The organism is Paraburkholderia sp. JPY465, assembly GCF_050436725.1.
Taxonomy (GTDB): Bacteria; Pseudomonadota; Gammaproteobacteria; order Burkholderiales; family Burkholderiaceae; genus Paraburkholderia; species Paraburkholderia youngii.
The window spans coordinates 1838451-2761196 of sequence record NZ_JBNDMT010000003.1 but is presented as its reverse complement, the minus strand read 5'-3'; the positions used below and the strand labels follow the sequence as shown (position 1 = coordinate 2761196).

The window sequence follows — 922746 nt, the reverse complement described above, 5'->3', positions numbered from 1 at the left end:
GGCGGCTTGGGCGGCGCGCCAGCACGCGTCGCGCCGATGGTACCTGAGATTGGCACGGCCGCGAATCGCGTAGCCGCCCGTCACGCCGACAAACGCGTAACAAATGGTGAGCGTCGCGGGTGCGCGCCAGCATGACGTCCATGCAAATTTTGCGCGACCACGTAGCGTGTCCGTCTTTATCCGGCAAGCATGACGCACCCGCTGTCGGTGCGCCACGCCGCGCGCCCTTTGCGCTTCTGTGCCGGCTAGATTAAATTGTGCATCGTTACCGCGATCCAACGTTTGCGGCGATATCCCGGCAAGACGGACAAGAACCGGGCACGTCGGCGGACTTCGCGGTTTGCCGATTACCGGTAATCAGCCTCTCTCGTCTCTTGCACATCGTGTCAACCGTTGACGGCCGTCGCGCACGCGCGCATTCGCGCGATGACGGCCGCCCGTAGTCGTAACGAAGCCGCTTGTTGATGCGGTCCAATGTGAAACCAAGGAGAAGAGAGCTATGAAAACGGTCGGTTTTCTGAAAACACTGGGTGCGGTCGTGGCAATGGTGGCGGCGTGCAGCGTCTACGCCCAAAACGCTCCGGATACGGCGTCGGCGGCAGCCACCGTCAAGGCCGGCAAGGCAGCGAATCATGAACTTGGCCGTAAGGTGCGCCACGCGCTGACCAAGACCCAGGGTCTCGACGTGTCGCACATCGCCGTGCGCGCGCGTGGCGGCGCAGTGACGCTGACCGGCACGGTGCCGGACCAGAGGCAGGCCGAGAAGGCCGGCGAAGCCGCCAAGGGCGTCGAGGGCGTGACGTCGGTGACGAACAAGCTGACGGCGAAGCAACAGTAAGCGGTGCGCGCGAGCGCGGCGCCGCAAGGCCCGCGTCGCGAGGTCTATCAATCAGTTCGGAGGCTCCGGCATTTTCGCCGGAGCTTTTTTTTCGTGCGCCGGTTTTGGGCACAGCACTTGCGACGTTTGCGGGACCGCAGCAATGCGGCTTGCCGCACTCACTGGTGCTGATCGAGGCGCGGCTGTCCCGGCTTCGTGCGCTGCGGCACAGTACCGACGCATCGCGGGGCGTACTGTGACGAGGAGGGAACGGGGAGCCAAGCTTATGCAAACCACGCAGTTTCGCTACATCGATCTGCCGATCGGCGATCGCGCGGCATTTGAACTGGTGTGCGCAAGACACGGTTTCGCGCCCGCGCATTTCGACATCAGCGCGAGCGCGGCGCCCGGTGAGCCGGCGCACGAACGCGTCGTCACCGTGCGGCGTGTCGACTGGTCACGGTCGTATCGCGATGGCCACGGTCAGTGGGTCCGGCAGTTCGAGGCGGATCTGACCAGCCGGTTTTTCAAATAGACACCGGTCGCCGCGTGCGCGCTTGACGCGTCTTCAGCGGGCGGCTCACGACAACACCAGCCGCACGCCGACCAGCGTCAGCGTCGCCGCGAGCAGATTGCGCAGCAGCACTTCCGGCGCGCGCGAGGCCAGAAAGCTGCCGATCGCGATGCCGGGCAGCGATCCCACCAGCAGCGACAGCAGCATCGACCAGTCGATCGAGCCGAGCAGCCAATGTCCGGCACCCGCGAGCAAGGTCAGCGGCACCGCGTGCGCGATGTCGGAGCCGACGATGCGTGTGGTCGGCAGCATCGGATACAGCAGCAGCAACACCGTCACGCCGATCGCGCCCGCACCCACCGACGTCAACGACACCAGCGCACCGAGGATCGCGCCGGTCAGCATCGTCAGCGCTAGCGTGCGCCCTTGGCTCGGCGCGCGTAGCTTGCGCGCGCCGAGCGCCGCAAGCTGCGGACGGAACACCAGCGCGATCGCGGTAACCAGTAGCGCCGCGCCGAGCACGACCTGGATCAGCCGGCCCGCGCGCGGCGTGTCCATTCCGTAGCGATGCAGCAGGATCAGCGTGATGGTGGCCGCGGGCACGCTGCCGGCGGCGAGACGCAGCGTGACCAGCCAGTCGACCGAGCCCTTCAGGCCGTGCACCAGCGTGCCGGTCGCCTTGGTGGCGGCCGCGTACAACAGGTCGGTGCCGACCGCGGTGGCAGGGTGCACGTTGAATAGCAGGACGAGGATCGGCGTCATCAGCGAGCCGCCGCCGACGCCCGTCAGCCCGACCAGAAAGCCGACGAACAGGCCGGAGACGGAGTACAGCAGATCGATGTGGGGAAGTGCCATTAAGCGGACAGCTGACGCAGCGCGGGTGAAGGGTTGGGCGGCAAGGCCGGCGGACGCGCCGGGCGGCTGGCGGCTGGCGGCGGCGGTGTGCGGTGCGCTGCACGGCCGCGTCGGCCGACGCCTGAGCGGCGAAAGGCGCTATTGTCGCAAAACTGCCGCGCCCGCGTGCGGCACTTACTCAGGGGAGCGCGTCGCGGCCGGCAACGGGCCGCGTTCGGTGGCTACGGCGCGGGTGCGCCGCATCGGGTGCGAGGCGCCGCTCAGAGCGCGCGGCGGATTTCGACGACGCCGAACGCCGCGAGCATGAGGCCGACCACGCGATCGATCGCGTGGCGCAGCCTGCTGCCGATCGCATGACGCGCGAGCGACACGATCGTCACCAGACAGCACCACCACGCGATCGAACCGGCGAACACGCCGCCGACCGTCGTCAGCGCGATGGCTGGCGAGAACGCGCCGCGCGGTGCGAGCGTCGTGAACAGCGCCGCGAACATGATGATGGTCTGCGGATTGGTCAGCGTCAGCAGCAGCGCGCTCGCGTACGCACGCAGCGCGCCGGCGCGGCCGATCTGCGCGAGCTTGCCATTGCTGTTGCCGTTGCCGTCGGCGCTTTCGGCGGGCGGTTTCTGCAGCAGTGCGCGCACGCCGAGATACAGCAGGAACAGGCCGGCGAGCAGATGCAGCGGACGGTCGTACGCGAGCATGAACTGCGAAATGCCGACGAGGCCGAGCGCGGCGATCAGCCCGTAGGCCGCGTCGCCGCTCGCGATGCCGAAGCCGATCGCGAGTCCCGCGCGTGGGCCGCCGGTCAGCGTGCGACGAATGCACAGCATGCCCATCGGGCCGACCGGCGCGGCGATCGCCAGCCCGACGCCTGCAGCGGTGAAAAACAAACTGGTCGTGGACATGAGCAGGTTCTCGAGCGGTTGTTCTGGTTGGGGCAGTCGCCTGCAGGCTGCGGGCGCACTCGCCAGCATAGCCAGACCGGAAATCGCGGGCAAGGGTGGAGGGTAAGACTCACCGCGCGATGATTCGCTTCAGCGGATCGGCCAGCATGGCGATGAAAGCTAATATCGCCGCGTCGGTTACAACGGTTTTAGCCAGAGAAAAACAACAATGCCGCTGAGTTGTTCAACTGAACGGTATTGCGGCTCAATGCCGCCTTTTTTGTCGTTATATCGTAAAAATTCGTCAAAAAATGAGATGGCCAGAGCAATCGTTAATGTCTGTCAAGAAAATTTTGTCTCAAATTATAGGGGGTGACCGCGCCTCTGTTTGCATGGTTAATTCGCCAGGTATTTTTCGGGAAATCAAAAGAGGTTATATGGTCATAGAGAGGTGGTGTAATGCCTGATGCGCTTTGAGCAGCAGTAACGACGAGATCGACCGCCTCTGCAGGACTGGTGAGCACGCATCAACTGCCGATATCGCTGTTTGCAGCCAAAGGAATTTCGAGCAAATTTACGCAAAATTGAATTCCACAATCAAAACGTCGGAAGCTGAGTTGAGCAAAGGCGATGTTGATTTGAAGGCCGATAACAATCCTGTCGCATTGCCTTACTTTGAGAATGGACAAAGGGCATGGGTCGAATATCGCGACAATCAGTGTTACGCTGAGACCTATTCATTAGGCGAAGCATCGATGCGTTATGTGACGTTTTGGGATTGCATGGCGCGCATAACGAAAGAGCGGATAAGTGATCTTCAGAGCACTGAAGACTAAGGAAAGGCAACCGCGCCTCACACGAGTCGCCTCGCCTTGCGAGGCTTTCCATTCGAGCGTCAATTGCTTGTTCAACTGCTTGTTTCTGCCCGGCAAGCCGTGGTTATAGCCGCACCGCAAGCGACAGAAGCCCTCCACGGCCTTCCGCGATGAACCATAATTCCCCCACTCCCAACTCCCGAATCCGCTCCGCCGATGTGGCAAATCGATCAGGTCACGCTGCGCTTGTTCATCGCCGTGTGCGAGGAAGGCACGATCGCGCGCGCGGCGGAGCGCGAGTTCATCGCGCCGTCGGCGGTCAGCAAGCGGCTCGCCGATCTCGAAGCGCTCGTCGACGTTGCACTGCTGTCGCGCAGCCAGCGCGGCGTGCGCCCGACCGCCGCCGGCGAAGCGCTGTTGCGCCACGCGCGGCTCATCATGCGCGGCCACGAACGCCTGCAGGCCGAACTCAGCGAATACGCGGCCGGCGCGCGTGGCCATGTGCGGGTGCTGGCGAACGTATCGTCGATGGTGGAGTTTCTGCCCGAGGCATTGTCCGCGTTTTTGCAGGCGAATCCGGCGATCCGGGTCGATGTCGAGGAGCGCGTCAGCGCGGACATCGTGCGCGGGCTCGAAGAGGGCGTCGCCGATCTGGGCATCTGTCGCGACACGGTGCCGCTCGGCAGTCTCGACACGCTGCCGTATCGCGCCGACCATCTGGCGCTGATCGTGCCGCGCGCGCATCCGCTCGCGGGTGAGACGCAGGTCGGCTTTGAGCAGACGCTCGGATTCGATCATCTGGGGCTCGCCTCGAATGCGTCGGTCAATGCGCTGATGCAGCGCATCGCGCTGGAGAAGGGCGGCGAGTTGAATTACCGCACCTATGTATCGACGTTCGATGCCGCCTACCGCTTCATCCAGGCGGGACTCGCGGTCGCGATCCTGCCGCGCGAGGCTCTGCCGCGCCATGCGGCCGACGAGTACGGCATCGTCGCCGTGCCCTTGCGCGAGGCGTGGGCCGAGCGGCGTTTTGTTATTTGCATGCGCGATCGCGCGGCGTTGACGCTGGCGGCCGCGCGTTTGCTCGAGCATTTACTGGGCGCCAGGTAAGACGGACAGCGCACCCGGTCACTCGCACCGACAGTCCCTGATACCTCCCGGGCGACGCCCTTCCTCACCTCTCCAGACAAACCCCTAAGCATTTCACCCAGGCGGGCGCGAAAGCCCGCCGCCTCGGCCTGGGCGGCCATCGCGAGCGGCGATGTCGGGCGTCGTCAATGCAGACTTTGCCGCGCGCCGGCACGCGGGCACGCTGTGATCCGGTTAGCGCATCACTTGTACTCAGCGGATCTCCGAAACCCGCGTCCACATCCAGGATTCAAACCGATGAATGACGCCCGCGAGCGTGTCGTCGTGACCGAAGTCGGTCTGCGCGACGGTCTGCAAAGCATTGCCCGCATCATGTCCACCGACGACAAGCGTCGCTGGATCGACGCCGCGTATGCGGCCGGCGTGCGCCATATGGAAGTCGCGTCGTTCGTGCCGGCAAAGCTGCTGCCGCAAATGGCCGACGCCGCCGCCGTCGTCGCGCACGCCCGTAGCTATGACGATCTGAGCGTCACGGCGCTCGTGCCGAACCTGAAGGGCGCGCAGCACGCGCTCGATGCCGGTGTACAGCGCATCGTCGTGCCGATTTCGGTGAGCGTCGCGCATAGCGTCGCGAACGTGCACAAGACGCCCGCCGAGATGATCGATGCGTTCTCCGCGATGCGTGAGCTGATCGATCGCGCGTCTTCGGCTGGTGCTCGCCGCGTCGAGTTGATCGCCGGTTTGTCGACGGTGTTCGGCTGCACGCTGCAAGGCGCCGTGCCGTACGCGGATATCGCCGCGATCGCGCGCGCCGCGATGCAGTCCGGCGCCGACGTGATCGCGCTCGGTGACACGACCGGCGAGGCGACGCCGCGCCAGGTCGGCGAGGTGATCGAGCTGGTGCGCGACGTCGCGGGCAACAAACTGCGTTCGCTGCATTTCCACGACACGCGCGGCCTCGGTCTCGCCAACACGCTGGTCGCGCTGCAGCACGGGATTCGGGAATTCGATGCGTCGCTGGCCGGTCTCGGCGGCTGTCCGCATGCACCAGGCGCGACCGGCAACGTCAATACCGAAGACCTCGTGTTCATGCTCGACAGCATGGGCTACGACACTGGTATCGACATCGCGCGGCTGCTCGCCTCGCGCGCGGTGCTCGCCCAGGCGCTGCCGGGCGAACCGCTGTATGGCTATCTCGCGCGAGCGGGATTGCCGAAGCAGTTCGCGCACGCGCAACCGGCCGCGCGCGAATCCGCCGGGTCCTCCGGATCTTTACGTGATTCCCATTGTTCCATTCCGCAGGTGCCGCAATGACTCCGCTTTCCTCCGCTACCTCCGCTTCGTCTTCGACGTCTTCGCCGCAGCCGGGCACGTTGCCGCTCGCGGGCATCCGCGTGATCGAGTTGTCGCATATGGTGATGGGCCCGACCTGCGGCATGATTCTCGGCGACCTCGGCGCCGAAGTAATCAAGGTCGAGCCGCCGCGCGGCGACAGCACACGCCGGCTGCTCGGCACCGGCGCGGGCTTTTTCCGCACCTTCAACCGCAACAAGAAAAGCGTCGCGCTCGATCTCGACAGCGAAGCCGGTCTCGCCGCGCTGAAGCAACTCGTCGATAGCGCCGACGTCTTCGTCGAAAACTTCAAACCCGGCCGCATGGCGAGTCTCGGCCTCGATTACGCGACGCTGCGCGAGCGCAATCCGAAGCTGATCTACGTGTCGCATAAGGGCTTTCTCAATGGTCCGTACGAACATCGTCTGGCGCTCGACGAAGTCGTGCAGATGATGGCGGGTCTCGCGTACATGACCGGGCCGGTGGGCCGTCCGCTGCGCGCGGGCAGCTCGGTCAACGACATCATGGGCGGCATGTTCGGCGCGATCGGCGTGCTGGCCGCGCTGCACGAGCGGCACGCGAGCGGCCGCGGCAAGGAGGTGCAGAGCGCGCTGTTCGAGAATTGCGTGCTGCTGAGTGCGCAGCACATGCAGCAGTTCGCGGCGACCGGCGTGGCCGCCGCGCCGATGCCCGAGCGCATCAGCGCCTGGGCCGTCTACGACGTGTTCACGCTCGCGCATGGCGAGCAGATGTTCGTCGCCGCGACCGGCGACGCGCAGTGGCGCGCGCTGTGCGCGATTCTCGAGCGCGACGATCTGCTCGCCGATGCGCGCCTTGCGACCAACAACGACCGCGTGCTCGCGCGCGGCTGGCTGCTGCAGACGCTCGGCGAAAGCCTGAGCCGCTTCGACGGCGCGACGCTCGTGCCGCTGTTCGAGCGCAATCACATTCCGTTCGCGTCGATCACGAAGCCCGAAGAACTGTTCGACGATCCGCACCTGAATGCGAGCGGCGGCCTCGTGCCGCTGACGCTCGACGACGGCAGCGAAACCGCGATGCCATTACTGCCGATTTCGCTCGACGGTGCGCGTCTCGGGCCGCGCCAGCCGATCGCGAAGATCGGCGAGCACACCGTCGACGTGCTGCGCGAACTCGGCTTCGACGACGCGCGGATCGCGGAGCTGAGCGGTGGCGTGCAATCGCGGGCGCCGGGCGCGGCTGCATGAGCGGCTGCGTGAGCGTCATGCCGCGCTTGGCCCATTGCAACGGGCAATAAACCAAAAACTCTGGAGACGGACGATGAAATCGTCGAATCAGGCGATGTACGCCACTGCGCTCGGCGAGGCGGCCGGCGCGCTCGATGGCTCACCCACGGACGCGGGCGCCGATGCGTCAGCGCCGGACCGCGCCGCCGCGATCGCGCTCGATGGCGCGCGGATTTCCGCGCGGCTCGACCGGCTGCCCGCGACCCGCACGATCTGGCAGCTCGTGATGCTGCTGAGCTTCGGCATGTTCTTCGAACTCTACGACCTGATGTACTCCGGCTACATCGCGCCGGGCCTCGTGCACAGCGGCCTGCTCACCGCCACGACGCGTGGTCTGTTCGGCACGAGCGGCGTCGCGAGTTTCATCGCCGCGCTGTTCGCGGGCCTGTTCATCGGCACGGCGGCGTGCGGCTTTCTCGCCGACCGCTTCGGCCGCCGTGCGATCTTCACGTGGTCGCTGCTGTGGTACACGGCGGCCAACGTCGTGATGGCGTTCCAGCACACGGCGCTCGGCTTGAACTGCTGGCGCTTCATCGCGGGGATCGGCATCGGTGTCGAGATCGTCACGATCGGCGCGTATATCTCCGAACTCGTGCCGAAGCACATTCGCGGGCGCGCTTCGGCGTGTTCGCAGGCGGTCGGCTTCTGCGCGGTGCCGATCGTCGCGTTCCTGTCATATCTGCTGGTGCCGCAACGCGTGTTCGGTCTCGATGGCTGGCGTGTGGTCGTGCTGATCGGCGCGATTGGCGCGATCGTCGTGTGGTGGATTCGCAGGGGTTTGCCGGAGAGCCCGCGCTGGCTCGCGCAAAAGGGCCGCCTCGCAGAAGCCGACGCGGTGATGACGCGTCTCGAAGCACGCGTCGCGCGCGAGTATCAGCGCCAATGCGGCCTGCCGTTGCCCGAGCCCGCGCTGCCCGAACCGGTGCGCGCGCGGGCGGCGTTTCGCGATCTGCTGGTGCCGCCGTATCGCAAGCGCACGCTGATGCTGATCCTCTTTCACGTGTTCCAGACGATGGGCTACTACGGCTTCGCGAACTGGATTCCGACGCTGCTGATCAAGCAAGGCATTACGGTGACGACGAGTCTGATGTACGCGAGCATCATCGCGATTGCGGCGCCGCTCGGGCCGTTGCTGGGATTGCTGATCGCCGATCGCTTCGAGCGCAAGAGCGTCATCATCTGGATGGCGGCGGTCAACGTCGTGTGCGGACTCGCGTTCAGCCAGGCGCGCGAGACGGTGCTGCTCGTGAGTCTCGGCGTGTGCCTCGTGCTCGCGGGCAACATCATTTCGTACAGCTATCACGCGTACCAGGCCGAGCTGTTTCCGACCGGCATCCGGGCGCGCGCGGTGGGCTTCGTTTATTCGTGGAGCCGGATTTCGGCGATGTTCTCGGCGTTCGTGATCGCCGCCTGCCTCGGCCGCTTCGGCGTGAACGGTGTGTTCGTGTTCATCTCGGCGGCGATGGCGGTCGTCATGGTCGCGATCGGTACGCTGGGGCCGAAGACGCGCGATGTCGCGCTCGAGGATATTTCGAAGTAGCCCGGGTCTGACAGGCCTTAGGAGTCCTGGCGAGTCTCGTCGTTGCTCGACAGCCGGTCGGACACGTTGCCGAGCAGCAGCGCAAGCAGCACGACGCCGATCATCGCGAACAGGAACCCGCCGATCATCGTGGCAAGTATCAGCGTGATCCATGAAATGCCGTTCATGTGCGCGGTTCCAGCGCGTTGGTCGGGGGCATCGTAACCCGTTCAACATCACATCTATGTGCGCTTGCCCGCCGTAAGCCTGTCAGGCGACGCCGAACTATCGTCGCAACGTGCCATGACGCGGCGCGTTCTCGATGGTGTCACCGTCGTTGCGTAACGGGAAAGCGGACTTCGTTCGCTGTCCGCGACCATCCTTGCGAAGAACCTCATAGTGCATTTCCGCAATCGGTTGGCGGAAATGCACCCGGCCGCACCCGATGTATTCCGCCATTGGCGCGCCTATTGCGGTGGCGCTAAAGTTGTCCGATATCCATGTTTCAGGTCTGAAACGTTAATCGCCGTCTTTATATTCCGGCCGTCAATAAAAATGATTTAAATAATTTTTTCTGGCGCGTTGAGTGCTTGTATTGAACGGTGGAATGGGCGGTGGCGCCGTGCTTGCGTCGATGGGTTACGGGAGCTTGCCGAGAAGCCGGCCTCACATGAGAGGGTGGAGTTTGTTCCACTCATCGCCGGCGACTTCCGGCAAAAAATCGCTTTTAAAATACGCTCTGCCAGGTGGATTAAGCGGAGACACGCCGTTTTTCGAGTAGCCCCGCAGTGTGCGCTGGCGTACGCATTCATTTTTTAAATTGCATTAAGATTCACGAGTGCATATTCAACCATATGCGGATAGACGATTAATCCATTGAAAAGACGGTCGTTTCGGTATTGAGCCGAATTGCACTGGCCGATCACGTAGTCATAGTGCCAATATGTCTGCACTTTCGGACATGGCGGCAGAGCGCCGGAGGTGGTCGCTATGATGCACTGCGCGGAGTTCGCATTGTGCGTGATCGTAAAAGGTGTAGTTGATCGTTTTCTGTCGAGAGGATGACTATGACCTGCGCGAGTCTGGAGTCTGCAATGCTGCGCTGGGTGCATGCGCCGAACAAGGGCGTGCGTCGTGTCGCGATTCTGTTGTTCAACGACTGCTCGCTGCAAGGAGCGGGAGTTATCGCCGAGGTTTTCCAGGCTGCCAACGAGCTCTCCACTTCCGGTTCGGGCGCGTGGCTGTACGACGTTTCGTTTTTATCCGCCGACGGCGGCATGGTGAGTTCGTCGTCGGGGTTGCGCGTATGGACCGACGGACTCGACGCGCGCCATTACGTCGGCTTCGATGCGCTCTATGTGGCGGGCGGCAAGGGCGCGGCGTCGGCGGCGCGCGATGAGCGGCTGCTCGGATGGCTGCGGCGGGTGCGCCACAACACCTCGATGATCCGCTCGATCGCCGAAGGGCGCGCGGTGCTCGACGCGGCGGCGCTGCCCGAGGACAAGGATGGCAGCGACCTGCGCCAGCCAACTGTGGCGAGGAATGGTGCGGGTCCCGCAGAGCAGGGCGCCGTCGAACTGAGCGACCGGCTGGAATCGATGCGCAGTGCGCTCGCGATGATTAAGCGCGATCTGGGCAACGCGACCGCGCGCTCGGCTGCCGAACGGCTGCTGTCGGACTCGTGCACGAACCTCGCGCCGCTGCTCGGCGAGGACGGCGGCATGAGTCCCGGCGACAAGGTTCGCGCTGCGGCGCGCTGGCTGCAGGAAAACTGCCAGCAGGCGATTTCGATTGCGGATGCCGCGCAGTTCGCGGCGATGAGCGAGCGCAACTTCCTGCGTCGCTTCAAGATGGAAATGGGTATCACGCCGTCGAGTTTCCTGTTGCACGAGCGCCTCGCGGTGACGTGCAGCCTGTTGACCGAATCGGAACTGCCGGTCGACAAGATCGCCCGTCGCACCGGGATGGGCAACGGCGACCGGCTCGCGAAAGTGTTTCGCAAGCGGATGAGGATTTCGCCGACCGAGTTCAGGATTCAAAGCCGCCGCATGGCGGGCGAGTAGCGCCGACGGAGCCAGCCCGGTCACCGCGCAGTGCAGGCGGGGACCGGTCCGTTGTTCGTTGTACCTTGCAGACCGATGAGGATTCCAGACATGTTGACGCAGGCAGGTGTGAGCGCCCGATCCGTCGAGCCGAACGGCGCAAGCGCCGGGGTTGCTGGCGCGCGCTGCGCGCACATCGTCCCGGTCATTCTCGCGGGCGGCTCGGGCACGCGGCTTTGGCCGGTGTCGCGCGAAAACTTTCCGAAGCAGCTGATCGACGTGGTCGGCTCCGACTCGCTGCTGCAGGCGACCGCGCGGCGGCTCGAGGGCTTCCCGGCGGGCTGGAGCATCGACGCATCGCCGATCGTCGTGTGCGGCGAGGAGCATCGCTTCGTGATCGCCGAACAGTTGCATGAAAACGGCGTCGACGCGCGTCTGATCGTCGAGCCTGCGCGCCGTGACACGGCGCCAGCGCTGACACTCGCGGCCTCGCTCGCGTGCGCCGCCGGCGACGACGCGATCCTGATCGTGATGCCCGCCGATCACGCGATTGCCGACGTGCCCGCGCTGCAGCGCGCACTGGCGTGCGCGGCGCACCACGCGAGCGAGGGCGCGATCGCGACGCTCGGCGTGCCGCCGACGCGTCCCGACACCGGCTTCGGCTATATCCGCATCGGCGCGGCATTGGCCGCTGGCGGCCACGCGATCGACGGCTTCGTCGAGAAGCCCGCCGAGGAAATCGCGCGGCAATACCTGACGGCAGGCACCTACTGGTGGAATAGCGGCATCTTCATCGTGCGCGCGCGCGTGTGGCTCGACACGCTCGCGTCGCTGCGGCCCGACATGCATGCGCCGTGCACGAGCGCGTTCGCGAGCGGCAAGCAGGACGGCGACGTGTTCCGGCCGTCGCACGACGCGTTCCTCGACGTGCCCGCCGATTCGATCGACTACGCGGTGATGGAGCGCCTGACCGAACCGCCGCCGGCAGAAGGCGACAGCGCGAGCAACGCTGAAACGCAAGGCGCGGCGCAGAGCGAGACGCAAGCGCGAAGCCCGGCTGCAGACATGCCGCCCGGCGTCGTGATCCCGCTCGAAGCCGGCTGGTCCGACCTCGGTTCGTGGGACGCGGTATGGGCCGCGATGGAGAAGGACCCGAACGGCAATGCCGGGCGCGGCCGCGTGACGTTCGAAGGCGCGGTGTCCTGCTATGCCCATTCGGAAGGGCGGCTCGTCGCGTGCGTCGGCACGGCCAACGTCGTCGTGGTCGAGACCGCCGACGCGGTGCTCGTGGTGGATCGTTCGCATGTGCAGGACGTCAAGGGGCTCGTGTCGCGCATCAAGGCGCAGCACGCGCCGGAGGCCGACGCGCACCGCAAGGTGCGGCGCCCGTGGGGCTTCTACGACTCGATCGATCGCGGCGAGCGCTTCCAGGTCAAGCGCATCGTCGTGACGCCCGGCGCGAAGCTGTCATTGCAACTGCATCATCACCGCGCCGAGCATTGGGTGGTCGTGCGAGGCACTGCGCTCGTCACGCGCGGCGAAGAGCAGTTCCTGCTCAGCGAAAACGAATCGACCTACATTCCGCTCGGCACGCGTCACCGGCTCGAAAACCCGGGCAGGGTGCCGCTCGAAATCATCGAAATTCAGTCGGGTACCTATCTCGGCGAAGACGACATCGTGAGGTTTGACGACAACTACGGCCGCTGCCCGTAGGCAGCCCATGTACACCCTTTTTGCGTACAGGAAGGCAGAACGAGGTAAGGAAAATGCGCAAGTTTCAGGATCTGCTCGCGCGGATTTTCGATGTCGCTTTGGTATTGGCGGGTGCGACCGTGGCGTCGCGGATCCGTTTCGACTATCTCGGCCAGTCGGGTTTCTACTGGGCGCTGGTGATGTTTTCGGCTGCGTTCGCGCTCGCGATCTTCCCCGCGTTCGGGGTGTATGAATCATGGCGCGGTCGCTCGAAGCTCGGGCTCGCCGGGCAGGTGTCGCTCGCGTGGCTGATCGTGCAGGCCTGCGCGCTGGTGCTGATGTACTCGCTGCATCGCATCGATATCGTGTCGCGGCTGTGGTTCTCGTACTGGACCGCGACGACGGGCGGCCTGCTGATCGCGAATCGGGTGATCGCGCACGCGGTGCTCGCGCGGGCGCGCGGCGCGGGCATGAACCTGCATCAGGTCGCGATCGTCGGCAGCGGCTCGCAGTGCGATGCGATCCTGCGCCGCATCGAGTCGGCGCCGAGCGCGGGCTTTCGCGCGACCGCCGTCTACAACACGCGCCCGGACGACTCCGGCGTGACGAACCCGCGCGTGCCGGTGTTCGATCGCGTCGATCTGCTGGCCGACTACATCCGCACCAACGACGTGCACGAGCTATGGCTGATGCTGTCGCTGTCCGAGGAGCCGCTGATCTGCGCGCTGATCGACGAGTTCCGCGACGACCTCGTGAATATCCGCTTCATGCCGGACGTGCGCAGCCATTCGCTGTTCGAAGGCAGCGGCGTGGTCGATCTGCTCGGCGTGCCGGCGATCAATCTGGTCGCCTCGCCGCTGTCGGCCAACGCGATGCTGAAGAAGGAAATTTTCGACCGGCTGTTCGCGGCGACCGCGATCGTGGCCCTCGCGCCGCTGCTCGTTTGCATCGCGATCGCGGTGAAGCTCTCGTCGCGCGGACCGGTGCTGTTCAAACAGAAGCGCAAGGGCGCGGACGGCCGCGTGTTTACGATCTACAAGTTCCGCTCGATGCGCGTGCATACCGAAGCGAAGGGCACCTTGAGCCAGGCGACGCGCAACGACAAGCGCGTGACGAAAGTGGGCGCGTTTTTGCGCCGCACGAGCCTCGACGAGCTGCCGCAATTTTTCAACGTGTTGCGTGGCGACATGTCGGTCGTAGGACCGCGTCCCCATGCACTCGAGCACGACGACCTCTATCAGAAGGTGGTCGCGGGCTATATCAATCGCTACCGGATCAAACCGGGAATCACGGGCTGGGCGCAGATCAACGGCTTCCGTGGCGAAACCGACCGCATCGAGAAGATGGAGCGTCGCGTCGAACATGACCTGTACTACCTGGGTCACTGGTCGTTCGCACTCGATATGCGGATCATCGGCGCGACGATTGTCGCCGGACTGGTGCATCGAAACGCTTATTAGAAAGTCATAACAACGCCTCGGGGCGAAGGAGTAAAGATCATGAGCTCACTTGGTTTTCGCACAGGAAGTCTTGTGGTTTTCGCTAGTGCAGCAGTATTGCTTTCCGGATGCCAAATCGTGCCGGGACAACGGATGATCACGCCGGCCGGGATTCAGGACACGGGTGGCGAATTCAGTACCGAAGCTTCGCAGCAGAAGCAGATTCCGATCACCGATATCAATCTGGAACTGCTGAGGAAGATTGGTGCCGATCAGAAGGCTTCCCAACTTCCGCCGGAGACGGCGGGGCTGTTCGGCAAGCCGGCGCCGTACAAGCTGGGCCCCGGCGACGTGCTGCAGATCGTCGTGTGGGATCACCCGGAACTCGCGGCCGCTCTGGGCCAGCCGCCGAGCAATTCACGCCCTAGCGATGCGATGCCGGGCTTCCTGATCGATGAAACCGGCGACATCCAGTTTCCGTATGCGGGCACACTGCACGTCGTGGGCAAGACCGTCTCGCAGATCCAGCGCGAATTGAATCAGCGTTTGAGCAAGGTGTACCAGAAGCCTGAGATAACGGTGCGCGTCGCGTCGTTCCGTAACGCGACGGTCTATGTCGATGGCGAAGTGCGCACGCCGGGCACGCAATCGATCAACGACGTCCCGATGTCGCTGACGAACGCGATCGGCCTGGGCGGCGGCTTCACCACGACCGCGGATCGCAGCCGCGTCGATCTGATCCGCAACGGCACGACCTATAGGCTGAACATCGACGACCTCGTCAAACGCGGCCGCAATCCGTCGGAAATCTATCTGCAGCCGGGCGATACCGTGCGCGTGAACGCGCGCGAAGACAGCGGCGTCTACGTGATGGGCGAAGTCAACAAGCCGGCCACGGTGCTGCCGCTGCGCAACGGTTCGCTGACGCTGTCGCAGGCGATCTCCGACGGTGGCAGTTTCGACTCGAACACGGCCTCGGGGCAGCAACTGTTCGTGATCCGCAATTCGACCAGCGAGTCGCCGCAGATCTATCATCTCGATGCGACCTCGCCGGTGGCGATGCTGCTCGCGAACCAGTTCGAGCTGCAGCCGAAGGACATCGTGTACGTCGGCCAGGGCGGTCTCGTTCGCTTCAACCGCGTGCTGAACCTGCTGTTGCCGGCGATCAACGCGGCAGTGACGGGAGTCGTCGTGTCGAAGTGACGCAGGTGTGACGCGATATCTGAACCGGCAGGCCTTGTTGGGTGAAAAACATGGCAATCAATTACGAAAATCGCTACGCCGGCGTGTATGAACCGGGGCAGTTGCATCTGTCGGACTACGTGCGCACGGTCGTGCGCGGTTGGCGCACGATCCTCATCGTGACGCTGATCGCGCTCGCGCTCGGTAGCGCGTACGCGTTCCTCACGCCGCCGGTCTATCGTTCGGACGTGCTGTTTCACGTTCAGGACAGGACGGCGAACGCGGCGAACGTCAATGCGAACGGCCGGGATGCGGCATCGCCGCTTCCCGGCGCGTACGACTCGAAGCCGTCGACCGCGGCGCAGATCGAGCTTTTGAAGTCGCGTCTCGTCACCGAGGAAGCGGTCCGCGCGCTGCACCTCGACATCACGGCGAAGCCGCGTTATCTGCCGGTGATCGGCAGCAAGATCGCGGGACTCGTGAACGGGCACTGGTGGTTCCGGCTGCCGTCGTTCATCAACCTGCGCGGCTTCGCGTGGGGCAACGAGAGCATCGCGGTGTCGCGCTTCGACGTGTCGAAGGACCTGTATGGCGAGACCTTCACGCTGATTGCGGGCGCCGGCAACACCTTCATGCTGCGCGATCCTCACGGCAGCGCGATTCTGTCGGGGCGCGTCGGCGAGACCGTGCGGACCGACACCGCGGTCGGGCCGATCACGCTGCACGTCGACACACTGGTCGGCGCACCGGGCTCGCGTTTCGAACTGACGCGCGCTTCGACGCTCGGCACGGTGGAGCGTCTGGCGAAGACGATGGTCGTGCAGGAGACGGCCGAGGACTCCGGCGTGATCCGCGTGAGCCTCGAAGGCGCCGACCCGGCGCTGACCGCGGCGACCGTCAACAACGTGGCGCGCCAGTTCGTGCGCCAGGATCTGGCGAGCCGTTCGAGCGAGTCCGATCACACGCTCGCGTATCTCGAGCAGCAACTGCCCGCCGCGCGCAAGGCGCTCGACGATGCGGAAGAGCGCTACGGCAAGTTCCGCAATACCCATGGCACCGTCGATCTCGGCGAGGAAAGCAGGCTGCTGCTGCAGCAGATCGTCGACAACAAGACGAAGCTGCTCGATTTGCAGCAGCAGCGCGCGGAGCTATTGCAGAAGTTCACGCCGAACCATCCGACGGTCGCCGCGCTCGATGCGCAGATCGCCGCATTGCAGGGCGCGCAGAGCACGATGAACCGCAGCGTCTCGACGATGCCCGACACCGAGCAGACCGCGTTGCGTCTGCAGCGCGACGTGCACGTGAACACCGATCTGTACACGAACCTGCTCAACAGCGTGCAGCGGCTGCGGGTGGCGCAGGCCGGGCAGGTGGGCGGCGTGCGCGTGGTGGACTTCGCCGAAACGCCCGACGATCCGGTGCGGCCGAAGCGGATGCTGGTGATTTTGATGTCGCTCGGCGGCGGCCTCGTGCTCGGCTTGCTGCTGGTGTTCCTGAAGCGCGCGATGCGCGGCGGCGTGGAACGCCCGGACGAACTCGAGGGGATGCTCGGCGTGCCGGTATTCGCGGTGGTGCCGCGCAGCCAGACGCAATTGCGCCTGCAGGAAAAGGTGTCGCTGCGCCTGCGCGGGCAGCATGTGCTCGCGCAGCAGGCGCCCGAGGACCTCGCGGTGGAAGGCGTGCGCAATCTGCGCACGTCGCTGCAGTTGTCGCTCGATCATGCGGCCAATAACGTCGTGATGATCACCGGCTCGCGGCCCGATGCGGGCAAGTCGTTCCTGTCGGTGAATCTGGCGACGCTGGTCGCGTCGGCGAACAAGCGCGTGCTGATCATCGACGGCGACATGCGGCGCGGCGACGTGCATTCGCATTTCGGCGTCAGCCATCGGCCGGGACTGTCCGACGTGCTGTGCGGCGGCGATCTCAATGCGATGATCCAGCGCGACGTGCTGCCCGGCCTCGACGTGCTCGCGAAAGGCACGCTGCCATCGCACCCGGCCGAGCTGTTGATGAGCCGACGCTTCGAGGCGATGCTCGAGCTGCTGAAGCCGCAATACGACGTCGTGATCATCGATACGCCGCCGGTGCTCGCCGTGACCGATTCGACACTGATCGGCAAATACGCGGCGACGTCGCTGCTCGTCGTGCGGCATGGGCGTCAGCCGCTGCACGAGATCATCGAAACCGCCAAACGCCTGCGTAACGGTGGCGTCGGCTTGCGCGGCGTGCTGCTCACCGACGTGCCGCAGGAAGCCGCGTTCCTCGGCTCGGGGTATCAGGGCGGCTATTACGGCTACGACAGCATCGCCGGCTGACACGGCCGACCGCGCGGCGCATCTCTCGGGGCGCCGTGCGGGCGGGCGTGATTGGCGGCATCTTTGTGCCGCCATCTCGCGGGATCCCTTGCAATCCTTAGCTTAGTGGTGGCGCAGCAGATCGCGCAATGCGCGCGATTCTTCCGCCGTCGGCTGCATGGTCTGCCACGCCGACTCGTTCGCCGCGAGCGCGGCGAGCCGCTGCGCGGCCTTGCTGCTCGAATCGATCCGCAACGCTTCGTTGGCGTTGCGCGACGCGCACTCCCAATGTCCGACGTTGCCGCAACCGCGCGCGAGACTCAGCAACGCGTCGCGCTGCTGCTCTAGCGTGCTCACCTGGGCGCGCATGCGGCGCGCGTCGCGATTATCGGGCTGCGCGGTGATGGCCGCCGCGATGCGCACTTTGGTCGCCGACAGATTGCCTCGTTGCAGGTAGCCGCGCGCGGCGATCAGATTGCGCTCTGCATCGGCGCGCTGTTTGTCGGCTAGCGTGAGCGGGGCGGCCATCGTGTCGGTGTTGCTGCTGGGGTTGGTGTTGATCGACGCGACCGCCGTACCGCGCGGCGTGGGCGCGGCGACGGCCGCGCTCGATTTCGGCGTTGGTGCTGCGGTGGGTGCGGTCGTGACGACGAGTGGAGACGATGGCACGACGGGCGGCGTGGTCGCAACGACTGGCGTTGACGGTCGCGCTGGGACGGGTGCGGTCGCGACTACGGGTGGTGATGAGCGCGCTACGGTGGGCGTGGTCGCCTCGACGGGCGGTGACGAGCGCGTCACGGTGGGTGGTGAGGATGGCGCGACGGTCGGCGCGGTCGCCACGACGGGCGGTGACGAACGCGTCACGGTAGGCGCGGACGCGACGACGGGCGGTGCCGATCGCGCTACGGTGTGCGCGGACGCCGCGACGGGCGGCGCCGATCGCGTCACGGTAAGCGGGGACGCGACGACGGTCGGTGCCGTGCGCGCCACTGTTGGCGGGGTCGCCATGACGGGCGGTGGGGATGGCGCGACGGTCGGCGTGGTCGCCACGACGGTCGGCGTCGATCGCGTCACGGTAGGCGCGGTCGTCACGGCGGGCGGTGAGAATGGCGCGGCGGTCGGCGTGGTCGCCACAACGGTCGGCGACGACCGCGTCATGGTTGGCGCGGTCGCTATGACGGGCGGTGAGGTTGCTGCGACGGTCGGCGCCGTCGCAACGATGGGCGACGAGGATGGCGCCACGTTCGGCGCCGCCGCCACGACTGGCGTTGACGAGCGCGTTACGGTAGGCCCGTTCGAAACGACGGACGATGCCGAAGGCGCCACGGCAGGCGCGGTCGCCACGACCTGTGGCGCCGATGGCGCGACAGGCGCCCGCACGTTCGCCGGTTGCTGCCGCGCGACGACAACAGGACGCGGCGCTTGCGCGACCATCGACGCGGGCTGCGGCGCCACGGGCGTAGGCGCCGCGGCAACCGGCGGCGCCGCATTCTGCGCAACGTCCTGCGCAGGGACTTGCCTAGGGTTGTCCGGGTGCACCGTGCCGAAGACCGTCACCGGCGTGTCGACGTTCGCATCGTCGTCGAGAAGAGCGAAGCCGATATACACCGCGCCGAGCGTCGCGAGCGCGGCCGCGGTTAGCGCGAGCGGGTGCCGCCGTCGACGCCCGCCCGGCTCGAACGTGGCCTCGTCGAGCAGTTCGTAGGGGCTCATCTTCGTTTGCGCAGAGCGTCGCGACGCACGGTCCGCGGGCAAGCTCGCGGCCGCTGGCAGCGGGTCGAGTTGCGCGCGCGATGTGCTCAGCGCCCGGGATCGCGCGGCGCGCTCGCCGGGCTTGTCGTCGGTATCGAACGAATCGATCGGTAGCGCATGGCATGCGGGACACGGCGAAAAACGGCCCGGCAGCGGCACGCCGCAGTATGCGCAGTGATGGAAAAACGGCTGGTCGGAAGTCGAGTCGCGCGGCATGGCCGTGTCGCTCCACTGGCGCCGAAGGCCGGCGCCATCAAAAAGAATGAATGCGACGACGCTCGCAGGCGGCGTCGGCCGAACTACTGGACGACGTAACCGCGCGCCTGCATGCACGCGCCGTAGGCGGCCCAATAGCGGGTCATCGGAGGCTCGGGCGCGGGCAGCGGCGGCAGCTTCACGTTCGACGCCGCGTTGGCCTGCGTCGAAGCGGCCGCTCCGTCCGATGCGCCGGCTACCGACGTTGCGCCCGGTGCCGCCGCCGATGCGTTCGGCGGTGCATTCGCCGCCGCGGTGGCCGGCGCGCCAGGCGCGCTGGCGCCGGCCGCGGCTTCGTTCACGGGTTTCGTCGACGATGCGCCGCCAGGCGCTTGCGCGCCGGCGAGCGGCGCGCTCGCGGCTTCGGGCGCGCTCGCGTTCCACGGCAGCGGCGTGGCCGAGAAGGAACTGGGGGGAAGCGGGGGTTTCGACGGTACGCCGGTCGACGCACCTTTGGCCGCCGGCGGATGACGCGGCGGAATCTGCGACTCGTGGGCCATGTTGACCCCGGTCACGCGGTTCGCCTCGGCGTAGCACATCGCGTTATCGATGCTGCGCTCGTAAGGGCTCTGACTTCGGATCGGATAGGTGACTGGCCGCCACGCGAACGCGGCTGTGCTCGTCACCAATAGCGTCAGTACGGTATATGTTTTAAATGCCATCGCAGTCACTCCCGCAGCGATGTCTCGCCTTTTTGTGTTTGATTTCGTGTCGTTTCGAGCTTGTTGTTGATGCCTGGCGCTCGTGTTTCTGTCGCGGCCTGCCGATAGGCCGTGGCGTTGCGGTGCTCGTGCCACGGCTCCCCGGAAGGGCACGTCGCGAATGCCGCTTTAACGAGCGTAGCACCGCGGCTTGGCCGCGCGATGCATCGAATAGCGCGCGAAAACGCCATCGTGCAGTGCAATCAGGACACAATCGGCGAAGCGGCGTTGCAGATCGGGACAATCCCTGGTCGCCACGAAGGATCGTCAGGAGTCGAAGATGAAGAACCTATCGTATCGCTATCGACCGCTTTGCGCTGCGCTTTGTTGGTCGATGCTGTCGCTCGCGGCGCCGCTCGCGAGCGGCGCGAGCGACGCCAACATGAGCGCGGAGACGGCGGGCGAGCGGGCGAATTTCGCGCAGGCGTTTTGCGGCGCGTCGCCCGAGCGGATCGGCGCCTATAAGGAGCGGCTCCGAAAGGTGCTGACCGGAGCGACCGATTTCGATCAGCGCTGGGACGCGGGCTGGCATCGCGGCGACGACACCAATAGCCAGATGAACGCACTGCGCGAGCGAGATCCGAAGGAATTCGCAGCGCGCATCAAGCTCAATTGCGAACGGCTCAAGTGGATGGCAGGTAATGCGTTGCGCCCGCCTGCGCAGAAGTGAGTCGAACCGGATGAGCCGGTCGGTGTCGCGGGCCGTACGGGCCTTGCGACCTTATGCTCGACCGGACGGGGGTTTTCCCTGGAAATAGGAGATCCGACGGGATGGAGTACGGTGCGCGGTTGTTGTTTGTCTGCGATACCGCCCCTTCTCGCTGCGGCGATAGGCCACGAACCTCGCTGCAAGTATTTGTTTTTGCTCGGGTTCGCAGGTCACGCGCATGACTGCGCCGATGCGCCCGCACCCCGCCGGTCGGGCAAAACCCCGCCCGCGGTGTCGCTCCTCCGCACTTCTTGAATTTGTCACTACCCGTCCATATAATTAGCACTCGCTGCACGAGAGTGCTAACAACATCTCCGGTTGGCTCGTCCAGCCGGGTTTTCTCAGCGTTCTTCAGTCTCAATCAGAGAGGAGTATGTATGAACCTTCGTCCTTTGCATGATCGCGTGATCGTCAAGCGTCTGGATCAGGAAACCAAGACCGCGTCGGGCATCGTGATCCCCGAAGCCGCAGCGGAAAAGCCGGATCAAGGTGAAATCCTCGCAGTCGGCCCGGGCAAGCGCGACGACAAGGGCGCAGCGATCGCCCTCGACGTGAAGGTCGGCGACCGCGTCCTGTTCGGCAAGTACGCAGGCCAGACCGTCAAGGTCGACGGCAACGAACTGCTTGTGATGCGCGAAGAAGACATCATGGCCGTGGTGCAGAAGTAAGCGCAACGTCGCTACTTCCCCGGTTATATCCAAAGTATTCAAGGAGTTAGAAGATGGCAGCTAAAGACGTCGTATTCGGTGATTCCGCCCGTGCCAAGATGGTCGAAGGCGTGAACATTCTCGCCAACGCCGTGAAGGTCACGCTGGGTCCGAAGGGCCGCAACGTGGTCCTCGAGCGCAGCTTCGGCGGCCCGACGGTCACCAAGGACGGTGTGTCGGTCGCAAAAGAGATCGAACTGAAAGACAAGCTCCAGAACATGGGCGCGCAAATGGTCAAGGAAGTCGCTTCCAAGACCAGCGACAACGCAGGCGACGGCACGACGACCGCTACGGTTCTCGCGCAATCGATCGTCCGCGAAGGCATGAAGTACGTCGCATCGGGCATGAACCCGATGGACCTGAAGCGCGGCATCGACAAGGCTGTTGCAGCCGCAATCGAAGAACTGCGCAAGATCAGCAAGCCGTGCACGACCAACAAGGAAATCGCCCAGGTTGGCGCGATCTCGGCGAACAGCGATTCGTCGATCGGCGAGCGCATCGCTGAGGCAATGGACAAGGTCGGCAAGGAAGGCGTGATCACCGTCGAAGACGGCAAGTCGCTGCAAGACGAACTTGACGTCGTCGAAGGTATGCAATTCGACCGCGGCTACCTGTCGCCGTACTTCATCAACAACCCGGACAAGCAAGTTGCCGTGCTCGACAACCCGTTCGTGCTGCTGCACGACAAGAAGGTGTCGAACATCCGTGATCTGCTGCCGGTTCTGGAACAAGTCGCGAAGGCTGGCCGTCCGCTGCTGATCATCGCTGAAGACGTCGAAGGCGAAGCGCTCGCAACGCTGGTGGTCAACAACATCCGCGGCATCCTGAAGACCGTTGCTGTCAAGGCGCCGGGCTTCGGCGATCGTCGTAAGGCGATGCTGGAAGACATCGCGATCCTGACCGGCGGTCAGGTCATCGCTGAAGAAACCGGCCTCACGCTCGAGAAGGCAACGCTGGCTGAACTGGGCCAGGCGAAGCGTATCGAAGTGGGCAAGGAAAACACCACGATCATCGACGGCGCTGGCGAAGCAGCGAACATCGAAGCTCGCGTCAAGCAAGTGCGCAAGCAGATCGAAGAAGCGACCTCGGACTACGACCGTGAAAAGCTGCAAGAACGCGTTGCCAAGCTGGCAGGCGGCGTTGCAGTGATCAAGGTCGGTGCTGCGACTGAAGTCGAAATGAAGGAAAAGAAGGCACGTGTCGAAGACGCACTGCACGCAACGCGCGCAGCTGTGGAAGAAGGCATCGTCGCTGGTGGCGGCGTCGCGCTGATCCGTGCACGTACGGCGATCGCTGGCCTGAAGGGCGCTAACGCCGATCAGGACGCAGGTATCAAGATCGTTCTGCGCGCAATGGAAGAGCCGCTGCGCCAGATCGTCACCAACGGTGGCGAAGAAGCGAGCGTCGTCGTGGCAGCGGTTGCTGCTGGCAAGGGCAACTACGGCTACAACGCAGCGACCGGCGAGTACGTCGACCTGGTTGACGCAGGTGTCGTGGACCCGACGAAGGTGACGCGCACGGCGCTGCAAAACGCAGCTTCGGTTGCTGGCCTGCTGCTGACGACCGACGCAGCTGTCTGCGAACTGCCGAAGGAAGATGCTCCGATGCCTGGCGGCATGCCCGGCGGCATGGGCGGCATGGGCATGGACATGTAATTCCGCTCGGGCCTCGTGGTCCGGTCGCGTGGTTGAATTGCCGCGCGTCTGGATCACGGACGAGGCCCGGTTGGAAGTCCATGAGGGGGAGTGCGCCGCGAGGCGTTTCCCCAAACGAAAAAACCCGCTCAGGCGGGTTTTTTCGTTTGGGCGTCGGGTTGATGTGGCGGCCGGTGAGCGCTTCGGGACGCCCCGAATCCGGATCAGGCGCCCGCGGCGTGAGCCGTACGCTGAGCCGATCCTCCGAGACACTTTTCGCGCAGGTAGTGGAAGATCTGCGCGACGCTTTGCGCGGGGCTCAGCGTTCCGGTGTCGACGTGCAGGTCGGGATCGATCGGTGCTTCATAGGGTGCCGATACGCCGGTGAACGAGCTGATCTCGCCTGACCTCGCCTTCGCGTAAAGACCTTTGGGATCGCGGCTCGCGCAGGTGGCGAGCGAGGCGGAGACGTAGGTTTCGACGAACTTGTCTGCTCCGATGATCTCGCGCGCCATTGCGCGGTCTTCGCGTAGCGGTGAAATCAGCGCGGTGATCACGATCAAACCCGCGTCGTTCATCAACTGGGCGACGTGCGCGACGCGGCGGATGTTTTCGCGCCGGTCGTCGCGCTCGAAGCCCAGATCGCTCGCCAGACCTTGGCGGATGTTGTCGCCGTCGAGCACATAGCAGGCATGACCGAGCGCGATCAGCCGCTCCTCGAGCGCGAACGCCAGTGTCGATTTACCGGCGCCGGACAGGCCGGTCAGCCAGATCGTGGCGGGCGTCTGATCGAATATGCGCAGGCGGTCCTGCGCCGCGATTTTGCCGGGGAAGCGTTGCACGAAGCTGGGCGGCTCTTTCATGTAAAAGTTCTCCTGACTCCTCTGGCTCACTCGCAGTGCCAGCCTTGTCGCCACGTGCCAGCGTTGTGCGGGCGTTCCGTGGAATCCGCGATCGATTACCGATGAATGACCAGGTCAGTGCCGCGCTTCCCCGGGCGCTGCGCCCTTGCCTTGCGCGGGCGGGGTTTCGTCGTCGTCGCTGCTGCGTGCCCAGAAGAACCGATCGGGCATGTACGCCCCCATGCCGGGTCGGAACGCATTGCGCACCGCCTGATACAGATACTCCTGGCTTTCGCGCACCGCTTCCGCGGGCTCCTGGCCGTTGGCGAGCAGCGCGGCGATCGCTGCGCCGAGCGTATCGGTCAGGCCTGTCAGCCGATGGGGCGCGCGGTCCCACATATCCTGACGCAACTGGCCGTCCTCGCTGAAGAGCGTGTTGACGAGCCGGTGCGTGCCGGTTTCCGTCGACAGAATGTATTCGCAGCCCTGCGACAGCAGGTGCGAGATCGCGGCGTCGAGGCTCGGCGCCTCGGCGTCGCCGTCGGGCTGCGCAAGCGCGAGCAGCGTCGACGCGTCGGCGACCAGCAGTGTGGTTTGCGGTGCGAGCAGATCGGCGATGGCTTCGCGCAGTTCGTCGGCGGCGAGCACGTGTTCGTCGTCGAGCGTGAAGTCCGGGGCGAGGATCAGCGGGACATCGTCGTAGTCGGCCACCACTTCCGCGATCGCGCTGACCACTTCGGCGCGCGTGCACGCGCCGACCTTGAAGGCGGCGATCGGCATGTCCTCGAGCAGCATGCGCGCCTGCGTCGCGACGATGTCCGGGTCAAGGCCCGTCACTTCATCGCAGCTCGCCGAGTCGCGCACGGTGTAGCCCGTGAGCACGGAGACGCCGTGGCAGCCCATGCTGGCAAGTGTCATCAGGTCCGCCTGCAGGCCGGAGCCGCCAGTGGGATCGGAGAGGCCGAAGGTGAGGACGATCGGAGGCGTGTCGCTGGGCATGAAAATGGATGAGAAAAGCAGGATTTCGGCGCACAGTGCGCAAGTGGCTCAATTATGCGGCCTAAACCGTTGACAGGGCGTTTTTTCGCGCAGCTTGCCCGAGGGCCCACTCTACGGTGCCGCTGGCACCCGCCCAACGCGTGGCAAGACGCCGCAAGCGGCGCCGGCACGGCGCGTGGGCGCCCCGCCGAAGGCCGGTCCACGCTACGATTGCGCGTTTTCGATTGCTAGGCATGGGGGCGGCAACACGGTACCATCATGGCTCCCGTTTCCACGGACTCAACGACGCGACAAAAGAATGGAATATCAAAGCTGGATGTGCCTGATTTGCGGCTGGATTTACGACGAAGAGGCCGGCTTGCCCGACGAAGGCATTGCGCCGGGCACGCGCTGGGAAGACGTGCCCATCAACTGGACGTGTCCTGAGTGCGGAGCGCGCAAGGAAGACTTCGAAATGGTCCAGATCTGAAGCACGGCAACCCGCCGCAAGCTTCGGCCTCCAAACGGGGTCCCGAGGTTCGGTCCCCAACCTGAACCCTGAGCTTCAATCCCGAAGGTGAGCGGTGTCTCCACCGCACAATTGCTGCAATCGCTTGATGCGTCCGGCGCGCCCGGCGCCTGTCAGAGCGCGCTGGCGCGGAACATCGCCGGACGCGTCGTGTCGCAACGGTAGTCTGTCATTGTCCTGTCGCCGGTTCGCGCGGTGGCCGCTCACTCGGCACGCGGCGCGAAGCGACGGCGCCGTCAGCTTCGTGTCGCCTGCCCATGACTCTTCGATCCGCTGCACCCGTTTCCATCGATGCACTGCCGAATCCGCGCGGCGGCGCTGTCCGCTCCGCGGAACTTGCGCTCGCCGAGGCGTCGCTCGCGTTTGAGCAGCGCCACGAGAGCGGCGCCGCGCTGCTGCGCGCGTCGCATGCATTGCGCACGGCGGGCTGGCTCAGCGCGCAGCGTTTCGCCGACGCGCTGGTGCGCCTCTCGCCGCTCGCGAGCGACGAGTCGGCCGAAGCGCAAAGCGCCCGGCCGGTGTTCGGCGCGGCGCTGCGGGACTTCCGCGCGGCGCTCGAACGTCACAATCTGCGTGAGCTCAGCTGCTCGCCGACGCTGTTCAACCACTACCGCGAGTTGTGCGCGCAACTCGTCGAACCCACGCCGGGCGCCGCCGTCGCGTTCGAAGACCTCGCGCTGTGCGCGCGGCCGGTGCCGCCCGCGTCGCTGCACGCGCAATCCGCCGACCAGCTGGCGCATCTGCGGGCACGCTACGAGCGCGCTCTGCTGCCGGTGCTGCGCTCGCAGGCCGACACGGGTAGCGCGGTGGCGCTTGCGGTCACGAACGCCGCGCTCGACGAGCTCGACGCCGTCTTCGCCGAACTCGCCGGCCCCGATCCCTACGACTTCTGGCGGCTCGCGCGCGCCTGCGCCAAGGCGCTGCGCGCGCGCGGCCATGCAATTCGCGATATCGACGCACGGCGCTTCTACGCGCGCTGCAACCTGGCGCTCGCCGATCACGCGCGCGGCATCGAGCGGGCGCCGCGTTCGCTGGTGCGCGCCACGCTCGCGCTGCTGTGGCGCGACTACGCGCTGTTCGGCGCGGCCGCGCAAGACGCCGACCAGGTCGAGGTGCTGCACGATTACGGCTTGACCGTCGACTGGCACGTCGCCGGCACGCAGTCGTCGGAAGCGCTGTGGGAGGCGCGCGCGCTCGAAGCGCAGTCGCTGCCGCACACGCGTGATCTCGGCGCGCTGAGCGTCAACGCGAACGCATACGAAGATTTCCTGCAGACCGCCGAAGCGTCGATCGAGGCGCTCGCCGCCCATGCCCGCGCGGCCGATCAGCCGGAGAAAGCCGACCCGAGTGAAGCGCTGCAGGCGGGCGACGCCGCCTACCGGCTCGGCTCGGCCGCCTGCGCGCTCGGCCTTGGTCACGTGGCCCTGCTCGCCGATGCGCTCGGGCTCGCATGGCGACGTCGTGCGCATGCGGCGGTCGCGACGCCGGCGGTGCGCGTACACGTGATCGTCGGCGCGCCGGCGGCCGACACGCTCGAACAGGCCGCCGAGGCGTTGCGCGCGTCGCTGCACAAGGTCGCCGCGGGTGTTGGGCCGGCCGGGGGCAGCTCCACGCAGGCGGCGCTCGCCGCGCTCACGCGCGCAATCGAGCAGGGCGGCGCGTGAAGCGCAAGCAAACTTGAACCAAACGCGCGACGTGGCGCGCGAATTGCGTCGGCTACGTCTCGACCGACGCGTGCCGAATCCGCTGAAACCCATTGTGACAAGTCACAATTGCGCTACTACGCGACGCGCGTCAAACCTGCCGTTCTACGCGGTGTTTCGGCGCCTGATCGCGGCATGGCGCAAGTCGCGCGCGTGATAGAGTGGAACTTGATCCGGCGTCGATGACGCCGCACGTAGCGTGCAACCCAACGCGTTGCCATGCTCAAAGCAGCCCGCCATCGCGCATCGTCTTTGCTAAAATCCGAACTATGTCCAAGAGTACCGATCGCATCAATCTGACCAACCAGTTCCTGATCGCCATGCCGAACATGGCCGATCCGACGTTTTCAGGAACGGTGGTCTACCTTTGCGATCACAGTGAGCGCGGCGCGCTCGGCCTCGTGATCAACCGGCCGACCGATATCGACCTGGAAGCGCTCTTCAATCGCATCGATCTGAAGCTCGAGATCGAACCTCTTCTCCATGTTCCCGTGTATTTCGGCGGCCCGGTGCAAACCGAGCGCGGCTTCGTGCTGCACGATCCGAAAGGCGGCAGCGCGTACACGTCGTCGATGTCGGTGCCGGGCGGGCTCGAAATGACCACGTCGAAAGACGTGCTCGAGGCCGTTGCGAGCGGCAACGGTCCCGAGCGTTTTCTGCTGACGCTCGGCCACGCCGGCTGGGGCGCCGGTCAGCTCGAAGACGAAATCTCGAAGAACGGCTGGCTGACGGTCGAGGCCGATCCGAAGATCGTCTTCGACGTGCCGGCCGAAGATCGTCTCGAAGCGGCGCTCGCGCTGCTCGGCGTGTCGCTGTCGATGCTGTCGGGCGAGGCCGGGCACGCATGAGGGGCCGCGCATGAATCTGCCGGCCGGACGTGAGGCGACGCTGCTTGCGTTCGACTACGGCGTGAAACGCATCGGCGTGGCGGTCGGCAATTCGCTGACGCGCCGCGCGCGGCCGCTCGTCGTCGTGCAGAACCGCAGCAAGGATTACCGTTTCGAGGCGCTCGGCAAGCTGATTGCCGAATGGAAGCCCGATGCGCTGGTGGTCGGCCTGCCGATGCACCCCGACGGCACGCCGCACGAACGCACCCAACTCGCGAAGCGCTTTGGCAACCAGCTGAACGGCCGCTTCAATCTGCCGGTCACGTGGGTCGACGAGCGCTATTCGTCGGTCGAGGCCGAGGCGGAAATCCGCGCCGGCAACGCCCGCGCCGACATGCTCGATGCCGAAGCCGCGAGCATCATCCTCCAGCAATATCTTGACGGACTTTCCGACGATCATGAGTTCCATTGACGCCGAAGCGCTGTATCGCGCGTTGCTCGACCAGATTCGCGCGGCCTATGGCGACCAGCTCGCCGCAGCGCACGACGGCGCCCAGGCGGCGGTGCTAGCGGGTATCCATAGCGGCGGCGCATGGCTCGCCGAGCGGCTCGCGCGCGACCTGCACCTGGCGAGCTTCGGCGTGGTGAATGTCGCGCTGCATCGCGACGACTACGCGAAGAAAGGGCTGCACTCGCAGGCGAGCCCGACCTCGCTGCCGTTCGCGGTGGATGGCAGCCGCATCGTGCTGGTCGACGACGTGCTGTACACGGGCCGCACGATTCGCGCGGCGGTAAACGAGCTGTATGACTATGGCCGGCCGGCATCAGTCGAACTCGCGGTGCTCGCCGATCGCGGCGGACGCGAGTTGCCGGTGGCGGCGCGCTTCGTCGGCGGCGTGGTCGACGTGCCGGCCGACGCGACGCTCGTGCTGGCCCACGAAGACGACGGCGCGGGCGGCCAGCGGTTCTCTTTTCACACTGAAGCACGCGTCGATTGAAACTCGCGCGAGCGACGCGCCGACCTCGATCACGTTGACGCCCGTATTTGAAGCAGGTACATCATGAACACCGCCACCCAGGCTCCGCAAGATTCCTCCGCTAGCGCATCCGAGCGCTTCCGCTACGGCTTCCTGAAGGGCAACCCGCAGCTCACGAAGAACGGCGAGCTCAAGCATCTGCTGTCGATCGAGGGCTTGCCGAAGGCCATCGTCAATCACATTCTCGAGACCGCCGACCAGTTCGTCAGCGTGACCGATCGCGAAGTGAAGAAGGTACCGCTGCTGCGCGGCAAGTCGGTGTTCAACCTGTTCTTCGAGAACTCCACGCGCACCCGTACCACGTTCGAGATCGCGGCCACGCGGCTGTCGGCCGACGTGCTGAATCTGAACATCAACGCGTCGTCGACGAGCAAGGGCGAATCGCTGCTCGACACGATCAACAACCTGTCGGCGATGCACGCCGATCTGTTCGTCGTGCGTCATGCGTCGAGCGGCGCGCCGTTCCTGATCGCGCAGCACTGCGCGCCGCACGTGCACGTGATCAACGCCGGCGACGGCCGTCACGCGCACCCGACGCAGGGTCTGCTCGATATGTACACGATCCGCCACTACAAGAAAGACTTCACGAAGCTGCGCGTGGCGATCGTCGGCGACATCCTGCATTCGCGCGTCGCGCGCTCGGACATTCATGCGCTGACCACGCTCGGCGTGCCCGAAGTGCGCGCGATCGGTCCGCGCACGCTGCTGCCGGGCGGCCTCGAACAGATGGGCGTGCGCGTGTTCCACAACCTCGACGAAGGGCTGAAGGATGTCGACGTGATCATCATGCTGCGCCTGCAGAACGAACGCATGAGCGGCGCGTTGCTGCCGTCGTCGCAGGAGTACTTCAAGAGCTGGGGGCTGACGCCCGAGCGACTCGCGCTCGCCGCCCCCGATGCGATCGTGATGCATCCCGGTCCGATGAACCGCGGCGTCGAGATCGACTCGCAGGTCGCGGACGGCCCGCAATCGGTGATCCTGAATCAGGTGACGTTCGGTATCGCGGTGCGCATGGCGGTGATGGGGATCGTCGCGGGCAATAACGACTGAGCGACGACTGACCGGGAAGCCGAACGATAGGCTGAACCACAGGGCTGAACCACAGGTTTAACAAAGGCAGCGCATGAAGATTCATATTCAAGGCGGCACGCTGATCGATCCGGCAGCGGGCACCGAACAGCAGCAGGACATTTTTATCGAGGCGGGCAAGATCGCCGCTCTCGGCCAGGCGCCGGCCGGCTTCCAGGCGGAGCGCACGATCGACGCCCACGGTCTGTCGATCGCGCCGGGTCTCGTCGACCTGTGCGCGCGTTTGCGCGAGCCGGGCTACGAGCACAAGGCGACGCTCGGCTCGGAAATGGCCGCGGCGCTCGCGGGCGGCGTGACGAGCCTCGTATGTCCGCCGGACACCGATCCGACGCTCGACGAGCCGGGCCTCGTCGAAATGCTGAAGTTCCGCGCGCGCAATCTGAACAAGGCGCACGTGTATCCGCTCGGTGCGCTGACGGTCGGTCTGAAGGGGCAAGTCATCACCGAGATGGTCCAGCTGACCGAGGCGGGCTGCGTCGGCTTCTCGCAGGCCGACACGCCGATCGTCGATACCCAGGTGCTGATGCGCGCGCTGCAATACGCGAAGACCTATGGCTTCACCGTGTGGCTGCGTCCCGTCGATGCGTACCTCGGCAAGGGCGGCGTCGCCGCGAGCGGCGCGCTGGCGTCGCGGCTCGGTCTGTCGGGCGTGCCGGTGTCGGCCGAAACGATCGCGCTGCATACGATCTTCGAACTCGTGCGCGTGACCGGCGCGCGTGTGCATGTGTCGCATGTGTCGTCGGCGGCGGGCGTCGCGCTCGTGCGCGCGGCGAAGGCCGAAGGCCTGCCGGTGTCGTGCGACGTCACGGTCAACCACGTGCATCTGATCGACCTCGACATCGGCTATTTCGACGCGCAGTTCAGGCTCGATCCGCCACTGCGTCAACAGCGCGATCGCGAAGCGATCCGCGCAGGCCTCGTCGACGGCACGATCGACGCGATCTGCTCGGCGCACACGCCGGTCGACGACGACGAAAAGCTGCTGCCGTTCGCCGAAGCGACGCCCGGCGCAACCGGCCTCGAACTGTTCCTGTCGCTGACGGTCAAGTGGGCCGACGAAGCGGGCGTGCCGCTCGCGAGCGCGCTCAATCGCATCACCGCGGCGCCGGCGCAGGTGCTCAGCCTCGAAGCGGCTGGCCGCATCGCGGTCGGCGCGGTGGCCGACCTCTGCGTGTTCGACCGTCATGCTCACTGGCGCGTCGAGCCGCGCGCGCTGAAGAGCCAGGGGCACAACACGCCGTTCCTCGGCTACGAGCTGCCGGCGCAGGTGCGCGCGACCGTCGTGTCCGGTCAGCTCGCGTACGAACAGCGCTGAGCGGGTATCGTCTCGGTCCAGTCAAGGAAAGCTCCGGCCATGAAGCTCGCGTTACGCAAGATCCGTCTCATCACGCATCTGCTGCACGGCATGTGGACCGTCGCGACGCGCTTTCCGAACGCGAGCGCCGAGCGGCGACACGCGCTCAATCGCGCGTGGTCGTTGAAGATGCTGCGGCTGTGCGGCATGCGCCTCGTCGTGCATAACGATGCGGTGCGGCTCGATCGTGGCGCGCTCGTCGTCGCCAATCACGTCTCGTGGATCGACATCTACGTGATCAACGCGTGGCGGCCGACGCCGTTCGTGTCGAAGGCGGAGATCCGGCAATGGCCAGTGGTCGGCTGGCTCGCGCAGCAGCTCGATACGGTGTTCATCCAGCGCGAGAAGCGCAGCGACGCGAAGCGGATCATGCACGAACTCGCCGATCGGCTCAGTGCGGGTGAACTGATGTGCGTGTTCCCCGAAGGCACGACGTCGAACGGGCTCGAGTTGCTGCCCTTTCACGCGAACATGTTCCAGGCGGCGGTGTCGGCCGGTGTGCCGGTGCAGCCGCTGTGCATCATGTACGAGGATGCGCAGGGCCGGCAGTCGACCGCACCCGCGTATATCGACGATGTGTCATTGTCCGACTCGCTCGACATGCTGTTGCGTGGCGGTCCGCTAACCGCTCACGTCTATGTCGGCGCACCGCTCGCCCCGAACGCCGACCGGCGGGTGCTCGCGGCGCAGGCTCAGAACGTGGTGGCGAACGCGTTGCGGGACATGCAGGCCGGCAACGCAGTGGCGGGGACAGTCGCGCAAGAGGGCGACGTGGCAACTGCCGCGCCGTCGTGCGACGCCGCCGAGACGCCGGAAACGCTGATCGAGCCCGTCGATCAGCCGCGCCGCTCGGCCTGAGCGGCGGTGCTGCCGGGCAGCGTCGCCGCCTTCTGTTCAATTGCCCCCGCGCGGCACGCCGCACGAATCGCAATCGACCTGCGTCAACGTACGCTCTGACGGATTTTGTGCGAGCCGTACCGCCGACAACTTCTGCCCCCACACGCAACCCGAATCGAGGCCGATCAGGTTATCGCGCAGCATCAGGCCCAGCGCGGCCCAATGACCGAACACGACGGTCACGTCGGCGGTCTGGCGCGACGGCACGTCGAACCATGGCATGCAACCGCTCGGCGTGGATGCGAGCGTGCCGCTGCTGCTGAAATCCATCACCCCATCGGCGCTGCAAAAGCGCATGCGTGTCAACGCGCTGCACGTCACGCGCAGACGCTCGATTCCCTTCAGGCCCGGCTTCCAGCGGTTCGGCTCGTTGCCGTACAGGCCGGCAAGCGTTTCTTTCCAGTTCGGCGCACGCAGCGCGCGCTGCAATTCGTCGGCGAGTTCCAGCGTCAGCGTCGTATCCCATTGCGGCAGCACGCCCGCATGCACCATCAGCATGCCGTTGTCGAAATGCGCGAGCGGCCGGTGGCGAATCCACTCCAGCAGATCGGCAGCATCGGGCGCGGCGAGGATGTCTTCGATCGTGTCGCCTTTCTTCGACTTGCGAATCCCCGCCGACACCGACAGCAGATGCAGATCGTGATTGCCGAGCACCGGCACCGCGCGCTCGCCGAACGCGATGACGTCCCGCAAAGTGTCGAGCGAGTCGGGACCGCGGTTGATCAGATCGCCGGCGAACCACAGCGGTGTGCCGTCCGGCGGCGCGGCTTTGGCGAGCAGTTGCTGAAACGGCGCGCGGCAGCCTTGCAGATCGCCGAAAGCAAGGGGAACGAGGGGAGCGGACGTACTGGAAGCGTTGTGGGGTGTCATCGAGGAAATCAGGTCGATTCGATACGCGCGGTGTTGCACGACGCGTGCCACGGCAGAGCAGCAAGCTAGCGTGACATAATAGCCGGTTTGGGGTTCGGATATTGCGCGATCACGTTGTGGGACGCGGACAACCTCGCATGGACCGCGTGCGCTATTCCAATACAACAACAGGATGACTCTCTCGTGAACGAAGCCAGCATGTCGTCTCCCGTCGCGAAGCAATTGTTTCGCACGCTCGTCACCGGTGCGAACGGTTTTACCGGCCGCTATCTGGTCGAGAAGTTGAGCGGGCGTGGGCACACCGTGATCGAAGCGGTGTGGGGCGGGTGAGCCTGACACGCAGGGCACAGCACACGCCGCGGCGGCGTCCGGTCGACTGGATACGATCCATTAACGGTGTCGAGCGCGACATGTCATGGCGTTTCTGTGCTCGGTTCGTGTTAGCGACCGCATAAACAGTCACTAGGACAGCAAACGGCAGCCAGAATGGTGAGGCTGTTTCAAATGGTTGAATTCGAATTTTTGGCGTGGACAACCGTATAATCGGGTCATCATAAGAATAGCGTCCGAGCGTATGCTTGCGCACAAGCGAATGCAACGGATTGCTGCAGAATCGGAAACCATTACGCATCGTGAGAAGGTCGGCGAGTCGATTTCGGGCGCCGCTCACACCCACAAGGGAATTACATGATCCTCGTAACGGGCGGTGCCGGATTTATCGGCGCCAATTTCGTGCTCGACTGGCTGAATGCGTCGGACGAAGCGGTGCTCAACGTAGACAAACTGACCTACGCCGGCAACCTGGGCACGCTGAAGTCGCTACAGGGCAATTCCAAACACATTTTCGCGCGCGTCGACATCTGCGATCGCGCTGCGCTCGACGCGCTATTGGCCGAACACAAGCCGCGCGCCGTGCTGCATTTCGCGGCCGAGAGCCATGTGGATCGCTCGATTCACGGTCCGGCCGATTTCGTGCAGACCAACGTGGTCGGCACCTTCACGTTGCTCGATGCGACGCGCAGCTACTGGAACACGCTGGGTGAAGCGGAGCGCGCCGCATTCCGCTTCCTGCACGTGTCGACCGACGAAGTGTTCGGCTCGCTGTCCGCAACCGATCCGCAGTTCTCCGAAACGACGCCTTATGCGCCGAATAGCCCCTATTCGGCGACCAAGGCCGGCTCGGATCACCTCGTGCGTGCCTACCATCACACGTATGGCCTGCCGGTGCTGACCACCAACTGCTCGAACAACTACGGTCCGTACCAGTTCCCCGAAAAACTGATTCCGCTGATGATCGCCAACGCGCTCGGCGGCAAGCCGCTGCCGGTGTATGGCGACGGGCAGAACGTGCGCGACTGGCTGTACGTCGGCGACCATTGCAGCGCGATCCGCGAAGTGCTCGCGCGCGGCACGCCGGGCGAGACGTACAACGTCGGCGGCTGGAACGAGAAGAAGAATCTCGAGGTCGTGCACACGCTGTGCGACCTGCTCGACCAGCAGCGTCCGAAGGCGGCGGGCTCCTATCGCGACCAGATCACCTATGTGACGGATCGTCCGGGCCACGACCGCCGTTACGCGATCGACGCCCGCAAGCTCGAGCGGGAACTCGGCTGGAAGCCGGCGGAAACGTTCGAGACGGGGCTCGCCAAAACGGTCCAGTGGTATCTCGACAACCAGCAATGGGTCGACGAAGTCGCTTCGGGCGAATACCGGAAGTGGGTAGAGACCAACTACGCGCAGCGCGCGTAAAGGCACGGCAATGGCGCGCAAAGGCATTATTCTCGCGGGCGGTTCGGGCACTCGCCTGTATCCGATCACGCACGTCGTCTCCAAGCAGCTGCTGCCGGTGTACGACAAGCCGATGATCTACTACCCGCTGTCCACGCTGATGGTGGCGGGTATTCGCGACGTGCTGATCATCTCCACGCCGCAGGACACGCCGCGCTTCGAGGCGATGCTCGGCGACGGCAGCCAGTGGGGCATGAACATCCAGTACGCGGTGCAGCCGTCGCCGGATGGGCTCGCGCAGGCGTTCATCATCGGCCGCGAGTTCGTGAACAACGATCCGTCGGCGCTGATTCTCGGCGACAACATCTTCTACGGCCACGATCTCGCGAAGCAGCTCGAACGCGCGGACGATCAGACCGAAGGCGCCACCGTGTTCGCATATCACGTGCAGGACCCGGAGCGCTACGGCGTGGTCGAATTCGACAAGCAGTTCCGCGCGTTGTCGATCGAGGAAAAGCCCGCCAAGCCGCGTTCGAACTACGCGGTCACCGGCCTGTACTTCTACGACAAGCAGGTCTGCGACATCGCCGCGGACATCAAGCCGTCCGCGCGCGGCGAGCTCGAAATCACCGACGTGAACTCGCGCTACCTCGCGAACGCGGCGCTCAACGTCGAGATCATGGGCCGCGGTTACGCGTGGCTCGACACCGGCACGCACGACTCGTTGATCGAAGCCGCGACCTTCATCGCGACGCTGCAGAAGCGCCAGGGTCTGGTGGTCGCGTGTCCGGAAGAGATCGCGTACCGGCGCCAGTGGATCGACGGCGAGCAACTGCTCGCGCTCGCCAGGCCGCTCGCGAAAAATGGCTACGGCCAGTACCTGCAAAACATTCTGACGGATCGAGTCGCATGGCCATCCAGGTAACCCCAACCTCGCTGCCCGAAGTCAAGATCATCGAGCCGAAGGTGTTCGGCGATGCGCGCGGCTTTTTCTTCGAAAGCTTCAATGCGCTCGAATTCGCCGAGAAAGTCGAGCCGGGCGTCGAGTTCGTGCAGGACAATCACTCGCGCTCGGCTCGCGGCGTGCTGCGCGGTCTGCACTATCAGATCCAGCATGCACAGGGCAAGCTCGTGCGCGTGGTCGAGGGCGAGGTGTTGGACGTCGCCGTCGACATCCGCAAGAGTTCGCCGAACTTCGGCAAGTGGGTCGGCGTGACGTTGTCGGTGGAGAACCACCGGCAGCTGTGGGTGCCGCCCGGTTTCGCGCACGGCTTCGTCGTGCTGTCGGAGTCCGCGCAGTTCCTGTACAAGACCACCGACTACTGGTTCCCGGAACACGAGCGCAGCATCGCCTGGAACGATCCGGCGATCGGCATCGAATGGCCGATCGACTTCGAGCCGCTGCTCGCGGCCAAGGATGCGGCGGGCAAGCGTCTCGCCGACGCCGAAGTCTACGCATAAGGGGATCGCATGAGCGCACACCACGCGACACGGACGATTCTCGTCACCGGCGTAAACGGCCAGGTCGGCTATGAGCTCGCTCGCACGCTGCAAGGGCTCGGCAACGTGGTGGCGGTCGATCGCACACGGCTTGATCTGTCGAACCTCGATCAGATTCGCGCAGTGGTGCGCGAGCTGCGTCCCGCGCTGATCGTCAATCCGGCCGCGTACACGGCGGTGGACAAGGCCGACGAGGAGCGCGAGCTGGCAATGCGCATCAACGGCGAAGCGCCGGGCGTGCTCGCCGACGAAGCGAGAAAGGTCGGCGCCGCGCTGATCCACTATTCGACGGACTACGTGTTCAACGGCGCCAAGGAAGGCGCGTACGTCGAGGACGATCCGACCGATCCGCAGAACGTCTACGGTGCCAGCAAGCTCGCGGGCGAGCAGGCAATCGCGGCGAGCGGCGTCAATCATCTCGTGTTGCGCACCAGCTGGGTGTACGGCACGCGCGGCAAGAACTTTCTGCTGACGATGCTGCGGCTAGGCGCCGATCGTGCCGAGTTGAAGGTGGTGGCCGACCAGTTCGGCGCGCCCACGTGGTGCAACACGATCGCGACGCTGACCGCGCATCTGTGCGCGCAGGGCTTCGCCGCCGAAGACGGCGTGAAGTGGTGGAACGAGCGTTCCGGCATCTATCACCTGTGCGCGGGCGGCTCGACGTCGTGGCACGGCTTCGCGTCGGCCATCTTCGAACTCGCGGATTTGCCGAACAGGCCGAACACGCTGCCGATTCCGGCCGCGGACTACCCGACGCCCGCAAAGCGCCCCGCCAATTCGAGGATGTCGAACGACAAACTGGCGCGTGTGTTCGGGCTCGCCGCGCCGCATTGGAAGGAGGCGTTGAAGTTGTGCCTGTCGCGCGACGAGCGCCTCGCATAATGCGGGCGCCCATGTTGCCAACCCTATGCCGGGAAGGGCGGTGTAAATATCACTCGGCGAACGAGATCCTTGTTGGCCGCCAGCGATTGCCATCATTCGGGGAGTGGGGGAGCGGAAGAGCGTTTCGCGTGATCACACTTTTCTCTGTTTAGGCCCGCTCAAATGAGTCAAAAGCCCCTCGTAGTCGATCTCGACGGAACGCTGATGCGCTCCGATGTGCTGATCGAAAGCGCATTCGCATTTTTCAAAGCCGCGCCTCACCGTTTTTATGAGCCGCTACTCTGGCTGTTGCGCTTTGGCAAGCCTGGGCTCAAGTCGCGTCTCGCGCAGACGACCAATATCGACGTGACGGTGCTGCCCTATGACGAGACGGTCCTGGACTGGCTCAAGCAGGAGCGCGCCGCCGGTCGCCGCCTCGTGCTTGCCACCGCGAGCCATGAGCGCTTCGCGCATGCGATTGCCGATCACCTGAGTCTGTTCGACCAAACCTTCGCGACCAATGGCAACGTGAACCTGAGCTCGCGCAACAAGCGGGATCGGCTGGTCGCGGAATTCAGCGAAAAGGGCTTCGACTACGCCGGCAATTCGCATGCGGACGTTCCCGTGTGGGAGGTTGCCGACCGCGCCTACGTGGTCAACCCATCGGTCGGCGTCGAGCGGGTCGCGCGCAGGCGGGGCAACGTCGAGACCGTCATCGAGACGCGTCCGCCTCGCACCCGGGTGTGGGCGAAGTCACTGCGGTTACATCAGTGGCTCAAGAACCTGCTGATTTTCTTGCCGCTGTTGGCCGCGCACGAGGCAACGTCGATGCATCTGCTCGCCATGGCCGCCCTCGGTTTCATATCGTTCGGGCTGTGCGCATCGAGCGTCTACCTGCTGAATGATCTGCTCGATCTCGAGGACGATCGGCACCACCCGACCAAGCGTCGGCGCCCGCTCGCGGCAGGAACCTTGCCGCTATGGCAGGGCGCGATGTTGTTTCCGGTTCTATTGGTGATCGGGTTCGGAATCGCCCACGCGTTACTGCCGTACCGATTCACCTTGGCGCTGATCGCCTACTACGCGCTGACGCTCGCCTACTCTTTCTATCTGAAGCGGCACGTCATGGTGGACGTCGTGGCGCTCGCTTGCCTCTACACATCGCGAATCGTGGCGGGGAGCGCGGCCATCGATGCACGGCTGAGCTTCTGGCTGCTCGCTTTCTCGATGTTCATTTTCCTCAGTCTCGCCCTGGTCAAGCGCTTTGCCGAACTGCACCTGCTGCAGGCGCGCGGGCTCGTCACGTCGCGGGGCCGGGGATATGTGGCGGGTGATCTTTCGCTGGTCTCATCGCTCGGAGCGGCGGCTGGCTATCTATCCGTGCTGGTGCTGGCGCTGTATATCCAGGACGCCAACACGCTTTTGCTGTATCGCCATCCCCAGTTCATCTGGCTGGCCTGTCCGCTTCTGCTCTATTGGGTCAGCCGTATCTGGATCATCGCCCATCGTGGCCAGATGCACGACGATCCTGTCGTTTTCGCCGCCAAGGATCGAGGTAGCTGGGCCGTCATCGGGTTGTGCGCTGTCGTGTTCTGGCTGGCCATCTGAAACATGGCGCACGTTCAGTCCTGGGGGCTTTATCCCTATGCGCCGCAGAATCCGCACACACCGGCGTGGCGCGACGGCGTAGCGCCAGCCTGGCGCTCGGCGGCGTCGGCTAGCGGCACGACGCTCGGATTCGGCCAGGGCCGCAGCTACGGCGACAGCTGTCTCGCGTCCTCGGGCCAGGTCGTGTGCATGCGGGGTCTCGATAGGCTCATCGACTTCGACGCGTCGAGTGGCGTGCTGCGCGCCGAGGCGGGCGTCACGCTGGAGACGATTCTCGAGCTCGCGATTCCGCGCGGCTGGATGCTGCCGGTCACGCCGGGAACCAAATATGTGACGCTTGGTGGCGCTGTGGCCAACGATGTTCACGGCAAGAACCATCACGTCCGAGGCACCTTCGGCCGTCATGTGCGCCGCTTCGGCCTGTTGCGCAGCGATGGCAGCGAGCGCGAATGCGCGCCCAGAAACGCGACGGACGCCGAGCCCGATTTTTTCGGTGCGACTATCGGCGGACTGGGGCTCACGGGACTGATCACGTGGGTCGAGATTCAACTGATGCGAATCCGCACGAGCCTGATGGATGTATCGAGCATCCGCTTCGACAATGTCGACGAATTCTTCGTCCTGTCCGAGCGCCTCGATCCGCATCATGAATACAGCGTCGCGTGGATCGATTGCCAGAGCCGTGGCGCGGCGCTGGGACGGGGGATTTTCATGGTCGGCGATCATGCGCCGGAAGGGCCGCTCGCAGTCGAGCGCCGCAAAAAGCACACGGTCCCCATCGTCTCGCCCGTTCCTGTGTTCAACAAACTGACGCTGCGTCTTTTCAACGAGGCGTATTATCGCCGCCAGGCCGCTGGCGAGACCAAGGCGAAGGTCGGATACGATAGCTATTTCTATCCGCTCGACGCGCTACTGCAGTGGAACCGCATCTATGGACGCTCCGGCTTCCAGCAATATCAATGCGTAATCCCGCCAGATTGCGCGCGCGCGGCGATACGCGACGTGCTCGATGCGATTTCGCGCAGCGGCACCGGCTCGTTTCTTGCCGTGCTCAAGCGGTGCGGTGATCTTCGGTCGCCGGGGTGGCTTTCCTTTCCGCGGGAGGGCACTTCGCTGGCGCTCGACTTCCCGCAGCGCGAGGCGTCCAACCGGCGCCTGTTCGATACGCTCGACGCGATCGTCCGCGCGAGCGGTGGACGTCTGTATCCGGCAAAGGATGCGCACATGTCGGGGGAGGATTTCCGCGCGGCCTACCCGCGGTGGACCGACCTGGAGACACTGAGGGATCCTGCTTTGCTTTCTCGATTCTGGGAACGAACGACTCGCTCATGAAGAACATCGTCATCATTGGAGCCACTTCGGCCATCGCTTCGGCCTGCGCGCGTGCATGGAATGGACCGGGTGTACGCTTCGCGCTGGTCGCCCGCAACGCGCGGCGCCTTCAGGAAACCGCCGACGATCTGAAGGCGCGCGGCGCCGGGTTCGTTAGCTGCCACCAGTTGGATATCGACGATCTCGGCGCGCAGGAGGCGGTCGTGCAGGCATGCCGGGCCGCTCTCGGCAGCATCGACATCGTGCTGGTTGCGCCGGGCACCTTGCCCGATCAGCGCGAATGCGAGCGCGACGCAGCCGTCGCGGTGCGCGAGTTCACGACGAACGTCGTTTCGGTGATCGCGCTACTGACGCGTTTCGCTAATATCGTCGAGGAACAGCGCAGCGGCACATTGGCGGTGATCGCCTCGGTCGCCGGCGATCGTGGACGTCCGTCGAACTACCTTTACGGCAGTGCGAAAGCCGCACTTGCCACGTTCTGCGAAGGACTCAATGCACGCCTGAAAAAGGTCGGTGGACATGTGGTGACGATCAAGCCTGGCTTCGTCGCTACACCGATGACGCAGGGCCTGCCGTTGCCCAAGCCGCTCGTGGCGACACCGCAGGCTGTGGCCGCCGACATCGTGAAGGCCGTGGCGCGTCACCGCGACGTGCTGTATACCCCGTGGTTCTGGGCGGGCATTATGCTGATCATTCGCTCGATTCCGCGCCGCATCTTCAACCGGCTGTCGCTGTAATGGAAGCCGGCCGGCGGGCCAGTCGCGCTCGCGCAGGCCGACCGCTTTCAGACAGTCGATAGATCAACGCAACGATACCGTGAATTCATCGGCCAAACCTCTCGCCACCCCCCACCTCGTCATTCTTTATGCAGTCTTCGCGGCCCTGTCGATCGTCGTGAACATCGGCCTGCAAAAGCTGTCGCTGATTGTGTACGAGGGTCCTTTCGACGTCATGCTCTCGGTGGTGGTCGGCACCGGAGGCGGTCTCGTACTGAAGTTCGTCCTCGACAAGATCTGGATTTTTCGCTACCGCCACAATAATCTTTCGCATGGGGTGGCGAGCTTCTTTCTGTATTCGTTGATGGGCGTGGCGACCACGTTCATCTTCTGGGGATTCGAGTTTGGCGCCGACGCCATCTTTCATTCCGAGCCGGCACGCTTCCTCGGCGGCGCCATCGGCCTGACGATCGGCTATGTCGTGAAGTACCGACTCGACAGGCGGTTCGTCTTTGCCTGATGCAAGCGTGCGGCGGCGCCCCGCATCCGAATCATCGTCACTGGACGTCTTCGATCCATGTCCGTCGATTCAAGACCGAATGGCCTCGTCGATGCGCCCGCACCCAAGCGTGCGCCGCGCGTATCGCTCGATCTCGTCGCGTACGCGCTGCTGTTGGCGGTATCGGTATTCATCTTTGACGGTTGGATGGGTCTGTCGGCATTGCATCCTTCGCATCTCGAATGGTTGTACCTCGGCGACTACCGGAGGAATCTGGCCGCGCTCAACCTGTTCCGTAGCTCGTCGTGGCAGTTTCCGCTAGGACATATCGAGACGAGCGATTTTCCGGTGGGCGCAAACATCGTGTTCATGGACGGTAACCTGCTATTGGCGATCGTCACGAAGTTGCTCGCGCCGTTCCTCGGCCCGGCGGCGCAGACCTACGGCGCCTGGGTTTATCTGTGCGCGTTGCTGCAATTCTGGTCCATTTATTGGGCGCTGAGGCAGCTCGCAGTCTCATCGGTGTGCGCGTTCCTGGGCGCGCTGTTGATCGGGCTTCTGCCGACGTTTTACTACCGGGTAGGCCATCTCAACCTGTTGCCGCATTTTCTGATCATCATCGGTTGGGGCACGCTTCTGTCCGCGTCGATGACGTCTAGCGACCGGTTGCGCATTTTTCTCGCGCTAATCGTCTTTTCGGTATTCACGCACTTCTATTTCACGCCGCCTCTCGTGCTGATGGCGGTGCTGACACAGTGGCGTCCATGCAGCTACCGCGCTGATACGGCAACGCTGCGCTTCGTTGCGCGTCAGGCTTGCATCATTCTCGCGCTCATGCTGTCGGCAATGTTCGCGGCCGGCTATTTCCAGCATTTCCGTGATGACAGCAGCGGCTTCGGCTTCTACTCGATGAACCTGAATGCGTTCATCAATCCGCTAGGCGCAGACGGAGAAGATACGTCGAGGTATGTATCGACGCTGCCGATCGGCACTGCCGGACAGTACGAGGGTTATCAATATCTCGGTCTCGGCCTCTTGCTGTTCGTCCTGATGGCGGGGTTCATGCTCGGGCGCCGGATCGTTGCAGGCGTCGACGCACCCGTCTGGTCGCTATGGCTGGCGCTGACGATACTGAGTCTTTCGAATCAGGTCTATCTGGGCTCCTCGCTGGTGTTCGGAATCGAGCTTCCACGCGCGTTACTGGGGCTGGTGTCGCCCTTCCGCGCCTCGGGGCGCTATGGATGGTTCGTGGTCTATCCGGTTTTGCTCGTCGTATTCTCGAACCTCTACCGGCATGTGCGCGCCCGATCGAGCGGATCGTGGCGGTCCGGCATCACCGTGTTCGCGCTCGTCGTCGCTCTGCTCACTGTCGTGCAATTCGAAGATATCAGGTCGGTATTGGTCCTCAGGCGTGGCGCGCCCCCGCCGACGCTGCCGGCCGGGGTTGCAGTGGCCAGGACGGTGGCAGCGTACGTGTTGGCTAGCGGCTTCAGAGGGCCGATCTTTATCGACGTCCCGGACATCGAAACGAACAAGGATGTATTTGCGCCGCTCACTGCCGAGCTGGCAGGGCGGCGCGTAAGCATTTCTCCAGCGCCGAATGTGCGCGAGAACCTGCGCTATTCCGGCCGGGATCACATCCAGGACACGCTGGACGCGCACGGGCTCGTCATCACCCAGTCTTGCGAGCGCGCGCTTACCGCCAGGAAGATCGAGCTTCTGCCAGCGTGGTGCGCGTTCGCGGGCTGAGTGACGGACTCGGTGCCGGGGCGAATCGCATGCTCGTCGCGTGTCAGCGTGCCGGCGGATTCGGTCCCGGAGCCCGTCCATCGATACCCAGCGGAATCGGTCGGCAGCTGGCACGTGCGCCGTCCGCGACTATCTCGGCGCCCCGGCAGGGTTGCCCCGTCGGCTATAATCGGCGTTCATTATTACCCATGCTCAACGCGGGGACTTGCGTGAGCGGCTTACTGAAGGAGAAGGACTTGACGAGCGCTGTGGTGACTGGCATTACCGGGCAAGATGGTGCGTATCTGACGCAATTGCTCCTCGAACGTGGCTACGACGTCTATGGCACGTATCGGCGTACCAGCTCGGTCAACTTTTGGCGTCTCGATGAAGTGGGTGTATTGCAGCATCCGAAGCTTCATCTGGTCGAGCACGACCTGACCGATCTCGGCGCAACGATTCGCCTGCTCGAAATGGCCAAGCCGCGCGAGGTGTATAACTTGGCGGCGCAGAGCTTCGTCGGCGTGTCGTTCCAGCAGCCGGCCACTACGGCTGAGATCACCGGTGTCGGGGCGCTGAACGTGCTCGAGGCGATCCGCATCGTCGATCGCTCGATTCGCTTCTATCAGGCGTCCACCTCCGAAATGTTCGGCAAGGTGCAGGCGATCCCCCAAAAGGAAGACACCCCGTTCCATCCGCGCAGTCCGTACGGCGTAGCGAAACTTTACGCACACTGGATCACGGTCAATTATCGCGAGTCTTACGATATTTTTGGCTCGAGCGGCATTCTGTTCAATCACGAATCGCCGCTGCGCGGCCGTGAATTCGTCACACGGAAGATTACGGACTCGGTCGCCAAGATTTCGCTCGGCAAGCTCGACGTGCTGGAACTCGGCAATATCGACGCGAAGCGCGACTGGGGTTTCGCGAAGGAATACGTCGAAGGCATGTACCGCATGCTGCAAGCCGACGAGCCGGACACCTTCGTTCTTGCGACCAACCGCACTGAGACCGTGCGCGATTTCGTATCGATGGCCTTCCGTGCTATCGGCACGGACATCGAGTGGCGTGGCAAGGCGGAGAAAGAAGAAGGGCTCGACGTATCCAACGGCAAGGTACTGGTGCGTGTGAATCCGGAGTTCTATCGTCCGGCGGAAGTCGATCTGTTGATCGGCGACGCCACCAAGGCGAAGGAAAAACTTGGCTGGACGCCACGCACTACGCTCGAAGAGTTGTGCACACTGATGGTCGAGTCGGATCGGCGCCGCAACCAGATTGGTTTCTCGTTCTGATATGCCTATGCGCCGCGTCTTGATCACAGGTGCCCATGGCTTTACGGGCGCTTATCTTCGCGAGGAACTGCTGAGCGCCGGGTATGAGGTGACGGGTACCTGTGTCGGCGATCTTCGGCAAGGAAGCGAGCTGCAGCTCGACATCACGTCGCTCGACGATTGCCGTCGCGTGATCGAGGCGGTCCGCCCTGATTGCATCGCGCATCTGGCTGCAATCAGCTTCGTCGCGCACGAAGTGACACTCGACATGTACCGGGTCAACGTGCTTGGTACGCTCAATCTGCTTCAGGCCTGCGCCGACGTCGGCCACCGGCCGGACAAGATTCTGATTGTCAGCAGCGCGAACGTCTATGGCAATTCCGGCGGCGTGATCGACGAAGGTGTGATCCCGGCGCCCATTAATCATTACGCGGCCAGCAAGCTTGCGATGGAGCATCTGGTCAAGACGTGGTTTGACCGGTTGCCGATCGTGATCGTGCGTCCGTTCAACTACACCGGGCGTGGCCAGGCTGAGCGTTTCCTGATCCCAAAGATCGTTTCGCACTTCGTCAAGCGACTGCCTGTCATCGAATTAGGCAATCTGGATGTGGCGCGCGACTTTTCCGACGTGCGCACGGTCGCGAAGGTCTATCGCGGACTGCTGGAGTCGAATGTCGAATCCGAGGTAGTGAATGTGTGCAGCGGCAAGCCTTATACGCTTCAGCAAGTGCTCGAGGCAGTGAGCGAGGTCTCCGGACACCAGCTCGAGGTGCGTGTCAATCCGGCGTTCGTTCGGGCCAACGAGGTCAGAGTCCTGGTGGGTTCGACCGAGAAATTGCGTCGTCTCGTGCCCGGCGTGCAGCCATTCGACTTTTCCGAAACCATCAAATGGATGGTTGGCGGCGAAGACCCGCGATTGTAAGCGCCAGCGCTGCCTGGCGAGCGGCCGCGCTGGGGAAAGCCAGCAGCGTCTGCCCCGTTGGCGGGTGGCTGGCGCTAAACAGTGCGGACTCATACCATTGCGGCCGTCACGCCGGATGGTAGGCAATCTGGATTCCAGCGCACCGGGGGCATCGCTGCAGATGCCGAACCGTCATTCGCAACAAATTCGAAACACCGTTCAATTGCGGGATGTGGATGCCACCATGTCACGCCTCCAGTTCATGGGCCTAGGTATGCGGGCCGACAACGGAACGCATCATTCACTGTTGAGCGTGGCGACGTTCGTCGAAACCGGGCGCGGCGGCACGACTCGGTCCGTTATTTACCGCTTCTCGGGTTTCTGCCGCTTGCAATTTGTAGCATTGCCACGCTCCGCCAGTGTCAATGCGGCCCTACAATCCCTTCGCTGTGTTCAGCGCCCTACGCCGTACGATAGAATGATCAATTCGTTCGAGGTTAAAGCGGCCGAATGTATGAACTTGGTTTGCGCAACGCGCACCCGTCAAACCCTTGGCCGCACCAATATCAAGACTGCGAAGCGCCGCTTCCAAAGTTGACAGAGAGGAATTTGTGAGTTTGACACCTATCATCCTATGCGGAGGTGCGGGATCCCGACTGTGGCCGGTCTCCCGTGAGCTGCACCCCAAGCCTTTCATTCGTCTTTCGGATGGACAAAGTCTGCTGCAGAAGGCTTTCTTGAGGGCTGTCGCTCTGCCGCATGTGAATGAGGTTCTGACGGTCGCGAACCGCGAACTCTTTTTCAAAGCCGAGGACGAGTTCCGCGAGGTGAATACCGACAATGTGGCCGCGTCGTTCATCTGCGAGCCTTTCGGCCGCAACACCGCCGCTGCGATTGCGGCAGCCGCTCTCCATATCGCCGGAAAGAAAGGCCCGGACGCGGTCATGCTCGTGCTGGCCGCCGACCACCTCATCTCCGACCAGGCCGCTTTTGCGGCTGCCGTCGAGCGCGCAACGGCGCTCGCGCAGGAAGGTAAAATTGTAACGTTTGGTATCCAGCCTGACCGGCCCGAGACGGGTTACGGATACATCGAGGCGGACGGCAACGCGGTCGTGCGTTTTATTGAAAAGCCGCCGCTTGAAACGGCGCGCGAATATGTGGCCTGCGAGCGTTTCTTGTGGAACTCGGGAATGTTCTGTTTCACCGCTGCCGCCATGCTGAGCGAGATGCGTCGACACTGTCCGCAAATCGTCGAGGCGGTCGACGCTTGCATGAAGGTCTCCCGCATTTCCGAGGGCAACGGCTGGACGCAGGTTCAACTCGAACCGAAAACCTTCAGCGCCGTACCGGATGATTCCATCGACTACGCAGTCATGGAGAGTTGTGATAAGGCGGCGGTCGTACCGTGTTCTATCGGCTGGAGCGACATCGGTTCATGGACCGCGCTCAGCGATCTGTGCAAGCCCGATGGCAACGGCAATCGGGTAGAAGGCGATGCGATGCTGCACGACGTCGAGAACTGTTATTTGATGAGCCGCGAAAGGGTCATCGGTGCGGTGGGTGTACAAAACTTGATCGTGATCGATACGCCGGATGCGCTGCTCGTGGCGGACCGGGACCGTGCGCAGGACGTTCGTCACATCTATTCGAAACTCAAGGCCCGCGGCCATGAGGCGCACAAGTTGCATCGCACGGTACATCGGCCATGGGGTACTTATACGGTCCTCGAAGACGCGTCGCGGTTCAAGATCAAGCGCATCGAGGTCAAGCCGGGCGCCAGTCTCAGCCTGCAGATGCATCATCATCGTAGCGAGCACTGGATCGTCGTCAGCGGCATGGCGAAGGTGACCAACGGCGAGAACACGCTATTCGTTTCGACCAACGAGTCGACGTATATTCCTGCCGGCCACAAGCATCGGCTCGAGAACCCTGGCGTGATCGGTCTCGTGATGATCGAGGTGCAGAGTGGCGAATACCTCGGCGAGGACGACATTGTCCGCTTCGAGGACGTGTACGGAAGGGCCTGAGATGGACATAGCAGCAATCGATCGCGGCAAGTCCGACCTTGCAGCTCATAGCGGAAGCGATGACCTGGCGGTCGGAATCAGGTCCGTGCGCGTGTGGGGAACGCTCGGCTGGCACGACATTCGTCAGCGCTACCGCCGCTCGGTCATCGGCCCGTTCTGGTTCACGCTCAGCACGGCCATCATGGTTCTGGTGTTGGGCGCGTTGTACTCGACGCTGCTGCACCAGAACGTCGAGGACTATCTGCCTTATCTGGCCGTGGGGCTGGTCATCTGGGGCTATCTGTCTTCAGTCGCGAACGAGGGCTGCAATGCGTTCATTGGCGCATCCTATCTGATCAAGCAGATACGCATACCGCTGACCATTCATGTGTGCAGAATCGTGTGGCGCAATTTCGTGATTCTGCTGCACAGCCTGCCCGTCGTGGTGGTTCTGCTGATTGTCTTCGGTCGTTGGCCAACTTTCGAGTTCCTGCTGGTGCCTATCGGGTTGTTCATGCTGCTGCTGCATGGCATCTGGGTTGGTGTCACATTGGGTGTGCTGTGTGCGCGTTTCCGCGATATTCCGCCGATCGTGACCAATCTCATTCAGGTGGTTTTCTTTTTTACCCCTGTCATGTGGTCGCCGGAAATCCTGAAAGACCGTGCATGGGTTGCCGAATACAATCCGCTGTATCACCTGATCGAAACGGTGCGTGCGCCGATCACCGGCCGCCCGATCCATTGGGAGTCGTGGGTCTGGTCGATCGGCTTGCTGATCGTCGGCTTTGCTTTTTCGCAGTTCCTGATGCGTCGCGCTCGCAATCGCGTTCCCTATTGGCTTTGATATCGTGAGTTCATCTATTGTTGCCGAGGGAATTTACGTCGAGTTCCCGATTTACGAGAATTCTCATCGTTCTCTGAAAAAGGCTGTGCTGAATCTGACGACGGGCGGTCGCATCGGGCAGGATGCCGGCCATCACGCGATCGTACGGGCTCTCGACGACCTCAATTTCACCTTCCAGGACGGTGAGCGCGTCGGACTCGTCGGGCACAACGGCTCCGGCAAGACGACGTTGTTGCGAACGCTCTCCGGCGTCTATGAGCCGGTGCGTGGCAAGCTGACGGTGCGTGGCAAGATTGCTTCGCTGCTCGATGTGTCGATGGGCCTCGATCCAGATGCCACCGGCTTCGAAAACATCTATCTGCGAGGCGTGATCGACGGTTTGAAGCCGGCCAGGATCCGAGCCAAAATCGATGAAATTGCCGAATTCAGCGATCTCGGCGAATACCTGAATCTGCCGGTTCGAACGTATTCCAGCGGGATGATGCTGCGGCTTGCGTTTGCTATTTCGACCAGCATCGAAGCAGACATTCTGATTATGGACGAATGGCTGAGCGTCGGTGACGCCGATTTCAGCGTCAAGGCTGCGCAACGTCTCGAGACGCTTGTCGGTAATGCATCCATCGTGGTCGTCGCAACGCACGATCCGGGTTTGATCGAGCGGGTCTGCACCCGCAAGATCAGCCTCGAGCATGGGAAAGTGACAGCGGACGAACCGGTGGTTCGTCCGGTGGAAGCGGAAGCTCTGAGCCTTCCGGCTTCGTCCGTTTGACCTGTGTCAAGCGAAAGGCCGCGGCCCGTCCGGGCCGCGTGGCTCGAAGCTTATTCTATTTCGGCTCCTGCTAAACCGGGGCAAAGCTAAGGCATGCATCCATGCGCGCAGATCACCCTCTGGTTCGCTATGGCGAATCGTTGTTTTTGCATCAACCGTTCCGCCTGTTGAAGGGCGTTGCAGGCGCATACGTCGCCTATCCGATTGCCGAAAGCCGGGAAAAGCGCAGCGTGCGGCCGAAGATCGCCGAACTCCGTCGGCACTACCAGCTGCCATTCGAAGCGCGGCGCCGCATCGCGCTTGAGCGCCTCACATCGATCCTGCAATTCGCTGGCGAGCACGTTCCTTACTATCGCGATCTGTTTCGCGAAAAGCAGTTCGATCCCATCAAGGCAGGGAAGGACCCGCGCTATCTGGAAGAACTCCCGTATCTGACCAAGGACGTCATTCGCGAGCAGGGCGCACGCCTGTTCTCTCGCCCGCTTGAAGGTACGCGCCATCACGCCTGCAAGACCGGCGGTTCGACGGGATTGTCCTGCACGATCTTTTACGACCAGGAAGCCGCCGACTATTCGTCGGCCGTCACGTTCTACGCGCGACGCCGCGCAGGCAAGCGCGGTTACCGATCCGAATTGCATTTCGCCTGCCGGTTTCCCGACGAGGTCGTGCCCCAATGGCCATCGCGCGAGGATTTCAAATGCTTCGCGATGAACCGCAGCAACATCTTTTTCGATCGGATCGATGACGAAGGACTCGAGGAGATGTGGCGCACGCTCAAGCGACGCAGGCCTTATCTCGCGCATGGCCACCCGTCGACGATGTACGCGCTCGCATGCTATATCGAGCGCAAATACCAAACCGGCAAAGCCTTCGAAATATTCGAATCCAGCGGGGAGCTGCTCGAGGCGCATCAGCGCGAAGTGATCGAAAGAGCGCTGCGCTGCCGCGTGATCAATCGCTACGGTCTGGCAGAGCTGGGCGTGATGGCCTACGAGCTCGATGGACACCAGAACGGTTTCCAGATCCTCGAATCCGAGGGGTGGCCGGAAAACCGTCCGGTCCCCAGCGATGCGGGCGACGGCGCGGACGGCAGGAATGAACTGGTTTTCACCGGTTTCCGAAACCGCCTGATGCCGCTGATCCGCTATGCCACGGGCGACCTCGCGACCGTCGAAGAACGCAGCACCGGTCTGTTCCTGACCGACGTCGTCGGGCGAATTCACGATGTGGTTCCGATCAACGGCGTCGCACATCCGACGCACCATATTCAGGACATGCTCGACCATCGCGTCGGCGGCATCCAGGAGTTCCAGATCGACCTGCGCACTTCTCCGCCGACACTGCGCATCGTGCTCGAACCGTGGGCGAACGAGGAGGATACGACGCGCAAGCTGAAGGGTTACTGGAAGGACGCCTTCGCGATTTCGTATGTCGGTCACGGCGAACTCCTTCGCGTCGGACGCCGGGCCAAATTCCGCCATGTGGTGACCGCATGATCGGCGTACTCCACTCCTGCGCCTCGAAGGAAGCCGGCGAGTATGTGCTGGCCGCACTGCGCCGCTCGGTCAGCTCGACCGGTGCTCGCGCCATTTCGCCGGGCATGTTGCGCGATCTTGGAGCGACGATCGTTACGGCCGTCGACGTTCCCGATGCATGGGGCGATGCGCTGGTGCAATGGTTGGGCAAACCGCGCAACAAGCTCATCGTATTCGGGCGGCTGCCTCTTTCGCTGGCAAGCGAGCTCGGCTGCCAGGAACGCCCCTGGCCGGACGGCTTCCAGCAGGCAGCGCGCAGTCCTTCGGCTCCCAGTCGCGAGACCGCGCAAAGCCGCGCCGTCGTGCGTTATACGAAACGCGCGTCGCAACTTGGCGGGCGCGCGTGGCTCCGGCCGTTCGAGCGCTTTGACTTTACCGACGAGTGGAACAACCTCGGCTTCGGGGCCATTCGCGCAGACGGCTCGATTTGGGCGACCAGCGCACCGATCGACGCGCCGCAAGATTGCCGTCTCGCTTCGGTGGATATCGACGACGAGCGCGGTTTTACCTATGCCGCGCTGTGGGAACGCCATGCCGCCAGCGTGTTGTGGTTCAACCGGCCAGTTGGACCCATCGATTCGTTCGAATGGCGCCTGGTCGAAAACTTCGTGTCATCGCATCGGAGCGATCGAACCGCATGCCAGCCTGTGCTCACAGAGATTCCTTGGGGCCACGATGCGGCAATCACTTCACGACTCGATTGCGACGAGGACGTCGAATCGGCACGGCCGCTGTGGAATGCGTACCGCCGTCTCGGCGTTCCGTTCTCGCTGGCCGTGCATACGAGCAATCTCGGCAACGAGGCTAATCACAGAATCCTGCGCGAACTGGCCGCCGATCCGCTCGCCGCAATCCTGTCGCATACAGCGACGCACGCGCCCAACTGGGGCGGCTCTTTGGAGGCCGCACTGGTCGAAGGCAGCGAATCCATGCGGCTCATTGAAGAGGTGATTCGCAAGCCGGTGCGGTATGCCGTATCGCCCTTTCACCAAAGTCCGCCCTATGCGCTCGCGGCCCTATCGGATGCGGGCTACGCCGGCTGTATCGGCGGCATCATCCGCAACGACCCCGAGTTCCTGATAGCCCGTGGTGGTGGCCTTGCAGGCCTTCCCGCCGGGTTCATCGGCCATAGCCAGCAAACGATGCTGCATGGCGACTGCATGCTGGCTTCGGGCGACCCGCTCGCGGTATTCAAACAGGCTTTCGATCTGGCCTTCGACAGTCACACGCTATTCGGCTATCTCGATCATCCATTCTCCGAGCGGTATCAATATGGCTGGCCAGACGAGGATGCGCGAATCGAGGCGCACCAGCAGTTCATCGCTTATATGCAGGCGCGGGCTCGCAAGCCGCTCTTCATGCACGAAGACGACGCAATGGATTTCCTGCGCGCGAAATCGCTGGCCAATGTGATTGCCGATGACGGAGCGTGGCGCGTGCAGCTTTCGGCGGCGGCGCCGACGCCGTATGGCATGACGCTCGAATGGCAGGGCGAATCGGTGCAAGCCTTGAACGGGACACGCCTGACATGAAAATCATGGTCGTCATGGGGACGCGCCCCGAAGTCATCAAGCTGGCGCCCGTCGTCGCGGCACTGCGCAAGCAGGTCGATACGATCGTGTGCGCGACCGGCCAGCATCGCGAAATGCTCGCGCAGGCACTGGATTTCTTCGGCATCGTGCCCGATGTCAGTGTGGAAACGATGAGCCCTGGCAGTTCGCTGAACATCCTCTCGGCGCGTCTGCTCACGGAAATGGACGAGGTATTCTCCCGCGTGCGGCCTGACTGGGTCGTCGTGCAAGGTGATACGACCACGGCGTTTTGCGCGGGCCTCGCGGCGTTTCACCGGGGCATTCGGGTCGCCCACGTGGAAGCCGGCCTGCGTACCGGTGACCTGCAGAACCCGTTCCCCGAAGAAGCCAATCGGAGTCTGCTTGGCCGCATCGTCAGCCGTCATTTCGCACCTACGCAACTCGCGCGGCAAAATCTGCTGCGCGAAGGCATCGACGACTCGAAGATCATGGTGACCGGAAATACCGTCGTCGATGCGATCATGATGGCGCGCGATTCGTGGCAGCGCGCATCGCAGAGTCTGGTGCTGCCTGCGGGCGGCGAGGCAGGCCGCGAGACGATCCTGGTGACGTGTCACCGGCGAGAGAATTTCGGCGACACGCTGCTGGGGATTTGCCATGTGCTACGCACGTTGTGCAGCCGATACGGGCAATACCAATGGGTTTTCCCCGTCCATCTGAATCCCGCCGTGCGTGAGCCGGTCATGCAAGAACTCGGCAACATTCGCAATCTCGCACTGATCGAGCCCGTCGATTACCCGTCCAGCTTGTACCTGATGAGCCGCAGTGCGCTGGTGATCAGCGATTCGGGCGGCATCCAGGAAGAGGCGCCGACCTTCGGCGTACCCGTCGTCGTGATGCGCAGTCATACCGAGCGAAGGGAAGGCGTCGATGCCGGCTTCTCGACGCTTGCCGGTCAGCGTCCGGAAAGCATCGAAGCCGCGGTGATCGACTGGCTCGACGATCCGGAGCGGCGCCGGGCGCTGCGCAACCGGCCGAATCCGTATGGAGATGGTCGCGCCTCCGAACGTATGGTGGCGAGCCTGTTGGATCATGCAGTCGAGGCCTTCAATGGGTGAGGGCGTGCACGCCAGGCGGCGAACGACCGATTGCATTCTGTTTTCGACCGCCGATTGGGACGAACCCTACTGGACGAACAAGCAGCACACCGCGCATATCCTCGCGCAGAATGGCTGGCGCGTGCTGTATGTGGAAAGTCCGGGGCTGCGCTCGCCGAAGGTGTCGAGCGGGAAGGATTGGGCAAGAATCTGGCGGCGGCTGTGGAGCGGCTTGCGTTCGAATTTCGTTGCGCCACCGCAGCGCGAGAAAAACGTCTGGGTCCTATCGCCACTGATGATTCCGGCCAGGCATCACATGCCGATGTTCCGGATGTTCAATCAGGCCTTGCTGAAATGGAGCATTGCCCGGTTCACGCGGAAGCATCGGTTTGCCGATCCGCTCGTCTGGACGTATCACCCTTTCATGCTGGGCGCGATCGAAGACTTGCCGCATGGCGCCTTCGTCTATCACTGTGTGGACGATCTGGCGGCCATCCCGGGCGTCGACGTCGAGGCTTTCGATGTCGCGCAGCAGCAATTGTTGGCGCAGAGCAAGGCCGTTTTCACCACGGCAGTCGCGCTTCGCGATCACTGTCTGCGCTACAACGCCAACACTCATTACTTCGCGAATGTGGTGGATGCGCGCCATTTCGGGCGAGCATTCGAAGGAAGCGAACTGCCGCCCGATGTCGCATCGATCCCCGCCCCCCGGCTGATTTATCACGGTGTGCTGTCGGACTTTAAGGTCGACTTTCCGCTGATCCACGAAGCGGCGAAACGGCGACCGGACTGGCAGTGGATTTTTATCGGTGAAGAGCGGGAAGGTCAGCGAAGCGAAATGGTTGCGCGGCTCAGGGCGCTGCCGAACGTTCATTTCCTGGGGTATCGGAGCTATCAGCAACTGCCCTCGTATTTGCGAGGCATGAACGTCGGCCTGCTGCCGACGCTGCTGAACAATTACACCCGGTCGATGTTTCCGATGAAGTTCTTCGAGTACCTCGCGGCCGGGCTGCCGGTCGTCGCGACGCCGCTCGACTTTACGAAGGAACGCCTCGCGGGGCTGGAGGTGGGCGGCTCGCCCGAAGCGTTCATCGCCGCTATCGAGCGGCAGTTGCAACGCGGCAGGCTCGATCCCGTGGAGGCGCGCCAATACGTGGGCGATAATACCTGGGATGCCCGAACCGCTAAAATGCTGGATCTGGTATGGGCCGAGCCGGTCGAGTCGAGCACCGACCCGTTGGCTGGCGACATTAAATGGAGCGTTGAATGACCGATTCGCGTGTACTTATTACCACTTATCCGGCTGCGTTCTTGCATCGCGGCGGCGGTGAGCTCGAACTCGTCGACCTGATGGTGAACCTGCGGCAGCTTGGTGTGCGAGCGGACCTGTATGGCCCGACGGCCCAACCGCTGAACAAATACGACGTCGTGCTGCACTATTCCGTTATCCCAACCGGCATGGAATTCGTTCGCGAAGTCAAGGCGGAGGGCAAGAAGCTCGTGCTGATGCCGAGCCTGTGGTGGTCGAAGGAGCCGTCGCAAGGGGAGAAGAATTCCGCCGCGGCGTTCTTCGCTCTGGCCGACATGATCGTTTTCAAGTCGAAATCAGAGTTTGAGAATGTCAACGCGCACGTTCCCGTCGACCAGTCGAAAGTCGCGTTTTGTCGTTGGGGCGCTGATTCCTGCTTCGAAGAGCTGATCAGCGGCGATCTCTTCAAACAGGCTTATAAGGTCGACGATTATCTGCTGTCGGTCGGTATCATCGAAGAGCGTAAGAACCAGCTTGCGGCTATCCATGCTCTGCGCGACTCCAGAATTCCGCTCGTATTCGTAGGCGACTACCGCGACCGCGAATATTACGAAGCTTGTGTGAAAGCCGCGCCGGCGCACTTCAAGTTCCTCCCGTACCTGGCGCCGAAGTCGGAAATTCTTCGCTCGGCTGTGCGCGGCTGCAAGGCGTTCATCGAAGTGTCGCTCGAGCCCGCCGGCTTCTCCGCGTTCGAGGCGGCGCTGGCACGCGTACCGATGGTGCTGTCGAGCGGGCCGTGGACGCAAGAGCATTTCGGCAACGAACTGGTTCATCAGGTCGATCCGATGTCGACCGAATCGATCCAGAAGGGCGTCGAAGCGGCGCTTAATACGCCGGTGTCGCCCCAGTTGCAGCGCAATGTACACAACCAGTACCTGATGCCGCAATGTCTGGAGCCGTTGGTCCGGGTCTTGCGCGTGCGGTCTTAACCGCGTCTTCAATTCATTCGGCACGGGCTGCCGTGCATCAGATTCATATGAGCGACCAGACAGACGTACGCCACTTCAATTTCCACGCTGACAAGAGGCTGGTTAGCGAGGTCATTGTTCAGAAGGATTCCCTGCGTCATCTCGACGAAATGGGCGTGTTCAACCACATCCGGAAAGAGTCCAAGCACCTGCTGGTGACGGACAAGAATGTGGAAAAGCTGTACCTGCGCCGCGTGCTCGAAGGAATCGAGCGCTCGGGGCGGTCGGTGCGTACGTTGGTCGTGCCGGCAAGCGAAGCCTCAAAGAGCTTCAAGATCTACTCTCAGCTGGTCGAGAAGGCGCTCGACTACGGATTCGACAAGCATTCCGTGATCTTCAGTCTGGGCGGCGGCGTGGTGAACAATCTCGCGGGCTTTCTCGCCTCGACGCTGTATCGCGGTATCGGCCTCGTGCATTTTCCGACGAGCCTGCTGTCGCAGGTGGACGCGGCGATCGACTTCAAGCAGGCGATCAACTTCGATCACGGCAAGAACCTGATCGGCAGTTATTACCCGGCGTCGAAGATCGTGGTCGATCCGCTCGTGCTGCGAACACTCGACGTTCGTCTGATTCGCGACGGCCTTGCCGAAACGATCAAGCATGCGATCTGTCAGGACACCAAATTCCTGTCGTACCTGATGTCCAACAGCGAGCATCTGGTGGATCCGGACTTCCTGACCGAAGTTGTAAAGAAGTCGATTGAACTGAAGCTCGAGGTGATGAGCGGCGATCTCGATTCGGATTACGATGAAACGCTCAAGCAATACGGGCACGCGATCGGCCATGCCGTCGAACACCTGTCCGAGGGCGACGTGTACCACGGAGAGGCGATATCGATCGGCATGTGCGTATCGGCGGAAGTGGCATTGCTGCTCGGCTTGTCCGACGAGGAAACGGTCGAGCTACATTACGACGTGTTCCGCCGTATGGGCTTGCCCACCACGGTACCGGAAGCTTTCTCGCTGTCGGATCTATGGGAAAAAATCCGCTATGACAAGCACTTTTTGAGCGGCAAGGCTTATATGGGTCTCGTCCGGACGGCCGGCGTCATGGCGCCGACCAACAATGGCAACTTCGGTCACTACATTGAGCAATCCGTGATCTTCGAAGCCATCGAAAAGAATCGCCAGCAGGGCCAGCGCGACGCACGGCGCGTCAGCTAACTGCGGTCGACGGGTTGTGCGCGAGTCCGGCATCGAGTCACACGCGATGCCGGACTTTGCGTAGATGGGGGCGACAACCCAGATAGACGATGGATTCCTTTGGGGACAACGTCAAGCACACTATTGATACGAACGGTTCATGCGCCATCGACTATATTTTGACGTGACCGAACTTGCCGGCTTCGACAAGGGCACGGGCATCCAGCGGGTCACGCGGGCATTGCTTCAAGCGTTGAGGCAGCGACCTCCGAAAGACTGGAAAGTAGTGGCCGTACGTGGCGACGGCTCGAGCGGCCGGTTCGTGACGGCGACTTCTCTGGCTGAGCACCAATTGACAGGGCAACCGGAATCGCCCGACGAAATTGCGATCGAGCCCGCTGCGGGCGACATCTTTCTGAGCGTCGACCTCGCGTACAACATCACGCGGTCGTTGCGCGAGGAACTGGTTCGTTTTCGCTCGCACGGAGTCGGCATTTACTTCGTCGTCTACGACCTGATACCTCTGATGTACCCAGAATGGTTCGAAGGGACGAATGCCTGGTTCGAAGGCAATGACTACCTGCAGCTTTTCAACTACTGGTTCGATTGCGTCAGCGAGGAAGGCGATGGACTGATCTGTATCTCGGAGTCGGTGCGAACCGACGTGCAGGCATGGATCAGGCAACATCCGTTGAGGCGCCCCGAGCCGCCTCAGCTAGGTTACTTCCATCTCGGTTCAGACATCGCGGAAAGCATTCCCTCGACTGGACTGCCAGCAGAAGCTGGCGAAGTACTGGCGCGCCTCAAGTCCGCTACGACTTTCCTGATGGTGGGCACGCTCGAACCGCGCAAAGGGCATGAACTGGCGCTCGATGCGATCGAGGCACTGTGGGCCGAAGGCAAAGACGTCAATCTGGTCTTCGTCGGGCGGGCGGGCTGGAAGATCGAGCGGCTGATCGAGCGGCTCAAGACCCATCCGCGCCTGGGCAGGCAGTTGTTCTGGCTCGACGGCATTAGCGACGAGTATCTGAGAGAAGTGTACATGGCGTCGTCGGCGCTGCTTGCGCTGTCGTGCGCCGAAGGCTTCGGCTTGCCGCTCGTCGAGGCCGCGCACTACCGGCTTCCGTTGATCGCCCGCAGCATTCCGGTGTTCCGCGAAATTTGCGCAGATGCGGCGACCTATTTCACCGGTTCGTCGCACACTGAGTTGCACGCGCTGCTTCAGCAGTGGATCAGCCAGCGCGCGAACGGCGAGATACTCTTTCCGGACAACATGGAAGTGCTGTCGTGGCCCGAGTCGGCGATGCAGTTGATGCGCGCAGTCGGAAAGATGCGCGGCGACGAATTTTTCTGGAGTATCGGAACATGACGAAACGCATTCTCGTGACAGGTGCGAGTCGCGGCATCGGGCTGTCGATCGCGCAAACGCTGGCAGGGAAGGGGTATGCTCTGGACCTGTTGACGAGCAGCGAAGCATCGGCAGACGCACTTCGCGGCGAGCCGTTCGTGACCGATATGCAGGCGCGCGTTCATGCGCTGGATCTTGCCGACGCCCAGGCGGTCAGTCGATTCGCGAGCAGCTGGCGGGATGAACTGTGGGCCATTGTCAATAACGCCGGGATTTGCAAGACCTTCGGCCTGCTGGACAGTGGCGACGATCCGTTGGACGAAGTATTGGGCACCAACCTCATCGGCCCATATCTGCTGACGAAGGGCCTGATCGCTCGGCTGGCGCGTCCGGGACGTATCGTCAACATTGCATCGCAACTTGGGCAGGAAGGCCGGGCCGGCTATTCGGCCTATTGCGCGTCGAAGTTCGGCCTGATCGGCATGACGAAATGCTGGGCGAAAGAGCTGGGCGCCGAAGGCATTACCGTGAATGCTGTGTGTCCGGGTTGGGTGGGCACGGAGATGTCATTCAAGGATATCGAACGGATGGCTTCCGAACGAGGTATCAGCGCGCAGCAGTTTTATGAAGAAACCTGTGCGCCGCTCGAGTTGAAGCGGTTCAATACGCCAGCCGAAGTGGCCAACCTGGTGGCGTTTCTTGTTTCGGATGAGGCATCGGGTGTGACGGGGCGTGACTGGTTGATGCATACGGTGTGGAACCAGTCGTGATTCTGCAAATAACAATTGTTGCGTCTCGTGACGCGTTGACTCGGGACAATGAATGAAAGCGCTTTTCTACAACTACCCTTGGGCGATGGACGTCCCCGGCGGCGGTGAGCGGCAGATGGCGGCGTATGCGCATCACCTGCCGCGGTTCGGCGTGCAGGCCGATCTGTACGACATGTGGAACCCCTCGTTGGATGACTATCAGATCTTCCACGCGTTCTCGGTCATGCCCGGCGTTGTCGAAATGTGTGATTTCGCGAAGAAGCGCGGGCTCAAGCTCGTCGTGAATCCGAACCTGTGGATCACGCGCGAGACGAAAGACGACTATCCCTATGCGGCGATATGGAATATCCTGGAATTGGCTGATCGGGTGATCGTCAATTCGCACATGGAAGGCGACGCGTTGAGCGATGTTTTCGGCATCGCGCGCGAAAAATTTCATTGCGTGTACAACGCCGCCGAGGCGGATTTTCTCGTGCCCGCCGACACCAACGTGTTTCGCGAAGCTCACGATATCGATGGCCCGTTTGTACTGAATGTTGCGAATCTCGAGCCGCGCAAAAACCAGCTCGAGTTTATTCGGGTGTTGCGCGAAGAGCGGCCTGACCTGCAGTTCGTCATCGCCGGGGCCGCGCGCGACAAGCAATACGCACGTGCCTGTATCGAGGCGGGTGGCGATCAGTTGAAAATCGTTGGAACGCTTCCGTACGCGTCGGAGATGTTGCGCTCGGCGATGGCCGGTTGCGAGTTCTTCGCCATGCCGAGCCTGCTCGAGACGCCGAGCATCGCTGCGATTGAGGCCGCTGCGCTGGGCGCCAAAGTGCTGCTGACGCAAGTCGGCTCCACGACAGAATATTTCGGTGACTCCGTCACCTGGGTCGATCCGAAGTCAAGAGACTCGTTGCGTGCGGGGATTGCTGCGGCCATCGCATCGTCGCCGGATCGCTCGATATGGGCTGCGCGCCATCGTTTGCTTTGGCCGCTCGTCATGCCTGAAATCGTGCGTTGCTACCGGTCACTGCTCGGATAATCCATCCTGCTCGCGAAGAAATAACTGTGAAAATCGTACTAGACCTTCAAGGTTGTCAATCGGCCAGCCGTTTTCGTGGTATCGGTCGCTATTCGCTCGCGCTCGTCAAGGGTGTGCTACGCAACCGCGGAGACCATTCGATCAAGTTGCTGCTTAATGGTCTATACACCGAAGGACTCGACGAGCTGCGCCAGCAGCTGCAGGCCGATGTGCCTGCCGAAGACATCATCGTTTTCGATGCTGAAGGTCCTGTTGCCGCATTCGATACGGCTAACGAGGCCCGCGCGCGTCTGGCGGAGTTGGCCCGCGAGCGTCTGATCCAGTCGATCAATCCGGACGCGGTGTTCCTCACCAGTCTGTTCGAAGGTTTCGTCGACGACGCGGTAACTTCCGTGGGCTTGCTCGGGGATGGTCCATTCACGGCCGTGACCTTGTACGATCTGATTCCCTATTTGAATCCGGATCCTCACTGGCCCGCTCACTACAAGAATTACTACGATCTCAAGATCGAATCGCTAAGACGCGCAGATCTGCTTCTGTCGATCTCGGATTACGCGCGGTTGGAGTGCCTTGGCGCACTGCCGGAGATGGAAGGCCGAATTGTGAACATGTCGACAGCTTGCGACAGTATGTTCACACCGGGAGGGTTTGCGCCAGGCGAACTTGCTGCGCTACGCGACAAGTTCGGTCTTGCCGAACGGTTCGTCATGAGCGCCGGTAATCTCGAACCGCGCAAGAATTTTGCGCAACTCGTCCGGGCCTTCGCATCGATGCCGGCCGAGCTGCGCAACGGGCGTCAGGTCGTCCTCGTCGGGGGCGCCGACGAAGAGCGGATCAGACAGATCGAGACTCTCGCCGCGGAAGTCGGGCTCGAACCGGATCAGCTGCGCGTACTGGGGCATGTAACGGACCAGGACCTGCTTTCGCTGTATCGGGCATGCGAACTGTTCGTCTTTCCGTCGTTTCATGAAGGCTTCGGGCTGCCGCCGCTCGAGGCGATGGCGTGCGGTGCGGTGGTACTCGGCTCGAATGCGACGAGCGTACCCGAGGTCATCGGGCGCGAAGACGCGATGTTCGATCCGGCGTCGCTTTCGCAGCTTCGCGAGTTGATGACCAAAGCGCTTACTGACGACTCGTTCCGCCAGTCTCTGCGCGCAAGCGCGCTTCAGCAGGCACAGGAATTTTCGTGGGACAAGACGGCGCAGCGCGCCTTGCGCGCGATCGAGTCGGGCGTGGCCGCGCAACTCGAACGTCGTGCACACGATGCGCGGCGCGGTGCCGGGCAGCCCGGTGCCGCGACGCCGGTGGGTCGGCCACGCCTTGCGATGGTGTCGCCGCTGCCGCCCGAACGCACGGGCATTGCCGATTACGTGTCGGAATTATTGCCGACGCTCGGCGAGACGTATGAAATCACTGTGATTTCGGATCAGCAGGGAGATGAAGTTTTGCCCGGCCCAGCGGGCGAGATCTTCGACGTCAAGCCTATCGCGTGGTTCGAACAAAACGCGGACCTGTTCGATCGTGTCGTGTATCAGATGGGCAATTCGCCATTCCACGAACACATGTTCGATCTGATGCGTCGCTATCCCGGCGTTGTCGTGGCGCACGACTTCTATCTGAGTTCGCTGGTGCTCTGGATGGATATGACCGGTCGCGAGCCGGACGCGATGAAGCACGCGCTGGTCCGTTCGCATGGCTACGGCGCGCTCGAGCAGTATGCGCGCGAAGGCGGCCAGGCCGCGAAGCGTCAGTGGCCCTGCAGCGTGGACGTGATGTCGAACGCGCTCGGGGTGATCGTTCACTCGAACTATAGTCGTGAACTCGCCGGCAGTTTCTATGGCAAAGCGTTCATGGGCAAGATGCGCGTCGTCCGTCAGCATCGAGCGGCTGTCGACACCACGCGGCGAAACGAGGCACGACGCAAGCTCGGCCTTGCCAGTGACGATTTCGTCGTCTGCGCGTTCGGCTTCATGGACTTCACGAAGCTGAATCACACGTTGCTCGAAGCGTGGGATCGTTCGGCGCTCGTCAAGGACAAGCATTGCAAACTGATTTTCGTCGGTGGCCGCGAAGAGTCGGACTACGGCCTCAGCATCGACGAGACGATCAGCCGCAGTGAAGGTGCATCGCGCATCACCATCACGGGGTTCGTCGACCACGAGTCGTTCGTCGACTATCTGTCGGTTGTCGACGTGGCGGTACAGTTGCGCACGTGTTCGCGTGGAGAAACGTCCCGCACCGTGCTCGACTGTCTCGTGCATGGTGTTTCGCTGATCGTGAACGCGAACGGTCCAATGGCCGAGTATCCCCATGACACGCTGATCAAGCTCGACGACGAGTTCAAGACCGGCGATCTCGTCGCCGCGCTAGAACGCCTGTGGCGCGACGCGTCGCTGCGCGAGCGGCTCGGCGCACGAGCGAAAGAGTACATCTACGACAATCATGAGCCGCACAAGACCACTGCTGGCTATGCGGCGGTGATCGAGCATGTGTACGAGACGCGGGCGCTTCAGCAGACGAAGCAGACCGCGACCCGGTTCTGGCGTCAGTTCCCGCCTTCCGCGGCGCTGGACCGCCATAGCGTGCAGGTCGCCACCAATCTGCTTGCGTCGCCCGTCAAGCCGAGCATCTACCTGGATATTTCGGCGACCGCTCGCAACGATCTGAAGACCGGCATCGAGCGCGTGGCCCGCTCGCTGCTGCGCGAGTTGCTCGTGACCCCGCCGAACGGCTACAACATCGTTCCCGTGTATCTGAATCAGGAAAACGGCCGCTGGCGCGTGCGGAAGGCGCAGACGTACCTGTCGAAGCAGCCCGGTTACGAGCTTGTCGATCCGATCGACGAGCTCGTCATCCCCGCACGAGGCGATGCGTTGATCGCGCTCGACCTGTACTCGGACGGTGTCGCTGCCGCGGCTGGGAACGGTCTGTATAACTATTGGCGCTCAGCGGGAGCCCAGATCGGGTTCGTTGTACACGACCTGTTGCCAGTTACCCGTCCCGAGTTTTTCCCGCCGTGGGCGCATGACACGCATAAGACGTGGGCTGCGACGATCTGCGCTAACTCCGACATGCTTTTCTGCATCTCCGAACATGTGCGCAAAGACGTCGCTCAATGGCTGGCCGATCACCATGCGTCGCAGGCGCGCAAGCCGGTCCTGCTGGTGTCGCATCACGGTGCTGATGTCAACGCATCGTTCCCGAGCTCGGGTCTGCCCGACGACGCGGAGGCGACCCTGGAGCAGATGAAGCTGCGTCCAACGTTTCTGATGGTCGGCACGATCGAACCGCGCAAAGGGCACTTGCAGGCGGTTCAGGCTTTCGAGCAGCTGTGGAAGGCGGGGGTGGACGTCAATCTCGTGATCGTCGGTTACGAGGGGTGGAAGTCGTTGCCTGCCAGCGACCGGCGCACCATTCCCGCGACGGTCGAGGCGATCCGCAACGCCCCGGAACTCGGCAAGCGCCTTTTCTGGCTGGAAGGCATCAGCGACGAATATCTCGAACGGGTCTATGCCGTTTCATCCTGCCTGCTATCGCCGTCGGAAGGTGAGGGGTACGGTTTGCCGCTGATCGAAGCTGCCAAGCACGGTCTTCCCATGATCGCGCGTGACATCGAGGTTTTTCGCGAAGTCGCGGGCGACGCGGCTTTCTATTTCACCGGCACGCAGGCGGCGGATCTCGAGCAGGCCATTCACCGCTGGCTCGAATTGCACGCGCAAGGCAAGGTGCCGGACCCGCGTCGTCTCACATTCGACACGTGGGCGCTGAGCGCACAACGCTTTGCTCGTCTGGCCGCGGCGCAATTGCAGCAACGCGCGTAGCCGCATGTCGGCAGTCTTGCGCGACAGGATGTCCGGTCGTGACCGTGCGGTGGAGAACGCTGCCCGGGCTCGGCCACGTTCTCGCGAATCCACGAGCCCGCTCTTTTACCGGCTGGGCGACGAAATCCACCAGACCACGCGACGACGGAATCGGACGCCCAGCGCGGAGCGCTCCGTAACCATGCGTGTCTGCCGCGCGAAGGAAGCCGTATGAAGGCGCTGCATATATACCGCACTTATTTTCCCGATCCCCCTGGCGGCCTTCAGGAGGCGATCCGGCAAATCAGCCTGGCGACGAAGGCGTGCGGCGTCGAATCGAAGATATTTACGCTTTCACCTCAGCCTGTGCCGCGCGAACTGACGGTTGCAGAAGGGCAGGTGATTCGATCCAAATCATGGGCGGCGCCCGCGTCTTGCGATCTTGGCGGTCTCGATGCGTTCCGGCAGTATCGTAGGCTCGCGGACTGGGCCGACGTTCTGCATTTCCATTTCCCCTGGCCGTTCGGCGATGTGTTGCGCATGATGGGCGGCAGCGGCAAACCCGCCGTCATGACGTATCACTCCGATGTCGTCCGTCAGCGCTTCCTCGGCTCCATATACGGGCCGTTGATGGCGCGCATGTTGTCTTCGATGTCGGCCGTCGTCGCGACCTCGCCGGCTTACGCGAAATCGAGCACCGTACTGGCTTCGCTGGTCGCGCCGCAGCGGCTGCAAGTCATACCGCTAGGGATCGGCGACTACGCGAACAGCGATTTCGCCCAGCGATGCGGACCGCAAACGCTCGCCCGCATGGCACTCGGCGATAAACCGTATTTTCTTTCGCTTGGTGTACTGCGCTACTACAAGGGTTTGCACACGCTGATCGAAGCCGCGCCCTTGATTCCGGCAACCCTGGTAATCGCGGGATCGGGGCCAGAGATGCAAAACCTGAAGAAACTCGCGGCGGATGTCGGTGCTTCCAATGTCATCTTTGCCGGCCAGGTCAGCGAAGAAGAGAAAATCGCATTGCTGAAGGGGTGCCGTGCGATGCTCCTGCCTTCGCACCTCCGCTCGGAAGCGTTCGGGATGGTGCTGGTCGAAGCATCGATGTTCGGCAAACCCATGGTTTGCTGTGAGGTCGGTTCGGGCACGTCGTTTGTGAACGAGCACAATGTGACTGGTTTCGTCGTTCCGCCCGAATCTCCGCGTGAGTTCGCCGCGGCTGCTTGCCAGTTGCTCGCCGACGAAACATTGGCTGGACAGATGGGACTGGCGGCGCGGGCCCGTTATGAGCGGTTGTGTTCAGCGCCCGCCCTAGGCCGCGCGTACCGACGGCTGTACGACCAGGTAGCGACCGCTGAGCGAGTGTGAACCGGATCGGGAGAGACCGCGTATGGGTTGCTGTTCGATCGGGTGCATCCGCACCGAACCCGGAACTGTTCTGCCGGCCGAAACGACGCCGATGCGCGGATCATAGCCCGCGCATACCTTACGGCGTGCAGAGGTTCGTGCCGGACCACCTTATTTTGCGCATTCCACCATGACTCACACCGTACTCATCACTGGCGCGAACGGTTTCGTCGGTCATGCCGTTTCGCGTGCTCTCCTGCAGCGCGGAGACGCCGTCACAGGCGTCGTGCGCCAGCCGGGCACTACTTGCGACGGAGTGCGCGAGTGGGTTCTCGAAACCAGTGACTTCCTGGAGGTCGGCAGTCGCTGGCCTGCGGCGCTCGTTCCCGATACGGTGGTGCATCTGGCAGCGCGAGTGCACATGATGCGCGACACCAGTACCGATCCACTGGCCGCCTACCGCGAGACCAATGTTGCAGGGACGTTGCGTGTTGCCAAGGCAGCGCTCCACGCCGGTGCGCGCCGGTTCGTATTCGTTAGCAGTATCAAGGCGATTGGCGAACGCGATGAGGGCCGTCCGCTGCGCGAGAGCGACGAGCCGGCCCCATGCGATCCTTATGGTGTATCCAAGCTCGAAGCTGAACGGGCGCTTTTCGCCTTGTCGCGTGAAAGCGGACTGGAAGTGGTCGTGGTGCGCCCGCCGCTGGTTTATGGGCCGGGCGTGCGGGCGAATTTCCTGCAGCTGATGGATGCAATATCCCGAGGTCTTCCACTGCCGCTTGGCGCGATTACCGCGCGGCGCAGCCTCGTGTTCGTCGATAATCTCGCCGATGCGATCGTCCAATCCGTGACCGATCCGCGCGCGGCGGGGGAGACGTTTCACGTGACGGACCGGCACGATTTGAGCGTCGCCGAACTGGCTCGCATGCTCGCGACGCAACTTCACGCGCCGTGCCGTCTCGTGCCTGTGCCGCCAAGCGTCCTGCGCATGCTGGGCAAGATTAGCGGGCGTTCCGCGCAAGTCGACCGGCTGATCGGCGAGTTACGGCTCGATAGCTCGCACATCGGTAAGACGCTCGGCTGGTATCCGCCGCACACTGTCGAACAAGGACTGTTGCAAACTGCAGCATGGTATCGGGCGACGCGCTGAAAATCGCTGCTGGCGAATCTCGATTCCACCACCTTCCCAGCGCTCCCGTTAACGGCCGACATTTTTTTCCGCCATCCGTCGTCCGGCATCACTTGGCCACAAGCTGAGAAAGGCGCGAGTCCGGGTCGGCATAGATGAGTATGTCGTAACCGTTCACGCGCTTTAGCACAGAGGGCTGGCCGAACTGCGCGATAACATCGGCTGTGGTGTAGTTGTCCGGATTAACCGTGTCGACGAGGATGAATCGCTTCCCGGTGGGAGATCCGTACCACTCGTGCCGCGATAGCCACAAGTATGGCCGGATCAAGCCATCCGCACCTTTTATTACGGCGCGCGTACGCACGGAGTTGCCTGACGCGAGCGTGGTCGACGAGGCAGACCAATATGGCCCATACCCGTCAGTCAAGCGATTCTCTTGAAGCCACGCTGCAAGACCCTGGATTGCAGGGCCAAAGTAAGTCGGGTTTTCACGCGCTACATGGAGCGTTCCCCAAAACGATCCGGCCGACAATATGCCGGCAGCAACGATTAGCAATCGTCCCAAAGTGCTGCCGCCAAGCAGCTTTGCACCTACGATCGATCCATACACCAACGTCGGCAAAAGATAGCGATACGACGTCAGGTTCTGCATCTGGTCGCTGAGAAGCGCGGCGAGCATGGCGATGACGCTAGACCACGCGAAGCACATCAATAGAAAGTCTGTGTTTCTGAGCTGCTCGAGCCTGCCGGAGAACATGCGTCTGACCATCAGCAGGCTACCAGCGATCGCGGCGACCAGAAATACGACGCGAGCGAACATCGTAGCCGGCGTCGCGGCCAGAGCCTCTCTGAAGCTCATGCCGCCGCTGGGAGCTAGCGGTCTGCCTGTGAAGTCCGCGCCAAAGATCATCAGCAAGCCGCGAGTCACTAGTGCGAAGTTACCCGAAAGCCGTTCGAAATCCGCGAAGGCCGCAGGTTGAGGCGAAATCGCGAAGCCGTGGACCTTTGCCACCACCGCAATGGCCAACCTTCCAATGACGAGGCCGAGCGCCAGTGAAGCGGCGACCCAGACACATTTGTCGCGCTTGACTGCAGCGAGCCAGTGCAATCCGCAAACCACGATTGCGGGTCCGATCGCGGCGGATACGATAAAGGGGTCGCTGAAGCTCCCCATGAACGCGAGCAACGCCAGCCAAAAAAAAATTGCCTTCGAAAGCTGTGGCGCGCACCATTGACGATACGCGAACCAGAACAGACCTGCCCCGAGAAGGATCGTCGTGATGTGCGTGGGTGCGGTGCCGAGAACACGCATCGAGTGGTCGTCGATGACGATTGGAAGTCCCAGGCACACGAACACCGCTGCCTGTTGCCATCGGCTATCCGGGGTGATCTGACCGGTCATCCAGATGCAGGAGCAGACAACAGCTGCCCAGACCATCGCTGGAAAAATAAACAGGATTCGAGGGGTTAACCCCAGGAAGAGAGTCAACACACCCTCTGGAAGCAAATCCGTGAAATAGAATGGGTCGGGGGGGAATTCCCAACCGCGAAGCAGAGGATTGCCGAGCACTATGTCTCGGGCTGCCAACAACGAGTTCACGTCATCGCTGGTTCGTGCCAAAAAATGAAACAGCGAAAAGTACGTTACCGTGAGGACAATGAATGCGGATAGATATATTGGCGAGCGTAAATATCCCCAACGGTTTCGACTGCGAACCATGAACACACCTTTTGAGGTAAGGTTGCGAGACGAACTTTTCGATAGCACATATGCAGCTTGATTGACCGCGAAAACTACCTTTCGTGCTCCGCCATTGAGTATTCCGCTGGCTTATTTCAGGCCGCGCCGGGATGCCGACCAGGCAACGGTCCATTAACTTTCCGAGGATTCTATGGCAATTTTCGACCAGGGAGAACTGAAAGAAATCGACGAGATTCTGGCCTCCATCGAGAACGGAGCCACTCGTGACGTCAACCTGCAGGACCGCTTGGCGAGGATTTCGATCAGAGCTGCCGGCGAACTTCGTACGCTGAACGAGATGGATCCCTTCTCCGACGAGTACCTGACGAAAATTCGCCAAGTTCACGAAGAGATCGTGGGTCAAATGCATACTTTGGAGCCGCGAGCCACGCGTCAGTCGAACCATGAAGGTGAAAGTTCGGGGCCGTATCCATGGGATGCCCGACATCCGAAGTCGGTTGCTGCGATGCTTATCGCATGCGGGTTCCTGATCCAGGTTGCAGACATCCCGCGTCACGGACGCATCCTCGAAGTCGGTTGCGGTACGGGTTCGCTGACCTGGAATCTGGCGCGTAAGGGATATCGAGTCGACGCGCTGGACCCGAGCTTCGCGCAATGCGATTCGGTCGTCGCCACGACCAGGGATCTGCCATTCGTGCCGAATGTCATCGCGTCGACGCTTAACGACTGGATCGATAAACGCCAAAAAAGCTATAAATACGACGCAGTGATTTTTTTTGAATCGTTCCGCCGTATCATGGATCACAAGTCTTGTCTCGAGAAGCTTACGCGAGACGGGCACATTGAAGATAACGCCAAAATCATCATTGCCGCAGAGTCAATTTTTCCGAGCACTTCCGAGCTGCTCCCGTATCCTTGGGGGCCTCGTCTGGATGGCGCATCACTGCGCTCGATGCGCAAATGGGGGCGGCTTGAACTCGGGTTTACACGAAGGTATCTGCAAGACTTATTGGCTCGGGTTGGCATGCAATATAAGCGTCTCGAAACGGACCTGGCCCTTCCGTTATCGCAAATCGTCGTCGGATCGCGCCGCATTCAACGTCCATATTGTGAAGTTCTACTGAAAGACGACTCTCGTCGTTACAAGGCTACGATCGAAGAGGGGTTCAATCTCGCCGCAGAAGGGTTCCCAAGCTTCCTCAAATGGGCCTCTGGCCTCTCGTTCAGGGAGGACTGGGGGCGATGGACGGTCGGCTCTCGCGTTGAGTTGGTGTTTAACGAGCAGTTACCGTCAAACGTGGAAATACTGCTCGAACTTCATCAAGTCTTTGGGCCAAATGTCGGCAAGTACCTCACTGTAGTGATCGACCAGAAGTCTCAGGTCGAGACTCTAAGGATGGTAGAAGACAAAAAGTCATATTCGTTCAGGTTTCGTGACGTAAAGACAAAGATGCTGACGCTGCTGATCCCGTGTCCAGGCAGACCCGGCGGATTCAACCGGTCGATGCAACACAATGAACGCTGCATGAGCGGCGGGAGTGTTGCAAATGAAACAGCGACACCGGATTTACTACAGCGAGAAGCAGAAAGCGCTGATGTGGGAGCGCTGGCGAAAGGGTGAGTCTCTCGAGCATATCGCCCAGCTCTTCGATCGCCACCACTCGTCCGTGCAGCGGATCATCGGCGAAGCCGGTGGAATCCCGCCGGCAAAGCGACATCGTTCGCGGCTGGCGCTAACATTAGCCGAGCGGGAAGAGATATCGAGCGCGCTTGTTGCTGGCGATTCGATCCAGTCAATCGCCAGTCGGCTTGCGCGGGCTCCCTCTACCATCTGCCGCGAGATCAAACGCAACAGTGGGCAGGATGGCTATCGGGCAAGTCACGCCGATCAGCTTGCCTGGGATCGGGCGCAGCGGCCCAAAGTCTGTAAGCTGGTCGAACACCGGATGTTGGCACGCATCGTGGCAGACAAACTTCAACTGGAGTGGTCGCCCGAGCAGATCGCGGGATGGCTCAGGCGCGCGTACCCGGACAACGAGGATTACCACGTGTCACACGAGACCATCTACCGCAGTCTCTTCATCCAGGCCCGTGGTGTCTTGAAGAAGGAATTGCTCGAACATTTGCGGCGTACCCGGGTCATGCGGCGTTCCCGCCATTACACGCAGAAGACGGGCGACCACGGCAGGATCCGCGACACGGTGTCGATCAGCGAACGTCCAGCCACGATCGAGGACCGCGCAGTGCCGGGACATTGGGAGGGTGATCTGCTTTGCGGCAGCGGGAGCAGCCAGATTGCGACGCTCGTCGAGCGCCAGACACGCTATGTGATGCTGGTGAAGATTGCCAGCAAGGACAGCGAGGTGGTTGCCGATGCGCTCATCAAACATGCCTGCAAATTGCCCCAGGAACTCTACAAATCGCTAACCTGGGATCGCGGCACTGAGATGGCCAGCCACAAACGCTTTACTGTTGCCACGGACATTGCCGTCTACTTCTGCGACCCACAACATCCCTGGCAGCGTGGGTCGAACGAGAACACGAATGGACTGTTGAGGCAATACTTCCCGAAAGGTACCGACCTGTCGGTGTATTCACAGACTAGGCTCAATGCTGTGGCGAGACGGCTCAATGAACGTCCGAGGAAGACACTGAATTACGAAACGCCAGCCGAGCGGTTTAACCAAACTATTGCATCGACCGGTTGAATCCGCCCCCAAAGAAGTGCCAGAGTGGGGCAATGAGGACGCCCGCCAGATCGGAGTCGGAATTCGCTCAATTGCGTTCCGCGAACTGTAGCGAATCGTCCGGTGCGGAGAAAAGCTTTTGACTGCAGGCGAGGGGACGTGCACATCATCGCAAAGATGGTATCGGCGATCGACGCCCAAACCTCCGGCAACAGATGGTGGCAGTCTCGTTCGCCGATTTCATCGTTGAGTACCGCTCGAGTCACGGGATCGCGTCTATGTCAAAGCCGGGCGGGTGCGTGGGGATGAACCGCCCCGGGTTTTCCGGAGACTCCACTTCTTGAGAAAATGGAGCTATGGAAAACACGAAGAAGAAATCCCCAAGATACTCGCCGGAAGTGCGTGAGCGGGCTGTGCGAATGGTGCTGGAACATCAAGGCGACCGGGAATCGCAATGGAAAGTGATCGCGTCGATTGCGGCGAAGTTTGGCTGCTCGGGCGAGACGCTGCGTAGCTGGGTGCGCAAGGAGGAGCGGGATCGGGGTTTGCGCCCGGGCACGAGTACGCAGGAGCAGGATCGGCTCAAGGAACTGGAGCGGGAAGTACGTGAGCTTCGGCAGGTCAATGAAATCCTGCGCAAGGCGTCAGCGTATTTCGCACAGGCGGAGCTCGACCGCCGACCGAAGTGATGATCACGTTCATCGATGATCACCGGCACGTCTACGGGGTCGAGCCGATCTGCAGGGTGCTGCCAATCGCACCGTCGACGTACTACACCCATGTGGCTCGCCGCGCCAATCCTGACCTGGTGCCGCCGCGGGCCCAGCGTGACAGGATGCTCAAGGATGAGATCCGGCGCGCGTGGGAAGAAAACTTCCAGGTCTATGGCGCAGACAAGGTCTGGACGCAATTGAAGCGCGAAGGCATTGTCGTGGCGCGCTGCACGGTCGAGCGGCTGATGAAGCAGATGGGCCTGCGCGGCGTGGTGCGGGGCAAGACGGTACGTACGACAGTGAGCGATGGTTCGACGCCGTGCCCGAAGGATCTGGTGAAGCGGCAATTCACGGCCGAACGGCCCAATGCGCTGTGGGTTTCAGATTTTACCTATGTATCGAGCTGGCAGGGCTTCGTCTATGTCGCGTTCATCATCGACGTGTTCGCCCGACGCATTGTCGGCTGGCGCGTGTCGAGCTCGGCGCGCACGGACTTCGTTCTGGACGCACTGGAGCAGGCCTTGTACGAACGACAGCCGGCGCAGCAGGACGGGCTGATCCATCACAGCGACCGCGGCGTGCAATACGTATCGATCCGCTATACGGATCGGCTGGTCGAGGCGGGCATCGAGCCGTCGGTGGGCAGCGTGGGCGACTCCTACGATAACGCACTGGCTGAAACGATCAACGGCTTGTACAAGGCAGAGGTCATCCATCGCCTCGGACCGTGGCGCAATCTGCAGGCCGTTGAAATGGCGACGCTCGAATGGGTGGACTGGTTCAACAATCGTCGGCTCTTCGGCCCCATCGGCAACATTCCACCCGCGCAGGCCGAAGCCGCTTATTATGCAAATCTCGCTGGGTCTGCCGCCGTGGCATGACTCAAGCAAAATAGTCTCCGGGAAACCCGGGGCGGTTCAGGACTTCGGGTGACGCCATATTTGCGCTTCTGCTTATAGAGAATCGTTGTCTAGCTCTGATCGTATACAAATACTTACACCTCAGGATTGCAAATGAGTCTACAAAGCAGGAAGGTACGCATTGTTGATGCCATTTTCGACATTACTGGCGACAGCGGCTATCTCACCAGCATGGGCGACACATTCGAGCCGGCGACGCTCGACGTGCTGCACTCCCTGGTTACCAACGAGTCGCATGTTATCGACGTAGGCGCGAACATCGGATTTACGTCCATCGCTTTTTCTACATTCTGCCCAAACGGCAAGATTGCCGCCGTTGAACCTGTGCCTCGAACTTTCGAGCTATTGGAGAAAAACCTGTCCGCAGCTGGAGTGACTAACGTGTCGCGTCTTAATTTCGCGTTGGGCGCGCAGGCTGGCGAATTGAAAATGCAGGGAAATCCTGACTTCCTGGCTGGATCGTTCGTTGCCGACAAGTTCTCGATCAACGACGGCATCCATTTCGTAGACACTGTGCCGGTCTATCGTCTGGACGAAGCATTCGAATCCATGGGCCTCGCGCGTGTTGACGCGATGAAAGTCGATGTCGAGGGTTTCGAGCTCGATGTCTTCGAAGGCGCCCGCGCAACCCTCGAAACTTTCAAGCCTCTGGTGTTCATGGAGATGAATCACTGGTGTCTTTCCATGTTTCGACGAATGACTATTCCAGATTTTCGCGAACGGCTCCTCTCCATCTTTCCTTACATCTACGCCATCCACGGTTTGGAAGCGTGCGATATGCGCGTCGAGAATGTCGCCTATTACGTCGCTCATGAGCACCTGACGCAGAACAAATTTACCAACCTCATTGCCGGGTTCGACAAGGATCGCGTCGCTACGGCCATCGAACGATACAAGGAGCGGCGCGCTGCCCATTTGCCAGCGTGGGCGGGGCTTTTGCCGCATGAGATCGATGCATTGATCGCTCGAGCGAAAGCCGCGGAAGAACGCGCGAGGATTTATGAGTACCGTTCCGAAGTGCTGGAGAAGGTCGTCAATGACAAGGAGCGATTGATCTGGGCACTTGAAGAAAAGCTCGCTCGGAAATAGACCAGACTGCGCCGGCAACTCCAGCGCGAGTGCCGAATGAGCGGGGCGCCGCGAAGACCGTGCGGCGTTCTGAATGGCTGAATAGAACCCGCCGTCCGTGCGACTTAACTCATGAGCAGAAAGGAGCACCCATGACTCTCTTTAATCAAGCCGAATTCGCAGAGTTGGATCGCATGCTTGCAGATGTCGAGCATGCTGCTCAGGATAATGCTGATCTCATTCGGCGCTTGGCGGCGTTTTCTATCTCACCCAGTGGCGATCTTTCTGAAATGAAACGCCTCGACCCGGTTTCCGATACTTATATTGCCCGTGTGAAATCGGTACACGAGGAAATCATTGGTCGGACGCATGACGCCCATCTCGAAGGGTTGCCGGACGCGAACCTCAATCCGGAGCATGAACGGGACTGGCCGTATCCTTGGGGTACCAAATCCGCAGGGACCGTGGGTATATCGCTGATTGCATATGGGTTTCTTATCAAGGTCGCCAACCTTCCGCCGAGCGCGCGCATTCTTGAAGTGGGTTGCGGTGTGGGTTCGCTGACCACGAATCTGTCGCGCATGGGATATCGCGTCGACGCTCTCGATCCGAACGAGTTGCAGTGCAAGATCATTCGCGATGCAACGAAGCACTATCCCGAGCCGCCAAACGTCATCGCGCAAACATTGGACCAATGGTTAGCGTCCAGGACTGCAAACTACAAGTACGACGCGGTTATCTTTTTCGAGTCGTTCCATCACGTCATCGATCATCGAGACTGTCTGCGCGAAATGCTCATTAATCACCTGGAGCTCGATGCAAAGATAATACTGGCGGCGGAACCTATCCTTGAACAGGAGAACTCGCTGCTTCCCTATCCTTGGGGGCCGCGCCTCGACGGGGAGTCCTTGCGGGCGATGCGCCGCTGGGGCTGGCTCGAATTGGGATTTACGCGTGCGTATATCAAGCGGCTATTCGACGATTTCGGGCTTTCCATCGAAACGTTCAGCTGTGTCGACGCGCTCCCGCTTTCTCAAGTCGTCATTGGCCAAAAGCCTCTCAATACCGTCAATCGGACGATTGATAACGGGAGCCGCTATGCCGCTGCGCTGGAGGATGGAATAGCTCTATCCATCGACGGAATGCCAGCCTATGTCTCCTCGTTTTCGGGACTCTCGGTAGCGGAAAGTTGGGGACGATGGACTATCGGCGATATCGTGAAGCTTGAATTTACGCACAAGCTGCCACGCGACTTTGCGCTCAGGTTGGAACTCAAGAGCGTCTTCGGTCCCAACGTGAGAAAAGACCTGCAGGTACGCGTCGGCGCAAAGACGTCCGCTAAGAAGCTCGCGCCGATCGAAGAGGCGACGACCTATGAATTTTGCTTCAACGATGTGGACGCAAATGCGCTGGAGTTCGTCATTCCCCATCCTTGCCGGCCGAAAGATCTGCCTGGGCTCGGCATCGAAGATCCCCGCCGCATCGGAATCGGCATCGAATCGCTAACTATCATGCCGCGATAATCCACTCTGCGAGCGCTGCGAGAGGCCGTTTGGCTGTCCTGGTTGCGCAAGGGAGAAGCATGACCGCAAGTCCTCTTTCACCGAGTAGGCGCAGCCGATCCCGCGGAACGCGCGCCGCCCGATGCGCCAGCGCGGGCGAACGCGTTGCCGAACGGATTTACGTCGGTCCTCCATGAGGCGACGCCGAGTTGCACTTGCTTTAGACGACTATGCTTCGATTAGGCCAAAGAGTTCGTCAAAGCTTTTTTCCCACGTTTGTCGCTCGAACCACTGTGGAATCTGCGCTTCATAGGCCTTCAGTCGTTCGGGGTCGTCGATCAGACCGCGAATCACCCTATAGGCCTGGCCCGTGTCGTACGAGTCGAACATCAGCGCAGGGAACGGATTGATCTCCGGAAGGCTCGTGTTGTTCGAGGTGACGCATACTTTGCCGTAAAACAGGCTTTCGCTCGCAGGCAAACCCCATCCTTCGGCATGCGACGGGAATGCCGTAAACATGCAGCCTTTCAGCAAGCCGACCAGCTGTTCGTCCGTGATGCCGTGACGGATCTCGATCAGATCCTTGACGAGCGGGTCATGCGAAAGCAGATAGACGAGATCGCTCGCCAGCCATCCCGCGCGACCTACCAGAACCAGCTTTGGGCAGCGTTCAGCGAGGTCTGCCGCAAGTTTTCGCCAGACGTAGTACAGCAGCAGATGATTTTTTCGTATCTCTATCGTTCCAACGCTGAGCACATATGGCCGGTCGATGTCCGGCGCGACGCCCGTCTGGCCCATATCGTTGCCGCTCTTCATCACGACCGTCTCGGCCCGCGGTGCCAGGATGCTGCGCACATCGCGGGCTGTGCTATCCGATACACAGACGTACCGGTCGACGACAGTCGGAAGCAACCTGAGGAATTGAGCCGCACGGTTGCCGAATTCCTGCTCGAAAAACATCGGCGATTTGATCGGGATCAGGTCGTGGACAAGATACTCGAAGATCGTACGCGGGTGCTCACGCCTCAATTCGGCCATACAACCATAGTACGGCGCGTGGTCCCAGCCGACTTCGCAAAAGAAGATCCGATCGCCTTCCGCAAGCTGCGATGTGAGCGGGTGACCTGCGGGGCAGCGGTCCGCGTTGAACGGTTCGTCTCCAGCGGCAAGCCGCTTGAAGTACGCGACGTCCCGGATGGCAATGAACGATTCTTCCGTGCGGTGGTAGTAAAAATACCGCACATCGTCGCGACGCAAGCTTTGCAGGAAGATGTTTTGCGTGACGCGCGGGATGCCGTGCGGTTTTGGTCCCCAGTGCTCCAGAAGTGAGACTTCAATCCACACCTGATTTATGCTCACATTCATCCTCTGAGGCAGGGTTCAATTGGGGCTCCGATCATACCGGGTTCCAGGACATCCTTGGTTGGTTGCCGGGAGGGCCAAGCGACTGCGTCGCACGTACAGTCTGGTAACACCGCAGGCGCGAAGTGCGTCGGAGCGACCCACAGTTGGAAGACTCGCGTATGGCGCTGCCCCATGCAGACTGCCGGCACACACGCGGTGGTTTAGAATTCTAAGCTTTTGGCTTCCACAAAAGGCGATGCCAGTCGCTGCACTCACCACTTGCCCGTTGTTCCATCTGCTCGTGTGGGCCGTCGCCGCACTTGCCGCCTGCGCCGCGATCCTGTGGACGCTCTTGCGCACCGGCCTCGCGTGGCGGCTCGCCACCGACATCCCCAACGACCGCTCGCTGCACACGCGCCCGACGCCGCGCGTCGGCGGCTGGGGCATCGTGCCGGTCGCGGTGCTGCTGATCGTGCTCGCGGCGCCGTCGCTGTGGCTGGCGGCGCTTGCCGCGGCGCTGCTCGCGGCGCTCTCGCAGATCGACGATCGACGCGGCCTGCCAGCGCGCGTGCGCTTCGGCGGCCATGCGGCGGCGGTGGCGGCGCTGATCGCCGTCTATCCGGCCGACGTGCCCTGGTGGGCGCTCGCATGCATGGCGGTGCTACTGGTGTGGCTCGTCAATCTCTACAACTTTATGGATGGCTCGGACGGCCTGGCGGGCGGCATGGCGCTGTTCGGTTTCGGCGGCTACGCAGTGGCGGCCTCGCTGTCGAGGCACGCGGACCCTGCGCTCGCCACGGCGAGCCTGATCGTCGCAGGCACGGCCGCGGGTTTTCTGCTGTTCAACTTTCACCCAGCGCGCATCTTTCTCGGTGACGCCGGCTCGATCCCGCTCGGCTTTCTGGCCGGCGCGCTCGGCTATTGGGGCTGGCGCGAGGGCGTCTGGCCGGTGTGGTTTCCAGCGCTGTGCTTCGCGCCATTCATCGGCGATGCGTCGGTCACGCTGCTCAAGCGCCTGCTGCGCGGTGAAAAATTTTGGCAGGCGCATCGTGAACACTACTATCAAAGACTGGTGCAGTCGGGTTTGGGGCACGCATCGACCGCGTGGATTTGGTATTTGTTCATGGCGGCGGGCATAATGCTTGCTGTCTGGGCGCTACAATTCGCTCTTCTGTATCAATGGCTGGTTGTCGTCGCATGGGCTGCCGTGCTGGTCATAGCGGGGCTGTGTATTGATCGCCGCTGGCGGCGCCATGTGTCCCGTTCCGGGCCAATCTGAGGTTCTGCGCAATGAAAAGCTTCAAAGCCAGATGGCTTTCGTTCAGTGCGTTTGCGTTCGACCTGTGCGCGGTGGCCATGGCCTGGCTGCTGGCCTATGTGATCCGGTTCAACGGACCGGTGCCCGCGCCGTTCTGGTCGAGCGGGCTGCATGCACTCGTGTGGGTGCTGCTGATCTATGCGGTGATGTTTCGCAGCTACGGCCTCTATCGCGGCATGTGGGTGTTCGCGAGCCTGCCCGATCTGGTGCGGATCGCGAAGGCGATCGGCGTCGGCGCGCTCGTCGTCGTGATCGGCTCGGCGCTGTTGCAGCCGGCGCCGGTGGTGCCGCGCTCGGTGCTGATCGTGTCGCCGATGCTGCTGTTCCTGACCATGGGCGGCTCACGCGCGCTGTATCGCGCGGCCAAGGAGTTCTATCGCTACGGCGGGCTGGTCGGCCAGGGCAAGCCGGTGCTCGTGCTGGGCGCGGGCAATGCCGGCGCGAACCTCGTGCGCGAGCTGAAGCGCTCGGGCCAATGGCGCCTCGTCGGTCTGCTCGACGACGATCCGATCAAGCAGGGCCGTGAAATCTACGGCTATCGCGTGGTTGGCGCGATCAGCGATCTGCAGAAAATCTGCACGGAGCTGAAGGTCGAGCACGTGATCATCGCGGTGCCGTCGGCGTCGGTGGAGGCGCATCGGCGCATCGCCACCCTGTGCGTGCGCGCCGGCGTACGCGCGATGACACTGCCCGCGCTCACGCCGCTCACGCAAGGCCAGGCGTTCCTGTCGCGGGTGCGGCAGATCGATCTCGAAGACCTGCTCGGCCGCGACCCCGTGACGATCGACACCGAGCACGTCGCCGCGCTGCTGAAAAACCGCGTCGTAATGGTGACGGGCGCGGGTGGCTCGATCGGCTCGGAGCTGTGCCGGCAGATCCTGCGTTTCGGTCCGGTGCAACTGGTCGCGTTCGACATCTCCGAGTTCTCGATCTACCGCCTGAACGAAGAGCTCCGCGACAAGTATCCGGAAGTGTCGGTGGTGCCGCTCGTCGGTGACGTGAAGGATTCGCTGCTGCTCGATCAGGTGATGGCGCGCTACTGTCCGCACATCGTGTTTCATGCGGCGGCCTACAAGCACGTGCCGTTGATGGAAGAGGTCAACACCTGGCAGGCGGTGCGCAACAACGTGCTTGGCACGTACCGCGTCGCGCGCGCGGCGATCCGCCACGACGTCGCGCATTTCGTGCTGATCTCGACCGACAAGGCCGTCAACCCGACCAACGTGATGGGCGCGAGCAAGCGGCTCGCGGAGATGGCGTGCTCGGCGCTGCAGCAGCAGGGCGCGCGGCGCACGCAGTTCGAGACCGTGCGCTTCGGCAACGTGCTCGGCAGCGCGGGCAGCGTGATTCCCAAGTTCCAGGAACAGATCGCGCGCGGCGGACCGGTGACGGTCACGCATCCGGAAATCACACGCTTCTTCATGACGATTCCGGAGGCGTCGCAACTCGTGTTGCAGGCGTCGAGCATGGGGCGCGGCGGCGAGATTTTCATTCTCGACATGGGCAAGCCGGTGCGTATCGCCGATCTCGCGCACGATCTGATTCGCCTGTACGGTTTCACCGAAGAGCAGATTCGGGTCGTGTTCACGGGTTTGCGCCCGGGCGAGAAGCTTTACGAAGAACTGCTCGCCGACGACGAAACCACCACGCGCACGCCGCACCCGAAGCTGCGCATCGCGCAGGCGCGCGAAGTGCCGGACAGCCTGATCGATAACCTGCTGCCGTGGCTCATGCAGCATCGCGTGCCGGCTGACGATGAAGTGCGGCGCGATCTGCGGCGCTGGGTGCCGGAGTATCTGCCGGCGACGGCGACGACGCTGCGTAGTGTGGCGCCGGCGACGCGGGTGTCGTAGGCGTTCCGCTGCCGCGAGTCGTCGGAGTAGTCGAAGCCTTGAATCAGTAACCGCGAATGCGGGTCGTTCGACCCGTTGAAATTGGCCGTTGGATGTTTATCGATAAGAGCCCCAGCAGAGTTGCTGGGGCTTTTTTATTTTGTGCGCCCAGCATGGGCGCATTCCTGCGGGTGTAAGTCCCGCCATAAGCTGGTCACAGCGAATGAAGTGAAGCGCAACTGCACGAGGGCGACCGGATGTGGGGAGGAAGCGTGGAGCGTAAATCGCGAGCCGATGAACAAGAACCGTATAGAAGGCGCTGCCGAGCAGGGCGAGCGGGCGAAAAACCGCGAAGCTCTCGTGACCAAGGTGAAGTGGCGTAGATGCGGCGGTTGTGCGATGAAGGAGTGCGTTCTTACCTGGGGAGGCCTCGCCTCATGCCTGAAAGGGTGACGGCGTCGAGCCGGAGCGAGGAGTCAGCAGAGGCCGTAGTAGTCACAGGACAGGTCGATGAGTCCGAAGCTGGTGACGAAGGGCCAAACGGGAAGGAGTGTCCAGCGTCATGTCGATGCGACAGGTACTGCGTCAGAAGCCCGTGCAAGCGGGGCGAGCGGGAGGCACACGCGGTGAAGCTGCGTCTATGCCCGTGAGCGACGAAGCCTGTTGCCCGCGCCATGAATCCGGGGACACAGGGTCAGCGCTGCTGATGGCGGCGCTGACGAGAGAGAACCTGAAGCAGGCATTCAAACGGGTACGGGCCAACAAGGGAGCCGCTGGCGTGGACGGTCTGGACATTGACCAGACGTCGCGCCATCTGGTGACGGCGTGGCCGGCGATCCGTGAACAGTTGCTGAAGGGGACGTACCGGCCCAGCCCGGTACGGCGGGTGACGATCCCGAAACCGGACGGAAGCGAGCGCGAGCTTGGCATCCCGACGGTGACGGACCGGCTGATCCAGCAGGCGCTGCTGCAGGTGCTGCAACCGGTTCTGGACCCCACCTTCAGCGCGCACAGCTATGGTTTCCGGCCCGGACGGCGTGCGCACGATGCGGTGCTTGCCGCGCAGTCGTACGTGCAGTCGGGCCGGCGAATCGTGGTGGACGTTGATCTGGAGAAGTTCTTCGACCGGGTCAACCACGACATCCTGATCGACCGTCTACAGAAACGTATTGGGGACGCCGGGGTGATCCGGCTGATCCGGGCGTATCTGACGAGCGGCATCATGGATGGCGGTGTGGTTCAGCAGCGCGAACAGGGCACGCCGCAGGGCGGGCCGGTTACGCCGCCTACAATGTTGCATACTTTTCTCTCCTGCGTCTGAGTCGGTCGAATTTTCGCTGCCGCGAACCGGCGGTTGCGGATCGACACGGAACACGACGACGATCTCGTCCTTGTGGATTTCTACGCGCTTGACCAGGCCCAGAACGATCTTGCGTTTCGTTTCAAGATCAATCGCATCCAGCTTTTCAGTGACGGCGGCTGCAAACTCCTCAAGCCGGTTAATGACGAGAAACAGCTCGCTTTGCATCGCGCCGTGGCGCCGTGATTCCTGGATCTGCTGTTCAATCTGTGCGAGCCGACTCTTCAACTGCTGCATCCTTGGCTCGAAGTCAGCCTTGTCGATGATACCGTCGGAGTAGCCGTCGATCAGTCGCGATTTGCTCTTTTGGAGCTGAAGCCGCTGCTTTTCCAGACTGCCGGTATCGAAGCCGCGCTTTTCGCTACGCTCCATCACGTCGAGTCGACGTTCATACTCTTCTTTCAGTCGATCGGGATGCCTGAGCAATTCCACAACCTGATGCCATACCAGCTCATCGAGCTTGTCTGTCCGTACCTGCAGGTTGTCGCAGATACGTTCGCCGCCGAACCGGTAGGCGTCGGTTCCAACGCAGCGGTAATAGGCATAGTCTCGATGATGTCCCTTGGCCGCCGACTTGCTCACTTTCTTCGCGTAGTAGGCGTAACGGCACTGCCCACAAACAGTGAGCCCCTGCAGCAGGCGAAGCGGCGCATTATCCCGGCGCTGGCGTGCCAGCTTGCGGTTCTCGGCAAGCTGCTCCTGAACGATTTCGAACAGTGCTTCGCTGACGATTGCTGGCACCGGAATTTCGATCCACTGCTGCCGGTCCGCGCGTTTCGCTGAATACGGTTTCCTGGGCACGCAGGCGCTGTGACGCTGGGCACGCACGCGCACCTGATGATCGCACGCCTGCGTTTTGCCAAACGCAGCCCGCCCCATGTACGCCGGATTACGCAAGATGCCCCATACCACGCTGCGGTCCCAGTACGGCTTGCCCGATGCCGTCACGGTACCGGCCTCGCCAAGCCGACGTATCACTTCTCCGAGGCTCAGGCGCTCCAGCCCGACCCACTCGAAGATCGCTTTCACCGTGGCGGCTTGCGGCAGTTCGATGACGTACCGGGCTGGCGTCCCGTCGAGCTGTCTTCGGATATAGCGGTAGCCGTAAGGCGCCCCTGATAGCACGTTGACGGTACCGCGTTTCGCGCCGTGAAGCTTGCCGCGGCGGTGACGCTCTGCGATTTTTGCCCGCTCGTACTCCGCTATCATGCCCTGCATCTGCAGCAGCAGTGATTCTTCCGGCGTCGTGCCAATTGCATGATTGAGAAACACGACCTGTACGCCGCACGAGGAGAATTCCTCCATCAACAGGGCCTGGTGCGCATATTTGCGCGCCAGGCGGTCTGGCGCGAGGATGTACAGCCGATCGACCGTCCCGAGCGCGGCGGCGTCGCGCAGGCGCTCCAATTGCGGCCTGACCAGCGTTGCACCGCTCACCCCGGCATCGACGAAGCACATGTCCTCCACAATCTGCGCCCCGTCGGCCTGAATTCGTTCTTTCAATGCAGCGATCTGGCTGTCTATCGTGCCGCGTTTGCTTTGCTGCTCGGATGACACGCGCGCGTAAAGCGCGACCATGGCAACGTTGCTCATCGTTTCCCTCGCTTCATCGCTTTCGCCGTTGCTGGCCTTGCATCCGATGCGCGCCTCGTGCTTCGGGCATCAATCGGACTGAGCTGATCATAGGCCTTCTCCAGTTGTTCGCTGGAATAGCGGTTCGGCTCGAAAGCGAGACGCACTCGCCAGTGTTTGCGTCGTCCCCGTGTCATCGACTGGGCTCCCGGTTAGCGGGAGCAACGGCCTCAAGCACGAGAACCGCATTACTGGCAGGACATTCTCTGGACCATGGCGCCAGACACTCCCTCGATATGCGAAGGCCCCATCTTACCCGCGAGTTTGCTATGTTGTTGCCGGGGCTCTATCGCCGTTGCTGGCCAACGTGTTGCTCGACGAGGTGGACAAGGAACTGGAGCGGCGCGGTCACTGCTTCGCGCGCTATGCCGACGACGCGAACGTGTACGTTCGCAGTCGGCGCGCGGGCGAACGGGTGATGGCGTTGCTGCGGCGGCTGTACGGGCGACTGCGTTTGAAGGTCAACGAGACCAAAAGCGCAGTGGCCAGCGTGTTTGGACGCAAGTTCCTGGGCTACAGCTTCTGGGTGGCACCCGGACGCGAGGTCAAGCGCCGCGTGGCGGACAAACCGCTGGCGACGTTTCGGCAACGCATCCGGGAACTGACCGCTCGTTCATGCGGGCGCAGCCTGCGGGAAGTGGTGCGACAGGTACGCGCGTACCTGCTGGGCTGGAAGGCGTACTTCCGTCTGGCGCAGACACCGAAGGTCTGGCGTGAGCTGGACAAGTGGTTGCGTCACCGACTGCGCGCAATCCAGCTCAAGCAGTGGAAGCGCGGTACGACGATGTACCGCGAACTGCGCGCGATGGGCGCCGCCGTTGATGTGGCGCGACGGGTGGCGGCCAACGGCCGTCGCTGGTGGCGCAACAGCGGCAGGCTGCTAAGCAGACTGTTCACGGTGGCGTGGTTCGACCGGCTGGGTTTGCCCCGTCTCTCATGACCTCAACTTCCCGAACCGCCCGGTGCGGACCCGCATGCCGGGTGGTGTGGCAGGGGCGCAGCCCGATGGCTGCCCCCTATGCCGATTGCCGATCAGAGTTGACAACCTTCGCACAAGCCCCGGCTTTTCGGAGTCGTCTGAAGCCTGCGCCCGGCACATACACCTAGCATTGAACCGTCGCTGCCCGGTGTGTCGGCCCGCTGAGGTGGCGGCTCTGTTGGCTCTTTTATCCGTGATGCAAATGTTTTGCGCGCACTTGAGGCGCGCTTTTTTTGTGCAGGCGAAAGAGACGGCAAATCCGGAATCGACCAGTAGCGCGCCAGTGGCACGCGCGCTTGCGGTCTAGGCGCACCAACGGGGAGAACCTATGCAGGACGCAATGACCTACAGTCAGCGCAATGAGGGGGCGTGACACATGGCCTACGCCGGCAAATTTCTCGTAAATAACGAGCCACTATCACCGCTCACCATTTCTGGCATCGGCACCTTCGACGCTTATTCAGGCAACAATCAATATCGTAATCGGGGCGGCTGCACGATGGTGCCTAATGATGGGCCACTCCCTGCCGGTAGATACTGGATCGTCGACCGCCCTACGGGCGGCATCCGGTCTCAGGTGTTTGCATGGGCAAAAGATGAGTGGAATACAGCAATGCGTCACCCATCGAATCACGGTGAATGGTTCGCGCTGTATCGTGATGATGGGACGATTGATGATGTGACGTGGATTAATGGCGTCAAACGCGGGCAGTTCCGTTTGCATCCGGCAGGCGGACGCGGGATTTCTCTAGGCTGCATCACGCTGCCGAGCCAGAGCGATTTCATGAGAATCCGCAACGCGCTGCTGCACACCGCGAAAATTCCCGCACGCACTTCGGGGCTTCGCGCCTACGGAACAATTGAGGTCATCACATATGGCAACACTTGCCCGTAGGGTGTTCAAGGTCGCACTGTTCATCTGCCTGTTCTATCTCTCCCTGCTCTATGTCCGTCCATACCCCTATGAGTGGACAGAAAGCGAGTCGCGGGCATGGTTTGTTGCTTCGCGCTGGCTTGGCGTGCGCGATCCTGAAGATTTGTATTTCGTGGTGTGGGTATCGATTGAACTGATTGCGGCGGCGCTGGCGTATGTGGCGATCATGAAGCTATGGCGGTGGTATCGCACCAAGTAGACGAAAGCCCGGGCGACGGGGATTTTTTTGCTCAGGAGAGTTTACGACACCGGCAAATCTCTCGTGAAGCACGAGCCCCTATCACCGCTCATCATTTCCGGCATCGGCACCTTCGACGCTTATTCGGGCGACCGGCAATACGGCAATCGGGGCGGCTGCACGGCTGTACCTGACAAGGGGCCGATCCCCGCCGGTAAATACTGGATCGTCGCGCGTCCCGCTGGCGGTGTAGGCTCCAGGGCATTAGCGTGGATGAAAGATGCGTTTAGTGCCTATGATGGGAGTCCAACCGATCACAGTGAATGGTTCGCGTTATATCGTGACGATGGTGTGATTGATGACTGGACATGGGTCAACGGCGTCAAGCGTGGCCAGTTCCGGTTGCATCCGGCAGGTGGTCGGGGTATTTCGCTTGGCTGCATTACCTTGCCGAGCCGTACGGACTTCCTGAGAATCCGCAACTCACTGCTGCACACTATGACGATTCCTGCCGGCAATTCCGGGCTTCGCGCCTACGGAACAATTGAGGTCATCACATATGGCAACACTTGTCCGTAGGCTCTTCAAGATCGCGCTGTTTATTGGGTTGTTTCTTCTTTCATTCCGTTATGTCCGAATATCCGATCCGTGGACAGAAGGTGAAGCGCGAGTATGGTGGGGGGCTTCGGAGAGGCTCGGTGTCCGCGACCCCGAAAACCTGTATATCGGGGTATGGATGACTATCGAACTGATCGCGGCGGTGTTGGCGTATGTGGCGATCATGAAGCTATGGCGGTGGTATCGCACGAATTAGACGAAAGCCCCGGCGACAGGGCTCTTCTTTATCCCGTGCATTGATGAATCTCGAGGAATCTCTGTGACGAGCGGGTTTTATTGCCATTTCTCGAGCCGAATGAACGGATTTCGAATTTTCGGCCGATATCCATGACACACATGAGCCGCTTTGGATGCGGCTCCGTCTATTTCGTCCAACAAAAAGGCGCCCACCGGGCGCCTTTGTCGTTCCTGCCTACCGCTTCCCCTTCCTCACCACCATCCACCTCGGCGACTTGAACCGCACGATGCTCACGTAAAGCCACACATAAGTCGCCGCAAATACGACAACGAAGCAGAACAGATGCAGCGTGTGCCGCCAGAACAGCGTCGCCGGCACGACCGCGATCAGGCACAGCAGCCACAGGTACGGCGACGTCAGCGAGTTGCGGCGCGTCAGCTCGCGCGCGGTGCGCGCGCCGACCGCCCAGCGCATCAGCCGCTTGTAGACCAGCATATGCAGATGCACGCCGTCCGGAATGCCCGGCGACATGCCGCGAATGAACTTCTTGCGGTAGATCGAGAAGCAGGTCTCGAAGATCGGGTACATGAAAAGCAGCACCGGATACCACGCGGATACGTCACGATTGCGCATCACGAGCAGAATCGACAGCTCGGCGAGCATGAAGCCGATGAAGTAAGCGCCGCCGTCGCCGAGAAAAATCAGCCCGGCCGGGAAGTTCCAGATGAAGAAGCCGAGCACCGCGCCCATCATCATGAACGACGCGGACAGCACGACCGGGTCGTGCACCTGGAACGCCACATACGCGAGCGACGCGAACATCATGAACGCGACCATCGACGCGAGGCCGTTGAAGCCATCGATGATATTGATCGCGTTGGCGAGCGCCGCGACCGCGAGCACCGTGACCACGAACGAGATCGCCGCATATGACAGCAGAAAGTCGAGCGGCGGCACGCTGATGCGCGTGACCGCGATGTCGAGAAAGAACCAGGCGAGCGCGGCGGCCGCCATCGTGCAGACGAGGCGCGCGAGCGGCGACACGCGTTTGGTCAGATCCTCGAGGAGCCCCGAGCCGAACGCCGGCATGCCGCACGCGATCAACCCGAGAATGCTGCCCGACACGGCCGGATACGCGCGATGCAATTGCACCGCGGAGGCGAGCAGCCCGAGCAGAATCCCGGTCCCGCCGATGCGCGGCACCGGACGCACATGGAATTTCTGCACGCCGGCCAGATCGGTATCGGTCGAGAATTTTTCATGCAGATGCGCATAGCGCACGATCAACAGCGTGATCAGCAGAGAGACGAGAAAGCCGAGCGCAAAACTAAGCATGAAAATGGGCCTGAGCGAAGACGCGGAATTATACAAACGAAACGTACGGCGGCCGGCGCGCGGCTGGGACGCAAAGCTTTCATGCGGGCCAGCAGAAATATCCCAGATAGCGAGATCGAAGCGGCCCGCAGAGGCCCGTCAGCGCTGGCTTCTCATGGATTCCCCCTATGCGCCGCACGCGCGCCGCAACCGTAAACCTGGATGCGACGAAGTGTCAGTCGCGCGCAACAAAGGCGTTCCGGAGACCCAATGCTAAACAACATCACAATTCGCGGCGGACTGACGCTCGTGATCAGCGTATTCGTCGCCTTCCTGCTGACAGTAATCGCTGTCGGTTACGGCGCGCTGAAGCTCGCCAACGACAGCCTCGACGACACGCAGCGCAGCGAGGCCGCGCTGTCGCATCTGAAGGCGAGTTCCGAGAAGCTCCTGCAGGTGCAGCTCGCGCTGGGCACCTATCAGACGTTGTTCAGTATCGGCAAGCAGACCGACGATCTGCTGCCGGCAGCGCACAAGGTGCTGGTCGAATCGAACAACGACTTCCACAACTACATGGCCGGCCCGTTCGCGAGCGACGCCGAGCGCAAGCTCGCGCACAGCGTCGGCGAGGCGCGCGCGGCGCTCGTCGACAAGGCGATCGAACCGGAATTCAAGGCATTGACCGACTTCGACTTCAACACCTTCCGCACCATCCAGGGGGATACCGCGAACGGCCTGTACGCGTCTTACTCGAAAGCGATCGACGCGCTAGAACAGGCGCAGATGGACAATCAGCATCAGCAGGCCGCGACCGGCGCGCGACGCTTCCAGCTCGCGACAGTGCTGTTCGGCGCGATCGCGGTGATCGCGCTCGTGATTGCCGTGGGCGCGCGCGTCGCGCTGTCGTCGGCGCTGATCAAGCCGGTCAACGCGACGGTCAAGCACTTCGAGCGCATCGCGGCCGGTGACCTGAGCGTCGCGATCAAGGTCAAATCGCGCAACGAGATGGGTCAGCTGCTCGGCGCGCTGACCCGGATGCGCGACGGCCTCGTCGAAACGGTCGGCAAGGTGCGCGGCAGCACGAGCGCGATCACGCAGGGCGCGAACGAGATCGCGTCGGGCAATGCCGATCTGTCGGCGCGTACCGAGCAGCAGGCGGCCGCGCTGCAGGAGACCGCGGCGAGCATGGAGCAGCTGTCGGCGACCGTGAAGCAGAATGCCGATAACGCGAAGCAGGCGAACCGCCTCGCGCACGGCGCGCTCGATACGGTCACGCGCGGCGGCAAGGTGGTGTCGCGCGTGACGGAGACGATGGACGGCATCAGCGATTCGTCGCGCAAGGTCACCGAGATCATCGGCATGATCGAGGGGATCGCGTTCCAGACCAACATACTCGCGCTGAACGCGGCCGTCGAAGCGGCTCGCGCGGGCGAGCAGGGCCGCGGCTTCGCGGTGGTGGCCTCGGAAGTGCGCAGCCTCGCGCAGCGCTCGGGCGCGGCGGCCAGGGAGATCAAGGAGTTGATCGGCGAGTCGGCGGCGAAGGTCGAGGAGGGCGCGTCGCTGGTGTCGGATGCGCAGAAGACGATTCAGGAAGCGATGAAGGCCGTCGAGCGCGTGACCGGCGTGATGAGCGAGATCGAGGCGTCGGCGCTCGAACAGAGCGACGGCATCGAGCAGGTCAACAAGGCGGTGTCGCAGATCGACGAGGTCACCCAGCACAACGCGGCGCTCGTCGAGCAGGCGGCGGCCGCGGCGAAGTCGCTGGAGGAGCAGGCCGTCATTCTGAAGGACGCCATTGCGGTGTTCCGGCTCGAAGAGTCGGGGGCGGCAGCCTAGCGTCCAGCCGAAGAAATGCGTGGCTGTCGATGACATAGCGGGGGTTCAATCATCCTGGTCCCGCGCTTCTTTACGCGCTGGCCGCGGGCGAGATCGTATTTTTCGATCTGACGCACGCGGTTGCGTCGCCGTTTTCCGGCCAGATCATGGGACGCGCAGACGGACTTCTCCTCCGTGCGGTGAGCCTTGGATTTCTGCTGAACGGTCATGCATCTTTTCTGGGTATGACGGCCGTGATGCTGGCGTGCGCGCTGATAGCCAATGCCTGAATTTCCGTTCGATCGGGTTCCGGTAAAAGCTGGGTGTTGAGCCGGCATTTCCTCGCCGGCAATGTTCGAACGATTGCCGTTGCACTGGCGATCGTGGTGCTTTTCCTCATTCCTCTCGCGATCCAGACGATCCTTCACTTTCCCGGACCGCTCGCTGAATATGCCGCTTTTAGCCATGTCCACCGAGCCAATCGTTTAGTGGACGCCGCGCGCTTCGCCGGCGTTTTCTGGAGTAACGGACTCTTCGGCATTCTTCTGGGCGCGGCGGCTTGTGCTGTGCTGGTGACGAACGACCCTGCGCGCGACCATGAAAGCCGCGTTGCGCCTGAGCGTGCATTGTCGCTGGCGCTAGCGAGTGCGACAGTCGCCTTCGTCTTTTATGCCGTTTTCGGCGTCGACGATCTTTCGCTGATCTATGTTGGGATCTTCTACTACGTCGTTCCTGCTCTGGCGCTGACGTTGCTGGTCAAGCGTTTCCTCGACAATGTGACGGCGGCGACCGTGCCCGTTGCCGTGATCGTTTGTGTGATCGTCGCGGCTTTGACGGCGATCCGGATTCATCAGCCGCCTGAAAACGTTTCCCAGTACGACGATCCGCGAATTCCCGCTGCTTACTCGACTATCCGCAATCTCGATGCGGGGGGCGGCGTCGCAGTCGTCGACCTCGATGGTTCCGCGGATTGGGAACGGCTGTGGCCGATTCTCGTGGGCATCGAAGCGTATACGAAGCGTCAGGGCAGCGTACCGTTTTGCATCGCGCAAAACTGGCAGCTCGTGTTCACCCGGGCGACGCGCTGCACGCCTGTCGAAATGCGAATCGCCCACGGGCGTTTTCTGGTGTCGGCGGTGCCGAAGGAAGGAATGACCGGTGCGTTGAACGTTGCCGGTTTGTATTTTTATCCGCGCGAATCCGCGCGAATCCGCGCAGTAGGCGAGCAAACGGCGGCATCCGCGCGATGCGAATGCCGCCGCCGTTTTTTACCCCCGACGCGATGACGCCGAAGCGCTTTAAGCAAACCCCTGCGGATTCGTCGACTGCCAGCGCCAGTGGTCCGCGCACATGCGCTCGATGCCGAACTGCGCGCGCCAGCCGATGATCTTCTCGGCCGCGCTCGGGTCCGCGAAACACTGCGCGACGTCGCCCGGGCGGCGCGCGACGATCTCGTACGGCACCGGCCGGCCCGACGCCTTCTCGAACGAGCGCACCACGTCGAGCACGCTATAGCCCTGGCCCGTGCCGAGATTGACGACGAAGCTCGCATCGCGCTTGACGAGCGCATCGAGCGCGGCGAGATGCCCGCGCGCGAGATCGACCACATGAATGTAATCGCGCACGCCGGTGCCGTCGGGCGTCTCGTAGTCGCCGCCGAACACGCGCAGCTTTTCGAGCTTACCGACCGCGACCTGTGCGACGTACGGCATCAGGTTGTTCGGAATGCCGGCCGGATCTTCGCCGATCAGGCCGCTCTCATGCGCGCCGACCGGATTGAAGTAGCGCAGCGTCGCAATGCGCCACGACGGGTCCGACACTTCCAGATCGCGCAGGATCTGCTCGGCGATCAGCTTCGATTGACCATACGGATTGGTCGCCGACAGCGGGAACGATTCGTCGATCGGCGAGCTTTCAGGCACGCCATACACCGTTGCCGACGAACTGAACACGAACTGCTTGACGTTGCGATCGCGCATCACGCCGAGCAGCGTCAGCAGGCTGCCCACGTTGTTCGCGTAGTACTCGATCGGCTTCGCGACCGATTCGCCGACCGCTTTTAGCGCCGCGAAATGGATCGCGCCGGTGATCGGATGCGCGTCGAAAATGCGCTGCAGCGCGGCTGCGTCGCGTGCGTCGTTGTCATAGAAGCTCACCGCACGGCCGGTGATCTGCTCGACGCGCCGCAACGATTCGCGCTTGCTATTCACGAGGTTGTCGATCACCACAACGTCGTAGCCGCCGTTCAGCAGTTCGACGCAGGTGTGCGAGCCGATGAAACCCGCGCCGCCGGTTACCAGAATCGTGCCCTTCGTGGTCATGCTGTTGCTCCCATTAAAGTAAAACACCCGTGATTTTCTGCACCAGGTCTTTATACGTATCGACGACCATGCGTTCGTCGAATTCGGTCGCGACTTTCTGCCGGCCGCTTTCCGCCATCGCGCGCCGCTGCGCGCCGCTCATATCGAGCATGCGCGCGAGACTCGCGGCGAGGCTCTGCGCATTGCGCGCTTCACACAACAAACCGTTGACACCGTCGGCCACCACTTCGCGGCAGCCGGGCACGTCGGTCGCGACGATCGGCCGGCCCATCGCCGACGCCTCCATCAGGGTGCGCGGCACGCCTTCGCGATATGACGGCAGCACCACGCAATCGGCATCGGCGATGAACGGCCGCACGTCGTGCGCTTCGCCCAGATATTCGATCACGCCTTCCTGTTCCCACGCGGCGACTTCGTCGCCCGTGATCGCGCTCGGATTGTCGACGCCGACCGGCCCGAGCAACTGGAAGCGCGCATGGGGATAGCGCTCGCGCAATTGCCGCGCGGCCTCGACGTATTCGCCGACGCCTTTGTCCCACAGCAGCCGTCCGATCAGCACGAAGCGAAACTCCGCGCGAGCGCGCAGCGGCGTGAACGCGAACTGCTCGAGATCGACGCCCTCGCCGTGCAACAGCCGCGCGCGCTCCGGATGCACGAGCAGCTTGCCGTCGATGAACGCGGCCTGATCGTCGCGATTCAGGAACCATACTTCACGCGGAAAGCGGAACGCGAAACGATACAGCCTTTTGGCGATCTGCGCGGCGCGGCTATGCTGGATGAACACATAGCCGAGCCCGGTGGTGACCGCCACCGACTGCACGCCAGCCAGCTTCGCCGCGATCGAGCCGTAGATGTTCGGCTTGATCGTGTAGTGAAACACGACGTGCGGACGGATCCTCCTGTACTGCCGATAGAGCGCAAAGAGCGTGCGCAGATCTTCGCCCGGACTCGTGCCCTTCGACGCCATCGGCAACTCGATGCAACGGCAGCCCATCGCGGCAAGCAACTCGAACGTGCGGTCGCGCGGCGCAAGCACCGTTACATCGACTCCGCGCCCGATCAGTGTGCGGATCAGCCCTTGCCGATACGTATAGATTGCCCAGGCCGTGTTGCAGACGAGTGTAATGCGCAGCGCGGGCGTCGACTTGAAAGAGGGCTTCATGCGGAAAAAGGCACGGCGTTGAATGAAGTGTGGACCAGTGATACGAATACGGCGCCGCACGCAGCGGCGCGAAGTTCAGCGAACGAAGCGACAGCGACAGCGCTCACACGCGGCGCGCCTCAACGGCTCGCGCGCGGCGTGAGCAGCGCGCGCTTGACCCGCTGCAACGTGCGATAAGGCAGCAGCAGATGCGACAGGTTCTTCGCGAGGCCCAGCCAGTCATATGGATTGGCCACGTTGAAGTAGCGCAACTGCAAACGCAGCGTCGAACCGATCTGCCGGCGCCGCTTCGTCGCGCTGATGCCGCCTTCGTTCAGCTCATAGAAAAGGCCGAGTTCCGGCAGGTTCGCGCAATCGTAGCGTTCCATCAGACGTAAGAACAGATCGAGGTCCTCGGCCGAAGGATACGCGGCGCGGTAGTTGCCGACTGTGCGGACGGCATCGATACGCAGCATCATCGACGGATGCGCGAGGCAGGAACGGAAAAAGCGCTGGCGCCGGATCACGTTCGGCTCGGCCGGCGGCGTCAGCATGAAAAGCGGCTCGCCCGCGCGCGTGACGACCTGGGTCCACATGCCGAGACCCGCCACGTTCGGATGCGCTCCCATGAACGCGCGCTGCTTCGCGAGCCGCTGCGGCACCGCGCGATCCCCCGCGTCGATGCGCGCGGCAAAGCGAAAGCCGCGCTGTGCGAGCGCATCGATCCCGGTTTGCAGCGCGCGCTCGATGCCGCTGTTGCGCGCCATGCGCAGCACTTCGATCTTCAGGTTCGGCAGCGCGGGCGCGACGATCGGCGGCGTGCTGCCGTCATCGACGATCAAAACGTGCACCAGCGCACTTTCTTCAAACGACGCGAGCGTAGAATCGACGTCCGCCTGGCCGTTGTAGGCGGGCATCAGCACCGCGACGTCGTCGAGCGTGGTTTGCGCGGTGGCGGATGAATTCGTCATGGGCGCAATTTGAAACGGATGTAATAAAGATTAACCGAGGCGGCCGCCAGATAGCCGGCCGCGAGGCCGACCAGCGCGCCATACGCACCGAGTCGCGGGATCGCCAACAGATTGACGGCGAACGCGACGGCGAGCGCGAGCAGCCACTTCGCCAGCAACACGAACTTGGCCTGATACTTGAGCACGACCAGATTGCCGATCGCCTCGATACCGGCGGGCACCGACAGCCACACGGCCCAGCGGAAGATCTCGATCGCGCCTTCGAAGTCCGGCCCGAACACACGGCGGATGATGAAGCCCGCGAGCAGATCGAGCACGAATGCGCCGCACACCATCAGCACGGCGGTCAGTGCGGTGAGCCGCCAAAGGTTGCGGCGCAGTTGCGCGATGCCTCGGACTCGATAGACGAATGCGGGCGCAATGGTTTGCGCGAGCATCAGTGCGAGCGTGATCCAGTTTTCATTCAACTGCTGGGCGGCCGAGTAGCGCCCGAGGTCGGCGAAAGTAATCGCGCGCTCCAGCATCAGCCGGTCCAGTTTCAGGAACAGATACATACAGATGAGCCCGAGCCAGAATACCGTGCCCGCGCTCGCGAAGTGCTTGAAGAGCGAACGTTCGACATGCCAGCCCAGCTTGCCGCCATGCCGGTGCATGAAATAGAGCAACAGCACCGCGCCGATCGCCGCCGATTCGAGCGCCCACAGCCAGCCGAAGCGCGCGGGCGCGGCCGTCGCGCGCACCAGCAGATAGACGAGACCGGCCTTGATCACAGCGGTGCTCATGCTGGTCAGCAACTGCGGCTTGCTGTAGGTCATGCTTTGCAGCCACGCGTTGATTACGCCGACGAACGGCTCGCGAAACAGCATCGTGAGCGCGAGGCCGGCGAGCATCGCACCGACGAGCGGCTCGAAGAAATGCAGCGCAATGCCGAGCCACGTGAGCAGCAGTGCAACGGTGGAGACGGAGAAACGCAACGCGAACGCGCTGCCGAGTACGGTGCCGAGTTGTGCGGGCGGCCGGTTGACGATGGTCGGCACGAGGATTTCCGCGCCGCACACCCATGTGATCGGCGACAGCACCAGCAGCAGCGTGTTCGCGTACTGCCATTTGCCGAAGGTATCGGGCCCGAAGTAACGCGCGAGCATGCCGCTGATCACGATCGCCACGCCGATCTGCGTGAGCCGCTCGAGACCCAGCCAGACGATGTTCGTAAACGCGCGCGTGACGTCGGGATTGGCGAAGCGTTTGAGCATCAGCATCCGTTGGCCGCTCGCCGCTGCGCGCCGCTCAAGCCACCTCTTGCGGCCATGCATGCGGCGCTGTGCGCGTTCGCCCGCCCGGCCGGCAGCCGCGGCAACTTTACAAAAGGAGGGCGTCTAAGCATTAGAATGGCGTTATTCAGGCTGGTCAGAAGAACGCAATTATAAGTTGGAACCGGACCGCTTCCGGCAAGGGCGCAACGAGGCGTGATAACGCGGTTTTTTAACGCGCGTATTACCGTGGTTTTTAATGCGATTTTTTCCGCGTTTTTACCGGTTATCGTCTATGCGCAGGTCAAAATTTTCCATTGCACGCAAGTGAGCCAACATGATCTCCAAATCGATTTTCAAGGCGTATGACATTCGTGGCGTCATTGGCAAGACGCTCGACGCCGACGCCGCGCGTTCCATCGGCCGCGCGTTCGGCAGCGAAGTGCGCGCGCAGGGCGGCGACGCGGTCGTGGTCGCGCGCGACGGGCGCCTGTCGGGCCCCGAACTGATCGGCGCGCTGTCCGACGGCCTGCGTGCGGCCGGCGTCGACGTCGTGAACGTGGGTATGGTGCCCACGCCGGTCGGCTACTTCGCGGCGAGCGTACCGTTGAAGCTCGCGGGCGGCGAGCGCCGCGTCGACTCGTGCATCGTCGTGACGGGCAGCCACAATCCGCCGGACTACAACGGCTTCAAGATGGTGCTGCGCGGCGCCGCCATTTACGGCGAGCAGATCCTCGCGCTGCATCAGCGCATCGTCGACGAGAACTTCGCCGACGGTAACGGCAGCTACACCGAATACGACATCGCCGACGCGTATCTCGAACGCATTGCGAGCGACGTGAAGCTCGCGCGTCCGATCAAGATCGTCGTCGATACCGGCAACGGCGTGGCCGGCGGGCTCGCGCCCAAGCTGTTCAAAAAGCTCGGCTGCGAACTGGTCGAACTGTTCACCGAAGTCGACGGCAACTTCCCGAATCACCACCCGGACCCGGCGCACCCGGAGAACCTCGAAGACGTGATTCGCGCGCTGAAGGAAACGGATGCGGAAATCGGCTTCGCGTTCGACGGCGACGGCGACCGCCTGGGCGTCGTCACCAAAGATGGCCAGATCATCTACCCGGACCGTCAGCTGATGCTGTTCGCCGAAGAAGTGCTGTCGCGCAACAAGGGCGCGCAGATCATCTACGACGTGAAGTGCACGCGCAATCTCGCGAAGTGGGTCAAGGACAAGGGCGGCGAGCCGCTGATGTGGAAGACCGGCCACTCGCTCGTGAAGGCGAAGCTGCGGGAAACCGGCGCGCCGCTGGCGGGTGAAATGAGCGGCCACGTGTTCTTCAAGGACCGCTGGTACGGTTTCGACGACGGCCTGTACACCGGTGCGCGTCTGCTCGAGATCCTCACGCGCGTCGCCGACCCGAGCAAGCTGCTGAACTCGCTGCCGAACTCGCACTCCACGCCCGAGCTGCAACTGAAGCTCGAGGAAGGCGAGAACTTCGAGCTGATCGCGCGCTTGCAGCAGAACGCGAAGTTCACCGGCGCGGACAACGTCGTGAAGATCGACGGTCTGCGCGTCGAGTATCCGGACGGCTTCGGCCTCGCGCGTTCGTCGAACACGACGCCGGTCGTCGTGATGCGTTTCGAAGCCGACAACGACACGGCGCTCAAGCGCATCCAGGACGACTTCCGCCGCGTGATTCTCGCGGAGAAGGCCGATGCGAAACTGCCGTTCTGACGGCTGATGCGGCGGCGCGCTTCGAACTTCGTCAACACGGGTCGAAGCGTCGCCGCTACCCAACGCGGCGCGGGTTGCCTTACCGCGCCGCGTTTTTCATGTCTTTGATATCCGACGCGCTAGAATTGCGGTCCTTTCAACGCATCTTCGAGCCGGATAGCCGGTTTTCCCACTCTTGAGCGCGCAAAAGATTCTGATCGTGAGGGTGTCGTCGCTGGGCGACGTCGTTCACAACATGCCCGTGATCGCCGATATCCGGCGCCGCCATCCCGACGCGCAGATCGACTGGCTCGTCGAGGAAAGCTTCCTCGGGCTCGTGGAGCTCGTGAGCGGCGTGCGGCGCGCGATTCCGGTGTCGCTGCGGCGCTGGCGCAAGCGCATCCTGTCCGTCGACAATTGGCGCGAGATCGGTGCGTTTCGGCGCGCGCTCGCCGCCGAGCACTACGATCTGGTGATCGACTGTCAGGGGCTGATCAAGACCGCGTGGGTCGCGAGCATGGCGCGCGGACCGCTCGTCGGGCTCGGCAACCGCACCGACGGCGCCGGCTACGAATGGCCGGTGCGCTTCTTCTACGGACGGCGCGTGCCGATCGCGCCACGCACGCACGTGGTCGAACGCACGCGGCAACTGGTGGCCGCGGCGCTGAACGATCCGCCGCCGCAACCCACCGACGACATCGACTTCGGTCTCGATACGGGCCGCGCCGCGCTCGCGCTGTCGCAAGCCAATCTGAATCTGCCGGTGCCGTACGTGGTGTTCGTGCACGCGACTTCGCGCGCCGACAAGCAGTGGCCCGACGCCGCGTGGATCGAACTCGGGCAAACGCTGGTGCGGCGCGGCGCGTCGATCGTGCTGCCGTGGGGCAGCGACGCCGAGCGCGCGACCAGCGAGCGGCTCGCGAAGGAGTTCGGCGCGGCCGCGATCGTGCCGCCGAAGCTGTCGCTGCCGGCGGTGGTGGGGCTGATCGATGGCGCGGCCGCGACGGTCGGGGTCGACACAGGTCTGGTCCACATCGCGGCGGCGCTGAAGCGGCCTACGGTCGAGTTGTACAATTTCTCGACCGCGTGGCGCACCGGCGGCTACTGGTCGCCGAACGTCGTCAATCTCGGCGCGGCCGGGCAGCCGCCCACGCTGCAGCAGGTCAAGTCGGCGCTGGCCGCATTTGGTTTGCTGTAACCCGGGCCGGCAGTCATCAGCACCTGCTGCAACCTGTCGGTGCGCTTCGCCTTGCGCACCTCCGTTCCAAAGGGCGACCATGAACGAAACCCAGATCATCGAAGTAGCGAACGCCGACTGGCACGGCTGCAACCTGTCCGTGCCGCGCGAAACGCTGCTCGCCGGCGTCGAGCGCGGTAAGGTGCTGTACTTCCCGAACCTGCGCTTCGCGATCGACGGCGGCGAGCAGGCGTTGCTCGATCCCGCGATCGCCGATCCGAGCCGCAAGAACATCAGCCTCGAACCGAACGGCGGCGCGTTGCATGGCGTGGCCGGCGATGCGGTCACGCAATCGGCGGTGCGCGCGTTGATCGCGCGTTATCAGGCGAATGCGCGCACGCTCGTCGACGGGCTCTTTCCCGAGTACAACGGCAAGCTGCGCGTCGCGCCGACGAGCCTGCGGCTGCATCAGGTCGAGACACGCGAAACCTCGTGGCGCAAAGACGATAGCCGTCTGCACGTCGACGCGTTTCCGTCGCGGCCGAATTACGGCGAACGCATCCTGCGCGTGTTCACCAATGTGAATCCGCACGGCGTGCCGCGGGTGTGGCGCGTCGGCGAGCCGTTCGAGGACATGGCGCAGCGCTTCCTGCCGCGCATCAAGCCGCAGATGCCGGGCTCCGCGTGGCTGCTGAACCTGCTGCATGTGACGAAGTCACCGCGCAGCGAGTACGACCATCTGATGCTCAATCTGCACGACGGCATGAAGGCCGACCTCGACTATCAGAAGACGAGCCCGCAGCAGACCATGCCGTTCCCGCCGGGCAGCGTGTGGGTGTGCTTCTCCGATCAGACCTCGCATGCGGTGATGTCCGGCCAGTTCATGCTGGAGCAGACTTTCTTCCTGCCGGTGAAGGCGATGGCGCAGCCGGAATGCGCGCCGCTAGGCATTCTCGAGCGCCTGAAGGGCAGGGCGCTGGTTTGAGCGCGGCGGTCGTTTCGAGGGCCGGGCAGGTGCCGGTCCGCATCGCGCGTATCAGCGTCGTGGACTTTGCGACGAAGACGAACCACGCGGAGCGCCGATGCTAAGAGCGATCTATCGCGCGCTCTGGTGGCTGATCGCGCCGCTTGCCGTGCTGCGTCTGTTGATCCGTTCGCGCAAGGAGCGCGGATATCGCGAGCATATCGGCGAGCGCTTCGGTTATTCGCGTGGACGCTTGCCTGAAGACAACGCGCCGTTGATCTGGGTGCATGCGGTGTCGGTCGGCGAGACGCGCGCCGCGCAGCCGCTGATCGATGCGCTGATGAAGGCGCGCCCCGACGCTCGCATTCTGCTCACGCACATGACGCCGAGCGGCCGCGCGACCGGCACCGAGATTTTCGGCGACCGCGTGTTGCGCAGTTATCTACCTTATGACATGCCGCATGCGGTACGGCGCTTTTTGCGCGCGTGGCGGCCGTCGCTCGGTCTCGTGATGGAAACCGAGGTATGGCCGACCTTGATCGACGAATGCCGGCGCGCCGACGTGCCGCTCGTGCTGACCAATGCGCGGATGTCGGCGCGTTCGTTCAAGCGCGCGGCAAAGTTCGGCGGCGCGACCAAGGACGTGTTCGGCGGCTTCGCGCGCGTGCTCGCGCAGAGCCCGTCCGATGCCGAGCGGCTGACCTCGCTCGGCGCGCGCAACGTCGCGGTGCTCGGCAATCTGAAGTTCGACATGAACACGCCGCCCGAACTCGCGGCGCGCGGCCACGCGTGGCGCGCGGCGATCGGCACGCGGCCCGTGTGGGTCGCGGCGAGCACGCGCGAGGGCGAAGAAGCGATGGTGCTCGACGCGTTCGCGGCGCTCGGCGTCGACGATGCGCTGCTGATTCTGGTGCCGCGTCACCCGCAACGCTTCAATGAAGTCGCGGCGCTCGTCGAGAAGGCGGGGTTGCGGCTCGAACGCCGATCGAACTGGGCACCCGATGCGAAGGTCGCGTCGGCGGCGCGTACTGTCGACGATGGCGTGCCGCCGCTGCCTCGCGACGTGAACGTGCTGCTCGGCGATTCGATGGGCGAATTGGGCGCTTACTACGCGGCGTCGGATCTTGCGTTTATCGGCGGCAGTCTGTTGCCGCTCGGCGGACAGAACCTGATCGAAGCGTGCGCGGTCGGCGTACCGGTGCTGATCGGACCGCACGTTTTCAACTTCACGCAGGCCACCGCCGATGCGGTCGCGGCCGGTGCCGCCGTGCAGGTGCAGGACCCCGCCGATCTGGCGCGCGCGCTGCGCGAGCTATTCGGCGACAAGTCGCGGCGGCTCGCGATGGGCGGTGCGGCTGCCGCGTTCGCGGCGAGGCATCGCGGGGCGACGGCGAGGACGGTGGATGTGTTGGCGGCGTTGTTGCCGGAGTAGGGATTAGCAGCGTGGCGTGTAAAGACGACACCACGCGCATTCCCAAATCCTCCCCTCACACCTTCAACAACCCCTTCTTTTCAATAAACTTCACCACCTCGTCGAGCCCTTCGAGCGCCTTCAGATTGCACATCACGAAGGGCCGCTCGCCGCGCATCTTCTTCGCATCCGACGCCATCACGTCGAGGTTCGCGCCCACCAGCGGCGCGAGATCGGTCTTGTTGATCACGAGCAGATCCGATTTCGTGATGCCGGGTCCGCCCTTGCGCGGGATCTTCTCGCCGCCCGCGACATCGATCACGTAGATCGTCAGGTCCGACAGCTCCGGGCTGAAGGTTGCCGCGAGGTTGTCGCCACCCGATTCGATGAACACGATGTCCGCGTCCGGAAAACGCGTGAGCATGCGGTCGACGGCCTCGAGGTTGATCGACGCGTCCTCGCGGATCGCCGTGTGCGGGCAGCCGCCCGTCTCGACGCCCATGATGCGTTCGGCCGGCAACGCGCCCGCGACCGTCAGCAGACGCTCTTTCATATTAGTGTTTGTATGAAATCAGAACTTGGCTAATTGACGATGCTTGTTTGTCCGTCATATTCGTGCGGTCCTTCTCATCCAGGAGAGCACCGAATCCATGACGAGCAAACCGGCACCTCACCGCCCGCAGACGCCGCAACCTCCCGTCCTCAAACAACTGGCCTTTGCCTTTCCGTTTCTGCGCAAGGCGCAAGGCAATGCCAGTGCATCCACCCGTTTCACCGACGAGCACGACATTTACCGCCTTCTTGCCACGAACGAGCCGTCCGGCTCGTATCTCGTCAGCCGCAAGGGCATGTGGCACGGTGGCATCCACATCACGGAGGCGGGCGCGGGGCAGGCGCTCGACCTCGACGCGGGACTACGCTGCATCGCGGATGGTGTGCTGATCGCGTATCGCGCCAACCAGGACTATCCGGTCAGCGAGGCAAGCGTGGACGGCAGTAACGTGCCGCTTCGGGCTCCGTACAGCACGGGCTTTGCGCTGGTGCGGCACGAGATGGAGTTTCCGCGCGGCACGCAGCTGACGTTCTACAGCCTGTACATGCACCTGATGTCCAACGCTGACTATGACAACTTCCCGAAGCGGCAGAAACCGGCGTACTGGTCGCGGCAGTGGCAGGTGACGCAGTTTGCGCAGGACAGGCCACGGCCGGGTCGCAGTGGGCAGGTTGCGGATCCGTCGCAGGTGGGTCTGCCTGTGCGCAGGACGCCGAATGGCTCCATCGTTGGCATCGTGCCGCAGGGGGCAAGTGTCAGCATCGGCAAGACTGACACGGTGCATGGTGCAACGTGGGGCCAGCTAACGGACCTGAACGGAGCAACGCTGTATGCGCCCGAGGCGGGCGGCTACGTCGCAGCTTCCGCGGCGGTGGGCGGATGGATTTGCCTGGGCGCGCAGAATGGCGGGCCGGTCGCGAAAGAGCGGATTCCGGATTCGATGTTCGACCGGGTGATTGTCACGACCAACCGGACGTGCAGCGCGGGCGATCCACAAGGAACGGCCGGTGGCGTCCCGGTCAAGGCCGGTGACCTGATCGGCCACCCTGGCCGCTATGACTCGCTCAACGCATGTACGAGCGGAACGCGGATGGCGCACATCGAGGTGTTCTGCGACGGGGGCATCAGGCAGTTCATCAAGTCCGGACGCGACTGGGTTCGGGCCAACTGTGCGCACGAGGACCGGTGGAGCGAGCTGGGCCTGTCACCGGAGCCCACCATTCTGCGCGTGGCGCGTGGAACGACCCTCTACCATGACCATGCCAATGGGCGATCCGGCAAGGACCCGAAACAGACCGATGTGGTCCAGGCTTATCGATTTGCCGCGCTGCCGCAGGATGACGGTCACAGGTTCATGGAACAAGACCCCGGCAGCGACGGGACGAAACGGCGCTGGTGGAAGGTAGACAGCGCGGATGTGCGAGGCAACCCTATTCGCGGATGGGTACGTGAGCAGAGCTTCGAGGGCGGTCGCGTGACGCGGGAGTTTTCGCAAAGCTGGATCGACTTCGAGTGTTACGACGAGGACCACGATCCGACGCACACCATTTTTGCAACCACGGGCGACTATGTGGACTATGCGCTTCGCACTGAGGCATCCGGTGCGGGTTCACTTGGCAAGCTGAGCCCATTGATAGCCGCAATCTATCGCGTCCTGTATCCGGGCGGTGACGGTCTTTACGCGGCGGACGAGCTTTGCAGCGCGGGACAAAGCCCTCAGCGTTCCGGATTTCCGTGGGCCGCGTTTCGCGCATCGCGCCTCATCGCGAAACACGAAAGTGAATGGGCCAATCCGGCGAAGTGGCAGGCGCTGGTCAGTGCCATCGAAGAGCGCACCGGACACAGGCCCGAGCATGAGGAGGAGAAGAAGCGCATCGCGAAGCTGGTGTGGTGGGACGAGGTGGCGGCGGGCGTCCCTGGCTTCCCCGGATCGGATGTGTATCACATCAATCCGATCGGGCTGGTGGGGAATTTTGCGCGGAGAGAGGCGCATCCATTCATTACCATTCAGGGTCAACGAATCGAACTGCAGTTTTTGTGGAAATACAGTGGTCAGTCGCTTAATGAAAGAGACTACGCAGAGGCGGCTACAGAACTGGGCTGTCACTCGCACGCAATAAAGGCTGTTGCAAAAACGGAATCCGGTTCGTCAGGCGCCTACTTCAAGCCAGGCCAAGATTTGGCTTCAGGGGATGATCTGGTGCCAGCCATTCTCTTTGAGCGACATCTATTTCATCGTGCTACCCATGGCAAATTCGATCAAAGCCATCCTCACATTTCCAATCCCACACAAGGGGGCTACGGAATCAAGGCAATTCAATATGAGAAATGATGGAAGCTTACGCACTTGACCAAACCGCGGCATTGCTCTCCGCATCCTGGGGACGATTTCAGATATTGGGGAGCAACTTCAAGGCCGCGGGCTTTCAAAGAGTGCAAGACTATGTTGCATCGGTAAGTCAGTCGGAATCTAATCAACTTAGGGCGTTTGTCTCATTTATAAAGGCGGATCCGATTTTAACGAAGGCCATTTGCAATGAGGATTGGCACGCGTTTGCAGTTCGATATAACGGGCCCGCCCAGCAGGGCTATGATGCGACGATCACGAGAAATTATCGGGAGTTAGGTGAAAAATGAGATTGATAAGATACTGGATTTGTATTGGGATTTTTTTTGCAAATGCAACTTGCGGGGATGCTTTTGCTGCCCGTTCGCTATGCGCTCCGGAAGAATCAGTGATTTTCTCCTGTGCAACTAGAGAATCAAAGAAGATCGCTTTGTGTGTGGATAATCGAACAAAGATAATGACATATCTGTTTGGAGGGGTTGGAAATATAGAGATGGCGTACTCCGCAAACGAGGCGAGCGAGAATGGCTTTACTTATAATCATTATTTTCGGGCGGATGTTGATTATGCGCGAATTTCTTTCGTGAAGGGGGGGTGCGAGTATTCGGTGTTTAGGAGCTATGATGCAACTGAATCTCGGGTTCCACGTTATGGAGTTGCCGTTGCTCGTCGTGGAGGCGATGAAGTGCAGATTAAATGCCAATCTAAAGTGGTAGATCATCTCTCAAACGTTATTGATCATTTGAAGTGCGATGCGAGTAGCGCACTAGGGTGCTCTTGATTTTCAACTCAGCTGTCTAGCTCGCTGGGACCGTCGGTCGGCACTGGGAGGGATATTTTTGGATGACAGACGCGTATCACCATGACGGCCCAGTCTGGCTTACGGCGGAAAGGAAAATTCGGAGCTCAAGGTATGCCAGTATTCGATCTTGTCTTGAATAGGGTATGTTCTAAAGTGGCGGACTGAGGGTAGCCAATGAAAGCGATGCTGCTAATTCTTGGGCGGCCTGTGCAACCTGTTTTTGCATACGCTTCCCGGCCTCTTGCATTCGCGGAAATTCAAGACCTTGGGCCGGTCCCGCAAGTAATTCGCTCAACCATGAATCAGACATCTCCTTCAAACCTTATGGATCGCTGAATTGCAAAATGTAGAGAAAAAATTGCGCTGTCATAGGTTAGTCTCATATTTACATGGTTTGTCGCGACTAGTGAGGCCTGTAGATTGGGGGCGACACTTGGTCCCACATGGCTAGCGCCAAAACCGTCAAAAGGCGATCCTCACTCATGGCTTTCGACTGGTGACTCAGGGTGGCGATTGCGACGAAGTCACGCGGAGGTTTTATTGGCATTGCCTCGATTCCGGAATGGCCGAGGAGGCTATACGTAAGCGATATTCTTTTGACGAGAATAAAAATCCTCCCCTCACACCTTCAACAACCCCTTCTTTTCAATAAACTTCACCACCTCGTCGAGCCCTTCGAGCGCCTTCAGATTGCACATCACGAAGGGCCGCTCGCCGCGCATCTTCTTCGCATCCGACGCCATCACGTCGAGGTTCGCGCCCACCAGCGGCGCGAGATCGGTCTTGTTGACCACGAGCAGATCCGACTTCGTGATTCCGGGTCCGCCCTTGCGCGGGATCTTCTCGCCGCCCGCGACATCGATCACGTAGATCGTCAGGTCCGACAGCTCCGGACTGAAGGTTGCCGCGAGGTTGTCACCACCCGATTCGATGAACACGATGTCCGCGTCCGGAAAACGCGTGAGCATGCGGTCGACGGCCTCGAGGTTGATCGACGCGTCCTCGCGGATCGCCGTGTGCGGGCAGCCGCCCGTCTCGACGCCCATGATGCGTTCGGCCGGCAGCGCACCCGCGACCGTCAGCAGACGCTGATCCTCTTTCGTATAGATGTCGTTCGTGATCGCGACGAGGTCGTACTGGTCGCGCATCGCCTTGCACAGCATTTCGAGCAGCGTGGTCTTGCCCGAGCCGACCGGGCCGCCGACGCCCACGCGCAGCGGCGGCAGCTTCTTGGTGCGGGTCTGGGTCGAGGTATGGGGAGCCGGATGATGAGGTGCGTTCATGATGGATCGTGGGAATCGTGTTACGAGCGGAAGAGCCGCGAATACTGCGACTCGTGGCGCGCCGACAGAATGCCGAGCTGCGGCGCGAATGTGTTGAGATCGTCACGCGAAATGGCGAGCGCGCGCGGGACGGCCGCATCGAGCGGTTCGCGCAGCGCGACGATGATGCGCTGCCCCGCGAGCTGGCCGAGCGGCACCGCCTTCAACGCGGCGGCGGCCTGGTTCTCGACCCAGCTGAACGCATAGGCGGCGAGCGCGGCATCGGTGGACGCATCATGCGCGTAGGCGGCGAATGCGAACGCGCTCGGCTGCGCGAGCGGCGTCAGCGACGCGAGCGTTTCGCGCCTCGCTGCATCGCCCCATTCGAGCGACACGCACAACTGCCGCAGCGACCAGCCCATCTGCTCGGTTTCGCGGCGCAGTTCGGCGGACTCGCGGCTCGCTAGAAATTCGGCGTTGGCGTCGGCGAGTTCGATCGCGTCGTGCGTGCGCCAGCGTTCGATCTGCTGCGCGAGGAATGGCAACTCGCCGCGCGCGAGCACGTCGGTCAGCCCGCGTTCGATCCACGTGCGCGCGGAGTCGGCGTCGGTGATGAGTTGCGCTTCGATCGCCGCTTCGAGACCCTGCGAATAGCTGAACGCGCCGATCGGCAGCGCCGGCGACGCGAGATGCAGCAGCGCGGTCAGTTCAGCGATGCGCATGGTGATGCGAGTGATGCCCATGTCCGCACGATTCGTCGTGCACGTGGTCATGATCGTGGTCCTGCGAGTGCGAGTGCGAAGAGCCTTCACGCGCATGCTCATGCCCATGATGCTCACCAAACACCTGCTGTGCGATCGCATAGTCCTCGGCGAAAGTCTCATCGTGCCCGTGCTTGTGCCCACCGCCATATGCGCCGGCCTCAGGCTGAAACGGCAGCGACACCCGCTCGAGCGTCGCGCCGATGCGCTCGAGCATGTCGGCGAGCACCGGATCGTATTCGAGCTTCAGATAATCGGCGCCCACTTCGACCGGCGTATGACGATTGCCGAGGTGATACGCGGCGCGCGTCAACGTTAACGCGTCCGAAGCGCGTACCACAAGCACGGCTTCGTCAGCCGCAACGACACGCACGAGCCCGCCATCATCGGCGACGAGCATGTCGCCATCGCGCAGCACGGTGCCGCGCGGCAACAGCAATGCAATTTCCTCGCCGTTATCGAGCGTCGCGGCAAGACGGCTCTTGCGACGTTCATCGAACGCGAGCGTCAACGTCGGCGCTCGCTTGACGAGTACGGGCGCGATCTTCAGATGCGGCGCGAGAAGTTTGTTCAGTGTACGCATGATCAGAACAGGAAATAGCGTTGCGCCATCGGCAGCACGGTGGCCGGATCGCAGCTCAGCAACTGGCCGTCGGCGATCACCTGGTAGGTTTCCGGATCGACGCTGATGTTCGGGCGCCACGCGTTGTGAATCATGTCGGCCTTCGTCACGTTGCGGCAGTTCTTGACCGCGACGATGCGCTTTTCCAAACCATAGCGTTCGGCGACGTTCGCATCGGCGGCGAGTTGCGACACGAAAGTCAGCGACGTGCGACCGAGCGCGCCACCGCGCGTCGCGAACATCTCGCGATAATGCACGGGCTGCGGCGTCGGAATCGATGCATTCGGGTCGCCCATCTGCGCCATCGCGATCATGCCGCCCTTCAGGATCAGCGACGGCTTGATGCCGAAAAACGCCGGCTCCCAGAACACCAGATCGGCCCACTTGCCCGGCTCGATCGAGCCGACCTCGTGCGCGATGCCGTGCGTGATCGCCGGATTGATCGTGTACTTCGCGACGTAGCGTTTCGCGCGGAAATTGTCGTGACGCGCGTTGTCCTCGGGCAGCGCGCCGCGTTGCACCTTCATCTTGTGCGCGGTCTGCCACGTGCGGATGATCACTTCGCCGACCCGGCCCATCGCCTGCGAATCGGAAGACAGCATCGACAGCGCGCCGAGATCGTGCAGGATGTCCTCGGCCGCGATCGTCTCGCGGCGAATCCGCGATTCGGCGAATGCGATGTCTTCGGCAATCGACGGATCGAGGTGATGGCACACCATCAGCATGTCGAGATGCTCGTCGAGCGTGTTGACCGTATAGGGCCGCGTCGGATTCGTCGACGACGGCAGCACGTTCGTTTCGCCGCACACCTTGATGATGTCCGGTGCATGTCCACCGCCCGCGCCTTCGGTGTGATACGTGTGGATCGTGCGGCCCTTGAACGCGGCCACCGTCGTTTCGACGAAGCCCGCTTCGTTCAGCGTATCGGTGTGGATCGCGACCTGCGTGTCGGTATCGTCGGCGACGGAAAGACAGTTGTCGATCGCCGCGGGCGTCGTGCCCCAGTCCTCGTGCAGCTTCAGGCCGATCGCGCCCGCGGCGATCTGCTCGGTCAGCGGTGCCGGCTGGCTCACGTTGCCCTTGCCGAGAAAGCCGAGGTTCATCGGATAGCCGTCGGCCGCTTGCAGCATGCGCTCGAGATGCCACGGCCCTGGCGTGCAGGTCGTCGCATTGGTGCCGGTCGCGGGGCCGGTGCCGCCGCCGAGCATCGTCGTCACGCCGCTCGCGAGCGCTTCCTCGATCTGCTGCGGGCTGATGAAGTGGATGTGCGTATCGATGCCGCCCGCGGTCACGATCAGCCCTTCGCCGGCGATCACTTCGGTGGCCGCGCCAATCGCGATCGTCACGTTCGGCTGGATGTCCGGATTGCCGGCCTTGCCGATCGCCGCGATGCGGCCGTCCTTGATGCCGATGTCGGCCTTCACGATGCCCCAGTGATCGAGGATCACCGCGTTCGTCACGACGGTATCGACGACATCGGCATGCACGCGCTGCGACTGGCCCATGCCGTCGCGGATCACCTTGCCGCCGCCGAACTTGACCTCTTCGCCGTAGGTCGTAAAGTCGCGCTCGATCTCGATCAGCAGTTCGGTGTCGGCGAGGCGCACGCGGTCGCCGGTGGTGGGGCCGAACATCTCCGCGTACGCGCGGCGGCCAATGCGTAGTGTCATGGTGTGGGTCCGGAGTGAGCTACAAGCGAGCTACAAGCAACGCAAGGCGGAGCAGGGCGGTCGAAACGCGAGGGCGCGGGCAGCGCATCACAGCTTGCCCATCACCTTGCCGTTGAAGCCGTACACGACGCGCTCGCCCGCCAGCGCGACGAGTTCTACCGTGCGCTCCTGGCCGGGCTCGAAGCGCACCGCGGTGCCCGCCGCGATATTCAGGCGAAAGCCGCGCGCCGCTTCGCGATCGAACGACAGCGCGTCATTCACTTCGTAGAAGTGGTAATGCGAGCCGATCTGCACGGGACGGTCGCCGGTATTCGACACGACCATCGTGACCGTCGCGCGGCCCGCGTTCAGTTCGTGCTCGCCGTCGTCGATGAGGAGTTCGCCGGGAATCATGGGGCCTGCCTTGACGAAGAGGAGTTCAGGGAATCGGATGATGGACGGTGACGAGCTTGGTGCCGTCGGGAAACGTCGCTTCGACCTGGATGTCGGGGATCATTTCGGGCACCCCCTCCATCACGTCGGCGCGCGTGAGCAGCGTGGTGCCGTAGTGCATCACCTCGGCGACGCTCTTGCCGTCGCGCGCGGCTTCCATCAGCGCGGCGGTGATGAAGGCGACCGCCTCCGGATAGTTCAGCTTTAGGCCGCGCGCGCGGCGCCGTTCGGCGAGCAGCGCGGCGGTGAAGATCAGCAGCTTGTCCTTCTCGCGAGGTGTCAGCTTCATCGGGGTGTGGGTCTCGGCGTTGAGGTGTCGTGGCGGCGTGCTCGTCGCGCCATCAGCCGGTCAAGGTATCAAGCCCGGCTAACGGCGCGCTTACAAACGCGCTTGCACGATTACAGGTCGGCGGGCAGTGGAGCGCCGAACCACTTCTTCGACATCGCACCGAGCGTACCGTCGTGTTTGGCCTGCGCGATTGCGGCATCGACCTTCTGTTGCAGGCGCGGCTCGTTCTTGTTCATGCCGACGAAGCAGGGCGAGTTCTTGATCACGAACTTCGGTTCCGGACGGCGCGACGGGTTCTTCGCGAGGATCGCGGCCGCGACGATGTTGCCGGCCGCGATCAGCTGCACCTGGCCGGACAGGAACGCGGCGATCGTCGCGTTGTTGTCCTCGAAGCGTTTGATCGTCGCGTTCGGCGCCATCTGTGTGAGACCGATTTCCTCGAGCGCGCCGCGCGTTGCGCCGACCGTCTTGCCTGTCAGATCGGCGGGAGCGCTCACCTTGATATCGGCGGGACCGAACACGCCCTGGTAATACGGCGCGTACGCGCTCGAGAAGTCGATCACCTTCTCGCGCTCAGGCGTTTTGCCGAGCGACGAGATCACCAGATCGACCTTGCCCGTTTGCAGATACGGAATGCGATTCGCGCTGTTGACCGGCACCAGTTCGAGCTTCACGTTCATCGCTTTGGCGAGCAGCGCGGCGGTGTCGATGTCGTAGCCCTGCGGCTTCATGTCGGGACCGACCGAGCCGAACGGCGGATAGTCCTCGGGCACGGCGACCTTCAGCACGCCGGCCTTGGCGATGTTGTCGAGCGTGTCGGCGTGCGCGGCGCCCGCGTGAAACGCGAGGTCGGCGAAGATGGGTAGGGCGAGTAGCGCGGCCAGCAAGGCGCGGCGCGCGGAGCGGGACAGAGTGCGGGTCATTGGCGTGAGCGTGGTGGTGTCGTTGGAGTCGGGTCGTGGCTGGCTTCTTCGTGTCCGGCCGCGAAGTGGCGAATCCAATGCAAGCTGTGTGCCATCGTGCATCGCCCCGATTGGGCGGCATGCTGCGCCGGTTCGCGCACATGCTTGGGGCGTGCGCGTGCGCCGCCTTGGTGCGTGAGGAGGGCATTGAAGACGAAAGCGGGAAGCCGCGCGCTCAGGTCGACCAGATCCGCAACGGCACCGCCGCGACACCATGCACAACCGGCCGCAATTGCAGCCAGCAGCGCGTGAGCGCGTGCTGCAGCGTTTCCATCGAGCGTGACACCGCGCGCACGAGCAGTACGCCGTTGGTCACGCACGAGGCTGCCGCTCGCAACGTGTCGTCGAACGGCAGTTGCGCGGTGAGCGACTCGGCGAGCGCGTCGTCGCAAGCAGCGCCTACGGCCCACAGCGTGCCGTAGGCCGGAAAGCCCGCGAGGCCCTGCGGCGCGTCGCGCAGCGGATCGTCGGCGCTAAGCGTCGCGCGTTCGAACCACAGCGGCTCGCCATTCGCGCCGACGATACGCGACACCGCGCGCAAGCTACCCGCCGACCAGCGTTCGCCGGCCGCCTGGCGTCCGAGCTGCGTTGCATCCCAGCCGATCGCGCTCGCGCCGGCGCCGAGCGTCAGCGAAAAATCGAGTTGCGCGTTCGCGTGATCGAACACGATGTTGTTCTGCGGCAGCCAGTCGAGCTTCGCCTGTTCGCCGACCTGCAGCGCAATGCGCTGCCGCGCCGCGCGGCCGTTCGACTTGTACCACTTGGTTGCGCCCGGCGTCGTCAGCACCGCATGCGTGTGCGCGCCGAGGGTGATGTCGATGTCGAGCTGATCGCCACCCGCGACGCCGCCGGGCGGATGCACGATCACCGCGTGACAGATCGCCGGGCCTTCCGGATAGAGTGGCCGTTGCACGCGCAGCGGCCCATCGTGCAGCCGGTGCGCAAGCGTCGTGCGAGCGTCGCCGCCGACGAAGCCGAGTTCGAGTCGCGCGCGCCACGGTGAGTGAGCGGTGGCGAGCGTGGCGTGGTTTTCGTGGAGCGACATGCGGATGAAAGGGGGAACCGGCGTGCGGCGAGGATAGCACGCGGGTCGCGGCGCGAGAGCCGCGCGCTAGCGACTACGACGCAGTGTCTTCAGGCGAGGCCTCGGTCACCGACAGCACCTTGATGCCCTCCCACTGCGGATGCAGCAGCCGGAGCAACGCGACGATAGCGCGCGGGGTGTTTTCCTGGACGGTCAACGAGTCGCTGCCTGTCTCGATTGCTTTCTTGCCATGTCGGCAGTACTGATACTCGACGTTAACCGTCACGGACATGCTTTTCTCCCTTCTCTTCTCTAACGATGTTGTGTTGCTAACCCGGGTTTTACAGCGGCAGCGTCTAGCGCACGCGGCTCGGCGCGGCGTGATCGTCCACGCCGCGTTCCGCGCGATTGATGAATCCGCAGTCGAGCAGGAGCTGACAGAAAGCTTCCGGCGAACACGACGGACCGGTCGTCTCAGCCATTCTCGCGAGGACGTCCTGGAACGACGCGAGCACGTGCCAGCTGTCGTAGTACGCGTGCAGCTGGGGCGCGAGTTCGTTGCCGAGCTTCTCCCAGCGCACCGACAGCATGCCGACCGTACCGCCGCTGTCCACCTCGAATAAACCAAAGGTGACCGCCGACACCACGTTCATCACCCGGCAATAGGAGGCTGGGTTTCTGTAAAACTCGCGTCTGACCTGCTTGTTGTCGTCCATGGTGTCCACCTGTCGAACCGTTGCGGCGCTGCCTAGCCTGTGTAACGGTTGCGCGGCGGATAACTTGAGCGGTGAGCTTCAGTCGCGTTAGACGGGGCCGACGGCGCGGGCCGCAAGCTTTCTAACTGCTGTCGCAGATTGAAAAAACGCTTACACGGCAATCAACCCCCGCACTCCATCGGCATCCATGTTCGCCCCTTCGCCGCCCGCGATGATTTCGCCGCGACTCATCACCCAGTAACGATCGGCGATCGCTTTGGCGAAGTCGTAGTACTGCTCGACGAGCAGCACCGTCATGCCCATGTCCTCGACGAGCTGCCGCAGCGTGCGGCCGATGTCCTGAATGATCGACGGCTGGATGCCCTCGGTCGGCTCGTCGAGGATCAGCAGTTGCGGCTCGCTCATCAGCGCGCGGCCGATCGCGAGCTGTTGCTGCTGACCGCCGGACAGATCGCCGCCGCGGCGGTTGCGCATGTCCTTCAGCACCGGGAACAGCTCGTAGATGCGCTCGGGGATTTTCTTCGGCGCCTTTCTGCTGGCGGCGCCCACCAGCAGGTTTTCCTCGACGGTCAAGCGCGGAAAAATATCGCGGCCCTGCGGCACGTAGGCGAGCCCCTGGGCGACGCGCGCATGCGTGGGCAGTTTCATCAGCGGTTCGCCGCGCCACGCGATCGCGCCGCTTTTCGCGGGCACGACGCCCATCAGGCAACGCAGCAGCGTGGTCTTGCCGACGCCATTGCGCCCGAGCAGCACCGTGAGCTTGCCGTCGGGCACCGTGAGTTTCACGTCGCGCAGAATATGGCTGCCGCCGTAGTACTGGTTCAGTCGGTCTACTTCGAGCATGTTTCAGTCATCCTGTCGGGTTGACGATGCGGTACCGCCTTGAGCTTCGATCAGCGGCCGAGATAAGACTCGATCACGGTCTCATCGCGCTTCACTTCGTCGAGCGTGCCGTGCGCGAGCACGCGTCCTTCGGCCATGACCGTCACCTTGCCCGTATCGCCCGCGAGCGCCGCGACGAACTCCATGTCGTGCTCGACGACCATCATCGAGCAGGTGCCGCGCAGGTGGTTTAGCAATTCGGCGAGTTGCATCGTCTCGTCGTCGGTCATGCCGGCCGCGGGTTCGTCGAGCAGCAGCAGCGCAGGGCGTTGCATGAGCAGCATGCCGATTTCGAGGCGCTGCTTCTGGCCGTGCGATAGCTCTCCGGCGAGCCTGCGCGCTTCGCTTTCCAGTCCGATCAGCGCGAGCGTTTGCTCGATGCGCGCCTGCGCGTCTCGATCGAGCCGTGCGCGCAGCGACGCCCACCAGCCTTTGTCGGTTTTCATCGCGAGTTCGAGGTTTTCCCACACCGGATGCTGCTCGAACACGGTCGGCTTCTGGAACTTGCGGCCGATGCCGGCGCGCGCGATCGCCGGTTCGTTCATCCGCGTCAGATCGATCGACTGGCCGAGAAACACCTTGCCTTGATCGGGCGCGGTCTTGCCCGTGATCACGTCCATCATCGTCGTCTTGCCCGCGCCATTCGGGCCGATGATGCAGCGCAGTTCGCCCGCGTCGATCGCGAGCGACAACGCGTTGAGTGCGCGAAAGCCGTCGAAGCTGACCGTCACGTCTTCGAGGTACAGGATCGTGCCATGCGATACGTCGATCTCGCCGGGCACGACCGTGTGCCCCATGCTCGCGACGCCGCTCAGCGAGCGTTCCGCCGGTGCTTCGGGCAAATCCAGATCGGGAACCATCGGGTTTTCGTTCATCAGCGGTTCCTCAGCGGTTTCTTTTGCGCGTCAGCAGATCGGCGAGACCCATGATGCCGTTCGGCAGCAGCAGCGGCACCAGCACGAAGATCAGGCCGAGAAAGAACAGCCAGTATTCGGGGAAGTTCGCCGTGAAGAAGCTCTTTGCGCCGTTGACCGCGAACGCGCCGATGATCGGCCCGATCAGCGTGCCGCGTCCGCCGACCGCGACCCAGATCGCCATTTCGATCGAGTTGCCCGGCGACATCTCGCCCGGATTGATGATGCCGACCTGCGGCACGTACAACGCGCCCGCGATGCCGCAAAGCACCGCCGACACGGTCCACACGAACAGCTTGTACGCGAGCGGGCTGTAGCCGAGAAACATCAGCCGCGTTTCGCCGTCGCGCACCGCGGTCACCACGCGGCCGAGCTTCGACGTGACGATCGCGCGCGCGCCGAGGAACGCGGCGATCAGCACCGCGAAGGTGATCAGCAGCAACGCGGCGCGTGTGCCCTGATGCGTGATCGGAAAACCGCCGATGCGCTTGAAGTCGGTAAAGCCGTTATTGCCGCCAAAGCCCGTTTCGTTGCGATAGAACAGCAGCATCGCGGCGAAGGTCATCGCCTGCGTGATGATCGACAGATACACGCCCTTCACGCGCGAACGGAACGTGAAGAAGCCGAATACCCACGCGACCACGGCCGGCACCAGCACGACCAGCAGCAGCGCATAGCCGAGATGCTGCGTGCCTTGCCAGTACCACGGCAACTGGTGCCAGTCGAGAAACACCATGAAGTCGGGCAGATCGCTGCCGTACTTGCCGTCGTGACCGATCGCGCGCATCAGGTACATACCGATCGCATAGCCGCCGAGCGCGAAGAACAACGCGTGGCCCAGACTCAGGATGCCGCAGTAGCCCCACACCAGATCGAGCGCGAGCGCGGCGATCGCATAGCACATGAACTTGCCGGTCAGCGTCATCGCATACGCGGACAGATGCAAGGCGCTCGTCTGCGGAATCACCAGCGCGGCGAACGGCACGCCGAGGCCGAACGCGATGATCAACGCGATCAGCGCGAGCCACGCGCGACGCGACAGCAACGCGGGCCGCGGTGGCAGACCGAGCGCAAAGCCGGTGTTGAACTCGCGCGCGGCGCCTGCACCCGCGCGCGACGACGCGGCGGAAGAAGGGTTCGACGACGAAGTAGCCGATGTCATCTCATGCCTCCGCGCTACGGCCCTTCAAGGCGAACATGCCCTGCGGACGCTTCTGGATGAACAGCACGATCAGCACGAGCACCGCGATCTTCGCGAGCACCGCGCCCCAGAACGGTTCGATCGCCTTGCTGACGAGCCCGAGGCCGAAGCCGCCGAGCACGGTGCCCGCAAGCTGGCCGACACCGCCGAGCACGACCGCCATGAACGAATCGATGATGTAGCTCTGGCCTAGATCGGGCCCGACATTGCCGATCTGCGACAGCGCGCAGCCGCCGAGCCCCGCGATGCCCGCGCCGAATGCGAACGCATACGAATCGACACGCGCGGTTTTCACGCCGACGCACGCGGCCATGCGGCGGTTCTGCGTGACCGCGCGCACGAACAGACCCAGGCGCGTGCGCGTGAGCACGGCCCACGCGATCGCGACGACGATCAGCGAGAACGCGAGAATCGCGAGCCGGTTGTACGGCAGGATCAGGTTCGGCAGCACGGTCACGCCGCCGCTCATCCACGACGGATTGACGACCTGGACGTTCTGCGCGCCGAACAGCATGCGGGTCGCCTGAATCAGGATCAGGCTCACGCCGAAGGTGGTCAGCAGCGTTTCGAGCGGGCGGCCATACAGGTGCTTCAGCACGAGCCGCTCGAGCACGATGCCGGCCAGCGCGGCCGCGACGAAGGAGGCCGGTATCGCGACGAGCGGATACCAGTCGAACGCGTTGGGTGCAAAGCGCTGAACGAGGTTTTGCACGACGTAGGTCGCGTACGCGCCGATCATCAGGAATTCGCCGTGCGCCATGTTGATCACGCCGATCAGGCCATACGTGATTGCGAGGCCGAGCGCGGCGAGCAGCAGCACGCTGCCGAGCGACAGCCCCGCGAACAGCGTGCCCGCGATCTGGCTGCGGCGCTGGATCGCATCGAGCTCATCGATGCCGCTTTGCGCGGCCGCGCGCACGCGTTCGTCGGTTTCGGCAAATGTGCCGTCGGCTTTCTTCGCGACTAGCGGGCGCAGCAACTCGTTCATATCGAGATCGTGACGCGCGGCGACCAGTTGCACTGCTTCGAGACGCTTCGAAGGGTCCGGGTCGTGCAATGCGCTCATCGCCCACAGCGTGTCGAGACGCTTCTTCAGCGCGGGATCGGTTTCTTTCGCGCGCGCCGCGTCGACGAGCGGTTTGATCGATGGATCGGGGTTTTTTAGCAGCGCATCGATGGCGGCTGCGCGTGTCGCCTGGTCGGGCGACGCGAGTTGCAGACCCGACAGCGCGCCCGCCACTTTCGAGCGCAGCAGGTTGTTCAGCGTGACGGGTTGCGCGTCGCTCGCTGCGACCGGCTGGCCGGTGACGGCATCGCGGGTGGCGTCGCCGTCCTGCAGCAGTACCGCGCCTGAGTCGGTGGCGAGCGCGCTGTCGTCGGCGAGGGCCTTCAGCACCGCGCGCGATGCGGTGTCATGCGTGGCGATCAGTTTGTCGATCGCGGCGGACTTTGCCTCGAAGTCGTCGCCGGCGAGCGGCGCGACGTCGGCCTGGGTCAGCGCGAATGCGGCGCCCGGCGCGGCGGCGAGAAGAACCGCGAGCGGCAGCAGGAGCGCCGCGCCGCGTCGTCGTACGGAAGTCGGAAATGAAAACGCCATGATGGCCTTTTGCACTGGGTTGAATCGGTGAGCCGCTCAGCGCGCGAGGGTGCCGCTGCCGCTTCAGCGGGACGCCGCCGCGCGAGCGCCGCGCGTGCCGGTACGCAGGCCGCACGTCGCGGCAGGCGGCTGTTGCGGCGCGGCACGGGCGGTTCGCCGCGTGCCGCGACGCGGCTCACGCCGGCACGTCACGCAACGCGCGAGCGCCGCAGGAACGCCGGAATCGAGCTGACCACATCCGGCTTGCCCGCATTGCCGGCGATGAACGGGCTCCACGGTTGCGCGCGGATTGGCCCCTTGGTGCGCCACACGACGTTGAACTGGCCATCTGCGCGTACCTCGCCGATCATCACCGGCTTGTGCAGATGGTGGTTGCCGTCCATCTCCAGCGTGAAGCCCGACGGTGCCGCGAAGGTCTGCCCGACCATCGCGACGCGCACCTTGTCGACCTCAGTGCTCTTTGCTTTCTCGACCGCCTGCTTCCACATATGGATGCCGACGAAGGTCGCCTCCATCGGGTCGTTGGTCACGCGCTTCGTGCCGCCCGGCAGGTTGTTGTCCTTGACCCACGTGGCCCATTGTTTCTTGAACTTCTCGTTGGACGGATTGCGCACCGACATGAAGTAGTTCCATGCCGCGAGATTGCCGACGAGCGGCTTCGTATCGATGCCACGCAGTTCCTCTTCGCCGACCGAGAACGCGACGACCGGCACATCCGACGCCTTCAGCCCCTGGTTGCCGAGTTCCTTGTAGAACGGCACGTTCGAATCGCCGTTCACGGTCGAGATCACCGCGGTCTTGCCGCCTTGCGAGAAGCTCTTGATGTTGGCGACGATGGTCTGATAGTCGCTGTGACCGAACGGCGTATAGACCTCCTGGATGTCGGTTTCCTGCACGCCCTTCGATTTGAGGAACGCGCGCAGGATCTTGTTGGTCGTGCGCGGATACACATAGTCGGTGCCGAGCAGGAAGAAGCGCTTCGCGCCGCCGCCTTCGGCGCTCATCAGGTATTCGGTCGCGGGAATCGCCTGCTGGTTAGGAGCTGCGCCCGTATAGAACACGTTGCGCGACATTTCTTCGCCTTCGTACTGCACCGGATAGAACAGCAGGCCGTTCAGTTCCTCGAACACCGGCAGCACCGACTTGCGCGACACCGAGGTCCAGCAGCCGAACACGACCGCGCATTTGTCCTGCGTCAGAAGCTGGCGCGCCTTCTCGGCGAACAGCGGCCAGTTCGACGCCGGGTCGACGACCACCGGCTGGATTTGACGGCCCATCACACCGCCGTTCTTGTTGATGTCGGCGATCGTCATCAACGCGGTGTCTTTCAGCGACGTCTCGGAGATCGCCATCGTGCCGGACAGCGAATGCAGGATGCCCACCTTGATCGGACCGCTATCGGACTGCGCGTGCGCGAACGGCACGCGGCCCGCGAGCGCGAGCGCGCCGGACATGGAGCCGAACTTCAACAGACTGCGACGTTTCATGTGCTTTCCCCTTGTCATTGATGGTCACTGTTTATGAGCGTCGATTTCAGCCAGCAGGCTGAGCTCGCACGGCTTGCCGCTCGTCTACTGCAAGGCACATGCCATGTGATGCATTCGACGCGATGCGTGTGCGATGCCTGTGGTGGCGCGGTTATCGGAGCGGAGGTGGCGAGTCGGTCCATCGATGGCGCGGCGCGAAACTGGTGCAGTCGCGCGCGCCGCGCCTCGTTCGGGTGCGCGTCGCGCCGCGACGAAGCGTGCTTCGACGCCAGTGAAGCGTCGCTGGCGCAGGTGGGGCATCGGCGGTGCATGGGCGCCTTGGGGACGCCGCGCTTTTGTGCATGGCGTGGGCGCTGCCCACACCGGAACACCAGTGATACTGACTGCCGATCAGGGAGACCGGACATGATCGAACGCGCCGTCGCCAGCCCGCCCGATAAGTCCGCTTTCTGAATGCCCTTCACCGCGAACCGTCAGTTAGAGAGCACGCCGCGGCTGCTCGCGAGCGCGAAAGCGATGTACTACACCACGCAATGAGCTTAGTCTGGTCCTACCATTAAACACGACAAAACTTGCCGTTCGGGTAGCGGGGAATTATTCCAGTCTGGCAAATCCCTTTTTTGAAATCCTTCCGGGGACTGGTAACCACTCACATTCCAGTTGTGCCCACTTGCGTGCTCAACTTCCACAATCCTGAATCGACACTGGCGACTTGGATTTTTCAAGTGAAAGACAATGCGTCTTTGCTCATCGCTGAAATTCTTTTCCGTGATTTCGTAGCGTGTCGGCTTACAGACGCTATATGTTGAATTCCATTCAATTGTGTTGGCTCGCACATAGAGCGCACCGGAACACGCACGACCTGTTCCCTCGAAATTCCCTTTAAAACCGACTTCGGCGCCAATCGCTATGCTTGATATGCTGTAGAGAATGATGCACATCGCCGTAATCTTCACTGAGCACAAAATGCAGACTCCCCCTTGTGGATCAGGCTCAGCGCATAATCCAGCTTCTTGGCATAGAGTGAATCGCCAGAGTTATAGTGTTTCGCGATGCTTGATGTCGTAATGATTTTCCAGCTAACAATGACTTTCCTTAGCGAAGCTTTCTGATATTTCAGTACTTGACCCGCTCTCAATAAATGAGAGGAGGGATTCAGTTTCTGTATCACTTCAATAGTGCTTCCATTTGTCTTGGTAATCTTGGCGATGCTATCCCCTGCCAGTGCCCTGACTTCGTAGATTGTGGCGTCTGCGTCTGGGACGTTTTTGATCGCATAGTTCGCCGTTCGCATCAGCAAGTAGCCAATACCAGCGGCGATATTGTGAGGGGGATTCGTTATCGCATTACCAAGGGTGAGTCGATTTTTCCACGTTGGGGGAATAATCAAATCACCTCCTTCATTGCCAGCTGATAGCGCTCGCAGTCCTGGATCGCCGGGATTGCCTATTTGAATCGGATTCGATTCCCATTTTTTGCTTTCCGCACCGGTCTCCACCCAAATCATCGCCTTGATGAGCCGCCAATCCAATGGCCTGTACCCGGCAGTCCCCGACAGATGACGGTTGTACTGGTTCACGGTCATCTGGATTGCGCAATCGTAGAGGTCCCATTTGGCATTGCCCACAGCGCTGCTGATGCCCTCTTGCCATTTTTCATAGCCAGTCTTCGGTGGTGCTTGAACAGCCATACGACTCCTGCCTAGGGTTGAACTCAACATAGCGCCGGAATCCGAAGCAATAGTGTCCAATAAACGACTCAAATACGGACAGGGACTTCGGTATGTCGAAGATCTATGCAAAGTCGCTTCTCGGATCGGCAGCGATCAGATAATCACCTCGCGACAGGTTGTATGTACATGGGCGATGGCCCAAATTTCCTCGACTTTCCTAAGTGCACACCAGTCGTGGCACGGCCAGGAGTTCCTCGACGGACCGTTAGTCCTTGCTCATCCGATGGGCTGAATAACGCGTCAGCAAAAACAAAGACCCCGCAAGCCAAAACCATGGCTTGCGGGGTCTTTGCACCCATCCTGGCGCAGCACAAAAGAAAAACGGCGCAAGGACCATCAGCCCTTGCGCCGCATCATCGCACTACCTTCGCGCAAACCTCAATAAGTCGGAACCGACGGATCGACCTGACGCGACCACGCGTCGATCCCACCCTGCAGATTGAACACATTGGTGTGTCCGCGCGATTCGAGGAACATCGCGACTTGCGCACTGCGCGCGCCGTGATGGCAAATGCAGACGATCTGCGCATCGTCATCGAGTTCTTCGCTGCGCGCGGGAATCTCGCGCATCGGAATCGACACGACGCCGGCCATTGACGCGGTTTGCAGTTCCCACGGCTCGCGCACGTCGAGCAGCACGGGTGCGGGACGCGAGGTATCGGCGAGCCATTCGGCGAGTGCGGGAGCGGTCAGGTTTTGCATCAGCGGGACATCCAGTTCGTGGGACGGTGGGCTTGCTCGCCGCCCGTCCGGATCAACAATACAACTCGAAACGCAGCGAAAACCGCCGCTTAGAACCTGAACCGCGCCGGCTGCACTGCATTGGCGAGCGGCTCGACATAGGTTTCGAACACGTCGGAGATGCGGTATTGCTTCTCGTCGATGCGCGTAATGATCTGCGCCTTCATCACCGGCGCGCTGCCGACGAATGCCGCGAGACGGCCGCCGACTTTCAGCTGTTCGAGGATTTCCTGCGGCAGCACCGGCAGACCGCCCGACACGCAGATCACGTCGTACGGCGCCGCGCCGCTCCAGCCGCGCGAAGCGTCGCCGGTCGCGACTTCGACGTTCAGCACGCCGTTGGCGATCAGGTTGCTCTTCGCGAGCTCGGCCAGTTCCGGCTCGATGTCGACGGTCAACACGTGTTGCGCGCGATGCGCGAGCAGCGCCGCCATGTAGCCCGAACCCGCGCCGATTTCGAGCACGCTTTCGTGCTTCTTCACCGCCAGCTCCTGCAGCACGCGCGCCTCGACGCGCGGCGCCAGCATGTGCTGGCCGGCCGGCAGCGGCACTTCGAAGTCGGCGAAAGCGAGATCACGGTAAGCGGCGGGGACGAATTTCTCACGTTTGACGATCGACAGCAGATTCAGCACGTCCTGGTCGAGCACTTCCCAGGGGCGGATCTGCTGTTCGATCATGTTGAAACGCGCTTGCTCGATGTTCATGGTGGATTCGGCGGTTTTGGTTTGGCGAGCGGGCGACGATTGCCGCTGACTTTTTTCCTGACCCGGCCCCGGCGGATTGCCGGCGGCGGAGGCCTCCGAAAGGCGTTCGCTTTGCAAGCCGCGTCAGGGGAACTGCGGGATTGTACCAAATGGCGGACTCGCGCCGGACGCTCGCGGGCAAGTGCCGGCCGGGCCGCCCCCGTGTTAATCCCTAGCGATCCGAGCTTGCGATTCGCATCGCGATCGCTACAAAATGTAATCGATTACATTTCGCTGCGAGGTCGTGTGTCCCGAACGCCGTCCCGATCGTCGCCGGCCACGCTGTCCGGCGCGAGCAGTCAACCGCTACGTCCGCCGCAGAGGCGCTCGCCGCGTACGGAGGACGGGTCGTCGATCGCCGGCGTGGCCGAGCAGGCGGGCGTGTCGGTGGCGACGGTGTCGCGCGTGCTGAACGGCCACGGCAATGTGCGGCCCGCCACGCGCGACAAGGTGCTCGCCGCGATCGACGCGAGCGGCTACCGCGTCAACGAACTCGCACGCAATCTGCGCACGGCCGTAAGCCGCCTGCTGCTGACGATGGTGCCGGACTTCGGCAATCCGTTTTACGCGGAGATCGTGCGCGGCATCGACAGCGTCGCGCGTCAGCACGGCTACTTCATGCTGCTATGCGACACCGGCGCGGACCCGGGCCGCGAGCGCAGCTACTTCGACATGCTGCGGCGTCGCCGCGCGGACGGCGCGATCTGCCTCGATCCGGCGACGATCCAGCAGGCGCTCGGCGAGGCGTCGCAGGCGCTGCCGTGGGTCGCGTGCTGCGAGTTCGATCCGGAGATGGGTGTGCCATACGTCGGCATCGACAACTACCGCGCGGCCGGCGACGCGGTGCGCCATCTGCTCGCGCGCGGCCACCGGCGTATCGGCCTGATCAACTCCGACGTCGACTATCTGTATGCGCGCCAGCGTCAGCAGGGCTACCTCGACGCGTTGAGCGACGCCGGCATCGCGCCCGATCCGCGCTGGCGCATGAATCTGAACAGCCTCGATTACGAGGCGGGCGCGTCGGCCGCAGCCGGGTTGATGCAGCAGTCCGATGCGCCGAGCGCGATCTTCGCGGTGTCGGACACGCTCGCGATCGGCGTGATCCACGGCTTGCGCAGCGTCGGCAAGCGCGTGCCCGACGACGTCGCGGTGGCCGGCTTCGACGACATCTCACTCGCCGCGCAGATCGATCCGCCGCTCACGACGATCGCGCAGCCGATGCGCGAGCTCGGCGAGACCGCCGCGCGTCTGCTGCTGCAACGCCTCGCGAATCCGCAGGCCAACGTGCCGGGCGTGCTGCTGCCGCATCGTCTGGTGATTCGTGGGAGCGCGTGAACCATGAGCCTCGCGATCCGCTTCGACGACATCCGCAAGGACTTCGGTCCCGTGCGCGTACTGCACGGTGTGAGCTTCGAGCTCGCACCCGGCCGCATCTACGGTCTGCTCGGCGAGAACGGCGCGGGCAAATCGACGCTGATGAAAATTCTCGCCGGCTATGAAGCGGCAACCTCGGGCAGCGTGCTGGTCGATGGTCACGCGCAGCGCTTCGCCGGTTCGCGCGACGCCGAGGCACAGGGCATCGTGCTGATCCACCAGGAATTCAACCTCGCCGAGCATCTGACGATCGCGCAGAACATGTACCTCGGCCACGAGAAGCGCCGCGGCTGGTTCGTCGACGATGCCGCGATGCGCAGCGACGCCGCGCGCTATCTCGCGCAGGTCGGGCTCGAGCGCGCGCCGGACACCAAAGTGCGCGAGCTGATCGTCGCGGAAAAGCAGATGGTCGAGATCGCGAAGGCGCTGTCGCGCCGCGCGCGTCTGTTGATCATGGACGAGCCGACCGCGACGCTGACGCCGGCCGAAACCGAGCGGCTCTTTGCGCTGATGCTGAAGCTGAAGGCCGATGGCGTGACGATCGTCTACATCTCGCACAAGCTCGATGAAGTGGAGCGCATCACCGACGAAGTGATCGTGATGCGCGACGGCCGCTTCGTCGCGCGCGGTGAAACCGCGGGGCTCGCGCGTCAGCAGATGGCGAACCTGATGGTCGGGCGCGATGTGTCCGACATGTTCCCCGACAAGCAGACGGTGCCTGCCGACACGCCGGTCGCGTTGCGCGTGAGCGGCCTGACGGTGCCCGACTGGGTCGAGGATCTGAGCTTCGACGTGCGCGCGGGCGAAGTGCTCGGCTTCGCGGGCCTCGTCGGTGCGGGCCGCACCGAGGCGTTCGAGGCGATCATCGGCTTGCGCAAACGCACCGGCGGCACGATCGAAATCGCCGGCCGGGCAGTCGATCTGAAGAACCCGCGCGACGCGATGCGCCACGGTCTCACGTATCTGAGCGAGGACCGCAAAGGCAAAGGCCTGCACGTCAACATGAGCCTGCAGGACAACGTCACGCTGATGACGCTCGAACGCTACGCGCATCCGCTGCTCGACCTGAAAGCGGGGCGCGCGGCGTTGCAGAAGGCCGTCGGTGAATTCGGCATTCGTACCGGCGACCTGTCGAGCCGCGCGCGCATGCTGTCGGGCGGCAACCAGCAGAAGCTCGCGCTCGCGAAGTTCCTGCAGCCCGACCCGAACGTGATCGTGCTCGACGAGCCGACACGCGGCGTCGACGTCGGCGCGAAACGCGACATTTACTTCCTGATTCATCGTCTCGCCGCGCAGGGCCGCGCGGTGATCGTCATTTCATCCGAACTGATCGAGCTGATCGGCTTGTGCCATCGTGTCGCGGTAATGCGCGCGGGACACCTGCAAGCGACGCTGACGCTCGAGCATCTGACCGAAGAGGAGTTGATCGCTCATGCGACCGGCACCCACTGAAGCCGTGCAATCACGGCGCGCGCTGCGCGTCGCGCAGCGGCTCTACACGCTCGGGCCGCTCGCCGGGCTGATCGTGCTGTGCATCGTCGGCACGCTGCTCAATCGCGACTTCGCGACGCTCGACAACCTGATGAACGTGCTCACGCGCACGTCGTTCATCGGCATCATCGCGGTCGGCATGACCTTCGTGATCATCTCGGGCGGCATCGATCTGTCGGTCGGGTCGATGGCCGCGTTGATCGCCGGCATCATGATCTGGCTGATGAACGGGCTCGCGGCCGGTGCTACCGGTCATGCGTTGCCGCCGTTGCTGATCGTGACGATCGGCATCGTCGCGGCACTCGTGCTCGGCGCGCTGTTCGGCTGCGCGCATGGGCTGCTGATCACCAAAGGGCGCATCGAGCCGTTCATCGTCACGCTCGGCACGCTGGGGATTTTTCGCGCGGTGCTGACATGGCTCGCCGATGGCGGCGCGCTGACGCTCAATGATTCACTCTCCAATCTGTATGGTCCCGTCTATTACGCGAGCCTGTTCGGTGTGCCGGTGCCGATCTGGGTATTTCTCGTGGTCGCGGCGGGCGGCGCGCTGATCCTGAATCGCACCGCGTTCGGCCGGCACGTGCAGGCGATCGGTTCGAACGAACAGGTCGCGCGTTATGCGGCAATTCGCGTCGATACGGTCAAGATCGTCACGTACGTGCTGCTCGGGATCTGCGTGGGCGTGGCCACCGTGCTCTACGTGCCGCGCCTCGGCTCCGCCACGCCGACCACGGGCCTGTTGTGGGAGCTCGAAGCGATTGCATCGGTGGTGGTCGGCGGCACGGCGCTCAAGGGCGGCGAGGGACGCGTGATCGGCACCGTGATCGGCGCGATCCTGCTGTCGGTGATCGCGAACATCCTGAACCTGACCAGCATCATCAGTGTGTATCTGAACGCGGCGGTGCAGGGCGTCGTGATTATTTTCGTCGCGTTCGTGCAGCGTGGGCGGCGGTAGGCGGGCGTTTCAAGCAGGTGTAGCAAGGCAGGCGCGGTAAAACCAACGGCAGGTCCGATAAATCGGGGCGAACGAACGCCTCTTGATTGGAGACACACACCATGAAGCAAGTCATTCGAGCGATCGGCGCCGGCGTGCTGGCGTTGGGGATGCTGGGCACGAGCGGCGCGGCGCGCGCCGACGACAAGGTCACGCTGGGCGTCGCGATTCCGACGGCCGATCACGGCTTCACCGGCGGCATCGTCTGGTGGGCGAACAAGGCGAAGGAGGATCTCGAGAAAGCGCATCCCGATCTGAAAGTGATCGTGAAAACGGCGGCCAACGCGCCCGAGCAGGCGAACCAGTTGCAGGATCTGGTGACCGTCAACAAGATCAATGCGCTCGTGATCTTCCCGTACGAATCGGCGACGCTGACGCAGCCGGTCGAACAGGTGAAGCGCAAAGGCGTGTACGTGACGGTGGTCGATCGCGGTCTGACGAACACGAGTGCGCAGGATGCGTACGTCGCCGGCGACAACACCGCGTTCGGCAAGATTCCGGCCGAGTACCTGGCGAAGGCGCTCGACGGCAAAGGCAACGTCGTCGCGCTGCGCGGCATTCCGACCACGCTCGACAACGAGCGCTGGACCGCCTTCACCGGCGTGATGAAAAACTATCCGGACATCAAGATTCTCGACGCGAAGTACGCGAACTGGAATCGCGACGACGCGTTCAAGGTGATGCAGGACTACCTGACGCGCTTCAAGCACATCGACGCCGTGTGGGCCGCCGACGACGACATGGCGGTCGGCGTGCTGAAGGCGATCGATCAGGCCAAGCGCAACGACATCAAGATCGTGTTCGGCGGCGCGGGCTCGAAGGGCATGGTGAAGAACGTGATGGACGGCGCGCCGATGATCAAGGCCGACGTGTCGTACTCGCCGAAATTCATCTATGACGCGATCAAGCTGACCGCCGAAGCGCGGCTGAAGGGCGACAAGCTGCCCGCCACGACGATCATCCCGTCGGTGTTGATCACGAAGGAAAACGCGCAGCAGTTCTATTTCCCCGACTCGCCGTTCTGAGCGGCGCTCCACGCATCGTCTAACGCGCGCGGGTGCGGCCCGCGCGCAACGTTCGAGGAACCGTAAAGATGAAAACCATCAAAGGGCCGGCGATTTTTCTCGCGCAGTTCATGGGCGACGACGCGCCGTTCGACAATCTCGCGCATCTCGCCGAATGGGCCGCGGGCCTCGGCTTCAAGGGCATCCAGGTGCCGTGCGACCCGCGTCTGATCGATCTCGAGAAAGCCGCCGTGAGCGACGCATATTGCGACGAATTGCGCGAGACCGTCGACAACGCGGGCGTCGCGATCACCGAACTATCGACGCATCTGCAAGGGCAACTGGTTGCCGTGCATCCGGCGTACGACACGCTGTTCGACGGCTTCGCCGCACCGCACGTGCGCGGCAAGCCGGCGGCGCGCACCGAGTGGGCGATCGCACAGATGAAGTTCGCGGCGCAGGCGTCGCGCCGTTTGGGGCTGAGCACGCACGTGTCGTTTTCGGGCGCACTAGCGTGGCCGTATATCTACCCGTGGCCGCAGCGGCCGGCCGGCCTCGTCGAAACCGCGTTCGACGAACTGGCGCGCCGCTGGACGCCGATTCTCGATGCGTTCGACGCGGCAGGCGTCGACGTCTGCTACGAACTGCATCCGGGCGAAGACCTGCACGACGGCGTTACGTTCGAGCGCTTTCTCGCGGCAGTCAAACAGCATCCGCGCGCGAACATCTTGTACGACCCCAGCCATTTCGTGCTGCAGCAGCTCGACTATCTCGCGTTCATCGATATCTATCACGAGCGCATCAAGGCGTTTCATGTGAAGGACGCGGAGTTCCGTCCGACCGGCAAGCAGGGCGTGTACGGCGGGTATAGCGGCTGGGTCGAACGCGCGGGGCGCTTTCGTTCGCTCGGCGACGGGCAGATCGACTTCGGCGCGATCTTCTCGAAGATGGCGCAGTTCGATTTTCCGGGCTGGGCCGTGCTCGAATGGGAATGTGCGTTGAAGCATCCGCACGACGGCGCGCGCGAAGGCGCGGAGTTCATTCGCCGGCACATCATCCGCGTGGCCGAGCATGCATTCGATGACTTCGCGGGCAGCGGTGTCGATACCGCGCAGTTGAAGAGCGTGCTGGGCATCTGACATGGGAGCGCAAACGATGCAGAGAAGAAGGCTCAGGCTGGGCATGGTCGGCGGCGGGCAGGGCGCGTTCATCGGCGCCGTGCATCGGATCGCCGCGCGGCTAGACGATCGTTTCGAACTGGTGGCGGGCGCGTTATCGTCCGATCCCGAGCGTGCGCGGGCGAGCGCCGCCGAAGCGGGCATCGCGCGCAGCTACGCGGACTGGCGCGAGATGGCGCGCGCCGAGGCCGCGCGCGACGACGGCATCGACGCGGTCGCGATCGTCACGCCGAATCATCTGCACGCGCCGGTCGCGACGGCGTTTCTCGAAGCGGGCATCCACGTGATCTGCGACAAGCCGCTCGCGGTTTCGCTCGCCGAAGGCGAAGCGCTCACGAAGCTCGCGCAGTCCACCAAGCGGCTCTTTGCGCTGACCCATACCTATTCGGGCTACCCGCTGGTGCGGCATGCGCGCGAGCTGGTCGAAGGTGGCGAGCTGGGCGAGATACGCGTCGTGCAGGTCGAATATGCGCAGGACTGGCTCGCCGAGCCGCTCGAAACGGGCGGCGCGAACAAGCAGGCGGGCTGGCGTACCGATCCGGCGTTGGCGGGGCCGGCCGGGTGCCTTGGCGATATTGGCACGCACGCGTATCAGCTGGCCGCCTTCGTGACGGGGATGATGCCGCGCGCGCTGTCGGCCGAGCTGCACACGTTCGTGCCGGGGCGTCGTATCGACGATCACGTGCAGGCGATGCTGCGTTATGCGAACGGCGCGCGCGGCATGTTGTGGGCGAGCCAGGTGGCGAGCGGCGCGGAGAACGCGCTGCGCTTGCGGGTGTATGGCACCAAGGCGGGCCTTGCGTTCGATCAGGAGGAGCCGAACGCGTTGTGGTTCACGCCGCTGGGCGGCGCTGCCGAACGATTGACCCGCGCCCGTGTGAAAAGTCCGATTGCCGCGCATGCGACGCGCGTGCCGGCCGGGCATCCGGAAGGCTATCTGGAAGCGTTCGCGCAGTTGTACAAAGATGCGGCGTTGCAGATCGATGCACTGAACGAAGGTCGTGCACCGCCGGCGGAAAGCCTGCTGTTGACGACGGTCGATGATGGCGTCGACGGATTGCGGTTTATCGACGCGGTGCTGAGAAGCAGTGCGGCGGATGGACGGTGGGTGGAGATCGAAGGGGCGTAAAGCGTTGCAGCGAAGCGCCAGGTCGGCGAAGCCGGAGCGTCAACCCCCCTTGCTTTTCTTGATCTGCGCTTCGAATGCGATGTCGAGCTTGCTGGCCTTGCGCGGTTTCTGCGGGCCGTACGCGTCGACGAACTTGACGAAGTCGTCGAGCGCCAGCGGGTCGGACACCTTCTTGTCGACCCCGCTCGATTTGTCGACCAGGTAGAACAGGCCGCCGGACAGGCTGATCGCGGCGAAGCGCGGGTTACCGGTGCGCGTTTTCAGGCGCTCGACGGCGTGGATGGCTCGGGTGGTGCGCATGATGGGGACTGCGGCTGCTGATTGACGAGAGCGTTACTTTAACAATTTTGCTGACGGTGTGCGGTTGGCGCCAACGAATCAAAACACGCGATGAACCTCGACCCGCTCAGCGACGACAAGATCATCGAAAGCTGGCAGCGCAACGCGTCGCCGTGGACGAATGCGGTGCGCGCGGGTGAGATCGACAGCCGCCGACTGGTCACCGATCAGGCCGTGCTCGACGCGGTCCTTGCTTGCGACCCGGCCACGGTCCTCGACCTGGGTTGCGGAGAAGGCTGGCTCGCGCTTGCGCTTCAGCGCCACGGCATCCGGGTGACGGCGGTGGACGCGATTGCCGAGCTAGTGCGTGCCGCGACCGATGCCGGCGTGACTGACGCGAGAACGCTGTCGTATGAACAGATCGCGGCAGGCGGGCTAGAGCTGCGCGCCGACGTCGTCGTTTGCAATTTTTCGCTGCTCGGCAAGGAGTCGGTCGACGGACTGCTGCGTGCGATGCCGACGCTGCTCACACACCGTGGATCGCTGGTCATACAGACGCTGCATCCGCTCGTCGCATGCGGTGAACTGCCGTACGTGAATGGCTGGCGAGCGGGTGCGTGGGCGGGCTTCGGTGACGCATTCAGCGATGCCCCGCCGTGGTTCTTTCGGACCTTGCAAACGTGGGTCGAACTGCTGGCAACAAGCGGGCTGACCCTGCAGCAGATGCAAGAGCCGTTGCATCCGCGAACCGGCAAACCGGCGTCGGTGATTTTTCGCGCGCGAGCGACCGGCTAGCCGGCCGCCGCAGGTTACCGCGTCTCACGCAGATGTCCGCAACGGAGGCATGGCATGCAAGCATTCGTCGATCGTCCTGGCACGCTGTTCGTGGTACTGCTGGTCGCGTTCATCGGCGCGATCACGTTCGGCGCATTGGCGCTGCGACGCGTTTTCGCACTGAAGAGCGAGGAGCGCGAAGATTTCACGATCGTGGAGACGTCGACGTTGACGTTGCTCGCGCTGCTGATCGGCTTCAATCTGTCGATGGCGGTCAATCGCTACGACCAGCGCAAGAACCTGGAAGAAAACGAAGCGAACGCGATCGGAACCGAGTACGCCCGGGCCGATGTGGTCGCGCCGCCCATCGGCGCGCAGATGAAGGCTGAATTGACGCATTACGCGCAATTGAGACTCGCGCATTTTCAAACCCGAGATGCGCAGGACATCGCTCGCATCGAGGCAGACACAGCGAAGTCTCAGGCCGTACTTTGGCGCCTCGCGGCGCAGGTCGCGAAGGACCAGCCGACGCCGATCGGCGCGGTCGTGATGACCGGCATGAACGACGTCCTCAATTCGCAGGACTATTCCGAGGCGGCGCTGTTGAACCGGATTCCGCTGGGCGCGTGGACGCTGATGATCCTGATCGGACTATTTGCGTGCGTCGTGCAAGGTTATGGAGCGAGGGGCAGCGTTCGACGAGGCATCCTGATCATCGTGCTTCCCGTCACGGTTGCGCTGTCGCTGACGCTGATCGCGGACATCGACAGTCCGCGAGGCGGGATCATTCATATCGAGCCGCAAAACCTCGCGCGGCTGCTGAGATCGCTGGGGCAATGACGTCGCTCGGGCTTACTCGCTCAATTCGCGATGCAACGCCCGATACTCCTGCGCGAGCTTATGCCCCGGATCGAGATGAATGACGGGCGTCGCCAACTGATGCGACTCGCGGATCTTCACCGACGATGACAAGCGCGACCCCAGCACCGGCAAGCCTTCGCCGATCAGTTCGTCGACGAGCTTCTGCGGCAGGCTCGCGCGCGGCTGGAACTGGTTGATGACGATGCCTTCCACCTGCAGCGCGTCGTTGTGATCCTGCTGGATCTCCTTGACGTTTTCGAGCAGCGTGTAGAGCGCGCGACGCGAGAAGTCGTCGCAGTCGAACGGAATCAGACAACGCTCGACGGCAATCAGCGCCGAGCGCGTGTAGAAGTTCAGCGCGGGCGGCGTGTCGATGTAAATCGCGTCGTACATGTCGAGTTCGTTCAGCGCGTCGCGCAGCTTGTAGATCTTGTAGCGCGATTCGAGCTTGCCGTGCAGCGAGTCGAGGTCGGGATGGGCGGGCATCACGTCCAGATTCTCGAAGCGCGTCGGATGGATGTACGAGGTCGCTTCGACGGGCTTGAAGCTGAAGCCGAGCGCGGTTTCGAAGAAGCCTGCGACAGTGGGGTGGACTTCGCTCGCCTGCGGGCCGAGCAGATACTGGGTCGAATTCGCCTGGGCATCGAGGTCGATCACCAGCGTGCGCAGTCCTTCGCTCGCGCTGATGGCCGCCAGGTTGCAGACAATGGTCGATTTGCCTACGCCACCTTTCTGATTGAATACAACGCGCCGCATGGTCTCCCCTTGAACGGAAGCAGTTACAAAGGGCCCAGCATACCTGAGTCGCGTGACGGCGCTGATTTCGCTGCGTTGTTCGTGACCGTTCGACGCTTTACCGCGCGACCGCATCCACGAGGGCGGCCACACCGCTCACCGGCTTCATCACGTCGTCCGGCAGACCATGACGCTCGCGAAGATAGGCCGTCGAGTTGAACGACAGCCACGCGCGGCCGTCCGCGTCCTCCCAGACGAGCACCTTCAGGGGGAGATCGAGCGCCGCGGTCGGCGCGAGTTGCATCAAAGGTGTGCCGGCTTTGGGATTGCCGAAGATCAGGAGCCGGCTGAACGGCATCGCCAGTCCCGCGCGCGCAGCGTCGCCGCTGAAATCGATGCACGCGAAAACCGTCAGTCCGCGCTCCAGAATCAGGGTTTGCAGACGCTCGGCCGTTGCGCTGCCCGCGTGGGCGCTTGGAACGGTGACGATGCCAGTACTGGCGTTCTCTGCGATCGAAGCGGTAGCCATCTTGCCTCCCGTGCGCCAACGGTGACGCGAACCCATGCAGTGTAGGCGTTCGCCGGCGCGGTGTGGCCGATCGTGCGGAGGCGCCGGGCGGGCAGTTCTACCGAAAGGCGGAGCGTCATCGACGCCCCGCTGCCGGATTACTGGCTCAGATAAACGAACTTGCCATTCTTGATGGTGCCCATCACGCTAGCCCGCTGATCGAGACCGACGTGATCCTTCGGGCTCGTATTGACGACCCCGTTCGGCACCACCAGCTCATGCGCGTGCTCGAGTTCATCGCGCAACGCGACGCGAAACGCCGGCGTGCCCGGCTGCGCGGTCTTCAACGCGCGCGCGACGGCGTCCTGCAGGCGCGGGTACACGCCGGCCGCGTCGCCCGCGAACTGCGTGACGCTGCCGGGACCGTACTTCGCCTCGTACGCGTCGACGAACGCGAGCGCCGCCTTCTTCGACGGATGATCGGCCGGCAGCGTGCGCGCGACGACGACCGGCTGCGTCGGGAACAGCGTGCCTTCCACGTCCTTGCCGCCGAGCTTGATGAACTCCGGCGTCGCGATGCCATGCGTCTGATAGATCGGCCCCTTGTAGCCGCGCTCGATCAGCGTGCGCTGCGGCAGCACCGTCGGCGTGCCCGCGCCGGCGATTAGAATCGCGTCGGGCTTCGCGGCCATCAGCTTCAGGATCTGGCCGGTGACGCTCGCGTCGGTGCGGTTGTAGCGCTCGGTCGCGACCAGCTGGATATGACGCAGCGCCGCGAACTTGCTGAATTCGTTGAGCCAGCTTTCGCCGTAGCCGTCCGCGAAACCGATGAAGCCGACCGTTTTCACGTTGTGATTCGACATGTAGCGCGTCATCACGTCGGCCATGGCGCTATCGGTCTGCGCCATCTTGTAGGCCCAGACCTTCTTGCCTTCCTGCGGCTCGACGACGCTCGCCGAGCCGATCAGCGTGATCATCGGCGTCTGGCTGTCGGCGACCGGATCGAGCGCGGCCATTGCGGCCGGCGTGATGTTCGGCCCGACGACCACATCGACGTGGTCCTCGTTGATCAGCTTGCGGATGTTGCGCACCGCGTTGCCGGGGTCGGATGCGTCGTCGAGGAAGATGTAGTCGGCTTTCTGGCCGGCGATCGTCTGCGGCCACATCAGCATTGCGTTCTTGCTGGTGATGCCGATCACGGCGGCCGGCCCCGTGTTCGACAGATCGATGCCGACTTTCAGGTCGGCGTGCGCCGCGCCGGCGACGAGTAGCGCCGCGGCCCCGAGGCCGCGCAGGGTGTTGCGTACTTTATTGTTGTGCAACTTCATCAGAAGTGTCTCCGTAGCGAGAGAGCGGTATGGAAGCGGTATGAAAGCGGTTCAAAGCTCATAGGTCTCGTGTACGCCCTTCAGCGCCTGCTCGATCAGCTTGCGGTTCAGGCTCGGCGACAGCAGCTCGACGAGCGTGTACACGTAGCTGCGCAGATACGCGCCCTGTTTCAGCGCGACGCGCGTCACGTTGCTGCCGAACAGATGGCCGACCGGCATCGCGCGCAAATGGCGGTCGCGCTCGCCGTTGAACGCGATGTCGGCCATGATGCCGATGCCGAGGCCCAGCTCAACGTAGGTCTTGATCACGTCGGCGTCGATCGCCTCGAGCACGATGTCCGGATGCAGCCCGCGCAGGCGGAACGCCTCGTTGATCTTGGTGCGGCCGGCGAACGCGTTGTCGTACGTAATCAGCGGGTACTGGGTCAGGTCGTCGAGCGACAGCAGCTTGCGGTCGAGCAGCGGATGGTCCGGCTGCATCACGGCGACGTGGTGCCACTGGAAGCAAGGTAGCGACACCAGATCCTTGTAGTTCGAGATCGCCTCGGTCGCGATTGCGAGGTCGGCCTGGTCGTGCAGCACCATTTCGGCGACCTGGGTCGGGCTGCCTTGCAGAATCGAAAGGTGGACCTTCGGGAAGCGCTTCTTGAACTCGGCGATCGCCGCCGGCAGCGAGTAGCGCGCCTGCGTGTGGGTCGCGGCGATCGTCAGGTTGCCCTGATCCTGCGCCGCGTAGTCCTTGCCGACCCGCTTCAGGCTTTCGACTTCCTGCAGAATTTTTTCGATCGATTGCAATATGATGCGGCCCGGCTCGGTCAGCGAGCGCACGCGCTTGCCGTGGCGGGTGAAGATTTCGACGCCGAGTTCGTCCTCCAGCTCGATGATCGCCTTCGAGACCCCCGGCTGACTCGTAAACAGGGCCTTGGCCGCTTCGGTGAGGTTGAAGTTCTGCCGCACAGCCTCGCGGACGAAGCGGAATTGGTGCAGGTTCATATATAACCTCGCCGCATATAAAAAGAATTTTTTAGTCGTTTGAAATATAAGGCGAGTTTATTACGATCTGTCCATCTTTTTCAATATGGATATCTGTATTTGTTATAAGCAAATGAGCGATGGGTCTAAACGCTTGCTTGCGGCAGCTGACAAACACGGATGTTCGAGCCGCAGCAGAACCGGAGCGCCGGCCGCCGGACTGCCGTGTGTCACGCAAGTTTCGAAAAAAATTGGGGTCCCCGAATGTACCAATACGATCAATACGACCAGACCATCGTCGATGAACGGGTCGCGCAGTACGCCGATCAGGTTCGCCGCCGCTTGTCGGGCGAATTGAGCGAAGAGGAGTTCCGTCCGCTGCGTCTGCAGAACGGCCTGTACTACCAGCGCCACGCGTACATGCACCGCATCGCGATTCCGTACGGCAACCTGCGCAGCGACCAGCTGCGCGTGCTCGCCCAGATCGCGCGTGAACACGACCGCGGCTACGGCCATTTCTCGACCCGCTCGAACATCCAGTACAACTGGATCAAGCTCGAAGAAACGCCGGAAATCCTGCGCAAGCTCGCTGCCGTGCAGATGCACGGCATTCAGACCTCGGGCAACTGCATCCGCAATATCACCGCCGATCAATTCGCCGGCGTCGCGCCCGACGAAGTGGTCGATCCACGTCCGTGGGCCGAAATTCTGCGTCAGTGGTCGACGTTCCACCCGGAATTCGCGTGGCTGCCGCGTAAGTTCAAGATCGCCGTGTCCGGTTCGAAGGAAGACCGCGCGGCCGTGCAGATCCACGACATGGGCGTGTATCTGAAGAAGAACGCGCAAGGCGAACTGGTGGTCGACATTCTGGCGGGCGGCGGTTTGGGCCGTACGCCGATCGTCGGCGCGATCATCCGCCGCGATCTGCCGTGGCAGCATCTGCTGACCTACAGCGAAGCCGTGCTGCGTGTGTACAACCGCTACGGCCGCCGCGACAACATGTACAAGGCGCGGATCAAGATCCTGGTGAAGGCGCTGTCGCCGGAGAAGTTCTCCGCGCAGGTCGAGGAAGAGTGGCAGCACCTGAAGGACGGCCCGTCGACGCTGACGCAAGCCGAAGTCGATCGCGTGTCGCAGTACTTTGCGCCGCCCGCTTACGACAAGCTGCCGGATACCGATGCGTCGTTCGAAAAGCATCTGCTGGAAAACCGCGCGTTCGCGCGCTGGGTCGAGCGCAACGTGCGTCCGCACAAGGTCGCGGGCTATGCGTCGGTCACGCTGTCGCTGAAGCCGACCACGGTCGCGCCGGGCGACGCGACGGACGCGCAGATGGAAGCGGTCGCCGACTGGGCCGACGAATACTCGTTCGGCCAGATCCGCGTGTCGCACGAACAGAACCTGATCCTCGCCGACGTGAAGAAGCGCGACCTGTTCGCGCTGTGGGAAAAGGCCAAGGCGCAGGGTTTCGCGACGCCGAACATCGGCTTGTTGACCGACATCATCTCGTGCCCGGGCGGTGACTTCTGCTCGCTCGCGAATGCGAAGTCGATCCCGATCGCGCTCGCGATCCAGGAACGTTTCAACGATCTGGACTACGTGTACGACCTCGGCGACGTGTCGCTGAACATCTCGGGCTGCATCAACGCGTGTGGTCACCACCACGTCGGCAACATCGGCATTCTGGGCGTCGACAAGGACGGCTCCGAGTGGTACCAGGTGACGCTCGGCGGCGAGCAGGGTACGGGCGCGACCGGCGCTCACCTTGGCCGCGTGATCGGCCCGTCGTTCTCGGCCGAGGAAATGCCCGACGTGATAACGAAGGTGATCGATACGTTCGTGGACAACCGCCAGGAAGGCGAGCGTTTCATCGATACGTACACCCGCATCGGCATCGCGCCGTTCAAGGAGCGCGTGTACGCCGCGCGTCAACCGGCTCACGCGTAACCGCGCAAAGGATACTGAACAGATGGCTTCTATCATCAAGAACCGCGACATCGTCAACGACGACTGGAGCGTCGTGCGTGCCGCGGAAGACGGCGCTTTGCCGGCGGTGAGCGAACTGCCGGCCGGCAAGGTCATCGTGCCGCTGGTGCTGTGGCAGGCCGAGCGTGAAGCGCTGATCGCCGCGCGCGGCGCCACCGAAATCGGCGTGTGGCTCGCGCCGGATAGCGAACCGGCGGACATCGCCGGCGACTTCGACAAACTCGCGCTGATCGCCGTGGACTTCCCGGTGTTCCGCGACGGCCGCGGCTACAGCATCGGCCGTCTGCTGCGCGAGCGCTATGGCTACAAGGGCGAGCTGCGCGCGATTGGCGACGTGCTGCGCGACCAGGTCAGGCTGATGTTCCGCTGCGGCTTCGACGCGTTCGCGGTGCGCGCGGACAAGGACATCAACGACGCGCTGAAGGCGTTCGACGACTTCACCGTGCAGTACCAGGGCGCCGTCGATGACCCGTCGCCGCTGTTCCGCCGCCGTGCCGCCCAGGCTGGCGCCGGCAAGGTGCCGGCATGAACACCGCCCAATCGTTGAGCCCGGAGCTGGCAGCGAAGGTCGAGCGACTCGACGCGCTGCTCGACTCGATCGCCGCGCGCCACGCGAACGTGAAGCTCGCGAGCAGCCTTGCCGCCGAAGACATGCTGCTCACGCACGCAATCCTGTCGCGCGGCGTGCAGATCGGCATCTTCTCGCTGAACACCGGCCGTCTGCATGCGGAAACGCTCGGCATGCTCGATCGCGTGAAAGAGCGCTACGGTTACGACATCGAGCAGTTTCATCCGCAGGCGGCCGCGGTCGAGCAGTACGTGGGCGAACACGGCCTGAACGCGTTTTACGAAAGCGTCGAGCTGCGCAAGCGCTGCTGCGAGATCCGCAAGGTCGAGCCGCTCAATCGCGCGCTCGCCGACGTCAGCGCGTGGGTGACCGGGCAGCGCCGCGAGCAGTCGGTCACGCGTGCTGAACTGCACGAGGAAGAGCACGACGGCGCGCGCAACATCGCCAAGTTCAACCCGCTCGCGGACTGGACCGAAGCCGAAGTCTGGGATTATCTGAAGGCGTTCGATGTGCCGGTCAATCCGCTGCATGCGCGCGGTTATCCGAGCATCGGCTGCGAGCCGTGTACGCGTGCGATCCGCCCCGGCGAAGACAGCCGGGCGGGGCGCTGGTGGTGGGAGTCGCGCGATACGAAGGAATGCGGCTTGCATATCACGGCGATTACCCCGATTGCGGTCGAACGCAACGAAAACGCGCCGGCCTGAGCGCCGCGCACGAGCTTGCGGTCGACCGCCGCCGAAACCGATCTGAATACTTCCGTCCGCACGCATGCGCTTGCCGGGCGAACCAACGAAGGACCCGCTATGAGCACCACGCTCGATTCCGCTGTCAACGCTCCGCTTGCCAACACGGTCAACCGGATGGATCACCTCGATTGGCTCGAAGCCGAGTCGATTCACATCCTGCGCGAACTGGTCGCCGAGTGCAGCAAGCCGGCGCTGCTGTTTTCGGGCGGCAAGGATTCCGTCGTGGTGCTCGCGCTCGCACTGAAGGCGTTCGGCCTCGGCGCGAACCGCAAGACCCAGCTGCCGTTCCCGCTCGTGCATATCGACACCGGTCATAACTATGACGAAGTGATCGACTTCCGCGATCGTCGCGCGCAGGAGATCGGCGCGGAACTGGTGGTCGGCCATGTCGAAGATTCGATCAAGCGCGGCACCGTGCGTCTGCGTCGCGAAACGGATTCGCGCAATGCCGCGCAGGCGGTCACGCTGCTCGAAACGATCGAGCAATACGGCTATACCGCGATGATCGGCGGCGCGCGCCGCGACGAAGAAAAGGCCCGCGCGAAAGAGCGCATCTTCTCGTTCCGCGACGAATTCGGCCAGTGGGACCCGAAGGCGCAGCGCCCGGAACTGTGGAGCCTGTACAACGCGCGTCTGCACAACGGCGAACACATGCGCGTGTTCCCGATCTCGAACTGGACCGAGCTCGACGTTTGGCAGTACATCGCGCGCGAACAGCTCGAACTGCCGTCGATCTACTACGCGCACCAGCGCGAGATCGTGCGCCGCAATGGCCTGCTCGTGCCGGTCACGCCGCTCACGCCGATGCGCGAAGGCGAGACGAGCGAACAGGCGCTCGTGCGTTTCCGTACGGTCGGCGACATCAGCTGCACGTGCCCGGTCGAAAGCGACGCGGACGACATCGAGAAGATCATCGCCGAGACCGCCGTTACGGAAATCACGGAACGCGGCGCGACGCGGATGGACGATCAGGTCTCTGAAGCGGCGATGGAACAGCGCAAGAAGCAGGGTTATTTCTAAGCACACGACGAGGGTAACGTAACCATGAGCAGTATTCATCAACCAGAAGACCTCGGCGTGCTGCGTTTCATCACCGCGGGCAGCGTCGACGATGGCAAGAGCACGCTGATCGGCCGCCTGCTGTACGACAGCAAGGCCGTATTGAGCGACCAGCTCTCGGCGCTGTCGCGCGCGAAGAACAAGCGCACCGTCGGCGACGAGATCGATCTGTCGCTCCTGACCGACGGCCTCGAAGCCGAGCGCGAGCAGGGCATCACGATCGACGTCGCGTATCGCTACTTCGCGACCGCCAGGCGCAAGTTCATCATCGCCGATACGCCGGGGCACGAGCAGTACACGCGCAACATGGTGACGGGTGCCTCGACCGCGCATGCGGCGATCATCCTCGTCGACGCGACGCGCGTGACGTTCGAGAACGGCGTCGCGCAACTGCTGCCGCAAACCAAGCGTCATAGCGCGATCGTCAAGCTGCTCGGTCTGCAGCACGTGATCGTCGCGATCAACAAGATGGACCTCGTCGACTACAGCGAAGCGCGCTTCAACGAGATCCGCGACGCGTATGTCGAGCTCGCGCGTCACCTCGGTCTCGAGGACGTGCGCTTCGTGCCGGTGTCGGCGCTGAAGGGCGACAACATCGTCACGGCCAGCGAGCGGATGCCGTGGTACGCGGGCCAGCCGCTGCTCGACGTGCTCGAAGCGCTGCCCGTCGAAACCGCGAGCGGCGAGGCGCTGCGCTTTCCGGTGCAGTGGGTCGCGCGCCAGGACGGCAGCCAGGCCGACGATTTCCGCGGCTACATGGGCCGCGTCGAATCGGGCGAAGTGAAGCTCGGTGACACGATCGTCGTGCTGCCGGCCAATCGCGAAGCGACCGTGGCCGAGATCATCGCGCCGGTGGTCGGCGGCACCGCGCAGGTGGACCGCGCGTTCGCCGGTCAGACGGTGACGATCCGCCTCGCGGAAGACGTCGACGTGTCGCGCGGCGACACCTTCGTGCTGCGCGCAGCGGCGCCGGAGCCGGCAAAGAAGCTCGAAGCGGACCTGTGCTGGTTCGACGACACGCCGCTGTCGACGCAACGCAAGTATCTGCTGAAGCAGACCACCAACACGGTGTTCGCGAAGATCGGCGCGATCAAGGAAGTGCTCGACGTGCATACGCTGTCGCAGGCGACCGATCGCAAGGAACTGGCGATGAACGACATCGGTCGTGTCGCGCTGACCTTGCAGAAGCCGCTCGTGTGCGACGCATACGACGCGCATCAGGGCACGGGCGCGTTCGTGCTGATCGACGAGGCGACGAACCACACCGTCGCGGCCGGCATGATCCGGGCGTTTTCCGCCTGAGTTCGGGATAGGCCGGTAGGTAACGGAAGGGCCAGGCGGGCGGCGCAACGCGCCGCCTGCGTTCGCTCCAACGAACAGGTTGAGGTCAATGGGTAAGGTTTATCTGATCGGCGCGGGACCCGGTGCCGCGGACCTGATTACGGTACGCGGCGCGCGGCTGCTCGGCGCCGCCGATGTGGTGCTGCACGACGCGCTGGTCGAGCCGGCGATGCTCGACTACGCGCCCGCGCACGCAAAGCGCATCGCGGTCGGCAAGCGCTGCGGCCAGCTATCGACGGCCCAGCAGTTCATCAACAAGCAGATCGTCGATGCGGCATTGGAGCACGGCGTGGTCGTGCGTCTGAAGGGCGGCGATCCGATGCTGTTCGGCCGCGCCGACGAAGAGATGCGCGCGCTGGAAGCCGCGGGCATCGAGTATGAAGTGGTGCCGGGCATTACCGCCGCACTGGCGAGCGCGGCCACGCTGAAGCGTTCGCTGACGTTGCGCGGCGTGTCGCGCAGCGTCGCGCTCGCGACGTTCAGCCGCGCACCCGGTTCTGACGAGATTCGCGAGCAGGTCAACGCCGATTCACTGGTGTTCTACATGGGCCGCGACAGCGGTGTTGAGATCGCGCAGCAACTGATCGACGCCGGCAAGCCCGCGGCTACGCCCGTGGCGATCGTCGAGGCGTGCAGCACGCCGCGCGAACGCATGCTGACGCTGACACTGGAAGATCTGGCTGCGGGAGAAGCGCAGCGCTGGGTCGATGCGTCGCAGCCGAGTCTGTTGATGATCGGCGAGGCATTCGCGGCGCGGCAGACCGAGGCAAAGCGCTCGTCGAACGGGATGCTGGTCGCGGCCTGAAGGTCCCCGGCAGGGCCGGCCTGACAGCGGCGAATCTGAGCAAGCAGAACGAAAAAATCAGAGTTGCCGCAAGCAATACTGCGCGAGCGCATCCAGCACCGAATCATCCTCACCGGCCGCCACCGCGCAGCGAATCTCGACACCGGGATGCGCGGCGCGGCATTGCTCGACGAGCGCGGGCAAATCCTGGCGCACATGTCCGCCTTGCCCGAAGAACACCGGCACCACGGTGATCGCGGCGCAGCCTTGCGCAACGAGTTGTGTGACGGCCGTCGGCAGGCTGGGTTCCATCAGTTCCAGAAAGGCAAGCGTAACCGCCTGCGCTTCGCCCGTCGCCGCGCGCGCGGTGCGCAGCTTGTCGGCGAGCCGCTCGAACGGCTCGCGCCAGCGCGCATCGCGTGCGCCGTGGCCAAACAGAATCAGTCCGTGCGTAGCCATCGCGTCAGCTCCTGACGATGCCCTTCAACGCCCTCTGGCGTTGCGAGTTAGTGCCGGTCGACCCACTTCAACCCGACGAGCCCGAGCACCAGGTAAATGAGCCCCGGCGTCGCCGCAGTCAATGGCGCAGGCCACGTATTGAGCGTGCCGATGTGCGAGAACAGCGTGTTGAACAGCTGGAAGCTCATGCCGAGCATGATGCCGCCGAACACCTTCATGCCGACCACGCCCGCGCGCGTATGCAGATACGCGAACGGCAGCGACAGCACCAGCATCACGAACACCGCGAACGGATACAGTACCTTTTTCCACAGCGCGATTTCATAGCGCTGCGTGTCCTGATGGTTTTCGGTCAGATGCTGGATATAGCGGAACAGATTGAACATCGACATGCGGTCCGGCGACACCAGCAGCACCGACAGAATCTGCGGCGTCAGCTCAGAGCGCAGCGAATACTCGGGCAGCGTGACCTGGTTGGCGCGATACACCGGATTGAGCGCATCGGCCGGCGTGCCGGGAACTCGGGCCACGTCGAGCAGTTGCGTGTCGGTCACGCCGGTCAGCAGCCAGTGACCCGGCGGTTGATACCGGCCGCTCTGCGCGATGCGGATGTTCGACAGACGGAACTTCGAATCGAACTCGTAGATGCGCACGTTGCTGATCGTCGCGTCGGGTCTGAGTTCGCCGACGTTGACGAAGCGCGTGACCTGCTCGCCGTCGGCGCGCTCGGTCAGCGTGTCCTTGACCCACACGCCCGACTGGAAGTTGCTCGACACCGACGAGCCGAGCGCCTCGAGCCGCACGCGCTCGGACAGCTGGTCCGTGTACGGCCCGACCACTTCGCCGATCAGATAGGTGACGATCACGAGCGGAATGCCGATCTTCAGCAGCGAGCGCAGCGCCCGGTTGGTGGCGAGACCGGACACGCGGAAGATCGTGTACTCGGAGTTGGCCGCCATCTGCGCGAACACGTAGATCGCGCTGATCAGCGCCGCGACCGGAATGATTTCATAGAAACGCGACGGCGTTTGCAGCGCGACGCGCAGCACCGCGTACTGAAACTTGTAGTTGCCGTGGCCGACCGAGTTCAGTTCGTTGATCAGATCGAAAAAGAAGAACAGACCTGAAAATGCAAACAGGATGAAGACGAACGTGAGATAGATCTGACGCGCGAAATACCTTTCATAAATGCGCATCGGTCAGGCTCCCTGCGAACGGCTGAACATGGCGCGCGTGAACAGCGGCCGGTTGCGCACCCGCATCCAGAAGATGAACGCGACGATGCCGAGCACGATCACGTGCAGGATCACGAGCCCGATGCCGAACGACATCTTGCCCTGCTCGATCCACGCCTGCACGACGTTCAGCAAATTCGAATAGGTGAGGTAGATCAACACGGCCATCACGAGGTTGATCGTACGGCTGCGCCGCGGGTTCTGGTGCGCGAGCGGAATCGCGAGCAGCATCAGGTTGATCGCGATCAACGGCAGACCCGCGCGCCACGCAAATTCGGCGAGGTTCTCGTTGGTCGGATTGCGCAGCAGCGTCATTGTCGGCAAGCCGGTGGTGGTCGGTGTATTGACGACCGGCTGGCTCTGGATCTTCACGCCGTAGCGCTCGAACTCCATGATGCGGAAATCGGGGTGGCCCGGCTCGCCGTCGTAGCGGCGGCCGTTTTCCAGCACGACGAAGCGGTCGCCGTTCTTGTGCGTCTCGATGTGGCCGTTCTTCGACACCACGACGTTGACCTTGCCGCCCTCGGTGCTCGTCACGAACACGTTTTCCACGTGCCCCTGGTCGGGCGACATCTTCTCGATGAAGAACACGCGGTGTGTGGTCGGGGATTCGCGGAACTGCCCGGGAGCCAGCAGCGAGACCTCGTCGCGCTGCTGGAAGCGCGCGCGGATCAGCTTGCTCTGCTGGTTCGACCACGGCCAGCCGACGAACACGAAGAACATGATCAGGATGATGATCGGCGTGGCGAAGATGCCGATCGGCTTGATGAATTGCGTGAGACTGACGCCCGAAGATAGCCACACGACCATCTCGGAGTCCTTGTACCAGCGTGTGAGCACGAACAGGATCGACACGAACAGCGTCGCGACGAGCATGATGGCCAGATAGCCGATCACGGTGAGGCCGATCAGGACCAGCACGTCGCGCGGATCGATCTCACCCGAGGCCGCGAAGCCGACGATGCGGATCATCATCGTCGTCAGCACGAGCGTGAGGAGAACCATGAACACGGCGCCAGCCGTGTACGCGAGCTCGCGCTGGAGGGAGCGTTCAAAGATCATTATTGGTGACGAGAGGGGGCGCTCACGGCGACGCGGGGGTTCGTTCCCGTCACGCCTCCGGTGCAGCCGCCGCGGGAAAAATAGCGGATAATTGCGGCTTTCATCCTAAGCCCAGATTTTATCCGAGGACAAGCGCGATGGACTTTAGCATAAAAGCCTGTGATTGGACCAAAGGCTCGACGAACGGTTTCCTCACCGGGAAATCCGATTGCATCGTGATCGGTGTGTTCGAGTCGCAAACGCTGTCGGGCGCCGCGCTGGAGATCGACGCGGCCACCAAGGGCCTGCTCACGCGCATCATCAAGGCGGGCGACATGGACGGCAAGGCGGGTACCACGCTGTTCCTGCACGAAGTGTCGGGCATCGGCGCGTCGCGCGTGCTGCTCGTCGGCCTCGGCAAACAGGATGCTTTCAGTCAGAAAGCCTACGGCGAGGCGGTCCGCGCTGCCTGGCGCGCGCTGCTCGGCACGAAGATCGTGCAGGTCACTTTCACGCTGGCGCAACTGCCGGTGCTCGAACGCACGGCCGACTGGTGCGTGCGCGCCGCGATCCTCGCGCTGCGCGAGCTGACCTACCGCTTCACGCAGATGAAGAGCAAGGCGGAGAACACGCCGCGCGCGTTGAAGCGCGTCGTGATCAGCGTCAACACCGGCGACGAGAAGGCCGCCAAGCTGGCCGCCAAGCAGGGCGCCGCGCTTGCGAACGGCATGGACCTGACGCGCGACCTCGGCAATCTGCCGAGCAACGTCTGCACGCCGACCTACATTGCGAACACCGCGAAGAAGCTCGCGAAAGACTGGAAGCTGAAGGTCGAGGTGCTCGGCGAGAAGCAGTGCGAAGCGCTGAAGATGGGATCGTTCCTGTCGGTTACCGCGGGCGCGGTCGAACCGGCGCAGTTCATCGTGCTGCAGTACCAGGGCGGCGCCGCGAAGGCCGCGCCGGTCGTGCTGGTCGGCAAGGGCGTCACGTTCGACACGGGCGGCATCTCGCTGAAGCCGGGCGAGGGCATGGACGAGATGAAGTACGACATGTGCGGCGCGGGCTCGGTGCTCGGCACGCTGCGCGCGGTCGCCGAAATGGGGCTGAAGATCAACGTGGTCGGCATCATCCCGGCCGTCGAGAACATGCCGTCGGGCACGGCCACCAAGCCGGGCGACATCGTCACCAGCATGAAGGGCATCACGATCGAAGTGCTGAACACCGACGCCGAGGGCCGCCTGATTCTGTGTGACGCGCTCACCTACGCGGAGCGCTTCAAGCCGGCCGCGGTGATCGACATCGCGACGCTGACGGGCGCCTGCATCATCGCGCTCGGCCATCACAACAGCGGCCTGTTCTCGAAGGACGACGCGCTCGCGGGCGAACTGCTCGACGCATCGCGCGAAGCGGCCGACCCAGCCTGGCGCCTGCCGCTCGACGACGAGTACCAGGATCAGCTGAAGTCGAATTTCGCCGACGTCGCGAACATCGGCGGGCGTCCGGCGGGCAGCGTGACGGCTGCGTGCTTCCTGTCGCGCTTCACCGATTCGTACCCGTGGGCGCATCTCGACATCGCCGGCACCGCGTGGAAGAGCGGCGCGGCGAAGGGTGCGACGGGTCGTCCGGTGCCGCTGCTCGCGCAGTTCCTGATCGACCGCGCCGGCCAATGACGCAGTGCGGTAAGTGCGCACACGGCGCGCGGCAAGCGGGGCGGAGCGGCCGATGACGAGAATCGACTTTCACTCGAACGTCGGCGATTCGCTGCTGTACGCGTGCCGCCTCGCGCGCAAGGCATATCTGGCGGGCCAGCCGCTCGTCGTGCTGGCCGAGCCTGCGCGCCTGCGCGCGTTCGACGAAATGCTGTGGACCTTCTCGCCGCTCGACTTCGTGCCGCACTGCATGGCGGGCACGCCGCTTGCCGCCGATACACCCGTCGTGCTGGCCACGAATCTCGACGACGTGCCGCATCATCAGGTGCTGCTCAATCTGGGCGCAACGGTGCCAGCGCAGTTTGCGCGCTTTGAAAGATTGCTCGAAGTGGTCGGTAACGCACACGAGGAACTCGCTGCGGGCCGCGAGCGCTATCGCTTCTATCGCGATCGCGGCTATGCTTTGAACAACTACAAGCAGGGCGGCTAATTCGTTCCGCTCTCGCGTCATGGCCGCGAGGAGCGCGGCATGCGGACCGCCAGCCCTGGCTTCGACTCAAACACGGAGAGCGCACGTGTCCGATCCCAACGACAATTCGATCCCGATCCTGAACGAGGTCATCGTGCCGGGCCGCGCGCGCGAAACGCGCGACGCGTCGGCCGATGCGGCCGCACCCGCGCCCCAGGGCACCAAGCCCGCAGCCCCAGCCGCCGCGCAGCCGGCGGCGCGCGAGCCGGGATTGCGCACCGAGCCCGCGTTCGCGCCGCCGGCCGCACATCCGGCCGAACCGACGCTGGCGCCCGAGCCCGTGCTCGCGCCGCAGCCCGTGCCCACACCCGAGCAACTGAGTTCGCCGGAGCCGGTTCTCGCGCCGCAGCCGGCGCAGACGGAACTTCATCAGCCGCACGTGGCCGATCACACGCACGCGAGAAAGCAGGCCCGGCCGCATCACGGCATTCATGCGCGACATGGGCATGAGGAGTTGCATGAAGGCCTGCATGAGGACGTGGCCGAGGTGTCGGCCGGCGTGTTCGATCGCACCGAGCCCTTCATACCGCTCGAAGCCGGCGCGACCGTGCCGCCGGATCTCGAGGAGGGCGCGCACGAAGCCGCCCCCGCTCAGCTCCCATTCGACGCCGACGCGCTCGCCGAACGTTTGCATGGACGCTTCCAGCGTTTTCTGACGGGCGAGGGGCGCGGCATCATCGAGGCGCGCTGCCGCGACGCAGTGCAGCAGCACACGAGCCTGCTCGTGAGTCAGATCACGCGCGAGGTCGCGCAGACGCTCGAAGCCGAGATGACCGATTGGGTACGTGAAGCGGTGGAAGAAGAAATCGCGCGGCGCTCGCGTTGAGGCCGCGGCGACACGAGAGGTCCGTTATTTGAGCGTCAGCACCCAGGCCGCCAGCGTGGCCGCCTGATCGGGCGTCAGCTGCGTGTTCGCGGGCATCGGCACGGTTCCCCATGCACCGGTGCTGCCATCGAGGATCTTGTGCTTCAGATAGGTCGCGGCGTCGTCGCGCCCCGCATACCGGATAGCGACGTCGTGCAGCGCCGGCCCCATGAACGGGCGGTTGACCGAGTGGCAGCTCATGCAGTTCTTCTGCTGGGCGAGCGCAAGGCCGGCTGCTTCGGCGTTGGCTGCGGGACTGGCGGCGCTCAATGCGGCGGCGAGCGCAACAGAAGCTGCTACGGCTGCGTACGACATCGATTTCATTATGGTCTCCGCCAGTGCAGATGCCCGGCTCGTGGTGCACGCATTATAAGAGCAAAGGGGCGCACGGATTTTCGTGCGCCCCTTGCGCTTTTGCGTGGCGTGGCGGCGGGTTCGTCCAGCGAAGCGGGCGCGCCGGCCCGTAGTATTAACCCGTCACCGCCCCCCGATTCGCCGGTAGCGCGAGCGCGAAATACTTCGCCAACACGCCGCGGGTGTAGCGCGGCTTCGGCGCCTGCCATGCGGCGCGGCGGCGCTGCAACTCGGCGTCGTCGATGTTCAATTGCAGCAGCAGCCGGTGTGCGTCGATCGTGATCGAATCGCCTTCCTGCACGAGCGCGATCGTGCCGCCGACGAACGCCTCCGGCGCGACGTGCCCGACCACCATGCCCCACGTGCCCCCCGAGAAGCGGCCGTCGGTGATCAGTCCGACCGACTCGCCGAGCCCCTTGCCGATGATCGCCGAGGTCGGCGCAAGCATTTCCGGCATACCGGGGCCGCCCTTCGGGCCCAGATAGCGCAGCACCACGACATCGCCGGCGACGATCCTGTCGGCGAGGATCGCTTCGAGCGCGCTCTGCTCGTCGTCGAATACGCGCGCCGGACCTGTGATGACCGGGTTCTTCAGCCCGGTGATCTTGGCGACCGCGCCGTCTTCGGCGAGATTGCCCTTCAGGATCGCGAGGTGGCCTTCCGCGTACAGCGCCTGGTCGACGGGGAAGATCACCTGCTGATCGCTGCGCGGTTTGCCGGGTACGTCCTTCAGTTCCTCGGCGAGCGTTTTGCCGGTGATCGTCATGCAATCGCCATGCAGAAGCCCGGCATCGAGCAGAATCTTCAGCACCTGCGGAATGCCGCCCGCCTTGTGCAGATCGGTGGCGACATACTGGCCCGACGGTTTCAGGTTGCAGATCACCGGCACTTTCTTGCGCATGCGCTCGAAGTCCTCGATCGTCCATTCGACCTCGGCCGCGTGTGCGATCGCCAGATAGTGCAGCACCGCGTTGGTCGAGCCGCCGGTCGCCATGATCAGCGCGACCGCGTTCTCGATCGACTTCTTCGTGATGATGTCGCGCGGCTTCAGATCCTTTTTCACCGCCTCGACGAGTACGCGCGCCGATTCGGCGGCCGAATCGACCTTCTCCTGATCCGGGTTCGCCATCGTCGACGAATACAGTAGCGACATGCCGAGCGCCTCGAACGACGAGCTCATCGTATTGGCCGTGTACATGCCGCCGCACGAACCGGTCGACGGACACGCGTTCTTCTCGATGCCCTCGAAGTCCTCCTGCGACATGCGGCCCGCCGTGAATTCGCCGACCGCCTCGAACGACGACACGATCGTCAGATCGGTGCCTTTCCAGTTGCCCGGCCGGATCGTGCCGCCATACACGTAGATGCCCGGCACGTTCATGCGCGCGAGGCCGATCATGCCGCCCGGCATGTTCTTGTCGCAGCCGCCGATCACGACCACGCCGTCCATCCATTGCCCCTGCACGCAAGTCTCGATGCAGTCGGCAATCACCTCGCGCGACACCAGCGAGTACTTCATGCCTTCGGTGCCCATCGACATGCCGTCGGAGATCGTCGGCGTGCCGAAAGTCTGCGGATTCGCGTCGGCGCGCTTGATCGCGGTGACGGCCGCGTCGGCGAGGCGCTGCAGGCCGGCGTTGCATGGCGTGATCGTCGAGTGGCCGTTGGCGACGCCGATCATCGGTTTGTCGAAATCCTCCTTCTGGTAGCCGAGCGCGTAGTACATCGAGCGATTCGGGGAACGCGCGATGCCTTGCGTGATGTTCTTTTGAACGACGGTTGTAGGCCATGGGGAACTCCAAGTCTGGCTGTTCTGATGAATGCGCGCGACGGCGTCCGCGCGCGCATCCGTTCAGTGTAGTTCCGCCAGACCGTGCAAACAGGCGGTTTTGCGTGACCGGCGTCGCGTGTATTATTCGCGGCTGTTTAGGTCGTAAAATATATTAATCATGCTGCCGACGATTCCCGATCTGCGCCAGTTGCGCTATTTCGTCACCGTCGCCGAGGAAAAGCACTTCGGGCGCGCGGCCGCGCGTCTGTCGATGACGCAGCCGCCGCTGTCGCAGGCGATCCGCGCGCTGGAGGAGACGCTCGGCGTTGAGCTGTTCGCGCGCACCAAGCGTTCGGTCGAGCTGACCGCAGTCGGCGCCGATCTGCTGCCCGAGGTGCAGCGGCTGCTCGCGGCCGCGGAAGGGTTGAGGCCGCTCGCGCAGAGCCTCGCGCGCGGCGAGGCGGGCGTGCTGTCGCTCGCATTCGTGTCGACCGCGGATTACGGCCTGCTGCCTCTGCTGTTGCGCGATTTCGGCGCGCGGCATCCACGCGTGCGGCTCGAGCTGACCGAGGCGACCAGCGACGTGCAGGTGGACGAACTGGTAGCCGGGCGTATCGACGCGGGTCTGGTGATCGCGCCGTTGCCGTCGCGGCATGCGGCGCAGCTGTCGTGGCTGCCGATCGCGCGTGAGCCGCTGGTGATCGCGATGTCGACGGAGATGGCGCAACGCTTGCAAGGCAGCGTGAACAAAAACGGCAAGGGCAAGCCAAAAGAAGACCCCGCCGCCGAATGGCTCGACACGCCCGTCAGCCTGCGCGATCTCGGCGACGCGCCGCTCGTGATCTTCCCAAGACGTCTCGCGCCAGGCTTTTATGACATCATTATGGATTGCTACGGCGTCGCGGGCCTCGCGCCGCGGATCGGCCAGGAGGCGATCCAGATGCAGACCATCGTGAGTCTCGTGTCGGCCGGCATGGGCGTCGCACTGGTGCCGCAATCGTTGCGTAACCTGCGGCGCACGGGCGTCGTCTACCGGCCGTTGTCCGAGTCGGTGCCCGCGATCGAAACGGGACTCGTCTGGCGCACCGACGAGGTCAGCCCGGTGCTGGCGGGCTTCATCGAGATCGTGCGCGCCCATGCGGCGAGCGTGGCGTCGCGTGTCTAGATCCCGCTTCTGGTCCCTGTAAAACTGCTTTCGAACCTGAACTGCCCATAACTACACGATGCTCATTCACCCGAATTTCGACCCTGTCGCCATCCATCTGGGGCCGCTCGCCGTGCGCTGGTATGGCTTGATGTACCTCGTCGCGTTCGTCGCGGCGATCGTGGTCGCCCGGCTGCGGCTGCGGCTGCCGTACGTCGCCGCGCAAGGCTGGACCGCGAAGGACATCGACGACATGCTGTTCTTCGGCGTGTTGGGCACGATCCTCGGCGGCCGGCTCGGCTATGTGCTGTTCTACAAGGCGAGCTTCTATTTCGCGCATCCGCTCGACATCTTCAAGGTGTGGGAAGGCGGCATGTCGTTTCACGGCGGCTTTCTCGGCGTCACCATCGCGATGATGCTGTTCGCGTATCAGCGCAAGCGCTCGTGGTTGCAGGTCACCGATTTCGTCGCGCCGATGGTGCCCACGGGCCTCGCGGCGGGACGCCTCGGCAACTTCATCAACGGCGAGCTGTGGGGCCGCGTGACCGATCCGGCCGCGCCGTGGGCGATGCTGTTCCCGGGCGCCGCGTCCGACGACGCCAACTGGCTCGCCGCGCATCCGCAACTGGCCGCGCAATGGCATCTGAACGAAGTGTTTGCGCAATATCACATGCTGCCGCGGCATCCGTCGGAGCTGTACGAGATCGCGCTCGAAGGCGTGGCGCTGTTTTTCGTGTTGATCTTTTTCTCGCGCAAGCCCAAGCCGCTCGGCGCGATTTCCGCGATGTTCCTGATCGGCTATGGCCTCGCGCGCTTCACGGTCGAATTCGCGCGCGAGCCGGACGATTTCCTCGGCCTGCTCGCGATGGGTCTGTCAATGGGTCAATGGCTGTCGCTGCCGATGATCCTCGCGGGCATCGGCCTGATGGTGTGGGCGTATCGCCGGGGACGCCGCGAGCCGGCGCAGGCGGTTGGCGCGAACTGAGCTGCGCCCGGCTAGCGCAGCGAACGCTGCATGAAAAAACGCCACGGCATCGATGGATGCCGTGGCGTTTCTCTTTGGGGCGCAGACTGAGGCGCTGAAGTTCGCGCGTGCGCGTCACTTCATCTGCACCGACCCCGACACGTTGACCGTCACCGTCGACGTACCGCCTTCGAGCGGCATCGGCGCGCTCTTCGCGTCGGCGCCCATCGCGCGTGCGCTCATCATCATCATCGGACGCGGCATCGCGCCGCTGTGATTCACGTTGACCTCGCGGATCGAATAGCCGCTAAAGCCGAAGGCCTGCGAGGACGCCGCGGCCTGCTCGCGAAACGATTTGATTGCCTCGCCGCTGAGCCGCTGTTCGGCCGCGCGTTGCGCTTCCGGCGACAGCGAGAAACGCACGTTGCCCACCTGCATGATCGATGCCATCTGTCCGGCGAGCTTCGAGGCCGCGGCGAAGTCGCGCGATTCGAGCACGACTTCGGTGCGGCCGCGCCACGCCGAGATACGTCCGTCGCGGTCCGTCGACGGGAAGATCGAGAACGCACCCGAGCGTGCAGTCACGCCGGCCACGCCGCGCGCCTTCTGCAATGCGGCGTCGGCGCGCTGGTTCAGCGTCGACGTCAACGCGGACGGCTCGCTCGCTTCCTGCTCGTAAAACAGCGTGATTTCGACTTCGTCCTGCGGGACTTCCGCGCTCGCCTGCGCATTCAGCGACAGCACGCCCGAAGGCTGCGGCATCATGGTCTGCGCGCGAGCGGGCGCAGGGTTCAGCGCGAGCGCCACAGGCGCGCCAAAGGCGAGCGCGAGTGCGAGGGCCCGTGCGGTTTTTGTCGTCATGGCTGGAATCCTTGTTTGAACAGGTTGTGCACGTTCGACGCGTGCGCCGAGTGATGACGCGATGGCGGCGCGCGGTTTGACGGAAGCGCTAGCGAATGGATCGGGGTGCCGTCGAACGGTTGATTCGAGCTCGCGCTTTCGTCGACCGATTAGGCGCGTTTTATTGACGCTTGGTTCCCCAATTAGTGTTTCGCCGCCGCATCGGGAATGATGGCCTGGACGCGATCACGACACGTGCCGCGTCGCGCATTTGCCCTTAAACCAGCTGTTTAGTGATGAAGCGCCATTCGGCGTCGGTCACCGGTGTGATCGACAGACGGTTGCCTTTGGCGAGCACGCGCATGTCCTGCAATTCGGCATGTTCGCGCAGCGCGGCCAGCGGAATCAATGGGATTTTCTTCTTGAAGACGACGTCGACGAGCATCCAGCGCGGCGTTTCCGGCGACGATTTCGCGTCGTAGTATGGACTCTTTTTATCGAACTGCGTCGGATCCGGATACGCGGTCGACGAGACTTCCGCGATGCCCGCGATGCCGGGCTCCGGACAGCTCGAATGGTAGAAGAGCACGCCGTCGCCGACCTGCATCACGTCTCGCATGAAGTTGCGCGCCTGATAGTTGCGCACGCCGGTCCACGGCAAGGTGCGATGCGGTGCGTTGGCGAGGTCGTCGATGCTTGCTTCGTCCGGTTCGGACTTCATCAGCCAGTAGCGCATGAATCGGAGTGAGCGTGTGAGATTGAACGAGGCGCCAACAACAGGCGCGTGCGGAAAAGCCCCTGAAACAGGCACTCAAACGAAAAAACGACGACCAAAGAAAAACGGCATCGAACCGAAGTCCGATGCCGTTCCAGATAAGGTCCCCGCCTTAGCCGCTAGGCCGGCATCCTGAACCGAGGGTTCAGAATTGGTCGCAGTTAGCAACACTTCGGGTACATCAGACAGAGTGACGCGCACACCCGTGCTACAAATTTCCGCAACCGTGCACATGGCATTGGTTCAAGGAATATATGACCTTGGCGAACCAGGCAGGGAAGCTAAACAGATGAAGCTACAACACAAACCGTTGAACAAGTGACCGGTTCGAAACCGGCCTGCTATTGAGTCAACTACTGCTTACTGCATGCTGTACTGCTCAATCACAGTACCTAATTGTTCGTTCATTTGCTGCATTGTACGCCGGATTTCTTCAGCAGGAAATGCTTCTCCGTGTCGCACGCTGCTTTGCAGCTTAAGCAGTTCCGATGCCAGCGACAGCGCCGCCATCACCGCGATGCGATCGGTGCCGCGCACATTGCTGCCGCTGCGGATTTTCTTCATCTCGGCGTCGACGCGCGCGACCGCCTCGAGCAGCGCGCCTTCCGTTTCAGGCGAACAGGCGAGACGGTAGGGTACTTCGAGAATCGATACTTCGATCTGCTTGGTGGTCATGCGCTTTCTCCGTGTCGGCTCACGTCGCTTGCCGCTTCCTCGTGTTCGGGCTGGGCGGACTCGAGCAGATCGAGCTGGTTATCCGGTTCGCTGCTCGCGCGTGCGCGCGGCAATTTTTCGAGAATCGCATTCAGGCGCACCTGAGCGTCGTCGATCTTGGCGGACAGCGCGTCGCGTTCAGCTTGCAGTGCGTCGCGCTCGGCACGCAATTGCGCGAGTTCTGCGTGCGTGGCTTGTACTTCCGCACGCGTTTGCGCGAGCTGCTCTTCGAGCGCGATCCGCGCTTCATTGTGGCGCTGGCTGATCGCAATCAGCTTGCCGATGTTCTGGGAGAGTGATTCGAGTTCGGTGAGCATGTGCTGCGTCCTCTAAAGACATCGCATTTTAGCGCGGAATATTACAGGTTCCGACAATTGTCTCGTTTCGAGACGTAACAGCATCGCTTCGTGCAGGTTCGTTGCGAGTCGTGTCGTCGACCATAAGATAAAAGACCGGCAATCCATCGGACAATAACCTGCATTCGACAGAACGGATTGCGCTCCGGTTGGCGTTTCTTGACGCCCCGCGAAGCCGCTCCTACACTTCCCGCACTCTGGTGCCCGCGCGCGCTTTTCGGCGCGCGCAGTTAAACGGGAAGCAGGGCGCGCGCGGTGCCAAACCGGATGCGCGAACCTGCGCTGCCCCCGCAACGGTAAACGACCGCATGTGATGTGCTCATGCAGGTCGGTCCTGGTCGCAAGGTTGGAAGTTCAATCTGCGAGTGTGCCACTGCGCGTCACGCGTGGGAAGGCGGGATCGATGTGTCGTAGCCCGGATACCGGCCAGAAAAGAGGGACGTCCCCCGCGAAAACGTTAAACAAGGGGACGCCTCGTGACGCGTCGGCCCGCGGGGAAGCAGGCCGCGCACGCTATCCACAGGAATGTCATCCCATGTTGTCCCCCATCGCCCGCGCGACGCTGCTCGCGTTCGCGAGCCTGCCGCTCGTCGTGCATGCGCAAAGCGCCGAGCCTGTGTCTTCATCGTCCACTGCGGATGCAAGCACCGCGAACGCCGCAAACGTTGCCGATTCGTCAAATCCCGCTTCCGCCGATGCGTCGGGCAACGTGCTGTCGCCGATCGTCGTGACCGCGCAGCGCGGCGCGCAAGCGTTGCGCGATGCGATCCCGCAGACCACGCAGTTCGATCAGCAGGACATCGCCGACACGACCGCGACCGATCTGCCCGGCTTGCTGCGACTCGCGCCCGGCGCGCAAATCTCGCGCACGGGTGGCCCCGGTTCGACCACGAGCCTCTTTCTGCGCGGCGCGTCGTCGACACAATCGCTGCTGCTGATCGACGGCGTGCGCGTCGATTCTGTGAGTCTCGGCTCCGCTCAGCTCGCACAGATCCCGCTCGACCAGGTCGATCACGTCGAAGTCGTGAACGGCAACGTGTCGGCGTTGTACGGTTCGGGCGCGATCGGCGGTGTCGTGCAGGTGTTCACGAAAGACGGCGGCGATCATCCGCCGCGCTTCAATTTTTCTGTCGGCTACGGCAGCTATCACACGCAGACGCAAACGGCCGGCGTGAACGGCGCGCTCGATCAGGACGGCCGCACGACCTTCAACATTTCGCTCGCGCGCACGAAGGGCGACGGCTTTTCGTCGCTCAATCCGCTCGAGGCGCCGGCCGCAAATCCGAACCCGAACGGCAATCTGAACGAGAGCATCAGCGCGTCGCTGCGCCACAAGTTCAACGACAAGTGGGACGCGGGCGTCAGCTACTTCCAGTCGAACAACAACAACAGCTACGACAATGCGTACGGCGTGCCGACCGATCTGAACAACCTCTATAGCAAGGTTCGCCAGGCGTCCGTGTTCGCGAACGGCAAGCTGACCGACTGGTGGACCACCCACTTCACGCTCGCCGAGGGCGACGACCGCAGCGTCTCGAACACCAATGGCATCTACGACGACCGCTTCGATACCGACAATCGCCAGTACACGTGGCAGAACGATTTCGCGCTCGCCGCGAACCAGAAGCTGCAGCTCGGCTACGAGCATCTCGACCAGACTCTCGACTCCGACACGTTCGCCGCGCCCGACCGTCACGTCGATTCGGTCTTCGCCGGCTACAGCGCGCGCTTCGGCCGCAACCAGATTCAGGCCAACGTACGCCGCGATCAGTACTCCGATTTCGGCGGAGCGAACAGTTACTATCTCGGCTACGGTTTCGACATCACGTCGCACTGGAAGGTAACCGCAAGCTATTCGGATGCTTTCCGCGCGCCGAGCTTCGACGATCTGTACTATCCGATCAGCGGCAACCCGTCGATCCAGCCCGAGCGCAGTCACTCGGTCGAAGCCGGTTTGCAGTACGCGACCGATGCGCTCGGCGTGATGCGTCTGAACGCATTCCAGACGCGCTATACGAATCTGATCAACTACGTACAGACGATCCCCGGCATCTATCTCGCGGAGAACGTCGGCCATGCGAAGGTGCAGGGACTCGAAGGATCGTGGAGCGGTCATGTCGGCAAGACCGACGTACGCGCGACGTTGACGCTGCAGAACCCGGTCGATCTCGACAGCGGTACCGACCTCGTGCGGCGCGCGCGACGCTTTGGGTCGTTCGCGGTGAATCGCAGCATCGGTGGATGGCGGGTCGGCGGCGAGTGGATCGTCAGTGGTCCGCGTCCAGACAGCACCGGCAACCTCGGCGGTTATGGCATCGTGAATCTATCGGCGCGCTACAACATCACGAAGGCGTGGTACGTCAGCGCGCAAATCGACAATCTGTTCAACAAGGACTATGAAACGGCCTACTCGTATAACTCGCCGCGACGCGGTGCGTATGTCACGCTCGGCTGGCAGCAGCAGTGACGCGCGCGCCGGGTTGCCCGCATGCGTGAGCGCACGCGGATGAGTCGCGCGTCCGGTTCGCTGTCCGCCGCGATGGCAACGCCACGCCCGATGAATGCGAAACGCGCGGCCGCGATCTGGCTCGGACTCGCGCTCGCCGCCGTCGCGCTGCTCGGCGCGTCGCTCGTGCTCGGCAGCGTGCCGCTCGCGCCGTCGCGCGTGCTTGCGGCGCTCGTGCCAACGCACACGTTCGGCGCCACGGGCAGCGACGATCTCGCCGGCGAAATCGTGCGCACGTTGCGATTGCCGCGCGCGCTCGCGGGCTTCGCGTGCGGCGCGTTGCTGGCGCTCGCCGGCGCGCTGCTGCAGGTGCTGCTGCGCAATCCGCTGGCCGAGCCGTACGTGCTCGGCGTGTCGGGCGGCGCTGCCAGCTTCGCGCTGGTCGCGATGATCGCGGGCGGCGCCTGGTGGATCGTCGATGCGAGCGCGTTCGCCGGTGCGTTCGTGTCGATCCTGCTGGTGCTCGGACTCGCGCGTCGCGAACTGTGGCGCGGCGAGCCGCAGGACACGTCGCCGCGTTTGCTGCTGACCGGGGCGGTGATCGCGGCCGGGTGGGGCGCGATGATCACGCTGCTGCTCAATCTCGCGCCCGATAGCCGTCTGCGCGGCATGCTGTTCTGGCTGACCGGCGACCTCAACGGCGGCGCGCTGCCGTGGACCGCGCTGATCGCGCTCGCGCTCGTGTTGCTCGCGATCGTGCCGGCCGCGCCGCGTTTGAACCTGCTGCTGCGCGGCGACGCGGCCGCGCAAGCGTTGGGCGTTGCGGTGATGCCGCTGCGTTTGCGCGTGTACCTGGTCGCTTCGCTGGCGGCGGCCGCGGCGGTGACGACCGCCGGCACGATCGGCTTCGTCGGTCTCGTCGTGCCGCACATGCTGCGGCTCGCGTTCGGCAACGACCAGCGCATGCTGCTGCCGGCGGCCGCGCTCGGCGGCGGTGTCGCGGTGATGGGCGCGGATCTGATCGCGCGTACCGTGATCGCACCCGCGCAATTGCCGGTCGGCGTGATTACTTCGCTGGTCGGCGTGCCGGTGTTTTTGTGGATGCTGCTCAAACGCCGCCGATGATGCAAGCCGAACCTAGACCCACCTCTTCGATGCTGAGCACGCAACGCCTGACGCTGCGCGCCGGCGCGCGCACCTTGCTCGATGCGTTCACGCACACCTTCCATGCGGGAGAAATCTGGTGTATCGCCGGGCCGAACGGCGCGGGCAAGACCACCTTGCTGTCGACACTGGCAGGCCTGTTGCATCCGGCGGCGGGCCATGTCGAACTCGATGGCGTGCGCGTGGCCGACTGGCAGCCGCTGCCGCTCGCGCGGCGCCGCGCGCTGATGCCGCAAAGCGCGGCCGATGCGTTCAATGCCAGCGTGCTCGACATCGTGCTGCTGAACCGCTTCCCGCATCTGGGCAGCTGGGGCTGGGAGCGCGATGAAGATCGTGCGGCCGCGCAGGCGGCGCTCGAATCGCTCGGCCTTGCGGACTTTGCGGCGCGCGATGTGCTGTCGCTATCGGGCGGCGAGCGTCAGCGCGTCGCGCTCGCGGCAGTGCTGTGCCAGGACGCGCCGCTATTGCTGCTCGACGAACCGTTGTCGCATCTCGATCTGCATCATCAGATCGATTGCCTCGAAGCGCTCGTCGCATGGACGAGCGAACCGGGACGCAAGATACCGCGCAGCGTGCTGTTCTCATGCCACGACCTTAACCTCGCGCGCCGCTTCGCGACGCACGCGTTGCTGCTCGACGGCGCGGGCGGCGCGTATGCGGGCCCGGTGCGCGACGTGCTGACGCCCGCGTTGACGAGCCGCGCGTTCGGCTATCCGCTGATTCTGATTCGCGATGGCGAGCACGAGGCGCTGATTCCCGCGCCGCGCGCGCGTCATGAATCGCCTGCCGGTCATGACGGACAGTCAGGCTGACTATTCATCCCCCATACCTTGTCTCGATCACACCTATGACTCGCATCCCACTCCCGGCCGGTTTGCCCGAAGTCGCGCCGCTCGATCAGACGCTGCGCGCCGAGCTGCAACGGATCATCGATACGCGCACCAAACCGCCCGGCAGCCTCGGCCGGCTCGAAACGCTCGCGCGTCAGATGGGTCTGATCCAGCGCAGTACGCGTCCCAGTGTGCAGCGTCCCGCGATGATCGTGTTCGCGGGCGATCACGGCATCGCCGCCGAAGGCGTGAGCCCGTACCCGCAAGCGGTGACCGCGCAGATGGTCGCGAACTTCATCGCGGGCGGCGCGGCGATCAATGCGCTCAGCCGCGTCGCCGGTCTCGAACTCGAAGTGGTCAACGCGGGCATCGCCACGCCGCTGCCGTCCACCGACGGACTCGTCGATATTCCGATCGGGCGCGGCACGCGCAACTTCGCGCACGAAGCCGCGATGACGCACGCCGAAGCGCTCGCCGCGATGCAGGCAGGCGCCGCGCGCGTGCGTCATCACGCGGCGCTCGGCACCAACGTGATCGGCTTCGGCGAGATGGGCATCGCGAACACGTCGGCGTCCGCCTGTCTGATGAGCCGCCTGTGCGGCGTGCCGATCGACGACTGCGTCGGCCGCGGCACCGGTCTCGACAATGCCGGACTCGCGAAGAAGCGCAACGTGCTCGCGGCGGCGCTCGCGCGTCATCCGGACGCCTGCGCGCCGCTCGACGTGCTCGCGACCTTCGGCGGCTTCGAAATCGCGATGATGACAGGCGCGTTTCTGGCGGCCGCCGAGGCGCGCATGACGATCCTCGTCGATGGTTTCATCGCGACCTCCGCGCTGCTGGTCGCCGATGCGCTCTCGCCCGACGTGCGCGAGTACTGCGTGTTTGCGCATGCGTCGAACGAGGCCGGGCATCGGCGCATGCTCGACCATTTCGGCGCGCAGCCGCTGCTGTCGCTCGACATGCGGCTCGGCGAGGGCACCGGCGCCGCGCTCGCGGTGCCGGTGCTGCGCGCGGCGGCGGCCTTCATCAATGAGATGGCCAGCTTCGATTCCGCGGGCGTCGCGGATCGCGAACCGTGATGCACTCGAACCCACGCTTCGCGGCAACGCGAAGCCCGGCTCGCATCGCTGCGAACATGCACTCGACACGTCCATGAACCCGCTCGCGGAATTGCGCTATTTCTTCACGGCGCTCGGTTACTTCACGCGCGTGCCCGTGCCGCGCTGGGTCGGCTACGAGCCGCATTATCTGAACGCGGCGGCGCGCTATTTTCCACTCGTCGGCGTGCTGGTCGGCGGCTTCAGCGCGCTCGTCTACCTGGCCGCGCTGCGCGTGTTTCCGGCGGGCGTCGCGGTGCTGCTGTCGATGGCCGCATCGCTGCTCGTGACGGGCGCGTTCCACGAGGACGGTCTGGCCGATTGCGTCGATGCGTTCGGTGGCGCCTATACGCGCGACGATGCGTTGCGCATCATGCACGACTCGCGCATCGGTGCTTTCGGTGCCATCGCGCTCGTGATCGCGTTGGCGATCAAGTGGCAAACGCTCGCCGCGTTGCCGCCGCTTTCCGCCGCAAGTCTGATGGGTGCGGCGCATGGCGCGAGCCGCGCGTGCGCGATCAGTTATCTGGCCACGCTCGACTATGTGCGCACCGCGGGCAAAGCCAAGCCGGTCGCGCAGCGTCTGAGCGGGCCAGCCCTGCTGTGCGCCGCGCTGTTCGGGCTGCCGTGGCTGCTGTGGCCGAACGGCCCCGGCGCGCCCGACTGGCGTTTCGCCGCGCTCACGTGTGTCGTGCTGTTGGCGCTGCGCTTCGCGATGGCCCGTTATTTCGTCAGACGCATCGGCGGCTATACCGGCGACTGTCTCGGCTTCGCGCAGCAGATCTTCGAATTGAGCATCTATCTGGTGGGGCTTGCATGGATATCGTCCTGATTCGACATCCCGCTGTCGCGCTCGAGGCGGGGGTTTGTTATGGCCATAGTGATGTCGCGTTGGCGGAAAGCGCCGAGGTCACGTCCAACGCGTTGGCGGTGAAGCTCGCGAGCTTGCAGGTGCCGGCGCCGCGCGTGCTGATCACGAGTCCGCTCACGCGCTGCGCCGCGCTCGCGAACGAGATCGCCAACGACTTCGGCTGCGTGGTCAGCCACGACGAGCGTCTGAAGGAGATGGATTTCGGCGAATGGGAAGCGCAGCGCTGGGATACGATCGATCGCGCCCAGCTCGACGACTGGGCCGCCAATTTCGAACATGCGCGCGCGCATGGCGGCGAGAGCGTCGCGCAATTCGTCGCTCGTGTGCGAGCGTGGTTCGATGCGTTCGCGCTGACGCGCGAGCTGTCGCCCGCGTACGTGGTCACGCACGCGGGCGTGATGCGCGCGATCGCGTCGTGGGTGCTGGAGGTGCCGCTCGCACGTTGCCTGCAGTGGTCGCTCGATATGGCGGGGATCGTCTGGTTGCGGCGTAACGACGAGACGCTGCAGTGGTCGCTGGTGCGATGGAATGCGTGACCCGCGTGCTCATCCGGAGAACTGAGCGTATTTTTTGCGCGTCCCGCGGCGCGTCATGGCGCGGTTTTGTTTGTGCGCGAGCGCGCCAGTTCAAGGTCCTCGCACAGTTGCCGTGCGCCTTGCGCGATGCGCGGCGCGGGGCGATTGATCAGATCGCCGTCGATCGCAAACAGGTTGTTGTTCGCGACGGCCGCGAGACGCGGCCACGCGCGCCATGTGTCGAGTTGCGGCAGCGTCGTGTCGGGCTGCGTCGCGCCGGGCGCGGCCGTGACGATCGCCTGCGGATTCGCCGCGAGCACCGCTTCGGTCGATACGGTCGGCACGAGCGGCTGCAGGTCCGCGAACACGTTGCGGCCGCCGCATAGCGTGATCACGTCGCTGATCATGTGCTCGCCGTTTAGCGTCATCAGCGGCCGGTCCCATACCTGATAGAACACGCTGACTACCGGGCGATTCGCATACCGCGCGCGCAGACGGGCGATGTCGTCGCGATAGGCGGCCGCCGCCGCGTCCGCGCTCGCCGAGGTGCCGAGCAGCCGGCCGAGCTTCGTCAGCGTCACGGCGATATCGTCGAGACGGCGCGGCTCGCTGAAAAAGAGCGGCACGTGCAGCTCGCGCAAGCGCTCGAGCTGGCGCTGCGCATTGCCATGCCGCCAAACGACGATCAAATCCGGTTTCAGCGCGACGATGCGTTCGAGGTCGAGCGCCTTGTTGTCGCCGACGCGCGGCAGTTGCTTCGCTTCGGGCGGATAGTCGCTGTATGACACCGCGCCGACCATCTTTGGGCCGCCGCCCGCGGCGTACAGCAATTCGGTCACGTGCGGGGCGAGGCTGATCACGCGTTGCGCGGGCGCGGCGAGCGTGACGGTCGCGCCGCTGTCGTCGGTGACGGTGATCGCGGCGTGCGCGCTCAGCGCAGATAGAGCGAGCGCCGCGGCGCTGAACCACTGGATCGATCGGCGCGCGGGCGCGGCAAGGCGGGTGGAGCGAGTGAAGCGGGTCATCGGGCGAGGGCGGATCACGAAGCGTTGAACGGCTGCGGTGCGAAGGACGGTGCGCTAACCGGAGCGCGCGGTATCGATCGAATCAACCGCCTGTTGCAGCTGTTGTTCGAAGCGGGTCCATTCGGCTTCATCGCCCGGCAGCCCGAAGCGTACGCTGGCCGATGGCATCCGCGGAGATGGCGGAAAAAGACGCGTCCACACGCCGCGCCGCGCGAGCGCTTCGTGCAATGCGGCGGCGCGCGCATCGTCGGTCCATGCGAAAAGCGGGGTCCCGCGTGTCGCGAAACCGTGCGCATGCAACAGCCCGGCAAGCCGCGCGCTTTCGGTGGTCAGCCGCTCACGCATCCGCGTTTGCCATGCGGCATCGGCGAACGCGGCGCTCACCGCATGACGTGCGGGACCGCTGACCGTCCACGCGCCCAAACTGTCGCGCAACGCGGCGAGCAAGGCCGGCGCACCCAGCACGAAGCCGGCGCGCACCCCCGCGAGCCCGAAGAACTTGCCGGGCGAGCGTAATACGACGAGCCCGTCTCGCCCCGTATGCGCCGCCAGCGACGCGACGCGCGCGGCCGGCAGCGTATCGGCGAAAGCTTCGTCGACCAGCAGCGTGCCGCCGCGTTCGCGCAGCTGCGCGTGCCAGTGCAGCAGCCTCGCGGCATCGATATGGGTAGCCGTCGGATTGTCGGGATTGACGATCACGACATGCGTGAGCGCGGCGGGCAGCGTGTCGAGCTGCACGTCGAGCGGCGCGACCTCGTGTCCGGCGCGCGCGAACGCCGGCGCGTACTCGCCGTAGGTCAGCGGCGCGATGCCGACCGTGGCGCGCGGCAGCAGCGCGGGCAGCGCGCGAATCCCCGCCTGGCTGCCGGCCACCGGCAGCACGTGCGCGGCATCGGGTGCGCCGTAGTAGCGCGCGGCCCGCTCGGCGAAGCCGTCGCCTTCGTCGGGCAAACGGCGCCATGCGTCGGCGGGCAGCGGCGGCACCGGGTAGCCGTGCGGATTGATGCCGGTCGACAGATCGAGCCAATGTGCGTACGGAATGCCGTAGCGCGTCGCCGCTTCGTGCAGGTTGCCGCCGTGTGCGATCGTGTCGCTTGCGGTTTGCTCGCGCGCGTGTATCCGGTCGGTCATGCGCTCGTCCCATCGCTACGCGTGTCGTTTCGCTCAGCCATGAAACGGCACGCTCAACAAGGCCAGCACGATCAGCACGGCCAGCCACAGAATCACCGTGCGTTCGACCAGCATCAACGCGGCGCCCACATGACGCGCCTCGGCGCGATGCCCGAAGCCCAGCGTCGGCCGATGCTCGAGCGTGCCGTGATACACGGCCGGCCCGCCGATCAGCACGTTCAGGCTGCCGGCGCCGGACGCCATCACCGGTCCTGCGTTCGGGCTGTCCCAGCGCGGCGCCTGCTCGCGCCAGCAGCGCCATGCGGTCAGTGTGTCGCCGAGCAGCGCGTAGCTGGTGGCGGTCAGCCGTGCGGGAATCCAGTTCAGCACGTCGTCGATGCGCGCGGCGGCCCAGCCGAAGCGCAGATAGCGCGGCGTGCGATAACCCCACATCGCGTCGAGCGTATTGGCGAGGCGAAAGCCGAGCGCGCCAGGCCCGCCCGCGAGCGCGAACCAGAACAGCGCGCCGAAGATCGCGTCGTTGCCGTTTTCGAGCGCCGATTCGACCGCGGCGCGCGCGAGCGCGGCTTCGTCGGACTGACTGGTGTCGCGCGACACGATCCGCGCGGTCAGCTCACGTGCGGCGGCGAGATCGTGTTGGCCCAGCGCCCTCGAGATCGGCGCGATGTGGTCGCGCAGGCTGCGCGCGCCGAGCGCGAACCACAGCAGCGCGACATGCAGCGCGCAGGCCGCGAACAACGGCAGCACGGCGACCAGCCACCACGCGGTCAACACCGGCGGCAGCACCGCGAGCGCCCATGCGAGCAGCCCCTTGAGCCGCAGACGCCGGTCGTGATCGAAGCGCGCCTCGATGCGCGTGGCCCAGTTGCCGAAGCCGACCAGCGGATGGCGGCGGCTCGGCTCGCCGAACCACCGATCGACGGCGATGCCCGCGACCGCGAGTGTCGCGACCAGCGGCATCGTCAGCGGCGGCATCACGCGTGGCTCGCGCTTTTCAGCGCGAGCGGCAGTCCCGCCACCATCAACGTGGCCACGCTGCTCAATGCGGCGATGCGCTGATTGAGGCGGCCGAGTTCGTCGACGTAAAGGCGGGTGGCTTCGCCGAGCGGCACGACGCCGAGCCCGATCTCGTTGCTGACGATGATGATCTTGCCGCGCGCGCCGGCGAGCGCGGCTTCGAACGCGGTGGCCTGCTCGTAGTAGTGCGACAGCGGCGGTGCGGCGCCGTCGGCGGGACACAGCAGGTTGGCGAGCCACAGCGTCAGGCAGTCGATCAGTAGACACTGGCCCGGCGCGTCGTGTTGCGCTAGCGCGCCCGCGAGATCGTCGTCCGCTTCGACGAGCCCCCAATGCGCGGGCCGCCGCTCGCGATGATGCGCGATGCGCGCCTTGAATTCGGCGTCGTCGGTGACGCGGGCGGTGGCGATGTAGGTGACGGGGAGGGCGCTGTCGCTGGCGAGCCGCTCGGCATGCGCGCTCTTGCCCGAGCGGGCGCCACCGAGGACGAAGGTGAGGTCGCGGGGAGTCATCCTATGATTGTACCGGCGCGATGGGATAATGCCGCTCGATTCCATTACAACGCCACTGTCCACCCTCCACCTGCACCGCCGTGACCCGAATGCCCATTTCCCCCGACACCCTGCCTGTGCCGCGCGGCACGCTGATGATCCAGGGCACCACGTCCGATGCGGGCAAGAGCACGCTGGTCGCGGGACTGTGCCGCCTCGCGCGGCGCGCGGGCGCGCGGGTCGCGCCGTTCAAGCCGCAGAACATGGCGCTGAACAGCGCGGTCACCGTCGACGGCGGCGAGATCGGCCGCGCGCAGGCACTGCAGGCGCTTGCCGCGGGCATCGACGCGCATACCGATCTGAACCCGGTGCTGTTGAAGCCGACCAGCGATCGCGGTGCGCAGGTGATCACCCACGGCAAGGCGCGCATCAATCTCGACGCGCGCGCGTATCACGACTACAAGCCGGTCGCGTTCGAGGCGGTGCTGGAGTCGTATGCGCGGCTGCGCGCGTCGTACGACACGATTTTTGTCGAAGGCGCGGGCAGTCCGGCCGAGATCAATCTGCGCGAGCGCGACATCGCGAACATGGGTTTCGCGGAGGCGGTCGATTGTCCGGTCGTGCTGGTCGCCGACATCGATCGCGGCGGCGTGTTCGCGCACCTGACCGGCACGCTCGCGTGTCTGTCCGACAGCGAGCAGGCGCGCGTGCGCGGCTTCATCATCAACCGCTTTCGCGGCGACATCGGTCTGCTCAAGCCCGGGCTCGACTGGCTGGAAGCGAAGACCGGCAAGCCGGTGCTCGGGGTCGTGCCGTATCTGCACGGCCTGACGCTCGACGCCGAGGACATGCTGCCGCCCGAGCTGCGCGCGGCGGCGAGCGGGGAAGCGCGCCGTCTGCTGCGCGTGGTCGTGCCGGTGCTGCCGCACATCAGCAACCACACCGACTTCGACGCGCTGCGCGCGCATCCGCAGGTCGATTTTCACTATGTGCGCGCGGGCACGCCGCCGCCGGCCGCCGATCTGATCATCCTGCCGGGCTCGAAGAACGTGCCGGACGACCTCGCGTTTCTGCGCGCGCAGGGCTGGGGCGACGTGCTCGCGCGGCATCTGCGGTATGGCGGCCGCGTGATCGGCATTTGCGGCGGCATGCAGATGCTGGGCCGCGAGATCGCCGATCCGCATGGTGTCGAGGGCGCACCCGGCACCTTCGCAGGCTTCGGCTGGCTCGACTACGCGACGGTGCTCACGCGCGACAAGACGCTGAAGAACGTGACTGGGCGCCTCGCGCTGCCCGGCGCACCGGATGTCGCCGGCTACGAGATTCACATGGGCGAAACGCGCGGGCCGGCATTGGACACGCCGGCGCTGCGGCTCGACCGTGCTGGTCCGCGCGAGGGCGGCGCGGATCTTGGCCGTCCCGATGGCGCGTTGTCCGCCGACGGCCAGATTCTCACGACCTACGTGCATGGCCTGTTCGACACGCCGGCCGCGTGCGCGGCGCTGCTCGCGTGGGCGGGGTTGAGCGATGCCGAAACGGTGGACTATCCGGCGTTGCGCGAGGCGTCGCTGGAGCGGCTGGCCGATACGCTCGCCGAGCACGTCGATATGCGCGGGCTGTTCGCGGCGCTGGGGTGACGCTTTGCGCCGGCCTTTCGATCGGATCGAAAGCCATTGCTGCGCGGGCGGGGCGCTTAGTACAACACCATCTGCGTGCAACGAAACAGTGCGATGGTCTTACCATCGGGACCAATGACCGTCGCGTCCCAGACCTGCGTGCTGCGCCCAAGGTGCACACTCTTCGCGACCGCGCGGATCGTGCCCTGCGTGGCGGTGCCGAGGAAGTTGCTCTTCAGCTCGACCGTCGTGAAATTGCGCGAATTTTCGGGCAGATGCGCGATGCACGCGTAGCCGCAGGCGGTGTCGGCGAGGCCGATCACGGTGGCCGCGTGCAGGAAGCCGTTCGGCGCGAGCAGCTCGTCGCGCACGGTCAGTTCGGCGATCAGCGTGCCCTGGTCCACGGTCAGCACGCGTAGGCCCAGCAAGTCCGGCAGCGTGCCCTTCTGGCGCTCCTGCAGGCGTTCGACGGTGTATTCCGGGCGCAGTTTGCTCATGAGATTTCAGGTCCTTGTCGATAAAAACGGCGGTTTGCGGCGGCTGATTCGCGATGCGGGGGTTTCGGCCGCGCGGGATTTGTCGATATTATCAACGGCTGAACCGGTGGGCGTACCTGGAGACCGATCTTCGAACGGCAGCGATCATGGAGCCCGCCGGCGCCGGTCACAGCGGATCGGCGGGTACGGAGCAATAGCGCGGCAAACCGGCTGGCAGCGGTCCAGCCTTCTTTCCGGGAGATTTCATGTCGGTGATCGTGGTGGCGAATCCGAAGGGCGGCGTGGGCAAGAGCACGCTATCGACCAATCTGGCCGGCTATTTCGCCGCGGAGGGCGAATGGGTCGCGCTGGCCGACCTCGACAAGCAGCACTCCGCGCATGCGTGGCTCGAATTGCGGCCCTCCACGCTGCCGGCCATCGAAACCTGGGAGGTCAATCCCGACACGCCGGCCAAGCCGCCGAAAGGCCTCGAGCACGCGGTCGTCGACACGCCGGCCGGCTTGCATGGCAATCGCATGAACATCGCGCTCGATCTCGCCGACAAGGTGATCGTGCCGCTCCAGCCGTCGATGTTCGATATTCTCGCGACCCAGGAATTTCTCGAGCGGCTCGCGAAGGAAAAGGCGGTCAGGAAGGGCGCGATCGAGATCGGCGTGGTCGGCATGCGCGTCGATGCACGCACGCGCTCGGCCGAGCAGCTGCATCGTTTCGTCGAGGGATTGAAGCTGCCGGTGCTCGGCTTTCTGCGCGACACGCAGAACTACGTGCAGCTCGCGGCGCACGGCCTGACGCTGTGGGACGTCGCGAAAAGCCGCGTGGAGAAGGATCTGGAGCAGTGGCAGCCGATCGTCGAGTGGACGAACGGCACGGGGAAGAAGGGCTGAGGGCGGGGGGCTGCCCGCCATCAGTCGCGCATCACGAGCTGCGCTCAGCTCCAGGCCTGGGTGGGCACATGGTCGCGGCTGCCCTTGATTTTGTTGTTTTCATCGACGAACACCAGGTCCGGCTTCCAGCCCGCCTTCAGCTCCGCCTCGTCGACCACCGCGAACGCCGCGATGATGACCAGATCGCCGAGCTGCGCGCGACGCGCGGCCGAGCCGTTCAGCGAAATCATCCCGCTGCCGCGCTCACCCTTGATCGCGTAGGTCGAGAAGCGCTCGCCGTTGTTGATGTTCCAGATGTCGATCCGTTCGTTTTCGACGATGTTCGCTGCTTCGAGCAGGTCTTCGTCGATCGCGCACGAGCCCTCGTAGTGGAGCTCGCAGTGCGTGACCGCGACGCGGTGAATCTTCGACTTCAGCATATTGCGTTGCATGATCAATCCAATCCTGTGTGACTGCGCAGTGTAATCAGGTTCGCGCGGGCGGGTGCGGCGTCAGATTTCGAGGTTGTCGATGAGCCGGGTCGCGCCGAGCTTGGCGGCGGCCAGCACGACGAGCGGTGCGTTGGCGTCCTGCGCGCCGGGCGCGATCAGGTTCGAGCGCTTGCGGATCGCGATGTAATCGGGATTCCAGCCGCGCGCCGCGAGCGTCGCTTTGGCCGACTCCTCGAGCTTCGCGAAGTCGCGCTCGCCCGCGAGCACTGCGTCGCGCACGCGATTGAGTTCGGCGGCCAGCATCGGCGCCTCGGCGCGCTCGGCGGCCGAAAGGTAGCGGTTGCGCGAGCTGAGCGCGAGGCCGTCGGTGTCGCGCACGGTTTCGGCGGCGACGATGTCGGTCGGCAGCGCGAATTGGTGGCACATCTGGCGCACGATCATCAGCTGCTGATAATCCTTCTTGCCGAACACCGCGACGCGCGGCTGCACGCACGACATCAGCTTCATCACCACGGTACAGACGCCGTGGAAGAAGCCGGGACGGAATTCGCCCTCGAGGATGTCGCCGAGATCGTGCGGCGGATGGACGCGATACTCCTGCGGCTCCGGATACATGTCCTTTTCGGTCGGCGCGAACAACACGTAGACGCCTTCCTTCTGCAGCTTCTCGATGTCGGCTTCGAGCGTGCGCGGATATTTGTCGAAATCCTCGTTCGGGCCGAACTGCAGGCGATTGACGAAAATGCTCGCCACGACCGGGTCGCCATGCTGGCGCGCGAGGCGCATCAGCGACAGATGGCCCTCGTGCAGGTTGCCCATCGTCGGCACAAAGGCCGTGCGGTTCTGGCCGCGCAACTGGTCGCGCAATTCATGGATCGAGCTGATGACTTTCATGATCGGACAGGGAAAGGCTCGCGCGGCGCGCGATCCGGTTGGCGCGACACCTGGCGGAATCGCGCGGGTCATCGCCTCGCCGGCAAATGACGGGTTCGGAGCGCGGATTGTAGTGGATTTGGGCAGCGGGCGCACCGAATCGCGGCGGCTCCTCGGAGCGGCGCGCCGCGAGCTTGCCGCGCGGTTCCCGCTGAGGCCCGCCAGTCTTCGCTGCGACGGTTCCTAACGATTTTCCCGCGATCCGGCCGCTATTTCGCAATCAGGCCGGCAGATACGCCAGTCGCACGTAAATCGGCGCGAACGGCTCCGCCTGGGTGATTTCGACGAGCGATTCGCGGCACAGTTCGAGCACGGCGATGAAGTTCACCACGACCACCGGCACGCCGCGGCTCGTGTCGAACAGATCGGAAAACTCGATGAAGCGCGCGTTCTGCAACTGCCGCAGTATCAGGCTCATGTGCTCGCGCACCGACAGTTCCTCGCGCGAAATCTTGTGATGCTGGACCAGCTTCGCGCGCTTGATCACGTCGGCCCACGCGGCGCGCAGGTCGTCGCTGTTCACGTCCGGGAACCGCGGCGTGACGCTCTGCTCGATGTAGACCTCGGCGCGCAGAAAGTCGCGCCCGAGCTGCGGCAATTGGTCGATGCGTTGCGCGGCGAGCTTGATCTGCTCGTATTCGAGCAGGCGGCGCACCAGTTCGGCGCGTGGGTCTTCGGCTTCTTCGCCGGTGTCGGCCTTCTTGACCGGCAGCAGCATGCGCGACTTGATCTCGATCAGCATCGCGGCCATCAGCAGATACTCGGACGCGAGTTCGAGATTGGTCTTGCGCAGTTGCTCGACGTAGCCGAGATATTGCTCGGTGACATCCGCCATCGGGATGTCGAGCACGTTGAAGTTCTGCTTGCGGATCAGGTACAGCAGCAGGTCGAGCGGCCCCTCGAAGGTTTCGAGGAACACTTCGAGCGCGTCCGGCGGGATGTACAGGTCGTTCGGCAGCTTGAACAGCGGCTCGCCGTACAGACGCGCGAAAGCGACGCCGTCGACCGTATCGGGCGTCGAATCGGTCGCGGGCGTGGAAAGCGCGGTGTCGGACGGTGCCGGCGCTGGGCCATGAACCGGGCCGTGGACCGGTTCGTGAACTGGGCCGTGAAGCGGACCATGCACCTCGTCAGCGTGACTCATCGTCGGCGTGACTGGGGCGCTTAGAAGTTCTGGTAGTACGAGTAAGGCGTCTGCTGCACGCGCGAAGCTTTCTGCTCGGCGCGCTCTTCCAGATCGATCGGCTGTTTGTCCCACAGCAGTGCGCGGCCTTTGCGTTGCTCGGCCTCGAGATTGGGCTTCTGTTGCTTGAGCTGGTTCAGGAACTGGGTGATGTCCGATTGATACATGGCTCGACGTCCGTGGTGGGTAAGGTGGCGGCTCTCCGCTGGCCGCTGCGCGGTGCCGCTAGGAGGGCGCCGTCATCCGCGATTTTACCGCATGCGCCGCGCGCGGTCGAAAATCGCCACAAGCCGTCTATTTTTGAGATGAAGCGCGGGGCGCCGCCTGGAGCACGATACGGGTCGATTGGGGTCGCATTGTGGTCAAATAGCATGCCTCGATCGCGCAGCGCGGCCGGGGCGCAAGAATTCACTCATTGAGGCCGGAGGTCCTGTTTGGCGGGAGGTACGATCGACAAGCCGCGTGTGTGGCGCGGCGAGACCGGCCAGACGCGAGGGCCCGCGCGCGAGCGCGAGGCGCTCGCGCGGTGCTGGCTGCGCGTGTCGTTCGCCTTCGGCCTCCTGATGTTGCTGCTCGCCGGAGGCGAGGCCTACGCGGCGAGCAAGGCGCCCAGCTATAAAGTCGAGGTGGTCGCCGAGCCGCGCGCGCTGCGCCGGCTGCTCCAACAGCACCTCGATATCTCGCGTTTCGCGAAGCGCCCCGACGTCAGCGACGACCAGTTCTCGTTCCTGATTACCGCGACGCCGCAGCAGGCGCGCGATCTCGCCGCGACGCAGGGCTATTTCTCACCGCTCGTCAGCACCGACGTGCGCACCGTCGACAACATGCGCCAGGTCACCGTGCGCGTCGAGCCGGGCCCACAGACCAAAGTCACGTCGGTCGATCTGTCGTTTCGCGGCGCGGTGCTGACCGAAGACCCGTCGCGCGAAAACGCGACGCGCTTCGCGTTCTCGCTGCACGAGGGCCAGCCGTTCTCGCAGGGCGACTGGGACGACGCGAAGAACGCGTCGCTGCGCGAGCTGCAATCGCGCCGCTACCTCGCCGCGAAGATCTACCACTCGGAGGCGCTGATCGATCCGCGCACGCACACCGCGAAGCTGTCGGTGATCTACGACAGCGGGCCGACCTTCACGATGGGCCAACTCGACGTGCAGGGCACGAAGCGCTATCCGGAACGCATCGTCCATAACGTCAATCCGATCTCGCCGGGCGACATCTACGACACGCGCACCGTCGCCGAACTGCAGCGGCAACTGCAGAACACGCCGTACTTTGCGAGCGTGGCGATCGACCTCGACAACGACCCCAGCAAGCCGCTCGACACGCCGGTGCACGTGAAGGTGTCGGAGTTTCCGTATCACAGCTTCCGCGGCGGGGTCGGCTATTCGACCGACAACGGTCCGCTCGTGCAAGGCGGCTACACGTATCTGAACACGTTCGGCGCGGCGTGGCCGTTCACCGTCGAAGGCCGCGCCGACCAGACGCAGCAATACGGCCAGGTCCAGCTATCGATGCCGCCGGGCCAACGCGGCTGGACCAACAGCGTGCTCGCGTCGTACACGACCACCGACGTCTCCGACACGCGCATCTACAGCATCCGCGGCGGCGTGCAGCGCTCGCGCACGTCGCAGTTCCTCGATTACAGCTATTCGCTGCTGTTCTACAACGATCAGCTGAACCAGAACGCCGCGCCGCCGACCCGCGCGCACGCGCTGGTGCCGGGGTGGTCTTGGACCCGGCGCGACACCGATGACCCGCTGTTCCCGCGCCGTGGCAACCTGATCCACGTCGAGGCGGGCTTCGCGGTCAAGGGAGTGCTCGCCGACCAGTCGTTCATCCGCGGCTACGCGCGCGGCCAGCAGTACTTCCCGATCGGCGACAACGACATCGTGCTGATCCGCGCCGAGCTCGGCGGCGTATTCACCAGCGGCAGCTCGAGCGGCGTTCCGGCGTCGCTGCTGTTCCGCGCGGGCGGTTCGAACTCGGTGCGCGGCTACGGCTTCCAGAGCATCGGCAACAACGTCGCCGGCTCGGTCCTGCCGACCAAATACCTGGTGACGAGCGCGGCCGAATATCAGCACTGGTTCTCGCACAACTGGGGCGCGGCCGTGTTCTTCGACATCGGCACCGCGACCGACACCTGGGGCGAGAAAATCTTCTATCCTGGCGCCGGCGTCGGCGCGCGCTGGCGCAGCCCGGTCGGCCCGGTCAATCTCGATGTCGCCTACGGGATTCGCGACAACAGGGTGCGGCCGTACATCACGCTCGGCATCGCGTTCTGACGTTTGACGACAACCCGCCACCTTATTTGCCACCGTATTCACGCATGACCACCGACGTCACCGACCCGCCCCCCGCGCAGCCGCCCGGCGCCACGCCGCCAGGACCGCCGGACGGGCAGCAGCCGCCCGACACGCCGCCGCCGAAACGGCGCTGGGGCCGGCTGCTGCTGAAGGCGATCGCGGGCACGGTGATCATGCTGGCGCTGCTGGCCGTACTCGCGGTCGGCCTGCTGTACGGCGCGCTGACGACCGAGCGCGGCACCGCGTACGCGTGGCACGCGGCCGTGAAGCTGCTGGGCGGCCGGCTCACCGGCACGCTCGACGGCGGCACGCTCGCGCACGGCGTGCAACTGCGCGACGTGCGCTGGCGCAGCCTCGACGGCAACGGCACCGACATCCAGATCGACCGCGTCGCGGGTAGCTGGGCGCTCGCGCGCGAGCCGTGGCGGTTCACGATCGATTACCTGCACGTCGGCACGATCGAGGCGCGCATGGGCCCATCGTCGCCGAGCAGCAACGAGCCGATGAAACTGCCGCAGGATCTGCAATTGCCGATGCGGCTGGAGATCCGCGACGTGCGGGTCGAGCGGCTGCTGCTGCACCAGGGCGCGTCGACGACGGAGCTCTCTAGCTTCGCGTTTCACGGACGCAGCGACGGGCGTCATCACGAGGCCGCGATCGATCGGCTCGAGACGCCGTTCGGCGCACTGACGGCAGCGGCGAAACTCGATGGCGTGCCGCCGTTTCCGCTCACCGGCGAAGTCGGTTATGCGGGCAAGGTCAACGATGAAGCGGTGCAGGTGGCCGGTCACCTGAGCGGCAGGCTCGAGCAACTGGTCGCCGAGCTCGATGCGAGTGGCATGAAGCTCGCCGGCCACGCGCGGGTCGAGGCGGCGCCGTTTGCCGCGGTGCCGTTGCAGCGCGCGACGCTGAGCTTCGATCATGTGAATCCGCAGGCTTTCGCGCCCGGTGCGCCGTTGGCCGATCTGGCGGTGCGCGCGGAGTTGCAGCCGGTGGAGTCCGGCGCGGCGGGCGCTGCCAGCGCGGCTAGCATGGCCAGCGCGGCCGAACCGTCGGCCGCCAGCCATCCGCACCACCTCTTCGGCGGCCACCACGCGCCGGCCGAACCGGCGGCGGGTTTCGCCGTCGCGGGCCACATCTCGATCGTCAACGCGAAACCCGGCGCAATCGACCAGAAACTGCTGCCGCTGATCGACGCGAACGCCGACGTGCGGCTCGACGCCCGCACGCAGAGCATCTCGAACCTGAACGTGCGGCTCGTGCGCAACGCGACGCTCACCGGGGGCGGCACGCTGAGCGGCCGGCACGGCCAGCTCGATTTGAACGTCGCGCGGCTCGACCTGAACGCGCTGCAGGCGACCGTGCGGCCGACGCAACTGTCCGGCCCGATCGGCATCCGCCTGAACGACGACATCCAGAGCCTCACGCTCGACCTCGCCGACCCCGCCGCCGCGCTGCGCGCACAGGGCAAGATCACGTTCGATCCGGCGCGCATCAGCTTCAACGACGTGCGCGTCACGTCGGGCCGCGGCCGCATCGATCTATCGGGCGCGCTCAAACACGATGCGAATTCGACCTACAACCTGAAGGCGCAACTGACCGATTTCGATCCGCTGTCGCTGACCTCGCAGATGCCGGCGCGCACGCCGGTCACGAGTTCCGCCGCGCCCGCCGCGCGCGGCGCGCGGAGCGAGCGGCAAGCGCAGGCCGCGGCGCTCGCGGGCAGCACCGCTGGCGCGAAGAGCGCGGCGCCCGGCGATCAGGCCGCGGCCATCGCGAAGAACACCGCGCAGGCCGCGGTGCAGACCGAAGTGCTCGAGCGCAGGACGCCGGCGCCCGCGCATCGCGCAGCCGCGCGCGCGGCCCCACGCCCGGCCACGCCCGCGCGCAGGATCGAGGCGCGCGTGACCGCCACGCTCAGCGCGGCCGGCGTGCTCGCGCCGGTCTTCACGACGCGCGCCGAATTCACGCTCGGCCCGAGCGTTTACAACGACCTGCCGCTGACGGGCGGCGGCATGATCCAGTTGGCCGGCTCGCGAATCCTGCCGAGCCGCGCGAATCTTTCCATAGCGGGCAATCAGGTCAATCTGCAAGGCAGCTTCGGCGCGGCCGGCGACCGGCTGCACTTCGCCATCGACGCCCCACAGCTCGATCGGCTCGGCTTCGGCCTCGCGGGCGCGGTCGCCGCCGACGGCGACGTGACCGGCTCGTTCGCGCATCCGAACGTGACGCTGAACTACAAGGCCGACAGCGTCGTGTTCGCGAGCAACCGTGTCGGTCACGCACAAGGCCACGCCGAGTTGCGCGACGGCGCGAACGGCGCACTCGCGTTCACGACCGACGCGCGCAATGTCAGCGCGGGCGGCGTCGACCTCGCCACGCTGACTGCCCGGCTGTCCGGCACACGCGCGAATCACACGCTCGAAGCCGCCGCGACCGGCAAGCTGCAGGACCGTCCGCTCGATCTGACGCTCGCCGCCAACGGCAAGCTGACCGACACGCGCGACGGCTCGCGCTGGGACGGCACCGTCACGCGTCTGCAGAATCGCGGCACGCCGGCGCTCAATCTCGAATCGCCGCTCGCGGTCAGTGCCGGGCCGGGCCACCTGACGCTCGGCGCGACGCGTCTGACGATCGAAGGCTCGGCGCTGGCGCTGAAGTCGTTCGCATTCGATCATGGCCGCATCCAGTCGGCCGGCAGCCTGACCGACGTGTCGCTCGCGCACTTGCAGGAGTTGCGTCGCCAGATCACCGGCGAGCCGCCCGCCGTGCGCACCGACCTCGTGTTCGACGGCGACTGGGACTTCTCGCTCGGCGCGACGGCGAGCGGCCACCTCGAGCTGCGCCGGCGCAGCGGCGACGTGACGGTCGAAATCGGCCGCGGTCTAGCGTCGATGGGCATTGGCGCGATCCGCGCGCGCGCCGAATTCACCGGCGGCAACCGGCTCAACGCGACCGTGCATGCGCAGGCGAGCCGCATCGGCGTGATCGATGCCGACGCGCACACGCCGCTCGTGCTGCGCGACGGCATGTTGACCGTCGATCCGCAGAGCGCGCTGTCGGGCAACGTCAACGCGAACGTGCCGTCGCTGCGCACGACGGGCGGCCTGCTCGGCCCGAGCTACCTGCTCGACGGCCGTCTCGCGCTGCAACTCGCGCTCGGCGGCACGGTCGCGAAGCCGAACGTGACCGGCTCGCTGACCGGCGACGGTCTGTCCGCGACGGTCGTGAGCCAGGGCGTGCAACTGAAGGACGGCGTCGTGCGCATCGCGCTGTCGCAGAACACGGTGGACTTCCAGCAGGTCGAGTTCCACGGCGCGAGCGGCACGCTGCGCGCGACCGGGCGCGTGCGCCTCGACAGCGCGGAGCCCGACATGACCGCGAGCATCGTCGCGGACAAGCTCGATGTGTTCGCGTCGCCGGACCGCCATCTGTCGCTGTCGGGCAGCGCGAACATTTCGAACGGCGGCGTGGAGCGCGGTCCTGTGATCGACGGCAAGTTCGTGGTCGATAGCGCGCTGTTCGATCTGCCCGAGCAGGCCGCGCCGAGCCTCGGCGACGACGTCGTGATCATCCGCCCGGACGGCACGCGCTCGGGCGGCCGGCCGCGTCCGACCGAAGGCGGTCAGCCGCCGGCCAGCCCGTTCGCGCCGCGCGCGAACATCGAGATCGGCCTCGGTAACGACTTCCGCTTCCGCGGCAAGGGCGCCGATCTCGGCCTCGCCGGCACGATCACCGCGACGAGCGCGCCGAATACGCCGCTGCGCGCGGTCGGCAATGTGCGCGTCACGCCGGGTTCGACCTACACCGCATTCGGCCGCAAGCTCGCGATCGAGAACGGCTTCTTCACGTTCAACGGGCCGGTCACGAATCCGGGCATCAACATTCTCGCGATGCGCCGCAACCAGCAGGTCGAGGCCGGCGTGCAGGTGACCGGCACGCTCCAGGCGCCGGTCGCGCGGCTCGTGTCGGAGCCGAGCGTGCCGGACAACGAAAAGCTGTCGTGGCTGCTGTTCGGCCACGGCACCGACCAGGGCAACAACCTCGGCCAGCAGAGCACGATGACGACGGCGCTCGCGCTGCTCGGCAGTGCGACGGGCGCGCGGATCGCGCAGACCGTCGGGCTCGACGAGTTTTCGATCGGCCGCAGCGACGTCGGTCTGACCGATCCGCAAGTCGTGATGGTGTCGAAGGCGATCAACGAGTGGCTCGTGATCGGCTATGAGCAGGGGCTGCAGTCGGCCAGCAATGCGATCAAGGCGACGATCAATCTGACGCGGTACTGGTCGCTGGTCGTCTACGGCGGCACGTTCTATGGCGCCGACGTGTTGTACACACGGCGCTTCGATCGGATCGCCTGGTGATGAGGGCAGCATAAAAAAACGGCACGCCTGGAAGCGTGCCGTTTTCGTCATACCTGCTTGCTGCGAGGTGGGGTGGGGCGCCCGAGCGCGCCGCGCGTTACTTCACGCGCATGCCGGGCTTCGCGCCGCTATGCGGCTCGAGCACGTAGAGGCCCGGTTCGGCCTTCTCGTCCGCGGCCGAGGCCGCCAGCACCATACCTTCGGACATGCCGAACTTCATCTTGCGCGGTGCGAGGTTCGCGACCATCACGGTCAGTTTGCCGATCAGCTGCTCCGGCTGATACGCGGACTTGATGCCCGAGAACACGTTGCGGGTCTTCTCTTCGCCGACGTCGAGCGTCAGTTGCAGCAGCTTGTCCGAGCCTTCCACCGCCTTGCAGTCGACGATTTTCGCGATGCGCAGATCGACTTTCGCGAAGTCGTCGATAGAGATGATGCCGGACTCTTCTTCCTTCGCGGCGGCGGCGGCCTTGGCGTGTGCCTTCGCCTTAGCCTTCGCGTCGGCCGCCGCCGCTTCCGGCGTGGCCTGCAGCGACTCGCGATTGGCCGCGAGCAGCGCCTCGATCTGCTTCGGATCGACGCGCGTCATCAGATGCTTGTACGCGTTGATCGGGCGCGCCGAGCTGAGCGGCACGGCGGCGTCGGCCCACACCAGTGGCTCGATGCCGAGGAACGCCTCGACCGCTTCGGCGAGCTTCGGCAGCACCGGCTTCAGCGCGAGCGACAGCAGACGGAACGCCTCGATGCTGACGCTGCAGGTCTCGTGCAGCGCGACCGCGTTGGCCAGATCTTTCGCCTGATCCCAGGGCTTCGCGGTATCGACGTAGGCGTTGACCGCGTCGGCGAGCTCCATGGTCTGACGCAGCGCGCGGCTGTACTCGCGAGCCTCGTAGTGCGCGGCGATCTGGGGCAGCGCCGCGCGCAGCGTGCCCAGCAGCGGATGGTGCATCGCGCTGTCCTGCACGCGGCCGTCGAAGCGCTTGATCAGGAAGCCGGCCGCGCGGCTCGCGATGTTCACGTACTTGCCGACCAGATCGCTGTTCACGCGCGCCTGGAAGTCGTCCAGGTTCAGGTCGAGGTCTTCCATCGTGCTGTTCAGCTTGGCCGCGAAGTAGTAGCGCAGCCATTCCGGGTTCAGGCCGGTGTCGATCACGCTTTGCGCGGTGATGAAGGTGCCGCGCGACTTCGACATCTTCGCGCCGTCGACGGTCAGAAAGCCGTGCGCGAACACGTTGGTCGGCGTGCGATGGCCCGAGAATTCGAGCATCGCGGGCCAGAACAGCGTATGGAAATACAGGATGTCCTTGCCGATGAAGTGGTACTGCTCGGCGGTCGAGCCCTTGCGGACCCACGCGTCGAAATCGAGGCCGCGCTTTTCGGCGAGGTTCTTGAAGCTCGCGTAGTAACCGACCGGCGCGTCCAGCCACACGTAGAAATATTTGCCGGGTGCGCCCGGAATCTCGAAGCCGAAGTACGGCGCGTCGCGCGAGATGTCCCAGTCGGCGAGCTTGGCTTCGCCGGCGTCGCCGAGCCACTCGCGCATCTTGTTGGTCGCTTCCGGCTGCGCAAGGCCGCCGACCCACGCGCGCAGGAAGTTCTCGCAACGCGGATCGGACAGGCGGAAGAAGTAGTGCGTCGAGGTCTTGCGAATCGGCGTCGCGCCGGAGACGACCGAGTACGGATTGACGAGCTCGGTGGGTTGATAGGTCGAGCCGCAGACTTCGCAGCTGTCGCCATATTGGTCCTTGGCGCCGCATTTCGGGCACTCGCCCTTGATGAAACGGTCCGGCAGGAACATTTCCTTGACCGGGTCGTATGCCTGTTCGATCTCGCGCGCGTCGATCAGCCCCGCTTCTTTCAGCGCGAGGTAGACGCTTTCGCTGAGCACGCGGTTTTCGTCGGAATCGGTCGAGTAGTAGTTGTCGAACGAAATGCCGAAGCTGTCGAAGTCGCGCTTGTGCTCCAGCCACACGCGATCGATCAGCTGTTTCGGCGTCAGTCCTTCTTTTTCCGCGCGCAGCATGACCGGCGTGCCGTGCGTGTCGTCGGCGCCGACGTAGTAGACCTCATGACCGTGCATTCGCAGCGCCCGGACCCAGATGTCCGTCTGGATATATTCGACCAGATGGCCGATATGAATCTGCCCGTTCGCATACGGAAGGGCCGACGTGACGAGAATCTGACGGCGGCCGGACGGCGCGCCTGCGGGGAGGTCGGTGGCGGGTGCTGACATAAGGATCGGGGTGCCTGCGGTGGGACGAAACGATGATTTTAGCAGGGCGCACGCCGCACGCGGGCCAAGCGCGGCGGGCTGGACGAGCGGAGCAGAGGGGGATGGGCGCTGCGGTGAGGGACAACCGGGGGCGACGCCTCGCGAGCGAGATGTAAAACCGCGCGGGCAAAAAAAAACCGGGGTCGATAAACCCCGGAGCAACAACGACAAGAGGAGAATGGTGACGTGACGGCTTCGCCAGTCACGTACCGTAAAGACAGACCGCGGATTTTCCGTAGAGTTCGAAATTTTTTTCGATTTACCGACAAACCGGTCCGGCGGCTCATTCCGGACGCCAGCCGGGCTCGTTTGGCCGCAACGCCCGGCCGGCCCGGCGGCGCCTTCTCCTGTTGACTTGCGCTTATTGCGTCGCGTGCTGGGCGGTGGCGCGCAGGTAGATCTCGACGCGACGGTTCGCCGCACGGCCGGCTTCGGTGTTGTTGTCGGCGATCGGCTGGTTCGGGCCCATGCCGGTCGCCGACAGGCGCTGCGGCGCGATACCGCGTTGCGTCAGATAGCCGGTCACGCTCTGCGCGCGGTTGACCGACAGCGTCTGGTTGTATTGCAGCGAGCCGGTGTTGTCCGTATGGCCGACGACCGATGCGACGACTTCCGGATTCTGCTGCAGCGTCTGCGCGAGCTGGTCGAGCACCGGCGCGAACGTCGGCTTGATCGCGTAGCTGCTAGTGTCGAACGTGACCGAACTCGGGATGTTCAGCTTGAGCGAGCCGTCCGGCTGCTCGGTGATCTGCGTGCCGGTGCCCTTGGTCGCGCCCGACATGCGGTTGCGGATGTTGTCCCAGTTGTAACCGGTGATGCCGCCCACCGCGGCGCCGGTCGCCGCGCCGATCGCCGCGCCCTTGCCACCGCCGAAGATCGCGCCGAGCGCGGCGCCGGCACCGGCGCCCACGCCGGTGCCGACTGCGGTGTTGGTGCCCTGTTGGGTCGCGCAGCCTGCCACCAATGAGCCTGCCACGGCGAGTACGGCCACGCGAGTCATGATTCTTGCATTCATCTTGGTTTCCTTTCGTGTGCGAATAAACCAGCGGGTAGCGGTCAGTCTATGCACCGAACATTACGGCAACGCAGCGACCACCCAGAAAGTTCAGGAACGATTCCTGCGCCTTGCTTCGCGCGGTCCGACAGCGAAGCAGGGTCTTCGGGCACCGTCTGCCGTCAGACACTACAATAATGCCTGAACACGCAGCGATGCGACCCTACGGCGTCCCGCGTGCCCCGAAGGGTGCCCGGCACGTTAGATTTTCGCAATGCCGCATAACAATTTCTTGCAATTCCGCCGCGTGGGCGATTCGTCCATCCTCACGCCGCACCTCTTCCCCACGGAGTATCAATGAGTATCGATCGGGCTTTGGTCGACGCCGCTGTCGCGGCCGTCACTGACCCCAACACGGGCGCACCGTATGCGGCCGCGAAGAGCATCCGCAACGTGGTTGTGGAGGGCGACGCGGTCAGCCTTCAGGTGACGCTCGGCTATCCGGCGAAAAGCCAGTTCGACGCGATCCGCCAGCAGTTCGCCGACGCGCTGCGCGCGCTGCCCGGCGTCGCGAACGTGCACGTCGAGGTTTCGCAGCAGATCGCCGCGCACACGGTGCAGCGCGGCGTGAAGCTGCTGCCCGGCGTGAAGAACATCGTCGCGGTTGCGTCGGGCAAGGGCGGCGTCGGCAAGAGCACGACCGCCGTGAATCTCGCGCTCGCGCTGGCGAGCGAGGGCGCGTCGGTCGGCATTCTCGACGCCGACATCTACGGTCCGTCGCTGCCTACCATGCTCGGTATCGAGGGCCGCCCTGAATCGCCGGACGACAAATCGATGAACCCGATGACCGGCCACGGCGTGCAGGCCAACTCGATCGGCTTCCTGATCGAGGCGGACAACCCGATGGTATGGCGCGGCCCGATGGCGACCTCGGCGCTCGAACAGCTGCTGCGCCAGACCAACTGGCACGAACTCGACTACCTGATCGTCGACATGCCGCCCGGCACCGGCGACATCCAGCTGACGCTCGCGCAGCGCGTGCCGGTCACGGGCGCCGTGATCGTCACGACGCCGCAGGACATCGCGCTGCTCGACGCGAAGAAGGGCCTCAAGATGTTCGAGAAGGTCGGCATCCCGATCCTCGGCATCGTCGAGAACATGGGTCTGCACATCTGCTCGAACTGCGGCCACGAGGAGCACATCTTCGGCGCCGGCGGCGCCGAGCGCATGAGCAAGGAGTATGGCGTCGACGTGCTCGGCAGCCTGCCGCTCGACATCACGATCCGCGAGCAGGCCGACTCGGGCCATCCGACGGTCGCCGCGGACCCGAACGGGCGCATCGCGGAGATCTATCGCTCGATCGCGCGCAAGGTCGCGGTGCATATCGCCGAACGTGCGCGCGACATGAGCTCGAAGTTTCCGAACATCGTCGTGCAGAACACCTGAGCGGCCGTCCGGGCAAGGGATTAGGGGCGATCTCGATCCCTATTTTCATGAGCTCTCGCGGTATCATGTCGACTTCACGGGTTCGGCTCGGCGGCCGCAGGGGCGGCCGCCAGGCCGACAAGAGGATCGCATGGGAAAACGAATCGACGGGCACGCGGTACATGCGTTCATCGTCCTGACTGCCGGCTGTGTGCTGTTGAGCGGCTGTGGCGTCTTCCTGAGACCACAGGAAAAGCGCGCCGACGCGCAGTTACTGCCCACCGTGGGCAATCAGGCACACGGCCTCGTGACCTTTATCGAGCGCTCGGACGGCGTGCAGGTCACCTACAATCTCCCCGGCTTGCCGCCCAATAGCGACCACGCGCTGCAGGTGCACGAGCGCGGCGACTGCAACGCCGCCGACGGCTCAAGCGCCGGTCCGGTGTTTTCGCCGGCGGCCGAACGGCTCAAGGCCGGCGCGCGCGTCGAGGGCGATCTCGGCAACATCCATGCGGACGCGAACGGCGTGGCCACCGGCTTCATCGTCGCGCCGGACGTCGCGCTCGACGGCATCCGCTCGGTACTGCAGCGCGCGGTTTTGCTGCACCGCGACGCGACCGATCCCTACGCGTACCCTCAGCACGGCGCTGGCACGGCCATCGCCTGCGGCGTGATTCGCCAGCAGTGAACGGCGAGCGCGCTTTCGCCGCCAGGCCACCGCTCGGTGGCATACATGACGCCATCGGCGGCAGCGATTCCGTGATCGCGTAAAATAAGCGGCCTTCGCCGGCTGAGCGCCGCAGCGCCGCCGGCAGTTTTCATCTATCTTTTCGTCACACCTGACATTCACGTCGAGCAGCGTTCACCTATGACCATCAAATCTGACAAGTGGATCCGGCGCATGGCCGAGTCGCACAAGATGATCGAGCCGTTTGCGCCCGATCAGGTTCGCGTCTCACAAGACGGCCGGAAGATTGTCAGCTACGGCACCTCGAGCTACGGCTACGACATCCGCTGCGCCGACGAATTCAAGATCTTCACCAACATCAACTCGACGATCGTCGATCCGAAGAACTTCGACGAGAAGTCGTTCGTCGATTTCAAGGGCGACGTCTGCATCATCCCGCCGAATTCGTTCGCGCTCGCGCGCACGGTCGAGTACTTCCGCATTCCGCGTAGCGTGCTGACCGTCTGCCTCGGCAAATCGACGTATGCGCGCTGCGGGATCATCGTCAACGTGACGCCGTTCGAGCCGGAATGGGAAGGGCACGTCACGCTCGAATTCTCGAATACGACACCTTTGCCTGCGAAAATCTACGCGAACGAAGGCGTCGCCCAGGTGCTTTTCTTCGAAAGCGATGAGATTTGTGAAACGTCGTACGCGGATCGCGGCGGCAAGTATCAAGGTCAGCACGGCGTCACGTTGCCGAAGACCTGACGTCGGCAGCGTCCCGACCCACCAGTTATTCGGGTGACCGCTGCGCTTTCTACATAACGCAGCGGTCGTTTTCTTTTTGGAGAATCGCCCATGAAGTTCCGTTTCCCCGTCGTCATCATCGACGAAGATTTCCGCTCCGAGAACATCTCGGGTTCCGGCATCCGGGCTTTGGCCGAAGCCATCGAGAAAGAAGGCGCGGAAGTGCTCGGGTTGACGAGCTACGGCGATCTGACCTCGTTCGCGCAGCAGTCGAGCCGCGCGTCGTGCTTCATCCTGTCGATCGACGACGACGAACTGCTGCCGTACGTCGACAACGTGGTCGTCGAAGGCGAGACACCCGAGCTAGCGGCCGCGATCGTCGCGCTGCGCGCGTTCGTGACCGAAGTGCGCCGCCGCAACGCCGACATCCCGATCTTCCTGTACGGCGAGACGCGCACCTCGCGCCATCTGCCGAACGACATCCTGCGCGAACTGCACGGCTTCATCCACATGTTCGAGGACACGCCGGAGTTCGTCGCACGCCATATCATCCGCGAGGCGAAGGTGTACCTGGATTCGCTCGCGCCGCCGTTCTTCAAGGAACTGGTGCAGTACGCGGAAGAGGGTTCGTACTCGTGGCACTGCCCGGGCCACTCGGGCGGCGTCGCGTTCCTGAAGAGCCCGCTCGGCCAGATGTTCCACCAGTTCTTCGGCGAGAACATGCTGCGCGCCGACGTCTGCAACGCGGTCGACGAACTCGGCCAGCTGCTCGACCACACCGGTCCGGTCGCGGCCTCGGAGCGCAACGCCGCGCGCATCTTCAGCGCCGACCATGTGTTCTTCGTGACCAACGGCACGTCGACGTCGAACAAGATCGTCTGGCACGGCACGGTTGCGCCGGGCGACATCGTGCTGGTCGACCGCAACTGCCACAAGTCGATCCTGCACGCGATCACGATGACCGGCGCGATTCCGGTGTTCCTGACGCCGACGCGCAACAACTTCGGCATCATCGGCCCGATCCCGCGCAGCGAGTTCGAACCGGAGAACATCCGCAAGAAGATCGAGGCGAATCCGTTCGCGCGCGAAGCGCTCGCGAAGAACCCGAACCTGAAGCCGCGCATCCTGACGATCACGCAAAGCACGTACGACGGCGTGGTCTACAACGTCGAGATGATCAAGGAGATGTTGGGCGAATGGCTCGACACGCTGCACTTCGACGAAGCGTGGCTGCCGCACGCGGAATTCCACGAGTTCTATCAGGACATGCACGCGATCGGCGCGGGCCGTCCGCGCATCGGCGCGATGATCTACGCGACGCACTCCACGCACAAGCTGCTCGCCGGCATCTCGCAGGCGTCGCAGATCGTCGTGCAGGATTCAAAGAACAGCCGCTTCGACAAGCATCGCTTCAACGAGGCCTATCTGATGCATACGTCGACAAGCCCGCAGTACGCGATCATCGCTTCGTGCGACGTCGCCGCGGCGATGATGGAAGCGCCGGGCGGCACCGCGCTCGTGGAGGAATCGATCGCCGAAGCGCTCGACTTCCGCCGCGCGATGACCAAGGTCGACACCGAATACGGCGACGACTGGTTCTTCAAGGTGTGGGGCCCGGACCAGTTCGCCGAGGAAGGCATCGGCTCGCGCGAAGACTGGATGCTGCGTCCGGACGACGCGTGGCACGGCTTCGGCCCGCTCGCCGAAGGCTTCAACATGCTCGACCCGATCAAGGCGACGATCGTCACGCCGGGTCTCAACATGGACGGCGGCTTCGACGACACCGGCATTCCCGCGGCGATCGTCACGAAGTACCTGGCCGAGCACGGCATCATCGTCGAGAAGACGGGCCTGTACTCGTTCTTCATCATGTTCACGATCGGCATCACGAAGGGCCGCTGGAACTCGATGGTGACCGAGTTGCAGCAGTTCAAGGACGACTACGACACCAACCAGCCGCTGTGGCGCGTGCTGCCCGAGTTCGTCGCGCATCATCCGATGTACGAGCGTGTCGGCCTGCGCGATCTGTGCCAGCAGATCCACGGCGTATATCGCGCGAACGACATCGCGCGTCTGACGACCGAGATGTACCTGTCGAGCATGGAGCCGGCGATGAAGCCGTCCGACGCATTCGCGAAGCTCGCGCACCGCGAGATCGACCGGGTACCGATCGACGAACTCGAAGGCCGCGTCACATCGATCCTGTTGACGCCGTATCCGCCGGGCATTCCGCTGCTGATTCCGGGCGAGCGCTTCAACAAGACCATCGTCAACTACCTGCGTTTCGCGCGCGAGTTCAACGAGCGCTTCCCGGGCTTCCATACGGATATCCACGGGCTCGTCGGCGAAATGGTCAACGGGCGCATCGAATATTTCGTCGATTGCGTGCGCATCTGACGATGGCGTGGGTGAAGTTGCTGACGGGCCTGCCCGCCATCGGGCGCTGGCGGCGCGGGGCCGGCGTGCTGGCGTTCGCGCTCGCGGCCGGCACGCTGGTGCTCGGCGCCATCGCGAGTCCGGCGGCGCATGCCGAAGTGGCCGCCGCCGATCCGATCGATGCGGCGATGCGCACCTGTCTCGCGCGCGCCGACATGTCGACGACGATCGGGCAGGTGCAGTGCATGGACAATGCGCGCATCGGCTGGATGGCCGCGGTCGATAGCGCGTACCAGCAGTTGCTCGCGAAGGTGCCGCCCGCGCGGCGCAGGCTGTGGGAAAAGAGCCAGTCGAGCTGGCTCGCGTCGCGCGATGCCGAGAAGCAGTTGCTCGCCGCGGTCTTCGCGACGACCCAGGGCTCGATGTACGTGCTTTCCGAAGCCGACATGCAGCTGCAGCCGGTACGCGACCGCGCGCTCGTGCTGCGCAGCGCGCTCGCCGATGCGAGCGGTCCGGCGCCGCGCCGGCCGCGCGCGTGCAACGCCGATGCGCGCTGCGAACACGCGATGTTTGATCTGAACCGCTACTACCGTGTGCTCGAATCGAAGATGCCGGCGAAGTCGCGGCCCACGCTGGTGCACGCGCAACGCGCGTGGAATGCGTATCTGACGGCATCGACGCCGCTCGTGGACGAACGCGGACGAATCGACATCATCGGCGCGCGCGTCGCGACGATCAAACGGCTCTCCGAAACGGCCGGCAACCACTGACGGCCGCCGAGCGGCGCGACCCGCCGCAGCTTCAATCCCATTGAACACCGTCTGCGCGCGGCTGCGGCGGCGCGAGCGCCGGCTCGCCGCGCAGATCGCGCATCGCATCCTCGATGATCGCGGACATCGTGTTGAGCGCGAGGTCGTTGTCGTCGGTGCCGAACGGCTCTTCGAGCTGCGACGCGATCGCTTCGTGCGCCATGAACGTGTACGCGACGAACACCGCGAACACCGGCGTGAAAATGCCGATGCTGTTGACGAGCCCGAACGGCAGCGACGCGCAGAAGAAGTACACGGTGCGGTGGATCATCACCGAATACGCGAACGGCAACGGCGTCGAAGCGATGCGCTCGCAGCCGCCGATCACGTCCGATAGTCCGTTCAGATTGCGGTCGAACGCGAGCACCGTGATCGGATCGAGTGCGCCCGCGCGCGCCGCGCGCTGCACCCATTCGCCGAGGCACAGCATCAGCGTGGCCGGCTTGTAGCGCGATCCCATTACACGTTCGAACAGTGCGCCCGGCAGCCGCGCGGCAAGGTCGTCGCGGGCTTCGGTCTTGCGCAACTGGTGACGCAGCGCATGCGGAAGCGCGCTCAGTATCGCCAGAAACGCGGCGGCTTCCTCTTTGGGCAATTCGCGCGACGGCAGCGTCAGCGCCTGGCGCGTCAGCGAGCGCGACTCATTGAGCAATTGTCCCCACAGCTTGCGCGCTTCCCACCAGCGGTCGTAGCTCGCGTTGTTGCGAAAGCCGAGAAACACCGCGAGCGCAATGCCGACCAGCGAGAACGGCGCGATCGAGTTCAGGTTCAGGCTGACGGGCAGCAGATGATCGTGCGCGGCGAGCGCAATGATCGAGATGACAAAGATCAGGAAAAGCCGCGGCAGCAACTGCGGCAGCACCGAGCCGCGCCACGCGAGCAGCATGCGGAACCAGTGGAGATGCGGGCGAATGATCATGGACGCGCGGTTCGTCTGAAGCGATAGAGCGCTTATTATCGATCGCTTTTCGCGTCCCCCGAACAGAAAAACCCGCGGCGTGCGCATCACAGACGATGCACACGCCGCGGGTTCGTTCACCGCAAGCGCAGCGGGACAGCAGCTAACCGCGCGTCAGTCGCGCGCCGACGAAGCCGCGCCGTGGCTCAGCCAGTCGAGTACGGCCGTTGCGTCGTCGTCGGCGCCTTCGCGCGCTTTCTCGACCGTCTCGGCCACCTCATCGCTCGGCACCGCGCGGCGAATCGCCACGCCGACCGCCAGAATGTCGATCATCACGAGGTGCAGGATGCGCGAGATCATCGACAGTTGCGACTCGCGAATCTCGATGTGATCGGTTTCCAGCGCGACGGTCGCGCGCTTCGCGAGCGGCGTGTTGCTCGAGGTGATCGCGATCACCTGCGCGCCGGCCTGCATCGCGACGTCGAGCACGCGCAGCAGCTCGGGCGCGCGCCCCGACTTCGACACCGCGACGATCACGTCGCCCTTGCCGAGCAGCGCGGCCGAGGCCGCCTGCATGTACAGGTCACCATACGCGATGGTCGGAATGCCGAAGCGGAAGAATTTGTAGTGCGCGTCCTGCGCGACGATGTTCGAATTGCCGAGCCCGTAGAACTCGATGCGCCGCGCGCCGTTCAGCAGGTCGATCGCGCGCTCCACGTGCTCGAAGTTCAGATGCTCGCGCAACTGCAGGATCGCCGACACCGTGTTGTCGAGCACCTTCGCGCCGAAATCGGTCGCGGTGTCGCCGAGATGCACCTGGCTGTGGCTGACCGGAATCGTGCCGGTCAAGCCGGTCGCGAGCTTCAGCTTGAAATCCGACAACCCCTGGCAGCCGAGCGAGCGGCAGAAGCGGATCACGGTCGGCTGACTGACGTCGGCCTTGCGCGCGATGTCGACGATCGGATCGTTGATGATCGAACGCGGATGGTTCAGCGCGAGATCGGCGACGCGGCGCTCGGCCGGCGTCAGCGCGTCGCGCATCTGGCGAATCCGCTCGAACACCGCCGACGAGCTGCCGCCCGCGCGGTTCGACAGCTGCTCCGCGAGAATCGCCGATACGCCGAGAAACGCTGGGTATTCGGCGGTGATCACATAGGTCGGCACGTTCTGCAGATACGCCTCGAAGCGGCCCTTCGCCTCGAAGCGCTTGCGGAACGACGAACGCGCGAACAACTCGCCGAGGCGCGGCACCACACCGCCGCCGATATAGATGCCGCCGAGCGCGCCGAGCGTCACCGCGATATTCCCGGCGAAGGTGCCGAGAATGCCGCAGAACACGTCGACCGATTCGGCCGCGAGCGGCTCGCCTTCGTGCGCGCGCTTGACCACCTCGGCCGGATTGACGCTGGCCGGCACGCGTTTCTTGTCGCGGCCCGCGAGCGCGCGATAGATCACCTCGAGGCCCGGACCCGCGGCCACCCGTTCGAACGACACGTGCGACCACTTCTTGCGCGCGTAGTGCAGCACGATCTCTTCGCGTTCGTCGGCGGGCGCGAAGGTGGCGTGGCCGCCTTCGCTGCCGAGCGCGATCCAGCGGTCGTCGGCGGGGATCAGGCCCGACACGCCCATGCCGGTGCCGGGGCCGAGCAGGCCGATCACGCTGTTGGGCCGGCGCTGGCCGCCGCCCACCTGCACGCGCTGCGTGTCGGTGAGACCGGGCAGCGCCATCGCGAGCGCGGTGAAGTCGTTGACGACGAGCAGCGTGTCGAAGCCGAGCGTGCGGCGCGTCGCTTCGATCGAAAAGGTCCAGTCGTGATTGGTCATGCTGACCTGGTCGCCGTCGACCGGGTTCGCAATTGCGATCGCCGCGTGATTGACGCGGCCGATCTTCGTGTCCTTCAGATACTTCTTGATGACGTCGGCGACGCTCGGATACTCGGCGCAAGGATAGACCTGCACCGAACCGATTTCGCCAGGGCCCGTCTCGAGCGCGAAACGCGCATTGGTACCGCCGATGTCGGCCAGCAGCCTCGGTCCATCGGCGTGCTGGGCCGCCCCCGGCACAGCTTTAGTTTGCACACCAGTAGACATCGAGTCTCACTCCCTTGTCGTTTGCCAGTTGCGAGATGGCATTTTTTTGTAGCGCAGCGGATGCGGCGTTGAGCACGTCCATCTTGCGCGGTCCTGCGATCAGCAGAAACAGATGCTTCACGTCCTTCAGCGCGGACAGCGACCAGCTCACCCGCGCGTGCGGCGCGGCGCCCGGATGCACGGCGACGAAACGCTCGGTCGTGGTGATCGCGTGATCCCATTCGGGCGCGTCGGCGAAGATCGACGCGGTGTGGCCGTCTTCGCCCATGCCCAGCACCGCGACGTCGGGCGCCGTGGCAAAGCGCGCGTCCGCGTTCAGCGCGGCGACGTGCGAGTGCAGATCCTGGCTGGTGTCGACGAGCGGCCAGAAGGTCGCTTGTTGCGCGGCGTTCTGCAGCAACATGGCGCGCGCGAGCTGCGCGTTGCTCGCGCTATCGGTCTCCGGCACCCAGCGGTCGTCGACCAGCGTGATCGCGATGCGGGGCCAGTCGAACGTCTGCGTCGACAACGTTTGCAGAAACGGACGCGGGCTGCTGCCGCCGGACACGGCCAGCATGGCCGGGCGCGCGAGCGGGGTTGACGTGCCGGTGCCGGCTGCCTGTGCGGCAAGCGACGCATGTAACGCATCGCCCACCGCTTTCGCCAGCGCGTCGGATTGGGCGCGCTGGTCGTCGAAAGCGTGAAGCTCGATCACTTCTCCTCCGTGCTGCATTCTTGTTGGATCTGCGGAATCAGCCTGACTGCTCTCGCGCGATGCCTGCATGGCGGGGTGGCCCGCAGACGCCTGACGCGATACCGGCGCGACTCCGTTCAGTTCGTCGGTGGTGTTGCCGTCGCCGCGCGCCGAGATGTTCATCGCGCGCGGCGCCGTCCGTCAATTCATCAAACTCAATTCTCTTCTTCGAGCCAGCAGGTGCCGTGCTGGGCGAGCATCGCGCTCGCCGCGGCCGGTCCCCACGTGCCCGCCGCGTACGGCTTGGGCGGCTTGGTGGAGGCCTTCCATTCGTTCAGGATCGGCTCGACCCAACGCCACGCGGCTTCCTGTTCGTCGCGCCGCACGAACAGCGCGAGGCGCCCGTGAATCACGTCGAGCAGCAGCCGTTGATACGCCTCCATCTGGCCTTCGCGGAAGAACCGGTCGAACGCGAGATCGAGGTATACGCTCGCGAGGTTCATACCCTCGCCGGGCTGCTTCGCGAGACAGTACAGACGGATCGTCTCGTTCGGCTGCAGCCGGATCACGAGGCGGTTCGCACCCGCGCGCAGCGCCGACGCGCCAAGCGCCGAATGCGGCACCGCACGGAAATTCACGACGATCTCGGCGACGCGATCGGCGAGCCGCTTGCCGGTGCGCAGAAAAAACGGCACGCCGGCCCAGCGCCAGTTCTCGATCTCGACCTTCAGCGCGACGAAGGTCTCGGTCGAGCTATCCGGCTTCACGCCTTGCTCGGTCGCGTAGGCCGGCACCGTGTTGCCGCGGATCACGCCCGAATGATACTGGCCGCGCACCGCGACCTTGCCGATTTCCTGCGAATCGACCGGTTTTAGCGCGCGCAGCACGCGCAGCTTTTCGTCGCGAACCGAGTCGGAGTCCATCGAGTGGGGCGGCTCCATCGCGACGATCGACAGCAGTTGCAGCAGGTGGTTCTGCACCATGTCGCGCAGCGCGCCAGTATTGTCGTAGAAATCGCCGCGCGCTTCGACACCGAGTTCCTCGGCGATCGTGATCTGGATGCTCTCCACCCACTCGCGGCGCCACAGCGGTTCGAACAGCGCATTGCCGAAACGCAGCGCGAGCAGGTTCTGCACCGGCTCCTTGCCGAGGTAATGGTCGATCCGGTAGATCTGCTCTTCCGCGAAGATTTCGCCGACCGCGTCATTGATCGCATTCGACGACTTCAGATCGTAGCCGAGCGGCTTCTCGAGCACGATGCGCGCGTTGTTATTCAGACCCACCGCGGCGAGCGCATGGCAGATCGGCACGAACAGCGACGGACCGGTCGCCAGATAGAACACTCGGATGCCGGGCATATCCTGGATCGCGTCGCGCAGTTGCGCGAAGTCATCCGGATTGCCGAGATCGATCTTCACGAACTCGATGCGCGCGAGGAAGCTCGTCCACGCGGCTTCGTCGAGGCCGTTTTTCGACACGTGCGGCTTGACGTGCCCCTCGACCCACTGCAGGTACTCGCCGCGATCCGCGATGTGCCGCGCGACCGCGACGATCTTGCCGTTGTCGGCGAGCATGCCGCCCGCGCGGTGCGCCTCGAACAGCGCGGGCAGGATCTTGCGCATCGACAGATCGCCGGTGCCGCCGAAGAGAACGAAGGTGAAGCTTGAGTCGGTATGCATGAGTCTCCGTCGATGTCCTGAAAGGCCGCCGCGCTGATCGGACACTGCACGTGCAGCGACCCGGAAAAGCGACCGTAGTCCAATAAAATATTTTTTGACACTGAATTGTAGTTTAACTACAATCCAAATCAAGAGGTAGCGTTAATTCGAAGAAAAAGAGCGTGCGCTGTGCAGACGAAATGCACGCTTTTTGCGAATCGGCGGGCGTCCCCGGCATGCGAACGGACAATGGGGCAACGCTTTCCGGTACGCGCCAGCAGGGTGCCGGCGGACCTTACGGAAAGTCGGGGAGTCGACGGGCCTGCGGATCGTTTCCGTGGCCGACGTCAGGCTGGCGTCGGATTGGTGTATGAGGTACCTCGAGTCTGCCGCGCGATGCGGGCAGGCAAAAATCAAAAGAGGAGACAGTCAGTTGCATCCCGAACCACTCACCTCTTGAGCGTCCAGCGGCCGGACATCGGTCCGCCGGCACATGCCCTCGCGCATGCGCCCGACCGTGCTCGATCGCCCGGTGTTTTGCCTGTTAGAACCAACCACAGCACCCTGGCGACATCAGGGGCCATTCGTTTTTTTGTTCAGGTGTCTGGAGGAGATAAGCAATGAAATTTCGCGCGATCATGGGCGCTCTGTGCGCTGCGGGTCTGATGTGTGGCGTGTCGGCCGTGCAGGCCGCCGAGTCGATCGAAGTGCTGCACTGGTGGACTTCGGGCGGCGAATCCAAGGCCGTCGGCGTCCTCAAGGACGACATGACGAAGCAGGGCTACACGTGGAAGGACTTCGCGGTCGCAGGCGGCGCTGGCGCGGCTGCGATGACGGCACTGAAGACGCAGGTGATCTCGGGCAACGCGCCGAGCGCCGCGCAGATCAAGGGTCCGCTGATCCAGGACTGGGCTTCGCAGGGCGTGCTGGTGCCGATCGACTCGGTCGCGGGCGACTGGAAGAAGAACCTGCCGCCGCAAATCGACAAGATCATGCAAGCGGACGGCCACTATGTCGGCGCGCCGTTCTCGGTGCATCGCGTGAACTGGCTGTACATCAACAAGGCAGCGCTGGACAAGGCAGGCGGCAAGGTGCCGACCACGTGGCCTGAGTTCTTCGCGGTGGCCGACAAGATGAAGGCCGCGGGCATCCAGCCGATCGCGATGGGCGGCCAGCCGTGGCAAGACCTGACGCTGTGGGAAGACGTCGTGCTGTCGGAAGGCGCGGACTTCTACAAGAAGGCGCTCGTCGACCTCGACGAGAAGACGCTGACCTCGGAGAAGATGGTTCAGGTGTTCGACACGGTCCGCAAGATCCAGGGCTACTTCGACGCGGGCCGCACGGGCCGTGACTGGAACCTCGCCACGGCGATGGTCATCAACGGCAAGGCCGGCATGCAGTTCATGGGCGACTGGGCGAAGGGCGAGTTTACCAACGCCGGCAAGAAGTCGGGCACGGACTACATCTGCGCGGTGGTGCCGCAAACGGACAAGGCGTACACGTTCAACGTCGACTCGTTCGTGTTCTTCCAGCAGAAGGGCCAGAAGGCGGCGACGCCGGGCCAGCTCTCGCTCGCCAAGACGATCATGTCGCCGGAGTTCCAGGAGCAGTTCAGCCTGTACAAGGGTTCGATCCCGGTGCGTCTCGGCGTGCCGATGGACAAGTTCGACGACTGCGCGAAGAAGTCGTACGCGGATGAGCAAATCGCGATCAAGGCCGGCGGTTATGTGCCGTCGCTCGCTCACGGTATGGCTCAGCCGGATGCCGCTGCAGGCGCGATCTCCGACGTCGTGACGAAGTTCATGAACTCGCAGCAAGATTCGAAGACCGCGGTTCAGGCTCTCGCGAAGGCAGCGAAGACCAAGTAAGCGTAGGTACGAAGCGTTGCGCCCGGCCGCTTGCATCTGAAGCGCCGGGCGCGCCCTTCGGGCCGTGTCGGGTCGGACCTCGAGCTGCTTCGGTTCGCAGCGCAGTCCGGCAGGACGCGGCTTACCCGGGTTTCATGGAGTCACACCCAGGCCGTCGCGGTCCCGCGCCATGTGCGCACGGGCAGCCCGGCGGTACAGTTTCAGCAGGAGTCGAGTAGTGACTGCTTCCATCAGCGGGAACGGGAAAACGGCCACCGTCGCCCGCCGCACGTCGCCCATGGCGGCCCTTGCCGATCGCTATATTCCGAAGCTGGTGCTCGCACCCAGCGTCGTGATCAGCCTGATCTTCGTATATGGCTTTATCGCAATCACCGGCTATCTGTCGCTGTCTACTTCGCGACTGATGCCTCGTTGGGAATTCGCGGGTCTCGACCGCTATCGCGAGCTGTTCCAGAACGACGTGTTCTGGACTTCGGCCGAGAACCTCGGCTGGTTCGGCATTCCGTTCATCGGTATCTGCATCGGTCTGGGTCTGTTGCTCGCGATCCTGCTCGATCAGCAGATCCGCAACGAAGGCGCGCTGCGCGCCGTGTTCCTGTATCCGATGGCGCTGTCGTTCATCGTGACCGGCACCGCGTGGCAATGGATTCTGTCGCCGGGCATTGGCATCGAGAAGGTGTTTCACGACTGGGGCTGGACGAGCTTCGAGTTCAACTGGCTCGGCGACCCGGACCGGGCGATCTTCTGTATCGTGATCGCCGCGGTCTGGCAGTCCACCGGCTTCGTGATGGCGCTGTTCCTCGCCGGTTTGCGCGGCGTCGACAGTGAAATCTTCAAGGCCGCGCAGATGGACGGCGCGGGCCTGCCGACCATCTACCGCAAGATCGTGATTCCGAGCATGCGGCCGGTGTTCTTCTCCGTGCTGCTGATTCTTTGCCACATCACCATCAAGACGTTCGACCTGGTCGTCGCGCTGACCGCCGGCGGTCCGGGCACGTCGTCGTCGCTGCCGGCCATCTTCATGTACACGTTTTCGTTCAATCGCGGGCAGCTCGGCGTCGGCGCGGCCTCGTCGATCATGATGCTCGCCACCGTGGTGGCCGTGCTCGTGCCGCTGATGTATCTGGAATCGAGGAGCACCCGCAATGCAACCTAAGATGACGATGAGCCGTGCCGTCATTTACGCGGCCCTGCTTCTGTTCGCGCTGTACTTCCTGTTTCCGTTGTACGTGATGCTGTCGACATCGTTCAAGGACATCGATCAGCTGCGCACCGGCAACCTGCTGACGCCGCCGACGAGCTGGACCTTCGCGCCGTGGGTCAAGGCGTGGAGCGGCGCGTGTACGGGGGTGCGTTGCGAAGGCATGCAGCCGTTCTTCATGAACTCGGTGCGCATGGTGATTCCGGCCGTGCTGATCTCGTCGATCATCGGCGCGTTCAACGGCTACGTGCTCACGCACTGGCGTTTTCGCGGCGCCGATCCGATTTTCACGATGCTGCTGGTCGGCTGCTTCATCCCGTTCCAGGCGATCCTGCTGCCGATGGCGCGCCTCGAAGGCATCCTCGGCCTGTCGAACACGGTGAGCGGTCTGGTGCTCGTGCACGTGATCTACGGTATCGCGTTCACGACGATGTTCTTCCGCAACTTCTACGTGAGCGTGCCGGCTGAACTCGTGAAGGCCGCGCGTATCGACGGTGCGGGCTTCTTCACGATCTTCACGAAGATTCTGCTGCCGGTGTCGCTGCCGATCTTCATGGTGTGCCTGATCTGGCAATTCACGCAGATCTGGAACGACTTCCTGTTCGGTATCGTGTTCTCCGGCGTCGATTCGATGCCGATCACCGTGGCGCTGAACAATCTCGTGAACACCTCGACCGGCGTGAAGGAATACAACGTGGACATGGCCGGCGCGATCATCGCGGCGCTGCCCACGCTGCTCGTCTACATCATCGCCGGACGTTACTTCGTGCGCGGCCTGACCGCGGGCGCGGTGAAGGGTTAAATCATCGTAGAGCGACGGCGTTTCACCGAATGCGTGCCGCCGTCACCTGACAAGACGTTTTCAAGCAGTACCAGAGACTAGAGGATTCACAGCATGGCAAGCCTTTCCATCCGTGACGTGTACAAGACCTACCCGAACGGGGTGCCGGTTCTGAAGGGTGTCAATATCGACATCGAAGACGGCCAGTTCCTGATTCTGGTCGGCGGCTCGGGCTGCGGTAAGTCGACGCTGCTCAACATGATTGCCGGTCTCGAAACCGTGACCAAGGGCGAGATCCAGATCGACGGCAAGACCGTCAACAACCTGTCGCCGAAAGATCGCGACATCGCGATGGTGTTCCAGTCGTACGCGCTGTATCCGTCGATGACGGTGCGCGACAACATCTCGTTCGGGCTGAACATCCGCAAGGTGCCGAAGCAGGAGCAGACGCAGATCGTCGAGCGCGTGTCGAACACGCTGCAGATCAAGCATCTGCTCGACCGCAAGCCGGGTCAGCTGTCGGGCGGCCAGCGTCAGCGCGTCGCGATGGGCCGCGCACTGGCGCGCGATCCGGTGATGTTCCTGTTCGACGAGCCGCTGTCGAACCTCGACGCGAAGCTGCGTATCGAGATGCGCTCGGAAATCAAGCTGCTGCATCAGCGCCTCGGCACGACGATCGTCTACGTGACGCACGACCAGATCGAAGCGATGACGCTCGGCGACCGCATCGCGGTGATGAAGGACGGCATCGTCCAGCAGTTCGGCGCGCCGCAGGAAATCTACGACTCGCCGTCGAACCTGTTCGTCGCGGGCTTCATCGGCGCGCCTCCGATGAACTTCATCGAAGGCAAGCTGGTCGAGCAGGGCTCGGGTGTCGGCATCGAACTCGATACGGGCATCGCGCGCAAGGTGCTGGTGCTGCCGTTCGATTCGGCGAAGGTGCGCTCGCACATCGGCAACAACGTGATTCTCGGTCTGCGTCCGGAGCGCATCACCGATGCGCGCAGCGCGCACGGCGACGACTCGAAGCTGCAGCCGGTCGAAGTGAAGGTCGACGTGATCGAGCCGACCGGTCCGGACACGCTGGTGTTCGCACAGGTCAACGGCAAGCGCATCGTGAGCCGCGTGCACCCGGCGTCGAACCCGCAACCGGAGAAGAATGCGACGCTGCTGTTCGATACGTCGAAGGCGGTGTTGTTCGATCCGTCGAATGAAGAGCGGATTGCGTAAGCGGTCGCATACGCGCTAGAGACGTCGCATCAGAAAAGCCCCATGCGTTCAGTTGCGCATGGGGCTTTTGCTTTTGGAGCCGTCATGCCGACTCGGGCAAACGCAAATCCGGATTGCTGCGCGCGAGCTCGCCGACCCAATCGATGAACGCGCGCAGCCGCGAACTCAGATTGCGGCGATGCGCATACAGGATCGACAGCGGCGTGCCGGGGCTCGTGTAGTTGCCGAGAATCTCCGTGAGCGCGCCTTGCTCGATCAGCTCGGCGACCATGAAGCGCGACGGCTGGATGATGCCGTGGCCCAGCACGCCCGCGGTGATGTAGACCGAGCCGTCGTTGACGGCGAGCGTGCTATCCATCGCGACGCGCTCGATTTCGCCGTCCACTTCGAATTCGAACGGGAAGGTGCGGCCGCTGCGCGCGGACACGTAGTTGACCGCGCGATGCTCGCCGAGGTCGGCCAGCGTGGTCGGCGTGCCGAACTTCTGCAGATACGCGGGAGACGCGCATGTGACGATGCGCGCAAGCCCGATGCGCTTCGCGACGAGGCTCGACTCTTCGAGCGTGCCCATGCGGATCACGCAATCGACGCCGTCCTGAATCAGATCGATGTTGCGATCCGCGAGACCGAGACGTACGTCGATCGCGGGATATTGTTCGTAGAAGTCGTCGAGCGCGGGCAGCAGCAGCGAGCGCGCGAGCGTGCCGGACGTGTCGACGCGGATCGTGCCGGCCGGATTCTCACGCTTGTTCGATAGCGACGACTCGGCATCGGCGACGTCGGCGAGAATGCGCACGCAACGCTCGTAGAACGACGCGCCGTCTTCGGTCACGCTGACCTGGCGCGTCGAGCGGTTCAGGAGCCGCACGCCGACGTGTTCCTCGAGCGCCTGGATCGTGCGGCTGACCTTCGCGCGCGGCAGATCGAGCGATTCCGAAACCTTGGTGAAGCTGTTCGCTTCGACCACGCGCGCGAAGATCTCCATCGCTTCGAAACGGTCCATAGGGTGCCTTGTGGTGGTGAGCCAAGAGAAGAGCGGGGCAGGTTTGCGACACGACAGGAAGTCTACAGCCACGAAATCAGGTTGTCTGCCGCGCCTCTTTCGCGCGAATCAGCCACCGCCGCTCGCGGCTCAATCCCGGTCCGGCGCGCCGAGCGGAAATAGCGGCCGATACGGCCGCGCCTCGTCGACCGCGCGGGCGAACGACGGCCGCGCGAGCAGCCGCTGCCGGTACGCGCGCACGTGCGCGAACGCGGGGTCGATCGGATGCGTCCAGTCGGCGTAGAACAGGAACGGGGCGGCGCCGCAGTCGGCGAGGCTGAAGCTGTCGCCAGCGGCCCATTCGCGCTCGGCCATGTGGCGATTGAGCCAGGCGTAAGCGGTGTCGAGCATCGCGCGCGCATCGGCGACGCCACGCGCGTCGCGCTCGGCTTCGGGGCGCAGGCTATCGAACACGACCTTTTGCTGCGGCGTCGAAATGTAGTTGTCGAAGAAGCGGTCCAGCATGCGCACCTCGAGCGCGGCGCGCGGGTCGGCCGGCAACAACGCGACAGGCCCCGGATAATGCAGGCCCAGATATTCGATGATGATGGTCGCCTCGACCACCGTGCGCCCGCCGTCGACGAGCACCGGGAAGCGCTTGATCGGCCACAGCGCGGCGAATTCGGCCATGATCTGCGGGTCGTCGTATGCGAGCACGCGCATCTCGAACGGCGTGTGGTTTTCGTACAACGCGGTCAGGGCCTTCTGGCAGTACGACGAGAACGGATGGGCATAAAGCTTCAGGGGCATCGCGATCACCTTTGAAGGTTGCACAGCACGAATCCACGGTGGCGGCGAGAGCCACCGCGCGACGGCCAGGCTGGCCGTTTACCCCACGACGAACGACGGCCGAAAAAATCGACCTCAGACCTTCACGTTTGCCCCATGCGGCGGCAACGACCCCGGCTGCAGCAGCACGACCACCGCGCCGGCGCCGCCGTCATGCGGGCGCGCCTGACAGAACGCGATCACTTCGGCTTTCTGCACGAGCCACGCGCGCACCTTGCCTTTCAGCACCGGCTCCTTGCCGATCGACCCCAAACCCTTGCCGTGAATCACGCGCAGGCAGCGCAGGCCGCGCTTGACCGATTCGCGAATGAATTCCGCGAGCGCCTCGCGTGCTTCTTCGCGCCGCATGCCATGCAGGTCGATCTGCGCCTGCACGATCCAGTCGCCACGCCGCAGCTTGCGCACGACGTCGCGGCTCACGCCGGGGCGGCAATACGACAGCGTTTCGTCGGTTTCCAGCAGCACTTCGGGGTCGAATTCGTCGGAGATCGCTTCGTGCAGCACCGCTTCCTCATCGAGCAGCGTCTGCACCGGCAGGGGCGGCGGGGGATTGCGCGTGAGCGTCGCACGTGGCGGAATCGCGAGCGGCGCGACTTTGCCGATCTCGCGGCGGAACAGATCGGCGTCGGCGGCCGCTTCGCGCTGCGCCGCTCGCGCCGCAGCCTGTTCACGCTCGCGTCGCTCGGCGTCACCCTTCAACGCGTTACGCAACGCGCCGAGCCCGGCGAGCCCGGACGCGCGATCGAGCTTCGGCGCGACGGCGGGTGCAGCCGTCGCGGGCGCGGGGCGCGCGGGGGGCTGCGGACGTTTCGGTTCGTTCGGATGGGGCTGATTCTTCGGCATGTCGGCAATACAGGCGGAAAGGTCGGTGGGTGGTGCGAAGCCGAGGCGGCAAAAACGACAAAGGCCGCCGGCATTGCAGCCGCGGCCTTCGTGAGCCAATGACGGCTGCGCTGCGCGCTACCGTCATTTTACTGTCGCGACCGTGGTCGCGAGTTCGCGCCGCCCGATGGCGGCGCGCCGTGGATCAGCGGATCACCGGTCCGCTTCCGCGCTCATCGCGTGCTCGCCGGCCATCTCGTTGATGGTCTCGAGATAGCGCTGCGCATCCAGTGCGGCCATACAGCCGGTGCCCGCGCTCGTGATCGCCTGGCGATAGATATGGTCCTGCACGTCGCCGGCGGCGAACACACCCGGCACGCTGGTCGCGGTCGCGAAACCGTTCAGGCCGCCCTTGGTGATGATGTAGCCGTTCTTCATCTCGAGCTGGCCTTCGAAGATGTCCGTGTTCGGCTTGTGACCGATCGCGACGAACAGGCCCTGCAGCGCGATGTCGGTGGTCTCGCCAGTCTGCGTGTGCTTGATGCGCAGGCCGGTCACGCCGGAATTGTCACCGGTCACTTCTTCGAGCACATGGTTCCACTTGATCTCGACGACGCCTTCCTTCTCCTTCGCGAGCAGACGGTCGATCAGGATCGGCTCGGCGCGGAATTTGTCGCGGCGATGGATCACGGTGACCTTCTTCGCGATGCCGGCGAGGTACAGCGCCTCTTCGACGGCCGTATTGCCGCCGCCGATCACGGCGACGTGCTGCTGCTTGTAGAAGAAGCCGTCGCAGGTCGCGCAGGCCGACACGCCCTTGCCCATGAACGCCTCTTCCGACGGCAGGCCGAGATATTGCGCCGATGCACCCGTCGAGATGATCAGCGAGTCGCAGGTGTATTCGCCCGAATCGCCGATCAGGCGAATCGGCTTCTCATCGAGCTTCGCCGTGTGGATGTGGTCGAAGATGATTTCTGTGTTGAAGCGCTCGGCGTGCTCGAGGAAGCGCGCCATCAGTTCCGGGCCTTGCACGCCGTTGGCGTCGGCGGGCCAGTTTTCGACGTCGGTCGTGGTCATCAGCTGGCCGCCTTGCGCGAGGCCGGTGACGAGTACCGGCGCGAGGTTGGCGCGCGCCGCGTAAACCGCCGCCGTATAGCCGGCGGGGCCGGAACCGAGAATCAGAACCTTGGCGTGTTTCGTTGCAGTTGCGGGCATGATCGAATCCTTGTACGGCGCGCGGCTCGCCATTGCGTAGCCGTGCGTTTTTGAACTGAAACTGTAGATGGATATCAGACCGGCATTATAAAGGGCGGGGCGTAGGGCTGCGCCATCAAGCTTTCTCATCGCCGCGATAGCGTGGCGGCGTGGGCGCGCGGGGTGAGCACGCGGCGCGATACGACGAATTTAGCGCGCGTCGCGCATCCATTGTGGTCAAACCGCCAAGTTACCGTCATTTACAGCCTCGCGCGGGACACAGCGTTTACAATAGCCCGGATCGAAGTTTCCGGTAGCCGGGATCGGGCCCGAAGCCGCGCGCGGCGAGGCTCGGGCCGCGTTCCCGGCGGCAGTTTCAGCCTGAACCGGCTACCCCAGGCAACAGGATCAATGGCAAAAGCTCCCTATACCGCGAGCGCGCAGGCATTGCCTCACCGCATGTCGCGCCTCCTCACCGAAATCCGCTGGATTCTGCAGGTGGCCCTCGGCGTGTTCCTGCTGATGTCCCTCGTCAGCTACAGCAGGCACGACCCGAGCTGGACCCATGCAGCGCAGGTCGACCATATCTCGAACTGGGCGGGCCGCGTCGGCGCATGGACTTCAGACATCCTGCTGCTGCTGTTCGGCCTGTCCGCCTACTGGTGGATCGTGCTGCTCGGCCGCCACATCTCCGCGAACTACAAGCGCATCACCCGCAACGAAGAGCCGCAGGACGACGACGCGCCGCGCGGCGTCAGCTGGCTCGCGGACGCGTTCGCGTTCATGCTCGTGCTGCTGTCGTGCAACGGCCTGGAGGCGCTGCGCATGTGGTCGCTGAGAGTGCAGTTGCCGCGTGCGCCTGGCGGCGTGATCGGCGAGGCTGTCGCGCGCGGCATCTCGCATGCGCTCGGCTTCACCGGCGGCACGCTCGCGCTTCTGCTCGGTCTCGGCATCGGGCTGTCGCTGTACTTCCGTTTTTCGTGGCTGTCGGTCGCGGAGAAGGTCGGCGAATCGATCATTTCTGCGGTGACCTTCGCGAAGCTGCGCCGCGAGGCCGGGCTCGATCGCAAGCTCGGTGAAGCGGCCGCCGTGAAGCGCGAAGGCAAGGTCGAGAAGGGCCGCGTGCGCATCGAGGAGCACGAGCCCGTGGTGATCGTGCCGCCGCTCGCCGCGCCGGCGAAGTCGGAGCGTGTCGAGAAGGAACGCCAGGTGCCGCTCTTCACCGATCTGCCAGGCGACTCCACGCTGCCGCCCATCTCGTTGCTCGACCCCGCGCCCGCCGCGCAGGAAACCATTTCCGCGGACACGCTCGAATTCACTTCGCGCCTGATCGAGAAGAAGCTGAAGGACTTCGGCGTCGAAGTGAGCGTGGTCGCCGCGTATCCGGGCCCGGTCGTCACGCGCTATGAAATCGAGCCGGCCACCGGTGTGAAGGGCAGTCAGATCGTCAACCTCGCGAAGGACCTCGCGCGTTCGCTGTCGCTCGTGTCGATCCGCGTCGTCGAAACGATTCCGGGCAAGAACTACATGGCGTTGGAGCTGCCGAACCAGCGCCGTCAGACCGTGAGCCTGTCCGAAATTCTCGGCTCGACCGTGTATGCGGATGCCGCGTCGCCGCTCACGATGGGCCTCGGCAAGGACATCGGCGGCAAGCCGGTGTGCGCTGACCTCGCGAAGATGCCGCATTTGCTCGTCGCCGGCACGACCGGTTCGGGCAAGTCGGTCGGTATCAACGCGATGATCCTGTCGCTGTTGTACAAGGCGAGCGCCGAGCAGGTGCGCATGATCCTGATCGATCCGAAGATGCTCGAAATGAGCGTCTACGAAGGCATTCCGCATTTGCTGTGTCCGGTCGTCACCGACATGCGTCAGGCGGGCCATGCGCTGAACTGGGCGGTCGCCGAAATGGAGCGCCGCTACAAGCTGATGAGCAAGGTCGGCGTGCGCAACCTCGCCGGCTACAACAACAAGATCGACGAAGCGGCCAAGCGCGAAGAGAAGCTGCCGAATCCGTTCAGTCTGACGCCTGACGATCCCGAACCGCTCATGCGTTTGCCGAACATCGTGATCGTCATCGACGAACTGGCCGACCTGATGATGGTCGTCGGCAAGAAGGTCGAAGAGCTGATCGCGCGAATCGCGCAGAAGGCACGCGCGGCCGGCATCCATCTGATCCTCGCGACGCAGCGTCCGTCGGTCGACGTGATCACCGGCCTGATCAAGGCCAACGTGCCGACCCGCATGGCGTTCCAGGTGTCGTCGAAAATCGACTCGCGCACGATCCTCGATCAGCAGGGCGCCGAGTCGCTGCTCGGCATGGGCGACATGCTGTATCTGCCGCCGGGCACTGGTTTGCCGGTGCGGGTGCACGGCGCGTTCGTGTCGGATGACGAAGTGCATCGCGTCGTCGACAAGCTCAAGGAGCAGGGCGAGCCGAACTATATCGAGGGCATTCTCGAGGGCGGCGTGAGCGGCGAGGGCGACGAAGGCTCGGCGGGAACCGCGTCCACCGAAGGCGAGTCGGACCCGTTATACGATCAGGCGGTCGACGTCGTGCTGAAGAATCGTCGGGCGTCGATTTCGCTGGTGCAGCGGCACCTGCGCATCGGCTACAACCGGGCGGCGCGTCTGCTCGAACAGATGGAGAATTCGGGCGTGGTGTCGGCGATGTCGTCGAACGGCAATCGCGAGATTCTGGCGCCGGCGCGCGAAGCGGAATAGCCGCAACAAGCCATTGCAGCTATTGCGAGCGCCGCTGGGTCTAGCGCCATGTGCGCCATGTGCGCCATGTGCGCCATCGCGGCTCGACGCCGGCCCAGGTCACTTTGTGTTCAGCGAGTGCGGCGAACCGGCGCAGCCCATCACCGAATTCATTCAACGGAGAAATACCTATGCAAGCAATCGCGCAGCAGGATGCCCGACAGCGTCGAGCGGGCCGCCTCGGCGAGCGCGTGTGCCGCGGCATGCGCAAGATCGCGCGCGCCGCCGGCAGTGTCGCGATCGGTGCGTCGCTGCTCGTCGCGTCGCACGCGTTCGCGAGCGGCACCGAGCAACTGAAGGCCTTCGTCTCGCAGGTCCATTCCGCGCGCGGCACCTTCGTGCAGCAGGAAGTGCGCGCGCCGAGCAAGGCGCAGGGTGCGAGCGCCGCGCTGTCTACCGCGAATCCGGGCAAGCCGACCACGTCGAGCGGCACGTTCATGTTCGCGCGGCCCGGCAAGTTCATCTGGCAATACGAGAAGCCCTACTCGCAATTGCTGCAGGCGGATGGCGACAAGCTGTTCGTCTATGACAAGGATCTGAACCAGGTGACGGTGCGCGCGCTCGGCAACGCGCTCGGCGCGAGCCCGGCGGCGATCCTGTTCGGCAGCAACGATCTGGACAAGAATTTCACGCTGCGCGACGCGGGCGTGAAGGCCGGCATCGACTGGCTTGAACTGACGCCGAAGGCGAAGGACACGCAGTTCGAACGGGTCGGCATCGGTTTCAAGGACGGTAATCTCGAAGCGATGGAATTGCACGACGTGTTCGGTAACGTCACCCTGCTGACTTTCTCGAACATCCAGAAAAATCCGCAACTGCCGTCCGATGCATTCAAGTTCACGGTGCCGAAGGGCGCGGACGTGATCAACGGATGAATCGCGCGGTGCGCGCCGGCGAAGCCGCGCTTGTCGAGCGCGGCTTTTTTGTTTCGCCTGGCACGAGGCGCGCGGATTGCTTAAGATGCGCGCTCTGTGCCGCGATGAAAATCAAATCGTCGTACCGGCAGACGTAATGATTTAGTGCGAGACTGTAAAGACCGGCATCGCTGATGGGCTGAGTTAGCGCGTCCGATCATTTCCAGAATTGGGCTCGCAGTCTCTAACAATTTTTTGCTGCAACGCAACAAAATAACGCCTAAACTGGTCGAAGCTGGTTGTCGCTTCGAATGTCTGGAAAGGTGAGGCATGTCATGAGATTGTCTACGTCACACGATTTACGCTTGTCCCCGTCCCTCCATGTATTCGAACAGGAGGGCGGGTGGCATTGGGGTATCACGGTTCCACGGTCGGCGGGAAGTGGTTTCAAGGTCATTGCATATAGCGAAAAAACTTTTATCGATGAGGCCGAAGCCCATCGGGAAGGCAATCGCGCGCTTGAACGTTTTGCCGATGCGCCGTCGGTTTCCCTTGAACGGCAATAGCTCTGAGATTTTTCATGCACATAGCGTGCACATTATTTGGGTTTGTCGGGCAAAAACCGCAATGATTACCTGTCGGTAATATTTCAATATGCAACGAATTGCATATCCTTTTTGACTTCCGAAAAATCGTAGAGATACTCGTTTTTGAGATATCGCTCTTCCTTTGACTTTCGCGGAATACGAAACCACCCACGCGCTCAGTGTCGAATTGGATGGCGTGAACTATGCCGGAACCTATCGCATCATGACGGGCACCGTCGTCGTCCATTTCTCGAACGAGAGCAAATTCGCGTCGTACGCGCCGAACCGCCCCGAGACTGTCGCCCGTTGGCTGCTCACGGACCTGTGTCGAAAGGTCGAATCGCGTCGGCGCAAAGCCGCGAAGAAATAGCCGGCGGCGCGAACGGCGGCAGGCGGTTTTACCGCCATAAAAAAGACCTGCAACTGCATCGCAGGTCTTTTTATTTTCTGGCGGCCGCGTCTAATGCAACGCGCTCAGACTGGCGCGCTCATGCATACGCAGTCTTGCGCGCCGATACGAACACGTAGTAGCACACCGCGCCGATCGCGAGCGACGGCAGCGTGGCGCCGAGATTCGGCAGCCATTGATTGATCACCTGATACGACGCGATGCCGATCGCCCACGCGACGAACGCGCTCAGGTGCCAACCGCCCGAGAAGCCGTAGCGGCCGCGCACATCGGCGAGGATCGCGGCATCGATGCGGCGCTTGCGCACGATGAAGTGATCCATCAGCACGACGCCGAACAGCGGCGCGAATACCGAGCCGATCAACAGCAGGAAGTTCTGGTACTTCGCCATCGGCACGAGCAGCGCGATCAGCGTGCACAGCGCGCCGAACGCAGCCGACAGCAGCGGCACGCTCGCGCGACTCCAGAACGTGCCGGTCGACACCGCGGCCGAATGGATATCGGCGAACGCATTGTCGATTTCGTCGATCAGGATCAGCAGCAGCGCAAACCCGCCGCCTGCTTGCGCGAGCGCACCGGTGAGCAATGCATCGCCGCCGCCGGCCGCGAGGCCATAGACCGCGCCGAGCGCATAGAACCAGATGTTCGCGATGCCATAGCCGTACAGCGTGCCGCGGAACGTCTCGCCAGCGCGACGGCCGAAGCGCGTGTAGTCGGCGATCAGCGGCAGCCACGACAGCGGCATCGCGACCACGAGGTCGACCGCGCCGCCGAACGACATCTCGCCGGTGCCGGGGCGCTGCATCAGGTCCGCGAGATTGTGGCGCGCGAGCAGGTTCCACGTGAGCCACGCGGCGCCCGCGAGTAGCAGCCAGATCCCCCACTTGCGCAGAAAGCGCCGCACGAACGACAGCGGGCCGCTGATCGCGAGCAAGGTTGCGAGCAGGCCGAAGATCACGGTCCACACGAGCGGCATCGACAGGCCGAATGCCTGTTTCGCGAGCGCATCGGCGGAATCGCGCATCACGATCACTTCGAACGAGCCCCAGCCGACCAGTTGCACCATGTTCAGCACGGCCGGCACCGACGCGCCGCGCACGCCGAGCGTCGGACGCAGCGACGACATCGCCGCGAGGCCGGTGTCGGTGCCGATCACGCCCGCGAGCGCGAGCAGCACGACGCCGATCACGCTGCCCAGTACGATTGCGACGAGCGCGTGCGGCAGCGACAGCCCCGGCACCAGCAGCGCGCCCGCCTGGGCGACGAGCAGGCCGATGCCGAGTGAGAACCACAGCGCGAACGCGTCGCCGGTACGGAACGCGCGGCGCGCGTCGGGCACCGGCGTGAGCGGCGCGTAGGTGGAGCCGGCCTCGCCGGCGACAGAATCTTGAGCCATCTGATGTGTGTTCCTCGTGGTGGTGCGGTGAAGCTCTGTGCTGTGAATTTATGCGCTGTCGGCGCGCCGGGTCGGCCGTCGCGCCGCCGCCGTCACTGTCATAATGCAGGACGTTGCCCGCGTTGTTGCGTCTGCTTGCGGCCGTGCGCGGGCTTTGCGCTTGTCCCGCGCGGCGCCGCTTCAACGCGGCGCGTACCCGGAAAGCCGAGATTATCCCCAAAACGTCATGTTTGAAGAAACCCGTGCCAATGTTCCGCTTGCCGAACGCCTGCGGCCACGCAATATCGACGAAGTGATCGGCCAGTCGCATCTGCTCGGGCCGAACAAGCCGCTCAGGGTCGCGTTCGAATCGGGCGAGGCCCATTCGATGATCCTGTGGGGCCCGCCCGGCGTCGGCAAGACCACGCTCGCGCGGCTGATGGCCGATGCGTTCGACGCACAGTTCATCGCGTTGTCCGCGGTGCTGTCGGGCGTGAAGGATATCCGCGAGGCGGTCGAGACCGCGCAGATCCATCGCGCGAACGGCCATCAGACGCTGGTGTTCGTCGACGAAGTGCATCGCTTCAACAAGAGCCAGCAAGACGCGTTCTTGCCGCACGTCGAGTCGGGCCTGTTCGTGTTCGTTGGCGCGACGACCGAGAATCCGTCGTTCGAGGTCAATAGCGCGTTGCTGTCGCGCGCCGCGGTCTACGTGCTGAAGAGCCTGACCGACGACGAACAGCGCGAGCTGCTCGAACGCGCGCAGAAGGAGCTCGGCGGCCTCACGTTCACCGACGAAGCACGCGCCGCGCTGATCGGCTCCGCCGACGGCGACGGCCGCAAGCTGCTGAACAACCTCGAGATCGTCGCGCGCGCGGCCGCCCAGCAGAAGACCACTGAAATCGACGGCGCGCTGTTGGGCAGTGCGCTTGCGGAAAATCTGCGCCGCTTCGACAAGGGCGGCGACGCGTTCTACGACCAGATCAGCGCGCTGCATAAATCGGTGCGCGGCAGCAACCCGGACGGCGCGCTGTACTGGTTCTGCCGCATGCTCGACGGCGGCGCGGACCCGCGTTATCTGGCGCGGCGCATCGTGCGCATGGCGTGGGAAGACATCGGCCTCGCGGACCCGCGCGCCGCGCGCATCACGCTCGACGCCGCCGAGACCTACGAGCGTCTCGGCTCGCCCGAAGGCGAACTCGCGCTCGCGCAGGCGATCATCTATCTGGCGGTCGCGCCGAAATCGAATGCCGGGTACAACGCGTACAACGAGGCGCGGCGCTTCGTCGGCAAGGACCAGTCGCGCGCGGTGCCGGTGCATCTGCGCAACGCGCCGACCAAGCTGATGAAGGAACTCGGCTACGGCCACGATTATCGCTATGCGCACGATGAACCCGATGCGTACGCGGCCGGCGAGACCTATCTGCCAGACGGCATGCGCGAGCCGCATTGGTACGAGCCGACGCCGCGGGGCCTGGAAGGCAAGATCGGCGAAAAGCTCGCGCGCCTTGGCGAGCTCGATGCGCGGTGGCGCGCCGAGAACAAGCCGAAGAAGGCTTGAGGCGTTTCGCCTGTGCCGGTGCGCTAAAATCGCGTTTTCATACAACGAACATCCGTCCCATCCCATGCTCGACATCCAGTTGCTGCGCAAAGACCTCGACGGCGTCGCCAAGCGCCTCGCCGACCGCGGCTATACCCTCGACGTCGCGGCCTTCGCCGCGCTCGAAGCGGAACGCCGCGATACCCAGACCCGTACCGAAGAACTGCAGGCGCGCCGCAACAGCCTGTCGAAGCAGATCGGCGCGATGAAAGGGCGTGGCGAAGATACGTCGGCGGTAATGGCCGAAGTGAGCGGCATCGGCGACGAGATGAAGGCGTCGGCGGTCAAGCTCGAAGACATCCAGAAGCGTCTGTCGGACCTGCTGCTCGGCGTGCCGAACCTTGCGCACGAAAGCGTGCCGGTCGGCAACGACGAAGCCCATAACGTCGAAGTGCGCCGGTGGGGTACGCCGCGCCAGTTCGACTTCGAGGTCAAGGATCACGTCGACGTCGGCACGCCGCTCGGCCTCGACTTCGAGACAGGCGCGAAGCTGTCCGGCGCGCGCTTCACGATGCTGCGCGGCCAGATTGCGCGGCTGCATCGCGCGCTCGCGCAGTTCATGATCGACACGCACACGCAGCAGCACGGCTATACCGAGATCTACACGCCGTACATCGTGAATCCGGACATCCTGTACGGCACGGGCCAGCTGCCGAAGTTCGCGGACGATATGTTCCGCGTCGAGAAGGGCGGCGGTGAAAGCACGGTCACGCAGTACCTCATCTCGACCTCGGAAATTTCGCTGACCAACACGGTGCGTGAGAGCATCGTCGAAGCGGACGCACTGCCGATCAAGCTGACCGCGCACTCGCCGTGCTTCCGCTCGGAGGCGGGCTCGTACGGCCGCGACACGCGCGGCATGATCCGCCAGCATCAGTTCGACAAGGTCGAGATGGTGCAGATCGTCGCTCCTGATGCATCGTACGACGCGCTCGAGCAGATGGTCGGCCATGCCGAGGCGATTCTGCAGAAGCTCGAACTGCCGTATCGCGTGATCACGCTGTGCACCGGCGACATGGGTTTCTCCGCAGCGAAAACCTATGACCTCGAAGTATGGCTGCCCGCGCAGAACACCTATCGTGAGATTTCGAGCTGTTCGAATACCGAGTCGTTCCAGGCGCGACGCATGCAGGCGCGTTTCCGCAACGCGCAGGGCAAGCCGGAACTCGTGCATACGCTGAACGGCTCGGGTCTCGCGGTGGGCCGCACGCTCGTCGCGGTGCTCGAGAACTTCCAGAACGCCGATGGCTCGGTGACGGTGCCCACGGCATTGCGGCCATACCTCGGCGGAGTGGAGCGGCTGGAAGTGCCGGCGGCCTGAGCGTCACCGGCGTGTGCGTAGACGCGGTATCGTCAGCTTGGCTGACAGTGCCGCTGCCGGCACCCACGCCTCTCGGAAAAAATTTAGAAGTTTTTTCGTCGAGGGGCTTGGAAAACTGATTCGAGCTGTTTTATAATCTTTTTCTCCCAAGCAACGGCCCGCTTGGATCCGACGAAGCAGCAACAAGTTGGAATACCCGGAAAGGTGGCAGAGTGGTCGAATGTACCTGACTCGAAATCAGGCGTACGGTTTCCCCGTACCGTGGGTTCGAATCCCACCCTTTCCGCCAAATTCTGAAACCCCTTGATCATCGTGATCAAGGGTTTTTTTGTTTTTTGGTTTTCGAATTGTTTTGTCAAGTCAATCCGATATTGTTGAAGCATCATTTCTATTGGCGAAATCGATTGTTTCAATTTCTTGTACATGAGCTATTCGTTGCTCGTGGTCTTTTTCATTCCCATTTCCGTACAAATCCCTTAAGCGATACGTGCTGTGCTCTCCCCTGAATCATATGCGGGGACGCATTCAGGACATGGCCGCCGCGCGCTATAAGGGGTCGAAGTCGGAAAATTTGCGGGCGACCCGCCCCCCGATCGACTTCTTAAAGCGCGAATCTTCGCCGACCCCACAGATCTCGGCAAGATCTGCCCTTTTTTACAAATAAATACGATTTTTGGTTGGGCTCGGTCATTCATTCAGGGTACGATTTACGCCGTCAGCAGCTTTTACGGGAAGAATTTTCCTGGAAAACAACAGCTGCGGCAGTAATCGGTAAAAGGTTCGCAAGGCAAACGTTTGCGGACTGACGCGCACCAGCATTGTCAATCTGGACCACCGCGAGGAGCCTCTTCGCGAGCATCGGTTCAATCGGACATCACAGACGTGCGTTCCACGGCACCTCGGGACAAATGTTTTTAAGGAATGCAAATTCGTTTGCATCGAATCCTTACGCATTGTCCGTCCGAATCACAGCGAATTCACCTTTGGTCTTTTTATCGGGAATTTTCCCGACATTTGGAATTACTCCGCGATGATAAAACGACGTCAATTCATTGGGGGCCTGACGGCCCTGAGCGCAAGTTATCTTTTGGCCGCATGCGGTGGCGGCGGATCCGGAACCGCGGACGACAAGACTGCCGCTGCTGCCGCTGCAAGCGGCGCTTCAGGTACCGCGGCTTCCAAAACGGCCGTCGCGAAGACGAGCGATCCGAACAGTGTCTCCATTCCGCCCGCCTCGTCCATCACGGACAACTCCGGCAACGTCTGGACGCTGTCCGGAGGTGTCGGTGGCTCGGTCTACCGCAACGGTTCGCCGGCAAGCAACACCTACAACGTGCAGATGGTCCTGTTTTACGCCGGCGTGATCTATCACGAGGGCACGGGTGGTCAGTTCTATCAATGGACGGGCTCGGGCTGGAAGGGTTGCCTCGACCCGCGCCTCGGCGGCACCTCGGCTGATGGCACCACGATCCCCGGTTCGTCGTACATCATCGACAAGTCCAACAACATCTGGACGGTGACCAACGGTGTCATTTACTGCAATGGGGCGACCGTAGGCAACACGTACAACGTCTCGCTTCTGTTGTGGTACGGCGGCAAGATCTGGCATTGCGGCACGGGTGGCCAGTTCTACGTGAACAACGAAACCGCCGGTCATTGGCTGCCATGTAACGATCCGCGCACCGCGATCGCACCGGCCGCGGGCATGTTCTACGGCATGAACGGCCACTTCGACTACACCTACACGCCTCAACAGGTCGTATCGATCCTGAAGGGCATGGGCTGCACCAGCTATCGCGTGGGCTGCACCAACACTTCGACCCAGCTGAACGCACTGATCGGGCTTGCGCAGGCTTTCCAGTCGGCGGGCATGACGTTGATCGTGCTGGTCAATCAGGGCGTCTACGACTCCAATGGCAACCTGTTCGCCAACGAGAGTGCCGCTTACAACCAGGGTTACTCGGTCGCCCAAGGCATCGCGAACGCACTGAAGCCATATGGCGTGACCATTTACGAATGCGGCAACGAGTTGACGCGCACTAACGCCACAGTGTTGGACTTCACCTGTGCGGGCACGAAGGCGTCGGACTTCAACAACACGAACTGGCCGGTGATGCGCGGCGTGATGCGCGGCATGATCGACGGTGTGAAGTCGGTTCAGTCCAACGCGAAATGCGGCATCAATTTCTGTGTGAACGATGTCGGCGCGGCGGACGCGCTGTGGGACGGTATGCAGCCCGATGGTAGCAGCGGCCACCCGACCGTGCGCTGGGACATCACCACGTGGCACAACTACGAGGTGTATGGCGACGTGTTCTCCCTCGGTGCGGACGGCGCCCAACCGGGCTTCGATCTGCCGATCTATTGCAAGGCCCGTTACGGCGTGCCGTTCCTCATCACCGAGTGGAACACCGGACCGGAACGAGACGAGACCTATCGTGGGAACTACATCACGACGAGGCTCGGCGAGTTCTATCAGAATCGCAAGACGCACAATATCCAGGGCGTCATGTACTACGTGCTCGACAGCGGCGACCAGACGTTCGGCATCATGAAAAACGGCACACCGTTGAATCCGGCGTACAGTGCGTTCCAAAGCTTTACGGCGGCGAATCCCGACAACTAAGCCCAGATATCGACGCAAGCAACCCTGAGCGTCGGTAAGAATCGCGCCCGACCCCTTGCCTCAGCGTATCGAGGCGAGGGGGTGGGCGCCTCATGCCACCCGCAACCCCTTCATCACCATCCGCGAGCGACGCGGCCGCCGCCGCGCTTTCCCCGAAGCAGCCACACGCAATTCGCGTGATCCGTACGATATGCGAAGAGCGGGATGCAGCGGTCGGCCTGACTGGACGTCCGCGATTTAGTTCGGGAAACTGAGCGATGGCGTTGCATGGCTCGATGAACGTTCGAGCTTTTTTCCCAAAGTCCATGTGAGCGCGCAGGCCGGGCAAGCCCACCACGCACGAACGGGGTCACTCTGATTCGGGCGCGAGCCCGAAATCGCCCCGCCAGCGCCGCCGCCTGCCGAGCATCTCTTCAGCCGGTTTGCTCGGGGTCCCTCCGCGATCCTCTGTACAATTGCCCGAAATCGCCCATCGAGCGGCGGTTGCGGGCCGCCGGGCTTTCGGGCGCGGCGGGTCATTTCGCGTTTGACCCGCGACTCACATCGACTGAATTCATGGCCATTACCTACAAGACTCCCGACGATATCGCGAAACTGCGCATTGCGGGCCGCCTCGCCGCCGATGTGCTGGCAATGATCGGCGAGCACGTCAAGGCAGGCGTCTCCACCGACGACCTCGACGCGCTGTGCAACGACTACATCGTCCACACGCAGAAGGCGATTCCGGCCAACGTCGGCTACCTGGGCTTTCCGAAGACCGTCTGCACGTCGGTCAACCATGTCGTGTGTCACGGCATTCCGAATCGCGGCGAGATCCTGAAGGACGGCGACATCATCAACATCGACGTCGCGATCATCAAGGACGGTTATTTCGGCGACACCAGCCGCATGTACTGCGTCGGCCAGCCGAGCACGGTCGCGCGCGCGCTGATCGACACGACCTACGAGGCAATGGTGGCCGGCATCCGCGAGGTGAAGCCGGGCGCGACGCTCGGCGACGTCGGCCACGCGATCCAGAAGGTCGCGCAGCGCGAGGGCTTCTCGATCGTGCGCGACTACTGCGGGCACGGCATTGGCAAGATCTATCACGAGGACCCGCAGGTGCTGCACTATGGCCAGCCGGGGCAGGGAGTGCGGCTGAAGCCGGGCATGGTCTTCACGATCGAGCCGATGATCAACGCGGGCCGCGCCGGCACGTCGGTGCAGCGCGACGGCTGGACGGTGATCACGAAGGACCGCTCGCTGTCGGCGCAATGGGAACACATGGTCGCCGTGACCGACGACGGCTATGAGCTGCTGACGCCGTGGCCGGACGGCACCGGCAACTACGACGCGCCGTGAGCGGGATCGCATATTCTGGTCAATAATAAATTTGACTCGCCGGCCGGTTCGGTTAAAGCTACGCGTTAGGGTTTCCAGGGGTTTTCGTCTGCATGAGTCCGTCATTGACCGTTCGCCGCATCACTGCTGATCAGGGCGCCGTATTTCGCGAACTCCGCACCGCCTCGCTGCGGGAGGCGCCATATGCCTTTGGCGCGACGCTCGAGGATGCGTTGTCGGCCGATGCCGCCAGTTTCGACGCGACCGCGGCGAATCACGCGGTTTCGCAGTCCGTCGGCACGTTCCTGCTTTACACCGAGGGCCATCCGGCCGGCCTCGTCGAGGCGCATTTCGACGACACCGCGGCGCGCCGCGCGTTCGTCTGCGAATTGTGGGTGGCGCCGGCCGTGCGTCATCTGCGCGGCGGCGAACTGCTCGTCGACACGGCGAGCAGCTGGCTCGCGAATGCGGGCGCCACGGAAATCTACGCGTGGGTCGCCGACACGAACCGCAACGCAATGCGCTTCTACGAGGCGCTCGGCTTTGGCCCGACCGGCGAGCACCGGCGCGTCGAGCGCGCGCCCGAGCAGGTCGAAAGTCTGCTGGTGCGGCACGTGCCGACTACCTCGCAGGTGCTTCAACAGTGATCACCCAAGCGGCGCGTCACGCGTGCCGCTCGTCTTCGCCGTCCGTTCATCACGGTTTTTCTCCCGCCAGTATTTCTTTGCGCCGTCGCGCGTCGATCGCATCGACGACACGCGTCGCGCCCACGCGCGAGCACCGATTCTCCCGGGAAAAAAAGTGGCCGCGCGCACGTACGCCTGTAAAATACGCAAAATTTTTTGCCGAACGCTATGTCGCCCAAGAAATCGCCCTTTTTCGAACTGCGCAGCGGCTCTGTCGACACGCTGATGTTCGTGGTCAAAACGACCGACCTCGATGCGATGCGTGCCGAACTGACGCGACGCTTCGAGGCGACGCCCGAATTCTTCGCTAACGACGTCGTCGCGATCGACGTACGGCGTCTCGCCGACAACGAACGCGTGCCGCTCGCCGACATCGCGCAACTGCTCGACAGCGTGCGCATGCGTCCGGTCGGCGTGGTCGCGAATGCGGAGCAACAGTGGGCGACGGAGTCGGGATTGCCGCTGCTCGAAGCGCGCGACCGACGCGGCGCGCCGGCCAGACAGACCGATGAGGACGGCACGGCGAGCGCGGCAAGCGCGGCGGCGGGCCCCGATGCAGCCGCCGGCACGAGCGCATCCACCAGCACCGCTTCCGGCGCCGTCGAACCCACCTCCGCCGTCGAGCCGGTGCGCCTCGCCACGTCGCCGCAAACGATGGTGGTCGACAAGCCGCTGCGCTCCGGCCAGCGCATCTACGCGAAAGGCGATCTGGTCGTGCTCGGTCTCGTCAGCTATGGCGCCGAGGTGATCGCGGAAGGCAACATCCATATTTACGCGCCGCTGCGCGGCCGGGCATTGGCCGGCGTGCAGGGCAATCACGACGCGCGCATCTTCTGTACGTGTCTCGAACCGGAACTGATCTCGATCGCGGGCATCTATCGAACGACCGAGAACCCGCTGCCGGCCGACGTGCTCGGCAAGCCGGTGCAGATCTGGCTCGAAGACGAAAAACTGATGATCGAACCGCTGCGGCTCACGTAATGCGCCGGGAAACGCGCGCTGCCCGAGCGATTTCGGCATGCGGCGTTTCAGGGCGACGCGCGCCGCGCATCAATTGACGCATTTGACGAACACAAGGTAAGGGTAATGGCAAAAATCATTGTGGTGACTTCGGGCAAGGGTGGCGTGGGCAAGACGACCACGAGCGCGAGCTTTGCGTCGGCCCTCGCGTTGCGCGGCAGCAAGACCGCCGTGATCGACTTCGACGTCGGCCTGCGCAACCTCGACCTCATCATGGGCTGCGAGCGCCGCGTCGTGTACGACCTGATCAACGTGATCCAGGGCGAAGCGAATCTGAACCAGGCGCTGATCAAGGACAAGAAGTGCGAGAACCTGTTCATCCTGCCGGCCTCGCAGACGCGCGATAAGGACGCGCTGACGATGGAAGGCGTCGAGAAGGTCATCAATGATCTGATCGCGATGGACTTCGAATACATCGTCTGCGATTCGCCGGCCGGAATCGAGTCGGGCGCGCTGCTTGCGATGCACTTCGCCGACGAAGCGCTGATCGTGACGAACCCGGAAGTGTCGTCGGTGCGCGACTCCGATCGCATTCTCGGCATCCTGTCGTCGAAGACCAAGCGTGCGATCGAAGGCAAGGAGCCGATCAAGGAGCATCTGCTGATTACCCGCTACAACCCGAAGCGCGTCAGCGAAGGCGAAATGCTGTCGCTGACCGACATCCAGGAGATTCTGCGCATCGATCTGATCGGCGTGATTCCGGAGTCGGAAGCGGTGCTGCACGCGTCGAACCAGGGTCTGCCGGCCGTGCATCTGGACGGCACAGATGTGGCCGAAGCCTATAAGGACGTCGTGTCGCGTTTCCTCGGCGAGCAGAAATCGCTTCGCTTTGTCGATTACCAGAAGCCCGGGCTGCTGCAGCGCCTCTTCGGCACCAAGTAAGGGGAGCGCACGTAATGTCGATTCTTTCGTTTTTGCTGGGCGAGAAAAAGAAGTCCGCGTCGGTAGCGAAGGAACGCCTGCAGTTGATCATCGCGCACGAGCGCGCCGGCGGCCATGCGCCAGCCGATTATCTGCCTGCGTTGCAACGCGAACTGGTGGCCGTGATCTCGAAGTATGTGAAGATTTCCGATGACGACATACGCGTGAGTCTCGAGCGTCAGGACGATCTCGAAGTGCTCGAAGTCAAGATCGAAATACCGCAGGCCTGAGCTTCCGATGGACCGCGGTCCATCTCGCCTCATGTGCAGGACGCCGCATTGCATCGCGTTGGATCGACGCGATGGCGTGCGGCGTTCGGCTGTTCCTCTGGCTTCTGTCTGAAGCCCTCTCTTCGCGCCCCCACGGCGCTCGTCATTTCCCGGTCGAAATAAACCGTTGCACTTCAGCGGGTGCCGTTACACGCACATCGTCAGCCTCGTGTCGCCCTCGCGCATTAAACCGGTAACGCCGCATCCGGTGTTCAACTTGAGAGGGAAATCATGAACCGAACCTTTCGCCTGCTGCTTGCCAACACCGTTCTGATTGCCGCGGGTGCCGCCGCGATGGCCTCGGCTTCGGCCGCGGAAGTCGTCATCGTCGCGCCGTCCGCGCCGCCCGTCGAACGCTTCGAAGCGGTGCCCACGGCGCGCGCCGGCTATGTGTGGGATCACGGTCACTGGCGCTGGGATCGCGGCCGCTACGTGTGGATCGCCGGACACTGGCAGGCCGAGCGCGTCGGCTATCGCTGGATGCCCGGCCACTGGATCGAGCATGGCCCGAACTATCGCTGGGTACCGGGACACTGGGCGTGATGCGGCCGACGATCGTGCTTGCGACGCGCCTTTGACCGTGGAGAAATGCGCATGAAAAAGAACCTGCTCGTGCTCGCCGCGCTGGCGGTGATGCTGGCCGGCTGCGTCGTCGTGCCGGCGCGGCCGCTATATGTGCATGCGCCGCGCGTGGTCGTCTACTGACGCGGCGAGCCGGAAGTATCCGTCGTGATGTCGTCGGCGGCATCACCGGCGGGCGGCTCGCCGTCGACGCTTTGCGCTTCCGGCACCTCGGCCTCGGGCACTTCCGGCACCGGCGCGGGCGCCGGTTGCGGCAGCGGTGCCATGTAGCGCTGGGCGAGCGACTCGTAGAGCGGCGGCGCGAACAGGCGCGACACGCGGCTCGCGATCAACGCGGTGGCCATCAGCGAAATCACGAGCGCGTGACCGTCGATCATCTCCATCACGATCACGAACGACGTGATCGGCGACTGCGTGACCGCGGCCAGATAACCGACCATCGCGAGTGCGATCAGCATCGGCAACTGCATCGAATCGAACACCATGTGCAGCAGATTGCCGAAGCCCGCGCCGATCGACAGCGACGGCGCGAAGATGCCGCCCGGAATGCCTGGCAGGTACGAGCCCACCATCGCGATCATCTTCAGGAACGGATAGAACACCGACAACTGCCCGTGTCCCTCCAGCAGGCCACGCGCTTCGGTATAGCCGCTGCCGAACGTCGTGCCGCCCGCGATCACGCCGACCACGGCGATCGCGAAGCCGCACAGCGCGGCGAACACGACCGGCCGCTCGCCGTGCAACTGGCGCAGCGGCGCCGGAATCCAGCGCGCGGTATTGAGCAGCAGCCAGCCGAAAATGCCGCCCGCGATTCCCGTGACGATTGCGGTGATCACCACCGCGACGGCGAGCAGATCGGGGAAATGCGCGCCGATCCTGATCGTGCCGAAATATGTGTAGTTGCCGTTCAGGCCGAGCGCGACGACACCCGCAACGACGATCGCGGTGATCAGCACACCGCTCGTGCGCGCCTCGAAGCTGCGCGTCAATTCCTCGATTGCGAACACGACGCCCGCGAGCGGCGTATTGAACGCCGCGGATAAACCCGCTGCCGCGCCCGCCAGTGCGAGCTGCCGTTCGATCTGCGCATTCGAGCGCGGATAGAAGCGGCGCAGATTGAACATCAGCGCGGCGCCGACCTGCACGGTCGGTCCTTCACGGCCGATCGTCAAGCCGCCGAGAATCGCGATAAAAGACACGCCGATCTTGCCGAGCAGAATCCGCAGCGATAGCAGCCTCGCGCCATACCCGCGCTGCTTCGTGTGCAGCGTTGCGATGACCTGCGGGATGCCGCTGCCCTCGGAGCCGCGAAAGAACTTGCGCGTGAGCCAGACCGCGAGTGCCGCGACCGCGGGTGTGATCACGAGCGGTGCCCACGGATACCGCTGCCGGACATCGAGAAACGCGTCATAGCCCCAGTCGATCAGACGCGCATAGAGCACCGCGACCAGGCCGACGGCGATGGCACCGAGCCAGAAGATGCCGTATTGCCGCCACAGGCGTTTCGTGCGACGCATGACAGCGTGTGAACGGGAGGGGAAGGGCCGGGACATGAATTGGGTTCGTGCAAAGGGCCAAGTATAAAACGTACGGGACCGACCAGAATGCGTGAAAGACATTTGAAAAAATGAACTACGCTGGATCGTCAGGGGTATCTTTTGTTGTAATTCGCCGTATTGAAAACAGGACCGGGCACGATGCCCATTTGGCAGGGAGGCGGTAAAAACGTCGGCTAGAATAGTTTCCACTTCGGAAAACGAAGAGACCCTCAATGAAGCGAATCCTAATCGTCAAGGTCACTTCACTAGGCGATATCGTGCAGGCGTTGCCAGTCGTCGCCGATATCAAACGCGCATTTCCTGGTGTTCAGGTGGATTGGGCGGCGGACGAAGCATTTGCGCAAGTCGTGCAGTGGAGCCAGGGCGTCGACCGCGTGCTATGCGCGCCGCTGCGCCGCTTCAAGAAGGCGCGTCGCTGGAGCGATCTGAAGGCGATCTTGGCATCGATCGGCGAGCTGCGCGCATACCACTACGACTACATCATCGACATTCACGGCGTCTACAAGAGCGCGATCATCGCCTTCCTCGCGCGCTCGTCGCGGCGCTTCGGCTATCAATCTCAGGATCTTGGCGAGCGGGGCGCCGCGTTCGCCTATACCGGGCGTTTCGGTCCACGTCCGCAAGGCAGCGCGTGGCACGGCATGCGCATCAGCGCTAGCGAGGCGCTCGGCTACGAAGTGGAAGGCCCGCCCATCTACGACCTGCGGCTACCCGCAGCCGTCCCGCAGCCGTTCGCGACACAGGACGCGCCTGTCGCCGCGCTCTTTCATGCCACCTCGAAAGCCGACAAGAAATGGCCGCTCACGCATTGGGTGGCTGTCGGGCGCGAGTTGAGCGAGCGCGGTTTTCGTGTGGTTCTGCCGTGGGGCTCGGACGGCGAGCTTGCCGAAGCCTCGCAGATCTGCGCACAGGTACCGGGCGCGACCGTGCTGCCGCAAATGAGCGTGACCGAAGTCGCGCAGATGATCGACGCGTGCGCGCTCGTGGTCGGTACCGATACGGGCTTCGTGCACCTCGCGCATGCGCTGCAGAAGCGCACCGTGATGATCTTCGTCGCGACGTCGCCATCGCATTGCGGCGTCGAGACGCCGTATCGCTCGACATCGATCGGTGACGGTCGCTCGGTACCGCCCGTTAGCGCGGCGCTCGACGCGATCGACTACGTTCACGGGGCGGAGCCGGTGCTCGCGATGCAGCAAGGATCGGCCGCCGCCTGAGATCGCGCAATCGTTTGCGCAAAAGAAAAAGAGGCGCGACGCGTAGTCCACCCTTGCGGGCGGGGACTGCATCGTCGCGCCTCAAAGAACGCCCGTGTCGGGGAACAGCGGGCGGAGAGGAATCGATTACACGTCTGTTAAAACTGTCGCTTTTCGTTGGACGCCGCAGTGTCCGATGCGCACACGCCAAGGCGGCCAGCTGGCAGCTCGCGGTGCATCGAGGCTCGCGCGGCGCGCGTCGAACCGCTCAATTACGGCGACGCTGGCGCGGCCAGCAAGGCTTCTATCGCGACAGTGCGCTCAATCGAGTATAGGCGCTGTTTTTCGCCATGGTGGCGCGATCAGGTGAGAGCGGGGCAGGTCGTTCGAACACGCCCGTCCAACGCGCCGATCCTGTAACAGCCCAGTGATCTTCCCTTACAAATGGCAACGTTCGCCGGGGCGCGCATCGTGTCCAATCGGGTCATTCGGGGTTTGCGCTCGAATCAATCTGACTCGATGGAGAACAACATGAAACGCCTGATCCTGACTCTCGTGGCCGGCGCACTGCTGGCGTCGGCGCTCGGCGGCTGCGTCATCGCGCCGGCGCCGGGCTACTACTACGGCGGCGGTGGCTACTACCATCACGGCTACTACCGCTAAGCCGCGCTCGAGTTCATCGAGCCGCTGGCCTCAGGCGACCAGCATTTCGAATGCGACCACCGCGGCAATAGCCGCGGCGTTCGCGGCCAGCGCTTCGACGACGATGGATTTCCACGACGCCGGACGAAAGCGCAGCGCGAGCAGCAGCGAGCCGAGCAAGGCCAGCGCGATGATCATCACGATATCGGCATTGTGAAGATGGACGTTCATGCGAGTCTCCCTGGTTTTTATAGGGTTATGTCAGGGAGTATAGGCAAGTCAAAAAGACGCGCAAGGCGGGGGATTTACCAAACGCGAATCGACGCAAGCGGGGTTGCGTCGATTCGCAATGCATCACTTCATCAGACTCGCGTCACGCGTCTCGCGCATGCACAGCACGCCGACGAGGCTCACGGCCGCCGCGACCGAGACGTACGCGCCAACCCACGGCAAGCCGCCATGCGCGGCCAGCACCTGGGCGATATACGGCGCGACCGACGCGCCGAGAATCCCGCCGAGGTTGTATGCAACGCCGGCGCCCGTATAGCGTACGTTGGTCGGAAACAGCTCCGGCAGCAGCGCGCCCATCGGCGCGAACGTCACGCCCATCAGGAACAGCTGGATCACGAGGAACAGCAGCACCAGCAGCGGCTCACCGCTGCCGAGCAGCGGCGCCATCGTGAAGCCCGACAGGATCGCCGCGATGATGCCGACGATCAGCACCGGCTTGCGCCCGAAGCGGTCGCTCGCGCGGGCCGACAGCGGCGTCGCGATTGCCATGAACACGACCGCGATACACAGCAGGCCGAGGAACGTCTGCCGCGGAATATGCAGCGAGCCGACGCCGTACGACAGCGAGAAGGTCGTCGCGTTGTAGAACAGCGTGTAGCAGACCACCATCGCGAGCGCGCCGAGCACGGTTGGCACCCAGTGCTGCGAGAACAGCGTCGCGATCGGCACGCGCACGCGTTCCTTGCGCTCGATCGCTGCCTGGAACGCGGGCGTCTCGGCGATCTTCAGCCGCACGTACAGGCCGAGCGCGACCAGCACCGAGCTGACGAGGAACGGCACGCGCCAGCCCCAGCTGCGGAACTGCTCGTCGGACAGCGACATGGCGAGCGCGAAGAACAGGCCGTTGGATGCGAGAAAGCCGATCGACGGTCCAAGCTGCGGGAACATGCCGAACCAGCCGCGTTTGCCGGCCGGCGCGTTTTCGGTGGCGAGCAGCGCGGCACCGCCCCATTCGCCGCCGAGGCCGATACCCTGGCCGAAACGCAGCACGCACAGCAGGATCGGCGCGAGGCTGCCGATCGCGTCGTAGCCGGGCACGAAGCCGATCAGCGTGGTCGACACGCCCATCACGAGCAGCGACGCAACCAAAGTCGACTTACGGCCGATGCGGTCGCCGAAGTGGCCGAACAGGAACGAGCCGATCGGTCGCGCGACGAACGCGATGCCGAACGTGACGAAGGCCGACAGCGCTTGCGCGGTGGCCGAGCCGTGCGGGAAGAACACCGGTCCGATCACGAGCGCCGCTGCGGTCGCGTAGACATAGAAATCGTAGAACTCGATCGCGGTGCCGATGAAGCTCGCGAAGATGATCCGCGCGCTACTGTTTTGCCCGCTTGCGGGCTGAGCCGCGGAAATCGGCGAAGTGGACATGCAGGGGTCTCCAATTGTCGTGAGGCCGCGGCGCGCTGAGCCTTGCTTCGCAGACTGGCGGCGCGCGACGGCGGCATCCTCGTTGAGGTATAGGTTTGGGCGCCGCACGCGGGTGGCGCCGCGGCACTGCAGTCGGCTCATGCGCCGCGCCGGCGGGTGTGCGGGCGGCGTGAGCCATGCCGGAAGGCTCCGGCGCGGGGAATCCGAAAATTATAGCGAGCGCGCTCGTCGCGCAGCAATGGCGGCGTAAGCTTGCGCGGCAACGAGGGGTGCGTTAAGAGCGATGCGCAATGACTCGAGCAGGTCATGTGTGGCCTGCTCGAACGCGGCGATGCGCGTGATGGCGCGGGCTGGCGCACGCGCCAACCGCGCTCAGTCGTACGTTTCCGCTTGCGGCGAGGCGAGCTCGCGCAGCTGGAACTTGCCGTTGTCGTTGAACAGCCAGTCTTCGAACAGCTCGAGCTGGCCGCGCCCGTTCAGCAGCTTGCCGGGCGGTAGCGGCAGCGGCGCCGAGCGGCGCAGCGACGCGAGCGCGGTGCTTTCGGCTTCGTCGTCGCCGTTGGTGCGATACACCGACGACTGGACGATGCGTCCATCACGATCGACCGTGAACGACACCACCACCAGCGAGCGCAGCATCGGCTGAGGCCTGCCTTGGAGCACATACGACGGATTACGCTCGACGATTCGTCGGGCGACCGCGTCGCGATATTGATCGAGCGTCGCGCTGTTGATCGCGGCGACCGGTGTGCTGACGGTTTCGTGCTTCGTCAGCGGAGTGATCGTGCAACCGGCCACGGCAACGACACCAAGCGCGGCGAGCAACAGCCGATGCCTGGGTGCTGCGGTGAAGAAGTGCGGGGCCACACGGGGAACAGGACGGGGAGAAGTGCGCGAGAGCATCGTCGACGAACCGCGAGAAGAACCTGATTGAATGGTAGTCAAAAACCGGCGGGATTCAATTGGCGTTCGCCCGCTGAATGTCATTGCGCGTGCCGCGACGACGCGCTTTGCTTTCCGATGTACTGGCCGGAAATATGCACGCGTTGGTCGGCGGGCGGAACCCGCCTACACTCTGGCGGCCTCATGCTGAGGCATCGGTGGAAGTCTTTTCAGCCCGCTTCTCGCGGGCTTTCTTTTACCTGCGATTCGCCAATTACACGCGGCAACAAAAAAGGCGAACCCGCCAAACGGGTCCGCCTTTTCGCTCTCGGTTCAACCGGCCGCGCCGCAAGCCAGGCTCACGGCGCTGCACGATCATCGATTACTTCAAAGCCGCACGCGCCGCCTTCACCGCGGCCAGCACCTGCTCGGGCGCGGTGCCGCCCGGATGATTGCGGCTCGCCACCGAGCCCTCGAGCGTCAGATACGAGAACACGTCGTCGCCGATCAGATGCGCGACGTTCGGCAGTTCGCTGCGCATTTCGTCGAGCGTCAGGTCGGCGAGATCGCAGCCGCGATCGGCACAGACGCGAACCGCGAGCGCGACGGCTTCGTGCGCGTCGCGGAACGGCAGGCCTCGCTTGACCAGATAGTCGGCGAGGTCCGTCGCGGTCGAGAAGCCTTGCAGCGCGGCCTCGCGCATCGCCTGCGGCTTGACCGTGATGCCGGCGACCATTTCAGCGAAGATGCGCAGCGTGTCGGCGACCGTATCGACGGTGTCGAACAGCGGCTCCTTGTCTTCCTGGTTGTCCTTGTTGTACGCGAGCGGCTGGCCTTTCATCAGCGTGAGCAGCGCCATCAGATGGCCGTTCACGCGGCCGGTCTTGCCGCGTGCGAGTTCGGGCACATCCGGGTTCTTCTTCTGCGGCATGATCGACGAGCCGGTGCAGAAACGGTCGGCCAGATCGATGAAGCCGACGCGCGGGCTCATCCACAGCACCAGTTCTTCGGAGAAGCGCGACACGTGCGTCATCACCAGCGCGGACGCGGCCGTGAATTCGATCGCGAAGTCACGGTCGGAAACCGCATCCAGCGAATTCGCGCAGATGCCGTCGAAGCCGAGCGTCTTCGCGACGGCGTGACGGTCGATCGGATAGCTGGTGCCGGCGAGCGCGGCCGCGCCGAGCGGCAGACGGTTCACGCGCTTGCGGCAGTCGACCATGCGCTCGGCGTCGCGCGAGAACATCTCGACGTAGGCGAGCAGATGGTGGCCGAACGTGACCGGCTGCGCGACCTGCAGGTGCGTGAAGCCCGGCATGATGGTCGCGGCGTTCTTCTCGGCGATTTCGAGCAGCGCTACGCGAAGTTCGGTCAGCAGTTCGCCGATGCGGTCGATCTCGCCGCGCAGCCACAGGCGGATGTCGGTCGCGACCTGGTCGTTGCGCGAGCGGCCGGTATGGAGGCGCTTGCCGGCATCGCCGATCAGCGCGGTCAGGCGCGCTTCGATGTTCAGGTGCACGTCTTCGAGATCGAGCTGCCATTCGAACTCGCCGCGCTCGATTTCACCCTTGATCTGCGCCATGCCGCGCTGGATCGCGGCGAGGTCGTCGGCGGAAATGATCTTCTGCGCGGCGAGCATCGACGCGTGCGCGAGCGACCCTTCGATGTCGACGAACGCCAGACGCTTGTCGAAGAAGACCGACGACGTATAGCGTTTGACGAGCTCCGACATCGGCTCCGAGAAGCGAGCCGACCAGGCTTCGCCTTTTTTGTGCAATTGGGACGTCATGGTGTTGGGCGGTAAGAACGAGCGGTGAGGAGGCTGGCAACGCGAGTGCGCGAGTCGTGCAGAAGCGCCGCCGCAGCGAAGAAAGACGGAGATTTTAACACCGGGCGAGGGCGGCCAAGGCGCTGCCGCCGCTCGCGGACCCATTAGCGGACCCATTCGCGAGCCTATTCGCGCACCAGCACCACCAGCTTCAGATCTTCGCGATGCGCGGGCTTGAACGTGATCTGGTCATAAACGATGCGCCCGTCGCGCGGATGGTTGAACTCGCGCCTGCCGCCCTCGCGCCCGCCGACGTCCTGCGAGGCCCAGTAGCGCGCGAACTCGTCGCTCGCGGCCGACAGCGAATCGATCAGCCCGCGCGTGGGCGCATCGTTCAGATGGCGGATCGAGTCGGCGCGGAATTCGGCGGCGAGCCGCCGCGCGCGCGTTTCCCAATCGACGATCAACGCGCGCGCGGCCGGCTCGGTGAACGTGTAGCGCAGCAGGTTGCGGTCGTGCGCGCCGTCGAGCCAGCCGACGAACAGATCGGCCGCGCGCCCGTTCCACGCGAGCGCATTCCACTGCCGGTCGAGCACATAGGCCGGCGTGTCGATGAGCTGCACGGTTTGCAGCAGCGTGGCGGGCGCATCGGCGGCGGCGGGGTCGGGCTCGGCCGGATCGCGCTGCGCGGCCAGCTCGAACAGATACGCGCGCTCGGCGCGCGACAGCTGCAACGCGACCGCGATGCGCGCGAGCGCATCGGCGGAAGCGGACACCGGCCGGCCCTGCTCGATCCACGTGTACCAGGTCGGGCTCACGCCGCATAACTGCGCGACTTCCTCGCGCCGCAGACCGGGCGTGCGGCGGCGCGGCCCCGGCGGCAGACCGACCGCCTGCGGCGACAGCCGCTCGCGATGGGCGCGGATGAAGTCGCCGAGCGCGCGCGCCGGCGTGGCGTCGAGCGGCGGCGGGTGATCGGCGGAGGACGGCGTCGTCATGCTATCGGCTGCGCGTGGAGGGGAGTAATAGAGATACCAGAATAATTGCCGAACTTGTACTGGTACACGGCGGGCTCTATTGTAGCGGCTGGATTCGCGCAACGCGTTGTTCGCCATCTCGACGCGCAATGAAAAAAGCCGGGTGTGGCCTGTGTGGACCACACCCGGCTTCTGCCTGCTTCAGCGTCGATCTCAACCGGTATTGCGCAACCCCGCCGCGATCCCGTTGATGCACAAATGAATGCCGCGCCGCACGCGCGCATTGGTGTCGCCCGCGCGATAGCGTTTGAGCAGTTCGACCTGCAGGTGGTTGAGCGGGTCGAGGTACGGGAAGCGGTTCTTGATCGAACGCGCGAGCAGCGGGTTCTCGGCGAGCCGCTCGCTCTTGCCGGTGATCTCCGACAGCACCTTCGACGTGCGTTCCCACTCGGCAACGATGCGCTCGAACACGTGCTTGCGCAGCTTCTTGTCGGTCACGAGCGCGGCATAGCGCGACGCGACCGCGAGGTCGGTCTTCGCGATGACCATGTCCATGTTCGACATCAGGTTGGAAAAGAACGGCCAGCTCTTGTGCATCTTCTTCAGCAGCGCGAGACGGCGCGCGCGCTCGGCGTCCGACGGCGCGCTGTCCAGATGCTCGGTGACCGCGCTGCCGAAGCCGTACCAGCCGGTCAGCAGCAGCCGGCATTGGCCCCACGAGAAGCCCCACGGAATCGCACGCAGATCCTCGATCTTGCGCTGCTTCGGGTCCTGCAGCTTGCGCGACGCGGGGCGGCTGCCGATGTTCAGCTCGGCGATCTCCGCGATCGGCGTCGACTCGAAGAAATATTCCTTGAAGCCCGGCGTTTCGTAGACGAGCGCGCGATACGCGGCCATCGCCGTATCGGACAACTGCTGCATCGTTTCCTCGTACACCGGCAGCTCGGCCAACGTGTGGTCGTGCGGCAGCAGCGACGCTTCGAGTGTCGCTGCCACGACGGTCTCCAGGTTGCGCCGGCCGATTTCCGGATTCGCGAACTTGCTCGCGATCACCTCGCCCTGCTCGGTCAAACGGATCTGACCGTCGACGGTGCCAGGCGGCTGCGACAGGATCGCCTGATAGGTCGGGCCGCCGCCGCGGCCGACGGTGCCGCCGCGTCCATGGAATAGACGCAGCGTCACGCCGCGTTCGTTGAACAGCGACAGGAGCGCCAGCTCCGCGCGATACAGCTCCCAGTTCGACGTCAGGAAGCCGCCGTCCTTGTTGCTGTCCGAGTAGCCGAGCATCACTTCCTGCTCGTTGCCCTGATGTTCGATCAGCGTGCTGATGCCCGGCAGCGCGAAGAGATCGCGCATGATGTGCGGCGCGTTGCGCAGATCGGGGATCGTCTCGAACAGCGGGATCACCATCAGGCCCGCGCGCGCGGGGTCGTGCTCGTCGCCCAGACGCCCGCGCAACAGACCCGTTTCCTTCTGCAGCAGCATCACCTCGACCAGATCGCTGACGGTTTCCGTGTGCGAAATGATGTAGTTGCGCACCGCGCGCGCGCCGAATTTCTCGCGCGTGAGGCGTGCTTCTTCGAGCACCGCGAGCTCGCTCTTCACGAGCTCGGAGTACTCGGCGTAGGGCACGCGCAGCGCGCGCGGCTGCGCGAGTTCGGCGAGCAGCACGTTCAGCTTGTCCGCTTCGGAGAGCGCCGCGTAATCGTCTTCGACGCCTGCGCACTTGAGCAGCTCGGCGATCACCGCTTCGTGGATGTCCGAGCTTTGCCGCAGATCGATGCTCGCGAGATGGAAGCCGAACACTTCGGCCGCGCGAGCGAGCGGTGCGAGACGCGGCGCGGCGAGCGGCGCGCCGTGATGCTCGGCGAGCGAGTCGATCAGCACGTGCAGGTCGCGCACGAAGTCGGCGGCGTCGTCGTAGGGGGTCGCGCGAATCGGCGCGACGCCGCGGCCGGCGCTGCGCAGCGGCACGCTGCCTTCGCCGAGACGCACGCGCGCGCTCGCCGCGAGCCGCGTGTAGATGCCGATCAGCGCGCGACGATACGGCTCGTCGGTGCGATGCGGCGAGTGGTCGGGCGAGATGTCCGCGAGCTCATTGAGCGCATCGCTCACGCCGACGAGCACATTCGACATCGACAGCTCCTCGCCGAGCTTGTGCACCTGCACCAGGTAGTGCTCGAAAATCACCGCGGCCTGACGGGTGATCGCGTTTTCGAGCGTGTCGGCGGTGACGTTCGGATTGCCGTCGCGATCGCCGCCGATCCAGCTGCCCATCTGGAAGAACGGCGGCAGGCGCGCTTCGAGGCCATGCTCCTTCAGCGCCTCCTCGATGTCGGCGTACAGCGCCGGCAGTTCTTCGAGGAAGGTGCTGCGGTAGTACGACAGCGCGTTCTCGATTTCATCGGCGACCGTCAGACGCGCGTCGCGCAGCATCCGCGTTTGCCACAGCGACGTGACGCGCGCGCGCAGCATCGCTTCGTTGTGTGCGCGCTCGCGGTTCGTGAGCGGCTGGTCGCGCTCGGCGAGCAGCCGCGCGATGTCGTGCTGCGCGTCGAGAATGCTCTTGCGCTGCACCTCGGTCGGGTGCGCGGTCAGCACCGGCATGATCAGCGCGTCGTCGAAAAACCGCTGCAGCACCGGCGTCGCGGCGGCGCCGGCCGCGACGAGCCGCTCGAGCGCATGCGCGATCGTGCCCGGCTGCGAGGCCGAGCCCGCGAGCGCGTGAATGCGGTGACGACGGTTGCGGTGGCGGTCCTCGGCGATGTTCGCGAGATGCGAAAAATAGCTGAACGCGCGCACGACGCTGACGGTCTGCTCGGGCGTCAGCGAGCGCAGCTTCTTGTCGAGCGTCTGCGCGGCGGCGCTGTCGTCCTCGCGACGGAAGCGCACCGCGTTCTGCCGGATCGTTTCGACGACGTCGAATATGGCGTCGCCTTCCTGCTCGCGCAGCACGTCGCCGAGCAGCCGGCCGAGATAGCGGATGTCCTGGAACAGCGGGTGGTCCTTGTCCTCGCGCGTGCGGCCGCCGTTCTTCACGGCGGGCGCGGCGGCTGGCTCAGCTTGCGGCACGCCCTGGAGCTCTGCCGTCTTCGCGGCGCGCGGGAGTGTCGCGTCGCCTTCGATCTTGATCTTGACCTTGGCCGGCTTGCTGGCGGTGGCCGAAGTCGCGGCCTTTTCGGCCTTGCCGGATTTGTTTGCTTTTGGCGCCTTGTCCTGCTTGACGGGCACAGAGGTTTGCGAGGCCTTCGAGGCCTTGGCGGCTTGCGCGGCAGCGTTGGACAGGACGTCGGGCGCCGCGGCGTCGGCCGGGCGAGCGGTGGGCGAGGCAGTGTTGCGGCGGGCGGGGCGCGCCGATCCGGAAGACGTCACGATGAGTTTCCTCGGGGAAGCCAGGGTCTGTTGATTGATGAACTGCGACTGCGGAACTGCAACCAGCAAGTACAACGTGAACTGCGTGCAACAGGGACTGCGCAACGGACTACAAGACAGACTGCTAATGCGACTGCAACAAAGAGTCGAGACGGCGACCGCAAACGGCGCTTGCCGACCCACTTCGAAGCGAGCCGCGCGTGCCGCACCGCGTGCGAGGAACGACGCAAGCGCTGCCGATCGCGCGACGCCGACGAGGGAGAAGGGAGCCACGGGCAGCCAGCCCGCGAAGAGACTGAACGCGCGGCACACATTGCCGCAGCATGTTCGCCGCATTGCATCATCCCGCATGCCGCCGCGCGGCGCGCGAACGACCGTGCGTGACAACGCTGAATGGGGGCCTTCGCGCGCGGCGCGAAGCCCGTCTCCTCCGTCGATACCGCTTGCGCACGGCGCCCCGCGGTGCTCTGGAACCCAAGGGCACAAATAAGGGCGCGTGCTAACATTGATTGTTATTCCATCCCGACATCAAGCAGCAAGCTAATGAACACCGAGACGTTTTCCACGCCACCCCACACGCTTGTGATTGCGTCGCGAGAGAGCCGTCTTGCCATGTGGCAAGCCGAGCACGTGCGATGTGCGCTGCACAAATTATATCCATCTTGTGACGTAAAAATCCTCGGAATGACGACACGTGGTGATCAGATTCTCGATCGCACGCTGTCCAAGGTTGGTGGTAAAGGGCTCTTCGTGAAAGAGCTCGAAGCCGCGCTCGCCGATGGCCGCGCCGACCTCGCGGCGCATTCGCTGAAAGACGTGCCGATGGAGTTGCCCGCCGGTTTCGCGTTGTCCACCATCATGGAGCGCGAGGACCCGCGCGATGCGCTCGTATCCAATCAGTACGACTCGCTCGCCGCGTTGCCGGCCGGTGCGGTGGTCGGCACCTCGAGCCTGCGGCGTGAAGCGATGCTGCGCATGCGCTATCCGCATCTCGACGTGCGGCCGTTGCGCGGCAATCTCGATACCCGACTCGCCAAGCTCGATCGCGGCGACTACGCGGCGATCATTCTGGCCGCGGCCGGGCTGAAGCGTCTCGGTCTCGCCGAGCGCATCCGCGCGCTGCTCGATCCGGAAGATAGTCTGCCCGCGGCTGGCCAGGGCGCGCTCGGCATCGAGATTCGCGCCGATCGCGCGGAGCTCGCCGCATGGCTTGCGCCGCTGCATCATCAGCACACGGCGGCGGCCGTCGAAGCGGAGCGGATGGTGTCGCGCGCGCTCGGCGGCAGCTGCGAGGTGCCGCTCGCCGCCTACGCAACGTGGGGCGACGGCGCGCTGCATCTGCGCGGCATCGTCGCGACGCCGGACGGCCAGCGCGTGTTGAGCGCGCAGGCGTCGGCGCCGGCGCCCACCATCGAACGCGCGCTCGCGCTCGGCGAGGAAGTGGCGCATTCGCTCGCGCAGCAAGGGGCACTCGAGATCGTCCGCGCGCTCAGCACCGCGAGCGGTCCAGCGGCCGCGCCCGGCGCGGCGGCCAGCGAGTGATGGCCGCCGGTACGCCCGAGAAGGCGCCGTTCACGGTCGTGATCACACGGCCGGCCGGCCAGTCGAGCGAGCTCGTCGAACGGCTCGAAGCAGCCGGCCTCGCGTCGCTCGACTTCCCGCTGATCGACATCGCACCCGTCATCGACGACGCGCCGTTGTGCGCCGCGCTCGCGTCGCTCGAACGCTACGCGCTGGTCGTGTTCGTGTCGCCGAACGCGGTCGATCACGCGTTCGCGCGCCATCACGAAATCTGGCCGCACGCGCTGCCGGTCGGCGTGGTCGGCCCGGGCAGCGTGCATGCGCTCGCGCGCCACGGTGTCAGCGCGCCGGAGCATCGCGTGATCAGCCCCGCGGCGGGCGCCGACGACGAATCCACGAGCTTCGACTCCGAGGGCCTGTTTGCCGCGATCGAGGCGCAATTCGGCGCCGCGGGCTTCGAAGGCAAGCGCGTGCTGATCGTGCGCGGCGACGGCGGCCGCGAATGGCTGAGCGAGCGCCTGCGCGAAGCCGGCGCCGAAGTCGACACGGTCGCCGCGTACCGGCGCATCGTGCCGGAGCCGTCGATCGGCGCTTGGGCGCGCGTGCACGAACTGCTCGCGGGCGCGCCGCACGCATGGCTTCTGACCAGCTCCGAGGGCGTACGCAATCTGCAGGAACTTGCCCACGAGCATCTGACCGCTGGCGAGATCGAGCAGCTCAAACACGCGCCGCTCGTCACGCCGCATCCCCGCATCGCGCAGACCGCGCGGGCATTGGGTTTTGATAGGATTACGGTGTCCGGCGCGGGCGACGAGCGCATAGTCCGCGCCCTCGTGGCCGCGGCCGCCGTGCCTCCCGTCGTCCAACCGGTATCGTCCAACCCGGCTCAACCACGCATGACTGAAACGAACGCATCCACGAACGCCTCACCTCAGCCGCCGGCAAGCGCCGCCTTGCCGCCGAACCAACCTTTCACGCCGTACGAAGCGCAAAAGCGCAGCAGCACGAGCGGACCGCTGCTGTGGTTTGTCATCGTGGTGATCGCGTGCGCGGTGGGCGTGGGCGGCTTCGCGATGAACCACAAGCTGGTGCGCACCGAGCAGGAACTCGCGCAGCGTCAGCAGGCCAACGACACGCAGACCAACGAACTGCGCATCAAGATCGACCAGGCGCTCGCCACCGTGCATCAATCGGACTCGCAGGTCGCGCAGCTCGAAGGCAAGCTCGCCGATGCGCAGGCCGCGCAGCAGGCGCTGCAACAGCAGTACGCGGACCTCGCGCGCAATCGCGACGACTGGACGCTCGCCGAAGTCGGGCAGATGCTGTCGGCGGCCAGCCAGCAGTTGCAGTTGACCGGCAATACGCAGCTCGCGCTGTTCGCATTGCAAAGCGCCGATACGCGCCTCGCGGCGTCCGATAGCCCGCAGGCGCTTGCGGTGCGCAAGGCGATCGCGCAAGACATCGACAAGCTGAAGGCCGCGCCGTCCACCGATCTGACCGGCCTCGCGATCAAACTCGACAACGCGATCGATCACGTGAGCGGCCTGCCGCTGTCGGGTGAAGCACCGATTCCGCGTGCCACGCCGCACGCGGCCACGTGGGCCGACACCGCGAAGGTGGCCGCCGCCACCGGCAAGCCGCGCTGGGAAGTGTGGATCGACGAGGTCACGCACGGCATCGGCGAACAGCTGTCGAGCCTCGTGCAGGTGCGCCGTATAGATAACGCCGACGCGATGCTGGTCTCGCCGGATCAAGGCTACTTCGTGCGCCAGAACCTGAAGCTGCGTCTGCTGTCGGCGCGCCTCGCGCTGCTGTCGCGCAACCAGACCACGCTGAAGTCCGATCTGCAGGCGGCGCAGTCCGCGTTGACGCGCTACTTTGACACTTCGTCGAAAGACACGCAGATGGTTATCGATCTCGTCAAGCAGGTGGACGCCGGTTCGGCCGCGGTCGAGCTGCCGAACCTCGATACGAGCCTGCAGGCCGTCAATCAATACCGGAACCGGGGTTAATCATGGCGATCCGGGGACTTCTATGGCTCGCGGCACTGTTCGCCGTCGCGGTCATGCTCGCGGTGGGTGGGCGCTTCGACGCGGGGCAGGTGCTGCTGATCTATCCGCCGTACCGTGTCGACATGTCGCTGAATCTGTTCATCGTCGGGCTGGTGGTGCTGTTCATCCTGCTCTACGCGCTGTTGCGCATCATCCGCAATATCTGGCGCATGCCGCAGCGCGTCGCCGCGTACCGCGCCCGCGCGCGTGTCGCGAAGGCGCACGCGGCGTTGCGCGACGCGATCGGCAACCTGTACGCGGGCCGTTTCTCGCGCGCGGAAAAGGCCGCCAAGGACGCGCTCACGAATGGCGACAACAAGGGCGCGGCCGGTTTGATCGCGGCGACAGCCGCGCATCGCATGCATGAATACGGGCGGCGCGACGAATGGCTCGCGCAGATCGACGAAGCCGAGTGGCAGGACGCGCGCCTGATGGCCACCGCCGACATGCGCGCCGACGGCCGCGACGCCGACGGCGCGCTCCATGCGCTGACCGAGATGCAATCGCAAGGCGCGCGGCGCATCCACGCGCAGCAGATCATGCTGCGAGCGCAGCAGCAATTGAAGAACTGGGGCGAAGTGCTGAAGCTCGTGAAGACGCTCGAGAAGCGCGAGGCGATTCATCCGGCGGTCGCGGTGCGGCTGCGTCAGCTGGCGGCGGAAAATCTGCTGCGCGACCGTCGCCACAATGCCGAGGCGCTGCTCGAATTGTGGAATTCGCTGTCGGCGACCGAGCGTCATTCGCCGCGCCTCGCCGATACCGCCGCCGAACTGCTGGTCGCGCTGAACCGCCCGCAGGAGGCGCGCAAGATCGTCGAGGAAGCGCTTGCACAGAACTGGGATGCGCGGCTGTTGCGCCGCTATCCGGACACGGCCGGCGGCGATGCGTTGCCGCTGATTCAGAAGGCCGAGGCGTGGCAGAAGGATCGGCCGGAAGACGCGGACCTGATGTTCGCGCTGGGGCGTCTGTGCCTGCATCAGCAGTTGTGGGGCAAGGCGCAGTCGTTCCTCGAACGCGCGCTGAAGCTCGCCGACAACGAGACGCTGAAAATCCGCTCGCATCGCGCGCTCGCGCGTCTGCACGAGCAGCTTGGAGACACCGACAAGGCGAGCGAGCACTATCGCGAGAGTGCGTTGGCGATGAACGTGACGTGAGTTAAGTCTCTTTAGCCGCTACCAGATGGCCGCAGCCTCGTGCTGCGGCCATTTGTTTTTCGTGCGCCCAGCATGGGCGCATTCCTGCGGGTGTAAGTCCCGCCATAAGCTGGTCACAGCGAATGAAGTGAAGCGCAACTGCACGAGGGCGACCGGATGTGGGGAGGAAGCGTGGAGCGTAAATCGCGAGCCGATGAACAAGAACCGTATAGAAGGCGCTGCCGAGCAGGGCGAGCGGGCGAAAAACCGCGAAGCTCTCGTGACCAAGGTGAAGTGGCGTAGATGCGGCGGTTGTGCGATGAAGGAGTGCGTTCTTACCTGGGGAGGCCTCGCCTCATGCCTGAAAGGGTGACGGCGTCGAGCCGGAGCGAGGAGTCAGCAGAGGCCGTAGTAGTCACAGGACAGGTCGATGAGTCCGAAGCTGGTGACGAAGGGCCAAACGGGAAGGAGTGTCCAGCGTCATGTCGATGCGACAGGTACTGCGTCAGAAGCCCGTGCAAGCGGGGCGAGCGGGAGGCACACGCGGTGAAGCTGCGTCTATGCCCGTGAGCGACGAAGCCTGTTGCCCGCGCCATGAATCCGGGGACACAGGGTCAGCGCTGCTGATGGCGGCGCTGACGAGAGAGAACCTGAAGCAGGCATTCAAACGGGTACGGGCCAACAAGGGAGCCGCTGGCGTGGACGGTCTGGACATTGACCAGACGTCGCGCCATCTGGTGACGGCGTGGCCGGCGATCCGTGAACAGTTGCTGAAGGGGACGTACCGGCCCAGCCCGGTACGGCGGGTGACGATCCCGAAACCGGACGGAAGCGAGCGCGAGCTTGGCATCCCGACGGTGACGGACCGGCTGATCCAGCAGGCGCTGCTGCAGGTGCTGCAACCGGTTCTGGACCCCACCTTCAGCGCGCACAGCTATGGTTTCCGGCCCGGACGGCGTGCGCACGATGCGGTGCTTGCCGCGCAGTCGTACGTGCAGTCGGGCCGGCGAATCGTGGTGGACGTTGATCTGGAGAAGTTCTTCGACCGGGTCAACCACGACATCCTGATCGACCGTCTACAGAAACGTATTGGGGACGCCGGGGTGATCCGGCTGATCCGGGCGTATCTGACGAGCGGCATCATGGATGGCGGTGTGGTTCAGCAGCGCGAACAGGGCACGCCGCAGGGCGGGCCGCTATCGCCGTTGCTGGCCAACGTGTTGCTCGACGAGGTGGACAAGGAACTGGAGCGGCGCGGTCACTGCTTCGCGCGCTATGCCGACGACGCGAACGTGTACGTTCGCAGTCGGCGCGCGGGCGAACGGGTGATGGCGTTGCTGCGGCGGCTGTACGGGCGACTGCGTTTGAAGGTCAACGAGACCAAAAGCGCAGTGGCCAGCGTGTTTGGACGCAAGTTCCTGGGCTACAGCTTCTGGGTGGCACCCGGACGCGAGGTCAAGCGCCGCGTGGCGGACAAACCGCTGGCGACGTTTCGGCAACGCATCCGGGAACTGACCGCTCGTTCATGCGGGCGCAGCCTGCGGGAAGTGGTGCGACAGGTACGCGCGTACCTGCTGGGCTGGAAGGCGTACTTCCGTCTGGCGCAGACACCGAAGGTCTGGCGTGAGCTGGACAAGTGGTTGCGTCACCGACTGCGCGCAATCCAGCTCAAGCAGTGGAAGCGCGGTACGACGATGTACCGCGAACTGCGCGCGATGGGCGCCGCCGTTGATGTGGCGCGACGGGTGGCGGCCAACGGCCGTCGCTGGTGGCGCAACAGCGGCAGGCTGCTAAGCAGACTGTTCACGGTGGCGTGGTTCGACCGGCTGGGTTTGCCCCGTCTCTCATGACCTCAACTTCCCGAACCGCCCGGTGCGGACCCGCATGCCGGGTGGTGTGGCAGGGGCGCAGCCCGATGGCTGCCCCCTATGCCGATCGGCGCCGCTGTCCGGCTCGAATCGGCGGGACTGCGCTTTGCTTCACACCTCACTGGATGCGCAACCTGGGAGGTGTTCAAAGTGGCCAGCGACACTATGACCGTGCAAACCGACACCCGCGGCGGCGACGTCGAGCGCAAGGGCGTCGTCGTCATTACTGGGGCAAGTGCCGGCGTGGGGCGCGCCACCGCGTCCGAGTTCGCGCGGCAGGGCTATGACGTTGGGCTGATCGCGCGCGAACCGCGACGGCTCGCGCGTGCCGCCGAGGAGATCGCCGCGACCTATGGCGTGCGGGCACTCGCGCTGCCCGCCGACGTCGCCGATGCGGATGCGATCGAGCGCGCCGCGCAGCGCGTGGATCGCGAGTTGGGCGGCATCGACGTGTGGGTCAACGTCGCGATGGCGACCGCGTTTGCGCCGGTGTCCGCGCTCAGTGCGCGCGATGTCGAACGCGGCACGCAGGTGACCTATCTGGGGCAGGTCAACGGCATGCTGGCGGCGCTCCCCGTGATGCGCGCGCGGGGACACGGGACGATCGTCAATGTCGGCTCGGCGCTCGGGTACCGGTCGGTGCCATTGCAGTCGATCTATTGCGGCGCGAAGTTCGCCGTGCGCGGCTTTACCGATTCATTGCGTTCCGAGTTGCTGCACGACGGAGTCGATATCCATCTGACGATGGTCGATCTGCCCGCGGTCAATACCCCGCAATTCGACTGGGCGCTCAATCGCATGGGGCGCAGGGCGCGGCCGGTGGCGCCGGTATTTCAGCCCGAGGTGGCGGCGCGGGCGATTTACTTTGCGGCCACCCATCGGCGGCGGCAGGTGTGGGTCGGGTGGTCGACGGTCAAGGCGATCCTCGCGAACCGGATCGCGCCGACGCTGCTCGACCACTATCTCGCGCGGGCGGGTTACGACGGGCAACTGACCGATGAACCATTGCCCGCCGATGCGCCCGCGAATCTCTACGAGCCGGTGCCCGGCCACTACACCGCGCATGGCCGCTTCGATGATGAAGCGCGCGCGTACTGCTGGGAGTTGTTTACCGACCGCCATCGCAATGCGGTGTATGGCGCGGCGGTGCTGGCGCTGGCTGGGGGCGTCGGGTGGCTGCTGAGGCGCAGGCGGCCTTGATGCGCAATCGGTGTGCGTCCTCCCTGTCGCCGATGAAAGCTCTGGACTATCCTACGAAGGACAGTGCCGCCCGCAATCCGTGGCGCGGCGTCCTCGACTGCGAACATTCCAAAAATGGAAGCGGACAGGCCCGTTCCTCACAAAGAGCAGACCATTGCAAGCAGCGCGCACCGCTGGATGCGCTGGCTGCCGGGACTGACGGTGCTCAAGGCGTACCGCTTGAGCTGGCTGCCGAGCGATCTGACGGCCGGACTGGTACTGACCACGATGCTGGTGCCGGTCGGGATCGCTTACGCGGAGGCATCGGGGGTCCCCGGCGTGTTCGGCCTGTACGCGACGATCGTCCCTTTGTTGGCGTATGCGCTGTTCGGCCCGAGCCGGATTCTCGTGCTCGGCCCCGACTCCGCGCTCGCGGCTCCGATTCTGGCGGTGGTCGTGCAAGTCGCGGCGGGCGACCCGTCGCGCGCGATTGCGGCGGCCAGCATGATGGCGATCGTGTCCGGCGTGTTCTGTATCGTGATGGGCTTGCTGCGGCTGGGATTCATCACTGAATTGCTGTCTAAGCCCATTCGATACGGCTATATGAATGGCATCGCGCTCGCGGTGCTGATCAGTCAGCTACCCAAACTGTTTGCCATTTCGATCGAAGAGCGCGGGCCATTGCGGGACATCGTGAGCCTCGTGCAGGCCATCGCCGATGGCAAATCCAACTGGTACAGCTTCGCGGTGGGCGCGGGAAGCCTCGTGCTGATCCTGTTTCTCAAGCGCTTCGAGAAGTTGCCGGGCATTCTGATCGCCGTGATCGTCGCGACGTTGTGCGTGACCGCATTGCACCTCGATAGCGTCGGCGTGAAAGTGCTCGGCAAGATCCCTCAAGGCCTGCCGACCTTTGCGCTACCGTGGGTCACCGACGCCGATCTGGTGAAGATACTGCTCGGCGGCTGCGCGGTCGCGCTGATTTCGTTCGCCGATACCAGCGTGCTGTCGCGGACTTTCGCGGCACGTTTTCGCAGCCGCGTCGACCCTAATCAGGAGATGGTCGGGCTCGGCGCGGCCAATCTCGCGGCCGGCCTGTTTCACGGTTTCCCGATCAGCAGCAGTTCGTCGCGCACGCCGGTCGCCGAGGCGGCGGGCGCGAAGACGCAACTGACGGGCGTCGTCGGCGCGCTGGCGGTCGCGGCGCTGCTGCTGGTCGCGCCGAACCTGATGCACTACCTGCCCAACAGCGCGCTTGCCGCGGTTGTCATCGCGGCGGCGATCGGTCTGTTCGAGATCACGGACCTGAAGCGGATATTTCGCATCCAGCAATGGGAGTTCTGGCTGTCGATGGCCTGCTTTGCCGGCGTCGCGGTGTTCGGCGCGATTCCGGGCATCGGCTTCGCGGTGGTGATCGCGGTTATCGAGTTTCTGTGGGACGGCTGGCGACCACACTACGCGGTGCTCGGCCGCGTCGAGGGTTTGCGCGGCTATCACGACGTGGAGCGTTATCCGGACGCGAAGCGAATCCCCGGACTGGTGCTGTTTCGCTGGGATGCGCCGCTGTTCTTTGCGAATGCCGAGCAGTTTCAGGAGCGCCTGCTCGAAGCCGTCGCGGAATCGCCGGCACCGGTCAAGCGCGTGGTGGTGGCGGCCGAACCGGTGACGAGCGTGGACGTCACCTCGGCCGATATGCTGCGGGAGCTGACGCGCACGCTCGACGAGCGCGGGATTGCATTGCACTTCGCGGAGATGAAAGATCCGGTTCGCGACAAGCTAAAACGCTTCGAGTTGACCGATCTGATTGGCGATGCGCGCTTTCATCCGACGGTCAGTAGTGCGGTCGATAACTATGTCGAGACGGTTGGGGAGGAATAGACGCCCTTTGCCACCAGTTGTTCACGACGGATTCTGTTCACGGTGTCGCGGTCGCAGCGCGGAATAGTCGCGATTCAGAAGAACGTCCATCAGGACGGGCGTTTTGGGTGCGTCCGGCGCTGGATCCTTTGGATCGCGGGCGCCGAAAGCAAATTCGACGTCCACCGGAAATCGGCTCGTCGGCAGATTCGAAGCACGATAGCGATAGCTATGCAGCCGGATCTGCGACAGAGCCGTGCCCATATCATTGCCGGGCCGCCGCTCGCCATTGCCGTCGATCCAGTAACCGATATCGACCTGGAGGAGATCTTCCAGTGTCGAGCGGTTAATGCCGGTCGATAGTGGACTGAAGCGGATCGTGAAGTGCGTCGCGACTTGCTTCACTTTTGCGCGGTCGGCGGAGGGGGCAGCGGATCGGGTATCGCAACTACAATGATTTGCGTATCCGGCAAGACCGGATTCACGAAGGAATACTCCGTAACACCCACCACACCGCGCTCAGGCCGCGCCGCAAGAATGCGGCCGAATATCGTACGAGCGGGATCGAAGGGCTGGTCGTCCCGCAGGATTGCAGTGGTCGATATGCTGAAGGCAATGTCGCGCTGCGCGTCGGTCACAGTCTCTCTCGTCTCAGTTTCTGGCGCTGACGGTCCTGTGAGCGTCGACGTACTGGGCTGTGCAGGTACTGAGGTTGCGAACGAGAGGATCATCAGAACCCTGACAGTAGGTCTTAACCACCTCCGCGCAAGCGTCGGCATGTTCTTCATGAAGTTGGCTCTATAGCCGGTTTCGAATTTCGCCATTTTTTGTGTGGGAGCAGGCACGTTTAGCAGGTCACATCAAGACGGCCTCTAATCATGGTGTCGCGGGCGCAGCGCGGAATAGTCACGATCAAGGTGAACGTCCATCAGGACCGGCGTGTTGGGTTCGTCAGGCGCCGGATCGTTTGGGTCTGGGTCGCCGAAAGCAAACTCGACGTCCACTGGGAACCGGCTCGTTGGCAGAGTGGAAGCGCGATAGCGATAGTGATGCAGACGAACCTGCGGCGGCACCGTTCCCATATCATTGCCCGGGCGCCGCTCGCCGTTGCCGTCGATCCAGTAGCCGATATCGACCTGGAGGAGATCTTCCAGCGTCGAGCGGTTAATGTCTGTCAAAAGCGGACTGAAGCGGACTGTGAAGTGGGTCACGACTTGCGTGACTTTCGTGCGGTCGGCAGAGGGGGAGGCAGGATCCGGCGCCACAAATAGAATAATTTGCGTCCGCGGGAAAGCCGGATTCACGAAGGAATACTCCGTACCACCTACTTGACCACGCAGAGGATCAGCCGCAAGAATCTGCCCGAATATCGTGTGCGCGGGATCGAAGGGCTGGTCGTCCCGCAGGATCGCCATTGCGGTGGTCAATATTCTGAATGCCATGTCGCGCTGGGTGTCAGTCACAGCCTGTCTCATCTCAGCTCCTTGACGGTCCTGAGAGCGTCGGCATACTGAGCCGTGCATGTACCGGGATTGCGAACAAGAGGATCAGCAGAATTGCGCCAGTAGGCCTGAACCACTTCCGCGCAGGCGTAGGCATCTTCTTCGTGAAGTTGGCTCCTGTACCCAGTTTCGAATTGCGCCATTCTTTGAGCTGTTTCAGCAGAGACATTCAGCAGCTCACACACCTGCCTTTCAGCACGCTGGATATCTCGCTTGACGTATTCCCAGCCCGGCTTGTTCTGTAGGTAGGAAATTAGCCAGTAGTAGTGAAATACAAGCATCCTGTGCAGACCAATGTGAACGCGGTGATCGTCGGGTAGCGGCGTGTTTTCAGCCGCTGTGTAGGCTTTTTTCAGCATCGTTGTCCAATACAACGACCGAATGTTCGGCAGGTCCCTGTAGTCGTCTAGAAAGTGCTGAAGCAAAGAGAACATCCAGAAGTACTGCTGGCAGTGGCGAGACTCGTGATACAACGTGTCGGCAAATGCTCTGAGCCGGTTATCGAGAGCGGCCGGTTTGTCCCTAAGTTCAACAATGCGCGCAATCTCGCTCTCGTTGACGACGATCGCCCAATCCCCACCGATGAATGCGGCGCTAACATCCTGTCGCAGCTTGTACTGCGTTGCACGCTCTGGATCGACAATCACAACCCGTGGCATGGCGCCGCTGGTTTCCGGGCTAGCAGCAAAGCCTCGCGGCAATCCAAAGGGCCCGGCACCGAGCGCGTCTTCCAATTTCGGCATGACCGCGTTTTGAATCATTCTTATCGAATTGGGAGTCAACGGCCAAGCCACCCCGCCCCAATCGATCCCCTGCAACGCGGCCTTAATCGCAGCCGCATAAGCCTTGGTCACCGGGTACTCGACACCCTTGCGCATCGACATACCTACTGGCGTGTCGCTCTCGGCCGCACCGTTGACGAAGTGATAAAACCGCAGCCCGAAGTTCATCGGATCGCACGAGACGAATTCGGGTGGTCTATGTTCCGTCGTCGCGCTCTGGTTGGGAGAGGTCACGTCCTTTCCTGCGACCGTCGCACCGCGCTTCTCGGCATTGGGTACCGCGCCAGCGAATGGCTCGTTCGCCGCCCTGATCACCGCGCCTCTGCTAACCGCAATCACTTTATCCGGCTCGCTGGCGGCAAGCAGTTCGACCGTCGCGAACGCAAGCATGTTGCTGGTGACGAGACTCGCCTCGCCAAGCGCGTTGGTCACACCTTGAATCAGTTGACCATCGTCGAGCGTGATCCGATACGGCTGGTTCGGTAGCGCGAAGCCGGAATCGTGTTCGATCAGCACGTGATGCGCCGCCAGCCTGCCGGGATCGTCTGGCGTGACGGGCAGACTGACAGGCCGTGCCGCTGGCCCCTCGGTCCGATGACCGCTCGCATGGACCCGATGTTCCCCACCCGTATAGACCTTGTACCCATCCGAATTGATGACCACCTTCGTGTTACCCGCATGAAAGACGATTTCCCTGCTGGCCATCAGATTGATCGAATCGGTTCTACTGATGATGCTGACGACGCGTTGCGCGATGACCTCGACGTCATCGCTTTGTGCGTCGATCTGCACCTTGCCCGATGCGGCCTTGAGCCGGATGCCGAGATGTTGCGCAAACACCCGCACGCCGTTGACCGCGGACGCCAGCAGCGATTTCACCGCCGCGACGCTGACGTGTCCGCCCGCGCTGAGCGCGATGTGTTCGGCACTCGCCACGTGCGTGCTTTGCGCTGCGGTGAGACCGACACCCGCCGCGCTGGCCAGCACCAACTCGGGCTGGGTCAGTTGCGGAAAGGGAAGCTCCGCGCTTGCCTTGCCGCCGCGAATCGCGTCGTTCTGCGCCTTGATGGCCTGCGCGACCTCGCTTTGACTGGTCTGCTGTTCCTGTGCCTCGTGCCGCCGCGCGAGACTCGCGAGGTTCTCGTGGGTGTCGCGCGCCTGAGCGAGGCGCGCCACGGTCTCACCGGCATCCTTTGCCGGCGCGCTCGCGCCGTGACGCGCCTCGGTGGTGATCAGCATGCCTCGGTTGGCCCGCGCAACACCCCATGCGTTCGTCGCGAGTTCCCAGCCTTCACCGCGTGCCTGCTGCCGGCCTGCGTCGCGCACGACATGCGTGTTGTAGCCCAGCACGAGGCGCGACTGTGCGTGGTCGCTGGCGATCTGTGCCTGCAGTTGGCCCGGCGTGTCATCCAGTACGACGTGATTGGTCTGGCTCGCACAGCCCGCTTTAAGTTCGCTGCTAAGGACGCCCGAGAGCGCCTGGTTGTCGGGCAGCTTCCATGGCGGCTGATTCTGGCCGTTGACCATCCGGTCCGACACGTAAGGCTTGTCCGGGTCGCCTTCGTGATAACTGACCGTGACCTCTTGACCGACGCGCGGCGGATAGATCGCGCCGAAGCCGTTGCCTTGCCACGGCGACGACACCCGCAGCCAGCAACTGGCGCTGTCGTTCTTCGGGGCACGCCGCTCCCACCCAAAGCGCACCTTCACGCGTGCATATCCATCGACCCATATCGGCTGATCCTCGGGGCCGACCACGATTGCCGTTTCCGCCGCGCAACGCGGCTTTTTCTTCGGACGGTTCTTGAAGAACGTATTGACGGGTTGGAGCACGAAATCGGTCACGCACTGGCGCAGCGCATCGTTCCTGTCTGCGCCGGGTGACCGCGTGTTCTGCAGTGCGTTGCGGATATCGAGGGTCGTCGATACGACCAGATACTCGGCGTTGACTTCCCGCTGCGGATGCTTGTCGAGCCAGAATGTTTTCCCCGTTGTCAGACCGCGCAGATTCCCTTGACCCTTCAGCCGCAGACGATGACCGCGCATTGCATCGACACGCACGCTCGCGAGGTGCCCGGCTTCATCGCGGAAGTCGCTTCGCTCACCTGACAGTCCCGTCGCACCGGCAAGCGGCTGCGAGTAGTCGCCCCAGCCGTATTGCTCGCTGTTGTCGTAGGCCCGCTCGCTGTGGCTTTCGTACTCGCCCTCGAAGCGCGCGCCGGGGCGCGTGTAGTCGTAATCGATGAGGCTGACCTTGCCTGTCGTGATCTGATGCGATGCCTCGAGCTTGTGAACGTGCTCCTCGTCGACGTGCCTGCTGTCCGGCGCGTGGTAGCGCAGTGTGTCGTATGCGTTGTCGTGTCGTTTGTGCGAGCCGGGCGAATCGCACAGTACCAGGGTCATTCCGTCGAACAGGTAGTAGATTCCCCATTCTCTCCAGATCCGCGTGAGGAAATTGAAGTCGGATTCCCACATCTGCCGGACATAGTCCCGCTTCGGGTAGCCGTTGCGCAGGCCCGGTGCGCCGAATTCCATCACGACCGGAAAGTGATATCGCTCCTTGAGCACCCGGTCAGTGATGTCCACCACGCTGGCGTCCTGGAAGATCCTGCTGTCGCAATTCTTCGTGGCCAGCCACAGCCAGGGACGGACGACGAGCCGGTAATAGGCGCGCCGTTCGTCGGCGCCCATCTGTTTGATGCCTGTGATGAGGCCCGACATCGTGCGGCGGTCGGCGCTCGCGTATGCCGCGTCGCCGCGTACCAACCCGTCACGACCGACCAATCCGTTGCCGTCCAAAGCGATCGAAATGTCGATGACCTTGCCGATCAGGCGATCAGGCACGACGAGTTCCTGTGCTTGCCACACTCCGAGCGTCGGACTTTCGATCGTCGCGACATCGAGCGTGTATCGATAAAGCTTGCCTAAGGTTTCGGTGCCGCGCAGACGGAGCGGAAACAACAAAGGCGCATTGCCCCATGTGGGTAGTGCGTCACAGGAAAGACCCAGGATGTGTTCACGGAGGTGAGCAAGTTCTCGCAATTGGCACGCTCACGATGCAATCAGAATCGCGCCGCAGCCCGTGCTATTGCCTGCGAGCCGGATCATTGGCCGGCCGTTGCCGTTCGTCATCGTCGTTCCTTGTTATGTGCGAACGACAAGTATCGGGAGGGAGATGGCCCGCCGCGATCGGAATTGGATGAATTTTTAGCGTGATTGGGCGATAAATTCGATTCGTCGGGCGAACGGATGCCTCACGGCCATCATGGGTTCCTGCCAATTGCCGGCGATCGTTATGCCACGAGTCGGTTCATTTGGCACTACATCCCGGGACAAGCTCGATTCCTACCAGCTGCTTCGAAAGCAACGGCGTTCTGTACGCCCCTGGCAAGGCCAGCAACGCGGGTGGTGTCGCCACGTCGGGTCTGGAAATGAGTCAGAACGCTATGCGCATCTCCTGGCCGCGCGAAGAAGTCGATGCGCGTCTGCACGACATCATGCGCAGCATTCATGAGGTCTGCCTGCGACATGGCCGTCGCGACGACGGTTCGGTCAGCTATGTGAACGGAGCGAATATCGCCGGCTTTGTGCGGGTCGCCGACGCGTGCTGGCGCAGGGCGTGATCTGAGCGACGGGTGGGATGCCAGCGCAATTGCTGGCTCCCGCGCATACCACAACCTCTGTGGCACGCGCGGGGTAGAGCGCGCGTCGTCAGTGAACGACGCGCGCCCTCCGCTCAGAAGAAGCCAAGCGCCTCAGCCTGATAGCTGACCAGCAGACACTTCGTCTGCTGGTAATTCGACAACGCCATCTTGTGCGTTTCCCGCCCGATCCCCGACTGCTTATAGCCACCGAATGCCGCATGCGCCGGATACAGGTGATAGCAGTTGGTCCACACGCGTCCCGCCTCGATCTCGCGTCCCATCTTGTAAGCGCGGGTACCGTCGCGCGTCCACACGCCCGCACCTAACCCATAGTATGTGTCGTTCGCGAGTTCGATCGCTTGCTGTTCGTCCTTGAACGTCATCACCGAGGCGACCGGCCCGAAGATTTCCTCCTGGAACACGCGCATATCGTTGTTGCCGAACAGCATCGTCGGCTTCACGTAGAAGCCTTCGCCGAGCCCCGCGCCGGGCGTCGCGCGCTCGCCACCGACGAGGCACCGCGCGCCTTCGTCCCGGCCGATGTCGATATACGACAGGATCTTGTCGAGCTGCTGCTGCGAGGCCTGCGCGCCGATCATCGTTTCGAGGTTCAGCGGATGGCCAGCCTTGATGCGTTCCACACGGGCAATCGCCTTCTCGATGAAGCGCTCGTAAATCGACTCCTGGACCAGCACGCGCGACGGGCACGTGCACACTTCGCCCTGATTCAGCGCGAACATCGCGAGACCTTCGAGCGCCTTGTCGAGGAACGCGTCGTCGCGATCGAGCACGTCGGCGAAGAAGATGTTCGGGCTCTTGCCGCCGAGTTCGACCGTCGACGGAATCAGGTTGTCCGCGGCTGCGTGCAGGATGCGCCTGCCGACCGGCGTCGAGCCGGTGAACGCGATCTTCGCGATGCGCTTGCTGGTGGCGAGCGCTTCGCCCGCTTCCCTGCCGAAGCCGTTGACGATATTGATGACCCCGGCAGGGAACAGGTCGCCGATCAGTTCGATCAGCACGAGTACCGAAGCCGGCGTCTGCTCGGCGGGTTTCATCACGATGCAGCAGCCGGCCGCGAGCGCGGGCGCGAGCTTCCATGCGGCCATCAGCAGCGGGAAATTCCACGGGATGATCTGACCCACCACGCCAGCCGGCTCGTGAAAGTGATAAGCGACCGTGTTGTCGTCGATCTCGGAGATGCCGCCTTCCTGCGCGCGGATGCAGCCCGCGAAATAGCGGAAATGATCGACGGCGAGCGGCAGGTCCGCGGCCATGGTTTCGCGCAGCGGCTTGCCGTTATCGATCGTCTCCGCGACCGCGAGCAGCTTCAGGTTCTTTTCCATGCGCTCGGCCACCGCGAGCAGCAGATTCGCGCGCTCTGTCACCGACGTCTTCGCCCATTTGCGGCGCGCCGCGTGCGCGGCGTCGATCGCGAGGTCGATGTCCGCGGCGCTCGAGCGAGGCACGCGGCAAAACGGCTGCCCGTTGATCGGCGACACGTTGTCGAAATAGTCGCCGCCGACCGGCGGCACCCACTTGCCGCCGATGTAGTTTTCATAACGCTGGCGATAGGGATACTCGATGTCGATGCCAAGAGCTTTCAGGTCAAATGGATTCATCACTTGTCTCCGTTTTGTGATGGTGATCGGGTGACTGCGCGGGACCACATCAGGCAGGAACCATACCAATGCATCGGCATGCGAAATTTCAGGGATTGGGCCGGGCTATAAAACGGAAGTGTTCCGTTTCGGAGCAGTTGCGCGGGCAGCGGTTGTTCAGAAACGCCGCAGATTCGGCCGACGCTGATACAGATCAACGATGCGAGCCCGCGCGGGGTCACGGCGGGCGTCGGGCGGACTGTCAAACGGAGTATTCTGTCGACATGCACCAAAGCGTCCGGCACGACCCGGGCGCATTCAGGAGGAGACAATGCGCGACGACGTTCATCCGCTCAGCGTGGCGGCGGCTAACCGCCCCAAAGGTTGGCCTGCACCGGCGATCCAGAAAGCCCACGAACGTTCCGAGACGTTCGGCCTGCGCGCATCGTTCCGGCCGGATTACGACATCCTGTCCGACACGGGACTCGCGTTGAAGCGCGAACAGAACCGGGTGCTGTGCGCGCATGCGATGCCGGTCATGGAGACGCTGCGCGAGCAGATCGTCAATACGCAAAGCATGATCGTGTTGACCAACGCCGAAGGCTTGATCCTGCATTCGATCGGCGATGACGACTTTTTGCATCGCGCGGAAAAAGTGGCGCTGCGGCCTGGCGCGAACTGGGCCGAGGATCGTCAGGGCACCAATGCAATCGGTACCTCGCTCGCCGAGGGGTGTGCGATGGTCGTTCATGGCGATCAGCACTATCTGGCGGCGAACCGCTTCCTGACCTGTTCGAGTGTGCCGATTCTCGATCCGTATGGTGATCTGATCGGCGTGCTCGACGTGACGGGCGACCACCGCAGCTATCACCAGCACACGATGGCGCTTGCGAAGATGTCGGTGCAGATGATCGAAAACCATCTGTTCTCGACTGCGTTTCGCAACGTGCTGCAAGTGTCTTTTCACGGACGGCCGGAGTTTCTCGGCACGCTGATGGAAGGGATCATTGCGTTTACCGACGATGGCCGCTTTCTGTCCGCGAACCGGAGTGCGCAATTTCAGTTGGGCTTGTCGCTCGCTGCGCTGCGCGCGCATACGCTGTCGTCGCTGTTTCAGATCTCGTATGCGCAACTGATCGATCGTTTGATGCATGGCGTTGCGCCGCATCTGATGCTGAATCTGCACAACGGTGCGGTGGTATGCGCGCGTGGGCAGTTCAGGCGGGCGTCGTTTGGGCTCGAGCGCGGGGCCGTCGATGTGCAGGGTGCAGCCGCGCCGCGACCGGTGTGTGTGAATGCGCGTCAACCGGCTGCGGGACTGTCGCGGCTCAGCGATCTCGATACCGGTGATGCTCGTGTGTCCGCACTGATTGCGAAGGTTCGCAAGATGCTCGGCAAGGATATTCCGATCCTTATCACCGGCGAGACCGGTACCGGCAAGGAGCTGCTCGCGCAGGCGATTCACAACGATTCGCCGCGACGTGACGGGCCGTTTGTGGCGGTCAACTGTGCTTCGATTCCGGAGTCGCTGATCGAATCCGAGCTATTCGGATATGAAGATGGCGCGTTTACCGGCGCGCGGCGTAAAGGGGCGATCGGCAGGCTGATGCAAGCGAATGGAGGCACGCTGTTTCTCGATGAGATCGGGGATATGCCGTATTCGTTGCAGGTGCGGTTGCTGCGTGTTTTGCAGGAGCGGGTGGTGACGCCGCTTGGGGCGACGCGGGCGGTTCCTGTCGATGTCTCCGTTATTTGCGCGACTCACCGCAACTTGCGCGAGATGATTGCGCAGAATCAGTTTCGTGAGGATCTCTATTATCGGATCAACGGGCTTGCGGTTCGGTTGCCGGCGTTGCGTGAGCGGAGCGATCTGGCGGTCGTCGTTCAAAAGATGTTGCAGTGGGAATCGGTGGAAAGCGGGGGGCGGCAGGCGCTTAGCGTTGCGGCTGATGTGATGGCGGCGTTCGGGCGGCATGCGTGGCCGGGTAACTGCCGGCAACTGGCTAATCTGCTGCGGACTGCTGCGGCGATGGTGGAAGAGGATGGGGTGATCCGGTGGGAGCATTTGCCGGACGATTTTTTGGATGATGTTCGTGGTACGGCTTGTGGCGGCGGCCACGCAAGTGAAGGCGATTCTGCCGTCTCGGCCGTCTCGGACGTTGCGAATGCGGACGCGCTGGCCACAGGCGAAGCGTCGGTGCGCGACGGCTCGCGGCTGCAGGATGTCGCCGCATCGGTAGTCGCGATGACGCTGGCGCGATACGGCGGCAACGTTTCGGCGGCGGCGCGTGCGCTTGGGGTGTCGCGGAACACCATTTATCGCCGGATGCCAGCGGCCCAAGCGGGGCGGGTTGCGGAAAAGGATTGACGCGGGAGTTTTCGCGGCACCAATCGACGATGGCCGGGAGACCGGCCATTGTTTTTTCAATAAGTCGATTGGATGTCAGCGTGTCCCGGCGATCTACAACTGCTTACACATCTCACAATAGCCCGGTCCACCGGCTCGATGGCATCCGCGTTCTTGCAGGCACATACCACGGAGCCAGCAATGAACACCAACTTGCCTTCCGATTCATCCCCGCGCAGCCGCATTCATCCTCTGGTCGCCGCAGCTGCCGTTGCCGTGATTCTCGCCAGCGGCACCGGCATTGCCGCGATGACCGGCCTGCTTCCGACATCCCGAGCGGTAACGCCGCCGTCGTCGCAAACTGCCGCGGTCGCGGTGCAGCCAGCCAGCACGCCGCTCGAATCACATGTTCATCCCCGCCATAGCAATGCGTCGTCGCCAGCGCCCAGGTACGCGCACGACGATAGTTACCGTGATACCACCCAGCCGTCACCGCGACCCGTTGCCGTCGACCGTGATGCAGGTGAAGTCGTGGCGGTCAACGCAGTCCAAACGCAAGAGCCGACCACCGGACTCGGTGCAGTAGGCGGTGCGGTGGCAGGCGGCCTGCTGGGCAATCAGGTCGGTCAAGGTCGCGGCCGTGTTCTGGCGACGATTGCGGGTGCGGTTGGCGGCGGCCTTGCCGGTAACGGCATCGAACATGCGGTACGCAAAGTTGCCACCTACCAGGTGCAAGTCAGGATGCAGGACGGCAGTTATCGAAACTTCAACTACGACACGCAGCCTACCGTTCAGGTCGGTGAGCGGGTGCATGTCTATGGCGATTCGCTGAGTGCTTCGTAAGCACACGGACAACCGTGGGGCACAAGGACTTACAAAGGGTTACCAGACTGACACTTCGCGTTTATTTGCCAACTAGAGCTACACATACAATCGATATCGCTAAATCGCATCAACACCCGATGCCAGCGAACAGGGAGAGAAACATGAAGCGCAGCTTCATTTTGTGGACTGCAGGCCTTTGCGCTGCGTGCGCTTCCAGCGCTGCGCTGGCTCATGTCGACCTTGGTGTCTACCTCGGCGCGCCGGGGCCGGTTTATGTCGCGCCGCCCCCAGTAGTCTACGAGGCGCCGCCGGTGACCTACGTGCCTGCTCCGGCCTATGGCTACGGCTATGGCTATGGGTACGAATACAACGACGACCGTGACAGGCACTGGCGCCATGATCATGGCTGGCACAGGGGCTGGGAGCACCGTCATCACCGGGACGATGACGACTAGTCCGGCACTGCATCCAGTTCGCGATATCGCAGCGCTCGATGAAGAACGCGTCGATGCCTGAGTTATCTTGCCCCGTAGAAATGACGGTACTGCCACGCGGACTGCCTGATCAACTCGTCATCCGGCCATGGCCCGGTTCCAAATCTGGCAATCGATAGAGGCGATAAATCGATGAGGGGAGCACCGTCGACGATCCACGCGGCGAGCATCTCCCCCAGTGCCGGGGCGATTGAGAGTCCTGCGACATTGCAACCGCTCGCGAAGTAAAACCCCCGAATGGCCGGCGCGGGGCCGACGACGTGCTGGCCATCGGCCGTCATCGTTGGCAGCCCGCCACGATGCTCGCGGATCCCGGTGTTCAGAAGCACCGGAAGCTGAGCCTCGACGTCCCGCGCGTAGTGCCAGAGAACGTCGGCATCGAGCGACAGATCCTTGACGTCGAAGTTGGCGTCGAAGCCATTCATGTCGAAGAACCTCGGATTTTCCTCGTAGACGCCCCACAGAAATCCTCCGTCGCAAGGTCTCATATACACCGCGGCATCCATAATTCGGACCATCGGCAATTCGGCTCGGGCATCCGGCACGGGCTCGGTGACGAACAATTGCTGCGCTGTTGTAACAAGAGGAACTCGAATTCCGCTGGCCTCGGCCACTTGTCGCGTCCAGGCGCCGGCCGCATCGACCACGGCAGGTGCGTGGATACGGCCGCACGTGGTGTCGACCCCGGTCACCTCGCCGTCGTCGATCAGGACGCGCGTCACCGCAGTGTTCGGCAGTAACACAGCTCCGTTTGCCTGCGCTGCACGAGCGAAGCCGATGGCCACCTGTGCGGGATTGAAATACATGTCGTCGGCGATGTGCATCACCGCGGCAACTCCCGTTGTTTGAAGAAACGGGTTGAGCCGGTGGGCCGCGTCGACGGAAACTTCCTCCACCTCCAGGCCGTGACGCCGGCCACGCAGGATGTCTTCCTGAATGACTTCCGCATCCGCCGGTCTGCGCGCCACTTTGAGGCTGCCCGAGTGCACCCAATCCAGCGGCTGACCGGTGTCCTCAGAGAATTGCCTGAGCCTGTCAGCCGCCAGCTTGATCAGGTCGATCATCAAGTCACTCTTGCGCAGGCAGCTGACCATACCAGCCGCTCGCGGTGACGTCTGTGAGCCGATTTCGAGCCGCTCGATCATCGCGACCCGGTGAGCGCCTCTCTTCGACAAGTGGAAGGCTGTCGCTGCGCCTAACCCGCCGGAGCCAATGACGATCACATCTGCAGATTCGATCATCGATACTTCTCCTGCCTATCACGTCGTCTGAACTGCAAAACGAACGGTGCTTCACACATGATAGGCAACCATTCGCGACTCTGCCCCTTGCTGCCTCGCTCATTCGATACAACGTCGGAAAAGCGGCCCTTCGATGATTAGATGCTCGCACCTATGCCAACAAAAAAGCCCTGGCGTAGAAACATCGCCAGGGCTTTTCTCATCTGCGAGTCTGTCTTATCTATTAACGATCCTCGCCGGCACACTGATAGCAAGCAAACCGCCGAGCACCATGAACGCCGCGAGCATATACATCCCCGAGTCATTAGCGGCGGTAACCTCTTTCAACCACCCCACCGCATAGGGACTAAGGAACCCCGCCAGGTTCCCAATCGAATTGATCATCGCAATCCCCGCAGCAGCCCCAGTCCCCGCAAGAATCGCCGTCGGCAAACTCCAGAACAACGGCAGGGTGGTGAGGATGCCCATCGTGGCCAGCGTCAAGCCGGTCATAGCGAGCACGGTGTTATGCGTCCAAACGACGGAAAGCACGAGCCCCACGGCACCAAGAAACGCCGGAACCGCAATATGCCACCGCCGTTCCCTCGACCGGTCCGCACTCCGCGCAACGAACACCATTGCCACCACAGCCGCCGCAAATGGAACCGCCGACAGCAAGCCGATCAAAAACGCATCGGTAACGCCGGTCGATTTGATGATCGTCGGCAACCAGAAACTCACCCCATAAAGCCCCATCACAAACGAGAAGTAGGTGAGGCTCAGCATCAACACCCGTCCGCTCGTGAACACCTGCCGAATCGGCATATCGTGCTTGGTCGCTTCCTCGGCCGACACCTGACTCTCGAGCAACTGCTGCTCTTCCCGAGTAAGCCACTTGGCGTTCGAAATCCGATCATCGAGCACCACGAACACGATGATCCCGACGAGCACCGAAGGTATCCCTTCGAGCAGAAACAGCCACTGCCACCCGTGCCACCCATTCACGCCATTAAAGTTCTTCAGGATGTACCCAGACACCGGCCCGCCGATCACTCCAGACAGCGCAATCGCCGTCATAAACCAGGTCGTCATCCGCCCACGCCGATGCGCCGGATACCAGTAGGTTAGGTACAAAATAATCCCAGGAAAGAACCCTGCCTCGGCAAGCCCGAGCAAAAAGCGCATCACATAAAACATCGTCGGCGTCGTGACGAACATCGTCAGCATCGATATCACGCCCCACGAAACCATGATCCGCGCGATCCAGACCCGCGCGCCGACCTTGTGCAGAATCACGTTGCTCGGCACTTCGAAGATGAAATAGCCGATAAAGAAAATCCCCGCGCCGAAGCCGTACACCGCATCGCTCAAGCCAAGATCCGTGCTCATCCCCAGCTTCGCGAAGCCAACGTTCACGCGGTCCAGATACGCGACGATGTAGCACAGCATCAACAGCGGCGCGAGCCGCCAGGTAACCTTGCGATAAGTCGCCTCTTCGAACGTGGAAGGCGGCGCGCCAGCGCCGGGATGGTGGAGCGGATCCGCAGGACTCGCCATGACTGTGTCTCCTCTTGTTATGGAATTGAAATGCCACCGCCGATCGATTCTATCCGCGCCAGGCCATTTGCACGACGAATCGGTATTGGGGGAAAACACCGACTGCGCACGCAGCGCATGCGCAGCGGCTAACCCATCACTACACGCAGCGCCCGCCGTCCACTTCGAGGCAAACGCCGGTAATGAACTCCGCCTCATCCGAAGCCAGATACAGCGCGGCATTCGCAATATCCTGCGGCGTCGAAAACCGTCCGAGCGGTATCCCCGCGAGGAACTTCTGCCGATTCTGCGGGGTATCCTCGACCCCCATGAACTCGGACAGCAGCGCGGTCTCACCGATCACCGGATTCACGCAGTTCACGCGAATCCGCTCCGGCCCGAGTTCGACGGCGAGCGACTTGCTGGCGACGATCACCGCACCCTTGCTGCCGTTGTACCAGACGAGCCCCGGCCGCGGCCGCACGCCCGCCGTCGACGCGATATTGATAAAGCTGCCACCGCCTTGCTCGCGGAAATACGGCACGAACTCCTGCACGCTCCAGTAGATGCTTTTCACGTTCACCGCATAGACGCGATCGAACTCGGCCTCGGTCACTTCGAGCACCGGCTTGTTGCGATGCGTAGTGCCCGCGTTATTGACGACGATCTGCACGCTGCCGAAGTCTTCGAGCGCGGCTTCGCGCAGCGTGCGCCAGTCGTCGCGTTGCGCGACGTTGCCGGGCACCGCGATCGCCTTGCCGCCCGCAATCGCGATCTCACTCGCGACGCGTTCGGCGGCCGGCCCGTTGAGGTCGTTGACCACGACGTTCGCGCCTTCGCGCGCAAAGGCCTTCGCGATGCCTTCGCCGAAACCCGAACCGCCGCCCGTGACGATGGCCGTTTTACCTGTCAACCGCATGATGTCTCCGTTGTTTGTGATGGATAGAGCGATGCGTTGCTGCATGTAACGCGCTGATCGCGTTGATCGCGAGCGATCCCTGCCGGACCCGCTAGCCGTGCCGGATCGCGATCGTCTTCAGCACCGTAAAGCCGTACAGCGCCTCGAAGCCCTTCTCGCGGCCATGCCCCGAATGCTTGACGCCGCCGAACGGCAACTCGACGCCGCCGCCCGCGCCATAGTTGTTGATGAACACCTGGCCCGAGCGCACGCGTCGCGCGAGCCGCATCTGGCGCGCGCCATCGCGGGTCCAGATCCCGGCAACGAGCCCGAACTGCGTGCCGTTCGCGAGCGCGAGCGCTTCGGCTTCGTCGCGGAACGACATCGCGGCGAGCACCGGGCCGAACACTTCGTCGCGCGCAAGGCGGTGGCTCGCGGGGACGTCGCGCAGCAAGGTCGGGGCCTGATAGAAGCCGCTTTCGGGCGCTTCGGGAATCACCTCGCCGTGCGCGGCCATCGCGATGCCGTCGTGTTGCGCATCCGACAGGAAGTCCCACACGCGTTGCTGCTGTTTCGCGCTGATCAGCGGTCCGCAATCGAGATCGGCCTTCGACGGCCCGACGCGCAGCGCCTGAAAAGCGCTGCTGAGCCGCTCGAGCAGCGGCTCGTAAATGGCCTGCTCGATCAGCACGCGACTGCCCGCCGAGCAGGTTTGCCCGGCGTTCTGCACGATCGCGGAGATCAGCACCGGCAGCGCGGCGTCGAGATCGGCGTCGGCGAAGACGATTTGCGGCGACTTGCCGCCGAGTTCGAGTGTGACGGGGACGTGGTTTTCGGCGGCCATCTGCGTGACGAGCTTGCCGGTTTCGGGCGAGCCCGTGAACGAGATGTGATCGATGCCCGGATGACGCGCGAGCGCGGCGCCCGCTTCGTGTCCGTAGCCGGTCACGATGTTCAGCGCACCGGCCGGCAGGCCGGCTTCGGCGGCGAGTTCGGCGACACGCAGGACGGAAAGGCAAGCGTCCTCGGCCGGTTTGACGACGCACGCATTGCCGGTCGCCAGAGCCGCGCCGACGCTGCGCCCGAAGATCTGCATCGGGTAATTCCACGGCACGATGTGGCCGGTCACGCCGTGCGGCTCGCGGATCGTCAGCACCGTGTAGCCGGATTGGTACGGCAGGGTCTCGCCGTGCAGCTTGTCGGCCGCGCCGGCGTAGAACTCGAAGTAGCGGGTGAGGGCGGCGGCGTCGGCGCGCGCCTGCTTGAGCGGCTTGCCGGTGTCGCGCGCTTCGAGCTGGGCCAGGTCTTCCTGGCGCGCGGCCACCAGCAGCGACAGCCGATACAGCACACGGCCGCGCTCGGCGGCGGCGAGCGCGCCCCAGGCGCCGTCGAACGCGCGGCGCGCCGCGTGCACGCCGGTGTCGATATCGGCCTCGGTGCCGCGCGCGATGCGCGTGAACGGCTGGCCGTCCGATGGATCGAGTACGGCGATCGACTCGCCGCCGGAAGCGGCGCACCACTCGCCGCCAATGAAATGCCGTGCTTCTTCCATGCATGCTCCTTGATGACGTGCGGCCGGCGTGCGGCGGCGCGGGTTCGAAGGGGAGACACAAAACGGTAGAGACGCGAAGCCAGACTCGCCAGACGATTATCGCGCCGATCCGACCGCGGATGCCACCTGCCGATTGGCTATAATGGCGCATTCCGTACGGTCCGGTGCGCGGCCCCGTCGTTCGGGGCGAGAGGGTTTCAGGGCCCGGCGTTCGCGGTTCGCACGCAGTTCGCACCGCATCCGCAGCCCGCGCGCCGTTCGCCGCCTTCCGATTTCCATCCCCTTCAGAGAGCGCTCATGAGCTTCAATCACGTTCCCGCAGGCAAAGACCTTCCGCACGATTTCAACGTCATCATCGAAATCCCGGCGCAAAGCGACCCGGTGAAGTACGAAGCCGACAAGGAGCTGGGCCTGCTCGTCGTCGACCGTTTCATCGGTACCGGCATGCGCTATCCGGCCAACTACGGCTTCATTCCGCAGACGCTGTCGGGCGACGGCGACCCGGTCGACGTGCTGGTGATCACGCCGTTCCCGCTGCTGGCAGGCTCGGTCGTGCGTGCCCGCGCGCTCGGCATGCTGCAGATGACCGATGAATCGGGCGTGGACGCGAAGCTGATCGCCGTGCCGCACGACAAGATCTGCCCGATGACGGCGAACCTGAAGTCGGTCGACGACGTGCCGGCTTACCTGAAGGACCAGATCAAGCACTTCTTCGAGCAATACAAAGCGCTTGAGAAGGGCAAGTGGGTCAAGGTCGAAGGCTGGGCCGACGTCGACGCCGCCCACAAGGAAATCAGCGAAGGCGTGGCGAACTACAAGAAGTAAGCGCGCCGCGGTTCATCCGCTCGCTGCATGCAGTACGAAAACCGCGCGAGTCCGCAAGGACAGCGCGGTTTTTTTGTGCGCTTTGCGCGGCGCTCGACTACCGTGCAACCAGCGCCGCGAGCGTCGTCCCGCACGCTTCATATTGCGCGCATAACCTGAACGCATCGCTCCGATGAACGGAACGCATTTTTATATTTAGGTGTAAACCCTTATCATTCGCCGCACGAGCTTGCGCGCGAACTCACCGCATCTACGCGCCTTTCCATCACTTCAACAACCACCGTCCGGATGATGAACCGCAGCAAGTCCCACTCGACATCGCCGCGCTGGTCGACCCGCTTCCATTCGGTCGTCACCGCGATCTATCGCAAGCGGCCGGTCTGGATGGTGTCGTTCGCGGCTAGCGAGGCGAATCTGTCGGAGGGTTTGCGGGCGGCGTGCGCGTCGACGGCGATGCTCGCGCTCGGCAACGTGCTGCACGATCCGGTGTTCGCGTGGGCCGCGATCGGCGCGTTCTGGACCTGCCTCGCCGATGCGGCCGGCTCGAACCGCGCGCGCTTCATGTCGATGATGGGCTTCGCGCTGCTGTCGACGCTGTGCGGCGGCATCGCCGCGTTCGCATCGGCGTCGGGCACCGCGTGGGCCGCGCTCGCGGTGCTGGCGTTCACGACGCTCGGCGCGTTCGGCCGCATCTGGGGCGCGGCCACTTCGCAGGTGACCATCCTCGCGGCGACCGCCTGCGTCGTGATGGTCGATCGGCCGATGCACGACGCGCGTTCCGGTGTCGAGTTTCTCGGCGTGTATCTGGCCGGCTGTCTGTTCGCGATCGTGCTGAGCCTGACCGTGTGGCGCATCCATCCGTTCGGCGCGAGCCGCGCTTCGCTGCGCGCGGTGTATCTGCGCCTCGCCGATATCGCGTTCGATAGCGCGCGGCTCGTCGGCGGACGGGCCGCGCCGCGTGAGTGGGCCACGCATGCCGCGCGCTTTCGCGCCGATGCGCGCGCGTCGCTCGAACGCGCGCGCGATGCGCTCGCGAACGTGCCCGCATCGAAAGCAGGCGGCGCGGCCGTCTACGACACGCTGCTCGGCTTGCTGACCGATGGCGAAGCGTTGTTCGCGTATCTGATCGCGGTGTCGGGCGCGGGCGAGAAATTGCCCGACGATCCGCGCCGCACGCAACGCGCGGTGCGCCTGCTCAATGCGATCGGCGAAGTGCTCAGCGACATCGGCAGCGCGACCGGCGACGCGCGTTGGGAACGTCTCGGGGAGCCGCAGGCGCGTCTGCGGCGTCTCGCGCATCGGCTCGAAAGCGCGTTGCTCGAACCGGTGAAGCTGCAATCCGGTTTCGAGCTCGTCGATTTCGCGCCGCGTGAGGTGCACGTTGAGCCGTGGAGCGCATGCGTCGCGCGTTATACGGCGCGCGCATGGTCGACGCTGAAGGCGAACCTGTCGTGGCAGTCGGTCGGCTTGCGCCATGCGGCGCGTGTCGGCGTGACGACGACCGCGGGCTTCGTCGTGATTCGCGCCCTCGGTCTGCCGTTCGGCTATTGGGCGACGATGGCCACTCTTCTGATCCTGCAGCCGTCGATTGCAGCGACCTGGCCGCGCAGCATCGAACGCGCGGCGGGCAGTATCGTCGGCGGCGTGCTCGCGGCGGCGATCGGCTATGCGATTCATTCGCCGCTCGGCATCTCGCTCGCGGTGTTCCCGCTCGTGATGGCGACGATGGCGCTGCGCCCCGTCAGCTACAGCCTGTTTGTGCTATTCCTCACGCCGACCTTCGTGCTCGTCGCCGACTTCGCGACACCGGGCGCCAACGAACTGTCGTTCGCGCTGACCCGGCTCGGCAACAACGTGCTCGGCTGCGTGCTCGCGCTGCTCGCGACCTTCCTTCTGTGGCCGACGCGCGAGAAGCTCGACCTGCGCGTCTATCTCGGCGACGCGGTGCGCGCGAATCTCGCGTATCTGCGCGCGTCGCTCGAAGCGCCGCGGCACAGCGGCAAGGAGATCGAGCAATTGCGCCGCGCGGCGGGTCTCACCAGCAACAACGCGGAAGAAGCGATCGGCCGCGTGCGGCTCGAAAAGCTCGAAGATTCGATGGCCGATACGGTCACGCTGACGGTGCTGAGCCTGCTGCGACGGATGGCCGGCACCGCGACGCAGTTGCGCCTCACCGCGAACCGTCGCGACATGCATAGCGAACTCGACGAATGGGTCGTGGCGATGAGCGCGGCGATCGAGGCCGCGCTAAACCGCACGTTGCGGCCGGTGCGGCTCGGGTTACCCGCGCGCGAGCAGTTGACGTCGCTGGAGGCGGATGTGGTGGGCGAACTGGCGCGCGTGCATCGGTTGTTGACTGAGAGGATGCGGGAGGCGAGGGGGTAGCGCGACTCAGCCCTCGGTACTCTCGCCGTCTTCGGCCGCGTCGTTCACCGCCACCACCGGCAACACCGACTGCAGCGTGAACACCCCGGCCGCCAGCGCCCGCTTGTCGGCGGCCGTGAGCCGTTTGACCCAATACTCGGCGCTCGATGCGCTCGAGCGGTCCGCCAGCTCGAACGACGCGAGTACCCGCACCGGCTTGCGCGAGCGCGTATAGCGCGCGCCCGTGCCGCTCACGTGTTTGTCGAAGCGGGCAGCGACGTCGGTCGCGATGCCGGTATAGACGCTGCCGTCCGAGCATTCGAGCAGATAGAGAAACCACGCCATAACCGCGCTTCTAGCCTTTGAACGGATTGTGTTCGCGCAGCTCGTCCACGTATGCGTGGATGCTGTTCTTTTCGTTGTCGAGGAAATGGCCGACCGCATCGGCGAACGCAGGATGCGCGAGCCAATGCGTCGAACGCGTGACCGTCGGCAGAAAGCCGCGCGCCATCTTGTGTTCACCCTGCGCGCCGCCTTCGAATGCGCCGAGCTGCTCTTCGATGCAGAATTCGAGCGGCTGATAGTAGGCGGTTTCGAAGTGCAGGCACGGCACATGTTCGAGCGCGCCCCAGTAGCGGCCGTACAACGTGCCGCCGGTTTTGTCGTCGCGCTGATAGACGACGAGCGAACTCGCGATCGGCTTGCCTTCGTATTCGGCGATCACCAGCAGCAGATTCTCCGGCATCGATTCGCCGATCATCCGGAAGAAATCGAGGTTCAGATATGGACTCGAAAAATGCTCGCGATAGGTTTGCCGATAGCACTTGCTGAAGAAGCGCCAGTCGGCATCCTTGATGTCTTCACCGCGGATGCGCCGCATCGTGATGCCGGCCTCGCGCACCTTGCGACGTTCGGCGCGAATGTTCTTGCGCTTCTTCTGTTCGAGCGTCGACAGAAAGTCTTCGAAGTCGCGATAGCCGTCGTTGAGCCAGTGAAACTGCACGCCTTCGCGTTGCATCATGCCGATATCGGTGAGCGCGTCGGCTTCGCTCTGCGTCGGAAACAGCACATGCAGCGACGATACCTCGGCTTGCTCGGCGAACGCCATCAAGGTGGCCGCGAGATGGCGCAACGCGTGCCCGTTCGCCGATAGCAGCCGGTTGCCCTGCACCGGCGTGAACGGGACCGCGCACAGCAGCTTCGGGTAGTAGGGCAGGCCGTTGCGCTTGTACGCGTCGGCCCAGGCCCAGTCGAACACGTACTCGCCGTACGAGTGACCCTTCAGATAGACCGGGGCCGCCGCCGCGAGCTTGCCCGTGCGCGCGTCGGTCAGCGTGACGAATTGCGGCGCCCAACCGGTGTCGGGAACCGCGCATTGCGTCGCATTGAGCGCGCTCAGAAACTCATGCCGCAAAAACGGCGTGGGGTGCGGCTGCGCGGCGAGGAGGGCGTTCCATTCGGCGGCGTCTACCTCGGAGGGCGATGCCAGAATGCCCGTGCGATAATCGATACGTTGCTGGTTCAATCTGAGTGACTGTTTGCAATGACCGGCGCGGCGCGATGAAGCTGAAGCTGCCACGTCGTTCGTTGAGTTCGTTTATCCGGTTTGTTCAATTCCGTCGAGCCATCGAGCCGCGGTACCGCGAGCCGTGAAGGCTTGCCTGTCGATCCTGCCATGAAGACCCGAATCGCTCTTGCTCAAATCAATGTCACCGTCGGCGACTTCGCCGGCAACGTCGCGAAGATCGTCGCCGCCGCGCGCGCCGCGCACGGCGATGGTGCGAAGCTGCTGGTCGCGCCTGAACTCGCGCTGTCGGGTTATCCGCCCGAAGACCTGCTGCTGCGCCCCGCGTTTTATACCGCAAGCGCGGCCGCGTTGGCCGATCTCGCCGCGCAACTGAAGCCGTTCACCGGTCTGCATGTGATCGTCGGCCATCCGCTGCGCGACGGGTCGGACAACCTCGCGCACAAGCTCGTGCACAACGCGGCGAACGGCCATGGTAATGCAAACGCGCCGATCGAGCGCGGCGTGCCGCCGGTCGACACGTTCAACGCGGCGTCGCTGATCGTCGACGGCGAAGTGAAGGGCACCTATCGCAAGCAGGATCTGCCGAACACCGAGGTGTTCGACGAGAAGCGCTACTTCGCAGCCGATCCGCAGCCGTTCGTGTTCGAACTCGATGGGCTCAAGTACGGCGTCGTGATCTGCGAAGACGCATGGCATGCGTCGGCCGCGCAGATGGCGAAGGCCGCGGGCGCCCAGGTGCTGCTGATTCCGAACGGCTCGCCGTATCACCTGAACAAGGAGGCGGTGCGCTTCGACATCCTGCGCGCGCGCATTCGCGAGACCGGTATTCCAATGGTCTACGTGAACATGGTCGGCGGGCAGGACGAACTCGTGTTCGATGGCGGCTCGTTCGTGCTCGACGCGCAGGGCGCACTCGTCGCGAAGCTCGCGCAGTTCGAGGAAGCCACGGCGATCGTCGAGTTCGAGGACGGCAAACCGCTGCCGGCCGCAATCGCGCCGGAGCAGTCGATTGAAGCGCAGGTGTACGCGGCGCTCGTGATGGGCGTGCGCGACTACATCGGCAAGAACGGTTTTCCGGGCGCGCTGATCGGTTTGTCGGGCGGCGTCGATTCGGCGCTCGTGCTGGCCGTTGCGTGCGATGCGCTCGGCGCCGACAAGGTGCGTGCGGTGATGATGCCGTCGCGCTACACGGCCGACATTTCCACGACCGACGCCGCCGAGATGGCGCGCCGCGTCGGCGTGCGTTACGACGAGATCGCGATCGCCCCGATGTTCGATGCGTTTCGCGGCTCGCTCGCCGCAGAGTTCGCGGGCCGCGCCGAAGACGCGACCGAAGAGAACATTCAGGCGCGCATTCGCGGCACGCTGTTGATGGCGCTGTCGAACAAGTTCGGCTCGATCGTGCTGACCACCGGCAACAAGAGCGAGATGGCGGTCGGCTACTGCACGCTGTACGGCGACATGGCCGGCGGCTTCGCGGTGATCAAGGACATCGCGAAGACGCTCGTGTACCGGCTGTGCCGCTATCGCAACGCGGCCACCACGTTTGCGACGCGCGACGTGATTCCGGAGCGGATTCTGACGCGCGCGCCGTCCGCCGAGTTGCGCGAGAACCAGACCGACCAGGACAGCCTGCCCGAATACGAAGTACTCGACGCGATCATGCGCATGTACATGGAGGAGGACCGTTCGCTCGCGGAAATCATCGCGGCGGGCTATCGGGTCGACGACGTGAAGCGCGTCACGCGCCTGATCAAGATCAACGAGTACAAGCGCCGTCAGGCGCCGATCGGCATTCGCGTCACGCATCGTGCGTTCGGCCGCGACTGGCGTTATCCGATCACGTCGCGCTACACCGAACCGGTGGAGTGAAAGACGGCACCCGCGCGCGGATGCCGCAATGCATCCGGCGCGGCGTAGAATAAAAATCATCCTTTCCTTTCCACTCTTCCCATCAAGAGACGAGGTCGCCATGAAGCGCATCACCGCAGTCATCAAACCGTTCAAACTCGACGAAGTGCGCGAGGCGCTCGCGGAAGTCGGCCTCACCGGCCTGACCGTTACCGAGGTCAAGGGATTCGGTCGCCAGAAAGGGCATACCGAGCTGTATCGTGGTGCGGAGTACGTGGTCGACTTTCTGCCGAAAGTGAAGATCGAAGTCGTGGTCGCGGACAACCAGTGCGATCAGGTCATCGACGCGATCATCGGCGCGGCGCGCACCGGCAAGATCGGCGACGGCAAGATCTTCGTCGCGGACGTCGAGCGCGTCATCCGCATCCGTACCGGCGAAGAGAACGAAGCGGCCGTCTGAAGCCGCGCAAGCACGCACCGGCCCGGTGCGCGCAAGAACTCAAATTCGGCCGCCGAAGAAAAAACGGTGCAATACCCTTGCGGATATTGCACCGATACGCGCCTCTCGCAGCAGCGTGAAAAAGATTCTCTCGAAGAAACCTGTGTTACTCCCCGAGGTGTGACCCTCGGGGCGCACCGTTCGATTAGAACGAGTGCTGGATGCCTGCGTACACGCCGCTTTGCTGGCGGCCTTGCAGCGGGTTGTCCGTTGCAGCGGCGAAGCCCGCATTGTTCGCGTTCAGACCGAAGTTAGCATTGCGGCTGTTGCGTACCGTTGCTGCCTGCAGGTCGAGCAGCGTGCGCTTCGACAGGTTGTACGAACCGCCGATCGTGTAGATCGTCGCATTGCCCGCGCCGTTGTTGCCGTTCACGTGGTAGACCGCCGCGATCAGCGCTGCAGCCGGCGTTGCCTGCCACGTCACACCGCCCCATTCGTGATCCAGGGTAGTCGGCTGACCAGGTGCAACGCCCGTCGCACCTGCCGAACGGATTGCCTGGTAAGCGGCCTGAATCTTGAACTGGCCGAGGAACACGTTCACGAGAGCCGAGTACTCGCGCGATGCTGCGAAGACGCCGTTGGCCGTGTTATCCGTATTGATGCCGTTGTTGGCGACCGGGCCACCCCACAGCTGGCCGTTATTCTTGTTGCGGATTTCGTCGTACAGACCGCGGATCTGGAACAGCGAGGTCGTGTAGGTGATCTGCGCGCCAGCTTCGCGACCTTGCGCCGTCGTGCCGTTACCGTTCCAGCTCGTCGCATTCGACAGCGCGTATTGACCGTAGAAGTCAAAGCCCGCGATCTTCGGCGACTGGTACGCGAAGTTGTTGCTCGACTGCGGCCAGTTGCGGCCACGCACCAGCGATGCCGACGACCAGGACGACTGACCGAACGGGTCGAAGTCCCACACGCCGTTCGAGATGAAGAGCATGCGGCCCATCGTGAACGTACCGTACTGGTCGTTCGAGATGCCGACCGTTGCCCAGCGATTGAAGAGACCGCCACCGCTAGGACCTGCGCCCGTCATCGTGTTGAACGAGCCTTCCAACTGGAACAGAATCTTGTTGCCGGCGCCGATGTCTTCGACACCCTTCATGCCCCACAGGCTGGTGCCCCAGTCGCCGCTTTCCGCCTTGAAGCGGTTCGAGCTGGTGTTGGCCGCGCCGTTGGCGTTAGCGCCGGTCGGGACGCCCGACATGTACTCGAGACCTGCATCCAAACGACCATACAGCGTAACGCTGCTCTGAGCGTGTGCAACAACGCCGGCCGACATCAGCGCAGCGACGAGCAAAGCTTTCTTCATCTTCTCCTCCATACCCTGTCAAAAAAAGAAACCCAGTACTGCGAGTGGTGTTCGGACGCGATCAGCACCGAACAGGAAGCGGTACCAGGGGAGAGTGGCGGGTGGATAGGGGTGCTCCTGTCATGACATGTAGCGTCGAGCTATCTTTGCGTCATGCCGATCCCACGCCGACCGGTTCTCCTCTGTGTTTGAAGTGAAACTACTTTTAATCAACTTTGTTTTGCTACTTTGGTTACCAATTTATCAAAAATAACTTTAACTGGGAGAAGAAATTAGTACCGCCCACAGGCGGTGTCGCCAAATTGCAATACGAATGTGCGCCCGGACCCGGAGGAACCCCTCGGAAAATGGCGCAGCGCCTTGTCCGGCAAGGGAAGCGCGGCTCGGAAAGGGTCGCATTAAGGATTGTCACTATTGACGAGCCAAAAGTGGCAGGTTAGGGCGAAAACCAGGCCTGTACAGCCCGTTCTGTGGGATTTTCGGCGCTTTTCCGTCGTTCGGATGGCCAGGGGAAAGGACGCGGCAAAAACGAAAAAGGCGCTCGTAAGCGCCTTGTAAAACTACATTGACTACATTTTCGATGTTTATTCGCATCGTAAGTCGCGGGTAATTTTTATTACTTGAGACTGCCCGACAGGAATTGCTTCAGACGCTCGCTTTTCGTGTTTTTGAACACTTCGTCCGGATGGCCTTCTTCCTCGACGCGGCCCTGATGCAGGAACATCACGTGATTCGACACGTTGCGCGCGAAGCCCATTTCGTGTGTGACGACGATCATCGTGCGGCCTTCCTCGGCGAGCTTCTGCATCACCTTCAGCACTTCGCCGACGAGCTCCGGGTCGAGCGCCGAGGTGGGTTCGTCGAACAGCATCACGTCCGGGTGCATCGCCAGCGCCCGCGCAATCGCCACGCGCTGCTGCTGGCCGCCCGACAGATGCGACGGATATTGCTTCTCGAGACGCGGCGCGAGACCGACCTTCTCCAGATATTCGCGCGCGCGGTCCTCGGCTTCTTTGCGCTTCAGACCGAGTACATGCACCGGCGCCTCGATGATGTTCTCGAGCACGTTCATGTGCGACCACAGGTTGAAGTGCTGGAACACCATCGAAAGCTTGGTGCGCACGCGCTGCAACTGCTTCGGGTCCGACACGCGCAACGCGCCGTCCTTGGCGGTCTGCGTGCGCACTTCCTCGCCGTCGACGAAAATGCGCCCCGCGTTCGGCTGTTCCAGAAAGTTGATGCAGCGGAGCATCGTGCTCTTGCCCGAACCGGACGAACCGATCACGCTGATCACGTCGCCGGCATTGGCTTTCAGCGACACGCCCTTGAGGACTTCGTTGTCGCCATACTTTTTGTGAAGCTCGTCGACGAAGAGCTTCTGCTTCTTGGAGTTCATCAGGATCCTTAACGCTTCTTGCTTGTCCAGGGACGCGCAGTTACTTGCCTTGCGGCCGCAGGTAAGCGAGCCAGCGACGCTCGGCGCGGCGGAACAGCCACACGAGCGCGAAAGAAATACACAGATACAGCAGCGCGGCGATGCCGAACGCGTTGAACGACTGATACGTCGCGGAGTTCACGTCGCGCGCGATCTTCAGGATGTCCGGCACCGTGGCCGTGAACGCGACCGTGGTCGCGTGCAGCATCAGGATCACTTCGTTGCTGTAGTAGGGCAGTGCGCGGCGCAGCGCCGACGGCAGAATCACGCGCCGGTACAGCGTGAACGACGACATGCCGTACGCGCGCGCCGCTTCGATTTCGCCATAGGGCGTTGCCTTGATCGCGCCCGCGAAGATTTCGGTGGTGTACGCGCAGGTGTTCAGCGTGAACGCGAGCAGCGTGCAGTGCATGCCGTCACGGAAAAACGCGTTGGTCAGCTCGTTGTTGCGGATGATCTCGAGGCTGTAGAGGCCCGTGTAGCACAGCAGCAGCTGCACATAGAGCGGCGTGCCGCGGAAGATATAGGTATAGAGCCACACGAGGCCCGCGAGCCATTTCTTCTTCGACACGCGCGCGACCGCGAGCGGCACCGACAGACAGAAGCCCAGGCCGATCGACACGACCAGCAGCCACAACGTGATGGCGACACCGGTAAAGCGATAGCCGTCGGTGAACAGATAGTTGCGCCAGTATTGCTGAATGATCTCGATCATAGATCCGCCTTTCGCACGCCGGTCGAGTAACGCTTTTCGAGGTACATCAGCACGAAGTTCGACACTGTGGTGATGACGAGATAGATCGCCCCCGCGAGCAGGGTGAAGAAGAAGAACCGCAGGGTGCCCTTGCCGGCGTCCTGCGAGGCCTTGACGACGTCGGCGAGACCGATGATCGACACGAGCGCGGTCGCCTTGACCATCACCTGCCAGTTGTTGCCGATGCCGGGCAGCGCGAAGCGCATCATCTGCGGGAACATCACGCGCGAGAACACCTGCCAGCTCGTCATGCCATACGCCGCACCCGCTTCGAGCTGGCCGCGCGGCACCGCGAGAAACGCGCCGCGGAACGTCTCGGTGAAGTACGCGCCGTAGATGAAGCCAAGTACCGCGACGCCGGCCACGAACGGGTCGATGTCGATCTGGTCCCAGCCCATCGCGTCGGTCAGGTTGTTCAGCCAGATCTGGATGCTATAGAACAGCAGCAGCATCAGCACGAGATCGGGCACGCCGCGCACGAGCGTCGTGTAGACGGTGCCGACGCCGTTCGACAGGCGATTCTTCGACAGTTTCGCCGCTGCGCCGAGCAGGCCGAGCACGAACGCGAGCGCGAGCGAGAACACCGCCAGCTTGACGGTTTGCCAGGTGCCGCTGAGGAGTAGCGGGCCGTAGCCTTGAAGGAACATAGGAAGTCCTCGACGATGCGTTTCTCGCGCACCGCGAAAGACGCGGCCCGCGCTGCGCCGCGTCGGGGACGAGCGCCTGGCTCGCCGTGATCCGCGGCGCACAGCGTGCCGCTGTGCAAATCATGCCGCAGAAACGTTGGTGGCTCCTGCAGCGCGCTTTTGGGACTTTCGTCTCGGATTGTTTTGAATCTACTGCCTTGTGTTGCTACCTGCGATTGCCGCCTTCGGTGCCACTTGCACTGCCATCGCCACCGGCCCGAGCTGGCCTACCACTCAGTATCCTGCCTGTTTTGCTCAACGGCCAGGATAAATGTCGAAGTCGAAGTACTGCTTCTCGAGCTTTTTGAACGTGCCGTCCCGATGAACCTCGGCGAGCGTCTGATTGAACTTCGCCTTCAGTTCGGCATCGCTCTTGCGCAGACCGATCGCGGTGCCTTCGCCGATCGTCTTCGGGTCCTTCACTTCCGGACCGGCCCAGCCGAAGCCCTTGCCGCGCGGTGTCTTCAGAAAGCCGGCGTCGGCCTGCACTTCGTCCTGCAGCGCGGCGTCGAGACGGCCTGATGCGAGATCCGCGTACACCTGGTCCTGATTCTGGTACGGCACGACGACCACACCCTTCGGTTCCCACCAGACCTTCGCGTACTGTTCCTGCGTCGAGCCCTGCTCGACGCCGACGCGCTTGCCTTTCAGCGATTCAGGGGTGGGCAGAAGCGGAGAACCGGTCTTCGCGATCATGCGGGCGGGCGCGTCGAACATCTTGTCGGAGAAGTCGATCTGCTCGCGGCGCTTGTCGGTGACGCTGAGCGAGGAGATGATCGCGTCGAACTTGCGAGCTTTCAGCGCCGGAATGAGGCCGTCCAGATCCTGCGCGACCCACACGCACTTCACGTTCATCTTCGCGCACAGCGCGCGGGCCAGGTCGGCATCGAAACCGAGGATGTCGCCATTAGGCGCCTTCGATTCGAATGGCGGATAACTGGCGTCGACCCCGATGCGCACCGTCTTCCATTCTTTCGCCATCGCGCTGGTGGCCATGACTGCCAGAGCCACGCACAGTGCGAACTTCTTCATGTTTCTCCTGAACCAAACTGATCGTCGTGATGACTCGACCCGACGAGCGCCGGCCGAGGGCCGACGGTCGCTATTCTAGGCGGTCAAAATTGCCGTGCCGCAGGGATTGTCGCCGCGCGCTCGTCTTCCTTGCGCGGGCGGTTCGTGCGACGCGGCGCGCTGCTCCGGCGCGTTCCGTGTTTGCCGGACATGCCTCGCGCGGGCGTGGCGCCGGGTCGGAGCCCGTCGCGCGCCGGTTGCGGCCGGCCCGGAGAGGCTTGCCGGCGCGGCCTGCACGCCCCGCTGGACGTCCACGCGGCTTGAAAAGCGCGGTATTTTACCCGAAGAGCGGCAAGCTGCCAGCGCGGGGCGGCAGCGAGCGGCAAGACGCCGCGCAGCGCGTTGTGCGTGCGCGACGCCGGCGCGGTTTTGGGGGCGCCGGGCTGGTGCCGGGCTGCCGGGCGCCGGGCATCCGTGCCGTCCGCGCGATTGCATGCAGCGGTGGAACGCTGCAGTGCGGTCGCGCACGATTGTTTAGTGGCCACGCAGCCCCTACATTCCACGCATCGCTCTGATTGAGTACTTACCGGGAGACTTTCCATGATCGAGATTCGCCGCTCCGCCGAACGCGGCCACGCCAACCACGGCTGGCTCGACTCGTATCACAGCTTCTCGTTTGCCGATTACCGCGACCCCGAGCATGTGCACTTCGGGCCGCTGCGCGTGATCAACGAAGACCGCATCGCCGGCGGCCAGGGTTTCGGCGCGCATGGGCATCGGGACATGGAGATCGTCACGTATGTGCTCGAGGGCGCGCTCGCGCATCGCGACAGCATGGGCAACGGCTCGACGATCCGTCCCGGCGACGTGCAGCGCATGAGCGCGGGCACCGGGGTGCAGCATAGCGAGTTCAACGCGTCGCGCGACGAACCCGCGCATCTGCTGCAGATCTGGATCATTCCGCGCCGCGCGGGCGATCAGCCCGGCTACGAGGAAAAGCGCTTCGACGCCGACAGCAAGCGCGGCCGTCTGCGCGTGATCGCGTCGCCCGACGGCCGCGACGGCTCGGTGACGATCCATGCGGACGCGTCGATCTACGCGGGACTGTTCGACGGCGCCGAACACGCGACGTTCGCCATACCGGCGGGGCGCCTCGCCTATCTGCACGTCGCGCGCGGCACGCTGAGCGTGAACGGCACGGTGCTCGAAGCGGGCGATGCCGCGAAGCTCAGCGACGTCGACACGGTCACGCTCGAAAAGGGCGACGGCGCGGAAGTGCTGCTGTTCGATCTCGGTCAGTTGAACGGCTGATCCGAGCGGTTGATTCGCGCGGCCCGCGGCCCGCGGATCGAGCCGCGAGCAGCACCAAAACGACGACGCCACGGAAAACCTCTTCCGTGGCGTTTTTTCTATTAGCGAGGCGCCCTCCCTGGCACGCCTCGCGGATGCAACGAGCCGCTTACTGATTAGCGGCCGGCGCCGACGCCGCGCCCTTGTGATGCTCCCAACCCTCGCGCATCTTCTCGTGACGCTGTTCCATCCGCGCGAAGCGCTGCTTGATCGCCGTGCTGACAGTGGTCTTCTGCTGGTCGTTCAGGCCGTTATAGAACTTGAGCCATGCGTCGGTGGTTTGCTGATGCAGTTGCGCGTCCTTCTGCTCGATCTGCTGATGCGTCGCGGCCATCGCGTTCAGATCGAGGATCGGCTGTTGCTGCGCGGCCTTGAACTGGTCGTGAGCCTGCTTGTGATTCGCGCGCATCGCTTCGTGATTCTGCTTCATCGTATCGAGCGCGCTTTGCCACAGCTTTTCCTGATCCGCGTTCAGCTTCAGCTGATCGTGGAGTTGGGTCAGTTCCTTCATGAAGTGGCCGTGCCAGCCGCCGGGGCCGCCGTGCGCCTGCTCGGCGGGTTGAGCGGCGTAAGCGGCGCCCGCGCCGATGGCGAGAGCGGTGGCGGCAACGGCGAGAACGCGCGACATCTTTTTGGTGGACATATGAGGCTCCTTGTAATGGAATAGCCGACGATGCAACCGGTCTTTGGACTGCCTGCACTCGGTAAGGCACAGCGTAGAGAACCGCGTGCGCCGCTGTGTTACGCGCCAGGACGCCGCCATTACCAGCAATTACGCGCGGCTTTCACCGTAACACCCGGTAACCCTTCAGACCGTTTGGAAAACGAAATCCCTTTCTGCCGCGCGTTAAACTTCATTTCATGGCTACTCAAATCCTGGTCGTCGACGACGACGTCGAACTGCGCGATCTGCTGCGCGACTATCTGGCCCGTCAGGGCATCGAAGTTTCGGTGCTGCACGACGCGGGCTCACTCGAACGGCGCCTCGAGCGCGAGCGCCCCGACCTCATCGTGCTGGACCTGATGATGCCCGGCGTGGACGGCCTCACCGCGCTGCGCAAGCTGCGCGCATCGGGCGACGATATTCCCGTCATCATGCTGACCGCGCGCGCCGACGACGTCGACCGTATCGTCGGACTCGAACTCGGCGCGGACGACTACCTCGGCAAGCCGTTCAATCCGCGCGAACTGCTCGCGCGCGTGCAGGCGGTGCTGCGCCGCCGCCGCACGCTGCCGTCGGCCGCTGCGCCCGAGCAGCGCGAGCCGTTCAGCTTCGGCCGCTTCACGCTCGATTTCCAATCGCGCACGCTGCATCTCGAAGACAAGCCGCTCACGCTGTCGGGCAGCGAGTTCGCGCTGCTGAAGATCTTCGTCAATCACCCCATGCGCACGCTCACGCGCGAGCGCCTGCTGGAACTGCTGCACGGTCCCGAGTACGACGGCACCGACCGCGGCATCGACGTGCAGGTGTGGCGCCTGCGTCGCATTCTCGAAACCGATCCATCCACACCGCGCTTCATCCAGACCGTGCGCGGCCGCGGTTACGTGTTCGTGCCGGACGGCGAGCAGCATGCGTCGGCCCATTGATTCGCTGTTCGGGCGGCTCGCACTGCTCGTCGTCGCGGTGCTGATGCTGTCTCATTTCGCGTGGTACGCGCTGATGCGGCTAGAACGTTCGCAACTGCAAACGCGCTACGCGGTCGAGGAAGCGACCTTCCTCGTCGACGCGGTGCGTCAGCACGTCGCCCGCACACCGGATCAACCGCTGCCATCGCGAGTGAAGCTGGTCGACCCGGCCAGCCCGGACGTGCCGGCAGCCCGCGCGAGCATGCCGCCGCCGCTCGAGCGTTTCGTCGAGGACGTGCGCGACCGCATGCCGGCCGACACCCAGGTGCGCGTCGGTCCGCCCGGCGGACCGCCCACGCTATGGGTGCGCGCCGCGACTGATCGGAACTGGATCGTCGTGCCGGTTCAGCCGCTGCGCATGCCGCGCTCGCTCGACCGCACGGTGTTGTGGCTCGTCATTATTTTCTCGTTCGCGGTGATGGCGGCGCTGTTCGCCGCCTGGGCGCTGCAGCGGCCACTGCGCTTGCTCGCGCAGGCGGTCGCGCGCTTCGGCCGCGGGCTGCCGGTGCCGCCGGTGCCGGAGCGCGGGCCGCGCGAATTGCGGCAACTCACGCACGGCTTCAATCAGATGGTGCAGGAAGTCGCGCGCACCGAGAACGATCGCGCGGTGATGCTGGCCGGTGTCGCGCATGACCTGAAGACGCCGCTCGCGCGTCTGCGGCTGCGCGCCGAAATGATGGACGACGCGAAGATGCGCGACGGCGTCGTGCGCGACGTCGATTCGATGACGCATATCGTCGAGCAGTTCCTGCTGTTCGCGCACGACGGCGCGGACCGCAGCGAACCCGTGGAAGTCGATGCGCAGTGCGAGCGTGTCGTGCGCAGCTATCGGGCGGTGTCCAGCGATGCTCCGACCGTTCACACGGAGCTGAACGCCGGGCCGTCGTTTCTGTTGCCGGCCGCCACGCTCGACCGGATCCTGTCGAATCTGATCGACAACGCGCATGCATATGGGGCGCCGCCGGTGGTCGTGGCGACTGCGCGCACACCGCAGGGCTTTACGCTATCCGTTAGCGACAACGGCAAGGGCATCGCCGCCCAGGATCTGATCAGCGCGAGCCGGCCGTTCGTGCGGCTCGATCCGGCGCGCGGCGGCAACGGCCACAGCGGGCTGGGTCTTGCGATCGTCGAGCGGCTGGTGCGGCGCGCGGGCGGTGAGTGGGAAATCGGCAATCACGACGGCCGCGGTTTGCGGGTGTTGATGAGCTTTCCGTTCGAAGTGCTGCCGCGGGTTGCGACGGCCTCGGAAAACGCGTGGTAGGAGCAGGGTGTTGCAGTCGCGATGCGCGCGCGGGGGCGTCGGCATCGCGCGCGGCGAGCGGTCAGTCCGAAAACAGCGTATTCAACGCATTCGCCGTTTCGCTATCGACGGTATTCCACGTCACCGATTCCGCCTCGAAAATATAGTGCGTCGTATATTTGCCGAGACGCGCGAGTATTTCCTCCTGAATCAGTTCCGGCGCGACCTCCAGTTTCAGATACCACGCGGTCGACGACAGACGCGTCTGGAACGCGCCGTATTCGGCGAGCAGATGGTCGAATGCCTCAGCGTCCTGATCGCGACAGACGATCACCAGATTTCCCTTCATGCGAATCTCCCGTTAGAGCGGTAGTGACACTCCGATATCAGGATTGATGATACCTGCTTCGTTGCGGGAAGCTCGGCGTCGTTTTCGCGCGGGCAGGGCTTGGCGTGGGTTGGCTATGCGGAGAGGGCGATACCGTCGCGCTGAGTATTTCGGCGAGCGTCAGGCATTCACCATGCATTCACCGCCGTGCGCGCAGGCGGCGCGGTATCGTCGGGCGGCAGCGCTTCGGTGCGGTCGCGCCCGCCGGTCTTCGCCGCGTACAGCGCGGTATCGGCACGGCTCATCAGGCGCTCGGGCAGATCGTCGGGCGACAGCTCGGTGATGCCGATGCTCACACTCAGCCCCGCCGCGGCCGGCAGCTTCGGCGAGGGTATCGCTTTCAGCCGCAGCCGCAGCCGCTCGACGACTTCGCGCCCGCCTGCCAGATCGGTGGCCGGCAGCAGCAGGCCGAACTCTTCGCCGCCGAGCCGGCCGATCGCGTCGGAGCTGCGCAGCTCGGCGCGACACGTATCGACGAAATGTTCGAGCGCGCGGTCGCCGGCGGCGTGCCCGAAGCGGTCGTTGATCTGCTTGAAGTGGTCGAGATCGGCGATCGCCATGCACAGCGGCTCGCGGCCCGCGTGCGCGCGATCGATCTCGTGGCGCAGCAGGTCGAGGAAATAGCGCCGCGACAGCGCGCCGGTCAACGCATCGTGCCGCGCCTCCGCGGAGAGCAGCGTATTGGCCGACTGCAACTGCTCGGCGAGATCGCGGGTCGCGCGGTGGTGGCGCCGCTCGCGCACGTAGGACACGGTGATCACCCACGCGAGCGCGACGGTGCCGGACAGTGTCAGGAACACCAGCAGATGGTCGCGTTTGTGGTTGCGCAGCAGCTCCGGCCACGCGGCGAGCGGATCGACCAGATGCGCGGAAAGTCCGGAGTTCAGGCCGCCGCGGTTCTGATAGAGCGCCGGGGCCGGCTGCTCGATCATGCCGAATAGCTGCGCGGCGACCGAGGCCGGTACCCACGGCGCCTGCTCACGCACTTGCGTGTCTTCGCGGATCAGCATATCGGGGAATGTCTCACGGCGGTAGATGATGCGCCGCTCGGCGGGGCTCATCTGCGTGACGCGGGAGTTCGGCAATGCGTGGCCTTCGAGCGCGCTGTTGTGCGCCATGATGATGACGCCGTTGTCGTCGGAGACGAAGGTGCCCGCGTGCGCGACCCAGTGGCGCAACCGCGCGATGCCGACCTTCGCGACCACCGCGCCGACCAGCAGCCCGTCCGAGTACACCGGCGCGGCGATGAAGATGCCCGGCTCGCCGCTCGCGCGACCGACGCCGTAGGCTTCGGCGAACGCGCCGAGCAGTGCGCTCGTCAGATAGCCGCGCGCGCGCATATCCACGCCGACGAACGATTGCTGCGCGCCCTCGGGGTTCGACATCGTATTGCTGGAGGCGACGCAAATGCCGTTCGCGTTGACGATCCAGACCTGATCGAGCCCGGAGAAGCCTTGCGCTTCATGCAGGAATCGGCTGACCGCGGCCATCTGCGGATCCTTCAGCAATGCGGCGCGCACGGCGGGTTCCGCCGCCTCGCCGTTCACGGCATAATTCTGCGATTGCACGAGGGCACGCTGGACCACGTCCATTTCGGCCATGGTTGCGGGGATGGCGCGGGACATCGCGAGGTCGCTGGCAATCACTTCAGCCATGTTGTCGACGATCGACGTGGACATTTGCCGCTGCGTGTGCAACGCCGCGTCCAGCTCTTGCTGTACCATCCGGTCCGCGACCATGCCAGCCACGAACCAGCAGACGAGGACGATCAGCACGAAACTGACCGGCCCGGCTACCTGGCGCAAGGTTGTCCTGTTCATCGACCCTCTGATCCGTCTGGCTGTGACATGCAACTTGCTTGTTGGTGGGCAGCGCGCTCTCAACGCTGTGTCGTTATCTGCGTCAGCTGCGGTTTCGTTCCGTCACGAGCGACGTGCGTTGCGCCGCCGCCATGCCCGGATTGAACCGCTGATAAACAGGTACGTCGTTTCCCGATTTTAACCGTCGCGAAGCACGTTGCCACCGTTATTGCTGGGATGCTGTCTGCATATGCCGCGCCGATCAGATTCTTAACGGCATCCGCGCGGCATTCTTGATAGGTGTGTGGACGGATGGAGCGAATGAGCGGCGACGGCCGCGGTGTCGCGCCGATGTAGCTTGCGCACCACGCGACGAGACAGTCCCGCGACCTGTCACGCTGACGTACGCGCGAGCAGGGTACAGTGCGGCGCGGCGGCGCGTGCCGGGGCTTGCTGAAGCCTTACGCCACGGCCTTGCGACGTCGTCTCGCGATTTGCGGCGAAAGGTTGTGCCTGAAACATAGGATGGTGTAGTGTCGTGCCGTCCAAAACGAGGAAAGCCCGCCAGCCCTCGGGCGGCGCACGCGGCGACAGGAGTTCGGCGTGATGGTTGTGGTCGTGGGCGACGCGTCCACGTAGCTGTCCATTGCCGGCCCATGTGCCTCCAACGCTAACGATTTACCACGCACGCGCGTTTTGCCATGCCTGATTTCCGCTTTCCGGACCGACCCATAGACCGCCGCGGAGCAGCCGCGGCCTCCTTCGAGCGTTCGAATGCCTGTTTCAAGAGGGAGGGCATCTGATGGATTTCAGCTTCAACCTGAAGCGCACCGCCAATGCGTCGGCATGGCGGGTGTTGCCCAACCGCTGGGACTTCGTCGCATTCCCGCTGATCATCTGCCTGATCGCGATGGCGTCGATCGGCTTTCACGAGACGCTCGCGCCGATGTCGACGCTAAAGACCCAGGCGATCTCGCTCGATCCGGCCAACCTGCCCGAGTACGCGATGCGCACCACGCTGCGCATGCTCGCGGCGATGGTCGCCTCGCTGATCTTCACGCTGGTCTACGGCACGCTGGCCGCCAAGAGCCGCCGCGCCGGCCTCGTGCTGGTGCCGATTCTCGACATCCTGCAGTCGGTGCCGGTGCTCGGCTACATCTCGTTTACGGTCACCTTCTTCCTCGCGATGTTCCCGGGCCGCGTGCTCGGCGCCGAGCTCGCCGCGATCTTCGCGATCTTCACGAGCCAGGCGTGGAACATGACGTTCAGCTTCTACCAGTCGCTGCGCACGGTGCCGCGCGACCTCGATGAAGTGTCGCGCGGCTTTCACCTGACCTCGTGGCAGCGCTTCTGGAAGCTCGAAGTGCCGTTCTCGATGCCGGGCCTGATCTGGAACATGATGATGTCGATGTCGGGCGGCTGGTTCTTCGTGGTCGCTTCCGAAGCGATCACGGTCGGCAACAACACGATTACGCTGCCGGGCATCGGCGCCTACCTGGCGCAGGCGATCGGCGACAAGAACCTGCACGCGATCGGCTGGGTCATCCTCGCGATGACGGTCGTGATCCTCGCGTATGACCAGCTGCTGTTCCGTCCGCTCGTCGCGTGGGCCGACAAGTTCCGCATGGAGTTCACGAGTTCGGGCGATGCGCCGGAATCGTGGCTGCTCGATCTGATCCGCCGCACGCGGCTGATTCACCGCCTGCTGGTGCCGCTCGGCTGGATGTTCGCGCGCGCGGCTCGCGTGCGCTTCCAGTTGCCCGCGTTCAGCGCGCCGCGCTTTCACATGCCGCAGCGGGAGAAGAACTCGAAGCTCGGTGACATCATCTGGGCGACGATCGTGCTGCTCGCCACGGTGTACGTGGTGTACCGCGTGTTCCTGTATGTGCGTACCGGCGTGACGCTCGACGAAATCGGCCACGTGCTCGTGCTGGGCCTGATCACGCTTCTGCGCGTGGTCGTGCTGATCGCGATCGCGTCCGTGATCTGGGTGCCGGTCGGCGTGCTGATCGGCCTGCGCCCGGCGCTCGCGGAGAAGGTGCAGCCGCTCGCGCAGTTCCTCGCGGCGTTCCCGGCGAACCTGCTGTTCCCGGTGTTCGTGATCGTCATCGTGCGCTTTCACCTGAATCCGGACATCTGGCTGTCACCGCTGATCGTGCTCGGCACGCAGTGGTATATCCTGTTCAACGTGATTGCCGGTGCAAGCTCGTATCCGAACGACTACCGCGAGGCGGCCAAGAATTTTCACATCCGCGGCTGGCAGTGGTGGCGTCAGGCGATGCTGCCGGGCATTTTTCCGTACTACGTGACGGGCGCGATCACCGCGTCGGGAGGCGCTTGGAACGCGAGCATCGTCGCGGAGTTCGTGCAATGGGGCGATACCAGGGTTGCCGCGCATGGCCTCGGCGCCTATATCGCGCAGACCACCGCGGCCGGCGACTATCCGAAGATCATCGTGGGCATCGCCGTGATGTCCCTGTTCGTGACCCTGTTCAACCGTCTGCTGTGGCGCCCGATGTACGCCTACGCCGAAGGCAAGCTCCGTCTAGATTGAGAAATGAAGGCTTAACGCGATGCAAAATCCTAAAGCTGCTATGACCGCCGCGCCGATCCAGACGCCGCCGAAGCCCCCGCGCCTCGGCGAGGAAATCCTGCGCGTCAAGGACGTGTGCCGCGGCTTCAACAAGACTCAGGGTGAACTGCTCGTCCTCGACGACGCGAATCTGTCGCTGCGCGAAGGCGAGATCGTCGGTTTGCTCGGCCGTTCGGGCTCGGGCAAGTCGACGCTGTTGCGTATCATCGCCGGCCTGATCGAGCCGACCGACGGCGAAGTCACGTACATGGGCAAGCCGCTCGAAGGCCCGGCGAAGGGTGTCGCGATGGTGTTCCAGACCTTCGCGCTGTTTCCGTGGCTGACCGTGCTGCAGAACGTGGAAGCGGGTCTCGAGGCGCAAGGTGTCGGCGCGTCGGAGCGGCGCACGCGCGCGCTCGCGGCGATCGACCTGATCGGTCTCGACGGCTTCGAAAACGCGTATCCGCGCGAGCTGTCGGGCGGCATGCGCCAGCGCGTCGGCTTCGCGCGGGCGCTCGTCGTCGATCCGACGCTGTTGCTGATGGACGAGCCGTTCTCCGCACTCGACGTGTTGACCGCGGAAACGCTGCGTACCGACCTGCTCGATCTGTGGACGCAAGGGCGCATGCCGATCAAGGCGGTGCTGATCGTCACGCACAACATCGAGGAAGCGGTGTTCATGTGCGACCGCATTCTGGTGCTGTCGTCGAACCCGGGCCGCGTGATCGCCGAGATCAAGGTGCCGTTCAAGCATCCGCGCAATCGTCTCGACCCGGCGTTCCGCCGCCTCGTCGACGAGATCTACGCGAAGATGACCGCGCGCCAGACCGACGAAAAGACCAAGAAGGGGCTCGAGCTCGGCAGCTGGCTGCCGCACGTGTCGACCAACCTGATGGCCGGTCTGATCGAGACGCTCGCCGCCGCGCCGTATCACGGCCGCGCGGACATGCCGGAAATCGCGCGGTCTCTGCATCTCGAGGTCGACGATCTGTTCCCGATCGCCGAAGTGCTGCAGCACCTCGGTTTCGCCGACGTGCGCGAGGGCGACATTTTCCTGACGCCGCCGGCGCGCGTGTTCTCCGAGTTCGGTACGCAGGAACGGAAGATGATGTTCGCCGAGCATCTGCTGCGGCACGTGCCGCTCGCGGCGCGGATCAAGAAGGTGTTGAACGAGCGGCCGGGGCATCGTGCGCCGCGCGTGCGCTTCGAGCAGGAGCTGGAAGACTTCCTGTCGGACAGCGCGGCGGAAGAGACGCTCGACGCGGTGATCAACTGGGGCCGTTACGGCGAGATCTTTTCGTATAACGACCAGACGGAAATCTTCAGTCTGGAAGACGTGGAATCTTGAGTCTGGGTTGCCGCGGAAACGATCGCGGTTCAGACAAAAAAGCGGCGAGGAAAACCTCGCCGCTTTTTTATTGCAGGTTGCCCCAGCGTGGGACCGCCGGCTCGGCCGTCGCCCACTTCCAGCCCTTGTCCTGCTGGCACGCGCTGGCCGTGAACCACCTCTCGGGCGCGTTCGGGCCGTCGCCGTCCTGCACCGAGAACACGAAGTCTTTGCACAGCGCGAGCGCCGAGTTAACCGCGCGCGTCACGCGCACCTGGCCGTGACCGTTCTCGATCGGCAACGTGTGCTTGACCGACCATGGTTTCGTTTCGCCGACCGGCATCGTGCCGACCAGCGCCGCCATCAGATCCTGCTGGTCTTTGTGCATGCTGCGCATGTAGCGCGCGACCGCTTCGTCGGTGGCGGCCTGCACCGCCACGCCGACGCCGAGCGCGACGGCCGGATTGCTGGTCACGATGCCCGAAGCGACACCCGCCGCCGCGCCGCTCGCGGCGCCGATCGACGCGCAGCCGCTCGCCAGCAGGCTCGCGCCGACGCATAGCGCGCCGGCCGCGACGAGCCGAAGCCGATCACCCCACGGAACGCCAGGCGAACGCAATTTCATTGCAGCGCACCCCAGCGCTCGGTGGCGGGTTCGGCCGATGCCCAACGCCAGTCCTTACCGTCACGGCAAACCGATGCGATGTAAAACGCGCTGCTCGCGGGCTTGTCGCGCGTTGCGGTCTGATCGACGGAAAAAACGATTTCCTTGCAGTCGAGCGCGCCGGTGCTGATCAGGCGGCTGACGGTCACGCGGCCGTGCTCGTCGTCTTCGATCGGGAAAGAGTGGGTGATGCTCCAGGGAGCGACCGCCCCGATCTCGAGCGGACCGGCCGCCTGCGCGATGCTGTTCTGCGTATTCGTGTGGACCACGCGCTCCGAATACTGCACGCCGGCGCGCGCGGCGGCGACCGCGCCGAGACCGATACCGGTCGCGACCGCCGCATTGCTGGTGACCTTGCCCGCGACCGCGGCACCCGCGATACCGGCGCCCGCGACCGCGCCTTCCGAGTACAACGAGCTGCAGCCGCTCAATGCCGACGATATTGCCAGCGCCAGCGCGATCAGCGCTGCTACGTGGGGGCGTTTGCCTGCGACAACGGAGTTCGCGTTGTCGGCCCACACCATGTTCTTTTGCATTTCTCCTGTCCCTGCCCGTACAGGTGCCTGCGTTCACGCGTCGCGCGTGTAAACGAAGGACACGTCGTTTATTACGCTGCCGCATTGTGCAGGATGCGTTTTGTAATTGGCAGCGAAAAAATGCAAGAAATTGCAAAACATCGTGCGCCGCGATGTTTTCTGCTGCATGGGCGGGAAGGCTTGCCTGGCTCTGCCAGGTATTTGGGAACGGCCGCCGCCATGGGCGAACGGCCTACGTTGCAGCGCGCCTATGAGTCGGCTTCGTCTTCGCCGCTTTCGTCGCCGTATGCGCTCAGCCGGTTGTACAGCGTTTTGAGGCTCACGCCGAGCGCCTTGGCCGCGCGCCGCTTGTCGCCGCCGCAGTACTTGAGGGTGCCGAGAATGATCTGCTTCTGCGCGTCGGCGAGCGGCGTGCCGATCCACACGCTCATCGCGTCGCCTTGCGTGACCGCTTTCTTGACTCGCGACGCAAGATGCGGATGCGGCAATTCGACGGTCTTCTCCGCGAGAATGAACGCGCGATACACGGCGTTCTTCAACTCTCGCACGTTGCCCGGCCACGACCATGAACGCAGCGTTTCGATCGAGCGTTTGCTGAAGCTCTTGTTGGTGGTTTCCTGCTGATTCAATTGCGCGAGGAAGTATTGCGCAAGCAACTCGCGATCGTTTTCGCGCTCGCGCAGCGGCGGCGCGCGCAGCGGAAACACCGCGAGCCGGTACATCAGATCCTCGCGCAAGCCGTTTTCCTTGACCGCCACCGCCGGGTCGCGATTGGTCGCGGCGATCACGCGCACGTTGCCGCTGATCAGCTCGTTGCCGCCGACCCGATAGAACGTGCCGGTTTCGAGCGCGCGCAGCAGCTTGACCTGGCGCACCGGCGCCATTTCGGTGATTTCGTCGAGAAACAGCGTGCCGCCGTTCGCATGTTCGAAGTAGCCGATGCGGCCTTGGACCGCGCCGGTGAAGCTGCCTTTTTCGTGGCCGAACAGCTCGGCTTCGATCAGCTCATCGGGAATCGCGCCGCAGTTCACGGCGACGAACGCGCCGTCCTTGCGGCCGCTGCGCTCGTGGATGGTGCGGGCGATCAGCTCCTTGCCGGTGCCGGATTCGCCGATGATCAGCGCGGTCGCGTCGGTATCGGCGACGCGTTCGATCTGCTCGTACAGATCGAGCATCACCGGCGACGAGCCGTACAGCAGCCCGTACGATTTCAGTCCCGCGACGGCATCCCCGACGCGCTGCTTCGCTTGTGGCGAAGCATTGCCGCCGGCGGACACGGTGGGCGAGTCCAGATCGATTGACGCCATAAAAAGGGGAGTCCTGTGCAAATGAAGTTCGTGATGCGGCGCGCAGGCCTTGAATGCGATAGACCGTACAGCCACTATCTCATAAAAGACGATTTAACCACTTCGACACGGCTTCCCGCAATCGAACTGGCAGCCGCGGCGGCAGCGGTGCGCGCAATCGGTCGAAAGTGCTCGAAATTGGCCTTTTTCAGCGCGCTGAAGCGGTAAATATACCGGGCACATGCATTGCATCATTGACCGTTTGACCGAGTCGTGCGAGCTTTTGACGGCTACGTCGCAGCGCTGCCGACCAGCGCAAAGCGGCAACCCGTCAACCCGCATCGCGCGGCTAAGCCCAAACGATCGCACCGCTTGAAGCGGCAATTCCGCGGCAACGCCACGAACGCCGAAGCAGACGAGGAGTAAACGATGACTGACACCACGCAACAACTTGCACTCGGCGGACAGAAGATCGTCGAGGATCTTCGGGTGCTGCTGAGGGACTCGGAGGAAATGCTGCGGCTCGCCGCCAACGTGCCGGGCGAAGGCGTCAATGCGTTGCGCGACCGGCTCGGCACGCATGTGGAAACGCTGCAATCGACGCTCGGCGACGCGCAACGCAACGTGCATCGACGCTATCGCGAGGCGGCGGTCAGCACCGAGCACTATGTGCGCCACAACCCGTGGCGTTCGCTCGCGCTCGCGGCGGGCACCGGATTTCTGCTCGGCGTGCTGGTTGCTCGTTAGAGGCGGCGCGGCGAGCGACGCTCGCATCGGCTCGCTGGATGGCGGGGGACGTCTGGCACGAGCCGCACTCATCCGCATCACGATCCAAGGAGTTCATGATGACACGACCCACGATTGGTTTTTTTGGCGCATTGATGGCACTCGGCGGCTTTCTGGCGGTTCGCTACGTGCAGCACAAACGCACGGGCCAGATTTCCCCGGCCCGAGAGCTCAGCCGCTGGGAAAACGAGGGCGGTGCGGTAGCGGCGCCGGCAACCTTGTCGACGGAGCTCGCGCCCGCCTCCCAGAGTACGAACGGTTCAGGGCAGGCTGACGGCGAACACCGCGCATGGCCGTTTCCGCGTGGCTAACGCGCTGCGCTCGAATCCCAGGGTGGGCGGCGGTGCAGCCAGATCGGCGGTCGGCGCCTGGAAGGATTGTTAAATGAAGTTCGATAAACCCGTATAATAGGCAAATAGACAACAATCACGCAGCAATCGGCCGGAATTTGGCCTTTATTGTTGCGCTTTTTCATCAAATGGTCGGCGGGGCGGGACGCACGTCGAATCCGCGTCATTCAGCCGACCCGATCCAGCGGCATGCCCATGGGGATGTTCCGCATATTTTCTGACCCACGCTTGCAGGCTTTCGAAACGCGATGCCACATGTACTGATTGTCGATGACGACGCAAGTACCCGCGAGGCGCTTTCCGCCATCATTGGGGAAGACGGGCTGACCACCGCCACCGCGGGCGATCTGCGCGAAGCGCGTATTCAACTGATCCGGCAGATGCCGGACGTCGTATTTACCGACCTGAAGCTGCCCGACGGCAGCGGGGTCGATCTGTTCGAAGATCTCGATCCGCGCTCCGGCGTCGAAGTGATCGTGATCACCGGTCACGCAACGGTCGAGTCGGCGGTCAGCGCGCTGAAAATGGGCGCGGCCGACTACCTCGTGAAACCGATCAACATGCAGCGGGTGAAGGCGATCCTGTCGCGTCTGCCGCGCGCCGGCGACCTGAAGGCCGAGATCGGCACGCTGCGCGGCGAGTTGCGCCGCATGGGCCGCTTTGGTCTGATGCTCGGCAATTCGCCGGCGATGCAGGAGGTCTACGACCAGATCAGCCGCGTCGCGCCGACGGCGGCCTCGGTGATGCTGGTCGGCGAATCGGGCACCGGCAAGGAAGTCGCCGCGCAGACCCTGCACGAGCTGAGCCTGCGCCGCAAGCACGCGTTCCTCGCGGTCAACTGCGGCGCGATTTCCCCGAACTTGATCGAGTCGGAAATGTTCGGCCACGAGCGCGGTTCGTTCACCGGCGCTGACCGGCAGCACAAGGGCTATTTCGAGCGCGCGAACGGCGGCACGCTGTTCCTCGACGAAATCACCGAGATGCCGATCGAGTTGCAGGTGAAGCTGCTGCGCGTGCTCGAGACCGGCATGTTCATGCGTGTCGGCACGACCAAGGAAATCGAAACCGATGTGCGCCTGATTGCGGCCACCAATCGCGATCCGGAGCAGGCGGTGCTCGAAGGCAAGCTGCGGCTGGACCTTTACCACCGGCTGAACGTGTTTCCGATCAGCCTGCCGCCGCTGCGCGATCGCGGCAAGGACGTCGAACTGCTCGCGCAATCGTTCCTCGATGAGCTCAACGAGCGTCACGGCACGAAGAAGCATTTCCCGGTCGCGGTGAAGGAGATGCTGCTGTCGTATCCGTGGCCGGGCAATGTGCGCGAGCTGAAAAACTACGTGCAGCGTGCGCACATCATGTCGAGCGCGGATTCGGATACCACGGCGACCGTGCCGTTGCAGATCACGCTATCGAAGCCCGCGACCGGCACCGCGATCACGATCCCGTTCGGCACCTCGCTCGCGGAGGCCGACCGTCAGCTGATCCTGGCGACGCTCGAGCAATGCGGCGGCGTGAAGACGCGCGCCGCGGAAATTCTCGGCATCAGCCTGAAGACGCTGTACAACCGGCTCGTCGAGTACGGCAACGATGCGCGCGACGACGGCGATCCCACCGACGAATCACGCGCGCTCGGCGACGCGGACGCCTGATTCGCGCTCGTTCGCGCGTCATCTGCATCATCAGCGATCGCCCGCCCGGGCTTCTGGGCGGGCATTCGAACGGCACAGGCCTTGCTGCGCTCCAGTGGAACGCAAAACGAGGTCACCGACATGCCGCACCTGCCGCATTCCGCTGCCGTTTCCCCGCCGTCCGGGCCGTTGCGCGCTCACCGGCCCGAACCGGTCGAGCCTCCCGCCACGCCGCCGAACCCGGCCGAACCCGACACGATTCCCGGCCCGACACCCGAGCCGATCGAGCCCGTGGAACCGGTCACGCCGCCGATCGGCGATCCGCCGCCGCAGCCGACACAAACGCCTCAGGCCGCCGTCCAATGGTCGCGACCACCGGAACGCTGATACGGCCCTCGATGACGTACTATCGCGCGCTCGATCCAACCGCCCCCGCACTGCAGCGGACCTTGGTCCGCTGCAGTGCATTGCTGTACTTGTTACAAAGCCGGCGCATGTTTTACCGGCAATTTACGGTTTCGCCCCCTAGACTGTAGGGATGCCGCAACAAGCGGCAGGCTTCCCCCGGAGGCACGATCATGAGACACCCCGCATTGCGACGTTCCGCCCGGCACTCCAAGCGCGGACCACGGCCGGCCGATGTCAAGACTGAACCGGCGGAGTCGCCGGACCCGGCCGCGCAGAACCGGATCGCCCCGCATACGCCGCCGGACGGCGAGCACAACCAGGGCGGGGTGCGTCAGGAAGGCCTCGAATACCAGCGCGATCTCGGCTCGGAACAGGACGCCTGACGCAGCGCAGTACCCGGGCGGAGTGTTCCGGCGACTATGACGCCGGTAAGAAGACCTCCGCTTTGGTCAGATTTAACAGAAAAATTTTCTTCGCAATAAGTGATGATTGCGGGGATTAGCTCGTTTGTCACATTTCCATACAACTTTATTTCCGATATCTCAAATATCGGCACGTTGCTTGCATGCACCGTTTTGGCGCAATCCCGCATACAACGAAACAATGGAGCACTAATGAGCAGATTGATCGTGGTATCGAATCGTGTCGCACCGATTCAGGAAGCGCGTCCGGCAGCGGGCGGGCTCGCGATCGGCGTGCTGGACGCACTGAAGGAAACCGGCGGCGTCTGGTTCGGCTGGAGCGGCGAAACGGTCAGCGAGCCATCCGCGCCCGTGATCGAGAAGCAGGGCAACGTCACCTACGCGACGGTGGGCCTCACCAAGCGCGATTACGACGAGTACTACCGCGGTTTTTCGAACACCACGTTGTGGCCGACCTTCCACTATCGCAACGACCTGTCCCGCTACAACCGCGAGGACTACGCGGGCTACCAGCGCGTCAACGCGACGCTCGCGAAGCAGTTGAAGGAACTGCTCAAGCCCAGCGACATCATCTGGGTGCACGACTACCATCTGCTGCCGTTCGCGCGTTGCCTGCGCGATCTCGGCGTGAAGAACCCGATCGGCTTCTTCCTGCACATTCCGTTTCCGGTGCCCGAGGTACTGCGCACGATTCCGCCGCACGAAGAGCTCGTCAAGGCGATGTGCAGCTACGACGTGATCGGTTTTCAAACCGAGGCGGATCGCCAGTCGTTCGTCGACTATATCGAGCGCGGTCACCACGGCACGTCGAGCGAAGACGGCATGGTGCACGCGTACAACCGCTTCCTGAAGGTCGGCGCGTACCCGATCGGCATCTATCCGGATGCGATCGCGAAGGCCGCCGAGCAGTTCACCGACCGCAAGGCGGTGCGCAGCCTGCGTGACGGCATGCGCGGGCGCAAGCTGATCATGAGCGTCGACCGGCTCGATTATTCGAAGGGGCTGGTCGAGCGCTTCCAGGCATTCGAGCGGCTGTTGCAGAACGCGCCGGGCTGGCACGGCCGCGTGTCGCTCGTGCAGATTGCGCCGCCGACCCGCGCGGACGTGCAGACTTATCAGCGCATCCGGCAGACGCTCGAAGGCGAAGCGGGCCGCATCAACGGCCGGTTCGCGCAACTCGACTGGACGCCGATCCAGTACCTGAACCGCAAGTACGAGCGCAATCTGCTGATGGCGCTATTCCGCCAGTCGCAGGTCGGCTATGTAACGCCGCTGCGCGACGGCATGAACCTGGTGGCCAAGGAGTACGTCGCGTCGCAGGACCCGGCCGATCCGGGCGTGCTCGTGCTATCGCAATTCGCGGGCGCGGCCGAGCAGCTGCCGGGCGCGCTCGTCGTGAATCCGTTCGATCTGTCGCAGATGGCCGAAGCGCTCGAACGCGCGCTGTCGATGCCGCTCGCCGAGCGTCAGGCGCGTCATGCGGACATGATGGAGCCGATGCGCGAGAACAATCTGTCGGTTTGGCGCGATACCTTCCTGGACGATCTGCGCCACGTCGCGACCGCTTCTTCGGTGACGGCCAAAGCGGTAAAGCTCGCTGACGTGACGGCATCCTCCTGAGCGGACAGTCGCGGCCCGCGCGTGGGCGGGCGACGCGGGGGCCGGTCACGTCGTGAATGAAGTGACAACGAAGATCGAAGCAAAAAGGGCGTGCATCGCGTCGTGCGATGCGCGCCCTTTTTCGTGGGTGCGTTGCGCGTCGAGCGGCCACAAACCCAGCCGCAACGCGGCCACAACCCTCAAGCCGGCTGCGTCGCCTTCTGCATGACCCGCATCGTGCTGACGACCGCCGCGACCGCCGAGAACCCCGCGGCCACATACAGCGCGATGACCGTCCCGCTTTGCGGCGCGACGCCGAAGATCAGCGCGACCAGCGCCGCGCCGAGCGTTTGCCCGGTCAGGCGCGCGGTGCCGAGCATGCCGCTCGCGCCGCCGCTGCGTTCGCGCGGCGCGGACGACAGCATCGTCCGATTGTTCGGCGACTGGAAGATGCCGAAGCCCGCGCCGCACAGCGCCATGCGCCACGAAATCTGCAGTGCGTCGGGATGAGGGCCGAGCGTCGCGAGCAGCAGCAGGCCGACCGTCATCGCGGCGAGCCCGACGCCGCCGAGCCAGCCGGACGATATCCTGTCCGACAGGACCCCTGCAATCGGCGCCGCGATGATGATGATCGCGGGCCACGGCGTCATCAAAAGACCGGTTTCGACCTGCGACATACCGAGCGTTTCCTGCAGCAGGAACGGTAGCGACACGAACGCGAGCATCTGCGCGCAGAACGAGCAGACCGACGTCCCGATCGACAGCGCGAACACCGGAATACGCAGCAGGTCGATCGGCAGCAGCGGCGCGGGCCGCGTCAGTTGCCGGCGCACGAAGAAGTAGCCGACCACCAGAGCACCGAGTGCTTCGAGCGTCACGTAGCCGAAGCGCTGGCCGTGGCCGAGGCCATCGACCGCGAAAATCAGCAGGCCGAACACGATCGCGTTCATCACCGCGCTCAGATAGTCATACGGTGATTCGTGGCCGGGGTTCATCGGCAGCGCCTTGAAGCCGCCGACGATCGCCGCGATCCCGATCGGCACGTTGATCGCAAACAGCCACGGCCACGTCGCGATCGCGAGCACGCCAGATGCGACCGTCGGTCCGACCGCCGACGACACCGCCACCACGATCGCATTGATGGAGACGCCGCGCCCGAGCTGCGCCGGCGGATAGATCATGCGGACGATCGCGGTGTTCACGCTCATGATGCCGGCCGCGCCGAAGCCTTGGACCACGCGCGCGAGCGCGAGCGTCGCGAGCGAGTTCGACAGCGAGCAGCCGAGCGACGCGACCGTGAACAGGATCAGACCGGATAGATAAATGCGCCGATAGCCGATGCGGTCGCCGAGCGACGCCATTGGCAGCAGCGAGATCGTGATCGCGAGCTGATACGCGTTGACGACCCAGATCGACGCAGCGGCGCTCGCGTTGAGATTGCGCGCGATCGTCGGCAGCGCGACGTTGGCGATTGCGCTATCGAGCACCGCGAGCGTCAGCGACAGCGCGATGACGAGCATCGCCCAGTAGCGTTGTGGAACCGGCAGGCCCAGTTCCTTGCCTTCGAAGCGGGGAGTGGAGGACGTCGGGCCATCCGTGCGCGGGGAGGGTGCGTGCATCGATTGTTCGATTTGTCGGAGATGTTGCCGCGCCTGTGCGCGGCTCACGCGCTGGCCGCTCTGGGCATACCGGTCGTCGCGGCGGTGGCGTTACCAGCACGCCGGCGCCGCGCTCGCGTCATTTGAGTTCGTAAAGGCCGGTGTGGGTCGTCGAGTCGATTTCGTTCAGATGCGTCATGAAGCGCGCGACCGCGTTGGTGGTCTCCGCGCTGACCGGCAGATGCGGCACCTTCAGCGCATGCAGCCGGAAAATAAACCGATGCGTGCGATCGCCGCGCGGCGGCGCGGCGCCGCCGAAGCCGACTGTCCCATAGTCGTTGCGCAACTGTATCGCGCCCTGCGGCAGCAGCGAGCCGTCGGCCTTGCCGGCGTTGCGCGGCAGCGAGCGCGCGTCGGCCGGGATGTTGACGACGACCCAATGCCAGAAGCCGCTGCCGGTCGGCGCGTCGGGATCGTGAACGGTGAGCGCGAAGCTTTGCGTGTCCGCGGGTGGCGCTTCCCATTGCAGTGACGGCGAGATGTTTTCGCCGTCGCCGCCGAACGCCTTGTCGTTGTACTCGTGGTCTCTCGGCATGAAGCCGTTGTTGGGAAAGTCGTCGGACCAGAGACGGAAGTCAGCCATGATGTGCCTCCCTTGTTGATTGCTTCTGGGATCGTCGGAGTGCGCGATGTCCCGGCGGCGAGGCGCATCTCGCGGGCATGCCGGAGCGCGTGAGGACGTGCCGTGAAAGCGCCAAGAAAGCACCCGGAAAACGCCGCCGAAGCGTGCCTCGAAGGTATCTCGAAAGCATGCCGGGTGAGCTTTTCGAGTGTAGCACCAGCGGCCGGAGACTCGCGCACAAGGCAGCCCGCGTGTGGTTTCAGCCGCGTTCCTCGAACTCCGGCGCGTCGCTTCTAATCCACGCGACGAGCCGCTCGATCACACCCGCGATATCGCGATTCGCACCCCGCAAAGCGCATTCCCACACAACCGCGACGCGCCAGCCGCTCGCCAGCAACGCGGCGCGCACCTTGTCGTCGTTGCTGCGATTGCGGCCGATCTTGTCGCGCCAGAAGTCGGGCCGCGTCTGCGGCCATTTGAACAGATGACAGTCGTGGCCATGCCAGAAGCAGCCATGCACGAGCACCACGGCGCGATAACGCGGCAGCACGACGTCGGGGCGGCCGGGCAGATCGCGCGCGTCGAGCCTGAAGCGCAGACCCCGCCGATGCAGCAGGCTGCGGATCAGCACCTCCGGCTTGGTGTTGCGGCCGCGAATGCCGGACATCATCCGGCTGCGCGTCGCGCTATCGACGATATCGACCATCGTCAGAGGGCCAACGGGTCGCGCGGCCGCTCAGGCGTAGAGCGGCAGGGAGTGTTTCGACGCATCGCGGGTCGGGTGGGCGAGCAGGGTCTGCACATGCGGCAGCATGATACGCGCCACTTCGCGCATCACCGGCATCACGACGCTGTTGCCGAACTGCCGGTAGGCCTGCGTATCGCTGACCGGAATCCTGAAGGTGTCGGGAAAGCCCATCAGCCGCGCGCATTCGCGCGGCGTCAGACGACGCGGGCGCAGCGCCTCGCCCTGATAGACGAGTATTTCGGAGCCGTCCTTGTGATAACGCGCGGACAGCGTGCGCGTCACGCTCTCCGGATACGCCATGCCGAAACCGAAGCCGTTGCCCGCCGCGCGATGCTTGGCCGCGTAGTTCTGCAGATACGCCCACAGCTTCGGGGTGAGCGTGTACTTCGGCTGCACGCGGCGCGCGGCGTGATCGAAGAAGCGGTCGTGGTCCCACGGCAGCACGGGTTCCGTGCCGTCCGTGCGATGCAGGATCGCGCCGAGCCGCGGACCCTCGTCGGGCAGCCGCAGATCGTCCCACGTGAACGCGGTCTTGCCGCGAAAGCCGACGATGATGATGCGCTCGCGATGCTGCGGCGTGAAATGCTGGCCATCGATCACGCGGTAGTGCACTTCGTAGCCGAGCTCGTCGCGCAGCGTTTGCAGGATCACGTCGAAGGTGCGGCCCTTGTCGTGCGACAGCAGATTTTTCACGTTTTCGAGCAGGAATGCGGCGGGGCGCTTCGCGGCGATGATCCGCGCGACGTCGAAAAACAGCGTGCCTTGGGTCGTGCATTCGAAACCGTGCGGCCGGCCAAGCGCGTTTTTCTTGCTGACGCCGGCGATCGAAAACGGCTGGCACGGAAAGCCGCCGAGCAGCACGTCGTGGCTCGGCACGTCCTCGGCGGGAAACGTGACGATGTCGCCGATCAGCGCGTGCGCGCTGCCGCTCGCGGCGCTGTCGCCGTAGTTCTGACCGTAGTTCTCGCGATAAGTCCGCGTCGAGAATTCGTTCCACTCGCTGGTGAACACGCATTCGCCGCCGTGCGCCTCGAAGCCCATCCGAATGCCGCCGATACCCGCGAACAGATCGATGAAGCGGAAGCGCGCCGTGTCGCCCGCCTGTTGCGCCTCACGCGCGCCTTGCCGCAGCAGATCGCGCAACGCGGGTTCGAGCATCGCGGGACAACGCGTTTCACCTTTTTCCCAGCGACGCACCGTCTTGATGTCCTTGCCGACATGGGCTGCGATTTCGCGTTGGGTGAAACGGGCGCGCGCCTGCTTGAGCAGGTCGAATGGGGCGACGAGGGTCACGTGGCGTCCTGGCTGGGAATTTTTGCGGACATTATGACCTAAGGTCGTCCCCTTTCCCTATTTTTAGCGCGGATTGATCAGGATTTTTTCGCGATATGTCGCGTTGCTGTGATTGTCGGCGGCGTAGGAGCGGTGAGGCAGTGTGTGGGCTGGCGAGATCAGGCCGACTTCGCCTTCTTCGCCGGCTGAGCCGGTTCGAATCGCGAGGTCGGAGCGGGCGCGAAGCGTTCCCATTCGGGCAGCGGCGTCGAGGCGAGCCGATCGAGCTGCAGCAGCAGGCTGTCGACTTTATCCAATTGGGCGGGAGATAGCTGGCCGCTGTCGACCAGCGCGGTCAGCCGTTTGCGCCAATAGGTGGCGGGCAGGATCGGACCGCCGAAATCGCCACGCAGCGATACGTGCATCACGCGTGCGATGTGCGCGATATCGTGGTCGATCAACGCAGCTTGCGATGATCCCGAAATCGTAGTGTCCGTATGGTCCATGACTCCTCCCTGAACGCATTTACGGCGGTGCGCGGCGAGACTTTAGGCCTAATTTGATAAAAAACTTGCCCGATCGCCCATCGGCATTCGACGATGGCGCCGTGCCGCGCGCGGCACGGCCCCCGGGAACAGCCGTTGCTAAATCCCACATACCGGCGGAATACCGCGCCGGCATCTCTGTCGACTACGCATATGGGAGCCGAACATGAACAAGGATCAAGTGAAGGGCGTTGGCGAGCAGGTCAAGGGCAAGGTCAACGAGGCCGTCGGCAAGGCCACGAACGACCCCGCGAAGGAACTCAAGGGCGATGTGCAGCAGGGCGCCGGCAAGGTGCAGAAGGCCTATGGCGATGCGAAGGAGGACGCCAAGGACAATGCAAAGCGCGGTCATCACTGACCCCGTTCGGCGTAGGTTGCCGTAACGGCGAGGCGTCGCGACTGTCGCGGCGCCTTTGTTTTTCGGACGGTGCAGATCGGAGCGCGCCAGTCCGATTTCACTGTTTGGGTCGCGGCTGACGCTCGCGCGGCGGCCGGCCTGGGAGTAACCCGTGATCACGATGATGGGCATTCCGCACGCGCCGCCAGCCCTTTAGACTTGGCGGAAATCCCAGCAGGAGGTCGCGCCAATGACACCCGAAAAGATACTTTCGATGTTCGAACGGCAGTACCTGGAAGGCAAGGCGCCGCCCGATCTCGAAGCGACCTGTGCGAGCTTCGCGACGTGGCTTGCGGCCGCGTGGGAACTGCTCGACGGCACCGAGAAGACGCTGCTGGTGACGGTCGGCGCGACGTTGTGGCGAGAGGGCTTCAACCTGCGCGCGGGCACGGCGACGAAGGACTTGTGGTGATCCGCCGATCGCGAACGGCGCTGTTGCCGCGGCGTCTGTAAGGTCTTCGCGCGGCCTCGCACGCGTTGTGGCGAGTCGGTTTATATTGGGCGGTCTTGCAATTTCTGACCCTAGGGCGACCCGAACCCATGACCGATTTATCCGCTTTCGCGATCACGAAGAAATGGCCGGCCGAGCATCCGGACCGGATTCAGCTCTATTCGCTGCCGACGCCCAATGGCGTAAAAATCTCGATCATGCTCGAGGAAACCGGCTTGCCGTACGAGCCGCATCTGGTGCGCTTCGACACCAACGATCAGATGACGCCGGCGTTTCTGTCGCTGAACCCGAACAACAAGATTCCGGCGATCCTCGATCCGCACGGTCCCGACGGCAAACCGCTGCCGCTGTTCGAATCGGGCGCGATCCTGATCTATCTGGCCGACAAAAGCGGCCAGCTGATCCCACAGGACGCCGCTGGGCGCTACGAGACGATCCAGTGGGTGATGTTCCAGATGGGCGGCATCGGTCCGATGTTCGGCCAGGTCGGTTTCTTCCACAAATTCGCCGGCAAGGAATACGAGGATAAGCGTCCGCGCGATCGCTACATCGCCGAATCGAAGCGGCTGCTCGGCGTGCTGGAACAACGCCTCGACGGACGCGCCTGGGTGATGGGCGACCAGTATTCGATCGCCGATATCGCGATCTTCCCGTGGGTGCGCAATCTGGTCGGCTTTTATGAGGCCGGAGAGCTGGTCGGCATTCAGGACTTCCCGAACGTGCGGCGCGTGCTGGCTGCGTTCGTCGAGCGTCCGGCGGTAGCGCGCGGCCTGAATATTCCGCAGCGGCCGGCCTGATGGCCTGCGTCGCCTCGGCGGTTCTTCGTGTCCTTGAAATTAGTACCGCTGAGCGCGTATAACTTTTTAGCTGAGTAAAGTTCTTACCGGCTTTTCGGGCGGCTTTTCGGGCGGCCTTCGCGCGGCAGCGCCGTGATGCGACCGGACAAAAAGGTGGAGCAATGAGCGCCGTTACATTGTTCGCATGGTCCGTTCCGGCGTATTTCCAGGATTCCGTGGTCGATCACACCTGGGTCACGACTTACGACAGCCGCGTGAAGATATATCCGGCGCTGGCGGATGTCCTGCTCGCGGGCGAGCATTATTGGTACAGCTGGGGCAGCTTCCACGCCCGAGGTGGGACGCCGGTCAGTGCGGATGGTTTTCTGGCTTCCGGCGCGGCAAATCTGCTTTATGCTAGTTGCTTATGTAAGCCCGATGTGGACTCGAACATCGATCCGGCCGCTCGTGGAACGATCTTCAGCTATGGTCGCGATGGTGTATGCCATCAGCTGTCGAACCAGATTCTTTGGGCGACCGGTGGCGCTGGAGCAGCTCCAGCTACGGTGCGCGCGTCCAGGGGCTACTGGTTGAGCAACGCGATCTTCGGAACGTACGGCAAGCAGCATGCTGCATGGGCGAGCAAAAAGATTCAGTGCTCGACACCAAGCGGGAGTAACGCCATGAAGTCAGCACATCAGGAATCCGATGTCGACGATTTTCAGGAGCATCTTCAGGCGACCTTGAAGGGTCCCGACGCGCAAGCGAAGATCAAGTCGTTGATGAATCATCGCCGCGCATTTATGGTGCAGGTCGAGCGTTTGCAATACGCCCCGCAGGGTAGCGATGCTCCGTCGGCCTCGGAGCTCAATCAGGCCTAATCGTCTTTTCTCCACGACGCCGCCGACATTCTGGGTGCCGAGGACTTCGAGCGAGTATTCGGTGAACGCCCAAAGGATCACATGAACGTCGTCGATCCTTCGATATACGAGCAAAGTCTGCGTCGGCCGATGCAAAAATAACGGGGCCGTTGGACTGGCGTCGCCTCAGACGCGTTTCGCGATCACCGTCGTCGAACTCGCAAGGTCGAGATTCTTTTTTGCGCTTAGCTGTTTCACGAACGATCGATCCAGCAGATGACAGAGGAAATGCTGAAGGCTTGGGGCTATTTCCACGATTGGTTTCTGGACAGCGTGCTCATCGGGCAGAATCGAGCTTTCCGAACCGCTGTCCGGCGACGGCAACGAGGACCAACTACCAGAAGAACTGAGCGGGACGATGGAGATTCACATTCGCGGCGATTAGTCAGCGCTGTGGGAGCCCATGTTGTAATACTTTTGCGGGCAACGCCGGGAAGCTATCTGGTCCCCCTGACAGGAATCGAACCTGTATCTAGCGCTTAGGAGGCACTTGTTCTATCCATTGAACTACAGGGAGAGGACCGGGCCGGACAGATCGGCGAGGACTCGGTGAGTCCACACTGACCGGCGAGCGCAGAGTATATCAAACCGGCGCGGGCAAAAGGAGAGCCAAGCCAGCAACCGGCCCGCGCGCCCCAACAACCTCAAAAAGAAACGGCCCCGCAGACATCGCCTGCCGGGCCGTGCAAACCACCTGACCATCCGGCGAAGGGCACCCAACCGCGCCCATCGCCCGACGTCATGACAACATTAAAACTCGACTACCGCGAACTCCGCCTTGCCCACGTCGCACAGCGGGCAGCGCCAGTCTTCCGGGATGTCGGCGAAGCGCGTGCCCGGCGCGATGCCTTCTTCGGGCAGGCCGTCTTCCTCGTTGTAGATCCAGCCGCAAATCAGGCAGACCCAGCTCTTGTATTCCGTCACTTCGATTACTTCACTCACGACACACTCTCTCGTTCAATGCAATGGCCGGCTGCTCTGCCCCTTTATGGGGCGGCGCGGCGACCCGCAATATTACCGGAATTAGTCAATTCAGCCGCAGACGACCTGTGCGCCGCGGTCGCAACGCATCCGCGAGGCCCGGGCTCGCGGCGACCGGTCTCGTCACACAAAGCGTGTACGCTTTGCTCTGCAAGCTATCTGATTCGACAGATGTGGCGCCCGCCTGGCATGGATTGCGACGATCGGTCTCAGGACCAGGCTGCTGGCGGTATCGCGTGGACGAGTTTCGCTTCCAAAGGAGAAAACGATGTTTAAAAACAGACGGTTGGTCGGCATCGTGGCGGCAGGACTGCTCGCCGTGTCGGGCGTGGCGCAGGCGGAGGGCGTGACCTTCGTGCAACCGGCGGACGGGGCGACCGTCACCAACCCGGTGCACGTCGTGTTCGGCCTCGACGGCATGAAGATCGCGCCTGCCGGCACGATGACGGAGGGCACCGGACATCATCATCTGCTGGTCGACGGCAAGCCGCTGCCGAAAGGCGAGGTTATCGCCGCGACCGACAAGTCGCTGCACTTCGGCAAAGGCCAGACCGAAACCGATCTGACGCTGCCGCCGGGCGACCATACGCTGACGCTGCAATTCGGCGACGGCGCGCATCGCTCGTATGGGCCGCAGATGAGCAAGACGATCACGGTGCATGTGAAGTAAGCCGTTGTTCGAAAAGCCGGGCCGGCGCGCGGGTGTCGCCGGCCGCACCGATTGCGTTGCACGCCGCCTTGCACGCATCTCCCCCCAGGCATCCCTGCGACCGGCCCCGCGCCCGGTACAATGAGCAGTTCCGACTCATCGCTGTCTTCTCCCATTCCCATGTCGCTTTACACCATTACCGGAGCCCAGCTCGCGTTCGGTCACGTCGCGCTGCTCGACCACGCGGATTTCTCGCTCGAAGCGGGCGAGCGCGTCGGGCTGATCGGGCGCAACGGCGCGGGCAAGTCGTCGCTGTTGAAGATCGTCGCCGATCTGGCCAAACCCGACGACGGCCTCGTCTCGCGTCAACAGCATCTGAGCACGGTGTACGTGCCGCAGGAGCCCGAGTTCAACGCCGACGACACCGTGTTCGACGCGGTCGCCGCCGGTCTCACCGAGGCGCGCGCGCTGCTCGAAGAATACGACGCGGTCGCGCATCAGCTCGCCGACACGCCGGAAGGCGCGGAACACGACGCGCTGCTTGCGCGCATGAACACGCTGCAATCGTCGCTGGACGCCGCGGACGCATGGAACTGGAGCACCCGCGTCGCGACCACGCTGCAGCAGATCGGCCTGAACGGCGAAGCGCGCGTCGGCTCGCTGTCGGGCGGCATGCAAAAGCGCGCCGCGCTCGCGCGCGCGCTCGTCGTGCAGCCCGACGTGCTGCTGCTTGACGAGCCGACCAACCATCTCGACTTCGACGGCATCCGCTGGCTCGAAGACCTGCTGGTGTCGCTGCGCGCGGGGCTGCTGTTCATCACGCACGATCGCGCGTTTCTTGACCGCGTCGCGACGCGCATCGTCGAACTCGATCGCGGGCGGCTGCTGTCGTATCCGGGCAATTTCTCCGCGTACCAGACGCGCAAGGCGCAGCAGCTCGAAGTCGAGCGTATCGAGAACGAGAAGTTCGACAAGCTGCTCGCGCAGGAAGAAGTGTGGATTCGCAAGGGTGTCGAGGCACGCCGCACGCGCAGCGTGGGGCGCATCGCGCGGCTCGTGCAGATGCGCAACGAGCGCGCCGAGCGCCGCAACGTGCAAGGCAACGTGAAGCTCGACGTCGGTCAGGGCGAGAAGTCCGGCAAGATCGTCGCGGAACTGACGGACGTGACGAAGCGCTATGGCGAGCGCACGGTGGTGGACCGCTTCACGGCTACGGTGATGCGCGGCGACAAGATCGGCTTCGTCGGTCCGAACGGCGCGGGCAAGACCACGCTGCTGAAGCTGATCCTCGGCGAACTCGCGCCAGATGAAGGCAATGTGCGCGTCGGCACCAATCTGCAGGTCGCCTATTTCGATCAGATGCGCGCTGCGCTCGATCTGGAAAAGAGTCTCGCCGACACGATCAGCCCGGGCAGCGAGTGGGTCGAAATCAACGGCCAGAAGAAGCACGTGATGAGCTACCTCGGCGACTTCCTGTTCGCGCCGGAGCGCGCGCGTTCGCCGGTCAAGTCGCTGTCGGGCGGCGAGCGCAACCGGCTGTTGCTCGCGCGTCTGTTCGCGCGTCCGGCCAACGTGCTGGTGCTCGATGAACCGACCAACGACCTCGACATTCCGACGCTCGAACTGCTCGAAGAACTGCTGATCGATTACGACGGCACGGTGCTGCTCGTCAGCCACGACCGCGCGTTTCTCGATAACGTGGTGACGTCGGTGATCGCATCGGAAGGCGGCGGCAAGTGGCGCGAATACGTCGGCGGCTTTACGGACTGGCAGACGCAGCGCGATCGATCGGAGCAACTCGCGCTCGAAGCACAGAAGGAATCGAGCAAGGAAGCACCGAAAGAAGCGGCGCCGAAGGAAAGCGCCACGGGCCGCAATGCGCAGCGCAGCGCGAAGCTGTCGTTCAAGGAGCAGCGCGAACTGGAGGCGCTGCCGAAAATGATTGCCGACCTCGAAGCCGAACAGAAGGCGATCGGCGCGCAGCTCGAAGACGGCTCGGTGTTCGCGAAGGATGCACGCGAAGGCGCGCGTCTGACCGAGCGCTATGCCGAGATCGACGAAGAACTGATGCTCGCGCTCGAGCGGTGGGACGAGTTGGAAAACCGCGTCAAGTGACGCAACGCGGTGCGCGCGCCGCATGGCGCGCTTCCTCACGCATGAGCTGATGCAGCATGCGCGGGCGGCACGAAAACAACAGAGAACGCCGCTGCGCATGCATTGAATGTTCAGCGGGCGCACGTCCGTGCAGTTCCGCCGCTACCTGCCGATAGCCATTGCGCCGCCGTCCCGCGAGACGTCCATCCTCCGGCGCATGTCCCCCAGCGCCCGCCGCGCCTTATCCAGTCGGCCAATTCAGCGCGACGTCAATTGCCGCCGTGATCGAAATCAGTACAATACCCCGCGAACAGGCTTCCCCGGCGGGCTGAGCGTCGATGCTCGGCCTCTGAGCGCGCCAGCGGAAGCCGCGCAACAAAACAGCTTGCCCGCACTGCGGGCACTCCGCCTAACCCTGTTGTTTCGTTTCGCTTTTTTTGAAAACTCAACGCATTGTCCACGGCCCTGTCCACAGGACCTGTGGACAACGATGAACCGACGCACCGAGTCAATCATGTCTACGAAAAAGCCAAACGCCGCGTATAGCGAAGCGTCGATCAAGGTGTTGAAGGGTCTTGAGCCGGTCAAGCAACGACCCGGCATGTACACCCGCACCGAGAATCCGCTGCACATCATCCAGGAAGTCATCGACAACGCATCGGACGAAGCCCTCGGCGGCTACGGCCGGCAAATCACGGTCACACTGCACGCGGACCATTCGGTCTCGGTCGACGACGACGGCCGCGGCATTCCGTTCGGCCTGCACCCCGACGAAGGCGTACCGGTCGTCGAAATCGTTTTCACGCGCCTGCATGCGGGCGGCAAATTCGACAAGGCCGCCGGCGGCGCCTATACGTTCTCGGGCGGTTTGCACGGCGTCGGCGTGTCGGTCACGAACGCGCTGTCCACGCGGCTCGACGTCACCGTGTGGCGCGACGGCAAGGTGGCCGAACTGAGCTTCGCGCACGGCGACGTCGCGAAGCCGCTCCAGGTGCGTGCCGCCACCAAGGCCGACAAGAAATCCGGCACGCGGGTGACCGCGTGGGCCGATCCGAAGTACTTCGATTCGCCGAACCTGCCGCTCGGCGAGTTGCAGCGTCTATTGCGCTCGAAAGCGGTGCTGCTGCCGGGCGTCGAAGTCACGCTCGTCAACGAAAAGACCGGCGAGCAGCAAAGCTGGAAATACGAAGACGGCCTGCGCGGCTATCTGCTCGAAGGCATGAACGGCAGCGATCTGCTGATTCCGCTGTTCGAGGGCGAGCGCTATGCGGAAAGCTCGCGTTCGAGCGAAGAGACGTTCGCCGAAGGCGAGGGCGCAGCGTGGGTCGTCGCGTGGAGCGAGGAAGGGCCGCTCACGCGCGAGTCGTACGTGAACCTGATTCCGACGCCCGCGGGCGGCACGCATGAGTCGGGTTTGCGCGACGGTCTTTATCAGGCGGTCAAGAGCTTCGTCGAGTTGCACAACCTGCAGCCGAAAGGCGTGAAGCTGCTTGCCGAAGACGTGTTCGCGCGCGTGTCGTTCGTGCTGTCGGCGAAGGTGCTCGATCCGCAGTTTCAAGGGCAGATCAAGGAGCGCCTGAATAGCCGCGACGCGGTCAAGCTGGTGTCGTCATTCGCGCGGCCGGCGCTCGAACTGTGGTTGAACCAGCACGTCGAGCACGGCAAGAAGCTCGCAGACCTCGTGATCAAACAGGCCCAGGCGCGCACGCGCGCGGGCCAGAAAATCGAGAAGCGCAAGAGCTCGGGTGTCGCGGTGCTGCCCGGCAAGCTGACCGATTGCGAATCGACGGAAATCGGACGCAACGAGCTGTTCCTCGTCGAGGGTGACTCGGCGGGCGGCTCCGCGAAGATGGGCCGCGACAAGGAATACCAGGCCATTCTGCCGCTGCGCGGCAAGGTGCTGAACACGTGGGAAACCGAGCGTGATCGTCTGTTCGCGAACAACGAGGTGCACGACATTTCGGTAGCGATCGGCGTCGATCCGCATAATCCGGACGACAAGGTCGATCTGTCGAATCTGCGCTACGGCAAGATCTGCATTCTGTCGGATGCGGACGTCGACGGCTCCCACATTCAGGTGCTGCTGCTCACGCTGTTCTTCAAGCACTTCCCGCAGCTGATCGAGCGTGGCCATGTGTGCGTCGCGCGGCCGCCGCTGTTTCGCGTCGATGCACCCGCGCGCGGCAAGAAGCCCGCGCAGAAGCTCTATGCGCTCGACGAAGGCGAACTCGAGGCGATTCTCGACAAGCTGCGCAAGGACGGCGTGCGCGACAACCAGTGGTCGATCAGCCGCTTCAAGGGTCTCGGTGAAATGAGCGCCGAGCAGCTGTGGGACACCACGATGAATCCCGACACGCGCCGCCTGCAACCGGTTGCGCTCGGTGAACTCGACTACGACGCGACCGTCGCGCGCATGACGATGCTGATGGGCAAGGGCGAAGCGGCGTCGCGCCGCAGCTGGCTCGAAGAGAAGGGCAACGAAGTGGAAGCGGACATCTGAGCGCATTTGCGCCTCGATGCGGCATACGACACTTCAAGCCAAACACGGACACGGAATCTAGATGGACGACGATAACACTCTCGACCTTTTCAACGAGCCGCCGTCGGACGGCGACGTGCTGACGCTCGGCAACTACGCGGAGCGCGCGTATCTCGAGTATGCGGTCAGCGTGGTCAAGGGCCGCGCGCTGCCGGACGTTTGCGACGGCCAGAAGCCGGTGCAGCGCCGCATCCTGTTCGCGATGAACGAGATGGGCCTCGGCGACAACGCGAAGCCGGTCAAATCGGCACGCGTGGTCGGCGACGTGCTCGGTAAGTATCACCCGCACGGCGACCAGTCCGCGTACGACGCACTCGTGCGTCTCGCGCAGGACTTCTCGATGCGCTATCCGCTGATCGACGGCCAGGGCAACTTCGGCTCGCGCGATGGCGACGGCGCGGCGGCGATGCGATACACCGAAGCGCGTCTGACGCCGATCGCGAAGCTGCTGCTCAGCGAAATCGACCAGGGCACGGTCGACTTCATGCCGAACTACGACGGCTCGTTCGACGAGCCGAAGGTGCTGCCGGCGCGTCTGCCGTTCGTGCTGCTCAATGGCGCATCGGGCATCGCGGTCGGTCTCGCGACGGAAATTCCGTCGCACAACCTGCGCGAAGTCGCAAGCGCCGCGGTCGCGCTGATCCGCCATCCGAAGCTCTCCCACGCGGAACTGATGCAGCATGTGCCGGGTCCGGACTTCCCGGGCGGCGGCCAGATCATTTCGAGCGAGGCGGAAATCGCCGCCGCGTACGAAACCGGCCGCGGCAGCCTGAAGGTGCGCGCGCGCTGGAAGATCGAAGACCTCGCACGCGGCCAGTGGCAGCTCGTGATCACCGAACTGCCGCCGAACACGGCCGCGCAGAAGGTGCTCGAGGAAATCGAAGAACAGACCAACCCGAAGATCAAGCTCGGCAAGAAGGCGCTGACGCCCGAGCAGTTGCAGACCAAGCAGACGCTGCTCGCGCTCGTCGACGCGGTGCGTGACGAATCGGGCAAGGACGCGCCGGTGCGTCTCGTGTTCGAGCCGAAGTCGAGCCGCATCGATCAGACCGAGTTCGTCAATACGCTGCTCGCGCATACGAGCCTCGAATCGAACGCGCCGCTGAACATGGTGATGGTCGGTGGCGACGGCCGGCCGCGTCAGAAGGGCTTGAGCGAAATCCTGCACGAGTGGATCGCGTTCCGTTTCGCGACGGTCACGCGCCGCACGCGGCATCGCCTGTCGAAGGTCGACGACCGCATCCATATTCTCGAAGGCCGGATGATCGTCTTCCTGAATATCGACGAAGTCATCCGCATCATTCGCGAATCGGACGAGCCGAAGGTCGCGCTGATGGCCGCGTTCGGCCTCACGGACCGTCAGGCCGAGGACATCCTCGAAATCCGGCTGCGTCAGTTGGCCCGTCTCGAGAAGATCAAGATCGAGAAGGAACTGGCCGAACTGCGCGAAGAGAAGGCCAAGCTCGAAGAACTGCTCGGCAGCGAACCGGCGATGAAGCGCCAGCTGATCAAGGAAATCGAAGCCGACGCGAAGCAGTACGGCGACGAGCGCCGCACGCTGATCCAGCAGGAAAAGCGCGCGACGTTCGAAGCGCGCGTGGTCGACGAACCGGTCACGGTGGTGGTGTCGCAGAAGGGCTGGGTGCGCGCGTTGAAGGGCCACGGGCTCGATGTCGCGGGCTTCAGCTTCAAGGCTGGCGACGGTCTCTACGCGGCGTTCCAGTGCCGCACGCCCGATACGCTGATCGCGTGGGGCAGCAACGGGCGCGTCTATTCAGTCGCGGTGGCGCAACTGCCGGGCGGGCGTGGTGACGGGGTGCCGGTCACTTCGCTGATCGAGCTCGAATCGGGCAGCCATCTGATGCACTACTACGCGGCGTCGGCGGACCAGGCGCTGCTGCTCGCGTCGAGCAACGGCTTCGGCTTTATCGCCAAGGTCGGCGACATGGTGAGCCGCGTGAAGGCCGGCAAGTCGTTCATGACGATCGACGCCGGCGCCGCACCGCTCGCGCCGATGCCGATGCTGCCGGATGCGGTGCAGGTCGCGTGTCTGTCGTCGGGCGGGCGTCTGCTGGTGTTCGGCCTCGACGAGATGAAGACGCTGTCGGGCGGCGGTCGTGGCGTCACGCTGATGGCGCTCGACGACAACGAGACGCTGGTGCAGGCGCTCGCGATCGACAAGGCCGGCCTGGTGCTGATCGGCACACGCCGCGGCGGCCGAGTCGACGAGGAGAAGCTGGCCGGCGCCGAGCTTGCGGCGCATGTCGGCAAGCGTGCGCGCAAGGGTCGCGCGCCTGACAGCAAGCTGAAGCTCGACGGCATGCGTCCGGTGCTGCCGGCTTAGTGGAATCGATTTAACCAAGTTTGACGCTGGAAAGCCACGGGTGCCTGCTAGCATGCGGGGCGCTCGCGGCCTGTCACAAAAAGTCCGTCGCGCGAAGGGTTGGAAGCAAACGGGGTGCGGCGGCGTCGCGGCCAGATGAAGGTGGCGCGATCACAACGACAAAATACGATGCAATAGACGTCGATACCCGGAACTGCCTGTATCACGTATGGTCGAACGCGCTCAGTTGCTGCTGAGCGGGATCAAGTGTCCAAAACGGTGTGGCGTCGTCGGGAGAGGAAAACTACATGAACAAGGCTATCGAAGTCGCGCTTTTTCTGCATCTGCTCGGGGTGGCGGTGTGGGTCGGCGGTATGGTGTTCGCGCATTTCTGCCTGCGTCCGGCGCTCGGCGATCTGTCGCCTCAACTGCGCCTGCCGCTGTGGGAGTCGGTGTTTGGCCGCTTCTTCAACTGGGTCGGGGTGTCGGTGCTCGTCATTCTGATTAGCGGCGGCTTCCTGCTGATGCAGTTCGGCGGCGGTCATGCAACGTGGCCGCTGCATGCGATGGCCGGCCTCGGCATCGTGATGATGCTGATCTTCGGGCATATCCGCTTCGCCGTGTATCCGCGCATTCGCCGCGCGGTGCAGGCGCAGAAGTGGCCCGACGGCGCGCGGGCGGTCGGTTCGGTCCGCCGTCTCGTGCTGATCAATCTCGTGCTGGGCGTCGTGACGATCGGCGTCGCGGTGCTGTCGCGCGGTTTCTGATCCGCCGATCGCCAACGGCACCACGGGCTTCGTGCGGCCCGCGACGCGTCACGTCGTGACGCCGTACGCGAGCCATAAGCCGCACGCCACCGCCACCGTTGCATACACGGCGTACACCGGCACCTTCAGCTTCGCGAAGCACATCGCGGAGAACGTCGCGGTCAACAGGTAGATCGGTTCCAGCGGTACATGCGAGGCAATGCGCAGTACCGCGACCGCGAGAAAGGCGGTCGTAACCGCGCGCAGTATTCTCATGCCGTGCTCGAAGCGCGGGTTCACCTTCAATTGATGCAGATGCCGCTGCGCGAGCACGACGAGGCAGCCAGACGGCACGAATAGCGCGAGCGTCGCGATCAGCGCGCCGAGCCAGCCATCGACGAGATAGCCGAAGAACGGCACCACGTTCAGCAGCGGACCAGGGGACAACGGCGACAGCGTAAACGCGAGCGTGAAGTCGTTATCGGACACGCCGACCCCCGGCGTGACGAACAGCGTCTTCAGCACTGGCAACGCGGAGAAGCCGCCGCCGAACAGCGTCATGCCGGCACCCGCGAGGCGCGGCCACAGCAGCGCGAGGTCATAGCGATGCGGCAGCGGCAGTGCAAACAGCACGAGCAGCACGCCGAGCGCGGCCAGCAGCCGATAATCGCCGCGCCGGAGCGACACTGCCAGCCGCGAGTCGCGCTCCGGGCTCGCGAACCAGCCGGTGCCGAAGGCTGCTCCCAGCATCACCACATACGCCGCGGCGCTGTGCGCATAGAGCAGCGCGATGCTGCCGAGCAGCGCCGCCGCCCATTCGAGCTTGCCGTGCACCAGCGCGCGCGTCTGCTTGTACCAGGTGAGCGCAATCAGTGTCGCGAGCACGACGCTGAAGTGATGCAACAGTGTCTGCGACGCGATCGTATGCACGACGGGCGTGCGGTAGAAGATCGCGAACAGCGTCATCAGTGTGAAGAAGGGCAGCACGCTCGCCACACCGGCGACCCACGCGCCCGCGCGCCCGCGCAGCGCGTGCCCGAGCTGCACGGCGACGTTGCAGCCGACGGGTCCCGGCACCATCCACGCGAGCGCGATCAGATCCGAGAACGCCACGCGCGAGAGCCGCCCCTCGCGTTCGACGTAGTGATGCTCGAGCTGCGCCATCAACGCGAGGCCGCCCCACGACAGCGCCGACAAGCCGCACACGACCCGGAACAGCGTCCATAGCGGTTCCCGTCGCCCGCGGCGGGCAGCCTCCTCGCTGGTGATGGTCGGCATCGGCGCTGTGGATGCCCGGCGTGCGGGCGCCCGTCCTTTAATTGTTGGTGCTGGATACGCTGCTTGCGCTGTCGGCTACGTGCGCGACGCGGCGGCCGCTGGTGCTGTTCATGCCGCATACCCCGAAACGCTCGAGCAGCGCCGGAATCGCCTCTGCCGGCACCGGACGCGAGAACAGGAAGCCCTGCGCCTCGATATGGCCGAGCGCGGCCAGCCAGGCAATCTGCTCTTCGGTCTCCGTGCCTTCGACCACTACCGTGAGTCCGAGCGAGCGCGCGAGGTTGACGATCGCGGTGACCATCACGCAGACGCTGCGGTCGCCCGGAATCGCCTGGACGAACGAGCGGTCCACCTTCAGCGTATCGACGGCGAAGCGGTTCAGATAGGACAGCGATGAATAGCCGGTGCCGAAATCGTCGAGCGCGATGCGTACGCCGAGACGCTTCAACGCGAAGATTTTTTCGGAGACGACTTCCGGAAATTCCATCATCGTCGTTTCGGTGATTTCGAGTTCGAGGCGGCGCGCGGAGATGCCGGTTTCCTCGATCGCGCGCGAGATCGTTTCGAACAGGTCGCCGCGCCAGAACTGCACCGCCGAAATGTTCACCGCGAGCGACAGCGTGTCGTAGCCCTGCTGCTGCCACTGCGCGAGCTGACGGCATGCGGTCTCGATCACGAAGTCGCCGATCGGCACGATGAGCCCGGTCGACTCGGCCACGGGGATGAACTCGTTGGCCGGAATCAACCCGTGCTGCGGATGGTTCCAGCGCACGAGCGCTTCGAAGCCGGTGATGCAGCGACGCGCGAGATCGATCTTCGGCTGATACGCGAGGAACAGTTGCCCTTCGGCCAGCGCGACGCGCAGCTGCTGTTCCCACTTCATCAAATGGTCCGCGCGATGCGACAGATGCGGCGAATAGAACTGGTAGCAGTTCTTGCCGGCGTCCTTCGCGCTGTACATCGCGAGGTCGGCTTTCTTCAGCAGGTCGATCTCGCTTTCGTTGGCGACCGAGTACAGCGCGATGCCGATGCTCGCATGCAGCACGAACGAACTGCCGCGCACGTCGAACGGCTTCGAGAACACTTCCCCGGCGGCTTCGGCGAGCGCGACCGCGCGCTTCTCGACATCGTCGCCCTTGATCACGACGACGAACTCGTCGCCGCCGATGCGGCTCAGCGTGCCTTCGTCGCCGATCGCGGTCGCGAGGCGCGAGGCCGTCATCTGCAGCACGATGTCGCCGGCGTTGTGGCCGAGCGTGTCGTTGACGGTCTTGAAGTTGTCGAGGTCGATGAAAAGAATCGCGAGGCGGCCGAGATTGAACGGCTGCGCGACGTCGTGGCGCAGCGCCTGCAGCGTCGCGTAGCGATTGCGCAGCCCGGTCAACAGGTCGTATTCGACGAGGTGGGTCATCTCGCGCTCGCGGCCGAGCAGCTTGCCGATCAGGCCGGTCGCGACGCCGAAGAAGCTCAGCATCGCAAGCGAGATGAAGCCCGCCATCAACAGATAGACGTTGCGCGTGTGGTTGTAGTCGGCGAATTCTTCGCCCTGCGAAAGACCGACGAGCACGCCGAGCGGATAGCCGTCGATGTGCCGGTATGACACGATGCGCGTGACGTTGTCGATCGAATCGACGTAGGTACCCGACACGTGCTCCGAAGTCGGATACGTGCCGCTCGCGGTGAACGTGCTGCTGGCTTTGTTGGCGTTGCCCGTACGGCGCGCGAGCACGGTGCCGTTGTCGGAGATCACCGCGATCACGCCTTCTCGGCCGATCGCCGCGTTGTTGTAGAAGTCCGACGTGAAATAGCTCGGGTCTTCGGACACCACGACGACGCCAGCGAACGAGCCGTCAGGATGATTCAGGCGCCGCGTCATCTGCAGCGTCCAGTGACCTGAGATGCGACCGAGCACCGGTTTGCTGATGTATAGCTGGTCGTCGTTCTCGTGCTCGTGGACCTTGAAGTGTTCGCGGTCGGACAGGTCGATGTGAGCGGGATTCAGTTCAGCCGTGTTGGCGATCAGTCTGCCGTGCTCGTCGATCAGCGACACTTGCACGAGCGTTTCGCTTTGCACGACGCCTTTTTCGACGGTGCTCGCGAGATCGAAATGATTCGGCGTCTTTTCGAACTCGTACTTGACGAAGCGCGTGATCTGATCGACCTGGTGAATCGCCTTGATGGTGTGCTGTTCGAGCGCCGAGGAAAGAATGGCGGAAGACGCCATCGCTTCGCGATACGTCGCGTCTTTCTCGACCGATAGCCGCGCGAAGATCACGGTCCACAGCAGGATCAATACGAGTACGCCGAGCGCTGGAATGATGAGCAACGCGCGCCGGCGCGTGATCATCGGATCGCGTCGCGGCATGGCTTCGCGCGGGTCGGAGAAGCGGGACTGAGTCATCGCGTGGCCCTTGGCCGGGGGTGCGTCGCTTGCAAACGCACGGGCATCGACTGCGCGAAATAGATGGATGGCTGCATGGTGACCAAGGTGCCAAAGCTGCTGCGCAGGAGGAGAGGGCGTGGCGCCGCGCCTGACCGTCCACAGGTCATCGGATACGACCGCTATATACCGTTCGATATTACTGAATGCGACTCGATTAAGGAAGCGTCCGGGCATGGGGTATACGCGGGCGCTGCGGGCGCCTCGGGCCCGCCGTTCATGAGTGCTGCATGGCCGGTATCTGGCAAGGGTTTTGCCATCCAGTCGCCATGAATTCGGACAACCAGGTATGGCGGCGCCATAGTGCTGCGGCTTTTTGTGGTGTGACGCGGCGACATGCGGCGTGTCGCGGTGCCTTGCGCGCGAGGCCGCGGTCCGCTTATGCGAGCCGACACGTGCCGTCGATGATCGTCACCGCAGGCCCGCCGATCCAGATCTTGCCGCGTGCATCGTCATAGTGGACCGACACGTCGCCCGCGCGCCCGAGCACGGTGCCCTGACGCGCCGTATAGCGTGTGCCGGGCCGACGTTGCTGCAGGCTCAGCAGGCCCGCGAGCGCGGCGTTGGCGCTGCCGGTCACCGGATCTTCGCCGGTGCCGAAGCCGCCGCCCGCCATCAGGCAACGGACTTCGAACGTTGCCGGACCATCGGCATCGTGCGGCCCGTATACGGCGACGCCGTGCGTGTCGACCGAATGCACGAGCTCGGCTAGCGCCGCCGCATCGGGTTCGAGCGCGAGGCAGTCGCGCGCCGAATCGACCCGCACGACGAGCCATGGCGCGCCGTTATCCGCCGCGCATGGCGGCGCGGTAAAGTCGATCGCCTCACTACGTAAAGCCGTAGACAGCGCCTCGTAACGATGCTCGGCGAGCGGCGTCACGCGTGCGGGCGGCGCGGCGAACGCCCATGCGCCGTGCGTCGTGTCGGCGCCATCGAGCGCTTCGAGTTCGACGAGACCCACGCCGCATTGCTGAATCAGCTTGCCGGCCTGCTTCGGCTGGTAGCCGCTTTCGCGCAAAGCATGCGCGGTGCCAAGCGTCGGATGACCGGCGAACGGCAACTCGCCGCCCGTCGTGAAGATGCGCACGCGATAGTCGGCGGCGGCATCGGTCGGCTTCAGCAGAAAGGTGGTTTCGGACAGATTGGTCCAGCGCGCGATGGCCTGCATCTGCGCGGTATCGAGCGCGTCGGCATCGAACACGACGGCGAGCGGATTGCCCTTGAACGGTGTCGACGAAAACACGTCGACCTGTTTGAAACGAACGGTGTGAGCAGACATCGACAGGCCCCGGCGCAATGGACGTTGAGGGATCTCGCGGATTCTATCCGGCTGCGCGGCAGCGATCCACCGTCGCCATAAAACAATAACGCGCCGCCGGTGCGTGACACCGGACGGCGCGTTCGCATCGCGATGCGGCGTGAATTAGTTGCGAATCTCACGCGGCATCGCCTGCATCGTCATATCGTTTCGATGCTTATTCGACCTCGGCGATCAGTTCGATCTCGACGCACGCGCCGAGCGGAATCTGCGCAACGCCGAACGCCGAGCGCGCGTGCTTGCCGCGCTCGCCGAACACGTCGGCGATCAGCTCGGACGCGCCGTTCGTGACCACATGCTGCTCGGTGAACTCGAGCGTCGAGTTCACGAGGCTCATCAGCTTGACGATGCGCGTGACGCGATTCAGGTCGCCGACGTGCGCATGCAAGGTGGCGAGCAGATCGATCGCGATCGAGCGCGCGGCGGCCTTGCCTTCGTCGGTGGAGAGAGTCGCGCCGAGCTTGCCGACCCAGACCTTGCCGTCCTTCTTCGCGATGTGGCCCGACAGGTACACCGTGTTGCCGCTTTGCGCGCTCATCACATAGGCCGCTGCCGGCGCACCCGCTGCCGGCAGATCGATGCCGAGTTCCTTGAGCTTGTCGTACACATTCGATTGAGCCATGTCGTGTCCTCGTTTCGGTGAGATTGCATGAATGCAGGCGGGGCGAAGTCCGCACGCAACGCGCGTGCAAACTTCGCCCCGGTGGCAGTGCGGCTAACGCCGTTTAAATTTTCGCGCGCACGAGTGCGCCGAGACGCGCCACGCCTTCGTCGATTTTAGCGGGCGGCACGGTGACGAACGACAGACGCAGCGTATTGTGCTGCGCCTCGCTCGCGAAAAACGGAGCGCCCGGCACGAATGCGACGTTCTGCGCGACCGCTTCTTCGAGCAGCTTCATCGTGTCGATGCCCGCCGGCAGATTGACCCAGATAAACATGCCGCCTTCCGGACGGTTCCAGCTGACGCCTTCGGGCATATAGCGTTCCAGCGCGGTGAGCATCGCGTCGCACTGGTTGCGATACAGCTCGCGGATCGTCGGCACGTGCGTGTCGAGGAAGCCGTCCTTGACCACTTCGTGCACGATGCGCTGCGTGAAGCTCGGCGTGTGCAGGTCGGTGGCCTGCTTGGCCTGCACGAGTTTGAAGATCAGTTCCTCGGGCGCGATGATGAAGCCGACGCGAAGACCCGGGGCGAGCACCTTCGAGAACGAGCCCAGATAGACGATGTGATCGGGCGCCATCGATAGCATGGTCGGCAGCGGTTCGCCCGCATAATCGAGCGCGCCGTAGGGGTCGTCCTCGATCACCGGGAACGGCGCGCTCTTCGCGAACTCGGCGAGCGCGCGGCGGCGCTCGACCGGCAGGCGGCGGCCCGTCGGATTCTGGAAATTCGGCTGCGTGTACAAGAGACGCGCGCCTTTGATCAGTTCCGGCGTCAGACCTTCCGGGATCAGGCCCTGGTCGTCGCTCGGCACCTGCACGTAGTGCGGCTCGTACATCGAGAACGATTGCAGCGCGCCGAGGTAGGTCGGCGTTTCGACCAGCACCGGGCTATCGACACAGACCAGCACCTTGCCGAGCAGGTCGAGCGCCTGTTGCGAGCCGGTCGTGATCAGCACCTGCGACGGGCGGATCTGCGCGCCGTTGATCGAATAGCGTTGCGCGACCCACTCCCGCAGCGGCAGATAGCCTTCGGTCGCGCTGTACTGCAGCGCAGCGGCGGGCGTGTCGCGCAGGATGCGGTCGGATGCCTCGCGCATGCGCTCGGCCGGGAAGGTGGCCGGCGAGGGCAGGCCGCCGGCGAAGGAGATGACTTCGGGCCGTTCCGTGACCTTCAGGATTTCGCGAATCGCGGAGCTGGTGAGCTTGCGCGCGCGTTCGGACAATTGCCACATCGGGGCTTTCAGGTCGCTTTGGTCCATGATCTCCTCTGCTGGTATTTCTGGAACCGGTCAAAACTTCAATTATCGCGCGACTCGGCAAGCATTGCCGCTGGGGCTGCCCCCGGGGTTGCCCCGGGTTTGCTCAATCACGCGCTGCTTATCCGAGGGTTCGCGGACCCTCGGGTGTTTCAAATTCGGCGACGAGCGCCGCGGCGCCGTCGGTAGGCTGGACGTCGAGGAGGTGCGCCGCGCCGAACCAGCGCAGTTGTTCGCCAATCAGCTCCGGCCGCGGATGCACGGCTTTTAACGCTGTCAGCGCGAGGTTGGTCGGCGCCAGCGACTGCGACGGATGCCGCGTCGAGTCCCACTGGATCAGCGAGGGCAGCACGCCGTCGCCAGCGCCTTGCCAGGCGGGGAACGAGCCGTCCTCGGGCACCGTCAGGCCCCACGTGAAATCGCCGCGCGTCATCGGCACGACCGGCGCGATGCGCTGCGGATACTGCGCCTGCCACGTCGGCAGATGCTTCGGCCGCTCGACGCGCGCGACCCAATGCGACAGATACGGCCCGTTTTCAAGTCGCGCCTGCGTCGCGGGGTCGTCGAGCGCGAAGAGACGCGGGCGCGGCGCGGTGCCATCGGTCGCGTCGGCTGCGGCGCGCGGATCGATCGCGATCACTTCCAGATAGACGCCGCCCCACAGGCCGAGCAGGCGATTGTGGGTCCGCATCAGCGGATGCGCGCCGCCGCCGGCCGGCGCGACGCCGAGCGCATCGGCGACGTACTGGACGCCTTCGTCCAGCGTGCGCGCGGAGACGACGAGGTGATCGAGACTGATGAGCGATGGGGCTGTCAGGGCTGTCATGGCGGATCGACGGAAAACGCTGTTCTGCACAAGGGCCAGTTGCGCGCCACGCTTTAAGGCTGCGCTGCCGGGGCCGTAAGCATAACCGTTTGCCGGATCGGCGGGCCATGCGGATGGTTTCGTATGCCGTGACCATCCTTCGCAGGATTCAAATGTAACGGCCGTGACCTGCACAGTAACGGTACAATCGACTCGATACTGTTCGGTACAGTTGGAGCCCGTCATGTCCGTCCCGCTTGCGCAGATTCCCGCCCCGCACGATACCGCGTCGTTGACGCTGGTCGAACAGCTCGTCCAGTGGGCGCGGCGCCGCATCGAGGAGCGCGTGTTCCGCCCCGGCATGCGCATGCCGTCGATCCGCAAGCTCGCGCTCGACAAGGGCGTATCGCGCTTCACGGTGGTCGAAGCGTACGAGCGGCTGGTCGCGCAGGGTTTTCTGGAGTCGCGACGCGGCTCTGGCTTCTATGTGCGCGAGCGCCAGGGCGGCGCGGCCACGGTCTCCGAACTGCGCCCGCGCGCCGAGACGCTGCCCGCGCCGGCCAATATCGACGTCGTCTGGCTGCTGCGCAACATGCTGCATACGGGCGCGCGGCCCGAACGGAGTCCGGGGCTCGGCTATCTGCCGGCCCGCTGGCTCGACGGCGACCTGATCACCAACGCGCTGCGCACGCTCGGCCGGCAAAGCGGCATGCAGATGCTCGGCATTGGCACCGCGCAAGGCTTCCTGCCGCTGCGCCAGCAGTTGCAGACGCGGCTCGAGGAGCTGGAAATCGGCGCGTCGCCCGAGCAGATCGTGATGGTGTCCGGCATCACGCAGGCGATCGACCTGATTTCGCGCATCTATGTGAAGCCCGGCGACGCGGTGATCGTCGGCGATCCGGCGTGGTTCCAGATGTTCGGCTGCTTCGCGTCGCAGGGCGCCCGATTGGTCGGCATGCCGTACACCCCGGACGGTCCCGATCTCGACGCGCTCGAAGCGCTGGTCCAGGAATGGCGCCCCAAAATGCTGGTGATCAACTCGGTGCTGCAAAACCCGACCGGCACCTCGCTGACCGCCGCGCAGGCGTTCCGCATCTTGCGGCTTGCCGAGGCGTACGACTTCATCGTCGTCGAGGACGATATCTACGGCGACCTGTGCCCGCCCGGCTACCCGGGCACGCGGCTCGCGAGCCTCGATCAGTTGAAGCGCGTGATCTACCTCGGCAGCTTTTCGAAGACGCTCGCGCCGAATCTGCGCGTGGGGTTCATCGCGTGCGCGCCGGAAGTCGCAATGGTGGTCAGCAATCAGAAGATGCTGGTTGGCATGACGAGCCCCGAACTCAACGAGCGCGTGATCTACAAGATCCTGACCGAGGGCCACTACCGGCGGCACGTCGAGCGCATTCGCGCGCGGCTCGACGGCGTGCGCGAGAAGGCCGTGCGGATGATCGAGAAGGCCGGCATGAAGCTCTTCCTGACGCCGACGGCCGGCATGTTCCTGTGGGCCGACACCGGCGTCGACGCGGGCGCGCTCGCCGCGGCCGGGCACGAAGCTGGCTTTCTGCTGACGCCGGGCGGCCTGTTTTCGCCGCAGCAGTCGCCGAGCACGTGGATGCGCTTCAACATCGCCAATTGCGGCGACCCTGAATTGCCGGCGTTCCTGAGCCGTTATCTCGACGGCGTCGCGCGCCGCGCCTCTTGAAACCGCGCCGGAGCGTCCCCATTTGCGCGGACGATCTGGCGGTCCGGCGCACCGGCGGTCCGGCGGTCCGGCGCACCGGCACTGCAGGGCCGAACCGCGGTTTGAATCCCGGCCGCCGCCCATCTCCCATTCGCAACAGAGAGGAAGTCCGACCATGGCACAAGAAACCATGAGCTTTCAGGCAGAAGTGAAACAACTTCTGCAACTGATGATCCATTCGCTGTACAGCAACAAGGAAATCTTTCTGCGCGAGCTGATCTCGAACGCGTCCGACGCGGCCGACAAGCTGCGCTTCGAGGCGATCGAAAACAGCGCACTGTACGAGAACGATCCGAACCTGCGGATTCGCGTGTCGTACGACAAGGCCGCGCGCACCGTCACGATCGACGACAACGGCATCGGCATGAGCCGCGACGAAACGATCGCGCACCTCGGCACGATCGCGCGTTCGGGCACCAAGGAATTTTTCGGCAAGCTGTCGGGCGACCAGCAGAAGGACGCAGCGCTGATCGGCCAGTTTGGCGTGGGCTTCTACTCGGGCTTCATCGTCGCCGACAAGATCACCGTCGAGACGCGCCGCGCCGGTTTGCCGGCCTCGGAAGGCGTGCGCTGGGTCAGCGCGGGCGAGGGCGATTTCGCGGTCGAGACGATCGAGCGCGCCGCGCGCGGCACGACCATCACGCTGCATCTGCGTGCCGACGAGGACGAGCTGCTGTCGTCGTATCGGCTGAAGTCGATCATTCAGAAATACTCGGACCACGTCGCGCTGCCGATCCTGATGCAGAAGGAAGAGTGGGACGCGGAAAAGAGCGAGATGGTCACGAAGGACGAGGACGAGACCGTCAACCAGGCGAGCGCGCTGTGGACGCGTTCGAAGAACGACATCACCGAAGATCAATACAAGCAGTTCTACCAGCATATCTCGCACGACCATCAGGACCCGCTGACGTGGACGCATAACCGCGTCGAAGGCCGCAGCGAATACACGCAACTGCTGTACGTGCCGTCGCACGCACCGTTCGATCTGTGGAACCGCGAGCAGCGCGGCGGGCTGAAGCTGTACGTGAAGCGCGTGTTCATCATGGACGACGCCGAGCAACTGCTGCCCGCGTACCTGCGTTTCGTGAAGGGTGTGGTCGATTCGGCCGATTTGCCGCTCAACGTGTCGCGCGAAATCCTGCAGGAAAGCCGCGACGTGAAGGCGATCCGCGAAGGCGTGACCAAGCGCGCGCTGTCGATGCTCGAAGAACTGGCGAATTCGGATGAAGCCGCCGACAAGGAAAAGTACGCCAGCTTCTGGAAGGAATTCGGCCAGGTGCTGAAGGAAGGCATCGGCGAGGACTTCGCCAATCGCGAGCGCGTCGCGAAGCTCCTGCGCTTTGCGACGACGCATGCGGGCACGGCCGAGCAGACCGTGTCGCTGGCCGACTACGTCGCTCGCATGAAGCCCGAGCAGACCAAGATCTACTACGTGACCGCCGACACGTGGCAAGCCGCGTCGAACAGCCCGCATCTCGAAGTGTTCTGCAAGAAGGGCGTCGAAGTGCTGCTGCTCACCGATCGCGTCGATGAATGGATGCTGTCGTTCCTCCACGAATTCGACGGCAAGCCGTTGCAAAGCGTCGCGCGCGGCGACCTTGATCTCGGCGCGCTGAACGACGAGGAAAAGCAGGCGCAGGAGAAGATCGGCGAAGAGTTCAAGCCGCTCGTCGAGAAGATGAAGGAAGCGCTGAAGGACAAGGCGAAGGACGTGCGTCTGACGTTCCGCCTGACCGACTCGCCGTCGTGCCTCGTTGCCGACGACGGCGAAATGAGCGGCTACCTGCAGCGCATGCTGAAGGCCGCGGGCCAGCAGGCGCCGGAGTTCCATCCGATTCTCGAAGTGAATCCGGAGCATGCGCTCGTCAAGGGTCTGCATGCCGATAGCGCGAATTTCGACGACTGGTGCCATCTGCTGTTCGATCAGGCACTGCTCGCCGAAGGCGGCGCGCTGGAAGATCCGGCGAGCTTCGTGAAGCGGACCAATGCGTTGCTGCTGTCGCGCGCGGGTTGAGTTTCAGTGAAGGCGAACCCGGAGCGTTGATGGTGTTCTTATTGGATTGACGCTCTGTGGTTCGGAAATGCGCTGCTTCGGCAGCGCATTTTTTTTGCCGTCGGTTTGCGCCGGCTTCTGTCTGGAGCGGCGCGCGCGATCAGCGCAAGCGTTGCCACGAAAAATGCCGTCGGAGCGCGCCGCTATAATCCGACACCATGCCTATCCGTTTCGATCCCGCAGACACCCACTGGCGCGTCGCGCCTTTGCCCACTTTCAGCGCTGCCCAGAAAGACTGGCTGACCCGCGGCGGTTCACTGACCGCGCATCTGCGCGTGCTCGGCGCGGTCGCGGTGCGCGTGACGCGCGAAGCGGTCGCGCTGCCGTGGCCCGACGAAGCCGCCGCGCTCGGACTCACGCCGCGCGCGCCCGTGTGGGTGCGCGAAGTGGTGCTGTCGGTCGATGGTGTGGCGTTCGTCGCCGCGCATAGCGTGACGCCGCGCGCCGCGAGCGTCGGCATCTGGCAGGCCACGCGGCGGCTGCGCACGCGGCCGCTCGCCGAGTTGCTGTATAGCGATAGCAGCGTCGCGCGTTCGTCGCTGGTGAGCCGCAGGGTGGGACAACGGCATCCGTTGTATCGGCTGGCCGCGCGTGAGATCGGCGGCGGCGCCGTCGATGCGCCGGATGCGCTGGTCGCACGGCGCTCGGTGTTCGAGCGCCATGGCGCGCCTTTGATGGTGACCGAATGCATGTTGCCGGCACTGTGGGAGCATCTGGCCCGGCTGGAGCAGGCGGGGCCCTCGGGCGGCGCTGCAACCGAGCCCGTTTTAGGCGCGCATGTCGCGCACGAGCGGATACGCGACCACGGCCGTCCGCTCGATCACACCGCGTCGCGCGCGCATGCCGCGCCGCGCGCGTCGGACGATCGGAGCCGCTGATGTTGCGCGGTTTTCCACCGGTCGTCGCGGCCGACACGCGCACGCTGATACTCGGCAGCTTTCCCGGTGAAGCGTCACTGGCCGCGGCGCAGTATTACGCGCATCCGCGCAACCAGTTCTGGCGCCTGCTCGGCGCGGTGCTCGACGAACCCGCGCTGCACGAGTTGCCGTATGACGAGCGTCTCGCGCGCGTGCTCGCACATCGGATCGGCATCTGGGATGTGCTCGATGCATGCCACCGTCAAGGCAGTCTCGACTCGGCGATCCGCCATGCGCAGCCGAACGACTTCGAGTCGTTGCGCGAGCATGCGCCGTTGCTGGATAAGGTTTGCTTCAATGGGAAAACGGCGGGGCGGTTCGCGCCGGTCATCGGTGCGGCAGGCTATCGAACACTCGTATTGCCGTCGTCGAGCCCCGCGAATGCGACGCTTTCATTCGAACAGAAGCTCTCGTGTTGGCGGGAGATTCTTTCCTGACGGCATTCATTCCGGACGCAGGCCAAGCATCGCCGGTGCGCCGGGCCGCTTCACGCGACCGGCTCAGTTCGGCAGCAGCGAGCCGCTCCGAATAGGCTCGGCTCCAGCGACACACGCAACCTCCAGCCCCGCGGTGGCGAAGCGCGTGCGTTGCCGCGCATAGAGCACGCCGGCAACCGAGTTCGTGATCGTGACGACGCGGCCGGTCAGCGGATCGACGATGTCGGCGATCGCCTCGCCGGGCTCGACCCAGACACCGAGCGGCGCGCGGAACACGAGCACACCGGAGATCGGTGCGACGTGCGGCTCGCTGCCGGAGAAAGGCGTGGCCTCGAACGCGAGCTCCGGCAACGGCGCGGGTGTGCCGTCGATGACGCCGCGCAACGTCAGGTATTCGACGATCGCGTTCGCGTCGCGCTCGGCGAACGCGTAGCTCACGTCCGCCTGGCCGCGCAGCTCGATCGTCACCGAGATCGAGCCGTTCGGAATCGGATAGCGCTCGCCGTAGCGCGCACGCAGCTCCGACCAGCTGAAGCTGTGAATCTCGTCGAACGGATTGCCGATCGAATTGAGCGCGAGCAGCGAAGTTTTCGCGTCGAGATAGCGCGCGAGTGGCTCGACGTCGGGCCACGTGTCGGGATTCGTGAACAGATGCATCGCCGCTTCGAAGTCGCAGTGCAGGTCGAGCACGACATCGGCATCGTATGACAGGCGCTGCAGCGCGAGGCGCTGCGACTCGAGCTCGGTGCTCGGCGTTTGCTCGGCGAGCGCCTCGCGCATGGCGGCGCGCACGGCGCGCAGATTTTGCTGCGCGTCGCCGGTCAGGTGAGGCTCGATGCGCGGCATCACGAGCTCGGCCAGATTATGAAAGTTGCGATTGAAGTTTGCCGCGGTGCCGCTTTCGAAGCGGCCAACCATGTGCCCGAGCACCCGCTGGTTGAGGCCGATCGGATTGGGTACCGGCACGATGACGATTTCGCCGCGCAATCTGCCCGCCGTCTCGAGGGCGGCGACGCGTTTACGCAGTTCCCACGCGACCAGCATCCCCGGCAACTCGTCGGCATGCAGCGACGACTGGATGTAGATCTTCTGTCCGCCCGTGGGGCCGTAGTGGAAGCTCGTCAGGTACCGCTCGGTGCCGAGCGACGGGGAAATCAACGGATGGGTTTGTGTTTGCATGATGGTGTGAATGTGCCGGACGGCGTAGGGGCGGAGAATCCTCCACGCCATTGCCTGTCAGCTGCCGTACGCCGAGCGCGCCCTTCGAATCGCTCAGGTCGCCGCCCGTGAACGCGGAACCTGCGCCGCACGCGGACTTCAGGAGCCCGTGTCGCGCAGCACATTCAACTAGGCTGTTTCATTGGCTTGGTTGTATAGACAAGATAGCGAATTGAAGAGGGTGGCGGAACTAGGGATTTTGCTGAGGACGAGCGACACGCATTCAAGAAGAGCGGGCGTTTCCGCGTTAAGCGAAATTCGAAAGCGGAATCGGAGCGGCCGCTGGAGCAGTAGATGTATATTCAACTTAGGCGCGCTGTGAGAAGGTTCAAGATGAGCGACGCCGCGCCGCGCGCGCCGCGCCGTCAAAGCTCGAGTGCAAGAAACCTCGTGCCCTCGACCGGATTTGCGTAGAAGGGCGCGATTTCTACGAACCCCAATCGCTCGTAGATGCGCTGCGCGAAAGCGGTTTTCGGCACCGAGTCGAGGACCAGCTTCGAGAAGCCCAACGATTTTGCCTTCCCGATCACCGAGTTCACCAGCGTTTCCCCGAGACGCATCCCTCTGAATGCGTCGCGAACGAAGAGGCGCTTGATTTCGGCGGTCCCGGCACTATGGCGCAGCAGCCCCGCGCAACCGGCGAGTTCGCCGCCGGCATCGGCGACGAAGAACATGCCGGATGGCAACGTGTAAACCGCTTCGAACGCGTCCATTTCGGCATCGAATCCACGGTACGACAAATCCAGATCCAGCCACTGGACATACTCGCGGATCACGGCGACGAGCTTGCACGTATCGGCGGGGAAAACGGCTTCGCGAACGATCGGCGGCGGCGTTTGCATGGCGGCTCTCAAATCCATACGTCGTTTTCGGCCGTTCTTTCGTTGGTCGTATCGCCGGTGTTCACGACGCCACGCGGTTCGATCAGCAGCAGCTTCACTTCGGAGCCGGCATACGGCTTGTGCTCGACTCCTTTTGGAACCACCGCCATTTCACCGGCAAGCAGTTCGATCGAGCGGTCGCGAAAGTCGATGCGCAAGCGGCCTTCGAGAACGATGAAGGTCTCGTCGGTGTCGGCATGCCGGTGCCAGACGAAATCACCCTCTATCTTTACGACCTTGAACTGATAGTCGTTCATTTCGGCAACGACGCGCGGCTGCCAGTGATCGTCGATCTGACGGATCTTGTCGAGCAGATTGATCGTCTTGTACTGGCCGCGTTGCTCGGGTTTCGGCTGGGAATCGCTGTGCATGGTGGCTCCATTCGGGGGATATCTGGAACAGAGCTTAGGCTGGCCGCCGGCGAGTGTCTTGAACGATCGTGCAAGCTTGTGCTAGCCGGCGCGACGATCGCTCGTCATCACGAGCCAACGCGCGGGCGGGATCCCGTATGCGTGACGAAAATGCCGGGTCATGTGGCTCTGGTCGGCGAAGCCGGCCGCTGCCGCCGTGTCCACGAGGGAAACGCCGCGCAGCATCATCGCGCGCGCCGCTTCGAGCCGGCGCATGACCAGGTAGTGATAGGGGCTGGTGCCGTAAAAGGTTCGAAAATCGCGCGACAGGCTCCAGCGGTCCTGTCCGCTGACGGCGGCAAGTTCATCCAGCGTGACGACGCGGCTGCTCGATGCATGAAGATATTCCCGTGCCCGCTGCGCTGCCGCGAAATCCGCGGACCTGCGCGCAGCTCGGGCGTCCGACACGCTATCCAGCGCGAGCGCGAGACCGGCGAGCGCGTCGTCGCGCTCGAGCGGCTCCGCGTCGCCGCGCATCTGGCGCAGTGCTGTCTTCGTCGCTTCGAACAGCCGTGGATCGTTCGTGACTCCGCCTTCGACGAATGGCAGCGGCCGGCCGCCGAGGACCTCCTGGATGGCGGCTGGCTGCACGTAAATCATCTGATAACGGAATCCCTCCTGCGTGCCGGCCTGACCGTCGTGCGCTTCGTCGGGATGCAGCACCATCGTCTGTCCGGGCAGGCTGGTGCGCAAGCCGCGCCGGTAGTGAAAGCACTGAACGCCGGCGAGCGTCAGGCCGATCGCGTAGGTGTCGTGCCGATGCAGCGAGTACGCATTGCCGTGGAAAAAGGCTTCGATGCGTTCGACTCCGCCGCTGGTTTCCGAACGGGAAATCCAGTCGGATTGGGCTTTGCTGGTATCGCCGTCCATGACGCTCTCCGGCTTCGATTGACAGATCTGCGGGAATCCCCGTACATCAGCTCATTGTATCGATGTGGACGTGCGACGCACGGGAGGTCCGGTCCGCGCGCTTTTCCGTCAGCCCAAAAATGAGGCAGAATCAAGACGTGCGACCCGCTGCGCGACGCAGTCCGCCGTGTTCGCTTAATCGTTCCGCTTTGGGGTTCCAGGGCCCCGCGTCGCCATCCGCCGCGCACAGCGTTTGTGTCCTCGTGTTGTCGTTTTCCTGATCGACGCTTGCGCATCCTGCCGGTATCACGCGCGAGATGCCTCTCAACCGCCCGCCCAGAGCCTAGCAATGACGACCCAGCAACCGACCATCATCTACACCCTCACCGACGAGGCCCCGCTGCTCGCGACCGCCGCGTTCCTGCCGATCATCCGGACCTTCACCAGGCCGGCCGGCATCGAGGTCGAGACCAGCGACATCTCGGTCGCGGGCCGCATCCTCGGTGAGTTCCCCGAGTTTCTGACCGAAGCGCAGCGGGTGCCCGACAACCTCGCTGAACTGGGTCGCCTGACCTCGTTGCCCGACACTAACATCATCAAGCTGCCCAACATCAGCGCATCGGTGCCGCAACTGACGAGCGCGATCAAGGAACTGCAGGCGAAGGGCTACAAGGTGCCCGACTATCCGGAAGATCCGAAGACCGACGCCGAGAAGGCGATTCGTCAACGCTACTCGAAGTGTCTCGGCAGCGCGGTCAACCCGGTGCTGCGCGAGGGCAACTCGGACCGTCGCGCGCCGGCCGCGGTGAAGAACTACGCGCGCAAGCATCCGCACAGCATGACCGAATGGAGCATGGCGTCGCGCACGCACGTCGCCACCATGCGGCACGGCGACTTCTATCACGGCGAAAAGTCGATGACGCTCGATCGCGCGCGCGACGTGAAGATGGAACTCGTCACCAAGGACGGCAAGACGATCGTGCTGAAGCCGAAGGTCGCGCTAGAGGACGGCGAGATCATCGACAGCATGTTCATGAGCAAAAAGGCGCTGCTCGCGTTCTATGAAGACCAGATGGAAGACGCTCGCAAGACCGGCATGATGCTGTCGCTGCACGTGAAGGCGACGATGATGAAGATCTCGCATCCGATCGTCTTCGGCCACGCGGTGAAGGTGTTCTACAAGGACGCGTTCGCGAAGCACGGCAAGCTGTTCGACGAACTCGGCGTGAACGTCAACAACGGCCTCGTCAATCTGTACGAGAAGATCGAGACGCTGCCGGAATCGCAGCGCGAGGAAGTGATCCGCGACCTGCACGCGTGCCACGAGCATCGTCCGGAACTGGCGATGGTCGATTCGGCGAAGGGTATCTCGAACCTGCACGCGCCGAACGACGTGATCGTCGATGCGTCGATGCCGGCGATGATTCGCGCCGGCGGCAAGATGTGGGGCGCCGACGGCCGTCCGAAAGACACCAAGGCGGTGATCCCGGAGAGCACCTTCGCGCGCATCTACCAGGAGATCATCAACTTCTGCAAGACCAACGGCGCGTTCGATCCGGTCACGATGGGCACGGTGCCGAACGTCGGCCTGATGGCGCAGAAGGCGGAAGAATACGGCTCGCACGACAAGACCTTCGAAGTGCCGGAAGACGGCGAGGCGCGCATCGTCGATCTCGCGAGCGGCGAGGTGCTGCTCACGCAGAACGTCGAGCAGGGCGACATCTGGCGCATGTGCGAAGTGAAAGACGCGGCGATCCGCGACTGGGTCAAGCTCGCGGTCACGCGCGTGCGCAATTCGCGCACGCCTGCCGTGTTCTGGCTCGATCCGTATCGTCCGCACGAAGCCGAGCTGATCAAGAAGGTCGAGGCTTACCTAAAGGATTACGACACCACCGGCCTCGACATCCAGATCATGTCGCAGGTGCGCGCGATGCGTTACACGCTCGAGCGCGTCGTGCGCGGGCTCGATACGATCTCGGTCACCGGCAACATCCTGCGCGATTATCTGACCGACCTGTTCCCGATCATGGAGCTGGGCACGAGCGCAAAGATGCTGTCGATCGTGCCGTTGATGGCGGGCGGCGGCATGTACGAGACCGGCGCGGGCGGTTCGGCGCCGAAGCACGTAAAGCAGCTCGTCGAAGAGAACCATCTGCGCTGGGACTCGCTCGGCGAATTCCTCGCGCTCGCGGTGTCGCTCGAAGAGCTGGGCATCAAGACCGGCAACAACCGGGCGAAGATCCTCGCGAAGACGCTCGACACCGCAACCGGCAAGCTGCTCGACAACAACCGCAGCCCGAGCCCGAAGACGGGCGAGCTCGACAATCGCGGCAGCCAGTTCTATCTGGCGATGTACTGGGCGCAGGAGCTGGCCGCGCAAACGGACGATGCCGCGCTCGCCGCGCAGTTCGCGCCGCTCGCGACACAGCTGACCGCCAACGAGCAGGTGATCGTGGCGGAGCTCGCGTCGGTGCAGGGCGCGCCGGCGGACATCGGCGGCTATTACAAGCCGGACTTCAACAAGCTCGAAGAGGTGATGCGGCCGAGCCGCACGCTGAACGAGGCGCTCAAGGCGGTGCGCGTCGAGTGACGTGATGGGTGTGAAGTGAGCTGATGTGCTGATGTGCTGATGTGCGCACGGGCCGCCGGCGGGCGGCTCGGAGCGATCGTGCGCGCCGCGAATGCTATGCTCTCGGTCGACCAAAAATCATGCGCCCGCGGCGCGACATCCACACATGACGAAACTGATCAAGCGCGCTTCGGCCGAGGCGCGCGCTTTCCGTAACCGGGACGCCGAAGCCATCGGCGGTAAGCAGAAAATGGCGCCCAGACAGGCGCCAAAAACCGCGCGCAACGCGAACCGCGCCGTCGATCATGAGCTTCACGACGCGCCGCAAATCGAAGCGCCGCGCAAGCCGCGCTTCGCACCGGTGACGTTCTCCGAAGAGGGCGGCGTGCGCTACCTGCATTTCGGCACGGAATGGGTGCAAGGCGCGATGCGCCTGCGCAAGCCGGATCACATCGAACTCGAATACGCGCAGCAGATGATGGCCTGGCTGCTGTTCCTCGAAACGCCGAAGCGCATCGTGCAGCTCGGGCTCGGCGCGGCGGCGCTGACCAAGTTCGCGCATCGCTTCCTGAAGAGCGCGAAGGTCGAGGCCGTCGAGCTGAATCCGGCGGTCGTGGTGGCCGCGCGCACGATGTTCGAACTGCCGCCCGACGATGCGCGCCTGACCGTGCACGAAACCGACGCGTGGGACTTCGTCAACGAGAGCGCGAACCACGGCACCATCGGCGCGCTGCAGATCGACGTCTACGACGCGACCGCGCGCGGCCCGGTGCTCGACAGCGTCGGCTTTTACCGCGCGGCGCGCGCGTGTCTGACCGACGCGGGCATCGTCACGGTGAATCTGTTCGGCGATCACCCGAGCTTCGTGCGCAACATGAAGCGCCTGAACGAAGCCTTCGACGGCCGCGTCGTCGCGCTGCCCGAAGTGCACGACGGCAACCGCATCGCGATCGCGTTCTCGGGCCCCGCGCTCGACGTGCCGTTCGCCGCGCTCGACGCGCGCGCGAAGCTGATCGAAGCCGAGCTCGGCTTGCCGGCGCGCAAGTGGATCAAGGGCCTGCGCGAATCGACGGGGCAAACGGGCGCATCGTTTGCGATCTGAGCGCTGAATTCCCGTCCGTGAACGGAGAATCAGACGGCCGTGCCGGCGTATCAGTCGGCACGGCCGTTTTGCTTCCGGTATTTTTTTCACGTCGATGCTGCGGCGTCATCCAGTCTGCATCGTTGGACGCCAATGTGCCTCGGGGTCGCCCCGGCTTGACCGGGCGTTCGCCACTCCTATACTCTTTCGAGGCTTTCGGGGAGCCCGTGGCGGACCGCGGGACGACCACCCGCTGAGTTCCTCCTCCCGTCGACCACGGGCAGATAAATTCAAAATAGGAAAAAACAGGAGACGTCATGGCTCACGACGCCGACGTGAAGAAAGCCAGCAAGCACTGGCTCTGGCTATTGCTGCTACCGTGGATCGCGATGATCTGGGTGCCGTCCTACAACCGGATCGAGCCGCAGCTGTTCGATTTCCCGTTCTTCTACTGGTACCAGCTGCTGTGGGTGCTGATCAGCGCGGTCATCACCGCGTTCGTCTATGTGAAGACCAAGTCCCGCTATACGGGTCGCCCGAACGGGGGCGCACAACGATGAACCCCATTGCAACTTTCGTCTTCGTTCTGTTTTTCATCGGCGTCACGATTCTCGGTTTCGTCGCGGCCCACTGGCGGCGCGGCGATCTCGCGCATCTCGAAGAGTGGGGTCTCGGCGGCCGGCGCTTCGGCACGATCGTCACGTGGTTCCTGCTCGGCGGCGACCTGTACACCGCGTACACCTTCATCGCGGTGCCGGCGCTCGTGTTCGGCGCGGGCGCAACCGGCTTCTTCGCGCTGCCGTACACGATCCTGATCTATCCGTTCGCGTTCGTCGTGTTCCCGAAGCTGTGGAGCATCGCGAAGCGCCACGGCTACGTGACGTCGGCGGACTTCGTGTCGGCCCGCTACGGTAGCCGCATGCTGGCGCTCGCGGTCGCCGTGACCGGCATCGTCGCGACGATGCCGTACATCGCGCTGCAGCTGGTCGGTATCGAAGTGGTGATCGGCGCGCTCGGTTTCGACACCACCGGCTTCGTCGGCGATCTGCCGCTGATCATCGCGTTCGCGATCCTCGCGGCGTACACGTACACGTCGGGCCTGCGCGCGCCGGCAATGATCGCGGTCGTCAAGGACATTCTGATCTACGTGACGATCTTCGCCGCGATCATCGTGATTCCGCCGCAGTTGGGCGGCTTCGGCCATATCTTCGGCGCGGTGCCACCGGCCAAGCTGCTGCTGAAGTCGCCGGACGTGTCGAGCCTGAACGGCTATAGCGCGTACGCGACGCTCGCGGTGGGTTCGGCGCTCGCGCTGTTCCTGTACCCGCACTCGATTACCGCGGTGCTGTCGTCGAAGTCGGGCAACACGATCCGCCGCAATATGGCGTTGCTGCCGGCGTATTCGCTGGTGCTGGGCCTGCTCGCGCTGCTCGGCTTCATGGCGCTCGCGGCCGGCGTGAAGGACATGCCCGAGTTTGCGCCGTACTTCAAGGCCTTCGGCCCGAACTTCGCAGTGCCGGCGCTGTTCCTGCACTTCTTCCCATCGTGGTTCGTCGGCGTCGCGTTCGCGGCGATCGGTATCGGCGCGCTGGTGCCGGCGGCGATCATGTCGATCGCGGCGGCGAACCTGTACACGCGCAACGTGCACAAGGAGTTCATCAACCGCAACATGACGCACGAGCAGGAGACCAATGTCGCGAAGCTGGTGTCGCTGATCGTCAAGGTCGGCGCGGTTGCGTTCATTCTGGGTCTGCCGCTGACCTACGCGATCCAGCTGCAGCTGCTCGGCGGGATCTGGATCATCCAGACGCTGCCGGCCATCGTGCTCGGTCTCTACACGCGGGTGCTCGACTATCGGGGTCTGCTGCTCGGCTGGGCGGCAGGCATCGCGACCGGTACGTGGATGGCGATTTCGTTGAACCTCGCGGGCTCGATCTTCACGATCCATCTGTTCGGCATGGCGATTCCGGGCTATGCGGCGGTGTGGTCGCTGATCGTGAACCTCGTGGTGTCGGTGGTCGTGAGCCTGATCGTGCGCGCGGTGGGCATGCAGCGCGCCGAGGACCGCACCCGTCCGGAGGACTACCTGGACGTCGTCGAAGGCTGATTCCGGCTGCAACGTTACGGTCTGAAACACGCAACGCCCGCCGACGCGAGTCGGCGGGCGTTTGTGTTTGCGGGGTACTCCAGGGCAGGATAGCGGAACCGTCCTTTCACGCGTTTGCCGCGCCCCACCATGGCTGCTGCCGATACTCCCACTGTGATCCCCCGCCGCGCGGCGCTGAGCCGGATGGTGCGCGCGGTCACGTCGCCGTATTACCGGTACCGCCACGCGAAGGTGCTGCATAGCCTGCGCGTCGGCCTCGCGATGCTGGTGTCGATTCTGGCGACGACCGGAATCGATATCCCGCACGGCATCTGGTCGTCGGTGACGCTGCTGGTGGTGATCGGCGGCTTGCAGCATCACGGCAATATCCGCAAGAAGGCGGCCGAACGCGCGGCCGGTACGCTGCTCGGTGCGTCGATCGGCCTGTTGCTGATCGTGCAGCAGAACTTCATTGGCTCGCTGCCGCTCACCTATGTGCTGGAGGCGATCATCGCGTCGATCTGCGCGTGGTTCGCGATCGGCTCGTCCGGCTATATCGGGCTTCTGACCGCGATCACGATGTGCATCGTCGCGGGCCACGGCGACAACCTGATCGATGTCGGCCTGTGGCGCACGCTGAACGTGCTGATCGGCATCGTGATCGCGCTGGCGTTTTCGTTCGCGTTTCCGCTGCACGCAACGTATTCGTGGCGCTACGGGCTGGCCGCCAATCTGCGCGAATGCGCTGGCATCTACGCGCGCCTGCTCGACGGCGAGACGATCACCGAAGAAGAGCAGGTCAAGCGCTTTCTGCGGATCAACAAGCGGCTCGTGCAACTGCGCTCGTTGATGCCGTCGGTCGCAAAGGAAATCGACGTGCCGCAGTCGAGGCTCGAGGAGATCCAGCGACTGCATCGCTCAGTGCTCAGCTCGCTCGAGCTGCTGGCCACCGGGCCGCTGATGAACGCCGCCGCCGCCGCGCGCAGCGCCTATGCAGCGCAGTGCGGCGCCGAGGTGCGGGCCGTGCGCGCGATCCTGTTGTCCACCGCGCGCGGGCTGCGCTTCGGCCGTCCGTCGCGCTTCGGCATTCCGGCCGCGGCGCCGCTCGCGAAGGGGCATGGCGACGTGACCACCGCGTTGCCGCCCGACTGGCAAGGGCCGTACTGGCTCGGTCAGCGGCTCGCGGAGCGGGTGGACCGGCTGCGTGCGCTATTGCTGGAGACCGAGCCGAACTGGAACATCGAGCGGCACGAGCGGGCGACGCGTGGCGGGTAGGTGGTCGAGCGGTCGAACCCAAAGGCTCGGCCGCGAAGCCTCAAGCCTGCTGCGGCAGCGTGACCATCCACATCATGCCGAAGCGATCCACCACCATACCGAAGCCCTTGCTCCAGAACGTTGGCTGGAACGGCATCACGACCTGGCCGCCATCGGCGAGCGCGTTGAAGCATTTTTCCGCCGACGCGCTGTCTTCGACGGTCAGCGACAGGCTGAAGCCATTGAACGGGCCGGCCGCCGGATCGCAGTTGCCGTCGGAAGCCATCCACGTGCTCGAGCCCAGCTGCACGTTCGCGTGCATGATCTTGTCGGCGAGCTCGGGGCGGGGCGGGTTTTGCGCATCGGGTGGCGCGTCCTTGAACAGCATCTTGAAGGTCACCTGGGCGCCGAGTTTGTCGGTGTAGTAGTCGAGCGCTTCCTGGCAACGGCCGTTGAAGAACACGTAGGGCTGAACGTACATGATCGTCTCCTTGGGTCAGGCGTTGGGCGGGCGCCGTCGGTCCTCGCCAGCTCGGGCGGGGAGGGGCGTGCAGTCGATTGTAGTCGCGGCGTAAACGGGGAGCGGCGCTGAGCCGTGAGGTTCAGCGCCGCCTGTCATGGATGGCTTTCGAGCGGAGCGGGCGCAGCGCGGCGAGCGCGAACGTGAAAGTCACTCAGCCAGCCACGTCCGTCGCCCGCGGCACCTCAGCGCAGCGTGTCGATCAGCTTTTCCAGCTTGATTGCGTCCGCGGCGAACGTGCGGATGCCTTCGGCGAGCTTCTCGGTCGCCATCGCGTCGTCGTTGACGAGGAAGCGGAACGACTTTTCGTCGACCGGCACGCGCTCGATGTCCGCTTGGTGCGATGCCTCCGGCGACAGCTTGCGCTCGATCTTGTCGGTGCTGTCGTGCAGTTTTTGCAGCAGGTCCGGGCTGATCGTCAGCAGATCGCAGCCAGCCAGTTCCAGGATCTGCGAGGTCGTGCGGAAGCTCGCGCCCATCACCTCGGTCTTGTAGCCGAACTTCTTGTAGTACGCATAGATGCGGCGCACCGACTTGACGCCCGGATCGTTGGGGCCGCCGTCTTTCGCTTCGTCCCACGCGCTGCCGGCGCTCTTCTTGTACCAGTCGTAGATGCGGCCGACGAACGGCGAGATCAGCTGCGCGCCGGCTTCCGCGCAGGCGGCAGCCTGCGGGAGCGAGAACAGCAGCGTCATGTTGCAGCTGATGCCTTCCTTCTGCAGCACCTCGGCCGCGCGCACGCCTTCCCACGTCGATGCGAGCTTGATCAGCACGCGGTCGCGTTCGATGCCGTGCTCCTTGTACAGCGCGATCAGTTCATGGGCTTTCTTGATCGAACCTTCGATGTCGAACGACAGGCGCGCGTCGACTTCGGTCGACACCCGCCCGGGGATGATCTTCAGGATTTCGGTGCCGAACGCGATCAGCAACTGGTCGATGATCGCACCGACCGGCTTCGACGCATGCGCCTTCACGGTCTTTTCGAGCAGCGGCCGGTAGTCGTCTTTCTGCACGGCCTTCAGAATCAGCGACGGATTAGTGGTCGCATCGCGCGGCTTGTACTGCGCGAGCTGCTGGAAGTCGCCAGTGTCGGCCACCACGGTGGTGTATTGCTTGAGTTGGTCGAGTGCGGTTGTCATGTTCGGGCCTTCAGGGCGCATGTGCGCCGTGGTTCAGGAGAAATGAGGATGCCACCGCGCCGGCTGGACAAAACACAGCAATCAGCCGGCGCCGGCGGCCGCGGGTCAAGCCGCAGCGCGTCCCGCGATGGCGCCGGGAAACGCTGCCGGATACATCTATTCTATGGCGGATCGCCGAGGACGGCATGAACACCGGGTACGGACAGCCGGGCGCGGTGTTCCGTTCACACGCGGCGCGCGTTCAGCACGACTTGCGTGATCACGCCGGCGACGAGCCCCCAGAACGCCGAGCCGATCGACAGCAGCGTGAGCCCCGAGGCGGTCACCATGAACGTGACGAGCGCCGCCTCGCGCTGCCGCGTATCGTGCATCGCATTGGCGAGGCCGCTCATGATCGAGCCGAACAGCGCGAGCGCCGCGACAGAGACGACCAGCTCCTTCGGAAACGCCGCGAACAGCGCGGCGATCGTCGCGCCGAACACGCCCGCGAGCAGATAAAAAATGCCGCCCCATACCGCCGCCGTGTAGCGGCGCGCGGGGTTTTCGTGCGCTTCCGGGCCGGTGCAGATCGCCGCTGTGATCGCCGCAAGATTGATGCCGTGCGAGCCGAACGGCGCGAGCAGCAGCGACGCGACGCCGGTCGTCGCGATCAGCGGCGCGGACGGGGTCGTATAGCCGTCGGCGCGCAGCACCGCGATGCCCGGCACGTTCTGCGAGGCCATCGCGACCACGAACAGCGGAATGCCGATGCTCACGCACGCCGCCACCGAAAACGACGGCATCGTCAGCACCGGATGCGCGAGCGCGACGTGAAAGTGGCTGAAGTCGAGCAGCCCGAGGCCGCCGGCGGCTGCCGTGCCGACCACGAGCGTGCTCGGAATCGCGTAACGCGGCGCAAACCGTTTGACGATCAGGTAGGTGAAGAACATCGTCAGCACGAGCGCGGTCTGGTACTGCGCGGCGCGGAAAATCTCGATGCCGATTTCGAACAGGATGCCCGCGAGCAGCGCCGCCGCGAGGCCGGACGGAATCCGCTTCATCAGCGCGTCGAACCAGCCGGTGACGCCGACCAGCGTCAGCAGCGCCGCGCAGAAGATGAACGCGCCGATGGCCTGCGCATACTCGACATGCGGCAGCGACGACACCAGGAGCGCCGCGCCCGGCGTCGACCACGCGATCACGATCGGCGCGCGAAAGCGCAGCGACAGGCCGATCGTACAGAGGCCCATGCCGATCGACAGCGCCCAGATCCACGACGAAATCTGCGCGTCGCTCAGATGCGCGGCCTGGCCCGCCTGGAACATCAGCACGAGCGAGCTCGTGTAGCCGGTCATCGCCGCGACGAAGCCCGCGACGATCGTCGACAGCGACGTATCGGCGAGCGGATTGAAGCGCCTCTGCGGCGCGGCGGCGGGGGACAGCTGGGGCGACGGGGACGAACTCATGCGAAGGCTTTGTTGTTGTGGAAGTTGAAGCGTCGGGACGCGGGTTCCGGAACGACGGGCGTTACTTGCTCAGCACCCGCATGGCCGTCTCCAGGCCCGCGAGCGTCAGCGGATACATGCGGTGGCCCAGCACTTCGCGTATCGCGCTGACCGACTGCCGATACGGCCACAGTGCTTCCGGTTCGGGGTTCAGCCACGCGAAGTGCGGGAAGTGATCGGCGAGCCGGCGCAGCCATACGGCGCCGGCCTCGGCGTTGTTGTACTCGACCGAGCCGCCCCGCTGCAACACTTCGTACGGGCTCATCGTCGCGTCGCCGACGAAGATCAGCTTGTAGTCCGGCGTGAACCTGTGCAGCACGTCCCACGTGGGCGTGCGCTCGGCGTGGCGGCGGCGGTTGTTCTTCCACAGGAAGTCGTACACGCAGTTGTGGAAGTAGTAGAACTCGAGGTGCTTGAACTCGGCCTTCGCGGCGGAGAACAGCTCCTCGGTGCGCTTCACGTGATCGTCCATCGAGCCGCCGACGTCGAGCAGCATCAGCACTTTCACGTTGTTGTGCCGCTCGGGCACCATCTTCAGATCGAGCCAGCCGGCGTTCGCGGCGGTGCTGCGGATCGTGTCGGGCAGATCGAGTTCTTCCGCGGCGCCTTCGCGCGCGAAGCGGCGCAAGCGCCGCAGCGCGACCTTGATGTTGCGTGTGCCGATTTCGACCTGGTCGTCGTAGTCGCGATACGCGCGCGCTTCCCAGACCTTGACGGCGGTGCGATTGCCGGCCGCGTCGCCGCCGATGCGCACCCCCTCGGGGTTATAGCCGCCGTTGCCGAACGGCGACGTGCCGCCCGTGCCGATCCATTTGTTGCCGCCCTCGTGGCGCTCCTTCTGCTCGTCGAACAGTTCCTTCAGACGCTCCATCAGCTTGTCGATGCCGCCCATCGCTTCGATCTGCGCTTTTTCCTCGGGCGACAGATCGCGTTGCAGCTGCTTCTTCAGCCAGTCGAGCGGAATCTCGAACGCGAGCTCCGAGCTCGCCGCGACACCGTTGAAAAAGGCGCCGAACGCCTGGTCGAACTTGTCGAAGTACTGCTCGTCTTTCACGAGCGTGATGCGCGACAAGTAGTAGAACTCGTCGAGCGACGGCGCGATCACGTTGGCCTTTAGCGCTTCGAGCAGTGTCAGGTATTCCTTCACCGAGACCGGCAGCTTGGCGGCGCGCAGCGAGTAGAAGAAGTCGATCAGCATGCTAGGGCCTGCGGCGCGGGGGCGCTCAACGGTTGTTGCGGTTCATGAACAGCAGCCGCTCGAACAGGCCCACGTCCTGTTCGTTCTTCAGCAGCGCGCCGTGCAGCGGCGGCACGATCTGCTTGTGGTCGGCCGAGCGCAGCGCTTCGGGCGGAATGTCTTCGGCGAGCAGCAGCTTGAGCCAGTCGAGCAGTTCGGAGGTGGACGGCTTCTTCTTCAGCCCGGCGACGTTGCGCAGTTCGAAGAAGCTCTGCAGCGCGGCGGCGAGCAGATCCTTCTTGATGCCGGGGTAGTGCACGTCGACGATCTGCTGCATCGTCGTCGCGTCCGGAAACTTGATGTAGTGAAAGAAGCAGCGGCGCAGGAACGCGTCGGGCAGTTCCTTCTCGTTGTTCGACGTGATGATCACGAGCGGGCGATGCTTCGCGCGCACCAACTCGCGCGTCTCGTACACGTAGAACTCCATGCGGTCGAGTTCGCGCAGCAGGTCGTTCGGGAATTCGATGTCGGCCTTGTCGATCTCGTCGATCAGCAGCACGCTCTGCTCGTCCGATTCGAACGCCTGCCACAGCACGCCCTTGACAATGTAGTTGCGGATGTCCTTCACGCGTTCGTCGCCGAGCTGCGAATCGCGCAGACGCGACACCGCGTCGTATTCGTACAGGCCCTGCTGGGCCTTGGTGGTCGACTTGATGTGCCATTGCAAAAGCGGCATGCCGAGCGCGGCGGCGACTTCCTCGGCGAGCATGGTCTTGCCGGTGCCGGGCTCGCCCTTGATCAGGAGCGGACGCTTGAGCGTCATCGCGGCGTTGACCGCGAGCTTGAGGTCGTCGGTGGCGACGTACTGCGATGAGCCTTCGAAACGCATGGCGAGATGCTCTTGTGCGGGAAAAAACCCAGTATAAGTCAGAAGGCCTGTTGGCCTGAAACCGGCTCACGTATGGTGTGAGCCGCGCCGGGTAGACGCGCTGGTGCCGCTGTGGCGTCATCGTGAAGCCGCCGCGAGCAGGGCGCGCGGCCCGTCCAGACGGGCGTTGCGCGGCTCCCGCGCGTTGTGGACGTTCGGCGCGGCGTCGCGGTACAATGGGCCCGATTTTTTTGGCCTGCGTGGCCACCTTATAAGAAGAACGGCCGGACCGCTGCCTTTGTGGGCACCCGTTTCCCCTCAAGCCAGGTTACATCTATGAATAAATTCGTCGGCAAACACGTCGTGATCGCAGCGCTGTCGGTGCTCGCGGGGTACGCGGTCAGTGCGCAGGCAGCGGATGTCGTAGGCAACGCCAAGGCGGGCCAGGACAAGGTCGCGATGTGTATCGGCTGCCACGGCATCCCTGAATACCGCACGGCTTATCCAGAGGTTTTCCGCGTGCCGAAGCTCGGCGGGCAAAATCAGGCCTACCTCGAGATCGCGCTGCGCGCCTACAAGAAGGGCGACCGCCATTTCGACACGATGCACGCGATCGCGACCTCGCTGTCGGATCAGGACATTGCCGACATTGCCGCCTACTACGCAGCGCAAACTGCCGCTTCGAAAAACAATCCCGACAAGTGATCGGCGTCGGTCACAGTACATCCAATTCGCGGGATAGGAGATTTCATGATCAAGCCCCAACAGGCACTCCACACGGTATTCAAGGCCGTCGGCGCGGCGGCGGTAATCGGTCTGGCCATGGCGAACGTCGCGCACGCGGCTGACGCGGGCAACGGCAAGGTGCTCGCCGACAGTCATAACTGCGCGGCCTGCCACGGTCCCGGCCTGAACAAGCCGGTGAGCCCGGAGTATCCGAAGCTGGCCGGTCAGCACTCCGACTATGTGTACTGGGCGCTGCGTCAGTACCAGATGGGCACCGGCAATCCGCACCTCGGCCGCAACAACCCGATCATGCAGGCACAGGTGCAGAGCCTGTCGCTAGGCGACATGAAGGACATCGCCGCTTACGTCGAATCGCTGGAAGGCGACCTCGTGCAGAAGAAGTAAGCGTAGGGCGCGGGTTTCGCGCCGCGGCTTCAAAAGCAAAACACCCCGCCTTGGCGGGGTGTTTTGCTTTGAGGGCATCGAGCCGGGGTATCCAGCCGCTTCAGTCGCGCGTCGCGCGCCGTTCGATACGCTGCAAATACGCGTCCGTGTCCGGCGGCGTGCCGGTGCGCTGCGCTTCCCAGATGGTTTCGCCGAGGCAGTCCATGATCGCGTGCTGCGCCTCGTGCGTCGAGCCGAGGCGTGCGGCGAGCCGCTCATGGGCGGCGCGAATGCCGGGCGGCTGGTCGATCGACAGTTGTTCAGAGATCGCCAGATGCATCGACAGGTGCAGGAACGGATTGGTCTGGCCGCGCTCCGGCGAATAGTCCTGCGCCTGGGCAGCGGGGGCGTCGGCGAGGTCGGCGTGATACTCGGGATGCTCGACGATCCAATCGGCGGCGATCGCCTCGAGCGGCGTCAGAATCTCGCCTTGGCGCTGTTTGCGCCAGGTGTCGGTGAAAAAGAGGCGAACTTCGTCGCGGCTGGGATTGAACATCGTGGAACCGGTGCGTGGGAGTGGGGCGTGCGCGGAGCGCGACGGCGTGTGTACGCAGTGCGCACCGCGTGTAAAGCATCATTTTACGCGGCGGCCGTTCGGGCTGCAGGCGCGCTGCGCGGTCTGCGGTTTCGACTGGGCCGCCGTTAAAGATCGGGCGGCGGAGTCTTCGGCCGGAACTCGCACAGCGGCTCGATCACGCAATGCCAGCATTCCGGCCGGCGCGCCTTGCACACGTACCGTCCATGCAGGATCAGCCAGTGGTGCGCATCCTTCCTGAATTCGGCGGGCGTGAATTTTTCGAGGGCCGCCTCGACCGCGCGCACGTCCTTGCCGGGCGCGAGGCCGGTGCGGTTCGCGACGCGGAAAATGTGCGTGTCGACCGCGATGGTCGGATGGCCGAACGCGGTGTTCAGGATCACGTTGGCCGTTTTGCGGCCGACACCCGGCAGCCCTTCGAGGGCCTCGCGATCCTCGGGCACCTCGCCGCCGTACTGGTCGAGCAGGATGCGGCAGGTCGCGATCACGTTCTTCGCCTTCGTGCGATACAGGCCGATCGTCTTGATATAGCTCGCGACACCTTCCTCACCGAGTTCCAACACCTTCTGCGGCGTGTTCGCGACCGGGAACATCCTGCGCATCGCCTTGTTGACCGACACGTCGGTTGCTTGTGCCGACAGCAGCACCGCGATCAGCAGCTCGAACGGCGTCGTGTACTCGAGCTCGGTGGTCGGGTGCGGATTCAGGCTCTGAAGCGTTTCGTAGATCGCGCGGCGTTTGTTCGCGTTCATGCGGAGCGGGTCCGTGTGGGTGGGAAGGTTGCGCCGGGGGCGGTCAGCGCGCGCTCGGCGGCGAGCCGGACGGCGGCTTTGAATCATCGGACTCGTTCGACGACGGCTCCGAGCCGTGTGTGTCGTCGCCGCTGGCAAGACCGAGACGGCGGCGGCGCGCTTCGGCGGCGTCGATCTGCGCCTGCACGTCGGCGCTGACGTTCTCGGTGTTCAGCGGTCCCTGGCCTTTCGCGGCCATTTCTTCTTTCTTCTTGCGCGCGCGTTCGAGCGCGGCCTGGATGATCGCGCGTTTCTTCGCTTCGGCGTCGTCCGCGATCGGGGCGGCGGGGGCCTCGGACGGCGTTGTCGCGCCGCTCGCTGGAGCCGCGCCCGACGCGGCCGCCCCCGGCGCGCTCGCACTCGCGGCTCGCCGCGCCGCAGCACGCGCTTCGGCGGCGTCGCGCTCGCGCGCGAGACGGCTCTCGTGGCGGTTATGACGCGCCCGCGCCGCGTCTGCCTCGCTCTGGCTCCATGCATCCCAGCCGGTGGCCTGGCCGGTCACGGGCAGCATCGCGATGCAGTCGACCGGGCAGGGCGGCACGCACAGGTCGCAGCCGGTGCAGAGCTCGGCGATCACGGTGTGCATCTGTTTCGGTGCGCCAACTATCGCGTCGACCGGACACGCCTGCATGCATAGCGTGCAGCCGATGCACACCTGTTCGTCGATAACCGCCAAGGGGCGCGGGCGTTCGACGCCATTGGCGGAATTGAGCGGAATCACCGGCTTGCCGAGCAGCGCGGCGAGGCGCGCGATCCCCTCGGCACCGCCGGGCGGGCACTGGTTATAGTTCGCCTCGCCACTGGCGACGGCTTCGGCATACGGACGGCATGCGGGATAACCGCACTTCGTGCATTGCGTTTGGGGGAGCAGATCTTCGATGCGATCCGCGAGTGTTTTGACGTCTGTCACGGTTACGGCGCGGGGGTTTGCCGTGCGATCGCACGACCTGAACTAAATAGCACATTATCGCCGATTTCCCGGATTGCCATTCGCAATCCATGTGCCATAATCGAAGCGCTTCATTCGAAAGACCGCAGAAAAGGGTGTGTTTCCCAACCACGACGCGCCCGCTAAACGCCGCCAAAAAAGAGGCTCGAGGAGAGGCCGGCGGCGCGATCCGGATAACGCGGCTCACGAAGACGATGCCACCATGAATCAGCCGAAAATCAAAAGAGATCCTGAAGGCACGAGGCGCCGCATTTTGCTTGCGGCGGCGGAAGAGTTTGCAAATGGAGGACTGTTCGGCGCACGAGTCGATCAGATCGCTCGCCGCGCCGAAACCAATGAACGAATGCTCTATTACTACTTCGGTAGCAAGGAGCAGCTATTCACCGCGGTACTCGAGCACGCGTTCAGCGCACTCAATGAAGCGGAACGCACGCTCGAACTCAACGGGGTCGCGCCCGTCGAGGCGGTTACGCGTCTCGCGCATTTCGTGTGGGACTACTACCGCGATCATCCCGAGTTATTGAGGCTCATCAACAACGAGAATCTGCATGAAGCACGCTACATGCAGAAATCGACGCGCATACGCGAAATGATTTCGCCGATCGTCGCCACGCTCGGCGGCATCCTCGAACGCGGGCAACGCGCGGGGTTGTTTCGCACGAACGTCGACCCGTTGCGTTTTTACGTGACGCTTTCGGGCATGGGTTACTACATCGTGTCGAACCGCTTCACGCTCGAAGCGACGCTCGGGCGCGATTTCAGCAGCGCCGCCGAACGCAGCGAGGTGATTCAGATGAATACCGAACTGCTGCTCGCGTACCTGTTGAGAAAGTAACGGCCCGTGCGGCGGTGATCATTGCCGCGGCCAAACATCAGTATCACGAATAAAGCGCGATAAAAAAGCCAACGGCCTCGAAGGAGACCGTTGGCTTTTTATATGCTGTTGCAAGTTTAATGCTCAGGCTTCGACTTTTTCTTTAGCCGTTTTTGCGGTCTTGTTGTGCTCGAGAATGAAGTCGCGCAATTGCGGGTAAATGATCGTGCGCCAGCGGCGGCCCGAGAAAATGCCGTAGTGGCCGCATTTCTCCGCGGTGAAGTGACGCTTGTTCTTCGCCGCAATGCCGCTGCACAGGTCGTGCGCCGCGTAGGTCTGGCCGTCGCCGGAAATGTCGTCGAGTTCGCCTTCGATCGTAAACAGCGCGGTCGTCGTGATGTCTTGCGGCCGTACCGGTTCGCCGTTGACGACCCACGTGCCCTCGGCAAGACGGAATTCCTGGAACACGACGCGGATCGTGTCGAGGTAATAGTCGGCATCCATGTCGAGCACCGCGTTGTACTCGTCGTAGAAGCGGCGGTGCGCTTCGGCGTCGTCCTCGTCGCCGCGCAGCAGGCTCTGGTAGAAATCCCAGTGCGATGCCGCGTGACGCTCCGGATTCATCGCGACGAAGCCGGTGTGCTGCAGGAAGCCCGGATATACCTTGCGGCCCGTACCCGGATAGTTCGGCGGCACCGTGAAGATCACGTTGTTCTCGAACCATTCGTACGAATGCTGCGTGGCGAGCGAATTGACCGAGGTCGGGCTTTTGCGCGCGTCGATCGGGCCGCCCATCATCGTCATCGTGCGCGGCGTGTCCTCGCCGCGGCTCGCCATCAGCGAAATGGCGGCGAGCACCGGCACGGTCGGCTGGCACACCGAGATCACGTGCAGATTCTTCGCGCCGATATGGCGAATGAACTCCTGGATATACGCGATGTAGTCGTTCAGACCGAACCAGCCGGCCTCAAGCGGCACCATGCGCGCGTCGATCCAGTCGGTGATGTAGACCTTGTGGTCTTGCAGCAACGTGCGCACGGTGTCGCGCAGCAGCGTGGCGTGGTGTCCTGACAACGGTGCGCAGACCAGCACGACCGGTTCGTCTTTCAACTGGCTGACGGCTTCGCTGTCGTCCGCGAAGCGCTTGAAGCGCATCAGACGGCAGAACGGCTTTTCGATGATCGTCTGCTCGACGATCGGAATGTTATGTCCGTCTTTAACGATCTGATGAATGTTGAACTCGGGCTTTTCATAATCCTTGCCGAGCCGGTAAAGCAGTTCGTAGCCGGCGGACAGGCGCGTGGCGCCCGGCACGTAGGCTAACGGACTGGCCGGATTCGCAAATGATTTCGATGCGGCCTGGGCCCAGGCGGTGAGGGGGCTCAAAATCGCCCGGCTGAATTCGTGCAGTTGATAGAGCATGTTTGCTCCGTTTTAAGCGGTTCGCATTGGGCTTCGCAAACACGCGTGAAGCGTTGCGGCGGGCCATTGTGGTTGTGGGCACATTGTTGTTGGCCGACAGTCGGATCGATAATATCGAACAAAGCAATCTTGTGCAATGCAACAATTCTCGCATTCAGTGTACGCAAGCTGTCACGGCGTCATGCTAGTGGCGATGCTGCTCCGCCGCTATCAGGGCTTGCCTGAGCCTCAAGCTCCATCGAGCGCATGCCGTTATGTGCCGGATGGCCGGTCGCCTGCGCCATCTCCTGCTCGTGCTTCATCAGGTTCAGGCCGGTGTGCACGAGCGCCACGTGCGAGAACGCCTGCGGAAAATTGCCGACCAGACGTTTTTCGGCCGGATCGTACTCCTCGGACAGCAGGCCGACGTCGTTGCACAGCGCGAGCAGCCGCTCGTACATCTCGATCGCTTCCTGCACGCGCCCCTGCAGCGCGAGGTTATCCACCATCCAGAACGAACACGCAAGAAAGGTGCCTTCTCCGGGCGGCAGGCCGTCATCGTATTCGTTGGTGCGGTAGCGCATCACGAAGCCGCCATGCATCAGGTCCCGCTCGATTGCCTCGACGGTGCCCTTGATGCGCGGGTCCTGCGGCGGCAGGAAGGCGACCAGCGGCATCAGCAGCACGCTCGCGTCGAGCTGGTCGCTGCCGTAGTACTGCGAGAACGCGTTCAGCTTCGGATTCCACGCCTTCTCGCAGACCTCGGCGTGGATCGTGTCGCGCGTCGCGCGCCATTCGTCGAGCGGGCCGTCGAGCTTGAACATTTCGGCCGAGCGGATCGCGCGGTCGAACGCGACCCACGCCATCACCTTCGAAAAGGTGAAATGCTCGCGGCCGCCGCGAGTCTCCCAGATGCCTTCGTCGGGTTCGCGCCAGATCGTGGTCAGATGCTCGAGCATCGCGCGCTGCACGCTCCACGCGGTGACGTCCGCCTGCAGGCCGCCCACGCGCGCGAGATGCAGCGCGTTCATCACTTCGCCGTAAACGTCGAGCTGACGCTGCCCGACCGCGTTGTTGCCGATGCGCACCGGTTTCGCGCCCTCGTAGCCGGGCAGCCAGTCGATTTCGGATTCGGGCAGGCGTCGCTCGCCGGCGATGCCGTACATGATCTGCAACTGGTCCGGCGCGCCCGCCATCACGCGGCCGAGCCAGCTGCGCCAGGCGCGCGCTTCGTCGTAGTAGCCGCCGCGCATCATCGCGAGCAGCGTGATGGTCGCGTCGCGCAGCCAGCAGTATCGATAGTCCCAGTTGCGCGTGCCGCCGAGCTTCTCCGGCAGCGACGTGGTAGGCGCCGCGACGATGCCGCCGGTCGGCTCGTAGGCGAGCGCGCGCAGTGTGATCAGCGAACGGCGGATCGGCTCGGCCCAGCGTCCTTCGACGGTGCCGCGCGCCGCCCATTCGAGCCAGTGGTTCTCGGTGCGCGCGAGCGACGTGTGCGGGTCGCGCGCGGGAGGAATGCGCAGATGCGACGCCGCATACGCGAGCGAGAACGGCACGCGCTCGCCCTCGGTCACCGTGAATTCCGCGACGGTCTTCATATCTTCGCCGTGCAGTTCGACCGGCGTGCGCAGCACCGCGTTGTCGGGGCCGACGATCGCCTTGATGCCGCTGTCGTGCTTGAGCTTGTCGACCCACGGAATCGAGAAGCCGTAGTCGAAGCGCAGCACGAGTTCCATCTTCATGCGCACGGTGCCGCGCTTGCCGACGACGATGCGGATCAGCTCCGACCAGCCGTTGCCGGGCGGCATGAAATCGATCAGCGTGACCGCGCCGTCGGGTGTTTCGAAGTCGGTTTCGAGGATCAGCGTTTCACCGCGATAGCGCCGCGTGATGGTCGGCGCGCCGTGCTCGCCCTGGGTGGCGGGGGCGATCTGCCAGCGGCCGTTGTCGGGCGTGCCGAGCAGCGCGGCGAAGCAGGCGCCCGAGTCGAAGCGCGGCCAGCAGAGCCAGTCGACGGAACCGTCGCGGGAGATGAGCGCGGCGGTATGGCCGTCACCGATGAGTGCGTAGTCTTCGAGGTGTGCAGGCATGGAAAGCGTGTCGAAAAACGAGTCGTTATTACGGACGGCGACGGCAGCCGCGCTTCGAGTGGGAGTTAATTACCGGACCACGATCGGCAGTGTTTGGTTCACCGCATAGTGCGGCAAAACGCGGGTTGGAAAATTGTCAAATCCATGCATAAAATCAGAATTCATGCCGATGTCCGGTGACCTGCCGGACTGCGAATCGGCCTTGCTCATGGCGCATGCAGACGCCGTTTCCGAGGACGAAAGCCATGCTGAACCCTTCGAAATCCGATTGCATCACGATTCTCTCGGCCGCCAGCCAGCTTGCCGGCGACTCCATGCTGCCACTCGATCATGGGCGGCTCGGCCTGAGCCGCAATGGCATGCTGGCTGCCGCGTCCTTCCTGGTCGAACGGGCCTGCTTCCGGCGCTATCAGCAGAATGCCGATCATTATGCGGTCGGCGCGCTGTCGTTGCAGGGGCGCTTGCGCCTCGAACAGCTGGCGAACGGTTGAGCCGCGGCGCCGGGCGTTCGTAGCGCGGGTTGTTCGCGTATCCGCACCTTCGCGCCACGTCACGTCGATTGTTCGCGTGGCGCGATGCCCGCTTTCCGCCTGTGTCAACCGCATGACGTAGGCCGCGCTTTCATGCGTGCGAGTGCCGCTGGCACCGCGCGAACCCTCTTTTTTCGCAAATTGATCCCGACACCGGGCGCAAATACCGCGCCCGGTATCGCGTCGCCTGTCGCTTACAGATGCGACGAGCCCACGCCGAAGATCCCGATGACGCCGATGATGATCAGGTAAAGCGCGACGATGTAGTTCAACAGGCGCGGCATGATCAGAATCAGAATGCCGGCGATCAGCGAAACGAGCGGGCCCAGGCTGAGAGTGACGTTCATGGAGACTCCGTAGTTGACACGCGTGATGCGCGATTGAGAAAACGCTTGAAAAACGCCCCGGCTTGCGGGACCAAAGCCGCTGGCGCAGCCCGCACGTCAGCGGTGGATTCACTGCATGATCCGACCCAACGCTCTTATACTGACTTCGACAATAAAACGCGGAACGACGCTCGATTGGCGGCGCGGCAGACCAGACACCGTTATAACCGCTCGTACCCCGGCTCGTACGCGAGCCCGTACAGACAACCGATGTCGAGGAGGTCTCATGCTTCACCGTCGCCGTGCCGCCGGGTGTGTTGCCGCGCGCCCAGTTCCGACTTCCGCTTTTACTTCTGTTCTTGCCAGTGTTGCCGTACGCGGTTCGGGTCCGCGTGGCGCGGACCGCGTCGCCCGTTCGATGATAAAAGGTTTCCTGCTCATGGTTTCGATGCTTGCTTCGCACGCGTATGCGCAAGATTCTGGCCCGGTCCCCGCGGACGGCGTCTATACGATGCTGGTCGGCACTTACACCAGCGGCAGGAGCGAGGGCATCTACGTCTTTCGCTTCGACACGAAGACCGGCGCGGCGACCCAGGTGTCGGTCGCGCAGACGGTCAATCCGTCGTTCCTGGTCGTGAGCCGCGACCGCCGCTTCGTCTATTCGGTCAACGAACTGCCCGGCGACAATGGCCCGGCCACGCAGCGCGGCAACATCAGCGCGTTCGGCTTCGATGCCGCGCGCGGCCAGCTGACGTTTCTGAACAAGGTGTCGTCCGATGGCAATGACCCGTGCTATCTGAGCATCTCGCCGGACGGCAAATATCTGCTGACCGCGAACTATTCCGTCGCGCCCGACCCGGGCGGCAGCTTCGCGGTGTTTCCGCTGCAGGCGAACGGCCAGGTGGGCACCTCGGTGCAGACCGTGCATCGCGAGGGTGGCGGGCCGGTGAAAGGGCGGCAGGACAACTCGCACGTGCATTCGACTGTGTTCTCGCCTGACGGCCACTATCTGTTCGCGCAGGATCTCGGCGCCGACAAGCTGTACTCGTACCGTTACGCGCCGCAGAGCAGCGCCGGCGCGGGCCCGTTCGTCGTGACGGACTGGGGCTATGCGCAGCAGAAAGCCGGCACGGGTCCACGCCATCTGATCTTCAGCGCGAACGGCAGGCACGCATATCTGACGAGCGAACTCGCGGCGACCGTCAGCACGTTCGACTACGACGACGGCAGACTGAAGCTCGTGCAGACGTTGCCATTGAGCGAGCCCGGCTTCAAGGGGCAGGTGGCCGCGGCGGCGATCCACATGTCGCCGGACGGACGCTTCGTGTATGCGTCCAATCGCGGCGACGCGAACGAGATCGTGATCTTCTCGGTCGATCCCGCCAATGGGCGTCTGAAGCAGATCGGGCGGCAGTCGAGCCTCGGCAAATCGCCGCGCGAGTTCACCATCGATCCGACCGGCAACTGGCTGATCGTCGGCAATCAGTTGAGCGACACGGTCTACGTGTTCAAGCGCGATCAGCAGACGGGGCTGCTCGATCCAAATCCGAAGCAGCATTTCGAGCTCGGCGCGCCGGTGGATTTCAAACTGGTGTCGCCGTCGTAACGCACGGCACGCGCGGGTAAAGAAAAAAACGGACAGCTCACGTCGTGAGGCTGTCCGTTTTTCATTGCGGTTCAGCGCGCGTTCATTCCGCCGGCCCCGGCGCCAGCACCTCGCGGCTGCCGTTGATGCTCATCGCCGACACGAGCCCGGCCGTCTCCATCTGCTCGACGAGCCGCGCCGCGCGGTTATAGCCGATGCGCAATTGCCGCTGCACCGATGAGATCGACGCGCGCCGCGTGCGCACGACGAACGCGACCGCTTCGTCGTACAGCGGATCGGCTTCCGCATCCGGCGCTTCGCCGAACAGGTCCTGGGCCGCGCCGCCATCGGTGGCCGGGCCGTCGAGAATGCCTTCCTCGTATTGCGGCTCGCCGAACTGCTTCAGATACTCGACGATCGCATGCACCTCCTCGTCGGCGACGAACGCGCCGTGCACGCGCTGCGGGTAGCCCGTGCCCGGCGGCAGGAACAGCATGTCGCCCTGGCCGAGCAGCGACTCGGCGCCCATCTGATCGAGAATCGTGCGCGAGTCGATCTTCGACGACACCTGGAACGCGACGCGCGTCGGAATGTTCGCCTTGATCAGACCGGTGATCACGTCGACAGACGGCCGCTGCGTCGCGAGAATCAGGTGGATGCCGGCCGCGCGCGCCTTCTGCGCGAGCCGCGCGATCAGTTCCTCGATCTTCTTGCCGGCGACCATCATCAGGTCGGCGAGCTCGTCGATGACGACGACGATCAGCGGCAGCGGCGCGAGCGGCTCGGGTGCATCGGGCGTCAGCGAGAACGGGTTGCCGAGCTTCTTGCCCTTCGCCTCGGTGTCGCGGATCTTCTGGTTGAAGCCGGCGAGATTGCGCACGCCGACCGCCGACATCAGCCGGTAGCGCTTCTCCATTTCGCCGACGCACCAGTTCAGCGCATTGGCAGCGAGCTTCATGTCGGTGACGACCGGCGCGAGCAGATGCGGAATCCCTTCGTAGACCGAAAGCTCGAGCATCTTCGGGTCGATCATGATCAGGCGCACTTCCTCGGGCGTCGCCTTGAACAGCAGCGAGCAGATCATCGCGTTGATCGCGACCGACTTGCCCGAACCGGTCGTGCCGGCCACCAGCATGTGCGGCGCCTTCGCGAGATCGGCGACGACCGGATGGCCGGTGATGTCCTTGCCCATCGCGAGCGTCAGTTGCGAGTGCGAGTTCTGGTAGACGCTCGCTTCGAGGATCTCGGAGAGCCGGATCGTCTGCCGCTTCGCGTTCGGCAGTTCGAGGCCCATGCAGGTCTTGCCGGGAATCGTTTCGACCACGCGGATCGACGTGAGGCCGAGACCGCGCGACAGGTCCTTCATCAGACCGACGATCTGGCTGCCGCGCACGCCGAGCGCCGGTTCGACTTCGAAGCGCGTGATGACCGGACCGGCCGATGCGCCGACCACCGTCACCGGCACCTTGAATTCCTGCAGACGCTGCTCGATTAGCTGGCCGGTTTCGCGGAGCTTTTCGTCCGAGATCGGTTCGACGTCGGCGTCGGCGGGGGCGAGCAGATCGAGCGTCGGCAGTTCGACCATCGAGGCGGCCGGCGCATGGAACTCGAAGCCGTTGACCGGCATATGGCCGCGCAGCGGCGCGCGGGCGGCGGGCTCGCTGGCGGGTTGGGCCTGCGGTTGCGGTGCGGGCGCGGGAGCGGGCGACGGTTCGGCTGCCGGTGTGTTCGTGGCAGGCGTTGCGTTTGCGCCGATCGAAGGCTCGATGCTGGTCGCCGGCGCCGCAAAGCCCGGGAAACGGACGACGTTCGAGACGACGGCTGGTGCGATTGCCGGCGTTGCGAGGTTCGGCGCACTCGTCGAGGTCGACGACGGCGAGTCGTTCGTCGGCTCGTTCGCGGGCTCGGTCGCAGCGGGCAGGGCAGGGGCGTGCGACGTCGGGTGCGTCGGCGGCGTTGCGGGCTCATCGGGCTGCGCGCCTTCGCTCGCGATCTCCGGTGACGGCGCACTGGACCACGGCGGCACGCTTGCGCTCGACGGTGCGGCGGTCTTGGCCCGCGGTGATTCCGCTGGCGCGGCCGCGCGTTGAGCCGCGGTGGGGCCGAGCTTGCTCTCCCACGGTACGAGCGTTTTGTCGATGACGATTTCGGCGACAGGCGCCAGGGCTTGCTGCGGTGTCGCGGAGTCGGCGGCCGCAGGTTCGACTGTTCGCTCGGATTCTTCACCCTGCGATGACGGGACCCTGTTGTCTGTCGCCGTCTGTGTCGGATCGTCTTCGATCGCCGGTACGTCTTCGTGCGTAGCGTCGTCCTGCAAGCTGGCTGCAAAGCGCTGGAACGGCGTCGCCGTCGCCGGCTCATGTTGCGGCGCGCTAGCAGCAGGTTCCGCGGCGGCAGGCTCAGCCGAAGCGGATGCCGACGGCTCGACAACCGCGGGCATGCCGGTAACAGTGTCCGCGGACACGGGATCGGCCGGCGTCTCTGCGACAGACACGGGCTCTGCAATCGTGGATTCGACAGCCGCAGCCGTAAGCGGCGGATGAATGACCGGTGGTTCGGTCGGCCATTGCGCAACCGCTTCGTTGGCGCTCTCGACCGACGTATCCGACTCGACCACCTCTTGTTCAGCCGGCAACTCCGCAGGTGCCGCTTGTTGCTGCGACTGCGCCGGCGAGACCGTCTCGCTGTTTTCGACGGGCAGCACGTCATGTGGCGCCGGCGGCACATCGAACGTCGTCGACACCCGCTCCACATCGCCAACCTTTGCGCCATCGGCGCCACGGCTGCGCGCGAGGCTCACGCCGGCCATGTCGGTCCAGCGCGCGGTGTTTTCCGCGATGCTGCGCAGCGTCTCCTCGACGCTCGCCGGCGGCGCGACTGTCGACGCGTTCGCCATCGTTCGCGTGAAGTTCGGTGTAGGGCGGCGCACGGTCGATGGCAATGTGACGCCGTTGGCGCGCTGAGCCGCCGGGAACGGCTGACGCGGAGTCGCGCCGCGATTGAGCGGCGCGCTACCGTCTGCCGGCCGTGGCAGCGACGACGGACGGCTGCCGCGGCCCGAAGCATTCATGGATCCCGCCGTCATGCCGATCCCAGCGCCCGATGCGGCGGACCGGCCCGCCATCGCCTGTGCCGCTCGCGCCGACACGCCGGACGCATTGGCGGCCGTCGCCGCCAGCGCGGCGCTGGAGCCGAACGGCGCGGCCACGCGCTGTTCGCCGACCGAGCGCCGGCCGGCCTGCGCAGCGCCGTCACGAACCGACATGCCCGCTGCGGTGGATGCACCCAGCGATCCCGCCGCCGCCGTCGCCGCGCGCGGCTCTGTCGTGCGCAGCCAGCCGGCCGGCGCGACCGGCTCGGTCGGCACGAATGGTGCCGCGGACCGGTCCGGAGCTTTGTCCACCGGCGCCGCCTGCGTTGCGATCGACGCGGCCGGACGCGGCGGCGCGCTCGACCCGGTGCGCAACGCCGGCTCAATCTGCCTGGCCGGCCCACGCGCCGAGCCAGCGGACGCATCGGCGCGCCAGCTTGCGCCGGCGCCACGGGCGGCAGCCTCCTTGCTACCCGCGATGCCAGCCGCGGCACCGCCCGCAGCGGCGGCGCCCGCGCCGCGCCCGCTCGCGGGCGGACGCCACACCGTCGGCCGCGCGTAGCGACCCTTGCTGTTGCGCGGCGCCATCGTGTTGGTTGCGGGCGAAACATGCGACGACGCGCTGTCTTCGACGGTGCGGTGGCGGCGCGCATCCTCGTCGCGTTTCGCGAGTCCGCGCGACAGACCAAGGCCGAACGCGCCGTCGGCCCACGCGGCGACGTCGCTCCAGTGGAAGTCGATGAGCCATGGCAGGCTGATCAGAAGCAGCGCGAGCGCGGCGAGCGGCGTAGCGATATGGCCGACCAGATGCCCAAGCCCCGCGGCCAGCGCATGACCGAAACCGTTGACGCCGGCGATGCCGATCAGCGAGCCCTCGAGCGTGCAACTCGCGATCAGCACGCAGACGAAGCCGAGCCAAAGCCGGATCGTGCCGCGGCCGCGCAGACCCGCGCCGCCCGGCAGCATCGACTTCACGAGGCGCCACAAAAGAGGAATGAACCAGACGGCCGACCCGCCGAACCAGCCGAAAACTACCGTGTGCATACCAGACATCTACGAATGACGGAGCGCGCGAGAAGCGCAACCCGTCGAGTTTAAACGGCGCAGCGCGCGGCTTCGAAGGCCGGCGCGAGTCTCGAACGCGGCGCAAACTCGCATCATTTGTCGCTGCGATCGAACATCAGCGTGTCGCCGTTGTCGAGGATCAGCTGCATCTGCTGTGGCGCGCGCATCTGCACGCCGGTGCGCGCGATGCGCTCGAGCGCTTCGAGGAACGGCTTTTCGATGTCGCCGCCCGGCGACACGCAGGCCTTGCGCGTGCCGGCGAGGGTGCCGAAGCTCAGCTTGCCGTCCTTCAGCATGTACGAACCCATGAAACGGTTGCAGCCCGAAAAGCCGCTCGCATGGCGTCGGCCGCCTTCGGTCGACAACGTGAGCGTGAGCGGCTCCTGATCCTTCGACGGCACCGCGCGCACCGTGCCGTCGGCGTTCTTCCACGAGCTCAGCACCCAGCTGCTGTCGTCGAGCAGTTGCACGGCGGCGGGGTTGAACGGATCGGGCGGCGGCGCCGACGAATCCGGATGCTTCGGGATCGCGCAGGCACCGAGCAGCGCGGCGATGCTCAACGCGGCGACGGCCGTGCGCAGGCACGGAGTGATGCGCGCAAGACGTCGCGGGCGGGAGCAAATGAGCATGGCGTCGTTCCTGTTCAAACTGGCGAAGGCGTAAGGGTAACGTACTAAGCTTGTCGAGCGCGAGCGATGCGCGCGGTGACGCGACCGCGGCTGAGAGCGTCGACGCGGCGGCACGCTTGCGCCCGACCGCCACGGCCTCGCGAACGGCGCCCCCGAGCGCACCCTGAACGCACCCTGAGCGCCGCGCGGCAAGGGGGCCGCATGTTAACATCGCGGTCTATCCAATCCCACCCTCATCCCGACTTTTATCTGGAGTTCCCATGCAGATCGGCCAACGGATCGGCACCCCCCTTTCTGAATCCGCGACGCGCGTGATGCTGCTCGGCGCCGGCGAGCTCGGCAAGGAAGTGATCATCGCGCTGCAACGGCTGGGCGTCGAAGTGATCGCCGTCGACCGTTACCCGAACGCGCCGGGCCATCAGGTCGCGCATCGCGCGCACGTGATCGACATGACCGACCGCGCCGCGCTGCGCGCACTGGTCGAGCAGGAGCGCCCGCATCTGATCGTCCCTGAAATCGAGGCGATCGCCACCGACGAGCTCGCCGCGATCGAAACCGAGGCGCTCGCCGAGGTGATCCCGACCGCCCGCGCCACCCAGCTGACGATGAACCGCGAAGGCATCCGCCGCCTCGCCGCCGAGGAGCTCGGCCTCGCGACCTCGCCGTACGCATTCGCCGATTCGCTCGACGAGCTGCGCGCGGGCATCGCGAAGGTCGGCTATCCGTGCGTCGTGAAGCCGGTGATGTCGTCGTCGGGCAAGGGGCAGTCGGTATTGCGCAGCGACGCCGACGTCGAACCTGCGTGGCAGTACGCGATGGCGGGCGGCCGCGTGAATTTCGGGCGCGTGATCGTCGAGGGTTTCATCGACTTCGAATATGAAATCACGCAGCTCACCGTGCGCGCGATCGACCCGGCGAGCGGCGCGGTCAGCACGTATTTCTGCGACCCGATCGGCCACGTGCAGGTCGCGGGCGACTATGTCGAATCGTGGCAGCCGCAGCCGATGAGCCCGCTCGCGCTCGAGCGTTCGCGCGAGATCGCGCACAAGGTGACGGCGGCGCTCGGCGGCCGCGGCCTCTTTGGCGTGGAACTTTTCGTGCGCGGCGACGACGTATGGTTTTCGGAAGTCAGCCCGCGTCCGCACGACACGGGGCTCGTCACGCTGTGCTCGCAGCGCTTCTCGGAGTTCGAACTGCATGCGCGCGCGATTCTCGGCTTGCCGGTCGATACGTCGTTGCGTGCGCCGGGTGCGTCGGCGGTGATCTACGGTGGACGTGACGAAGCCGGCATCGCGTTCGAAGGCGTCGCGGCGGCACTCGCGGTACCCAACTCGGACCTGCGCCTGTTCGGCAAACCGGAGAGCTTCGTCAAACGCCGCATGGGTGTCGCGCTCGCGACCGGCGAGAATATCGACGAAGCGCGCTCGCGTGCGAAGCAGGCCGCGGCGGCGGTTCGGCCGGTATCGGCGAAGTAACCGGCAGGCGGTGACGCGCGGCGTGGGCCGCATTCGTTTCTGGCTTAGCGCAGCAAAGAGATCGGAGCAGAGGATCGTATGGCGCTTGAATCGCGCAGCAATCCGTGGCGTGGCGCGCTTCGCCGGGTCGGCGCACTCGGCGTGGCGTTCGCGCTGTGTGCCGGTATCAGCGGCTGCGGGCTCGCGGCGGCGCCGTGCCGGGTCGCTTCGGCGGGACTGAAGATCGTGCCGGTAGTCGGGCACGTCGCCGCCGCGCCGACCGATGCGTGTGCCAACGTAATCGATCCTTGAAACGTCGTTGAGCTGCCCTGTAACCCGCCAGTAACCCGTCTGTGACCGGCGTGGCGGCCGGTATGCCTTCCTTGCCTGATCCCCCGCAACAATCGAGGTGTTCGATGAAGACATGGCGTGTTGCATTCCTCACGGCGGCAGCATCGATGGTGGCCTGGCTGGCGGCATCTTCCGGCGGCGCCTCGGCCGCGCCGTTGCAGTTCAAGCATATCGAAGGCAAGAACCACCAGACGCGCAAATACACGTGCGCGACCGGCAAGATCCTGCAGGTCACCTACTGGAACGCGCAGAACGGCCAGAGCTTCGCCGTGCTGCCGGTGAAAGGCACCTCGATGCTGTTCGTCAGCACGGTCTCGGCGTCCGGCGTGAAGTATCAGGCCGGCAGCTATACGTGGTGGACCAAGGGTCCGCGCGCCAATCTATACGACCTGACGAGCGGCGAGAACGCGCCGCCGATTCTCTCCGACTGCGTCACGGTGATTCGCTGATTCATTGATCGGCGCATACCTGCACGTCGTGTGGCGGCTTCGATCTCTGCCTCCGCCTGCTTCTTCCCGCGTCCGGCCTCCTGTCCGTCGCGCGCATCGTTTCCGTTCGAGTAGTAAGCTGTCCAGCATGGCGTTCGCCATGCCGTTTGCCATGCCGCGCGCGCGATGCGGTGTTTCGCGCGCAGCCGTCGTCGTCTTCGATTGTCCGTCCCACGAGTCATCAAGCGAGACCCTCAATGAAAGCATCGGACCTGTTCGTCAAATCGCTGGAAGCCGAAGGTGTCGAGTATGTGTTCGGCATCCCCGGTGAAGAAAATCTCGATCTGCTCGAGTCGCTGCGCCGCTCGAAAATCCGTCTGATCCTCACGCGCCACGAGCAGGCGGCCGGCTTCATGGCCGCCACCTACGGGCGGCTCACCGGCCGCACCGGAGTTTGTCTGGCGACGCTCGGCCCCGGCGCGACCAACTTCGTGACCGCGGCCGCGTACGCGCAACTGGGCGGCATGCCGATGCTGATGGTCACCGGCCAGAAGCCGATCAAGTCGAGCAAGCAGGGGCACTTCCAGATCGTCGACGTGGTGCGGATGATGGAGCCGCTCACCAAGTACACGCGGCAGATCGTGTCGATCGGCAATATTCCGGCGGCGGTGCGCGAGGCGGTGCGCCGCGCCGAGGAGGAGCGTCCGGGCGCCGCGCACCTCGAATTGCCCGAGGACGTCGCGCACGAGGAGGGCGACGGCAAGCCGATTCCGAAGAGCTACAGCCGCCGTCCGGTCGCCGAGGAGAAGGCGGTCGCGCGCGCGGTCGAGGCGATCACCGCCGCGAAACATCCGCTCCTGATGATCGGCGCGGGCGGCAACCGTAAGACCACGACGAAGATGCTGCGCGAGTTCGTCGACCAGATCGGCATTCCGTTTTTCACGACGCAGATGGGCAAGGGTGTGATCGACGAATCGCATCCGATGTGGCTCGGCAACGCGACGCTCTCCGACGGTGACTTCGTGCATCGCGCGATCGAGCACGCGGATTGCATCATCAACGTCGGTCACGACGTGATCGAAAAGCCGCCGTTTTTCATGCGCAGCGGCGAGGCGGGCGAGAAAACCGTGATCCACGTGAACTTCCTCGGCGCCGAAGTCGATCCGGTGTATTTCCCGCAGATCGAAGTGGTCGGCGATATCGCGAATGCGGTGTGGCAGCTCAAGGAGAGCCTGAAGACGCGTCAGGAACATTGGGACTTCACGCGCTTCAAGGAGATCAAAGAGCACTTCGAAGCGCATCTGGTGAAGGGCCAGCACGACGACCGCTTCCCGATGTACCCGGTGCGGATCGTCAACGACGTGTACGAGACCACGCCGGTCGACGGCATCGTGTGTCTGGATAACGGTATGTACAAGATCTGGTTCGCGCGCTACTACCGCGCGCACGAACCGAATTCGCTGCTGCTCGACAACGCGCTGGCGTCGATGGGCGCGGGCCTGCCGTCGGCGATCGCGAGCAAGATCGTACATCCGGAGCGCAAGGTGATCGCCGTGTGCGGCGACGGCGGCTTCATGATGAACTCGCAGGAGCTCGAAACGGCGGTACGCATGAAGCTCGACCTGGTGATCCTGATCCTGCGCGACGACGCGTTCGGCATGATCCGCTGGAAGCAGGAGAACATGAACTTCCCGGACTACGGCATGACGCTTGCGAACCCGGATTTCGTCGCCTACGCGCAGAGCTATGGTGCTCAGGGGCATCGGGTCGAGGCCGCCGAACAGTTCGCGCCGCTGTTGCGCGAGTGCTTCGTGACGCCCGGCGTGCACGTGATCGACGTGCCGATCGACTATTCGGACAACGAGCGCGTGCTCAATCGCGAGATCAAGCGGCTGTCCGCGCGGCTTTGAGTCTCTGTGCATCGACGCTTTGATTCGATTCAAGGAGAACGCGACATGTTGCAAAAGACCTATCCGTACTACCTCGCGAATGAGCCGGTGGCCGCGAACACCGACCTCGAAGTCACCGACAAATTCAGCGGCGAAGTCGCCACCCGCGTCGCGATGGCCGACGCGGCCGCGATCGACAAGGCGATCGGCCTCGCGGTCGATGCGATGCCCGCAATGCGCACGTACCCGCCGTTCAAGCGCCAGGCAGTGCTCGAACACTGCGTGAAGCGCTTTCGGGAGCGCTACGACGAACTGGCGCTCGCGCTGTGCATCGAGGCAGGCAAACCGATCAACGATTCGAAGGGCGAAGTCACGCGCCTGATCGATACGTTCAAGGTCGCCGCCGAGGAGAGCGTGCGCATCGACGGCGAGATCATCAATCTGCAGATTTCGCCGCGCGCGAACGGTTACCACGCGTACGTGAAGCGCGTGCCGATCGGGCCGTGCTCGTTCATCTCGCCGTTCAATTTTCCGTTGAACCTGACTGCGCATAAGGTCGCGCCGGCGATCGCGGCGGGCGTGCCATTCGTGCTGAAGCCGGCGAGCCGCACGCCGGTCGGCGCGCTGATCATGGGCGAAATTCTCGCGGAAACCGATCTGCCGAAGGGTGCCTTTTCGATTTTGCCCGCGCACCGCGACGGCGCCGACCTGTTTACGACCGACGAGCGCTTCAAGCTGCTGTCGTTCACCGGGTCGCCGGCGGTCGGCTGGGAGCTGAAGCGCAAAGCCGGCAAGAAGAAGGTGATTCTGGAGCTGGGCGGCAACGCGGCGGCGATCGTCGACGGCGATCAGGGCGGCAAGCTCGACTACGTGGTCGAGCGGCTCGCGTTCGGCGCGTTCTATCAGTCGGGGCAGAGCTGCATCGGCGTGCAGCGCATTCTCGCGCATGCGAGCGTCTACGACGCGCTGCGCGAGAAGCTGATCGCGAAGACGAAGTCGCTGGTGATGGGCGATCCGAAGAACGAGAAGACCTTCGTCGGCCCGATGATCTCCGAATCGGAGGCGAAGCGGCTCGCCGGCTGGATGGAGGGGGCGGTGCAGGCGGGCGCGCAGATCATCGCGGGCGGCAAGGTCGACGGCGCGATGTTTGAAGCGACGCTGCTCGAAGGCGTGAAGCGCGACACCGATCTGTATCGCAAGGAGGCGTTCGGGCCGGTCGCTATCCTCGAGCGCTTCAACGATTTCGAAGCGGCGCTCGCGCAGGTGAACGATAGCGACTTCGGCCTGCAGGCCGGCGTGTTCACCGATTCGCTCGCGCATGCGCATCGCGCCTGGGATGCGCTCGAAGTGGGCGGGGTCGTGATCAACGACGTGCCGTCGTTTCGCGTCGACAACATGCCGTATGGCGGCGTCAAGGATTCGGGTCTTGGGCGCGAAGGCGTGCGCTACGCGATCGAGGATATGACCGAGCTGCGGCTGATGGTGATGCGCGAGACGTGGTGAGCGGTCGATCTGACGCGGGCAGGGCGGGGGGGGGGGCGGCTGACGAACGCCGCGCGCCGCCCGCCCAGGCGCGCGGCTGTCATGCCACTGTCGTCTGTGCGCACTACGCTGCGACCGGAGCAACGGCCGCGAGCGGCCGGCCGGCCTTCGCGAGCGTTTTTGCTGAAGTGCTACAATACTGGGCTTTCGGCGGGTGTTTCCGCCAACCGGAGCCGGCCGCATTGACCGAACTCAGACGGGTCTCGCGCGGAACGACGTGGCTCCGCCTTCATCCTGATGCCCTCCGCGGCTCCGACCGCTGCCGCGCGCATCCGCGCCACGCGCCTTTTTAGCGAAAGCCACCATGTCCGACACAGCCGTCACGCCCAGCACCGAGACTTTTGATCAATTCGGCCTCGCGCCCGACATCCTGAAGGCCATCAAGGAATCGGGCTACACGTCGCCAACGCCGATCCAGGCGAAGGCGATCCCGGTCGTGCTGGCGGGTCGTGACGTGATGGGCGCCGCGCAGACCGGCACCGGCAAGACCGCGAGCTTCTCGCTGCCGATCATCCAGCGTCTGCTGCCGCAAGCCAATACGAGCGCGTCGCCGGCACGCCATCCGGTGCGTGCGCTGATCCTCACGCCGACCCGCGAACTCGCCGACCAGGTGGCCGCGAACGTGCAGGCCTATGCGAAGCACACGGCACTGCGTAGCGCGGTCGTGTTCGGCGGCGTCGATATGAATCCGCAGTCGGAGCAGCTGCGCCGCGGCGTCGAAATCCTGATCGCGACGCCGGGCCGTCTGCTCGATCACGTGCAACAGAAAACCGCGAATCTGGGCCAGGTGCAGATGCTCGTGCTCGACGAAGCCGACCGCATGCTCGACATGGGCTTCCTGCCCGACCTGCAGCGCATCCTGAACCTGCTGCCGAAAGAGCGCCAGACGCTGCTCTTCTCCGCGACGTTCTCGGGCGAAATCAAGAAGCTCGCCGCAACCTATCTGCGCAACCCGCAGACCATCGAAGTCGCGCGCAGCAACTCGACCGCGACCAATGTCACGCAGATCGTCTACGAAGTCGCCGAGGGCGACAAGACCGGCGCGGTCGTGCAACTGATCCGCGAGCGCGGCCTGAAGCAGGTGATCGTGTTCTGCAACAGCAAGATCGGCGCGAGCCGGCTAGCGCGCAGCCTCGAACGGGATGGAGTGGTCGCGACGGCGATTCACGGCGACCGCTCGCAAAGCGAGCGCATGCAGGCGCTCGACGCATTCAAGCGCGGCGAAGTCGAGGCGCTGGTCGCGACCGATGTCGCCGCGCGCGGTCTCGACATCGCCGAACTGCCGGCGGTGATCAACTTCGACCTGCCGTTCAACGCCGAAGACTACGTGCACCGGATCGGCCGGACGGGCCGCGCGGGCGCATCGGGCGACGCGCTGTCGCTGTGCAGCCCGAACGAGCGCAAGCAACTGGCCGACATCGAGAAGCTGATCAAGCGCCCGCTCGACCTGCAGCGCCTGACCGTCGAGGCGCCGGTGCGCCATCATCACGATGATCGTTCGCTGCGCCGCGAGCGCAGCGAATCGCGCGACGAGCGCAGCCGCCGCCGCACGGGCGGGGCGTCGGGTTCGTATGACCGTCCGCATCATCATCGCGCGCAACCGATCGACGATTTCTTCCTGAAGCCGTACGAGCCGTCGCCGGCATCGGCGCACAAGGTCGAGGAGACGGCCGCGCCGCAAAAGGCAGCGCCGAAGCGGCAACTGGCCGCGTTGCTCGGTGGCTTCGGAATGCCGAGGAAGACGCCCTCGTCGTCGTAAGGCGGGCTGTCGGATTCAGAGCTCGGGGTGCAACGCCCCGAGCGCAAAATCGGTGGGGCCGCGCGTTTTGATGTTTCGGAGAACGCAGCAGGCTCCACGCATAAGCATCATCTCGATGCGCTAATGTTCATCCGTTTTGCCCAGGCCGCGGTCGCGGCGCTGTAGAACTGCTCCAGCGTCGCACGCGGCTCGCTTCCCAGCTCCAGTCCCAGATGCCGTGCCGCCGCGCCTAATGCTTCGAGCGGCTTGTCGCTATCGAGCGCGGTCGCGCCGTTCTGTTTGCTCAGCTTCTCGCCGTGCTCGTTCGTGACGACCGGCACATGCAGATATTCGGGCGTCGCCACGCCCAGACAACGCTGCAGATAAATCTGCCGCGCCGTCGAATCCATCAGATCCGCGCCGCGCACGATGTGCGTGATGCCCGCGTCCGCATCGTCCACCACCACCGCCAGCTGATACGCCCATTGATCGTCCGCGCGGCGCAGCACGAAATCGCCGACCTCAGTCGCGAGGTTTTGCGTCTGCGGACCCTGCCAGCGGTCGTCGAACGTGATCACGGCCGAGTCGCGGTCGGGCACGCGCAGGCGCCACGCGCGCGCCGGCTTGCCGTGCAGACCGGTGCGGCAGGTGCCGGGGTAGGCGAGCGTGGTGTTGCGCGCGTGCGCGTGCAATAGCGAATCGGCGATTTCCTTGCGCGTGCAGCCGCACGGATAGACGAGACCGGTCGATTTCAACCGCTCAAGCGCCTGCTGATAGCGCGCGATACGCTGGCTTTGCCAGACCGGCGTTTCGTCGGCGCGCATGCCGAAGCGTTCGAGGGTCGCGAGGATGTCCTCGGCGGCCCCGGGCACCGTGCGCGGTCCGTCGATATCTTCGACACGCACCAGCCACGCGCCGCGCTGCGCGCGCGCGTCGAGCCAGCTCGCGAGCGCGCTCACCAGCGAGCCGAAATGCAGCGGGCCGGTCGGCGAGGGTGCGAAGCGTCCGCGATAGGTCATGGCGTGGGGACGTCAGGCGGGGCGCCCGCGCCGCGAGGCACCCCGGCTGTCATTACGCGGCGCACGCGGCCTTGCTGTCCGGATGGCACGCCGGGCAGGTCTTGCCCGCGACGTACATCGGCGATTGCTGTTGCTCGGGCGTGACTACCGCGCGGCAGCCGAAGCATTGCGCGGTCGCGGTCGGTTCGAGTTGCGGATTCAGCGCGGTGCGATAGTCGAACACGAAGCAGTCGCCGTGATAATGCGCGCCGCCCACTTCCTCGAAGTATTTGAGGATGCCGCCTTCGAGCTGGTACACGTTCTCGATGCCGACGTCCTTCATATGGATCGCGGCCTTCTCGCAGCGGATGCCGCCCGTGCAGAACGACACGACCGTCTTGCCTTCGAGGTCGGCGCGGTTATTCTCGATCACCTCGGGGAATTCGCTGAACTTCGTGATCCGATAGTCGAGCGCGTTGTCGAACGTGCCGACGTCGACTTCGAACGCGTTGCGCGTGTCGAGCATCACGACCGGACGGCCTTCGTCGTCGTGACCGCGGTCGAGCCAGGTCTTCAGCGTGGGCGCGTCGACGAACGGCGCGCGGCCGAGTTCGGGGCGGATCGCCGGCTTTTTCATTGTGATGATTTCGCGCTTGAGCTTGACCAGCATGCGCGTAAACGGCTGCTTGTCCGACAGGCTTTCCTTGAACTGCAGATTCGCGAACTTGCCTTCGAACAGCGCGTCGTGGCGGATGTAGTCGATGAACGCGTCGGTGTTCTCGCGCGTGCCGGCGATGAACAGGTTGATGCCTTCCGGCGCGAGCAGGATAGTGCCGCGCAGGCCGAGCGCATTGCAGCGTTCGGTGACGAATGGGCGCCAGGCGGCGGTGTCTTCGATGGTCGCGAATTGATACGCGGCGAGGTTGACGATACTCATGTGTGTTCTGCGGTAAAGATGGCCAGCGTGGCAAAGGGCGGCGGGCCGTGCCGCCGCTGTCGCGCCCCCCGTATAAGACCCGGGGTTTGGCGCGCGGTTTCGCGCGCGTTTGCCGCGTATTTGCCAGTTGAATGGCAAGGCCGAAACAGGCGAAACTTCTATTATCCCTCAACCGGGGATTTTCCCCGGCCTGGCCGAATGGCTAATGGGTTGCGCTAGCGCAAACAACGCTCTCGCCGACCTCGTCCTGGCCGGATGGCCAACGCGCCGTTTTGACCTGAAATCTGCGGAAGGGTGGGGTTACAATGTCGCCCATGTCAGATCCCCGCTTCGTCCATCTCCGCGTTCACTCCGAATTCTCGATTGCCGACGGCATCGTGCGTCTCGACGACATCGTCGCGGCGGCGGCCAAAGACGGTCAGGGCGCGCTCGCGCTCACCGACCTCGGCAACGCGTTCGGCCTCGTCCGTTTCTACAAGGAAGCGCGTGGCAAAGGGGTCAAACCCATTGCCGGCTGCGACGTCTGGATCACCAATCCGGACGACCGCGACAAGCCTTCCCGTCTGCTGCTGCTGGTCAAAGACCGCCGCGGTTACCTGAACCTTTGCGAATTGCTCAGCAAGGCCTCGCTGACGAACCAGTATCGCGGCCGCGCGGAAATCGAAGCCGGCTGGCTCGAAACCGGGTTGGGCGAAGGGTTGCTCGCGCTGTCGGGCGCACAGCAGGGCGACATCGGTCTTGCGCTCGCGGCGGGCAACGAAGAGGCGGCGAAGCGCAATGCACGGCATTGGGCGAAGGTGTTCCCGGGCGGCTTTTATATCGAGCTGCAGCGCTACGGTCAGCCTGGCGGCGAGCAGTACGTGCAACAGGCGGTCGCGCTCGCGGCATCGCTGAAACTGCCGGTCGTCGCGACGCACCCGATGCAGTTCATGACGCCGGACGACTTCACCGCGCACGAAGCGCGCGTGTGTATTTCCGAAGGCGATATTCTTGCGAATCCGCGTCGCCAGAAGCGCTTCACGGCCGAGCAGTACTTCCGCACGCAACAGGAAATGGCCACGCTGTTCGCGGACATTCCTTCGGCGCTCGCGAACACAGTGCAGATCGCGAGGCGCTGCAATCTGACGCTCGAACTCGGCAAGCCGAAGCTGCCGCTCTTTCCGACGCCCGACGGCATGTCGCTCGACGACTACCTGGTGCAGCTGTCGAAAGAAGGCCTCGAAAAGCGGCTCGAACAGTTGTACCCGGACGAGGCCGAGCGCGACGCGCAGCGCGCGACGTACTACCAGCGCCTCGAATTCGAGTGCGGCACGATCATCAAGATGGGCTTTCCGGGCTACTTCCTGATCGTTGCAGACTTCATCAACTGGGCGAAGAACAACGGCGTGCCGGTCGGTCCTGGCCGCGGTTCGGGCGCGGGTTCGCTGGTCGCCTATGCGCTCGGCGTGACCGATCTCGATCCGCTGCGCTACAACCTGCTGTTCGAACGTTTCCTGAATCCGGAGCGGGTGTCGATGCCCGACTTCGATATCGACTTCTGCCAGCACGGCCGCGATCGCGTGATCCAGTACGTGAAGGAAAAGTACGGTGCGAACGCGGTGTCGCAGATCGCGACGTTCGGCACGATGGCGGCGAAGGCGGCGGTGCGCGACATCGGCCGCGTGCTCGATCTCGGCTACATGTTCACGGACGGCGTCGCGAAACTGATCCCGTTCAAGCCGGGCAAGCACGTGACCATCGCCGACGCGATGAAGGAAGAGCCGCTATTGCAGGAGCGCTTCGACAACGAAGACGAAGTGCACCAGCTGCTCGAACTCGCGCAGCGCGTAGAGGGCTTGACGCGTAACGTCGGTATGCACGCGGGCGGCGTGCTGATCGCGCCCGGCAAGCTGACCGATTTCTGCCCGCTTTATACCCAAGGCGACGACAGCGGCGTCGTCAGCCAGTACGACAAGGACGACGTCGAGGCGGTCGGCCTCGTGAAGTTCGACTTTCTGGGCCTGACCACGCTGACCATTCTGGATTGGGCCGAGCGCTATATCCGCCGCCTCGATCCGTCGAAGCAGGACTGGTCGCTAGGCCAGGTGCCGCTCGACGACCCCGCGTCGTTCTCGATCCTGAAGAAAGCGAACACGGTCGCCGTGTTCCAGCTGGAAAGCCGCGGCATGCAGGGCATGCTGAAGGACGCGCAGCCCGACCGCTTCGAAGACATCATCGCGCTCGTCGCGTTGTACCGCCCGGGTCCGATGGACCTGATCCCGAGCTTCTGCGCGCGTAAGCACGGCCGCGAGGTGGTGGAATATCCGGACCCGCGCGTCGAACCTGTTCTGAAGGAGACCTACGGCATCATGGTCTACCAGGAGCAGGTGATGCAGATGGCGCAGATCATTGGCGGCTACTCGCTGGGCGGCGCCGACCTGCTGCGTCGCGCGATGGGTAAGAAAAAGCCCGAGGAGATGGCCCAGCACCGCGAGATTTTCGCGGAAGGCGCGGCCAGGAACGGCCTCACGCGGGAGAAGTCCGACGAAATCTTCGACCTGATGGAGAAGTTCGCGGGCTACGGCTTCAACAAGTCGCACGCGGCCGCCTACGCGCTGCTCGCGTACTACACCGCGTGGCTGAAGGCGCACCATCCGGCCGAATTCATGGCGGCCAACATGTCGCTCGCGATGGACGACACGGACAAGGTCAAGATCCTGTTCGAAGACTGTCTCGCGAACAAGATGGCCGTGCTGCCGCCGGACGTGAACCTGTCCGCGTATCGCTTCGAGCCGGTCGCCGAAGCCGACGGCAAGCGCTCGCGCACGATCCGCTATGGTCTGGGCGCGATCAAGGGGAGCGGCCAGAACGCGATCGAAGAAATCCTGCGCGCGCGCGAGGACGGCCGCTTCATCGACATCTTCGATTTCTGCAATCGCGTCGACCGGCGCATCGTCAATCGACGCACTATCGAAGCGCTGATTCGCGCCGGCGCGTTCGACACATTGCATCCGAACCGCGCGCAGCTGATCGCCTCGGTGTCGCTGGCGATGGAAGCGGCCGAGCAGGCAGCGGCCAATGCGCTGCAGGCGGGTCTGTTCGACATGGGCGACGCGCCGTCGCAAGGCCACGAACTCGTCGACGAACCCGAGTGGCCGGAAAAGCGCAAGCTGCAGGAAGAAAAGGCCGCGCTCGGTTTCTACCTGTCGGGCCATCTGTTCGATGCCTACAAGGACGAAGTGCGCCGTTTCGTGCGCCAGAAGATCGGCGAGCTGAAGGAAGGGCGCGACAAGCTGGTTGCGGGCGTGATCGTGTCGCTGCGCACGCAGATGACCCAGCGCGGCAAGATGCTGATCGCGCTGCTCGACGACGGCACCGGTCAGTGCGAAGTGACGGTCTTCAACGAGGTCTTCGAAGAACACAAGCAGCTGTTCAAGGAAGACGAACTGCTGATCGTGCAGGGCCAGGCGCGTAACGACGCGTTTACGGGCGGCATCCGCTTCACCGTCGAAACGGTGATGGATCTCGGCCGCGCACGCTGCCGCTACGCGGACTCGCTGAAGGTGCAGATGAACGGCAACGCTAACGCGCAGGCATTGCGCCGGGTGCTCGAAGCTCACACCGCCGGCAAGGACGAGCAAGCCGCACCGGCGGCCGCCACACGTGGCAACGGCGGCGGCAATGGCGGTGGGCGTGGCGGCTTCGGCGGCGATGGCGGCCGTCAGCGTCAGGCGGTGCAGATTCCGAATGGGCTCGCGGTGCAGGTGGTTTATCGCAGCGAGCATGCGCAAGGCGAAATGCGTCTGGGCGACGCGTGGCGCGTGAAGCCGACCGACGAACTGCTCGCCGCGCTGCGCGGCGAGTTTGCGGGAAGCTCGATCGAGATCGTGTATTGAGCGAGGTCGGCGGTGTGGATCGGCCGGTGCCGCGGGTACCGGCTAATCTGAGCTCGGCTTATCGCCCGCCGGTTTTTTCGAGCCGCGCCAGCTTCAGAAACCGGTAGTACACCGTCTCCGCATTGAACAGCGCGATCATCAGCCCGGCGCGGCCATCCAGAAAACCGCGCCGCAGCAGATAAGTCCGTACGAACGCCCACAGGCCGCGCCCGATAGCAAGACGAATGCTGCCTTTTTGGCCGGCCTCGTAACGCTGCCGCGCGCCGGCCGTCGAATACGCGTCGAGCTTGCGCAGCACGCCCTCGAAGTCCTCGTACGAGTAGTGCATCAGCTTGCCGGTCAGGCGTTGCGCGGGCGTATCGAACACGAGGCGCTCGTGCACGAGATCGTCGGAGAAGCGCGCGGCGCCGCGTTTGAAAAGGCGCGGAATCCAGTCCGGATACCAGCCGCTGTGATGGACCCATTGGCCGCAGAAGCTCGACAGACGGTCCACCGCGTAGACGTCGGCGGTGGGTGCGGCGAGCGCCGCGCGAATCGATGCGGCAAGTTCCGGCGTGACGATTTCGTCGGCGTCGAGCGACAGGATCCAGTTGGTGGTCAGTGCATCGACCGCACGGTTCTTTTGCGGGCCGAAGCCCGGCCAGTCCGTTTGTTCGATGACGCGTGCGCCGTGCGCGCGAGCGATGTCGGCGGTGCCGTCGGTGCTGCCGCCGTCGATCACGACGATCTGGTCGGCGAAGGCCACGGCCTGCAGGCATTCGGCGAGCCGCGCCGCAGCGTTCCGGGTGATGATGGCAACGCCAAGAGTGGTTTCTTGCATACCTGAGTTGCGTGGAGGACGAAGTGACGGAGCGGGCCCCGCGATGCGGCAATCGAGCAGCGAGTATACACATCCCATCCGGCCCTACACCACAGCGCGTTTCCGCCAAGGTGTTGCGCGCATGCCGTCGCGCGCCGGGCGCCGGCCGTCATCTGCAACCGATTACAATGCTCTTTTTTGATATTCCACGCGGCCGCCCAACCCTGCGCCGCGTGCTCGCCGTTCCGCATTTCCAGAGGATTCCTTGAGCGCGAAGCCAACGTTAAGCAAACCCATGGGTTCAGGCGATGCGTCGTCGCCGGCCGTCGTCCTGCGGCGCCTGTGGCCATTCATCAAGCCGCTGCTGTGGGTCGTGGTCGGCGCGATTGTCGCGATGGCGGTGAGCGCCGGCACCGACGCCGCCATTCCCGCACTGCTCAAGCCACTGCTAGACAAGGGCTTCGGCTCGCACGCGGTCGACAAGACCAAGTGGCTCGTACCGATCGCGGTGATCGGCCTCGCGCTGATTCGCGGCGTGTCGCAGTACGCATCCGGCTATCTGCTCGCGTACGTGTCGAACAAGATCCTGCTCGAACTGCGTCTGAAGATGTTCGACCGCATGATCCACACGAGCGTCGCGTTCTTCCAGCGTGAAACCGCGAGCACGGTGATCAACGCGATCGTCTTCGAGGTCAACCAGATCCTGAACGTGCTGCTGAGCGTGATGGTCACGCTCGTGCGCGACTCGCTGACGGTGATCTTCCTGCTCGGCTATCTGTTCTATCTGAACTGGCGGCTGACGTTGATAGTCGCGGTGCTGCTGCCGGGCATCGGTTGGTTGGTCGGCAAGATCAATCGCCGGCTGCGGCGCCTGAACCGCGAGCATCAGCTGCTCACCAACGAGCTGTCGTACATCGTCGAGGAGACGGTGGGCGGCTACAAGGTCGTCAAGGTGCATAACGGCGAGCAGTACGAGATGGACCGCTTCAACTCGATGAGCCGGCGCCTGCGCGGCTACGCGATGCGCATGACGGTGTCCGGCGGCCTCGCGCAGCCGTTGACGCAGTTCCTCGCGTCGATCGCGCTCGCGGTCGTGATCACGATCGCGGTGGTGCAGTCGTCGTCGGATCAGACGACGGTCGGCGGCTTCGTCGCGTTCGTCACGTCGATGCTGCTGATCATTTCGCCGCTCAAGCATCTGATGGACGTGAACCAGCCGTTGCAGCGCGGTATGACCGCGGCCGAACTGATCTTCGGTCTGATTGACGAACCCGCCGAGCCGAAGGGCGGCGGCAAGCCGCTCGCTCGCGCGCGCGGTGAGGTCGAGTTCCGCGACGTGTCGTTCACCTATGGCACCAGCTCCACGCACAACCGTCACACGCTCGACCAGGTGTCGTTCAAGGTCGCCCCGGGCGAGATGGTTGCGCTTGCGGGTCCGTCGGGCAGCGGCAAAACCACGCTCGTGAACCTGCTGCCGCGCTTCTTCGATCCTACCGGCGGTGCGATTCTGGTCGACGGCGTCGCGCTGCCCGAGTACGACCTGCATGCGCTGCGCAGCCAGATCGCGATGGTGAGCCAGGACGTCGTGCTGTTCAACGACACCATCGCGCACAACGTCGCGTACGGCCAGGAGGTCGATGCTGAGAAGGTCAAGGCGGCGCTGCGCGCTGCGAACCTGTGGGACACCGTGCAGGCGATGCCGCAGGGTATAGAGACGCTCGTCGGCGACAACGGCATGATGCTGTCGGGTGGCCAGCGCCAGCGTCTCGCGATCGCGCGCGCGATCTACAAGGACGCGCCGATCCTGATTCTCGACGAAGCGACGTCGGCGCTCGATTCCGAGTCCGAGCGCCACGTGCAGGCGGCGCTCGAAACGCTGATGAAGGGCCGCACGACGCTCGTGATCGCGCACCGTCTGTCGACCATCGAGCGCGCCGACCGCATCCTCGTGATGGAAGCGGGGCGGATCGTCGAGCGTGGCAGCCATCGCGAGCTGCTCGAACACGACGGCTTGTACGCGCATCTGCATCGCATCCAGTTCCAGCAAAGCCCGGTTTGATCCGGCACATTGCGGACGCATCGCGCAGCGCTTCGTGACCCAGGTCGCGTCGCAAAGCACCGCCCAGACCCGGGCGTCGTCCTCAGGCCTTTCCGCCCCGCACGACCCGCTTGATCCAGATGCCCGGCGCATAAACCACCGGGCAACTCGCGTACAGAAACATCCGAATCCGCAGCCCGAGCTTCACGCCGGTGCTGCGCGTCACGAGGCCAATGCGTTCGCCGAGGCTGCCCGCTTCGAACATCGCGTGGATGAACTGCTCACGCGCGAGCTTCGGCGCCATCGCCGCGCGCATGCGTTCGCCGACACCGGCGATCTCAGCGTCGCGCTGCAGCTGCGCGAGCTCCGCGAGTCCGTAGCGATTGCTCTGCCGCATCCGCGCGATCAGCTCATCGACCGACTGATAACGGCGCTTGCGCGAGACTCCGCCGCGCCGGTAGCGCACCAGCGGCTCGCGCAGGCTGATCGCGCCGCCCGACAGGATCGCGCGCAGCACCATGATCTGATCCTCGGCGGCGGCGCCCGGCAGCATCGGCCCGAAGCGCTCGATCAGGCGTCGCGACCAGGTATGCGCGGCGCCGATCAGCCATGGACGCGCGACGAGCCAGTCGTCGAAGCTGCGATAGCGGTCGAGCTCGGTCGGGCTCACGCGCTCGTGCACGTGACCTGTATCGTCCATGTCGGCGAGGTCGGTGGCGATCAGGTCGGGGCGGCGTCCGTGCGCGAGCCAGCAGTCGACGACGCGCCTGCAGCGCTCGGGCGCGGACATGTCGTCGCCGGCCGCGACGAACAGCAACTCGCCTTGCGCCAACTGCGCGAGTTGCGACAGGTGCGCGCTGATGCCCTGGTTTACCGTATTGCGCCGCGCGATCACGCGATGCGGCCCGCTGTAGCCGGCGATTGCCGCTTCGATAGCGGCGTAGGTCGCGTCGCTGGACGCGTCGTCGGAGACGATGATTTCGAGCGGCTCGTAGGTTTGCGCGAGCGCGCTGCGCACGGCGTCACCGATCTGCTCTGCCTGGTTGTAGGCGATCACGAGCATCGAGACGAGGGGGCGGTTGGTGTCGGCCGTTGCAGGAGTTGCGAGGTGCGGCAGGCTATCTGTCATGGAGTCGGGGAGAAGGCGATTGGCCTAGATTTTAGCCGCTGACCGCCGCGCCGCGCGACGCACACGGCAATCCCGAACGACACGTGCTGAACCGGGCGAAAACCATCCTTTACAATTGCCGCTGCCCCGCAACTGCGCACCCACGGCCTCGTCCGCGCGTGCGCCTCACCGAGACCGATCCTTGTCAGAGCCGACCCTCGACCCGAACCACCGGCCCCTCACCGATATCGCGCTGACCGCGCAGGCGCTGAAGAACAGCGGCGGCGCGGAGCGCTACACGCGCGACGTGATCGCCGGCCTGCATCGGCTCGGTCTGCGCCCGACGCTGTTCGCGCGCGAGATCGACCGCGCGCTTCCCGAGGCCGCGTGGATCGATGCGCAGCCGCTCAACGTGCGCTGGGCGCCGCGCAAGCTGCGCAACCTCGCGTTCGACTGGCGTCTTAAGCAGCGTTTGAAGCGGCACCGTCCGGCGTGCGTGTTCTCGATCAATCACTCGACGCATGCCGACGTCGCGTTGTGCGGCGGCACGCATCCGGGCTCGCTCGAAGCCGCGGGCCGCACCCCGCGCCGCAGCGACGAATGGCAGATCGAGCTCGAGCGGCGCGTCTATACGCGGGCGCGTGCGATCGTCGCGCATTCGCAACTGATGAGCCGCGAGTTGCAGCGTTTCTATCACGTGCCGGCTCAGCGCATCGACGTGCTCTATCCGCCCGTCGACACCGCGCGCTTCAAGCCGCTCGACGCCGCCGCGCGCGCGGCCATGCGCCGCCAGCTCGGCGTGCCCGACGATCGCGTGATGTTCGTGTTCTCGTCGACGAGCCATGAGCGCAAGGGCTATCCGTTGCTCGAAGCGTTTTTCTCGCGCACGACGCTGCCGGTCTGCCTCGTCGTCGCGGGCCGCCCGGTGCCGAAAACCGGCGACACAATCCGTTACGCGGGTTACAGCAAAGAGATCGAGAAGCTGTTCGCGGCCGCCCGATTTCACCGTCGTCGCGTCGGCGTACGAGCCGTTCGGGCTCGTCGGTGTCGAGTCGGTGATGTGCGGCACGCCGCTCGTGATCGCCGAGAACGTCGGCTCGGCGGAGACCGTGACCGGCGCCGCGAAGATCGAGTTTTCGCGGCAGTCCGACGGCAGTTTCGAGCGCGCGATCGGGCAGGCGGTCGAACGTGTGAAGAGCGGCGCCGCGCGCATCGCGGTGCCGCGCGACAGCCTCGTGTACGACCCGAGCGTCGACGCGCATGTCGCGGCGCTTTACGAAGTGTTCACGCGAGGATGACGGCGGGGCTTAGTTCTCGAGGCGCCGCTGCTCTATGCTAATGCGCGTGTTCGTGCGCGCACTCGCCGCAGCGCAAGCCGCCAGCCCAGACGCATACGCTTTTGCAGCCGAATTCGCGGGGATCCTACGGCGGGGGGCCGCGTCGCTTCGCGGGCTGCGTCTACCTTAATCTGGTCAACAAACCGCTCAAGAGCGGCCAGCTCATTCTCTCGGGAAAAAAGCGTGCGCAATCTGGCCATCCCAGGCTCAAGCTCACTGAGATCGTCCGTGCTATTGGACAGTAAACGCGCTCGTGCCTCGATCCTACGGACGAAATCTCCAAGATCGCCAACGGAGACTTCTTCGAAGTTCGGTGATGCCCAGTATTCCCGACCGCCACCGCCGTGGTACCCAATCACATAGTTTCCACAGAGCGCGGCCTCGACTGGCGGCAGACCCAATCCTTCCAACCCTGAAAACGACATGAATATCCGCGATTCCTTAAGCAGGGTTGCGACTTCTCTTTCATTCATACCGTCGATGCCGCGAATTTCCCAACTCGGAGGGAGTCGCTTCTTCAATGCGAAGACGACCGCAGCCGCATGTGCACCGTTCTTGCGCGGCATAAACGTGATGAGGTTGCGTTTCTTGCCGCCGGCACTAAATTCGCTGTCATTCACGGAGCAAAACACTCGCCTTATCCGGCCTGTCAGATGCGGATAGTGAAGCGAAATCAGGGAGGAGGTGTCTTCGGAGATTGACAGGATGGCAGTCGCATTCTGGTATGCGTAATCTACGTCGGCATCGGTACAACCGCTATCGCGGTCACGCAGATAGTAGCCGTTCTGAACAAAAATCGAGTACTTCAGTCTGCGCGGAACCAGAATGCGCGCGAGCTGCGCCGCTTTGATCTCTGGCAACACCAGATGATCTGTCGGACGCAGCTTTCTGTCGGAAGTCAGTTGGGCACCGTGTTCGGCCCAAGGATACTCATAACCACGCCTATCGTGCATGATCGCTGAGGTAATCAAGCCACTACTATTCAGGCGGCTGGAATGGTCGTAGATGACTTTAACCCCGCCAGCATGCTCGTTTGCCCTCGGCGATGTGCAAAAATACACTAAACGCACTCTCACTTCTCCCTCGGTTATTTATTTCCGCTTGTGTGCTTCAAACACTTTGCGTCTCCATGATCATGGAGACGACGAACGGGCGGTGAAACGGCTCCTGCAATGCGTTTATCAAGCGGGAATCGTGCGAGCAATTCCAGACAGATCACTGTAACCTTGGTCGACGGGCCAATTCGCCGCCGCTGCATTGGACCGTAGCCGAATCCGAAGATGGGAACTTGGCAGCGCTCTCTGCGGTGATGCCGTCGCTGCTAGGGGAGCGTATGGTGGCCGACTGTGATGCCGCCCATTCGCGTTTGCGCGTGTCTATTACCGCCAGCAGCGTCGCCACCAGCAGTGCGATTAGTGCCGTCACCATGATCGGCACCAGCACGTCGATCGTGAGTCCGAAGATTGCCGTACTCGTTGCGACCGCGAGACCCGAATACGATGCGGCGCGAATCACCGGGTCGCTCGCATGCCGGTGTCGCCAAAAATACACCGTGATGCCGTAGTAAAACAGCAGCAGGCACACCACGCCGACCGCGCCCATCTCGGCGAGCGTCGAGAAAAAATCGCTATGCGCGCGCTCGTTGACGATCTCGGCCTTCACTTCGCCGCGGCTGGCCATCGCGCCGAGCTCGTCGACCAGATGGCCCTTGCCGATGCCCCACATCGGATGCCGCGCGAAGATCATCCGCGATGCGTTCCACAGTTGCAGGCGCAGACCGGTGGCGGTGGCGTCCTCGCCCTTGTGCATCATCGATACATCGTTCGGCACTTCGGCGAAGCGCTTCTGAACCCGTTCGGTCGACAACAGGCCGCCCGCGCCGATCGCGATCACGAGCGTCGCGACCAGCAGGCGCTTTTTCCGCGTGAACCAGTGGTACTGCATGCCGAGCAGCATGACGAACACCGGCACCGCAAGCCAGCCGCCGCGCGAGCCCGACAGAAACGACGCATAGCCGCCCGACACGAGCGCGAGCACGCGTGGCACGAGCACGCGCCAGTCGCGCGGATTATCCCAGCCGAGCGTGAATACCGACAGGAACGCGAGCAGCAGCGCGGTATCGCCGAACGGAATCGCGTTCGTGTACGAGTTGTTCAGGCGGTTCGCATCGGTCCAGCCGCCGGGCGGCTGATTGATGATCGCCCATGCGCCGACCGCGAGCGCGCCGGCCGCACAGCCCCAGCCGATCATGCGCAGATTGCGCGACGGCAACTGGCGCAGCAGCAGGAACACCAGCAGCGCGAACACGAAGCGCGCGACCGAGTCGAGTTCGCGTGGCATCCAGTAGCCGAGCACCAGCTGCTGCGCGCCGATCCCGACGACGAACGCGAGCATGCCGATCGTGAACCAGCGATAGGTGCGCAACGCGGAGAAATAGCCCGGCATGCGCCGGTTGACGATGGCCGCGCCGAGCGCGAGCGCGACGAGTGCGAAAAAGCAGTAGCCGGTGCCGCCGCGCCACATGAGATTGACCGCGGGCGCGAGAAACAGCAGCACCGACGTGAGCCAGACGAGACTGGAAGCAAAAATCATAGGTCTACGTTATCGATGAGCACACTACCGTTCCGGTGGTGAAATTGCAGGGGACGCCGGACCATTTGAGGTTTTTCAAGACGGCAGAGCGATCCGGATTATAACCATGCGCTTCCTTGCGGAATGCTTGCCGCCGCACGCGCTAAGGTTCCGTCGGCCCGCGGTATGCGGCGCGGCGGCGGGCGGCGCCTGTCGTGCGTGCGGGCGGGGGGCGGTACAATCGCGCGACATTCATGGCCGGCGTGCGGCGCGTGCCGCGCCCCGCGCCCAGCTCAACGGACCGACTCGATGTTCTCAATCATCATCCCGACCTGGAACAACCTGCCTTATCTGCGCCTCGTGATCAAAAGCCTGCGCCGTCATTCGACGTATCCGCACCAGATCATCGTGCACGTGAACGACGGCTCGGACGGTACGCTCGCGTGGGTGCGCGACGAGGGCATCGAGCACACGGCGTCCCCAGGCAATATCGGCATCTGCCACGCGGTCAATATCGCGGCGGCGCGCGCGACGCAGGACTACATCGTCTACATGAACGACGACATGTACTGCTGTCCCGGCTGGGATGAAGCGCTCGTCAAGCGTCTCGCGCAGATGCCGGCCGACAGGCTATTCATGCTGTCGGGCACGATGATCGAGCCGGTCGATTCGGGCAATCCATGCGTGGTCGTGCGCGACTTCGGCCGCGATGCGCAGGTGTTTCGCGCTGACGAGCTGGTCGCTGCCGCGCCCAGCCTCGTGCGTGCCGACTGGCGTGGCGCGACGTGGCCGCCGACGCTCGTGCATCGCGACTGGTGGTTCAAGCTGGGCGGCTACAGCAGCGAGCTGAGCCCCGGCATGAGCAGCGACAACGATTTCTCGATGAAGCTGTGGGACGCGGGCTGCCGCGTGTTCGTCGGCGTCGGCGACAGTCTCGTCTATCACTTCCAGCAGAAGAGCACCGGCAAGATCGTGAAGAACGACGGGCGCCGCCAGTTTCTCAACAAGTGGGGAATGACGCAGGCGACGTTCGACCGCTATTACCTGCGCCGCGGCACCGCCATCGACGGCGCGCTCGCGGTCAGCGAGCCGGAGCGCACCGGCCGGCTGCGTCGTGCGCTGCTGAAGTCGCGCATCAAGCGCGCGTTGGGCTGACGGGCGTCGAACCGCAAAGCAGCGGATGCTCGACGTACGACGCCTGTCAAACGCCGCCTGTCACGAGCGGCAGCACCGTCAGGTCCGGATGCGTGCCGTCGATAATGCTGCGCCCCACGTGCACCGCTTCGTATAGCGCGTCGTCGAGGCTCGCGAAGCTCTCTTCACCGTCCGCGTGAAACGGCACCGCATGGCCGGGAAGCTGAGGATTGGCGCCCGGATGGCAGACGTAGCCGAGATACGTGTAGCGGCTCTTATGCGCGGCCGAATCGGCGGCGTGCGCCGGGTCGGGCGGGTCCTTCTCGACGGGCGACACGTGTATCTCGAAGCCCTCGTATTGCACCGTCTGCCAACTTGCGGTTTGGTCGGCCATGACCGCCTCCGTCTGGGTCTGTCCTGTCCAAAAGTCTAGGTGATTTGCCGCCAAAACGCGCGGGGCGCGCGGCTACGGCCAAACCGTGACGGCTTGGACTACGGTTTGATCGCGCCGAGCTGCTTCAGCACCGTCAGATTGTCCTCGAGGTGCCAGTTTTCGACGATCCGGCCATCCTGCACGCGATACAGATCGAACGCCTGGAAGTCGACGGCCTGGCCGTTGCCCTTCCGGTTCTGAAACTCGCCCGTGAAGTGGCCACGAAAGTGCAGATGCACCGACGCGCGGTCGCCGGCGACGACGAGATCGTCGATGTCCGCGTGCAGGTCGGGCACCGCCGCGCGGAATCCCTTCGACGCTTCCAGCGGACCGTTCGGGCCCTGCGGGCGGCCGTCCGGCAGCGTCCGGTCGATGAACTCGGGCGACAGCGCGAGCCGCGCATACGCTTCGTCGCCCGTGTTCCAGAACCCGGCGTAGCGGCGCGCAGCGAGCACGACTGCGGCGCCTTGCGGGGAAGTGCTGTCGACGGCCAGATGGTGCGGCGTGGGCAGCGTGGCGTCGTTGGCGCTTGGCGCGGAATCCGCAGCCTGTGCGCCGAGCGCACCGGCAACGCTGACGGCGACGAGAGCCTGACGGGCAAGACGGGAAATCGTAGCGTTGCTCATGATGCGCTCCTTGGAAGTGAGTTGATGAAACGCAGTTTGCTGGCATCGGTCGCGTTTGATAATTGGCCTGTCGATGGAAGGATTCTCATTTTTTAATTGAAAATACCTCACCTCCATGTTCGCGTCTGCCAGAACGCCCCGGCTGGTTCCCGTCGGATAAAATGCTGCGCTTTGCCTAAATCCGACTTCGCTCATGTGGTTCAAAAACCTTCAGCTACACCGTCTGCCCGCTCCGTGGTCCGTCACCCCTGAACAGATGCAGAAGTGGCTCGCGCCGTACGCGTTCGCGCCCGGCCAGAGCGTCGAGATGCAGGCCCAGGGCTGGGCGCCGCCGCGCGACGGCGACTCGCTCGTCTACGCAATGAACGGTCAGATGCTGCTGACGTTCCGGGCCGAGAAGAAGCTGCTGCCCGCGTCGGTGGTCACCCAGATCACGCGCGAGCGCGCGGCCGAGCTCGAGGAGCAGCAGGGCTTCAAGCCGGGCCGCAAGCAGATGCGCGACCTGAAGGAGCAGGTCACCGACGAGTTGCGCCCGCGCGCGTTCAGCATCCGCCGCGATACGCGCGTGTGGATCGATTGCACGAATGGCTGGCTCGTGATCGACGCGGCGTCGCAGGCGCTCGCCGACGATGTGCGCGGTCTGCTCGTCAAGTCGATCGACCAGTTGCCGCTGATGACGGTGCGCGTCGCGCAGTCGCCGGTCGCGGCGATGACCGGCTGGCTGCTCGACGGCGACGCGCCGGCGGGTTTCACGCTCGATCAGGACACCGAGCTGCGTTCGCCCGCCGAAGGCAACGCGACGGTCCGCTATGTCGGACACGCGCTCGACGCCGAAGACATGCGCCGCCACATCGAGGCGGGCAAGCAATGCATGCGGCTGGCGATGACGTGGAACGATCGCGTGTCGTTCGTGCTGACGCCGTCGCTGACGATCAAGCGCATCGCGCCGCTCGACGTGCTCAAGGAAGCGAGCGACCCGACCGCGCAGAACGACGACGAACGCTTCGATTCCGACGTCGCGCTGATGACGGCCGAACTCGACCGCATGCTGCGCGATCTGATCGATGCGCTCGGCGGCGAGCAGGGCGAGCAAGGGTTCGCGTTGCCGCAGGCCGTGGCGGCTTGAGCGTCAGACTCTCGCGCTGTCGAGCGCTTCGACGAGAGTCCAGTAAGGCGTGATCGAGCGCAGATGGATCGGGTAGATCCGCTGCAGCAGCGCGAGCGTCGCGTCGCTATCGGTGAGCTGATAAATGCCCGACACGCGCAGATCGGCGACGTCGTCGGTACAGCGCAATACGCCGGCGCGATAGCGCGCGAGTTCATCGACGAGGTCCGCGATACGCGTGTCGTTCGCGTAGAGCAGGCCACGTGTCCACATCGCCTCGCGTGGGTCGAGCGTGAGCGGTGCCGCGATGCCGTCGCGCGTGAACCTGCAACATTGGCCCTGCGTCAGCATCAGCGCCGCGGTTGCTGCCGGCGTCACCAGCGCGTCGCCGCGAAACGCGGCCACGCGCGTGAAACCATCCCGTTGCTGCACACTGAACTGCGCGCCACGCGCTTCGACGACGCCTTCGGCCGTCTGCACGAGTAGAGGCGGATGAGTCGTCCGCGTGCCTGCGGCGCCGCGGACATCGCTCACGGGCCGCACCATGATTTCCCCTTCAAGCAGATGAATGCGCCGAACGTTCGCTTTGAACGCAACGTCGATCGCGCTCGCGCTGGCCAGCGTGATCTGGGAGCCGTCCGCGAGCAGTAGGTCGTGCAGTTCGCCGGTCGCGGTGCGGAAGTCGGCGGTCCAAGTGCGCCACGGCGGGCGGCTCGCGACCCAGCCAGCGGACGTGGCGATTGCGAGCCACGACAGCGCCTTCAGCGCGCGTCGCCGTCCCGTCGAAATGCCGGCAACCCCCGCGTCTTCGCGTAGCGCGGTGCCGGCTTCGCGCCGCAATTCATGATTGGCTCGTCTTTCCGTATTCGACTCGCGAAGCATTTTGATTAAATGTGCTTCATTCTGAACGCAATTGACAGATGTGATTTATCAATTCAATTTTGAAAATCACATTTGACAATTTATGTCTATTGAATTGACCATTTTCGATTGAATGTGAACCTGAGTTCACATTGGAATTGCGCGCGCACTCGGTAATTTCAGGTCTGGTAGACACATTGTCACCGATACAAAAAAACTACGCTATGCATGTGGCTTTACTTTCTCATGAATGTTTCGCGTGAAGTACCGCTAATTGCGCCGCAAGCGAACGTAGCCTTTTCGTCATGAATTACAGTGTGCCGGGTTTAGCTGACTGGTGTGTGAAGCCGGCTGAAACTATTCGCTGGGTCACGCGGATCGTCGCCGTCCAGCGCGCGGGCGCGCTCCCGGTTGCGTTTCGACCTGTCACGCATCATGGCTTCCGTTCGACCATGAACCCCGGTAAAACTCCGTGCGCTGCCGCACCTTCGATGCAGACGAAAAAACGACAGCCGTATCAAAGGCTTGCGGCTTTTTCCGGGAAGTTATGCACAGATTTGCCAACAAAATCTGTGGGTAACTTGGCGCGTGTGTCGTCGTGGGTCGAAGCGCTGTCAGTCTTCGAGCGCCCACGCGCGCTTGCGCCGCAGCAGCGCCGAGCCGATCGATACCGCGGCGCCGATGCCGCCCATCGTCAGCGACAGCGCGACGATCAGTGGGCCCGTTTGCGTACGAGCGGAGAACACGCCGACCAGCAGGCCAGCGAGCGGCTGCGTCAGATTGTTCAGCAAAATCGCGACGCCGATCGTCTTGCCGTAGTCCTCGGGCGGAATGATCTGCAAACGCGCGCTGCGAATGTAGACGTTGAACATCTTGTCGAAGCCGACGATCAGCAGAAAGCCCAACGCATAGCCCCACGGCGATGCGCTCGCGCCCGCGATCACGCCGCCCGCGCAGATCGTCACGAACGCGACGAGACCGAGCACGCGCGCGGGCCAGCCGGCGCGCGCCACCGTCAGCAGCACCAGCACCGTGGCGACCGCGCCGGCCGTTTGCAAAGCTGCGTAGTAGCGATTGGATTGCGCATGCAAGCCCGTCACCATCGCCGCCGATGTCGCGAGCGTGACGCCGATCACGAGGTTCTCCGCGGCCGCGAGCATGATGACCTTTTTCAAACCCGGAAGCGTCCACACGTGATTGAGCGCGATGCGCAGCGGCGTGCTCCAGTGAGCGGCAGGCGCGAGCGATTGAGCGGACCCGGGCGAGGGCGCGCGAAAACCGCTCAGTCGCTGCCAGACGAACAGCGCCGCGTCGGCAAACAGAAACAGCACGCCGGTCGCGGCGACCACCCATTCCCAACGCCACACACCGAGCAGCAGCGCGGCGAGCATCGGCCCGAGCACGAAGCCGAGCTGATCGGCCAGTTGCGAATACGCGAGCACCTTCTGGATCTGTTGCGTGCTGAAGATCTGCGGCAGCATCACCTCGCGCGCGACGAGCCCCTGGCTCGTCAGCACACCGCACGCGGCCGACAGCGCGATCAGCCAGCCGATGCCGCCGAACAGCGCATACGCGGCGATACCGCCGAAGCACGCGAGCGCGCGCACTGCCTGGCTCAGTCGCATCAGACGTAGCGGTGGGAAGCGGTCGCACAGCGCGCCAAAGAATGGGAACACGAGGTAGCGCGGCAGCGTTTCGATAAAGAACGCGAGGCCGGACCACGAGACCTGGCGCGTCGTTTGATAGACGACGAGCGGCACCAGAAAGAGCAGGATCTGATCGGCGAGACGCGCGATGAACAGCGAGCAGAAGAACGCCTGATGGTTGACGCGCACCGTGGATGTCTCGCCGTGTTGGGGTCGAGACCGATCCTATCAAAAGATCGCGCAAGCGGGGGAAGGCGGCGCGCTCGCTGCTGACGCCGTCCTACTCGCCGCGATACGCCTGTTCCAGCGGCGCGATATCGAGCTTGACCATCTTCATCATCTGCGCCATCACGCGGCTTGCCTTTGCGCGATCCGGATCGCGCAGCATCCGCAGCAGAACGTTGGGTGTGATCTGCCACGACACGCCGAAGCGGTCCCGCAGCCAGCCGCACGCCACCGGCTCGCCGCCGTCGAGCAGCTTCGACCAGTAGTGGTCGATTTCTTCCTGCGAGTCGCAGTGAACCATCAGCGAGATGGCCGGCGTGAATTTATATTGCGGGCCACCGTTCAGCACCATGAACTCCTGGCCTTCGATTTCGAATGTGATGGCGACGACCTCGCCTGCCGGTCCAGGGCCGGCGTCCGTGGAGTGCAGCGTAGTGGCGATGCGCGAGGCCGGAAACACCGACGTGTAGAACTCCGCGGCTTCTTCCGCATTGCCGTCGAACCACAGGCACGGCGCGATTTTCTGCATGACGTTGCTCCTTCGGGACGGGTGTCGGTGGGGCCGGGCGTGCGTTCGCCCGACGCCCACCTTCAGCTCACTTCTTCTCTTGCGACGAACAATCCATCTCGGCCATCGCCTTCTGGATTTCCTCGGTGCTCAGGTCGCGCTTGTGCGTCGCGAGCGACCAGCTGTGGCCGAACGGGTCTTTGACCTGGCCGTAGCGGTCGCCCCAGAACATATCGGTGACGGGCATCGTGACGGTCGCGCCGGCGTCGACCGCCTGTTTGAAACTCGCGTCGACGTCCGGTACGTAGTGATGAATCGTGACCGGCGTGCCCTTCAGCGTGTTCGGGCCGAAGGTTTGGTGCTCGGGCCATTCGTCGGTCAGCATCAGCATCGAGTCGCCGATTTTCAGGGTCGCGTGCATCACCTTGCCGTCGGGGCCCGGCAGACGGACCTGTTCGACGGCGTTGAAGGCTTTCGTGTAGAACGCGATCGCTTCGGCGGCGTTCTTGCAGATCAGGTACGGCGTGAGCGAGTGCATCCCTTCCGGGATCGGTTTGACTGCGGCGCTGGACATGACGGTGACTCCTTGAAGTAACGGTTCCTCAGTGGAAAGACCGGCTGCGTGAGCTGGGTCTTCAACGTTACGACGAGTTTGTGACCGTTGGATCGACACTCCGGGAAAAATATTTTTGGGCCCGGGCGAGGGCGACCCGCCCTCGCGATTTACCCCGCCGGATTCTCCTCGTCCGCTGGTGGCGCGGACGTGGGCGCCGCGCTGCCGGCCGGTGCGCCGAGGATGCTGATCTGGAAGGTCCGCGTCGCGGCGAGCGACTGCAGCGTCGCGTCCTCGGCGATGCGCTCGTCGAGCGGCAGGATTACCGAGCCGCCGATCACCGCGCGCCGGCTGTTGTCGGCCGGACGCAGGCCCCATACGTCCTGATAGACGACGGGGACCGTGGCGTCGTTGCGCGTCGTGTTGCCGAGGTACAGCATCACGTGGCCGCCGATGTAGATCAGCGTGCGCAGCGGCACGCCATGCCGCGCCAGATAGTCGAGCCGCTCGGCGGGCGTCGAGTCCGACAGATCGACCATGCGGCCGGCGCTCATCTGCGTCGACGAATGGCGCGGCAGCCACACGCCGAACGCGGCGAAGATGCTTTGCAGTTCCGACGAACAGTCGTTGTACAAGCCGCTATTGCCCCAGCCGTACGGCCGGCCGATCAGCGCCTTTAACAGCATCGCGAGATGGCGCGGCGTCGCGGCGAGCGGCATCGGCGTGATCTGCGTGGCGTCGAGCGACGCGGTGCGGATCAGCGCGCGGCCGTCGACGTCGCGCGCGGGAACGAGGAACTGAAGCGTGCCCGCGTTGGTGCTGCTCGCCGCCGGCGATGCCGAGGCGCCCGTCAGCAGAGGCAGCATCGTCCCGGCCGGCGCGTTGAAGCGGAACACGCCGCGGCTGTCGTTGACCGCCGCCGATGCGACGATCACCGCTCCCAGCGACTTGCCCGCCGCCGCGCGCCATTGATCGATGAAACGATCGTCGGCGAACGCGACGCCGTCGCTGCGCACCCAGCCCTGCACGTCGGGTGTCTGCACGTAATGCCATGCACCGTCGACGCTGCTGCCGAGCACATAGAGCGGCGTACCGGGCCGGACCGCCGAGATCTGCAGGTTGTCGAACGGATAGCCTTCGCCGGCCAGGTGACGGTCATAGAACGACGGATCGGTGGTCGGCAGCTCGCGCACCATCAGGTTGCCGGTCGCGATCGCGCGCCGCTCGGGCTGATACGCCGGCGCTTGCGTGAACTGCGCGACGTTGATGTTGCGCGCGATCGCCTCGATCCACGCCTTGTCGTGCGGCCGGAAGTTTTCGCCGTAACCGATGACGCTGCCATGCTTGCCGGTGTTGTCGAACTTGTCGATGCGGCGCTGTTGCAGTGCGGCAATGTCCTCGCCCTGCTCGCGAAACACGCGTGCGGTCACCCAGGCGGGATTCCATGGCGACGGCGCGTTCTCGCCTGTGCCGAAGTAGCGCGCGAACAGCGCGTCGAAATGTGCGCGCTGCTCGGCAGCGCTGAGAAACGGCCGGTCGTAGTCGGGGCTGTTCGGATCGAGCCAGTGATCGACGTTCTGGTCGTAATTGGCGAGTGGAAACAGCGTGACGTTGTCGACGAACGCTTGCGTGCGATGCGGCGGTGCTAGCGTGCCGCACGCGACGAGCATCGTGACGGCGGCGCATACCATGGCGGTGCGGCAGGCACGACGGGAGAGAACGGCGACTGACATAAAGATTCGGCGTATGAGGTGCAAGGCCACGATGATACGGTGTCGGCGATATCCGCGGCGCATCGGATGTTCGGGGCGGCGCGCGCGGCATCCGCTACACTCGCTTTGTCCGTCCACTGGCGCGTTGCCACGCGCTTCAATCAACAGGGAGCACGCTATGAAAACCAGCGCACGCAATCAGTTCAGCGGCGAAATCACCGACGTCACGCACGGCGCCGTCAACGACGAAGTCACGCTGCGCACGTCGGACGGTCTCGAGATCGTCGCGATCATCACGCACGGCAGCGCGAAGTCGCTCGGGCTCGCGGCGGGCAAGCAGGCGTTTTCGCTCGTGAAGGCATCGTCGGTGATAGTGATGGTCGATGTCGCGAAGCACCAGGTGTCGGCGCGCAACTGTATCGAAGGGACCGTCGCGGCCGTGACGAAGGGCGCGGTCAATTCGGAAGTGACGATCGGTGCAGGCGGCGCACAGATCGCGGCGATCATCACGAACGACAGTGTCGAGCGTCTTGGTCTCGCGAGCGGCAAGACGGCGACGGCGATTTTCAAGGCGTCGAGCGTGATTATCGGGGTCGATCAGTAGCAGGCCCGGGCCTCTGGGACGGGTACTCAGCGAGTTCTCACTGATCCCGGCAGCGCGCGAACGATGATGCCGTCCCATCCAAAAACGATCCTGTGAGCGTCCATTCGGAAAACCGCAAAACAATTGTCGCTATCTACGACAACGGTTGTAGCGGGCAATCCGGTTTCATTCGCGCGAAGCCCGAACTGATTCTTCAACGCCGAAAGCGTGTCGATTCGTTTGACGGTAAAACCTTTGTTCGGCTTGCAGGTTTCACTGTCGAAGCTCATGGAGTGCGGCGTAATTGCGATCGTCATGCCGAGAATCCGTTTTGCTTCGGGGATGCCACCAGAAATATCGGCGTAGTCAACTACATCGGTCACGACCCAATTGCCGACGAAATCATTCATCGTCGCGTGCGGTGTTTGCGTCGCGCACACGCTTACCGAGGCGGTCAGTGTGAGAGCCACATATGCAAAAAACTTGTGGCCTGGCATTGTGCGGACTGCCGGAAGGGCGCGGATTCTCGTTGGCGGCGGCTCGTTAGTCCCCGGCTTCTCTTCGCAGGACCGATCTTTGGGCCATTGCCATCGCGCGGGGTAATCATCACATTGAGCATCATTTTTTCTGCAACGGCTGTTATGTCTCCGGTATTTGCGGGACCTAGCGCGTCGCGTCTGTTCTGGCGTGACGAGTTAAAAGCAAAAGACACGGCAGCATCGAACTGTGCCTGAGTCAATTCGTACTGCGTTACCACGGCTTTAACTGCTGCCTAGAGTGGGTAATATAACAAAATATAACTCGCAAAAATCAGTTTGAATTAAAATAATGCGAAATAAGTTATTTATAATATTAAGATAGAACGTAAAAAGGGCAAATTGAGAACTGAAGGGGCGCGACCGTAGACGAGAGGCGCGCGTCACCGCGGTCGGCATCCGCGCGCGGGGATTGCGCTTGCTTTAAACTTTGCCGTTTACCATCCCGCTCTGATCACGGACACCGTCATGTTCGAAGTTTCCTCCACCTCGCATCTGCCGAAAGCCGCGCAATATGAAGAACTGGTTGCGCAGGCGCGCGCGCTCCTGGCCGGCGAAACGGACTGGATCGCCAACGCCGCGAACTTTGCGTCGTTCGTCTTTCATTCGTTGAGCGATCTGAACTGGGCCGGCTTTTACTTTCACGACGGCCGCGAACTGGTGGTCGGCCCGTTCCAGGGCAAGCCCGCGTGCGTACGCATTGCACTCGGCAAGGGCGTCTGCGGTACGGCCGCGCAAACCCGTCAGACCCAGGTCGTGCGCGACGTGCACGAGTTTCCCGGTCATATCGCGTGCGATTCGGCGTCTCAATCGGAAATCGTCGTGCCGCTGGTCGCGCCCGACGGCACGCTGATCGGCGTGTGGGATGTCGATAGCCCAGTCGTCGCGTGCTTCGACGAGGAGGACGCGAAGGGCATGGAAGCGTTGTGCGCGGTGTTCATCGAGGCAGCGCTGCCTCGCGGCGTGTAGTTTGCGAATCGCGCCGAGCGCGACGCGCAGCACTGAAGCGAGATCGACCTGCGGTTAGCAAGCCGCGTACCGCATCTTGCGACGGATGGACAGGAACGCGTCGTGCTTGCCCTGCATCGGTATCGATCAAGCGAATCACGCCGACGATGAACGACTCCCTCTACCGTTTCTTTCATCTTCAGCCGTCACTGCTCGTCACGCTGACACACGACGTCGTTCATATCGCGATTGCCGTGCTGGTCCTCGTGGTCGGCTGGTGGTTGTCGAACCGCGTCGGTGCGATGTTCGCGAAGGCGCTCGCACGCACGCACGCGGACCCGACCCTCGCGCCGATGCTCGCCGCGATGGGCACGTGGGCCGTGCGCGTGCTCGCCTTCATTGCGGCGCTCGGCGAAGTCGGCATCGCGACCGCGAGCGTATTGGCCGTGCTAGGCGCGGCTGGCCTCGCGATCGGCCTCGCGCTGCAAGGTACGTTGCAGAACATCGCGGCCGGCATGATGCTGCTGTTGCTGCGACCGTTTCGCGTCGGCGACGTGATCGAAGGCAGCGGCGCCGCGGCTGGCATCGTGCGCGAGGTGGGGCTCTTCACGACGCGGATCGAGCGCGGCGACGGCAACATCGTGTTCGTGCCGAATAGCCAGATCTGGAGCAATCCGGTGATCAACTACAGTTGTGGCGGCACGCAGCGCATCGAGGTCGATGTGGAACTCGCGCAGCGCAAGGACGTGGATGCGGCGATCGGGCAACTGCAGAAACTCGTGGCCGACGAGCCGCGTGTGCTGAGCGGTTCGACGCTTGCGCCGGTGGTTTCGGTTGCGGATTATCCGGCCGATGGCGGCGCGACGTTAAGGATCGCTGCGTGGGTCAGGTCGCCGGATGCGTCGTTGGCTGGCGGTGATCTGCATGACCGGGCGCAGGCCGTGTTGGAGCAGGCGGGATGTGAGGTGGCGGCTTAGGCCTGGAGATGTTCGGGATTAGGGTTTCGCGGCATGGCATACGGCCTCAACGCGATTGCCGGCCGGGTCGATCAGAAATGCCGCGTAGTAGCCGGAGTGATAGTGGGGCCTCGCGCCAGGTTGGCCGTCGGATTTGCCGCCACTCGAGAGTCCCGCTTTGAAGAATGCATCGACGTGCGCGCGGGACGGGGCTTTGAAGCACCAGTGACGTTTGTTTTCTGTTATTTCATTTGGATCGAGATACACGGCCAAATAGGTCGATGAGGTTTCGTCGATCGTGCAACGCTCGCCGTAGCCTAACGCGGTGGGACGGTCGAACACTTTGCGCGCGCCGAGAGCTGTCATGATGGCGTCGTAGAAAGGGCGGGCTGCGTCGATGTCGGGAACGCCGATCGATACGTGATCGAGAAGCTGCATCAGATGTCTCCCTCTGGAAGTTGCGCTGAGTTTATACGTTCGACTCGTTGCAACAGGCATTTCCGCACTCAACCGCCAAGGTGTTCTTCCAAAAGCGGCGGGCCGGCTCATGCCGAATCTGTCTGGACTCCAGGGCGCTTCGACGCGCGCATGGCGACGCTTTATTGGTTCCGCGTGATCGACCAGCGAACAAGAACGTCATCGATTGTTTTCGGTTCTATCGCGCTGTCTCCAGCCTTCTGCTACGTATACCCGCGACGCACGCCAGCTAGCGCAGCTCACCGGCTTCATGCGAAATGTACGCGGCCGCGGGTCTGCGAGTGGTCCTGCGCCGGAGCAGTTGATCCGTGCGCTACAGTCCGCCGTCGAAAGCGGCGATGTGATCGCAGTCGTGTCAAAGCGGCAAGCTTCGGGTGCAGGCGGCGCTCCTGGCGAACAGGAAATCCGGCCGTACTGCCCACCTCGATCCGAATGACCATCGATATGACAACAAAATCAAGAAGGCGATCCAGGCACTGCGCCCAGACCACCTTTCGATTCTATCCGGCGGTGGTGACAATGACGAGCCGCCCGACGCGATGGGCGGCACAGTCGAGATTGATTCTTTGCGCGGTATTAATGATCCGGCCTGATCCGGGGCCAATACCTACATCAGCACAATATCGTACTGCTCCTGACTCAAATTCGACTCCACCTGCAACGACACCGGCTTGCCGATGAAATCGATCAGCATCGCCAGATGCTGCGATTCTTCCTCGAGAAACAGATCGATCACCTGCTGCGAAGCGACCACGCGAAACTCGCGCGGATTGAACTGCCGTGACTCGCGCAAAATCTCGCGCAACACGTCATAACACACCGTGCGCGCGGTCTTCACTTGCCCCTTGCCCTGGCAAACCGGGCACGGTTCGCACAGCACATGCGCGAGCGAGTCACGCGTACGCTTGCGTGTCATCTCGACGAGCCCGAGCTGCGAGAAGCCGTTGACGGTCACCCGCGTGCGATCGCGCGACAACGCCTTCTTCAATTCTCCTAGCACCTGATCGCGATGCTCGACGTTTTCCATATCGATGAAATCGATGATGATCACGCCGCCCAGGTTGCGCAGCCGCAGTTGCCGCGCGATCGTATGCGCGGCCTCGAGGTTGGTCTTGAAGATCGTGTCGTCGAAGTTGCGCGCGCCGACGTAACCGCCGGTGTTCACATCGATCGTCGTCATCGCCTCGGTCTGGTCGATCACGAGGTAGCCGCCCGACTTCAGGTCCACGCGACGCGACAGCGCGCGCTGAATCTCGGCCTCGATGTTGTACAGATCGAATAGCGGCCGCTCGCCGGTGTAGTGGTGCAGCTTCGACGATACCGCCGGCGTGAACTCGGTCGCGAAATCGGCGAGCATCTGATGCGTTTCGCGTGAATCGACCTGAATGCGCGACGTTTCATCGTTGACGAAATCGCGCAGCACGCGCTGCGCGAGATTCAGATCCTGGTAGAGCAGGCTGGTGGGCGGCATGCGCTGCGCCTGCGACAGAATCGTCGCCCACGTCTTGCGCAGATACGCGACGTCGGCGGCGAGTTCTTCGCTCGTCGCATCCTCGGCGATCGTGCGCACGATGTAGCCGCCTTTCTCGTCGGCGGGCAGCACGGCGGTCAGGCGCGCGCGCACGGCCTCGCGCTCGGCTTCGCTTTCGATCTTCTGCGAAATGCCGATGTGCGGTTCCTGCGGCAGATAAACGAGCGTGCGCCCGGCGATGCTCACTTGCGTGGACAGCCGCGCGCCCTTCGTGCCGATCGGGTCCTTGACGACCTGCACCATCAGCGTCTGACCTTCGAAGACGATCTTTTCGATCGGCTGATGCGGTGCCTGGTGTTGTGCTTCGCCGGCGATGCGCGGATGCCAGATGTCGGCGACGTGAAGGAACGCGGCGCGTTCGAGGCCGATGTCGATGAACGCCGATTGCATGCCCGGCAGCACGCGCACGACCTTGCCGAGATAGACATTGCCGACGCGCCCGCGCGACAGCGTTCGTTCGACATGAAGTTCCTGGACGGCGCCCTGTTGAACGAGCGCGACGCGCGTTTCCTGCGGCGTGACATTGATCAGGATTTCTTCATTCATGGTGTTGTTCTAGAAGTCGATGCGCGCTGCACGCAGGAGGGCAGCGGTTTCAAAGAGCGGCAAACCCATGATACCCGAATAGGACCCGTCTATATGCTCGATAAACTCCGCCGCGCGTCCCTGCACGCCATACGCTCCTGCCTTGCCGAGCGGCTCACCGCTCGCCGCATAACGACGCAACGCGTCCGCGTGCACTGCAGCAAAACGCACCTTCGACACCGACAACGCCGCGGGCAGCAGCACGCCGTCGGCATCGATGACGGCGAGCGCGGTCAGCACTTCGTGCGTGCGGCCCGCGAGGCGCGTGAGCATCGCGACCGCATCGTCGGCGTCGATGGGCTTGCCGAGAATCGCGTCGTCGATCGTCACGGTGGTGTCGGCGACGAGGATCGGCCGCACCGCGTGGCCAGCGGCCACGAGACGCGCGCGCGCCGCATGCGCTTTCGCGACGCATACGCGCTGCACGTAGTCGCGCGCGTGTTCGCCGGGCCGTTCGGCTTCGAGCGCTTCGGCGTCTTCGTCGGGGCGCGGCAGCAGCAATTCGAAACGCACGCCGAGCTGTTGCAGCAGCTCCTGGCGGCGCGGACTTTGCGAGGCGAGGTAGACGAACGGATGCAGCGAAGCGGAGGGCGTGGGCATGAACGGGTCTCGATGGAGCGGAAACGGATGGCGTGCGGGAGGTGAAAGCGGATGGCTTGGAAGAGTGGGCGGGGCGAGCTAGATTCGGCGACGCAATCGATGCGCTGAATCCATTCATGGCATAGATGCACAGCGCGTCGGGCGCATCATCGCATGAAGTGGTGGCAATACGCTTAAACGTAGGAGCAGAGCACTGGCGACGTGCCATCAACAACGAACGGTTGCCAGGCGTCGCCGCGCTGGCTCCAGCCCTCACGCGCGATGATACGGGTGATTTTGCGTGATGCTCCACGCACGGTAAAGCTGCTCGGCCAGCAGCACGCGCACCATCGCGTGCGGCAGCGTGAGGCTCGACACGCGCAGCATCATATCGGCGCGCGCCTTCAGCTCGGGATCGAGACCGTCCGCGCCGCCGATCAGAAAGGCCACGTCGCGGCCGTCCTGTTGCCAGCCCGGCAACGCGCCCGCAAGCTGCATCGTGGTCCAGTCCTTGCCGCGTTCGTCGAGCGCGACGATGCGCGCGTTCTTCGGCAACGCGGCTTCGATCTTCTGCCGCTCGGCGGCCATCACGCTTTCGGCGGAACGGCCCGACGAGCGCTGCTCCGGTTTGATCTCGCGCAGCTCGATGCGCAGCTCGGGCGGCATGCGCTTCGCGTATTCGTCGAAGCCGGTCGCGATCCAGTCCGGCATCTTGTGGCCGACGGCGAGGATATGCAGTTTCATTGCAAGGAAAGTGGCGGTGCGCCTGACACGGTTCGCTTACTTGCGGCGCGCGGTGGTCTTGCGCGCTGGCTTCGCGGCGGGCGCTTCCTCTTCTTCCTCGTCGTCGGGCTCGCTTGCGCGCGCGCCGCCGAACGGACTCGGCGTAGACAGCTTGATGCGCACCGGCTTGTCACCCCAGATTTCCTCGAGGTTGTAGTACTGGCGCAGCGCCGGCTGCAGGATGTGGACGATCGCGTCGCCGCAATCGACCAGCACCCATTCGCCGATGTCCTCGCCCTCGGTGCTGACGATCTCGCCGCCGGCTTCCTTCACGCCTTCGCGCACGCTCGACGCGAGCGCCTTGGTTTGCCGGTTCGACGTGCCACTCGCGACGATCACGCGATCGAACAGCGAGGTCAGGTGGCTGGTGTTGAACACTTTGATGTCTTGCGCCTTGACGTCTTCGAGAGCGTCGACGATTACGCGCTGCAGTTTGCGAATATCCATGGAGTTACCGGTGGTACAGATGATGTTGAAGAATATAGTCCCACACCGCGGCGGGGACGTGACTCGTGGCCTGATCCTGGGCGGCGTCGCTCGCACCCGCGTGGACGAGCCGCTGGTTGACCTGCTCGCGCAGATGCGCGCGAATGTCGGTGGCCGAAACGTTGAACGCGAGCGTCGTGTCGATCAGCAGATGGCCGCAGGGCGTGGCCTGCAGCACCTCGGCTTTCGCACGGCGCGCGGCGATTTCCGTGGCCACCGCGGGGGCCACCGACGCGAGGTCGAAGCCGGGCCGCGTGGCCGCGCCGATATGCGCAAGCTCGAACAGGCGCCGCCAGTCGCGCCACGTGTCGAGATGAACCAGTTGATCCGCGCCGATCAGCAGCGTGATCGATGCGTCGTCGCCTTCGCGCTCGCGCCAGCGTTCCAGCGTGTCGACCGTGTAGGTCGCGCCTTCATGCTCGATCTCGTCGGTCGCGACGCGCACCGTCACGCCGGGGATCGCGAGCGACGCGGCCGCCGCGCGCGTCATTGCGAGTCGATGTTCGGCGGGCGATACGTCGGCTTTCTGCCACGGCTGGCCGGCCGGCAGCAGCACCAGTTCGGTCAGCCGCAGCACGTCGGCGAACCGCCGCGCGAGCGCGAGATGGCCGTCGTGGATCGGATCGAAAGTGCCGCCCAGAAGACCAATCCGGCGGGGCAGCGCGACAGGGTGAGCGTTCGGCTTCAGGTGAGGATCCTTTGTCGTGACCGTAAGCGACACGGGTGGCGCGTCACACCCACTCGCGCGGCACGAGGAAATCGCTGTACAAGCGAGCTTCCGGCGTGCCCGGCTCGGGGTGCCAGTTGTAGCGCCAGTTCACCACGGGCGGCATCGACATCAGGATCGATTCGGTGCGTCCGCCGCTCTGCAGCCCAAATAGTGTGCCACGGTCGAAGACCAGATTGAACTCGACGTAGCGCCCGCGCCGGTAGGCCTGGAACGCGCGTTCGGCTTCGCCGTAGGGCGTATTGCGGCGCCGCTCGATGATCGGCAGGTACGCCTTGAGAAAGCCTTCGCCGACGCTTTTGAGCATCGCGAACGATTGCTCGAAGCCCGGCGCCGAGAAATCGTCGAAGAAAATCCCGCCGATGCCGCGCGCCTCGTTGCGGTGCTTCAGGAAGAAATACTCGTCGCACCAGCGCTTGAAGCTCGGGTACAGGTCTGCGCCATACGGCGCGAGCGCGTCGCGGCACACCTGATGGAAATGCCGCGCGTCCTCTTCGTAGCCGTAGTAGGGCGTCAGATCCATGCCGCCGCCGAACCAGAACACCGGCTCTTCGCCTTCCCTGGTCGCAATGAGCAGGCGCACGTTCATGTGAACGGTCGGGCAGTGCGGATTAAGCGGGTGCAGCACGAGCGACACGCCCATCGCCTCGAAACCGCGCCCGGCCAATTGCGGCCGCGCGGCGCTCGCCGAGCCCGGCAGCGCGTCGCCGGCGACGTCCGAGAAGCCGATGCCGGCGCGCTCGAAGAACTGGCCGCCTTCGAGAATCCGCGTGACGCCGCCGCCGCGCAGCTTTTCGCCGGGGCCGCGCTGCCATGCGTCGGTCGCGAAAGCGGTGCCGTCGAAGGCGCCCAGCGTGTCGGCGATGTGCGATTGCAGGCCTTGCAGCCAGCTGCGCACGGCTTGTGCGTCGTAGCTCGAATTGCTCATGAATGCAGGTTCTGAGGGCGGCACGCTCGTCGTGCCGCGGGTTCTTCGAAAGAGGGCGACGGCTGCGTTCGCGCCGGGTTGGCTGCCGGGACGCCCGGATCGCGCATTCGGCTTGCACGGAAGCCGGGAGGCGGATGGGCGAGGCGGCTTGCCGCTCCGGTCGATCCGCGGGCTCCGTGTCCGTCTGTTGCGACGAGCGCGAAAAATGCAGTGTAGCGCGCGTCGCGTCGCGCGCCCGCGGCGCGCTGTCGCGCGCGGGCGCCGCTCGCACGGCGCCCGGCGGTAGCGCTTATTTGCCGTCGTGCTTGCGATTGAGCGCGCGATAGCCGATGTCACGGCGGTATTGCATGCCGTCGAACGCGATCTGGTTGATCGTGTGATACGCGGCCGCCTGCGCGGTGCGCACCGAATCCGCCAGACCGACGACGCACAGCACGCGCCCGCCCGAGGTGGTCAGCTTGCCGTCCGTCAGCGTGGTGCCGGCGTGGAACGTGACCGAATCCGCGGTTTCGGCGGGAATGCCGTTGATGCGGTCGCCCTTCCTCGGCGTGTCCGGATAGTTGTGCGCGGCGAGCACGACGCCGAGCGCGGTGCGGCGGTCCCATTCGAGTTCGACGGTGTCGAGGGTGCCGGCGATCGCGTGTTCGACCACTTTCGAAAAGTCGCCCTTCAGACGCGCCATGATCGGCTGCGTTTCGGGGTCGCCCATCCGGCAGTTGAATTCGAGCGTCTTCGGGTTGCCTTGTGCGTCGATCATCAGGCCCGCGTACAGGAAGCCGGTGTAGCGGATGCCTTCCTTTTCCATGCCGCGCACCGTCGGCAGGATGATTTCGCGCATCACACGCGCATGCAGCTGCGGCGTGACGATCGGCGCGGGCGAGTAGGCGCCCATGCCGCCCGTGTTCGGGCCCTGGTCGCCGTCGAGCAGACGCTTGTGATCCTGGCTCGACGCGAGCGCGAGCACGTGCTTGCCGTCGACCATCACGATGAAGCTCGCTTCCTCGCCGGCGAGGAACTCCTCGATCACGACGCGCGCGCCGGCGTCGCCGAGCTTGTTGTCCGACAGCATCATGTCGACCGCGGCGTGCGCTTCTTCCAGCGTTTGCGCGACCACCACGCCCTTGCCCGCGGCGAGGCCGTCGGCCTTGATCACGATGGGCGCGCCCTTGGCGTCCAGATACGCGTGCGCGGCGGCGACGTCGGCGAAGGTTTCGTACTCGGCCGTCGGGATGCCGTGGCGCTTCATGAACGCCTTGGCGAAATCTTTCGAGCTTTCGAGCTGAGCGGCTTCTTTGGTCGGCCCGAAGATCTTCAGACCGCGCGAGCGGAACAGGTTGACGATGCCTGCCGCGAGCGGCGCTTCCGGCCCGACCAGCGTGAACGCGATCTGTTCTTTTTCGACGAAATCGGCGAGTGCGGCCGGATCGGTGATGTCGACGTTGAGCAGACGCTCATCCTGAGCGGTGCCGCCGTTGCCGGGCGCGACGTAGACGAGCTGGACCCGCGGCGATTGCGCGAGCTTCCATGCCAGCGCATGTTCGCGACCGCCGGAACCGACGACGAGTAACTTCATGTGAATCCCCGAGACTTAAAAACCATAAACGGCCGAGCGCTGTGCTCGGCCGTGCAATAAACCATCAACAGCAAGGGCAAACGATGCGAAGGCCCGGCGCGCCATCACTCGCCGGCGATCGACGCGTTTGTATAGACTTCCTGCACGTCGTCCAGATTTTCCAGCGCGTCGAGCAGCTTCTGCATTTTCACGGCGTCGTCGCCGGTGAATTCGACTTCGGTCTGCGGCTTCATCGTGACTTCGGCCAGTTCGGCCTTGAAGCCCGCGGCTTCGAGAGCAGCCTTCACCTTCGAAAAATCGTGCGGCGGGCACAGCACTTCGATACTGCCGTCCTCGTTGGTCTGGACGTCGTCGGCGCCCGCTTCGAGCGCGGCTTCCATCAGCGCGTCTTCGGCGGTGCCGGGCGCGAACAGGAACTGGCCGACGTGATCGAACATGAACGACACCGAGCCGTCCGTGCCCATGTTGCCGCCGTTCTTCGAGAACGCGTGACGCACTTCCGCGACCGTGCGGGTGCGGTTGTCGGTCATCGTGTCGACGATCACCGCCGCGCCGCCGATGCCGTAGCCTTCGTAGCGGATTTCCTCGTAGTTCGCGCCGTCCGCCCCGCCGACACCGCGCTGGATCGCGCGGTTGATGTTGTCCTTCGGCATGTTGGCGTCGTACGCCTTGTCGACCGCGAGCCGCAGACGCGGGTTCGAGTCGATTTCGCCGCCGCCCAGACGGGCCGCAACCTGGATTTCCTTGATGAGCCGCGTCCAGACCTTGCCGCGCTTGGCATCGGCCGCTGCTTTCTTATGCTTGATGTTGGCCCATTTCGAATGACCCGCCATACTTTTCTCCGTTGCGCGCGCCAGCGGGGCGCACGCATAGTGCAATTGTCGTTGCGATGTCGGGCGCCTCGCGGGTTGCGCCTCGCGTGTCGTGTCCCGATCCCAAACCGTCAGGTGAAAGGCTGCCGGCCGCTCGTGCTCGTTGCTCATGTTCGCCCGTCGGCGGCCACTCCTGCCGCCGATCTCAGCCCGGCCGTTCCCGCGCGTCGTTCCCAGCTTGCCCGCCGGTAGGCGTTCGAGCCGGTTCATACATGAGCCGCGGCCCAAGCGGGGCCGCAGTGCGGCGGCGCGATGGAAGCGGGGCAGCTTGCGCGGCCAGGCGCCGCATGACCTGATGAAGGCGCGGGGCGCCGGTCGAAATTGCAGACGGTGGTGCGAGTGATCGTGCGGGTCGAGCCGCTCATCGAGCGGATTCGAATTTTATCACGCCGCGAGGGTGCGGCAGAGGGGGCCGCGGCGCGAAACCGGCCGCAAATGCAATGAAATCGAAGCGAAAATGAATTAAGGCGGCGCGGATGTGCCATCGGACGGCCGGATGGGGTCGAAAGCGGTCCGCCCTCAGGGCAGCGGCACTGCCGGGCCACCCTGCCGGCCCCTGCGCGTCAGTTCTTCGTGCCGAACAACCGGTCGCCCGCGTCGCCCAGACCCGGCACGATGTACGCATGCTCGTTCAGATGCGAATCGAGCGACGCGACGAACAGCTTGACGTCCGGGTGCGCGTCCTGGAATACCTGGACGCCTTCCGGCGCGGCGACGAGTGCGAGGAACAGGATGTTCTCGGCGGCCACGTTGCGGCGCTTGAGCACATCGACTGCGTGCACGGCCGAGTAGCCGGTCGCGACCATCGGATCGCAGAGAATGAACACGCGATCTTCGAGATCCGGCAGCCGCACCAGGTATTCGACCGGCCGATGATCCTCCGCGCGATACACGCCGATGTGGCCGACGCGCGCCGACGGCACCAGCTCGAGCAGGCCGTCCGACATGCCGACGCCCGCGCGCAGCACCGGCACGATCGCGAGCTTTTTGCCGGCGATCACCGGCGCGTCGATCTCGACCAGCGGCGTGGTGATGCGGCGCGTCGTCATCGGCAGGTTGCGGGTGATTTCGTAGCCCATCAGCAGCGTGATTTCGCGCAGCAACTCGCGGAACGTGCGCGTCGACGTGTCCCGGTCGCGCATGTGCGACAGCTTGTGCTGGATCAGCGGGTGATCGAGGATGAAAAGATTGGGGAAACGGCTGTCCTGGGTCATGGCGGGCTCGCGCGCGGCGGCAAGGTGGATCGGTTCGGCGCGGCCATCCGTTGCGTCCGTCCGCGCGCGAAGCCCGGACGGACGGTGGAAATGTGCGCCACCGCGCAAGTTTACCGAAAGAGTAGCGCCCGGCGATACCTGAGATTGCAGCGACGCGGCACAGTCCGGCACCGATTCTTCTAGAATCTGGGGAAACTTCGCAATGAGGGCATCCACATGGACTTGGGAATCGCAGGACGTACCGCGCTGGTTTGCGCGGCGAGCAAAGGTCTGGGACGCGGCTGCGCGGAAGCGCTCGCCGCCGAGGGCGTCAACCTGACGATCGTCGCGCGCACCGCCGAAACGCTCGAAGCGACCGCCGAGGCGATCCGCAAGCAGAGCGGCGTCGAGGTGAAGACAGTCGCATGCGACATCACCACGCCCGAAGGGCGCGCCGCCGCGCTCGCGGCCTGCCCGCAGCCGGACATTCTCGTCAACAACGCGGGCGGACCGCCGCCGGGCGATTTTAGGAGCTTCACGCACGACGACTGGATTCGCGCGCTCGAAGCCAACATGCTGACGCCGATCGAGCTGATCCGTCAGACCATCGACACGATGAGCGCGCGCGGCTTCGGGCGCATCGTCAACATCACGAGCTCGGCGGTGAAGGCGCCGATCGACGTGCTGGGCCTGTCGAACGGCGCGCGCTCGGGGCTGACCGGTTTCGTCGCGGGTCTCGCGCGCAAGGTCGCGCCGACCGGCGTGACGATCAACAACCTGCTGCCGGGTCTGTTCGATACCGACCGCATCGCGGTCACGTTCGAGGCGCAGGCGAAGACGCACAACATTTCCATCGACGAAGCGCGCAAGCAGCGCATGAAGACGATCCCCGCCGGACGCTTCGGCAATCGCGAAGAATTCGGCCGGGCCTGCGCGTTCCTGTGCAGCACGCATGCTGGCTACATCACCGGGCAGAACTGGCTGATCGACGGCGGCGCTTATCCAGGGACGTACTGAGCCGGTACGTACTGAGCACGCACGTACCGAGCCGCCGCGCGCGAACGGCACGCATGACATCACAACAACGATATTCACAACGGTTTGAGGAGTCTTAAGTCATGAGCACCCGCATTGCGCTGATCGCGCACGATCACAAGAAAGACGACATCGTCAAACTGGCCGGCGAATACGTCGACACGCTCGCGCGCTGCGAGATCGTGGCGACCGGCACGACCGGCGGACGCATTAGCGACGCTCACGGCCTCACGGTCGAGCGCATGTTGTCGGGCCCGCACGGCGGCGATCTGCAGATCGCCGCGCAGCTCGCCGAAGGGCGCGTCGACATGGTGATTTTCCTGCGCGACCCGATGACGCCGCAGCCGCACGAGCCGGACATCAACGCGCTGGTGCGCGCGTGCGACGTGCACAACATTCCGTGCGCGACGAATATTTCGACCGCGCGCATGGTGCTCGACGTGCTGACGCTGCGCATGTCGGGCGAGGCGTGAGCGCGCGCGTCGCCGCACCCACATTTCTACAGATCAAGGAGACATGATGGCCAAGGCAATCCGATTCGACAAAACCGGCGGCCCCGAAGTAATGAAATGGGTCGACGTCGAGGTGGGCGAGCCCGGTGCGGGCGAGATCCGCATTCGCCAGACGGCGGTCGGCCTCAATTACATCGACGTGTATTTCCGCACCGGCCTGTATCCGCTGCCGCTGCCGGGCGGGCTCGGCATGGAGGCGGCCGGCGAGGTCAGCGCGCTCGGCTCGGGCGTGAGCGGTCTGAAGGTGGGCGACCGCGTCGCGTATGTCGCGCGGCCGCCCGGCGCGTATGCGCAGGAGCGCGTGCTGCCGGCCGCGCAGGTCGTCAAGCTGCCCGACGCGATCAGCAACGAGCAGGCCGCATCCGTGATGCTGCAAGGCTTGACCGCGCAGTATCTGCTGCGCCGCACGTATCGGGTGAAGGCCGGCGACACGATCCTGATTCAGGCCGCGGCGGGCGGCGTCGGCCTGCTCGTGTGCCAGTGGGCGAAGGCGCTCGGCGCGACGGTGATCGGCACGGTCGGTTCCGACGAGAAAGCCGAGATCGCCAAAGCGCACGGCTGCGATCACGCGATCGTATATACGCGCGAGAATTTCACGAAGCGCGTACGCGAGATCACCAACGGCGCGGGCGTGCCGGTCGTCTACGATTCGATCGGCAAGGACACCTTTGAAAAGTCGCTCGACTGCCTCGCGCCGCTCGGCCTCTTCGTGAGCTTCGGCAACGCGTCGGGTCCGCTGCCGCCGATCGATTCGTCGGAATTCGCGGGACGCGGTTCGCTGTTCTTTACACGACCGACGCTCTTCACCTATATCGCGAAACGCGCCGATTACGAGGCGATGTCGGCCGAGTTGTTCGACGTGCTGAGCTCGGGCAAGGTCAAGACGAGTATCAATCAGCGCTATGCGCTGCCGGACGTCGGGCAGGCGCATGCCGACCTCGAAGGGCGCCGCACGACGGGCTCGACGATCCTGCTGCCGTAAAGAAACTTCGCGGCCTCCGGCCGCGCTACCCGATCTCCACCAGGGCCGTTTCATCGCGAGATGAAACGGCCTTGTCCGTTTACGCGATTTTTATGGGCACCGCGCAATCTTTGACCAGCCCTTTAGGCGGATCGGCATACCGTTCTACCTATCCAAAATCCGTAAATGGGGAACACAAATGGATGTGTTGTATGTCGGTGGCCTTGCGCTGTTTGCCGTGCTGACCTTTGCGCTGATTGGCGGCTGCGAGAAGCTGATGCAGTTCCGTCGCGGACAGGGAGCACGCTGATGACCTGGATGCTGTGGCTGGCCGGCGCGTCCACCGCGCTGCTGTTCATTTATCTCGTGTATGCGCTGCTGCGCGCGGAGGACATTGAATGAACACGAATGATGTCCTGCAGGCGAGTCTTTTTATCGTCGTGCTACTGGCCGCCGCGGTGCCGGTGGCGAGCTATCTGGGCGCCGTGATGGACGGCAGCTCTCGCGTGGTGCGCTTCTGCGCGCCGCTCGAACGGCTGCTTTACCGTATCGCGGGCGTCGATCCAGCGGCGGAAATGGGCTGGAAGCACTACGCGATCGCCGCGGTCGCGTTCAACGTGCTCGGCGTGGCGTTCCTGTACGTGCTGCTGCGCGTGCAAGGGTGGCTGCCCGGCAATCCGCAGCAGTTCGGCGCGATGTCGGTCGACAGCGCGTTCAACACCGCGGTCAGCTTCGTGTCGAATACCAACTGGCAGGACTACACGCCTGAGCAAACGGTCAGCTATCTGACGCAGATGCTCGGCCTGACCGTGCAGAACTTCCTGTCGGCGGCGACCGGCATCGTCGTCGTGATGGCGCTGATTCGCGGCTTCGCGCGGCATACCGCGCAGACCATCGGCAACTTCTGGGTCGATATCACCCGCGTGACGATGTACGTGCTGCTGCCGATGGCGGCGATCGTCGCGGCACTGCTGATGAGCCAGGGTGTGATCCAGAACTTCAAGGCGTATCAGGACGTGCCGACGCTGCAGACCACCATCTACGCCGCGCCGAAGCTCGACGCGCAAGGCAATCCGGTGAAGGACGCGAAGGGCAATCCGGTAACGGTCGACACGCCCGTGAAGACGCAGACCATCGCGATGGGACCGGTCGCGTCGCAGGAAGCGATCAAGATGCTCGGCACCAACGGCGGCGGCTTCTTCAACGGCAACTCCGCGCATCCGTACGAAAACCCGACGCCGTTCTCGAACTTCGTGCAGATCTTCTCGATCCTGATCATCCCGGCGGCGCTCGCGCTCGTGTTCGGCCGCGTGATCGGCGACCGCCGGCAGGGCGTGGCCGTGCTCGCGGCGATGACGATCGCGTTCGGCGTCTGCGTGTTCGGCGAAATCAGCGCCGAGCAAAGCGGCAATCCCACGTTCACCGCGCTCAACGTCGACCAGTCGGCGAACGTGCTGCAGGCGGGCGGCAATGCGGAGGGCAAGGAAACGCGCTTCGGTATCGCGCAGTCGGGCATCTTCACGGTCGCGACCACGGCGGCTTCGTGCGGAGCGGTCGCCAATACGCACGATTCGTTGACGCCGATCGGCGGCCTATACCCGATGCTGCTGATGCAGCTCGGCGAAGTGATCTTCGGCGGCGTCGGTTCCGGCATGTACGGGATGCTCGTGTTCGCGCTGCTCGCGGTGTTCGTCGCGGGACTGATGATCGGGCGCACTCCTGAATACGTCGGCAAGAAGATCGAGGCGTACGAGATGAAGATGGTGTCGATCGTCGTGCTGCTCACGCCGCTGCTGGTGCTCGTCGGCACCTCGATCGCGGTGCTGACCGACGCCGGCAAGGCGGGCATCGCGAACCCCGGCGCGCACGGCTTCTCCGAAATCCTCTACGCGTTCAGCTCGGCCGCGAACAACAACGGCAGCGCGTTCGCGGGTCTCTCGGTGAATACGCCGTTCTACAACTGGCTCACCGCGATCGCGATGTGGTTCGGCCGTTTCGGCACGATCGTGCCGGTGCTCGCGATCGCCGGCTCGCTCGCCGCGAAGAAGCGCATCGGCGTGACCGGCGGCACGCTGCCGACGCACGGACCGCTGTTCGTCGTGCTGCTGCTCGGCACGGTGCTGCTGGTCGGCGCGCTGACCTACGTCCCGGCGCTCGCGCTCGGTCCCGGCGTCGAGCATCTGATGATGATCGGCGTGCAGTGACGGTTGACGCGGGGGCCGCGATCAACGACTCCCGACGACCGAACCGGCGCTTGCACGCGGCAAGCCTGCAAGCGCACAAGGATATTCGAGGATTCAATGACTGAACATAACGCTACGCGGTCCATGTTCGACCCGGCGCTGCTGCGTCCGGCGATCGTGGACTCCTTCAAAAAGCTCACGCCGCGCACGCAGTTTCGCAACCCGGTGATGTTCTGCGTGTACGTCGGCAGCATTCTGACGACCATTCTGTGGATCGCCGCGCTCGGCGGTCAGGCCGAAGCGCCCGCGGGCTTCATTCTCGCGGTCACGCTATGGCTGTGGTTCACGGTGCTGTTCGCGAACTTCGCGGAGGCGCTCGCCGAAGGCCGCTCGAAAGCGCAGGCCGCGTCGCTGCGCAGCGCGAAGAAAGACGTGATGGCCAAGAAGCTCAACGAGCCGCATCCGAAGTCGCCGATCCGCATCACGACCGCGACCGATCTGCGTAAAGGCGACGTCGTGCTGGTCGAGACCGGCGACGTAATTCCGGCCGACGGCGAAGTGATCGACGGTGTCGCATCGGTCGACGAATCGGCGATCACCGGCGAATCGGCACCGGTGATCCGCGAGTCGGGCGGCGACTTTTCGTCGGTGACGGGCGGCACGCGCGTGCTGTCGGACTGGATCGTCGTGCGCGTCACGGCGAACCCGGGCGAGGCGTTCCTCGATCGCATGATCGCGATGGTCGAAGGCGCGAAGCGTCAGAAGACGCCGAACGAAATCGCGCTGACCATCCTGCTCGTCGCGTTGACGATCGTGATGCTGCTCGCCACCGCGACGCTGCTGCCGTTCTCGATCTTCTCGGTCGAAGCCGCTCACCTGGCCAATTCGGCGGGCCACGTGGTGACGATCACCGCGCTCGTCGCGCTGCTCGTGTGTCTGATCCCGACGACGATCGGCGGCTTGTTGTCGGCGATCGGCGTAGCCGGCATGAGCCGCATGATGCAGGCGAACGTGATCGCGACCTCGGGCCGCGCGGTCGAAGCGGCCGGCGACGTCGACGTGCTGCTGCTCGACAAGACCGGCACGATCACGCTCGGCAACCGCCAGGCGTCGCAGTTCCTGCCCGCGCCGGGTCTCAGCGAAGAAGCGCTTGCCGATGCCGCGCAGTTGTCGTCGCTCGCCGACGAAACGCCGGAAGGCCGCAGCATCGTCGTGCTCGCAAAGCAGCGTTTCAATATCCGCCAGCGCGACATGGCCTCGCTGCACGCGGTGTTTCTCGCGTTCACCGCGCAGACCCGCATGAGCGGGGTCGATCTGTCGCCGCAAGGAACGCCCGCCGGAACGCATGGCCGAGAAATCCGCAAGGGCGCGGCCGATGCGGTCAAGCACTACGTCGAAGCGAACGGCGGCCGTTTCCCGAACGAAGTCAGCAACGCGGTCGCCGAGGTCGCGCGACGCGGCAGCACGCCGCTCGTGGTCGCCGAGAAGGGCGAGCAGGGCGCGCGCGTGCTCGGCGTGATCGAGCTGAAGGACGTCGTGAAGGGCGGCATCAAGGAGCGCTTCGCCGAGCTGCGCAAGATGGGCATCAAGACCGTGATGGTGACGGGCGACAACCGTCTGACCGCCGCCGCGATCGCGGCCGAAGCAGGCGTCGACGACTTCCTCGCCGAAGCGACACCGGAGACGAAGCTCGCGACGATCCGCGCGCACCAGGCCGAAGGGCGTCTGGTCGCGATGACCGGCGACGGCACCAACGACGCGCCCGCGCTCGCGCAGGCCGACGTCGCGGTCGCGATGAACACCGGCACGCAGGCGGCGAAAGAGGCCGGCAACATGGTCGACCTCGATTCGAATCCGACCAAGCTGATCGAGATCGTCGAGATCGGCAAACAGATGCTGATGACGCGCGGTTCGCTAACCACGTTCTCGATCGCCAACGACGTCGCCAAGTACTTCGCGATCATCCCGGCCGCGTTCGCGTCGACGTATCCGGCGCTGAATGCGCTGAACGTGATGCATCTGGCGACACCGACCTCGGCGATCATGTCGGCGGTGATCTTCAACGCGCTGATCATCGTGCTGCTGATTCCTCTTGCGCTTAAGGGCGTGCGCTATCGCGCGCTAGGAGCTGCGATCCTGCTGCGCCGCAATCTGCTGATCTACGGCCTCGGCGGGATCATCGTGCCGTTCATCGGCATCAAGCTGATCGATATGGTGCTCGCCGTGTTCGGCTGGGTTTGAGCGCGCAGCGCGTCGCTACGCGGTAACCAGCATTGATGAAAAGGGAAAGAGACCCATCATGAAAAATCTGTTCCGTCCGCTGATCGTGATCTTCGCGGTGCTGACCGCGGTCACCGGACTCGCTTATCCCGCGGTGATGACCGCGTTCGGCCAGGCGGCGTTCCACGACAAGGCCAACGGCAGCCTGATCGAGCAGAACGGCAAGGTGGTCGGCTCGCAGCTGATCGGCCAGCAGTTCGACGCGCCCCAGTATTTCTGGGGCCGGCTATCGGCGACGAGCCCGATGCCGTACAACCCGCAGGGCTCGGGCGGCTCGAACCTCGGGCCGAACAACCCGGCGCTGCTCGACGAGATCAAGGGTCGGCTCGCGGCGCTTAAGGCTGCGGGCACCGACATGTCGAAGCCGGTGCCGGTCGATCTGGTCACGTCGTCGGGCAGCGGGCTCGATCCGGAGATCAGTCCGGCCGCGGCCGCGTACCAGGTGGAGCGGGTCGCGCAGGCGCGCCGCCTCGCGCCGAGCGACGTGCAGGTGCTCGTCGAGCGTTATACGACGGCGCGCCAGTTCGGTGTGCTCGGCGAGCCGCGCGTGAACGTGCTCAAGCTCAATCTCGCGCTCGATGAAATGAAGCGCGGTTGACCCGAAACGCAAACGACGAATCATCAACCGCGATTGCGGTTCATCGGCAAAACAGCGGCGTCCGCGTGGCGCCGCTGCGCCATTTGCGGGCCGGCGCGGGCCGTGCCAACATGCAGGCACCGCCGCTCGCACGACTATGACAATCACTGAGCATGAACCGCCCCGATCCTGACGAACTGCTCGACAAGCTGCAGCGCGACGAAGAAAAGCGTCTGCGCGGCAGGCTGAAAATTTTCTTTGGCGCGTCGGCAGGTGTCGGCAAGACGTATGCGATGTTGCAGGCCGCGCGCCGCCGCAAGGAAGAGGGTGTCGACGTGCTGGTCGGCATCGCCGAAACGCACGGGCGCGGCGAAACCGCCGCGTTGCTCGCGGGACTCGACGTGCTGCCGCTCGCGCATATCGACTATCGCGGCCGCAAGCTCGGCGAGTTCGATCTCGACGCCGCGCTCGCGCGCAAGCCGCAATTGATCCTCGTCGACGAACTCGCGCATTCGAACGTGCAGGGCGCGCGCCATCTGAAGCGCTGGCAGGACGTCTACGAACTGCTCGACGCCGGCATCGACGTCTATACGACCGTCAACGTGCAGCACCTGGAGAGCCTGAACGACGTGGTCGGCCAGATCACGGGCATCCGCGTGTGGGAGACCGTGCCCGATCGCGTGTTCGATCATGCCGACGAAGTCACGCTCGTCGATCTGCCGGCCGAGGAACTGCTCGACCGCATGCGCGACGGCAAGGTGTACATGGCGCAGCAGGCCGAGCGCGCGGTGCGCAACTTCTTTCGCAAGGGCAACCTGATCGCGCTGCGCGAACTCGCGCTGCGCCGCACCGCCGATCGCGTCGACGCGCAGATGCGCGAGTATCGCGCCGACCGGTCGATCCAGCGCATTTGGCAGGCGCGCGAGCGGCTGCTGGTGTGCGTGGGTCCTGGTCCCGAGGCGCCGGCGCTGGTGCGTTCTGCTGCGCGCCTCGCCGCGAGCCTGAAGGCCGACTGGCTCGCGGTCTATGTCGAAACGCCCGCGTTGCAGCGTCTGCCCGACGCGCGCCGCGCACGCACGCTGAACGCGCTGAAGCTCGCCGCCGAACTCGGCGCCGAAACCGCGACGCTCGCCGCCGCCGATGCGCTCGACGCGTTGATCGGTTACGCGCAGGCGCGCAACGTATCGAAGCTGGTGGCGGGCGCATCGTCGCGCACCGGCATTAGCCGCTGGCTGCGCCGGCCGCTTGGTGAGCGCATCGCCGAGAAGAGCGGCGATCTCGATCTCACGCTGATTCGCGTGTCGTCGGAGCGCGACGCCGGCGAACAGCGGCGGCTGTTGAACACGACCGCGAACGCATGGCGCGAAGCGTTGAGCGCGGCGCGCGAGCGTCGCTCGCCGCCGCGCGCGTATGCGTGCGCGCTTGCGATCGGCGCGGCGATCACGCTGCTGTCGAGCCAGTTGATCGACCGCATCGATCTGACCAACCTCGTGATGCTGTACCTGCTCGGCGTGATCTTCACCGCGGTGAAGCTCGGACGCGGGCCGGGTGTCGTGCTGTCGTTCGCGAGCGTCGCCGCGTTCGATTTCTTTTTCGTGCCGCCGCGCATGTCGCTGTCGGTGTCCGATACGCAGTACCTGCTGACGTTCTTCGGCATGCTGCTGACATCGCTCGTGATTAGCCATCTGACTTCGAGCCTGCGCCGCGAGGCGAGCGTCGCGCGACGCCGCGAGCAGCGCACCGGCGCGATGTATGAGATGGCGCGCGAGCTCGCCGCGGCGCTTGCGGCCGAGCAGATCGTCGGCATCGGCACCCGGCACTTGAGCGAAGTGTTCGGCGCGCGAGTCGCGATCCTGCTGCCGGACAGCGCCGATCAGGTCAAACAGAAGATCGAGGACCCGGACCCGGCGATCACGCTGGAAGGCGACGCGCTCGACCTCGACGTCGGCCAGTGGGTCTACGATCAGCAGAAGCCGGCCGGCCACGGCACCGACACGCTGCCGGCCGCCGCGGCGCTGTACCTGCCGCTGAAGGCGCCGATGCGCACACGCGGCGTGCTCGCGGTCGTCGTGCGTGACGAGCGCGAGCTGACCGTGCCGGAACAGCGGCGCATGCTCGATGCGTTCGCCGCGCAGATCGCCCTCGCGCTCGAACGCGTGCATTACGTCGATATCGCGCGCGATGCGCTCGTCAACATGGAGTCGGAACGACTTCGCAATTCGCTGCTGTCGGCGATATCGCACGATCTGCGCACGCCGCTGACGACGATCGTCGGGTTTTCATCGATGCTCGCCCAGGGGCAGCGAGGGCAGGGGCCGACCGACCCGCAATCCGCCGCGCGTCGCAACGACGAACTCGTCGATGCAATCCACGAAGAAGCGCTGCGCATGACCGACATCGTCACGAATCTGCTCGACATGGCGCGCCTGCAGGCCGGCAGCCTGCAACTGAACCAGCAATGGACGCTGCTCGAGGAGACGGTCGGCGCCGCGCTGCGCGCGTGCAAGCGCGTGCTCGCCGATCATCCGGTGCAGGTCACGCTGCCCGCCGATCTGCCGCTGCTGCATCTCGACGCGGTGCTGATGGAGCGGCTGTTCTCGAACCTGTTCGAGAACGCGGCCAAATACACGGCGTCGGGCACGCCGCTCATGATCGGCGCGCAGCAGATCGACGCGGACGGCGAGCCGTTCGTGCGCGTGACGATCGACGACAACGGCCCCGGTCTGCCCGCCGGCATGGAAGCGCGGGTGTTCGAGAAGTTCACGCGCGGCGAGAAGGAATCGGCGAAACCGGGCATCGGCCTTGGGCTCGCGATCTGCCGCGCGATCGTCGAGGCGCACGGCGGTACAATCGGCGCGCTCAACCGGACGGCAGCGGATGGCCACGTCGAGGGCGCGCGCTTCTGGTTCACGCTACCGGTCAAGACGCCGCCCGATGCTCCTGAAACGTTCGATACGCTCGAAGACGAAGGCGCCGCCGACGACACCGCCGCCGACCTCAACCCGCTCACCCGACCCGCCCATGAGTGACCTGAGCATTACCGTCGTTCTGATCGAAGACGAAAAGCAGATTCGCCGCTTCGTGCGCACGGCGCTAGAAGGCGAGGGCATCGCCGTGTACGACGCCGAGACCGGCAAGCAAGGGCTCGTCGAAGCGGCGACGCGCAAGCCCGATCTGGTGATCGTCGATCTGGGCCTGCCCGACACCGACGGCCTCGACGTGATCCGCGAGTTGCGCGGCTGGAGCGAACTGCCGGTGATCGTGCTGTCGGCGCGCACCCAGGAAAGCGAAAAGGTCGCCGCGCTCGACGCCGGCGCCGACGACTACCTGACCAAGCCGTTCGGCGTGTCCGAGTTGCTCGCGCGCATCCGCGCGCATCTGCGGCGGCGCAATCACGGCGGCGCGAACGAATCGCCGCAGGTGCGCTTCGGCGCGGTCACCGTCGACCTCGCGCTGCGCCAGGTCACGCGCGACGGCGCCGCGGTCCATTTGACGCCGATCGAATACCGGCTGCTCGCGACGCTCGTGCGCCACGCCGGCCGCGTGCTCACGCACCGGCAGCTGCTGCGCGACGTGTGGGGGCCGTCGCATGTGGAGAGTCACCACTATTTGCGCATCTACATGGCGCATCTGCGCGGCAAGCTCGAGCGCGATCCGGCGCAGCCCGAGCATATCGTCACTGAGACGGGCGTCGGGTATCGGCTGGTGGGCGCGGTGTGAGTTCGTCCGCGAAGCCGCTCCGTTATAATCTCCCGACGTAAGGACGACCTTACGCTTCTGTCGATCATCGGGGACGGCCCCATTTTTCATGGAGCTGTTTCAATGTCCTGGTTTCTTCTGTTGATCGCCGGTTTGCTCGAAGTCGCCTGGGCGGCCGGTCTCAAAACTTCCGAAAGTTTCACCCGCTTCTGGCCGTCCGTCTTCACGGTCGTGACCGCGCTCGGCAGCTTCGCGCTGCTCGCGCTGGCGATGCGGCAACTGCCGCTCGGCACGGCCTATGCGGTGTGGACAGGAATTGGCGCGGTCGGCGCGTTCATCTTCGGCGTCGTGATGATGGGCGAGGCGTTGACGCTCGCGCGCGTCGCCAGTGCGTCGCTGATCGTGATCGGCCTCGTCGGGCTGAAGCTGTCGTCGGGGCACTGACCCCTCGGCCACGTCCGCCCGGCGCGCGGCCGCCATTGCCTGCAAGCCACAGCGCGGCCTCGCCGCTCTACGTTCCGCGAATCATCGTAGCTATAATGAGACAGCAACGACGTTGAGATTGCCCGCGGCCTGGCTGGCGCGGCCGGCTTGGCAAGCCTGACGGCTTGGGCGCGGAACCCCCGCTGGTTCCCGCCGAAGCCGTCAGGCAAGCACAAAGCGCGTGGAGGCGGCCATGCTTGAATCACTTTCGCTTGCAGCGGGCCTTTCATGGGGCAGCGGTCTGCGCCTCTATCTAACGGTCCTTTTGGCCGGCGTATTGGAACGTCTTGGCCTGATTCACTTGCCGGACACGTTGTCCGCGCTGTCGTCGCCATGGGTGATCGGCGCGGCGGCCGTGCTGACGCTCACCGAATTCCTCGCCGACAAGATCCCCGCGTTCGATTCGCTGTGGGACGCGATCCACACCTTCATCCGCATTCCCGCCGGCGCCGTGCTGGCCGCCGGCGCGCTCGGCCACGCCGATCCGACGATGCTGACCGTCGCCGCGCTCGCGGGCGGCACGCTCGCCGGCACTGCGCATCTCGCGAAGGCGGGCACCCGCGCGCTGATCAATCTGTCGCCGGAACCGGTGTCGAACGTCGTCACGTCGACCGCCGAGGACGGCCTCGCGGTCGGCGGGGTACTCCTTGCGCTGTTCGTGCCGCTCGCGTTTCTGGTCTTGATGGTAGGCTTTCTGCTACTCGCGGCGTGGGCGTTGCCGCGATTGTGGCGTGGCGTGCAGGGCGGTTTTCGCGGCATGGCCACGCACATGGTGTCGCGATTGGCGAGGAGCAGGCACGATTGAGCGAAGCACTGCCAGGATCTAAGGCGGGTTCAAGAACGCGCGCCGACATCAGACCGGCGCGCCGGCTCGGCGGCATCGATCTGTTGCGCCAGGCCATGCGGATGACGGCGCGTGACTGGCGCGCGGGCGAATTGACGATGTTGCTGCTCGCGCTCGTACTGGCGGTCGCGGCGTTGTCGAGCGTCGGGTTTCTGGGCGACCGGCTGCATCAGGGGCTCGAGCGCGATGCGCGGCGCATGATCGCCGCCGACTTCATCGTGCGCGCCGATCATCCAGTCGATCCGCAATTCGCGGCCGAGGCGCACGCCCTGGGCCTGCGCACCGCCACCACGGCGATCTTTCCCAGCATGATCAACTCGACCGGCGCGCAGCCGGCGTCGCGGCTCGCCGCCGTCAAGGCGGTGTCGCCGGGCTATCCGTTGCGCGGCGCGCTGCGCATCGCGGCGGCGCCGGGTGCGGCCGATCATCCGGCAACGTCGATTCCGGCGCCGGGCACCGTCTGGGTCGACCAGGAACTGCTCGACGCGCTGAAGCTGAAGGTCGGCGATGCGGTGAAGGTCGGCAATCGCAGCTTCACGGTCGGCGCGCTGATCACGCGCGAGCTCGATCGCGGCTTCTCGTTCGTCAACTTTTCGCCGCGCCTGATGCTGCGCGCCGACGAAGTGCAGTCGACCGGCCTGATCACGTACGGCAGCCGGGTCACGTACCGGTTGCTGGTCGCCGGCTCCGACGACGCGGTCGCGCGCTTCGCGCAGTTTGCGCACGAGCACGTCGACGCCGGCAAGATGCGCGGCGTCGCGCTCGAGTCTCTGCAGGACGGCCAGCCGCAGGTGCGTCAGACGCTCGATCGCGCGGGCCATTTCCTGACGCTCGTGTCGCTGTTGACCGCGCTGCTCGCAGCGGTCGCGATCGCGATGGCCGCGCACCGCTTCATGCGCCGGCATCTCGACGGCTGCGCGGCGATGCGCTGTCTCGGCGCGAGCCAGGCCGCGCTACGGGCGCTGTTCACGCTCGAATTCGTCGGGCTCGGCCTGCTCGGCGGGGTGCTCGGCGTGGCGCTCGGTTATCTGGGGCATCTCGCGCTGCTGACGTGGCTCGGCGGCCTGATCGACGTGGTGCTGCCGCAGCCGACGCTGTGGCCCGCGTTCGAAGGCATTGCCGCCGGCCTCGTGCTGCTGCTCGGCTTCGCGCTGCCGCCGCTGTTGCCGCTCACGCGCGTACCACCGGTGCGCGTGCTACGGCGTGAATGGGGCGAGGAGGGGCGCACCGCGTGGGCCGCCTATGCGTTCGGCATCGTGCTGTTCGCGGGGTTGCTGATTCTCGCCGCCGGCGAATTGAAGCTCGGCGGCATCGTCGCGGGTGGATTCGCGGGCGGCTTGCTGGTGTTCGCAGGCATCGCGCGGCTCGCGCTGTGGGGCGCGGCGCGCGTGGTGCGCAGCGAGCGCGTCAATGCGGGCATCGGCTGGCGCTATGCGCTCGCGTCGCTGGAGCGGCGCAGCAGCACCAGTGCGCTGCAAATCACCGCGCTCGGCATCGGCCTGATGTGCCTGTTGCTGATCGCGATGACGCGCAACGACCTCGTGCAGGGCTGGCGCAAATCGACGCCGCCCGATGCGCCCAACGAGTTCATCATCGACATCCAGCCTGATCAGCGCGACGCGGTCACGCAGTATCTGGACGCGCACGGCATCGCTGGCGTGGAGTTGTCGCCCATGGTGCGCGGGCGGCTCGTCGCGATCAACGGCAAGGCAGTCAACCCGGACTCGTTCAAGGGCGCGGACGCCAGGCGTCTGGTGGACCGCGAGTTCAACCTGTCGTACACGACGCAACTGCCCGACGACAACCGGATCGCCGCGGGCAGCTGGTTCGGCGATACGACGAAGCCGCAGATTTCGATCGAGCAGGGTCTCGCGAAGCTGATCAACGTGAAGCCCGGCGACGTACTGCGCTTCGACGTGACGGGACTGACCATCGAGGCGCCGGTGACGAGCGTGCGCAAGCTCGACTGGGGGTCGTTCAAGGTCAATTTCTTCGTGCTGATGCCGCCCGTCTCGTTGCAGGACTTCCCGGCGACATTCATCACGAGCTTCCATCTGCCCGCGGATAAGCAGTCGACGATCGACGGCCTGATCGCCGCGTATCCCAATCTGACCGCGATCGACACCGGCCCGATCCTCGCGCAGGTGCAGCGCGTGTTGCAGCAGGTGATCGGCGCGGTGCAGTTCCTGTTCGCGTTCACGCTCGCGGCCGGCGTGCTGGTGCTGTACGCGGCGCTCGCCGGTACGCGCGACGAGCGTATGCGAGAATCCGCGCTGCTGCGTGCGCTGGGCGCATCACATCGTCAGGTGCGGGCGGTGCAGGTGGCCGAGTTCGTCGCGGTCGGTGCGCTAGCAGGCCTGATGGCGGCGGTCGGCGCGCAGGTCATCGGCTCGCTGCTGGCCACGCACGTGTTCGAGTTCTATCTGGACTTCGATCCGTGGCTGCTGCCGGCGGGCATTTGCGCGGGTATCGCTTGTGCTGGTGTCGGCGGGTGGCTGAGTCTGCGGCATGTGTTGGCGCGGCCCGCGCTGCAATCGCTGCGCGACGCGTGAGCTTTCTTTGTGATGTTTATTTGCTGTTGAGCAGGGTATGAGCGATTTGAACGACGAAGTGTCCTCGGACAAGCCGACGGCCTTCGAACTGGTGGGCGGCGAGGCGCGCGTGCGCGAACTGGTCGACCGGTTTTACGACCTGATGGATCTCGAGGCGGATTTCGCCGGGATTCGCGCGCTGCATCCGGCATCGCTCGAGGGTTCGCGCGACAAGCTGTTCTGGTTTTTGTGCGGCTGGCTCGGCGGTCCCGATCATTACATCAGCCGCTTTGGCCATCCACGTTTGCGCGCGCGGCATCTGCCGTTTGCGATCGCGTCGAGCGAGCGCGACCAGTGGTTGAGGTGCATGGCGTGGGCGATGGAGGACATCGGCTTGCCGGAGCCGCTGCGCGAGCGGCTGCTCGGCTCGTTCTTCGAAACCGCCGACTGGATGCGCAACCGCAATGGCTGATACGCCGCCGCACGCCGCCTCGGCACCGTACTCGGTCGAAGCCGACTATGCGGCGCTCGAGCCGCGCGCACGGGAGATACTCGACTGCTGGTTCGGCGCGCCGGGCACGCCGGAGCACGGCACCGAGCGCAAGCTCTGGTTCAAGCGCAATGACGCCGTGGATGCGATGCTGCGCGAGCGTTTCGGCAACCTGATCGATGCGGCCAACGCGGGCGAGCTCGACGCATGGCAGGCCACGCCGTTGGGCGCGTTGGCGCTCGTGATCGTGCTGGACCAGTTTTCCCGCAACTGCCATCGTGGGACGCCGCGCGCGTTCGCGACCGACAGCAAGGCGCTGCAAACCGCGCAACGAATGATCGCGAGCGGCGCAGATCGGCTGCTGCCAGGCGTGCAGCATCGGGCGTTCGCGTATCTGCCGTTCGAGCACGCTGAATCGCTCGCGAGCCAGCAGGAGTCGCTGCGCCTCTTCAAACAGCTGGCGCAGGAGCCGGGCGGTGACGGCTACTATCAACACGCGCTGCGCCACGCGAAAGTGATCGAGCGGTTTGGCCGCTTTCCGCATCGCAACGTGTTGCTCGGACGTGAATCGAGCGATGAGGAGATCGCGTTTCTCCGCGAGCCCGGTTCGAGGTTCTGAATCAGCGCGGACGCGCACGCGAAGCACTCGGCCGGCGCGACGTGTTGCGCGGCTTTACTCGTCGCCGCGTAGCTTGCCCGCCACCGGCGTGCGCACGAACACGCGCAAGAGCTCATCCGAATCACCCGGCCGCGCGCCGGACCAGAACAGCCGCCATTCGCCGGCCGGCGGCCGCGCGTTTTCGCGGCGGCTTTCCTCGATCAGCCACGTGCAGGCGGTCGTGCGCGGATCTTCGCTCGGCTGATGCACGATGCCCGTGTAGTAGAAGAGCATCGGCGCTTCGGATTCGCCGAGGCCGGAGCTCGCCATGCAGTCGCCGTCGTTCCATTCGATATCCATCTTCGCGCCGAGGTCGCGGAACACCGAGCGGTAGCTTTTCGCGTAGTCGAGCCAAGGCAGCAGCAGCGTGCTGACGAGCCCCCAGACGAGCATCGCGCCCGCGCACCAGCTCAGCGCGCCGCGCCATTTGCCCGCGTACTTGAACGACGGCAGCAGCCACAGCCAGCCGATCGTCAGCACGAGTGCACCGATGATCAGCGCGGGCGAAATCGGCAGCACCCAGTCGAGCGGCAGCCAGCGGCCGAGCAGATGCAGCGACGCATGGTTGCTCGCCGGGTTCGTCATGGTGGACCAGACGATCCACACGAGTGCGGCCGCGCTGCCGAACAGCACGCGGCTCGTCATATCCCAGCCGGTATGCAGGCGCGCCGGCAAGCGTTCGACGCCCTGCATCGCGACCAGCGCGAGCGGTGCGATGAACGGCAGGATGTAGAGTTCGCGGACCGTCGCCGAAGTTTGCAGCACCGCGAAACCTATGCCCGCGAACAGCATCGGCAACACCACGCGCGGATCGCGCCAGCGCCGCCATGCGCCACCCGCGAGCGCGGTCAGCGCGAGCGGCACGACCGGAAAGCCGACGCTCAGCACGGTGCGCAGCACGAACAGGTGACTCTCGTTTTCGGAGCCGAGCTCGGCGACTGAAAAACCGAAGAAGCGCCCGACGTTGTTATCCCACAGCCACACCTTGAAGAGTGCCTCGGAGCGCAGGTAGAAGCAGATTGGCCAGATCAGCGGGAAGGGCGCGCAGACAAGCGCGGCCAGGCTCAGCGCGCCCGCGAAGCCGCGGCTGCGGCAAGCCGGATAGAGCAACAGCGCAGCACAGGTGGTGGCGCCGAACACGAGCGGCACGAACAGCCCCTTGGCGAGCAGCGACACGCCGACGCCCGCGCCGAACATCGTCGCGCCGCTGAGGATCGCGTGACGCCGCGCGCGGGCATCGAGCGGTTTGATCTGCCGGGCGGCCTGAGCATGCAGCGGGAAATAAGAGGCCGCGCGCGGGTCGTCACGCAGATGCACCAGCACGAGTTCGAATAGTCCGCAAAAGCCGAGCGCGGCGCCGGCCATCAGCGCGACGTCGGTCATCATGTCGTGCACGTGCTTGACGACGACGAGCGTGCCGCCGAACAGCGCGAGCGTGCCGATCACGCGCAGGTCGAACCAGCTCGACGCAGCGACCGCGCGACGCGCGACGCGCGCGGTGTAGTACACCGTCAGGCCCGCGAACAGCGCGCTCGCGAGCCGTGCCGCATCGTGCAGCGGCAAATAGCGGCCGAACATCCACGCGAGGCCGGTGGCGACCCAGTCGTAGATCGGCGGCTTTTCGACGAAGGGCTGGCCGGCATTGGTCGGCACGACGAGGTCGCCGGTATCGAGCATGTGCTGCACGATGCCGAATGTGTAGGTTTCGTCCTGCTTCCATGGCTCGTGGCCGAGAATGCCGGGGACGAGCCACGCGCACAGGATCGCCAGCGCGACGAACCACAGTAGCGGACGAATCGCCGCGAGCGCGCGCCAACGCTGCAGGCCGCGCGCGGCGCGGTCGGCGGAAACGGCTGAGCCCGATGTCTGCGCTGTGTCGACGCTATGGATCGCGAGCGCCGAAGCCGCGGTGTCTCCAATTGCGGGCTGGGCCTGCGCGCCGGCGAACGGGTGCGCGGTGCTGGCGCTAAGCGCGGCCTCTTGCGCACGGCCTGCTGGAGCGGCCGAGGTCACGGCCGTCGCGCTGGCATTGTGCGCGCGCCAGCGCGTGGACTGCTTGTCTTGCATGGAAGTCTCTGGTCAGCGTACGCGTCGGCGTTGGCCTCGTACTTATGTTTTGCTTACGTCGCCTGCGAATGCATTCGATCCGACCGATTGTAGCGCCGCATTATTACGGAAGATTACAGGTGCAGAAAGGCGCGCATTCGATGCGCGGCTATGTCGGTTTCACGACAAATCGACGGGGATTCGTGGAACGAGAGAGGGAGCGCGGAAAAAGGCGCGGCCGTAGCGGACCGCGCTATGCGTTCGAGGCTTGTGTGTCCCGTTGAACGCGACGTTCGCTCAGCGGCCGCCGGCGACGTCGAACAGCGCGCCCGTCACGTACGACGACGCGTCGCTGAGCAGCCATACGATGGCCTCGGCGACTTCGTCGGCCCGGCCGGGGCGGCCGAGCGGTGTCGTCGCGCCCAGTTGTGCGGCGCGTTCGGGCTTGCCGCCGCTCGCATGGATCTCGGTGTCGATCAGACCCGGACGCACCGCGTTCACGCGCACGCCCTGCGGGCCGAGTTCTTTTGCGAGGCCGATCGTCATCGTGTCGATTGCGCCTTTCGACCCGGCGTAGTCGACGTATTCGTTCGGCGAACCGAGCCGCGCCGCCGCCGACGAAACGTTGACGATCGCGCCGCCCGCGCCGCCGCGCTGAGTCGACATGCGCCGCGCCGCTTCGCGCGCGCACAGATAAGCGCCGAGGACATTGACGTCGAACACGCGTTTCAGACGCGCGAAGTCCATATCGGCGAGCTGGCTCGACGGCGCGACGATGCCGGCGTTGTTGACGAGCGCGTCGATGCGGCCGAAGGATTGCTGCAGCATATCGAACATGCGAGTCACGTCGGCTTCGTTCGCGACATCGCCGGCGATCGGGAGCGCGCGGCCGCCCGCGTGTTCGACCTCGGCGACCGTCTGCTGGGCGGCGGCGAGGTCACGCACGTAGTTCACGCCGACATACCAGCCGCGCGCGCCTAGCAGCCGCGCGGTGGCTCGGCCAATGCCGCGGCTGCCGCCGGTGATCAGAACAGCTTTCGTCATCGCAACCTCGTCGTTGGGGTGATGCGTGTGCGGCGTGCCGCGGATTCAGATCGCGTCGCTTTGGACCGCGGTCCATTTGTCGCGAGCGGGCGGCGCGTAACGTTGCAGCTTGCCGATCAACGCGAGCGGATCGGCGTCGATCTGCAGCATGTCGAGATAGGTCTTACGCAGGAAGCCTTCGTCGACCGTGTGCTCGAGCAGGCGGATCAGCGGTTCGTAGAAGCCGCCCGTGTTCAGCAGCGCGACCGGCTTGCCGTGATAGCCGAGCTGCGCCCACGTGAAGACCTCGAACAGCTCCTCGAGTGTGCCCGCGCCGCCCGGCATCGCGACGAACGCATCGGACAGCTCGGCCATCATCTTCTTGCGATGATGCATGTCGGGCACCACGTGCAGCTCGGTCAGGCCGTTATGACCCACTTCCTTGCTGACGAGCAGCTCGGGAATCACGCCGATCGCGCGGCCGCCTTCGGCCATCACTGTGTCGGCGATCACGCCCATCAGTCCCACTTTGCCGCCGCCAAAGACGAGCGCGAGATCGGCCTCGACGAGGGCGCGGCCGAACGCGCGCGCCGCCTGCGCATACAGCGGTTTGGCTCCCATAGAAGAGCCGCAATAGACACACACCGACTTCATACTCAACTTTCCTTCGATTCGTTGCGAGGCGCGGCGCCTTCACGCGGCGGCAGGTAGTCGTAGAACTCGCGCTTGGGCACGATGCCCGATACGAGGTCGTCGAACAGCTGCCGCGAGCGGCCGCGCAGGTAGGGCGCCATCAGCGAGACGATCTGCACGCTGACCTGATGCAGTTCCTCGCGGATCGCTTCCTGCTCGTTGTATTTGCGCGGATTCATCACGAACTGATACGACAGCCAGTACGTGCCGATCACGCCGACGTTGGTCGCAATCACCTGCATTTCCTGCGGCGTCGCGACCATTTCGCCATCGGCGACGAGCTGCTCGCAGAACTGGCTCGCGAAGCGCACCTTGTGGCTGATGATCTGCTTGAAGTGCGTCTCGAGCGTGCGATTGCGTGCGAGCAGGTCGTTCAGGTCGCGGTACAGGAAGCGGTAGCGCCACGTGAAATCGACCATGTACTGCAGATACGACCACATTTCGTCGATGGTCGCGCGATGGTCGTCGGGGAAACGCAGACGCTTCTCGATCTCCTGCTCGAACTGGCTGAAGATGCTGTTGATGATGTCGTCTTTGTTGCGGAAGTGGTAGTACAGGTTGCCTGGGCTGATTTCCATTTCCTCGGCGATCGTCGTCGTCGTGACGTTCGGCTCGCCGATTTCGTTGAACAGCTTCAACGACAGTTCGAGAATCCGTTCGCGCGTGCGGCGGGGAGGTTTGGCTTCCATGTCGTCCGGCCCTCGTTATGCCGGGCTGGGCGCATGGCGGCGTGCCGCCGCTGCGTGTTCCACCCGGATGCGGTTGGTATATTGAGCTCTCCCGAACCCGCCGGCACGCGGCGGGCCCCCCGAAAGGGCAGGATGAGGCGATGCGCGGATACGTTTGCGCGAGCGCCTTTCCTGTGAGACCGTTAAACGATTATAAACCGAGCGTTCTAATACCCAACCGCCTGCGGGGATATTCAACCATGTCGGACAGGGGCAAGCGTGCGCTGCAACCCGCGTCGAGATTCAAAGCCACGCGCGAACCCAGCCGACGACCAGCGGCCCGACGATCACCCCCCACGTCATCACACACATGCCGAGCGCGACCATCACGGCCGCGCTGCCGAGATCCTTCGCGCGCCGCGACAGCTCGTGACGTTCGAGCGAGATCCGGTCGATGGCTGCTTCGACGCTCGAATTGAGCAACTCGACGATCAGCACGAGCAGCACCGAGCCGAGCAGCAGCACACGCGACACGGGATCGACGGGCACCACGAGGCCGCACGGAATCAGGATCGCGGCCAGCGTGAGTTCCTGACGAAACGCGCTTTCCTCGCGAATCGCGACCCGAAAACCGGCCAGCGAGTTTTTCATCGCGTGCCATGCGCGCGTGAGGCCGCGGTTGCCCTTGTAGGGGTTGAAGGGCAGCGGGGCGAGCGGGTCGTCGGGACTGAGCGGTTCGTTGGGGACGTCGTGGCTCGAGTCGCGAGTTGTGTCGTGGCTGGCGTCATGCTGCACGCCGCCCGAGACGCTGGGGCCGCCGTTCATGGACCTCGCGCCGTTCACCCGAGGCACGGTGTCCGCATGCCCGCTCACACCCGGCTCGCGGACATCATCGAACGGTTCGATGCTCGCGGTGTCGCGGCTGGACTCGACGGCGCGCAGTGCGCCGTTCGACGCGCCTTCGGCGCTGGATCGACTGCTTCGCATGGATAGCTCCGCGCGCCGCATCACGCAGCGGCGCTTTCCTCACGATACGCCGTGCCGCGCAGTGGCTTCAAATGCGCGGCGAATTGTGCGGACGCCGCTGCCCACGAAAAGCGCTCGGCCCACGCGCGCGCATGCGATCGCTCGATCTTCAGTGCCTCGAGACAGGCCTCGCGCAGATCCTCGTGCATTGCACCGGCGCCGCCGTCGCCTAGCACGTCGATCGGGCCGGTGACCGGATACGCGGCCACCGGCGTGCCGCATGCGAGCGCTTCGAGCAGCACGAGCCCGAACGTGTCGGTGCGGCTCGGAAACACGAAGACGTCGGCGGCCGCGTAGACCTTCGCGAGTTCGGCCTGCGACAGCACGCCCAGATAGTTCACCTGCGGGTAGCGCGACTTCAGCTCGGCGAGCGCCGGACCTTCGCCCGCGACCCACTTCGAGCCGGGCAAATCGAGCTGCAAGAATGCCTCGACGTTCTTCTCGACCGCCACGCGTCCCACGTACAGGAAGATCGGCCGCGCGGTGTTGAGCACCTTCGAGTCCATCGGACGGAAGATCTCGAGATCGACGCCGCGCGTCCACAGCACGACGTTGGTGAAGCCGAACTTTTCGAGGTCCTGCTTGACGACGGGCGTCGGCGCCATCACCGCGAGCGACGGCTTGTGGAACCAGTGCAGAAACTTGTAGGTCGCCGCGAGCGGGATGCGAAAGCGCGCCTGCACGTACTCGGGAAAGCGCGTGTGATACGCGGTCGTAAACGGCAGCTTGTGCTCCAGCGCATACGCGCGCGCGGCCATGCCGAGCGGACCTTCGGTGGCGATGTGCAACGCATCGGGCGCGAAACGGTCGATGCGCTCGCGCAGCCGGCGGCGCGGCAGCAGCGACAGGCGTATCTCCGGATAAGTCGGGCACGGGATGGTGCGGAATTCGAGCGGTGTCAGCAGATCGACCTGGTGGCCGAGCGCGGCCAGTTCGCGCCGGGTGTTCTTCAGCGTGCGCACGACGCCGTTGACCTGCGGCTCCCATGCGTCGGTGACGATCATGATCTTCATCGCGTTGTTCATCGCTGCGGGCCCTGTGGAAGTGGACAGTGGAAGTGCTCAGGCGGTGGCGCGGGCTTTTTGCGCACGCGCCTGGGGCGCGCGCAGCGCGGTCCAGAAGATCACCTTGAGTTCGCCTTCATAGGTCTCGACGAGCGCCGACAGACTCTCGACCCAATCGCCATCGTTGCAATAGAGCACGCCGTCGATCTCGCGCATCTCGGCCTTGTGGATGTGCCCGCAGACCACACCGTCACAGCCGCGGCGACGCGCTTCGTCGGTCATCACGGTTTCGAACGACGAGATGAAGTTGACCGCGTTCTTGACCTGATGCTTCAGGTATTGCGACAGTGACCAGTACGGGAAGCCGAGCTTGCTGCGAATGCGGTTGAACCAGCGGTTCAGCACGAGGATCATCGTGTACAGCGTGTCGCCGAGATAGGCGAGCCACTTCGCATGCTGGATCACGCCGTCGAACAGATCGCCGTGCACGATCCACAGCCGCTTGCCGGCGAGCGTCGTGTGGAACGCTTCGCCGCGCACGTGGATGTCGCCGAACGCGAGGTCGCAAAACTGGCGCGCGGCTTCGTCGTGATTGCCGGGCACGTAGATGACCTGGGTGCCTTTGCGCGCCTTGCGCAGCACTTTCTGCACGACGTCGTTGTGGGCCTGCGGCCAGTACCAGCCTTTCTTCAACTGCCAGCCGTCGATGATGTCGCCGACGAGGTACAGGTACTCCGATTCGTTGTGGCGCAGGAAGTCGAGCAGATAACCCGCCTGGCAGCCGCTCGAGCCGAGATGGATATCCGAGAGCCAGATCGTGCGATAGCGATGCGGATCGTCGTGGCCGTCATCGGAATGATCGGCGTGGGCGTCGAGCGATGGCGTCGCCGGCAGCGGCAAGCCGTGATGAGTAGAACCCGGGGCGGGCCGGAACGCGACGGGGTCGACGCTCGGTCCGGTTTGACGAAACAGGGAAGTCGCGGACGTATTGGGGTCCATGGCTCACGCGTCGAGTGGCGGTGCCCGTATTGGGCCAGGCGCGAGTGACTCTGCCATGACAGTCACGAGAAGTTCTTATTACGGAGCAGCCTTGGCGGGGCCTGTTTTTTCGTTGTTCTGGCTTCTTTGGCCTTTCCTTGTTTGTTATTGGTCTATTGGCGTTGCCCCGCACAGGGGCAACGCCAATAGACCGACAAGTCAGCAAGGAAAGGCCAAAAAAGCCAGAACAACGACAAAAAGCCTAACCCCGCCAAAGGCGGCAACGCATTCAGCACGCGCGCTAGCGCACAACCTGGACCACCCGCGTCCCCGCGAGCCGATCATGAAAAAACTGCCGCTGCGAATCAAACCGCCCACTCGTGGCCCACACCACGAACCAGACCCCCGCAACGACAAGCGTCTGCGGCACCCGCAACCCAAGAAGCGGATGCACCGCCAACGGCGGCAAAAACCACAACCAGGCGAGCAAGTACCGCCCAATCGCCCGTCCAATGGAAATCGGCTCGCCATCAGCGCCGACAACCCGTAACCGCCAGGTTTTCATCGGCAGCGTCTGGCCGCCATGCGTCCAGAACCAGACGAAATACACGCCAACCACGAGGCCAATCCAGCCGGCGAGCAGGTTGTGATGCGCGAGCCCGTTCCGCTGCTGCGTCAGCGTGCTGAACAGATAGCCGGCGAGAAACACCACGCCGAACAGAATGACCGCTTCGTAGAGCAGCGCCGCCAGCCGTCGCCGGACGGTGGGCGCCGTGCCGCCGGGCGCGGCGGCGGGCAGGGTGGGAGTGACGAGCGGCTGGGACACGTAATGGGCTCGAGTCGGGAATCAGGAGCCGTGGAAAATCGCCGGCGCTTCGGCCGGCGACACCGGCACGGGCGTCGCCGGCACGAAGCTGCCCGCCGCCGGAATCGCGGGGGTAGCCGGCAGCGAGGCCGCGGCCGGTGCGGAGGCGGCCGGCGCGGCGCTCGCCGCCGCGGCAGCGCTGGCGGCCGCGCCGTGCTCGCGCGCGTTCACGAACCGGTCGATGCCCTTGATCTCATTGCGAGCCGACGGCGGCGCGCTCACGACGCTGGGGCGGCGCTTGCGCTCACTGGCGGCGAGCCGCTCCTTCGTTTCCTCGGGCAGTTGTTGGTACGCCTTCCATGCATTCTGGCGCGCTTCGCGCGGCAATTCCTTCGAAACCTGGTAGTTCTCGCGCGCGACGCGGCGCTGATCGGGCGTCATGCGCACCCATTCGCTCATGCGCTCATGCAGACGCTTTTGCGCATCCGGCGACATCTTTGCGTATCGCGACGCGATCTTGATCCACTTTCGCTTGCGTTCGTCGCTGAACGAATCCCACTGCGATGCGAAGGGCGCGAGCGCGATATGCTCAGCGGCGCTTAGACGCGACCACGCGAGCGGGCTGTTGCTGCCGGGCAGGCCAGGCAAGTCGACGGAAAGTGCGGGGGCGGGCGCGGACGCGGCGACGTTGACGTCAGGCGACGGATGGCCCGCTGGGGACGGGCTCGGATGAAAACGCGGATAGGTCGCGACGAAGGACACCAGAGCCGCGATTGCGCATCCGAAAACAACGGCCAGGCCGCGCTTGTAACTCACCCGAGGAATCTCCCGCTCAGTGTGCGCGTGAAAGATACGCGTTGAAGCCGTGGTCGAGATAGGCATTGAGCGGCAGATCGTCGCTAAGCATGGCGGCATCGATATCGGCGAGTTCGGCGGTGCGCTGCTGGTCTTCCCAGTACGCGATGCCGATCAGGCTCACCACCAGCGCGGCGAGCGGCCACGCGAGCGCGAAGCGGCGCAGCGACCAGCGGCGGCGCGGCTCGAAGCCTCCCTGCGGCAGCCCCGCCGGCATGCCGGCGAACGCAGGCACGAACACCGGCGCGCTGACGGCTTCAGGCTTTTTGCGCGCCAACGCGGCGCGACGTGCGGCGGCGAGCCGGTCGACGGTGGCGGGCGGGAGGCTGGCGGTGTTTTCGTCGAGCGCGCGGCGCAGTTGACGCGCGAACTCGAGTTCTGTGTTTTCGAGGGAGCTCATAGCGTGATTCCTTTCGCCTTGAGCGCTTGCGCAAGCGTGTGGGTGGCCCGGGAGCAGTGCGTTTTCACACTGCCTTCGGAGCAGCCCATTGCGGCGGCAGTCTCGGCGACATCCATATCTTCCCAATAACGCATGAGAAACGCCTCCCGTTGACGTGCCGGTAATTTCTGGATCTCGTCGTCGATCAACTGCAGGACCTGCTCGCGCTCGAGCTTCTGTTCGTTGCTCTCGGCGCCAGTCGAACCCGCCTCCGCCTCGAAGGTTTCCAGCGGATCGAATTCGTCGTCATCGGCGTTGCCGAGCGACGAGAACAGACTAACCCAGGTGTTGCGTACTTTGGCACGACGGAAGTAGTCGTGTGTCGCATTCTGCAGAATACGCTGAAACAGCAGTGGCAGCTCTGCCGCCGGGCGGTCGCCGTATTTCTCGGCGAGCTTGATCATCGCGTCCTGCACGATGTCGAGGGACGCATCGTCGTCCCGCACGGCGTAGACCGTCTGCTTGAACGCGCGCCTTTCGACGCCCGCCAGAAAATCGGCGAGTTCCTTGTCTGATGCCATCCGTGTGGGGTCGGCGCAGCAAGCGTGCGCGTAATCGGTCGAAAAATGTCGTAAAACCCGCGGATGCTAACAAACTTTTGCTCAGATTGGGGTGAAACCTGCTGAACCTTGCATTTGCATGACAGTCGATATTCCGCCCGATCGCGCGCTCCCGCGCGTGTACTAATGGCAATATTTTCTTGACCGCGAGCGCGCCAACAGCTATCGTCGCTGGTTCGCAACATAAGTGAGTTGTCTCAATTGAGGTGTGGCCCAAGAAGCCCGCCTGTCAACTGGACGCGCCGCTTGAACCCGAGCCACAAGCCCGGCAGAGAGCACCCGATCAATTTTTTGCCGAAAATTCGAAAGGTGAATCAATGAATATGCCCAGCGCGGAATTCTCCACGTCGGATACGACCCCCCCTCACGAAGCAGACTCTATCGGCGCCACCGTGCTCATGAAGGCACTGGCCGACGAAGACGTCGAATTCATCTGGGGCTATCCCGGCGGCTCGGTACTCTACATTTACGACGAGCTGTACAAGCAGGACAAGTTCCAGCACGTGCTGGTGCGCCACGAGCAGGCTGCCGTGCACGCTGCCGACGCCTACGCCCGCTCCACCGGCAAGGTCGGCGTGTGTCTCGTGACCTCCGGCCCCGGCGTCACCAATGCGGTGACCGGCATCGCCACCGCCTATATGGATTCGATCCCAATGGTCGTGATCAGCGGCCAGGTGCCGACTGCCGCGATCGGTCAGGATGCATTCCAGGAATGTGACACGGTCGGCATCACGCGTCCCTGCGTGAAGCACAACTTCCTCGTGAAGGACGTGCGCGACCTCGCGGCCACCGTCAAGAAAGCCTTCTACATCGCCCGTACCGGCCGTCCCGGCCCGGTGCTGATCGACATTCCGAAGGACGTGTCGAAGGCGCCGTGCCAGTACGAGCCGATCAAGAGCGTGTCGCTGCGCTCATACAACCCCGTCACGAAGGGCCACTCCGGTCAGATCCGCAAGGCGGTGTCGCTGCTGCTGTCGGCGAAGCGCCCCTATATCTACACCGGCGGCGGCATCGTGCTCGCGGACGCGTCGCGTGAGCTGAACCAGTTTGCCGATCTGCTCGGCTATCCGGTCACCAATACGCTGATGGGCCTGGGCGGCTACCGCTCGAGCGACAAGAAATTCCTCGGCATGCTCGGCATGCACGGTACGTACGAAGCCAACATGGCAATGCAGCACTGCGACGTGCTGATCGCCATCGGCGCGCGCTTCGACGACCGCGTGATCGGTGACCCGAACCACTTCGCGTCGCGGCCGCGCAAGATCATTCATATCGACATCGATCCTTCTTCCATTTCGAAGCGCGTCAAGGTCGACATTCCGATCGTCGGCGACGTGAAGGAAGTGCTGAAGGAACTGATCGAGCAGTTGCAGACGGCCGAGCATGGCCCAGACACCGCGGCGCTCGCCGAGTGGTGGAAGGACATCGAAGGCTGGCGCGCGAAAGACTGCCTGAAGTTCGACCGCAAGAGCGACATCATCAAGCCGCAGTACGTGGTCGAAAAGGCGTGGGAACTGACCGACGGCAACGCGTTCGTGTGCTCCGACGTCGGCCAGCATCAGATGTGGGCCGCGCAGTTCTACAAGTTCAACAAGCCGCGTCGCTGGATCAACTCCGGTGGCCTCGGCACGATGGGCTTCGGCTTGCCGGCCGCGATGGGCGTGAAGATGGCCCATCCGGACGACGACGTGCTGTGCATCACGGGCGAAGGCTCGATCCAGATGTGCATCCAGGAGCTGTCGACCTGCAAGCAGTACGACCTGCCGATCAAGATTATTTCGCTGAATAACCGCTATCTGGGCATGGTGCGCCAGTGGCAGCAGATCGAATACAGCAAGCGCTATTCGCATTCGTACATGGATGCGCTGCCGGACTTCGTGAAGCTCGCCGAAGCGTACGGTCACGTGGGCATGCGCATCGAGCGGACGGCCGATGTGGAACCGGCGCTGAAGGAAGCGCTGCGCCTGAAGGATCGCACGGTGTTTCTCGACTTCCAGACCGACCCGACCGAAAACGTCTGGCCGATGGTTCAGGCCGGCAAGGGCATCACCGAGATGCTCATGGGTTCGGAAGATCTTTAACGACGGGGCGTTTGGTTGAATCCAGCGCCGGCTTCGTGATGCGCGCCTTCACAAAAGGCGAGAGCAGACGAGGCGGCGCCGCTCCGCTCGCAGACATCGACACATCATCTGGAAGAAGCGAAACATGAGACACATCATTTCAGTCCTGCTGGAAAACGAACCGGGCGCGCTGTCGCGCGTGGTGGGTCTGTTCTCGGCACGCGGCTACAACATTGAAACCTTGACGGTGGCTCCGACCGAAGATCGTTCGCTGTCGCGCATGACCATCGTCTCCGTTGGCTCCGACGACGTGATCGAACAGATCACGAAGCATCTGAACCGCCTGATCGAGGTGGTGAAAGTGGTCGACCTTACCGAGGGCGCCCACATCGAACGCGAGCTGATGCTGATCAAGGTGAGGGCGGTCGGCAAGGAACGTGAGGAGATGAAGCGGATGTCGGACATTTTCCGCGGCCGCATCATCGACGTCACAGAAAAGACCTACACGATCGAACTGACGGGGGCGAGCGACAAGCTCGACGCCTTCATCGAGGGGCTCGACTCCACGGCGATTCTCGAGACGGTCCGCACGGGCAGCTCGGGCATCGGTCGCGGCGAGCGCATTCTGAAGGTCTGACGTCCCGATCGAAAGGCCGGGCAACGCGGCATCGCCCGGCTGTAATAACAACATTCGCAGTACCTGAATTTCTCTGAATCATCGAATCTAGCCAAGGAACCGACATGAAAGTTTTCTACGACAAGGACGCCGATCTCTCCCTCATCAAGGGCAAGCAGGTCACCATCATCGGCTATGGCTCGCAAGGCCATGCGCACGCGCTGAACCTGAAGGAAAGCGGCGTGAACATCACGGTCGGTCTGCGTAAGGGCGGCGCATCGTGGAGCAAGGCTGAAAACGCCGGCCTGCAAGTCAAGGAAGTCGCAGAAGCGGTGAAGGGCGCGGACGTCGTGATGATGCTGCTGCCGGACGAGCAGATCGCCGACGTGTACGCGAAGGAAGTCCACGCGAACATCAAGCAGGGCGCAGCGCTCGCGTTCGCGCACGGCTTCAACGTTCACTACGGCCAGGTGATCCCGCGTGCTGACCTCGACGTGATCATGATCGCGCCGAAGGCCCCGGGCCACACGGTTCGCGGCACCTACTCGCAAGGTGGCGGCGTGCCGCACCTGATCGCGGTTGCGCAAGACAAGTCGGGCGCCGCGCGCGACATCGCTTTGTCGTACGCAGCGGCTAACGGCGGCGGCCGTGCCGGCATCATCGAAACGAACTTCCGCGAAGAAACCGAAACCGACCTGTTCGGCGAGCAGGCCGTGCTTTGCGGCGGTACCGTCGACCTGATCAAGGCTGGCTTCGAAACGCTGGTCGAAGCGGGTTACGCGCCGGAAATGGCGTACTTCGAGTGCCTGCACGAACTGAAGCTGATCGTCGACCTGATCTACGAAGGCGGCATCGCGAACATGAACTACTCGATCTCGAACAACGCCGAGTACGGCGAGTACGTGACGGGTCCGCGCATCGTGACCGCCGAAACGAAGAAGGCGATGAAGGCCGTGCTGACCGACATCCAGACCGGCGAATACGCGAAGAGCTTCATCATCGAGAACAAGGCTGGCGCACCGACGCTGCAATCGCGTCGCCGTCTGACGGCCGAGCACCAGATCGAGCAGGTTGGCTCGAAGCTGCGCGCGATGATGCCGTGGATCGCGAAGAACAAGCTCGTCGACCAGTCGAAGAACTAAGCGTCTCGACGTAACGGGGTCCGGCGCGGCGCCTCGGCGCGGCGGCCGGACCATGCAAAAAGCCGTCCAAGGGTGCTGAACCCTGGGCGGCTTTTGCTATCCTACGGTTTTACAAAAACACAGAAGCCATCCATGAATTACCCTCATCCGATCATCGCGCGAGAAGGCTGGCCGTTCATCGCCATCGCGGCCGTCGTTGCACTACTGGTTCACGCCTTCGCGGGGTTCGGCTTTGCGTGGCTCTTCTGGCTGATCCTGATCTTCGTCGTGCAGTTCTTCCGCGACCCGGCGCGTCCGATTCCGACGCAGGCCAACGCGGTGCTGTGTCCCGCCGACGGTCGCATCGTCGCGGTAGAAACCGCACATGACCCTTATGCGAATCGTGAAGCGCTGAAGATCAGCGTCTTCATGAACGTATTCAACGTGCACTCGCAGCGCTCGCCGGTCGACGGCGCGATCTCGAAGGTCGAATACTTTCCTGGCGCGTATCTGAACGCCGCGGTCGACAAAGCCTCGCTCGAAAACGAGCGCAACGCGGTCGTGATCGAAATGGCCGGCGGCCAGACGGTCACCTCGGTGCAGATCGCCGGGTTGATCGCACGGCGCATTCTTTGCTACGTCCGTGCCGGCGAGCCGCTGACCCGCGGCCAGCGTTACGGATTCATCCGCTTCGGTTCGCGCGTCGACGTGTATCTGCCGGTGGGCAGCCGTCCGCGCGTATCGATCGGCGAGAAGGTGTCGGCGTCGTCCACGATCCTCGCCGAGCTGTAAAGCGGCATACAGGAGGTTGTTCGAATGGCCGCATTCAAACCGCGTCGACCTCGCAGCAGCGGACCGCTGCCGCGTCCGTTTCGCCGCAACAAGCCGGTGGTCACGGAGTCGCCGGCCGCCGACAGCCGGCGCGCGCAGCGTCAGCAGTTCCTCAGAAAACGCGGCATCTACCTGCTGCCGAACGCGTTCACCACGGCCGCGCTGTTCTGCGGTTTCTTCGCCGTCGTGCAGGCGATGAACGTGCGCTTCGAGATCGCGGCGATCGCGATCTTCGTCGCGATGGTGCTCGATGGCATGGACGGCCGCGTCGCGCGCATGACGCATACGCAAAGCGCGTTCGGCGAGCAGTTCGACAGCCTGTCGGACATGGTGTCGTTCGGTGTTGCGCCCGCGCTCGTGATGTACGAGTGGATACTGAAAGACCTCGGCCGGTGGGGCTGGCTCGCGGCGTTCGTCTATTGCTCGGGCGCGGCGCTGCGGCTCGCGCGCTTCAATACGAACATCGGCGTGGTCGACAAGCGTTTTTTCCAGGGCATGCCGAGCCCGGCCGCGGCGGCGCTGATCGCCGGTTTCGTGTGGCTCGCCACCGACAACCGCGTGCCGCTGAAGCTCGTCTGGCTGCCGTGGGTCGCCTTCGTGCTGACCATCTATGCGGGCGTGACGATGGTGTCGAACGCACCGTTCTACAGCGGCAAGGCGCTCGACGTGCGGCATCGCGTGCCGTTCGGCGTGATCCTGCTGGTCGTGGTCGCGTTCGTGCTCGTGTCGTCCGATCCGCCGCTGATGCTGTTCGGTCTGTTCGTGCTGTACGGTCTGTCCGGCTACGTGTTCTGGGCCTATCAGGCGATACGCGGCCGGGCCAATCCGGCGCGTTCGATGTCGCACGACCGGTGACGAATTGAGCTTCGCTGCATCGCAGCGACATACGAAAAACGGCAGCCCACGCGCTGCCGTTTTTCATTGGCTGATGCTGTTACGAGCCCGCTTCGGAGCGCGGGGCAGGCCGCGCCGGAGCGCATTGCGTGGTGGCTGGAATGCCGCTATAGTCGTCGGATCAGTGCGTTGACGTGGCCGATTTTGCCGAGTCGGCGAGATCGTTCGCTGCGCCGCGCCATCATGCTTGGTTCTCGCCCTTATGCGTCTTTGCGTTCCGTCCGCGCCGGCCGCGATCATCGCGATCGCCTTACCTTGCCAGCGGCCGCACCCATCGTCCTATTCCAAAACCAGGTCACACATCTGAACGACTCCCGAGGAGGCCCGACATGTCCGACAAACTGATCATTTTCGACACCACGCTGCGTGACGGCGAGCAATCGCCCGGCGCGTCGATGACGAAGGAAGAGAAGATCCGCATCGCCAAGCAACTCGAACGGATGAAAGTCGACGTGATCGAAGCGGGCTTCGCGGCCAGCTCGAACGGCGACTTCGACGCGATCCATACGATCGCCGGCCTGGTGAAGGACAGCACGATCTGCTCGCTTGCGCGCGCGAACGACAAGGACATTCAGAAGGCCGCCGACGCACTGAAGCCGGCCGATCATTTCCGCATCCACACGTTCATCGCGACGTCGCCGCTGCACATGGAAAAGAAGCTGCGCATGACGCCCGAGCAGGTGTTCGAGCAGGCCAAGCTCGCGGTGCGTTTCGCGCGCAAGTTTACCGACGACGTCGAATTCTCGCCGGAAGACGGCAGCCGCTCGGATATGGACTTTCTGTGCCGCGTGCTCGAAGCGGTGATCGCCGAAGGCGCGACCACGATCAACATCGCGGACACGGTCGGCTACGGTGTGCCGGAGCTCTATGGCCAACTCGTGAAGACGCTGCGCGAGCGCATTCCGAACTCGCACAAGGCGGTGTTCTCCGTGCATTGCCACAACGACCTCGGCATGGCGGTCGCGAATTCGCTCGCCGGCGTGCAGATCGGCGGTGCACGCCAGGTCGAATGCACGATCAACGGTCTCGGCGAGCGCGCGGGCAACACGTCGCTCGAAGAAATCGTGATGGCGGTGAAGACCCGCAAGGATTACTTCGGACTCGACGTCGGTCTCGATACGACTCAAATCGTGCCGGCCTCGAAGCTCGTGTCGCAGATCACCGGCTTCGTCGTGCAGCCGAACAAGGCCGTGGTCGGCGCGAACGCATTCGCGCATGCGTCGGGCATCCATCAGGACGGCGTGCTGAAGGCGCGCGACACCTACGAAATCATGCGTGCGGAAGACGTGGGTTGGACCGCGAACAAGATCGTGCTCGGCAAGCTGTCGGGCCGCAATGCGTTCAAACAGCGTCTGCAGGAGCTCGGCATCGCGCTCGACAGCGAAGCCGAACTGAACACCGCGTTCGCGCGCTTCAAGGAACTTGCGGATCGCAAGGCGGAGATTTTCGACGAAGACATCATCGCGATCGTCAACGAGGAATCGGCCGAAGCGCACGAGAAGGAGCACTACAAATTCCTGTCGATGTCGCAGCATTCGGAAACCGGTGAGCAGCCGCACGCGAAGGTCGTATTCTCGGTAGAGGGTAAAGAGATCACCGGCGAAGCGCGCGGCAATGGCCCGGTCGACGCCACGCTCAACGCGATCGAAACGGAAGTGGGCAGCGGCTCCGAGCTGCTGCTGTACTCGGTCAACGCGATCACGACCGGCACCCAGGCGCAGGGCGAAGTGACCGTTCGGTTGTCGAAGAGCGGACGCATCGTCAACGGCACCGGCACCGATCCGGATATCGTCGCGGCGTCCGCGAAGGCATATTTCTCGGCGCTCAACAAACTCTATTCGAATGCGGACAAATTGAATCCGCAGCGCTCGGAGTAACGCGAACATTGCGCGCCGGTGGCGCGCAATGTCGACTGTGAATCGATGAGAAGCCCCGCGATGCCTGGGACGCGGGGCTTTTTTTCGCGGTCATCGCGCAAGCGCGGCGACCCGATACGCCGGGACTACTCCGCCGTCGTGCGCCGCAGCGACCAGCCGTTCGTTGCGCGCGCCTGCTCGCGGACCTGATATCTGAGGTCGACGGTGATCCCGCGGCGGGGCGCATCCGCGACGAACGCGTCCAGCAGTTCGCGCACGTCGTGATCGACGAAATCGGCGCGTGTCGCGTCGACGATGACGGTGGCGCCATCCGGAATCTGCTCCAGATAGTGCTTGAGCGGCACCTTGCCGAGAAACGACACGTCCTTGCGAAACGACAGCAGGTAGTGATCGCCATGCTGCGCGAGCACGATCGGGCCGCGCAGGTTTGCGTACAGCGCGAACAGCATGCTGCACAGGATGCCGAGCACGATACCGATCAGCAGATCGGTGACGAGCACACCGGCGACCGTGACGATAAACGGTGCGAACGGCGCGAATCCCTGTCGCGCGAGCCCGGCGAACAACGACGGCTTGGCGAGTTTGAAGCCGGTGAAGATCAGGATCGCGGCAAGGCAGGCAAGCGGGATCAGGTTGATCACGCTCGTGAGTGCGAACACGCTGACGAGAAGCAACACCCCATGAACGATCGCCGAGAGCCGGCTTTTTGCGCCGGCATGCACGTTCGCGGAGCTACGCACGATCACTGCGGTGATCGGCAGTCCGCCGATCGCGCCCGCGATCAGATTGCCTACGCCCTGCGCCTTCAGTTCGCGATCGGGCGGTGCGCGGCGGCGTTCCGGATCGATCTGTTCGACCGCTTCGAGGCTCAGTAGCGTTTCGAGACTTGCGAGGATGGCGATCGTGATCGCGACGCGCCATATGTCTGGATTGATGAGCTGGGCGAACCGCGGTCCGAAGTCGGCCGACGCGAGCACGGCCTGCAGTGCCGCGAACGATTCGAGCGACGGCAACGCGACCCGCCGTTCGGCGGGCGGTGCCAACGATGGCGCGACGAGATCGAGCGTGAGGGTCGCGCCGATGCCGAGCAGCACCACCGCGAGCGGCGCCGGCATGATGCGCACGACGGCGAAGCGGCGCAGCGCGCGCGTTTCCCAGCCGGCGAGGATTGCGAGCGACAGCAGTGTGATCAGCACGGCGGTCAGCGAGATTGGGCCGAGCGGCGTTGCGACCTCCGCCGCCGAGAGGACGGAGTGAGCGGTGCCGGACAACCCCAGCGCTACGGGAAACTGCTTCAGGATCAACAGCACGCCGATGGCCGCGAGCATCCCCTTGATCACTGGCGACGGCACGTAGGCCGCCAACCGACCAGCCCTGAGCATGCCGAAGCCGAACTGGATGACGCCCGACAGCAGTACGGCCAGCAGGAAAGCGGAAAAGCCGCCAAGCCGCGCGATGCCGTCGACGACGATCACGACGAGGCCGGCGGCCGGGCCGCTCACGCTCAGACGCGAGCCGCTCAGCGCGGCAACCACGAGCCCGCCAATGATGCCCGACACCAGTCCGGCAAACGGGTCGACGCCCGATGCATGAGCAATGCCGAGGCAAAGCGGCAGCGCGACCAGAAAAACGGCCGTTCCGGCGAGCACGTCGCGCTGGAGCGCGGAGAAGGAGGTTTGAGTATCCATGGAGTCCAGAAGCGGGAGTAGGGTGGCGGGCGACGAACAGCGGTGGCTCGATGACGATTCCGCTGTCGGCTCCGTCCGCGGTTTGAATGGGGCGCGCGACGCGCTTCGCTAGGCCGCGCTGTGCGCGGCGGTCGGGCAGGTCATCGCGTCGTCGGCGCTATAGCCGGAGGTGAGAACCTTGATGCGCCCGTCGTCGAGCGCAAAGATCCAGCCGTGCACGAGCGGCGGCGCATCAGCCTCGTGCACGATCGGGCTCGCCCGTAGCTGCCGCACCTGTTCGAACACATTCAGCTCGGCGAGGCGGTTCACGCGATCCGATTCGCTCGCCGCGCCGTCCAGTTCCGGGCGATGCGTTCGCGCGAGCGCGCAGAGCGGCGCGATACGCCGGTTTACATGGGGCAGCGCGGGGTCGGGCGGCAGCAGCGCGGCGCGCACGCCGCCGCAGCCATAGTGCCCGCAGACGATCACATGGCCGACCTTGAGCACTCGCACCGCGTATTCGAGGACGCTCGCGACGTTGTCGTCGCCGGGATCAAACAGGTTGGCGATGTTGCGATGAACGAACAGATCGCCGGGCTCGCAATGTGTGATCGTTTCGGCGGGCACTCGGCTGTCCGCGCAGCCTATCCACAGAATGTGCGGATTCTGTCCGCGCATGAGGTCGCGAAAGAATGCCGGATTGCGCGTCGCGGTTTCATGGGCCCACGCGACGTTGGCGACCAGCAGGTGTTTGGGGCGGTTCATCGTAGCAACTCCGTAACACAGGCAATTGACCTGGCACCGGATCGAAACCGCGGCTGTGCGGTCGATCGCGAGCCGGTGCCTAACGGTGTTTACGATAACCTTTCTTTTGCGAAATGGTTGACGCGAGCAGGATAAAATTCTTCTTTATGCTCGAGGAATAAAAAAGCCGCCTATGGCTAGCGGCTTTTTTGAGATGGGCTTCTTCTTTCGAAAACGGCGCTCTGGACTCAGAACAGGCTGCGGCGGTCGGGCTCGTGCAGCGGGTCGGGAGTCTTCTGCGTGAGGCGCAAGATGCCCTGGTCGTCGAAGTAGAAGCTGTACAGCATGTACCAGACGTTGTCCTCGAGATACCGATAGGTCCACACTTCGCGCCTCATCATCGGGAAGTACGACGTTTCGACCGGACGGCCGAAGTTCACCAGCACGTCGCTGCGCGTCCATTTGCCGATCTCGGCGCGGTAGAACTCGTTGGGTTGCAACACCTGGCGCATGTTGACGATCTTGCCGGCCGCGTCGATGTCGGCGGCGGTGGTGGTTTCGCCCATCGGTTGGGTCGGCCACATCAGGCGCTTGCCGCCGTCGGGCAGGTCGTAGGTTTCGCGCGGCGGTCCGAGCCGCGCGATCACCGTCGATGCATCCGCTCCCTGTTGATACTGCTGCCACGGCTGGGCGCAGCCGGCGAGCGCGAGCACGCTCAGGCAAACGAACGCGGCGCGCCGCAGACTCGCGCCGGCCGGGGTTGTGATAGAGGCCGCCGTGCGGTGATGGCGGTTCGACATGTATTCCTCCGATGGCGTTTGAATAGCGGTTCTTATCATCGAGACGCACTATTTTGACACGCGCCACGGCGAAAGAATGGCGCTGCTCGAACGTGCGTCGCCTCCAAAGGGAACGGATGCGCCGGCTTGCCTATTCCGTGCGCGTGGTTCTATGATCCGCGCTTCGAAGATTCAGGCAGGACGACCATGACGGCGATGTGGCAACGGGCGGCGGCGGTTGCGCTGACGGCGATCTCAATGGCGGCGGTTGGCGTGGGCGTGGCGCGGGCGACGAGTTCGGAGGTGAATCCGATCGGCAAACCCACGGGCGCCCCGATCCGGCTCGCGCTGATCGAAGGCATGTCTGGCCCGTTCGCGAACGCGGGCACGGCAGTCGAGCGCAATCTGCGCTTCGGTGTCGAACAGGTCAACGCGCACGGCGGCGTGAAGCTCGCAGACGGCGCGCATCCGTTCGAACTCGTCGTGCTCGACAGCAAAGGCAGCACAGAGGAAGCGCTGACGCAATTGCGCGCAGCCGCGGATCGCCATATCGGCTACATCCTGCAGGGCAATAGCTCGGCGGTCGCCGCGGCGCTCATCGGCGCGATCGACAAGCACAACAGCCGCGAGCCGGACAACCGCGAACTGTTCCTGAACTACTCGGCCGACGACCCCGCGCTCACCAACACGAACTGCAGCTTCTGGCACTTCCGCTTCGACGCGCACGCGGGCATGCGGATGGCCGCGCTCGCCGCGGTGATCGAGCGCGACAGGACGGTGAAAAAGGTCTACCTGCTGAATCAGGACTATAGCTTCGGCCACGACGTAAGCAGCCTCGCGCGCTCGACGCTCGCGGTGAAGCGGCCTGACATCGCGGTGGTCGGCGACGAATTCCACCCGATCGGCCGAGTGAAGGACTTCGCGCCGTACATCGCGAAGATCCGCGCGAGCGGCGCGGACGCCGTGATCACCGGCAACTGGGGCAACGACCTGACGTTGCTCGTGAAGGCGGCGCGCGAGCAGGGCCTCGACACGAAGTTCTACACGTTCTACGGCAACAGCCTCGGCGCGCCGGCCGCCCTCGGCGACGCGGGTGTGGGTCACGTGATCGCCGTGGCCGAGTGGCATCCGAACGTCGGCGGCGCGGCTTCCGATGCATGGTACGCGGCGTTCCGCGCGCGCTATCCGGCCGCGCAGGACGACTATCCGGTGCTGCGTATGCCACTGCTGATCGACACACTCGCCGCCGCGATGAACCGCGCCGGCAGCGCCGATCCGACGGCGGTCGCGAAAGCGCTCGAGGGCATCCGCTTCGACAACGGTTTTCACGCATCGTGGATGCGCGCCGACGACCATCAGCTGATCCAGCCCCTTTACGTGATGCAGATGGACAAAGCCGGCACCCCCGGCGTGCATTTCGATAACGAAGGTTCCGGCTATGGCTTTCGCACGGTGCTGGCGCTGCCAGCCGAGCGCACGATATTGCCGACAGTCTGTCGGATGCGACGCCCCTGAGAGACGCGCGATCCGCCTTGCTAGCGCGGGCTTCGCGGCCGAAGTCGGCTGTGCTACAATACGCGTCCCGTTGTTGGGCTGGGTTCTCATTCAGCTAATTCAGCCACGAACGGGGCTCAGTAAATTGTGAAACGGGTATCCCACGGCACGGCCTTTCTTCCGTGACCGCCTGTCCAGTTATCAAGGAAATTGACATGTCCGCAGTTGAAGCAAGCAAGAAGTCCGAAGTCGTCGCGCAATTTGCACGCGCAGCCAACGACACCGGCTCCCCCGAAGTTCAGGTCGCGCTGCTCACGACCCGTATCAACGAACTGACCTCCCACTTCAAGGAGCACACGAAGGATCACCACAGCCGCCGCGGTCTGCTGCGCATGGTGAGCCGCCGTCGCAAACTGCTCGACTACCTGAAGGGCAAGGACGCGGATCGTTACCGCAGCCTGATCGAGAAGCTGGGTCTGCGTAAGTAATCGGCCAGTCGTTCAGCAAGATGCCTGTGTCAGTTTCGCTGATACAGGCATTTTGTTTTTGCACGGCGCGCTTCGTGTAACGCGCACCGCCTGTGATCCGCGGCGTATGCCGGGTCGCGCGGCGTCCACGGGCAAGCGTAGTAGCAGTAGCAGAGCAGCAGTAGAAAAGCAGTAACAGGAAACAAGGCCGGGCTTCAGGGCAGAGTTTTGTGTCATTCCAGCGGTTCGCGCGCGCTCGCAGCACGTGACTCTCTGGAATGGCATAGCACGACTCTTCCCATGCGGCGCCGGCCCCGGCGTTGCCGCGCCGCTTCCGGTCTGCGCGGCATTACGATGAGGAAAAGCAATGACTATGTTCAATAAGATCGTCAAAGAGTTTAAGTGGGGGCAGCACAACGTTCGCCTCGAAACCGGTGAAATCGCTCGCCAGGCGAGCGGCGCGGTAATCGTCGACGTCGAAGACACCGTGGTGCTCGCCACCGTGGTCGGCGCGAAGACCGCGAAGCCGGGTCAGGACTTCTTCCCCCTCACCGTCGATTACATCGAAAAGACCTACGCCGCCGGCAAGATCCCGGGTGGCTTCTTCCGTCGCGAAGGCCGTCCGTCGGAAGGCGAGACGCTGATCTCGCGCCTGATCGACCGTCCGCTGCGCCCGCTCTTCCCGGAAGGCTTCTACAACGAAGTGCAGGTCGTGATTCACGTGCTGTCGCTGAATCCGGAAATCCCCGCCGACATCCCGGCGCTGATCGGCGCATCGGCGGCGCTCGCGGTGTCCGGTCTGCCGTTCAACGGCCCGGTCGGCGCGGCACGCGTGGCCTACATCAACAATGAATACGTGCTGAACCCGACGCGTCCGCAGATGAAGGAATCGGCGCTCGACCTGGTCGTCGCCGGTACGGAACGCGCGGTGCTGATGGTCGAATCGGAAGCGCAGCAGCTGAGCGAAGAGGTAATGCTCGGCGCCGTCGTGTTCGGTCATGAGCAGATGCAGACCGCGATCGACGCGATCCATGAACTGGTCCGCGAAGGCGGCAAGCCCGAGTGGGACTGGCAGCCGGCCGCGAAGAACGAAGCGCTGATCGCGCGCGTCACGGAACTCGCGCAAGCCGATCTGCTCGCGGCTTACCAGATCCGCGACAAGCAGGCTCGCTCGACCAAGCTGAAGGAAGTCTACGCGGCGACCTCGGCGAAGCTCGAGGAAGAAGCGGCGGCAGACGGTACCGTGGCGGCCGACAAGGCGTCGGTCGGCAACGTGCTGTTCGACATCGAAGCGAAGATCGTCCGTACCCAGATCCTGAACGGCGAGCCGCGCATCGACGGCCGCGACACGCGCACCGTGCGCCCGATCGAAATCCGCACCGGCGTGCTGCCGCGTACCCACGGCTCGGCGCTGTTCACGCGCGGCGAGACGCAGGCGCTGGTGGTTGCGACGCTCGGCACGAAGGGTGACGAGCAGAGCATCGACGCGCTCGAAGGCGAATACCGTGAGCGCTTCATGCTCCACTACAACATGCCTCCGTTCGCGACCGGCGAAACGGGCCGCGTCGGTTCGCCGAAGCGCCGCGAAATCGGTCACGGCCGTCTCGCCAAGCGCGCGCTCGTCGCGTGCCTGCCGAGCGCCGACGAATTCGGCTACTCCATCCGCGTCGTGTCGGAAATCACGGAGTCGAACGGCTCGTCGTCGATGGCCTCGGTGTGCGGCGGCTGCCTCGCGCTGATGGACGCCGGCGTGCCGATGAAGGCGCACGTCGCCGGCATCGCGATGGGCCTGATTCTCGAAGGCAACCGCTTCGCGGTGCTGACCGACATCCTCGGCGACGAAGATCACCTCGGCGACATGGACTTCAAGGTCGCGGGTACGGAACAAGGCGTGACCGCGCTGCAGATGGACATCAAGATCCAGGGTATTACCAAGGAAATCATGCAGGTCGCGCTCGCGCAGGCGAAGGAAGGCCGCATGCACATCCTCGGCAAGATGACCTCGGCGGTGTCGGGCGCGAACACCCAGCTGTCGGAGTTCGCCCCGCGCATGATCACCATCAAGATCAACCCGGAAAAGATCCGCGACGTGATCGGCAAGGGTGGCTCGGTAATCCGCGCGCTGACCGAAGAAACCGGCACCACGATCGACATTTCGGACGATGGCGTCGTCACGATCGCGAGCACGAACAGCGAAGGCATGGCCGAAGCGAAGCGTCGTATCGAAGCGATCACGATGGAAGTCGAAGTGGGCCAGGTGTACGAAGGCACCGTGCTCAAGCTGCTCGACTTCGGCGCGATCGTGAACATCCTGCCGGGTAAGGACGGTCTGCTGCATATCTCCGAGATCGCGAACGAGCGCATCAAGGACATCAACGACTATCTGAAGGATGGCCAGCAGGTGAAGGTCAAGGTCATCCAGACGGACGAGAAGGGTCGTGTGCGTCTGTCGGCGAAGGCACTGCTGAACGACGCGCCGCAAGGCGAACCGACGCCGCAGTAAGGCGGTAACGGACAAACGGCCGGCCGTGTCATGCACGCCGGCCGTTTTTCATGCAGGATGGATTGCGTTGCGCATTCGAATCGCAGCTGGGTGCCAGGGCGAACGGCAGCAACGGATAGGCAACGCAATCCAATCTTGGAGTTGACGCAGATGAAAGCGATCGAAATCACTGAATTCGGTGCCCCGGAAGTCCTCAAGCTGGCGGAGCGTCCGACGCCGCAGCCCAAGGCTGGCGAGGTGCTGATCAAGGTGGCGGCATCCGGCATCAATCGTCCGGACGTGTTTCAGCGCAAGGGCGGTTATGCGCCGCCACCCGGAGCGTCGGATCTGCCGGGGCTGGAGGTGGCGGGCGAGATCGTCGGCGGCACGATCGACGCGAAGAACAACCCGTTCGGTCTGAAGATTGGCGACCGCGTGTGCGCGCTGCTCGCGGGCGGCGGCTATGCGGAGTATGCGGCGGCGCCGCTTCTGCAATGCCTGCCCGTGCCGGCGGGATTGTCGGATGTCGAAGCGGCTTCGCTGCCCGAGACTTTCTTCACGGTGTGGAGCAACGTATTCAATCGCGCGCAGCTCGGCCAGGGTGAGGGTGGCGCGAACGAAACGCTGCTCGTACAGGGCGGATCGAGCGGCATCGGCGTGACTGCGATCCAGATTGCGCACGCGCTCGGGTTCCGTGTGTTCGCCACCGCTGGCTCGGACGAAAAGTGCCGCGCGTGCGAAGCGCTCGGCGCCGAACGGGCCATCAACTACAAGACGGAAGATTTTGTCGAAGTCATCAAGTCGCTGACCAACGATCGTGGGGTCGACGTGATCCTCGATATGGTCGCGGGCAGCTACGTGCCGCGCGAACTGTCGGCGCTCGCCGACGGTGGCCGCATCGTGCTGATTGCGCTGCTCGGCGGCGCGAAGGCGGAGCTGAACCTGAACGAAGTGCTGCGTCGCCGCCTGACCGTTACCGGTTCGACACTGCGGCCACGGCCGATCGAGTTCAAGGCACAGATCGCCGCGCAACTGAAAGAGCGCGTATGGCCGCATCTCGAAGCCGGGCGCATCAAGCCGGTCGTGCATCGCGTGTTTCCGGCCACCCAGGCTGCCGACGCCCACACGCTGATGGAAAGCAGCGCCCACGTTGGCAAGCTCGTGTTGACGTGGGGTCAGGAGGCTTGACACCACCGGTTTGACCCGATCCACCCCACGCAGTAAAATTGCGCGTTTTGCGCGCGCCGGAGCAGGTCGGACTGGCAAGACAGGACAATACGAGACGATGTCGAATCAACAACGAGCCAAACTGGTAGTCGGTAATTGGAAGATGCATGGGCGGCTCGCCGCGAACGCCGCGTTGTTGCAGGCAGTGGTGCAGGGGGCCAATGAATTGCCGGCCGACGTGCGCGTCGGTGTCTGCGTGCCGAGCCTCTATATCGCGCAGGCGCAGTCGCTGCTCGAAGGCAGTCCGGTCGTGTGGGGCGTGCAGGACGTGTCCGCGTTCACGCATGGCGCCTATACCGGCGAAGTGGCTGCGCCGATGGTGACAGACTTTGGTGCCACGTTTGCGATCGTCGGGCACTCGGAGCGCCGCGCGTATCATCGCGAAAGCGCCGAGCTGGTCGCGGTGAAAACGCAGCGTGTGCTTGAGGCAGGGTTGACGCCGATCGTGTGCGTCGGCGAAACGCTCGAAGAACGCGAGGCTGGCTCGACCGAGCAGGTCGTCGGCGGTCAGCTCGACGAGGTGCTCGCGAAGCTGTCGGCCCAGGAAGCGGCTCGCCTCGTCGTCGCGTATGAGCCGGTGTGGGCAATTGGCACCGGCAAGAGCGCATCGGCGGCACAGGCGCAGGCCGTGCATGCGTTCCTGCGCGCACGTCTCGCGGCAAAAGGTGCGGCGGACGTGCCGTTGCTGTACGGCGGCAGCGTGAAGCCGGACAACGCGGAAGAACTGTTCCGTCAGAACGATATCGACGGCGGCCTGATCGGCGGCGCGTCGTTGAAAGATCAGGATTTCCTGGCAATCTGCAAGGCGGCCGCTGCGACCAGCGTGGCTGGTTAAGTAGAGCGTCTCGACAAGGATGGCTCCTTTTCGCGCAACACACAGTGTGCGGCGCGGTTAAATAAAGACTCAGGTGAGTGTGATGCTGTATTTGAAAACATTGATTATCGTCGTTCAGTTGTTGTCGGCGCTCGGGGTCATCGGCCTCGTGTTGCTGCAGCACGGCAAAGGGGCCGACATGGGCGCGGCTTTCGGCAGCGGCGCATCGGGTAGCCTGTTCGGTGCGACGGGTTCGGCGAACTTCCTGTCGCGTACCACGGCGGTGCTCGCAGCGCTGTTTTTTGCCACGACCTTGGCGCTCACTTACCTTGGTGCGTATCACGTGAAGCCGTCGTCAGGCGTGCTGGGCGCGGCAGCTACTGCACCGATCGCGGCTTCACCTGCTTCCGCACCGGCTGCAGGTTCAGCTCCGGTGGCGGCATCGCCCGCAGCGCCGGCTTCGCCTGCGTCGGTTCCAGCAACGGGTGTGCCGAAATAAATTTTCGGTAGGCGTGCTCTTGTGCGTTGAACAATCTGTTTAAACAAGTTACAATTCAAGTCTTGAAGCGATTCGCGGGTTTTACAAGTTGTTTTCCCGGATTGCATATAGTGCCGACGTGGTGAAATTGGTAGACACGCTATCTTGAGGGGGTAGTGGCGAAAGCTGTGCGAGTTCGAGTCTCGCCGTCGGCACCAAATGTTATCTAAATGCCAGCCGCTTGCTTCGCTTCGGCTGGCATTTTCACTTCTGGCGTATGGCTATGAGCTTACGTCATGCGTGTTCAGGAAGTGATTTCGCGTCAGGGGTGCTATGCTCCTGACGGCACTCAGAACCAACCGATTGAGGATTGTCTTGAACCTCGCAGCCTATTTCCCCGTTTTGTTGTTCCTTATTGTGGGCACCGGTTTAGGCGTAGCGCTGGTCAGTATCGGCAAGCTCCTTGGTCCCAACAAACCCGACACCGAAAAAAACGCACCGTACGAGTGCGGCTTCGAAGCATTCGAAGATGCGCGCATGAAGTTCGATGTGCGCTACTACCTCGTCGCCATTCTCTTCATCATTTTCGATCTTGAAACCGCGTTCCTGTTCCCGTGGGGCGTGGCATTGCGTGACATCGGCTGGGCCGGGTTCACGGCAATGATGATTTTCCTGCTCGAGTTCCTGCTTGGTTTTGCCTACATCTGGAAGAAGGGCGGCCTCGACTGGGAATGATGGATTAATCGCCGGTTTGCGTGGGTGGCCAGGCTTGCCGCCCCGTCTGGAGTGGAAAGCAAATGAGTATCGAAGGGGTCTTGAAAGAAGGGTTTGTCACCACTACGGCAGACAAACTGATCAACTGGACGCGCACCGGCTCGCTGTGGCCGATGACGTTCGGTCTCGCATGCTGCGCGGTCGAGATGATGCATGCGGGCGCCGCCCGTTATGACCTTGACCGCTTCGGCGTGGTGTTCCGTCCGAGTCCGCGTCAGTCGGACGTGATGATCGTCGCCGGTACGCTGTGCAACAAGATGGCGCCCGCTCTGCGGAAGGTCTACGACCAGATGGCGGAACCGCGCTGGGTGATCTCGATGGGCTCGTGCGCGAACGGCGGCGGCTATTACCATTACTCGTACTCGGTGGTGCGCGGCTGCGACCGGATCGTCCCGGTCGACGTGTACGTGCCGGGTTGTCCGCCCACAGCGGAAGCGCTGGTGTACGGCGTGATCCAGCTGCAAGCCAAGATTCGCCGCACCAACACCATCGCCCGTCAATAAGGCCAAAGCCTCCCCACAATATGGCAAGCAAACTCGAGACCCTGAAAGCGAACCTCGAGGTGGCCTTTGGCGGCCTCCTGACGAGCGTGACCGAGTCGGTCGGTGAATTGACGATCGTCGTCAAGGCTGGCGACTACCTCAACGTGGCAAAGCGCCTGCGCGACGACCGCTCGCTCGGTTTCGAGCAGTGTGTCGACCTTTGCGGCGTCGATTACCAGACCTATGCTGAGGGCGCTTACGACGGCCCGCGTTTTGCAGCAGTGCTGCATCTGCTGTCGGTGCAGAACAACTGGCGTCTGCGTCTGCGCGTATTCGCGCCGGACGACGACATGCCGATCCTGCCGTCCGTCGTCGATATCTGGAATTCGGTCAACTGGTACGAGCGCGAAGCGTTCGACCTGTACGGCATCGTCTTCGAAGGTCATCCGGACTTGCGCCGCATTTTGACCGACTACGGTTTTATCGGTCATCCGTTCCGCAAGGATTTCCCTGTCTCCGGCTACGTCGAGATGCGTTACGACCCGGAAGAGAAGCGCGTCGTCTATCAACCGGTGACGATCGAGCCGCGGGAAATCACGCCGCGCGTGATCCGCGAGGATCGCTATGGCGGTCTGAAACACTAAGAGAACGTCATGGCAGAGATCAAGAACTACACGCTCAACTTCGGTCCGCAACACCCGGCAGCGCACGGTGTGTTGCGTCTCGTGCTCGAACTCGACGGCGAAGTGATTCAGCGCGCCGATCCGCACATCGGTCTACTGCATCGCGCGACTGAAAAGCTCGCCGAAAGCAAGACGTTTATCCAGTCGGTGCCGTACATGGACCGTCTCGACTACGTGTCGATGATGGCCAACGAGCACGGCTACGTGCTCGCAATCGAGAAGTTACTCGGCATCGACGTGCCGCTGCGCGCGCAATACATTCGCGTACTCTTCGACGAAGTCACGCGCGTGTTGAATCACCTGATGTGGATCGGCGCGCATGCGCTCGACGTCGGTGCGATGGCGGTGTTCCTGTATGCGTTCCGCGAGCGCGAAGACCTGATGGACGTGTACGAAGCGGTGTCCGGCGCACGGATGCACGCGGCCTACTACCGTCCGGGTGGCGTCTACCGCGATTTGCCTGACGCAATGCCGCAATACAAGGCGTCGAAGATTCGCAATGCGAAGGCGTTGTCGAAGATGAATGAGAACCGTCAGGGTTCGCTGCTCGACTTCATCGACGACTTCTTCACCCGTTTCCCGAAGTGCGTGGACGAATACGAAACGCTGCTCACCGACAACCGGATATGGAAGCAGCGTCTGGTCGGCATCGGTGTGGTCAGTCCGGAGCGCGCGCTGCAACTCGGCATGACCGGCGCGATGCTGCGTGGCTCGGGCGTCGAGTGGGACCTGCGCAAGAAGCAACCGTATGAAGTTTATGACAAGCTCGACTTCGACATTCCGGTCGGCGTGAATGGCGATTGCTACGACCGCTATCTGGTACGCGTCGAAGAAATGCGTCAATCGTGCCGGATCGCGAAACAGTGCATTGAGTGGCTGCGTAAAAATCCGGGCCCTGTGATGACGGACAATCACAAGGTGGCGCCGCCGTCTCGCGTCGGCATGAAGTCGAACATGGAAGATCTGATCCATCACTTCAAGCTGTTCACCGAGGGCTTCCACGTGCCGGAAGGCGAGGCGTACGCCGCAGTCGAACATCCGAAGGGGGAGTTCGGCATCTATCTGATCTCGGACGGCGCCAACAAGCCATATCGTCTGAAGATCCGCGCGCCGGGCTATGCACACCTGTCCTCGCTCGACGAAATGGCGCGCGGCCACATGATCGCCGATGCCGTGACGATCATCGGCACCCAGGACATCGTGTTCGGCGAAGTGGATCGCTAGGACATATTCATCGACGCGCGTCCGCGGTCGTTGCACCGCCACGCGCGTCAAGCAAAGGAACGCCGGGTCTGTCGCAGTATCACGTGAGCGACAGGTTTTCGTTCGGTAGGAATTGAAAGAGTCGTGTCTGAAAATGATCTCAGCTGAAGGCCTGAAAGAAATCGATCGTGCGGTCGCAAAGTACCCCGCCGATCAGAAACAGTCCGCCGTGATGTCGGCGTTGGCCACTGCTCAAACCGAGCATGGCTGGCTGTCGCCCGAACTCATGCAGTTCGTCGCGGATTATCTCGGCATGCCGGCAATCGCCGTGCAGGAGGTAGCGACCTTCTACACGATGTATGAGACCTCGCCGGTCGGTAAGTTCAAGATCACGCTCTGCACGAACCTGCCGTGCCAGCTCGGCCCGGACGGCGGTTCCGAAAGCGCCGCTGAATACCTGAAGCAGAAGCTCGGCATCGACTTCGGCGAAACCACGCCCGATGGCAAATTCACGCTGAAAGAGGGTGAGTGCATGGGTTCGTGCGGCGACGCGCCGGTGATGCTGGTGAACAACCAACGCATGTGCAGCTTCATGAGCCGCGAGAAGATCGACCAGCTGCTCGAGGAACTTTCGAAATGACGGCTTTACACGATCGTCACATCAAACCGCTGATTCTCGCCGGACTGAACGGCGACAACTGGCATCTCGAAGACTACGTGGCGCGCGGCGGTTACGCCCAGCTGCGCCGCATCCTGGAAGAGAAGATCGCGCCCGAGCAGGTGATCGCCGACGTCAAGGCGTCGGGTCTGCGCGGCCGCGGCGGCGCGGGCTTCCCGACCGGTCTCAAGTGGAGCTTCATGCCGCGCCAGTTCCCGGGCCAGAAGTACCTCGTCTGTAATTCGGACGAGGGCGAGCCGGGTACGTTCAAGGACCGCGACATTCTGCGCTTCAATCCGCATTCGTTGATCGAAGGTATGGTGATCGGCGCGTACGCGATGGGCATCACGGTCGGCTACAACTATATCCACGGCGAAATCTGGGAAGTCTATAAGCGCTTCGAAGAAGCGTTGGAAGAAGCTCGCCGCGCCGGGTTCCTCGGCGACAACATCATGGGCTCGGGCTTCTCGTTCCAGCTGCATGCGCACCATGGTTACGGCGCGTATATCTGCGGCGAGGAAACCGCGCTGCTCGAATCGATCGAGGGCAAGAAGGGCCAACCGCGCTTCAAACCGCCGTTCCCGGCGAGCTTTGGCGTGTACGGCAAGCCCACCACGATCAACAACACCGAGACCTTCGCGGCGGTGCCGTTCCTGCTCGCGATCGGACCGCAGAATTACCTTGAAATCGGCAAGCCGAACAACGGCGGCACGAAGATCTTCTCGGTGTCGGGCGACGTCGAGCGTCCGGGCAACTACGAGATTCCGCTCGGCACGCCGTTCGCGACGCTGATGGAACTCGCCGGCGGCATGCGCGGCGGCAAGAAGATCAAGGCCGTGATTCCTGGAGGTTCATCCGCGCCGGTGATTCCGGGCGAGATGATGATGCAGACCGACATGGATTACGACTCGATCGCGAAGGCCGGCTCGATGCTCGGCTCGGGCGCGGTGATCGTGATGGACGAGACGCGCTGCATGGTGCGCTCGTTGCTGCGCCTGTCGTACTTCTACTACGAAGAGTCGTGCGGTCAATGCACGCCTTGCCGTGAAGGCACGGGCTGGCTGTATCGCGTCGTACATCGTATCGAGCATGGTCTCGGCCGCCAGGAAGATCTGGATCTGCTGAACTCCGTCGCCGAAAACATCATGGGCCGCACGATCTGCGCGCTCGGCGACGCGGCAGCGATGCCGGTTCGGGGCATGCTCAAGCACTACTGGGACGAATTCGAATATCACGTCGCCCACAAGCATTGCCTCGTCGGCGGCCATGCCGGCACGGCGGCGGCGCCCGAAACAGTGGCAGCCTGAGTCGCGCCGACAGATTTGGCTGACGAATAACTACCAGACGAACACCTCAACCGCAGGATTCATCGCCCGAAGCGGGCGATGAACAGGCGAACGATTGAGCGGTAACAGGTTAAGGAAGATTGACCATCATGGTTGAACTGGAAATAGACGGCAAGAAAGTCCAGGTGCCTGAAGGCAGCATGGTGATCCAGGCTGCGCATAAGGTCGACACCTACATTCCTCACTTCTGCTATCACAAGAAGCTGTCGATTGCGGCCAACTGCCGGATGTGTCTGGTCGATGTCGAGAAGATGCCGAAGGCCGTGCCCGCGTGCGCGACGCCGGTGTCGGCCGGCATGATCGTGCGCACCAAGTCGGACAAGGCGGTGAAGGGCCAGCAAGCTGTGATGGAATTCCTGCTGATCAACCATCCGCTCGACTGCCCGATCTGCGACCAGGGCGGCGAATGCCAGTTGCAGGATCTGGCCGTCGGTTACGGCAAGTCGTCGTCGCGCTATAGCGAAGAAAAGCGCGTGGTGTTTCCACAAGAACGTGGGCCCGCTGATCTCGATGGAAGAGATGTCGCGCTGCATTCACTGCACGCGTTGCGTCCGCTTCGGCCAGGAAATCGCCGGCGTGATGGAACTCGGCATGCTGGGCCGCGGCGAGCATTCGGAAATCACGTCGTTCGTCGGCAAGACGGTCGACTCGGAACTGTCGGGCAACATGATCGACCTGTGCCCGGTCGGCGCGCTGACCAGCAAGCCGTTCCGCTACAGCGCCCGTACGTGGGAGCTGTCGCGCCGCAAGTCGGTGAGCCCGCACGATTCCGTCGGCGCGAACCTCATCGTGCAGGTGAAGAACAATCGCGTGATGCGCGTTCTGCCGTTCGAAAACGAAGCGATCAACGAGTGCTGGATTTCGGACAAGGACCGCTTCTCGTACGAAGGTCTGAACAGCCCCGAGCGTCTGACCAAACCGATGCTCAAGCAGGGCGGCCAGTGGGTCGAAACCGACTGGCAAACCGCGCTCGATTATGTGGTCAAGGGTCTGAAGGGCATCGCGGGCGACCACGGCGCGAACGCGCTTGCGGCGCTGGCGAGCGCGCACAGCACAGTCGAAGAACTGTTCCTGCTCAAGCAGATTGCGCAAGCGGTCGGCACACCGAACGTCGACTTCCGTCTGCGCCAGTCGGACTTCTCGGCTCCCGTTACGGGCGCGCCGTGGCTCGGTACGACAATCGCCGATCTGTCGAACGTCGATGCGGCGCTCGTGATCGGCTCGGATCTGCGTCGTGATCATCCGCTGTTCGCCGCGCGTCTGCGCCAGGTCGCACGCGGCGGTTCGGCGCTCACGCTGATCCAGGCCACCAACGACGACGCGATGATCCCGCAGGCGCACCGTGTGGTCGCCGCACCGTCGGCATGGCTTGAGGCGTTGGCAGGGATCGCCGGCGCGGTGGGCGAAGCGAAGGGCGTCGCACTGCCGGAAGCATTTGCGGGCACGCAGCCGACGGACGCGCACAAGCAGATCGCTAAATCGCTGACCAACGGCGCCCTGCGCGTCGTGCTGCTCGGCAACGAAGCGGTCCGCCATCCGGACTTCGCGGCGATCCACGCCGCGGCGCAATGGATTGCCGAGGCAACCGGCGCTACGCTCGGTTTCCTGACCGAAGCGGCCAACACGGTCGGCGCGCACCTCGTGAACGCGCTGCCGGGCGAAGGCGGTCTGAATGCCCGCGAAGTGTTCGAACAGCCGCGCAAGGGTTATCTGCTGTTGAATCTCGAGCCGGAATTCGACACGGCCAATCCGGCGCAAGCGCTTGCCGCTCTGAAGCAGGCCGAGATGGTCGTCGTGATGTCGCCGTTCCAGACCGGCGCGGACTATGCCGACGTCCTGCTGCCGATTGCACCGTTCACCGAAACGGGCGGTTCGTTCGTCAACGCGGAAGGCACGGTGCAGGCTTTCAACGGCGTCGTGCGTCCGCTCGGCGACACGCGTCCGGCGTGGAAGGTGTTGCGCGTGCTGGGCAGCCTGCTCGGTGCGCCGGGCTTCGAATACGACACGGTCGAGGAAGTGCGCACAGCCGCGCTCGGCGACGGTGACCTGAGTTCGAGGCTGTCGAACCGTACCGGCGTCGCGGTGACGCGCGGCCACGCCGTGAAGGCGGCGGAAGGCAAGTTCGAGCGTCTCGCGAACGTGCCGATCTATCATGCCGACGCGCTGGTGCGTCGGGCGGAGTCGCTGCATCTGACCGCGGCGGCCCGTACGGCGAATTCGGTCGGCCTGCCGGCTGCGCTGTTCGACAAACTGGGTTTGAAAGAGGGCGACGCGGTGCGCGTTCGTCAGGGCGAGCAAGCGGTGCAGTTGCCGGCCGTGCGCGACGCGAATCTTGCGGAGACGGTGGTCCGCGTATCGGCGGCTACGCCTGCCGGTGCAGCGCTGGGCAGCCTGTTCGGTGAACTGGTGGTGGAGAAGGCGTAAATGAGCTTGTTCGATACGATCAACTCGGGCGGCGCCCAGCTTCTCGGTGTGGCATGGCCCACGGTGTGGGCGCTCGTGCGCATCCTGGTGGTGGCCGTCGTGATCCTGCTGTGCGTCGCTTACCTGATCCTGTGGGAGCGTAAGCTGATCGGCTGGATGCACGTGCGTCTCGGTCCGAACCGCGTCGGCCCCGGCGGCCTGTTGCAGCCGATCGCCGACGTGCTGAAGCTTCTACTCAAGGAAGTGATCCAGCCCGCCCAGGCGAGCCGCTGGATCTACATCATCGCGCCGATCATGGTGGTGGTGCCGGCGTTCGCTGTGTGGGCGGTGATTCCGTTCCAGGCGGGCGCGGTGCTCGGTGACATCAACGCGGGTCTGCTGTACGCGATGGCGATTTCGTCGATCGGCGTGTATGGCGTGATTCTGGCCGGCTGGGCGTCGAACTCGAAATACGCGTTCCTCGGCGCGATGCGCGCGGCCGCGCAGATGGTCTCGTACGAAATCTCGATGGGCTTCGCGCTGGTGGTCGTGCTGATGACAGCCGGTACGCTGAACCTGTCGGGCATCGTCGGCTCGCAGGAGCAGGGCTTCTTCGCCTCGCACGGCCTGAATTTCCTGTCTTGGAACTGGCTGCCGTTGCTGCCGATGTTTGTCGTGTACTTCATCTCGGGCATCGCCGAAACGAACCGTCACCCGTTCGACGTGGTGGAAGGCGAATCGGAAATCGTCGCGGGCCACATGATCGATTACTCGGGTATGGCGTTCGCGCTGTTCTTCCTTGCCGAGTACATCAACATGATCGTGATCTCGGCATTGGCTGCAACACTGTTCCTCGGCGGCTGGAGCGCACCGTTCGGGTTCCTGTCGTTCATCCCGGGCATCGTCTGGCTCGTCGCCAAGGTTTTCTTCCTGTTGTCGGTGTTCATCTGGGCGCGTGCCACGTTCCCGCGCTACCGCTATGACCAGATCATGCGTCTCGGCTGGAAGGTCTTCATTCCGGTCTGCGTGGTGTGGCTGGTGGTGGTCGGCTTCTGGATCATGTCGCCGTTGAACATCTGGAAATAAAGGGCGGACGAACCTATGACCGCAATCCAAAACTTCTTCAAGACTTTCTTCCTCACGGAACTGCTGAAAGGCCTCGCGCTGACCGGACGCTACACGTTCCAGCGCAAGGTCACCGTGCAGTTCCCGGAAGAAAAGACCCCGATCTCGCCGCGTTTCCGCGGTCTGCATGCGCTGCGCCGGTATGAAAACGGCGAAGAGCGCTGCATCGCATGCAAGCTGTGCGAAGCAGTGTGCCCTGCGCTCGCGATCACGATCGAATCGGAAACGCGCGCGGACAACACGCGCCGCACGACGCGCTACGACATCGACCTGACCAAGTGCATCTTCTGCGGTTTCTGCGAAGAGAGCTGCCCGGTCGACTCGATCGTCGAGACGCACATTCTCGAGTATCACGGCGAGAAGCGCGGCGACCTGTACTTCACGAAGGAAATGCTGCTGGCCGTTGGCGATCGCTACGAAGCACAAATCGCCGCCAACAAGGCAGCCGACGCACCGTATCGTTGAAGCGCTTTCCCGCTGGTGCAGTAAATGCGGCAGCAAAAGCAGTAACACGGCCTGCTGTCGGGCCGACCGCTGCGGCCTGAACGCCGCGGCACGGCGCACCTGTGTGGCGGTACTGGCGGATTGCTCCGCTTTTGCCAACCACGCGTGCCAAAGAACAATGCCTAACGATGAACCGGTAATCATGGAATTCACGACCGTACTGTTCTACATCTTCGCGCTGCTCCTCGTGGTTTCAGGGCTGAAGGTGATCACCTCGCGCAACCCGGTGGCGTGCGCACTGTTTCTGGTGCTGGCGTTCTTCAACGCAGCCGCGATCTGGATGCTGCTCGAGGCCGAGTTCCTCGCGATCCTGCTGGTGCTGGTCTACGTCGGCGCGGTGATGGTGCTGTTCCTGTTCGTCGTGATGATGCTGGACATCAATCTCGACGTGCTGCGCAAGGACTTCAAACGCTTCGTGCCGATGGCCTCGGCGGTGGGCGCAATCATCGTGATCGAAACCGCGCTGATTCTGTGGCACGGCTACGGCGCGACCGCCACCGCGCTGCACGACACGGCCTCGGCCGCTGCCGGTATGGGCGACTGGTCGAACACGCGCCTGATCGGCAAGGTCATCTACACCAACTACATCTTCGCGTTCGAAATCGCCGGCCTGATTCTGCTGGTCGCCATCATCGCGGCGATCGCGCTGACCACGAGCCACAAGAAGGACAGCAAGCGTCAGAACGTCAGCGCACAGGTCAAGGTGCGTGCCCAGGACCGCGTGCGCGTCGTGAAGATGCCGTCGGAGAAAACCGCGGCGACCATCGCGGCGGAACAAGCGGCTGCCGCGGCGGCCGCAGCAGCAGCCGACTCGGCAGCAGCCAAGAACAGCTGAGCGGACAGGAGATAGAAATCATGTTGACCCTTGCCCATTACCTTGTCCTCGGCGCGATCCTGTTTGCGATCAGCATCGTCGGCATTTTCCTGAACCGCCGCAACGTCATCATCATCCTGATGGCAATCGAACTGATGCTGCTCGCGGTGAACACCAATTTTGTCGCGTTCTCGCACTACCTGGGCGACGTGCACGGCCAGATTTTCGTCTTCTTCGTGCTGACGGTCGCGGCAGCCGAAGCGGCGATCGGTCTCGCAATTCTGGTGACCCTGTTCCGTAGTCTCGACACGATCAATGTCGAGGATCTCGATCAGCTCAAAGGTTAATTTCAGGAAAAGCGGTTATGTCCACGATACTCAATGAAAACCTGCTGTTGGCAATTCCGCTTGCACCGCTCGCCGGTTCCCTGGTTGCAGGGCTGTTCGGCAAGGCGATAGGGCGGGCGGGTGCGCATTCGGTCACGATCCTCGGCGTCGCGATTTCGTTCATCCTGTCGGTGATGGTCTTCTTCCAGGTGATGGACGGCGCGAGCTTCAACGCGACCGTTTATCAATGGATGTCGATCGGCAAGACGCAGCTCGAAGTCGGCTTCCTGGTCGACTCGCTGACCGCGATGATGATCGTCGTGGTCAACTTCGTGTCGCTGATGGTGCACATCTACACGATCGGCTACATGGCCGACGACGACGGCTACCAGCGCTTCTTCTCGTACATCTCGCTGTTCACGTTCTCGATGTTGATGCTCGTGATGAGCAACAACTTCCTGCAGCTGTTCTTCGGCTGGGAAGCGGTGGGTCTCGTTTCGTACCTGCTGATCGGCTTCTACTTCAAGCGTGAGAGCGCGATTTACGCGAACATGAAGGCGTTCATCGTGAACCGCGTCGGCGACTTCGGTTTCCTGCTCGGCATCGGTCTGCTGTTCGCGTTCGCTGGTTCGATGAACTACGGCGAAGTCTTCGCCAAGCGTACCGAACTCGCCGCGCTGAACTTCCCGGGTACCGACTGGGGCCTGCTGACGGTGGCTTGCATTTGCCTGTTCATCGGCGCGATGGGTAAGTCGGCTCAGTTCCCGCTGCACGTGTGGCTGCCGGACTCGATGGAAGGTCCGACGCCGATCTCCGCGCTGATTCACGCGGCGACCATGGTGACGGCCGGTATCTTCATGGTTACGCGCATGTCGCCGCTGTTCGAACTGTCGGATACGGCGTTGTCGTTCGTCATGGTCATTGGTGCGATTACCGCGCTGTTCATGGGCTTTCTCGGCATCGTCCAGAACGACATCAAGCGTGTGGTCGCTTATTCCACGCTGTCGCAGCTCGGTTACATGACCGTCGCGCTCGGCGCGTCGGCGTACTCGGTCGCCGTGTTCCACCTGATGACGCACGCGTTCTTCAAGGCGCTGCTGTTCCTCGGCGCGGGTTCGGTGATCATCGGCATGCATCACGATCAGGACATGCGCAACATGGGCGGCCTGCGCAAGTACATGCCGATTACGTGGATCACGTCGCTGATCGGTTCGCTCGCGCTGATCGGTACGCCGTTCTTCTCGGGCTTCTACTCGAAAGACTCGATCATCGACGCGGTGAAGCTGTCGCATCTGCCGGGCTCGGGTTTCGCGTACTTCGCGGTGGTCGCAAGCGTGTTCGTGACCGCGTTGTATTCGTTCCGTATGTATTTCATGGTGTTCCACGGCGAGGAGCGCTTCCGCAATCCGAAGCACCCTGAATCGCCGATGGGCGCAGAAGCCGCGTCGCATGCACATGGCGCGCACGGCCGCGATGACCATGGCCATGGTCACGGCGACCACGCTCACGAACCGCACGAAACGCCGTGGGTCGTGTGGGTGCCGCTCGTGCTGCTGGCGATTCCGTCGATCGTGATCGGCGCGATCGGCGTCGGTCCGATGCTGTTCGGCGACTTCTTCCAGCACGGCGTCGCGTTCGACAAGGTGATCTACATCAGCGAGAACCATCCGGCGCTGCATGAGATGGCCGAAGAGTTCCAGGGCTGGGCGTCGATGGGTCTGCACTCGGTGTCGGGCCTGCCGGTGTGGCTCGCGCTGGCTGGCGTGGTAGTCGCATGGTTCCTGTATCTGGTCCGTCCGGATCTGCCCGCTGTCATCAAGCGCGCATTCGGCCCGATCTACACGTTGCTCGATAACAAGTACTACATGGACAAGATCAACGAAGTCGTGTTTGCGCGAGGCGCGGTGGCCATTGGCCGTGGTTTGTGGAAGGAAGGCGACGTGGTCGTGATCGACGGCATCGTCAACGGCAGCGCACGCTTTATCGGCTGGTTCGCTAGCGTGATCCGCTTCCTCCAATCCGGCTACATCTACCACTACGCGTTCGCCATGATCATCGGCATGCTGGGGCTCCTGACCCTGTTTGTAACGCTCGGCGGCAAATAAGGCGAGGGACACTCATGCACGCTTATCCGATTCTCAGCATCGCGATCTGGTTGCCGATCTTCTTCGGTCTGCTGGTCCTCGCGATCGGCAACGACGAGAACCCCGCTCCCGCGCGCTGGATCTCGCTGATCGGCTCGGTCCTGAGCTTCCTCGTCACGCTGCCGCTGATCACCAGCTTCGATTCGAGCACCGCCGACCTGCAGTTCGTCGAGCAGGCGAACTGGATCCAGCGCTTCCACATCATGTATCACCTCGGTGTGGACGGTATTTCGATGTGGTTCGTCTCGTTGACCGCGTTGATCACGGTGATCGTCGTGATCGCAGGGTGGGAAGTGATCACGAAGAACGTCGGCCAGTACCTCGCGGCCTTTCTGATCCTGTCGGGCATCATGGTCGGCGTGTTCAGCGCGGCCGACGGCATGCTGTTCTACGTGTTCTTCGAAGCGACGCTGATCCCGATGTACATCATCATCGGCGTGTGGGGTGGGGCGAACCGCGTGTACGCGGCGTTCAAGTTCTTCCTGTACACGCTGGCGGGCTCGCTGCTGATGCTGGTTGCGCTGATTTATCTGTACAACGAGACCGGCTCGTTCGATATCGCCACGTGGCAGCACGCGCAGATCGCGATGACGCCGCAGGTGCTACTGTTTATCGCGTTCTTCCTGGCCTTCGCGGTGAAGGTGCCGATGTGGCCGGTGCACACGTGGTTGCCGGACGCGCACGTGGAAGCGCCTACCGGCGGTTCGGTCGTGCTGGCCGCGATCATGCTGAAGCTCGGCGCGTATGGTTTCCTGCGCTTCTCGCTGCCGATCACGCCTGATGCGAGCCATTTCCTTGCACCGGTCATCATCACGCTGTCGTTGATCGCTGTGATCTACATCGGTCTCGTCGCGATGGTGCAGGCCGACATGAAGAAGCTGGTCGCGTATTCATCGATCGCACACATGGGCTTTGTCACGCTCGGCTTCTTTATCTTCAATCAGCTCGGCGCGGAAGGCGCGATCGTGCAGATGATCTCGCACGGCTTCGTGTCGGGCGCAATGTTCCTGTGCATCGGCGTGCTGTACGACCGCATGCACTCGCGTCAGATCGCCGATTACGGCGGCGTCGTCAACGTGATGCCGAAGTTCGCGGCGTTCGTGATGCTGTTCGCGATGGCGAATTGCGGCTTGCCGGGCACGTCCGGTTTCGTCGGCGAATTCATGGTGATTCTGGCTTCCGTCCAGTACAACTTCTGGATCGCGAGTGGCGCGGCTGTCACGCTGATTCTCGGCGCGGCCTACACACTGTGGATGTACAAGCGTGTCTACTTCGGCGCGGTCGCGAACGACCACGTGAAGAGCCTGGTCGACATCGACCGTCGCGAATTTTTCATGCTGGCAGTGCTCGCCGCACTGACGCTGTTCATGGGCCTGTATCCGAAGCCCTTTACCGATGTGATGCACGTATCCGTGGAAAACCTCCTCTCCCACGTTGCGCAATCGAAGCTGCCGTTGCCTCAGTAACGACGAGCGGAGGAATTTAAGACCATGCAAAACGCCCCTATGACTGCTCTGTTGCCTGACGCATTGGTGATGTTCGCCATTGTCATCGCGTGGCTCAACGACACGTTCGTCGGCCCGGAGGGTCGCCGTACTACGTATTTCATCGCGTTCTTCTCGACGCTCGTCGCCGGGATCTGGTTCGCGGTGAATGCGTTCGACCCGCAAGTGCATTACTTCTTCGATCACATGTACGTGGTCGATCCGTTCGCCAACGTGATGAAGGCGGTGGTGTCGCTCGGCTACGCGGTGACGATCGTTTATTCGCGTCGCTACCTCGAAGACCGTAGCCTGTTCCGCGGTGACTTCTTCCTGCTCGGCATGTTCTCGCTGCTCGGCCAGATCGTGATGATCTCGGGCAACAACTTCCTGACGCTGTATCTCGGTCTGGAACTGATGTCGCTGTCGCTGTACGCGGTGATCGCGCTGCGTCGCGAAGTGGCGTCGTCGAACGAAGCGGCGATGAAGTACTACGTGCTCGGCGCGCTGGCTTCCGGTTTTCTGCTGTATGGTGTTTCGATGCTGTATGGCGCGACCGGCTCGCTGGACCTGAATGAAGTGTTCAAGGCGATTAACACGAGCCACTACGATCCGACCGTGCTGCTGTTCGGCGTGATCTTCATCGTGGCGGGCGTGGCGTTCAAGATGGGCGCGGTGCCGTTCCATATGTGGGTGCCCGACGTGTATCAGGGCGCACCGACGGCGATGACGCTCATCGTCGGTGGCGGCCCGAAGGTCGCGGCGTTCGCGTGGGGTTTGCGTTTCCTCGTGATGGGCCTGCTGCCGCTGGCGGTCGAATGGCAACAGATGCTGGTGATTCTGGCGGCGCTGTCGCTGATCGTCGGCAACATCACCGGTATCGTGCAGCGCAACGTCAAGCGGATGCTCGCGTATTCGGCGATCTCGAACATGGGCTTCGTGCTGCTCGGCCTGCTCGCCGGCGTGGTCGACCAGAAGACCACGGGCGCCGCGAGCGCGTACGGCTCGGCGATGTTCTACAGCATCATCTACCTGATCACCACGCTCGGTACCTTCGGCGTCATCATGCTGCTCGCGCGCCGCGACTTCGAAGCGGACACGCTGGAGGACTTCAAAGGCCTCAATCAGCGCAGCGCGGTATTCGCGTTCGTGATGATGATCATGATGTTCTCGCTCGCGGGTATTCCGCCGGCAGTCGGCTTCTACGCGAAGCTCGCCGTGCTGCAAGCGACGATGAACGCTGGCCTGACCTGGCTCACCGTGCTTGCCGTGATCACGTCGCTGTTCGGCGCGTTCTACTACCTGCGTATCGTCAAGCTGATGTACTTCGACGAGCCGCAAGACAAGTCGACGATCGCGGCAGACACGAGCACGCGCGCGTTGCTCGCGTTGAACGGCGTCGCCGTGCTGGCGCTCGGTATCGTGCCGGATCCGCTGTTGCGCGCCTGCCTGCAGGCGATCCAGCACACGCTGCTGCTCTGATGTCCGCTGCGGGCTGGTTTATCGTGCTGTTGGCGCTGGTCGGCGCCAACCTGCCGTTCCTGAATCAGCGCCTCTTCGCCGCGGTGCCGTTGAAAGCGGCGAAGAAAAGCGCCTGGCTCCGGATTGCCGAATTGATCGTGCTGTATTTCGTGGTCGGCGCGCTGGGCTTTCTGCTCGAAGCGCGCGCGGGAAATCGCTTCGAGCAGGGCTGGCAGTTCTATGCGATCACGTTCGCTCTGTTCGTCGTGTTCGCTTTTCCCGGCTTTACCTTCCAATATCTCGTCAAACGCCGCTGACGGCGTGCCGCCGTCGCGCGCGCCTGGCTGTTCTGAGGTCCGCACATGGCTGAACTTCCCAATCACGACGCCGCGCTAACCGAGACTTGTATCGACAGCAAGACGGTCCATCAGGGGCCGTTCATGACGGTCAAGTACGATACGGTCCGACTCCCGGACGGCAAACACGCGACGCGCGAATATGTTCAGCACCCGGGCGCCGTCATGGTGATCCCCTTGTTCGATGACGGTCGCGTGCTGCTCGAAAGTCAGTATCGCTATCCGATGGGCAAGGTGATGGTCGAATATCCGGCCGGCAAGCTCGACCCGAACGAGGGCGCGCTGGCATGCGCGGTGCGGGAACTGCGCGAGGAAACCGGCTATACCGCGCGCGAATACGTATACCTGACACGGATCCACCCGATCATTTCTTACTCGACCGAATTCATTGATATCTATCTGGCGCGGGGCTTGACCGCGGGCGAGCGCAAGCTCGACGAAGGTGAGTTTCTCGAACTGTTCACCGCGACCGTGGAACAAGTGTCCGAGTGGGTGCGCACGGGCAAGATCACCGATGTGAAGACGATCATCGGTACTTTCTGGCTCGAGAAAGTGCTGTCGGGCACGTGGCCGACGCAGGCGCCCGAGACGGTATAAGTTCGCGTCAGCCCGATAGCTGATTTAACCAAGCCCCTGTCGGTCGATGACCGGCAGGGGCTTTGTCATTGGCTCCGCCGTTTCTTTCTGGCTCAACAAAATGCCGTTCCCTATGCTATCTGGCTGGCTCGTCGCGGCCCCGCCGGCCGGCTAGTATGAACCCTCCGATCACCGAGTGCGTCGTCGATTTTGTTTGGGATAACCGACGCTACTCATCGGAACGATCTGATTCCAGCTCAACCTCTGGGTTGTCAATTGACAACTCGAAATTGAGCGGCTACATTGGAGGTGTCGATGGTTCGAGGAAGGCACAAGAAGAAAGAGATCGAGGCTGCATTGGCGTACGCGGAGCAGCACGGCTGGCGCATTCAGGAAGGCGGAAAAGGTCATGCGTGGGGAAAAATCTATTGCCCGTACAAAGACGCCGAATGTCGGTGCGGTGAGTTCTGTATATCGAGCGTCTGGAGTACGCCGAAGAATCCCGGCAATCACGCCAGACATCTGCGGCGCATCGTCGGCAACTGCGCGGCACGGCGCTAGTGCGTTCGTAGGCAGCAAACAGGAATCGCAATAACCTGGGCTCAACAAAGACAGGAGTATCGTATGGAATATGTATTCACCTTGAAGTACCGCCTCACCGCGGAAGATTGCGATGCAGACGCAATCGTCGAGAGGCTGGGCGAAGCGGGGTGCGACGACGCCACGATTGGCGTCGGGCAAGCAGGCCGCCTCGCGCTGCTTTTCACCCGTGAAGGCGCGAGCGCATTCGAGGCTGTCATCAGCGCGCTCAAGGACGTGAAACGCGCTGTGCCGTCCGCGCAACTGGTCGAGGCGGGACCTGACTTCGTGGGGCTGACAGACGTGGCCGAAATGGCGGGCGTGTCGCGGCAAAACATGCGCAAGCTGATGCTGAATAACGCCATCGACTTCCCTCCGCCGGTCCACGAAGGCAGTGCGTCGGTGTGGCATCTGACGGACGTGCTCGAATGGCTGACCGCGCGCGGCGGGTACGAGATTGAGATCGGTGTCGCGGATGTCGCAAAACTGGCGAAGCAGATCAATCTGGCGAAGGAGGCCCGTCAGATTGAACCGCGCGTAAGTCGCCAACTCGGCAATCTCGTGGTGTAGCGGTGCGCTTCAAGCGGGCTGGAGAACGGAGCAATTGTGGCACCGGTGACCGCTCGGGCCGCCTTCGGCAGCACATGCCGTAAAGCGTTAAAATCGCGCACCCACGTGATATTCCCTTTCGGCAGCTGGCGGCTGTGCGTCGGCCCTAAGGTTTTACGAACGATCGTTCACAAATTTCCATTTTGCGCTAAACTGGCACGCAAGCCCTGATTCCACATGAAGGTCCTCGATTTACAGTGTCCGCATGGCCATCGGTTCGAAGGTTGGTTTGCTTCGGCTGATGACTTCGAGTCGCAGCAGTCCCGCAAACTCGTCGAATGTCCGATCTGCGGTGCGCACGAGGTGAGCCGTTTGCCGTCGGCACCGCGTCTGAATCTGTCGGGCGCGACCGACTCAAAAGCGCCGGCGGGTGTGCAGCAAATGCAGGCGCACATGATCCGCGCGCTGCGCGAGGTACTGGAGAAGACCGAGAACGTGGGCGACCGCTTCGCCGAGGAAGCGCGGCGCATTCACTATAACGAAGCGCCCGCGCGCAGTATTCGCGGTGTCACGACACCCGAGGATGCGCGTGCCTTGGTCGAGGAAGGCATCGAAGTGATGCCGCTGCCGGTCCCGGCTGCGCTGAAGGAACCACTGCAGTAGCGCGGTGGCTCCAGGCGGCTGGGCGGTGGCGGCCAGGAGACACTACGCATGAATCTGGACTATTCTCCCGCTGAAGACGCGTTCCGCGCCGACATCCGCGCCTGGCTCGAAGCGAATCTGCCTCGCGAGCTGAGCGACAAGGTTCTCAATCACAAACGTCTTTCCCGCGAAGACTTCGCAAGCTGGCACAGGCTGCTCGGCACGCGAGGCTGGTCGGCGGTCGCGTGGCCGCGCGAATATGGCGGCCCCGGCTGGGACGCGACGCAACGACATATCTGGGAAGAAGAGTGCGCGCGTGTTGGCGCACCTACCGTGCTGCCTTTCGGCGTGTCGATGGTTGCGCCAGTGCTGATGAAATACGGTACCGAGGCGCAGAAACGCCATTATCTGCCGCGCATTCTCGACGGCACTGACTGGTGGTGTCAGGGCTATTCGGAGCCGGGATCGGGTTCCGACCTTGCGTCGCTGCGCACCCGCGCCGAGCGCGTCCGTGATCATTACGTGGTCAACGGTCAGAAGACCTGGACCACGCTCGGCCAGCACGCCGACATGATGTTCTGCCTCGTGCGCACCGACAGCGCCGCCAAAAAGCAGGAGGGCATCTCGTTCCTGCTGATCGACATGAAAACGCCGGGCATCACGGTGCGGCCCATCATCACGCTCGACGAAGATCACGAAGTCAATGAAGTGTTCTTCGAGGACGTCAAAGTGCCGCTCGACAATCTGGTCGGCGAAGAAAATCGCGGCTGGACCTATGCGAAATATCTGCTCGGGCACGAGCGTACCGGTATCGCGCGAGTCGGTGCGTCGAAGCGCGAAATGGTGTTTCTCAAGCGTGTCGCGCTGAATCAGAAAAAGAATGGCAAGCCGCTGCTGCACGATCCGGTGTTTGCGGCAAAGGTCGCGAGTCTGGAAATCGAGTTGATGGCGCTCGAAGTCACCGTGCAACGCGTGGTGGCGAACGAGGCGGGCGGACGCGGCCCGGGCCCGGAAGCGTCGATGCTGAAGATCAAGGGCACGGAAGTGCAACAGGGACTCACCGAACTGATGTTCGAAGCGATCGGTCCGCTGGCCGCGCCGTTCGACGTGCCGTTCCTCGAAGGCGAACGCGGGCACAGTCTTGCCGGCGACGACGATGCCGCGCCGCTTGCCGCGTACTACTTCAACTTCCGCAAGACGTCGATTTACGGCGGCTCGAACGAAATTCAAAAGAACATCATCGCGCAGATGATTCTCGGACTTTGAGGAGCGGCGCATGGACTTCACTTTCAACGACGAACAGCAGCAATTTGCCGATGCGCTGCGCCGCTATCTCGAGAAGAACTACGGCTTCGAAGCACGCCAGGCGATCGTGCGCTCGGAGGCGGGCGTATCGGCCGATCATTGGGCCGCGTTCACCGAGTTGGGGCTGACCGCGTTGCCGGTGCCGGAAGATCAAGGCGGTTTCAGCGGCGGCCCGATCGACATGCTCATGGTCATGCAGGAGCTCGGCCGCGCGCTCGTCGTCGAGCCGTATTGGGCGACCGCGGTCGGCATCGAAGCGCTGCGGCTCGCCGGCACCGGCGACGGCGAAGATGCCGCGCTGCTCGAACGGGCGGCCCGGGGCGAAGGCAAACTGGCCGTGGCGTTTCATGAGCCGCATGCCCGCTACGATCTGTTCGACGTCGCGACGAACGCGAGCCGGCAGGGCGCGCAGCACATGCTGAGCGGCAGCAAATCTGTCGTGCTGCACGGCGCGCAGGCGGACCACTGGATCGTGCCGGCGCGCCTCGATGGCGAGATCGCACTCTTCGTCGTCGCCCGCGACGCGGCCGGCGTTACGCTCACCGAGTACCGCACGATCGACGGTCAACGCGCCGCAACGCTCGAATTCAACGGCACGCCCGCGCGCCGGCTCGCCGGCGAACATGCGGGGGCGGCAACGCTCGAGCAGATCGCCGACTACGGCACCCTGCTGCTGTGCGCGGAAGCGATCGGCGCGCTCGACGCGCTCAATCACGCCACCGTCGAATACACGAAAACGCGCCAGCAGTTCGGTCAGCCGATCGCGCGTTTCCAGGCGCTGCAGCACCGCATGGTCGAGATGCTGATCCACGCGGAGCAGGCGCGCTCGATCACGTATCTCGCAGCGATGCGCTACGCGAGCGAAGACGCGAACGAGCGCCGTCGCGCGATCTCCGCGGCCAAGGTTCGGGTCGGCCAGGCCGCGCGTTTCGTCGGTCAACAGGCGGTGCAGTTGCACGGCGGCATGGGCGTCACGAATGAAGTGGCGGCCGCGCATCTGTTCAAGCGCCTCGCGATCATCGAGACCACGCTCGGCGACGTAGATCATCATCTCGCGCGATTTGCCGCGCTGCCCGGATTTGCAGTCGCCGAAGTCTGATCGGGGCGTTCCATCGAACAAAGGAGATGCACTGATGAAAATCAGTTTCGAAGACATGGAAGTGGGCGCGAGCCACGAAATCGGCAAGCACACGTTCACGCGCGAGGAGATTGTCGAGTTCGCGCAGAAGTTCGATCCGCAGCCGTTTCATCTCGACGAAGCCGCCGCGGCCGAATCGCCGTTCCGCGGCCTCGTCGCGAGCGGCTGGCACACGTGCTCGGTGATGATGGGCATGCTCGTGCGCAAGGTGCTGGCGGATTCGACGTCGATGGGTTCGCCCGGGATCGACGAGATTCGCTGGTTGAAGCCGGTGCGAGTCGGCGACACGATCACGATAATGAACGTCATCGTCGACAAGCGCGTGTCGCAGAGCAAGCCCGATCGCGGCATCGTGTCGACGCGCTGGGAGGGCATCAATCAGCACGGCGACACGGTGATCACGGTGCGCTCGAACGGCATGTTCGGTCTGCGCAATCCGGGAGCGGCGGCATGACGGTGAGCGCGGCGACGATCTCCGCCTTCGACAGTGCGGACGCTCTGCGCGCACTCGTCGGCACGCAGTCGCTCGTCAGTGAATGGCTGAGCGTCGATCAGGACAGAGTCAACCGTTTCGCCGAGGCGACCGGCGATCATCAGTGGATTCACATCGATCCGGAGCGGGCCATACGCGAGTCGCCGTTTGGCGGGCCGATTGCGCATGGGTTTCTGACGTTGTCGCTAATTCCGGCGTTGCTCGGTAAGACCCTGAGAATCGAGCAGCGCATGGGCGTCAACTACGGCTTGAACCGCGTACGTTTCATGTCGCCGGTACTCGTGGGGTCATCGCTGCGCGCGAAGTTCGCCGTCGAGTCGGTGACCGACGTAGACAACAACGGCGTGCAGGTCGCGTGGAACGTGACGCTGGAGCGTCAGGGCGGCGATCGACCGGTGTGCGTCGCGGAGTTCATCACACGGCATTACTTCTAGCGTTTGCCCTTCGCAGATGCAATGAAAAAGCGCGAGTCGGCAGACATGCCGCTCGCGCTTTGTGTTGCGTCCAGCCGCGTCAGCCAGACGGCCTGCAACTAGTGTTTCGCGTACTGTGTCGCGCCAAACAGAATCTCTTTCGCCTTGTCGTCCATCAGCGGCACGCGCGCGGATGCGAGCACGTCGACGCCGCGCACTACTGCCGGCCGCGCGGCGATCTCTTCATGCCAGCGCTTCACGTTCGGCAACGAATCGAGGTCGACGCCCTGATTTTTCCACGAGCGGGTCCACGGAAACGCGGCGATGTCCGCGATCGTATAGTCGTTGCCCGCGAGGTAACGCGTCTTGCCGAGTTGCGTGTCCATCACGCCGTACAGGCGTCGCGCTTCGTTGGTGTAGCGATTGACCGCGTATTCGATCTGCTCGGGTGCATACACGCGGAAGTGATGCGTTTGGCCGAGCATCGGACCCAGGCCGCCCATCTGGAACATCAGCCATTGCAGTGCCGCGTAGCGCGCGGCCGGGTCGGTCGGTAGAAACTTACCGGTTTTCTCGGCCAGATAAATCAGGATCGCACCCGATTCGAATAGCGCGAACGGCCGTCCGTCGGCGCCTTTCGGACCTTCGGAATCGACCAGCGCGGGAATCTTGTTGTTGGGACTGATGGCAAGAAATTCGGGCTTGAACTGGTCACCTGCACCGATATTCACGGCATGCACGTTGTAGGGTAGGCCCGTCTCCTCGAGCATGATATGAACCTTGTGGCCGTTCGGGGTCGCCCAGCTATAGACATCGATCATCCTGGCTCCTTGTTCGTCAAAGCGGCGCCGCAAAGAGGGCGCCGCCGTTGTCGAAAATTAGAGCATAGATCGCGCGATGCTGCTTGCAGTGACCTCAACGGCGCACTCGCTTTGGGCCGAAGCACTCAAACGCGCGTGACCGGCATCTCCACGCGAGCCGCCGCGCCCGCATCCATATGACGCGCGAGTTCGAGCTTTGCGATCGCGTTGCGGTGCACTTCGTCGGGGCCGTCGGCGAAACGCAGCGTGCGCGCGGACGCGTACGCATACGCGAGCGGGAAATCGTCGCTGACGCCGCCGCCGCCGTGCGCCTGAATCGCCCAGTCGATCACCTGACACGCCATGTTCGGCGCGACCACCTTGATCATCGCGATCTCGCCGCGCGCGCCCTTGTTGCCGACGGTGTCCATCATGTACGCGGTCTTCAACGTAAGCAGACGCGCCTGCTCGATCATGCAGCGCGCTTCGGCGAGACGCTCCTGTGTGACGCCTTGCGACGCAACCGGCTTGCCGAACGCGACACGTTGCAGCGAGCGCTTCGCCATCAGTTCGAGCGCGCGTTCGGCGAGACCGATCAGGCGCATGCAGTGATGGATGCGCCCCGGGCCGAGACGGCCTTGCGCGATTTCGAAGCCGCGGCCTTCGCCGAGCAGCAGGTTGGTGGCGGGCACGCGCACATTGTCGAGTGTGATCTCCATGTGGCCGTGCGGCGCATCGTCGTAACCGAACACGGTGAGCGGACGATGCACGGTGATGCCGGTGGCGTCGGCGGGCACGAGGATCATCGACTGCTGCTGATGGCGCGGCGCGTCGGGATCGGTCTTGCCCATCACGATATAGATCGCGCAGCGTGGGTCGCCCGCACCCGACGACCACCACTTGTGGCCATTGATCACGTAATGGTCGCCATCGCGCACGATGCTGGTCTGGATGTTCGTCGCATCCGACGACGCGACCTCCGGCTCCGTCATCAGAAACGCCGAACGGATCTGACCTTGCAGCAGCGGTTCGAGCCATTCGCGCTTGTTGTCTTCGCTGCCGTAGCGCTCGATCGTCTCCATGTTGCCGGTGTCTGGCGCGTTGCAGTTGAACACTTCAGGCGCCCAAGGCACGCGGCCCATGATCTCGCACAGCGGCGCGTATTCGAGATTCGTCAGGCCGGCGCCGCGCTGCGATTGCGGCAGGAACAGATTCCACAGACCGGCATCGCGCGCCTTCTGCTTCAGTTGCTCGATCAGTTCGGTGGGCACCCATGCGTTGCCGTTCTGGCGATTGCGCGCGATCTCCGCATAGAAGGCCTGCTCGTTCGGGTAAATGTGCTCGTCGAAAAAGGCGAGCAGTTTTTCGCGCAACGCCTGGACCTTCGGGGTGTAATCGAAATTCATCTGGGACCTCGCGGGTAACGGACTGCGAATGATGGGGGAGCGGGGCGAGCCCTCGAGTCTAGCGAACCTTCTGCGCGTAATGCCAGGCCAGTTCGGCCATCGGCTTCGCGCGCCGGCCGGCGTCGAGCGCCTGCGCGCTCGACGCGGTACCGTCGACGGCGCGCTTCATGATTCCTTGCAGGATCGCGGCGATGCGGAACATGTTGTAGGCCAGATAGAAATTCCAGTCGCCACGAATCTCGAAGCCGGTGCGTTGGCAATAACGCTCCACGTAGCGTGCTTCATCGGGGATGCCGAGCGCGGCCCAATCGAGTCCCGCGATGCCGCGGAACTGCGTCGGGTCGACATGCCACGCCATGCAGTGATACGCGAAATCGGCGAGCGGATCGCCGAGCGTCGACAGTTCCCAGTCGAGCACCGCGAGCACGCGCGGCTCGTTGCGATCGAAGATCAGGTTGTCGAGCCGGTAGTCGCCGTGCACGACCGACACGCGCTCGTTCGTTTCGGCCGGCATATGCTGCGGCAGCCATTCGATCAGGCGATGCATCGCGTCGATCGGTTCGGTCTCGGACGCCAGATACTGCTTGCTCCAGCGGCCGATCTGGCGCGCGAAGTAATTGCCTGGCTTGCCGTAGTCGGCGAGGCCGGCGGCGGTGACGTCGACACTGTGCAACGCCGCGATCACGCGATTCATTTCGTCGTAGATCGCCGCGCGCTCGCTGGGCGTCATGCCGGGCAGCGATTGATCCCACAGCACGCGGCCGTCGACGAACTCCATCACGTAGAACGCGCGGCCGATCACGGTTTCGTCTTCGCACAGCGCGAGCATCCGTGCGACCGGCACGTCGGTGGCGGCGAGCGCGTGCATCACGCGATATTCGCGTTCTATCGCGTGCGCGGATGGCAGCAGTTTCGCGGTGGGTCCGGGCTTCGCGCGCATCACGTACGAGCGCGACGGCGTGATCAGCTTGAACGTGGGATTGGATTGTCCGCCCGCGAATTGCTCGAGCGTCAGCGGTCCCGCGAAGCCGTCGACATGGCCGGCCAGCCACGCGGCGAGCGCGTCGGTGTCGAAGCGTTGCCGCTCGTTGACCGGGCGGGTGCCCTCGAAAGCCGAGTAGTCCTGTTTGCCTGCGGGTTCGCCGGTCTGCGTGGCTTGCGCCATGTGTCTCCTCCAGTTCGGTGTCAGCTACGCTGGAATCGGATGAATTGTGCGTAGAGGATTTCCATCGTGGTGTTGCGAACGTCGCGATGCAGCGGCGACGGCGGTGAATAGTTGAGCATGCGCAGCACCCAGTCGCGCGGCGCGGCGCCGACGTCGAGCGCATTGATGCAGCCGGTCGCCTGCGACAGATGGCCGAAGAAGGTGCGGCCACCCGCCGTCAGCGCGTGCGACAGGATCGCGCGATTGACGCCGCCGTGCAGCACCAGCAGCACGGTGTCCCACGAGGTGTCTTCGCGCAGCGCCGCGATGGCCGGCAGCACGCGATCGAACAGCTCGCCGATCGTTTCGCCGTCGAGAAAGCGCATGCTCTCCGGCACGATGCCGTCGAACACGCCGAGAAACGCCGCCTCGATATCGCTCGGCGGAATGCTGCCGAGCCGCCCGCCGCGAATCTCCTGCAATGCGGGGTCGATCTCGGGTTCGATCTGCTGACCCGTTTCGGCGAGCACGCGCCGCGCGGTTTCGATCGTGCGCGGCAAGCCGCTGACGATCACGCGGTCGAAGCGCACCTGCTGCTCGGCGAACACACGGCCGGCCGCGCTCGCCTGCTCGCGGCCGTTCGCGTTCAGCGGCACGGTTTCGGGATCGATCGCGCGGCCGGAGTCGTCGAAGTAGGTGACGTCGCCGTGACGCATCAGGAAAACGCGGCGCCGTTTCGGCAATTGATAGTCGGGCATGTCGGGCGGCTCTCTCGTCGCTTATTTGTAAATCGGCGCGCGCTTTTCGAGGAACGCGCTGATGCCTTCGAGACCGTCGCGATGATGCAGCGACGCGACGAAGTTATCGCGCTCGGCGACCAGGTGATCCGCGAGCGGCTGCGTGCCGGCCGCGGCGATCAGCCCTTTGATGCGCGCGACCGAATTGGGCGAGATCGCGCCGAGCTCATCGGCCCATGCGAGCGCGTTATCGAGCGCGGCGCCGGCTTTGGTGAGCCGGTTGACGACGCCGAGTTCGTGCAGACGCGTGGCGCCGATCGGCTTGGCTTCGATCAGTACCTCGGTGGCCAGCTGACGCGGCAGCGACTGCGCGAGGAACCACGAGCCGCCGCCGTCGGGCGTCAAGCCGACGCGCGCGTAGGACATCGCGAACTTCGCGTTGTCCGCGGCGACGATCAGATCACAGGCGAGCGCGAGCGAAAACCCCGCGCCGGCCGCCGCGCCTTCCACCGCGGCAATCACCGGCTTCGACGACAGCCGCAGCGCCGAAATCCATTGCGCGAGCATGTCGATGCTATCGGCCTGCACGGACGGATCTTTCGCGCGATTTTCGAGCAGCCGGTTCAGGTTGCCGCCCGCGCAGAAGAAGTCGTCGGCGCCGGTGATCACGACGGCGCGAATCGACGGATCGCGCTCGACGGTATCGAATGCCTCGATGCCGGCTGCGTACATATCCGGATGCAGCGCGTTGCGCGCACCGGGGTTCGAGAGCGTGAGGACCAGCGTGGATTCGCTGCTGGCGGGGCGTGAAGCGAGCAGGGCGGCGCTCATGATGGGGTCTCCGTTCGAATGTCGGCGGCGTCTCGCTGGGTGAGCGAGAGGCCGAGTTGCGCGCGTCTTGCGAGCCACGGCGACGGCCGATAGCGCGGTTCGCCGAGCACGCTGTGCATGTTGCGCAGGATCGTGAGAATGGTGGTGGCGCCGAGTGCATCGCCGAGCGCGAGCGGTCCGCGCGGATAGCCGAGACCGAGCATCACGGCGAGGTCGATGTCCTCTGGCGTTGCAATCTGTTTTTGCGCGATGTCGCAGCCGATGTTGACGATCGTCGCGACCACCCGCTGCGCGACGAAGCCGGTCGAATCGCGGATCACTGTGACGGGGATGCCGTCGGCGGCGAACAGCGCATGCGCGCTATCGCGCGCGGCGCGTGTCGTGGCGGGCGTGGTCATCAGCGTGCGGCGTTGCGCGCCGACGAGCGGGAACAGCGCGTCGACGGCGACCACGCGGCTCGCGTCGAGCGCTTCGTCGACCGCGGCCGTGGTCGCGTCGTGGCCGAACGGCGTGACGACGATCAGTGAACCGGCCGCAGGCGTCGCGCCTTCGTCGAGCTTCACGCCCGCTTTGCCGACCAGTTGCACGACGGCCTGATACGCGCCGCGATAGCGCTGGCTGACCCACACGCTTTGCGGCAGCGTGGCCGGCGCGGGTGCTTCGGCGGGAACCTGTTGTTGGCCGTCCACGTAGCGATAAAAACCTTCGCCGCTCTTGCGGCCGAGCAGTCCGGCCGACAGCCGCGTGCCCGTAATCGGCGACGGCGTATAGCGCGGTTCTTCGTAGAACTGGTGATAGATCGACTCCATCACCGGATGCGACACGTCGAGCGCGGTCAGGTCCAGCAGCTCGAACGGTCCGAGGCGAAAGCCGGCCTGCTCGCGCATGATGCGGTCGATATCCGCAAAGCTCGCGACACCTTCGCTCGCCACGCGCAAACCCTCGGTATTCATGCCACGGCCCGCGTGATTGACGATGAAGCCGGGCATGTCCTTCGCGCGCACCGGCGTATGGCCCATGCGGCGCGCGAGATCCATCAGCGCGTCACCGGCCTCGGGGTCGCTGCGCAGGCCGTCGATGACTTCGACGACCTTCATCAGCGGCACCGGATTGAAGAAGTGATAGCCGACCACGCGCGACGGATCGGTGCAGCCCGCGGCAATCGCGGTGATCGACAGCGACGACGTATTCGACGCGAGGATGCAGCGGCCGCTGACCACGGTTTCGAGCTCGCGAAACAGGTCCTGCTTCATCTCGAGCTTTTCGACGATTGCCTCGACGATCAGATCGCAGCCGACCAGTTCGCTCACCGCCTGCACGCCGCTGACGTTGGCGAGCGCGGCGAGCGAGCGCGACTGCTCGAGCTTGCCTTTGGCCGTCAATGTGGCGAAAGTCTCCGCGAGATAGTCGCGCGCGGCGCCGACGGCGGCCGCGTTGGTGTCGTAGAGCCGCACACGCAGGCCAGCGAGCGCCGCGATCTGCGCGATCCCGCGGCCCATCGCGCCAGTGCCGACGATGCCGATGGTCTCGATGCTGAAATTGCGAGAGTTCATTGAGATGCCCGACTCCACGGTAATTTTAGAATAGCACGATCGTGCAGTTTCTTGGATGATTCGATGGAAAGCCGCTGCTTCAACCTCGACGCGCGGTCTCACACACCATGACATAAGGAGACACCCGATGATCAAACTGTGCGGTTTCGCACTTTCCAACTACTACAACAAGGTCAAGTTCGTGTTGCTCGAGCATGGCATCGAGTTCGAGGAGCATCTCGTGAAGCCGAGCCAGGACGAAGCGCTGTTGGAGCATTCGCCGCTCGGCAAGGTGCCATATCTGCAGACCGAGCACGGCGATCTGTGCGAGTCGCAGTGCATCGTCGAATACCTGGCCGCGCGTTTTCCCGACAAGCGAATCTTCTCCGCCGATCCGTGGCAGGCCGCCAAGGAGCGCGAAATGATCTTCTTCGTCGATGTGCATCTCGAACTGACGGTGCGCAATCTGTACAAGGAAGCATTTTTCGGCGGCACGGTCAGCGACGCGACGAAAGGGCGCGTCGAGAAGCTGCTCACGCATCACATCGCGGGCTTCAGGCGGATCGCGAAGTTCGCGCCGTATCTGTGCGGCGAGCAATTCAGCGTCGCGGATACCGCCGGTTACGTGAGCCTGCCGCTCGTCGGCATGGCGACGCGGACGATTTACGGCCGCGATTTTCTGCTCGAAGCGGGGATCGACTGGAAGAGCTACGTGAAGACGATCAACGCGCGGCCGGCTGCGCAGCGCGTGAGCGAGGATCGCAAGGCCTGTGTCGCGGCGTCGCGTGCGTCCTGAGGGTATGACCGCGATGTCGTGAAGCGCGCATGGGTGCCAAGGACACACCCATGCCGCAGAGCGCGATGGCAAGGAACGCAGGTTCGTTCGTGGCATCGCGCAAGACATCCTAGAGCCGCGTGAGCCGTTCGAGCGCGGTAGCGAGCGTGCCTTCCTGCTTGGCGAAGCAGAAGCGCACGACGCCCGATTCGTGAGCCTCGTGATAGAACGCCGAGACCGGAATCGCCGCGACGCCGATCTCGCCGGTCAGCCATTGCGCGAATTCGGCTTCAGGCAGGTCACTGATCGCCGAATAGTCGACGCACTGAAAATACGTGCCCGTGCACGGCAGCAACCGGAAGCGCGAATTCGTGAGGCCAGCGCGGAAGAAGTCGCGCTTGCGCTGATAGAACGCCGGTAGCTCGACATACGGCGCCGGGTCCTTCATGTAATCCGCAAGGCCGATCTGCATCGGCGTGTTGACGGTGAATACGTTGAACTGGTGCACCTTGCGGAACTCGGCGGTCAGCGCGGCGGGCGCGGCCACATAGCCGACTTTCCAGCCGGTCACGTGGTAGGTCTTGCCGAAGCTCGACACGACGAAGCTGCGCTGCGCGAGTTCCGGATAACGGGCGACGCTTTCATGCGGCGCGCCGTCGTAGACCATGTGCTCGTACACCTCGTCGGACAAAATCAGCACGTTGGTGCCGCGCACGATCTCCTCGAGCTTGCGCATATCCTGTTCGCGCCACACCGTGCCGGTCGGATTGTGCGGCGTGTTGATCATGATGAGCCGCGTCTTCGGCGTGATCGCGGCGGCGAGCTTGTCGAACGGGATCGCGTAGTCGGGTGCGTCGAGCGTGACGAAGACCGGCTTGCCGCCAGCCAGTTCGATCGACGGCAGATAGCTGTCGTAGGTCGGTTCGATCACGATCACTTCGTCGCCCGCATGGACCGTGCAAAGAATCGCGGTCAGCAACGCCTGCGTGGCGCCCGCGGTCACGGTAATTTCGCTGTTCGCGTCGTAGCGGCGGCCGTACAGATTCGCGATCTTGTCCGAAATCGCCTGACGCAGCGGCAGTACGCCGGCCATCGGTGGATATTGGTTGTGGCCGTCGCGCATCGCGTTCGCGACCGCGTCGACGATGCGCGGATCGCAGGCGAAGTCGGGAAAGCCCTGACCCAGATTGACCGCGCCCTTTTCTGCGGCGAGCGCGCTCATCACGGTGAAAATCGTCGTGCCGACGTTCGGCAGGCGAGACGGAAACGTGGGGCTCGTGGGCGTGTCGTGCGGTGCGTTCATGGCGTCGTAGGTAGCGGGGCGATAAGGTGGGCCTGATCTGTCCGGGATTCTCGAACTGTCGTTGCGAAGGGCGAAGCCTGATTGTAGGGAATGGCGACACGCTGTGCGCGCTGCGGGTGTCACCTACGGGCGGCCGGATTCACGCGCTGACGGCCTCGCCCCCAGCATTCTGCACGATGCGGGCTTCCGCGGCGAACGGTGCCGGCTGTGCGATCCTGAAGCTGAAATCGCGCGCGATGCGTTTCGCGAGCTTCAACACCGCGCGGTCTTTCGACACGAGCCAGTCGGCCCCTGCCGCATGCGCGAGCTCGAGAAACTTCTGGTCGTCGCGATCCTTGCATTGGGGCAGCGGCCGGGCGTTATCGCTGGACCCGGTCGGCTCAGGCGGTTCGACCAGTTGCGCCAGCCGCGCGACGACCGCGAGCGCAGCCGCTTTGTCGACGTTGCGATGCGCGAACTGCGGATAGTCGAGCACGTAGGCGAGCTCGGCGAGGCAACGCGCGTCGATTAGCGCAATAAGCGCGCCGCTTTCGAGCGCGGCGGCGATCGGCCGCGTGTGCGGGTCGTCGAATACGAGAATATCGATCCACACATTGGAATCGAGTACGACGCGCAACGCGCCGCTTGAGGCGAGGGAACCGGGCATTCGTTACAATCGGGCTTTCGTCTTTGACCGCCAGGCACGGCGTGCCTGCAAGCCTCTATGATAATCGTTCTGTCGCCGGCGAAATCGCTCGACTACGACACCCCGCCGCACGTCAAAAAGCACACGATCCCCGATTTCGTCGATGACGCCGCCGAACTGATCAGCGGCCTGCGCCGTTTGTCGCCGCAACAGATCGCTTCGCTGATGAGCATTTCCGATCAGCTCGCGCACCTCAATTTCCAGCGTTACGCGGACTGGTCGCCGCAATTCGGCACGCACAACGCCAAGCAGGCGGTGCTCGCTTTCAATGGCGACGTGTATGAAGGTTTCGATGCGAAGTCGTTGTCGTCGACCGATCTCGACTATGCGCAGAATCATGTGCGCGTGCTGTCGGGCCTCTATGGCCTGCTGCGTCCGCTTGATCTGCTGCAGCCTTACCGGCTCGAAATGGGCACGCGCTTCGTCAATCCGCGCGGCAAGGATCTCTACGCGTTCTGGGGCGAGCGGATCACGCACGCGTTGAACGCGCAGTTGAAGAAGAATGCGGCCACCTCGCGCGTGCTGGTCAATTGCGCGTCGAGCGAATACTTCAAATCGGTCAAGCCGAAGCTGCTCGACGCGCCGGTGGTCACGCCGGTGTTCGAAGACTGGAAGGGCGGCCGCTACAAGATCATCAGCTTCCATGCAAAACGTGCGCGTGGCTTGATGGCGCGCTTCGCGGTGGAAAACCGCGTCGATCGTCCCGAGCAGCTGAAGGACTTCGACACCGAAGGCTACGCGTTCAGCGCTGAAGCTTCGAACGACTCCACTTTCGTATTTCGCCGCCGCGTTGCGGAATGAGCATGCCGCTGCGCTAACAAGACAGCGTGCAATCAGGCAGGGAAGACTCTGATGACCTTATCGATTACGAGCAATTTCGACGCAGGCGCAATCGATGTGCTGTCCTGCGAGGACGCCGGCCATATTCGCCTGCGCGTGCGGCCCGACAGCCACGCCGAGTTCGCGCAGTGGTTCTATTTCCGCCTGTCGGGCGCGGCGGGCGAGCGCTGCGTGATGAGCTTCGAGAACGCCGCCGCGTGCGCGTTCGCGGAGGGCTGGCGCGACTATCGGGCAGTCGCGAGCTATGACCGCGTGAACTGGTTTCGCGTGCCGACCTCGTACGACGGCCGCGTGCTGACGATCGACCATACGCCCGAATTCGACAGCATCTACTACGCGTACTTCGAACCGTACAGCGAGGAGCGTCATGCCGAGTTTCTCGGCGCCGTGCAGCAGATGCCGCACGCGTCGCTGACCGAGCTCGGCAAGACGGTCGAAGGGCGGCCGATTTCGCTGCTCACGCTCGGCACGCCGCCCGCGGACGATGCCGCCAACGCCGTGCCCAAAAAGAACATCTGGCTGATCGCGCGCCAGCATCCGGGCGAGACGATGGCCGAGTGGTTCATCGAGGGGTTGGTGAAGCGGCTCGTGGGCTGGGGAGACTGGGCGGGCGACCCGGTCGCGCGCAAGCTGTACGATCACGCGGTGTTCCACATCGTGCCGAACATGAATCCGGACGGCAGCGTGCGCGGCAATCTGCGCACCAACGCGGCCGGCGCGAACCTGAATCGCGAATGGATGGAGCCGGACGCCGCGCGCAGTCCCGAGGTGCTGGTGGTGCGCGACGCGATCCACGCGGCAGGCTGCGACCTGTTCTTCGATATTCACGGCGACGAAGCTTTGCCGTATGTGTTCGTCGCGGGCTCCGAAATGCTGCCGGGCTTTACCGAGCGGCAGGGGCGCGAGCAGAAGGCGTTCATCGAGGCGTTCAAGCACGCGAGTCCGGATTTTCAGGACAAGTATGGCTATGCGGCGAGCAAGTATCGAGAGGATGCGTTGAAGCTTGCGTCGAAGTACATTGGCAATCAATTCGGCTGTCTGTCGTTGACGTTGGAAATGCCGTTCAAGGACAACGCGAATCTGCCCGACGAGCGCGTGGGCTGGAACGGAGAGCGCAGCGCGTCGCTTGGCGCCGCAATGTTGCAGGCGATTCTGCGTCATGTGGAGACGTTCGCCTGAAGCAGCGGACGGCTGGACAAAAAAACGAGACACGCACGGGAAAAGTGCGTGCCTCGTTTTTTATTGGGGCGACTGATCGGACGGTGGCGCGACTCGATCAGCGCCAGATGCAGTTAGCTCTTCTTCTTCGAGTTCTTGTTTGCCGATTTGCTCGACGTCGTGCGCGACGATTGGCCCGAGCCTGACTTCGACGACTTCTTCGGCGTCTTGCCGCCGACCGCGTGCTTGCCTTTGCCGCTTTTGTGCTTGCCCGATCCCTCGCTGCGCGCGCGGTTCGGCGGTACCGGGTCGTTCCAGCTGAACGCGAGCATTTGCGATCCCACGTAGCCGCAGCGGAATTTCAGATCGGCGGGCTCGCCCGAGTTGTTCTGGCGCACACCGACGCCTTCGACGGTGACGATGCTGTCCACCTTGACGCGCTGCTTGCCTTCGTCGAACGAGTCGTTCCACGGCGTGACGGAGGAGTGCGCGCTGTCGAACGAACTGGACGGAAATTCGACGTGGTCGAACGCGGTCGATGTGCTGGCGACGAAGTCGCCGTGGGCGGCGCAGTCCGCGACGAGCGGATCCGCGTGCATTTCGGTGATAAATCTTTTGACGAGGTCGTTGTGCTGTTCGAGCTGATCAGCGAATGCGGGAGCCGCCCAGATGAGCGAGAGACTCGCTGCGCAGGCTGCCACCCGGCCGATCACCCGCAGCAACCGGCTCGGTACATTGGTGCGATCCATCTAGTTCTTTAGACGCAAATGGGAGATGAGGCAAATAAGATGCCCCGCGCAAGGGTTGAGTTCAATGTTGCAGCAAATATTCTGTCTTGTCCTGATGGGCGCGCCCGGAAAGTCTCCAGCGAAGAGGCGCTGATTATCACAGATCCGCCGCACGCGACGCCAAAGCGCGCATTCTCAGGTGCGCGGGCCGCCCAGACGATAGCGCCGGACGTCGTAGGTGGTAACCCACGCCGGACGGTAGACCGCGATCAGCGCGGTCGCCATGCCGGTGAACCATGCTTCGCCGGTGGCGAGCAGCAGCACGCTGAGCGCGTAGCCGACTGGCACCACGGTCATCGAGCCGCCGGACACTGCGATATGGATGCCGAGCGCAGCCGCGGCGGTGAAGGACACGGCGATGGCGGGCGAAACGAAGCCCTGGCCGAAGATGAACATGAAAAGGTTGCGCGGGAGCCACGCGGTGCAGAGGCGCTGGAGCAAGGTGGAGACGGCGACGGGCAGGGCGCCGTACACGAGGAACGTCAGCGCAATGCCTTGCCACGGTGCATCGAAGACGACGGCGGCGAGGCCCGTGACCAGTGCCATCGCGATCAGGGCGAGCCCCCAGTCGAATAGCGTGACGACGAGTGTGGCGCCGAGCAGGTGCATCACGGTGCCGTCGTCCAGCCAGGCGTTGCTCGCCCACAGCACAGACACCGCGACGATTATCGCGAGCCAGACATGCTGGAGCGTGCCGTCCTGAAGTCTTTTGAAAGGATTTTTCCACAGCGCGAGCGCGATCACCATCGCGGTGGCAGTCCAGCCACCGACAGCGACCCAGAACGGAAGCGGTGTGTAGAGGAAACCCATGTGTCTCATATTACTCGTTGGACGACAAAAGGTGTGAGCGGATTCCATGCCAGCTCACCCGCGACGCTGCGCGCATGCCGCTGCGGGCATGCGGATGTTCTAACCCATTTGCGCGGCGCGACCCGCGTCATGCGGAGTCCGGCCTGACCGACTTGCGCGCGGGCCAGCCGTGTGGCGTTTCACTGTACGACGTGGCGGGCTCCGCGGCCATCGGCAGCGCGGCGCTGGCGTCGCTGCCGGGCAACGGATACTGGAAGCGCGCGCGTTGGCGTCGCCGGAGCGGAACCGGGCCGGGCTGCCCGCGTATGACCGGCCGCGCGCTGTGCTCGCCGTTGTTGCGCAGCACTTGCAAATGATTCGTGAGCCAGCCGTTGTAAAGCGCGACCGCGGCGGCGCGATTGGGCGCCCCGAGTTGCTGGAATATGCTCGTCAGGTGGATCTTGACCGTGCCTTCGCTAATGCCGAGCGTGCGTGCGATCATCTTGTTGGTGCTGCCCATGTGCACGCAGCGCATGATCTGCTCTTGCCGCGGCGACAGCCCGCTCGAGAGTTTGTTGCGGCGGGGCGGCGGACTTTCTTCATCGAACGTACGGATCGTGGTGTCGGTCGGCAGCGGCGGATCGATCGCCAGCGCGCCGGGCGGCACGTAGTGACCGCCGAGCAGCACCATTTCCAATGCGCGCACGATCAGGCAGGGATCGGTGTCGCGTGGAACGACGCCGAGCACACCCTCGTCCATTAGCGCACGCACGAGCGCTGGCAAGGTCCCGTCGGTGAGCACGCTGATGCGCAAGTCGGGAAAGTGGCTGAGCAGCGCGCGAACTTGTGCAACCGACATCCAGTCCTCCCAGTCGATCACGACGAGATCGGGCCGATAACGCTTGAACGGACGTTCGAGCAGACGCCATTCGTCGGCCTCGGTGAAGCGTGCCAGCCGGTCGATCTGCCGCAGCAAGGCTTTGAGTCCATCACGTCGTTCTGCATTTGAATTGAGAATCGCGAAGCGCATGCATGTCTCCAGATGTGTCGGGCGAAATGGCGCGACGCATCTGAGGGACTCGTTAAGCTGTCTCGATCACGGCGATGCGTCACCGTGCCTATGATGACAAATTCCCTCCGTTTTGACGGCTGTCCAAAAGGCATAAGAAAAGCGGACATTCAACGAAAAAAGCCCCGTCTATACGGGGCTTTTTGCGATAAGGCGTGGATGTCGACGTCGGGGTTAGTGGAAATGCGGTTGCGCGGGCTCGGCATCCTCGGGCATTTCCGCGTGGACGATTTCGCCGAGCGGGTCCGCATACAGCGGCACGCCGCAGTCGTCGCAGTATTCCGGCTCGAAGCGGCCTGCGTGGCGGCGCACATCCGTGATGCCGGTTTCCTTCAGCAGCGCGACGATTTCTTCGAGCGGCTCGTCCGAGCCGGTGACTTCTTCCGGCTCCTCGTCGATGCCGGCCTCGCCGTTTTCGCGGCCGTAGAGCGGCCACACGACACCATAAATCACCTCGTTGCTGCCCTTGCGGGTGAAGCCGACGCGGTACTCGTCGATGCGCCGTTCACCGAAGCCGGCGACCACCGCGCGCAGATCCTGCGGCGCCGCGCCAATCGTGTCGAAAAGATAACGCACGGCGGTACGCACGGTGTGAGGACGCACACTCTCGTCGGCGTCGCGGCAGGCCGAGTAGTAAGCATCGGGCAGCAGACATTCGAATTCGCAGCCCGGCAGCACGACCGACAGGTTCGCGCCGCCTTGCGTGGCCCATTGCTCGAGACATTGGCCGCGTTCGATCCGCGTGCCGTGCTCTTCTTCCTGCCAGCGGAACGTCGCTTCGCCGACGGGCGCGGCGACTACGGCAAGCAGAAAGCGCGGGTCCGCCAGAATCGGCGAGGTCTCCGGCAGTTCTCCGAAATTGAGCTTCGCGTTGCCGCCGCTGACCGCGGCTTGCGCAAGTTGCTGAGCGATGCGCCACGTTTCGACGTGATGGCGCGGCAACTGGTCGATGCTGTACAGGAACGGAGCCATTGCCACGCGCGTGTTGGCGGCGAGCACGTGCGCTTGCAGATGTGCGCGCAGGGCGTCGGCGGCGTCCGACTTGAGCGGGCCGGACGGGATCACGTAGCGGGTCCAGGCGAGTACGGGAGCCGCGATCAGCAGCGCTTCGTACGACACGCCTTCGTGTTCGATGACGAACGATTCGCTATGCGTTTCCGCCATGTCGGCGAGCGCGCCGTAGGCATCCGGATGGTTTTGCTGCAGATGGTCGAGCGCGGCGTCCAGCGTAGTCTGGTTGGCGTTGCGCACAATTTTGGCCAGCAGCGCGTCGAGCTTCGCTTCCCAGAAGCGATCTTCGGTACGGCTGCCCGACGCGAAAAGCGCGAGCGAGAGACCGACGAGCTTGTCGGCGTCGGGAGGGAGACGTTTGGCGATTCGCGAGCGCATAAATCCAGAAAAATTGGGGGCACGGAACCTTATATTCTAGTCTTTTCCAGGCAGCTATATGGCTTGGTCGGCAATCTTGAGGCAGATTCGAGTTCTTTCGTCTCAAAAAATGCGTTCGCCACTGGCACGACGCACGCGACTGATAACGCTCTGGCCGGATGGGATTCAACACCCCGGATACCCGACTCGCTTCTATACTTACGGCGTTTAGCGGGCGCCTGACGGGCGTGTGCCATTTCATCGCCACGTCTGGTGCAATAGGAGATCCATCGTGAAATCGGACCAACTAATCGAGCGACTAGCCGCGGTATTCGCGTTAATTGTGCTCGTAGGTGGGTCGTTGCTGGTGCTGGCGCCATTTACGACCGCGCTGCTGTGGGGCGCCATCCTCAGCTACAGCTCCTGGGGACTCTACCGGCGACTCACTGGCGTGGTTGGGGGCCGGCGCAAGCTGGCCGCGACCTTGATCGTGCTGATCATCCTGGTCGTGGTGCTCGGGCCGTTCGTCTATGCGGGTTTCGCGTTCGGTACCCATGTTCACGAGATCGTCGCGCTGGTGCAAAGACTGTTCGAGTCGGGGTTGCCCGATCTGCCGCCGTGGGTGCAGCGGATTCCGCTGGTTGGTTCGAGCATCGAAGCTTTTTGGGAGCGCTTGACCAGTAGCAATTCTGAGCTGATTGCGCAGTTGCGCACGCTCGCCGCGCCGGCTGGCAAGTGGATTCTCGCGGCGGCGCTGGCGGTGACGCATGGGCTGGGGCTCCTCGCGTTGAGCATCGTGCTTGCGTTCTTCTTTTATACCGGGGGCGAGGGTGCGGCCGCGTGGCTGAACGCTGGCATGCGTCGAGTCGCCGGCGAGCGTGCCGAGTATCTGCTGGCGCTGGCGGGCAGCACCGTGAAGGGTGTGGTCTACGGAATTCTTGGTACGGCCCTGGTGCAGGGGGTTCTCGCGGGATTCGGTTTCTGGATGGCGGCCGTGCCGGCGCCGGCGTTGCTCGGGCTCGTGACGTTCTTTCTGTCGGTGATACCGGGCGGTCCAGTCGTTGTCTGGTTGCCGGCAGCGATCTGGCTCTATCAGGGGGGGGCGACTGGATGGGCGATTTTTCTGGTTATATGGGGTCTGCTGGTAGTCGGCATGGCCGACAACGTCATCAAGCCGATCCTGATTGGCAAGAACAGCGATATGCCCCTGATTCTGGTCATGCTTGGCATCCTCGGCGGCGCGTTTGCGTTTGGTTTCCTTGGCGTTTTCATCGGCCCAACGTTGTTGGCGGTCGCTCATACCGTGCTGCATGATTGGACGATCGGGGCATCCGCCGCGCAGACGGCGGCGCCAGAAGTAAAAACGCCGGCGATAGACGATCCGGGCCGTGTGGGAAAGACCCCTTAAGGGAAAACCCTAGATTTCACTTGCAAGTTCTGGCCGTGGCGACTAGAATTCCGCTCTTTCGTGCTCCGGATACCGGAGCGCGGGGAAGCGGGAAGCCTTTATGGCGAGGGCTTCAGCGGCGTGGCAGGTTAAGCAAGTGATAAAAACCTGTTGACGATCCGGTGGAAGTTCTCCATAATCTCGTTTCTCTGCTGCAGACGCAGCGACGCAAACGAAGCGGTGCCGGGTAGTGGTGGTTCAGGCGCGGCGGGTTGGGCGGATCGATCTTTAAAAACTAACAGCCGATAAGTGTGGGCGCTTGATGCGGAATGCGGCGGCGGATTCTTGTGGATCTGCTGCAAGGCAAAAAGTATCAGAAAGCCTCACACAGTATTAGAGGAAGGTTTATCTGTCGAAAGACGGATTGATCATCGTCAGTACGTTGAGTGAGCGACCGGTTTCTGACGAAACCGAAAACAGTAACAGGTTTGAACTGAAGAGTTTGATCCTGGCTCAGATTGAACGCTGGCGGCATGCCTTACACATGCAAGTCGAACGGCAGCACGGACTTCGGTCTGGTGGCGAGTGGCGAACGGGTGAGTAATACATCGGAACGTGTCCTGGAGTGGGGGATAGCCCGGCGAAAGCCGGATTAATACCGCATACGCTCTGTGGAGGAAAGCGGGGGATCTTTCGGGACCTCGCGCTCAAGGGGCGGCCGATGGCAGATTAGGTAGTTGGTGGGGTAAAGGCCTACCAAGCCGACGATCTGTAGCTGGTCTGAGAGGACGACCAGCCACACTGGGACTGAGACACGGCCCAGACTCCTACGGGAGGCAGCAGTGGGGAATTTTGGACAATGGGCGCAAGCCTGATCCAGCAATGCCGCGTGTGTGAAGAAGGCCTTCGGGTTGTAAAGCACTTTTGTCCGGAAAGAAAACCTCGTGGCTAATATCCATGAGGGATGACGGTACCGGAAGAATAAGCACCGGCTAACTACGTGCCAGCAGCCGCGGTAATACGTAGGGTGCGAGCGTTAATCGGAATTACTGGGCGTAAAGCGTGCGCAGGCGGTGCTGTAAGACCGATGTGAAATCCCCGGGCTTAACCTGGGAACTGCATTGGTGACTGCAGCGCTGGAGTATGGCAGAGGGGGGTGGAATTCCACGTGTAGCAGTGAAATGCGTAGAGATGTGGAGGAACACCGATGGCGAAGGCAGCCCCCTGGGCCAATACTGACGCTCATGCACGAAAGCGTGGGGAGCAAACAGGATTAGATACCCTGGTAGTCCACGCCCTAAACGATGTCAACTGGTTGTCGGGCCTTCATTGGCTTGGTAACGTAGCTAACGCGTGAAGTTGACCGCCTGGGGAGTACGGTCGCAAGATTAAAACTCAAAGGAATTGACGGGGACCCGCACAAGCGGTGGATGATGTGGATTAATTCGATGCAACGCGAAAAACCTTACCTACCCTTGACATGGATGGAATCCTGCTGAGAGGCGGGAGTGCCCGAAAGGGAGCCATCACACAGGTGCTGCATGGCTGTCGTCAGCTCGTGTCGTGAGATGTTGGGTTAAGTCCCGCAACGAGCGCAACCCTTGTCCCTAGTTGCTACGCAAGAGCACTCCAGGGAGACTGCCGGTGACAAACCGGAGGAAGGTGGGGATGACGTCAAGTCCTCATGGCCCTTATGGGTAGGGCTTCACACGTCATACAATGGTCGGAACAGAGGGTTGCCAAGCCGCGAGGTGGAGCCAATCCCAGAAAACCGATCGTAGTCCGGATCGCACTCTGCAACTCGAGTGCGTGAAGCTGGAATCGCTAGTAATCGCGGATCAGCATGCCGCGGTGAATACGTTCCCGGGTCTTGTACACACCGCCCGTCACACCATGGGAGTGGGTTTTACCAGAAGTGGCTAGTCTAACCGCAAGGAGGACGGTCACCACGGTAGGATTCATGACTGGGGTGAAGTCGTAACAAGGTAGCCGTATCGGAAGGTGCGGCTGGATCACCTCCTTTCCAGAGCTATGCATTCAGTGCATTCAAGTGCTCACGCTTATCGGCTGTGGTTTAGAGAAGCAACGCAGACAGACTCAGGGGTCTGTAGCTCAGTCGGTTAGAGCACCGTCTTGATAAGGCGGGGGTCGATGGTTCGAATCCATCCAGACCCACCACTGTCTTGTCTGGTGAGCTGGTCGGGTGAGCCCCTCTGGAGTGTGTGCTGTATGACTGGGGGATTAGCTCAGCTGGGAGAGCACCTGCTTTGCAAGCAGGGGGTCGTCGGTTCGATCCCGTCATCCTCCACCAATCCTCAATGCGCAGGGTTCTGCACACATGCAGAGCGTTGCGCATTGGCGATTGAGCCAGTCAGCGCGATGTGAGGCAACTCATGATCGGCTGTCGTTCTTTAACAATCAGGAAGAAGTAGTAAAGAGATTCACGAAAGCGGACCTGGAGATGGGTGCGTGAGTAGGTGAATCAGGGTTGTGATTGTATCGATGTATTTTATAAGTGATCGAGAGATCGCTTTGGAATACGGCGCAACACGAATACTCAACCTGTAGCGCGTGCGTCTGAACTGAGACACACCCGTTATAGGGTCAAGCGAACAAGTGCATGTGGTGAATGCCTTGGCGATCACAGGCGATGAAGGACGCGGTAGCCTGCGAAAAGCTCCGGGGAGCTGGCAAACAAGCTTTGATCCGGAGATGTCCGAATGGGGAAACCCACTCCTAATGGAGTATCCGTAGCTGAATCCATAGGCTGCGTGAAGCGAACGCGGTGAACTGAAACATCTAAGTAACCGCAGGAAAAGAAATCAACCGAGATTCCCAAAGTAGTGGCGAGCGAAATGGGATCAGCCTGTACTCTTTATTTGCAGTGTTAGCCGAACGCTCTGGAAAGTGCGGCCATAGCGGGTGATAGCCCCGTAGGCGAAAACATTGTGAAAGAACTGGGTGTACGACAAGTAGGGCGGGACACGTGAAATCCTGTCTGAAGATGGGGGGACCATCCTCCAAGGCTAAATACTCGTGATCGACCGATAGTGAACCAGTACCGTGAGGGAAAGGCGAAAAGAACCCCGGGAGGGGAGTGAAACAGATCCTGAAACCGCATGCATACAAACAGTCGGAGCCTCGCAAGGGGTGACGGCGTACCTTTTGTATAATGGGTCAGCGACTTACATTCAGTGGCGAGCTTAACCGATTAGGGCAGGCGTAGCGAAAGCGAGTCCGAACAGGGCGTCCAGTCGCTGGGTGTAGACCCGAAACCAGGTGATCTATCCATGGCCAGGTTGAAGGCACGGTAACACGTGCTGGAGGACCGAACCCACTAACGTTGAAAAGTTAGGGGATGAGCTGTGGATAGGGGTGAAAGGCTAAACAAACCTGGAAATAGCTGGTTCTCTCCGAAAACTATTTAGGTAGTGCCTCGTGTATCACCTTCGGGGGTAGAGCACTGTCATGGTTGTGGGGTCCATTGCGGATTACTTCGCCATAGCAAACTCCGAATACCGAAGAGTGCAATCACGGGAGACAGACATCGGGTGCTAACGTCCGGTGTCAAGAGGGAAACAACCCAGACCGCCAGCTAAGGTCCCCAAATATGGCTAAGTGGGAAACGAAGTGGGAAGGCTAAAACAGTCAGGAGGTTGGCTTAGAAGCAGCCACCCTTTAAAGAAAGCGTAATAGCTCACTGATCGAGTCGTCCTGCGCGGAAGATGTAACGGGGCTAAGCCATATACCGAAGCTGCGGATGCACATTTATGTGCATGGTAGGAGAGCGTTCCGTAAGCCTGCGAAGGTGCACTGGAAAGTGTGCTGGAGGTATCGGAAGTGCGAATGCTGACATGAGTAGCGATAAAGGGGGTGAAAGGCCCCCTCGCCGTAAGCCCAAGGTTTCCTACGCAACGTTCATCGGCGTAGGGTGAGTCGGCCCCTAAGGCGAGGCAGAAATGCGTAGCTGATGGGAAGCAGATTAATATTTCTGCACCATTGTGAAATGCGATGGGGGGACGGATCGCGGAAGGTTGTCCGGGTGTTGGAAGTCCCGGTCGCTGCATTGGAGAGGGTGCCCTGGCAAATCCGGGCACAGGACTCAAGGGTGTGGCGCGAGCTTCTTCGGAAGCGAAGCAACTGGAAGGGGTTCCAGGAAAAGCCTCTAAGCTTCAGTTTCACAGTGACCGTACCGCAAACCGACACAGGTGGGCGAGATGAGTATTCTAAGGCGCTTGAGAGAACTCGGGAGAAGGAACTCGGCAAATTGGTACCGTAACTTCGGGATAAGGTACGCCCCGGTAGCTTGACTGGCCTGCGCCAGAAGGGTGAAGGGGTTGCAATAAACTGGTGGCTGCGACTGTTTAATAAAAACACAGCACTCTGCAAACACGAAAGTGGACGTATAGGGTGTGACGCCTGCCCGGTGCCGGAAGATTAAATGATGGGGTGCAAGCTCCTGATTGAAGTCCCGGTAAACGGCGGCCGTAACTATAACGGTCCTAAGGTAGCGAAATTCCTTGTCGGGTAAGTTCCGACCTGCACGAATGGCGTAACGATGGCCACACTGTCTCCTCCCGAGACTCAGCGAAGTTGAAGTGTTTGTGATGATGCAATCTCCCCGCGGCTAGACGGAAAGACCCCATGAACCTTTACTGTAGCTTTGCATTGGACTTTGAACCGGTCTGTGTAGGATAGGTGGGAGGCTATGAAGCGTGGACGCCAGTCTGCGTGGAGCCGTCCTTGAAATACCACCCTGATCTGTTTGAGGTTCTAACCTTGGTCCGTGATCCGGATCGGGGACAGTGCATGGTAGGCAGTTTGACTGGGGCGGTCTCCTCCCAAAGTGTAACGGAGGAGTACGAAGGTACGCTAGGTACGGTCGGAAATCGTGCTGATAGTGCAATGGCATAAGCGTGCTTGACTGTGAGACTGACAAGTCGAACAGGTGCGAAAGCAGGTCATAGTGATCCGGTGGTTCTGTATGGAAGGGCCATCGCTCAACGGATAAAAGGTACTCTGGGGATAACAGGCTGATACCGCCCAAGAGTTCATATCGACGGCGGTGTTTGGCACCTCGATGTCGGCTCATCTCATCCTGGGGCTGTAGCCGGTCCCAAGGGTATGGCTGTTCGCCATTTAAAGAGGTACGTGAGCTGGGTTTAAAACGTCGTGAGACAGTTTGGTCCCTATCTGCCGTGGGCGCTGGATATTTGAAGGGGGCTGCTCCTAGTACGAGAGGACCGGAGTGGACGAACCTCTGGTGTACCGGTTGTCACGCCAGTGGCATCGCCGGGTAGCTATGTTCGGAAGAGATAACCGCTGAAAGCATCTAAGCGGGAAACTCGCCTTAAGATGAGATATCCCCGGGGCTTTGAGCCCCTTGAAGGGTCGTTCAAGACCAGGACGTTGATAGGTCAGGTGTGCACGTACAGTAATGTACTGAGCTAACTGATACTAATTGCCCGTAAGGCTTGATCCTATAACAGGTGTGTTTCGACATGAGTTAGCGCTTTAGCGCTTGCGACTGTCCGATCCCCGAAAGGGATGCGCTGGAACTCCCGCAGGAGTCACCAGCCCACACGGTTGAGAGATCAGTGTTGCGCCAGAAACAACACAACCCACACACGAATCCTTTACGCTTCTTCCCGATTGGCTGTGGCGCCAGGTTGACCCCAACCTGACAGCGACGCAGCAACCCGTCATGCCTGATGACCATAGCGAGTCGGTCCCACCCCTTCCCATCCCGAACAGGACCGTGAAACGACTCCACGCCGATGATAGTGCGGATTGCCCGTGTGAAAGTAGGTAATCGTCAGGCTCCCCCACAAGCCAGAAACCCCACCCCCAGCGGTGGGGTTTTTGCGTTTACGCGGCCGAAATCGTCAGAGATGAGGTCTCCGTGAAATTCGACCTGCTATTAGGCTCCTGCTTCGCTGTCCGTGCGCAAGCACGCGAGCTCAAACGGGAGTCGCCGTTCCCCGCCGTGGAAACGCGGCTAGCACCTGCCGGATCGCGGTATCGAAAGGTGTGCGTTGGCCGACTCCAAGTGCCTCCAGACGGCTCGATGCCAAATGGCAGTTGTGAGGGCGCGGCGTCGCATCGGTGGGCGTGTGCTGCGGCGTCAATTGCGCGCGGAGTTGCAATGCTTCTGCCAGGCGCATGGCGATCTCATATTTGTTCATGGGCTCGTCGCCCGACCATTGCACGATGCCGGAAATCGTTTCGCCGCGCGCGTGTCGCTCGAGCATCTGTCGGATCACGACCGCGACATCAGGCGTGAACGTAGGATAGCGGATCGCCCAAGCGTCCATCTTTGCAGCTTGGCTGTCCGGCGCTGCCGACGCCACGATCGCCGGCACAAGGCTGGTCACGGCCGACTCCGACCACTTCACAATCGGCCCATACAGAAGCGGCAGACGCAGCACGCATCCGTGCTCGGCCGTTTCGATTAGCGCTCGTTCACCTTCAAGCTTGCTATGTCCATACGCGTTCAGTGGCGCAGGTGTGCTGTCGTGACAATAGGGTGGTTGCTTGCCGTCGAAGACGTAGTCGGTTGAGATCGACAGCGTCCACGCGCCGCGTCGATTCGCCGCTCGGGCGATCGTGCGCACGGCATCAACGTTCAATGCATGAGCATGTACCGGATCGCGCTCGCATACGTCCGGTCGGCGCTCCGCAGCTGCGATCACGACGGCATCCGGCGCCACGTGGTCGATGAAACGCCCGACCGCAAGGCTATCGCGAACGTCCAACTCGACCATTTGCGGAGACGGCCGGCTAAATGCAGTGGAGACGATGTGCCAATCAGCCTGGCCAGCGAGTTCGTCGTTGAGCGCGCGCCCGAGCAGCCCGGAACCACCGATTACGGCAACCTTGAACATGCCCGGCACCCTCAGCGCGGAGACGTGACCGTGTATCCGGCTTCGTCAATCGCGGCCTTCAGCTCCTCGATCGGTTGTGCCGACTCCACGACCACGCGGCCGCTTGCGAGATCCACCTGAACCTGCGCAGCGGCGTCGTGCTCGCGAATCGCGTTCGTGACGGCGGCGACACAGTGCTGGCAGCTCATGCCTTCTACATGGAGTTCGATTGTCATTGCAAAGACCTCGGCGGAATCGGATCGCGAATAGCAGGATTATGCCTGCCGTTTCGTGTTTGGCTAGCTGACCTTCCCACGACGGGAAGGTGTAGGATCGATTCGAGTTCAGTCGCAACTTGGGAACAGTCATGAACATCGGCGAAGCGGCCCGCGCCTCGGGCGTTACGGCAAAGATGATCCGCTACTACGAAAGCGTCGGCCTATTGACCGCGAAGGCGCGCACCAGCGCCGGCTATCGCGTCTATGGCCCGCAGGAAGTACATTCTCTCCGTTTTATCCGCCAAGCGCGCCGGCTCGGATTTCTGGTCGAAGATATCCGGCGACTGCTTGCTCTATGGCACGACCGCTCGCGTGCAAGCGCCGAAGTAAAACGGATCGCGCTCGAACATGTCGCAGAACTCGATCGCCGAATCGCCGAGCTGACGGACATGCGCGACACCCTCGCGCATCTGGCCGATCATTGCAACGGCGATGAGCGGCCAGATTGTCCGATTATTGAGCGACTAGCGGACACCGACCTTGTTTCGGGACAAGGTTGCCACCCGCTTTAGCCGGTGGATCGAGGAGAGAGAGTTGCAACCCAGTCTGCGGATTTGACTTAGCCGCGAATTGCGCACCGAAAGTGTGCGTTGTAAATCGGGGCAATGATGTTCGCGCCGAGCGTACCGATCAATCTCAATAAAATCAGCGCTCTCAGAGCACCCGATCGGTGCGTCATTCCAAATCGGAATGCACGTCATGCGAGCATTTCACTGGTCAGGTTGCACCTCAGGACTATAATGCGGGTTAACCCTTTTAGGGGTAATCCCTGATGTCAAATCACCGGGGATTCGATCTGATCCTTGGAGAACGTCATGTTTGCATTCATTCTTGAGAAGCTGAGCACCTGGTTCGAAACCGCGGAACGTAGCCGTCGTGAGGCATATCTCGCATCGTCGTCGGATATCGTCCAGCTCGAACAGCGCATCCGTTCGCTCGAAACCAAGGGCTATTCGCGCTGAGTTTCCGCTTCGAGTTTGACCCGGCGGCGCCTGCTTTTGCGCAGCCATTGCTGTACCAATGTCGAGCCCCGTCGAAGCGGGGCTTTGTCGCATCTGGACATCGAAAACGCGTGCCTTCGGCGTTTTTCGAGCGATCGTCGCGAGAAGGCTGCTCATGGCGAATATCGACTAGCTTCGTATCGCGGGCCGCGGTAATGTAGGACGTTTTTCGCGCAAGACGGTATTCATAACCAATCGGGCCGCCCATGTCCTCCGTCCGTTCGCTGCAAACTTTCCGATCCGTGATGGCCGCGGCCGCCACGGCGACGCTCGCCACCCTCTGCGCCGCGTCGGACGCATATGCGGTGTCCGATTACGAGCGTCCTCCCGTGATTCTCGATACGCTTGGCGGCATCAATAATGGCCAGAGCGGTACCGTACTGTTGAACTCCCCGCCTGCGCCCGAGCCGATCGTCTCCGCGCCGCCGATCGCGGCACCGGTCGAGCTGCCTGTAGAATCGCCGCCGCCGTTCGTCGTCGCGCCGTATATCCAGTTGCCGGCGGGTGGTGGCGTGCCGCCGCGGCCGATGCCTCGCCCGGTGCCGTTTCCGCAATAGGCAGCGAGGGCGCGACAGATCGTCGGCGACGCTGCTAACGCGTCTCGCTTCTCCCCAATACGCCAGCTTCCTTCGCCCCCGAAAATCCCATTCGGGTTTGGGCGCATGGCGTCCATGAAACCGTCCGACGACAATCGTTGCGCGCCTCGTCGCCGTGAGCTTGGATCCCGGCTGCGCCCCGCGTCACCGCTTCGAACGGAAAACTCAAGGAGACGTCACCATGCCTAATCACTGGATGCAGCGTGCGACGCGCGCCTGCCTGATGCTGCTCGCGCTGGCTACGCTGCCGGGTGCCGGATTCGCGAAGGACGCGCCGGAAATGCCGGCACTGACGATGGCCGTCGGCGGCTTACCCGGCCTCTACTATCTACCGGTCCTCGCCGCGCAGCAGCTCGGCTACTTCAAGGACGAAGGCCTGAACGTCACGCTCGAAGATTTCGCGGGCGGCTCCAAGGCGCTCGAAGCGGTGGTGGGCGGCAGCGCCGAAGTCGGCGCGGGCGCGTTCGAGCACACGCTGTTCATGCAGGCGAAGGGGCAGCACTATCGCGCGTTCGTGTTGATGGGTCGAGCCCCGCAGATCGTGATCGGCGTGGTGAAGTCGAAGGCCGATCAGATCAAGTCGCTCGCGGACTTCAAAGGCGCGAAGGTCGGCGTGAGCGCACCGGGTTCGTCGACGGATCTCGTGCTCACCGTTGCGTTGCGCAAGGCCGGCGTGCAGCGCAGCGACATTTCGGCGATCGGCGTCGGCAGCGGCGCGACGGTGCTGGCCGCGGTGGGCAGTGGGCAGATCGACGCACTATCCAATGTCGATCCAATGATGACCAAGCTCACGCGTAGCGGCGCAATTAAGGTGCTGGTGGATACGCGTACGGTCAAAGGCACGCAGGAGGTATTCGGCGGTACGATGCCTGCGGCAACGCTTTACGCGCCCGAAAGCTTCATCCAGAAAAATCCGAAGACGACGCAGGCGCTGACCAATGCGATCGTGCGCGCCAATCATTGGCTGCAGACCGCGAGCGATGCCGATCTGTTGAAGATGGTGCCGCAAGCCTATCTGTTGGGCGACCCGACGCTTTATCTCGACGCCTTTCACAATGTGCGCGATGCGTATTCGCCGGACGGACTGATGCCCGCGGATGGGCCGGCGACGGCGCTGCGCGCGTTGTCGTCGTTCGACACCCGGCTCGATCCGAAGAAGATCGAACTGAGTGCGACCTATACGAACCAGTTCGCGAGCAAGGCAGCCGCGCAGTTGAAGTGAACCTGAGCGCAGATCGGGTTGCGCGGGCAGGCAACTGCAGACCGCACGCGCAATCCGCTCAAGCGCCGCTCGTCGCGTTCAATTGCCGCGATATTCGATCTTGAACGTCGCAGCCTTGTCCTCGCCGAGCGTCTTGACGAGCCATGGCATCTGATCCTTCAGCATCTTCGCAAGCGTATACGGCGGGTTCAGGATGAACATGCCGCTACCGAACAGCCCATAGCCGTCTTCCGGCGGATTGCTGACGGTCAGGCTGACGTGCAGCCAGTTGTCCTTCTGCAACTGCTTGAGCTGATCGGGGAAGCGCTGCGACTCGGGGCGCTTGACCTGTGGATACCAGACCGCATACGTGCCGGTCGGAAACCGCTTCAGACTTTCCTCGACGCAGCGCAGCGTGCGTCCATAATCGCGCTTGTCTTCATACGACGGGTCGAGCAGGATCAGCGCGCGACGCGGCGCCGGCGGCAACAGCGCGAGAATGCCGTCGAAGCCGTCGCCCGCGTACAGCATCGCGCGGCGACCCGCGTCGCGAAAGTTGTGGCGCAGCACATCGATTTCGGTGCTGTGCAATTCGAATAGCCGCATACGATCCTGCGCGCGCAACTGTCGCCACGCCAGATACGGCGAGCCCGGATAGAAATGCAACTGGCCATCCGCATTGAGCGCGCTGACTTCGTCGACATAGTCGGCGAACAGCGGCGGCAGATCGTTGCGGCCCCACAGTTTTGCGATACCCGTCTCGAACTCGCCGGTTTTCGTCGCGTAGCCTTCCTTCAGCGAGTAGACGCCGGCGCCCGCGTGCGTGTCGATATACCAGTAGGCCTTGTCCTTCTGGCCAAGGTAGCGCAGGAGCTGCAACACGACGGCGTGTTTCAGAACGTCGGCGTGATTGCCGGCATGAAAGGCGTGGCGGTAGCTGAGCATGATGAGAGGACGCTAAGAGAGCGCAGGCTGGCCCGAAGGAGCCGGCGACGCGCGGTCGCGTATTGTACGCGACCGCGCGTGCCCGGTTGGCCACTCAGTGCGTGGCGCTGCGCGCGCGATTACTCGTGCGCCTCGCCGATGATCTCCTCGATCCGCTGTTTGATCTCAGGCGTAATACGCTCGGCCACCTCGGCGGACTGCATGTTTTCGCCGATCTGTTCGACCCGCGAGGCGCCCGTGATCACCGTGCTGACATTCGGATTCGTCAGAATCCACGCGATCGCGAGCTGACCGACCGTGCAGCCGAGCTCGTCGGCGACCGCGCCGAGCTGGCCGACCACGTTGTTGCGCGTCGGGTCGGTGAGCTGCTGACGCAGCCAGTCATAGCCCTGCAACTGCGCGCGACTGTCGGCAGGTACGCCGTCACGGTATTTGCCGGTGAGCAGGCCCGATGCCAGGGGACTCCACGTGGTCAGGCCGAGGCCGATGTCCTCGTAAAGCCGCTTGTATTCGTGCTCGACACGTTTGCGGTGGAACAGGTTGTATTGCGGCTGCTCCATGACAGGCTTGTGCAGATGGTGCCGCTCGGCGATTTCATATGCGGCGCGAATCTCGTCGGCGCTCCATTCCGAGGTGCCCCAGTACAGCGCCTTGCCGCGCGCGATCATGTCGCTCATTGCCCAGACCGTTTCCTCGACCGGCGTGTTCGGGTCGGGACGATGACAGAACACGAGATCGACGTAATCGAGTTGCAGGCGCTTCAACGACCCGTCGATCGCGTTCATCAGGTACTTGCGGTTCAGCGTGTGGTACTGATTAGGCGCTTCGTTGAGTCCCCAGAAAAATTTCGTCGACACCACGTAGCTCACGCGCGGCCACGCGAGCTCTTTCAACGCATGGCCCATGATTTCCTCGGATTTGCCGCCCGCATAGACTTCGGCGTTGTCGAAGAAATTGACGCCCGCGTCGCGCGCCGCGGCAAGCGATTCGCGCGCGGCGCGGTGATCCACCTGGTTGCCGTACGTGACCCATGAGCCGATCGACAACTCGCTCACTTTCAGGCCAGAGCGGCCCAGACGTCGATAATTCATGCATGTCTCCTGGTTTGGTGATGCCACGGGAATGGAGCCCGGATTCAGCCGGAAAGCGTTCAGTTTAAATAGATCCGGTTCGGCGTGCGTTTTAGTGCGTTTTACCTATGTCGTTCACAGGGTTCATGCACAATAGCAAAGTCGGCCGCCGCGCTGCATCCGCCGAACGGTCTATACCGTTTGGCCGACTTCTCGCCGCGCGCGGCTTCGTGGTCTCATTGCTCAACAACTGCATGGAGGTTCTGGATGTCGTCTCTGAACTCGAATCTGAACGGCAAGGTCGCCGTCGTCACTGGCGCCGCGAGTGGTATCGGCAAGCAGATCGCGTTGACTCTGTCGGCCGCGGGTGCGGCGGTCGCGATCGCCGACCTGAACCAGGACGGCGCGAACGCCGTGGCTGAAGAAATCAGAAAGGGCGGCGGTAAGGCAATCGGCGTGGCAATGGACGTGACGAGCGAAGACGCCGTCAACCAGGGTATCGACAAGGTCGCCGAGGAATTCGGCTCGATCGACATTCTCGTTTCCAACGCCGGCATCCAGATCGTCAATCCGATCGAAAACTATTCGTTCTCGGACTGGAAGAAGATGCAGGCCATTCACGTGGACGGCGCGTTCCTGACCACCAAGGCCGCGCTCAAGCATATGTACAAGGACAATCGCGGCGGCGTCGTGATCTACATGGGTTCGGTCCACTCGCATCTCGCCTCGCCGCTGAAGTCGGCGTACGTGACCGCGAAGCACGCTCTGCTGGGTCTGTCGCGCGTGCTCGCCAAGGAGGGCGCTGCGCATAACGTGCGTTCGCACGTCGTGTGTCCGGGCTTCGTGCGCACGCCGCTGGTGGACAAGCAGATTCCCGAGCAGGCGAAGGAATTCGGCATCAGCGAAGAAGAAGTGATCAAGCGCGTGATGCTGGGCGGTACCGTCGACGGTATCTTCACGACGGTCGAAGACGTCGCTCAGACCGTGCTGTTCCTGTCGACCTTCCCGACTGCGGCGCTGACGGGCCAGTCGTTCGTCGTGAGCCACGGCTGGTATATGCACTAAGGGGCGGCCTGTGGCGCAACGCAATCTGAAGCGGGCGCGCGTGGGCGTGTCCGGCGACGGGGAGGGTGCGGGTCCGACGATTGCCGCCCGCTCGCGCCGGCACTCCCGATTGCCCAACTACGAAACCGTCGCGCTGATGCTGCAAGGCGGTGGCGCGCTCGGCGCCTACCAGGCAGGCGGCTTTCAGGGACTTTACGAAGCCGGCGTCGAACCGAACTGGATCGCGGGGATTTCGATCGGCGCGTTGAATACGGCGATCATTGCAGGTAATCCGCCGGAACGACGCGTCGAGCGTCTGCTGCAATTCTGGGAGACGATCTGCCAGCCGGCGTTCGGGCCGCCGTTGCCGGCTCCGGTCGAACACGTGCTGTTCAATTCGAGCGAAGCGGTGCGCAAGGCATTTACTGCAGCGCAGGCAATGAGCGCGATCGTCGAAGGTCAAAAGGGCTTTTTCGTGCCGCGTTTCCCGCCGCCGTTGCCCACGGTGTCCGGTCCGCCGCAATTGGCGAGCTACTACGACACCACGCCGCTGAAGGCCACGCTCGAGTCACTGTGCGATTTCGACCGGATCAATTCCGGGGAAATACGCGTGTCGGTGGGCGCGGTGAATTGCGGCACGGGCAACTTCGCGTACTTCGACAATACACACACCACGCTCAGGCCCGAGCATTTCATAGCGTCGGGCGCGTTGCCGCCGGGCTTCGCAGCCGTCGAGATAGCCGGTCAGTTCTACTGGGACGGCGGCCTGATGTCGAATACGCCGCTCTACGAGGTGCTCCAGACCACGCCGCGTCGCGATACGCTCGCGTTTCAGGTCGATTTATGGAGCGCGATCGGGCCGGTGCCGGACAACATCACCGACGTGCAGGGGCGCATGAAAGACATCCAGTATTCGAGCCGTACGCGTCTCGTGACCGACATGCTGCAGCGTTCGCAGCGTTTCCGTCACGTACTGCGCGAGGTGCTGGACCGTGTGCCTGAAGAGCAACGCGACGATCCGTGGTGCAAGCTGGCCGAAGATCTGTCGTGCTCGAAGCGCTACAACGTGATTCACCTGATCTACCGGCACAAGGAATACGAAGGACACTACAAGGACTTTCAATTCGGTCTGTCGACGATGCGCGAGCATTGGCGAAGCGGTCTCGAAGACATTGTCCGTTCGCTCGAACAGCCCAACTGGCTCGAGATGCCGGAGAACGATGCCGGTTTCGTCACGCACGACATTCATCGGGACTCGCGCTGATTCCTCGCAAAGCAACCCGACGCTGCGCCGGCAAGGCCGAACGAACAGTCAGGCAGGCATAAAAAACGGCGCCCTTTTCTGAAAAAGGGCGCCGTTTCTACAGACAGTTGCAGCGGCAAACCTGCTGCAATAGCGCGGCAAACCTCCGCGCCGTGAATTGCCCTACTTCAGCACGTGAGCAATCGCGTTGGCGACGACGTCGAGGTTGCGCGTATTGAGCGCAGCCACGCAGATACGGCCGGTGCTGACCGCATAGATGCCGAACTCTTCGCGCAGACGATCCACCTGCGGAGCCGTCAGACCCGAGTACGAGAACATCCCGCGCTGTGCGTTCACGAAGCTGAAGTCGCGATCGACGCCGCTTGCCTTCAGGCGCTCGACGAGACCATTACGCATTGCGCGGATACGGTCGCGCATTTCGCCCAGTTCGCTTTCCCACGTCGCGCGCAGTTCCGGCGACGCGAGCACGGCTGCGACCACCGAGCCGCCGTGCGTCGGCGGGTTCGAGTAGTTGGTGCGGATCACGCGCTTCAGTTGCGACAGCACGCGCGCCGCTTCTTCCTTGCTCGAGGTGATGATCGACAGCGCGCCGACACGCTCGCCGTACAGCGAGAACGACTTCGAGAACGACGACGACACGAACACGTTCAGTTCCTGCGCCGCGAACAGACGCACGGCTGCCGCGTCCGCTTCGATGTTGTCACCGAAGCCCTGGTAGGCGATATCGAGGAACGGCACCAGATTGCGCGCCTTCACGACCTCGACGACCTGCTTCCACTGTTCGACGCTCAGGTCGACGCCGGTCGGGTTGTGGCAGCACGCGTGCAGCACGACGATCGTGCCCGCTGCATAGCTGTTCAGCGCGCTCAGCATGCCGTCGAAGTTCACGCCATGCGTCTGCGCGTCATAGTACGGATACGATTCGACGACGAAACCGGCGCCTTCGAACAGCGCGCGATGGTTTTCCCAACTCGGGTCGCTGATCGCGACCTTGCTGTTGGGGTTCACGCGCTTCAGGAAGTCCGCGCCGATCTTCAGCGCGCCCGTGCCGCCCAGCGCCTGCGCCGTGACGACGCGGCCGGCCGCGATCAGCGGCGAGTCGTTGCCGAGCAGCAGCTTTTGGACGGCGGCATCGTAAGCGGCGATACCTTCGATCGGCAGATAGCCGCGCGGCAGCGCGGCATCGACGCGGGCCTTTTCCGCCTCGCGCACGGCGCGCAGCAGCGGAATCTTGCCTTCTTCATTGAAGTACACACCAACGCCGAGGTTGACCTTGGTGGCGCGCGTGTCGGCGTTGAAAGCTTCGTTCAGGCCCAGAATCGGGTCGCGGGGAGCTAGTTCGACGGCGGAGAACAGAGACATGATGGGTGGGCAGCAGTAGTGAAAAGAGGGCGGCTTCGCGCGCGGGCGGCCTCGTCTGGCGCGTCGGCGGCGTTTCGGGTGTGCGGCGTGAGATCGACGAAACGCGGAAATCGGGGACGGCCTATGGACAGCGGCGAGCGAGCGCAACTTCGCATTGTAACGAATCCGGGCGCTTTTTTCGGACGACCGGATGGCCAAACGTCAATTATTTGCTTGAAAAACAGGCATTGGGGGCCATGTGGCAATAAGCAGTTCGAGCGAACGGGGCGATTCCGACCGCGCGACCCGGCCAAGGTGCGCTGTCCTTCGCCGCGCAGAAGTCCGCAAAGGGCCATAACACGCCGCCGCCCGCACGCCCACCGCCTCCCCTACGTAACCCCGCTCGATCTTCGCTTTCCGCAACCCGTTAGAATGATTCTTTGCCCAAGGCCCGGTGCCGCCCCTCATGTCCGAACACCATCTGACTGAAGCCGACGATACGCTCGACGAATCCAAATTCATCACGTTCGACGGTTCGCCGTTCAAGCTCTACCAGCCGTATCCGCCCGCCGGCGACCAGCCCACGGCCATCGAGACGCTCGTCGAAGGCGTCGGCGATGGTCTCGCGTTCCAGACGCTGCTCGGCGTGACCGGCTCCGGCAAGACCTTCACGATGGCCAACACGATCGCGCGGCTCGGCCGGCCGGCAATCGTGTTCGCGCCGAACAAGACGCTCGCCGCGCAGCTGTACTCGGAATTCCGCGAGTTCTTTCCGCGCAACGCGGTCGAGTACTTCGTCTCGTACTACGACTACTACCAGCCGGAAGCGTATGTGCCGCAGCGCGATCTGTTCATCGAGAAAGACTCGTCGATCAACGAGCATATCGAGCAGATGCGTCTGTCGGCGACCAAGAGCCTGATGGAGCGGCGCGACGTGGTGATCGTCGCGACGGTCTCGGCGATTTACGGTATCGGCAATCCGTCCGAATACCACCAGATGATCCTCACGCTGCGCACCGGCGACCGGCTCGGCCAGCGCGATGTCATCGCGCGGCTGATCGCGATGCAGTACAGCCGCAACGAAGCCGACTTCCAGCGCGGCTCGTTCCGCGTGCGCGGCGACACGATCGATATCTTCCCGGCCGAGCACGCCGAGATGGCGGTGCGCGTCGAGCTGTTCGACGACGAAGTTGAAACGCTACAGCTGTTCGATCCGCTCACCGGTCGCGTGCGGCAGAAGATTCCGCGCTTTACCGTGTATCCGTCGTCGCACTACGTGACACCGCGCGACACCGTGCTGCGCGCGGTCGAAACGATCAAGGCCGAACTGCGTGAGCGGCTCGAGTTCTTCTATAGCGAAGGCAAGCTCGTCGAGGCGCAGCGGCTCGAGCAGCGCACCCGCTTCGACCTCGAAATGCTGCAGGAGCTCGGATTCTGCAAGGGCATCGAGAACTATTCGCGGCACTTCTCGGGTGCGGCGCCGGGCGAGCCGCCGCCGACGCTCGTCGATTACCTGCCGCCCGACGCGATCATGATGCTCGACGAATCGCACGTGCTGATCGGCCAGCTGAACGGCATGTACAACGGCGACCGCGCGCGCAAGGAAAACCTCGTCGACTACGGCTTCCGGCTGCCGTCGGCGCTCGACAACCGGCCGCTGAAGTTCAACGAGTTCGAGCGCAAGATGCGCCAGGTCGTGTTCGTGTCGGCGACGCCCGCCGATTACGAGAAGAAGACGTCGGGGCAGGTCGCCGAACAGCTGGTGCGCCCGACCGGCCTCGTCGACCCCGAAATCGAGGTGCGGCCGGCACGCAGTCAGGTCGACGATGTGCTCGGCGAGATCAACGAGCGCATCAAGGCCGGCGACCGCGTGCTGGTCACGACGCTGACCAAGCGGATGGCCGAGCAACTCACCGAGTTTCTGGCCGACCATGGCATCAAGGTGCGCTACCTGCACAGCGACATCGACACGGTCGAGCGCGTCGAGATCATCCGCGATCTGCGTCTCGGCGCGTTCGACGTGCTGGTCGGCATCAACCTGCTGCGCGAGGGGCTCGATATTCCCGAGGTGTCGCTGGTCGCGATTCTCGACGCGGACAAGGAAGGCTTCCTGCGCGCGGAGCGTTCGCTGATCCAGACCATCGGCCGGGCGGCGCGTAACGTGAACGGCAAGGCGATCCTGTACGCGGACAACATTACCGACTCGATGCGCCGCGCGATCGATGAAACCGAGCGGCGGCGGGCCAAGCAGATCGCGTTCAATGCCGCGCACGGCATTACGCCGCGTGGGGTCGTGAAACGGATTCGCGACATCATCGACGGCGTGTACAACGTCGACGAAGCACGCGCCGAGTTGAAGGAGCAGCAGACCCGCGCGAAGTTCGAGGATATGTCCGAGAAGCAACTCGCGAAGGAAATCAAGCGCCTCGAAAAGCAGATGATGGAGCACGCGAAGAATCTCGAATTCGAGAAAGCTGCCCAGACCCGCGACCAATTGGCGCTGCTGCGTCAGCGCGTGTTCGGCGCGAACGTCGGCGATCACGTGTCCGGCGTCGACTAATTCACGTTTGCCTCCGCCGCTTTTGTCCACCGTGAAAGGGCGCGGCCGCTCGCCACGCCCTTTCTCATTGGCCAGTACTTAAGCTCCCGTTGGAGCCGTCCCAAGCGGTCACTTTGGCCGTGCCGAATTCCGTCCCACCTTCAGTGACACACAAAGATTTCCTTAAGCGAACCTTAAAACCATGCTGGCATGAGGCCGAGCGCACTAAGAGGTTTGTTCTCGTCAGCGATCGATGATAAACTCAACCAATATTGAGAATGGTTCGCATTTAAATTTACATCTGACTTGCGGCCGCTGTGTTTCAACGAAATCGATTCCAGTCTGATAAAAACGGAGCATCAATGCGGATTTCTTCCTTTGTGCGGGGTGGCGCGGCAGCGGTAGCCGCAGTCGCGGCGCTGTCGGCCTCGGCCGCCGAATATCCGATCGGCAAGCAGCAGATTCAGGGTGGCATGGAAATCGGCGTGGTCTATCTGCAGCCGATCACGATGGAGCCCGAAGGCATGATGCGCAAAGCGTCGGATTCGGACATCCATCTCGAGTCCGACATCCACGCGGTCAAAAACAATCCGACCGGATTCGCCGAAGGCGACTGGATGCCTTATCTGCAGGTGCGCTACGAACTGACGAAGGCCGGCTCGAACCAGCCGTTGAAGGGCGACCTGATGGCGATGGTCGCGAACGACGGTCCGCACTACGGCGACAACGTCAAGCTGCAAGGCCCGGGCAAGTATCACCTGAAGCTGATCGTCGAAGCGCCGATGCAGACGGGCCACATGGCGTTCGGCCGCCACGTCGACAAGGAAACCGGCGTGGGTCCGTGGTTCAAGCCCATCACGCTCGAATACGACTTCACGTTCGCTGGCATCGGCAAGAAGGGCGGTTATTGATCGGCGCGCGGCGCCAACGCGGTCGCTCAACGTATCAGTCAATGCAGCAGACGGCGCGCGGACAGTCGGTGTGATACCCGGCGTCGGGGCGTCGCGTTTTCCGGAAAGGGCAATGGGAATCAACCGAAAGATCACGATGCTTGCCGCCACGTTTTGCCTGGCGGCCACGGCTCACGCAGCCGACCTGCCGACCTTCAAGCTCGAAATGAACGACGGCAAGCTGAACCCGGCCCGTATCGAAGTGCCCGCGGGGCAGCGTATCAAGATCGAAGTGCGTAACACCGGCAAGGGCGCAGCCGAATTCGAAAGCGTGCAGTTGCGCAAAGAGAAGGTGCTGGCGCCGGGCGCCGATTCGTTCGTCGTGATCGCTCCGCTGGCGCCGGGCGAATACAAGTTTTTCGACGACTTTCACCAGCAGGCGCAGGGCGTGATCGTCGCGAAGTAAGCAGTGGTCTCGACCGGCGGCGAGCGCCGCGGCAAGCGGCCGCTGTCGTTCGCGCGAGACAACGGAAGCGGGCAGTAGAAGTATCGAAGGGAGAGCTTGAATGGGTCAGATTCTGTTCATCGTGTGGCGGGAAAGTGTCGAGGCGCTGCTGGTCGTCGGCATCCTGTACGCGTGGTTGAAAAATGGCGACGACGACGCGCGCCGCGGCCTGCCGTACCTGTGGGGCGGCCTGGCGGCCGGCGTAATCGCGGCGGTCGCGCTCGGCGCGGCGCTGGTCGGCTTCACCGAGGTGCTCTCCGGTGACGCGCAGGATTACTTCCAGACCGCGATGGTGCTCATCGCCTGCGTGCTGATCGTGCAGATGGTGCTGTGGATGAAGCAGCACGGCCGCACGCTGAAGCGCGACATGGAACAGTCGCTGCAAAAGAGCAAGCGCGATTCGAACTGGTGGGGTGTCGCGGTGCTGGTCGCACTGGCGATCGCGCGTGAGGGCAGCGAAACCGTGATCTTCCTGTACGGCCTCGGCTTCGGCCAGTCTGGTCATGTCGACGGCAGCCAGATGCTCGCCGTTGCGATCGGGCTTGCGCTCGCGTTCCTGACCTTCTACGTGTTGCAGCTCGGCGGCAAGATCATCTCGTGGCGGCTCTTTTTCCGCGTCACCGAAATCATGCTGCTGTTCCTCGGCGCGGGGCTGTTCCAGACCGGCATCGACAAACTGATCGACAAGGAAATCCTGCCCACGCTCGTCGACCAGCTGTGGAATTCTTCGGCGATCCTCGATGATTCGAGCACCTTCGGTTCGCTCGTCGCGACGCTGACCGGTTACCGTGCGCATCCGGCACTGATGAATCTGCTTGCCTATGCCGTGTACTGGGCGGTCGTTTATCTGCTGGTGCGCCGCGCCACTCGCAAGCCCGCGCAGCAAACAGCAGGGCGCGCGGCATGAGCGCCGTGATGGCTTCGCGGTCGGGCCGCCTCGCGGCGGTCGGCCAGTGGATGCAGCGCCATGGGGCGGTGATTCGTGGCATCCAATGGATCGTGGTCGCGGTATACGCGTTCCTGATCATCGTGCCCGCGCTGATGCCGCTGCCGGACGATACCGCGCACCTTTGGAGCAACCTGACGCTCGCCGCGCAGTTCGTGTTCTGGGGCATCTGGTGGCCGTTCGTGCTGCTGTCGATGGTGATGCTCGGCCGCGTCTGGTGCGGCGTGCTGTGCCCAGAGGGCGCACTTGCCGAATTCGCGAGCAAGTTCGGCCGCGGCCGCGCGATTCCGCACTGGATGCGCTGGGGCGGATGGCCCTTCGTTGCGTTCGGCATCACGACGATCTACGGTCAGATGGTGAGCGTCTACCAGTATCCGAAAGCGGTATTGCTGGTGCTCGGCGGCTCGACTTTCGCAGCCATCGTGATCGGTCTGCTGTACGGACGCGAGAAGCGCGTCTGGTGCAAATACCTGTGCCCCGTCAACGGGGTTTTTTCGCTTCTGGCGCGCCTCGCGCCATTTCACTACAAGGTCGACGAAGACGCGTGGCGCCGTTCATACACGAACGGCGAGCATGGGCACCGGGTGATTCCGATCAACTGCGCGCCGCTCGTGCCGTTGCGCAACATGAAGGGCGCGGCCGACTGCCATATGTGCGGCCGCTGCAGCGGACACCGTGATGCGATCGCGCTGACTTGGCGCAAGCCGTCGACGGAAGTCGTGCAGTTGGGCGACAAAAAGGCGAATCCATGGGACACCGCGTTGATCCTCTACGGCCTGCTCGGCATCGCGATCGGTGCGTTCCACTGGACCGCGTCGCGCTGGTTCATCGACCTGAAGATGTTCGCGGCGACCTGGCTCGTCGACCACGACATCACGTGGCCGCTTGAAACCAACGCCCCGTGGTTCCTGTTCACGCATTACCCCGATCAGAACGACGTGTTCTCGTGGCTCGATGGCTCGCTGCTGATCGGCTACATCCTCGCGACGGCGCTCGTCTATGGCACCGCGCTGCTGCTGTTGCTGGCGGGCGCCACGCGCATGCTCGGGCGCTTCAACACAACGCGGCTGCATCACTTGACGCAGGGGCTGATTCCGATCGCGGGCGCGGGCGTGTTCCTCGGTTTGTCGGCGACGACGCTGTCATTGCTGCGCGCCGAGCACGTGTCGCTGTGGTGGGCATCGGATCTGCGCATCGCGATTCTGGTGATTGCCAGCGCGTGGAGCGCATGGCTCGCGTGGCTCGTCACGCGTCGCTATAGCGAGCGCTTCGTGCAGCGGGCGCTGGCGATGCTGTGGTTCGTCGCGGCGCTGGCGGTCGTCAATAGCGCGTGGTGGCTGATGTTCTGGGGCTGGGCGTCGAAGTAAGTATCTGGCCTGCGTTCGGTGCGAACGCAGGCGCACGCGCAAAGAAAAAGCCGTGGGATGGCAACATCCCACGGCTTTTTCATTTTCATCTCCAGCGATGTGCGCCAGTGCGCGCATCCGCTTTCGAGTGAGAGCCAAAAAAAGGCCTGGCTGGCTGCGACGGCTGGCTTGGTGTCTGCACGAAGGGGTCTAGTTCTCGCGTGCAAGCCGTCGTGGCTGGCTAATGCCTAACACCTCTCGCGGAGGTGGTCCCCACAATACCCAGTACTTACTTCGTTCGCGTTGCGTTGCTACTTCGTCAGGATCAGCTTACCGAGGCGCGTCGCACGTAACCGGTACGTCTCGCCGTTGTGCACGATGCTGATGTGACTATGGCCTTGCAGCAGCGCGTCGCTGCGCACGACCCGTTCCGCCGTCTCGCCCTGGCCGGTGGTGCGTTCCGCGGTGGGCTTCGCCGCGGGCGCGGTCGTCGTCGACGGCTTCGGGCGACTGGTCAGCGCGGCCGCTGAGCGGCGCAGGCTGAGCGTGGTGGAGCGAGTCATATCGGTCATTCGTTTCAGCTTGTTCGTTGATTCGATGGGAGGATTTTAAATGATAACTATTCCTATTTACAAGCTCGTGAAATTGATCGGATTGAACTTTTGATAGCTGAATGAAATGTGCGCCTAAACGACGACCGTGGGGGGCCATCGTGGACATGGCCCCGCGACGGCGCGGGCAGGACGCCCGCGCGGTTTCTCAGTGCAACGGTCCCGGTTCCTGTTTGGTCGCGACGAACTGGCGGATCAGCCGCACCGTATCGATATCGTTCTCGCGATACGCGGACTTGACGATCTCCTGTGTCCGCACGGCGTCCTGATCGGTGGTCGAGACGGGCAGCGTGGTCGCGTACTCGAAGCGCAGGAACAGCTGTAGTTCGTCGGGTTGCTCGATCGTCATCGTCAGTGAGCCGCCGACGTGCTCGGCGGTCGGCAGGATGTCGTAGCGCACGCTGTCGCTTTCCCGCAGCGTGACGCGATCGCGCACGGTGGCCTGGCCGTAGTGCAACTCACGCTCGAGCACATTGCCGTCGCGCGACAGGATCGTGCAGCTGTCGAGACCCATCACGAACAGTTGCGGCTGCTCGGCGCGCAACACGAGACCTTCCCACAACTGCTCGCGGGTCATCGATTCGACGAGGGGATTCAACGGATCGTTGATCTGAATGAGGTGTTCGAAATTCAAGTCGACTGCGTCCTATGAAAATATTGCAATGCCCGTGGCCCGAACGGGCGACGTCCGACCGTCCTATGCATCGTCTGGTGCGCCTGTTAAGCGACGGCGAGCGCGGAGCGGATCGAGATCGTGTGCGTGAGGATCTTGTGCACCGGGCATGCATTGGCAATTTGCAAAAGCCGTTCCCGCTGCTCGTCGGACAGGTCGCCATCGAGCATGATCTGACGGTCGATCGTCGAACCCGCGTCGCCGGTTTCCATCGACAGTTTGACCCGTACGCCCGCGAGCGGCCAGCCTTTGCGCTGCGCATACATCTTCAGCGTGATCGACGTGCACGCGCCGAGGCTCGACAGCAGCAGCGAGACCGGCGTCGGGCCGCGGTCGCCGCCGCCTACCGATTCGGGCTCGTCGGCAATCCATGTGTGCTTGCCGTCGTCGAACACGACCTGAAAATTCGTCGAACCGATGTGGGCGGTGACGGTGGGCTCTGCCATGCGCGCTCCTGTGATAGGAATCATATTGGGTCGCGCGCCGCGGACTGTTGCAATCAACGCGGCCCGCGCGACATGAGCCGATATTGTGACCGAATTTACCGGTGTTCGCGCCCCGAGAGGGACGATCTGGCGGCGCGCGTTAGCCTGTCAATGCGTGATCGCGCCCATCCGCCCGGCCTGATAGTCGACCACCGCCTGACGGATCTCGTCCTCGGTATTCATCACGAACGGGCCATAGCGCACGACCGGCTCCTTCAGCGGCACGCCGCCGAGCAGCAGCACTTCGAGCGGTTCGTCGCCGGCCGTGATCGTCACCGCGTCGCCGTCGTTGGCGAACACGACCATCGTGCGCGCGTCGATGCCGGCGCGCGCCTCGCCTTCGCCATACACGCCCTTGCCGGACAGCCCATACGCGAACACGCGATAGTCGGCCGGCACCGGCTGACGGATCGTCGCGCCGGGCTGCAGCGAGAAATGCTGATACAGGATCGGCGTACGCGTTTCGATCGCGGCCTTGACGCCGAGCGCTTCGCCCGCGATGACCTTGACGCGCACCTGGCCGTCTTCCGACGTCGCGACAGGGATACGTGCCGACGGGATCTCCTGGTAGCGCGGCGCGATCATCTTGTCGCGACGCGGTAGGTTCACCCACAACTGCAAGCCGTGCACGCGGCCGCCGGTGCGCGTGAATTCCGGGTCGGGCATTTCGCTATGCACGACGCCCGCGCCCGCTGTCATCCACTGGACGTCGCCGGCGTGCAGCGTGCCCGAATGGCCCGCCGAGTCCTTGTGGCCGAACTGGCCCTCGAGCACATAGGTGACCGTCTCGAAGCCGCGATGCGGATGATCGGGCGCGCCGATGGCCTCGCCCGGCGCATAGTCGACCGGCCCCATTTCGTCGAGCAGCAGGAACGGATCGAAGTCCATCAGGAGACGCGTCGGAAACGGCCGATGAACGACGAATCCGCCGCCTTCCACCGTGCGAACCGACGGAAACGTGCGTTCGATCGTGCGTGACGTAGTCATCAATATCACCTCGAAAAATGGGGAATAGCATTATTTCTGAAACATGGAGCTATTATAGGGACCGTTTTTCGCGGTGCCAGCCACCCCTCAGCAATGGATTGTTCTGTTCATGGAACGATGAGATGAAGATCGATTCACACAACCTGAACGACCTGATGTACTTTTCGCAGGTCGTCGAACATGGCGGATTTTCGGCCGCCGAGCGGGTGTTGGGCATCTCGAAGTCGCGCCTGTCGCGCCGGCTCACGGAGCTGGAAGCGTCGCTCGGCGTTCGGCTGTTGCAGCGTTCCACTCGCAAGCTCGCGCTGACCGAAGCGGGGCAGCTGTTCTACCAGCACTGTCAGGCGATGCTCAGCGAAGCGCAGGCGGCGGTCAATGTCGTGCAGCAGCTGCGCTCGTCGCCGCGCGGCACGGTGCGCGTCAGCGTGCCGGTCACGATCTCGCAGACGATTCTGTCGACGATCCTGCCGGAATTCATGCACCGCTATCCGGAGGTGCGCGTCGTGATGCGCGTGACCAATCGCGTGGTCGATCTGTTCGAGGATTCGATCGACGTCGCGTTGCGCGTGCGTTCAGATCCGCCGGAGAACGCGAACATCGTCGTGCGGCCGCTGTGGCGCACCGAGCAGATGCTGGTCGGCGCGCCTAGCCTGCTGCAGCAGAATGCGCCGCCGCTGACGCCGGCCGACCTGAACCGCTTCGAAACACTGGACGTACCGACGAGCGACGGCCGCCACGTGTACAACCTGATCTCGCCCGACGGTACGCGCCATGCTCACGAACACGAGCCGCGCCTCGTGACCGCCGACCTGATGACGATTCGAGAGGCGGTGCTCGCCGGTGTCGGCATCGCCGCATTGCCCGAGATGATGTATGGCGCCGCGCTGAGGGCAGGGCTGTTGTCACCGGTGATGCCGGGCTGGAGTTTTCCGACGCCGCAACTTTACGCGGTGTTCGTATCGCGTCAGGGCATGGTGCCGGCGGTGCGCGCGTTCGTCGATTATCTGGTCGAGATGCTCGATCCGGATGAAGGTAAGCACATCATGGGCGAGTGTCCGGCGCACGGCAACAAAACGGTGGCGCAGGCATCGGTTGCGGCGGCGGCTCCGGTTGCGTCGACGGTGGCTTGATAAGAAGCTCGAGGAAACTCAAGAGTCGCACGGTACGCTGCGGGCGCTATCGCGCTTCGCAAATCGCTTTTAGCATTTAAGCGTGGCCTGTTATGGTTACTTTCAATGGCCGTTTGCTTGAATGCGCGCGCGCACAGGAATATAGTGAAATCCCTTTCGCTAAGGAGTCTCCTATGCGAAAACTCATGGCCGCTATCATAGCGGGCCTGATAGGGCTGACCGCGTTGTCCGTGTCGACCACGGCCCTCGCATGCGGTGATAAAAGCTATCAGTCTTCGGCCGATGGCAAATGATCCCGCCGCCCGAAGGCGCCGAGCGCGCACAAAAAAGGCCTTCATCCAACGATGAAGGCCTTTTACTTTTGGGCCGTGTTTCAACATGGTTTTCGCGTGGACGAGCGTTCTGCTTCGAGTGTCACGCTACCCGTTACTTCGCTTTGGGCTGCGTGACGAAACCGATCTTCGTCAGTCCTCCAGCCTGCGCGGCGGACATCACCTGAGCGACCTTCTCGTACGGCACCTTGCGGTCCGCATCGAGATGCAGCTCCGGCTGCGGGCTCGCCTGCGAGGCCGCGGCGATCTTCGCGGCGAGCGCCGCGTCGTCGACCTTAGTGTTGTCCCACAGCACGTTGCCGTCCGCGTCGATCGACACCGTCACCTGCGCGGGCTTCGTGTCTTCCTTCTGACTGCTCGCATGCGGCAGATCGATCTTGACCGCGTGGCGGATCACCGGAATCGTCACCATGAAGACGATCAGCAGAACCAGCATCACGTCGACGAGCGGCGTCATGTTGATTTCGTTCATCAGGCCGTCGTCATCGTCTCCGGCGAAAGGGCTCATTGCCATCGGAATGCCTCGTCGATCAGTTGGCGCGGGTCGCGAGACGCAGGCCGTCGCCGCGCTTGGTCGACGACAGACGGGCACCCGTTACGAAGAACGCATGCAGGCCGTGCGCGAAACGGCTCAGCTTCGCGACGACCGCCTTATTGGCGCGCGTCAGCGCGTTGTAGCCGAGCACCGCCGGAATCGCGACGAACAGACCGAACGCGGTCATGATCAGGGCTTCGCCGACCGGGCCGGCGACCTGGTCGATCGATGACTGGCCGCTCGCGCCGATCGCGAGCAGCGCGTGATAGATGCCCCACACGGTGCCGAACAGGCCGACGAACGGCGCGGTGCTGCCGATCGACGCGAGAATCGCGAGACCGCTCTGCATGCGCGCGACGCTTTCGTCCATCGTGTCTTTCAGGCAGCGCGTGATCCAGTCCGACACGTCCATGCGGTCATGCAGATGCGGCTGCGTCTGGTGATGATGGTCGGCCGCTTCCTGGCCCGACAGCGCGAGTGCGAGGAACGGGTTGTGATGCGGCGTCGAGGCACCGCCGCCGAGCTTCTTCACGCCGTCGGCGAGATCGTCCGAATGCCAGAATGCCTGCTCGGCGTTCTTCGTCAGGCGCTTCAGACGCACCACATTCCAGCCTTTGACGACGATCACGCTCCACGACATCACCGACATGATCAACAGTGCGAGCGCGATACCGCGCGTCACGAAATCCCCTTGCGCCCACACGTGCGCCAATCCGTAGTTTTGCATCGCAATTCCTTGTTTTTGAAAGCTTGCTTCAGTCGGTGAGATTGAAGTTGAAAGGCTGGGTGTACGCGGCCCTGACGGGCTCGCCATTCTCGAGATACGGTTTGCAGGCGCTCGCGCGCACGGCGGCGACGGCCGCGTCGTCGAGACGGCTAAAGCCGCTGCTCTTCTTCAACTCGATGCCTTCGAGCTTGCCGGTCAGGCCGACCACGAAATGGACGTACGCCGTGCCGGCCTCGCCGCGGCGCCGCGACAGCGCGGGGTAGTCCGGATGGGCGATGTTGCAATCGAGATGCGACACGTTCTTTGGCGCGCTGATGTCCATCGTCTGTTTGCCGATCGCGGGCGCTGCCCCGGCGGGCGGCGTCGCTGGTGCGGCAGGCGCGGGCGGTGTCGGATCGGGCGCCGCGACGGGCGTCGGCGACGGCGCAGCGGCCTCGGGCAACGGGGTCGGCGTCGGCTTCGGCGTGGGCGCTGGCTTCGGCTGGACTTTGGGCTTCGTATGGACGGGCGGTGTCGGCTGAGGCGGCGGCGGTGCGATCGATTGCAGCGCGACCGGCGCGGCGACTGGTGCGGGCGGCAGCAGTTCGGCGGTCATCACGCGCGATTCGAGCGCGACCTGCACAGGCTCGTGACGCAGCGTCATGATCACGGCGAGCAGCGCGACGTGAACCACGGCGACCAAGGCGGTGGCCGCCAGTGCGCGGGAATTCGGACGGGTAGACGACGCCAGCGGGGCGCCTGCGGTAACGGGGTGCGGAGCCTGCATGGTCAGTGTGGCAGCGCACCGTTCGGGCGGCGCGGCGGACAGGACATCGTCATGTTCGGAAAATCAGCAGCGAAATGAACAAAGTAGTCACGAAACCAATCAGCAATTCCATCTCGGACTCCTCTCGAAAGGGAGAGCGGGGTAGCTGGCTGGTACGAATCCTGGCTTGCTGACGGCAGTGGGATAACGCGGTACGGCGGACTGTACTGCGGTTGTGTTGCAGATATGCGGCACTCTCAATGTCGCATTAGGCGTTACATTAAACGTGCATGAAGTATAGGGGGCTTTAGGACACACCGACACGGCTTGCACCGCGCCCCGCTAGCTAACTCAAGCTGCCTTGCGCTCGTAGAACGTGACCTGCACAACCTCGGCGACGCTCTGCACCTGCTGATGACGCTCGACCACGCCGCAACGACTCGCGCACACGCCGCTTTGCAGCATCACGTCGCGCACGGATTCCTCGCACTTGCCGCAGCACGAGGCGACGCCAAGTTCAAACTGCAACTCGTCGAACGAGTCGATGCCGTCCGCAATCGAGGAGCGGATTGTGCGGTCGGAAACGGATTTGCAGACACAGACGATCATGGCAGGCGTCATAGCTAACGTTAATGCGAATTATTATCATTTTGTTTGATTCGTTTGGCAAGCGTCCCGTGCGATTTTTTGTAACAAAACCAGCCTCTTAGAATGGATTCCGTCGGAGGAACGGCAGCGGGCGCCCTGATCTAGCTCTACGCGGCGCGGGAATCCGATGCGGCCGTGCGGCGGGACGGTATCGATACCTGCTCGACCACGGCCTCGATCCGAAGCAGTGTGGCGGCCAGTTGCTGCTGATGGATGCCGTCGTCGGTGGAGTAGAAGCTTGGTGGCGGCGTGCTTGCGGCCGGCGGGGCGGCGCGCAGGCCGTGCTGCTCGAGCACGCGTTCGAGCTGGCGCGCGATCGCCACGCTCGTGTCGATCAGCGCGAGCCGCTCGCCGACGATGTCGCGGATCGCCGCGTCGAGAAACGGGTAATGGGTGCAGCCGAGCACCAGCGTATCGGCGCCGGCGTCGAGCATCGGTTGCAGGTAGCTGCGCAGCAGTGCGCGCAGCTCGGCCGAGCCGACGTCGCAGCGCTCGACCGCCTGGACGAGCCCGTGCCCGGGTTGGCACAGAAAGCGGCAATCGGCGGCGTAGCGTTCGAGCAGCCCCTGGAAGCGGGCGCTGCGCAACGTCGCCTGGGTCGCCAGCACGCCGGCGACGCGGCTTTTCGATTGCAGTGCCGCGGGCTTGACGCCCGGTTCGACGCCGATGAGAGGAATCGGCAGCTTTTCGCGCACCAGCGCGATCGACTGCGCGGTCGCCGTATTGCACGCGACCACGAGCGCCTTCGCGCCTCGTGCGGCGAGCCATTCGCCGATGGCTAGCGTGCGGTCGGTGATGAAGTCGTCGTCGCGCTCGCCATAGGGCGCGTACAGAGAATCGGCGACGTACAGCAGCGCCTCGTCAGGCAGTTGCGCGCGCACCGCACGCAGCACCGACAGTCCGCCGAGCCCCGAATCGAAAATACCGATCGGCGCCTGCGACGCGGCGCCAGCGGCAACACTGCGGACAGTCGGGGACGGCGCGGGGACGGGCATAGTGAAGAAAACGAGCGTGACGTGGCGGTCGAAGAAACGGGCGGAGCCAGCGGCGAAGCGCGAGCAGGCGCGCAAGTATATCGCCCACGCGGTACGGTCCGGCGCGAATGCCTGCTGGGCAGGCATTGGGCCGCTACCGCGCGGGATGCTTCAACGTGCCTCGCTCACGACTCGACCGAGCCCATCGCGCTTTGCTGGTAGTTCTGGATACCGACCTTGTCGATCAGATCGAGCTGGGTCTCGAGCCAGTCGATGTGCTCTTCGGTGTCGTCGAGAATCTTCGTGAAGATTTCACGCGAGATGAAATCGCGCACCGATTCGCAGTAGGCAATCGCCTCCTTGCAGGTGCTTTGCGAAACCTGTTCGAGCTTCAGATCGCATTCGAGGATCTCTTTGGTTTCCTCACCGATCAGCAGCTTGTGCAGGTCCTGTAGATTCGGCAGACCGTCGAGCATGAAGATCCGTTCGATCAGCATGTCGGCATGCTTCATTTCGCCGATCGACTCGTCGTACTCGTGCTTGCCGAGCTTGTCGAGGCCCCAGTGGCCGTACATCCGCGCATGCAGGAAGTACTGGTTGATCGCGGTCAGCTCGTTCTTCAGCTGCGCGTTCAGATATTCGATGACCTTCTTGTCGCCTTGCATGTTACTGACCGGTGCACCAAATACTGCCCTGTGCGTTAGAGAGGTATGAATACGCAAACTGATGCAAGGAAGCTGGGCGAGGCAACGCAGGCGCACCTGAGGAAGATGGTGGTGCAAGCGGTGCGTAGCGGCATGACGCGAGTGGAAGCGGCTCGAACGTATGGCGTTAGCCTGCGTGCGGTGGGCAACTGGATGAAGTTGGCACGAGAGGGTGGCTTGAGGGCACTGAGGTCCGGCAAGCGTGGCCGTCGGCACGGAAGCGGCCACCTGACTCATCCACAAGCCGTGAAAATGCGCAAGCTTATCATCGAGCGCATGCCCGACCAGCTTGCGCTGCCGTTCTACCTGTGGACCCGCGAATCGGTGGCAAAGCTGATTGAGCGCGAGTGCGGCGTGAAAGTGTCGAAGTGGACGGCGGGCCGATACCTCAAGGCATGGGGCATGACCGCCCAGAAACCTGTTCGACGCGCGTACGAGAGAAAGGACGAGGAAATCGAGCGCTGGCTGAACGAGGACTATCCGGGCATTGCGAAAGAGGCGAAGCAGGAAGGGGCAACCATCTATTGGGGCGACGAAATGGGCTTGCGCAGCGACCACGTGAGCGGTACCAGCTTTGCCCTGAAGGGCGAAACGCCGGTCGTCAGGGCGACCGGAAAGCGCTTCGGCTGCAACATGATTTCTGCGATCACGAATCGTGGAGAACTGAGCTTTATGGTCTTCGAAGGGACGTTCAAAAACGCGACCTTCATCGATTTCCTGAAACGCCTGCTCAAGCAGGCCACGCGCATGATCTACCTGATCGTCGATGGGCATCCTGTGCACCGGTCCAAAGCAGTCAAGCGGTACGTCGCCGATAACGCTGCACATCTGCGCCTGATCCGGTTGCCGGGGTATTGCCCCGAGCTCAATCCTGACGAGCTGCTCAACCAGGACGTCAAAACCAACGCGCTCGGCAAAAGCCGACCGGCGACCAAGGCGGAACTGATCGGCGCGATCCGGCGACACCTGCATCGCCGACAGAAGGAGCCTCACATGATTCGCAACCTCTTTAAAGAAAAACATGTCCGGTACGCAGCCTGAGAAGAGGCACTATTTGATGCACCAGTCAGTATTTCCTTTTTCGGGGACCTTGAATTTCCAACAACAATAAACGCCATGCCCAAAAAAGCCAAGAATCCGTCACAACTTTTGGCGCCGTTCGCGGCCTCGTACGTGCGGCGCCTTGCGCATGCATGATGCGGCAAAAAAAAGCCGGGACCGCAGCCCCGGCTTTTCGACTGATCCGAGTGGCGTTAATCGCGACTCATTAAGCCGTGGCGACCGGAATCTTGCCGATCTTGGCCTGCCATTCCTTCGGGCCGGTCTGGTGCACGGAGGTGCCGTTCGAATCGACGGCGACCGTGACCGGCATGTCTTGCACGTCGAACTCGTAGATCGCTTCCATGCCGAGGTCTTCGAACGCGAGCACCTTCGCGCTGCGGATCGCCTTCGACACGAGATACGCGGCGCCGCCGACAGCCATCAGATACGCGGCCTTGTGCTTCTTGATCGCCTCGATCGCGACCGGGCCGCGCTCGGCCTTGCCGATCATCGAAATCAGGCCCGTTTGCGCGAGCATCGTCTCGGTGAACTTGTCCATCCGCGTCGCGGTGGTGGGGCCTGCCGGGCCGACCGCTTCGTCGCGCACCGGATCGACCGGGCCGACGTAGTAGATCACGCGGTTGGTGAAATCGACCGGCAGCTTCTCGCCCTTCGCGAGCATGTCGGCAATGCGCTTGTGCGCGGCGTCGCGGCCCGTCAACATCTTGCCCGACAGCAGCAGCGTCTGGCCCGGCTTCCAGCCGGCCACTTCTTCCGGCGTCAGCGTGTTCAGATCGACGCGCTTGCTGGTTTCCGTGTTCGGTTCCCAGTGCACCTTCGGCCATGCGTCGAGCGACGGCGCTTCGAGCCTGGCGACGCCCGAACCGTCGAGCGTGAAGTGCGCGTGGCGGGTCGCCGCGCAGTTCGGGATGATCGCGATCGGCTTGGACGCGGCGTGCGTCGGCGCAGCCATGATCTTGACGTCGAGCACAGTGGAGAGGCCACCGAGACCCTGCGCGCCGATACCGAGCGCGTTGACCTTCTCGTGCAGTTCGACGCGCAGCTCTTCGATCCAGTCCTTCGGGCCGCGTGCGATCACGTCCTGGATGTCGATCGGGTCCATCAGCGATTCCTTCGCCATCACCATCGCTTTCTCAGCGGTGCCGCCGATGCCGATGCCCAGCATGCCCGGCGGGCACCAGCCGGCGCCCATCGTCGGCACGGTCTTCAGAATCCAGTCGACGATCGAGTCCGACGGGTTCAGCATCGCGAACTTCGACTTGTTCTCCGAGCCGCCGCCCTTGGCCGCCACCTGCACGTCGACGGTGTTGCCCGGCACGATCTCGTAGTGGATCACGGCCGGCGTGTTGTCCTTGGTGTTCTTGCGCGCGCCTTCGGGCGGGCTCACGATCGAGGCGCGCAGCACGTTGTCCGGGTTCAGGTAACCGCGGCGCACGCCTTCGTTGATCATGTCGGTGACGCTCATCGTGGCGCCGTCCCAGCGCACGTCCATGCCGACCTTCACGAACACCGTGACGATGCCGGTGTCCTGGCAGATCGGGCGCTTGCCTTCGGCGCACATGCGGCTGTTGGTCAGGATCTGCGCGATCGCGTCTTTCGCTGCCGGGCTCTGTTCGAGCTCGTATGCGCGGCCGAGCGCTTCGATGTAGTCGAGCGGATGGTAGTAGCTGATGTACTGCAGCGAATCAGCGATGCTCTGGATCAGATCTTCCTGTTTGATGACGGTCATGGCTAGCTCAGTGGGGAGGCGCTTGTTGTCGGATCGCAGCGCGTGCGGTCAGTCTTGCGCCTTCAGGGGAGTGGAAACCTTGATGCCGCCCACGGCGTGCAATGCCGCGGGCTCTTCGAAATGCTTGGGATGCGTGTGCGTGGTGAGGCGGTCGACGAGCGCCATCACGAGCGCGGAAACGAGGAACGTGACGTGGATTATCACCTGCCACATGATCGTGTGCGTCGTGTTCTGGTCGGGGCTGATGAAGGTCTTCAGCAGATGGATCGACGAGATGCTGATCAGCGCCATCGACAGCTTTACTTTCAGCACGCCGGCGTTCACGTGATCGAGCCATTCCGGTTCGTCCGGATGGCCGTCGAGGCCCAGGCGCGACACGAACGTTTCATACCCGCCGATGATCACCATGATCAGCAGGTTCGAGATCATCACCACGTCGATCAGGCCCAGCACGACGAGCATGATGCTGGTTTCGTCGAGCTTCATCGCGTCCGACACCAGATGCCAGACTTCCTTCAGGAACAGCACGACGTAGACTGCCTGCGCGACGATCAGCCCGAGATACAGCGGCACCTGCAGCCAACGGCTCATGAAAACGAGGTGGGGCAGCGCGCGCATAGGGCGGCGCGGACGGGCAGAGGCGGGTCGCGAAGCGGACATAGGCAACGGTCAGATGAAGCGGGGGTGATGTAACACGGGCTAGGCGCCGACGGCGGCGCGGGGCGCGGCCATCGAAGGATCGCGAGACTCGCGTCGGGCGCCGTATTGTACAGCGTCGGTCGAATCTGCTGCTCCGCGGCGGGCAGCGCGCCGGCCATACTGGAATTACGATGCGACCGGCGGCACGCTGCGCGCCTTCAGGCTCGCGAGAGCGATACCCGCGACCACGCAGGCAAGCGCGATGCCGTGCGCGAGCGTGGGCCGCTCGCCGAGGAACACGATGCCGTAGAGCGCCGCGGCGACCGGCAGCACCGCGCTGAACACGCCGGCGAGACTGCCTGGCACGTGGCGGATGCCTTTCATCCACAGCCAGAACGAGAAGATGCTCGCCGACAGCCCGTACCACAGCACTAGCATCCAGACGCTCGACGGCACCGCGCGATAGTCGAAATGCGCGAGCGCGCCGGCGCCGAGCGGCAGCATCAGCAACAGGCCGAACAGATGCGTGTACGCGCAGATGTCGATCGGCGCGAGCGTCTGCGTGAGGCGGCGCGACAGGATGACGTACAGCGATTCGCAGCACACGGCGCCGAGCACCATGAAGTTGCCCGCGAGCGAGCCGGTGCCGGCCGTCGCATACGCGCCCGCCTCGCCGTGCGCGACATTGATGACGACGACGCCGACGATCGCCAGCACGATCGATGCGATCGCGCGGCCATCCGGCCGCTCCTTCAGGATCAGCCACGACAGCAGTGCGACGACCGCCGGAATCGTGCTCGTGATCACGCCGGCCGCGACCGCGCTGGTGCGCGCGACGCCGTTGAGCATCAGCAGCGTGAAGCCGAAGGTGCCGAATAGCGCTTGCAAAAACAGGTTGATCCATTCGTCGCGTTTGACGCGGCGCAGTTTTGTCACGCGCAGGAGCGGCCATAGCACGGCCATCGCGATCACGAAACGCAGCAGCGCGAACAGCGGGACGGGAACGAAGGCGACGATCGATTTACCGATTCCGACATTGCTGCCGACCAGCAGCATCGAGGTAATGAGAAGCAGGGCGTAGCGATTCAAGCTGGAATCCGGACGGCTAGTTCAGTTAGCATTGTAAGAGGCCGTGCGACCGGGCGTAAGGGTGCGAAAGCGGGCGACCGGAGGGTGCATTTGGTTCGCATCAGCGGCATGCGATGTGCTGCGGATGAACGTAGAACGGGCGATCTTTTCCGCGCGCATCTCGTCTGATCAACGTGCAAGCACGTCGGTGGCTCGCCCGATCTAAGGGTTTTCGCTTGCAGATCAACACGATGCACGTAAGTGGCCGGTAAGTTGCGGCGCTTATGGTTGAGCCTGACGCGGGTGATGGATCGAGCAGGGCGCCCGCAAGCACGGATGTTGCGATGCCGCACGCACGCGCGTTTGACGGCATTGCGAGGTGGGAGGCAGCGCCGCTCGTGGCGGCTCGAACAGGATAAGGCGCGCGCGCGATGCGCGCCGGTACAGGTTTTTCCGTTTTTCATCTTCACCAAGGGGTTGTCGATGTCTGCGATTGAATCGGTTCTTCAGGAACGCCGCGTTTTTCCGCCCTCCGCTGACACGGCGAAGGGTGCCACGATCTCTGGCATGGACGCGTACCGGGCGCTCGCCGCCGAAGCGGAGCGCGACTACGAAGGCTTTTGGGGGCGTCTTGCGAAGGAGACGCTCAGTTGGCACAAGCCATTTACGAAGGTGCTCGACGAATCGAAGGCGCCGTTCTACACGTGGTTCGAGGACGGCCAGCTGAACGCGTCGTATAACAGCATCGACCGTCACGTCGAGGCGGGCAACGGCGGGCGCGTCGCGATCGTGTTCGAAGCCGACGACGGCACCGTCACCAACGTCACCTATCAGGATCTGCTGCAACGCGTATCGCGCTTCGCGAATGCGCTGAAAAAACGCGGCGTGAAGAAGGGCGATCCGGTCGTCATCTATATGCCGATGTCGATCGAGGCCGTCGTCGCGATGCAGGCATGCGCGCGTATCGGTGCGACGCACTCGGTCGTGTTCGGCGGCTTCTCGTCGAAGTCGCTCAACGAGCGGCTCGTCGACGTCGGCGCGGTCGCGCTGATCACGTCCGACGAACAGATGCGCGGCGGCAAGGCCTTGCCGCTGAAGAGCATCGCCGACGAAGCGCTCGCGCTCGGTGGCTGCGAGAAGGTCAAGAGCGTGATCGTGTACCAGCGCACCGGCGGCAAGGTCGCGTGGGACGCGGCGCGCGACCTGTGGATGCACGAACTCACGCAGGGCGAGTCGGACCAGTGCGCGCCCGAATGGGTCGACGCCGAGCATCCGCTCTTCATCCTCTATACGTCGGGCTCGACCGGCAAGCCGAAGGGCGTGCAGCACAGCACTGGCGGCTATCTGCTGTGGGCCGCGCAAACGCTGAAGTGGACCTTCGACTGGCGTCCCTCCGACGTGTTCTGGTGTACCGCCGACATCGGCTGGATCACCGGCCATAGCTACATCACGTACGGACCGCTGACGCTCGGCGGCACGCAGGTCATGTTCGAAGGCGTACCGACCTATCCGAACGCCGGACGCTTCTGGCAGATGATCGCGAAGCACAAGGTCACGCTGTTCTATACGGCGCCGACGGCGATCCGCTCGCTGATCAAGGCCTCCGAGGCCGACGCGAAAGTGCATCCGAAGAGCTACGACCTGTCGACGTTGCGCATCATCGGCACGGTCGGCGAGCCGATCAATCCGGAAGCGTGGGTGTGGTACTACGAGAACGTCGGCGGCGGCCGTTGTCCGGTCGTCGATACGTGGTGGCAGACCGAAACCGGCGGCCACATGATCGCGCCGATGCCCGGCGCGACGCCGCTCGTGCCGGGTTCGTGCACGCTGCCCCTGCCGGGCATCATGGCCGCGGTCGTCGACGAAACGGGCCAGGACGTGCCGAACGGGCAGGGCGGCATTCTGGTGGTCAAGCGTCCGTGGCCGGCGATGCTGCGCAACGTGTGGGGCGATCCGGACCGCTACAAGAAGAGCTACTTCCCCGAGGAACTCGGCGGCAAGCTCTACCTCGCCGGCGACGGCGCGGTGCGCGACAAGGAAACCGGCTACTTCACGATCATGGGCCGCATCGACGACGTGCTGAATGTGTCGGGCCATCGTCTCGGCACGATGGAGATCGAGTCGGCGCTGGTCGCCAATCCGCTCGTCGCGGAAGCTGCCGTGGTGGGCCGCCCCGATGCGACGACCGGTGAGGCGGTATGCGCGTTCGTCGTGCTCAAGCGTGCGCGTCCGCAAGGCGAAGAGGCCGTCAAGCTCGCGAACGAACTACGCAACTGGGTCGGCAAGGAGATCGGTCCGATCGCGAAACCGAAGGACATCCGCTTCGGCGAGAACCTGCCGAAGACGCGGTCGGGCAAGATCATGCGTCGTCTGTTGCGCTCGCTCGCGAAGGGCGAGGAGATTACGCAGGACGTGTCGACGCTGGAAAACCCGGCGATTCTCGACCAGCTCGGCGAGTCGATTTAAAGCGTTGTAAGCGGGTCCGCTGGACGGCGGCGGTGTGTCGATCGACACACCTGCCGGTGTATCGAGCAGACCCGTCGTTCGAGCGGACGGCCTGCACCATGTCATTGGGCGGACAATCCCAATTGCCTCGCCGTTGCCTTTTTGATACATAGGCGCATGGCCGCGCCGCACCTATCCTCCCATGCCACGTTGAACCCCCCGCCCGAACCGCCTCCGGTCTCGGCGGCGATGGCGCTCGCGCATCGCAAGTACTGGCGCTTCAACCTCGCGCTGATCGCGGTGCTGATGACGCTCGGTTTCTTCGTCTCCTTCGTCGTGCCGTTGCTGGCGCCCGCGCTCGCGCAGGTGCGCGTTGGCGGCTTCAGCCTGCCGTTCTACTTTGGCGCGCAGGGCGCGATCCTGATCTACCTCGCGTTGATCGTCGTCTATATCGTGCTGATGCAGCGCGCCGATCGTCAGTTGCAGCGCGCGTTCGAAGCGGATTCGCAGCGCGATGCCGCAAGCGCTCCCGCCGCGGATTCCACCCGCGGCGCGAACGATGAAGTCAACGTCGGCACGGATGCGCCGGCCGCGCGCGGACGCTGAACCGATGAAGCTCACGCATCGGCTGATCCGCTCGTACACGCTCTATACGCTCGGCTTTCTGCTGTTCGTCTATGTGATGTGGCGCATCGAGCGCAGCACCGGTCCCGGCGTGTGGATCGGCTATGTGTTCCTGTTCGTGCCGATCGCGGTGTATGCGGTGATCGGCGTGCTGTCGCGCACGTCCGATCTGGTCGAATACTACGTGGCCGGGCGGCGCGTGCCGTCGGCGTTCAATGGCATGGCGACCGCGGCCGACTGGCTGTCGGCCGCGTCGTTCATCGGTCTCGCGGGCTCGATCTACGCGACCGGCTACGATGGCCTCGCGTACCTGATGGGCTGGACCGGCGGCTATTGTCTCGTTGCGTTCCTGCTCGCGCCGTATGTGCGCAAGCTGGCGCGCTACACGATTCCCGACTTTCTCGGCACGCGCTATTCGAGCAACGCGGTGCGCGGCCTCGCGGCGCTCGCCGCGATCCTGTGCTCGTTCGTTTATCTGGTCGCCCAGATTCAGGGTGTCGGGCTGATCGCGACGCGCTTTATCGGCGTCGATTTCGCGGTCGGCATTTTCTGCGGGCTCGCGGGCATTCTGGTGTGCTCGTTTCTGGGCGGCATGCGCGCGGTGACGTGGACCCAGGTCGCGCAGTACATCATCCTGATCCTCGCGATGCTGATCCCGGTGTCGATGATCGCCCACAAGGACGGCCTCGGCTGGGTGCCGCAATTCAGCTATGGGCGCCTGATGGAGCGCATGGAAGGGCTCGAGAAACAGGTGCGCGACGCGCCGCTCGAGGAGCGCGTGCGCGACGACTATCGACGCCGTGCCGCGCTGATGCAGATGCGGCTCGATACGCTGCCGCAATCGTTCATCGACGAGAAGCAGCGGCTCACGCAGGAGGTCGGCGATCTGCGCCGCCATAACGGTCCGTTGCGCGAGATCAAGGAACGTGAGCGTGCGCTCGAACAGTTTCCGCGCGATGCCGCCGCTGCCCAGATCGTCTGGAGCCAGAAGCGCGACGACATGCTGATGCGGGCGACCGCCCCGGTGCCAATGCACGAACCGTTTCCTGCTGTCGCCGATGAAGACCGGGGCACGCATGCGCGTAACTTTTTGTCGCTGCTGCTGTGTCTGTCGCTTGGCACGGCGAGCCTGCCGCATATCCTGACGCGCTATAACACGACGACGTCGGTCGCGTCGGCGCGCCGCTCGGTGGGGTGGACGCTCTTTTTCGTCGCGCTGTTCTATCTGACCGTGCCGGTGCTGGCGGTGCTGATCAAGTACGAGATCCTGTCGAATCTGGTCGGCCATCATTTTGCCGATCTGCCGCAGTGGCTGATGCAATGGCGCAAGGTCGAACCGAGCCTGATCAGCCTTGCCGACACGAACGGCGACGGCATCGTGCGCTGGAGCGAGATCCAGATGCAGCCCGATATGGTCGTGCTCGCGGCGCCCGAGATCGCGGGGCTGCCGTATGTGATGTCGGGCTTGATCGCGGCGGGGGCGCTGGCGGCGGCGCTATCGACCGCGGATGGTCTGCTGCTGACGATCGCGAATGCGTTGTCGCACGACGTCTATTACCACATGGTCGATCCGAATGCGTCGAGCCAGCGGCGCGTGACGATCTCGAAGATTCTGCTGCTGGGTGTCGCGCTGTTCGCGTCGTATGTGGCGTCGCTGAATACGGGGAATATTCTGTTTCTGGTCGGCGCGGCGTTTTCGCTGGCGGCGTCGAGTCTGTTTCCGGCGCTGGTGCTCGGCGTGTTCTGGAAACGCACCACGCGCTTCGGCGCGGTGGCGGGGATGGTCGCGGGGCTCGTCGTGTGCATCTACTACATCGTGTCGACGTATCCGTTCTTCACGCAGATGACGGGCTTCACGGGCGCGCGCTGGTTCGGCATCGAGCCGATCAGCTCGGGCGTGTTCGGCGTGCCGGCGGGGTTTCTCGTGGCGATCGGGGTGAGTTTGATCGATCGCAAAGCGGACGCTTATACGATCGCGCTGGTCGACTATATCCGGCATCCGTAGGCGGTTTTCTCGCGGCGTTGGCGGGGGTGTGGCGCACGGCGCGAAGTTTGCTATAATTCGGCTCCCCGCCGGAGAGATGGATGAGCGGTTTAAGTCGCACGCCTGGAAAGCGTGTATAGGTTAATAGCCTATCGGGGGTTCGAATCCCCCTCTCTCCGCCACTTCTGGGATAATCCGCTGATGGAACGGATATCCCTGTCAGTCAAAGAGTTACAGCAGGCTGGTGTGCCAAAATGGTGTGCCAAGATGGTCGCTGACTCGATGCTCTCCCTCTACAGACGCAAGGACGGAAAGTCACCATATTGGTGGCTGAAATTCGTCGTGCCGGAACCATTGCATGCGCAACTTGGCGCGCTGAAGCGCGTGTCCACGGGACATACGGACAAGGTTCTCGCACGCAAGGAAGCGCTGCGTCGGGTTGCCGAGTGGTGTGCGCCCCTCCTTGACCCCGCTCCTCCGACGAACGTATCGCCAGAAAGCGAGTCCGAAGATAGGTTGCTCGAGCCGTTCGTGCGGTCAGTCCTCCTCACCCACGAACTGATTGATGAGCTGTGTCGCGCGCGACGTGAGGCCACGATGTGGAGCAGGGAAGATGACGCGAACGGCGTGTCGTTCGACGGGCTTGAGCAGGTGATAGAGGACAAAACGGGTGTCGAACCAGTGTCAGACAGAGCTGCCTCGCAGAAGCATGACGACCCTGCGCACCGCCCATTGCCGCCCGGCCTAGTCAAGAACACCAAGTTTGATGAACACGTCAGCGAATGGCAGCCCCGTTTGCTGAGCGTCATCGAGCGCGGGCGAAACAGTGATGATTTTGATGACGTGGCCGATGAAGCCGTCGAGTTTGCGGCTGTGCTGGGCTATCGCGTCGGTAGCGACGACCCGTCGTTCGTCGCGTTTGTCCGAAACTTCGCCAGGGCCGACCTACGTGCCTACAAGGCCGTCCAGGGCGACGGCAGTGAAGCGGACGGGTTTGCTGCCGTCGCGCCCGCAGCGGGTTCGCACAAGCTGGACTATCTGTTGACGCAGTGGCGGGCCAATCGAACCCGCAATCTGAAGCCCGGCACGGTCGAGCTGTATGCGTCGCGGTTTCGCGTCTTCGTTGAACATGTGCAAGACATCCCGAGCCGCATCGTGACCCGGACGCATGTAACGCGCTTCCTCGAGGACAGCGTGTACGGCGGCCTGCTCACCGAGAAGACAGCGAACGGCGGCTATCTGCCCGCGCTACGGTCCATTTTCGGCTATGCGCTATCGGTTGAACTTATCGACCAAGACCCCACGCAGGGAATCAGCAAGCCGAAGCTGTCCAAAGCCGAGCGCGCCCAGCAGCAGAAACCGCGTATCCCCTTTTCCGCCGAGCAACTGAACGCCCTATTTTCCTCTGCGTGGTATGCGGGCGCGGCGCGCGATGTCGGGACCAGCACCGCCGTCAAGGGTAATGCCCGGTACTGGGTACCGCTGCTTGAACTGTTGCAGGTCCTGCGGCCAGAGGAAGCATGTCAGCTTGAGGTGACTGATGTCGGGGTTGTGAATGGTACGCACGCATTGCGCGTGGACGAGGTGTTGGAGGAAGTCGACGTCGACGATGGTCGTAGCGCGCTTGAGCGACGAAAGAGTGTCAAGTCTTACGCGTCCAAGAGGTGGCTGCCCGTGCATCAGACTCTTCTGGACTTGGGCTGGGTGGAGTTTGTATCGGCGCGCAAGGCAGAGTCGGCAACGGGCTGGCTGTTTCCCGAGTTGTCTCGTGGCAAGAACAACAGCGATGCGTTCGGCAAACGGTTCAATGATTTTCTTCACAAGCGACTGCGACTTGATGTGGTGCAGTACGGCTTGCGTCATTCGTGGGAAGACGAGCGGAGGCGTGCCATGGCGCATGCTGCCAGCACACACGGCACTTGGCCGCCGGGGATATACTTTGCGATTGCAGGCCGCGCTGCGACCGAGAAAGAAGAGGGTTCCGGAGCAAACTACGGTGAAGGCTACGACCTCGAGGACATGAAGTTTTTTCTGGACCAGTTGCAGTTCAAGGGCGTCATCTGGCCTGCCCGTTGGCCTGAATGGGCAAAATTCTTCGGGCCTGAGGCTGATGCCAGCGCACATCGCTGACGGCTTAGTAGTCGCCCGCTCTTTGGTGGTGCTGGAGGCGGTGAGATTCGACGCCACCGGTTAGGTTGCCTTTATTATCAAAGACTTACGCGTCGCAGTGCAAGGCGGTTTGTACCAGTCATCTGTACCATATTTTGCACCGTGCGTTCAGGATAGGTCCGGCTCGCGCGGCCAAAGCGGCGGCGGACACCAGCAGGCCGACCGTGGGGCACAACAACGAGGGAGCGGCCTCCGACGTATTTCTCAGCAGACCGCCCCAGCCACCTACCGGGTCGACAACACTACACCGCGGTGAGCAAGTCTTTCAAGAACGGGAATTCCATGCCGCATACGTCTTCAATCTGTTGTCTGACGTTGGCATGCATGGCCTTGTCGTGCGTACAGACGGTGAGGTAGTAATTTTGGCCTTCATGCTTCGCATAAATCAGCCACTCACCGGCAAGCCTGTTTTCATCGTGCAGGCGCAGGTAGTTGCCGTGCACGACGTCAGACGCCAGCGCCGCTAAGTCTTCCGCCTGCACGTAGCGAACCACTCCGACGGCTTCGGCCTCTTTCACGCGCTGTTCGAACAGTGGCATCCCATGAATGTCCATTTCGCGCTTGATGTTCTTTGCCAGCGAAGGTAGGGACATGACCTGGTAATGCTTGTGCCAGAGGCCTTTGAGCGGCAGGTGGTTCAGTTGGCTACCCGGCTTGAAACCGCTATTCATGCCGCTTTCCAGCGCCTTGATTTCGCGGATGACGCATGACGGTTCCATCACGCCGGCGATTGATGCCGCAAATAGGTTCAGGACCAGCAGCGCGCTATAGCGCCCCGGAGCGATGGTATCCAGCCCGGTACGCGGGATGAAGGCCTCTACGTCGTTGGCGTGCCTGGTGCCGTCCTGGTCGTGGGCTTCTATCTTCCAGCGGCGGGTCAGGGCGGTGGAAGGCGTTTCGGGGGTACCGATGGCTTCAGGAATCGTATTAGTCATATGGTCCCTGTCGGGAGTAGCGACGAGCCAATGTAGCATCAAAACCAAGTGATAAATGCGCCGCTCTTCCCTCGGCCGCAGTACCGCCCGATGCGATGGCCGTCGGCGCGAAGCGCTGCAAACTGCGTCTCTGCCGAGCCCCCGGACCGAATGGCCGAGGCTGCGGGCCACCGTCGAACTGCTGGCCTATGCATTTCGCATCAGCGCCTCTGTACAAAATCCTCCAGTGCTTGAAACTCAAGTTCGCGCGTCAGCTTCTCGTCTGAGGACGCTATCTGGCGAAGACTTTCGTTAAGGTCGGGCGGAGCGAAACGATTTTTGTCGATGACCGCGACCAGAAGTGATAACGCTGGTCCTGGAAACCGCTCGCCAATTTTCTGCGCGTTCATCTCCTTGAGCATCTGGTAGGGATACGAAATCGGCTTGAGCCATCGCTTGACGGTGTCGAGGGCATCTGGAAACTCCCTGTCGGCGGCCACTGCTATCCTCGCAAAAATCTCCGGCAGTCGCTCGCCTGATGACGCCGGGGATTTCGGCCAGACATTTGCGAGATACGGGTGCACTGCCAGCGCCCAGTATTCACTGTGCCTCGCGCTAGCACCTTTCAATGCGCTATGCACTGCTTGTGCACTGGCATAAAGTCCATCGTCCGGCAGTGTCCGCACCGCCTTCTGCAGCTCTGACCGGCTGAAAATGTCTGTCGTGTCGAGTGCGGCAAGGGTCAGCATTGAGGCGTAGTTCACGCGGGCATCGCCAAATCGCTCGTATTGATGTGCCGACTCTAAGAACGGTGCCTTCAATTCGATGAGCAGGTCCCTGTGAAGTCGGGGCGCCCAAAGATAACCCGTCCACGCGGCATATGCCTCTCGGTCTGACTTCTGCCAGTTGAAAAGCGGGAGCAGATTCGCTTGCGCCCACATACGGTCAACCCTATAGAGTGCGACCACATTGGAAGCGAGGAGAGTTCGCCCGTGGCGGAAGCGATTGACCGCTGGGTCGCACAGCCGCGTGAAAATCGAGGCTATGGTCAGCGGCAGTCCTTGATTGTCTTTAAGCGGTTCGCTGAACCACCAGTTGAGGAGGGCCTGAGTGACCTGTCCGACGGGATTGCTCATTGACCGCATCACCGCGTCGTCGGCGTCAGGGAAATCGTCGGCCGGCAATCGCAGTACGCGCTCGCAGATGGAAACGAACGTTGCTTGATGTGCAGCCAGCTGCTTACCCACTTCGTGCAACCACCAGGCTGTCGCGTCGACCACTTCCGCAAAGACATCGTCAGGCATCGAGAGCACGCAGTTCGCGAGTCGATTCCACGTGCGTCGGACAAGACCGTCATTGCTCCATGTGCTCAATGCTTCTCTCCAGCGCTCTTTTGGCCACACGTGACGCGCAGCGAGGTCAAGCAGGGCGACAATCGCAACGGGGGAGTCGGTACGGCACAGTTCTCTCCAGTCATCCTCCCTGAAGAGCGCTCTTTCGGGCTCCTTCTGGAGCCAGGTTGTCAATGCGCTACGCTGTCTGGGTGCGATGTCAATTTGGGGCTGGAAGTGATAGTCAGGGTCACCGGTACCGCTCATCCAGTGAGCAAACTCTTCCCGCTCGAAATCGCCGCCAACCTGCCATTGCGGATACTTGGCCTCCAGTTCAGCAAGCCGCTCCGTCGCACCTGCGATGACAGCACCACCTCCAGCTTTGAACTTTGCGAGCCGCAACCACTGCGTCCGCTCAACGATTTCGTCCCAGCGTACATCGTCGATGTCTTCTTTGAACATTCGCCGGGGGGGACCAGCGAGGATTGCCTGTTGCAGGCGTGCCGCTGGGTGCAGCGTCAACCACTTTGAGCTGGTTGCCAAAAGCCGCATCGTCTCCCGCTGTGTTTCGGTCGACCATAGCCACCATGCGTCATCTTCCAGCAGCCACTTGACCCAAGCGCCAGTCGACTTGTCACCTTCCTCGCGTGCCGCGTTGAGCGCGAGTCTCATAAACGTCGGATACGGAATCTGTCGCAACGCATTCATGAGGTCGTGTGCTTGTTCCGGATTGGACTGGAAGATGGCACTCCAGGAATCTCGGACAAGTTCAATCAGAAGGGTCCAGTCTTTGTAGTGTCGGTTCTGCCAGTGCTCAATGATGGAAGGCATGTGCCACATGCTTGAGTCACTATGTTCATTCGCTTGCCCAATTTCTCTCATCAGGTCTAGCACGTCACGGAGCGCTTCGCATGCAATTCCAAATAGGTGCGGAAGGGCGTTTTGCCATTGCAGCGAACCCCTGACTTCCTCCATCGCGGTCCGCAGATGGTCCTCCGCCAGTACAACTTCGGCACTCACAAGATGTCGGAGTTGTTGTTCGTGCTCCGCATCGACGGGCGTTTCACTCTGGAGCCGGAGTGGCTTGCGGAGAATCACTCGAGCACTCAGGAATTGCTTGAACTGCAAGCGCAGCGCAGTGGTCATGCCATCGCGCAGGAAGTGCCTCACCCACTCGAAAATATGAAAGTCCATATTGGCTGACCCGACGCGGCCCAGCAGAACCAGGTTCCACAACGTGCGCATCGCGGGTCGAGGAATGCCATTCGGCGAGTCATCCTTGAACCGCTTAATTTCCTCAGTGCTCTCTCGGTCCTCCATCTGCGCCGTTTCTTCAAGCCTGGTGCGGACTTGGGTGGCAAATTGCTCGCTGAGGTGGCCGCCGCGACTGGCAAGCCAGAGGAGCAGTTCTGGGGCGTCGAGATATCGCACCAGCCACAGGGCGAGATAGGACATCACGCGGTCCATGGGGCGCGGGTTGGCTCCGTGGCTGACGATGCTCATCTGGGGCGCTAGACTGTACGGCATCGGCCGATGTGCCAAGCTGAATCTTAGTTTCGAGTCGACCTCTTTGTCCGGCGCAACGCCGAATCGGGAAAGGTCTGTGTGCTCGAACCGCGTGTCGCAAAAGTGCGGAAGCCAGTCCAGCGTCGGCGCGGGGGAGTGTTCCGCAAAAAGTCTCGCAGGCGTTCCATCGGGCTCACTAAAGGCCCATAGCATGCGGCCGACTAGGTCATCTTCGACCGTGCTCGCGAGTGGGCCTGCAAGGATGCAATCCTGGACGATTTTCCCTTTGCCACGAGCTCCTGCGCTGTATGTGTTTTCCCAGGCACGGATGGTCTTGTGAAGGTTGGAATGGTCCTTCGTTTCTTTATACAGCAGTGGCACGACATTCTTTGCCCGCCATTCCCGTGAGGCCTTGTCATGAGACGCCTTTGTTCCTGCATAGGAACCGAAGGCAAACATCTCCGGAGATGCTTCTCCGCGTAGTCGGTCGGCGGCTAGAGCATCCGTCATATAGCGGAGCACAGGGTCGGCCAGACTATAACCGACGAAGCAGACGACATAGTTGCGAAAGAGTTCGCTCACGAAGCGTGCGGCCCATCTTTCGGTCAAGTAGGCAAGGCCGAAGTCGCCGCTTGAAATGACTAGGCGGTCGAGTTCATCACTGGTAGGGCTCTCGCTCAGGAGCCCATGCAGATACACAAGTCCATTCCATCGGTTCTTCGGGACCGGTAGCAGCGGAGCACAGAAGGGCTCGAGCTTCAGACCGTCGCGCGCGATGACCTCTTCAAACAGGCGGTCGAAGTTCGTTGTGATGAGCCGCGTCGACCCCTTCCTTGTTTTTGCCAGCGATAAAAGCGCGCGATGCGTGGTGAGAGCGTCGCGAGCCGCTAAATCGGGCGTCAGGACTCTGGCCATTTCGCGGCGAACTACCTCTCTGCTCTCGAGTTCGTCTTCTAGTAGTCCGACGGCAATGTCGTACTGTTGGTTAGTGATGGCGGCTTCTTGCACATCGTTCGGAACTGGCTGCAGTGAATCGTACAGCTTATTCACGAGACTCTTGAAACCTGGTAAGCCAGCGGGAAACGAGATGCCCGCGCCACAAAAGAACACGACCCGGCCTTCCTCATGCGCTAGCAGAAGAGTCTCGGGGATGGTCGGCCCATTCTTGATGAACTGCACTGGTTTGTCTCTCAGAGGTTATATCAACGCTTCCTGCATCAATCTTATTTGCGCTCCAGGCGATTGGCGGCCGCGGAAATCTATCTGCACAGGCTACCCGCGCAGGCGACACCCATGTGGTGACTTCCCAAAAGCGCTTGGCACCGCGCGCGAGAGCAGATGATACTGCTCGGTCACCATTTGCTGTTAACTGCTGGCACATCCAACGTCCGACAGAACAGCTGCCCTCGGTCCTTGCCGAGTCGCATGTCGTTACCGTGGGCCTGCCAGTCCGAGCAGCCAACCCGCGGTTTGTGCGCAGTCGCCTAAGTCAAGTTCGAGACTTGTCTTGAAAATCGAGGCGATTAGGCTTCGCACACCTGCCCATAGCCGTGGGCGGGCCCGTACGACACATTGCGATTGGGAGCATCACTGTGACGCATTTGAGACTCGTGGCCGGGACCGACGTGAAAGGATGCTGAGCATCGCAGACAAGCCGCGCCTGGTGTGGCTCGGATACGAGCTAGTGCGGCGACCGGAACGTGGCCGAACGGCGTGGACCTGGCGTCGTCCGTCAAGCGAAATGGCAGAGCACCATGCGCTCATCGCTGAATACACCAACAAGCGCAGCGTCAACTTTCTGGGCGGGCTGCTGCAGACTGCACCGACTGCAACCGGGGCTATGCCAGATGCATGAGTGCGCTTAAAAGGCACACTTCGGGGCGACTCGCACGCGCATGTAGGACTTCGACGTCGGACTGAACCGCCCCGGGTTTCCCGGAGACTATTTTGCTTGAGTCATGCCACGGCGGCAGACCCAGCGAGATTTGCATAATAAGCGGCTTCGGCCTGCGCGGGTGGAATGTTGCCGATGGGGCCGAAGAGCCGACGATTGTTGAACCAGTCCACCCATTCGAGCGTCGCCATTTCAACGGCCTGCAGATTGCGCCACGGTCCGAGGCGATGGATGACCTCTGCCTTGTACAAGCCGTTGATCGTTTCAGCCAGTGCGTTATCGTAGGAGTCGCCCACGCTGCCCACCGACGGCTCGATGCCCGCCTCGACCAGCCGATCCGTATAGCGGATCGATACGTATTGCACGCCGCGGTCGCTGTGATGGATCAGCCCGTCCTGCTGCGCCGGCTGTCGTTCGTACAAGGCCTGCTCCAGTGCGTCCAGAACGAAGTCCGTGCGCGCCGAGCTCGACACGCGCCAGCCGACAATGCGTCGGGCGAACACGTCGATGATGAACGCGACATAGACGAAGCCCTGCCAGCTCGATACATAGGTAAAATCTGAAACCCACAGCGCATTGGGCCGTTCGGCCGTGAATTGCCGCTTCACCAGATCCTTCGGGCACGGCGTCGAACCATCGCTCACTGTCGTACGTACCGTCTTGCCCCGCACCACGCCGCGCAGGCCCATCTGCTTCATCAGCCGCTCGACCGTGCAGCGCGCCACGACAATGCCTTCGCGCTTCAATTGCGTCCAGACCTTGTCTGCGCCATAGACCTGGAAGTTTTCTTCCCACGCGCGCCGGATCTCATCCTTGAGCATCCTGTCACGCTGGGCCCGCGGCGGCACCAGGTCAGGATTGGCGCGGCGAGCCACATGGGTGTAGTACGTCGACGGTGCGATTGGCAGCACCCTGCAGATCGGCTCGACCCCGTAGACGTGCCGGTGATCATCGATGAACGTGATCATCACTTCGGTCGGCGGTCGAGCTCCGCCTGTGCGAAATACGCTGACGCCTTGCGCAGGATTTCATTGACCTGCCGAAGCTCACGTACTTCCCGCTCCAGTTCCTTGAGCCGATCCTGCTCCTGCGTACTCGTGCCCGGGCGCAAACCCCGATCCCGCTCCTCCTTGCGCACCCAGCTACGCAGCGTCTCGCCCGAGCAGCCAAACTTCGCCGCAATCGACGCGATCACTTTCCATTGCGATTCCCGGTCGCCTTGATGTTCCAGCACCATTCGCACAGCCCGCTCACGCACTTCCGGCGAGTATCTTGGGGATTTCTTCTTCGTGTTTTCCATAGCTCCATTTTCTCAAGAAGTGGAGTCTCCGGAAAACCCGGGGCGGTTCAGACCGAACGACGTTCAAACGCAGGCGCAGCGTTGGATTTCGCCAGTGATTCCCCGGTTGGCTTCCCGCTTGCTTGCTGACTGAATGCTGTACAGAGTCGAGCGCGACACGCCGAACTGGCGGCTGATTTCGCCGACCGACATGTCACTGTTCTTCGTCATCGCCAGCGCGGCTTTCCGTTGCTTCGCGTCCAGCGCGGGCGGCCGACCACCACGGCGACCGCGTGCCCGGGCGCCTTCAAGGCCCGCGAGGGTGCGCTCGCGGATGAGTTCGCGTTCGAACTCAGCGAGCGCACCGAATAGGTGGAAGACGAGCCTCCCGACGAAGCCGCCCGTGTCAATTGACTCCTTCACAGACCTGAGCTTCACGCTGCGCTCGTCGAGTTCACCGACGATGCGGATGAGGTCCTGGAGATTTCGCCCCAGCCGGTCCAGTCGCCAGACGACGAGGGTGTTGCCCTCCCGCAGCGCCTTCAGGCAGTGCTCGAGTTCCGGCCGTCGGCATTCTTGCCGCTCGCCGTGTCTTCATAGATGGTTGTCGCGCCCGTTTCTTTCAGCGCATCGCGCTGAAGGTCGGGGTGTTGATACGCGGATAAAACTGAGCCACTTCCGCTAGAAATTTGCATCGAAAATTGACCTACATGTTCAACTTCCTGCTTGGACGCCAGGCAGGAGAACGGAGTGATATCTTTCCAGACGAGACGTCATTGAGCAGGGGCTTTACCTGATGTCCAAACATGCCCGACTGAGGGCATGCTGACCGTTCGTCAAGCGTATGAAGGTCTGACGCCGTAGCCTGAAGTCTGATGCTTTTTACCTGTAGCTACCACGCATGTATGCCTCGTACCTGTCGAAGGACTCATCTTGTCGCAGGTGAGCGTAAGCCTTGAGGACTGTCTCTAGACGGTCATTGAGAAGTACCGTTACGGTCAGGAAATCATTGGGATGCTTTCGCAGATAGTCGGTGGCGACCAGATGACGAAAAGCATGCGGTCCGAAGCCGGGCGTCTCAGGGACTAGGCGTTTCATCAAGTTGGCGACGTGCGTGTTTTGGGTCTGCCACTTTTCGCCCTTGTTGTTGGGAAACAGCCAGATGGCACGCGGGTTTGACTGAACTAGACGGGGACGGTACTCTTCGAGATACTCCTCGATGCGAGGACTAAGGTCGCGCGGTAGCGGCGCGTCGTAGGCCTTCTCGTTAGAATGCCCGTCGTTTTTGAAGTCTCCCGGCGCATTAAATCGAATGCGCCATTGACCGTCTTGTCGTCGATACAATGCCCCGGCATTGTCGTTTCTCCAGGTCATGGTGACGTAGTTACGATTGCGCAGCGGATTCGCAATAAGCATCGACAGCAGCAACGCATCTCGCTTGGCTTCTGCTTCGCGACGGCCGCCCGTCGGCGCACTGGCCGCCTGCCGGTCCAACTCGCCAATTGCGCGAAGAATCGGTTTCAAAGGCTCTGAGAGGTCAAGCAACGCCTGTATAGGTTCGGCAGGGTTGCGCGAGAAGCCCTTTGCGTCATGCTTCCAAGCCGTGCACAAGGTGTGTGTCTCCTTGCACATGGTCTGCCAGGCTTCTGCGAAGTCAACGGGCAAGCACTCGAGAAAGGCCGGCTGCTGGGACAGATAGCCGGTGACAGGGTGAGTGACGCTGCCGGCCAGGTTTGCGAATGCGGCGTGCCCACCGTGCTCTAGCCCGTCAGAGCGTTCCGTGAGGAACTCCAGAAACGCGTCCACTGCGCGGGGTACAGCAAGCCATGCGAGTGTTTGTGCTTTTTCAGGTGCGCAACCGAAACCGCCGTCGGCTGCAGGTCGGGCAAGGAAGCCAAGAAAGCCGCGCAATACATTGAAATTCAAATCGGCGGTTTCGCACTTCCGGCCCCGCTTTTGCGTATATTTCGAAGCTGGTACTGCGACCTTGTCATCAGGCAACAGTCGCCATTTGCCGCGTTGTGACCGCTCAATTTGCGTATGCTTTGCTGTCTTGTAGTCGAAGAATGCCTGCCATTCCGCAGCAAGGCTGTCACCGATGTCGGCAGGTTTGAGCCGAAAGGCATCAGCGCAGCGCTTCCGGAGCCTGGTCCGATACGGTATCTCAGCGCGTTCGTTGAATTCTGTTGAGGCACTAGCTGGATGGCTATGCGATGGAATCAAACTTCGTAGGGAGTTGTCCTCCAACCCAAGGCACAGTTCAAGCCGGTGCACTGCAGGGAGGTCGCGACGTTCCGGTTCGGCTCCCTTAATCCAACGCTTTAGGGTCGCAGTCGAAGCGCCGGCGCGTTTGGCCAAGTCCACGGGGTCCTCACCAATGGCCGCGATGGCATGCCGCAACGCGACGTTGAAACTGCTGCGCTCGCCGACCTCAGTGCTGCCTGATAGCGACTGACGATGGCCGGCCATCATCGATTGCGCGGCATTTCGCCACGCTCCCAAGTGACTTCGTCTGTCAGCCTTCGTATGCTCGGACGTTGCAAGCGAATCACAATACGATTTGAGCTTCGCGTCGAAGTCGCCAAGCATTTCGCGGCCGACAACCGAGTCCAACGTCTTGCCATTGAAGGTGAGGTAGGAATTCAGCGTCGATAGTCGGTTTCGCATGACTTGCGAAACCGTTGCATCGGTAGCTGTCTGCACGTCGTGTTGTTGGTGAATCGCTTTTTCTCGCGAGATGAGTTCGTGATAAGTGAGGGTCATAGGCTGTTCGTTGTGCCCCCAGCCTTTCGCCAACGTGCGAGCATACTCGTTATCGGTATAGGTCGTGTGATAACGAACATTCTCTAAGTCATTGATTACACGTGAAACGCTCATATTTCCTCCATGCACAGGATTTGCAGTCCGGTGCTCAGAGTTTCGTTACGTGCCAGGCGGGGGCAGGGTTAGTTACCGCATGTATAGCCTCGAGGTTTAAACGCGAGCGCGGACATGCCCGGAGGGGCCGACTGTCAATTGCGAAGTGGGGAATCCGTTACGCGCATCCGAAGCATCGCGGCTGCGTTAGGCAGCGTGGCCGACACGTGCGGCTGCGGATTCGGTCCTGTATTTCGCGCCTTATGCGTGCGCCGCTCGTTTGTAATGTTCGAGCCCGATGGCTGGGGTGCCGACGGCCACTAATGCATCAGAGTTCGCCGTGATGGCAGCTAGTCGGATAAAGACGGTTCGCGACAGGCTCGGCGACCTTTTCCTTACCCATTGAATGTAAAGGAGGTTTCCGTATGTTGCCGCCGTCATATGCTTGGAAGGCAAATGGGCAGCGAATCGTTACACCGTTAGACTGGCAATCGCGAAGCGTTTGCGGTCCGATGTATAGCCAATAAGCTGAAAAGTTTTAGCTTGCGACTCAGATATCAAAGGAATGGCGCTCAAGTGCGCCAGTAGGCGGAAATCGATACCAATAAAGCTAACGTCAGGATGTTGTGGTGCGAGCGAATGCAGAAGGCTGCAAGCAGGGATAAAGTCGGTTCGCTACCTTTCAAGAAAAGCTCTTTTCGATATTGAAGAGAGTCTGACTGAAAAGACTTTTAATTCATGGTTTGACGTTTTGGCGCGAGAACCGTTTCTGCCACCGCGTCGGCGGCGCGCCGCCCAAAGTGCGCGAGGATTTAAGACGGCATGATTGCCAGAAGAGAAACGTGAGGGTCCTCACTGCCGGAGGAGCTTGGTCGATAGTCCGCTTAAGTTCGTGCTTTTTAGAGGAAGGCTGACTCTGGGTGCCGCCTCGCATTGTTTGCTGATTAAGCGGTGTACTGACCGCGAAGCCACATCCTGCTGCCACGTTGCCGCCCCCGCGCTCGCGGTAACTGTCGGAACCTTGCCAAAGTCGCTTGTATTGCAAGCGCGCCGGGCCATGGCAACGAGCCACCGCAACTAGAGCGTCGAGATTGGGATTTGCTTTCGCAAGTGAACGGACGCTATTTCCGAGCGGTTGCCGTTCGAGTCGGGGAATCGCCATCCGGTATCTCCTCGCCGGCAATTTCCAGCAACTCGGAAGGGTCCACGTTAAATGCCTCCGCGAGCAGGTAGATATTGTCGAGCGAAACATTCGTCTTCAACCGCTCAATCTGGCTGATGTAGGTGCGATGCAGCCCCGCGCGGTCGGCGAGTTCCTCCTGCGAAATTTTTTGGGCCGCGCGGAGTCGTTTGAGATTTTTGGAAAGGCGGCTCCGGAGTGCCACTTGCCCAGCCTTTAGTTGTTGGTTCATGGAACCAGAGCATGGCGGAACGCACCGTTTGTATCTACAGTCGTTGTGTCGACAGATTTTACATCTACATAGTTTACATCTACAGACTTTGCATCTAGACTGTCCTTGTTGAGGTTCGCTGAGTGACCTCACCCGAAGCACTTTTCTAGGCCGTGCGGCCGCTTACAGTGATTGCGACTTATTCATGAGCTACGGTTCGCGTTCCCGCGACCGCTCCCACGCCCTTGAAACGTTCACATTAACCCTCGATGGTTCTTGAAAAATTTCTTGCGAACTTCCGAATGCCACCAGCGTTATCAATGTGCGTCATCGAGTGGCGCGAGCGGGTTCTGAGGGGGCGGCCGACACTGCGCGCCGTTAAGTTTTTTTCAACTCAACAGCCTAAGGCGGGAGGATGGAATTCCGAGGCGGTGGATATGGCAGAAGTTCGAGATTGGAACCCAGCGCGGAGCGCGCACAAACGACTCAAACAGCTACAACAGGAGCATCGCTCGTCCGACTTTCGGCCAATGCCAGCTTTTACGTGCGGTATTCCCACGAATGTGGAGGCGACATGCCGGAAGCCGCATTTTTCACAAGGTCATTCGAGCGGTGCGCCGTGAATTTCGAGCGATTGCAGCGAACAGTACGTTGCGCTGGTCGCTGGGCAACTGGACTTTGAGGGACGGACGTGCATGAAAGTCAGTGAACTTATTGAGCAACTCGTCAAGGCCGACCCGGACGGCGTTGTAATTTACCTAGACTCGTATGCAGACGTCGACGAGTCCGATGAGATTCGTGAAGTCTTCGTAGATTCAGACTTGTGGACGCACGAGACGGGGTTGCGACATGGTGAGCGCTATGAAGTCCGCTATCCGAGCGACCCGGAGTCGGCCGAAAGCGAGACTCACAAAATAACATCTCAGTTGCTCGAGCACGTTGTCGTTCTATCCGACGGACCAACCAACCTCAGATACGTGACACGGTACCAACCGAGCGAGCGTGAGCAAGTACTCGTTGAACGTGCGCTTGCCAGTCATAGGTGGGCGCAAGCATTCGGAGGATATGCTCCATCGAGGCTGGTCCGAAAGTGGACTAGCGAAAATCCGATTCCGACGAACACAGATTCGTTTGCTGAGCGAAGAAAGCACAGATTCTTGGGAATTTCGAGATTGAGCAACCGTGGCCTGATGACGGTGCCCCGCGCAGTCAGAAGTGCGCTCAGGTTGAGCGTGGGCACTCGCTTGTGGTGGTATTTCTCAGGCGACGGCTTCGTTTCTTTGAAAGCCGAGCCTAGCCGTCGTCTGCATAAAGGAAACAACCCGTGACCATGCCGGATGAAAGAACGAGAGCACTTCGGGAGGTGCGAGGCCTGCTTCTGCAGCTATCTCTGCTGCCTTCAGAACCCGATGACTGCGGTTTTCGCGAGTTAGAAGTGCGCGTCCGAGGGCACTACCCAGTCGGCGAAACCATACCGTTGATTGCGGAGCAGACGATATGGCTAAAGTGGCCCCAACCAGTTTGGAGAGATATCAAATGATGCGGCGCTGTCGTTCACCTGAGTCTCCGCGGGTTGAAGAATTGCCTGAGAAAGGGCGCGACGCAGTGACATCAATGAGCAATTCCAGCCTAAAATCGCTATTGAAATTGGGTGGTCCTTGGTTTTACGTGTGCTTCGGCTCGCGCGAAGGCAGGGGTATGGGGGACGGATTTGTAGTGCAGACATATTCAGACCTGTACAAGTTGCTGACTGAAGAAAGCGCCGATAAGACTGAGGCAGATGTGTATATCTGTTCGAAGGAAAGAGGGGGGCGAATGGCGTTGAGGCGCGTCGTCGCACTGAGGCCGGTGGGAAGCCCGAACATGCACGCGTTTGAGCTCGAAGATGGGCAAGTGGTGCTGTGGGTAGATGGGAAAACGAGTGCCACGGTCTACATTGAAATCGGTGGCCGCGTATCGTTGGTCGATTGAAAAAAGCATGAATATTGAGGCGCTTGAACGCGCAGCATCGAAGCAACTTTGAATGCGTTTGACGAACAGACAACCCTGCCGGTATCAAGGGTTGACATGCTGCGAGAAAACCTGACGGCACAGGCTCTATTGCGTGCCAATAGCCTTCTATCACGCGATGTATGTGCAGAGCAGTGACTATGAATGACATTGGCCATAGCGTCGGGAAGATGGAGAGGGACCGACACGTCTTGTTTTTGGACTTCGACGGAGTGATTCACCGGCTTGGAGCACTACGGACGCGGCGTGGAATTACAAGCGCCTCTCCGTCTATCAAACTGTTTGAATTCGCCCCCGTTCTGGCCGAATTTCTAGAGCCGTACGTTCACGTAGAGATTGTTCTGTCGACTTCCTGGGTACAGGCTCTGGGTTATCAGCGCGCGAGAAGGGCGCTTCCCGCGCCGCTTCGCGAGAAGGTGGTCGGCGCAACCTACCACTCCAAATATTTCGACGCCGGGACGTGGCCATCGACGCGGCGCGGGCTTCAGGTCCTGCGCTATGTCCGAACACACCGGCTGGTAAGGTGGCTCGCAATTGACGATGACATCAGCGGTTTTGGCGAGTATTTCTCTCACGTCGTCCAGTGCGACGAGAACCTGGGGCTAGGTGACTTCGAGACACAAAAAGCATTGCGGGTGCGACTGGCAGAGCAGTTTGAACGTCCCGATAGCAGGAAAAAATAATGCGAAACGTGGTTTTTCTTGATATTGACGGCGTGCTTCATCGCGGTATCGCTCGTCGCTCTGGAAACCGTGTGATGAGTAGTGCGCCCAACATCAAGCTGTTTGAATATGCTGCCGTGCTCGACGATTTGCTACGTCCATATCCGGATGTTGAGATTGTTTTATCGAGTGACTGGTCCATCGTTTTCGGGACCGAGTTGACGCGCAACACAATCCCGTCTCCAGGTCTGCGGGACCGCATCATCGGCGCGACGTTTGATGGATTCACGTTGGACCCAATTGTCTGGTCGGTCCTTCCACGTGGTGGGCAAGTTCTCGACTACGTTAGAAGGAATGAGCCGCTGCGATGGTTGGCTGTTGATGACCGTACGGACGGATTCGAAGCGCACCGGCACAGGCTCGTGCATTGTCAGACCGAAGTCGGTCTGGGCGACTCTGCTGTCGTTGAGCAATTCCGCGAGCGATTACAGCGATTCTTCGCAGACTCACCTCATTGCGACTCAAAATGACTGACGCGCGTAGGAGGAGGATGGATGCGGAACGACACATATAGACAGAGACCTGCAAGCAAATTGAGTCGAAGCTTAGAGAAGCAGCTCGCATCTGCAATCGACCACGGTCTTGCACCTGTTATCGAAGCGGTAACCCCGCGTTGCTACGTGGAGTTGATGACGACATCTAGCGTCGCAATTGGTCGCGCGTTTAAGCGAGCCGTTCGAGACGCAGAATTCGAGCGGCAACGAGAGGCGAAAGCACAGACGAAGACGTAGTCGAATTCGGGGTTAGCGAAGAGGAAACCCGGAATAGACAGAGGGTGACTTCGCAACCGTAGACCTCTTAGAAATATTTCGGCGGCTAACCGAAGCCAAAATGAGCGGCGTCTCGCGCAGTGTACTTTGTCTCACCTATGCTTCGTCCATCCTCGCCTCGTTTAGTAGGAGGCAGATAATTCTTTACCGCGACGATTGCTTTCAATTCATTTTCTAGTTGTGCCGTAAAGTCAGTCCTAGTGAGAACGCATCCGTCTTCGCAATCGAAGACAATAAGAAGGGGCTCACCAACCTCAATATGTGCGTCGAGGATGGTTTCAGCGTCTATTCCAATCAAGCCATCGTTCAGCATCAAGCATGGATGGAGCCCATACCACAACGTGGCGACGCCCACACAAACGTCGTTGGAACCGTCCATCAAATCACTCATGCTCATATTGGGCAGGCTAACGACAATGCAATCCTGACCGTCACAATGTGGAATAGATTTTAGAATGGTCCACGCGGGTGTGACGAACATATCGACTTCGTCTTCCATGGACTCCGTACAGTCGTCTATCAAACCTAGTACTTTTTGAATGATTTCATCGTTTTTTAGCGGTGTCACGTCATAAGTTAGTGGTAGTTCTTGGTTTTTCATGTCTTGGAAAATTCGATTTGGATAGACTCTGGTAGTGAGGACGTGAATGCGCAAGCATGGCAACGTGGCGGAAACGGTGTTCAAATTGGATATGGAATCGCTTCGCCACGTTGTTGACTAGTTAGCGTCCGGGTGTCCACACGTAATCGGAGTACGCGGTGGCTATGCGGCACTTCTGCGCAAAAAATTTGTTGTCTTTGGCGCTGTATTCGGCTTGGTAGCCTTGACGCTCCAACGCCGCAGCGACACCCGCGGTATGAGTCAAGCAATAGTTCACCTTAGTGCCAGCCGGTACACTAATAGCACCACTTATGGCGCCAGAGGTGAAAGTCTCGATTGCTTGGGTAGTAAAGATATCCGACGCCTGAACAGCTCTAACGGGACGAAGTAATTCGTCTTTGTCGATTTTCCGCATCAAGGGAATAACAAAAAGATGCGTCTCTTTGCCGCTCAATGCTATAGAGACCGACCCATTGGTATTCCAACTATCAATCGCATTCGAGACTGCGGATTCTGCTGGGTCAGCCAACCACGACACAAGCACATCGTCAAGTCGAATTGCGAATAGAAGCATCGGCGTGCGAGGGCCATCGATGACAAGCGTAGCAAACCTTGAGCGACGCGCGTTAGCGCAGCTGCGTGGGTCGAAATCCACGGCTTGTTCGAGAACGATTCCACGGAATCGTTGGTCGGCAGAGCCGTATTCGGTTGCCGGCAGAATAAGACCGAGTGGAATGTCAGAAGGCGAATTTCGTTTTGTGGAGGTCGTCATTTTAAATAATCTCTGTCAATACGGCGGAAGATGTGAGATGAGATTATCTGTATGAGGCGTATAAATCAAGGTTTAAAATGAGAATTTTCAAAATCATTAGTGGAAGTTTAATTATTTATATTTAACCGTGAGGGATTTTAAATATTTGAATGCGCGCAATTTATTGAGGTGTTGTACATAGCGGTCTGAGCTCCGTCCGAGCCGCCCGAGCCCGGCGAAAGAATGAGGCATACACTTTAAGGACACGAGATGACCAAAGCGCCGTTGAAAATCGCGTTTTACGATGGGGAATTCTCCGGCGATGTTGGAGAGCTGGCACATTTGTGCGACGTCGAGGGCTGCGTGACGCCGTATGACAGACCTCCTTACCACACCCTTGAAGAGGTACTACGCATGCTGGACCTGTGCGAGGAACGTTACAGCACTCCTTGCCCGAATTCGGGCGCCATGACCGTCTTTATTGGCCGCAAGAAGGGCAATGAAGTGTCGCCGGTCGCGCGACTGGATGTGTATGCCAAAGATGGGTACGTAAGCGCGAGCGTTGTCGGCCTGGGGCCTCGGACAGATACCACACCGACGCATTTCGGGCCGGAGGATGGTGCTGTCACGATTGCGAGGAAAGTCCTCGCCGCATATCTCCAGCTATGAAGCAATGATGGCATCGAGGCATCGAGTATGGTCGCAAAACTCCGAGTGGCGGATACGCTTGCGTCGACGCCGGGGAGTCTATCGTGGGGAGCTGCTATCGCCTGCGAGGTTTTGCCAACGAAGGGGGGTATATCTCACGCGCGTCTACTAGAACTAGGGCGACGCGGAGAAGTGTTTTCGGTCGTCATTGACCACCAGCGGTACTTTTCTGCAGTGCTGGCCGAGGGCTCGCTCGACCAACGTCGGGTCGAAAAGATACTCAGACGCCTGTCGGCTCGTACGACGGCGATGGCGAAATACCTTTTCGTGGTCGGACGCAGAGCTTCGTTGGGCGACAAGAGCCCCGGTGCAGTCGCTTCGGCGTGGGAAACGCTTCCGAATGGCGTTACGACTTGCCGACAACGAATCGGACATAAAGCGGTTGCAGACGGTGCTGCGGTGCCGGAGAAGGGTCCGGGCCGGGTCCGCATTTTGACGGCGGAGCAATCTTGCGGCGCAAGCGGGCTACCAATGCGGCTCCTCGTTGGTCTACATAAGAGTGTCACGAAGCCGTCTGCAAACACGAGCTGCGCTTGTCGAAGGTATCCTGTTCCGCCTCCGGAAGAGAATGACCTTCGCGAGGAGTTAGCTGCGATATTTGATGTCGATGAATTCTTTGAACCCTAGGTCGCCGTTGACCAGTTCGCGCATCATCCGTTGTGCGTCTTCAGTCGACAGCAAACCCTCTACGGCGATAGCACACTCTATCTGCAAGCGCGCGAGCAGGGCGTTAATCTGGGAGATGATGTGGCTTCTGAAGATGCTCTTGGACCGCTCGGCAGCGGCACTCCGATACATGTTGTAAAACTCCGTCGTGCGGTTGGTCGACAAGTCGCGGCAGTTCCATCCCCAGGAGTGAGCAAGTTTGAAGCGAAATATATTGTTTAAGCGGGTGTAGGCTGTGATGTCGAAGTTACTGGGGTTCCCGGCGTTCTGCATATCGAGCGAGAAAAATTGTGGGCCAAGGTTACTAAACCTTCTTAGGCGAGCAAGCAGGCGTCTATAGCCGCGTCGACCGCCTAGTTCTTTGGGTACGTCGATATGCCACATTGCCGAACGCGGAGCCCAGCGGAGCACGCGACCCTGCCAAAACTCTCGGTCCTCCTGGCTGAGATACTGGACTGCAAACCCAGCGAAGCGATACAGCCTTCTCGTCGTTACTTGGTGAAAGGACGTTGTTCCGTCCTCACGCGGGATGAGCTCGAACTGAATCCTGCCTTCCCATGCGATTCCCTTTGCGAGGGTGTCGACCGCACGTGTCAGTTTGTCTTCGGGTGAATGGCCTTCATGGTCGGATAGGTCATCCAACACATGGAGGGCCTTTTGCTGCGCCTCTTCGGTTCCAGTCAGGCGAACCGAAAATCCCTGATTTCTCGCGCGGTAGAGCGGCATCGGATGAGAAATATCCTCTACGAACATAAAAATGTTCTGCATGATGTCGTCTTCGGTTTGGCGCAAACTCGGGAGGAACTTCGCAAGGCGAGGGGGCGATTTGGGCCGTGCCTTCTCAAACCTCATTTCGACTTCTCCTCGTCATCCGGTGTGTCGATGTCGTAATGTTCGTCGGCAAGCTCATCCGCGAGGCTACTTCGCTTCCAGTATTTGCTCAGGCTTTCGGCGCCAGGCTTACGGGCTAGGTAAAGTCCGACGAAAAGGTCAATGCCTTCAAAGCTCAGCGAATGTGCGCGTGATGCCATTGCTCGGACCAATGGGCTTGCGTGTACTGCTTTAGTCTTGCTCGCAATGTACCAAGACTCATCTTTGACGGGCTCGCGAGGGAGTTGTTCAAGCTTGCCCTCAACACGTCGTTGCCATCTCATTCGGAGGATATCACGGGGTTTGGCGCCGAAGCCGGACTCAATGAAATTGACTAGGGCGACGATGCCGGCGAGCCTTCTGCTGTCGGTAAGGTGTCGCTCCCAAGTGGCCCGAACGATGCTCCAGAGGGCTCTGTTTCCATGATATTCGGACAACAGCAATGCATAGCCACTAACTTCCATTAGGTCTAGTACAGGTGCGACTGCGAGCCTTAAATTTTGCGTTACTTGCCAATCTGGACCATCGTTTGATTGCAGTTTTCCGAACTGGGCGAGACATCCCGGGAAATATCTGGCAAAGACATCCCCAAGAAGCTCGGTGTCTTGGTCAAGCAATGCTTCAAGCACTGCCTCCCCGGAAAAGTGGAGGAATTGACCGGTATAGTCCTGAACCGCCCCGGGTTTTCCGGAGACTCCACTTCTTGAGAAAATGGAGCTATGGAAAACACGAAGAAGAAATCCCCAAGATACTCGCCGGAAGTGCGTGAGCGGGCTGTGCGAATGGTGCTGGAACATCAAGGCGACCGGGAATCGCAATGGAAAGTGATCGCGTCGATTGCGGCGAAGTTTGGCTGCTCGGGCGAGACGCTGCGTAGCTGGGTGCGCAAGGAGGAGCGGGATCGGGGTTTGCGCCCGGGCACGAGTACGCAGGAGCAGGATCGGCTCAAGGAACTGGAGCGGGAAGTACGTGAGCTTCGGCAGGTCAATGAAATCCTGCGCAAGGCGTCAGCGTATTTCGCACAGGCGGAGCTCGACCGCCGACCGAAGTGATGATCACGTTCATCGATGATCACCGGCACGTCTACGGGGTCGAGCCGATCTGCAGGGTGCTGCCAATCGCACCGTCGACGTACTACACCCATGTGGCTCGCCGCGCCAATCCTGACCTGGTGCCGCCGCGGGCCCAGCGTGACAGGATGCTCAAGGATGAGATCCGGCGCGCGTGGGAAGAAAACTTCCAGGTCTATGGCGCAGACAAGGTCTGGACGCAATTGAAGCGCGAAGGCATTGTCGTGGCGCGCTGCACGGTCGAGCGGCTGATGAAGCAGATGGGCCTGCGCGGCGTGGTGCGGGGCAAGACGGTACGTACGACAGTGAGCGATGGTTCGACGCCGTGCCCGAAGGATCTGGTGAAGCGGCAATTCACGGCCGAACGGCCCAATGCGCTGTGGGTTTCAGATTTTACCTATGTATCGAGCTGGCAGGGCTTCGTCTATGTCGCGTTCATCATCGACGTGTTCGCCCGACGCATTGTCGGCTGGCGCGTGTCGAGCTCGGCGCGCACGGACTTCGTTCTGGACGCACTGGAGCAGGCCTTGTACGAACGACAGCCGGCGCAGCAGGACGGGCTGATCCATCACAGCGACCGCGGCGTGCAATACGTATCGATCCGCTATACGGATCGGCTGGTCGAGGCGGGCATCGAGCCGTCGGTGGGCAGCGTGGGCGACTCCTACGATAACGCACTGGCTGAAACGATCAACGGCTTGTACAAGGCAGAGGTCATCCATCGCCTCGGACCGTGGCGCAATCTGCAGGCCGTTGAAATGGCGACGCTCGAATGGGTGGACTGGTTCAACAATCGTCGGCTCTTCGGCCCCATCGGCAACATTCCACCCGCGCAGGCCGAAGCCGCTTATTATGCAAATCTCGCTGGGTCTGCCGCCGTGGCATGACTCAAGCAAAATAGTCTCCGGGAAACCCGGGGCGGTTCACGAAGAGACGATGATGCCGCGTTTCGCACCGTACGATTTGCGGAACACGAAGATTGCGTTCGAGCAGGAAATCATCGAAAACGGCAACTGGAAACTCGTGATAGAGAACAATCGCGAGTGCTACCACTGCCAGGCCACTCATCCGGAACTGACGGCGTCATTCCTGCCAGAAGACTTCGGCTTCTGCCCGGAGAACCTGAGCGAAGAATCTTTGCGTGCACTCGAAGACTACAAGACGCGTAATGCGACGTGCCAGACAAGCTGGCAACGCGATGGATTCGTTGGCGAAACCGTCGAGTGGCTTGACGAAGATGCGGTTACCCAGTTCCGGACGCAGCAACTTGTCATCGCTGGCGAAGGCGAGTCGCAGACCATCAGCACCAAGGTCGCCAGCACGAAGCTGTTCGGCAATATCACGCGACGCGACCTCGGTGACCAGCACCTGTGGACACACAACTCATGGACTCACGTCATGAGCGACCACGCAGTCGTCTCCTACATCATTCCGCTTGCCCCAGACAGGACGCTGGTGCGCACCAAGTGGCTCGTTCATGCTGACGCGGTTGAAGGTGTAGATTACAACGTCAAGGATTTGACTGAAGTCTGGATTGCGACCAACACGCAGGACAAGCACCTGGTGGAAATCACTCAAGCAGGTACGCAAGACCCGGCCTATGTGCCGGGTGTGTTCTCACCGTTCACCGAAGCCTATGTCGACCAGTTTTCACGCTGGTATGCAGCTCGCCTGAGCGCGCACGGCATCTGAAGCAGAGTCTCCATCATGAATTCTGTAGAAAAAATGATTGACCGGCCGACAGAGGCTGCCGACCGGCTCACTAACGTCGCGACCTGGGAAAGCGGCGCCCGCCATTGGCCGAGCAGTGAACAGCAAACGCTGACGTGCTGCCGCGTCGTTGACGAAACGCACGACGTCAAGAGCTTCGAGTTCCGCACGGAGGATGGTTTGCCAGTGCGCTTTGAGCCGGGGCAGTTCATGACGGTGTCCGCGAACGTACAGGGACAATCGGTCGAACGCTGCTACACCATTTCTTCTCCGCCAACGCGTCCCTATCTGGTATCCATTACCGTCAAGCGCATGCCTGGCGGCGTCATGTCGAACTGGCTTCACGACAACATGAAGCCCGGAAACCAGTTGCGCGCATACGGCCCGTCCGGAACCTTCACGTCTACGGCTTCTGCCGCGCCAAAGTCAATATACTGACCGGTGCACCAAATACTGCCCTGTGCGTTAGAGAGGTATGAATACGCAAACTGATGCAAGGAAGCTGGGCGAGGCAACGCAGGCGCACCTGAGGAAGATGGTGGTGCAAGCGGTGCGTAGCGGCATGACGCGAGTGGAAGCGGCTCGAACGTATGGCGTTAGCCTGCGTGCGGTGGGCAACTGGATGAAGTTGGCACGAGAGGGTGGCTTGAGGGCACTGAGGTCCGGCAAGCGTGGCCGTCGGCACGGAAGCGGCCACCTGACTCATCCACAAGCCGTGAAAATGCGCAAGCTTATCATCGAGCGCATGCCCGACCAGCTTGCGCTGCCGTTCTACCTGTGGACCCGCGAATCGGTGGCAAAGCTGATTGAGCGCGAGTGCGGCGTGAAAGTGTCGAAGTGGACGGCGGGCCGATACCTCAAGGCATGGGGCATGACCGCCCAGAAACCTGTTCGACGCGCGTACGAGAGAAAGGACGAGGAAATCGAGCGCTGGCTGAACGAGGACTATCCGGGCATTGCGAAAGAGGCGAAGCAGGAAGGGGCAACCATCTATTGGGGCGACGAAATGGGCTTGCGCAGCGACCACGTGAGCGGTACCAGCTTTGCCCTGAAGGGCGAAACGCCGGTCGTCAGGGCGACCGGAAAGCGCTTCGGCTGCAACATGATTTCTGCGATCACGAATCGTGGAGAACTGAGCTTTATGGTCTTCGAAGGGACGTTCAAAAACGCGACCTTCATCGATTTCCTGAAACGCCTGCTCAAGCAGGCCACGCGCATGATCTACCTGATCGTCGATGGGCATCCTGTGCACCGGTCCAAAGCAGTCAAGCGGTACGTCGCCGATAACGCTGCACATCTGCGCCTGATCCGGTTGCCGGGGTATTGCCCCGAGCTCAATCCTGACGAGCTGCTCAACCAGGACGTCAAAACCAACGCGCTCGGCAAAAGCCGACCGGCGACCAAGGCGGAACTGATCGGCGCGATCCGGCGACACCTGCATCGCCGACAGAAGGAGCCTCACATGATTCGCAACCTCTTTAAAGAAAAACATGTCCGGTACGCAGCCTGAGAAGAGGCACTATTTGATGCACCAGTCAGTATCTGTCAGCCGGTTCGGGAGTGACACCACTGATGTCGATGACCCGGGCGAGCATCGACCTTGGGCTTGACCGGGATATCGCATTTGTGCACAGCGCGAGGACGCCCGCTGATATCGTCTTTCGCGCGGAACTGCAGAGACTGGCGAAGCTGTCGCCAAAACTGAAGCTGTTCTTCGTATGCGAAGGCGTCGGTGACGAAAGCGATTGGGCAGGCGCCACAGGCAGGCTTAGTCTGCAACAGCTTTCTGAATGGTTGCCCGACTTCAAGGAGCGAGAAGTCTTCACCTGCGGCCCTGCCGGCTACATGTCTGCAGTAAGAGATTTGCTGCAGGAAGGCGGTCACGACCCGGACCGATACCACCAGGAAAGCTTCACTTTTGCACCGGCTGTAGCACCGGAGCCTGTTCAGGAAAAGAGCGGTGCGGCTCAGGAAGTGTTCACGGTCAGGCTTTCCCGCTCGTCCAGGACGTTCACAATGAACCCGTCTGACACAGTGCTGGCTGCTGCGAAGAAGAACGGTGTCCCGATACCGTCGTCCTGCAGTCAGGGTATGTGCGGGACGTGCAAAACCAAGGTGCTTGAGGGCACTGTGGATATGAAGCACAACGGTGGGATTCGTGAAAGAGAGGTCCAAAAGGGTTTCCGTCTGCTTTGTTGCAGCCGCCCCACATCGGACCTCGTCCTTGAGCTTTGAAATCGCAATCCACGCATTCCAAATACCTCACGCGATAGTACAAGCCTGCGGCTTGTGCTCCGTGTTCAGGTTTTCCTGAGCGTCAATAGAACTCGAACCGATTGTCCCCGAGGAAGGGTTACATGCTTAGTGGCGACGTGATTGACACGACTGATGTCGTCTATGCTGCGCGGACGGAGCGAACGCTCCCTGATGTTCGCGCCTGGCGACTGTCACGCGTGCAGGAGCAACTGAAGAGAAATAACTGTCCGGCGATTCTGCTATACGACCCCGTCAATATTCGCTATGCAACGGACACTTCGAACATGCAGATATGGACGGGGCGAAACCCGTCACGCTATGTGATGGTTTTCGCTGACGGCCGCGTAATCGGATGGGAGTTTCACAGCTGCAAGCACGTGTGGGACGGTTTAAGTCTGGACGTTGAATTGCGCAGCGCAGTGGGTTGGTCGTTCTTTAGTGCTGGCGCCAACGCCGAAAGCCGTGCGGAGCTTTGGGGTGAAGAAATCTTCGATGTCTTGCATGCGCGCGCACCAAACGAAACGAGGTTGGCAGTGGACCGGCTTGACCCGATGGGTGCTGCGTTCCTGGCAAAAAGAGGGGTGACTCTCCTGGACGGACAAGCCATGATGGAATTGGCGCGCTCAATCAAGTCGCCAGGCGAGTTGGTCCTTATGAGCGAATCAATCCGTGCGTGCGAAAGCGGAATTGAACGCATGCATCGCGAACTTCGTCCGGGAATGACAGAACAGGACCTGTGGGCCCATCTTCACTACGAGAATATCCGACATGGTGGAGAGTGGATTGAGACTCGACTGCTGGCATCGGGCGACCGGACCAACCCGTGGATGCACGAGTGCTCATCGCGGGTTCTGCAACGTGGAGAGTTGCTGGCTTTCGATACTGACTTAGTGGGCCCGAATGGCTACTGTTCCGATATCTCGAGGACATGGACCGTCGGCCACACACGTCCGTCTGACGAGCAGCGTCGCCTCTACGAGACCGCCTATGCGCAGATTCATTTCAATATGGATTTGCTTCGTCCAGGCATGACCTTCCGTGAGTTTTCCGAGAAGGCCTGGAAGATTCCGGAAATCTACGTCAAAAACCGCTACAGCTGTGTGGCGCATGGCATTGGCATGGTCGATGAGTACCCGAATATCGCGCACCAGGTGGATTGGGAAAGTGGTGGATACGATGGCCAATTTGAATCAGGCATGACACTTTGCGTTGAAAGCTACATTGGTGCAGAAGGAGGAACCCAAGGGGTGAAACTCGAGCAGCAGGTGGTCTTGACCGACCATGGCTGCTTACCGCTGACGTCGTACGGGTTCGAGACCGAGTGGCTGTGAGCGGCTCACGTTAAAACCGCGAACGAGTTGGCAAACACAACCAGGAGACACTATGTCAGGAAATCGTGGAGTCGTTTATATCGGACCGGGGAAGGTTGAGGTACAGAACATCGCGTTCCCCGAACTGGTGGACCCGGCCGGTCGGAAAGCTAACCATGGCGTCATTCTTCGAGTAGTCGCAACAAACATCTGTGGGTCGGACCAGCATATGGTACGCGGAAGAACCACTGCTCCTGCGGGCCTTGTACTTGGTCACGAGATTACGGGTGAGGTAATCGAGGTAGGCTCAGATGTCATGACCCTCCAGAAGGGTGACCTTGTATCTGTGCCGTTCAACGTTGCGTGCGGGCGCTGTCCGATGTGCAAGGCACAGAACACCGGTGTCTGCCTGAATGTGAATCCTGCGCGCGCTGGGGGTGCCTATGGCTATGTCGACATGGGCGGCTGGATTGGTGGTCAGGCTGAGTTCGTGATGGTCCCGTACGCGGACTTTAACCTGCTCAAATTCCCAGACCGCGACCGTGCGATGGCGAAGATTCGAGACGTTACCTGCTTGTCCGATATTCTTCCAACGGGATATCACGGTGCGGTGACAGCCGGTGTACAGCCTGGGGCGACCGTCTACGTTGCCGGCGCAGGGCCCGTGGGGATGGCGGCTGCTGCATCCGCGAGACTTCTCGGCGCCGCTGTGACTATCGTTGGTGACGTGAACCCGAAGCGGCTGGAGCATGCCCGACGTGTCGGATTCGGAACCGTCGACCTATCGGAAGACGCATCTCTCGCGGAGCAGATTGCGAGTTTGCTCGGCGAGCCCGAGGTGGACTGTGCCATCGATTGTGTTGGCTTCGAAGCGCGCGGGCATGGGCACTCGGGGTCACAAGTCGAGGCGCCCGCGACGGTTCTTAACTCCCTCATGGAAGTCACTCGAGCTGCGGGCAGCATTGGTATTCCGGGCCTTTACGTGACCGATGACCCGGGTGCCACCGACGCAGCGGCACAAAAAGGCAGTCTCTCGGTGAGGTTGGGGCTAGGCTGGGCGAAATCTCACTCGTTCTTCACTGGGCAGACGCCTGTCATGAAATACAATCGGAACCTCATGCGGGCAATCTTATGGGACCGACTGAACATTGCAGAGGTTGTCAACGTCAACGTCATCAAACTCGACGACGCGCCGGCCGGCTACGCCGAGTTTGACTCGGGAGTTCCGAAAAAATTTGTCATAGACCCGCACGATAGTTTCAGGACAGCGGCGTGATTCGATGGCGGTTTCTGCCCCAGTAGCGGTGAACTGTCTTAATTGAAGGGATTCTTCCCCAAGGAAGGGTTGGTGCCGGCTTTTGCCGGCATTTTTTTCTTCAGAGAAATCCTCGCCTACATGATGGGCTCTTCTGCTCGAAGCCATTCAATCAGGGTCGCCGCCATCGGCGTGATTGAGCGGCCGTGAGGGACCACGACGTAGTACGCGTCTTTGGGCTTGTATGTCCCAATCGGAAGACGCACAAGCTCGCCACTGGCCAGCAGGTCGTGAACAATCCTAGCCCAACCGAGCGCGATGCCTTGACCGTGCCGCGCGGCTTGCACTGAATCAGCGTACAGGCTTGAACGCAGAGCATAGGTGAGCTTTGTCGGTCGATAACCAACGGCCTGAAACCATTCCTCCCAGCCCATCCAGCCCTCGTACGTAGGGTCAGAATCCACGAGAGGCAAATCGGCTAGTTCCGCAAGTGTCGTCGGTGCCTTCTTCCATTCGAGAAAACTGGGCGAACACACAGGGAACACTTCTTCGTCGAAAAGAAAGGTTGATGTTCCGTCTATCCAGTTTCCGTCGCCGTACCGCACGGCAACGTCCACCTCGACATGCCTCAGGTCCGAGTTGAAGTTCTGAGTGTTCAACCGAATGCTCAGAGGTTGTTGCAAGTTGCGAACTCCGGCAAGTCTAGGCCACATACGAAACTGCGAGAACGCGGCTGTCGAGGCGAGAACAAGTTCCTTTTGCTGCATGCTGTTGGACAAACGGTCAAATACGCCAGCAATCTTCTGCATGCTTTCGGCTACGACGAGATACAACGCCTCTCCGTCACTCGTCAACGCAATCGAACGATGTAGCCTATGGAAGAGGCGCGTTTTTAGTGTCTCCTCCAAGAACCGAACTTGTCGGCTCACTGCTGCCTGCGTGACTCCCAGTTCCTTCGCGGCGCTTGTGAAGCTACTTAAGCGCGCGACCGCCTCAAACTCAACCAACGCGGTCAGCGACGGAACTATCCGCCGATATCCTTTTGTCCCTTTTGCCATGGTCGATGTGAGTAACGGTCAATTAATCAAGTAGCTACTATCGGGAAGATATTACTTAAAACGCACGACTCACAAGGAGCCTTCGACGCCTGGCGGCCCCGTCGACGAACTGCCCGTACGACGATGCGGTCACGGACGGCCAAGGGTTGTTGCTCATCGCAGCCTGACCATCCGCGGTGATGGACAGGGGCCGGCCAAGCATCCGCGACGCCGCCAACCGTGCCGCTCAACTACGCGGGAGCAGCCCTTCGAGCCGTCGTGAATAAGCATAATTTAAAGTAATGCGACGTGGCGAAAAAAGCGCATTGACGCTTATCTTTGGTCCCCCAATACTCAAGCACATAGGCCGCACGCCTGCTCGTGCAGCGCGATTAATCAAGGGGACTCCACAATGTCTGAGATTCAAATCAAAACGCACCGCGAACTGCTGGATAGCCGCAAACCAGGACATGGCATGCCTGGTGAGTTGTTCGGACGGCAAGACGTCTTTGAGACCGACTTCGACGTGTTCTTCAACAAGCTCTGGCTTCTCGTTGCCGTGACGGCCGACGTGCCGGAACCCGGCGATGTCTTCACAATCGACATCGGAAAGGCGTCGGTCATGATTGTGCGGGACGAGGATGAGGGCATCCGCGCCTACCGGAACGTCTGTCGGCATCGCGGTTCGCGCATCATGAAGAACGAGGGTAAGGCGAGCGTCGGCATGCTTGTCTGCCCATACCACCAGTGGACCTACGACCTCGACGGCAGCCTTCGGCATTCCACGCATATGGGGAAGGATTTTGACGCCAGCTGTCATAGTCTCATCCCCGTGCACCTGAAAGTGGTGGGTGCACATATCTTCATTTGTCTTGCGGACAAGGCGCCCGAGGATTTCGCGAAGCTCGAATCCGAAATGACACCTCGATTCGCGCCCTATGACCTGCTGCGCACGAAAATCGCACACGAGATGACCATTGTCGAGAACGGCAATTGGAAGCTCGTCATGGAGAATAACCGCGAGTGCTATCACTGCGCCGGCACGCATCCTGAACTCGTCAACTCCTTCCTCGCGGAGGATTTTGGCTTCTGTCCTGACGGACAAAGCGAAGAGTCCTTGCTGGCGTTTGAGCAATATCAGCAACGAAATGCCGCCAGTCAAGCGAATTGGGAAAGCGAGGGGTACGTCTGCGCCACTTTCGAATCTCTCGATGAAAGCGTGGAGACGAACTTCCGGACTCAGCGACTTGTGATTGCAGGAGCCGGTGAGTCACAGACGATGAGCACAAAAGTGGCCTGCAAGAAGCTTCTGGGCGGGCTGACGCGACGAGACCTTGGCGACGTCCACATGTGGGGACATCATTCGTGGACCCATGTCATGAGCGACCACGTCCTGGTTTCTTATGCAATTCCCCTCGCACCGGATAAGACGCAAGTGCGCACGGTGTGGTTGGTTCACGAAGATGCCGTCGAAGGTGTTGACTACGACCTCAAGGAGTTGACCGAGGTCTGGGTAGCCACGACGGCTCAGGACGCCGAGCTTGTGGGCAACGCGCATAGCGGTACGCAAGACCCGGCATACGTTCCCGGCCCGTTCTCGCAGTTCACCGAGGCATACATCGACCAGTTTTCGCGTTGGTATGACGCGCGCTTGAAAGCACACGGTACCTGACCTGCTCGCACTCACGGCCGGTGGCAACGATTCGAAAAGTTTGAGTCTGGACCGCCTGGTTTGGAACGGAGGTTCGAGGAGACCACCTCGGCTATGGGTACAGTCTGTGGGTAAACAGAGACGATTGCTAATTGATATGGATATCTAATCAAAACAGACGATGGGCCTTGCGGCTTCTGGCGGAGCCGCTTGGGCTCACGGAGCGATTCTCAATAGCTCACGTCAGCGTCACATTCGTTCCAGCCACTATCGGTCTGCCAACCCCACTGTTGGCCTCGTTTTCAGATCGCATGGCAAAGCTACATTCGACACTAGAGGTAAGATTTTATGACGTTCAAGAGAATGTTCCACGCGGTTGAAACGCACTCCGGCGAGCCAATGCGAGTCATCACGGGGGGCGTGCCGCAAATTCCCGGGAATTCAGTCTACGAGCAAATGAGGTGGCTCGAAGAGAATGACGACCAGATACGCAAGCTGATGCTTCGCGAACCGCGAGGCTATCCGCCAGTTTGTTGCAACCTGATTGTTCCTGCCAAACATCCGGAGGCCAAGGCCGGATACATCATCATGGAGCAAACGGAATACCCGGTCATGAGCGGCGGGAACACCATCTCGGTGGCGACTGTCCTCCTGGAAACCGGCTTGATTCCCATGGAAGAACCTGTGACGGAGTTCATTCTCGAGGCCCCAGCCGGTCTTATCGGAATCAAGGCCGAGTGTTCCAACGGAAAGGTCACGCAGGTAACGTTCAAGAACGTTCCAGCATTCGCCGTCCATCTGGATGCTGTCATTGATGTGCCAACGTTGGGCAAAGTGACGGTCGATGTTGCCTGGGGCGGCATGTTTTATGTCATCGCGGATGTTCGGCAGTTTGAAGGTCTGAAACTTGTTCCTGAGCAAGGTCGGGAAATTAATCGAATCTCGGCGCTCATTCTCCGGGCAGCGCAGGACCAGCTGCCTGTCGACCACCCCGATTACCCTGGAATCGGCATCACCGTAGCCCAGTTGTCTGGCCCCACCGAGAGCCCAAATGCGGATTGGCGCAATACCGTGACCGTCTCGAACGGGCCCATAGATTTCGACAATCCCGCGACGTGGACGGGAGCGCTCGACCGGTGCCCATGCGGCACAGGCACCTGCGCAAAGATGGCAACTCTCCATGCAAAAGGTCAACTAAAGCTGAACGAGGCGTTCCGACACGAGAACTTCCTGGGCATCGTGTACACAGGCCGCCTGGTTGAAGAGGTACAGATTGGTGACTACAAGGCCGTTGTGCCGACCGTTTCCGGGCAATCGTGGATTTACGGATTCAATACGTACGTTCTTGACCCGACTGACCCGTTCCCCGAAGGATTTACGGTCGGGGACATCTGGTAAGTCTCAATTCGGTCCACGTGTCGAAGGAAGCACGTGGCGCGCTGTCGGTGGCGCAGTTCGTTGGCTAGCAACGGCGCCATCACCCTCCTCGGCGAAGTTCGAAGCGGTGGACCTGAATAAATAGAAGCCAGCAACGGGAGTTCACCGAGGGCGAGTTGATGTTGTTGCTTTAGACGCCAAAAGGACGGGAGACGTCCCTGCACTTTAAATATCTGGAGGAAGACAACGTGAGCATTAATTTTCTTAAGGCGATTGCGGCGAGTTCGCTAACAGCTTTGACTCTTGGTCTCGCCTCGGTTTCAGCGATTGCTGCCGAGCCAATCAAGATGGCAGTAACAAACTTGGCGGACGTGCTCGCTGTCGCCAACGTGGCGAAGTATGTTCTTGAGCGAGACCTCCACCAGCCGGTCAGTTTTGTTCAAGCGGATATCGGCATTCAGTATCAAAGCATCGCGCGTGGCGACCTCGACATTATGGTCGGCGGTTGGTTGCCGGTTGCGCACGCAGCTTACTACGCAAAATATAAGAACGACATGGAAGATACCGGCATCATCTACTCGGGCGCGAAAAACGGATGGGCCGTCCCAGACTACATCCCCGAAAATGAGGTCGCTACTATCGACGACCTGAACAAGCCGGAGGTCAAGAGCAAGCTGAACGCCACCATTACCGGAATCGAACCAGGGGGTGGCGGTCTTATGCTGGCTTCGAACAAGGCGTTGAAAGACTACGACCTCAATGGCTACAACCTTCTTGCTTCCAGTGAGGCCGGGATGCTCGCATCCGTGTCCCGCGCATACCAATCAAAGAGTTGGATTGTCGCCACTGTCTGGAATCCGCATTGGCTGTGGCAGAAGTGGAAAATGCGCTACTTGAAGGACCCGAAGGGAACTTTGGGCGTCGATGAGCAAGTCCACGGATTTGCATCCAAGCAGTTTGCCACCAAGTTTCCACGTTCCGATGTGTTTTTCCATCACTTCAAGATGACTCTTGCTGACGTTGAGTCTGTGGAACTCGAAGGCAACACTACCAATGACTGGGCGGAGGCAGCAAAGAAGTTTGTGGATGCTCACCCGGAGAAAGTCAAAGCGTGGCTGGCGCAGTAGAAAGCTCATCCTAGGTGCCGTGCTGTTGTGGCAATAGAGACCGATGTGGTTGGGTCGATGACCTCAGCGCGCTTTCGTCGCTGCTTCCGTCATACGCCATATCGGTCGTCTTTTGCTTGCTTCAGCAAGCGAAGCAGGCATCGAGCAGAGCAATCTCCTGGTTTGCGGGTCAAATCACCGTGGCCGCAGGATGCCTTTTACACAGACATTTGTCGGGGCAAACAGATGCAGTTAGCTATGGACATAGCGCATGAGCTTGCGCGCACGGCGGCGCTTAGGGCCGGAGCCAGTAGTGACGTTGCAGGTTCGCTTGCCGACGCGACGGTCTCCGCAGAGGTGGCGGGAAGCCATACGGTCGGCTTTGCGCATCTCCCAGACTATCTGAATGGTTTGCGGGACGGGCGCATCTCAGGAAATAGCGAGCCCAAAGTCTCATACCCAGCGGCCGCAATGATTGAAGTTGATGCGGACCGCGGAATTGCACAGCTGGGATTCGATAGAGCGTTCGAGGAGTTGGTAACGCGGGTGAATACCTACGGAGTCACCGTCTTCGTCCAGTCAAACAGTTTTACCGTCGGCGAACTCGGTTACTACACCCGACGGCTCGCTGAAGCGGGACTGGTTGCACTGGCGACGACGAACGGGCCGGCGCAAATGACGACGCATGAAAGCGGCAGAGCTGTGTTTGGAACGAACCCTCTGTCGTTCGCGGCTCCGGTCGCCGGTAGTAAACCGTTCGTCATCGACCAGGCAACAAGCGCGACCGCGTTCGTCAATCTGCGACGCGCGGCCGAGCGGAATGAGCCAATCCCAGAAGGGTGGGCAATCGACGCTGCCGGGCGCCCTACGTCGGATGCCGGCGAGGCGGTAAAGGGACTCCTGCTTGCTTTTGGCGGCACTCGAGGCGCCCACATCGCTTTCATCAATGAAATATTGACTGCCGGAATGACTGGGGGGAATTGGTCAATCGATGCACCGTCGTTTTGCGCCGGCGACGAGTGCCCTTCAGTCGGACTGTTCATCGTTGCTATCAAGCCAGACCTGGTAGTTAAAAACTTCGAAGAGCGACTGGCGGCTCAAATCGAGCGCCTCGCCTCGAAGGGCGTTCGGATTCCTGGAAGCCATATCAAGTCTGCCCCAATTGAGCTTCCCGATGACTTGCTCGCCGTCTTGGAAGATTGAACTGGGCATGACGCGCGGGACTTATCGGCAGCAACGCCAGATGGCACTGTATCGAAGAGAGTAGCAATGGACCCTGTACTCAAGCGAAAGTGGCCACGCTCCGACTTGGAGACTTCGGTGATGGGCTTTGGGGCCGCACCGATTGGCAATTTCTTTAGGCCTATCAGCGACGACGAGTCTGCCTCGCTTGTCAAGGCCGCGTGGGAAGCTGGTGTCCGGTATTTTGACACGGCACCCAGCTACGGTCACGGGCTGAGCGAGGCACGGTGTGGTCAGAGTCTGCGCTGGTACCCTCGCGAAGATTTCGTCTTATCGACGAAAGTGGGGCGACTCCTGAAGCCGCGCAGACGCTCGGAGATTAACTTTAAGCCTTGGGTCGACGGTCTGCCGTTCGAGTGGCATTTCGACTATAGCTATGACGGGGCCATGCGCTCGATTGAGGATAGTTTGCAGCGCATGGGTTTGGAGCACGTCGACATCGCCCTTATTCACGAGGTCGATGAGTACACCCATGGAAGCCGTCAACCTGAAGTTTTCGAAGTTGCTATGTCTGGCGCTGCTAAGGCGCTTCTTCGCCTGCGCGAAGAGGGTGTTATCAAGGCAATCGGGGTCGGCGTGAACGAATGCAGTGTGGCGCAGGCCGCAATCGAGCGAATCGACTTTGATTGCGTGCTGCTGGCCGGTCGGTACACATTGCTTGAGCAGGACGCATTGGACAGCTTTCTGCCAATGTGTATTCAGAAGCAGGTGTCTGTCATTGTCGGTGGCGGTTACAACAGCGGGATTCTCGCGACGGGTGCAACTCCCACTGCAAAGTATAACTATGCGCCTGCGACAGAACCCATCCTGGAACGGGTGCGGCGAATCGAGCGAGTTTGCGCCAAGTACAACGTCCCGCTGAAATCAGCCGCGATGCACTTCATCTTGGCCCATCCGGCCATTCCAACGGTCATCCCCGGCGTGCGTAGTGTCGCCCAACTCAACGAGAATCTCTCGACGTTCCGAGCCGAGATTCCGAAAGACTTCTGGTCTGAACTCCGGAGCATGGAGTTAATTCGGCCAGACGCGCCGACACCTTAATCAAACCGCACGCAAGTCGGATACCGGCTGCACCCTCGCGTCGCACTGGACGATTGCGGTCAACTGACTTATGAGGCTCTAAAGATAACCCCTGCATGACACCATGAAAAAGACATATTTCGCCTTCTTTCTCCTTGGTATCTTTTGGGGGTCAAATTTTATATACATGAAGTGGGCGGGCGAAATCATCGATGCGGGCAAGATTTCTCTTCTTAGAGTTTTCTTTGCATTTGTGCCGGTTCTCGCCCTTTCTTGGCATAAAAGGATTCTCAGTTTTGACCAGATTCGTTACGCGCATCACTTCACGATTTTGGCAGCCCTTGCGACCGCGTTTACCTATTTCTCGATGGCAAAGGGGACGGCCTTGCTCCCGTCAGGTATCGCGGGTGTATTGGGGGCTACACCGCCTTTGTTCACAGCCTTGGCATCTCACGTCCTCATACGGGACGAGAGAATGAATGGGCTAATGGGGCTCGGTGTTGGTTTGGGCTTGGGTGGAATTACACTCATTTCCCGACCGTGGGCGCTCGCGAGCACACACGGTTCGATTGATATGCAGGGCGTCGCCTGGCTTTTGAGCGGCGCAATGGCCTTCGGTCTATCGTATGTCTACGTACGGCTTTTCATGTCTCGCATCAACGTTGGGTCTCTTGCGATTGTGACCTGGCAGATGGGTATCGCATTGATTCTGCTTTTCTGCGTGACAGACTTAAGTGGGATTGGAAAATTGTTTTCGGATTGGCGGGCTGCTACCGGCGTGGCGTTGGGACTAGGAGTGCTGGGTACCGGAGCCTCCTTGTTCCTATACTATTTGCTTCTGGAAGAGCTTAGCGCTGTTGCTGCAGCAAGCGCCATCTATATCACTCCAGTTGTCTCTCTGGCAATTGGCTGGACAGTCGGTGAGCACATCGGTTTGATGGAAGTACTCGGCGTAAGTCTGATTTTCTGCTGTATCGCAATTCTTGAAGTGGGAAGGCAGCAAGTTGCTTGCGGAGGGTCCGCGGCATCCATCAATCGTCCGACGCTACCTCCTAGCGAACATTGATAGATATGCGAGAGCACTGTCGTACCGACGGTTGGACACTCATGCCCCACAGAATTCAGAATTCGCAGATACGAGCAATCATGACTGCGCGCGCATTTGAAACAGATACGGAATCGACATGATAAAGCACATCGTTATGTGGGACGTTCGCGGCGAGACGCCCCAGGAGAAGAAGGATACGGCTCATCTGGTGAAAACGGCCTTCGAGAGCTTGGTCGGAAAGGTCCCCGGTCTGACTAAGCTTGAGGTCGGCATGGACGTAAGCGGAGTTGATTACGCCTGCGACGTCGTGCTGTACACAGAGTTTGAAAATCAAGAGTCCCTCGAGGCGTACGCGTCACATCCCGAACATCTACGTGTTAAGAAGGCGCTTGCGGATTGTCGAGTTGCACGTCACCAAGTGGATTATGTATGAGCAGCGTAATCCATTGACCGGCAAAGGAGGCACATCTCATGTACGAGTTCACATATACAACGCAGGCGTCGAGAGTCGTGTTTGGCGCTGGAAGCATGAATCTGATTCAGCAGGAGGTCGTGACGTTGGGCGCACAGCGGGCGTTGATTCTTTGTACGCCAGAGCAGACGGCTCAAGCCGAGGTGGTCTCGTCCCTTTTAGGCCCTTCCAGCGCAGGAGTCTTCGATGGTGCCCAGATGCATGTCCCCATCGAGAACGCACGTCGCGCGCGCGAGCATGCAAAGAGTGTCGGCGCAGACTGCGCGGTGGCCATAGGCGGCGGTTCCACCATCGGGCTTGGAAAAGCGATTGCGCTCGAGTCGTCGCTACCAACCATTGCCATACCGACGACGTATGCCGGCTCCGAAATGACCCCCATCTTCGGCATAACCGAAGGCGGCCTGAAAAAACGGGCCGCGACGCCAAAGTTATCCCCAAGACAGTCCTATACGACCCGGAACTCACAGTCGGGCTGCCCGTCAAGCTATCGATTGTCACCGGCCTGAATGCCATCGCCCATGCTGCCGAAGGACTGTATGCGAAGGATGGTAATCCTGTAATGTCACTGATGGCAGAGGAGGGCATCCGCTCACTCGCCAATGGCCTCCGTGGCGTGAAGGAGAATGGTAAGGACAAGGAGGCACGCAGTGAGTGTCTCTATGGAGCATGGTTGTGCGGAATGGTGCTCGGCAACGTTGGCATGGCCCTGCATCACAAGCTCTGCCACACGCTGGGCGGGACGTTTAACCTGCCTCATGCTGCAACGCATGCAATCGTTTTGCCACTTGCCCTCGCATACAACAGCACAGTTGCAGACGATGCGATGGAGCGAATTGCCAGGGCACTCAATGTGAAATCAGCGCCAGACGGACTCTTTGAGTTGAATGGAGAGTTGGGCGTGCCACGAGGCCTTCGGGAGATTGGCATGAGCGAAAGCGACCTGGACTACGCCTGCGAGGTCGCTTTATCGAATCCCTACTGGAACCCGCGACCAATAGAGGAAAAGCCGCTCCGGGCACTTCTGCAACGCGCTTGGGAAGGCGCCCGTCCTTTGGCATAACTGTCGAGAGATTGAAATCTCAGAGGCGGTACTCGTGGGAATGCCTGTTCTTAGCGTTGACCACTACTTTTCGCAGGCGAATCTGTACGCGATTTTTAGGCGTTCGCCTTCCTCGGGATTGTGGCGCTGGGTCTCTCTGTGACGATGGTTGCGGGCGAGTTGTAAGCGGCTCGTGCCGGCCGTTATAGACGGTGGCTGAGGGCGACATCAAAGTGATGCCCATCATTTCCAATCTGATGGGCACCACTTTGACACAGTCTGCGGAGAAGAAGCCTGGTTCCCGGACGGGACGCCCGAACTACCCACGGGAGCTGCGTGAGCGACTGGCAGCAGCAGCTTGCGAGCCTGGCGTATCAGTCGCGAAGCTGGCCCGGGAGAATGGCATCAACGCGAACATGCTGTTCACCTGGCGGCGGCGATATCTGGCCGATCAGCAAGCTCGATCTGCCGGGCTCATTCCGGTCGTATTGCTCAGCGACACGCCGACGGAGGTCATTGCGTCAGCTCCGGTAGAGCCGCAAGCGCAAGGCGCGAAGTCCGCGTCACCTGTCGGCACGATCGAGATCCGGATCGGTCGTGCGGTGGTTAAAGTGGATGGCCTGGTTGACGCGGATATGCTGCGGATCGTGCTGGGTAGTCTGCGCTCATGATCTCCCTACCGGCAGGCACGCGCATATGGATCGCTGCGGGCGTTACTGATATGCGCTGCGGGTTTCAGGGGTTGGCCGCAAAGGTACAAACAGCTCTTGAGGAGAACCCGCTGGGCGGCAACGTCTACATCTTCCGGGGCCGTCGCGGCGATCTGGTAAAGATTCTCTGGGCAACGGAGGACGGAATCTGGCTGCTCGCGAAGCGGCTTGAACGAGGCCGTTTTATATGGCCCAAGGCCGACGGTGGCAAGGTCCATCTGAGTTCTGCACAACTGTCGATGCTGCTTGAGGGCATCGACTGGCGACAGCCCCGCCGCACCGCCGCATTATCGATGTTGTAAACGGCGAGGCAGACTCGTAAACTACGGCGCATGTCGAACGGCGCCGATCTCCCTGACGATATCGAACTGCTGAAGGCCTTGCTGGTCGAGGCCCGTAGTCTGCTTGCCGAACGCGATGTCGAGATTGAGCAGCTCAAGGCGCAGATCGACAAGCTCAGACGCATGCAGTTCGGTCGCAAGTCCGAGCAGCTGCAGCGGCAAATCGAGACGCTCGAGACTCAACTTGAGGATCTGGCCGCCGGGCGCGGCGTTGTGGATGTGCAGCGTGCGCAGGCCCTCGGTGCAAATGCGTCCACCTCGAACACAACGGCGGACGAAGCGGCTTCCAGGCAAGCGCTTCCCGCGCATCTGCCGCGCGAGGATCATGTGCTCGAGCCTGAATCAAGCTGCCCTGATTGCGGTCAACCAATGCAGGCGCTCGGCGAGGACTCATCCGAACAACTCGCCCGGGTTGCAGCGGCGTTCAAGGTCATTCGCACGATCCGGCGCAAACTGGTTTGCCCGTGCTGCAGCACTATCACGCAGCTGCCGATGCCTGGGCTGCCGATCGAGCGGAGCATCGCCCATCCGAGCTTGCTGGCAGACATCCTCGTCTCGAAGTATGCAGACCACCAGCCGTTGTACCGGCAATCGACGATCGCGGCGCGCGATGGCGTGACGCTTGACCGGGCCAGTATGGGGCGCTGGGTTGGCCAGTGTGAGGCGCTGTGCGCTCCGCTAACAGAGGCGCTGCGCCGCTATACCGTGGCCGCTACCAAGCTGCACGCGGATGACACGCCGATCCCGGTGCTCTCACCGGGCAACAGGAAGACCCGTACCGGCCGGCTATGGGTCTACGTGCGCGACGATCGTCGCTCGGGTTCGGCGCAACCGGCTTCGGTCTGGTTCGCGTACTCGCCGAACCGGCAAGGCATCCATCCTCAAACCCATCTCGCCAGCTTCAAAGGGATTCTGCAAGCGGACGCGTACGCAGGCTTCGACGAATTGTTCCGCGATGGCTCGATACGCGAGGCGGCATGCCATGCCCACGCGAGGAGAAAGTTCTACGACATCCACGTGCGCACGCCGTCGGACACAACACAAAAGGCACTCGAATATATTGGCGGGCTCTACGAAATCGAGGCCTCCATTCGCGGCAGGCCAGCCGCCGAGCGGTTGCGAATACGGCAGGAGAAAGCCAGACCACTGCTTCAAATCTACGAAGCGTGGCTTAGGGCAAAGCTTGAAACGCTGTCGTCGAAGTCCGATACGGCCAAGGCGATCAACTACACGCTGAACCGGTGGAGTGCACTGACGTTGTATTGCGAAGACGGTACGCTCGAGATCGACAACAACATCGCGGAGAACGCGCTGCGTTGTGTAAGCCTGGGTCGGAAAAATTTTTTATTCGCCGGTTCAGACAGCGGCGGCGAACGGGCAGCCGCGATGTACGCATTGATTGGCACTTGCAGACTGAATAACATCGATCCGCGTGCCTACCTCGACTACGTGCTAACCCATATCGCCGGTCACAAAATCAATCGCATCGACGAACTCCTGCCTTGGCGTGTGGCCGACAAGCTGCACACACCAAGCAGTCCGCCAGATCCCTCTACCTGACTGGCAGTTCCAGTCACCATCTTGCCTTACGCGCACGCGAATGGACGAACGGCCCAGCTGAGCCGCTTACGGCGAGTTCGACTTGAGCGTCGCTGCAATCTCGACGGTCGCCGGCTTGATTACCGTTAAGTTCGGTGGCGATAGCGCGTGGCTCGGTGTACTTTACGCGGTTGTCTTCGGTGTGGTAGTCGGCATCGCCAACGCCGCGCTGCTGCCCTGGCTTGGCGTCTCCTCGTTGGTGACAACCGTGGGCTCGATGATGTTCCTGACCGGAATTGGCTACTGGCTCGCGGGTGGACGCGTGCTGAGTTACGGCAATCTCGACGTCAGCGACTTCCTCGACCAGAACGTCCTCGGTATCTTTTCGCCGCGTAGCTTTATCACGATTGCCTGCTTTATTGTTGTAGCGCTCTTCCTGCGCTACACGACCTTGGGACGGGATATCTACGCCTCGGGGGGACATCGGAAGGCGGCGATTCAGAGCGGTGCGCGTGTGGGTAAGGCGTTGACGGTCGGCTTCGTCATCTCGGGCGGACTTTCGGCACTCGGCGGCGGTCTGCTCTCCCTAAGCCTCGCGACGGCGTCGGCAACTATGGGAAGCAATATCCTGTTGCAGGCCGCCTCGGCGGCGATTGTAGGTGGCGTTGCGCTTGGCGGCGGAATCGGCTCGCCGCTTGGCGTGGCGATGGGCGTTTTGATTCTCACGGTGTTGAACAACGGACTTGGACTGTTGAATGCAACTTCGACCCAGATTCTTCTCGTCAATGGGTTGTTGCTTCTGATTGTTGTCTTGCTTGACGGGCGTCTGGGGGCGGTCCTGGCTGCACCGCTTGAGCGGTTCGGTCGACGGAAGGCTACTACGGCGGCCTAACGCCACCGATGCTCTCCAGTACGGCCGACGCGCTCGTGGCGCGTCGGCCACTTTGATTCCTGGTCGTCCAGCAGCCGGACATCTATCAAAACGGCCATCGGGTGGCGTCATTCGACGCCGCCCTCCCAGCCCTGTCCGACGGTAGGAATCGGTGACTCAACGGCTACTTCGCTGCCGAAACGGCCGCACGCAGAGCGAGCAGGTAGCTGTCGACGCCGAACCCGCAGATTTGCCCCTTTACTACTTCCGCGAATACGGAGTGATGCCGAAATTCTTCACGAGCGTGGATATTCGACATATGGACCTCGACGACAGGTACCGTGAGAATCGCCAGCGCGTCACGAATGCCATAGCTGTAATGAGTCCACGCGCCGGCGTTGATGAGCACCGCATCAACACCGTCGGTGAAGGCCTTGTGGATACGCTCGCACATTTCGCCTTCGTGGTTCGTCTGAAAGCTGTCGACTTCGACGTTTAGTTCCTCGCCGAGCGCTTTGAGCTTATCGTCGATTTCGGCCAGAGTAATCGTCCCGTACTGAACCGGGTCGCGTTTGCCGAACATGTTGTGGTTGATGCCGTGAAGCATGAGTACTTTCATTTCAATCTCTCTTCCATGTTGATTTTCAGTCACGCGGCAGTTCGACGATGGCGCCTTGCGTTGCCGCGGTCAAGATAGCTTCGGTGATTCGCAGGTTCTTGAGGCCATCGCGGGCCGATACCAGGGGCGCCACCTCACCGCGAGCGACCGCGCCGAAGTGCTCCATCTGATGCTTGATGGGGTCGTCACGCACCATGCCGACAATGCCTACCTCGAACGGCTTCCACCAGGAGCGGTCTTCGTGTCGCGGGTACGTTTTCAGACGCATCGTCGGAATCGCGAGGCTACCATTCGTGCCTGCGACGAGGTAACAGTCTTCGTCATCGTAGGCAGGATAGGCCTTGTTTTCCTGCGAGGTCTGCTCCCAACTGCGAGCGCTGGCCGCCGTGTCCGACAGCATGAACGTACCGAGCGCTCCACTTTCGAAACGAAGGTTGATTGCAACCGTGTCTTCGACCGGGAAATCTCTGGTTGCGTGCGACTTGAATGCCTGCACCGCGACGATGTCACCGCAAAGCATGCGGAGGTTGTGCACTTCGTGAATCATGTTCAGCAGAATCGGGCCGGCGCCGATTTCGCGACGCCACGGAGCGTCGACGTAGTAGTGGTCGGGTTTCACGAACATCGCCGTACCCGTGACCGCAACCAGACGCCCGAGCACTCCGGAGTGGACCACCTGGCGGGCCTTCGCCATGATGGGGCTGTGGGCGCGATGGTGACCAATCAGAATGGGCACACGTGCATCCTCGCCGACGCGGACCAACGCTTCCGCTTCCGCGACGGTCGGCGCAATCGGCTTCTCGAGCAGCGTTGGTACACCCGCTTGGAGAGACAGCTTGGCGTGTGCAACATGCAACTGGTTCGGCGTGGCGATAACGACGCCATCCGGTTTGTCTTTCTCGAACAGTTCGTCGAGCGTGGCATACAGCGGCACGTTTTCCTTCTCTGCCAGCGCCTTCGCCGCTGGCGACGGGTCGACGATGGCAGAGAGAATACAGGTGCTGCTTCCGACGGCGGCGCCGATATGTGCCTGTCCGATATAACCGGCTCCGGCAACGGCGATTCGAGTCTTGCTCATGCTTGCTGCTCCTCAATGGATTGCGCTCAGGCGCGCGATTGCTCAAGAGCCTGCTGGCGCATCTCTTGGTACTCAGGTTTGCCGATAGGGCTCGCGTCAGGCTTACCCAAATCCTTCAACGGAATTCGATACGTCTCACGAGCGCTCCAGGCCGCCACCGCCGACACAATCGTGATGCCGAACGTCACGACTCCAATCGTCACCGGGATGCCGGATGCGCCCGGAGGGGCCATTGCCGCGAACAGGGCGGGCAGGAGTGCCGTCAGTGCGGTACCGACGTTTTGAGCGATTGCTACCGCTGTGACACGGGTGCGCGTCGGGAAGAGTTCCGGGTACAGGCTGGGGAAAATCGCGTTGTAGCCCTGGTAGACGACACCCCACATCAGGAGCGACATGCCTATTGCGAGCGGAACACTCTTGATGCTGATTGCGTACAGGTAGACGAACGACAGCAACCCGGTCACGAGTGCACCGCCGATGACGAGCGGTCTGCGTCCGACCCTGTCCGACAGGTTGCCGATAAACGGAATCACGAGGACGGCCACGATGTTTCCCAGCACGGGAATCCAGAGATAGATGTCCTTTGCGAAGCCGACGCCGTAGCCCGGCTGAACCGCATATGCCGCGCCGAACACTGTGGTCACAACGGGGATGACGTTCATCAACGCGATGCCAACAACGCGAAGCATGTCGCGCCAGCTGTACTTGAACGCATCGACGATGGGAGAACGCGGTACCGCATGCTTCTCGCCTTCTTCCTGGAAAGCTGGCGTTTCTTCCACATTGCGGCGGATGAGATATCCGGCGATGACGACCACAACGCTAAGCAGGAACGGGATACGCCAACCCCAGGAGTTGAATGCGTCTTCCGGCATGTAATGAGCCAGGGGAAGGAAAACGGCTGCGGCGAGAATCTGACCTGCCTGCACGCCCTGAAGGGCGAAGCTGGCGTAGTAGCCCCGGCGCCCGAATGGAGCATGTTCCAGAATCATCGAACTCGCGCCGGAGATTTCGCCTGCGACAGCGAAGCCCTGGATGAGTCGCATGATGACGAGCAGCGTCGGGGCAAAAACACCGACTTGTTGATAGGTCGGCAGCAACCCTACGGCCATGGTCGAGAAGCCCATCAGGAACATACAAACGACGAGCACTTTCTTGCGACCGTGCGTATCGCCCAGGTGACCGAGGAAGAAAGCGCCAATCGGACGTGCTACATAACCGACGCCATAGGTGGCCAACGAGGCAACGATGGCGACGGTGGGGTCGCCTTTCGGGAAGAAGGTTTGCGGAAAGATAAGCGACGCGGCGGTCGCATAGATGAAGAAGTCGTAGTACTCGAGCGCTGAACCTATCCAGCCGCTCGCAGCGGCTCGTCGCGTCTGACGAGTCGGATGCGCGCCGTCGGCGATAGCCTTGGTGGCTTGCTGCTTCATTACCTGTCTCCGTTTATATGAACCGCGAACCATGACGCGCGGCTTCGTCTTGGAGCAGAGAATAAAGTCAACCGATGCGTCTACAATGCGTGCATCATTCACTTCAATCATTCCAAATCGTGAACAATGACTGGGACCTCATCGACCTCAAGGTCTTCTGCGAAGTGGCTCGGCGCTCGAGTTTCGTCGCGGCAGCTACCGAACTGGGGATTTCCCCGGCCTATGTGAGCAAGCGGGTCGCGGACCTCGAACGGGCGCTAGGTGTAACCCTGTTCCACCGGACGACCCGACGCGTTCGAATCAGCGATTCCGGTGAGGCGGCCTACGCGTGGGCGCGCCGGGTGCTGGAAGCGGCGGATGGGTTGAATGACAGCGTGTCGCGAACGGACAGACGGTTATCGGGCCAGTTGCGAATCAGTTCCAGCCTCCGTCTGGGGCGCAACCATCTGTCTCCGATACTGGCGGCCCTGCACCGCGAACATCCCGAGCTGGAAATCTGGCTCGAACTGATGGACCGGCGCGTTGACCTTCTTGCCGAAGGCTTTGACATCGACATCAGGATGGGCGAAGTGTCAGAGCCACACCTTGTGACGCACCTCGTGGTCGAAAACGCGCGGGTGCTTTGCGCCGCGCCCGAATATCTCGCCAGACGCGGCACGCCGAAGACGGCAGCTGAACTCGCGGGCCACGACTGCCTTCTCTATCGCGAGCGGCACCAGACTTTCGGCGTCTGGCGACTTCAAGGTCTGCACGGGATGGAAGCGGTGAAGGTAACGGGGCCCATCGGTTCCAATCACAGCGACATCGTTAGCAACTGGGCGCTGGCTGGGCACGGCATCATTCTGCTGGCCGGTTGGGACGTCGCGCCTGCGCTCAAATCTGGAAAGCTGCAACGCATCCTGCCCGAGTACCGCCAGGAGGCCAACGTGTGGGCGGTCACCGCCGCCAAACTTCAGAGTTCGCCCAAGCTACGCACCTGCACAAACTTCATCATGAAGCGCCTGCGCCAGGGGCCGCACGCTCTGGATACTTCGATTCGATGAGTCTCGCCCCATTGCTGTCGGGCTCATGAAGCGCCGAACGGCAAAGCAATGACGTCGCGCAACCAGGAGTTGTGGGCTTGGGCGCGCCGGTCGCAACCGGCTTGCCGAAGGTCGACGCCCTTGAAAAGGTCGGCTTCGTCGGACGGCTACTGGGCCAGATAGCCGCCGTCGATGACGAGTTCGCTGCCTGTCATGAAGGACGACTCGTCGCTGGCGAGAAACACGCATCCGGCTGCGACTTCTTCGGGGGTGCCCATCCGAGCCATCGGTGTGCTCTTGATGATTCCGGCGTTCATGTCGTCCGACTGAGCCTCGACGAGTGGCGTGCAGATAAGCCCCGGATGGACGGAGTTCACCCTTATGTTCTCAGGAGCGTACGTGACGGCCGCGTTCTTGGTCATGTTCCGAACGCCGCCCTTGGCCGCGTTGTACGCCGCAGCTCCGGGGACGCCCACGTTTCCCCAAATGGAAGAGAAGTTGATAATCGAGCCATGCTTGGCGGCTCGCATTGACGGCAAGACGGCCTGCAAACCAAGGAAGCTTCCCGTGAGATTCACGGCGAGGACGTGGTCCCATTGCTGAAAAAAAGCGAGACCGGTCACCGACTCGATTCGGTCAACCGGTCACTCATGCCTATGGTTGCAACTTGAGCTTCGCTTTCCCGGTTACTTCGACGCAGCGGTGGTCGGAGTACCCGTGTAGTGCAAGTCTTGGATATCCTTCGTCGCTTCGTCGGAGGACTCCAGTGTTGGGATGATGCGACCTACAAGTAGCCCTAAGCCGACGCTTGTTTTTACATATTTTGTCTCACCTGCGTCGAGTTTGAATGACAGCGTTTTCTTAGTTTCGGTTGTTGTCGACACGACATACTGACCGGCAGGCTCATCGACGAAGAAGAATCCCCCCGGCTGCGATTTACCGACATCTTGACCATTGAGATTGATAGCCGGCTGCATGGCCGCGCCGAACATCGAGCTTGAGCGATAGAAATAAATCCGTCCCTGCGCTTCCTTCAACGTCGGGATAGAAGAAGCGACGTCCTTGTATTGCGGGCCACTAGCACATCCAGACGCAACAACCGCTACAAACGCGCTGGCTGCCAAAGCTCGGAACAGTTTATTCATTTATTTTCTCAAGTAGTATGGGTTGAGATGGCTTCAAAGGGGAGAAGTGCGATTCGCCGGCCAGATAGAATCCCACCAGGTTGTTCTCCTTAACGACAAGATAGGCTTCATGGACCTGGCGCCCTTCGATGGTAAATATCCCATCGATAGGACGGAGAACGAGCCCTTGCGGAACTTCACCAACGGGTCGCCAAACCGAACCTTCTTTCAGTTGCCGGGAGTACCCGGTCGTCAATTGGAGCGCAACTGGCATCGCAATGCGGAAGCGCTGCTGTTGACGCGCTGTCGTGAATGACGTGAACTCGGTGCGTTGTACCGGAATAGCGGGTGCACAAGCTGAAAGGACTAGGACGGCAAGCGCCGAAGCCACGAAAGCACGATTTTTGAACAAGTTGAGCGAGCCTCGGTGTCATCTCCAACTAAACTTATCGGCACGCTCCGAACGAACTTGAGAAAATAAAGCCCTGTCGTGTCGGTGTCGCATTGCACGGCTGCACTCAACCCGAAGAGTCGTGTCGACACCTTGTCATGGGAGCGGACGTACAAGTATCTGCGCAATCGTTTGCGGTCATCGCGTATTCTTTAACGAAGAGTCGCAAACGTTAGCCAATTAGCTAGCGTTTTACGAGTCTGCTCTTCTGACGGACCAGCGCCTAGCGGGAGCAGCGGTAGGCCGCCTTTTCTTCGTGCCTCTCATGTACCATCTGACGCATAGCGAACAGAAGATGGCCAAACGAGGGGTAAAACAATAATGGGCTGGAGCTTCAGAAAGAGCATCAAGGTTGCGCCGGGGATTCGCATCAACCTTAGTAAGAGCGGCGTGAGCACGTCTATCGGTGGCAGGGGGTTCACCTACAACACTCGGGGCCGCGTGACCGCCAGTATTCCGGGCACGGGAATCCGCTTCACGCACAATCTGAAAGGTGCGCGGACGTCACGCCCGGTCAGTTCCGTCGTGTCAGGAAGCAGCAGCCTCGATGCCGACGTCACGGAACGCCTTTCCAAACGAGAGCGGGAAACACAGGACTTCGTGCAGAAGGTCCGCTCGCGTACGTCGACGGCACTCGTCGATTACTTTTTCTCTCACGGCGTCTATGTGCACGAGGACGACCTGAGCGAAGCGGTGACCCTCGAGGAGCACCAGGGATTCCTGGAATCGCTAGCCCCGGAATTCGAAGCCACGACCAACGCAGTCCGCCTCGCCGCCGATATCGGCTCGATATCGCTCGCCGAAAAAGAAAAGGCAATGCGTGCGGTCTATGAAATTGAAGAGCGGTGTGCGGACCGCCACGGTGAGCGCGCAGAACTGAGCGAAGCAGCCTCCGCTTTGCTGAGCGCAGTGCGAAGCTGGCCATCGACGCCTAGCCTCGGCAGTCCGCTCGTCGTCGCTTTGCTCGGCTCGTTCATCACTTACGCAGCCAATCTCTGGGCAGGTCTGGGGCTGACCGCGCTCGCTTTCCTCTATGGCGCGTCGAACGTCTCCAGATACAAGCGGATGCGGACTGCAGCGCTTGCTGCAATTGACCCAACGACCCAGCGATTCAACTCCTTGCTGACAGCAGAAGTCACGCCCCGCCCGTCGCTTCTCACGGGCGAGGACTGCGTCATTCCAAAAGCCGTTGGAGCCGGAGGCGTCGTCCTTGTCGCAACACTTTTCGCGGTCGTCATGCACTTCACGCATCCGACAGGCCTCGGCGCCCACCCCACCGACGGTGACGCGCCCGAAACTTCTGTCAGCGCGAGTCCGTCGACGGAGATGCAACGGTCCCAGCGAACACAGGCGGAAAGCGAATTTTCGTGGCTTGCAGGCAAATCGCCGTCAGACGTCGTCAACGACAGCCGCTTCAAGGCTGCATTTCGGAACGTGTCGCGCGTGGAATGGAAGAAAATCAGCGAGCGACTGGCTGTCTCTCACGTAGCCATTGTCCAGTCGAAGGATGGCTTCCTGGTTGGCGAGGGCTGCATGAAGCAGGGGTGCGACTCGAACAAGGCGGCTTTTGCCATCAACGAAAGCACCGGCAAGGGTGACCTTATCGTCATGGAGACACCATCATCGAGCAATAGCCCCACTTTCGCGACGTACCAGTGGCGGAACATGCCCGTCGCGCAGACGCCGCTCGCGGACTGGAAGCAGCAGCATCAGGCCGCTTCGGGGGCCGCGGCGCAGCCTTCGCAGGCAAACGTGCCTTCGCTCGAAACAAGCTTCGACTGCTCAAAGGCCCATTCCGATGCGGAGCACTTAATTTGCGGCGATGCGGAACTGGCTGCCGACGACGTGGAATTGGCGGCCCTATATGCGAAGGCGAAAGCAGCAGCTACCGACGAAGCGGCGTTCAGGGAGCGCACTCGCACCCAATGGAATTACCGTGAGCAGACATGCCACGAGCGGGAGTGTCTCGTGCGTTGGTACGCGGACCAGAAGGTCGCGCTGTCAGAGATTGCGAACACGGATTCCTCTGGCCAGTGAGCGAATTCCGCGTCTGGCGCGCTCAGACGTCCGCGCCGTCCAGTGTGTCCTCGGGGTCAGTCGTCCTATTGGACGGCGAACCGGCGAAGGGCGAACGAAAGCCGTTTGGACACACATGACTGGCTTCGGAGCGCTGTCGGGGAAAACCAACGAAAGGCGGCATCAAAATGGTGACGCGACAAAGTCAGTTCCTTTCAGTTCTGCGAAAATCTCGTCTCATCTAACAAGAGAAAGAGACCGCGTCCCGGATGGCTGGCAAGCGCTGGCCGCTTGTGGGACGAGTCTCAACCTAGGATATATGCGAAACGCATATATCCCAAACACTGTGAGACCAATCAAACAATGAAGTTGAGAGTTGCGTTTTGCCTTTCGGGCCTTCTGCTGGCCCCGTACGTCTACGCCGCTGAAGCGACCACGTCAATTTTGACTGATGGCCCGACGTTGTTCTTCATCGCGGTGAACGTCGTCTTGACCTGGTATTTCGGTTTCCACAAGTTTAATCGTTTCTCCGTTTCTCACGGTCCGGAAGTTTTGACGACAGTCGGCATCCTCGGATGTTTCTTCAGCATCGCATTGGCGTTGCTGCATTTTGACGCGACCAACGTCTCGGACAGCGTGCCGCATCTTCTGGAGGGGGTCAAGACGGCGTTTTGGGCGTCGGTCAGCGGCGTGGCTGGCTCGCTTATCCTTCGGTATCGGCACTATACTCACAAGGACCCGATTCCCCAAACTGACGGCGTGCCGAAGTCGGCCACGCTCGATGATGTCGTCGCCGCGACGCAAGCTCTCCACCGCAGCTTGTCTGGCACGGAGGAAGGGAGCCTGCTCACCCAGCTGAAGCTGATACGCCAGGAGCAAGGTGACGAACTGCGCTCGCTCCGTTCGTCTTTCGACACCTTTGCTCAGCGGATGTCCGAAGACGGCTCGAAAGCACTCATCGAGGCGTTGAAAGAGGTCATCCGTGACTTCAATACCAAGATTAGCGAGCAGTTCGGCGAGAACTTTCGCCACCTCAACGCTGCGGTCGAGAAGCTGGTCGTCTGGCAGCAGCAGTACAAGGATGAGCTCGACAAACTTCAAATGCTCCAAAAGGCGTCGGCTGAGGACTTGCGGAACGCGTCGGCAGGCCTTGGGGTCTTCATTGAAAGAGCCGGCGGGTTCGCCGCCACTGCGGCTGCTCTCGAAACCACGCTTCGCGGCCTTGCACAGCAACATCAGCAGATTGACCAGTCGCAACGGTCGATGGCTGAGGTGCTGCTACAGATGAAGGACGTCACGCCCCAGTTCTCGCGCAAGGTGGACGAGATGACAGAGGCGATGAAGCAAGGGGTCGCTAAGGTGCAGTCTGATGTGTCCGACGTTGTGAAGAACCTAGGGAGCCAAATGCAGGCGTCGTCGTCGGAAATGAAACAGCTTCTCACCGATACGCTGCGCAAGTCACAGACGGAAGTAAACGACAGCCTGACGCGTTCCATGGAGGCCGTGCGTCAGAGCGTCGTCGCTCTCGACAAGGGCTTGCAGGAGGAGCTCAATAAGAGTCTCGAGTCCCTTGGGCGCCAACTCGCATCGCTTTCCGAAAAGTTCGTCGCGGACTATACGCCGCTTACCGACCGGCTGCGCGAGGTCATTCGTATTGCTGGTGCGGCGTGAGGTGAATTGTGGAGCAAAGCAACCAGTCTCACTGGATACCCATGGCCGACTTGATGACCGGCCTGATGTTGGTTTTCATGCTTTTGACCGCAGCGTTTATGCTTCGTGTTGAGAAGACCACGACGTTGGTCGTCAAGGAGTATGAGACGACGAAGAAGGATATGCAGCTAGCGCTGCAGAAGGAGTTTGAGAAGGACCTCAAGCAGTGGAACGCCGAAATCCTTGGTGACATGACCATCAGGTTCAATGACCCGACAGTATTGTTTGCAACAGGCTCTGCGGAGTTGCGCCCCCGGTTTAAGGAAGTACTGGGTCAGTTCTTCCCTCGTTACGTGGCGTTGCTGACATCCCCGCAGTTTAAGGATGCCGTCAAAGAAATCCGGATTGAAGGGCACACAAGTGCTACTTGGACCGGTACCACGGATGCGCGCACCGCGTATTTCAAGAATATGGAATTATCGCAGGCGCGCACCCGTAGCACGCTCGAATACCTGCTGTCGATGCAAAAAGTGCAGTCTCAGGAGACCTGGCTAATTCAGCACGTGACGGCCAATGGACTGTCGTCGTCGCATCCGATATCACCGGATATGCATTCGCCGACCGCGCAGCTCGCCAACCAGCGGGTGGAGTTCCGCATTGTTACCAACGCAAGCGACAAGATGGACCTCATTGCTCAGAAGCTGCAGAAATGACTTTCAAGCTACCCGACTTCCTGACGTGGTCCGCCTTTAATGGGTTGCGGCAGAAAATGAGCGCCCCGCTGGTTGAGCGATTCGGCGCTAAGCACGTTGTCACCGAGATAGACCTACCGGTAATTGACAGGCTGCAAGGCGCAGGCATTGATGTCACCGCCGACCAGATTCAAGTGTTGGATGATGGCACGCTCGCTTATAAGGGCTACCGCGTCCTGGTCTACATCCGTGACGTCCACGCCATGGGTAATCGCGACAGCATGCCTAAGTATCACTTCGCGCACTGCCGGACGCTTGAGACGATGTACAGGAATCAACGGTCGGAGAGGTATGTTGTTGCGAACTCCGACAGTGGACTGTTCCAGGTGAATGTCATGGACGGCGGTGTCCGACCACAGCAGGTACGGCTGCAGGTTTGTCAGAATTGCTTGGCTCACATCCGCTGGAAGGGCTTCGACATGCAGGCGGCCCGACCAAGTCGGCTCTCTATCGTCGAGCAGTTCAAGCTGACAGAATTTTTCGTTAAGTATCCGCGCGATTTGATGTCGTTGCGACCGGGGCATTCCTCGGATACCGCACCGATTAACACCTACACCGACGACTGGCCCGAAGTGTCGGCCAGAACGCGCAGCCTACGCGGTTATAGATGCGAGAAGTGCAGCATCTTTTTAGCCGGAGTTGAATCCAAGTATCTGCATGTGCATCATCAAAATGGTCAGAAACATGACAACAGAGATGGAAATCTTGAGGTCCTTTGCGTCGGTTGCCATGCGGATGAGCCTCTGCATGCGCATATGAAAGCACTTCCGGAGTATCGGGCGTTTATCGACAGGTACAGGCAATAGGTGGCCGCAATCGAACGTGCCAGCGTTCGTTCGGAGAATGCCCTTAGATTGATTTCCGTTGCTGTCTCGCACGCAGTAGCCGCTTAAAGTCGGCATGTGGCATAGTGCGGCAACAGTGAACAGAAAAGGGGAGAAGAATGGCCACACTGGAAAGCCTGCAGGCAAAAATTGCGAAACTGCAAGCGCAGGCGGAATCGATTGTCAAAAAAGACTCGTCCGCTGTCATCGCAAAAATCCGCGCCATCATGGACAAACACGGGCTGACGACTGCCGACATTGAAGCGCACGTCGGCGGTGCGAGGAAGCGTGGTCGTAAACCGGGCATCAAGCTGGCAGCAAAACCGTCGGCTGCGACGGCAAAGTACCGTGACCCGAAGACGGGTGCTACGTGGACGGGCCATGGCCGCGCGCCGGCCTGGATTGCCAGCGCCAAGGACCGCTCAAAGTTTCTGGTTGAAGGCAAGTCTGTCGCTTCGACGCCTGCCACGAAGAAGCCCGCCACGAAGAAGCCCGCGAAGGCCGGAGACTACGTGCGCGGCCCGCAGCCGGCTGTTTTCGCTGACCCCAAGACGGGCACGACATGGAGCGGTCGTGGTCGTGCGCCGGCATGGATGGCTGACGCGAAAGACCGCAGCAAGTTTCTGATTGCAGAGGCGGGTGCAGGCAAGGCGGAGCCGAAGGCCGTTGCAGCCGATAAGGCGTCGGCGAAGAAGGTCATCGTGAAGAGGGCTACCGCCAAGACAACGATGAGCGCAAAGACATCTGCGTCCAAGAAGGCACCGGTAAAGAAAGGGACTGCGAAGAAGGCGGTGCCGGCTGCAAGCAAGAAGGCATCGACGAAGAAAGTATCGATGACAGAGGCGGCCGTGACTGCTCAGATGGGCACAGTCGAGTCTGGCGCGGGGTCGGCGACCTAAGCGTAGTTCTTAGTCGCCCGTGGGACCAGCGAATGCCTGGTCCCACGAGGCACACCAAGCCGACGACGTTTTATTGCGCCCGTGCTGCCTGACGTTGCGCGGCTTGCTGTTGGGCTTCGTGTTGCGCGTGCTGCTTCGCAAGGTGCCTGCCTACCATGCAGCCACCGACCGCACCAACGACAGCGTGATGCCCCGCGTAGTGACCAGCGACCCCGCCCACCACCGCCCCCTTGAGGCAGCCAGCGGCGTTTGCCGTGCCGGCCGTTGCGAAGGCCAGCGTGGCCGCAATCAGGGCGATTCTTATCGGGTTAGCTTTCATTCGAGAGTACGCTGAGGTTGGATTTTTCGGATGTGGCGCTGTCCGGCGTCGTTTCAATACCCGCGCCAATCACGATGCTCGCGCCACTCGTGCTCACGCCATTCCTGGCGGCGCCATTCACGTTCACGCCACTCGCGACGTTCGCGCCATTCACGGGCTCGCCAGTCGTCGTCACCGCCGTACGCGACGGCGACAGGCGCCGGAGCATACACGACGGGAGGCGGCGGTGCGTACACTGGCTCTGCCGGCGCATACACGGCGCCGGGGATGCCCAATCCGATGGCGACGTCGACGTGCGCCGATGCTGCGGTCGAGGCGGCCAGAACCGCAACACCAAGAATCGCGCCAAGAATTTTCTTGTTCATCTTTGCTACTCCTCGCACGTTGAGTGCAATGTCAGTGACCACGGCTCGAAGTGTAGGAGGGGATGTTAGACACAGGTGAAACGGTCTTGCGAGAATGGTAACGCGCCATTACTGGCGACTGCGCACCGCTGGGCTGCAGCCGTCTGGCACGAAATCCAGCCTAACAGCTCAATGAGCGAGGCTTCGTGCCGAATAGCCGGTTCGCCAATGCTTTAAGGGCTCAACTAGGAATTGAGTTCAGTCTTCGGCGCTATGGCCGGGAATGTAGATTTTTCTCATCGCAGCTCTTTTGAAACATCGCGATAACCAGATGGCGCATCAGGGAACCTGTACGTGAACGGCGTGCTCAAGGGTAAGCTGCTCGAAAACGAACTGCTGGTCCAGCAGGCCATGAGCAACAGCAAGGAGCAGTTCGCCAGCTCCCCGACCTTAAGGACGCGCTGATGCACGCCATCATCGACGCATTCGATGCGCATGCCACGATGAGAAGCAAGCGCTCGACCCGGAACGCGTGCGCGACGGGCTGAAAGACATGCTCCTGGGGCCGGCACAAATCTATGAGGCACTGCGAACTCGTTTCGGAAGTGCGGCCGGGACGGAGAAGTTGAATGACGCTTTAACCGCGCAGGCAAGCGTGAGGGCGCAGGCAAGCGTGAGGGTTTGCCACGGTTTGGGTCTACAGGCGGGTTGCTCGGCCGCGCAGGTGAACGGCGCGAGCTTGGCCCGCCGTGCTAGACCGCGTGCGGTGTGTTTACACTGTGTGCCGAGTGTGCCAGACTGACGTTAGCCAGTTTGCTGGAACCCTTTGAAATCAGCGGGTTAGAGATGGGGCGTTGGAGCCATGTGGCGAATCCCCCTCTCTCCGCCAAACTGCCTTTTCTGGCAGCCCACCAGTCCAAGCCAGACACTCCGAAAGCCTTAGGGTTGGTCACAGCTTAGCCAGCCAGTGATTTCTTCCTGCAGCACGACCTCCAGCGCGTAACGATCAAGCAAAACGCCCATCGCGCTTGCGTGTTGATGCCTGCGTATCGATCATCGATTCCGGTCGGACAATCGCCCGACAAACTTCCATCCCTGATCCGCTACCCAAACATAAGTGAAGCCCGACGGACCGTCGATGAAAACGGTCATGGGCCGATCGGATCTTGCCGCCTCCTGTTGTCGCTCAGTCGACGCGGGAGTGATTCGCGCTTCGTCCTGTTTCAATGGCACGGCGCGCTCTTCAAGCCGCCAACCGTCTTCATTGACGTAAGTGAGCCGCGACGTTCCCCCTGACGGTGTTTGCAGCGTCAGTGTAAGCCGGCCTCCGTTGACGTCCGCTGGCTGGGCGCCATGGGAGTCCATGCTCGCCGTCACCGATGCATCCGCACCCGCGATGACGACACCCTCTACGGGCGTAGCAGCCAAAGCCATGCTGCACGCAGCTTCGAGGGTCATGAGTGCTGCGAAGGCGAACACCGCGCGTTTGATAAGTGGGTTTTTCATGTTAAGTACCTCCTTGCTGGCCGCGCTGTAGGGGTCGTCCATTCGTGCTGTTGAGGGTGTGTCAAACGGTACGTTCGGTCGAGGAGCGGCCGTCTCTCGATGAGCTTCACTATCGACCTAACCGTCTTCGAGCAAAACCCACACTCCGGGGGGACCGTCTCCCCCCAAGCGGAGCCGTTTCAATTGCAGGTAGGTCACGCAGAGATCGCTTGCACGCCCAATGAGTGCTCGGCCTTGGCCGTGCCCGACAGCCGCTTCCATATGAGGAAAACCAGGATCGCGGGCGATGGATGCGTCGGCATTTCCGCGCATTCCCGGCTATGTCCTCGTGTCGGCGATTTACATGATCAGTGAATAAGCCGCGGAATCGAGCGTCGAAAACGTACGCCGCCCAGCGGTCGCCGATGCGCCGATTGTTCGGGGGGAAGGCGCGACCTAGAATGATTGAGCTACCTTCATCAACGCGCCCGGCCAGCGCCGATCGCGACCAACGACGATGAACCTGTTCAGCTTGCCGCAGGCGTCTGCCTTGAAACGCCTGCAACAGCAGCCCGCGCTCGCGACATTCATCGCGCGGCTCGTCGAAACATTGTGCTGGCCCGCGCGTTTTACCGACCCCGAGGTCGAGCGCCAGTTCACCATCGAATATGGACGCGGTTTCGCCGATTTCCGCCGCGCGGCGATCATTCTCGGTACGTTGGTGTGGATGTGCTTCGGCTGGTGGGAGATCAGTCTTGCGCGTCATAGCGAGGCATTCCGGCCGTACTTCGCCGAGATCTTCTTTTTCCGCGTCGCGGGAACGCTCGCCGCAACGGCCGCAATCGTGCTGTCGTTCCGGCCGACGTTCGTGCGCGATGAGACTGCGCATCGGGTCATGCTGTCCGGGATGGCGGTCATGTTCGTCTGCCTGACCGTGCAGACTTTCCTCGCACCACGGCCCTTCAACTACACCCATTTCTTCGTCGGCTTCTACCTGATCCTGTTCTATCAATTCGGTTTTCTGCGTTTGCGTGCGAAGGCGACGTTACTGCTGACGCTCGGCGCAACCGGCGCGATCCTGCTGGCCCAGCTTGTGTCGCAAGGAATCGATCCGGACCTCTTCTGGGCGGGCATGTTCTACATCGCCAACGTCGTGGTGATCGGACATAGCGTGAACGTGAATGCGGAGCGGCATGTGCGCGATCGCTATCTCGCCGTGCAGGCGCTCGCGCACAGCAATGGCGCGTTGCAGGATGCCAATGTGGAACTCGCGCGCAAGCATCAGGATCTGGAGCAGGCGCGGCGCGAGCAGCAAACGCGCTCGGATGCGCTGATGGCGTTGCGCGAGCAGCAGAAAGAAGCCGCCGAGCAGGCGAGCTGCGCCAAATCGCGCTTTCTCGCCGCGGCGGCGCATGATCTGCGGCAGCCGATGCACGCGCTGAACATGTTCCTCGCGGCTGCCGACGAGGCGCTCGCGAAGCACGACATCGAGACTTCGACCGCACTGATCGGCGATGCACGCAAGGCGTCGGCGCTGAGCGCGCGGCTCTTCAATGCCGTGCTCGATCTGTCGAAGCTCGAGTCGGGCCACGTCAAACCGAGCTATTCGGGTGTCGATCTGGACCGCGTCGCGCAGGATGTCGTCGAGCAGCTGGCGCCGTTCGCGGCGAGTCTCGGCGTGAAGCTGCGCTACTCGCGCGGCGGCCGCAACTGCGCGATGGTCAGGACCGACGCCGACTGGATTCCGCGCGTGCTGAGCAACCTCGTTTCAAACGGCATCAAGTACGCCGATCGCGCGAAGGCCGGACGTTGCGCCGTCATCGTCGCGATCGTGCGCATGCGCAATTACGTGCGCGTCGATGTCGTCGACAACGGCATCGGTATCGCGTCGAAGCATTGGGACGCGATTTTCCAACCCTTCGTGCAGATCAGCAATCCCGAACGCGATCGGGAAAAAGGCTTGGGTCTCGGGCTATCGATCGTCAATGCCGCGGTGTCGCTGATGGAAGGTCACCGGATGGAGTTCAAGTCGATCGAGGGCAAAGGCTCGCGCTTTTCGATTCGTTTGCCGGTTGCGCAAGCCGGCACCGAAGTGGCTGTGCCGATGACGGACGTCGCGCCTTCGCGGGCTTCGTTGCGCGGCCTGTATATCCTGCTGGTCGAAGACGACAGGCTGGTGCGCGCGTCGACGGAGGCGTTGTTCGGGCAGTGGGGCGTGTTGTTCGATTCCGCGAATTCACTCGCCGAGCTGGAGACTTTGGTGCATACGATCGAACGCTTGCCCGATCTCGTGATTACCGACTATCGGCTGCCGGAGCGCCACACGGCGCACGACGTGGTCCATATGATTGCAGTGCAATTGCCGCGGCCGGTGCCATGTCTCGTCATCACCGGCGAGGCCGGCATCAATGCGCAGGGCGTTTTGCCGGAGCGTTGCATACTCAGCAAGCCGCTTTCCGCCGAAACGCTGGCGGCGCGCATGGTCGAACTGGCGAGCCGTCAACGCAGTGTCGTCTAGTACTTGCGCATGGCGTTTGCGTATAACCAGCGCCTCAGGTTGCCGATGCTTGCGCGGCGGTGGGAATCTCGATGCCACGGCGCGCCATCTCGACGATCAGGAACGTGCGCCGCGATACATTGAAACGGCTCAACAAATCGCTGATGTACTCTTTCGCCGTGTTCTCCGTAATGCACATTTTTCGCGCGATCGCCTTGTTCGATAGTCCATGCAGCACGTAGCGCAAGGTCTGCGCGAGTCGCGGCGGCAGATTCAGCGAGTCGATCGGAATGCCTTTGCTGGGCGCCGGCGCTTGTGGGGTGTGTCCGCCTTTGCCGAGCACGCTATTGGGCAGGTACACGCGTCCGTTCAGAATTGTTTGTAAGGCTTCGCGAAATACCGCGCCGCCTTCTTCGCTGGCTTTGGAAATGAAGCCACCCGCGCCATTCTTGATGCAGTCGAGCACTGTTTCGCGATCATCGCGCGCGGAGAGCATCACGACGTGTAACGACAGTTCCTGCTGCTGCACCCAATGCAACAACTCGAGCCCGGTGTGCTCGCGCCCTAGCTGATAGTCGAGAAAGATCAGGTCATAAGCGTCGCGCTGCAACCGTTCGACGGCCTCGTCATAGCTGCCGGCTTCATCGATATCGAGCGTCGGCTCCGAGCTGAGGATCAGGCTTTTCATCGCCGAGCGCGTTAGCCCCTCGTCTTCGACCAGCAAAACGCGGCGAAAAAACAGATTGTCCATGACACCTCCCCGGTCTTGACCATCGTAGCTCCATTGGGGGGATCTGGAATCCCTCCCTTTCGGGGGACGATCTGCTCATCGCACCTTTCTTCTCGCGTTTCGTTCCATCGATTTGATAGGCAAGTTACGCAGCATTCCGATAGACCTAGGACAGTCCCCTATACGACGTCCCACGCTTTGTAAGCGTCGGAGGTTTCCTCCTGCCAGCAATGGTCAGCCACAAACCCGAGCCCTTTGGCTTCAAACGAATTCCATTTGCAGTCGCGCTTTTCTGCAAGAACTACACAAAAGTCCTCTATTACCAAATGTATGGAAAAGCACCCAGAAAATGTACCTGGGTAGTGCAATTTGACGCGCTACTCTGCAACCCATGCATTAGGCACCGTTGAACGCGATCTACGCATGGTTATTCTGCGTCCTCCGCAAAATATAGCGTTTCGTTCAATTGCACGGCGCCGCAATGTTTGCTTTCGGCTCTTGCATTCGCACTTCTGCGATGAAACTGGCTCGGAGGCGGCTAAAAGGAGCGAGACACGCAAGTGACACCCTGAAAAGGTCAATACGTCACGCGCTTCGATTTTTTGAGCCTGCCAGTTGAGATGACAGAATGGCCCCAAACCTGACGTTCGCACCAGCAGACGTAGTCCCATCCCGGTCCAATCAACGCGGAAGACCTTTCCGCCGCAGCGAAATCAATCGCAGTCTCCGGGACCGATATTCTTTCGGTCCAGAATCTGTCGAAGATCTTCGGGCCGAAGCCAGAGCGCGCCGCTGAACTCGTGAAGCAAGGTCTCGGTCGGAACGAGATTTTCGAAAAGACCGGCAACATGGTTGCAGTCAATGACGTCAGTCTCACCGTCAAGGCGGGCGAGATTTTCGCGGTGGTGGGCCTGTCGGGTTCCGGTAAGTCGACGCCGGTTCGACTCCTCAATCGCCTGATTGAACCCACGTCCGGCCAGGTCGTTCTCCTGTCGTTCGCGCTTCTGCCGAATCGCACGGTACTCGACAACATCGCGTACGGACTCGAGGTCGCTGGTCTGAAGAAGGCCGCGCGGTACGATACCGCGCGTGCCGCGCTGACGCGAGTCGGTCTGGGCTCGTACGAAAAGCTGCTTCCCAGCGAATTGTCCGGCGGCATGCGGCAGCGCGTCGGCCTTGCACGCGCACTGGCCGTGAACCCTTCGGTGCTTCTGATGGACGAGGCGTTCCCGGCACTCGACCCGCTGATTCGGTTCGAAATGCAGAACGAGCTTTTGCCGCTACAGAAGGAAGAGCAGCGGACCATCGTGTTCATTTCGCACGACATCGAAGAAGCCATCAAGATCCGCGGGCGGATTGGCATCATGAAGGACGGGCGTGGAGTGCGGCTATGTATGCGACGGCGCAGGTCGATACCAGGGCTGCGTCACGCCAGCATCACTTCATAAGGCAGATACGCGTCCGGTACGTGACGCGCTGCTCCGCGATGTGAATGCGGTTTCACTCGATGCGGACTTGCACGAGCTTGCGTCCATCGCATTGAGCCAGGAACACGATGTACCCGTCACTGCGGAATTCAGGTTCCGCCGCGGACGACGTTCGGCGAGGCAAGGTCCTTCGATTACGTCGTGGTCGTCGGTGGAGTTCAGAAAGGAGTTTGCGTGACACGGAGCTTGCGCATCAACGTCAAGCGAAGCCCGACGCCCGGCACGCCTCACCCGTCATCGCTCTCGCGCGACTCCCCCGTATCCCCCCGTTTCGCACTCGCCCCCGTGGCAGGCGGCCGCCCCCGCGTCGCCTGCCACAGCGGCACCCCCTGCTGGGTCCCCGCCTTGGCCAGCATATGTGCACTGATCGGCGCGGTAAGAAACAGGAACGCAGGAATCAGTAACTCATGCAGGCTCGCGAAGTTGTTATGCGCGCTGAAATACACCACCGACGCGAGCACGATGCCGCCGACACCGAGCGTGGTCGACTTGGTCGGACCGTGCAGCCGCATGAAGAAGTCAGGCAGTCGCGCGAGCCCGACCGCCCCGATCAGCGTAAACAGACTGCCGGCGAGCAACAGCAAACAGACGATCGCTTCGACAAAGGTTTCCATCGGCATACTTCACGCTAGTTGAGTTCGATGATGTCGCCGCGCTGCAGGTACTTGGTGAGCGCGACCGTGCCCACGAAACCCATTACGGCAATCAGCAGCGCCACCTCGAAGAGAACCGTCGAGCGCAGGCTGATGCCGTACACGACGATCATCGCGATCGCATTGATGTTCAGCGTGTCGAGTGCGACGATGCGATCGGGCAGCGACGGACCGCGCACGAGGCGCCACAGCGTGAGCAGGAACGCGATGCCGAGGATCGCGAGCGAGATCGGAATCACGATGGCTAGCATGCGAAGATCTCCATCAACGGGGCTTCATAACGGGACTTGATCAGCGCGATGAGCGCCGCTTCGTCGTCGAGGTCGAGCACGTGCACGGTGAGGCGCGTGCGGTCGTCGCTGAGTTCGGCGCACAGCGTGCCGGGGCTCAGCGAGACCACGCTGATGAGCACCGTGAGCGCGATCTCGTGAGTGCTGTCGAGCGGCACTTCGATGAACGCCGGGCGCAGCCGCCTGGTCGGGCCGAGCACGAGCAGCGCGACCTCGACGTTGGCCACGATGATGTCGACCAACACATGCCAGGCAAGACGCACGAGCAGCCACGGCCGGCCGAAATGCATCGGCCGCAGCCACAAGCCTTCGGCGACGCGAAAAGAGATCACGCAGCCGAGCACGGCGCCGAGCAGTAGATTGCCCGGCGAGATGTCGTTCATCAGCAGCACCCAGCAGATGATCAGCAACGCGGTGAGCCATGGGTGGGGAAAGAGCCTTTTCAGCATCATCGGTTCCCCTGAATGTCGGCCGAGGGTGCGGCGGCCGCTGGTGGCGAAGATCGCGGCCCGGGCAGGATCGCGTGCACATACGCGGCGCGATCGAATAGCTGCGCGGCAGTATCGGCGAGATAGTGCCGTACCGCGCCCGCGCCGAGCGTGATCGCCACGACGCAGCCGAGCAGGACCGCGCAGGCGGCGAGCTTCGCGTTGCTGCCGCGCGGCGTGTGCTCCTCTTTGCCTTCGGCGGCGCGCGCGGCCGGCGCGGCCCATAACAGGCGCGTGCCCGTGCGGCTCAGCGCGACGATCGACAGCAGGCCTGATAACAGCACGGCCGGCCAAAGCACGACGGCCGCGCCGCTCGGCGTGGCGGCCAGCACCATCGCCTTGCCGAGGAAACCCGAGAGCGGCGGCAAGCCCGCGGCACCCACCGCGGCGATCAGATAGAGCAGCGCGGCAAGGTTCGACGGCCACGGTGCACGCGTGCGCGAGGTGGCGTCGACCGGAGCTTCGGCGTCGGCGCGAGCCGGTTCCGCGGCGAGCACGGCGAGCGCGCCGGCCGTCTCGACCTGCAGCGGCTGCATGCGCGCCCGCGTCGCCACCGCCTCGCCGTCGGGGTCGGGCGAGAAGACCGCCGCGGCCGCGTCGTCGAGCGCTTCGAGCGAGCCGGGCTCGACCGCATCGGCATCGGCATCGGCGGAAACGGCTGGATGGATCGCGTGTGCTGTCGATGCTTGTTCGGGTTCGAGCGTGTCGGCGAGCAGGAACAGCGCGCCTGTGCAGAGCGTCGTGCTGATCAGGTAGTAGAGCAGCGCGCTCCATGCAAGCGGCGTCTGTTGCGCGATCGCCGCGATCAGCAGCCCCACCGAAACCAGCACGAGATAGCCCGTCGTGGTCTTCAGACTCGACACCGCCAGCGCACCCAGCGCGCCGAACACGATCGTCGCGATCGCGAGCCACCATGCCCACTGATGCATGAACGCATGGAGCAAGCCGCCCGCCGCGCCGAACACGAGTGCATCGCAGCGCAGCATCGCGTAGATGCCGACCTTGGTCATGATCGCGAACAGCGCGGCCACCGGGCCGATGGCGCTGCGGTAGGCCTGCGGCAACCAGAACGACATCGGAAACACGGCGGCCTTGAGGCCGAACACCAGCATCAGCGTCGCACCCGCGAATTGCGCGAGCGGCAGCGTCTCGGGGCCGAGCCGAGCCAGACGTTCGCCCATGTCGACCATGTTCAGCGTGCCCGTGACGCCGTAGAGCACGCCGATCCCAACAAGGAAGAACGACGAACCGACGAGGTTCAGCAACAGATAGTGCAGTCCGTTGCGCACCCGTCGCGCGCCGCCACCATGCAGCAGCAGCGCGTACGACGCGATCAGCAGCAGCTCGAAAAACACGAACAGATTGAAGAGATCGCCCGCGAGGAAGGCGCCGTTCAGGCCCATCAGCTCGAACTGGAACAGCGCGCGGAAATAGCGGCCGCGCCTCGCGTCCTCGCTCGACGTGCCGAGCAGGCAGCAGACCGCGAGCACGGCGGTGAGCACCAGCATCAGCGCGCCGAGCCGGTCGAGTTCGAGCACGATGCCGAACGGCGCGGGCCATGCGCCGAGCGCGTAGCTGACGATCTCGCCTTGCGCGGCGCGAGCCATCAGCAGGCACGCGACAGGCAGCAGCGCGATGATGGCGAGCGCGTTCAGCGCACGCTGCAGGCGCTTCGCGCGCAGCGGCAGCGCGACGATCACGCCCGCGCAAAAGAGCGGAATCAGGATCGGGAGCAGGAGGACGTGGTTCATTCGCCGCGCGTCTCCTCGTCATTGACGTGATCGTTGCCCGTGCTCGCGAACGAGCGCAGCGCGAGTACCACGGTGAAGGCCGTCATCGCGAAGCCGATCACGATGGCCGTCAGCACGAGCGCCTGCGGCACCGGATCGACGTATTGCGCCCCCGCCGTGATCACCGCGGGTTTGCCGATCGCGAGCCGGCCCATGCCGAGCAGGAACAGGTTGATCGCATAGGAGAACAGCGTGATGCCGAGAATCACCGGCAACACGCGCGCGCACAGCAGCAGGTAGATGCCGCACGCGCAAAGCACGCCGATCGCGACGGCAAAGGCGGCTTCCATCAGCTTTTCTCCACGGACTGCATGTCCTTGTCGCGCACGCCGAGGTGCGAGACGATCGTGAGCGTCGTGCCGACTACCGCGCCCATCACGCCGAGATCGAACAGCATCGCCGTGGACAGTTCGATTTCGCCGATCAGCGGCACGTGCAGATGCCCGAACGCGCTGGTCAAGAACGGCTGGCCGAACGCGAGGCTGCCGAGCCCCGTGGCCGCGGCGATCAGAATGCCGAGGCCCGCGAGCGCGCGGTAGTTGAGGTGGATGCGCGACTCGGTCCACAGCACCCCGCTTGCGACGTACTGCAGCAACAGCGCGATCGAGACGATCAGCGATGCGATGAAGCCGCCGCCGGGCAGGTTGTGGCCGCGCAGGAATACGAACACCGCGACGAGCACGGTGAGCGGCAGCATCAGCCGCGCGAGGATCGCCAGCATCAGCGGATGCGATTGCGACGACCACGGCCGGCCGTCCGGCCCCGCCTCGGGCGACTTCAGACGCAGCCCGCGCAGCAGCGCCTTGACGGCGAGCCCTGCGACCACCAGCACGCTGATTTCGACCATCGTGTCGAAGCCGCGGAAATCCACGAGGATCACGTTGACGACGTTATGGCCGCCGCTGCCGGGCAGCGCGTTGGCGAGGAAGTACGGTGCGATGCCAGGCAGCGGCGCGCTCGTCATGATCCGGTATGACACGGCGCCGAGCAGAGCGCCGCCCGCGAGCGCGAGCGCACCGTTGCGCAGCCGGACGGGGAGCGGCTCGACCGCGCGTTGCAGCGCGGGCAGGAAATAGACGGCCAGCACGAGCAGCAGGATCGTGACCACTTCGACGGAGATCTGCGTGAGCGCGAGATCCGGCGCGGAGAAGCGCACGAAAGCGAGCGACACGAGCAGACCGCAGGTGCTCAGCATCACGAGCGCGTAAAGCGTGCGCGCACGCACCAGCACCACGCCGATGGCGAGCAACGCCATCAGCACGAGCCCGCCAAGCGTGAACGGATCGGGCGGCAGGCGCGGGTGGCTGCCGCTCCATGTGTCGAGCGCGACGAGCGGCACGCCCGGCACGATCAGCACCGCCGCGATCAGCCATGCGAGGTAGGCCGGCAGCGAGCGCGTCTCGAACACGCGCACGATTACGCCGGCGCTCTGTTCCAGACGCTGCACGAAGCGGTCGAAGATCTCGCTCGCGTTCAACTCGGTGAGCGCCGTACGACGGTGACGGAACGTATTGCGGCGCAGGAAAAAGAGCGTCGCGCCCGCCGCGAACGACACCACGCTCATCACCAGCGGCGTGTTGACGCCGTGCCACAGGCTCAGGCTGTAGTCGGGCAGCTTGCCGCCGAGCGTGATCCACGCGGCCGACTCGAGCAGCCTGCCGATGCTTTGCTGCGGGAACAGGCCGATCAGCAGGCACAGCGCCACCAGAATCTCGACCGGCAGCCTCATGAAGCGCGGCGCCTCGTGCGGCGGATAGTGCGGCAGGTCGCGCGGCGTCTCGCCGTCGAAGAACACGCCCCAGACGAAACGCAGCGAGTACGCCACGGAGAGCGCCGCCGCGGCGATCGCGATGACCGGCACGGCGAGGTTCAGCGGCCCGAACATGTTTTGCGCGAGCGTTTCGCCGAAGAACATTTCCTTCGACAGAAAGCCATTGAGCAGCGGCACGCCGGCCATCGACAGCGACGCCACGCTCGCGAGTAAGGCCGTATGCGGCATGTACCTGCGCAGGCCGCGCAGACGGCCCAGATCGCGCGTGCCGGTTTCGTGATCGACGATGCCCGCCGCCATGAAGAGCGACGCCTTGAACACCGCGTGGTTGACCGTGTGGAACAGCGCGGCGACGGTGGACAGTTGCGTGTCGAGGCCGAACAGCAGCACGATCAGGCCGAGATGGCTGATGGTCGAATAAGCGAGCAGGCCCTTCAGATCGCGCTGGATCAACGCCATCCCCGCGCCGCCGACGAGCGTGACGAGCCCGGCCACCGTCGCCGTGTACGCCCACAGGTGGGTGCCTTCGAAGACCGGATAGAGACGCGCGAGCAGGAACACGCCGGCCTTCACCATCGTCGCCGAATGCAGATAGGCCGACACGGGCGTGGGCGCGGACATCGCGTGCGGTAGCCAGAAGTGGAAAGGAAACTGCGCGGATTTCGTGAACGCCGCGAATAGCGTGAGCAGCAGAATCGCCGGATAGAGCGGATCGTGCTGGACCTTGGCAAGCTGGGCGAGCACGTCGTTCAGCTCATAACTGCCGCATACATGGCCGAGCAGCAGCACCGCCGCAAGCAGCGCGAGTCCGCCCGCGCCGGTGATGGTGAGCGCCATGCGCGCGCCGCGCCTCGCGTCGGGCCGCGATGGCCAGAAGCCGATCAGCAGGAACGACACGAGGCTCGTCAGTTCCCAGAAGACGACGAGCAGCAGCAGGTTGTTCGACAGCACGATGCCGAGCATCGCGCCCATGAAGAGCAGAAGCTGCAGGTACAGACGCGGCAACGCATCGCTGCCGGCGAGGTAGTAGCGAGCGTAGATGAAGATCAGCAGGCCGATCGCGAGTACGAGCAACGCGAACATGAACGACAGGCCATCGAGGCGCAGCGACAGCGCGAGGCCGATGTCGGGCACCCACTGATGGCGCCATTGCAGCACGTCGTGGTCGGCCATGCCCACGCGTTCGCTCAGCAGCAGCGCGCAGCCGAACAGCGCCGTCGCGAACGCGATCCAGGTGCTGAGCGCGGCGGCTCGCTGCCTCGTGAGCGCGATGAGCGCCGCGGCCATGAATGGAAGTAGGACGAGCCACGCCAATACCATTCGATGCCCTCCGGGAGTTCGAGTGTTAGGCGGTGTCGCTGGCCGGTGGCGTAGGCGTGAATCGCACCTGACGGGCGGCTGCCCAACGCACACAATCATAGCCGCAACCGGGTCGGCTTCTCGCATCGATGCATGAGGCATCGATATATGCAGTCGAACGGGCCGAGAACCAACCGATCTCCGATCATGCCGCCAGATCATTGCGCTAAGTCTTACGACGTGAGTATAGAAACGGCCTCCCATCACGCCGCCCACGCCAGCCGCCTTCCTGCACGCCCCCAGATCTTGCTCTAAACTAGCGCCCGCCCAATCCACGCCGCGATGCACCCCGTCACGAGCAACGACCGATGCCCCCAGCCTCCACCGATCCCGCCGATTCGCCGCATTTCAGTCTGCCAAAACACCCGCCGTTCCAGCGTTTCTGGTGCACCCGCATCCTGTCGTCGCTGTCGTTCCAGATGCTCGCCGTCGCGATGGGCTGGCATGTCTACGCGCTCACGCATAGCGCGTTCGCACTTGGCCTCGTCGGTCTCGCGCAGTTTCTGCCGATGTTTCTGCTGACGCTCGTCGTCGGCCATGTCGCCGATCGTTACGATCGCCGCCGCATCGCCGCCGTCTGTCAGAGCCTCGAAAGCGTCGCTGCATTGCTGTTCGCGATCGGTGCCTTCAGCGGCTGGATCAGCGCGCCGGTGATCTACGTGCTGGCTGCCTGCGTGGGCGCATCGCGCGCGTTCGAATCGCCGGCCGTGTCGTCGCTGCTGCCGGCCGTCGTGCCGCGCGGCTATCTGCCGAAAGCGACCGCATGGTCCACGTCCGCCAATCAGACCGCGCAGATCGCCGGGCCCGCGCTCGGTGGCCTGCTGTACGGCATCGGTCCCGGTGCCGCGTATCTCGCGTGCACGCTGTCGTTCGCGGCCGCCGCCGCGTCGGTGTGGAGCATTCCGCTGCAAGTGAAGCCGGCGAGCCGCGCGCCCGTCACGCTCGAATCGATCTTTTCGGGGATCGCGTTCATTCGCCGCGAGCCGGTGATTCTCGGCGCGCTGTCGCTCGATCTGTTCGCGGTGCTGTTCGGCGGCGCGACCGCGCTGCTGCCGATCTTCGCGCGCGACGTGCTGCACGCGGGCCCGATCGGTCTCGGCCTGTTGCGCTCGGGCACGGCGATCGGCGCGCTCGCGGGCACGATCTGGCTCGCGCATTTTCCATTGCGCAACCGGCCCGGCGCTGCGATGTTCGGCGGCGTGATCGCGTTCGGCATCGCGACGATCGTGTTCGGGCTGTCGCATCAGTTCCTCCTGTCGCTGCTCGCACTGATAGTGCTCGGCGCGTCCGACACCATCAGCGTGGTGGTGCGGCTGTCGCTCGTGCAACTGCGCACGCCCGATGAAATGCTCGGCCGCGTCAGCGCGGTCAATTCGCTGTTCATCGGGACGTCGAATCAATTGGGCGAGTTCGAATCGGGCCTGACTGCCGGATGGTGGGGCGCGCAGCCGGCGGTGCTGGTCGGCGGCTGCGCGACGATCGCGATCGCGCTGTTGTGGATGCGATTCTTTCCCGAACTGCGGCACACGCGCACGCTGGAGCGAGAAGAAGAAGCGCTCGCGGCGAGCGCCTGATCGAATGCCGGGCCTTGGGCCCGATCCAATAAACGACGCGGAGACGATACCGATGAGCCAATCCGAACTGCATGCTGCCGCGCCGGTCGCGGCGACGATCTATCGCGGCGAGTCCGTCGAGAACACGCATCTGGCGCATGTCGCGGTCGTCGATGCGGACGGCCGTCTACTGTATTCGTTCGGCGACGCCGCGCGCGTGACGCTCGCGCGTTCCGCGGCGAAGCCGGCCCAGGCGCTCGCGGTGCTCGAAACCGGCGCGCTCGAACGTTGTGGTTTCGACGAAGCCGATCTCGCGCTGATGTGCGCATCGCACAGCAGCGAGCCGCGTCATATCGAACGCACGCGCGCGATGCTCGCGAAAGCGCAGGCGAGCGAGGCCGACCTGCGCTGCGGCGGTCATCCGCCGTTGTCGGATGCGGTGTACATCGACTGGATCCGGCGCGGCTTCACGCCCACCGGCGTGTGCAGCAACTGTTCGGGCAAGCATGCGGGCATGCTGGCCGGCGCGCGTTCGATCGGCGCGGCGCTGGCCGGCTATGAACTGCCCGGGCACCCGTTGCAGGTGCGCGTGAAGCAGACGGTCGCGAGCGTGTGCGATCTGCCGGACGACGGCGTGCAATGGGCGATCGACGGCTGCAATCTGCCGACCCCGGCGTTTCCGCTCGACCGGCTCGCGCGTCTGTTCGCGAAGCTCGCGGCGGCACAGGATCAGCAGGAAGCCGAAGCTGCCGCGACGCCGCCGCGCACGGCCGCGCTCGCGCGCATCTATCGCGCAATGACGTCGCACCCGGAACTGGTCGGCGGGGAAGGGCGCTTCTGCACGCTGCTGATGCAGGCTTTCGATGGCGCGCTGGTCGGCAAAGTCGGTGCGGACGGCAGCTATGCGATCGGCGTGCGCGGGTCGCGGCAAACCGCTCGCCTGGGTGCCAAGGGCGCGCTAGGCATCGCGCTGAAGATCGAGGACGGCAATGCCGCCGCGCTCTACGCGGTCACTGCGGAGTTGCTCGCGGTGCTCGACATCGGCACGCCTGAACAACGCGCGACGCTCGACGGCTTTCATGCACCGAAGCGGCTCAACACGATGGGCGTCGAGACCGGCCGGATGGATTTCTCGATCGAGCTTGCCGCGCATCGTTGAGCGCGGCGATTCGCTTCACCGCCCGGCTCGCGAGACTCAAGCCGCCGTCGCTTTCGCCGGCGCGCAGCCCAGCGCTTGACGGATCGCATCGGCGAGCTCGCTCGCCGCGAACTTCGCGACATAGCCGTTCGCGCCCGCGTTCTTCACATGCGCCTCGTTAGCCGCGCCCGTCAGCGACGAGTGGATGAGCACCGGAATATCGCGCGTGCTTGCATCGGCCTTGATCTGGCGCGTCAGCATGAAGCCGTCCATCTCCGGCATCTCCAGATCCGTCAATACCAGCGCGATGGTGTCTCTCGCGCGCATGCCTTTTTGCTGCGCTTCGCGTGCGATCTCCTGCAGCGTTTGCCACGCTTCTTCGCCGGTCTTCGTCATGATGTAGTCGGCGCCGATCGCGGTGAGCGCCTGCTCGATCAGCTTGCGCGCGAAGCCGGAGTCGTCGGCGGCGAGGATCTTCGCGCCGGGGCGGATGCCGAGCGCTTGACCGACCGAGGCCGGATCGACGCTCGGATGCTGCGACGGGAACACGTCGCGCAACACCTGCTCGACGTCGATCACCTGGGCGAGCCGCGAGTCGCCGGTATTGCCGTCGATGCGCGCGATGCTCGTGACGAGCTTGCCGCCCGCCGAGCCATCGGCCGACAGCACCTGGTTCCATTCGAGCCGCACGATCTCGTCGACTTCTTCGACCGCAAACGCCTGCGTCGAACGCGCGAATTCGGTGACCAGCAGAATGTTCAGGCCGCGTGTCGGCTCGCAGCCCATCAGCCGCGGCAGGTCGATCACGGGAATGATCTGCCCGCGAATGTCGACCGCGCCCATCACGTACGGCGACGATCCGGCGATCGGCGTGATGGTCGGCATCGTCGAGATTTCGCGCACCTTGAACACGTTGATCCCATACAGTTCGTGCGCGTCGCTGCCCGGCACGTGGCCAAGGCGGTATAGCAGCAGTTCGAACTTGTTGGAACTCGTCAGGTTGCTGCGTTCGGTGTGGCGCTCGTGATTGGCACGGTGGTCGTCTGCCATCGGAATCGTTCTCCAGAATTGCGGTGCTGAGCGGTGCTAAGCGGTGCCTGTCTCTGGTTATCGGCGCCGATGGCGAAAAATTCAGCACTGCGTCGCAGTGTCGAGCGGCGCGCGTGATTGGCGCGGATACGCAAACGTGTGCGCATTCATATGAGGGTTACCTAAGGTTACAGAAGCGACAGCAGCGTTTCACCTGCCCGATGGCATGGCTTCTAGAATCGGCAGCGATAAAAGCGTGGCGCCGCGCTGGGCTCGCAAGCAGTCCGCAGCGTTTTGCATCGCACGCTTCGTTCGCGGCGCACACGTGTCCTTCGTTTTGCTTTCAGATGCTTTCACCTCAAGGAGAACGTATGATCCGCCTGCCTTCCGTCCCTTCTGTCGCTATTGCCCGCATCGCCGCTGCTGCCTGCTTCGGCGGTCTTCTGACGGCCGCCTCGGTGGCCAGCGCGCAGAGCGCCGCGCCCGCGGACGCAGTCCGCCTGCATGCGGCCGATCAGACCTTCATCGCGGACGGCACCAAAGCCGTCGCGACGCAGCGCGATGCCGCGCGTATCGCCACCGCGCGCTCGGCCGATCGCGACGTGAAGGCGTTCGCCGAGCGCGTGTCGGATGACGACGCGAAGATCACCGACGCATTGCGCGCGGCGAGTCCGCGCGGTGTCGACGTGCCGAAGAACGATCCCGACGAGGCCGTGCTCGCCAGTATCAACAATCTGCGCGGCGCCGATTTCGACAAGAGGTATATCGAGCAGGTCGCGCTCGCGGGTGAGCAGAAAGCGTTGTCCGCGTTCCAGGCGGAAATCGCAGCGGGCCGCGACGAGAAGTTGAAGGCCGCGGCGAAGCAGGCGCTGCCCACGATCCAGCAGCACTACGCGATGGCGCAGGAACTCGCGAAGCGCAAGCATCTGTCCGTGGCCGCGCAATAAGCGGCGGCGCGACGCAACACGGCGGCGGTACTTCGAATCGAGGCTTTTCAGCGATAATCGTGCGCTTCATCCGACGATTCTTCGCGCCTTCGATTCCAGGTACCGCATGAGCAAGCAAGCCAGTCTGCCGCAACAGTTGGACCATCTGCTTCGACAAGCCGTCGCGCTTCAACAGAACGGCGCGCTCGTCGAAGCAGAGGAGATGTATCGCGAGATTCTCGAACTGAAGCCGAAGCACGGCGACGCGTTGCGCTGGCTCGGCGAACTCGCGCTGCAAACGGGCCGTTTGCAGGAAGGCGTCGATCTGCTGAAGAAGGCGCTCGCGGTGAACGCGAGACAGCCGGCCGTGCATTCGAATCTCGCCTATGCGCTGAACGCGTTGCAGCGTCATGACGAAGCGCTTGCGTGCGCCGAGCGGGCGCTTGTGATGCAGCCGAAATTCGCCGATGCATTGAACAATCGCGGCAACGCATTGGCGGCGCTGAACCGTCCGCTCGAAGCGCTCGCGAGCTACGAGCGCGCGGTGTCTATCGTGCCGGAGTTCGCGCCGGCCTGGAACAATCGCGCATGCGTGCTGCGCGATCTCGGCCGTTACGCCGATGCACTCGATAGCTGCGACCAGGCGCTCGCATTGCAGCCCGGCTATCCGGATGCGTGGAGTAATCGCGGCAACGTGCTCGGCGATCTGAACCAGCCGCACGAAGCAGAGCGCTGCTACCAGCGCGCGCTGGAACTCTCTCCTGGTTTCGTCGATGCATGGAACAACCTCGGTCTCGCGCAGATCGATCTGAATCAGCGCGAACAGGCGTTGTCGAGCTATCAGCGCGCGCTTGCGTTGAGTCCGGCGTCGGTTGAAACGCACTGGAACCAGGCGCTGTGCCTGCTGCAAATGGGCCGCTTCGAGAGCGGCTGGCGCGAATACGAATGGCGTTGGGAGCGTAGCCGCATCAAGGCCGGCCGGCGCGCGTTCGCGCAGCCGCTGTGGCTCGGCGATTTTCCGCTCGACGGCAAAACGATCCTGCTGCATGCGGAACAGGGCCTTGGCGACACGCTGCAATTCTGCCGCTATGCGACGCTCGTCGCGAAGCTCGGCGCGAAGGTCGTGCTCGAAGTTCCGGGTCCGTTGTTGCGGCTGCTGTCGACGCTCGATGGTGTCGATCAGTTGATCGAAGCGGGCCAGCCGTTGCCGCGGTTCGATTGTCATTGCCCGTTGTTGAGCTTGCCGCTTGCGTTCCGCACCGACGAAGCGAGCATTCCGGCAGCCACGCCGTATCTTTTCGCGCAGTCAGCGGCCGTCAGTGCATGGCGCGAACGTATCGAATCCGACGGCAACACCAATGCGGATCGCAACGCAATCAAACCGCTGAATGTCGGCCTCGTATGGGCCGGCGAGAACCGCGCGCATGTCGCGGAGCTGCGCAAGATCGATGCGCGTCGCTCGCTCGCGTTCGAGCAATTCGCGCCACTCCTCGACGTGCCGAACGTACGCTTCTTCAGCGTGCAGAAGGGCGCGGCCGCAGCGCAACTCGCGGAAAGCGCCTACCGTGAACGCGTCGCCGATTACACGGAGCTGCTGCACGATTTCGCCGATACCGCCGCGCTCGTCGCCAGTCTCGATCTGCTGATTTCGGTCGACACGTCCACCGCGCATCTGGCCGGCGCGGTAGACAAACCGGTCTGGATTCTGAACCGCTTCGACACCTGCTGGCGCTGGCTGCTCGAACGCAGCGACACGCCGTGGTACCCGTCCGCGCGTCTGTTCCGTCAACCGCAGCTCGGCGCCTGGGACAGCGTGATCGACGCCGTGCGTGATGCGTTGGCCGATCTGAGCGCGTCGCCTTCATGACGCGTTTGCGCCGACGCGCGTAGACTGAATCTCCGTTCATCGACGGCAATGCCACGGAGATTCTGCAATGGAATACAGACATCTGGGTGCATCGGGTTTCAAGGTGCCGGTGCTGAGTTTCGGTACTGGTACGTTCGGCGGCAAGGGTGAATTTTTCGAGGCGTGGGGCGCGACCGACGTCGCCGAAGCGCGGCGTCTGATCGACATCTGCTTCGACGCGGGCGTCACGATGTTCGACACCGCCGACATCTATTCGAAGGGCGCGTCCGAGTCGGTGCTCGGCGAGGCGCTGAAAGGCAAGCGCGACAAGGCGATCCTGTCGACCAAGGCGACCTTCCGTTTCGACGGCGATCCGAACGGCGTCGGCTCGTCACGCTTCCATCTGATCAACGCAGTCGATGCGGCGCTCAAGCGTCTGCAAACCGATTACATCGACCTGTTCCAGCTGCACGGCTTCGACGCGAAAACGCCGATCCCCGAAGTGCTGTCCACGCTCGACGACCTCGTGCGGGCGGGCAAGATCCGCTATATCGGCGTGTCGAATTTCTCGGGCTGGCATCTGATGAAGTCGCTCGATATCGCCGATCGCTACGGCTATCCGCGCTATGTCGCAAATCAGACCTACTACTCGCTGGTCGGACGCGACTACGAATGGGAGCTGATGCCGCTCGGCGTCGACCAGGGCGTGGGTGCGGTGATATGGAGTCCGCTCGGCTGGGGGCGTCTGACCGGCAAGCTCAAGCGCGGCCAGGCGCTGCCCGAGACGAGCCGTCTGCACAAGACCGCCGACATGGGGCCGCCGGTGCCGGAAGAGTATCTGTTCCGCGTGCTCGACGCGCTCGACGAAGTCGTCGCCGAAACCGGCAAGACCGTGCCGCAGATCGCGCTGAACTGGCTGCTGCAACGGCCGACCGTCGCGACGCTGCTGATCGGCGCGCGCAACGAGGAGCAACTGCGGCAGAACCTCGGCGCGGTCGGCTGGAATCTGACGGCCGAGCAGGTCGCGAAGCTCGACGCGGCAAGCGCGGTGCGCCCCGCGTATCCGTACTGGCATCAGGAAGGTTTCGCGGAACGCAATCCGAAGGCGGTTTGAGCGGCGGGTCGATCACGTTCCAGGCGCCGCAGCGGGCGCCATGCGGTGGTCCAGCGCGGCAGCACGCTGGACCACCGCATCCCATCAAGCCAGACCGCCATTGGCCCGCAACGTCTGCCCATTGACCCAGCTCGCATCCGGGCCGACCAGAAACGCGACCACGCCCGCCACGTCTTCCGGCTCGCCGAGGCGTTGCAGCGGCGGCATCTTCGCGAAGGTTTCGATCTGCTCGTCGGTCTTGCCTTCGAGGAACAGCGCGGTCGCGATCGGTCCCGGCGCGACCGCATTCACGGTGATGTTGCGCCCGCGCAGTTCCTTCGCGAACACACGCGTGAACGCTTCGACGGCCGCCTTGGTCGCCGTGTAGATGCCGTAGCCGGGCAGGTTCAGCGCAAGCACGCTGGTCGAAAAATTGACGATGCGTCCGCCGTCGTTCAGGCGCGCGGCCGCTTCGCGCAGCGTGTTGAAGGTGCCGCGCACATTGATCTCGAAGGTCTGGTCGTACAGCGCGTCGGACGTGTCGGCGAGCGGCGTGGGCTTCATCACGCCCGCATTGTTGACGAGCACGTCGACCTTGCCGAGTTCTCGTTCGGTGATCTCGAACATGCGACGCACGTCGTCGGGCTTCGACACGTCCGCTTGCACCGCGACCGCCTTGCCGCCGGCTTCGCGGATCGCGCCGACGAGCGCGTCGGCCTCGCCCGCGCTCGATGCGTAGTTGACGGCGACCGCGTAGCCGTCCTTTGCGAGCCGCTGTGCGATTGCCGTGCCGATGCCGCGCGATGCGCCGGTGACGATGGCGACTTTCGGTTGTTGGTTCGTGCTCATGATTCGTTTCCTCACAGAAGGTGGTGGATCGGTGAGGTGAATGATGAGCGCTTTCCGCGTCGTGATAATCCGGTTAGACTCGCCATCATCATTCCATTCGCTTTAATAATCCGCCGATATGGACCGTTTCGAGGAAATGCGGGTGTTCGTGCGGATCGCCGAGCGCCAGAGCTTTACGCGCGCCGCCGACGATCTGCAAATCCCGCGCGCGACCGTCACCAACCTGATGAAGCGTCTCGAGCAGCGGCTCGGCGCGCGGCTGCTCGAACGCACGACGCGCACGGTACGGCTCACGCCCGACGGCGAAGCGCACTACCAGCGCTGCGTGCGTCTGATCGCCGACATGGAGGAGGCCGAGGGGGCGTTCTCCAATGTTGCGCCGAAGGGGCTGTTACGCGTGAACGTGCAGGGCACGCTCGCGCGGCATTTCGTGGTGCCGGCGCTGCCCGCGTTTCTGGAACGCTTTCCCGACATCGAACTGATGATCGGCGAGGACGACCGGCTCGTCGACCTCGTGCGCGAGGGCATCGATTGCGTGCTGCGCGCGGGCGTGCTGCAGGATTCGTCGATGGTCGGGCGGCGCGTCGCGCAGCTGCAGCAGGTGACGGTCGCGAGTCCTTCGTATCTGGCCGCGTATGGCGAGCCGGCCGATCCTGGCGCGCTGTCGACGCATCGCGCGGTCAACTACGTGTCGAGTGCGACCGGCAAGCCGCTGACGCTCGAATTCCGCGTCGACGGGCGGGATACCGCGCTCGTGTTGCCGTCGGCGGTGTCGGTCAGCGGCGCAGAACTGTACGCGGGCGCGGCGATTGCCGGGCTCGGCATCGTGCAGGTGCCGCGCTACCGTGTCGATGACGAACTCGCGGCGGGACGGTTGCGGATCATTCTGGCGGACTATCCGCCGCCGCCGATGCCGGTGTCGGTGCTGTATCCGCAGAACCGGCAGTTGTCGTCGCGGGTGCGGGTGTTCGCGCAGTGGCTGCGGGAGATTTTCGAGCCGGTGAGTTGAACCAGCGCAAACCCAAAGGTGCTTTGACGTGGTTAACCCCTGGACATCTGCGTCTCGCATAGTGTCATTCTCAAGCGCGCAGAAAGCCACCCGCGAGCGAGGGTGGACGCACAGAACGACCGGGGGATCTGACCATGAAGCGTTTTCGTTCGCTGGGTGTGGCGACTGGCGCGGCCCAGTTCGCCAGCGCCGACATCCTCGGCCGGCTGAGCACGGCGTCGCGCCGGCCAGGTGCCGCGCGCCCCTTCGATCTGATTCTCGAACCGCGCTCGTGGCCCGGGCTCGCCGCGCCCGATGCGACGGACGCGCGGTTCAAGATCCACGTGCTCGACACGATGCGCGCGTTCGAAAAGCGCGGTGTCGATGCGATCGTGCTGCCATGCTTTCTGAGCCACACCTTCATCGACGAACTCACGGCCAACGTCGCTGTGCCGGTCGCCAACATCATGACCGCGTTGTCCGAGCACGTGCGGCGCACCTATCCGTCGGCGCGGCGCGACGGCGCCCGGCGCATCGGCGTGCTGACGTCGGCGGCGATTCGCGCGAACGGCCTGTTCGAGCGTTACTTCGAAGCCGGCCAGTTCGACGTGTGCTATCCGCGCAACGACACTGGTTTCGACTGTGTGACGAGCGCCGTCTTCGGCGACGAGGGCATTCGCGCTGGCCGCCTGCACGGGCGGCCCGTCGAATTGCTATGCGCGGCGTGCGCGGACCTGGTCGCACAGGGCGTCGACGTGATCGTGCCGGGGCTCACGGAAATCGGCCTCGTGCTGGGCGCGCTCGGGTGCATCGAGGTGCCGCTCGTCGATTCGAACCAGCTGTACGCGCGCTATGTCGCGGCGGCGCAGTATCCGCAGCCGCAGCGGGCGTTTCGCCTCGGCGTGGTCGGCGGCATCGGGCCGGCCGCGACCGTCGATTTCATGGCCAAGGTCGTGCGCAACACGCCGGCCTCGCGCGATCAGGACCATATCCGGATCATGGTCGAGCAGAATCCGCAGATCCCGGACCGTACCGCGGCGCTGTTCGGTCGCGGCGACGATCCCACCCTCGCGCTGTACGCGGCCTGCAAGACGCTCGAGGAGGGCGGCGCGGATCTGATCGCGATTCCGTGCAATACCGCGCATGCGTTCGTCGAGCGGCTTCAGCCGGCGCTGCGCGTGCCGATCGTCAATATGCTCACCTGTACCGCCGATTATCTGCGCGAGACCTTTCCGGAGCTGCGCGAAGTGGGCGTGCTGGCCACTTCGGGCACGCTCGCGAGCCGCGTCTACGAACAGGCGCTCGACGCGCGCGGCCTCGTGCAGATCGCGCCGTCCGCGGCCGCGCAAGCGCGTCTGATGAACGCGATCTATGGGCCGCGCGGCGCGAAGGCGGGGCATACATCGGGCGAATGCTGCGACGACCTCGCGGCGGCCGTCGACGATCTGGTCGCGCGGGGCGTGCTGGTCATCGTGCTCGCTTGCACCGAGTTGCCGTTGCTGTTGCATGAGCAAGCGCTCGCGTGTGCGGGAGGGCGGGTGGTGCGGCTCGTCGATCCGACCGACGTGCTGGCGAGGCGTTGCGTCGAGTATGCGCTTGACGACAGTGCCACACGCGGGACGCGGGTGGGTAGTGCGGTGCTGGCGGTGGCAGGGTGCGCGTCGCCGAAGGAAAGCGCGGTCGGCTAACGAAGTATTGTCGTCGCCGCGCAGTGATTCGCCGCATTCCCGCAGATCGAGGCGCAAGGATACGGAATTGGTGAGGGGCTGTCGGACTCAGTACGGCCAACAGACGACCTTCGCGGGCAACGACGTTCGGACATTCAGACGTCCGTTGCGCCCTGGAGGCGGCCATTTAAATCGCGAGTACGGCCTGAGTGCCCTCTCAATGGATAGCTGGCGAGCAATGCAGCACATCGCTCCTGCAGGAAAGCATGCAACGCGTTGATCGCCGGCGACAGTTGCGCACGGTGAGCACAAATCAGGTGCAGCGGCGCAGGTTCGCAATACTCCGGGGGAAATAACTCCACCAGTCGACCTGCCTTCAGATCGTCGATGAGGTCCAGCCGCGACTTATAGACAAGTCCTTCCCCGGCTATCGCCCAGCGACGGACGACATCGGCATCGTCGCTGATGCGATTACCCGTGACTGCCACGGTGCGATCGCCACCAGGCGGGGTAAAGCACCAGCGTTCGTGTATCTGCTCGCTCCAGACATACCGAAGGCAGTTGTGTCGCCGCAGGTCCTCTACTTTGGCCGGTGCGCCATGCCGCTCGAGGTATGACGGCGCGGCACACAATGCACGTCGGTTGCTGTCGACCAGCCTCATGGCCAGAAGAGACGAATCAGCTAGCGCTCCGTAGCGCACGACGGCATCCAGAGGCTGGCGGATCAGGTCGGCCGCCCGGTCGCTCATTTTCAGGTGCAGCGACAATCCAGGATGCAGGTGCTGAAATTCATCGAGCCACGGCAATAGCAGGTTTCGACCAAAGTCAGACGGAGCGGACAGCCGCAGCGGCCCGGTCAGCGCCCCCCGGCTGTTTGCCAGGGCCTGCTCGCCTTGCTCCAGCGCACCAATCATGACCCGCGCATGCGGCAGATATCGCTCCCCGGCGTCCGACAGTTGCATGCTTCGCGTCGAACGGGTGAACAGGCGCGTGTCCAGCGCCTTTTCGAGTCGCTGCACTGACGCACTCGCATGGGCGGGCGCGATATTCAACTGGCGCGCCGCCTCCGAGAAGCTGCCGTAGTCCACCGTGTGCACGAAGATCTGGACGTCATCGAGTCGAATCATTTTCATTGAAATGCCGAAACTGTTTGAGCTTGGCGCGTATTTATCCGTATATCGACGAAAGATAACATGGTCTCATTGCCCCTTGGAGACCACGTGTATGAAAGCCATCGGCTTCTATCAGAACCATCCCATCAGCCACCCGCAGGCGCTGCAGGATATCGAGCTGCCGACACCGGAACTGCGCGACCACGATCTGCTGGTGGAGGTGAAAGCGGTATCGGTCAACCCGGTCGATACCAAGATCCGGCGCGGTGGAGATGTTCCGGAAGGCGGTGCGCGCATCGCCGGCTGGGACGCGGCGGGAATCGTCCGCGCGACCGGTCCGCTGGCCACCCGCTTCAAGCCAGGCGACCGTGTCTGGTACGCGGGGGACATCAAGCGGCCCGGCTGCAACAGCGAACTGCACGCCGTGGACGAACGCATCGTCGGACCCATGCCGACCTCACTGGATTTCGCAGAAGCCGCTTCGTTGCCGCTGACCGCGATCACCGCGTGGGAACTGCTGTTCGACCGTCTGCGTGTTCAGGCAGCGGATCCGACCGACAACAACGTGCTGCTCGTCATCGGAGCGGCGGGCGGCGTCGGCTCGATTCTGACCCAACTGGCACGTGAGCTGACTGGTATGACCGTCATCGGCACGGCCTCGCGGCCGGAAACCCGCGAGTGGGTGCTGGCCCATGGCGCACATTACGTCCTCGATCACCATCAGCCCTGGGCAGCTCAACTGGCCGCGCTCGGTATCGAGCACGTCACCCATGTTGCGGGGTTGAACAACAGCGCCGCCTACGTGCCTCAGATCGCCGCCGTGCTGCGCCCGGAAGGCCAGTTCGCCCTCATCGACGACCCGGTGGGTCTGGACATCGGCCCGTTCAAGGGAAAATCCATCTCGATTCACTGGGAGCTGATGTTCACCCGCGCGATGTTCACCACCGACACCCTCGCGCGGCAACAAGCGTTGCTGCGCCGCGCGGCGCAGCTGGTCGATCTGGGCCGCCTCAAGCACACGCTGACCCGCCGCATTGACGGCATCAACGCCGCAGGTCTGATCGAAGCGCATGCGCTGGTCGAGGCGGGCAACATGATCGGCAAGGTCGTCGTCGCCAACCACTGAACCCTTCTGAGAACGAGCATCAACATGACATCGCAAATCATCAGCACGACAACGATCAGCCTGGAAGCCGCGCAAGCACTGCTGGCCGAGGCGCGCCGCGCCTGCGCCGCGCGCGGATTCGCCGCGACAATCGCCATTACGGACGCGGGAGGTCACCTGCGCGCTTTCGAGCGCGCGGATACCGCCCCGTTCCTCACCGTTGGCGTCGCCATTGACAAGGCATGGACCGCCGCATCGTTCGGCATGGCCACGCACCAATGGAATCAGTACATGGCCGAGCCCGCCGTTGCCCCGCTGGCACACCATCCGCGGCTGACGCCGGTCGGCGGTGGCGTACCGATCTTCCACGAAGGGCATCTGGTTGGGGGCATCGGCATTTCTGGCGGCGCATCCGTTCAAGATCATGAGGCCGCTGAGGAAGCACTGCGTAACGCAGGGTTTCTGCAATAGACCGTGCGCTACCCATGAGGCGCCGGCGCGGATGACGGGATCACTTCGATAGCTGCCGCCGAAGCTGTGGTTGCTCAAGCGGCGGTTCAGGGTCGACTGCGGTAGTTCGCCCAGAGGTCATGTTGAACCATGCGGGCTGTTAGCAAACTGCCGGCGTCGGCCATGAAGCGTCATTCGCCCGCACCATTGCGCGGACGGTCAGATGTCGGATCCAACCAGCAAGCGGCCATTCAATTCGCGTGGACGAATCATGCTTAATCGCCATTGCGGTCATCCGCGTAAGCCTCAGTCCGGCATCCCGTTATGGTCGCCGAGTGGTCTAGCGGGCCAGTCCACCCAGCGGTCCTCGCGGGTAAGTTCGTACGCTTCGTTGAGCGGGTAACGAATACGGTTGTCGTCGCGCGGACGTTCGCCGATCACCATCAGCCTGACTTCGTCGTTCGTATTGTTGATGAAGGTGTGGCAGATTCCGGTGCCTGCCGGAAACGCGACGGAATCGCCTTCAGCAATGGGATGCAGCACGCCGTCGATCCAGACGTCGGGCTTGCCCTCGAGCACGTACACAAACTCCTGCTCGGTACTTTCGGCGTGCGGATATGACGTTCGCCGGCCGGGCAGAAGCCTCACATGATGAATGCCAATACGCGTAATGCCGAGTGCGGCGGAAAGCGGCGCGTCTAGCGCCATTGGCTCGGTATCGCCGCGATAGGAATGCGCATCCGGTTCTTCGAGTTCAGTCCAGTGTTTGATGAAATCTGGTCGGCTCATCGGTTGTTCTCCTTAAGGGCGAACATCGATGATAGCGGTTTAGAAACGGTTTCAAAAAGGCTTTGTAGGGGCTGTTAACCCATAGCACAACCTGTAATGGGATGGTCACCCCCTCCCCGCAGCAGGGGTACTCTGCCGGGATTCCTTGGGAGATCTGCCATGCAAAACGTCACATTGGTCGGTATTGATCTGGGTAAGCACGCTTTTCACCTTCATGGTCAGGATGCGGCGGGTAAAGCGGTGTTTCGCAGAAAGTTATCGCGCAAGCAACTGATTGAGTTCTTCGCCACGCTCCATCCATGCACGATAGTCATGGAGGCGTGTGCTGGTGCGCACTGCATGGCACGCAAGATCGCCGAACTCGGGCACGAGGCAAAGCTGATCTCGCCGCAGTTCGTACGCCCGTTCGTGAAGAGCAACAAGAACGATTTCGTCGATGCCGAGGCAATCTGCGAAGCAGCTTCCCGACCGTCAATGCGCTTCGTAACGCCGAAGACTGTATCGCAGCAGACACTGTCTGCCCTGCACCGGGTACGCGACTCACTCGTTCGGGACAAGGTTTGCACGACCAATCAGATGCATGGATTCCTGCTTGAATTCGGCGTCACGCTACCTGTCGGCAATGCCGTTGTCAGGCGCCTGCCCGCGTTGCTGGCCGAGCACTCCCTCCCGCCACGTCTCGTCGCGATTCTTGAGCGCCTGCATGCGCATTTCAAATATCTTTCGGAGCAGATTGGCGAGATCGAGAAGGAGCTCAACCGGCAGCTTGCGGATGACGCTATAGCCCAGCGACTGCTTACCATTCCGGGAGTTGGACCGATTACCGCAAGCTTACTTGCCTCAGAACTCGGCGATGGAAAGCAGTATCGATGCGGCCGCGACTTTGCCGCTGCCGTCGGACTGGTCCCCCGCCAGTACAGTACGGGAGGCCGGTCGAACCTGTTGGGAATTTCCAAGCGGGGGGACAAGAACATTCGCCGGTTGCTCGTCCAGTGTGCCCGTGCCTTCATGCTGCATCTGAACAGGCACACGGGCAAGATGGCCGACTGGGTGCGCTCAATGCTCGCGCGACGACACTCAAACGTAGTGGCCTGTGCGCTCGCTAACAAGTTCGCGCGAATAGCCTGGGCCATTGCGAGTCGCGACGCTGTATTCGACCCATGCACGCGAAGCGCCCCTCGATGAGCCACCTCCCGCCGAACTGCTTTACCGAAGTCGATCCATCTGGTTTTGCGATTGCTGAATACTGATGACGTGAACGGCAAACCGGCCTGACGGAAACCCTGAGAGGTTAACCAGCTTCTGAAGCTGCCCCTGTTATCAGGACCATCAGGCGCGATTCTCATCGAGGCGCGACGGCTCATCCCGCTCTGACGCCGGATAGATTTACGCAAACCCAACGCGCCAAAAAATTCAGCATTGCAAAAACGGGGGTGACCATAGATTAACCTCGATCGAGGAGTTGGGCAAACCAATCATCGACGACGAACTGTGGGTACTGATCGAGCCACTGCGACCACCAGCGAAGCCACGCCGCTTCAAGTATCCGTGCCGCAAGCCTGTCCGGATTGCGCTGCGCTGACCGGCATCCTGTTCGTGCTGAAGACCGGTATCCGGTGGCGAGATTTGCCGGCAGAGATGGGATGCGGCTCGGGCGTCAGTTGCTGGCGAAGGCTACGCGATTGGCAACAAGCCGACGTGTGGGATCGATTGCACGCAACGCTTCTGGCGAGGTTGCGAGCGATGGGTCGAACTCAGCCAAACGCAAGCGATCATACCTTTAACAGCCCGGCCCAAGGCGGGCCCCACGGTTTTCCTCAAGAATCCCAAAGCACTTGCCGATAGATGATCCTGGTTCATCCAGGAAAGGCCATGCATGTTGCAAGCATGACCATGGCCGAACACGCCCTTCGGAACACAACATGAAGAACATCGTTAGCCGGGCCGTTTTCACATTCGCTGCGTTGGGTCTGAGTGCGTGTGCGCACCCGCCCACACCGCCAGTTTCACCGCCGACCACCGGTAATGCCGCCGCAAAGGCTGCAGAGGCATGGTCCCGCTTGCCGCCCGACGTGCTGGCTGCCTGTCGTGGCGTTTTCATCTCGACGGGCGCGGGCAAATTCAACGAAGCGGTTGAACTGTCAAGACAGTGTCTTGCCTCGCAGAGCCTGACTGTCGAAATGCGGGCAACCATGCAGCAGCAACTCGCGGTGGTCGAAACGATTCTGAAGCAACCTGCCGCGGCATTGGACGCGCAAGAGGCAGGCGTCGCGTTGACGCCGGCGCCGACCGATTTGCAGCTGCTAATGCTCGCGCAACTGTATGTCGCCAATCTTCGCTACAAAGAGGCGCTCGACACGCTCGATCGTATCCAGGCGGCGCACGAGCCGAAACACAATCTGGACACAATACTCGGCACGCCGTACTACGTGGCGCTCGGTCGTGCGCTCGGGGGACTGGGGCGGCATCAGGAAGCGATCGATGCGGCCTCGAAGGGACTTGCGATCCAGTGCGCGTCCGCAGAGGCTTATCGGCTGCGCGCGGTGGAACGGGAGGCTATAGGAGATTCAGCGGGTGCGCGTGCAGATTATGTGGCGTTCGCGCGCTGGGCTATCGACCCGGCCATCGACGAGCCAACGCGGGCCAAACTGGCCGCGCTGAAGATCGATCCCGCGAGCGAGCGCCGGCATCCGTTTGGCACCGACAACCCGTTGCGCGAACTGTCAGCCCATGCGCTGAGCACGGCACAGCTGTCGCTGAAGACAGCGACAACGCAGCAGCAGAAGGCCACGGCCTATAGCGATATTTCAGCTTACCTCGACAATTCCAATCGGCATCAGGAGGCGCTCAAGGCTATCGACCAGGCTATCGCTCTGGCACCGGACGACATTGCGTTCCGGCAGTCGAGGATCACCACGCTTGTCGGGCTGAACCGGTTAGACGATGCTATCGATCAATCCGCTCCTCTGATCGCCAGGATGCGCGGCGAACTGGAGGGCGCGACGGATAAGAAGAGCGTCTACGGCAGGTATAGCGAGCTGACCATGTCGCTCGCCTGGGCGTACATCCTGAAGCATGACTGGGTCAACGGCATCGAGTTACTTGCGGACAACGCACAAGGTGCGGCGCCATTCGATCAGGACTATCTGGCCTCGACCTACCTGTATGTACGCGCGCGCAGCGGCGGCTCGGCGCCCGCGAATCCGTACTTCGATGAATACATCCGGCGCAATGCACAGCCAATACTGGGCAACTATCGTCGCTGGCTGCTGCTATATATGCAGGGACGCGCGACGATCGACATGGTGTATGCCCAAGCCGTCATGATTCCAGTGCCGGAGATGCTCGAAAACGCGCTCGCGGAGACCTGGTTCATGGCCGCCGCCTACGAACGCTTTGTGAAGCATGACGATGCTGCCGCGCGGGCCTACGTCGGCCGGATCAACGATCTTCAGCCGTATGGGACCAACGAGTGGGGAATGGCGACAAGGGGAGCCGTGTGACAGGAGCGGCTGCTAGACGATTGTTGTCGCTCGTGCTCGTCGTTGGCGCAAGCTGCCCTGCTGTTACGCAGGCGCTGCCATCGGCGCCATTGGGTTCGGCGAATCAGGTATCCGGCACGCCGGCCGCCATGTCGTTCAACGACGCGGCGTCGCCTTGCCTCTTGCTCATGACAGCGCGCAATGCGTTTTCGCTGGCACCGCTCGGCACGCCTGCACAGTTGCGCAAGACGTGCGCCGCCGAGTCGGCCCGGGGCAATCCTGCCGCACGCGTGATCTACGGTCAGATGGTCCTGTTTGGATATGCCGCGCCGCCCGACAAATCCGGGCTGGCGATTCTCACTCAAACGGCAGCCGAGGGCGATGCACGCGCCCAACGGCTTATCGGCTCCCTTTATCGCGAAGGCTACCGGGTGCCGAAGGATCCGCGCCTTGCGCGTCAGTGGCTTAGTCGCGCGGCGGAAGGCGGCGATGGAAGATCTGCCGAAACGCTCGGCCTGATGGACTACAACGGCGAAGGCGGCTCGGTCGACTTTCCCTCGGCGTATCGCCTGTTCGTCCGTGCCGCCGGATACGGCGACCCGCTTGGTGCGACCAATGCGGGGCGGATGCTGTTGGTCGGCCAACCCGGTGTGCCGCGCGACGAGGCGGGCAGTGTCGCGTGGTTCATCCAGGGTGCGCTGCAGGGTGACGCCGACGCGCAATTTCAGCTCGGCATGGCGCTGCTGCGCGGCAGCGCCGTCGTCGCGGATGCGCATGGTGCCGCTGGCTGGCTTGCCGCGGCGGCGGCGCGGAACCAGCGTGAGGCGAAGGCGATGCTGGCCGAACTGTATCTGTCGGGAAAGGGGGTTTCGCCGGATGCTCTGCGCGGCTTTTCGCTGATGACGGAAGCGGCACGCAGTGGCCTGGCCTACGCGCAACGCCGCACGGGCGATCTGTACGCGCAAGGCACAGGTGTCACACGCAACGATGTATTGGCACTTGAATGGCATCGCAAGGCCGCGCTCAACGGCGACACGAATGCCCAGTTCGCGCTGGCCGTGCAATACCGGCTGGGACAAGGTTGTCCTGTCGACTTCGACGCCGCGATTGGCTGGATGCGCGGTGCGGCGCAGGCGGGCCTCGCGGTTGCACAGAACGATCTCGGCACGATGCTGCAGGCCGGCGAAGGTACCCGCCGCGATATCGGAGAGGCACGGCTCTGGTACGAGCGGGCGTCGGAGCAGGGACTCGGCATTGCTTCGTATAACCTCGCGTCGCTGGCCCGCGCCGGGCTCGGCGAGCCGCGTGATCTCGCACGAGCTTACCGGCTCGCCCGACTTGGCGCACAGCGCGGCAACGCGCAGGCGCAAGTGATGCTGGGAGGGATGCTATTTGCGGGGGAGGGCGCGCCAGCGGATAAAGCGGCGGGATTCGCCTGGTATCGCAAGGCTGCCGATGGCGGTGATCGGGAAGCCGAACGCATTGTCGCCATGCTGTATATCAACGGCAATGGCGTGCCGCGCGATGAGAAGCTAGGTGAATCCTATCTGAAACGTGCGGCGATGCATGGTGACGCGCAGGCCCAAACGGCTTTGGCAATATTGTTGCTCAAACGGCCGTCACCGGACGAACAGTCCGCAGCACGGGAGTGGTTGATCAAGGCGGTCTCGCAGCGGTTCGGTCCGGCCTATGCTGCGATGGGCACCCTGTATGCGAAGGGCGAAGGCGCTGCGCCGGATCAGGCGACCGCGCTGCAATGGTTCACACGAGGCGCAGAGTCGAACGACGAGGTCTCGCAGCGCATTCTGTGCCTCGTCTATGCGAACGGTTCAGGTGTCGCCCCCGATGCGGTGAAGGCTCAGCGCTGGTGCACGGCGGCGGCCGGGGCAGGCGATACGCTCGCCATGCGGCAACTGGCAACCGGTTTCGCGACTGACCCGCCTCTGCCCTCGGCGACGCGCGCGTACTGGCAATGGCGGCTCGCGTCGACTGGCGACGCGGCATACGAATTGATGCTCGCAGACTCCTACGATCTGGGGCGCGGTGTCGCCGTAGATTTCGGCGCGGCACTGTACTGGTTTCGACGGGCTGCCGAGCACGGCAATGTGGACGCGCAGTCCGCCCTGGCTTCGCATCTGTTCAGTGGGCTCGGCGGGGAGTCCGACGATCTCGAGGCATTAGAGTGGGCGAGCCGCGCGGCGGCGGCCAGCGCAAGTGCGATGGACCTGACGGGCGAAGCCTACCTCTATGGAAGAGGCGTCGCAAGAAATCCGCAGATCGCCCGGCGTTGGCTGGAGAAGGCTGCGACCGCGGGCTCGGCAGACGCGGCAAATGAACTCGCCAATGTCTACCAGACTGGAAATGGCGTCGCATGCGACGACACGCTTGCCGCTCAGTGGTATCGGAAGGCAGCCGCGCTCGGGTCGCGTCAGGCGGCGATTGCAGTTGCACTGCATCAGCAGGATGACGACGGGGCGGTGGCGCTGACTGCGCGAGCCCGATACTGGCTCGCACTCGAAGGCGATCCATCGACGAAGGCTGGAGGACCAACTTCGACGCCACCTGCCGATGCGATGCAGGCAGGCGATCGTCTCGACTTCGACGCGTTGTCGGCATTGAACAAGGCACTCGCCGGAATGCCGTTCGCGCAGATCGAGATGGGTATTCTGTTCTGGCGAGGCGACGGCGTGATGCGGGACAGGGCGCTCGGCGACGCGTGGCTCAGGCGTGCGCAATCCGCCTTTGGGGCGCAACCGGGCTGGCGGTGTTTCGTGCAGCCTGCCCGGATCGTCGAGGCCCGAGTTCGTGCCGGGCTCACGGAAGCGGAGCGGGAACGCGCGGATCTTTTGACGGAAAACCTGCTGATGACCGTTCCTGCAATCAATGTCGCGACGGAGATGAAGTGAGGTCCGTCGGCATCCGGCGAGATTCATTGAGGCGTCGCTAAAGTAAATTCGTGCTCTACCGATAACCAAAGGGAACGTTTTTTATCGAAGCGAAAACCGATGAACCTGCGATTGAAATCGTGGCTGCTGGCCTTCGCATTGAGCGCCGCGTGTGCCGGTATCGTGGCCGGCCTGAATCTGACGCTCGTCGATCCGGGGCATCCTCAGCCGCCCTGGTTGACCCTTCTGCACGTAGCTTGTGCGTTCGCCGGCGCACTAGCCATTACCCGCTTTGTCCAGGGTGCACCAGCAGCACTGCAAGGCCCTACCTCCCGATCCACCATCGCACAAGGCGTCGTCGCCCACAACAGAACAGGTACCGTGAACTTCGTGGTCCCCGGAAAGAGCGCGTTTTTCTCGACGGGCCGCTGCGTCATGATCCTTTGCTTCGTGCTGTGCTTCATGGTGCAGTTCGTGACGGCCGGCAAGCCGGACGACGACACCAGCGGCTCGGACGCCGGCACCGGCCAGCATCTGCGCAAGCTGAGCACGTGAGGCCGATTGGTAGGCCGGGCCAGGAGTCGTCGGCGACAGCGCCGGTGGCAAGGCGAGACGTTCGTCGCCGATCCGCGCTTCAAACGCTCGCGGTCTCCTTGCTCGCGTTGGGCATCGTGGCGATCTGCGTCGGCCTCTATAGCTTGCTTCAAGCGTTCGACGTCTTCGATATTCCGATCGCGTTCAAGGTGTGGTTCTCGCGCGCCCTCGTCGCGCTGGTGATCGGCGTGATTGCGCTGCGTTTCGGCGGTAGGTGTGTCGAGGCGCTTTAGGGCCGAGCTAAACGCGATTCTTCCAGCCTCGAAAACCCGCGCGAGTCCCACGAATTCCGTCCCCAGGCACCACGCGCGCAGCGCAACTCCGCCCGTCATGGAAAACTGTATAAACATACAGTATAGTATCCCCCTACAGCCAGGCTTCCGGGCGCTTGTCGCGCCGTCCCGGCTGCACCGAACTTGCGCGGTCGCGAGAGCCGGCCGTGAGAGGTGAACCACTCCTTCAGACGGTCGGAAAAATTGTCCTCCAACGACGCAACCCCTGACACCCTCGCTGACACCCCCCAAGGCGGCAACCCGAGCAGCAACAAGACCCAGGGCACGATCCGCATTCGCGGCGCCCGCCAGCACAACCTGAAAAACGTCGACCTCGACGTGCGCACCGGCGAAATGACGGTCGTCACCGGGCCGTCGGGCTCGGGCAAGTCGAGCCTCGTGTTCGACACGCTGTATGCGGAAGGCCAGCGCCGCTACGTCGAAACCTTCAGTGCGTACGCACGCCAGTTTCTTGACCGGATGGATCGGCCGCAGGTCGACCGCGTCGACGGCGTACCGCCCGCCATCGCGATCGACCAGACCAACCCGGTGCGCAGCTCGCGCTCCACGGTCGGCACGATGACCGAGCTCAACGACCATCTGAAGCTGCTGTACGCGCGCGCGGCCGAGCTGTTCGACCGCCAGACCGCGCACCCGGTGCGGCACGACACGCCGGAGACGATCTACGCGGAACTGCTCGAACGCACCGCGCTGGAGGAGCCGCGGCTCGTCGTCACGTTCCCGGTCGAGCTGCCGGAGTCGGCGTCCGAGCAGGAGGTCGAGCAGTGGCTGTCGGCGAGCGGCTATACGCGCGTGCAGGCGCAACGGGAAGTCGATTCACCGACTGGCAAGCGCAAGCTGCTCGACGTCGTCGCCGACCGCTTCCGGCTGCGTTCGGTCGATAAAGCGCGCGCGATCGAGGCGATCGAGGCATCGCTGAAGCGCGGCGGCGGGCGCGTCAATATCTACGTGCTGCCGGCCACCTCGGACGAACCGCAAGCCGAAGCCGCCGAGCCGCGCATCTGGCGTTTCTCCACCGGTCTGCATAGCCCGGAAAGCGATCTGCGCTATGCCGATCCGCAGCCCGCGCTGTTCTCGTTCAACTCGGCCTATGGCGCTTGTGATGCCTGCCGCGGCTTCGGCCGCGTGATCGGCGTCGACCTCGGTCTGGTGATTCCAGATGCGCGCAAGACGCTGCGTGAAGGCGCGGTCAAGCCGATGCAGACGCCCGCGTGGAAGGAATGCCAGGACGATCTGATGCGCTACGCGGCGAAAGCCGACATCCGCCGCGACACGCCGTGGGGCGAGCTCAGCGAGCGCGAGCGCAACTGGGTCATCAACGGCTCGCCGGACTGGAACGGCAAGTGGCAGACGCATTGGTACGGCGTCAAACGCTTCTTCGATTATCTGGAATCGAAGGCGTACAAGATGCATATCCGCGTGCTGCTGTCGAAGTACCGCAGCTATACGCCATGCGAAACCTGCGGCGGCGCGCGCCTGAAAACCGAATCGCTGCTGTGGCGTCTCGGCAGCAAGGCGAACGCGAACGACGTGCTCGCGCCCGAGCAGCGCTTCATGCCGCGCGGCGTGCAGTGGTCGCGCACCCAGCTCGAAGCGTTGCCGGGTCTCACCGTGCACGATCTGATGCTGATGCCGATCGAGCGCATCCGCCGCTTCTTCGACGACATCACGCTGCCGAGCGCGTTGCTCGACGACGCGCTGAAGCTCTTGCTCGCCGAAGTGCGCACGCGCCTCAAGTATCTCTGCGACGTCGGTCTCGGCTATCTGACGCTCGATCGGCAAAGCCGCACGCTGTCGGGCGGCGAGGTGCAGCGAATCAACCTGACCACCGCGCTCGGCACGTCGCTGACCAAGACGCTGTTCGTGCTCGACGAGCCTAGCATCGGCCTGCATCCGCGCGACCTGAACCGCATCGTCGAGGCGATGCACCGGCTGCGCGACGCGGGCAATACGCTGGTCGTGGTCGAGCATGATCCATCGGTGATGCTCGCGGCGGACCGGCTCATCGATATGGGTCCGGGGCCTGGCGAGCGCGGCGGTTCGATCATTTTCGACGGCGCGCCCGACGCGATCCGCTCGACCGGCACGCTGACCGGTGAGTACCTCGGCGGCCGGCGCCATGTCGCGGATGCCGCGCACTGGTCGCGTCGCGCGGTCGACGCGAGCACGCCGCGCATCGTGCTCGAAGGCGCGAGCGAGCACAACCTGCGTGACGTCACGGTCGAAATTCCATTGCAGCGGCTCGTCTGCGTGACCGGCGTGTCCGGTTCCGGCAAATCGACGCTGCTGCAGGACGTGCTGTATCCGGCGATGGCGCGCCACTTCGGCCTCGCCACCGAAGCGCCGGGCGCGTTCAAGTCGCTTATGGGCGCGGACCAGGTCACCGACGTCGTGTTCGTCGACCAGTCGCCGATCGGCAAGACCGCGCGCTCGAATCCGGCCAGCTACGTCGGCGCGTTCGACGAAATCCGCAAGCTGTTCGCGAAGGCGCCGCTCGCGCAGCAGCGCGGCTACGGCCCAGGCATGTTCAGCTTCAACTCGGGCGACGGCCGCTGCCCGACTTGCGGCGGCTCGGGCTTCGAGCACATCGAAATGCAGTTCCTCTCCGACGTGTACCTGCGCTGCCCCGATTGCGACGGGCGTCGTTATCGCGCGGAGATTCTCGAAGTGAAGATCGAGCGAGGCGAGCCCGCGCGCGCATTGAGTATTGCCGACGTGCTCGAATTGACCGTCAGCGGGGCTGCCGCGTACTTCGCCAAGGACGCCGAAGTACTGCGCGTGCTGCAGCCGATCGTCGACGTCGGGCTCGAATACGTGAAGCTCGGCCAGCCGGTGCCGACGCTGTCGGGCGGCGAGGCGCAGCGGCTCAAGCTCGCGGGCTTTCTCGCGGAATCGGCGCAGGCGCGTAGTCCGCGTGGCGCGAAGCAGGCGGTCGCGAAGCGTCTGTTCATGTTCGACGAGCCGACCACGGGCCTGCATTTCGGCGACATCGCGAAGCTGATGCAGGCGTTCGGCAAGCTGCTCGCGAGCGGTCATTCGCTGATCGTGATTGAGCACAACCTCGACGTGATCCGCGCGGCCGACTGGATCATCGACCTCGGTCCCGAAGGCGGCGACGGCGGTGGCCGCGTGCTGTGTGCGGGCACGCCGGACGAAGTGAAAGCGTGTGCCGAGTCGCATACCGGCGAGGCGTTGCTGCGATACGACCGCGCGATGGGCCTCGCAGCCGAAGCGGAGCCGCAAGGCATCCCGCTGCAGAAGGCACTGAGCGCGGCCCGCGCGCGGCGCGCGATCGAAGGCGAGGACGTGGTGCGCATCGTCAACGCGCGCGAGCACAACCTGAAGGCGCTCGACGTGGACATCCCGCACGGCAAGTTCAACGTGATCACCGGCGTGTCGGGCTCGGGCAAATCCACGCTCGCGTTCGACATCCTGTTCCACGAAGGTCAGCGGCGCTACCTCGAATCGTTGAATGCGTACGCGCGCTCGATCGTACAGCCGGCCGGGCGACCCGAAGTGGACGCGGTGTACGGCATTCCGCCGACGGTCGCGATCGAGCAGCGGCTGTCGCGCGGCGGCCGCAAGAGTACCGTCGCGACCACCTCTGAGGTGTGGCACTTCCTGCGTCTGCTGTACGTGAAGCTTGGCTTGCAGCACTGCGTTCACGACGGCACGCCGGTCACGTCGCAAAGCGCCGAATCGATTGCGGCGCAGTTGCTGCGCGATCACAAGGGCCAGCATGTCGGCTTCCTCGCGCCACTGGTCGTGAACCGCAAGGGCGTCTATACCGACCTCGCGAAATGGGCGAAGGCGCGCGGCAATACGCATCTGCGGGTGGACGGCGAGTTCGTGCCGGTCGATCCGTGGCCGAAGCTCGACCGTTTCCGCGAGCACACGATCGAGCTGCCGGTCGCGGACCTCGTCATCTCGGCCGATCACGAAGCCGAGTTGCGCGAAGCGCTCGATCAAACGCTCGAGATCGGCAAAGGCATCATGCATCTGCTCGCGCCGCTCGACGGCCTGCACGACGCGCTCAACGGCGGCAAGTCCACCGCGAAGCTCGGCGACGTGAAGGTGCTGTCGACGAAGCGTGCGTGTCCGGTGTGCGGCACGAGCTACCCCGAGCTCGATCCGCGCATGTTCTCGTACAACAGCAAGCATGGCTGGTGCACGAGCTGCGTCGGCACAGGGTTGTCTCTGACGCGCGAGCAGCGCGCCGCGTACGACGACACGATCGTCGTCGATGACAATCGCGGCCGCCGCGAACAGAGCTTGCCGTCGGAAGAGCAGGAACCGGAAGGGCTCGTCGACGAGCCGTGTCCGGATTGCGCGGGCACGCGTCTGAATCCGGTCGCGCGTGCCGTGACGTTCGACTCGCAGGCGATCGTCGATGTCGCGCAATGGACCGTGTCCGACACCCGCGCATGGATCGATACGCTGCAGATGACGGGCCGCGATGCCGAAATCGCGCGCGACGTGATCAGTGAAATCGGCAGCCGGCTGCAGTTCCTCGAAGAAGTCGGGCTCGGCTATCTGAGCCTCGATCGCGCGGCGCCGAGTTTGTCGGGCGGCGAAGCGCAGCGCATCCGGCTCGCCGCGCAGCTCGGCAGCAACCTGCAGGGCGTGTGCTACGTGCTCGACGAGCCGACCATCGGCCTGCATCCGCGCGACAACCAGATCCTGCTCAACGCGCTGCGCAAGCTCGGCGACAAGGGCAATACGCTCGTCGTCGTCGAGCATGACGAAGATACGATCCGGCGCGCCGATCACATCATCGATATCGGGCCGGGCGCGGGCAAGCGCGGCGGCACGCTGATCGCGCAGGGCAGCGTCGCTGACCTGTCCGCGCAGGCCGATTCGCTGACCGGGCGCTTCCTCGCGCAGCCGATCGTGCATCCGCTGCAGCCGCGTCGCGAGGTCGTCGCGCCGGGCAAGCGCGCAGCCGCGGTGCCGGAGAACTGGCTGACCGTGCATGGCGGCAAGTTGCACAACCTGCGTGACGTGACGGTCGGCATTCCGCTCGCGCGGCTCGTCGCGGTCACGGGCGTCAGCGGCTCGGGCAAGTCGACGCTCGCGCGCGACGTGCTGATGACCAATCTGCTCGATGCGGTCGGGCGCTCGGTGCTGTCGTCGCCGGCCACCCGCCGCGCGCGTGCGGCGGCCGAACAGAAACCTACCGCGAACCGGCGTTCGAGCGTGCTCGCGCGCTCGGCGCCGCGCGCGCCGCTGAACGTCACGCACACGTGGCAGGGCTGCGATTCGGTTACCGGCTGGGAAAGCATCGACCGCGTGCTCGAAGTCGATCAGACGCCGATCGGCAAGACACCGCGGTCGTGTCCCGCCACCTACATCGGCGTCTGGGATGCGATCCGAAAGCTGTTCGCGGGCACGCTGGAGGCGCGCGCGCGTGGCTATACCGCGTCGCGTTTCTCGTTCAATACCGGTGAGGGCCGCTGCCCCGCGTGCGAGGGCCAAGGCGTGCGCACGATCGGCATGAGCTTCCTGCCCGACGTGAAAGTGCCGTGCGATGTCTGTCACGGTCAACGCTTCAATCCGGAGACGCTCGCGGTCACGTGGCGTGGCAAGAACATCGGCGATGTGCTGACGATGGAAATCGACGAAGCGGTCGAGTTCTTCGCGTCGATTACGAACATCGGGCATCCGCTGCAACTGATGAAGGACGTCGGGCTCGGCTATCTGACGCTCGGCCAGCCGTCGCCTACGTTGTCGGGCGGCGAGGCGCAGCGCATCAAGCTCGTCACCGAACTGAGCAAGGTGCGCGACGACCTCACCCGGCGCGGCCAGAAGCCGCCGCATACGCTATACGTGCTCGACGAGCCGACGGTCGGCCTGCATATGGCGGACGTCGCGAAGCTGATTCGCGTGCTGCATCGGCTCGTGGATGGCGGGCATAGCGTGGTCGTCATCGAGCACGATCTCGATGTGATCGCCGAGGCGGACTGGATCATCGATCTCGGTCCGGAGGGCGGCGTGGGCGGCGGCACGATCGTCGCGGCAACCGATCCGGAAAGCCTGTCGCGCGTGGCCGCGAGTCACACCGGCGCGGCTTTGCGGCCGGTGCTTGCGCGCACGGCCGCTACGGCGACGCTGGCCGGAGAGGGGACCAATGGCTGAGGCAAGCTGACGAGCGGCGGCGCGGCCGTTGCGCGCCGCGCTTTGCGGTCCCCAACCGACTGTTTGTGCGCATTCCGGGCGCGCTCATCAGATGCGCCGTTGCAACTCGTCAGGTTGCAACGGCCCGCGCTTCGTCGCGTGTGCGCCACACGTGATTGCTGCACCGCATCCACTCACCAGAGGTGCGCCAAACGCGACGCATCCGCGCGATTAATTCATACGAAAGCGACCGGCGATGTTTCAAAATAGAAACGTTTTTAGAACCCCCGATAAATCAGCATTTGGATATTAATTTCGGACCCAGAACGAGTGCCGCACAAATACCTAATCGGCGCGTGGAATAACTTTACGCTTTGCGAATAAACTACCGAATTGCGCGGACATAATCGGGACCATAAGCAGTTCACGATTGAAACATTTTTGATCCGGCAAGAAACGTACTCGGTAAGGCGGGTTCACTGCGCTTCGCATTATCGGCAACTTTGCCCGAACGGGCGAGAGTGCCGTCCGCAAAGGCTTTGCGGTAAGATATCCCCACGCTGCGCGCTCAGCCTTGCATAGTTGCCGGCCCTGTAGGCCGCTCATATCAATCGCTCAATAACCGCTTTTCGTCAGACATGGGTAGTCGTGATGAAATCTCCTTTTCAAATTTACTATAGCGATCCATTCCGCTAACATCACGCTTAATCCTTTATGCGGCGTTAGTCCGTTTTCCCGCCGTAATAACGCATTCTCTCGTTCCGTCTGCTGACGGGGCAAATCGGGGTCCACAACGTATGCCCGTTTGGGGAAAGATCATGCCGCACATGCACCTTGATACAACGAGAATTACGTGGCTTCACACGCCTGCGTTGAACGTCCGTACTGCAGCGCGGCGAATCGGCATACTGCTGTTCGACGGCTTCTGGCTGCTCGGCCCCGGTACCGTCGTGGAAATGTTCCAGACCGCCAACGAGTTCGCGGGCACGCGTGCAGGCGAAGATCCGCCCTACGAAGTGCAGTTCCTGTCGATGGAAGGCGGCAATGTCGCCAGTTCGTCGTCGGCGCGCATCTGGACTGATCGCATCGACACGCGCTTTGGCGGCGGTTTCGACGTGCTGTTCATTGCGGGCGGCTACGGCGCCCACGTGGCCGCACGCGACGAACGCCTGCTGAACTGGCTGCGCGCCGTGCAATCGCGCACCCGCGCGATCGAAACGATCGGCGAGGGACGCCTCGTGCTCGAAGCGGCCGGCCCGACCGAGCATGATGGCCTGATGAGCCGCTACCCGGGCGCGAGCGCGAGCGAAGGCGCGTTCAGCGCGGCCAACGACCGTCATGACTGCGCGCGCAGCGCGCTGATGTTCATCAAGCGCGACCTGGGCGCGGAGCTCGCACGCAGCGTCGCCGATCGCGTGATGCCCGGCATGGCCTCGACGTGGGTGCCGCTGCCGGCCGAGGGCGGCACGCTGAGCGTCGCCGAAAAGATTCGCGCGGCCGCGCGCTGGATGGAGGCGAACTGCGACCGTCCGGTCTCGGTCGCCGATGCCGCGCAGGTCGCCGCAATGAGCGAGCGCAATTTCCTGCGCCGTTTCAAGCACGAGATGCAGGTGACGCCGTCGGACTACCTGCTGCAGGTGCGGCTGCGCATCGCGTGCAACTTCCTGACCGAGACCGAATTGCCGGTCGACAAGATCGCGCGTCGCAGCGGCACCGGCAACGGGGACCGTCTCGCGAAAATCTTCCGCAAGCGCATGGCTTTGTCTCCAACCGAGTATCGCGCCCGAAGCCGGGCGGCCACTGAGGCGTAGCATGTATCTATAGCGTGCGATATCGCGCCCGCGCCGCGGGCGCGCCTCGTCTGTTGGACGCGGTCGCGAAAGCGGCCGTATGTTCGCTGGCCAGCCTTTTTACGAGCACAGTGGCGATGGGCAACAGGGTCATGGCGACGGCATTGCCGGAGGTGAAACTCATCGAGCCGGAAGTGTTCATCGACGAATACGGCTTCTGCTTCGAGAGTTTCAGCGCGGACGAGTTTTCGGACGACGTCGCGCAGGGTTTCAACTTCGTGCAAGACCGCCATCTGCGCGCCGTGCATGGCGTGCTGCGCGGCTTGCACTATCAGGTGCAGCGGCCGCAGGGACGGCTGCTGCGCGTCGTGCGCGGCGAGATCTTCGACGTCGCGGTCGACGTGCGCCTGAACTCACCGAACTTCGGCAAATGGAGCGGCGAGTATCTGAGCGAAGAGAACCACCGGCAAATATGGGTGCCGCCCGGTTTCGCGCACGGCTTCGTCGTGCTGTCCGATGTCGCCGAGTGCGTGTGGAAGACCACCGAGTACTGGTTTCCCGAACTCGAACGCTGCCTGCTGTGGTCCGATCCCGACATCGGCATCGACTGGCCGATCGACTTTCAGCCCATTCTCGGCAGCAAGGATGCGGGGGGGCGCCGTCTGTACGAAGCCGAAAACATCTCGTGAACGACTTGTGATCGACCTGGGTTTTTACGACATTTTTTCTTGAGAGGCTCAAGGGCCGACCCTACACTTCGGGCATCCAGTCAGTACGAGGTGCTCAACGTGAAGCGTCGCGCAAGCCGTCCGCAATCCGTTCCGGTCCGCTATGCATGTGGTGGTGCCGGCCACGTCGAACTCAGGCGCTTCGACGCATCGTGCGATTCGTTCGTTGCGTTGACGGCTCTGCTGCATCGCGCGTTCGCGCCGCTCGGCGCGCAGGGGCTCAATTGCACGTGCGTGGATCAGACCATCGAGACAACCCGCGAACGTGTGCTGCGCGGCGATTGCCATGTCGCGGTATGTGACGGCCAGATCGTCGGCACGATGACGCTTTATGCTTCGGATGGCGAAGCATCATGCGAGCTCTACCGGCACGACGATGTCGCGAGCTTGCGCCAGTTCGCGGTCGATCCCGCGTGGCAGGGGCGAGGCATCGGCACGCTGCTGATCGCGTTCGCCGAGCACTGGGCCGCGACACGCGGCTATGCGCAACTCGCACTCGATACACCGCAACCGGCCACACAGCAGATCGCGTTCTATCGCGGGCAGGGGTTTCGCATCGTCGATTTCATGCGCTTCGCGGACAAGTGCTACGACAGCGCGATTCTGAGCAAGCCGCCGGTTGCGATGCGCACGCTCGCGAACTGGTCGCGGCGTTTGCATGCGACGCCGCGGATCGCGCATGCGGCCTGAAGCGTAGCCGCAGACGTCCGCGGCATACGGAGAAAAGCAGTGGAAAAGCAGCGCACGAGAAGCGGAAGAAAAAGCGGACTGGAAGCGCCCGATGCTTCGGCAACTATTGCAATATGCTGCGGCAAGTATTGCAACGGCGGCAACGGCGGCAACGGCGGCAGCGGCGACCGCAGCGGTGCAATCCTGAACGCGGCCCCAACGCAGCGTCGCCGGTTCGCATCGGGCGAGGGGTGAATTCACCGAACGCTGTATGCAGCCGTCAGCGTCGGATCACGCCCATCAGCAGGGTGACGAGGAAGATCACCAGGAAGATGAAGAACAACACCTTGGCGATTTCAGTTGCGCCCGCGGCAATGCCTCCAAAGCCGAACACTGCGGCGATGATGGCGATGATGAAGAAAATCACAGCGTATCGAAGCATGGTGCCTCCACCGGTGGATTGTTGAAATGACGTTTGAACGGCGCCCCGTTGCGTACGTCACGCGGCTTCACGGGTGAGATGCCGGCGAGCGGAATTCAGCAATACATGTGCCATCGTTTGATTGACGCCAACGTTTGCGTGACGAATCTTTCGCGGCGCGCGAAATTACCGTCGAGTCGGCGCTAACGTTTGCATTCCCTCCCGCCAGGCGCGCCAGGTGCCAACCATGCTGCGGACTACGTAAAGCCCGTCGCGGGTCATCCGCGCAGCCAGTGATACGCCAGCGGCCCGCACAACACGCCCCACGTCAGCACACACATCAGCAGTGCAATGGTTACGGCCGCGCTGCCGCAGTCCTTCGCGCGTTTCGACAACTCATGCCGCTCGAACGAGATCCGGTCGATGGCAGCCTCGATCGCCGAATTCAATAGCTCCACCAACAGCACGAGCAGCACTGAGCCGATCAGCAGCACGCGCGCGATGGCGTCGACCGGCATCAGGAACGCGGCCGGCACGAGGATCGCCGCGAGCGCGGCTTCCTGACGGAACGCGCTTTCCGCCCGCAATGTCGCGACGATGCCAGCGTACGAATGCCGCAACGCGAACAGCCCGCGCAGCAGACCGCTGCGCTTCGCGGGCGGCGCGATGGCGGGGTGAGCGGGGGAGTCGGCCGGATCAGACATGTTTCGGGATGATGGTTGATGTGCAGCAAATGACCGTCGATGTTACAAGATGTCGATCAGGTTGCAAATTGTGATATCTTTGCGCCGCCCAACAGCGGCAGGCACCTGGCACTTCTCGCCTGACCGACCGGCTTCGGAAAAAATGAAAGGAACGCGTAATCGGTTAGGGCTGCTGCCGATCACGCTCGAATCTCAAATGTTGGTCACTCCCGTTGCTCGTTCCGCTCAAGGTTTCGCCGGATTTTCCGTATACGAGGAATGGTGCGCCGCGTGTTTCTCCTGTGCGCGCCCGGCAGTCCGATTTCCCACTTCGCGCGTTCGCGCGGCAGACCGGATTCGCACCGTGAGCGGCTCACTCGGGCGCGCACGGTCGAGGTCCAACAAGCTGAGCTGTTCATGAAACCAGTTGTGTCGTTGTGCGTTTCGCTGACCGCCGTTGTCGGCGCGTTGTATGCCGTCGCGTCGGGCGCCGCGCCATCGGTGCCTGTCGTCGCCGCCGCGGCGAATCCGCCGGCCGCGCTCACTGTCGCGAGCGCGAGTGCCGCACAGGCCAGCCCCAGCGCCAACTACCTCGACAACGTTGCCAGCGTCCCGACACCCGCATCCGGCTCCAGCACATCGCGCGTTTCATTCGCGACCCTCGGCGCGTATCAGCCGCTGACGCTGCGCGGTGTCGAAGACGCGCGCACCGTCAATCTCGGCGTGCGGCTCGATCGCGTGGTCACGGCCGCGCGACTGCGCTTGCGCTACACGTATTCGCCATCGCTGGTGTTCGCGATGTCGCATCTGAAGGTGTCGGTCAACAGCGAAGTGATCGCGACCGTGCCATTCGATCGCGAGCACGCCGGCAAGCTCGTCACCCAGGACATCCTGCTCGATCCGCGCTTTCTGACCGACTACAACCAGATCGGTCTGCGCCTGATCGCGCATTACACGCTCGAGCATTGCGAAGACCCCGAAAACTCGGCGCTGTGGGCCGACGTGAGCCCGTCGAGCGAATTCATCGTCGATACCGCGCCGATCCATTTGCCCGACGATCTCGCGCTGCTGCCCGCGCCGTTCTTCGATCACCGTGACGCGAACCGGTTGCGTCTGCCGTTCGTGCTGCCGGCCGCCGCCGACAACGCGACGCTGCGCAGCGCGGGCGTACTCGCTTCGTGGTTCGGTGCGCAGGCCGATTACCGGCAGGCGCGCTTTCCGGCGCTGTCGACGTTGCCCACGGACTCGCACGCGGTCGTCGTCGCGCGCAGCGAGCAGTTGCCCGCCGGCCTCACGCTGCCGCCGATCAACGGTCCGATGCTGATCGTCGCCGACAATCCCGTCGCGCCCAACCGCAAGCTGCTGATCGTGACCGGCCGCAGCGCCGCCGAAGTCGATGAAGCGAGCACCGCGCTGGTGCTCGGCACGACCGCGCTCGCGGGTCCCGCGGTCCGCATCACGCAGCTCGCCGCTGGCGCACCGAGGAAGCCCTACGACGCGCCGCGCTGGCTGCCGGTCGACCGGCCCGTCTCGTTCAAGGAACTGATCGACGATCCGTCGCAACTGCAGGTGCGCGGCAGCACGCCCGACGCGATCCGCTTGAACCTGCGCGTGCCCGCCGATTTGTACTCGTGGAACGGGGCGGGCGTGCCGCTGAATCTGAAGTACCGCTACACGGCGCCGACCGTGCAGAACAACTCGGCGCTCGCGGTGCAGATCAACGATCAGCTGGTCAAGTCGTACCGGCTCGCGCTCGCGACCGCCGACGACGCGCAAGGCCGCCTGCAATTGCCGGTGCTGTCGAACAACGCCAACCGTGCGACGAGCGCGCTCGACATTCCGGCATTCCGGGTCGGCAGCTCGAACCAGTTGCAGCTGCGCTTCAATCTCGATTCGCAGAAGACGGGGCTCTGTCAGGGCGTCGCGACGAACCCGGTGCAGGCCGCGGTCGATCCCGACTCGACGATCGACTTCTCGGATTTCGTCCACTACGCACGGATGCCGAACCTCGCGTTCTTCGCGAACAGCGGCTTTCCGTTCACGCGCTACGCGGACCTGTCGCAAACGGCCGTCGTGATTCCCGAGCATCCCGCGCCGCAGGAACTGGAAAGCCTGCTGACGATGCTCGGCCACATGGGGCAATGGACCGGCTATCCGGCGCTGCGCGTGCAGGTCGCGCGGCCGCGCGAGCTCGCGCAGCTGAGCGGCAAGGATCTGCTGGTGATCGGCGGCAACGGTTCGGCGCCGTGGCTCGCGCGCTGGCCGAATGCGTTGCCGCTGACGATCGGCGCCCAGCCGGTCGACGCCGCTGCGTCGGGCGCCGCTGCGTCGAGCCCGCTCGCCCGCGCCTCGTTCGCGGTCGACGAGCAGTGGCACAGCACCGCCCGGCGCGACGGCGCCGCGCACAGCGACGTGCACAGCGACGTGCATCGGCCGGACGGTGGCGCGCGCATCGAACGCGACGGACCGCTGGCCGCGCTGATGGGCTTCGAATTGCCGGGCAGCCACGGACGCAGCGTCGTCGCACTGAGCGCCACCGATCAGCAGCAGTTGTCGCAAATGCTCGACATGCTCGAAAAGCCGGACCGCGTCGCGCAATTGCAGGGCGACGTCGCTTTGCTGCGCGATGGCAAGGTGGACAGCATGCGCGTCGGCGACACCTATCTGGTCGGCTATGTGCCCTGGTATGCGCGGCTGTGGAGCAAGGCGATCCAGCATCCGGTGCTGCTCGGCGTGCTCGGCGCGTTCGCCGGTTTGCTGCTCGCGATCGGCGCGTTCACCGCGTTGCAGGAACTGGCGGCGCGGCGCCGGGGAGTCTGATCGATGAGTCAGTCGAAGGGCGGGGCGCTGTGGCGGGCAGCGCGCGACGGGGTGGGCGTTGAAACTGGCGCGGGCCTGCCCGCGAAGTCTACGAGCAGGCCCGTACGAACAACGGCGGCCGTTTCAGCAACGGTGCTGGCCACGATGCTGACGCTCGCGAGCAGCCCCAACGCGTTCGCCACGCAAGCGCCGCAGCCCAGCGGCACCGACATCACCGCATGCACCGCAGCGCCCTGGCCGCGCTGGCAGCAATTCAAGCGCGATTTCCTTTCCGCCGATGGCCGCGTGATCGACGTCGGTTCGTCCGACGAGCGCACGGTGTCGGAGGGCCAATCTTATGCACTGTTTTTCGCGCTGGTCGCGAACGACCGCGCTGCCTTCGACACGATCCTGCGCTGGACCGAGCAGCATCTCGCGCAAGGCGATCTGACCGCGCGTCTGCCTGCATGGCTGTGGGGCCGCTCGTCCGACGGCAACTGGGCCGTGCTCGACGCGAATGCGTCGTCGGATGCCGACCTGTGGATCGCCTATGCGCTGCTCGAAGCGGGCGACGCGTGGCGCGAGCGCAGCTACACGGCGCGCGGCGCGGTGCTCGCCCGCCGCGTGCTCGACGAGGAAACGGCCAACGCGCCGGGGCTCGGCTTGACCTTGCTGCCGGGCCCGGTCGGCTTTCATCCGGAACCGGACGTGTGGCGCGTCAATCCGAGCTACATGCCGCCGCAGCTGCTGCGCGGCCTCGCTACGCGGCTGCCCGACGATCCGCGCTGGCCGCGTTTGCTCGCGAGCACGCGCCGCATCCTGATCGATACCGCGCCGCAGGGCTTCTCGCCGGATTGGGCGTTGTACCGCGCGAACCGCGGCTTCGCACCCGACGCCGAGACCCACGCCGAGAGCGCCTATAACGCGATTCGCGTGTACCTGTGGGCCGGCATGCTCGACCGGCGCGATCCGCTCGCGCCGGCGCTGCTCGCGCGCTTCGCGCCGTTCGCGGACTTCATCGCCGCGCACGGCGCGCCGCCCGAGAAAGTCGACGCGACCAGTGGCCGTGCCGGCATCAACATGGGCAACGCCGGTTTTTCGGCAGCGGCCGTGCCGTTTCTCGATGCGCGCGGCCAGCGCGCGCTTGCCGATGCGCAGATCGCACGCGTCGCCGCGCTCGATCGCGAGTCGGCCGCCGGTTACTACACGAGCGTGCTGAGCCTGTTCGCGCTCGGCTGGCGCGAAGGCCGCTATCGCTTCGCCGCCGACGGCACTCTCGATCCGCACTGGAGCACGTCGTGCAGCGCCGCAGCGCAGTAACGCGCGTGGCGCGCTTCGGCGTGCTCGCGTGCGCATGCGCCGCGGCGATCACGGGTCACGCATACGGCGACACGGGCCAAGCCGAAGCGATGCGCACGACGGCCGCGCGCACGGCTGCCATCGGATCACTGGCGGCGCCCGTTGCTCCGCCAACCATAGCGCCGCCACAAAGCCCCGCCGCGCAACGCCTGCTCGCGACCGCGCGCATGTGGTCGACCAAACATCGCGACGACCTTGCGTTGCAGGCAATCAACAAGGCGCTGCTCGCCGCGCCCGGCGATCCATTGTTGCTCGCCGAGCAGGTGCGCATCGAATTGCGCCTCGGCAAAGCGCAAGCCGCGCAGGCGACGCTCGCACGCTTGCGCGCCGAAGCGCCAGGCAGCGCAGTGATCCAGCAGCTCGACGACGAATTCCGCGTCGCCACCAACGGCCGCGAGGAATTCGCGACCGTGCGTTTGCTCGCGCGCAGCGGCCAGTCCGCCGAAGCGGCGCGGCGTTTGCAACTGCTGTTTCCGCACGGCGCACCGTCGGGCTCGCTCGGGGCCGAGTACTACCAGATTCTCGCGGGTACGCCCGAGGGCCGCGAGCAGGCGCTGGTCGCGCTGCATCGGCGGATCGCCGCCGATCCGTCCGACGTCGGCGCCGCGCTGGTGCTCGCGAATCTGCTGAACACGCGCGGCGATACGCGCGCGGAGGCCAACCGCATCGCGTGGAATCTCGCGACGCGGCCCGACTCCGATCGCACGGCCTCGCTCGACACGTGGCGTCACGTGCTGCAATCGGCGGGTGCGGACCTCGCGTATCTGCCGGCGTTGCGCGCCTATCTGCAACTCGTGCCCGACGACACCGAATTCCGCGAGCGGGTCGCGACGCTCGAAGCGCGCCTCGACGCGCAACGGCAACTCGGACGCAACCCTGACTACATCGCCCAGCAGCGCGGTCTGCAGGCGCTCGAGCGCAACGATCTCGCAGCCGCCGAGCCGCTGCTCGCGCGCGCCGCGAGCGCGCGTCCCGACGATGCCGACGCGGTCGGCGGTCTCGGCATCGCGCGCATGCGGGCCGGGCGGCACGACGAAGCGCGCACGCTGTTTCTGCGCGCGGCCGCGCTCGCGCCCGACAATCGCGCGAAATGGCAGAGCCTCGCGCGCACCGCGCAATTCTGGGGCACGCTCGCGCAAGGCCGCGCGGCCGCCGCGGCGGGCCACGCACAGGAGTCGGAGCGGGCGGCGCGCGCGGCGCTCGCGATGGAGCCGGACAACGCGGACGCGAAGCTGATGCTCGCCGACGCGCTGCTCGCGCAGCACGACTGGCGCGCGGCCGAGCCGCTGCTGCGCGATATGCTGAGCGGCCATGCGCCGAGCGTGGCGGCGCTGCGCAGCACGCAGACACTCTACGAAAACACCGGCCGCGCGGCGCAGGTCGAGCCGCTGATCGACGCGTTGCAAAGCCGCTTCGCCGCCGCCGACGATCGCCAGAGCCTCGCTCGTCTGCGCGCCAATCTGCTTGCCAAACAGGCGGACCAGTTGCTCGCCGACGGCGAGCGCGGTCCCGCCGCGCAACGCTATGAAGCCGCCTTGCGCAGCGAGCCCGACGCAGCGTGGACACGTTTCGCGCTCGCGCGTCTGTACCGCGATCTCGGCCTGCCGCAACTCGGCCGCAACGTGATGGACGAGGGTCTCGCGTTCGCGCCATCGGCCGAGATGCGCTATGCGAGCGCGCTTTACCGCAATTCGCTCGATGACCTGAGCGGCGCGCAAGCGGCGCTCGCGCTGATCCCGGAGCAGGAGCGCACCGATGGTATGCGGGCGCTCGATCGCAATCTGCAAACGCAACGAAAGCTTGCCGACGCGCGCGCCGCGTTCGCCAGCGACGATCGCGCAAGCGCGCTCCGCCTGCTCGACGACGCACGCGCTTTGGCCGGCGACGATCCGAATCTGCTCGCGTCGGTCGGCGCGCAGTGGATCGACGCGGGCGACGCCGGACGCGGCCTCGCGTTGCTGCGCGACTGGATCGATGCGCATCCGGGCGAGGCCGATGCGGACGTGCGGCTGCGTTACGGCGATCTGCTCGGCAGCGCGCGACGCGACACAGAGCTGTCCGCATGGCTACAACAGTTGCGCGACGATCCGCGGCTGAAGCTGGACGCCGCTCAACGCGCGCGCCTCGAGGATCAGGCGCTGCGTGCGGCCTTACGGCAAACCGACGAAGCGATCGATCATGGGGATTACGAAGCGGCCGAGCAGCGACTCGCGGCGGTGAGCTCCGCCGGTCGGCGCGACAAGCGCTACACGCTCGAACTCGCCGATCTGCAGCGCGTGCAGGGCCACTACGCGGCCGCGCGGGCGACGTTGGCGCCACTGCTCGCCGCACAGCCCAACGATGCGCAAGCACAGCTCGCGCTGGCCCGCGTGCTGGAGCAAAGCGGCCAGCGCGGCGCTGCGCTGCGCGTGGTGCACGACGTGCTCGACGGCGCCGCACCCGACGACGTCGACACGCGGCTCTCGGCCGCGCGCCGCCTCGCCGCGTTGAACGAAGCGCGCGACGCGCAGCAGATCACGACGGCACTGCGCGTCGCGTATCCGACGCGGCCGGACGTGACGGTGCAAAGCGGCCGCATCGCCGAAGATCTCGGGCAGTACGAAGATGCCGCTTCGCTGTACCGTTTGTCGCTCGCGCAGGAACGCTCGGCGGGCGTGCGCGCGGGACCCGATGGCACCCCCGCGCGAGCCGCGCTCGACGATCTCGAACAGCGCCGCAATCCGTCGATCGAGACCGGCTGGCTGCCCGCCTATAAGTCCGGCGACGCGGGCATCTCGCAGCTGCGCGCGTGGCAGGTGCCGGTGTACGTGCAGATCCCGTATCGCTACGACGGCCATTTCTTCGCGCACATCGATACCGTGCATCTCGACGCGGGCACGCTGGATGTCAGCGAAGGCAACGCGTTTACGCGCGATACCTTCGGCAGCTTCGGCGCGGCCGACAAGCTCGGCACGTCGCTCGGCCTGTCGCCGCAGCAACTCGCCGCGCTGGCCGCGGGCTTGCCGTATCTGCATCAGTCGGCCACCGGCGTCGCGCTCGGCGCGGGCTACACGTCCGACGCGTGGCGCTTCGACTTCGGCACGACGCCGCTCGGTTTCCCCGTGTCTTATCTCGTCGGCGGCGTGCGCTATCGGTTCGACGCGGGACCGGCGAGCTTTTCGGTCAGCGGCTCGCGCCGTCCGGAAACCGGTAGCCAGTTGTCGTATGCCGGTATGCACGATCCGGTGACCGGCACGGTGTGGGGCGGCGTGCGCCGCGATGGCATCGATCTGCATGCATCGTTCGATCTCGGCACAGCGAACCTGTTCGCCGATCTCGGCGCCGGTGAACTGACGGGGCGCAACGTCGCGAGCAATCAGGAATTCACGCTGCGCACAGGCTTCACGATGCCGGTCTATCGGCGCGCGAATTCCCTGGTGAGCACCGGCCTCGTCGGCAATGCGTGGCACTACACGAACAACCTGCGCTTCTATTCGTTCGGGCAGGGCGGCTACTACAGTCCGCAGCGCTATCTTTCGCTCGGCGTGCCGCTCGAATGGCTGGGGCGGCATGGCGCGCTGAAGTGGGATCTGAGCGCGACCGTCGGCGTGTCGAATTCGTACGAGCGGGATTCGCCGTACTACCCGAACGGTCTGCCTGCCGGTCTCGGTGCGGCGCCGGGGCTCGAGAGTCTCGTCAATACGGGCAGCTCGACACGCGGCGTCGCGTTTTCGTACGGGCTCGCGGGCGTGGTCGAGTATCGCGCCGATCCGCATCTGGTGTTGGGCGCGCAGTTGAGCATCGATCGCTCGCACGACTACGCGCCGAGCGCCGCGCTCGTCTATCTGCGCTATACGTTCGATGCGCGCAGGCAGGACAACCGTCTGTCGCCGCAGCCGGTACGACTCTATTCGAGCTATTGAACGGCGATGCAACGAGACCTGGGACAGCAGACGTGAACACCGTTTCGAATCCAACTCAAACTCCCGCGCGCGCTTTCCTGCGACGCTGGCTGCGCAGGTTCGGCGGCACCGGCGCGCAGCGTCGCGCACAGCCGGTCGGCCTTCTCGCGATCGAGGCCTTGCCGGGCGAATGGGCGGCGCTCGAAGCGGGCAAGCTGTATGCGATCTATGCAGCGCCGCGCACGCCGGGCGTCGACACGCTGATCCGGGAAAGCGCGCGTACCGCGCTCACACGCGACGTGACGGTCGTGCTCGCGCGTGAACGCGCGGCCGTTGCCGAGCGTTTGCGCGAGTTGGGCTTCAGCGCCAACGCGCCGGCCGCGGGCTGGCCGCGCAATCTGAACGTGCTCGCGATGCCTGCCGTCGATGGTGCGCAAGAGTCGGAGCAGCCCGCCGACAGCGCCGCGACGCACGGCAAACTGTTCGGCGGGCTGCGCGCGCTGAAGCGCTTCGGTTTTCGTGCGGGCTCGCTGTATTTCATCGAAGGCGCCGAGCGCTGGTTCAACTGGCACGACGCCGCCGCGCTCGCGCGCGAAGGCCGCATGCTCGCGAACTGGTGCGCGGCACGGCGTATCACGCTGGTGCTGCTGCTCGGCGTCGATGCAAATGGCGACGACGATTCACTCGACATGCGCGGCGCGCCGGATGGCGTCGTCGATGCGTCACGCCGCAACGCGTTCCATGCGGCATGCGCGGGCGTCGCACGGATGGAGCGCACGCACGGCGAGCTGCTGTGGCATGCCGACTTCTGGCGCGCGGATCGCACGCTGGTGACGGGCGAAGTCCGCTCGCTGCGGTTTACCGAGAGTGGCCATCTCAGCGTCGCGCCCGATGCGCTGGCCAGCAGCGTCGCGCGCGGCGAACGCCTGCTCGCGCGCGACGAACAGCGTGTCGTCGTGAGCCGCGCGGTGGTGCGCGGTCACGAGGCGTGGCTGCCGCCGCATTGGGAAGTGTGCGCCGATCAGGCCGCGGTGCTGAGCGCGTGCGCCGATGCGCAGGCCGCGACCGTGGTGCTCGATTACGCGGGCGGCGCGCAGCTCGACGCGTTGTGCGCGACGGTTCATACGCTGCGCCGCCAGGCCGGGCGCGCGCTGAAGATCGTCGTCGTCGAGCGGGGCGAAGTGCTGCGCCATCAATACGAGCTGCTCGTGTTGACGCTCGGTGCGAACCTCGTGCTCGGCCGCGACCTGCCGTTCTCGCGCATGCAGTCGCTGCTGCAGTCGTTGCAGGGGCAACTCCACACGCGGCCGGTCGCCGCCGACTATCGCAGCGCATTGAGTGCCGCGTTGAGCGACGACGTGCGCGGCTATCTGCCGGCCGGAGCGTTCTGCGAGCGCGTGCGCCTCGTGCTCGCACGCAGCGCCGTGCTGCACCTGCCGCATGTGCTCGTGAAGCTGACACTGCTGCCGCAATGCGCGCACGTCGATGCGCTGAAGCACTGCGTGCCGCGCCGCGCGGGCGACGTGCTGACCGTCGACGCATCGCATCTGTACGTGTTCCTGTTCGCCTGCCGGCTTGCCGATGCGGACGCCGCGCTGGCGCGGATCATCGATGTGCCGGTCGAACAGCTCGCCGATTCGCTCGTGCATCTGGCGGAGCAGAGCATCGGCGCCGAACTCGACGCGCTGGACGCAGCCAACCGGCGCAATCGGATTGCCGATTACAGCGATATGTTCACGGCGTCGATGCGTGATGGCGCGCCTTTGAGCTCGCCGCTCGCCGCAGCCGCAGGCGAAGCCGCACACGTGGCCGCTGTGCAACTTGCGCAGGTGGAAGAGGCGTTGGTTCATGCGCGTGCCGAGTGCGAAGCCGACGCCGCGCCAACGTCTGCGCCAACCCGGCCGAGCGAATCAGCCGAAGCGAAGCCGCTCGCTACTGAGCGCCGCCGAACCCAATCCGTGCCAGCGCGCCGTCGCGCGGAACCGAGCGCGATGCCGGTGCGCGCGAGGAGCATCGAATGATCGAACTGGTTCTGCTGTGTTTCGTGGCCGGCATGGTCGTCGCGCTGCCGGTGTGGATCGTCTGGCAGCGCGTCGGCGCACGGCGCGGTCTTGCGGCCATGCGCGACTTCGATCCGCGCGACGCGGTGCCGTGCGAGATCGAGCCGGTCGCGCTGCGCGCGCGTCTGCTGCCGGCGCTCGACACGACCCCGGACGAGGTGACGCGATGAAAACGATCGCCATCGTCTCGACCGCGGGCGGCACCGGCCGCACCACCTTGACCGCCGTGCTCGCGGTATTGCTCGCGCGCCGCGGCCGCCAGGTCGTCGCGCTCGACTTCGATCCGCAGAACATGCTCGGCGCGCAGCTCGGCATCGACGGTCTCGCGGCGACCGGTCTGTCGCAGGCGCTGCTCGATGCGGACACCGCATGGCATGCCCACACGTGGCGCAACGCGGACGGCGTGCTGTTCGTGCCGTACGGCGCGGTGTCCACCGCGCAAAGCACGCAGTGCGACGCACGCCTCGCCGCCGAGCCGCGCTGGCTCGCCCACGCGCTCGCCGAGCTCGATCTGCCGCGCGATGGCGTCGTGCTGATCGACACCGCGCGCTATCCGTCGCAGCAGGCCGAGCACGCGCTGCGTTGCGCGGACCTCGCGCTGTGCGTGACCCCGCCCGAACCGGCCGCGTGCGCGACGCTGGTCGCGCGGCTCGGAGCGCTGCGCGACGCGTGCGCGCAACTGCGCATCATCGTGAACCGGCTGAACCCCGCGCGCGACATGCAGCGCGACGTGCTGGCGATGCTCGGCGCGGCGCTCGGCGACAAGCTGCCGCTCGCGCAGCGCGTGCATCTCGATGTCGCGTTGCCCGAGTCGTTCGCGCGCGGCACATGGCTGTTCGACGACGCCCCGCATTCGCAGGCGTCGCACGATCTGCAGGGGCTCGCGAATTGGCTCGACGCGTGGCTCACCGACGCCACGGCGCCGCTCGATCGGCGGGACGGCGGGTCATGAGCGAACGGGAAACGCGTTCGTTGCGCACGCGTGCGCTCGACTGGGTCGCGCGTGGCCTTGGCGTGCCCGCCACGCGCACGCCGCTCGACTGGTTCGTGCGGCTGTTCTTCCAGCCGTCCGCGCCGGGCAAGCCCGATTACGCGCGCCGCTGGATGCGCGCGGCCGTGCTGCATTTCGCGCTGCAATGGGGCGTGCTCGAACCGCATCGACTGCGTGCGTGGCTGTGGCGCGCGTTCGTGCGTGCGCCGCGTTCGTCATCGAGAAGCGCGGCGGCGACTGTACGCGCGCTGGCCGCCTGGATCGACCGTTGGCTCGTGCCGCTCTGGTTGCTCGGGCGGCGCGGGCGCGAGCGCGTCGACGCGCTGCTGGCGAGCCTGCCGTGGCAGCGCTGGGGCACGCGGCTCGAAGACGCGACGCAGCGCGTCGGTCATATTCGCTGGCTGCTGCCGTTGATGGTTGTCGCGGGCATCGGTTTGTGGGCGGTGATCGGTACGTCGCCGCTACAGTCCGACGGTCAGTTCGAGTTCTTCGCCGTGCTAGTGATCATCGCGCTGATCGTGCGACGCTTTCCGGGCCGCATGCCGGTGCTGATCCTGACCACGCTCGCGATGCTGGCGATGGTGCGCTACGTGTGGTGGCGCGTCACCCAGACGCTGTCGTTCCAGACGCCGGGGGAGGCGATACTCGGTTATCTGCTGTTCGGCGCGGAAGCATACACATGGGTGATTCTGCTGCTCGGTTTCGTGCAGACCGCGTGGCCGCTGAAGCGCGCGGTCGCGAAGCTGCCCGCCGACACATCGAGCTGGCCGAGCGTCGACATCTATATCCCCACCTACAACGAACCCCTGGCAGTCGTGCGGTCCACCGTGTTCGCCGCGCAAGGCATCGACTGGCCCGCCGACAAGCTGCGCGTCTATCTGCTCGACGATGGCCGCCGCGACGAATTCAGAGCCTTCGCGCAAGCCTGCGGCATCGGCTATCTGACGCGCGACGACAACCGTCACGCGAAAGCCGGCAACATCAATAGCGCGCTCGGCCGCACACAGGGCGAGTACGTCGCGATCTTCGATTGCGATCACGTGCCGACGCGCTCGTTCCTGCAAACGACGATGGGCACGTTCCTGCGCGACGCGCGCTGCGCGATGGTGCAGACGCCGCATCACTTCTTTTCGCCGGACCCGTTCGAGCGCAACCTCGGCACGTTCCGGCGCGTGCCGAACGAGGGCAATCTGTTCTACGGGCTCGTGCAGTCGGGCAACGATCTGTGGAACGCGTCGTTCTTCTGCGGCTCGTGCGCGATCCTCAAACGCGAAGCGCTCGAAGAAGTGGGCGGCATCGCGGTGGAGACCGTCACCGAAGACGCGCACACCGCGCTGAAGCTGCACCGGCGCGGCTATACGACCGCCTATCTGCCGACCGTGCAGGCCGCCGGTCTCGCGACCGAAAGCCTCGCGGGCCACATCCAGCAGCGCACGCGCTGGGCGCGCGGCATGGCGCAGATCTTTCGCATCGACAATCCGTTCATCGGCCGCGGGCTGGGCTTTTTCCAGCGGCTCTGCTACGGCAACGCGATGCTGCATTTCTTCTACGGCGTGCCGCGGCTCGTATTCCTGACGATGCCGATGGCGTACCTGTTCTTCCAGATGTACTTCATCAACGCATCGGCGACGACGATCGCCGGATTCGTGCTGCCGTACATCGTGCTCGCGAACATCGCGAACTCGCGCATGCAAGGCAAGTACCGTCACTCGTTCTGGGCCGAGGTCTACGAGTCGGTGCTTGCGTGGTACATCGTGCTGCCGACCACGATCGCGTTCTTCAGCCCGAAGCACGGCAAGTTCAACGTGACCGACAAGGGCGGGCGCATCGGCGAGGGCTACTTCGACTGGTCGACGTCGAAGCCGTATCTGGTGCTGCTCGCACTGAACAGCGGCGCGCTCGCAGCCGGCGTGTACCGGCTGATGTTCGGGCAAAGCGGCGAAACGGCGACGATCCTGATGAACGTGTTCTGGACGCTCTACAACCTCGTGATGCTCGGCGCGGCCTCGAGCGTTGCGCGCGAGGCGAAGCAGGTGCGCGTCACACATCGCATCGCGATGCGCGCGGCGGCGACGCTGCTGCTCGCGGACGGCACGACGCTCGCCTGCACGACCAGCGACTATTCGACCGGCGGCCTCGGTCTCGATATCGAGCCGGGATTGAATCTGGCGCCGGGCGACAGTCTCGGCGTGTGCCTGAGCCGCGGCGATCGCCAGTTCCATTTTCCGGTGTACGTGAGCCGCTGCGTCGGCCGGCACCTCGGCGTGCGCTTCGACGGTCTCACGCTCGAACAGGAACGGCAACTCGTGCAATGCACGTTCGGCCGCGCCGACGCGTGGCTCGACTGGCATGAGCAAACCAGCGAGGACGCGCCGCTGCGCGGTTTGAAGGAAGTGCTCGCGATGGGCGTCGAAGGCTATTCGCGACTGTGGGGCGGGCTCGCGCGTGCCTGCGAGACGCTGCTCGCGCTCGACCGCACCCGCTATTGATACAGCCTGCGCGCATCGTGTCGTGCGCAGGCCAATGAGAGAACCTGTCGATGACTTTGTGGAACCTGTACTTCATCCTCAAGCTGTACCTGTTCGCGGGCGGCCATCTGCAGCCGCTATGGCTCGCGAATCTCGGCTTCGCGCTCGCGCTCGTCGTGACTTCGACGCTGCGCCGGCGCGCGCTGCGCATCGTGCGCAACCTGGCCGGTCTCGCGCTCGGCATACCGCTGATGTACCACGAGGCGAACGTGCCGCCGTTCTCGCGTCTGACCGAGGAGTTCGGCAATCTGACCACGTTCAGCTACGGCTACTGGCTGGAACTGGCGCAGCGCTTCCTGCCACCGATGCTGCTGCTCGCCGCGCTCGGCGCGCTCGTCGGCTATCTGATCGTGAATCGCTGGGTGCGCGTCGCGACCTTCGTGCTGATCGCGCTGGTCGCGATTCCGCTGTGGCACGAGGGCGGGGTGGTGCTGGCGCAATTGCGTGGAGCGTCGGCGAGCGCAGCGGCGAATGCCGGCGCGAATGGAGCGAACAACCCGCTCGCCGCGCAGCCGCTCGACCATAACGCTGCGCTTGCCGCGTTCCGCACGCAGGAGTCGCAACGGCAGGTCAGCTTCGGCCATCTGGCCGCCGATCCGAACGCGCAGTTCGACGTGATCGTGCTGCACATCTGCTCGCTGTCGTGGGACGACCTCGATGTCGCGAAGGCGCGCAATCATCCGCTGCTGTCCCACTTCGACTATCTGTTCACGAACTTCAGCACCGCGGCGAGCTATAGCGGGCCGGCCGCGATTCGTGTGCTGCGCGCAAGCTGCGGCCAGCAGGCGCACGCGGACCTGTACAAGAACGCGCCGCAGCAGTGTTATCTGCTCGCCGATCTCGCGCAGGCCGGCTACACGCCGCAGACGATGCTGAACCACGACGGCCACTTCGACAACTTCCTGGAACTGATCCACGACAACGCCGGCATGCCGAACGTACCGCTGATTCCGAACACGAGCGTGCCGGTCGCGATGCATGCGTTCGACGGCTCGCCGATCCGCGACGACTACGAGACGCTCGCCGCGTGGTACGCGCAGCGCGCGAGCATCGCGGGGCCGGTCGCGCTGTACTACAACACGATCAGCCTGCACGACGGCAACCGGCTGCCGAATAGCAGCCTGACGAGTATCGATTCGTATCCGCTGCGCGTGAACAAGCTGATGAGCGACTTCGACCGCTTCGCCGATTTGATCGCATCGTCCGGGCGGCGCGCGGTGATCGTGTTCGTGCCCGAGCACGGCGCGGCGCTGCGCGGCGACACGAACCAGGTCGCGGGCCTGCGCGAGATTCCGACGCCGCGCATCGTGCACGGGCCGGTCGGCGTGCGCGTGGTCGGCTTCCAGGGCAGTCATGGGCCGACCACGGTGATCGACGATCCGTCGAGCTTCCTCGCGCTCGCCCAGTTGCTCTCGAATCTCGTGTCGAACAGCCCGTTCAAGCCGGGTGTGAGCCTGTCGCAGTACGCTACGAATCTGCCGCAAACGCAGATGGTCGGCGAAAACGAGGGGACGGTGACGATGAAGACCGCGTCCGGCTATGTGGTGAAGACGCCGGACGGCGTGTGGGTGGACGGCAAATGACGAACGCGCGCAATACGTCGAAAAACACTACGCGCGGCTGGCCTTTCGACGATATCAGCGGCCTCGCGCTGCGTCTGCCGGAGCTCGAGGCGGGCCGCTATTTCGATGCCCAGGCGAAGGAAGCTTACGAGCAGTCGCTGCTGAAGTGGCCGGTGCTCGCGCGGCTGATGAATCTCGTGCCGCGCGACGAAGCCGAAGCGCAGGCCGCGCAACATGCGCGGCAAGAATCGGGCGTGGAATAAGGCCCGCGTCGAACGCTCAACGCAACTGCGTGACCGCCAGCAGCAACACCATGCTGCCGATCGCGCCATCCAGCACACGCCATGCAGTCGCGCGGCGAAACAGCGGCGCAAGCATGCGCGCGCCATAGCCGAGCGCAACGAACCACACCGCGCTGACGGTCATCGCGCCGAGCGCGAAGGCGACCCGCGCGCCTTGCGGTTCACGCGCGCCGGCCGTGCCGATCAACAGGAACGTGTCCAGATAGACGTGCGGATTGAGCCACGTGAACGCGAGCGTCATCAGGATGATCGGCAGCGCGCGTTGCGTGGCAGGGGCTTGATCGGCGGATGCGCCGCCCGAACCGTCGAGCACTGCGTGTCCCGGCCGTACCGCGCGGCGCAGCGCGCTGATGCCGAACCAGGCGAGATACGCGAGCCCGACGTAGAGCATCGCGTGCACGAAGCGCGGGTAGCGCTCCATCAGCGCCGCGGCGCCGCCGACGCCCGCGCCGATCAGAATGAAATCCGACAACGTGCACAACAGCACGATCTTGCCGACGTGCGAGCGCATGATGCCCTGCCGCAGCACGAACGCATTCTGCGCGCCGATCGTCACGATCAGTGATGCGCACAGCGCCGCGCCGTGGGAGAAAGACAGCCAGTTCATAAATGGTCCGAAAAATGGAAGCAATGGGGATAGACGGAATATTCCAGCCGCGCTAGTCTGCGTGATTGCGACACATAAGAGAACCTAATTTATTTAATGCCGATTAAGGAACGCTAATGCTCGACTACGCCTTGCTCGATGCGCTGGCCGCCGTGGTCCGCCACGGCTCGTTCGACCGTGCTGCAAGCGAGCTGAATATCACTGCGTCCGCGGTGTCGCAGCGGGTCAAGCTGCTCGAGGAGCGCGTCGGCAGCGTGCTGGTGAAGCGCGGTCAGCCGTGCGTCGCGACGACCTCGGGCGCGCTGCTGTGCCGCCATACCGAGCGCGTGCAGTTGCTCGAAGCGGAGCTGAACGGCCGCCTGCCGACACTGCCCGGCGCGCTCGTCGAGCAGTGGCCGGCGCTGCGCGTCGCCGTCAACGACGACAGCGTCGGCACCTGGTTCATCGACGCGGTCGCGCCGTTCTGCGTCGAACGCGAGATGCTGCTCGACCTCGTGATCGACGACCAGGATTACACCGCGCAGCGCATCCGCGACGGCAGCGTGCAGGGCGCGATCACGACGCAGGCCGAACCGGTGCAGGGCTGCCGCTCGACGCGGCTTGGCCGCATGCGATATCTGGCGGTGTGCTCACCGGCGTTTTTCGCGCGCTATTTCGCCGACGGCGTCACGCGCGACAGCCTGCGGCGCACGCCGTGCGTCGACTTCAATCCGAAAGATCAGCTGCAAAAGCGCTTCATGCGGCGCATCACGCGCGCGGAGATCGATCCGCCGCTGCACTGGATTCCGCACGTGGCCGGCTTTATGCGCGCGTGCGTGATGAGCCTCGGCTGGGGTATGTGCCCCGAGCGGATGGTCGCCGGGCATCTGCAGCGCGGCGAACTGGTCGAAGTCGCGCCGGGCAAGCATATCGACGTCGATCTGTACTGGCAGAGCTGGCGGCTGTCGATCGGCTGGCTCGACGATTTCAGCGCGATGCTCAGGAAGCGGGCGGGCGAGTTTCTCGATTGACTACGCGGCGGTGCCGCATGCAGAAATGCGGGAGCCGCTATAGCATCAGCTCGATCGAATGAAACAGCCGGCGCTGTTCGGGGTCCGGCGAGCGCGCGCTTTCGTCGATCGTCTCGCGCAGGCAGTCGAGAAAGCAGGCGGCCGCCGGGCTCGTCGGCGCCCCGCGCCGCGACGTGATGCTGATGATGGTTTCGTCGAGCGTTTCGCGCAGCGGCAGCGCCCACAGGTTCTCCTTCGCGCGTATCGCCTCGACGAGCGGCCACGGAAAAATGCTGACCATGTCCGTGTGCGCGAGCAGTCCCAGCACGATCGCGAGCGAATGCGCTAGCACGATCGTTTGTGGCACCCGCATGCTGCGCTTGACGAACAGATTGTTCGACATCGACTCGCGGCTCGCCGGGTCCCAGTTGAGGATCCATTCCTCGTTCTGAAGGTCGAGCAGCGTGCGGCATCCGGCCTTCGGATGGTCGCGCCGCGCGACCACCGCCGCGTGCGTCGAAAAGAGCGGCGCGTTCTGAAACTCCGACTGCGGCGACGCGGGCGGCGGCCGACCGATCGAAAAATCGAGGCTGCCGTCGCGCAGACGCGGCTGCACGACCGCGAGCAGGCCTTCGAAAAACTCCAGCTGCACGTCCGGCATCCGCTCGCGAAATCGCCGCACGGCGGGCGGCAGAAATGTCAGCGCGACCCACGGCGTGACGCCGATCGACAGCTTGCCGGCCGCGGCTCCGCGCAATGCCTCGATCTCGGCTTGCGCGCGCTGCAACTGGCCGAGCACGAGCCGCGCATGCACGACGAGCGCGCGGCCGAACTCGGTGAATGCGACGCCGCTCGCGCTGCGCACGATCAGCGGCGCGTGCAGATCGGCTTCGAGTTCGCGCATCGCCTTGGTCACGGCGGCCGGCGACAGCCGCAGCGAGCGGGCGGCGGCCCGTATACTTCCGGTATCCGCGATCGCGGCCAAAGTACTGAGTTGATGCAGTTTCATGCGAATCAGGAGTATGAAAGGGGCAACCGGTGGTTGGCACCCGCAACGATTCTACGCCTGCCTCTCGAAATTCGGCGCGGCTATGCTCGGTTCACGCTGACATGGAGACAGACGGCATGAACACGATGGTCATTCCGGCGGGCATCGCCGAAATCGAAGAAGAAATGATCGCGCTGCGACACAGCATCCACGCGCACCCGGAGCTCGCCTACGAGGAGTTCGCGACCAGCGATCTGGTCGCCGAGCGTCTGCGGGAGTGGGGCTACAGCTTGCATCGCGGCATGGGGCAAACCGGCGTGGTCGGTCAACTAAAGCTCGGCCACGGCACGCGCCGGCTCGGCCTGCGCGCCGACATGGACGCGCTGCCGATTCAGGAAACCACCGGCCTGCCGTACGCGAGCAAGCTGCCCGGCAAGATGCACGCATGCGGTCACGACGGCCACACGGCGATGCTGCTCGCCGCCGCCAGGCATCTGGCGCATGAAAAGAGTTTCGACGGCACGCTGAATCTGATCTTCCAGCCGGCCGAGGAAGGGCTTGCCGGCGCGAAGAAAATGCTCGACGACGGCCTGTTCGAGCAGTTCCCCTGCGACGCCGTGTTCGCGATGCACAACATGCCGGGCTTTCCTACGGCCAAACTGGGCTTCATGCCGGGTTCGTTCATGGCGTCGTCGGATACGGTGATCATCAAGGTGATCGGCCGCGGCGGTCATGGCGCGGTGCCGCACAAGGCGGTCGATCCGGTCGTCGTGTGCGCGCAGATCGTGCTCGCGCTGCAGTCCATCGTGTCGCGCAATATCGCGCCGCTCGATATGTCGATCATCACGGTCGGCGCGATTCATGCTGGCGAAGCGCCGAACGTGATTCCCGAGACCGCCGAGATGCGCCTGTCGGTGCGCGCGCTGCGGACCGAGGTCCGCGACCATCTGCAGCAGCGCATCATCGAGGTCGCGACCGGCCAGGCGGCCGTGTTCGGCGCGCGCGCCGAGGTCGACTATCAGCGCCGCTACCCGGTGCTCGTCAACGATGCGGCCATGACCGCGCTCGCGCGCCAGGTTGCGCTCGATTGGCTCGGCGAAGACGGTCTGATTCGCGACATGCAGCCGCTGACCGGCAGCGAGGACTTCGCGTTCCTGCTCGAACGCTGCGCGGGCAGCTATCTGATCATCGGCAATGGTGACGGCGAGGGCGGCTGCATGGTCCATAACCCCGGCTACGACTTCAACGACGCTTGCCTCGCGACCGGCGCGGCCTACTGGGTCAAGCTCGCGCAGACGTTCCTCGTTTGACGCGGCGGCGCGCGAGCGCGTTGCCCTGGCAGTACAAAGACAATGATGGAGACACAGATGGACTATTCCGCCACACCGCGGCCCGCGAGCGCCAACGGACTCGATGCGCCCGATGCGCAGCGCGTAGCCGATCAACCTCGAAAACGCGTCGGCCACGCAAAGGCGATCGCCGCGATCACGCTCGGCAACGGCCTCGAGTTTTTCGACTTCACGATCTACAGCTTCTTCGCGACGATCATCGGCAAGCTGTATTTCCCGGTCGAAGGGCAACTCGTGCAACTGATGCTCGCGGTCGGCACATTCGGCGTCGGCTTCATCATGCGGCCGGTGGGCGGCATCGTGCTGGGCGGCTACGCGGACCGCGCGGGACGCAAGGCCGCGATGAGCCTGACGCTGTGGCTGATGACGCTCGGTTCCGGGATCATCGCGTTCGCGCCGACCTATGCGGCGATCGGCGTCGCGGCGCCGCTGCTCGTGATCCTCGCGCGGCTGATCCAGGGCTTTGCGCTGGGCGGCGAGGTGGGCGCATCGACGGCGCTGCTGCTCGAATATGGCAGCGATCGCACGCGTGGCTTCTACGGCAGCTGGCAGTTCGTGAGCCAGGGGATGAACACGGTGGTGGGGTCGCTGCTCGGCGTCGCGTTGGCCGCGACGCTGTCGCCGGCCGCGCTCGAAAGCTGGGGCTGGCGCGTGCCGTTCGTGATCGGCATGGCGATGGGGCCGATCGGCATCTATATCCGGCGGCATCTCGACGAGACGCTGCCGGGCGTCGAAGCTTCACAGCCCGCTTCACAGTCCGCTTCACAGCCCGCTTCACAAACTCCGTCGCTGCCGGTCCGCGACCTGTTCCGCGACCACGCACGCTCGATCACGACCGGCGTGCTGACGACGATCGGCGGCACCGCGGCGAACTACATCGTGCTGTTCTATCTGTCGACGTACGCGATCCGCATCCTGCATCTGCCGATGGCGACCGCGCTGTGGGCCGCGTGGACTGGCGCGGTCGTCACGGTGATCTGCTCGCCGTTCGCGGGCGCGCTGTCCGATCGTGTCGGCCGCAAACGCGTGCTGTGGGTATCGCGCGTGTTGCTGATTCTCGCCGTCTATCCGGCGTTCATGACGATCAATGCGTCGCCGACGGTGCCGGTGCTGCTCGCGGCGGTCGCGGGCCTCGCGCTGCTCGTCACGTTCAGCGCGGTGCCGAACATCGTGATGCTGCCCGAGCTGTTTCCGCGCGCGATTCGCGCGACCGGCATGTCGATTGTGTACTGCCTCGGCGTGTCGATTTTCGGTGGCTTCGCGCAGTTCTTCGCGACCTGGCTGATCCAGGTTTCGGGCAGCAATCTCGCGCCGGCGTGGTATCTGATCGGCTGCGGTGTCGTGTCGTTGCTGCCGTTGCCGTTCATGCGCGAGACCGCGGGCAGGGCGATCGATTGACGTGACGGGGACTGCGGTCGGCTGCAAAAAAAGAGGCGTGATGATTTCGATCGCGCCTCTTTTGTCATTTGCACCGCGGTGTCAATACGAACGCCGCGCATCACCGGTGAATTCGTGACCTGCTCGTTTGATTACGACCGGACTACGACGGGCCGCCCGCGTCCGCCCTGACCCTGTTGCGCTCCAGTCTCATGTACAGGTTCGCGACGCAGATACCGAAGACGATGTGAACGAACAGGCTGGCGCCGTTGCGCGCTTCTGCAAACCACGGAAAAAACTGTGTCATGCCGTAGAAATTGATCAGGTAAACGACTACAGCGAAAGCGCCGCCCGCCAGTGAAGCCATTCCCATGCTCGAGTCAAGCTTGAATGACGTCATGATCAGACCGAGGATAAGCGCCAATACGATGGCAAGGCCAAAATGCACGACAAAGGCCGCGAGCACGATGCCAATTGAGAATGATTGCGGCGATTGCAATGCGCCTCGTCCCAGCATGATCGCAGCGACCATGCGTGGGGGCTCCAGCAGACTTCCGCCCGTCATCACTGCCATCAGGACAACTCCTAACGCCAGGAACACAGCCCCCGCGATGACGCCTGCCAGCACGGCTGCCCGCCAGTCGGGCAGGCCGTGTGTGAATTGATGGGAACCCATGTGAAGTTGCACGATTTTTCTCCCGATTGATTCGGATAATTCATTCTAGTTCTCCGTGTCGCGAGATTGATAGCGCCGCGTGACTATCGTCAGCCCGAGGAATGATCTTCGTGCTGGCGACCACGTGGCGTGCAGTCGTGTCAGCGGATCGATAATTAATCTTTTAACCCGCAGTGGAGGATCAAATGCCTGTGAAATCGAAAGCACAACAGCTGGCTGCCGGGATCGCGCTATGGCGCTGGAATCCGCCTTGATGTCTGCTTTCGGCAACGGCCGCAAGCGTATCCGTTCGGTGTGCGCGAAAGTGATCAACCAGAACGGCGGCAAAGGCGTAGTGTTACATAGCGGACTGCTCAGAGTGGACGGAATGGAACCCGATCGCGGCACCATGGCTAGTCCCAGTGCGTGCCACCGCGTGCACCTTTGCCTCGGCACGGGTGAGGTGGGGCGGCATAGTCTGCTACCGCTAGTCAATGATGGAAGGAGGCCACATGTCACTCATCGTCGCAGCACGCTTTACGACATTCCCCGCCGCTGAAGACGCGGTGCAACGGCTCTTCAATGCCGGTTTCGTCGAGGAGGACGTCACCCTGTTTTTCGTCAATCCGCCCGGCCAGCACGCACGTTTTCAGCCCGGCGGTGGTACCAGCACCGACGCAAACGCGAGAGAGGCGCCGAAGGGTGCCGAGATAGGCGTCACGATTGGCGCAGCGGTTGGCGCCGTGCTCGGCGTCGGGATCTTCGCGGTGTTTTCGGCGCCGCTCATCGTGTCGCTGATCGCAGCCGGGGTGAGTGCGTATGTCGGTGCATTGGTCGGCGCGATGATGCGCACGCAGGAAGCCAGCGACGAAGAAATCCGTGGTTCCGGTGTGCTGGTGGCCGTACACGTGTCGCCGGACAACCAGTTGGACGCCGCACGGGTGCTGCGCGATGCGGGAGGCGCGGCGATCGAACGCGCGACCGGCAACTGGCAACAAGGGCGGTGGGCCGACTTCGATCCGCTCAAGCAGCCTGTGCCGCTCAGCGAATTTAGTGAGAAGCACGCCTGATTCGAAGGTGTTTTTCGCCGAAATTTTCAGCGAGCCAGGAAACATGAACGGCCCGGCAATTTGTCGGGCCGTTTTGTATTTCGAGCGGTGCGTTCCAGGCACGCGCCTGTGCTGAATTAACCCCGCTGATGCGTGCAAGTATCCGGCGGCGAATTCCATGCTTGACGAAACCAATGGAAGTATTGAATGGTTTCGAACATTGTTTCCGTGCTGAACGACTTGATCGAAAAATCTCATGTCGGACTGACTCAGCAGTCGACAAAGCATCGCCGTCGGCGCCAAGACCGTGGCGCTGCGCGCGGAACGCATCGGCAGCAATGCGCTCGCGCTGGCGGCGCACCCCACGGTGGCGCGCGTCTGCTACCCGGGCGCTGGACGCAACGCCTGCCACCTGAGGAACGGTCGGCGAAGAGATCAATGAAAGAAGAGTTCGCGCATGCCGAAGGTGTGATGCGCTTCGGCAGCCATCAGCACCAGCAGCACCAGCAGGCACAGGGGCGGTATCAGGATCGCGTACACCAGCGCCAGCCGCTCCCACATCATGTGCATGAAAATCGACACGATCAGCCCAGCCTTGGCGATCATCAGCACAATGATCAGCGTCCAGCGCAGCAGGCCCTGCACGTGGAAGTAATCCACCATGTACGACAACGTGCTCAGTACGAACAGCAGGCCCCAGATCTTCAGGTAAATGCCGATCGGATGCTGCTGGCCGTGCGCGGCGTCGGGTCGATGGGCGAGATCGGTGTGGTCCATGGTCTGCCTCACCACAAATAGAACAGCGCAAAGATGAACACCCACACCAGGTCGACGAAGTGCCAGTACAAGCCGGCAATCTCCACGATCTGGAAGTTGCCGTGCTCGGTGAACCCCGGCTGCAGGATCTTGCGTCTTATCAGCAGCAGGTAGATCACGCCGCAACTCACGTGAAAGCCGTGGAACCCGGTGATCATGAAAAAGCACGCGCCAAACTGCGCCGCGCCCAGCGGGTTACCCCAGGGGCGGATACCTTCATGGACGATCAGCTTGGTCCATTCGAAGGCCTGCATCGACACGAAGGTCGCGCCCAGCAGCGCGGTCGCCAGCAACAGTTGGGCGGCGCGCCTGGCGTTGCGCCGGTAGCCAAAGTTGACAGCCATCGCCATGGTGCCGCTGCTGCTGATCAGGACGAACGTCATGATGGCGATCAGCAGCAAGGGCACATCCACGCCGAAGACAGTGAGCCCGAACACCTTGGAAGGGTCGGGCCACGGCACGGTGGTCGACATGCGCACCGTCATGTAGCCGATCAGGAAACTGCTGAAGATGAAGGTGTCCGACAGCAGGAAGATCCACATCATCGCCTTGCCCCACGGCACCTTGAAGGCCTGGCGGTCGGCCGACCAGTCGGTGACGATGCCGCGCCAGCCGTCAGGCCCGGCGTCGGTGGGCGGGGTGACAGCGGATTCGGTCGGGAGCGTGGGCGTGGTCATGGCGCAGCTCCATACAGCGGCCCGCAGATGGCGGCGACGAACCCAGGGGTGATCCACCACATCGCCGCCAGCAGCACGAGCCAGACAGCCAGCAGGAAATGCCAGTAGATGGCGCACAGCGCGATGGCACGCTGGGTCCGGAACGGGTTCCCACGCTGCAGACGCGCGATCGTCACGGCCCAGGCCACCAGCCCGCCCAGCACATGCAACCCGTGCAGGCCGGTGAGCAGGTAGAGGAAGCTATTGGAAGGATTGACGGCGACAGTCTGCCCCGCCGCCGACAGCATGCGCCACGCGGTCAGTTGTCCGATCACGAACACGGCCGCGAGCACACCGCCGAACAGCAGCCATGCCGCGCGGTGCATGGTAATCCGCCGGGCGCGCTGCATGGCGATGCTTGCCAGCACCAGCGCGCCGGTGTTCCACCACAGCAGAGCCGGATGCGGGATCGGCTGCCAGTCGGGCTCGCGCATGCGCATCGCATAGGCGAGCAGCAGCAGTGAAAACAATGTCGTTGCCACCGCCATGAAGATGATCAGGCCGATGCGGCTCGCATTCGGCAACACAGGTGGCGTGTCAGGAACGAAGGAGCGGCGCAGTGTAGTCATTCGCTTGCCTCGCCGGGTTGCAGCGTCGGGTGGGCCGGTGCCGGTTCAGGCGCCGTCTCAGGCGGCTGGTTTTGCGGGACGAAGTCTTCCTCGTGCCCCGGCGGGCTGTATTCGTACGCCCAGCGGTAGACGACGGGCAGCGCGGCGCCCCAGTTGCCGTGCACGGGCGGCGTTTGCGGCGTCTGCCATTCCAGCGTGGTGGCCCGCCACGGGTTGCCGTCGGCACGCTTGCCGCGCGCGAGACTCCACGCCAGGTTGTACAGGAACAGCAACTGCGCCGCCGCAACGATCAGCGCAACGACGGTGATGAACGTGTTGAGCGTCTGCGCCGAATGTGGAATGAAGCTGTAGCCCTCATACTGGTAATACCGCCGCGGCATGCCGAGGATGCCGAGATAGTGCATTGGGAAGTAGATCGCATAGGTGCCGACGAAGGTAACCCAGAAGTGCACGCGCCCGATCGTGTCGTTGAGCATGCGGCCCGTCACCTTCGGATACCAATGGTAAATGCCGCCAAACACCACCAGGATCGGCGACACGGCCATCACCATATGGAAGTGCGCCACCACGAAGTACGTGTTCGACAGCGGAATGTCCACGCTCACGTTGCCGAGATAGAGCCCGGTTAGCCCGCCCAGGACGAAGGTGCTGATGAAGCCGATGGCAAACAGCATCGGCACGGTCAGGTGGATATCGCCGCGCCACAGCGTCAGCACCCAGTTATAGACTTTGAGAGCGGTCGGAACGGCGATGATGAGCGTGGTCGTGGCAAAGAAGAAGCCGAAGTACGGATTCATGCCGGCGATGAACATGTGGTGCGCCCAGACCACGAAGCTCAGCGCACCGATGGCGACGATCGCCCACACCATCATCTTGTAGCCGAAGATGCTCTTGCGCGCGTGCGTGCTGATCAGGTCCGATGCGATGCCAAAGGCTGGCAGCGCGACGATGTAGACCTCCGGATGCCCGAAGAACCAGAACAGGTGCTGGAACAGCAGCGGGCTGCCGCCGGCATGCTTGAGCGTCTGCCCCATCGACACCACGGCCGGCACAAAGAAGCTGGTGCCGAGTGTTCTGTCGAGCAGCATCATCACCGCCGACACGAACAGCGCCGGAAACGCCAGCAGCGCCAGAATGGTCGCCGTGAAGATGCCCCACACCGTGAGCGGCATGCGCATGAGCGTCATGCCGCGCGTGCGCGCCTGCAGCGTGGTGGTGACGTAATTCAAGCCGCCCATCGTTGCCGCGACGATGAAGATCGCCAGCGACACCAGCATCAACACGATGCCCCATTCCACGCCCGGCGTGCCCGGCAGGATCGCCTGGGGTGGATACAGCGTCCAGCCCGCGCCGGTCGGCCCGCCTGGCACGAAGAAGCTCGACACCAGCACCAGCACGGCCAGCAGGTAGACCCAGTAGCTCAGCATGTTGAGAAACGGGAACACCATGTCGCGCGCGCCCAGCATCAGCGGAATCAGGTAGTTGCCGAAGCCGCCCAGAAACAGCGCCGTCAGCAGGTAGATCACCATGATCATCCCGTGCATGGTGACGAACTGGTAGTAGTGGTTGGCGTCGATGAAGCTGAACTTGCCCGGAAAGCCGAGCTGCAAGCGCATCAGGTTCGACAGGACAAGGCCGACCAGGCCGATGGCGATGGCCGTCAGCGAGTACTGCACGGCGATGACCTTGTGGTCCTGGCTCCAGACATACCGGGTCCAGAAGCTTTGCGGGCCGTGTTCGGGGTGCGCGTAGGTCATTGCGTCTGCTCCGCTAGGGTTGGGCTGCGCTGGTGGCGGCCGAGCCGCCTAGCGATTGGATGTAGGTCACCAGCGTGGTCAGCTCCTGCTCGCTCAGGTCGAACTTCGGCATGATGGGTGCGAAGCCCTTCACGACGCGGGCCGTCGGGTTGCGGATGAAGGCGCGCAGATACGCTTCGTCCACCTTCGCGGTGCTGCCGTCGGCCATCGTTTCGGTCTTGCCGTACAGGCCCTTCCAGGTGGGGCCCACGCGCGGACTGCCGTCCACGGTATGGCAGGCGAAGCAGCCCTTGGCCTCCGCGAGCGTCTTGCCCTGGTTAGCGAGCGCCTGGGCGCCGCCGCCTGCAGCGGCGGTTGCGGCCTGCACCCTGGCCTGCTGCTGCGCGAACGTGCTCTGCTGCGCCAACCAACGCGAGAACGATGCTTCGTCTTCTACCACCACCACGCCGCGCATGTTGGCGTGCCCGAGACCGCAAAGCTGCGCGCACAGGATGTCATAACGCCCGGCCCTGGTCGGCGTGAACCAGAAGGTGGTCACCATGCCGGGCACTATGTTCATGCGCGCGCGGAACGGCGGTACGTAGAAGTCATGCAGCACGTCGCGCGACCGTGTCAGGACCTGGATCGGCCGGTTCAACGGCAGGTGCACCTCGGGTGTCTCGATCAGGTAGTTGTCACGGCCGTTGGGGTCGCCGGGGTTCATGCCGAAGGGGTTGTCGTTGCTGATGTAGCGCACGTCCGTCGTGCCCAGCTTGCCGCCGGGGCCGGCAAAGCGGAAGCGCCATTGCCATTGCTGGGCGAACACTTCCATCTGCAGCACGTTGCGCGGCGGCCGTACGTAGTCCGCGTAGACGAAGAGTCCCGGTGCCAGCAACGCTGCCACGCCTACCGAGGTCAGGCCGATCAGCCACCATTCCAGGCGCCTGTTGTGCGGCTCGTAAACAGCGCGATGACCCCTGCGGTGGCGGTAGCGCAGCAATGCGATCACGATGAACAGGTTGATCGCGATGAAGAACACGCCGGTAATGACGAGCGTGATCGTCAGCATGTCGTCCATGCGCACCCAGTTCGAAGCGATCGGCGTGGTCCACCACGGGCTGGCAAAGTGAAACCCCACCGCCAATACGATGATCAGGAACAGGGCAATCGCAAGCGACATAGGTCACCTCGCTGCGCGTCACTCGCTGGGAGCCGCTAACAAAAGGCTCCAGGCGTCGGCGCCGCCTTGCCGTACTTCGGTACTGTCCGCGCCGGCACGTCTTTAGACCAAAGGTAGTCCTCTCCTTTGCATCGTGCAAGGCTGCGCAAGGGGGAAGCGCGCCCCATGTATGAGCGGATGAATGGAGGAGTCGCTTGCTGCGATGCAATGCAAAACGGCCGCCTCCTGCATCGATTTCCCAGGCCACCTACGCCTCCTGATGGCACGCGGCAGGGGTACGATAAACAGCATGACCCGTTGAGGGACTCCTTGATCGATGGAGAGCCGACATGAGACGTCTTTATTTCCTCGTACCTGACACGACGACGGCGAAGGCGATCGTAGACGACTTGCTGCGGGCGCGGATCACATGGCGACATATCCATGTCCTCGCGAATCACAGTGTCGCACTCGAACAGTTACCCGAGGCATCCTTACTGCAAAGCAGCGACGTCGTGCACTCGCTCGAACGCGGCGTGGCGCTCGGCGGTGCGACCGGCGCGCTTCTCGGCCTCGTGGCACTGGTGTTTCCTCCCGCGGGGCTCACCATTGCGGGCGGAGCCGTCGTCGCATTGACGTTGACAGGTGCCGGCTTCGGGGCCTGGACGGCCACGATGATCGGCGTCGACGAACCGAACGCACGACTCGAGCGCTTTCGCGGCGCCATACGTGACGGCCAGATCCTGATCATGGCCGACGTGCCTGGATCGCGCGAACAGGAGATCGAGCAGATGGTCGCGCATCATTTTCCGAAGGCCGATCTCGAAGGTGCGGAGCCGACGACCCCGATCTTCCCCTGAGAAGCAGTCGAGACGAGCCCATCGGTGCCCCTTGCAGTGAAGCCTTCAGAGGGGAACCGTGAGGTTTGCAAGAAGGGGAGCCGCAGCCTTGTTTCGTCACGTTCCGGACAGCCATGAACCTTGCCGCCCAGGTTGGGTTCAATCACGATTGCCTGCTTGCGGCGTGAACTGACTGTGACCGTCAGTTCACGCCCCGACTGATACACCTGACGCGACTCACCGCGCCGCCGACTTCCCCCGCCCAGGCACCGCCGCGCCATTGCCATCGCCGTTGCTGGTCGCCGCCACGCGCGTCTCGGGCATCGCCGCCCACACCAGCAGCACCGCGAGCGCACCGGCCGCCGCGAGGCAGAAGAAGCTCACCATGTTGCCGAAACGATCGGCGACGAAGCCCGCCGCGGTCGTGCTCAGCGTCGCGCCGATGCCGGCCGCGAGTCCGAACAGGCCGATACACAGGTTGTAGCGGCCCTTGTCGCCGGCGACGTCGGCGGCGATCAGCGGCAGCATCACGCCAAACACCGCGGCGCTCAAGCCGTCGAGCATCTGCACCGGCACGAGCAGATAAGGGCTGCTGATGCCCGCGAACAGCAGCGCGCGCAGCGGCAGTGCGGAGAAGCCGAGCAGCAGGATCGGCCGGCGGCCCCAGCGTTCGGCCGAGCGCCCGACCCACGGCGACATCATCGCGACGATCGCCTGCGGCACGATGATGCACGCCGCGATCACGAGCTGCACGTTGTCGCCCATGCCGGCCGTCACTTCGCCGGCTGCGAGGTTCAGCATCGCCGCGTTCGACAGATGGAACAGCACGATGCACGCGGCGAACAGCAGCATGCGCCGGTCGCGCAGCAGCTCGCGCAGGCTTTCGCGCCGCTCGAGCTGCTCAGGGGTGGGCAGCGCTTGCGGCAGCTCGATCGTGTCGGTGCGCTGGATCATCGATAGCGCGATCAGCGCGGGAACCGCGAGACCGGCGGTCAGAAAGAACACCGCGCGCGGCGAGTAGTACTCGCCGAACAGACCCATCAGACCGGCCGCTACCGCACTGCCGATCGACGCCCAGCGCGCATTGCGGCCGAGCCGGTCGCCGAGATTCGCGCGACCCACCAGCGCGAACGAGATCGCCGCGAGCGCCGGCGTCAGCATGCAGCTCGCGAAGCCGTGGAACACCTCGGCGGCGATCACCGGCAGCACGGTCGGGCTCATCGCGAGCAGCATCGCGCTCAGGATGATCGCGGTGATCGCCCACGCGGCCGCCGCTTTCTTGTTGCGCAGTGCGTCGACCGCGGCGCCGCCGGGCACCTGGCTGACCATCGCGCTGATCGTGCCGACCGAGAGCACCATGCCGATCTCGCCCTGGGTCCACTTGTGCGACGCGAGATACGACGCGATGAACGGCCCGAAGCCCGTCTGCACATTGGCGACGAAGAAGTTGAGCCAATCGAGCGCGCGCAGACTTCGCGCCGTGACCTGAGTGCGGACCGTCATCGCACCGCCCGTGCGTTGGAAACCGCGACGGCCGACGCCGCCGGCGGCGCCGAGCTCGCCGGCGCGGCGCTCGCGGCAGGCTGCGCCGGCGGACCGGGGGGCGGCGCGGGCGACACCGCGCGGATCGGCTTGTCGGCCACATAGGGCGGCGTCGCGTTGATCTGCGCGTCGCTCAGATCGAGCTGCGGATGCAGCTCCTTGTCGCGCGTGACGAAGCGCAGCGCCGACCAGTTCGCGGCGATCGTGCGCCGGTCGGTGCTGACGGTGCCGCTCACGTCGAGCACGACCGCCTGCGGCTGCGCGTTGCCGTCGATCAGCACGTCGACCACGCGGCCCACCTTCGCGCCGTTCGCGCGCTCGACGGTCGCATCGAGCAGCGCCAGCTCCAGCGCGTTCGTCTTGTTCGCGGCGGCCGGCACCGCCGTCGCCGTCAGCGTGATCGGCGCGCCCTTCGCGGTCGGCGTGAAGTGGAACGTGCCCCACGGGAAGTTCACCTTGCGATCGCCGACGCCGAGAAAGCCCTGCAGATTGACGACCATCTCGCGCGGCTTGCCGGCCGCGTCGGTGGTCATGTCGACCGCGCGGCCGACCACCTTGCCGTCGGGCTTCTGCACCTGGCTGTCGAGCAGCGTGCGCGCGTCGCTGCGCTCGATCGTGCGCAGCACGATCAGCGGCGGCGGTGGCGGGGGCGGCGGCGGAGCCGGCGCGACGACGGGCGGCGGCGGCTCGACCTTGTGCGGCTTGACGACCGGCTTCTTCGGCTTCTTCGGCTCCTCGGGCCCTTCGTTCGTCTCGGTCTCGACCGGCTCGGGCGCGGAAGCGGCGACCGGCGCGCTGGCCGGCTCGACCGGCATCACCCGCGCGTCGACGATCGGCGCCTGCTGCGTACCCCACAGCAGGCTGCTGCAACCGGACAGCGCGGCGAGCGCGAACAGCGCGGCCACGGTGCATAGCCAGCGGAAAAGTCGAAGCATCTCTAGCGAATCAGGCGAATCGAGCGGGCGAAGCGATCCAAGCGGTCCAATCGGGACAATCGGCAGGCGCCCGGCGGGGCGCGGAAAACCGCCAGTCATCAGGAAAAACTCCACGGGCAGGTGCGGACGGGCGCGATGAGCCGCCGCGGTTGGAATGGGGTACGGCCCAGAGTTTAACCTGCGCTGCCGCGCGGACAGGCTTTCGCGGACGGGCTTGCAGGCGTTTCGCCGATGCTCTGCCGATATTGCGCTGCACGGCGCGTGCCTGCAACGCGATCACCGAAGCGGGTGCGGCGCGTTTCGCGGCCGCTCGAATGCCGTAGGTGTAAACGCGCGCAGCGCTAGCGCGAGCGACCGTCACGCAAAAGTTATAAGTCGCGCGACATGCCCGGCATGCCATACATGCGATTGGACGCATAGTTCTCTTCACCTACATTTCGACTCAGAAAAGCGTTACCCACACCAACAAATCCACGAGACGAACCTGATGACGGCCGCGCTGGCGGCCGTTTCAGCGCGCTGATAAAGGAGGCACTCATCATGATGGAACCCCAGGCCCTCGCGAATTCCGACGTCGCGAGCGAATCCTTCGACACCGGATCATTGCGCGGTAAGGGCTTGCTCGACCGCTACTTCGACATTTCCGCGCGCGGCAGCACGCAGCGCCAGGAGATCGTCGCGGGCATCACGACCTTCCTAGCGATGGTTTATTCGGTATTCGTCGTGCCGGGCATGTTCGGCAAGGCGGGCTTCGACACCAGCGCGGTGTTCGTCGCCGTGTGTCTGACCACGGCGTTCGGCTCGCTGCTGATGGGCGTGTGGGCGCGTCTGCCGATCGCGATCGGCTGCGCGATCTCGCTGACCGCATTCACCGCGTTCGGCCTCGTGCTCGGCAAGGGCCTGCATCCGAACGTCGCGCTCGGCGCGGTGTTCCTGATGGGCGTCGTGTTCACGACGATTTCGGTGACCGGCGTGCGCTCGTGGATTCTGCGCAATCTGCCGACCGGCATCGCGCACGGCACCGGCATCGGCATCGGCCTGTTCCTGCTGCTGATCGCCGCGAACGACGTCGGCCTCGTCGTCAAGAATCCGGGCGCGGGGCTGCCGGTGTCGCTCGGCAATATCACGGCGTTGCCGGCGCTGATGTCGGTCGCCGGACTCGCCGCGATCTTCGGGCTGGTGCGGCGGCGCGTGCCGGGCTCGATCCTGATCGTGATCGTCGCGATCTCGGCGATCGGGCTCGCGATCGATCCGGCCGTCGCGTTCCACGGCGTCTTCGCGGTGCCGTCGTTGAGCGCGCCGGGTCATGCGTCGCTGATCGGCGCGATGGACGTGAAAGGCGCGCTGTCGATGGCGGTGCTGCCGAGCGTGCTCGCACTCGTGATGACCGCCGTGTTCGACGCGACCGGCACGATCCGCGCGGTCGCCGGTCAGGCGGGACAACTCGACGAGAACGGCCGCATCATCAACGGCGGCCGCGCGCTGACCGCCGATTCGCTGAGCTCGATCTTCTCGGGCCTGCTCGGCGGCGCGCCGGCGGCCGCGTATATCGAATCGACGGTCGGGGTCGCGGCGGGCGCGAAGACCGGGATGGCGGCGGCGGTCGTCGGTCTGCTGTTCCTGGTCGTGATGTTCTTCTCGCCGCTCGCCGCGCTGGTGCCTTCGTACGCGACCGCGCCCGCGCTGATGTACGTCGGGCTGCTGATGCTGTCGAACGTCAGCAAGCTGCATATGGACGACATGGTCGACGCGATGGCGGGGCTCGTGTGCGCGGTGTTCATCGTGCTGACCGCGAACATCGTGACCGGCATCATGCTCGGCTTCGCGACGCTCGTGATCGGACGCGTCGTCAGCGGCGAGTATCGCAAGCTCAATGTCGGCACCGTGGCGATCGCGGTGGTGCTGGTCGGGTTCTATCTCGGCGGCTGGGCGATCTGAGTTTCGTTGCAGGTAGTCGTGGTTCTCCACCTTGACGCGGTGCGTTGCGGTTCGGTCCGCGGCGTGCCGCGTATCTTTTTGTCCGGTCCTGGGTGCCCACCTGTCCTTGACTTCCGCGCCGGCGCTTCTAAACCATAACCTTATGGTCAAGTCCTGCATGCGCAGGAAAGGAGACGCAGATGGAACCGCAACATCGCATCGGCAGCCGGGAAGAGTGGCTGGCCGCGAGCCGCGCGCTTCTCGCCGACGAAAAAGCGCATATGCGCGCCGGCGACGAACTCGCGCGCAAGCGCCGCGAATTGCCCTGGGTCAAGGTCGACAAGCTTTATACGTTCGATACGCCTGACGGCCGCAAGACGCTCGCCGAACTGTTCGACGGCCGCAGCCAGCTGATCGTTTATCACTTCATGCTGGGCCCGGACTGGGAGGAGGGCTGCGTCGGCTGCTCGTTCCTGTCGGACCATATGACCGGCATTCTCACGCATCTGGTCCATCACGACGTCAGCTATGTGACGGTATCGCACGCGCCGCTCGAGAAGATCGACGCGTTCAAGCGGCGCATGGGATGGATGTTTCCGTGGGTGTCGTCGAGCGGCAGCGATTTCAATTTCGACTACCACGTGTCGTTCACGCCCGAGCAGCTGGCGAGCAAAAAGGCGTTCTACAACTTCACCGAGCAGGACGTCGGCATCGACGAACAGCATGGCCACAGCGTGTTCTACAAGGACGAAAACGGTGACGTGTACCACACGTACTCGTGCTACGCGCGCGGCGACGAGCGCTTCGTGAACACCTACGCGCTGCTGGACATCGCGCCGAAGGGCCGCAACGAGCAGAGCAATCTGACCGACTGGGTCAGGCATCACGACCGCTACGACGATCACGCGCGCGCGGCGTGCCCGGCCTGCGGATCGTACACGGTGTGAAGCGGTGAAGCGGGTCGACGCGGAGGGTGAGGGGCGCGCGCCGCGCTAAGCAGGCGCGCTGCCTCGCGCTGTATCAGCGTTGCAAAGCTCGTTACAGCGCCATGTCGAAGGCGGGTTTGAGGAATATTTCCATCGCCATCACGATGAGGCTCATCGCCGCGGCGGCCAGCGTCAGAACGCCGTATTCGTCGTAGCGCGTGTCGTACAGACACGCGACGACGAACAGAATCGCCATCAGGTTGGTCAGCCAGTCGAAGTTCAGCGCGAAGCTCATCGGTCGAATCGGAGCGGGGATGCGACGGTGCAATCGCACCGTCAGGTGCCCGCGATTCTAGCGAAATGAGCTTACGGATTCGCAACGGCCGCGCTTACACAGTTTACGGTGCGTGAAGCGCGCAAAGCCCCGTCAGACGGCGCTTTGCGGCACCATCATGTCGCGTTCGATCCATTCGATCACCGACGTGCGCCGCGGCTGCCAGCCAAGCAGCTTGCGCGCGCGTTCGCCGCGCACTCGGCTATTCGAGCCGAGACCGTACGAGGCCATTTCGTAGCCCCATTCCTGTTTCGCGGCCTCGAGCGGCCAGTTTTGCGGCGCGCCGAGCTTCATCGCGCGCGCGATCGCGGCGCTCATGTCGCTGAACGACGCTTCGCCGCTTTCGACGAAATAGAACGTGCCGGCAGGGGTTTTATCGAGCGCGAGACGATACAGCTCGGCGACGTCGTCGATATGCACGTTCGACCAGATGTTGCCGCCGCTGCCCACATGACGCACGACGCCGCTCTTTTGCGCCTGGCGCACGAGCCGCGGCAACTGCACGCTCGCGCTGCCGGCCACCGCGCCGTGACCGTAGATCAGCGTATTGCACAGCACGGCCGAGCGCACGTTGCGTTGCGCGGCGTCGAGCACCAGCTGATCGATCGCGACGCGCGCGGCTTTGTCGGCGGTCGGGGTGGGCAGCGCGTCCTCGTGATAGATGCGCGCTTCACCGGCTTCGCCGCCCGACGCATCGCCGACGATGCTCGAACCGCTCGTGTGCAGGAACACCTTGCCCGAACCCGCGAGTCCGTCGATCAGCGCGCGCACCGCGCCTTCGTGATCGCTGCTCGCGGCGTTGATCACCGCGTCGGCCGCTTGCGCTTCGGCGATCAGCAACGCGCGGTCGTCGAGCGTGCCGATGACCGGCTCGATGCCGAGCCGTTGCAACTCGGCGCTGTGTTCGGGCTTGCGGATCAGACCGCGCACCTGATGGCCGGCGCGCGCCAGATGCGCCGCGATCGAGCCGCCGATAAAACCGCTTGCGCCAGTAACGAAAATCTTCAAGACGTTCTCCTGAGGGAAATGCTGGGACAGGTGCGCAGTATCGCTCGCGCGGATTCTCGCAAAAAGCGTGTTAGTCTCAAATCAATCTTGATTTGAAATCAATAATGAAAACCTCCACGGACGAATTGCTCGTATTCGTCACCGTGATCGACAGCGGTTCGATCACGGCGGCGGCCGAGAAGCTGGGTCAGACCGTCTCAGGCGTGAGCCGCGCGCTAACGCGCCTCGAACAGAAGCTCGACACCGCGCTGGTGCGGCGTACGACGCGGCGTCTGCATCTGACCGAGGAAGGCGACGCGTTCCTGCGTCGCGCCCGCGCGATTCTCGACGCGCTCGAAGAGGCCGAGGAGTCGGTCGCGCGCGCGCCGCGAACGGCCGTCGGGGCGCTTGCGCGTCGATGCGGCGTCGCCGTTCATGCTGCATTGCGTGGCGCCGCATATGACCGCGTTTTCGGCGCTGTATCCGGAGATCCGGCTCGAACTGACCAGCAACGAGCGGATCGTCGATCTGCTCGAACAGAAGGTCGACATCGCGATTCGGATCGGCGCGCTGCAGGATTCGACGCTGCATGCGCGCGCGCTCGGCGAGAGCAGGCTGCGCGTGCTCGCGAGCCCGGCGTATCTGGCCGAGCATGGCGAGCCGACCACGCTCGATGCATTGCGCGCGCATCGGCTGATCGGCTTTACGGCGCCGGAGCATCTGAATCGCTGGCCGTTGAGGGAAGGGGGCCGCGGAACGAAGCGCGTCAAGGGACCGCGGGACGAAGCCGCGCTGCTGAAGATCGAACCGTCGATCACCGCATCGAGCGGCGAAACCTTGCGGCAACTGGCGCTGAGCGGCTGGGGCATCGCCTGTCTGGCCGACTTCATGACTGCCGCCGACGTGCGCGACAACCGCCTCGTACCGATTCTCGGTAACCTGCTCGTCGACGAACGGCAGCCGGTGCATGCGGTGTACTACCAGAGCGCATCGCTCGCGGGGCGTGTGCAGTGCTTCCTCGATTTCATCGCGGCGCGGGTCAAGCTCTGATCCGCGTCGCGGCGCCTTCTCTCCTATAACTCAGATATCGGCCGAGCCGCGCCGCGAAGGTGTATATACAACTGTGGGTTCGGCCGCCGAGCCCACGCCGACCCATGCGCCCCGCCTCCGCCGCATGCGACCCACGGCCAAACTTGCCGATTCCGCACCGAACCACGCCGCAAATAATGGAAATCCCCAGGCAGGAAATCTCGAAAAAGAAGTTGTATATACAAGACTCGCCGGCTAGACTTATTTGAACTTGTATAGACAGGACGACAACCATGATTCTGAAGCCCGGCTACCTGACCCTCCCGCAACTGCGCCAGATCGCACGCGAGCAGGTCACCCTGCAACTCGATCCCGCGAGCCACGCCGCCATCGACGCGTGCGCGCAGGCAGTCGCCGACATCACCGCCAAGGGCGAGCCGGCTTATGGCATCAACACCGGCTTTGGCCGCCTTGCCAGCACGCACATCCCGCGCGATCAGCTCGAACTGCTGCAGCGCAATCTGGTGCTGTCGCACGCGGTCGGCGTCGGCGAGCCGATGTCGCGCCCGGTCGTGCGTTTGCTGATCGCGCTTAAGCTGTCGAGCCTCGGCCGCGGCCACTCGGGCATCCGCCGCGAAGTGATGGAAGCGCTGATCGCGCTGTTCAACGCCGACGTGCTGCCGGTGATTCCGGTCAAGGGCTCGGTTGGCGCCTCGGGCGACCTCGCGCCGCTCGCGCATATGTCGGCGATCCTGCTCGGCGTCGGCGAAGTGTTCGCGAAGGGCGAGCGCATGCCGGCCACCGAAGGTCTCGCGCTCGTCGGCCTGAAGCCGATGACGCTGCAGGCGAAGGAAGGTCTCGCGCTGCTGAACGGCACGCAGGCGTCGACCGCGCTCGCGCTCTACAACATGTTCGCGATCGAAGACCTGTTCCGCACGGCGCTCGTCGCCGGCGCGCTGTCGGTCGATGCGGCGATGGGCTCGGTCAAGCCGTTCGATGCGCGCATCCACGAACTGCGCGGCCATCAAGGCCAGATCGACGCGGCCGCGGCTTATCGCTCGCTGCTGCAAGGCTCGGCGATCAACGTGTCGCACGCCGATTGCGACAAGGTGCAGGACCCGTACAGCCTGCGCTGCCAGCCGCAGGTGATGGGCGCGTGTCTCGACCAGATGCGTCAGGCCGCCGAAACGCTGCTGACAGAAGCGAACGCGGTTTCCGACAATCCGCTGATTTTCCCGGACACCGGCGAAGTGCTGTCGGGCGGCAACTTCCATGCCGAGCCGGTCGCGTTCGCGGCGGACAACCTTGCGCTCGCCGCGTCGGAAATCGGCGCGCTCGCCGAGCGCCGCATCGCGCTCCTGATCGACGCGACGCTGTCGGGCCTGCCGCCGTTCCTCGTCAAGGATGGCGGCGTGAACTCGGGCTTCATGATCGCGCACGTGACGGCTGCCGCGCTCGCGTCGGAGAACAAGACGCTCGCGCATCCGGCCTCGGTGGATTCGCTGCCCACTTCGGCGAACCAGGAAGACCACGTGTCGATGGCGACGTTCGCCGCGCGCAAGCTCGGCGATATCGCCGACAACACCGCGAACATCCTGTCGATCGAACTGCTCGCCGCCGCTCAGGGCGTCGATCTGCGCGCACCGCACAAGACCGGCCCGAGCTTGCAGAAGGTGATGGACCTCGTGCGCAAGGACGTCGCGCACTACGAGCTCGACCACTACTTCGCACCGGATATCGCGGCGGTCACGAAGCTCGTGCAGGCAGGCGCGGTCGCGAAGCTGAGCCCGTTCTCGTTCGTGTCGGAACAATGAGTCGTCGAGAGCGCGGATCGAAACAATGAACGCACCCGCTTATCAGGGCATCAAGGACTTCATCCTCGCGCGCATCCACGCGGGCGAATGGGCCGAAGGCGATCAGGTGCCCTCCGAAAACGAGCTTGCGCGCGAGTTCAGCGTTGCGCGCATGACGGTCAACCGCGCGTTGCGCGAGCTGACCTCGGAGCAGGTGCTGACACGCGTACAAGGCTCGGGCACGTTCGTCGCCCGGCCCAAGTACGAGTCCACCCTGGTGGCGATCCGCAGCATCTCCGATGAAATCGTCGCGCGCGGTCACCGCTATCAGGCGAAGGTGCTGAACATCGGCGCCAGCATCGCCGACGCGGCGCTCGCCGAAGAGATCCAGGTGAGCGCGGGCAGCCCCGTGTTTCATTCGCGTCTGCTGCATTTCGAAAACGACGAGCCGGTGCAGCTCGAAGAACGCTGGGTCAATCCGGCCGTCGCGCCCGAATACGGGCTGCAGGACTTCACGAACACCACGCCGAACCAGTACCTCATGCGCGTCGCGCCGCTGCAGCGCGTCGAGTACCGCATCGAGGCGCTCGCCGCCGACGACATCACGCGCGAGCTGTTGAACATGAGCGAACGCGAGCCGTGTCTGGTGCTGCACCGGCGCACGTGGTCGCAAGGCGCGGTCGCTTCGATCGCGAACCTGTGGCACCCGGGCACCCGTTACCGCTTCACTGGGCATTTCTGAATTCGCTTTTTCGCGCTTTTTCGCGCTTTTGCGTCTTCGCCGAATCTTTATCGAACATCGTCACGCATTCCGAGGGACACCATGAACAATCCGAAACACATCGATCCGCGTCTTGATCCGACTCGCACGATCCGCGCACCGCGCGGCGCGGAAAAGACCTGCAAGACCTGGATCGCGGAAGCCGCGTACCGGATGATCCAGAACAATCTGGACCCCGAAGTCGCCGAGCATCCGCACGCGCTCGTCGTGTACGGCGGCATCGGCCGTGCCGCGCGCAACTGGGATTGCTTCGACCAGATCCTCGCGTCGCTGAAGGATTTGAACGAAGACGAAACGCTGCTGATTCAATCGGGCAAGCCGGTCGGCGTGTTTCGCACGCATGCGGACGCGCCGCGCGTGCTGCTCGCGAATTCGAACCTCGTGCCGCATTGGGCGACCTGGGAACACTTCCATGAACTCGATCGCAAGGGCCTGATGATGTACGGCCAGATGACCGCGGGCAGCTGGATCTACATCGGCAGCCAAGGCATCGTGCAGGGCACCTACGAGACCTTCTTCGCGGTCGCGAACGAGCACTTCAACGGGGAGCCTGCGGGCCGCTGGATTTTGACCGGCGGCCTCGGCGGCATGGGCGGCGCGCAGCCGCTCGCGGCGACGATGGCGGGCTTCTCGATGATCGCGGTCGAATGCGACGAGACGCGCATCGACTTCCGTCTGAAGACGCGCTACGTCGACAGGAAAGCGAAGACGCTCGATGAAGCGCTCGCGATGATCGACGAAGCGAAGAAGGCCGGCAAGCCGATCTCGGTCGGCCTGCTCGGCAACGCCGCGGATGTGTTCGCCGAGTGCGTCGCGCGCGGCATCACGCCGGACTGCGTGACCGACCAGACCAGCGCGCACGATCCGATCCATGGCTACCTGCCGCAGGGCTGGACGGTGGAAGACTGGCGCGAGCGTCAGAAGACCGCGCCGGACAGCATCGTCACGCCGGCCAAGCAGTCGATGGCGAGGCAGGTGCAGGCGATGCTGACGCTGCAGGAACGCGGCGCGGCCACGCTCGACTACGGCAACAACATCCGTCAGATGGCGCTCGAAATGGGCGTCGAAGACGCGTTCGATTTCCCCGGCTTCGTGCCGGCGTATATCCGCCCGCTGTTCTGCGAAGGCAAGGGCCCGTTCCGCTGGGTCGCGCTGTCGGGAGACCCCGAGGACATCTACAAGACCGATGCGAAGGTCAAGGAACTGATCCCCGACGATCCGCATCTGCACAACTGGCTCGACATGGCGCGCGAACGCATCGCGTTCCAGGGCTTGCCGGCGCGGATTTGCTGGGTCGGCGTGAAGGATCGTTATCGTCTCGGCCAGGCGTTCAACGAAATGGTCAAGAACGGCGAGCTGAAGGCGCCGATCGTGATCGGCCGCGATCATCTCGACACCGGTTCGGTCGCGAGCCCGAACCGCGAAACGGAATCGATGAAGGACGGCTCGGACGCGGTCAGCGACTGGCCGCTGCTGAACGCGCTGCTCAATACCGCGGGCGGTGCATCGTGGGTGTCGCTGCATCACGGTGGCGGCGTCGGCATGGGCTTCTCGCAGCACTCGGGCGTCGTGATCGTCGCGGACGGCACCGAAGCCGCGCACCAGCGCCTCGGTCGTGTGCTGCTGAACGATCCGGCCACCGGCGTGATGCGTCACGCGGATGCGGGCTATGAACTCGCGCAGCAAACGGCGCGCGAGGCTGGCCTCAATCTGCCGATGCTGGGCCGCTGATCGTGATCCAGGCCCACCACGCGGGCGACATCGCAAACGTCACGCTGATTCGCGGCGCCGAGCTCGTGGCGGCGCCGTGGAAAAACGGCGGCGGCGTCACGCGCGAGGTCGCGGCGTTTCCGTCGCCACGCGGCGGGCAGGGCGCGGCGAGCGCCGACTTCGTGTGGCGCGTGAGCGTCGCCGAGGTCGCGCAGGCTGGGCCGTTCTCGCGCTTCGACGGCGTCGACCGGACGCTCGTGTTGCTATCGGGCGCGGGCATGCTGCTCGATGAGCTGGGCGATGCGGGCGTCGTCAACACGCATGTGTTGCGACAGCCGCTCGATCTGGCGCGCTTTAGCGGCGAGACGCGCATCGACGCGCAGCTCGTCGATGGCGCGACGCGCGACTTCAACCTGATGGTGCGCCGTGACGTGGCGCAGGGCGAGTTGGACGTGTGGCGTGTCGGCGCAAAGCAGAATGAGCGGCGCGTGCTCGATGGCGACGTGGCGCTGCTGTTTTGCGCGGGCGGCGCGGTCACGGTCGCGTTGACGGCGGACCACGCGCAAGCGGTCCGGCTCGACACCGGTGACGCGCTGCGCGTCGACGGGCCGAGCGCGCTCGCTTGCACGCTAACGGGCGACGGCGCGTTGCTCGCCATCACGATCCGCTACACGCGATGACGATTCATACGTGATGAGGCATTGCATGCGCTCCATCACGGCCAACCAATCCACAGACACGCAACGAGCGGCAAAGAGCCGATGAAGCAAACCGTCTGGCATCACCTGAATTTGTGCCCGCAGGGCGATCCTCGCCACACGCTCGCCGATGCCGCGATCGCCGTCGAAGACGGCCGCATCGCGTGGCTCGGCGCTCTCTCCGAGTTACCCGCGCAATACGCCGGATGGCCGCGCGAAGATCTGCGCGGCGCGTGGGTGACGCCGGGCCTGATCGATTGTCATACGCACCTCGTGTATGGCGGCCAGCGCGCCGACGAATTCGCGCAGCGGCTCGCGGGCGTCAGCTACGAAGAAATCGCGCGACAGGGCGGCGGCATCGTGTCGACGGTGCGTGCGACGCGCGCGGCGGACGAAGCTTCGCTGTTCACGCAAGCGGCGGCGCGGCTCGAACCGCTGCTCGCCGAGGGCGTGACGGCGATCGAAATCAAATCGGGCTACGGTCTCGATCTCGCGAGCGAGCGCAAGATGCTGCGCGTCGCGAGACAACTGGGCGAGCGCTATCCGGTCACGGTCTATACGACGTTTCTCGGCGCGCACGCGCTGCCGCCCGAATTCGCGGGCCGCGCCGACGCGTATATCGACGAAGTCTGCAACACGATGCTGCCCGCGCTCGCGGACGAAGGCCTCGTCGATGCGGTCGATGTGTTTTGCGAGCGCATCGGTTTTTCGCTGGAGCAAAGCGAGCGTGTGTTCAACGCGGCCGCGCGCTACCAACTGCCGGTCAAGATGCACGCCGAGCAGTTGTCAAACGCCGGCGGCGCCGCGCTCGCGGCGCGGCATCGCGCGCTGTCGGCGGATCACCTGGAGTTTCTCGACGAAGCCGGCGTCGCCGCGATGAAGGAAGCGGGCACCGTCGCGGTGCTGCTGCCGGGCGCGTACTACTTCATCCGCGAGACGCAGTTGCCGCCGCTCGAACTGCTGCGGCGCTACGAGGTGCCGATCGCGATTTCGACCGACAGCAACCCGGGCACGTCGCCGGCGACTTCGTTGCTGCTGATGATGAACATGGCGAGCACGTTGTTTCGCATGACCGTGCCCGAGGCGCTGCAAGGCGTCACGACGCATGCGGCGCGCGCGCTCGGCAAAGCCGGGGAGCACGGTGCGCTGCAGGTGGGTCGCGCGGCCGACTTCGCGGTGTGGTCGGTCGATTCGCTGGCCGAGCTCGCTTACTGGATTGGCCGGCCGTTGTGCGCGCGCGTCGTGCGCGCGGGCGAAACCGTTTACGCGGCGCGGGTCGAGTGTGACCTGAACCCGAACTAGAACCTGAGAGATGACGCAATCCAATCAATCGCTGTTCGCCGCCGACGCGTATCTGCCCGAGGGCTGGCGCCGCAACGTGCTGCTCGAATGGGACGCGCGCGGCACGCTGAGCGCCGTCACGCCGGATCAACCCGGAGCGCCGGCCGGTGTGCCGAAAGCGGCCGGCCCGCTGATGCCAGGCATGCCCAACCTTCACTCGCACGCGTTTCAGCGCGCGATGGCTGGGCTCACCGAATATCGCGCCAACGCGACCGATAACTTCTGGTCGTGGCGCGACCTGATGTATCGCTTCGCCGCGCGCATCACGCCGGAAGGCCTCGCGAGCGTCGCGCAGTGGCTTTACATCGAAATGCTGAAGGCGGGCTATACGTCGGTGTGCGAGTTCCACTACGTGCATCACGCGCAGGACGGCCAGCGCTACGCGAATCAGGCCGAGCTGGCGCAGCGCGTGGTCGATGCGGCAGCGGCGAGCGGTATCGGCATGACGATGCTGCCGGTGCTGTATCAGTACAGCGGCTTCGGCGCGCAGGCGCCGCGCGACGATCAGCGGCGCTTCATCAATACGCCGGAGAGCCTGCTCGATCTGCTCGGCACGCTGCGCGCCGCGCGCCCCGAACATGCGGCACTGCGTTACGGTGTGGCGCCGCATTCGCTGCGCGCGGTATCGGACGCATCGTTGCGCGCGCTGCTTGACGGCATCGACGCGAGCGCGCCCGTGCATATCCATATCGCCGAACAGACTGCCGAGGTCGACGCGTGCATCGAAACCGAAGGCGCGCGGCCGGTGCAATGGCTGCTCGATCGTTTCGACGTGGACAGCCGCTGGTGTCTCGTGCACGCGACCCATGTCGATGCGAACGAAACGCTCGCGCTCGCGAAGAGCGGCGCGGTCGCCGGTTTGTGTCTGACCACCGAGGCCAATCTCGGCGACGGCATTTTCCCGGCGTACGACTATCTCGATGCGCACGGCCGCATCGGCGTCGGCTCGGATAGCCATATCGGCGTCGACTGGCGCGCCGAATTGCGTCTGCTCGAATACGGCCAGCGTCTGACGCGCCGGCAGCGCAACGTGCTGGCGTCGGCGCAGGCTCCGCATGTCGCGGACCGCCTGTATGCGGCTGCGCTCGACGGCGGCGCGCGCGCAACCGGCCGCGCGGTCGGTGCGTTGCAGCCCGGCCATCGCGCGGACTGGCTCGTGCTCGACGCCGATCATCCAAGCATCGCCGAGCACGAGCGAGAAGCGTGGCTGTCGGGCGTTGTATTCTGCGAGCACGGCGATACGCCGATCCGCGACGTCTATGCGGGCGGCATCAAGGTTGTCGACGAGCGCCGGCATCGCGACGAAGAGCGCGCATATGCGCGCTATCGCGCGGCGTTCGCGGAACTGCTCAAATAACGCCGATCAGCGCCGAACCGATTCTCCGATCCCACTGATTCCGGACTGACATGACTGCTTCGAACCTCACGCCGGTTTTCTCGCTGCATCAGGGAAGCCTGCCGCTACTGATCTCGATCCCGCATCTGGGCACGCAAATCCCCGCCGACATTGCCGCGACGATGACGCCTGTCGCGCAACGCACCGACGATTGCGACTGGCATCTCGATCGCCTCTACGCATTCGCGAAGGTTCTCGGCGCGTCGTTCCTCACACCGACCTACGCGCGCTACGTGATCGACCTGAACCGTCCGCCCGACGGCGCGAATCTGTACCCGGGGCAGGACACCACGGGTCTCTTGCCGGTCGATACGTTCGACAAGGAGCCGCTCTATCGCGACGGCCATCTGCCCGACGACGCCGAAGTCGCGCGCCGTCGCGACGCGTACTGGAAGCCGTATCACGACGCGCTCACCGGCGAGATCGCGGCGCTGAAGGCGAAGCACGGCAAGGTGCTGCTGTGGGAAGCGCATTCGATCCGCTCGCGCGTGCCGCGTTTTTTCGACGGACGTCTGCCGGACTTCAACTTCGGCACGTCGAACGGTGCGAGCGCGGCGCCGGGACTAGCTGACGAACTGGCCGCGCTGGTCGAACGCCACGGCGGCTATACGGCGGTCGCGAACGGCCGCTTCAAGGGAGGCTATATCACGCGCCAATATGGCCAGCCCGAAGAGGGTGTGCATGCGGTGCAACTCGAACTGTCGCAGATCACGTACATGGAAGAGCGCTTGCCTTATGCGTACGATGAAGCCCTCGCCGCGAAGGTCGCGCCGCTGCTCGAAGCGCTGGTGACGACGGCGCTCGCTCGCGTGAAAGCCGCCTGACGCAGAGGTGTCCTGACGGGTGCCTCGCAGGCCCCGTCGGCGTGCATCGCTTAGCGGATCGCGAAGGTGTAACAGCTTGTGTCCGTGATTGCACATCGGCGCGATCATATGGAATGGTTTGGGCGTCGAGCGCGCACAGCGTATCGTGCGCCGGCTGTTTCACGACGCGGCGCGCCATGAAAAAAAAAGCCCCGCGAAAGCGGGGCTTTTTATGTGCACCGCGTCCTTGGACACGGTTTCACCGCCATCAGTGGCAGCGCTTTTCCCAGTGATGATGAACCTTCACCTTATGGCACTCGTGGTGATGTTCATAAGCTTGAGCGGGAGCGATCGCGCTCAGGGTAGCGACGGCTGCGGCGATGGCGAGAACGATTTTCTTCATTACAAAACCCTTAAGTCAATGTTGTGGAGCGACCAATGCAGCACGACGCGTGCCGCATCGGCGTGTAAGCATGCCACATCGAAGGGACGCGGATAGGAACGGTGCGCAATTGCGTGTGTCAATGCAACACGCGATGTGTTGTAAGCCCTGTTTTAGCGTGCTTTGCGCTGAATTGGCCGGTGCCTGCCGTGTCATACGTGTACCTTCGGTATCGGGGCCTCACCGCAAGCAAGGCGGCGCAGCGGCATTGCACGCGACACCGCCAGACGACTACCCTTTCAAAACGATGACATGCGCGACGCGGTCATCGATTCATCAGGCGAAAAGATGGAAGACCCAGCGATGGAAGATTCCGACGAATTGCTGCTGCCAGTCTGGCGCGCGAACCTGGTGTTGCTGACCAGCGAGGTTGGCGCCGCGAGCCGGCTCGCGCGCATGATGACGTTTTCCGCGAGCTATCTGAAGCTGATGCTGTCCGGCCAGCGCGAATTCAGCGAGGAATTCGTGCGCGGCGTCGAGGCGGTCACCGGCTTGCCGGGCGGCTGGATGAACGTGCCGCACAGCGGTCACGAGATTCCGCCGAATGCGCGCGAGGCGATCGACAACGAGCAGCCGCTCGCGCGCTTTCGCGGCACCGCGCATCCGGTGCGCAAGAAGACCGTGCTGCGGCCCGAGCCGATCTTTGGGCAGCCGGGGCCCGCGCGTCGCGTCGAGGAAGAAACGCTCGATGTCGAAGCGCACCGCCGTCATGTGCATTTTCGCAAGGTACGCGATGTCGCGACGCAGGAAGTGCGGCGCTTCGAGCGGCATCTGCTGCATGCGCCGGTCGAACTCGCGTCGATGCGTGCGAAGGTCGAGGACGTCATGGCCGCGGCCGAGCTCGACGACCGCATTCAGGCCGACCTGGAGGGGCGGCTCGAACAGATCGACAAGCACCGGCACATGCTGCTGCGGCACGTGGAAAAGCTGCAGGCGCTGCTGAGCCAGCTCGACGACGGCGAGTGATCGCGATTCACGCCGGCCCGGCCCGAAACGCGCGGGCCGGCGATGTGCTACAACGACGACACGAATCTTGCCGAGGTGGATCTTGGAGAACATCGTCGTTACGTTGGCGCACGTATCGATCGTGGAGATCGGGCTTGCGTGCCACGAGCGGCGCGCGTGGAGCGGGGTGCGTCGTTCATGACGCGCGCGCGCAGGGTCGCCGCATGCATCGGCGCGCTCACGCGAAGCGTGCGCGCCGCCGCGTTGCTTGCGGCGCTGACGGCCGCGAGCGGCATCGCGTTGCCCCTTTGCGCGATCGCCGCCGAAATCGCCACCTCCGCCAACGAACGCGCTCCTGCGACGATCGAGCGCGACGTGCATTTGTTCGTGATCCAGAAAGACGGCTCCATCGAGGAACACGACGACACCGTGATGCGCGCCGACACGGCGAGCGGCGTCGACGCGATCGCGCAACGCTATGTGTGGTTCAACAAGGACATCGAGCAGGTGCAACTGCTGGCCGCCGAGACGATCGACCCTGACGGCACCGCCCATGCGGTCGGTCCCGAAGCGATCCGCGACGTGCAGGAGCCGCGCTCGTCCGGCGCGCCGAGCTTCGAGGACGGGGTATTGCGCACGGTGATCTTCCCCGGCGTCACGACCGGCTCGCGCGTGCATCTGGCGTTTCGCAAGACCCGCGCGAAGCCGCTGCAGGTGGGCACCTTCGGTTATCTGGTCGAGCCGTCGCTCGAGCCCGTCGACGAGCAGCGTCTGATCTTCGATCTGCCCGCCGACGTGCCGCTCTATACGGATGCACGCGGCTACGTCGCGGTGCCGCCCGTCACCGCGAACGGGCGCACCCGCTACGAGTTCGACTATCGGCACGGCCCGTATCCGCGCGTCGAAGCGGGCGCGGTCGGCTATGCGAATTGGGGCGACCGGCTGATGGTGTCGACGGTGCCGGACTTCGCGAGCTTCGCCGAGCGCTATCGCGGTCCCGCCGACAACGACGCGACCCGCGACGATCCGGCGATCGTCAGTCTCGCTCAGCAACTGACGGCCGGCCTCAGTGATCCGCGCGACAAAGCCCGCGTGTTATACGACTGGATGCGTCTGAACATCCGCTACGTCGCACTTTTTCTCGGCGAGACGGCGGCGATTCCGCACAAGGCGGCCGATATCCTGCGCAACCGCTACGGCGACTGCAAGGACCACGTCGCGCTATACGGTGCGTTGCTCGCGGCGGTCGGCATTCGCAGCGAGCCGGTGCTGCTGAATCTCGGCCCGTACTACACGCTGCCCGAGGTGCCGGGCTACGGCGCGAGCGCGATCAATCACGCGATCATCTGGATTCCCGAGCTGGCGCAATTCGCGGACACGACAGCGGGCGGCACCGCGTTCGGCTATCTGCCTGGCGGCGTGATGGACCGGCCGGTGCTGCTCGTCGGCGATGGCGTGCTCGCGCGCACGCCGACCACTCAGCGGCACGAACGCAACGCGCGCGTGCAGATCGACATCGATGAAAACGGCACCGCGCGTTACGCGTACCGCGTCGAAGACCGGGGCTATCCCGCGGAGATCGAACGCAACACGTTCCGACGCGCGACGCGCCAGGGCGCGCAGCAGATTGCCGCGAGCCGTCTGCTGAAAACGGGCTTGCATGGCACCGCGCAGTTGCAGACCGACGACGTCGACGTGACCGGCGGACCGTTCGCGACCTCGATGCAGGGCAGCGTGCCGCATCTGATCTGGCCGGACGGCACGACCGCGGTGCCGGCGCTGACGAGCCTCGCCGGCGGCATGAACTCGCAGATCGAGACGTGGCTAGCGGAGCCCGTCAGAACGCAGCCGTGGGCATGCATCGGCGGGGAGTTCGATGAGACGCTGGAAATGAGTTTGCCGCGCTTCGTGCGCGTGACGGACCTGCCGACCGACAGCACGGTCGAGGACCCGCTGCTCTCATTTGCGTCGCGCTACGTGTTCGATCCGGCGACGCGCGCGCTGCAGGTCACCCGGCATCTGCGCGCCGCGTTCGGCCACCAGATGTGTACGGCTAACGAGTTCGCGGCGATTCGCGACGACCTCGTGCGCATCGAGCGCGATCTGGATGCCGAGGTGGTCGTCCGGGCGGCGAGCGCGACGCAGTAGCGCGCCCGCGCCGGCCGTAAGCCGGGCAGGGCCGCTACGATTCACTGGACGGCGAGCTTAGGTGCCGCTCTTCGTCACCACCGGCACCCACGCGCCGTTCTTCACCTGATACAGCGTCGACGCGCCGCTCTTCAACGCGCCGGTGTTGTCGAACGAGATCTTGCCGGTCACGCCGTCGTAGTCGATCGACTTGAGCACCGGGCGGTACACGTTCGGCGAGTCGGATTTGGCCTGCTGCATCGCCTTGATCGCGACCCATGCGCCGTCGTAGCCGAACGGCGCATACGACAGCACATCCGCGCCGAAGCGCTTCTTGAACTTCGCGTTGAAGTCCTTGCCACCCGGCAGTTGCGCGAGCGGGCGGCCGTATTCCCAGGCCATCGCCCCGTCGGACGCGTCGCCCGCGAGCTTGATGAAGTCTTCGTCCATCACGCCGCCGCCGCCGACCAGTTGCGCGTTCAGGCCGAGCTGCTTCATGCGCCGCGCGAAGCCCGCCGCCTGGCTGTCGAGGCCGGCAAAGAACACGAGGTCCGCATTGGCACCCTTGAACTTGGTGATCTGCGTGCTGAAGTCGACCGCGTGGTTGTCGGTGTAGTCGCGCGCGACGATCGTGCCGCCGTGTGCCTTTACGGCCTTCTCGAACTCGTCGGCTTCGCCCTGGCCGAACGCGGTGCGATCGTCGATGATCGCGATGCGCTTGGCCTTCGTTACCTCGACCGCATAAATGCCTGCGTTGCCGGCGTTCTGCGCATCGGTCGAAATCACCATGAAGGTATTCGCGAAGCCGCGGCCCGTGATGATCGGATTCGTCGCGGCGGGATCGAGCACTGGAATGCCGGCCTGCTCGTAGACCTGCGAGGCCGGGATCGTCGTGCCCGAGTTGAAGTGGCCGACCACCACCGCGACGCCCGAATCGACCAGCTTCTGCGCGGCCTGCACGCCGACGCGGGGGTCGGCCTGGTCGTCCTGCGAGACGATCTCGAAGTGCGCGACCTTCTCGCCGATCTTGATCTTCTGCGCGTTGGCTTCGTCGATCGCGAGCCGCACACCGTTTTCCAGATCCTTGCCGTAACCGGCATTGGCGCCCGTCAGCGGCGCGGCAAAACCGATCTTGACCGGCAGGTCGTCGGCAAAACTGGCGACAGGCGCGACGGCAAACATCGCACCCACGAGCATGGCCAGCGGTTTCAGCGTGTTGCGAAGACTCATGGTCTCTCCTTGCATCGACGGTTGTTATGAAAGCGGTACGACAGCAATGCGGTACGACACGTGAGGCCGAGGGGAGCCCTCGCGCATCGCAAGGCTACGAAGGATCGGTCGCCGCTCAAATGCTGGAATACGCGCAGTGACGTTGCGCTTCACAGCGTGTTCGCGGGGTCAATCTGGGGCGAATATAGAAAGCCAAATTGCCGTCGTCTTGGCAATTCGTGGCGTTTTGGATGAGCATTTCGGCATAGCCGGCGGGATGTCCGTCACGTCCACAGGGAGCGTGCGTGAGGCATCCAGGCTGGCTTGCCGCGAGAATTTCCGCTGGGGCTGCGGATTACGGCATACGCTTAAGAAACCGGCGCGAGCGCGCGCCGGCCGGTGTTGCAGTGTTGCGGAGTTAGCGTTGCGGCGGGGAGATTCGAGCCTCTTGCCTAGCGCTCGCCTTGCTGACGCAGCAGTTCCTCACGCAGACGCAGAAGCGGCGCCTTCGTGTCTTCGTCGGCCCACGTGTCCAGATCGTCGATCGCGCGCTGGCAGCCGTCGAGCACCACGTCGAGATCGACCGGCACGCCGTTGTTCAGCGCGAATTCGATCGTCTCGGCGAATTGCTGGCACTCGTCCTCGCCGTAAGAGATGTCGAGATTGTCGGCGATGATTTCGGCGATGTTGCTGCGTGCCTTGTCGTCGGCCGTCACCATCTCGACGATGCCGCGCGCGACGGCAGGCGAGTAGTAGAGCGCGATATCGAGCCATTGCGCGGGATCGAAGTCGGGCTGGTCGAACTGGTTCTCGAAGTACTCGATCGCTTCCTGTTCGTGCGCTTCGTCCGCGTCGACGCTGATGCACAACTGCTCAAAAAATTCTTCCCGCTCGCTGCGGATATGACCGTCCATCGAATGCCTCGTCTGCTGAATGCCGGATGCTGAAAAATCCCGTGGAATGCGGGCGCAAGCCCCGTTCCACGCGGCACGCATTATAGGACGGCTGCTCGCGTGACGTTGGCGGCGAGCGCCCCGCAACGGGGGACGCGCCTCAGTGACCCGAGCTCGACCTTAAGCCGTCTCCGCAACCCACGCATCGAACCACTCGCGCGGCTGGGCGATTTCATTTTGCATCGCCACCAGTTCGAGTTCGTAGCGTCCGGCCTGCCAGGTCGCCTTGACCACCGCGTTGACGGCGGCGAGCGTGTGCTCGAAGGCCGAGCGGATCGAATCGCCGAGCAGCGTGCGCGCGACGAAGACCGCGCTCGTCAGATCGCCGACGCCGACCGGCTGGCGCGCGAACGGATAGAGCGGGCGCTGTCCCATCCACGCTTCACGCTCTGTGACGACGAGCATGTTGAAGCGGTCGGCGGGACTGTTGCGATCGAGCAGATGCTTGACGAGCACGAGCTTCGGCCCGCGCGCGAGCACCTCGCGGCACGCGGTGACGGCTTCCTCGAGCGTCTCGATCTCGCGGCCGACGAGGCGCTGCAATTCGATGTGATTCGGCGCGATCCCGTCGGCGACCTGCGGCATTTCGTTGACGAGGAATTCCTGGATGCCGGGATCGACCTTGTAGCCGCCCATCGCACCCATCACCGGATCGCAAAAGTACCAGGCGCGGGGATTGGCCGCCTTCACGGCCTTGACGATGTCGATCACCGCCTGCGCCTGTTCCGTCGTGCCGAGATAGCCGGAGAGCACCGCGTCGCAGCGCGGCAGCATGCCGATCGCGCCGATGCTGTCGACGAGATCTTCCATCTTCGATGCGTCGATCGCGCTGCCGCTCCAGTGCCCGTATTGCGTGTGATTCGACAACTGGACGGTGTTGAGCGGCCACACGTTGACGCCGAGCCGGCACATCGGAAACACGGCCGCGCTGTTGCCGGCGTGACCGAACACGACATGGGACTGAATGCTCAGAACGTTTTTCGTCATGGTAAGGCTCGCGCAACCGGTCATGCGCGATCAACAAAGCGGGAAGGGAGTCTCACGCGGGCGGGCCGATGGCCCCGGCGCCGCGCAGCAGACATGCCTGATACAGATGGTGCAGGAAAAACGCACGAACTGCATAGCCGGCAAGTCAGCAAACGATACAGGAGTTTGACAGCCGCGAGTTGATCCGTCCCCGTGCTGTTGCGCCGAACCATCAAACGCGCGTGAACCTTAACGAAAGCTGACAGTTTCCCGCGTGGCCGATGCCTCAGACGAGCTCGCGATACAAGGCCAGATAGCGGTCGGCCGACGTGCCCCAGCCGAAGTCCTGGCGCATTGCGCGCCGCTGCGCGGCCTTCCATTCGGTGCGGCGCCCGTACAGCGCGAACGCGCGGCGGATCGCTGCGGCGAGGCCGGTCGGATCGAAGCGGTCGAACACGAAGCCAGTCGCGACATCGTCGGCGAGGTTTTCGAGCGATGCGTCGGCGACCGTATCGGCGAGACCGCCGACGCTGTGCACGAGGGGCAGCGACCCGTAGGCGAGCGCATAGAGCTGCGTGAGCCCGCACGGCTCGAAGCGCGACGGCACCGCGACCACGTCGCTGCCGGCGATGATCGTATGCGCGAGCGCTTCGTCGAAACCGAGTTCGACCGCGACCGATTCCGGATGCGCCTGCGCGACCATCCTCAGGCCATTCTCGAGCGCCGGATCGCCGGTGCCGAACACGACCAGTTGGCCGCCGCGCTTGACGATTTCGGGCACCGCGCCGAGCAGCAGATCGAGGCCTTTCTGTTCGGTCAGCCGGCTCACCACGCCGAACAGCAGCGCGTCGCTTCGTTGCGCGAGGCCGAAGCGCTTTTGCAGCGCTTCCTTGCAGGCGAGCTTGCCGGCCAGCCGCGACGAGCTGTAGCGCGTCGCCAGCAGCGTATCGCTGGCGGGATTCCACACCGTGTAGTCGACGCCGTTCAGGATCCCGCTCAGATCGTGCGCGCGATGGCGCAGCAGCGCATCGAGCCCGCCGCCGTGCGCGAGCGTCTGGATTTCGCGCGCATAGTTCGGGCTGACGGTCGTGATGCGGTCGGCGTAATAGAGGCCGGCCTTCAGGAACGACAGCTGTCCATAGAATTCGACGCCGTGCATGTTGAAGAAATCGTGCGGCAGGCCGAGCAGGCCGAACTGATGCGCGGGAAAGATCCCTTGGTAGGCGAGGTTGTGGATCGTGAACACGCTGTGCGCGGGCACGCGGCCGTGCTCGCGTTCGGCGGCCTTCAGGTAGGCAGGCGCGAGCCCAGCATGCCAATCGTGCGCATGGACGATCTGCGGCGACCACGTCGGGTCCATCTGCTGCGCGAGCTGCGCGGCGACCCAGCCGAGCAGCGCGAAACGCTGCGCGTTGTCGCCATACGGCACGTGTTCGTCGTTCAGATACGGGTTGCCGGGGCGGTCATACAGCGACGCGGCGCGGATCACGTAGACCGCGAGCCCGTTGGTGGGCAGCGTGCCGCGTTCGAGCGTCACGTTCGGCGCGCCGAAGCGGTTGCCGAGTTGCGCGACCGGTTGCAGATCATGCAGTCCCGCGAGCACCGCGGGAAAGCCGGGCAGCAGCACGCGCACGTCGGCGCCGCGCTCGATCAGCGCGGACGGCAGCGCGCCCGCGACGTCGGCGAGACCGCCCGTTTTGAGAAGGGGATACAGCTCGCTTGCGACGTGCAGGGCGCGAATCGTCATAGACCGGGTCTCTGTCGGGTTGGCAGGGTTGCTCGGGTTGGTAAAAAGGTGAGCGGTGCTGCGGGTGAAGCCGGATGAAGCGAGCAAAGGCGTAGCCGGCGGCGTGCGGCCGCCGGCGCGGGCATGCGGCGGGCGCGCTACTTCGGATGAGTGCGCAGCGCTTCCTGCGTGACCAGCACGACGCCATCGTCGGTGCGATAGAAGCGCTCGGCATCGCGCGCCGGGTCTTCGCCGATCACGGTGCCTTCCGGGATCGTGCAGCCACGGTCGATCACCACCTTCTGCAGGCGGCAACTCGCGCCGACCGTGACCTGAGGCAGCAAGACTGCCTCATTGATATTACAGAACGAACTCACTTTCACGTTCGACGACAGCACCGAGCGCGAAATCTGCGAGCCCGAGATCACGCAGCCGCCGCAGACGATCAGGTTGTTGCCCGAACCCTGCAGCCCCTTCATGTCGCGTACGAACTTCGCGGGCGGCAACTGCTCCTGGTAGGTCCAGATCGGCCATGACTCGTCGTACAGGTCGAGCGTCGGAATCGTCGAAGCGAGGTCGAGGTTCGCGGCCCAATACGCGTCGATCGTGCCGACGTCGCGCCAGTACGGCTCGACGCTCGGGTCCGACGACACGCACGACATGCTGAACGGATGCGCGATCGCCACGCCCTGCGTGACCACGCGCGGCAGGATGTCCTTGCCGAAGTCGTGGTCGGTATCGATCGCGGCGATGTTCTCTTCGAGTTGCGTGTACAGATAGTCGGCGTTGAACACGTAGATGCCCATGCTCGCGAGCGCGGTGTCGGGACGGCCGGGCATCGCGGGCGGGTCGGCCGGTTTTTCGACGAAGCCTGTCACGCGGCGGTTTTCGTCGACGGCCATCACGCCGAATGCGACCGCGTCCATGCGCGGCACTTCGATGCAGCCGACCGTGCAGTCGGCGCCGCTGTCCGCGTGATCGGCGATCATGCGCGTGTAGTCCATCTTGTAGATGTGGTCGCCCGCGAGCACGACCACATACTTCGGACGGATCGAGCGGATGATGTCGAGGTTCTGGAACACAGCGTCGGCGGTGCCGCGATACCAGTGCGCGCCTTCGACGCGCTGCTGCGCGGGCCACAGATCGATGAATTCGCCCATCTCCCCGCGCAGGAAGCTCCAGCCGCGCTGCAGATGCCGCAGCAGCGAATGCGCCTTGTACTGCGTGACCACCGCGATGCGGCGGATGCCGGAATTCAGGCAATTGGAAAGCGCAAAGTCGATGATCCGGTATTTGCCGCCGAAGTGCACCGCCGGCTTCACACGCTTGTTCGTCAGCGGCCCGAGCCGGGTGCCGCGTCCGCCGGCGAGGACGATCGCCAGGGTAGTGCGCTGTAAGTCGTTCAGCCGTGCCGGAGTATTCATATTTGTCTCCTGTCGATCGGCGCGAGCCCTTCATCACTCACGTCGACCTCATGCAAGATGGTTGCTTGATTGATGTACCCCCGGGAATGATCTGGCCGCGTCCTCTCCGCTGATGATTTGGGCTGCCTGGCAGTCGCACCGCACTGCCGTTCTTTGGTGCCTGTTTATCGCGAGTCCGTCAGTCAGTTCTAGCACCGATTGGACTCGAATGAATAAATGTTTATTGCGGGGGCCGCGTGGCCGACCATCCTGTAACGATCGCGTGTTATGGCGAATTTCTCGGTGCGGCGCAGCACATTGGCCACGAGGTCGTGTCCGACGATGCTCAAGCACGGGGGCGCAATATGCATGCCACATCGCCGCTGCCGCGTGCCGTGTCCGCGCTGCGCGACTGGCGTCAGAGTTCGGCGGTGCATCGTAGAATCGTGCGCTCCACACCTCGTGCATCCCTGTTGCGTTTTTTCCAGACCCTCCCGATGAATCTTCGCCACCCATTCCTGCTTGCCCTGTCGAGTGTCTGCGCCTGTGTCGTGCTGTGCGCGGCGGCTGTCGCCGTGGCCGCCACGCCCGTCAGCGAGGCGAGCCCGGGCGCCGCAAGCGCCGCTTCCTCACTCGACGATTCCGGCCCGGCCTATGGTCCGGAGCTACAGGGCTTCAGCTATCCGGCGCCGGTCGAACGCTTCGAATTCACGTCGCAGGGGGTGCCTTTGCAGATGGCCTACATGGACGTGAAGCCCGCGCATGCGAACGGACGCACGGTGGTGTTGCTGCATGGAAAGAATTTTTGTTCTGCAACATGGGATACGACGATTCGCCGGCTGAGCGACGCCGGCTATCGCGTGATCGCACCGGATCAGATCGGCTTTTGCAAATCGAGCAAGCCCGAGCATTACCAGTACAGCTTCCAGCAACTCGCGCGCAATACACGTGCGCTGCTCGAGTCGCTCGGCATCAGCGACGTGACGGTGGTCGGCCATTCGACGGGCGGCATGCTCGCGGTTCGCTATGCGCTGATGTATCCGCGCGAAACGCAGCAACTGGTGCTGGTGAACCCGATCGGACTCGAGGACTGGAAGGCGAAGGGCGTGCCGTCGCTATCGGTCGACCACTGGTATCAGCGGGAACTGAAGACCAGCGCCGACGGTATCCGCCGTTACGAACAGGCGACCTACTACGCGGGGCAATGGCGCGCGGACTATGAGCCATGGGTGCAGATGCTCGCGGGCATGTATCGCGGGCCGGGCAAGCAGATCGTCGCGTGGAATTCCGCGCTGCTGTACGACATGATTTACACGCAGCCGATTTTTTATGAGCTAGGGCAGCTCAGCATGCCGACGCTGCTGTTGATTGGTCAGAAGGACACCACCGCGATCGGTAAGGATGCGGCGCCGCCCGAGGTGCGCGCAAAGCTCGGCCATTATCCGGAACTGGGTCGCGCGGCCGCGAAGGCGATTCCTCATGCGACGCTCGTGGAGTTTGCGACGCTTGGTCACGCGCCGCAGATGCAGGACCCGGATGCGTTTCATAAGGCGCTGCTGGACGGGTTGGCGGCGGTGCCGACGAACCGCTGAGGGCTCGGACGGATTTTGTCGCGTATCCGACGAACCTCCCAAAAAGGAAACAGCCCGATCAGCGTAAGCCGATCGGGCTGTTCCGGTCAGGCTGACCGCCCAGGGACGTCAGCGCACGCCCATAGCGCTGCGGCTACGGGAGCCGCGGTATCACTTCCGCTTCGAAGTTCACGCGACGCTGATGGGCGCGCGGGCGCGCATCAATAGCCGCCGCTGTTGGTGGCGCCGCTGCTGCTGCTGCCCGACGAGCCCATGTCGCCGCCCGTGGATTGGCACGCGGCCAACGACAACGATGCGACGCCTAGCGCGATGATCACGGATACGGCGGATAACAGTTTTGATACTTTCATGTAGAACTCTCCTGCACGGCCAACGCGACTGACTTGTCGCGCGGCCACGCGTTGAGCCGGCGAGTCGCGGATCGCTGGCGGCAAGTGCCGCGACGCCGACGACGGTTACAAAAAGAACAGACAAACCTTGTGCAAAACGAACCAGCAACCGCCATGCGCGGCCGACGATTCCGTTTCGCGGTCCCACGGCTCCGCGCGCTTGCACGCGACGCCTAATCTACGAACGCCGACGGCGCGCCTTTATTCCAACGCAATAGTTATTTGTGACACGTATCGCGCCGGGACGATGGAGTTCGATGCCGCACGGACTTTGCGCGAGCCCCGCAACCGTTTGGCGGCGCTGACATTGATAGGTGCAAGAAATATGGATGCAGACGCTATCCATGCAAACCTCATCGATCCTGGAATCCGCGTTGACCTGTCCGCACTGCGGGGGCGTGTCAGTCATGACGATGCCCACCGAAGCCTGCGTCTACTTCTATGAATGCCCGCGGTGCAAAAGCTTGCTTTCTCCAAGGTCCGGCGACTGCTGTGTCTTCTGTTCGTATGGCTCGGTCAAGTGCCCGTCCGTGCAAGAGGCAGGTGCGTGCTGTGCGAAATCTGTCACTCGAGCCGGACCTTCGAACAACGCTTAGCCTGAAAATTGGCTAAGCGTCGACCGAAGTGGCGGGACGCATGTCGAGCCTCGCGTTAGGGTCCCTTTTAAATGGCACCGCCGCCAGCACCGACGCAAGCACCATCAGACCTCCGCCAAACCATGCCGAGGCCGAAAGATGCTCCCCGAGCCATACGTAGGCGAACAGCGCACCGAGCGCGGGCTCGCTGCCCATCAGCAAAGCGACGCGCGTCGGGTTGCTGCGCTTGACGGCAAAGTTCTGTGCGAAAAATGCGAACAACGTACAGGCGAGCACGAGGTAAGCGATGCTCGCCCAGAAGTCACCGTGCCCACTGAGCGACGGCAGCGCCTGCCAATGTTGTGACGGCAACACGAACGCCACCAGCACACTGCCCAGTGCAACGACGCCTGCCTGGACCGCCGTTACCGACAGCGGCGCAAGTTTCGATTCGCGCATGACGCGCTTGGTCACGCAGACCATCAGCGCGCGCAGCAACGCCGCAACCAGAATCAGCGCATCGCCTGCGGTCGGAATGATCGCGCCTCCGCTGACGAACGCGGCGCCCGTCAGCGACAAGCCCACGGCGATCCATTCGCCACGCGATGGCTTTCGTCGCAGCAACACCCATTCGACCAGCGGCGTCAGCGCGACACACAGACTGATAAGGAACGCCGCGTTCGACGCGCGTGTGTGCGCGATCCCGAATGTCTCGGCCAAAAAGATGCTGAGCAGGATTGCGCTGGAACCTAACGCCCCCAGCAAGGCGGACGCTTTGACGTGTCGAAGCGAGCGCAACGCCGGCGACAACACGACGAACGTCAGCCCGAAGCGCAACGCCAGCAGACCGAGCACCGGATAGATCTCGAGCGCGCCTTTCACGACCCCATAACTCGTGCCCCACACCATCGCGACCGCAAGCAGCATCAGGTCGGATACCCATAAAGCACTCTGTTGCTTCGACATGACGGACCTTCTGTTTTCATTCGGACGGTCCAAATTGTCGGGTATTGCGCTGAAAACTATAATCCACGGCGTCAGCACATCTTTTATGTCTGAATTGCACAAATGTCCGGCCAGGTGCGAGGATCGCGATGAATCCGAACGAGCTTTTTGCGTTGCTACCCGACATGGCGATGTTTGCGAGGGTCGTCGACGCCGGCAACTTCTCCATTGCCGCGCGGCAGTTGGGCAGTACACCCTCGACTGTCAGTCGGCAAATCAAACGCCTTGAGGATGCGCTGGGCACGCGCCTGCTCGAGCGCTCGACCCGTAGCATCCGGTTGACGGATTCGGGCGCGCAGATTTACCGGTATTGCCGGGATATGGTCGGCGCGGCGTCGGGCGCTGTCGACGTCGCGGGACAAGGGGCGGGTGATCCGCGAGGCAAGGTCAGCATCAGTGCGCCGATTTCATTTGCGCGTTCCGTCATCCATCCGCTGGTTCCCGAATTTCTGCGCATGTGGCCCGACGTGGATGTCCATCTGGTGTTCGCCGACCACGACGTCGATCCGCTGCGTGACGATGTCGATCTGGTGATCCGGCTCACGCGTTCGCCTCCGCCGGGTCTTGCTGCGCGGCGACTCGGAGCGGTCAAATGGGTTCTCTGCGCGTCGCCTGCTTATCTGCGGGAGCGGGGGACGCCGGCCGAGCCGCGCGACCTTGCGCGGCATGCATGCATGTATCTGGGAGAGACGGTCGACGACAATCGGTGGCATTTCCGCCGCGACGCCGAGACACAGACGGTCGAAGTGAAGGGGCGCTACATCGCCAACGACACGAGTGCGCGCTTGGATGCCGCGCTGCATGGCCTGGGCATTGCGAGCTTGCCCGATTTTGTCGCGGCGCAGGCGGTTTCCGCGGGTGACATCGTCCGGGTGCTGAGCGACTGGGAGTTCGAGGCGCGTCCCTATATGGGCCCGGTCTGGCTGCTGTATCCGCCGAATCGATTTTTACCGTCTCGAGCACGTGCGTTGATCGATTACCTGGTGAGCCGTCTTGACGACAGGTGACGAGCGCTTCTCAAGCACGCACGGGCCAAACCTGCGGCATCGGGGCGCGCAGGGCTGCGCGCCGCCTTGCTGTCAGCCGTGGTAGAAGCCGTCGGTAACCGAATTTTGCAGCACGCCGTCGACATAGACGCCGACAGGGTCGCCATCCGCGGTCGTGAGGATTGACCCGACGTGCTGGCCGGGTAGTTTCATCCGGCCACCTTGAATGGTGGTCATCTCCTGATGATCGAGCTCTGCACAGTTCTCGATGTCGTCGATGGTCAGTGTGTTCATGGGCGCTCCTTGAACAAGAGGGTTGTAGAAACATTCAAGCGGCCGGCTGCTTGCAGCACAGTACGCACATGTCATGCCATTTGCGCGTGGTCTGTGCAGAGCGCATCTCAAGGGGAATCTCTATGATGCGAGTTTGGGCGCGACCATCACTTAGCCAGACGAAGTCGGAAAATCGCTGACATGGCCTCGCTTTCCTGCTCCCGGGCGTCTGCGTCAGATCATCTAGTCTTTTTGCTGTTCGAAAGCGAGGCTGTACCGAACGTTGCGATTTTTAATTCATCCATTGAAAGGAAATCACCCATGGACCTGAACCTGACAGGCAAACTCGCACTGGTGAGCGGCAGTACAGCGGGCATCGGTCTCGCTATCGCCAGCACGTTGGCGCAGGAGGGCGCTCGTGTAATCGTGAACGGCCGCCTGCAGTCATCCGTGGATGACGTGGTCGCGCAGCTGAAAGCGCAGACGGGCGGCGACGTGCTGGGATTTGCCGGCGATCTCGGAACCGCCGCTTCAGCAGAAGAACTCGCGCGACGCTATCCGGGCGTGGAAATTCTTGTCAACAACCTGGGCATCTTCGAGCCCAAGCCGTTTGAAGAGATCCCCGACGCGGACTGGCAGCGATTCTTCGATGTCAACGTGTTGAGCGGGGTACGCCTCGCTCGCCTGTATCTGCCTGCGATGAGGCAGGCCAACTGGGGGCGCATCATTTTCATTTCGAGCGAAAGCGCGGTGCAGATCCCAGCTGAAATGATCCACTACGGAATGACGAAAACCGCGCAGCTGGCGGTCGCGCGCGGTCTCGCCGAAGCCGTCGCCGGCACCGGCATTACCGTCAATAGCGTGTTGCCGGGGCCCACGAAATCGCGGGGAGTCGGTGAATTCGTGGAGACCCTTGCCAAGGCCGACGGCAAATCGTTCGAAGCGTTCGAAAAAGAGTTCTTCGAGAAGGTCCGTCCCACCTCGCTGATCAAGCGATTTGGTTCGCCGCAGGAAGTCGCGTCGCTGGTGGCCTATATCGCCAGTCCGCTTTCGTCGGCCACCACGGGAGCTGCATTGCGCGCCGACGGGGGCGTTATAAAGAGCGCCTTCTAGGGCCATGCCGGCGCCGGGGCGGGCTTCTCATGCGACTGGTCCAACTCAGTGCAAAAGACGAGGGCGGCTCGCCATGAGCCGCCCTCTTTTCGTGCGTGGCCGTGTCGGACGATCGGTTCGCGAAGCGCTTATTCGACCGCCATCAATTCGTCGCGCACCTCGGCGCCGATCTCGAACGAGCGCAGCCGCGCTTCATGATCGTAAATCTGCGCGGTCAGCATCAACTCGTTCGCGCCGGTCTGCTCGATGATCGATTGCAGACCTTCGCGGATCGCGTCGCGATCGCCGAGCACCGTGCACGCGAGCGCACGCGCGACGTTGTTCAGCTCCATCTCCGATGCCTCGAGCCGCTCGACCGGTGGCTGCAATTGCCCCGGCGTGCCGCGCCGCAAATTGATGAACTGCTGTTGCAGCGACGTTAAGAGGCGCGCGGCTTCGTCGTTCGTGTCGGCGGCGAACAGATTGACGCCGACCATCGCATACGGTTTCGCGAGCGTCGCGGACGGCCGGAACTGCGAGCGATACACCTGTAGCGCGCTCATCATGTAATCGGGCGCGAAGTGCGACGCGAACGCGAACGGCAGCCCGAGCGCCGCGGCCAGTTGCGCGCTGTACAGCGACGAGCCGAGCAGCCACAGCGGCACGTTCAGGCCCGCGCCCGGCACCGCGCGAATGCGCTGGCCCGCGACCGGTTCGGCGAAGTAGCGTAGCAATTCGACGACATCGTCGGGGAAAGTTTCGGCGCTCGCCTGCAGATCGCGGCGCAGCGCGCGGGCGGTGGTCTGATCGGTGCCGGGCGCGCGGCCGAGGCCGAGATCGATCCGGCCCGGATACAGCGACGCGAGCGTGCCGAACTGTTCGGCGATCACGAGCGGCGCATGGTTCGGCAGCATGATGCCGCCGGAGCCGACGCGAATCGTCTTCGTGCCGCCGGCCACGTAGCCGATCACGACCGAGGTCGCTGCGCTCGCGATGCCGGTCATGTTGTGATGCTCGGCGAGCCAGTAACGCTTGTAATTCAGTTTTTCCGCGTGCTGCGCGAGTGACAGTGTGTTCCTGAATGCGTCAGCGGGCGTGGCACCCGCGGTGACCGGCGAAAGATCGAGAACCGAGAAGGGAATCATTGTCTATTGATTGCGATGGGCGGCGCTTTCGCGCGATGGGGCATTGTGGCAAAGCGGCGGCTTTTCTGCTGGCGGCGCGGCGATGCCCCTGACGGCGGAAGGGTCGCCGGCGCTGAGGACCGACGAACCGCGACGACGGCCGTCGTGTGGCGCGGAAATTGCGCTCGCCTAGCGTGTTCGCGCGGCGGTGCTTCGCATTCGCAGCGCGGTCGAATAAGCAATCCCACGAGTGACCGTGCGCCGATCGGAATTCGAGTGTACGGTTTAAGTATTCGGTACGGTGACGCGACGCGTTGCCCGAAATCTGGAATGTAGCGAAGGAGTTCCCGATCCCATGAATGTCGTCAAAGAGTTTCGTACCCGGTCGTTCCAGGACGTGTGCCACGCATTGCTCGACCGCGAGGAGATCGCGCTCGTCGACGTGCGTGAGGAAGATCCGCACGCTCGCAGTCATCCGTTGTTCGCCGCCAATCTGCCGCTGTCGCGGCTCGAACTCGATGCGCCGTTGCGACTGCCGCGCCTCGCCGTGCCGATCGTCGTGTTCGATGCCGGCGAAGGGCTCGCGAGGCGCGCGGCCGAGCGCCTCGACGAGCTCGGCTATAGCAACGTCGCATTGCTCGAAGGCGGTCTGCAGGGCTGGCGCGAAGCGGGCGGCGAGTTGTTCAAGGATGTCAACGTGCCGAGCAAGGCGTTCGGCGAACTGGTCGAAAGCGTGCGTCATACGCCGTCGCTGTCCGCGCAGCAGGTGCAGGCGCTGCTCGATCGCGAGGCCGATGTCGTGGTGCTCGACGCGCGCCGCTTCGACGAGTTTCAGACCATGAACATCCCCGGCAGCATCAGCGTGCCGGGCGCGGAGCTGGTGCTGCGCGCGCGGCAGCTCGCGCCGGACCCGGCCACGCGCATCATCGTCAATTGCGCGGGACGCACGCGCAGCATCATCGGCGCGCAGTCGCTGATCAACGCGGGCGTGCCCAACCCGGTGGCCGCGCTGCGCAACGGCACGATGGGCTGGACGCTCGCCGGTCAGCCGCTCGCGCATGGCAGCACGCGGCGCGTCGAAGGCGCGGTCGACGACGTATCCCGACTCGCGGCGGCCGACGGCGCGCGCGCGCTTGCCGACCGCGCGCGCGTGCGCCGCACCTCGCGCGACGAAGCGCGCCGCTGGGCCGACGAGGCGGTGCGCACCGTGTATCGCTTCGACGTGCGCACACCCGAGGAATACGAGGCGGGCCACGTGCCCGGCTTTCGCAGCGCGCCGGGCGGCCAGCTCGTGCAGGAAACCGACCTGTTCGTGACGGTGCGTGGCGCGCGCGTGATCCTCGCGGACAGCGACGGCGTTCGCGCGAACATGACCGCATCGTGGCTCGCGCAGATGAACGTCGAGGTGTTCGTGGTCGATGGCCTGACGGCGGGCGATTTCGCCGAGAAGGGCGTGGCGCCGCTCTCGCGTAACGCGGTCACGCCGCCCGACGTCGACGACATCGAGCCGGCCGAGCTCGCCGCGCTGCTTCAGTCGCCCGGAACCGTCGTGCTCGACTTCGCGAGCAGCACGAATTATCTGAAGCGGCACATTCCGGGCGCGTGGTTCGTGATCCGCAGCCAGCTTGCCGACGCGCTGCGCACGCTGCCCGATGCGAAGCGCTATGTGGTGACGTGCGGCAGCGACGTGCTCGCGCGCTTCGTCGCGCCGGAGCTCGCCGCGGCGACCGAGCGGCCGGTGCAGGTGCTGCGCGGCGGCACCCGCGCGTGGATCGACGCGGGCTTGCCGGTGGAGTCGGGCGGCGCGCGGATGGCGTCGCCGCGCATCGATCGTTATCAGCGGCCGTATGAGGGCACGGAGAACGCGCGCGAAGCGATGAGCGCGTATCTGGAGTGGGAGCATGGGCTCGTCGCGCAACTCGCGCGCGACGGCACACACGGCTTTCGGGTGATTTGAAGGGGCCGGCTGTCCGGAGGCCGGCAGTCCGGAGGCCGGCTATCCGGAGGCCGGCTATCCGGGGGCCGGCCTTCCGGAGGCCGGCCATGTTGCGCCGCGAATCTTCTGCCGATTCGGTGTAAACGCGCTCTCGTCGAAAGCCTCCGATGCGTTTAGATTATCCGCATCTGGAAGGCTTATCGAGGGACCAGGGCGGCCGTAAAAGGCAGCGGTTTGTCATTCGGCGATGGCGCAAGGTGAGTAGCCAAGGTTGCTCATCGCTTCGTCTGGAGCAGGCCGCTGCGCGTCGTCCGCGGTACTTCGCGCAGGGCGGCTGTCGAGCCGCCGTCACTTCCGGTTGATCGTATCGACCGACATGGCGACGCTGCACACAGCGTCGCCTTTTTGCTTCTGGCGTGCCCGTTTCAAGCGACCCCCAGCCGATCTTTTAGCGCTGCGCGCAACAGGTTACGTGCGTAGCCGCACTCGTCGCGCCTGCGTTGCTCGCGGTTTTCTCCGTGCGCGGTTATCCTTGTAGTACACACTACAGACCGGCCGTGCGCAGCGATTGCAGACGCCGCGCATCCGGACAGGAATCGAAGTGAGCCTCAAACCGCTGGGCATCACGCTGCTGATAGCGTGCGTTGCGCTGACCGGCTGCGACCAACAGCAGAGCGATCAAGCCGTGCAAAAACTCAAGGATTTTTTCAACGCGGTCAAACCGGACGCGTTGTTGCTCAAGAACATGACGCCGGGTGTCACGACCGAAGCGCAAATCCTCGCGCAGATGGGCAAGCCCGAAACCACCCGCACCTTCACCGACGGCTCGAAGCGCTTCGAGTATCCGCGCGGTCCGCAAGGTCTCAACACCTACATGGTCGACATCGATCGCGACGGCAAGCTGCAGGCGATCACGCAAGTGCTGACCGCGGACAACTTCGCGAAGATCCGCTCCGGCATGACCGAGGACGAGGTGCGTCGATTGCTTGGTAAGCCTGGAGAGGTCGCGGTGTTTCCACTGAAGCCGGAAACCGTGTGGAGCTGGAAATGGCGCGAGCGCGGCGTGACCGAGGAAGGCATTTTTAACGTTCACTTCGACCGCAACCAGAGGGTGTACACCACGTCACGCTCGGACGTGATTCGTGGGCGATAGGTGGGAAGAATGTCGAATAGAAGACGGCCGGATAAGCCGGCCGAAAGAGCGGGGTAGGCATGATACGTCGACGTCGATACAGCCGGATCGGGCTGGTGTTGGGGGGCGGCGCCGCGCGCGGCTGGGCGCATATCGGCGCGATTCGGGCGCTGCAAGACGCGGGCATCAAGCCCGACGTCGTGTGCGGCACGTCGATCGGCGCGCTGGTCGGCGCCGTCTATGCGAACGGCGATCTCGACTGGCTCGAGGAGTGGGTGTCGCGTCTGACCTGGCAGACGGTGGTGCGGCTGCTCGATCTGCGCATCTCGGGCGGCCTGCTCGGCGGGCGCAAGGTGATCCAGCTATTCGCCGACAAATTCGCCGGCCGCTCGATCGCGCAACTGAACATGCCGTTCGCGGCAGTCGCGACCGAACTCGACACGGGCCGCGAAATCTGGCTGCAGGACGGCAGCACGGTCGACTCGGTGCGCGCGTCGATTGCGATTCCGGGCATCTTCACGCCGGTGTGGCACAACGGCGTGTGGCTCGTCGATGGCGGGCTGTGCAACCCGGTGCCGGTGTCGGTCGCGCGCGGCATGCGCGCGGACTGCGTGATCGCGATCGATCTGAACAACGACATCCTGAACGGCCGCGACTTCGGCGGCCCGGTCATCGAAACGCCAGCGCTCGATCCCACCGCGCCGCCGCCTGTCGCGCTGCGCCGCAACGGCAAGCCGTGGCCGCGCTGGCTCGCGCCAGCCGAAGCGAGCGCCACCGACGACGTGCGCGTGCCGCCGAAGCCGAGCGCGCACGTGCCGTCGATGCTGAGCTCGATCGCGCAAAGCATCGACATCATGCAGGTGCGCATCACGCGCAGCCGGCTTGCGGGCGAACCGGCCGATATCCTGATTCAGCCGCGTCTCGGCGGCATGGGCATCTTCGATTTTCATCGCGCGGGAGCCGGCCATCGCGGAAGGGCGCGCGGCGGTCGAACACATGCTGCCGGCGATTCGCGCGCGGCTCGCGCTCGATTGAGCGCCGGTTGTTCGTCGCCGCGGCCTATCGAAAAAGCGACCCGAAATTTGCGAAATCGCGGCGCGGCGAAGCGCGCGCGGCGCACCTGACAAAACGATAACCCTCGTGATACCAAGCGCTACGAGCGTTCAGCGCGCGCCGGCAGCGTCATGCTGCGTCGCAGCAATCCAGTCGCCCGGTATTTGAGAAATTGATTTTCGCTTGCGAGACTCCGCGCCATGCCGGAGCAGCGAGCCGCCCACGAAGCTGCCGCCATCCGCGCCAATTCAACGAACCTGGATGGAGACACGCGTGTTCCTATACGGCTTTGGTCCCGTGCTGCTCGCCGGCACGCTGCAGACGATCGAGCTGTCCGTTCTGTCGCTGGCGGCCGCCGTGTTGCTCGGCCTCGCGGGCGCGGCGGCGAAACTCTCGTTCAACCGGCCCCTCAGGGCCATCGCGACCGGCTACACGACGCTGATCCGCTCGGTGCCCGACCTCGTGCTGATGCTGCTGCTGTTCTACAGCATCCAGATGGCGGTCAACGATCTGACCGACGCGCTCGATCTGCCGCAGTTCGACATCGATCCGTTCGTGGCCGGCGTGCTGACGCTCGGCTTCATCTACGGCGCGTATTTCACCGAAACCTTCCGCGGCGCTTTTCTCGCGGTGCCGCGCGGCCAGCTCGAAGCGGGCAGCGCGTACGGCATGAGCGGCGTGCGCGTGTTCACCCGCATCCTGTTTCCGCAGATGATGCGCTTCGCCTTGCCCGGCATCGGCAACAACTGGCAGGTGCTCGTAAAGGCGACCGCGCTGGTGTCGATCATCGGTCTCGCCGACGTCGTCAAAGCCGCGCAGGACGCCGGCAAGAGCACCTTCAACATGTTCTTCTTCATCCTCGTCGCCGCGCTGATCTATCTGGCGATCACCACCGTCTCGAACGTCGCGCTGATCTGGCTGAACCGCCGCTATTCGATCGGCGTGCGACACGCGGAGCTTTGAACGTCATGATCGACATCATCAATCAATTCTGGAAGGCGTATCTGTTCTGGGATGGGCAGCGTCTGTCGGGTCTTGCGGTCACGCTGTGGCTGCTGGTAGCGTCGATCGCGATCGGCTTCGTGTGCGCGGTGCCGCTCGCGGTCGCGCGCGTGTCGAAGAAGCGCTGGCTGTCGACGCCGGTACGTCTGTACACCTACGTGTTTCGCGGCACGCCGCTCTACGTGCAGCTGCTGTTGATCTACACCGGCGTGTACAGCCTCGCGTTCGTGCGCTCGCACAGCCTGCTCGACGCGTTCTTTCGCAGCGGCTTTCATTGCGCGATCCTCGCGTTCGCGTTGAACACCTGTGCGTACACGACCGAGATTTTCGCCGGCGCGATCCGCTCGACCTCGCACGGCGAAGTCGAGGCGGCGCGCGCCTATGGCATGAGCTGGTTCACGATGTACCGGCGCATTGTGATACCGTCCGCGCTGCGTCGCGCGTTGCCGTTGTACAGTAACGAAGTGATCCTGATGCTGCACGCAACCACGGTCGCGTTCACGGCCACGGTGCCCGACATCCTGAAGGTCGCGCGCGATGTGAACTCTGCGACCTACCAGTCGTTCAACGCGTTCGGGCTCGCGGCGTTAATTTACCTCGTGGTGTCGTTTGCGCTGGTTGCGTTGTTCCGGCGCGCCGAGCGCCGCTGGCTCGCGCATCTCGCGGTGCGCACGCATTGAGCGCGCGTTGACATTGCAGCGGACGCCGCGCGCTTGAGCACCGCGGCGTCCGCATCAGACCGATCCGTATCTTCACTGGGAGAGCATCTTGCTCCATACCACTCAAACCGAAGCTTGCAAGCTCGCCGTACAGGACATCCACAAGCGCTACGGCGACAACGAAGTGCTCAAGGGCGTGTCGCTGAACGCGAACAAAGGCGACGTGATCAGCATCATCGGCGCGAGCGGCTCGGGCAAGAGCACCTTCCTGCGTTGCATCAATTTTCTCGAGCGGCCGAACGCCGGGCAGATCGTCGTCGATGGCGAGGCGGTGAAGACGAAGACCGATCGCGCCGGCAATCTCGAAGTCGCCGATCACAAACAGTTGCAGCGCATCCGCACGAAGCTTGCGATGGTGTTCCAGCACTTCAATCTGTGGTCGCACATGAACGTGCTCGAGAACATCATCGAGGCGCCGATTCATGTACTCGGTCTGAAGCGCAAGGAAGCCGAGGACCGTGCGCGCGAATATCTGGAGAAAGTCGGTCTCGCGCCGCGTCTCGAGAAGCAGTATCCGTCGCATCTGTCGGGCGGCCAGCAGCAGCGGGTGGCGATTGCGCGGGCTCTCGCGATGCACCCGGACGTGATGCTGTTCGACGAACCGACTTCCGCGCTCGACCCCGAACTCGTCGGCGAAGTGCTGAAGGTGATGCAGAAGCTCGCCGAGGAAGGTCGCACGATGATCGTCGTCACGCACGAAATGGGCTTTGCGCGCAATGTGTCGAACCATGTGATGTTCCTGCACCAAGGCCGCACCGAGGAAGAGGGCAATCCGGCCGTGGTGCTGAGCGCGCCGCGCAGCGAGCGCCTGAAGCAGTTCCTGTCCGGCAGCCTGAAGTAACGCGCGGCCCGCTTTTCACGGACACCCGATGGCCCGCACGTCCAGCCCGGCTCGCACGACCCAGGTCGCGATCGTCGCATTGCCGCCCGTGTCGATGTCGGGCGTCGGGCCGATCGTCGACGCGCTCAATCTCGCCAATGAAATCGACGGCCGCGCGCTGTATCGCGTGCAGGTCTGTTCGTGGGACGGCCGCGCGGTGCCGCTGTCGGGCGGCGCGCAATGGCCGGCCGACGCCGCGTTCGGCGACGCGATCGCGTGCGACTGGCTGATCATCGTCAGCGAGCGGTTCCAGCAGTTCGCCGACTATCGGTTGTTTCTCGCGAGCCTCGCGCGCGTCGGCCAACGCACGCCGCTTGTCACCGGCATCCACCACGGCGTGTGGTGGCTCGCGATGGCGGGGCAGTTGTCCGGCTATCGCGTCAGCGTGAACTGGGAAACCTATCAGCAGTTCTCCGAACAGTTCGAACGCTCGATCGTCACGCAGCAGATCTTCGAAATCGACCGCGATCGCGCGACCTGCGCGGGCGGTCAGGCGACCGTCGACTTCATGCTCGCGATGATCGGCCGCGCGCACGGGCCCGAACTCGCGGAGCGCATCGCCGATACGCTCGGCGTCGGTGTGCTGCGCGCCGGCGAGGAGCGTCAGCGCATCCCGTTCGTGACTGCGCCGGGCGAGCGTCATCCGCGCCTGAACGACGCGCTGCTGCTGATGGAAGCCAATATCGAGGACCCGCTGACCACCGATGAAATCGCCGGCCTCGTCGGCGTCTCGCGGCGGCAGCTCGAACGCCTGTTTCGCCAGTATCTCGGCTCGATGCCCTCCAAATACTATCTGGGGCTGCGGCTGTCGAAGGCGCGCACGCAGTTGCAGCGCACCAGCAAATCGGTCGTGCAGATCAGCCTCGCGTGCGGGTTTTCGTCGGCGGCGCATTTTTCGAATGCGTATCGGGAGCACTTCGGCGTCACGCCGCGCGAGGATCGCCGCAACTGGATCGAGCGGCAGACCGGTGCGCACGGCGGCGCGAGCGAGCCCCGGCCGGCCGCGCTGATCGAGCGGCCCGAGCTCGATTGATGCACAGCGGCGCGCGCAGTCGGGCATAGCTCGTGCGCAAGCTGGAAGCCGTCTGAAAGCGGAGCAGGGGCATGTCCGGCGCGGGCGGCGCGGCCGCACCGCCGAAGTCCGACACGAGCGACACGAACCCGACACGAACCGCTCACACAGTAAGAACGAAACACCTGCACGAACAGTACCCGCGGTACCCGCCGTGGCGCGACGACGCGCGGAACCTCATAGAAAGCGTCGCGTATGCGCAAGACGCGCCGCGCACGGTTTCCTACACTAGCTGTATTACCTGTCACCCGTAAAAGGATTAGCCATGAACGACCTGACTGTGACACGCCAGACCTTCGACGAAGTCATGGTGCCGGTGTTTGCCCCCGCCGCCTTCGTACCGGATCGCGGTCTCGGCTCGCGCGTGTGGGACACGCAAGGCCGCGACTATATCGACTTCGCCGGCGGCATCGCCGTCACCGCGCTCGGTCATGCGCATCCGGAGCTGCTGAAGGTACTGCATGAGCAGGGCAGCAAGCTGTGGCACATCGGCAATGGCTACACGAACGAGCCGGTGCTGCGTCTCGCGAAGCGCCTCGAAAGCCTCACGTTCGCCGATCGCGCGTTCTTCGCGAACTCGGGGGCCGAAGCGAACGAGGCCGCGCTGAAGCTCGCGCGCCGCGTCGCGTTCGACCGTCACGGCGCGCAGAAAGACGAAATCATTTCGTTTACACAGTCGTTCCACGGCCGCACGCTGTTCACCGTCAGCGTCGGCGGCCAACCGAAGTATTCGGAAGGCTTCGGCCCGGTGCCCGCCGGCATCAAGCATCTGCCGTACAACGACATCGCAGCGGCGAAGAAGGCGATCGGCGCGCAGACCTGCGCGGTGATCGTCGAGCCGATCCAGGGCGAGGGCGGCGTGATCCCGGCCGATCCGGCGTTCCTCAAAGCACTGCGCGAAGCGTGCGATCAGCACAACGCCGTGCTGATTTTCGACGAAGTGCAAACCGGCGTGGGCCGCAGCGGCTACTTCTACGCGTACCAGGACACCGGTGTGACGCCCGACATCCTGACCACCGCGAAGGCGCTCGGCAACGGCTTCCCGATCGGCGCGATGCTGACCACCAGAGAGCTCGCCGCGCACTTCAAGGTCGGCGTGCACGGCACGACCTACGGCGGCAATCCGCTCGGCTCGGCGATCGCGGAAAAAGTGGTCGAGCTCGTCAGCGACCCGAAGCTGCTCGAAGGCGTGCGCTCGCGCAGCGAAGTGCTGAAAGGCCATCTCGCGAAGTTGAACCAGCGGTTAGGGCTTTTCAGCGAAGTGCGCGGCAAGGGTCTGCTGATCGGCGCCGAACTGAACGACGCGTATCGGGGCCGCGCGAAGGACTTCGTCACCGCGGCCGGCCAGCACGGCGTGATCATGCTGATGGCGGGCCCGGACGTGCTGCGCTTCGTGCCGTCGCTGATCATGCCGCTCGACGACATGGCCGAAGGCTTCGCGCGGCTCGACAAGGCGTTCGGCGAACTCGTCGGCGCGAATGCGCAGGCGGCGTCGCGTTGATGTTCAGACCGTGCAATCCTCCACGCCTGCCCACGCCGATGCGGCGATTCATGCGTCACATTCAACAGGAACGATGATGTACTTCGTACGTCCCGCCCGCCTTGCCGATCTCGATGCGCTCGAGCATATGGCGCGCACCGCGCAACCGGTGCTGCATTCCCTGCCGCACGACCGGCGCGCGCTCGAAGCGCGCGTCGCGTTGTCCGAAGACTCATTTCGCGCGGAAGTCGATTTTCCGGGCGAAGAGTTCTATCTGTTCGTGCTCGAAGATTCGGACACCGGCAAGCTGATGGGAACCGCGAGCATCGTCGCGGCCGCCGGTTACGCGGACCCGTTCTACGTGTTTCGCAACGACGCGCTGATTCATGCGTCACGTGAGTTGCACGTGAATCGCAAGATTCACGCACTGACGATGTCGCACGAGCTGACCGGCAAGAGCCGGCTCGCGGGCTACTACATCGACCCGTCGCTGCGCGGCGACGCAGCCGCGCAACTGATGTCGCGCGCGCGGATGATGTATATCGCCGCGAATCGCAAGCGCTTCACGCCCGAAGTGTTCTCGCTGCTGCTCGGCGTCACCGACGAAAACGGCATGTCGCCGTTCTGGGAAGCGGTGGGCCGCAAGTTCTTCGGCCGCAATTTCGCGGACATCGAAGTCGAATCGGGCGGCCGCAGCCGCACCTTCATCGCCGAAGTGATGCCGACCTATCCGGTGTATGTGCCGCTGCTGCCCGAAGCGGCGCAGCGCGTGCTCGGCGAGCCGGATGCGAACGCGCTGCTCGCGTACGAGATTCATCTCGAGGAAGGCTTCGAGACCGATCGCTACGTCGATATCTTCGACGCGGGTCCGGTGCTGACCGCGCAGATGGATCGCAGCGTCAGCGTGAAGCACAACGAAACGCGCGTCGTGCGCGAGGCACCGGCGCCGCACGGTGCAACCTACCTGATCGCGCACAACGGCGCCGACGGCGAGTTCCGTTGCGTGCTCGGCGAGCTCGCGCCCGGCAAGGAGTCGGGCGCCGTGTTGTCGCAGGCGGCGCTCGCCGCGCTCGGGGTGCGCGAAGGCGATACGGTGCGGTGCGTGCCGCTGCATCAGCCGCAGGATGAACAATCTGGAGACGCGCAATGATCGTCGTTCGCGTAGTGCAACGAGGCGATGTGGATGCGCTGATGCGGCTCGCGCAGGAAACCGGGCCGGGCCTGACCACGTTCAAGCCGGATCGCGATGCGCTCGCAGCGCGTGTCGAACGCGCGCGCCGCACGATGGAAGATCGGGCCGAGCCGCACGAGGCCGGCTATTTCTTCGTGATGGAAGACACCACGACCGGCGACGTGGCCGGTGTCTGCGGGATCGAAGCAGAGGTGGGGCTGCAGCAGCCGTTCTACAACTATCGCGTGAGCACGGTCGTGCACGCGAGCCAGGATCTCGGCATCTGGACCCGCATGCACGCGCTGAACATCTCGCACGACCTCACCGGTTATGCGGAAGTGTGCTCGCTGTTCCTGAGCCCGCGTTATCGCACGAGCGGCGTCGGCGGCTTGCTGTCGCGTTCGCGCTTCATGTTTCTCGCGCAGTTCCGCGAGCGCTTTCCGCAGCGTTTATGCGCGGAGCTGCGCGGCCATTTCGACGAGCAGGGCACCTCGCCGTTCTGGCGCGCGGTCGGCTCGCACTTTTATCAGATCGATTTCAACGCCGCCGACTATCTGAGCTCGCACGGCCGCAAGGCGTTTCTCGCCGAGCTGATGCCGCGCTATCCGGTGTACGTCGAGCTGTTGCCGGAAGAAGCACAGCGCTGCGTCGGCCTCACGCATAGCGACACGATCCCCGCGCGCCGCATGCTCGAAGCCGAAGGGCTGCGCTACGAGAACCACGTCGATATTTTCGATGCGGGTCCGGTGCTCGAATGCCATATCGCCGATTTGCGCACCGTGCGCGAGAGCGTGCTGGTCGCGGCCGAGATCGGCGACGCAGCGGAGCCGGCCGCGCAGGACGGACTGAAGTCGATGGTATCGAATACGTCGCTCGGCGATTTTCGCGTCGGGGTCGTGGCGGGCGTGGCGCGCAACGGCGTGTTCCGCCTCAGCGCGGCCGAAGCCGACGCGCTTCGGGTAAAGGCAGGCGATCCGCTGCGGGTGCTGCCGGTGAAACACAAACAAGGATGATCATGAGCGAGCTTTTCATCGCCGGTGAGTGGGTCGCCGGCACAGGACCCGTGTTCGCGTCGCACAATCCCGGCACGGGCGCGGTGGTGTGGCAAGGCAATAGCGCATCGGCGGACGACGTCGATCGCGCGGTACGCAGCGCGCGCCGCGCATTCGCCGCATGGTCGGCACTGACGCTCGACGAGCGCTGCGCGGTGGTGCGCCGCTTCGCCGCGCTCGTGACCGAGCGCAAGGAAGCGCTCGCCGAAGCGATCGGCCGCGAGACCGGCAAACCGCTGTGGGAAGCGCGCACCGAAGCGGCGTCGATGGCCGCGAAGATCGAGATCTCGATCCAGTCGTACAACGAGCGCACCGGCGAAAAGCGCTCGGCGATGGCCGATGGCACCGCGGTGCTGCGGCATCGTCCGCATGGCGTGGTCGCGGTGTTCGGCCCGTACAACTTTCCGGGCCATCTGCCGAACGGGCATATCGTGCCCGCGCTGATCGCCGGTAACGCGGTCGTGTTCAAGCCGTCCGAACTGGCGCCCGGCGTCGCGGCGCTCACCGTGCAGATCTGGTGCGATGCGGGGCTGCCCGCCGGCGTGCTGAATCTGGTGCAGGGCGAGAAGGACACCGGCGTCGCGCTCGCGAATCACCGTCAGATCGACGGACTGTTCTTTACCGGTAGTTCGGATACGGGAACATTGCTGCACAAACAGTTCGGCGGCCGGCCGGAGATCGTGCTCGCGCTCGAAATGGGCGGCAACAACCCGCTCGTGATCGGCCCGGTCGCGGACCTCGACGCCGCCGTGCATCACACGATCCAATCGGCGTTTCTGTCGGCGGGGCAGCGTTGCACGTGCGCGCGCCGCATCTTCGTGCCCGACGATGCGTTCGGCGAGCGTTTTCTCGCGCGCCTGACGGAAGTGACCGCGCGCATCGGCGTCGGCGAATACAACGCCGAGCCGCAGCCGTTCATGGGCGCGGTGGTGTCGGCGCGCGCGGCCTCGCGTTTGATCAGCGCGCAGGAACGTCTGCTCGCGAGCGGCGCGAAGGCGCTGTTGAAGATGGAGCAGCGCGATCCGCAACTCGGCTTCGTCACGCCCGCGATTCTCGACGTGACCGGCGTGAAGGACCTGCCCGACGAGGAGCACTTCGGCCCGCTCGCGCAGATCATCCGCTACCGCAACTTCGACGATGCGCTCGAACAGGCGAACGACACGGAGTTCGGTCTGTCCGCGGGCCTGCTCGCCGACGACGAAGCGCTGTGGACGCATTTCCAGCGCACGATTCGCGCGGGCATCGTCAACTGGAACCGGCCGACCAATGGCGCTTCGTCGGGCGCGCCGTTCGGCGGGCCGGGCCGCTCGGGCAATCATCGGCCGAGCGCGTACTATGCGGCCGATTACTGCGCGTACCCGATGGCCTCTGTCGAAAGCGCGCAACTGAACATGCCCGCGAGCGTCTCGCCGGGCCTTCAATTCTAAGGATCGACGATGCTGCAAGCCACTGAAGCCAATTTCGACGGCCTGGTCGGCCCGACTCACAACTACGCGGGCTTGTCGTTCGGCAACGTCGCGTCGCAGAGCAACGAGAAGTCGGTCGCGAATCCGAAGGCCGCGGCGCGCCAGGGTCTGCGCAAGATGAAGCAGCTCGCGGACCTCGGCTTTCATCAGGGCGTGCTGCCGCCGCAAGAGCGTCCGTCGATGCGGCTGTTGCGCGAGCTCGGTTTTTCCGGCGACGACGCTTCGGTGATCGCGCGCGTCGCGAAGAACGCGCCCGAGCTGCTCGCGGCGGCGAGTTCGGCCTCGGCGATGTGGACCGCGAACGCCGCGACGGTGAGCCCGTCCGCGGATACGCACGACGGCCGCGTGCATTTCACGCCGGCCAATCTGTGCAGCAAGCTGCATCGCGCGATCGAGCATGAATCGACGCGCCGCACGTTGCGGGCGATGTTCAGCGACACCGACCGCTTCGTCGTGCACGAGGCGCTGCCCGGCACGCCCGCGCTCGGCGACGAAGGCGCGGCGAATCACACGCGCTTTTGCGAGCAGTACAAGGCGCGCGGCGTCGAATTCTTCGTGTACGGCCGCAGCGAGTATCGTCGTGGGCCGGAGCCGAAGCGCTATCCGGCGCGCCAGACGTTCGAGGCGAGCCGCGCGGTTGCGCATCGTCATGGCTTGCAGGAAGCGGCGACCGTGTATGCACAGCAGAACCCCGAAGTGATCGACGCGGGCGTGTTTCATAACGACGTGATCGCGGTCGGCAATCGCAACACACTGTTCTGCCATCAGCTCGCGTTCGTCGATCAGCAAGCGGTGTACGACGACCTGCGCTCGAAGCTCGCGAACCTTCACGCGGGCTTCAACGTGATCGAAGTGCCCGACGCGCAGGTCAGCGTCGCCGATGCGGTGACGTCGTATCTGTTCAACAGCCAGCTGCTGACTCGGCCCGATGGCAAGCAGGTGCTGGTCGTGCCGCAGGAGTGCCGCGAAAATCCGCGCGTCGCCGCGTATCTGGATGAGCTGACTTCGCACAGCGGTCCGATCGACGAAGTGCTCGTGTTCGATCTTCGCGAGAGCATGAAGAACGGGGGCGGTCCGGCCTGTCTGCGTCTGCGCGTCGTACTCGACGACACCGAGCGCGCGGCGGTTGCGCCGGGCGTATGGATCGACGACACGCTGTTCGGCCGTCTCGATGCGTGGATCGAAAAGCACTATCGCGATCGTCTCGCACCGGCCGATCTCAGCGATCCGCAACTGCTGGTCGAATCGCGCACCGCGCTCGATGAGCTGACGCAAATCCTCGCTCTGGGCTCGCTGTATGACTTCCAGCGCTGATTACGCGATGTCGGCCCCGAGCGCGATGCTCGACGATTTTCTCGCGTGGACGCTCGCGGGTTCGCGGCCTGCCGCGCATCGAGCGCAAGGCACGTGCGGGAACGGTGTGCGCTGGACGTGGCAGGGCGACGGCGTGCTCGTCATCGAGCCCGCACAGCGGCATGCAGGCGTGCGCAGCGTGCTCGTCTCGGCCGGCGTGCATGGCGACGAGACCGCGCCGATCGAACTGCTGTCGCGCATCGTCGCCGATATCGCACAGGGCCGCGCGGCGCTCGCGTGCCGGCTGCTCGTGATTCTCGGCAACATCGATGCGATGCGCGACGGCGGCCGCTATCGCGACGACGATCTGAACCGGCTCTTCAGCGGCCGTCATCTGCAACTGCCGCACAGTCATGAAGCGCCGCGCGCGGCCGCGCTCGAACAGGCCGCAACGCGCTTTTTCGCGGACGCGTCCGACGCGCCCGGCGCGCGCTGGCATATCGACATGCATACGGCGATCCGCGCGTCGGTATTCGAGCGCTTCGCGCTGTTGCCGCATACCGGCAAGCCCTTTTCGCGGGCGATGTTCGAATGGCTCGGCGACGCGCGCATCAGCGCGGTGCTGCTGCACACGACGAAGGGCAACACCTATTCGCACTTCACCGCGCAAGCGTGCGGCGCCGATGCGTGCACGCTCGAACTCGGCAAGGTGCGGCCGTTCGGCCACAACGACCTGACGCGCTTCGAGGGCGCGGATCTCGCGGTGCGCGCGCTGCTGGCCGGCACCCGAATGAACGCACACGGCGACGCGCAAGCCACGCTGCCGCGCGTGTTCACCGTCGTCGATCAGCTGACCAAGCAAAGCGACGCATTCGAGCTGCTGCTCGCGCCCGACGTGCCGAACTTCACGCCGCTCGCCAAGGGCACCCTGCTCGCGCGCGACGGTGACTATCAATACACGGTGCAGCGCGACGAAGAGCGCATCGTGTTTCCGAACCCGGCGGTCAAGCCCGGCCTGCGCGCCGGTCTGCTGGTCGTCGATACCACCGCCGAGACGCTGCCCAAGCTTGTCTAGACAGGTTCCGTGTACAATCGCGGGCTTCGCGGCTGACGCACCTACCGGTTACGCCGGCCGCGCGAGTCCGAAGCGCGGCAGGCGTCATCCGCCTGTGCGCGCGAAGTCGGCTCCGTTTCAGTCAACACCGTAAAGGAACACCCGTAATGAAGAAGAATTGGCCCAACCTGGCCGCGCTCGCGCTGTTCGCGACGGCGGCGTTGACCGCAGGCACCGCGTCGGCTGCTGAGATCAAGGAAGTGCGCTTCGGCGTCGAAGCGTCGTACGCGCCGTTCGAATCGAAGTCGCCCGCGGGCGAGCTGCAAGGCTTCGACATCGACGTCGGCAATGCCGTGTGCGCGAAGCTGAAGGCCAGATGCGTGTGGGTCGAGAATTCGTTCGACGGTCTGATTCCGGCGCTCGAAGCGCGCAAGTTCAGCGCGATCAACTCGGACATGACGATCACCGACCAGCGTCGCCAGGCGATCGACTTCACCGATCCGATCTACACGATCCCGAATCAGATGATCGCGAAGAAGGGCAGCGCTCTGCAGCCGACGCCCGCATCGCTGAAGGGCAAGCACGTCGGCGTGCTGCAGGGCACGATCCAGGAGACCTATGCGAAGGCGCGCTGGGCGCCGGCCGGTGTCGACGTCGTGCCGTATCAGACTCAGGACCAGATCTACGCGGACCTCGCGTCGGGCCGTCTCGACGCGTCGTTCCAGGACGCCGAAGCGGCATCGAAGGGCTTTCTGAAGAAGCCGCAAGGCGCGGGCTTCGAGTTCGCCGGTCCGGCCGTGAGCGACGACAAGCTGCTTGGCGCGGGTGTCGGCTACGGCGTGCGCAAGAACGACAAGGCGCTCAAGGATGCGCTGAACGGCGCGTTGAAGGAGCTGAAGGCCGATGGCACGATCGACCATCTCGCCGCCAAATACTTCGACGTGAAAGTCGTGCTGAAGTAACGCTGCATCTAATTGTGCAAAACGGCCGCTGATGCGGCCGTTTTGCTTTTTGCACGCGTGTCGCAAACGTTCAACAAATATTTCGAGATATTGCCCTGTAAGCCTGTTCGTGCCCAATGACGCTGCGATAAAATTGCGACGCACGCTGCCGCGCGTCGACGAGCTTCCAACGTCACGGAAACGCGCCTATGTGCAGCGAAAAACAGAACATAGCGGCCAGGCGCCAGCGGCGCCGAGCGGGGGACCGGAATGACCACCATCGCAATCGAGACTCTGAGCCACAGCGGCACGACCGACGACGCGTCGCTCATCGCCAGCTACGCGCGGCAGCCCATTCTGAATCGGGACGGCATGCTGTGCGGGTACGAGATCAAGGTGCGAGCGCCCGAGCTGCCGCTCGCCGACGCAGACCTCAGCGCCCCGCGAACCAATACCGATCCTCATGCCGACGCGGACGCGTTGCCGGGCCGCGAGCCTACGCCGGTGCAACGCGTCGCGCGCGCGATCGTGCGCGGGCTCGTGCAAAGCGACGTGCGCGGCGCGCTGACCGGCCATCCGGCCTACGTCGACGTGAGCCGCGAGCTGCTGCTCGACGACGCGATCCTGAGACTGCCCGCCGAGCGCTTCATGCTCGAGCTGCCTTCATCGCTCGAAGTCGATGACGAGCTGATCGCGCGTATCGTGTATCTGCATGGCCGTCGCTACCGCTTCGCGCTCGACGATGTCACGCAGCCCGACGAGACTTTCGCGAAGCTGCTGCCGTACGCCGAAGTCGTCAAGATCGACGTCCCGCGCACGCCGCGCGCGCTGCTGTCGAAGCTCGCGAGCGTGCTGAAGTCGGCGGGCAAGCTGCTGCTCGCATCGGGTCTCGATGCGCAGGCCGACTTCGAAACGGTGCATGAACTCGGCTTCGACCGCTTCCAGGGCTATTACTTCGCGCGGGCGCAAAGCGCGTCGACGCGCAGCGTCAGCGCGCCGCGCCACGCGCTGCTCAATCTGCTGCAACTGCTCGCGGGCGACCCGACGGTCGCGCAGCTCGAGGCCGAGCTGAAGCTCAATCCGGTGCTCGTCATGCATCTGATGAAGCTCGCGAATTCGAGCGGCCTCGCGGTCGGTCACAAGGTGACGACGCTGCGCGACGCGATCAACGCGACGGGCACCGATCGCATCGCGCGCTGGACGCAGCTGCTGCTCTATGCCGACGGCCGCAAGGTCGCGCTCGAAGACGATCCGCTGCTGCAACTCGCGGCCACGCGCGCGCGCTTCATGGAGCTCGCGATCGAGCGCATGCCCGAGGCGGGCCGCGACGAAGCCGACGCGGCCTTCCTGACCGGCGTGTTTTCGTTCGTCGATGCGGTGTTCGGCGGCTCGCTCGAGAAAACGCTGAATATCCTCACGCTGTCGCGGCCGATCCAGGCCGCGATCCTGCATCGCGAGGGCAGGCTGGGTCTGTTGCTGAGCGCGGTCGAGGCGCTCGAAGGCGGCGCATGGGAGCGCGTCGCCGCGCTGTCCGAACGTCTTGCGCCGTTGACGCTGGAAGAGGTCGCGCAGATGGGTCTCGCGGCCGGCGCGTGGGCCGGTGTTGCGGATCGCAGCGCGGAAGGGCTGGAGCGGATCGAGGATTGAGTGGGGTGAAAGCCCCACGGATGCCCGCATAAAATCGTTTTCGGGCAAACACGGAAAGAATCAAAGTGAAGCGGAGTGATCAGCGATCACGCCAGGTCTTCACATCGTCTCCATTTCCCGCATCTGCCCCCGGCCGAAAAAACGTCCTAACTCCTTTGCCAGTTCGTTGAGCACGCCCATCTCCTTCTGTGAGATGCGGCGCGCCTCCTGCGTATGCGACCAGTCGCCGTAGAGCAGCGCGACGGTCTGATCGGTTTCGTCGATGATCGGCAGCAGCACGAACGCGCGCGCGTCGTCGAACGAACGCCGGAACCACTCGGGCAGCCGCGCGACCATCTTCGGATCGCGCGCATTCTCGATGAAAATGCCCACCGAGTTCGCGATCGCGAGATGAAACACGTCGGGCTCGAACGCGGTATTGAACGCGAGCTTCGGCAGCGCCACGTCGATCTTCGGCCCGAAGCCGAGACGCGCCCTGAACGTGCCGTTGCTATGTTTGACGTAGACCACGGTGCGCGCGAAGCCGAGCGCCGCGAGCACAGTCTCGGCGGCCATCGCGAGCGCCGGCGCGAGCGGGCTGCCCTCGGGCAGGCCGCGCAAGTCCTTCACGCCGACCTCGATGCGCGCCTCGGGCGTGAGCGCCTCGCGCGCGATCGCATCGGCATTGGCGCGCAGCTCGACGATTTCGCGCATCACGCTGTCGCCGCCATCCTCGCGCGCGAGCGCGACGCTCATCTGCAGCAGCACCTCGGGGTCGGTGTTCAGCGCGCTGCCGTACTCGTGCGCAAGCTCGCCGATGCGTGCCTCGCGCTCGCCCTCGGGCATGTTCTGCTGCGTGAGCACGTCGGCGACCGCGGTCGAGTAGTTGGTGATTGCGCGCAGCCACTGCACCTGGCGCGGTTGCGTCACGTCCTCCGGATCGAACTCGCCCATGCCGGAGCGGATCGTGTCGGGCAGGCGCCAGCGAACCGCCGCTTCGGCGCCGATTTCATCGAAGGTGACGCCGAGCACGAGCACGCACGCATCGGCTTCGAGTGCGCCGCCGTCGATATGGCGGCGAATCTGGTCCCACTCGGCGTCGAGATAGAACACGACCAGCAGCTTGCCGATTTGCCGCATCAGCGTGCAGACCACCGCTTCCTCGCCGGCGCGCAGGTCGCCGCGCTCGGTCAGCTTGCGCGCGACGCAGCCCGACAGCAGCGTGCGGTTCAACTCGAGTTTCGCGTCGATGCGGCGCGGCACGCTTTGATGAAAGTGATCGACGATCTTCAGACCGACCACGAGGTGGCCGACCGCATCCATGCCGAGCACCATCAGCGCGCGCGACACGGTCGTGATATTGCCGCCGAACGCCATGTACATCGCCGAGTTCGCGAGCCGCAGCACCTTCTGCGTGAGCGCGAAGTCCGACAGCACCACTTGCACGAGGCCGGTGAAGTCGAGGTCGTCGTTGGTCACTGCCGCCATGGTGGTGCGCAGCGATTGCGACAGCATAGGGAAATCGCCGCGCTCGCTCATTCGCGTCCAGAGCCGGTCGAGCACTGCCGCCTTTACCATGTGTGTCCCGCAAAAGCCATACGTGTTCCAGTGAATGCCGTGCCGGTCGTGAGCCGGCTTGTTCCGCTGCCTGGGCGTCGTGTCTGCATCGCCCGTTACGCGCCGTGCAGCTGAAGCTCGCGCGTTTCGAAGCGCTGCGCGAGCTCTTCGGACGGCAGCGCCTTGCAGACGAGCCAGCCCTGAATGTGATCGCAGCCCATCTCGGTGAGCAGGGTGCGCTGCGCTTCCGTTTCGACGCCCTCGGCAACCAGTTCGAGGTCGAGCGTCTGCGCAAGGCCGACGACAGCGCTAACGATTGCCTGATCGTTTCGCGAGGTTAGCAGATTCTCGACGAAACTCCGGTCGATCTTCAGCTTCGCGAGCGGAAAGCGCTGCAGGTACGCGAGGCTCGAATAGCCGGTACCGAAGTCGTCGACGGCGAAGCGGATGCCCATCGCGGTCAGGTCTTCGAGCAAGCCCTTCGCGTGCGCCGGGTCGTGCATCAGCAGACTTTCGGTGATCTCGAACACGAGCCGGCGCGGATCGATGCCGGTCAGCTCGATCGCCTCGCGCACCGAGTCCTTGAAGCGCGGATCGCGAAACTGCTGCGGCGACACGTTGACGGCCACGTACTGCAGCGGGATGCCCTTCGCGTCCCACTGGATCAGCTGCATGCACGCGACCTTCATCACCCAGTTGCCGAGGAAGTTGATGAGCCCGATCGACTCCGCGAGCGGAATGAACATCGACGGCGGCACGAGGCCGTGCACCGGATGCGTCCAGCGGATCAACGCCTCGACACCGACCACGCCCCGCGTGCGGCTGCTCGTGATCGGCTGGAAGTGTAGCGAAAACTCGCCGTTGCGTACGCCGTCGTAGAGGTCGGCCTCGAGCTTCAGACGCTCGGCGTCGGCCGGGTTGTCGTCCGGCACGTAGAACGCGAGCGTGTTGCCGCCCGCGGCCTTCGCCTGCAGCAGCGCGTGGTCGGCCCAGCGCAGCAGGTGCGTGTCGTGGCCGCCGGTGTCGTTGGCGTGGCGCACGTCCGGGTACAGGGCGATGCCGATGCTGGCCGACAGGTGGACCTGCTGACCGTTGAACACATACGGCTGCTGGATCGCGGTCAACAGGCGCCGCGCCAGCGCTTCGGCGGCGGCGGCCGCGTCGGTGCGGCTCGCGGCCGGCTTCACGAGGATCGCGAACTCGTCGCTGGCGATCCGCGCGATCGTTTCGTTCGGGCTCGTCATGTTCAACAGGCGCCGTGACGTATCGCGCAGCATCTCGTCGCCGGCGTCGTAGCCGAGCGCGCGGTTCACCCGCTGATAGTCGTCGAGATCGAGCAGCAGCAGCGCGACCGGCGTGCCGTGCGCGTCGGCCTTCTGTTGTGCGTCGAGCAGCGCATGCACCAGACCCGACTGGTTCGGCAGACTGGTCAGCCGGTCCAGATGCAGCGCCTGGGTCAGCCGCTCTTCGGTCGCGCGCCACGACGACACGTCGAAGCCGGCGATCGCGTAGCCGTCGACGCCGTCATGGTTGCTGCGCACGACCCGCAACTCGACCGTGATCGGATAGGTCAGCGACTTGACGAGCCCGAGCGTCGCTTTCTCGACGCTGCCCGAGGCTGCCGCCTGCTTGAGCAGCGCATCGAGGCGCGGCACGTCGGCGGGGGCGACCAGATCGGGCAGCGTCGCGGTTTTCAGGTATTCGCGGTGATAGCCGATGAAGCGCAGGCTCGCGTCGGACACGTAGATGAAGCGCAACGCATCGTCGACGTGCGCAAGCAGGTCGACCGCGCCGACCACCTGTTCCAGTGGGGGCGGGCGGTTCGCGCTGCTCGGCCGGTCGTCGTCCTCGCGCCGGCCGAACGCCCGCAGCCGGTCGATGACCGTGCGCAAGGAGCCCCGGCGGGGCGCGGTGATCGTGTTCGCTTCCATGTTCGTCGCTGGCAACCTGGGTTCGTCCGCGGGCTGGGCTGCTTGTCCGCCGGTCCGGGCGGCCGGGAAATAGCAGGCCGCCCCATCAGAACGAGATAACGACGCAAGCGGGGAAATCTTTAGCTGCGCGCGGAGAAAAGATCCGGTAATGAGGCGCCCGGTGCCGTCGCTGGGACGATTCAGTTAAAGTGACGCCGCTTCGCGGCCGTTAATACGGCGAATCTCCCTTAATTTGGCGACGCTGATGGCGTCGCGCTGCGTAGACTTTCCGAACCTTGCACCGATGATCCATCTTCGAACGCTCCGTCATCAGGTCCGCCAGCGCCCCACGGCCCGTCCCGCGGGACGTCGAGGTGCGTGATGTCTCCGCCGGCGCGTCGGCCGGCTATCCTGAGCGCGGGCACCCGGACGCGGTCCCGCAGTATGTCTACGTCGGCCGCCAGCCGATTCTGGATCGCGATGGGGCGCTTCACGCGTACGAGCTGCTGTTCCGCGCCGGCACCTACAACTACGCCGAAATCAGCGACGACGCGCAGGCCACCGCGCAGGTGGTTGCGCGCACGATCGGCGGAATCGGCGTGCCGGCCGTGCTCGGCCAGCATCGCGGCTTCGTCAATATCGACCGCGCGCTGCTCTTTAGCGACATCGTCCATCTGATGCCGCCCGAGCGCTTCGTGCTCGAAATCCTCGAAACCGTGCGTTACGACGCCTCGCTCGCGCGTCGGCTCGACGAGCTGCACTGCGCCGGTTTCCAGGTCGCGCTCGACGACGTGCACGACCTGACCGACGAGCTGAAGGCGATGCTGCCGTACGCCGACATCGTCAAGATCGACTTCCTGCAAACGCCGCGCCGCAAGGTCGCCGAGCTCGCGTCGGCCTTGCGCGGCTACGGCAAGACGCTGCTCGCCGAGAAGGTCGAAACGCGCGAGGACTTCGCGCTCGCGCACGAGCTCGGCTTTGATCTGTTTCAGGGCTACTTCTTCGCGCGGCCGCAGGTGCTGGCCGCGCCGCGCAACCGCTCGCTGCGCCCGGGGCTGCTGCGGCTGCTCGCGCTGCTCTCGCGCGACGCCGGCATCGTCGAGCTCGAGGCGGAGCTGAAGGTCAATCCGGGCGTGGTCGTGCAACTGCTGCGGCTCGTCAATTCGAGCGCGTTCGGCCTCGGGCGCAACATCGCGTCGCTGCGCGAGGCGATCATCGCGACTGGCACCCGGCAGATCGCGCGCTGGGCGCAACTGCTGCTGTACGCGGATACCGGCGACCTGCCGTGGCGCGCCGATCCGCTCGTGCAACTGGCCGCGACGCGCTCGCGCTTCATGGAGCTCGCCGCGAACTGGCTGCGTCCGGCCGACGGCGAATTCGCCGATGCCGCGTTCATGACCGGGATTTTTTCGCTGGTGCACATCGTGCTCGACAGCACCCCGGACGCGGTGCTCGAAAAGCTCGGCCTCGCGCCGCAGATCCGCGAGGCGATCGTCGCGCGCAAGGGCGAGCTGGGCGCGCTGCTGCTGATCGCCGAGGTCGCGGGCGAGGGCGGCGACGCCGCGCCGGTCGCGACGGCGGCGGGCTTCCACGCGCTGACGCCCGACGTGCTATCGCAGCTGAACCTGTCGGCGGCGGCGTGGTTCGGCGCGCACGTGGCGGAGCCGGACGCGTGATGCGCCGGGCCCGCGCGCCGCATTCTTTCGATTGGCTTGTGGTCCTGGCGGCGACCGACGCCGCGTGCGCATTCGTGGTCCAATAGGCCGTTCAGCGGCGGCCTGTCACGCCGGCCGAAGCTGTGTTCGATGGACGGGATCAACTGCGTGCGCTCACGCATGGAGGAGCAGATGAAGACAAAACACATACCGGCGGTATTGGCCGCCGTCATGGTGTTCGGATTCGCAATGCATTCGCCGCTCGCCTCGGCAACCCTGAAACCCGGCGATACGGCACCGCCGTTCACTGCCGAGGCCTCGCTCGGCGGCAAGACCTACACGTATTCGCTCGCCGATCAGCTGAAGAAGGGGCCGGTCGTGCTGTACTTCTATCCGGCCGCGTTCACGAAGGGCTGCACGATCGAGGCGCACGAGTTCGCCGATGCGGTCGACGAGTACAAAAAGTACGGCGCGACTGTGATCGGCGTATCGCACGACAACATCGATACGCTGACGAAGTTCTCGATCAGCGAATGCCGCAGCAAATTCCCGGTCGCGGCCGACGCCGACGCAAAGGTGATCGACGCATACGACGCGGCCATGCCGATGAAGGCCGGCATGGCGAATCGCGTGTCGTACGTGATCTCGCCCGACGGCAAGATCATCTACGAATACACGAGCCTGCAGCCCGACAAGCATGTCGAGAACACGCTGAACGCGCTCAAGGAATGGGCGGCCGCGCACAAGGGTCAGTGAAGGGGCCGCGCCGGCATCGCGCATTGCTCGTGTCAGGCCCGTGCCAGGCAAAACCATTTACCGGACGAGCTTGCGATGCCGATTCTCGTTGCGTTGATCGCGCTGGTTGCGCTGGGGTACGGCGCGGTACGCGCCTTCGCTGCGTTGCAGGCCAGTTTCGGGCTAGCGGTGGCGGAAGGCGTGGCGGTCCTGGTTGCGTTGCTGATTGCCGGTGCGCTCGCTTACTGGCGGCAGCGGCGCCGCGAAGTCGCGCCGAACGTGCGCGACGGCGACTGGACGCACGAGCTGAAGGGCAGTTGGGGGTCGGTGCGGCTCGCGGCGGCCAAGCGGCTCTGCGAGATTCGCGTCGGCGACGAGCAGGGCGCGTATATCTTCGCGGATCTGCTCGGCGCCGAAGCACAGGGCCGCGACGCGCAGGCGCGGCTCGCCGTGAAGGTCAAGGACGCACGGCGCGGCGAGTGGCTCGTGCCGATGTCGAACGAGCGGGCGGCGCGCCGATGGCAGCGGATCTTTTCGCTGGCCATCGAGCAGAAGCTGTGAGCGCCGCCTTCACGACATCATGACGAGGTCGGCGCCGCGCCACCCGTGCGGCGCGCCTTTCTCGCCTCCCAGCGCACGCGGATGCGATCCATGTACAGATACACGACCGGCGTCGTATAGAGCGTCAGCATCTGGCTGACGATCAGCCCGCCGACGATCGAAATGCCGAGCGGCGCGCGCATCTCCGCGCCTTCGCCGCTGCCGAACGCGAGCGGCAACGCGCCTAGCATCGCGGCGAAGGTGGTCATCATGATCGGCCGGAAGCGCAGCAGACAGGCCTGGTAGATCGCGTCGCGCGACGACAACCCTTTGCGCGACGCGTCGATCGCGAAGTCCACCATCATGATCGCGTTCTTCTTGACGATGCCGATCAGCAGGATCACGCCGATCAGCGCGATGATGCTGAACTCGGTCTTGAACAGCAGCAGCGCGAGCAGCGCGCCGACGCCCGCGGACGGCAGCGTCGACAGGATCGTCAGCGGGTGGATGTAGCTCTCGTACAGGATGCCGAGCACGATATACACCGCCGCGAGCGCGGCGAGGATCAGGATCGGCTGATCGGACATCGACTGCTGGAACGCCTGCGCGGTGCCCTGGAAGCTGCCGTGGATCGTGGCGGGCATACCGATTTCGGCCATTGTGTCGTAGATCACCTGCGTGGCGGTGGATAGCGACACGCCCGGCGGCAGGTTGAACGAGATCGTCGAGGCGACGAACTGGCTCTGGTGATTGACCGACAGCGGCGTGGTGCCCGGCCCGAAGCTCGCGATCGCCGACAGCGGCACCATCGTTTCCTTCGCGGTCGACACCGGCGAGCCCGACGACGCGCTCGACTTGCCGCTCGCCGCGATCGAGTTGATCGCCTGGTTGCGCGCGGAGTCGGCCGCGATGCTGGCCGCGCTCGTCGCGGTGGTGGCTGCGGTGCCGCCGGTTGCCGCGCTCGTCGTTGCGCCCGTGCTGGTCGCCCTGGACGTCACGGTGCCGGCCGGCGCGTTGGTGGTCTGCGCGCCGCTCGCGCTGCCGCCCGAGGTGCTGACGTAAATCTGGCTCAGCATTTCCGGGCTCTGCCAGTAGCGCGGCGCGACTTCCATCACCACGTGATACTGGTTCAGCGGGTTGTAGATCGTCGACACCTGGCGCTGGCCGAACGCGTCGTACAGCGTGTTGTCGATCTGCGCGGGCTTGATGCCGAGGCGCGCGGCGGTGGCGCGGTCGATCGTCACCATCGCTTCGAGACCGCCTTGCTGCTGGTCGGAGTTCACGTCCGCGAGCTCCTTGCGCGCCTGCAGCGCCTCGGTGAGCTTCGGCCCCCACTTGTACAGATCGGGCGTCGAATCGGCGAGCAGCGTGAACTGATACTGCGCGTTCGATTGCCGGCCGCCGACGCGGATGTCCTGCACCGCCTGCAGGAAGGTGCGCGCGCCGGCCACGTCGCCGAGCGGTGCGCGCAACTGCTGGATCACCTGGTCGGCGGACAGCTTGCGTTCGCTCTTCGGCTTCAGCGACAGGAACATGAAGCCCGAGTTGGTCTGCCGGCCGCCGGTGAAGCCGACCACGCTGTCGACCGCCGGGTTCTTGCTGACGATCTCCATCATCTGCGAGAACTTGCCCTTCATCGCCTGGAACGACGTGCTCTGGTCGGCCTGGATGCCGCCGATCAGACGCCCGGTGTCCTGCTGCGGGAAGAAGCCCTTCGGCACGATGATGTAGAGCACGACGTTCAGCCCGATGGTCAGCAGCAGCACGAGCAGGATCAGCCTCGGATGCAGCAGCGCCCAGCCGAGCGTGCGCTCGTAGCCGCGCTGCATCGACGTGAAGCCGCGTTCGAGCCAGCGGCCGAAGCGGCTTTCCTGTTTTTTCTCGTGCGGCTCGCGCAGCAGGCGCGAGCACATCATCGGCGTCAGTGTCAGCGAGACGATCAGCGACACCGCGATCGCGAGCGACAGCGTCAGCGCGAACTCGCGGAACAGCCGCCCGACGATGCCGCCCATCAGCAGGATCGGCAGGAACACGGCGACGAGCGAGATGCTGATCGACATCACCGTGAAGCCGACCTCGCGCGCGCCGAGGAACGCGGCCTTCATGCGCGGCACGCCGTCTTCGATGTGGCGCGAGATGTTTTCGAGCACGACGATCGCGTCGTCGACGACGAAGCCGGTCGCGATGGTCAGCGCCATCAGCGACAGATTGTCGAGCGAGAAGCCCATCAGGTACATCGCGCCGAACGTGCCGATGATCGAGATCGGCACGGCCACGCTCGGAATCAGCGTCGCGCGCCAGTTGCGCAGGAACAGGAACACGACCATCACAACGAGCGCGACCGCGATCACGAGCGTGCGCTGGGTGTCCTTCAGCGACGCGCGGATCGTCGTCGAGCGGTCCGAGGTCGGGGAGATTTCGACGTCGGCGGGCAGCGACGCGTGTAGCTGGGGCAGCATCGCCTTCACGCGGTCGACGGTCTCGATGATGTTGGCGCCCGGCTGCCGGTACAGGATCACGAGCACCGCCTGCTTGCCGTTGAAGAGGCCGAGGTTGCGCAGGTCCTCGACCGAATCGACGACCTCGCCCATGTCGGAGAGTTTGACCGGCGCGCCATTGCGATAGGCGATGACGAGATCCTTGTACTGCGACGCCTTGGTGGCCTGGTCGTTGGTGTACAGCTGCACGCGGTTCTCGCCGAACTCGATCGCCCCTTTCGGGCTGTTCGCGTTGGCCGACGCGAGCGCCGCGCGCACGTCCTCGAGGCCGATGCCGTAATGCGACAGCGCATGCGGCATCAGCTCGACGCGCACCGCCGGATTCGCCGAGCCGCTCACGTCCACTTCGCCGACCCCCTGCACCTGCGACAGCGACTGCTGCAGCACCGTGGCGGCCGAGTCGTAGAGCTGGCCGGGCGTGCGCGTATTCGACGTCAGCGCGAGAATCAGGATCGGCGCGTCGGCCGGGTTGACCTTGTGGTAGGTCGGATTGCTGCGCAGGCTCGCGGGCAGGTCGGCGCGCGCCGCGTTGATCGCGGCCTGCACGTCGCGCGCGGCGCCGTCGATGTCGCGGTTCAGGCCGAACTGCATCGTGATGCGCGTCGAGCCGACCGAGCTTTGCGACGTCATCTCGGTGACGTCGGCGATCGAGCCGAGGTGCCGCTCGAGCGGACTCGCGACGCTGGTCGCGACGGTCTCCGGGCTCGCGCCCGGCAGCGTCGCCTGCACCGAGATGGTCGGGAAGTCGACCTGCGGCAACGGCGCCACCGGCAGCCTGGTGAACGCGAAGACGCCCGACAGCGCGATGCCGATCGCCAGCAGCGTGGTGGCGACCGGGCGGGAAATAAACGGACGCGACAGGTTCATCGCCTAGTTCCCTGCATCGGTGGCGGGCGGTGTGGCGCTACCGGACGAACTGCCGCGGTTAAAGCGCGCGCGCAGCCTGCGGCCGAGCGAATCGAACGCGAGGTAGATCACCGGCGTCGTGAACAGCGTCAGCAGCTGGCTCACGATCAGGCCGCCGGCGATCGCGATACCGAGCGGCCGGCGCAGCTCCGAGCCCGCGCCGGTGCCGAGCATCAGCGGCAGAGCGCCGAGCAGCGCGGCGAGCGTGGTCATCAGAATCGGCCGGAAACGCAGCAGACATGCCTGGTAGATCGCCTCGCGCGGCGGCTTGCCTTCCTCGCGCTCGGCGTAGAGCGCGAAGTCGATCATCATGATCGCGTTCTTCTTCACGATACCGATCAAAAGCACGATGCCGATGATGCCGATGATGTCGAGATCGTGGCCGGTGATCAGCAGCGCGAGCAGCGCGCCGACGCCGGCCGACGGAAGAGTGGACAGAATCGTGATCGGATGGATGAAGCTCTCGTACAGCACGCCGAGCACGATGTACATCGTGACGATCGCCGCGAGGATCAGGAACAGCGTGTTCGCGAGCGACGCCTGGAACGCGAGCGCCGCGCCCTGGAAGCGCGTCTGGAACGACGCGGGCAGGCCGATGTCCTTTTCGGCCTGTTCGATCGCCTTCACGGCCGCGCCGAGCGATGAACCCGGTGCGAGGTTGAACGACACCGTGGTGGCCGGGAACTGGCTCAGGTGCGTGACCAGCAGCGGCGCGGGCCGCTCGATGAACTTCGCGATCGACGACAGCGGCACCTGGCCGCCCGCCGACGTCGAAGAGGGCAGGTAGATCGAATTCAGCGACGTGGTGTAGTGCTGCATCGTCGGCTGCGCTTCGAGAATCACGCGGTACTGGTTCGACTGCGTGAAGATCGTCGAAATGATGCGCTGGCCGAACGCGTCGTACAGCGCGCTGTCGATCGTGGCCGGCGTGATGCCGAAGCGCGCGGCGGTCGCGCGGTCGATCTCGATGAATACCGAGCGGCCGTTGTCCTGCAGATCGGTCGCGACGTCCGCGAGTTCGGGCGACTGCTTCAGGCGCTCGACCAGCTTCGGCACCCACGTCGTGAATTCGCCGATGTTCGGATCGGTCAGCATGAATTGATACTGCGTCGGGCTCACCGTCGAGTCGATCGTCAGGTCCTGCACCGGCTGCATGAACAGCGACGCGCCCGGAATATGCGCGACGTCCTTCTGCAACTGCCGGATCACTTCGCTCGCGGTGTTGCTGCGGTCGTCGCGCGGCTTCAGGTTGATCAGCATGCGGCCGCTGTTGAGCGTGATATTGCTGCCGTCGACGCCGATGAACGAGGTCAGGCTTTCGACGTCCGGGTTCTTCAGGATCTGGTCGGCGAGCGCCTGCTGGCGCTCGGCCATCGACGCGAACGACACCGACTGCGGCATCTGCGTGATCGCCTGGATCACGCCGGTGTCCTGCACCGGGAAGAAGCCCTTCGGCACGAACACGTACAGCAGGCCGGTCAGCACCAGCGTGAGGACAGCTACGACCAGCGTGGAGCGCTGACGGTTCAGCACCCACGTGAGGGCAACCGCGTAGCGCGCGATCACCCAGTCGATGAAGCGGTGCGCCTTTGCCTCGAAACGGTGACTGTCGTGCGGCGGCGTGTGGCGCAGCAGCTTCGCGCACATCATCGGCACCAGCGTCAGCGACACGACCGCCGAAATGACGATCGTCACCGCGAGCGTGATCGCGAATTCATGAAACAGGCGGCCGACCACGTCGCCCATGAAGAGCAGCGGAATCAGCACCGCGATCAGCGAGACCGTTAGCGAAATGATCGTGAAGCCGATCTGCTTCGAGCCCTTCAGCGCGGCTTCGAGCGCACTGTCGCCTTCCTCGACGTAGCGCGCGATGTTCTCGATCATCACGATCGCGTCGTCGACGACGAAGCCGGTCGCGATGGTCAGCGCCATCAGCGATAAATTGTCCAGCGAGAAGCCGCACAGGTACATCACGGCGAGCGTGCCGATCAGCGACAGCGGCACCGACAGGCTCGGAATGATCGTCGCGTAGATGTTGGCGAGGAACAGGTACATCACCAGCACGACCAGTACGACCGACATCGCCAGTTCGAACTGCACGTCGCGCACCGACGCGCGGATCGTCGTGGTGCGGTCGGTGACGACCTCGACGTCGAGCGCGGCGGGCAGCGACTGCTGCAAGCGCGGCAGCAGCGCCTTGATGCTGTCGACCACCTGGATCACGTTCGCACCCGGCTGGCGCTGCACGTTCAGGATGATCGCGGGCGTGTCGTTAACCCATGCGCCGAGCTTCGTGTTCTCCGGACCCGGCACGATGCTCGCGACGTCGGTCAGCATCACCGGGCGGCCGCTCTTGTATGCGACGACCGCGCTCTTGTACTCGTCGGCGTCGGTCAGCTGGTCGTTCGAGTTGATCGTGTAGTTGCGGGTCGGGCCGTCGAAATTGCCCTTCGGCGTGTTGACGTTCAGGTTCGAGATGGTGGTGCGCAGGTCGTCGAGATTCAGCCCGTACGCGGCGAGCGCGCGCGGGTTCGCCTGAATGCGGATCGCCGGGCGCTGGCCGCCCGACAGGCTCACGAGACCCACCCCCGCGACCTGCGAGATCTTCTGCGCGAGACGCGTGTCGGCGAGGTCCTGCACCTGCGTGAGCGGCAGCGTTTTAGACGTGATCGCGAGTGTAATGATCGGCGCGTCGGCCGGGTTGACCTTCGCGTAGATCGGCGGCGCGGGCAGGTCGGACGGCAGCAGGTTGCCCGCCGCGTTGATCGCCGCCTGGACTTCCTGCTCGGCGATATCGAGCGGCAGGTCGAGGCTGAACTGCAGCGTGATGATCGATGAGCCGGCCGAGCTTTGCGACGACATCTGGTTCAGCGACGGCATCTGCCCGAACTGCCGCTCGAGCGGCGCCGTCACCGACGAGGTCATCACGTCCGGGCTCGCACCCGGATAGAAGGTCTGCACCTGGATCGTCGGATAGTCGACCTCGGGCAGCGCGGACAGCGGCAGAAAGCGCAGCGCGACGAGGCCGACCAGCATGATCGCCGCCATCAGCAGCGCGGTGCCGACGGGACGCAGAATAAAAGCGCGGGATGGATTCATGCGGTAAGTGCCGTGGCTTTACTTTATTGCGATGCTTGCGACGCGCGCCGGCCGCGACGCTCGTGCGCGCCCGAGGCGGCCGCGGCGCCCGGGGGAGCGCTCGCGCCGTGCGCGCCGGACGCGCCACGCGGCCGTTCGGCCGGGATCGTGATCTTCGCGCCTTCGCGCAGCCGGTCCGAACCGTCGGTCACGACGCGCTCGCCGACCGCGAGACCCGACTGGATGCTGGTGCGCTCGCCATCGACCGGGCCGACCTTGACCTGGCGCACGGTGACCGTGTTGTCGGGCTTCACGACGTACACGAAGGCACCCATCGAGCCGTTGAGCACCGCCGAGGTCGGCACGATCACCGCGTCCTTGATCGTATCGACGAGCAGGCGCGTATTGACGAACTGGTTCGGGAACAGGCCGTTGTCCTTGTTCTCGAAGATCGCGCGCAGCTTGATCGTGCCGGTGGTCGTGTCGATCTGGTTGTCCATCGTCTTCAGCGAGCCGACTTCGAGCGGATGCGTGTTGCTGCGGTCGTACGCGGTGGCCGACAGCGACTCGCCGTTGCGCGTGTGCTGGATGATCTGCTGCAGATTGTCTTCGGAGGTCGAGAACACTACGCTGATCGGATCGAGCTGCGTAATCACGACGATGCCGTTGGCGAGGCCCGAGGTCACGTAGTTGCCCGGGTCGACCTGACGCAGACCGACGCGCCCCGACACCGGCGCGGTGATGCGCGCGTACACGAGGTCGAGCTTGAAGCTGTCGACGTTCGCCTGGTCGGCCTTCACCGTGCCTTCGTATTGCCGCACCAGCGACGCCTGCGTGTCGACCTGCTGACTCGCGATCGAGTCTTGCGCGAGCAGCGTCTGATAGCGCTTCAGATCGAGACGCGCGGTGGCGAGCAGCGCCTGGTCGCGCACCAGCGTGCCCTCGGCGTTGCGCAGCGAAATCTCATACGGGCGCGGGTCGATCTGGGCCAGCACGTCCCCCTTCTTGACCATCTGGCCTTCCTTGAAATAGACGTCCTGCAGCACGCCGCTCAGTTGCGGCAGCACCGTGACGGTGGCGAGCGGCGTGACCGTGCCGAGCGCGGTCAGCACGACCGGCATCTCGCCGTGCGTCGCGGCAGCGACGTGCACCGGCTGCGGCATGTTGGCCATCGCGTTCGGACCGCCCCGGCCGAGGCGGCCGCTGCGCGCGCCGCTCTCGGCACCCGGCGCGCTCGCGCCGCTGCCGGGCCCGGCCCACGGATGCCAGCGCCACAGTACGACGCCGAGCACGACCAGCGCCGCGACGATCAGCGCGACGGTGCGGCCGCGGTGGCGTTTCACCGCGCCGGGCGCGCTCGATTGCGCGCCGCTCGCGGACGGCTGGGAAGCGGCAGGGCGTTGGGTTTCCGGGTGCTTTTGTTGTTCGTCCATCGGTTCGGTCAGGTGGCTGGCTTTGTGATGTGAGCCGCCGATACGGTCGCCGCCGTTAGAAAGACGGCGGGCCGGCATATGGTCGGCATGTCAGGCGGTCGTGGCGGCGCGCGCCGCGCAATATTTAGCGCGATGCTATCCGAGGCGCGGGACAGAGATGTTAACGCAATGCGGAATCATCACGGATCGGCGAGGCCTTTTTGACGGCGCTCACGGCTCGCGGCGCGGTCCCGCGACGGGATGCGTGATCGTACGTTGCGGCGTCTGCAACAGTCCAGCCGCGTATTTTTCGGTTAATTACGAAGGTTACAGGATGTTGGCGAATTGTAGGGCAAGGGTGGGCGGGATGCCTTCGTCACTGCACAGACCGCAGGCGGCCGGCGCCGCGTGCGGTCTGGGCGGGGCGCCGCGTTGGCGCCCGTTGCCGCCGCCGGGTCACTCGTCGAGCCGGCGCCCCGGCGTGCCGCCGATCTCCAGCACGATCTTGTCGATGCATTCGAGCAGCGCGGGTGCGGCGTCCGAGATTAGCCATTCGCGCGGACACTGGTCGGCCGCGCCGCCGCAATTGACCGCGTAGCGCTCGCCCGACGGTCCGACGAAGCCGAGCGCGATCGCGTTCAATCCGTTGTACCACTCGCCGGTGGCGATGGCGAAACCGCGTTCGAGCGTGTCCTGGATCGCACTGACGAGACGGCTGCCGATATAGCCCCAATCATCGCCCTCGGCCGTCTGCAGGCCGATGAGCAGACGGTCGCGGTCCGCTTGCGTGAGCGCGGCGAGGTACGCCCGGCCGACGGCAGTCCGCGTCAGGCTCATGCGTGAGCCGATTTCGAGTCGCGATACAAGCACCGCCGAACGCGGCCGGATCGCGTCGATGACGACCATGTCGTAGCGGTCGCGCACCGCGAGATGCACCGACAACGCGGTGCGTTCCGCGAGTTCGATCAGGAACGGCCGCGCTCGGGAGCGGATGTCGAAGTTGCGCAGAAAGCCGTTGCTTAGTTCGAGCACCGACGAGGTCAGCACGAAGCGCTCGCTGTCGGGCAGTCGCACGAGAAAACCGGTGCCCACGAGCGTCGCGGTGATGCGCGACACGGTGGGCTTCGGGATGCCGGTCAACTCGGCGAGTTCGCGATTGCTGAGCGGTGCGTGCGCGGCGGCGACGGCGCGCAATACGGTCAAGCCGCGCGCGAGCGCGGTGACTTCATCGCCCGGGCCGTCTCGGTCTTTGCTGGCGGGGGCTTTAGCGGTGACGGTTTGATTCGGTGCGGATCGGTTCATGCGTTTTTTTGGAACAGTATTTCAGGCTGCTCGTTCGTTAACCTGTTGACGACCGCCCGCGCGGTGCGGGGGCCTCTCCAAACCGGAGCATCCGTTTCATATATTTTTGGGAAAATCATTGTATCGGAAGAAATTGCCGATCGATGAGCGACTATATCTTTTTGCTTGACTTAGTCAGCATAACCATAAAAAATGGAACCTCATTTCGAAAGTCGCCTTTGCCCGCTGCATATGATGCACGCGAGCGGAAAATCCCGGAGTCCAGGATCGATTGCCTGTCCAAAGCGCTTGCGCCTTTCGAAATACCTTCTCTCAGGTTCTAGCACGGCCCTCGGAATGGCTAGAACTTTTAAGGCGTCACGGCAACGTGACGCCTTTTTTTTGTGTCGCAAAAATCGGCACCAAATGCAGGCATTAAATCGCTCCAGCTAAAAAGGCGATACGCAATAATCGCCGATAATCACCCGTCTCATTTTACATTTCGTTTTTATTTGCAAACGCACTAGCTGCGAAAGCGCGCATACCGGTTACGCGATTCAATGAATCATGCTCCGCGAATTGAGCTATGTAAATAGTCGGGTCTGAATAATTCGTTTTGGTCGGCGCTTGCCCTCAAGCCTGGAAGGCGACGATGATTGATCGGCTAAGCCAGGCGATCAGAACAAGGGCGTAAAAAAGCCTCAGCTTTCTGAGGATCATCCTCAGGTTGTGGCCAGCGCCGCACAGCACTGCGTGTATTGCATCGCCGAGTGCGCCTTTGAGCCAGTTCCGGTCGAGTTTGCCGTCGGCCTTCATGTGACCAATGGCAGGCTCGATTGCGCTTCGCCTTTGGATCATCGCGCGCAGGCCCCTCGTGATTCCGCGTCGCAATCCCGGGTGGTAGATCTTCACTCCCTCGACAGCGACACCCTTGTAACCGCGATCCACAATGGCGACGTCGGGCTTCACATCGCTCAAGATCGCCGCCTGCTCCAACGCTTCAGCCAGCGTGTAACCGTCGTATGGGTTACCGGGCATCGAGCGGGCGCCAACAACAAGCCCTTCCTTGTGTGTCGTCGTGATCGACACTTTCACACCGAATTCGTAGGGCGTGCGGGCTTTGCCTTTCGCCAAACATTCAACTTCTGGCGCATGCAGTGCGTACAGCTTGTTTTTATCCTTCTGCTTCTGAGACAGGATCCGCCTCGTGCGGCTGATCAATTCCTGCAGCGCGATGCGCCCAGTGTCGGCGACTGAATCGAGCTGACGCTCGACATCACGCATCACCCGCCCAACGCGCGAGCGCAACGTGCGCAGCGCCTTCTTCATGCGCTTGTACTGCTTCGCATGCGCGTAGCGGCCAATCTGACGCGCCAGGTGCGGCGCCTCGCGGTTGTAGTTCTGCCGCAGCTTCAACCCGTGCCGTGCCGCAGCCTTCACGAGATGTTCGCGACACCGTTCGAGCAGACGCGAATCGGTTGGATGGGCGACCGCCTTTTGCATGACCGTCGTGTCAACGATGACGCGCTTTGCGCTTGAAGCCTTGATCACGCCCGCGCGCTTCGCCGCTTCGATCGTCTCGGCCAGCAGTTCTTCAACTCCGGCCTCACCCAGGCGCTTGCGCCAGCGGGTCAGGCTCGACGGATCGATCGGCGGCTCCGTCTGCAAAAACGTTTCGCCAGTAAAGACCTGCCAATACGGGTTTTCCACCCATTGCCAGACCACTTCCTCGTCCGACAGATCGAACGCATGCTGCAGATACAACAAACCAGCAATCAACCTCGGTGAGGTGGCCGGCCGACCTTTGCGTGAGACGAAGCTCGCGCTCATCGACGCATTCAATCCATCCCAGTTGATCAGATCGGTCAGACGCACCAGCGGATGCTTCAGGTTGATCTGCTCGCGCAGAGGATGCCGGAACAAATCGCCTTCGCTCACCACTGCCTTCGGACCCATCCAGACCTCGACAGAATTTGCAGGAAATTACCCATAAAATGCCAGGTTCCTGCAAATGCATCAACCACTTTCCTCTTTAAACCCTTGTTGCACACGGCTCTTCGAATTTTTCAGACCCGACTAAATACTTTCAATGTAAAAAGTAAATTATATTGCTCCGCCTGCTTCTGGTCGTCTTTCATGCGCTCGTCATCAACACCGAGGCAAGGGCTGCGCCATGAGGGGCTTGGCCTCGAAGTTTTTTACCAACCGCTTTAGCATTATTTATCCAATCCAAGTTATTACGCTGATGCTGAGCGTTGCATTAATGTCTGTGAACTCCCATTGGTTATTGCAAATGGGGAATCCCTTTAACCCTGTCGTTCAACATTCCGTCGTGGTCACGAACTGAATTGCGCAGCGAGGCGTCGCCTGTCGCGGAGTACGGATAGCACGAGTGCCGACATGCCGCATATCGCGATCAGCGCGGTCAACGCGTTCTTCCCGGCGTGCACGAGCACCCAGCCGCCGACGGCCGGAAAGCCGAACGCACCGAGCGAGTAAGCGACGATGAACCATGTCAGCGCGGCGTGACGATGGATGGCATTGGAATCGTTGACGGCTTGTTCCTGGATCACGGGATAGGCGAGGCCATAGCCAGTTCCGAACAGCACGGCGCTGGTCGGGTGAAAGAGCGTGTGATACGGAACGGCGAACATTGCTGCAATGCCAAGCAGCATCAACATCAGCACGAGTTTCGTCGTGATTTCACGCCGCGAACTGATCACGAGCCGTCCGAGCAGCCAGCGCGCGAGAACGACCGTCACGGTATAGAAGCTGAAGAACGTGCCGGCGTGCGAGCCAGTGCCCTGAACGAGCGGCATCTGGAACGTCAATAAGCCGGAGAAAACACAGGCGCACAAGCCAATCATCGCGATCGAATAAACCGCGCGCGTGCGGAGAATGGCGCCCGAATTCAGTGCCCATGGCTTTTGCGTGTGCGTTGCGGGATTCGGCGACAGCCGTGCGAATGCTTCCAGCATCAACGATCCAGCCATGCACAGCCCCGCGACGACTAGCAGCACGCTTGCAACGCTCCAGTGCAGCGAGCGGATCGCGAACGCGGCTAGCGCCGGCCATGCGCCGATGCCCAGCATTTGTATCGTGCCGAACCGCATGAACCACGAGCCACGATCGGCATTCGTGGTTCGTTCGGCAAGCGCCATTGGAGCGGCGAGACTAAAAGAACCCCAGCCGAAACCGACAAGGAACCCGGGGACGAAACCGATCGCATTCTCTGGCGCGATGACCGTGAAAGCCGCAACGCCCGCGCCCAGGCATAGCGCCGCAATCGCGGTCAAGCGCGCCGCGCCGACGCGCGGCGCGAACCAGTCGGCTAGCGGAAAGCTCACGAACGTGCCGATCACCGCTTGCGCCAACGCAATGCCGGTGTTCAGGTCGGTTCCGCCGGCGGTCCGGAAATGCATCGAGAGCAGAAACGTCGCGCCATAACCGCTGGCGGCGAGCAGCGTGCCGAGTAGAACGAAAAGAGCATGGAATGGTTGCATGCTTCGAACTCTGTTGATCGACAAGGGCAGACATATTAATCCGCCAGCCGGCGCTCAGAGGTTCCAGAATGATTAACCCATACCAAGGTATTAGCTCGCCATCCAGAAATCAGTAAGCCCTGGACATTCCGATCCAGGCCGCTCGACGCGAATTTCCAATACCAAAGTACTAGAGCCTCTTCATTACGCCCCATGTAAGCTTCAGGCTTGACGTGACAGGGATGACCGCATCGCGGCCGGCAATCCGGCGGCTATTCCCTGCAACGGTCGAGTCAGCTATTGAAGTCCAACTGATATCGAGGGTGTCTGCGATGGCCCATTCGCAGACCGTATCGTAGTAGAAGACTATCTTGATGCTAAACACTGAGACCGCGTGGTCCGCTACGACCGCAGCCAACAGAACCGCGGGCATCGTCTATGTCGTAGACGACGACGATTCGGTACGCGAAGCGCTAACGGGTCTGCTGCGCTCGATCGACCTGGAAGTCGACGCGTTCCGCTCCGCTGAAGAGTTCCTCGCGGCGCCCAAGGGCCCGGGACCAGCGTGCCTCGTGCTGGACGTGCGCTTGCGTGGCCAAAGCGGACTGGCGTTGCAGAAGTCGCTATTGACGCAGCAGCGCGCTCCGATGCCCGTTGTCTTCATGACGGGATATGGCGATATCGCCATGACGGTCGAGGCGATGAAAGCAGGGGCCCTGGACTTTCTCACCAAGCCGTTCCGCGATCAGGACATGATCGACGCGGTGGTCGCGGCATTGCAGCGCGACGCACGACGCCTCGAAGCGGATAGCTCGCTGTTCGAGGCTCGCGAACGGTGGGGCGCGCTGACGCCTCGCGAGCGGGAGGTGCTGGTCAACGTCGCGTCCGGTCTGATGAACAAGCAGATCGCTTCCAGAATGCGCATCGCGGAGGTGACGGTCAAGATTCATCGGGGCCAGGCAATGCGCAAAATGAATGTGCGCTCCGTTGCCGATCTCGTGCGTAAAACGGTTGCGCTCGGCGTAGGTCCATCCGGGCAGTAAAGGCGGGTGCGAACGAAGCCCGCAACGTGGCGATCAGCCAACTTCACCGTCTTCAATTCGACCTCAATGCGGCTTTAATCAGCCCGCCTTTCGCGCACCCATTGCATTGCGATGACTTTCGTCGCATGGGATAATCGCGCCACTTTCTGGTCGGCACCAAACTACGCACCTGAACGCAGGTTTCGGCGAACGTTTGAGAATCTCGCGCCTGCTCGCAAAATCAAAACAATGATGGGACTGGCAATTGATTCCGGCATCGTCCTCGATGCGCTGTCCGCGATGGCCTGGACCGCGCTGCCCGACGGTCGGGTCGACTTCGTGAACCGAAAGTGGTCCGAATACACAGGACGGGTGCTCGACACATCATCCGACTTGCAGTGGCGCGACGTGATTTGCGTCGACGACTTGCCGATGCTGCTCGACCGGCAAACCGCCATTCTGGCGTCCGGAGAGCCGGGTGAAATAGCGGCGCGTCTACGGCGCTTCGACGGCCAGTACCGTCGGTTCGTGCTTCAGATCAGTCCGCTGCGTGATGGCGAAGGGCGCATCGTTCGGTGGTGCGGAGTCTGCAATGATGTCGAGGACTTGCGGCGAGCGGAGGAGGCACTGAAGCGAAAGGAGCTCGACCTGCAGTTGATCGTCGAGAGCATTCCCGTGCCCGTCACGGTGATGTCGCCGACAGGCGAAGTCGAAGCTCAGAATCGGCTCACGCTGGAATACTTCGGAAAGTCGTTCGAGGAACTCAAAGCCTGGCGGAGCGGCGGATTCATTCATCCGGAAGACCTCGAGGCGGTGATCGCCGCGCAGGAAGCATCGCTCTCGAACGGCACCGCGCACAATGTAGAGAGCCGTTACCGGCGTGCCGACGGAACCTACCGCTGGTTCAACGTGCGCGGATTTCCGTTGCTCGGCCGGGACGGCAGCATTTTGCGCTGGTTCTTCCTGTCGATCGATATCGAGGACAGCAAGCGTGCGGAAATCACGCTCGCCGCGAGCGAGCGCCACCTCAACGAGACGATCAACGCACTGCCCGCGCTGATCTGGTCAGCGCGCCTGAACGGCACCGGCGAGTTTTACAACCAGCACTACCTCGATTATCTCGGCAGAACGCTGTCGCAGGTGCGAGATTACGGATGGATGGACTCGGTGCATCCGGACGACCGGGCTGGGCTGATGTCGGTGTGGAGCTCCGTGATGGCCAGTCAGTTGCCCGGCGCGGCGGAGGCGCGAATGCAGCGCTACGACGGCCAGTACCGATGGTTTCTGTTTCGCACCAGCCCATTGCGGGACCAGCACGGCAAGGTCGTCAAATGGTACGGCGTCAACATCGACATCGACGATCGCAAGCGCGCGGAGGAGGAGCTGCGGCGCAGCGAAGCATTTCTCGCCGAAGGTCAGGCGCTGGCGCGAATGGGCAACTTCTCGTGGCACGTCGATACGGGCGAGATTGCCTGGTCGGATCAGCTTTATCACATCTTCGAGTTCGAGCCGGGCACTACGGTGACGCTCGATCGTATCGTCGCGCGTTATCACCCGGATGACGTCGGTCTCGCGTTTCAATTGATCGAACAGGTGCAACGCGGCGATAGCGATGTCGAGAGCCAGTATCGCCTGCTGATGCCGGATCAGTCGGTCAAGCATGTGCATTTGCTGGGGCATCGCGCGACTGACCGTCCGGGTGGTCGCGAATACATCGGCACGGCCCTCGATATCAGCCAGCGCCGCCGCTCGGAAGAGGCGCTCGACAAGGCGCGCTCGGAGCTTTTGAATGTCGCGAGGATCACGAGCCTCGGCGCGTTGACGGCTTCGATCGCCCACGAAGTCAACCAGCCGCTGTCGGGAATCGTGACCAACGCCAGCACCTGTCTTCGCATGCTGGCGGCAGTGCCCGCCAACATCGAAGGGGCGCAGGAGACCGCGCGGCGCACGATCCGCGACGGCAACCGCGCGGCCGATGTCATTGCGCGCTTGCGTGCGCTCTTCAGCAAGCGCAGCGTGACGCTGGAGGCGGTCGATCTCAACCATACGGCGCGCGAGGTCGTTGCCCTGATGCAGACCGATCTGGACCGGGCCCGGGTCATCGTGCGCGCGGAGTTCGCGGACGGGCTGCCGTTGGTCGGCTGTGATCGGGTGCAGGTCCAACAGGTGATCATGAATTTGCTGCGCAATGCCGCCGATGCGATGAGCAGCGTCGACGATCGGCCGCGGCGCATATCGGTCAAGACCGAGGCCGACTCCGACGGGATGGTTCGTTTGACCGTGCTTGACTCGGGGGTCGGCTTCGATCCGCAACACGCGGAACGGCTTTTCGATGCCTTTTATACGACCAAGAATGACGGCATGGGCATTGGTCTCGCGATCAGCCGGTCGATCATCGAAAGCCAGAACGGGCGTCTGTGGGCGGCTTTGCCGGATGACGGGCCCGGCGCGAGCTTCGCATTCTGTCTACCCATTTACGGCGGGTAAAGGCGGATAACGGGCATATACATACCTCTGTATGATGGAAGCGCATCGGGGAATCCGGCATTGTCCGGTGTTCGGACCAGGATTCATTCGGAGCCTTTATACGAATCGGCGACCGATATTAGCGAGGTATGCGATGAAGAGACCTGGTGAAACCCAGGGCCGCGTGTCCACGAGCACCCCGCAGGCGGTCCCTGTCGTGTTCGTCGTGGATGACGACGTCTCCGTGCGCGAATCTCTGGAATTGCTGATTCGCAGCGCGGGATGGCAGCCGCAGGTATTCGGATCAGCCCGGCAATTTCTCGCGCACCCGCGTGTTTGCGGACCAAGCTGCCTGCTGCTCGACGTTTCTCTGCCGGATCTGCATGGTCTGGATCTGCAGCGGCAAATCGTGGCCGACCGCGCCGACATGCCGATTATTTTCATCACCGGCTACCCCGATGTGCCCGTTACCGTGCGGGCCATGAAAGCCGGCGCGATCGAATTCTTCACCAAGCCGTTCAACGGTGAAGCCTTGCTCGAGGCCGTTCGCGACGGCATTGAACATAGCCGTCACGCGATCCAAGCGGAGAGCGAACATGCCTCGCTGCGGGCCCGCTATGCCGCGCTGACTCGCCGCGAGCGGGAAGTGATGGCGTTGGTGGTTGCCGGGTTGCTCAACAAGCAGGTGGCGGCCGAACTCGGTATCAGCGAGATCACGGTCAAGGGTCACCGTGGCCGCCTGATGGAGAAAATGGCGGCGAACTCGCTGCCGGAACTCGTGATCATGGCCGCCCAGGTGGGCGGGCAGTTCAGCTCGCGTGTCGGCTCGCCCAAGAGTTTTTCAATCGATTGATACCAAGGTATCGTGGATCGGCCGCCCGGCTTCATGCATGCTTCGAGCCGAGTAGCGGATCCAACGGGACTTGATTGCGGGTAATCATGCTGGTAACGGTGGTCGATGATGACGAAGCGGTGCGGGAATCGCTTCCAGATCTGGTGAGAATGTTCGGTTATGCGGTCAGCGAGTTCCCGTCCGCGGAAGCTTTCCTCGCATCCGAGGTGGTCGATCAGACCGACTGTCTGGTCCTCGACGTCAACATGGCGGGGAAAGGCGGGCTCGGGCTTTTCTGCGAGTTGAAAAGTCTCGGCAAGAAGATTCCCGTCGTCTTCATCACTGCCCACAAGGACGAAGCCATTCGCGAGCGTCTGCTCATGCAGGGCGCGTCTGATTGTCTGTTCAAGCCCTTTAGCGATACCGCACTTCTCGCGGCACTCCAGCTTGCGCTAGGTGAAAACTGAAAGTAGCCCGGTACTTCGGCGCAATACCGAGGCCGTAGCTCCGCGTGCGGATATACCTGCGTATAGGGCGCTAAACCGATCGCCGTATAGTCCGATCCGTTGATCGGATGGTGCCATGTCACGTGTGCCCATAAGCTTGATCGAGTCGACTTTAAACTACTCGAGAGGAGATGGAGCGTGGCAAAACTGATTGACGAACGTCGCCGGCAAATCCTGCGAACCGGCCTTGCAGGCGTTGCGATAGCGGGATCGGGAGTTGCCGGATTGGCTCGCGCGCAGCCGGTGTCCGCGAGCACGAACGCCGCCTCCTTCGGTGAGATTCGCCGGGTTCACGCAAATGGCTTAAGCATCGGCTACGCCGATGTGGGCCCGAAAGAAGGTCCGGTCGTCATCCTGCTGCACGGCTGGCCCTACGATATCTACAGCTTCGCCGAGGTCACGCCGATACTCGTGGCGGCCGGACATCGGGTGCTCGTGCCGTATTTGCGCGGCTATGGTCCGACGCAATTTCTATCGGCGGACACCCCGCGCAATGGCCAGCAAGCCGTTGTCGCCGTCGATATCGTCGCGTTCATGGACGCGCTGAACGTCAGGCAGGCGGTGATCGGCGGATTCGATTGGGGCGCGCGCACCGCCAACATCGTCGCCGCGCTGTGGCCCGAGCGCTGCAAGGCGCTCGTCTCCGTCAGCGGTTATCTGATCGGCAGCCAGGCGGCCAACGAGAAGCCATTGCCGCCGCAGGCCGAGCTGGCCTGGTGGTATCAGTTCTATTTCTCCACGGCGCGCGGCCAGGCGGGCTATGCGCAGAACAGTCACGATTTCAACAAGCTGATCTGGCGTCTCGCGTCGCCGCAGTGGCGCTTCGATGACGCAACCTACGAACGCACGGCGGCCTCGTTCGACAACCCCGATCATGTGGCGGTGGTGATCGACAACTATCGCTGGCGTCTGGGGCTCGCGCATGGCGAGGCCAAGTACGACGACATCGAGAAAAAGCTTGCGCAATCGCCGGCGATCGCGGTGCCGACCATCACACTCGAAGGCGACGCCAACGGCGCGCCGCATCCGCAGCCGGCCGCGTACGCCGCGAAGTTCACCGGCAAGTACCAGCACCGCGACATCAGCGGCGGCATTGGCCACAATCTGCCGCAAGAGGCGCCCAAGGCGTTCGCGGACGCGCTGCTGCGAGTCCAGCGTCTTTAACGGAAGAGTGCGCGAAATGATGCTCGCTCGCTTCGGGGCGCCGCTTGCCGCAGCGGTGCTCGTGCTTGCGGCAGCGGCGAATCAGGGCGCCGCTGCCGCGGATGCAACGAGCGCCGAGTCGCCCATCTACGGCGTGACGATTCCCAAGGGCTACCGGCAATGGCAGATGGTCGCTCCGGCGGAGGAAGCCGCGCCGCTAGACGAACTGCGCGTGGTGCTGGGCAATCCGCTTGCGATCAAGGCAATCGAGAGCGCCACGCAGCCGTTTCCGGACGGAACCGTTCTGGTCAAGCTGGCGTACAGAAAGAAGCAGTCGGACGACTTTGCGCCGGCGACCGTGCCGGGCGAACCGACCACGCTGCAGGTCATGGTGAAAGACTCGCGCCGCTATGCATCGACGGGCGGTTGGGGCTTTGGACGTTTCATCAACGGTGTGCCCGCGGATGCCGCGCAGCATCAGACGTGCTTTGCGTGCCATGCCGCGCTCGTCAAGGATCGCGACTACGTTTTCACGCGATACGCGCGTTGACCTGAACGCCTTTGCGGCAGCTCGCTCGTGATCGTTCGGCTTCGCATGGAGTCATGGGCGCGCCGTCGAGTCCGCCGTTCCCGCTCGGTGAGCCCATAGAAATGCGCCGGCATAGCCGGCGCGATCTCCCACGATGAAACCGGCAGGATCAGGGCGCTGCGTAGAGCGTCAGCTTGCTCGACACCGACTGCACGCCCGGCACTTTCGACGCGACATCCTGAGCGAGCTGGTCCTGCGATTCGTCGAGAATGGTGCCCGCCAGCGTGACCTTGCCCGTGCGCGTATTCGCGAATACGGCGATGTCCGTGTCGTTCAGTTGTTTGGAGCTGAACAGAGCCTCGCGGACCTTCTTCGCCAGTGCGTGATTGGCGGCGCGATCGGCGCGCATCTCCGCGCGAAGCTGCTCTTTGGTCGGAGCGGCGTTGTCGGCGGGGGGCGTCGCGGCTTGTACGAGTGCGGCCGATGACAGCAAAACGGCTAGAGCACCCGTGAGTGCCTTGTGGCGTAACGTCATGGAATCACCTGTTGACGAGGGATTGAGGAGGAGTCTTGAATGTGGGTCTTGCCCGCTCGAAAGCATAGTCTGCTGTCCGTCTCTTCTCTATCAGACATTCGGTGCCGAACCCTATACGGATGTCAACACAGCGTTATACCTTTGGATATGGCTGCGAGCCTGCGCACATGCAATTGCGCGTCAATCACCAATGCGTATTTGTCGACCTGGAGAAACTCATAATGTCCCGTTACAAATAACGAAGTACCAGACAACATGCGGATACAAAGTGCGCGCTAAATGATGCCTGCGTGCATGACCGATCAATCCGACAAAGCGGCATAACCATCGTTCGGATTGGCGAAGACCAACGACGACTCCCGGGAGAATCCATGAAAGAACTTTGGCGCCTGAGTGCAAGCGAACTTGCGACGCGGATCAGGAACGGTGACGTATCGGCAAAAGAGGCCGCGCAATCCGCATTGGAGCGTCTCGAATCGGTGAATCCGGTGCTGAATGCGATCGTTGCGTACCGGCCAGAAGCGGTGATTCAGCAGGCCGAGGCGGTGGACCGCGCGCGCGCTCGTGGCGACAAGCTGGGGCCGCTCGCCGGCGTTCCGGTGACGGTGAAGATCAACATCGACCAGCGCGGCTTTGCGACGACGAACGGAGCGCGCAGTCACGAGAACCTCGTCGCGCAAGTGAACAGCCCGCTCGTCGACAACCTGGAAAAGGCGGGCGCAGTGTTGCTGGGCCGCAGTAACTCGCCGACCTTTGCGTTGCGCTGGTTCACATCGAACCAGGTGCACGGCAAAACCTTCAATCCTCGAGACCGCTCGCGCACACCGGGTGGGTCGTCGGGCGGCGGCGCTGCCGCCGTTGCGGCGGGCATTGGACAACTCGCGATCGGCACCGATATCGGCGGTTCGATCCGCTATCCCGCGTATGCCTGCGGTGTTCATGGAATTCGCCCGAGCCTGGGACGCGTGCCAGCGTATAACGCGACGTGGCCGGAACGCCCGATCGGTCCTCAACTGATGTCGGCGGCGGGCCCGATGGGTCGAACGATCGCGGACCTGCAACTGGGTCTGCTGGCGCTGTCGGCACCGGACGTTCGCGACCCCTGGTATGTGCCGATGCCGCTGGTCGGCGCCGACGCGCCGAAGCGCGCGGCGTTGTGCCTGCGTCCCGGCGGTTTGCGGATCGCTCCGGAAGTCGAAACGGCGCTGCGCGAAGCCGCGCGCAAGCTCGTCGATGCCGGTTGGACGGTCGATGAAATCGATGACACGCCGCCGATTCGCGACGCGGCGCAGGTTCAGGAGCGGCTGTGGCTTGGAGATGGATTCGATGCGCTGGCAAATTCGGTCGAGAGCGATGGCGACCCGGGCGCGGCCGCGGTGGTCGCGGCGGCGCGGCTGAAGGTAGTCGACCTGCCGGTCGATGTCATCAAGGATTCGCTCGTCAAACGTACCACCTTGATGCGGCAGTGGCGGACGTTCTTCGATCGCTATCCGGTTCTGATCCTGCCCGTATCGGCGGAGCTGCCGTTTCCTGACGATCTGGATCGCGAGGGGATCGAAGGGTTCGAGCGCGTGTGGGAGTCGCAACTCACGATGCGAGCGCTACCCGCGATGGGCTTGCCGGGTCTCACGGTCACGACTGATCTGGTGAATGGAGTTCCGGTAGGCGTTCAGATCGTTGCCGCGCATTTCAGGGAGGACCTGTGCCTGCAGGCCGGTCTTGCAATCGAAGAGCGCAGTGCGCCGGTGTCGGTAGTCGATCCGGTAGCGGACTGACCATCCATACACGAAGCCGCGAAACAGAATCGAGCAATGAATGGAAGAAAGGACCATGCGTGAAATCAATGGAGGCTATATCAATGGCGAGTTCGCGCGCTTGCATGGCGCCGAGACCATCGAGTCTCTAAACCCCGCCACTGAGCAACCGATTGCGACGGCCCGGCTCGCCGATCGCGACGACGCCCGAAATGCAATCGCCGCGGCATGTGCCGTTCAGCCATTCTTGCGCGATACGTCGAAAGCCGAGCGCATCGGCATGCTGCACAGCCTGCAGTCAGCGATCCTCGCTCGTACCGACGACATTCGTGAGGCCACCATCGAGGAATACGGCGGCCCATTGGCGCGGGCGCAGTGGGTCAGTCAATACGCGTCCGATTGCCTGTCGAGAACGGCCGACCTGTTGAAGGATTTTCCGTTCGAACGACAGATAGGCGACGCAAGCGTACGTCTCGAACCAGTGGGCGTCTCCGCGCTGATCGTTCCATGGAACAGCATCGCGGGGACGATTTGCAGCAAGCTGGCGTCCGCGCTCGCGGCGGGCTGCGCAACCGTGATCAAGCCGAGCGAGCTGGCTCCTCTGCAGACGCAGGTGGTGACGGAAGCCTTGCACGCAGCGAAGCTCCCTGCCGGCGTCGTGAACGTTGTGCTGGGACGCGGCAGTGACGTCGGCGACGAACTGAGCATCAACCCAGGCGTCAGGAAAATCTCGTTCACGGGTTCGACTTCAACGGGCAAGCACATCGCCCGCGCCGCTGTCGATACGATGAAGCGGGTGAGCCTGTCATTGTCGGGAAAATCGGCGTCGATCGTGTTACCCGATGCCGATCTCGACAGTGCAATTCCTCTCGCGCTGAACGCGGCCTTCATGAACAACGGCCAGGCTTGCGTGAACGGTACGCGTCTGCTGGTTCCGCGGATCAGGTTGAAAGAGGTGCTGTCTCTGGTCGAACGTACGGTTTCGGCCATGCGGGTTGGCGATCCACGCGACCCGGCGACGGCAATTGGGCCGCTGTCGACGCGCAGTCAGTACGAGCGCATCCAGCGGTACATTCATGTCGGCCTTGCGCAAGGGGCTACGCTGGTAGCCGGCGGCGAAGGCCGCCCAGACGGTTTGACCCAAGGCTTCTTCGTCAAGCCGACGGTTTTCGCTGACGTGCATCCGGAGATGGATATCGCGAAAGAGGAAATCTTCGGCCCGGTACTTTGCGTTCTCGCGTACGACTCAGAAGAAGAAGCCATCAGCATAGCCAACGACTCGAGCTACGGCCTGCAGGCCTATGTCTTTTCCGGACGGCAAGAACATGGCGTCGCGATTGCGTCGGCGCTGGAGGCGGGCAGTGTGCTGGTCAATCGCATCGTCCCGGAAACGATGGCGCCTTTTGGCGGCGTAAAGCAGTCCGGGATCGGCCGCGAATTCGGCGTGTATGGCCTCGAGGCATTCCTCGAGCCGAAGTCGATCGTGTCTCCGAAGCACTGATCACGCGCACGCAACAGCTATATCACCACAGAACCTGATCCATTGAGGAGGTCTTGATGAGTCGTATCGATATCTATGAAAAACTGAGCCAGCTCGGCATCAGTCTGCCGACTGCCGGCGCGCCGGCGGCCGCTTACGTGATGTGTCGTCAGACGGGAAGCAGCGTCTATCTATCCGGTCACATTGCGAAGCGCGATGGCAACGTCTGGGTGGGGAAACTCGGCGAAACATTGGCGACGGAGGAAGGCAAACAGGCCGCCCGATTGACCGCGATCGATGTACTGGCCTCGCTGCACACCTTTCTGGGCGATCTGAATCGGGTACAGGGGATCATCAAGCTCATGTGCCTCGTCAATTCGGCGCCCGACTACACCGAGCAGCATCTGGTGACCAACGGCGCGTCCGAACTGCTGGCTGAAATCTTTGGAGAGGACGGCAAGCATGCGCGTTCCGCTTTCGGCGTCGCTCAGATTCCGCTGGGTGCGTGCCTTGAACTGGAAATGACGGTACAAGTGGCCTAGGTTCGCGCGGCAGGCGCGCGCCTCAGCGCGCCAGCAGCGAAACCGTCGCGATGCCGAGAATCGTCATGATCAGCGACGTGCTCACGTGAATCGCCACTTCGCCAGCCGCCCAGCCGAGCCGGCCGTCCTGCAGGCGCTGCACGACTTCCGCGGAGAACGTCGAGAACGTCGACAGCCCGCCCATCAGACCGGTGATGACGAACAGCCGCCATTCCGGCGAGAGCTGGGGCACCCGCGCGAAGCCCGCGACCGCCACGCCGATGATGTAGCCGGCGATCACGTTGGCGGCGAGCGTGCCAAGCGGCAGGTCAGTAAAGAGTGGGTTCAGTCGAAAGCCGAGGAACCAGCGAAACAGCGAGCCGAGTGCGCCGCCAATCGCGACAGCGAGAAAAGACCAATACATGGAAGAGGATCGAACCGGGAATGTCGACAAACCGGTTGATGCGGGCGAGATGATGCCGCGTCCGCATAGCCGGGCGTAGCAGGCATCATCAGCCCCATGGGCGGTTAATGGAGAATGCCATCTCCAGCCGCGAAGTCTAACATCGGCGCGCGGATTTTGGGGACAGGCGTGTGGTCCGTGCCTTTCCCCGCGAGCGCCGCCTTTTCACTCCGGCGTCGCCGAAATCTTGTGAATCGACAGATCGGCGCCGTTGTATTCCTCTTCCTGATCGAGCCGCAGACCGACCGTCATGCGGATCACGCCATACACGACCGTGCCGCCGATCCCCGACACGACGATCCCGCCGAGCGTGCCGATGATCTGCGAGGCGAACGACACACCGCCCAGCCCGCCGAGCGCGTGGGTGCCGAAGATGCCGGCCGCGATGCCGCCCCATGCGCCGCACAGGCCGTGCAGCGGCCACACGCCAAGCACGTCGTCGATGCGCCAGCGGTTCTGCACGCAGGTGAACATATAGACGAACAGCACGCCGGCGATGCCGCCCGTGATCAGCGCGCCGAGCGGATGCATGATGTCCGAGCCCGCGCACACCGCGACGAGCCCCGCGAGCGGGCCGTTGTACGTGAAGCCCGGGTCGTTGCGGCCCGCGAACCACGCGCTCAGCGTGCCGCCGACCATCGCCATCAGCGAGTTGACCGCGACGAGGCCGCTGATCTTGTCGAGCGTCTGCGAGCTCATCACGTTAAAGCCGAACCAGCCGACCGTCAGCACCCATGCGCCGAGCGCGAGAAACGGAATGTTCGACGGCGGATGCGCGGCGATGCCGCCGTCGCGGTGATAGCGGCCGTGGCGCGCGCCGAGCAGCAGCACGGCCGGCAGCGCGACCCAGCCGCCGAACGCGTGCACCACCACCGAACCCGCGAAGTCATGGAACGGCGCGCCGAACGCCTGCGTGAGCCAGTCCTGAATGCCGAAACGGTCGTTCCACGCGATGCCTTCGAAGAACGGATAGACGAAGCCGACCAGTACGAACGTCGCGAACAGCTGCGGATTGAACTTGGAGCGCTCGGCGATGCCGCCGGACACGATCGCGGGGATCGCGGCGGCGAACGTCAGCAGGAAGAAAAAGCGCACGAGCGCATAGCCGTTGTGCTGGGCGAGCGTCGCGGCGCCGTCGAAAAACTGCACGCCGTATGCGATCGTGTAGCCGATGAAGAAGTACGCGATCGTCGACACCGCGAAGTCCACCAGAATCTTGACCAGTGCATTGACCTGGTTCTTCTTGCGCACGGTGCCGAGCTCCAGGAAGGCGAATCCTGCGTGCATCGCCAGCACCATGGCGGCGCCGATCAGAAGAAACTCGGTATCGGCGCCGTATTTCAGACTTTCCATCGATATGTCCCGCTTGTGCCAAAAAAGTGCGCTATGTGAGCAAGAAGCGGGCCAAAGTTGTGCCGGCCGCGTCGACCCGGTGCAATCGGACACCGGGCTGGGAATCCGATGGTTTCGAACGATGCGCCGTCTGAACTCGTCATGCACCTCAAAAGAGAGGCGAAGCACAACAAAAGTGCATAAATCGCCGAGGCTGCGAAGGATGACCCACACAAGGGCGAAATATTCGATTTAAATTACATCTTTATTCGGAATCCTGACGCAATAAGATGCTGACGGGGCGCGCCGATGCCCAATCCTGGCGCGCAGTGGACCAACGGGAACCGCGCCTATCGACGGGTTCGTGCCCCTCTTTCTTTTCCCGCGCAAACGCCCACATAATGTGCCGACTCCATAAAAGATCCGTCGGCCAACCCTCCCATGGGCACGCATGAGACTGACCACTAAAGGCCTGCTGCTGATCGCGATCCCGGCCGTCTTCGAACTCGCGCTGCTCACTGGCGTGGTGAAGGCGCAGGCCGATGCGACGATGGCCGAGCAGCGGGCGATGCATAGCGAGGAGGTGCTGCGCCAGAGCACGGCGATTCTCGATCCGGTGCTGTCCGAATCGGTCGCGCTGCGCGGCGCGGTACTTGCCAACGACGCGCGCTTCACGACCCCGATCGCGGTATGGATGGACGTCGACCGGCGCATCGACGAGCTCGTCGATCTCGTCGGCGACAATCCCGCGCAGGTCGAGCGCGTGGTCGAGGTGCGCCAGGCGGTGCAGGCGTACCGCCAGTGGTCCGATCGCATCCAGGACATGCTGCACGCCGGGCGGCGCGCCGAGATTCTCGCGCGCTTCGACGATCTCGCCCAGGCCGACGTGCTCGATCATTTCCGTTTGCAGGTGAGCGCGTTCCAGGCCGAGGAGCGCCGTCTCGACATGTCGCGCTCGAATGCCGTCGCCGCCGTGCGCGAGCGGGAGCAGACGCTGATCGTCGCGGCCGCGTTGGGCTCGCTGCTGTTCGTCGCGCTCGCCATCTGGATGTTCACGCGCGGCGTGCGCGGCCGGCTCGCGCTGCTGTCCGACAACGCGGGGCGGCTTGCCGGCAACGAGCCGCTCGCGCCGCTCGGCGCGGGTCGCGATGAGATCGCGCGACTCGATCTGACCTTGCACGAGACGAGCCGCCGTCTGCTCGAAGCCGAGCGCATCGAGGCGCGTTTTCACGCGGACCTCGAGCGCCGCGCCGCCGAGCTCGCGCGCATCAACGAGACGCTGCGCCAGCAGACTCAGGAAAACGAAATGTTCATCTACAGCGTGTCGCACGATCTGCGTGCGCCGCTCGTGAACCTGCAGGGATTTTCGAAGGAGCTGATTCGCGCCTGCGACGAATTGCGCGACACGGTGCGCGGCTCGTCCCTCGCGCTCAGCACGCGCGAGCGGATCGAGCGGATCGTCGACGAGGACATCGGCGAGGCGCTGCACTATCTGCAGACCGCGGTGCTGCGCGCGTCGCACATCATCGACGCGCTGCTGCGGCTGTCGCGTGTCGGACGTGTCGAGTACCGCCGCCAGAAGGTCGATGTGGGCGACATCGTGCAACGCGTCGTCGATGCGATGCAGGGCTCGATCCGCGCGCGGCGCGCGCGTGTGACGGTCGGCGAATTGCCCGCGGTATGGGGCGATCCGACCGCGCTCGAACAGATCTTCGCGAACCTGATCGGCAACGCGGTCAATTATCTGGACCCGGCGCGCGAGGGCCGCGTCGAAATCGGCACGACGCCCGCACCGCCGGGCGTGCATTCGCTGCGAATCTTCTATGTGCGTGACAACGGCCTCGGCATTCCGTCGATCGCGCTGCCGCGGCTGTTCACCGCGTTCCAGCGCCTGCACGGCAACCCGACGGCCGGCGACGGCGAGGGCATCGGCCTCGCGCTCGTGCGGCGGATGGTCGAGCGGCATGGCGGGCGAGTGTGGGCGGAATCGAAGGAGGGGGCGGGCACGACCTTCTATCTGTCGCTGCCAGAGGCGGCGGGTGCCGCGCGCGCGGAACCGGCCGCGGCTGGCGCGCCAGCGCTCGCCGCGGCAAGTCTGGCGGCGGCTCCGGCTCCGGCTCCGGCGGCGCGCGGTGTGCGCGAGAGCATGCTGGGCGCCACGGGGTCGGGCTTCAGCGCCGGAAGCGGGTTGCCCGCGCCTTCGATAGACGCGGTGCGAGGCATCACTACGCGGTAGGGGCGCTCGATCGCGCGATGCGGATGGCGTCCTGCCGTCGCTTAACCGGCGAAAATCCGCCGCGGCTTCAGCAGTCTTCGGCCGCGCACCGACCAGTAGCAACTGCATGCCAGCAGCACGGCGATGCCGGCGGACGACTCGGCCGGCGTTGTCCGAACGCCGGCAATCCCCTCGACGGCAAACAGGCCGTTCGTCACAGCCAGCAGCGCCGCCCACAGCGCGCACGCGGCCTGCATCAGCAAACGCGTTCCCTTCATATGCCGGGCGCGGGTGTCGTGCGACCAGGTGGGCGGTCGGCGCCCGCAGAAGAAGACGATCATCATCAGCATGACGACGAGGGTGACGATCCAGTCGATCAGTTTCATCGAAACAGCACTCCCTAAAAGCAGCCGCGACTATAGGGAGGTGTTTCGTCTACAACCGTCGGAAGTTTCTGAAATGTGGGAGGCCGCTGAACGATATCGAGGCGAGCGCCGCTGCATGTCGACGCCCTTTGCGGGATGCATCAATCCTCGCGGGGTTCAGGATCGAATCCAGCCTTTGCCAAGCCTTCAGTGAAGACGGCAAGGTTTTCGTCGCGCTGGATCGGCATCCAGTCGGACAAGTTGCCGAGGCGCAAGTCGGGAATCAGTTCGCGTAAGCGAATCGCGGCTTGTCGAGCTTCCGCTGCTTTCCCGAGCCAGGCCTCGCTCGCGGCGAGCGTTGCGTAGGCCATGCCGAAACCCGGCAAATCCCGGATGGCTTTCTCGGCCCACGCGGCGGCTTCGACGAAGTTGCCCATGAACAAATGCGCGGCCGACAAGCCGAACTGCATTCGGTAGCGTTCTGGATCCAGCGGGCTCAACTGCATCGCATGGGCAAATTGCCCGATCGCCTGTTCAGTCTCGCCATGCCACAAGCGGAGAAATGCGCTGAGAAACCACGCGGCGGCAAGATTGGGATTCAACTCGAGCGCCCGATCCAGCAAGGCGATACCTTCGGGCAGGTTGCCGGCCAGATGCGATAGCGCATGACCGCTGCGCGCGAGAGCTACGGCGTCGTACTTGCCCAACTCCACGGCACGACGCGCCCACCGGGCGCCTTCGGCCATTTCCGTTGGGCGATCGTGCATCCAGCCATTGATCTTGCGCCAGCAGTGACACCAGGCCGCCATCGCATACGCCGATGCAAGCTCAGGGTCGCACGCAAACGCGCGCTGAAATAACGGCAACGCTTCATCGATCGCTTCGCGGCTGCCTTGATGAAGCTGCGCCATGCCGCGCAGGTAGTAGTCGTAGGCACGCAGACTTTCGGTCGGTTTGAACCGCGCGCGAGCGATCTCCGCCTGTTCGACCTGCGGCGCAATCGCACCGACCACGCTGTCGGCGATCTGGTCCTGGAACTCGAAAATATTGTCGAGCACGCCCTCGAAGCGGCCAGCCCAATGGGTCGCGCCGGTGCCCGCGTCGACGAGCTGGCCGGTGATGCGAACGCGCCCCTGTGCCTGCCGCCAACTGCCTTCGAGCACGTAGCGCACGCCGAGCTCACGGCCGATCTGCTTCACGTCCACGTTGCGATGCTTGTAAGTGAAGCTCGAATTGCGCGCGACGACGAACAACCAGCGGTATCGCGACAGCGCGGTGATGACGTCCTCGATCACGCCGTCGGCCAGATAGTCCTGCTCCGGGTCGCCGCTGAGATTGACGAAAGGAAGGATGGCGATGGAAGGCTTGCTGGCCTGCGCCGCATCCGGCGATGACGTCTCGGTCGCCGTCGCTGTCTTCTCGCTGGCCTGATCAGATGCCGGATGTTCGGTGACGTCGGCGACAAACCGGAATCCCTTGCGCGCCACGGTTTTGATCACGCGCTGCTGCTGACCGTCATCGCCGACCGCGCTGCGTGCGGCGTTGACGTGACTGGCCATGGTGGATTCGGAAATCACGCGGCCGTCCCACACCGCATTGATCAACTCATCACGACCCACGACCCGGTTGCGATGGCTCGCCAGATAAACCAGCAGATCGAACACTTTCGGCGTCGTGGCGACCGCTTGTGAAGCGCGGCGCAAGTCGCGACGCTCCAGGTCCAGCGTGCAGTCAGCGAAAACCCATTGCATTGGGGACTCCAGAGCGAGAAAGCCGCCAGCTACGCGCTACCCGGCGCGCTGATGAAGCGGATCAAGGAATTTTGGACGGAAATACAAGGCGCAGGCAAAGCGGCGCCGGCGGCTGGAAATGATACTGCACCCATCGGATCAACCAGCAAGCGCTTCGTCAACCGAACCGGAGGAGTGGAACATGAAAGTGGTCGTCATGGGTGGCAGCGGACTGATCGGCTCCAACGTGGTGCGGCGGCTTCGCCGCGATGGTCACGACGTGGTGGCCGCATCCCCGTCGACCGGAGTGGACTTGATGACCGGCGAGGGCTTGGCGAAAGCGCTCGAAGGCGCGCAGGTCGTCGTCGATGTCGCCAACGCACCGTCCTTCGAGGACGAGGCCGTGATGACTTTCTTCCAGACGGCGGGCCGCAACCTGTTGGCCGCCGAACACGCGGCGGGCGTCGAGCACCATCTCGCTCTGTCGGTCGTAGGCACGGAACGCCTGCAGCAAAGCGGGTATTTTCGCGCCAAGGCCGCGCAGGAGACGCTGATCCAGGCGTCGACCGTTCCGTACACGCTGCTGCGTGCGACGCAGTTCTTCGAATTCGTCGGCGGCATCATCGAGGCCAGCTCCCAGCGAGGCGAGGTGCGTCTTTCGCCCGCGCTGATCCAGCCGGTCGCCGCCGACGACGTCTCCGCAGTCCTCGCCGATCTCGCAGCGGGGGTGCCGCTGAACGACACGACTGAAGTCGCCGGTCCGGACCGCTTCCCACTCGACGAGCTCGCCCGCAAGTTCCTCGCCGCGCACAAGGATCCACGCACGGTGATCGCCGATATCCACGCCCGCTATTTCGGCAGCGGACTGGACGACCGCACGTTGGTCGCCGGCAGCGGTCATCGCGTCGGCCCGACACGCTTCCACACCTGGCTCAGCCGCTCCGTCGCGAAAGACTGAACCGCATTCCCGCAACGATTTTTCCTTTCTTCAACCGCCCAAAGGACATGCCATGACCCAGCGCATCGACTACCAGCAGCAATCCCCGGAACTGTTCAAGAAGTTCGTCGAGTTCAGCCTCGTGCTCAAGAAGTCGGCCATCGAGGAAACCATCCGCCATCTCGTCGACATCCGCGCGTCGCAGCTCAACGGCTGCTCGTTCTGCGTCGACATGCACGTGAAGGAAGCCACGATCCATGACGAGCGTCCGTTGCGCCTTCATCACGTGGCCGTGTGGCGCGAGTCCAACCTGTTCACGCCGCGCGAGCGTGCGGCGCTCGCCTGGACCGAGGCGCTGACCCATATTTCGCCGCTCGGTGTGAGCGATGAAATCTACGATCGCGTGCGGACCCAGTTCTCGGAGAAGGAGTTGTCCGACCTGACCTTCCAGGTGATGTCGATCAACGCGTGGAATCGGGTCAACATCGGCTTCCGCATCCCGCCGGGCATCTACGACAAGGCTTTTGGCGTGGACAAGTCCGGTCTGGCCTGATCGATCAGCATAGGAGCACCGTCATGCATATTTCCAGATGGGTGATCGCATCGCTGCTGCTGGCAGCGGGCGCCGCACACGCGCACGAGCCGCCGCAGGCGCAAGTTTCGCCGCTGACGACCAAGGCGCTGGCAGACTATCCGGGCAAGGAAGTCACGGTGCTCTCGGTCGAGTATCCGCCCGGCAGTGCGGACCCGGTGCATCGGCATGATGCGCACGGCTTCATCTACGTGCTGGAAGGCTCGATCGTGATGGGTGTGCGCGGCGGCAAGACCGTCACGCTGAAGCCGGGCCAGACCTTTTACGAAGGTCCGAACGACGTGCACACGGTCGGGCGCAATGCCAGCAAGACCAGGCCGGCTAAATTCCTGGTTTTTCTGCTGAAGGATGCCGGTGCGCCGATTCTGACGCCGGCGAATTGACTGGCCCGTTGATATTCGCGCAACCGCGATTCAGGCGAGCAGCGGCTCGGCGAATACCGAACCGCTGCTTTTCTTCGCCTACGCAGCGAAGTCGGTGGATGACGACAGGTCCTTCCAGGCTTCCGTTTCCTGCGTCACATAAGCGTTTTTCGCGGCGATCGCGGCCAGCGTGTCCGTCCCGAGCGGCAGGCGCAACGGCGGGGACGCCGCGTCGACCAGCGCGATCATCGCGGCGGCAAGCCTGGCCGGGTCGCCGGGCTGGTTGTGATTCAGTTGCATGGCCTTGCGGCGAACCGCACCCGAGGTTTCGTCGTAATCGTCGATCACGTCCGGCGCAACGACCAGCGACGAAGCATCGAGAAAGTCCGTGCGGAAATACCCCGGCTCGACGACTGTCGCGTGAATGCCGAGCGGTTTCAACTCGGCATGCAGCGCTTCGGTGATGCCTTCGACGGCAAACTTCGTCGACGAATAGACGCCAAAGCCCGCCGCGGCACGATAGCCGCCGATCGACGAAATATTGATCACGTGGCCCGAGCGGTTCGCGCGCATCGCCGGCAATACGGCGCGGGTGACGTTGAGCAAGCCGAAGACGTTGGTGTCGTACATGCGACGCACGTCCTTGTCGGCGGATTCTTCCACCGCGCCGAGCAGACCGAACCCGGCGTTGTTGACCAGCACGTCGATGCGGCCGAATTTTTCGACTGCGGCCTGCACCGCCGCCTTTGCCTGCGCTTCGTTGGTCACGTCCAGCTCCACCGGCAGCAACGCAGCCGACTCGCCAAGCCGCTCGGTGATCGCCGCGACTTTGCGTCCGGCGGCCACCACCGCGTTGCCGTCTGCAAGCGCGGCTTCGGCAATCAATGCGCCGATGCCTCGCGACGCGCCGGTGATGAACCATACCCGCTTGAAACCGCCCTGTTGAATGTTTGCCATGATGTGTCTCCTACGTGTGAGTGATGAAGTGATGCCATCGTAGGCTCAGCGATTGACACAAACTAGCCGTACTTCGCTGGAGACATAATCAACTTATATTTGCGAATCGACGGCTCCGGCAGGATTGGCAGGCGGAACCACGGTCTGCCTCGCCGCGGTGACTCGAAGCGGCCGCGCGGCGCAACGGCGGTATCATGAGCACGTCTTAGCATCTGCGAGCCGCTCGGCGCGGCTTCTTTCTGATCATGATTTCATTTGTTTCCTCATCCTTATTGCGCCGCGCGGCGGTCGTCATCTTCGTGTTCGGCGCGCTGGCCGCGTGCCAGAAAAACGATGCTTCGGCCGGCCAGGTCGCGGGCAAGCTCAACGACGCCGCGCAGCTTGCCGGTCAGAAGCTCGATCAGGCAGCGAGCTACGTCGGCCAACAGGTCACGGCGACCAAGGACGCCGCACAGCAGAACCTCGACTCGGCCTCTGCGCCGTCGATCAGGATCGACCCGGCCGCGCTCGCGTCGAGCGCGCAGGCCAACCTGCAGAACGCGGCGAGCGCGGCCAACGCTCAGCTCGGCAGGGCCGCGTCGATCACGGGCCAAGGCCTCGAAACGGCGGGGCGCAAGCTGCAGGCGTGGTCGGCGCAGAATGCGACCTCGTCGGCTTCGGCGAGCGCATCGACCGAGTCTGCCGACGCGCAGAAGCAGATGGACAAATGACCCGCGCTCGGTTCGATCCGGCTTTCGCCGTTTGACTTTAGAGGTATATGTAATTACGATGGTTACACATTGTCGTTGCGGGACGGATCTGCTGTGAACACGAGTAGCCGGTTTGCCTTTGCCGTGCATGTGCTCGCACTGCTGTCGTTACAGGGCGGCGTGCCGTTGTCGTCGGAGATAATTGCGGGCAGCGTGAACACGAATCCCGCGCTGATCCGCCGGCTGCTGGCGATGCTCTCGGAGGCCGGCCTCACCACGTCGCAGATGGGCGCCGGTGGCGGCGCGTTGCTCGCGCGGCGGCCGGAACAGATCACGCTGCTCGACGTCTATCGCGCCGTAGAGGACGCGCAGTTGTTCGCGTTGCATCGCGAGGAGCCGAATCCCGAGTGCATGGTGGGGCGCAATATCCAGAGCGTGCTGAGCGGAATCATCGACGAAGCGCAGCAGGCGATGGAAGCGGCGCTCGCCGCACGCACGCTCGCCGATGCGACCGCCGACGTGGTCCGCTCGGAGAAGCATCGCGAGCGCAAGCGCCGGGCTTGACGGTGCCTAAGCAATGAACGGGGTGAGAGCCCCGCTTTTTTTCTCGCTATATGTAACTGTGACAGTTACATATAAAACAACCTGAGGAGTACGCTGATATGAGCAAGCAATTGAAGATCGCCTTGTTTGGCGCGACCGGCACGATCGGATCGCGGATTGCCGCGGAAGCCGCGCGTCGCGGGCATCAGGTGACGGCGCTGGTGCGCGATCCGGCGCGCGTGCCGGCCGGCGTCGCGAATCTGCATGCGGCGCAGGCCGATCTGCTCGACGCCGCGAGCGTCGGCGCGGCGGTGCGCGGTCAGGACGTCGTGGCAAGCGCGTATGCGCCGCCGCAAGGCGATCTCGCCACGCTGACGCAAGCCACGCGCGCGCTGGTCGAAGGGGTGCGCGCGGCGGGGCTGAAACGCGTCGTCGTGGTAGGCGGCGCGGGCTCGCTCGAAGTCGCGCCGGGCAAGCAGCTGGTCGATACCGACAGTTTTCCGCCCGCGTACAAGGGCATCGCGCTCGCGCACCGCGACGCGTTCGACTACTACCGCGGCGTGACCGATCTCGACTGGACGTTCTTCGCGCCGGCCGCGCTGATCGCGCCGGGCGAGCGCACCGGCAAGTTCCGCACGGGCGCGAACACGCTGATCGCGGACGCGGACGGCAACAGCCGCATTTCGGCCGAAGACTACGCGATCGCGTTCGTCGACGAACTGGAGCAGGGCCGCTTCGTCCGCCAGATCGCGACGGTCGCGTACTGACGACCGGCGCATCGAATCCGCCGGCCGCGCAAGCGTACTAACATTCGGTTACGCATGTTCGGGCGCGCCGGGCGTAACTGCGGCTACACTGGCGTCTGCCGTTTTCTCACGGATTGCCATGCAGTCATGCCCGTCGCGGCGTGAGTCCGAGGCTGCGCCGTCTGGCGGCGGGCAGCAGCCGGCGATTCTCACCGCCACTCATCTCTCCTCCGATCACACCGCTCGCGACACTGCCAGCGGCGACGTCCGTCCGCGCGTGAGCGCATATGCGCTGCTGGGTTGGTTTACCGCGCTGCTGTGCGCCACGCTGATTCTGTGCCTCGGCGCGCTGCCGCGCATCGCGCAGGCCGCCGGCCCCGCGGTCGGCGGCGGCACGCCGGTGATCCCGGCACTACAGAGCCTGATCAACAGCGCGACGGTGAACGCGACGCCCGCGTCCGAGGCCTCGGGTGCGTCGGCGCCCGAGGCGGCGTCGGCGTCGGCCCCGTCGCCCGCGAGCCAGGCGGAGCTCGCACGCTCGCTCGACAGTGTGATCGCCACGCTCGACAACGACCGCCAGCGCAGCGCGCTCGTCGCCCAGCTGAAAAAGTTGCGCGACGTATCGGAAAGCGCCGCTCACACCGTCGGCCCGCCCGCGCCGGCGGCCGTGCAACCAAGTCCGGGCCTGCTCGGCGCGATCGCATCGGGTATCGCGTCGTTCGAATCCGACGTGCACCAGGGCCGCACGCCGGTGCGCTACTGGAGCGGGCGCGTGACCGCGGCCGGCAACGAGCTGTACACGATCGTCTCCGGCCAGGGCCGCGAGGGTGTCGGCACGATCCTGCTGGCGATGCTGGGGATGCTGGCCGGCTGGGGTGCCTGTGCCGGCGCGCTGATCTATCTGCAGCATCGGGTGCACAGACGCTTCGGCATCGAACTGGTGCTGCGGCCCAATCCCACCACGCGCGAGTTGCTGATCTTCGCGTTGCGCCGCGTCGGTCCGTGGATCATCGCGTTCATCGCGGCGCTGCTGTTCATGCGCGCGATGCCCGATGCGCTCGGCCGCACGCTCGGCATGGTGGTCGCGTATGCGATCGTCGCGGGCGCGGTGTTTTCCGCGATCTGCCTGATCATGTTTTCGCTGTTCGGCTCGGGCCACCGGCGCGTCGCGGTGCGATTGCTGATCGATCACGCGCGCCGCGTGCTGTTCGTGATCGGCGTGTGCGGCGCGCTCGGCGACGCAGCCGTCAATTACGACGTCGAGCATCAGATCGGCACCAATCTCGCCGCGCTGATTTCGACCGCGGCCAACATGACGGCTGCCGTGCTGACCGGCTATTTCGCGCTCGCGTTTCGCCGGCCGATCGCGCATCTGATCCGCAACCGGCCGTACGAACAGCGCAGCGACCACCGGGCCGCGACCGATGCGTTCGAGGTGCTTGCCGCGATGTGGCACGTGCCGGTGCTGGTGCTGGCGGCCGCGTCGGTGGTCGCGACGCTGGGCGGCTCCGGCTCCAGCGAAAATGTGCTGCAGATTTCGATCGTCACCGCGCTGCTGCTGGTGCTGGCGTTTTTCCTGTCGGCGATCGTGCTGCGCATGACGCGCCCGCGCAGCGCCCGCGCGCGGCGCCGCTCGCCGTATCTGACGCGGCTGCTGCGCTTTTGCGGCACCTTGCTGACCTTGTTCATCTGGCTGTTTTTCTTCGAATTGGCGGCGCGGCTGTGGGACGTGTCGCTGGCCGAGGTGATCGAGAGGAACGTGGCGGCGCGCGGCATCGCGCATGCGATGACGGCGATCGTCGCCACCGTGTTCATCGCGTGGCTGCTGTGGATTCTGGTCGACACCGCGATCACCGAAACGCTCAATCCGGGCAGCCCGCGCAACAAGGCGCGCAGCCCGAGCACGCGCGCCCGCACGATGCTGCCGCTGGTGCGCAACGTGTTGCTCGTGTCGATCATGACGATCGGCGGCATCGTCACCGCGGCGAACCTCGGCATCAACGTGACGCCGCTGCTCGCCGGCGCGGGCGTGATCGGTCTGGCGATCGGCTTCGGCGCGCAGTCGCTGGTGACCGACCTGATCACCGGGCTTTTCATCATCATCGAGGACACGATCTCGGTCGGCGACTGGATCGACGTCGATGGCGGCCATGCGGGCACGGTCGAGCATCTGTCGATCCGCACCGTGCGGCTGCGCGACGGGCAGGGCGCGATTCACGCGATTCCGTTCTCGCAGATCAAGATCGTGAAGAACCTGTCGCGCGATTTCGCGTACGCGGTGTTCGAGGTGCGCATGTCGTTCTCGACCGATGTCGACGAGATCACGCAGCTGATCCGCGAAGTCGGCGCGGAGCTGATGGCCGACTTCCGCTACCGGCGCGAGATGCTCGGGCCGATCGAGGTGTGGGGTCTCGACCGCTTCGATCCGAACTGGATGGTCGTCAAAGGGCAGATCAAGACGCGGCCGCTGCAGCAATGGAGCGTCGCGCGGGCGTTCAATTTGCGGCTCAAGCGCAAGATGGACGAGGCGGGCATCGAGATTCCGGTCGCGCAGATGCGGGTGTACACGTCGTCGAAGGATAGCGAGGGCGAGCCGTTGCGCGACGATGAGATGACCGGGTTCGTCGCGCCTGTGGATGCCGGTGCCGACGCGCACCAGCGGGCGCGCGACGGCGCGCACGGCAAAGCGCATCAAAGGACCCATGAACCCGCGCGCGAGCGAACCCGCGAAGCGGCGCACGAGTATCCGCGCGAAGCGGAGTATGAAGTGGGCGCTGTGGGCCCGTCGGCGCGCGCATCGACACATGTGCCGCTTGCGCCCGCGCGTGACGTGTCGCACGATCCGCGTCCGGCGCCGCCACCGACCGGACAGACCGCGCCGATTCCGCCGCAGATTCCGACGGCGGGCGATGTCGGAGGAAAGAGTTGAGGCGGGGGTTTGTTGGGCAACGCGCGAAGACGGTCGCGTGCTTGTGTGCTCGCATGACTGCGTAGTCGCGCGAACGCGTTACGTCACATCCCGTCACACGTCAGGTCACGTCACGTCCCGTCGTGACGTGCACCGTCGTCACACCATCTCCGCGGCATCGGCCGTGCGCACGATGTCGTTCACGTGCGTCCCGATCCGCGCGCCTTCGACGCCATAGATATGCAGCGACACCGCCGGCGCGTCACTGCTGTTGCCGAGCCGATGAATCGCTGCGCGGCCGCCGCGCACGTACGACACCGCGCCGCGGTTGCGCGTCAGGGCGCGCAGCGCGCTCGCGCATTGCTGCGCGTCGTTCCATTCGAAGACCGTTTCGCTCAGCTGGCCTTCGACCACCGTGTAACCGCACCACGTGTGATGTGCATGCACGGGGCTCGCCTGGCCGGGCTGCCAGACCAGCGCGGCGATCGCATAGCGGCCTTGCGGATCGGCGACGAGCAGATGGCGCCGATAAGTTTCGGCGGAACCTTCGCGTTGCACCGGTGCGAGCAGCGCCGGGTCGGCGGCCGCCTCGGCGAGCGCGAGCCGCATGGTGCGCGCGAAGAACGTCGAATGCGACGGTTCCGGAAATTTCGCGCAGGCTTCGAACATCGCGTCGAGCGTGTCGCACAGGCGCTCGAGCGGTGTGCGCTTCATATCGCGCAGCGTGTGCATAGGTAACGCGGTCGCTTCGAGGCGGGCCGGGTCCGGCAGCGACTTCAGGTAGTCGGGAAGGTGCTTGAAAGCGGTGGCGCGAAGGTCGTCGCTCATGATGGTGATGCAGCGCGGGCGCTGCTGGTCGGCAATTTTCGGTATGGATATTTATACCGGTTTGCCCGGAGAAAGAGTTTCCATATAATTCCCTCCGCTGTCAGAAAAGTAGAATAATTTCCTATGAGGGGTGGGGGTATGGGTATGGATATCATCGATCGGAAGCTGCTCGAATTGCTGCAGGCGGACGCGACGATGCCGATCGCCGAACTCGCGCAGCGCGTGAACCTGTCACAGACGCCATGCTGGAAGCGGCTGCAGCGCCTGAAGGACGCGGGCGTGATTCGCGCGCAGGTGGCGCTGTGCGACGCGCGCAAGCTGGGTGTCGGAACCACGGTGTTCGTGGCGGTGCGCACGAACCAGCACACGGACACATGGGCCGCCGCGTTCGCGCAGGCGGTGCGCGATATCCCCGAAGTGGTCGAGGTCTACCGGATGAGCGGCGAGACGGACTATCTGCTGCGCGTGGTGGTCTCCGATATCGATGACTACGACCGGATCTACAAGCAGTTGATCACGGCCGTGCCGCTGTACGACGTGAGTTCGAGCTTCGCGATGGAGCAGATCAAGTATTCGACGGCGTTGCCGGTGCGCTATACGCTGTAACGTGCGTCTGGCGGCGATTGCCTTATCTGGCGGGCTTTTCATGGGTGCCGCAGAGACTCCCGTTTGCCCGCGTCTTCCCGCGTTTTCCCTTGTTTTTGTGGTGCCAAGGCTCCAAAATAGGTGCCATTTTTCCGTGGCACCCCGACACACAGCAAGGAGCGCGAGTGGGCACGATTACGCCGAGAGAAAACAGGGATGGTAGCACCTCGTACAAGGCGCAGGTCCGCATCCGCAAGGGCGGCAAGGTGCTGCACCAGGAGACCAAAACCTTCGAGCGCCGGCAGGCCGCACAGATCTGGATCAAGCAGCGCGAAGCCGCGCTGTCGCACGCGGATGGGCTGAAGGCGGCGTTGCAGGAAAATCCGCCGGTCAAGGACATGATCAGGCGGTATATCGAGGAACTGGGCAAGCCGCTCGATCGCACGAAAAAAATGATCCTGAACCAGATCAGCGGATCGCCATTAGGGGAAGTGAAGGCCGCGCAGCTCGAGAGCGCCGATGTCGTCGGTTACATGCGCACCGTGGACGTCGCGCCGTCGACGCGCGGACACTATCTCGCGCACCTCTCGAGCGTAATCACCCTGGCGCGCCCGGCGTGGGGGTATCCGGTCGACGCGTCGGTCGTCGCAGACGCGCGGATTGCCCTCACGCGCATGGGGCTGGTTGGCCGGTCGAAGCATCGCGAGCGGCGGCCAACGCTCGACGAGATGGACCGGCTGATGGACGAGTTCGGCAAGGTTCGGAAGGGCACGCCGGACAGCATTCCGATGCAGGCGCTGGCCGCGTTCACGATATACTCGCTGCGACGCATCAGCGAGATCTGCCGGCTCAGATGGGATGATCTGGATGAGGAAGGCTGTCGTGTCATGGTGCGCGACCTGAAACACCCGAACACGAAGATCGGGAACGACACCTGGGTGGACCTGACGCCGGAGGCATTGCGGATCGTGAAGGCGCAACCGCGCGTTGAGGATCGCATTTTTCCGTATCGGCCTCTGACCGCCAGCACGGCCTTCACGAATGCAGTGCAGCTGCTCGAAATCGACGACCTGCACCTGAACGACCTGCGCCATGAGGGCGCGAGCCGCCTGTCAGAAATGGGATGGACGATCCAGCGCGTGGCCGCCGTCAGTGGCCACCGCAGCTGGAATACTCTGAAGCGCTATACGCACGTGCGCAAGGTGGGAGACAAGTACGAGAACTGGAAGTGGCTCGACGTGATCGCGCCGGGCACGGCTCAGACGACGCCGGCGAGCTGATTGCATTCTTTTTGCGCCGCGGCACGCCGCTCGTCGATGTAATTCGCCAGGTCCTGGACATAGACGCCCTTGGCGCTTTTCTGGGACATTTCGATCCGGACGAGCGGCAGCCTGATCTCGCCGTAAGTGATCTTGCGCAGCAGCTTGTCGACCTCGAGGTGCGGGAAGTAGGAACGGCAGACCTCGTCGATCGGAATGACGGCCCGTGCGCCGAACTGGGCCATGAGCAGAAACACCGTATTCATTGTTCAGATCTCCTTGGGCGTTTGCAGATCGGTGCTGGTCACGGCCAGCGGCCGGACATGCCCGGTTTTAAGATTGACGAAGGCGCCACACCAGTCGAGCCGGCCGTGCCGGAAAAACTCCCACAGGATGCCGAGCGCCGGCGTGACGATCGCTTGATTGATGAAGAGCTCCTGCCGCTCGAGCGCCTCGGCGAGTCCGCAGCTCGGCGTGTCGTCTTCGGGAGTGCCGGTGTCGATCAGTTCCGGCAGCACGTCGTAGGGCCAGCGCAGGTCCGCGCTGCCTGCTTCGCGTGCGGGGCGGCCTGACCCGAAAATCACCTGTCCATCGCTGGCCCGGTTGCCGAGATCCATGACATACGTCGAGGTCTTTTTCAGCATCGTCGCAAGCTTCGCGCGGGCGGCCGCACTGTCGACACATACGACAGCGATGCCCGGTCCGACGTGCACCAGCTCGTCGGCGCCTGCGTGTTTGGGGCGTGCGTGCCAGTCGAGGCCGAAGAACGCGTTCAGACGATGGACGAGAATCACGCTCTTGTGCTGGCCCACGTCGGCCGGGCTGAACATCTGCCGGCCGATGTTCGCATCGCTGACGGTGTCGCCGTCAAACGCCGTCACATGCAGGCCCGGATGACCCAGCGCAGTGAGCGCATGGTTGAGGCGCGCGAGGCCGGTGAGCATCTGTGAGCCGTTACCGCCGCAACCGATCAGCGCGACGTTCACGCGTCGGTCGAGAAAATGGGCGGGTGTGATATGCGTCATGCTGTTCTCCACCAGAAGGGGCCCAGGTCGCGTCCGATGAACGCGGCGCATTCTGCGACGGCGCGTCGCGTCGCGCGGCGTCGCTCCGCGCAGTCGAGGTCGGGTAGTCGGTCGACGTCGATGTCGTCGTGCGTGAAGATCCGCATCGGCCCGACGCCGGCCATGGCCGCCACATAGGCGTCGTGATGGCTGACATCAATGCGTGCGGCTGCGGCCAGCGCGGCGGCATCAGCATCGCTGTCGAGCGGGGAGAAGAGCCGCCATCTTGCGGCCTCAACGTCTCGCGGGCGGACGTGGACGACCTCAAGCTCGCGAACGAAATAGCGCCGCGACTCCCAGTTCGCCGCGCGCGCTGCGTAATGGGCAATCTCCAGTCCGTTCACGCCGACTCCGCCGTCTTGAAAATGGCGGATGCGGGCACCTTGAGCGGTACGAACATGCCGAGCACGCACAGACGGAACGCGACGCACGGTTCTGAACCTTCCTTCAGACCGCCGAACACCGCTGAGATCTTGACCTCGCCGGCGTCGTCGGCGTTGTCCTGTGCGCTGAAATAAGCATCGCCGTCGCCGTGGCTGTGAATGTCGATCGCGAGGCTCTCGTGCGGTTCGAGGAGCGGACGCTCGAACGTGATCGATCCCGGCGTGGCACTCGACACGTGAAGTGCCTTGTAGGCGAGCTGCTGTTTCTGCTGGTCCCAGACAATCCATGCGGCATGTTCGTTCGGCAGCGCATTGCGGGCTTCTTCGGCGAATGCCTGCATGAATGGTAGCGCCGCGCCGAGTCGGCCAAACGCGAGTTCGATCTTCGGCTCGATGTTGCCGTAGGGCGGCTTCGGGCCCGCGTCGTTATGCTTCGCAAGCTGCTGGATCACATGCATCCACGGTCGGCGCACTTCAATGAATACGCCTTCGGCCGTCATGAGAAAGCGGTGGCCGACTTCTGCGAGCGGCGCGAACGCTGCGTGCTTTGGCACGGCAACCGTGGGCGCGCTGTCGAACAGGGCAACATCGAGCGCAAGCTTTTCGTCGTCGTCCGCCGCGGCGATCGCGCGCGGTTTCGCGCGCGCCAGTTCGTCCGCGACACCCTTCGAGAATTGCTCCAGTGCGGCAGCGATGTTCTGCAGACCGGTCTGCGTTGCGTTCTGAAAATCGGCGAGGAGTTGGTCCATGGTGTCAATCCAGTAGTTTGAGGTTGTCGATGACGTCGGCGAGCGACTGGCTGCGGGAGATCAGGCGATCAATGGGAAATTCGGCGCCGTCGAGCAGATCGAGCCACAGGCGTTCAGCGCCACCGCGCCGGTGGATAAGTCGGGTGTTATTCGGGTGCGTGAAGCGGCTACGAAAGAACGCGTCTTCGAAGGCCTTGATGCTGTCCGGGCTGATGCTGTCGGGCGTCTCGGCGTTGCCGGCGCAGATCTCGCCGTTTTCCCAGACGTTGTAATAGGGCGCCGTGTACATCTTTGTTGCGGGGCCCGGCCGCACGTTTTCTCGCAGCGCGAAGATCAGCCAACCCGACTTGCTGACGATGAAAACCAGCGGCGGATGGTTAGCGTCGCCTGCGCGCTCGCCAATCGCATCCTCCGATCTGAACCACACGCGGCGCGTGCACGCGGGCACCCACCATGCGAGCACGTTGGGCGCGACGTATACGATGCGGTCATGCACAAATCCGCGATAGCTGGTCCGCTTCGCCGCGAGGTCCGCGAAATCGGCCAGGCCTTCGAGCGTAATCGGTACGCCCGGCAGCAGCACGGGGCGCTCGTCGACGATCCGGACTGAGTGCTGCGTCGCGTAGACGTGGCCGGCGCTCGAGCGGTAGAGCAGGAGCGCAGCGTCGAGTTCGAGATCGACGTTGCCGCGGTGATGAATGATTACGTCTTTCATGCGAACACCCGTACCAAGGTTCGTTGCTGTTCGAATTCCATCGAGCCGAGCAGGTCGAGCACGCGTTCGGCAGCGGCAGCCAACAGAGCAGTCGATCGCATGCTCTGCAGCCATTCCGTGATGGAGCGATCGGAAAGCCGCAGGCCGGTAACTGAAGCGGCGGGAATGTGATCGCCTTCGGCGGCGTAGTGTCCGTAGTCGTCGATGATCCGATTGATCGAGTCGTCCTCGGTCCAGCGCACAATGAGAGTGAAGTCGATCATGTCGGCGCCGGCGTCCGGAGAGGAATGGTCAGCGAACGGCGCGCAGAAGGTGAGCACCGTCCAGAGTTCGTCCATGGCCTCAATCACTGACTGAGCAAAGGCGTCAGGCCTTGCGGCGCGCTGCAACTGCGCCCGCGATAGCACACGCCTAGGCTCGCGGACCCACTTCGGCATGCGCCCGTAGACCTGCGCGTGCGTGACGAAATCGGTGGTTTCGGCGAGTTCTTCTTTCGTCTTGACGTCGTGATAGAACAGCGCCTCCCTGAACGCTTCCTCTTCGTCGCTGCAACCGTGCCAGTATGTATATTCGGCGATGCGGATTGCCGTGCGCGTAGTGCAGACCGAGGGCAGCATGTCGAGCACGTCGTAGAGCGCCGCGAGCACGGTCTGGCCGAACCCGCGTCGCAGGTTTTCCAGGTGTTCTACTGACGGACCGACGCAAACCTGTCCGCAGCTGAACGGGCCGTCGTGCGTGCCGAGCAGTGCCCAGACGATGTCCGGATCTGCTTCGCGCGAATAACCCCAGTAGATGCCATCTGACCCGCGGCATTGATCCTGCTCAATGCGCAGGTGCCAGTCGAAGCGAGTCAGCCGCGAAGTGATTTCACGCCAGTTTCGCGTCAACACCTTGGCGCAGAGGGCGATTTCGGAAGCTGGCCGTCGCGCGATGTCTGCCTCGGTGATCAGACCGCTGTCGAGCAGCGAAAGAGCGAACGGGCGCGCGAACGCAACGCCGCTCTGGGCGGTGTAGCGCGCCGGGACGTGAGCCAGCGACGGCAGGGCGACGGCGGACGTGCTCATGGCAGCACCGGCATGAGTTCGCGCGGCAACTGCACGCGCGGACCCGGAACGCGCCGCGTGGCAATTTCGAGCAGGCGGCGATTGAGTGGACTGCCGAGGGCTGTACTGGGCACGGCCGGCGTGGTCGGCCCGCCGAGCGTGCCGCTTTCAAGCTCCGTGCGTAACTGTTCGAGCGTCATGGCGTCAGCTCGCGTAGCGGGCGTAAAGCGCGCCGACGAAGGCAATCTCCTCGTCCAGGAGCGGGCAAACGTGCGCGCTCGCGAAACGGTCAATCTCCTCGAGGTACGTGCGGATCGCGGGCGGGAGGTTTCTGGCCTCGAACATGATCGCGTTGATCTTCGAGCAGACGTCCAACTGATCAGCGTCTGCGTCCTCGACGCTGCCAATACCGACGATGTACGTCCGGCCGGCGACGACCCGTTCCTTGAGTGTGAAATTAAGCGGATTGAGCAGGTGAAGCGGGTCTGATCCTTTGGTGCCAACGGCGCGACGGAACGTGAAGACGTTCTTGTTGCCGACGATCTCCGGCCCTTCGATCTCGGAGTTGACGATCTCCGGATAGGTATTCGCATAGAAATCGCGAACCTGTTGGAGACTGAAAGCGGGCGACGGATCGGTGAGCTTCGCGCCGTTGTAGCGGAACTCGCGTTCCAGGGCGGTGGTTTGCATGGCAGGTCCTCAGAAAATGTCCACGCCGCCTGCGTCGGCAGCTGCTTGCGCCTCGTTCTCCAGCTCCCCGGTTTCGGGGGCGGGTGTGGCCGTTGCTGCACCTGCATCGACCGGCTCGCCTTCCAGTCCGGGAATGGCGGTTTGCCGTGGGTCGACGTCCGGTTCGTCGCTCGTGTTTTCGGTTGGTGCATTGGTCGGATCGCTGGTGGTGGTTGCCGCCTTCGGTTTGCGGCCGGGCTTGCCCTTCGTTGGGGCCGCAAGGAGCGGCGCGGCCTTGGCCGACGTGCCCGCGCCGTTCGCGGCGCTCGCGGCGCTCGCGGCGCGTGCCTGGTCGAGCACCGAGAGCACGCTCGGCTCGTAGATCGACACGGCTTCCGCAAAATCGCGGTCGAGTTCTTCGGGCGTGGCGAGAATCGACAGCGGATAGAGCGTCTTTTCGCCTCTGGTGTCGCCGTTGGCGCGCGGCGTCACGTTGACGCGAAGCTGGTCGCCTTCGACGGTTATCAATAGTGTCAGCGTCGCTGATTTGGCGAGCGGATACAGTGATGTGAAGAGAGACATCTGCGTTTCTCCGGGTGGTTAAAGTCAGTGCTGCTGGGTGCGCCAGTCATTGAACTGGCGCATCAGAATGGTCTGGAAGCGATGTCGCGCGTGGGCGTCGGTCGCGAGCTCGCGGCGGCTCCTGATCCGGCAAACCTCGCGGATAAACGCCGCGGCGACGTCAGTGGTTACTGACTGGCCGGAAGCGAACGTGCTTACCCATTCACAAAACTTAGGATTGCTCGGCAACATGCCGGCCATCTGGGTCACGGATACAGTTTTCATTTCAGGCTGCGATGCCGTCGTAGTTGCGGTCCGCGAAATCCGTGTCGCCGGGATAGCGTCCGGATCCGTCAGCGCGGAACCAGCAGAACAGCGATCCGCGGCGATGCGGGAACCAGTAGCCGGTGCAGTCGCAGCGTGCTTTCGTCGTGTCGCGGCGATTCATCCAGCGGTCGAGTCGATAGGTGCGCTTGCCGCACACGGTGCACCGCGGCAGTCGGTCGAAATGATCCGGATGTTTGCGCAGACAGCGACGTGTCGCGCAATGTCGGCAGCGGACGTGGTATCGCTTCATGGTCAGTCGTCGATGTCGCCACTGGCGCGCCGCTTCACGTCACCGCGTTCGACGAGCCGTCGTTGCTCGCGAGCCTCGCGGGCGCGGGCCGACGACTCGAGGGTGCGGCGCACTTCGGGTTTTTCGATCGCGTGATCGAAATTGCCGACCATGTGCAGCAGCTGCCACTCGACGCGCAGCAGGTGACGGGGAAGCGAGCTCTTGTGCACGGCGGGCCTCACGTACGGTGAGCTGATACGGGAACCGGCGGCACTGTGTCGTCAACGGAATGCACCGCCGCCAGCGCGAAGCTGGCGAACGCGGCAATGATCCAGATGGCCCAGAGCGGCAGGATGGTTTGACGGTCGCGCGCCATGTGATCAGCCCTGCACGCGAACGACATCGGTCACGGCGACGCAGCCGGTGACGAGCATGGCTTGTTGGGCGGCGCTGACGGCGTCGTCAGCCTTGATCTGGACGAAGGGCGCGAGGGGGCCCGGCTCTTGGCCCTTCATCAGGTAGTAGCAGCGGTAGCTTTTCATTTCGTCAAGTCCTTTGGTTATTGACTTCGGCCGAAATGTATAACGATGGGTATCGATCAGTCAATACCCATTGTTATTTTTTGTTGCGGTTGGCGCAGAGCAGGCGAAAAAAAAGCCACGCAACGCCGCGTGGCTTTGTACCGAGTGGAGTGACGTTCTAGACCGCTCCGCTTACCGCGATGATGCGGGCGATGATCTGTAGGTTCGCGAGCATCTGCGGTTCAACGTCCCAGTCGGGATAGCGGGTCTTATCGGGATTGTCCGATACGATACGGACGCCTCCGTCAGGCCGTTTGAACAGCCGTTTCACATAGACCTCGCCGGCGAAAGCAATGGCATACACCTTGCCGCTGGTGATCCACGTTTCCTTGTAGTCAACTACGAGTGAGTCGCCGTCCTGGATCCGCGGCTCCATGCTCATTCCGTCGGCAACCATGGTTGCGGCGCTCTCTTGCTTTACCCCGAGCCTTTGAGCCCAAGCCTTGCGGAACGCCTGCCGCTGGCCTTTTTCGTCAATTTCGTACAGCAAGGTACCTTCACCTGCGGAAAGCTTCACGCGCAAACGCGGAAGGAAAATATACTCGTCGCCGAGTTCTTCCTCGGAGTCCCACGCAACGATCGGCCGTAGGCTGACTGTCTGTGATTCGCCATTGTTTTCACTGACCTGATGCGTTGCTTGCGAATTATCCGCTAATTTCCCGCCGCTCTTCAGCCATTGCACATCAACTTGAAGGGCTTTTGCAAGCTCAAGCAGTAAGGTGGTCTTTCCTCCAGCTTCAATCTTCTTGATGCTTGGCTGCGAGCAACCCACGGCCACAGCCAATTCGGCTTGGCTCATCCCCAATTGTTTGCGTCGTGCGCGGACGCGTTCACCCATAGTTTCCATGCCGGGAAGGGTATAACCATGGCTATACCCAGTCAAAGACCCAAAGTTATTGACAGTCATACCTGTGGTTATTTATTATCGCGGCCATGAACACGCCCGATACCTGTCGCGACGCACTGATTCGAGCCATCGAAATCGTCGGCTCTCAGTCCGCGCTCGCTCGAGCCTTGGGAAAGTCCCAACCCTATGTGCCGAAGTGGCTGAAGAGCAGGAAAGGACTGCCGCCTGAGTATTGTCCACCCTTGGAAAGACTGACGAGGCGATCGGTCCGTTGTGAAGAACTGAGCCGGACTGTCGACTGGGCCTATGTGCGAAACGGGGCCCTCGTTGACCACGTCGAAGCGATGGTCTCCGCACTGGCCTCGGCGGGTTTCGACGAGGTTGGCGTGCGCATCTGTTTGATGGCTTATGTGCATCGAGTGGTCGGGAGCGGCTTTTTCGAATAGGTGGCCCAAGAATCGATGAAATGCTAGTTCAGATCTTCGCTGGCGCAGGCCGAGTGTTATCGCCTTTTTCACGCCGTTAGCGGCCATGCGGCGCGCTGCGACAGTCTTAAACATGGTGCGTCTCCTGAATCAGTCGGGGTCCGAGGTCATCCACGGTGGAAGCGACGAACTTGCTGGCATCACGAATTTTGAGAATGAATCGAAGATCGCCTGAAGGAAAGGTTGGGGCACCGCAAAGTCGTTCAGTGCAAGTTCGGACCGTGCAGACACAAGCATTTCGGCGCGTTCGGCCGGCGTTAGCGCCGCTCGTTTGACCAGCATTTCGATAATCAGGCGATGCGCAATTGCCTGTGCTCTGAGTTCTTCGAGTTCCGTCATTTCTATTGTTGTCTTGGCTGAATGCGCAAAGGAGGTTTAGGTGAAAAAAGGATCTGCAGTAATGATTGAGGTGAATGGGTCGGGCGTCGGTCGCGCTGTCGTCGACGGAGTCGAAATTCCGGCAGTTCAAGCTGCGAGCGCCACCGTGGAGGCAGGGCAGCCGCCGATCGTGACATTGCGTATCGCGGTCAAAGACGCGATGCAACTTCGGTATGAGGGTGCACAGCTCTACGTCGATGGAGTCGCCATGCCGGCGTCGATAGAGCGGGAGTTGTGGCGGTATCTCGCGCCCAAGTACGGGCGCGAGATCGACGTCACGACACTGCAATCGTCGTCGCGAATATCCGGTTTGGCCGATGACTAGATTCGCTTGATTTTCGTCCGCGTCTGAACGATCTCGAATTCGGTCTCCGAGATGCGATTGACCGAGCGGCCGTCCGAGAGGCGGAATTCCTTCATGCCGAGCAGACTGCTTCGCCCGGAGAGATCGCTGGTGTCGATGCGGTCCTGATGGACGACTACCCCGTAGACGTTCCCGTTGTCGTCCTTTGCTTGAAACTGGTCCGTGATCATGAGTGCCTCGTTCGTGTAGTTGGTTGGTGTGGAAGCTCGCCATTTTCGCATGTTCGAGGTCACTCTCTTTTTTGTTCATTTGATTCACCATTTTGCTGCGGACGGACGAATCGTATGAAAACGAGCCGCGAGTAAACAGCATGAAAAATTGTTATCCACAAGGGGTTTAGCGTGACCTGCCGATACAGCGATACAACATGGACCGATGTGCTTTACGCCTCCGTGCTTAAAACACCGGGGAAGGTGGAAGACGCTGCGCGTTATCTGACCGAACGGCGCGGCGTCAGCATCAAGGGCGAATCGCTGCGTCTGAAACTGCGCGAGGTCGAAGGTGCGCGGATCTCGGGCGAGATGTTCGAGCTACTCGTCGAGTGGATGCTTGAAAAGAATCAGCCACATGCGCTCGATGCGGTCCACGCATTCAACGCGCGGTTCGGTCTTGTCGCCGCGTTGGCGCCGCGCCCTGATAGCGAAGATGGAATTCCGGCGCTCGTCACCGCTGCGCTGGGCGTGAGCGACAAAACCGGGCGCCTCGCCGAAGAGGTGCGGCGAGCGGCCGAAGACGGCTTGATCGAGCCGCGTGAAGCCGAGGCGATTGAAAAGATCGGCCGCGAAGGGCAACGTCAGATCGAACAGACGATCACGACTGCGCGCGCAGCTGCAGGCCTGGATCGACTTTAAATCGCGCTTCGCTTACCGGGGGACATACATGGGCGCACACGACCCATTGGAAGCGCGCGACCCTATCGCGTCGATAGAGTCGGAGCAGGCGGTGCTTGGCGCGCTCATGCTCGACAACGAAGCGCTCGAGCGGATCGGCCATCTTGTCAGCGAAAAGGACTTCACTCTGCCCGAAAACCGCTCGATCTTTCGGGCCATATCGCGGTTGATTGTCGCCGGGCGGCAGGCCGACGTGGTGACCATTTTCGAATTCCTGTCAGCGGCGGGCTCGCGCATCCAGCAGCCGCTGAAGTACCTCAATGAGATCGTCCAGTCGACACCGAGTGCTGCCAATGTCGTGCGTTATGCCGAGATCGTGCGGAATCGCTCCATGCTTCGCGGGTGCCTTGCTGCCGCGCGGCAAGTCATCGATCTGTGCCATAACACGGCAGGGCGTGAGGCGGTCGACATCATCGATCAGGCGCAGGGTGCGTTCATGCGCCTGTCCGATGTTGACCAGCGGGCAGACGGCTTCATGCCGATCGTGCCGGCGTTGACCCGTGTTATTGAGCGCGTCGACGAGCTGTATCACAAGGGAGCGGGTGCGGGCATTACCGGAACTGCAACCGGATTCGATGACCTCGATCGTCTGCTCGATGGAATGCACGGCGGTGAACTGATCATCGTCGGCGGACGGCCTTCGATGGGCAAAACATCGTTTGCGATGAATATCGCGGAGCACGTTGCGATCCATCTCAATCTCGCCGTGGCCGTCGCCTCCCTTGAGATGCCTACCGAGCAGCTCACGCAGCGCATGCTGGCGTCGCAGGCAAGGATCAACCAGCATCGCCTCCGAACCGGCAGGCTCGAACAGGAGGACTGGCCGCGGCTGACTCACGGTGTGCAGCTGATGGCCGAAGCGCCGATTCACGTGTTCGAGGGCGCAGGCCTGACGCCTTCCAACCTCAAGGGCAAGTTGCGGCGTCTGAAGCGCGAGGCCGGCAAGCTCGGTGCCGTGGTGATCGATTACCTGCAGTTGATGAGTGGAGATAGCTCGCACAACGACATGCGGGCGTCAGAGCTCAGTGAAATTTCCCGCTCGCTCAAGCAGATCGCCAAAGAGCTCGACGTGCCGGTGATCGCGCTCTCCCAACTGAATCGCGGCCTCGAGCAGCGCCCCAACAAGCGGCCGATCATGTCCGATCTTCGGGAATCCGGTGCAATCGAGCAGGACGCGGACGTCATTCTTTTTATCTATCGCGATGAGGTCTACAACCCCGACAGCGCTGATCGGGGGACGGCCGAAATCATCTGCGCCAAGCAGCGCAACGGACCGATCGGCACCGTGCGCCTTACCTTCCAAAACGCATATACCCGGTTCGAGAATTTCGCGGCGCCGGGCAGTGGGCACTGATCTATGGCAACCGTAACACCGTTTTTTACCTGGCGACGCGCGATGACTGTCAGCGATCTTTCGTCGACCACGAAGCTCGTCCTGTTCGTTGTCGCGGAATACGCGAATGCTGTCGATGACATCGTCTGGCCCTCGATTGAATCCCTTGCGGAGCGTGCTTCGCTGTCGGATCGTGCTGTGGCGAAACACCTTGCGATCGCCGAGCGCGAGGGCTGGTTGACGCGATGGAAGTCACGGCGGCCGGATCGCCAGTGGGCGCACTCGCATTACCGATTTTCCATTCCTGCGGCAGTGGCGAAACAGCAACGCGACGCGATCGACCTGGATCTTGCTGCCGGTTCGGACGCTGATGAAATTTTGGGCAAGCATGAGCGCCGTTCCTCTCGCGCACAAAAAGCAGGCCGCCGGAAACTGCGCACCGGTAACCCTTGCGAGTTACCTGAACCACGTTCCGGTAATCCCGAATTGCCTGCACTACGTTCCGGTAACCACGACGAGTTACCTGCACCACGTTCAGGTAACTCCAGCGAATTACCTGAACCACGTGCAGGTAATCCGGAAAACGGTGCTTCGGAGGGCTGTGAATCGCAAAGTTACCTGAACGACGTTCCTACTAAGTACCCAGTAAACAGAGATTGTATAAAACCCTCTCTCTCTCAACCCACAGTGGTAAACGAAGATATAGGCGATGAGAGAAAAAATCATGATGAATCGAGTTTGTCAATCGCGCAGTGGATGTTCGGCCGCCTGCAGGCCGATGCCCCAGGAATTGCAAAGCCGGACATGGAGGCGTGGATGCTTGACGTCGACGCGATGATCGCACTCGACGGTCGGGCAGTGGATGCGATTGCAAAGCTGTTCGGCTTTGCGAGGCGCGACAAGTTCTGGGCGAAAGTCATCACATCGCCCGGCCGCTTGCGCAAGAACTGGGACGAGTTGCGCATCAGGCGCAACAGCGCGATCGCCGCCGGGCAGGCGAGAGCGACGACGCAACCAACACCGACTGGCGCTGACGACCGGGTCTGCGCTCATGTCGAAAACGGCTGCCGCTGCGTGCACGCGGCCAGCACGATCATAGGCGCTGGTTCATCGCGGCGCGGCTATTGCCGACAGCACATCGGCCAATACGAGGATTGACCGGGGGAATACCATGAATATCGAGCAACGTCTGATCAACTGGGCACGGGCGCAGAGCGGCGGTGGTGGCGGTGATGGTGGTCGTGATTCGCTGGTGGCGAGCATCTACTTTCCGACGGTGCATGGTCGGACTGTCGATTCCACGCTGGATCTCGAAGATGCCCACCATGTCGAGGTCGCGATGCGCAAACTGATGCCGCTTGACCGGAAGCTGTTGCAGATGCACTACGTCTGGCGCAAGCCGCCGTTCGTGATCTGTCGCCGCCTGGGCCTGAAGGTGCGTCCAACAACGGTGTTCGATTTTGCGCTCGCGCACGCGCGCCGCGCCATGGAGGAAAAGCTGCTTGAGCCGAAACGGGAGTTCGTCTCCATGCAGGCGATACTGGATCGGCTCAAAACTTCGCCCCTTGCGGAAACGAAATAGGTCGACTACACTCCGATCCACAATCTGATCCGGTTTCGACCGAGTGCGTGCGGCCTTTGCCGGGTTGCAGCACGCCGAGAGAAATCCAGCGAGCCCTGAATGCGAAAGCGTCAGGGCTTTTTGCATTGGGCCGATGCCATGCCGAAGAAAGCGCCAACACCGTGCCGACATCATGGCTGTCCGAAGCTGGTCGAAGTCCCGGGCTATTGCGACGAGCATGCGAGCGAGTCGATCGGCTGGCAGTCGGACCGGCAGCGCGGCACGCGACAGCAGCGCGGCTACGGTGCCATGTGGCAGAAGTTGCGCAAGCGCATCCTCGCGCGCGACAACGGACTTTGCCAACCTTGCCGTCGACGCGGTCGCATCACGTCGGCCAGTCACGTCGACCACATCATCAACAAGGCCCGCGGCGGCACGGACGACGAATCGAATCTCGAATCAATCTGCCATGCGTGCCACGCGCTGAAGACGGGCCGGGAATCGCACGGCAAGGACGGCGCGCGCTAGGCGCGTCGATCTGGCGGCCGGCCGCCGGGCAGGGGGGGGTGTCAAACCCTGTGGTCGGCCGCCGGGGACCGCCCGTTCAGGGCCATTTTTTCGGCGAGCAATTTTCAGAGAGGGGGGGTCTAAATTCCCGCCTTGCAGAGGGGCTGAAAACGGCAGGACGGAGTTTTCAGTCACCTCAACCAACGGGAGCCGCTCCATGGGTCCGAATGATACGAATACGGCGGTCGGCGAAGCTGCAGGTGCAAAGCCTTTATCTGATCGCGGTGGAAAGCGAATTGAATCTCCTCCGCCGCCGCCCGGCGTGCACTTCACATCGCAGCATCGCAAGGTTTGGGACTACCTCTGCCTGATGTTGCGCGAGGAGGGTGTGCCGCATAAGGTCGGCGGTGTCGTGCTGGCGATCGCCGCCGTCGACTTCGTGCGCTGGGTAAAGGCCGAGTTGCAACTGCGCGACTACGAGTCAGTGAACGGTGGATCGTTCATGGTGACGACACCGAACGGGCACGTGCAGCCGCACCAGCTGTACTTCGTCGCCAAAGGCCTGAAGGAAGGATTGCTGAAATGTCTGCCGGATGCCTGCCTGACAGTGCCATCGATGCTGATTGCGAAATCGAAGATGGAGGATCCGGATCCGCAGGACGATTTGTTCGATGCGCTGCTGGATCATGCTCAGTCACACCCGAGCGCCTTGCCAGCCTGACGCCGGCGACGCTTTACAAGTGGGACACCGACTACGGGCTGCCGGTGCTGCGCGGCGAAGTCGTTGTTGGCGAATTCGTGTTTCTCGCGGTACTGCGGCATTACGAGGATCTGCTCGGCGGATTCGGACGTGGCCTGGCGTTCAGTGCCCCGCACGCGCTGCACGTCATCGAGTACATCGAGACCCAGTTCGAACACATCAAGGGCAAGGAGGCGCGCAAGCCGCTCGTGCTCGATCCGTGGCAACGATTCTTCACCGCGGTTTTATTTGGCTGGCGTCGCGTCGCCACGATGCTCCGCCGGTTCCGCACGGGCTATGAAGAGGTTGCGCGCAAAAACGGCAAATCCACCTGGAAGGCGGGCATTGCCGACTACCTGTTCCTGATGGACCGCGAGCAGGGTCCGGAGGTGTACACGATCGCCACAACGCGTGAACAGGCGATGAGCGTGTTCAAGCCAGCACTGGAAAACTACAAGCGGCGAGCGAAGCGATCGCGGCGCTTTGCGCGGTCGGTCAAGATCTACGACGGCACCAACCAGGAGCGGATCGCTGGCGGTGGTGGTGTGTTCAAACCGTTGCCGGCCAACGCCGAATCGCTTGACGGTCTGAACCCGTCCGCGATCGTGGTCGACGAGCTGCACGCGCATCGCACGCGCGAGGTTTGGGACGTGATGGAGTCCGCGCTCGGTGCCCGCCAGCAGCCGCTGATCTCAGCGATCACGACGGCCGGCTATATCCTCGACGGGATATGCACCGAGATCCGTGGCTATCTCGTCTCCGTGCTCCGCGGCGATGTGACCGACGACACGTTTTTCGGCTACATCTTCACGCTGGACGATGGCGATGATCCATTCGATCCGGCCGTATGGCCGAAGGCGAATCCCAGTCTCGGGAGCGCGAAGACGCATGAATATTTGGTCGCGCAGGCGACCAAGGCGAAAGAACTCCCAAGCGCGAAGGCGAACTACCTGACCAAAGACCTGAACGTGTGGGTCAACGGCGCGATGAGCTGGTTTGACATTCGCGTCTGGGACGAGTGCGGTGCGTCGTTTGATCCTCGCGGCCTCGGCGGACGGCGTTGCTTCGGTGCGCTCGACCTTTCGAGTACTCGTGACCTTACCGCGTTCGTACTGGTGTTTCCGCCGGAAGATGAAGAAGGCGACTGGCACGTGCTGGCGTGGATTTTCTGTCCGCAATCCAAGGTCGACGAGCAGTCGAAGAGCGACGCTGCGCCTTACGAAAAGTGGCGGCAGGCCGGCTGGCTCACGGTAACGCCGGGCGATGTGCTCGATTACGGCGTCGTTCGCTCGACGGTGCTCGCTGCATGCAAGGCGTTCGACGTCGAAGAAGTGGCGTTTGACGTGTGGAACGCGACGCACCTTGCAAATGAGCTGCTCGAAAAGGATGTGCCGATGGTGCAGTTGCCGCAGAACTTCAGCGGCCTGTCGCCGGGTTCGAAGCATCTGGAACGTCTGGTTTACAGCCGGCGCCTCCGCCATAACGCGAATCCGGTGCTGCGCTGGTGCGCGAGCAATGTGTCGCTGCTTCTCGATACGAACGAAAACATCCGGCCGAACAAGAAAACGTCAGAAGGGCGAATCGACCCGATCGTCGCAACGTGCATGGCGATGACGCGTGCGCTTGTTCATCAGCCGGGACCGACTCCGGAAATCATCGCACTATGACCACACCGAACAATACCGGATCGACGATCCTGACCCGATGGCGGGCCGAGCGTGAGTCGCAGCGCAACGTTGCGGCGCAGACCGCGCGGGCCATACCAGTTTCAGAAATTACGGCCGGTTCGGAGGGATACGGCTGGATGACGGGCGGTTTGCCGGGGCATCGCACGGTGAGCGAGCGCACCGCCATGGCAGTTGGCGCCGTGTATGCATGCGTATCACTGATCGGCGGGGCTCTCGGTCAGTTGTTGTTGCAGACGTACACGTTGAGCGGCGACCTCGCGACGCCGATCAAGGGCGATCTCTGGTATCTGCTCAACGAGGAAATGCATCCGCGCTGGAGCGCGGCGCTTGGGTGGGAGTTTGGCGCGCAGTCGCTGCTACTCGAGGGCAACATGCATATTCGCATTCATCGGCCGACGCCGTTTTCGGTGCAGGTCGAGTCGCTCGAACCACTGCATCCGCGCAGCGTTACGCCGATGCTCTATGAGAATCGGTTGATCTACACGATCGTCAATCTCGACGGTACGGTCGAAACCGTTGACCAGGACGACATGTTGCACGTGCCGGGCCCCGGATTTGACGGGCTGCGCGGTATGTCGCAGATCCGTCACGTGTTGCGACAACCGGTCAGCACGGCGCTTGCTGCGAACGACGTCGCCGAGAACATGCTCACGGAAGGCCTGCGGCCTGACATCGTCCTGGAGACCGACGCGAAAGTCGATCGTGATCAGGTCGACCGAATCCGCACGCAATGGCGCGAGCGCTATAACGGCCTAGCCAATTCGAACATGCCGGTGGTGCTCGGCGGCGGGCTGAAAGCACAAAAGATCGCGATGAGTGCCGCGGATGCTCAACTCGTCGAGCGCGAGAAGCTGACGGTCGACGACGTTGCGCGCATTTTCGGCGTGCCGCCCTACATGATCGGCCAGCTCGAGAAGCAGACAAGCTTCGGCAGCGGCATCGAACAGATGGGTATCGGTTTTGTCCGGTACACGCTTGCCCGACACATGACGAAGATCCAGCAGGAGGCACAGCGGAAACTCGCGACGCGCGGGAAGTCGCTTATCACCTACGATCCGACTGCCCTGCTGAAGGGCGACGCCAAGTCGCGCAACGATGCATATCGCAGCGCGCTCGGCCGCGCGGGCGAGCCCGGCTGGGTCACGCAAAACGAAGTGCGCAAGCAAGAAAACCTGCCGCCGGTTCCGGGCGGTGACAAGCTGTTCAACGGGAAAGACGATGGCGGGACTGATCCTCAAACTGCTTAACGACAACCGCCAGTCAGCGCGGCGCTTCGAAGTGGTGAACGATGCGAACGGCGATGTGACGCTCTACCTGTACGACGTGATCGTTTCGGACGACTGGTACGGCGGAATTTCTGCGGCGACGTTCGTGCAGCAGCTCGCGCAAATTACTGCGCCGAATATTCATTTGCGTATGAATTCGCCCGGCGGAGACGTGTTCTCCGCACGCGCGATGGAGCTGGCGATACGCGAGCATCCATCGAACATCGTTGCGCACGTCGACGGCGTGGCCGCGAGCGCGATGAGTTTCGTTGCGATCGCGTGCGACAAGGTTGTGATGGCTGACGGCGCGTTCATGATGATCCATCGAGGCTCCTGCATGGCATGGGGCACCGGTGACGATCTCCGAGCGACGGCGGCGTTGCTCGACAAAGTGGACGCCTCACTGGTGAATTCCTATGCGAAAAAGACTGGGCAGCGTGCAGACGACATTGCGGCATGGATGGCGGCAGAAACTTGGTTTTCGGCGGCTGAGGCGGTTGAACTGGGCTTCGCGGATGAAGTCGCGGCCGACTCGGCGCCGACGAACGCTGGGGCCTGGAACCTGTCGGCTTATGCCAAGTCGCCCTTGGCGTCCAGCAAGCCGCAGACGATTGAGCCGCCAACGGTGCCCGCGCCGGATACTCGACAGACGACTCCGGTCGAGCACGTCCCGCCAGTTGAGCCGGCGCCGAAACCGACCGTCGACATCGCCGCGCTGCAACGCCGACTTGCGTTGAGCGTTTCCCTCTGACGCTTCCCGCGTCGAACTGCAGCCGCCTTCGGGCGGCTTTTTCTTTTCCTAAAAGGAATCAAATGGCTGCTATCAATCTGAAAGCCCTGCGGGAGCGTCGCGACGCGACCGCGAAAAACCTCAACGCGCTGCTCGAGAATAATCCTGGCGACAAGTGGACGCCTGAAAATCAGAAAGCGTACGACGACGGCATGGCCGAAATCGAACGCATCACCAACGAGATTAAGCGCAACGAGCAACTGATCGCGTCGGTGGCGGCGAATGCGCTGAACGGCGACACCAGCGAATACGCGAGCCAGCACGTAAAACACGGCGGTGAGAGCGAAGAGACGCGCGCGCTGCGCGCCTATCTGAGCAACGGCATCTCCGCGCTGTCGCAGGAAGACATGCAGCGCATGCGCGCACGCGTGTCCCCCGAAGTTGCCAATGCAATGCGCTTTGGCCCGCAGAACGCGATGTCGACGACGACACCGGGCGAAGGCGGCTATACGGTCGCGACCGAGTATTACAACCAGCTGATCCAGGCGATGAAAGCCTATGGCGGTGTGCTCGACGTCGCGACGCAGTTTTCGACCAGCACGGGCGCCGACATGAATTTCCCGGCGGCCGATGCGACCGCGGAAATCGGCGAGATCGTGGGGCAGAACGCACCTGCGAGCGCCGGTGATACGTCGTTCTCGAACATGTCGATGAGCGTGTTCAAATACTCATCGAAAAAGATTGCGGTACCGTTCGAACTGTTGCAGGACAGCATGTTCGACATCGAAGGCTACATCAACGGTCTGCTCGCGATGCGGATCGGTCGCATCACGTCGCTGCACTTCACGACCGGCTCGGGCGTCGGTCAGCCGCGCGGCATCGTGACCGCCGCAGCGGCCGGCAAGGTCGGTGCGGACGGCCAGACGTCGACGGTGACGTACGACGATCTCGTTGATCTTGAGCACAGCGTCGACCCGGCGTATCGCAAGGGGCAAGCCGTCGGCTTCATGATGCACGACGACTCCATCAAGATCGTGCGCAAGATCAAGGACGACAATGGTCGCCCGATCTTTGTGCCGGGCTACGAGCAGGGCAATCCGGGCGGTGCGCCGGATCGTCTGCTGAACCGCTCGCTGACGGTTTCGCAGGAAATGCCGACGATGGCGGCAAATGCCAAGTCGATCCTCTTCGGTGATCTGAGCCGCTACATGGTCCGTCGCGTGATGGACCTGACATTGTTCCGTATGGCCGACTCCGCATTCCTGCTCAACGGCCAGATCGGCTTTGTCGCATTCAACCGTCAGGGCGGCAACCTCGTCGACGTCGGCGGAGCGGTGAAGTACTACCAGAATCCGGCCGCCTGATTGACCGCGTAGCGCAAGGCGGGCAACCGCCTTGTTTTCCGCATTTACTCACCCAAAGGATTATTCGATGGAAACGACGGATCAAGGCGCGGCGGCGCAATCGCAGCTGCTGGCGGGGGTGCTTCAGGATCAGGGGCAAACCGCTAAGGATGACGATGCCCCGAGCGCTGGCGATGCACCGAACGGTGGCGATGCACCGAACGGTGGCGATGCACCGGACGGTGGCGATGCACCGAACGGTGACGATGCGCCGAAGGGTGACGATGCGCCGACGGGTGACAACGCAGCGAAGGTCGAGCGCGCGACGCCGCCACGTGCGTCCATTGCTGTTGTGGCGAAAGTGTCCGCGCGCGTACTTGTCAGATGCGAGCACGGTCAGATCGACGATGTGGTCGAACTGGCCACACGGGCCGCGCGCCAGGCGGAGAAACTCGGTCAGGTCAGCACGCATCCGGATTCGGTGGCGTATGCGCTCGCGCTGAAGCGCTGATTGGGAGGTTGCCATGCAACGCAAGGTGACGACGCCGCCGGCAACCGAGGCGATCACGCTCGAGCAGGCGCAGTTCCAGGTGAAAGCGGAGCCGGATCCGGACAATGATCAGTTGCTGGACCTGGCGATCGTCGCCGCCCGCGAGCGGGTCGAGCACGAGCTCGGTCGTCCGCTTCTCGCGCAGACGTGCGAAAAGCGCTTCGATGCGTTCGAGCGGCGCATGGATTTATGGGAAGACGTGACAGCGGTCACGTCTGTGTCGTACGTCGACGACACGGGTCAGCCAGTCCCGCTCGGTCAGATGCAGTTCTACATGACCGGCGGGCGGACACTGAACATCGTCGGTGATCTGCCTCAAGCGCGAGAGGTCATTGTCGAATTCGAGTGCGGCGCTTTCGATGTTGAGACGGTGCCGAAGTCGATCGTCGAGTGGATGCTGTTGCAGATCGGTGCGATGAGCGAAAACCGATCTACGGTCGAGAGCATTCAGACATACGAACTGCCTGCGCGATGGACTGACGGTCTGATCGACCGTTATCGCGTCTATTCGGTCTAGCCATGCGCATTGGAAAACTCAATCGCCGAGTATCTCTTCAGCAGCCGACCGAAGTTCGAGACGAGCTGGGCCAGCCGATGCCGGGCTGGAGTGAGCTTGCCAGACCGTGGGCGTATGTCCGCTATCTGAATGGCAAGGAATATGCAACGTCGGGAACAGAAGTCAGCGGGGCGACGGCAAGCGTACGCATACGGTATCGACAGGACGTCACGGCCAGCATGCGGATCGTGCACGGCTCGACGATTCTCAACGTTCTCGCAGTGCTGCCGGACGAGGGGGATCGCGAATACATCGACCTCGCCTGCAATACAGGAGCAAACGATGGGTGAGGAGCACGATGCCGACCGCTGAATCCGTCACCTCCGGCGCACTCAAGACGCTGGCCGGCGGTCGCGTCTATCCGGACGTCGCGCCGGCGGCCGCGGCGTTGCCGCGGATCGTCTATCAGAGCGTCGGCGGCGTCGATGAAACCACGTTCGACGGTGCCGACACGCTTAAAAATAGCCGCATGCAGGTCGCGGTGTGGGCGACCACGCGCGCAGAGGCTGCAACCATCATCCAACAGGTGCGCGCCGCGCTGACTGCCGCGCCTGTTGTCGGCACGCCAATTGGCGCGCCCGTGAGTGTCTACGAAGACGACACGAAGCTGTACGGCAGTCGGCAGGACTTCTCAATTTGGTTCCAGGAGTGAATCTATGACCAGCACCGCAATTAGCGCGCAAGGCAGCAAATTTTCGGTTGGCGCGGTACCCGAAGGCGGGGGTGGGCCGACCTACACCCAAGTCAAGAACGTGAAGTCGTTCTCCGGCTTCGACGGCACCGCCACGGAGCTCGACGCGACCGACCTCGACTCGACGGCGAAGGAAAAGCTGCTCGGTTTGATGGACGAGGGCTCGTTCTCGATCGACATCAACACGAACATGGCTGACCCCGGACAGGCCGCGCTGAAGGCCGCTCAGCGCTCGAGCGCAAAGCTGCCGTTCAAGCTCGAAACGCCCGACGGCTACTCGTACACCTTTAATGGCTACGTGAAGAGCTTTCCGTTGCAAGGTGGGGTTGACGCGATCCTCGCGACGACCGTCCAGATGACGATTACCGGCTCGGTTACCGAGACGCCGCCGGCGGGAGCGTGACTCATGCTGACCAAAGATCAACTGCTCGCGCAGCTCAAGACGCGCACCGAGGAAGTGTCGGTGCCGGGTCTCGACGGCACGCTGCGCATTCGGGCGATGAGCGGCTACGACCGCGACGCGTTCCAGAAGGTGCTTCAGGCCGAGGGCATTACCGATAGCGCGTACTTCGGTGCTCTGATCGCGACGTGCGTCGTGAACGACGACGGTTCGCCGATGTTCAGCGAATCCGAAGTCGAAACGCTGCGCGGCAGTCACGCCGAGCTCGTGAGGGCGATCGGCCTCGCATGCCAGCGCGTCAACGGGCTCGGCAAAGCTGCGGAGGAAACCGCAGCAAAAAACTGAGGTCCAGCGCTGAGCTGCGGTTTTCGTTCCGCCTGGCTCTGGCGCTGGGTAAAACGCGCGAAGAACTGATGCGCGCCATCAGTTCCGAGGAATTCACGTACTGGATTGAGATGTACCGGCGCGAACCGTGGGGCGAGCGTATGGCCGATCTGCGCATGGGGACGCTAGCGTCCCTGTTTGCGAATCTCCACCGCGACACGAAGCGCAAGAAGGAACCATTTGTGCCATCCGATTTCGCTCCGTGGTCGCTTGAACCGGACCGTGAAGAGGCGACCGGCCCAATTCTGCTGAAGGACAAAGCCGCGCAGTCGAACATGATCCGATCGTCGCTGTTTGGAAGGCGCCTGAGGAAAGCAAATGTCAAATAAGGCATCGGCAACGATCAGCAACCCGGACGGTTTTGCCGACCTGCTTGCCAAGATGTCAGAGGCGGCAAGCGAATCGACGCTCCGTCAAGCGGCCGTTGCTGGCGCGCGCGTGATCCTGGATGAGGTCAAGCTTCGCGCGCCGGTCGGCCCGTTCCCGCACATCCGAAGCGGGAAGACATATCCGCCCGGCACGTTGAAGAAAAGCGTAATCGCCTATCACGACGCGGAGCAATCGAGCGTGACCGGTGGTTATCAGGTCTACGGCGTGGTTCTATCGAGCGATGGCTTTTATGGGCGGATGGTTGAAGGCGGCCACGCGTTTTCCGGATTTGTGGCGAAGGTTGAGCACGGTTCATCGCGGGTTCCTGCACACCCGTTTTTCAGGCCCGCAGTGGACGCGAAGGCCGGCGCCGCGGTTGAGGCGATGTCTGATGTGATGCGAGCAAAGCTCAACGAGGCCAAGAATGTCTGACTCCAAACTGAAGGCGACCCTTACCGCCGACGCTTCGCAGTTCTCGGTCGAGATGGCGAAAGCCATCAAGTTGAATCAGGACTTCATGACCGCCGAGCGGCTGAAAGCGGAGGTCGTGCGGGCGCAGGAGCGGGCCGTACAAGAAGCGCAAACGGCCGCAGCGGCGACCGGAGAGACCGTTGCAACGCAGACTGTCTCGCAGATCAATCGGCAGGTGAAGGCGCTCGTCGAGCAGGCGCAACGGGTCGAGTACGGAACGACCGCCATCCGTGCAATGCGCGCCGAGCAGCTCGGAATCTCTGCATCTACGCAACAGTTCCGCGACGCCTTGGCCCAGTCTGCCGCTTCAGCCGAAAGGCTCGGACACAGTTCAGCGGGCGCGCGAAAGGAAGTTCTCGTGCTCGCGCACGAGGCCGCGACGGGTTCGTGGAGCAATTTCGGCGGCTCGCTGCTTGTCCTTGGCGAGCGTATCGACGCGATGAAGTACCTGCTCAATCCCGTAGCGCTCGGACTCGCTGCGGTCGGAATTGCTGCGTATGGCGCATACACCGCGATTCATGGGGCGAGCGAGGAGTTCAAGAAGTTCAACGAGTCGCTGACCCTCACCAACAATTGGGCTGGCCTCACGAACGACACGGCGGCCACTCTCGCGAACACCATTGCCGGTGATCTCGGGACTTCCTTCGCTGCCGCGCGCGACGCAGTGAACGCAACCTCCGCGTCCGGCAAGGTGCTCGGCACCGATATGCAGACCGTCACGGAACTGGCGCTCCTGATGGCGAAGTCGACCGGTGAGAGCTTCGATAAGGCGCTCGATTCGGTGATCAAGCAGCAGAACGGCGTATCCGCGGCTGCCGACGAGTGGCAATCGGCGCACCACGACATGGACGCCGCGACGCTGGAGCACATCAAGTCGCTCGACAAGGCCGGGGAGCATACGACTGCTCTGCGTATCCTCTACGAGCAAGAGTTGAAGACGATGAAGTCGGGAACCGACACGCAAGTTGGTGCAATGACCAAGTTGTGGAATGGCTTCCTTGACGGGTTCGGGCGATATAGGCGTGAATTGGCGGGCACGTCTTCCAAAGAAGATCAGCTCGCTGAGCTGCAATCTCAGTTGAATGCGCCGCCGACCGCTGCTAATAACTACGGCATGGACAAGCCGCAGCTCCAGGCCCGTATCGACGCGATCAAGGCGGAGATCGCGGCGCAGCAGCAGAACAAGGCGGCAACCGATGCCGTGACTGCGGCGAAGGCTCAGCTTGCCGAACTCGACACGCGCGCGAACAAGATCCTCGAAGACAACGCGACAAACGAGCAGAAGCGCACGAAAGCGGTAAACGAAGCGAATGCTGCATATGCGAAGCGCGTAGCGCTCGCGAAGACGGCGGGCACATACACGCCCGCGCTCGATGCGAAGTTCGCTTCGCAGCGCGACGTTGAAATCTCCGATGCGCAGAACAAGGATCCGAAGCCCGCGCACGCGAAGGCGGTGACAGACGACGCGGCGACGCGCGAACTGCAGACCGCGAGCCAGACGCAGGCGACGTTGCAGGCCCAGCTCGACGCGCACGAGAAAATTGGAACCGAGGCAGAAAAGCTGCTCAAGTTCGAACAGCAGATCGCTGACCTCAAGACGAAGAAGACGCTCACGGCCGATCAGAAATCCCTGCTAGCGCATCAGTCGGAGATCGAAACAGCGCTGAAGCAAAACGCCGAACTCGAAAAGCAGGTGCAGGCGCAGCAGGCGCTGAACAAGCTGAAAGCCGCCGCGGCGTCTATCGATGCCGACATCGCGAGCTACCAGCAGTCGCAGGCCGAGCAGTATGAGCGGCAGTTGACCGCAATCGGCCTGGGTTCCGACGCTCAGCAACAAGCCGCGGCTGTGAAGTCAATCTACGCAAAATATCAGCAGGAGCAAGAGAAGCTGAACAAGGCCGCGCGCGAGACCGGCATGTCGAACGATGTGTACACGGACGAGACGGCGAAGATTCAGGCCGGTCTGCAAACGTCGCTGAAGGCGTACACGGACTATTACGCGGCGCTCAAGCAAAAGCAGGGCGATTGGGTCAACGGTCTGACCGCAGGCTGGGCCGACTATGTGTCGGAAGCTGACAACAAGATGAAGCAGACCGAGCGGATCGTTGGCGACGTCACGAACGGCATGGAAGACGCTTGGGTCAGCTTCGTGCAGACGGGCAAGCTCAGCTTTACGTCTCTCGCAAACTCGATCATTGCCGACCTCGCACGCATGTCGGCCAAGGCCGCGATCAGCGGTTTCTTCAGCAGCGCGGTGTCGTACGCGAGCAGCTTCTTTGGTGGGGACTCGACAGCGAGCAGTGCGTTGGCTAACGGCACCACGAGCGGGATCAACAGTTACGGCTTTACGCTGGCGGGGCATGCGGACGGTGGCCTTATCACGGGCCCAGGCAGCGGAACAAGCGACAGCATCATCGCGCGGCTGAGCAATGGCGAGGGCGTTCTGACGGCGGAAACTGTGAGCCGACTCGGTGGCGAAAGAGCGATCGATGCGCTGAATAGCGGCGGCTCGATCGACCATCTGCAGCGCTATGCGACCGGCGGCGTTGTCGGAGCGGCGACGAGCGTCTCGCCGACCGCGCGCGGCGGCGATACCAACGTGCAGGTCGACGTGACGGCCGGCGGTTCTTCTCTCGATCAGAGCGACGTGTCCTGGCTGCAAAGCCAGATAAAAGCCCTTGTCGATAGCCGACTCGCGCAGAAGATGAAAGGCCAAGGCGGTTACGCGTGGCAGCAGAAGTACGGGAGCGTGGGCTAATGGCTGACTCCTTCACGTGGCCGCCGACAGTCGCGGGGACGTCAGGCACCGACACGGCTAGCGTGCGCTCGGCAAAGTTCGGTGACGGATACGAGCAGCGCTCAGCCGATGGCATCAACAACATCGCAGCGTCGTTCGATCTTCAGTTCATTGGCGATGCCGCGAAGATCTCGGCGATTCGCGCGTTTTTCATCGCACGCGGCGGCGCCACGTCGTTCCTGTGGACTCCGCCGCTCGAAGCGTCGCCGCTGCTTTTCTACTGCGCGACGTGGAGCCGTCCGACCAAAGACGGCGACGTCTACACCATGACGGCGACTTTCACCCAGACCTTCGCTCCCTGAGCACTATGACCGCACTCCAGAAAATCATTCTCGGTACGCCGCCGACTGCCGTTGACGGTGACACCGCGCGCACGGCGAACACTAGGATGAACTCGAACGTCGATGTGCTCAATTCGCAGGCGGCGCTGACCAGCGCGACAGGGATTACCGCGGCGCAGGCGCTCACCGTTGCCCATGTCGGTAAGCGCATCAACATCGCCTTGGCTTCGGCTGGCGCAATCAACCTGCCGTCGGCGTCGACGTGCACCGCAGATAGTGTTCTGCTTCTGCGGAACATCGGCACCACAGTCGTCGCGCTGGCGATCACTGCCGGATCGGGCGACACAATTGCGCTTTCAAAGCTCAATCCTGGTGAATCCGCATTGATGGACACGGACGGCGTACATACGTGGTCTGTCCTCATGCGAGGGCGTACTAACTCGGATAATGAGGTTGTAAACGGTAACTGTACCGTGGGCGGAAACGAGACAGTAACAGGAACGCTCGCCGTTACTGGTGCAAGCACTCTTACCGGTAATGTCTCCATGGGCGGTAGCCTACTTAGCACGACACCCGCTAACCCTGTCCCGTTCCCCGTGCGCCCAACTTTTAACGGTAATACGCCGTGGGACAGTGGGAATGTTCCCGGCACCTCAACGGGTGGCGTTTTCAACTTCACGAACCGCCCTACGTTCGCGGGTAAAACGCCGTGGGACTCGGGAAACTTGGTTAGCCCGATGACGCTGGACACCGCGCAGCATGTTACCGGAGTAAAGGCGTTCGACAATTCTACGTACTTTACGTACAGCGCGTGGAATAACGCTTGGAATACCTTACCACTATACGCCACATCGACAGGGATAGCGGGCATTGGATTCATGTCTAACAGCGGCGCAACACCCGCGCAGGCCGCTCAAATTATCCTGGTGGCGGATAACTCGTTTCACTTTAATAATTACAACAATTCCGGCTACGTCAATATCGTTTGTGGTGCGCTAACTCAAGCATCCGATCGCGCAATTAAAACGGACATTGTGCCTATTACGGGCGTAATGGAGAAAATCCGAAAGCTCCGCGCGGTGTCGTACGTGGATAAACAAAGCCAAGACAAAGCCACTCGCCTCGGCGTTATCGCTCAAGACGTTGCGCCGCACTTCCCGGAGCTTGTACACGAACTCCAATGGCGGATCAACGAGGACGGGGAAGCTGTAAACGACGACGCACCAGGCCGCAACGCGCTAGGTGTCAGGTACGCGAATTTTATTGCGCCCCTGCTTCAGGGTTTGATTGAAACGGACGCGACGCTTCAGCAGGCACTAGAGCGGATTAAGACATTGGAGTCGAAATGACGATTACCGCTGACATACAGCAGCTTGAGCCGGGCAGGCTAATCGAGTTGTTCGAAGTCGACTGCACGTCGATTGGCGGAGACATGCTGCGCTTTCACGGTCATCTGCAATCTGCGTCGGTCTGGTGGCAGGGCGCTGAATACAAGCCGTGGCCGATTCAGGCGAACGGATTCAGACGCACGACGGATTCGCAGCAGCCGACGCCGACGCTCACGGTCGGCGACATCAACGGCACCATCTCTGCGATCTGCGTCTTCCTCGATGACATGGTGGGCGCGACGGTGCGCCGCCGGCGCACGCTCAAGCGCTACCTCGATGCGGTCAATTTTCCGGGCGGCAATCCGACGGCGGACCCGACGGCCGAAATGCTCGCAGAGATCTGGCGTGTCGAGCAGAAAACCGAAGAGAAGCCGGGCCTGCAGGTCGCGTTCGCGCTCTCGACGCCGCTGGACTTCGGTGGCCAGCAGGTGCCCGCGCGCCAGATCGTGAGCATTTGCCAATTTGCGTATCGCGGGCCGAATTGCGGTTACACCGGCAGCGCGTATTTTGATGCGAACGACCAACCAGTCAGTGACCCCGCGCTTGACCGATGCAGTTTCCGCACGAGCGGCTGTGAATGCCGCTTCGGAGTCAACAACCCGCTGCCGTTCGGCGGTTTTCTCAGCGACACACTTTCCTGAATGAATGAAACGACGAAGGCCGCGATCGCCGCGCACGCGATCGCGGAGTACCCGCGCGAGTGCGTCGGGCTGGTGGCGCTCGTCCAGGGCGAGGAGACCTACATGCCGTGCGAGAACCGGGCGGCCACGCCGACCGAGCAATTCGTGCTTGCCGCCGAGGACTACGCGTGCGCCGAGGACGCCGGCGAGATTGTCGCGATCGTGCATTCACACCCGGGCGGCCGCGCGCATCCGAGTGCCGCGGACAAGGCGATGTGCGAGGCCAGTGGCATCGCGCGCTGGGTGGTCGTATCGGTCGGCGTGCAGGTCGATGGCTCTATCGGTGTCGACGAGTGGTGCGAGTTCGGCCCGACGGGCTTCATTGTGCCGCTCGTGGGTCGCCCGTTCGTCCACGGTGTGCACGATTGCTACTCGATCGTACAGGACTGGTATCGCCTGGAGCGCGACGTGGTGCTGCCCGACTTCGAGCGGCGCGATGAATGGTGGGCTGACGGAAAATCGTCGCTCTACCTCGAGAACTATCGCGCTGCCGGCTTCGTGGACGTCGGCCCGGGCGCGGCTCTCGAAGTGGGCGACGTGCTGTTGATGCAGATCCGCAGCCGCAACGACGTGCCGAATCATGCGGGCATTTACATCGGCGATGGCCAGTTCCTTCATCACATGCACGGACAGCTTTCTCGCCGCGCAGTGTGGGGCGGCATGTGGCTTCAATCTTTGCGCACGGTGCTGCGCTACGAGGGGGCGCCCGATGAATGACCAACTTCGCGAGATCCAGCTGTATGGCGTCGCTGGTACGCGCTATGGCCGCGTTCACCACCTTGCGGTGCGATCGCCACGCGAGGCGATTCGCGCACTGTGCGTCGTCGTCCCCGGCTTTAAGCAGTTCCTCGCCGCGTCGCGGCGCATGGGCCTTACGTTCGCGGTCTTCATCGGGAAAAGCAACCTCGCGAAAGACGAGCTCGATTACCCGGCAGGTCGCGAGCCGATCCGCATCGCGCCGGTGCTCGTCGGCAGCAAGCGGGGTGGTCTCTTCCAAACGATTCTGGGTGTTGCATTGATTGCGGTCGGTGTCTTCACGCAGATGCCGACGCTGATCGGCTTGGGCGCGTCGATGGCGCTAGGCGGCGTCGTTCAGATGCTCAGTCCGCAGACGAGCGGCCTGGCCGGGGTCGTCGACAACGGCACCTCCTACTACTTCAATGGCCCCGTGAACAGCGCGGCGCAGGGCGAGCCGGTGCCGCTCGTGTACGGGCGAATGGTAGTGGGTTCGAAGGTCATCAGTTCCGGCATTTACGCAGAAGACGAGAGCTAAAGCATGCGCATCTCTGGAGCAAAAGGCGGCGGTGGCAGCGCCACGGCGACTGAATCGCCGGACAGCCTGCACTCGATCGCCTACGCGAGGGTGCTCGACCTGATTTCGGAAGGACCGATCGTCGGGCTGGTGAACGGCTACCAGTCTGTCTTTCTCGACGGCACGCCGATTCTCAATGGCGACGGTTCGGCCAACTTTTCGAGCTATACGGTCGACACGCGCGTCGGCACGCAGGATCAGGAGTATCTGCCAGGCTTCCCCGCTGTGGAGAACGAAACCGCGATCGGCGTCGCTCTCACGAGCGACGCGCCGTGGCTGAGGCAGGTCGAAAACACGCAGCTCACAGCAGTGCGGATTCGATTCGGCGTGCCCGCGCTTGAACAGACAAACACCTCGAGCGGTGACGTAACCGGATACCGCGTCGAGTATGCGATCGACGTCGCGGTAGATGGAGGGTCGTACTCTCAGGTGGTTTCAGGTGCGTTCGATGGCAAGACGACGTCGCTGTACGAGCGCAGCGTTCGCATCGACTTGCCGGCCGCAGAGACGGGCTGGCTCGTGCGCGTGCGCCGCCTGACGGCAAACGCCCACAACACGTACATTCAGGACACGGTCAACGTCGAGGCGATCACCGAGATCATCGATCGCAAGCTGCGCTATCCGATGAGCGCGCTGGTCGGCATGTCGTTCGATGCGCGGTCGTTCAGTTCGGTGCCGACGCGCTCGTACGACGTGAAGGGCCTCATCATCAGCGTGCCGTCGAACTACGACCCTGAGCGGCGGACATACTCTGGCACGTGGGATGGCACGTTCAAGCAGGCGTGGACCAACAACCCGGCGTGGATCTTCTACGACCTTGTGACGAACGATCGTTACGGGGGCGGTCGGTTCGTCGACGCGTCGTCGCTCGATAAGTGGACGCTCTACGAGATTGCGCAGTACAGCGACGTCATGGTGCCTGACGGAAAGGGAGGCACCGAGCCGCGCTTCACGTGCAACTGCGTGATCCAGTCGCAATCCGACGCGTTCAAGGTGCTGCAGGATCTCGCGGGGGTGTTTCGCGGAAATGCTTACTGGGGTGCTGGCACGGTACTGGTGACCGCTGACATGCCGTCCGACCCGGTCTACGTGTACACGCAGGCGAACGTGGTCGGCGGTCAGTTCTCATACGTCGGATCGGAACGCAAGACACGCTACACGGCGGCGCAGATCAGTTGGAACGACCCTGCGAACCAGTATAAGCAGGCCGTCGAGTATGTGGCTGACGACGACGGACTTGCGCGCTATGGCGTGGTGAAGGCGCAGATTACGGCGTTCGGTACGACGTCGCAGGGGCAGGCGCACCGCCTCGGGCTATGGACGCTGCTCACGAGCCGCTATGAGACGAACACCGTTTCGTTTCAGGTGGGACTCGACGGGACGCTCGCGGCGCCGGGCGAGGTGATTGCCGTCGCAGACGCGAACAAGGCTGGGCGGCAGACCGGCGGCCGTGTGCGTTCGATGAGCGGCGCCACCGTCGTGCTAGATCGCGCGCCAACAGCTGCCGCAGGCGACTCGCTCACCGTGATCATGCCGACGGGCATCGCGCAGAAACGCACGGTGCAGGCGGTCAACGGCAACACAATCACGGTGACGGCGGCGTTCGATCAAAACGCGGTCGTGGGCGCGATGTGGATGCTCGAAAGCGCCGACCTTGCTGCGCAGCTCTTCCGCGTCGTGAGTATTGAGGAAGGCGACGACGAAGGCCAGATCATCTACACGATCAACGCTACGAAGTACGAGCCGGGGAAATACGACGCGATCGACAACGGCGCGCAGATTCAGGTGCGGCCGGTCACTGTCATTCCGCCGTCGGTGCAGCCGCCGCCGACGAACGTGCGCGTCTCGACGTACTCGTACACCGATCAGGGCATCGCCAAAACCAACATGGTGATCGCGTGGGACTCGGCGTCGAGCGCGGTGAACTACATTCCGGAATGGAGGAAGGACAACGGCGATTGGGTGCCGGCCAACCCGACGGGGGGCCTGCAGGTGGAAGTGTTGGGCATCTATCAGGGCAAGTACCTCGCGCGCGTGCGCGCAGAGAACGCCATGGGCGTCACGTCGATTCCGGCCTATAGCGTGGATACGACGTTGACCGGTAAGACGAGTCCGCCCCCATCGCTGGCGTCGCTCACCACGACGACACAGGTTTTCGCGATCCAGCTTGATTGGACCTTTCCGGCGGATGGCTCAGCAGGCGACACGTCATATACGGACGTCTGGTACAGCCGGGCCAACGATCGCAGCACGGCGACGCGGCTTTCGGCTTATCCGTATCCGCAATCGCGCGCCAGTCTTATGGGGCTGGCAGCCGGCCAGTCGTTTTTCTTCTGGGCGCGGCTCGTCGACACCTCGGGCAACATCGGGCCGTGGTACCCGGCCGGCGCCGGCGTGAATGGTCAGAGCAGCAGCGACGCGACGCCGATCCTCGAGATGCTCACGGGCGAGATCACGAAGACTCAGCTCGGCTCCGACTTGCTCACGCCGATCGATGCAATTCCTGACCTGCAGCAGAGCGTCGAGGCGAACGCCGCAGCTATCACGGCGGAACAGACGGCGCGCGCGGCCGGCGACACGGCGCTGTCAAACCGCATCGATCAGGTGACGGCTCAGGTTGTCATTCCTGAGATGGCGGGCAGCACGGGCGACTATGCCGGCTCGACGCAGGTCTACGCCGGCGTTTGGTCGGAACAGTCCGCGCGCGCCGAGGCGGACCTTGCGCTCGCGCAAAACATCGATACGACGACGGCTCAGATTTCCTCAACGAAGGCGACGTTGCTCGCGGCGGTTCAAACGGAGACTCAGGCGCGTGCCGATGCTGATAGCGCCATGGCATCGCAGATCACGACCGTGCAGGCTCAGGCCAATGCAAACACGGCCGCAGTGCAGGCGAACGCGCAGTCGTATGCGGACCTCAACGGCCGCGTGGCGGCGTCGTACCAGATCAAGACCCAGATCACGGCAAACGGCCGCACGTACATCGCGGGTCTCGGCGTCGGCGTCGACAACAGCAGCGGCACTGTCGAATCTCAGGTGCTCGTATCTGCGAGCCGGTTCGCGGTGCTGGACCCGAACGGCAGCGCTGTGACGTCGCCGTTTGTGATTCAGGGTGGCCAGGTGTTCATTTCGCAGGCGTTGATCGGTACCGGATGGATCACGAATCTGATGATCGGCGACGTCATTCAATCGACCGCGCTCGGTGCGAACGGTCAGCCTCTATGGGTGCTGAATAAGAACTCCGGCCTTACCTTCAATGGCGCAAACGCCGGCAGCGGCTATGCCGTAAGCGATAACAGCGGCGGCCGCGCCTATGACAACAACGGCACGCTGCGCGTGCGGTGGGGGGTGTGGTAATGCCAGCAGGCCTTCAATGTTGGGATGAGAACGGCAATCTCATCTTCGATGCGACTTACCGGGTGCTGCGGATCATCGGCTATCGCGTCATGGATGGAGGCAGCAGTAGCCTGCAAGACGATCGGCTCAAGCAGGGTGGCTTCGTTTCATTCCAGCCGAATAACACTTGTGGTGATGGCTACCTCTCGGGCGGCGTCATCATTCCGCAGTTCTCGATCGACCCAAATACAGGAATCCTGAGCTGGTCCTATGCTCCGAAGCATAGTGCTCAGTACGACATCTATCAGGTCGGAACGCTTTTCTACGGAGCCAGTTGAATGACCGTCGGATTCCAAGCCTTTACCGATACTGGGCTCGTGCAGATCGACGGAACGACGCCGAACTATGCGCTGCGACAGAAGTTCGATGTTGCGACCGCGGCGGGAAGTATGAACGGCAGCAAGTCGAACGCCGGCACAATGTACTACTACGCGGCCAATGTCGCGACCTTTACGTTCACTGCGATGCAGCCACTCATCGCACTGTATTGCTCGGACGCGTACGTAACCATCCTTCAGTGCATCAACAACAATAACGGCACGTGGACGGTGAAGATCTGGAGTAGTGCCGCAGCAGCCGTGTCCGTCTATATCTTCGATCAAGCGCCGGCGGCCGCGCCGTCTGGCGCTGGTTATGGCCTGCAGGTCTTCAACGAGAACGGTGTTCTGGTTTTCGATGCGCGCCAGCGCATTGCCAGGGTGATCGATACACAGGCAGGGAACATCAACAACACATCGCCTGGTTGGGGACAATGGGCGCATGTCGACACGCGAACCTATTCGTGGAGCTACCCGACCGTCAGCAAAATTGGAGTCGCCGCGATCGGCACAGCCTTCATTTGCCCGGAAGGCGGCGGTAGCAACAGTTGGTACAACATCAGTGGTCTTCAGACCGTCGGCAATACAGTGAACTTCAAATACCAGTACTACCAGAACGGCGGTCCGGCTCACCCCTCGAATGATGTCTGCTTTGGATCGCAGTTTGATTGGCGCTTTATGGCGGTCGACCTCAGCAACATCTAACTAGGAGCAAATATGCCTCTCCAGAAAGACTACGAAACGCCATCGACCGGGGCGACTGCGAGCTATCACGTTGTCCAACAAGTCTCGCTCGACTTTGTGTCGTCGCGGTCCAATGCGACCGTCGCGTCGTATCTGTCGAAGGACGCCCGCGACGCGGGCAAATTCGCCCTCTATACGCAGCAGATCGCCGTCGCCGGTTTGCCCGATGCTGGCGTCGATGCGCTCGAGTTCGTGCAGCAGCAACTCATCGTCGGGGCGCAGCAAGACGGCAGCGGCCCGTATGCGAATCGTTTCGTATTTGCTGGCGCTGAAATCGTGTCCTGACGCGTTGATTTGCGTGTAAGCTTTCGTAAGAAGAAAGGGAAATTAACCAACGGGGAAATCGATGAAGAGGTTGATGGCGGTAGGCGCGCTGGTGGCGATGTGTCTCAGCGCATGTGGTGGTGGCGGTGACAGCGGCAACAACGGGGCACAGCCGGCGGCCAAGCCGCTGACGATCTCGATGTATGGCAAGCCGCTGGTATCGAATTCAACGTCGGCCGTTGCGCATGCGCAGTCGAGTGTCGCATCCAAGGCCGCGTCAGCGACGCCCGCGTCTGGCGCGACGGATGCCCAAGCTACCGTGCAAAGCCTCACCGACGCGCTCGCCGCTCGCGGTGTGACCGCAGACGTCACCGCGCAAGTGATGGACGGAACAACGCTCCACCAGATCGTGACGACCGAGCATAACGGCGTCGCGCCAACTGCCGATCAATTCAAGACGGACCCGAGCTCGTGGCTGGTCGTCAACTTCCAACTCGACGACATGGTGACGCCGGCTACTGATCCTGCGCAACAAGCCGCGATGACGCAGTTCGGTCAAGATCTGCTCATCTTCTCTCAGTGGGCTGCGGTGGCTGGAAAGGCTGTCTTTGTCGTGGTTCCGGTATTCACATGCGATACGGCTTACTCGGCGTCGGCCGGGCTTTGGTCTGCGGAAAACAACGCGCTGATCAATGGAGCGCCGATTCGATTTATCGGGCAAACCGGATTCGGGTTTAGCTTCTCGGGGACGGGGCAAGTGATCCCCTCTGCTGATACAGTGCATATGGGGGCCGACTGCCGCACGCCCGACGGGTACGTTCAGAATCTTCAGGTGCAGTCGGTCGCCGATTCGATCGCAGAGGGTTACAAAGAGGCGGTGGCCCCAGCGAGCGGGGCGAGCGCCGCGAGCGGGGCATCTGCCACCGGGACGTAAAGCACAAGTAGCAACCGAATAAAGCCAGCCTTCGAGCTGGCTTTTTTATTGGCCGCCTTCGGGTGGCCTTTTTTATGTCCGCGCGATTTTGAAAGGAGGGCGCGTGAATCAAGAACGACAACCGGGGGTGGTGCTGCGAGGTGAGCGGCAATGGTCGTTCGACAAATCAGTGAATGTGCCGACGCTTTTGACTCTGGTCGCGTTGCTGGCCGGCTGCTTGGGCTCGGGCTTCGGGCTTTATCTGAGCTTCGATCGACGAATCAGCAGTCTTGAAGATCGAACGACACACGTCGAGAAGGACCAGAGCGAGCAGAAATCCGACAACAAGGAACAGCTGCGCGCGATCAACGAGAAGCTGGACCGGCTTCTCTATGACCGCGCCGGCGTGCGTCCGGAAACGCGAGGGTGGACCAAATGAGATTGCGAATCACGCTGGCCGACGGCTGGCAAAAGCTGCATACGCGCGGCACGGTCATTTTCTCGACGGCAGTTGGTGTCGTGGCGCCGCTCGGCGCGGTGCTGCGCGAGACGTGGAACGGTATGCCTGACGACCTGAAGCAGTATCTGCCGCATAGCGTGCAGCAAGCGATCAGCTACACGATCCTGTGCGCGACGTTCCTCGCGCTGCGTTACACGTCGGTGCGCCGAGTGCCGCGGGAGGGCGACGATGGCTCGCATTGACGCCGCGACTGCGGGCGGCGAAAACCGCGTGGCCTTCCTCGACATGATCGCGGTCAGCGAAATCGGCAACCAACTGCTGGTGCTGAGCGACGACGGGTACAACGTACTCGTGGGCAGCACACCAGCGAAGCCGTTGCTGTTCACGTCGTACGCCGATCATCCGAACGTCTACAACGCCGCGTGCAATTCGACGGCTGCCGGGCGGTACCAGATCCTCTTCAAGTGGTGGCGCCTCTACAAAGCGCAGATGTTTCTGCGCGACTTCTCGCCGATCTCGCAGGACCGGTACGCACTGCAGCAGTTGCGCGAGCGCGGCGCGTTTCCGCTCATCGACGCGGGGCAGTTTCGGCAGGCGGTCGCAAAGGTCGCCAACGTGTGGGCCAGTCTTCCCGGCGCCGGATACGGCCAGCACGAAAACCAGATGGCGCATTTGCAGGCCGCCTATCAAGCGGCAGGCGGGGGGATTTCGACGTGACCGAAGCAATTGCACTCGCGTTCAAGGTTGGGCCTTGGCTGATTGCGGGGCTCGCGGCGGTGTTCGCCGCGCTGTCTCACATGAACGCCAAATCGATAGTCGCAGCGGCCGGCCAGAAGGTGGCAGAGGCTCAAACGAGCGCCGCTCAGGCTCAAGCGCAAACCGCCGAGGTGCGCGACGCCGAGGCCGAAGCGAACGCGGCCGCCGCACACCAAGGCGCCGCAGCACTGAAGGAGAGAACCGATGTTGAAAGCAACGTTGCTGCTTTGCCTGCTGGGGCCGCTGCTGACCAGCTGCGCAACGAATGGAGCCGACCAGGCGAAGACGCCGGCCGCGGAGCCGCTGGTGCAGGTCAAGACCCGGTTCGTTGACACCGCCTGTGACTGGACGAAGCCGATCTACGTGAGCAAGTCGGACGTGCTCACCGATGAAACTGCGAAGGCGATTCTCACGCACAATCTCGCTGGGGCGAAGCAGTGCGGCTGGAAGCCGACTGGCAAGTGATGCATGCGGGAGGTCACGGGCTCGCCGGCTTTCCGCCCATCGCGCCAAGTCTGATCTTCTCGGCAAGCATGGCGTCTATCAGCTTCTGAATCGACGCCTTCAGGTTCCCGTCTTCGCGGTTCCACATTGCTAGCTGCGCAGCTAGAGCGCCCGCATGCGCCTCGCGCATGATCTGCCGCGCGCGATGCACTTCGAGGATGAGTCGCCGCACGTTGTCGTCGTGATATTCGTGCCAGAGAGAACGCAACTCGGCGTCCATCACCACTGGGAAATCCTCGGGAGTGAGTCGCATGGTGAGAATGTCTGGTCCTGTACGGTTAGACAGCATATCGTCGCGCGGCAAACCCGCAATGACCGTTCGTTTCGCCACCTAGATGCGGAACACGACAGTGACGTCCAGCTCGGGGTCTCGCTCGTCTTGTAACTCGATACCGAGCTTCTCTATGACGAGGTCGGCGATTTCGTCCTTATGGTTACGCTGACCTGTGAAATTAAGACGCCGATTGACCGCTCCGGCAATAACGTCTGCGAGCTGAACCAGCGGACTGTTTTTAGACGACACCGCGGTTATCTGTTCGAGTATCAGCTGCTCCCCGTGATCCTGTTCCAGGCCGGCCGCAATTCGCCGCTTCATCTCTTCGATCGCAATCTTGTCAAGAGACTGCTCTTCGTCGAGAGTAACCGTGAGATGGCGCGGTGTTCCGACGCGGCCGTTGTGAATCTCGTGGGTGAGACCCTTTAACAACATGAACTCGTGAAGACGCTGCACGGCATCCTCAATGCTCCGCTTCAGGTTCGCACGAGCAACAGCGATGAACTTGAAGCTCAGAAATTCTCTGTTGGCATGGATCACGTCGAGATAGTCGGCCACAGCACCAATGTCGCCTTTGCCGAATCGAGCGAAATGCATTTCTCTGTTCGCAAACGTTGACTTTTCCTTCCAATTGTTGATTGCTTGCGTGGTCGTCCACACCGCGCGGCCGTTCAATACCCACACGGATCCGACAATCACGTGTGCTTCCGTCTTTCCTGTTTCGTCCGAGAAAACCTGAAGCGTTTGACGCGGAGCAGCGTCCTGTAACACGGCTTCTCGCATCTCCTCTTCGCGTCCCCGGCGACGATTGCGTATCTTTTCGTCGGCCTGAAACAGCCCATACTCGTTTTGGATTTTCGCCCGCGCGCGGACTATTAACGGTACACGCTCGAGCTGAAAAAAGACGTCCGGCTTGATTCCATGTTCGTTATACAGATCGGGTTGGAACGTCTCCCAATATTTGAGGGATAGGGCGACGTCGCTATTTCGCGCGGCCGGATACATGTTGAGGATGAACGCGACGCGGGTGCGTTGCTGCGCAAAGTCGCCGCTAGCGAGCGAGTCCATGAGGCTGCGCTTCTCTTTTTCAATGCGCGCCAGTTTCTTTTCTTCTGCATCCAAGTCGCGTTCCGCCTTGGTGGCGACCGACTGTTGAGCTAGCATTTCGGCCAATTTCGCATCCCCGCTCATCTCGTCTCCGCATGGCGCTGTCGAAATGCCGAGTATAACTTTCCGTACTGAAAAGCAACGCGGTGAACAGGGCGGGAATATCTGCGGAATTTGCAGGATCGCGATTCGATGGAATGCAGGCGGCGGCTAAGCCGGGCCAGGATGGTCCGGCGCTGGTTTTGGCGTAGGCTGGCCCATTGAGGCTAACTGGTGAGAGCGCAGGTTGCTGCATCGTGAGCACCTGCCTGGAGGCAGGTGCCGGAATTCGCTGGATAAATAATGGGGCGGGTTAGTTATTTGTAGAGCTCGCGTAGCAAGTCACCCAGCGTCGCGAAATTTTTGAAGGCTCGCCCCGTTCGTGTCGATTTTGCTGGATCGTCGATTTGGAAATCGAATTGAAGTCCCGGGCCGGCCAATGCCGCTTGAGCGTCGACAAGTTGCTTTTGTGCGTCTGCGACTGGATCGGGGCGTCCAACCGACATGCTGAACTGAGGCCCGTTCGACCCTTTCCTGACCAGCGCGACTTTGACTTCCGGTTTTTTCGGGTTCATTTGCTGAACCTGCAGGAGCGCCCAGCAACCGAGTCTCGGCGCTTCGTCGAATCCGAGCGCAAACTCAAGAGTATGGAATTTCGCGGTCATGCGTGACGGGTAAGAGCCGATGACCGTAAAACCGGCATTTTCAAAATGCGCTTTAAAGTCGTTGGCTGCTGCCTGAAGCGCGGTCTTTACGGACGCCTGGTTGCGAGCCGCCAGCTGCTGCTGCAGCGGAGCAAGTTCCGCTTTGATTTTTTCGATGTTTACTTGGGTAGCGAGGTCAAGATCCATAGATGGTTCATTCTAGTTAAAGAGCAATCATCATACCGAAATTCGGATCGAACCTTCACGGGCGGATCCAGCATGCCCGCGAGAGTGGCGTCACCTACTTCGGCATTACGTCGGAACTACGTCGGAACTACGCGAATTCTCGCCGGAGCGCCTGCCGTATCCGGCACCGCAGGCGTCTCCGGTCTCGGTGACAGGGATCGACACGACATATCCAGATTGGCAAAGGGCTCGGGTTTGGGAGGCCGTGCGTTAGCCGTGAATTACGTTCTGCAGTTCGGCGATGAACAGAGAGGTGTCGCCAAAGTAGTTTGGGTATGCAACGCGTAACGCGTGCGCAGAGTCCGCAACGACCAGCACTGCGTCGACACCGGCCTTTGCTGCTTCTTCTACGCTTTTATAGTCGGCCGTCGCCTTGTCGAAGTCAGCGGCCGCGTAGGCGCGGACTGTGACCTCTTCATTCGGCGCGTCCAGAACCATCAGAAAATAGGCGGAGCGGCGACGTTCGGGGTCTGCAATCGCTGCCTTCATTACGCTTTGGAACATGGTCAGTCTGTCGATGACATGGAGTTCGCGTTCCATATCACGCAGCATCGCCCGAATCTGATCGATGTCGTGGCTGTCGTTGACTCCCTCACGTATGGCGAAGGCCGTCGATACGGCTGCAAAAAAGTCCAGCCAAACCTTCTCGCCTTGATCCGCTTTCAGCCCTTGCCCGATGAGGGTTCCCACCGTCTCGACCGCGGTGGCCCAAGCGTGCTGCAGGTTGGTGCGGATCTGAATTTCTACTGAGTGATTGTTGTAGGTTTCTTTTCTATCGCTAACGTATCGATAGACAAGGTGAATGCCCCGGTAACCGTCTGCCTTCGGCGCGGTGATGTAGTCTTTTTCGTTGACAAGGCGGTGCTTTATTCGGCTATTTTTCAGTGCGTCCCGGAGCCGAATTACATCGGGCAGGGAAGACAACACGGCCCGGCAGCCGCCGATGTCTTGCATCTGGGTGAGACGCATGTTAGGAAATCGCCTCAGCTTTGCGACGATTGATGTCGCGCGCTTGAGGCGCTGGGCGACGAACGCATTTTCGTCAATGCTCTTGGCGCGCTCGCGCAGGTTGATTTTGAAAGTGTTCAGGGGGAACTGGTGCGAAGCGCGCCAGTTCGACATGATTGCATGGGCGTCCAGATATGCGTCCATGTCCGCCAGGTTTTGCATATCGAGAGCCTGCGCCAAAGTGCGTCCGGCGACGTTGACCTGCTCGCGACTGTTTTCCGGTATTGCCCACTGCATTTCGTCGTTCCCCGTTTGCCCTGTTGTAGTGTGTCCCGCGGTCATTTGCCCGTGCCGGGCTAGCTTACCTCATGATATATGACGTTCCCCGTTTTCGGCGCCGCTGGGACGGGCGCACTCGTTGATACGTGCAAACCGGCGCGGTGCCAGCACGGTGCCGTAGCGGACGGCTAGAGGCATAGGTGCCTGATAAATAAAAAGAAAATTCTTGCATGGAGCAGATCAAGTATTCGACGGCGTTGCCGGTGCGTTCGTCGGCGGTAACGTGATGCTCGTGGAGCATCCGTGAGCGCCAGGAGCGCCGCTTGCTGTTTCGATAGCAAATGCGCTCCGGCGCATCCATGCCGACCCCATCGGCTGCAAGCCGCGTGCAAGCTCGCTGGGCGTAGAATGCCGCCTTCTCCGACCCATCCGCGACTGCTACGCGAACCGAGCCCGCTTCATGACCAGACCGCCGCGCAAGAAGAACCCGACCTTTGGCATCGCCGTCTTTATCGTGGTGGCGATTCTGCTCGTGACCGCAACGCTGATCTACAACGCGATCCGTCAAAAGCACGAGTTCGAGAGCCAGCCCACGCAGGTGCCGCCGGTGGCCTCGGAGGCAGCGGCGGCGGTCAACGCGCTGAGACCGGCGAGCGGCGCCGCGCAATAACGCCCGCGCGCGTCGCAGCTCACTCCTCCGGCAACCGGATGATGCTCGCGTCCTTGCGAATCTGCGCGGACGCCGCGAGCATCTGCTTGCATTGATGCGCAAGCAGTTTCGTGTCGTGCACCGCATCGGCCGAATAGTCGGGTGATTTCTCCGTTTTGACGACCATCGCATCGAGCTCGCGACTCATCAGTTTGATCTGCTCGCTCTGCTCTGCGGGCAACGCGGTGCCGGCTTCGGCAGCGCTCAGGTTGTCGCGCACGAGGCTCAATGCGCGCTGCAGCGGCTGTAGCGAGACGTCCTCGACCTGTTGCTGCTGTTGCGCGGAGGTGCGCAGCAGCGGCGCGGCAGCCGTGATCTGCGACGCGAGCACGTGGCTGCGCACCAGCAGACCGTTCAACTCCGGCACGAACTTCTGCGCGGACTTCGGTTCGAGCATCATGCGCTGGAATGCCTGACCGAGATTCGCGAACGCAACGTGAACGTTCTTGCGCGCGAGCCGATAGCGGTAATCGCGGTCGAGCGCGGTCGCAGCCGCGGCGGCGGCAGCCGATGCGCCGCTTGCCGGGCGCGCGGTCGGATTGCGGATCGTGGTGGTGCCATGGGCGGCGTCGCCAGCGTTCGCCTCGGCACCAGCGTCGCCGAGCGGCTGTGCACGGCTTGCGCGCTCCGCGCGGCGCGCACCGGCGCCACTCTTTACGTCGGCTTCGGCTCCAGCGACAGCGAGCGCCGGCCCGCCAAAGCCGAGCGCCGGGTCCGCCATCGCGGCCGCCGGCGCACGCGCGCCCGCTTCGGTCACGGCCGCGACCACCGCAGCGGCCGGCTTGCCGCTCCACCACCAGCTCGCTTCGAGATACTGCCGCGTCGCGCTGATCATGTTGTTGACGAGCTTGCCCATCAAGCGGTACTCCCAGTACGGGAACAGGTGGCTCGCCGCGATCGCGATCGCGCAGCCGACCACGGTGTCGATCGCGCGCTCGCCGATGATGCGCAGGCTGCCCGGCGCAAGCAGATGGAACAGCAGCAGCACATACGACGACGTGAACACGACGCTCGCCGTGTAGTTGAACAGCAGCAGGCTGTAGCTCATCACCATCGACGCGAACATCACGACCATCAGGATGTGCGGCTCCTTCACGAAGATGATCAGCGCGATGCTCGCCGCGCAGCCGATCAGCGTGCCGATGATCCGCTGCCCGTTGCGCTGCTTGGTCAGCGAGTAGCCGGGCTTCAGAATGATGACGGTGGTCATCACGATCCAGTACGCGTTGGTCAGCGGCAGCAGGCGGCCGAGCCAGAAGCCCACGGCGACCGCGATCGTCACGCGCAACGCATGGCGAAAGCTCGGCGAGGCCATCGTCAGATTCGAGAAGATCTGCCCGAACGGCACGCGCCGGCTCGTCACGAAGCGGCTCAGCGCCTGGTCGATGCGCAGTTCGGTTTCGGTCGGGCTCGGCTCGGTGGTGAGGCTGCGGCGCATCTTGTCGATCAGCCGCGTGGCGCTCCAGATGCGGCGGAAATTCGACGACACCGCCGAATACGCCTCCGGGTTCTGCGTCGGCAGTTCCTGCTTGCGCATCAGCTCGATTTCATACTCGATCGCGCGCAACTCTGCCTTCACATTCACGCGCTTGCGCGGCGCCTGATTCTGCAGCACCGCGAGGCCGATCTCCTCGAGATCTTCGGCCGCCTTGCGGATCAGATCGCGATAGAACACCAGCAGGTCGGAGCCGCCGAACGTGCTGCGCACGAGCGTGTAATCGGTTTGCGCGCCGACGAACAGCTCGTGCAGATCGACGGTATTGATGAACAGGTTGTACAGCATCGCGCGGCGTGGTTCGAGCTTGCCGCGTTTGAGCCTGGGCAGATTGCGCAGCACGATGTCGCGCGCGGCCTCCTGGCGATCGACCGCGGAGATCTGCTTGTCGACGAGGTTGCGATAGCACTCGTCGAGATCGTTGTCGAGATCGTAGAACGCGGCGCGCGCGAGCAGATAGTCCGCGCACGCGAACACGCTTTCGGCGAGCGCCTGCTGCTCGATCCGATGCACCATCCATTGGCTCACGAAGGTCGACCAGTATGTGTACCAGAGGCCGCCGAGCAGGATCCACGACGCGTTGACGAGCGCCTGCTGTGGCGTGAAGTGCTCCTCCAGCGTCAGGATCATCATGAACAGCGTCGCGAAGCTGATTTGCGGCCAGCGGTTGCCGTACACGACGATCAGCGACAGCACGAACGTGAGCGGCACGACCGTGCACCACAGCGCGATCGGATTGACGGTGGCGAGGCCGGTGGCGAGCGCGGACAGAAAGCCGATCACCGAGCAGGCCAGCATCTCGTTGTGCTTGTACTTGAGCGGGCCCGGCATGTCGACGACGCAGGCGCCGAGCGCGCCGGTCGCGATCGTGAAGCCGAGTTCACGATTGTCAAACACGAGCAGGCACAGGATGGCCGGTAACGACACGCCGACCGCGATGCGCAGGCCGCCATAAAAGTACTGGCTATAGAGGAATTTTCTTATTTCGACCGAATAGCGCATCGACTAACTGAATCCATTCACCGAGAAAACCGCAGTTGGAAAGACAGCGCGAAACTGCCGTCGAGTCTAACTGATTTTGCGCGCGATCTGACCTCGTCCATTCGGCCAGGTTATGCCGTGGGGATCGGTTTGTTATGCTGTCGCTTCAATGTCCGCCGCGGTTCGCGAGCATCACTCGCGGGCCGTCGGCGTGCCAAATGTGATCTGGAATCCATGCTTCAGCTCTTCTACTCGAACCGCTACGAAACGCTGGTGGGCGCGCTGCTCGACGACCTCGCGCAGGCGCCGTCCGACCCATGGACCGCGCGTCCCGTGATCGTGCCGAGCGCGGCCGTGCGCCGGCGGCTCGAACTCGATATCGCCGCGCGCCAGGGCATCTGCGCGAACGTGAACTTTGGTTATCTCGCGCAATGGTTGTGGGCGCAGATCGGCGGCGTGATCGAGGTGCCGAAGCATTCGCCGTTCGCGCCGGACCGGCTCGTGTGGCGCTGCTACCGGCTGCTCGACGACACCGACGAAGCGCTGCCGTGGAATGCGTCGCCGCGTTTGCGCGCCTATCTCGATGCGGCCGACGCGTCGATGCGCTACGAACTCGCGCGGCGCGTCGCGACCGTGCTCGATCACTATCTGACCTATCGCCCCGAATGGCTGCTGCAGTGGCAGAAGGGCGGCTCGATCTTCGCGAGTGGCGCGGCAGACGACACCGGTCCGCGTCTGACCGGCGCGAGCGATGCGGCGCGCGAAGACGAGCGCTGGCAGGCGGCGCTGTGGCGCGCGGTGCTCGCCGAACTCGCGCAAGCCGGCGGCCATGCGCAAACATCCGCGGCCGCGTTGCCACCCGCGTATCGGTTCCTCGATGAAATCGCCGGGCTCGATCTCGAGGCGATCTCGAACGCGCAATGGCCCGAGGCGGTCAGCGTGTTCGCGCTGCCGACCATGCCGCCGCTGCACATTGCGTTGCTGCGCGCGCTGTCGCGCTGGATCGACGTGCGTCTCTATGTGATGAACCCATGCCGCGAGTTCTGGTTCGACGTGGTCAGCGAAGGGCGCGTGCAGGCGCTCGACGCGGCGGGGCAGCTCGACTATCAGGAAGTCGGTCATCCGCTGCTCGCCGAATGGGGACGGCAGACTCAGGCGCAGCTGCATATGCTGCACGAGCTGACCGAAAGCGCGGCATCGGCCGAGACCGGCGACTTCACCGAGAACCCCGAACCGAGCTGGCTTGCCGCCGTGCAGAACGGCATCCTCGATCTGCGCAACGAAGCCGATGCCGACGAGTTGCCTGTCGAGCGCGGTATCGAGGTCCACGTTTGCCATAGCCTGTCCCGGCAGCTCGAAGTGCTGCACGATCGCCTGCTTGGCTGGTTCGACGAGTTCGACGATTTGCAGCCGTCCGACGTGCTGGTCGCGGTGTCCGATCTGGCGGCGGCCGGTCCGCTGATCGATGCGGTGTTCGGCACCACGCCCGCCGGCGACACGCGCCGCATTCCGTACCGGATCACCGGCTTGCCGCCGTCGCAGGCCAATCCGGTCGCGCGTCTGTTGCTCGACTGGCTCGCGCTGCCCGAGCGCAGTGTGGGTGCGCCAGATCTGATCGAATGGCTGCGCGTCGACGCGGTCGCGGTGCGTTACGGCATCGATGCGAATTCGCTCGAAGCCGCGCAGGAATGGCTCGCGGCCGCCGGCGCGCGGCGCGGGCTCGCGCCGCTCGAACCGGTCGGCGAGCACGTGCCGGTCGCGCGTCATACGTTCGCCGATGCGCTCACGCGCCTGTACCTCGGCTATGCGATGCCGGCCGGCGGCGAGCCGGTCGATGCATGGCTGCCGGTCGAAGGCGCGGGCGGTTCGGATGCCGAATTGCTCGGCCGTCTGTCGCGCTTCGTCGACGATATCGACAGCTTCGCGGCGAGCTGTGCGATCGAGCGCACGCCCGCCGACTGGTCGCAGCTGCTGCTCGAAACGCTCGGGCAGTGCTTCGACGGCGGCGTCGAGTTCGCCGATTCGCTCGCGGCCGTGCGCGACGCGCTCGATGCGATGACTGCCGCGATGCAGGCCGGCGCGCACGACGTGTTGCTGCCGGCGTCGGTGGTGCGCACCGCGCTCACCGAAGCGCTCGACGACCCCGCGCGCGGCGGCGTGCCGTGGGGCAGCGTGACATTTTCTTCGCTGACGAGCTTGCGCGGTTTGCCGTTCCGGGTGGTCTGCCTGCTCGGCATGGACGACGGCGTGCTGCCGTCGCTCGCGCGTGCCGACGAGTTCGATCTGATGGCCGCGTTCGGCAAGGCCGGCGACCGTCAGCGCCGCGACGACGAGCGCAATCTGTTCCTCGATCTGCTGCTCGCCGCGCGCGAGCGGCTCTTCATCGCGTACACGGGCCGCAGCATTCGCGATAACGCGCCACTGCCGCCGGCCGCGCTCGTCGACGAATTGCTCGATCATCTCGCGCAGGTGTCGGCGGGCGAGGACGCGAGTCCGGCCGACGTCGACCGCGCCCGGCGCGAGTTCATCGTCGAGCATCTGCTGCAGGCGTTCGCGTCGGACTATTTTGCGGCGAAGGCGGACCTGTTCACCTACGACGCCGATCGCGCCGAGCTGGCCACGCTGCTCGCCGAACCGCAGCATGCGGACGCCGCGCCGTTCTTCGATCAACCGCTGCCGCCGGAAGATTTGCGCGAGGTGCAGTTCGACGATTTCGTGCGCTTCTGGCGTCATCCGGCGCGCGCGTTGTTGCGCGACCGGCTCGGCATCGCGTTGTCGGACGCGCAAGGCGAACTGCTCGATACGGAGCCGTTCGATCTCGACTATGCGGGCCGCGACGCGCTCGCCGAGCGCCTGCTGCCGGTGCTGCTCGACGCCGACACCGCAGACGACGTGGTGTATAGCCGCGTGCAGCGCGTCGCCGAGGCGAGCCCCGAGTTGCCGGGCGGCGCGACCGGCGCGGTGTGGCGCGCTCGCGAACTGTCCGCGCTGCGGCAGTTGGCGCAAAGCGTGCGGCGCGAAGTCGCCGCCGGTGTCGAGCGCTTGCCGTTCGTGCTCGACATCAGGCCGCGCTGGCCGCAGGGCGGCGATGGCATCGATAGCGCCGATTCCCTGTTCGGCGACTACGACGCGCTGCTGCGCGAGGCCGCCGAAACGCCGCTGCAATTGCGCGGCACGTTGAACCTGCTGACCGGAACGGGACAAGTGATCTTTCGTTATGCCAAAGCCAGCGCGCGCGATTATCTATCCGCGTGGCTCGCGCATCTGGTCTATTGCGCGGCGCAGCCGGACGGTCCGCGCCGCACCGTGTGGCACGGCAGCGGCGAGAGCTTCGAGCTCGCGCCCGTCGCGGCGCCGCTCGACGAACTCGCGCCGTTGGCGGCGCTCTTCAATGCCGGCCGTCGGCTGCCGCTGCGCTTCTTCCCTAAGAGCGCATGGGCGAGAGTCAGCGAAAGCGAATCGGCGGCACAGGGCGTATGGATCAACGACCGCGTGCGCGGCGAGTCCGACGACCCCGCGTTGCGCATCGCGCTGCGCGGCACGCCGCTCACGCTCGCGGAGCCGTTCGGCAGCCTCGCCGCGATCGTCTTCAAGCCACTGATCCAGCATGTGCGGAGCGCCTCATGAGCGAAGCGCTGCGCCATCAAAACCTCGTCGCCGACGAACTCGACGTGTTCGCGTGCCCGCTCGACGGCGTGAACCAGATCGAAGCGTCGGCGGGCACCGGCAAGACGTGGAACATCTGCGCGCTGTACGTGCGGCTGCTGCTCGAAAAGAACCTGAACGCGGATCAGATTCTCGTCGTCACGTTCACGAAGGCGGCGACCGCGGAGCTGCACGAGCGCATTCGCGGCCGTCTCGCGGAACTGCATCGCGCGATCGAGATGGACGACGACGGCGACGATCCGTTCATCCGCCGGCTGTTCGAAACGACGCTCGCGCCGGAGAACGGTATCGAGCGCGAGGCGGCGTTGAAGGTCGTGCGCCGCGCGCTGCGCACCTTCGATCAGGCCGCGATCCACACGATCCACGCGTTCTGTCAGCGTGCGTTGCAGGAAGCGCCGTTCGCCGCCGCGATGCCGTTCGCATTCGAGATGGAAGCCGACGACGCGGCGCTGCGCTTCGAACTCGCCGCCGATTTCTGGCGCGAGCAGGTCGAGCCGGTCGCGCATGCGCATCCGGCGTTCGCTGCGTGGCTGGTGGCGAGGCGCGCCGGTCCGGCGTCGCTCGACGAGCAGTTGGCGCGCCGGCTGAAAAAGCCGCTCGCGCAATTGCGCTGGGGCAGCGTCGACGCGCACGGCGCTAGCGCCGATCCGCAGGCCGGCTTCGATGTCGCGTGCGCGATCTGGCAGGCCGAGCGCGACACGATCGTCTCGCTGCTCGCCGAGGCCCAGGAGCGCCTGAGCAAGACCACGCACAAGCCCGATCACGTCAGCGCCGCGATCGCCGCGTGGACCGACTACTTCGCGCGGGGCGACTGCCATGCGCCGCCGCCGCGCGCGGCGTTGAAGCTGACGGCGTCGGCGTTGAAGAAGGCGACCAAGGCCAGCTTCGAGCCGCCCGCGCATCCTTTCTTTGAGCATGCCGACGCGCTGGCCGCGGCCGTGGTCGCCGCCGAGGCCGCGCAGCGCGCGCGCTGGCTCGGGCTCGTGCAGACCTGGCTCGACTTCGCGCCGGCCGAGCTGGTGACGCGCAAGCGCACGCGCCGCGTCGTGTCGTTCGACGATCTGCTCGCGAATCTGTATCGCGCGCTGGCCGCGCATCCGTGGCTCGCCGATGCGTTGCGCAGCCGCTATCCGGCCGCGCTGATCGACGAGTTCCAGGACACCGATCCGCTGCAATTCGCGATCTTCAGCCGCATCTTCGCGCCGGCCGGGCCGCTGTTCCTCGTCGGCGATCCGAAGCAGGCGATCTACAGTTTCCGTGCGGCGGATCTGCATACGTATCTCGCGGCGCGCGAGTCGGCGTCCGCGTGCTACACGCTCGCGGTCAACCAGCGCTCGACCGCACCGATCGTCGACGCGTGCAACCGGATCTTCGAAGCGAACCCTCGAGCTTTCGTGCTCGACGGGCTCGACTATCAGCCGGTGCGTGCGGGCGAGCGGCGGCGTGCACCGTTCGCCGATCCCGACGCGAGCGGCGGCGATTTCCGCATCTGGACGTTGCCGCGAGGCGAGAGCGCGCTGAGCAAACGCGACGCGCAGCGCGCGGCGAGCGAAGCGTGCGCGGCCGAGATCGTGCGGCTGCTGCGAGGGGCGCGTGAAGGCGTCGTGACGATCGGCGACAAGCCGCTCGCGCCCGGCGATATCGCCGTGCTCGTGCAGACGCACAAGCAGGGCAGCCTCGTCAAACGCGTGCTCGCGTCATGGGGCGTCGGCAGCGTGGAGCTTGCGCAGGCGTCGGTGTTCGCGACGCTGGATGCCGAGCAGATCGAGCGCGTGCTGGCCGCCATCGACACGCCCGGCGATTTGCGGCGTCTGCGCGCCGCGCTCGCGACCGACTGGCTTGGGCTCGACGCCGCCGCGCTGTGGCGTCTTACGCAGGTCGCCGATGCACCCGCGGCCGAGGCCTTTGACGAACCCACGCCAGCACTCGATCCCGCCGACGCAATGGGCTGGGTCGAGCGTTTTTCGCGCTACCGGATGCTGTGGCACGAACGCGGCTTCGCCGTGATGTGGCGCACGCTGATGCGCGAGCTGCGGGTTGCGCAGCGGCTCGTCGCGGGTGTCGACGGCGAGCGCCGGCTGACCAACGTGAACCATCTCGCCGAGCTCGTACAGGCGCGCGCGGCCACCCAGCCCGGCATCGCGCCGACCTTGCGCTGGCTCGCCGCGCAGCGCCAGCAGGGCGGCGGGGAAGAGGCGCAACTGCGGCTCGAGTCGGATCGCAATCTCGTGCAGATCGTCACGGTCCATAAATCGAAGGGACTCGAATACGCGGTCGTGTTCTGTCCGTTCCTGAACGATGGTGGCTTGCGCGAGCCGCCGTCGTCGGGCTTGCCCGATGCGCGCGAGTACCACGACGACAGCGGCGACGCGGTGCTGCACTATGGTTGCGACGAACAGGAAGCCGAGCGCGCGTCGCGTTATGCGGTGCGCGAGCAGGCGGCGGAACGCGCGCGGCTCGTCTATGTGGCGCTCACGCGCGCGGTGTATCGCTGCTACCTGGTCGCGGGCACCTATCTGTCGTCGCGCTCGACCAAAGAGTCGCGCCGCAGCGTGCTGAACTGGCTCGTCGGCGGCAGCGGCCACACTTTCGACGCATGGCTCGCCGAGCCGCCCGACGAAGCCGCGCTCGCGGCGAGCTGGCATGCGCTGGCGGGCGGACCGGTCACCTTGCGGGCGCTGCCCGAAGTGACGCGCCGCGTGCCGCTCGAAAGTCTGCAGGATCTGGGCGCGCATTTGCACGCGCGCGCGAATCGGCGGCCGTTGCGGGATCAGTGGCGCATGGCGAGTTTCAGCGGCCTGATCGCGGCCGGCACGAGGAACGGGGATGCCCACGCGCACGCGCCGCAGGAAGACGTGCGGCCCGATCACGATGAGATCGCCGATGCGCTACAGTCCGCGCCGTTGCTCGCGCCGGTTGCCGCGACCAACGCCCCGGCGCATGCCGACGACGACATCCTCGCGTTCCCGCGCGGTGCGGCGGCTGGCGATTGCCTGCATCGGATGTTCGAGCTCGCCGATTTCAGCGACGCGCGCAGCTGGCCCGACGCGATCCGCGGCGCGCTGCGCGAGCGACCGGCGCCGGCCGCGCCCGAGCTCGCCGCGCGTTTGCCCGCGATGATGCATCGGCTGATCGCCGACGTCGTCTCGACCGAACTCGTGCCCGGCATGACGCTCGCGCGGCTAGATCCGCGTCGGCGCCTGAACGAACTCGAGTTTCTGTTCGCGGCGCCGTCGCTCGATTTTCCGGCGCTGCGCGAGCTGCTGATCGAATACGGCTATCCCGACGTCGCGCTGGAGCCCGGGGTGCTGCGTGGGTACATCAAAGGATTTATCGACATGATCGTCGAGCACGACGGCCGCTTCTGGATCGTCGACTGGAAATCGAACCATCTCGGCGACAGCGCGGCCGATTACGCGGCCGCGCCGCTCGAAGCGGCGATGGCGAGTCATGCGTATCACCTGCAGGCGCTGCTTTATACGGTCGCGTTGCATCGCTATCTGAAGACGCGCGTGCGCGATTACGCGTACGACACGCATATCGGCGGCTATCTGTATCTGTTCGTGCGCGGCGTGCGGCCGGACTGGCGCGATGTCGACGGCGCCGCCGGCGTGCACAGGCGGCGCGCGCCGTTCGAACTGGTGGCGCTGCTCGACGCGGCGATGATCGGAGGTGGCGCATGAGCACGTCCGGCACGCTTGACGAGCGCGCGGCCGCGCCGCTCGGTCTGGAAGACATCGGCGTCAACCTGCCCGCGCCCGCCGATTTCAGCATCGCGCTGGCCGAAGGGTTCGCGCGTCGGATCGGCATGCTGGCGCGGCGCGGTGGTGCATCGACCGAGGTGGTGAAATGGGCCGCGCGCGGCGCGTTCGCGGCGAGCCGCGCGACCGCCGAAGGGCACGTGTGCGTGCCGCTCGCGGCGCTCGCGCGCCGCTTCGACGCATCGAGCGCCGAAGTGCGCGCGGCGCTGCTCGCGAGCGGCATGGCAAGCGATGGCGCCGCGGACGCAGCGAGTGCGGCGGCGTTGCGGCCGCTCGTGATCGACGCGCAGGGGCGTCTCTATCTCGCGCGCTACTACGACTACGAGCGGCGCCTGGCCCACGCGCTGGTCGCACAGGCGACGGGCGACGCGAGCACTGCGAATGTCGACGCCGGCTCCGCGCCCGCCGCTTTGCGCGAACGCCTGCTGCGCTACTTCGGCCCCCCGAAAGACGACGAAATCGACTGGCAGCGCGTCGCGGCCGTGATGGCGCTGTCGGGGCGGCTGACGATCGTCAGCGGCGGTCCGGGCACCGGCAAGACCACGACCGTGGTCGGGGTGCTCGCGTGTCTGCTCGATGCGCGCGCCGATTTGCGTATTGCGCTCGCGGCGCCGACCGGCAAGGCGGCGCAACGGATGCAGGAAGCGTTGCTCGCACGCGCGGGCGACCTGCCGCCGGAGCTCGCCGAGCGTTTGCCGCAGACGTCGTACACGCTGCATCGATTGCTGGGCTCGGGACCGGGCGGACGCTTCCGGCATCATCGCGATAATCCGTTGCCGTATGACGTGGTCGTGATCGACGAGGCGTCGATGATCGACGTCGCGATGGCCACGCATCTGCTCGACGCGATCGGACCGCAAACGCGGCTCGTGATGCTCGGTGACAAGGACCAGCTCGCCGCGGTCGAAGCCGGCGCGGTGTTCGCCGAACTCAGCGCGCGGCCGGCGTTGAGCGCAAGCGGATTGCGACGGGTCGCGCAGGCGCTCGATATCGACGAGGCGCGGCTTGCGCGGGCTTTGCCGCGTGCGTCGCGTCAGGACGATGCAGCGCCGTTGGATGATTTTTTTGTGCCGCCCGAGGCGCTGCGCACGTTCGCGCCGGACGCATCGGGCGATCTGTTCGCCGATGTCGCGACAGCGGCGACTGACGAGCAGTCCGGTCGCGATATGCAATTGGCGAACGAACGCAATCCGCTCGCGGACTGCGTCGTCTGGCTCGAGCGCAACTACCGGTTCGGCCTCGAGTCGCCGATCGGCCGTTTGTCGGTTGCGATTCGCAACGGCTCGGCGAGCGCGGCGCTCGACGTATTACGGACCGATCCGACCGAGGACTGCGCCGCGGCGCTGCACGAGGACGCGCACACGACGCTGGCCGAGCGCACCGTCACGCGACTTGCCGCCGGCTTCGGGCCGTACGCCGACGCACTTGCCGCGGCGCTCGCCAGCGATACGCCCGATCCATTGCCGCTGTTCGACGCGCTCAACCGCTTCCGCATCCTCTGTGCGACGCGGCTCGGACCTCGTGGCGTCGATCAGGTCAATGCGGCGATGGCGGCCCAGGTGCGCCGCGCCGCGGGCGTCACACTCGCGGTCGGCGCGCAATGGTTTGCGGGACGTCCGGTGATGGTGACGCGCAACGACTACGCGCTGGGGCTGTTCAATGGCGACATCGGCATTGCGCTGCCGGGCGCGGGCGGCGCGCTGCGCGTGTACTTCCGCACCGGCGACGGCGGCGTGCGCGCCGTGTCGCCGGCCGCGCTGCCGCCGCACGACACCGCGTTCGCGCTGACGGTCCACAAGTCGCAAGGTTCGGAGTTCGAGCACGCGGTGCTGGTGCTGCCGTCGGCGTTCAGCCGGGTGTTGTCGCGCGAGCTCGTGTACACGGCGATTACTCGCGCACGCGAACGCGTCGAGGTGATCGGCGCGCGGGCCGTGCTCGCGCAGGCGATCGCGACGCCGACGCAGCGTGATTCGGGGCTGGCCGCGCGGATTGCGGAGGCGTCGCGTTGATTGCGCAAGCGCAGGCGGAACACGCGGAGTGGAGGGCGTAGAGTGCGAGCGGCGCTCAACCGGCCATGCCGCTCGCCCGCTCGATAGACTCGACGCGGCTGCGCATCGTCTTGCGATACCACAGGGTCCACAGCGCCAGTCCCGCGTAGATGCCGTAGCCAATAAAGGGCGACACGACGAGGAAGCGTTCGATCGGCCACGTCAGCGCCATCCACGCGCGTAGCGCGGTCTCGGCGGTCAGGCCGACGCCCCACACGAGCGTCATGGTTCGCAACGCGGGAGCGAGACCGGGGCGTTCGCGCCACAGCGCCTCGAAATGCGCGGCGCCGCCTTCCATTTCGCGCGCGAGAGTCGCGCGCGCGAGGTAGAAGATCAGCGGACGACGCATCGGCAGCGACAGCAGGAACACCACGCCGACCGCGCCGGACACCAGCGACTCGCGCAACAGCAGCATGCGCGGACTGCCGCCGAGCGCCATGGCCGCGACCGACAACACGATGCCCGCGACCACCATCACGCTGAGCGCATCGACGCGTCTGAAGCGTGCGAGCTCGATCGCGCTCCAGATGAGCGGCGGCACGGCGGACGCGATCAGCGCGCCGGTCTCGCCGACTCGCGGTATCGCGAGCCGGTAGGCAAGCCACGGCAGCAGAAAGTTGACCGCCAGTTCGAGCACGAAACCGGGACGGATTTTCATTTGAATTTACGCCGTAAGCGAAAGAGCCAGTATCGATGAACCGGTCGTGCCGACGCAAATGGTTTTTTTCGTAAGCGATCGCGTGCCGGTGCCGCCCAGCACTGCACCCGGCGCTGCGGCGCGCTGCGGCGACCTCGGGCATCTCGCGCCGAGCGCTTGTACACTGATGCATCTTTCTTCCCGACCGCCCATGACATCCCGCTACCCGATCCCGCCCAACGAAATCGAACTGACCGCCGTGCGCGCGCAAGGGGCGGGTGGGCAGAACGTCAACAAGGTATCGAGCGCGATCCATCTGCGTTTCGACGTGCGCGCCTCATCGCTGCCGGAAGTGCTGAAAATGCGTCTGCTCGCGCTGTCCGACCACCGGCTCACGCGCGACGGAGTCGTGGTCATCAAGGCGCAGGAACATCGGACCCAGGAGATGAACCGCGCGGCGGCGCTCGCGCGGCTCGATGAACTGATCGAAAGTGTCAGCGTCACCCGCAAGCATCGGGTCGCGACGCGGCCGACTCGCGCGTCGAACCTGCGACGGCTCGACAGCAAGGCAAAGCGCAGCGAGGTGAAGTCGGGGCGCGGCCGCGTGCACGAGTAGCGGCGCGGGTCGCTAACGCTTCGTGCCGCGTCGGCCGGTGCGCACATCCGGCGGCGATGCCTCCGGCACGAAGTCGACGCACAGCACGTTCGTGCCGTCGCGCTCGAACGCGATCGCCGCGGTGTAGCAGTCTTGACCATCGGCGAGCGAATAGTGCGGCCCCATCACCGCGACGCGGCCCGGCGCCGCGAGCGCGTGCCGGAAATACGCGCGACGCGACCAGTTGCTGCGCGTCTCCGTATAGAGCGGCGCGAGCCGCTTCGGAGGCGGCGGGACCGATGCCGCCGTCACCGAAGGCTGGGTCTGCTCGCCCTGGTCGTCGGTGAGGAATACGCGGCGTGCTTCGGGCAGATGCCAGACCCTTTGCGCAGCCTGTTCGAGGTCGCCGGTCGCCTTGTAAGTGTCGGCGGCGGCCAGCACCGCTTCCGCGAAGCCCTCGAAGCCGAGCCGCTGGTGGCCGGCGTGCGCGCGCTCGTAGTCGGCGAACTTGCTCCAGATCGATTCGACGAGCGCGGGCACCTTCGTGCAGGCGGCCCGCACGCTGCTCTTCGGCTGGCCGAACCAGAAGCCTTGCACGAAATCGACGTCGGCCTGCATCAGGATCATCAGCTCTTCATCGGTTTCGACGCCTTCGGCGAGCACCAGCGTGCCCGACTGATGCAACATTGCGATCAGATGGCTGATCATCGATTCGTCGCCCTCGCGCTTGCCTGCGCGCGCGACGAGCGAACGGTCGAGCTTGACGATGTCGGGGCGGAAGCGCCATACGCGGTCGAAGTTCGAGAAGCCGGTGCCGAAGTCGTCGATCGCGATCAGGAAATCGCGCGGCTGGGAGGCGGCGAGCATGCTGGCGACGGCGGATTCATCGTCGGCGGGCTGCTCGAGCACTTCGATCACGATGCGCTCCTGCGGCAGCCCGAAATGCGCGGACAACTCGTCGATGAACGCGCGCTGCGGCCAGCCGGTTTCGAACACCTGCGGGCGTGTGTTCAGAAACAGCCATCCGGTGCTGATGCCTTGCTCCATGAAGTTCGCCACGTGCAGGCAGCGCGCGATGCGGTCGAGTTCGCGCGCTTCGGCGGCCGAGCGCGTGCCGGAGAACAGCACTTCGGGCGAAACGGGCAGGCCGACCGGATCGAACGCGCGCAACAGCCCCTCGTAGCCAACCACGCACTGATGCGTGACCGACAGCACCGGCTGGAACACGCTGTGCAATGTCAACGCGCGCCACGTCGCGGTCCAGCCCGACTCGCCGCGGACCAGGTGCGGGAGCACGCCGCTCACGGTCAATTCGCTGACAGATGGCATAGAAGCGGGCATCAGAGCTGACATGGGATTGTTGCGGCAAGGGGTAAAGGGGCTCGCAAACCCATTCGGCGCGCAGCGCCCGCACACCCGAAGCGTCGCCGGGACGACACGAACGCGTCCCGCGAACACGGAGGGCAGTACCAGCTACGCTGGACTCCGGCGAATTGGTCAAAATGAGTCTAGCAGTTTGCAGCGTGCATCAATGTGCGGGTTATCACAAAGGCATAAGCGCGAGAATTGTCCGCAAAACGGCTGCCAACGGCCATGCGGCAACCCGTTGCGGTCATGCGCCGGAGCGTTTCGCGCGCTTGCCACGCGTGAAACCGATTCTCAATCGCAATGAGTTACCGTACCACGCCGAGGGTAGCAGGGCGCCCAGTGGTCGCCCGCCAAACTCCAGGCGCCGACGGTGCACACATCTTAGTGCCGGTGCGGAGGCTGATGTTGCGGTTCGGGCGGCGGGCTTGGCACTGCCTTGCCGGGCGGATTCCGTGTTGACGCGACGGTGGTCTGGCATGGCGGGCGGAGGCGAGATTCATGCGTCGCCAGGCTGGTGAGCGCCGTCGTCGGCAGGTTCAGCGACTGGCGGGTATGCTGCTGATTTTCGTAAAGAGGAGATCAGGCATGGCGGAAATCGCGGTGGTCGCAATTTCGGTGGCGAAACCGGGGCAAGAGGAGCTGTTGCGCGAGGCGCTCGAAGGCATCGTCGGGCCGACGCGCAAGGAAGCTGGTGTGCTGCAGTACGACTTGCACCGCGACGTGCAGGAGCCGCGCCGGTTCGTGTTCATCGAGCGATGGGAAAGCCAGGATGCGCTCGCGGCGCATGCGAAATCCGCGCATATCCAGGCTTATAAGAAAGCGGCCGCGGATTGGATCGAGCACGCGGAGATTCGCGTGGTGTCGAAGATCGCCTGAGCTCGGCGGGCGGGCGTCAGCGGCGCGCGGACGACACGCCGGCCAGGTGCGGCGGCACCGAGGCCGCCGGCGCGCCGTCAGCGATCAGTGAGTCGCTTGCGGGACATCGAGAATCAGGATGATGGTCCAGTCGGCGTCGCCGTCATGGTGATACTGACGCTCCGCGACGATGAACGGCTGCTGCTTGCCAGCCGGTCCGAGAAACAGCACGTCGCCTTCCATCGGCAGGCATTCGACGGGCGGCAGCGCGAGGTACGCTTCCTGACCGCCACGCGGCATCAGTTTTTCGATCTTGCGAGATGCTGCTTCGGTCCATTCGATATCAAGCTGGATGTTGCTCATGCTGTCCTCCGCACCAGGGTGCGCACGGGTTAGGGGATGCCGGCGGCTCGCCGGTCGGTGCGCGACTTTAGCATACAGAATGCTGTGCGCCGGAGGCTTTGCCAGACCGGTGCGCGTTCGAAGTGTGTCGTCGGCGGGGAGCGGATCGCGCAAATAAAAAAGCCGAATCCGGCGCTGCCGGCTTCGGCTTTTTCACCTTCACGACGAGGCCGCGAGGCGAGATCCGCGAAGTCGCTCAGGTACCCGACGCGTCCGCACCCTTCTTCGGATGATGCGGAGCCATCTTGTGATGTTTGGCCGGGGCGGCGGGTGCGGTTCCCATCGACTGCTCGCGGTTTTGCAAATCTTGCGCACGCTGCTCGACGTCGGCGGCTTTGGCCGGATCGGTGCTCGTCGTGATGCCCTGGTCCTGCGCGTAAGCTGCGCCGGCCGCGGCACACAGGGAAACCAGGATCGCCATGGACACTTTCTTCATCGTTACCTCCATAGAGTGGTGGTGGACCCGAGTATTGCTGTCCAGGGGAAAGACAATTCATTCTATCGAGCAAACTCTGCTCCAACGGATGGCTTTGTAACTGCGCTCGACATTTGTTACGTTTTGTAATGACTCCGTCGGCCCACATCGTTCGTCAGAACCAGCCGATCGCGCGATACAGGTGAAACTGCGCGAGGCCGATGAGCTCATGCAACGCTATCTCCGCGGCCACGAGATTACCGAAGCGCGGCAGCACGCCGAGCCGCACGCGCCGCGCGCTCGAAATCTGCGGCTGCGGCTCGACGCCGAAGCGGTGAAAGTCGAGCAGCGCACGCGGCATGTGATACGCGGAAGTGACGAGTATCAACGTGTCGTATTGTGATTGACCGACAATGGCCGAGACGTTGCGCGCGTTCTCGTAGGTCGTGCGGCTGCTTTTCTCGAGCACGATGTCCGAGCGCGGCACCTGCTGACGCAGTAGATAGGGCAGGTAGGTGTCGGCTTCCGTCGCGCTGTGCCGCTGAGGATTGCCACCACTCACGATCACCCGGCAGACGATCGCCGTGCGCTTGCAGGCCGCATAGTTCTGCGCGCTGACTTTGATGCGCGAAAGCACGTCGCGCGGTGGCACCAGCACGTGGTCGTGGTCGTAGATCGTGCCGCCGCCGAGCAGGATGATCCCGGTGCGTGGCGCGAAGGTGGCGGCCTCGGCGCTCTGTCGTTGCGGCTGCGCCAGATCGAGCAGTGGCGCGGTCAGCCAGCCGGCCGCCAGCAGCCAGAACAGCGCGATCAAGCAGACGATGAGCGGCCGTCGCGCACGTTTCCATAGCACGATTGCTGCAAAAAAAAGCGCTAATAAAGTGAATAGAATCAATTTAAATGGGGTAACGTATGTCCTTCGGGATAAATCCACGGGCCGGCCATCGCGCCGCGGCGGTTGCATCGTCGGTTCGGGGAGGGAACGCTAACATGCCGTTCTGACGGGGGTTCCGAAAACGAGACCAGGCAGCACCTGGCGGAAATCCGCCGTCAAACAGGCGGCGAGCTTCCGACCAGGAGCGGGTGCTACGCGCGTCGCCGGTGGCGCAGCGACGCGTGGGCATGAATGTGTCATAGCTGCACTTTAAGAAAGAAGTGAGATGACCACGTATTCCAACGAAGCGGTACTTGAAGCGCTGCGGCGAGCGCAATATCGCCAGGTGCCTTGGGCCAGAAGGCCGGGTGTCTTCCAATATCTTCGCGCGCTGGGACTGATGGACACCGTTCGTCAGCGAACCGTAGCCCCGGCGCCGGGCTTTCATGCCCCCGTCGACATCGCCGTGCTCACCGAACGCGGCAAAGCGGAGTTTGCGCGGCTCGAGCACGACGAGCGTCTGCTCACATGGACAGCGCAACGCATGAACGATTACGTTCTCGGCGCGGCTGAAACGCAGTCCGCAGCGACAGCCGAAGTCAGGCCTTAGTTCAAGGTTCATCGCTTATCTGAATCACTGTCCGCCCGGGCCTGTCACCCCCACGGCGGGCGGTCTCTACTGTCGGCCGGTCGCTATGCGCGTCCGCGGGCGACTCTCGGCTTCCCCATCGACCATGCGGCGACGCGTTCAGCGCCGGCCGTTGCCGTTGCGCGCCTTGCATGCCATCAACGCCACGGTGGCGAAAAAAAGCCCGTATCACGAAGATACGGGCATACCGGAATTACTACTGCCACGCTGTGCTAATGGCGTTGAGTCAGACCGGTGCCGCGTCCGGTGGTTCCCCGATCGTGCATACGCAATGCGAAAGACTCGTACCGCGTCGCACGACGCGCCACCCACGCGGCGACACATGACATCAACGCCGTCGCTGCTCCTCGCGCGGCGCATCAGGCCGTGCCCGGACATTGCTGGCGATATCGCCACGCAGATCGCCTCGCGGCGTCGGCGGCGTGAAGTCGCGATTGTGGGCCTCGCTTTGCTGCCACGCTTCCAGCGTAGCCTGACGGTCCGGGCGCCAGTTCCACCCTTGCGGGCGTTGTTGCGCAAATGCTGGCGCGGCCATCGATGAAATCACAATGCCGCACAACAGCAGTGACATTGGTTTCATTCCGAAATCCCCCTCAACCTCGAGCCCATCGTCTCAAGGCCTGTTTGCATAGGTATTAAGTTATGCCGGGGGAAGAAAGGGTGCTGTAATTAATAGTAAATGGATGTTTCACCCGGAGCTATCGGACAGTTTGCAAGTCTGAGGCCGCGCGCACGGAGCACTGTGGCGGCCGTGCGGATGGCGCTCCGAAAGCGGGCGCGAAACCGAGGGGCAGCGTCCCGCGGCGACCGTCAAATGCTCGCGGGTCGCGGCGTGCACACAATCGTGAATAAGGCGGCTGGATAAAAACCGGGCGCCCGCAGGCGCCCGGTGACAATGTAGTTTCGCGTCAGGCCATCTTGACCGGCGCGCGCCACGATTCCGGATTGGTCCAGAACGCGCCGCGCATACGGTCGCGGCTCGGCGGTGCCGGCGGTTTCGCGGCCGTTGCGCCGATCCTGCCGCGCAACGAGATTTCGCGGCCGCTGGTGCCAAGCCGCTTCACAATTTCAGCGAGCGTGCCATCGGCCTGCCACTCGTCGAAACGCCGGCGGCAAGTCGGCGGGGACGGATAGCGGCCCGGCAGCTTGGACCAGCCTTCGCCCGTCGACAACACCCAAAGTACGGCGTTGACCACCGCCCGAGCTTCCACGCGCGGTCGACCGCGCCGTTCGCTGCGCGTCGGCTCGGCACAGAACAAAGCCTCGACCAGCGCCCACTCGTTATCTCTCAAATCGTCGAACAGCATCATGTATCACCTCAGCGAAGCTAACTCCGGTGCGCTGCCCCGCGCCGCGCACTCTTCATACACTCGATAGGCGAGTGCCAAAGGGGACGGGCTTGCCACGGATTGCCGTTTCAGTCGGAAATCATGGCGCCGACCCTGCGCGTCTCACAACGCACGAAGTGTGCCAATTTGATATCGATTGCCTGAAAACCCCGTGGCGGCGGGCCAACGCGGGCGCCAACCAGGGCCGTATATGAATCCAAAAAACCCACCTCGCAAATCGGGACAATCACCAATCTTGTGCAGATGAGCCCGGCCAGCGGGCGTTCGCGCCTTTTTGCTGCATTGCGGCGGCCGGTGTGACGGGCGCTGTGCCGCATGGATTTAACCTACAATGCGCATTAAATTGCGTTATTGATGAGGTCAGCAAATGAATGTGACGCTGCGACAGCTCAGGGTTTTCATTGAGGTGGCGCGCTTGCAAAGCTTCAGCCGGGCCGGCGATGAAATCGGCCTCACACAGTCGGCGGTCAGTCGGTGCGTGCGCGAGCTCGAAGGCGAAATCGGCCTGAAGCTCATCGATCGGACGACGCGCGAAGTGCAACTAACCGACGTTGGCGGCAACCTTGTGTCGAGCGTGTCGCGGCTGCTGTCGGATCTCGACGACGCGTTGCGCGAGATCCGCGAAATCGGCGAGCAGCGCCGCGGACGCGTGGTGGTCGCGGCGAGCCCGACCGTCGCGTGCCGGCTGATGCCGCGCGTGGTCGCATCGTGCGGGCAGCAGTTTCCCTATGTGACGCTTGGTCTGCGCGACGACGTGCAAAGCGACGTGGTGCGCAAGGTGAAGTCGGGTGAAGTGGACTTCGGCGTGATCATCGGTCCGTTCTCCGACGACGATCTGCTCAGCGAGACGCTGATGACCGACTCGTTCTGCATCGTGTCGCGTGACGATCACCGGCTCGCCGCGCGCAAACAGGTGACGTGGAAGGACCTCGACGGCGAGCAACTCGTGATGCTCGACTATGCGTCCGGCAGCCGCCCGCTGATCGACGCCGTGATGCAGGCGCAGGGCGTGAACGCCACCGTGGTGCAGGAACTCGGCCATTCGGCGACAGTGTTCGGGCTCGTCGAGGCGGGCGTCGGGATCAGCGTGCTGCCGTGGCTCGCGCTGCCGCTGCCGGCGGGGGCGTCTCTGGTCGCGCGTCCGCTGGTGCCGCGCGCGGAGCGCCGCGTCGAGCTGGTGCGGCGGCGCGACCGGTCGCTGTCGCCCGCGGCCGAGGCGGTGTGGAATCTGATCAGGCAGCTGCCGGGGCGGGCCGAGGAGTTGAATTAAACGGGCGGGATGGTGTGCGGTCTGTCCCACCAGGCGTGGCCCGCCGCCCACCCGGCACCTGCTTCGCCGCTGTCCGATTACCCGGCGCGCTAAACTACCGCCGTCATCGCGCACGCCTTCGCGTTGCGCCCAGAGCCTCTTATCTTTCACCCTCCCGGAACCCTCGATGAGCGAATTGGACCTGCCCGTGCCCTCCATCCCGAATGCGCGCGACGCCGTGCGCGCGCTGCGTCCATCACAAATCCGAGAGGTCGCGAACGCCGGTTTCGGCGTGGACGACGTGCTGCCGTTCTGGTTCGGCGAGTCCGACCGCGTCACTCCCGCATTCATCCGCGACGCCGCGAGTGCAGCGCTCGCCGCCGGCGCGACGTTTTACACGCACAACCTCGGCATCGCGCCGTTGCGCGCGGCGCTCGCGGGCTACGTCAGCGAGCTGCACGGCGCAACGTCGCCCGAGCACATCGCGATCACGAGCGCGGGCGTCAACGCGCTGATGCTCGCCGCGCAACTGGTGGTCGGCGCTGGTGACCGGGTCGTCGCGGTGACACCGCTATGGCCGAATCTGGTCGAGATTCCGAAGATTCTCGGCGCGCATGTCGAAACCGTCGCGCTTGGCTACGGCGGACACGGCTGGGAGCTCGACGTCGGGCAATTGCTTGCCGCGCTGACGCCTGCCACGAAGATGCTGATGATCAACTCGCCGAACAATCCGACCGGCTGGGTGATGAATCGCGACGACCAGCGTACCGTGCTCGAACACTGCCGGCGGCACGGTATCTGGATCGTCGCGGACGAGGTCTACGAGCGGCTCTACTATCCCGGCGACGACGCCGCGCAGGCGGCCGGCGCGCGCACCGCGCCTTCGTTTCTCGATCTCACGACGCGCGACGAACGCGTGATCTGCGTGAATTCGTTCTCGAAAGCCTGGCTGATGACCGGGTGGCGGCTCGGCTGGATCGTCGCGCCGACCGCGTTGATGGACGATCTCGCGAAGCTGGTCGAGTACAACACGTCGTGCGCGCCGTCGTTCGTGCAACAGGCGGGCATCGCGGCGCTCGAGCAGGGCGAGCGCTTTACGCAGGAACTGGTGCGCGACCTGAGGACGTCGCGTGATCATCTGGTGCGCACGCTGTCGGCAGTCCCGGGCGTCGATGTGAAGGCTCCGCTGGGCGCGATGTATCTGTTCTTCGCGATGCCGGGCTCGACGCGCAGTCTCGATTTGTGCAAGGCGATGGTGCGTGAGGTCGGGCTCGGCGTGGCGCCTGGCAGCGCGTTCGGGCCGCAAGGCGAGGGGTTCGTGCGCTGGTGCTATGCGTGCGATACGGCGCGGCTAGATGCGGGCGTAGAACGCTTGACGCGGTTTCTGGCGCGCCACGCCGGCGCGTGAGCGCATGGTGTCGCGTGTCCGCCGCGCAGCGTCCTGGCGCGCCGCAAGCGGCGAAAGGCCGCGAATCGTGGATATCTTCTCAGTGGCGACTCGGTCCCCGCGAGCACGGGTACACCGGTCGGCGCCGAAGCAGAAGATGCACGGCAGATCGCGGCTTTACGCCCCGGTCGTTTTTGCGTAATATGGCGCTCAGTTCACGCGAATCCTTTCAGGAATATCGCCGCTCCGTCCGGCTGGGTCTGGCTCGATAAGTCTGTTCGCCACCCCCCGGTGCGTGCTCCCATCAATATGACCGATCAGAATCGGGCGAGCGCGTCTTCAGTTCCACATCGTCTGTTTGATCCGGTTCTTTGACCACAGGGTCTGACCTAGCTGCATGAATACCCAAGAGGCGAAGATCGTCCTCGAGACTGCCTTGATCTGCGCGCAGGAGCCGTTAAAGCTCGGCGAATTGCGCAAGCTCTTTGCCGACGGCGTGTCGGCAGACACTGTTCGGACTTTGCTCGAAGACCTGAAGCGGGACTGGTCTGGGCGCGGTGTGGAGTTGGTCGGGCTGGCGTCGGGCTGGCGGTTTCAAAGCAAGCCCGCGATGCGTTCGTATCTGGATCGACTGCATCCGGAAAAACCGCCGAAATATTCGCGCGCGGTGCTCGAAACGCTCGCGATCATTGCCTACCGGCAACCGGTGACGCGGGGCGACATCGAAGAAATTCGCGGTGTGACGGTGAATACGCAGGTCGTCAAGCAACTTGAGGATCGCGGCTGGATCGAGGTGATCGGTCATCGCGACGTGCCGGGGCGTCCGGCGCTGTATGCGACCACGCGTCAGTTCCTCGACGACCTTGGCCTAACGGCGCTCGACGAATTGCCGCCGCTGGCCGATCCGTCCGCGCAACTGAACGCGGATCTGCTAGGTCAGCACGCAATCGAATTTGCCGAGGGCGATGCGCAAAGCGTGCAGCAGCCAGATCAGGATGCGGAGCGCGACACGGAGAGTGACGCGGACGAACCGGAAGCGGCGGAGCAGTCGGCGTCCGGATTTGCAGCAGCACCGCCCGAGACCATAGCCGAGTCGACGTCCAAGCCGGAGCCCCATGCGGAAGCGACCGGGCAGTCCGGCACGACGAATGCGTCAAGTGCATCAGACGCGTCGAGCGCGCCGCACGACACGCAACAACAGCCGGAACCGGCACCTACGGCAACGCAGACCAGCGTCGCCGGTTCGGCACAGAATCACGATCCGGTCACCCCGACCGATCCGGCAACACCCGCGCACGACTCGGGCGTAGCTCGCAATACGGAGCACGCCGCCGAGCCGAACCCGATCGAGGCGGCGCGCGACGATCCAGAGGATCGCCGCGATGCCGCGCAGGACGCAGGTTTTCTGACCGACGACGAAACCGAGTCGCGCAGCGCCTGACGTAACCGAACTTTTTTTGCCGCGCCCGCAACGGGCGCGCGCGACCTGACATTTTGAGGTTGTTTTGACACATACCCACGACACCGATTCGTCCGAATCCGAGCGCCCCGTGCCGTCGGCGCGGAGCGACGAACGCACTACGCAAGCGTCGGCAGGCGAGGGCGAGCGCCCGGCTCACGGCGCGGAAGCAGAGGGCGAAGAACGCCCCCGCCGCGGTCTGCGTCGCGGGCCGCGCAGCCTGATCGCGCGACGCCGCGCCGGCGCAAAGACTAAGGCGGCCGAGGGCGCGCCCGCGCAAGGCGCGCCGGTCGTCGCCGAAACGCCACCGGACGGCGAGGTCGTCGCCCAGGCGCGCGCACCGCGCAAGGACGCGGGCGCGAAACAGGGCGGGCGTCGCAATGCCGGCGGCGCGGCGAAGCGCGAGGGCGCGCCACGCGAAGGCCAGCGCGAACGTCAGCCGCGCGAAGGTCAACGTGAGGGCCAGCGCCAGAATCGACGCGGCGCCGATGCGGCCGTGGCCTCCGAATCGGCTCAGGACGATCTGTTCTCGTATGTGACATCGCCCGCATTCGACGCCGATAACACCACGACTGGCGGCGTACGCGCGCCGATGCTGCGCCGTGGCAAGGCAACGGGCCCGAAGCGCGTGCTGTCGCCCGATGACGACGCGCCGAAGCTGCATAAGGTGCTAGCCGAGGCGGGCATGGGCTCGCGCCGCGACATGGAAGAGCTGATCATCGCAGGCCGGGTGTCGGTGAACGGCGAGCCGGCGCACATCGGCCAGCGCATCATGCCGACCGACCAGGTTCGCATCAACGGCAAGCCGGTCAAGCGCAAGCTCGCCAGCAAGCCGCCGCGCGTGCTGCTGTACCACAAACCGACCGGCGAAATCGTCAGCCACGCGGACCCGGAAGGCCGCCCGTCGGTGTTCGACAAGCTGCCGCCGATGAAAACCGCCAAGTGGGTCGCGGTCGGCCGTCTCGACTTCAACACCGAAGGTCTGCTGATGCTGACCACCTCGGGCGATCTCGCGAACCGCTTCATGCATCCGCGTTACAGCGTCGAGCGCGAATATGCGGTGCGTGTCGTCGGCGAACTGGCCGAGGGTATGCGCCAGAAACTGCTGCATGGCGTCGAACTCGAGGACGGCCCGGCGAACTTCCTGCGCATCCGCGATGGCGGCGGCGAAGGCACTAATCACTGGTACCACGTCGCGCTCGCCGAAGGGCGGAATCGCGAAGTGCGCCGCATGTTCGAAGCGGCCGGCCTGATGGTCAGCCGGCTGATCCGCACTCGCCATGGCCCGATCTCGCTGCCGCGTGGTCTGAAGCGCGGCCGCTGGGAGGAGCTCGAGGATAATCAGGTGCGCGCGCTGATGGCCTCGGTCGGCCTGAAGGCGCCGGCCGAGGAACGCGGTAGCCGCAATGCGGCGCCGGAGCGTCGTCAGCCGGATCCGATGCAGACGTCGATGGGCTTCATCAACCGCGAGCCCGTGCTGATGTCGCATAGCCGCTTCGAGCAGCAGCCGCGCGGCCAGGGACGCCGCGGCGCGGCGGGCGGCGGCTTCGGCGCAGGCACGGGGAGCGGCGCTGGCTTTGGTGCCGGCGTAGGCAATCGTGGCCCCGGCGGGCAGCGCGGCCGCGATGTCGACGGCAATCGCGCGCCGTCGCCGAACGGCAATCGTGCACGCACGGGCGGCAAGCGTGCCGGCCCGGCCGGCAACAGCGCCGGCAATCGCGGGCCGGGTGGCAATCGTGGCGGCAACACCAACCGCGCCGGTGGGAACGCGGGTCCGGGCGGCGCAAATCGTGGTGGTGGCACGTCGCGCGGTCGCTCGCGGGGTCGTTAGGCGGCGCGCTGTACCGTTGAGCGGCCATAGCCTTCGGTGCGGTTCGTACGACCTGCAGGGCTAGGACCGCTTCAGACGGCTCGCTCAGCAAACGCGACGCACATCAATGCTGAACGCTTACCGGACGCGCCGTTTTTTGTTTTTGCCGATTCTATGCCGCCTCTCGTTTGCCTCGTTCGAGCGGCTTCCCGATGCGTCAAACCCCGCGCGAGACGGCATCGAATACCCAAAGGACGATTCACCGCAACGTGTTGGCGTGGCCCGTCCTGGCTCCCTTTCCGCACGGCTCGTGCGACCTTGCAAAAGCCCGGATTTGCCGCCACATGGTCGAAAGATTCCTATCAAATCAAGCGGAAATGCGGATCGCCCGTCGTTCTGCGGATTGCCTTTGGGCCGAAAAATGGCTACAATCGCGAAGTCGCTGGGCGTACGGTTTCATGTGCGGCTCAGGTGCGACCACCGGCAATAAGATGATGGGCGTTCAGCCCATTTTTTTTTGCCGCTCAGTTCATCGTGGTTCGGCATCTCGGGTTCGCACCAACGTGCGCCGGCTTGGCGCGCGGCCCGCATTGGTTGTTTGCAGAAGAGGCGAGGCTCGCTGCGCGAACATCTAAGAGGGCACTGTGCAACTGACGGAACTGATTGAAACCACGGTCGTGGGACTCGGCTACGAGCTCGTCGATCTCGAGCGCACCGGGCGCGGCATGTTGTGTATCTATATCGACCAGCCGGCCGGCATCGCAATCGAAGACTGCGAGAAAGTCACGCGTCAGCTCCAGCACGTTCTGACGGTCGAAAATATCGATTACGAGCGGCTCGAAGTTTCGTCGCCCGGTCTCGACCGCCCGCTGAAAAAACTGGCGGATTTTGAACGTTTCGCGGGCAGCGAAGCGGTTATCACACTGAAAAAGCCATTAGACGGTCGGAAATCGTACCGGGGTATTTTGCATGCCCCGCAGGGCGAGACGATCGGTCTCGAATTTGAAGGAAAAGAAGGCGCCGCGATGCTCGATTTCACGCTCGCGGACATGGACAAGGCGCGCCTTGTTCCGAAAGTTGACTTTAGGAGCCGCAAACAATGAGTCGCGAAGTGTTGATGCTGGTGGATGCGCTGGCACGCGAGAAGAATGTCGATAAGGACGTGGTATTTGCCGCGCTCGAAGCGGCTCTCGCTTCGGCCTCCAAGAAACTCTTCGAAGAAGATGCGGATATCCGCGTCCACATCGACCGTGAAAGCGGCGAGCACGAAACGTTTCGCCGCTGGAAAGTGGTGCCGGACGAAGCCGGTCTGCAGGAGCCGGATCAGGAAATCCTGCTGTTCGAGGCGCGCGAGCAGCAGCCCAACATCCAGCTCGACGAGTTCATCGAGGAGCCGGTGCCGTCGATCGAATTCGGCCGTATCGGCGCGCAGGCGGCCAAGCAGGTGATCCTGCAGAAGGTGCGCGATGCCGAGCGCGAGCAGATCCTGAACGACTTCCTCGAGCGCGGCGAACACATCATGACCGGCTCGGTGAAGCGCCTCGACAAGGGCAACTTCATCGTAGAGTCGGGCCGCGTCGAAGCGCTGCTGCGGCGTGACCAGCTGATCCCGAAGGAAAACCTCCGCGTGGGCGACCGCGTGCGCGCGTATATCGCAAAGGTCGACCGCACCGCGCGTGGTCCGCAGATCGAGCTGTCGCGTACGGCGCCGGAATTCCTGATGAAGCTGTTCGAGATGGAAGTGCCGGAAATCGAGCAGGGCTTGCTCGAGATCAAGGCGGCCGCACGCGATCCGGGCGTGCGCGCGAAGATCGGTGTAGTCGCTTATGACAAGCGCATCGATCCGATCGGCACCTGTGTCGGTATTCGCGGCTCGCGCGTGCAGGCCGTACGCAACGAGCTCGGTGGCGAAAACGTCGACATCGTGCTATGGTCGGAAGACCCCGCCCAGTTCGTGATCGGCGCGCTCGCGCCGGCAGCCGTGCAGTCGATCGTCGTCGATGAAGAAAAGCATTCGATGGACGTCGTCGTCGACGAGAACGAACTCGCGGTCGCGATCGGCCGCAGCGGCCAGAACGTGCGACTTGCCAGCGAGCTCACCGGCTGGCAGATCAACATCATGACGCCGGACGAATCTGCGCAGAAGCAGAATCAGGAGCGCGGCGTCCTGCGTGACCTGTTCATGGCGCGTCTCGATGTCGACGAGGAAGTCGCCGACATCCTGATCGACGAAGGCTTCACGAGCCTCGAAGAGATCGCCTACGTGCCGCTCAACGAAATGCTCGAAATCGAGGCATTCGACGAAGACACCGTTCACGAACTGCGCAACCGCTCGCGCGACGCGCTGTTGACGATGGCGATCGCGAACGAAGAAAAGGTCGAGAATGTAGCGCTCGACCTGAAGAGCCTGGACGGCATGGACGCCGACCTGCTCGCGAAACTGGCCGAACATCAGATCCAGACTCGCGACGAACTCGCCGAGCTGGCCGTGGATGAACTGGTCGAGATGACTGGGATGGGAGAGGATGCCGCTAAGGCGTTGATCATGAAAGCACGTGAACACTGGTTCCAGTGAGAAATGACCATGGCGCACTGAATTGAACGCGGCCGCGAGGCCGCATGACCCGATGCTAACCGCAAGGAATCGGTCCTTGCATTAAGAGGAATGAATGGCGAGTAACAACGTAGCCCAATTTGCCGCGGAACTGAAAATGCCTGCTGGCGTGCTGCTCGAGCAGCTGCAGGCAGCGGGCGTCCAGAAAGCGAGCGAAGACGACAACCTGTCCGAGGCGGACAAGGCGCGTCTGCTCGATCACTTGCGCAAGTCGCATGGCTCGAACGATGCCGACAAGCGCAAGATCACGCTGACGCGCCGGCATACGTCGGAGATCAAGCAGTCCGATGCGACGGGCAAAGCTCGCACCATTCAGGTCGAGGTGCGCAAGAAGCGCACGTTCGTCCGCCGCGACGAGACCGTCGCGGAAGGCGGGGATGCATCGAATCATGTGGCCGAAAACGCGGACGTCGAGGATCTCGAACTGCAGCGTCGTGAGGAAGAAGCACGTCACGAAGCGGAGCTGCTCGAAAAGCAGGCACAGGAGCTGAAGGCGCGTCAGGAACAGCTCGAGCGCGAAGAGGCCGAGCGTCAGGCGCGCGAGCAGGCTGCCGAAGCCGAACGTCAGCGCGCGGAAGAAGAAGCGAAGAAGCGGGCAGCGGCTGCGGCCGATGCGGCGGCTCGCGAGAAGGCTCAGCAGGCGGCAGCGCAAGCCGCTGCGCCGGTTGCCGCGAAGGCAAGCGAGCAGGACGACGAACGCGCGGCAGCGGAACGCGCCGCGCAACGTGAAGCTGCGAAGAAAGCGGAAGACGCTGCGCGCGTGGCTGCCGAAAAGGCGCGCGCCGAACAGGAAGAAATCGCCAAGCGCCGTGCGGCGGCCGAAGCCGAAGCGCGCGCGATTCGCGAAATGATGAACACACCGCGCAAGGCGCAGGTGAAGGCGCCGGAACCGGCACCGAAGCCCGTCGAGCCGGCCAAGGCTGCCGAAGCCAAAGGTACGCTGCACAAGCCGGCGCGTCCGGCTGGCGAAGCACCGGCTCGCCCCGCAGCCAGGAAGCCGGCGGCCGCGGCTCCGGCACCCGCAAGCGCACCGTCCGCGGGCGACAAGAAGAAGCCCGGCGCCGGCGGCAAGGGCGGCGGCAACTGGCAGGACGACGCAGCGAAGCGCCGCGGCATCAAGACGCGCGGCGATTCAAGCGGCGGCGTCGATCGCGGCTGGCGCGGCGGTCCGAAGGGTCGTGGCAAGCATCAGGAGCAGACCACCACGTTCCAGGCGCCGACCGAACCGATCGTGCGTGAAGTGCACGTGCCGGAGACCATCACGGTGGCGGATCTCGCACACAAGATGGCGGTGAAGGCTTCGGAAGTCATCAAGGTGATGATGAAGCTCGGCCAGATGGTCACGATTAACCAGATGCTGGACCAGGAAACGGCGATGATCATCGTCGAGGAACTGGGCCATCGTGCGCTCGCGGCGAAGCTGGACGATCCGGAAGCCATGCTGGTCGAAGGCGAAGCGAGCGATGCTGAAGCGCTGCCGCGTCCGCCGGTCGTTACCGTCATGGGTCACGTCGACCACGGCAAGACCTCGCTGCTCGACTACATCCGCCGCGCGAAGGTTGCGGCAGGCGAAGCGGGCGGCATTACGCAGCACATCGGCGCTTACCACGTCGAAACGCCGCGTGGCGTGATCACGTTCCTCGACACGCCGGGTCACGAAGCCTTTACGGCAATGCGTGCCCGCGGTGCGAAAGCAACGGACATCGTGATCCTGGTGGTGGCGGCCGACGACGGCGTGATGCCGCAGACGAAGGAAGCGATCTCCCACGCGAAGGCTGGCGGCGTGCCGCTCGTCGTCGCGATCAACAAGATCGACAAGCCGGAAGCGAATCCGGAGCGCGTGAAGCAGGAACTCGTCACGGAAGGCGTCGTGCCGGAAGAGTACGGCGGCGACTCGCCGTTCGTGCCGGTGTCGGCGAAGACTGGCGCGGGCATCGACGATCTGCTCGAAAACGTGCTGCTGCAGGCCGAAGTGCTGGAGTTGAAGGCACCGGTCGAATCGCCGGCCAAGGGGCTCGTGATCGAAGCGAAGCTCGATAAGGGTAAGGGTCCGGTCGCAACGATCCTCGTCCAGTCGGGTACGCTGAACCGCGGCGACGTCGTGCTGGCAGGCAGCGCCTACGGTCGCGTGCGCGCCATGCTCGACGAAACCGGCAAACCGACCAAGTCGGCTGGTCCGTCGATCCCGGTCGAAATTCAGGGTCTGTCGGAAGTGCCGCAGGCTGGCGAAGAAGTGATCGTGATGCCGGACGAGCGCAAGGCGCGTGAAGTTGCGCTGTTTCGTCAGGGCAAGTTCCGCGACGTCAAGCTCGCGAAGCAGCAGGCCGCGAAGCTCGAGACCATGCTCGAGCAGATGGGCGAAGGCGAAGTGCAGTACATGCCGCTCATCGTCAAGGCCGATGTGCAGGGTTCGCAGGAAGCACTGGTGCAGTCGCTGCAGAAGCTCTCCACCGACGAAGTGCGCGTGCAGATCGTGCATGGCGCGGTCGGCGGCATCAGCGAGTCGGACGTCAACCTCGCGACGGCGTCGAAGGCGGTCATCATCGGCTTCAACACCCGCGCGGATGCGCAAGCTCGCAAGCTCGCGGAAGCCAATGGCGTCGATATCCGCTACTACAACATCATCTACGACGCCGTGGATGACGTGAAGGCGGCGATGTCGGGCATGCTGGCGCCGGAGAAGCGCGAAGTCGTGACGGGCACGGTCGAAGTGCGCCAGGTCTTCAAGGTACCGAAGGTCGGCACGGTGGCCGGCTGTATGGTCACGGACGGTTTCGTCAAGCGCTCGTCGTCGGTGCGCGTGCTGCGCAACAACGTTGTCATCTTCACGGGCGAGCTCGATTCGCTCAAGCGCTTCAAGGACGATGTGAAGGAAGTCCGTCAGGGCTTCGAGTGCGGTATGTCGATCAGGAACTTCAACGATATCGTCGAAGGCGATCAGTTCGAAGTCTTCGAGGTCACCGAAGTCGCGCGTACGCTGTAATCCACGCGGCACGGCACAGCGGGCGGAACGGGCTTGACGCCCGCTCCGCCCGTTGTTTTTGAGCCCGCTGCGTCGGGTTTGTCGCTGGCTTCGTTGCCGCGTTCGTCGCAAACGGACTCTCACCGGTCGCGGCGATCGCGACGCCGTCGTATCGAATGGATAACGAACACGGCTCGCGCGAACCAATTTTTGCATCCGTTATAGCGGAGCACACAACACCATGCCTAAGAAACGTACTACTCCCAATCGCAACGTGCAGATCGCCGATCAGATCCAGCGCGACCTGGCCGAGCTGCTGCGCGAGGTCAAGGATCCGCGCATCGGTATCGTCACGTTTCAGAGCGTCGAGCTGACACCCGACTACGCGCACGCGAAGGTGTACTTCACGACGCTGACGGGCGACCCGCAGCAGACGCTGGAAGCGCTGACGCACGCGGCCGGCCATCTGCGCAACCTGCTGTTCAAGCGCCTGCATATCCATACGGTGCCGACTCTGCATTTCCACTACGACAAGACGATCGAGCGCGCCGTGGAGATGTCGCGGTTGATCGACGAGGCAAATTCCACGCGCGCGAAAGACGACTGAGCGTCTGCGATGCGTCGCGTTCCGCGCGGCGCCGTTTTTCGTGTTTCCCGAACGTTCTGCCTTCCTCGACATGACCGCACCTCAACGCCCCCGCGTGCCGCGTCGCGCGCTCGACGGCGTGCTGCTGCTCGACAAGCCGCTCGGCCTGTCGAGCAACGACGCGCTGATTCGTGCGAAACGTCTCTATCTGGCGAAAAAGGCGGGCCACACCGGCACGCTCGATCCGCTCGCCACCGGCTTGCTGCCGCTTTGTTTCGGCGAGGCCACCAAGTTTTCGCAAGACCTGCTCGAAGCCGACAAGACCTACGAGGCCACGATGCGCCTCGGCATCCGCACGACCACCGGCGACGCCGAGGGCGAGGCGCTCGACATCCGCGCCGTCGACTGCGACGAAGCGGCGGTGCGGGCGGCTTTGCGGGGATTCATCGGCGAGATCGTTCAGGTTCCGCCGATGTACTCGGCGCTCAAGCGCGACGGCAAGCCGCTGTATGAGTACGCGCGCGCCGGTCAAACGGTCGAGCGGGAAGGGCGGCCGGTGACGATTCACGCGCTAGAGCTGATTGCGTGCGCGCTGCCGGATGTCACGTTTCGCGTGACGTGCAGCAAGGGCACGTACGTGCGCACGCTTGCCGAGGATATCGGCGAGGCGCTCGGCTGCGGCGCGCATCTGGTTGCGCTGCGCCGCACCGGCGTCGGCGCGCTGACGCTGGATCATTCGGTCACGCTCGACGCGTTGTCCGCCGCGACCGAGCTCGAACGCGACGCATGGCTGCAGCCGGTCGACGCATTGCTGTCGACGTTCCCGCAGGTCACGCTGAACGACGACGACACGCGTCGCTTCTTGCACGGCCAGCGCCTGAAGCTGTCGTCGTTGACGATCGCCGCTGATGCCGCGAATGCCCCGCGTGTGAGGGTGTACTCGGCGCAGGGGCGGCTTCTGGGGGTCGCAAAACCGGGCGAAGGGGTGCTCGCGCCCGAACGTCTGGTCGTGACGACGGAGAGCTAGAGGCCGCCGTTTTGCCAGCACCGCGCCGACAATAAAAAAGCGGGATCGCCATCGTGCGATCCCGCTTTTTTCACGCCCTACAGTGGAGCGGTGTCGAACTCAAGCAACGCCCCGAATACGACTCAATGCGCCGCAGCCGCCGCCGCTCCCGAGTCGCCGCCCGCCCGTTCCGGCCGCGTGATCCAGATCAGCGCAATCAGCGCGACAAAAATACCGGCCGAAATGAAGAACAGATCGTTCACGCCGAGCTGCGCGGCCTGCTGCGTGACCATGGTGTTGAAGAGACCATAGGTCTGCTGCTGGTCCAGGCCCGCCGCGCCCATCTGATGAATCGACTGACCAAACACCGGGTTGTAGGCGTTCGCCTGCTCCGTCAGTTGCGCGTGGTGCATGATCGTGCGGTGATCCCACGCGGTCTGGAAAATCGACGTGCCGATACCGCCGCACATGATCCGCACGAAGTTCGACAGCCCCGAGGCCGCCGGAATCCGATGGCCCGGCAAGCCCGACAGCGTGATCGACACGAGCGGTATGAAGAAGCCAGCCATGCCGATTCCCTGAATCAGCGTGGGCAGCATCAGCGAGTACGTATCGACGCCCGTCGTATAGCGCGAGCGCATCCAGAAACACAGCGCGAAAATCAGGAACGACAGCGTCGCGATATAGCGCGGATCGGTGCGCGGCAGCACCTTGCCGGTGATCGGCGACAACAGGATCGCGAACACGCCGACGGGCGCCATCACGAGTCCCGCTTCGGTCGCGGTGTAGCCGATATCGGTCTGCAGCCACAGCGGCAACAGCACGAGATTGCCGAAGTAAAGCCCATAGCCGATCGACAACGCGATCGTGCCGCCAGTGAAATTACGTCGGCTGAACAGCGACAGGTCGACCACCGGATGCTCGGCCGTCAGCTCCCACACGATGAAAAACGCGAGCGCGATCACCGCGACGAGCGCGAGCACGACGATCGTCGTCGACGAGAACCAGTCGAGGTCCTTGCCCTTGTCGAGCATGACCTGCAGCGAGCCGACCCAGACGATCAGAAGACCGAGACCGACGCCGTCGATTGGCGCCTTCTTGATCACCGAGTCGCGGTTGCGGAAGATCATCCACGTGGCGGCGGCCGCGACCGCGCCGACCGGAATGTTGACGTAGAAGATCCACGGCCACGAGATGTTGTCGGAAATCCAGCCGCCGAGAATCGGACCGGCAACCGGCGCGATCAGCGTGGTCATCGCCCACATCGATAGCGCCATTGGCGCCTTCGCGCGCGGATAGCTCGCGAGCAGCAGCGTCTGCGACAGTGGGATCATCGGGCCGGCCACCGCGCCTTGCAGCACGCGCGACGCGAGCAGGAACGGCAGGTTCGGCGACAGCCCGCACATCCATGACGACAGCACGAATAGCACGATCGACGCCATGAACAGCCGCACCTGACCGATGCGGTCGGTGAGCCAGCCGGTCAGCGGCACCGAGATCGCGTTGGCCACCGCGAACGATGTGATCACCCACGTGCCCTGGTCGGACGACACGCCGAGGTCGCCGGAAATCGACGGGATCGACACGTTGGCGATCGACGTGTCCAGGACGTTCATGAACACGGCGAGCGACACCGCGATGGTGCCGATCACCAGTTGCGCGCCCTCGAGCGGCGGGTGAGGGACTTGCGCCTGAGCCTGAGCCATTAAAAGAGCCTTCTAGGAATCGTCGGGCGGAGCCTTAGCTCTTGTGGGCAGCCGGTTTCGTGGCGGCCGCGGCGCTCGCCGCGGTCGACTTCTGCGCGCCGCCGTTCGCGTTCTGGCCAGCGTTTTCCGCGATGATGCGCGCGATTTCCGCGTCGGCTTCGGCGCCGTACTTGTCGAAGACGTTGGTCTGGTAGGCCGTGGACGGCGCCTGACCGAGCTGGCCGCCGGTGTCGTCCTTGATGTTCACGTCAGCCTGCATCGACAGACCGATACGCAGCGGATGCTTCTCGAGTTCCTGCGGATCGAGCGAAATACGCACCGGCAGACGCTGCACGACCTTGATCCAGTTGCCGGTCGCGTTCTGCGCGGGTAGCAGCGAAAACGCCGAGCCAGTGCCGGCGGAGAAGCCGATCACCTTGCCGTGATACGGCACCGAAGAGCCGTAGACGTCGGCCGTCAGTTCGACCGGCTGGCCGATGCGCATGTGCTTCAGTTGCACTTCCTTGAAGTTCGCATCGACCCACACGTCATGCAGCGGCACGATCGCCATCAGCGGCGTGCCCGGCGACACGCGTTGGCCGACCTGCACCGAACGTTTCGCGACATAGCCGGTGACCGGCGCGGGCAGCGTATTGCGAGCGTGGTTCAGGTACGCGTCGCGCAGCTTCGCGGCGGCGGCCTGCACGTTCGGGTGATTCGCGATCGTGGTGTTCGCGGTCAGCGCGCGATTTGCCGCGAGTTGCTGTTTGGCGGCGTCGAGCGCGGCTTGCGCGCTCTTCACGGCGTCGCGTGCGTGCGAGATTTCTTCCTGCGATACCGCGCCGGTCTGCGCGACCGTCATACGGCGCTTCAGGTCGTCCTGGGCTCGCGACAGGTCCGCCTGGCTCGCCGCGACCCGCGCTTCGTACTGGCTGTCGTCGGCGAACAGACCCCGCACTTGACGCACCACCTGCGCAAGATTGGCCTCGGCCTGTTCGAGCGCGACGCGCGCGTCGGCGGGGTCGAGCACGACGAGCGGGTCGCCGGCCTTGACGACCTGGGTGTCGTCCGCATTGACTGCGATCACGGTGCCCGTGACCTGCGGCGTGATCTGCACGACGTTGCCGCTCACGTAGGCGTCGTCGGTGTCTTCATGGAAGCGTGCGTCGAGGAAGTAGTACAGGCCGTACGCGACCGCGGCAATCAGGATCACGATGACGAGCAGCGTCATCATGCGCTTGCGTTTGCCGTTGTTCGCCGCTTGCGGTGGAGTGGCGGGCTGCTGGGGAGTGCTCATTGATGTGCTCCGGGTTCTTTTGAACGTCGTCGTTTGTTCGGTGTTCGTGTGTATGCGTGTGTGTTGGCGCGGGCGGTCTCGCTCAGTTCGCGGCGGTGCTCGTGGCGTGGTTCGCGGAGTTGGCCGATGCGGGAGCATCGGTCGGCACGATGAGACCGGTCTGGGTCGCGTCGAAGCCGCCACCCAGTGCCTTGATCAGGCCGATCTGCAGACTGCGGCGGCGCATCTGCAGACCCGTGACCGTCTGCTCGGCGGCAAGGCGGTTGTCGTCGGCGGTTAGCACCTGCAACTGCGGCGACAGGCCGGCCTTGTAGCGGATCACGGCCAGCTGGTATGCCTTGCTCGACGCCTCGAGCGCGCGCTGGGCGTCGCCTTCCTGGCGGTCGATCGAGCGGATCGACGACACCTGCGTGGATACGTCCTGCAGAGCGTTGATCAACGTCTGGTTGTAGTTCGCAACGTCGCCCTCGAAGTCGGCGTAGCGGCCCTTCAGCTGCGCGCGCAACGCGCCGGCGTCGAAGAGCGGCAGATGGATCGCCGGGCCGAACTGGATCTGACGGCTCGACGAGGTCAGGAAACGGCCCCAGCCGAACGCGTCGAAGCCGAAGCCGGCCGCGAGATTCACGTCCGGGTAGAACTCGGCTTTCGCTTCCTTCACGTCGTGCATCGCGGCTTCGACCTGCCAGCGCGCGGCGACGATGTCCGCGCGACGCGCCACGAGGTCGGCCGGGATGTTGTCCGGCAGCGCGACCACGTTGCCGCCGGAGAGCACCGGCTTGTCGATCTGCAGGCCGCGGTCCGGGCCTTTGCCGAGCAGCGCGCCCAACTGGTAGCGCACGACGGTGATCTGGCCGTCGAGATCGGTGAGGTTCGACTGGCTCGTCGCGATGTTGCCGGCGGCGGTCTGCTTCTCGACGTTGGTGTCGAGACCGGCCTTCACGCGGTTGTCCGTGATACGGCCGACGTCCTGGCGGTTCGCGATTTCACGCGCGGCGATGTCGCGGAACGCGTACAGCTGCGCGAGCTGGTTGTAGGTGCTCGCAACCGACGCGGCGAGCGTCACGCGCGCCTGCTGCAAGTCGGCTTCGGCGGCTTTCTGCTGCGATACGGCCTGGCCGAGGCGCTGACGATTCTTGCCCCACAGGTCGAGATCCCACGATGCGCTCGCGAGCACGTTGTTCTCGCTAAACCAGGTGCCGCCGAACGGAGGTGGGAAGAGGGCGTTCGCCGAGTACAGTTCGCGGGTCCACGAATAGTTCAGTTCGGCCTTCGGGAATAGCGCCGAGCGCGAGCTTTCGATATACGACGAAGCCTTCGCGAGCCGCGCCTGCGCCTGGGCGATCGACGGGCTGCCCTCGAGCGCTTCCGCGATCAGCTTCGGCAGTTGCGGGTCTCCGAACTGGTTGGCCCAGTCGAGCGATGGCCACTGGCCGCCCTCGTTGGGCAGACTCTGCGTCGACTCGTACTGCGTCGGCGAGGCGATCTGCTTGTCGCTCTTGACGCCGAAGTAGTTCGCGCACCCCGTGAGGGCGAGCGCCGTCACCGCGGCGGCGACAGCGGCCCGGCTCGACAGCGCGGGCGCGGACAGGGAAAGGGATTTCATCGCTCGACTCTTCTTTGAGTGGAATGTAGTGATGGACGCAGCAAGCAAGCTATTACGATTTGCTATCGGGATGGCTCGAGGCATCGCGGGAAAGTCCCGTGTATTCGCCGGAATTGGCGAGCACGCGGCGCAGCATGCTCTTCAGGAAGCCCACTTCCTCCGGGGTGAACCCGTTCAGCAGGGTGTCGAGCACGCCGTTGAAAATTGCCGGCATGCGGGCCGCGATCGCATTGCCTTCCGGCGTCAACGCGAGGCGCACGACGCGCCGGTCTTCGTTACTGCGCACCCGCGTGAGCAGGCCGCGCTTTTCGAGTCGGTCGATCAGGCGCGTGACGGCGCTTGCGTCGATACCATATTCACGGGCCAACTCGGCCGCGAGCAGGCATTTGCCGCTCGCCACCATGAACAGGATGCTGCCTTGCTGGCTAGTGATGCCGAGCTCGGCCATGCTGCGCTGCGTAACCAGATTGTGCAGAGTCGATTTCACCCGCGAGATGAGATAACCGACGCTTTCGCCGAGTTGATACTCGCTGAGGTCCGGCGTGGGGTCGTGGGACGGCTCCGTCATGATTCTCGTGCGATTGCAATGGTTGACTAGGCATTAGTATAGCTGGCTGTTGATTGACACGACAAGCGTAAATACAGCTTAGGCAAGGATTATTTCCTGCTCTAGCGAGATGCCGTACGGATTGGCGTAGGGCGCGGATGACGCGGTATTCGCAAAGCTCAACGGGGACCCGCAGAGCTACGGTCTATCGGGGAATACCAGAAAGGATCATCAGCGCGTGCTATACTTTTGGGTTCCCAAAAGTGCGCTTTGGGCTTGTTGTCGTGGTTTGGCTCCTCAACCAGCAGCATAAGCAAGCGGCGCACTCAACCGTCTTCAGGTTTCCTATGACCCGCGCCCTACGCAACATTGCCATCATTGCTCACGTCGACCACGGCAAGACTACGCTCGTCGACCAGCTCCTCCGTCAGACCGCCACGTTCCGCGAGAACCAGCAGATCGCCGAGCGCGTGATGGACTCGAACGACATCGAAAAAGAGCGCGGCATCACGATCCTGTCGAAGAATTGCGCGGTGGAGTACGAAGGCACGCACATCAATATCGTCGACACGCCGGGGCACGCCGACTTCGGCGGCGAAGTTGAGCGCGTGCTGTCGATGGTCGACTCGGTGCTGCTGCTCGTCGACGCGGTGGAAGGCCCGATGCCGCAAACCCGCTTCGTCACGAAGAAGGCGCTCGCGCTCGGCCTGAAGCCGATCGTCGTGATCAATAAGGTCGACCGTCCGGGCGCGCGGGTCGACTGGGTGATCAACCAGACCTTCGACCTGTTCGACAAGCTCGGCGCAAGCGAAGAGCAGCTCGACTTCCCGATCGTCTACGCATCGGGGCTGAACGGCTATGCGGGTCTCACGCCTGACGTGCGCGACGGCGATATGCGTCCGCTGTTCGAGGCAATCCTTCAGCACGTGCCGGTGCGCCCGGCCGATCCGGAAGGTCCGCTGCAACTGCAGATCACGTCGCTCGACTACTCGTCGTACGTCGGCCGTATCGGCATTGGCCGTATCACCCGCGGGCGTATCAAGCCGGGCATGGCCGTCGCGGTGCGCTCGGGCCCGGAAGGCGAAATCCTCAATCGCAAGATCAACCAGGTGCTGTCGTTCAAGGGCCTCGATCGCGTGCAGGTCGACTCTGCCGAGGCGGGCGACATCGTGCTGATCAACGGCATCGAGGAAGTCGGCATCGGCGTGACGATCTGCTCGCCGGAACAGCCGGAAGCGCTGCCGATGATCACCGTCGACGAACCCACGCTGACGATGAACTTCCTCGTCAACTCGTCGCCGCTCGCGGGCCGCGAAGGCAAGTTCGTCACGAGCCGTCAGATCCGCGACCGCCTGATGAAGGAACTGAATCACAACGTCGCGCTGCGCGTGCGCGATACCGGGGACGAAACCACGTTCGAAGTGGCGGGCCGCGGTGAGCTGCACCTGACCATTCTGGTCGAAAACATGCGCCGCGAAGGCTACGAGCTGGCCGTGTCGCGTCCGCGTGTCGTGATGCAGGAAATCAACGGCGAGAAGCACGAGCCGTACGAAAACCTGACCGTCGACATGGAAGACACCCACCAGGGCGGCGTAATGGAAGAACTCGGCCGCCGCAAGGGCGAAATGCTCGACATGGCGTCGGACGGCCGTGGCCGCACGCGTCTCGAGTACCGTATTTCGGCACGTGGTCTGATCGGCTTCCAGTCGGAATTCCTCACGCTGACGCGCGGCACGGGTCTGATGAGCCACACCTTCGATTCGTACCAGCCGGTCAAGGAAGGCGCGGTCGGCGAGCGTCGCAACGGCGTGCTGATCTCGCAGGACGACGGCGCGGCAGTCGCGTACGCATTGTGGAAGCTGCAGGACCGCGGCCGCATGTTCGTGTCGCCGGGTGAAGCGCTGTATGAAGGCATGATCATTGGCATTCACAGCCGCGACAACGATCTCGTCGTGAACCCGATCAAGGGCAAGCAGCTCACCAACGTGCGCGCGTCGGGCACCGATGAAGCGGTGCGTCTCGTGCCGCCGGTTCAGCTGTCGCTCGAATACGCTGTCGAGTTCATCGACGACGACGAGCTGGTCGAAGTCACGCCGAAGTCGATCCGTCTGCGCAAGCGCTACCTGAAGGAACACGAGCGCCGCAGCGCCAGCCGCAACAAGGTTGCCGGCGAATAAGCGGGACTCGAATCCGTCTGGACAGCAGGCAACGGAAGCCACCTTCGGGTGGCTTTTTTGTTTTCGGCGCGTCGGCACTTGTGGCGTTGCATCATGCCTAGGCACTTTCCGGACGACACAGGTGTAGACACCTATTGCGCAATTCGCCTTCTCATTTTCTACAGAAGACTATTGCGCGCTTTGAAGAAGCACCCCGTCACCCGCGAAACGCCCGCCATCACAGGCTTTCCCGCGTGTGCTGTCCGCTATCTGGGCTATTCGTTCTGTGCTATGCTCCCGGGTGCAAAGTTTTAGGTCCTTCCAAGCAAGACTTGATTCGCGCAATCCGCTAAACGGTCAGGCCGTGTCGCGGAAGGTTCTGTAACCCGCTATTTCTCGAGAAGCTCGAAGAAAGGTGAGCGTAAAAATGATGAAGCAATTCCAGTCGAACTCTTATCTGTTCGGCGGCAATGCTCCGTACGTTGAAGAAATGTACGAAGCGTATCTCGATAATCCGGCGTCAGTGCCCGAGACCTGGCGCAGCTATTTCGATGCGTTGCAGAACGTGCCCGCATCGGACGGCAGCAACGCCAACGACGTGGCCCACGGCCCGATCGTCGAATCGTTTGCACAGCGCGCCAAGGCCAATGCCTTCCTGCCGCGCGCAACTACCGGCGGCGAAGATCTCGCAACTGCCCGCAAACAGGTTTACGTCCAGTCCCTCATCGGCGCATATCGCTTCCTCGGCTCGCAATGGGCCAATCTCGATCCTCTGAAGCGCCGCGAACGTCCCGCGATCCCCGAACTTGAACCCGCGTTCTACGACTTCACCGAAGCCGACATGGACCAGGAGTTCAGCGCAACGAATCTGTACTTCGGGTTCGAGCGCGCGACGCTGCGCGAGATCGTCAAAGCCCTGCGCGACACGTATTGCGGCACGATCGGCGCCGAGTACATGTACATCAGCGATCCGGAACAGAAGCGCTGGTGGAAGGAACGCCTCGAATCGATCCGTTCGACGCCGAACTTCAGCAACGACAAGAAGAAGCACATCCTGAACCGCCTGACGGCCGCCGAAGGCCTCGAGCGTTTCCTGCACACCAAGTACGTCGGTCAGAAGCGCTTCTCGCTCGAAGGCGGCGAGAGCTTCATCGCGGCGATGGACGAAGTCGTGCGTCACGGCGGTCTGCGCGGCGTTCAGGAAATCGTCATCGCGATGGCTCACCGTGGCCGTCTGAATGTGCTGGTCAACACGCTCGGCAAGATGCCGGCCGACCTGTTCGCTGAATTCGAAGGCAAGCACGTCGATGATCTGCCGGCTGGCGACGTGAAGTACCACAAGGGCTTCTCGTCGGACGTCGCGACCGAAGGCGGTCCGGTTCACCTGTCGCTCGCGTTCAACCCGTCGCACCTCGAAATCGTCAACCCGGTGGTCGAGGGCTCGGCGAAGGCGCGTATGGACCGCCGCGGCGACGAAAACGGCATCCAGGTGCTGCCGGTGCAGATCCACGGCGACGCGGCCTTCGCAGGCCAGGGCGTCGTGATGGAAACGCTGAACCTCGCGCAAACGCGCGGTTACGGCACGCACGGCACGCTGCACATCGTCATCAACAACCAGATCGGCTTCACGACGTCGGACCCGCGCGATTCGCGCTCCACGTTGTACTGCTCGGACGTCGTCAAGATGATCGAAGCGCCGGTGCTGCACGTGAACGGTGACGATCCCGAAGCTGTCGTGCTGGCCATCCAGATGGCGATCGACTTCCGCATGCAGTTCCACAAGGATGTCGTCGTCGACATCGTCTGCTTCCGCAAGCTGGGTCACAACGAGCAGGACACGCCGGCGGTCACGCAGCCGCTGATGTACAAGACGATCTCGAAGCACCCGGGCACGCGCGCACTGTACGCTGAAAAGCTCGTGCAGCAGGGCGTCATCAAGGCCGACGAAGGCGAAGAATTCGTCAAGGCCTACCGCAAGGCGATGGACGAAGGCCACCACACGGTCGACCCGGTGCTCTCGAACTACAAGAGCAAGTACGCGGTGGACTGGGTGCCGTTCCTGAACCGCAAGTGGACCGACGCGGCCGACACGGCCGTCCCGCTCGCGGAACTGAAGCGCCTCGCCGAGCGCATCACCACCATTCCGGAAAACTTCAAGGTTCACCCGCTCGTCGAGCGCGTGATCAACGACCGTCGCGCGATGGGCCGCGGCGAAGCGAAGCTCGACTGGGGCATGGGCGAGCACCTCGCGTTCGCATCGCTGGTCGCATCGGGCTACGCCGTTCGTCTGACCGGCCAGGATTCGGGCCGCGGCACGTTCACGCACCGTCACGCGGTGCTGCACGACCAGAACCGCGAGCGCTGGAACGACGGCACCTACGTGCCGCTGCAGAACATCGCCGAAGGTCAGGCGAAGTTCACGGTGATCGACTCGGTGCTGTCCGAAGAAGCGGTGCTCGGCTTCGAATACGGCTACTCGACCGCTGAACCGAACACGTTCGTCGCGTGGGAAGCGCAGTTCGGCGACTTCGTGAACGGCGCACAGGTCGTGATCGACCAGTTCATCTCGTCGGGCGAAGTGAAGTGGGGCCGCGTGTCGGGCCTGACGATGCTGCTGCCGCATGGCTACGAAGGCCAGGGTCCGGAGCACTCGTCGGCGCGTATCGAGCGTTTCCTGCAACTGTGCGCAGACCACAACATGCAGGTCGTTCAGCCGACCACGCCGGCGCAGATCTTCCACCTGCTGCGTCGCCAGATGATCCGTCTGTTCCGCAAGCCGCTGATCGTCGCAACGCCGAAGTCGTTGCTGCGTCACAAGGAAGCCGTGTCGGATCTGTCGGAACTCGCGAAGGGTTCGTTCCAGCCGGTGATCGGCGAAGTGGACGAAACCATCGACGCGAAGAAGGTCAAGCGCGTGCTGGTCTGCTCGGGCCGCGTGTACTACGACCTGGTCGCGCATCGCCGCGAAGCGAAGGTGAACGACGTCGCGATCGTCCGTATCGAGCAGCTGTATCCGTTCGCTCACAAGCAGTTCGAAGCGGAATTGAAGAAGTACGACAACGCAACCGAAGTGGTGTGGGTGCAGGACGAGCCACAGAATCAGGGCCCGTGGTTCTACATCGAGCACCATCTGAAGGAAGGCATGAAGGAAGGGCAGAAGCTGGCGTACAGCGGCCGTCCGGCTTCGGCTTCGCCTGCAGTCGGCTACTACGCGAAGCACTACGAGCAGCAGAAGGCGCTGGTCGAAGGCGCTTTCGGCCGCCTCAAGAGCGCGTCGATCGCCAAGTAAAGAAACAGACGAGCCGGGAGAGCGCAGTGCGCTTTCCCGCGCCGCGCCGAACGTTCCCATGTGGTTCAGGCGCAGTGCGCGCGGTTCGCAGGCGGTCGTGAAAATGCGCCGTCACCCGATACGTATTCAGGATACTCATAATGGCTATTGTTGAAGTCAAGGTTCCCCAGCTCTCCGAGTCGGTCTCGGAAGCGACCATGCTGCAGTGGAAGAAGAAGCCCGGCGAGGCTGTCGCTCAGGACGAAATCCTCATCGAAATCGAGACCGACAAGGTCGTGCTCGAAGTGCCGGCTCCGGCAGCAGGCGTGCTCGCGCAAGTCATCTCGAACGACGGCGACACGGTCACGGCGGACCAGGTGATCGCGAAGATCGACACGGAAGGCACCGCAGGCGCCGCCGCTGTCGAAGCGGAAGTGAAGCCGGCTCCGGTCGCCGCAGCGGCTCCCGCGCCTGCGGCTCAGGCTGCTGCCGCAACGGGCTCGAACGCCGCTGCTTCGCCGGCTGCCGGCAAGCTGATGGCCGAGAAGGGTCTGGCTGCTGGCGACGTCGCCGGCACGGGCCGCGACGGCCGCATCACCAAGGGCGACGTGCTGACCGCAGGCGCTCCGGCTGCCAAGGCTGCACCGGCGCCGGCTGCCGCACCGAAGGCTGCCAAGCCGTCGCTGCCGGACGTCAAGGCTCCGGCATCGGCCGACCAGTGGCTGAAGGACCGTCCGGAACAGCGCGTGCCGATGTCGCGTCTGCGTGCGCGTATCGCCGAGCGTCTGCTCGAGTCGCAGCAAACCAACGCCATCCTCACGACGTTCAACGAAGTGAACATGGCGCCGGTCATGGATCTGCGCAACAAGTACAAGGACAAGTTCGAGAAGGAACACGGCGTGAAGCTCGGCTTCATGTCGTTCTTCGTGAAGGCGGCTGTTCATGCGCTGAAGAAGTTCCCGCTCGTGAACGCGTCGATCGACGGTAACGACATCGTCTATCACGGCTACTTCGACATCGGTATCGCGGTCGGTTCGCCGCGCGGTCTGGTGGTGCCGATCCTGCGCAACGCAGATCAGCTGAGCCTCGCCGACATCGAGAAGAAGATCGCCGAATTCGGCCAGAAGGCGAAGGACGGCAAGCTGTCGATCGAAGAAATGACCGGCGGTACCTTCTCGATCTCGAACGGCGGCGTGTTCGGCTCGATGCTGTCGACCCCGATCATCAACCCGCCGCAGTCCGCGATTCTCGGCGTGCACGCCACCAAGGAACGCGCTGTGGTCGAAAACGGCCAGATCGTGATCCGCCCGATGAACTACCTCGCGCTGTCGTACGATCACCGCATCATCGACGGCCGCGAAGCCGTGCTGTCGCTGGTCGCGATGAAGGACGCGCTGGAAGATCCGGCACGCCTGCTGCTCGACCTGTAAGCGCCCGCCCGGAGCGCGCCGGCTTGTGAAACCGCAAGCCGGCGTCATCTAGTCAGTACGTATCTAGCATTTCGCAGTACAGGAACGGCGCGCGCCACCTTGGGTGGTCCGGCGCCGTTCCGCTATCAAAGGGATTGTCATGTCCAAAGAATTTGACGTCGTCGTGATCGGCGCAGGCCCTGGCGGTTATATCGCCGCCATCCGCGCAGCGCAGCTCGGCAAGACCGTCGCATGTATCGAAAAATGGAAGAACCCGGCCGGCGCGCTGAAGCTTGGCGGCACCTGCCTGAACGTCGGCTGCATTCCGTCGAAGGCGCTGCTCGCGTCGTCGGAAGAGTTTGAAAACGCGTCGCATCACCTCGCCGACCACGGCATCTCGGTGGGCGACGTGTCGGTCGATATCTCGAAGATGATGGCCCGCAAGGACGGCATCGTCGAGAAGATGACCAAGGGCATCGAATTCCTGTTCCGCAAGAACAAGATCACGTGGCTCAAGGGCCACGGCAAGTTCACCGGCAAGACCAACGCCGGCGTGCAGATCGAAGTGAGCGGCGAAGGCGAAACCGAAGTCGTCACGGCGAAGAACGTGATCATCGCGACGGGTTCGAAGGCGCGTCATCTGCCGGGCATCCCGGTCGACAACAAGCTGATCGCCGACAACGAAGGCGCATTGAGCTTCGACACGGCACCGAAGAAGCTCGCCGTGATCGGCGCGGGCGTGATCGGTCTGGAGCTTGGCTCGGTGTGGCGCCGCCTCGGCGCTGACGTGACGGTGCTCGAAGCGCTGCCGGAGTTCCTCGGCGCGGCTGACCAGGCGCTGTCGAAGGAAGCGGCCAAGCAGTTCAAGAAGCAGGGTCTCGACATTCACGTCGGCGTGAAGGTCGGCGAAGTGAAGACGGGCGCGAACGGCGTGACGATCGCCTACACGGACAAGGACGGCAACGCGCAGACGCTCGAAGCCGACCGCCTTATCGTGTCGGTCGGCCGCGTGCCGAACACCGACAACCTCGGCCTCGAATCGATCGGCCTGAAGGCCAACGAGCGCGGCTTCATCGACGTCGACGACCACTGCGCGACGGCTGTGCCGAACGTGTACGCGATCGGCGACGTGGTGCGTGGCCCGATGCTCGCGCACAAGGCCGAAGACGAAGGCGTGATGGTCGCGGAAGTGATCGACGGCCAGAAGCCGCACATCGACTACAACTGCGTTCCGTGGGTGATCTACACCGAGCCGGAAATCGCATGGGTCGGCAAGACCGAGCAGCAGCTGAAGGCCGAAGGCCGCGAGATCAAGACGGGCCAGTTCCCGTTCATGGCGAACGGCCGCGCGCTCGGCATCAACAAGGCGGACGGTTTCGTCAAGATGATCGCCGACGCGAAGACCGACGAACTGCTCGGCGTGCACATCATCTCGGCGAACGCATCGGACCTGATCGCGGAAGCCGTGGTGGCGATGGAGTTCAAGGCGGCGTCGGAAGACATCGGCCGGATTTGCCATCCGCACCCGTCGCTCTCGGAAGTCATGCGCGAAGCGGCACTCGCCGTCGACAAGCGCGCGCTGAACATGTAAGCGCGCACGCCTGAGCTGAAACGCAACCTTGGCATCACCAAAGGCGGGCGGGGTTCACTCCCTCCCGCCTTTCTTTTTGCAGCAACACGATGAACGTCACCGAATACTACGAAAAAGAACTGCAGACGCGGGGTTATCAATCCGATCCGGCGCAGCGCGCGGCGGTCGACCGCCTGCAGCGGTGCTATGAAGAGTGGACCGCATACAAGTCGCGCCGCTCGAACGCGTTCAAGAAGCTGATCATTCACCCGGATCTGCCGCGCGGCGTGTACATGTGGGGCGGCGTGGGCCGCGGCAAGAGCTTCCTGATGGACAGCTTCTACATGATCGTGCCGTTGCATCGCAAAACCCGTCTGCACTTCCATGAGTTCATGCGCGAAGTGCATCGCGAGCTCGAAGAACTCAAGGGCCGGGCAGATCCGCTCGACGAACTCGCGCGCCGCATCGCGAAGCGCTATCGGCTGATCTGCTTCGACGAATTCCACGTGTCGGATATCGCCGACGCGATGATCCTGTATCGTCTGCTCGACAAGCTGTTCGAGAACGGCGTGCAGTTCGTGATGACGTCCAACTACGCGCCCGACACGCTGTATCCGGACGGCCTGCATCGCGACCGCATGCTGCCCGCGATCGAGCTGATCAAGCAGAAGCTCGACGTGATCAACGTCGACGCGGGGATCGACTACCGGCAGCGCACGCTCGCCCAGGTGGAGGTCTATCACACGCCGCTGGACGCCGCCGCCGGCAAGGCGCTGCGCGACGCCTTCGCGCGCCTCGCCGCGGTGCCTGACGAAAGTCCGCTGCTCCATATCGAGAAGCGCGAGCTGAAGGCGCTGCGCCGCGCGGATGGCGTCGTCTGGTTCGACTTCGCGACGCTGTGCGGCGGCCCGCGCTCGCAGAACGACTACCTTGAACTCGCGACCCGCTTTCACGCGGTGATCCTGTCGGACGTGCCGCAGATGTCGGCGCGCATGGCGTCGGAAGCGCGCCGCTTCACCTGGCTCATCGACGTGTTCTATGACCACAAGGTCAAGCTGCTGATGTCGGCCGCGGTGCCGCCGGAGGAGTTGTACGTCGACGGTCCGATGGCCAACGAATTCACGCGGACGGTATCGCGCATCGTCGAGATGCAGTCGAAGGAGTATCTCGATACACCTCGCCGGATCGTCGATACGTCTCTAACCTGAGCCTCGGCGTAGGACAGTCCTTAGGAATCGGAGTGGTCTTATATTCCGCGCGCGGGTGACTAGCTATCTTTTGTCGTTGTTCTGACAAAGGAGGAAGCATGAACTCGTACCGCGAAATCACCGATGAAGAATGGCAGCGCGTTGCGCCACTGCTGCCTGAACTCCGGCCGCGTGCCGAAATGCGTGGCCGTCCCCTGGCCAATACCCGCTCAGTGCTCAACGGCGTGCTTTGGGTCATGTATAGCGGCGCCACCTGGTCGACCATGCCGCGCCGCTACCCGTCGTATCAAACCTGTCATCGCCGCTTCAAGTCCTGGTACCAATCGGGCGTGCTCAAACACGTCACGGAGCAACTGCTCGGCACCGCAAGCGAAGATCTCTGCAGATTGATGGAAGCGCGTATGCGCATGCACGCGAGCGCGCCGCACAAGCGCGCCGGGGCCCGCCGCACAGCCGCGGCGTTCCGTGTTCCGCCCGCCGTGTACGACCAGGTATCCGCCACGGCAGTGTCGGCGACGCCGTCCGGTTACGCTGCACCGTTCAAGCAGGCAGCATGACCCACGCAAACAACTTGCCCCAATGAGAACGGCCGCGCGATTCTGGATCGCCGGCCGTTTTTTTATGCTGTACGTGCTGGTGCTGAGCGCGCCATCGTTGCAGCATGATGCGCTCATTCAGGCAACGTGCGAGGCCACACAAAGGCTCCACGTCGAACCTCACTGCTGCCGGATCCACGTCTGCGAGCGGCCGAGCAGCGCAACGCCAATATAGCCTCGCACCACGAGCTTGTTGCCGCCGTCTTCGAGATGCATCTTGCACTTGTAGACCTTGCCGTTTTCAGGATCGAGAATCTGGCCATGATCCCACGCGTCGCCATCCTTCTTCATGCTGTTGATGATGGTCATGCCGAGGATCGGTTGGTCCTTGCGCGCGTCGGTGCATGCGCTGCAGCGGCGATCCGGCTGGTCGTTCGCCCCGAGACCCTTGACGACTTTGCCGTTCAATTCGCCATTGCCGTCTTGCGTGATCTGCACGAGCGCTTTCGGTTGGCCCGTATGATCGTCGATGGTTTGCCACATGCCGATCGGTGTCTCGGTCTGCGCCATCGCGGTCACGGCGCTGGCGAGCAGGGCGCCGGCGAGCGCGGCATGACGGGCGGTGCGCAGCGCGAGCGCGCGCGCACGATGAGTGAATTGAGTCATTGCCTTCCTCCTTGATATGAGACGGCGCGATCGTGGTCGCGCAGCTTTATGGGCATAGTGGTGGGATGCGCGGCACCGGTCTTCGCGATGCGGGCCCATGCTAGCGGCGTGCCGTTTGCATCGCCAGCGCAGAATACGCGAAAGCGCATGCGCCGTTTGATAGAGAAGCTTCTAATCAGCACGCGTCGTTCGGAGGCGTGTCAATTCAGCTATGGGAAGAGCCTCGCGTTGAAGCGCTGTCCACCAGCGCATCAACGACCGCTTTCCAGACGAAAAGATCGAGGCTGTAATAGCGCGCCGCCAACGGAGCAAACGCGCAGGTGCCAAATTTTCGACGAAGAGCCCGGAACTCGCAAAATTGAGTAATAATTCCCCGTTTTCTACTAAAACAAGATCTGTTCAACAGGTGTCACATGGACCGAAAGTCAAAGCTACGAAAGATTGCTCTGGCCGCATGCATCGTATTGGGGGCCCTTCAGGGCGCGAATGCACAGGCTCTGCAGAACAGTGATGCGAGCGGTACGATCGTGTCCCAGCCGGTTCCCACGAGCGCGCCGACCGACACGTCGCAGGGCGGCCAGGCAGAGACCACCGCACTGACGCCGGATGAAAGCCGGCAATCCGCCACCGGGAATGTGGCTGAATTGCAGCAGATGATCCATGGCTCGGATCTGAGCGAACTGCGCACCACGTATAACGGCAGCTATGGCGCGAGCCTGCTGTTCTACGGGAAGGAGATGACCTACTACGTCGCGCTGTTCCAACAGAAAAACTTCTGGCGCGTGATCAAGACGCAGGACGCCGCGCGCGCCGAGCTGATCTACAAGGATTTCGCGCGGCAGACGATGCAGTTGTCGGACGTTGAGATCCGCCGTACGCAACTCGAAGCGCAGAAGGCGTTCACGCAGCGCCTGGTCGCGTTGTCGCAGGAACGCGCGAGCCGGCTGCAGGCCGACCTCGACGTCGCGCGTCAGCAGCAGAGCATCGTCGCGAGCCAGCAGGAGCAGAAGCGCGCCGAGGCGACCGAACTGGCGCAGCAGAAGGCCGCCGCGCAGGATCAGTTGCGCGTCGCGCAGCGTCAAGTCCGCAACCTGCAGCGTCAGCTCGAGAGCGGCTTGCCGCTGCGTTGAGCACGACGATGTGAGCCTCGGTGGACGGGCGGCACGGCGCGCAAATCGATACGCCGTGCCGCCCGTCCGCGGGCGTTACCGTCGTCAAGTTCGATTGGTGCTTTCCGCACCCCGCCAACCCGCGCATCGCACTCTCGCCGCCGGGCTTTTCGGCATTTCCACTCGACATTGTTCGCGAGCCACGATGGCTCGCTGCCGCGCCATGGTGCGACCCAAGACGGCGCGATTTCAATGCCGCTTGCGCGTATCCGCCTGAGTCTTGCGCATCCGCTCGCGAAACGGCTCCGTCACATCGACGGCGATCGGATCGCTGGCGGGAAAGCTTTCCATCAGCGCTTCATCGAGCCGCGTGTCGGCGGACGTCGACGGCGTCCGGCGCGTGCGCGCAGGCCGGGAGGCATGCTGGCTTTTGCTGGTCATGGCGCGCTCCATCGGTAGAGGATCAATGATTCAGCATAGCGCATTGCGGCTATCGACGAACGTCGGCCGAATCGCGCAAGGCGCGTCGTTTGAAACCGGCCCGCATCGATTCGTTCTCCGAGTGTCCCGGCCGCGCTTGAGCCGCACCTGAGCCGCGCTTTAGCCGCGAGCGACACCTCCATCGATCCATCACACAGCGAACCACATGAACGCGAAAAAGCCGGCGGGTACACGACGAGTGCTCGCAGCCCACGTCGTGGAAACTGAACTGGAACACCTGGATTGGGCGACGCGGCAACCGGCGCTGCACCTGTTCGACGCCGGCTACTGGCGCCGCCGCGTGCTGGCGGTCAAGGGGAGATTCGAGCTGACCGAGCGGCAGCTGACCCAACTGGAGAAAATTCTGCAGCGCCTCGGTCCGTGCGCGGATTAGCGAGGCGCGGCCGTCACCGCTCCTTCGTATTTATTCCTGATTGCCGCTGGGGTTGCCGCTGCCGTGGTTGCCGCCATGATTGCCGCCTTCGCCGCCGGTGCCGAATAGACGCCGCCGCCGCGTGACGACCACCGGGCCTTCGGGGTTGCCGCTGCGCTCGCTCGGCGCGCGTTCCGCGGCCGGCGCGCCATACGATTCACGCCCCTCGCGCGGCTCGCGATGTTCGCGCGACCCGTGCGGGCCGCGCGCGCCATGTTCGCCATGCGACGTTCGGCCCGTGCGCGGCGCCGGCCGCGTGCCGGTGTCGAGCTGGATCGTGGAGATCGCGCGCTTGTAGATGCCTTGCAGGCCAACCGGCGTGCGCAGCATCACCAGGTACTGATCGAACGACTCGATGCATCCGGTCAGGCGGATGCCGTTGACCAGATAGATCTCGACGCGCTTTCGTTCCTTGCGCGCGGCGTTCATGAAGTCGTTTTGCGGATGCGATTCTGCGGAAGCCATGGACAATTCAGGTTAGATAGACGGTGGTTCGCCGCGATTCTACCCTTTCTACTCCAGGCGGGGCAGTACGCGTCGACGGGGCGAACTTCGTCCACTATAACGGCTTGTGAGCCCATAAGCATCCGATACCGCGAGACTGTAACGTTGAGTTACGAATCTGCTGGTCAATGGCGTCTTCTTCCGGTCTCTCCAGGCATTGCCGGCAAGCGTGGCGGAAAAGGAAGAACATAGGGGTGTGCTGCGCGACCACCCGCTACGGCGTCAAAACGCCCCGAAAAAACCCAAAAAAATCCCGGAGAAAGCAGCGCAACAGCAGCGCAGCGACACGGCGCCACGGCCGCGATGGAATAAACCGCTCGGTCGCAGCGTTAAGCCCAGTATGGCAGCACCGCATTCGGCGGCTTGCCGCCCACCGCCCGCCGCGCCTGTCGGTCGATCGTGCGCCGGGCATCCGTGAGGAGATTCAACATGATGAAAGCATCCCGTATTCTGTCAGCGCTCTTCGTCCTGCTCGCGCTCGCGTGCGGCTCCCTTGCTCACGCGGCCGACACCGACAACGCCGCGTCGAGTTCGAGCGGCAACAGCAACAGCAGCGGCGGCTACTAGAGCCGCGACCGCGCCTGGCACACCGGGTGAGCTTCGAATCGGAAGTGATCGCGTGGCTGCCGCAGTTGCGCCGCTATGCGCGCGCACTGACGGGCGACCGCGCCTGGGCCGACGATCTCGTCCAGGATACGGCGGAGCGCGCGCTTGCGCGCTGGTCGGCATTCCGGCCGAACAGCAACCTGCGCGCGTGGTTGCTGACGATCCTGCGGCATCTGTACATAGACCAACTGCGCGGGCGGCGCGAGATCGCCGTCGACGAGGAAAGCGCGCCCTGGCGCAATCTCGAGGCGCCGCACGGCGAGGTCGACGGTCTGGTTCTGCGCGACGTGCAGCGCGCGCTGTACTGCCTGCCACTCGAGCAGCGTGAGGTGCTGCTGCTAGTGTGCGTGGAGGAGCTGTCGTACCAGGAGGCATCGAGTGCATTGGGGGTGCCGATCGGTACAGTGATGTCGCGGCTGTCGCGGGCACGCGAGCATATGCGCGCGTTGCTGTGCGAGGAGCCGCCGGGGCCAATGCACGGACCGCAGCCCCGTGCGCCGCGGGCGGCGCACAAAGTAGCGCCGCTGAAAGTGGTGAGAAACCGATAATGAACAACGATAACCCCGAATCCGGATTGCCCGACGAGCCCGATCTGCGCTCGCTGTCGGCCTATGTCGATGGCGAATTGACGGATGAGCAGCGCGCCGCGGTCGAAACGCAGCTTCGCCAGCATCCGCAGGCCGCCGCGCGCGTCGCGGCGTGGCGCGCGCAGAAGGCGGCGCTGCGGGCGCTGTGCGGCGTGCCGGGCAGCGATGTATGGCACGCGCAAGCGGGGCAGGAAGCCGACTACGAGCAGCAAGCCGCTGAACCGGGCGAGCGACATTACGCCGGCAGCCAGCCCACGGAGCAGGAGCCGGCTTTCATCGTCGTGCGGCGTGCGCGGCCGTGGTGGCAGCGCGCCGGTCTCGCCGCCTGCTGGCTCGCGGCCGGCGCCGGGCTCGCGCTGGTGCTCGGTCCGCTCGCGCCGCGGCTGAGCGGCGGCGCGTGGAGCGGCTTCGGCGGCCAGCCGGCCGGTTTTGCGCAGCGCGCGGATGTCGCGTACGCGGTGTACTCGCCGGAGCGGCGTCATCCGGTCGAAGTCGCGGCGAGCGAAGAGGAGCATCTGATCGCGTGGCTGTCGAAGCGGCTGAATCGGCCGCTGTCGGTGCCGTCGCTGCAGGAGTATGGTTATTCGCTGGTGGGCGGCCGGCTGCTGCCCGGCGAGTCCGGGCCGGCCGCGCAGTTCATGTACGAGAACCAGGCCGGCGCGCGCCTCACGCTGTACGTGACCGGCGTCACGCGCGACGAAACCGTGTTCCGCCTGTTTCGCGACGGCAACCGCCGCACCTTCTACTGGGTCAGCGACCGCATGGGCTACGCGCTGTCCGGCGCGATCACGGAAGGCAAGCTGCGCGAAATCGCGATCGACGTGTGCAGCGAGCTCGGTGGTAAGCCTGAGGCGTGGCAGCAGTAGGGGGCGGTAGCGTGTCGTAAAGGCCGTCGGCGGCCAGGCACGCATTGCTGCTGCCACGCGGGACCGCACCCTCGGCTTACCCGACCGACAAGGAGACGCCTTGCCCCCGACGCTGCCGCCCAACCTGTCCGCCGCGCAGTTCGACCGTGCGCTTGCCGGCTGGCGCGCGATCGTCGGTGACGCGCACGTGCTGAGTTCCGACGCCGGCCTCGCCGTCTATATCGATCCGTTCGCGCCCGGCGAGCCGGGTGCGTTCGCCGCGAGCGCCGCGGTGCTGCCCGCGTCGGTCGATGAAATCCGCGCGGTGCTGCGCATCGCCAATCAGTACCGGATTCCGCTATGGACCGTGTCGACCGGGCGCAACTTCGCGTACGGCGGCGCCGCGCCGCGTCTGACCGGCTCGGTCGTGCTCGACTTGCAGCGCATGAACCGCATCCTCGAAGTCAATGAAACGCTCGCCTATGCGCTCGTCGAGCCCGGCGTCAGCTATTTCGATCTGTACGCGCATCTGCGCGACAAGGGCTACAAGCTGTGGGTCGATCCACCGGCCGCCGGCTGGGGCAGCGTGGTCGGCAATACGCTCGAGCGCGGCTTCGGCTATACCGACTATGGCGACCACGCGGCCGCGCAATGCGGAATGGAGGTGATGCTCGCCAACGGCGACCTGCTGCGCACCGGCATGGGCGGCGTCGAAATCGGCACGGCGTGGCAGCTGTATCAGCCGGGCTACGGGCCGTCGTTCGATGCGCTGTTCATGCAGTCGAACTATGGCATCGTGACCAAGCTCGGCGTGTGGCTGATGCCCGCACCGCCCGCGTATCTGCTCGGCGAAATCCAGTTTCGCCGCGAGGCCGATCTGGAGGCGATCGTCGAGATTCTGCGGCCGTTGCGGCTCGACGGCACGATCCGCAATCACGCGGTGATCGAGGGCGGTTTGCGGCGCGCGGCGGGCCTTTCGCCACGCCGGCAGTGGTACCACGGCGCGGGCGCGATGCCCGAGAGCGCGGTGCAGGCGATGCTCGACAAGCTCGGCGTCGGCCGCTGGAACCTGCATTTCGCGCTATACGGCACGCCCGAGGTGATCGACGCGCGCTACGCGCTGATCGAGCGCGCGTTCGCGCGGGTGCCCGATGCGCGGCTCGCGGCGGCGCGTTATGCGGGCGATGCGCAGCCGAGCGGCGGCGGCGACCGCAACATGGCCGGCATCCCCGCGATGACCGCGTTTCGCATGCTCGACTGGCGCGGCGGCGCGGGCGCGCACGTCGACTTCGCGCCGATCTGTCCGGCGACCGGGCGCGACGCGATGCGCCAGTACACGATGGTGAAAGCGCGCGCCGCCGAATACGGCTTCGATTACTACGGCGGCTTCACGGCGGGCGCGCGGCATCTGCATCACATTTTCGCGGCGATCTTCGATCGGGACGACGCGAACCAGGTGGAGCAGGCCGGCGCGCTGCTGCGCTCGCTGATGAGCGACGCGCGCGCGGCAGGCTACGGCGAATATCGCGCGCATCTCGCGTATATGGATTTCGCGGCCGCGCAATACAGCTTCAACGACGGTGCGTCGCTGCGCTTCGCGGAAACGCTGAAGGATGCGCTCGACCCGAACGGCATTCTCGCGCCGGGCAAGCAGGGCATCTGGCCCGCGGCGTGGCGCGACCGGCGAGGCTATACATGAAAAAGCGCGTGAAAAAGCGCGGGATCAACGAGTGAATGGAACGTACACGCCAATGGATCGACGCACTTTCATGCTGACCGGTGCATGGCTCGCGACGGCCGCGGGCGGCGCATGGCCGTGGCTCGCGCAAGCCGCCGCGTGTGCCGACGATGCGCGCGCGTTCGCGATCGTCGACTCGACGCTCGAATGCGGCGCGTCGTTCGCGCGCTATGCCGCGCATCTGCGATTGCCGACCTTCGAAACCGGCGACGATGCCGGCGCGCTGTGGTTCACCACCCTCGCGCCGCTGCTAGACGACGGCCGGACCCCGCACCCGATGCCCGCGCTGATCGGCTTCACGCGCGCGTCCGATTACTTCGTGCTGCAACACCTCGCGCTGCGCACCGGACGCTTCGTCGAGCATCGTCACGAAGCGCGCGAGGGGCTGCATGCGCAACCCGTCCACGTGGCTTTCGCGCTGACGCCGCGCAGCGGGCGCGGCTAAAAAACTGGCAAAACCCGGCTAGAACTTATAGTCCTTGTTGGTCGGATCGAAGGTCGAATCGTCGAACGTCTTCGGCGTGATGCTCTCGAACACGATCTGCTCGAAGATCTTGCCGTCGTTGTCGTAAGACTCGATGGTGCGAAAGAACGGATGCCGCAGATCGAGCCCGAGCGTTTCCTTTTTCGCGTAGAACTGCGGCTGGCCGACCGGTGTTTCGAACGTGAACGCGACGACGCGCACATCGTCGATCGTCTTCACTTCGATCTGCACCGAACGCGGCAAGCCGGTCTGGCTGTATTTTTTCCCTTCACTCAGGTATTGATCGGCAACGTACTCGGTGCCGAGATCGCGCACGCTGTGATTCGATTGCGAGCGTGCGAGCGCGCCGGTCAGCGACGTCCACAACGGCATCACGTTCATGATGCCGCCGAGGTGGCCGAGCGTTTCGTCGCTGCGCTTCGATTCGTCGTAGATGATTTCCTGGCCCGCGTGCGCGCCGTCGGGCAGCCACTTCGCGTAGATGCGCAGCGGATCGTGCGCGACGCGCACGAGCATGTGATCGGGCTTGTCGGGCCAGATGCCGCGAATGCGTTCGGAGCGCGACATCGTGAACTCGTACGACGGGTAGCCGTTCGGCCCTTCCTTGATATAGCGCGGCAGCGTCAGCGGATCGAGCGACTTGAACAGCGCGACCAGTTGCGCGTCGTCGAGTTTTTCGAGCGTGCCGCTTTGCTGCGCGGCGCGCAGCCATTTGACCTGCTGGTCGAGCGTCAGCTTGCCGACCTGCGCGGGCGGCGTGGTGGGCGGCTTGACGGCGTTCGCGGTGTCGAGCGGGGGCGGGCGGTCGTCGTTCTGCGCGACCGCCGCCGGCCCCGATAGCAGGGCGAGCGTGACGAGCAGCGCACCCGGCAGCGAGCGGAATCGCAAGCGGGGTCGCAAGCGGGGTCGCAAGCGATGAGAGCGGGCGGACATGCGGTGCTTCATGAATTTCTCCAGAAAGTGGCGCGGCCGCTCATGCAACATGCAAGGCAATAACGCAAGGCAACAAAGCTATAACGCATTGAAGCAATGCTTATTCCCGTCAGGCAGACTTCTGTTTCGCGAGTTCCTCGTCGCGCAATGCACGGCGCAGAATTTTGCCGACATTGGTTTGCGGCAACTCGTCGCGGAACTCGACGAGCTTCGGCACCTTGTAGCCAGTCAGATTCTTGCGGCAGTACGCGATCACCTGCTCGGCGGTCAGTGTCGGCGTGCGCCGCACGATGAACACCTTCACGCGCTCGCCCTGCGCGGGATCGGGCACGCCGATCGCGGCCACTTCGCGCACGTCCGGATGCGCGGCGATCACATCCTCGATTTCGTTCGGATACACGTTGAAGCCCGACACGAGGATCATGTCCTTCTTGCGATCGATCAGACGGATAAAGCCGCGCGAGTCGATCACGCCGATGTCGCCGGTCGCGAGCCAGCCGTCGTCGTCGATCACCTTCGCGGTTTCGTCGGGGCGGTTCCAGTAGCCCTTCATCACCTGCGGGCCCTTCACGCACAGCTCGCCCGCCTCGCCGATATTGGCCCAGCTGCCGTCGTCTTTCCTGAAGCGCACCTGCGTGGACGGCGCGGGCAGTCCGACCGAGCCCTCGAAGTCGCGCAGATTGGTCAGATCGACCGGATTCATCGACACGATCGGCGAGCACTCTGTCAGCCCGTAGCCCTCGACGATCGGCTTGCCCGTCACCGCCTTGAAGCGCTCCGCGACGCTCTTCTGCGTCGCCATGCCGCCCGCCATCGCGAGCTTCAGGTCCGAGAAATCGCGCCGGCAGAATTCCTCGTTGTCGAGGAACGCGTTATAGAGCGTGTTGACCGCGGTCATGCCGGTGAATTTTTCGTGACGCAGGATCATCATCACCCGCTTCATGTCGCGCGGATTCGCGATCAGGATGTTGCGCCCGCCGAGCCCCATGAAAATCAGCGCGTTCACGGTCAGCGAGTAGATGTGATACAGCGGCAGCGGTGTGAGCACCGTTTCGCCTTCACCGGACAGTTGCCCCGCGGCCCATGCCTTCGCCTGCAACAGATTGGCGATGATGTTCCGGTGCGTGAGCATCGCGCCTTTCGCGACGCCTGTCGTGCCGCCCGTGTACTGCAGGAACGCGATGTCTTCGTGGCTCGCGCGCACCGGCGTGTGCGGCCGCGCGTAACCGATCGAAAGCGCTTTCAGCAGCGGCACCGCCTGCGGCAGCTGGTAGGCGGGCACCATCTTTTTCACGTGACGCAGCATGAAATTGAGCAGGTGGCCCTTCAGGTTCACGCCGTCGGCGAGCAGATCGCCGAGGCCGGTCACGATCACGTTGCGCACCCTGGTGCCGGGCAACGCGTCTTCGAGCGTCTTCGCGAAGTTTTCGAACACGACGATCGTCTGCGCGCCGCTGTCCTTTAGCTGGTGCGCGAGTTCGCGCACCGTATAGAGCGGATTCACGTTGACGACCACGGCGCCCGCCTTGATCGTGCCGAACAGCGCGACCGGATACTGGAACGTGTTCGGCAGCATGATCGCGACGCGCTCGCCGGGCTGCACGCCGATGCTTTGCAGGTAGGCCGCGAACGCGCTCGCCTTGCGGGCCAGCTCGCCGTACGTCAGGCTCGCGCCGACGCTGACGTACGCGACGCGCTCGCGGAACTGCGCGGTGCATTCGTCGAAGAACTGGTCGATCGATTCGTATTGCGTGACGTCGATGTCGCGCGGCACGTCGTCTGGATAGGACGCGTACCAGATGCCGTCGGTGTTCGGTGCGGGGTTTGGCGCCGCGTTTGGCGCCGGGTTTGACACCTGAGTGCTGCCTGCATCCGGCACTTGCTGCGGCGCTTGGGTGGGCTCGATCATCGGTTGCCTCCTGATATGTTGGTATCCGCTGCCGCGCTAGCGCTCCAGAATCGCGACGACCCCCTGGCCGCCCGCCGCGCAGATCGAGATCAGCCCGCGTGCGCCACCAGCCGGTTTGTCGAGTTGCGCGAGCATCTTCGCGAGCGCGGCGACGATGCGTCCGCCCGTCGCCGCAAACGGATGGCCGGTCGCGAGCGAACCGCCGTTCACGTTGAGCTTCGTGCGATCGATCGACCCCAGCGCGCCGGCGAGGCCAAGCTGCGTACGGCAATATTCGTCATCCTGCCATGCCGCGAGCGTGCACAACACCTGGGCCGCGAACGCTTCGTGAATCTCATAGAAATCGAAGTCCTGCAACGCGAGGCCGGCGCGCGTGAGCATGCGCGGCACGGCGTAGGCGGGCGCCATCAGCAGGCCTTCCTGCCTGTCGAAAAAGTCGACGGCCGCGGTTTCCGACCAGCTCAGATACGCGAGCACCGGCAAGCCGCGCTCGGCCGCCCATGCTTCGCTTGCGAGCAGTACCGCGGATGCGCCGTCGGTCAGCGGCGTCGAATTGCCCGCGGTCAGCGTTCCGGCGTCGCGGTCGAACACCGGCTTCAGATTCGACAGCTTTTCGAGCGACAGGTCGGCGCGCAGGTTGTTGTCGCGCGCGAGGCCTTTGTACGGCGTCATCAGATCGTTGACGAAGCCGCGCGCGTACGCATCGGCGAGCTTGCGATGGCTTTCGTAGGCGAGCACGTCCTGCGCCTCGCGCGAAATGTTCCAGCGCTTGGCCATCAGTTCGCAATGCTCGCCCATCGACAGCCCGGTGCGCGGCTCGACGTTGCGCGGCAACAGCGGCTTGAAGAACATGCCGGGCCGCAGCCTGCTGAGCGCGGCAACCCGTTGCCCGGTGCTCTTGCCGCGATTCGCTTCGAGCAGAATCTTGCGCATCCGCTCGTTGACGCCGATCGGCGCGTCGGAGGTGGTGTCGACGCCGCCCGCGATGCCCGCGTCGATCTGCCCGAGCGCGATCTTGTTGGCGACGAGGATCGCCGCTTCGAGGCCGGTGCCGCAGGCCTGCTGCACGTCGTAGGCGGGGGTTTCCTTCGCGAGCGTGGTGGACAGCACCGACTCGCGCGTCAGGTTGAAGTCGCGCGAATGCTTGATCACCGCGCCCGCCGCGACTTCGCCGAGACGCACGCCGTGCAGGTCGTAGCGATCGACGAGCCCTTGCAGCGTGAAGGTCAGCATGTCCTGATTCGATGCGCTCGCGTACGCGGTGTTCGAGCGCGCAAACGGAATCCGGTTGCCGCCGATGACGGCGACGCGGCGCACGGCGGGTTGCGGGTGGGACATGCTCGGCTCCTTTGGGTCGTGCCCGGATCATTGGTCGAAGCAATCGATGCAAACGATGCAAACGCTACGAACGGCGCGCTCGCGGCTCACAGCAGCCGCCACTGCATGCGCGCGCGCAAATGCGGCTTGACCCCGGCGATATCGCGCACCTCGAGATCGCGCTCGATCAGCGAAGGCGAGGCGCTCCACAGCGACGCTTCACCGGGCAGCAGCATCGGCAGCTTGAACTCGGCGGCGAGCGTCGCTTCGGCGAGCGGCTTCGGCGGCTGCAGCGACGAAGCAGCGCGCGCGAGCGTCCACATGCCATGCGCGATCGCGCGCGGAAAGCCGAACGCCTTCGCCGACAGCGCGCTCAGGTGGATCGGGTTGTAGTCGCCGGACACGCTCGCATAGTCGCGGCCCAGTTGCGGCGCGAGCTGCCAGCGCGCGATCCGTTGCAGCGCGTCGGGGCCGAGCGCGAGCGCTTCGAGCGGATGACCGAGCGCTGGCACCGCGCGCTTCAGATAGATGCTGTCGCCGTCCCACACCGCCTCGCCGCGTCGATAGATGCGCGTATGCACGACGAATGCCTGGCCCTTGTCGTGGCGCAGCATCGCGCCAAATTCGACCTCGATGCGCAACAGATCCTTGTAGGCGAGCGGCCGGCGCAGCCGCACGTGATTGGCCAGATGCACGAGACCGAGCGCGGGCCACGGAAACGCGGGGTCGGTCAGCATCAGCAGATGCAGCGGAAACGCGAGCAGGTGCGGGTAAGTGAGCGGCACGCCGTGCTCGGGAATGAAGCCGCACACGCGCGCATAGCGCCACGCGGGGCCGGGCTCGAGCACGACGGCGGGGCGCACGAGCCGCAACGGCGGCAGCCGCGATTCGCGGCCTCGCTTGACGAGGCCCGTCAGCGCGCGCCCGTAAAGTTTTGCCGGCGCAGGCAGCGTTTCGATGACGACGGTTTTCGGCCGCGCGCCGTCGCCGCCCGGCGCGGGCGCGAGCTGACGGCTGCCGAACGGATCGCGTGGTTCGTCCATAGCCATGCTCCGGTTCAGGCGCCGATCAGGCTTTGACCGCACACGCGCACGACCTGGCCCGTCACGCCGGCCGAGCCCGGATGCGCGAGCCACGCGATGGTCTGCGCGACGTCGACGGGCTCGCCGCCCTGGCTCATCGAGTTCATGCGGCGGCCGGCCTCGCGGAGCGCGAGCGGCATTTTCGCGGTCATCTGCGTTTCGATGAAGCCGGGCGCGACCGCGTTGATCGTGATGCCGCGCGCGCGCAGTTGCGGCGCCATGCTTTGCACCCGGCCGATCACGCCGGCCTTCGACGTCGCATAGTTGGTCTGGCCGGCATTGCCCGCGATGCCGCTGATCGACGACACCGCGACGATGCGCCCGCCATCGCGCAGGATGCCGCCCGCGAGCAGCGCGTCGTCGATGCGCTCCTGCGCGCCCAGGTTGATGTCGATCACGCTTTGCCACGCGGCGTCGGTCATCCTCGCGATGGTCTTGTCCTTCGTGATGCCGGCGTTGTGCACGACGATGTCGACGCCGAGCTCATCGAGCGCCGCTGCGATCTGCGCGGGCGCTTCGGGCGCGGCGATGTCGAACGCGAGCGCGCTGCCGTTCAGCTGACGCGTCGTCGCATCGAGCGCGTCGCGCGCGGACGGAATGTCGACGCCGATCACATGCGCGCCCTCGGCCGCAAGCACGCTCGCAATCGCGGCGCCGATGCCGCGCGCGGCGCCCGTGACGAGCGCACGCCGCCCGGCGAGCGGCTGGCGCCAGTCGAACGCGGGCGCGCCGGGCGGTAGCGCTTCGTTGCGGCTGGCAGCGATCCGCACCACCTGGCCCGACACATAGGCCGAACGCGGCGACAGGAAGAAACGCAGCGTCGCGTCGATGGCGCTTTCCGCGCCGTCCTCGACGTACACGAGATTCGCGGTGATGCCGCGCCGCGCTTCCTTGCCGAGCGAACGCACGAGCCCTTCGAGCGCGCGCTGCGCGGTCCACTGACGCGGGCTCGTGCAGGCCTCGGGCGGCCGCCCCAGCACGACGATGCGCCCGCACTTGCCGAGCGAGCGCAGCGTGTCGTGGAAAAAGCCGTGCAATGGTTCGAGATGGCTGCTGTCGTCGATACCACTGGCATCGAACAGCAGCGCGGCGAGCTTGCCGGGCGCACCGGCTTCGGCCGGCTCGAAGCGGCCGGTCATCAGGCCGTGTCGATTGGCGAGCGGCACCCACAGCCCGGCGCTTTCGTGCGCGACGCTCGTCATGCCGATGCTGGCGATCAGACTCGCGAGCGCGTCGAACAGGCGCGGCTCGCGGCCCGCGCCGATCGCGATCAGACCGTCGAATTCGGGCCGGTCCGCCCGGTAGCGCCGCAGCACCTCGGGCTTCGGCAGGCCGAGGGAGCGCGCGAGGCGGCCGCCGAACGGCGAGTTGACGAACTTCAGGTAGGAGTCGTTCATGTTATCGGTTGCTCCGCTGGACGCGCCGCGGGTAGCCCCAGCGATTTTTCAGGGCTGCCGGACGTGTGTCAGTGTGCCTTGAGTTGCGTGACTCGGGTACGGGTTGCCGCGCCGCATCGGTAGTTTTTTCTGCGTGAGCGCGCGCGTCAGGCCGCCAGATCCAGCGCCTTTTCGAGCGCCTGCTTGCGCTGTTGCAAGCTTGCGAGCAGGTCGAAGTCGGCCGGGAAATCGTCGACCTTGACGACCTGCGCGCCGTAGCGCGCGTAGTCGTCGAGCACCCGCCGCTCGTCGGCGTCGATGAGGCCCTGACGTTGCGCCGCATCGGTCCACGCGGCGAGCTGCGGCAGGCTTTGCGGCAGCGGTTCGAGCAGGCCCTGTTCGACCGCGTCGCGCAGCTTGTGCTCGATTTGCGTGAACCGTGGATTCAGCGCGAACACGAGCTCGCCATAGCCGAGCGCGTCGACGTCGGGACGCGGCACGTACGAGTCGGCGACGAGCCGCTCGCGCGCGGCGCCGGGCGTCTGCATCAGCTCGGCGATCTCGCTGCCGAGCCGGTCCGACGGCTCGCGATGCGGCAGGCCGAACGGGAACGCGAGCAGCTGCACGAGCGTCGCGGCGAGCCGGTTCGGATAGTTCGCGAGCACGCCGTCGAGCGCGTGCTGCGCCTTGTACAGCGCATCCTCGACGCCCCAGCGCACGAGCGGCAGGTCGTCCTGCTGACGGCCTTCGTCCTCGAAGCGCTTCAGCGTCGCCGAGATCAGGAACAGTTGCGACAGCACGTCGCCGAGGCGTGCCGAGATGCGTTCACGGCGCTTCAGATCGCCGCCGAGCACCAGCATCGACACGTCGGCGAGCAGCGCGAACACGGTCGACAGACGCGTCACCGCGCGGTAGTACGGATGGAGCGGCGCGTACGCGCGGCGCGGCTTCGCGATCAGCGCGCCGCCGGTCAGCCCATACACGGTGCTGCGTAGCACGGTCGACAGCGTGAAATTCACGTGACCGAAGAAGGCCGCGTCGAATTCGCGCAAGGCCTTCGCGCGATCTGGCTCGCGCGTCGCGGTCATTTCCTTCAGCACGTACGGGTGGCAGCGGATCGCGCCCTGGCCGAAGATGATCAGGCAGCGCGTCAGAATGTTCGCGCCTTCGACGGTGATTGAGATCGGCATCTGCTGATACGCGCGCGCCAGAAAATTCGACGGCCCCATGCAAATACCCTTGCCGGCGACGACGTCCATGCCGTCGTTGATGACGCTGCGCGCGCGCTCGGTGATGTGATATTTGGCGATCGCCGAAATGACCGACGGCTTTTCGCCGAGATCGACCGCCTGCGCGGACAGGCGGCGCGCGGCGTCCATCACGTACAGGTTGCCGCCCATGCGGCCGAGCGCTTCCTGCACGCCCTCGAACTTGCCGACGGCGGTGCGGAACTGGCGGCGAATCGCGGCATACGCGCCGGTGCCGCGCACCGCGACCTTGGCCATCCCGACGTTCGACGACGGCAGCGAGATCGCGCGGCCCGCCGCCAGACACTCCATCAGCATGCGCCAGCCGTTGCCGACCTGCGCGCGTCCGCCGATCACCCAGTCGAGCGGAATGAACACGTCCTTGCCCGAGTTCGGGCCGTTCTGGAACACCGCGTTCAACGGCCAGTGACGACGGCCGATGTTCACGCCAGGATGGTTGGTCGGAATCAGCGCGCAGGTGATGCCGGGTTCGTCGTTCGCGCCGAGCAGATGGTCGGGATCGAGCGCGCGGAACGCGAGGCCGAGCACCGTCGCGATCGGCCCGAGCGTGATGTAGCGCTTGTCCCACGTGACGCGAAAGCCGAGCGTCTCGCGGCCTTCGTGCATGCCCTGGCAGACGATGCCGACATCGGGAATCGCGGCGGCGTCGGAACCGGCGTACGGGCTCGTCAGCGCGAAGCAGGGGATTTCCTCGCCGCGCGCGAGACGCGGCAGATAGTAGTTCTTCTGCGCGTCGGTGCCGTAGTGCATCAGCAGCTCGGCGGGGCCGAGCGAGTTCGGCACCATCACCGAGACGGCCGCGGCCGTGCAGCGCGTCGCGAGCTTCATGATCACCTGCGAATGCGCGTACGCGGAGAACTGTTTGCCGCCGTACTGCTTCGGAATGATCATGCCGAGAAAGCCGTGCTGCTTGATGAACTGCCACGTTTGCGGCGACAGGTCCTGCCAGACCATCGTGGTGTCCCAGTCGTTCGCGAGGTCGCACAACTGCTCGCATTCGACGTCGAGGAATGCCTGCTCTTCGGCGCTGAGCGCGGCCGGGCCGTAGCCGAGCAGCGTGTCCCAGTGCGGGCGGCCCGAGAACAGCTCGGCGTCCCACCACACCGTGCCGGCTTCGATCGCGTCGCGCTCGGTCGGCGACATCTCCGGCAGGATCTTGCGGAACGTGTCGAGCAGCGGTTTCGCGAGCCATGCGCGGCGCAGCGGCCTGATCGTCAGCACGAGGGCGGGGAGCACGAACACGATCGCGAGCAAGGCCGTCAGCAGCGGGCCAGCCGCGCCGCTCAGGTGCGCGGCCGCGACCCAGACGATCAGCGCCGCGAGCCACCACGAGGCGCGCGCCTGCACGTAGACGAGAGCGAAGGCGGCGATGACGAGCGCCAGGATGAACCACGGCATGATGTTTCCTCCTCTGTCGTTGCTGCGTGCGAATGCGGCCCACGGGCGCGCACCGCTCGCGCTCTGCTGATTTTTTGGGTTGCCCTTTCTCTGGTCATGCAATCGCCGGGCCACCTGTGCGCCGCGCTACCCGTCACATGGCGCGGCGCACGCAGCCGCTTCGCCGCTGGTGTCTCGATGCGCATTAGCGAACGTGCCGACCGCGCCATCGTCGTCGGTCGCATCGCCGAGTACCGCCGCGAATGCGGCCAGTTGCGTGCCGTCCGGCAGCGGCGCCTTCAGCGCGGCGACGATCAGCGACGCGAGGCGCGCGATCAGTTGCAGATCGTTCATCGGCTTGCCTTGCGAGAACTCGCCAATCAGGCCGCTGGTATCGGTGCCGGCGAGCACGCCCGACAGCGCGCCGATCGCGAAGTGCAGCCGCCAGCCGAGCTCCTCGCGCGGCAGATGCGGCAGCGCGCGCTGGAACGCGTCGAAGAAGCGCATCGCCACCGACTCGTAATGCGCGTTCAGAAAGTCGCGGATAAACGACGACGGATCGGTATACGCGCGCCCGAGCAGGCGCAGAAACGCTTTGCCGCCGACACGCGGATCGCGCGACAGACGCAGAGCCGGAATGAACATCGCGCCGAGCACGTGCTCGCAGCTCAGGCGCGCGCCGAGCATCGCGTCGAAGCGGTCGATGAGCTTCACGCGCTCCTCGTTCAGCGGATCGAGCCGGCGCGACAGCATCGAATGAATCAGCGATTCCTTGTGGCCGAAGTGATAGTTGACGGCCGCGAGATTGACATCGGCGCGCGACGTGATCTGGCGCAGCGACAGCGCTTCATAACCGCATTCGATGAACAGCGTCTCCGCGGCGTCGAGAATGCGTGACTTCGTATCGCCGACATGCCGGCCCGTGGTGCGAACTGCCATGCTGCGTCTCCCAGTTGCCGGTGCTGCCGGCTCGCAAACACGCGATTCAAATCGGTATTTGAAACAATCGTTTTTTGCAGGATAAAAAAGGAGGGACGGTGCGAGCAAGGAGCGGGCTCGACTAACTCCTCTAGAAGAGCTGACGAAAGTCGTGCTTGCGAAGCGCGGCTCGTGATACCGGCCGCGCCGGAAATGAAAAGGCCGTTCCGGGCGAACCGGAACGGCCTCGTATTGCGTTGCGACTTGATGCGCGCCAGGCGTTGATGCGAACGCCCGAAGCGGTTAAACGCGCTGTCCTCCTACCGCGCCGCCCGCCGATCCCGCGCCGACGATCTCACGCGCGGACTGCGTCATGTCGATGCCGCGGCGCTCGCGGCTGAACGGAATCAGCGCGCAGATCACGATCGCGACGATGCCGATTACGACCGCCATCACGAGCGCGTAGTTGTTGTCGTGCATCTCCGCGATCTTCGATTGCATCGGACCGTTGACGGAGGCGATCAGATTGCCCAGCTGGTACACGAGCCCGGGGAAGGTCGCGCGGATTTCATCGGGCGAGATTTCGTTCAGGTGCACCGGAATCACGCCCCACGCGCCTTGCACCGAGATCTGCATCAGGAACGCGCCGAGCGCAAGCAGAAACGGCGTGGTGGAGAACGCCCACAGCGGCAGCACCGGCAGCGCGATCAACGCGGCGATGAAGATCGCGCGCTTGCGGCCGATCTTCTCCGATGCCCAGCCGAAGAACAGGCCCCCGCAGATCGCGCCGATGTTCAGGACGATCGTGATCCACGACACCGTGTGCGGATCGAACTTGAGCTGGACGCGCAGGAAAGTCGGATACAGATCCTGCGAGCCGTGCGAGAAGAAGTTGAACGCGGTCATCAGGATGATCGCGTAGATCGACAGGCCGATGTTCTGCTTGAGCGTCGCGACGAGGCCCGGACGCACCTTCTTTTCGAGCGTCTGGAACGCGGGCGACTCCGGCACGTGCGCGCGAATGTACAGCACGAGCAGCGCCGGCAGCACGCCGACGAAGAACATACCGCGCCAGCCGATGTATTGAAAGAACACGCCGAACACGATCGACGCGAGCAGATAGCCGCTCGGATAGCCGGCCTGCAGCAGACCCGAGACGATGCCGCGCGATTTCGGCGGCACGGTTTCCATGGTCAGCGCGCCGCCGACACCCCATTCGCCGCCCATCGCGATACCGAACAGCGCGCGCAGCACGAGCAGCGTCATCAGGTTGGGCGACAGACCGGACAGCAGTTCGAGCAACGAGAAGCACCCGATGTTGATCATCAGCGTCGGACGGCGGCCGTATTTGTCGGCGAGCCAGCCGAAAATCAATGCGCCGAGCGGGCGCATCATCAGGGTCAGCATGATCGCGACCGCGACCGACGGAATGTCCGTATTGAATTCCTGCGCGATATCTTTCAACACGAACACCATCAGAAAGAAATCGAATGCGTCGAGCGTCCAGCCTAGATAGGCGGCGATCGTGACGTTTCTCTGTTCCCGAGTCCAGCTCATTGATTGTCCTCCTGAGTATTCGCAAATCCGCGTTTGATCGCGGCCGGAAACGCAGCCCTTGCGCCTCATGGCAAGCGCTTGCCGGCGAGTGTACGCCGGGCATTAAGCGTTTGCGTGGTTGAAGCCGTTTTTCTCCGTGTTAATGCGCACAGCAATTTTCGTGCTGAATTCGTCATGCTTGTTTAATGTCGGGTAAATGTAATTGTCGGTTTATCCGGGCGCGTTTTTGTAATATCTATCGAGAGTTTCCGGGCGCCGATTTTTTATCGAGTTTGTCTCCTGCTTGCCGAAGCCCGGGATGAGCGCGAGAGGCTGCAACCCGGCACAACGACGCGGCGACTTCCGCGCCGAACAGAAACACCGCCGCGCAGAAGTACAACCACATCATCAGCACCGCGAGCGAGCCGGCCGCGCCGAACACGCCTGCCGTGCCCGCATGCACGAGGTAGAAGCTGAACAGATGCCGGCCGGCCGTGAACAGCAGGCTCGCGACGTTGCCGCCCACGAGCGCGGGCCGCAACGGCACCGCCGCGTCGGGCAGCCACTTGATCAGCGCGCCGAGCCCGACGGCCAGAATGACGAAACCGAGTAACGATTGCAGCACATCGGCAACGATGCCGAGCGCCGAATTGCCGAACAGCGCACCGCCGAGGGTCTGAATCGCCGCGTCGACGACGAGCGACACGACCAGCAGAAAGCTGAGCCCGATCAGCAGACCGATCGACACGAGCCGCGCGCGCACCAGCAGCGCCAGCCCGGCGATGCCCTTGCGCGGGTGGGCGGCAAAGACGATGTCGAGCGCGGTATTCAACGATGAGAACGTGGCCGACGCGCCGACCAGCAGCAGCGCGATCGAAAACGCCGCGGCGACGCCGCTGCCGCCCGCATAGTGCGCATGGGCGACGATATCCTGCATCGCGTGCGCCGCGTCGTTGCCCACCAACTGCCGCGCCTGCTCGAAAAGCCGTCCCTGCGCGGCATCGCGGCCGAAGATCCAGCCGATGACCGCGAGCACGAGCAGCAGCGTGGGCGCCAGCGAGAACGCCGAATAGAACGCGATGCTCGCGCCGAGCATCGCGCATCGGTCCGACAGGAAACGGCCTGCGGCGTCGCTCGCGACGTTGAACGTGTGGCGCCAGCGAGCGGGTCGCGCTGCGGTTTTCGGTTGCGGTGCTGACATGCTGTCCTCGGCTTGCGGCAGCGCGCGAACGCTCGCCTCGCGCTGCCGCGACGATAAAGTGGCTGCGTCGAGCGCTGATGCAGCACGACGCGCGCCAGCCGCGAGCGGCCCGCGCGCCGCGCCGAACCTTCATGTAAAGTTATTTCGCCAACTTATCGACATATCGCTATGTCCGTGACGCCATCGCCTTCGTTGCTCGACGAGATGCTCGACGCCGTCGTGCGCCGCTATCGCCTGCCGGCGCTCGCGGCCGTCTGCGCGCCGACGCCGCAAGCGAGTCCCGCCACCGTGCTCGCGCTCGCGATCGAGCAGGCTCGCGAGGCGAGCGCGCGCGGCGAAGCGCCGGATGCGGCGAACCAGCGCTTCTTCGTCGAGGCGCTGGCGCGCATGATCCGCGAGGCGCTGCGCGAGGACGCCGGCGACCCGGTGTTCCAGGCGATGCTGCTACGGCATCGCAGCGCGGTGGTGCGCGAGTACGCGTCGCTGGCCGCGCACGCGAGCGTCGATCGCCGGCTGATCTACGCGGCCGTCAATGCGATCGCACATCCGGCCAAACAGCAGCGGCTGCTCCCCGGTCCGCAACGCGACGCGCTGGCGCGTCTGCACGCGCTCGCGGCGGCCGAAGCGTGGCCCGAACTGGCCGACGCCGTGCAAACTTGCATCGATACGCCGCAAATCGCGCACGACGCGGCGCTGCAACGCGGCCTCGCGCAATTGCTGCAGAGTGCCGCGTTGCAGCGCTTGCGGCGCCTTGACGCGCTGACGTCCGACGAGCGCGTGCGCCACTATCAGACGCTGTGGGATCGCCAGGGGCCGCGCCCGGGAAGCTCGACCGCGGTCGAGCGAGGCTTGAGTTCGAAGCAGCGCGGCGCCGCGGTCGAAGCGTTGGCCGCCGATGCACTCGACGCGCTCGCGCAGCGCCTCAATGACGCCCAGGGAGCGGTCGCCACCTACCGTGTCGTGAACTCGATGCGCGTGCCGGCCGCGATACCCGCGAGCCACGAGCGCGCCAAAACCGAATGGGATGTGGTGCTGCTGCGCCAGGCCCAGCCCGCGGCCGACGCCGCGGCGTGGGACGTATGCCTGCTCGTCGAAGCGAAGGCATCGGTCGACGCGGCCACCACCGATCTGCCGCGGCTCGTGCGCGGACTGACGCTGCTGGCGCACGCGGAACCGCACACCGTCTACTCGTTTCGCACGCAGCAGGGGACGGTGCATTTGAGCGGCGCGTCGCTTGCCGCGCTGACGGGCGACGCAACCGGTCTTCGCAGCACCGTGCTCTATTGCTGTGACGCTCCCGTCGAAGCGGCGCCGCGCGTGCTGAGTCCCGCGAGCCGGATGCAACTGCTGTCGGCCCAGGCCAGCCTCGATTTCGCGGGCGCGCTGGCGGACGGACGCGACGCCGACTGCGCGGATCTCGAACCGGTGTGGCATCAGTTGCTCGAATCGCCGCGATGGCGGACGGTGCTCGACCAGTACGCGACGCTGCGCGAGGTTCGGGAATTAATGGTTCATCCGGACGACTTGCGGGCCGCGGTCGGCATCGCGGACGCAAGACGGTTGAGCGCGGCGCGCTAGGCCTCTGATGAAGCGGTGGCGCGCGCGTTGCTCGTGGGATTAGCTCTTCGAGCAAAAAGGAGTGGTGATGGAAACACTGTCGAAGCGACTGTCGGACACGCAGGTGCAGGTTGCCAGCAAGATCTACGAATTTCGCTCGCCGCAGGAGGCGGACCGTTTCGTGGAATGTCTGCGAGGCGGCAATGCGAGCCGCTGCGTCGCGGACGTTCCGCCCGAGACCGCAACCGATGCCTATCCGCCGGGGACCCGCAAGGGGTCGGGCGCGGGCATCACGATCGGGCCGCCGCCAGGCGGGCTCGACAGCGACGAGTAACGCGGTTGCGACGTACGCGGTTGCGACGTGCGCTTTGCGGCTCACGCGTCAGCGCACCGGCTCCAGCATCACCGTGAGCGTTCCTCGCTCGCTTTGCACCCCCGCCGCGAGATCGATCTGGTGCGGTGTCAGCGTGGCGATCGCGCGCTGCAGCCTTGGCGCGAATGTCGTGGCGAAGCGGGCGAGCGCCGCTTCGCGTGCGGCGCCTTCATCGTTGGCGACGTCGCGCAGCTCGTCGAGCGGCAAGCCGACGAACAGATCGAGCGGGTAGGGCGGCACTTGCGGTTCCATCGCGATGTCCGGACCGGCCGGCACGCGAATGCGCAATCCGGGCTGCAGATGCTCGCGCAGTTCGGCGAGAACTTCGTAATCGGCGTCGGCGGGAAGAGCGCTTCTGGCTTCCTCCCGCAGAAACGGCTCGACGCCTTCCAGCCGCGCCAGTTCTTCATCGCTCAGTAGCATGTGAGTTTCCTCCGAATCGGGCCGTGCTTATCGCTCGTCGTCGAGGCGCCGCTGCGACGCCGACAGGGGGGTGGCGTGCTCGCCCAGGGTCCGGTCGATCAGATAGCGACCCTGTTCGATGCCGGCGCGCAACGCTTCCTCCTCGGTGAGCCATTCCGGCGTGACGGGTTCCACGTTGGCCAGATTGGCCGGTATTTCCATCGGCCGGCCGTCGCGGGAAATCGACACGTCGGCGATCCAGGCGCCTCGCGAGTTCCGATGCGCGGTCACCGTGATCAACGCGCCGCGGTGCGCGCCATGCATCGCGTGCTGGGAGCCGCGCTCGTCGCGCGCGGCCGGCATCGCGCGTCCGTCCTCGGTAGTCATATCGGAGCCGGTCTCGCCGATGCTGGCGCCGGCGGTCTTGTCAGTGGGATCGGTTGGGGGGAGCGGAGTCATGCTGTCCTCGACGAGCGAATGATCTGCCTGATTCGAGCAAGCTCTGTGCCGCCAGCGCGAACGCGTGCAGGCATCCATCCGGCTACGGGCACGCGGCGTGCGATCGGTCAGCGCGGGCCCGGCTCTTGCGCTGCGTTCAACGCTGGTGTCGCTTCCCTCTGTCGGCCGAGGAGCGAAGTCTTTGCTTACCGCGGCCGGCGCAAATGAATCGTGAGGAGGACGGAATGTCAATCCATGCGAAGGTCACGAGGTGGCGCAACGTCGGGCGATTCTGCGTCGAACGCGTCACCGACTATAGCGAACTGTTCGCGCTGGAAGTCGAAGAGACGCGAAAACGCCTGGTGCGCGAGTTGAGCGCACTCGTGGCGTTGGCGGTCGCGGGGCTGTTCACGCTGTCCTTCATTTGCATCGCGATCATCGCCACCGCGTGGCAGACGGCTTACTTTCTTGCGGTGGCCTGGGGCGTGGCCGCCGCATGGCTGATCGTGTGCATCGCGTCTTTTCTCGTCTGGCGGGCGCAGAAACCGGCGCAATCGATTCACGTGCTCAAGGCCGAAATTCACTCCGATCTCGACGCTCTCAGGGAGTCGCTCAAATGAGTCAGCTACGTCACGCAAACGAGCTTACCCGGCTCACCATTCTGGAACGCATGGAGGCATCGCGAACCGCCCTGGTGGTGGCGAACCAGACTGCCGCGTTGCCGGCGGCGCGGGCGGCGTCGCGCTCCCAGGTGAGCACTGTGCTCGCGTCGCTCACCGAGGCGCCGCATGTCGCGTTGCTGCTCGCTTTGGTGGTCGGCGGCATCGTGCTGGGGCCGCGCCGCACGCTGTCGATCGCGGGCCGCTCCGGTGCTGCGGCGTGGATTGCCCGCAATGTGCGGCGCTCCATCGCGCAGTGATCGTTCACGCGCCGACAGGCTTCGCCTGTTTCGCCGCGAAGTCCCAGTACAGCGCCTGCTTCGTCTCGACCGGTGCGGGCAGCAGTCCCGCGCGATAGAACGCGTCGGCGATCGTCTGCTGCTCGCTGAAATTCGGCGGCGCGAGCGCTCGCACCAGATAGCTGCGCCGGGTGTTGGCGCGTTCGATCGTCGGCGCGTCGAGTCCCCACACCGGCGCGAGCGTGTTGGCCGCGTCGAGCGGATTCGCGCGCAACCAGTCGCCGGCCGTCTGCAACTGCTCGAACACGGTCTCGATGATTTGCGGATGCGCGTCGGCGTACGTGCGCGACGCGAGGTAGTAGCGCTGATAGGACGCGAGGCCCGCGCCGTCGCTCAGTATGCGCACGTCGCCGTCGCGCTCGACCGACGCTACATACGGATCCCAGGTGATCCAGACGTCGACGCTGCCGCGCTCGAACGCGGCGCGGCCATCGGCCGGGCTCAGGTAGTTGACGCCGACGTCGGCGGGCTTGAGCCCCGCGCGCGCGAGCGCCGCAAGCAGCAGATAGTGGCTGCCCGCCGCCTTCGTCACCGCGATGCGGCGGCCCTTCAGATCGGCCAGCGTGCGCAGCGGGCCGTCCTTCTTCACGATGATCGCCTGCGCGCCCGGCGATGGCGCTTCCTGCGCGACGTAAACGAAGCGCGCATGCGCGGCCTGGGCGAAGATCGGCACGGTATCGGCGACATCGGCGCTGAAGTCGACGGCATCGACGTTGAGCGCTTCCGTCAGCGGCAGTCCGCTCGCGAACTCGTTCCAGGAGATGCGCACGTTGAGCGGCGCGAGCGCTTTTTCCAGCGATCCGCGCGCCTTCAGCAACGTAATGAGGGTAGAAGACTTCTGATAGCCGATGCGCAGCGCGACAGGCGCGCTCTGCGAGAAGCCGCGCGGAGCGCTGGCGGCCAGTAGTGATGCCACTGCGAAGCGGGTGAATGCGCGCCGTGTTATTTGCGTCATGACGTGGGCGTCCTGTCGAGCGGTGAAAACGGGAGAATCGAGCCATCGTAACAACCCGATCTCATCGCGCTAACCGACGGATTTAGCTATCGATCGCAGTGATCGTCATATGCGGCAAGCCACAACGCTTTTCGCGACTTCGCGATCCGTACCTGCCGTCCAGTTGACTGCGAGCGTGCTCGCGTCAACGCTGACGCAGCTGTCCGATGTCCACGAATTACGGACAGCTGCGGCATCGCACCGGGTTCCTATACTGCGTCGTCCGCTGTTCATGGGACGCCATGTCGACGGTGAGCGGAGCAGAACGTTGCGGACAAATAGAAGTAAAAAGCGCTGTGCAAATGAGAGAAGCCGAGACCGCGCGACCCAGCTGACCTACACTCGTCGGCAGCGGTATCGGCGCCGTATCGGCCCTTACGCCCGCCTTGCGCGCGGGTGCCAGTCAACGTCGGTGGAACATCATGGCTGCCAGTGCTGACGAATTAGCGAGCCGTCCAGCCAAAAAGGCTGATTACGCCCGAGAGAACCAGTCGCTGCTGCGGCTCGCGCGCGCGCAAACCGGCTCGCGTGAACACCTGTTGAACGCGATTGCCAGCGAGGCCATGGCGTTGTGCTGCGCGGGCAGCGCGGGCATCAGTCTGGTCGAGGGGCCACCGGACAGCCGGCGCTTTCGCTGGCTCGCGGTGGCGGGCCTGTGCGCCGGTCTGCAGGGACGCACGACGGCGTGGGACGAATGTCCTTGCGGCGTCACGCTCGAAGGGGGCGCGGCGCGCCTGTTCGTCGATCCGCAACAGCGGTTCCCCAGTCTGAACTTTCCGGGCGTCGAGGTGCCCGAGGGGATCGTCGTACCCATTCCGTGCGATAACGGCCACCTCGGCGCGATATGGGTGATGTCGCACCACACCGGGTGCCGCTTCGACAGCGAAGACGCACGGGTGCTGTCGGATCTCGCGATGGTCGCGGGCGCGGCCGTGACGATGGTCAACGTTCGCGACGACGGCGCGGACAACGACCGCCGCCACAACGAGTTCATCGCGATGCTCGCGCACGAGCTGCGCAACCCGATGGCGCCTATCGATGGCGCGATCGCCGCGGCCAAGCGTCTGGTGGTCGACAACGACAAGGCGGACGCGGTGCTGACCATCGCGCAACGGCAGATGAAGCATCTGCGCACCCTTGTCGACGATCTGCTCGACGCCGCGCGTCTGAAACACGGAAAGCTGACGATCCGGCGCAGCGATACGCTGCTGGCCGAGATCGTCTCCGACGCGGTCGCCGCGATCGACCACGACGTGCGCTCGCGCGGCCATACGCTGAAACTGACCGGTCTGGACAGCGCGATTCCGGTGCGCGCCGACCATGTGCGGCTCAGTCAGGTGCTCGGCAATCTGCTGTCGAACGCGGCGAAGTACACGCCGGCGGGCGGACTGATCGAGCTGACGGTTCGCGCTGTAGATCCGTCCGACGCGCGGATGCTCGTGATCGAAGTCAGCGATAACGGCATCGGCATCGATTCGTCGATCGCGCCGCATGTGTTCGACCTGTTCGCGCAGTGCTCGAGCGGCAGCGCGCGCTCGGAAGGCGGGCTCGGCATCGGTCTGGCCGTCGCCAAACGGCTGGTCGAGCTGCACGATGGCGAAATCGACATCCATAGCGATGGACCGGGCTGCGGCACCCGCGTCACACTGCGTTTGCCGATCCTGCGAACGCAGCCGCTAGCGCCGCCTGCCGACGCCTCGGACAAGGGCAGGGACTTCCGGGCGCTGCGCATCGTTCTGGTGGACGACAACGTCGACGCGTTGCATGTTTTGTGCGTGCTGCTCGACCTGGAGGGTTATCGCGTGTCCGCGGTCGACAACGGTCGCGCGGCCATCGACCTGATCACGCGAACCAGGCCGGAACTTGCCATCGTCGACGTCGCGATGCCCGTCATGGACGGCTTCGAGGTCGCACGCAGAATTCGCGCGAACCCCGAGTTGAACGGCACGATCCTCGTCGCGCTGACCGGCTATTCGTCGGACACGGACCGCAGCCAGACGCTTGCCGCGGGCTTCGATCATCATCTGAGCAAGCCGTTGTCGCTGGAAAAACTGCGGGACGTGCTGGCGAATTCGGAGTGGCTGGTTGGCGGCGGTCGGTGACCGGCGGAGCCTGCGCAACTCTTCCAGCCTGCTAGACTGGAAATTGCCCTGCAAGCCACGGAGGGAGATATGACGACCGTCTACGTCGTAAAGACCGGCGAGAAGTTCCTCTGCACCGCGGAGGACGGCGACATCGGCATGGCGCCGGAGATCAAGGAGGCCACGTCGTTTCGCTCGTACGAGGAAGCGAATAAAGTCGCGGCCGAGAACGCCGACCCCGGATACGAAATCCTGACCGTCGACGTGAACAAACGCTGATGATGTGTTAGCTGTTCGCGCTCAGGCGCTCAGCGAAAGAATCAGTAGTTCAGCAGGCGCCATGCAATATGGCGCGCGTGCGGGTGCGCGCGAAATTCGGCAACTACTCCAAAGGCTCGAGCGAGTTCGTGTTTTCGCATAGCACGACCCTCCATGCCGTCCCTGGCAGGGACGGCATGTTCTCCATCGTCGAGCCGGTCAGACGAGCACGCTTAAGATCCGCCAAAGAACACCGGCTTCATCCCAGTCGCGCCGGCCGGATGGCCCATCTGCTGCGTACCGCTGGTCGCAGGACCATAGCCGCTGCTCTGACCTGCGGCAGGGGCGGTGGTGGTCGGCATATAGGTAGGAAAGTCGACGGTATTCGCGTTGGCCGGATTGAAGCCGGCTTGCTCGAGTTGCGCGATCTCTGCCTGGACTTGCGCGTGCGTCAGCGTGCTTTCGGTCTGTGCCACCGATGCAATCGGCAAAGCCATGACAGCGACCGCGCAAACTGTGTGGACTAACGTCTTCATGATGGCCCACCTCCTTGTTAATTACTCCGGCTGACTCGCGCTTCGCTTTTCGCGGTCAGCTGATCAAAGATTAGGTGAGGAACCATACAGTGTTCGCTTATTTTTTATGGTATCGGCTCGTCGATCAGCCGACGCTGATCGACGTTCGCGCCCGAATGCGCAGATGCCGGCCGCGCATCCGACGCCAGCCTTCCAGGCTTGCGGACGCGAGCCGACATCAACGGATGCCGCCGTCGAACAGCTCAGGTGCGCGTAATCGAAGCCCCGCCGTCGACCAGCGAAGCCGTACCCGTCACGAAGGACGAATCGTCGGAAGCGAGGTAGAGCGCCGAGCGGGCAATCTCTTCCGGCTTCGCGACCCGCTTGAGCGCGTGCAGCCCGGTCACGAAGGTCTGCGATTCAGCGGTATCGTTCATGCCGCGATACATCTCCGTGTCCACCGCGCCCGGCAGGATCGCGTTGACGCGCACGCCTTGCGGGCCGTATTCGGCCGCGAGCGCTTGCGTGAGTCCGATCAGCCCGGCTTTGCTCGCGGCGTAGGCGGCCGTTCCCGGGAACGCGAACGAGTAGCCGACGAAGGTCGACGTGAAGATGATCGATCCGCCGCCGTGCTTGATCATTTCAGGAATCTGGTGCTTGGCGCCGATAAACGCGCTGGTCAGGTTGGTCGCCAGCGTCGCCGACCAGCCTGCTTCCGACACGCCGGTCGACGGTCCCATCTCACCGAGTGTCCCCGCATTGTTGTACGCGATGTCGAGACGGCCGAAACGGCTGACGGCGAGTGCGACCAGCGCTTTCGCGAATTCTTCGGATTGCACGTCCCCCGCCAGCGAGACAGCCGTACCGCCGTCGCGAGCAATCTCGCTGACCAGCGTCTCGAGTTCGGCTTCGCGGCGTGCGGCCACCACAACCTTCGCGTCTTCCGCGGCGAACAACTTTGCGGCGGCGCGACCAATGCCCGCGCTGGCGCCGGTGACGATAGCGACTTTTCCTGTCAAGCGTTGCATGTTGAATCTCCGGTTTGATCATCGGCCGACGCCCACTGCGTCGGCTCGTTGAGAGGCACTATAAGATTCCGTTCTTGAGACAGAAAGACCAAAAACATAGCGGTATCATTCAGCTTTTATGAATGATCGGAGCGCCACTATGGACCGGCTGCGCGCGTTTGAGGTTTTCGTAACGGTCGTCACCCGGGGCAGCTTTGCGCGCGCGGCCGATGCGCTCGAAACCTCGCCCGCGAACGTGACCCGCTATGTGAATGACCTTGAGGCGCACCTCGGCGCGCGGCTGCTGAATCGCACCTCACGCAGATTGTCTCTTACCGAGGCCGGTGAAACGCTTTATTCGCGCAGCCAGGCCATTCTCGAAGACGTTGCCGAAACGGAAGGACTCGTGTCGACGACGTCGATCGAACCGCGTGGACGGCTGCGTATCAATGCGCCGGTCAGCTTCGGCATCCAGCATCTCGCGCCGCTATGGCCACGGTTCATGCAGCAATATCCCGACGTCGAGCTCGACATCACGCTGATAGACCGTGTCGTCGATATCGTCGAGGAGGGCTACGATCTCGCCATCCGCATCTCGCGCGCCGGCACGGTCGATCACGCGGCCCGCAAACTGGCGACGTCGACCAACATCCTGTGTGCATCGCCCGCTTATCTGAAGCGTTCAGGACATCCGCAAACGCCGCTGGAGCTGCTCGGACATCGATGTATCGGCTATACGTATGCGGCCACGGCGGACGTGTGGCAACTGATCGACAAAGACGGCAAAACGCATGCTGTCGAGGTGAACTGCCAGATGCACACCAATAACGGCGACACCGCGCGCGCGGCGGCGCTCGCGGGGCACGGCGTGATCTGGCAGCCGACGTTTCTGATCGGCGAGGACCTCCGCGCGGGCCGGCTGCTGCGGGTATTGCCTGAATACCGCTTGCCGGATATCGATGTGCTCGCGCTGTATCCGAGCCGTCGCCACGTGAGCGCAAAAGTTCGTGCGGCGATCGATTTTCTGGTCGATGCGTTCTCGGGCGTGCCGCCGTGGGACAAGACGTGAAGGAATGTGTGCCGGCAACTCCCGAAACGGGATGCCTGCAATAGCGGCAGCGGCCGCCGGCCATGGCGCGTTCGATAGCATGATTCAACTGGAATTCGGCCAGGCACCGTTCTTTAATGTGCGATATGGCGCGTAATGCAGGAGAGCTGCACCCCGGATGAAAGCTGCACATTGAATCGCCGGCACGGTCGCCCTCCAACAAGCTCACGCACTGCAGGTCGGATCAGCGATGTCCCGGAACAAGAACCGACGGGAGACATTCGTGAGAACACTGGGCGCCATCGGCGCTGGTCTGATTTGCTGTTCATGCGCGGCCGCGGCCTACGCCGCCGACATCAAAGGAGCCGGCAGCACGTTCGCCGCTCCTCTCTACACCCGCTGGGCCGCCGACTACCAGAAGTCGGGTGGAAGCAGGGTGATCTATCAGGGCACGGGTTCGTCCGATGGGCTCAAGCAGGTGATCGCGCGGGAGGTCGACTTTGCGGGCTCGGACGCGCCGCTGACCGACGATCAACTGGCCCGCAACGGCTTGCGGCAATTTCCAACCGTGATCGGCGGCGTGGTGCCCGTCGTGAACCTTCCGGGGCTCAAAGCCGGCGAGGTGATGCTGACGGGGCCGGTCATCGCCGATATCTTTCTCGGCAAGATCCAGTTCTGGGACGACCCGGTAATCGTGCGGTTGAACCCGAAGCTCAAGATGCCGAATTACCCGATCGCCGTGGTGCGTCGCCAGGATGGTTCGGGCACGACGCTGATCTGGACTCACTACCTCGCGCAGGTCAGTCCCGAATGGAAGCGCAGGGTCGGCGAAGGCACTAGCGTGCGATGGCCGCTCGGCATCGGCGGCAAAGGCAACGAGGGCATTGCCACGTACGTCGGCTATCTGCCCGGCGCGATAGGCTATGTCGCCTGGGATTTCACCAAACAGAACCGCTTGAAGTACGTGGCCATGACCAATGCGGCGGGCAAGGTCGTGCAGCCCAGCGCCGCGACCTTCAACGCAGCGGCGGCGAGCGCCGACTGGTCGGGTTCCCTGTCGCAGTTGCTGACCAACCAGCCGGGCAGGGATGCGTGGCCGGTCATGGGCGCGACCTATGTGTTGCTGCCCACGACGCCGAACCAGCCGGGCCACGACGAAGCCACGCTGAGGTTTTTCGAATGGGCGTTGAGCCACGGCGGACCGACGGTCAGCGCACTGGACTACGTCCCGTTGCCTGACCTGGTCGTGACGAAGATCCGCTCACAATGGCCCGCCGAGCCGGGCGAAAAGCCGGTGCGCAAAGTGCTCGCGGTGCCGTGAGCCGAACTGCGCTTCGTGTTGCCGCGATGGCTAGCCTGAGCTGTCCCGCGCGGTCATGTCGCCGCAGGCGAGGCTTTTGCGAGTCGCTGCCGAGGCTGGCTTATGCGACGTGTACCCGGGGCGTGCATACAGGGACCGACGATGTACCCGAACTCGATGAAAGGGAGTCGTCAGGACGAGTGGGGCGAGCTCGTCCTGATCGTGATGAAGACCAGTCTCGCGGTGGCGCACGAGCTGGAATTGACGCCTGACGCCGTGCTCGACTGTGCTGCGAGGCATCTGCGCTTCGATGATTTCCGGTGTTTCGCGGCGGCGATGCTGGGTGCGGCGCGGGCGCAAGCGTGGTGTCGCCGGCGCGACGCCGGTCCATCGGTGGAGGCGTCACACATCAAGACCCTTGCTGCGCGCGTCGATATCGACAGGAACGTGCTCGCGTTCATGCCGGCGCTGTGCGCAGCCGAACCTCCGGATCACACGAGCGCTCCTGCTCACGCCTATGAACAGGTCGTCGCGGCCCTTCAGCAGTTGAAAGAAGACGTGCAACGCGTCTTTTCGCGCGGCGGCAGCGCTTTCAGCCGTGCGGACATCGAAGGCGCATCCGGCTTCGCAAAGGCGCTCGAGGCGATCATGCCGGCCGACGACGATTCCAACGCCTTCGAGCGCGCGTTCGCCGCGCTTTTGCAGGTGCGGTTTTCATCGCAACTCCAGCTCGTGCCTGGCGATGCGGAGCCGGTGCTGCGGGTTCAGGGCGCCGATGTCGATGCTCGAGGCAGCCGGACGCCTCTACCTTGATGCCGAAGCGTTTTGTAAATTCGTGCAGTCGTGTGTTGCGCATGTCGATTTCTCCCGTGATGATTCGTCGTAGTCACTCGAGGCAGCCTTGCCTTCAGATATTTTCGTCTTCAAAGGAAAAACCCAAATGCGCGTCATGGTCATCATCAAGGCAACCCCCGAATCCGAAGCGGGGCAAATGCCGACTACGGAACTCCTCACGGCGATGGGGCAGTACAACGAGCAATTGGTCAAGGCCGGCATCATGCAAGGCGGCGACGGGCTGAAGCCCAGTTCTGCCGGCGCTCGCGTGCGGTTCTCAGGGAAGGACCGCACCGTCATCGACGGCCCGTTTGCGGAAACCAAGGAATTGATTGCCGGCTACTGGGTGTGGCAGGTTCAATCGATGGACGAAGCGATCGAATGGGTCAAGCGCTGCCCGAATCCGATGCTGAGTGATTCGGAAATCGAGATTCGCCCGTTCTTTGAACCGGCGGACTTTGGCGAAGCCTTTACGCCCGAGCTTCAGGAAGAGGAAAACCGTCTGCGCAAGCAAATCGACGGGCAGATGCGTTGACGATTCTCACGCAATTAGCGTGTGGGCTTCCAGTCCGTTGTCCGGAAGCCCGATTCCATGGGTGACGATTGCCGTCAATGCGAAGGTATCTGCTCGATCTTGGCGGCGCTCAGGTCGCTCGGGAAGCAATGCGGATGTTCGAAGCCCGTCGGAGATCCGCTCGTCGAGTAGACGATGTTATCCGTGTTGTTCGGACCTTGACCGGCGGGCACACTGCCGAGCCCCGCGAGCTTGCGCATGCGATACGCGATCGCATGATCGGCGCAGGCGCTATCGCCGCTTACGCCTAATCCTCCAATGACTTTCCCTCCCGCATAAAGCGCGACGCCGCCACCGAAGGTAATCACGCCGCCAAGCGTGTGTCCGATGCCGCTGCCCTGTTCGAGGAAGCGCGCGTCAAAAGGATTCGAATTATTCAGTCCATAAAGGGAGCCGCCGGGTTGCGTGGCCGCGTAGAGGTTCGCCGTGGATAGCGCGAGCGCATCGTTGCTAAAGCCGTTCGCGGTATAAGCCTTTGCGATCGCGATGGCCCGACTGCCAGGCCAGGCGTCCCCGGTCACGATCACCGAACAGAGATGTCCCTGCCGATCGACGATGGCCGCCCACATCCGATTGGGTGTGAAGATCCCGCCGTTGCCATCTGGCAGGTTCACGACCGTACGCAACTGTCTTTCCACCAATGCGACCGTACCTTGCGGTAGCGTGCATCGGGCTTGTGGGACGTCATCATCGCCAGTCGCGCGACTTTCGTGCGAAAACGACGCAATGCAAAACGCTGCGACAGCGAGGGTAAGCATCTTACGCATGACGATTCTCCTGACGATCGATTTGACAGCAGGCACGCTGTAGGCGAGAGGGTGCGCAAACAGTAGGACAGCCAATGAAATAAACGACTCATTGCTGTTGAATGCGGGCGCGAGCTCATGAGAGCGAACTCGTGTAAATAGTGAAGACCATCATGCAAAGCTGAGTGGCCAAAACAAAGTCCACCTCGGCCACGCGGCACGTCAGTAACGTAATAAGTGATGGCGATGGTTTTGATCGATTTGATGGTGCGGCATATAGTTGGCGCGTGCGAAACACTTTTCCCGGAGATCGACGCGATGCCTTATCTGCAACTTGATGTAAACGATCACTACTCTGTCGAGAGTAAAAGACTGCTCGCGGCGAAAATGAGTGAGACCTATGCCCGGATGATGTCGGTCGATGTCAGGCGAATCAGCGTAGCCATACGAGAGCTCGGTCCGGGCGGCGTGTGGCGCATTGCCGAGGAGAGCGGGGAGCCGGTGCCCGTTGCCTTGATGATGCTCGATATCAGAAGAGGGCGGCCGCCGGAGTTGCGCATGGAGTTGGCCAAAGCCCTTTGCTCGCTCTGCATCGAGATTCTGGGCCTGCGCGAAGACCGACTCAACGTCGAATTCACGCAGCACTCGGGCGACGAGATGTATCACCCGGCGCTCGGAGGTTATAGTCCGGAATGGGAGCCGGGCCAGAGATGAGTGTTCGCAGGATCGGATCTACGCCGGTTGCGCCACAACCTGATTCGAAATAGGAGAAGGGCCATGAGCAGGCTTGCCACATCGCTGGCAAAGAATCGGCGGACGCGACCGTGGTGGATGGTCTTGATCGCCACGGTGTTCTGTTTCCTGTGCCACAGCGTCGTCGCGCAAGCGGACGACAGCGCGGCTCGCCTGCGCGAGAAATATCAAGGTCTGACGCAGCAACTCGCGCACAACCCGTTTCATCGGCCGCTGTACCTCGAATCGCAGGAGCTGCCGTCGGCGCTCAAGGGCGATATCTACGGTGTGCTCAACTATCCTTTCGCGGTGGTCAGCGGCGCGCTCAGCGACCCTGCTCAGGGCCCGGCCAACTGGTGCGACGTGCTGATCCTGCATCTGAACACCAAATACTGCCACGCGTCGATCAGCGATAGCGGTACGGTCCTCACCGTGAACATCGGCAAGAAGACCGAGGAAACTCTTTCGTCGTCGTACCGCGTGCAATTCAACTTTAGCCCGGTAGCGAGCACCGCTGATTATTTTCGCGTCGAGCTCTCCGCGGCCACGGGTCCGCTGAGCACGAAGGACTACCGTATCGTGCTTGAAGCGATCCCGGTCGGCGATAACCGTACCTTTATTCACCTGACCTACGCATACGGATACGGCACCGCGGGACGGATCGCGATGAAAACCTATCTGGCGACGATCGGCAGCGACAAGGTCGGCTTTTCGTTGACGCCCGATTCGTCGCCGAGCGAGCCGCAATACATCGGCGGCGTGCGCGGCCTGGTCGAACGCAATACGATGCGCTATTTCCTCGCTATCGATGCCTATCTTGGCGCGCTTTCCAGCCCGCCCAACGCCCGGCTCGACAAACGTCTGGCCGACTGGTTCGATGCGACCGAGCAGTTTCCGCGGCAATTGCACGAGGTCAGCCGCGCCGACTATATGCAGATGAAGCACAACGAGTATCAACGTCAGCAGACCGCCCAGTGACGAGCGCGGCGTCTGATCAATGCAACGCCATCACGCGTTGAAGATTTTTTTCGCCTGGATGTCGATCGGGTGGTGCGTCGATCGTCGTTAGCTGGTAAGGCAATCGGTCAGGAACCCCTCGTAATCCGACTCAGGAGCACACACTGTGAACAGGCTCGACAATCCAATCCTGCAAGTTCTGGAAGGCTACACAGCCGCGGTATGGGCCAAAGACGTGGACGCGTTCGTCGCGCTCTACGACCGCGATGCGGTGATCTTCGACATGTGGGGTACGTGGTCGTACAACGGCATCGCATCGTGGCGTGCGATGGCGGAGGGCTGGTTCGGTTCGCTGGGTGCGGATCGCGTGATCGTGGATTTCAGCGAGGCGCAAACGATGGTCGCCGCGGACCTTGCCGTCATTCACGCCTTCGCGACATACAAAGCCGTCGACGCCGGCGGCGCGGAACTGCGTGCGATGGACAATCGCCTGACCATGACGCTGAGGCAGCAGGCCGACGGATGGAAGATCGTCCACCAGCACACCTCTTCTCCGATCGAGGCCGGCACGGCGCAGGTGATTTTCAGGCGCTAGCGGTTTGGTGGTTCGACAGCGCGCTTCGACTCGCGAATAATCATGGCTGCGCGACTTTCCCATTAGCGACGTACCTTCTGTCTGAAAGCAGCCATGAAACCATTGCTTGCCGGCCAATGCCTTTGCGGTGCCGTCCATTACTCGGTAAAGGACGAATTCGTCTATGCGTTGAACTGCCACTGTTCAAACTGTCGGCGCGCAACCGGCTCGGCGTTCAAACCCTTCGCGGGAATCGAGCGCGGCAAGCTGCGTATCACTGAGGGCGAACACAGCCTGCTGATTTTCGGCGATCAGCGCGCGTCGCACGATGTGCGCTGCAAAATATGCGGAAGCCTGATGTTCTCGGTGGTTCGAAACGGTGAATACGTTCACGTCACACTGGGAACCCTCACGGACTCGCCTACCATCTCTCCCACTGCCCACATTTTCGTGGGTTCCAAGGCGCCGTGGTATTCGATCACTGATCAACTGCCCCAACACGACGAATTCGGGTAACTCCTCGGGTAACGCTCTACCTATCGCAGCATCGCCTCGAAAGACCGAACCACCTCGGCATTGAATCGTTGATGGAACGCCGCCCGGTCGAAGCCCGGCGCGCTGTCGCAAATCTGCGGGCGCAGCCGCGCAAGACGCGCATCGCAGGGCGGCAGAAAGTCGTAGTGGCCTGCGTTGGCCACCACGCGATAGTCGGCAGCGCGGGGCAGGTCGTCCCGCACCGGCTCGTCGTACCACGGATGCGGCTGATGACGATCGTCGGCGGCGCTCCACAGCTGGAGCGCAGCCCGCACGCCGCTCAAGCCCGTGCGGCCGAACGCGAAGCCGAACGAAGGCGCGGCGATCACGACTGCCTTGATGCGCGCATCGTGGACCCAGACACCGGCTGGAACATGCGCGGCGAAATCGACGTCGACGCCAGCATGCCGCAATGCTTCGCACAAGTCATGGTCCGCGTGGACTTCGCAAAACGGGGCGATCTTCGACAGATCCGGGATGCCGCCCGCGGCCACGAGCACGGTGAAGCCACCGTTCGAAAAGCCGAATGCGCCGATGCGATCCGCATCGAGCCGCTCGTGCCCCCGCCAGTCGTCCAGCATGTAGTCCACCAGCCGATGAACCTGCGCGGGGCGGCGCCAGAGTTGCAGCACGCGGCTCTGGTCATCGAAGGTATCGCCGGCGTGGCTGACCGCCGCTGCGACGAAGCCCGCGCGAGCCAGCGCGACAGCCGTGTCGTAATGAGCGCCGTACCAGCCGCCGCCGCCGTGCGACAACACCACCAGCGGCAGGTGATCGCCCGCGATCGGAGCGTCGGCGGCGACGGTCTGGGTAGCGCCGCCCGGCGCGTGCGGTGTGGCCGGCGCGTCGGTCGGATACCAGATTCCGGCAGTAAGCGGCGGCTCGGCGCCGTTCGGTATGTCGACCTTCTGAAAGCCGACCCCGGCGGCGCCGGCCGGCGCGCCGGGCATCAAGGCCAGCAGAACGGCGACGATCGCCAACCATTTCACGGCGTTCTCCTATGAGACCAAAGTCCAATTGAATCTTTGAGGTGCGGGTTCAATAGTAGTGAAACGCCGCGTTCTGTCGACGACAAGGCCGGCGCGATTCTCTTCCTGAAGATGCCGGAATTGCAGGCAGGCCTTGGTATTGGCGTCAAAAACGTTCCAGTGGGTTCGAGTTTTCGCGATTGCTGGCAAATCACGGTGTCGCCGCGCCACCGCGCCGCGACCTCGCCGGAGAGGAACCTATGCTGCTCACACCGCTTTCCCAACGCACGCCTGCGCGAGAGATGCTCGATGTGCTGATCCGCGCAGGACTCATTGCGATCCTGGCCGTGTTCTGCTTTCGGATCTTCGCGCCGTTTCTTAACCTGATGGCCTGGTCGGTGATTCTGGCGATCACGCTGTATCCGCTGCAGGTCCGTCTGCGCCATACACTCGGCGGCAAGGATGGTCTGATCGCCACGCTGATCATCCTCGTCGCGTTTGCCGTGATTCTGGTGCCCACGTATGCATTGGGTCTCGCGGTCGCCGATTCGATCGAGAAATCGATAGCCATTGCGAAGAGCGGCAGCTTCCAGATTCCGCCTCCGGCCGAGTCGGTGGCGAGTTGGCCGATAGTCGGCCAGCGCGTGTACGACTTCTGGCTCCAGGCATCGACGGACCTGACCGGCCTTGCGCATAAGTTCGCCCCGCAGCTGAAGGAGGCCGGTCTTGCCGTGCTGGCAACGGTGACGGGCCTCGGCGCCGGGCTGGTGATATTTTTTGTCGCGCTGATCATCGCTGGAATCCTGATGGCCCACGGTGAGAAGGGCTATCACAGCGCGGTGCAGATCGCCTCGCGCATCTCGGGACCCGAGAACGGGGTTCAGATCGCCGATCTGTGCACGGCGACGATTCGCGCGGTGGCTCAGGGCGTGGTGGGTATCGCGTTCATCCAGATGCTGCTGATCGGCATCGGCTTCATCGTGAAGGGCATACCCGGCGCGGGGCTGCTCGCGCTGGCCGTGCTGCTGCTCGGCATCATGCAACTGCCAGCCACGCTGATCACCATTCCGGTGATCGCCTTCGTGATCGTCACGGACGGTGTGAGCACCGCAAACATCATCTTCGCGGTCTACGTGTTCGTCGCGGGCCTCGCCGACAACGTGCTCAAACCCTTGATGCTGGGCCGCGGCGTTGCGGTGCCGATGCCCGTCGTGCTGATCGGAGCGCTCGGCGGCATGGTGACGGGCGGCGTGATCGGGCTATTCGTCGGGCCCGTGATGCTGGCCGTCGGTTATCAGCTGTTCTGGCGCTGGGTCCGTGACCAGCCGCAACCCGCGCAAGCCGCGCAGATCCACGAACAGAAGCAGACTTGAAGCGCGAGGATGGCTCCGTGTCACCGTTCACGCGTCCGTACGGGATCGCAGCGCTCTTGGGGGCGCTCGGCCTGAGCGGATGCATGCGGGTGGGTCCGGACTTCAAGCCGCAGCATGAAGCGTGGAGCGAGCACTGGAGTAGTGCGTCGATCACGCAGGTCACGCAGCAAAGCGCACAGCCCGACGTGCGCCAATGGTGGCTGATTTTCGGCGACCAGAATCTCGAACGTCTGATTGCGGAAGCCGACGCGAACAACGGCGACCTGAAGATCGCCGGACTGCGCGTGCTCGAGGCGCGCGCGCAGCTCGGCATCGCGCTCGCGGGACGCTATCCGCAGGTGCAGCAGGCGAGTGCCGATGTACTCGCGTCGGCGCGCAAGCGCTCGGGGGGCTCCAATCCGCGCTCGGGTCTCTTCGTGCAGTACGGCGCGGGTTTCGCGATCGGCTGGGAGCTGGATTTCTGGGGGCGTTTCAGCCGCGCGATCGAATCGGCCGACGCCGCGTTCTTCGCCGCGCAAGCGACCCGCGACGATGCGCTGGTTCTATTGCACGCCCAGGTCGCGGATACCTATTTCACGCTGCGGGTCGCACAGGCGCGGCTACGGATCGCGCGCGAGAACGCCCAGTTGCAAAAGCGCAGCTATGACATCGCTCAAAAGCTCTTCAAGGCCGGCGAATCCGATGAGCTCGACTTCCAGCAGGCAAAGACGCAGTACCTCGGGACACTGAGCAGCATCCCCGACCTCGAAAGCCAGATCGTGCTGGCGCGTCATGCGCTGTCGGTGCTGATCGGACGAGCGCCGGGTCCGCTGCCGGAACTCGACGTGCAGCCGGGCAAGGAAGGCGTAGTGCCGCTGGTGGATCATGCGGTGTTGCAGGACGTGCCGGCCGATCTGCTGTTGCGCCGCCCGGACGTTCGCGCGGCCGAGTATCAGATGGCTTCGCAGTCGGCGCTGATCGGCGTGGCCAAAGCGGATCTGTACCCGTCCATATCGTTGCTCGGCACGCTCACGTGGACCGCCAGTTCGCTCGCGGGCGCACCGAGCACACTGCTCTTTGCCGCGGGCCCGAGCGTCACGTGGAACGTGTTCGATTACGGCAGGATCACGAACAACGTGCGTGTCCAGGACGCGCGGCTGCAAGAGTTGACGGTCGCTTATCAGAACACGGTGCGCGAGGCGGCGCGCGAGGCCGACGATGCCGCGACCGCGCTGATCGCCGCGTTGCAGCGCGACACCATTCTGAATGACGCGCAACGCGCGGCGCGGCGCTCGCTGACCCTCGCCAATACGATCTATCGGGAAGGGTATTCGGACTTCCAGCGGGTGCTCGATGCGCAGCGCGCGCTGTTCGCGCAGCAGGACGCGTACGTGGTCAATCGCAGCAATGCGCTCGGCAGTGTGATCGCGCTTTACAAGGCGCTCGGAGGCGGCTGGGAGACCGAACAGCCGCTCGTCGATGCGGCGACGCGCGCGCAGATGCGGCAACGCACGGATTGGGGCGACCTGCTCGACGAAACGGCGCGGACTTCCGGTACGCCGGCGCAGGCCGAAGGGGCGTCACGATGAGCGATACCCAGGATACCCGCGAGCCGCAAACCGCCGCTTCGCCGAAGTCGCCGACGCCTGCCGCGGACCCTTCGCGTAGGGCGGTCAAGGTGGTCGTCTGTCTGATCGTGCTGAGCCTGATCTGGTATCTGCTCGCCGACCGTTTCACGCCGTATACGCAGCAGGCGCGGATTCAGGCCTATGTCGTGCCCGTCGCCGCAGAGGTGTCGGGGCGCGTGACCCGGGTGTTCGTCCACAACAACCAGGATGTCAACGCGGGGGACGTGCTGTTCGAAGTCGATAGCGAGCCCTACCGCATTGCCGCCGACCGCGCGCGCGCCGATCTGGAGTCCACGCGCCGTCAGGTCGGGGCCAGCACGGCCGGTATCGAGTCGGCTCTCGCGGCGTTGCGGGCCGCCATCGCGAACGAGGTCAAGGCGCGCCAGGACAGCGACCGTCTCGAGCGGCTCTATCGTGAAGACGAGGGCACCGTTTCGCTGCGACGTCTCGAAGTCGCGCGGGCGACGCATGCACAGGCGCTAAGCCAGGTCGACGGAGCGCGTGCCGAAGTCGAGCGCGCGCGGGAGCAGCAGGGCGGACACGAGGCGGAAAACGCTCAGTTGCGCAGCGCCGCCAGCGCATTGGAGAAGGCCGAACTCGATCTCGCGAATGCGCGGGTCAGGGCCCGTTCGAGCGGCGTCGTAACCGATCTGCGCACGGAAGTCGGTCAGTTCGCGGCGGCGGGCAATCCGGTGATGACGCTGATCGCGATCCGCGACGTGTGGGTTAGCGCCGACATGACGGAGAACAATCTGGGTCATCTGAAACCCGGCACGCGCGTCGAAATCGCATTGGACGTGCTGCCCGGTGAAGTGTTCGACGGGCGGGTTCGCAGTGTCGGCTACGGCGTGAGCGTGGGACAGACCACGCCGGCCGGCAGCCTGCCCACCGTGCAGAATAGCCGCGACTGGCTGCGTCCCGCACAACGCTTTCCGGTGATCGTCGAATTCGACGACAACGAGCGCGCGCGCCTGCGCGATCTGCGGGTGGGCGGGCAGGCCGAAGTGATGGCGTTTCCGACCCAGGGCAATCCGCTCAATCCGCTGGGACACGCGTTCATCCGGCTGATGAGCTGGCTTTCTTATGTCTATTGAGAGGCCCATGCAGCTCGTGACCCAGCGCCTCGGTTATCGCGCGATACGTGTTGCGCTGGGAACGGCGATCGCTGTTGCGGTCAGCTTTGGACTCGATTTCCCGATCCCGGTCGTCGCGCCGGTATTCACGGTCTTTTTGCTGGCCACGCAGAATCGGCCGCTGTCGTTGAAGGCTGGCGTGATTCTGTCGCTGGTCGTCGCATCGACCACCGGCAGCGGCTTGCTGCTGGTTCCGTTGCTGCGTCACTACGCGCTGGCCGGCGTGATGATCGTCGGCCTGATGTTGTTCTTCGCGTTTCGTTATGGCTTGCGCGGCGGCAACAATCTCGTCGCCACTTTTCTGGTCGCGGGACTGACGATGATTTCCGCCGCGGGCACGGCCGACTTCGAGCTGGCATTGACGGTCGTCGGCGCGCTGGCGAAGGGGCTGCTGCTGGCCGTGCTGGTGTCGACGCTCACGCACAGCTTGTTTCCCGAGCGCATGGATGCACGAGAACAGCCCGCCGCGGCAGCGATGGCGCAGGACAAGGCGGCCTATATCGCGCTGCGTGCCGCGCTCGTCGTGATGCCGGCCTATCTGCTCGCGATGACCGATCCGGCGAATTACATGCCGATCATCATGAAGTCCGTCAGCCTCGGCAGACAAACCTGCACGACCTCGGCTCGCGGCGCCGCACGCGATCTGATCGGCTCTACGTTGCTCGGCGGTCTGCTTGCCATCGCCTTCTGGTTTGCGCTGAGGCTGTTCGTGCATCTGTGGATGTTTTTTCTGTGGATGCTGCTGTTCGGTCTGCTGGTGGGGCGCAAACTCTACGGCCTGCAACCGACGCGTTGCTCGCCGGGATTCTGGCTGAACAGTCTCGTGACGATGATCATTCTGCTCGGGCAATCGGTGCAGGACAGCGTGGCGGGCAAGGATGTCTACACCGCGTTTGCCGTGCGAATGGGGCTCTTTCTGGCCGTCACGGTCTACGCATGTTTGATGCTTCTGCTTTTCGAGCAACACCGCCGTGTGGAGTGAGGCGGTGCGTCATGCCGCAAAGCCGGCCCGGTGATCGCAACAGGAGCGTGCAATGGGAAATGCGACAGGCGAAGGCGCGGGCCGACCCCGGGCCGGCGAGATCCTGAAGGAAATGGCGATCACCGTGTGGTATCTGCGAGCGATTCTGATCGGCCTGCTTCTGCTATTCGTGCTGCTGACGGTCGGCATGTACTACTGGGGCGCGCCTGTCGAGACCGCGAACCGCACACCGTCGCCACTGGGCGAAACCGTGTACTTCTGTGCGATCACGGCGCTTACTATCGGGTACGGCGACGTGGTGCCCACTTCGTCGTTTGGCCGGATCGACGCCGCATGCCTCGGGCTGATCGGCGTGGTCTTCACCGGCTTGATCGTGGCCGCCGCTGTGCGCGGGGTGCAGGAGGCCGCGCATCGGGCGCAAAGGATCGGATAGCGAGGTAAGGTATCGCGGGCGGGCAGAGTCCGGCCGTGCATGTCGGCGTCGCCGTCGCCGGGAAGACGGGCTGGCGCGCGGAATGCTTCCCTCGAAGTCTTGACGCAATGGAGACGACACACAATGGCACGCTTGCTTTGCGATATCTGCGGTGTCCGGCCGGCGACGGTGCGGCTTGCGGTACTTCAGAACAACCAGCGTCAGGTGCTCGACGTCTGTGATTTTCACTACGCGCAACTGACCCGCCATCAACGCTCTATCTCGCCGCTGGAAGCGCTGTTTCGCGCGCAGGCATCGGCCCAGGAGCCGTCCGCTGCCGATCCGTATGCCGCGCAGCAGCCCGTCGAAGGCGGCGAGGCGTTCAGCATCGAGCGGCATTTCAGCGATGTCGCGATGGAGATGCTGCAGCGCGCCGCTGAAACCGCGGCGCAGTTCGGCCGTCGCGAGGTCGATACCGAACACCTGCAATACGTGCTCGCCGACCATGCGGCCGTCGAAGCAATCCTCGCTTCGCTCGGCGTGAAGGGGAGCGATTTGCGCGCGTATATCGATGCGAACGCGGAGAAGCGCGAGCCCGCCGCACCGAGCCCGCGCGAGCCGATGGGCGTCTCGCCGCGACTGAAGAGCGCGCTCGATCGCGCGTTCCTGGCGTCCCGCCAACTGGGTCACAGCTCGGTCGGCGCCGAACATCTGCTGATCGGTCTGGCCGAAGTGCCGGAGAGCTTTGCGGGGCAACTGCTGGGCCGGCTCGGGGTTCAGGCGCCGGCGCTGCGTCAGCAGACGCTGCGCGCGGCCGGCGTGCAGAAGCCAGCGGCGCCGCGCCAACCGTCGCGCACGCCGCAGCTCGACAAGCACAGCCGGGACCTGACGGTACTGGCGCGCGAAGGCCGGCTCGACCCCGTGATCGGAAGGTCCAGCGAAATCGAAACGATGGTCGAAGTGCTCGCGCGCCGGCGCAAGAACAACCCGGTGCTGATCGGCGAGCCCGGCGTCGGCAAAACGGCGGTCGTCGAAGGGCTGGCACAGCGGATGGTCAACGGTGACGTGCCGGAGTCGCTGCGCAACAAGCGGCTCGTCGAGCTCAACGTGAATTCGATCGTCGCGGGCGCGAAGTACCGGGGCGAATTCGAAGAGCGCGTGAAGCAGGTGATCGACGAAGTGCTGGAAAACCAAGAATCGCTGGTGCTGTTCGTCGATGAAGTGCATACGATCGTCGGCGCGGGGCAGGGCGGCGGCGAAGGCGGTCTCGACATCGCCAACGTGTTCAAGCCGCCGATGGCGCGCGGCGAACTCAATCTGATCGGCGCAACGACGCTCGCCGAATATCAGAAGTACATCGAAAAGGATGCGGCGCTCGAGCGGCGCTTTCAGCCGGTGCTGATCGCCGAGCCGTCCGTCGTGCAGACCATCAACATTCTGCGCGGACTGCGCGACCGGCTGGAGGCGCATCACAAGGTGACGATCCAGGACGATGCGATCGTCGGCGCGGCGGAGTTGTCGGATCGCTATATCTCCGGGCGCTTTCTGCCCGACAAGGCAATCGACCTGATCGATCAGGCCGCGGCGCGTGTCAATCTGTCGTCGACGTCGCGTCCCGCCGCTGTGCTCGAACTCGAAGCGGAAATCGGTCAATTGCGCCGCGAGCAGGACTATGCGGCATCGCGCAAGCAATTCGATCGCGCGCATGCGCTCGGCAGCGAGATCACCGCGAAGGAAGAGCAGCTGCGCGAGTCGACCGACGCGTGGAAGAAGAGCATCGGCACCCACACATCGCATGTGAGTATCGGGCAGGTCGCCGAAATCGTCGCGCGGCTCACCGGCATTCCCGTCGCGCAGTTGACGGCCGAGGAAAAGGAGCGGCTTCTGAATATGGAGCAGCGCTTGCATCAGCGCGTGATCGGCCAGGATGAAGCCGTCGTGGCCGTCAGCGATGCAGTGCGGCGCGCGCGTGCCGGCTTGCAGGCGCGGCACCGGCCCACGGCCGTGTTTCTGTTTCTGGGGCCGACCGGTGTCGGCAAGACCGAGCTGGCGAAAGCGCTCGCCGAAGTCGTGTTCGGCGACGAGGATGCGATGCTGCGCTTCGACATGAGCGAATACATGGAGCGTCATACCGTCGCGCGTCTGATCGGTTCCCCGCCCGGCTACGTCGGCTACGAAGAGGGCGGGCAGCTGACCGAACGCGTGCGGCGCAGACCGTACAGCGTGATCCTGCTCGACGAAATCGAAAAGGCGCATCCGGACGTGTACAACGTACTGCTGCAGGTTTTCGACGATGGACGCCTGACGGACGGCAAAGGTCGCGTCGTCGATTTCAGCAATACGCTGATCATCGCGACGAGCAATCTCGCGTCCGACGTGATCACCGGACAGAACCGCACGGGGCCCGGATTTTTCAGCCAGGCGGGTTCCGTCAGCGTGGAAAGCGGCGTGATGAACGTGCTGCGGCAGCATTTCAGGCCGGAGTTCCTGAACCGGATCGACGACATCATCGTGTTCAAGTCGCTGGGCCGCGACGAGACGCGTCAGATCGTGCGGATTCTGCTGGAGCAGGTGCGGCGCATTGCCAGCAGTCAGGACATCGAGCTGAGCTTCGACGACTCGCTCATCGACCATCTCGCGACCGAGGGCTACCGGCCCGAGTTCGGCGCGCGCGAACTGCGCCGGCAGATCCAGCAGCGCGTCGAGAATCCGTTGGCGAAGGCGCTGATCAATGGCGAAATCGGTGAAGGGATGCGGGTGGTTTGCCGCTACGATTCGCAGGAGCAGCGGGTGGCGTTCGAGCCGGTCTCCGAAGCAGGGGGATCATCGTCGTAGAAGGCGATCGAAACGCTTACAGAGCCTCCTCGCTGGGGGCTCTCGGCTATTGACTACCGGCGCGAAAAGGGGGAGCTTGTCTGTTTGGTTCAGGTTCGCTGTTGTCTCGATCAGTTCGACTATCCGAGGTGACCATGTGGATCTTGCGTTTAGGGCCGGCCATCCTTAACCGGTCCAATACCTCCGTCGGCAAGGTCACGACCTGAGTGGAGGTGGACACATGAAACCAGCGGCTTCCACGCGCTCTCATCTGCATCACTCGCCGTTTCTGCAAGGGCTTTTGCCCTTCAATTCCTCTCAACTGCCGCGCGACATCATCGCCGGGCTCACGCTGGCGGCACTCGGCATACCCGAGGTGATGGGATACACGAAGATATCCGGCACGCCCACCGTCACGGGTCTTTATACGATCCTGTTGCCGCTGGTGGCGTTCGCGGTTCTGGGTGCTTCGCGTCAACTGGTAGTCGCGGCGGACTCCGCGACGGCCGCGATCCTCGCCGGTACGCTGACGAGCGTCGCTGCATTGGGCAGCAAGGAATACATCGGCCTGACGAGCACGGTGGCCCTGACGGTCGCCGTGATGCTGGTGATCGCGCGTATCTTCCGGCTCGGCTTTCTGGCCGACTTTCTTTCACGTAGCGCGTTGATCGGCTTTCTGACGGGGGTAGGCGTGCAGGTCGCGGCGGGGGAACTCGCCGGGCTGCTCGGGCTCGCGAAGCACGGGCATGGCCCCGTCATGCAACTGGTGAGCGTGGTGCAACGTGTGGCCGAGGCGAACTATCCGACCACGCTCCTTTCGCTTGTCGTGCTCGCGGTGATCATCGGCTGCAAGCGTCTCGCGCCGCATGCGCCCGGCGCGCTGATCGCCGTGATCGGCTCCATCGTGGCGAGCGGGGTCTTCAATTTCGCCGGGCATGGCATCGCGGTGACGGGCGAAGTGCCCGGCGGACTGCCGTCGCTGTTCGTGCCGCCGTTGCACATGAGCGAGATCAACCAGGTGCTGGCGACGGCCGCCTCGTGCTTCATCGTCATCATCGCGCAGAGCGCGGCGACCGCGCGTGCCTACGCGACCCGCAACAACGAGAAGGGCGACGATAACGCCGACATCATCGGACTCGCGGCGGCGAACGCGGCCGCCGCGTTCACCGGCACCTTCGTCGTGAACGGTAGTCCGACCAAGACCGAGATCATCGACGACGCGGGAGGACGCACCCAGCTCGCCCATCTGACTACAGCCGTGATCGTGCTGCTGGTGCTGCTGTTCCTCACGAGGCCGCTCAGCCTGATGCCGGCCGCCGTGCTGTCGGCAATCGTCTTCATGATCGGTGTGAAGCTGATCGACGTGAAGGGGATGGCCGAACTGTTTCGCATGCAGAAGGACGAATTCGTCGTTGCGTTGCTCGCGGCGGGCGTGGTCGTGTTCGTCGACGTGATGCACGGCATTCTCGCTGCCGTCGTGTTGTCGCTGATCGCGCATGCGCGGCATAGCTATCGGCTGCGCACGCGTGTGTTGACGCGCGGCCCCACCGGCCACTGGATTCCCCATCACGTCGAGCCGAACCTGCTCGCGGCACCCGGCATCGTCATCTACCGGTTCGAAGCGGATCTGTTCTATGCGAACACGGGGCGCTTCACCGAGGAAGTGCTGAAACTCGTCAACGAGGCGAGCGTTCCGTTGCGCTGGGTCGTGATCGACGCAACCGAGATCAGCAATATCGACTACACGGCAGGCAAGACCTTGCTCCAGCTAGGTGCGGAACTCGACCAGCGCGGCCTGGGTATCGCCGTGGTCGCGGTGCCGGCTGGCGTGCGGCACGAACTCGAGCGGTACAAGGCGCTGCGGGTGAGCGGCGCGCATCGCGAGATCTTCGAGACGGTCGATGCGGCGATCGACGCACTGCGCGATCTGTCGCCGCCCGCGTGGGCGGCTGCACCGGACACCGACAAGCCGCGATGAAGCAAAGCGAGCGAAGGCAAGTGAAGGAAGTGAGATGACAAGGCCGCTTGATCCCCGATCCGAAAAAGGAGTGACGCGTGTCTGATTCCGCTGCTGAGAAGTCCATCCAACCCGCCATGGATCACGCCGATCCGAAGACGCTGGCGGCACAGGAAGATCCGTCCATGCTGTTCGCCGGGCGTGGCTCGCTGGCCGCGCGCATGGAGCAGGGCAAGGCGGCGCGCAAGAAGGCGCCGCGCGCGCAGCTGGGAATCTGCAGGATCGCCGATCGCGATCCGATTGCTCTGCTCGATGCGTCCAATGTGGGCCGGGTGCCGGAGCTGATACCGATCCGCTACGGTCGGATGGTCGCGAGTCCGTTCGCGTTCTATCGGGGTGCCGCGCCGCTGATGGCGCACGACCTGTCGAAGCTCCCGCATTCCAACGTGACCGTGCAATTGGGCGGCGACGCGCATCTCGCAAATTTCGGGCTTTTCGCGAGTCCGGAACGGCGCATTCTTTTCGGCCCCAACGACTTCGACGAAACCCTGCCGGGTCCGTTCGACTGGGACGTGCGCAGGCTCGCCGCTTCGTTCGTGATTGCCGCGCGCGAACGCGGCTTTGCGATGCGCGACCAGCGCGCGGTGGTACGCCGGCTCTGCGAGACCTTCCGGCAACGGCTCGCCGGATTGAGCAGCATGGACACGCTCGACGTCTGGTATTGCCAGTTCAAGGCAGCGAGCATGCTGGCGATTGCCGATTCGGTGGAGGAAAGGCGGAAAGAACTGGCGGTCATCGAAAAGGCGAGGCAGCAGTCATCACGTTCGGTGCTGACTCACGCGACCGAGCTTGTCGACGGCAAGCTGCGCATCAAGGACTCGCCCCCGCTCGTGTACCACGTGCCGCTCGAGAGCAAGCACGACCAGAAACAGTACCAAACGCTGGTACGGCGCTTCTTCGCCGACTATCGGCTGACGCTTCCCGATGACAGGCGCGCACTATTCGATCGCTATGAACTGGTGGATATCGCCATTCGCGTGGTGGGTATCGGCTCGGTGGGAACGCGTTGCTACGAGACGCTCTTCATGGCCGACGGAGAGTGTCCGCTGTTCCTGCAACTGAAGGAGGCACGGGCTTCCGTGCTGGAGGAGTATCTGGGGCCGAGCCGCTATGCCAATCACGGCCAGCGCGTGGTGAACGGGCAGCGTCTGCTGCAGTCGGCCAGCGACATTTTCCTCGGCTGGTCGAAGATGCATCACACCGGCAACGACTTCTATGTGCGGCAATTGCGCGACATGAAGGGCGCGTTCGATTTCACCACGTTCGACGTCGAAGATCTGGGCGAATACGCGGTGTCCTGCGCTCACGCGCTGGCGCATTCGATGGCGAAAGCAGGCGACCCCGCATTGCTCAGCGGATATGTCGGCAAGTCGGACGCATTCGACGAAGCCGTCGTGCAATTCGCGCTCGCTTATGCCGAACAGAATGAGGCGGACTGGACGGTTCTGAAAGCGGCAGTCAAGGCGGGACGTATTCAGGTCGTTCGTGAGTGAGGTTCAGGTCCCAGCGTGATTTTTTCTCAACCACATCGCCTAATTGCCTTCCGGCATTTTCGACGAATGATGGGTGGTAATCAGCCACTTGTGCCCATTCCACGCGTAGGTGAACGTATAGCGCGCCTTGACGACCGAACCGTCCGCGAACTTGAACGTATAGAGCCCCGAGTCGATCGCCGTATTGCATTCGATCATGATGTCGCGGAAGTCGATCGTGCCGACCGGTTTGTTTTCGAGGAAGTGTTTGAAATAGTCGAGCTTTTCGTCGGCGGTCAAACGCGGCTTGTTCGAGACGGTCGGCAACAGGATCGAGTTCGGCGCGTAGTTCGCGACGACCTTCTGCGGGTCGCCGGTCTTCAGCGAGTCGTTCCAGCGATCGAACAGTGCGGAAATCTGCTTCTCCGACGCGGGATGGCACGCTTCGGACCTCGCGAATGCGCTGCCGTGCACCACGACCGCGACCGTCGCGAGGATGACGGACGGCCCATATACGCTGATTTTCATGATGCCCTTCGCGATGGGTGGCCGGTGGGTTGTTCCGCCAGTAGATCGAAATCGCGCGCCGCATATCCGCCACAGCATCGACATTAGAGGACAACCGACCGGGTAATTTGGATAACTTCAGCTCGCTTCTTCCAGGACCACGACACTGCGCGCTTCCACGCGACATTGCTCGCTTTCGATGGCGCCCTGCTGCGCAGCTTCCACGATGTCATCGGGACTATCGCGCGCGGTATCGACGATACGCCGCCAGTGCCGCGCGTCTGGCGCGGGCAACTCGACCGTGCGCGCGCGATCGCTCATGTTGAACACCATGTTCAGTGCCGGCTCGCCCGGTTTTTCGCCGCCCAGCGTGACGGCGAGAAGCCGCGCGCCGGCATCGTGCCAGCCGGGCTCGTTCAGGCGCTCGCCATGCCATGCGACATCCGGCCGGGTTTGCCCGGGCGATGGCCGGCCGGTCAGGAAATTTTGCCGGCGCAAATTTGCGTGGCGCATGTGCAGCGCAATCAATTCACGCACGAAGCGCGACATGGCCGAGCCGGCTTCAGTGGATGTCCAGTCGAACCAGCTGAGCGCGTTGTCCTGACAATAGGCGTTGTTGTTGCCGCGCTGGCTGCGCAGCACCTCGTCGCCGGCGAGCATCATCGGCACGCCCTGGCTCAGGAACAGGATGGCCATCAGGTTGCGCGCCTGGCGCAGCCGCAGTGCGAGAATCGTCGGGTCGGAGGTCTCGCCCTCGGCCCCGCAGTTCCACGACAGGTTATTGGAGTTGCCGTCGCGATTCGCGTCGCCATTGACCTCGTTGAGTTTCGTCTCGTAGCTCACCAGATCGATCAGCGTGAAACCGTCGTGGCAGGTGACGAAGTTGATGCTGTTGTCGGGCAGCCTGCCGTCGTCCGCATACAGGTCCGAGCTGCCCGCGATGCAGGTGGCGACTTCCCCGATGAGGCCCGGGTCACCGCGCACGAAACGGCGAATCACGTCCCGATAGCGGCCGTTCCACTCGGCCCACGCCATGCCGGGAAAGGCGCCGACCTGGTACATGCCGGCGGCGTCCCACGCTTCCGCGATCAACGGCACGCGCGCGAGCACACGCGAAGACTCCATCGCCCAGGGCAGCGGTGGATCGGCCATCAGCTCGCCGTGCTGGTCGCGCGCGAACACACTCGCCAGATCGAACCGGAAACCGTCGACGCCCAGCTCCTCCACCCAGTATTCGAGGCAGTGAACGATGAACGCCGTCACCAGCGGGTGGTTGCAATTGACCGTGTTCCCGCAGCCGGTGTAATCCCGATAGCGACGCCGGTCGGCCTCGTCGAGGTGGTAGAAGATATCGTTGACGAGGCCCTTGAAGTTGATGACGGGTCCCGTCTCGCCCGCTTCCGCCGTATGGTTGAACACGACGTCGAGCAGCACCCCGATGCCCGCGGCGTGCATCGCGTCGGTGAGCGCGCGAAATTCCTGCGGCGCGCGCGCGGGGTCCAGGCAGTAGCGAGGATGCGGGCTGTAGAAGCTATGCGTGCTGTAGCCCCAGTAGTTGATCAGGCCGAGGGCTGCTGCCCCGGGCGGAACGTCCTGCTCGTCGAAGGCCATCACCGGCAGCAGCTCGACGTGGGTCACGCCGAGTTGCGCGAGATACGGAATCTTCTCGATCAGGCCGGCGAAGGTGCCGGGATGCTGGACGCCGCTCGACGGATGACGCGTGAAGCCGCCCACGTGCAGCTCGTAGATGATCGCGTTGTCGAGGCCGCGCGAGATACGGTTGGGGGGCGCGCGCAGCGGTTCCGTCACGATCGCGCGGTGCGTGGCGTGCGCGTTGGGGTTCGGGTCGCCGGCCGGACGCCGTGTCCACAGAACGTCGCTGACCGCGCGGGCATACGGATCGAGGAGTTCGCGCTCGGGATCGAACGCGGAGCCGCCAGACTGCGTATCGCGCGGACCGTCCACTCGCCACGTGTAGTGCGTGCCGAACGGCAGCCCTTCCACCATCACATGCCAGAAGAAGGTTCGATTCTCATCGGTACAGAGAGGGACGATCTGAAACGGCTCCGGGCTGTCGGCGGCCTCGTACAGCAATAGCTCGACGCGCGTCGCGTAGCGGCAGAAGATGCAGAAATTGATGCCCCCGGGCACCACGCTGACACCCGTCGGAAACCGCGAGCCGGGGCGAACCGCATGAGCACGCAGCAATGCCGTTTCAGGGTCATTGGTCAAGGGTGATCCTTATCGGGCAGATCCTCCAGATCTTCTTGCAGTATTCGCCGATGGCCCGGTCGGAGGAGAACTTGCCCGAGCGCGCGGTGTTCAGGATCGACATGCGGGTCCAGCGCCCCGTGTCCTGCCAGGCGGCGCTGACGTCGTCCTGACGCGCCACGTAGGCGGCGTAGTCGGCGAGCACCAGAAACGGGTCCGAGTGCAGCAGATTGTCGACGAGCGGGCGGAACATCTCACGGTCGCCGCGCGAGAAATGACCGTCGGCGATCAGTTGCAGCACTTCGCCCAGTTCCGCGTTGTCCTTCACGTAGTCCGCGGGGTGATAACCCGCGCGCTTCACGCCTGCCACTTCGTCGGCGGTCAGGCCGAACAGGAAGAAGTTTTCGTCGCCGACTTCTTCGCGGATTTCGACGTTGGCGCCGTCGAGCGTGCCGATCGTGAGCGCGCCGTTCATCATGAACTTCATGTTGCCGGTACCAGACGCCTCCTTGCCGGCCGTCGAAATCTGCTCGGACAGATCGGCGGCGGGGTAGATGAAGTGGGCATTCTTCACGTTGAAGTCCGGATAGAACACGACCTTCAGCCGGCCGTTCACGACCGGGTCGTTATTCACGACTTCGGCGATGCCGTTGATCAAACGGATGATCAGCTTGGCCATCACATAGCCGGGCGCGGCCTTGCCGCCGAAGACGAAGCAGCGCGGCGTCAGCGCGAGTTGCGGATCGCGCAGCAGGCGCCGGTACAGTGTGACGATCAGCAACGCGTTCAGATGTTGCCGCTTGTATTCGTGGATGCGCTTGACCTGCACGTCGAACAGCGCGGCAGTGTCGACGCCGATGCCGGTGACACGGCGGATATGCTCGGCGAGCACCTCCTTGTTCGACTGCTTCACGCTGCGCCAACGCTGCTGGAACGCGGCGTCGTCGGCATAGGCTTCGAGCTTGCACAAACGCGAAAGATCCGTGACCCAGCCAGCGCCGATGGTCTCGTCGAGCAGCCGCGCGAGCCCCGGATTGCAAAGCAGCAGGAAGCGGCGCGGCGTGACGCCGTTGGTGACGTTGTGAAAGCGCTCGGGCCACAATTCGGCGAAATCCCGCAGCACGGTCTGCTTGAGCAGCCCGGAATGCAGTTCGGCCACGCCGTTGATCGCGTGGGCGCCGACCGTCGCGAGATGCGCCATGCGCACGAGCTTGTCTCCGCGCTCGTCGATCAGCGACATGCGTGCGATGCGCGCTTCATCGTCCGGAAAGCGTTGCCGGACTTCGTCGAGGAAACGCCGGTTGATCTCGTAGATGATTTCGAGCAGGCGCGGCAGCAGGTTGCGCATCAGCGGCAGCCCCCAGGTTTCGAGCGCTTCGGGCAGCAGCGTGTGATTGGTGTACGCGAGCGCGCGCCGCGTGATGTCCCAGGCCTCGTCCCACGGCAGCTCCTTGTCGTCCACCAGCAGACGCATCAGCTCGGCGACCGCGATCGACGGATGCGTATCGTTCAGCTGCACGTTGAACAGATCCGCGAAGTGTCCGAGCGGTTCGCCCTTGATTTCGAGCAGCCGCAGCATGTCCTGCAGCGAGCACGACACGAAGAAATATTGCTGCGCGAGACGCAGGCGCTTGCCGATCTCGGGCTCGTCGTTCGGATACAGCACCTTCGATAGCGTCTCGGAGATCACCTTTTCGTTGACGGCCTCGTAATAGTCGCCGGCGTTGAAGTCCTGCAGGTCGAACGACTCGACCGCCTCGCTTTTCCACAGCCGCAAGGTGTTGCAGGTGTTCACGCGATAGCCGGGCATCGGGATGTCGCACGCTACGCCTTTGACCTGCCGCGTGGGGGTCCAGCGCACACGCAGATGCCCGCGTGCATCGGTCTCGTTGTGCGTGCTGCCGCCGAACCCGACGTAGTACGCCACCTCGGCGCGCACGATCTCCCACGGATTGCCTCTTTGCAGCCACTTGTCGGTGGTTTCGACCTGCCAGCCGTCGCGAATCTGCTGATCGAAGATGCCGAACTCGTAGCGGATGCCATAGCCGATGGCCGGGATTTCCAGCGTCGCGAGCGAATCCAGATAGCAGGCCGCGAGCCGGCCCAGCCCGCCATTGCCGAGCCCCGGCTCCTCCTCGATCTCGAGCAGCGTATCCAGGTCGACGCCGAGCGAGGCCAGCGCTTCACGCGCGTTGGCCTCGATGTCGAGGTTGGCGAGGTTGTTGCCGAGTTGCGGGCCGATCAGGAATTCGGCGGAAAGGTAGCAGGCTACGCGCGCATCGTTGACGGCGTAGGTCTGGACGGAGGCGGCCCAGCGCGCCAGCATGCGGTCGCGCACACTGTAGGCGAGCGCCATATACCAGTCGTGCGGCGAAGCGATGGCCGGATAGCGGCCGAGCAGACACAGCAGATTGTCGAGCACGCCGCGCTGCAGCGCGGCGGCGCTCAGGCCGGTGCGCGCCGCATCCGTGCTTTGCGGCGTGGTCGTGGTGGGAGCGTCGTCCATGGAGCTTTCCCCGGTGCATGCTGCGCGTGAGGTTCAGAAGGGCCGGACCCAGTCGGCGACCCCGGCGCGGTCCGTGGCGTGGGATGCGCATGGTGCAGGCGTGTCGGGCGCGCTGCGCAGGCGCTTCGATGATTGACGAGGTCCGGACCGCACCTGTAAGCGAACTTCTACGTCCGGGCATTTTTTGCCAGCCGACGAAGATTCATAACGCAGAATATGTTACTGCGCGAAGATTGCAAGGATGATCCGGCACCGTATTGCGCGGCCTGGAAAACCGCATGTTGTATTCAGGCCGCGATCCGATGTTCGTAGAACGGCCGGTCCCGATCGTCGAGAATCGCGTACAGCGCTGCCAGATCGTGCGGATCGGGATTCAACCATGCGTCGATATGCTCGGGCTTGATCGGAATGATGCAGCGATCATGGCCGGCGGCGGCAATCTCGGGTGGCGGATCATCGGTGATGGCGGCGAAGGACGAGAGATCGGGCTCGCCTTTGCCGCTCCAGCGTGACCATAGGCATGCGACCAGCATGTCGTGGGGCGGATTGGGGCTGAACTCCAGCCGGACGTTTTCATCTTTGTCGCCGGGCGCCAGTTCACGGCCTTCCATCCGCGCGCGCGATACGTTCTCATAGAACGAACTGGCCAGCACGAGTCCATGTGAGTAGCCAAATAGTGTCTTCCAGAAACCTTCGAGACTGTCGCGGCGAGCGTTGTACGTGCCCGGATAGCGGGTGTCGTACGATGCGGGCTTGCCGGCGAGGCGGCACTGATAGCGCATCGGTTTGACGACGCGCTGGCCGTTTTCCATCACCAGTACCGGCGCGTAGTAGCCTGGAAAGATGCGCGAGTCGGCTGCTTTGGGATCGACCCGGCGCAGATCGTCGAGGCGTTCGAGCGTGCGGTCGATCTTGTCTTTGGCGATCCGTTGGCTCTCGGTCGCCGCTTTGGTGACTTTGGTCTGCAAGGAGCGCTCGGCATCGGCGAAGCGGGTGCGCTGTTTGAACAGTTCCTGTTCGAGCTTTGCGGTCTGCTGCGACCGGAAGCGTTCGATCAGCGCCCAGACTTCCCGTTCCGCGTCGGACTGCGGTTCCGAGAAGGCGTCTTCCATCGCTTTGGGAATCCTGGCCTGATTGTCCTCAGCGCGTTCGAAGAAAAGCCGCGCGAATTCCTCGATGCTCATCTGCGCGCCGAACATGCGGACGTAGCGCCGGTAGTCCGCCAGAATCTGAGCCGAATAGCACATGGATGCCCTCCGTTTGCTGTTCCGATGATACGCATTCGCACGCTTGCGTCAGCAGAAGTTTCTGCTCGTCGTTTGCAACTTGCCCAGCAGATGGGACATATCGACGAGCCGCTGCGCGACGAGGTGCCGGACTTCTCCCTGACACTGCCACGTGCCGTACACGGCGAGCAGCGTGGCGCCCAACGCTTCCTTGCGCTGTTTTTCGAGCAGGCCCGGCCAGATGATCACGTTGACGTTGCCCGTCTCGTCTTCGAGCGTGACGAATACGACGCCCTTGGCCGTGCCAGGTCGCTGACGCACCGTCACCAGTCCACAGGCGCGCGCGAGGCGGCCGTCGCGATAGGTCCGCAGCGTCGAGGCCGGCATCAGCCGGTTCGCGAGCAATTGCGGCCTGAGCAGCTCCAGCGGATGGCGGTTCAGCGTCAGGCCGAGCGAGCGGTAGTCGGCGACGATGTCGTGCGCTTCGCTCGGTGCGCCCAGTTCGGGCGTTTCGTCCTGAGTCGCGGCGGCCGCGAGCATATCCTTGTCCGGCACCGCGGCGACCGACTGCCACAGCGCTTCGCGGCGGTTTCCCGCGAGCGCTGCCAACGCATTCGCATCCGCGAGCGCATGCAGGTCTTTGCGGTCGAGCTGCGCGCGGCGCGCGAGATCGTTGACGCTCGCGAACGGACGAACCGCGCGCGCGTTCTCGATCCGTTCGGCGGCGCCGTCCTTCATGCCGCGCAGCAGCGAAAGACCGAGCCGCACGGCAGGGCGCGTCGCCCCCGCACGGTGTTCGAGCGACGAATCCCAGCCGCTCACCGTCACGTCGACCGGCAATACCGTGACGCCGTGCCGCTGCGCATCCTGCACCAGTTGCGACGGCGAATAGAAGCCCATCGGCTGGCTGTTCAGCATCGCGGCGAGAAAGGCTTCGGGTTCGTGACACTTGAGCCAGCTGCTCGCATAGACGAGCAGTGCGAAACTGGCCGCGTGACTTTCGGGGAAGCCATATTCACCGAAGCCCTTGATCTGCTCGAAGATCGCCTCGGCAAAGGCCTGGTCGTAGCCGCGCTCCTGCATGCCGAGCACGATGCGGTCATAGTATTTTTCGAGCCCGCCTTTGCGTTTCCACGCGGCCATCGCGCGCCGCAGCTGATCGGCTTCGCCGGCGGTGAAGCCGGCCGCGAGAATCGCCACCTGCATCACCTGCTCCTGGAAGATCGGCACGCCGAGCGTGCGGCCCAGCGCGGTCTTCAACGCGTCGCTCGGATAGGTGACGGGCTCGAAGCCCTGGCGGCGCTGCAGGTACGGATGCACGGCGCCGCCCTGAATCGGACCCGGCCGCACGATCGCGACTTCGATGACGAGGTCGTAGAACGTCTTCGGCCGCATGCGCGGCAGCATGCTCATCTGCGCGCGCGATTCGATCTGGAATACGCCGACCGTATCGGCGGCTGAAATCATCGCGTAGGTCGCCGGATCTTCAGACGGAATGTCCTGCATTTCGAAGCGTTCGCCGCGCTGTTCCGACACGAAGTCGAGCGTGCGCCGGATCGCCGACAGCATTCCCAGCGCGAGCACGTCGACCTTCAGCAAGCCCAATGATTCGAGGTCGTCCTTGTCCCACTCGATCACCGAGCGCTCGGCCATCGCCGCGTTTTCCACCGGCACGAGCCGCGTGAGCTTGCCGCGGCTGATCACAAAGCCGCCCGAATGCTGCGACAGATGGCGCGGAAAATTCAGCAGCTGCGAGGCGAGCTTTGCCCAGGCCTGAATCAGCGGCTTGTCCGGATCGAGGCCGGATTCCGCGAAGCGCGCGAGCAGATCCTGGCGGCCATCGAACCAGTGATGCGACTTCGCGACCGCATCGACGATCTGCGGATCGACGCCGAGCGCCTTGCCCGTTTCCCGCAGCGCGCCACGCGGACGATAGGTCGACACCGCCGCCGCGATCGCCGCCCGGTCGCGGCCGTACTTGCGATAGATGTACTGGATCACTTCTTCGCGCCGCTGGTGCTCGAAGTCGACGTCGATATCGGGCGGCTCGCCGCGCTCTTTGCTGATGAAGCGCTCGAACAGCATGTTGCCGCGCGCGGGGTCCACTTCGGTCACGCCGAGGCAGTAGCAGACCGCCGAGTTCGCGGCCGAGCCGCGCCCCTGACACAGAATGTGCTGACTGCGCGCGAAGCGGACGATGTCGTAGACGGTCAGGAAATACGGCTCGTACTGCAAGTCCGCGATCAGTTCGAGTTCGTGCTCGATCTGCTGCTGCACGGGATGCGGAATCCCCGCCGGAAAACGCCGCTGCGCGCCGATATAGGTCTCCTGGCGAAGATACGAGGCCGGCGTATGGCCGGCCGGCACCAGCTCGTCGGGATACTCGTAGCGCAGCTCGTCGAGCGAAAACGTGCAGCGGCTCGTGATGTCGACCGTCGCGGCGAGCGCGTCTTCCGGGTACAGGTTGGCGAGCCGCAACCGCGAGCGCAGATGCTGCTCGGCGTTCGGCGCGAGATCGTAGCCGCACTCATGGACCGGCTTGCCGACCCGGATCGCGGTCATCGTGTCTTGCAGCGGCTTGCGCGAGCGCACGTGCATCACGACTTCGCCGAGTGCGACGACGGGCACGTCGCGGCTCTTCGCGACGAATTCGACCGCGCCGCGATGCATGTCGTCCATCGCGCGTTGATGCAGCACGAGGCCGACCCATGCGCGGCCGGTGAAGGTTTCGTCGAGCCATTCGACCTGTGCGTCGAGCGCGTCTTCGCTGGCCGGGAAATCCGGCACCAGAATCGCGAGGCAGTCGGGCATGCCGAGCAGGTGGCGATATTCCTTCTCCGGCCGCGACAGATCCTGCGGCGTGAGCCGGTATTCGCCCTTGGGCGCGCGCATGCGCGCGAGCGTGATCAGCTCCGACAGATTGCCGTAGCCGTTGCGGTTGCGGGCGAGCAGGATCAGGCCGAAGGCCGGCGAACCATCGGCATTGACGAGCCGGAAATACGAACCGACGATGAACGGCAGCTTCGCTTCCTTCGCCGCGACATGCGCGCGCACGACTCCCGCGAGCGAGCATTCGTCGGTGATCGAGAGCGCGGAGTAGCCGAGTTGCGCGGCACGCTCGGCCAGTTCCTCGGCGTGCGACGCGCCGCGCAAAAACGTGAAGTTGGAAAAGCAGAACAGCTCGGCATATGCCGGCAGCATCGTGAAGGTGGTGTCCATGGCCGTTCATCCGCGCATATCAGCCGCGCCTGTCAGCCGAACAGGCCATGAAGGAACCAGCGTTGCTCTTCTTCCGCGTCGCGGCTGCTCACGCGCTCGCGGTAGATCCAGTAGCAGCTCTGGTCGTCCGCCTGCGCGACGAAGTAGTCGCGCGTGACGAGTTCGCCGTCGAACCAGCCGCTCTCGATGCGCTCGCCCGGCGACACCATGCGCAACGGCGAGCCATAGAACGGGCGGTGCTGGCGCATCAACAGACGAACGGGCGTGTCGAGCATCCACGTCGGGCGTGGCAGATTCTGCGGCAGCGGTCCGAGCTTGACCGGCTGCGACACCGGCAGCCAGCGGTTCGCGATCTCCGGGCGATGATCGGCGCTCGGCGCGGGCTTCAGCACGTTCTCTTCGCCGAGCCGCGCGACCAGCAGTTCGAGCAGGCGCTCGTGGTCTTCCTGCGAGCCGCCCGGTTCGGGAAAGAGCGTCGCGGACGCGGGCGCGGCCGATTCGACGTTCGATGCGTCGAGCCGCAACGCAATCACGGGCGCGGCGAGCTCGATGCGATGCAGCCGTTCCTTTAGCAGCCGCATCAGATGTTCTTCGCGCCAGGTCGGCTCGCCGAGCGCGATGTCGATCGTGGTCGGCTCGATCGCATTGCGTCCGCGCTCGTGTTCGAGCGACAGGCGAATGCCGCTGACCGCGAGCTGCTTCGCGCACAGCCATCCGCACAGCTGCACGACGAGCCGCTGCGCGCCGAACACCGCGCCATCCGCGTGTTCGAGCCGGTCCGGCATCTCGATGCGCGCCGAGAACGTGGGCGGCAGTTCGAGCCAGTCGAACAGTTCGGGCGCGGTGCCGAATGCGCGGTCGAGCGAGTCGAGCAAATGTTCGCCGCAGCGGCGCTGCAAGCCGGCGCGGGGCAGGCGGCGCAGATCGGCGATGCGCTCGCAGCCGAGGCCCGTGAACCAGTCGGCGAACGGACGGACTTCGGGCACGGCGAGCATCGGCAGCGCGCAGAGGCGCTGTTCGAGCGACGCGAGCTTCAGCACGCGGCGGTTGCCGAACTTCGCGAGCAGCCACGCGCCCTGGCCGGTCGGCGCGGCACTGATGCGCGCGGTGAAGCCGAGCGCATTGAGAATGGCCTTCGCGTCGCGGCACAGCGCGAGCAGGCCGCCGAAGAGCCGCAGACTCGCGCCGATCTCGACGACCACCGTCGCCTCATCGAGCAGCGCGACTTCGGGTGAGAAGCGCATCAGCGCGATCCCCACCTCGCGATGGGCCGCCGCTTCGCGGCCGCTGTCGCGCTCATACATCTCGGTTTCCGGCGACAGCGTCAGCACGCCGCCGCGCTTCATGCCCGCACGCACGCCCGCCGAGCGCGCGGCGGGATCGGCCATGACCACCTTGTCTTTCTCCAGCACCGCGCAGCCATGCGCGGGCTCAGGCGACCACTTCGGTCTGAAGACCTCGAGCGGCAACTTTGGCAGATGAACGGCGAGAAAGACGCGCATGTCGGGAAAGCAGAACGGGTGTGGGTTGAAGGGGAATCGACAGGGGCTCTGCGCGAGCGGGCCCTCGTCGTTTCACGATGTCGATGGTCAGACCTTCGGCCGATGGCCTGAGCGCGAGCCGCAGCAGCGCGGGCGACGCGTCCTGCGCGGTGGCGAGCGGCCGCACCATGATGAACAGCGTCTCCGACGACTGCGCGGCCAGATGCAGACGGCGCAGCGACGACGCCTGCGCGTACTGCGCCCAGAAGATCAGCGCGCCGCAACTGCCGGCGCGCAGGATCTGCTCGGCGGACCACAGCGCGTCGGCGGTTTTCGGTGCATTGATGCGCAGCACCTGCTGCAGCGACAGGCCGATGTAGTTCAGCCCGAGGCCGTCCGGCGTATGCGGCGGCTGCACGAAGGCGACCGGACGCTCGCCGACGGCGCTGAGCGCCGGCTGCAACAGCCGCAGTTCGCCGACGCCGGCCTGCTGCACCAGCAGATCGACCAGCGCGCCGAGCGGCCAGCCGCCGCCGGGCAATTCCGCCGACAGGGCCGGATAACCGGTATCGACGCTGCGGCCGCGGCCAGCGCCAAGCTGGGACGCCCGCCACAAGGACGGGTGAATGGCTTCCGGTGCTGGCAGGGCGGTTGTCATTTGCGAAAATACCTGTATGGATATACAGTATCCTACATCGTTTTTAAGATATGGCGAATAGGCACTTTTTCGGGAGCGGATGAATGGACATGCGAGTGCGCAAGCCGGCCGGGCATCCGATGCCCGAGATCGCGGCGTTCGTGGCCGAACTGAAGGCGGTGTTCGGCGAGCCGGGCATCGATGAAGCGATTCGCCGCGGCAAGGCGGGCGAGCCGAACTTTCATGCGCGGGAAAACGGCCGCTCGGTGGGAACGGCGCGGCCGGCCGAGGCTAACGTCTGGCGCGTGGATCGCGCGGTGCGCGACCGCCATTACTGCGAGGGTTGCGACGGCTCGTGCGTTGGCAGCGCGAAGTCGTGCCGTCCATAATTGCAGCTGCCCTCAACCTCGGAGAACCCCATGCTGCGCACGTACCTCGGAAGTTGCCACTGCCAATCCGTGAAGTTCGAGGCTCGCATCGATTTCGACAAGGGCACGTCGAAATGCAATTGCAGTTATTGCAGCAGGCTGCGGTTCTGGCACGTGCAGGTTCGTCGGGAGGACTTTCGTCTGCTTTCGGATGAAGCCACGCTCAGCGAATATCAGGGGAAAAATGCGGTTGCGCATCACCCGTTCTGCCAGCGCTGCGGGGTTCACGTATTCGACCGCATCGATATGCCGAACGGCACGGGGTATCCGTATATCAACGTCAACATCATGTGTCTCGATGAACTCGATCTCGATGCAGCGTTGAACGCGCCCGTGACCTATCGCGATGGCTTGCACAACGACTGGGGCAATCCGCCCGAGCAAACAAGGCATCTTTGATTGCGCGGGTCAGGGCGCTCTTCGCGGATGGTGGGGAATGTCAGGCAGGTGAGCGTCAAGTTGATGGCGTTCGCACACGAACTGAACGAACTCGGGCTCGAACCGCGCAGGATCATCGAGCGTGCCGGCGTAGAGGGTCACTATGTCCGGTGCATGATGCGGCGTGCCGAACAGCAGGCTGCCGCAATGAGCGCAGAAGTTGCGCGTCGTCGGCATGCCGCTGCCGCCGGTCTTCGTATAAGGCCTGACGTCGCCTTTGAACGAAAAGCCGGCGGCTGTCACTACGACGACCGGCAACCCTGCGGAACCGGAAGCGCGCTGACAATCGCGGCAATGGCAGATCAGTTGCGCGAGTGAATCACCGTGAGCTTCGTATTGCACCGCGCCGCATAGGCACCGGCCCGTCCAGGGACTCGACATCGATCTTCTCCGGTTCAAATGCTCTCGCTGTTTGCGCTGTTTGCACTGTTTGGTTGGAGAGCCTAAGAATACGCGCGGCGGACGGTAGATTACCAGCGCTCAGGTTCTTGGCGCATAGACATTACACCAGCCGTCCGCCGCAACCGATTTGCCGGGGAACATCGGGCACGGTCCGGCGGCCTCGCCCGCTGCGCCGGTATAGAAGCGACAGTTCGCGCAGGTCTGGCCCGCGTGGTACTTGGGGAACTTCGCGGTGTCGACGCTGCTCGCTTTCGCACGATAGCCGAGCGAGCCTGCGGTGGCGTCGTTTTCGTCGACGGGCGGCGGCGCGGCGAGCGCGAGGTCGGCGCTGGCGAGCGCGGCGCACACGCCCGCGGCCTGAAGAATGAAGTGTCTGCGATTGTGAGAGACCATGATGGTGTCCTGAGAAAAGAAATGGGTCGTCCACGCCGCATTCCATTCGATCGAAGCGGCGTGGCGTTGCAATGCAGTGCGATGCAACGTGTCAGTGGCGCGGTCCCGCATTCAGCGGTGTGGTCGAGGATTGCGCGGCCTGCGCGGTCAGCTTCACGTTGCCGGTGTCGTAGCCATTCGTATAGAGCAGGAAGGCCATCAGATCGGCGTACTCCTCGTCGCTCATCTTGCCGGGATGATCCGCGGGCATGTTGGTCGACATGTACTGATAGATGCCGCCGATCGTCAGATGCGAGTTCGCCGCTGGCGCGAAGGCCGGTCCGCTCAACGAAGGCGCGGTGTTGCCTTCGAGCTTCTCGCCGTGGCATTTCGCGCACGAATCGGCATACAGATGTTCGCCGTGGGCGACCTGATCGTGATCGAAAGACGGTGCCTCGGTCGTCGCCGCGACCTTGATGAAGCCGCCGGCGGCCGGCATGCCGCTCGCGCGCCATACGTCCGCACGCGGCGACGGCTGCGTCGGGCCGTCGAGATAGCGCGCGGCACTGCGCACGAGGCTCGCGTGAGGGGTCGCCGAATCGGTCGCGATCGTGGCTGGTAATGCCCAGTTGCGCGTCAGCGCCGCGAGCCGGCCATCGCTGCGCAAGCGCACGAGCGCTTCATCGATGCGCTTTTGCAACTGCTGCGTGCCGGGTCCCGATGCGAACACGAGTTTCCAGTCGGCATAAGGCGATTCGGCGGCGGCGACGTCGAAGTGCTGCTGCGGGTGCGCACGCCGATATGCGACCACGGCCGGGTACCAGACGATCGCGCGTTGCGCGCGTCCTTTCGCGACGGCGTCGACGGTCAGCCTGGAGGTGGTTTCCAGATCGAAGCGCGCGTTCTTCTGCTGGACCGCGATCAGTTGCGACGGGCTCGACCAGGTGGCCGCAATCGTGATCTTGCCGTCCGGCGCCGCGACGCTGGGGTTGGCCGCATGGGTGCCGCGCAGCGTGACGCTGACATAGCCGGAGTGCAGATAGCCCTCGGAAAATAGCAGCTGCGAGTCGGAGCCGTCGGCCACGCTCGAACGCGGAAAGCCCGCGATCACATCGCAGTCGCGCTGCAGCGATTTGGACAGCTCGCGAGCGGAGATGCCGTCGTCGCCGCCGTCGTCATCGATGCCGCGCGACGCGAAGGTCGCGGCGATGCCCGCGGCGTTCAACACCGCACGTGCAACGGACTTGTCCAGCTCGGCCGAAGGGCTGCCTGGCATCGTGCATACGCGCACGCTGGACGACGTCTGCGTGGCCGCGTGGACGGCAACCTGCGCGGCGCCGGCGACGAGCGCGCCGGCGAGAGCAACCTGAGTGAGTCGAATGTTCATGATGGTGCGTTCCTGTGATGGCGGGAACACCGCGCCCGCCTGAACTGCGTGCGGGCGCGGAGAGATGCAGCTGCGAGAGTCGGAGGTGCAGAACGATGAGGGTGCAGTGGCTGCGCTCAGCTGCGATCGAGCGCGAACACATACAGCGTGCCGCCGCGCGGAACGTCCTTCGCGACGTCGGCCATCGGGCCGCCCCAGATCGGATTCGCACCGCCGTAGCCCGCCAGCACGGCCACGTATTCCTTGCCATCGACTTCGAACACGGAAGGTTGCGCGACGATGCCGCTCGCGAGTTGCGGGCTTTCCCACAGCACCTTGCCCGTGGTCACGTCGAACGCGTACAGATGGCCGTCGAGCGAGCCGCTGAAGGCGAGGCCGCTGGCCGTCGTGGCGACGCCGCCGTTCCAGGGCATTTTGGTCCAGTGACCCCACAGCTTCTTGCCGGTATTGACGTCGATGGCCTGAAGCTCGCCATAACCCTGGCTGCCCGGTTCAGGCTGGATCTCGAAGCCTTCGCCGAGGTAGGGCAGGCCCTCCATGTAGCTGACCGACTTGCCGGACAGGCTCATGCACGCATGCAGCGACGGCACCACCGCGATGTGCCGCTCGGGATCGTAGGAGGTCGACCACCAGTTCTTGCCGCCGAGAAAGCTTGGGCAGGTGTTGATCGTCGTGCCGGCCTTCGGAAACCGGCTGGCGTCCTGAACCGGTTTGCCGTCGGCGGTGTAGCCGGTCACCGACAGCGCCTTGACGAACGGTTCCGCGTAAATCAGCTTGCCGGTCTTGCGGTCGATCGCGTGGAAGAAGCCGTTGCGGTCGGCATGGATGATCGCGTCATACGGCTTGCCCTTGTAGCTGATGTTCGCAAGGACCGGCGTGTTGACGCCGTCGTAGTCCCACGTGTCGTTGTTCGTGTATTGGTAGTGCCACTTCAGCTCGCCGTTCTTCGGATTGAGCGCGAGCAGTGAATCGGAGTACAGGTTATCGCCGGGACGCAGCGCGGCGAGCCACGGCCCCGGATTGCCGACACCCCAGTACAGCGTCTGCGTGGCTGCGTCGTAGGTGCCGGTCAGCCACGCCGCGCCGCCGCCATGTTCCTGCATGCCGTCGGGCCATGTGTCGCTGCCTTTCTCACCGGCACTCGGGATCGTATAGCGCTTCCAGATGATCGAGCCGTCGTCGGGATTGAGCGCGGCGATATAGCCGCGAATCCCATATTCGCCGCCCGACGTGCCGACGACGATCGCGCCGTCGAGCGCGAGCGGCGCAAGCGAGAACGCGTAGCCGAGACCCGGCTCGAACATCTGCTTCTTCCACACGAGGTTGCCGCTCTGCGCGTCGATCGCGGCCACCTCGCCGCTCAGCATCGCCACGTAGACGTTCTTGCCATACAGCGCGACGCCGCGATTCACGACGTCGCAACAGGCGGTCTTGAACGATTCCGCGCCGAGCTTCGGCTCGTATTTCCACAGCTGCGTGCCGGTTTTGACATCGAACGCATAGACGTTGTCCTTTGGCGTACTGACAAAAAGGTATCCGCCGTTGACGATCGGGGTTGCTTCGAAGCCCTGCTTGAGTTCCGCGGGGAAGCGATAGCTCCAGGCCTGCTTGAGTCCGGCGACGTTCGATGCATCGATCTGCTTCAGAGGGGAATGCGACTGGCCGCTATAGCTGCGGTAATAGGTCAGCCAGCCCGGGTCGCTTTGCGCTTGAGCGAGGCGCTCGTAGGTCACCGCGGGATAGTCCGGGGCGGCGCCCACCGGAGCCACGTTCAGTGCCATCGCGATCGCGATGCTCGCTCCAAGGACAGCCAGCCGGCCAGCGGCGGGCGAACGGTTCTTCATGGTCGTCTCCTGAGTGTTTGTCGATGCAGTGCCGGGAGAGGCGTCGCCCCTTCGTTCCGTGCGATCCGGTTGCGATGCCGTTACTGCAAGTGGCATGCCATTTTTGTGAACGAGTCCGAAAGGGCGGCGCGCCTGAAACGCGCTGCGGGACATCTCGCCCGCATGGCGCTCCATCTGTTGCGTCCCGGTACAACGCCGGACGATGGAGTGTTGAGAAACAGCACAATCGCGGCGCTCGCGCGCATCGCTCGGGGCGGGGGCGACGCCAGCAGCGCGGATCAAGCGCCACTCGGGGTGACTCCGCATATCGCAACGCGTAGGGATTTGCGGTAATACAGCCTCTTCGCTTCGCGACCGCCGATGAAATGAATGGCCTGGAGCTTGCTTAAGGAAACGGAGAAAAGTCTGGCAAGGTACCAGGCTCTGCTGGAGGGAGACAATGCGCGATGACGTTCATCCGGCCGTGACTCAGACGGCCGTCCGGTCCAATGACTTTCCCGCACCGGCGATTCAGAAAGCACACGAACGGTCCGAGACGTTTGGTCTGTGCGCGTCGGCGCGACCGGATTACGAGGTTCTTTCGAACGCGGGACTCGTGCTCAAACGCGAGCAGAACCGGGTGCTGTGCGCGCACGCGATGCCGGTGATGGAGACGCTGCGCGAGCAGATCGCCAACACGCAAAGCATGATCGTGCTGACCAATGCCGAAGGACTGATCCTGCATTCGATCGGCGACGACGACTTCCTCGCGCGCGCGGAGAAAGTCGCGCTGCGGCCCGGCGCGAACTGGGCCGAGGACCGCCAGGGCACCAATGCGATCGGTACGGCGCTGGCCGAGCGCTGCGCGATGGTCGTGCACGGCGACCAGCATTACCTCGCGGCCAACCGCTTCCTGACCTGCTCGAGCGTGCCGATTCTCGATCCGTATGGCGACGCGATCGGCGTACTCGACGTGACGGGCGATTACCGCAGCTATCATCAGCACACGATGGCGCTCGCCAAAATGTCGGTGCAGATGATCGAGAATCATCTGTTCACGACCACCTTTCACGAAACGCTGCAAGTGTCCTTCCATAGTCGTCCGGAGTTTCTCGGCACGCTGATGGAAGGCATCGTCGCGTTCACGAGCGACGGGCGCTTTCTGTCGGCCAACCGCAGTGCGCAGTTCCAGCTCGGCATGCCGCTCGCCGGGCTGCGCGCGCATACGTTGTCATCGTTGTTCCAGACCACCAGCGCGCAACTGATCGATCGTGCGCGCGCGAGTCTCGACCCGCACCTGCTGCTCAACCTGAGCAGCGGCGCGGTGGTCTGCGCGCGCGTGCAGTTCAGGCGGGCGTCGCTGGCCGAAGGCAGCCGCCCGGTCGCCATGCACGAGGGCGCGCGGGCGGCGGCGCGCGAAGAGCCGCCGCCCACCGCTGCCGGGCTTTCACGTCTGAGCTATCTCGACACGGGCGACCCGCAGGTCGCCGCGGTCATTGCGAAGGTCAAAAGGGTGATCGGCAAGGACATTCCGATCCTGATCAATGGCGAGACCGGCACGGGCAAGGAACTGCTCGCGCAGGCGATTCACAACGATTCACCGCGTCACGCGGGGCCGTTCGTCGCCGTCAACTGCGCTTCGATCCCCGAGACGCTGATCGAATCCGAGCTGTTCGGCTACGAGGAAGGCGCATTCACCGGAGCGCGCCGCAAAGGCGCAATCGGCAAGCTGCTGCAGGCGAACGGCGGCACGCTGTTTCTCGATGAGATCGGCGACATGCCGTATTCGCTGCAAGTGCGGCTGCTGCGCGTGTTGCAGGAACGCGTCGTCAACCCGCTCGGCTCGACGCGCAGCATTGCGGTGGACGTCGCGATCATCTGCGCGACGCACCGGGACCTGCGCGTGATGATCGCGCAAAACCGCTTCCGCGAGGATCTCTACTACCGGCTCAATGGCCTCGTGGTGCGTCTGCCGCGGCTGCGCGAGCGGACCGATCTCGCGGTCGTGATCCAGAAGATGTTGCTGCGCGAATCGCTCGCCAGCGCGAACGGGCACCCGCTTCACGTCGCGCCCGACGTGATGGCGATGTTCGAGCGCTGTCCATGGCCGGGCAACTTCAGGCAGCTTGGCAATCTGCTGCGCACCGCGGCGGCCATGGTCGACGCGGACGGCGAGATCCGGCGCGAGCATTTGCCCGATGACTTCTTCGATGACCTGCGCTGTGACGTTGCGTCGAGCGGCGCGGCGGATACGCGAGGCGCGGGCGGTGCGTCCGTGCCGGAGTGCGCGCGCCTCCAGGACGTGACCGTGTCGGTGATTGCCGCGGCGCTCGCGCGGCATGGCGGCAATGTGTCGGCGGCGGCGCGCGAGCTCGGCGTGTCGCGCAACATGATCTACCGGAAGATGCCCGCGGTCGAGCCGGGTCGTGCGGTGGACGACTTTTGAGCCCATCGCGCCGCTTGCATCGGCACTTCTGTTTCGCTCACGTGCTGTCGCACCGCTGTTGCATCCCGCAACGGTGGTGCTCCAAAAATCAACACTGCCCGTCTCCCGAATGCCCCCCGCCTCGCGTGACGACACCGGCATATCCTTTGCTTTGAAGGGAGCGGCCGCGCATCGAGTGCGGTTTTTCATCCAATCGCAAACAAGGAGACATGCCATGCAATGGATCACCCCGTCGTATGCCGAAGTGCGTTTCGGCTTTGAAATCACGATGTACATCGCCAATCGCTGAGCGGGCCGCGGCGTGCCGCCCGCGCTGCACGTAGTGCGCCGCGGGCGGCGCACGCAACGAACGACCATGAACACACTGGGATCGCGATGAACAAGCGTGATTCGAATAGCGGCGTGCCGCTGCGCCCCCGTCTGAGCAGCGTCTTCCGCCTGCAGTGGGAAGCGGCGCAGGACGCCTACGTGCTGCTCTATCCCGAAGGGATGGTGAAGCTCAACGCTAGCGCCGGCGCGATCCTCGCGCGTTGCGACGGAGAACACGAGCTCGACGACATCATCGGCGAACTCGAACGGCTTTTCGGCACGTCCGAACTTGCGCCCGACGTCTACCGCTTTCTCGATCATGCGCGGCTGCGCGGCTGGCTGGATTGACCAGCCCCAGGACTTGTGCGCGTCCCACGCAGATTCGATCGAGAAAGATGTTCGATCATCTCGAACGATTTCATCGCCCGGATCGTACGGCATTTCCATCGAAACGGCGCATCATTGAATCGCAGTAACTCACCTGACTCATTGGAGAAAGTTATGACGCGATTTCATGGCAAATCTGTATTGATCACTGGCGGTAGCAGCGGAATCGGTCTCGCCGCGGCAAAGGCGTTCGCCGCGGAAGGCGCACGGGTCGTCATCACGGGCCGTGACAGCGCGGCGCTCGAAGAGGCGAAACGAGGGCTTGGCGCCGACGCGGTGGCGGTTCGCAACGACACAGGATCGGTTGCGGCCGCGCGCGAGCTCGCCATCGCGATCGGCGATGCAGGCATCAAGCTCGATGCGGTCTTCATCAACGCGGGCGCTGCAAAGTTCGCGCCCTTCACTGACGTGGACGAAGCGCTCTGGGACGCGAACTTCAATATCAACGTCAAGGGCGCCTATTTTCAGATCCAGTCGCTGCTGCCGCATTTGAACAAGGGTGCTTCGGTGGTGATCAATGGCTCGATCAACGCGCACATCGGCATGCCCGGTTCATCCGTTTATGCGGCCAGCAAGGCTGCCGTGATTTCGCTCGCCAGGACCTTGTCCTCGGAGCTATTGCCGCGTGGCGTGCGCGTGAATGTGGTGAGCCCCGGGCCAGTGCAAACGCCGCTGTACGGCAAGCTCGGCCTGGACGCCGATACCCTGAAAGCGACTGCCGCTCAAATTCTCAATCAGATTCCGCTGGGACGCTTCGGCACGCCTGAGGAAATCGCCGCCACCGTGTTGCATCTGTCGTCACCCGAATCGGCGTTTATCGTCGGCACGGAGATCATCGCTGATGGCGGGATGAGTCAGCTTTAAACGACGCGATCGAATCTGATGCGCTCTCAAGTGCGGTCCAACAGCGGGCCGAAGATGTGAATCAGGTTTCCCTCCGGATCGCGCAGCATGGTTGAGCGCCGCTCGGCGCTCAACGGCTGGTCTGCCCACACCATGTCCACCCGATGCTCCTCCAGCAAGGCCGTGGTCGCCTCCAGGTCGTCGGTTTCGAACACCATCGCCTTGAGGCCAAGCACCGCAAGATGATCCGGCGGGGTCGTGCGGTCCACCGGACGTTGCACCGCGCTTGCGCGTGCCACCAGTTCAATGCGCAAACCGGCAGCCTCGAGGATTGCGTAGTCCGCGCCTCCCGCGTCGAAACGGCCGCGCCCGGTCACGACGAAACCGTGCCGGGATTCGTACCACGCGACCATCGCGCTCAGGTTGCTCACGGCGAGCGCGACGTTATTGAGTCGCAGACCGCGAACCGGAGGCAGCATCAGATGAGCCTTGTACATGACCGAGGTTTCCTACTTTGCACGCGCGAAGCGCGCGCGATCGTGCGGGGTGGAGAAGTCGAGCACCGGTCCAAGCGGCACGATGCCCGTGGGGTTGATCCCACGATGGCTTTCGTAATAGTGCCGTTTGATGTGCTCGAAATTGACCGTTTCCGCGACGCCCGGCATCTGATAGATATCGCGCGTATAGGCGGAAAGGTTGGGGTAGTCGGCGATCCGATGCAGGTTGCATTTGAAGTGACCGACATAAACGGCGTCGAAGCGTATCAACGTCGTGAAGAGACGGATGTCCGCTTCGGTGAAGGTGTCGCCAGTCAGAAAGCGTTGTGTCGAGAGCCGCTCCTCGAGCCACGCTAGCGTTTCGAACAGCGGCTTGACGGCTTCCTCGTACGCGCTTTGCGTTGTTGCGAAGCCGGACTTGTAGACGCCGTTGTTCAACGTGTCGTACACACGGCCGTTGATTTCGTCGATCTCGCGTCGCAATGGCGCCGGATAGTAATCGCCAGGCGTGGCGCCCAGAGCGTCGAAGGCCGAGTTCAACATACGAATGATTTCCGACGATTCGTTATTGACGATCGTCTTCTGCTGTTTGTCCCACAGCACGGGCACGGTGACGCGTCCGGTGTAGTGCGGGTCGGCGGCGGTGTAGACCTGATGCAGCAAGCTTGCGCCGTTGACGGTATCGGGCACGGTGCCGGGCCCCTCGGCAAAGGTCCATCCGCGCTCGAGCATCAGCCAGTGGACCACCGACACACTGACCATCTCGTTCAAGCCCTTGAGCGCCCGCACGATCAGCGCGCGATGTGCCCACGGGCAGGCGAGGCTCACGTACAGGTGGTATCTGCCAGCTTCAGCGCGAAAGCCGCCACGCCCGCTGGGCCCCGGCGAGCCGTCGGCGCTCAGCCAGTTGCGAAACGCGGCGTCCTTACGGACAAAGCGACCGCCCGTCGACGCCGTGTCGTACCAGCGGTCTTGCCATTCACCATTGACCAGCAGGCCCATGTCGTTGCTCCTTGTTCGCGAGACGTTCAGGTTGGTTACAGCATGATGGACCATCAGGATGGTATTGCCGTACGATCGTCCCGATGAACACGTTCGACGGAGTGGAACATGTTGTCGGCGGAAGAGCTTGCATTGCTGGAAGCGATTCGGGAAACCGGGAGCCTGTCGCGCGCGGCCGCGCAACTGGGCAAGGCGCCGTCAACTGTGTCGCATGCCGCGCGCCAGCTCGAGAGCCGCTTCGACGCATTGTTGTTCGATCGCCGGCGCTACCGGTTGCAGCTTACTCCGGCTGGGCATGCGCTGGCGGAGGAGGCGGGCCGGCTCATGCAGGACGTGGCTCGCATGACTCAGCGGGTTCGGCAGATCGCGAGCGGCTGGGAGGACCGGTTATGGATCGTGACCGACGAGATCATCGAGTTCGAGCTTGTGATGCCAGTCGTCCGCGCATTCGACGCGTTGCAGTCGGGGGTAAAACTCCGGGTCACCCATGAAGTGCTCGGCGGCACCTGGGAGGCGCTGCGCGAAGGTCGAGGCGACCTGGTTGTCGGGGCGACGAACGAACCCCCGGCGATCCCCGGCCTACGGTGGTTCGAGCTGGGTGTGATGGAGTGGGTGTTCGCGGTCGCGCCGCGTCATCCGCTGGCAGCGGCCAAAGGTCCGCTCAGGCGCGAAGATATCGCGGCCCATCGTGCCGTCGTCGTGGCCGATTCGTCGAGAATGATGCCGGGCCGCGCCTATGGCGTGGTTGGCGGCCAGGCTTCGCTGGCCGTTCCCAGCATGCGCGCGAAGATTCTGGCTCAGCGTGACGGGCTCGGGGTCGGCTGGCTGCCGAGACGCAGGATTGCGGCGCTGCTCAAGCGAGGCGAACTCGTCGAGAAAGGCACGGCCGATCCCCGTGAACCCAACGTGCTCTACGTTGCCTGGCGCGGCGACCACGAAGGCCGAGCGCTTCAATGGTGGTTGGAGCAATTGCGTCAACCGCGTCTGGCCAAACGATTGGTGAACGGACTGGATCTGTTTGCATAAGCGATCCGCATAGCTGCATGGGCAGCTTTCCCATGCGAGGTCGCGTAGGTCACCCCTCGATAGAAAGCGATAGCGTCGCGATGACACGACAACGATTCCGCATTCGTTGTCCGTGTGACCGTTCATGTCTGTGACACGCGCAAACGATAAATTTCGCGGGTCGAAGGGCAGGAACACTCGGAATTCATTTGCCACGGCATGAAGCCGATGCAATGCGCTGCATTGGAATGGAGTCAATGAGAACATCGCCATCCCGAATCGCCATCGCCGTCTCCGCTGCAACGTTGTCGCTCGCCACCGGGGCGAATGCGCAACAGACTGAACCCGCGGCCACTCAGCAGACCGAGGCACCGGTCACTCTGGGACCCATCGTTGTCAATGCGACGAGACCAGCGGCCGCTCCCGATAACGTGGACGACCCGGAACAGATCGTGGGCGTCAGCAAGACCGGCACTCCGCTCGGCGACCTGCCGATGAGCGTGGAGGTCGTTCCGCGCGGCATTCTCGACGAACAAGGCGCCATGTCGTTGCAGGATGCGATCCGCAAAGGCAACGTGTCCGGAGTGAACTACGGCGGTACCGATTCGAAGGGCTTCACCGACCACTTCATGATCCGAGGCCTGCAGGCGCAGACCTATGACGACGGTTTTTCGGACGGCGACCAGGTCAACGGCCCAATGCATTCGCTGCTGGGCGTCGAGCGCATCGAGGTGCTCAAAGGTCCGGGCTCGGCGCTGCTCGGCAGCGGTCCTCCGGGCGGCTCGATCAACCTGATCCACTACACGCCGTCCGCGCAGTTCCATTGGGGCGGCGATATCCAGGCCGGCTCTTTCGGTACGGTCAACGCGAGTGGCTACGTCACCGGTCCAACCGGCATCGACGGACTGAACTATCGTGTCGACGCCAGCGCCGGCCGCTCGGACGGCTACCGCGACCTGGCATCGTGGAACAGGGAAATCCGGCCCGATCTGCAATGGAAAATCGGCGACCACAAGGTTGAATTCTCGATCGACGCGCAGGAGTACATGGCAACGCCCGACTCATACGGGATCATCTACTACAAGGGTGCGCCGATTCGCAATGTCCCGTTCAACGCCAAATATTCGACGCCCTTCGCGAACGCGCACGGCAACTACGTCCGTGCCACGCTGACGGACGAGTGGCGCATCAGCGATTACCTGACGATCAATAATCGCCTGTCATACATGCACCACACGCTGGACTTCTACAGCAACGGCGACAGCACGCACGCGAAGGTCAAGGGCAACGCATTCGTCGGCCGCCAGTTGCGCGATCAGGACGATTCGCTCAACACGTTCGACTACCAGTTCGAACCAGTCTGGAAATTCTCGACCGGCAGCATCCGCCATACGCTGCTGACAGGCTTCGAATACCTGAACCAGGATCTCAACAGCGCGAAGACGACAGCAGACCTTCCGGGCATAAGCGACATCTTCGCGCCGGTGCCGCTGGAAACATCCATCGCAAGCCTGCACTTCCAGTGCGCGCCGTCTCACTCGTGCCAGAACGATCATGTGAGCGCGAACTTCTACAGCCTTTATGCGACCGATCAGGTGGACGTGACGGACAGGTTCAAAATCCGCGCAGGCGTGCGCAAGGACTGGTTCGGTACGTCGCTGACCCTGAACCCGGTCCCCGGCGAGCCGAATCGTACGGCCAACGACGGCATCACGCTGGTTCCCGGCAACACGTATACGCGCAACGATGCCCCGACCAGTTGGAGCGCCGGGATGTTGTACAAGCTGACGCCGTGGATGACGCCGTACTTCGGCGTATCGCGCAGCTATCTCGCGAACTTCAACTCCGAAAACACGGCTTTTTCCATCGGCCCACCGGAATCAGCGCTGCAATACGAGCTGGGCATAAAGTGGTCGTTCTACGACGGGCGCTACGTGCTCAACACCGCGCTGTTCGACGTAAAGCGGGAACACGTGGCGACCCCGTTCGGTGAAGACCAACTCGCGTTCGATTCGCAGCGCACGCGCGGCGGCGAGGCTTCGTTCGACGCGGATCTCACGTCGAACTGGCACGTGTACGCGAACTTTACCGGACAGCAGGCGCACATCACCTATAGTCCGGACACTCCCGGTGCGGTCGGGACCGCCCCGCAGGGCGTGCCGGCCTTTATGGCGAACCTGTGGACGACATACCGCTTCAGCCTCTTCGGCAAGACAGGTTTTCATGCTGGTGCCGGCATCGACTACATGAGCCGGATGACGAACGGCTTTGCCAACGGCTACGACTGGGCACCGGCCTCCGTGATCGCGAACCTGCAGTTCGGTTACGCGGAGCGTCACTGGGGAGCCGATCTGAACATCGACAACGTCACCAACCAGCGCTACTTCATCGCCACCAATGTGGTCGGTGCCTATCTCGGCTCGCCGTTAGCCGCGTACGTTCGCCTGCACGCGGACTTCTGATCGTGGACGACAGCGGGCGGCTGTCCATCTGGACAGCCGCCCGGCGATGGCAGCTACTGCGTGTGCAGCGCGACGGGCGATGCGAACCCTCGATCAATCGTCATCGTCGTCGGCAGCGGCGACCGTCTTCGTCCCTTCAGCAGACATCTTCGTGTAGATCGAATGCGGCGCCGGATACGGCTTGTCGCCCATCACGCCGGTCCACAGCACGCGGTTGAAGAGTTCCGGCGGAACACGATCCTCCTTGGAGAAATCGAAGCCCTTCGTCACGCTTGCCCAGTAAGTCGCGTCATGCAGCGGATGAATGTCCGGACCCTGTGCGTACTGATTGCCGTCGTTGCCGGCGGATGCCGGGCCGGTGGCAACGTTGCCCACGTTCGTACCCCTCAGGATCGTCGACGCGACGGCAGTGTAGGTCCACGAACCGTCCGAGCCAGTGTCGAAGACGTCGGCCATCGGTTGCGCATATGCGGTGTTCAGATTGATGTGCTGGGTGCCGAGCACGTCTTCCATGGTACGGATCGCGTTCACCTGGCTGTACGCGGTGCTGACAACGGCGTTCTTCTTCACGTATGCGCCAACGACGTAGGCCGGCGCGCGGTGCGAGTCGACGTGATCCGAACCGGCCTGCGAGTCGTCCTCGACCACCACGATCAGTGTCCTTTTCGCGTACGGGCTGTGTGCGACCGTCTCGATCAGCTTGCCCACCGCGAAGTCGTTGTCCGCTTGCTCCTGTTCAGCCGTCCCCATCTGACCGACGTTCTGCGCATAGCTGCCGGTGTGATCGGAACCCATGCGGACGAATTCAAACGACGGCAGACGGCCGTTCGCGACGTACTGCTGGAACTCGCGGTTCCATTCGAGTTCGCGGAAGGTGTCCGGATAGGCCTGGTCGAAGCCGCGGTAGTACGGGTCCGTCAGCGTGACGAGCGACGGCTTGAGCGGGTACGCCTGAATGTTGCCGGCAGCAAACGGGTTGAGGAGGGGGCTCGCGATCGTGCCGATCGAGCCGCTGTTGTTGACCATGCCGCCGTAGTTGCGGACCGTACCGCCCGCTTGCAGCACCGCGTCATAGATGCTCGCCTTCTGGTAGCCGAACGGCGCATCCGGGACCGAAATATCGGCGATACCCGGCAGCGCGTTGGCAGTGCCGCCCGGCAGCGACGACGTAACCGTGCTGTAGGCCCCGCCGGAGGCACCGTCGCGCATCGCGGTGGTGGCGAGGCCAACCGGCAGACCGCGATTGGCGCCTTCGGATTCATACGACATGCCGCGGCTCACGCCAGCGTAGTTTTCCTGCTGCGACACTTCCTCGGTCGGCGTGACGTGCGCGTGCTGCACCCACGACCAGCCATCCATCGAGCCGTCGCCCGGATCGGCGAAGTTGTCGATCGTGGCGAAATTGCTAGCGATATTGTGGAAGTTCGGCGTGGTGGCCTTGCCATACATCGTCAGCGACGGATCCCCGTTCGAGCCGTTGCCGAGGTCGCCGAGAATCTGGTCGAACGTCCGGTTTTCCTTGACGACATAGATCACGTGCTTGATGTGATCGTGCAGGAAATTCATCGTCTGGCGATCGCTTTGCGATTCTCTGACCGAATAGTGGTTGTTCTCATCGACCTGGCTGGTCAGCCGCGCAAGCACGTCGCCCCTCGGGACCGGTGCGCTCACGAGGCTGCTCTGTTCGAGACCGAACTGGTACTGGGCCGTTGTGCCCGACGTGTAGAGCGGGTTCGGGCCGGTGTTCGACTTGCCGTTGATGATGTACATCTGCGAGCCGTCGGCGCTCAGCGTGACGTCCTTGGGCGCATACGCGGTCGGGATCAGGCCGGTGACGTGGTAGCCCTCGTTGCCATCGAGCGAGATCACGGCGATCGAGTTGTCGCCGTTGTTGACCGCATACAGGGTTCGCCCGTCGCGCGATACGGTTACGTTGACCGTGTCACGGCCGCTGTACTTCCTGTTGCTGCCGCTGCCCTCATCATTGCCGTCGCCGGACTGGCTAGCGATGTCGATCGTCTTCTCGACCCGGTGGCTGGCCGTATCGATGACCGCGACCTGGTCGGTATTCGCCACGGCGACGTAGAGCTTGGACTGATCCGGCGAGAGGGTCATTCCGTACGCATTGCCTTTCACCGGAATGCGAGTGATGAATTGCGGCGCGGCCGGGTTCGACAGGTTGAGCACCACGACTTCACGGTCGCGCACCGACGAGATGAACGCCGTGTCGTCGGATTTCAGCGCAACGGCCCACGGGTATTCGCCGCCGGCAACGCCCTGCGTGCCCGACGTATTGAACGGGCGCAGATCGTATTCCGACATGACGGTGTTCGATGTCGTGTCGATGATGGTGATCGAGTCGTTGTAGTTGTTGGCAACGACGAGAATCCTGCCATTGCCGGAGAGAGCGAGACCACCGGCGTTCGGCTTCACGCCCGACCCGACACCCTTGCTGTGGTTCAGGGCGATGGCTGCGGTTTGTGACCATTGGGCCGACGGAAGAGCCGACGGGCGGCTATAGACATAAACCGCGTCGTCCGCGCCACCGGTGCCGTACAGGGTCTGGTTGCCATTCCATGCGAGGCCATCGAACGCATTGTTCTGGTGGATGGCCTGCACGAGCTTCGGGGCGGCCTTGTTGGCGCCCGACACGTCGTAGATGAAGATGTACTGGGTCGAGTCAGTCTTGTCCAGCGTGCTGTTGCTGGCACCCGTGTAGACGGTGTTATAGCCCGCCGTAATCACGGCCAGTGTGTTGCCGTCCGGGCTGAGTTGCGACTTGATCGCACCGCTGACGATCTGGGTCGGCTTGGCCGAAAGCTGCGGGTTGAGCAACTGCTGCACGGCACCTGGTATGGCTCGCGGAGAAATGAATTGCCCAGTCGGCAGAAGCTCCATGTCGCCCTGCGGCGCCGCAAATGCAATGCAGCTTGTCAATAGTCCTAATGCAAATCCAGATTGAATGAGATTTCGATGCATTTTGTTTCTCTCCAGATAATCAAAACAAAATAGCCAAATTGGATTGGAATGGAATCATTTGTCTGGTGGGTTGCCTCTGGTCGAGGATATGTGCGAGCGATTCGTCCAGGCGGGAAGCATTGAAACGGTGCCGCGCTGGAGCTTTCAGCACCGCAACATTTAGTCAGTTTCGAATGTCAGTGGAATGACATGTCTGAACCATGTGCATTCCGAATAAATTTTTACAAAAATTATCTCTCGATCGATATGTAATCGTAATTTAAACGTAAAAATATTCCTGATATAAAGTGCTCGTCGTAAACGTCGTGGCAAGAGGTGACTCGCAGGGCCCAACAGGTGTGTAATATCGACTGGAACGTCTCTTTGGGAGCAGTCCCATGCTTCGGGTACTTGAGCCGGGCGACTACTTCGGCACTACCACCCTGCAATACAGGGATGATGGTATCTCGGTCGTGGAGACCCAATTCGCAACGGATCTCATCATTCCGCAGCACGAACATGTGAATCCGTTTTTCTGTTTCGTGCTGGACGGCTGCGGTACACGATCCTGGCCGTCACGCCGTGGCGAAGACGGGCCGATGTCACTGACGCTTTTCCCCGCAGGCGTACCGCACGCAAATTGCTGGTACGGGGCCGGCGGCAAGGCGCTCCATGTCGAATTCTCGTCCTCGTGGCTAGCGCGGCTTGGTGGTCGGACCCAAGTCCTCGATCGCCCGGATGACTTTGCCAGCGGAGCTCCGCTGTCGTTCATGCGCCGTCTGGTCCGCGAGTGCCATGAGCAGGATTCGGCTACGTCGCTGGCAGTCGAAGGGTTGGTACTCGAACTTCTTGCAGCATGCGAGCGGGCCGCCCCGCGCGCGGCGACGGTTGGCGGTTCGCGTCGATGGCTCGCTCGCGTGGAAGCACTACTGCACGATCGTTTTCGTGAGGCATTGACGTTGGACGAAATCGCTTCGGATAGCCATGTTTCCGCCGACCACCTCGCGCGGGAATTCCGCAAGCACTATGGCTGTACCGTCGGAGACTACGTGCGCCAGCTTCGGCTCGATTTCGCGTGCGCTCGATTGACCAGTGGACGCCATTCGCTCAAAGCGATTGCTCAGGCCGCCGGTTTCGCCGATCAAAGCCACTTTACGCGCGTGTTTCGGCGCAGGATGGGGCTGACACCGGGCGCGTACCGCGCGCAGTTGCTCGAAGATCGCTCCTGTACCAAAGATTGACGGTCCGGTACAAGACCAACAGAACTGGCAAGGCCTACAGTGGCTCGCATCTTCGACACGAACTAACGTTCATGGAGACTGATGTGAGCACCGATCCCTTTCCATATCTGACCCGCCTTAACGTTCTCTACTCCTTCGGCGAAGTCATCGACGTGCCTGCCCTCGTGGCGGCAAACGGCCATCCCTGGTACAACCAGACGCTGTGTCAGGTGAACCAGTCGGTAGTCCGGCTGGGTGTCGTGCAGGGCGAATATCATTGGCACAAACATGACGCGGAGGACGAATTCTTTTATGTTGTTAGCGGACGTTTCCTGATAGACCTTGAGGATCGGGTCGTCGATCTAGGCCAGGGACAGGCGTTTGTCGTGCAAAAAGGCCTGCTGCATCGCCCTCGAGCGCCTGAGAAAACGGTGATCCTGATGGTCGAGGCGGCGGGAATCGTTCCCACCGGTGACGCCTGATGCAGATCGTCAGCGAGGATCGGTCAGCGGTACGGTCTGGCCAGTCGCATCCAGACCAATTCCGCCGTCGCATATGATGGTTTGCCCAGTCATGAAGGAGTTCGAAATCAGAAATTCGATCGCCATGGCGACGTCGTCTGGCTGGCCAATTCGTCCTACTGGCGTTCTCGCCGCATAACCGGCAAAAGCGGATTGCTTGTCTTTCTCCGGCAGGAAGTCCCACCACGGCGTATCAATGACGCCAGGCGAAACCGCGTTAATCCGCAACGGGCGTAGCTCTGCCGCCAGGATCGGCACGATCGCGGCAATCGCCGCGTTCGCTGCGCCGAGGCCCGCTGTTCCGGGTATGGCCGAGTGTGCCGACACGGCAGAGAGAAAAGTGATACTTCCGGTTTTCGCAATCGACGCAAGCGCCGCCTGGGCACACGCGAAATGAGGAAACACTTTCTCATCGAATCCCATACGCACCGCATCGAGACTGACGGCTGAAAACGGGCCGCCACCCTTGCCACTGCCGAGCGCGAGAACCAGGTGATCGATTGCGCCAATCTCGGCAAACGTGCCGGCGATGGTCGATGCATCGGATGCATCGAATCTCACCGTATTTGCAGCGCCGTGCAATGCTGCCTTCGCTTTGGCCAGTTTCGCGGAATCTCTCCCTGCAATCGTAACCGTGTATCTCCGATCCAATAGCCGGCTAGCTGTCGCGAAGCCAATGCCGGAGGAGCCGCCGACAATGAAGACATGTTGTGACATGGTTGAAGTTTCCGCTCTTTGAAACATGCCGGGTATCCGGAACCCAGGCGGGGCCGACATCGAAATTCGATGTGTCAATGTGCCAGCGACGGGTCCGTCAACTGAAAGCTGAGCTGACGCAGTCGCTTGCGAAGCGTGGGGTCGTAGGCGTCGGGATGAGCTCTGGCGAGCCTCGTGCCGTCGAAATAGAGGCCGGTACGGCCTTCCATTGCGGTTGTCGCCGCAAGATGAAGAACCGCGTCGGCGCCTTCCGCGACCGTGCTGAGCGGTGTGATTCCGCCATTCCTCACCATGGTTGTATCCATGAATGTGGCCGGATGCAGACAATTTGCCGTCACGCTGGTCTGCGCCAGTTCGTCGGCCAGATCGAAGGTGAACATGATTTGCGCGAGCTTGCTCTGGCAGTAGGCCGCGGTACCGCTATAGCCGCGGCTCAACATCACGTCGTCGAAATCGATCGGGCGTTGTCCCACGGAAGCGACATTGACAATCCGCGATCTCGAGCCCTTCAGCAAAAGAGGCAGCAGAAGCCTGGTCAGGGCAAAGCCCGCGAGGTAGTTCACGGCAAACCGCAATTCGATTCCATCCGCCGTGACTAGCCGGGTCGAGCCACGCGGACCGGTGTCGATGCCGGCGTTGTTGATGAGCAGGTCGAGTCGATCGTGCGCGCGTCCGATCGCGCTCGCCAGCGATCTAACTTCCGCGAACGTAGACAAATCAGCCGGATAAAAAGTAGCTTTGCCTCCCGCATCCGCTATCTCGCGAACGACGTGTTCGCCCCTTTCCATATTTCGCCCGTGAATGAGCACATGCGCGCCCTGGGCTGCGAGTCGCTTCGCGACGCAGCGTCCGAGTCCGTCGGTCGAGCCGGTAACCAGCACAAGCTTGTTCGTCATGTTCATGATTGAATAGACTGAAAGTTGGTTTGGTCTTCATCCTGTGCGCTTTGCCGCGCGACAAACAGTGCTGGATCGATACTGGTATAGGGAGCTACCACGATGACGATGAACGTCAGAACCGTCGCCGCCGAACGGCGCCGTTGCGAGCTGGGTGCATTTCTGAGGTCGCGGCGCGAGCACCTGAGTCCAGCCGCGGTCGGATTGCCTGACGGGTTTCGACGACGCACGCCGGGGCTGCGCCGCGAAGAAGTCGCGATGCTCGCGGACGTCGGCATCACGTGGTACACCTGGCTCGAACAGGGGCGCGACGTCCGCGCGTCCGAAGAGGTGCTGATCGCAATCGCGAATGCGTTGCGGCTGGACGCCGTTGAGCGGCGGCATCTGTTCGTACTGAGCGATCGTCCGTCGCCGGAACTCCAGTCGACGAATCCAGAAAAGCTCGAAGAGCCGGTGCAACGGATGCTCGCCAGTCTGTCAGGCCAGCCCGCTTACGTCACTGGCCGTCGCTGGGATATCCTGGGCTGGAATCGGGCCGCCACCTTGGTGTTCGGTGACTACGGTCAGCTTTCGGTGGATGAGCGCAATCTGATGTTCATGGTCTTCGCGAATGCGCGGCATCGCCGTTTGCTCGTTGACTGGGAGGACGTGGCGCGTGCGTCGCTAGCGATGTTCCGCAACGACAGTGCACGCTATGTGGGTGATCCTGATTTTGAACGGCTGATATCGACGCTGCGACACAGGAGCGACGAATTCAATGCGTGGTGGCGCAGGCATGAGGTGCTCAATCCGTTATCGAACATCAAGCGCATCAGGCATCCGCGCAAAGGCCTGATGGTCTTCGAATACACCAGTTTCGCGCTGCTGGACGGCTCCGATCGCAAGCTCACCGTCTACACGCCGCTTGATGAATGCAGGACCGCGGACAAGCTGGACGCTCTCATCGTGTCCGCCAGGCGCGAACTGTAAAGCATTGACGCAATCAATTCAGCGCGCGGGATGCCAGACTCAAGCAAATGAGGTGGATGGTGTTCTTTCCGAGTGCAGTCAACTGAGAGACTGAAGTTCGCAGCGCGATGCCCAGGATCTTCATCAGCCACGCCAGCGCAAATAACGCTCTCGCGCTCGCGGTCGGACACTGGCTTGCCGATAACGGCTGGGATGACTACTTCGTTGACCTCGAGCCGGTCGAGGATTTGGTTCATGACGAACGCTGGCAGGAGGCGCTCAAGTCTGCGGCCGACCGCTGCGAGGCCGTGCTGTTTCTGATTTCGCCCGCGTGGTGCGACTCTCGCTCGTGCCTGGCCCAGTTAACCCTTGCCAGGTTTCTGGGCAAGACAATCTTCGGTGTGCTCGTCGAGGCGATGCCGCTCGACGCCTTGCCGAAAGAGTTGACGGTGCGATGGCGGCTCTGTGATCTCGCCACTGGGACTCAACGCCAGAGCTTCCGGGTCTCGCATGAGCCGCTTGTTCCGGCAACTGAAGTCTCTTTCGCCAAAGCGGGGCTTGCCCGGCTCGAGTTTGGGCTGCGACAGGCCGGGTCCTCCCCGTCGGGCTTTCCGTGGCCGCCGGCTAACGATGCCAAGCGGCCCCCTTATCCAGGACTGAGAGCGCTGGAGGCCGAGGATGCGGCCGTGTTCTTTGGCCGGGACACGGCGGTCTTGCGCGGGCTCGATACGCTACGCAGCGTCCGTGAGCAGGGGGGCGAGCGGATGTTGGTGATCCTCGGCGCGTCCGGAGCGGGCAAGTCGTCCTTCCTGCGGGCGGGCCTGTGGCCGCGTCTGAAGTGCGATGACCGAAACTTTTTGCCGCTGCCTGTGATCCGGCCAGAGTGCGCTGTTCTTACCGGTGCCACGGGACTAGTCGTCAGTATCGAGCTCGCCTTTCAGGAACTCGCTGCACCCAGGACGCGCGCCGAGATCCGCCAGGCAGTTCAGACTCCTGATGGATTTGAGAAACTGCTTGGCCAGCTTCAAACGCTGCACTGCTCGCGGCTCGGATCAGATGCCGTGGCGCCGACCGTTCTGATCTGTATCGACCAGGGCGAGGAATTGTTCAGCGCAGAAGGCGAAGAGCAGTCTTCGCACTTCCTGTCCTTGCTTGCGAGGACGCTCGCGACGGCGGAAAACGGGGCGATTCAGGCGATCGGCAAACGGCAGCGTGCGCTTGCGGTCGTGGCGATCCGCACAGACGCTTACGAGCCATTGCAGAGCGCGCCAACGCTGCGCGGCATACCACCGCGCGTCTTCAGCCTCCCTCCATTCGAGCGCGCGGAATTCAAGGCGGTGATCGAGGGTCCTGCCGCGCGGGCTACCGCCGCCGGGCGTGAGCTGACGATCCAGCCAGCGCTGATCGAGCGGCTTCTTCACGATACTGAAGGGACAGACGCATTGCCCTTGCTGGCCTTTTCGCTCGAGCGGCTATTTACCGACTATGGCGCCACAGGAAGCTTCAGCCTGGCCGACTATCAGGCGATAGGGGGTATGCGCGGTTCCATCGAGGCCGCGGTCGAATCGGCATTTGCCGATCCCGGACGGGCGCCTGCTGTTCCAGCAGATAAGGCTGAGCGCGAGCGTCTACTGCGCGATGGCTTGATCCCATGGCTCGCGCACGTCGAACCGCTGACGCAACAGCGCAAGCGCCGTGTGGCACGCTGGGATGAGCTTCCCGAGTCCGCCCATGCCGTGCTGAAGCGTCTCATCCGGTATCGATTGCTATTGGAAGACCGACGCAAGGCCGAAGCTGGCGATGAGGAAATCACCATCGTTGAAATCGCGCACGAGGCGCTGTTACGGCAGTGGCCTGTCCTTACCACCTGGCTCGACGCGGACGCAGATGCGCTCAATACAGTCGACACCGTGCAGCGAGCGGCGCAGGAGTGGCAAAAGAACGGGCAGGGGCCGGCCTGGCTAGCCCACGCCGGCGAGCGGCTGGCGAGCGCGGAAGCCATCCTGCAGCGGTCGGACTTCGAACGAATGCTGGGCGCGGATGGCCTTTCCTATTTGCGGGCTTGTCGCGGGCGCGAGGAGGGCGCACGCGCGGAGCGCGAGTCGCAGTTGCAGCGGATCGCTCACACACGGACAGCGTCTACGCAGCGAGTCATCCAGGTACTGATGGGCGTAATCGCGTTCATTCTGATTGCGACAGCAGGGTGGATCATTCACCAGACCCGGACGGTCGCGCGCCAGACTTCTGTTGTGCTGGTGTCGGCCGCGACGATGGCGAACGACGCGGGAATTTACGATCGCGCAATGCGCTTCGCGATACTGGCGATGCGCAAGAGTTGGCTTTCGCCGGGATCGGTTGACGCGGAGCTGGAGCTCATGCGCGGCGCGCAGGCATCGATGCAAATTGCGGTGCTCGGTGGGCATCAGGATGCGGTCGATTCCGCCGCGTTCAGCCCCGAAGGCAAGCGGGTGGTGACCGCGTCCTGGGATGGGACCGCGCGGGTGTGGGACGCGGCTACCGGCAAACAGATCGTGCAACTCAGCGGACATCAGGGTCTGATTTATTCCGCCGTCTTCGGCCCGGACGGCCGGCGCGTGGTGACCGCGTCCGCGGACAGGACCGCGCGGGTCTGGGACGCGGCGACGGGCAAACAGATCGCGCAGCTCCGCGGGCATCGGGACCTGGTTTATTCCGCCGCCTTCGGCCCGGACGGCCGGCGCGTGGTGACCGCGTCCGCGGACAGGACCGCGCGGGTTTGGGACGCAGCTACGGGCAAACAGATCGTGCAGCTCAACGGGCATCAGGGGCCGGTTTTCTCCGCGGTCTTCAGCCCGGACGGCCGGCGCGTGGTGACCGCGTCCGCGGACAGGACCGCGCGGGTGTGGGATGCAGCGACCGGTCACGTGATCGCGCAGCTCAGCGGGCATCGGGACCTGGTGAGCTCAGCGGCCTTCAGCCCGGATGGCCGGCGCGTGGTGACCGCGTCCGATGACAAGACCGCGCGGGTATGGGATGCCGCGACCGGTCACGTGATCGCGCAGCTCACAGGGCATCAGGGACCGGTTTTCTCCGCGGCCTTCAGCCCGGACGGCCGGCGCGTGGCGACTGCGTCCGATGACAAAACCGCGCGAGTGTGGGATGCGGCGACCGGCCACGCGATCACGCAGTTCAACGGACATCAGGGACCGATAAGCTCCGCCGTCTTCAGCCCGGACGGCCTGCGCGTGGTGACCGCCTCCGATGACAAGACCGGGCGGGTGTGGGATGCGGCGACCGGACAGACGATCGTGCAGCTGATCGGACACCAGGGGCCGGTAAACGTCGCCGTGTTCAGCCAGGACGGTCAGCGGGTGTTGACTGCATCGCGTGACAGGACCGCGCGCGCGTGGGACGCGGGCAAGGGGATCTTGCTGCTCAGCGGGCATCAGGAGCCGGTTGTTTTCGCCGCCTTCAGTCCGGACGGTCAGCGTGTGGTGACTGCGTCCCGTGATAGGACCGCGCGGGTGTGGGACGTCGCCACGGGCAAGCAGATTGCGCTGCTCAGCGGGCATCAGGGTTGGGTAGACTCCGCTGCGTTCAGCCCTGACGGCCAGCGGATAGTGACCGCGTCCGCGGATCAGACCGCGTGGATGTGGGATGCGGCCGCGGGCAGACAGATCGCCCAGCTCAGCGGGCATCACGGGGCAGTTTTTTCCGTCGTCTTCAGCCCGGACGGCCGGCGGGTGGTGACCGCGTCCGCGGATGGGACCGCGCGGGTGTGGGACGCGGCCACGGGCAAACAGATCCTGGTGCTCAGCGGGCATCAGGAGCCGGCAGATTCCGTCGCCTATAGTCCGGACGGCCAGCGGGTGGTGACTGCGTCCTGGGATGGGACCGCGCGGGTGTGGGACGCGGCCACGGGCAAACAGATCCTGGTGCTCAGCGGGCATCGCGGGACGGTTTTTTTCCGCCGTCTTCAGCCCGGACGGCCGGCGCGTGCTGACCGCGTCCGCGGATGGGACCGCGCGAGTGTGGGACGCGGCGACGGGCAAACAGATCGGCCAGTTCAGCGGGCATCAGGGGGCGGTGGGTTCCGCCGCCTTCAGCCCGGACGGCCAGCGGGTAGTGACCGCGTCCGCGGATGGGACCGCGCGAGTGTGGGACGTGGCGACTGGCCAGGTGATCGCGCAACTCACCGGGCATCACGGAGCCGTGAGCTCCGCCGCCTTCAGCCCGGATGGCGAGCGGGTGGTGACCGCGTCCGCGGATCAGACCGCGCGGGTGTGGCCGATCCCTTGGCTTATGCAAAATCGAGGGCGGAGTTTGGCGATGGCGGTGTGCAAGGAAAGGCTTGTGGGAGCAAACTTGCTCACAACCGGTGATGGAGCCGCCCTTTCTCCCGTGCGCGGGCGCCAGGGCGAAAACGTATGTGGATCCTGATTTGCCGACCGGACGACAGGAGCATCGAATGAAGCCGACACGCAACGCCGATTCCGTCCCAGGCGAGTGGTACATCGACACAGCGTGCATCAATTGCGGTGCATCGCGTCACGTCGCGCCGGGGCTGATCGTCGAACGAAACGACAAGAGTGTCTTCTTGCGGCAGCCGGTTACGCCCGAAGAGCACGTCGACGCCTGGCGCGCGGTGCTCGTGTGTCCTACGGCCTCGGTACGGAGTGAAACGAAGCAGCCTCGTCCGGGTGCCGTGATCTTTCCACAGCCGATCACGTCGGCGGTGTGGCGCTGCGGATTTAACGCGCGGTCGTCGTTTGGCGCGCACTCTTACTTTGCGAGGCGCCCGGACGGCAATCTGCTGATCGACTCACCGCGCTACGCGGCGGAACTCGTGAAATGGTTCGACGACAACGGTGGTATCGCGCATATCCTTCTGTCGCATCGTGACGACGTCGCGGACGCGGATAAATACGCCCGTCATTTCGGCGCGCGCGTCTGGATTCACCGGGAAGACATGTCGGCTGCGCCTTACGCAACGGACTTGCTCGACGATGCATCGGCGACGGATATAGCCGCCGGCGTGCGCGCGATTCCTGTGCCCGGGCACACGCGCGGGAGCGTCGTGTACCTGCTCGACGACAGTGTGTTGTTCGCGGGTGATTCGCTTGCATGGAGCCCGCGCGCGCGGGACCTCGTCGCGTTCAGGGACGCGTGCTGGTATTCATGGTCTGAGCTCACCGAATCGCTTGGCAAGCTAGCCGCGTATCGCTTCGACTGGTTGCTTCCTGGTCACGGCTGGCCCACGCACTTGCCGGCCGAGGAAATGCGCACCCGCTTGCTCGCGTTGGTTGTTCGCATGCGGAAGGATTGAGGTTGACGGGCTTTCGTGGCGAGAAGTGCCGCAACGCAGGTAGGGCTGAGAGTGTGGTCTCGCGCTCCGCGCAGACCAGCCGTGAAAAACAAAAAACCCCGTAAGACTTTGATCTTACGGGGTTTCTCGAACTACATCGGCTTACGCCGGAACAACTTGTGGTGCCCAGGAGAGGACTCGATTTAATCGTATAACTAATTGAATTTACGTATGAAAGATTATATCGATCTTGGTCGATGTACTAGTTGATGTACTAGAGGGTCCGTCGGTTGCTGTGGCAATCGCACAAATTGCCGTCGGCTGCGATAGGCCATGGGTTGTTGCGGAAATGCAACGAAGTTTTGATGCGGGCCCGTTAGTGGCGAACAGACACCGAGATAGCCGGCGAGAATACGGTAGGGTCTGTAAGCCACACGGACAAAATTCTTTCTTATCGGCTGCAGAAGTCAACAGCTTGCAGAGATTGTTGATCTTTCTTCTGGCCCTATTGTTTATTTCAAGACCCGCTGGTGCAGGGACTGTCGCGACACGACATGGCTACGGTTCGAATGCCTCAGCAACTTCGCGGCCTCGATCGGACTGGTACCACGGCAACACAGCATCGGCGGACGAAGTGTCCTGTGCGGAATTAGCAAGCGAGGTGACAAGCATTTACGCCACTTGCTCGTGCAAGGCGCCCGCGCGGTCATCCAACGCGCAGAGCAGCGCAACGACAGGCTCGGCGCGTGGATCCGGTCCATGCTGACGCGACGGCACGCGAACGTGGTGGCCTATGCGGTCGCCAACAAGCTCGCGCGGATCGCCTGGGTGGTGCTGACCAAACACGCCGCTTACGATGCCGCGCGCCTGGAGCCTGCGAACTGATTCACCGTTTCACCCAACAAGGTTTTGCGACGGCTGGAAGTTTGATGGTCGAACGGCACAGCGACCGGACGAAGAACCTGACAAGTTGTACAGCTCGTAGCAACTGCCGACATTTTGAGGATGATCCGGTGCGGTTTTCATCGCGGAACAGCGATTCCGGATAGATTTGCGCGAGCCACGAAAACATCAGAACCAGAGGTTGCAAATCTCGGGCTGGCCATAGATTACAACTTGGCTGGTACATCGCCATGTCCCCGCTAAGTTCAAACGTCGTGCAGCCAGCTAAATAGAAATGTCGGGTTTTGCCTGCCTTGTCCTGTCTTTATTTATGGTTTTGGGGTGGGGCGGCGCAGCCGCCCCACGTCCCTCCATCAGTTTGGTGCTGACTTCGAGAATCGCCTGATTGATGTCGGCAACCTCGATGGCACGCTGTTTCTTCAGTCCGATGAGCGCTTTCTTTGCCTGGACCTGCTCGCCACTGTGTGTGCGCGATGGTGAACCTGACGCGCGGCGGTCGTCGCGGATGGCCTGGACACGACGGGCAACTTCCAGTGCGCTCGCGAGGCGCTTGTTCTCAACTTCGGCTCCCTGGTCGATGTGCGTGATCCGGTCATACTGGCGGTACGGCAACGCAACGCCACCGGTCTGCACCTCGATCGCGCCATCCGGATATTCGACGACCTCGACGTATTCATGGATCAGCCCGCGACTGACTGGCGTGTCGTCCAGCAGATACATCACCCGGTCGTACTGTACCGTCAGTGCATTCGATATCCTGCGCGGCACGCGATAGGCCAGTATCTGTCTAAGATCCTCATCAGCCCGCAGCGGCCGGTGCGCGTTGTAGTCGCTCCTGGGTGGCTTGCCAAAGCGCCGGTTGAAGTCGGCGATGAAGGAGGGCGCCCAGGCATTAGCGGCCTCCCGCGTACTGATGCCGCGCAGCCTGAGTTCCTTGACGAGCCGGTCCTGCAGCGTCAGGTTGGCCCGCTCCACGCGCCCCTTGGCCTGACTCGTGTTCGCACAGAACGCGTCGATATTGAGCTCGTACAGGGCTCGCCCAAACTGCGTGACGCCCTTGCCGGCGGTCTCCGAGCGCTTCTTGACATAGAACACGCTGGCCTTGTCGCTGTAGAACGCCACCGGCTTGCCATGCACGCCCAGATACTTCTGCAGCGCCTCGAAATAGCTGAAGGTCGACTCCGTCGCCGTGAAGTGCAGCGCCATCAGTCGTCCGGTCGCATCATCAATGAACACCAGCAGCGTGCACGCCGGCGCCCGGTCCTCGAACCAGCGATGGTCGCTGCCATCGATCTGGATCAGCTCGCCCAGGCAGGCACGACGGTTACGCGGCTGATAGACCTTCGGCGGGCGCTCCTTGCGCGGAATCCACAGACCGGCCGCTCGCATCAGTGTGCGCACCGTCTCGACCGCCAGATCGATGCCATGACACTCCCGAAGCTTCTCGCACGCCAGCGTCGGGCCGAAATCCGCATAGCGCTCACGGATCAGCGCCAGTGCCCGTTGAGCCTTGCCCGGAGGCAACTGGTGATTGCCCGGGCGACCGCGCTTGCCCGACACCAGTCCGGCCACGCCAGCCGCCTGGTAGCGCAGCACGAGCCGCTCGACCTGTCGCACGCTCAATCCCAGCCGCTCAGCCGCCTGACCAGGCTTGAGCCGGGCTTCGGTCACCGCCTGGATGACCTTGAACCGGTCAACTTCCCGCATCGTCATCGTGATCGTCCCAGTCGCGTTCATCGCCGGCGCGCTCCATGTGGATGTCCGGCGGACAAACTACCCAGAACACGACATTTCTATTTAGCGGAAACCCGACATTTCTATTTGGGACCTACACGCCAGTCTTCGATAATTTCTTTTATGCAAAGCTAACAATCCAGCGCGAACGACCAGGCAAGCGGCTCACAGCCGTGTCAGCCCGACGTCGCAAGATACCAACCGCCGCTCGACGAGACCGCTTGCGGACGTCACGCTCGCTATGAGCCCCACGTAGACGATCGCGGCGCCCGCGAGCGGCCCAACCTGAAAGGGTGCTGACGTGCGCGTGGTGCGGCGTCCTCGGCTGCCAGACAATCGAAGAAAGTGGACGAGACGTTCGTGTTGAATATGGCCGCCTACAACCTCGTGCGCATGCGCTCACTGGCACAGGTCCGCCTGTAGTGGGGAAAGACGCGGCAATGAGGCCGGAAATTCGTCTCAAACCGCCGAACAAGCGTAAGCGGCTCAGCTGGGCCGTTCGTCCATTCGCGTGCGCGTAAGGCAAGATGGTGACTGGAACTGCCAGTCAGGTAGAGGGATCTGGCGGACTGCTTGGTGTGTGCAGCTTGTCGGCCACACGCCAAGGCAGGAGTTCGTCGATGCGATTGATTTTGTGACCGGCGATATGGGTTAGCACGTAGTCGAGGTAGGCACGCGGATCGATGTTATTCAGTCTGCAAGTGCCAATCAATGCGTACATCGCGGCTGCCCGTTCGCCGCCGCTGTCTGAACCGGCGAATAAAAAATTTTTCCGACCCAGGCTTACACAACGCAGCGCGTTCTCCGCGATGTTGTTGTCGATCTCGAGCGTACCGTCTTCGCAATACAACGTCAGTGCACTCCACCGGTTCAGCGTGTAGTTGATCGCCTTGGCCGTATCGGACTTCGACGACAGCGTTTCAAGCTTTGCCCTAAGCCACGCTTCGTAGATTTGAAGCAGTGGTCTGGCTTTCTCCTGCCGTATTCGCAACCGCTCGGCGGCTGGCCTGCCGCGAATGGAGGCCTCGATTTCGTAGAGCCCGCCAATATATTCGAGTGCCTTTTGTGTTGTGTCCGACGGCGTGCGCACGTGGATGTCGTAGAACTTTCTCCTCGCGTGGGCATGGCATGCCGCCTCGCGTATCGAGCCATCGCGGAACAATTCGTCGAAGCCTGCGTACGCGTCCGCTTGCAGAATCCCTTTGAAGCTGGCGAGATGGGTTTGAGGATGGATGCCTTGCCGGTTCGGCGAGTACGCGAACCAGACCGAAGCCGGTTGCGCCGAACCCGAGCGACGATCGTCGCGCACGTAGACCCATAGCCGGCCGGTACGGGTCTTCCTGTTGCCCGGTGAGAGCACCGGGATCGGCGTGTCATCCGCGTGCAGCTTGGTAGCGGCCACGGTATAGCGGCGCAGCGCCTCTGTTAGCGGAGCGCACAGCGCCTCACACTGGCCAACCCAGCGCCCCATACTGGCCCGGTCAAGCGTCACGCCATCGCGCGCCGCGATCGTCGATTGCCGGTACAACGGCTGGTGGTCTGCATACTTCGAGACGAGGATGTCTGCCAGCAAGCTCGGATGGGCGATGCTCCGCTCGATCGGCAGCCCAGGCATCGGCAGCTGCGTGATAGTGCTGCAGCACGGGCAAACCAGTTTGCGCCGGATCGTGCGAATGACCTTGAACGCCGCTGCAACCCGGGCGAGTTGTTCGGATGAGTCCTCGCCGAGCGCCTGCATTGGTTGACCGCAATCAGGGCAGCTTGATTCAGGCTCGAGCACATGATCCTCGCGCGGCAGATGCGCGGGAAGCGCTTGCCTGGAAGCCGCTTCGTCCGCCGTTGTGTTCGAGGTGGACGCATTTGCACCGAGGGCCTGCGCACGCTGCACATCCACAACGCCGCGCCCGGCGGCCAGATCCTCAAGTTGAGTCTCGAGCGTCTCGATTTGCCGCTGCAGCTGCTCGGACTTGCGACCGAACTGCATGCGTCTGAGCTTGTCGATCTGCGCCTTGAGCTGCTCAATCTCGACATCGCGTTCGGCAAGCAGACTACGGGCCTCGACCAGCAAGGCCTTCAGCAGTTCGATATCGTCAGGGAGATCGGCGCCGTTCGACATGCGCCGTAGTTTACGAGTCTGCCTCGCCGTTTACAACATCGATAATGCGGCGGTGCGGCGGGGCTGTCGCCAGTCGATGCCCTCAAGCAGCATCGACAGTTGTGCAGAACTCAGATGGACCTTGCCACCGTCGGCCTTGGGCCATATAAAACGGCCTCGTTCAAGCCGCTTCGCGAGCAGCCAGATTCCGTCCTCCGTTGCCCAGAGAATCTTTACCAGATCGCCGCGACGGCCCCGGAAGATGTAGACGTTGCCGCCCAGCGGGTTCTCCTCAAGAGCTGTTTGTACCTTTGCGGCCAACCCCTGAAACCCGCAGCGCATATCAGTAACGCCCGCAGCGATCCATATGCGCGTGCCTGCCGGTAGGGAGATCATGAGCGCAGACTACCCAGCACGATCCGCAGCATATCCGCGTCAACCAGGCCATCCACTTTAACCACCGCACGACCGATCCGGATCTCGATCGTGCCGACAGGTGACGCGGACTTCGCGCCTTGCGCTTGCGGCTCTACCGGAGCTGACGCAATGACCTCCGTCGGCGTGTCGCTGAGCAATACGACCGGAATGAGCCCGGCAGATCGAGCTTGCTGATCGGCCAGATATCGCCGCCGCCAGGTGAACAGCATGTTCGCGTTGATGCCATTCTCCCGGGCCAGCTTCGCGACTGATACGCCAGGCTCGCAAGCTGCTGCTGCCAGTCGCTCACGCAGCTCCCGTGGGTAGTTCGGGCGTCCCGTCCGGGAACCAGGCTTCTTCTCCGCAGACTGTGTCAAAGTGGTGCCCATCAGATTGGAAATGATGGGCATCACTTTGATGTCGCCCTCAGCCACCGTCTATAACGGCCGGCACGAGCCGCTTACGAACAAGCGTGGAATCCATGTTGAAATCGCACAATGCGATAAACGGCGCAGCGAGAGCCGCGTAAGCGCAGAAAGGCGGCTTGATACACGCTTACGCAGGAAACCGTTCTCGCACGTCCTGCGGTCGAGCAGTGCCAGCAAAGTCACCGGGAGTTTGCCGCGTGATCTGCGGAGGCGCACGAGTCCATTGAGAAAGCCGCGGTCGACTTGAATGTGCGACCGAGGAACCGTAGCCGGCAGAGCGACGGAAAATGCTGACCACTTGGCTTGAGAGAACGTCAAGGCCGCTGAGCCAAGCGGATCGCAGCTGTAGTTGTGCTACGCCTCCAACGTCTCGGAGAGAACGTCCTGAAAGCTAGTGGGCGGGTGTCCGGCAAGGCGCTCGACATCACCGGTCACAATGTCGAATGCGCCCGCGACAAAGTTGCTCTTAATCTCCAGGATGGCACTGACGACCTCTTCGGGGAGACCGGCCTGGGCGAGGCCGCCCTGGAGTTGATCACGGGAAAGGGGGGCGAAGCTGACCTGCGCGCCGGTGACTTTCGCGACGAGCGCCGCTCGCTCTTCTCCAGTCACGGTGGCTGGTCCCGTAGCGTTGTAGATTGCCCCCGCGTGCCCCTCGCCAATCAGAATGCCGGCGGCAGCCGCGGCCACGTCGTCCCGAGAAACATAGGCAACACGTTCGGGTCCGAGTCCGGCTAGGATGCCAGAGCCAAATGAGCTCTTGATCTCCTCGGCCATGGACTCAGCGTAATAGTTCATTCGCAGAATGGTCCATTGGGACACGGTACGAATGAGATGTTGCTCGCCTTCCCAATACGGGGCGCCAAGCGATGGCTCCGTTACCTCTTTCGTCCCCGCCGCAGACACGAGCACGACGTGGGGGACTCCAGCATAGTGAGCCGCGTCAATGGCAGCTTTCAGTTGGCGGCCTCGTACCCCCGGGCGCAAGTCAGCGCTGGGAATGAGTAACAGGCGGTCAATGCCGCGATAGGCTTGGACCAACAGGTCTGGACGGTCGTAGTCACCTTCCCGTCCTTCCACCGGAGCGGGCACAGTTGAGGGCGTGCGGGTGATGCCGACTAGCGCCACGTTTGTGTGTTGCCTGCGCAGAGCGGACAGCACTTCTTGGCCGAGATTACCACTGGCTCCACTAACTCCGATCTTCATTTGCCAACCTTCCTTTCGTAGCGAACAGAATGTTTTCAGAAATGTGCGCGAAAACTGGATTCTTGCCAAGAATGAACAAGTTGGTTCTCAACGAACATTTATGTTCCTACGCTGGATGAAGCTACGAACGGAATACGACCGCAGAGCCGGACCGAAGCGGTACACTTGACCGACAAACACGCGATACACAATGTTCTAATCGTATCGACGACAAAATGAACAGTGACGGTCGTGGAAGTGTTTCCCTAGGGACGACGCCTCCACGCCAGCCCCCCGGACAGCTCGATGGTCGTCGTGATTCATCGACGCCAGTCTCGCCGAAGTCGCTCCAAGCCATTGGAAAACCGAATGTAGCGCGAGCGCCATTGACGGAATCGGGGCAGACGGTGTCGACAACGATCTCGCCGCCTAACTTACGGGAACGAAAGCCGGCAGGATACCTGCAATGCTGGGCTTCTCGCCGCCGGAGCAGGAATGTCGATCGAGACGCCGCAAAATGGCTCGGGCTAGCTCCCGGCAATTGCGCAGGATTTGAAGCTGATTGCACATGATCAAGCGACCTAACTGGTTCGCGTTGACGTCGTGAGCCATGGTGGCACGTGCGACCGACGCGTTATGCTTCAATCATAGTGCCACCAGTCCGAGTCCAGCATCCTCATTCCGTTCGCGTCGGTCGTCTTGCTTCTGGTCAACAGCCAGCCTGATGCGGACGTCCCGATTTTCGGTCATTGCCCCTTGAGCACGTTTGCCCATGCGGACTCTTGAACTCGGACCTTCAGCCACTCGTGAGAATGGAGTCTTTTATCGGATGCATACAGCTCTTCTTCGTGCCGGCGTGCCTTTGCTTGTACTCTTCTGAAGAGCACCATTCCCGGGTGCGGCAAACTTCAGCGGATTGTGTATCCGCCATCTACGACCAGAGCGTGGCCAATGACGAAGGTTGAGCCGGGACTGCAGAGCCATAGTACAGCCTCCGCAATCTCCTGTGGGCGACCGAGGCGGTTGATAGGAACTTCGCGCATCATCTCATTCATCAAAGCCGACTCTCCTTGGAGCATCGCCGAAACCATCGGTGTTTCGATGATTCCGGGGCAAACAGCGTTCACGCGGATACCGCGGCTGGCGAATTCAAGGGCGGCACTCTTGGTCATGCCGAGCACGCCGTGCTTCGCAGCATGGTATGCCGCTCGCCCAGGCAGGCCCACTAATCCCCCCATGGAAGAGCAGTTTACGATCGCGCCGCTCCCTTGGTCGCGCATCTGGGCCAATTGGTATTTCAGGCAATTCCAGACGCCGCGCAAATTGATGGCTTCAATGCGGTCGTAGACCTCATTCGGAACGTCGGGAACATCGACAGCTGGACTCTGGATGCCTGCATTGTTGAACGTTGCATCGAGGCGTCCGAAGGTGGCGACCGTTTGCTGAATCATCGACTTGACCTGAGTCTCGTCTGAGACGTCGCAAGCGATACCGATGGCCTCATGGCCGGCAGCCTTGAGTTGCTCTGTTGCGGCTTGAAGAGTTTCAGCGTTGACGTCGGAAAGTACGACCCGAGCACCACTGTGCGCAAATGCGGTGGCCGTCGTCAAGCCCATACCGGATGCCGCGCCCGTCACAAGGGCGACCTGTCCACTGAAATCGTACGAAATACCCATGATGTCGCGTCCTATCGATCGAAATAACTCGGGATGCCATCGCACTTGAAGCTAACGCGACGGATCTGGCGAACGTCTATTAAAAGACCGTGGCGGAAATCAGTAAATAGACGAAAAATGAAGGCAATTATGAACTTCCTTCATGACTTCCATCCGCCATAAGTTCGTTCGATACTTATATCCGACGCGGGTTACATCCATGAGCTTAGATCGTGACAACCGAATTCCAAAGATGCGCGGCAAACGAACGGCCCGTTGCTCGGTGGCAAACTTAAAAAAAGCACCGTGCATGTAGAAAATTGTGAAGGCCGGTGCTTGTGAGTTAACTTTTTTACGAATTACACGAGCCGGCTAGCGCTTGCGTGCATGCCGGCGTGTTGCCCAGTTGCCAAAACGTGAGAGTGATTGCAAATCCAAAGTCGCCGCGTAACGTGACAAACCGGGGCCGAATCGAGAATTCGTGATGCATGAACTTGCCAACACGTGGCGCGTGAGCTGCTACCGTCGTCGATGATCTCGAGAAAGAGGCTGTCGACACCTCGTTGACCATGACATGTCTGGCTTATACGTCGCTCGGGAATCGGACCGTGCTGAGTTTCCGTGGCTATTTCACGGCGGCGCGAACATGCGAGGGACTCCGAATTTACGGGTCGCGCGCTAGACCACTAAGCGTATGCGAGCGTCACTTTGGAGTTGGTTCAAGCGGGCAAGCCGACGCAGAACGCGGACATCGAATCGTTCAACGGCAAGTACCGCGACGAATGCCTTAACGAGCTCTGGCTCACGACGCATGCACACGCTCGGGCTGTCATCGCGGCACGTCAGGATTTTGACGAGCAAAGGCCGCTCAGCGCACTACACTACCTTTCGCCATCAGAGTTTGCGGCGAAACATCGAGCAACAGCGGATTCTCCTGACGCTATCCAGGAGCTGGTTCAAAGGGACTTTGCTAGATGCCCGTCGGCCTATTGAAGGGGGCAAGTCAGTGATCATACTCTGTCGGAATATTCACTCCTCGCAAACCGTACGAGAAGCCCATCATGATCGAGGATATTTCCCGTATTATGCGGAGTGGTAGACAAATTGGACAGTGAGATGACGAGATATGAGGACGAAGAAGATCTGAACGCGCCCCCAGAGTGCAAGGCGCTCGGACAAGTCCTAGACCGCATCGGAGACAAATGGACGATCATGGTCGTTGGTGTCCTTACGCGTGAACCAACGCGCTTTAACGCCATTAAGAGACTTATCGGCGGTATTTCTCACCGCATGCTGACGCTAACTCTCCGAGGCCTGGAGCGTGACGGTCTCGTCAAACGAACCGTTTATGCAACGGTTCCCCCGCAAGTCGAGTACGAGCTGACGGAGCTTGGTCGCTCATTGATCGAACCGCTCAATAGTCTTGCATTTTGGGCTCATCGTCACCGTGCGGAAATCGAACGTGCACAGGGCGAATTCGACAGCAGGGAATGATAATTGCGCGACCACAATCTCACGGTTGCCCGCACGCAACCGTGTGACATCGTGATCGGACCGCGGCGAGACGTGACAGCGCGGTGGACGTGCCACGTGCGCGCGAGTTAGGCGCGGCACGTCGCGCGTCGTCGCTCCGCGCGATGACGGAATGTCGCATGAATCGGTTGTCGATCCAGTGATCTTCGGAACAGGACGATTTGCTGCAATATCCTTTCAGCGGTCAAAGCGCGCGGGCTCGATCAGGCCTGGCCGCCAATCGCGAAAGTCTGACCCTCCACGTATTTACCGACCCCGGCCATGCCTCTCCAACGACGATTTCGTATAGAGCAACCGGCCTGCAACACCGCCGGAGCCAAAAACACTCGCCGCGCCAACCAGAAATACCGCCGCGAGGCCAAGATGCCCGCCGACCCAACCTAACGTTGGACTGCCAACGGCCATCGCCACATCGAGGAAAGCTGTGAAAATGCCCATCGCGAGGCCCCGGTTTTTCGGTGACGTTGCGCTTACAGCCTCCACGCCGAGTCCCGGATAGACGAGCGAATAGCCAAATCCTGCAACTGCTGCACCCGCCGACGCAACCAGCGATGTTCTCGCAAGCCACATCAATATCAGGCCCGCTGCCTGTATAACGACAAACACCAGTGCGACCTTTGCACCACCGAAACGGTCGGGTAGGTGGCCTGCAACCGAGCGCGCCAGCATCAGCGCGAGGCCAAATGCGGTAAATGCCATCCACACCGGATGCCAGTGTTTGTCGGCGTAGAACAGTGAACTGAATGCAAGGATTGCACAGTAGCCTATACTTGCAAGTGCGGCACCAACGCCCGGTAGCCATACCGCGCTTATTACCGTCTTCAGTGGCGCATGTTCCCCGTGCGGGTGAGGCGCGACTGATGGCATCCGGACAAGATACAACAGAACGACAAGCGGCAGTGCAGTCGTGGTCAGAGCGATCGTAATAAAGCCTTCTGACATATAGAGAACAGTGCCGACAGGGCCGGCGAGAGCCATCGACGCAAACATCGCGGTGCCTACCCAGGCGATGACTTTGCCAGCGTGGTCCTTGTCAACAAGTCCGAGTCCCCAGGCAACAGCTCCGGTGATGATGAAACTCTCCGCTCCACCGAGCACCGCTCGTCCAATGAGTAGGATCGAGACGGAGACAATAGGTAGCTTTATGAAAGCGAGCGACAGCAGATAGAGCAATCCTGCCGCTACAGCGCCGATCAGTCCTGTTACGACACCCTGTTTCGCGCCATGGCGGTCGGAGTAAGACCCTGCCCAAATCCGGGAAATCAGTGATGCGACGAACTGTGCGCCTGCAACGAGCCCAACGACAAAAACGTATCGAACCCGAGGTCATCATGAACGTGCAGGGGCAGAACTGGCAGCGCGACACCGATGATTACGAAGCCGACGAGGACGGCTCCCATGATTGGCATCAGCGTCAATAAGACCGCACCGTCGCTCGCCTTCGTGGAATATGCTTCTGACATTACAGTACTTCCTACATCGTGTAACCGGGTTTCTTGAGCAGGATTTCGGGACGACCCTGGATGTCAGGGATATAGACATCGTTCTTCCACCTGTTTGCCTCAATCTCTTCGAATGCGACAGATACCGATTCCCGGTTGTACCCGAGGATCGACATCACATCACGAACGATCGCATCTGCTAGTTTCTGCTTCTGCTCTTCGGTCTTTCCGGGCCAAGCCTTTATGATCACATGCGGCATCGCTTTAATCTCCATAGCCTGATGAATACGAGTGCTGTCAGCCGATGACGGCCTGTTTTGACACTATCAATACAGTTGACTCGTCGGTCTGAAGAGAACCTCGTTGATGTCGACGTCCTCCGGCTGACTGATCGCGAACGCCACCACGCGCGCGAACGAGCTAGGAGGAATAGCCTTTTCATACGTCTTCGCCATTCCAGCAGCGATGTCACTGTCCGTAATCGTGCTGATGAGTTCAGTCGAGACCGCACCCGGCGATACGATGGTCGTGCGGATATTCCAGGGCTTCACCTCCTGGCGCAGTCCTTCAGAAATCGCCCGCACTGCCCATTTGGTGCCCGCATAGACCGAGCCGCCGGGACCGACTTTGTGGCCTGCAACGGATGATACGTTGATGATCTGACCGGACATCTGCTTCTGCATGTACGGAAGTGCAGCTGCTATCCCATACAGGACACCCTTGATGTTGACGTCGATCATGCGGTCCCATTCATCAATCTTCAGTTTGTCGAGCATCGAACTCGGCATCAACCCGGCGTTGTTCAGGAGCACATCAATGCGGCCGTGAAGAGTTACGGCGCGGTCGACGAGCGACTTCACCTGGTTACGGTCAGTCACATCTGTCTTCTGGATAGCCTCAGGATTGAGGCCTAGTTCCTGTGCCAGCGACTCAAGGCGTTCAACGCGGCGCGCACCGAGCACGACGTGGGCGCCTGCCTTCGTGAGATGGCGAGCAGTTTCCGCGCCAAGGCCACTACTGGCTCCGGTGATCACGATGACTTTATTTTCGATACCTGATGACATGATTCAACTCCTTTGAGGGTTGCAGACTGCTACTTCGAAGCACGCTCTTCGAAGACTGAGCGGACGACGGGAACAGCTGAGAATGCATTTGGCCAGCCGGCGTAGTACGCGAGCTGGTTCAGGACCTCGGAGGCCTGCTCACGTGTCAGGCCGTTATCCATTGCCTTGTTCAGGTGAAACGGGATCTGTTGCACCTGCCCATTGGAAATCAACGCGCTGACGGTCACGAGACTACGGTCTCGCGGCGCGAGTCCAGGCCGCAGCCACAAATCCCTGAACAGGACCTCGGTTGTGTCGCGCACCAAGCCCGACGAAGCAGGCCCTGCACTGCTGGTTACGCGAGCGGCACGGTCGGCTTCGGCTTTCTCATCCAGCGGTAGCAGATCGACTGAAGCGCCGGGGAGTTGGTCCTGCGTGATACCTCGCGCGGCAAAAATGTCTTTGGCGATGGAGGTTGCAGCAATTGCGTTACCCCAGCCGGCGTAGAACGCCAAGTGTGTGATGATTTCAGAAATTTCGCCAGGTCTTACGCCGTTATCCAGCGCAAGCGCAAACTGCTCGGGCATAAGGACAACCTGATTGCGTGCAATCACCGCTGCGACCGTGACGATGCTGCGATCTCGCGGAGACAGACCAGGTCGCTTCCATAGGTCATTTGCAAGTTTCACCGTAGCATAGTGCCCAAGCGCGGGCGACACGGCCTGGATGGCTGCTTCCGAGAGCATGCCTCGCTGCGACACGACTTCAGCCGGAACGTCGCCTGCGCCAACAGAAAGTGCAAGAGCAATAGTGGTGGTTGCCGTAGCGTTCATTTTGGCTTGCCCTCTATCGATACTGCTCATCAGACACGGGCTCGAGCCAGTCCACGTTTTTGCCATTCACCACGTAGGTCAATGCGACGTGACTCATTGCGGTCGTGTCTGTTGCTCCGTGCCAGTGCTTGACGCCGGCGGGAATCCAGACTACATCGCCAGCCTCGATGACGCGACGTTCATTTCCTTCCTCTTGTATCCAACCCATGCCTGCCGTCACGATCAACAACTGACCTGCGGGGTGAGTGTGCCAGGTCGTGCGTGCACCCGGAGCAAAATCAACGAGTCCGACATTGGCGCGAGTGGAGTCGTTGGGCGGGAAGAGCGATCTCACTTCCGCGTCACCGGTGAAGTTGCCGGGCTTTCCAGCTACTGCCTGCACTTCTGCGCTATGGCGAATTTCGATGCTGCCGGCCATAGCTGCGGTCGACGCGATGCTGGCCGCAGTAGTAGCCGCTGCGAGAACGTGTTTCATGACTACCTCTTGAGGATTCGAAAGCTCAGGGAGAAAGACCATAGACCCGAGCTTCCGGTATGTTTCAGGTCAGGTCGATAACGAAACGGTAGCGAACATCCTTTGACTTGATGCGTTCAAACGCCTGGTCAATCTGGCCGGGTTTGATGAGTTCGATATCAGAGACAAGGTTGCGTCGCGCGCAGTAGTCGACGAACTCCTGCGTTTCTGCCATCCCTCCCATGAGCGATGCCGAGACCTTCCGCCGTTGTAGCCAGAGTCCGGAGCCGCGTACGTCTTCAATCGGCTCGCGCGCACCAACAATAACGTAGGTCCCATCAAGCCGGAGCATGTTTGTAATCGGCTGGGTTGGGACGTTTGTCGGAACCGTCGAGATAAGAAAATCGAACTGGTTGGCGTACCGCTCCATAGCGCCAGGGGTATTCCAGACTACAGCCTCGCGTGCGCCCATTCGCTTGGCATCCGCGACTTTGCCCGGCGTGGTTGTGAATACAACGACATCGGCTTTGCGCGCAACGCCGAGCTTCACCGCCAAATGGCCCAAGCCTCCAAAACCGATTACACCAACACGCTGACCAGCGACCACCGACCAGTGTTGCATGGGGGAGAAAGTTGTGATGCCTGCGCACATTAGCGGTGCCGTGGCTGCGAGGTCCATCCCGGGTGGGATGCGAACAGTAAAGCGTTCGGGCACAACTACGCGCTGCGAGAAACCTCCGTAGTTGTAGCCGCCGAGGTGCGTGTCCTGTGAATTGAAGTTCAGCGTCCAACCTTTGACGCAATATTGCTCAAGGTCGTTCACGCAGTTCTCGCAGACGCCGCAGGAGTCAATCATCGCGCCGGCGCCGGCAATGTCACCCACCCGGAACTTGGTAACCGCTGTCCCGACTGCTGCTACGCGGCCAACAATTTCGTGTCCCGGGACGCACGGATAGTTGGTCGCGGGATAAGGCGACTTCCACTCCTGTCGTGCGATGTGAATGTCAGAATGGCAAATCGCGCAATACATGATGTCGATGAGAACATCGTTGGGTCGCAGGGCTCGCCGTGGAATTTCAATTGGCAAGAACGGCCCGTTGGGGCTTCTGTTGCCGTACGCACGAACGCGGTATGGCCCTTCCTCCGCAGCGACGGTGGTCGTTTGCGCTTGCGCCTGCGTGCCGAAGCCACCAATCGACGACGCGGCGGCGAGGCCTGCACTCCCCTTAAGCAGCTTTCTGCGCCCTGGGGAGGGTATGATTTGCCTATGCTGCGGGTCTCCGCATTTACCACACATATGAATGACTCCCGTCCAGCCTTCGATTGAAGAAGTGGCCTCCGGCTGAGCGCTCCCGACGTCAGCATCGAGCCGATGGGACTGCAACTAGTCCTTGCATGCAATGTAAGCGATACGCAAATAAGAAACTAGGTACTAGAATCAGATTGGACCAATAAGCGGAACTTCTTAATGGCAGGCGACAACCTAGACGATCTGGCGGCCTTTTTGGTCGTCGCAGAGGAGCGAAACTTCACTCGTGCCGGGAAACGCCTTGGCGTTTCCCAGTCAGCGTTGAGTCAGACGGTTCGCGCGCTGGAAGCGCGGTTAGGTCTGCGTCTACTCACGCGTACAACCCGCAGCGTCGTACCGACCGAAGCAGGTGAACGTCTGATGGCGTCGATCGGACCTCGGATTGAAGAGATCCAGCACGAACTCATCGTGTTAAGTGAGTTGCGCGACAAGCCATCTGGCGTGATCCGGCTTACCGCCACTGAATACGCGGCCGAAGCGGTTCTCTGGCCAGCAATCGCAAAACTGGTCGACGATTATCCCGACATCAAGGTCGAGGTGCTGACTGACTATGGCCTGACTGACATTGTGAGAGATCGCTTCGATGCCGGAGTGCGCCCGGGGGAAACCATTGCGAAAGACATGATTGCGGTGCGGATCGGCCCACCGATGCGGATGGCAGTGGCTGCGTCACCCGTCTATTTCTCGAAACGAAGGGCACCTTCTACGCCGCAGGAACTCACCGGTCACAGCTGCATCAATCTCCGTCTGTCGAGTCACGGTGGGCTTTACCCGTGGGAGTTCGAAAAACGCGGACGAAAATTGAATGTAAGGGTAGACGGTCAGCTCGTGTTCAACAGCAGCAATCTCATCTTGCACGCAGCGCTCGAAGGGCGCGGGCTTGCGTATCTGACCGAAGGGCAATTGGAGCCGTACCTCTCTGATGGTCGCTTGGTTCGAGTTCTCGAAGACTGGTGCGAACCCTTCTCAGGCTATCACCTCTACTATCCAAGCCGCCGTCAACCGACGCCTGCGTTCGCACTCCTGGTCGAAGCACTACGGTATTCGCCGAGGAAGCGCTAACCCGGTTCGAAACCCTTTTCGCATCCACGTCGAACCCAGCTTGGCGTTCAGCGGGCGACGGCGTGCGAATTGGGAACTGCAAGCTGGATTGGAAAGACGTATCTTGCGATCGGTCTGCATTCCGGGCGGCACGTTACTTTCCTGATCGACTTTGGAGTAGCGCTCAGCAGCGAGAACTGGATAGTCTGCGGTTGCACGCTAGCAACGCTAGGTTTTGGCGACGATAGCG

General features: G+C 63.5%; 813 protein-coding genes, 6 tRNA genes, 3 rRNA genes, 1 other RNA gene, 20 pseudogenes, 2 riboswitches and 3 other annotated features. Of the genes and pseudogenes, 492 read left to right on the top strand and 351 right to left on the bottom strand.

Annotated elements, in window-relative coordinates; all coding sequences use genetic code 11:
- The first annotated feature begins 499 nt into the window (after positions 1-499).
- A complete protein-coding gene (locus QFZ94_RS27395) occupies positions 500-838 on the top strand; it encodes a BON domain-containing protein (RefSeq protein ID WP_429460774.1) in 339 nt (112 codons plus the stop codon).
- A 265-nt stretch (positions 839-1103) separates the two neighbouring features.
- Positions 1104-1352, top strand: a complete 249-nt coding sequence (locus tag QFZ94_RS27390; RefSeq protein ID WP_176109425.1) for a hypothetical protein — start codon at positions 1104-1106, stop codon at positions 1350-1352.
- A gap of 45 nt (positions 1353-1397) precedes the next feature.
- Here QFZ94_RS27390 and QFZ94_RS27385 read toward each other — a convergent pair whose 3' ends face one another.
- Positions 1398-2186: a sulfite exporter TauE/SafE family protein gene (locus QFZ94_RS27385; RefSeq protein WP_368624144.1), complete on the bottom strand. Its 789-nt coding sequence runs from the start codon at positions 2184-2186 to the stop codon at positions 1398-1400.
- A 260-nt stretch (positions 2187-2446) separates the two neighbouring features.
- Positions 2447-3094 (bottom strand): LysE family translocator, encoded by a 648-nt coding sequence (locus QFZ94_RS27380; RefSeq protein ID WP_410851311.1) that lies wholly within the window; start codon positions 3092-3094, stop codon positions 2447-2449.
- A gap of 452 nt (positions 3095-3546) precedes the next feature.
- Between QFZ94_RS27380 and QFZ94_RS27375 the strand changes: the two genes are divergently transcribed.
- The 5 genes from QFZ94_RS27375 (at position 3547) to QFZ94_RS27355 (ending at position 9114) form a co-directional block, all read left to right on the top strand.
- Positions 3547-3909: a lysozyme inhibitor LprI family protein gene (locus QFZ94_RS27375; protein ID WP_429460771.1), complete on the top strand. Its 363-nt coding sequence runs from the start codon at positions 3547-3549 to the stop codon at positions 3907-3909.
- Between the two features lie 195 nt (positions 3910-4104).
- Positions 4105-4998, top strand: coding sequence for a LysR family transcriptional regulator (locus tag QFZ94_RS27370; RefSeq protein ID WP_410851313.1), 894 nt, complete (start codon positions 4105-4107; stop codon positions 4996-4998).
- A gap of 276 nt (positions 4999-5274) precedes the next feature.
- Positions 5275-6291, top strand: coding sequence for a hydroxymethylglutaryl-CoA lyase (locus tag QFZ94_RS27365; protein WP_429460769.1), 1017 nt, complete (start codon positions 5275-5277; stop codon positions 6289-6291).
- Complete coding sequence (locus QFZ94_RS27360; RefSeq protein WP_429460767.1) at positions 6288-7535, top strand: CaiB/BaiF CoA transferase family protein; 1248 nt, start codon at positions 6288-6290, stop codon at positions 7533-7535. Before QFZ94_RS27365 ends, QFZ94_RS27360 begins: the two co-directional genes overlap by 4 nt.
- A gap of 73 nt (positions 7536-7608) precedes the next feature.
- Positions 7609-9114: an MFS transporter gene (locus QFZ94_RS27355; protein ID WP_429460765.1), complete on the top strand. Its 1506-nt coding sequence runs from the start codon at positions 7609-7611 to the stop codon at positions 9112-9114.
- Positions 9115-9131: 17 nt separating this feature from the next.
- Here QFZ94_RS27355 and QFZ94_RS27350 read toward each other — a convergent pair whose 3' ends face one another.
- Positions 9132-9281, bottom strand: a complete 150-nt coding sequence (locus QFZ94_RS27350; RefSeq protein WP_176109418.1) for a hypothetical protein — start codon at positions 9279-9281, stop codon at positions 9132-9134.
- 879 nt (positions 9282-10160) lie between these two features.
- Between QFZ94_RS27350 and QFZ94_RS27345 the strand changes: the two genes are divergently transcribed.
- The 5 genes from QFZ94_RS27345 (at position 10161) to QFZ94_RS27325 (ending at position 17763) form a co-directional block, all read left to right on the top strand.
- Positions 10161-11156 (top strand): helix-turn-helix domain-containing protein, encoded by a 996-nt coding sequence (locus QFZ94_RS27345; RefSeq protein ID WP_429460763.1) that lies wholly within the window; start codon positions 10161-10163, stop codon positions 11154-11156.
- A gap of 90 nt (positions 11157-11246) precedes the next feature.
- Complete coding sequence (locus QFZ94_RS27340; protein WP_410851317.1) at positions 11247-12848, top strand: sugar phosphate nucleotidyltransferase; 1602 nt, start codon at positions 11247-11249, stop codon at positions 12846-12848.
- A gap of 53 nt (positions 12849-12901) precedes the next feature.
- Entirely contained in the window at positions 12902-14287 is a 1386-nt protein-coding gene (locus QFZ94_RS27335; RefSeq protein ID WP_429460761.1) for an undecaprenyl-phosphate glucose phosphotransferase, read from the top strand.
- A gap of 39 nt (positions 14288-14326) precedes the next feature.
- Positions 14327-15469: a polysaccharide biosynthesis/export family protein gene (locus tag QFZ94_RS27330; protein WP_368587666.1), complete on the top strand. Its 1143-nt coding sequence runs from the start codon at positions 14327-14329 to the stop codon at positions 15467-15469.
- A gap of 50 nt (positions 15470-15519) precedes the next feature.
- Entirely contained in the window at positions 15520-17763 is a 2244-nt protein-coding gene (locus tag QFZ94_RS27325) for a polysaccharide biosynthesis tyrosine autokinase (RefSeq protein WP_429460758.1), read from the top strand.
- Between the two features lie 102 nt (positions 17764-17865).
- Here the strand turns inward: QFZ94_RS27325 and QFZ94_RS27320 are convergent, their stop codons facing one another.
- A complete protein-coding gene (locus QFZ94_RS27320) occupies positions 17866-18270 on the bottom strand; it encodes a hypothetical protein (RefSeq protein WP_429460756.1) in 405 nt (134 codons plus the stop codon).
- Position 18271: 1 nt separating this feature from the next.
- Between QFZ94_RS27320 and QFZ94_RS27315 the strand changes: the two genes are divergently transcribed.
- Complete coding sequence (locus tag QFZ94_RS27315; RefSeq protein WP_429460755.1) at positions 18272-19447, top strand: hypothetical protein; 1176 nt, start codon at positions 18272-18274, stop codon at positions 19445-19447.
- 346 nt (positions 19448-19793) lie between these two features.
- On the opposite strand, the gene QFZ94_RS27310 is transcribed toward QFZ94_RS27315, so the two are convergent.
- Positions 19794-20411: a hypothetical protein gene (locus QFZ94_RS27310; RefSeq protein ID WP_429460754.1), complete on the bottom strand. Its 618-nt coding sequence runs from the start codon at positions 20409-20411 to the stop codon at positions 19794-19796.
- 319 nt (positions 20412-20730) lie between these two features.
- On the opposite strand from QFZ94_RS27310, the gene QFZ94_RS27305 reads away from it, so the two are divergent.
- The 3 genes from QFZ94_RS27305 to groL all read left to right on the top strand — a co-directional run bounded on the left by QFZ94_RS27305 (position 20731) and on the right by groL (position 23521).
- Complete coding sequence (locus QFZ94_RS27305; protein WP_429460752.1) at positions 20731-21120, top strand: hypothetical protein; 390 nt, start codon at positions 20731-20733, stop codon at positions 21118-21120.
- A 416-nt stretch (positions 21121-21536) separates the two neighbouring features.
- Positions 21537-21827, top strand: coding sequence for a co-chaperone GroES (groES, locus tag QFZ94_RS27300; protein ID WP_008923887.1), 291 nt, complete (start codon positions 21537-21539; stop codon positions 21825-21827).
- A gap of 53 nt (positions 21828-21880) precedes the next feature.
- Positions 21881-23521 (top strand): chaperonin GroEL, encoded by a 1641-nt coding sequence (gene groL / locus QFZ94_RS27295; RefSeq protein WP_013088588.1) that lies wholly within the window; start codon positions 21881-21883, stop codon positions 23519-23521.
- Positions 23522-23724: 203 nt separating this feature from the next.
- Here the strand turns inward: groL and cysC are convergent, their stop codons facing one another.
- Together cysC and QFZ94_RS27285 are read right to left on the bottom strand one after the other, a co-directional pair.
- Complete coding sequence (gene cysC, locus QFZ94_RS27290; protein WP_429460749.1) at positions 23725-24363, bottom strand: adenylyl-sulfate kinase; 639 nt, start codon at positions 24361-24363, stop codon at positions 23725-23727.
- A 114-nt stretch (positions 24364-24477) separates the two neighbouring features.
- Positions 24478-25341, bottom strand: a complete 864-nt coding sequence (locus QFZ94_RS27285; RefSeq protein ID WP_368585856.1) for a hydroxymethylpyrimidine/phosphomethylpyrimidine kinase — start codon at positions 25339-25341, stop codon at positions 24478-24480.
- A 298-nt stretch (positions 25342-25639) separates the two neighbouring features.
- Here QFZ94_RS27285 and QFZ94_RS27280 point away from each other — a divergent pair, with 298 nt between their 5' ends.
- The 8 genes from QFZ94_RS27280 (at position 25640) to QFZ94_RS27245 (ending at position 32717) form a co-directional block, all read left to right on the top strand.
- Positions 25640-25810 carry a rubredoxin gene (locus QFZ94_RS27280; RefSeq protein ID WP_006047743.1) on the top strand — a complete coding sequence of 57 codons (171 nt, stop codon included), beginning with the start codon at positions 25640-25642 and terminating at the stop codon, positions 25808-25810.
- A 296-nt stretch (positions 25811-26106) separates the two neighbouring features.
- Positions 26107-27513: a hypothetical protein gene (locus tag QFZ94_RS27275; protein WP_429460747.1), complete on the top strand. Its 1407-nt coding sequence runs from the start codon at positions 26107-26109 to the stop codon at positions 27511-27513.
- A 308-nt stretch (positions 27514-27821) separates the two neighbouring features.
- Entirely contained in the window at positions 27822-28400 is a 579-nt protein-coding gene (locus QFZ94_RS27270) for a YqgE/AlgH family protein (protein ID WP_013088593.1), read from the top strand.
- 10 nt (positions 28401-28410) lie between these two features.
- Positions 28411-28851 (top strand): Holliday junction resolvase RuvX, encoded by a 441-nt coding sequence (gene ruvX, locus QFZ94_RS27265; protein ID WP_368585858.1) that lies wholly within the window; start codon positions 28411-28413, stop codon positions 28849-28851.
- On the top strand, positions 28838-29377 hold the full coding sequence (gene pyrR, locus QFZ94_RS27260; protein WP_429460744.1) for a bifunctional pyr operon transcriptional regulator/uracil phosphoribosyltransferase PyrR: 540 nt from the start codon (positions 28838-28840) through the stop codon (positions 29375-29377). Before ruvX ends, pyrR begins: the two co-directional genes overlap by 14 nt.
- Positions 29378-29440: 63 nt before the next feature.
- On the top strand, positions 29441-30466 hold the full coding sequence (locus QFZ94_RS27255; RefSeq protein ID WP_008920711.1) for an aspartate carbamoyltransferase catalytic subunit: 1026 nt from the start codon (positions 29441-29443) through the stop codon (positions 30464-30466).
- Positions 30467-30539: 73 nt separating this feature from the next.
- Positions 30540-31820, top strand: a complete 1281-nt coding sequence (locus tag QFZ94_RS27250) for a dihydroorotase (protein WP_429460742.1) — start codon at positions 30540-30542, stop codon at positions 31818-31820.
- Between the two features lie 39 nt (positions 31821-31859).
- Complete coding sequence (locus QFZ94_RS27245) at positions 31860-32717, top strand: lysophospholipid acyltransferase family protein (protein ID WP_429460740.1); 858 nt, start codon at positions 31860-31862, stop codon at positions 32715-32717.
- Between the two features lie 36 nt (positions 32718-32753).
- Here the strand turns inward: QFZ94_RS27245 and QFZ94_RS27240 are convergent, their stop codons facing one another.
- The gene (locus QFZ94_RS27240) at positions 32754-33626 is read right to left on the bottom strand and encodes a symmetrical bis(5'-nucleosyl)-tetraphosphatase (RefSeq protein WP_429460738.1); all 873 of its coding nucleotides are present in this window, start codon (positions 33624-33626) and stop codon (positions 32754-32756) included.
- A 198-nt stretch (positions 33627-33824) separates the two neighbouring features.
- On the opposite strand from QFZ94_RS27240, the gene QFZ94_RS27235 reads away from it, so the two are divergent.
- The 28 genes from QFZ94_RS27235 (at position 33825) to QFZ94_RS27100 (ending at position 66417) form a co-directional block, all read left to right on the top strand.
- A complete protein-coding gene (locus QFZ94_RS27235; protein ID WP_429460736.1) occupies positions 33825-33956 on the top strand; it encodes an NAD-dependent epimerase/dehydratase family protein in 132 nt (43 codons plus the stop codon).
- Between the two features lie 357 nt (positions 33957-34313).
- Positions 34314-35375: a dTDP-glucose 4,6-dehydratase gene (rfbB, locus tag QFZ94_RS27230; RefSeq protein ID WP_368585864.1), complete on the top strand. Its 1062-nt coding sequence runs from the start codon at positions 34314-34316 to the stop codon at positions 35373-35375.
- Positions 35376-35385: 10 nt separating this feature from the next.
- A complete protein-coding gene (gene rfbA / locus QFZ94_RS27225) occupies positions 35386-36279 on the top strand; it encodes a glucose-1-phosphate thymidylyltransferase RfbA (RefSeq protein WP_152850847.1) in 894 nt (297 codons plus the stop codon).
- Positions 36264-36815, top strand: coding sequence for a dTDP-4-dehydrorhamnose 3,5-epimerase (rfbC, locus tag QFZ94_RS27220; RefSeq protein ID WP_429460733.1), 552 nt, complete (start codon positions 36264-36266; stop codon positions 36813-36815). The genes rfbA and rfbC (QFZ94_RS27220) overlap by 16 nt, the downstream gene beginning before the upstream one ends.
- 9 nt (positions 36816-36824) lie before the next feature.
- Positions 36825-37736, top strand: a complete 912-nt coding sequence (rfbD, locus tag QFZ94_RS27215; protein ID WP_152850845.1) for a dTDP-4-dehydrorhamnose reductase — start codon at positions 36825-36827, stop codon at positions 37734-37736.
- A 162-nt stretch (positions 37737-37898) separates the two neighbouring features.
- Positions 37899-39323, top strand: coding sequence for a UbiA family prenyltransferase (locus QFZ94_RS27210; RefSeq protein WP_152850844.1), 1425 nt, complete (start codon positions 37899-37901; stop codon positions 39321-39323).
- A gap of 3 nt (positions 39324-39326) precedes the next feature.
- Positions 39327-40655 carry an FAD-binding oxidoreductase gene (locus tag QFZ94_RS27205; RefSeq protein WP_152850843.1) on the top strand — a complete coding sequence of 443 codons (1329 nt, stop codon included), beginning with the start codon at positions 39327-39329 and terminating at the stop codon, positions 40653-40655.
- Positions 40652-41392: an SDR family oxidoreductase gene (locus QFZ94_RS27200; protein WP_152850842.1), complete on the top strand. Its 741-nt coding sequence runs from the start codon at positions 40652-40654 to the stop codon at positions 41390-41392. The genes QFZ94_RS27205 and QFZ94_RS27200 overlap by 4 nt, the downstream gene beginning before the upstream one ends.
- A 79-nt stretch (positions 41393-41471) precedes the next feature.
- Positions 41472-41891, top strand: coding sequence for a GtrA family protein (locus tag QFZ94_RS27195; RefSeq protein ID WP_368585869.1), 420 nt, complete (start codon positions 41472-41474; stop codon positions 41889-41891).
- 57 nt (positions 41892-41948) lie between these two features.
- A complete protein-coding gene (locus QFZ94_RS27190) occupies positions 41949-43619 on the top strand; it encodes a DUF6311 domain-containing protein (protein ID WP_429460730.1) in 1671 nt (556 codons plus the stop codon).
- A 236-nt stretch (positions 43620-43855) separates the two neighbouring features.
- Positions 43856-44890 carry a GDP-mannose 4,6-dehydratase gene (gene gmd / locus QFZ94_RS27185; RefSeq protein WP_152850929.1) on the top strand — a complete coding sequence of 345 codons (1035 nt, stop codon included), beginning with the start codon at positions 43856-43858 and terminating at the stop codon, positions 44888-44890.
- A 1-nt stretch (position 44891) separates the two neighbouring features.
- A complete protein-coding gene (locus QFZ94_RS27180; RefSeq protein ID WP_368585871.1) occupies positions 44892-45791 on the top strand; it encodes a GDP-mannose 4,6-dehydratase in 900 nt (299 codons plus the stop codon).
- A 115-nt stretch (positions 45792-45906) separates the two neighbouring features.
- Positions 45907-46368 carry a hypothetical protein gene (locus QFZ94_RS27175; protein WP_429460728.1) on the top strand — a complete coding sequence of 154 codons (462 nt, stop codon included), beginning with the start codon at positions 45907-45909 and terminating at the stop codon, positions 46366-46368.
- Positions 46369-46381: 13 nt separating this feature from the next.
- Positions 46382-47797: a mannose-1-phosphate guanylyltransferase/mannose-6-phosphate isomerase gene (locus QFZ94_RS27170; RefSeq protein WP_321576734.1), complete on the top strand. Its 1416-nt coding sequence runs from the start codon at positions 46382-46384 to the stop codon at positions 47795-47797.
- A 1-nt stretch (position 47798) separates the two neighbouring features.
- The gene (locus QFZ94_RS27165) at positions 47799-48620 is read left to right on the top strand and encodes an ABC transporter permease (protein WP_152850837.1); all 822 of its coding nucleotides are present in this window, start codon (positions 47799-47801) and stop codon (positions 48618-48620) included.
- Position 48621: 1 nt separating this feature from the next.
- Complete coding sequence (locus tag QFZ94_RS27160; protein WP_321576738.1) at positions 48622-49389, top strand: ABC transporter ATP-binding protein; 768 nt, start codon at positions 48622-48624, stop codon at positions 49387-49389.
- Between the two features lie 101 nt (positions 49390-49490).
- Positions 49491-50885 (top strand): phenylacetate--CoA ligase family protein, encoded by a 1395-nt coding sequence (locus tag QFZ94_RS27155; protein WP_368585873.1) that lies wholly within the window; start codon positions 49491-49493, stop codon positions 50883-50885.
- Positions 50882-52456, top strand: coding sequence for a polysaccharide deacetylase (locus QFZ94_RS27150; RefSeq protein ID WP_429460725.1), 1575 nt, complete (start codon positions 50882-50884; stop codon positions 52454-52456). Before QFZ94_RS27155 ends, QFZ94_RS27150 begins: the two co-directional genes overlap by 4 nt.
- Positions 52453-53574, top strand: coding sequence for a non-hydrolyzing UDP-N-acetylglucosamine 2-epimerase (gene wecB, locus QFZ94_RS27145; protein WP_368585875.1), 1122 nt, complete (start codon positions 52453-52455; stop codon positions 53572-53574). Before QFZ94_RS27150 ends, wecB begins: the two co-directional genes overlap by 4 nt.
- On the top strand, positions 53567-54823 hold the full coding sequence (locus tag QFZ94_RS27140; RefSeq protein WP_368585876.1) for a glycosyltransferase: 1257 nt from the start codon (positions 53567-53569) through the stop codon (positions 54821-54823). The genes wecB and QFZ94_RS27140 overlap by 8 nt, the downstream gene beginning before the upstream one ends.
- Positions 54820-55791, top strand: coding sequence for a glycosyltransferase (locus tag QFZ94_RS27135; protein ID WP_152850832.1), 972 nt, complete (start codon positions 54820-54822; stop codon positions 55789-55791). The genes QFZ94_RS27140 and QFZ94_RS27135 overlap by 4 nt, the downstream gene beginning before the upstream one ends.
- Positions 55792-55838: 47 nt before the next feature.
- On the top strand, positions 55839-56993 hold the full coding sequence (locus QFZ94_RS27130) for a 2-deoxy-scyllo-inosose synthase (RefSeq protein ID WP_368585877.1): 1155 nt from the start codon (positions 55839-55841) through the stop codon (positions 56991-56993).
- 139 nt (positions 56994-57132) lie between these two features.
- The gene (locus QFZ94_RS27125; RefSeq protein WP_429460721.1) at positions 57133-58341 is read left to right on the top strand and encodes a glycosyltransferase family 4 protein; all 1209 of its coding nucleotides are present in this window, start codon (positions 57133-57135) and stop codon (positions 58339-58341) included.
- Entirely contained in the window at positions 58260-59090 is an 831-nt protein-coding gene (locus QFZ94_RS27120) for an SDR family NAD(P)-dependent oxidoreductase (protein WP_368624235.1), read from the top strand. The genes QFZ94_RS27125 and QFZ94_RS27120 overlap by 82 nt, the downstream gene beginning before the upstream one ends.
- Positions 59091-59205: 115 nt before the next feature.
- Positions 59206-60117, top strand: a complete 912-nt coding sequence (locus QFZ94_RS27115; protein WP_429460719.1) for a glycosyltransferase — start codon at positions 59206-59208, stop codon at positions 60115-60117.
- Between the two features lie 26 nt (positions 60118-60143).
- Positions 60144-63938 (top strand): glycosyltransferase, encoded by a 3795-nt coding sequence (locus tag QFZ94_RS27110; protein WP_429460717.1) that lies wholly within the window; start codon positions 60144-60146, stop codon positions 63936-63938.
- A 210-nt stretch (positions 63939-64148) separates the two neighbouring features.
- Entirely contained in the window at positions 64149-65288 is a 1140-nt protein-coding gene (locus tag QFZ94_RS27105) for a glycosyltransferase (protein ID WP_429460715.1), read from the top strand.
- Positions 65289-65457: 169 nt separating this feature from the next.
- The gene (locus QFZ94_RS27100; RefSeq protein ID WP_152850826.1) at positions 65458-66417 is read left to right on the top strand and encodes a UDP-glucose 4-epimerase family protein; all 960 of its coding nucleotides are present in this window, start codon (positions 65458-65460) and stop codon (positions 66415-66417) included.
- Positions 66418-66505: 88 nt separating this feature from the next.
- Here QFZ94_RS27100 and QFZ94_RS27095 read toward each other — a convergent pair whose 3' ends face one another.
- Positions 66506-67966: a hypothetical protein gene (locus QFZ94_RS27095; RefSeq protein WP_429460712.1), complete on the bottom strand. Its 1461-nt coding sequence runs from the start codon at positions 67964-67966 to the stop codon at positions 66506-66508.
- Positions 67967-68288: 322 nt separating this feature from the next.
- Between QFZ94_RS27095 and QFZ94_RS27090 the strand changes: the two genes are divergently transcribed.
- The 5 genes from QFZ94_RS27090 to QFZ94_RS27070 all read left to right on the top strand — a co-directional run bounded on the left by QFZ94_RS27090 (position 68289) and on the right by QFZ94_RS27070 (position 75009).
- Positions 68289-69719, top strand: coding sequence for a DUF7024 domain-containing protein (locus tag QFZ94_RS27090; RefSeq protein WP_429460710.1), 1431 nt, complete (start codon positions 68289-68291; stop codon positions 69717-69719).
- Positions 69646-70806 carry an IS30 family transposase gene (locus QFZ94_RS27085; RefSeq protein ID WP_429455971.1) on the top strand — a complete coding sequence of 387 codons (1161 nt, stop codon included), beginning with the start codon at positions 69646-69648 and terminating at the stop codon, positions 70804-70806. Before QFZ94_RS27090 ends, QFZ94_RS27085 begins: the two co-directional genes overlap by 74 nt.
- A gap of 335 nt (positions 70807-71141) precedes the next feature.
- Positions 71142-72379, top strand: a protein-coding gene (locus QFZ94_RS27080) for an IS3 family transposase (protein ID WP_429458928.1) whose coding sequence is annotated in 2 segments (ribosomal slippage) — positions 71142-71445 and positions 71445-72379 — 1239 coding nt in all. Because the reading frame shifts where the segments join, the coding sequence is not laid out codon by codon here.
- Positions 71432-71548: a sequence feature (AL1L pseudoknot), on the top strand. It overlaps the preceding gene by 117 nt.
- Positions 72380-72511: 132 nt before the next feature.
- Positions 72512-73507 carry an FkbM family methyltransferase gene (locus QFZ94_RS27075; protein WP_368585886.1) on the top strand — a complete coding sequence of 332 codons (996 nt, stop codon included), beginning with the start codon at positions 72512-72514 and terminating at the stop codon, positions 73505-73507.
- 131 nt (positions 73508-73638) lie between these two features.
- Complete coding sequence (locus tag QFZ94_RS27070) at positions 73639-75009, top strand: DUF7024 domain-containing protein (protein ID WP_429460708.1); 1371 nt, start codon at positions 73639-73641, stop codon at positions 75007-75009.
- A 207-nt stretch (positions 75010-75216) separates the two neighbouring features.
- On the opposite strand, the gene QFZ94_RS27065 is transcribed toward QFZ94_RS27070, so the two are convergent.
- On the bottom strand, positions 75217-76332 hold the full coding sequence (locus tag QFZ94_RS27065) for a glycosyltransferase family 4 protein (protein WP_368585888.1): 1116 nt from the start codon (positions 76330-76332) through the stop codon (positions 75217-75219).
- A 256-nt stretch (positions 76333-76588) separates the two neighbouring features.
- Here QFZ94_RS27065 and QFZ94_RS27060 point away from each other — a divergent pair, with 256 nt between their 5' ends.
- From QFZ94_RS27060 to QFZ94_RS27045, 4 genes and pseudogenes are all read left to right on the top strand, one after another.
- Positions 76589-77611 (top strand): MraY family glycosyltransferase, encoded by a 1023-nt coding sequence (locus tag QFZ94_RS27060; protein WP_368585889.1) that lies wholly within the window; start codon positions 76589-76591, stop codon positions 77609-77611.
- Positions 77612-77622: 11 nt separating this feature from the next.
- Positions 77623-79503 carry a polysaccharide biosynthesis protein gene (locus tag QFZ94_RS27055; RefSeq protein WP_176109369.1) on the top strand — a complete coding sequence of 627 codons (1881 nt, stop codon included), beginning with the start codon at positions 77623-77625 and terminating at the stop codon, positions 79501-79503.
- Between the two features lie 273 nt (positions 79504-79776).
- Positions 79777-79935 carry a hypothetical protein gene (locus QFZ94_RS27050; protein WP_429456375.1) on the top strand — a complete coding sequence of 53 codons (159 nt, stop codon included), beginning with the start codon at positions 79777-79779 and terminating at the stop codon, positions 79933-79935.
- A 109-nt stretch (positions 79936-80044) separates the two neighbouring features.
- Positions 80045-80767 (top strand): annotated as a pseudogene (locus QFZ94_RS27045) (reverse transcriptase domain-containing protein); the annotation flags it as partial.
- A gap of 519 nt (positions 80768-81286) precedes the next feature.
- Here QFZ94_RS27045 and QFZ94_RS27040 read toward each other — a convergent pair.
- Positions 81287-82420 (bottom strand): annotated as a pseudogene (locus QFZ94_RS27040) (recombinase family protein); the annotation flags it as partial.
- A gap of 334 nt (positions 82421-82754) precedes the next feature.
- On the opposite strand from QFZ94_RS27040, the pseudogene QFZ94_RS27035 reads away from it, so the two are divergent.
- The 5 genes and pseudogenes from QFZ94_RS27035 to QFZ94_RS27015 form a co-directional block, all read left to right on the top strand.
- Positions 82755-83414, top strand: a pseudogene (locus tag QFZ94_RS27035) (group II intron maturase-specific domain-containing protein); the annotation flags it as partial.
- Between the two features lie 415 nt (positions 83415-83829).
- Positions 83830-84348, top strand: a complete 519-nt coding sequence (locus QFZ94_RS27030; protein ID WP_429460706.1) for a DUF2778 domain-containing protein — start codon at positions 83830-83832, stop codon at positions 84346-84348.
- Positions 84329-84586 carry a hypothetical protein gene (locus QFZ94_RS27025; protein ID WP_429460704.1) on the top strand — a complete coding sequence of 86 codons (258 nt, stop codon included), beginning with the start codon at positions 84329-84331 and terminating at the stop codon, positions 84584-84586. Before QFZ94_RS27030 ends, QFZ94_RS27025 begins: the two co-directional genes overlap by 20 nt.
- Positions 84587-84649: 63 nt before the next feature.
- Positions 84650-85144 carry a DUF2778 domain-containing protein gene (locus QFZ94_RS27020; RefSeq protein ID WP_368585892.1) on the top strand — a complete coding sequence of 165 codons (495 nt, stop codon included), beginning with the start codon at positions 84650-84652 and terminating at the stop codon, positions 85142-85144.
- Positions 85125-85379, top strand: coding sequence for a hypothetical protein (locus QFZ94_RS27015; RefSeq protein WP_368585893.1), 255 nt, complete (start codon positions 85125-85127; stop codon positions 85377-85379). Before QFZ94_RS27020 ends, QFZ94_RS27015 begins: the two co-directional genes overlap by 20 nt.
- Before the next feature lie 216 nt (positions 85380-85595).
- Here QFZ94_RS27015 and QFZ94_RS27010 read toward each other — a convergent pair whose 3' ends face one another.
- Positions 85596-86696, bottom strand: a complete 1101-nt coding sequence (locus QFZ94_RS27010; protein ID WP_429460701.1) for an MraY family glycosyltransferase — start codon at positions 86694-86696, stop codon at positions 85596-85598.
- A gap of 249 nt (positions 86697-86945) precedes the next feature.
- Here QFZ94_RS27010 and QFZ94_RS27005 point away from each other — a divergent pair, with 249 nt between their 5' ends.
- Positions 86946-88511: a methyl-accepting chemotaxis protein gene (locus QFZ94_RS27005; RefSeq protein WP_429460699.1), complete on the top strand. Its 1566-nt coding sequence runs from the start codon at positions 86946-86948 to the stop codon at positions 88509-88511.
- Between the two features lie 305 nt (positions 88512-88816).
- Entirely contained in the window at positions 88817-89776 is a 960-nt protein-coding gene (locus tag QFZ94_RS27000; protein ID WP_429460697.1) for a hypothetical protein, read from the top strand.
- 12 nt (positions 89777-89788) lie between these two features.
- Here QFZ94_RS27000 and galE read toward each other — a convergent pair whose 3' ends face one another.
- From galE to QFZ94_RS26980, 4 genes are all read right to left on the bottom strand, one after another.
- Positions 89789-90811: a UDP-glucose 4-epimerase GalE gene (galE, locus tag QFZ94_RS26995; RefSeq protein ID WP_368585897.1), complete on the bottom strand. Its 1023-nt coding sequence runs from the start codon at positions 90809-90811 to the stop codon at positions 89789-89791.
- A gap of 13 nt (positions 90812-90824) precedes the next feature.
- Positions 90825-91973, bottom strand: a complete 1149-nt coding sequence (locus QFZ94_RS26990; protein ID WP_410849643.1) for a glycosyltransferase family 4 protein — start codon at positions 91971-91973, stop codon at positions 90825-90827.
- A gap of 119 nt (positions 91974-92092) precedes the next feature.
- Positions 92093-92923 (bottom strand): glycosyltransferase, encoded by an 831-nt coding sequence (locus QFZ94_RS26985; RefSeq protein WP_429460694.1) that lies wholly within the window; start codon positions 92921-92923, stop codon positions 92093-92095.
- Positions 92920-94182, bottom strand: a complete 1263-nt coding sequence (locus QFZ94_RS26980; RefSeq protein WP_429460692.1) for an oligosaccharide flippase family protein — start codon at positions 94180-94182, stop codon at positions 92920-92922. Before QFZ94_RS26980 ends, QFZ94_RS26985 begins: the two co-directional genes overlap by 4 nt.
- Positions 94183-94510: 328 nt before the next feature.
- Here QFZ94_RS26980 and QFZ94_RS26975 point away from each other — a divergent pair, with 328 nt between their 5' ends.
- The 4 genes from QFZ94_RS26975 (at position 94511) to waaA (ending at position 99457) form a co-directional block, all read left to right on the top strand.
- Positions 94511-95905 (top strand): phosphomannomutase/phosphoglucomutase, encoded by a 1395-nt coding sequence (locus QFZ94_RS26975; protein WP_410849646.1) that lies wholly within the window; start codon positions 94511-94513, stop codon positions 95903-95905.
- 235 nt (positions 95906-96140) lie between these two features.
- Positions 96141-97082, top strand: a complete 942-nt coding sequence (waaC, locus tag QFZ94_RS26970; protein WP_410849741.1) for a lipopolysaccharide heptosyltransferase I — start codon at positions 96141-96143, stop codon at positions 97080-97082.
- Positions 97083-97161: 79 nt separating this feature from the next.
- Positions 97162-98046 (top strand): Kdo hydroxylase family protein, encoded by an 885-nt coding sequence (locus QFZ94_RS26965; protein ID WP_410849647.1) that lies wholly within the window; start codon positions 97162-97164, stop codon positions 98044-98046.
- Positions 98047-98143: 97 nt separating this feature from the next.
- The gene (waaA, locus tag QFZ94_RS26960) at positions 98144-99457 is read left to right on the top strand and encodes a lipid IV(A) 3-deoxy-D-manno-octulosonic acid transferase (RefSeq protein WP_429460689.1); all 1314 of its coding nucleotides are present in this window, start codon (positions 98144-98146) and stop codon (positions 99455-99457) included.
- A gap of 55 nt (positions 99458-99512) precedes the next feature.
- Here waaA and ureG (QFZ94_RS26955) read toward each other — a convergent pair.
- Positions 99513-99995: pseudogene (gene ureG, locus QFZ94_RS26955) on the bottom strand (urease accessory protein UreG); the annotation flags it as partial.
- A 91-nt stretch (positions 99996-100086) separates the two neighbouring features.
- Between ureG (QFZ94_RS26955) and QFZ94_RS26950 the strand changes: the two are divergent.
- Together QFZ94_RS26950 and QFZ94_RS26945 are read left to right on the top strand one after the other, a co-directional pair.
- Complete coding sequence (locus QFZ94_RS26950; protein WP_429460687.1) at positions 100087-102321, top strand: N-acetylmuramidase domain-containing protein; 2235 nt, start codon at positions 100087-100089, stop codon at positions 102319-102321.
- A complete protein-coding gene (locus tag QFZ94_RS26945; RefSeq protein ID WP_429460685.1) occupies positions 102321-102626 on the top strand; it encodes an N-acetylmuramidase domain-containing protein in 306 nt (101 codons plus the stop codon). Before QFZ94_RS26950 ends, QFZ94_RS26945 begins: the two co-directional genes overlap by 1 nt.
- A gap of 1132 nt (positions 102627-103758) precedes the next feature.
- Here QFZ94_RS26945 and ureG (QFZ94_RS26940) read toward each other — a convergent pair.
- From ureG (QFZ94_RS26940) to QFZ94_RS26850, 19 genes are all read right to left on the bottom strand, one after another.
- A complete protein-coding gene (gene ureG, locus QFZ94_RS26940; protein WP_429460683.1) occupies positions 103759-104421 on the bottom strand; it encodes an urease accessory protein UreG in 663 nt (220 codons plus the stop codon).
- Between the two features lie 20 nt (positions 104422-104441).
- Positions 104442-105122: an urease accessory protein UreF gene (locus tag QFZ94_RS26935; protein ID WP_429461936.1), complete on the bottom strand. Its 681-nt coding sequence runs from the start codon at positions 105120-105122 to the stop codon at positions 104442-104444.
- Positions 105109-105744 (bottom strand): urease accessory protein UreE, encoded by a 636-nt coding sequence (ureE, locus tag QFZ94_RS26930; protein WP_429460681.1) that lies wholly within the window; start codon positions 105742-105744, stop codon positions 105109-105111. The genes QFZ94_RS26935 and ureE overlap by 14 nt, the downstream gene beginning before the upstream one ends.
- Before the next feature lie 2 nt (positions 105745-105746).
- A complete protein-coding gene (gene ureC, locus QFZ94_RS26925; protein ID WP_429460679.1) occupies positions 105747-107453 on the bottom strand; it encodes an urease subunit alpha in 1707 nt (568 codons plus the stop codon).
- An 87-nt stretch (positions 107454-107540) separates the two neighbouring features.
- A complete protein-coding gene (locus QFZ94_RS26920) occupies positions 107541-107846 on the bottom strand; it encodes an urease subunit beta (protein WP_429460677.1) in 306 nt (101 codons plus the stop codon).
- 25 nt (positions 107847-107871) lie between these two features.
- Positions 107872-108174: an urease subunit gamma gene (ureA, locus tag QFZ94_RS26915; RefSeq protein WP_008923043.1), complete on the bottom strand. Its 303-nt coding sequence runs from the start codon at positions 108172-108174 to the stop codon at positions 107872-107874.
- Positions 108175-108284: 110 nt separating this feature from the next.
- Positions 108285-109097 carry a transporter substrate-binding domain-containing protein gene (locus QFZ94_RS26910; protein ID WP_368585910.1) on the bottom strand — a complete coding sequence of 271 codons (813 nt, stop codon included), beginning with the start codon at positions 109095-109097 and terminating at the stop codon, positions 108285-108287.
- Between the two features lie 214 nt (positions 109098-109311).
- A complete protein-coding gene (locus QFZ94_RS26905; RefSeq protein WP_368585911.1) occupies positions 109312-110181 on the bottom strand; it encodes an urease accessory protein UreD in 870 nt (289 codons plus the stop codon).
- Between the two features lie 73 nt (positions 110182-110254).
- Positions 110255-110452 carry a hypothetical protein gene (locus QFZ94_RS26900; RefSeq protein WP_368585912.1) on the bottom strand — a complete coding sequence of 66 codons (198 nt, stop codon included), beginning with the start codon at positions 110450-110452 and terminating at the stop codon, positions 110255-110257.
- 64 nt (positions 110453-110516) lie between these two features.
- A complete protein-coding gene (locus QFZ94_RS26895) occupies positions 110517-110876 on the bottom strand; it encodes a hypothetical protein (protein WP_368585913.1) in 360 nt (119 codons plus the stop codon).
- 150 nt (positions 110877-111026) lie between these two features.
- Complete coding sequence (gene urtE, locus QFZ94_RS26890) at positions 111027-111719, bottom strand: urea ABC transporter ATP-binding subunit UrtE (RefSeq protein ID WP_368585914.1); 693 nt, start codon at positions 111717-111719, stop codon at positions 111027-111029.
- A 50-nt stretch (positions 111720-111769) separates the two neighbouring features.
- Positions 111770-112633 carry an urea ABC transporter ATP-binding protein UrtD gene (gene urtD / locus QFZ94_RS26885; RefSeq protein WP_368585915.1) on the bottom strand — a complete coding sequence of 288 codons (864 nt, stop codon included), beginning with the start codon at positions 112631-112633 and terminating at the stop codon, positions 111770-111772.
- A gap of 10 nt (positions 112634-112643) precedes the next feature.
- Entirely contained in the window at positions 112644-113834 is a 1191-nt protein-coding gene (urtC, locus tag QFZ94_RS26880; RefSeq protein WP_429460673.1) for an urea ABC transporter permease subunit UrtC, read from the bottom strand.
- 1 nt (position 113835) lies between these two features.
- Positions 113836-115470 (bottom strand): urea ABC transporter permease subunit UrtB, encoded by a 1635-nt coding sequence (urtB, locus tag QFZ94_RS26875; protein WP_429460671.1) that lies wholly within the window; start codon positions 115468-115470, stop codon positions 113836-113838.
- Between the two features lie 188 nt (positions 115471-115658).
- Positions 115659-116957, bottom strand: a complete 1299-nt coding sequence (gene urtA, locus QFZ94_RS26870; protein ID WP_368586640.1) for an urea ABC transporter substrate-binding protein — start codon at positions 116955-116957, stop codon at positions 115659-115661.
- A gap of 539 nt (positions 116958-117496) precedes the next feature.
- Positions 117497-117898 (bottom strand): hypothetical protein, encoded by a 402-nt coding sequence (locus tag QFZ94_RS26865; RefSeq protein WP_368586641.1) that lies wholly within the window; start codon positions 117896-117898, stop codon positions 117497-117499.
- Positions 117899-117909: 11 nt separating this feature from the next.
- Positions 117910-118647 (bottom strand): LysM peptidoglycan-binding domain-containing protein, encoded by a 738-nt coding sequence (locus tag QFZ94_RS26860; protein ID WP_429460668.1) that lies wholly within the window; start codon positions 118645-118647, stop codon positions 117910-117912.
- A gap of 420 nt (positions 118648-119067) precedes the next feature.
- A complete protein-coding gene (locus QFZ94_RS26855; protein ID WP_018431735.1) occupies positions 119068-119391 on the bottom strand; it encodes a rhodanese-like domain-containing protein in 324 nt (107 codons plus the stop codon).
- Positions 119392-119480: 89 nt separating this feature from the next.
- A complete protein-coding gene (locus QFZ94_RS26850; protein WP_368586643.1) occupies positions 119481-120134 on the bottom strand; it encodes a protein-L-isoaspartate O-methyltransferase family protein in 654 nt (217 codons plus the stop codon).
- Between the two features lie 285 nt (positions 120135-120419).
- Here QFZ94_RS26850 and QFZ94_RS26845 point away from each other — a divergent pair, with 285 nt between their 5' ends.
- The 6 genes from QFZ94_RS26845 (at position 120420) to QFZ94_RS26820 (ending at position 127343) form a co-directional block, all read left to right on the top strand.
- The gene (locus QFZ94_RS26845) at positions 120420-121508 is read left to right on the top strand and encodes a LacI family DNA-binding transcriptional regulator (protein ID WP_368586644.1); all 1089 of its coding nucleotides are present in this window, start codon (positions 120420-120422) and stop codon (positions 121506-121508) included.
- A gap of 3 nt (positions 121509-121511) precedes the next feature.
- A complete protein-coding gene (locus QFZ94_RS26840; RefSeq protein WP_429460665.1) occupies positions 121512-122999 on the top strand; it encodes a sugar ABC transporter ATP-binding protein in 1488 nt (495 codons plus the stop codon).
- Complete coding sequence (locus QFZ94_RS26835) at positions 122980-123993, top strand: ABC transporter permease (protein ID WP_368586646.1); 1014 nt, start codon at positions 122980-122982, stop codon at positions 123991-123993. Before QFZ94_RS26840 ends, QFZ94_RS26835 begins: the two co-directional genes overlap by 20 nt.
- A 101-nt stretch (positions 123994-124094) precedes the next feature.
- On the top strand, positions 124095-125057 hold the full coding sequence (locus QFZ94_RS26830) for a substrate-binding domain-containing protein (protein ID WP_368586647.1): 963 nt from the start codon (positions 124095-124097) through the stop codon (positions 125055-125057).
- 68 nt (positions 125058-125125) lie between these two features.
- Positions 125126-126175: a sugar phosphate isomerase/epimerase family protein gene (locus QFZ94_RS26825; RefSeq protein ID WP_410849659.1), complete on the top strand. Its 1050-nt coding sequence runs from the start codon at positions 125126-125128 to the stop codon at positions 126173-126175.
- A gap of 16 nt (positions 126176-126191) precedes the next feature.
- Positions 126192-127343: a Gfo/Idh/MocA family protein gene (locus tag QFZ94_RS26820; protein WP_429460662.1), complete on the top strand. Its 1152-nt coding sequence runs from the start codon at positions 126192-126194 to the stop codon at positions 127341-127343.
- Between the two features lie 39 nt (positions 127344-127382).
- Here the strand turns inward: QFZ94_RS26820 and QFZ94_RS26815 are convergent, their stop codons facing one another.
- Positions 127383-127643: a hypothetical protein gene (locus QFZ94_RS26815; protein WP_368586650.1), complete on the bottom strand. Its 261-nt coding sequence runs from the start codon at positions 127641-127643 to the stop codon at positions 127383-127385.
- Between the two features lie 90 nt (positions 127644-127733).
- On the opposite strand from QFZ94_RS26815, the gene QFZ94_RS26810 reads away from it, so the two are divergent.
- Together QFZ94_RS26810 and QFZ94_RS26805 are read left to right on the top strand one after the other, a co-directional pair.
- On the top strand, positions 127734-128417 hold the full coding sequence (locus QFZ94_RS26810) for a class I SAM-dependent methyltransferase (RefSeq protein WP_429460660.1): 684 nt from the start codon (positions 127734-127736) through the stop codon (positions 128415-128417).
- 54 nt (positions 128418-128471) lie between these two features.
- On the top strand, positions 128472-129236 hold the full coding sequence (locus QFZ94_RS26805; RefSeq protein WP_410849661.1) for a hypothetical protein: 765 nt from the start codon (positions 128472-128474) through the stop codon (positions 129234-129236).
- A gap of 12 nt (positions 129237-129248) precedes the next feature.
- Here the strand turns inward: QFZ94_RS26805 and QFZ94_RS26800 are convergent, their stop codons facing one another.
- The 4 genes from QFZ94_RS26800 to QFZ94_RS26785 all read right to left on the bottom strand — a co-directional run bounded on the left by QFZ94_RS26800 (position 129249) and on the right by QFZ94_RS26785 (position 132821).
- Positions 129249-130013, bottom strand: coding sequence for a ParA family protein (locus tag QFZ94_RS26800; RefSeq protein ID WP_368586653.1), 765 nt, complete (start codon positions 130011-130013; stop codon positions 129249-129251).
- 97 nt (positions 130014-130110) lie between these two features.
- The gene (locus tag QFZ94_RS26795) at positions 130111-130521 is read right to left on the bottom strand and encodes a DUF302 domain-containing protein (RefSeq protein WP_429460658.1); all 411 of its coding nucleotides are present in this window, start codon (positions 130519-130521) and stop codon (positions 130111-130113) included.
- A gap of 137 nt (positions 130522-130658) precedes the next feature.
- Positions 130659-131828: an ABC transporter substrate-binding protein gene (locus tag QFZ94_RS26790; RefSeq protein WP_429460656.1), complete on the bottom strand. Its 1170-nt coding sequence runs from the start codon at positions 131826-131828 to the stop codon at positions 130659-130661.
- 51 nt (positions 131829-131879) lie between these two features.
- Positions 131880-132821 carry a CysB family HTH-type transcriptional regulator gene (locus QFZ94_RS26785; RefSeq protein ID WP_429460654.1) on the bottom strand — a complete coding sequence of 314 codons (942 nt, stop codon included), beginning with the start codon at positions 132819-132821 and terminating at the stop codon, positions 131880-131882.
- A 243-nt stretch (positions 132822-133064) separates the two neighbouring features.
- On the opposite strand from QFZ94_RS26785, the gene QFZ94_RS26780 reads away from it, so the two are divergent.
- From QFZ94_RS26780 to cobA, 6 genes are all read left to right on the top strand, one after another.
- On the top strand, positions 133065-134744 hold the full coding sequence (locus QFZ94_RS26780; protein WP_429460652.1) for a nitrite/sulfite reductase: 1680 nt from the start codon (positions 133065-133067) through the stop codon (positions 134742-134744).
- A gap of 22 nt (positions 134745-134766) precedes the next feature.
- Entirely contained in the window at positions 134767-135312 is a 546-nt protein-coding gene (locus QFZ94_RS26775) for a DUF934 domain-containing protein (RefSeq protein ID WP_429460650.1), read from the top strand.
- Complete coding sequence (locus QFZ94_RS26770) at positions 135309-136055, top strand: phosphoadenylyl-sulfate reductase (RefSeq protein WP_429460648.1); 747 nt, start codon at positions 135309-135311, stop codon at positions 136053-136055. Before QFZ94_RS26775 ends, QFZ94_RS26770 begins: the two co-directional genes overlap by 4 nt.
- 99 nt (positions 136056-136154) lie before the next feature.
- A complete protein-coding gene (cysD, locus tag QFZ94_RS26765) occupies positions 136155-137117 on the top strand; it encodes a sulfate adenylyltransferase subunit CysD (RefSeq protein ID WP_013088683.1) in 963 nt (320 codons plus the stop codon).
- Positions 137118-137141: 24 nt separating this feature from the next.
- A complete protein-coding gene (locus QFZ94_RS26760) occupies positions 137142-138458 on the top strand; it encodes a sulfate adenylyltransferase subunit 1 (protein ID WP_429460645.1) in 1317 nt (438 codons plus the stop codon).
- A gap of 88 nt (positions 138459-138546) precedes the next feature.
- Positions 138547-139302 carry a uroporphyrinogen-III C-methyltransferase gene (gene cobA / locus QFZ94_RS26755; protein WP_368586660.1) on the top strand — a complete coding sequence of 252 codons (756 nt, stop codon included), beginning with the start codon at positions 138547-138549 and terminating at the stop codon, positions 139300-139302.
- A 57-nt stretch (positions 139303-139359) separates the two neighbouring features.
- Here cobA and QFZ94_RS26750 read toward each other — a convergent pair whose 3' ends face one another.
- Genes QFZ94_RS26750 through lptF form a run of 3 tightly spaced genes read right to left on the bottom strand, consistent with a single transcriptional unit; the run spans position 139360 to position 142037 of the window.
- Positions 139360-139740: a sirohydrochlorin chelatase gene (locus tag QFZ94_RS26750; protein WP_368586661.1), complete on the bottom strand. Its 381-nt coding sequence runs from the start codon at positions 139738-139740 to the stop codon at positions 139360-139362.
- Positions 139741-139787: 47 nt separating this feature from the next.
- Positions 139788-140936 (bottom strand): LPS export ABC transporter permease LptG, encoded by a 1149-nt coding sequence (lptG, locus tag QFZ94_RS26745; RefSeq protein ID WP_368586662.1) that lies wholly within the window; start codon positions 140934-140936, stop codon positions 139788-139790.
- A 3-nt stretch (positions 140937-140939) separates the two neighbouring features.
- Positions 140940-142037: an LPS export ABC transporter permease LptF gene (gene lptF, locus QFZ94_RS26740; protein ID WP_368586663.1), complete on the bottom strand. Its 1098-nt coding sequence runs from the start codon at positions 142035-142037 to the stop codon at positions 140940-140942.
- A gap of 137 nt (positions 142038-142174) precedes the next feature.
- Here lptF and QFZ94_RS26735 point away from each other — a divergent pair, with 137 nt between their 5' ends.
- The 3 genes from QFZ94_RS26735 (at position 142175) to QFZ94_RS26725 (ending at position 145020) form a co-directional block, all read left to right on the top strand.
- Entirely contained in the window at positions 142175-143686 is a 1512-nt protein-coding gene (locus QFZ94_RS26735) for a leucyl aminopeptidase (protein ID WP_368586664.1), read from the top strand.
- A 52-nt stretch (positions 143687-143738) separates the two neighbouring features.
- A complete protein-coding gene (locus tag QFZ94_RS26730; RefSeq protein ID WP_027196963.1) occupies positions 143739-144155 on the top strand; it encodes a DNA polymerase III subunit chi in 417 nt (138 codons plus the stop codon).
- An 85-nt stretch (positions 144156-144240) separates the two neighbouring features.
- Positions 144241-145020 (top strand): DUF2486 family protein, encoded by a 780-nt coding sequence (locus QFZ94_RS26725; protein ID WP_429460641.1) that lies wholly within the window; start codon positions 144241-144243, stop codon positions 145018-145020.
- Between the two features lie 24 nt (positions 145021-145044).
- Here QFZ94_RS26725 and QFZ94_RS26720 read toward each other — a convergent pair whose 3' ends face one another.
- Together QFZ94_RS26720 and ilvD are read right to left on the bottom strand one after the other, a co-directional pair.
- Positions 145045-145383 (bottom strand): c-type cytochrome, encoded by a 339-nt coding sequence (locus tag QFZ94_RS26720; RefSeq protein WP_429460639.1) that lies wholly within the window; start codon positions 145381-145383, stop codon positions 145045-145047.
- 145 nt (positions 145384-145528) lie between these two features.
- Positions 145529-147203: pseudogene (ilvD, locus tag QFZ94_RS26715) on the bottom strand (dihydroxy-acid dehydratase).
- Positions 147204-147362: 159 nt separating this feature from the next.
- Between ilvD and QFZ94_RS26710 the strand changes: the two are divergent.
- A complete protein-coding gene (locus QFZ94_RS26710; protein WP_368586668.1) occupies positions 147363-148349 on the top strand; it encodes a LysR family transcriptional regulator in 987 nt (328 codons plus the stop codon).
- Between the two features lie 58 nt (positions 148350-148407).
- Complete coding sequence (gene lgt, locus QFZ94_RS26705) at positions 148408-149313, top strand: prolipoprotein diacylglyceryl transferase (protein ID WP_429460637.1); 906 nt, start codon at positions 148408-148410, stop codon at positions 149311-149313.
- A gap of 114 nt (positions 149314-149427) precedes the next feature.
- Here lgt and QFZ94_RS26700 read toward each other — a convergent pair whose 3' ends face one another.
- The 5 genes from QFZ94_RS26700 to QFZ94_RS26680 form a co-directional block, all read right to left on the bottom strand.
- Complete coding sequence (locus tag QFZ94_RS26700) at positions 149428-150153, bottom strand: SIMPL domain-containing protein (RefSeq protein ID WP_410849671.1); 726 nt, start codon at positions 150151-150153, stop codon at positions 149428-149430.
- A gap of 256 nt (positions 150154-150409) precedes the next feature.
- Positions 150410-150868, bottom strand: a complete 459-nt coding sequence (locus tag QFZ94_RS26695) for an EVE domain-containing protein (protein ID WP_176121144.1) — start codon at positions 150866-150868, stop codon at positions 150410-150412.
- 139 nt (positions 150869-151007) lie between these two features.
- Positions 151008-151189: non-coding RNA, 6S RNA (gene ssrS, locus QFZ94_RS26690), on the bottom strand.
- 78 nt (positions 151190-151267) lie between these two features.
- Positions 151268-151582, bottom strand: a complete 315-nt coding sequence (locus tag QFZ94_RS26685) for a cell division protein ZapA (RefSeq protein WP_013088698.1) — start codon at positions 151580-151582, stop codon at positions 151268-151270.
- A complete protein-coding gene (locus QFZ94_RS26680; RefSeq protein WP_368586670.1) occupies positions 151579-151938 on the bottom strand; it encodes an ATPase in 360 nt (119 codons plus the stop codon). Before QFZ94_RS26680 ends, QFZ94_RS26685 begins: the two co-directional genes overlap by 4 nt.
- A gap of 220 nt (positions 151939-152158) precedes the next feature.
- Positions 152159-152422: riboswitch (cobalamin riboswitch) on the top strand.
- Between the two features lie 90 nt (positions 152423-152512).
- On the opposite strand from QFZ94_RS26680, the gene QFZ94_RS26675 reads away from it, so the two are divergent.
- From QFZ94_RS26675 to cobC, 6 genes are all read left to right on the top strand, one after another.
- Positions 152513-154444, top strand: a complete 1932-nt coding sequence (locus tag QFZ94_RS26675; protein ID WP_429460634.1) for a TonB-dependent receptor domain-containing protein — start codon at positions 152513-152515, stop codon at positions 154442-154444.
- 39 nt (positions 154445-154483) lie between these two features.
- On the top strand, positions 154484-155548 hold the full coding sequence (locus tag QFZ94_RS26670; RefSeq protein ID WP_429460632.1) for a FecCD family ABC transporter permease: 1065 nt from the start codon (positions 154484-154486) through the stop codon (positions 155546-155548).
- Positions 155548-156399: an ABC transporter ATP-binding protein gene (locus QFZ94_RS26665; RefSeq protein ID WP_429460630.1), complete on the top strand. Its 852-nt coding sequence runs from the start codon at positions 155548-155550 to the stop codon at positions 156397-156399. Before QFZ94_RS26670 ends, QFZ94_RS26665 begins: the two co-directional genes overlap by 1 nt.
- Before the next feature lie 35 nt (positions 156400-156434).
- Complete coding sequence (gene cobT, locus QFZ94_RS26660) at positions 156435-157496, top strand: nicotinate-nucleotide--dimethylbenzimidazole phosphoribosyltransferase (protein ID WP_429460627.1); 1062 nt, start codon at positions 156435-156437, stop codon at positions 157494-157496.
- Between the two features lie 73 nt (positions 157497-157569).
- Positions 157570-158346 carry an adenosylcobinamide-GDP ribazoletransferase gene (locus tag QFZ94_RS26655; RefSeq protein ID WP_429460625.1) on the top strand — a complete coding sequence of 259 codons (777 nt, stop codon included), beginning with the start codon at positions 157570-157572 and terminating at the stop codon, positions 158344-158346.
- The gene (cobC, locus tag QFZ94_RS26650; protein WP_176121149.1) at positions 158331-158921 is read left to right on the top strand and encodes an alpha-ribazole phosphatase; all 591 of its coding nucleotides are present in this window, start codon (positions 158331-158333) and stop codon (positions 158919-158921) included. Before QFZ94_RS26655 ends, cobC begins: the two co-directional genes overlap by 16 nt.
- A gap of 53 nt (positions 158922-158974) precedes the next feature.
- Here cobC and QFZ94_RS26645 read toward each other — a convergent pair whose 3' ends face one another.
- From QFZ94_RS26645 to cobU, 4 genes are read right to left on the bottom strand one after another with little or no spacing between them, the layout of a single operon-like run.
- Positions 158975-159925: a cobalamin-binding protein gene (locus tag QFZ94_RS26645; protein WP_429460623.1), complete on the bottom strand. Its 951-nt coding sequence runs from the start codon at positions 159923-159925 to the stop codon at positions 158975-158977.
- A 54-nt stretch (positions 159926-159979) separates the two neighbouring features.
- The gene (gene cobD, locus QFZ94_RS26640) at positions 159980-161056 is read right to left on the bottom strand and encodes a threonine-phosphate decarboxylase CobD (RefSeq protein WP_429460621.1); all 1077 of its coding nucleotides are present in this window, start codon (positions 161054-161056) and stop codon (positions 159980-159982) included.
- Between the two features lie 33 nt (positions 161057-161089).
- The gene (gene cbiB, locus QFZ94_RS26635) at positions 161090-162031 is read right to left on the bottom strand and encodes an adenosylcobinamide-phosphate synthase CbiB (RefSeq protein ID WP_429461934.1); all 942 of its coding nucleotides are present in this window, start codon (positions 162029-162031) and stop codon (positions 161090-161092) included.
- A complete protein-coding gene (cobU, locus tag QFZ94_RS26630) occupies positions 162031-162585 on the bottom strand; it encodes a bifunctional adenosylcobinamide kinase/adenosylcobinamide-phosphate guanylyltransferase (RefSeq protein WP_429460619.1) in 555 nt (184 codons plus the stop codon). The genes cbiB and cobU overlap by 1 nt, the downstream gene beginning before the upstream one ends.
- A gap of 89 nt (positions 162586-162674) precedes the next feature.
- On the opposite strand from cobU, the gene QFZ94_RS26625 reads away from it, so the two are divergent.
- Entirely contained in the window at positions 162675-164201 is a 1527-nt protein-coding gene (locus QFZ94_RS26625; protein WP_429461932.1) for a cobyric acid synthase, read from the top strand.
- A gap of 56 nt (positions 164202-164257) precedes the next feature.
- Here QFZ94_RS26625 and QFZ94_RS26620 read toward each other — a convergent pair whose 3' ends face one another.
- Positions 164258-164677, bottom strand: coding sequence for a PaaI family thioesterase (locus QFZ94_RS26620; protein WP_429460617.1), 420 nt, complete (start codon positions 164675-164677; stop codon positions 164258-164260).
- A 245-nt stretch (positions 164678-164922) separates the two neighbouring features.
- Here QFZ94_RS26620 and QFZ94_RS26615 point away from each other — a divergent pair, with 245 nt between their 5' ends.
- The gene (locus QFZ94_RS26615) at positions 164923-165561 is read left to right on the top strand and encodes a ParA family protein (protein WP_368586680.1); all 639 of its coding nucleotides are present in this window, start codon (positions 164923-164925) and stop codon (positions 165559-165561) included.
- A 44-nt stretch (positions 165562-165605) separates the two neighbouring features.
- On the opposite strand, the gene panD is transcribed toward QFZ94_RS26615, so the two are convergent.
- The 4 genes from panD to QFZ94_RS26595 form a co-directional block, all read right to left on the bottom strand.
- A complete protein-coding gene (gene panD / locus QFZ94_RS26610; RefSeq protein WP_018431692.1) occupies positions 165606-165992 on the bottom strand; it encodes an aspartate 1-decarboxylase in 387 nt (128 codons plus the stop codon).
- 60 nt (positions 165993-166052) lie between these two features.
- The gene (gene panC, locus QFZ94_RS26605) at positions 166053-166886 is read right to left on the bottom strand and encodes a pantoate--beta-alanine ligase (protein ID WP_013088714.1); all 834 of its coding nucleotides are present in this window, start codon (positions 166884-166886) and stop codon (positions 166053-166055) included.
- 259 nt (positions 166887-167145) lie between these two features.
- On the bottom strand, positions 167146-168069 hold the full coding sequence (locus QFZ94_RS26600) for a segregation and condensation protein A (protein ID WP_429460614.1): 924 nt from the start codon (positions 168067-168069) through the stop codon (positions 167146-167148).
- Between the two features lie 20 nt (positions 168070-168089).
- Positions 168090-168275 carry a DUF3460 family protein gene (locus tag QFZ94_RS26595; protein ID WP_013088716.1) on the bottom strand — a complete coding sequence of 62 codons (186 nt, stop codon included), beginning with the start codon at positions 168273-168275 and terminating at the stop codon, positions 168090-168092.
- A gap of 267 nt (positions 168276-168542) precedes the next feature.
- Between QFZ94_RS26595 and QFZ94_RS26590 the strand changes: the two genes are divergently transcribed.
- The gene (locus QFZ94_RS26590; RefSeq protein WP_429460612.1) at positions 168543-170390 is read left to right on the top strand and encodes an autotransporter assembly complex protein TamA; all 1848 of its coding nucleotides are present in this window, start codon (positions 168543-168545) and stop codon (positions 170388-170390) included.
- A 44-nt stretch (positions 170391-170434) separates the two neighbouring features.
- Positions 170435-174775 carry a translocation/assembly module TamB domain-containing protein gene (locus tag QFZ94_RS26585; RefSeq protein WP_429460610.1) on the top strand — a complete coding sequence of 1447 codons (4341 nt, stop codon included), beginning with the start codon at positions 170435-170437 and terminating at the stop codon, positions 174773-174775.
- A gap of 97 nt (positions 174776-174872) precedes the next feature.
- On the opposite strand, the gene metG is transcribed toward QFZ94_RS26585, so the two are convergent.
- Positions 174873-177008 (bottom strand): methionine--tRNA ligase, encoded by a 2136-nt coding sequence (gene metG / locus QFZ94_RS26580; RefSeq protein ID WP_429460608.1) that lies wholly within the window; start codon positions 177006-177008, stop codon positions 174873-174875.
- A 400-nt stretch (positions 177009-177408) separates the two neighbouring features.
- Positions 177409-178062: an OmpA family protein gene (locus QFZ94_RS26575; protein WP_013088720.1), complete on the bottom strand. Its 654-nt coding sequence runs from the start codon at positions 178060-178062 to the stop codon at positions 177409-177411.
- A gap of 336 nt (positions 178063-178398) precedes the next feature.
- On the opposite strand from QFZ94_RS26575, the gene apbC reads away from it, so the two are divergent.
- The 5 genes from apbC to QFZ94_RS26550 all read left to right on the top strand — a co-directional run bounded on the left by apbC (position 178399) and on the right by QFZ94_RS26550 (position 184029).
- The gene (gene apbC, locus QFZ94_RS26570; RefSeq protein WP_429460605.1) at positions 178399-179487 is read left to right on the top strand and encodes an iron-sulfur cluster carrier protein ApbC; all 1089 of its coding nucleotides are present in this window, start codon (positions 178399-178401) and stop codon (positions 179485-179487) included.
- 130 nt (positions 179488-179617) lie between these two features.
- Positions 179618-180154 carry a superoxide dismutase family protein gene (locus tag QFZ94_RS26565; protein WP_429460603.1) on the top strand — a complete coding sequence of 179 codons (537 nt, stop codon included), beginning with the start codon at positions 179618-179620 and terminating at the stop codon, positions 180152-180154.
- 180 nt (positions 180155-180334) lie between these two features.
- On the top strand, positions 180335-180904 hold the full coding sequence (dcd, locus tag QFZ94_RS26560; RefSeq protein ID WP_013088723.1) for a dCTP deaminase: 570 nt from the start codon (positions 180335-180337) through the stop codon (positions 180902-180904).
- Positions 180905-180994: 90 nt separating this feature from the next.
- Positions 180995-183280, top strand: a complete 2286-nt coding sequence (locus QFZ94_RS26555; RefSeq protein ID WP_018431685.1) for an arginine/lysine/ornithine decarboxylase — start codon at positions 180995-180997, stop codon at positions 183278-183280.
- A 2-nt stretch (positions 183281-183282) separates the two neighbouring features.
- On the top strand, positions 183283-184029 hold the full coding sequence (locus QFZ94_RS26550) for a lysozyme inhibitor LprI family protein (protein WP_429460600.1): 747 nt from the start codon (positions 183283-183285) through the stop codon (positions 184027-184029).
- A gap of 31 nt (positions 184030-184060) precedes the next feature.
- Here the strand turns inward: QFZ94_RS26550 and QFZ94_RS26545 are convergent, their stop codons facing one another.
- From QFZ94_RS26545 to zwf, 4 genes are all read right to left on the bottom strand, one after another.
- Positions 184061-184987 (bottom strand): bestrophin family protein, encoded by a 927-nt coding sequence (locus QFZ94_RS26545; protein WP_368584521.1) that lies wholly within the window; start codon positions 184985-184987, stop codon positions 184061-184063.
- Between the two features lie 153 nt (positions 184988-185140).
- The gene (locus QFZ94_RS26540; RefSeq protein WP_368584522.1) at positions 185141-187057 is read right to left on the bottom strand and encodes a bifunctional transcriptional regulator/glucokinase; all 1917 of its coding nucleotides are present in this window, start codon (positions 187055-187057) and stop codon (positions 185141-185143) included.
- Positions 187035-187751, bottom strand: a complete 717-nt coding sequence (gene pgl, locus QFZ94_RS26535) for a 6-phosphogluconolactonase (RefSeq protein WP_429461930.1) — start codon at positions 187749-187751, stop codon at positions 187035-187037. Before pgl ends, QFZ94_RS26540 begins: the two co-directional genes overlap by 23 nt.
- Positions 187752-187945: 194 nt before the next feature.
- Positions 187946-189409 (bottom strand): glucose-6-phosphate dehydrogenase, encoded by a 1464-nt coding sequence (gene zwf, locus QFZ94_RS26530; protein WP_368584524.1) that lies wholly within the window; start codon positions 189407-189409, stop codon positions 187946-187948.
- Between the two features lie 599 nt (positions 189410-190008).
- Between zwf and QFZ94_RS26525 the strand changes: the two genes are divergently transcribed.
- The 4 genes from QFZ94_RS26525 (at position 190009) to QFZ94_RS26510 (ending at position 194468) form a co-directional block, all read left to right on the top strand.
- A complete protein-coding gene (locus QFZ94_RS26525; RefSeq protein WP_410849691.1) occupies positions 190009-191256 on the top strand; it encodes an ABC transporter substrate-binding protein in 1248 nt (415 codons plus the stop codon).
- Positions 191257-191473: 217 nt separating this feature from the next.
- Complete coding sequence (locus QFZ94_RS26520; protein ID WP_176121165.1) at positions 191474-192412, top strand: carbohydrate ABC transporter permease; 939 nt, start codon at positions 191474-191476, stop codon at positions 192410-192412.
- Entirely contained in the window at positions 192402-193259 is an 858-nt protein-coding gene (locus tag QFZ94_RS26515; protein ID WP_368584525.1) for a carbohydrate ABC transporter permease, read from the top strand. Before QFZ94_RS26520 ends, QFZ94_RS26515 begins: the two co-directional genes overlap by 11 nt.
- A gap of 93 nt (positions 193260-193352) precedes the next feature.
- Entirely contained in the window at positions 193353-194468 is a 1116-nt protein-coding gene (locus QFZ94_RS26510) for an ABC transporter ATP-binding protein (protein WP_368584526.1), read from the top strand.
- Positions 194469-194550: 82 nt separating this feature from the next.
- Here QFZ94_RS26510 and QFZ94_RS26505 read toward each other — a convergent pair whose 3' ends face one another.
- The 4 genes from QFZ94_RS26505 to trxB form a co-directional block, all read right to left on the bottom strand.
- Complete coding sequence (locus QFZ94_RS26505; protein WP_429460596.1) at positions 194551-195471, bottom strand: LysR family transcriptional regulator; 921 nt, start codon at positions 195469-195471, stop codon at positions 194551-194553.
- Between the two features lie 129 nt (positions 195472-195600).
- Positions 195601-196260, bottom strand: a complete 660-nt coding sequence (locus tag QFZ94_RS26500) for a glutathione S-transferase family protein (RefSeq protein WP_429460594.1) — start codon at positions 196258-196260, stop codon at positions 195601-195603.
- Between the two features lie 114 nt (positions 196261-196374).
- Positions 196375-197142 carry a Smr/MutS family protein gene (locus QFZ94_RS26495; protein WP_429460592.1) on the bottom strand — a complete coding sequence of 256 codons (768 nt, stop codon included), beginning with the start codon at positions 197140-197142 and terminating at the stop codon, positions 196375-196377.
- 192 nt (positions 197143-197334) lie between these two features.
- On the bottom strand, positions 197335-198336 hold the full coding sequence (gene trxB / locus QFZ94_RS26490; RefSeq protein ID WP_368584530.1) for a thioredoxin-disulfide reductase: 1002 nt from the start codon (positions 198334-198336) through the stop codon (positions 197335-197337).
- A gap of 390 nt (positions 198337-198726) precedes the next feature.
- Between trxB and QFZ94_RS26485 the strand changes: the two genes are divergently transcribed.
- Both QFZ94_RS26485 and lolA read left to right on the top strand, forming a co-directional pair.
- A complete protein-coding gene (locus tag QFZ94_RS26485) occupies positions 198727-201036 on the top strand; it encodes a DNA translocase FtsK (protein ID WP_429460589.1) in 2310 nt (769 codons plus the stop codon).
- Positions 201037-201206: 170 nt separating this feature from the next.
- Positions 201207-201950, top strand: coding sequence for an outer membrane lipoprotein chaperone LolA (gene lolA / locus QFZ94_RS26480; RefSeq protein ID WP_429460587.1), 744 nt, complete (start codon positions 201207-201209; stop codon positions 201948-201950).
- Between the two features lie 779 nt (positions 201951-202729).
- Here lolA and QFZ94_RS26475 read toward each other — a convergent pair.
- Positions 202730-202945 (bottom strand): hypothetical protein, encoded by a 216-nt coding sequence (locus QFZ94_RS26475; RefSeq protein ID WP_429460585.1) that lies wholly within the window; start codon positions 202943-202945, stop codon positions 202730-202732.
- Positions 202946-203004: 59 nt separating this feature from the next.
- Positions 203005-204321, bottom strand: a complete 1317-nt coding sequence (gene cytX, locus QFZ94_RS26470; protein WP_429460583.1) for a putative hydroxymethylpyrimidine transporter CytX — start codon at positions 204319-204321, stop codon at positions 203005-203007.
- Between the two features lie 226 nt (positions 204322-204547).
- On the opposite strand from cytX, the gene QFZ94_RS26465 reads away from it, so the two are divergent.
- From QFZ94_RS26465 to QFZ94_RS26420, 10 genes are all read left to right on the top strand, one after another.
- A complete protein-coding gene (locus QFZ94_RS26465; RefSeq protein WP_368584536.1) occupies positions 204548-205861 on the top strand; it encodes a replication-associated recombination protein A in 1314 nt (437 codons plus the stop codon).
- 64 nt (positions 205862-205925) lie between these two features.
- Entirely contained in the window at positions 205926-207221 is a 1296-nt protein-coding gene (serS, locus tag QFZ94_RS26460; RefSeq protein WP_368584537.1) for a serine--tRNA ligase, read from the top strand.
- 198 nt (positions 207222-207419) lie between these two features.
- A tRNA-Ser gene (locus QFZ94_RS26455) sits at positions 207420-207510 on the top strand.
- 741 nt (positions 207511-208251) lie between these two features.
- A complete protein-coding gene (locus tag QFZ94_RS26450) occupies positions 208252-209847 on the top strand; it encodes a hypothetical protein (RefSeq protein ID WP_410849700.1) in 1596 nt (531 codons plus the stop codon).
- A 555-nt stretch (positions 209848-210402) separates the two neighbouring features.
- On the top strand, positions 210403-211188 hold the full coding sequence (gene map, locus QFZ94_RS26445) for a type I methionyl aminopeptidase (RefSeq protein WP_368584539.1): 786 nt from the start codon (positions 210403-210405) through the stop codon (positions 211186-211188).
- A 92-nt stretch (positions 211189-211280) separates the two neighbouring features.
- Complete coding sequence (locus QFZ94_RS26440) at positions 211281-211814, top strand: GNAT family N-acetyltransferase (protein ID WP_026227959.1); 534 nt, start codon at positions 211281-211283, stop codon at positions 211812-211814.
- 207 nt (positions 211815-212021) lie between these two features.
- Entirely contained in the window at positions 212022-212834 is an 813-nt protein-coding gene (gene minC / locus QFZ94_RS26435) for a septum site-determining protein MinC (protein ID WP_429460580.1), read from the top strand.
- Between the two features lie 105 nt (positions 212835-212939).
- Positions 212940-213755: a septum site-determining protein MinD gene (gene minD, locus QFZ94_RS26430; RefSeq protein ID WP_013088749.1), complete on the top strand. Its 816-nt coding sequence runs from the start codon at positions 212940-212942 to the stop codon at positions 213753-213755.
- A 14-nt stretch (positions 213756-213769) separates the two neighbouring features.
- Positions 213770-214024 carry a cell division topological specificity factor MinE gene (gene minE, locus QFZ94_RS26425; RefSeq protein ID WP_008922443.1) on the top strand — a complete coding sequence of 85 codons (255 nt, stop codon included), beginning with the start codon at positions 213770-213772 and terminating at the stop codon, positions 214022-214024.
- Between the two features lie 270 nt (positions 214025-214294).
- A complete protein-coding gene (locus QFZ94_RS26420) occupies positions 214295-214606 on the top strand; it encodes a YXWGXW repeat-containing protein (RefSeq protein WP_368584543.1) in 312 nt (103 codons plus the stop codon).
- Positions 214607-214761: 155 nt separating this feature from the next.
- Here the strand turns inward: QFZ94_RS26420 and QFZ94_RS26415 are convergent, their stop codons facing one another.
- Positions 214762-216162: a chloride channel protein gene (locus QFZ94_RS26415; RefSeq protein ID WP_429460578.1), complete on the bottom strand. Its 1401-nt coding sequence runs from the start codon at positions 216160-216162 to the stop codon at positions 214762-214764.
- Between the two features lie 254 nt (positions 216163-216416).
- On the opposite strand from QFZ94_RS26415, the gene waaC (QFZ94_RS26410) reads away from it, so the two are divergent.
- Positions 216417-217421: a lipopolysaccharide heptosyltransferase I gene (gene waaC / locus QFZ94_RS26410; protein WP_429460576.1), complete on the top strand. Its 1005-nt coding sequence runs from the start codon at positions 216417-216419 to the stop codon at positions 217419-217421.
- A 510-nt stretch (positions 217422-217931) separates the two neighbouring features.
- The gene (locus tag QFZ94_RS26405) at positions 217932-218063 is read left to right on the top strand and encodes a hypothetical protein (RefSeq protein WP_013088753.1); all 132 of its coding nucleotides are present in this window, start codon (positions 217932-217934) and stop codon (positions 218061-218063) included.
- Positions 218064-218093: 30 nt separating this feature from the next.
- Here the strand turns inward: QFZ94_RS26405 and QFZ94_RS26400 are convergent, their stop codons facing one another.
- From QFZ94_RS26400 to ppc, 6 genes are all read right to left on the bottom strand, one after another.
- On the bottom strand, positions 218094-218273 hold the full coding sequence (locus tag QFZ94_RS26400; protein ID WP_013088754.1) for a hypothetical protein: 180 nt from the start codon (positions 218271-218273) through the stop codon (positions 218094-218096).
- A 123-nt stretch (positions 218274-218396) separates the two neighbouring features.
- Entirely contained in the window at positions 218397-219704 is a 1308-nt protein-coding gene (locus tag QFZ94_RS26395) for an MFS transporter (RefSeq protein ID WP_368584547.1), read from the bottom strand.
- Positions 219705-220076: 372 nt separating this feature from the next.
- Positions 220077-220607 (bottom strand): energy transducer TonB, encoded by a 531-nt coding sequence (locus QFZ94_RS26390; RefSeq protein ID WP_368584548.1) that lies wholly within the window; start codon positions 220605-220607, stop codon positions 220077-220079.
- Positions 220608-220968: 361 nt separating this feature from the next.
- The gene (gene argH / locus QFZ94_RS26385; RefSeq protein WP_368584549.1) at positions 220969-222375 is read right to left on the bottom strand and encodes an argininosuccinate lyase; all 1407 of its coding nucleotides are present in this window, start codon (positions 222373-222375) and stop codon (positions 220969-220971) included.
- A 164-nt stretch (positions 222376-222539) separates the two neighbouring features.
- Positions 222540-223352, bottom strand: coding sequence for a helix-turn-helix transcriptional regulator (locus tag QFZ94_RS26380; protein WP_368584550.1), 813 nt, complete (start codon positions 223350-223352; stop codon positions 222540-222542).
- A gap of 192 nt (positions 223353-223544) precedes the next feature.
- A complete protein-coding gene (gene ppc / locus QFZ94_RS26375; protein ID WP_429460572.1) occupies positions 223545-226703 on the bottom strand; it encodes a phosphoenolpyruvate carboxylase in 3159 nt (1052 codons plus the stop codon).
- A 543-nt stretch (positions 226704-227246) separates the two neighbouring features.
- Between ppc and hemC the strand changes: the two genes are divergently transcribed.
- The 7 genes from hemC to QFZ94_RS26340 all read left to right on the top strand — a co-directional run bounded on the left by hemC (position 227247) and on the right by QFZ94_RS26340 (position 236330).
- The gene (gene hemC / locus QFZ94_RS26370; RefSeq protein WP_429460570.1) at positions 227247-228245 is read left to right on the top strand and encodes a hydroxymethylbilane synthase; all 999 of its coding nucleotides are present in this window, start codon (positions 227247-227249) and stop codon (positions 228243-228245) included.
- Positions 228245-230236: a fused uroporphyrinogen-III synthase HemD/membrane protein HemX gene (hemDX, locus tag QFZ94_RS26365; RefSeq protein ID WP_429460568.1), complete on the top strand. Its 1992-nt coding sequence runs from the start codon at positions 228245-228247 to the stop codon at positions 230234-230236. The genes hemC and hemDX overlap by 1 nt, the downstream gene beginning before the upstream one ends.
- A gap of 2 nt (positions 230237-230238) precedes the next feature.
- Positions 230239-231429 (top strand): heme biosynthesis protein HemY, encoded by a 1191-nt coding sequence (locus QFZ94_RS26360; protein WP_368584554.1) that lies wholly within the window; start codon positions 230239-230241, stop codon positions 231427-231429.
- Between the two features lie 193 nt (positions 231430-231622).
- Positions 231623-231781 carry a hypothetical protein gene (locus QFZ94_RS26355; RefSeq protein ID WP_429456375.1) on the top strand — a complete coding sequence of 53 codons (159 nt, stop codon included), beginning with the start codon at positions 231623-231625 and terminating at the stop codon, positions 231779-231781.
- A 109-nt stretch (positions 231782-231890) separates the two neighbouring features.
- On the top strand, positions 231891-233258 hold the full coding sequence (gene ltrA, locus QFZ94_RS26350) for a group II intron reverse transcriptase/maturase (protein WP_429456418.1): 1368 nt from the start codon (positions 231891-231893) through the stop codon (positions 233256-233258).
- Between the two features lie 183 nt (positions 233259-233441).
- Positions 233442-234476 carry an SDR family oxidoreductase gene (locus QFZ94_RS26345; protein ID WP_429461928.1) on the top strand — a complete coding sequence of 345 codons (1035 nt, stop codon included), beginning with the start codon at positions 233442-233444 and terminating at the stop codon, positions 234474-234476.
- Between the two features lie 114 nt (positions 234477-234590).
- Positions 234591-236330 carry a SulP family inorganic anion transporter gene (locus QFZ94_RS26340; RefSeq protein WP_368584555.1) on the top strand — a complete coding sequence of 580 codons (1740 nt, stop codon included), beginning with the start codon at positions 234591-234593 and terminating at the stop codon, positions 236328-236330.
- Between the two features lie 21 nt (positions 236331-236351).
- Here the strand turns inward: QFZ94_RS26340 and QFZ94_RS26335 are convergent, their stop codons facing one another.
- The 4 genes from QFZ94_RS26335 to QFZ94_RS26320 form a co-directional block, all read right to left on the bottom strand.
- Positions 236352-236714: a hypothetical protein gene (locus QFZ94_RS26335; RefSeq protein ID WP_410849709.1), complete on the bottom strand. Its 363-nt coding sequence runs from the start codon at positions 236712-236714 to the stop codon at positions 236352-236354.
- Positions 236711-236947 carry a hypothetical protein gene (locus QFZ94_RS26330; protein ID WP_429460565.1) on the bottom strand — a complete coding sequence of 79 codons (237 nt, stop codon included), beginning with the start codon at positions 236945-236947 and terminating at the stop codon, positions 236711-236713. The genes QFZ94_RS26335 and QFZ94_RS26330 overlap by 4 nt, the downstream gene beginning before the upstream one ends.
- A gap of 234 nt (positions 236948-237181) precedes the next feature.
- On the bottom strand, positions 237182-237772 hold the full coding sequence (locus tag QFZ94_RS26325) for a hypothetical protein (RefSeq protein ID WP_429460563.1): 591 nt from the start codon (positions 237770-237772) through the stop codon (positions 237182-237184).
- 8 nt (positions 237773-237780) lie between these two features.
- Positions 237781-241557 carry a type VI secretion system Vgr family protein gene (locus QFZ94_RS26320; protein ID WP_429460561.1) on the bottom strand — a complete coding sequence of 1259 codons (3777 nt, stop codon included), beginning with the start codon at positions 241555-241557 and terminating at the stop codon, positions 237781-237783.
- Between the two features lie 392 nt (positions 241558-241949).
- On the opposite strand from QFZ94_RS26320, the pseudogene QFZ94_RS26315 reads away from it, so the two are divergent.
- Positions 241950-242221, top strand: a pseudogene (locus tag QFZ94_RS26315) (NADP-specific glutamate dehydrogenase); the annotation flags it as partial.
- Positions 242222-242329: 108 nt separating this feature from the next.
- Here the strand turns inward: QFZ94_RS26315 and QFZ94_RS26310 are convergent.
- On the bottom strand, positions 242330-243856 hold the full coding sequence (locus QFZ94_RS26310; protein ID WP_410849711.1) for an aldehyde dehydrogenase family protein: 1527 nt from the start codon (positions 243854-243856) through the stop codon (positions 242330-242332).
- A 310-nt stretch (positions 243857-244166) separates the two neighbouring features.
- On the opposite strand from QFZ94_RS26310, the gene QFZ94_RS26305 reads away from it, so the two are divergent.
- From QFZ94_RS26305 to QFZ94_RS26295, 3 genes are all read left to right on the top strand, one after another.
- On the top strand, positions 244167-246203 hold the full coding sequence (locus QFZ94_RS26305; protein WP_429460559.1) for a sigma-54-dependent Fis family transcriptional regulator: 2037 nt from the start codon (positions 244167-244169) through the stop codon (positions 246201-246203).
- A 180-nt stretch (positions 246204-246383) separates the two neighbouring features.
- A complete protein-coding gene (locus QFZ94_RS26300) occupies positions 246384-247025 on the top strand; it encodes a glycine zipper 2TM domain-containing protein (RefSeq protein WP_429460557.1) in 642 nt (213 codons plus the stop codon).
- A gap of 143 nt (positions 247026-247168) precedes the next feature.
- A complete protein-coding gene (locus QFZ94_RS26295) occupies positions 247169-247462 on the top strand; it encodes a hypothetical protein (protein ID WP_368584562.1) in 294 nt (97 codons plus the stop codon).
- A 62-nt stretch (positions 247463-247524) separates the two neighbouring features.
- Here QFZ94_RS26295 and QFZ94_RS26290 read toward each other — a convergent pair whose 3' ends face one another.
- From QFZ94_RS26290 to QFZ94_RS26275, 4 genes are all read right to left on the bottom strand, one after another.
- Positions 247525-248742: an NAD(P)/FAD-dependent oxidoreductase gene (locus tag QFZ94_RS26290; RefSeq protein WP_429460555.1), complete on the bottom strand. Its 1218-nt coding sequence runs from the start codon at positions 248740-248742 to the stop codon at positions 247525-247527.
- 216 nt (positions 248743-248958) lie between these two features.
- Positions 248959-250278: an MFS transporter gene (locus QFZ94_RS26285; RefSeq protein ID WP_368584564.1), complete on the bottom strand. Its 1320-nt coding sequence runs from the start codon at positions 250276-250278 to the stop codon at positions 248959-248961.
- A 139-nt stretch (positions 250279-250417) separates the two neighbouring features.
- On the bottom strand, positions 250418-251176 hold the full coding sequence (locus QFZ94_RS26280) for an SDR family oxidoreductase (RefSeq protein WP_410849715.1): 759 nt from the start codon (positions 251174-251176) through the stop codon (positions 250418-250420).
- Between the two features lie 91 nt (positions 251177-251267).
- Positions 251268-252707 (bottom strand): aldehyde dehydrogenase family protein, encoded by a 1440-nt coding sequence (locus QFZ94_RS26275; protein ID WP_429460552.1) that lies wholly within the window; start codon positions 252705-252707, stop codon positions 251268-251270.
- 297 nt (positions 252708-253004) lie between these two features.
- Between QFZ94_RS26275 and ppa the strand changes: the two genes are divergently transcribed.
- Positions 253005-253532: an inorganic diphosphatase gene (ppa, locus tag QFZ94_RS26270; RefSeq protein WP_013088778.1), complete on the top strand. Its 528-nt coding sequence runs from the start codon at positions 253005-253007 to the stop codon at positions 253530-253532.
- Between the two features lie 288 nt (positions 253533-253820).
- Complete coding sequence (locus QFZ94_RS26265; protein ID WP_429460550.1) at positions 253821-255917, top strand: FUSC family protein; 2097 nt, start codon at positions 253821-253823, stop codon at positions 255915-255917.
- 6 nt (positions 255918-255923) lie between these two features.
- On the opposite strand, the gene QFZ94_RS26260 is transcribed toward QFZ94_RS26265, so the two are convergent.
- Both QFZ94_RS26260 and QFZ94_RS26255 read right to left on the bottom strand, forming a co-directional pair.
- Positions 255924-256241 (bottom strand): GIY-YIG nuclease family protein, encoded by a 318-nt coding sequence (locus tag QFZ94_RS26260; RefSeq protein WP_429460548.1) that lies wholly within the window; start codon positions 256239-256241, stop codon positions 255924-255926.
- Between the two features lie 10 nt (positions 256242-256251).
- Entirely contained in the window at positions 256252-257421 is a 1170-nt protein-coding gene (locus QFZ94_RS26255) for a GNAT family N-acetyltransferase (protein ID WP_429460546.1), read from the bottom strand.
- A 150-nt stretch (positions 257422-257571) separates the two neighbouring features.
- Here QFZ94_RS26255 and QFZ94_RS26250 point away from each other — a divergent pair, with 150 nt between their 5' ends.
- Positions 257572-259296 (top strand): NAD+ synthase, encoded by a 1725-nt coding sequence (locus QFZ94_RS26250; protein ID WP_368584569.1) that lies wholly within the window; start codon positions 257572-257574, stop codon positions 259294-259296.
- A gap of 100 nt (positions 259297-259396) precedes the next feature.
- Positions 259397-259735, top strand: coding sequence for a P-II family nitrogen regulator (gene glnK / locus QFZ94_RS26245; protein WP_006048444.1), 339 nt, complete (start codon positions 259397-259399; stop codon positions 259733-259735).
- Between the two features lie 184 nt (positions 259736-259919).
- On the opposite strand, the gene QFZ94_RS26240 is transcribed toward glnK, so the two are convergent.
- The 5 genes from QFZ94_RS26240 to QFZ94_RS26220 form a co-directional block, all read right to left on the bottom strand.
- The gene (locus tag QFZ94_RS26240) at positions 259920-261077 is read right to left on the bottom strand and encodes a porin (protein WP_368584570.1); all 1158 of its coding nucleotides are present in this window, start codon (positions 261075-261077) and stop codon (positions 259920-259922) included.
- A gap of 616 nt (positions 261078-261693) precedes the next feature.
- Entirely contained in the window at positions 261694-262473 is a 780-nt protein-coding gene (locus tag QFZ94_RS26235; protein ID WP_008918159.1) for an ABC transporter ATP-binding protein, read from the bottom strand.
- A gap of 40 nt (positions 262474-262513) precedes the next feature.
- Positions 262514-263227, bottom strand: coding sequence for an ABC transporter permease (locus tag QFZ94_RS26230; RefSeq protein ID WP_018419774.1), 714 nt, complete (start codon positions 263225-263227; stop codon positions 262514-262516).
- Positions 263224-263913: an ABC transporter permease gene (locus tag QFZ94_RS26225; protein WP_013088786.1), complete on the bottom strand. Its 690-nt coding sequence runs from the start codon at positions 263911-263913 to the stop codon at positions 263224-263226. The genes QFZ94_RS26230 and QFZ94_RS26225 overlap by 4 nt, the downstream gene beginning before the upstream one ends.
- Before the next feature lie 294 nt (positions 263914-264207).
- Positions 264208-264984, bottom strand: a complete 777-nt coding sequence (locus QFZ94_RS26220) for an ABC transporter substrate-binding protein (protein WP_429460542.1) — start codon at positions 264982-264984, stop codon at positions 264208-264210.
- A 579-nt stretch (positions 264985-265563) separates the two neighbouring features.
- Between QFZ94_RS26220 and QFZ94_RS26215 the strand changes: the two genes are divergently transcribed.
- Positions 265564-266274 (top strand): pirin family protein, encoded by a 711-nt coding sequence (locus QFZ94_RS26215; protein WP_429460540.1) that lies wholly within the window; start codon positions 265564-265566, stop codon positions 266272-266274.
- A 148-nt stretch (positions 266275-266422) separates the two neighbouring features.
- On the opposite strand, the gene QFZ94_RS26210 is transcribed toward QFZ94_RS26215, so the two are convergent.
- Positions 266423-266956 carry a periplasmic heavy metal sensor gene (locus QFZ94_RS26210; protein ID WP_429460538.1) on the bottom strand — a complete coding sequence of 178 codons (534 nt, stop codon included), beginning with the start codon at positions 266954-266956 and terminating at the stop codon, positions 266423-266425.
- A gap of 218 nt (positions 266957-267174) precedes the next feature.
- Between QFZ94_RS26210 and QFZ94_RS26205 the strand changes: the two genes are divergently transcribed.
- Both QFZ94_RS26205 and QFZ94_RS26200 read left to right on the top strand, forming a co-directional pair.
- The gene (locus tag QFZ94_RS26205; protein ID WP_018419780.1) at positions 267175-267900 is read left to right on the top strand and encodes a response regulator; all 726 of its coding nucleotides are present in this window, start codon (positions 267175-267177) and stop codon (positions 267898-267900) included.
- Positions 267884-269200: an ATP-binding protein gene (locus QFZ94_RS26200; RefSeq protein ID WP_429460536.1), complete on the top strand. Its 1317-nt coding sequence runs from the start codon at positions 267884-267886 to the stop codon at positions 269198-269200. The genes QFZ94_RS26205 and QFZ94_RS26200 overlap by 17 nt, the downstream gene beginning before the upstream one ends.
- A gap of 61 nt (positions 269201-269261) precedes the next feature.
- On the opposite strand, the gene QFZ94_RS26195 is transcribed toward QFZ94_RS26200, so the two are convergent.
- The gene (locus tag QFZ94_RS26195) at positions 269262-269528 is read right to left on the bottom strand and encodes a hypothetical protein (protein WP_013088792.1); all 267 of its coding nucleotides are present in this window, start codon (positions 269526-269528) and stop codon (positions 269262-269264) included.
- Between the two features lie 167 nt (positions 269529-269695).
- Positions 269696-271387: a sensor domain-containing diguanylate cyclase gene (locus tag QFZ94_RS26190; protein ID WP_429460534.1), complete on the bottom strand. Its 1692-nt coding sequence runs from the start codon at positions 271385-271387 to the stop codon at positions 269696-269698.
- Between the two features lie 781 nt (positions 271388-272168).
- Here QFZ94_RS26190 and QFZ94_RS26185 point away from each other — a divergent pair.
- Together QFZ94_RS26185 and QFZ94_RS26180 are read left to right on the top strand one after the other, a co-directional pair.
- Positions 272169-273920 (top strand): ABC transporter permease, encoded by a 1752-nt coding sequence (locus tag QFZ94_RS26185; protein ID WP_410849725.1) that lies wholly within the window; start codon positions 272169-272171, stop codon positions 273918-273920.
- Positions 273921-273939: 19 nt separating this feature from the next.
- A complete protein-coding gene (locus tag QFZ94_RS26180) occupies positions 273940-275286 on the top strand; it encodes an AAA-associated domain-containing protein (RefSeq protein WP_176109243.1) in 1347 nt (448 codons plus the stop codon).
- 67 nt (positions 275287-275353) lie between these two features.
- Here QFZ94_RS26180 and QFZ94_RS26175 read toward each other — a convergent pair whose 3' ends face one another.
- The 3 genes from QFZ94_RS26175 to QFZ94_RS26165 all read right to left on the bottom strand — a co-directional run bounded on the left by QFZ94_RS26175 (position 275354) and on the right by QFZ94_RS26165 (position 277772).
- The gene (locus tag QFZ94_RS26175; RefSeq protein WP_368584579.1) at positions 275354-275890 is read right to left on the bottom strand and encodes a hypothetical protein; all 537 of its coding nucleotides are present in this window, start codon (positions 275888-275890) and stop codon (positions 275354-275356) included.
- Positions 275887-276465, bottom strand: a complete 579-nt coding sequence (locus tag QFZ94_RS26170) for a hypothetical protein (RefSeq protein WP_429460531.1) — start codon at positions 276463-276465, stop codon at positions 275887-275889. The genes QFZ94_RS26175 and QFZ94_RS26170 overlap by 4 nt, the downstream gene beginning before the upstream one ends.
- Positions 276466-276713: 248 nt before the next feature.
- Positions 276714-277772 carry a sigma-54 interaction domain-containing protein gene (locus QFZ94_RS26165; protein WP_368584581.1) on the bottom strand — a complete coding sequence of 353 codons (1059 nt, stop codon included), beginning with the start codon at positions 277770-277772 and terminating at the stop codon, positions 276714-276716.
- Positions 277773-278180: 408 nt separating this feature from the next.
- Between QFZ94_RS26165 and QFZ94_RS26160 the strand changes: the two genes are divergently transcribed.
- The 6 genes from QFZ94_RS26160 (at position 278181) to otsA (ending at position 282965) form a co-directional block, all read left to right on the top strand.
- Positions 278181-278498: a DUF883 family protein gene (locus QFZ94_RS26160; RefSeq protein WP_368584582.1), complete on the top strand. Its 318-nt coding sequence runs from the start codon at positions 278181-278183 to the stop codon at positions 278496-278498.
- Between the two features lie 98 nt (positions 278499-278596).
- Complete coding sequence (locus tag QFZ94_RS26155; protein WP_368584606.1) at positions 278597-278848, top strand: hypothetical protein; 252 nt, start codon at positions 278597-278599, stop codon at positions 278846-278848.
- A gap of 287 nt (positions 278849-279135) precedes the next feature.
- On the top strand, positions 279136-280536 hold the full coding sequence (locus QFZ94_RS26150) for a sigma-54-dependent transcriptional regulator (RefSeq protein ID WP_368584583.1): 1401 nt from the start codon (positions 279136-279138) through the stop codon (positions 280534-280536).
- Between the two features lie 129 nt (positions 280537-280665).
- Entirely contained in the window at positions 280666-280902 is a 237-nt protein-coding gene (locus tag QFZ94_RS26145; RefSeq protein ID WP_429461926.1) for a hypothetical protein, read from the top strand.
- A 191-nt stretch (positions 280903-281093) separates the two neighbouring features.
- The gene (locus QFZ94_RS26140; protein ID WP_013088803.1) at positions 281094-281306 is read left to right on the top strand and encodes a hypothetical protein; all 213 of its coding nucleotides are present in this window, start codon (positions 281094-281096) and stop codon (positions 281304-281306) included.
- A gap of 231 nt (positions 281307-281537) precedes the next feature.
- Positions 281538-282965: an alpha,alpha-trehalose-phosphate synthase (UDP-forming) gene (otsA, locus tag QFZ94_RS26135; RefSeq protein WP_368584584.1), complete on the top strand. Its 1428-nt coding sequence runs from the start codon at positions 281538-281540 to the stop codon at positions 282963-282965.
- A gap of 179 nt (positions 282966-283144) precedes the next feature.
- Here the strand turns inward: otsA and QFZ94_RS26130 are convergent, their stop codons facing one another.
- The 5 genes from QFZ94_RS26130 to QFZ94_RS26110 form a co-directional block, all read right to left on the bottom strand.
- Positions 283145-284563 carry an MFS transporter gene (locus tag QFZ94_RS26130; RefSeq protein WP_429460527.1) on the bottom strand — a complete coding sequence of 473 codons (1419 nt, stop codon included), beginning with the start codon at positions 284561-284563 and terminating at the stop codon, positions 283145-283147.
- A 118-nt stretch (positions 284564-284681) separates the two neighbouring features.
- On the bottom strand, positions 284682-285185 hold the full coding sequence (locus tag QFZ94_RS26125; RefSeq protein ID WP_013088806.1) for a YbhB/YbcL family Raf kinase inhibitor-like protein: 504 nt from the start codon (positions 285183-285185) through the stop codon (positions 284682-284684).
- 238 nt (positions 285186-285423) lie between these two features.
- On the bottom strand, positions 285424-285870 hold the full coding sequence (locus tag QFZ94_RS26120) for a very short patch repair endonuclease (RefSeq protein WP_429460525.1): 447 nt from the start codon (positions 285868-285870) through the stop codon (positions 285424-285426).
- Between the two features lie 30 nt (positions 285871-285900).
- Positions 285901-287205 carry a DNA (cytosine-5-)-methyltransferase gene (dcm, locus tag QFZ94_RS26115; protein ID WP_429460523.1) on the bottom strand — a complete coding sequence of 435 codons (1305 nt, stop codon included), beginning with the start codon at positions 287203-287205 and terminating at the stop codon, positions 285901-285903.
- Positions 287206-287363: 158 nt separating this feature from the next.
- On the bottom strand, positions 287364-287690 hold the full coding sequence (locus tag QFZ94_RS26110) for a hypothetical protein (RefSeq protein WP_368584588.1): 327 nt from the start codon (positions 287688-287690) through the stop codon (positions 287364-287366).
- A 205-nt stretch (positions 287691-287895) separates the two neighbouring features.
- On the opposite strand from QFZ94_RS26110, the gene QFZ94_RS26105 reads away from it, so the two are divergent.
- The 4 genes from QFZ94_RS26105 (at position 287896) to QFZ94_RS26090 (ending at position 290234) form a co-directional block, all read left to right on the top strand.
- Entirely contained in the window at positions 287896-288087 is a 192-nt protein-coding gene (locus tag QFZ94_RS26105) for a CsbD family protein (RefSeq protein ID WP_013088810.1), read from the top strand.
- 229 nt (positions 288088-288316) lie between these two features.
- Complete coding sequence (locus QFZ94_RS26100) at positions 288317-288538, top strand: hypothetical protein (RefSeq protein ID WP_368584589.1); 222 nt, start codon at positions 288317-288319, stop codon at positions 288536-288538.
- A gap of 128 nt (positions 288539-288666) precedes the next feature.
- The gene (locus QFZ94_RS26095) at positions 288667-289374 is read left to right on the top strand and encodes a glutathione S-transferase C-terminal domain-containing protein (protein ID WP_410849730.1); all 708 of its coding nucleotides are present in this window, start codon (positions 288667-288669) and stop codon (positions 289372-289374) included.
- 161 nt (positions 289375-289535) lie between these two features.
- A complete protein-coding gene (locus QFZ94_RS26090) occupies positions 289536-290234 on the top strand; it encodes a hypothetical protein (protein WP_429460520.1) in 699 nt (232 codons plus the stop codon).
- A 481-nt stretch (positions 290235-290715) separates the two neighbouring features.
- On the opposite strand, the gene QFZ94_RS26085 is transcribed toward QFZ94_RS26090, so the two are convergent.
- Both QFZ94_RS26085 and QFZ94_RS26080 read right to left on the bottom strand, forming a co-directional pair.
- Positions 290716-290790, bottom strand: a tRNA-Arg gene (locus QFZ94_RS26085).
- 233 nt (positions 290791-291023) lie between these two features.
- Positions 291024-291215: a rubredoxin gene (locus QFZ94_RS26080; protein ID WP_013088815.1), complete on the bottom strand. Its 192-nt coding sequence runs from the start codon at positions 291213-291215 to the stop codon at positions 291024-291026.
- Positions 291216-291522: 307 nt separating this feature from the next.
- On the opposite strand from QFZ94_RS26080, the gene QFZ94_RS26075 reads away from it, so the two are divergent.
- The 5 genes from QFZ94_RS26075 (at position 291523) to QFZ94_RS26055 (ending at position 299626) form a co-directional block, all read left to right on the top strand.
- Positions 291523-291924 carry a DUF4399 domain-containing protein gene (locus QFZ94_RS26075; protein ID WP_368623457.1) on the top strand — a complete coding sequence of 134 codons (402 nt, stop codon included), beginning with the start codon at positions 291523-291525 and terminating at the stop codon, positions 291922-291924.
- A gap of 159 nt (positions 291925-292083) precedes the next feature.
- A complete protein-coding gene (locus tag QFZ94_RS26070; RefSeq protein WP_429460518.1) occupies positions 292084-294018 on the top strand; it encodes an ATP-binding cassette domain-containing protein in 1935 nt (644 codons plus the stop codon).
- 493 nt (positions 294019-294511) lie between these two features.
- The gene (locus QFZ94_RS26065; protein ID WP_368584596.1) at positions 294512-296497 is read left to right on the top strand and encodes a DNA topoisomerase IV subunit B; all 1986 of its coding nucleotides are present in this window, start codon (positions 294512-294514) and stop codon (positions 296495-296497) included.
- A gap of 61 nt (positions 296498-296558) precedes the next feature.
- Positions 296559-298880, top strand: coding sequence for a DNA topoisomerase IV subunit A (gene parC, locus QFZ94_RS26060; protein ID WP_410849732.1), 2322 nt, complete (start codon positions 296559-296561; stop codon positions 298878-298880).
- Between the two features lie 287 nt (positions 298881-299167).
- The gene (locus QFZ94_RS26055; protein ID WP_429460515.1) at positions 299168-299626 is read left to right on the top strand and encodes a CopD family protein; all 459 of its coding nucleotides are present in this window, start codon (positions 299168-299170) and stop codon (positions 299624-299626) included.
- A gap of 48 nt (positions 299627-299674) precedes the next feature.
- Here the strand turns inward: QFZ94_RS26055 and QFZ94_RS26050 are convergent, their stop codons facing one another.
- From QFZ94_RS26050 to QFZ94_RS26025, 6 genes are all read right to left on the bottom strand, one after another.
- On the bottom strand, positions 299675-300883 hold the full coding sequence (locus tag QFZ94_RS26050) for a chromate transporter (protein ID WP_429460513.1): 1209 nt from the start codon (positions 300881-300883) through the stop codon (positions 299675-299677).
- 37 nt (positions 300884-300920) lie between these two features.
- Positions 300921-303284 carry a bifunctional diguanylate cyclase/phosphodiesterase gene (locus QFZ94_RS26045; protein WP_429460511.1) on the bottom strand — a complete coding sequence of 788 codons (2364 nt, stop codon included), beginning with the start codon at positions 303282-303284 and terminating at the stop codon, positions 300921-300923.
- Positions 303285-303702: 418 nt separating this feature from the next.
- A complete protein-coding gene (locus QFZ94_RS26040; protein ID WP_429460509.1) occupies positions 303703-304602 on the bottom strand; it encodes a PhzF family phenazine biosynthesis protein in 900 nt (299 codons plus the stop codon).
- Between the two features lie 196 nt (positions 304603-304798).
- Positions 304799-305263, bottom strand: a complete 465-nt coding sequence (locus QFZ94_RS26035) for a RidA family protein (RefSeq protein WP_368584601.1) — start codon at positions 305261-305263, stop codon at positions 304799-304801.
- Between the two features lie 103 nt (positions 305264-305366).
- On the bottom strand, positions 305367-306563 hold the full coding sequence (locus tag QFZ94_RS26030) for a PLP-dependent aminotransferase family protein (protein WP_429460507.1): 1197 nt from the start codon (positions 306561-306563) through the stop codon (positions 305367-305369).
- A gap of 118 nt (positions 306564-306681) precedes the next feature.
- The gene (locus tag QFZ94_RS26025) at positions 306682-307386 is read right to left on the bottom strand and encodes a VOC family protein (RefSeq protein ID WP_429460505.1); all 705 of its coding nucleotides are present in this window, start codon (positions 307384-307386) and stop codon (positions 306682-306684) included.
- Between the two features lie 223 nt (positions 307387-307609).
- On the opposite strand from QFZ94_RS26025, the gene QFZ94_RS26020 reads away from it, so the two are divergent.
- From QFZ94_RS26020 to QFZ94_RS26005, 4 genes are all read left to right on the top strand, one after another.
- Complete coding sequence (locus tag QFZ94_RS26020) at positions 307610-309067, top strand: PLP-dependent aminotransferase family protein (protein ID WP_429460503.1); 1458 nt, start codon at positions 307610-307612, stop codon at positions 309065-309067.
- A 154-nt stretch (positions 309068-309221) separates the two neighbouring features.
- Positions 309222-311120: a molecular chaperone HtpG gene (htpG, locus tag QFZ94_RS26015; protein WP_429460501.1), complete on the top strand. Its 1899-nt coding sequence runs from the start codon at positions 309222-309224 to the stop codon at positions 311118-311120.
- 197 nt (positions 311121-311317) lie between these two features.
- The gene (locus tag QFZ94_RS26010; protein WP_429460499.1) at positions 311318-312037 is read left to right on the top strand and encodes a chorismate--pyruvate lyase family protein; all 720 of its coding nucleotides are present in this window, start codon (positions 311318-311320) and stop codon (positions 312035-312037) included.
- Positions 312037-312513, top strand: a complete 477-nt coding sequence (locus QFZ94_RS26005) for a DNA-deoxyinosine glycosylase (protein ID WP_410850579.1) — start codon at positions 312037-312039, stop codon at positions 312511-312513. The genes QFZ94_RS26010 and QFZ94_RS26005 overlap by 1 nt, the downstream gene beginning before the upstream one ends.
- 63 nt (positions 312514-312576) lie before the next feature.
- On the opposite strand, the gene QFZ94_RS26000 is transcribed toward QFZ94_RS26005, so the two are convergent.
- From QFZ94_RS26000 to QFZ94_RS25985, 4 genes are all read right to left on the bottom strand, one after another.
- The gene (locus QFZ94_RS26000) at positions 312577-313692 is read right to left on the bottom strand and encodes a succinylglutamate desuccinylase/aspartoacylase family protein (protein ID WP_429460497.1); all 1116 of its coding nucleotides are present in this window, start codon (positions 313690-313692) and stop codon (positions 312577-312579) included.
- 404 nt (positions 313693-314096) lie between these two features.
- A complete protein-coding gene (locus tag QFZ94_RS25995) occupies positions 314097-314573 on the bottom strand; it encodes a GNAT family N-acetyltransferase (RefSeq protein WP_429460495.1) in 477 nt (158 codons plus the stop codon).
- A gap of 8 nt (positions 314574-314581) precedes the next feature.
- Positions 314582-314983 (bottom strand): cupin domain-containing protein, encoded by a 402-nt coding sequence (locus tag QFZ94_RS25990; RefSeq protein ID WP_368587369.1) that lies wholly within the window; start codon positions 314981-314983, stop codon positions 314582-314584.
- Positions 314984-315064: 81 nt separating this feature from the next.
- Positions 315065-315892, bottom strand: coding sequence for an AraC family transcriptional regulator (locus tag QFZ94_RS25985; protein ID WP_429460492.1), 828 nt, complete (start codon positions 315890-315892; stop codon positions 315065-315067).
- Positions 315893-316220: 328 nt separating this feature from the next.
- Between QFZ94_RS25985 and QFZ94_RS25980 the strand changes: the two genes are divergently transcribed.
- The 5 genes from QFZ94_RS25980 (at position 316221) to QFZ94_RS25960 (ending at position 322882) form a co-directional block, all read left to right on the top strand.
- Entirely contained in the window at positions 316221-318461 is a 2241-nt protein-coding gene (locus QFZ94_RS25980; RefSeq protein WP_410850576.1) for an NADP-dependent isocitrate dehydrogenase, read from the top strand.
- Between the two features lie 145 nt (positions 318462-318606).
- The gene (locus QFZ94_RS25975; protein ID WP_368587372.1) at positions 318607-319542 is read left to right on the top strand and encodes a spermidine synthase; all 936 of its coding nucleotides are present in this window, start codon (positions 318607-318609) and stop codon (positions 319540-319542) included.
- A gap of 296 nt (positions 319543-319838) precedes the next feature.
- On the top strand, positions 319839-320081 hold the full coding sequence (locus QFZ94_RS25970; RefSeq protein WP_176366947.1) for a DUF3311 domain-containing protein: 243 nt from the start codon (positions 319839-319841) through the stop codon (positions 320079-320081).
- Positions 320078-321628: a monocarboxylate uptake permease MctP gene (mctP, locus tag QFZ94_RS25965; protein WP_429460490.1), complete on the top strand. Its 1551-nt coding sequence runs from the start codon at positions 320078-320080 to the stop codon at positions 321626-321628. The genes QFZ94_RS25970 and mctP overlap by 4 nt, the downstream gene beginning before the upstream one ends.
- 129 nt (positions 321629-321757) lie before the next feature.
- Positions 321758-322882: an FUSC family protein gene (locus QFZ94_RS25960; protein WP_429460488.1), complete on the top strand. Its 1125-nt coding sequence runs from the start codon at positions 321758-321760 to the stop codon at positions 322880-322882.
- Positions 322883-322922: 40 nt separating this feature from the next.
- Here the strand turns inward: QFZ94_RS25960 and QFZ94_RS25955 are convergent, their stop codons facing one another.
- The 5 genes from QFZ94_RS25955 to QFZ94_RS25935 form a co-directional block, all read right to left on the bottom strand.
- On the bottom strand, positions 322923-323342 hold the full coding sequence (locus QFZ94_RS25955) for a VOC family protein (protein ID WP_429460486.1): 420 nt from the start codon (positions 323340-323342) through the stop codon (positions 322923-322925).
- Between the two features lie 224 nt (positions 323343-323566).
- A complete protein-coding gene (tal, locus tag QFZ94_RS25950; protein ID WP_368587376.1) occupies positions 323567-324520 on the bottom strand; it encodes a transaldolase in 954 nt (317 codons plus the stop codon).
- Between the two features lie 224 nt (positions 324521-324744).
- Entirely contained in the window at positions 324745-325965 is a 1221-nt protein-coding gene (locus QFZ94_RS25945) for a benzoate/H(+) symporter BenE family transporter (protein WP_368587377.1), read from the bottom strand.
- Positions 325966-326026: 61 nt separating this feature from the next.
- Positions 326027-327202 carry a vWA domain-containing protein gene (locus QFZ94_RS25940; RefSeq protein WP_429460482.1) on the bottom strand — a complete coding sequence of 392 codons (1176 nt, stop codon included), beginning with the start codon at positions 327200-327202 and terminating at the stop codon, positions 326027-326029.
- 25 nt (positions 327203-327227) lie between these two features.
- Positions 327228-328070 carry an AAA family ATPase gene (locus QFZ94_RS25935; protein ID WP_176109203.1) on the bottom strand — a complete coding sequence of 281 codons (843 nt, stop codon included), beginning with the start codon at positions 328068-328070 and terminating at the stop codon, positions 327228-327230.
- A gap of 315 nt (positions 328071-328385) precedes the next feature.
- Here QFZ94_RS25935 and QFZ94_RS25930 point away from each other — a divergent pair, with 315 nt between their 5' ends.
- Both QFZ94_RS25930 and QFZ94_RS25925 read left to right on the top strand, forming a co-directional pair.
- Positions 328386-328754 (top strand): c-type cytochrome, encoded by a 369-nt coding sequence (locus QFZ94_RS25930; RefSeq protein ID WP_013088844.1) that lies wholly within the window; start codon positions 328386-328388, stop codon positions 328752-328754.
- A 45-nt stretch (positions 328755-328799) separates the two neighbouring features.
- Positions 328800-329180, top strand: coding sequence for a c-type cytochrome (locus tag QFZ94_RS25925; protein ID WP_368587379.1), 381 nt, complete (start codon positions 328800-328802; stop codon positions 329178-329180).
- Positions 329181-329280: 100 nt separating this feature from the next.
- On the opposite strand, the gene QFZ94_RS25920 is transcribed toward QFZ94_RS25925, so the two are convergent.
- From QFZ94_RS25920 to rsxB, 3 genes are all read right to left on the bottom strand, one after another.
- Entirely contained in the window at positions 329281-329715 is a 435-nt protein-coding gene (locus QFZ94_RS25920; protein WP_013088846.1) for a DUF1841 family protein, read from the bottom strand.
- 146 nt (positions 329716-329861) lie between these two features.
- Positions 329862-330506 (bottom strand): endonuclease III, encoded by a 645-nt coding sequence (gene nth, locus QFZ94_RS25915; RefSeq protein WP_368587380.1) that lies wholly within the window; start codon positions 330504-330506, stop codon positions 329862-329864.
- A gap of 43 nt (positions 330507-330549) precedes the next feature.
- Positions 330550-331455: an electron transport complex subunit RsxB gene (rsxB, locus tag QFZ94_RS25910; protein ID WP_429460479.1), complete on the bottom strand. Its 906-nt coding sequence runs from the start codon at positions 331453-331455 to the stop codon at positions 330550-330552.
- 241 nt (positions 331456-331696) lie between these two features.
- Here rsxB and QFZ94_RS25905 point away from each other — a divergent pair, with 241 nt between their 5' ends.
- A complete protein-coding gene (locus QFZ94_RS25905; protein ID WP_042327581.1) occupies positions 331697-332329 on the top strand; it encodes a TetR/AcrR family transcriptional regulator in 633 nt (210 codons plus the stop codon).
- Between the two features lie 123 nt (positions 332330-332452).
- On the opposite strand, the gene QFZ94_RS25900 is transcribed toward QFZ94_RS25905, so the two are convergent.
- The 3 genes from QFZ94_RS25900 to QFZ94_RS25890 form a co-directional block, all read right to left on the bottom strand.
- Positions 332453-333730, bottom strand: a complete 1278-nt coding sequence (locus QFZ94_RS25900) for a polyhydroxyalkanoate depolymerase (RefSeq protein WP_184227669.1) — start codon at positions 333728-333730, stop codon at positions 332453-332455.
- Between the two features lie 179 nt (positions 333731-333909).
- Positions 333910-335799, bottom strand: coding sequence for a glycoside hydrolase family 15 protein (locus QFZ94_RS25895; protein ID WP_429460477.1), 1890 nt, complete (start codon positions 335797-335799; stop codon positions 333910-333912).
- A 69-nt stretch (positions 335800-335868) separates the two neighbouring features.
- Positions 335869-336009, bottom strand: a complete 141-nt coding sequence (locus QFZ94_RS25890; RefSeq protein ID WP_429460475.1) for a hypothetical protein — start codon at positions 336007-336009, stop codon at positions 335869-335871.
- Between the two features lie 35 nt (positions 336010-336044).
- Here QFZ94_RS25890 and QFZ94_RS25885 point away from each other — a divergent pair, with 35 nt between their 5' ends.
- Positions 336045-336290 carry a hypothetical protein gene (locus tag QFZ94_RS25885; protein ID WP_013088852.1) on the top strand — a complete coding sequence of 82 codons (246 nt, stop codon included), beginning with the start codon at positions 336045-336047 and terminating at the stop codon, positions 336288-336290.
- 233 nt (positions 336291-336523) lie between these two features.
- Here the strand turns inward: QFZ94_RS25885 and QFZ94_RS25880 are convergent, their stop codons facing one another.
- Entirely contained in the window at positions 336524-336676 is a 153-nt protein-coding gene (locus QFZ94_RS25880; protein ID WP_075296265.1) for a DUF3096 domain-containing protein, read from the bottom strand.
- 265 nt (positions 336677-336941) lie between these two features.
- Between QFZ94_RS25880 and QFZ94_RS25875 the strand changes: the two genes are divergently transcribed.
- Entirely contained in the window at positions 336942-338261 is a 1320-nt protein-coding gene (locus tag QFZ94_RS25875; protein WP_429460472.1) for a lactonase family protein, read from the top strand.
- An 82-nt stretch (positions 338262-338343) separates the two neighbouring features.
- On the opposite strand, the gene QFZ94_RS25870 is transcribed toward QFZ94_RS25875, so the two are convergent.
- Both QFZ94_RS25870 and QFZ94_RS25865 read right to left on the bottom strand, forming a co-directional pair.
- On the bottom strand, positions 338344-342375 hold the full coding sequence (locus tag QFZ94_RS25870; protein WP_429460470.1) for a DNA translocase FtsK: 4032 nt from the start codon (positions 342373-342375) through the stop codon (positions 338344-338346).
- Between the two features lie 113 nt (positions 342376-342488).
- Positions 342489-343025 carry an META domain-containing protein gene (locus QFZ94_RS25865; RefSeq protein WP_429460468.1) on the bottom strand — a complete coding sequence of 179 codons (537 nt, stop codon included), beginning with the start codon at positions 343023-343025 and terminating at the stop codon, positions 342489-342491.
- Positions 343026-343285: 260 nt separating this feature from the next.
- On the opposite strand from QFZ94_RS25865, the gene purT reads away from it, so the two are divergent.
- From purT to QFZ94_RS25835, 6 genes are all read left to right on the top strand, one after another.
- Positions 343286-344500: a formate-dependent phosphoribosylglycinamide formyltransferase gene (gene purT, locus QFZ94_RS25860; RefSeq protein ID WP_410850566.1), complete on the top strand. Its 1215-nt coding sequence runs from the start codon at positions 343286-343288 to the stop codon at positions 344498-344500.
- Between the two features lie 78 nt (positions 344501-344578).
- Entirely contained in the window at positions 344579-344791 is a 213-nt protein-coding gene (locus tag QFZ94_RS25855; RefSeq protein WP_410850565.1) for a DUF6726 family protein, read from the top strand.
- 104 nt (positions 344792-344895) lie between these two features.
- Complete coding sequence (locus QFZ94_RS25850; RefSeq protein WP_410850564.1) at positions 344896-345279, top strand: MliC family protein; 384 nt, start codon at positions 344896-344898, stop codon at positions 345277-345279.
- A 236-nt stretch (positions 345280-345515) separates the two neighbouring features.
- Positions 345516-347168 (top strand): acetolactate synthase large subunit, encoded by a 1653-nt coding sequence (locus tag QFZ94_RS25845; protein WP_368586229.1) that lies wholly within the window; start codon positions 345516-345518, stop codon positions 347166-347168.
- A 45-nt stretch (positions 347169-347213) separates the two neighbouring features.
- Positions 347214-348650, top strand: a complete 1437-nt coding sequence (locus QFZ94_RS25840; RefSeq protein ID WP_429460465.1) for an aldehyde dehydrogenase family protein — start codon at positions 347214-347216, stop codon at positions 348648-348650.
- A gap of 343 nt (positions 348651-348993) precedes the next feature.
- Positions 348994-350448 carry a DEAD/DEAH box helicase gene (locus tag QFZ94_RS25835; protein WP_410850562.1) on the top strand — a complete coding sequence of 485 codons (1455 nt, stop codon included), beginning with the start codon at positions 348994-348996 and terminating at the stop codon, positions 350446-350448.
- Between the two features lie 107 nt (positions 350449-350555).
- Here QFZ94_RS25835 and gluQRS read toward each other — a convergent pair whose 3' ends face one another.
- Both gluQRS and QFZ94_RS25825 read right to left on the bottom strand, forming a co-directional pair.
- A complete protein-coding gene (gene gluQRS / locus QFZ94_RS25830; protein ID WP_429460463.1) occupies positions 350556-351446 on the bottom strand; it encodes a tRNA glutamyl-Q(34) synthetase GluQRS in 891 nt (296 codons plus the stop codon).
- A gap of 52 nt (positions 351447-351498) precedes the next feature.
- Entirely contained in the window at positions 351499-352362 is an 864-nt protein-coding gene (locus QFZ94_RS25825) for a sulfurtransferase (protein WP_018431567.1), read from the bottom strand.
- A 305-nt stretch (positions 352363-352667) separates the two neighbouring features.
- Between QFZ94_RS25825 and dnaE the strand changes: the two genes are divergently transcribed.
- Positions 352668-356237: a DNA polymerase III subunit alpha gene (dnaE, locus tag QFZ94_RS25820; protein WP_368586225.1), complete on the top strand. Its 3570-nt coding sequence runs from the start codon at positions 352668-352670 to the stop codon at positions 356235-356237.
- 58 nt (positions 356238-356295) lie between these two features.
- Here dnaE and QFZ94_RS25815 read toward each other — a convergent pair whose 3' ends face one another.
- Entirely contained in the window at positions 356296-357057 is a 762-nt protein-coding gene (locus tag QFZ94_RS25815) for a glycosyltransferase family 2 protein (protein WP_410850558.1), read from the bottom strand.
- A gap of 244 nt (positions 357058-357301) precedes the next feature.
- Here QFZ94_RS25815 and msbA point away from each other — a divergent pair, with 244 nt between their 5' ends.
- Positions 357302-359095, top strand: coding sequence for a lipid A export permease/ATP-binding protein MsbA (msbA, locus tag QFZ94_RS25810; protein WP_368586223.1), 1794 nt, complete (start codon positions 357302-357304; stop codon positions 359093-359095).
- A gap of 82 nt (positions 359096-359177) precedes the next feature.
- On the opposite strand, the gene QFZ94_RS25805 is transcribed toward msbA, so the two are convergent.
- Complete coding sequence (locus tag QFZ94_RS25805; RefSeq protein ID WP_429460460.1) at positions 359178-360203, bottom strand: glycosyltransferase family 2 protein; 1026 nt, start codon at positions 360201-360203, stop codon at positions 359178-359180.
- 181 nt (positions 360204-360384) lie between these two features.
- Here QFZ94_RS25805 and QFZ94_RS25800 point away from each other — a divergent pair.
- Positions 360385-361480 (top strand): annotated as a pseudogene (locus tag QFZ94_RS25800) (glycosyltransferase family 4 protein).
- Positions 361481-361512: 32 nt separating this feature from the next.
- Here the strand turns inward: QFZ94_RS25800 and QFZ94_RS25795 are convergent.
- Positions 361513-362589, bottom strand: a complete 1077-nt coding sequence (locus QFZ94_RS25795) for a hypothetical protein (protein WP_429460458.1) — start codon at positions 362587-362589, stop codon at positions 361513-361515.
- Between the two features lie 145 nt (positions 362590-362734).
- Entirely contained in the window at positions 362735-364111 is a 1377-nt protein-coding gene (locus QFZ94_RS25790; RefSeq protein ID WP_429460456.1) for an O-antigen ligase family protein, read from the bottom strand.
- 288 nt (positions 364112-364399) lie between these two features.
- Here QFZ94_RS25790 and QFZ94_RS25785 point away from each other — a divergent pair, with 288 nt between their 5' ends.
- On the top strand, positions 364400-365245 hold the full coding sequence (locus tag QFZ94_RS25785) for a glycosyltransferase family 2 protein (RefSeq protein WP_410850552.1): 846 nt from the start codon (positions 364400-364402) through the stop codon (positions 365243-365245).
- A gap of 46 nt (positions 365246-365291) precedes the next feature.
- On the opposite strand, the gene QFZ94_RS25780 is transcribed toward QFZ94_RS25785, so the two are convergent.
- Positions 365292-365618, bottom strand: coding sequence for a hypothetical protein (locus tag QFZ94_RS25780; protein WP_368586217.1), 327 nt, complete (start codon positions 365616-365618; stop codon positions 365292-365294).
- Between the two features lie 98 nt (positions 365619-365716).
- Positions 365717-366283, bottom strand: a complete 567-nt coding sequence (locus QFZ94_RS25775; RefSeq protein ID WP_368586216.1) for an ester cyclase — start codon at positions 366281-366283, stop codon at positions 365717-365719.
- A 193-nt stretch (positions 366284-366476) separates the two neighbouring features.
- Between QFZ94_RS25775 and QFZ94_RS25770 the strand changes: the two genes are divergently transcribed.
- Complete coding sequence (locus QFZ94_RS25770) at positions 366477-367409, top strand: recombination-associated protein RdgC (RefSeq protein ID WP_176366918.1); 933 nt, start codon at positions 366477-366479, stop codon at positions 367407-367409.
- Positions 367410-367412: 3 nt separating this feature from the next.
- On the opposite strand, the gene QFZ94_RS25765 is transcribed toward QFZ94_RS25770, so the two are convergent.
- The 5 genes from QFZ94_RS25765 to QFZ94_RS25745 all read right to left on the bottom strand — a co-directional run bounded on the left by QFZ94_RS25765 (position 367413) and on the right by QFZ94_RS25745 (position 372914).
- Entirely contained in the window at positions 367413-368270 is an 858-nt protein-coding gene (locus QFZ94_RS25765) for a FecR family protein (RefSeq protein WP_429460453.1), read from the bottom strand.
- A 593-nt stretch (positions 368271-368863) separates the two neighbouring features.
- Positions 368864-370084 (bottom strand): MFS transporter, encoded by a 1221-nt coding sequence (locus QFZ94_RS25760; RefSeq protein WP_410850550.1) that lies wholly within the window; start codon positions 370082-370084, stop codon positions 368864-368866.
- Between the two features lie 91 nt (positions 370085-370175).
- Positions 370176-370649 carry a VOC family protein gene (locus tag QFZ94_RS25755; RefSeq protein ID WP_410850549.1) on the bottom strand — a complete coding sequence of 158 codons (474 nt, stop codon included), beginning with the start codon at positions 370647-370649 and terminating at the stop codon, positions 370176-370178.
- 67 nt (positions 370650-370716) lie between these two features.
- Positions 370717-371202: a VOC family protein gene (locus tag QFZ94_RS25750; protein WP_368586212.1), complete on the bottom strand. Its 486-nt coding sequence runs from the start codon at positions 371200-371202 to the stop codon at positions 370717-370719.
- A 149-nt stretch (positions 371203-371351) separates the two neighbouring features.
- Positions 371352-372914 carry an SH3 domain-containing protein gene (locus QFZ94_RS25745; protein ID WP_429460450.1) on the bottom strand — a complete coding sequence of 521 codons (1563 nt, stop codon included), beginning with the start codon at positions 372912-372914 and terminating at the stop codon, positions 371352-371354.
- 157 nt (positions 372915-373071) lie between these two features.
- On the opposite strand from QFZ94_RS25745, the gene QFZ94_RS25740 reads away from it, so the two are divergent.
- Entirely contained in the window at positions 373072-373497 is a 426-nt protein-coding gene (locus QFZ94_RS25740) for a TOBE domain-containing protein (protein WP_429460448.1), read from the top strand.
- Positions 373498-373523: 26 nt separating this feature from the next.
- Here the strand turns inward: QFZ94_RS25740 and QFZ94_RS25735 are convergent, their stop codons facing one another.
- Together QFZ94_RS25735 and QFZ94_RS25730 are read right to left on the bottom strand one after the other, a co-directional pair.
- Positions 373524-373886 (bottom strand): hypothetical protein, encoded by a 363-nt coding sequence (locus tag QFZ94_RS25735; RefSeq protein WP_429460446.1) that lies wholly within the window; start codon positions 373884-373886, stop codon positions 373524-373526.
- Between the two features lie 44 nt (positions 373887-373930).
- Positions 373931-374233: a glycoside hydrolase family protein gene (locus QFZ94_RS25730; RefSeq protein ID WP_429460444.1), complete on the bottom strand. Its 303-nt coding sequence runs from the start codon at positions 374231-374233 to the stop codon at positions 373931-373933.
- 247 nt (positions 374234-374480) lie between these two features.
- Here QFZ94_RS25730 and QFZ94_RS25725 point away from each other — a divergent pair, with 247 nt between their 5' ends.
- Both QFZ94_RS25725 and QFZ94_RS25720 read left to right on the top strand, forming a co-directional pair.
- Entirely contained in the window at positions 374481-374981 is a 501-nt protein-coding gene (locus QFZ94_RS25725) for a GAF domain-containing protein (protein WP_429460442.1), read from the top strand.
- Positions 374982-375127: 146 nt separating this feature from the next.
- Positions 375128-375937 carry a mechanosensitive ion channel family protein gene (locus QFZ94_RS25720; RefSeq protein ID WP_429460440.1) on the top strand — a complete coding sequence of 270 codons (810 nt, stop codon included), beginning with the start codon at positions 375128-375130 and terminating at the stop codon, positions 375935-375937.
- Between the two features lie 18 nt (positions 375938-375955).
- On the opposite strand, the gene QFZ94_RS25715 is transcribed toward QFZ94_RS25720, so the two are convergent.
- Positions 375956-376354 carry a VOC family protein gene (locus QFZ94_RS25715; RefSeq protein ID WP_429460438.1) on the bottom strand — a complete coding sequence of 133 codons (399 nt, stop codon included), beginning with the start codon at positions 376352-376354 and terminating at the stop codon, positions 375956-375958.
- A gap of 413 nt (positions 376355-376767) precedes the next feature.
- Between QFZ94_RS25715 and QFZ94_RS25710 the strand changes: the two genes are divergently transcribed.
- Positions 376768-376986 carry a hypothetical protein gene (locus tag QFZ94_RS25710; RefSeq protein WP_429460436.1) on the top strand — a complete coding sequence of 73 codons (219 nt, stop codon included), beginning with the start codon at positions 376768-376770 and terminating at the stop codon, positions 376984-376986.
- A gap of 14 nt (positions 376987-377000) precedes the next feature.
- On the opposite strand, the gene rng is transcribed toward QFZ94_RS25710, so the two are convergent.
- The 9 genes from rng to upp form a co-directional block, all read right to left on the bottom strand.
- Positions 377001-378470, bottom strand: a complete 1470-nt coding sequence (rng, locus tag QFZ94_RS25705; protein ID WP_429460434.1) for a ribonuclease G — start codon at positions 378468-378470, stop codon at positions 377001-377003.
- 9 nt (positions 378471-378479) lie between these two features.
- Positions 378480-379109 (bottom strand): Maf family protein, encoded by a 630-nt coding sequence (locus QFZ94_RS25700; protein ID WP_429460432.1) that lies wholly within the window; start codon positions 379107-379109, stop codon positions 378480-378482.
- Positions 379110-379361: 252 nt separating this feature from the next.
- The gene (gene rlmH, locus QFZ94_RS25695; protein WP_368586202.1) at positions 379362-379832 is read right to left on the bottom strand and encodes a 23S rRNA (pseudouridine(1915)-N(3))-methyltransferase RlmH; all 471 of its coding nucleotides are present in this window, start codon (positions 379830-379832) and stop codon (positions 379362-379364) included.
- A 36-nt stretch (positions 379833-379868) separates the two neighbouring features.
- Entirely contained in the window at positions 379869-380318 is a 450-nt protein-coding gene (gene rsfS, locus QFZ94_RS25690) for a ribosome silencing factor (protein ID WP_410850543.1), read from the bottom strand.
- A 4-nt stretch (positions 380319-380322) separates the two neighbouring features.
- A complete protein-coding gene (locus QFZ94_RS25685; protein WP_429460429.1) occupies positions 380323-381078 on the bottom strand; it encodes a nicotinate-nucleotide adenylyltransferase in 756 nt (251 codons plus the stop codon).
- Positions 381079-381088: 10 nt separating this feature from the next.
- Positions 381089-382012 (bottom strand): oxygen-dependent coproporphyrinogen oxidase, encoded by a 924-nt coding sequence (hemF, locus tag QFZ94_RS25680; RefSeq protein WP_368586200.1) that lies wholly within the window; start codon positions 382010-382012, stop codon positions 381089-381091.
- Positions 382013-382301: 289 nt separating this feature from the next.
- On the bottom strand, positions 382302-383585 hold the full coding sequence (purD, locus tag QFZ94_RS25675; RefSeq protein ID WP_410850542.1) for a phosphoribosylamine--glycine ligase: 1284 nt from the start codon (positions 383583-383585) through the stop codon (positions 382302-382304).
- 104 nt (positions 383586-383689) lie between these two features.
- The gene (locus QFZ94_RS25670; protein WP_368586198.1) at positions 383690-384418 is read right to left on the bottom strand and encodes a YebC/PmpR family DNA-binding transcriptional regulator; all 729 of its coding nucleotides are present in this window, start codon (positions 384416-384418) and stop codon (positions 383690-383692) included.
- Between the two features lie 602 nt (positions 384419-385020).
- A complete protein-coding gene (gene upp / locus QFZ94_RS25665; protein WP_013088896.1) occupies positions 385021-385671 on the bottom strand; it encodes a uracil phosphoribosyltransferase in 651 nt (216 codons plus the stop codon).
- A gap of 216 nt (positions 385672-385887) precedes the next feature.
- On the opposite strand from upp, the gene QFZ94_RS25660 reads away from it, so the two are divergent.
- The 15 genes from QFZ94_RS25660 (at position 385888) to QFZ94_RS25590 (ending at position 401864) form a co-directional block, all read left to right on the top strand.
- Positions 385888-386667: an SDR family oxidoreductase gene (locus tag QFZ94_RS25660; RefSeq protein WP_429460426.1), complete on the top strand. Its 780-nt coding sequence runs from the start codon at positions 385888-385890 to the stop codon at positions 386665-386667.
- Between the two features lie 101 nt (positions 386668-386768).
- Positions 386769-387158: a methylglyoxal synthase gene (locus QFZ94_RS25655; RefSeq protein WP_429460424.1), complete on the top strand. Its 390-nt coding sequence runs from the start codon at positions 386769-386771 to the stop codon at positions 387156-387158.
- Positions 387159-387204: 46 nt separating this feature from the next.
- Positions 387205-388179 (top strand): quinone oxidoreductase family protein, encoded by a 975-nt coding sequence (locus QFZ94_RS25650; RefSeq protein ID WP_368586195.1) that lies wholly within the window; start codon positions 387205-387207, stop codon positions 388177-388179.
- Positions 388180-388357: 178 nt separating this feature from the next.
- A complete protein-coding gene (locus tag QFZ94_RS25645) occupies positions 388358-388468 on the top strand; it encodes a potassium ABC transporter ATPase (RefSeq protein WP_176121285.1) in 111 nt (36 codons plus the stop codon).
- Entirely contained in the window at positions 388468-388560 is a 93-nt protein-coding gene (kdpF, locus tag QFZ94_RS25640; protein WP_085484604.1) for a K(+)-transporting ATPase subunit F, read from the top strand. Before QFZ94_RS25645 ends, kdpF begins: the two co-directional genes overlap by 1 nt.
- Positions 388557-390362 (top strand): potassium-transporting ATPase subunit KdpA, encoded by a 1806-nt coding sequence (gene kdpA / locus QFZ94_RS25635; RefSeq protein WP_429460421.1) that lies wholly within the window; start codon positions 388557-388559, stop codon positions 390360-390362. The genes kdpF and kdpA overlap by 4 nt, the downstream gene beginning before the upstream one ends.
- A gap of 96 nt (positions 390363-390458) precedes the next feature.
- Positions 390459-392582: a potassium-transporting ATPase subunit KdpB gene (gene kdpB, locus QFZ94_RS25630; RefSeq protein WP_429460419.1), complete on the top strand. Its 2124-nt coding sequence runs from the start codon at positions 390459-390461 to the stop codon at positions 392580-392582.
- 58 nt (positions 392583-392640) lie between these two features.
- Positions 392641-393219 (top strand): potassium-transporting ATPase subunit KdpC, encoded by a 579-nt coding sequence (gene kdpC / locus QFZ94_RS25625; protein ID WP_429460417.1) that lies wholly within the window; start codon positions 392641-392643, stop codon positions 393217-393219.
- A 152-nt stretch (positions 393220-393371) separates the two neighbouring features.
- The gene (locus QFZ94_RS25620) at positions 393372-396227 is read left to right on the top strand and encodes a DUF4118 domain-containing protein (protein ID WP_429460415.1); all 2856 of its coding nucleotides are present in this window, start codon (positions 393372-393374) and stop codon (positions 396225-396227) included.
- On the top strand, positions 396220-396918 hold the full coding sequence (gene kdpE / locus QFZ94_RS25615) for a two-component system response regulator KdpE (protein WP_176109149.1): 699 nt from the start codon (positions 396220-396222) through the stop codon (positions 396916-396918). The genes QFZ94_RS25620 and kdpE overlap by 8 nt, the downstream gene beginning before the upstream one ends.
- A 102-nt stretch (positions 396919-397020) precedes the next feature.
- A complete protein-coding gene (gene sugE / locus QFZ94_RS25610; protein WP_176109148.1) occupies positions 397021-397341 on the top strand; it encodes a quaternary ammonium compound efflux SMR transporter SugE in 321 nt (106 codons plus the stop codon).
- Positions 397342-397573: 232 nt separating this feature from the next.
- On the top strand, positions 397574-398185 hold the full coding sequence (locus tag QFZ94_RS25605; protein ID WP_429460413.1) for a DUF4126 domain-containing protein: 612 nt from the start codon (positions 397574-397576) through the stop codon (positions 398183-398185).
- 101 nt (positions 398186-398286) lie between these two features.
- Positions 398287-400776 (top strand): ABC transporter permease, encoded by a 2490-nt coding sequence (locus QFZ94_RS25600; protein WP_429461924.1) that lies wholly within the window; start codon positions 398287-398289, stop codon positions 400774-400776.
- Positions 400777-400813: 37 nt separating this feature from the next.
- The gene (locus QFZ94_RS25595; RefSeq protein ID WP_176109145.1) at positions 400814-401227 is read left to right on the top strand and encodes a group II truncated hemoglobin; all 414 of its coding nucleotides are present in this window, start codon (positions 400814-400816) and stop codon (positions 401225-401227) included.
- A complete protein-coding gene (locus QFZ94_RS25590) occupies positions 401220-401864 on the top strand; it encodes a DUF924 family protein (protein ID WP_368586188.1) in 645 nt (214 codons plus the stop codon). The genes QFZ94_RS25595 and QFZ94_RS25590 overlap by 8 nt, the downstream gene beginning before the upstream one ends.
- Before the next feature lie 54 nt (positions 401865-401918).
- On the opposite strand, the gene QFZ94_RS25585 is transcribed toward QFZ94_RS25590, so the two are convergent.
- From QFZ94_RS25585 to QFZ94_RS25535, 11 genes are all read right to left on the bottom strand, one after another.
- Complete coding sequence (locus QFZ94_RS25585) at positions 401919-403970, bottom strand: ArnT family glycosyltransferase (protein WP_429460410.1); 2052 nt, start codon at positions 403968-403970, stop codon at positions 401919-401921.
- A 276-nt stretch (positions 403971-404246) separates the two neighbouring features.
- A complete protein-coding gene (locus tag QFZ94_RS25580) occupies positions 404247-404993 on the bottom strand; it encodes an SDR family oxidoreductase (RefSeq protein ID WP_429460408.1) in 747 nt (248 codons plus the stop codon).
- A gap of 45 nt (positions 404994-405038) precedes the next feature.
- A complete protein-coding gene (locus tag QFZ94_RS25575; RefSeq protein ID WP_368586185.1) occupies positions 405039-405626 on the bottom strand; it encodes a TIGR00730 family Rossman fold protein in 588 nt (195 codons plus the stop codon).
- 2 nt (positions 405627-405628) lie between these two features.
- The gene (locus tag QFZ94_RS25570; protein WP_429460406.1) at positions 405629-406354 is read right to left on the bottom strand and encodes a TetR/AcrR family transcriptional regulator; all 726 of its coding nucleotides are present in this window, start codon (positions 406352-406354) and stop codon (positions 405629-405631) included.
- 282 nt (positions 406355-406636) lie between these two features.
- The gene (locus QFZ94_RS25565) at positions 406637-407320 is read right to left on the bottom strand and encodes a diacylglycerol kinase (protein WP_429460404.1); all 684 of its coding nucleotides are present in this window, start codon (positions 407318-407320) and stop codon (positions 406637-406639) included.
- Positions 407321-407340: 20 nt separating this feature from the next.
- Entirely contained in the window at positions 407341-408372 is a 1032-nt protein-coding gene (locus QFZ94_RS25560) for a glycosyltransferase family 4 protein (protein ID WP_368586234.1), read from the bottom strand.
- A gap of 48 nt (positions 408373-408420) precedes the next feature.
- The gene (locus QFZ94_RS25555; RefSeq protein WP_368586182.1) at positions 408421-409362 is read right to left on the bottom strand and encodes a UDP-2,3-diacylglucosamine diphosphatase; all 942 of its coding nucleotides are present in this window, start codon (positions 409360-409362) and stop codon (positions 408421-408423) included.
- Between the two features lie 280 nt (positions 409363-409642).
- On the bottom strand, positions 409643-410167 hold the full coding sequence (locus QFZ94_RS25550) for an RDD family protein (RefSeq protein WP_429460401.1): 525 nt from the start codon (positions 410165-410167) through the stop codon (positions 409643-409645).
- A gap of 21 nt (positions 410168-410188) precedes the next feature.
- On the bottom strand, positions 410189-410962 hold the full coding sequence (locus QFZ94_RS25545) for a DUF3106 domain-containing protein (RefSeq protein ID WP_410850532.1): 774 nt from the start codon (positions 410960-410962) through the stop codon (positions 410189-410191).
- A 16-nt stretch (positions 410963-410978) separates the two neighbouring features.
- The gene (locus QFZ94_RS25540; RefSeq protein ID WP_368586179.1) at positions 410979-411401 is read right to left on the bottom strand and encodes a DUF3619 family protein; all 423 of its coding nucleotides are present in this window, start codon (positions 411399-411401) and stop codon (positions 410979-410981) included.
- Positions 411398-411961, bottom strand: coding sequence for an RNA polymerase sigma factor (locus QFZ94_RS25535; RefSeq protein WP_368586178.1), 564 nt, complete (start codon positions 411959-411961; stop codon positions 411398-411400). The genes QFZ94_RS25540 and QFZ94_RS25535 overlap by 4 nt, the downstream gene beginning before the upstream one ends.
- Before the next feature lie 356 nt (positions 411962-412317).
- Here QFZ94_RS25535 and QFZ94_RS25530 point away from each other — a divergent pair, with 356 nt between their 5' ends.
- The 6 genes from QFZ94_RS25530 to QFZ94_RS25505 all read left to right on the top strand — a co-directional run bounded on the left by QFZ94_RS25530 (position 412318) and on the right by QFZ94_RS25505 (position 419399).
- Positions 412318-414081 (top strand): acetolactate synthase 3 catalytic subunit, encoded by a 1764-nt coding sequence (locus tag QFZ94_RS25530; RefSeq protein WP_368586177.1) that lies wholly within the window; start codon positions 412318-412320, stop codon positions 414079-414081.
- A gap of 124 nt (positions 414082-414205) precedes the next feature.
- A complete protein-coding gene (ilvN, locus tag QFZ94_RS25525) occupies positions 414206-414697 on the top strand; it encodes an acetolactate synthase small subunit (protein ID WP_008920618.1) in 492 nt (163 codons plus the stop codon).
- Between the two features lie 104 nt (positions 414698-414801).
- Positions 414802-415818 carry a ketol-acid reductoisomerase gene (gene ilvC / locus QFZ94_RS25520; protein WP_008920617.1) on the top strand — a complete coding sequence of 339 codons (1017 nt, stop codon included), beginning with the start codon at positions 414802-414804 and terminating at the stop codon, positions 415816-415818.
- A 132-nt stretch (positions 415819-415950) separates the two neighbouring features.
- Positions 415951-416589, top strand: a complete 639-nt coding sequence (locus tag QFZ94_RS25515) for a phosphatidylserine decarboxylase (RefSeq protein ID WP_115102455.1) — start codon at positions 415951-415953, stop codon at positions 416587-416589.
- A 24-nt stretch (positions 416590-416613) separates the two neighbouring features.
- A complete protein-coding gene (gene pssA / locus QFZ94_RS25510; RefSeq protein WP_013088925.1) occupies positions 416614-417483 on the top strand; it encodes a CDP-diacylglycerol--serine O-phosphatidyltransferase in 870 nt (289 codons plus the stop codon).
- A gap of 368 nt (positions 417484-417851) precedes the next feature.
- Complete coding sequence (locus QFZ94_RS25505; RefSeq protein WP_013088926.1) at positions 417852-419399, top strand: 2-isopropylmalate synthase; 1548 nt, start codon at positions 417852-417854, stop codon at positions 419397-419399.
- Positions 419400-419524: 125 nt separating this feature from the next.
- On the opposite strand, the gene QFZ94_RS25500 is transcribed toward QFZ94_RS25505, so the two are convergent.
- The 3 genes from QFZ94_RS25500 to QFZ94_RS25490 all read right to left on the bottom strand — a co-directional run bounded on the left by QFZ94_RS25500 (position 419525) and on the right by QFZ94_RS25490 (position 422610).
- A complete protein-coding gene (locus tag QFZ94_RS25500; RefSeq protein WP_429460397.1) occupies positions 419525-421087 on the bottom strand; it encodes a SulP family inorganic anion transporter in 1563 nt (520 codons plus the stop codon).
- Positions 421088-421195: 108 nt separating this feature from the next.
- A complete protein-coding gene (locus QFZ94_RS25495; protein WP_429460395.1) occupies positions 421196-421831 on the bottom strand; it encodes a carbonic anhydrase in 636 nt (211 codons plus the stop codon).
- Between the two features lie 227 nt (positions 421832-422058).
- Positions 422059-422610, bottom strand: a complete 552-nt coding sequence (locus QFZ94_RS25490; RefSeq protein WP_176380822.1) for a hypothetical protein — start codon at positions 422608-422610, stop codon at positions 422059-422061.
- Between the two features lie 186 nt (positions 422611-422796).
- Here QFZ94_RS25490 and QFZ94_RS25485 point away from each other — a divergent pair, with 186 nt between their 5' ends.
- From QFZ94_RS25485 to QFZ94_RS25340, 30 genes and pseudogenes are all read left to right on the top strand, one after another.
- Positions 422797-424104 (top strand): branched-chain amino acid ABC transporter substrate-binding protein, encoded by a 1308-nt coding sequence (locus tag QFZ94_RS25485; protein ID WP_429460393.1) that lies wholly within the window; start codon positions 422797-422799, stop codon positions 424102-424104.
- Positions 424105-424298: 194 nt separating this feature from the next.
- Complete coding sequence (gene rpsO, locus QFZ94_RS25480) at positions 424299-424571, top strand: 30S ribosomal protein S15 (protein ID WP_008920609.1); 273 nt, start codon at positions 424299-424301, stop codon at positions 424569-424571.
- 346 nt (positions 424572-424917) lie between these two features.
- Positions 424918-427053 (top strand): polyribonucleotide nucleotidyltransferase, encoded by a 2136-nt coding sequence (gene pnp, locus QFZ94_RS25475; protein WP_429460391.1) that lies wholly within the window; start codon positions 424918-424920, stop codon positions 427051-427053.
- A 150-nt stretch (positions 427054-427203) separates the two neighbouring features.
- Positions 427204-428220: an NAD(P)H-quinone oxidoreductase gene (locus QFZ94_RS25470; protein WP_429460389.1), complete on the top strand. Its 1017-nt coding sequence runs from the start codon at positions 427204-427206 to the stop codon at positions 428218-428220.
- Positions 428221-428317: 97 nt separating this feature from the next.
- Positions 428318-429094 carry a triose-phosphate isomerase gene (tpiA, locus tag QFZ94_RS25465; protein WP_368587038.1) on the top strand — a complete coding sequence of 259 codons (777 nt, stop codon included), beginning with the start codon at positions 428318-428320 and terminating at the stop codon, positions 429092-429094.
- An 82-nt stretch (positions 429095-429176) separates the two neighbouring features.
- The gene (gene secG, locus QFZ94_RS25460) at positions 429177-429572 is read left to right on the top strand and encodes a preprotein translocase subunit SecG (protein ID WP_410850588.1); all 396 of its coding nucleotides are present in this window, start codon (positions 429177-429179) and stop codon (positions 429570-429572) included.
- Between the two features lie 112 nt (positions 429573-429684).
- Positions 429685-429769 (top strand) — tRNA-Leu (locus QFZ94_RS25455).
- Positions 429770-429926: 157 nt separating this feature from the next.
- Entirely contained in the window at positions 429927-430286 is a 360-nt protein-coding gene (locus QFZ94_RS25450) for an NADH-quinone oxidoreductase subunit A (RefSeq protein WP_018420012.1), read from the top strand.
- Positions 430287-430348: 62 nt separating this feature from the next.
- On the top strand, positions 430349-430828 hold the full coding sequence (locus tag QFZ94_RS25445) for a NuoB/complex I 20 kDa subunit family protein (RefSeq protein WP_006052903.1): 480 nt from the start codon (positions 430349-430351) through the stop codon (positions 430826-430828).
- Positions 430829-430848: 20 nt separating this feature from the next.
- The gene (locus tag QFZ94_RS25440; protein WP_368587039.1) at positions 430849-431451 is read left to right on the top strand and encodes an NADH-quinone oxidoreductase subunit C; all 603 of its coding nucleotides are present in this window, start codon (positions 430849-430851) and stop codon (positions 431449-431451) included.
- A 9-nt stretch (positions 431452-431460) separates the two neighbouring features.
- Complete coding sequence (locus tag QFZ94_RS25435; protein ID WP_013088937.1) at positions 431461-432714, top strand: NADH-quinone oxidoreductase subunit D; 1254 nt, start codon at positions 431461-431463, stop codon at positions 432712-432714.
- Between the two features lie 133 nt (positions 432715-432847).
- Positions 432848-433333, top strand: coding sequence for an NADH-quinone oxidoreductase subunit NuoE (gene nuoE, locus QFZ94_RS25430; protein WP_013088938.1), 486 nt, complete (start codon positions 432848-432850; stop codon positions 433331-433333).
- Positions 433330-434658 (top strand): NADH-quinone oxidoreductase subunit NuoF, encoded by a 1329-nt coding sequence (gene nuoF, locus QFZ94_RS25425; RefSeq protein WP_410850525.1) that lies wholly within the window; start codon positions 433330-433332, stop codon positions 434656-434658. Before nuoE ends, nuoF begins: the two co-directional genes overlap by 4 nt.
- Before the next feature lie 128 nt (positions 434659-434786).
- A pseudogene (nuoG, locus tag QFZ94_RS25420) lies at positions 434787-437121 on the top strand (NADH-quinone oxidoreductase subunit NuoG).
- Positions 437122-438186: an NADH-quinone oxidoreductase subunit NuoH gene (gene nuoH / locus QFZ94_RS25415; RefSeq protein ID WP_368587041.1), complete on the top strand. Its 1065-nt coding sequence runs from the start codon at positions 437122-437124 to the stop codon at positions 438184-438186.
- Positions 438187-438201: 15 nt separating this feature from the next.
- Positions 438202-438690, top strand: coding sequence for an NADH-quinone oxidoreductase subunit NuoI (gene nuoI, locus QFZ94_RS25410; protein WP_013088942.1), 489 nt, complete (start codon positions 438202-438204; stop codon positions 438688-438690).
- Between the two features lie 181 nt (positions 438691-438871).
- On the top strand, positions 438872-439564 hold the full coding sequence (locus tag QFZ94_RS25405; RefSeq protein WP_013088943.1) for an NADH-quinone oxidoreductase subunit J: 693 nt from the start codon (positions 438872-438874) through the stop codon (positions 439562-439564).
- A gap of 20 nt (positions 439565-439584) precedes the next feature.
- Positions 439585-439890, top strand: a complete 306-nt coding sequence (gene nuoK / locus QFZ94_RS25400) for an NADH-quinone oxidoreductase subunit NuoK (protein ID WP_006052894.1) — start codon at positions 439585-439587, stop codon at positions 439888-439890.
- 17 nt (positions 439891-439907) lie between these two features.
- Positions 439908-441974: an NADH-quinone oxidoreductase subunit L gene (nuoL, locus tag QFZ94_RS25395; protein WP_429460385.1), complete on the top strand. Its 2067-nt coding sequence runs from the start codon at positions 439908-439910 to the stop codon at positions 441972-441974.
- Positions 441975-441988: 14 nt separating this feature from the next.
- Positions 441989-443479, top strand: a complete 1491-nt coding sequence (locus QFZ94_RS25390) for an NADH-quinone oxidoreductase subunit M (RefSeq protein ID WP_018431493.1) — start codon at positions 441989-441991, stop codon at positions 443477-443479.
- A 24-nt stretch (positions 443480-443503) separates the two neighbouring features.
- Entirely contained in the window at positions 443504-444976 is a 1473-nt protein-coding gene (gene nuoN / locus QFZ94_RS25385) for an NADH-quinone oxidoreductase subunit NuoN (protein WP_368587044.1), read from the top strand.
- Entirely contained in the window at positions 444976-445272 is a 297-nt protein-coding gene (locus QFZ94_RS25380; RefSeq protein WP_018420024.1) for a DUF2818 family protein, read from the top strand. The genes nuoN and QFZ94_RS25380 overlap by 1 nt, the downstream gene beginning before the upstream one ends.
- Positions 445273-445317: 45 nt before the next feature.
- Positions 445318-445908, top strand: a complete 591-nt coding sequence (locus QFZ94_RS25375; protein ID WP_368587045.1) for an NUDIX domain-containing protein — start codon at positions 445318-445320, stop codon at positions 445906-445908.
- A gap of 294 nt (positions 445909-446202) precedes the next feature.
- Positions 446203-446448, top strand: coding sequence for a hypothetical protein (locus QFZ94_RS25370; protein WP_410850520.1), 246 nt, complete (start codon positions 446203-446205; stop codon positions 446446-446448).
- Between the two features lie 63 nt (positions 446449-446511).
- Positions 446512-447036: a helix-turn-helix transcriptional regulator gene (locus QFZ94_RS25365; RefSeq protein ID WP_368587046.1), complete on the top strand. Its 525-nt coding sequence runs from the start codon at positions 446512-446514 to the stop codon at positions 447034-447036.
- 216 nt (positions 447037-447252) lie between these two features.
- The gene (locus QFZ94_RS25360) at positions 447253-447678 is read left to right on the top strand and encodes a DUF1178 family protein (RefSeq protein WP_368587047.1); all 426 of its coding nucleotides are present in this window, start codon (positions 447253-447255) and stop codon (positions 447676-447678) included.
- Between the two features lie 48 nt (positions 447679-447726).
- A complete protein-coding gene (locus QFZ94_RS25355; RefSeq protein WP_429460381.1) occupies positions 447727-448923 on the top strand; it encodes an acyl-CoA dehydrogenase family protein in 1197 nt (398 codons plus the stop codon).
- A gap of 10 nt (positions 448924-448933) precedes the next feature.
- Positions 448934-450061 (top strand): acyl-CoA dehydrogenase family protein, encoded by a 1128-nt coding sequence (locus QFZ94_RS25350; protein WP_429460379.1) that lies wholly within the window; start codon positions 448934-448936, stop codon positions 450059-450061.
- Between the two features lie 34 nt (positions 450062-450095).
- Complete coding sequence (locus QFZ94_RS25345; protein WP_429460377.1) at positions 450096-450554, top strand: MaoC family dehydratase; 459 nt, start codon at positions 450096-450098, stop codon at positions 450552-450554.
- Positions 450551-451027, top strand: coding sequence for a MaoC family dehydratase (locus QFZ94_RS25340; protein WP_429460375.1), 477 nt, complete (start codon positions 450551-450553; stop codon positions 451025-451027). The genes QFZ94_RS25345 and QFZ94_RS25340 overlap by 4 nt, the downstream gene beginning before the upstream one ends.
- Before the next feature lie 98 nt (positions 451028-451125).
- On the opposite strand, the gene QFZ94_RS25335 is transcribed toward QFZ94_RS25340, so the two are convergent.
- The 6 genes from QFZ94_RS25335 to QFZ94_RS25310 all read right to left on the bottom strand — a co-directional run bounded on the left by QFZ94_RS25335 (position 451126) and on the right by QFZ94_RS25310 (position 457477).
- Positions 451126-451827: a glutathione binding-like protein gene (locus tag QFZ94_RS25335; protein ID WP_429460373.1), complete on the bottom strand. Its 702-nt coding sequence runs from the start codon at positions 451825-451827 to the stop codon at positions 451126-451128.
- Positions 451828-451952: 125 nt separating this feature from the next.
- On the bottom strand, positions 451953-453212 hold the full coding sequence (locus tag QFZ94_RS25330) for an acyl-CoA dehydrogenase family protein (protein WP_368587053.1): 1260 nt from the start codon (positions 453210-453212) through the stop codon (positions 451953-451955).
- A 58-nt stretch (positions 453213-453270) separates the two neighbouring features.
- Positions 453271-454377, bottom strand: coding sequence for a phosphotransferase (locus QFZ94_RS25325; RefSeq protein ID WP_410850515.1), 1107 nt, complete (start codon positions 454375-454377; stop codon positions 453271-453273).
- A 20-nt stretch (positions 454378-454397) separates the two neighbouring features.
- Entirely contained in the window at positions 454398-455114 is a 717-nt protein-coding gene (locus QFZ94_RS25320) for a histidine phosphatase family protein (protein ID WP_368587055.1), read from the bottom strand.
- 21 nt (positions 455115-455135) lie between these two features.
- Positions 455136-455924: an oxepin-CoA hydrolase, alternative type gene (locus QFZ94_RS25315; protein WP_429460370.1), complete on the bottom strand. Its 789-nt coding sequence runs from the start codon at positions 455922-455924 to the stop codon at positions 455136-455138.
- Positions 455921-457477 carry a 3-hydroxyacyl-CoA dehydrogenase gene (locus tag QFZ94_RS25310; RefSeq protein WP_429460368.1) on the bottom strand — a complete coding sequence of 519 codons (1557 nt, stop codon included), beginning with the start codon at positions 457475-457477 and terminating at the stop codon, positions 455921-455923. The genes QFZ94_RS25315 and QFZ94_RS25310 overlap by 4 nt, the downstream gene beginning before the upstream one ends.
- 127 nt (positions 457478-457604) lie before the next feature.
- On the opposite strand from QFZ94_RS25310, the gene QFZ94_RS25305 reads away from it, so the two are divergent.
- Positions 457605-458252, top strand: a complete 648-nt coding sequence (locus QFZ94_RS25305) for a glutathione S-transferase family protein (RefSeq protein WP_429460366.1) — start codon at positions 457605-457607, stop codon at positions 458250-458252.
- 109 nt (positions 458253-458361) lie between these two features.
- On the opposite strand, the gene QFZ94_RS25300 is transcribed toward QFZ94_RS25305, so the two are convergent.
- The gene (locus tag QFZ94_RS25300) at positions 458362-459534 is read right to left on the bottom strand and encodes a pyridoxal phosphate-dependent aminotransferase (protein ID WP_368587059.1); all 1173 of its coding nucleotides are present in this window, start codon (positions 459532-459534) and stop codon (positions 458362-458364) included.
- Positions 459535-459673: 139 nt separating this feature from the next.
- Positions 459674-460180, bottom strand: a complete 507-nt coding sequence (locus QFZ94_RS25295; RefSeq protein ID WP_429460364.1) for a putative toxin-antitoxin system toxin component, PIN family — start codon at positions 460178-460180, stop codon at positions 459674-459676.
- A 57-nt stretch (positions 460181-460237) separates the two neighbouring features.
- Here QFZ94_RS25295 and yaaA point away from each other — a divergent pair, with 57 nt between their 5' ends.
- A complete protein-coding gene (yaaA, locus tag QFZ94_RS25290; RefSeq protein ID WP_368587061.1) occupies positions 460238-461020 on the top strand; it encodes a peroxide stress protein YaaA in 783 nt (260 codons plus the stop codon).
- Between the two features lie 51 nt (positions 461021-461071).
- A complete protein-coding gene (locus QFZ94_RS25285; RefSeq protein ID WP_429460362.1) occupies positions 461072-462238 on the top strand; it encodes a M14 family metallopeptidase in 1167 nt (388 codons plus the stop codon).
- A 113-nt stretch (positions 462239-462351) separates the two neighbouring features.
- Here QFZ94_RS25285 and QFZ94_RS25280 read toward each other — a convergent pair whose 3' ends face one another.
- The 4 genes from QFZ94_RS25280 to QFZ94_RS25265 all read right to left on the bottom strand — a co-directional run bounded on the left by QFZ94_RS25280 (position 462352) and on the right by QFZ94_RS25265 (position 466252).
- A complete protein-coding gene (locus QFZ94_RS25280; protein ID WP_429460360.1) occupies positions 462352-462966 on the bottom strand; it encodes a BspC domain-containing protein in 615 nt (204 codons plus the stop codon).
- A 174-nt stretch (positions 462967-463140) separates the two neighbouring features.
- The gene (locus tag QFZ94_RS25275) at positions 463141-463815 is read right to left on the bottom strand and encodes an energy-coupling factor ABC transporter permease (protein ID WP_368587067.1); all 675 of its coding nucleotides are present in this window, start codon (positions 463813-463815) and stop codon (positions 463141-463143) included.
- Between the two features lie 127 nt (positions 463816-463942).
- Positions 463943-464824 (bottom strand): response regulator transcription factor, encoded by an 882-nt coding sequence (locus QFZ94_RS25270; protein ID WP_368587064.1) that lies wholly within the window; start codon positions 464822-464824, stop codon positions 463943-463945.
- 213 nt (positions 464825-465037) lie between these two features.
- Positions 465038-466252, bottom strand: a complete 1215-nt coding sequence (locus tag QFZ94_RS25265) for a DUF2863 family protein (protein ID WP_410850505.1) — start codon at positions 466250-466252, stop codon at positions 465038-465040.
- Positions 466253-466523: 271 nt separating this feature from the next.
- On the opposite strand from QFZ94_RS25265, the gene QFZ94_RS25260 reads away from it, so the two are divergent.
- From QFZ94_RS25260 to rrf, 6 genes are all read left to right on the top strand, one after another.
- Positions 466524-467639: an AI-2E family transporter gene (locus QFZ94_RS25260; RefSeq protein ID WP_429461920.1), complete on the top strand. Its 1116-nt coding sequence runs from the start codon at positions 466524-466526 to the stop codon at positions 467637-467639.
- A 469-nt stretch (positions 467640-468108) separates the two neighbouring features.
- Positions 468109-469641 (top strand): 16S ribosomal RNA (locus tag QFZ94_RS25255).
- 78 nt (positions 469642-469719) lie between these two features.
- A tRNA-Ile gene (locus QFZ94_RS25250) sits at positions 469720-469796 on the top strand.
- A 57-nt stretch (positions 469797-469853) separates the two neighbouring features.
- Positions 469854-469929 (top strand) — tRNA-Ala (locus QFZ94_RS25245).
- A 291-nt stretch (positions 469930-470220) separates the two neighbouring features.
- A 23S ribosomal RNA gene (locus QFZ94_RS25240) occupies positions 470221-473100 on the top strand.
- A 225-nt stretch (positions 473101-473325) separates the two neighbouring features.
- Positions 473326-473439: ribosomal RNA gene (rrf, locus tag QFZ94_RS25235) — 5S ribosomal RNA — on the top strand.
- The 16S, 23S and 5S rRNA genes sit together here with 2 tRNA genes alongside, the layout of an rRNA operon.
- A 139-nt stretch (positions 473440-473578) precedes the next feature.
- Here rrf and QFZ94_RS25230 read toward each other — a convergent pair.
- Together QFZ94_RS25230 and QFZ94_RS25225 are read right to left on the bottom strand one after the other, a co-directional pair.
- Positions 473579-474502, bottom strand: coding sequence for a dTDP-4-dehydrorhamnose reductase family protein (locus QFZ94_RS25230; RefSeq protein ID WP_410851667.1), 924 nt, complete (start codon positions 474500-474502; stop codon positions 473579-473581).
- Between the two features lie 11 nt (positions 474503-474513).
- Positions 474514-474717 carry a heavy-metal-associated domain-containing protein gene (locus QFZ94_RS25225; protein WP_429460356.1) on the bottom strand — a complete coding sequence of 68 codons (204 nt, stop codon included), beginning with the start codon at positions 474715-474717 and terminating at the stop codon, positions 474514-474516.
- A 131-nt stretch (positions 474718-474848) separates the two neighbouring features.
- Here QFZ94_RS25225 and cueR point away from each other — a divergent pair, with 131 nt between their 5' ends.
- The 4 genes from cueR to QFZ94_RS25205 all read left to right on the top strand — a co-directional run bounded on the left by cueR (position 474849) and on the right by QFZ94_RS25205 (position 477578).
- Positions 474849-475271, top strand: coding sequence for a Cu(I)-responsive transcriptional regulator (gene cueR / locus QFZ94_RS25220; protein ID WP_368586686.1), 423 nt, complete (start codon positions 474849-474851; stop codon positions 475269-475271).
- Positions 475272-475574: 303 nt separating this feature from the next.
- A complete protein-coding gene (locus QFZ94_RS25215; protein WP_429460354.1) occupies positions 475575-475721 on the top strand; it encodes a DUF3563 family protein in 147 nt (48 codons plus the stop codon).
- Between the two features lie 245 nt (positions 475722-475966).
- On the top strand, positions 475967-476317 hold the full coding sequence (locus QFZ94_RS25210) for a hypothetical protein (protein WP_429460352.1): 351 nt from the start codon (positions 475967-475969) through the stop codon (positions 476315-476317).
- Positions 476318-476537: 220 nt separating this feature from the next.
- A complete protein-coding gene (locus QFZ94_RS25205) occupies positions 476538-477578 on the top strand; it encodes an ABC transporter substrate-binding protein (protein WP_429460350.1) in 1041 nt (346 codons plus the stop codon).
- A gap of 78 nt (positions 477579-477656) precedes the next feature.
- Here QFZ94_RS25205 and QFZ94_RS25200 read toward each other — a convergent pair whose 3' ends face one another.
- A complete protein-coding gene (locus QFZ94_RS25200; protein WP_368586689.1) occupies positions 477657-478502 on the bottom strand; it encodes a 23S rRNA (adenine(2030)-N(6))-methyltransferase RlmJ in 846 nt (281 codons plus the stop codon).
- Positions 478503-478621: 119 nt separating this feature from the next.
- On the bottom strand, positions 478622-479593 hold the full coding sequence (locus tag QFZ94_RS25195; protein ID WP_429460347.1) for a potassium channel beta subunit family protein: 972 nt from the start codon (positions 479591-479593) through the stop codon (positions 478622-478624).
- A 246-nt stretch (positions 479594-479839) separates the two neighbouring features.
- Between QFZ94_RS25195 and QFZ94_RS25190 the strand changes: the two genes are divergently transcribed.
- Both QFZ94_RS25190 and QFZ94_RS25185 read left to right on the top strand, forming a co-directional pair.
- Complete coding sequence (locus QFZ94_RS25190; RefSeq protein WP_429460345.1) at positions 479840-480637, top strand: 3-hydroxybutyrate dehydrogenase; 798 nt, start codon at positions 479840-479842, stop codon at positions 480635-480637.
- Between the two features lie 10 nt (positions 480638-480647).
- The gene (locus QFZ94_RS25185) at positions 480648-481880 is read left to right on the top strand and encodes a DUF3734 domain-containing protein (protein ID WP_429460343.1); all 1233 of its coding nucleotides are present in this window, start codon (positions 480648-480650) and stop codon (positions 481878-481880) included.
- Between the two features lie 162 nt (positions 481881-482042).
- Here QFZ94_RS25185 and QFZ94_RS25180 read toward each other — a convergent pair whose 3' ends face one another.
- The gene (locus tag QFZ94_RS25180; protein ID WP_368586692.1) at positions 482043-483242 is read right to left on the bottom strand and encodes an amino acid aminotransferase; all 1200 of its coding nucleotides are present in this window, start codon (positions 483240-483242) and stop codon (positions 482043-482045) included.
- A gap of 445 nt (positions 483243-483687) precedes the next feature.
- Here QFZ94_RS25180 and uvrB point away from each other — a divergent pair, with 445 nt between their 5' ends.
- From uvrB to QFZ94_RS25155, 5 genes are all read left to right on the top strand, one after another.
- Entirely contained in the window at positions 483688-485781 is a 2094-nt protein-coding gene (gene uvrB, locus QFZ94_RS25175) for an excinuclease ABC subunit UvrB (protein WP_368586693.1), read from the top strand.
- Between the two features lie 341 nt (positions 485782-486122).
- Positions 486123-486671 carry an iron transporter gene (locus QFZ94_RS25170; RefSeq protein WP_410851660.1) on the top strand — a complete coding sequence of 183 codons (549 nt, stop codon included), beginning with the start codon at positions 486123-486125 and terminating at the stop codon, positions 486669-486671.
- 112 nt (positions 486672-486783) lie between these two features.
- Positions 486784-487116, top strand: a complete 333-nt coding sequence (locus QFZ94_RS25165) for a cupredoxin domain-containing protein (RefSeq protein WP_429460340.1) — start codon at positions 486784-486786, stop codon at positions 487114-487116.
- 100 nt (positions 487117-487216) lie between these two features.
- On the top strand, positions 487217-488062 hold the full coding sequence (locus QFZ94_RS25160) for an FTR1 family iron permease (protein WP_368586695.1): 846 nt from the start codon (positions 487217-487219) through the stop codon (positions 488060-488062).
- On the top strand, positions 488059-489468 hold the full coding sequence (locus tag QFZ94_RS25155; protein ID WP_429460338.1) for a 4Fe-4S binding protein: 1410 nt from the start codon (positions 488059-488061) through the stop codon (positions 489466-489468). The genes QFZ94_RS25160 and QFZ94_RS25155 overlap by 4 nt, the downstream gene beginning before the upstream one ends.
- 290 nt (positions 489469-489758) lie before the next feature.
- On the opposite strand, the gene hemP is transcribed toward QFZ94_RS25155, so the two are convergent.
- From hemP to QFZ94_RS25135, 4 genes are all read right to left on the bottom strand, one after another.
- Positions 489759-490019 carry a hemin uptake protein HemP gene (gene hemP, locus QFZ94_RS25150; protein ID WP_368586697.1) on the bottom strand — a complete coding sequence of 87 codons (261 nt, stop codon included), beginning with the start codon at positions 490017-490019 and terminating at the stop codon, positions 489759-489761.
- Between the two features lie 187 nt (positions 490020-490206).
- The gene (locus QFZ94_RS25145) at positions 490207-490692 is read right to left on the bottom strand and encodes an SRPBCC family protein (protein ID WP_368586698.1); all 486 of its coding nucleotides are present in this window, start codon (positions 490690-490692) and stop codon (positions 490207-490209) included.
- Positions 490693-490778: 86 nt separating this feature from the next.
- Positions 490779-491177 carry an OsmC family protein gene (locus QFZ94_RS25140; RefSeq protein ID WP_429460335.1) on the bottom strand — a complete coding sequence of 133 codons (399 nt, stop codon included), beginning with the start codon at positions 491175-491177 and terminating at the stop codon, positions 490779-490781.
- Positions 491178-491324: 147 nt separating this feature from the next.
- Positions 491325-492203: a pirin family protein gene (locus tag QFZ94_RS25135; RefSeq protein WP_429460333.1), complete on the bottom strand. Its 879-nt coding sequence runs from the start codon at positions 492201-492203 to the stop codon at positions 491325-491327.
- Between the two features lie 122 nt (positions 492204-492325).
- On the opposite strand from QFZ94_RS25135, the gene QFZ94_RS25130 reads away from it, so the two are divergent.
- The gene (locus QFZ94_RS25130; protein WP_176123511.1) at positions 492326-493333 is read left to right on the top strand and encodes a LysR family transcriptional regulator; all 1008 of its coding nucleotides are present in this window, start codon (positions 492326-492328) and stop codon (positions 493331-493333) included.
- Positions 493334-493759: 426 nt separating this feature from the next.
- Here the strand turns inward: QFZ94_RS25130 and QFZ94_RS25125 are convergent, their stop codons facing one another.
- The 6 genes from QFZ94_RS25125 to bfr form a co-directional block, all read right to left on the bottom strand.
- Entirely contained in the window at positions 493760-494179 is a 420-nt protein-coding gene (locus tag QFZ94_RS25125; protein WP_368586700.1) for an ExbD/TolR family protein, read from the bottom strand.
- A 16-nt stretch (positions 494180-494195) separates the two neighbouring features.
- Positions 494196-494927 carry a MotA/TolQ/ExbB proton channel family protein gene (locus QFZ94_RS25120; protein WP_429460331.1) on the bottom strand — a complete coding sequence of 244 codons (732 nt, stop codon included), beginning with the start codon at positions 494925-494927 and terminating at the stop codon, positions 494196-494198.
- A gap of 28 nt (positions 494928-494955) precedes the next feature.
- On the bottom strand, positions 494956-495693 hold the full coding sequence (locus QFZ94_RS25115; protein WP_429460328.1) for an energy transducer TonB: 738 nt from the start codon (positions 495691-495693) through the stop codon (positions 494956-494958).
- 330 nt (positions 495694-496023) lie between these two features.
- Positions 496024-496281 (bottom strand): (2Fe-2S)-binding protein, encoded by a 258-nt coding sequence (locus tag QFZ94_RS25110; protein ID WP_026228088.1) that lies wholly within the window; start codon positions 496279-496281, stop codon positions 496024-496026.
- Positions 496282-496427: 146 nt separating this feature from the next.
- Entirely contained in the window at positions 496428-497315 is an 888-nt protein-coding gene (murI, locus tag QFZ94_RS25105) for a glutamate racemase (protein ID WP_429460326.1), read from the bottom strand.
- Between the two features lie 164 nt (positions 497316-497479).
- On the bottom strand, positions 497480-497959 hold the full coding sequence (gene bfr, locus QFZ94_RS25100; RefSeq protein WP_013089002.1) for a bacterioferritin: 480 nt from the start codon (positions 497957-497959) through the stop codon (positions 497480-497482).
- Positions 497960-498004: 45 nt separating this feature from the next.
- Between bfr and QFZ94_RS25095 the strand changes: the two genes are divergently transcribed.
- Positions 498005-499039, top strand: a complete 1035-nt coding sequence (locus tag QFZ94_RS25095) for an IS630 family transposase (RefSeq protein WP_429455271.1) — start codon at positions 498005-498007, stop codon at positions 499037-499039.
- Positions 499040-499265: 226 nt separating this feature from the next.
- On the opposite strand, the gene QFZ94_RS25090 is transcribed toward QFZ94_RS25095, so the two are convergent.
- From QFZ94_RS25090 to QFZ94_RS25080, 3 genes are all read right to left on the bottom strand, one after another.
- Complete coding sequence (locus QFZ94_RS25090) at positions 499266-500789, bottom strand: fumarate hydratase (RefSeq protein WP_184138591.1); 1524 nt, start codon at positions 500787-500789, stop codon at positions 499266-499268.
- A 48-nt stretch (positions 500790-500837) separates the two neighbouring features.
- Positions 500838-501407, bottom strand: coding sequence for a TIGR00645 family protein (locus QFZ94_RS25085; protein WP_217709947.1), 570 nt, complete (start codon positions 501405-501407; stop codon positions 500838-500840).
- Positions 501408-501614: 207 nt separating this feature from the next.
- Positions 501615-502517: a DMT family transporter gene (locus QFZ94_RS25080; protein ID WP_410851652.1), complete on the bottom strand. Its 903-nt coding sequence runs from the start codon at positions 502515-502517 to the stop codon at positions 501615-501617.
- A gap of 462 nt (positions 502518-502979) precedes the next feature.
- Here QFZ94_RS25080 and acs point away from each other — a divergent pair, with 462 nt between their 5' ends.
- The 5 genes from acs (at position 502980) to QFZ94_RS25055 (ending at position 509679) form a co-directional block, all read left to right on the top strand.
- Positions 502980-504962, top strand: a complete 1983-nt coding sequence (acs, locus tag QFZ94_RS25075) for an acetate--CoA ligase (RefSeq protein ID WP_429460323.1) — start codon at positions 502980-502982, stop codon at positions 504960-504962.
- A 156-nt stretch (positions 504963-505118) separates the two neighbouring features.
- Positions 505119-505547: a DUF4212 domain-containing protein gene (locus tag QFZ94_RS25070; RefSeq protein WP_368586706.1), complete on the top strand. Its 429-nt coding sequence runs from the start codon at positions 505119-505121 to the stop codon at positions 505545-505547.
- A 4-nt stretch (positions 505548-505551) separates the two neighbouring features.
- Positions 505552-507570, top strand: a complete 2019-nt coding sequence (locus QFZ94_RS25065; RefSeq protein ID WP_429460321.1) for a sodium:solute symporter family protein — start codon at positions 505552-505554, stop codon at positions 507568-507570.
- A 70-nt stretch (positions 507571-507640) separates the two neighbouring features.
- Positions 507641-507731, top strand: a tRNA-Ser gene (locus tag QFZ94_RS25060).
- A gap of 19 nt (positions 507732-507750) precedes the next feature.
- Complete coding sequence (locus QFZ94_RS25055; RefSeq protein ID WP_429460319.1) at positions 507751-509679, top strand: hypothetical protein; 1929 nt, start codon at positions 507751-507753, stop codon at positions 509677-509679.
- Positions 509680-509960: 281 nt separating this feature from the next.
- Here QFZ94_RS25055 and QFZ94_RS25050 read toward each other — a convergent pair whose 3' ends face one another.
- The 6 genes from QFZ94_RS25050 to QFZ94_RS25025 form a co-directional block, all read right to left on the bottom strand.
- Positions 509961-510653 (bottom strand): hypothetical protein, encoded by a 693-nt coding sequence (locus tag QFZ94_RS25050; RefSeq protein ID WP_429460317.1) that lies wholly within the window; start codon positions 510651-510653, stop codon positions 509961-509963.
- Between the two features lie 200 nt (positions 510654-510853).
- Complete coding sequence (gene dsr1, locus QFZ94_RS25045; RefSeq protein WP_429460315.1) at positions 510854-514648, bottom strand: anti-phage defense-associated sirtuin Dsr1; 3795 nt, start codon at positions 514646-514648, stop codon at positions 510854-510856.
- A 777-nt stretch (positions 514649-515425) separates the two neighbouring features.
- Positions 515426-516663 (bottom strand): IS3 family transposase gene (locus QFZ94_RS25040; RefSeq protein WP_429458928.1). Its coding sequence is split into 2 segments (ribosomal slippage): positions 515426-516360 and positions 516360-516663, totalling 1239 coding nucleotides; the frame shifts between segments, so codons are not numbered across the junction.
- Positions 516257-516373, bottom strand: a sequence feature (AL1L pseudoknot). It overlaps the preceding gene by 117 nt.
- A 63-nt stretch (positions 516664-516726) precedes the next feature.
- Positions 516727-517179: a recombinase family protein gene (locus QFZ94_RS25035; RefSeq protein WP_429461918.1), complete on the bottom strand. Its 453-nt coding sequence runs from the start codon at positions 517177-517179 to the stop codon at positions 516727-516729.
- A gap of 345 nt (positions 517180-517524) precedes the next feature.
- Positions 517525-519519, bottom strand: a complete 1995-nt coding sequence (locus QFZ94_RS25030; RefSeq protein ID WP_429460313.1) for a site-specific integrase — start codon at positions 519517-519519, stop codon at positions 517525-517527.
- A 1100-nt stretch (positions 519520-520619) separates the two neighbouring features.
- Complete coding sequence (locus tag QFZ94_RS25025; protein WP_429460311.1) at positions 520620-520910, bottom strand: helix-turn-helix domain-containing protein; 291 nt, start codon at positions 520908-520910, stop codon at positions 520620-520622.
- Between the two features lie 1593 nt (positions 520911-522503).
- On the opposite strand from QFZ94_RS25025, the gene QFZ94_RS25020 reads away from it, so the two are divergent.
- From QFZ94_RS25020 to QFZ94_RS25010, 3 genes are all read left to right on the top strand, one after another.
- Positions 522504-522860: a hypothetical protein gene (locus tag QFZ94_RS25020; protein ID WP_429460309.1), complete on the top strand. Its 357-nt coding sequence runs from the start codon at positions 522504-522506 to the stop codon at positions 522858-522860.
- 179 nt (positions 522861-523039) lie between these two features.
- Positions 523040-523582 carry an HAD domain-containing protein gene (locus tag QFZ94_RS25015; RefSeq protein WP_429460307.1) on the top strand — a complete coding sequence of 181 codons (543 nt, stop codon included), beginning with the start codon at positions 523040-523042 and terminating at the stop codon, positions 523580-523582.
- Entirely contained in the window at positions 523582-524091 is a 510-nt protein-coding gene (locus QFZ94_RS25010; RefSeq protein ID WP_429460305.1) for an HAD domain-containing protein, read from the top strand. Before QFZ94_RS25015 ends, QFZ94_RS25010 begins: the two co-directional genes overlap by 1 nt.
- Positions 524092-524437: 346 nt before the next feature.
- On the opposite strand, the gene QFZ94_RS25005 is transcribed toward QFZ94_RS25010, so the two are convergent.
- Complete coding sequence (locus QFZ94_RS25005) at positions 524438-524992, bottom strand: hypothetical protein (RefSeq protein WP_429460303.1); 555 nt, start codon at positions 524990-524992, stop codon at positions 524438-524440.
- Between the two features lie 121 nt (positions 524993-525113).
- On the bottom strand, positions 525114-525764 hold the full coding sequence (locus QFZ94_RS25000; protein ID WP_429460301.1) for a hypothetical protein: 651 nt from the start codon (positions 525762-525764) through the stop codon (positions 525114-525116).
- A gap of 249 nt (positions 525765-526013) precedes the next feature.
- Here QFZ94_RS25000 and QFZ94_RS24995 point away from each other — a divergent pair, with 249 nt between their 5' ends.
- The gene (locus QFZ94_RS24995; RefSeq protein WP_429460299.1) at positions 526014-526412 is read left to right on the top strand and encodes a hypothetical protein; all 399 of its coding nucleotides are present in this window, start codon (positions 526014-526016) and stop codon (positions 526410-526412) included.
- Positions 526413-527036: 624 nt separating this feature from the next.
- On the opposite strand, the gene QFZ94_RS24990 is transcribed toward QFZ94_RS24995, so the two are convergent.
- Both QFZ94_RS24990 and QFZ94_RS24985 read right to left on the bottom strand, forming a co-directional pair.
- Entirely contained in the window at positions 527037-527885 is an 849-nt protein-coding gene (locus QFZ94_RS24990; protein ID WP_429460297.1) for a hypothetical protein, read from the bottom strand.
- An 80-nt stretch (positions 527886-527965) separates the two neighbouring features.
- Complete coding sequence (locus QFZ94_RS24985) at positions 527966-528616, bottom strand: hypothetical protein (protein WP_429460295.1); 651 nt, start codon at positions 528614-528616, stop codon at positions 527966-527968.
- Between the two features lie 90 nt (positions 528617-528706).
- On the opposite strand from QFZ94_RS24985, the gene QFZ94_RS24980 reads away from it, so the two are divergent.
- From QFZ94_RS24980 to fdhA, 7 genes and pseudogenes are all read left to right on the top strand, one after another.
- Positions 528707-529944, top strand: a protein-coding gene (locus QFZ94_RS24980) for an IS3 family transposase (protein ID WP_429458928.1) whose coding sequence is annotated in 2 segments (ribosomal slippage) — positions 528707-529010 and positions 529010-529944 — 1239 coding nt in all. Because the reading frame shifts where the segments join, the coding sequence is not laid out codon by codon here.
- Positions 528997-529113: a sequence feature (AL1L pseudoknot), on the top strand. Its footprint overlaps the gene before it by 117 nt.
- Before the next feature lie 40 nt (positions 529945-529984).
- Positions 529985-530749, top strand: a pseudogene (locus QFZ94_RS24975) (RHO alpha subunit C-terminal catalytic domain-containing protein); the annotation flags it as partial.
- 15 nt (positions 530750-530764) lie between these two features.
- Positions 530765-531202: pseudogene (locus QFZ94_RS24970) on the top strand (FAD-binding oxidoreductase); the annotation flags it as partial.
- A gap of 40 nt (positions 531203-531242) precedes the next feature.
- On the top strand, positions 531243-532277 hold the full coding sequence (locus tag QFZ94_RS24965; RefSeq protein ID WP_429455271.1) for an IS630 family transposase: 1035 nt from the start codon (positions 531243-531245) through the stop codon (positions 532275-532277).
- A gap of 23 nt (positions 532278-532300) precedes the next feature.
- Positions 532301-533002 (top strand): annotated as a pseudogene (locus QFZ94_RS24960) (flavin reductase family protein); the annotation flags it as partial.
- 122 nt (positions 533003-533124) lie between these two features.
- The gene (locus QFZ94_RS24955) at positions 533125-534354 is read left to right on the top strand and encodes a M24 family metallopeptidase (RefSeq protein ID WP_429460293.1); all 1230 of its coding nucleotides are present in this window, start codon (positions 533125-533127) and stop codon (positions 534352-534354) included.
- 52 nt (positions 534355-534406) lie between these two features.
- Positions 534407-535609: a formaldehyde dehydrogenase, glutathione-independent gene (gene fdhA, locus QFZ94_RS24950; protein ID WP_429460291.1), complete on the top strand. Its 1203-nt coding sequence runs from the start codon at positions 534407-534409 to the stop codon at positions 535607-535609.
- Positions 535610-535725: 116 nt separating this feature from the next.
- On the opposite strand, the gene QFZ94_RS24945 is transcribed toward fdhA, so the two are convergent.
- On the bottom strand, positions 535726-536646 hold the full coding sequence (locus tag QFZ94_RS24945; RefSeq protein ID WP_429460289.1) for a LysR substrate-binding domain-containing protein: 921 nt from the start codon (positions 536644-536646) through the stop codon (positions 535726-535728).
- A 391-nt stretch (positions 536647-537037) separates the two neighbouring features.
- Between QFZ94_RS24945 and QFZ94_RS24940 the strand changes: the two genes are divergently transcribed.
- The 12 genes and pseudogenes from QFZ94_RS24940 to QFZ94_RS24885 all read left to right on the top strand — a co-directional run bounded on the left by QFZ94_RS24940 (position 537038) and on the right by QFZ94_RS24885 (position 549062).
- Positions 537038-538297 carry an aromatic ring-hydroxylating oxygenase subunit alpha gene (locus QFZ94_RS24940; RefSeq protein WP_429460287.1) on the top strand — a complete coding sequence of 420 codons (1260 nt, stop codon included), beginning with the start codon at positions 537038-537040 and terminating at the stop codon, positions 538295-538297.
- Positions 538298-538624: 327 nt separating this feature from the next.
- The gene (locus QFZ94_RS24935; RefSeq protein ID WP_429460285.1) at positions 538625-539674 is read left to right on the top strand and encodes a proline racemase family protein; all 1050 of its coding nucleotides are present in this window, start codon (positions 538625-538627) and stop codon (positions 539672-539674) included.
- A gap of 251 nt (positions 539675-539925) precedes the next feature.
- Positions 539926-540780 (top strand): glycine betaine ABC transporter substrate-binding protein, encoded by an 855-nt coding sequence (locus tag QFZ94_RS24930; protein ID WP_429461915.1) that lies wholly within the window; start codon positions 539926-539928, stop codon positions 540778-540780.
- Positions 540781-541017: 237 nt separating this feature from the next.
- Positions 541018-541962, top strand: a complete 945-nt coding sequence (locus QFZ94_RS24925; protein ID WP_429460283.1) for an Ldh family oxidoreductase — start codon at positions 541018-541020, stop codon at positions 541960-541962.
- A 66-nt stretch (positions 541963-542028) separates the two neighbouring features.
- Positions 542029-543042: an aldo/keto reductase gene (locus QFZ94_RS24920; RefSeq protein WP_429460281.1), complete on the top strand. Its 1014-nt coding sequence runs from the start codon at positions 542029-542031 to the stop codon at positions 543040-543042.
- A gap of 103 nt (positions 543043-543145) precedes the next feature.
- Positions 543146-544087, top strand: coding sequence for a DMT family transporter (locus QFZ94_RS24915; RefSeq protein ID WP_429460279.1), 942 nt, complete (start codon positions 543146-543148; stop codon positions 544085-544087).
- 118 nt (positions 544088-544205) lie between these two features.
- Positions 544206-544502 carry a Dabb family protein gene (locus QFZ94_RS24910; protein ID WP_429460277.1) on the top strand — a complete coding sequence of 99 codons (297 nt, stop codon included), beginning with the start codon at positions 544206-544208 and terminating at the stop codon, positions 544500-544502.
- Positions 544503-544540: 38 nt separating this feature from the next.
- Positions 544541-545601, top strand: a pseudogene (locus tag QFZ94_RS24905) (maleylacetate reductase).
- Positions 545602-545792: 191 nt separating this feature from the next.
- Positions 545793-546251: an IS66-like element accessory protein TnpA gene (tnpA, locus tag QFZ94_RS24900; protein WP_429459834.1), complete on the top strand. Its 459-nt coding sequence runs from the start codon at positions 545793-545795 to the stop codon at positions 546249-546251.
- Positions 546248-546592: an IS66 family insertion sequence element accessory protein TnpB gene (gene tnpB / locus QFZ94_RS24895; protein ID WP_254346648.1), complete on the top strand. Its 345-nt coding sequence runs from the start codon at positions 546248-546250 to the stop codon at positions 546590-546592. The genes tnpA (QFZ94_RS24900) and tnpB (QFZ94_RS24895) overlap by 4 nt, the downstream gene beginning before the upstream one ends.
- A gap of 30 nt (positions 546593-546622) precedes the next feature.
- Positions 546623-548191, top strand: a complete 1569-nt coding sequence (gene tnpC, locus QFZ94_RS24890) for an IS66 family transposase (protein WP_429459835.1) — start codon at positions 546623-546625, stop codon at positions 548189-548191.
- Between the two features lie 82 nt (positions 548192-548273).
- Positions 548274-549062, top strand: coding sequence for an ABC transporter permease subunit (locus QFZ94_RS24885; protein WP_429460275.1), 789 nt, complete (start codon positions 548274-548276; stop codon positions 549060-549062).
- Positions 549063-549225: 163 nt separating this feature from the next.
- Here QFZ94_RS24885 and aroQ read toward each other — a convergent pair whose 3' ends face one another.
- Genes aroQ through QFZ94_RS24870 form a run of 3 tightly spaced genes read right to left on the bottom strand, consistent with a single transcriptional unit; the run spans position 549226 to position 552171 of the window.
- Positions 549226-549660: a type II 3-dehydroquinate dehydratase gene (gene aroQ, locus QFZ94_RS24880; RefSeq protein WP_429461913.1), complete on the bottom strand. Its 435-nt coding sequence runs from the start codon at positions 549658-549660 to the stop codon at positions 549226-549228.
- Between the two features lie 25 nt (positions 549661-549685).
- Complete coding sequence (locus tag QFZ94_RS24875) at positions 549686-550738, bottom strand: Gfo/Idh/MocA family protein (protein ID WP_429460273.1); 1053 nt, start codon at positions 550736-550738, stop codon at positions 549686-549688.
- Positions 550739-550764: 26 nt separating this feature from the next.
- On the bottom strand, positions 550765-552171 hold the full coding sequence (locus tag QFZ94_RS24870; protein WP_429460271.1) for an MFS transporter: 1407 nt from the start codon (positions 552169-552171) through the stop codon (positions 550765-550767).
- 119 nt (positions 552172-552290) lie between these two features.
- On the opposite strand from QFZ94_RS24870, the gene QFZ94_RS24865 reads away from it, so the two are divergent.
- A complete protein-coding gene (locus QFZ94_RS24865) occupies positions 552291-553214 on the top strand; it encodes a LysR substrate-binding domain-containing protein (RefSeq protein ID WP_429460269.1) in 924 nt (307 codons plus the stop codon).
- A 146-nt stretch (positions 553215-553360) separates the two neighbouring features.
- On the opposite strand, the gene QFZ94_RS24860 is transcribed toward QFZ94_RS24865, so the two are convergent.
- From QFZ94_RS24860 to QFZ94_RS24850, 3 genes are all read right to left on the bottom strand, one after another.
- Positions 553361-553816 carry an SDR family oxidoreductase gene (locus tag QFZ94_RS24860; protein WP_429460267.1) on the bottom strand — a complete coding sequence of 152 codons (456 nt, stop codon included), beginning with the start codon at positions 553814-553816 and terminating at the stop codon, positions 553361-553363.
- 63 nt (positions 553817-553879) lie between these two features.
- Complete coding sequence (locus tag QFZ94_RS24855; protein WP_429460265.1) at positions 553880-554338, bottom strand: DUF2846 domain-containing protein; 459 nt, start codon at positions 554336-554338, stop codon at positions 553880-553882.
- On the bottom strand, positions 554331-554729 hold the full coding sequence (locus QFZ94_RS24850; RefSeq protein WP_429460263.1) for a hypothetical protein: 399 nt from the start codon (positions 554727-554729) through the stop codon (positions 554331-554333). Before QFZ94_RS24850 ends, QFZ94_RS24855 begins: the two co-directional genes overlap by 8 nt.
- A gap of 360 nt (positions 554730-555089) precedes the next feature.
- Here QFZ94_RS24850 and QFZ94_RS24845 point away from each other — a divergent pair, with 360 nt between their 5' ends.
- The 5 genes from QFZ94_RS24845 (at position 555090) to QFZ94_RS24825 (ending at position 560909) form a co-directional block, all read left to right on the top strand.
- Positions 555090-556805, top strand: a complete 1716-nt coding sequence (locus QFZ94_RS24845) for a DUF4236 domain-containing protein (RefSeq protein ID WP_429460261.1) — start codon at positions 555090-555092, stop codon at positions 556803-556805.
- Positions 556806-557147: 342 nt separating this feature from the next.
- Positions 557148-558455: a hypothetical protein gene (locus tag QFZ94_RS24840; protein WP_429460259.1), complete on the top strand. Its 1308-nt coding sequence runs from the start codon at positions 557148-557150 to the stop codon at positions 558453-558455.
- Between the two features lie 41 nt (positions 558456-558496).
- On the top strand, positions 558497-559147 hold the full coding sequence (locus QFZ94_RS24835) for an OmpA/MotB family protein (protein ID WP_429460257.1): 651 nt from the start codon (positions 558497-558499) through the stop codon (positions 559145-559147).
- Positions 559144-559992, top strand: coding sequence for an HNH endonuclease (locus QFZ94_RS24830; protein WP_429460255.1), 849 nt, complete (start codon positions 559144-559146; stop codon positions 559990-559992). The genes QFZ94_RS24835 and QFZ94_RS24830 overlap by 4 nt, the downstream gene beginning before the upstream one ends.
- Before the next feature lie 137 nt (positions 559993-560129).
- Positions 560130-560909 carry an H-NS family nucleoid-associated regulatory protein gene (locus QFZ94_RS24825; RefSeq protein WP_429460253.1) on the top strand — a complete coding sequence of 260 codons (780 nt, stop codon included), beginning with the start codon at positions 560130-560132 and terminating at the stop codon, positions 560907-560909.
- A 70-nt stretch (positions 560910-560979) separates the two neighbouring features.
- Here QFZ94_RS24825 and QFZ94_RS24820 read toward each other — a convergent pair whose 3' ends face one another.
- A complete protein-coding gene (locus QFZ94_RS24820) occupies positions 560980-561228 on the bottom strand; it encodes a hypothetical protein (protein ID WP_429460251.1) in 249 nt (82 codons plus the stop codon).
- 53 nt (positions 561229-561281) lie between these two features.
- Positions 561282-561593: a hypothetical protein gene (locus QFZ94_RS24815; RefSeq protein WP_429460249.1), complete on the bottom strand. Its 312-nt coding sequence runs from the start codon at positions 561591-561593 to the stop codon at positions 561282-561284.
- Between the two features lie 327 nt (positions 561594-561920).
- On the opposite strand from QFZ94_RS24815, the pseudogene QFZ94_RS24810 reads away from it, so the two are divergent.
- A pseudogene (locus QFZ94_RS24810) lies at positions 561921-562188 on the top strand (hypothetical protein); the annotation flags it as partial.
- A gap of 437 nt (positions 562189-562625) precedes the next feature.
- Here QFZ94_RS24810 and QFZ94_RS24805 read toward each other — a convergent pair.
- The gene (locus tag QFZ94_RS24805; RefSeq protein WP_429460247.1) at positions 562626-563120 is read right to left on the bottom strand and encodes a hypothetical protein; all 495 of its coding nucleotides are present in this window, start codon (positions 563118-563120) and stop codon (positions 562626-562628) included.
- Positions 563121-563574: 454 nt separating this feature from the next.
- Between QFZ94_RS24805 and QFZ94_RS24800 the strand changes: the two genes are divergently transcribed.
- Positions 563575-565575 (top strand): ATP-binding response regulator, encoded by a 2001-nt coding sequence (locus tag QFZ94_RS24800; protein WP_429460245.1) that lies wholly within the window; start codon positions 563575-563577, stop codon positions 565573-565575.
- A gap of 34 nt (positions 565576-565609) precedes the next feature.
- On the opposite strand, the gene QFZ94_RS24795 is transcribed toward QFZ94_RS24800, so the two are convergent.
- Positions 565610-566305 carry a response regulator gene (locus QFZ94_RS24795; protein ID WP_368586710.1) on the bottom strand — a complete coding sequence of 232 codons (696 nt, stop codon included), beginning with the start codon at positions 566303-566305 and terminating at the stop codon, positions 565610-565612.
- A gap of 607 nt (positions 566306-566912) precedes the next feature.
- Here QFZ94_RS24795 and QFZ94_RS24790 point away from each other — a divergent pair.
- A pseudogene (locus QFZ94_RS24790) lies at positions 566913-567853 on the top strand (ATP-binding cassette domain-containing protein); the annotation flags it as partial.
- A gap of 145 nt (positions 567854-567998) precedes the next feature.
- Here QFZ94_RS24790 and QFZ94_RS24785 read toward each other — a convergent pair.
- The 6 genes from QFZ94_RS24785 to QFZ94_RS24760 are packed head-to-tail and all read right to left on the bottom strand — an operon-like array spanning position 567999 to position 574083.
- Positions 567999-568391 carry a Na+/H+ antiporter subunit G gene (locus QFZ94_RS24785; RefSeq protein WP_429460243.1) on the bottom strand — a complete coding sequence of 131 codons (393 nt, stop codon included), beginning with the start codon at positions 568389-568391 and terminating at the stop codon, positions 567999-568001.
- Positions 568392-568399: 8 nt separating this feature from the next.
- Positions 568400-568675: a K+/H+ antiporter subunit F gene (locus QFZ94_RS24780; protein ID WP_368586712.1), complete on the bottom strand. Its 276-nt coding sequence runs from the start codon at positions 568673-568675 to the stop codon at positions 568400-568402.
- Entirely contained in the window at positions 568669-569163 is a 495-nt protein-coding gene (locus QFZ94_RS24775; RefSeq protein ID WP_410851669.1) for a Na+/H+ antiporter subunit E, read from the bottom strand. The genes QFZ94_RS24780 and QFZ94_RS24775 overlap by 7 nt, the downstream gene beginning before the upstream one ends.
- Positions 569163-570953 carry a monovalent cation/H+ antiporter subunit D gene (locus QFZ94_RS24770; protein WP_368586713.1) on the bottom strand — a complete coding sequence of 597 codons (1791 nt, stop codon included), beginning with the start codon at positions 570951-570953 and terminating at the stop codon, positions 569163-569165. Before QFZ94_RS24770 ends, QFZ94_RS24775 begins: the two co-directional genes overlap by 1 nt.
- Positions 570950-571282 (bottom strand): Na+/H+ antiporter subunit C, encoded by a 333-nt coding sequence (locus tag QFZ94_RS24765; RefSeq protein WP_429460240.1) that lies wholly within the window; start codon positions 571280-571282, stop codon positions 570950-570952. The genes QFZ94_RS24770 and QFZ94_RS24765 overlap by 4 nt, the downstream gene beginning before the upstream one ends.
- Positions 571282-574083, bottom strand: a complete 2802-nt coding sequence (locus QFZ94_RS24760) for a monovalent cation/H+ antiporter subunit A (RefSeq protein WP_429460239.1) — start codon at positions 574081-574083, stop codon at positions 571282-571284. The genes QFZ94_RS24765 and QFZ94_RS24760 overlap by 1 nt, the downstream gene beginning before the upstream one ends.
- A gap of 347 nt (positions 574084-574430) precedes the next feature.
- Between QFZ94_RS24760 and QFZ94_RS24755 the strand changes: the two genes are divergently transcribed.
- Positions 574431-575696 carry an MFS transporter gene (locus tag QFZ94_RS24755; RefSeq protein ID WP_429460237.1) on the top strand — a complete coding sequence of 422 codons (1266 nt, stop codon included), beginning with the start codon at positions 574431-574433 and terminating at the stop codon, positions 575694-575696.
- 52 nt (positions 575697-575748) lie between these two features.
- The gene (locus QFZ94_RS24750; protein WP_429460235.1) at positions 575749-576834 is read left to right on the top strand and encodes an asparaginase; all 1086 of its coding nucleotides are present in this window, start codon (positions 575749-575751) and stop codon (positions 576832-576834) included.
- Between the two features lie 36 nt (positions 576835-576870).
- Here QFZ94_RS24750 and QFZ94_RS24745 read toward each other — a convergent pair whose 3' ends face one another.
- Entirely contained in the window at positions 576871-577863 is a 993-nt protein-coding gene (locus tag QFZ94_RS24745; protein WP_410851619.1) for a chemotaxis protein CheV, read from the bottom strand.
- A 350-nt stretch (positions 577864-578213) separates the two neighbouring features.
- Between QFZ94_RS24745 and QFZ94_RS24740 the strand changes: the two genes are divergently transcribed.
- From QFZ94_RS24740 to QFZ94_RS24730, 3 genes are all read left to right on the top strand, one after another.
- Entirely contained in the window at positions 578214-578789 is a 576-nt protein-coding gene (locus QFZ94_RS24740; RefSeq protein ID WP_410851618.1) for a DUF4142 domain-containing protein, read from the top strand.
- Positions 578790-578895: 106 nt separating this feature from the next.
- Complete coding sequence (locus QFZ94_RS24735; protein ID WP_429460232.1) at positions 578896-580635, top strand: tetratricopeptide repeat protein; 1740 nt, start codon at positions 578896-578898, stop codon at positions 580633-580635.
- 67 nt (positions 580636-580702) lie between these two features.
- A complete protein-coding gene (locus QFZ94_RS24730; protein WP_429460230.1) occupies positions 580703-581728 on the top strand; it encodes an aldo/keto reductase in 1026 nt (341 codons plus the stop codon).
- A gap of 84 nt (positions 581729-581812) precedes the next feature.
- Here the strand turns inward: QFZ94_RS24730 and QFZ94_RS24725 are convergent, their stop codons facing one another.
- Positions 581813-582556 (bottom strand): SDR family oxidoreductase, encoded by a 744-nt coding sequence (locus QFZ94_RS24725; RefSeq protein WP_368586722.1) that lies wholly within the window; start codon positions 582554-582556, stop codon positions 581813-581815.
- A gap of 118 nt (positions 582557-582674) precedes the next feature.
- Here QFZ94_RS24725 and QFZ94_RS24720 point away from each other — a divergent pair, with 118 nt between their 5' ends.
- Together QFZ94_RS24720 and QFZ94_RS24715 are read left to right on the top strand one after the other, a co-directional pair.
- Positions 582675-583565, top strand: a complete 891-nt coding sequence (locus QFZ94_RS24720; RefSeq protein WP_429460227.1) for a LysR family transcriptional regulator — start codon at positions 582675-582677, stop codon at positions 583563-583565.
- A 134-nt stretch (positions 583566-583699) separates the two neighbouring features.
- On the top strand, positions 583700-585232 hold the full coding sequence (locus tag QFZ94_RS24715) for an amino acid racemase (protein WP_429460225.1): 1533 nt from the start codon (positions 583700-583702) through the stop codon (positions 585230-585232).
- Between the two features lie 134 nt (positions 585233-585366).
- Here QFZ94_RS24715 and QFZ94_RS24710 read toward each other — a convergent pair whose 3' ends face one another.
- Positions 585367-586338, bottom strand: a complete 972-nt coding sequence (locus tag QFZ94_RS24710) for a LysR substrate-binding domain-containing protein (RefSeq protein WP_429461911.1) — start codon at positions 586336-586338, stop codon at positions 585367-585369.
- A 97-nt stretch (positions 586339-586435) separates the two neighbouring features.
- On the opposite strand from QFZ94_RS24710, the gene QFZ94_RS24705 reads away from it, so the two are divergent.
- On the top strand, positions 586436-587449 hold the full coding sequence (locus QFZ94_RS24705) for a zinc-binding alcohol dehydrogenase family protein (protein ID WP_429460223.1): 1014 nt from the start codon (positions 586436-586438) through the stop codon (positions 587447-587449).
- Between the two features lie 24 nt (positions 587450-587473).
- Complete coding sequence (locus tag QFZ94_RS24700; protein ID WP_368624164.1) at positions 587474-587899, top strand: heme-binding protein; 426 nt, start codon at positions 587474-587476, stop codon at positions 587897-587899.
- Positions 587900-588184: 285 nt separating this feature from the next.
- Here the strand turns inward: QFZ94_RS24700 and QFZ94_RS24695 are convergent, their stop codons facing one another.
- Positions 588185-588667, bottom strand: a complete 483-nt coding sequence (locus QFZ94_RS24695) for a cupin domain-containing protein (protein WP_368587572.1) — start codon at positions 588665-588667, stop codon at positions 588185-588187.
- 159 nt (positions 588668-588826) lie between these two features.
- Here QFZ94_RS24695 and QFZ94_RS24690 point away from each other — a divergent pair, with 159 nt between their 5' ends.
- The 11 genes and pseudogenes from QFZ94_RS24690 (at position 588827) to QFZ94_RS24640 (ending at position 605477) form a co-directional block, all read left to right on the top strand.
- Positions 588827-589852 (top strand): IS110 family transposase, encoded by a 1026-nt coding sequence (locus QFZ94_RS24690; RefSeq protein ID WP_410853355.1) that lies wholly within the window; start codon positions 588827-588829, stop codon positions 589850-589852.
- Positions 589853-590129: 277 nt separating this feature from the next.
- Positions 590130-590416, top strand: a pseudogene (locus tag QFZ94_RS24685) (transposase); the annotation flags it as partial.
- 173 nt (positions 590417-590589) lie between these two features.
- Positions 590590-592170 carry a hypothetical protein gene (locus QFZ94_RS24680; RefSeq protein ID WP_429460222.1) on the top strand — a complete coding sequence of 527 codons (1581 nt, stop codon included), beginning with the start codon at positions 590590-590592 and terminating at the stop codon, positions 592168-592170.
- Positions 592171-592337: 167 nt separating this feature from the next.
- Positions 592338-595055, top strand: coding sequence for a tetratricopeptide repeat protein (locus tag QFZ94_RS24675; protein ID WP_429460220.1), 2718 nt, complete (start codon positions 592338-592340; stop codon positions 595053-595055).
- A gap of 99 nt (positions 595056-595154) precedes the next feature.
- Complete coding sequence (locus tag QFZ94_RS24670) at positions 595155-595589, top strand: hypothetical protein (RefSeq protein ID WP_429460218.1); 435 nt, start codon at positions 595155-595157, stop codon at positions 595587-595589.
- Between the two features lie 44 nt (positions 595590-595633).
- Positions 595634-595861, top strand: coding sequence for a hypothetical protein (locus tag QFZ94_RS24665; RefSeq protein WP_429460216.1), 228 nt, complete (start codon positions 595634-595636; stop codon positions 595859-595861).
- A 327-nt stretch (positions 595862-596188) separates the two neighbouring features.
- A complete protein-coding gene (uvrA, locus tag QFZ94_RS24660; RefSeq protein WP_429461909.1) occupies positions 596189-602056 on the top strand; it encodes an excinuclease ABC subunit UvrA in 5868 nt (1955 codons plus the stop codon).
- 797 nt (positions 602057-602853) lie between these two features.
- Positions 602854-603846, top strand: a complete 993-nt coding sequence (locus tag QFZ94_RS24655; RefSeq protein ID WP_176123405.1) for a GlxA family transcriptional regulator — start codon at positions 602854-602856, stop codon at positions 603844-603846.
- 116 nt (positions 603847-603962) lie between these two features.
- Positions 603963-604514, top strand: a complete 552-nt coding sequence (rfbC, locus tag QFZ94_RS24650; protein ID WP_429460214.1) for a dTDP-4-dehydrorhamnose 3,5-epimerase — start codon at positions 603963-603965, stop codon at positions 604512-604514.
- 99 nt (positions 604515-604613) lie between these two features.
- Positions 604614-605243 carry a GNAT family N-acetyltransferase gene (locus QFZ94_RS24645; protein ID WP_429460212.1) on the top strand — a complete coding sequence of 210 codons (630 nt, stop codon included), beginning with the start codon at positions 604614-604616 and terminating at the stop codon, positions 605241-605243.
- Between the two features lie 39 nt (positions 605244-605282).
- Complete coding sequence (locus tag QFZ94_RS24640) at positions 605283-605477, top strand: hypothetical protein (RefSeq protein ID WP_429460210.1); 195 nt, start codon at positions 605283-605285, stop codon at positions 605475-605477.
- A 25-nt stretch (positions 605478-605502) separates the two neighbouring features.
- Here the strand turns inward: QFZ94_RS24640 and QFZ94_RS24635 are convergent, their stop codons facing one another.
- Positions 605503-605664, bottom strand: coding sequence for a DUF1328 domain-containing protein (locus tag QFZ94_RS24635; RefSeq protein ID WP_013089029.1), 162 nt, complete (start codon positions 605662-605664; stop codon positions 605503-605505).
- A 257-nt stretch (positions 605665-605921) separates the two neighbouring features.
- Entirely contained in the window at positions 605922-606347 is a 426-nt protein-coding gene (locus QFZ94_RS24630) for a diacylglycerol kinase (RefSeq protein ID WP_429460208.1), read from the bottom strand.
- Between the two features lie 396 nt (positions 606348-606743).
- On the opposite strand from QFZ94_RS24630, the gene bcsB reads away from it, so the two are divergent.
- Genes bcsB through QFZ94_RS24585 form a run of 9 tightly spaced genes read left to right on the top strand, consistent with a single transcriptional unit; the run spans position 606744 to position 621769 of the window.
- The gene (bcsB, locus tag QFZ94_RS24625; RefSeq protein WP_429460206.1) at positions 606744-609146 is read left to right on the top strand and encodes a cellulose biosynthesis cyclic di-GMP-binding regulatory protein BcsB; all 2403 of its coding nucleotides are present in this window, start codon (positions 606744-606746) and stop codon (positions 609144-609146) included.
- 3 nt (positions 609147-609149) lie between these two features.
- Positions 609150-610445 (top strand): cellulose synthase complex periplasmic endoglucanase BcsZ, encoded by a 1296-nt coding sequence (gene bcsZ, locus QFZ94_RS24620; RefSeq protein ID WP_429460204.1) that lies wholly within the window; start codon positions 609150-609152, stop codon positions 610443-610445.
- The gene (locus QFZ94_RS24615; RefSeq protein ID WP_429460202.1) at positions 610424-614386 is read left to right on the top strand and encodes a cellulose synthase subunit BcsC-related outer membrane protein; all 3963 of its coding nucleotides are present in this window, start codon (positions 610424-610426) and stop codon (positions 614384-614386) included. Before bcsZ ends, QFZ94_RS24615 begins: the two co-directional genes overlap by 22 nt.
- 32 nt (positions 614387-614418) lie before the next feature.
- Positions 614419-616386 carry a cellulose biosynthesis protein BcsE gene (gene bcsE, locus QFZ94_RS24610; protein WP_429460199.1) on the top strand — a complete coding sequence of 656 codons (1968 nt, stop codon included), beginning with the start codon at positions 614419-614421 and terminating at the stop codon, positions 616384-616386.
- On the top strand, positions 616383-616595 hold the full coding sequence (locus QFZ94_RS24605) for a hypothetical protein (protein ID WP_410851885.1): 213 nt from the start codon (positions 616383-616385) through the stop codon (positions 616593-616595). The genes bcsE and QFZ94_RS24605 overlap by 4 nt, the downstream gene beginning before the upstream one ends.
- Complete coding sequence (gene bcsQ / locus QFZ94_RS24600; RefSeq protein ID WP_368587500.1) at positions 616592-617377, top strand: cellulose biosynthesis protein BcsQ; 786 nt, start codon at positions 616592-616594, stop codon at positions 617375-617377. The genes QFZ94_RS24605 and bcsQ overlap by 4 nt, the downstream gene beginning before the upstream one ends.
- Positions 617374-619905 (top strand): UDP-forming cellulose synthase catalytic subunit, encoded by a 2532-nt coding sequence (gene bcsA, locus QFZ94_RS24595; RefSeq protein ID WP_429460195.1) that lies wholly within the window; start codon positions 617374-617376, stop codon positions 619903-619905. Before bcsQ ends, bcsA begins: the two co-directional genes overlap by 4 nt.
- A gap of 50 nt (positions 619906-619955) precedes the next feature.
- Positions 619956-621527: a cellulose biosynthesis protein BcsG gene (gene bcsG, locus QFZ94_RS24590; RefSeq protein WP_429460193.1), complete on the top strand. Its 1572-nt coding sequence runs from the start codon at positions 619956-619958 to the stop codon at positions 621525-621527.
- Complete coding sequence (locus QFZ94_RS24585; RefSeq protein ID WP_368587497.1) at positions 621524-621769, top strand: hypothetical protein; 246 nt, start codon at positions 621524-621526, stop codon at positions 621767-621769. The genes bcsG and QFZ94_RS24585 overlap by 4 nt, the downstream gene beginning before the upstream one ends.
- A gap of 16 nt (positions 621770-621785) precedes the next feature.
- Here QFZ94_RS24585 and QFZ94_RS24580 read toward each other — a convergent pair whose 3' ends face one another.
- Positions 621786-622415, bottom strand: coding sequence for a LysE/ArgO family amino acid transporter (locus QFZ94_RS24580; protein WP_429460191.1), 630 nt, complete (start codon positions 622413-622415; stop codon positions 621786-621788).
- Between the two features lie 116 nt (positions 622416-622531).
- Here QFZ94_RS24580 and QFZ94_RS24575 point away from each other — a divergent pair, with 116 nt between their 5' ends.
- Complete coding sequence (locus tag QFZ94_RS24575) at positions 622532-623425, top strand: LysR family transcriptional regulator ArgP (RefSeq protein WP_176109003.1); 894 nt, start codon at positions 622532-622534, stop codon at positions 623423-623425.
- Between the two features lie 37 nt (positions 623426-623462).
- On the opposite strand, the gene QFZ94_RS24570 is transcribed toward QFZ94_RS24575, so the two are convergent.
- The gene (locus QFZ94_RS24570; RefSeq protein WP_429460189.1) at positions 623463-624413 is read right to left on the bottom strand and encodes a LysR substrate-binding domain-containing protein; all 951 of its coding nucleotides are present in this window, start codon (positions 624411-624413) and stop codon (positions 623463-623465) included.
- Positions 624414-624529: 116 nt separating this feature from the next.
- Between QFZ94_RS24570 and QFZ94_RS24565 the strand changes: the two genes are divergently transcribed.
- Together QFZ94_RS24565 and QFZ94_RS24560 are read left to right on the top strand one after the other, a co-directional pair.
- Positions 624530-625702 carry a M20 aminoacylase family protein gene (locus tag QFZ94_RS24565; RefSeq protein ID WP_429460187.1) on the top strand — a complete coding sequence of 391 codons (1173 nt, stop codon included), beginning with the start codon at positions 624530-624532 and terminating at the stop codon, positions 625700-625702.
- Positions 625703-625759: 57 nt separating this feature from the next.
- Complete coding sequence (locus QFZ94_RS24560) at positions 625760-627139, top strand: MFS transporter (RefSeq protein WP_429460185.1); 1380 nt, start codon at positions 625760-625762, stop codon at positions 627137-627139.
- 142 nt (positions 627140-627281) lie between these two features.
- Here the strand turns inward: QFZ94_RS24560 and QFZ94_RS24555 are convergent, their stop codons facing one another.
- Positions 627282-627794, bottom strand: coding sequence for a hypothetical protein (locus tag QFZ94_RS24555; RefSeq protein ID WP_152852245.1), 513 nt, complete (start codon positions 627792-627794; stop codon positions 627282-627284).
- Positions 627795-628285: 491 nt separating this feature from the next.
- Between QFZ94_RS24555 and QFZ94_RS24550 the strand changes: the two genes are divergently transcribed.
- Positions 628286-628843: a glycine zipper domain-containing protein gene (locus QFZ94_RS24550; RefSeq protein ID WP_176378067.1), complete on the top strand. Its 558-nt coding sequence runs from the start codon at positions 628286-628288 to the stop codon at positions 628841-628843.
- Between the two features lie 414 nt (positions 628844-629257).
- Here QFZ94_RS24550 and QFZ94_RS24545 read toward each other — a convergent pair whose 3' ends face one another.
- The 5 genes from QFZ94_RS24545 to QFZ94_RS24525 are packed head-to-tail and all read right to left on the bottom strand — an operon-like array spanning position 629258 to position 633839.
- Entirely contained in the window at positions 629258-629599 is a 342-nt protein-coding gene (locus QFZ94_RS24545; protein ID WP_013089047.1) for a cytochrome C oxidase subunit IV family protein, read from the bottom strand.
- 8 nt (positions 629600-629607) lie between these two features.
- On the bottom strand, positions 629608-630315 hold the full coding sequence (locus QFZ94_RS24540; protein ID WP_176378066.1) for a heme-copper oxidase subunit III family protein: 708 nt from the start codon (positions 630313-630315) through the stop codon (positions 629608-629610).
- Positions 630312-630923, bottom strand: coding sequence for a cytochrome c oxidase subunit 3 (locus tag QFZ94_RS24535; RefSeq protein ID WP_429460182.1), 612 nt, complete (start codon positions 630921-630923; stop codon positions 630312-630314). Before QFZ94_RS24535 ends, QFZ94_RS24540 begins: the two co-directional genes overlap by 4 nt.
- The gene (gene ctaD, locus QFZ94_RS24530; protein WP_429460180.1) at positions 630920-632680 is read right to left on the bottom strand and encodes a cytochrome c oxidase subunit I; all 1761 of its coding nucleotides are present in this window, start codon (positions 632678-632680) and stop codon (positions 630920-630922) included. The genes QFZ94_RS24535 and ctaD overlap by 4 nt, the downstream gene beginning before the upstream one ends.
- Before the next feature lie 13 nt (positions 632681-632693).
- Positions 632694-633839, bottom strand: a complete 1146-nt coding sequence (locus QFZ94_RS24525) for a c-type cytochrome (RefSeq protein ID WP_429460178.1) — start codon at positions 633837-633839, stop codon at positions 632694-632696.
- A 329-nt stretch (positions 633840-634168) separates the two neighbouring features.
- Here QFZ94_RS24525 and QFZ94_RS24520 point away from each other — a divergent pair, with 329 nt between their 5' ends.
- A complete protein-coding gene (locus tag QFZ94_RS24520) occupies positions 634169-634678 on the top strand; it encodes a hypothetical protein (protein ID WP_013089052.1) in 510 nt (169 codons plus the stop codon).
- A gap of 216 nt (positions 634679-634894) precedes the next feature.
- Here the strand turns inward: QFZ94_RS24520 and QFZ94_RS24515 are convergent, their stop codons facing one another.
- Together QFZ94_RS24515 and QFZ94_RS24510 are read right to left on the bottom strand one after the other, a co-directional pair.
- On the bottom strand, positions 634895-636160 hold the full coding sequence (locus tag QFZ94_RS24515; protein ID WP_368624167.1) for an MFS transporter: 1266 nt from the start codon (positions 636158-636160) through the stop codon (positions 634895-634897).
- A complete protein-coding gene (locus QFZ94_RS24510) occupies positions 636157-637134 on the bottom strand; it encodes a PRC-barrel domain containing protein (RefSeq protein ID WP_429460175.1) in 978 nt (325 codons plus the stop codon). The genes QFZ94_RS24515 and QFZ94_RS24510 overlap by 4 nt, the downstream gene beginning before the upstream one ends.
- A 540-nt stretch (positions 637135-637674) precedes the next feature.
- On the opposite strand from QFZ94_RS24510, the gene QFZ94_RS24505 reads away from it, so the two are divergent.
- Together QFZ94_RS24505 and QFZ94_RS24500 are read left to right on the top strand one after the other, a co-directional pair.
- A complete protein-coding gene (locus QFZ94_RS24505) occupies positions 637675-639072 on the top strand; it encodes an NCS2 family permease (RefSeq protein WP_368585540.1) in 1398 nt (465 codons plus the stop codon).
- A 179-nt stretch (positions 639073-639251) separates the two neighbouring features.
- Positions 639252-639998: a DUF899 domain-containing protein gene (locus QFZ94_RS24500; protein WP_429460173.1), complete on the top strand. Its 747-nt coding sequence runs from the start codon at positions 639252-639254 to the stop codon at positions 639996-639998.
- Between the two features lie 91 nt (positions 639999-640089).
- Here QFZ94_RS24500 and QFZ94_RS24495 read toward each other — a convergent pair whose 3' ends face one another.
- Positions 640090-640272 carry a hypothetical protein gene (locus QFZ94_RS24495; protein ID WP_368585542.1) on the bottom strand — a complete coding sequence of 61 codons (183 nt, stop codon included), beginning with the start codon at positions 640270-640272 and terminating at the stop codon, positions 640090-640092.
- A 132-nt stretch (positions 640273-640404) separates the two neighbouring features.
- A complete protein-coding gene (locus QFZ94_RS24490; RefSeq protein WP_429460171.1) occupies positions 640405-641319 on the bottom strand; it encodes an NAD-dependent epimerase/dehydratase family protein in 915 nt (304 codons plus the stop codon).
- 104 nt (positions 641320-641423) lie between these two features.
- On the opposite strand from QFZ94_RS24490, the pseudogene QFZ94_RS24485 reads away from it, so the two are divergent.
- The 8 genes and pseudogenes from QFZ94_RS24485 to hutG all read left to right on the top strand — a co-directional run bounded on the left by QFZ94_RS24485 (position 641424) and on the right by hutG (position 650870).
- Positions 641424-642348 (top strand): annotated as a pseudogene (locus tag QFZ94_RS24485) (LysR substrate-binding domain-containing protein).
- A gap of 272 nt (positions 642349-642620) precedes the next feature.
- On the top strand, positions 642621-644141 hold the full coding sequence (hutH, locus tag QFZ94_RS24480) for a histidine ammonia-lyase (RefSeq protein ID WP_429460169.1): 1521 nt from the start codon (positions 642621-642623) through the stop codon (positions 644139-644141).
- Between the two features lie 25 nt (positions 644142-644166).
- Positions 644167-644862: a histidine utilization repressor gene (hutC, locus tag QFZ94_RS24475; RefSeq protein ID WP_368585546.1), complete on the top strand. Its 696-nt coding sequence runs from the start codon at positions 644167-644169 to the stop codon at positions 644860-644862.
- 81 nt (positions 644863-644943) lie between these two features.
- Positions 644944-646632: a urocanate hydratase gene (gene hutU, locus QFZ94_RS24470; RefSeq protein WP_368585547.1), complete on the top strand. Its 1689-nt coding sequence runs from the start codon at positions 644944-644946 to the stop codon at positions 646630-646632.
- Between the two features lie 2 nt (positions 646633-646634).
- Positions 646635-647291 (top strand): HutD/Ves family protein, encoded by a 657-nt coding sequence (locus QFZ94_RS24465; protein WP_429460165.1) that lies wholly within the window; start codon positions 646635-646637, stop codon positions 647289-647291.
- 81 nt (positions 647292-647372) lie between these two features.
- On the top strand, positions 647373-648611 hold the full coding sequence (hutI, locus tag QFZ94_RS24460; RefSeq protein ID WP_429460163.1) for an imidazolonepropionase: 1239 nt from the start codon (positions 647373-647375) through the stop codon (positions 648609-648611).
- Between the two features lie 10 nt (positions 648612-648621).
- A complete protein-coding gene (locus QFZ94_RS24455) occupies positions 648622-650007 on the top strand; it encodes a formimidoylglutamate deiminase (protein ID WP_429460161.1) in 1386 nt (461 codons plus the stop codon).
- 50 nt (positions 650008-650057) lie between these two features.
- The gene (gene hutG / locus QFZ94_RS24450) at positions 650058-650870 is read left to right on the top strand and encodes an N-formylglutamate deformylase (RefSeq protein WP_410851902.1); all 813 of its coding nucleotides are present in this window, start codon (positions 650058-650060) and stop codon (positions 650868-650870) included.
- Positions 650871-651117: 247 nt separating this feature from the next.
- Here hutG and QFZ94_RS24445 read toward each other — a convergent pair whose 3' ends face one another.
- Positions 651118-651252: a hypothetical protein gene (locus QFZ94_RS24445; protein ID WP_013089067.1), complete on the bottom strand. Its 135-nt coding sequence runs from the start codon at positions 651250-651252 to the stop codon at positions 651118-651120.
- 342 nt (positions 651253-651594) lie between these two features.
- On the opposite strand from QFZ94_RS24445, the gene QFZ94_RS24440 reads away from it, so the two are divergent.
- Entirely contained in the window at positions 651595-652257 is a 663-nt protein-coding gene (locus QFZ94_RS24440) for a hypothetical protein (protein ID WP_026228072.1), read from the top strand.
- A 177-nt stretch (positions 652258-652434) separates the two neighbouring features.
- Positions 652435-654384 (top strand): DUF3857 domain-containing transglutaminase family protein, encoded by a 1950-nt coding sequence (locus QFZ94_RS24435; protein WP_429461907.1) that lies wholly within the window; start codon positions 652435-652437, stop codon positions 654382-654384.
- 57 nt (positions 654385-654441) lie between these two features.
- Here the strand turns inward: QFZ94_RS24435 and QFZ94_RS24430 are convergent, their stop codons facing one another.
- From QFZ94_RS24430 to glgC, 5 genes are all read right to left on the bottom strand, one after another.
- A complete protein-coding gene (locus tag QFZ94_RS24430) occupies positions 654442-655593 on the bottom strand; it encodes a branched-chain amino acid ABC transporter substrate-binding protein (protein WP_368585552.1) in 1152 nt (383 codons plus the stop codon).
- Positions 655594-656024: 431 nt separating this feature from the next.
- Positions 656025-656486 (bottom strand): hypothetical protein, encoded by a 462-nt coding sequence (locus tag QFZ94_RS24425; RefSeq protein ID WP_176108976.1) that lies wholly within the window; start codon positions 656484-656486, stop codon positions 656025-656027.
- Between the two features lie 159 nt (positions 656487-656645).
- Positions 656646-657512 (bottom strand): pyridoxal kinase PdxY, encoded by an 867-nt coding sequence (gene pdxY / locus QFZ94_RS24420; RefSeq protein WP_176108975.1) that lies wholly within the window; start codon positions 657510-657512, stop codon positions 656646-656648.
- Positions 657513-657777: 265 nt separating this feature from the next.
- Positions 657778-659238: a glycogen synthase GlgA gene (glgA, locus tag QFZ94_RS24415; RefSeq protein ID WP_429460158.1), complete on the bottom strand. Its 1461-nt coding sequence runs from the start codon at positions 659236-659238 to the stop codon at positions 657778-657780.
- Between the two features lie 137 nt (positions 659239-659375).
- Positions 659376-660641 (bottom strand): glucose-1-phosphate adenylyltransferase, encoded by a 1266-nt coding sequence (gene glgC, locus QFZ94_RS24410; protein WP_368585555.1) that lies wholly within the window; start codon positions 660639-660641, stop codon positions 659376-659378.
- Positions 660642-661117: 476 nt separating this feature from the next.
- Between glgC and QFZ94_RS24405 the strand changes: the two genes are divergently transcribed.
- Positions 661118-662212, top strand: coding sequence for an alpha/beta fold hydrolase (locus QFZ94_RS24405; protein ID WP_429460156.1), 1095 nt, complete (start codon positions 661118-661120; stop codon positions 662210-662212).
- Positions 662213-662412: 200 nt separating this feature from the next.
- Here the strand turns inward: QFZ94_RS24405 and QFZ94_RS24400 are convergent, their stop codons facing one another.
- Positions 662413-662562, bottom strand: coding sequence for a hypothetical protein (locus QFZ94_RS24400; RefSeq protein ID WP_368585557.1), 150 nt, complete (start codon positions 662560-662562; stop codon positions 662413-662415).
- 383 nt (positions 662563-662945) lie between these two features.
- On the opposite strand from QFZ94_RS24400, the gene QFZ94_RS24395 reads away from it, so the two are divergent.
- Positions 662946-663197 (top strand): GDCCVxC domain-containing (seleno)protein, encoded by a 252-nt coding sequence (locus QFZ94_RS24395; RefSeq protein WP_429461905.1) that lies wholly within the window; start codon positions 662946-662948, stop codon positions 663195-663197.
- Between the two features lie 12 nt (positions 663198-663209).
- On the opposite strand, the gene QFZ94_RS24390 is transcribed toward QFZ94_RS24395, so the two are convergent.
- Positions 663210-664142 carry a DMT family transporter gene (locus QFZ94_RS24390; protein ID WP_429460154.1) on the bottom strand — a complete coding sequence of 311 codons (933 nt, stop codon included), beginning with the start codon at positions 664140-664142 and terminating at the stop codon, positions 663210-663212.
- A gap of 128 nt (positions 664143-664270) precedes the next feature.
- On the opposite strand from QFZ94_RS24390, the gene QFZ94_RS24385 reads away from it, so the two are divergent.
- On the top strand, positions 664271-665188 hold the full coding sequence (locus tag QFZ94_RS24385; RefSeq protein WP_429460153.1) for a LysR family transcriptional regulator: 918 nt from the start codon (positions 664271-664273) through the stop codon (positions 665186-665188).
- A 72-nt stretch (positions 665189-665260) separates the two neighbouring features.
- On the opposite strand, the gene QFZ94_RS24380 is transcribed toward QFZ94_RS24385, so the two are convergent.
- Positions 665261-665461, bottom strand: coding sequence for a hypothetical protein (locus QFZ94_RS24380; protein WP_368585560.1), 201 nt, complete (start codon positions 665459-665461; stop codon positions 665261-665263).
- A gap of 300 nt (positions 665462-665761) precedes the next feature.
- Between QFZ94_RS24380 and QFZ94_RS24375 the strand changes: the two genes are divergently transcribed.
- Positions 665762-666553, top strand: coding sequence for an SDR family NAD(P)-dependent oxidoreductase (locus QFZ94_RS24375; protein WP_429460151.1), 792 nt, complete (start codon positions 665762-665764; stop codon positions 666551-666553).
- 128 nt (positions 666554-666681) lie between these two features.
- Here QFZ94_RS24375 and QFZ94_RS24370 read toward each other — a convergent pair whose 3' ends face one another.
- Positions 666682-667677 (bottom strand): LLM class flavin-dependent oxidoreductase, encoded by a 996-nt coding sequence (locus QFZ94_RS24370; protein WP_429460149.1) that lies wholly within the window; start codon positions 667675-667677, stop codon positions 666682-666684.
- 334 nt (positions 667678-668011) lie between these two features.
- Here QFZ94_RS24370 and QFZ94_RS24365 point away from each other — a divergent pair, with 334 nt between their 5' ends.
- From QFZ94_RS24365 to QFZ94_RS24295, 15 genes and pseudogenes are all read left to right on the top strand, one after another.
- Positions 668012-669613, top strand: a complete 1602-nt coding sequence (locus QFZ94_RS24365; RefSeq protein WP_368585563.1) for a rhodanese-related sulfurtransferase — start codon at positions 668012-668014, stop codon at positions 669611-669613.
- Between the two features lie 580 nt (positions 669614-670193).
- A complete protein-coding gene (gene bamE / locus QFZ94_RS24360; protein WP_368585564.1) occupies positions 670194-670745 on the top strand; it encodes an outer membrane protein assembly factor BamE domain-containing protein in 552 nt (183 codons plus the stop codon).
- A 59-nt stretch (positions 670746-670804) separates the two neighbouring features.
- Positions 670805-671759, top strand: a pseudogene (locus QFZ94_RS24355) (patatin-like phospholipase family protein).
- A 291-nt stretch (positions 671760-672050) separates the two neighbouring features.
- Positions 672051-672740: an ABC transporter permease gene (locus QFZ94_RS24350; RefSeq protein ID WP_176110610.1), complete on the top strand. Its 690-nt coding sequence runs from the start codon at positions 672051-672053 to the stop codon at positions 672738-672740.
- A 5-nt stretch (positions 672741-672745) separates the two neighbouring features.
- Positions 672746-673459 (top strand): ABC transporter permease, encoded by a 714-nt coding sequence (locus tag QFZ94_RS24345; protein WP_368585566.1) that lies wholly within the window; start codon positions 672746-672748, stop codon positions 673457-673459.
- Between the two features lie 88 nt (positions 673460-673547).
- Positions 673548-674339, top strand: a complete 792-nt coding sequence (locus QFZ94_RS24340; protein ID WP_429460145.1) for an ABC transporter ATP-binding protein — start codon at positions 673548-673550, stop codon at positions 674337-674339.
- 28 nt (positions 674340-674367) lie between these two features.
- Complete coding sequence (locus QFZ94_RS24335; protein WP_429460143.1) at positions 674368-675411, top strand: GlxA family transcriptional regulator; 1044 nt, start codon at positions 674368-674370, stop codon at positions 675409-675411.
- A 304-nt stretch (positions 675412-675715) separates the two neighbouring features.
- Positions 675716-676951 carry an aspartate aminotransferase family protein gene (locus QFZ94_RS24330; RefSeq protein ID WP_429460141.1) on the top strand — a complete coding sequence of 412 codons (1236 nt, stop codon included), beginning with the start codon at positions 675716-675718 and terminating at the stop codon, positions 676949-676951.
- Between the two features lie 76 nt (positions 676952-677027).
- Positions 677028-678080 (top strand): arginine/ornithine succinyltransferase subunit alpha, encoded by a 1053-nt coding sequence (gene aruF, locus QFZ94_RS24325; protein ID WP_368585612.1) that lies wholly within the window; start codon positions 677028-677030, stop codon positions 678078-678080.
- On the top strand, positions 678077-679114 hold the full coding sequence (gene astA / locus QFZ94_RS24320; protein ID WP_410848991.1) for an arginine N-succinyltransferase: 1038 nt from the start codon (positions 678077-678079) through the stop codon (positions 679112-679114). Before aruF ends, astA begins: the two co-directional genes overlap by 4 nt.
- Before the next feature lie 2 nt (positions 679115-679116).
- A complete protein-coding gene (gene astD / locus QFZ94_RS24315; protein ID WP_429460138.1) occupies positions 679117-680580 on the top strand; it encodes a succinylglutamate-semialdehyde dehydrogenase in 1464 nt (487 codons plus the stop codon).
- A gap of 12 nt (positions 680581-680592) precedes the next feature.
- The gene (gene astB / locus QFZ94_RS24310) at positions 680593-681933 is read left to right on the top strand and encodes an N-succinylarginine dihydrolase (RefSeq protein ID WP_429461903.1); all 1341 of its coding nucleotides are present in this window, start codon (positions 680593-680595) and stop codon (positions 681931-681933) included.
- Positions 681917-682987: a succinylglutamate desuccinylase gene (astE, locus tag QFZ94_RS24305; RefSeq protein WP_429460136.1), complete on the top strand. Its 1071-nt coding sequence runs from the start codon at positions 681917-681919 to the stop codon at positions 682985-682987. The genes astB and astE overlap by 17 nt, the downstream gene beginning before the upstream one ends.
- Positions 682988-683133: 146 nt before the next feature.
- Positions 683134-683928, top strand: a complete 795-nt coding sequence (locus QFZ94_RS24300; protein WP_429460134.1) for an ABC transporter substrate-binding protein — start codon at positions 683134-683136, stop codon at positions 683926-683928.
- A gap of 249 nt (positions 683929-684177) precedes the next feature.
- The gene (locus tag QFZ94_RS24295) at positions 684178-685554 is read left to right on the top strand and encodes an EAL and HDOD domain-containing protein (protein WP_429460132.1); all 1377 of its coding nucleotides are present in this window, start codon (positions 684178-684180) and stop codon (positions 685552-685554) included.
- 99 nt (positions 685555-685653) lie between these two features.
- Here the strand turns inward: QFZ94_RS24295 and QFZ94_RS24290 are convergent, their stop codons facing one another.
- Both QFZ94_RS24290 and QFZ94_RS24285 read right to left on the bottom strand, forming a co-directional pair.
- Positions 685654-687111, bottom strand: coding sequence for an HDOD domain-containing protein (locus QFZ94_RS24290; RefSeq protein WP_368585573.1), 1458 nt, complete (start codon positions 687109-687111; stop codon positions 685654-685656).
- A gap of 95 nt (positions 687112-687206) precedes the next feature.
- Positions 687207-689021 carry a putative bifunctional diguanylate cyclase/phosphodiesterase gene (locus QFZ94_RS24285; protein ID WP_368585574.1) on the bottom strand — a complete coding sequence of 605 codons (1815 nt, stop codon included), beginning with the start codon at positions 689019-689021 and terminating at the stop codon, positions 687207-687209.
- Between the two features lie 353 nt (positions 689022-689374).
- Here QFZ94_RS24285 and QFZ94_RS24280 point away from each other — a divergent pair, with 353 nt between their 5' ends.
- The 3 genes from QFZ94_RS24280 (at position 689375) to QFZ94_RS24270 (ending at position 691951) form a co-directional block, all read left to right on the top strand.
- A complete protein-coding gene (locus QFZ94_RS24280) occupies positions 689375-690676 on the top strand; it encodes an EAL and HDOD domain-containing protein (protein WP_429460129.1) in 1302 nt (433 codons plus the stop codon).
- A 171-nt stretch (positions 690677-690847) separates the two neighbouring features.
- Positions 690848-691411: a peroxiredoxin gene (locus QFZ94_RS24275; RefSeq protein ID WP_429460126.1), complete on the top strand. Its 564-nt coding sequence runs from the start codon at positions 690848-690850 to the stop codon at positions 691409-691411.
- 75 nt (positions 691412-691486) lie between these two features.
- On the top strand, positions 691487-691951 hold the full coding sequence (locus QFZ94_RS24270) for a hypothetical protein (protein ID WP_410848985.1): 465 nt from the start codon (positions 691487-691489) through the stop codon (positions 691949-691951).
- Positions 691952-691968: 17 nt separating this feature from the next.
- On the opposite strand, the gene QFZ94_RS24265 is transcribed toward QFZ94_RS24270, so the two are convergent.
- The 6 genes from QFZ94_RS24265 to QFZ94_RS24240 all read right to left on the bottom strand — a co-directional run bounded on the left by QFZ94_RS24265 (position 691969) and on the right by QFZ94_RS24240 (position 704608).
- The gene (locus QFZ94_RS24265) at positions 691969-695295 is read right to left on the bottom strand and encodes an efflux RND transporter permease subunit (protein ID WP_368585578.1); all 3327 of its coding nucleotides are present in this window, start codon (positions 695293-695295) and stop codon (positions 691969-691971) included.
- A 3-nt stretch (positions 695296-695298) separates the two neighbouring features.
- Positions 695299-698433, bottom strand: coding sequence for an MdtB/MuxB family multidrug efflux RND transporter permease subunit (locus QFZ94_RS24260; protein WP_429460124.1), 3135 nt, complete (start codon positions 698431-698433; stop codon positions 695299-695301).
- 23 nt (positions 698434-698456) lie between these two features.
- A complete protein-coding gene (locus QFZ94_RS24255) occupies positions 698457-699845 on the bottom strand; it encodes an MdtA/MuxA family multidrug efflux RND transporter periplasmic adaptor subunit (protein WP_368585580.1) in 1389 nt (462 codons plus the stop codon).
- 435 nt (positions 699846-700280) lie between these two features.
- Positions 700281-701126, bottom strand: coding sequence for an IclR family transcriptional regulator (locus tag QFZ94_RS24250; protein ID WP_368585581.1), 846 nt, complete (start codon positions 701124-701126; stop codon positions 700281-700283).
- A gap of 612 nt (positions 701127-701738) precedes the next feature.
- Complete coding sequence (locus QFZ94_RS24245; RefSeq protein WP_429460121.1) at positions 701739-703061, bottom strand: IS5 family transposase; 1323 nt, start codon at positions 703059-703061, stop codon at positions 701739-701741.
- A 380-nt stretch (positions 703062-703441) separates the two neighbouring features.
- A complete protein-coding gene (locus QFZ94_RS24240; protein ID WP_429460119.1) occupies positions 703442-704608 on the bottom strand; it encodes an MFS transporter in 1167 nt (388 codons plus the stop codon).
- A 353-nt stretch (positions 704609-704961) separates the two neighbouring features.
- Between QFZ94_RS24240 and QFZ94_RS24235 the strand changes: the two genes are divergently transcribed.
- The 6 genes from QFZ94_RS24235 to QFZ94_RS24210 all read left to right on the top strand — a co-directional run bounded on the left by QFZ94_RS24235 (position 704962) and on the right by QFZ94_RS24210 (position 711106).
- Complete coding sequence (locus QFZ94_RS24235) at positions 704962-705630, top strand: response regulator transcription factor (RefSeq protein WP_410848981.1); 669 nt, start codon at positions 704962-704964, stop codon at positions 705628-705630.
- Positions 705631-705861: 231 nt separating this feature from the next.
- Entirely contained in the window at positions 705862-708096 is a 2235-nt protein-coding gene (locus tag QFZ94_RS24230; protein ID WP_429460116.1) for a PAS domain-containing protein, read from the top strand.
- A gap of 133 nt (positions 708097-708229) precedes the next feature.
- The gene (locus tag QFZ94_RS24225; protein ID WP_410848979.1) at positions 708230-708928 is read left to right on the top strand and encodes a response regulator transcription factor; all 699 of its coding nucleotides are present in this window, start codon (positions 708230-708232) and stop codon (positions 708926-708928) included.
- A gap of 86 nt (positions 708929-709014) precedes the next feature.
- Positions 709015-709374 (top strand): response regulator transcription factor, encoded by a 360-nt coding sequence (locus tag QFZ94_RS24220; RefSeq protein ID WP_368585586.1) that lies wholly within the window; start codon positions 709015-709017, stop codon positions 709372-709374.
- 177 nt (positions 709375-709551) lie between these two features.
- Positions 709552-710577 carry an alpha/beta fold hydrolase gene (locus tag QFZ94_RS24215; protein WP_429460113.1) on the top strand — a complete coding sequence of 342 codons (1026 nt, stop codon included), beginning with the start codon at positions 709552-709554 and terminating at the stop codon, positions 710575-710577.
- Between the two features lie 16 nt (positions 710578-710593).
- Positions 710594-711106, top strand: a complete 513-nt coding sequence (locus QFZ94_RS24210; RefSeq protein WP_429460111.1) for a cytochrome P460 family protein — start codon at positions 710594-710596, stop codon at positions 711104-711106.
- Positions 711107-711254: 148 nt separating this feature from the next.
- Here QFZ94_RS24210 and QFZ94_RS24205 read toward each other — a convergent pair whose 3' ends face one another.
- The gene (locus tag QFZ94_RS24205) at positions 711255-711620 is read right to left on the bottom strand and encodes a BON domain-containing protein (protein ID WP_368585589.1); all 366 of its coding nucleotides are present in this window, start codon (positions 711618-711620) and stop codon (positions 711255-711257) included.
- Positions 711621-711991: 371 nt separating this feature from the next.
- Between QFZ94_RS24205 and QFZ94_RS24200 the strand changes: the two genes are divergently transcribed.
- The 3 genes from QFZ94_RS24200 to QFZ94_RS24190 are packed head-to-tail and all read left to right on the top strand — an operon-like array spanning position 711992 to position 715396.
- Positions 711992-713395: an amidase family protein gene (locus QFZ94_RS24200; protein WP_429460109.1), complete on the top strand. Its 1404-nt coding sequence runs from the start codon at positions 711992-711994 to the stop codon at positions 713393-713395.
- A 55-nt stretch (positions 713396-713450) separates the two neighbouring features.
- Positions 713451-714875 (top strand): aldehyde dehydrogenase family protein, encoded by a 1425-nt coding sequence (locus QFZ94_RS24195; RefSeq protein WP_429460107.1) that lies wholly within the window; start codon positions 713451-713453, stop codon positions 714873-714875.
- Between the two features lie 56 nt (positions 714876-714931).
- Positions 714932-715396, top strand: coding sequence for a RidA family protein (locus QFZ94_RS24190; RefSeq protein ID WP_429460105.1), 465 nt, complete (start codon positions 714932-714934; stop codon positions 715394-715396).
- Between the two features lie 22 nt (positions 715397-715418).
- On the opposite strand, the gene crcB is transcribed toward QFZ94_RS24190, so the two are convergent.
- Positions 715419-715799: a fluoride efflux transporter CrcB gene (gene crcB, locus QFZ94_RS24185; RefSeq protein WP_368585592.1), complete on the bottom strand. Its 381-nt coding sequence runs from the start codon at positions 715797-715799 to the stop codon at positions 715419-715421.
- A 72-nt stretch (positions 715800-715871) separates the two neighbouring features.
- A riboswitch (Fluoride riboswitch) is annotated at positions 715872-715933 on the bottom strand.
- Between the two features lie 70 nt (positions 715934-716003).
- A complete protein-coding gene (locus QFZ94_RS24180) occupies positions 716004-717191 on the bottom strand; it encodes an ammonium transporter (protein ID WP_429460102.1) in 1188 nt (395 codons plus the stop codon).
- A 430-nt stretch (positions 717192-717621) separates the two neighbouring features.
- On the opposite strand from QFZ94_RS24180, the gene QFZ94_RS24175 reads away from it, so the two are divergent.
- On the top strand, positions 717622-719406 hold the full coding sequence (locus QFZ94_RS24175) for a sensor histidine kinase (RefSeq protein WP_429460100.1): 1785 nt from the start codon (positions 717622-717624) through the stop codon (positions 719404-719406).
- Between the two features lie 41 nt (positions 719407-719447).
- On the opposite strand, the gene QFZ94_RS24170 is transcribed toward QFZ94_RS24175, so the two are convergent.
- Positions 719448-719771: a hypothetical protein gene (locus QFZ94_RS24170; RefSeq protein ID WP_410848971.1), complete on the bottom strand. Its 324-nt coding sequence runs from the start codon at positions 719769-719771 to the stop codon at positions 719448-719450.
- 140 nt (positions 719772-719911) lie between these two features.
- Positions 719912-721501, bottom strand: coding sequence for a winged helix-turn-helix domain-containing tetratricopeptide repeat protein (locus QFZ94_RS24165; protein ID WP_429460097.1), 1590 nt, complete (start codon positions 721499-721501; stop codon positions 719912-719914).
- Between the two features lie 181 nt (positions 721502-721682).
- On the opposite strand from QFZ94_RS24165, the gene QFZ94_RS24160 reads away from it, so the two are divergent.
- From QFZ94_RS24160 to QFZ94_RS24150, 3 genes are read left to right on the top strand one after another with little or no spacing between them, the layout of a single operon-like run.
- Positions 721683-722438 carry an SDR family oxidoreductase gene (locus QFZ94_RS24160; RefSeq protein ID WP_410848969.1) on the top strand — a complete coding sequence of 252 codons (756 nt, stop codon included), beginning with the start codon at positions 721683-721685 and terminating at the stop codon, positions 722436-722438.
- 52 nt (positions 722439-722490) lie between these two features.
- Positions 722491-722970 (top strand): carboxymuconolactone decarboxylase family protein, encoded by a 480-nt coding sequence (locus QFZ94_RS24155; protein WP_368585598.1) that lies wholly within the window; start codon positions 722491-722493, stop codon positions 722968-722970.
- A 23-nt stretch (positions 722971-722993) separates the two neighbouring features.
- A complete protein-coding gene (locus QFZ94_RS24150; RefSeq protein ID WP_429460094.1) occupies positions 722994-723392 on the top strand; it encodes a cupin domain-containing protein in 399 nt (132 codons plus the stop codon).
- Between the two features lie 78 nt (positions 723393-723470).
- Here the strand turns inward: QFZ94_RS24150 and QFZ94_RS24145 are convergent, their stop codons facing one another.
- Positions 723471-724328, bottom strand: coding sequence for an oxidoreductase (locus QFZ94_RS24145; RefSeq protein WP_429460092.1), 858 nt, complete (start codon positions 724326-724328; stop codon positions 723471-723473).
- 245 nt (positions 724329-724573) lie between these two features.
- Here QFZ94_RS24145 and QFZ94_RS24140 point away from each other — a divergent pair, with 245 nt between their 5' ends.
- The 4 genes from QFZ94_RS24140 to QFZ94_RS24125 all read left to right on the top strand — a co-directional run bounded on the left by QFZ94_RS24140 (position 724574) and on the right by QFZ94_RS24125 (position 729235).
- A complete protein-coding gene (locus QFZ94_RS24140) occupies positions 724574-725038 on the top strand; it encodes a hypothetical protein (protein ID WP_429460090.1) in 465 nt (154 codons plus the stop codon).
- Positions 725039-725131: 93 nt separating this feature from the next.
- Entirely contained in the window at positions 725132-725581 is a 450-nt protein-coding gene (locus QFZ94_RS24135) for an Rrf2 family transcriptional regulator (protein ID WP_429460088.1), read from the top strand.
- 98 nt (positions 725582-725679) lie between these two features.
- Entirely contained in the window at positions 725680-726327 is a 648-nt protein-coding gene (locus QFZ94_RS24130; RefSeq protein WP_429460086.1) for an NAD(P)-dependent oxidoreductase, read from the top strand.
- A gap of 118 nt (positions 726328-726445) precedes the next feature.
- Entirely contained in the window at positions 726446-729235 is a 2790-nt protein-coding gene (locus QFZ94_RS24125; RefSeq protein WP_429460084.1) for a mechanosensitive ion channel family protein, read from the top strand.
- Positions 729236-729373: 138 nt separating this feature from the next.
- On the opposite strand, the gene QFZ94_RS24120 is transcribed toward QFZ94_RS24125, so the two are convergent.
- Positions 729374-730042 (bottom strand): cysteine dioxygenase, encoded by a 669-nt coding sequence (locus QFZ94_RS24120; protein ID WP_429460082.1) that lies wholly within the window; start codon positions 730040-730042, stop codon positions 729374-729376.
- 138 nt (positions 730043-730180) lie between these two features.
- Between QFZ94_RS24120 and QFZ94_RS24115 the strand changes: the two genes are divergently transcribed.
- Together QFZ94_RS24115 and QFZ94_RS24110 are read left to right on the top strand one after the other, a co-directional pair.
- Positions 730181-730648: an Lrp/AsnC family transcriptional regulator gene (locus QFZ94_RS24115; RefSeq protein ID WP_429460080.1), complete on the top strand. Its 468-nt coding sequence runs from the start codon at positions 730181-730183 to the stop codon at positions 730646-730648.
- 164 nt (positions 730649-730812) lie between these two features.
- Positions 730813-731907 carry a tyrosine-type recombinase/integrase gene (locus QFZ94_RS24110; RefSeq protein ID WP_429460078.1) on the top strand — a complete coding sequence of 365 codons (1095 nt, stop codon included), beginning with the start codon at positions 730813-730815 and terminating at the stop codon, positions 731905-731907.
- Here the strand turns inward: QFZ94_RS24110 and QFZ94_RS24105 are convergent.
- From QFZ94_RS24105 to QFZ94_RS24035, 15 genes are all read right to left on the bottom strand, one after another.
- Entirely contained in the window at positions 731886-732152 is a 267-nt protein-coding gene (locus QFZ94_RS24105) for a pyocin activator PrtN family protein (RefSeq protein WP_429460076.1), read from the bottom strand. The genes QFZ94_RS24110 and QFZ94_RS24105 overlap by 22 nt on opposite strands.
- Positions 732153-732155: 3 nt before the next feature.
- Positions 732156-732911, bottom strand: coding sequence for a PRTRC system ThiF family protein (locus QFZ94_RS24100; protein ID WP_429460074.1), 756 nt, complete (start codon positions 732909-732911; stop codon positions 732156-732158).
- On the bottom strand, positions 732908-733294 hold the full coding sequence (locus QFZ94_RS24095) for a hypothetical protein (protein ID WP_429460072.1): 387 nt from the start codon (positions 733292-733294) through the stop codon (positions 732908-732910). The genes QFZ94_RS24100 and QFZ94_RS24095 overlap by 4 nt, the downstream gene beginning before the upstream one ends.
- The gene (locus QFZ94_RS24090) at positions 733291-734082 is read right to left on the bottom strand and encodes a PRTRC system protein A (protein ID WP_429460070.1); all 792 of its coding nucleotides are present in this window, start codon (positions 734080-734082) and stop codon (positions 733291-733293) included. The genes QFZ94_RS24095 and QFZ94_RS24090 overlap by 4 nt, the downstream gene beginning before the upstream one ends.
- A gap of 4 nt (positions 734083-734086) precedes the next feature.
- Complete coding sequence (locus QFZ94_RS24085) at positions 734087-734797, bottom strand: PRTRC system protein B (protein WP_429460068.1); 711 nt, start codon at positions 734795-734797, stop codon at positions 734087-734089.
- Positions 734794-735861 carry a PRTRC system protein F gene (locus QFZ94_RS24080; RefSeq protein ID WP_429460066.1) on the bottom strand — a complete coding sequence of 356 codons (1068 nt, stop codon included), beginning with the start codon at positions 735859-735861 and terminating at the stop codon, positions 734794-734796. The genes QFZ94_RS24085 and QFZ94_RS24080 overlap by 4 nt, the downstream gene beginning before the upstream one ends.
- Positions 735858-736040, bottom strand: a complete 183-nt coding sequence (locus QFZ94_RS24075) for a hypothetical protein (protein WP_429460064.1) — start codon at positions 736038-736040, stop codon at positions 735858-735860. Before QFZ94_RS24075 ends, QFZ94_RS24080 begins: the two co-directional genes overlap by 4 nt.
- A gap of 4 nt (positions 736041-736044) precedes the next feature.
- The gene (locus QFZ94_RS24070; RefSeq protein WP_429460062.1) at positions 736045-736530 is read right to left on the bottom strand and encodes a PRTRC system protein C; all 486 of its coding nucleotides are present in this window, start codon (positions 736528-736530) and stop codon (positions 736045-736047) included.
- A gap of 9 nt (positions 736531-736539) precedes the next feature.
- Positions 736540-737091: a PRTRC system protein E gene (locus QFZ94_RS24065; RefSeq protein WP_429460060.1), complete on the bottom strand. Its 552-nt coding sequence runs from the start codon at positions 737089-737091 to the stop codon at positions 736540-736542.
- 24 nt (positions 737092-737115) lie between these two features.
- Positions 737116-737355: a hypothetical protein gene (locus QFZ94_RS24060; protein ID WP_429460058.1), complete on the bottom strand. Its 240-nt coding sequence runs from the start codon at positions 737353-737355 to the stop codon at positions 737116-737118.
- Between the two features lies 1 nt (position 737356).
- Positions 737357-737554, bottom strand: a complete 198-nt coding sequence (locus QFZ94_RS24055) for a hypothetical protein (RefSeq protein ID WP_429460056.1) — start codon at positions 737552-737554, stop codon at positions 737357-737359.
- A 95-nt stretch (positions 737555-737649) separates the two neighbouring features.
- Complete coding sequence (locus QFZ94_RS24050; protein ID WP_429460054.1) at positions 737650-737856, bottom strand: hypothetical protein; 207 nt, start codon at positions 737854-737856, stop codon at positions 737650-737652.
- Between the two features lie 8 nt (positions 737857-737864).
- On the bottom strand, positions 737865-738002 hold the full coding sequence (locus QFZ94_RS24045; RefSeq protein WP_429460052.1) for a hypothetical protein: 138 nt from the start codon (positions 738000-738002) through the stop codon (positions 737865-737867).
- Between the two features lie 4 nt (positions 738003-738006).
- On the bottom strand, positions 738007-738168 hold the full coding sequence (locus QFZ94_RS24040) for a hypothetical protein (RefSeq protein WP_429460050.1): 162 nt from the start codon (positions 738166-738168) through the stop codon (positions 738007-738009).
- A 157-nt stretch (positions 738169-738325) separates the two neighbouring features.
- Complete coding sequence (locus QFZ94_RS24035; RefSeq protein WP_429460048.1) at positions 738326-739114, bottom strand: XRE family transcriptional regulator; 789 nt, start codon at positions 739112-739114, stop codon at positions 738326-738328.
- Between the two features lie 26 nt (positions 739115-739140).
- On the opposite strand from QFZ94_RS24035, the gene QFZ94_RS24030 reads away from it, so the two are divergent.
- The gene (locus QFZ94_RS24030; RefSeq protein WP_429460046.1) at positions 739141-739500 is read left to right on the top strand and encodes a helix-turn-helix domain-containing protein; all 360 of its coding nucleotides are present in this window, start codon (positions 739141-739143) and stop codon (positions 739498-739500) included.
- A gap of 129 nt (positions 739501-739629) precedes the next feature.
- Here QFZ94_RS24030 and QFZ94_RS24025 read toward each other — a convergent pair whose 3' ends face one another.
- Positions 739630-739878, bottom strand: a complete 249-nt coding sequence (locus QFZ94_RS24025) for a hypothetical protein (protein ID WP_429460044.1) — start codon at positions 739876-739878, stop codon at positions 739630-739632.
- Between the two features lie 40 nt (positions 739879-739918).
- Between QFZ94_RS24025 and QFZ94_RS24020 the strand changes: the two genes are divergently transcribed.
- On the top strand, positions 739919-740242 hold the full coding sequence (locus QFZ94_RS24020; protein ID WP_429460042.1) for a hypothetical protein: 324 nt from the start codon (positions 739919-739921) through the stop codon (positions 740240-740242).
- Here the strand turns inward: QFZ94_RS24020 and QFZ94_RS24015 are convergent.
- Entirely contained in the window at positions 740239-740451 is a 213-nt protein-coding gene (locus QFZ94_RS24015; RefSeq protein ID WP_429460040.1) for a hypothetical protein, read from the bottom strand. The genes QFZ94_RS24020 and QFZ94_RS24015 overlap by 4 nt on opposite strands.
- A 207-nt stretch (positions 740452-740658) precedes the next feature.
- Here QFZ94_RS24015 and QFZ94_RS24010 point away from each other — a divergent pair, with 207 nt between their 5' ends.
- The 33 genes from QFZ94_RS24010 to QFZ94_RS23850 all read left to right on the top strand — a co-directional run bounded on the left by QFZ94_RS24010 (position 740659) and on the right by QFZ94_RS23850 (position 767531).
- Positions 740659-741132 carry a phage regulatory CII family protein gene (locus QFZ94_RS24010; protein WP_429460038.1) on the top strand — a complete coding sequence of 158 codons (474 nt, stop codon included), beginning with the start codon at positions 740659-740661 and terminating at the stop codon, positions 741130-741132.
- 28 nt (positions 741133-741160) lie between these two features.
- Positions 741161-742525 carry a replicative DNA helicase gene (gene dnaB / locus QFZ94_RS24005; protein ID WP_429460035.1) on the top strand — a complete coding sequence of 455 codons (1365 nt, stop codon included), beginning with the start codon at positions 741161-741163 and terminating at the stop codon, positions 742523-742525.
- A gap of 42 nt (positions 742526-742567) precedes the next feature.
- Entirely contained in the window at positions 742568-743662 is a 1095-nt protein-coding gene (locus QFZ94_RS24000; RefSeq protein ID WP_429460033.1) for a helix-turn-helix domain-containing protein, read from the top strand.
- A gap of 13 nt (positions 743663-743675) precedes the next feature.
- On the top strand, positions 743676-744086 hold the full coding sequence (locus QFZ94_RS23995; protein ID WP_429460031.1) for a hypothetical protein: 411 nt from the start codon (positions 743676-743678) through the stop codon (positions 744084-744086).
- Positions 744087-744185: 99 nt separating this feature from the next.
- The gene (locus QFZ94_RS23990) at positions 744186-744593 is read left to right on the top strand and encodes an HNH endonuclease (protein ID WP_429460029.1); all 408 of its coding nucleotides are present in this window, start codon (positions 744186-744188) and stop codon (positions 744591-744593) included.
- A 196-nt stretch (positions 744594-744789) separates the two neighbouring features.
- Positions 744790-745293: a hypothetical protein gene (locus QFZ94_RS23985; protein ID WP_429460027.1), complete on the top strand. Its 504-nt coding sequence runs from the start codon at positions 744790-744792 to the stop codon at positions 745291-745293.
- 44 nt (positions 745294-745337) lie between these two features.
- A complete protein-coding gene (locus tag QFZ94_RS23980; protein ID WP_429460025.1) occupies positions 745338-746978 on the top strand; it encodes a terminase large subunit in 1641 nt (546 codons plus the stop codon).
- Positions 746975-748246 carry a phage portal protein gene (locus QFZ94_RS23975; protein ID WP_429460023.1) on the top strand — a complete coding sequence of 424 codons (1272 nt, stop codon included), beginning with the start codon at positions 746975-746977 and terminating at the stop codon, positions 748244-748246. The genes QFZ94_RS23980 and QFZ94_RS23975 overlap by 4 nt, the downstream gene beginning before the upstream one ends.
- Positions 748218-749015 (top strand): head maturation protease, ClpP-related, encoded by a 798-nt coding sequence (locus tag QFZ94_RS23970; RefSeq protein ID WP_429460021.1) that lies wholly within the window; start codon positions 748218-748220, stop codon positions 749013-749015. Before QFZ94_RS23975 ends, QFZ94_RS23970 begins: the two co-directional genes overlap by 29 nt.
- Positions 749016-749077: 62 nt before the next feature.
- The gene (locus tag QFZ94_RS23965) at positions 749078-750358 is read left to right on the top strand and encodes a phage major capsid protein (protein ID WP_429460019.1); all 1281 of its coding nucleotides are present in this window, start codon (positions 749078-749080) and stop codon (positions 750356-750358) included.
- Positions 750359-750425: 67 nt separating this feature from the next.
- Positions 750426-750848: a hypothetical protein gene (locus tag QFZ94_RS23960; RefSeq protein ID WP_429460017.1), complete on the top strand. Its 423-nt coding sequence runs from the start codon at positions 750426-750428 to the stop codon at positions 750846-750848.
- A 13-nt stretch (positions 750849-750861) separates the two neighbouring features.
- Positions 750862-751404, top strand: coding sequence for a head-tail connector protein (locus QFZ94_RS23955; RefSeq protein ID WP_429460015.1), 543 nt, complete (start codon positions 750862-750864; stop codon positions 751402-751404).
- Positions 751405-751406: 2 nt separating this feature from the next.
- Positions 751407-751733, top strand: coding sequence for a phage head closure protein (locus tag QFZ94_RS23950; RefSeq protein WP_429460013.1), 327 nt, complete (start codon positions 751407-751409; stop codon positions 751731-751733).
- 8 nt (positions 751734-751741) lie between these two features.
- A complete protein-coding gene (locus QFZ94_RS23945; protein ID WP_429460011.1) occupies positions 751742-752095 on the top strand; it encodes a DUF3168 domain-containing protein in 354 nt (117 codons plus the stop codon).
- 4 nt (positions 752096-752099) lie between these two features.
- Positions 752100-752537: a phage tail tube protein gene (locus QFZ94_RS23940; protein ID WP_429460009.1), complete on the top strand. Its 438-nt coding sequence runs from the start codon at positions 752100-752102 to the stop codon at positions 752535-752537.
- Between the two features lie 3 nt (positions 752538-752540).
- Positions 752541-752879 carry a hypothetical protein gene (locus QFZ94_RS23935; RefSeq protein ID WP_429460007.1) on the top strand — a complete coding sequence of 113 codons (339 nt, stop codon included), beginning with the start codon at positions 752541-752543 and terminating at the stop codon, positions 752877-752879.
- Positions 752880-752947: 68 nt separating this feature from the next.
- Positions 752948-753247 (top strand): phage tail assembly protein T, encoded by a 300-nt coding sequence (locus QFZ94_RS23930; protein ID WP_429460005.1) that lies wholly within the window; start codon positions 752948-752950, stop codon positions 753245-753247.
- Positions 753237-753719, top strand: coding sequence for an HK97-gp10 family putative phage morphogenesis protein (locus tag QFZ94_RS23925; RefSeq protein ID WP_429460003.1), 483 nt, complete (start codon positions 753237-753239; stop codon positions 753717-753719). The genes QFZ94_RS23930 and QFZ94_RS23925 overlap by 11 nt, the downstream gene beginning before the upstream one ends.
- Entirely contained in the window at positions 753712-756516 is a 2805-nt protein-coding gene (locus QFZ94_RS23920) for a phage tail tape measure protein (protein ID WP_429460001.1), read from the top strand. The genes QFZ94_RS23925 and QFZ94_RS23920 overlap by 8 nt, the downstream gene beginning before the upstream one ends.
- Complete coding sequence (locus QFZ94_RS23915) at positions 756516-756857, top strand: phage tail protein (RefSeq protein WP_429459999.1); 342 nt, start codon at positions 756516-756518, stop codon at positions 756855-756857. Before QFZ94_RS23920 ends, QFZ94_RS23915 begins: the two co-directional genes overlap by 1 nt.
- 5 nt (positions 756858-756862) lie before the next feature.
- Positions 756863-758185, top strand: a complete 1323-nt coding sequence (locus tag QFZ94_RS23910) for a tail fiber domain-containing protein (protein ID WP_429459997.1) — start codon at positions 756863-756865, stop codon at positions 758183-758185.
- The gene (locus QFZ94_RS23905) at positions 758182-758865 is read left to right on the top strand and encodes a phage minor tail protein L (protein ID WP_429459995.1); all 684 of its coding nucleotides are present in this window, start codon (positions 758182-758184) and stop codon (positions 758863-758865) included. The genes QFZ94_RS23910 and QFZ94_RS23905 overlap by 4 nt, the downstream gene beginning before the upstream one ends.
- Positions 758866-759621: a C40 family peptidase gene (locus tag QFZ94_RS23900; RefSeq protein WP_429459993.1), complete on the top strand. Its 756-nt coding sequence runs from the start codon at positions 758866-758868 to the stop codon at positions 759619-759621. It begins immediately after the preceding gene.
- Positions 759614-760177 carry a tail assembly protein gene (locus QFZ94_RS23895; RefSeq protein ID WP_429459991.1) on the top strand — a complete coding sequence of 188 codons (564 nt, stop codon included), beginning with the start codon at positions 759614-759616 and terminating at the stop codon, positions 760175-760177. The genes QFZ94_RS23900 and QFZ94_RS23895 overlap by 8 nt, the downstream gene beginning before the upstream one ends.
- A gap of 3 nt (positions 760178-760180) precedes the next feature.
- A complete protein-coding gene (locus tag QFZ94_RS23890; protein WP_429459989.1) occupies positions 760181-763573 on the top strand; it encodes a host specificity protein J in 3393 nt (1130 codons plus the stop codon).
- On the top strand, positions 763573-763890 hold the full coding sequence (locus QFZ94_RS23885) for a hypothetical protein (RefSeq protein WP_429459987.1): 318 nt from the start codon (positions 763573-763575) through the stop codon (positions 763888-763890). Before QFZ94_RS23890 ends, QFZ94_RS23885 begins: the two co-directional genes overlap by 1 nt.
- Positions 763891-764634 carry a hypothetical protein gene (locus QFZ94_RS23880; RefSeq protein ID WP_429459985.1) on the top strand — a complete coding sequence of 248 codons (744 nt, stop codon included), beginning with the start codon at positions 763891-763893 and terminating at the stop codon, positions 764632-764634. It abuts the gene before it with no gap.
- A gap of 12 nt (positions 764635-764646) precedes the next feature.
- The gene (locus QFZ94_RS23875) at positions 764647-764958 is read left to right on the top strand and encodes a hypothetical protein (protein WP_429459983.1); all 312 of its coding nucleotides are present in this window, start codon (positions 764647-764649) and stop codon (positions 764956-764958) included.
- A 61-nt stretch (positions 764959-765019) separates the two neighbouring features.
- Positions 765020-765871 carry a hypothetical protein gene (locus QFZ94_RS23870; RefSeq protein WP_429459981.1) on the top strand — a complete coding sequence of 284 codons (852 nt, stop codon included), beginning with the start codon at positions 765020-765022 and terminating at the stop codon, positions 765869-765871.
- A gap of 103 nt (positions 765872-765974) precedes the next feature.
- Positions 765975-766289 (top strand): hypothetical protein, encoded by a 315-nt coding sequence (locus tag QFZ94_RS23865; protein ID WP_429459979.1) that lies wholly within the window; start codon positions 765975-765977, stop codon positions 766287-766289.
- Entirely contained in the window at positions 766286-766552 is a 267-nt protein-coding gene (locus QFZ94_RS23860) for a hypothetical protein (protein ID WP_429459977.1), read from the top strand. Before QFZ94_RS23865 ends, QFZ94_RS23860 begins: the two co-directional genes overlap by 4 nt.
- A complete protein-coding gene (locus QFZ94_RS23855; RefSeq protein WP_429459975.1) occupies positions 766539-767027 on the top strand; it encodes a glycoside hydrolase family 24 protein in 489 nt (162 codons plus the stop codon). Before QFZ94_RS23860 ends, QFZ94_RS23855 begins: the two co-directional genes overlap by 14 nt.
- Before the next feature lie 243 nt (positions 767028-767270).
- Positions 767271-767531, top strand: coding sequence for a hypothetical protein (locus tag QFZ94_RS23850; protein WP_429459973.1), 261 nt, complete (start codon positions 767271-767273; stop codon positions 767529-767531).
- Between the two features lie 13 nt (positions 767532-767544).
- Here QFZ94_RS23850 and QFZ94_RS23845 read toward each other — a convergent pair whose 3' ends face one another.
- The 4 genes from QFZ94_RS23845 to QFZ94_RS23830 all read right to left on the bottom strand — a co-directional run bounded on the left by QFZ94_RS23845 (position 767545) and on the right by QFZ94_RS23830 (position 771125).
- The gene (locus tag QFZ94_RS23845) at positions 767545-767796 is read right to left on the bottom strand and encodes a hypothetical protein (RefSeq protein ID WP_429459971.1); all 252 of its coding nucleotides are present in this window, start codon (positions 767794-767796) and stop codon (positions 767545-767547) included.
- Positions 767797-767901: 105 nt separating this feature from the next.
- A complete protein-coding gene (locus QFZ94_RS23840) occupies positions 767902-769035 on the bottom strand; it encodes a DUF3800 domain-containing protein (RefSeq protein ID WP_429459969.1) in 1134 nt (377 codons plus the stop codon).
- 272 nt (positions 769036-769307) lie between these two features.
- Positions 769308-769841 carry a hypothetical protein gene (locus tag QFZ94_RS23835; RefSeq protein ID WP_429459967.1) on the bottom strand — a complete coding sequence of 178 codons (534 nt, stop codon included), beginning with the start codon at positions 769839-769841 and terminating at the stop codon, positions 769308-769310.
- A gap of 249 nt (positions 769842-770090) precedes the next feature.
- Positions 770091-771125, bottom strand: a complete 1035-nt coding sequence (locus QFZ94_RS23830; RefSeq protein ID WP_429459965.1) for a RelA/SpoT domain-containing protein — start codon at positions 771123-771125, stop codon at positions 770091-770093.
- Between the two features lie 442 nt (positions 771126-771567).
- Between QFZ94_RS23830 and QFZ94_RS23825 the strand changes: the two genes are divergently transcribed.
- Complete coding sequence (locus QFZ94_RS23825) at positions 771568-771777, top strand: hypothetical protein (protein WP_410848962.1); 210 nt, start codon at positions 771568-771570, stop codon at positions 771775-771777.
- A gap of 19 nt (positions 771778-771796) precedes the next feature.
- On the opposite strand, the gene QFZ94_RS23820 is transcribed toward QFZ94_RS23825, so the two are convergent.
- A complete protein-coding gene (locus QFZ94_RS23820; protein WP_429459963.1) occupies positions 771797-774313 on the bottom strand; it encodes an FUSC family protein in 2517 nt (838 codons plus the stop codon).
- A gap of 213 nt (positions 774314-774526) precedes the next feature.
- On the opposite strand from QFZ94_RS23820, the gene recC reads away from it, so the two are divergent.
- Genes recC through QFZ94_RS23805 form a run of 3 tightly spaced genes read left to right on the top strand, consistent with a single transcriptional unit; the run spans position 774527 to position 783728 of the window.
- Positions 774527-777919 (top strand): exodeoxyribonuclease V subunit gamma, encoded by a 3393-nt coding sequence (gene recC, locus QFZ94_RS23815; protein ID WP_429459961.1) that lies wholly within the window; start codon positions 774527-774529, stop codon positions 777917-777919.
- On the top strand, positions 777916-781641 hold the full coding sequence (recB, locus tag QFZ94_RS23810; RefSeq protein WP_429459959.1) for an exodeoxyribonuclease V subunit beta: 3726 nt from the start codon (positions 777916-777918) through the stop codon (positions 781639-781641). The genes recC and recB overlap by 4 nt, the downstream gene beginning before the upstream one ends.
- Positions 781638-783728, top strand: a complete 2091-nt coding sequence (locus QFZ94_RS23805; RefSeq protein ID WP_429459957.1) for an AAA family ATPase — start codon at positions 781638-781640, stop codon at positions 783726-783728. Before recB ends, QFZ94_RS23805 begins: the two co-directional genes overlap by 4 nt.
- Before the next feature lie 55 nt (positions 783729-783783).
- On the opposite strand, the gene QFZ94_RS23800 is transcribed toward QFZ94_RS23805, so the two are convergent.
- Complete coding sequence (locus QFZ94_RS23800) at positions 783784-784425, bottom strand: VC0807 family protein (protein WP_368582695.1); 642 nt, start codon at positions 784423-784425, stop codon at positions 783784-783786.
- 190 nt (positions 784426-784615) lie between these two features.
- Between QFZ94_RS23800 and arfB the strand changes: the two genes are divergently transcribed.
- The gene (gene arfB / locus QFZ94_RS23795; RefSeq protein ID WP_013089140.1) at positions 784616-785020 is read left to right on the top strand and encodes an alternative ribosome rescue aminoacyl-tRNA hydrolase ArfB; all 405 of its coding nucleotides are present in this window, start codon (positions 784616-784618) and stop codon (positions 785018-785020) included.
- Between the two features lie 12 nt (positions 785021-785032).
- Here arfB and QFZ94_RS23790 read toward each other — a convergent pair whose 3' ends face one another.
- Positions 785033-786328 (bottom strand): sensor domain-containing phosphodiesterase, encoded by a 1296-nt coding sequence (locus QFZ94_RS23790; protein ID WP_429459955.1) that lies wholly within the window; start codon positions 786326-786328, stop codon positions 785033-785035.
- A gap of 624 nt (positions 786329-786952) precedes the next feature.
- On the opposite strand from QFZ94_RS23790, the gene QFZ94_RS23785 reads away from it, so the two are divergent.
- A complete protein-coding gene (locus tag QFZ94_RS23785) occupies positions 786953-787243 on the top strand; it encodes a putative quinol monooxygenase (protein ID WP_368582696.1) in 291 nt (96 codons plus the stop codon).
- A gap of 84 nt (positions 787244-787327) precedes the next feature.
- Here the strand turns inward: QFZ94_RS23785 and QFZ94_RS23780 are convergent, their stop codons facing one another.
- The 3 genes from QFZ94_RS23780 to QFZ94_RS23770 all read right to left on the bottom strand — a co-directional run bounded on the left by QFZ94_RS23780 (position 787328) and on the right by QFZ94_RS23770 (position 788934).
- Positions 787328-787585, bottom strand: coding sequence for a hypothetical protein (locus QFZ94_RS23780; protein ID WP_008923870.1), 258 nt, complete (start codon positions 787583-787585; stop codon positions 787328-787330).
- 235 nt (positions 787586-787820) lie between these two features.
- Complete coding sequence (locus QFZ94_RS23775; protein WP_368582697.1) at positions 787821-788060, bottom strand: hypothetical protein; 240 nt, start codon at positions 788058-788060, stop codon at positions 787821-787823.
- 154 nt (positions 788061-788214) lie between these two features.
- Entirely contained in the window at positions 788215-788934 is a 720-nt protein-coding gene (locus tag QFZ94_RS23770; RefSeq protein ID WP_429459952.1) for a YdcF family protein, read from the bottom strand.
- Positions 788935-789199: 265 nt separating this feature from the next.
- Between QFZ94_RS23770 and QFZ94_RS23765 the strand changes: the two genes are divergently transcribed.
- Positions 789200-789523, top strand: coding sequence for a hypothetical protein (locus QFZ94_RS23765; RefSeq protein WP_176378009.1), 324 nt, complete (start codon positions 789200-789202; stop codon positions 789521-789523).
- Between the two features lie 367 nt (positions 789524-789890).
- On the opposite strand, the gene QFZ94_RS23760 is transcribed toward QFZ94_RS23765, so the two are convergent.
- Positions 789891-790142, bottom strand: coding sequence for a hypothetical protein (locus QFZ94_RS23760; protein ID WP_368582698.1), 252 nt, complete (start codon positions 790140-790142; stop codon positions 789891-789893).
- A gap of 328 nt (positions 790143-790470) precedes the next feature.
- Positions 790471-790872, bottom strand: a complete 402-nt coding sequence (locus QFZ94_RS23755; protein ID WP_368582699.1) for a transposase — start codon at positions 790870-790872, stop codon at positions 790471-790473.
- 406 nt (positions 790873-791278) lie between these two features.
- On the opposite strand from QFZ94_RS23755, the gene QFZ94_RS23750 reads away from it, so the two are divergent.
- The 9 genes from QFZ94_RS23750 to truB all read left to right on the top strand — a co-directional run bounded on the left by QFZ94_RS23750 (position 791279) and on the right by truB (position 804005).
- Complete coding sequence (locus QFZ94_RS23750; RefSeq protein WP_013089149.1) at positions 791279-792181, top strand: LysR family transcriptional regulator; 903 nt, start codon at positions 791279-791281, stop codon at positions 792179-792181.
- Between the two features lie 166 nt (positions 792182-792347).
- Entirely contained in the window at positions 792348-793568 is a 1221-nt protein-coding gene (locus QFZ94_RS23745; RefSeq protein WP_429459949.1) for a pyridoxal phosphate-dependent aminotransferase, read from the top strand.
- Between the two features lie 376 nt (positions 793569-793944).
- Positions 793945-794988, top strand: a complete 1044-nt coding sequence (gene scpB, locus QFZ94_RS23740) for an SMC-Scp complex subunit ScpB (RefSeq protein WP_410848954.1) — start codon at positions 793945-793947, stop codon at positions 794986-794988.
- Positions 794989-795052: 64 nt separating this feature from the next.
- Positions 795053-796837, top strand: coding sequence for a 23S rRNA pseudouridine(2605) synthase RluB (gene rluB / locus QFZ94_RS23735; RefSeq protein ID WP_429459946.1), 1785 nt, complete (start codon positions 795053-795055; stop codon positions 796835-796837).
- Between the two features lie 623 nt (positions 796838-797460).
- Positions 797461-797919: a ribosome maturation factor RimP gene (rimP, locus tag QFZ94_RS23730; protein WP_006052964.1), complete on the top strand. Its 459-nt coding sequence runs from the start codon at positions 797461-797463 to the stop codon at positions 797917-797919.
- Positions 797916-799391, top strand: a complete 1476-nt coding sequence (gene nusA, locus QFZ94_RS23725; RefSeq protein WP_018432253.1) for a transcription termination factor NusA — start codon at positions 797916-797918, stop codon at positions 799389-799391. The genes rimP and nusA overlap by 4 nt, the downstream gene beginning before the upstream one ends.
- 94 nt (positions 799392-799485) lie before the next feature.
- Positions 799486-802413 carry a translation initiation factor IF-2 gene (gene infB, locus QFZ94_RS23720; RefSeq protein WP_368582703.1) on the top strand — a complete coding sequence of 976 codons (2928 nt, stop codon included), beginning with the start codon at positions 799486-799488 and terminating at the stop codon, positions 802411-802413.
- A 220-nt stretch (positions 802414-802633) separates the two neighbouring features.
- Positions 802634-802999: a 30S ribosome-binding factor RbfA gene (gene rbfA / locus QFZ94_RS23715; protein WP_008922231.1), complete on the top strand. Its 366-nt coding sequence runs from the start codon at positions 802634-802636 to the stop codon at positions 802997-802999.
- 70 nt (positions 803000-803069) lie between these two features.
- The gene (gene truB / locus QFZ94_RS23710; protein WP_368582704.1) at positions 803070-804005 is read left to right on the top strand and encodes a tRNA pseudouridine(55) synthase TruB; all 936 of its coding nucleotides are present in this window, start codon (positions 803070-803072) and stop codon (positions 804003-804005) included.
- Between the two features lie 122 nt (positions 804006-804127).
- Here truB and QFZ94_RS23705 read toward each other — a convergent pair whose 3' ends face one another.
- The 4 genes from QFZ94_RS23705 to QFZ94_RS23690 form a co-directional block, all read right to left on the bottom strand.
- Positions 804128-805690 (bottom strand): DHA2 family efflux MFS transporter permease subunit, encoded by a 1563-nt coding sequence (locus QFZ94_RS23705; protein WP_368582705.1) that lies wholly within the window; start codon positions 805688-805690, stop codon positions 804128-804130.
- A gap of 34 nt (positions 805691-805724) precedes the next feature.
- Entirely contained in the window at positions 805725-806966 is a 1242-nt protein-coding gene (locus tag QFZ94_RS23700; RefSeq protein WP_176108913.1) for an EmrA/EmrK family multidrug efflux transporter periplasmic adaptor subunit, read from the bottom strand.
- 82 nt (positions 806967-807048) lie between these two features.
- The gene (locus QFZ94_RS23695) at positions 807049-808569 is read right to left on the bottom strand and encodes an efflux transporter outer membrane subunit (protein WP_429459943.1); all 1521 of its coding nucleotides are present in this window, start codon (positions 808567-808569) and stop codon (positions 807049-807051) included.
- Between the two features lie 52 nt (positions 808570-808621).
- Positions 808622-809137, bottom strand: a complete 516-nt coding sequence (locus tag QFZ94_RS23690; protein WP_410848951.1) for a MarR family winged helix-turn-helix transcriptional regulator — start codon at positions 809135-809137, stop codon at positions 808622-808624.
- A gap of 326 nt (positions 809138-809463) precedes the next feature.
- On the opposite strand from QFZ94_RS23690, the gene typA reads away from it, so the two are divergent.
- The 6 genes from typA to QFZ94_RS23660 all read left to right on the top strand — a co-directional run bounded on the left by typA (position 809464) and on the right by QFZ94_RS23660 (position 819284).
- On the top strand, positions 809464-811293 hold the full coding sequence (gene typA / locus QFZ94_RS23685; RefSeq protein ID WP_176108910.1) for a translational GTPase TypA: 1830 nt from the start codon (positions 809464-809466) through the stop codon (positions 811291-811293).
- Between the two features lie 406 nt (positions 811294-811699).
- Entirely contained in the window at positions 811700-814561 is a 2862-nt protein-coding gene (locus QFZ94_RS23680) for a 2-oxoglutarate dehydrogenase E1 component (protein ID WP_368582708.1), read from the top strand.
- A gap of 140 nt (positions 814562-814701) precedes the next feature.
- Positions 814702-815970 (top strand): 2-oxoglutarate dehydrogenase complex dihydrolipoyllysine-residue succinyltransferase, encoded by a 1269-nt coding sequence (odhB, locus tag QFZ94_RS23675; RefSeq protein WP_429459940.1) that lies wholly within the window; start codon positions 814702-814704, stop codon positions 815968-815970.
- Between the two features lie 139 nt (positions 815971-816109).
- The gene (lpdA, locus tag QFZ94_RS23670) at positions 816110-817540 is read left to right on the top strand and encodes a dihydrolipoyl dehydrogenase (RefSeq protein ID WP_429459938.1); all 1431 of its coding nucleotides are present in this window, start codon (positions 816110-816112) and stop codon (positions 817538-817540) included.
- Between the two features lie 89 nt (positions 817541-817629).
- Positions 817630-818727: a cell division protein ZapE gene (zapE, locus tag QFZ94_RS23665; protein ID WP_429459936.1), complete on the top strand. Its 1098-nt coding sequence runs from the start codon at positions 817630-817632 to the stop codon at positions 818725-818727.
- A 98-nt stretch (positions 818728-818825) separates the two neighbouring features.
- On the top strand, positions 818826-819284 hold the full coding sequence (locus tag QFZ94_RS23660; protein WP_410848948.1) for a transposase: 459 nt from the start codon (positions 818826-818828) through the stop codon (positions 819282-819284).
- A gap of 159 nt (positions 819285-819443) precedes the next feature.
- On the opposite strand, the gene QFZ94_RS23655 is transcribed toward QFZ94_RS23660, so the two are convergent.
- A complete protein-coding gene (locus tag QFZ94_RS23655; RefSeq protein ID WP_410848947.1) occupies positions 819444-819929 on the bottom strand; it encodes a DUF2147 domain-containing protein in 486 nt (161 codons plus the stop codon).
- Between the two features lie 413 nt (positions 819930-820342).
- Between QFZ94_RS23655 and QFZ94_RS23650 the strand changes: the two genes are divergently transcribed.
- Positions 820343-821059 carry a DUF2968 domain-containing protein gene (locus tag QFZ94_RS23650; RefSeq protein ID WP_410848946.1) on the top strand — a complete coding sequence of 239 codons (717 nt, stop codon included), beginning with the start codon at positions 820343-820345 and terminating at the stop codon, positions 821057-821059.
- A 228-nt stretch (positions 821060-821287) separates the two neighbouring features.
- Here QFZ94_RS23650 and QFZ94_RS23645 read toward each other — a convergent pair whose 3' ends face one another.
- On the bottom strand, positions 821288-821479 hold the full coding sequence (locus QFZ94_RS23645) for a hypothetical protein (RefSeq protein WP_368582715.1): 192 nt from the start codon (positions 821477-821479) through the stop codon (positions 821288-821290).
- A gap of 205 nt (positions 821480-821684) precedes the next feature.
- Between QFZ94_RS23645 and QFZ94_RS23640 the strand changes: the two genes are divergently transcribed.
- Entirely contained in the window at positions 821685-821912 is a 228-nt protein-coding gene (locus QFZ94_RS23640; protein ID WP_429459933.1) for a hypothetical protein, read from the top strand.
- Positions 821913-821942: 30 nt separating this feature from the next.
- On the opposite strand, the gene hfq is transcribed toward QFZ94_RS23640, so the two are convergent.
- Complete coding sequence (hfq, locus tag QFZ94_RS23635; RefSeq protein WP_368582716.1) at positions 821943-822416, bottom strand: RNA chaperone Hfq; 474 nt, start codon at positions 822414-822416, stop codon at positions 821943-821945.
- Positions 822417-822884: 468 nt separating this feature from the next.
- Here hfq and QFZ94_RS23630 point away from each other — a divergent pair, with 468 nt between their 5' ends.
- The 5 genes from QFZ94_RS23630 to QFZ94_RS23610 all read left to right on the top strand — a co-directional run bounded on the left by QFZ94_RS23630 (position 822885) and on the right by QFZ94_RS23610 (position 826676).
- Positions 822885-823022, top strand: a complete 138-nt coding sequence (locus QFZ94_RS23630) for a hypothetical protein (protein ID WP_176108899.1) — start codon at positions 822885-822887, stop codon at positions 823020-823022.
- A gap of 26 nt (positions 823023-823048) precedes the next feature.
- Positions 823049-823609: a sigma-70 family RNA polymerase sigma factor gene (locus QFZ94_RS23625; RefSeq protein ID WP_368582717.1), complete on the top strand. Its 561-nt coding sequence runs from the start codon at positions 823049-823051 to the stop codon at positions 823607-823609.
- Positions 823609-824514 (top strand): zf-HC2 domain-containing protein, encoded by a 906-nt coding sequence (locus QFZ94_RS23620; protein ID WP_429459930.1) that lies wholly within the window; start codon positions 823609-823611, stop codon positions 824512-824514. Before QFZ94_RS23625 ends, QFZ94_RS23620 begins: the two co-directional genes overlap by 1 nt.
- Before the next feature lie 100 nt (positions 824515-824614).
- Positions 824615-826192: an FAD-binding oxidoreductase gene (locus QFZ94_RS23615; protein ID WP_410848943.1), complete on the top strand. Its 1578-nt coding sequence runs from the start codon at positions 824615-824617 to the stop codon at positions 826190-826192.
- Positions 826193-826244: 52 nt separating this feature from the next.
- The gene (locus QFZ94_RS23610; RefSeq protein ID WP_368582720.1) at positions 826245-826676 is read left to right on the top strand and encodes a hypothetical protein; all 432 of its coding nucleotides are present in this window, start codon (positions 826245-826247) and stop codon (positions 826674-826676) included.
- Positions 826677-826694: 18 nt separating this feature from the next.
- On the opposite strand, the gene QFZ94_RS23605 is transcribed toward QFZ94_RS23610, so the two are convergent.
- From QFZ94_RS23605 to QFZ94_RS23565, 9 genes are all read right to left on the bottom strand, one after another.
- Positions 826695-827660: a DUF1571 domain-containing protein gene (locus QFZ94_RS23605; RefSeq protein ID WP_429459927.1), complete on the bottom strand. Its 966-nt coding sequence runs from the start codon at positions 827658-827660 to the stop codon at positions 826695-826697.
- Between the two features lie 97 nt (positions 827661-827757).
- Positions 827758-829557: an AMP-binding protein gene (locus tag QFZ94_RS23600; protein ID WP_429459925.1), complete on the bottom strand. Its 1800-nt coding sequence runs from the start codon at positions 829555-829557 to the stop codon at positions 827758-827760.
- Positions 829558-829593: 36 nt separating this feature from the next.
- On the bottom strand, positions 829594-830895 hold the full coding sequence (locus tag QFZ94_RS23595; protein WP_368582723.1) for an acetyl-CoA C-acetyltransferase: 1302 nt from the start codon (positions 830893-830895) through the stop codon (positions 829594-829596).
- A gap of 86 nt (positions 830896-830981) precedes the next feature.
- Complete coding sequence (locus tag QFZ94_RS23590) at positions 830982-831917, bottom strand: MaoC family dehydratase (protein ID WP_429459922.1); 936 nt, start codon at positions 831915-831917, stop codon at positions 830982-830984.
- A gap of 14 nt (positions 831918-831931) precedes the next feature.
- The gene (locus QFZ94_RS23585) at positions 831932-833353 is read right to left on the bottom strand and encodes a 3-oxoacyl-ACP reductase (protein WP_429459920.1); all 1422 of its coding nucleotides are present in this window, start codon (positions 833351-833353) and stop codon (positions 831932-831934) included.
- A 146-nt stretch (positions 833354-833499) separates the two neighbouring features.
- On the bottom strand, positions 833500-835998 hold the full coding sequence (locus QFZ94_RS23580) for an acyl-CoA dehydrogenase (RefSeq protein WP_429459918.1): 2499 nt from the start codon (positions 835996-835998) through the stop codon (positions 833500-833502).
- Positions 835999-836124: 126 nt separating this feature from the next.
- Positions 836125-836916, bottom strand: coding sequence for a TetR/AcrR family transcriptional regulator (locus tag QFZ94_RS23575; protein ID WP_429459916.1), 792 nt, complete (start codon positions 836914-836916; stop codon positions 836125-836127).
- A 282-nt stretch (positions 836917-837198) separates the two neighbouring features.
- Positions 837199-838452 (bottom strand): MFS transporter, encoded by a 1254-nt coding sequence (locus QFZ94_RS23570; RefSeq protein ID WP_429459914.1) that lies wholly within the window; start codon positions 838450-838452, stop codon positions 837199-837201.
- Positions 838453-838687: 235 nt separating this feature from the next.
- Positions 838688-839632: a YihY/virulence factor BrkB family protein gene (locus tag QFZ94_RS23565; protein ID WP_429459912.1), complete on the bottom strand. Its 945-nt coding sequence runs from the start codon at positions 839630-839632 to the stop codon at positions 838688-838690.
- Positions 839633-839800: 168 nt separating this feature from the next.
- On the opposite strand from QFZ94_RS23565, the gene QFZ94_RS23560 reads away from it, so the two are divergent.
- Together QFZ94_RS23560 and QFZ94_RS23555 are read left to right on the top strand one after the other, a co-directional pair.
- Positions 839801-841210, top strand: a complete 1410-nt coding sequence (locus QFZ94_RS23560; RefSeq protein ID WP_429459910.1) for a 3-deoxy-D-arabino-heptulosonate 7-phosphate synthase — start codon at positions 839801-839803, stop codon at positions 841208-841210.
- A 67-nt stretch (positions 841211-841277) separates the two neighbouring features.
- Positions 841278-841523 (top strand): hypothetical protein, encoded by a 246-nt coding sequence (locus QFZ94_RS23555; protein ID WP_368582731.1) that lies wholly within the window; start codon positions 841278-841280, stop codon positions 841521-841523.
- Positions 841524-841571: 48 nt separating this feature from the next.
- Here the strand turns inward: QFZ94_RS23555 and QFZ94_RS23550 are convergent, their stop codons facing one another.
- Both QFZ94_RS23550 and QFZ94_RS23545 read right to left on the bottom strand, forming a co-directional pair.
- Positions 841572-841985, bottom strand: a complete 414-nt coding sequence (locus QFZ94_RS23550) for a hypothetical protein (protein WP_410848934.1) — start codon at positions 841983-841985, stop codon at positions 841572-841574.
- 27 nt (positions 841986-842012) lie between these two features.
- Positions 842013-842423: a DUF6566 family protein gene (locus QFZ94_RS23545; protein WP_429459907.1), complete on the bottom strand. Its 411-nt coding sequence runs from the start codon at positions 842421-842423 to the stop codon at positions 842013-842015.
- Between the two features lie 224 nt (positions 842424-842647).
- On the opposite strand from QFZ94_RS23545, the gene QFZ94_RS23540 reads away from it, so the two are divergent.
- Both QFZ94_RS23540 and QFZ94_RS23535 read left to right on the top strand, forming a co-directional pair.
- Complete coding sequence (locus QFZ94_RS23540; protein WP_368582734.1) at positions 842648-843022, top strand: phage holin family protein; 375 nt, start codon at positions 842648-842650, stop codon at positions 843020-843022.
- Positions 843019-843321 (top strand): hypothetical protein, encoded by a 303-nt coding sequence (locus tag QFZ94_RS23535; protein ID WP_429459905.1) that lies wholly within the window; start codon positions 843019-843021, stop codon positions 843319-843321. The genes QFZ94_RS23540 and QFZ94_RS23535 overlap by 4 nt, the downstream gene beginning before the upstream one ends.
- Before the next feature lie 4 nt (positions 843322-843325).
- Here QFZ94_RS23535 and QFZ94_RS23530 read toward each other — a convergent pair whose 3' ends face one another.
- Positions 843326-844315, bottom strand: coding sequence for an aliphatic sulfonate ABC transporter substrate-binding protein (locus tag QFZ94_RS23530; protein WP_429459903.1), 990 nt, complete (start codon positions 844313-844315; stop codon positions 843326-843328).
- 461 nt (positions 844316-844776) lie between these two features.
- Between QFZ94_RS23530 and QFZ94_RS23525 the strand changes: the two genes are divergently transcribed.
- Both QFZ94_RS23525 and QFZ94_RS23520 read left to right on the top strand, forming a co-directional pair.
- Positions 844777-846456, top strand: coding sequence for a hybrid sensor histidine kinase/response regulator (locus tag QFZ94_RS23525; protein ID WP_429459901.1), 1680 nt, complete (start codon positions 844777-844779; stop codon positions 846454-846456).
- A gap of 69 nt (positions 846457-846525) precedes the next feature.
- Entirely contained in the window at positions 846526-846714 is a 189-nt protein-coding gene (locus QFZ94_RS23520) for a hypothetical protein (protein WP_368582738.1), read from the top strand.
- Between the two features lie 212 nt (positions 846715-846926).
- Here the strand turns inward: QFZ94_RS23520 and QFZ94_RS23515 are convergent, their stop codons facing one another.
- Positions 846927-847229, bottom strand: coding sequence for a DUF4148 domain-containing protein (locus QFZ94_RS23515; RefSeq protein WP_152852133.1), 303 nt, complete (start codon positions 847227-847229; stop codon positions 846927-846929).
- Positions 847230-847471: 242 nt separating this feature from the next.
- Positions 847472-848236 carry an SDR family oxidoreductase gene (locus QFZ94_RS23510; RefSeq protein WP_368582740.1) on the bottom strand — a complete coding sequence of 255 codons (765 nt, stop codon included), beginning with the start codon at positions 848234-848236 and terminating at the stop codon, positions 847472-847474.
- Positions 848237-848375: 139 nt separating this feature from the next.
- On the opposite strand from QFZ94_RS23510, the gene QFZ94_RS23505 reads away from it, so the two are divergent.
- The 4 genes from QFZ94_RS23505 (at position 848376) to QFZ94_RS23490 (ending at position 851932) form a co-directional block, all read left to right on the top strand.
- A complete protein-coding gene (locus tag QFZ94_RS23505) occupies positions 848376-849284 on the top strand; it encodes a LysR family transcriptional regulator (protein WP_410848928.1) in 909 nt (302 codons plus the stop codon).
- A 229-nt stretch (positions 849285-849513) separates the two neighbouring features.
- Positions 849514-850584: a phosphate ABC transporter substrate-binding protein PstS gene (gene pstS / locus QFZ94_RS23500; RefSeq protein WP_429459898.1), complete on the top strand. Its 1071-nt coding sequence runs from the start codon at positions 849514-849516 to the stop codon at positions 850582-850584.
- A gap of 141 nt (positions 850585-850725) precedes the next feature.
- On the top strand, positions 850726-851376 hold the full coding sequence (locus QFZ94_RS23495; RefSeq protein ID WP_429459896.1) for a hypothetical protein: 651 nt from the start codon (positions 850726-850728) through the stop codon (positions 851374-851376).
- A gap of 127 nt (positions 851377-851503) precedes the next feature.
- Positions 851504-851932 carry a YciI family protein gene (locus tag QFZ94_RS23490; protein WP_410849078.1) on the top strand — a complete coding sequence of 143 codons (429 nt, stop codon included), beginning with the start codon at positions 851504-851506 and terminating at the stop codon, positions 851930-851932.
- A 74-nt stretch (positions 851933-852006) separates the two neighbouring features.
- Here the strand turns inward: QFZ94_RS23490 and QFZ94_RS23485 are convergent, their stop codons facing one another.
- On the bottom strand, positions 852007-852738 hold the full coding sequence (locus QFZ94_RS23485) for a GlcG/HbpS family heme-binding protein (RefSeq protein ID WP_410848925.1): 732 nt from the start codon (positions 852736-852738) through the stop codon (positions 852007-852009).
- 297 nt (positions 852739-853035) lie between these two features.
- On the opposite strand from QFZ94_RS23485, the gene QFZ94_RS23480 reads away from it, so the two are divergent.
- From QFZ94_RS23480 to QFZ94_RS23465, 4 genes are all read left to right on the top strand, one after another.
- Complete coding sequence (locus QFZ94_RS23480) at positions 853036-853431, top strand: tautomerase family protein (protein ID WP_368582908.1); 396 nt, start codon at positions 853036-853038, stop codon at positions 853429-853431.
- A 63-nt stretch (positions 853432-853494) separates the two neighbouring features.
- Complete coding sequence (locus tag QFZ94_RS23475; protein WP_429459894.1) at positions 853495-854427, top strand: hypothetical protein; 933 nt, start codon at positions 853495-853497, stop codon at positions 854425-854427.
- A 145-nt stretch (positions 854428-854572) separates the two neighbouring features.
- Positions 854573-855001, top strand: a complete 429-nt coding sequence (locus QFZ94_RS23470) for a YybH family protein (protein ID WP_429459892.1) — start codon at positions 854573-854575, stop codon at positions 854999-855001.
- Positions 855002-855094: 93 nt separating this feature from the next.
- On the top strand, positions 855095-855496 hold the full coding sequence (locus tag QFZ94_RS23465) for a GFA family protein (RefSeq protein ID WP_152852128.1): 402 nt from the start codon (positions 855095-855097) through the stop codon (positions 855494-855496).
- 20 nt (positions 855497-855516) lie between these two features.
- On the opposite strand, the gene QFZ94_RS23460 is transcribed toward QFZ94_RS23465, so the two are convergent.
- Positions 855517-856503: an alpha/beta hydrolase family protein gene (locus QFZ94_RS23460; RefSeq protein ID WP_429459889.1), complete on the bottom strand. Its 987-nt coding sequence runs from the start codon at positions 856501-856503 to the stop codon at positions 855517-855519.
- A 239-nt stretch (positions 856504-856742) separates the two neighbouring features.
- On the opposite strand from QFZ94_RS23460, the gene QFZ94_RS23455 reads away from it, so the two are divergent.
- The 8 genes from QFZ94_RS23455 to QFZ94_RS23420 all read left to right on the top strand — a co-directional run bounded on the left by QFZ94_RS23455 (position 856743) and on the right by QFZ94_RS23420 (position 868313).
- Entirely contained in the window at positions 856743-857855 is a 1113-nt protein-coding gene (locus tag QFZ94_RS23455; RefSeq protein ID WP_368582751.1) for an AI-2E family transporter, read from the top strand.
- A gap of 17 nt (positions 857856-857872) precedes the next feature.
- Complete coding sequence (locus QFZ94_RS23450; RefSeq protein WP_429459887.1) at positions 857873-859423, top strand: efflux transporter outer membrane subunit; 1551 nt, start codon at positions 857873-857875, stop codon at positions 859421-859423.
- Positions 859420-860556, top strand: coding sequence for an HlyD family secretion protein (locus tag QFZ94_RS23445; protein ID WP_429459885.1), 1137 nt, complete (start codon positions 859420-859422; stop codon positions 860554-860556). The genes QFZ94_RS23450 and QFZ94_RS23445 overlap by 4 nt, the downstream gene beginning before the upstream one ends.
- A 7-nt stretch (positions 860557-860563) precedes the next feature.
- Positions 860564-861577, top strand: coding sequence for a DUF2955 domain-containing protein (locus tag QFZ94_RS23440; protein ID WP_410848916.1), 1014 nt, complete (start codon positions 860564-860566; stop codon positions 861575-861577).
- Between the two features lie 52 nt (positions 861578-861629).
- Positions 861630-862010 (top strand): potassium channel family protein, encoded by a 381-nt coding sequence (locus tag QFZ94_RS23435; protein WP_429459882.1) that lies wholly within the window; start codon positions 861630-861632, stop codon positions 862008-862010.
- Between the two features lie 123 nt (positions 862011-862133).
- Entirely contained in the window at positions 862134-864824 is a 2691-nt protein-coding gene (locus QFZ94_RS23430) for an AAA family ATPase (protein WP_429459880.1), read from the top strand.
- A gap of 220 nt (positions 864825-865044) precedes the next feature.
- Complete coding sequence (locus QFZ94_RS23425; RefSeq protein ID WP_429459878.1) at positions 865045-866781, top strand: SulP family inorganic anion transporter; 1737 nt, start codon at positions 865045-865047, stop codon at positions 866779-866781.
- A 77-nt stretch (positions 866782-866858) separates the two neighbouring features.
- Complete coding sequence (locus tag QFZ94_RS23420) at positions 866859-868313, top strand: DUF2252 domain-containing protein (RefSeq protein WP_429459876.1); 1455 nt, start codon at positions 866859-866861, stop codon at positions 868311-868313.
- A 39-nt stretch (positions 868314-868352) separates the two neighbouring features.
- Here QFZ94_RS23420 and QFZ94_RS23415 read toward each other — a convergent pair whose 3' ends face one another.
- From QFZ94_RS23415 to imuA, 7 genes are all read right to left on the bottom strand, one after another.
- On the bottom strand, positions 868353-868820 hold the full coding sequence (locus tag QFZ94_RS23415; protein WP_429459874.1) for a DUF4440 domain-containing protein: 468 nt from the start codon (positions 868818-868820) through the stop codon (positions 868353-868355).
- A 117-nt stretch (positions 868821-868937) separates the two neighbouring features.
- Positions 868938-871031, bottom strand: coding sequence for a glycogen debranching protein GlgX (glgX, locus tag QFZ94_RS23410; RefSeq protein WP_429459872.1), 2094 nt, complete (start codon positions 871029-871031; stop codon positions 868938-868940).
- Positions 871021-873516 (bottom strand): glycogen/starch/alpha-glucan phosphorylase, encoded by a 2496-nt coding sequence (locus QFZ94_RS23405; protein ID WP_429459870.1) that lies wholly within the window; start codon positions 873514-873516, stop codon positions 871021-871023. Before QFZ94_RS23405 ends, glgX begins: the two co-directional genes overlap by 11 nt.
- Positions 873517-873803: 287 nt before the next feature.
- Complete coding sequence (locus QFZ94_RS23400) at positions 873804-874763, bottom strand: SOS response-associated peptidase family protein (protein WP_429459868.1); 960 nt, start codon at positions 874761-874763, stop codon at positions 873804-873806.
- Positions 874764-874811: 48 nt separating this feature from the next.
- Positions 874812-877961 carry an error-prone DNA polymerase gene (locus QFZ94_RS23395; protein ID WP_429459866.1) on the bottom strand — a complete coding sequence of 1050 codons (3150 nt, stop codon included), beginning with the start codon at positions 877959-877961 and terminating at the stop codon, positions 874812-874814.
- Between the two features lie 32 nt (positions 877962-877993).
- On the bottom strand, positions 877994-879463 hold the full coding sequence (locus tag QFZ94_RS23390) for a Y-family DNA polymerase (RefSeq protein ID WP_410848907.1): 1470 nt from the start codon (positions 879461-879463) through the stop codon (positions 877994-877996).
- A complete protein-coding gene (gene imuA, locus QFZ94_RS23385; protein ID WP_026228047.1) occupies positions 879393-880100 on the bottom strand; it encodes a translesion DNA synthesis-associated protein ImuA in 708 nt (235 codons plus the stop codon). The genes QFZ94_RS23390 and imuA overlap by 71 nt, the downstream gene beginning before the upstream one ends.
- Positions 880101-880183: 83 nt before the next feature.
- Between imuA and QFZ94_RS23380 the strand changes: the two genes are divergently transcribed.
- Positions 880184-880468: a hypothetical protein gene (locus QFZ94_RS23380; RefSeq protein WP_410848906.1), complete on the top strand. Its 285-nt coding sequence runs from the start codon at positions 880184-880186 to the stop codon at positions 880466-880468.
- Positions 880469-880498: 30 nt separating this feature from the next.
- Positions 880499-880906 (top strand): GFA family protein, encoded by a 408-nt coding sequence (locus tag QFZ94_RS23375; protein ID WP_410848905.1) that lies wholly within the window; start codon positions 880499-880501, stop codon positions 880904-880906.
- Between the two features lie 9 nt (positions 880907-880915).
- Here the strand turns inward: QFZ94_RS23375 and QFZ94_RS23370 are convergent, their stop codons facing one another.
- From QFZ94_RS23370 to QFZ94_RS23355, 4 genes are all read right to left on the bottom strand, one after another.
- Positions 880916-881326, bottom strand: coding sequence for a GFA family protein (locus QFZ94_RS23370; RefSeq protein ID WP_429459863.1), 411 nt, complete (start codon positions 881324-881326; stop codon positions 880916-880918).
- 99 nt (positions 881327-881425) lie between these two features.
- A complete protein-coding gene (locus QFZ94_RS23365; protein WP_429459861.1) occupies positions 881426-881740 on the bottom strand; it encodes a high-potential iron-sulfur protein in 315 nt (104 codons plus the stop codon).
- A 91-nt stretch (positions 881741-881831) separates the two neighbouring features.
- Complete coding sequence (locus QFZ94_RS23360; RefSeq protein WP_429459859.1) at positions 881832-883106, bottom strand: c-type cytochrome; 1275 nt, start codon at positions 883104-883106, stop codon at positions 881832-881834.
- A gap of 116 nt (positions 883107-883222) precedes the next feature.
- Positions 883223-884950: a methanol/ethanol family PQQ-dependent dehydrogenase gene (locus QFZ94_RS23355; RefSeq protein ID WP_176119980.1), complete on the bottom strand. Its 1728-nt coding sequence runs from the start codon at positions 884948-884950 to the stop codon at positions 883223-883225.
- Positions 884951-885389: 439 nt separating this feature from the next.
- Between QFZ94_RS23355 and QFZ94_RS23350 the strand changes: the two genes are divergently transcribed.
- The 4 genes from QFZ94_RS23350 (at position 885390) to QFZ94_RS23335 (ending at position 888935) form a co-directional block, all read left to right on the top strand.
- Complete coding sequence (locus tag QFZ94_RS23350) at positions 885390-887375, top strand: sigma-54-dependent Fis family transcriptional regulator (RefSeq protein ID WP_429459857.1); 1986 nt, start codon at positions 885390-885392, stop codon at positions 887373-887375.
- Positions 887356-887664: a pyrroloquinoline quinone precursor peptide PqqA gene (gene pqqA / locus QFZ94_RS23345; protein ID WP_429459855.1), complete on the top strand. Its 309-nt coding sequence runs from the start codon at positions 887356-887358 to the stop codon at positions 887662-887664. The genes QFZ94_RS23350 and pqqA overlap by 20 nt, the downstream gene beginning before the upstream one ends.
- Before the next feature lie 86 nt (positions 887665-887750).
- A complete protein-coding gene (gene pqqD / locus QFZ94_RS23340) occupies positions 887751-888032 on the top strand; it encodes a pyrroloquinoline quinone biosynthesis peptide chaperone PqqD (RefSeq protein WP_368582775.1) in 282 nt (93 codons plus the stop codon).
- Positions 888033-888185: 153 nt separating this feature from the next.
- The gene (locus QFZ94_RS23335) at positions 888186-888935 is read left to right on the top strand and encodes an SDR family oxidoreductase (RefSeq protein ID WP_410848902.1); all 750 of its coding nucleotides are present in this window, start codon (positions 888186-888188) and stop codon (positions 888933-888935) included.
- Between the two features lie 26 nt (positions 888936-888961).
- Here the strand turns inward: QFZ94_RS23335 and QFZ94_RS23330 are convergent, their stop codons facing one another.
- Together QFZ94_RS23330 and QFZ94_RS23325 are read right to left on the bottom strand one after the other, a co-directional pair.
- Complete coding sequence (locus QFZ94_RS23330) at positions 888962-889411, bottom strand: VOC family protein (RefSeq protein ID WP_429459853.1); 450 nt, start codon at positions 889409-889411, stop codon at positions 888962-888964.
- 12 nt (positions 889412-889423) lie between these two features.
- Positions 889424-890413: a glutathione S-transferase family protein gene (locus QFZ94_RS23325; protein WP_368582777.1), complete on the bottom strand. Its 990-nt coding sequence runs from the start codon at positions 890411-890413 to the stop codon at positions 889424-889426.
- Between the two features lie 108 nt (positions 890414-890521).
- Between QFZ94_RS23325 and QFZ94_RS23320 the strand changes: the two genes are divergently transcribed.
- Both QFZ94_RS23320 and QFZ94_RS23315 read left to right on the top strand, forming a co-directional pair.
- Entirely contained in the window at positions 890522-891439 is a 918-nt protein-coding gene (locus QFZ94_RS23320; protein WP_429459850.1) for a LysR family transcriptional regulator, read from the top strand.
- A gap of 236 nt (positions 891440-891675) precedes the next feature.
- Positions 891676-893880, top strand: a complete 2205-nt coding sequence (locus QFZ94_RS23315) for a TonB-dependent receptor (RefSeq protein ID WP_429459848.1) — start codon at positions 891676-891678, stop codon at positions 893878-893880.
- Positions 893881-893973: 93 nt separating this feature from the next.
- Here QFZ94_RS23315 and QFZ94_RS23310 read toward each other — a convergent pair whose 3' ends face one another.
- Positions 893974-896778 (bottom strand): bifunctional YncE family protein/alkaline phosphatase family protein, encoded by a 2805-nt coding sequence (locus tag QFZ94_RS23310; RefSeq protein WP_429459846.1) that lies wholly within the window; start codon positions 896776-896778, stop codon positions 893974-893976.
- Positions 896779-897236: 458 nt separating this feature from the next.
- On the opposite strand from QFZ94_RS23310, the gene QFZ94_RS23305 reads away from it, so the two are divergent.
- Positions 897237-898079, top strand: a complete 843-nt coding sequence (locus QFZ94_RS23305; protein ID WP_429459844.1) for a helix-turn-helix domain-containing protein — start codon at positions 897237-897239, stop codon at positions 898077-898079.
- Positions 898080-898162: 83 nt separating this feature from the next.
- On the top strand, positions 898163-898540 hold the full coding sequence (locus QFZ94_RS23300) for a cupin domain-containing protein (protein ID WP_368582783.1): 378 nt from the start codon (positions 898163-898165) through the stop codon (positions 898538-898540).
- Positions 898541-898549: 9 nt separating this feature from the next.
- On the opposite strand, the gene QFZ94_RS23295 is transcribed toward QFZ94_RS23300, so the two are convergent.
- Positions 898550-899323, bottom strand: coding sequence for an SDR family oxidoreductase (locus QFZ94_RS23295; protein ID WP_429459841.1), 774 nt, complete (start codon positions 899321-899323; stop codon positions 898550-898552).
- A gap of 47 nt (positions 899324-899370) precedes the next feature.
- On the bottom strand, positions 899371-900198 hold the full coding sequence (locus QFZ94_RS23290; RefSeq protein ID WP_429459839.1) for an SDR family NAD(P)-dependent oxidoreductase: 828 nt from the start codon (positions 900196-900198) through the stop codon (positions 899371-899373).
- Between the two features lie 96 nt (positions 900199-900294).
- Between QFZ94_RS23290 and QFZ94_RS23285 the strand changes: the two genes are divergently transcribed.
- From QFZ94_RS23285 to QFZ94_RS23265, 5 genes and pseudogenes are all read left to right on the top strand, one after another.
- Complete coding sequence (locus tag QFZ94_RS23285) at positions 900295-901161, top strand: helix-turn-helix transcriptional regulator (RefSeq protein WP_429459837.1); 867 nt, start codon at positions 900295-900297, stop codon at positions 901159-901161.
- Between the two features lie 107 nt (positions 901162-901268).
- Positions 901269-904976, top strand: a pseudogene (locus QFZ94_RS23280) (PQQ-binding-like beta-propeller repeat protein); the annotation flags it as partial.
- A gap of 31 nt (positions 904977-905007) precedes the next feature.
- The gene (locus tag QFZ94_RS23275; protein WP_429461900.1) at positions 905008-905559 is read left to right on the top strand and encodes a WD40 repeat domain-containing protein; all 552 of its coding nucleotides are present in this window, start codon (positions 905008-905010) and stop codon (positions 905557-905559) included.
- A 28-nt stretch (positions 905560-905587) separates the two neighbouring features.
- Positions 905588-906445, top strand: coding sequence for an MBL fold metallo-hydrolase (locus tag QFZ94_RS23270; protein WP_368582789.1), 858 nt, complete (start codon positions 905588-905590; stop codon positions 906443-906445).
- Positions 906446-906988: 543 nt separating this feature from the next.
- A pseudogene (locus QFZ94_RS23265) lies at positions 906989-907309 on the top strand (transposase); the annotation flags it as partial.
- A 282-nt stretch (positions 907310-907591) separates the two neighbouring features.
- Here QFZ94_RS23265 and QFZ94_RS23260 read toward each other — a convergent pair.
- The 6 genes from QFZ94_RS23260 to QFZ94_RS23235 all read right to left on the bottom strand — a co-directional run bounded on the left by QFZ94_RS23260 (position 907592) and on the right by QFZ94_RS23235 (position 914862).
- A complete protein-coding gene (locus QFZ94_RS23260) occupies positions 907592-909064 on the bottom strand; it encodes an ISNCY family transposase (protein WP_429459100.1) in 1473 nt (490 codons plus the stop codon).
- Between the two features lie 544 nt (positions 909065-909608).
- Positions 909609-911177 carry an IS66 family transposase gene (tnpC, locus tag QFZ94_RS23255; RefSeq protein WP_429459835.1) on the bottom strand — a complete coding sequence of 523 codons (1569 nt, stop codon included), beginning with the start codon at positions 911175-911177 and terminating at the stop codon, positions 909609-909611.
- A gap of 30 nt (positions 911178-911207) precedes the next feature.
- The gene (gene tnpB / locus QFZ94_RS23250; protein WP_254346648.1) at positions 911208-911552 is read right to left on the bottom strand and encodes an IS66 family insertion sequence element accessory protein TnpB; all 345 of its coding nucleotides are present in this window, start codon (positions 911550-911552) and stop codon (positions 911208-911210) included.
- Positions 911549-912007, bottom strand: a complete 459-nt coding sequence (gene tnpA, locus QFZ94_RS23245; RefSeq protein WP_429459834.1) for an IS66-like element accessory protein TnpA — start codon at positions 912005-912007, stop codon at positions 911549-911551. The genes tnpB (QFZ94_RS23250) and tnpA (QFZ94_RS23245) overlap by 4 nt, the downstream gene beginning before the upstream one ends.
- 348 nt (positions 912008-912355) lie before the next feature.
- Complete coding sequence (locus tag QFZ94_RS23240; RefSeq protein ID WP_429459833.1) at positions 912356-913207, bottom strand: SDR family oxidoreductase; 852 nt, start codon at positions 913205-913207, stop codon at positions 912356-912358.
- An 887-nt stretch (positions 913208-914094) separates the two neighbouring features.
- Positions 914095-914862, bottom strand: coding sequence for an SDR family NAD(P)-dependent oxidoreductase (locus QFZ94_RS23235; RefSeq protein WP_429459831.1), 768 nt, complete (start codon positions 914860-914862; stop codon positions 914095-914097).
- Between the two features lie 454 nt (positions 914863-915316).
- Here QFZ94_RS23235 and QFZ94_RS23230 point away from each other — a divergent pair.
- Both QFZ94_RS23230 and QFZ94_RS23225 read left to right on the top strand, forming a co-directional pair.
- Positions 915317-915834: pseudogene (locus tag QFZ94_RS23230) on the top strand (integrase core domain-containing protein); the annotation flags it as partial.
- A 123-nt stretch (positions 915835-915957) separates the two neighbouring features.
- Complete coding sequence (locus tag QFZ94_RS23225; protein ID WP_429459829.1) at positions 915958-916335, top strand: winged helix-turn-helix transcriptional regulator; 378 nt, start codon at positions 915958-915960, stop codon at positions 916333-916335.
- A 285-nt stretch (positions 916336-916620) separates the two neighbouring features.
- Here QFZ94_RS23225 and QFZ94_RS23220 read toward each other — a convergent pair whose 3' ends face one another.
- A complete protein-coding gene (locus tag QFZ94_RS23220) occupies positions 916621-917628 on the bottom strand; it encodes an arabinose transporter (protein WP_429461898.1) in 1008 nt (335 codons plus the stop codon).
- Positions 917629-917642: 14 nt separating this feature from the next.
- Between QFZ94_RS23220 and QFZ94_RS23215 the strand changes: the two genes are divergently transcribed.
- Positions 917643-917795 carry a hypothetical protein gene (locus QFZ94_RS23215; RefSeq protein ID WP_429459827.1) on the top strand — a complete coding sequence of 51 codons (153 nt, stop codon included), beginning with the start codon at positions 917643-917645 and terminating at the stop codon, positions 917793-917795.
- 53 nt (positions 917796-917848) lie between these two features.
- On the opposite strand, the gene QFZ94_RS23210 is transcribed toward QFZ94_RS23215, so the two are convergent.
- The 5 genes from QFZ94_RS23210 to QFZ94_RS23190 form a co-directional block, all read right to left on the bottom strand.
- Positions 917849-918091 carry a tautomerase family protein gene (locus QFZ94_RS23210; protein WP_429459825.1) on the bottom strand — a complete coding sequence of 81 codons (243 nt, stop codon included), beginning with the start codon at positions 918089-918091 and terminating at the stop codon, positions 917849-917851.
- Positions 918092-918142: 51 nt separating this feature from the next.
- Positions 918143-918880, bottom strand: a complete 738-nt coding sequence (locus QFZ94_RS23205; RefSeq protein WP_429459823.1) for an SDR family oxidoreductase — start codon at positions 918878-918880, stop codon at positions 918143-918145.
- A gap of 29 nt (positions 918881-918909) precedes the next feature.
- Positions 918910-919722: a carboxymuconolactone decarboxylase family protein gene (locus QFZ94_RS23200; RefSeq protein ID WP_429459821.1), complete on the bottom strand. Its 813-nt coding sequence runs from the start codon at positions 919720-919722 to the stop codon at positions 918910-918912.
- Entirely contained in the window at positions 919706-920167 is a 462-nt protein-coding gene (locus tag QFZ94_RS23195) for a (R)-mandelonitrile lyase (protein ID WP_429459819.1), read from the bottom strand. The genes QFZ94_RS23200 and QFZ94_RS23195 overlap by 17 nt, the downstream gene beginning before the upstream one ends.
- Before the next feature lie 64 nt (positions 920168-920231).
- Complete coding sequence (locus QFZ94_RS23190) at positions 920232-921233, bottom strand: NAD(P)-dependent alcohol dehydrogenase (protein ID WP_429459817.1); 1002 nt, start codon at positions 921231-921233, stop codon at positions 920232-920234.
- A 381-nt stretch (positions 921234-921614) separates the two neighbouring features.
- Between QFZ94_RS23190 and QFZ94_RS23185 the strand changes: the two genes are divergently transcribed.
- The gene (locus tag QFZ94_RS23185) at positions 921615-922517 is read left to right on the top strand and encodes a LysR family transcriptional regulator (protein WP_429459815.1); all 903 of its coding nucleotides are present in this window, start codon (positions 921615-921617) and stop codon (positions 922515-922517) included.
- The last annotated feature ends 229 nt before the right edge of the window (positions 922518-922746 follow it).

Coding starts and splice junctions, on each gene's coding strand:
- QFZ94_RS27395 (WP_429460774.1), top strand. CDS start 500: ATGAAAACGGTCGGTTTTCTGAAAACACTGGGTGCGGTCGTGGCAATG.
- QFZ94_RS27390 (WP_176109425.1), top strand. CDS start 1,104: ATGCAAACCACGCAGTTTCGCTACATCGATCTGCCGATCGGCGATCGC.
- QFZ94_RS27385 (WP_368624144.1), bottom strand. CDS start 2,186: ATGGCACTTCCCCACATCGATCTGCTGTACTCCGTCTCCGGCCTGTTC.
- QFZ94_RS27380 (WP_410851311.1), bottom strand. CDS start 3,094: ATGTCCACGACCAGTTTGTTTTTCACCGCTGCAGGCGTCGGGCTGGCG.
- QFZ94_RS27370 (WP_410851313.1), top strand. CDS start 4,105: ATGTGGCAAATCGATCAGGTCACGCTGCGCTTGTTCATCGCCGTGTGC.
- QFZ94_RS27365 (WP_429460769.1), top strand. CDS start 5,275: ATGAATGACGCCCGCGAGCGTGTCGTCGTGACCGAAGTCGGTCTGCGC.
- QFZ94_RS27360 (WP_429460767.1), top strand. CDS start 6,288: ATGACTCCGCTTTCCTCCGCTACCTCCGCTTCGTCTTCGACGTCTTCG.
- QFZ94_RS27355 (WP_429460765.1), top strand. CDS start 7,609: ATGAAATCGTCGAATCAGGCGATGTACGCCACTGCGCTCGGCGAGGCG.
- QFZ94_RS27350 (WP_176109418.1), bottom strand. CDS start 9,281: ATGAACGGCATTTCATGGATCACGCTGATACTTGCCACGATGATCGGC.
- QFZ94_RS27345 (WP_429460763.1), top strand. CDS start 10,161: ATGACCTGCGCGAGTCTGGAGTCTGCAATGCTGCGCTGGGTGCATGCG.
- QFZ94_RS27340 (WP_410851317.1), top strand. CDS start 11,247: ATGTTGACGCAGGCAGGTGTGAGCGCCCGATCCGTCGAGCCGAACGGC.
- QFZ94_RS27335 (WP_429460761.1), top strand. CDS start 12,902: ATGCGCAAGTTTCAGGATCTGCTCGCGCGGATTTTCGATGTCGCTTTG.
- QFZ94_RS27330 (WP_368587666.1), top strand. CDS start 14,327: ATGAGCTCACTTGGTTTTCGCACAGGAAGTCTTGTGGTTTTCGCTAGT.
- QFZ94_RS27325 (WP_429460758.1), top strand. CDS start 15,520: ATGGCAATCAATTACGAAAATCGCTACGCCGGCGTGTATGAACCGGGG.
- QFZ94_RS27320 (WP_429460756.1), bottom strand. CDS start 18,270: ATGGCCGCCCCGCTCACGCTAGCCGACAAACAGCGCGCCGATGCAGAG.
- QFZ94_RS27310 (WP_429460754.1), bottom strand. CDS start 20,411: ATGGCATTTAAAACATATACCGTACTGACGCTATTGGTGACGAGCACA.
- QFZ94_RS27305 (WP_429460752.1), top strand. CDS start 20,731: ATGAAGAACCTATCGTATCGCTATCGACCGCTTTGCGCTGCGCTTTGT.
- groES (WP_008923887.1), top strand. CDS start 21,537: ATGAACCTTCGTCCTTTGCATGATCGCGTGATCGTCAAGCGTCTGGAT.
- groL (WP_013088588.1), top strand. CDS start 21,881: ATGGCAGCTAAAGACGTCGTATTCGGTGATTCCGCCCGTGCCAAGATG.
- cysC (WP_429460749.1), bottom strand. CDS start 24,363: ATGAAAGAGCCGCCCAGCTTCGTGCAACGCTTCCCCGGCAAAATCGCG.
- QFZ94_RS27285 (WP_368585856.1), bottom strand. CDS start 25,341: ATGCCCAGCGACACGCCTCCGATCGTCCTCACCTTCGGCCTCTCCGAT.
- QFZ94_RS27280 (WP_006047743.1), top strand. CDS start 25,640: ATGGAATATCAAAGCTGGATGTGCCTGATTTGCGGCTGGATTTACGAC.
- QFZ94_RS27275 (WP_429460747.1), top strand. CDS start 26,107: ATGACTCTTCGATCCGCTGCACCCGTTTCCATCGATGCACTGCCGAAT.
- QFZ94_RS27270 (WP_013088593.1), top strand. CDS start 27,822: ATGTCCAAGAGTACCGATCGCATCAATCTGACCAACCAGTTCCTGATC.
- ruvX (WP_368585858.1), top strand. CDS start 28,411: ATGAATCTGCCGGCCGGACGTGAGGCGACGCTGCTTGCGTTCGACTAC.
- pyrR (WP_429460744.1), top strand. CDS start 28,838: ATGAGTTCCATTGACGCCGAAGCGCTGTATCGCGCGTTGCTCGACCAG.
- QFZ94_RS27255 (WP_008920711.1), top strand. CDS start 29,441: ATGAACACCGCCACCCAGGCTCCGCAAGATTCCTCCGCTAGCGCATCC.
- QFZ94_RS27250 (WP_429460742.1), top strand. CDS start 30,540: ATGAAGATTCATATTCAAGGCGGCACGCTGATCGATCCGGCAGCGGGC.
- QFZ94_RS27245 (WP_429460740.1), top strand. CDS start 31,860: ATGAAGCTCGCGTTACGCAAGATCCGTCTCATCACGCATCTGCTGCAC.
- QFZ94_RS27240 (WP_429460738.1), bottom strand. CDS start 33,626: ATGACACCCCACAACGCTTCCAGTACGTCCGCTCCCCTCGTTCCCCTT.
- QFZ94_RS27235 (WP_429460736.1), top strand. CDS start 33,825: ATGTCGTCTCCCGTCGCGAAGCAATTGTTTCGCACGCTCGTCACCGGT.
- rfbB (WP_368585864.1), top strand. CDS start 34,314: ATGATCCTCGTAACGGGCGGTGCCGGATTTATCGGCGCCAATTTCGTG.
- rfbA (WP_152850847.1), top strand. CDS start 35,386: ATGGCGCGCAAAGGCATTATTCTCGCGGGCGGTTCGGGCACTCGCCTG.
- rfbC (WP_429460733.1), top strand. CDS start 36,264: ATGGCCATCCAGGTAACCCCAACCTCGCTGCCCGAAGTCAAGATCATC.
- rfbD (WP_152850845.1), top strand. CDS start 36,825: ATGAGCGCACACCACGCGACACGGACGATTCTCGTCACCGGCGTAAAC.
- QFZ94_RS27210 (WP_152850844.1), top strand. CDS start 37,899: ATGAGTCAAAAGCCCCTCGTAGTCGATCTCGACGGAACGCTGATGCGC.
- QFZ94_RS27205 (WP_152850843.1), top strand. CDS start 39,327: ATGGCGCACGTTCAGTCCTGGGGGCTTTATCCCTATGCGCCGCAGAAT.
- QFZ94_RS27200 (WP_152850842.1), top strand. CDS start 40,652: ATGAAGAACATCGTCATCATTGGAGCCACTTCGGCCATCGCTTCGGCC.
- QFZ94_RS27190 (WP_429460730.1), top strand. CDS start 41,949: ATGTCCGTCGATTCAAGACCGAATGGCCTCGTCGATGCGCCCGCACCC.
- QFZ94_RS27180 (WP_368585871.1), top strand. CDS start 44,892: ATGCCTATGCGCCGCGTCTTGATCACAGGTGCCCATGGCTTTACGGGC.
- QFZ94_RS27175 (WP_429460728.1), top strand. CDS start 45,907: ATGGTAGGCAATCTGGATTCCAGCGCACCGGGGGCATCGCTGCAGATG.
- QFZ94_RS27165 (WP_152850837.1), top strand. CDS start 47,799: ATGGACATAGCAGCAATCGATCGCGGCAAGTCCGACCTTGCAGCTCAT.
- QFZ94_RS27155 (WP_368585873.1), top strand. CDS start 49,491: ATGCGCGCAGATCACCCTCTGGTTCGCTATGGCGAATCGTTGTTTTTG.
- QFZ94_RS27150 (WP_429460725.1), top strand. CDS start 50,882: ATGATCGGCGTACTCCACTCCTGCGCCTCGAAGGAAGCCGGCGAGTAT.
- wecB (WP_368585875.1), top strand. CDS start 52,453: ATGAAAATCATGGTCGTCATGGGGACGCGCCCCGAAGTCATCAAGCTG.
- QFZ94_RS27140 (WP_368585876.1), top strand. CDS start 53,567: ATGGGTGAGGGCGTGCACGCCAGGCGGCGAACGACCGATTGCATTCTG.
- QFZ94_RS27135 (WP_152850832.1), top strand. CDS start 54,820: ATGACCGATTCGCGTGTACTTATTACCACTTATCCGGCTGCGTTCTTG.
- QFZ94_RS27130 (WP_368585877.1), top strand. CDS start 55,839: ATGAGCGACCAGACAGACGTACGCCACTTCAATTTCCACGCTGACAAG.
- QFZ94_RS27125 (WP_429460721.1), top strand. CDS start 57,133: ATGCGCCATCGACTATATTTTGACGTGACCGAACTTGCCGGCTTCGAC.
- QFZ94_RS27115 (WP_429460719.1), top strand. CDS start 59,206: ATGGCGGCGTATGCGCATCACCTGCCGCGGTTCGGCGTGCAGGCCGAT.
- QFZ94_RS27105 (WP_429460715.1), top strand. CDS start 64,149: ATGAAGGCGCTGCATATATACCGCACTTATTTTCCCGATCCCCCTGGC.
- QFZ94_RS27100 (WP_152850826.1), top strand. CDS start 65,458: ATGACTCACACCGTACTCATCACTGGCGCGAACGGTTTCGTCGGTCAT.
- QFZ94_RS27090 (WP_429460710.1), top strand. CDS start 68,289: ATGGCAATTTTCGACCAGGGAGAACTGAAAGAAATCGACGAGATTCTG.
- QFZ94_RS27085 (WP_429455971.1), top strand. CDS start 69,646: ATGAAACAGCGACACCGGATTTACTACAGCGAGAAGCAGAAAGCGCTG.
- QFZ94_RS27075 (WP_368585886.1), top strand. CDS start 72,512: ATGAGTCTACAAAGCAGGAAGGTACGCATTGTTGATGCCATTTTCGAC.
- QFZ94_RS27070 (WP_429460708.1), top strand. CDS start 73,639: ATGACTCTCTTTAATCAAGCCGAATTCGCAGAGTTGGATCGCATGCTT.
- QFZ94_RS27060 (WP_368585889.1), top strand. CDS start 76,589: ATGCCAGTCGCTGCACTCACCACTTGCCCGTTGTTCCATCTGCTCGTG.
- QFZ94_RS27055 (WP_176109369.1), top strand. CDS start 77,623: ATGAAAAGCTTCAAAGCCAGATGGCTTTCGTTCAGTGCGTTTGCGTTC.
- QFZ94_RS27050 (WP_429456375.1), top strand. CDS start 79,777: ATGAACAAGAACCGTATAGAAGGCGCTGCCGAGCAGGGCGAGCGGGCG.
- QFZ94_RS27030 (WP_429460706.1), top strand. CDS start 83,830: ATGGCCTACGCCGGCAAATTTCTCGTAAATAACGAGCCACTATCACCG.
- QFZ94_RS27025 (WP_429460704.1), top strand. CDS start 84,329: ATGGCAACACTTGCCCGTAGGGTGTTCAAGGTCGCACTGTTCATCTGC.
- QFZ94_RS27015 (WP_368585893.1), top strand. CDS start 85,125: ATGGCAACACTTGTCCGTAGGCTCTTCAAGATCGCGCTGTTTATTGGG.
- QFZ94_RS27010 (WP_429460701.1), bottom strand. CDS start 86,696: ATGCTTAGTTTTGCGCTCGGCTTTCTCGTCTCTCTGCTGATCACGCTG.
- QFZ94_RS27005 (WP_429460699.1), top strand. CDS start 86,946: ATGCTAAACAACATCACAATTCGCGGCGGACTGACGCTCGTGATCAGC.
- galE (WP_368585897.1), bottom strand. CDS start 90,811: ATGACCACGAAGGGCACGATTCTGGTAACCGGCGGCGCGGGTTTCATC.
- QFZ94_RS26990 (WP_410849643.1), bottom strand. CDS start 91,973: ATGAAGCCCTCTTTCAAGTCGACGCCCGCGCTGCGCATTACACTCGTC.
- QFZ94_RS26985 (WP_429460694.1), bottom strand. CDS start 92,923: ATGACGAATTCATCCGCCACCGCGCAAACCACGCTCGACGACGTCGCG.
- QFZ94_RS26980 (WP_429460692.1), bottom strand. CDS start 94,182: ATGCTGATGCTCAAACGCTTCGCCAATCCCGACGTCACGCGCGCGTTT.
- QFZ94_RS26975 (WP_410849646.1), top strand. CDS start 94,511: ATGATCTCCAAATCGATTTTCAAGGCGTATGACATTCGTGGCGTCATT.
- waaC (WP_410849741.1), top strand. CDS start 96,141: ATGCCCGTGATCGCCGATATCCGGCGCCGCCATCCCGACGCGCAGATC.
- QFZ94_RS26965 (WP_410849647.1), top strand. CDS start 97,162: ATGAACGAAACCCAGATCATCGAAGTAGCGAACGCCGACTGGCACGGC.
- waaA (WP_429460689.1), top strand. CDS start 98,144: ATGCTAAGAGCGATCTATCGCGCGCTCTGGTGGCTGATCGCGCCGCTT.
- QFZ94_RS26950 (WP_429460687.1), top strand. CDS start 100,087: ATGACGAGCAAACCGGCACCTCACCGCCCGCAGACGCCGCAACCTCCC.
- QFZ94_RS26945 (WP_429460685.1), top strand. CDS start 102,321: ATGGAAGCTTACGCACTTGACCAAACCGCGGCATTGCTCTCCGCATCC.
- ureG (WP_429460683.1), bottom strand. CDS start 104,421: ATGAACGCACCTCATCATCCGGCTCCCCATACCTCGACCCAGACCCGC.
- QFZ94_RS26935 (WP_429461936.1), bottom strand. CDS start 105,122: ATGCGCATCGCTGAACTGACCGCGCTGCTGCATCTCGCGTCGCCGGCG.
- ureE (WP_429460681.1), bottom strand. CDS start 105,744: ATGCGTACACTGAACAAACTTCTCGCGCCGCATCTGAAGATCGCGCCC.
- ureC (WP_429460679.1), bottom strand. CDS start 107,453: ATGACACTACGCATTGGCCGCCGCGCGTACGCGGAGATGTTCGGCCCC.
- QFZ94_RS26920 (WP_429460677.1), bottom strand. CDS start 107,846: ATGATTCCCGGCGAACTCCTCATCGACGACGGCGAGCACGAACTGAAC.
- ureA (WP_008923043.1), bottom strand. CDS start 108,174: ATGAAGCTGACACCTCGCGAGAAGGACAAGCTGCTGATCTTCACCGCC.
- QFZ94_RS26910 (WP_368585910.1), bottom strand. CDS start 109,097: ATGACCCGCACTCTGTCCCGCTCCGCGCGCCGCGCCTTGCTGGCCGCG.
- QFZ94_RS26905 (WP_368585911.1), bottom strand. CDS start 110,181: ATGTCGCTCCACGAAAACCACGCCACGCTCGCCACCGCTCACTCACCG.
- QFZ94_RS26900 (WP_368585912.1), bottom strand. CDS start 110,452: ATGTCCGTGACGGTTAACGTCGAGTATCAGTACTGCCGACATGGCAAG.
- QFZ94_RS26895 (WP_368585913.1), bottom strand. CDS start 110,876: ATGGACGACAACAAGCAGGTCAGACGCGAGTTTTACAGAAACCCAGCC.
- urtE (WP_368585914.1), bottom strand. CDS start 111,719: ATGCTCGAAGTAGACCGACTGAACCAGTACTACGGCGGCAGCCATATT.
- urtD (WP_368585915.1), bottom strand. CDS start 112,633: ATGAACGAAAACCCGATGGTTCCCGATCTGGATTTGCCCGAAGCACCG.
- urtC (WP_429460673.1), bottom strand. CDS start 113,834: ATGACATCGGCTACTTCGTCGTCGAACCCTTCTTCCGCCGCGTCGTCG.
- urtB (WP_429460671.1), bottom strand. CDS start 115,470: ATGGCGTTTTCATTTCCGACTTCCGTACGACGACGCGGCGCGGCGCTC.
- urtA (WP_368586640.1), bottom strand. CDS start 116,957: ATGAAACGTCGCAGTCTGTTGAAGTTCGGCTCCATGTCCGGCGCGCTC.
- QFZ94_RS26865 (WP_368586641.1), bottom strand. CDS start 117,898: ATGTGCATCATTCTCTACAGCATATCAAGCATAGCGATTGGCGCCGAA.
- QFZ94_RS26860 (WP_429460668.1), bottom strand. CDS start 118,647: ATGGCTGTTCAAGCACCACCGAAGACTGGCTATGAAAAATGGCAAGAG.
- QFZ94_RS26855 (WP_018431735.1), bottom strand. CDS start 119,391: ATGCAAAACCTGACCGCTCCCGCACTCGCCGAATGGCTCGCCGATACC.
- QFZ94_RS26850 (WP_368586643.1), bottom strand. CDS start 120,134: ATGAACATCGAGCAAGCGCGTTTCAACATGATCGAACAGCAGATCCGC.
- QFZ94_RS26840 (WP_429460665.1), top strand. CDS start 121,512: ATGAGCCTCGCGATCCGCTTCGACGACATCCGCAAGGACTTCGGTCCC.
- QFZ94_RS26835 (WP_368586646.1), top strand. CDS start 122,980: ATGCGACCGGCACCCACTGAAGCCGTGCAATCACGGCGCGCGCTGCGC.
- QFZ94_RS26830 (WP_368586647.1), top strand. CDS start 124,095: ATGAAGCAAGTCATTCGAGCGATCGGCGCCGGCGTGCTGGCGTTGGGG.
- QFZ94_RS26825 (WP_410849659.1), top strand. CDS start 125,126: ATGAAAACCATCAAAGGGCCGGCGATTTTTCTCGCGCAGTTCATGGGC.
- QFZ94_RS26820 (WP_429460662.1), top strand. CDS start 126,192: ATGCAGAGAAGAAGGCTCAGGCTGGGCATGGTCGGCGGCGGGCAGGGC.
- QFZ94_RS26815 (WP_368586650.1), bottom strand. CDS start 127,643: ATGCGCACCACCCGAGCCATCCACGCCGTCGAGCGCCTGAAAACGCGC.
- QFZ94_RS26810 (WP_429460660.1), top strand. CDS start 127,734: ATGAACCTCGACCCGCTCAGCGACGACAAGATCATCGAAAGCTGGCAG.
- QFZ94_RS26805 (WP_410849661.1), top strand. CDS start 128,472: ATGCAAGCATTCGTCGATCGTCCTGGCACGCTGTTCGTGGTACTGCTG.
- QFZ94_RS26800 (WP_368586653.1), bottom strand. CDS start 130,013: ATGCGGCGCGTTGTATTCAATCAGAAAGGTGGCGTAGGCAAATCGACC.
- QFZ94_RS26795 (WP_429460658.1), bottom strand. CDS start 130,521: ATGGCTACCGCTTCGATCGCAGAGAACGCCAGTACTGGCATCGTCACC.
- QFZ94_RS26790 (WP_429460656.1), bottom strand. CDS start 131,828: ATGAAGTTGCACAACAATAAAGTACGCAACACCCTGCGCGGCCTCGGG.
- QFZ94_RS26785 (WP_429460654.1), bottom strand. CDS start 132,821: ATGAACCTGCACCAATTCCGCTTCGTCCGCGAGGCTGTGCGGCAGAAC.
- QFZ94_RS26780 (WP_429460652.1), top strand. CDS start 133,065: ATGTACCAATACGATCAATACGACCAGACCATCGTCGATGAACGGGTC.
- QFZ94_RS26775 (WP_429460650.1), top strand. CDS start 134,767: ATGGCTTCTATCATCAAGAACCGCGACATCGTCAACGACGACTGGAGC.
- QFZ94_RS26770 (WP_429460648.1), top strand. CDS start 135,309: ATGAACACCGCCCAATCGTTGAGCCCGGAGCTGGCAGCGAAGGTCGAG.
- cysD (WP_013088683.1), top strand. CDS start 136,155: ATGAGCACCACGCTCGATTCCGCTGTCAACGCTCCGCTTGCCAACACG.
- QFZ94_RS26760 (WP_429460645.1), top strand. CDS start 137,142: ATGAGCAGTATTCATCAACCAGAAGACCTCGGCGTGCTGCGTTTCATC.
- cobA (WP_368586660.1), top strand. CDS start 138,547: ATGGGTAAGGTTTATCTGATCGGCGCGGGACCCGGTGCCGCGGACCTG.
- QFZ94_RS26750 (WP_368586661.1), bottom strand. CDS start 139,740: ATGGCTACGCACGGACTGATTCTGTTTGGCCACGGCGCACGCGATGCG.
- lptG (WP_368586662.1), bottom strand. CDS start 140,936: ATGCGCATTTATGAAAGGTATTTCGCGCGTCAGATCTATCTCACGTTC.
- lptF (WP_368586663.1), bottom strand. CDS start 142,037: ATGATCTTTGAACGCTCCCTCCAGCGCGAGCTCGCGTACACGGCTGGC.
- QFZ94_RS26735 (WP_368586664.1), top strand. CDS start 142,175: ATGGACTTTAGCATAAAAGCCTGTGATTGGACCAAAGGCTCGACGAAC.
- QFZ94_RS26730 (WP_027196963.1), top strand. CDS start 143,739: ATGACGAGAATCGACTTTCACTCGAACGTCGGCGATTCGCTGCTGTAC.
- QFZ94_RS26720 (WP_429460639.1), bottom strand. CDS start 145,383: ATGAAATCGATGTCGTACGCAGCCGTAGCAGCTTCTGTTGCGCTCGCC.
- QFZ94_RS26710 (WP_368586668.1), top strand. CDS start 147,363: ATGCTGCCGACGATTCCCGATCTGCGCCAGTTGCGCTATTTCGTCACC.
- lgt (WP_429460637.1), top strand. CDS start 148,408: ATGCTCATTCACCCGAATTTCGACCCTGTCGCCATCCATCTGGGGCCG.
- QFZ94_RS26700 (WP_410849671.1), bottom strand. CDS start 150,153: ATGACGACAAAAACCGCACGGGCCCTCGCACTCGCGCTCGCCTTTGGC.
- QFZ94_RS26695 (WP_176121144.1), bottom strand. CDS start 150,868: ATGCGCTACTGGCTGATGAAGTCCGAACCGGACGAAGCAAGCATCGAC.
- QFZ94_RS26685 (WP_013088698.1), bottom strand. CDS start 151,582: ATGACCACCAAGCAGATCGAAGTATCGATTCTCGAAGTACCCTACCGT.
- QFZ94_RS26680 (WP_368586670.1), bottom strand. CDS start 151,938: ATGCTCACCGAACTCGAATCACTCTCCCAGAACATCGGCAAGCTGATT.
- QFZ94_RS26675 (WP_429460634.1), top strand. CDS start 152,513: ATGTTGTCCCCCATCGCCCGCGCGACGCTGCTCGCGTTCGCGAGCCTG.
- QFZ94_RS26670 (WP_429460632.1), top strand. CDS start 154,484: ATGAGTCGCGCGTCCGGTTCGCTGTCCGCCGCGATGGCAACGCCACGC.
- QFZ94_RS26665 (WP_429460630.1), top strand. CDS start 155,548: ATGCAAGCCGAACCTAGACCCACCTCTTCGATGCTGAGCACGCAACGC.
- cobT (WP_429460627.1), top strand. CDS start 156,435: ATGACTCGCATCCCACTCCCGGCCGGTTTGCCCGAAGTCGCGCCGCTC.
- QFZ94_RS26655 (WP_429460625.1), top strand. CDS start 157,570: ATGAACCCGCTCGCGGAATTGCGCTATTTCTTCACGGCGCTCGGTTAC.
- cobC (WP_176121149.1), top strand. CDS start 158,331: ATGGATATCGTCCTGATTCGACATCCCGCTGTCGCGCTCGAGGCGGGG.
- QFZ94_RS26645 (WP_429460623.1), bottom strand. CDS start 159,925: ATGACCCGCTTCACTCGCTCCACCCGCCTTGCCGCGCCCGCGCGCCGA.
- cobD (WP_429460621.1), bottom strand. CDS start 161,056: ATGACCGACCGGATACACGCGCGCGAGCAAACCGCAAGCGACACGATC.
- cbiB (WP_429461934.1), bottom strand. CDS start 162,031: ATGCCGCCGCTGACGATGCCGCTGGTCGCGACACTCGCGGTCGCGGGC.
- cobU (WP_429460619.1), bottom strand. CDS start 162,585: ATGACTCCCCGCGACCTCACCTTCGTCCTCGGTGGCGCCCGCTCGGGC.
- QFZ94_RS26625 (WP_429461932.1), top strand. CDS start 162,675: ATGCCCATTTCCCCCGACACCCTGCCTGTGCCGCGCGGCACGCTGATG.
- QFZ94_RS26620 (WP_429460617.1), bottom strand. CDS start 164,677: ATGAGCAAACTGCGCCCGGAATACACCGTCGAACGCCTGCAGGAGCGC.
- QFZ94_RS26615 (WP_368586680.1), top strand. CDS start 164,923: ATGTCGGTGATCGTGGTGGCGAATCCGAAGGGCGGCGTGGGCAAGAGC.
- panD (WP_018431692.1), bottom strand. CDS start 165,992: ATGCAACGCAATATGCTGAAGTCGAAGATTCACCGCGTCGCGGTCACG.
- panC (WP_013088714.1), bottom strand. CDS start 166,886: ATGAAAGTCATCAGCTCGATCCATGAATTGCGCGACCAGTTGCGCGGC.
- QFZ94_RS26600 (WP_429460614.1), bottom strand. CDS start 168,069: ATGAGTCACGCTGACGAGGTGCATGGTCCGCTTCACGGCCCAGTTCAC.
- QFZ94_RS26595 (WP_013088716.1), bottom strand. CDS start 168,275: ATGTATCAATCGGACATCACCCAGTTCCTGAACCAGCTCAAGCAACAG.
- QFZ94_RS26585 (WP_429460610.1), top strand. CDS start 170,435: ATGACCACCGACGTCACCGACCCGCCCCCCGCGCAGCCGCCCGGCGCC.
- metG (WP_429460608.1), bottom strand. CDS start 177,008: ATGTCAGCACCCGCCACCGACCTCCCCGCAGGCGCGCCGTCCGGCCGC.
- QFZ94_RS26575 (WP_013088720.1), bottom strand. CDS start 178,062: ATGAATGCAAGAATCATGACTCGCGTGGCCGTACTCGCCGTGGCAGGC.
- apbC (WP_429460605.1), top strand. CDS start 178,399: ATGAGTATCGATCGGGCTTTGGTCGACGCCGCTGTCGCGGCCGTCACT.
- QFZ94_RS26565 (WP_429460603.1), top strand. CDS start 179,618: ATGGGAAAACGAATCGACGGGCACGCGGTACATGCGTTCATCGTCCTG.
- dcd (WP_013088723.1), top strand. CDS start 180,335: ATGACCATCAAATCTGACAAGTGGATCCGGCGCATGGCCGAGTCGCAC.
- QFZ94_RS26555 (WP_018431685.1), top strand. CDS start 180,995: ATGAAGTTCCGTTTCCCCGTCGTCATCATCGACGAAGATTTCCGCTCC.
- QFZ94_RS26550 (WP_429460600.1), top strand. CDS start 183,283: ATGGCGTGGGTGAAGTTGCTGACGGGCCTGCCCGCCATCGGGCGCTGG.
- QFZ94_RS26545 (WP_368584521.1), bottom strand. CDS start 184,987: ATGATCATTCGCCCGCATCTCCACTGGTTCCGCATGCTGCTCGCGTGG.
- QFZ94_RS26540 (WP_368584522.1), bottom strand. CDS start 187,057: ATGTCTACTGGTGTGCAAACTAAAGCTGTGCCGGGGGCGGCCCAGCAC.
- zwf (WP_368584524.1), bottom strand. CDS start 189,409: ATGCATACCGACTCAAGCTTCACCTTCGTTCTCTTCGGCGGCACCGGC.
- QFZ94_RS26525 (WP_410849691.1), top strand. CDS start 190,009: ATGAAATTTCGCGCGATCATGGGCGCTCTGTGCGCTGCGGGTCTGATG.
- QFZ94_RS26515 (WP_368584525.1), top strand. CDS start 192,402: ATGCAACCTAAGATGACGATGAGCCGTGCCGTCATTTACGCGGCCCTG.
- QFZ94_RS26510 (WP_368584526.1), top strand. CDS start 193,353: ATGGCAAGCCTTTCCATCCGTGACGTGTACAAGACCTACCCGAACGGG.
- QFZ94_RS26505 (WP_429460596.1), bottom strand. CDS start 195,471: ATGGACCGTTTCGAAGCGATGGAGATCTTCGCGCGCGTGGTCGAAGCG.
- QFZ94_RS26500 (WP_429460594.1), bottom strand. CDS start 196,260: ATGCCCCTGAAGCTTTATGCCCATCCGTTCTCGTCGTACTGCCAGAAG.
- QFZ94_RS26495 (WP_429460592.1), bottom strand. CDS start 197,142: ATGCCGAAGAATCAGCCCCATCCGAACGAACCGAAACGTCCGCAGCCC.
- trxB (WP_368584530.1), bottom strand. CDS start 198,336: ATGCCCGCAACTGCAACGAAACACGCCAAGGTTCTGATTCTCGGTTCC.
- QFZ94_RS26485 (WP_429460589.1), top strand. CDS start 198,727: ATGGCAAAAGCTCCCTATACCGCGAGCGCGCAGGCATTGCCTCACCGC.
- lolA (WP_429460587.1), top strand. CDS start 201,207: ATGCAAGCAATCGCGCAGCAGGATGCCCGACAGCGTCGAGCGGGCCGC.
- QFZ94_RS26475 (WP_429460585.1), bottom strand. CDS start 202,945: ATGCAGTTGCAGGTCTTTTTTATGGCGGTAAAACCGCCTGCCGCCGTT.
- cytX (WP_429460583.1), bottom strand. CDS start 204,321: ATGGCTCAAGATTCTGTCGCCGGCGAGGCCGGCTCCACCTACGCGCCG.
- QFZ94_RS26465 (WP_368584536.1), top strand. CDS start 204,548: ATGTTTGAAGAAACCCGTGCCAATGTTCCGCTTGCCGAACGCCTGCGG.
- serS (WP_368584537.1), top strand. CDS start 205,926: ATGCTCGACATCCAGTTGCTGCGCAAAGACCTCGACGGCGTCGCCAAG.
- QFZ94_RS26450 (WP_410849700.1), top strand. CDS start 208,252: ATGATAAAACGACGTCAATTCATTGGGGGCCTGACGGCCCTGAGCGCA.
- map (WP_368584539.1), top strand. CDS start 210,403: ATGGCCATTACCTACAAGACTCCCGACGATATCGCGAAACTGCGCATT.
- QFZ94_RS26440 (WP_026227959.1), top strand. CDS start 211,281: ATGAGTCCGTCATTGACCGTTCGCCGCATCACTGCTGATCAGGGCGCC.
- minC (WP_429460580.1), top strand. CDS start 212,022: ATGTCGCCCAAGAAATCGCCCTTTTTCGAACTGCGCAGCGGCTCTGTC.
- minD (WP_013088749.1), top strand. CDS start 212,940: ATGGCAAAAATCATTGTGGTGACTTCGGGCAAGGGTGGCGTGGGCAAG.
- minE (WP_008922443.1), top strand. CDS start 213,770: ATGTCGATTCTTTCGTTTTTGCTGGGCGAGAAAAAGAAGTCCGCGTCG.
- QFZ94_RS26420 (WP_368584543.1), top strand. CDS start 214,295: ATGAACCGAACCTTTCGCCTGCTGCTTGCCAACACCGTTCTGATTGCC.
- QFZ94_RS26415 (WP_429460578.1), bottom strand. CDS start 216,162: ATGCGTCGCACGAAACGCCTGTGGCGGCAATACGGCATCTTCTGGCTC.
- waaC (WP_429460576.1), top strand. CDS start 216,417: ATGAAGCGAATCCTAATCGTCAAGGTCACTTCACTAGGCGATATCGTG.
- QFZ94_RS26405 (WP_013088753.1), top strand. CDS start 217,932: ATGAAACGCCTGATCCTGACTCTCGTGGCCGGCGCACTGCTGGCGTCG.
- QFZ94_RS26400 (WP_013088754.1), bottom strand. CDS start 218,273: ATGAACGTCCATCTTCACAATGCCGATATCGTGATGATCATCGCGCTG.
- QFZ94_RS26395 (WP_368584547.1), bottom strand. CDS start 219,704: ATGTCCACTTCGCCGATTTCCGCGGCTCAGCCCGCAAGCGGGCAAAAC.
- QFZ94_RS26390 (WP_368584548.1), bottom strand. CDS start 220,607: ATGCTCTCGCGCACTTCTCCCCGTCCTGTTCCCCGTGTGGCCCCGCAC.
- argH (WP_368584549.1), bottom strand. CDS start 222,375: ATGACGTCCCAATTGCACAAAAAAGGCGAAGCCTGGTCGGCTCGCTTC.
- QFZ94_RS26380 (WP_368584550.1), bottom strand. CDS start 223,352: ATGACGACGCCGTCCTCCGCCGATCACCCGCCGCCGCTCGACGCCACG.
- hemC (WP_429460570.1), top strand. CDS start 227,247: ATGAACACCGAGACGTTTTCCACGCCACCCCACACGCTTGTGATTGCG.
- hemDX (WP_429460568.1), top strand. CDS start 228,245: ATGGCCGCCGGTACGCCCGAGAAGGCGCCGTTCACGGTCGTGATCACA.
- QFZ94_RS26360 (WP_368584554.1), top strand. CDS start 230,239: ATGGCGATCCGGGGACTTCTATGGCTCGCGGCACTGTTCGCCGTCGCG.
- QFZ94_RS26355 (WP_429456375.1), top strand. CDS start 231,623: ATGAACAAGAACCGTATAGAAGGCGCTGCCGAGCAGGGCGAGCGGGCG.
- ltrA (WP_429456418.1), top strand. CDS start 231,891: ATGTCGATGCGACAGGTACTGCGTCAGAAGCCCGTGCAAGCGGGGCGA.
- QFZ94_RS26345 (WP_429461928.1), top strand. CDS start 233,442: ATGACCGTGCAAACCGACACCCGCGGCGGCGACGTCGAGCGCAAGGGC.
- QFZ94_RS26340 (WP_368584555.1), top strand. CDS start 234,591: ATGGAAGCGGACAGGCCCGTTCCTCACAAAGAGCAGACCATTGCAAGC.
- QFZ94_RS26310 (WP_410849711.1), bottom strand. CDS start 243,856: ATGAATCCATTTGACCTGAAAGCTCTTGGCATCGACATCGAGTATCCC.
- QFZ94_RS26305 (WP_429460559.1), top strand. CDS start 244,167: ATGCGCGACGACGTTCATCCGCTCAGCGTGGCGGCGGCTAACCGCCCC.
- QFZ94_RS26300 (WP_429460557.1), top strand. CDS start 246,384: ATGAACACCAACTTGCCTTCCGATTCATCCCCGCGCAGCCGCATTCAT.
- QFZ94_RS26295 (WP_368584562.1), top strand. CDS start 247,169: ATGAAGCGCAGCTTCATTTTGTGGACTGCAGGCCTTTGCGCTGCGTGC.
- QFZ94_RS26290 (WP_429460555.1), bottom strand. CDS start 248,742: ATGATCGAATCTGCAGATGTGATCGTCATTGGCTCCGGCGGGTTAGGC.
- QFZ94_RS26285 (WP_368584564.1), bottom strand. CDS start 250,278: ATGGCGAGTCCTGCGGATCCGCTCCACCATCCCGGCGCTGGCGCGCCG.
- QFZ94_RS26280 (WP_410849715.1), bottom strand. CDS start 251,176: ATGCGGTTGACAGGTAAAACGGCCATCGTCACGGGCGGCGGTTCGGGT.
- QFZ94_RS26275 (WP_429460552.1), bottom strand. CDS start 252,707: ATGGAAGAAGCACGGCATTTCATTGGCGGCGAGTGGTGCGCCGCTTCC.
- ppa (WP_013088778.1), top strand. CDS start 253,005: ATGAGCTTCAATCACGTTCCCGCAGGCAAAGACCTTCCGCACGATTTC.
- QFZ94_RS26265 (WP_429460550.1), top strand. CDS start 253,821: ATGATGAACCGCAGCAAGTCCCACTCGACATCGCCGCGCTGGTCGACC.
- QFZ94_RS26260 (WP_429460548.1), bottom strand. CDS start 256,241: ATGGCGTGGTTTCTCTATCTGCTCGAATGCTCGGACGGCAGCGTCTAT.
- QFZ94_RS26250 (WP_368584569.1), top strand. CDS start 257,572: ATGAAGACCCGAATCGCTCTTGCTCAAATCAATGTCACCGTCGGCGAC.
- glnK (WP_006048444.1), top strand. CDS start 259,397: ATGAAGCGCATCACCGCAGTCATCAAACCGTTCAAACTCGACGAAGTG.
- QFZ94_RS26240 (WP_368584570.1), bottom strand. CDS start 261,077: ATGAAGAAAGCTTTGCTCGTCGCTGCGCTGATGTCGGCCGGCGTTGTT.
- QFZ94_RS26235 (WP_008918159.1), bottom strand. CDS start 262,473: ATGAACTCCAAGAAGCAGAAGCTCTTCGTCGACGAGCTTCACAAAAAG.
- QFZ94_RS26230 (WP_018419774.1), bottom strand. CDS start 263,227: ATGATCGAGATCATTCAGCAATACTGGCGCAACTATCTGTTCACCGAC.
- QFZ94_RS26225 (WP_013088786.1), bottom strand. CDS start 263,913: ATGTTCCTTCAAGGCTACGGCCCGCTACTCCTCAGCGGCACCTGGCAA.
- QFZ94_RS26220 (WP_429460542.1), bottom strand. CDS start 264,984: ATGAAGAAGTTCGCACTGTGCGTGGCTCTGGCAGTCATGGCCACCAGC.
- QFZ94_RS26215 (WP_429460540.1), top strand. CDS start 265,564: ATGATCGAGATTCGCCGCTCCGCCGAACGCGGCCACGCCAACCACGGC.
- QFZ94_RS26210 (WP_429460538.1), bottom strand. CDS start 266,956: ATGTCCACCAAAAAGATGTCGCGCGTTCTCGCCGTTGCCGCCACCGCT.
- QFZ94_RS26205 (WP_018419780.1), top strand. CDS start 267,175: ATGGCTACTCAAATCCTGGTCGTCGACGACGACGTCGAACTGCGCGAT.
- QFZ94_RS26200 (WP_429460536.1), top strand. CDS start 267,884: ATGCGTCGGCCCATTGATTCGCTGTTCGGGCGGCTCGCACTGCTCGTC.
- QFZ94_RS26195 (WP_013088792.1), bottom strand. CDS start 269,528: ATGAAGGGAAATCTGGTGATCGTCTGTCGCGATCAGGACGCTGAGGCA.
- QFZ94_RS26190 (WP_429460534.1), bottom strand. CDS start 271,387: ATGAACAGGACAACCTTGCGCCAGGTAGCCGGGCCGGTCAGTTTCGTG.
- QFZ94_RS26185 (WP_410849725.1), top strand. CDS start 272,169: ATGGATTTCAGCTTCAACCTGAAGCGCACCGCCAATGCGTCGGCATGG.
- QFZ94_RS26180 (WP_176109243.1), top strand. CDS start 273,940: ATGCAAAATCCTAAAGCTGCTATGACCGCCGCGCCGATCCAGACGCCG.
- QFZ94_RS26175 (WP_368584579.1), bottom strand. CDS start 275,890: ATGAAATTGCGTTCGCCTGGCGTTCCGTGGGGTGATCGGCTTCGGCTC.
- QFZ94_RS26170 (WP_429460531.1), bottom strand. CDS start 276,465: ATGCAAAAGAACATGGTGTGGGCCGACAACGCGAACTCCGTTGTCGCA.
- QFZ94_RS26165 (WP_368584581.1), bottom strand. CDS start 277,772: ATGGCGTCAATCGATCTGGACTCGCCCACCGTGTCCGCCGGCGGCAAT.
- QFZ94_RS26160 (WP_368584582.1), top strand. CDS start 278,181: ATGACTGACACCACGCAACAACTTGCACTCGGCGGACAGAAGATCGTC.
- QFZ94_RS26155 (WP_368584606.1), top strand. CDS start 278,597: ATGACACGACCCACGATTGGTTTTTTTGGCGCATTGATGGCACTCGGC.
- QFZ94_RS26150 (WP_368584583.1), top strand. CDS start 279,136: ATGCCACATGTACTGATTGTCGATGACGACGCAAGTACCCGCGAGGCG.
- QFZ94_RS26140 (WP_013088803.1), top strand. CDS start 281,094: ATGAGACACCCCGCATTGCGACGTTCCGCCCGGCACTCCAAGCGCGGA.
- otsA (WP_368584584.1), top strand. CDS start 281,538: ATGAGCAGATTGATCGTGGTATCGAATCGTGTCGCACCGATTCAGGAA.
- QFZ94_RS26130 (WP_429460527.1), bottom strand. CDS start 284,563: ATGCACGCACCCTCCCCGCGCACGGATGGCCCGACGTCCTCCACTCCC.
- QFZ94_RS26125 (WP_013088806.1), bottom strand. CDS start 285,185: ATGGCTGACTTCCGTCTCTGGTCCGACGACTTTCCCAACAACGGCTTC.
- QFZ94_RS26120 (WP_429460525.1), bottom strand. CDS start 285,870: ATGGTCGATATCGTCGATAGCGCGACGCGCAGCCGGATGATGTCCGGC.
- QFZ94_RS26110 (WP_368584588.1), bottom strand. CDS start 287,690: ATGGACCATACGGACACTACGATTTCGGGATCATCGCAAGCTGCGTTG.
- QFZ94_RS26105 (WP_013088810.1), top strand. CDS start 287,896: ATGAACAAGGATCAAGTGAAGGGCGTTGGCGAGCAGGTCAAGGGCAAG.
- QFZ94_RS26100 (WP_368584589.1), top strand. CDS start 288,317: ATGACACCCGAAAAGATACTTTCGATGTTCGAACGGCAGTACCTGGAA.
- QFZ94_RS26095 (WP_410849730.1), top strand. CDS start 288,667: ATGACCGATTTATCCGCTTTCGCGATCACGAAGAAATGGCCGGCCGAG.
- QFZ94_RS26090 (WP_429460520.1), top strand. CDS start 289,536: ATGAGCGCCGTTACATTGTTCGCATGGTCCGTTCCGGCGTATTTCCAG.
- QFZ94_RS26075 (WP_368623457.1), top strand. CDS start 291,523: ATGTTTAAAAACAGACGGTTGGTCGGCATCGTGGCGGCAGGACTGCTC.
- QFZ94_RS26070 (WP_429460518.1), top strand. CDS start 292,084: ATGTCGCTTTACACCATTACCGGAGCCCAGCTCGCGTTCGGTCACGTC.
- QFZ94_RS26065 (WP_368584596.1), top strand. CDS start 294,512: ATGTCTACGAAAAAGCCAAACGCCGCGTATAGCGAAGCGTCGATCAAG.
- parC (WP_410849732.1), top strand. CDS start 296,559: ATGGACGACGATAACACTCTCGACCTTTTCAACGAGCCGCCGTCGGAC.
- QFZ94_RS26055 (WP_429460515.1), top strand. CDS start 299,168: ATGAACAAGGCTATCGAAGTCGCGCTTTTTCTGCATCTGCTCGGGGTG.
- QFZ94_RS26050 (WP_429460513.1), bottom strand. CDS start 300,883: ATGCCGACCATCACCAGCGAGGAGGCTGCCCGCCGCGGGCGACGGGAA.
- QFZ94_RS26045 (WP_429460511.1), bottom strand. CDS start 303,284: ATGACTCAGTCCCGCTTCTCCGACCCGCGCGAAGCCATGCCGCGACGC.
- QFZ94_RS26040 (WP_429460509.1), bottom strand. CDS start 304,602: ATGTCTGCTCACACCGTTCGTTTCAAACAGGTCGACGTGTTTTCGTCG.
- QFZ94_RS26035 (WP_368584601.1), bottom strand. CDS start 305,263: ATGGCTCAATCGAATGTGTACGACAAGCTCAAGGAACTCGGCATCGAT.
- QFZ94_RS26030 (WP_429460507.1), bottom strand. CDS start 306,563: ATGGACCAAAGCGACCTGAAAGCCCCGATGTGGCAATTGTCCGAACGC.
- QFZ94_RS26025 (WP_429460505.1), bottom strand. CDS start 307,386: ATGACAGCCCTGACAGCCCCATCGCTCATCAGTCTCGATCACCTCGTC.
- QFZ94_RS26020 (WP_429460503.1), top strand. CDS start 307,610: ATGTCCGTCCCGCTTGCGCAGATTCCCGCCCCGCACGATACCGCGTCG.
- htpG (WP_429460501.1), top strand. CDS start 309,222: ATGGCACAAGAAACCATGAGCTTTCAGGCAGAAGTGAAACAACTTCTG.
- QFZ94_RS26010 (WP_429460499.1), top strand. CDS start 311,318: ATGCCTATCCGTTTCGATCCCGCAGACACCCACTGGCGCGTCGCGCCT.
- QFZ94_RS26005 (WP_410850579.1), top strand. CDS start 312,037: ATGTTGCGCGGTTTTCCACCGGTCGTCGCGGCCGACACGCGCACGCTG.
- QFZ94_RS26000 (WP_429460497.1), bottom strand. CDS start 313,692: ATGCAAACACAAACCCATCCGTTGATTTCCCCGTCGCTCGGCACCGAG.
- QFZ94_RS25995 (WP_429460495.1), bottom strand. CDS start 314,573: ATGCAAACGCCGCCGCCGATCGTTCGCGAAGCCGTTTTCCCCGCCGAT.
- QFZ94_RS25990 (WP_368587369.1), bottom strand. CDS start 314,983: ATGCACAGCGATTCCCAGCCGAAACCCGAGCAACGCGGCCAGTACAAG.
- QFZ94_RS25985 (WP_429460492.1), bottom strand. CDS start 315,892: ATGGACGGCGATACCAGCAAAGCCCAATCCGACTGGATTTCCCGTTCG.
- QFZ94_RS25980 (WP_410850576.1), top strand. CDS start 316,221: ATGACGACCCAGCAACCGACCATCATCTACACCCTCACCGACGAGGCC.
- QFZ94_RS25975 (WP_368587372.1), top strand. CDS start 318,607: ATGACGAAACTGATCAAGCGCGCTTCGGCCGAGGCGCGCGCTTTCCGT.
- QFZ94_RS25970 (WP_176366947.1), top strand. CDS start 319,839: ATGGCTCACGACGCCGACGTGAAGAAAGCCAGCAAGCACTGGCTCTGG.
- mctP (WP_429460490.1), top strand. CDS start 320,078: ATGAACCCCATTGCAACTTTCGTCTTCGTTCTGTTTTTCATCGGCGTC.
- QFZ94_RS25960 (WP_429460488.1), top strand. CDS start 321,758: ATGGCTGCTGCCGATACTCCCACTGTGATCCCCCGCCGCGCGGCGCTG.
- QFZ94_RS25955 (WP_429460486.1), bottom strand. CDS start 323,342: ATGTACGTTCAGCCCTACGTGTTCTTCAACGGCCGTTGCCAGGAAGCG.
- tal (WP_368587376.1), bottom strand. CDS start 324,520: ATGACAACCGCACTCGACCAACTCAAGCAATACACCACCGTGGTGGCC.
- QFZ94_RS25945 (WP_368587377.1), bottom strand. CDS start 325,965: ATGAGTTCGTCCCCGTCGCCCCAGCTGTCCCCCGCCGCCGCGCCGCAG.
- QFZ94_RS25940 (WP_429460482.1), bottom strand. CDS start 327,202: ATGCTGATCGACTTCTTCTACTCGCTGCGCGCCGCCAAGCTGCCGGTC.
- QFZ94_RS25935 (WP_176109203.1), bottom strand. CDS start 328,070: ATGCGTTTCGAAGGCTCATCGCAGTACGTCGCCACCGACGACCTCAAG.
- QFZ94_RS25930 (WP_013088844.1), top strand. CDS start 328,386: ATGAATAAATTCGTCGGCAAACACGTCGTGATCGCAGCGCTGTCGGTG.
- QFZ94_RS25925 (WP_368587379.1), top strand. CDS start 328,800: ATGATCAAGCCCCAACAGGCACTCCACACGGTATTCAAGGCCGTCGGC.
- QFZ94_RS25920 (WP_013088846.1), bottom strand. CDS start 329,715: ATGTTCAATCCCAGCCGCGACGAAGTTCGCCTCTTTTTCACCGACACC.
- nth (WP_368587380.1), bottom strand. CDS start 330,506: ATGAACGCGAACAAACGCCGCGCGATCTACGAAACGCTTCAGAGCCTG.
- QFZ94_RS25905 (WP_042327581.1), top strand. CDS start 331,697: ATGAATCAGCCGAAAATCAAAAGAGATCCTGAAGGCACGAGGCGCCGC.
- QFZ94_RS25900 (WP_184227669.1), bottom strand. CDS start 333,730: ATGCTCTATCAACTGCACGAATTCAGCCGGGCGATTTTGAGCCCCCTC.
- QFZ94_RS25895 (WP_429460477.1), bottom strand. CDS start 335,799: ATGCCTGCACACCTCGAAGACTACGCACTCATCGGTGACGGCCATACC.
- QFZ94_RS25890 (WP_429460475.1), bottom strand. CDS start 336,009: ATGAGCAAGGCCGATTCGCAGTCCGGCAGGTCACCGGACATCGGCATG.
- QFZ94_RS25885 (WP_013088852.1), top strand. CDS start 336,045: ATGCTGAACCCTTCGAAATCCGATTGCATCACGATTCTCTCGGCCGCC.
- QFZ94_RS25880 (WP_075296265.1), bottom strand. CDS start 336,676: ATGAACGTCACTCTCAGCCTGGGCCCGCTCGTTTCGCTGATCGCCGGC.
- QFZ94_RS25875 (WP_429460472.1), top strand. CDS start 336,942: ATGCTTCACCGTCGCCGTGCCGCCGGGTGTGTTGCCGCGCGCCCAGTT.
- QFZ94_RS25870 (WP_429460470.1), bottom strand. CDS start 342,375: ATGCACACGGTAGTTTTCGGCTGGTTCGGCGGGTCGGCCGTCTGGTTC.
- QFZ94_RS25865 (WP_429460468.1), bottom strand. CDS start 343,025: ATGCTCATTTGCTCCCGCCCGCGACGTCTTGCGCGCATCACTCCGTGC.
- purT (WP_410850566.1), top strand. CDS start 343,286: ATGCAGATCGGCCAACGGATCGGCACCCCCCTTTCTGAATCCGCGACG.
- QFZ94_RS25855 (WP_410850565.1), top strand. CDS start 344,579: ATGGCGCTTGAATCGCGCAGCAATCCGTGGCGTGGCGCGCTTCGCCGG.
- QFZ94_RS25850 (WP_410850564.1), top strand. CDS start 344,896: ATGAAGACATGGCGTGTTGCATTCCTCACGGCGGCAGCATCGATGGTG.
- QFZ94_RS25845 (WP_368586229.1), top strand. CDS start 345,516: ATGAAAGCATCGGACCTGTTCGTCAAATCGCTGGAAGCCGAAGGTGTC.
- QFZ94_RS25840 (WP_429460465.1), top strand. CDS start 347,214: ATGTTGCAAAAGACCTATCCGTACTACCTCGCGAATGAGCCGGTGGCC.
- QFZ94_RS25835 (WP_410850562.1), top strand. CDS start 348,994: ATGTCCGACACAGCCGTCACGCCCAGCACCGAGACTTTTGATCAATTC.
- gluQRS (WP_429460463.1), bottom strand. CDS start 351,446: ATGACCTATCGCGGACGCTTCGCACCCTCGCCGACCGGCCCGCTGCAT.
- QFZ94_RS25825 (WP_018431567.1), bottom strand. CDS start 352,362: ATGAGTATCGTCAACCTCGCCGCGTATCAATTCGCGACCATCGAAGAC.
- dnaE (WP_368586225.1), top strand. CDS start 352,668: ATGTCGCCCATGTCAGATCCCCGCTTCGTCCATCTCCGCGTTCACTCC.
- QFZ94_RS25815 (WP_410850558.1), bottom strand. CDS start 357,057: ATGCAAGAAACCACTCTTGGCGTTGCCATCATCACCCGGAACGCTGCG.
- QFZ94_RS25805 (WP_429460460.1), bottom strand. CDS start 360,203: ATGACAGATAGCCTGCCGCACCTCGCAACTCCTGCAACGGCCGACACC.
- QFZ94_RS25790 (WP_429460456.1), bottom strand. CDS start 364,111: ATGATTTTTGCTTCCAGTCTCGTCTGGCTCACGTCGGTGCTGCTGTTT.
- QFZ94_RS25785 (WP_410850552.1), top strand. CDS start 364,400: ATGTTCTCAATCATCATCCCGACCTGGAACAACCTGCCTTATCTGCGC.
- QFZ94_RS25780 (WP_368586217.1), bottom strand. CDS start 365,618: ATGGCCGACCAAACCGCAAGTTGGCAGACGGTGCAATACGAGGGCTTC.
- QFZ94_RS25775 (WP_368586216.1), bottom strand. CDS start 366,283: ATGAGCAACGCTACGATTTCCCGTCTTGCCCGTCAGGCTCTCGTCGCC.
- QFZ94_RS25770 (WP_176366918.1), top strand. CDS start 366,477: ATGTGGTTCAAAAACCTTCAGCTACACCGTCTGCCCGCTCCGTGGTCC.
- QFZ94_RS25765 (WP_429460453.1), bottom strand. CDS start 368,270: ATGCTTCGCGAGTCGAATACGGAAAGACGAGCCAATCATGAATTGCGG.
- QFZ94_RS25755 (WP_410850549.1), bottom strand. CDS start 370,649: ATGCAGAAAATCGCGCCGTGCCTGTGGTTCGACGGCAATGCGGAAGAA.
- QFZ94_RS25750 (WP_368586212.1), bottom strand. CDS start 371,202: ATGTCCAGCGCCGCAGTCAAACCGATCCCGGAAGGGATGCACTCGCTC.
- QFZ94_RS25745 (WP_429460450.1), bottom strand. CDS start 372,914: ATGTCAGTCGCCGTTCTCTCCCGTCGTGCCTGCCGCACCGCCATGGTA.
- QFZ94_RS25740 (WP_429460448.1), top strand. CDS start 373,072: ATGAAAACCAGCGCACGCAATCAGTTCAGCGGCGAAATCACCGACGTC.
- QFZ94_RS25735 (WP_429460446.1), bottom strand. CDS start 373,886: ATGAATGATTTCGTCGGCAATTGGGTCGTGACCGATGTAGTTGACTAC.
- QFZ94_RS25725 (WP_429460442.1), top strand. CDS start 374,481: ATGTTCGAAGTTTCCTCCACCTCGCATCTGCCGAAAGCCGCGCAATAT.
- QFZ94_RS25720 (WP_429460440.1), top strand. CDS start 375,128: ATGAACGACTCCCTCTACCGTTTCTTTCATCTTCAGCCGTCACTGCTC.
- QFZ94_RS25715 (WP_429460438.1), bottom strand. CDS start 376,354: ATGCAGCTTCTCGATCACGTATCGATCGGCGTTCCCGACATCGACGCA.
- rng (WP_429460434.1), bottom strand. CDS start 378,470: ATGAATGAAGAAATCCTGATCAATGTCACGCCGCAGGAAACGCGCGTC.
- QFZ94_RS25700 (WP_429460432.1), bottom strand. CDS start 379,109: ATGCCCACGCCCTCCGCTTCGCTGCATCCGTTCGTCTACCTCGCCTCG.
- rlmH (WP_368586202.1), bottom strand. CDS start 379,832: ATGAAACTGCATATCCTCGCCGTCGGCCACAAGATGCCGGACTGGATC.
- rsfS (WP_410850543.1), bottom strand. CDS start 380,318: ATGGATATTCGCAAACTGCAGCGCGTAATCGTCGACGCTCTCGAAGAC.
- hemF (WP_368586200.1), bottom strand. CDS start 382,012: ATGAGCAATTCGAGCTACGACGCACAAGCCGTGCGCAGCTGGCTGCAA.
- purD (WP_410850542.1), bottom strand. CDS start 383,585: ATGAAGTTACTCGTCGTCGGTTCCGGCGGTCGCGAACATGCGCTGGCA.
- QFZ94_RS25670 (WP_368586198.1), bottom strand. CDS start 384,418: ATGGCGGGTCATTCGAAATGGGCCAACATCAAGCATAAGAAAGCAGCG.
- upp (WP_013088896.1), bottom strand. CDS start 385,671: ATGACCCAGGACAGCCGTTTCCCCAATCTTTTCATCCTCGATCACCCG.
- QFZ94_RS25660 (WP_429460426.1), top strand. CDS start 385,888: ATGGACTTGGGAATCGCAGGACGTACCGCGCTGGTTTGCGCGGCGAGC.
- QFZ94_RS25655 (WP_429460424.1), top strand. CDS start 386,769: ATGAGCACCCGCATTGCGCTGATCGCGCACGATCACAAGAAAGACGAC.
- QFZ94_RS25650 (WP_368586195.1), top strand. CDS start 387,205: ATGGCCAAGGCAATCCGATTCGACAAAACCGGCGGCCCCGAAGTAATG.
- QFZ94_RS25645 (WP_176121285.1), top strand. CDS start 388,358: ATGGATGTGTTGTATGTCGGTGGCCTTGCGCTGTTTGCCGTGCTGACC.
- kdpF (WP_085484604.1), top strand. CDS start 388,468: ATGACCTGGATGCTGTGGCTGGCCGGCGCGTCCACCGCGCTGCTGTTC.
- kdpA (WP_429460421.1), top strand. CDS start 388,557: ATGAACACGAATGATGTCCTGCAGGCGAGTCTTTTTATCGTCGTGCTA.
- kdpB (WP_429460419.1), top strand. CDS start 390,459: ATGACTGAACATAACGCTACGCGGTCCATGTTCGACCCGGCGCTGCTG.
- kdpC (WP_429460417.1), top strand. CDS start 392,641: ATGAAAAATCTGTTCCGTCCGCTGATCGTGATCTTCGCGGTGCTGACC.
- QFZ94_RS25620 (WP_429460415.1), top strand. CDS start 393,372: ATGAACCGCCCCGATCCTGACGAACTGCTCGACAAGCTGCAGCGCGAC.
- kdpE (WP_176109149.1), top strand. CDS start 396,220: ATGAGTGACCTGAGCATTACCGTCGTTCTGATCGAAGACGAAAAGCAG.
- sugE (WP_176109148.1), top strand. CDS start 397,021: ATGTCCTGGTTTCTTCTGTTGATCGCCGGTTTGCTCGAAGTCGCCTGG.
- QFZ94_RS25605 (WP_429460413.1), top strand. CDS start 397,574: ATGCTTGAATCACTTTCGCTTGCAGCGGGCCTTTCATGGGGCAGCGGT.
- QFZ94_RS25600 (WP_429461924.1), top strand. CDS start 398,287: ATGACGGCGCGTGACTGGCGCGCGGGCGAATTGACGATGTTGCTGCTC.
- QFZ94_RS25595 (WP_176109145.1), top strand. CDS start 400,814: ATGAGCGATTTGAACGACGAAGTGTCCTCGGACAAGCCGACGGCCTTC.
- QFZ94_RS25590 (WP_368586188.1), top strand. CDS start 401,220: ATGGCTGATACGCCGCCGCACGCCGCCTCGGCACCGTACTCGGTCGAA.
- QFZ94_RS25585 (WP_429460410.1), bottom strand. CDS start 403,970: ATGCAAGACAAGCAGTCCACGCGCTGGCGCGCGCACAATGCCAGCGCG.
- QFZ94_RS25580 (WP_429460408.1), bottom strand. CDS start 404,993: ATGACGAAAGCTGTTCTGATCACCGGCGGCAGCCGCGGCATTGGCCGA.
- QFZ94_RS25575 (WP_368586185.1), bottom strand. CDS start 405,626: ATGAAGTCGGTGTGTGTCTATTGCGGCTCTTCTATGGGAGCCAAACCG.
- QFZ94_RS25570 (WP_429460406.1), bottom strand. CDS start 406,354: ATGGAAGCCAAACCTCCCCGCCGCACGCGCGAACGGATTCTCGAACTG.
- QFZ94_RS25565 (WP_429460404.1), bottom strand. CDS start 407,320: ATGCGAAGCAGTCGATCCAGCGCCGAAGGCGCGTCGAACGGCGCACTG.
- QFZ94_RS25560 (WP_368586234.1), bottom strand. CDS start 408,372: ATGAAGATCATGATCGTCACCGACGCATGGGAGCCGCAGGTCAACGGC.
- QFZ94_RS25555 (WP_368586182.1), bottom strand. CDS start 409,362: ATGGACCCCAATACGTCCGCGACTTCCCTGTTTCGTCAAACCGGACCG.
- QFZ94_RS25540 (WP_368586179.1), bottom strand. CDS start 411,401: ATGAGCTCCCTCGAAAACACAGAACTCGAGTTCGCGCGTCAACTGCGC.
- QFZ94_RS25535 (WP_368586178.1), bottom strand. CDS start 411,961: ATGGCATCAGACAAGGAACTCGCCGATTTTCTGGCGGGCGTCGAAAGG.
- QFZ94_RS25530 (WP_368586177.1), top strand. CDS start 412,318: ATGAATATGCCCAGCGCGGAATTCTCCACGTCGGATACGACCCCCCCT.
- ilvN (WP_008920618.1), top strand. CDS start 414,206: ATGAGACACATCATTTCAGTCCTGCTGGAAAACGAACCGGGCGCGCTG.
- ilvC (WP_008920617.1), top strand. CDS start 414,802: ATGAAAGTTTTCTACGACAAGGACGCCGATCTCTCCCTCATCAAGGGC.
- QFZ94_RS25515 (WP_115102455.1), top strand. CDS start 415,951: ATGAATTACCCTCATCCGATCATCGCGCGAGAAGGCTGGCCGTTCATC.
- pssA (WP_013088925.1), top strand. CDS start 416,614: ATGGCCGCATTCAAACCGCGTCGACCTCGCAGCAGCGGACCGCTGCCG.
- QFZ94_RS25505 (WP_013088926.1), top strand. CDS start 417,852: ATGTCCGACAAACTGATCATTTTCGACACCACGCTGCGTGACGGCGAG.
- QFZ94_RS25500 (WP_429460397.1), bottom strand. CDS start 421,087: ATGGATACTCAAACCTCCTTCTCCGCGCTCCAGCGCGACGTGCTCGCC.
- QFZ94_RS25495 (WP_429460395.1), bottom strand. CDS start 421,831: ATGAACCGCCCCAAACACCTGCTGGTCGCCAACGTCGCGTGGGCCCAT.
- QFZ94_RS25490 (WP_176380822.1), bottom strand. CDS start 422,610: ATGTCGAACCGCCATCACCGCACGGCGGCCTCTATCACAACCCCGGCC.
- QFZ94_RS25485 (WP_429460393.1), top strand. CDS start 422,797: ATGACGGCGATGTGGCAACGGGCGGCGGCGGTTGCGCTGACGGCGATC.
- rpsO (WP_008920609.1), top strand. CDS start 424,299: ATGTCCGCAGTTGAAGCAAGCAAGAAGTCCGAAGTCGTCGCGCAATTT.
- pnp (WP_429460391.1), top strand. CDS start 424,918: ATGACTATGTTCAATAAGATCGTCAAAGAGTTTAAGTGGGGGCAGCAC.
- QFZ94_RS25470 (WP_429460389.1), top strand. CDS start 427,204: ATGAAAGCGATCGAAATCACTGAATTCGGTGCCCCGGAAGTCCTCAAG.
- tpiA (WP_368587038.1), top strand. CDS start 428,318: ATGTCGAATCAACAACGAGCCAAACTGGTAGTCGGTAATTGGAAGATG.
- secG (WP_410850588.1), top strand. CDS start 429,177: ATGCTGTATTTGAAAACATTGATTATCGTCGTTCAGTTGTTGTCGGCG.
- QFZ94_RS25445 (WP_006052903.1), top strand. CDS start 430,349: ATGAGTATCGAAGGGGTCTTGAAAGAAGGGTTTGTCACCACTACGGCA.
- QFZ94_RS25440 (WP_368587039.1), top strand. CDS start 430,849: ATGGCAAGCAAACTCGAGACCCTGAAAGCGAACCTCGAGGTGGCCTTT.
- QFZ94_RS25435 (WP_013088937.1), top strand. CDS start 431,461: ATGGCAGAGATCAAGAACTACACGCTCAACTTCGGTCCGCAACACCCG.
- nuoE (WP_013088938.1), top strand. CDS start 432,848: ATGATCTCAGCTGAAGGCCTGAAAGAAATCGATCGTGCGGTCGCAAAG.
- nuoF (WP_410850525.1), top strand. CDS start 433,330: ATGACGGCTTTACACGATCGTCACATCAAACCGCTGATTCTCGCCGGA.
- nuoH (WP_368587041.1), top strand. CDS start 437,122: ATGAGCTTGTTCGATACGATCAACTCGGGCGGCGCCCAGCTTCTCGGT.
- nuoI (WP_013088942.1), top strand. CDS start 438,202: ATGACCGCAATCCAAAACTTCTTCAAGACTTTCTTCCTCACGGAACTG.
- QFZ94_RS25405 (WP_013088943.1), top strand. CDS start 438,872: ATGGAATTCACGACCGTACTGTTCTACATCTTCGCGCTGCTCCTCGTG.
- nuoK (WP_006052894.1), top strand. CDS start 439,585: ATGTTGACCCTTGCCCATTACCTTGTCCTCGGCGCGATCCTGTTTGCG.
- nuoL (WP_429460385.1), top strand. CDS start 439,908: ATGTCCACGATACTCAATGAAAACCTGCTGTTGGCAATTCCGCTTGCA.
- QFZ94_RS25390 (WP_018431493.1), top strand. CDS start 441,989: ATGCACGCTTATCCGATTCTCAGCATCGCGATCTGGTTGCCGATCTTC.
- nuoN (WP_368587044.1), top strand. CDS start 443,504: ATGCAAAACGCCCCTATGACTGCTCTGTTGCCTGACGCATTGGTGATG.
- QFZ94_RS25380 (WP_018420024.1), top strand. CDS start 444,976: ATGTCCGCTGCGGGCTGGTTTATCGTGCTGTTGGCGCTGGTCGGCGCC.
- QFZ94_RS25375 (WP_368587045.1), top strand. CDS start 445,318: ATGGCTGAACTTCCCAATCACGACGCCGCGCTAACCGAGACTTGTATC.
- QFZ94_RS25370 (WP_410850520.1), top strand. CDS start 446,203: ATGGTTCGAGGAAGGCACAAGAAGAAAGAGATCGAGGCTGCATTGGCG.
- QFZ94_RS25365 (WP_368587046.1), top strand. CDS start 446,512: ATGGAATATGTATTCACCTTGAAGTACCGCCTCACCGCGGAAGATTGC.
- QFZ94_RS25360 (WP_368587047.1), top strand. CDS start 447,253: ATGAAGGTCCTCGATTTACAGTGTCCGCATGGCCATCGGTTCGAAGGT.
- QFZ94_RS25355 (WP_429460381.1), top strand. CDS start 447,727: ATGAATCTGGACTATTCTCCCGCTGAAGACGCGTTCCGCGCCGACATC.
- QFZ94_RS25350 (WP_429460379.1), top strand. CDS start 448,934: ATGGACTTCACTTTCAACGACGAACAGCAGCAATTTGCCGATGCGCTG.
- QFZ94_RS25345 (WP_429460377.1), top strand. CDS start 450,096: ATGAAAATCAGTTTCGAAGACATGGAAGTGGGCGCGAGCCACGAAATC.
- QFZ94_RS25340 (WP_429460375.1), top strand. CDS start 450,551: ATGACGGTGAGCGCGGCGACGATCTCCGCCTTCGACAGTGCGGACGCT.
- QFZ94_RS25335 (WP_429460373.1), bottom strand. CDS start 451,827: ATGATCGATGTCTATAGCTGGGCGACCCCGAACGGCCACAAGGTTCAT.
- QFZ94_RS25330 (WP_368587053.1), bottom strand. CDS start 453,212: ATGAATTTCGATTACACCCCGAAGGTCCAGGCGTTGCGCGAAAAACTG.
- QFZ94_RS25325 (WP_410850515.1), bottom strand. CDS start 454,377: ATGGCGCAAGCCACGCAGACCGGCGAACCCGCAGGCAAACAGGACTAC.
- QFZ94_RS25320 (WP_368587055.1), bottom strand. CDS start 455,114: ATGCCCGACTATCAATTGCCGAAACGGCGCCGCGTTTTCCTGATGCGT.
- QFZ94_RS25315 (WP_429460370.1), bottom strand. CDS start 455,924: ATGAGCGCCGCCCTGCTCGCTTCACGCCCCGCCAGCAGCGAATCCACG.
- QFZ94_RS25310 (WP_429460368.1), bottom strand. CDS start 457,477: ATGAACTCTCGCAATTTCAGCATCGAGACCATCGGCATCGTCGGCACT.
- QFZ94_RS25305 (WP_429460366.1), top strand. CDS start 457,605: ATGATCAAACTGTGCGGTTTCGCACTTTCCAACTACTACAACAAGGTC.
- QFZ94_RS25300 (WP_368587059.1), bottom strand. CDS start 459,534: ATGAACGCACCGCACGACACGCCCACGAGCCCCACGTTTCCGTCTCGC.
- QFZ94_RS25295 (WP_429460364.1), bottom strand. CDS start 460,180: ATGCCCGGTTCCCTCGCCTCAAGCGGCGCGTTGCGCGTCGTACTCGAT.
- yaaA (WP_368587061.1), top strand. CDS start 460,238: ATGATAATCGTTCTGTCGCCGGCGAAATCGCTCGACTACGACACCCCG.
- QFZ94_RS25285 (WP_429460362.1), top strand. CDS start 461,072: ATGACCTTATCGATTACGAGCAATTTCGACGCAGGCGCAATCGATGTG.
- QFZ94_RS25280 (WP_429460360.1), bottom strand. CDS start 462,966: ATGGATCGCACCAATGTACCGAGCCGGTTGCTGCGGGTGATCGGCCGG.
- QFZ94_RS25275 (WP_368587067.1), bottom strand. CDS start 463,815: ATGGGTTTCCTCTACACACCGCTTCCGTTCTGGGTCGCTGTCGGTGGC.
- QFZ94_RS25270 (WP_368587064.1), bottom strand. CDS start 464,824: ATGCGCTTCGCGATTCTCAATTCAAATGCAGAACGACGTGATGGACTC.
- QFZ94_RS25265 (WP_410850505.1), bottom strand. CDS start 466,252: ATGCGCTCGCGAATCGCCAAACGTCTCCCTCCCGACGCCGACAAGCTC.
- QFZ94_RS25230 (WP_410851667.1), bottom strand. CDS start 474,502: ATGTTCAAGGTTGCCGTAATCGGTGGTTCCGGGCTGCTCGGGCGCGCG.
- QFZ94_RS25225 (WP_429460356.1), bottom strand. CDS start 474,717: ATGACAATCGAACTCCATGTAGAAGGCATGAGCTGCCAGCACTGTGTC.
- cueR (WP_368586686.1), top strand. CDS start 474,849: ATGAACATCGGCGAAGCGGCCCGCGCCTCGGGCGTTACGGCAAAGATG.
- QFZ94_RS25215 (WP_429460354.1), top strand. CDS start 475,575: ATGTTTGCATTCATTCTTGAGAAGCTGAGCACCTGGTTCGAAACCGCG.
- QFZ94_RS25210 (WP_429460352.1), top strand. CDS start 475,967: ATGTCCTCCGTCCGTTCGCTGCAAACTTTCCGATCCGTGATGGCCGCG.
- QFZ94_RS25205 (WP_429460350.1), top strand. CDS start 476,538: ATGCCTAATCACTGGATGCAGCGTGCGACGCGCGCCTGCCTGATGCTG.
- QFZ94_RS25200 (WP_368586689.1), bottom strand. CDS start 478,502: ATGCTCAGCTACCGCCACGCCTTTCATGCCGGCAATCACGCCGACGTT.
- QFZ94_RS25195 (WP_429460347.1), bottom strand. CDS start 479,593: ATGAATTATCGACGTCTGGGCCGCTCTGGCCTGAAAGTGAGCGAGTTG.
- QFZ94_RS25190 (WP_429460345.1), top strand. CDS start 479,840: ATGTCGTCTCTGAACTCGAATCTGAACGGCAAGGTCGCCGTCGTCACT.
- QFZ94_RS25180 (WP_368586692.1), bottom strand. CDS start 483,242: ATGTCTCTGTTCTCCGCCGTCGAACTAGCTCCCCGCGACCCGATTCTG.
- uvrB (WP_368586693.1), top strand. CDS start 483,688: ATGTCCGAACACCATCTGACTGAAGCCGACGATACGCTCGACGAATCC.
- QFZ94_RS25170 (WP_410851660.1), top strand. CDS start 486,123: ATGCGGATTTCTTCCTTTGTGCGGGGTGGCGCGGCAGCGGTAGCCGCA.
- QFZ94_RS25165 (WP_429460340.1), top strand. CDS start 486,784: ATGGGAATCAACCGAAAGATCACGATGCTTGCCGCCACGTTTTGCCTG.
- QFZ94_RS25160 (WP_368586695.1), top strand. CDS start 487,217: ATGGGTCAGATTCTGTTCATCGTGTGGCGGGAAAGTGTCGAGGCGCTG.
- QFZ94_RS25155 (WP_429460338.1), top strand. CDS start 488,059: ATGAGCGCCGTGATGGCTTCGCGGTCGGGCCGCCTCGCGGCGGTCGGC.
- hemP (WP_368586697.1), bottom strand. CDS start 490,019: ATGACCGATATGACTCGCTCCACCACGCTCAGCCTGCGCCGCTCAGCG.
- QFZ94_RS25140 (WP_429460335.1), bottom strand. CDS start 491,177: ATGGCAGAGCCCACCGTCACCGCCCACATCGGTTCGACGAATTTTCAG.
- QFZ94_RS25135 (WP_429460333.1), bottom strand. CDS start 492,203: ATGACTACGTCACGCACGATCGAACGCACGTTTCCGTCGGTTCGCACG.
- QFZ94_RS25130 (WP_176123511.1), top strand. CDS start 492,326: ATGAAGATCGATTCACACAACCTGAACGACCTGATGTACTTTTCGCAG.
- QFZ94_RS25125 (WP_368586700.1), bottom strand. CDS start 494,179: ATGGCAATGAGCCCTTTCGCCGGAGACGATGACGACGGCCTGATGAAC.
- QFZ94_RS25120 (WP_429460331.1), bottom strand. CDS start 494,927: ATGCAAAACTACGGATTGGCGCACGTGTGGGCGCAAGGGGATTTCGTG.
- QFZ94_RS25115 (WP_429460328.1), bottom strand. CDS start 495,693: ATGCAGGCTCCGCACCCCGTTACCGCAGGCGCCCCGCTGGCGTCGTCT.
- QFZ94_RS25110 (WP_026228088.1), bottom strand. CDS start 496,281: ATGATCGTCTGTGTCTGCAAATCCGTTTCCGACCGCACAATCCGCTCC.
- murI (WP_429460326.1), bottom strand. CDS start 497,315: ATGCCCGTCCCCGCGCCGTCCCCGACTGTCCGCAGTGTTGCCGCTGGC.
- bfr (WP_013089002.1), bottom strand. CDS start 497,959: ATGCAAGGCGACAAGAAGGTCATCGAATATCTGAACGCGCAGCTGAAG.
- QFZ94_RS25095 (WP_429455271.1), top strand. CDS start 498,005: ATGAATACGCAAACTGATGCAAGGAAGCTGGGCGAGGCAACGCAGGCG.
- QFZ94_RS25090 (WP_184138591.1), bottom strand. CDS start 500,789: ATGACCGTCATCAAACAGGAAGATCTGATCCAGAGCATCGCTGATTCG.
- QFZ94_RS25085 (WP_217709947.1), bottom strand. CDS start 501,407: ATGCGCGCGCTGCCCCACCTCGTTTTCATGAGCCGTTGGCTGCAGGTG.
- acs (WP_429460323.1), top strand. CDS start 502,980: ATGTCTGCGATTGAATCGGTTCTTCAGGAACGCCGCGTTTTTCCGCCC.
- QFZ94_RS25070 (WP_368586706.1), top strand. CDS start 505,119: ATGGCCGCGCCGCACCTATCCTCCCATGCCACGTTGAACCCCCCGCCC.
- QFZ94_RS25065 (WP_429460321.1), top strand. CDS start 505,552: ATGAAGCTCACGCATCGGCTGATCCGCTCGTACACGCTCTATACGCTC.
- QFZ94_RS25055 (WP_429460319.1), top strand. CDS start 507,751: ATGGAACGGATATCCCTGTCAGTCAAAGAGTTACAGCAGGCTGGTGTG.
- QFZ94_RS25050 (WP_429460317.1), bottom strand. CDS start 510,653: ATGACTAATACGATTCCTGAAGCCATCGGTACCCCCGAAACGCCTTCC.
- QFZ94_RS25030 (WP_429460313.1), bottom strand. CDS start 519,519: ATGAGCGTTTCACGTGTAATCAATGACTTAGAGAATGTTCGTTATCAC.
- QFZ94_RS25025 (WP_429460311.1), bottom strand. CDS start 520,910: ATGAACCAACAACTAAAGGCTGGGCAAGTGGCACTCCGGAGCCGCCTT.
- QFZ94_RS25020 (WP_429460309.1), top strand. CDS start 522,504: ATGAGCAATTCCAGCCTAAAATCGCTATTGAAATTGGGTGGTCCTTGG.
- QFZ94_RS25015 (WP_429460307.1), top strand. CDS start 523,040: ATGAATGACATTGGCCATAGCGTCGGGAAGATGGAGAGGGACCGACAC.
- QFZ94_RS25010 (WP_429460305.1), top strand. CDS start 523,582: ATGCGAAACGTGGTTTTTCTTGATATTGACGGCGTGCTTCATCGCGGT.
- QFZ94_RS25005 (WP_429460303.1), bottom strand. CDS start 524,992: ATGAAAAACCAAGAACTACCACTAACTTATGACGTGACACCGCTAAAA.
- QFZ94_RS25000 (WP_429460301.1), bottom strand. CDS start 525,764: ATGACGACCTCCACAAAACGAAATTCGCCTTCTGACATTCCACTCGGT.
- QFZ94_RS24995 (WP_429460299.1), top strand. CDS start 526,014: ATGACCAAAGCGCCGTTGAAAATCGCGTTTTACGATGGGGAATTCTCC.
- QFZ94_RS24990 (WP_429460297.1), bottom strand. CDS start 527,885: ATGCAGAACATTTTTATGTTCGTAGAGGATATTTCTCATCCGATGCCG.
- QFZ94_RS24965 (WP_429455271.1), top strand. CDS start 531,243: ATGAATACGCAAACTGATGCAAGGAAGCTGGGCGAGGCAACGCAGGCG.
- QFZ94_RS24955 (WP_429460293.1), top strand. CDS start 533,125: ATGCTTAGTGGCGACGTGATTGACACGACTGATGTCGTCTATGCTGCG.
- fdhA (WP_429460291.1), top strand. CDS start 534,407: ATGTCAGGAAATCGTGGAGTCGTTTATATCGGACCGGGGAAGGTTGAG.
- QFZ94_RS24945 (WP_429460289.1), bottom strand. CDS start 536,646: ATGGCAAAAGGGACAAAAGGATATCGGCGGATAGTTCCGTCGCTGACC.
- QFZ94_RS24940 (WP_429460287.1), top strand. CDS start 537,038: ATGTCTGAGATTCAAATCAAAACGCACCGCGAACTGCTGGATAGCCGC.
- QFZ94_RS24935 (WP_429460285.1), top strand. CDS start 538,625: ATGACGTTCAAGAGAATGTTCCACGCGGTTGAAACGCACTCCGGCGAG.
- QFZ94_RS24925 (WP_429460283.1), top strand. CDS start 541,018: ATGGACATAGCGCATGAGCTTGCGCGCACGGCGGCGCTTAGGGCCGGA.
- QFZ94_RS24920 (WP_429460281.1), top strand. CDS start 542,029: ATGGACCCTGTACTCAAGCGAAAGTGGCCACGCTCCGACTTGGAGACT.
- QFZ94_RS24915 (WP_429460279.1), top strand. CDS start 543,146: ATGAAAAAGACATATTTCGCCTTCTTTCTCCTTGGTATCTTTTGGGGG.
- QFZ94_RS24910 (WP_429460277.1), top strand. CDS start 544,206: ATGATAAAGCACATCGTTATGTGGGACGTTCGCGGCGAGACGCCCCAG.
- tnpB (WP_254346648.1), top strand. CDS start 546,248: ATGATCTCCCTACCGGCAGGCACGCGCATATGGATCGCTGCGGGCGTT.
- tnpC (WP_429459835.1), top strand. CDS start 546,623: ATGTCGAACGGCGCCGATCTCCCTGACGATATCGAACTGCTGAAGGCC.
- aroQ (WP_429461913.1), bottom strand. CDS start 549,660: ATGAAAGTACTCATGCTTCACGGCATCAACCACAACATGTTCGGCAAA.
- QFZ94_RS24875 (WP_429460273.1), bottom strand. CDS start 550,738: ATGAGCAAGACTCGAATCGCCGTTGCCGGAGCCGGTTATATCGGACAG.
- QFZ94_RS24870 (WP_429460271.1), bottom strand. CDS start 552,171: ATGAAGCAGCAAGCCACCAAGGCTATCGCCGACGGCGCGCATCCGACT.
- QFZ94_RS24855 (WP_429460265.1), bottom strand. CDS start 554,338: ATGAATAAACTGTTCCGAGCTTTGGCAGCCAGCGCGTTTGTAGCGGTT.
- QFZ94_RS24845 (WP_429460261.1), top strand. CDS start 555,090: ATGGGCTGGAGCTTCAGAAAGAGCATCAAGGTTGCGCCGGGGATTCGC.
- QFZ94_RS24840 (WP_429460259.1), top strand. CDS start 557,148: ATGAAGTTGAGAGTTGCGTTTTGCCTTTCGGGCCTTCTGCTGGCCCCG.
- QFZ94_RS24835 (WP_429460257.1), top strand. CDS start 558,497: ATGGCCGACTTGATGACCGGCCTGATGTTGGTTTTCATGCTTTTGACC.
- QFZ94_RS24830 (WP_429460255.1), top strand. CDS start 559,144: ATGACTTTCAAGCTACCCGACTTCCTGACGTGGTCCGCCTTTAATGGG.
- QFZ94_RS24825 (WP_429460253.1), top strand. CDS start 560,130: ATGGCCACACTGGAAAGCCTGCAGGCAAAAATTGCGAAACTGCAAGCG.
- QFZ94_RS24820 (WP_429460251.1), bottom strand. CDS start 561,228: ATGAAAGCTAACCCGATAAGAATCGCCCTGATTGCGGCCACGCTGGCC.
- QFZ94_RS24815 (WP_429460249.1), bottom strand. CDS start 561,593: ATGAACAAGAAAATTCTTGGCGCGATTCTTGGTGTTGCGGTTCTGGCC.
- QFZ94_RS24805 (WP_429460247.1), bottom strand. CDS start 563,120: ATGGACGACCCCTACAGCGCGGCCAGCAAGGAGGTACTTAACATGAAA.
- QFZ94_RS24800 (WP_429460245.1), top strand. CDS start 563,575: ATGAACCTGTTCAGCTTGCCGCAGGCGTCTGCCTTGAAACGCCTGCAA.
- QFZ94_RS24795 (WP_368586710.1), bottom strand. CDS start 566,305: ATGGACAATCTGTTTTTTCGCCGCGTTTTGCTGGTCGAAGACGAGGGG.
- QFZ94_RS24785 (WP_429460243.1), bottom strand. CDS start 568,391: ATGCCGATGGAAACCTTTGTCGAAGCGATCGTCTGTTTGCTGTTGCTC.
- QFZ94_RS24780 (WP_368586712.1), bottom strand. CDS start 568,675: ATGCTAGCCATCGTGATTCCGATCTCGCTCGCGATCCTCGGCATCGCG.
- QFZ94_RS24775 (WP_410851669.1), bottom strand. CDS start 569,163: ATGCTGAAAAGGCTCTTTCCCCACCCATGGCTCACCGCGTTGCTGATC.
- QFZ94_RS24770 (WP_368586713.1), bottom strand. CDS start 570,953: ATGAACCACGTCCTCCTGCTCCCGATCCTGATTCCGCTCTTTTGCGCG.
- QFZ94_RS24765 (WP_429460240.1), bottom strand. CDS start 571,282: ATGGAAGCCGCCTTTGCCGTCGCGATCGGCGTGCTTTGCGCGTGCGGC.
- QFZ94_RS24760 (WP_429460239.1), bottom strand. CDS start 574,083: ATGGTATTGGCGTGGCTCGTCCTACTTCCATTCATGGCCGCGGCGCTC.
- QFZ94_RS24755 (WP_429460237.1), top strand. CDS start 574,431: ATGCCCCCAGCCTCCACCGATCCCGCCGATTCGCCGCATTTCAGTCTG.
- QFZ94_RS24750 (WP_429460235.1), top strand. CDS start 575,749: ATGAGCCAATCCGAACTGCATGCTGCCGCGCCGGTCGCGGCGACGATC.
- QFZ94_RS24745 (WP_410851619.1), bottom strand. CDS start 577,863: ATGGCAGACGACCACCGTGCCAATCACGAGCGCCACACCGAACGCAGC.
- QFZ94_RS24740 (WP_410851618.1), top strand. CDS start 578,214: ATGATCCGCCTGCCTTCCGTCCCTTCTGTCGCTATTGCCCGCATCGCC.
- QFZ94_RS24735 (WP_429460232.1), top strand. CDS start 578,896: ATGAGCAAGCAAGCCAGTCTGCCGCAACAGTTGGACCATCTGCTTCGA.
- QFZ94_RS24730 (WP_429460230.1), top strand. CDS start 580,703: ATGGAATACAGACATCTGGGTGCATCGGGTTTCAAGGTGCCGGTGCTG.
- QFZ94_RS24725 (WP_368586722.1), bottom strand. CDS start 582,556: ATGAGCACGAACCAACAACCGAAAGTCGCCATCGTCACCGGCGCATCG.
- QFZ94_RS24720 (WP_429460227.1), top strand. CDS start 582,675: ATGGACCGTTTCGAGGAAATGCGGGTGTTCGTGCGGATCGCCGAGCGC.
- QFZ94_RS24715 (WP_429460225.1), top strand. CDS start 583,700: ATGAAGCGTTTTCGTTCGCTGGGTGTGGCGACTGGCGCGGCCCAGTTC.
- QFZ94_RS24710 (WP_429461911.1), bottom strand. CDS start 586,338: ATGATTCGACTCGATGACGTCCAGATCTTCGTGCACACGGTGGACTAC.
- QFZ94_RS24705 (WP_429460223.1), top strand. CDS start 586,436: ATGAAAGCCATCGGCTTCTATCAGAACCATCCCATCAGCCACCCGCAG.
- QFZ94_RS24700 (WP_368624164.1), top strand. CDS start 587,474: ATGACATCGCAAATCATCAGCACGACAACGATCAGCCTGGAAGCCGCG.
- QFZ94_RS24695 (WP_368587572.1), bottom strand. CDS start 588,667: ATGAGCCGACCAGATTTCATCAAACACTGGACTGAACTCGAAGAACCG.
- QFZ94_RS24690 (WP_410853355.1), top strand. CDS start 588,827: ATGCAAAACGTCACATTGGTCGGTATTGATCTGGGTAAGCACGCTTTT.
- QFZ94_RS24680 (WP_429460222.1), top strand. CDS start 590,590: ATGAAGAACATCGTTAGCCGGGCCGTTTTCACATTCGCTGCGTTGGGT.
- QFZ94_RS24675 (WP_429460220.1), top strand. CDS start 592,338: ATGACAGCGCGCAATGCGTTTTCGCTGGCACCGCTCGGCACGCCTGCA.
- QFZ94_RS24670 (WP_429460218.1), top strand. CDS start 595,155: ATGAACCTGCGATTGAAATCGTGGCTGCTGGCCTTCGCATTGAGCGCC.
- QFZ94_RS24655 (WP_176123405.1), top strand. CDS start 602,854: ATGCCGCACATGCACCTTGATACAACGAGAATTACGTGGCTTCACACG.
- rfbC (WP_429460214.1), top strand. CDS start 603,963: ATGGGCAACAGGGTCATGGCGACGGCATTGCCGGAGGTGAAACTCATC.
- QFZ94_RS24635 (WP_013089029.1), bottom strand. CDS start 605,664: ATGCTTCGATACGCTGTGATTTTCTTCATCATCGCCATCATCGCCGCA.
- QFZ94_RS24630 (WP_429460208.1), bottom strand. CDS start 606,347: ATGTCTGATCCGGCCGACTCCCCCGCTCACCCCGCCATCGCGCCGCCC.
- bcsB (WP_429460206.1), top strand. CDS start 606,744: ATGAAACCAGTTGTGTCGTTGTGCGTTTCGCTGACCGCCGTTGTCGGC.
- bcsZ (WP_429460204.1), top strand. CDS start 609,150: ATGAGTCAGTCGAAGGGCGGGGCGCTGTGGCGGGCAGCGCGCGACGGG.
- QFZ94_RS24605 (WP_410851885.1), top strand. CDS start 616,383: ATGATCGAACTGGTTCTGCTGTGTTTCGTGGCCGGCATGGTCGTCGCG.
- bcsQ (WP_368587500.1), top strand. CDS start 616,592: ATGAAAACGATCGCCATCGTCTCGACCGCGGGCGGCACCGGCCGCACC.
- bcsA (WP_429460195.1), top strand. CDS start 617,374: ATGAGCGAACGGGAAACGCGTTCGTTGCGCACGCGTGCGCTCGACTGG.
- bcsG (WP_429460193.1), top strand. CDS start 619,956: ATGACTTTGTGGAACCTGTACTTCATCCTCAAGCTGTACCTGTTCGCG.
- QFZ94_RS24585 (WP_368587497.1), top strand. CDS start 621,524: ATGACGAACGCGCGCAATACGTCGAAAAACACTACGCGCGGCTGGCCT.
- QFZ94_RS24580 (WP_429460191.1), bottom strand. CDS start 622,415: ATGAACTGGCTGTCTTTCTCCCACGGCGCGGCGCTGTGCGCATCACTG.
- QFZ94_RS24575 (WP_176109003.1), top strand. CDS start 622,532: ATGCTCGACTACGCCTTGCTCGATGCGCTGGCCGCCGTGGTCCGCCAC.
- QFZ94_RS24570 (WP_429460189.1), bottom strand. CDS start 624,413: ATGAAACTGCATCAACTCAGTACTTTGGCCGCGATCGCGGATACCGGA.
- QFZ94_RS24565 (WP_429460187.1), top strand. CDS start 624,530: ATGAACACGATGGTCATTCCGGCGGGCATCGCCGAAATCGAAGAAGAA.
- QFZ94_RS24560 (WP_429460185.1), top strand. CDS start 625,760: ATGGACTATTCCGCCACACCGCGGCCCGCGAGCGCCAACGGACTCGAT.
- QFZ94_RS24555 (WP_152852245.1), bottom strand. CDS start 627,794: ATGGGTTCCCATCAATTCACACACGGCCTGCCCGACTGGCGGGCAGCC.
- QFZ94_RS24550 (WP_176378067.1), top strand. CDS start 628,286: ATGTCACTCATCGTCGCAGCACGCTTTACGACATTCCCCGCCGCTGAA.
- QFZ94_RS24545 (WP_013089047.1), bottom strand. CDS start 629,599: ATGGACCACACCGATCTCGCCCATCGACCCGACGCCGCGCACGGCCAG.
- QFZ94_RS24540 (WP_176378066.1), bottom strand. CDS start 630,315: ATGACCACGCCCACGCTCCCGACCGAATCCGCTGTCACCCCGCCCACC.
- QFZ94_RS24535 (WP_429460182.1), bottom strand. CDS start 630,923: ATGACTACACTGCGCCGCTCCTTCGTTCCTGACACGCCACCTGTGTTG.
- ctaD (WP_429460180.1), bottom strand. CDS start 632,680: ATGACCTACGCGCACCCCGAACACGGCCCGCAAAGCTTCTGGACCCGG.
- QFZ94_RS24525 (WP_429460178.1), bottom strand. CDS start 633,839: ATGTCGCTTGCGATTGCCCTGTTCCTGATCATCGTATTGGCGGTGGGG.
- QFZ94_RS24520 (WP_013089052.1), top strand. CDS start 634,169: ATGAGACGTCTTTATTTCCTCGTACCTGACACGACGACGGCGAAGGCG.
- QFZ94_RS24515 (WP_368624167.1), bottom strand. CDS start 636,160: ATGACGGTCCGCACTCAGGTCACGGCGCGAAGTCTGCGCGCGCTCGAT.
- QFZ94_RS24510 (WP_429460175.1), bottom strand. CDS start 637,134: ATGCTTCGACTTTTCCGCTGGCTATGCACCGTGGCCGCGCTGTTCGCG.
- QFZ94_RS24505 (WP_368585540.1), top strand. CDS start 637,675: ATGATGGAACCCCAGGCCCTCGCGAATTCCGACGTCGCGAGCGAATCC.
- QFZ94_RS24500 (WP_429460173.1), top strand. CDS start 639,252: ATGGAACCGCAACATCGCATCGGCAGCCGGGAAGAGTGGCTGGCCGCG.
- QFZ94_RS24495 (WP_368585542.1), bottom strand. CDS start 640,272: ATGAGCTTCGCGCTGAACTTCGACTGGCTGACCAACCTGATGGCGATT.
- hutH (WP_429460169.1), top strand. CDS start 642,621: ATGATTCTGAAGCCCGGCTACCTGACCCTCCCGCAACTGCGCCAGATC.
- hutC (WP_368585546.1), top strand. CDS start 644,167: ATGAACGCACCCGCTTATCAGGGCATCAAGGACTTCATCCTCGCGCGC.
- hutU (WP_368585547.1), top strand. CDS start 644,944: ATGAACAATCCGAAACACATCGATCCGCGTCTTGATCCGACTCGCACG.
- hutI (WP_429460163.1), top strand. CDS start 647,373: ATGAAGCAAACCGTCTGGCATCACCTGAATTTGTGCCCGCAGGGCGAT.
- QFZ94_RS24455 (WP_429460161.1), top strand. CDS start 648,622: ATGACGCAATCCAATCAATCGCTGTTCGCCGCCGACGCGTATCTGCCC.
- hutG (WP_410851902.1), top strand. CDS start 650,058: ATGACTGCTTCGAACCTCACGCCGGTTTTCTCGCTGCATCAGGGAAGC.
- QFZ94_RS24445 (WP_013089067.1), bottom strand. CDS start 651,252: ATGAAGAAAATCGTTCTCGCCATCGCCGCAGCCGTCGCTACCCTGAGC.
- QFZ94_RS24440 (WP_026228072.1), top strand. CDS start 651,595: ATGGAAGATTCCGACGAATTGCTGCTGCCAGTCTGGCGCGCGAACCTG.
- QFZ94_RS24435 (WP_429461907.1), top strand. CDS start 652,435: ATGACGCGCGCGCGCAGGGTCGCCGCATGCATCGGCGCGCTCACGCGA.
- QFZ94_RS24430 (WP_368585552.1), bottom strand. CDS start 655,593: ATGAGTCTTCGCAACACGCTGAAACCGCTGGCCATGCTCGTGGGTGCG.
- QFZ94_RS24425 (WP_176108976.1), bottom strand. CDS start 656,486: ATGGACGGTCATATCCGCAGCGAGCGGGAAGAATTTTTTGAGCAGTTG.
- pdxY (WP_176108975.1), bottom strand. CDS start 657,512: ATGACGAAAAACGTTCTGAGCATTCAGTCCCATGTCGTGTTCGGTCAC.
- glgA (WP_429460158.1), bottom strand. CDS start 659,238: ATGACGATTCGCGCCCTGCACGTCGCAAGCGAGCTGTATCCCCTTCTC.
- glgC (WP_368585555.1), bottom strand. CDS start 660,641: ATGAATACTCCGGCACGGCTGAACGACTTACAGCGCACTACCCTGGCG.
- QFZ94_RS24405 (WP_429460156.1), top strand. CDS start 661,118: ATGAATCTTCGCCACCCATTCCTGCTTGCCCTGTCGAGTGTCTGCGCC.
- QFZ94_RS24400 (WP_368585557.1), bottom strand. CDS start 662,562: ATGAAAGTATCAAAACTGTTATCCGCCGTATCCGTGATCATCGCGCTA.
- QFZ94_RS24395 (WP_429461905.1), top strand. CDS start 662,946: ATGCAAACCTCATCGATCCTGGAATCCGCGTTGACCTGTCCGCACTGC.
- QFZ94_RS24390 (WP_429460154.1), bottom strand. CDS start 664,142: ATGTCGAAGCAACAGAGTGCTTTATGGGTATCCGACCTGATGCTGCTT.
- QFZ94_RS24385 (WP_429460153.1), top strand. CDS start 664,271: ATGAATCCGAACGAGCTTTTTGCGTTGCTACCCGACATGGCGATGTTT.
- QFZ94_RS24380 (WP_368585560.1), bottom strand. CDS start 665,461: ATGAACACACTGACCATCGACGACATCGAGAACTGTGCAGAGCTCGAT.
- QFZ94_RS24375 (WP_429460151.1), top strand. CDS start 665,762: ATGGACCTGAACCTGACAGGCAAACTCGCACTGGTGAGCGGCAGTACA.
- QFZ94_RS24370 (WP_429460149.1), bottom strand. CDS start 667,677: ATGATTCCCTTCTCGGTTCTCGATCTTTCGCCGGTCACCGCGGGTGCC.
- QFZ94_RS24365 (WP_368585563.1), top strand. CDS start 668,012: ATGAATGTCGTCAAAGAGTTTCGTACCCGGTCGTTCCAGGACGTGTGC.
- QFZ94_RS24345 (WP_368585566.1), top strand. CDS start 672,746: ATGATCGACATCATCAATCAATTCTGGAAGGCGTATCTGTTCTGGGAT.
- QFZ94_RS24335 (WP_429460143.1), top strand. CDS start 674,368: ATGGCCCGCACGTCCAGCCCGGCTCGCACGACCCAGGTCGCGATCGTC.
- QFZ94_RS24330 (WP_429460141.1), top strand. CDS start 675,716: ATGAACGACCTGACTGTGACACGCCAGACCTTCGACGAAGTCATGGTG.
- aruF (WP_368585612.1), top strand. CDS start 677,028: ATGTACTTCGTACGTCCCGCCCGCCTTGCCGATCTCGATGCGCTCGAG.
- astA (WP_410848991.1), top strand. CDS start 678,077: ATGATCGTCGTTCGCGTAGTGCAACGAGGCGATGTGGATGCGCTGATG.
- astD (WP_429460138.1), top strand. CDS start 679,117: ATGAGCGAGCTTTTCATCGCCGGTGAGTGGGTCGCCGGCACAGGACCC.
- astE (WP_429460136.1), top strand. CDS start 681,917: ATGACTTCCAGCGCTGATTACGCGATGTCGGCCCCGAGCGCGATGCTC.
- QFZ94_RS24300 (WP_429460134.1), top strand. CDS start 683,134: ATGAAGAAGAATTGGCCCAACCTGGCCGCGCTCGCGCTGTTCGCGACG.
- QFZ94_RS24295 (WP_429460132.1), top strand. CDS start 684,178: ATGACCACCATCGCAATCGAGACTCTGAGCCACAGCGGCACGACCGAC.
- QFZ94_RS24290 (WP_368585573.1), bottom strand. CDS start 687,111: ATGGTAAAGGCGGCAGTGCTCGACCGGCTCTGGACGCGAATGAGCGAG.
- QFZ94_RS24285 (WP_368585574.1), bottom strand. CDS start 689,021: ATGGAAGCGAACACGATCACCGCGCCCCGCCGGGGCTCCTTGCGCACG.
- QFZ94_RS24275 (WP_429460126.1), top strand. CDS start 690,848: ATGAAGACAAAACACATACCGGCGGTATTGGCCGCCGTCATGGTGTTC.
- QFZ94_RS24270 (WP_410848985.1), top strand. CDS start 691,487: ATGCCGATTCTCGTTGCGTTGATCGCGCTGGTTGCGCTGGGGTACGGC.
- QFZ94_RS24265 (WP_368585578.1), bottom strand. CDS start 695,295: ATGAACCTGTCGCGTCCGTTTATTTCCCGCCCGGTCGCCACCACGCTG.
- QFZ94_RS24260 (WP_429460124.1), bottom strand. CDS start 698,433: ATGAATCCATCCCGCGCTTTTATTCTGCGTCCCGTCGGCACCGCGCTG.
- QFZ94_RS24255 (WP_368585580.1), bottom strand. CDS start 699,845: ATGGACGAACAACAAAAGCACCCGGAAACCCAACGCCCTGCCGCTTCC.
- QFZ94_RS24250 (WP_368585581.1), bottom strand. CDS start 701,126: ATGAACCGATCCGCACCGAATCAAACCGTCACCGCTAAAGCCCCCGCC.
- QFZ94_RS24245 (WP_429460121.1), bottom strand. CDS start 703,061: ATGGGTCCGAAGGCAGTGGTGAGCGAAGGCGATTTGTTCCGGCATCCT.
- QFZ94_RS24240 (WP_429460119.1), bottom strand. CDS start 704,608: ATGCAACCATTCCATGCTCTTTTCGTTCTACTCGGCACGCTGCTCGCC.
- QFZ94_RS24235 (WP_410848981.1), top strand. CDS start 704,962: ATGCTAAACACTGAGACCGCGTGGTCCGCTACGACCGCAGCCAACAGA.
- QFZ94_RS24230 (WP_429460116.1), top strand. CDS start 705,862: ATGGGACTGGCAATTGATTCCGGCATCGTCCTCGATGCGCTGTCCGCG.
- QFZ94_RS24225 (WP_410848979.1), top strand. CDS start 708,230: ATGAAGAGACCTGGTGAAACCCAGGGCCGCGTGTCCACGAGCACCCCG.
- QFZ94_RS24220 (WP_368585586.1), top strand. CDS start 709,015: ATGCTGGTAACGGTGGTCGATGATGACGAAGCGGTGCGGGAATCGCTT.
- QFZ94_RS24210 (WP_429460111.1), top strand. CDS start 710,594: ATGATGCTCGCTCGCTTCGGGGCGCCGCTTGCCGCAGCGGTGCTCGTG.
- QFZ94_RS24205 (WP_368585589.1), bottom strand. CDS start 711,620: ATGACGTTACGCCACAAGGCACTCACGGGTGCTCTAGCCGTTTTGCTG.
- QFZ94_RS24200 (WP_429460109.1), top strand. CDS start 711,992: ATGAAAGAACTTTGGCGCCTGAGTGCAAGCGAACTTGCGACGCGGATC.
- QFZ94_RS24195 (WP_429460107.1), top strand. CDS start 713,451: ATGCGTGAAATCAATGGAGGCTATATCAATGGCGAGTTCGCGCGCTTG.
- QFZ94_RS24190 (WP_429460105.1), top strand. CDS start 714,932: ATGAGTCGTATCGATATCTATGAAAAACTGAGCCAGCTCGGCATCAGT.
- crcB (WP_368585592.1), bottom strand. CDS start 715,799: ATGTATTGGTCTTTTCTCGCTGTCGCGATTGGCGGCGCACTCGGCTCG.
- QFZ94_RS24180 (WP_429460102.1), bottom strand. CDS start 717,191: ATGGAAAGTCTGAAATACGGCGCCGATACCGAGTTTCTTCTGATCGGC.
- QFZ94_RS24175 (WP_429460100.1), top strand. CDS start 717,622: ATGAGACTGACCACTAAAGGCCTGCTGCTGATCGCGATCCCGGCCGTC.
- QFZ94_RS24170 (WP_410848971.1), bottom strand. CDS start 719,771: ATGAAACTGATCGACTGGATCGTCACCCTCGTCGTCATGCTGATGATG.
- QFZ94_RS24165 (WP_429460097.1), bottom strand. CDS start 721,501: ATGCAATGGGTTTTCGCTGACTGCACGCTGGACCTGGAGCGTCGCGAC.
- QFZ94_RS24160 (WP_410848969.1), top strand. CDS start 721,683: ATGAAAGTGGTCGTCATGGGTGGCAGCGGACTGATCGGCTCCAACGTG.
- QFZ94_RS24155 (WP_368585598.1), top strand. CDS start 722,491: ATGACCCAGCGCATCGACTACCAGCAGCAATCCCCGGAACTGTTCAAG.
- QFZ94_RS24150 (WP_429460094.1), top strand. CDS start 722,994: ATGCATATTTCCAGATGGGTGATCGCATCGCTGCTGCTGGCAGCGGGC.
- QFZ94_RS24145 (WP_429460092.1), bottom strand. CDS start 724,328: ATGGCAAACATTCAACAGGGCGGTTTCAAGCGGGTATGGTTCATCACC.
- QFZ94_RS24140 (WP_429460090.1), top strand. CDS start 724,574: ATGATTTCATTTGTTTCCTCATCCTTATTGCGCCGCGCGGCGGTCGTC.
- QFZ94_RS24130 (WP_429460086.1), top strand. CDS start 725,680: ATGAGCAAGCAATTGAAGATCGCCTTGTTTGGCGCGACCGGCACGATC.
- QFZ94_RS24125 (WP_429460084.1), top strand. CDS start 726,446: ATGCAGTCATGCCCGTCGCGGCGTGAGTCCGAGGCTGCGCCGTCTGGC.
- QFZ94_RS24120 (WP_429460082.1), bottom strand. CDS start 730,042: ATGAGCGACGACCTTCGCGCCACCGCTTTCAAGCACCTTCCCGACTAC.
- QFZ94_RS24115 (WP_429460080.1), top strand. CDS start 730,181: ATGGGTATGGATATCATCGATCGGAAGCTGCTCGAATTGCTGCAGGCG.
- QFZ94_RS24105 (WP_429460076.1), bottom strand. CDS start 732,152: ATGAATACGGTGTTTCTGCTCATGGCCCAGTTCGGCGCACGGGCCGTC.
- QFZ94_RS24100 (WP_429460074.1), bottom strand. CDS start 732,911: ATGACGCATATCACACCCGCCCATTTTCTCGACCGACGCGTGAACGTC.
- QFZ94_RS24090 (WP_429460070.1), bottom strand. CDS start 734,082: ATGGACCAACTCCTCGCCGATTTTCAGAACGCAACGCAGACCGGTCTG.
- QFZ94_RS24085 (WP_429460068.1), bottom strand. CDS start 734,797: ATGAAAGACGTAATCATTCATCACCGCGGCAACGTCGATCTCGAACTC.
- QFZ94_RS24080 (WP_429460066.1), bottom strand. CDS start 735,861: ATGAGCACGTCCGCCGTCGCCCTGCCGTCGCTGGCTCACGTCCCGGCG.
- QFZ94_RS24075 (WP_429460064.1), bottom strand. CDS start 736,040: ATGACGCTCGAACAGTTACGCACGGAGCTTGAAAGCGGCACGCTCGGC.
- QFZ94_RS24070 (WP_429460062.1), bottom strand. CDS start 736,530: ATGCAAACCACCGCCCTGGAACGCGAGTTCCGCTACAACGGCGCGAAG.
- QFZ94_RS24065 (WP_429460060.1), bottom strand. CDS start 737,091: ATGTCTCTCTTCACATCACTGTATCCGCTCGCCAAATCAGCGACGCTG.
- QFZ94_RS24060 (WP_429460058.1), bottom strand. CDS start 737,355: ATGAAAACTGTATCCGTGACCCAGATGGCCGGCATGTTGCCGAGCAAT.
- QFZ94_RS24045 (WP_429460052.1), bottom strand. CDS start 738,002: ATGGCGCGCGACCGTCAAACCATCCTGCCGCTCTGGGCCATCTGGATC.
- QFZ94_RS24040 (WP_429460050.1), bottom strand. CDS start 738,168: ATGAAAAGCTACCGCTGCTACTACCTGATGAAGGGCCAAGAGCCGGGC.
- QFZ94_RS24035 (WP_429460048.1), bottom strand. CDS start 739,114: ATGACTGTCAATAACTTTGGGTCTTTGACTGGGTATAGCCATGGTTAT.
- QFZ94_RS24030 (WP_429460046.1), top strand. CDS start 739,141: ATGAACACGCCCGATACCTGTCGCGACGCACTGATTCGAGCCATCGAA.
- QFZ94_RS24025 (WP_429460044.1), bottom strand. CDS start 739,878: ATGACGGAACTCGAAGAACTCAGAGCACAGGCAATTGCGCATCGCCTG.
- QFZ94_RS24015 (WP_429460040.1), bottom strand. CDS start 740,451: ATGATCACGGACCAGTTTCAAGCAAAGGACGACAACGGGAACGTCTAC.
- dnaB (WP_429460035.1), top strand. CDS start 741,161: ATGGGCGCACACGACCCATTGGAAGCGCGCGACCCTATCGCGTCGATA.
- QFZ94_RS24000 (WP_429460033.1), top strand. CDS start 742,568: ATGACTGTCAGCGATCTTTCGTCGACCACGAAGCTCGTCCTGTTCGTT.
- QFZ94_RS23995 (WP_429460031.1), top strand. CDS start 743,676: ATGAATATCGAGCAACGTCTGATCAACTGGGCACGGGCGCAGAGCGGC.
- QFZ94_RS23990 (WP_429460029.1), top strand. CDS start 744,186: ATGCGAAAGCGTCAGGGCTTTTTGCATTGGGCCGATGCCATGCCGAAG.
- QFZ94_RS23985 (WP_429460027.1), top strand. CDS start 744,790: ATGGGTCCGAATGATACGAATACGGCGGTCGGCGAAGCTGCAGGTGCA.
- QFZ94_RS23975 (WP_429460023.1), top strand. CDS start 746,975: ATGACCACACCGAACAATACCGGATCGACGATCCTGACCCGATGGCGG.
- QFZ94_RS23970 (WP_429460021.1), top strand. CDS start 748,218: ATGGCGGGACTGATCCTCAAACTGCTTAACGACAACCGCCAGTCAGCG.
- QFZ94_RS23965 (WP_429460019.1), top strand. CDS start 749,078: ATGGCTGCTATCAATCTGAAAGCCCTGCGGGAGCGTCGCGACGCGACC.
- QFZ94_RS23960 (WP_429460017.1), top strand. CDS start 750,426: ATGGAAACGACGGATCAAGGCGCGGCGGCGCAATCGCAGCTGCTGGCG.
- QFZ94_RS23955 (WP_429460015.1), top strand. CDS start 750,862: ATGCAACGCAAGGTGACGACGCCGCCGGCAACCGAGGCGATCACGCTC.
- QFZ94_RS23950 (WP_429460013.1), top strand. CDS start 751,407: ATGCGCATTGGAAAACTCAATCGCCGAGTATCTCTTCAGCAGCCGACC.
- QFZ94_RS23945 (WP_429460011.1), top strand. CDS start 751,742: ATGCCGACCGCTGAATCCGTCACCTCCGGCGCACTCAAGACGCTGGCC.
- QFZ94_RS23940 (WP_429460009.1), top strand. CDS start 752,100: ATGACCAGCACCGCAATTAGCGCGCAAGGCAGCAAATTTTCGGTTGGC.
- QFZ94_RS23935 (WP_429460007.1), top strand. CDS start 752,541: ATGCTGACCAAAGATCAACTGCTCGCGCAGCTCAAGACGCGCACCGAG.
- QFZ94_RS23930 (WP_429460005.1), top strand. CDS start 752,948: ATGCGCGCCATCAGTTCCGAGGAATTCACGTACTGGATTGAGATGTAC.
- QFZ94_RS23925 (WP_429460003.1), top strand. CDS start 753,237: ATGTCAAATAAGGCATCGGCAACGATCAGCAACCCGGACGGTTTTGCC.
- QFZ94_RS23920 (WP_429460001.1), top strand. CDS start 753,712: ATGTCTGACTCCAAACTGAAGGCGACCCTTACCGCCGACGCTTCGCAG.
- QFZ94_RS23915 (WP_429459999.1), top strand. CDS start 756,516: ATGGCTGACTCCTTCACGTGGCCGCCGACAGTCGCGGGGACGTCAGGC.
- QFZ94_RS23910 (WP_429459997.1), top strand. CDS start 756,863: ATGACCGCACTCCAGAAAATCATTCTCGGTACGCCGCCGACTGCCGTT.
- QFZ94_RS23905 (WP_429459995.1), top strand. CDS start 758,182: ATGACGATTACCGCTGACATACAGCAGCTTGAGCCGGGCAGGCTAATC.
- QFZ94_RS23900 (WP_429459993.1), top strand. CDS start 758,866: ATGAATGAAACGACGAAGGCCGCGATCGCCGCGCACGCGATCGCGGAG.
- QFZ94_RS23895 (WP_429459991.1), top strand. CDS start 759,614: ATGAATGACCAACTTCGCGAGATCCAGCTGTATGGCGTCGCTGGTACG.
- QFZ94_RS23890 (WP_429459989.1), top strand. CDS start 760,181: ATGCGCATCTCTGGAGCAAAAGGCGGCGGTGGCAGCGCCACGGCGACT.
- QFZ94_RS23885 (WP_429459987.1), top strand. CDS start 763,573: ATGCCAGCAGGCCTTCAATGTTGGGATGAGAACGGCAATCTCATCTTC.
- QFZ94_RS23880 (WP_429459985.1), top strand. CDS start 763,891: ATGACCGTCGGATTCCAAGCCTTTACCGATACTGGGCTCGTGCAGATC.
- QFZ94_RS23875 (WP_429459983.1), top strand. CDS start 764,647: ATGCCTCTCCAGAAAGACTACGAAACGCCATCGACCGGGGCGACTGCG.
- QFZ94_RS23870 (WP_429459981.1), top strand. CDS start 765,020: ATGAAGAGGTTGATGGCGGTAGGCGCGCTGGTGGCGATGTGTCTCAGC.
- QFZ94_RS23860 (WP_429459977.1), top strand. CDS start 766,286: ATGAGATTGCGAATCACGCTGGCCGACGGCTGGCAAAAGCTGCATACG.
- QFZ94_RS23855 (WP_429459975.1), top strand. CDS start 766,539: ATGGCTCGCATTGACGCCGCGACTGCGGGCGGCGAAAACCGCGTGGCC.
- QFZ94_RS23850 (WP_429459973.1), top strand. CDS start 767,271: ATGTTGAAAGCAACGTTGCTGCTTTGCCTGCTGGGGCCGCTGCTGACC.
- QFZ94_RS23840 (WP_429459969.1), bottom strand. CDS start 769,035: ATGAGCGGGGATGCGAAATTGGCCGAAATGCTAGCTCAACAGTCGGTC.
- QFZ94_RS23835 (WP_429459967.1), bottom strand. CDS start 769,841: ATGGATCTTGACCTCGCTACCCAAGTAAACATCGAAAAAATCAAAGCG.
- QFZ94_RS23830 (WP_429459965.1), bottom strand. CDS start 771,125: ATGCAGTGGGCAATACCGGAAAACAGTCGCGAGCAGGTCAACGTCGCC.
- QFZ94_RS23825 (WP_410848962.1), top strand. CDS start 771,568: ATGACCAGACCGCCGCGCAAGAAGAACCCGACCTTTGGCATCGCCGTC.
- QFZ94_RS23820 (WP_429459963.1), bottom strand. CDS start 774,313: ATGCGCTATTCGGTCGAAATAAGAAAATTCCTCTATAGCCAGTACTTT.
- recC (WP_429459961.1), top strand. CDS start 774,527: ATGCTTCAGCTCTTCTACTCGAACCGCTACGAAACGCTGGTGGGCGCG.
- recB (WP_429459959.1), top strand. CDS start 777,916: ATGAGCGAAGCGCTGCGCCATCAAAACCTCGTCGCCGACGAACTCGAC.
- QFZ94_RS23805 (WP_429459957.1), top strand. CDS start 781,638: ATGAGCACGTCCGGCACGCTTGACGAGCGCGCGGCCGCGCCGCTCGGT.
- QFZ94_RS23800 (WP_368582695.1), bottom strand. CDS start 784,425: ATGAAAATCCGTCCCGGTTTCGTGCTCGAACTGGCGGTCAACTTTCTG.
- arfB (WP_013089140.1), top strand. CDS start 784,616: ATGACATCCCGCTACCCGATCCCGCCCAACGAAATCGAACTGACCGCC.
- QFZ94_RS23790 (WP_429459955.1), bottom strand. CDS start 786,328: ATGCCATCTGTCAGCGAATTGACCGTGAGCGGCGTGCTCCCGCACCTG.
- QFZ94_RS23785 (WP_368582696.1), top strand. CDS start 786,953: ATGGCGGAAATCGCGGTGGTCGCAATTTCGGTGGCGAAACCGGGGCAA.
- QFZ94_RS23780 (WP_008923870.1), bottom strand. CDS start 787,585: ATGAGCAACATCCAGCTTGATATCGAATGGACCGAAGCAGCATCTCGC.
- QFZ94_RS23775 (WP_368582697.1), bottom strand. CDS start 788,060: ATGAAGAAAGTGTCCATGGCGATCCTGGTTTCCCTGTGTGCCGCGGCC.
- QFZ94_RS23765 (WP_176378009.1), top strand. CDS start 789,200: ATGACCACGTATTCCAACGAAGCGGTACTTGAAGCGCTGCGGCGAGCG.
- QFZ94_RS23760 (WP_368582698.1), bottom strand. CDS start 790,142: ATGAAACCAATGTCACTGCTGTTGTGCGGCATTGTGATTTCATCGATG.
- QFZ94_RS23755 (WP_368582699.1), bottom strand. CDS start 790,872: ATGATGCTGTTCGACGATTTGAGAGATAACGAGTGGGCGCTGGTCGAG.
- QFZ94_RS23750 (WP_013089149.1), top strand. CDS start 791,279: ATGAATGTGACGCTGCGACAGCTCAGGGTTTTCATTGAGGTGGCGCGC.
- QFZ94_RS23745 (WP_429459949.1), top strand. CDS start 792,348: ATGAGCGAATTGGACCTGCCCGTGCCCTCCATCCCGAATGCGCGCGAC.
- scpB (WP_410848954.1), top strand. CDS start 793,945: ATGAATACCCAAGAGGCGAAGATCGTCCTCGAGACTGCCTTGATCTGC.
- nusA (WP_018432253.1), top strand. CDS start 797,916: ATGAGTCGCGAAGTGTTGATGCTGGTGGATGCGCTGGCACGCGAGAAG.
- infB (WP_368582703.1), top strand. CDS start 799,486: ATGGCGAGTAACAACGTAGCCCAATTTGCCGCGGAACTGAAAATGCCT.
- rbfA (WP_008922231.1), top strand. CDS start 802,634: ATGCCTAAGAAACGTACTACTCCCAATCGCAACGTGCAGATCGCCGAT.
- truB (WP_368582704.1), top strand. CDS start 803,070: ATGACCGCACCTCAACGCCCCCGCGTGCCGCGTCGCGCGCTCGACGGC.
- QFZ94_RS23705 (WP_368582705.1), bottom strand. CDS start 805,690: ATGGCTCAGGCTCAGGCGCAAGTCCCTCACCCGCCGCTCGAGGGCGCG.
- QFZ94_RS23700 (WP_176108913.1), bottom strand. CDS start 806,966: ATGAGCACTCCCCAGCAGCCCGCCACTCCACCGCAAGCGGCGAACAAC.
- QFZ94_RS23695 (WP_429459943.1), bottom strand. CDS start 808,569: ATGAAATCCCTTTCCCTGTCCGCGCCCGCGCTGTCGAGCCGGGCCGCT.
- QFZ94_RS23690 (WP_410848951.1), bottom strand. CDS start 809,137: ATGACGGAGCCGTCCCACGACCCCACGCCGGACCTCAGCGAGTATCAA.
- typA (WP_176108910.1), top strand. CDS start 809,464: ATGACCCGCGCCCTACGCAACATTGCCATCATTGCTCACGTCGACCAC.
- QFZ94_RS23680 (WP_368582708.1), top strand. CDS start 811,700: ATGATGAAGCAATTCCAGTCGAACTCTTATCTGTTCGGCGGCAATGCT.
- odhB (WP_429459940.1), top strand. CDS start 814,702: ATGGCTATTGTTGAAGTCAAGGTTCCCCAGCTCTCCGAGTCGGTCTCG.
- lpdA (WP_429459938.1), top strand. CDS start 816,110: ATGTCCAAAGAATTTGACGTCGTCGTGATCGGCGCAGGCCCTGGCGGT.
- zapE (WP_429459936.1), top strand. CDS start 817,630: ATGAACGTCACCGAATACTACGAAAAAGAACTGCAGACGCGGGGTTAT.
- QFZ94_RS23660 (WP_410848948.1), top strand. CDS start 818,826: ATGAACTCGTACCGCGAAATCACCGATGAAGAATGGCAGCGCGTTGCG.
- QFZ94_RS23655 (WP_410848947.1), bottom strand. CDS start 819,929: ATGACTCAATTCACTCATCGTGCGCGCGCGCTCGCGCTGCGCACCGCC.
- QFZ94_RS23650 (WP_410848946.1), top strand. CDS start 820,343: ATGGACCGAAAGTCAAAGCTACGAAAGATTGCTCTGGCCGCATGCATC.
- QFZ94_RS23645 (WP_368582715.1), bottom strand. CDS start 821,479: ATGACCAGCAAAAGCCAGCATGCCTCCCGGCCTGCGCGCACGCGCCGG.
- QFZ94_RS23640 (WP_429459933.1), top strand. CDS start 821,685: ATGAACGCGAAAAAGCCGGCGGGTACACGACGAGTGCTCGCAGCCCAC.
- hfq (WP_368582716.1), bottom strand. CDS start 822,416: ATGGCTTCCGCAGAATCGCATCCGCAAAACGACTTCATGAACGCCGCG.
- QFZ94_RS23630 (WP_176108899.1), top strand. CDS start 822,885: ATGATGAAAGCATCCCGTATTCTGTCAGCGCTCTTCGTCCTGCTCGCG.
- QFZ94_RS23620 (WP_429459930.1), top strand. CDS start 823,609: ATGAACAACGATAACCCCGAATCCGGATTGCCCGACGAGCCCGATCTG.
- QFZ94_RS23610 (WP_368582720.1), top strand. CDS start 826,245: ATGGATCGACGCACTTTCATGCTGACCGGTGCATGGCTCGCGACGGCC.
- QFZ94_RS23605 (WP_429459927.1), bottom strand. CDS start 827,660: ATGAAGCACCGCATGTCCGCCCGCTCTCATCGCTTGCGACCCCGCTTG.
- QFZ94_RS23600 (WP_429459925.1), bottom strand. CDS start 829,557: ATGATCGAGCCCACCCAAGCGCCGCAGCAAGTGCCGGATGCAGGCAGC.
- QFZ94_RS23595 (WP_368582723.1), bottom strand. CDS start 830,895: ATGTCCCACCCGCAACCCGCCGTGCGCCGCGTCGCCGTCATCGGCGGC.
- QFZ94_RS23590 (WP_429459922.1), bottom strand. CDS start 831,917: ATGGACGAACCACGCGATCCGTTCGGCAGCCGTCAGCTCGCGCCCGCG.
- QFZ94_RS23585 (WP_429459920.1), bottom strand. CDS start 833,353: ATGAACGACTCCTACCTGAAGTTCGTCAACTCGCCGTTCGGCGGCCGC.
- QFZ94_RS23580 (WP_429459918.1), bottom strand. CDS start 835,998: ATGCCGTGGTTCATCCTGGCGCTCGTCATCGCCGCCTTCGCTCTCGTC.
- QFZ94_RS23575 (WP_429459916.1), bottom strand. CDS start 836,916: ATGGCAGTTCGCACCACGGGCCGGCATGTCGGCGATACGAAGTCACGC.
- QFZ94_RS23570 (WP_429459914.1), bottom strand. CDS start 838,452: ATGAGCTGGACTCGGGAACAGAGAAACGTCACGATCGCCGCCTATCTA.
- QFZ94_RS23565 (WP_429459912.1), bottom strand. CDS start 839,632: ATGTCAGCACCGCAACCGAAAACCGCAGCGCGACCCGCTCGCTGGCGC.
- QFZ94_RS23560 (WP_429459910.1), top strand. CDS start 839,801: ATGTCCGTGACGCCATCGCCTTCGTTGCTCGACGAGATGCTCGACGCC.
- QFZ94_RS23555 (WP_368582731.1), top strand. CDS start 841,278: ATGGAAACACTGTCGAAGCGACTGTCGGACACGCAGGTGCAGGTTGCC.
- QFZ94_RS23550 (WP_410848934.1), bottom strand. CDS start 841,985: ATGCTACTGAGCGATGAAGAACTGGCGCGGCTGGAAGGCGTCGAGCCG.
- QFZ94_RS23545 (WP_429459907.1), bottom strand. CDS start 842,423: ATGACTCCGCTCCCCCCAACCGATCCCACTGACAAGACCGCCGGCGCC.
- QFZ94_RS23540 (WP_368582734.1), top strand. CDS start 842,648: ATGTCAATCCATGCGAAGGTCACGAGGTGGCGCAACGTCGGGCGATTC.
- QFZ94_RS23535 (WP_429459905.1), top strand. CDS start 843,019: ATGAGTCAGCTACGTCACGCAAACGAGCTTACCCGGCTCACCATTCTG.
- QFZ94_RS23530 (WP_429459903.1), bottom strand. CDS start 844,315: ATGACGCAAATAACACGGCGCGCATTCACCCGCTTCGCAGTGGCATCA.
- QFZ94_RS23525 (WP_429459901.1), top strand. CDS start 844,777: ATGGCTGCCAGTGCTGACGAATTAGCGAGCCGTCCAGCCAAAAAGGCT.
- QFZ94_RS23520 (WP_368582738.1), top strand. CDS start 846,526: ATGACGACCGTCTACGTCGTAAAGACCGGCGAGAAGTTCCTCTGCACC.
- QFZ94_RS23515 (WP_152852133.1), bottom strand. CDS start 847,229: ATGAAGACGTTAGTCCACACAGTTTGCGCGGTCGCTGTCATGGCTTTG.
- QFZ94_RS23510 (WP_368582740.1), bottom strand. CDS start 848,236: ATGCAACGCTTGACAGGAAAAGTCGCTATCGTCACCGGCGCCAGCGCG.
- QFZ94_RS23505 (WP_410848928.1), top strand. CDS start 848,376: ATGGACCGGCTGCGCGCGTTTGAGGTTTTCGTAACGGTCGTCACCCGG.
- pstS (WP_429459898.1), top strand. CDS start 849,514: ATGTCCCGGAACAAGAACCGACGGGAGACATTCGTGAGAACACTGGGC.
- QFZ94_RS23495 (WP_429459896.1), top strand. CDS start 850,726: ATGTACCCGAACTCGATGAAAGGGAGTCGTCAGGACGAGTGGGGCGAG.
- QFZ94_RS23490 (WP_410849078.1), top strand. CDS start 851,504: ATGCGCGTCATGGTCATCATCAAGGCAACCCCCGAATCCGAAGCGGGG.
- QFZ94_RS23485 (WP_410848925.1), bottom strand. CDS start 852,738: ATGCGTAAGATGCTTACCCTCGCTGTCGCAGCGTTTTGCATTGCGTCG.
- QFZ94_RS23480 (WP_368582908.1), top strand. CDS start 853,036: ATGCCTTATCTGCAACTTGATGTAAACGATCACTACTCTGTCGAGAGT.
- QFZ94_RS23475 (WP_429459894.1), top strand. CDS start 853,495: ATGAGCAGGCTTGCCACATCGCTGGCAAAGAATCGGCGGACGCGACCG.
- QFZ94_RS23465 (WP_152852128.1), top strand. CDS start 855,095: ATGAAACCATTGCTTGCCGGCCAATGCCTTTGCGGTGCCGTCCATTAC.
- QFZ94_RS23455 (WP_368582751.1), top strand. CDS start 856,743: ATGCTGCTCACACCGCTTTCCCAACGCACGCCTGCGCGAGAGATGCTC.
- QFZ94_RS23445 (WP_429459885.1), top strand. CDS start 859,420: ATGAGCGATACCCAGGATACCCGCGAGCCGCAAACCGCCGCTTCGCCG.
- QFZ94_RS23440 (WP_410848916.1), top strand. CDS start 860,564: ATGCAGCTCGTGACCCAGCGCCTCGGTTATCGCGCGATACGTGTTGCG.
- QFZ94_RS23435 (WP_429459882.1), top strand. CDS start 861,630: ATGGGAAATGCGACAGGCGAAGGCGCGGGCCGACCCCGGGCCGGCGAG.
- QFZ94_RS23430 (WP_429459880.1), top strand. CDS start 862,134: ATGGCACGCTTGCTTTGCGATATCTGCGGTGTCCGGCCGGCGACGGTG.
- QFZ94_RS23425 (WP_429459878.1), top strand. CDS start 865,045: ATGAAACCAGCGGCTTCCACGCGCTCTCATCTGCATCACTCGCCGTTT.
- QFZ94_RS23415 (WP_429459874.1), bottom strand. CDS start 868,820: ATGAAAATCAGCGTATATGGGCCGTCCGTCATCCTCGCGACGGTCGCG.
- QFZ94_RS23405 (WP_429459870.1), bottom strand. CDS start 873,516: ATGGACGACGCTCCCACCACGACCACGCCGCAAAGCACGGATGCGGCG.
- QFZ94_RS23400 (WP_429459868.1), bottom strand. CDS start 874,763: ATGTGCTATTCGGCTCAGATTCTGGCGGACTACCGGCGCTACGTCCGC.
- QFZ94_RS23395 (WP_429459866.1), bottom strand. CDS start 877,961: ATGGACACCACCTTCACGATGCTGCCGGCATATGCCGAGCTGTTCTGC.
- QFZ94_RS23390 (WP_410848907.1), bottom strand. CDS start 879,463: ATGCGCGTCTTTCTCGCCGTTCATCTGCCAAAGTTGCCGCTCGAGGTC.
- imuA (WP_026228047.1), bottom strand. CDS start 880,100: ATGACAACCGCCCTGCCAGCACCGGAAGCCATTCACCCGTCCTTGTGG.
- QFZ94_RS23380 (WP_410848906.1), top strand. CDS start 880,184: ATGGACATGCGAGTGCGCAAGCCGGCCGGGCATCCGATGCCCGAGATC.
- QFZ94_RS23375 (WP_410848905.1), top strand. CDS start 880,499: ATGCTGCGCACGTACCTCGGAAGTTGCCACTGCCAATCCGTGAAGTTC.
- QFZ94_RS23370 (WP_429459863.1), bottom strand. CDS start 881,326: ATGTCGAGTCCCTGGACGGGCCGGTGCCTATGCGGCGCGGTGCAATAC.
- QFZ94_RS23365 (WP_429459861.1), bottom strand. CDS start 881,740: ATGGTCTCTCACAATCGCAGACACTTCATTCTTCAGGCCGCGGGCGTG.
- QFZ94_RS23360 (WP_429459859.1), bottom strand. CDS start 883,106: ATGAACATTCGACTCACTCAGGTTGCTCTCGCCGGCGCGCTCGTCGCC.
- QFZ94_RS23355 (WP_176119980.1), bottom strand. CDS start 884,950: ATGAAGAACCGTTCGCCCGCCGCTGGCCGGCTGGCTGTCCTTGGAGCG.
- QFZ94_RS23350 (WP_429459857.1), top strand. CDS start 885,390: ATGCGCGATGACGTTCATCCGGCCGTGACTCAGACGGCCGTCCGGTCC.
- pqqD (WP_368582775.1), top strand. CDS start 887,751: ATGAACAAGCGTGATTCGAATAGCGGCGTGCCGCTGCGCCCCCGTCTG.
- QFZ94_RS23335 (WP_410848902.1), top strand. CDS start 888,186: ATGACGCGATTTCATGGCAAATCTGTATTGATCACTGGCGGTAGCAGC.
- QFZ94_RS23330 (WP_429459853.1), bottom strand. CDS start 889,411: ATGTACAAGGCTCATCTGATGCTGCCTCCGGTTCGCGGTCTGCGACTC.
- QFZ94_RS23325 (WP_368582777.1), bottom strand. CDS start 890,413: ATGGGCCTGCTGGTCAATGGTGAATGGCAAGACCGCTGGTACGACACG.
- QFZ94_RS23320 (WP_429459850.1), top strand. CDS start 890,522: ATGTTGTCGGCGGAAGAGCTTGCATTGCTGGAAGCGATTCGGGAAACC.
- QFZ94_RS23315 (WP_429459848.1), top strand. CDS start 891,676: ATGAGAACATCGCCATCCCGAATCGCCATCGCCGTCTCCGCTGCAACG.
- QFZ94_RS23310 (WP_429459846.1), bottom strand. CDS start 896,778: ATGGAGCTTCTGCCGACTGGGCAATTCATTTCTCCGCGAGCCATACCA.
- QFZ94_RS23305 (WP_429459844.1), top strand. CDS start 897,237: ATGCTTCGGGTACTTGAGCCGGGCGACTACTTCGGCACTACCACCCTG.
- QFZ94_RS23295 (WP_429459841.1), bottom strand. CDS start 899,323: ATGTTTCAAAGAGCGGAAACTTCAACCATGTCACAACATGTCTTCATT.
- QFZ94_RS23290 (WP_429459839.1), bottom strand. CDS start 900,198: ATGAACATGACGAACAAGCTTGTGCTGGTTACCGGCTCGACCGACGGA.
- QFZ94_RS23285 (WP_429459837.1), top strand. CDS start 900,295: ATGACGATGAACGTCAGAACCGTCGCCGCCGAACGGCGCCGTTGCGAG.
- QFZ94_RS23275 (WP_429461900.1), top strand. CDS start 905,008: ATGGGACCGCGCGGGTGTGGGACGCGGCCACGGGCAAACAGATCCTGG.
- QFZ94_RS23270 (WP_368582789.1), top strand. CDS start 905,588: ATGAAGCCGACACGCAACGCCGATTCCGTCCCAGGCGAGTGGTACATC.
- QFZ94_RS23260 (WP_429459100.1), bottom strand. CDS start 909,064: ATGAACGCGACTGGGACGATCACGATGACGATGCGGGAAGTTGACCGG.
- tnpC (WP_429459835.1), bottom strand. CDS start 911,177: ATGTCGAACGGCGCCGATCTCCCTGACGATATCGAACTGCTGAAGGCC.
- tnpB (WP_254346648.1), bottom strand. CDS start 911,552: ATGATCTCCCTACCGGCAGGCACGCGCATATGGATCGCTGCGGGCGTT.
- QFZ94_RS23240 (WP_429459833.1), bottom strand. CDS start 913,207: ATGAAGATCGGAGTTAGTGGAGCCAGTGGTAATCTCGGCCAAGAAGTG.
- QFZ94_RS23235 (WP_429459831.1), bottom strand. CDS start 914,862: ATGGGTATTTCGTACGATTTCAGTGGACAGGTCGCCCTTGTGACGGGC.
- QFZ94_RS23225 (WP_429459829.1), top strand. CDS start 915,958: ATGACGAGATATGAGGACGAAGAAGATCTGAACGCGCCCCCAGAGTGC.
- QFZ94_RS23215 (WP_429459827.1), top strand. CDS start 917,643: ATGCGACGAACTGTGCGCCTGCAACGAGCCCAACGACAAAAACGTATC.
- QFZ94_RS23210 (WP_429459825.1), bottom strand. CDS start 918,091: ATGGAGATTAAAGCGATGCCGCATGTGATCATAAAGGCTTGGCCCGGA.
- QFZ94_RS23205 (WP_429459823.1), bottom strand. CDS start 918,880: ATGTCATCAGGTATCGAAAATAAAGTCATCGTGATCACCGGAGCCAGT.
- QFZ94_RS23200 (WP_429459821.1), bottom strand. CDS start 919,722: ATGAGCAGTATCGATAGAGGGCAAGCCAAAATGAACGCTACGGCAACC.
- QFZ94_RS23195 (WP_429459819.1), bottom strand. CDS start 920,167: ATGAAACACGTTCTCGCAGCGGCTACTACTGCGGCCAGCATCGCGTCG.
- QFZ94_RS23185 (WP_429459815.1), top strand. CDS start 921,615: ATGGCAGGCGACAACCTAGACGATCTGGCGGCCTTTTTGGTCGTCGCA.